This is a genomic window from Pseudomonas sp. SP16.1, from assembly GCF_052682975.1.
Genome location: NZ_JBQYFZ010000001.1, coordinates 4212283 through 5116457 on the forward strand (window position 1 = coordinate 4212283; position 904175 = coordinate 5116457).

808 protein-coding genes, 4 tRNA genes, 3 rRNA genes, 1 other RNA gene, 13 pseudogenes and 4 riboswitches (2 of these 833 only partly in view) are annotated in these 904175 nt (G+C 66.4%); of the genes and pseudogenes, 409 read left to right on the forward strand and 420 right to left on the reverse strand.

What is annotated here, in order from left to right; genetic code table 11:
* Positions 1-322, reverse strand: partial view of a putative bifunctional diguanylate cyclase/phosphodiesterase gene (locus tag ACUTAF_RS19890; protein WP_445581603.1) — the 5' end (the start) only. It extends 1340 nt beyond the left edge of the window; only the first 322 of its 1662 coding nucleotides appear in the window; the start codon lies at positions 320-322; the stop codon falls past the left edge of the window.
* Positions 323-498: 176 nt separating this feature from the next.
* Here ACUTAF_RS19890 and rep point away from each other — a divergent pair, with 176 nt between their 5' ends.
* From rep to ACUTAF_RS19905, 3 genes are all read left to right on the forward strand, one after another.
* Positions 499-2508: a DNA helicase Rep gene (rep, locus tag ACUTAF_RS19895; protein WP_445581604.1), complete on the forward strand. Its 2010-nt coding sequence runs from the start codon at positions 499-501 to the stop codon at positions 2506-2508.
* A gap of 216 nt (positions 2509-2724) precedes the next feature.
* Positions 2725-3207 (forward strand): UPF0158 family protein, encoded by a 483-nt coding sequence (locus ACUTAF_RS19900; RefSeq protein ID WP_445581605.1) that lies wholly within the window; start codon positions 2725-2727, stop codon positions 3205-3207.
* A gap of 134 nt (positions 3208-3341) precedes the next feature.
* Positions 3342-3914, forward strand: a complete 573-nt coding sequence (locus ACUTAF_RS19905; RefSeq protein ID WP_445581606.1) for a xanthine phosphoribosyltransferase — start codon at positions 3342-3344, stop codon at positions 3912-3914.
* Between the two features lie 258 nt (positions 3915-4172).
* Here the strand turns inward: ACUTAF_RS19905 and ACUTAF_RS19910 are convergent, their stop codons facing one another.
* The 5 genes from ACUTAF_RS19910 to dadA all read right to left on the reverse strand — a co-directional run bounded on the left by ACUTAF_RS19910 (position 4173) and on the right by dadA (position 8386).
* Positions 4173-4586 carry a c-type cytochrome gene (locus ACUTAF_RS19910; RefSeq protein ID WP_445581607.1) on the reverse strand — a complete coding sequence of 138 codons (414 nt, stop codon included), beginning with the start codon at positions 4584-4586 and terminating at the stop codon, positions 4173-4175.
* Between the two features lie 113 nt (positions 4587-4699).
* A complete protein-coding gene (locus ACUTAF_RS19915) occupies positions 4700-5248 on the reverse strand; it encodes a cupin domain-containing protein (RefSeq protein WP_445581608.1) in 549 nt (182 codons plus the stop codon).
* A gap of 116 nt (positions 5249-5364) precedes the next feature.
* Entirely contained in the window at positions 5365-6438 is a 1074-nt protein-coding gene (alr, locus tag ACUTAF_RS19920) for an alanine racemase (RefSeq protein WP_445581609.1), read from the reverse strand.
* A gap of 261 nt (positions 6439-6699) precedes the next feature.
* Positions 6700-7050: a RidA family protein gene (locus ACUTAF_RS19925; protein WP_445581610.1), complete on the reverse strand. Its 351-nt coding sequence runs from the start codon at positions 7048-7050 to the stop codon at positions 6700-6702.
* Positions 7051-7087: 37 nt separating this feature from the next.
* Positions 7088-8386: a D-amino acid dehydrogenase gene (gene dadA, locus ACUTAF_RS19930; RefSeq protein WP_445581611.1), complete on the reverse strand. Its 1299-nt coding sequence runs from the start codon at positions 8384-8386 to the stop codon at positions 7088-7090.
* Between the two features lie 155 nt (positions 8387-8541).
* On the opposite strand from dadA, the gene dadR reads away from it, so the two are divergent.
* Entirely contained in the window at positions 8542-9030 is a 489-nt protein-coding gene (gene dadR / locus ACUTAF_RS19935) for a transcriptional regulator DadR (protein WP_013713454.1), read from the forward strand.
* A gap of 176 nt (positions 9031-9206) precedes the next feature.
* On the opposite strand, the gene ACUTAF_RS19940 is transcribed toward dadR, so the two are convergent.
* A complete protein-coding gene (locus ACUTAF_RS19940) occupies positions 9207-9560 on the reverse strand; it encodes a YkgJ family cysteine cluster protein (protein ID WP_445581612.1) in 354 nt (117 codons plus the stop codon).
* A 181-nt stretch (positions 9561-9741) separates the two neighbouring features.
* On the opposite strand from ACUTAF_RS19940, the gene ACUTAF_RS19945 reads away from it, so the two are divergent.
* On the forward strand, positions 9742-11055 hold the full coding sequence (locus ACUTAF_RS19945; RefSeq protein ID WP_445581613.1) for an NAD(P)/FAD-dependent oxidoreductase: 1314 nt from the start codon (positions 9742-9744) through the stop codon (positions 11053-11055).
* 191 nt (positions 11056-11246) lie between these two features.
* Here the strand turns inward: ACUTAF_RS19945 and ACUTAF_RS19950 are convergent, their stop codons facing one another.
* Entirely contained in the window at positions 11247-11471 is a 225-nt protein-coding gene (locus tag ACUTAF_RS19950; protein ID WP_445581614.1) for a DUF1127 domain-containing protein, read from the reverse strand.
* A gap of 172 nt (positions 11472-11643) precedes the next feature.
* Between ACUTAF_RS19950 and ACUTAF_RS19955 the strand changes: the two genes are divergently transcribed.
* Together ACUTAF_RS19955 and ACUTAF_RS19960 are read left to right on the forward strand one after the other, a co-directional pair.
* Positions 11644-13068 carry an aminotransferase-like domain-containing protein gene (locus ACUTAF_RS19955; RefSeq protein ID WP_445581615.1) on the forward strand — a complete coding sequence of 475 codons (1425 nt, stop codon included), beginning with the start codon at positions 11644-11646 and terminating at the stop codon, positions 13066-13068.
* Positions 13069-13126: 58 nt separating this feature from the next.
* On the forward strand, positions 13127-14671 hold the full coding sequence (locus tag ACUTAF_RS19960; RefSeq protein WP_445581616.1) for a phospholipase D family protein: 1545 nt from the start codon (positions 13127-13129) through the stop codon (positions 14669-14671).
* Here ACUTAF_RS19960 and ACUTAF_RS19965 read toward each other — a convergent pair.
* Together ACUTAF_RS19965 and ACUTAF_RS19970 are read right to left on the reverse strand one after the other, a co-directional pair.
* On the reverse strand, positions 14668-15819 hold the full coding sequence (locus ACUTAF_RS19965; RefSeq protein ID WP_445581617.1) for an MFS transporter: 1152 nt from the start codon (positions 15817-15819) through the stop codon (positions 14668-14670). The two genes, ACUTAF_RS19960 and ACUTAF_RS19965, sit on opposite strands and share 4 nt — an antisense overlap.
* Before the next feature lie 142 nt (positions 15820-15961).
* Entirely contained in the window at positions 15962-17455 is a 1494-nt protein-coding gene (locus tag ACUTAF_RS19970) for an aldehyde dehydrogenase (protein WP_445581618.1), read from the reverse strand.
* 226 nt (positions 17456-17681) lie between these two features.
* Here ACUTAF_RS19970 and aptA point away from each other — a divergent pair, with 226 nt between their 5' ends.
* Both aptA and ACUTAF_RS19980 read left to right on the forward strand, forming a co-directional pair.
* Positions 17682-18998 carry an omega-aminotransferase AptA gene (aptA, locus tag ACUTAF_RS19975; RefSeq protein WP_445581619.1) on the forward strand — a complete coding sequence of 439 codons (1317 nt, stop codon included), beginning with the start codon at positions 17682-17684 and terminating at the stop codon, positions 18996-18998.
* Positions 18999-19022: 24 nt separating this feature from the next.
* Positions 19023-19385, forward strand: coding sequence for a cupin domain-containing protein (locus ACUTAF_RS19980; RefSeq protein ID WP_445581620.1), 363 nt, complete (start codon positions 19023-19025; stop codon positions 19383-19385).
* A gap of 153 nt (positions 19386-19538) precedes the next feature.
* Here ACUTAF_RS19980 and gabT read toward each other — a convergent pair whose 3' ends face one another.
* Positions 19539-20819 carry a 4-aminobutyrate--2-oxoglutarate transaminase gene (gene gabT, locus ACUTAF_RS19985; protein WP_445581621.1) on the reverse strand — a complete coding sequence of 427 codons (1281 nt, stop codon included), beginning with the start codon at positions 20817-20819 and terminating at the stop codon, positions 19539-19541.
* 169 nt (positions 20820-20988) lie between these two features.
* Entirely contained in the window at positions 20989-22440 is a 1452-nt protein-coding gene (gene gabD, locus ACUTAF_RS19990; RefSeq protein WP_445581622.1) for an NADP-dependent succinate-semialdehyde dehydrogenase, read from the reverse strand.
* 436 nt (positions 22441-22876) lie between these two features.
* On the opposite strand from gabD, the gene ACUTAF_RS19995 reads away from it, so the two are divergent.
* Positions 22877-22953: transfer RNA gene (locus ACUTAF_RS19995), tRNA-Arg, on the forward strand.
* Positions 22954-23931: 978 nt separating this feature from the next.
* Here the strand turns inward: ACUTAF_RS19995 and ACUTAF_RS20000 are convergent.
* The 8 genes from ACUTAF_RS20000 to ACUTAF_RS20035 form a co-directional block, all read right to left on the reverse strand.
* Positions 23932-25088 (reverse strand): IS3 family transposase gene (locus ACUTAF_RS20000; RefSeq protein ID WP_445581623.1). Its coding sequence is split into 2 segments (ribosomal slippage): positions 23932-24825 and positions 24828-25088, totalling 1155 coding nucleotides; the frame shifts between segments, so codons are not numbered across the junction.
* Positions 25089-25563: 475 nt separating this feature from the next.
* Positions 25564-26523, reverse strand: a complete 960-nt coding sequence (locus ACUTAF_RS20005; protein WP_445581624.1) for an IS1595-like element ISAchd1 family transposase — start codon at positions 26521-26523, stop codon at positions 25564-25566.
* A 37-nt stretch (positions 26524-26560) separates the two neighbouring features.
* Positions 26561-27091 carry a DUF6088 family protein gene (locus ACUTAF_RS20010; RefSeq protein WP_445581625.1) on the reverse strand — a complete coding sequence of 177 codons (531 nt, stop codon included), beginning with the start codon at positions 27089-27091 and terminating at the stop codon, positions 26561-26563.
* A 29-nt stretch (positions 27092-27120) separates the two neighbouring features.
* Positions 27121-27384: a BPSL0761 family protein gene (locus ACUTAF_RS20015; RefSeq protein WP_060499449.1), complete on the reverse strand. Its 264-nt coding sequence runs from the start codon at positions 27382-27384 to the stop codon at positions 27121-27123.
* 1852 nt (positions 27385-29236) lie between these two features.
* Positions 29237-30427 carry a Wadjet anti-phage system protein JetD domain-containing protein gene (locus ACUTAF_RS20020; RefSeq protein ID WP_445581626.1) on the reverse strand — a complete coding sequence of 397 codons (1191 nt, stop codon included), beginning with the start codon at positions 30425-30427 and terminating at the stop codon, positions 29237-29239.
* Positions 30378-33683 (reverse strand): ATP-binding protein, encoded by a 3306-nt coding sequence (locus tag ACUTAF_RS20025; protein WP_445581627.1) that lies wholly within the window; start codon positions 33681-33683, stop codon positions 30378-30380. The genes ACUTAF_RS20020 and ACUTAF_RS20025 overlap by 50 nt, the downstream gene beginning before the upstream one ends.
* On the reverse strand, positions 33680-34429 hold the full coding sequence (locus ACUTAF_RS20030) for a DUF4194 domain-containing protein (RefSeq protein WP_445581628.1): 750 nt from the start codon (positions 34427-34429) through the stop codon (positions 33680-33682). Before ACUTAF_RS20030 ends, ACUTAF_RS20025 begins: the two co-directional genes overlap by 4 nt.
* 2 nt (positions 34430-34431) lie before the next feature.
* On the reverse strand, positions 34432-35931 hold the full coding sequence (locus tag ACUTAF_RS20035) for a DUF3375 domain-containing protein (RefSeq protein WP_445581629.1): 1500 nt from the start codon (positions 35929-35931) through the stop codon (positions 34432-34434).
* Positions 35932-36205: 274 nt separating this feature from the next.
* Between ACUTAF_RS20035 and ACUTAF_RS20040 the strand changes: the two genes are divergently transcribed.
* The 3 genes from ACUTAF_RS20040 to lhgO all read left to right on the forward strand — a co-directional run bounded on the left by ACUTAF_RS20040 (position 36206) and on the right by lhgO (position 38892).
* Positions 36206-36520, forward strand: a complete 315-nt coding sequence (locus ACUTAF_RS20040) for a Y-family DNA polymerase (protein ID WP_416769207.1) — start codon at positions 36206-36208, stop codon at positions 36518-36520.
* 419 nt (positions 36521-36939) lie between these two features.
* On the forward strand, positions 36940-37638 hold the full coding sequence (locus ACUTAF_RS20045) for a FadR/GntR family transcriptional regulator (RefSeq protein ID WP_397498005.1): 699 nt from the start codon (positions 36940-36942) through the stop codon (positions 37636-37638).
* A 63-nt stretch (positions 37639-37701) separates the two neighbouring features.
* Positions 37702-38892, forward strand: coding sequence for an L-2-hydroxyglutarate oxidase (lhgO, locus tag ACUTAF_RS20050; RefSeq protein WP_397498006.1), 1191 nt, complete (start codon positions 37702-37704; stop codon positions 38890-38892).
* Between the two features lie 92 nt (positions 38893-38984).
* Here the strand turns inward: lhgO and ACUTAF_RS20055 are convergent.
* The 3 genes and pseudogenes from ACUTAF_RS20055 to ACUTAF_RS20065 all read right to left on the reverse strand — a co-directional run.
* Positions 38985-39365, reverse strand: a pseudogene (locus tag ACUTAF_RS20055) (IS1595 family transposase); the annotation flags it as partial.
* 101 nt (positions 39366-39466) lie between these two features.
* Positions 39467-40222: an IS21-like element helper ATPase IstB gene (gene istB / locus ACUTAF_RS20060; protein WP_317527411.1), complete on the reverse strand. Its 756-nt coding sequence runs from the start codon at positions 40220-40222 to the stop codon at positions 39467-39469.
* A gap of 17 nt (positions 40223-40239) precedes the next feature.
* Positions 40240-40605: pseudogene (locus ACUTAF_RS20065) on the reverse strand (IS21 family transposase); the annotation flags it as partial.
* A 55-nt stretch (positions 40606-40660) separates the two neighbouring features.
* On the opposite strand from ACUTAF_RS20065, the gene ACUTAF_RS20070 reads away from it, so the two are divergent.
* The 3 genes from ACUTAF_RS20070 (at position 40661) to ACUTAF_RS20080 (ending at position 43119) form a co-directional block, all read left to right on the forward strand.
* Complete coding sequence (locus tag ACUTAF_RS20070; protein ID WP_445581630.1) at positions 40661-40864, forward strand: hypothetical protein; 204 nt, start codon at positions 40661-40663, stop codon at positions 40862-40864.
* A 208-nt stretch (positions 40865-41072) separates the two neighbouring features.
* Positions 41073-41903, forward strand: coding sequence for an AraC family transcriptional regulator (locus ACUTAF_RS20075; protein ID WP_317527413.1), 831 nt, complete (start codon positions 41073-41075; stop codon positions 41901-41903).
* Between the two features lie 238 nt (positions 41904-42141).
* Positions 42142-43119 carry a GntR family transcriptional regulator gene (locus ACUTAF_RS20080; protein ID WP_445581631.1) on the forward strand — a complete coding sequence of 326 codons (978 nt, stop codon included), beginning with the start codon at positions 42142-42144 and terminating at the stop codon, positions 43117-43119.
* Between the two features lie 7 nt (positions 43120-43126).
* On the opposite strand, the gene ACUTAF_RS20085 is transcribed toward ACUTAF_RS20080, so the two are convergent.
* The gene (locus ACUTAF_RS20085) at positions 43127-44662 is read right to left on the reverse strand and encodes a UxaA family hydrolase (RefSeq protein ID WP_397498009.1); all 1536 of its coding nucleotides are present in this window, start codon (positions 44660-44662) and stop codon (positions 43127-43129) included.
* Positions 44663-44890: 228 nt separating this feature from the next.
* Between ACUTAF_RS20085 and ACUTAF_RS20090 the strand changes: the two genes are divergently transcribed.
* The 7 genes from ACUTAF_RS20090 to ACUTAF_RS20120 all read left to right on the forward strand — a co-directional run bounded on the left by ACUTAF_RS20090 (position 44891) and on the right by ACUTAF_RS20120 (position 52121).
* A complete protein-coding gene (locus ACUTAF_RS20090) occupies positions 44891-45394 on the forward strand; it encodes a TRAP transporter small permease (protein WP_397498010.1) in 504 nt (167 codons plus the stop codon).
* A gap of 66 nt (positions 45395-45460) precedes the next feature.
* Positions 45461-46738, forward strand: a complete 1278-nt coding sequence (locus ACUTAF_RS20095) for a TRAP transporter large permease subunit (protein WP_445582479.1) — start codon at positions 45461-45463, stop codon at positions 46736-46738.
* 103 nt (positions 46739-46841) lie between these two features.
* Positions 46842-47861 (forward strand): TRAP transporter substrate-binding protein, encoded by a 1020-nt coding sequence (locus tag ACUTAF_RS20100; protein WP_445581632.1) that lies wholly within the window; start codon positions 46842-46844, stop codon positions 47859-47861.
* Positions 47798-48844, forward strand: a complete 1047-nt coding sequence (locus ACUTAF_RS20105) for an NAD(P)-dependent oxidoreductase (RefSeq protein WP_445582480.1) — start codon at positions 47798-47800, stop codon at positions 48842-48844. Before ACUTAF_RS20100 ends, ACUTAF_RS20105 begins: the two co-directional genes overlap by 64 nt.
* Positions 48841-49689 (forward strand): fumarylacetoacetate hydrolase family protein, encoded by an 849-nt coding sequence (locus ACUTAF_RS20110; RefSeq protein ID WP_445581633.1) that lies wholly within the window; start codon positions 48841-48843, stop codon positions 49687-49689. The genes ACUTAF_RS20105 and ACUTAF_RS20110 overlap by 4 nt, the downstream gene beginning before the upstream one ends.
* A gap of 49 nt (positions 49690-49738) precedes the next feature.
* Positions 49739-50944 carry an alpha-hydroxy acid oxidase gene (locus ACUTAF_RS20115; RefSeq protein ID WP_343351903.1) on the forward strand — a complete coding sequence of 402 codons (1206 nt, stop codon included), beginning with the start codon at positions 49739-49741 and terminating at the stop codon, positions 50942-50944.
* A 202-nt stretch (positions 50945-51146) separates the two neighbouring features.
* Positions 51147-52121 (forward strand): IS1595-like element ISAchd1 family transposase, encoded by a 975-nt coding sequence (locus ACUTAF_RS20120; RefSeq protein WP_445581634.1) that lies wholly within the window; start codon positions 51147-51149, stop codon positions 52119-52121.
* Positions 52122-52145: 24 nt separating this feature from the next.
* On the opposite strand, the gene ACUTAF_RS20125 is transcribed toward ACUTAF_RS20120, so the two are convergent.
* A complete protein-coding gene (locus tag ACUTAF_RS20125; RefSeq protein WP_317527421.1) occupies positions 52146-52451 on the reverse strand; it encodes a hypothetical protein in 306 nt (101 codons plus the stop codon).
* Between ACUTAF_RS20125 and ACUTAF_RS20130 the strand changes: the two are divergent.
* A pseudogene (locus tag ACUTAF_RS20130) lies at positions 52385-52768 on the forward strand (alpha/beta hydrolase); the annotation flags it as partial. The gene ACUTAF_RS20125 and the pseudogene ACUTAF_RS20130 overlap by 67 nt on opposite strands.
* 47 nt (positions 52769-52815) lie before the next feature.
* Here ACUTAF_RS20130 and ACUTAF_RS20135 read toward each other — a convergent pair.
* The 3 genes from ACUTAF_RS20135 to araD1 form a co-directional block, all read right to left on the reverse strand.
* The gene (locus tag ACUTAF_RS20135) at positions 52816-54102 is read right to left on the reverse strand and encodes an OprD family porin (RefSeq protein WP_397498016.1); all 1287 of its coding nucleotides are present in this window, start codon (positions 54100-54102) and stop codon (positions 52816-52818) included.
* Positions 54103-54207: 105 nt separating this feature from the next.
* The gene (locus ACUTAF_RS20140; RefSeq protein WP_445581635.1) at positions 54208-55791 is read right to left on the reverse strand and encodes an aldehyde dehydrogenase (NADP(+)); all 1584 of its coding nucleotides are present in this window, start codon (positions 55789-55791) and stop codon (positions 54208-54210) included.
* Between the two features lie 217 nt (positions 55792-56008).
* Positions 56009-57010, reverse strand: a complete 1002-nt coding sequence (gene araD1, locus ACUTAF_RS20145) for an AraD1 family protein (RefSeq protein ID WP_445581636.1) — start codon at positions 57008-57010, stop codon at positions 56009-56011.
* A gap of 123 nt (positions 57011-57133) precedes the next feature.
* Between araD1 and ACUTAF_RS20150 the strand changes: the two genes are divergently transcribed.
* Entirely contained in the window at positions 57134-58078 is a 945-nt protein-coding gene (locus ACUTAF_RS20150; protein ID WP_317527425.1) for a LysR family transcriptional regulator, read from the forward strand.
* Positions 58079-58086: 8 nt separating this feature from the next.
* Here the strand turns inward: ACUTAF_RS20150 and ACUTAF_RS20155 are convergent, their stop codons facing one another.
* Positions 58087-59226 carry an iron-containing alcohol dehydrogenase gene (locus tag ACUTAF_RS20155; RefSeq protein WP_397498018.1) on the reverse strand — a complete coding sequence of 380 codons (1140 nt, stop codon included), beginning with the start codon at positions 59224-59226 and terminating at the stop codon, positions 58087-58089.
* A 162-nt stretch (positions 59227-59388) separates the two neighbouring features.
* On the opposite strand from ACUTAF_RS20155, the gene ACUTAF_RS20160 reads away from it, so the two are divergent.
* A complete protein-coding gene (locus tag ACUTAF_RS20160) occupies positions 59389-60321 on the forward strand; it encodes a LysR substrate-binding domain-containing protein (protein ID WP_397498019.1) in 933 nt (310 codons plus the stop codon).
* 3 nt (positions 60322-60324) lie between these two features.
* On the opposite strand, the gene ACUTAF_RS20165 is transcribed toward ACUTAF_RS20160, so the two are convergent.
* Positions 60325-61506, reverse strand: a complete 1182-nt coding sequence (locus tag ACUTAF_RS20165) for a fumarylacetoacetate hydrolase family protein (RefSeq protein WP_445581637.1) — start codon at positions 61504-61506, stop codon at positions 60325-60327.
* A 159-nt stretch (positions 61507-61665) separates the two neighbouring features.
* On the opposite strand from ACUTAF_RS20165, the gene ACUTAF_RS20170 reads away from it, so the two are divergent.
* From ACUTAF_RS20170 to ACUTAF_RS20190, 5 genes are all read left to right on the forward strand, one after another.
* Positions 61666-62622 carry a LysR family transcriptional regulator gene (locus ACUTAF_RS20170; protein WP_013713423.1) on the forward strand — a complete coding sequence of 319 codons (957 nt, stop codon included), beginning with the start codon at positions 61666-61668 and terminating at the stop codon, positions 62620-62622.
* A 155-nt stretch (positions 62623-62777) separates the two neighbouring features.
* Complete coding sequence (locus tag ACUTAF_RS20175) at positions 62778-63761, forward strand: tripartite tricarboxylate transporter substrate binding protein (RefSeq protein WP_445581638.1); 984 nt, start codon at positions 62778-62780, stop codon at positions 63759-63761.
* A gap of 66 nt (positions 63762-63827) precedes the next feature.
* A complete protein-coding gene (locus ACUTAF_RS20180; RefSeq protein ID WP_445581639.1) occupies positions 63828-64280 on the forward strand; it encodes a tripartite tricarboxylate transporter TctB family protein in 453 nt (150 codons plus the stop codon).
* Between the two features lie 10 nt (positions 64281-64290).
* Positions 64291-65826: a tripartite tricarboxylate transporter permease gene (locus ACUTAF_RS20185; protein ID WP_445581640.1), complete on the forward strand. Its 1536-nt coding sequence runs from the start codon at positions 64291-64293 to the stop codon at positions 65824-65826.
* Positions 65823-66869: an Ldh family oxidoreductase gene (locus ACUTAF_RS20190; protein WP_397498022.1), complete on the forward strand. Its 1047-nt coding sequence runs from the start codon at positions 65823-65825 to the stop codon at positions 66867-66869. The genes ACUTAF_RS20185 and ACUTAF_RS20190 overlap by 4 nt, the downstream gene beginning before the upstream one ends.
* A 162-nt stretch (positions 66870-67031) precedes the next feature.
* Here the strand turns inward: ACUTAF_RS20190 and tnpA (ACUTAF_RS20195) are convergent, their stop codons facing one another.
* Positions 67032-67463, reverse strand: coding sequence for an IS200/IS605 family transposase (tnpA, locus tag ACUTAF_RS20195; RefSeq protein WP_445581641.1), 432 nt, complete (start codon positions 67461-67463; stop codon positions 67032-67034).
* A gap of 127 nt (positions 67464-67590) precedes the next feature.
* On the opposite strand from tnpA (ACUTAF_RS20195), the pseudogene ACUTAF_RS20200 reads away from it, so the two are divergent.
* Positions 67591-68103, forward strand: a pseudogene (locus ACUTAF_RS20200) (IS1595-like element ISAchd1 family transposase); the annotation flags it as partial.
* 315 nt (positions 68104-68418) lie between these two features.
* Here ACUTAF_RS20200 and tnpB (ACUTAF_RS20205) read toward each other — a convergent pair.
* The gene (tnpB, locus tag ACUTAF_RS20205; RefSeq protein ID WP_397498023.1) at positions 68419-68742 is read right to left on the reverse strand and encodes an IS66 family insertion sequence element accessory protein TnpB; all 324 of its coding nucleotides are present in this window, start codon (positions 68740-68742) and stop codon (positions 68419-68421) included.
* 5 nt (positions 68743-68747) lie between these two features.
* Positions 68748-69029 (reverse strand): annotated as a pseudogene (tnpA, locus tag ACUTAF_RS20210) (IS66-like element accessory protein TnpA); the annotation flags it as partial.
* 570 nt (positions 69030-69599) lie between these two features.
* Between tnpA (ACUTAF_RS20210) and ACUTAF_RS20215 the strand changes: the two are divergent.
* Entirely contained in the window at positions 69600-69845 is a 246-nt protein-coding gene (locus ACUTAF_RS20215) for an AbrB/MazE/SpoVT family DNA-binding domain-containing protein (RefSeq protein ID WP_445581642.1), read from the forward strand.
* Positions 69846-70467: 622 nt separating this feature from the next.
* Here ACUTAF_RS20215 and tnpC read toward each other — a convergent pair.
* From tnpC to tnpA (ACUTAF_RS20230), 3 genes are all read right to left on the reverse strand, one after another.
* Positions 70468-72015 carry an IS66 family transposase gene (gene tnpC, locus ACUTAF_RS20220; protein WP_445578482.1) on the reverse strand — a complete coding sequence of 516 codons (1548 nt, stop codon included), beginning with the start codon at positions 72013-72015 and terminating at the stop codon, positions 70468-70470.
* Positions 72016-72076: 61 nt separating this feature from the next.
* Complete coding sequence (tnpB, locus tag ACUTAF_RS20225) at positions 72077-72412, reverse strand: IS66 family insertion sequence element accessory protein TnpB (RefSeq protein WP_010562499.1); 336 nt, start codon at positions 72410-72412, stop codon at positions 72077-72079.
* Positions 72409-72726: an IS66-like element accessory protein TnpA gene (gene tnpA, locus ACUTAF_RS20230; RefSeq protein WP_003284819.1), complete on the reverse strand. Its 318-nt coding sequence runs from the start codon at positions 72724-72726 to the stop codon at positions 72409-72411. Before tnpA (ACUTAF_RS20230) ends, tnpB (ACUTAF_RS20225) begins: the two co-directional genes overlap by 4 nt.
* A 95-nt stretch (positions 72727-72821) precedes the next feature.
* Here tnpA (ACUTAF_RS20230) and ACUTAF_RS20235 point away from each other — a divergent pair.
* Positions 72822-73879, forward strand: a pseudogene (locus ACUTAF_RS20235) (ISL3 family transposase); the annotation flags it as partial.
* Positions 73880-74319: 440 nt separating this feature from the next.
* Here ACUTAF_RS20235 and ACUTAF_RS20240 read toward each other — a convergent pair.
* Complete coding sequence (locus ACUTAF_RS20240; RefSeq protein WP_445581643.1) at positions 74320-75750, reverse strand: HD domain-containing phosphohydrolase; 1431 nt, start codon at positions 75748-75750, stop codon at positions 74320-74322.
* Between the two features lie 97 nt (positions 75751-75847).
* Between ACUTAF_RS20240 and ACUTAF_RS20245 the strand changes: the two genes are divergently transcribed.
* Positions 75848-76624 (forward strand): alpha/beta fold hydrolase, encoded by a 777-nt coding sequence (locus tag ACUTAF_RS20245; RefSeq protein ID WP_445581644.1) that lies wholly within the window; start codon positions 75848-75850, stop codon positions 76622-76624.
* 112 nt (positions 76625-76736) lie between these two features.
* Here the strand turns inward: ACUTAF_RS20245 and ACUTAF_RS20250 are convergent, their stop codons facing one another.
* The 3 genes from ACUTAF_RS20250 to glcC all read right to left on the reverse strand — a co-directional run bounded on the left by ACUTAF_RS20250 (position 76737) and on the right by glcC (position 79283).
* Positions 76737-77342 carry a glutathione S-transferase N-terminal domain-containing protein gene (locus ACUTAF_RS20250; RefSeq protein WP_445581645.1) on the reverse strand — a complete coding sequence of 202 codons (606 nt, stop codon included), beginning with the start codon at positions 77340-77342 and terminating at the stop codon, positions 76737-76739.
* Between the two features lie 44 nt (positions 77343-77386).
* Positions 77387-78361 (reverse strand): GGDEF domain-containing protein, encoded by a 975-nt coding sequence (locus tag ACUTAF_RS20255; RefSeq protein WP_445581646.1) that lies wholly within the window; start codon positions 78359-78361, stop codon positions 77387-77389.
* Positions 78362-78512: 151 nt separating this feature from the next.
* Positions 78513-79283 (reverse strand): transcriptional regulator GlcC, encoded by a 771-nt coding sequence (gene glcC / locus ACUTAF_RS20260; RefSeq protein WP_445581647.1) that lies wholly within the window; start codon positions 79281-79283, stop codon positions 78513-78515.
* A 240-nt stretch (positions 79284-79523) separates the two neighbouring features.
* Between glcC and glcD the strand changes: the two genes are divergently transcribed.
* The 7 genes from glcD to ACUTAF_RS20295 all read left to right on the forward strand — a co-directional run bounded on the left by glcD (position 79524) and on the right by ACUTAF_RS20295 (position 88374).
* Positions 79524-81023 (forward strand): glycolate oxidase subunit GlcD, encoded by a 1500-nt coding sequence (gene glcD / locus ACUTAF_RS20265; RefSeq protein WP_445581648.1) that lies wholly within the window; start codon positions 79524-79526, stop codon positions 81021-81023.
* Positions 81023-82078 (forward strand): glycolate oxidase subunit GlcE, encoded by a 1056-nt coding sequence (gene glcE / locus ACUTAF_RS20270; protein WP_445581649.1) that lies wholly within the window; start codon positions 81023-81025, stop codon positions 82076-82078. Before glcD ends, glcE begins: the two co-directional genes overlap by 1 nt.
* Positions 82079-82081: 3 nt before the next feature.
* A complete protein-coding gene (gene glcF, locus ACUTAF_RS20275; RefSeq protein ID WP_445581650.1) occupies positions 82082-83299 on the forward strand; it encodes a glycolate oxidase subunit GlcF in 1218 nt (405 codons plus the stop codon).
* Positions 83300-83372: 73 nt separating this feature from the next.
* Positions 83373-83771, forward strand: a complete 399-nt coding sequence (locus ACUTAF_RS20280) for a heme-binding protein (protein WP_445581651.1) — start codon at positions 83373-83375, stop codon at positions 83769-83771.
* A 135-nt stretch (positions 83772-83906) separates the two neighbouring features.
* Positions 83907-86084 (forward strand): malate synthase G, encoded by a 2178-nt coding sequence (locus tag ACUTAF_RS20285; protein WP_445581652.1) that lies wholly within the window; start codon positions 83907-83909, stop codon positions 86082-86084.
* Positions 86085-86390: 306 nt separating this feature from the next.
* Positions 86391-88091 carry an L-lactate permease gene (locus ACUTAF_RS20290; RefSeq protein WP_445581653.1) on the forward strand — a complete coding sequence of 567 codons (1701 nt, stop codon included), beginning with the start codon at positions 86391-86393 and terminating at the stop codon, positions 88089-88091.
* A gap of 115 nt (positions 88092-88206) precedes the next feature.
* Positions 88207-88374, forward strand: coding sequence for a rubredoxin (locus tag ACUTAF_RS20295; RefSeq protein WP_021442321.1), 168 nt, complete (start codon positions 88207-88209; stop codon positions 88372-88374).
* A gap of 289 nt (positions 88375-88663) precedes the next feature.
* On the opposite strand, the gene ACUTAF_RS20300 is transcribed toward ACUTAF_RS20295, so the two are convergent.
* The 9 genes from ACUTAF_RS20300 to ACUTAF_RS20340 form a co-directional block, all read right to left on the reverse strand.
* Complete coding sequence (locus ACUTAF_RS20300) at positions 88664-89560, reverse strand: peptidoglycan DD-metalloendopeptidase family protein (protein ID WP_445581654.1); 897 nt, start codon at positions 89558-89560, stop codon at positions 88664-88666.
* Positions 89561-89722: 162 nt separating this feature from the next.
* Positions 89723-90634, reverse strand: a complete 912-nt coding sequence (locus ACUTAF_RS20305; RefSeq protein ID WP_445581655.1) for a response regulator — start codon at positions 90632-90634, stop codon at positions 89723-89725.
* Between the two features lie 187 nt (positions 90635-90821).
* A complete protein-coding gene (gene phoU, locus ACUTAF_RS20310; protein WP_445581656.1) occupies positions 90822-91550 on the reverse strand; it encodes a phosphate signaling complex protein PhoU in 729 nt (242 codons plus the stop codon).
* 169 nt (positions 91551-91719) lie between these two features.
* Positions 91720-92553 carry a phosphate ABC transporter ATP-binding protein PstB gene (gene pstB / locus ACUTAF_RS20315; RefSeq protein WP_445581657.1) on the reverse strand — a complete coding sequence of 278 codons (834 nt, stop codon included), beginning with the start codon at positions 92551-92553 and terminating at the stop codon, positions 91720-91722.
* Positions 92554-92620: 67 nt separating this feature from the next.
* Entirely contained in the window at positions 92621-94237 is a 1617-nt protein-coding gene (gene pstA, locus ACUTAF_RS20320) for a phosphate ABC transporter permease PstA (RefSeq protein WP_445582481.1), read from the reverse strand.
* A 75-nt stretch (positions 94238-94312) separates the two neighbouring features.
* On the reverse strand, positions 94313-96598 hold the full coding sequence (locus tag ACUTAF_RS20325; RefSeq protein ID WP_445581658.1) for an ABC transporter permease subunit: 2286 nt from the start codon (positions 96596-96598) through the stop codon (positions 94313-94315).
* A 161-nt stretch (positions 96599-96759) separates the two neighbouring features.
* A complete protein-coding gene (locus tag ACUTAF_RS20330) occupies positions 96760-97728 on the reverse strand; it encodes a PstS family phosphate ABC transporter substrate-binding protein (RefSeq protein ID WP_445581659.1) in 969 nt (322 codons plus the stop codon).
* A gap of 188 nt (positions 97729-97916) precedes the next feature.
* A complete protein-coding gene (locus tag ACUTAF_RS20335; RefSeq protein ID WP_445581660.1) occupies positions 97917-98351 on the reverse strand; it encodes a ferritin-like domain-containing protein in 435 nt (144 codons plus the stop codon).
* A gap of 98 nt (positions 98352-98449) precedes the next feature.
* Positions 98450-99280: a BON domain-containing protein gene (locus ACUTAF_RS20340; protein WP_445581661.1), complete on the reverse strand. Its 831-nt coding sequence runs from the start codon at positions 99278-99280 to the stop codon at positions 98450-98452.
* 212 nt (positions 99281-99492) lie between these two features.
* Between ACUTAF_RS20340 and algB the strand changes: the two genes are divergently transcribed.
* Entirely contained in the window at positions 99493-100839 is a 1347-nt protein-coding gene (gene algB, locus ACUTAF_RS20345; RefSeq protein WP_445581662.1) for a sigma-54-dependent response regulator transcription factor AlgB, read from the forward strand.
* Positions 100836-102611 carry an ATP-binding protein gene (locus tag ACUTAF_RS20350; RefSeq protein ID WP_445581663.1) on the forward strand — a complete coding sequence of 592 codons (1776 nt, stop codon included), beginning with the start codon at positions 100836-100838 and terminating at the stop codon, positions 102609-102611. The genes algB and ACUTAF_RS20350 overlap by 4 nt, the downstream gene beginning before the upstream one ends.
* Positions 102612-102666: 55 nt before the next feature.
* Here the strand turns inward: ACUTAF_RS20350 and ACUTAF_RS20355 are convergent, their stop codons facing one another.
* Both ACUTAF_RS20355 and ACUTAF_RS20360 read right to left on the reverse strand, forming a co-directional pair.
* Positions 102667-103446 carry an N-acetylmuramoyl-L-alanine amidase gene (locus tag ACUTAF_RS20355; protein WP_445581664.1) on the reverse strand — a complete coding sequence of 260 codons (780 nt, stop codon included), beginning with the start codon at positions 103444-103446 and terminating at the stop codon, positions 102667-102669.
* Positions 103443-104033, reverse strand: a complete 591-nt coding sequence (locus tag ACUTAF_RS20360) for a MarC family protein (protein WP_445581665.1) — start codon at positions 104031-104033, stop codon at positions 103443-103445. Before ACUTAF_RS20360 ends, ACUTAF_RS20355 begins: the two co-directional genes overlap by 4 nt.
* A 190-nt stretch (positions 104034-104223) precedes the next feature.
* Between ACUTAF_RS20360 and ACUTAF_RS20365 the strand changes: the two genes are divergently transcribed.
* Entirely contained in the window at positions 104224-105645 is a 1422-nt protein-coding gene (locus ACUTAF_RS20365; protein ID WP_445581666.1) for a DASH family cryptochrome, read from the forward strand.
* A gap of 62 nt (positions 105646-105707) precedes the next feature.
* Here the strand turns inward: ACUTAF_RS20365 and ACUTAF_RS20370 are convergent, their stop codons facing one another.
* The 5 genes from ACUTAF_RS20370 to ACUTAF_RS20390 all read right to left on the reverse strand — a co-directional run bounded on the left by ACUTAF_RS20370 (position 105708) and on the right by ACUTAF_RS20390 (position 110094).
* On the reverse strand, positions 105708-107480 hold the full coding sequence (locus ACUTAF_RS20370; protein WP_445581667.1) for a GGDEF domain-containing protein: 1773 nt from the start codon (positions 107478-107480) through the stop codon (positions 105708-105710).
* A 4-nt stretch (positions 107481-107484) separates the two neighbouring features.
* Entirely contained in the window at positions 107485-108357 is an 873-nt protein-coding gene (locus ACUTAF_RS20375; RefSeq protein WP_445581668.1) for an endonuclease/exonuclease/phosphatase family protein, read from the reverse strand.
* Positions 108358-108374: 17 nt separating this feature from the next.
* The gene (locus tag ACUTAF_RS20380; RefSeq protein ID WP_445581669.1) at positions 108375-109001 is read right to left on the reverse strand and encodes a thiol:disulfide interchange protein DsbA/DsbL; all 627 of its coding nucleotides are present in this window, start codon (positions 108999-109001) and stop codon (positions 108375-108377) included.
* A gap of 147 nt (positions 109002-109148) precedes the next feature.
* Positions 109149-109754 (reverse strand): c-type cytochrome, encoded by a 606-nt coding sequence (locus ACUTAF_RS20385; RefSeq protein ID WP_445581670.1) that lies wholly within the window; start codon positions 109752-109754, stop codon positions 109149-109151.
* A gap of 49 nt (positions 109755-109803) precedes the next feature.
* Positions 109804-110094, reverse strand: coding sequence for a c-type cytochrome (locus ACUTAF_RS20390; RefSeq protein ID WP_445581671.1), 291 nt, complete (start codon positions 110092-110094; stop codon positions 109804-109806).
* 245 nt (positions 110095-110339) lie between these two features.
* Between ACUTAF_RS20390 and yihA the strand changes: the two genes are divergently transcribed.
* Positions 110340-110972 carry a ribosome biogenesis GTP-binding protein YihA/YsxC gene (gene yihA, locus ACUTAF_RS20395; RefSeq protein ID WP_445581672.1) on the forward strand — a complete coding sequence of 211 codons (633 nt, stop codon included), beginning with the start codon at positions 110340-110342 and terminating at the stop codon, positions 110970-110972.
* A 412-nt stretch (positions 110973-111384) separates the two neighbouring features.
* Here the strand turns inward: yihA and polA are convergent, their stop codons facing one another.
* Positions 111385-114177 carry a DNA polymerase I gene (gene polA, locus ACUTAF_RS20400; RefSeq protein ID WP_445581673.1) on the reverse strand — a complete coding sequence of 931 codons (2793 nt, stop codon included), beginning with the start codon at positions 114175-114177 and terminating at the stop codon, positions 111385-111387.
* 73 nt (positions 114178-114250) lie between these two features.
* Between polA and ACUTAF_RS20405 the strand changes: the two genes are divergently transcribed.
* Complete coding sequence (locus tag ACUTAF_RS20405; RefSeq protein ID WP_445581674.1) at positions 114251-114535, forward strand: DUF2782 domain-containing protein; 285 nt, start codon at positions 114251-114253, stop codon at positions 114533-114535.
* Positions 114536-114550: 15 nt separating this feature from the next.
* On the forward strand, positions 114551-115501 hold the full coding sequence (locus ACUTAF_RS20410; protein WP_445581675.1) for a homoserine kinase: 951 nt from the start codon (positions 114551-114553) through the stop codon (positions 115499-115501).
* A gap of 82 nt (positions 115502-115583) precedes the next feature.
* Here ACUTAF_RS20410 and ACUTAF_RS20415 read toward each other — a convergent pair whose 3' ends face one another.
* The 5 genes from ACUTAF_RS20415 to ACUTAF_RS20435 are packed head-to-tail and all read right to left on the reverse strand — an operon-like array spanning position 115584 to position 119503.
* Entirely contained in the window at positions 115584-116216 is a 633-nt protein-coding gene (locus ACUTAF_RS20415) for an SCO family protein (RefSeq protein ID WP_445581676.1), read from the reverse strand.
* An 8-nt stretch (positions 116217-116224) separates the two neighbouring features.
* Positions 116225-117124, reverse strand: a complete 900-nt coding sequence (gene cyoE, locus ACUTAF_RS20420) for a heme o synthase (protein WP_445581677.1) — start codon at positions 117122-117124, stop codon at positions 116225-116227.
* 17 nt (positions 117125-117141) lie between these two features.
* On the reverse strand, positions 117142-118182 hold the full coding sequence (locus ACUTAF_RS20425) for a COX15/CtaA family protein (RefSeq protein WP_445582482.1): 1041 nt from the start codon (positions 118180-118182) through the stop codon (positions 117142-117144).
* A 36-nt stretch (positions 118183-118218) separates the two neighbouring features.
* On the reverse strand, positions 118219-118797 hold the full coding sequence (locus ACUTAF_RS20430; protein WP_445581678.1) for a hypothetical protein: 579 nt from the start codon (positions 118795-118797) through the stop codon (positions 118219-118221).
* Entirely contained in the window at positions 118772-119503 is a 732-nt protein-coding gene (locus tag ACUTAF_RS20435; protein ID WP_445581679.1) for an SURF1 family protein, read from the reverse strand. The genes ACUTAF_RS20430 and ACUTAF_RS20435 overlap by 26 nt, the downstream gene beginning before the upstream one ends.
* A 71-nt stretch (positions 119504-119574) precedes the next feature.
* Here ACUTAF_RS20435 and ACUTAF_RS20440 point away from each other — a divergent pair, with 71 nt between their 5' ends.
* Positions 119575-119778: a twin transmembrane helix small protein gene (locus tag ACUTAF_RS20440; RefSeq protein WP_445581680.1), complete on the forward strand. Its 204-nt coding sequence runs from the start codon at positions 119575-119577 to the stop codon at positions 119776-119778.
* 28 nt (positions 119779-119806) lie between these two features.
* Here ACUTAF_RS20440 and ACUTAF_RS20445 read toward each other — a convergent pair whose 3' ends face one another.
* The 4 genes from ACUTAF_RS20445 to coxB are packed head-to-tail and all read right to left on the reverse strand — an operon-like array spanning position 119807 to position 123998.
* Positions 119807-120703 (reverse strand): cytochrome c oxidase subunit 3, encoded by an 897-nt coding sequence (locus ACUTAF_RS20445; protein WP_445581681.1) that lies wholly within the window; start codon positions 120701-120703, stop codon positions 119807-119809.
* An 11-nt stretch (positions 120704-120714) separates the two neighbouring features.
* Positions 120715-121257 (reverse strand): cytochrome c oxidase assembly protein, encoded by a 543-nt coding sequence (locus tag ACUTAF_RS20450; protein WP_445581682.1) that lies wholly within the window; start codon positions 121255-121257, stop codon positions 120715-120717.
* A 22-nt stretch (positions 121258-121279) separates the two neighbouring features.
* Entirely contained in the window at positions 121280-122869 is a 1590-nt protein-coding gene (ctaD, locus tag ACUTAF_RS20455; protein ID WP_445581683.1) for a cytochrome c oxidase subunit I, read from the reverse strand.
* Between the two features lie 4 nt (positions 122870-122873).
* On the reverse strand, positions 122874-123998 hold the full coding sequence (gene coxB / locus ACUTAF_RS20460; RefSeq protein WP_445581684.1) for a cytochrome c oxidase subunit II: 1125 nt from the start codon (positions 123996-123998) through the stop codon (positions 122874-122876).
* 408 nt (positions 123999-124406) lie between these two features.
* Between coxB and ACUTAF_RS20465 the strand changes: the two genes are divergently transcribed.
* Positions 124407-125054: a hypothetical protein gene (locus ACUTAF_RS20465; protein WP_445581685.1), complete on the forward strand. Its 648-nt coding sequence runs from the start codon at positions 124407-124409 to the stop codon at positions 125052-125054.
* Positions 125055-125134: 80 nt separating this feature from the next.
* Positions 125135-126043, forward strand: coding sequence for a glutaminase B (gene glsB / locus ACUTAF_RS20470; RefSeq protein WP_445581686.1), 909 nt, complete (start codon positions 125135-125137; stop codon positions 126041-126043).
* A 101-nt stretch (positions 126044-126144) separates the two neighbouring features.
* Here the strand turns inward: glsB and ACUTAF_RS20475 are convergent, their stop codons facing one another.
* Positions 126145-127617 (reverse strand): aldehyde dehydrogenase family protein, encoded by a 1473-nt coding sequence (locus tag ACUTAF_RS20475; protein WP_445581687.1) that lies wholly within the window; start codon positions 127615-127617, stop codon positions 126145-126147.
* 195 nt (positions 127618-127812) lie between these two features.
* Between ACUTAF_RS20475 and ACUTAF_RS20480 the strand changes: the two genes are divergently transcribed.
* Entirely contained in the window at positions 127813-128544 is a 732-nt protein-coding gene (locus ACUTAF_RS20480) for a class II aldolase and adducin N-terminal domain-containing protein (RefSeq protein ID WP_445581688.1), read from the forward strand.
* 153 nt (positions 128545-128697) lie between these two features.
* Here ACUTAF_RS20480 and ACUTAF_RS20485 read toward each other — a convergent pair whose 3' ends face one another.
* From ACUTAF_RS20485 to ACUTAF_RS20495, 3 genes are read right to left on the reverse strand one after another with little or no spacing between them, the layout of a single operon-like run.
* Positions 128698-129732: a GlxA family transcriptional regulator gene (locus ACUTAF_RS20485; protein WP_445581689.1), complete on the reverse strand. Its 1035-nt coding sequence runs from the start codon at positions 129730-129732 to the stop codon at positions 128698-128700.
* 27 nt (positions 129733-129759) lie between these two features.
* On the reverse strand, positions 129760-131421 hold the full coding sequence (locus ACUTAF_RS20490) for a choline dehydrogenase (RefSeq protein ID WP_445581690.1): 1662 nt from the start codon (positions 131419-131421) through the stop codon (positions 129760-129762).
* A gap of 22 nt (positions 131422-131443) precedes the next feature.
* Positions 131444-132613, reverse strand: coding sequence for an aromatic ring-hydroxylating oxygenase subunit alpha (locus tag ACUTAF_RS20495; RefSeq protein ID WP_445581691.1), 1170 nt, complete (start codon positions 132611-132613; stop codon positions 131444-131446).
* A 275-nt stretch (positions 132614-132888) separates the two neighbouring features.
* Between ACUTAF_RS20495 and ACUTAF_RS20500 the strand changes: the two genes are divergently transcribed.
* The gene (locus ACUTAF_RS20500; RefSeq protein WP_445581692.1) at positions 132889-133833 is read left to right on the forward strand and encodes a choline ABC transporter substrate-binding protein; all 945 of its coding nucleotides are present in this window, start codon (positions 132889-132891) and stop codon (positions 133831-133833) included.
* Between the two features lie 140 nt (positions 133834-133973).
* Here the strand turns inward: ACUTAF_RS20500 and ACUTAF_RS20505 are convergent, their stop codons facing one another.
* The 3 genes from ACUTAF_RS20505 to ACUTAF_RS20515 all read right to left on the reverse strand — a co-directional run bounded on the left by ACUTAF_RS20505 (position 133974) and on the right by ACUTAF_RS20515 (position 136949).
* Complete coding sequence (locus ACUTAF_RS20505; protein ID WP_445581693.1) at positions 133974-134417, reverse strand: GNAT family N-acetyltransferase; 444 nt, start codon at positions 134415-134417, stop codon at positions 133974-133976.
* A 27-nt stretch (positions 134418-134444) separates the two neighbouring features.
* Positions 134445-135434 carry an asparaginase gene (locus ACUTAF_RS20510; protein WP_445581694.1) on the reverse strand — a complete coding sequence of 330 codons (990 nt, stop codon included), beginning with the start codon at positions 135432-135434 and terminating at the stop codon, positions 134445-134447.
* Positions 135435-135503: 69 nt separating this feature from the next.
* On the reverse strand, positions 135504-136949 hold the full coding sequence (locus ACUTAF_RS20515) for an alanine/glycine:cation symporter family protein (protein ID WP_445581695.1): 1446 nt from the start codon (positions 136947-136949) through the stop codon (positions 135504-135506).
* 159 nt (positions 136950-137108) lie between these two features.
* On the opposite strand from ACUTAF_RS20515, the gene ACUTAF_RS20520 reads away from it, so the two are divergent.
* The 3 genes from ACUTAF_RS20520 to zapA all read left to right on the forward strand — a co-directional run bounded on the left by ACUTAF_RS20520 (position 137109) and on the right by zapA (position 138547).
* Positions 137109-137927: a helix-turn-helix domain-containing protein gene (locus tag ACUTAF_RS20520; RefSeq protein ID WP_445581696.1), complete on the forward strand. Its 819-nt coding sequence runs from the start codon at positions 137109-137111 to the stop codon at positions 137925-137927.
* Positions 137928-138035: 108 nt separating this feature from the next.
* Complete coding sequence (locus ACUTAF_RS20525; RefSeq protein ID WP_445581697.1) at positions 138036-138266, forward strand: hypothetical protein; 231 nt, start codon at positions 138036-138038, stop codon at positions 138264-138266.
* The gene (gene zapA, locus ACUTAF_RS20530) at positions 138263-138547 is read left to right on the forward strand and encodes a cell division protein ZapA (RefSeq protein ID WP_445581698.1); all 285 of its coding nucleotides are present in this window, start codon (positions 138263-138265) and stop codon (positions 138545-138547) included. Before ACUTAF_RS20525 ends, zapA begins: the two co-directional genes overlap by 4 nt.
* A 7-nt stretch (positions 138548-138554) precedes the next feature.
* On the opposite strand, the gene ACUTAF_RS20535 is transcribed toward zapA, so the two are convergent.
* Entirely contained in the window at positions 138555-139175 is a 621-nt protein-coding gene (locus tag ACUTAF_RS20535; RefSeq protein ID WP_445581699.1) for an FMN-binding negative transcriptional regulator, read from the reverse strand.
* 98 nt (positions 139176-139273) lie between these two features.
* Between ACUTAF_RS20535 and pdxR the strand changes: the two genes are divergently transcribed.
* Positions 139274-140740 (forward strand): MocR-like pyridoxine biosynthesis transcription factor PdxR, encoded by a 1467-nt coding sequence (pdxR, locus tag ACUTAF_RS20540; RefSeq protein WP_445581700.1) that lies wholly within the window; start codon positions 139274-139276, stop codon positions 140738-140740.
* A gap of 218 nt (positions 140741-140958) precedes the next feature.
* On the opposite strand, the gene ACUTAF_RS20545 is transcribed toward pdxR, so the two are convergent.
* The 4 genes and pseudogenes from ACUTAF_RS20545 to ACUTAF_RS20560 form a co-directional block, all read right to left on the reverse strand.
* Positions 140959-141744, reverse strand: a complete 786-nt coding sequence (locus tag ACUTAF_RS20545; protein WP_445581701.1) for a substrate-binding periplasmic protein — start codon at positions 141742-141744, stop codon at positions 140959-140961.
* Between the two features lie 270 nt (positions 141745-142014).
* Positions 142015-143267, reverse strand: a pseudogene (locus ACUTAF_RS20550) (dicarboxylate/amino acid:cation symporter).
* Between the two features lie 127 nt (positions 143268-143394).
* Positions 143395-144819 (reverse strand): aspartate ammonia-lyase, encoded by a 1425-nt coding sequence (gene aspA, locus ACUTAF_RS20555; protein WP_445581702.1) that lies wholly within the window; start codon positions 144817-144819, stop codon positions 143395-143397.
* Positions 144820-145194: 375 nt separating this feature from the next.
* Entirely contained in the window at positions 145195-145992 is a 798-nt protein-coding gene (locus ACUTAF_RS20560; protein ID WP_445581703.1) for a substrate-binding periplasmic protein, read from the reverse strand.
* Positions 145993-146180: 188 nt separating this feature from the next.
* On the opposite strand from ACUTAF_RS20560, the gene ACUTAF_RS20565 reads away from it, so the two are divergent.
* Positions 146181-147083 (forward strand): LysR substrate-binding domain-containing protein, encoded by a 903-nt coding sequence (locus tag ACUTAF_RS20565; protein ID WP_445581704.1) that lies wholly within the window; start codon positions 146181-146183, stop codon positions 147081-147083.
* Between the two features lie 127 nt (positions 147084-147210).
* Here the strand turns inward: ACUTAF_RS20565 and ACUTAF_RS20570 are convergent, their stop codons facing one another.
* Complete coding sequence (locus tag ACUTAF_RS20570; protein ID WP_445581705.1) at positions 147211-147894, reverse strand: alpha/beta hydrolase family protein; 684 nt, start codon at positions 147892-147894, stop codon at positions 147211-147213.
* Positions 147895-148200: 306 nt separating this feature from the next.
* Between ACUTAF_RS20570 and ACUTAF_RS20575 the strand changes: the two genes are divergently transcribed.
* Positions 148201-149178: a GlxA family transcriptional regulator gene (locus tag ACUTAF_RS20575; protein ID WP_445581706.1), complete on the forward strand. Its 978-nt coding sequence runs from the start codon at positions 148201-148203 to the stop codon at positions 149176-149178.
* Positions 149179-149208: 30 nt separating this feature from the next.
* Here the strand turns inward: ACUTAF_RS20575 and ACUTAF_RS20580 are convergent, their stop codons facing one another.
* The 3 genes from ACUTAF_RS20580 to ACUTAF_RS20590 all read right to left on the reverse strand — a co-directional run bounded on the left by ACUTAF_RS20580 (position 149209) and on the right by ACUTAF_RS20590 (position 152662).
* Positions 149209-150303, reverse strand: a complete 1095-nt coding sequence (locus tag ACUTAF_RS20580; RefSeq protein WP_445581707.1) for a polyamine ABC transporter substrate-binding protein — start codon at positions 150301-150303, stop codon at positions 149209-149211.
* A 63-nt stretch (positions 150304-150366) separates the two neighbouring features.
* Complete coding sequence (locus ACUTAF_RS20585; RefSeq protein ID WP_445581708.1) at positions 150367-151395, reverse strand: histone deacetylase family protein; 1029 nt, start codon at positions 151393-151395, stop codon at positions 150367-150369.
* A gap of 274 nt (positions 151396-151669) precedes the next feature.
* Positions 151670-152662 (reverse strand): AraC family transcriptional regulator, encoded by a 993-nt coding sequence (locus tag ACUTAF_RS20590; RefSeq protein WP_445581709.1) that lies wholly within the window; start codon positions 152660-152662, stop codon positions 151670-151672.
* A gap of 347 nt (positions 152663-153009) precedes the next feature.
* Here ACUTAF_RS20590 and purE point away from each other — a divergent pair, with 347 nt between their 5' ends.
* From purE to ACUTAF_RS20615, 5 genes are all read left to right on the forward strand, one after another.
* Positions 153010-153501: a 5-(carboxyamino)imidazole ribonucleotide mutase gene (gene purE / locus ACUTAF_RS20595; RefSeq protein WP_445581710.1), complete on the forward strand. Its 492-nt coding sequence runs from the start codon at positions 153010-153012 to the stop codon at positions 153499-153501.
* Between the two features lie 4 nt (positions 153502-153505).
* Positions 153506-154591 carry a 5-(carboxyamino)imidazole ribonucleotide synthase gene (locus ACUTAF_RS20600; protein WP_445581711.1) on the forward strand — a complete coding sequence of 362 codons (1086 nt, stop codon included), beginning with the start codon at positions 153506-153508 and terminating at the stop codon, positions 154589-154591.
* Positions 154592-154646: 55 nt separating this feature from the next.
* A complete protein-coding gene (locus ACUTAF_RS20605; RefSeq protein ID WP_445581712.1) occupies positions 154647-155411 on the forward strand; it encodes a substrate-binding periplasmic protein in 765 nt (254 codons plus the stop codon).
* Between the two features lie 65 nt (positions 155412-155476).
* The gene (locus ACUTAF_RS20610) at positions 155477-155722 is read left to right on the forward strand and encodes a GlsB/YeaQ/YmgE family stress response membrane protein (protein WP_445581713.1); all 246 of its coding nucleotides are present in this window, start codon (positions 155477-155479) and stop codon (positions 155720-155722) included.
* 79 nt (positions 155723-155801) lie between these two features.
* Positions 155802-156338 (forward strand): DUF3299 domain-containing protein, encoded by a 537-nt coding sequence (locus ACUTAF_RS20615; protein WP_445581714.1) that lies wholly within the window; start codon positions 155802-155804, stop codon positions 156336-156338.
* A gap of 58 nt (positions 156339-156396) precedes the next feature.
* Here ACUTAF_RS20615 and ACUTAF_RS20620 read toward each other — a convergent pair whose 3' ends face one another.
* The 31 genes and pseudogenes from ACUTAF_RS20620 to ACUTAF_RS20770 form a co-directional block, all read right to left on the reverse strand.
* Positions 156397-156618, reverse strand: a complete 222-nt coding sequence (locus ACUTAF_RS20620) for a hypothetical protein (protein ID WP_445581715.1) — start codon at positions 156616-156618, stop codon at positions 156397-156399.
* Between the two features lie 140 nt (positions 156619-156758).
* Positions 156759-157418, reverse strand: coding sequence for a glutathione S-transferase family protein (locus ACUTAF_RS20625; protein ID WP_445581716.1), 660 nt, complete (start codon positions 157416-157418; stop codon positions 156759-156761).
* A 136-nt stretch (positions 157419-157554) separates the two neighbouring features.
* Positions 157555-157911, reverse strand: a complete 357-nt coding sequence (locus tag ACUTAF_RS20630; RefSeq protein WP_445581717.1) for a hypothetical protein — start codon at positions 157909-157911, stop codon at positions 157555-157557.
* A 22-nt stretch (positions 157912-157933) separates the two neighbouring features.
* Positions 157934-159082 carry a T6SS immunity protein Tli4 family protein gene (locus ACUTAF_RS20635; RefSeq protein ID WP_445581718.1) on the reverse strand — a complete coding sequence of 383 codons (1149 nt, stop codon included), beginning with the start codon at positions 159080-159082 and terminating at the stop codon, positions 157934-157936.
* Positions 159079-162321 carry a phospholipase D-like domain-containing protein gene (locus tag ACUTAF_RS20640; protein ID WP_445581719.1) on the reverse strand — a complete coding sequence of 1081 codons (3243 nt, stop codon included), beginning with the start codon at positions 162319-162321 and terminating at the stop codon, positions 159079-159081. Before ACUTAF_RS20640 ends, ACUTAF_RS20635 begins: the two co-directional genes overlap by 4 nt.
* Before the next feature lie 6 nt (positions 162322-162327).
* Positions 162328-164865, reverse strand: coding sequence for a type VI secretion system Vgr family protein (locus tag ACUTAF_RS20645; protein WP_445581720.1), 2538 nt, complete (start codon positions 164863-164865; stop codon positions 162328-162330).
* 24 nt (positions 164866-164889) lie between these two features.
* Positions 164890-165861 carry a serine/threonine-protein kinase gene (locus ACUTAF_RS20650; RefSeq protein WP_445581721.1) on the reverse strand — a complete coding sequence of 324 codons (972 nt, stop codon included), beginning with the start codon at positions 165859-165861 and terminating at the stop codon, positions 164890-164892.
* Positions 165858-166586 (reverse strand): PP2C family protein-serine/threonine phosphatase, encoded by a 729-nt coding sequence (locus ACUTAF_RS20655; protein WP_445581722.1) that lies wholly within the window; start codon positions 166584-166586, stop codon positions 165858-165860. Before ACUTAF_RS20655 ends, ACUTAF_RS20650 begins: the two co-directional genes overlap by 4 nt.
* Positions 166586-170125 (reverse strand): type VI secretion system membrane subunit TssM, encoded by a 3540-nt coding sequence (gene tssM, locus ACUTAF_RS20660; RefSeq protein WP_445581723.1) that lies wholly within the window; start codon positions 170123-170125, stop codon positions 166586-166588. The genes ACUTAF_RS20655 and tssM overlap by 1 nt, the downstream gene beginning before the upstream one ends.
* Entirely contained in the window at positions 170122-171003 is an 882-nt protein-coding gene (gene icmH / locus ACUTAF_RS20665) for a type IVB secretion system protein IcmH/DotU (protein WP_445581724.1), read from the reverse strand. The genes tssM and icmH overlap by 4 nt, the downstream gene beginning before the upstream one ends.
* Positions 171004-171005: 2 nt before the next feature.
* Positions 171006-172337 (reverse strand): type VI secretion system baseplate subunit TssK, encoded by a 1332-nt coding sequence (gene tssK, locus ACUTAF_RS20670; protein ID WP_003242080.1) that lies wholly within the window; start codon positions 172335-172337, stop codon positions 171006-171008.
* Positions 172334-172816, reverse strand: a complete 483-nt coding sequence (gene tssJ / locus ACUTAF_RS20675; protein WP_445581725.1) for a type VI secretion system lipoprotein TssJ — start codon at positions 172814-172816, stop codon at positions 172334-172336. Before tssJ ends, tssK begins: the two co-directional genes overlap by 4 nt.
* A gap of 5 nt (positions 172817-172821) precedes the next feature.
* Positions 172822-174018, reverse strand: a complete 1197-nt coding sequence (tagH, locus tag ACUTAF_RS20680) for a type VI secretion system-associated FHA domain protein TagH (protein ID WP_445581726.1) — start codon at positions 174016-174018, stop codon at positions 172822-172824.
* A gap of 20 nt (positions 174019-174038) precedes the next feature.
* A complete protein-coding gene (locus ACUTAF_RS20685) occupies positions 174039-174173 on the reverse strand; it encodes a hypothetical protein (protein ID WP_011920432.1) in 135 nt (44 codons plus the stop codon).
* Between the two features lie 37 nt (positions 174174-174210).
* Positions 174211-174600 carry a DUF805 domain-containing protein gene (locus tag ACUTAF_RS20690; RefSeq protein ID WP_397498079.1) on the reverse strand — a complete coding sequence of 130 codons (390 nt, stop codon included), beginning with the start codon at positions 174598-174600 and terminating at the stop codon, positions 174211-174213.
* An 11-nt stretch (positions 174601-174611) separates the two neighbouring features.
* Complete coding sequence (locus ACUTAF_RS20695; protein WP_445581727.1) at positions 174612-176126, reverse strand: sigma-54-dependent Fis family transcriptional regulator; 1515 nt, start codon at positions 176124-176126, stop codon at positions 174612-174614.
* A 10-nt stretch (positions 176127-176136) separates the two neighbouring features.
* Positions 176137-178737 (reverse strand): type VI secretion system ATPase TssH, encoded by a 2601-nt coding sequence (gene tssH, locus ACUTAF_RS20700; protein WP_445581728.1) that lies wholly within the window; start codon positions 178735-178737, stop codon positions 176137-176139.
* A gap of 11 nt (positions 178738-178748) precedes the next feature.
* Positions 178749-179756: a type VI secretion system baseplate subunit TssG gene (gene tssG, locus ACUTAF_RS20705; RefSeq protein WP_445581729.1), complete on the reverse strand. Its 1008-nt coding sequence runs from the start codon at positions 179754-179756 to the stop codon at positions 178749-178751.
* Positions 179720-181510 carry a type VI secretion system baseplate subunit TssF gene (gene tssF / locus ACUTAF_RS20710; protein ID WP_445581730.1) on the reverse strand — a complete coding sequence of 597 codons (1791 nt, stop codon included), beginning with the start codon at positions 181508-181510 and terminating at the stop codon, positions 179720-179722. The genes tssG and tssF overlap by 37 nt, the downstream gene beginning before the upstream one ends.
* The gene (locus tag ACUTAF_RS20715) at positions 181510-182019 is read right to left on the reverse strand and encodes a hypothetical protein (RefSeq protein WP_445581731.1); all 510 of its coding nucleotides are present in this window, start codon (positions 182017-182019) and stop codon (positions 181510-181512) included. The genes tssF and ACUTAF_RS20715 overlap by 1 nt, the downstream gene beginning before the upstream one ends.
* On the reverse strand, positions 182019-182279 hold the full coding sequence (locus ACUTAF_RS20720; RefSeq protein WP_143509316.1) for a hypothetical protein: 261 nt from the start codon (positions 182277-182279) through the stop codon (positions 182019-182021). Before ACUTAF_RS20720 ends, ACUTAF_RS20715 begins: the two co-directional genes overlap by 1 nt.
* Positions 182276-182689, reverse strand: coding sequence for a hypothetical protein (locus tag ACUTAF_RS20725; protein WP_445581732.1), 414 nt, complete (start codon positions 182687-182689; stop codon positions 182276-182278). Before ACUTAF_RS20725 ends, ACUTAF_RS20720 begins: the two co-directional genes overlap by 4 nt.
* The gene (locus ACUTAF_RS20730) at positions 182689-183075 is read right to left on the reverse strand and encodes a hypothetical protein (protein WP_143509315.1); all 387 of its coding nucleotides are present in this window, start codon (positions 183073-183075) and stop codon (positions 182689-182691) included. The genes ACUTAF_RS20725 and ACUTAF_RS20730 overlap by 1 nt, the downstream gene beginning before the upstream one ends.
* A 2-nt stretch (positions 183076-183077) precedes the next feature.
* Positions 183078-183383, reverse strand: a complete 306-nt coding sequence (locus ACUTAF_RS20735; protein ID WP_143509314.1) for a hypothetical protein — start codon at positions 183381-183383, stop codon at positions 183078-183080.
* Positions 183383-184135, reverse strand: a complete 753-nt coding sequence (locus tag ACUTAF_RS20740; RefSeq protein ID WP_143509313.1) for an alpha/beta hydrolase — start codon at positions 184133-184135, stop codon at positions 183383-183385. The genes ACUTAF_RS20735 and ACUTAF_RS20740 overlap by 1 nt, the downstream gene beginning before the upstream one ends.
* A gap of 2 nt (positions 184136-184137) precedes the next feature.
* Complete coding sequence (locus tag ACUTAF_RS20745) at positions 184138-184647, reverse strand: PAAR domain-containing protein (protein WP_445581733.1); 510 nt, start codon at positions 184645-184647, stop codon at positions 184138-184140.
* Positions 184637-185062 carry a type VI secretion system baseplate subunit TssE gene (gene tssE, locus ACUTAF_RS20750; RefSeq protein ID WP_445581734.1) on the reverse strand — a complete coding sequence of 142 codons (426 nt, stop codon included), beginning with the start codon at positions 185060-185062 and terminating at the stop codon, positions 184637-184639. Before tssE ends, ACUTAF_RS20745 begins: the two co-directional genes overlap by 11 nt.
* A gap of 6 nt (positions 185063-185068) precedes the next feature.
* The gene (gene tssC / locus ACUTAF_RS20755; protein WP_445581735.1) at positions 185069-186547 is read right to left on the reverse strand and encodes a type VI secretion system contractile sheath large subunit; all 1479 of its coding nucleotides are present in this window, start codon (positions 186545-186547) and stop codon (positions 185069-185071) included.
* 25 nt (positions 186548-186572) lie between these two features.
* Complete coding sequence (gene tssB / locus ACUTAF_RS20760) at positions 186573-187079, reverse strand: type VI secretion system contractile sheath small subunit (RefSeq protein WP_445581736.1); 507 nt, start codon at positions 187077-187079, stop codon at positions 186573-186575.
* A 54-nt stretch (positions 187080-187133) separates the two neighbouring features.
* A pseudogene (gene tssA, locus ACUTAF_RS20765) lies at positions 187134-188694 on the reverse strand (type VI secretion system protein TssA).
* 443 nt (positions 188695-189137) lie between these two features.
* A complete protein-coding gene (locus tag ACUTAF_RS20770; RefSeq protein WP_445581737.1) occupies positions 189138-190052 on the reverse strand; it encodes a D-hexose-6-phosphate mutarotase in 915 nt (304 codons plus the stop codon).
* Between the two features lie 142 nt (positions 190053-190194).
* On the opposite strand from ACUTAF_RS20770, the gene ACUTAF_RS20775 reads away from it, so the two are divergent.
* The 17 genes from ACUTAF_RS20775 (at position 190195) to ACUTAF_RS20855 (ending at position 209281) form a co-directional block, all read left to right on the forward strand.
* Complete coding sequence (locus ACUTAF_RS20775) at positions 190195-191340, forward strand: efflux RND transporter periplasmic adaptor subunit (RefSeq protein ID WP_445581738.1); 1146 nt, start codon at positions 190195-190197, stop codon at positions 191338-191340.
* Positions 191337-192032 (forward strand): ABC transporter ATP-binding protein, encoded by a 696-nt coding sequence (locus ACUTAF_RS20780; protein ID WP_445581739.1) that lies wholly within the window; start codon positions 191337-191339, stop codon positions 192030-192032. Before ACUTAF_RS20775 ends, ACUTAF_RS20780 begins: the two co-directional genes overlap by 4 nt.
* Complete coding sequence (locus ACUTAF_RS20785; protein WP_445581740.1) at positions 192019-193233, forward strand: ABC transporter permease; 1215 nt, start codon at positions 192019-192021, stop codon at positions 193231-193233. The genes ACUTAF_RS20780 and ACUTAF_RS20785 overlap by 14 nt, the downstream gene beginning before the upstream one ends.
* A 100-nt stretch (positions 193234-193333) precedes the next feature.
* Positions 193334-194530 carry an ABC transporter permease gene (locus ACUTAF_RS20790; RefSeq protein ID WP_445582483.1) on the forward strand — a complete coding sequence of 399 codons (1197 nt, stop codon included), beginning with the start codon at positions 193334-193336 and terminating at the stop codon, positions 194528-194530.
* Between the two features lie 155 nt (positions 194531-194685).
* Positions 194686-196407: a type II secretion system ATPase GspE gene (gspE, locus tag ACUTAF_RS20795; protein WP_445581741.1), complete on the forward strand. Its 1722-nt coding sequence runs from the start codon at positions 194686-194688 to the stop codon at positions 196405-196407.
* Position 196408: 1 nt separating this feature from the next.
* Positions 196409-197629: a type II secretion system F family protein gene (locus ACUTAF_RS20800; RefSeq protein ID WP_445581742.1), complete on the forward strand. Its 1221-nt coding sequence runs from the start codon at positions 196409-196411 to the stop codon at positions 197627-197629.
* A gap of 13 nt (positions 197630-197642) precedes the next feature.
* A complete protein-coding gene (gene gspG / locus ACUTAF_RS20805; protein ID WP_445581743.1) occupies positions 197643-198071 on the forward strand; it encodes a type II secretion system major pseudopilin GspG in 429 nt (142 codons plus the stop codon).
* On the forward strand, positions 198052-198597 hold the full coding sequence (locus tag ACUTAF_RS20810) for a GspH/FimT family pseudopilin (protein ID WP_445581744.1): 546 nt from the start codon (positions 198052-198054) through the stop codon (positions 198595-198597). Before gspG ends, ACUTAF_RS20810 begins: the two co-directional genes overlap by 20 nt.
* Positions 198581-198982, forward strand: a complete 402-nt coding sequence (locus ACUTAF_RS20815; RefSeq protein ID WP_445581745.1) for a type IV pilus modification PilV family protein — start codon at positions 198581-198583, stop codon at positions 198980-198982. The genes ACUTAF_RS20810 and ACUTAF_RS20815 overlap by 17 nt, the downstream gene beginning before the upstream one ends.
* Positions 198979-199644, forward strand: a complete 666-nt coding sequence (locus ACUTAF_RS20820; protein WP_445581746.1) for a prepilin-type N-terminal cleavage/methylation domain-containing protein — start codon at positions 198979-198981, stop codon at positions 199642-199644. The genes ACUTAF_RS20815 and ACUTAF_RS20820 overlap by 4 nt, the downstream gene beginning before the upstream one ends.
* Entirely contained in the window at positions 199622-200521 is a 900-nt protein-coding gene (locus ACUTAF_RS20825; protein ID WP_445581747.1) for a type II secretion system minor pseudopilin, read from the forward strand. The genes ACUTAF_RS20820 and ACUTAF_RS20825 overlap by 23 nt, the downstream gene beginning before the upstream one ends.
* Positions 200522-200705: 184 nt before the next feature.
* The gene (locus ACUTAF_RS20830) at positions 200706-201815 is read left to right on the forward strand and encodes a PilN domain-containing protein (RefSeq protein ID WP_445581748.1); all 1110 of its coding nucleotides are present in this window, start codon (positions 200706-200708) and stop codon (positions 201813-201815) included.
* Positions 201812-202405 (forward strand): type II secretion system protein GspM, encoded by a 594-nt coding sequence (gene gspM, locus ACUTAF_RS20835; protein ID WP_445581749.1) that lies wholly within the window; start codon positions 201812-201814, stop codon positions 202403-202405. Before ACUTAF_RS20830 ends, gspM begins: the two co-directional genes overlap by 4 nt.
* On the forward strand, positions 202402-203091 hold the full coding sequence (locus tag ACUTAF_RS20840) for a hypothetical protein (RefSeq protein ID WP_445581750.1): 690 nt from the start codon (positions 202402-202404) through the stop codon (positions 203089-203091). Before gspM ends, ACUTAF_RS20840 begins: the two co-directional genes overlap by 4 nt.
* A 12-nt stretch (positions 203092-203103) precedes the next feature.
* On the forward strand, positions 203104-205299 hold the full coding sequence (gene gspD / locus ACUTAF_RS20845; RefSeq protein WP_445581751.1) for a type II secretion system secretin GspD: 2196 nt from the start codon (positions 203104-203106) through the stop codon (positions 205297-205299).
* An 810-nt stretch (positions 205300-206109) separates the two neighbouring features.
* A complete protein-coding gene (locus ACUTAF_RS20850; RefSeq protein WP_445581752.1) occupies positions 206110-208131 on the forward strand; it encodes a prealbumin-like fold domain-containing protein in 2022 nt (673 codons plus the stop codon).
* A gap of 298 nt (positions 208132-208429) precedes the next feature.
* On the forward strand, positions 208430-209281 hold the full coding sequence (locus tag ACUTAF_RS20855; RefSeq protein WP_445581753.1) for a DsbA family protein: 852 nt from the start codon (positions 208430-208432) through the stop codon (positions 209279-209281).
* A gap of 45 nt (positions 209282-209326) precedes the next feature.
* On the opposite strand, the gene ACUTAF_RS20860 is transcribed toward ACUTAF_RS20855, so the two are convergent.
* Entirely contained in the window at positions 209327-211918 is a 2592-nt protein-coding gene (locus ACUTAF_RS20860; RefSeq protein WP_445581754.1) for an Ig-like domain-containing protein, read from the reverse strand.
* 69 nt (positions 211919-211987) lie between these two features.
* Positions 211988-212062, reverse strand: a riboswitch (cyclic di-GMP riboswitch).
* A 921-nt stretch (positions 212063-212983) separates the two neighbouring features.
* On the opposite strand from ACUTAF_RS20860, the gene ACUTAF_RS20865 reads away from it, so the two are divergent.
* Positions 212984-214435 carry a hypothetical protein gene (locus ACUTAF_RS20865; RefSeq protein ID WP_445581755.1) on the forward strand — a complete coding sequence of 484 codons (1452 nt, stop codon included), beginning with the start codon at positions 212984-212986 and terminating at the stop codon, positions 214433-214435.
* A 211-nt stretch (positions 214436-214646) separates the two neighbouring features.
* On the opposite strand, the gene ACUTAF_RS20870 is transcribed toward ACUTAF_RS20865, so the two are convergent.
* The 3 genes from ACUTAF_RS20870 to ACUTAF_RS20880 form a co-directional block, all read right to left on the reverse strand.
* Positions 214647-216899 (reverse strand): Ig-like domain-containing protein, encoded by a 2253-nt coding sequence (locus tag ACUTAF_RS20870; RefSeq protein ID WP_445581756.1) that lies wholly within the window; start codon positions 216897-216899, stop codon positions 214647-214649.
* 134 nt (positions 216900-217033) lie between these two features.
* Positions 217034-217108, reverse strand: a riboswitch (cyclic di-GMP riboswitch).
* Positions 217109-217788: 680 nt separating this feature from the next.
* Complete coding sequence (locus ACUTAF_RS20875; RefSeq protein WP_445581757.1) at positions 217789-217980, reverse strand: hypothetical protein; 192 nt, start codon at positions 217978-217980, stop codon at positions 217789-217791.
* A gap of 230 nt (positions 217981-218210) precedes the next feature.
* A complete protein-coding gene (locus tag ACUTAF_RS20880) occupies positions 218211-219563 on the reverse strand; it encodes a sigma-54 dependent transcriptional regulator (protein ID WP_445581758.1) in 1353 nt (450 codons plus the stop codon).
* A gap of 205 nt (positions 219564-219768) precedes the next feature.
* Here ACUTAF_RS20880 and ACUTAF_RS20885 point away from each other — a divergent pair, with 205 nt between their 5' ends.
* Together ACUTAF_RS20885 and ACUTAF_RS20890 are read left to right on the forward strand one after the other, a co-directional pair.
* Positions 219769-221475 (forward strand): ExeA family protein, encoded by a 1707-nt coding sequence (locus tag ACUTAF_RS20885; protein WP_445581759.1) that lies wholly within the window; start codon positions 219769-219771, stop codon positions 221473-221475.
* 6 nt (positions 221476-221481) lie between these two features.
* Complete coding sequence (locus tag ACUTAF_RS20890) at positions 221482-222276, forward strand: general secretion pathway protein GspB (RefSeq protein WP_445581760.1); 795 nt, start codon at positions 221482-221484, stop codon at positions 222274-222276.
* 152 nt (positions 222277-222428) lie between these two features.
* On the opposite strand, the gene ACUTAF_RS20895 is transcribed toward ACUTAF_RS20890, so the two are convergent.
* From ACUTAF_RS20895 to ACUTAF_RS20905, 3 genes are all read right to left on the reverse strand, one after another.
* Entirely contained in the window at positions 222429-223688 is a 1260-nt protein-coding gene (locus ACUTAF_RS20895) for an OprD family porin (RefSeq protein ID WP_445581761.1), read from the reverse strand.
* Between the two features lie 438 nt (positions 223689-224126).
* Positions 224127-225503 (reverse strand): TRAP transporter large permease, encoded by a 1377-nt coding sequence (locus ACUTAF_RS20900; RefSeq protein WP_445581762.1) that lies wholly within the window; start codon positions 225501-225503, stop codon positions 224127-224129.
* Positions 225496-226041, reverse strand: a complete 546-nt coding sequence (locus ACUTAF_RS20905; protein ID WP_445581763.1) for a TRAP transporter small permease subunit — start codon at positions 226039-226041, stop codon at positions 225496-225498. The genes ACUTAF_RS20900 and ACUTAF_RS20905 overlap by 8 nt, the downstream gene beginning before the upstream one ends.
* Positions 226042-226228: 187 nt before the next feature.
* Here ACUTAF_RS20905 and ACUTAF_RS20910 point away from each other — a divergent pair, with 187 nt between their 5' ends.
* Positions 226229-227329 (forward strand): TRAP transporter substrate-binding protein, encoded by a 1101-nt coding sequence (locus tag ACUTAF_RS20910; protein WP_445581764.1) that lies wholly within the window; start codon positions 226229-226231, stop codon positions 227327-227329.
* Positions 227330-227412: 83 nt separating this feature from the next.
* Here ACUTAF_RS20910 and ACUTAF_RS20915 read toward each other — a convergent pair whose 3' ends face one another.
* Positions 227413-227817, reverse strand: coding sequence for an acyl-CoA thioesterase (locus tag ACUTAF_RS20915; RefSeq protein WP_445581765.1), 405 nt, complete (start codon positions 227815-227817; stop codon positions 227413-227415).
* A 553-nt stretch (positions 227818-228370) separates the two neighbouring features.
* Between ACUTAF_RS20915 and ACUTAF_RS20920 the strand changes: the two genes are divergently transcribed.
* The 3 genes from ACUTAF_RS20920 (at position 228371) to ACUTAF_RS20930 (ending at position 230297) form a co-directional block, all read left to right on the forward strand.
* Positions 228371-228535, forward strand: coding sequence for a DUF1328 domain-containing protein (locus ACUTAF_RS20920; protein WP_445581766.1), 165 nt, complete (start codon positions 228371-228373; stop codon positions 228533-228535).
* 45 nt (positions 228536-228580) lie between these two features.
* Complete coding sequence (locus tag ACUTAF_RS20925) at positions 228581-228781, forward strand: Ivy family c-type lysozyme inhibitor (RefSeq protein WP_445581767.1); 201 nt, start codon at positions 228581-228583, stop codon at positions 228779-228781.
* Between the two features lie 286 nt (positions 228782-229067).
* Positions 229068-230297 (forward strand): nucleoside recognition domain-containing protein, encoded by a 1230-nt coding sequence (locus ACUTAF_RS20930; protein WP_445581768.1) that lies wholly within the window; start codon positions 229068-229070, stop codon positions 230295-230297.
* Positions 230298-230512: 215 nt separating this feature from the next.
* Here ACUTAF_RS20930 and ACUTAF_RS20935 read toward each other — a convergent pair whose 3' ends face one another.
* The 3 genes from ACUTAF_RS20935 to ACUTAF_RS20945 all read right to left on the reverse strand — a co-directional run bounded on the left by ACUTAF_RS20935 (position 230513) and on the right by ACUTAF_RS20945 (position 232500).
* Positions 230513-231091: a hypothetical protein gene (locus tag ACUTAF_RS20935; RefSeq protein WP_445581769.1), complete on the reverse strand. Its 579-nt coding sequence runs from the start codon at positions 231089-231091 to the stop codon at positions 230513-230515.
* A 238-nt stretch (positions 231092-231329) separates the two neighbouring features.
* A complete protein-coding gene (locus ACUTAF_RS20940; RefSeq protein WP_445581770.1) occupies positions 231330-231545 on the reverse strand; it encodes a dodecin in 216 nt (71 codons plus the stop codon).
* A gap of 67 nt (positions 231546-231612) precedes the next feature.
* Positions 231613-232500 carry a LysR family transcriptional regulator gene (locus ACUTAF_RS20945; protein ID WP_445581771.1) on the reverse strand — a complete coding sequence of 296 codons (888 nt, stop codon included), beginning with the start codon at positions 232498-232500 and terminating at the stop codon, positions 231613-231615.
* A gap of 134 nt (positions 232501-232634) precedes the next feature.
* Between ACUTAF_RS20945 and trpB the strand changes: the two genes are divergently transcribed.
* Both trpB and trpA read left to right on the forward strand, forming a co-directional pair.
* Positions 232635-233846, forward strand: coding sequence for a tryptophan synthase subunit beta (trpB, locus tag ACUTAF_RS20950; RefSeq protein WP_445581772.1), 1212 nt, complete (start codon positions 232635-232637; stop codon positions 233844-233846).
* A complete protein-coding gene (trpA, locus tag ACUTAF_RS20955) occupies positions 233846-234655 on the forward strand; it encodes a tryptophan synthase subunit alpha (protein ID WP_445581773.1) in 810 nt (269 codons plus the stop codon). Before trpB ends, trpA begins: the two co-directional genes overlap by 1 nt.
* Positions 234656-234688: 33 nt before the next feature.
* Here the strand turns inward: trpA and ACUTAF_RS20960 are convergent, their stop codons facing one another.
* Positions 234689-234931 (reverse strand): hypothetical protein, encoded by a 243-nt coding sequence (locus tag ACUTAF_RS20960; RefSeq protein ID WP_445581774.1) that lies wholly within the window; start codon positions 234929-234931, stop codon positions 234689-234691.
* A gap of 124 nt (positions 234932-235055) precedes the next feature.
* Between ACUTAF_RS20960 and ACUTAF_RS20965 the strand changes: the two genes are divergently transcribed.
* Positions 235056-235799, forward strand: coding sequence for an SDR family oxidoreductase (locus ACUTAF_RS20965; RefSeq protein WP_445581775.1), 744 nt, complete (start codon positions 235056-235058; stop codon positions 235797-235799).
* Between the two features lie 284 nt (positions 235800-236083).
* On the opposite strand, the gene ACUTAF_RS20970 is transcribed toward ACUTAF_RS20965, so the two are convergent.
* On the reverse strand, positions 236084-237295 hold the full coding sequence (locus ACUTAF_RS20970) for an MFS transporter (protein WP_445581776.1): 1212 nt from the start codon (positions 237293-237295) through the stop codon (positions 236084-236086).
* A gap of 100 nt (positions 237296-237395) precedes the next feature.
* On the opposite strand from ACUTAF_RS20970, the gene ACUTAF_RS20975 reads away from it, so the two are divergent.
* The gene (locus ACUTAF_RS20975) at positions 237396-238286 is read left to right on the forward strand and encodes a LysR substrate-binding domain-containing protein (RefSeq protein WP_445581777.1); all 891 of its coding nucleotides are present in this window, start codon (positions 237396-237398) and stop codon (positions 238284-238286) included.
* A 152-nt stretch (positions 238287-238438) separates the two neighbouring features.
* Here the strand turns inward: ACUTAF_RS20975 and pbpG are convergent, their stop codons facing one another.
* On the reverse strand, positions 238439-239341 hold the full coding sequence (pbpG, locus tag ACUTAF_RS20980; protein WP_445581778.1) for a D-alanyl-D-alanine endopeptidase: 903 nt from the start codon (positions 239339-239341) through the stop codon (positions 238439-238441).
* Positions 239342-239429: 88 nt separating this feature from the next.
* Positions 239430-240350 (reverse strand): choline sulfate utilization transcriptional regulator, encoded by a 921-nt coding sequence (locus tag ACUTAF_RS20985; protein WP_445581779.1) that lies wholly within the window; start codon positions 240348-240350, stop codon positions 239430-239432.
* A gap of 113 nt (positions 240351-240463) precedes the next feature.
* Between ACUTAF_RS20985 and betC the strand changes: the two genes are divergently transcribed.
* The 3 genes from betC (at position 240464) to ACUTAF_RS21000 (ending at position 244695) form a co-directional block, all read left to right on the forward strand.
* A complete protein-coding gene (gene betC / locus ACUTAF_RS20990) occupies positions 240464-241972 on the forward strand; it encodes a choline-sulfatase (protein ID WP_445581780.1) in 1509 nt (502 codons plus the stop codon).
* A gap of 43 nt (positions 241973-242015) precedes the next feature.
* Positions 242016-242936, forward strand: a complete 921-nt coding sequence (gene choX / locus ACUTAF_RS20995; protein ID WP_445581781.1) for a choline ABC transporter substrate-binding protein — start codon at positions 242016-242018, stop codon at positions 242934-242936.
* Positions 242937-243123: 187 nt separating this feature from the next.
* Positions 243124-244695, forward strand: coding sequence for a SulP family inorganic anion transporter (locus ACUTAF_RS21000; RefSeq protein WP_445581782.1), 1572 nt, complete (start codon positions 243124-243126; stop codon positions 244693-244695).
* A gap of 213 nt (positions 244696-244908) precedes the next feature.
* Here ACUTAF_RS21000 and aroE read toward each other — a convergent pair whose 3' ends face one another.
* Entirely contained in the window at positions 244909-245730 is an 822-nt protein-coding gene (aroE, locus tag ACUTAF_RS21005) for a shikimate dehydrogenase (RefSeq protein ID WP_445581783.1), read from the reverse strand.
* A 136-nt stretch (positions 245731-245866) separates the two neighbouring features.
* Positions 245867-246781: an oxygen-dependent coproporphyrinogen oxidase gene (gene hemF, locus ACUTAF_RS21010; RefSeq protein ID WP_445581784.1), complete on the reverse strand. Its 915-nt coding sequence runs from the start codon at positions 246779-246781 to the stop codon at positions 245867-245869.
* 144 nt (positions 246782-246925) lie between these two features.
* Between hemF and ACUTAF_RS21015 the strand changes: the two genes are divergently transcribed.
* Positions 246926-247903, forward strand: a complete 978-nt coding sequence (locus ACUTAF_RS21015) for an NADPH:quinone reductase (RefSeq protein WP_445581785.1) — start codon at positions 246926-246928, stop codon at positions 247901-247903.
* A 74-nt stretch (positions 247904-247977) separates the two neighbouring features.
* Here ACUTAF_RS21015 and ACUTAF_RS21020 read toward each other — a convergent pair whose 3' ends face one another.
* The 3 genes from ACUTAF_RS21020 to ACUTAF_RS21030 all read right to left on the reverse strand — a co-directional run bounded on the left by ACUTAF_RS21020 (position 247978) and on the right by ACUTAF_RS21030 (position 250855).
* Entirely contained in the window at positions 247978-248535 is a 558-nt protein-coding gene (locus tag ACUTAF_RS21020; protein ID WP_445581786.1) for an L-threonylcarbamoyladenylate synthase type 1 TsaC, read from the reverse strand.
* A 107-nt stretch (positions 248536-248642) separates the two neighbouring features.
* Entirely contained in the window at positions 248643-249737 is a 1095-nt protein-coding gene (gene dprA / locus ACUTAF_RS21025) for a DNA-processing protein DprA (protein WP_445581787.1), read from the reverse strand.
* A gap of 80 nt (positions 249738-249817) precedes the next feature.
* On the reverse strand, positions 249818-250855 hold the full coding sequence (locus ACUTAF_RS21030; protein WP_445581788.1) for a LysM peptidoglycan-binding domain-containing protein: 1038 nt from the start codon (positions 250853-250855) through the stop codon (positions 249818-249820).
* 152 nt (positions 250856-251007) lie between these two features.
* Here ACUTAF_RS21030 and def point away from each other — a divergent pair, with 152 nt between their 5' ends.
* From def to ACUTAF_RS21055, 5 genes are all read left to right on the forward strand, one after another.
* Positions 251008-251514: a peptide deformylase gene (def, locus tag ACUTAF_RS21035; RefSeq protein WP_445581789.1), complete on the forward strand. Its 507-nt coding sequence runs from the start codon at positions 251008-251010 to the stop codon at positions 251512-251514.
* A gap of 55 nt (positions 251515-251569) precedes the next feature.
* Positions 251570-252514 (forward strand): methionyl-tRNA formyltransferase, encoded by a 945-nt coding sequence (gene fmt, locus ACUTAF_RS21040; RefSeq protein ID WP_445581790.1) that lies wholly within the window; start codon positions 251570-251572, stop codon positions 252512-252514.
* Positions 252511-253818 (forward strand): 16S rRNA (cytosine(967)-C(5))-methyltransferase RsmB, encoded by a 1308-nt coding sequence (gene rsmB, locus ACUTAF_RS21045; protein ID WP_445581791.1) that lies wholly within the window; start codon positions 252511-252513, stop codon positions 253816-253818. The genes fmt and rsmB overlap by 4 nt, the downstream gene beginning before the upstream one ends.
* A gap of 111 nt (positions 253819-253929) precedes the next feature.
* The gene (trkA, locus tag ACUTAF_RS21050) at positions 253930-255303 is read left to right on the forward strand and encodes a Trk system potassium transporter TrkA (RefSeq protein ID WP_445581792.1); all 1374 of its coding nucleotides are present in this window, start codon (positions 253930-253932) and stop codon (positions 255301-255303) included.
* A 79-nt stretch (positions 255304-255382) separates the two neighbouring features.
* Positions 255383-255697 carry a hypothetical protein gene (locus ACUTAF_RS21055; RefSeq protein ID WP_445581793.1) on the forward strand — a complete coding sequence of 105 codons (315 nt, stop codon included), beginning with the start codon at positions 255383-255385 and terminating at the stop codon, positions 255695-255697.
* 80 nt (positions 255698-255777) lie between these two features.
* Here the strand turns inward: ACUTAF_RS21055 and ACUTAF_RS21060 are convergent, their stop codons facing one another.
* From ACUTAF_RS21060 to ACUTAF_RS21075, 4 genes are all read right to left on the reverse strand, one after another.
* Positions 255778-256428: a 7-cyano-7-deazaguanine/7-aminomethyl-7-deazaguanine transporter gene (locus ACUTAF_RS21060; RefSeq protein WP_445581794.1), complete on the reverse strand. Its 651-nt coding sequence runs from the start codon at positions 256426-256428 to the stop codon at positions 255778-255780.
* A gap of 144 nt (positions 256429-256572) precedes the next feature.
* Positions 256573-256836 carry a PilZ domain-containing protein gene (locus ACUTAF_RS21065; RefSeq protein ID WP_445581795.1) on the reverse strand — a complete coding sequence of 88 codons (264 nt, stop codon included), beginning with the start codon at positions 256834-256836 and terminating at the stop codon, positions 256573-256575.
* 103 nt (positions 256837-256939) lie between these two features.
* Entirely contained in the window at positions 256940-257827 is an 888-nt protein-coding gene (locus tag ACUTAF_RS21070) for a lysophospholipid acyltransferase (RefSeq protein WP_445581796.1), read from the reverse strand.
* A 117-nt stretch (positions 257828-257944) separates the two neighbouring features.
* A complete protein-coding gene (locus ACUTAF_RS21075; RefSeq protein WP_445581797.1) occupies positions 257945-258511 on the reverse strand; it encodes a DNA-3-methyladenine glycosylase I in 567 nt (188 codons plus the stop codon).
* Between the two features lie 161 nt (positions 258512-258672).
* Here ACUTAF_RS21075 and glyQ point away from each other — a divergent pair, with 161 nt between their 5' ends.
* From glyQ to ACUTAF_RS21125, 10 genes are all read left to right on the forward strand, one after another.
* Complete coding sequence (gene glyQ, locus ACUTAF_RS21080) at positions 258673-259665, forward strand: glycine--tRNA ligase subunit alpha (RefSeq protein WP_445581798.1); 993 nt, start codon at positions 258673-258675, stop codon at positions 259663-259665.
* Positions 259662-261716 (forward strand): glycine--tRNA ligase subunit beta, encoded by a 2055-nt coding sequence (gene glyS / locus ACUTAF_RS21085; RefSeq protein WP_445581799.1) that lies wholly within the window; start codon positions 259662-259664, stop codon positions 261714-261716. The genes glyQ and glyS overlap by 4 nt, the downstream gene beginning before the upstream one ends.
* 59 nt (positions 261717-261775) lie before the next feature.
* Positions 261776-262303 (forward strand): D-glycero-beta-D-manno-heptose 1,7-bisphosphate 7-phosphatase, encoded by a 528-nt coding sequence (gene gmhB, locus ACUTAF_RS21090; protein ID WP_445581800.1) that lies wholly within the window; start codon positions 261776-261778, stop codon positions 262301-262303.
* 9 nt (positions 262304-262312) lie between these two features.
* Positions 262313-263071: a lysophospholipid acyltransferase family protein gene (locus ACUTAF_RS21095; RefSeq protein WP_445581801.1), complete on the forward strand. Its 759-nt coding sequence runs from the start codon at positions 262313-262315 to the stop codon at positions 263069-263071.
* 211 nt (positions 263072-263282) lie between these two features.
* On the forward strand, positions 263283-263888 hold the full coding sequence (locus ACUTAF_RS21100; protein WP_445581802.1) for a CDP-alcohol phosphatidyltransferase family protein: 606 nt from the start codon (positions 263283-263285) through the stop codon (positions 263886-263888).
* Positions 263889-263914: 26 nt separating this feature from the next.
* The gene (locus tag ACUTAF_RS21105) at positions 263915-265669 is read left to right on the forward strand and encodes a bifunctional alpha/beta hydrolase/class I SAM-dependent methyltransferase (RefSeq protein WP_445581803.1); all 1755 of its coding nucleotides are present in this window, start codon (positions 263915-263917) and stop codon (positions 265667-265669) included.
* Positions 265669-267006: a phosphatase PAP2/dual specificity phosphatase family protein gene (locus ACUTAF_RS21110; protein ID WP_445581804.1), complete on the forward strand. Its 1338-nt coding sequence runs from the start codon at positions 265669-265671 to the stop codon at positions 267004-267006. Before ACUTAF_RS21105 ends, ACUTAF_RS21110 begins: the two co-directional genes overlap by 1 nt.
* Positions 266996-267445, forward strand: a complete 450-nt coding sequence (locus ACUTAF_RS21115; protein ID WP_445581805.1) for a hypothetical protein — start codon at positions 266996-266998, stop codon at positions 267443-267445. Before ACUTAF_RS21110 ends, ACUTAF_RS21115 begins: the two co-directional genes overlap by 11 nt.
* A 9-nt stretch (positions 267446-267454) precedes the next feature.
* Positions 267455-268078 (forward strand): lysophospholipid acyltransferase family protein, encoded by a 624-nt coding sequence (locus ACUTAF_RS21120; RefSeq protein WP_445581806.1) that lies wholly within the window; start codon positions 267455-267457, stop codon positions 268076-268078.
* Position 268079: 1 nt separating this feature from the next.
* Positions 268080-269012: a phosphatidate cytidylyltransferase gene (locus ACUTAF_RS21125; RefSeq protein ID WP_445581807.1), complete on the forward strand. Its 933-nt coding sequence runs from the start codon at positions 268080-268082 to the stop codon at positions 269010-269012.
* Positions 269013-269478: 466 nt separating this feature from the next.
* Here ACUTAF_RS21125 and ACUTAF_RS21130 read toward each other — a convergent pair.
* From ACUTAF_RS21130 to dnaA, 7 genes and pseudogenes are all read right to left on the reverse strand, one after another.
* Positions 269479-271867, reverse strand: a pseudogene (locus tag ACUTAF_RS21130) (TOTE conflict system archaeo-eukaryotic primase domain-containing protein).
* Positions 271868-271905: 38 nt separating this feature from the next.
* The gene (locus tag ACUTAF_RS21135; RefSeq protein WP_445581808.1) at positions 271906-272193 is read right to left on the reverse strand and encodes a type II toxin-antitoxin system RelE family toxin; all 288 of its coding nucleotides are present in this window, start codon (positions 272191-272193) and stop codon (positions 271906-271908) included.
* Positions 272183-272422 (reverse strand): type II toxin-antitoxin system RelB/DinJ family antitoxin, encoded by a 240-nt coding sequence (locus tag ACUTAF_RS21140; protein ID WP_084314717.1) that lies wholly within the window; start codon positions 272420-272422, stop codon positions 272183-272185. The genes ACUTAF_RS21135 and ACUTAF_RS21140 overlap by 11 nt, the downstream gene beginning before the upstream one ends.
* 567 nt (positions 272423-272989) lie before the next feature.
* The gene (gene gyrB, locus ACUTAF_RS21145; RefSeq protein WP_445581809.1) at positions 272990-275407 is read right to left on the reverse strand and encodes a DNA topoisomerase (ATP-hydrolyzing) subunit B; all 2418 of its coding nucleotides are present in this window, start codon (positions 275405-275407) and stop codon (positions 272990-272992) included.
* Positions 275408-275411: 4 nt separating this feature from the next.
* Positions 275412-276515: a DNA replication/repair protein RecF gene (gene recF / locus ACUTAF_RS21150; RefSeq protein ID WP_445581810.1), complete on the reverse strand. Its 1104-nt coding sequence runs from the start codon at positions 276513-276515 to the stop codon at positions 275412-275414.
* Between the two features lie 13 nt (positions 276516-276528).
* A complete protein-coding gene (gene dnaN / locus ACUTAF_RS21155; protein WP_445581811.1) occupies positions 276529-277632 on the reverse strand; it encodes a DNA polymerase III subunit beta in 1104 nt (367 codons plus the stop codon).
* Positions 277633-277664: 32 nt separating this feature from the next.
* Positions 277665-279155 (reverse strand): chromosomal replication initiator protein DnaA, encoded by a 1491-nt coding sequence (gene dnaA / locus ACUTAF_RS21160; protein WP_445581812.1) that lies wholly within the window; start codon positions 279153-279155, stop codon positions 277665-277667.
* A gap of 515 nt (positions 279156-279670) precedes the next feature.
* On the opposite strand from dnaA, the gene rpmH reads away from it, so the two are divergent.
* The 24 genes from rpmH to ACUTAF_RS21280 all read left to right on the forward strand — a co-directional run bounded on the left by rpmH (position 279671) and on the right by ACUTAF_RS21280 (position 301769).
* Positions 279671-279805, forward strand: a complete 135-nt coding sequence (gene rpmH / locus ACUTAF_RS21165) for a 50S ribosomal protein L34 (protein WP_003246698.1) — start codon at positions 279671-279673, stop codon at positions 279803-279805.
* Between the two features lie 13 nt (positions 279806-279818).
* A complete protein-coding gene (gene rnpA, locus ACUTAF_RS21170) occupies positions 279819-280223 on the forward strand; it encodes a ribonuclease P protein component (protein ID WP_082457793.1) in 405 nt (134 codons plus the stop codon).
* On the forward strand, positions 280216-280461 hold the full coding sequence (gene yidD, locus ACUTAF_RS21175; RefSeq protein ID WP_106737949.1) for a membrane protein insertion efficiency factor YidD: 246 nt from the start codon (positions 280216-280218) through the stop codon (positions 280459-280461). Before rnpA ends, yidD begins: the two co-directional genes overlap by 8 nt.
* A gap of 2 nt (positions 280462-280463) precedes the next feature.
* Positions 280464-282206: a membrane protein insertase YidC gene (gene yidC / locus ACUTAF_RS21180; RefSeq protein ID WP_445581813.1), complete on the forward strand. Its 1743-nt coding sequence runs from the start codon at positions 280464-280466 to the stop codon at positions 282204-282206.
* 152 nt (positions 282207-282358) lie between these two features.
* The gene (gene mnmE / locus ACUTAF_RS21185; RefSeq protein WP_445581814.1) at positions 282359-283726 is read left to right on the forward strand and encodes a tRNA uridine-5-carboxymethylaminomethyl(34) synthesis GTPase MnmE; all 1368 of its coding nucleotides are present in this window, start codon (positions 282359-282361) and stop codon (positions 283724-283726) included.
* A 646-nt stretch (positions 283727-284372) separates the two neighbouring features.
* A complete protein-coding gene (gene mnmG / locus ACUTAF_RS21190; protein WP_445581815.1) occupies positions 284373-286265 on the forward strand; it encodes a tRNA uridine-5-carboxymethylaminomethyl(34) synthesis enzyme MnmG in 1893 nt (630 codons plus the stop codon).
* Positions 286262-286909, forward strand: coding sequence for a 16S rRNA (guanine(527)-N(7))-methyltransferase RsmG (gene rsmG, locus ACUTAF_RS21195; RefSeq protein ID WP_445582484.1), 648 nt, complete (start codon positions 286262-286264; stop codon positions 286907-286909). The genes mnmG and rsmG overlap by 4 nt, the downstream gene beginning before the upstream one ends.
* Before the next feature lie 11 nt (positions 286910-286920).
* The gene (locus ACUTAF_RS21200) at positions 286921-287709 is read left to right on the forward strand and encodes a ParA family protein (RefSeq protein ID WP_445581816.1); all 789 of its coding nucleotides are present in this window, start codon (positions 286921-286923) and stop codon (positions 287707-287709) included.
* Positions 287710-287720: 11 nt separating this feature from the next.
* The gene (locus ACUTAF_RS21205; protein WP_445581817.1) at positions 287721-288590 is read left to right on the forward strand and encodes a ParB/RepB/Spo0J family partition protein; all 870 of its coding nucleotides are present in this window, start codon (positions 287721-287723) and stop codon (positions 288588-288590) included.
* A gap of 159 nt (positions 288591-288749) precedes the next feature.
* Entirely contained in the window at positions 288750-289154 is a 405-nt protein-coding gene (locus ACUTAF_RS21210) for a F0F1 ATP synthase subunit I (RefSeq protein ID WP_445581818.1), read from the forward strand.
* A 17-nt stretch (positions 289155-289171) separates the two neighbouring features.
* A complete protein-coding gene (atpB, locus tag ACUTAF_RS21215; protein WP_445581819.1) occupies positions 289172-290038 on the forward strand; it encodes a F0F1 ATP synthase subunit A in 867 nt (288 codons plus the stop codon).
* A gap of 147 nt (positions 290039-290185) precedes the next feature.
* Entirely contained in the window at positions 290186-290443 is a 258-nt protein-coding gene (atpE, locus tag ACUTAF_RS21220; RefSeq protein WP_003097235.1) for a F0F1 ATP synthase subunit C, read from the forward strand.
* 56 nt (positions 290444-290499) lie between these two features.
* Positions 290500-290970: a F0F1 ATP synthase subunit B gene (locus ACUTAF_RS21225; RefSeq protein ID WP_021442428.1), complete on the forward strand. Its 471-nt coding sequence runs from the start codon at positions 290500-290502 to the stop codon at positions 290968-290970.
* A gap of 14 nt (positions 290971-290984) precedes the next feature.
* Positions 290985-291521, forward strand: coding sequence for a F0F1 ATP synthase subunit delta (locus tag ACUTAF_RS21230; protein ID WP_021442427.1), 537 nt, complete (start codon positions 290985-290987; stop codon positions 291519-291521).
* A gap of 21 nt (positions 291522-291542) precedes the next feature.
* The gene (atpA, locus tag ACUTAF_RS21235; RefSeq protein WP_445581820.1) at positions 291543-293087 is read left to right on the forward strand and encodes a F0F1 ATP synthase subunit alpha; all 1545 of its coding nucleotides are present in this window, start codon (positions 291543-291545) and stop codon (positions 293085-293087) included.
* Between the two features lie 50 nt (positions 293088-293137).
* Positions 293138-293998 carry a F0F1 ATP synthase subunit gamma gene (atpG, locus tag ACUTAF_RS21240; protein WP_445581821.1) on the forward strand — a complete coding sequence of 287 codons (861 nt, stop codon included), beginning with the start codon at positions 293138-293140 and terminating at the stop codon, positions 293996-293998.
* A 30-nt stretch (positions 293999-294028) separates the two neighbouring features.
* Positions 294029-295405 (forward strand): F0F1 ATP synthase subunit beta, encoded by a 1377-nt coding sequence (gene atpD / locus ACUTAF_RS21245; protein WP_406666609.1) that lies wholly within the window; start codon positions 294029-294031, stop codon positions 295403-295405.
* Positions 295406-295481: 76 nt separating this feature from the next.
* Entirely contained in the window at positions 295482-295907 is a 426-nt protein-coding gene (locus ACUTAF_RS21250) for a F0F1 ATP synthase subunit epsilon (protein ID WP_445581822.1), read from the forward strand.
* A 192-nt stretch (positions 295908-296099) separates the two neighbouring features.
* Positions 296100-297461 (forward strand): bifunctional UDP-N-acetylglucosamine diphosphorylase/glucosamine-1-phosphate N-acetyltransferase GlmU, encoded by a 1362-nt coding sequence (gene glmU, locus ACUTAF_RS21255; protein WP_445581823.1) that lies wholly within the window; start codon positions 296100-296102, stop codon positions 297459-297461.
* 14 nt (positions 297462-297475) lie between these two features.
* Positions 297476-297985 carry a M23 family metallopeptidase gene (locus tag ACUTAF_RS21260; RefSeq protein ID WP_445581824.1) on the forward strand — a complete coding sequence of 170 codons (510 nt, stop codon included), beginning with the start codon at positions 297476-297478 and terminating at the stop codon, positions 297983-297985.
* 145 nt (positions 297986-298130) lie between these two features.
* Positions 298131-298901, forward strand: coding sequence for a DeoR/GlpR family DNA-binding transcription regulator (locus tag ACUTAF_RS21265; protein ID WP_445581825.1), 771 nt, complete (start codon positions 298131-298133; stop codon positions 298899-298901).
* An 11-nt stretch (positions 298902-298912) separates the two neighbouring features.
* Positions 298913-300763 carry a glutamine--fructose-6-phosphate transaminase (isomerizing) gene (gene glmS / locus ACUTAF_RS21270; protein ID WP_445581826.1) on the forward strand — a complete coding sequence of 617 codons (1851 nt, stop codon included), beginning with the start codon at positions 298913-298915 and terminating at the stop codon, positions 300761-300763.
* Positions 300760-300990, forward strand: coding sequence for a hypothetical protein (locus ACUTAF_RS21275; protein WP_445581827.1), 231 nt, complete (start codon positions 300760-300762; stop codon positions 300988-300990). The genes glmS and ACUTAF_RS21275 overlap by 4 nt, the downstream gene beginning before the upstream one ends.
* 23 nt (positions 300991-301013) lie before the next feature.
* Positions 301014-301769: a YoaK family protein gene (locus ACUTAF_RS21280; RefSeq protein WP_445581828.1), complete on the forward strand. Its 756-nt coding sequence runs from the start codon at positions 301014-301016 to the stop codon at positions 301767-301769.
* A 20-nt stretch (positions 301770-301789) separates the two neighbouring features.
* On the opposite strand, the gene cobM is transcribed toward ACUTAF_RS21280, so the two are convergent.
* Together cobM and ACUTAF_RS21290 are read right to left on the reverse strand one after the other, a co-directional pair.
* A complete protein-coding gene (gene cobM, locus ACUTAF_RS21285; RefSeq protein ID WP_445581829.1) occupies positions 301790-302542 on the reverse strand; it encodes a precorrin-4 C(11)-methyltransferase in 753 nt (250 codons plus the stop codon).
* Positions 302539-302979, reverse strand: coding sequence for a cobalamin biosynthesis protein (locus ACUTAF_RS21290; protein ID WP_445581830.1), 441 nt, complete (start codon positions 302977-302979; stop codon positions 302539-302541). The genes cobM and ACUTAF_RS21290 overlap by 4 nt, the downstream gene beginning before the upstream one ends.
* A gap of 86 nt (positions 302980-303065) precedes the next feature.
* A riboswitch (cobalamin riboswitch) is annotated at positions 303066-303261 on the forward strand.
* Positions 303262-303358: 97 nt separating this feature from the next.
* On the opposite strand from ACUTAF_RS21290, the gene cobW reads away from it, so the two are divergent.
* From cobW to cobF, 5 genes are all read left to right on the forward strand, one after another.
* On the forward strand, positions 303359-304408 hold the full coding sequence (gene cobW / locus ACUTAF_RS21295; protein ID WP_445581831.1) for a cobalamin biosynthesis protein CobW: 1050 nt from the start codon (positions 303359-303361) through the stop codon (positions 304406-304408).
* 38 nt (positions 304409-304446) lie between these two features.
* Positions 304447-308193: a cobaltochelatase subunit CobN gene (gene cobN / locus ACUTAF_RS21300; RefSeq protein WP_445581832.1), complete on the forward strand. Its 3747-nt coding sequence runs from the start codon at positions 304447-304449 to the stop codon at positions 308191-308193.
* A gap of 271 nt (positions 308194-308464) precedes the next feature.
* Positions 308465-309463, forward strand: coding sequence for an ATP-binding protein (locus ACUTAF_RS21305; RefSeq protein ID WP_445581833.1), 999 nt, complete (start codon positions 308465-308467; stop codon positions 309461-309463).
* Positions 309445-310155, forward strand: a complete 711-nt coding sequence (locus ACUTAF_RS21310; protein ID WP_445582485.1) for a vWA domain-containing protein — start codon at positions 309445-309447, stop codon at positions 310153-310155. Before ACUTAF_RS21305 ends, ACUTAF_RS21310 begins: the two co-directional genes overlap by 19 nt.
* Positions 310152-310916: a precorrin-6A synthase (deacetylating) gene (gene cobF, locus ACUTAF_RS21315; protein ID WP_445581834.1), complete on the forward strand. Its 765-nt coding sequence runs from the start codon at positions 310152-310154 to the stop codon at positions 310914-310916. Before ACUTAF_RS21310 ends, cobF begins: the two co-directional genes overlap by 4 nt.
* Before the next feature lie 168 nt (positions 310917-311084).
* Here cobF and ACUTAF_RS21320 read toward each other — a convergent pair whose 3' ends face one another.
* Positions 311085-312005, reverse strand: coding sequence for a LysR family transcriptional regulator (locus tag ACUTAF_RS21320; RefSeq protein WP_445581835.1), 921 nt, complete (start codon positions 312003-312005; stop codon positions 311085-311087).
* Between the two features lie 140 nt (positions 312006-312145).
* Between ACUTAF_RS21320 and ACUTAF_RS21325 the strand changes: the two genes are divergently transcribed.
* From ACUTAF_RS21325 to ACUTAF_RS21335, 3 genes are all read left to right on the forward strand, one after another.
* Positions 312146-312889 (forward strand): SDR family oxidoreductase, encoded by a 744-nt coding sequence (locus ACUTAF_RS21325; protein WP_445581836.1) that lies wholly within the window; start codon positions 312146-312148, stop codon positions 312887-312889.
* 77 nt (positions 312890-312966) lie between these two features.
* Entirely contained in the window at positions 312967-313536 is a 570-nt protein-coding gene (locus tag ACUTAF_RS21330; RefSeq protein WP_445581837.1) for a flavin reductase family protein, read from the forward strand.
* Between the two features lie 23 nt (positions 313537-313559).
* Positions 313560-313952, forward strand: coding sequence for a VOC family protein (locus ACUTAF_RS21335; RefSeq protein ID WP_445581838.1), 393 nt, complete (start codon positions 313560-313562; stop codon positions 313950-313952).
* Between the two features lie 92 nt (positions 313953-314044).
* Here ACUTAF_RS21335 and ACUTAF_RS21340 read toward each other — a convergent pair whose 3' ends face one another.
* On the reverse strand, positions 314045-314656 hold the full coding sequence (locus ACUTAF_RS21340) for a LysE family translocator (RefSeq protein WP_445581839.1): 612 nt from the start codon (positions 314654-314656) through the stop codon (positions 314045-314047).
* Between the two features lie 96 nt (positions 314657-314752).
* Here ACUTAF_RS21340 and ACUTAF_RS21345 point away from each other — a divergent pair, with 96 nt between their 5' ends.
* Positions 314753-315730: a GlxA family transcriptional regulator gene (locus ACUTAF_RS21345; RefSeq protein ID WP_445581840.1), complete on the forward strand. Its 978-nt coding sequence runs from the start codon at positions 314753-314755 to the stop codon at positions 315728-315730.
* A gap of 246 nt (positions 315731-315976) precedes the next feature.
* On the opposite strand, the gene cobJ is transcribed toward ACUTAF_RS21345, so the two are convergent.
* From cobJ to cobG, 4 genes are all read right to left on the reverse strand, one after another.
* The gene (gene cobJ / locus ACUTAF_RS21350) at positions 315977-317632 is read right to left on the reverse strand and encodes a precorrin-3B C(17)-methyltransferase (RefSeq protein WP_445581841.1); all 1656 of its coding nucleotides are present in this window, start codon (positions 317630-317632) and stop codon (positions 315977-315979) included.
* Positions 317633-317773: 141 nt separating this feature from the next.
* On the reverse strand, positions 317774-318517 hold the full coding sequence (locus tag ACUTAF_RS21355; protein WP_445581842.1) for a precorrin-2 C(20)-methyltransferase: 744 nt from the start codon (positions 318515-318517) through the stop codon (positions 317774-317776).
* The gene (locus ACUTAF_RS21360; RefSeq protein WP_445581843.1) at positions 318514-319140 is read right to left on the reverse strand and encodes a precorrin-8X methylmutase; all 627 of its coding nucleotides are present in this window, start codon (positions 319138-319140) and stop codon (positions 318514-318516) included. Before ACUTAF_RS21360 ends, ACUTAF_RS21355 begins: the two co-directional genes overlap by 4 nt.
* Entirely contained in the window at positions 319133-320446 is a 1314-nt protein-coding gene (cobG, locus tag ACUTAF_RS21365) for a precorrin-3B synthase (RefSeq protein ID WP_445581844.1), read from the reverse strand. The genes ACUTAF_RS21360 and cobG overlap by 8 nt, the downstream gene beginning before the upstream one ends.
* A gap of 97 nt (positions 320447-320543) precedes the next feature.
* Positions 320544-320735, reverse strand: a riboswitch (cobalamin riboswitch).
* 181 nt (positions 320736-320916) lie between these two features.
* Here cobG and cbiE point away from each other — a divergent pair.
* The 12 genes from cbiE (at position 320917) to ACUTAF_RS21425 (ending at position 337172) form a co-directional block, all read left to right on the forward strand.
* Positions 320917-322119, forward strand: a complete 1203-nt coding sequence (gene cbiE / locus ACUTAF_RS21370) for a precorrin-6y C5,15-methyltransferase (decarboxylating) subunit CbiE (protein ID WP_445581845.1) — start codon at positions 320917-320919, stop codon at positions 322117-322119.
* Positions 322116-322841 (forward strand): cobalt-precorrin-6A reductase, encoded by a 726-nt coding sequence (locus tag ACUTAF_RS21375; protein WP_445581846.1) that lies wholly within the window; start codon positions 322116-322118, stop codon positions 322839-322841. Before cbiE ends, ACUTAF_RS21375 begins: the two co-directional genes overlap by 4 nt.
* Positions 322842-323080: 239 nt before the next feature.
* The gene (locus ACUTAF_RS21380; RefSeq protein WP_445581847.1) at positions 323081-323773 is read left to right on the forward strand and encodes a (2Fe-2S) ferredoxin domain-containing protein; all 693 of its coding nucleotides are present in this window, start codon (positions 323081-323083) and stop codon (positions 323771-323773) included.
* 142 nt (positions 323774-323915) lie between these two features.
* Complete coding sequence (cfaB, locus tag ACUTAF_RS21385; protein ID WP_445581848.1) at positions 323916-325100, forward strand: C17 cyclopropane fatty acid synthase CfaB; 1185 nt, start codon at positions 323916-323918, stop codon at positions 325098-325100.
* A gap of 48 nt (positions 325101-325148) precedes the next feature.
* Positions 325149-326900, forward strand: a complete 1752-nt coding sequence (locus ACUTAF_RS21390; RefSeq protein WP_445581849.1) for a sensor histidine kinase — start codon at positions 325149-325151, stop codon at positions 326898-326900.
* Between the two features lie 397 nt (positions 326901-327297).
* Complete coding sequence (locus tag ACUTAF_RS21395) at positions 327298-328638, forward strand: sigma-54-dependent transcriptional regulator (RefSeq protein WP_445581850.1); 1341 nt, start codon at positions 327298-327300, stop codon at positions 328636-328638.
* A 477-nt stretch (positions 328639-329115) separates the two neighbouring features.
* Positions 329116-330069 carry a TAXI family TRAP transporter solute-binding subunit gene (locus ACUTAF_RS21400; protein WP_445581851.1) on the forward strand — a complete coding sequence of 318 codons (954 nt, stop codon included), beginning with the start codon at positions 329116-329118 and terminating at the stop codon, positions 330067-330069.
* A 130-nt stretch (positions 330070-330199) separates the two neighbouring features.
* Positions 330200-332227 (forward strand): TRAP transporter permease, encoded by a 2028-nt coding sequence (locus ACUTAF_RS21405; protein ID WP_445581852.1) that lies wholly within the window; start codon positions 330200-330202, stop codon positions 332225-332227.
* Positions 332224-332631 (forward strand): DUF1850 domain-containing protein, encoded by a 408-nt coding sequence (locus tag ACUTAF_RS21410; protein ID WP_445581853.1) that lies wholly within the window; start codon positions 332224-332226, stop codon positions 332629-332631. The genes ACUTAF_RS21405 and ACUTAF_RS21410 overlap by 4 nt, the downstream gene beginning before the upstream one ends.
* A gap of 504 nt (positions 332632-333135) precedes the next feature.
* Positions 333136-333651, forward strand: a complete 516-nt coding sequence (locus ACUTAF_RS21415) for a DUF3617 domain-containing protein (protein ID WP_445581854.1) — start codon at positions 333136-333138, stop codon at positions 333649-333651.
* A gap of 165 nt (positions 333652-333816) precedes the next feature.
* Positions 333817-335907, forward strand: a complete 2091-nt coding sequence (locus ACUTAF_RS21420; RefSeq protein ID WP_445581855.1) for a TonB-dependent siderophore receptor — start codon at positions 333817-333819, stop codon at positions 335905-335907.
* 53 nt (positions 335908-335960) lie between these two features.
* Positions 335961-337172, forward strand: a complete 1212-nt coding sequence (locus ACUTAF_RS21425; protein WP_445581856.1) for a PepSY-associated TM helix domain-containing protein — start codon at positions 335961-335963, stop codon at positions 337170-337172.
* Here the strand turns inward: ACUTAF_RS21425 and ACUTAF_RS21430 are convergent.
* The gene (locus ACUTAF_RS21430; protein WP_445581857.1) at positions 337155-337886 is read right to left on the reverse strand and encodes a substrate-binding periplasmic protein; all 732 of its coding nucleotides are present in this window, start codon (positions 337884-337886) and stop codon (positions 337155-337157) included. The two genes, ACUTAF_RS21425 and ACUTAF_RS21430, sit on opposite strands and share 18 nt — an antisense overlap.
* 64 nt (positions 337887-337950) lie before the next feature.
* A complete protein-coding gene (cls, locus tag ACUTAF_RS21435; RefSeq protein WP_445581858.1) occupies positions 337951-339390 on the reverse strand; it encodes a cardiolipin synthase in 1440 nt (479 codons plus the stop codon).
* A 266-nt stretch (positions 339391-339656) separates the two neighbouring features.
* Between cls and ACUTAF_RS21440 the strand changes: the two genes are divergently transcribed.
* Entirely contained in the window at positions 339657-341324 is a 1668-nt protein-coding gene (locus ACUTAF_RS21440; protein WP_445581859.1) for a BCCT family transporter, read from the forward strand.
* Between the two features lie 329 nt (positions 341325-341653).
* Here the strand turns inward: ACUTAF_RS21440 and ACUTAF_RS21445 are convergent, their stop codons facing one another.
* The 3 genes from ACUTAF_RS21445 to ACUTAF_RS21455 all read right to left on the reverse strand — a co-directional run bounded on the left by ACUTAF_RS21445 (position 341654) and on the right by ACUTAF_RS21455 (position 344112).
* Complete coding sequence (locus ACUTAF_RS21445; protein ID WP_445581860.1) at positions 341654-342139, reverse strand: hypothetical protein; 486 nt, start codon at positions 342137-342139, stop codon at positions 341654-341656.
* A gap of 746 nt (positions 342140-342885) precedes the next feature.
* Positions 342886-343404 (reverse strand): hypothetical protein, encoded by a 519-nt coding sequence (locus ACUTAF_RS21450; RefSeq protein ID WP_445581861.1) that lies wholly within the window; start codon positions 343402-343404, stop codon positions 342886-342888.
* Between the two features lie 162 nt (positions 343405-343566).
* Positions 343567-344112 (reverse strand): hypothetical protein, encoded by a 546-nt coding sequence (locus tag ACUTAF_RS21455; protein WP_445581862.1) that lies wholly within the window; start codon positions 344110-344112, stop codon positions 343567-343569.
* A 745-nt stretch (positions 344113-344857) separates the two neighbouring features.
* Between ACUTAF_RS21455 and ACUTAF_RS21460 the strand changes: the two genes are divergently transcribed.
* A complete protein-coding gene (locus ACUTAF_RS21460; RefSeq protein WP_445581863.1) occupies positions 344858-346549 on the forward strand; it encodes a BCCT family transporter in 1692 nt (563 codons plus the stop codon).
* A gap of 462 nt (positions 346550-347011) precedes the next feature.
* Here the strand turns inward: ACUTAF_RS21460 and ACUTAF_RS21465 are convergent, their stop codons facing one another.
* From ACUTAF_RS21465 to folE2, 6 genes are all read right to left on the reverse strand, one after another.
* The gene (locus ACUTAF_RS21465; RefSeq protein ID WP_445581864.1) at positions 347012-347710 is read right to left on the reverse strand and encodes a 3'-5' exonuclease; all 699 of its coding nucleotides are present in this window, start codon (positions 347708-347710) and stop codon (positions 347012-347014) included.
* Complete coding sequence (locus tag ACUTAF_RS21470; protein ID WP_445581865.1) at positions 347710-349614, reverse strand: DUF294 nucleotidyltransferase-like domain-containing protein; 1905 nt, start codon at positions 349612-349614, stop codon at positions 347710-347712. Before ACUTAF_RS21470 ends, ACUTAF_RS21465 begins: the two co-directional genes overlap by 1 nt.
* A gap of 318 nt (positions 349615-349932) precedes the next feature.
* Complete coding sequence (locus ACUTAF_RS21475; RefSeq protein WP_445581866.1) at positions 349933-350805, reverse strand: metal ABC transporter substrate-binding protein; 873 nt, start codon at positions 350803-350805, stop codon at positions 349933-349935.
* A gap of 11 nt (positions 350806-350816) precedes the next feature.
* On the reverse strand, positions 350817-351635 hold the full coding sequence (locus tag ACUTAF_RS21480; protein WP_445582486.1) for a metal ABC transporter permease: 819 nt from the start codon (positions 351633-351635) through the stop codon (positions 350817-350819).
* 41 nt (positions 351636-351676) lie between these two features.
* A complete protein-coding gene (locus ACUTAF_RS21485) occupies positions 351677-352345 on the reverse strand; it encodes a metal ABC transporter ATP-binding protein (protein WP_445581867.1) in 669 nt (222 codons plus the stop codon).
* A complete protein-coding gene (gene folE2 / locus ACUTAF_RS21490) occupies positions 352342-353238 on the reverse strand; it encodes a GTP cyclohydrolase FolE2 (RefSeq protein WP_445581868.1) in 897 nt (298 codons plus the stop codon). Before folE2 ends, ACUTAF_RS21485 begins: the two co-directional genes overlap by 4 nt.
* A gap of 71 nt (positions 353239-353309) precedes the next feature.
* Between folE2 and ACUTAF_RS21495 the strand changes: the two are divergent.
* From ACUTAF_RS21495 to ACUTAF_RS21510, 4 genes and pseudogenes are all read left to right on the forward strand, one after another.
* A pseudogene (locus ACUTAF_RS21495) lies at positions 353310-353642 on the forward strand (TraR/DksA C4-type zinc finger protein); the annotation flags it as partial.
* A gap of 235 nt (positions 353643-353877) precedes the next feature.
* Positions 353878-353991 (forward strand): annotated as a pseudogene (locus ACUTAF_RS21500) (TraR/DksA C4-type zinc finger protein); the annotation flags it as partial.
* A gap of 15 nt (positions 353992-354006) precedes the next feature.
* A complete protein-coding gene (gene zigA / locus ACUTAF_RS21505; protein ID WP_445581869.1) occupies positions 354007-355212 on the forward strand; it encodes a zinc metallochaperone GTPase ZigA in 1206 nt (401 codons plus the stop codon).
* Entirely contained in the window at positions 355212-355856 is a 645-nt protein-coding gene (locus ACUTAF_RS21510; protein WP_445581870.1) for a DUF1826 domain-containing protein, read from the forward strand. The genes zigA and ACUTAF_RS21510 overlap by 1 nt, the downstream gene beginning before the upstream one ends.
* A 295-nt stretch (positions 355857-356151) precedes the next feature.
* Here the strand turns inward: ACUTAF_RS21510 and ACUTAF_RS21515 are convergent, their stop codons facing one another.
* Entirely contained in the window at positions 356152-356502 is a 351-nt protein-coding gene (locus ACUTAF_RS21515) for an NADH:ubiquinone oxidoreductase (protein WP_445581871.1), read from the reverse strand.
* 84 nt (positions 356503-356586) lie between these two features.
* Between ACUTAF_RS21515 and ACUTAF_RS21520 the strand changes: the two genes are divergently transcribed.
* Positions 356587-357567 carry a CobW family GTP-binding protein gene (locus tag ACUTAF_RS21520; protein ID WP_445581872.1) on the forward strand — a complete coding sequence of 327 codons (981 nt, stop codon included), beginning with the start codon at positions 356587-356589 and terminating at the stop codon, positions 357565-357567.
* Positions 357568-357621: 54 nt separating this feature from the next.
* Here the strand turns inward: ACUTAF_RS21520 and ACUTAF_RS21525 are convergent, their stop codons facing one another.
* Complete coding sequence (locus tag ACUTAF_RS21525) at positions 357622-358458, reverse strand: extracellular medium-chain-length polyhydroxyalkanoate depolymerase (RefSeq protein ID WP_445581873.1); 837 nt, start codon at positions 358456-358458, stop codon at positions 357622-357624.
* Positions 358459-358691: 233 nt separating this feature from the next.
* On the opposite strand from ACUTAF_RS21525, the gene ACUTAF_RS21530 reads away from it, so the two are divergent.
* Positions 358692-360440, forward strand: coding sequence for a DUF1302 domain-containing protein (locus ACUTAF_RS21530; protein WP_445581874.1), 1749 nt, complete (start codon positions 358692-358694; stop codon positions 360438-360440).
* Positions 360441-360451: 11 nt separating this feature from the next.
* The gene (locus ACUTAF_RS21535) at positions 360452-361804 is read left to right on the forward strand and encodes a DUF1329 domain-containing protein (RefSeq protein ID WP_445581875.1); all 1353 of its coding nucleotides are present in this window, start codon (positions 360452-360454) and stop codon (positions 361802-361804) included.
* Here the strand turns inward: ACUTAF_RS21535 and ACUTAF_RS21540 are convergent.
* Positions 361801-362421, reverse strand: coding sequence for a TetR/AcrR family transcriptional regulator (locus tag ACUTAF_RS21540; RefSeq protein ID WP_445581876.1), 621 nt, complete (start codon positions 362419-362421; stop codon positions 361801-361803). The genes ACUTAF_RS21535 and ACUTAF_RS21540 overlap by 4 nt on opposite strands.
* Positions 362422-362593: 172 nt before the next feature.
* Here ACUTAF_RS21540 and ACUTAF_RS21545 point away from each other — a divergent pair, with 172 nt between their 5' ends.
* Positions 362594-363400, forward strand: coding sequence for an alpha/beta fold hydrolase (locus ACUTAF_RS21545; protein ID WP_445581877.1), 807 nt, complete (start codon positions 362594-362596; stop codon positions 363398-363400).
* A gap of 56 nt (positions 363401-363456) precedes the next feature.
* Entirely contained in the window at positions 363457-364335 is an 879-nt protein-coding gene (locus ACUTAF_RS21550; RefSeq protein WP_445581878.1) for an alpha/beta fold hydrolase, read from the forward strand.
* A 104-nt stretch (positions 364336-364439) separates the two neighbouring features.
* On the opposite strand, the gene ACUTAF_RS21555 is transcribed toward ACUTAF_RS21550, so the two are convergent.
* Positions 364440-364835, reverse strand: a complete 396-nt coding sequence (locus tag ACUTAF_RS21555; protein ID WP_445581879.1) for a DUF3301 domain-containing protein — start codon at positions 364833-364835, stop codon at positions 364440-364442.
* A gap of 121 nt (positions 364836-364956) precedes the next feature.
* Between ACUTAF_RS21555 and ACUTAF_RS21560 the strand changes: the two genes are divergently transcribed.
* Positions 364957-365490: a TFIIB-type zinc ribbon-containing protein gene (locus ACUTAF_RS21560; RefSeq protein WP_445581880.1), complete on the forward strand. Its 534-nt coding sequence runs from the start codon at positions 364957-364959 to the stop codon at positions 365488-365490.
* 107 nt (positions 365491-365597) lie between these two features.
* Here the strand turns inward: ACUTAF_RS21560 and ACUTAF_RS21565 are convergent, their stop codons facing one another.
* The 3 genes from ACUTAF_RS21565 to ACUTAF_RS21575 form a co-directional block, all read right to left on the reverse strand.
* Positions 365598-366089, reverse strand: coding sequence for an acyl-CoA thioesterase (locus ACUTAF_RS21565; RefSeq protein WP_445581881.1), 492 nt, complete (start codon positions 366087-366089; stop codon positions 365598-365600).
* A 130-nt stretch (positions 366090-366219) separates the two neighbouring features.
* On the reverse strand, positions 366220-367587 hold the full coding sequence (locus ACUTAF_RS21570) for a glutamine synthetase family protein (RefSeq protein ID WP_445581882.1): 1368 nt from the start codon (positions 367585-367587) through the stop codon (positions 366220-366222).
* 106 nt (positions 367588-367693) lie between these two features.
* A complete protein-coding gene (locus ACUTAF_RS21575) occupies positions 367694-369085 on the reverse strand; it encodes an aspartate aminotransferase family protein (protein ID WP_445581883.1) in 1392 nt (463 codons plus the stop codon).
* A 122-nt stretch (positions 369086-369207) separates the two neighbouring features.
* Between ACUTAF_RS21575 and ACUTAF_RS21580 the strand changes: the two genes are divergently transcribed.
* Both ACUTAF_RS21580 and ACUTAF_RS21585 read left to right on the forward strand, forming a co-directional pair.
* Positions 369208-369978: an SDR family NAD(P)-dependent oxidoreductase gene (locus ACUTAF_RS21580; protein WP_445581884.1), complete on the forward strand. Its 771-nt coding sequence runs from the start codon at positions 369208-369210 to the stop codon at positions 369976-369978.
* 140 nt (positions 369979-370118) lie between these two features.
* Positions 370119-370772: a GntR family transcriptional regulator gene (locus ACUTAF_RS21585; protein ID WP_445581885.1), complete on the forward strand. Its 654-nt coding sequence runs from the start codon at positions 370119-370121 to the stop codon at positions 370770-370772.
* 84 nt (positions 370773-370856) lie between these two features.
* Here ACUTAF_RS21585 and ACUTAF_RS21590 read toward each other — a convergent pair whose 3' ends face one another.
* The 6 genes from ACUTAF_RS21590 to uvrD all read right to left on the reverse strand — a co-directional run bounded on the left by ACUTAF_RS21590 (position 370857) and on the right by uvrD (position 376918).
* Positions 370857-371264, reverse strand: a complete 408-nt coding sequence (locus ACUTAF_RS21590) for an SMI1/KNR4 family protein (protein WP_003241226.1) — start codon at positions 371262-371264, stop codon at positions 370857-370859.
* A gap of 75 nt (positions 371265-371339) precedes the next feature.
* On the reverse strand, positions 371340-371708 hold the full coding sequence (locus ACUTAF_RS21595; protein ID WP_445581886.1) for a VOC family protein: 369 nt from the start codon (positions 371706-371708) through the stop codon (positions 371340-371342).
* A gap of 100 nt (positions 371709-371808) precedes the next feature.
* Entirely contained in the window at positions 371809-372651 is an 843-nt protein-coding gene (locus ACUTAF_RS21600) for a Tim44 domain-containing protein (protein ID WP_445581887.1), read from the reverse strand.
* 199 nt (positions 372652-372850) lie between these two features.
* On the reverse strand, positions 372851-373429 hold the full coding sequence (locus tag ACUTAF_RS21605) for a TetR/AcrR family transcriptional regulator (RefSeq protein WP_445581888.1): 579 nt from the start codon (positions 373427-373429) through the stop codon (positions 372851-372853).
* A 155-nt stretch (positions 373430-373584) separates the two neighbouring features.
* A complete protein-coding gene (locus ACUTAF_RS21610) occupies positions 373585-374676 on the reverse strand; it encodes a TRAP transporter substrate-binding protein (RefSeq protein WP_445581889.1) in 1092 nt (363 codons plus the stop codon).
* Positions 374677-374734: 58 nt separating this feature from the next.
* Complete coding sequence (gene uvrD / locus ACUTAF_RS21615) at positions 374735-376918, reverse strand: DNA helicase II (protein WP_445581890.1); 2184 nt, start codon at positions 376916-376918, stop codon at positions 374735-374737.
* 232 nt (positions 376919-377150) lie between these two features.
* Here uvrD and ACUTAF_RS21620 point away from each other — a divergent pair, with 232 nt between their 5' ends.
* A complete protein-coding gene (locus tag ACUTAF_RS21620; RefSeq protein ID WP_445581891.1) occupies positions 377151-380027 on the forward strand; it encodes a putative bifunctional diguanylate cyclase/phosphodiesterase in 2877 nt (958 codons plus the stop codon).
* A gap of 124 nt (positions 380028-380151) precedes the next feature.
* Complete coding sequence (locus tag ACUTAF_RS21625; RefSeq protein ID WP_445581892.1) at positions 380152-380532, forward strand: c-type cytochrome; 381 nt, start codon at positions 380152-380154, stop codon at positions 380530-380532.
* 45 nt (positions 380533-380577) lie between these two features.
* On the opposite strand, the gene ACUTAF_RS21630 is transcribed toward ACUTAF_RS21625, so the two are convergent.
* The 8 genes from ACUTAF_RS21630 to zur all read right to left on the reverse strand — a co-directional run bounded on the left by ACUTAF_RS21630 (position 380578) and on the right by zur (position 387204).
* The gene (locus ACUTAF_RS21630; RefSeq protein ID WP_445581893.1) at positions 380578-381003 is read right to left on the reverse strand and encodes a VOC family protein; all 426 of its coding nucleotides are present in this window, start codon (positions 381001-381003) and stop codon (positions 380578-380580) included.
* Between the two features lie 208 nt (positions 381004-381211).
* Positions 381212-381982, reverse strand: coding sequence for a MetQ/NlpA family ABC transporter substrate-binding protein (locus ACUTAF_RS21635; protein WP_445581894.1), 771 nt, complete (start codon positions 381980-381982; stop codon positions 381212-381214).
* Between the two features lie 65 nt (positions 381983-382047).
* A complete protein-coding gene (locus ACUTAF_RS21640; protein WP_445581895.1) occupies positions 382048-382716 on the reverse strand; it encodes a methionine ABC transporter permease in 669 nt (222 codons plus the stop codon).
* Positions 382716-383723 (reverse strand): methionine ABC transporter ATP-binding protein, encoded by a 1008-nt coding sequence (locus tag ACUTAF_RS21645; RefSeq protein WP_445581896.1) that lies wholly within the window; start codon positions 383721-383723, stop codon positions 382716-382718. The genes ACUTAF_RS21640 and ACUTAF_RS21645 overlap by 1 nt, the downstream gene beginning before the upstream one ends.
* 246 nt (positions 383724-383969) lie before the next feature.
* A complete protein-coding gene (locus tag ACUTAF_RS21650; protein WP_445581897.1) occupies positions 383970-384812 on the reverse strand; it encodes a PA5502 family lipoprotein in 843 nt (280 codons plus the stop codon).
* 333 nt (positions 384813-385145) lie between these two features.
* A complete protein-coding gene (znuB, locus tag ACUTAF_RS21655) occupies positions 385146-385934 on the reverse strand; it encodes a zinc ABC transporter permease subunit ZnuB (protein ID WP_445581898.1) in 789 nt (262 codons plus the stop codon).
* Positions 385934-386722 (reverse strand): zinc ABC transporter ATP-binding protein ZnuC, encoded by a 789-nt coding sequence (gene znuC / locus ACUTAF_RS21660; protein ID WP_445581899.1) that lies wholly within the window; start codon positions 386720-386722, stop codon positions 385934-385936. Before znuC ends, znuB begins: the two co-directional genes overlap by 1 nt.
* A complete protein-coding gene (gene zur / locus ACUTAF_RS21665) occupies positions 386719-387204 on the reverse strand; it encodes a zinc uptake transcriptional repressor Zur (RefSeq protein ID WP_445581900.1) in 486 nt (161 codons plus the stop codon). The genes znuC and zur overlap by 4 nt, the downstream gene beginning before the upstream one ends.
* A gap of 66 nt (positions 387205-387270) precedes the next feature.
* Here zur and znuA point away from each other — a divergent pair, with 66 nt between their 5' ends.
* The 5 genes from znuA (at position 387271) to ACUTAF_RS21690 (ending at position 392875) form a co-directional block, all read left to right on the forward strand.
* Positions 387271-388239 carry a zinc ABC transporter substrate-binding protein ZnuA gene (znuA, locus tag ACUTAF_RS21670; protein WP_445581901.1) on the forward strand — a complete coding sequence of 323 codons (969 nt, stop codon included), beginning with the start codon at positions 387271-387273 and terminating at the stop codon, positions 388237-388239.
* Positions 388240-388414: 175 nt separating this feature from the next.
* Positions 388415-389662 (forward strand): MFS transporter, encoded by a 1248-nt coding sequence (locus tag ACUTAF_RS21675; RefSeq protein WP_445581902.1) that lies wholly within the window; start codon positions 388415-388417, stop codon positions 389660-389662.
* A gap of 178 nt (positions 389663-389840) precedes the next feature.
* Entirely contained in the window at positions 389841-390833 is a 993-nt protein-coding gene (locus tag ACUTAF_RS21680) for a formylglycine-generating enzyme family protein (RefSeq protein WP_445581903.1), read from the forward strand.
* Positions 390834-390861: 28 nt separating this feature from the next.
* Positions 390862-391854 (forward strand): formylglycine-generating enzyme family protein, encoded by a 993-nt coding sequence (locus ACUTAF_RS21685; protein WP_445581904.1) that lies wholly within the window; start codon positions 390862-390864, stop codon positions 391852-391854.
* Positions 391826-392875, forward strand: a complete 1050-nt coding sequence (locus tag ACUTAF_RS21690) for a formylglycine-generating enzyme family protein (protein ID WP_445581905.1) — start codon at positions 391826-391828, stop codon at positions 392873-392875. The genes ACUTAF_RS21685 and ACUTAF_RS21690 overlap by 29 nt, the downstream gene beginning before the upstream one ends.
* A gap of 32 nt (positions 392876-392907) precedes the next feature.
* Here the strand turns inward: ACUTAF_RS21690 and ACUTAF_RS21695 are convergent, their stop codons facing one another.
* The 5 genes from ACUTAF_RS21695 to zwf all read right to left on the reverse strand — a co-directional run bounded on the left by ACUTAF_RS21695 (position 392908) and on the right by zwf (position 400825).
* Entirely contained in the window at positions 392908-395463 is a 2556-nt protein-coding gene (locus ACUTAF_RS21695; protein WP_445581906.1) for a LysM peptidoglycan-binding domain-containing protein, read from the reverse strand.
* 11 nt (positions 395464-395474) lie between these two features.
* The gene (locus tag ACUTAF_RS21700; RefSeq protein ID WP_445581907.1) at positions 395475-396311 is read right to left on the reverse strand and encodes a DUF4123 domain-containing protein; all 837 of its coding nucleotides are present in this window, start codon (positions 396309-396311) and stop codon (positions 395475-395477) included.
* Positions 396312-396316: 5 nt separating this feature from the next.
* The gene (locus ACUTAF_RS21705; protein WP_445581908.1) at positions 396317-398410 is read right to left on the reverse strand and encodes a type VI secretion system Vgr family protein; all 2094 of its coding nucleotides are present in this window, start codon (positions 398408-398410) and stop codon (positions 396317-396319) included.
* A 188-nt stretch (positions 398411-398598) separates the two neighbouring features.
* Entirely contained in the window at positions 398599-399117 is a 519-nt protein-coding gene (locus ACUTAF_RS21710; RefSeq protein ID WP_003241180.1) for an Hcp family type VI secretion system effector, read from the reverse strand.
* Positions 399118-399400: 283 nt separating this feature from the next.
* Entirely contained in the window at positions 399401-400825 is a 1425-nt protein-coding gene (zwf, locus tag ACUTAF_RS21715; protein WP_445582487.1) for a glucose-6-phosphate dehydrogenase, read from the reverse strand.
* Positions 400826-401134: 309 nt separating this feature from the next.
* Here zwf and hexR point away from each other — a divergent pair, with 309 nt between their 5' ends.
* The 4 genes from hexR to ACUTAF_RS21735 all read left to right on the forward strand — a co-directional run bounded on the left by hexR (position 401135) and on the right by ACUTAF_RS21735 (position 405387).
* The gene (gene hexR / locus ACUTAF_RS21720; protein ID WP_445581909.1) at positions 401135-402001 is read left to right on the forward strand and encodes a transcriptional regulator HexR; all 867 of its coding nucleotides are present in this window, start codon (positions 401135-401137) and stop codon (positions 401999-402001) included.
* Positions 402002-402098: 97 nt separating this feature from the next.
* Positions 402099-402311, forward strand: coding sequence for a PA3496 family putative envelope integrity protein (locus ACUTAF_RS21725; RefSeq protein WP_445581910.1), 213 nt, complete (start codon positions 402099-402101; stop codon positions 402309-402311).
* A 209-nt stretch (positions 402312-402520) separates the two neighbouring features.
* Entirely contained in the window at positions 402521-402979 is a 459-nt protein-coding gene (locus ACUTAF_RS21730; protein ID WP_445581911.1) for a (2Fe-2S)-binding protein, read from the forward strand.
* A gap of 170 nt (positions 402980-403149) precedes the next feature.
* The gene (locus ACUTAF_RS21735) at positions 403150-405387 is read left to right on the forward strand and encodes a xanthine dehydrogenase family protein molybdopterin-binding subunit (protein WP_445581912.1); all 2238 of its coding nucleotides are present in this window, start codon (positions 403150-403152) and stop codon (positions 405385-405387) included.
* Between the two features lie 323 nt (positions 405388-405710).
* On the opposite strand, the gene ACUTAF_RS21740 is transcribed toward ACUTAF_RS21735, so the two are convergent.
* Both ACUTAF_RS21740 and ACUTAF_RS21745 read right to left on the reverse strand, forming a co-directional pair.
* The gene (locus ACUTAF_RS21740; protein WP_445581913.1) at positions 405711-406898 is read right to left on the reverse strand and encodes an XdhC family protein; all 1188 of its coding nucleotides are present in this window, start codon (positions 406896-406898) and stop codon (positions 405711-405713) included.
* Positions 406899-406980: 82 nt separating this feature from the next.
* The gene (locus ACUTAF_RS21745) at positions 406981-407955 is read right to left on the reverse strand and encodes a LysR family transcriptional regulator (RefSeq protein WP_445581914.1); all 975 of its coding nucleotides are present in this window, start codon (positions 407953-407955) and stop codon (positions 406981-406983) included.
* Between the two features lie 154 nt (positions 407956-408109).
* On the opposite strand from ACUTAF_RS21745, the gene ACUTAF_RS21750 reads away from it, so the two are divergent.
* From ACUTAF_RS21750 to ACUTAF_RS21765, 4 genes are all read left to right on the forward strand, one after another.
* Complete coding sequence (locus tag ACUTAF_RS21750) at positions 408110-409525, forward strand: acetyl-CoA carboxylase biotin carboxylase subunit (RefSeq protein ID WP_445581915.1); 1416 nt, start codon at positions 408110-408112, stop codon at positions 409523-409525.
* An 8-nt stretch (positions 409526-409533) separates the two neighbouring features.
* A complete protein-coding gene (gene oadA / locus ACUTAF_RS21755) occupies positions 409534-411342 on the forward strand; it encodes a sodium-extruding oxaloacetate decarboxylase subunit alpha (RefSeq protein WP_445581916.1) in 1809 nt (602 codons plus the stop codon).
* A 411-nt stretch (positions 411343-411753) separates the two neighbouring features.
* Positions 411754-412695, forward strand: a complete 942-nt coding sequence (locus ACUTAF_RS21760; RefSeq protein ID WP_445581917.1) for a sodium-dependent bicarbonate transport family permease — start codon at positions 411754-411756, stop codon at positions 412693-412695.
* Between the two features lies 1 nt (position 412696).
* Positions 412697-412999 carry a P-II family nitrogen regulator gene (locus ACUTAF_RS21765; protein WP_445581918.1) on the forward strand — a complete coding sequence of 101 codons (303 nt, stop codon included), beginning with the start codon at positions 412697-412699 and terminating at the stop codon, positions 412997-412999.
* Between the two features lie 72 nt (positions 413000-413071).
* On the opposite strand, the gene ACUTAF_RS21770 is transcribed toward ACUTAF_RS21765, so the two are convergent.
* The 3 genes from ACUTAF_RS21770 to ACUTAF_RS21780 all read right to left on the reverse strand — a co-directional run bounded on the left by ACUTAF_RS21770 (position 413072) and on the right by ACUTAF_RS21780 (position 416084).
* Positions 413072-413800: a carbonic anhydrase gene (locus ACUTAF_RS21770; protein WP_445581919.1), complete on the reverse strand. Its 729-nt coding sequence runs from the start codon at positions 413798-413800 to the stop codon at positions 413072-413074.
* A gap of 160 nt (positions 413801-413960) precedes the next feature.
* Positions 413961-415022: a PA0069 family radical SAM protein gene (locus ACUTAF_RS21775; RefSeq protein ID WP_445581920.1), complete on the reverse strand. Its 1062-nt coding sequence runs from the start codon at positions 415020-415022 to the stop codon at positions 413961-413963.
* A gap of 72 nt (positions 415023-415094) precedes the next feature.
* Entirely contained in the window at positions 415095-416084 is a 990-nt protein-coding gene (locus ACUTAF_RS21780) for a bile acid:sodium symporter family protein (protein WP_445581921.1), read from the reverse strand.
* An 81-nt stretch (positions 416085-416165) separates the two neighbouring features.
* Between ACUTAF_RS21780 and ACUTAF_RS21785 the strand changes: the two genes are divergently transcribed.
* Positions 416166-416957: an AraC family transcriptional regulator gene (locus ACUTAF_RS21785; RefSeq protein WP_445581922.1), complete on the forward strand. Its 792-nt coding sequence runs from the start codon at positions 416166-416168 to the stop codon at positions 416955-416957.
* 222 nt (positions 416958-417179) lie between these two features.
* Here the strand turns inward: ACUTAF_RS21785 and ACUTAF_RS21790 are convergent, their stop codons facing one another.
* A complete protein-coding gene (locus tag ACUTAF_RS21790; RefSeq protein WP_445581923.1) occupies positions 417180-417458 on the reverse strand; it encodes a YheV family putative zinc ribbon protein in 279 nt (92 codons plus the stop codon).
* The gene (gene prlC / locus ACUTAF_RS21795; protein WP_445581924.1) at positions 417458-419506 is read right to left on the reverse strand and encodes an oligopeptidase A; all 2049 of its coding nucleotides are present in this window, start codon (positions 419504-419506) and stop codon (positions 417458-417460) included. The genes ACUTAF_RS21790 and prlC overlap by 1 nt, the downstream gene beginning before the upstream one ends.
* A gap of 120 nt (positions 419507-419626) precedes the next feature.
* On the opposite strand from prlC, the gene ACUTAF_RS21800 reads away from it, so the two are divergent.
* Complete coding sequence (locus ACUTAF_RS21800; protein ID WP_445581925.1) at positions 419627-420169, forward strand: gamma carbonic anhydrase family protein; 543 nt, start codon at positions 419627-419629, stop codon at positions 420167-420169.
* Positions 420169-420846, forward strand: coding sequence for an HAD family hydrolase (locus ACUTAF_RS21805; protein ID WP_445581926.1), 678 nt, complete (start codon positions 420169-420171; stop codon positions 420844-420846). Before ACUTAF_RS21800 ends, ACUTAF_RS21805 begins: the two co-directional genes overlap by 1 nt.
* Here the strand turns inward: ACUTAF_RS21805 and ACUTAF_RS21810 are convergent.
* A complete protein-coding gene (locus ACUTAF_RS21810) occupies positions 420831-421061 on the reverse strand; it encodes a DUF1161 domain-containing protein (RefSeq protein WP_445581927.1) in 231 nt (76 codons plus the stop codon). The two genes, ACUTAF_RS21805 and ACUTAF_RS21810, sit on opposite strands and share 16 nt — an antisense overlap.
* Before the next feature lie 59 nt (positions 421062-421120).
* A complete protein-coding gene (locus tag ACUTAF_RS21815) occupies positions 421121-422182 on the reverse strand; it encodes an aminopeptidase (protein ID WP_445581928.1) in 1062 nt (353 codons plus the stop codon).
* 85 nt (positions 422183-422267) lie between these two features.
* On the opposite strand from ACUTAF_RS21815, the gene ACUTAF_RS21820 reads away from it, so the two are divergent.
* On the forward strand, positions 422268-422765 hold the full coding sequence (locus tag ACUTAF_RS21820; protein WP_445581929.1) for a PA0061/PA0062 family lipoprotein: 498 nt from the start codon (positions 422268-422270) through the stop codon (positions 422763-422765).
* Between the two features lie 71 nt (positions 422766-422836).
* On the opposite strand, the gene ACUTAF_RS21825 is transcribed toward ACUTAF_RS21820, so the two are convergent.
* The 6 genes and pseudogenes from ACUTAF_RS21825 to ACUTAF_RS21850 form a co-directional block, all read right to left on the reverse strand.
* A complete protein-coding gene (locus ACUTAF_RS21825) occupies positions 422837-423838 on the reverse strand; it encodes an LLM class flavin-dependent oxidoreductase (RefSeq protein ID WP_445581930.1) in 1002 nt (333 codons plus the stop codon).
* Between the two features lie 132 nt (positions 423839-423970).
* On the reverse strand, positions 423971-425263 hold the full coding sequence (locus ACUTAF_RS21830; protein ID WP_445582488.1) for a methyl-accepting chemotaxis protein: 1293 nt from the start codon (positions 425261-425263) through the stop codon (positions 423971-423973).
* Positions 425237-425566: pseudogene (locus tag ACUTAF_RS21835) on the reverse strand (PAS domain-containing protein); the annotation flags it as partial. The gene ACUTAF_RS21830 and the pseudogene ACUTAF_RS21835, both read right to left, overlap by 27 nt.
* On the reverse strand, positions 425563-427809 hold the full coding sequence (locus ACUTAF_RS21840) for a putative bifunctional diguanylate cyclase/phosphodiesterase (protein WP_445581931.1): 2247 nt from the start codon (positions 427807-427809) through the stop codon (positions 425563-425565). The gene ACUTAF_RS21840 and the pseudogene ACUTAF_RS21835, both read right to left, overlap by 4 nt.
* 143 nt (positions 427810-427952) lie before the next feature.
* Positions 427953-428270 carry a hypothetical protein gene (locus ACUTAF_RS21845; RefSeq protein WP_445581932.1) on the reverse strand — a complete coding sequence of 106 codons (318 nt, stop codon included), beginning with the start codon at positions 428268-428270 and terminating at the stop codon, positions 427953-427955.
* A 70-nt stretch (positions 428271-428340) separates the two neighbouring features.
* Entirely contained in the window at positions 428341-428661 is a 321-nt protein-coding gene (locus tag ACUTAF_RS21850) for an antibiotic biosynthesis monooxygenase family protein (RefSeq protein WP_445581933.1), read from the reverse strand.
* A gap of 211 nt (positions 428662-428872) precedes the next feature.
* Between ACUTAF_RS21850 and ACUTAF_RS21855 the strand changes: the two genes are divergently transcribed.
* Positions 428873-429844 (forward strand): TAXI family TRAP transporter solute-binding subunit, encoded by a 972-nt coding sequence (locus ACUTAF_RS21855; RefSeq protein WP_445581934.1) that lies wholly within the window; start codon positions 428873-428875, stop codon positions 429842-429844.
* A 118-nt stretch (positions 429845-429962) separates the two neighbouring features.
* Positions 429963-432518 carry a TRAP transporter permease gene (locus ACUTAF_RS21860; RefSeq protein ID WP_445581935.1) on the forward strand — a complete coding sequence of 852 codons (2556 nt, stop codon included), beginning with the start codon at positions 429963-429965 and terminating at the stop codon, positions 432516-432518.
* Positions 432519-432590: 72 nt separating this feature from the next.
* Here the strand turns inward: ACUTAF_RS21860 and ACUTAF_RS21865 are convergent, their stop codons facing one another.
* Both ACUTAF_RS21865 and ACUTAF_RS21870 read right to left on the reverse strand, forming a co-directional pair.
* Positions 432591-434234 carry a Na/Pi cotransporter family protein gene (locus tag ACUTAF_RS21865; RefSeq protein WP_445581936.1) on the reverse strand — a complete coding sequence of 548 codons (1644 nt, stop codon included), beginning with the start codon at positions 434232-434234 and terminating at the stop codon, positions 432591-432593.
* Positions 434235-434362: 128 nt separating this feature from the next.
* Positions 434363-435493, reverse strand: coding sequence for a PilT/PilU family type 4a pilus ATPase (locus ACUTAF_RS21870; protein ID WP_445581937.1), 1131 nt, complete (start codon positions 435491-435493; stop codon positions 434363-434365).
* 173 nt (positions 435494-435666) lie between these two features.
* Here ACUTAF_RS21870 and ACUTAF_RS21875 point away from each other — a divergent pair, with 173 nt between their 5' ends.
* Positions 435667-436443, forward strand: a complete 777-nt coding sequence (locus ACUTAF_RS21875) for a substrate-binding periplasmic protein (protein WP_445581938.1) — start codon at positions 435667-435669, stop codon at positions 436441-436443.
* Here the strand turns inward: ACUTAF_RS21875 and ACUTAF_RS21880 are convergent.
* A complete protein-coding gene (locus ACUTAF_RS21880; RefSeq protein WP_445582489.1) occupies positions 436424-437359 on the reverse strand; it encodes an AEC family transporter in 936 nt (311 codons plus the stop codon). The two genes, ACUTAF_RS21875 and ACUTAF_RS21880, sit on opposite strands and share 20 nt — an antisense overlap.
* Positions 437360-437391: 32 nt before the next feature.
* Positions 437392-437772 carry a hypothetical protein gene (locus ACUTAF_RS21885; protein ID WP_445581939.1) on the reverse strand — a complete coding sequence of 127 codons (381 nt, stop codon included), beginning with the start codon at positions 437770-437772 and terminating at the stop codon, positions 437392-437394.
* A gap of 70 nt (positions 437773-437842) precedes the next feature.
* Here ACUTAF_RS21885 and ACUTAF_RS21890 point away from each other — a divergent pair, with 70 nt between their 5' ends.
* Complete coding sequence (locus ACUTAF_RS21890) at positions 437843-438244, forward strand: GFA family protein (RefSeq protein WP_445581940.1); 402 nt, start codon at positions 437843-437845, stop codon at positions 438242-438244.
* Positions 438245-438304: 60 nt separating this feature from the next.
* On the opposite strand, the gene ACUTAF_RS21895 is transcribed toward ACUTAF_RS21890, so the two are convergent.
* The 8 genes from ACUTAF_RS21895 to ACUTAF_RS21930 all read right to left on the reverse strand — a co-directional run bounded on the left by ACUTAF_RS21895 (position 438305) and on the right by ACUTAF_RS21930 (position 446101).
* Positions 438305-440218: a DUF7844 domain-containing protein gene (locus ACUTAF_RS21895; protein WP_445582490.1), complete on the reverse strand. Its 1914-nt coding sequence runs from the start codon at positions 440216-440218 to the stop codon at positions 438305-438307.
* A 35-nt stretch (positions 440219-440253) separates the two neighbouring features.
* Positions 440254-440574 carry a DUF2388 domain-containing protein gene (locus ACUTAF_RS21900; protein ID WP_445581941.1) on the reverse strand — a complete coding sequence of 107 codons (321 nt, stop codon included), beginning with the start codon at positions 440572-440574 and terminating at the stop codon, positions 440254-440256.
* A 140-nt stretch (positions 440575-440714) separates the two neighbouring features.
* On the reverse strand, positions 440715-441032 hold the full coding sequence (locus tag ACUTAF_RS21905; RefSeq protein ID WP_445581942.1) for a DUF2388 domain-containing protein: 318 nt from the start codon (positions 441030-441032) through the stop codon (positions 440715-440717).
* Between the two features lie 247 nt (positions 441033-441279).
* Positions 441280-441492, reverse strand: a complete 213-nt coding sequence (locus ACUTAF_RS21910; protein WP_445581943.1) for a DUF1127 domain-containing protein — start codon at positions 441490-441492, stop codon at positions 441280-441282.
* Between the two features lie 358 nt (positions 441493-441850).
* Positions 441851-443287: an NAD(P)(+) transhydrogenase (Re/Si-specific) subunit beta gene (locus ACUTAF_RS21915; protein WP_445581944.1), complete on the reverse strand. Its 1437-nt coding sequence runs from the start codon at positions 443285-443287 to the stop codon at positions 441851-441853.
* Positions 443288-443289: 2 nt separating this feature from the next.
* A complete protein-coding gene (locus tag ACUTAF_RS21920; RefSeq protein ID WP_044405771.1) occupies positions 443290-443604 on the reverse strand; it encodes an NAD(P) transhydrogenase subunit alpha part 2 in 315 nt (104 codons plus the stop codon).
* Positions 443605-443615: 11 nt separating this feature from the next.
* The gene (locus tag ACUTAF_RS21925) at positions 443616-444737 is read right to left on the reverse strand and encodes a Re/Si-specific NAD(P)(+) transhydrogenase subunit alpha (protein WP_445581945.1); all 1122 of its coding nucleotides are present in this window, start codon (positions 444735-444737) and stop codon (positions 443616-443618) included.
* A gap of 467 nt (positions 444738-445204) precedes the next feature.
* Positions 445205-446101: a LysR substrate-binding domain-containing protein gene (locus ACUTAF_RS21930; protein WP_445581946.1), complete on the reverse strand. Its 897-nt coding sequence runs from the start codon at positions 446099-446101 to the stop codon at positions 445205-445207.
* Positions 446102-446279: 178 nt separating this feature from the next.
* On the opposite strand from ACUTAF_RS21930, the gene ACUTAF_RS21935 reads away from it, so the two are divergent.
* The 12 genes from ACUTAF_RS21935 (at position 446280) to ACUTAF_RS21990 (ending at position 459788) form a co-directional block, all read left to right on the forward strand.
* Entirely contained in the window at positions 446280-447458 is a 1179-nt protein-coding gene (locus ACUTAF_RS21935; RefSeq protein ID WP_445581947.1) for an acyl-CoA dehydrogenase, read from the forward strand.
* 61 nt (positions 447459-447519) lie between these two features.
* The gene (locus tag ACUTAF_RS21940; RefSeq protein ID WP_445581948.1) at positions 447520-448743 is read left to right on the forward strand and encodes a CaiB/BaiF CoA transferase family protein; all 1224 of its coding nucleotides are present in this window, start codon (positions 447520-447522) and stop codon (positions 448741-448743) included.
* A gap of 511 nt (positions 448744-449254) precedes the next feature.
* Positions 449255-450791: ribosomal RNA gene (locus tag ACUTAF_RS21945) — 16S ribosomal RNA — on the forward strand.
* An 85-nt stretch (positions 450792-450876) separates the two neighbouring features.
* A tRNA-Ile gene (locus ACUTAF_RS21950) sits at positions 450877-450953 on the forward strand.
* Positions 450954-450975: 22 nt separating this feature from the next.
* A tRNA-Ala gene (locus ACUTAF_RS21955) sits at positions 450976-451051 on the forward strand.
* Between the two features lie 252 nt (positions 451052-451303).
* A 23S ribosomal RNA gene (locus ACUTAF_RS21960) occupies positions 451304-454195 on the forward strand.
* 156 nt (positions 454196-454351) lie between these two features.
* Positions 454352-454467, forward strand: a 5S ribosomal RNA gene (gene rrf, locus ACUTAF_RS21965).
* Together the 16S, 23S and 5S rRNA genes with 2 tRNA genes alongside form the textbook arrangement of a ribosomal RNA operon.
* Positions 454468-454624: 157 nt before the next feature.
* Positions 454625-455176: a chorismate--pyruvate lyase family protein gene (locus ACUTAF_RS21970; RefSeq protein ID WP_445582491.1), complete on the forward strand. Its 552-nt coding sequence runs from the start codon at positions 454625-454627 to the stop codon at positions 455174-455176.
* A gap of 189 nt (positions 455177-455365) precedes the next feature.
* A complete protein-coding gene (gene ubiA, locus ACUTAF_RS21975) occupies positions 455366-456256 on the forward strand; it encodes a 4-hydroxybenzoate octaprenyltransferase (RefSeq protein ID WP_445581949.1) in 891 nt (296 codons plus the stop codon).
* An 83-nt stretch (positions 456257-456339) separates the two neighbouring features.
* Complete coding sequence (gene phoB / locus ACUTAF_RS21980) at positions 456340-457029, forward strand: phosphate regulon transcriptional regulator PhoB (RefSeq protein WP_445581950.1); 690 nt, start codon at positions 456340-456342, stop codon at positions 457027-457029.
* 36 nt (positions 457030-457065) lie between these two features.
* Positions 457066-458385 (forward strand): phosphate regulon sensor histidine kinase PhoR, encoded by a 1320-nt coding sequence (gene phoR, locus ACUTAF_RS21985; RefSeq protein ID WP_445581951.1) that lies wholly within the window; start codon positions 457066-457068, stop codon positions 458383-458385.
* 62 nt (positions 458386-458447) lie between these two features.
* Positions 458448-459788: a hemolysin family protein gene (locus ACUTAF_RS21990; protein WP_445581952.1), complete on the forward strand. Its 1341-nt coding sequence runs from the start codon at positions 458448-458450 to the stop codon at positions 459786-459788.
* Here ACUTAF_RS21990 and ACUTAF_RS21995 read toward each other — a convergent pair.
* The gene (locus tag ACUTAF_RS21995) at positions 459775-460935 is read right to left on the reverse strand and encodes a BCCT family transporter (RefSeq protein ID WP_445581953.1); all 1161 of its coding nucleotides are present in this window, start codon (positions 460933-460935) and stop codon (positions 459775-459777) included. The two genes, ACUTAF_RS21990 and ACUTAF_RS21995, sit on opposite strands and share 14 nt — an antisense overlap.
* 329 nt (positions 460936-461264) lie before the next feature.
* Between ACUTAF_RS21995 and rd the strand changes: the two genes are divergently transcribed.
* From rd to ACUTAF_RS22020, 5 genes are all read left to right on the forward strand, one after another.
* The gene (gene rd / locus ACUTAF_RS22000) at positions 461265-461432 is read left to right on the forward strand and encodes a rubredoxin (RefSeq protein WP_003242575.1); all 168 of its coding nucleotides are present in this window, start codon (positions 461265-461267) and stop codon (positions 461430-461432) included.
* A gap of 72 nt (positions 461433-461504) precedes the next feature.
* Entirely contained in the window at positions 461505-462665 is a 1161-nt protein-coding gene (locus ACUTAF_RS22005) for an NAD(P)/FAD-dependent oxidoreductase (RefSeq protein ID WP_445581954.1), read from the forward strand.
* 188 nt (positions 462666-462853) lie between these two features.
* Positions 462854-463126: an HU family DNA-binding protein gene (locus ACUTAF_RS22010; RefSeq protein WP_003242571.1), complete on the forward strand. Its 273-nt coding sequence runs from the start codon at positions 462854-462856 to the stop codon at positions 463124-463126.
* Positions 463127-463271: 145 nt separating this feature from the next.
* Positions 463272-463667: a helicase gene (locus ACUTAF_RS22015; protein WP_445581955.1), complete on the forward strand. Its 396-nt coding sequence runs from the start codon at positions 463272-463274 to the stop codon at positions 463665-463667.
* A gap of 81 nt (positions 463668-463748) precedes the next feature.
* Positions 463749-464501 (forward strand): hypothetical protein, encoded by a 753-nt coding sequence (locus tag ACUTAF_RS22020; RefSeq protein WP_445581956.1) that lies wholly within the window; start codon positions 463749-463751, stop codon positions 464499-464501.
* Positions 464502-464577: 76 nt separating this feature from the next.
* Here the strand turns inward: ACUTAF_RS22020 and ACUTAF_RS22025 are convergent, their stop codons facing one another.
* The 3 genes from ACUTAF_RS22025 to ACUTAF_RS22035 all read right to left on the reverse strand — a co-directional run bounded on the left by ACUTAF_RS22025 (position 464578) and on the right by ACUTAF_RS22035 (position 469085).
* The gene (locus tag ACUTAF_RS22025; RefSeq protein ID WP_445581957.1) at positions 464578-465984 is read right to left on the reverse strand and encodes an aminoacyl-tRNA deacylase and HDOD domain-containing protein; all 1407 of its coding nucleotides are present in this window, start codon (positions 465982-465984) and stop codon (positions 464578-464580) included.
* A gap of 90 nt (positions 465985-466074) precedes the next feature.
* On the reverse strand, positions 466075-468150 hold the full coding sequence (gene recG / locus ACUTAF_RS22030; protein WP_445581958.1) for an ATP-dependent DNA helicase RecG: 2076 nt from the start codon (positions 468148-468150) through the stop codon (positions 466075-466077).
* A gap of 8 nt (positions 468151-468158) precedes the next feature.
* Positions 468159-469085, reverse strand: a complete 927-nt coding sequence (locus ACUTAF_RS22035) for a hydrogen peroxide-inducible genes activator (RefSeq protein WP_445581959.1) — start codon at positions 469083-469085, stop codon at positions 468159-468161.
* A gap of 98 nt (positions 469086-469183) precedes the next feature.
* Here ACUTAF_RS22035 and ACUTAF_RS22040 point away from each other — a divergent pair, with 98 nt between their 5' ends.
* The 3 genes from ACUTAF_RS22040 (at position 469184) to ACUTAF_RS22050 (ending at position 471532) form a co-directional block, all read left to right on the forward strand.
* Positions 469184-470041 (forward strand): NAD-dependent epimerase/dehydratase family protein, encoded by an 858-nt coding sequence (locus ACUTAF_RS22040; protein ID WP_445581960.1) that lies wholly within the window; start codon positions 469184-469186, stop codon positions 470039-470041.
* Positions 470042-470842: an AraC family transcriptional regulator gene (locus ACUTAF_RS22045; protein ID WP_445581961.1), complete on the forward strand. Its 801-nt coding sequence runs from the start codon at positions 470042-470044 to the stop codon at positions 470840-470842. It begins immediately after the preceding gene.
* A 69-nt stretch (positions 470843-470911) separates the two neighbouring features.
* Positions 470912-471532 (forward strand): LysE family translocator, encoded by a 621-nt coding sequence (locus ACUTAF_RS22050; protein WP_445581962.1) that lies wholly within the window; start codon positions 470912-470914, stop codon positions 471530-471532.
* A gap of 107 nt (positions 471533-471639) precedes the next feature.
* On the opposite strand, the gene ACUTAF_RS22055 is transcribed toward ACUTAF_RS22050, so the two are convergent.
* From ACUTAF_RS22055 to ACUTAF_RS22080, 6 genes are all read right to left on the reverse strand, one after another.
* A complete protein-coding gene (locus ACUTAF_RS22055; RefSeq protein ID WP_445581963.1) occupies positions 471640-472374 on the reverse strand; it encodes a hypothetical protein in 735 nt (244 codons plus the stop codon).
* 60 nt (positions 472375-472434) lie between these two features.
* The gene (locus tag ACUTAF_RS22060) at positions 472435-472815 is read right to left on the reverse strand and encodes a RidA family protein (RefSeq protein ID WP_445581964.1); all 381 of its coding nucleotides are present in this window, start codon (positions 472813-472815) and stop codon (positions 472435-472437) included.
* A gap of 142 nt (positions 472816-472957) precedes the next feature.
* Positions 472958-475066, reverse strand: a complete 2109-nt coding sequence (gene spoT, locus ACUTAF_RS22065; RefSeq protein WP_445581965.1) for a bifunctional GTP diphosphokinase/guanosine-3',5'-bis pyrophosphate 3'-pyrophosphohydrolase — start codon at positions 475064-475066, stop codon at positions 472958-472960.
* Between the two features lie 60 nt (positions 475067-475126).
* Positions 475127-475390 (reverse strand): DNA-directed RNA polymerase subunit omega, encoded by a 264-nt coding sequence (gene rpoZ, locus ACUTAF_RS22070; protein ID WP_003242550.1) that lies wholly within the window; start codon positions 475388-475390, stop codon positions 475127-475129.
* Positions 475391-475484: 94 nt separating this feature from the next.
* On the reverse strand, positions 475485-476105 hold the full coding sequence (gmk, locus tag ACUTAF_RS22075; protein WP_445581966.1) for a guanylate kinase: 621 nt from the start codon (positions 476103-476105) through the stop codon (positions 475485-475487).
* A 52-nt stretch (positions 476106-476157) separates the two neighbouring features.
* Positions 476158-477021 (reverse strand): YicC/YloC family endoribonuclease, encoded by an 864-nt coding sequence (locus tag ACUTAF_RS22080; RefSeq protein WP_445581967.1) that lies wholly within the window; start codon positions 477019-477021, stop codon positions 476158-476160.
* Between the two features lie 189 nt (positions 477022-477210).
* On the opposite strand from ACUTAF_RS22080, the gene rph reads away from it, so the two are divergent.
* Both rph and ACUTAF_RS22090 read left to right on the forward strand, forming a co-directional pair.
* Positions 477211-477930 carry a ribonuclease PH gene (gene rph, locus ACUTAF_RS22085; RefSeq protein ID WP_445581968.1) on the forward strand — a complete coding sequence of 240 codons (720 nt, stop codon included), beginning with the start codon at positions 477211-477213 and terminating at the stop codon, positions 477928-477930.
* 27 nt (positions 477931-477957) lie between these two features.
* Positions 477958-478329, forward strand: a complete 372-nt coding sequence (locus ACUTAF_RS22090; RefSeq protein WP_445581969.1) for a DUF4870 domain-containing protein — start codon at positions 477958-477960, stop codon at positions 478327-478329.
* 54 nt (positions 478330-478383) lie between these two features.
* On the opposite strand, the gene ACUTAF_RS22095 is transcribed toward ACUTAF_RS22090, so the two are convergent.
* Positions 478384-479163 (reverse strand): exodeoxyribonuclease III, encoded by a 780-nt coding sequence (locus ACUTAF_RS22095; protein ID WP_445581970.1) that lies wholly within the window; start codon positions 479161-479163, stop codon positions 478384-478386.
* An 81-nt stretch (positions 479164-479244) separates the two neighbouring features.
* Between ACUTAF_RS22095 and pyrE the strand changes: the two genes are divergently transcribed.
* On the forward strand, positions 479245-479886 hold the full coding sequence (gene pyrE / locus ACUTAF_RS22100) for an orotate phosphoribosyltransferase (RefSeq protein WP_445581971.1): 642 nt from the start codon (positions 479245-479247) through the stop codon (positions 479884-479886).
* Positions 479887-479905: 19 nt separating this feature from the next.
* Positions 479906-480508: a DUF4124 domain-containing protein gene (locus ACUTAF_RS22105; RefSeq protein ID WP_445581972.1), complete on the forward strand. Its 603-nt coding sequence runs from the start codon at positions 479906-479908 to the stop codon at positions 480506-480508.
* Between the two features lie 310 nt (positions 480509-480818).
* Here ACUTAF_RS22105 and argB read toward each other — a convergent pair whose 3' ends face one another.
* From argB to coaBC, 4 genes are all read right to left on the reverse strand, one after another.
* Entirely contained in the window at positions 480819-481724 is a 906-nt protein-coding gene (gene argB, locus ACUTAF_RS22110) for an acetylglutamate kinase (protein ID WP_445581973.1), read from the reverse strand.
* Between the two features lie 24 nt (positions 481725-481748).
* A complete protein-coding gene (algC, locus tag ACUTAF_RS22115; RefSeq protein WP_445582492.1) occupies positions 481749-483137 on the reverse strand; it encodes a phosphomannomutase/phosphoglucomutase in 1389 nt (462 codons plus the stop codon).
* A gap of 1227 nt (positions 483138-484364) precedes the next feature.
* Complete coding sequence (gene dut / locus ACUTAF_RS22120; protein WP_445581974.1) at positions 484365-484820, reverse strand: dUTP diphosphatase; 456 nt, start codon at positions 484818-484820, stop codon at positions 484365-484367.
* Positions 484821-484822: 2 nt separating this feature from the next.
* Positions 484823-486031 (reverse strand): bifunctional phosphopantothenoylcysteine decarboxylase/phosphopantothenate--cysteine ligase CoaBC, encoded by a 1209-nt coding sequence (coaBC, locus tag ACUTAF_RS22125; RefSeq protein WP_445581975.1) that lies wholly within the window; start codon positions 486029-486031, stop codon positions 484823-484825.
* 138 nt (positions 486032-486169) lie between these two features.
* Between coaBC and radC the strand changes: the two genes are divergently transcribed.
* A complete protein-coding gene (gene radC, locus ACUTAF_RS22130; RefSeq protein WP_445581976.1) occupies positions 486170-486844 on the forward strand; it encodes a RadC family protein in 675 nt (224 codons plus the stop codon).
* Positions 486845-486862: 18 nt separating this feature from the next.
* On the opposite strand, the gene ACUTAF_RS22135 is transcribed toward radC, so the two are convergent.
* On the reverse strand, positions 486863-488440 hold the full coding sequence (locus ACUTAF_RS22135) for an ABC transporter substrate-binding protein (protein ID WP_445581977.1): 1578 nt from the start codon (positions 488438-488440) through the stop codon (positions 486863-486865).
* 343 nt (positions 488441-488783) lie between these two features.
* Here ACUTAF_RS22135 and rpmB point away from each other — a divergent pair.
* The 5 genes and pseudogenes from rpmB to ACUTAF_RS22160 all read left to right on the forward strand — a co-directional run bounded on the left by rpmB (position 488784) and on the right by ACUTAF_RS22160 (position 493285).
* Positions 488784-489019: pseudogene (gene rpmB / locus ACUTAF_RS22140) on the forward strand (50S ribosomal protein L28).
* Positions 489020-489029: 10 nt separating this feature from the next.
* Positions 489030-489185 carry a 50S ribosomal protein L33 gene (gene rpmG / locus ACUTAF_RS22145; RefSeq protein WP_014854577.1) on the forward strand — a complete coding sequence of 52 codons (156 nt, stop codon included), beginning with the start codon at positions 489030-489032 and terminating at the stop codon, positions 489183-489185.
* A gap of 217 nt (positions 489186-489402) precedes the next feature.
* Positions 489403-490368 carry an arsenosugar biosynthesis radical SAM (seleno)protein ArsS gene (arsS, locus tag ACUTAF_RS22150; RefSeq protein ID WP_445581978.1) on the forward strand — a complete coding sequence of 322 codons (966 nt, stop codon included), beginning with the start codon at positions 489403-489405 and terminating at the stop codon, positions 490366-490368.
* Between the two features lie 65 nt (positions 490369-490433).
* The gene (locus tag ACUTAF_RS22155; RefSeq protein WP_445581979.1) at positions 490434-492575 is read left to right on the forward strand and encodes an FAD-dependent oxidoreductase; all 2142 of its coding nucleotides are present in this window, start codon (positions 490434-490436) and stop codon (positions 492573-492575) included.
* Positions 492575-493285 (forward strand): DUF3047 domain-containing protein, encoded by a 711-nt coding sequence (locus ACUTAF_RS22160; RefSeq protein ID WP_445581980.1) that lies wholly within the window; start codon positions 492575-492577, stop codon positions 493283-493285. Before ACUTAF_RS22155 ends, ACUTAF_RS22160 begins: the two co-directional genes overlap by 1 nt.
* 289 nt (positions 493286-493574) lie before the next feature.
* Here the strand turns inward: ACUTAF_RS22160 and ACUTAF_RS22165 are convergent, their stop codons facing one another.
* The 3 genes from ACUTAF_RS22165 to ACUTAF_RS22175 are packed head-to-tail and all read right to left on the reverse strand — an operon-like array spanning position 493575 to position 495566.
* The gene (locus tag ACUTAF_RS22165) at positions 493575-493739 is read right to left on the reverse strand and encodes a rubredoxin (RefSeq protein ID WP_445581981.1); all 165 of its coding nucleotides are present in this window, start codon (positions 493737-493739) and stop codon (positions 493575-493577) included.
* A complete protein-coding gene (locus ACUTAF_RS22170; protein WP_445581982.1) occupies positions 493736-494455 on the reverse strand; it encodes an NAD(P)H-dependent oxidoreductase in 720 nt (239 codons plus the stop codon). Before ACUTAF_RS22170 ends, ACUTAF_RS22165 begins: the two co-directional genes overlap by 4 nt.
* Before the next feature lie 49 nt (positions 494456-494504).
* Positions 494505-495566: a fatty acid desaturase gene (locus ACUTAF_RS22175; protein WP_445581983.1), complete on the reverse strand. Its 1062-nt coding sequence runs from the start codon at positions 495564-495566 to the stop codon at positions 494505-494507.
* Between the two features lie 104 nt (positions 495567-495670).
* On the opposite strand from ACUTAF_RS22175, the gene ACUTAF_RS22180 reads away from it, so the two are divergent.
* From ACUTAF_RS22180 to ACUTAF_RS22190, 3 genes are all read left to right on the forward strand, one after another.
* Positions 495671-496684, forward strand: a complete 1014-nt coding sequence (locus tag ACUTAF_RS22180; RefSeq protein ID WP_445581984.1) for an AraC family transcriptional regulator — start codon at positions 495671-495673, stop codon at positions 496682-496684.
* Positions 496681-497757, forward strand: coding sequence for an FAD-dependent oxidoreductase (locus ACUTAF_RS22185; protein WP_445581985.1), 1077 nt, complete (start codon positions 496681-496683; stop codon positions 497755-497757). Before ACUTAF_RS22180 ends, ACUTAF_RS22185 begins: the two co-directional genes overlap by 4 nt.
* Positions 497758-498039: 282 nt before the next feature.
* Positions 498040-499542: a methyl-accepting chemotaxis protein gene (locus tag ACUTAF_RS22190; protein WP_445582493.1), complete on the forward strand. Its 1503-nt coding sequence runs from the start codon at positions 498040-498042 to the stop codon at positions 499540-499542.
* Between the two features lie 185 nt (positions 499543-499727).
* On the opposite strand, the gene ACUTAF_RS22195 is transcribed toward ACUTAF_RS22190, so the two are convergent.
* Complete coding sequence (locus ACUTAF_RS22195; protein ID WP_445581986.1) at positions 499728-500327, reverse strand: short chain dehydrogenase; 600 nt, start codon at positions 500325-500327, stop codon at positions 499728-499730.
* A gap of 113 nt (positions 500328-500440) precedes the next feature.
* Between ACUTAF_RS22195 and ACUTAF_RS22200 the strand changes: the two genes are divergently transcribed.
* From ACUTAF_RS22200 to ACUTAF_RS22220, 5 genes are all read left to right on the forward strand, one after another.
* Positions 500441-501355 carry a LysR family transcriptional regulator gene (locus ACUTAF_RS22200; protein ID WP_445581987.1) on the forward strand — a complete coding sequence of 305 codons (915 nt, stop codon included), beginning with the start codon at positions 500441-500443 and terminating at the stop codon, positions 501353-501355.
* A 354-nt stretch (positions 501356-501709) separates the two neighbouring features.
* A complete protein-coding gene (locus tag ACUTAF_RS22205) occupies positions 501710-502726 on the forward strand; it encodes a hypothetical protein (RefSeq protein ID WP_445581988.1) in 1017 nt (338 codons plus the stop codon).
* Positions 502727-502819: 93 nt separating this feature from the next.
* A complete protein-coding gene (locus ACUTAF_RS22210) occupies positions 502820-502984 on the forward strand; it encodes a hypothetical protein (RefSeq protein ID WP_445581989.1) in 165 nt (54 codons plus the stop codon).
* 121 nt (positions 502985-503105) lie between these two features.
* Complete coding sequence (locus ACUTAF_RS22215) at positions 503106-504473, forward strand: glutamine synthetase family protein (RefSeq protein WP_445581990.1); 1368 nt, start codon at positions 503106-503108, stop codon at positions 504471-504473.
* Between the two features lie 70 nt (positions 504474-504543).
* Entirely contained in the window at positions 504544-505857 is a 1314-nt protein-coding gene (locus tag ACUTAF_RS22220; RefSeq protein ID WP_445581991.1) for an NAD(P)/FAD-dependent oxidoreductase, read from the forward strand.
* 29 nt (positions 505858-505886) lie between these two features.
* Here ACUTAF_RS22220 and ACUTAF_RS22225 read toward each other — a convergent pair whose 3' ends face one another.
* The 5 genes from ACUTAF_RS22225 to ACUTAF_RS22245 all read right to left on the reverse strand — a co-directional run bounded on the left by ACUTAF_RS22225 (position 505887) and on the right by ACUTAF_RS22245 (position 510550).
* Positions 505887-506261, reverse strand: coding sequence for a hypothetical protein (locus ACUTAF_RS22225; RefSeq protein ID WP_445581992.1), 375 nt, complete (start codon positions 506259-506261; stop codon positions 505887-505889).
* Entirely contained in the window at positions 506258-506620 is a 363-nt protein-coding gene (locus ACUTAF_RS22230) for a P-II family nitrogen regulator (RefSeq protein ID WP_445581993.1), read from the reverse strand. The genes ACUTAF_RS22225 and ACUTAF_RS22230 overlap by 4 nt, the downstream gene beginning before the upstream one ends.
* Complete coding sequence (locus tag ACUTAF_RS22235) at positions 506617-507771, reverse strand: DUF1538 domain-containing protein (protein WP_445581994.1); 1155 nt, start codon at positions 507769-507771, stop codon at positions 506617-506619. Before ACUTAF_RS22235 ends, ACUTAF_RS22230 begins: the two co-directional genes overlap by 4 nt.
* A gap of 88 nt (positions 507772-507859) precedes the next feature.
* The gene (locus tag ACUTAF_RS22240; RefSeq protein WP_445581995.1) at positions 507860-509809 is read right to left on the reverse strand and encodes a metallophosphoesterase family protein; all 1950 of its coding nucleotides are present in this window, start codon (positions 509807-509809) and stop codon (positions 507860-507862) included.
* Between the two features lie 57 nt (positions 509810-509866).
* Positions 509867-510550, reverse strand: a complete 684-nt coding sequence (locus tag ACUTAF_RS22245) for a Crp/Fnr family transcriptional regulator (protein ID WP_445581996.1) — start codon at positions 510548-510550, stop codon at positions 509867-509869.
* Between the two features lie 94 nt (positions 510551-510644).
* On the opposite strand from ACUTAF_RS22245, the gene ACUTAF_RS22250 reads away from it, so the two are divergent.
* Positions 510645-511169 (forward strand): Mpo1 family 2-hydroxy fatty acid dioxygenase, encoded by a 525-nt coding sequence (locus ACUTAF_RS22250; protein ID WP_445581997.1) that lies wholly within the window; start codon positions 510645-510647, stop codon positions 511167-511169.
* 147 nt (positions 511170-511316) lie between these two features.
* On the opposite strand, the gene ACUTAF_RS22255 is transcribed toward ACUTAF_RS22250, so the two are convergent.
* Positions 511317-512063, reverse strand: coding sequence for a hypothetical protein (locus ACUTAF_RS22255; protein WP_445581998.1), 747 nt, complete (start codon positions 512061-512063; stop codon positions 511317-511319).
* A 375-nt stretch (positions 512064-512438) separates the two neighbouring features.
* On the reverse strand, positions 512439-513224 hold the full coding sequence (locus ACUTAF_RS22260) for an MmyB family transcriptional regulator (RefSeq protein ID WP_445581999.1): 786 nt from the start codon (positions 513222-513224) through the stop codon (positions 512439-512441).
* Positions 513225-513348: 124 nt separating this feature from the next.
* Between ACUTAF_RS22260 and ACUTAF_RS22265 the strand changes: the two genes are divergently transcribed.
* Complete coding sequence (locus tag ACUTAF_RS22265) at positions 513349-513750, forward strand: hypothetical protein (RefSeq protein ID WP_445582000.1); 402 nt, start codon at positions 513349-513351, stop codon at positions 513748-513750.
* Between the two features lie 56 nt (positions 513751-513806).
* Here the strand turns inward: ACUTAF_RS22265 and ACUTAF_RS22270 are convergent, their stop codons facing one another.
* Together ACUTAF_RS22270 and ACUTAF_RS22275 are read right to left on the reverse strand one after the other, a co-directional pair.
* Entirely contained in the window at positions 513807-514559 is a 753-nt protein-coding gene (locus tag ACUTAF_RS22270; RefSeq protein WP_445582001.1) for a sulfite exporter TauE/SafE family protein, read from the reverse strand.
* A complete protein-coding gene (locus tag ACUTAF_RS22275) occupies positions 514552-514902 on the reverse strand; it encodes an antibiotic biosynthesis monooxygenase family protein (RefSeq protein ID WP_445582002.1) in 351 nt (116 codons plus the stop codon). Before ACUTAF_RS22275 ends, ACUTAF_RS22270 begins: the two co-directional genes overlap by 8 nt.
* Positions 514903-514987: 85 nt before the next feature.
* Here ACUTAF_RS22275 and ACUTAF_RS22280 point away from each other — a divergent pair, with 85 nt between their 5' ends.
* Positions 514988-515680: an ArsR/SmtB family transcription factor gene (locus tag ACUTAF_RS22280; RefSeq protein WP_445582003.1), complete on the forward strand. Its 693-nt coding sequence runs from the start codon at positions 514988-514990 to the stop codon at positions 515678-515680.
* A gap of 99 nt (positions 515681-515779) precedes the next feature.
* Here the strand turns inward: ACUTAF_RS22280 and ACUTAF_RS22285 are convergent, their stop codons facing one another.
* The 5 genes from ACUTAF_RS22285 to oscA all read right to left on the reverse strand — a co-directional run bounded on the left by ACUTAF_RS22285 (position 515780) and on the right by oscA (position 519888).
* Positions 515780-516772 carry a sulfate/molybdate ABC transporter ATP-binding protein gene (locus tag ACUTAF_RS22285; protein ID WP_445582004.1) on the reverse strand — a complete coding sequence of 331 codons (993 nt, stop codon included), beginning with the start codon at positions 516770-516772 and terminating at the stop codon, positions 515780-515782.
* A gap of 3 nt (positions 516773-516775) precedes the next feature.
* Entirely contained in the window at positions 516776-517633 is an 858-nt protein-coding gene (cysW, locus tag ACUTAF_RS22290) for a sulfate ABC transporter permease subunit CysW (RefSeq protein ID WP_445582005.1), read from the reverse strand.
* 10 nt (positions 517634-517643) lie between these two features.
* The gene (gene cysT, locus ACUTAF_RS22295; protein ID WP_445582006.1) at positions 517644-518462 is read right to left on the reverse strand and encodes a sulfate ABC transporter permease subunit CysT; all 819 of its coding nucleotides are present in this window, start codon (positions 518460-518462) and stop codon (positions 517644-517646) included.
* A gap of 82 nt (positions 518463-518544) precedes the next feature.
* On the reverse strand, positions 518545-519552 hold the full coding sequence (locus ACUTAF_RS22300) for a sulfate ABC transporter substrate-binding protein (protein ID WP_445582007.1): 1008 nt from the start codon (positions 519550-519552) through the stop codon (positions 518545-518547).
* A 153-nt stretch (positions 519553-519705) separates the two neighbouring features.
* Positions 519706-519888, reverse strand: coding sequence for a sulfur starvation response protein OscA (oscA, locus tag ACUTAF_RS22305; RefSeq protein ID WP_445582008.1), 183 nt, complete (start codon positions 519886-519888; stop codon positions 519706-519708).
* A 243-nt stretch (positions 519889-520131) separates the two neighbouring features.
* Between oscA and ACUTAF_RS22310 the strand changes: the two genes are divergently transcribed.
* Both ACUTAF_RS22310 and ACUTAF_RS22315 read left to right on the forward strand, forming a co-directional pair.
* Entirely contained in the window at positions 520132-520713 is a 582-nt protein-coding gene (locus tag ACUTAF_RS22310) for an RBBP9/YdeN family alpha/beta hydrolase (protein ID WP_445582009.1), read from the forward strand.
* A 276-nt stretch (positions 520714-520989) separates the two neighbouring features.
* A complete protein-coding gene (locus ACUTAF_RS22315) occupies positions 520990-521814 on the forward strand; it encodes a sigma 54-interacting transcriptional regulator (RefSeq protein WP_445582010.1) in 825 nt (274 codons plus the stop codon).
* 206 nt (positions 521815-522020) lie between these two features.
* Here the strand turns inward: ACUTAF_RS22315 and modC are convergent, their stop codons facing one another.
* From modC to ACUTAF_RS22335, 4 genes are all read right to left on the reverse strand, one after another.
* Positions 522021-523145, reverse strand: a complete 1125-nt coding sequence (modC, locus tag ACUTAF_RS22320) for a molybdenum ABC transporter ATP-binding protein (RefSeq protein WP_445582011.1) — start codon at positions 523143-523145, stop codon at positions 522021-522023.
* Positions 523145-523825, reverse strand: coding sequence for a molybdate ABC transporter permease subunit (gene modB, locus ACUTAF_RS22325; protein ID WP_445582012.1), 681 nt, complete (start codon positions 523823-523825; stop codon positions 523145-523147). The genes modC and modB overlap by 1 nt, the downstream gene beginning before the upstream one ends.
* Before the next feature lie 8 nt (positions 523826-523833).
* On the reverse strand, positions 523834-524583 hold the full coding sequence (gene modA, locus ACUTAF_RS22330; protein WP_445582013.1) for a molybdate ABC transporter substrate-binding protein: 750 nt from the start codon (positions 524581-524583) through the stop codon (positions 523834-523836).
* Positions 524584-524708: 125 nt separating this feature from the next.
* Positions 524709-525335, reverse strand: a complete 627-nt coding sequence (locus ACUTAF_RS22335; protein WP_445582014.1) for a class I SAM-dependent DNA methyltransferase — start codon at positions 525333-525335, stop codon at positions 524709-524711.
* Between the two features lie 328 nt (positions 525336-525663).
* Here ACUTAF_RS22335 and ACUTAF_RS22340 point away from each other — a divergent pair, with 328 nt between their 5' ends.
* On the forward strand, positions 525664-526896 hold the full coding sequence (locus ACUTAF_RS22340) for an MFS transporter (protein WP_445582015.1): 1233 nt from the start codon (positions 525664-525666) through the stop codon (positions 526894-526896).
* Between the two features lie 9 nt (positions 526897-526905).
* On the opposite strand, the gene ACUTAF_RS22345 is transcribed toward ACUTAF_RS22340, so the two are convergent.
* From ACUTAF_RS22345 to lptM, 6 genes are all read right to left on the reverse strand, one after another.
* Positions 526906-527601: an HAD family hydrolase gene (locus ACUTAF_RS22345; RefSeq protein ID WP_445582016.1), complete on the reverse strand. Its 696-nt coding sequence runs from the start codon at positions 527599-527601 to the stop codon at positions 526906-526908.
* Positions 527598-528500: a tyrosine recombinase XerC gene (xerC, locus tag ACUTAF_RS22350; RefSeq protein WP_445582017.1), complete on the reverse strand. Its 903-nt coding sequence runs from the start codon at positions 528498-528500 to the stop codon at positions 527598-527600. Before xerC ends, ACUTAF_RS22345 begins: the two co-directional genes overlap by 4 nt.
* An 84-nt stretch (positions 528501-528584) precedes the next feature.
* Positions 528585-529283 carry a DUF484 family protein gene (locus tag ACUTAF_RS22355; RefSeq protein ID WP_445582018.1) on the reverse strand — a complete coding sequence of 233 codons (699 nt, stop codon included), beginning with the start codon at positions 529281-529283 and terminating at the stop codon, positions 528585-528587.
* A complete protein-coding gene (dapF, locus tag ACUTAF_RS22360; RefSeq protein WP_445582019.1) occupies positions 529280-530110 on the reverse strand; it encodes a diaminopimelate epimerase in 831 nt (276 codons plus the stop codon). Before dapF ends, ACUTAF_RS22355 begins: the two co-directional genes overlap by 4 nt.
* Positions 530111-530120: 10 nt before the next feature.
* The gene (gene lysA, locus ACUTAF_RS22365) at positions 530121-531368 is read right to left on the reverse strand and encodes a diaminopimelate decarboxylase (protein ID WP_445582020.1); all 1248 of its coding nucleotides are present in this window, start codon (positions 531366-531368) and stop codon (positions 530121-530123) included.
* A gap of 11 nt (positions 531369-531379) precedes the next feature.
* Positions 531380-531505, reverse strand: a complete 126-nt coding sequence (gene lptM, locus ACUTAF_RS22370) for an LPS translocon maturation chaperone LptM (RefSeq protein WP_445582021.1) — start codon at positions 531503-531505, stop codon at positions 531380-531382.
* Between the two features lie 158 nt (positions 531506-531663).
* Here lptM and ACUTAF_RS22375 point away from each other — a divergent pair, with 158 nt between their 5' ends.
* From ACUTAF_RS22375 to ACUTAF_RS22395, 5 genes are all read left to right on the forward strand, one after another.
* Positions 531664-532701 carry an AraC family transcriptional regulator gene (locus ACUTAF_RS22375; protein ID WP_445582022.1) on the forward strand — a complete coding sequence of 346 codons (1038 nt, stop codon included), beginning with the start codon at positions 531664-531666 and terminating at the stop codon, positions 532699-532701.
* A gap of 68 nt (positions 532702-532769) precedes the next feature.
* Positions 532770-533102, forward strand: a complete 333-nt coding sequence (gene cyaY, locus ACUTAF_RS22380; protein ID WP_445582023.1) for an iron donor protein CyaY — start codon at positions 532770-532772, stop codon at positions 533100-533102.
* A complete protein-coding gene (locus ACUTAF_RS22385) occupies positions 533092-533283 on the forward strand; it encodes a DUF1289 domain-containing protein (RefSeq protein ID WP_445582024.1) in 192 nt (63 codons plus the stop codon). Before cyaY ends, ACUTAF_RS22385 begins: the two co-directional genes overlap by 11 nt.
* Positions 533284-533402: 119 nt before the next feature.
* Entirely contained in the window at positions 533403-533810 is a 408-nt protein-coding gene (gene rnk / locus ACUTAF_RS22390) for a nucleoside diphosphate kinase regulator (protein ID WP_445582025.1), read from the forward strand.
* Between the two features lie 347 nt (positions 533811-534157).
* Entirely contained in the window at positions 534158-534958 is an 801-nt protein-coding gene (locus ACUTAF_RS22395) for a lipase family protein (protein ID WP_445582026.1), read from the forward strand.
* Here the strand turns inward: ACUTAF_RS22395 and ACUTAF_RS22400 are convergent, their stop codons facing one another.
* The 5 genes from ACUTAF_RS22400 to argH all read right to left on the reverse strand — a co-directional run bounded on the left by ACUTAF_RS22400 (position 534959) and on the right by argH (position 540285).
* Positions 534959-537817 carry a class I adenylate cyclase gene (locus tag ACUTAF_RS22400; protein ID WP_445582027.1) on the reverse strand — a complete coding sequence of 953 codons (2859 nt, stop codon included), beginning with the start codon at positions 537815-537817 and terminating at the stop codon, positions 534959-534961.
* A gap of 116 nt (positions 537818-537933) precedes the next feature.
* Positions 537934-538185, reverse strand: coding sequence for a TIGR02647 family protein (locus tag ACUTAF_RS22405; protein WP_445582028.1), 252 nt, complete (start codon positions 538183-538185; stop codon positions 537934-537936).
* 98 nt (positions 538186-538283) lie between these two features.
* Positions 538284-538559: a hypothetical protein gene (locus ACUTAF_RS22410; RefSeq protein WP_445582029.1), complete on the reverse strand. Its 276-nt coding sequence runs from the start codon at positions 538557-538559 to the stop codon at positions 538284-538286.
* 27 nt (positions 538560-538586) lie between these two features.
* Complete coding sequence (locus ACUTAF_RS22415; RefSeq protein WP_445582030.1) at positions 538587-538886, reverse strand: hypothetical protein; 300 nt, start codon at positions 538884-538886, stop codon at positions 538587-538589.
* A gap of 7 nt (positions 538887-538893) precedes the next feature.
* On the reverse strand, positions 538894-540285 hold the full coding sequence (gene argH / locus ACUTAF_RS22420) for an argininosuccinate lyase (RefSeq protein WP_445582031.1): 1392 nt from the start codon (positions 540283-540285) through the stop codon (positions 538894-538896).
* A gap of 245 nt (positions 540286-540530) precedes the next feature.
* Between argH and ACUTAF_RS22425 the strand changes: the two genes are divergently transcribed.
* From ACUTAF_RS22425 to rsd, 8 genes are all read left to right on the forward strand, one after another.
* Positions 540531-541613, forward strand: coding sequence for a sensor histidine kinase (locus ACUTAF_RS22425; protein WP_445582032.1), 1083 nt, complete (start codon positions 540531-540533; stop codon positions 541611-541613).
* Entirely contained in the window at positions 541610-542356 is a 747-nt protein-coding gene (locus ACUTAF_RS22430) for a LytR/AlgR family response regulator transcription factor (RefSeq protein ID WP_445582033.1), read from the forward strand. The genes ACUTAF_RS22425 and ACUTAF_RS22430 overlap by 4 nt, the downstream gene beginning before the upstream one ends.
* Before the next feature lie 93 nt (positions 542357-542449).
* Positions 542450-543388, forward strand: coding sequence for a hydroxymethylbilane synthase (gene hemC / locus ACUTAF_RS22435; RefSeq protein WP_445582034.1), 939 nt, complete (start codon positions 542450-542452; stop codon positions 543386-543388).
* The gene (locus ACUTAF_RS22440) at positions 543385-544155 is read left to right on the forward strand and encodes a uroporphyrinogen-III synthase (RefSeq protein ID WP_445582035.1); all 771 of its coding nucleotides are present in this window, start codon (positions 543385-543387) and stop codon (positions 544153-544155) included. The genes hemC and ACUTAF_RS22440 overlap by 4 nt, the downstream gene beginning before the upstream one ends.
* A gap of 13 nt (positions 544156-544168) precedes the next feature.
* Positions 544169-545287 (forward strand): uroporphyrinogen-III C-methyltransferase, encoded by a 1119-nt coding sequence (locus ACUTAF_RS22445; RefSeq protein WP_445582036.1) that lies wholly within the window; start codon positions 544169-544171, stop codon positions 545285-545287.
* Positions 545284-546531, forward strand: a complete 1248-nt coding sequence (locus ACUTAF_RS22450) for a heme biosynthesis HemY N-terminal domain-containing protein (protein ID WP_445582037.1) — start codon at positions 545284-545286, stop codon at positions 546529-546531. The genes ACUTAF_RS22445 and ACUTAF_RS22450 overlap by 4 nt, the downstream gene beginning before the upstream one ends.
* A gap of 142 nt (positions 546532-546673) precedes the next feature.
* Entirely contained in the window at positions 546674-547165 is a 492-nt protein-coding gene (locus ACUTAF_RS22455; protein WP_445582038.1) for a disulfide bond formation protein B, read from the forward strand.
* 235 nt (positions 547166-547400) lie between these two features.
* A complete protein-coding gene (gene rsd / locus ACUTAF_RS22460; protein WP_445582039.1) occupies positions 547401-547874 on the forward strand; it encodes a sigma D regulator in 474 nt (157 codons plus the stop codon).
* 25 nt (positions 547875-547899) lie between these two features.
* On the opposite strand, the gene ACUTAF_RS22465 is transcribed toward rsd, so the two are convergent.
* On the reverse strand, positions 547900-548544 hold the full coding sequence (locus tag ACUTAF_RS22465) for an FKBP-type peptidyl-prolyl cis-trans isomerase (protein WP_445582040.1): 645 nt from the start codon (positions 548542-548544) through the stop codon (positions 547900-547902).
* Between the two features lie 137 nt (positions 548545-548681).
* On the opposite strand from ACUTAF_RS22465, the gene ACUTAF_RS22470 reads away from it, so the two are divergent.
* On the forward strand, positions 548682-549596 hold the full coding sequence (locus ACUTAF_RS22470; RefSeq protein ID WP_445582041.1) for an AlgP family protein: 915 nt from the start codon (positions 548682-548684) through the stop codon (positions 549594-549596).
* On the opposite strand, the gene ACUTAF_RS22475 is transcribed toward ACUTAF_RS22470, so the two are convergent.
* Entirely contained in the window at positions 549593-550033 is a 441-nt protein-coding gene (locus tag ACUTAF_RS22475; RefSeq protein WP_445582042.1) for a TIGR02444 family protein, read from the reverse strand. The two genes, ACUTAF_RS22470 and ACUTAF_RS22475, sit on opposite strands and share 4 nt — an antisense overlap.
* 38 nt (positions 550034-550071) lie before the next feature.
* On the opposite strand from ACUTAF_RS22475, the gene ACUTAF_RS22480 reads away from it, so the two are divergent.
* The 6 genes from ACUTAF_RS22480 to ACUTAF_RS22505 all read left to right on the forward strand — a co-directional run bounded on the left by ACUTAF_RS22480 (position 550072) and on the right by ACUTAF_RS22505 (position 556604).
* Entirely contained in the window at positions 550072-551982 is a 1911-nt protein-coding gene (locus ACUTAF_RS22480) for an ATP-binding cassette domain-containing protein (protein ID WP_445582043.1), read from the forward strand.
* Entirely contained in the window at positions 551982-552521 is a 540-nt protein-coding gene (locus ACUTAF_RS22485) for a mechanosensitive ion channel domain-containing protein (RefSeq protein ID WP_445582494.1), read from the forward strand. The genes ACUTAF_RS22480 and ACUTAF_RS22485 overlap by 1 nt, the downstream gene beginning before the upstream one ends.
* 109 nt (positions 552522-552630) lie before the next feature.
* A complete protein-coding gene (locus tag ACUTAF_RS22490; RefSeq protein ID WP_445582044.1) occupies positions 552631-553398 on the forward strand; it encodes a TerC family protein in 768 nt (255 codons plus the stop codon).
* Between the two features lie 58 nt (positions 553399-553456).
* The gene (locus tag ACUTAF_RS22495; RefSeq protein WP_445582045.1) at positions 553457-554089 is read left to right on the forward strand and encodes a LysE family transporter; all 633 of its coding nucleotides are present in this window, start codon (positions 553457-553459) and stop codon (positions 554087-554089) included.
* A 167-nt stretch (positions 554090-554256) separates the two neighbouring features.
* Entirely contained in the window at positions 554257-556146 is a 1890-nt protein-coding gene (locus tag ACUTAF_RS22500) for an FTR1 family protein (RefSeq protein WP_445582046.1), read from the forward strand.
* 122 nt (positions 556147-556268) lie between these two features.
* A complete protein-coding gene (locus ACUTAF_RS22505) occupies positions 556269-556604 on the forward strand; it encodes an enhanced serine sensitivity protein SseB C-terminal domain-containing protein (RefSeq protein WP_445582047.1) in 336 nt (111 codons plus the stop codon).
* A 1-nt stretch (position 556605) separates the two neighbouring features.
* Here ACUTAF_RS22505 and ACUTAF_RS22510 read toward each other — a convergent pair whose 3' ends face one another.
* Positions 556606-557379, reverse strand: a complete 774-nt coding sequence (locus ACUTAF_RS22510; protein ID WP_445582048.1) for an SDR family NAD(P)-dependent oxidoreductase — start codon at positions 557377-557379, stop codon at positions 556606-556608.
* Between the two features lie 66 nt (positions 557380-557445).
* Here ACUTAF_RS22510 and ACUTAF_RS22515 point away from each other — a divergent pair, with 66 nt between their 5' ends.
* Positions 557446-557895, forward strand: a complete 450-nt coding sequence (locus tag ACUTAF_RS22515; protein ID WP_445582049.1) for a YaiI/YqxD family protein — start codon at positions 557446-557448, stop codon at positions 557893-557895.
* A 169-nt stretch (positions 557896-558064) separates the two neighbouring features.
* On the opposite strand, the gene ACUTAF_RS22520 is transcribed toward ACUTAF_RS22515, so the two are convergent.
* The gene (locus tag ACUTAF_RS22520; RefSeq protein ID WP_445582050.1) at positions 558065-558532 is read right to left on the reverse strand and encodes a thioesterase family protein; all 468 of its coding nucleotides are present in this window, start codon (positions 558530-558532) and stop codon (positions 558065-558067) included.
* A gap of 229 nt (positions 558533-558761) precedes the next feature.
* The gene (elbB, locus tag ACUTAF_RS22525) at positions 558762-559421 is read right to left on the reverse strand and encodes an isoprenoid biosynthesis glyoxalase ElbB (protein ID WP_445582051.1); all 660 of its coding nucleotides are present in this window, start codon (positions 559419-559421) and stop codon (positions 558762-558764) included.
* A 177-nt stretch (positions 559422-559598) separates the two neighbouring features.
* On the opposite strand from elbB, the gene ACUTAF_RS22530 reads away from it, so the two are divergent.
* A complete protein-coding gene (locus ACUTAF_RS22530) occupies positions 559599-560849 on the forward strand; it encodes a sterol desaturase family protein (RefSeq protein WP_445582052.1) in 1251 nt (416 codons plus the stop codon).
* Here the strand turns inward: ACUTAF_RS22530 and ACUTAF_RS22535 are convergent.
* Positions 560817-561371: a DedA family protein gene (locus ACUTAF_RS22535; RefSeq protein WP_445582053.1), complete on the reverse strand. Its 555-nt coding sequence runs from the start codon at positions 561369-561371 to the stop codon at positions 560817-560819. The genes ACUTAF_RS22530 and ACUTAF_RS22535 overlap by 33 nt on opposite strands.
* Before the next feature lie 196 nt (positions 561372-561567).
* On the opposite strand from ACUTAF_RS22535, the gene hemB reads away from it, so the two are divergent.
* Together hemB and ppk1 are read left to right on the forward strand one after the other, a co-directional pair.
* Complete coding sequence (gene hemB / locus ACUTAF_RS22540; RefSeq protein ID WP_445582054.1) at positions 561568-562581, forward strand: porphobilinogen synthase; 1014 nt, start codon at positions 561568-561570, stop codon at positions 562579-562581.
* Positions 562582-562600: 19 nt separating this feature from the next.
* Positions 562601-564787: a polyphosphate kinase 1 gene (gene ppk1, locus ACUTAF_RS22545; protein WP_445582055.1), complete on the forward strand. Its 2187-nt coding sequence runs from the start codon at positions 562601-562603 to the stop codon at positions 564785-564787.
* Between the two features lie 182 nt (positions 564788-564969).
* On the opposite strand, the gene ppx is transcribed toward ppk1, so the two are convergent.
* From ppx to ACUTAF_RS22575, 6 genes are all read right to left on the reverse strand, one after another.
* The gene (ppx, locus tag ACUTAF_RS22550) at positions 564970-566472 is read right to left on the reverse strand and encodes an exopolyphosphatase (protein ID WP_445582056.1); all 1503 of its coding nucleotides are present in this window, start codon (positions 566470-566472) and stop codon (positions 564970-564972) included.
* 86 nt (positions 566473-566558) lie between these two features.
* Positions 566559-567080 carry an ureidoglycolate lyase gene (locus ACUTAF_RS22555; RefSeq protein ID WP_445582057.1) on the reverse strand — a complete coding sequence of 174 codons (522 nt, stop codon included), beginning with the start codon at positions 567078-567080 and terminating at the stop codon, positions 566559-566561.
* Positions 567077-567808 (reverse strand): amino acid ABC transporter ATP-binding protein, encoded by a 732-nt coding sequence (locus ACUTAF_RS22560; RefSeq protein WP_445582058.1) that lies wholly within the window; start codon positions 567806-567808, stop codon positions 567077-567079. Before ACUTAF_RS22560 ends, ACUTAF_RS22555 begins: the two co-directional genes overlap by 4 nt.
* Positions 567795-568442, reverse strand: coding sequence for an amino acid ABC transporter permease (locus ACUTAF_RS22565; RefSeq protein WP_445582059.1), 648 nt, complete (start codon positions 568440-568442; stop codon positions 567795-567797). The genes ACUTAF_RS22560 and ACUTAF_RS22565 overlap by 14 nt, the downstream gene beginning before the upstream one ends.
* Positions 568442-569107 (reverse strand): amino acid ABC transporter permease, encoded by a 666-nt coding sequence (locus ACUTAF_RS22570; RefSeq protein WP_445582060.1) that lies wholly within the window; start codon positions 569105-569107, stop codon positions 568442-568444. Before ACUTAF_RS22570 ends, ACUTAF_RS22565 begins: the two co-directional genes overlap by 1 nt.
* A gap of 20 nt (positions 569108-569127) precedes the next feature.
* On the reverse strand, positions 569128-569913 hold the full coding sequence (locus ACUTAF_RS22575) for a transporter substrate-binding domain-containing protein (RefSeq protein WP_021443364.1): 786 nt from the start codon (positions 569911-569913) through the stop codon (positions 569128-569130).
* Positions 569914-570201: 288 nt separating this feature from the next.
* Here ACUTAF_RS22575 and ACUTAF_RS22580 point away from each other — a divergent pair, with 288 nt between their 5' ends.
* The 5 genes from ACUTAF_RS22580 (at position 570202) to ACUTAF_RS22600 (ending at position 575477) form a co-directional block, all read left to right on the forward strand.
* Positions 570202-570906: a FadR/GntR family transcriptional regulator gene (locus ACUTAF_RS22580; RefSeq protein WP_445582061.1), complete on the forward strand. Its 705-nt coding sequence runs from the start codon at positions 570202-570204 to the stop codon at positions 570904-570906.
* A gap of 110 nt (positions 570907-571016) precedes the next feature.
* Positions 571017-571343 carry a thioredoxin TrxA gene (gene trxA / locus ACUTAF_RS22585; RefSeq protein WP_445582062.1) on the forward strand — a complete coding sequence of 109 codons (327 nt, stop codon included), beginning with the start codon at positions 571017-571019 and terminating at the stop codon, positions 571341-571343.
* A gap of 309 nt (positions 571344-571652) precedes the next feature.
* Positions 571653-572912, forward strand: coding sequence for a transcription termination factor Rho (gene rho / locus ACUTAF_RS22590; protein WP_445582063.1), 1260 nt, complete (start codon positions 571653-571655; stop codon positions 572910-572912).
* A 130-nt stretch (positions 572913-573042) separates the two neighbouring features.
* Entirely contained in the window at positions 573043-574509 is a 1467-nt protein-coding gene (gene ubiD / locus ACUTAF_RS22595) for a 4-hydroxy-3-polyprenylbenzoate decarboxylase (RefSeq protein ID WP_445582064.1), read from the forward strand.
* The gene (locus tag ACUTAF_RS22600; RefSeq protein WP_445582065.1) at positions 574509-575477 is read left to right on the forward strand and encodes a CDP-6-deoxy-delta-3,4-glucoseen reductase; all 969 of its coding nucleotides are present in this window, start codon (positions 574509-574511) and stop codon (positions 575475-575477) included. Before ubiD ends, ACUTAF_RS22600 begins: the two co-directional genes overlap by 1 nt.
* Positions 575478-575554: 77 nt before the next feature.
* Here ACUTAF_RS22600 and ACUTAF_RS22605 read toward each other — a convergent pair whose 3' ends face one another.
* The gene (locus tag ACUTAF_RS22605) at positions 575555-576535 is read right to left on the reverse strand and encodes an NADPH:quinone oxidoreductase family protein (protein WP_445582066.1); all 981 of its coding nucleotides are present in this window, start codon (positions 576533-576535) and stop codon (positions 575555-575557) included.
* 150 nt (positions 576536-576685) lie between these two features.
* Here ACUTAF_RS22605 and ACUTAF_RS22610 point away from each other — a divergent pair, with 150 nt between their 5' ends.
* Entirely contained in the window at positions 576686-577087 is a 402-nt protein-coding gene (locus ACUTAF_RS22610; RefSeq protein ID WP_445582067.1) for a flagellar basal body-associated FliL family protein, read from the forward strand.
* Positions 577088-577155: 68 nt separating this feature from the next.
* Here the strand turns inward: ACUTAF_RS22610 and ACUTAF_RS22615 are convergent, their stop codons facing one another.
* The 5 genes from ACUTAF_RS22615 to ACUTAF_RS22635 all read right to left on the reverse strand — a co-directional run bounded on the left by ACUTAF_RS22615 (position 577156) and on the right by ACUTAF_RS22635 (position 584467).
* The gene (locus tag ACUTAF_RS22615) at positions 577156-578280 is read right to left on the reverse strand and encodes an ABC transporter permease (protein WP_445582068.1); all 1125 of its coding nucleotides are present in this window, start codon (positions 578278-578280) and stop codon (positions 577156-577158) included.
* Positions 578280-580985, reverse strand: a complete 2706-nt coding sequence (gene rbbA, locus ACUTAF_RS22620) for a ribosome-associated ATPase/putative transporter RbbA (protein ID WP_445582069.1) — start codon at positions 580983-580985, stop codon at positions 578280-578282. The genes ACUTAF_RS22615 and rbbA overlap by 1 nt, the downstream gene beginning before the upstream one ends.
* Positions 580982-582049, reverse strand: a complete 1068-nt coding sequence (locus ACUTAF_RS22625; protein ID WP_445582070.1) for an HlyD family secretion protein — start codon at positions 582047-582049, stop codon at positions 580982-580984. Before ACUTAF_RS22625 ends, rbbA begins: the two co-directional genes overlap by 4 nt.
* Positions 582050-582127: 78 nt before the next feature.
* Positions 582128-583966 carry a sensor domain-containing diguanylate cyclase gene (locus ACUTAF_RS22630; protein WP_445582071.1) on the reverse strand — a complete coding sequence of 613 codons (1839 nt, stop codon included), beginning with the start codon at positions 583964-583966 and terminating at the stop codon, positions 582128-582130.
* Between the two features lie 51 nt (positions 583967-584017).
* Positions 584018-584467: an EVE domain-containing protein gene (locus tag ACUTAF_RS22635; protein WP_445582072.1), complete on the reverse strand. Its 450-nt coding sequence runs from the start codon at positions 584465-584467 to the stop codon at positions 584018-584020.
* Between the two features lie 196 nt (positions 584468-584663).
* Here ACUTAF_RS22635 and ACUTAF_RS22640 point away from each other — a divergent pair, with 196 nt between their 5' ends.
* Complete coding sequence (locus tag ACUTAF_RS22640) at positions 584664-584795, forward strand: hypothetical protein (RefSeq protein WP_397487074.1); 132 nt, start codon at positions 584664-584666, stop codon at positions 584793-584795.
* 54 nt (positions 584796-584849) lie between these two features.
* Here the strand turns inward: ACUTAF_RS22640 and ACUTAF_RS22645 are convergent, their stop codons facing one another.
* From ACUTAF_RS22645 to ACUTAF_RS22660, 4 genes are all read right to left on the reverse strand, one after another.
* The gene (locus ACUTAF_RS22645; RefSeq protein WP_445582073.1) at positions 584850-585446 is read right to left on the reverse strand and encodes a 5-formyltetrahydrofolate cyclo-ligase; all 597 of its coding nucleotides are present in this window, start codon (positions 585444-585446) and stop codon (positions 584850-584852) included.
* Positions 585447-585501: 55 nt separating this feature from the next.
* Positions 585502-585680, reverse strand: a non-coding RNA gene (ssrS, locus tag ACUTAF_RS22650) — 6S RNA.
* A 65-nt stretch (positions 585681-585745) separates the two neighbouring features.
* A complete protein-coding gene (locus ACUTAF_RS22655; protein ID WP_445582074.1) occupies positions 585746-586051 on the reverse strand; it encodes a cell division protein ZapA in 306 nt (101 codons plus the stop codon).
* Complete coding sequence (locus ACUTAF_RS22660) at positions 586048-586257, reverse strand: TIGR02449 family protein (protein ID WP_445582075.1); 210 nt, start codon at positions 586255-586257, stop codon at positions 586048-586050. Before ACUTAF_RS22660 ends, ACUTAF_RS22655 begins: the two co-directional genes overlap by 4 nt.
* A gap of 190 nt (positions 586258-586447) precedes the next feature.
* Here ACUTAF_RS22660 and ACUTAF_RS22665 point away from each other — a divergent pair, with 190 nt between their 5' ends.
* The 13 genes from ACUTAF_RS22665 (at position 586448) to ACUTAF_RS22725 (ending at position 599142) form a co-directional block, all read left to right on the forward strand.
* Positions 586448-587002: a YecA/YgfB family protein gene (locus tag ACUTAF_RS22665; RefSeq protein ID WP_445582076.1), complete on the forward strand. Its 555-nt coding sequence runs from the start codon at positions 586448-586450 to the stop codon at positions 587000-587002.
* Between the two features lie 18 nt (positions 587003-587020).
* Positions 587021-588355, forward strand: coding sequence for a Xaa-Pro aminopeptidase (gene pepP / locus ACUTAF_RS22670; RefSeq protein WP_445582077.1), 1335 nt, complete (start codon positions 587021-587023; stop codon positions 588353-588355).
* A gap of 93 nt (positions 588356-588448) precedes the next feature.
* Positions 588449-589633 carry a 2-octaprenyl-6-methoxyphenyl hydroxylase gene (gene ubiH, locus ACUTAF_RS22675; protein WP_445582078.1) on the forward strand — a complete coding sequence of 395 codons (1185 nt, stop codon included), beginning with the start codon at positions 588449-588451 and terminating at the stop codon, positions 589631-589633.
* Positions 589634-589727: 94 nt separating this feature from the next.
* The gene (locus ACUTAF_RS22680) at positions 589728-590945 is read left to right on the forward strand and encodes a 2-octaprenyl-3-methyl-6-methoxy-1,4-benzoquinol hydroxylase (protein ID WP_445582495.1); all 1218 of its coding nucleotides are present in this window, start codon (positions 589728-589730) and stop codon (positions 590943-590945) included.
* 160 nt (positions 590946-591105) lie between these two features.
* Positions 591106-592668: a serine/threonine-protein kinase gene (locus ACUTAF_RS22685; RefSeq protein ID WP_445582079.1), complete on the forward strand. Its 1563-nt coding sequence runs from the start codon at positions 591106-591108 to the stop codon at positions 592666-592668.
* Positions 592669-592947: 279 nt separating this feature from the next.
* The gene (locus ACUTAF_RS22690) at positions 592948-593949 is read left to right on the forward strand and encodes an extracellular solute-binding protein (RefSeq protein WP_445582080.1); all 1002 of its coding nucleotides are present in this window, start codon (positions 592948-592950) and stop codon (positions 593947-593949) included.
* 150 nt (positions 593950-594099) lie between these two features.
* Positions 594100-595716, forward strand: a complete 1617-nt coding sequence (locus ACUTAF_RS22695) for an ABC transporter permease (RefSeq protein WP_445582081.1) — start codon at positions 594100-594102, stop codon at positions 595714-595716.
* Between the two features lie 309 nt (positions 595717-596025).
* A complete protein-coding gene (gcvT, locus tag ACUTAF_RS22700) occupies positions 596026-597108 on the forward strand; it encodes a glycine cleavage system aminomethyltransferase GcvT (protein ID WP_445582082.1) in 1083 nt (360 codons plus the stop codon).
* Between the two features lie 94 nt (positions 597109-597202).
* Positions 597203-597592, forward strand: a complete 390-nt coding sequence (gcvH, locus tag ACUTAF_RS22705; protein ID WP_445582083.1) for a glycine cleavage system protein GcvH — start codon at positions 597203-597205, stop codon at positions 597590-597592.
* Positions 597593-597768: 176 nt separating this feature from the next.
* Positions 597769-598083, forward strand: a complete 315-nt coding sequence (locus tag ACUTAF_RS22710) for a metalloregulator ArsR/SmtB family transcription factor (RefSeq protein ID WP_445582084.1) — start codon at positions 597769-597771, stop codon at positions 598081-598083.
* Positions 598080-598514, forward strand: coding sequence for a YeeE/YedE family protein (locus tag ACUTAF_RS22715; RefSeq protein ID WP_445582085.1), 435 nt, complete (start codon positions 598080-598082; stop codon positions 598512-598514). Before ACUTAF_RS22710 ends, ACUTAF_RS22715 begins: the two co-directional genes overlap by 4 nt.
* 2 nt (positions 598515-598516) lie before the next feature.
* Entirely contained in the window at positions 598517-598936 is a 420-nt protein-coding gene (locus ACUTAF_RS22720) for a DUF6691 family protein (RefSeq protein WP_445582086.1), read from the forward strand.
* Positions 598937-598950: 14 nt separating this feature from the next.
* The gene (locus ACUTAF_RS22725; RefSeq protein ID WP_445582087.1) at positions 598951-599142 is read left to right on the forward strand and encodes a YgaP family membrane protein; all 192 of its coding nucleotides are present in this window, start codon (positions 598951-598953) and stop codon (positions 599140-599142) included.
* 28 nt (positions 599143-599170) lie between these two features.
* Here ACUTAF_RS22725 and aguA read toward each other — a convergent pair whose 3' ends face one another.
* The 5 genes from aguA to ACUTAF_RS22750 all read right to left on the reverse strand — a co-directional run bounded on the left by aguA (position 599171) and on the right by ACUTAF_RS22750 (position 604813).
* The gene (gene aguA / locus ACUTAF_RS22730; protein ID WP_445582088.1) at positions 599171-600277 is read right to left on the reverse strand and encodes an agmatine deiminase; all 1107 of its coding nucleotides are present in this window, start codon (positions 600275-600277) and stop codon (positions 599171-599173) included.
* A gap of 49 nt (positions 600278-600326) precedes the next feature.
* Positions 600327-601208 (reverse strand): N-carbamoylputrescine amidase, encoded by an 882-nt coding sequence (gene aguB / locus ACUTAF_RS22735; RefSeq protein ID WP_445582089.1) that lies wholly within the window; start codon positions 601206-601208, stop codon positions 600327-600329.
* Positions 601209-601561: 353 nt separating this feature from the next.
* Positions 601562-602203, reverse strand: a complete 642-nt coding sequence (locus ACUTAF_RS22740) for a TetR/AcrR family transcriptional regulator (RefSeq protein ID WP_445582090.1) — start codon at positions 602201-602203, stop codon at positions 601562-601564.
* Between the two features lie 60 nt (positions 602204-602263).
* Positions 602264-603322 carry an extracellular solute-binding protein gene (locus ACUTAF_RS22745; RefSeq protein WP_445582091.1) on the reverse strand — a complete coding sequence of 353 codons (1059 nt, stop codon included), beginning with the start codon at positions 603320-603322 and terminating at the stop codon, positions 602264-602266.
* A 111-nt stretch (positions 603323-603433) separates the two neighbouring features.
* On the reverse strand, positions 603434-604813 hold the full coding sequence (locus ACUTAF_RS22750) for a glutamine synthetase family protein (protein ID WP_445582092.1): 1380 nt from the start codon (positions 604811-604813) through the stop codon (positions 603434-603436).
* A gap of 276 nt (positions 604814-605089) precedes the next feature.
* Between ACUTAF_RS22750 and ACUTAF_RS22755 the strand changes: the two genes are divergently transcribed.
* The 8 genes from ACUTAF_RS22755 (at position 605090) to ACUTAF_RS22790 (ending at position 614249) form a co-directional block, all read left to right on the forward strand.
* The gene (locus tag ACUTAF_RS22755) at positions 605090-605842 is read left to right on the forward strand and encodes a gamma-glutamyl-gamma-aminobutyrate hydrolase family protein (RefSeq protein ID WP_445582093.1); all 753 of its coding nucleotides are present in this window, start codon (positions 605090-605092) and stop codon (positions 605840-605842) included.
* 41 nt (positions 605843-605883) lie between these two features.
* Positions 605884-607242: a glutamine synthetase family protein gene (locus tag ACUTAF_RS22760; protein WP_004373256.1), complete on the forward strand. Its 1359-nt coding sequence runs from the start codon at positions 605884-605886 to the stop codon at positions 607240-607242.
* 89 nt (positions 607243-607331) lie between these two features.
* Positions 607332-608705, forward strand: a complete 1374-nt coding sequence (locus ACUTAF_RS22765) for an aspartate aminotransferase family protein (RefSeq protein ID WP_445582094.1) — start codon at positions 607332-607334, stop codon at positions 608703-608705.
* A gap of 129 nt (positions 608706-608834) precedes the next feature.
* Positions 608835-609929: a polyamine ABC transporter substrate-binding protein gene (locus ACUTAF_RS22770; RefSeq protein WP_445582095.1), complete on the forward strand. Its 1095-nt coding sequence runs from the start codon at positions 608835-608837 to the stop codon at positions 609927-609929.
* A gap of 308 nt (positions 609930-610237) precedes the next feature.
* Positions 610238-611272, forward strand: a complete 1035-nt coding sequence (locus tag ACUTAF_RS22775; RefSeq protein ID WP_445582496.1) for a polyamine ABC transporter substrate-binding protein — start codon at positions 610238-610240, stop codon at positions 611270-611272.
* A 54-nt stretch (positions 611273-611326) separates the two neighbouring features.
* Positions 611327-612481 (forward strand): polyamine ABC transporter ATP-binding protein, encoded by a 1155-nt coding sequence (gene potA, locus ACUTAF_RS22780; protein ID WP_445582096.1) that lies wholly within the window; start codon positions 611327-611329, stop codon positions 612479-612481.
* Between the two features lie 23 nt (positions 612482-612504).
* Positions 612505-613386, forward strand: coding sequence for an ABC transporter permease subunit (locus ACUTAF_RS22785; protein ID WP_445582497.1), 882 nt, complete (start codon positions 612505-612507; stop codon positions 613384-613386).
* The gene (locus ACUTAF_RS22790) at positions 613383-614249 is read left to right on the forward strand and encodes an ABC transporter permease subunit (protein WP_445582097.1); all 867 of its coding nucleotides are present in this window, start codon (positions 613383-613385) and stop codon (positions 614247-614249) included. Before ACUTAF_RS22785 ends, ACUTAF_RS22790 begins: the two co-directional genes overlap by 4 nt.
* Before the next feature lie 96 nt (positions 614250-614345).
* Here the strand turns inward: ACUTAF_RS22790 and ACUTAF_RS22795 are convergent, their stop codons facing one another.
* Positions 614346-615710 (reverse strand): CYTH domain-containing protein, encoded by a 1365-nt coding sequence (locus ACUTAF_RS22795; protein WP_445582098.1) that lies wholly within the window; start codon positions 615708-615710, stop codon positions 614346-614348.
* Positions 615711-615821: 111 nt separating this feature from the next.
* On the opposite strand from ACUTAF_RS22795, the gene ACUTAF_RS22800 reads away from it, so the two are divergent.
* From ACUTAF_RS22800 to argA, 4 genes are all read left to right on the forward strand, one after another.
* Positions 615822-616499, forward strand: coding sequence for a TIGR00153 family protein (locus ACUTAF_RS22800; RefSeq protein ID WP_445582099.1), 678 nt, complete (start codon positions 615822-615824; stop codon positions 616497-616499).
* A gap of 38 nt (positions 616500-616537) precedes the next feature.
* A complete protein-coding gene (locus tag ACUTAF_RS22805) occupies positions 616538-617806 on the forward strand; it encodes an inorganic phosphate transporter (RefSeq protein ID WP_445582100.1) in 1269 nt (422 codons plus the stop codon).
* 69 nt (positions 617807-617875) lie between these two features.
* Positions 617876-619042: an acetylornithine deacetylase gene (gene argE / locus ACUTAF_RS22810; protein WP_445582101.1), complete on the forward strand. Its 1167-nt coding sequence runs from the start codon at positions 617876-617878 to the stop codon at positions 619040-619042.
* A gap of 67 nt (positions 619043-619109) precedes the next feature.
* Positions 619110-620408, forward strand: coding sequence for an amino-acid N-acetyltransferase (argA, locus tag ACUTAF_RS22815; RefSeq protein ID WP_445582102.1), 1299 nt, complete (start codon positions 619110-619112; stop codon positions 620406-620408).
* 93 nt (positions 620409-620501) lie between these two features.
* Here argA and rmf read toward each other — a convergent pair whose 3' ends face one another.
* The 4 genes from rmf to ACUTAF_RS22835 form a co-directional block, all read right to left on the reverse strand.
* On the reverse strand, positions 620502-620693 hold the full coding sequence (gene rmf / locus ACUTAF_RS22820; RefSeq protein WP_445582103.1) for a ribosome modulation factor: 192 nt from the start codon (positions 620691-620693) through the stop codon (positions 620502-620504).
* Positions 620694-620817: 124 nt separating this feature from the next.
* Positions 620818-622398 carry a glutamate--cysteine ligase gene (gshA, locus tag ACUTAF_RS22825; RefSeq protein ID WP_445582104.1) on the reverse strand — a complete coding sequence of 527 codons (1581 nt, stop codon included), beginning with the start codon at positions 622396-622398 and terminating at the stop codon, positions 620818-620820.
* A gap of 102 nt (positions 622399-622500) precedes the next feature.
* On the reverse strand, positions 622501-622887 hold the full coding sequence (locus ACUTAF_RS22830) for a PaaI family thioesterase (RefSeq protein WP_445582105.1): 387 nt from the start codon (positions 622885-622887) through the stop codon (positions 622501-622503).
* Positions 622884-625211, reverse strand: a complete 2328-nt coding sequence (locus tag ACUTAF_RS22835) for a Tex family protein (RefSeq protein ID WP_445582106.1) — start codon at positions 625209-625211, stop codon at positions 622884-622886. Before ACUTAF_RS22835 ends, ACUTAF_RS22830 begins: the two co-directional genes overlap by 4 nt.
* Before the next feature lie 306 nt (positions 625212-625517).
* Between ACUTAF_RS22835 and ompR the strand changes: the two genes are divergently transcribed.
* From ompR to ACUTAF_RS22850, 3 genes are all read left to right on the forward strand, one after another.
* Complete coding sequence (gene ompR, locus ACUTAF_RS22840) at positions 625518-626255, forward strand: osmolarity response regulator transcription factor OmpR (protein ID WP_445582107.1); 738 nt, start codon at positions 625518-625520, stop codon at positions 626253-626255.
* A gap of 130 nt (positions 626256-626385) precedes the next feature.
* Complete coding sequence (locus tag ACUTAF_RS22845; protein ID WP_445582108.1) at positions 626386-627702, forward strand: ATP-binding protein; 1317 nt, start codon at positions 626386-626388, stop codon at positions 627700-627702.
* 141 nt (positions 627703-627843) lie between these two features.
* Positions 627844-631596: a bifunctional diguanylate cyclase/phosphodiesterase gene (locus ACUTAF_RS22850; RefSeq protein ID WP_445582109.1), complete on the forward strand. Its 3753-nt coding sequence runs from the start codon at positions 627844-627846 to the stop codon at positions 631594-631596.
* A gap of 227 nt (positions 631597-631823) precedes the next feature.
* Here ACUTAF_RS22850 and rimK read toward each other — a convergent pair whose 3' ends face one another.
* Entirely contained in the window at positions 631824-632729 is a 906-nt protein-coding gene (gene rimK, locus ACUTAF_RS22855; RefSeq protein ID WP_445582110.1) for a 30S ribosomal protein S6--L-glutamate ligase, read from the reverse strand.
* The gene (gene rimB, locus ACUTAF_RS22860; RefSeq protein WP_445582111.1) at positions 632726-633196 is read right to left on the reverse strand and encodes a retropepsin-like aspartic endopeptidase RimB; all 471 of its coding nucleotides are present in this window, start codon (positions 633194-633196) and stop codon (positions 632726-632728) included. Before rimB ends, rimK begins: the two co-directional genes overlap by 4 nt.
* Before the next feature lie 112 nt (positions 633197-633308).
* Between rimB and ACUTAF_RS22865 the strand changes: the two genes are divergently transcribed.
* The 4 genes from ACUTAF_RS22865 to ACUTAF_RS22880 all read left to right on the forward strand — a co-directional run bounded on the left by ACUTAF_RS22865 (position 633309) and on the right by ACUTAF_RS22880 (position 638609).
* On the forward strand, positions 633309-633737 hold the full coding sequence (locus tag ACUTAF_RS22865; RefSeq protein ID WP_445582112.1) for an RNA-binding S4 domain-containing protein: 429 nt from the start codon (positions 633309-633311) through the stop codon (positions 633735-633737).
* A 194-nt stretch (positions 633738-633931) separates the two neighbouring features.
* On the forward strand, positions 633932-634819 hold the full coding sequence (gene hslO / locus ACUTAF_RS22870; protein ID WP_445582113.1) for an Hsp33 family molecular chaperone HslO: 888 nt from the start codon (positions 633932-633934) through the stop codon (positions 634817-634819).
* A gap of 157 nt (positions 634820-634976) precedes the next feature.
* On the forward strand, positions 634977-636518 hold the full coding sequence (locus ACUTAF_RS22875; RefSeq protein WP_445582114.1) for a phosphoenolpyruvate carboxykinase: 1542 nt from the start codon (positions 634977-634979) through the stop codon (positions 636516-636518).
* Positions 636519-636686: 168 nt separating this feature from the next.
* Entirely contained in the window at positions 636687-638609 is a 1923-nt protein-coding gene (locus tag ACUTAF_RS22880) for a RecQ family ATP-dependent DNA helicase (RefSeq protein ID WP_445582115.1), read from the forward strand.
* Between the two features lie 2 nt (positions 638610-638611).
* On the opposite strand, the gene ACUTAF_RS22885 is transcribed toward ACUTAF_RS22880, so the two are convergent.
* Genes ACUTAF_RS22885 through ACUTAF_RS22900 form a run of 4 tightly spaced genes read right to left on the reverse strand, consistent with a single transcriptional unit; the run spans position 638612 to position 642044 of the window.
* Entirely contained in the window at positions 638612-639208 is a 597-nt protein-coding gene (locus ACUTAF_RS22885) for an ABC-type transport auxiliary lipoprotein family protein (protein WP_445582116.1), read from the reverse strand.
* Positions 639205-640122 carry an MlaD family protein gene (locus tag ACUTAF_RS22890; RefSeq protein WP_445582117.1) on the reverse strand — a complete coding sequence of 306 codons (918 nt, stop codon included), beginning with the start codon at positions 640120-640122 and terminating at the stop codon, positions 639205-639207. The genes ACUTAF_RS22885 and ACUTAF_RS22890 overlap by 4 nt, the downstream gene beginning before the upstream one ends.
* Positions 640123-640908, reverse strand: a complete 786-nt coding sequence (locus ACUTAF_RS22895) for an ABC transporter ATP-binding protein (protein WP_445582118.1) — start codon at positions 640906-640908, stop codon at positions 640123-640125.
* Positions 640905-642044 (reverse strand): MlaE family ABC transporter permease, encoded by a 1140-nt coding sequence (locus ACUTAF_RS22900; protein WP_445582119.1) that lies wholly within the window; start codon positions 642042-642044, stop codon positions 640905-640907. The genes ACUTAF_RS22895 and ACUTAF_RS22900 overlap by 4 nt, the downstream gene beginning before the upstream one ends.
* Positions 642045-642192: 148 nt before the next feature.
* On the opposite strand from ACUTAF_RS22900, the gene ACUTAF_RS22905 reads away from it, so the two are divergent.
* From ACUTAF_RS22905 to ACUTAF_RS22915, 3 genes are all read left to right on the forward strand, one after another.
* Positions 642193-642534 carry a cupin domain-containing protein gene (locus ACUTAF_RS22905; RefSeq protein WP_021444215.1) on the forward strand — a complete coding sequence of 114 codons (342 nt, stop codon included), beginning with the start codon at positions 642193-642195 and terminating at the stop codon, positions 642532-642534.
* A gap of 186 nt (positions 642535-642720) precedes the next feature.
* The gene (locus ACUTAF_RS22910) at positions 642721-643146 is read left to right on the forward strand and encodes an HPF/RaiA family ribosome-associated protein (protein WP_122109320.1); all 426 of its coding nucleotides are present in this window, start codon (positions 642721-642723) and stop codon (positions 643144-643146) included.
* Positions 643147-643759: 613 nt separating this feature from the next.
* The gene (locus ACUTAF_RS22915) at positions 643760-643906 is read left to right on the forward strand and encodes a hypothetical protein (RefSeq protein WP_445582120.1); all 147 of its coding nucleotides are present in this window, start codon (positions 643760-643762) and stop codon (positions 643904-643906) included.
* An 80-nt stretch (positions 643907-643986) separates the two neighbouring features.
* Here the strand turns inward: ACUTAF_RS22915 and ACUTAF_RS22920 are convergent, their stop codons facing one another.
* On the reverse strand, positions 643987-644229 hold the full coding sequence (locus tag ACUTAF_RS22920; protein WP_445582121.1) for a hypothetical protein: 243 nt from the start codon (positions 644227-644229) through the stop codon (positions 643987-643989).
* A 40-nt stretch (positions 644230-644269) separates the two neighbouring features.
* Here ACUTAF_RS22920 and ACUTAF_RS22925 point away from each other — a divergent pair, with 40 nt between their 5' ends.
* The 5 genes from ACUTAF_RS22925 (at position 644270) to ACUTAF_RS22945 (ending at position 649811) form a co-directional block, all read left to right on the forward strand.
* Positions 644270-644500, forward strand: coding sequence for a hypothetical protein (locus tag ACUTAF_RS22925; protein WP_445582122.1), 231 nt, complete (start codon positions 644270-644272; stop codon positions 644498-644500).
* Between the two features lie 247 nt (positions 644501-644747).
* Positions 644748-646814 carry a multicopper oxidase family protein gene (locus tag ACUTAF_RS22930; RefSeq protein ID WP_445582123.1) on the forward strand — a complete coding sequence of 689 codons (2067 nt, stop codon included), beginning with the start codon at positions 644748-644750 and terminating at the stop codon, positions 646812-646814.
* Between the two features lie 356 nt (positions 646815-647170).
* Positions 647171-647338 carry a hypothetical protein gene (locus ACUTAF_RS22935; protein ID WP_445582124.1) on the forward strand — a complete coding sequence of 56 codons (168 nt, stop codon included), beginning with the start codon at positions 647171-647173 and terminating at the stop codon, positions 647336-647338.
* A 246-nt stretch (positions 647339-647584) separates the two neighbouring features.
* Positions 647585-648505: an aldo/keto reductase gene (locus tag ACUTAF_RS22940; protein WP_445582125.1), complete on the forward strand. Its 921-nt coding sequence runs from the start codon at positions 647585-647587 to the stop codon at positions 648503-648505.
* Position 648506: 1 nt separating this feature from the next.
* A complete protein-coding gene (locus ACUTAF_RS22945; RefSeq protein WP_445582126.1) occupies positions 648507-649811 on the forward strand; it encodes an NTP/NDP exchange transporter in 1305 nt (434 codons plus the stop codon).
* On the opposite strand, the gene ggt is transcribed toward ACUTAF_RS22945, so the two are convergent.
* The 7 genes from ggt to ACUTAF_RS22980 all read right to left on the reverse strand — a co-directional run bounded on the left by ggt (position 649808) and on the right by ACUTAF_RS22980 (position 656738).
* Positions 649808-651466: a gamma-glutamyltransferase gene (gene ggt, locus ACUTAF_RS22950; RefSeq protein WP_445582127.1), complete on the reverse strand. Its 1659-nt coding sequence runs from the start codon at positions 651464-651466 to the stop codon at positions 649808-649810. The genes ACUTAF_RS22945 and ggt overlap by 4 nt on opposite strands.
* A 144-nt stretch (positions 651467-651610) precedes the next feature.
* Positions 651611-651862, reverse strand: a complete 252-nt coding sequence (locus tag ACUTAF_RS22955) for a YfhL family 4Fe-4S dicluster ferredoxin (RefSeq protein WP_445582128.1) — start codon at positions 651860-651862, stop codon at positions 651611-651613.
* 158 nt (positions 651863-652020) lie between these two features.
* Entirely contained in the window at positions 652021-652503 is a 483-nt protein-coding gene (gene coaD / locus ACUTAF_RS22960; RefSeq protein WP_445582129.1) for a pantetheine-phosphate adenylyltransferase, read from the reverse strand.
* Between the two features lie 75 nt (positions 652504-652578).
* Positions 652579-652950: a phosphopantetheine adenylyltransferase gene (locus ACUTAF_RS22965; RefSeq protein WP_445582130.1), complete on the reverse strand. Its 372-nt coding sequence runs from the start codon at positions 652948-652950 to the stop codon at positions 652579-652581.
* A gap of 1 nt (position 652951) precedes the next feature.
* Entirely contained in the window at positions 652952-654544 is a 1593-nt protein-coding gene (locus tag ACUTAF_RS22970; protein WP_445582131.1) for a GMC family oxidoreductase, read from the reverse strand.
* A 175-nt stretch (positions 654545-654719) separates the two neighbouring features.
* Positions 654720-655265: a twin-arginine translocation pathway signal protein gene (locus ACUTAF_RS22975; RefSeq protein WP_445582132.1), complete on the reverse strand. Its 546-nt coding sequence runs from the start codon at positions 655263-655265 to the stop codon at positions 654720-654722.
* Between the two features lie 42 nt (positions 655266-655307).
* A complete protein-coding gene (locus ACUTAF_RS22980; protein ID WP_445582133.1) occupies positions 655308-656738 on the reverse strand; it encodes a coniferyl aldehyde dehydrogenase in 1431 nt (476 codons plus the stop codon).
* 226 nt (positions 656739-656964) lie between these two features.
* On the opposite strand from ACUTAF_RS22980, the gene ACUTAF_RS22985 reads away from it, so the two are divergent.
* On the forward strand, positions 656965-657624 hold the full coding sequence (locus ACUTAF_RS22985; protein WP_445582134.1) for a TetR/AcrR family transcriptional regulator: 660 nt from the start codon (positions 656965-656967) through the stop codon (positions 657622-657624).
* Between the two features lie 56 nt (positions 657625-657680).
* Here the strand turns inward: ACUTAF_RS22985 and ACUTAF_RS22990 are convergent, their stop codons facing one another.
* From ACUTAF_RS22990 to ACUTAF_RS23005, 4 genes are all read right to left on the reverse strand, one after another.
* The gene (locus ACUTAF_RS22990; RefSeq protein ID WP_445582135.1) at positions 657681-658664 is read right to left on the reverse strand and encodes a hydrolase; all 984 of its coding nucleotides are present in this window, start codon (positions 658662-658664) and stop codon (positions 657681-657683) included.
* 109 nt (positions 658665-658773) lie between these two features.
* A complete protein-coding gene (gene rsmD, locus ACUTAF_RS22995; RefSeq protein WP_445582136.1) occupies positions 658774-659379 on the reverse strand; it encodes a 16S rRNA (guanine(966)-N(2))-methyltransferase RsmD in 606 nt (201 codons plus the stop codon).
* Entirely contained in the window at positions 659379-660839 is a 1461-nt protein-coding gene (locus ACUTAF_RS23000; RefSeq protein WP_445582137.1) for a M16 family metallopeptidase, read from the reverse strand. The genes rsmD and ACUTAF_RS23000 overlap by 1 nt, the downstream gene beginning before the upstream one ends.
* Positions 660829-662187 carry a M16 family metallopeptidase gene (locus ACUTAF_RS23005; RefSeq protein WP_445582138.1) on the reverse strand — a complete coding sequence of 453 codons (1359 nt, stop codon included), beginning with the start codon at positions 662185-662187 and terminating at the stop codon, positions 660829-660831. Before ACUTAF_RS23005 ends, ACUTAF_RS23000 begins: the two co-directional genes overlap by 11 nt.
* Positions 662188-662327: 140 nt before the next feature.
* Between ACUTAF_RS23005 and ftsY the strand changes: the two genes are divergently transcribed.
* From ftsY to ACUTAF_RS23030, 5 genes are all read left to right on the forward strand, one after another.
* Positions 662328-663779 (forward strand): signal recognition particle-docking protein FtsY, encoded by a 1452-nt coding sequence (gene ftsY / locus ACUTAF_RS23010; RefSeq protein ID WP_445582139.1) that lies wholly within the window; start codon positions 662328-662330, stop codon positions 663777-663779.
* Complete coding sequence (gene ftsE / locus ACUTAF_RS23015) at positions 663776-664444, forward strand: cell division ATP-binding protein FtsE (RefSeq protein WP_021444353.1); 669 nt, start codon at positions 663776-663778, stop codon at positions 664442-664444. The genes ftsY and ftsE overlap by 4 nt, the downstream gene beginning before the upstream one ends.
* Complete coding sequence (ftsX, locus tag ACUTAF_RS23020) at positions 664444-665463, forward strand: permease-like cell division protein FtsX (RefSeq protein WP_445582140.1); 1020 nt, start codon at positions 664444-664446, stop codon at positions 665461-665463. The genes ftsE and ftsX overlap by 1 nt, the downstream gene beginning before the upstream one ends.
* A 111-nt stretch (positions 665464-665574) precedes the next feature.
* A complete protein-coding gene (gene rpoH / locus ACUTAF_RS23025; RefSeq protein WP_445582141.1) occupies positions 665575-666429 on the forward strand; it encodes an RNA polymerase sigma factor RpoH in 855 nt (284 codons plus the stop codon).
* Positions 666430-666492: 63 nt separating this feature from the next.
* Positions 666493-667104 (forward strand): hypothetical protein, encoded by a 612-nt coding sequence (locus ACUTAF_RS23030; RefSeq protein ID WP_445582142.1) that lies wholly within the window; start codon positions 666493-666495, stop codon positions 667102-667104.
* Between the two features lie 67 nt (positions 667105-667171).
* Here ACUTAF_RS23030 and mtgA read toward each other — a convergent pair whose 3' ends face one another.
* Positions 667172-667900 (reverse strand): monofunctional biosynthetic peptidoglycan transglycosylase, encoded by a 729-nt coding sequence (gene mtgA, locus ACUTAF_RS23035; RefSeq protein ID WP_445582143.1) that lies wholly within the window; start codon positions 667898-667900, stop codon positions 667172-667174.
* Between the two features lie 334 nt (positions 667901-668234).
* Here mtgA and ACUTAF_RS23040 point away from each other — a divergent pair, with 334 nt between their 5' ends.
* From ACUTAF_RS23040 to ACUTAF_RS23060, 5 genes are all read left to right on the forward strand, one after another.
* Positions 668235-668606 (forward strand): DUF423 domain-containing protein, encoded by a 372-nt coding sequence (locus ACUTAF_RS23040; protein ID WP_445582144.1) that lies wholly within the window; start codon positions 668235-668237, stop codon positions 668604-668606.
* A gap of 175 nt (positions 668607-668781) precedes the next feature.
* Entirely contained in the window at positions 668782-668982 is a 201-nt protein-coding gene (thiS, locus tag ACUTAF_RS23045; RefSeq protein WP_445582145.1) for a sulfur carrier protein ThiS, read from the forward strand.
* A 77-nt stretch (positions 668983-669059) separates the two neighbouring features.
* Positions 669060-669854: a thiazole synthase gene (locus ACUTAF_RS23050; RefSeq protein ID WP_445582146.1), complete on the forward strand. Its 795-nt coding sequence runs from the start codon at positions 669060-669062 to the stop codon at positions 669852-669854.
* A gap of 251 nt (positions 669855-670105) precedes the next feature.
* Positions 670106-670777 carry a tRNA (guanosine(46)-N7)-methyltransferase TrmB gene (gene trmB / locus ACUTAF_RS23055; RefSeq protein WP_445582498.1) on the forward strand — a complete coding sequence of 224 codons (672 nt, stop codon included), beginning with the start codon at positions 670106-670108 and terminating at the stop codon, positions 670775-670777.
* 184 nt (positions 670778-670961) lie between these two features.
* Positions 670962-672305, forward strand: coding sequence for a DUF1329 domain-containing protein (locus tag ACUTAF_RS23060; protein ID WP_445582147.1), 1344 nt, complete (start codon positions 670962-670964; stop codon positions 672303-672305).
* Between the two features lie 51 nt (positions 672306-672356).
* On the opposite strand, the gene ACUTAF_RS23065 is transcribed toward ACUTAF_RS23060, so the two are convergent.
* The 11 genes from ACUTAF_RS23065 to ACUTAF_RS23115 all read right to left on the reverse strand — a co-directional run bounded on the left by ACUTAF_RS23065 (position 672357) and on the right by ACUTAF_RS23115 (position 681343).
* Positions 672357-672680: a DUF3392 domain-containing protein gene (locus ACUTAF_RS23065; RefSeq protein WP_021442006.1), complete on the reverse strand. Its 324-nt coding sequence runs from the start codon at positions 672678-672680 to the stop codon at positions 672357-672359.
* A gap of 16 nt (positions 672681-672696) precedes the next feature.
* Positions 672697-673857 carry a radical SAM family heme chaperone HemW gene (gene hemW / locus ACUTAF_RS23070; RefSeq protein WP_445582148.1) on the reverse strand — a complete coding sequence of 387 codons (1161 nt, stop codon included), beginning with the start codon at positions 673855-673857 and terminating at the stop codon, positions 672697-672699.
* Complete coding sequence (gene rdgB, locus ACUTAF_RS23075; RefSeq protein ID WP_445582149.1) at positions 673854-674450, reverse strand: RdgB/HAM1 family non-canonical purine NTP pyrophosphatase; 597 nt, start codon at positions 674448-674450, stop codon at positions 673854-673856. The genes hemW and rdgB overlap by 4 nt, the downstream gene beginning before the upstream one ends.
* Positions 674447-674863, reverse strand: coding sequence for a DUF4426 domain-containing protein (locus ACUTAF_RS23080; RefSeq protein WP_445582150.1), 417 nt, complete (start codon positions 674861-674863; stop codon positions 674447-674449). Before ACUTAF_RS23080 ends, rdgB begins: the two co-directional genes overlap by 4 nt.
* Positions 674864-674889: 26 nt before the next feature.
* Entirely contained in the window at positions 674890-675486 is a 597-nt protein-coding gene (gene metW, locus ACUTAF_RS23085; RefSeq protein ID WP_445582151.1) for a methionine biosynthesis protein MetW, read from the reverse strand.
* A 2-nt stretch (positions 675487-675488) separates the two neighbouring features.
* Entirely contained in the window at positions 675489-676628 is a 1140-nt protein-coding gene (metX, locus tag ACUTAF_RS23090) for a homoserine O-succinyltransferase MetX (protein ID WP_445582152.1), read from the reverse strand.
* Positions 676629-676724: 96 nt separating this feature from the next.
* The gene (locus ACUTAF_RS23095) at positions 676725-678707 is read right to left on the reverse strand and encodes a dynamin family protein (RefSeq protein ID WP_445582153.1); all 1983 of its coding nucleotides are present in this window, start codon (positions 678705-678707) and stop codon (positions 676725-676727) included.
* Between the two features lie 214 nt (positions 678708-678921).
* Entirely contained in the window at positions 678922-679212 is a 291-nt protein-coding gene (locus tag ACUTAF_RS23100) for a DUF167 domain-containing protein (RefSeq protein WP_445582154.1), read from the reverse strand.
* Between the two features lies 1 nt (position 679213).
* Entirely contained in the window at positions 679214-679807 is a 594-nt protein-coding gene (locus tag ACUTAF_RS23105; protein ID WP_445582155.1) for a YggT family protein, read from the reverse strand.
* A gap of 9 nt (positions 679808-679816) precedes the next feature.
* Positions 679817-680635 (reverse strand): pyrroline-5-carboxylate reductase, encoded by an 819-nt coding sequence (gene proC, locus ACUTAF_RS23110; RefSeq protein ID WP_445582156.1) that lies wholly within the window; start codon positions 680633-680635, stop codon positions 679817-679819.
* Between the two features lie 12 nt (positions 680636-680647).
* On the reverse strand, positions 680648-681343 hold the full coding sequence (locus ACUTAF_RS23115; RefSeq protein WP_445582157.1) for a YggS family pyridoxal phosphate-dependent enzyme: 696 nt from the start codon (positions 681341-681343) through the stop codon (positions 680648-680650).
* 74 nt (positions 681344-681417) lie between these two features.
* On the opposite strand from ACUTAF_RS23115, the gene pilT reads away from it, so the two are divergent.
* The 3 genes from pilT to ACUTAF_RS23130 all read left to right on the forward strand — a co-directional run bounded on the left by pilT (position 681418) and on the right by ACUTAF_RS23130 (position 684202).
* Entirely contained in the window at positions 681418-682452 is a 1035-nt protein-coding gene (gene pilT, locus ACUTAF_RS23120) for a type IV pilus twitching motility protein PilT (protein WP_445582158.1), read from the forward strand.
* A gap of 97 nt (positions 682453-682549) precedes the next feature.
* The gene (locus ACUTAF_RS23125) at positions 682550-683695 is read left to right on the forward strand and encodes a PilT/PilU family type 4a pilus ATPase (RefSeq protein WP_445582159.1); all 1146 of its coding nucleotides are present in this window, start codon (positions 682550-682552) and stop codon (positions 683693-683695) included.
* Between the two features lie 108 nt (positions 683696-683803).
* Positions 683804-684202 (forward strand): TM2 domain-containing protein, encoded by a 399-nt coding sequence (locus ACUTAF_RS23130; RefSeq protein WP_445582160.1) that lies wholly within the window; start codon positions 683804-683806, stop codon positions 684200-684202.
* Between the two features lie 161 nt (positions 684203-684363).
* On the opposite strand, the gene ntrC is transcribed toward ACUTAF_RS23130, so the two are convergent.
* The 5 genes from ntrC to glnA all read right to left on the reverse strand — a co-directional run bounded on the left by ntrC (position 684364) and on the right by glnA (position 690085).
* Complete coding sequence (ntrC, locus tag ACUTAF_RS23135; RefSeq protein WP_445582161.1) at positions 684364-685797, reverse strand: nitrogen regulation protein NR(I); 1434 nt, start codon at positions 685795-685797, stop codon at positions 684364-684366.
* Entirely contained in the window at positions 685794-686882 is a 1089-nt protein-coding gene (glnL, locus tag ACUTAF_RS23140) for a nitrogen regulation protein NR(II) (protein ID WP_445582162.1), read from the reverse strand. The genes ntrC and glnL overlap by 4 nt, the downstream gene beginning before the upstream one ends.
* A gap of 188 nt (positions 686883-687070) precedes the next feature.
* Positions 687071-687688, reverse strand: a complete 618-nt coding sequence (locus tag ACUTAF_RS23145) for a DUF4124 domain-containing protein (RefSeq protein ID WP_445582163.1) — start codon at positions 687686-687688, stop codon at positions 687071-687073.
* 3 nt (positions 687689-687691) lie between these two features.
* Positions 687692-688249, reverse strand: coding sequence for a DUF4124 domain-containing protein (locus ACUTAF_RS23150; protein ID WP_445582164.1), 558 nt, complete (start codon positions 688247-688249; stop codon positions 687692-687694).
* A gap of 429 nt (positions 688250-688678) precedes the next feature.
* The gene (gene glnA / locus ACUTAF_RS23155; protein ID WP_445582165.1) at positions 688679-690085 is read right to left on the reverse strand and encodes a glutamate--ammonia ligase; all 1407 of its coding nucleotides are present in this window, start codon (positions 690083-690085) and stop codon (positions 688679-688681) included.
* A gap of 329 nt (positions 690086-690414) precedes the next feature.
* Between glnA and thiI the strand changes: the two genes are divergently transcribed.
* Together thiI and typA are read left to right on the forward strand one after the other, a co-directional pair.
* The gene (gene thiI / locus ACUTAF_RS23160) at positions 690415-691869 is read left to right on the forward strand and encodes a tRNA uracil 4-sulfurtransferase ThiI (protein ID WP_445582166.1); all 1455 of its coding nucleotides are present in this window, start codon (positions 690415-690417) and stop codon (positions 691867-691869) included.
* Positions 691870-691998: 129 nt separating this feature from the next.
* Complete coding sequence (typA, locus tag ACUTAF_RS23165; RefSeq protein ID WP_445582167.1) at positions 691999-693819, forward strand: translational GTPase TypA; 1821 nt, start codon at positions 691999-692001, stop codon at positions 693817-693819.
* A gap of 109 nt (positions 693820-693928) precedes the next feature.
* On the opposite strand, the gene ACUTAF_RS23170 is transcribed toward typA, so the two are convergent.
* Positions 693929-694849 carry an EamA family transporter gene (locus ACUTAF_RS23170; RefSeq protein WP_445582168.1) on the reverse strand — a complete coding sequence of 307 codons (921 nt, stop codon included), beginning with the start codon at positions 694847-694849 and terminating at the stop codon, positions 693929-693931.
* A 9-nt stretch (positions 694850-694858) separates the two neighbouring features.
* Positions 694859-695476: a nitroreductase family protein gene (locus ACUTAF_RS23175; RefSeq protein ID WP_445582169.1), complete on the reverse strand. Its 618-nt coding sequence runs from the start codon at positions 695474-695476 to the stop codon at positions 694859-694861.
* 103 nt (positions 695477-695579) lie between these two features.
* On the opposite strand from ACUTAF_RS23175, the gene ACUTAF_RS23180 reads away from it, so the two are divergent.
* Positions 695580-696509: a LysR family transcriptional regulator gene (locus ACUTAF_RS23180; RefSeq protein ID WP_445582170.1), complete on the forward strand. Its 930-nt coding sequence runs from the start codon at positions 695580-695582 to the stop codon at positions 696507-696509.
* Between the two features lie 37 nt (positions 696510-696546).
* Here ACUTAF_RS23180 and gbcA read toward each other — a convergent pair whose 3' ends face one another.
* Positions 696547-697839: a glycine-betaine demethylase subunit GbcA gene (gene gbcA / locus ACUTAF_RS23185; protein WP_445582171.1), complete on the reverse strand. Its 1293-nt coding sequence runs from the start codon at positions 697837-697839 to the stop codon at positions 696547-696549.
* A 336-nt stretch (positions 697840-698175) separates the two neighbouring features.
* On the opposite strand from gbcA, the gene gbcB reads away from it, so the two are divergent.
* Both gbcB and ACUTAF_RS23195 read left to right on the forward strand, forming a co-directional pair.
* Positions 698176-699279 carry a glycine-betaine demethylase subunit GbcB gene (gene gbcB / locus ACUTAF_RS23190; RefSeq protein ID WP_445582172.1) on the forward strand — a complete coding sequence of 368 codons (1104 nt, stop codon included), beginning with the start codon at positions 698176-698178 and terminating at the stop codon, positions 699277-699279.
* A 293-nt stretch (positions 699280-699572) separates the two neighbouring features.
* On the forward strand, positions 699573-702359 hold the full coding sequence (locus tag ACUTAF_RS23195; protein WP_445582173.1) for an autotransporter family protein: 2787 nt from the start codon (positions 699573-699575) through the stop codon (positions 702357-702359).
* 20 nt (positions 702360-702379) lie between these two features.
* Here ACUTAF_RS23195 and ACUTAF_RS23200 read toward each other — a convergent pair whose 3' ends face one another.
* Positions 702380-703420 (reverse strand): threonine aldolase family protein, encoded by a 1041-nt coding sequence (locus tag ACUTAF_RS23200; RefSeq protein ID WP_445582174.1) that lies wholly within the window; start codon positions 703418-703420, stop codon positions 702380-702382.
* A gap of 254 nt (positions 703421-703674) precedes the next feature.
* Between ACUTAF_RS23200 and ACUTAF_RS23205 the strand changes: the two genes are divergently transcribed.
* The 7 genes from ACUTAF_RS23205 to ACUTAF_RS23235 all read left to right on the forward strand — a co-directional run bounded on the left by ACUTAF_RS23205 (position 703675) and on the right by ACUTAF_RS23235 (position 712831).
* Positions 703675-703983, forward strand: a complete 309-nt coding sequence (locus tag ACUTAF_RS23205) for a hypothetical protein (RefSeq protein ID WP_445582175.1) — start codon at positions 703675-703677, stop codon at positions 703981-703983.
* Between the two features lie 625 nt (positions 703984-704608).
* Positions 704609-705985: an L-serine ammonia-lyase gene (locus ACUTAF_RS23210; protein WP_445582176.1), complete on the forward strand. Its 1377-nt coding sequence runs from the start codon at positions 704609-704611 to the stop codon at positions 705983-705985.
* A 35-nt stretch (positions 705986-706020) separates the two neighbouring features.
* The gene (locus ACUTAF_RS23215) at positions 706021-707016 is read left to right on the forward strand and encodes a GlxA family transcriptional regulator (protein ID WP_445582177.1); all 996 of its coding nucleotides are present in this window, start codon (positions 706021-706023) and stop codon (positions 707014-707016) included.
* 374 nt (positions 707017-707390) lie between these two features.
* A complete protein-coding gene (locus ACUTAF_RS23220; RefSeq protein WP_397486923.1) occupies positions 707391-708602 on the forward strand; it encodes a M24 family metallopeptidase in 1212 nt (403 codons plus the stop codon).
* A 79-nt stretch (positions 708603-708681) separates the two neighbouring features.
* The gene (locus tag ACUTAF_RS23225) at positions 708682-709467 is read left to right on the forward strand and encodes a creatininase (RefSeq protein ID WP_021442225.1); all 786 of its coding nucleotides are present in this window, start codon (positions 708682-708684) and stop codon (positions 709465-709467) included.
* A gap of 141 nt (positions 709468-709608) precedes the next feature.
* Entirely contained in the window at positions 709609-711177 is a 1569-nt protein-coding gene (locus tag ACUTAF_RS23230) for a BCCT family transporter (protein WP_445582178.1), read from the forward strand.
* A 196-nt stretch (positions 711178-711373) separates the two neighbouring features.
* Positions 711374-712831, forward strand: coding sequence for a sodium:solute symporter family protein (locus ACUTAF_RS23235; RefSeq protein WP_445582179.1), 1458 nt, complete (start codon positions 711374-711376; stop codon positions 712829-712831).
* A gap of 20 nt (positions 712832-712851) precedes the next feature.
* Here ACUTAF_RS23235 and ACUTAF_RS23240 read toward each other — a convergent pair whose 3' ends face one another.
* Positions 712852-713859 carry a GlxA family transcriptional regulator gene (locus ACUTAF_RS23240; protein WP_021442229.1) on the reverse strand — a complete coding sequence of 336 codons (1008 nt, stop codon included), beginning with the start codon at positions 713857-713859 and terminating at the stop codon, positions 712852-712854.
* A gap of 356 nt (positions 713860-714215) precedes the next feature.
* On the opposite strand from ACUTAF_RS23240, the gene glyA reads away from it, so the two are divergent.
* From glyA to fdhA, 7 genes are all read left to right on the forward strand, one after another.
* A complete protein-coding gene (glyA, locus tag ACUTAF_RS23245) occupies positions 714216-715469 on the forward strand; it encodes a serine hydroxymethyltransferase (protein ID WP_445582180.1) in 1254 nt (417 codons plus the stop codon).
* A 121-nt stretch (positions 715470-715590) separates the two neighbouring features.
* A complete protein-coding gene (locus ACUTAF_RS23250) occupies positions 715591-716841 on the forward strand; it encodes a sarcosine oxidase subunit beta family protein (RefSeq protein WP_445582181.1) in 1251 nt (416 codons plus the stop codon).
* 55 nt (positions 716842-716896) lie between these two features.
* Positions 716897-717223, forward strand: a complete 327-nt coding sequence (locus tag ACUTAF_RS23255; RefSeq protein ID WP_445582182.1) for a sarcosine oxidase subunit delta — start codon at positions 716897-716899, stop codon at positions 717221-717223.
* Positions 717220-720237 (forward strand): sarcosine oxidase subunit alpha, encoded by a 3018-nt coding sequence (locus tag ACUTAF_RS23260; protein ID WP_445582183.1) that lies wholly within the window; start codon positions 717220-717222, stop codon positions 720235-720237. The genes ACUTAF_RS23255 and ACUTAF_RS23260 overlap by 4 nt, the downstream gene beginning before the upstream one ends.
* A complete protein-coding gene (locus ACUTAF_RS23265) occupies positions 720230-720859 on the forward strand; it encodes a sarcosine oxidase subunit gamma (protein WP_445582184.1) in 630 nt (209 codons plus the stop codon). Before ACUTAF_RS23260 ends, ACUTAF_RS23265 begins: the two co-directional genes overlap by 8 nt.
* Positions 720860-720983: 124 nt before the next feature.
* Positions 720984-721847, forward strand: a complete 864-nt coding sequence (gene purU, locus ACUTAF_RS23270; protein WP_445582185.1) for a formyltetrahydrofolate deformylase — start codon at positions 720984-720986, stop codon at positions 721845-721847.
* Positions 721848-722109: 262 nt separating this feature from the next.
* Positions 722110-723309: a formaldehyde dehydrogenase, glutathione-independent gene (fdhA, locus tag ACUTAF_RS23275; RefSeq protein ID WP_012019956.1), complete on the forward strand. Its 1200-nt coding sequence runs from the start codon at positions 722110-722112 to the stop codon at positions 723307-723309.
* A gap of 312 nt (positions 723310-723621) precedes the next feature.
* Here fdhA and aauR read toward each other — a convergent pair whose 3' ends face one another.
* From aauR to ACUTAF_RS23310, 7 genes are all read right to left on the reverse strand, one after another.
* Positions 723622-724944: a two-component response regulator AauR gene (gene aauR / locus ACUTAF_RS23280; RefSeq protein ID WP_445582186.1), complete on the reverse strand. Its 1323-nt coding sequence runs from the start codon at positions 724942-724944 to the stop codon at positions 723622-723624.
* Positions 724941-726809: a sensor histidine kinase gene (locus ACUTAF_RS23285; RefSeq protein WP_445582187.1), complete on the reverse strand. Its 1869-nt coding sequence runs from the start codon at positions 726807-726809 to the stop codon at positions 724941-724943. The genes aauR and ACUTAF_RS23285 overlap by 4 nt, the downstream gene beginning before the upstream one ends.
* 201 nt (positions 726810-727010) lie before the next feature.
* Positions 727011-727745: an amino acid ABC transporter ATP-binding protein gene (locus ACUTAF_RS23290; RefSeq protein WP_445582188.1), complete on the reverse strand. Its 735-nt coding sequence runs from the start codon at positions 727743-727745 to the stop codon at positions 727011-727013.
* Positions 727742-728410, reverse strand: coding sequence for an amino acid ABC transporter permease (locus ACUTAF_RS23295; RefSeq protein ID WP_445582189.1), 669 nt, complete (start codon positions 728408-728410; stop codon positions 727742-727744). Before ACUTAF_RS23295 ends, ACUTAF_RS23290 begins: the two co-directional genes overlap by 4 nt.
* Positions 728407-729153, reverse strand: a complete 747-nt coding sequence (locus ACUTAF_RS23300) for an amino acid ABC transporter permease (protein ID WP_445582190.1) — start codon at positions 729151-729153, stop codon at positions 728407-728409. The genes ACUTAF_RS23295 and ACUTAF_RS23300 overlap by 4 nt, the downstream gene beginning before the upstream one ends.
* 156 nt (positions 729154-729309) lie before the next feature.
* On the reverse strand, positions 729310-730218 hold the full coding sequence (locus tag ACUTAF_RS23305) for a glutamate/aspartate ABC transporter substrate-binding protein (RefSeq protein ID WP_445582191.1): 909 nt from the start codon (positions 730216-730218) through the stop codon (positions 729310-729312).
* A 237-nt stretch (positions 730219-730455) separates the two neighbouring features.
* Complete coding sequence (locus ACUTAF_RS23310; RefSeq protein WP_445582192.1) at positions 730456-731352, reverse strand: acyltransferase; 897 nt, start codon at positions 731350-731352, stop codon at positions 730456-730458.
* 188 nt (positions 731353-731540) lie between these two features.
* On the opposite strand from ACUTAF_RS23310, the gene rloA2 reads away from it, so the two are divergent.
* The 6 genes from rloA2 (at position 731541) to ACUTAF_RS23340 (ending at position 740736) form a co-directional block, all read left to right on the forward strand.
* On the forward strand, positions 731541-732053 hold the full coding sequence (rloA2, locus tag ACUTAF_RS23315) for a retropepsin-like aspartic peptidase RloA2 (RefSeq protein ID WP_445582193.1): 513 nt from the start codon (positions 731541-731543) through the stop codon (positions 732051-732053).
* Between the two features lie 317 nt (positions 732054-732370).
* Positions 732371-734401 carry a methyl-accepting chemotaxis protein gene (locus ACUTAF_RS23320; RefSeq protein ID WP_445582194.1) on the forward strand — a complete coding sequence of 677 codons (2031 nt, stop codon included), beginning with the start codon at positions 732371-732373 and terminating at the stop codon, positions 734399-734401.
* A 499-nt stretch (positions 734402-734900) separates the two neighbouring features.
* Positions 734901-735587 (forward strand): two-component system response regulator CreB, encoded by a 687-nt coding sequence (creB, locus tag ACUTAF_RS23325; protein WP_445582195.1) that lies wholly within the window; start codon positions 734901-734903, stop codon positions 735585-735587.
* A 3-nt stretch (positions 735588-735590) separates the two neighbouring features.
* Entirely contained in the window at positions 735591-737015 is a 1425-nt protein-coding gene (gene creC, locus ACUTAF_RS23330) for a two-component system sensor histidine kinase CreC (protein ID WP_445582196.1), read from the forward strand.
* A 339-nt stretch (positions 737016-737354) separates the two neighbouring features.
* Entirely contained in the window at positions 737355-739778 is a 2424-nt protein-coding gene (locus ACUTAF_RS23335) for an SIR2 family protein (RefSeq protein ID WP_445582197.1), read from the forward strand.
* 460 nt (positions 739779-740238) lie between these two features.
* The gene (locus tag ACUTAF_RS23340; protein WP_445582198.1) at positions 740239-740736 is read left to right on the forward strand and encodes a hypothetical protein; all 498 of its coding nucleotides are present in this window, start codon (positions 740239-740241) and stop codon (positions 740734-740736) included.
* A 45-nt stretch (positions 740737-740781) separates the two neighbouring features.
* Here the strand turns inward: ACUTAF_RS23340 and ACUTAF_RS23345 are convergent, their stop codons facing one another.
* The 3 genes from ACUTAF_RS23345 to ACUTAF_RS23355 are packed head-to-tail and all read right to left on the reverse strand — an operon-like array spanning position 740782 to position 745378.
* Positions 740782-741516: a hypothetical protein gene (locus ACUTAF_RS23345; RefSeq protein WP_445582199.1), complete on the reverse strand. Its 735-nt coding sequence runs from the start codon at positions 741514-741516 to the stop codon at positions 740782-740784.
* Complete coding sequence (locus tag ACUTAF_RS23350) at positions 741441-743750, reverse strand: ATP-dependent DNA helicase (RefSeq protein ID WP_445582200.1); 2310 nt, start codon at positions 743748-743750, stop codon at positions 741441-741443. The genes ACUTAF_RS23345 and ACUTAF_RS23350 overlap by 76 nt, the downstream gene beginning before the upstream one ends.
* Entirely contained in the window at positions 743747-745378 is a 1632-nt protein-coding gene (locus ACUTAF_RS23355) for a VRR-NUC domain-containing protein (RefSeq protein WP_445582201.1), read from the reverse strand. Before ACUTAF_RS23355 ends, ACUTAF_RS23350 begins: the two co-directional genes overlap by 4 nt.
* A 236-nt stretch (positions 745379-745614) precedes the next feature.
* Here ACUTAF_RS23355 and ACUTAF_RS23360 point away from each other — a divergent pair, with 236 nt between their 5' ends.
* The 3 genes from ACUTAF_RS23360 (at position 745615) to ACUTAF_RS23370 (ending at position 747950) form a co-directional block, all read left to right on the forward strand.
* Positions 745615-746073, forward strand: coding sequence for a phage infection protein (locus ACUTAF_RS23360; protein ID WP_445582202.1), 459 nt, complete (start codon positions 745615-745617; stop codon positions 746071-746073).
* A 182-nt stretch (positions 746074-746255) separates the two neighbouring features.
* Positions 746256-747599, forward strand: coding sequence for a cell envelope integrity protein CreD (creD, locus tag ACUTAF_RS23365; protein WP_445582203.1), 1344 nt, complete (start codon positions 746256-746258; stop codon positions 747597-747599).
* Between the two features lie 48 nt (positions 747600-747647).
* Positions 747648-747950, forward strand: coding sequence for a hypothetical protein (locus ACUTAF_RS23370; protein ID WP_445582204.1), 303 nt, complete (start codon positions 747648-747650; stop codon positions 747948-747950).
* Between the two features lie 256 nt (positions 747951-748206).
* Here ACUTAF_RS23370 and pulA read toward each other — a convergent pair whose 3' ends face one another.
* Both pulA and ACUTAF_RS23380 read right to left on the reverse strand, forming a co-directional pair.
* Positions 748207-751314 carry a pullulanase-type alpha-1,6-glucosidase gene (pulA, locus tag ACUTAF_RS23375; protein ID WP_445582205.1) on the reverse strand — a complete coding sequence of 1036 codons (3108 nt, stop codon included), beginning with the start codon at positions 751312-751314 and terminating at the stop codon, positions 748207-748209.
* Between the two features lie 442 nt (positions 751315-751756).
* Positions 751757-753898, reverse strand: a complete 2142-nt coding sequence (locus ACUTAF_RS23380; RefSeq protein WP_445582206.1) for a TonB-dependent siderophore receptor — start codon at positions 753896-753898, stop codon at positions 751757-751759.
* A 255-nt stretch (positions 753899-754153) separates the two neighbouring features.
* On the opposite strand from ACUTAF_RS23380, the gene ACUTAF_RS23385 reads away from it, so the two are divergent.
* The 4 genes from ACUTAF_RS23385 to trhP all read left to right on the forward strand — a co-directional run bounded on the left by ACUTAF_RS23385 (position 754154) and on the right by trhP (position 758352).
* Positions 754154-754414, forward strand: coding sequence for a DUF4212 domain-containing protein (locus ACUTAF_RS23385; protein WP_445582207.1), 261 nt, complete (start codon positions 754154-754156; stop codon positions 754412-754414).
* Positions 754415-754420: 6 nt separating this feature from the next.
* Positions 754421-756190, forward strand: a complete 1770-nt coding sequence (locus ACUTAF_RS23390) for a sodium:solute symporter family protein (protein WP_445582208.1) — start codon at positions 754421-754423, stop codon at positions 756188-756190.
* Between the two features lie 91 nt (positions 756191-756281).
* Complete coding sequence (locus ACUTAF_RS23395) at positions 756282-756788, forward strand: hypothetical protein (RefSeq protein WP_445582209.1); 507 nt, start codon at positions 756282-756284, stop codon at positions 756786-756788.
* 256 nt (positions 756789-757044) lie between these two features.
* Positions 757045-758352: a prephenate-dependent tRNA uridine(34) hydroxylase TrhP gene (gene trhP, locus ACUTAF_RS23400; protein ID WP_445582210.1), complete on the forward strand. Its 1308-nt coding sequence runs from the start codon at positions 757045-757047 to the stop codon at positions 758350-758352.
* Between the two features lie 126 nt (positions 758353-758478).
* Here the strand turns inward: trhP and ACUTAF_RS23405 are convergent, their stop codons facing one another.
* The 3 genes from ACUTAF_RS23405 to ACUTAF_RS23415 all read right to left on the reverse strand — a co-directional run bounded on the left by ACUTAF_RS23405 (position 758479) and on the right by ACUTAF_RS23415 (position 763425).
* On the reverse strand, positions 758479-759183 hold the full coding sequence (locus ACUTAF_RS23405) for a 3'-5' exonuclease (RefSeq protein ID WP_445582211.1): 705 nt from the start codon (positions 759181-759183) through the stop codon (positions 758479-758481).
* On the reverse strand, positions 759180-761111 hold the full coding sequence (locus tag ACUTAF_RS23410; protein ID WP_445582212.1) for a putative nucleotidyltransferase substrate binding domain-containing protein: 1932 nt from the start codon (positions 761109-761111) through the stop codon (positions 759180-759182). The genes ACUTAF_RS23405 and ACUTAF_RS23410 overlap by 4 nt, the downstream gene beginning before the upstream one ends.
* A 136-nt stretch (positions 761112-761247) precedes the next feature.
* Positions 761248-763425, reverse strand: coding sequence for a malate synthase G (locus ACUTAF_RS23415; RefSeq protein WP_445582213.1), 2178 nt, complete (start codon positions 763423-763425; stop codon positions 761248-761250).
* Between the two features lie 301 nt (positions 763426-763726).
* Here ACUTAF_RS23415 and ACUTAF_RS23420 point away from each other — a divergent pair, with 301 nt between their 5' ends.
* The gene (locus tag ACUTAF_RS23420) at positions 763727-764176 is read left to right on the forward strand and encodes a GNAT family N-acetyltransferase (RefSeq protein WP_445582214.1); all 450 of its coding nucleotides are present in this window, start codon (positions 763727-763729) and stop codon (positions 764174-764176) included.
* 32 nt (positions 764177-764208) lie between these two features.
* A complete protein-coding gene (locus ACUTAF_RS23425) occupies positions 764209-764727 on the forward strand; it encodes a glycine cleavage system transcriptional repressor (protein ID WP_445582215.1) in 519 nt (172 codons plus the stop codon).
* Positions 764728-764822: 95 nt separating this feature from the next.
* Here ACUTAF_RS23425 and ACUTAF_RS23430 read toward each other — a convergent pair whose 3' ends face one another.
* Positions 764823-765506, reverse strand: coding sequence for a polysaccharide lyase family 7 protein (locus tag ACUTAF_RS23430; RefSeq protein ID WP_445582216.1), 684 nt, complete (start codon positions 765504-765506; stop codon positions 764823-764825).
* A gap of 376 nt (positions 765507-765882) precedes the next feature.
* On the opposite strand from ACUTAF_RS23430, the gene ACUTAF_RS23435 reads away from it, so the two are divergent.
* From ACUTAF_RS23435 to ACUTAF_RS23445, 3 genes are read left to right on the forward strand one after another with little or no spacing between them, the layout of a single operon-like run.
* The gene (locus tag ACUTAF_RS23435; RefSeq protein WP_445582217.1) at positions 765883-766359 is read left to right on the forward strand and encodes a hypothetical protein; all 477 of its coding nucleotides are present in this window, start codon (positions 765883-765885) and stop codon (positions 766357-766359) included.
* Between the two features lie 13 nt (positions 766360-766372).
* Positions 766373-767473: a PQQ-dependent sugar dehydrogenase gene (locus ACUTAF_RS23440; RefSeq protein WP_445582218.1), complete on the forward strand. Its 1101-nt coding sequence runs from the start codon at positions 766373-766375 to the stop codon at positions 767471-767473.
* 25 nt (positions 767474-767498) lie between these two features.
* Positions 767499-768008 (forward strand): YgjP-like metallopeptidase domain-containing protein, encoded by a 510-nt coding sequence (locus ACUTAF_RS23445; protein WP_445582219.1) that lies wholly within the window; start codon positions 767499-767501, stop codon positions 768006-768008.
* Positions 768009-768191: 183 nt separating this feature from the next.
* On the opposite strand, the gene ACUTAF_RS23450 is transcribed toward ACUTAF_RS23445, so the two are convergent.
* Genes ACUTAF_RS23450 through yccS form a run of 3 tightly spaced genes read right to left on the reverse strand, consistent with a single transcriptional unit; the run spans position 768192 to position 771145 of the window.
* Positions 768192-768425, reverse strand: coding sequence for a DUF2789 domain-containing protein (locus ACUTAF_RS23450; protein ID WP_445582220.1), 234 nt, complete (start codon positions 768423-768425; stop codon positions 768192-768194).
* Between the two features lie 59 nt (positions 768426-768484).
* Complete coding sequence (locus tag ACUTAF_RS23455) at positions 768485-768967, reverse strand: GreA/GreB family elongation factor (protein WP_445582221.1); 483 nt, start codon at positions 768965-768967, stop codon at positions 768485-768487.
* Between the two features lie 6 nt (positions 768968-768973).
* On the reverse strand, positions 768974-771145 hold the full coding sequence (yccS, locus tag ACUTAF_RS23460; RefSeq protein WP_445582222.1) for a YccS family putative transporter: 2172 nt from the start codon (positions 771143-771145) through the stop codon (positions 768974-768976).
* Between the two features lie 262 nt (positions 771146-771407).
* Here yccS and ACUTAF_RS23465 point away from each other — a divergent pair, with 262 nt between their 5' ends.
* From ACUTAF_RS23465 to ACUTAF_RS23485, 5 genes are all read left to right on the forward strand, one after another.
* On the forward strand, positions 771408-772784 hold the full coding sequence (locus tag ACUTAF_RS23465; protein WP_445582223.1) for an NfeD family protein: 1377 nt from the start codon (positions 771408-771410) through the stop codon (positions 772782-772784).
* Positions 772784-773542: a slipin family protein gene (locus tag ACUTAF_RS23470; RefSeq protein ID WP_445582224.1), complete on the forward strand. Its 759-nt coding sequence runs from the start codon at positions 772784-772786 to the stop codon at positions 773540-773542. The genes ACUTAF_RS23465 and ACUTAF_RS23470 overlap by 1 nt, the downstream gene beginning before the upstream one ends.
* A 33-nt stretch (positions 773543-773575) precedes the next feature.
* On the forward strand, positions 773576-775063 hold the full coding sequence (locus tag ACUTAF_RS23475) for a pyridoxal-phosphate dependent enzyme (RefSeq protein WP_445582225.1): 1488 nt from the start codon (positions 773576-773578) through the stop codon (positions 775061-775063).
* A 115-nt stretch (positions 775064-775178) separates the two neighbouring features.
* On the forward strand, positions 775179-776303 hold the full coding sequence (ald, locus tag ACUTAF_RS23480; RefSeq protein ID WP_445582226.1) for an alanine dehydrogenase: 1125 nt from the start codon (positions 775179-775181) through the stop codon (positions 776301-776303).
* Positions 776304-776356: 53 nt separating this feature from the next.
* Entirely contained in the window at positions 776357-776995 is a 639-nt protein-coding gene (locus ACUTAF_RS23485) for a dioxygenase family protein (protein WP_445582227.1), read from the forward strand.
* A gap of 18 nt (positions 776996-777013) precedes the next feature.
* Here the strand turns inward: ACUTAF_RS23485 and ACUTAF_RS23490 are convergent, their stop codons facing one another.
* The 3 genes from ACUTAF_RS23490 to ACUTAF_RS23500 all read right to left on the reverse strand — a co-directional run bounded on the left by ACUTAF_RS23490 (position 777014) and on the right by ACUTAF_RS23500 (position 780715).
* Positions 777014-778828 carry an SLC13 family permease gene (locus ACUTAF_RS23490; protein ID WP_445582228.1) on the reverse strand — a complete coding sequence of 605 codons (1815 nt, stop codon included), beginning with the start codon at positions 778826-778828 and terminating at the stop codon, positions 777014-777016.
* 154 nt (positions 778829-778982) lie between these two features.
* Positions 778983-780167, reverse strand: coding sequence for a BaiN/RdsA family NAD(P)/FAD-dependent oxidoreductase (locus ACUTAF_RS23495; RefSeq protein ID WP_445582229.1), 1185 nt, complete (start codon positions 780165-780167; stop codon positions 778983-778985).
* Positions 780168-780259: 92 nt separating this feature from the next.
* Complete coding sequence (locus tag ACUTAF_RS23500) at positions 780260-780715, reverse strand: hypothetical protein (RefSeq protein WP_445582230.1); 456 nt, start codon at positions 780713-780715, stop codon at positions 780260-780262.
* A gap of 400 nt (positions 780716-781115) precedes the next feature.
* Between ACUTAF_RS23500 and ACUTAF_RS23505 the strand changes: the two genes are divergently transcribed.
* Positions 781116-781847, forward strand: coding sequence for a substrate-binding periplasmic protein (locus ACUTAF_RS23505; protein ID WP_445582231.1), 732 nt, complete (start codon positions 781116-781118; stop codon positions 781845-781847).
* A gap of 21 nt (positions 781848-781868) precedes the next feature.
* Here ACUTAF_RS23505 and ACUTAF_RS23510 read toward each other — a convergent pair whose 3' ends face one another.
* The 11 genes from ACUTAF_RS23510 to ACUTAF_RS23560 form a co-directional block, all read right to left on the reverse strand.
* Entirely contained in the window at positions 781869-783104 is a 1236-nt protein-coding gene (locus ACUTAF_RS23510; RefSeq protein WP_445582232.1) for a diguanylate cyclase domain-containing protein, read from the reverse strand.
* Positions 783105-783273: 169 nt separating this feature from the next.
* Positions 783274-784647, reverse strand: coding sequence for an ATP-dependent RNA helicase DbpA (dbpA, locus tag ACUTAF_RS23515; RefSeq protein ID WP_445582233.1), 1374 nt, complete (start codon positions 784645-784647; stop codon positions 783274-783276).
* A 52-nt stretch (positions 784648-784699) separates the two neighbouring features.
* Positions 784700-786124: a multidrug transporter subunit MdtD gene (gene mdtD, locus ACUTAF_RS23520; protein WP_445582234.1), complete on the reverse strand. Its 1425-nt coding sequence runs from the start codon at positions 786122-786124 to the stop codon at positions 784700-784702.
* Between the two features lie 170 nt (positions 786125-786294).
* The gene (gene betA, locus ACUTAF_RS23525; protein ID WP_445582235.1) at positions 786295-787992 is read right to left on the reverse strand and encodes a choline dehydrogenase; all 1698 of its coding nucleotides are present in this window, start codon (positions 787990-787992) and stop codon (positions 786295-786297) included.
* 200 nt (positions 787993-788192) lie between these two features.
* On the reverse strand, positions 788193-789665 hold the full coding sequence (gene betB / locus ACUTAF_RS23530) for a betaine-aldehyde dehydrogenase (protein WP_445582236.1): 1473 nt from the start codon (positions 789663-789665) through the stop codon (positions 788193-788195).
* A gap of 257 nt (positions 789666-789922) precedes the next feature.
* Complete coding sequence (betI, locus tag ACUTAF_RS23535) at positions 789923-790516, reverse strand: transcriptional regulator BetI (protein WP_445582237.1); 594 nt, start codon at positions 790514-790516, stop codon at positions 789923-789925.
* A 280-nt stretch (positions 790517-790796) separates the two neighbouring features.
* A complete protein-coding gene (locus tag ACUTAF_RS23540) occupies positions 790797-791648 on the reverse strand; it encodes a glycine betaine ABC transporter substrate-binding protein (protein ID WP_445582238.1) in 852 nt (283 codons plus the stop codon).
* 206 nt (positions 791649-791854) lie between these two features.
* Positions 791855-792799, reverse strand: coding sequence for a choline ABC transporter substrate-binding protein (locus tag ACUTAF_RS23545; protein WP_445582239.1), 945 nt, complete (start codon positions 792797-792799; stop codon positions 791855-791857).
* Positions 792800-792832: 33 nt separating this feature from the next.
* Positions 792833-793711, reverse strand: coding sequence for an ABC transporter permease (locus tag ACUTAF_RS23550; RefSeq protein ID WP_445582240.1), 879 nt, complete (start codon positions 793709-793711; stop codon positions 792833-792835).
* A complete protein-coding gene (locus ACUTAF_RS23555) occupies positions 793704-794909 on the reverse strand; it encodes a quaternary amine ABC transporter ATP-binding protein (RefSeq protein WP_445582241.1) in 1206 nt (401 codons plus the stop codon). The genes ACUTAF_RS23550 and ACUTAF_RS23555 overlap by 8 nt, the downstream gene beginning before the upstream one ends.
* A gap of 828 nt (positions 794910-795737) precedes the next feature.
* Positions 795738-796682 carry an ABC transporter substrate-binding protein gene (locus ACUTAF_RS23560; RefSeq protein ID WP_445582242.1) on the reverse strand — a complete coding sequence of 315 codons (945 nt, stop codon included), beginning with the start codon at positions 796680-796682 and terminating at the stop codon, positions 795738-795740.
* 251 nt (positions 796683-796933) lie between these two features.
* On the opposite strand from ACUTAF_RS23560, the gene ACUTAF_RS23565 reads away from it, so the two are divergent.
* Positions 796934-798310 carry an L-serine ammonia-lyase gene (locus ACUTAF_RS23565; RefSeq protein WP_445582243.1) on the forward strand — a complete coding sequence of 459 codons (1377 nt, stop codon included), beginning with the start codon at positions 796934-796936 and terminating at the stop codon, positions 798308-798310.
* Between the two features lie 388 nt (positions 798311-798698).
* Positions 798699-799796 (forward strand): choline metabolism transcriptional regulator GbdR, encoded by a 1098-nt coding sequence (gene gbdR / locus ACUTAF_RS23570; protein WP_445582244.1) that lies wholly within the window; start codon positions 798699-798701, stop codon positions 799794-799796.
* Positions 799797-800060: 264 nt separating this feature from the next.
* Here the strand turns inward: gbdR and ACUTAF_RS23575 are convergent, their stop codons facing one another.
* The 8 genes from ACUTAF_RS23575 to ACUTAF_RS23610 all read right to left on the reverse strand — a co-directional run bounded on the left by ACUTAF_RS23575 (position 800061) and on the right by ACUTAF_RS23610 (position 809631).
* A complete protein-coding gene (locus ACUTAF_RS23575; protein ID WP_445582245.1) occupies positions 800061-800318 on the reverse strand; it encodes a hypothetical protein in 258 nt (85 codons plus the stop codon).
* A 20-nt stretch (positions 800319-800338) separates the two neighbouring features.
* Positions 800339-801112, reverse strand: coding sequence for an electron transfer flavoprotein subunit beta (etfB, locus tag ACUTAF_RS23580; RefSeq protein WP_445582246.1), 774 nt, complete (start codon positions 801110-801112; stop codon positions 800339-800341).
* 112 nt (positions 801113-801224) lie between these two features.
* The gene (etfA, locus tag ACUTAF_RS23585; RefSeq protein WP_445582247.1) at positions 801225-802454 is read right to left on the reverse strand and encodes an electron transfer flavoprotein subunit alpha; all 1230 of its coding nucleotides are present in this window, start codon (positions 802452-802454) and stop codon (positions 801225-801227) included.
* A 97-nt stretch (positions 802455-802551) separates the two neighbouring features.
* Positions 802552-804513 (reverse strand): dimethylglycine demethylation protein DgcB, encoded by a 1962-nt coding sequence (dgcB, locus tag ACUTAF_RS23590; RefSeq protein WP_445582248.1) that lies wholly within the window; start codon positions 804511-804513, stop codon positions 802552-802554.
* A gap of 152 nt (positions 804514-804665) precedes the next feature.
* Positions 804666-806726 carry a dimethylglycine demethylation protein DgcA gene (gene dgcA, locus ACUTAF_RS23595; RefSeq protein ID WP_445582249.1) on the reverse strand — a complete coding sequence of 687 codons (2061 nt, stop codon included), beginning with the start codon at positions 806724-806726 and terminating at the stop codon, positions 804666-804668.
* Between the two features lie 98 nt (positions 806727-806824).
* Positions 806825-807355 (reverse strand): DUF5943 domain-containing protein, encoded by a 531-nt coding sequence (locus ACUTAF_RS23600; protein ID WP_445582250.1) that lies wholly within the window; start codon positions 807353-807355, stop codon positions 806825-806827.
* Between the two features lie 121 nt (positions 807356-807476).
* Positions 807477-808454: a dipeptidase gene (locus tag ACUTAF_RS23605; RefSeq protein WP_445582251.1), complete on the reverse strand. Its 978-nt coding sequence runs from the start codon at positions 808452-808454 to the stop codon at positions 807477-807479.
* Positions 808455-808683: 229 nt separating this feature from the next.
* A complete protein-coding gene (locus ACUTAF_RS23610) occupies positions 808684-809631 on the reverse strand; it encodes a GlxA family transcriptional regulator (protein ID WP_445582252.1) in 948 nt (315 codons plus the stop codon).
* Positions 809632-809856: 225 nt separating this feature from the next.
* Here ACUTAF_RS23610 and choX (ACUTAF_RS23615) point away from each other — a divergent pair, with 225 nt between their 5' ends.
* From choX (ACUTAF_RS23615) to ACUTAF_RS23630, 4 genes are all read left to right on the forward strand, one after another.
* Positions 809857-810789 (forward strand): choline ABC transporter substrate-binding protein, encoded by a 933-nt coding sequence (gene choX, locus ACUTAF_RS23615; RefSeq protein WP_445582253.1) that lies wholly within the window; start codon positions 809857-809859, stop codon positions 810787-810789.
* 94 nt (positions 810790-810883) lie between these two features.
* On the forward strand, positions 810884-811768 hold the full coding sequence (locus ACUTAF_RS23620) for a 3-dehydrocarnitine:acetyl-CoA trimethylamine transferase CdhC (protein ID WP_445582254.1): 885 nt from the start codon (positions 810884-810886) through the stop codon (positions 811766-811768).
* A gap of 136 nt (positions 811769-811904) precedes the next feature.
* A complete protein-coding gene (locus tag ACUTAF_RS23625; protein ID WP_445582255.1) occupies positions 811905-812870 on the forward strand; it encodes an L-carnitine dehydrogenase in 966 nt (321 codons plus the stop codon).
* A 121-nt stretch (positions 812871-812991) separates the two neighbouring features.
* A complete protein-coding gene (locus ACUTAF_RS23630) occupies positions 812992-813468 on the forward strand; it encodes a thioesterase family protein (RefSeq protein WP_445582256.1) in 477 nt (158 codons plus the stop codon).
* A 184-nt stretch (positions 813469-813652) separates the two neighbouring features.
* On the opposite strand, the gene ACUTAF_RS23635 is transcribed toward ACUTAF_RS23630, so the two are convergent.
* Positions 813653-814048, reverse strand: coding sequence for a YkgJ family cysteine cluster protein (locus ACUTAF_RS23635; protein WP_445582257.1), 396 nt, complete (start codon positions 814046-814048; stop codon positions 813653-813655).
* A 255-nt stretch (positions 814049-814303) separates the two neighbouring features.
* Here ACUTAF_RS23635 and ACUTAF_RS23640 point away from each other — a divergent pair, with 255 nt between their 5' ends.
* The 7 genes from ACUTAF_RS23640 (at position 814304) to ACUTAF_RS23670 (ending at position 823765) form a co-directional block, all read left to right on the forward strand.
* Positions 814304-817912 (forward strand): DUF2339 domain-containing protein, encoded by a 3609-nt coding sequence (locus ACUTAF_RS23640; RefSeq protein ID WP_445582258.1) that lies wholly within the window; start codon positions 814304-814306, stop codon positions 817910-817912.
* Positions 817909-819261, forward strand: a complete 1353-nt coding sequence (locus ACUTAF_RS23645) for a DUF3999 domain-containing protein (RefSeq protein WP_445582259.1) — start codon at positions 817909-817911, stop codon at positions 819259-819261. Before ACUTAF_RS23640 ends, ACUTAF_RS23645 begins: the two co-directional genes overlap by 4 nt.
* 170 nt (positions 819262-819431) lie before the next feature.
* Positions 819432-821078: a histidine kinase N-terminal 7TM domain-containing diguanylate cyclase gene (locus ACUTAF_RS23650; RefSeq protein WP_445582260.1), complete on the forward strand. Its 1647-nt coding sequence runs from the start codon at positions 819432-819434 to the stop codon at positions 821076-821078.
* A gap of 196 nt (positions 821079-821274) precedes the next feature.
* Positions 821275-822282, forward strand: a complete 1008-nt coding sequence (locus ACUTAF_RS23655) for a class 1 fructose-bisphosphatase (RefSeq protein ID WP_445582261.1) — start codon at positions 821275-821277, stop codon at positions 822280-822282.
* A gap of 3 nt (positions 822283-822285) precedes the next feature.
* Positions 822286-822888: a DUF924 family protein gene (locus tag ACUTAF_RS23660; RefSeq protein ID WP_445582262.1), complete on the forward strand. Its 603-nt coding sequence runs from the start codon at positions 822286-822288 to the stop codon at positions 822886-822888.
* 70 nt (positions 822889-822958) lie between these two features.
* Positions 822959-823210, forward strand: coding sequence for an outer membrane protein assembly factor BamE domain-containing protein (gene bamE, locus ACUTAF_RS23665; protein ID WP_445582263.1), 252 nt, complete (start codon positions 822959-822961; stop codon positions 823208-823210).
* A gap of 12 nt (positions 823211-823222) precedes the next feature.
* Positions 823223-823765 carry a lipocalin family protein gene (locus ACUTAF_RS23670; RefSeq protein WP_445582264.1) on the forward strand — a complete coding sequence of 181 codons (543 nt, stop codon included), beginning with the start codon at positions 823223-823225 and terminating at the stop codon, positions 823763-823765.
* 70 nt (positions 823766-823835) lie between these two features.
* On the opposite strand, the gene ACUTAF_RS23675 is transcribed toward ACUTAF_RS23670, so the two are convergent.
* Positions 823836-824273: a hypothetical protein gene (locus tag ACUTAF_RS23675; RefSeq protein ID WP_445582265.1), complete on the reverse strand. Its 438-nt coding sequence runs from the start codon at positions 824271-824273 to the stop codon at positions 823836-823838.
* A 79-nt stretch (positions 824274-824352) separates the two neighbouring features.
* Here ACUTAF_RS23675 and pip point away from each other — a divergent pair, with 79 nt between their 5' ends.
* Both pip and dtd read left to right on the forward strand, forming a co-directional pair.
* Entirely contained in the window at positions 824353-825324 is a 972-nt protein-coding gene (pip, locus tag ACUTAF_RS23680) for a prolyl aminopeptidase (protein WP_445582266.1), read from the forward strand.
* A complete protein-coding gene (gene dtd / locus ACUTAF_RS23685) occupies positions 825321-825758 on the forward strand; it encodes a D-aminoacyl-tRNA deacylase (protein ID WP_445582267.1) in 438 nt (145 codons plus the stop codon). Before pip ends, dtd begins: the two co-directional genes overlap by 4 nt.
* Here the strand turns inward: dtd and ACUTAF_RS23690 are convergent.
* Entirely contained in the window at positions 825721-826218 is a 498-nt protein-coding gene (locus tag ACUTAF_RS23690; protein ID WP_445582268.1) for a DoxX family protein, read from the reverse strand. The two genes, dtd and ACUTAF_RS23690, sit on opposite strands and share 38 nt — an antisense overlap.
* Positions 826219-826304: 86 nt before the next feature.
* Between ACUTAF_RS23690 and ACUTAF_RS23695 the strand changes: the two genes are divergently transcribed.
* Positions 826305-826880 (forward strand): TetR/AcrR family transcriptional regulator, encoded by a 576-nt coding sequence (locus ACUTAF_RS23695; protein ID WP_445582269.1) that lies wholly within the window; start codon positions 826305-826307, stop codon positions 826878-826880.
* A gap of 31 nt (positions 826881-826911) precedes the next feature.
* Here ACUTAF_RS23695 and ACUTAF_RS23700 read toward each other — a convergent pair whose 3' ends face one another.
* The 9 genes from ACUTAF_RS23700 to ubiE form a co-directional block, all read right to left on the reverse strand.
* Positions 826912-827622, reverse strand: coding sequence for a 16S rRNA (uracil(1498)-N(3))-methyltransferase (locus ACUTAF_RS23700; RefSeq protein WP_445582270.1), 711 nt, complete (start codon positions 827620-827622; stop codon positions 826912-826914).
* On the reverse strand, positions 827619-828413 hold the full coding sequence (gene tatC, locus ACUTAF_RS23705) for a twin-arginine translocase subunit TatC (RefSeq protein ID WP_445582271.1): 795 nt from the start codon (positions 828411-828413) through the stop codon (positions 827619-827621). Before tatC ends, ACUTAF_RS23700 begins: the two co-directional genes overlap by 4 nt.
* On the reverse strand, positions 828410-828751 hold the full coding sequence (gene tatB, locus ACUTAF_RS23710) for a Sec-independent protein translocase protein TatB (RefSeq protein WP_445582272.1): 342 nt from the start codon (positions 828749-828751) through the stop codon (positions 828410-828412). The genes tatC and tatB overlap by 4 nt, the downstream gene beginning before the upstream one ends.
* Before the next feature lie 3 nt (positions 828752-828754).
* Positions 828755-828988, reverse strand: a complete 234-nt coding sequence (tatA, locus tag ACUTAF_RS23715) for a twin-arginine translocase TatA/TatE family subunit (protein ID WP_011920744.1) — start codon at positions 828986-828988, stop codon at positions 828755-828757.
* 27 nt (positions 828989-829015) lie between these two features.
* Positions 829016-829348, reverse strand: coding sequence for a phosphoribosyl-ATP diphosphatase (locus ACUTAF_RS23720; protein ID WP_445582273.1), 333 nt, complete (start codon positions 829346-829348; stop codon positions 829016-829018).
* Positions 829341-829739 (reverse strand): phosphoribosyl-AMP cyclohydrolase, encoded by a 399-nt coding sequence (gene hisI / locus ACUTAF_RS23725; RefSeq protein WP_445582274.1) that lies wholly within the window; start codon positions 829737-829739, stop codon positions 829341-829343. Before hisI ends, ACUTAF_RS23720 begins: the two co-directional genes overlap by 8 nt.
* A gap of 82 nt (positions 829740-829821) precedes the next feature.
* Complete coding sequence (gene ubiB / locus ACUTAF_RS23730; RefSeq protein WP_445582275.1) at positions 829822-831405, reverse strand: ubiquinone biosynthesis regulatory protein kinase UbiB; 1584 nt, start codon at positions 831403-831405, stop codon at positions 829822-829824.
* Positions 831402-832019 (reverse strand): ubiquinone biosynthesis accessory factor UbiJ, encoded by a 618-nt coding sequence (locus tag ACUTAF_RS23735; protein ID WP_445582276.1) that lies wholly within the window; start codon positions 832017-832019, stop codon positions 831402-831404. Before ACUTAF_RS23735 ends, ubiB begins: the two co-directional genes overlap by 4 nt.
* A complete protein-coding gene (gene ubiE, locus ACUTAF_RS23740; protein WP_445582277.1) occupies positions 832019-832789 on the reverse strand; it encodes a bifunctional demethylmenaquinone methyltransferase/2-methoxy-6-polyprenyl-1,4-benzoquinol methylase UbiE in 771 nt (256 codons plus the stop codon). The genes ACUTAF_RS23735 and ubiE overlap by 1 nt, the downstream gene beginning before the upstream one ends.
* A 158-nt stretch (positions 832790-832947) precedes the next feature.
* Between ubiE and ACUTAF_RS23745 the strand changes: the two genes are divergently transcribed.
* The 3 genes from ACUTAF_RS23745 to ACUTAF_RS23755 all read left to right on the forward strand — a co-directional run bounded on the left by ACUTAF_RS23745 (position 832948) and on the right by ACUTAF_RS23755 (position 834580).
* Positions 832948-833223, forward strand: a complete 276-nt coding sequence (locus ACUTAF_RS23745; RefSeq protein ID WP_445582278.1) for a polyhydroxyalkanoic acid system family protein — start codon at positions 832948-832950, stop codon at positions 833221-833223.
* A gap of 144 nt (positions 833224-833367) precedes the next feature.
* Positions 833368-833814, forward strand: a complete 447-nt coding sequence (locus ACUTAF_RS23750; RefSeq protein ID WP_445582279.1) for a phasin family protein — start codon at positions 833368-833370, stop codon at positions 833812-833814.
* A gap of 10 nt (positions 833815-833824) precedes the next feature.
* Positions 833825-834580, forward strand: a complete 756-nt coding sequence (locus ACUTAF_RS23755) for a phasin family protein (RefSeq protein WP_445582280.1) — start codon at positions 833825-833827, stop codon at positions 834578-834580.
* A gap of 58 nt (positions 834581-834638) precedes the next feature.
* Here ACUTAF_RS23755 and ACUTAF_RS23760 read toward each other — a convergent pair whose 3' ends face one another.
* Both ACUTAF_RS23760 and ACUTAF_RS23765 read right to left on the reverse strand, forming a co-directional pair.
* The gene (locus tag ACUTAF_RS23760; RefSeq protein WP_445582281.1) at positions 834639-835253 is read right to left on the reverse strand and encodes a TetR/AcrR family transcriptional regulator; all 615 of its coding nucleotides are present in this window, start codon (positions 835251-835253) and stop codon (positions 834639-834641) included.
* A gap of 103 nt (positions 835254-835356) precedes the next feature.
* Positions 835357-836928 carry an MFS transporter gene (locus ACUTAF_RS23765; protein ID WP_445582282.1) on the reverse strand — a complete coding sequence of 524 codons (1572 nt, stop codon included), beginning with the start codon at positions 836926-836928 and terminating at the stop codon, positions 835357-835359.
* A gap of 93 nt (positions 836929-837021) precedes the next feature.
* Here ACUTAF_RS23765 and ACUTAF_RS23770 point away from each other — a divergent pair, with 93 nt between their 5' ends.
* Entirely contained in the window at positions 837022-837861 is an 840-nt protein-coding gene (locus ACUTAF_RS23770; protein WP_445582283.1) for a helix-turn-helix transcriptional regulator, read from the forward strand.
* Positions 837862-837890: 29 nt separating this feature from the next.
* On the opposite strand, the gene phaC (ACUTAF_RS23775) is transcribed toward ACUTAF_RS23770, so the two are convergent.
* The 9 genes from phaC (ACUTAF_RS23775) to ACUTAF_RS23815 all read right to left on the reverse strand — a co-directional run bounded on the left by phaC (ACUTAF_RS23775) (position 837891) and on the right by ACUTAF_RS23815 (position 850008).
* A complete protein-coding gene (gene phaC / locus ACUTAF_RS23775; RefSeq protein WP_445582284.1) occupies positions 837891-839573 on the reverse strand; it encodes a class II poly(R)-hydroxyalkanoic acid synthase in 1683 nt (560 codons plus the stop codon).
* A 174-nt stretch (positions 839574-839747) separates the two neighbouring features.
* On the reverse strand, positions 839748-840605 hold the full coding sequence (gene phaZ, locus ACUTAF_RS23780; protein WP_445582285.1) for a poly(3-hydroxyalkanoate) depolymerase: 858 nt from the start codon (positions 840603-840605) through the stop codon (positions 839748-839750).
* A 156-nt stretch (positions 840606-840761) separates the two neighbouring features.
* On the reverse strand, positions 840762-842441 hold the full coding sequence (gene phaC, locus ACUTAF_RS23785) for a class II poly(R)-hydroxyalkanoic acid synthase (protein WP_445582286.1): 1680 nt from the start codon (positions 842439-842441) through the stop codon (positions 840762-840764).
* A gap of 295 nt (positions 842442-842736) precedes the next feature.
* Positions 842737-843108: a gamma-butyrobetaine hydroxylase family protein gene (locus ACUTAF_RS23790; RefSeq protein ID WP_445582287.1), complete on the reverse strand. Its 372-nt coding sequence runs from the start codon at positions 843106-843108 to the stop codon at positions 842737-842739.
* 84 nt (positions 843109-843192) lie between these two features.
* Entirely contained in the window at positions 843193-844533 is a 1341-nt protein-coding gene (hslU, locus tag ACUTAF_RS23795) for an HslU--HslV peptidase ATPase subunit (RefSeq protein WP_445582288.1), read from the reverse strand.
* Positions 844534-844574: 41 nt separating this feature from the next.
* Entirely contained in the window at positions 844575-845105 is a 531-nt protein-coding gene (hslV, locus tag ACUTAF_RS23800) for an ATP-dependent protease subunit HslV (RefSeq protein WP_021442885.1), read from the reverse strand.
* A 96-nt stretch (positions 845106-845201) separates the two neighbouring features.
* Positions 845202-845876 (reverse strand): SPOR domain-containing protein, encoded by a 675-nt coding sequence (locus ACUTAF_RS23805; protein WP_445582289.1) that lies wholly within the window; start codon positions 845874-845876, stop codon positions 845202-845204.
* Positions 845877-847616, reverse strand: coding sequence for an arginine--tRNA ligase (gene argS / locus ACUTAF_RS23810; protein WP_445582290.1), 1740 nt, complete (start codon positions 847614-847616; stop codon positions 845877-845879).
* A 172-nt stretch (positions 847617-847788) separates the two neighbouring features.
* Positions 847789-850008, reverse strand: a complete 2220-nt coding sequence (locus tag ACUTAF_RS23815; protein ID WP_445582291.1) for a primosomal protein N' — start codon at positions 850006-850008, stop codon at positions 847789-847791.
* 157 nt (positions 850009-850165) lie between these two features.
* On the opposite strand from ACUTAF_RS23815, the gene rpmE reads away from it, so the two are divergent.
* From rpmE to ACUTAF_RS23835, 4 genes are all read left to right on the forward strand, one after another.
* Positions 850166-850381 carry a 50S ribosomal protein L31 gene (gene rpmE / locus ACUTAF_RS23820; protein WP_021445703.1) on the forward strand — a complete coding sequence of 72 codons (216 nt, stop codon included), beginning with the start codon at positions 850166-850168 and terminating at the stop codon, positions 850379-850381.
* A gap of 26 nt (positions 850382-850407) precedes the next feature.
* Positions 850408-851208 carry a thermonuclease family protein gene (locus tag ACUTAF_RS23825; protein ID WP_445582292.1) on the forward strand — a complete coding sequence of 267 codons (801 nt, stop codon included), beginning with the start codon at positions 850408-850410 and terminating at the stop codon, positions 851206-851208.
* On the forward strand, positions 851205-852641 hold the full coding sequence (locus tag ACUTAF_RS23830) for a M48 family metalloprotease (RefSeq protein WP_445582293.1): 1437 nt from the start codon (positions 851205-851207) through the stop codon (positions 852639-852641). The genes ACUTAF_RS23825 and ACUTAF_RS23830 overlap by 4 nt, the downstream gene beginning before the upstream one ends.
* Before the next feature lie 103 nt (positions 852642-852744).
* Positions 852745-854013, forward strand: coding sequence for a malic enzyme-like NAD(P)-binding protein (locus ACUTAF_RS23835; protein WP_445582294.1), 1269 nt, complete (start codon positions 852745-852747; stop codon positions 854011-854013).
* A gap of 89 nt (positions 854014-854102) precedes the next feature.
* On the opposite strand, the gene ACUTAF_RS23840 is transcribed toward ACUTAF_RS23835, so the two are convergent.
* The gene (locus tag ACUTAF_RS23840) at positions 854103-856511 is read right to left on the reverse strand and encodes a penicillin-binding protein 1A (RefSeq protein ID WP_445582499.1); all 2409 of its coding nucleotides are present in this window, start codon (positions 856509-856511) and stop codon (positions 854103-854105) included.
* Positions 856512-856695: 184 nt separating this feature from the next.
* Between ACUTAF_RS23840 and ACUTAF_RS23845 the strand changes: the two genes are divergently transcribed.
* The 13 genes from ACUTAF_RS23845 to ACUTAF_RS23905 all read left to right on the forward strand — a co-directional run bounded on the left by ACUTAF_RS23845 (position 856696) and on the right by ACUTAF_RS23905 (position 874285).
* Positions 856696-857760: a pilus assembly protein PilM gene (locus ACUTAF_RS23845; RefSeq protein ID WP_445582295.1), complete on the forward strand. Its 1065-nt coding sequence runs from the start codon at positions 856696-856698 to the stop codon at positions 857758-857760.
* Positions 857760-858332: a type 4a pilus biogenesis protein PilN gene (gene pilN, locus ACUTAF_RS23850; protein WP_445582296.1), complete on the forward strand. Its 573-nt coding sequence runs from the start codon at positions 857760-857762 to the stop codon at positions 858330-858332. The genes ACUTAF_RS23845 and pilN overlap by 1 nt, the downstream gene beginning before the upstream one ends.
* A complete protein-coding gene (gene pilO / locus ACUTAF_RS23855) occupies positions 858329-858949 on the forward strand; it encodes a type 4a pilus biogenesis protein PilO (protein WP_445582297.1) in 621 nt (206 codons plus the stop codon). The genes pilN and pilO overlap by 4 nt, the downstream gene beginning before the upstream one ends.
* Positions 858949-859473, forward strand: coding sequence for a type 4a pilus biogenesis lipoprotein PilP (gene pilP, locus ACUTAF_RS23860; RefSeq protein WP_445582298.1), 525 nt, complete (start codon positions 858949-858951; stop codon positions 859471-859473). Before pilO ends, pilP begins: the two co-directional genes overlap by 1 nt.
* 54 nt (positions 859474-859527) lie before the next feature.
* Entirely contained in the window at positions 859528-861642 is a 2115-nt protein-coding gene (gene pilQ, locus ACUTAF_RS23865) for a type IV pilus secretin PilQ (protein WP_445582299.1), read from the forward strand.
* 5 nt (positions 861643-861647) lie between these two features.
* Positions 861648-862166, forward strand: a complete 519-nt coding sequence (aroK, locus tag ACUTAF_RS23870) for a shikimate kinase AroK (RefSeq protein ID WP_122109219.1) — start codon at positions 861648-861650, stop codon at positions 862164-862166.
* A gap of 51 nt (positions 862167-862217) precedes the next feature.
* Complete coding sequence (aroB, locus tag ACUTAF_RS23875) at positions 862218-863321, forward strand: 3-dehydroquinate synthase (protein WP_445582300.1); 1104 nt, start codon at positions 862218-862220, stop codon at positions 863319-863321.
* A gap of 9 nt (positions 863322-863330) precedes the next feature.
* Positions 863331-864911, forward strand: coding sequence for an AAA family ATPase (locus tag ACUTAF_RS23880; protein WP_445582301.1), 1581 nt, complete (start codon positions 863331-863333; stop codon positions 864909-864911).
* 230 nt (positions 864912-865141) lie between these two features.
* Entirely contained in the window at positions 865142-869590 is a 4449-nt protein-coding gene (gltB, locus tag ACUTAF_RS23885) for a glutamate synthase large subunit (protein WP_445582302.1), read from the forward strand.
* Between the two features lie 34 nt (positions 869591-869624).
* Positions 869625-871043: an FAD-dependent oxidoreductase gene (locus tag ACUTAF_RS23890; protein ID WP_445582303.1), complete on the forward strand. Its 1419-nt coding sequence runs from the start codon at positions 869625-869627 to the stop codon at positions 871041-871043.
* A gap of 119 nt (positions 871044-871162) precedes the next feature.
* Complete coding sequence (hemE, locus tag ACUTAF_RS23895; RefSeq protein ID WP_445582304.1) at positions 871163-872230, forward strand: uroporphyrinogen decarboxylase; 1068 nt, start codon at positions 871163-871165, stop codon at positions 872228-872230.
* 113 nt (positions 872231-872343) lie between these two features.
* Positions 872344-873117, forward strand: coding sequence for a ParA family protein (locus ACUTAF_RS23900; protein WP_445582305.1), 774 nt, complete (start codon positions 872344-872346; stop codon positions 873115-873117).
* A gap of 706 nt (positions 873118-873823) precedes the next feature.
* Positions 873824-874285: an Rrf2 family transcriptional regulator gene (locus ACUTAF_RS23905; protein WP_445582306.1), complete on the forward strand. Its 462-nt coding sequence runs from the start codon at positions 873824-873826 to the stop codon at positions 874283-874285.
* A gap of 6 nt (positions 874286-874291) precedes the next feature.
* Here ACUTAF_RS23905 and murI read toward each other — a convergent pair whose 3' ends face one another.
* Genes murI through ACUTAF_RS23920 form a run of 3 tightly spaced genes read right to left on the reverse strand, consistent with a single transcriptional unit; the run spans position 874292 to position 876978 of the window.
* Positions 874292-875092: a glutamate racemase gene (gene murI / locus ACUTAF_RS23910; RefSeq protein ID WP_445582307.1), complete on the reverse strand. Its 801-nt coding sequence runs from the start codon at positions 875090-875092 to the stop codon at positions 874292-874294.
* Positions 875089-876327 (reverse strand): benzoate/H(+) symporter BenE family transporter, encoded by a 1239-nt coding sequence (locus ACUTAF_RS23915; RefSeq protein WP_445582500.1) that lies wholly within the window; start codon positions 876325-876327, stop codon positions 875089-875091. Before ACUTAF_RS23915 ends, murI begins: the two co-directional genes overlap by 4 nt.
* 45 nt (positions 876328-876372) lie before the next feature.
* Positions 876373-876978: a glutathione S-transferase family protein gene (locus tag ACUTAF_RS23920; RefSeq protein WP_445582308.1), complete on the reverse strand. Its 606-nt coding sequence runs from the start codon at positions 876976-876978 to the stop codon at positions 876373-876375.
* Between the two features lie 260 nt (positions 876979-877238).
* On the opposite strand from ACUTAF_RS23920, the gene ACUTAF_RS23925 reads away from it, so the two are divergent.
* Positions 877239-877592, forward strand: a complete 354-nt coding sequence (locus ACUTAF_RS23925; RefSeq protein ID WP_445582309.1) for a winged helix-turn-helix transcriptional regulator — start codon at positions 877239-877241, stop codon at positions 877590-877592.
* 3 nt (positions 877593-877595) lie between these two features.
* On the opposite strand, the gene ACUTAF_RS23930 is transcribed toward ACUTAF_RS23925, so the two are convergent.
* The 7 genes from ACUTAF_RS23930 to ACUTAF_RS23960 form a co-directional block, all read right to left on the reverse strand.
* On the reverse strand, positions 877596-878375 hold the full coding sequence (locus ACUTAF_RS23930) for a sulfite exporter TauE/SafE family protein (protein ID WP_445582310.1): 780 nt from the start codon (positions 878373-878375) through the stop codon (positions 877596-877598).
* Positions 878376-878382: 7 nt separating this feature from the next.
* Positions 878383-878589 (reverse strand): tautomerase family protein, encoded by a 207-nt coding sequence (locus ACUTAF_RS23935; protein WP_445582311.1) that lies wholly within the window; start codon positions 878587-878589, stop codon positions 878383-878385.
* A gap of 22 nt (positions 878590-878611) precedes the next feature.
* The gene (locus ACUTAF_RS23940) at positions 878612-879019 is read right to left on the reverse strand and encodes a rhodanese-like domain-containing protein (protein ID WP_445582312.1); all 408 of its coding nucleotides are present in this window, start codon (positions 879017-879019) and stop codon (positions 878612-878614) included.
* A 52-nt stretch (positions 879020-879071) separates the two neighbouring features.
* The gene (locus tag ACUTAF_RS23945) at positions 879072-879989 is read right to left on the reverse strand and encodes a phytanoyl-CoA dioxygenase family protein (RefSeq protein WP_445582313.1); all 918 of its coding nucleotides are present in this window, start codon (positions 879987-879989) and stop codon (positions 879072-879074) included.
* An 83-nt stretch (positions 879990-880072) separates the two neighbouring features.
* A complete protein-coding gene (locus tag ACUTAF_RS23950; RefSeq protein WP_445582314.1) occupies positions 880073-884368 on the reverse strand; it encodes an AMP-binding protein in 4296 nt (1431 codons plus the stop codon).
* A gap of 47 nt (positions 884369-884415) precedes the next feature.
* Positions 884416-885378, reverse strand: a complete 963-nt coding sequence (locus tag ACUTAF_RS23955) for a diiron oxygenase (RefSeq protein ID WP_445582315.1) — start codon at positions 885376-885378, stop codon at positions 884416-884418.
* Positions 885379-885420: 42 nt separating this feature from the next.
* The gene (locus ACUTAF_RS23960; RefSeq protein WP_445582316.1) at positions 885421-886752 is read right to left on the reverse strand and encodes an aspartate aminotransferase family protein; all 1332 of its coding nucleotides are present in this window, start codon (positions 886750-886752) and stop codon (positions 885421-885423) included.
* 458 nt (positions 886753-887210) lie between these two features.
* On the opposite strand from ACUTAF_RS23960, the gene ACUTAF_RS23965 reads away from it, so the two are divergent.
* From ACUTAF_RS23965 to ACUTAF_RS23985, 5 genes are all read left to right on the forward strand, one after another.
* A complete protein-coding gene (locus tag ACUTAF_RS23965) occupies positions 887211-888212 on the forward strand; it encodes a DctP family TRAP transporter solute-binding subunit (protein WP_445582317.1) in 1002 nt (333 codons plus the stop codon).
* Between the two features lie 51 nt (positions 888213-888263).
* Positions 888264-888740, forward strand: a complete 477-nt coding sequence (locus ACUTAF_RS23970) for a TRAP transporter small permease (RefSeq protein ID WP_445582318.1) — start codon at positions 888264-888266, stop codon at positions 888738-888740.
* Positions 888730-890025 (forward strand): TRAP transporter large permease, encoded by a 1296-nt coding sequence (locus ACUTAF_RS23975; protein WP_445582319.1) that lies wholly within the window; start codon positions 888730-888732, stop codon positions 890023-890025. The genes ACUTAF_RS23970 and ACUTAF_RS23975 overlap by 11 nt, the downstream gene beginning before the upstream one ends.
* Before the next feature lie 95 nt (positions 890026-890120).
* A complete protein-coding gene (locus tag ACUTAF_RS23980) occupies positions 890121-891221 on the forward strand; it encodes a GGDEF domain-containing protein (protein ID WP_445582501.1) in 1101 nt (366 codons plus the stop codon).
* A gap of 201 nt (positions 891222-891422) precedes the next feature.
* Positions 891423-891581, forward strand: coding sequence for a YqaE/Pmp3 family membrane protein (locus tag ACUTAF_RS23985; protein WP_074679695.1), 159 nt, complete (start codon positions 891423-891425; stop codon positions 891579-891581).
* 158 nt (positions 891582-891739) lie between these two features.
* Here ACUTAF_RS23985 and egtD read toward each other — a convergent pair whose 3' ends face one another.
* The 7 genes from egtD to rpsU form a co-directional block, all read right to left on the reverse strand.
* A complete protein-coding gene (gene egtD, locus ACUTAF_RS23990; protein ID WP_445582320.1) occupies positions 891740-892702 on the reverse strand; it encodes an L-histidine N(alpha)-methyltransferase in 963 nt (320 codons plus the stop codon).
* A 2-nt stretch (positions 892703-892704) separates the two neighbouring features.
* The gene (gene egtB, locus ACUTAF_RS23995) at positions 892705-893988 is read right to left on the reverse strand and encodes an ergothioneine biosynthesis protein EgtB (protein WP_445582321.1); all 1284 of its coding nucleotides are present in this window, start codon (positions 893986-893988) and stop codon (positions 892705-892707) included.
* Positions 893989-894141: 153 nt separating this feature from the next.
* A tRNA-Ile gene (locus ACUTAF_RS24000) sits at positions 894142-894218 on the reverse strand.
* Between the two features lie 16 nt (positions 894219-894234).
* Positions 894235-897969, reverse strand: coding sequence for an EAL domain-containing protein (locus ACUTAF_RS24005; RefSeq protein WP_445582322.1), 3735 nt, complete (start codon positions 897967-897969; stop codon positions 894235-894237).
* Between the two features lie 243 nt (positions 897970-898212).
* The gene (gene rpoD / locus ACUTAF_RS24010) at positions 898213-900060 is read right to left on the reverse strand and encodes an RNA polymerase sigma factor RpoD (RefSeq protein ID WP_445582323.1); all 1848 of its coding nucleotides are present in this window, start codon (positions 900058-900060) and stop codon (positions 898213-898215) included.
* A 67-nt stretch (positions 900061-900127) separates the two neighbouring features.
* The gene (gene dnaG, locus ACUTAF_RS24015) at positions 900128-902119 is read right to left on the reverse strand and encodes a DNA primase (RefSeq protein WP_445582324.1); all 1992 of its coding nucleotides are present in this window, start codon (positions 902117-902119) and stop codon (positions 900128-900130) included.
* 147 nt (positions 902120-902266) lie between these two features.
* Positions 902267-902482, reverse strand: coding sequence for a 30S ribosomal protein S21 (gene rpsU / locus ACUTAF_RS24020; protein WP_003296736.1), 216 nt, complete (start codon positions 902480-902482; stop codon positions 902267-902269).
* A gap of 201 nt (positions 902483-902683) precedes the next feature.
* Between rpsU and tsaD the strand changes: the two genes are divergently transcribed.
* The gene (gene tsaD, locus ACUTAF_RS24025; protein WP_445582325.1) at positions 902684-903712 is read left to right on the forward strand and encodes a tRNA (adenosine(37)-N6)-threonylcarbamoyltransferase complex transferase subunit TsaD; all 1029 of its coding nucleotides are present in this window, start codon (positions 902684-902686) and stop codon (positions 903710-903712) included.
* 66 nt (positions 903713-903778) lie between these two features.
* Here the strand turns inward: tsaD and plsY are convergent, their stop codons facing one another.
* Positions 903779-904175: the 3' portion of a glycerol-3-phosphate 1-O-acyltransferase PlsY gene (gene plsY / locus ACUTAF_RS24030; RefSeq protein WP_445582326.1), read on the reverse strand. Its footprint extends 173 nt past the window's final position; the window shows 397 of its 570 coding nt (coding positions 174-570); its start codon lies off the right edge, out of view; its stop codon occupies positions 903779-903781.

The window sequence follows — 904175 nt, forward strand, 5'->3', positions numbered from 1 at the left end:
CCAGGCAGCGGCGCAGTACCTCGCTGGTCAGGCTGTCACGGGCCAGCCAGTCCTGGGCATCGCGCGGCGCCTCGAGAGGAGGTTGATCGAGCAGCAGGATGGGGGTGAGCGGGCAGTGATCGGCGGCGGGCTGGCATTGCGGGGTGCAGAACATCAGGTCCGGCAGATGCTGGCGGTAGATGCGTTCGGCGTCGTGCCAACTGCTGGCGGCGAACAGCCAGACCGGCTCCGGCAGCTCGCCCAGTAACGCATCGAGCAGGCCGACCCAATGGTCGTCCGTCGTCAGTACCAGGAGCCGACTGAACTCGCTTTGGCAGGACACGGAACCTCCGCAGCACGCTTTTAAGAAATCACTTTAACTTATAGCCGCATTTCGCTAATTAAGCGCCAGAATCTACGCACCTCTTTACAACAGCGCAAGGCCGCTCGGCGCGGCCACGGTCAAGCCGGGTGCATCCTGCTAGAATCGCCGGCCATTCATCCGCTGCCCCGTATCCCATGTCCCGACTGAATCCCCGGCAACAAGAGGCCGTGAACTACGTCGGCGGCCCGCTTCTGGTGCTCGCCGGCGCCGGTTCCGGCAAGACCAGCGTGATCACGCGCAAGATCGCCCACCTGGTGCAGAACTGCGGCATCCAGGCCCGTCATATCGTCGCCATGACCTTCACCAACAAGGCCGCGCGCGAAATGAAGGAGCGCGTCGGCAGCCTGCTCAAGGGCGCCGAGGCGCGCGGCCTGACCGTGTCGACCTTCCACAACCTGGGCATGAACATCATCCGCAAGGAGTACGCACGCCTGGGCTACAAGCCCGGCTTCTCGATCTTCGACGACGGCGACATCAAGGCGCTGCTCAGCGACATCATGCAGAAGGAGTACGCCGGCGACGACGGTGCCGACGAGGTGAAGAACCTCATCGACAGCTGGAAGAACGACCTGATCCTGCCCGACGAAGCACTGGCCAAGGCGCGCAATCCGAAGGAACAGACTGCCGCCATCGTCTACCTGCACTACCAGCGCACGCTCAAGGCCTACAACGCGGTGGACTTCAACGACCTGATCCTGCTGCCGGTGAAGCTGTTCCAGGAGCACGCCGACATCCTCGAGAAATGGCAGAACCGCATCCGCTACCTGCTGGTCGACGAATACCAGGACACCAACGCCAGCCAGTACCTGCTGGTCAAGCTGCTAGTAGGCATGCGCAACCAGTTCACCGTGGTCGGCGACGATGACCAGTCGATCTACGCCTGGCGCGGCGCGCGCCCGGAAAACCTGATGCTGCTGAAGGAGGACTACCCGTCCTTGAAAGTGGTGATGCTGGAGCAGAACTACCGTTCGACCAGCCGCATCCTCAAATGCGCCAACGTGCTGATCGCCAACAACCCGCACGTGTTCGAGAAGCAGCTGTGGTCGGAGATGGGCCACGGCGACGAGATCCGCGTGATCCGCACCCGCAACGAGGACGCCGAGTGCGAGCGGGTGGCGCTGGAGATCCTCACCGAGCACCTGCGCACCCAGCGCCCGTACAGCGACTTCGCCATCCTCTACCGCGGCAACTATCAGGCCAAGCTGATGGAGCTGAAGCTGCAGCACCACCAGATTCCCTATCGCCTGTCCGGCGGCACCAGCTTCTTCGCCCGCCAGGAGGTGAAGGACCTGATGAGTTACTTCCGCCTGCTGGTCAACCCGGACGACGACAACGCCTTCCTCCGCGTGATCAACGTGCCGCGCCGCGAGATCGGCTCGACCACCCTGGAGAAGCTCGGCAACTACGCCAGCGAACGCGGCATATCGATGTACGCCGCCAGCGACGAAATCGGCCTCGGCGCGCATCTGGACGCCCGCTTCAGCGAACGCCTGGCGCGCTTCAAGCGCTGGATGGACGGCGTGCGCCAGCAGTGCGCGCAGAACGACCCGATTGCCGCCATTCGCAGCATGGTGATGGACATCGACTACGAGAACTGGCTACGCCAGAACGCCTCCAGCGACAAGGTGGCCGAGGCGCGCATGGGCAACGTCTGGTTCCTCGTCGATGCGCTGAAGAACACCCTGGAGCGCGACGAAGACGGCGACATGACCATCGAGGACGCCATCGGCAAGCTGGTGCTGCGCGACATGCTCGAACGCCAGCAGGAGGAGGAAGAGGGCGCCGAGGGCGTGCAGATGATGACCATGCACGCCTCCAAGGGCCTGGAATTCCCCTCGGTGTACATCATCGGCTTCGAGGAGGAGATCCTCCCGCACCGTTCCAGCATCGAGGCCGACACCATCGAGGAGGAGCGGCGCCTGGCCTACGTCGGCATCACCCGCGCCAAGCGCAACCTGGCGCTGACCTTCGCCGCCAAGCGCAAGCAGTACGGCGAGGTGATCGACTGCACGCCGAGCCGTTTCCTCGACGAACTGCCGCCCGAGGACCTGGTCTGGGAAGGCCAGGAGGACGCGCCGGTGGAGGTCAAGGCGGCGCGCGGCAACGACGCCCTGGCCAACATGCGGGCGCTGCTCAAGCGCTGAAACCCGGGTCTTGCTGTCTGGTGGGCTAAAACGGATCGCCGCCCGGCCCCCCTACCGCTCTGGTGTATGGTCGGGTTGTTCGGTGGGCTGAAGCCCACCCTACCCGCTCATGCATAGCGTAGGGTGGGCTTCAGCCCACCACTTCAATGCCACTGGCACCCTCGTCATGTTTGCCAGTCAGAAAGAAAACATCGTTCGGAAACAGGGGCAGCAACCATGCGCACATTCACGCTCGACCTCGATGCCCTGACTCAGCTGATCAATGGCCGTGAACAACAGGAAAACTGGCTGGACCTGGAAAGCGGTAGCATCCTGACTCTGGCGCCGGAAGATCACTACAGCGACGAGCGCCAGCAAGTGGAGCTCGAACCGGATCGCTATATGCGGATACCCAATCTCGACGTGGCGCAGCGCGTGGCCATGCGCGAGTCGTTCCTGTTCACCCTCGACGATCTGCACGCCCATCCACTGCTCGGCGCCGCGCTGACAGGCCGCAAGCCGCTGCGCTCGTTCGACTACGAGATCGACGCCTTTCCAGCGCTGCGCGAGCAGTGGCTGGCCTTCGAGCTCAAGCAACTGCGCGAGTTCGCCCTCAACTGGCTCTACGAACTGGGCCTGGAACCTGCGCCAGACAAGCTGCCATTGGATACGCGAGGCATTCCCAAGGACATCCTGCGGCGCCTGACCAAGAGCGCCTGACAGGGGCCCGCACGCCTGGAGAACCTGTCCGACCGATCAGAGGGTTACGACTGTCGGGCAGCCCTAGGTATCACTACACATTGCAGGGCATTTTGAGAGAAAATCCGCCGCTTTCGGCTGGCCGGGGAAGCGCCATGGAATCCTTGAAACAGAAGATACGCAGCGAGGGCATCGTCCTCTCCGACCAGGTGCTCAAGGTCGACGCCTTTCTCAATCACCAGATCGATCCGCAGCTGATGCAGCAGATCGGCCACGAGTTCGCCCGGCGCTTCGCCGGCCAGGGCATCACCAAGATCGTCACCATCGAGGCCTCCGGCATCGCCCCGGCGGTGATGGCCGGTCTCGAGCTGGGCATCCCGGTGATCTTCGCCCGCAAGTTCCAGTCGCTGACACTCAAGAGCGACCTGCTGATCTCCAAGGTGTTCTCCTTCACCAAGCAGACCGAGAGCACCATCGCCGTGTCGGCACGCCACCTGACCGCCGCCGACCACGTGCTGATCATCGACGACTTCCTCGCCAACGGTCATGCCGCCAGCGCGCTGATCGACGTGATCCGCCAGGCCGGCGCGAGCATCGCCGGTATCGGGGTGGTGATCGAGAAATCCTTCCAGAGCGGCCGCGCCGAGCTCGATGCCCAGGGTTTCCAGGTCGAGTCGCTGGCGCGCATCGCCTCGCTCGAAGGCGGTCGGGTGACCTTTCTCGACTGATCCCGTCCCTACTCCCTCGCCCCCGTGCGCGTGAGGGCTCCGAGGGGCTCCGCACCCTGCGCTGCGGGGGATCGAGCCACCGAGCCAATCGGCACGCGCGACGGCCTGGGCCCGCGACGTCAGGCAGTTCTGGTGATGTCCAGGGCCAATGCTTGCCTGGACGGCCCGGCAGCGGGCATTGCCGACTGCGCATGCCGGCCAACCAGCAGACACGAAAAAGCCGCCCGGAGGCGGCTTCTGGCGAAGCGCTGCGGCGATCTACAGGCCGGACATCTTCTGGATGGCTTCGCGCAGCTCGTCGTCGGAGCAGTCGGCGCAGGTGCCTTTCGGCGGCATGGCGTTGATGCCGGAGATGGCATTGGCCAGCAGACCGTCGATGCCATTGCTGGCACGGGCTTGCCAGGCGGCGCTGTCGCCGATCTTCGGCGCGCCCAGCACACCGGCACCATGGCAGGCGTTGCAGTGCTTGGCGATGATGTCGTCGGCGGTACGCGCGCCGCCGGCAGCGACGGCGACGGCGCCGACGCCCTTACATTCTTCGCCCATGATGCACACTTCGCCGACCGGCTTGAGGCGTTCGGCGATGGCTTCATCGGTCGTGGCCTGAGCAGTCACTGCCCACAGGGCCAATACGGCAGCCGGTGCCGCCAGCATTTTTTTAATCAGATTCACGGTACACCCTCATCGTGGCTAGTCACGCCCGCGGCCACGGTTTCGCGAGCGGGCGACAGTATAACGGCAAGCCGGGCGAGCCGAAACAACCCAGATTGTCGCAGGGTTATTGATCAGAAGTTCGCCGGCGTGGTGGCGCTGATCAGCCGCGCCGGCACGTCGAAGGGATTGCGGAAGCGGTGTGGCTTGCTGCTCTCGAAGTAGTAGCTGTCACCCGGCTCGAGGATGAACACCTCGCTGCCCACGGTCAGCTCCAGCTTGCCCTCGACCAGCATGCCGGCCTCCTCGCCCTCATGGGCGTACATCTCGTCGCCGGTATCGGCGCCGACCGGATAGGTCTCGTCGAGGAAGGCGATGGCGCGGCTCGGATGGGCCTTGCCGATCAGCTTCATGGTGATGGCGCCGCTGCAGATATCGGTCAGTTCGCAGGCCCGGTAGACCACCTGGGCCTGGTTCTCCTGCTCCAGATCGAGGGAGAAGAACTCCACCAGCGACATGGGAATGCCGCCGAGCACCTTCTTCAGCGAGCTGATCGAGGGGCTCACGCTGTTCTTCTCGATCATCGAGATGGTGCTGTTGGTGACCCCCGCCCGCTTGGCGAGTTCACGCTGGGAAAGGCCCTTGAGCTTACGAATCGATTGCAGTCGAACGCCGACGTCCAATGCTGGTGTCCCCCCTGGGGCAGATGCGGAAAAAGTGTCCGTATCATGGCACAGCGTTCGGAATTTACAACACTGGCGTTCACACTCGCCTACACCGCCCGTCCCGGCGAGCTGCGTCAACCGCCGAGATAGAGCAGCGGCGCCCGCCGCACATTGCAGAACAGCTGATAGGGAATGCTGCCGGCGGCCAGGGCCACGTCGCTGGCCAGCACCTGCCGGCCCCACAGCTCCACCCGGCTGCCGATGCCGACCTGCGGCAGGTCGGTGAGATCGACGGTGAGCATGTCCATCGACACCCGGCCGATCAGGCGGGTGAGCTGGCCGTCCACCGCCACCGGCGTGCCGGTCGGCGCATGGCGCGGGTAACCGTCGGCATAGCCCATGGCGACCACGCCGACGCGGGTCGGCCGTTCGCTGACGAAGCGCGCGCCGTAGCCCACCGGCTCGCCGGCCGGCAGCTCGCGCAGGCTGATGATCTTCGACTCCAGGGTCATTACCGGCTTGAGCCGCGCCGCCTGCTCCTGCGCCTGCTCGAAGGGGGTGGCGCCGTACAGCATGATGCCGGGGCGCACCCAGTCGCTGGGCACCTGGGGCCAGCCGAGCAGGGCCGGCGAGTTGCGCAGGCTGACCTCGGCGGCCAGGCCTTCGCGGGCCTGCTGGAACACCGCCAGCTGTTCGGCGGTGCGCTCGCATTCGGGTTCGTCGGCGCGGGCGAAGTGGCTCATCAGCACGATCTTGCTCACCTTGCCGGTGGCCAGCAGGCGGCGGTAGGCGTCCTGGTAGTCGGCCGGGTGCAGGCCGACGCGGTGCATGCCCGAGTCCAGTTTGAGCCACAGGGTCAGCGGCTTGCGCAGGCTGGCGCGTTCGATGGCCTCGACCTGCCACAGCGCGTGGACCACGCACCACAGCTCGTGCTGCTCGATCAGCGCCAGCTCGTCAGCCTCGAAGAAGCCCTCCAGCAGCAGGATCGGCGCGCGGATGCCGGCCTCGCGCAGGGCCAGCGCCTCCTCGATGCAGGCCACGGCGAAGCCGTCGGCCTCGCTTTCCAGGGCCTGGGCGCAACGCACCGCGCCGTGCCCGTAGGCATCGGCCTTGACCACGGCGAGGGCGCGGGCGCCGCTCAGCTCGCGGGCCAGTTGGTAGTTGTGACGCAGGGCGTCGAGGTCGATCAGGGCACGGGCAGGACGCATGGTTCGCGGTCTCTCGATACTTCGCCGAGGCGAGGTGTTTGGCGTAGCCCGGATGCCATCCGGGAGTCATTCGTTGCCATGGCCCCGGATTGCATCCGGGCTACGCGCTACCAGTCAAAAAAAGCCCGGCGGGACAGCCGGGCGAAAAGCCAACACAAAAATTTCCGGGAGAAATTGTTGACGTCGCTCCGCGACGGCCCGGAGGGTGGCCGCCAGGGATGGCGGACCACAAAAAATTCGACGACCCGGTGGGTGCTCGCCTCAAAGGGCTGCCACCACCATCATCTCCACCAGCACCTCGGGCTTGTACATCTTCGCCTCGACGCAGGCGCGAGCCGCTGCGGCGCCCTCGGCGACCCAGGCGTCGTACTCGGCGTTGAGGCCGTCGTAGTGGGCGTCCATGTCCTTGAGGTAGATGGTCACGGAAAGAATCTTCGATTTGTCGCTGCCTGCCTCGGCCAGCATGCGGTCGATATTGGCCAGGGTCTCGCGGGTCTGCTGGCGGATGTCGCCGCTAAAGTCGTCGGCCAGCTGGCCGGCGAGGTAGACGGTGCCGTTGTGGATCACCACTTCGCTGTAGCGTTTTTCCACATGCAGGCGCTGGATGCTCATGCTGCAAATCTCCTTGATTTCGGGGCGGCGCAGCCTATCAGGTACGCAGCGGCTGCGGCGCGGCCTCGAGTTCGCGGGTCTTGCCCGAGTAACGCGAGATATCCAGGCCCTCGGCGCTGATCTGCGGGCGCTTGTTGCCGATCAGGTCGGCGAGCAGGCGACCGGAGCCGCAGGCCATGGTCCAGCCCAGGGTGCCGTGGCCGGTATTGAGGAACAGGTTGCGGTAGGCGGTGGCGCCGACGATCGGCGTGCCGTCCGGAGTGGCCGGGCGCAGGCCGGTCCAGAACTCGGCCTGGCGCAGGTCGCCGCCCTCGGGATAGAGGTCGGCGGTGATCATTTCCAGGGTGGCGCGACGCTTGGGGTTGAGCGACAGGTCGAAGCCGGCGATCTCGGCCATGCCGCCGACGCGGATGCGGCCGTCGAAGCGGGTGATCGCCACCTTGTAGGTCTCGTCGAGGATGGTCGAGGTCGGCGCCATCGCGGCGTTGACGATCGGCACGGTCAGCGAGTAGCCCTTGAGCGGATAGACCGGCGCACGCACGCCCAGCGGCTTGAGCAGCTGCGGGCTGTAGCTGCCGAGGGCGAGCACGTAGCGGTCGGCGGTTTCCAGCTTGCCGTCGATCCATACGCCGTTGATGCGGTCGCCGACGGCCTCCAGGCGCTGGATGTTCTGGCCGAAGCGGAACTCGACGCCGAGCGCCTTGGCCATGTCCGCCAGCTTGGTGGTGAACATCTGGCAGTCGCCGGTCTGATCGTTGGGCAGGCGCAGGGCGCCGGCCAGCTTGTGCTTGACCCCGGCTAGGGCCGGTTCGACGCGGGCGATGGCGTCGCGGTCGAGCAGTTCGAAGGGCACGCCGGAGGCTTCCAGCACGGCGATGTCCTTGGCCGCGGCATCGACCTGGGCCTGGGTGCGGAACAGCTGGGTGGTGCCGAGTTGGCGACCTTCATAGCTGATGCCGGTCTCGGCACGCAGCTCGTCGAGGCAGTCGCGGCTGTACTCGGAGAGGCGCACCATGCGCTCCTTGTTCACCGCGTAGCGGCCGGCGGTGCAGTTGCGCAGCATCTGCGCCATCCACAGGTACTGGTCGATGTCGCCGGTGGCCTTGATCGCCAGCGGGGCGTGCTTCTGCAGCAGCCACTTGATGGCCTTCAGCGGAATGCCCGGGGCGGCCCAGGGCGAAGCATAGCCGGGGGAGACCTGGCCTGCGTTGGCGAAGCTGGTTTCCATGGCCGGACCGTCCTGACGGTCGACCACCACCACCTCATGGCCCTGACGGGCCAGGTAGTACGCACTGACGGTACCGATCACACCACTGCCGAGAACCAGAACACGCATGCTTTTCTCCCCGCCGCGCCAGAGCACGGACGTCAAAGACCAGAGTTGTCGATGGGCGCAGTATAGGGAGAGCCGAGCAGTGCTTTTCACCATATACATGGCTATATTTGGCGAGAATTCTTGGCAAAAATCGCTTTCACAGAGGCGGATTCACCATGAGAACCCAGCATCAGAGTCGTCGCGAACTGGACAAGATCGACCGCAACATCCTGCGTATCCTGCAGGAGGACGGGCGCATCAGCTTCACCGAACTGGGCGAGCGGGTCGGCCTGTCCACCACCCCCTGCACCGAGCGCGTGCGCCGCCTGGAGCGCGAGGGGATCATCATGGGCTACCACGCCCGGCTCAATCCGCAGCACCTCAAGGCCAACCTGCTGGTGTTCGTCGAGATCAGCCTGGACTACAAGTCCGGCGACACCTTCGAGGAGTTCCGCCGCGCCGTGCTCAAGCTGCCGCACGTGCTGGAATGCCACCTGGTGTCCGGTGACTTCGACTACCTGGTCAAGGCGCGGATCAACGAGATGGCCAGCTACCGCAAGCTGCTCGGCGACATCCTGCTCAAGCTGCCGCACGTGCGCGAGTCGAAGAGCTATATCGTCATGGAAGAGGTGAAGGAGTCGCTGGCGCTGCCGGTGCCGGAGTAACAGCGGCTGTCGCGCGACGCGTTAGTGCTGCCATTGGTGGATAAGCTTCGCGTTATCCACCCTACTCACAGCCTCGTCCGGAGGGTGCGCCGTGCGCAGCAATGCTTGGAACGCCGGCGCTCAAGGCCTAGCCCGCGACTCCCTATGCCTCGAAAAGCTGGTGTGCACGGCACACCCTACAAAAGCCGCTGCCGGGTGGTGGCGATCAGGCGATGCACCTGGCGCTCCAGCGCCGGCTCGATCGGCTGCTCGGGGCCACGACCGTGCGGGCACGGCAGGTTCGGCGTGGTGCCGAACAGCCGGCAGATCAGCGGGCGCTGGTCATACACTTCGCAACCGTTCGGCCCCAGATGCACGCAGTCGTATGCGGCCAGCGCCGCGTCGTGCTCGGCCTCGCTCTTGACCGGCAGGCGCGCCAGTTCCTCCGAGGAGGCGGTGACCGGCCCGCAGCAGTCGTGGCAGCCGGGCACGCAGGCGAAGCGCGGGATCTGCCGACGCAGGTGGTCGATCTTGCGGTCGGTGCAGCTCATGCCTGGGTATCCTGGAGTAGTCGCGGCAGTGTACCCGCTCGAATCGGTGCGCACGACCTAGGCGGCCCTGCGACACCCTACGGCACTTCTGCGGCGATTTTCCACTTGCCTCTTGGCGCAGAATGGATCCCGCGCTTATGCTGCGTTGAATTTTCCACACACAGAAATCAGGATTTCGCACATGAACGCCCGCGTTCACCAGCCGGTTCACGGCCCTCAGCACGCCGCCTCCTATTACGCCGCCAGCGTCAATCGCCAGCTGGCCTACCCGCCTTTGGGCGGCGAGCTGCAGGTGGACGTATGCATCGTCGGGGGCGGCTTCAGCGGCCTGAACACCGCCATCGAGCTGGCGCGCAAGGGCCTGAAGGTGGCGCTGCTGGAGGCGCACAAGGTCGGCTGGGGCGCCAGCGGGCGCAACGGCGGCCAGCTGATCCGCGGCGTCGGCCACGGCGTCGAGCAGTTCGAGAATGTGATCGGTGCCGATGGGGTGCGCGAACTCAAGCTGATGGGCCTGGAGGCGGTGGAGTTGGTGCGCCAGCGCGTCGCAGAGTTCCAGATCGACTGCGACCTGACCTGGGGCTACTGCGACTTGGCCAACAAGCCCGAGCACCTGGACGGCTTCGCCGAAGACAAGGCCGAGCTGGAGAGCCTCGGTTACCGCCACCCGCTGCGCCTGCTGGAGCCGGAGCAGATGCACGAGGTGGTCGGCTCCGAGCGCTATTGCGGCGGCATGATCGACATGGGCTCGGGTCACCTGCACCCGCTCAACCTGGCCCTGGGCGAAGCCGCGGCAGCCGCGAGCCTGGGCGTGCAGCTGTTCGAGGACTCGCCGGTAATCCGCATCGACCATGGCCGCGAGCTGCGCGTACACACCGCCCGCGGCCAGGTGCGCGCCACGTACCTGGTGCTGGCCTGCAACGCCTACATCAACGGCCTGGAGCCGACCCTGAGCGGCAAGGTGCTGCCGGCCGGCAGCTACGTGATCGCCACCGAACCGCTGTCCGAGGCGCAGGCGCGTTCGATCATCCCGCAGAACATGGCGCTGTGCGACCAGCGCGTGGCACTGGACTATTACCGCCTCTCGGCCGACCGGCGCCTGCTGTTCGGCGGCGCCTGCCACTATTCCGGGCGCGATCCGGCAGACATCGCCGCCTATATGCGGCCGAAGATGCTCAAGGTGTTCCCGCAGCTGGCAGGCGCGCGCATCGACTACCAGTGGGGCGGGATGATCGGCATCGGCGCCAACCGCCTGCCGCAGATCGGCCGGCTCAAGGATCAGCCCAACGTGTTCCACGCCCAGGCCTACGCCGGCCATGGCGTCAACGCCACCCACCTGGCCGGCAAGCTGCTCGCCGAGGCCATCGCCGGCCAGGAGAGCCGCGGCTTCGAGCTGTTCGCCAAGGTGCCGCACATGACCTTCCCCGGCGGCAGGTACCTGCGCTCGCCGCTGCTGGCCCTCGGCATGGCCTGGCACCGGCTCAAGGAGCTGCTGTAGGGATTGCCCCGGATTTCATCCGGGCTACACGTCTGACCTAGCTCCCCAGCCGACGCATTCTTTGCAGGAGCCGCGCCCCGCGGCGAATGCAGCAGGGGCGACGGCGCACAATCCCAAGGCTTCGCCCCGGGGAGGGGCTCCTACACCCGGCTTGGCCTCGTTCGATCCCTCGCCGCCGGCCGTTCGCCTGCCTACAGCCGCCAGAACGGCAGGCGCGCCTCGCGCTCGGCCTCGGCGCGGCTCAGGCCGATATCGGCGAGCTGGCCGTCGTCCAGCCCGAGCAACGCGCGACGGGTGTGCAGGCGCCGCCAGAAGGCCGGCCAGTCGCGGCCGAAGTAACGCGTCTCGCCTTTCGCCTGCTGCGACTGCAGCGGCCGTCCTACGCTCGTTACGCCTATCTCGCTGAACCCGTTCATCGCCTTCTCCTTCCCGCAGTGCCCATGGGAGCTCAGGATGGCGCAGGCAAAAAAGCCATGACAGATTCAAAAAAACCTTATTAACTCCATACAGTTTCTGCCACTGCGCGACTGAATCGGAATTTTCGCCGCCATCTGTACCGGTTGCGGCAACCACCAGCGAGGCACTGTCATGACCCTCTACCTGAACCTGGCCGAACTGCTCGGCGCGCGCATCGAACAGGGCCTGTACCGCCCCGGCGACCGCCTGCCCTCGGTGCGCAGCCTCAGCCAGGAACATGGCGTCAGCCTGAGCACAGTGCAGCAGGCCTACCGCCACCTGGAGGACCAGGGCCTGGCCACGCCGCGGCCGAAGTCCGGTTACTTCGTCCCGGCCGAACGCCAGGTGCCGGCGCTGCCGCAGGTCGGCCGGGCGGCGCAGCGGCCGGTGGAGGTGTCACAGTGGGACCACGTGCTGGCGCTGATCAGCAGTTCGCCGCAGCGCGAACTGCTGCAGCTCGGCCGCGGCCGCCCGGATATCGGCAGCCCGACGCTCAAGCCGCTGCTGCGCATGCTGGCGCGCCAGGCGCGGCGCCAGGACCCGGAAGTGCTGACCTACGGCTGCATCCGCGGCGAGCTGCGCCTGCGCGAACAAATCTCGCGACTGATGCTCGACTCCGGCTGCCGCGTCGCCGCCGAGGAGCTGGTGATCACCACCGGCTGCCACGAGGCGCTGTCGGCGGCGATCCGCGCCATCTGCCAGCCCGGCGACATAGTCGCGGTGGACTCGCCGAGCTTCCACGGGGTGATGCAGGCGCTCAAGGGCTTCGGCATGAAGGCCCTGGAGCTGCCCACCGACCCGCTCACCGGGATCAACCTGGAAGCCCTGGAGATGGCCCTGGAACAGTGGCCGATCAAGGCCATCCAGCTCACCCCGAACTGCAACAACCCGCTCGGCTACATCATGCCCGAGGCCAACAAGCGCGCCCTGCTGGAGCTGGCGCAGCGCCACGACGTGGCGATCATCGAGGACGACGTCTACGGCGAGCTGGCCTACGCCTACCCGCGTCCGCGCACCATCAAGTCCTATGACGAGGACGGCCGCGTGCTGCTCTGCAGCTCCTTCTCCAAGACCCTGGCGCCGGGCCTGCGGGTCGGCTGGATCGCCCCCGGGCGCTACCTGGAGCAGGTGCTGCACATGAAGTACATGGGCACCGGCAGCACCGCGCAGCTGCCGCAGCTGGCGCTGGCCGAGTACCTCGAAGCCGGCCACTACGAACCGCACCTGCGGCGCATGCGCGCCCAGTACCTGCGCAGCCGCGACCTGATGGTGGACTGGGTGTGCCGCTACTTTCCGCCCGGCACCCGCGCCAGCCGGCCGCAGGGCAGCTTCATGCTGTGGGTGGAGATGCCGGCCGGCTTCGACAGCCAGCGGCTCAACCGCGCGCTGCTGCCGCACAAGATCCAAGTGGCGCCGGGCAGCATCTTTTCCGCCGCCGGCAAGTACCGCAACTGCATCCGCCTGAACTACGCCGAGCCGCCCAGCGCGGCCATCGAGGCGGCGGTGCGGCAGGTCGGCGCGACTGTCGCCGAGCTGCTGGGCGAGCTTTGCGCCTGAATCTTTAGCCGGCCGCGCGCGTCTGAAGAGAACGCGACGCCGTCATGTGGAGGCCCCAGTGCGCCACACCCTGTTGCTCGCCCTGCCGCTGGTCCTGAGCGCCTGCATCAGCACCCCGCCGATCCACACCAGCCAGGCGCTGGCGCCGGACGCCTCGGCCTTCGGCCGCCAGCTGCAGGCCCTGGCCGCGCGCCACCAGGGCCAGTCTGGCTTTCGCCTGCTGGCCGCCAGCGACGAGGCCTTCGCCGCCCGTACCGAGCTGATCCGAGCCGCACGCGGCAGCCTCGACCTGCAGTACTACATCGTCCACGACGGCCTCAGCACCCGCACCCTGGTCGACGAGCTGCTCGCCGCCGCCGACCGCGGCGTGCGCGTGCGCCTGCTGCTGGACGACACCAGCAGCGACGGCCGCGACTACCAGATCGCCCTGCTCGCCGCCCACCGCAATATCCAGGTGCGGGTGTTCAATCCGCTGCACCTGGGTCGTGCCACCGGCGTCACCCGCACCCTGGGCCGCGCCCTCAACCTCGACCGGCAGCACCGGCGCATGCACAACAAGCTGTGGCTGGCCGACGGCAGCGTCGCCATCGTCGGCGGGCGCAACCTGGGCGACGAGTATTTCGATGCCGAGCCCAGCCGCAACTTCACCGACATCGACCTGCTCGCCGTCGGTCCGGTGGCCGAGCAGCTGGCGCACAGCTTCGACCAGTACTGGAACCACAGGCTGAGCAAGCCGATCCAGCAGTTCCTGCTCTGGCCGCCGGACGAGGGCGACCTGGCCAAGGCCCGCCAGCGCCTGCGCGGCTATCTGGTCCGGGCGCGCGAGGAGCAACGCGAGGCGTACCGGCACCTGCTGGCCTACCGGGAGCGGCCACGCCTGGCGCACTGGCTGGACGAGCTGACCTGGGCCTCCGGCTGGGCGCTGTGGGACGCACCGGCCAAGGTGCTGGCCGACGGCGAGCCGGCCCCGCAGCTGCTGCTGGCCAGCCAGTTGGCGCCCAAGCTGGACGGACTGCAGCAGGAGCTGATCCTGATCTCGGCCTACTTCGTGCCAGCCGAAGACGGCATGCGCTACCTCACCGAGCATGCCGACCGCGGGGTGAGCATCCGCCTGCTGACCAATGCCCTGGAAGCCACCGATGTGCCGGCCGTGCACGGCGGCTATGCGCCCTACCGGCGCGGGCTGCTGGAACACGGCGTGCGCCTGTTCGAGCTGCGTCGCCAGCCGGACGGCGGCGGCAGTGGCAGCGGGCCCTACCGTTTCAGCGGCAGCTCCGACGCCAGCCTGCACAGCAAGGCCATGGTCCTGGACCGCCGCTATGCCTTCGTCGGCTCGCTGAACTTCGACCCGCGCTCGCTGCTGTGGAACACCGAGGTCGGCGTGCTGGTGGACAGCCCGCAGCTGAGCGAACAGGTGCGCCGCCTGGCCTTGCAGGGCATGCAGCCGGCGCTGAGCTACGAGGTGCGCCTGGTCGACGGCCAGCTGCGCTGGCGGGTCGAGGACGACGGCCGCCTGCACGAGCTGGCGCGCGAGCCCGGCAGCGCCTGGCGGCGCTTCAACGCCTGGTTCGCCGACCTGATCGGCCTGGAACGGATGCTCTAGGAGCTGCCCTCGGCCTCCGCCGCGGTCCAGTCCCCGCCGCGCCAGGCCAGACCGACGAATACCGCCGCCCCGGTGGCCATCAGCAGCGGCAGGGCATGGCCGCTGACCCACTGGCTGATAGCGCCGGTGCTCAGCGGTCCGATCAGGCAGCCGATGCCCCACAGCTGGGCGACGTGGGCATTGGCGCGCACCAGCTCATCGTCGCGGTAACGCTCGCCGATGAGGATCAGCGACAGGGTGAACAGCCCGCCGGCACTGGCACCGAAGGTAACCAGCAGCGGCCAGATCAGCGGCGTGTGCAGCAGCAGCGGGATCGCCAGGCTGGACAGCAGCAGCACCAGGCCGCAGCCACGGAACAGGGTCTGCCGCGACATGCGGTCGGCCAGCCAGCCGATCGGCAGCTGCAGCACCGCGTCGCCGACCACCACCACGCTGACCATCAGCAGCGCCACTTCCTGGGTGAAGCCCTGGCGCAGGCCGTAGATCGGCAGCAGGGTCAGCATCATCGCCTCGAACGCGGCGAACAGCATCACCGCCCAGGCGATCGCCGGCAGCTTGCGGCAGAACGCCGGCAGGCCGCGGCCCGAGGCGCTGTGCGCATCCACCTGCGGCGCGCCGCTGCGGCCGAGGAGGATCAGCGAGCCGCCGACCAGCAGGCCGACGCCGGTCCAGAAGCCGCTGTCGCTGGCGGTGCCCAGGGCGGTCAGCAGCAGCGGCCCACACAGCTGACTGAGGGCATAGCCGGTGCCGTACAGCGCCACCAGGCGGCCGCGCCACTTCTCCACCGCCAACTGGTTGATCCAGCTTTCGCCGAGGATGAACACCACGGTCAGCGCCACGCCGATGAACAGGCGCAACGCCACCCACACCGCGTAGTCCTGCACCAGCGCCAGCCCCGCCACCGACAGCGCGCCGAGCAGCAGGCACAGCTGCATCAGCGTGGTGGTACCGAAACGCGCGGCCAGGCGCCCGGCCAGCGCGGCGCCGAGCAGCACGCCCACCGCCGGCGTCGCCGCCATCACGCCGATGGCGAAGGAGTCGTAGCCCCAGCCTTCCAGGCGCAGCGACACCAGCGGCATGGTCACGCCCAGCGCCAGGCCGATGCTGATCACCGCCGCGCAGACGGCGAAGTAGGTTCCCCAACGCATTGCCAGACTCCTTTATGTCGTGGCCGTGGCTAAAACGAAACGGCCGGATTTCCCAAGGAAACCCGGCCGCAGGTTTGGTTCATGACGAACCGGCCCCGAAGGGCGGACCTTCAGGCGACGCGATGCCGCCCGTTTCGCAGTCTTACAGCTTGATCCAGGTAGCCTTCAGCTCGGTGTACTTGTCGAAGGCGTGCAGCGACTTGTCGCGGCCGTTGCCGGACTGCTTGAAGCCGCCGAACGGCGCGGTCATGTCGCCGCCGTCGTACTGGTTGATCCACACGCTGCCGGCGCGCAGCGCCTTGCCCACCAGGTGGGCGCGCGACAGGTTGCTGGTCCACACCGCCGCGGCCAGGCCGTAGACGGTGTCGTTGGCGATGGCCACCGCTTCCTCCTCGCTGTCGAAGCCGATCACCGACAGCACCGGGCCGAAGATTTCCTCCTTGGCGATGCGCATGGCGTTGCTCACGCCGTCGAAGATGGTCGGCTCGACATAGGTGCCGCCGGTTTCTTCCAGCACCCGCTTGCCGCCGGCCACCAGCTTGGCGCCGTCGTCGTGGCCGGCCTGGATGTAGCTCAGCACGTTGTTCATCTGGGTGGTGTCGACCAGGGCGCCGACGTTGGTTTCCGGGTCCAGCGGGTTGCCCGGCTTCCAGGCCTTGATCGCCTCGACCACCATGGGCACGAACTGCTCCTTGATCGAGTTCTCCACCAGCAGGCGCGAGCCGGCGGTGCACACCTCGCCCTGGTTGAAGGCGATGGCGCTGGCGGCGGCTTCGGCGGCAGCCTTGAGGTCCGGGGCGTCGGCGAAGACAATGTTCGGGCTCTTGCCGCCGGCCTCCAGCCAGACACGCTTCATGTTCGACTCGCCGGCGTAGATCATCAGCTGCTTGGCGATCTTGGTCGAGCCGGTGAACACCAGGGTGTCGACGTCCATATGCAGGGCGAGCGCTTTACCGACCGTGTGGCCGAAGCCCGGCAGCACGTTGAACACGCCGGCCGGGATGCCCGCCTCGATGGCCAGCTGGGCGATGCGGATGGCGGTCAGCGGCGATTTCTCCGACGGCTTGAGCACCACCGAGTTGCCGGTGGACAGCGCCGGGCCGAGCTTCCAGCAGGTCATCAGCAGGGGGAAGTTCCACGGCACGATGGCGGCGACCACGCCGACCGGCTCGCGGGTCACCAGGCCCAGCTGGTCATGGCTGGTGGCGGCCACTTCGTCGTAGATCTTGTCGATCGCCTCGCCGCTCCAGCGCAGGGCATTGGCGGCGCTGGCGACGTCGATGCTCAGCGAGTCGCCGATCGGCTTGCCCATGTCCAGGGTTTCCAGCAGGGCCAGCTCCTCGCCGTGCTGCTCGATCAGCTCGGCGAAACGGATCATCACCTGCTTGCGCTTGGCCGGTGCCAGGCGCGACCAGGCGCCGGAGTCGAAGGCGGCGCGGGCGTCGCGCACGGCGATCTCGGCGTCGGCGGTGTCGCAGCTGGCGACCAGGCCGAGTAGGCGGCCGTCCACCGGACTGATGCACTCGAAGGTGGCGCCGGACTCCGCCGGGCGGTATTGGCCGTGGACGAAGGCGCGGGTTTCGATGGTCAGGGTCTTGGCGCGCTGTTCCCAGTCGGCACGAGTCAGGCTAGTCATTCCGGCATCCTCTAGGGGTGGAGGTGGCGCCTCGCCGAGGCGCGCACTGTAAATAATTCTGCAAGGCCAGCGAAGTGGCCAAATCCTGTGCGCCACACTAAACCAGAGGGCTGCACCTTTTCAATATTTTTGACAAAGGCCAGGAAAACCCCCTTGTCATGTTCGTTTTTTTAAACATAGACTGCCGCCACGCGCACCCTTCCCACCTCGCGTTTCGGTAGCTGACATGACAATAGACAACACCCGGCTCGACGATTTCTGGATGCCCTTTACCGCCAATCGCCAGTTCAAGGCCAAGCCGCGCCTGCTGGAAAGCGCCGAGGGCATGTATTTCACCGCCAGCGACGGGCGCCAGGTACTGGACGGCACCGCCGGCCTGTGGTGCTGCAACGCCGGCCATGGCCGGCGCGAGATCAGCGAGGCGGTGAGCAAGCAGATCGCCAGGCTGGATTTCGCCCCGACCTTCCAGATGGGCCACCCGCTGCCGTTCGAGCTGGCCAGCCGCCTGGCGGCGATCGCCCCGGCCGGGCTGAACAAGGTGTTCTTCACCAACTCCGGCTCGGAGTCGGCCGACACCGCGCTGAAGATCGCCCTGGCCTACCAGCGCGCCATCGGCCAAAGCAGCCGCACCCGCCTGATCGGCCGCGAGCTGGGCTACCACGGCGTCGGCTTCGGCGGCATCTCGGTCGGCGGCATGGTCAACAACCGCCGCGCCTTCCCCCTGCAGCTGCCGGGCGTCGACCACCTGCCACATACCCTGGACCTCGCCCGCAACGCCTTCAGCCGCGGCCTGCCGCAGTTCGGCGCGGACAAGGCCGACGAGCTGGAGCGCCTGGTGACCCTGCACGGCGCCGAGAACATCGCCGCGGTCATAGTCGAGCCTATGTCCGGCTCGGCCGGGGTCATCCTGCCACCGGTGGACTACCTGCAGCGCCTGCGCGAGATCACCCAGAAACACGGCATCCTGCTGATCTTCGACGAGGTGATCACCGGTTTCGGCCGCGTCGGCCAGGCCTTCGCCGCGCAGCGCTGGGGCGTCATCCCGGACATCATCACCTGCGCCAAGGGCCTGACCAATGGCGCCATCCCGATGGGCGCGGTGCTGGTCGATGAAAGAATCCATGACGCCTTCATGCACGGCCCGGACGGCATCGAGCTGTTCCACGGCTACACCTATTCCGGCCATCCGGTGGCCTGCGCCGCCGCCCTGGCGACCCTCGACATCTACCAGGGCGAGCGTCTGTTCGAGCAGGCCATCGAGCTGGAGCGCTACTGGCAGGACGGCCTGCACAGCCTGCGCGAGCTGCCCAACGTCATCGACATCCGCGCCGTCGGCCTGGTCGGCGGCGTGCAGCTGGCGCCCAGCGAGGCCGGCGCCGGCAAGCGCGGCTACCAGGTGTTCGAGCAGTGCTACCAGGATGGCCTGATGGTGCGGGTGACCGGCGATACCATCGCCATGTCGCCGCCGCTGATCGTCGAGAAGGCGCATATCGACAGCCTGGTGGAGCGGCTCGCCGACGCCATCCGCCAGGCCGCCCACTGATCGCTTCAACCAGGAAAGCAGAAGATGAAAATCGAGCAGATCCTCGACTTCGCCCAGGCCGGCACCGCAGCCGAGCACTACCGACCGGCGCCGGAGAAAGTCCTCAAGGGCGACCCCGAGCAAAGCGTGCGCAACCACTACGCCAGCCCCTGCGGCCAGTTCAACGCCGGCATCTGGGAGGGCGCGGTGGGCCAGTGGACGGTGAACTATAGCGAGCACGAATACTGCGAGATCCTCCAGGGCGTGTCGGTGATCCGCGACGCCGAGGGCAACGCCAAGACCGTGCGCGCCGGCGACCGTTTCGTGATTCCCGCCGGTTTTTCCGGCACCTGGGAGGTGCTGGAGGCCTGCCGCAAGGTCTACGTGATCTTCGAGCAGGCCAAGTAACGACTCCTGTTGTACGTCACCCTTTGGCCCGCCTCGTGCGGGCTTTTTTATCCGTGGAGAGAATGCCCCGGATTGTGGGAGAGGCTTGCCGGCCGAAACAACAAGACCCGCTTGCGCGGGTCTTGGGTACAGCATCCGGACGGCGTGGAAACGTCAGGCCAACTCGTCGAAGCACTCCTTGATGATCGCCAGGCCCTTGTCCAGCTGTTCGTCCGGCGCGGTCACCGGCACCAGCACGCGCAGCACGTTGCCGTAGGTGCCGCAGGACAGCAGGATCAGGCCCTTCTCCCGCGCCTTGGCGACGACCTGCCCGGTCAGCGCGGCATTCGGCTTGGAAAGGTCGCCGTTCTCGAACAGCTCCACCGCGATCATCGAACCCAGCGCGCGCACGTCGCCGATGGCCTTGTGCTTGGCGGCGATGGCCTTGAGGCCGCTGACCAGGCGCTCGCCGACCGCCTTGGAGCGATCCAGCAGCTTCTCTTCCTCGAACACCTCCATCACCGCCAGGGCGGCGGCGCAGGCGATCGGGCTGCCGGCATAGGTGCCGCCCAGGCCGCCGGGCGCAATCGCGTCCATATATTCGGCCTTGCCGCACACCCCGGCCAGCGGGAAGCCGCCGGCGATGGACTTGGCGAAGGTGGTCAGGTCGGCGGCCACGCCCATCTGCTCCATGGCGAAGAAGGTGCCGGTACGCCCGGCGCCGGTCTGCACCTCGTCGGCGATCAGCAGGATGCCGTGCTGGTCGCACAGCGCGCGCAGGCGCTGCATGAATGCCTTCGGCGCGACGTAGAAGCCGCCCTCGCCCTGCACCGGCTCGATGATGATCGCGGCGATGTCGCGCGGCTCGGCATCGTTCTTGAACACCCGCTCGATGCTGGCCATGGCGTCGTCGACGCTGACCCCGTGCAGCGCACAGGGATACTGGGCGCGGTACACGCCGCCGGGCATCAGGCCCATGCCGGCCGAGTAGGGGTTGACCTTGCCGGTCAGCGACAGGGTCATCATGGTGCGACCGTGATAGCCGCCGGTAAAGGCGATCACCCCGGCGCGGCCGGTGGCGGCGCGGGCGATCTTCACCGCGTTCTCCACCGCCTCGGAGCCGGTGGTGACCAGCAGGGTCTTCTTGGCGAAGTCGCCCGGCACGCGCGCGGCGACCTTCTCCGCCACTTCCACGTAGGGCTCGTAGGCCAGCACCTGGAAGCAGGTGTGGGTCAGCTTGGTCAGCTGCTCCTGCACCGCGGCGATGATCTTCGGGTGCAGGTGGCCGGTGTTGAGCACGGCGATGCCGCCGGCGAAGTCGATGAACTCGCGGCCTTCGACGTCGGTGACGGTGGCGTTTTCCGCCTTGGCGGCGAAGATCGGGTGGATCTGGCCCACGCCACGCGGAACGGCGGCGGTGCGGCGTTGCATCAAAGATTCGTTGGTCTTGCTCATGCGGTCCTCATTGGCCGTCATCGGGCGGCTCGGTTGAAGGATGAAGTCCCCGGCGGGTGAACGGTCCAGCATGCGATGATCGACTGGGCCGCTCCGGCGGGGACGCAATAGGGTTACGACTTACAACCGGGGCGCCGCACGCTCTTTCGCACCTTGCCCCGTCTTGCCATCAGATGCCGCCCAGACACATGTACTTGATCTCGAGGTAATCCTCGATGCCGTACTTGGAGCCTTCGCGGCCCAGGCCGGAAGCCTTGACCCCGCCGAACGGCGCCACTTCGTTGGAGATCAGCCCGGTGTTGATGCCGACCATGCCGTACTCCAGCGCCTCGGCCACGCGGAACACGCGGCCCAGGTCGCGGGCATAGAAGTAGGAAGCCAGGCCGAACTCGGTATCGTTGGCCATGGCGATCACCTCGGCCTCGTCCTTGAAGCGGAACAGCGGCGCCAGCGGGCCGAAGGTCTCTTCCTTGGCCACGGCTGCGGTTTTCGGCACGTCGAGCAGGATGGTCGGCTCGAAGAAGGTGCCGCCGAGGGCATGCGGCTTGCCGCCCAGGGCTAGCTTGGCGCCTTTGCCCACGGCGTCCTCGATATGTTCCTGCACCTTGGCCACGGCCTTGCTGTCGATCAGCGGTCCGGTGGTGGTGCCGTCTTCCAGACCGTTGCCGATCTTCAGTTTGCCCACGGCGGCGATCAGCTTCTCGGCGAAGGCGTCGTAGACGCCGTCCTGTACATAGATGCGGTTGGCACAGACGCAGGTCTGGCCGTTGTTGCGGTACTTGGAGATCAGCGCGCCTTCCACCGCGGCGTCCAGGTCGGCGTCGTCGAAGACGATGAACGGCGCGTTGCCGCCCAGCTCCAGCGATACCTTCTTGATGTCCTGGGCGCATTCGGCCATCAGCTGGCGACCGATCTCGGTCGAGCCGGTGAAGGAGAGCTTGCGCACGATGGGGTTGCTGGTCAGCTCGCCGCCGACTTCGCCGGCGCTGCCGGTGACCACGCTGAGCACGCCTTTCGGGATGCCGGCGCGCTCGGCCAGCTCGACCAGGGCCAAGGCGGAGAACGGCGTCTGCGAGGCCGGCTTGATCACCATGGTGCAGCCGGCGGCCAGGGCCGGGCCGGCCTTGCGGGTGATCATCGCGGCGGGGAAGTTCCACGGGGTGATGGCCGCGGTCACGCCGATCGGCTGCTTGATCACGATCAGGCGCTTGTCCGGCTGGTGGCCAGGGATCACGTCGCCGTAGACGCGCTTGGCTTCCTCGGCGAACCACTCGATGAAGGAGGCGGCATAGGCGATCTCGCCCTTGGCCTCGGCCAGCGGCTTGCCCTGCTCCAGGGTCATCAGGCGGCCGAGGTCGTCCTGGTTCTCCATCAGCAACTCGAACCAGCGACGCAGCTTGTTCGCCCGCTCCTTGGCGGTCAGCGCGCGCCAGGCCGGCAGCGCCTTTTCGGCGGCCTCGATGGCGCGGCGGGTCTCGGCGCGGCCCATCTTCGGCACATGGCCGATGATCTCGCCGGTGGCCGGGTTGTTCACCGCAATGGTCTGGCCGCTGTCGGCGTCCAGCCACTGGCCGTCGATATAGGCCTGCTGGCGCAGCAGCTGGGTGTCTTTCAGTTGCATGGCAGTCTCCTTCAGTCCCGACACCCAGGCGTCGGCGAGTGCTCGTTGGAGTCGTGGGCAAGGCCCGGAAAGCGCCGCAGGCGCCTGTCTCAAGGATTCAGAGCCGCCGCCACGCCGGTTGTTCCGGATAAGCCTGCAGCCCGTTTGAAATCTCAAACGAATCCTAGGGTCGACGCGGATAAAGGGCAATAGCCCGTTCGAAAAAATTAACGAAATGTTCAGCGCCAGGATGCGCCGGCAAAGGCTCTGGCGATATTCGCATGCCCGTTCGATATCGCGAACGGGGCGGGCATGGACGCCCAAGGCCGAGATGCGTATGATTGCGCCCGCAACGCATCCGTAGCTCAGCTGGATAGAGTACTGCCCTCCGAAGGCAATACTCGTCGAGTTGAGAAGGGTGTTAGCTAATGGTCAAATAGACCGCCGCAACACATACGCACCAGTAGCTCAGCTGGATAGAGTACCGCCCTCCGAAGGCGGGGGTCGTGGGTTCGAATCCCGCCTGGTGCGCCATATCTGTATGATTTAAAAGCCTTTTCCTAAGGCTCTGCCGATCCAGATCCCGAATTGGCTAATCTCTCAAAATTGATCTCCATGCGGATACTCAGATTGTGGTGAGTACTGCCCGCAGCGCTCCTTTTCGACTCATTTTCGGGCTGTGCCAATTCTGTGCCTAAACCGTGCCTCAAAGTCTGGCGCCCTATTTTGCGAGCGGGGATTTTGAGTACTAGCCATAAATCGAGCTGCAGCTACTAGTCGATGGTAGTGAAGAAATCTTGCGTCGCTGCCTGCCCAGGCGGGTGGCCGGAGGGCCGTGGAATCCAACATCCATGTCATCGGCGGAAAAAGCGTCCCGCAGGATAGGGGCTCCGACAGAACACTGGTCATTGACGACCCTGCGGTGCTCCAGGCTGTGGCGGGCGCAGCGAAATGTATGCGTATCTGCCAACGTACCAATACAGCTATTCGGGATCGTCTACGCAAAGAGTGCAGAGCGCTGTGGCCAAGGCGCAAGCAGCACCCAGCCCTGAAAAGCTTCCGCCACCAATTGGGCTCAAACCTAAAAGCCTCCAGCGAGAGCGATAAGACCATCGCCTACATGACGGGGCACCAATCCATCGAATCAATCAGCGTCTACGGGAACCGTCGATCTGGGCTGGTCACAAATTGCATATCAGACCTGCACAGGACGCTGACTTGTCAAAAGTTCGTCAACCCAAGCAGCCTGCTGTTTTTGGTCGAGAACGCGTGGTGGGCCGTATCGAGGTGCCACAGCGCCTGGCAAACCGACGAACAACTGCACAACCTGTCGCAAATGAACGTTAGCGGCCGGGCATCATCTCAGGCGCCAGCCATCTGCCTAATCGTAAATGCCCTTCGTCCAACCACCGTAAACCCAGTGGACTCCGATATTGACTGCTCAAAAACACGCCCGGCCTGCTCCAAGCGCAGATAGCGCGTTGGTCTGCCCCGGAACTGGTGGACAGGTAGTTAAGAGCTACTGCTCGCATTTCGCCGCTCAAATTCCATCGGACTGAGATAGCCCAACGTCGAGTGGCGCCGACGGTGATTGTAAAAGCGGATGTAGTCGAACAGGTCGGTTTTTGCCTCCTGGTAACTGGCGTAGCGCGTCAGGTACACCCGCTCGGCCTTCAGCGAACGGAAAAAGCTCTCCATCGCGGCGTTGTCCCAGCAGTTCCCCGGACGTGAATGGCTGGGCACGATGCGATGGCGCCGAAGCAAGGCCTGGTAGTCGTACGCGCAGTATTGGCTGCCACGATCCGAGTGCAGCAGCACCTCTTCTTTCGGCTGTCGGCGTGCCACGGCCATCTCCAGCGCGGCGTGTACCAAGGCCTGCTGCATGCGGTGGTGCATCGCCCAACCGACAACGGCGCGTGAATAGAGATCGAGCACGACGGCCAGATACAGCCAGCCTTGGGCCGTCCGCACGTAGGTCATGTCCGAGACCCAGTGCCGATTGGCGCGATCCGAGGCGAACTGGCGATCCAGGTGGTTCGGGGCAATCGGCAGAGCATGACGACTGCTGGAAACCAGCCGCCAGCGCTTGCGCGAGCGAACGCGCAGACCGGCTTCGCGCATCAGTCGAGCAACCCGGTGTCTACCACACGCATGCCCCATGGCCGCCAACTCGGCCTTGATGCGGCGATGGCCATAGATCCCATTCACTTCATGGTGGATGGTGCGGATCTCCTTGCTCAGACGCCGATTCGCCATCTCTCTCGCCGAAGGTGGCCGCTGCTGCCAGGCATAGAAGCCGCTGCGGGATACCCGCAGCAGCCGGCACATCGGCGCTACGGGATAGCGACCGGCCAACGCCTCGATGGCGCGGAACTTCACTTCGTGGGCTGCGAGAAGATGGCGAGCGCCTTTTTTAAAACATCGCGCTCCATGGTGACCTGAGCCAGTTGCTGGCGTAGCCGACGCAGCTCCGCACTCTCACCGCGCTGCTTGCCATTGCCCGGAAAGGCATCGTCACCTTGCTGTTCGTACTGGCGCTTCCATTTGCCCAGCAGGCTTTCAGCGATGCCGAGCGTCTCAGCGACATGACGAAGCGGTGTACCGGCAAGCACCTGGTCTACCGCCTCGCGTTTGAAGGATTCGGGAAAACGTCGTCTGGTCTGGGTCATGAATACTCCTTGCGGTGGGCATTATCCACCTTAAGTCAGTGTCCACTCAGCCCGGGACAGACCACCAGCGAGGCCATAGCACTGCTAGGAAGAATGCCGGACACAGAGGTTGCTGACCGGCTCGGCGTCAGCAATTTCCCGGTCAAGAAAAAGCGCAAGGAGCTTGGAATACAGTCGTACAAACGACCGCTGCCAGAAATAACCCCCGAAATTGCATCGGAGTTCGGGGGCGTTTCTGATGCAGAGCTTGCGCGCCGGTTCAATGTGTCGGTGAGCTTTATACGCAGGGCGCGGATAAATATGGAGAAGGGCAGCCAGCAATAGATCCAGGTCCGACTCTGATAGAGGGATAGGCAGCCAAACGGAGTGTCTGGCTGCTTCTTACCAGCTCATGTTGTCTCCAGCGCTGCGCGCATCCATTTCGGCATTCTGCAGGCCACTATTTTGCTCAGGTCTTCAGGGCTGAGAGCTTTTTTTATGGCTCTGTCTGAGTTAGCTGTTGCATATCCCTATACCCCAACGCCTCTTTCAAGCAAATCAATGGGTTGAGCTGTGTTTTGTAGCGCTCAAGCAGGCGGCGCCAGCCCAGATAGTTCGTTAGGTACTTGGTGGCTACACCATGAAAAGGAATCATCCAGCTCTTGAGTCGGCTGTCGTAGGCATTCACGTTCTGGATGTGGAAAGCACCATCAACCCGTCGATTCTGGCTCGGGTTAATCGGTCGGTGAGTGATGCCTTCAACCTTGGCGAAATGGGCGTAGACACTTGCGCTGTCAGTACAGAGAATCGCATCCGCGTCTATCAGCGGGCGTAGCCGCTCCTCTATGTGCTGTGCATCCAGCTTTTCCAACTTGAAGTCTGCCTGCTGACCACTGCGATCTCTTACCACCAGCACAGGGATTTGCTCGGCAGACAGTCCGCGTCGTTTGGCGCTGCCACCGCGCCGACGAGGCGGTCGAGGCAGTTCGCGTTGCCCCTTGAAGGACTCCAGGAAGAAGGTTTCATCTGCTTCAACAATGCCTGACGCGTGCTGGGCCTGGTGATCGGCAATCCGCGAAAGAAACCTATGTCGCCACAGGAAAGCTGTGTTTTTGCTGACGCCACAATGAACGGCGGCCTTGCGCACGCTCAGGCTCTGGGTCAGTGCGTCCGCATAGTCTTGCCAGAGATGGCGCTTTCTCAGTCGCGCCATTGGGGTGCCCGTCAGGGCATTGCTGGTTTTACCGCAAACCTTGCAGCGGTATCGCGGCAAGTCACCACTGGAAGCCCAGGGGCGCAGTTCCCGCGATTGACAATGCGGGCAATGACTTGGGGCCTTGATTGCGTCCTGCGAGTGCCTGGCAGCTGGCAAGAGCTTGGATCTCAACTGGTCGCGTTGCTCTGGGTTGAGGCTGGAGAGCTGTGCCATCCACCGCGAAAACTGAACCGCTTTCATGATAGATCCCTCATGCTGGGAAAGATCACGATTCAGTTTAGACCACTGCAACAGCTAACTCAGACAGAGCCTTTTTTATTACAGCAACACACTCCGGCGTAGTACCACCTTTGCCGAGATAAAACAGAGCGCTGATGGTCATCCCCACTTTGGTTCCTGCGCACTGCATCACCATCGGAGCGGCATGCACGAGCCTGATCTCGGCCTTCCCCACGAATAGAGATCGACTGGAGCCGCTCGTGTAATAGATCGGGATGACCGGCATCTGTGTACTCAGCCCGAAACGTCTCACGGCATCAGCGCCGTGGATCTGCAGCTTCCAACGGTTCTGCCTGGCAATCAGATTCACCAAGTCCCAAGGCCCAGGACGATGAACCCGACCAGTGTACTGACTGTATTTCGGCCGCATGTAGATGCCACGATACACACGCTCAAGCTCGCCACGGCGAACAAGCTGGGCGACTGCCTTGGAGATGGCCGAGCTCGAACCAAGCCCTGCAAGACACCTGATGCTGAAAGGCCTCCCCTTGCGCAGAAACTTAACCCGCTGCGTGACGAGGTGAGACACCGGCGGCTCAGAATGAGGGCGGGACATTGCTATCGTGTCGACTCCAGCGACGAGCAGAGCAACGGCTGGTGGAAGGCGATTACCCGCCGTCGGTATTCATCTTCAAGCGCTTCGTTTACCAGACATTCCTCAAGGCGCCCCAGCGAGAAAATTTGATCGGCAGATGGATAGTGCCTGAGCAGGCTTTTCGCATAGCTGCGGATATCCTGCGGTAACCCCGAATGACGGGAGAGTTCACGCAGGAACTCCTCTGTTTTGAGGATGGCGCGTGTTCTTTCGTAAGGGAGGGTCAATCTCGTTATCTCCTGGTCATGAACTCAAAGCCCCGGGTAGCTGGCTCACCATCGTCCACCACACTGCGAATAGTTCAGCGCTGCGGCCATTGGGAGATTCAATACGGCCCAATCCTGATCAGCACCTGCGATCAGGATCGCGCTCCGTCTCGGCCTCCTGTTGTTCCATCCACTTGGCCAGGCCCCACAGCGTGGTTCCCAGCGCCAGCAGGAGCCAAAGCAACCATTGAGGAACTTGATATTGGGCGCTTAGCCAGAGACCTGCCCCACCGCAAAGCATCACCACGAAAAACCATCTCATCAACGTGCGCTCCCGATTACTTACGAGACACACGGTAACTCGATGTTCCGCTGCGCTAACGTAGATGCCGCAAATTTCGTCAGCTCCCAGATTAGGAAATGAGGGTTCATTTGACTATTTCGGCGAAGGTGTTCCTGTGATCCAAGGCGCTCGGCAAATTCCGGTGGATGCAAAACTGGGGCGAGCGCTGGACTCCCGTCGCCCTGTAAACCGCGCAGTAAGTGGTGAATTTCCCTGTGTCGCTGTCTGACCGGAATGCTGTGCGCAGGCAGTCAACCAGCCCCGACCATACTTTCCAGCGCAACCGGAAACAGCCGAGCGCTCCTGGTCGCGTCATCAGACCGGAATCTGGCGAGCGCGAGATCGCGGCTCGGCCATGGTGCGACTCAATTTACCGGAGTTTCGTGAGCGCCCCGACCTGCAGAGCTTTCAGCTGAGCGGCATCCTGAGTGCGGGCAGTCACCCAGCCCCGACCATACGCTCCAGCGCAACCGGAAACAGCCGAGCGCTCTTGGTCGCGTCATCAGACCGGAATCTGGCGAGCGCGAGATCGCGGCTCGGCCATGGTGCGACTCAATTGACCGGAGTTTCGTGAGCGACCCGACCTGCAGAGCTTTCAGCTGAGCGGCATCCTGAGTGCGGGCAGTCACCCAGCCCCGACCATACGCTCCAGCGCAACCGGAAACAGCCGAGCGCTCTTGGTCGCGTCATCAGACCGGAATCTGGCGAGCGCGAGATCGCGGCTCGGCCATGGTGCGACTCAATTGACCGGAGTTTCGTGAGCGACCCGACCTGCAGAGCTTTCAGCTGAGCGGCATCCTGAGTGCGGGCAGTCACCCAGCCCCGACCATACGCTCCAGCGCAACCGGAAACAGCCGAGCGCTCTTGGTCGCGTCATCAGACCGGAATCTGGCGAGCGCGAGATCGCGGCTCGGCCATGGTGCGACTCAATTGACCGGAGTTTCGTGAGCGACCCGACCTGCAGAGCTTTCAGCTGAGCGGCATCCTGAGTGCGGGCAGTCACCCAGCCCCGACCATACGCTCCAGCGCAACCGGAAAAGCCGAGCGCTCCTGGTCGCGTCATCAGACCGGAATCTGGCGAGCGCGAGATCGGCTCGGCCATGGTGCAACTCAATTGACCGGAGTTTCGTGAGCGCCCCGACCTGCAGAGCTTTCAGCTGAGCGGCATCATGAGTGCGGGCAGTCACCCAGCCCCGACCATACGCTCCAGCGCAACCGGAAACAGCCGAGCGCTCCTGGTCGCGTCATCAGACCGGAATCTGGCGAGCGCGAGATCGGCTCGGCCATGGTGCAACTCAACTGACCGGAAATCCGTGAGCATCCCGGCCTCCGGCGCTTTAAGTCGACCGGAATCGTGAATCGCCCTTAGTCTCGTCGAGGAGGTGGAAAGGCTCGCTGCAGACCAACGCTGAAAACCGGCCGCCTAAAGCGATCAACGTTGGCAATTTCAGAGAAGGAATATCTGAAGATTGTGGTTTAAGGGTAGGCGGTCTCAGGATTACAGGGCTATTGAGCCCACCGCCAGCCGCTCTATACAGGAATCTTTCGAGCCCACTGCTCGATAGCGCGCTCAACTTGTTCCTTTGGCAGGTACTCCTGCTCAAGACGTCCTCGTTCTTGCACCAGCAGATACCGATAGAAGTCCGCTTCGTCAGCCAGCAAACCAGGCGGTGCCGAATCCAGAGCTTTGGTCGGCTCGACGACTGCGCTCACCGGTGAGTGCTGCTCAAACAGCTCTTGCTCCATCAATAGTGCTTCGACTGCTGGTTGATGGAGTCTCGCTCGCGCCAGCATCAGCAAGCCCCAGGTATCCATATCGCCCCAGTATGCGATCTGTTTCCCGGCCAGGTGCGCGGACGCTAGCCACTGCAAATCGAGTCCTGAGCCCAGCACAGCCAGGGTGTCCGGTAATTTCTCAGGCAGCAAGTGAATGCATTGCTCATTTTCCACCACGAGCAATCGCGAACCGGGAAGTGGGGTTTCGGCCAGTTCCGCAGTGGTGAGTCTGAGCCGCTTGAAGGGCAACAGCTCAGGCTGAAGGGGAACGACCAGAACCCAGTGGCTGCTTTCTTCAAAGGCATCCAGAAAAGTCGTCAGGCCTTGCTCGGACGCCGCGCCTTCGAAGCGCTCGTCGAGGAGCCAGGTCAGCAAGCTGGCGTTGCGCTCGAAAAACTTGGTGTCTACGCCGTGCTCGGCAAGCAGGCGCAGCGGACGGCCTCGGGCACAGCCTGGCGACAACCGGGTGGCGAGTCGCGCCGTGGCGACGACTTCTTCAGACGGCTTCGTCAACCACAAGCTCCGTTGTGCCACCAGCAGCGCATGAAAGGCACTGTCTACCTGCTCGACCAGATACTCGAGTTGAGCGTATTCCTGGCTGACCCTTGGATCATCGCTCGCGGCAATCCATTCGGAGGGGCTACGCAAGTGCCAACGCATCGGCAAGGAAATGGGGGCCAGCCCTGCTCGGTAGCTGACGGGCTCCCAGTCGACTTTACCCACGCTCACGCTCCGCCAGTTCTCCACATGCCGGAGTACCGCCTGGATGTTGTCAGTGAATAGACGTGCCGAAGGCTTGCCGATGTTGAGGCTTTGCGGCCAGCTAGCGGGATTGAGCAAGCGTTCCAAGCGTACGCTGGAGCGCTGCCATTGTCTGGCCAGGCTGCGACTGATGTCAGTGGGCGACTTCATGCATGGCCTTGATGCGCTGTTGATGATGCTCATCCAACGCTTCCCAGCTCAGGGAAACTAGACTGGATTCCACGCCGCGCCGATGAACGACGACTGCCGAACGCGTATGGTGGCGCAACAGCCGCATTTCCTTGTTGGGCGTGATGAAGACAGCGTGCAAGCCGAATTCCCTCAGCGCCGCGATGATCCGACCGGCAACCGCATGGGAGCTGCGCGAGAACGCCTCGTCGAGCACGATGGTGCCGAACAACGGCCGGCTGCTGCCGTCGGGACAAAGCGCATAGCTGAGTGATGCGGTCAGCACATAGGAGGCGATGATCTCCTTCTCACCACCACTACCGCCCTGAGAGCCTGTTCGGGTTTCGATGACACTCTTGCTTTCTCGATCGATCACTGAGACCGCGAACTCCAGGCGGAAGCGCGGATCCAGAAGCGCTTTGGCGCCCTGATTCCTGCTGTGCTCGCAGGCATCTTTGAGCAGTCCAACGAGCTCCTGTAATGCCTTGTAATGGCTCTCGCCTTCATCATCGATGAAACGCGCCGAGTTCAGTTGGCGCTGAGCCTGTTGCAAGGTGCGCAGGCTTGCATGGATGACCTTTGTCGCAACCAAGCGCAGATAGCGCCCGGGCTGAAAGTCAACACGCTGCATCGTACTGTTCAGGTCATCCAGACGCTCCTCGATCACCGAGACTTCATGGTCGATATAGCTAAGTAGCTGGGTGACGCCGTCATCCGAGGAACGATTGAGGTATTCCAGGAAGCGCTTGAGTTTCTCGGGCAGGGCTTCCTCGGTCAGCACACGTAGACGCTCCAGATACTTTGGTACGTCCACCAGCTCCCGCCCGACCTCTGACAGCGCACCGGTGTCAACCTTCAGGGCGTCGGACATACGTTTGGCAAGCTCGGATTTCTGATCGCCCAGTTTCTCACCCAGCGCTTTGAGCTGCCCTTGAAGCTCATGCGTATGCTTGCGCTCCAGCTCGACAATATCGCCGAGGTCAGCAGCGCTCAGCGTCGGGAAGTGCGCTAGCGCCAACTCGCGTTGCGTATCGCTCAGCCCCTTTTCGGCGCCGCGATAAGCCTTACGGGTAGCGGATGCGGCCTGCTCGAACTGAATTTTCAACTGACCGCACTGCTCGATAAGTTGTTGCCTCTGTCGATCCAGAGAGTCCAGCAATGCCTCAGCTTCATCCAGCTCAGCCTTGATAAGGGCGAGGTCAGAGTCGGGACGTGTCAGGGTGTCCAGCTGAGCACGCAGCGACTCCAGCTGACGCTCGGCGCCCGGCAGATCAATCTCCTCGAACTGCAGTTCTTCGACGCGCTGCAGCAGCGAAGCTTGATCCTCCAACTTGCGGACATCGCCCTGGGCAGCATCCAAGGCCAGCTTGGCAGGCGCGAGCTGTTCATTGACCTCGCGAATTTGTTCAGTCAGGAAGGCCAGACGGTCGAGGTTATCGAAGCCGGTCAGCCAGTCTTCATCGAGGCGCTTCTGGTCCTGCTTGTCGAAGAAGCGTTCTTTACCCGACATCAGCCCCTGAGCCGTCATGGCGTGCGGGGTATGACGCAATTGCTCCGTGCTCTCCACGCAATGTCGGTCGTTGTCCGCCAGTAGCGCCTTTACCGCTTCGCGGTACGGATGCTCCTTGAAGGTCAGCTTGCGGGTATAACCATCGTCGAAGAACACAGGGCGCGACGACGGTTCCTTGACCTCCAACAAGCGCACATGCAAGCGGTTGTGTCGTTGGTTCACCCAACGCAGTGCAGCCTCGGACGCACCCTGCGGCACCAGGATACGCAGGCGGTGGCTGCCGATTGCCCGCTCGATGGCCCCCCGCCAGGCCAGCTCCTCGGGCTTGACCTGCACCAGCTCGGCAACGAAAGGCAGGGCCGATTCATCGACGCCAAGCATCTGCGCCAGCTCCCCTCGAAAAGCATGAAAATGCCCAGGCAGGTTCGAGCCTGGCCGTCGTTCGACCTCGGCACGCTCCTGCTGCAAGCTCTGCAGGCGGCCATCGAGTTCTTTCTGGACAATGCCTGTATCGAACGCCTTTTGCCGTGCCTCAGTAATTTGCTCGGCCAGTACTTCCAGGCGTGCCGTGATCTGCTGCTGATTTTCCTCGAGCGCAGCGGCTGATAACTCCTCCACGAGTCCTAGCCCTTTGGCCAAACGCTGGTACTGCTCGGCTTTCAGGCGCCGTTTATCAAACTCCCGAACCCAATCCGCGATGCGCGCGCGCAATAGATCTATCTCTGCACCGCCTACTCGCAGGTAGCGCTGACGATGCTGATCGACCACGCCCTTCTGGATATCAAACTGTCCCCTGCATTGCTCCTGATTCAGTTCGGCCTGTTTTTGCGCCTTCTCAAGCCTGTTGGTTTCAGCCAACCACAGGCGATACCCCTGTTCGGCGAACCAGACCGGGAGGATGCCTTCGAGCGCTTGTTTATCCTGCAACTGTTCTTGCAAGGCCCTATAACGTTCCCAGCCATCGGCGACAGGTTGCAATGAGCGCTGCTGCTTTCTAGCGGTTTCCAGTTCTCGGTGGATGTCAGTTAGATCATCGAAGCTGCTGGCGACCTCGGCAGCCCGCTCGAAAGCGGAGCGGTCATCGAGCACCAACTCGCGAAAGATCTCATCAATACTGTTGAGCTGCTTCAGGCCGGCAGCGCGGTTGAGCAAGGTGAAGGCGTTTTCACCGACCTCGAAATAATCCCTGAGCCTGGCCAGAAAGGCTTTCTTGCTGGGATACGGCCAGATACCCGTGCCGTCCTTCTCCATCTGACGCAGCGCCCGCATGCCGCCTGCGTGATGCTGGCTGAGCCAATGCTCCAGCGTCTGCTCGGGGGACTCGCTTAAAAGCCACAGTTTTTTCAGATCGGACGCCGAGGAGCTTGTGCCCTCGAACCAGAGCACAGCACCCAGTCGAACCTGCGTACCATCACGCTCGAGCGTGGCGGCAATGGCGGTGACCGTCTTACCCTGGCGCGCGATATGAGATTGCTCTACACCTCCGTCTCCAGGGCCGGTAACCCCGCGCACATAGGACACCAGATCACGGTCGCTTTCATGCCCACCTGTGGAAGCCAGGTTGTAGCGCGGGTTGGCGCACAGCAAGGTCATCAGAGCATCCACCAGCGTCGTTTTACCGCTACCCGTTGGGCCGATCACGGCGGTGCCTGAGGGATCGATCTCGGCACGGTGATAGCCCTGAAAGCCGCCCCAGTTATAGAGTTCGATGCTGCTGAGAATGAGGGTCTCGCTGTCACGCCAGAGCAGTGCTTGCTTCACGCCTCGTCCTCCTCAGCAGCGGCAGCCGGGGTAGTCGCGCCCTCCACCTGCTCGCGCAGCCAAACCACCAGTGCCTGCAGGTTCTCCGGGTTGGCCAAGTGGGTAATGATGGGGCGGATGATGACGCGGTCATGGGCGTCCAGAGCCGACACCAAACCATGCCCCTTGAGCTGATCCAGCAGCGTGATGACGCGATTGCGCTCCTTCGCCTCACTGCCCAGCTCGCCCAGGTAAACCTGCAATTGCGGAATCAGCTCATCAACCGCTACCAGTGCCTGACTGGCGCCCGTACCGCTTTCCTGTTCGTACGCAATGAAATGCTGTCGCAGAATGGCTATCAGCAGGGACTGCTCCAGATTCAGCCTTTGCCGACGCACAAGGGGGTGCGACCATTCATCCTGCTCGGCTACCTCGCCCTGGCGAACGGTAACAAACACCAGCCCCCGAACCTCGTCGACCCCCATGGCAAGGTCGAGGGGTTCCAGAATTCTGTCGACCGCCTCGATATTGGAAAGCGCTGAGCGATACAGGTTGGGCTTGTGACTTTCTTCCAGCAGCCCGTACTTGAGCATTTCCTGTACGGCCTCACGTACCCGTTGCGGCGTCCGGCGCTCATCGACCTGAACAGCGGCGCTCATAAGAGGCTGTTCATCATCCATGCCGTCATCCAACGCCATGGGCTCCAACGTCAGCTCCGTTTCGTCGGTGCCAGAGGCGCCTGCAATTCGATCGAAGATCCCTGTCATGCTTACAACTCCCAATCGATGTCCTTGAGCGCCTCGTGGTCGAGTCCGACATAAGGCAGATTGAAGCGCCAGCGTTGCTCATCCTCGTCAACTAGCTCCACGAGCTGACGCTCCTCTGCCAGCACCTCGATACCTGCCTCGCGTGCCATCGCCAACCAGAGCGCAAAGGTTTCTAGGTCGTGAGCAGGTGGAAGCAAAGACGCAAGCTCCCCGAGACTCACAGGGCGACCCTGCTCCACCAGCACAGCCAGAGTGTCATGAATCAGCGCTTCACGATCCAGCCCGTCGAAGGCATCCCAGAAGTCATCATCAATCTGCTCCAACCCCGCCGGCTTCAAACTCAGATCCAGCTCGCCCGTATCATCGTCATCCAGGGTCTTGAAGCGGAGACGCTCGATTGCAGGAACACCGGTAATGGCTACGCCAACTGGTGGTAAAGATGCGGGCTTACGGCGTTCTGACTGGCGTTGCCAGTCGACGCTGAGCGCTAGATTGAAGAAGTCGTTGAGTAACTGTCCGACGCGATGATGCTCGGCGGCCAGCCCCGTCTTCATGAATCCGCGAACATCGCGCTCGCTTCGGGCGCGCGCCTGGAGCACAGCCTGCGACTCCCGAACCAGGCGTAACGCCAGCCAACGTAGCTCACGTTGCTGGGGACGATTCAGTGCCTTTGGAACCGCTGGGTGACGAAGGATGGTGCGCAAACGCTCACGCATGGTTTCCAGCTCAGCGGACTGCCTCAGTTGCTGCTGGAAGCTTTCGAAGACACGCCCTTCCGGTGTGTTGAGCAGGGCATCTTGCCCGTCCAACAACCGATCGACGATTTCTCCACGGTGAGACTGCTCGCTGATGATCGAGTGTCGAAGGGCGCGATCCGCCTCGCGCCAAGAGTCTTCAACTCGTCGAAAGTCTGCGCGCAGGCTGGTGGCCAGGTTATATACCTCGCGTATACCCTCTATCGTCTGCGCTTCGTCCAGCACGACGACGTGGCCAGCTTCTACCTGCGCTAGCTCGTGCTCCAAATCCTGGATTCGGCGGCGCAGCCTGGCAATACGGCCAGTTGGGCTGGGGTTCAGACCCGTTTCCAGGTTTTCGATCTCGCGCTGAACCACCGAAAGGCGAGATGCCGTGGAGGTCATGATCCGACTATCCAACGAATCGACGAACTGGATGGCGGACTCCAACGCGTCGGTTGCATAGATACGGCCCTCTCGCTCTACGACGAGGCGCCGCTTGATCCATTCACGAAGTTCACGACCTGCTTGGAGATGCGTTGCATCTGGGTCGATTTCGTAAAGCTCCTGGCTGGCATAAGCAGCCAGCATTTCGGACAGCGCTTGCAGCGCATCCTCCATGGGGATCCCATCATGCGCCCGCTCGAACAGCGTGCGCAGGCAGCCCAATACGAGCGGAGCACGGCGCGAGGCGAGCAAAAGCCACGCGGGGTGCTGGCTGCGGGCAGATACATAGCGTTCTGAACGCTGTTGCGCGCTTTCTTCCATGACGGCCACATTGACAAGAGTTGTCTGAGAGCGAGCTTACCAAGCTAACCCGCTGCCTCATGATACGTATTTGTCCTGGCGGGTGGAGGTGCTGAACCTGTGGCCTCTGGCGCAAAGCGAAATCGAGCGTCAGCCCCTGAGCATGATTGATCGACTGTTCAGCGGCCAGCTGCCGGATAAGTGCCATTTCGAGCGGCAGGACTTCATCGCGAGGCTGAGTCGTGGAGGCTAGTGACCCATAACCTGCATGCGCTGCGCCGGCGCTGAGGTGGCCATGTACGCCCTGGTCGATTGCAATAACTTCTATGTCAGCTGCGAACGCCTCTTTCGGCCCGAGCTACACGGCCTGCCGGTCGTGGTGCTCAGCAACAACGATGGCTGTGTGGTGAGCCGCAGCAATGAAGCCAAAGCGCTGGGCATCAAGATGGGCGAACCATTCTTCCAGGTGCGCCATCACGTCCTGGAGAACGGGCTGGAGGTGTGCAGCTCGAACTACGCGCTGTACGACAACCTATCGGCCCGCGTGATGCGCCTGCTGCGCGGCATGGCTCCGCTGCCACGCGGTGCCGGGCAACCTGCTCCGCCTTGACGGTTTTCGGGCAGCTGTCTGCCGCCTATGGCGGCAAGCTCTCAAGCGGCGCAGCCAGCGTAACCGACTCCAGTGGTCACGCTTTGGTCGTCTCGCAGACATCTACATTCCGAAGCCCAGAACTGCACATCCCTATCCGGAGGAACGCTTCGCGTCACGAACCTGAGGCAGGAGCCGTATGCGGTAGTTCCGCACGTACGGATCTGTGCGGGGGGTGGCAGGTAACTGCCATCCCTACCGCGACCTCCGAATGGACTTGCGCGAGACTAGTTCATGGCAGGTCATCACTGGTGGTCCGCTCACGAGCTGAAATCTATTAGAGAAACGGTATGGCGGGAGAAATGCAGAAAGGCGAATGGCACTTGCGGTTTCTGGTTCACAATGCAATCATATTTGTCTGACAATCAGACGATGATTCTATGATCCAACTTGTCCGCCCAGATTCCCTTGTAGATCGCGTAGTGGCTGCTATCCGCGCCGAAATTAGCTCGGGCCGCTTGTCAGCAGACTCAAGACTCCCCACTGAGCATCAGCTTTCTGAACAGCTGAATGTTAGTCGATCGGTTGTGCGAGAGGCAGTTTCCCAGTTAAAGGCGGACGGCATTCTTGTGAGCCAGCGAGGGAACGGCTCTTTCATCTCGAGAACCCCGACCGGTACTGTGTTTCGCTTGCCTGGCACATCAAGGGGGGCAACTGACCTGGCCCAATTGTTCGAAATGCGATTGTGGATCGAAATTCAGGCAGCAAGCGTTGCCGCGGCTCGTCGGAACGCGGGTGATCTATTGAAGATGCGCAACGCGCTTGAGGTGATGCAAGAGCACCCTAACGACTTTACCAAGTCGTCTGCGGCTGATGTCGACTTTCACCAAGCCATAGTCGCCGCTTGTAAAAACGATTATTTCATGGCTTTCCATGATTTCTTAGGCGGGCAGCTTGCTCAGGGTAGGCTTATAGCATGGCAAAACTCCGCGCGGCTTCCGGGTGGCGCGCGCCCTGCCAGCAATGAACACACAATGATGTATCAAGCGATTGAGGCGGGGGACTCCCAGGCCGCTGCAGATTGCGCGCGCGCGCATTTAGAGTCTGCTGCCTTGCGGTTCGGGATCAAGCTGGGATAAGCCAAGCGCAGGCGCGCCAAGCTGTGGGTACGTAGGTCTGACAACCTGATAATGGATGTAGATGTGACATACGACTATTGCGTGATCGGGGGCGGCATCGTTGGTTTGGCAACCGCGCTGGAATTGCTAAAAGCTCGGCCGGCGTCATCACTGGTACTGGTTGAAAAAGAAAATGAGCTTGCACGGCATCAGACAGGGCATAACAGCGGGGTAATACACGCCGGTGTTTATTACGCCCCAGGCAGTCTCAAATCAATGCTTTGCAAACTCGGTGCGCAAGCGACCAAAGAGTTTTGCGAAGCGCACGACATACATTACGAGACATGCGGAAAACTTCTCGTCGCCACAGATGCCGTTGAGCTGGCTCGCCTGGACGCGCTTGAGGAACGGTCACGTCTGAACCAGCTGGAGGTTGAGCGACTTAACGCACGCCAACTGCGGGAACGCGAGCCGAACATCGTTGGTCTGGGCGGTCTATTTGTCCCGAGTACGGGCATAGTCGACTATCGCCAAGTTTGCAGAGGCATGGCCAATGCCATCACTGCTGCGGGAGGAGAAATCCACTTGGGTCATACGATCATGTCGATCCAAGAGACACCCCTTCACGTCAATGTCAGCTCCGAACGCAGTAGCTGGACAGCATCGAAGCTAATCGTATGCGCGGGCTTGCAGTCTGACCGACTTGCATTACTCGCAGGACTGAAAATCGACCACCAGATCGTACCGTTTCGCGGTGAGTACTATCGCCTGCCAGCAAGCAAGAATGACATTGTCAATCACCTGATCTACCCCGTGCCAGACCCTGATCTTCCTTTTCTAGGTATTCACCTTACGCGGATGGCTGACGGCGGCGTCACCGTTGGCCCTAATGCTGTTCTGGGTTTTTCCAGAGAGGGGTACGAAAAATATTCCGTGAACATTCGCGACGTCACTACGTTCGCAGGCTTCCCCGGCTTTTGGAGAACGATCAGAGCCAACTTGGGATCCGGTCTGAAAGAGATGAGGAACTCTATCTTCAAAAAAGGCTACCTGGAGCAATGCCGGAAGTACTGTCCGTCGCTGACCATTGAAGACTTGCAACCTTGTGAAGCAGGCATCCGCGCCCAAGCAGTGATGCGCGATGGCACGCTCGTTCACGACTTCCTATTTCTGCAAACCGCCCGAATGCTACATGTCTGCAATGCCCCTTCGCCTGCCGCTACCTCCGCCATCCCCATCGGGGAAATGATCGCGAGGAAGCTGCTGAGCGCCTGATTTTTGTGCAGTAAGCACATGACAACAACAAGGAGCTTTCCAATGAATACAACTAGCGCTCTGACCCACAAAGAAACCAATGCTCATGGTTAGGCATTCACGTTCTGGATGTGGAAAGCACCATCAACCCGTCGATTCTGGCTCGGGTTAATCGGTCGGTGAGTGATGCCTTCAACCTTGGCGAAATGGGCGTAGACACCTGCGCTGTCAGTACAGAGAATCGCATCCGCGTCTATCAGCGGGCGTAGCCGCTCCCCTATGTGCTGTGCATCCAGCTTTTCCAACTTGAAGTCTGCCTGCTGACCACTGCGATCTCTTACCACCAGCACAGGAATTTGCTCGGCAGACAGTCCGCGTCGTTTGGCGCTGCCACCGCGCCGACGAGGCGGTCGAGGCAGTTCGCGTTGCCCCTTGAAGGACTCCAGGAAGAAGGTTTCATCTGCTTCAACAATGCCTGACGCGTGCTGGGTGCGGATTCCACGCCATTCGGACACTCAGCCCACGCTGATCCGGACACCTGTTCCACGGCCATTCGGACAGGCATTCGGAGCGCAGCGACGCAGGGGTTGCATTGTTAGTCTGAGGCGCTCGGCGCCGTCAATGTCTTCGCCTTCCGGCGCATCGATTCCCCCTTCAGATTGATCCGGTAGGCGTTGTGCACCAGGCGGTCGAGGATGGCGTCGGCCAGAGTCGGATCACCGATCAGTTCGTGCCAGTTGTCCACTGGCATTTGGCTGGTCGCGATGGTCGAGCGCTGGCCGTAGCGGTCGTCCAGTAGCTCCAGCATGTCGCGGCGCTGTTCAACGGTGAACGGGGCCAGGCCCCAGTCGTCGAGGATCAGCAGGTCGGTCTTGGCGTAGCTGCTCATCAGCTTGGCGAAGCGCCCGTCGCCATGGGCCAAGCCCAACTCTTCCAACAGGCGCGGCAGACGCAGGTAGCGCACGCTGTAGCCGTCCCGGCAGGCCTGGTGTGCCAGGGCGCAGGCCAGCCAGGTTTTACCCACGCCGGTGGGCCCGTTGATAATCAGGTTGAGCCCGTCGCGCAGCCACTGGCAGCTACCCAGTTGCAGGATCAGCGCTTTGTCCAGCCCGCGCGGGCTGCGGTAGTCGATGTCTTCGAGGCAGGCGCTGTGCTTGAGCCGGGCCTGACGCAGGCGGCTGCTGAGGCGCTTGTCGTCGCGTTCGGTCAGTTCGCGGTCGACCAACAGGCCGAGGCGTTCTTCGAAGCTCAGGCTGTCGATGTCGGGGGTTTTCAGTTGCTCGGCGAGTGCCTTGAGCATGCCGGTCAGGCGCAGGGTCTGGAGTTTGTCCAAGGTCGGATGGGGCAGCATGGTGGGATTCCTTGGGGTCAGTGGTAGTAGCCGGGGCCGCGCAGGTTGGCGTGGTCGTCCGGCAGCAGGGGCAGGTGCTGCTGGGCCAGCGGCAGGTTTTCCAGCCCCTGGCGCAGGATCGATTCGAGGCTCTTGTAGCTGCACGCGCCGAGGCTGAGGGCGCGTCGGCAGGCCAGCTCCAAGCGCACTTCGCCATGGGTCTTGCCCAGGCGCAGGATGCCCAGGCAGGCCCGGTAGCCGTGAGTCGGGTGGATGCGCCGTTCGAGGATGTGGCTGATCACGCCGGCCGTGTTCGGCCCGGTCTGCTCAGCCCAGCGGATCAGCCGTTGTGGCGTCCACTCGGCGTGCTCGCGATGGCTCTTGGGCATGTGCTCGGCCTGTGTGCCCGATGTCGTGGCCGTATGCTGATGCTCCATTAAGCATGAATGCGGTCCAGCCTTGGACGAGATCGGCAAGCTCTGCGTGGGTCTCGGCCTGCAGTGGTGTTTCAACCGGCTGGCCTGCCCGGATCCGTTGACAGAGATCCAGCAGCCATTCGGGTACATCGGGGCTATCAGTGGCGGTATCCGAGCGTTGGTTATCCCCATAGGCCCCGGCGGGGTCTTCCAGATCGGTATGACCGAATATGTCGCCCCAGCTTGACGGGCGTATCGATTGGGAGACGAACGCTTGGCGGCAAGCGAAATTCACCAGTATCTGGGGCAGGCGCAGTTGCATCTGCATTCGCAGCAGATCTAGCAGCTCGGTCAGGCTGTGCGGTAGATCCTGTTCAGGTACGTCCCTGACCAAAGCGCCACGGTGATTGCCATGTACGAATCTTTGATGAAGGGGTTACCGGCTGCTGGAGACCTTGGTCAGTGAAAGCGGTGATGTGGATATCGGCCTGCGCGCCTATCAACACTTCCATCCGAGCGTGCTTCGTGTGAAAAGCTATGTCCTGATGTCCAGCCCAACGCTGGCCCAGGCGTTGCAGCGCCTGGCTGACTATCACCCGATGACCAGCGATGGCTCGCACATGTTTCTGGAGCGCTATGCCGACCGCCTCGAGTTGGTGGGCGTGGAGAACTCCACCGTTGCCCAGCGTGCGCCACGCGCGTTCATCGACGCAGGGGCCGCGTTGGTCTTGGCCATCGTGCATTGGCTCGCGTCCTTTCAGAAGCCGATGCCGCAGCGGCTTGAACTGACCTATCCAGAGCCGCAGGACAGCCGACAGTTGCACCGACTGTTCGGTGAAAACCTGTGCTTTTCCGCGCGGAGCAATTGCATGACATTCGGCCTGGAGGCCGGCGCGATCGAATTGCCCACCGCTGCCGCCGCGTTGCATACGTTGCACGTTGAATACGCCCAGGCGCAAATGAGCGAACAGGTAGATGGTTCGTTGGAAGCGCGGGTGCGGCGCATCCTTGCGGAGCAATTGAGCCAGTGCATCAGCCCCGGCCTGAGCAACGTGGCCGACCAGCTCGGCATGAGTCGGCGCAGCCTGCAGCATGGTCTGGTGCGTGACGAGGCGAACTTCACCTTGCTGCTCGACCAGGCACGTCAACGACAGGCTGCGAGCTTTCTGCGCAATACCACGCGCAGCCTCAAGTACATTTCGGCGCAACTGGGCTTTCGCGATCAGAGCAGTTTCCACAAGGCCTGCGTACGCTGGTTCGGTATTTGCCCAATCAGTACCGATTGATGCATGGTGATGGCGGAGCGACTTCCTGATTTTTTGCTTACCTCGTGATCCTTTCTGCTATGAGGTTTCGCTCACGACCGGGACAAGCCATTACACTCCAGTGGTCTTTTCCGGCCATGGGAGGGCGGTGTTAAGGTACATTGCGTGCAAAGTGATAATTAGACTGCGCGCATACCCGTGGAGCTGCAGGACGAGTGCCCGTAACACCGACAAGGTGACCAATTCGAAAACAATAATGATGAAAAAGCACCTCAACGATCAGCTATTCGAAATCATCGCGACGAGCATCAAGAGCAAGCGACTGAAAGCCGGCACCTTGTTGCTGGAGGGACCCTTGGCGGAGCTTTTCGGCGTCAGTCGGTCACCCGTGCGCCAGGCGCTGCTCAACCTGCATCAGGCAGGTCTGGTCTGCAAGTTCGACGGCCGTGGTTATCTGGTCGGGGCGCAGCCTGGCAAGGTGCTGCGGCGCAAGCTGGAGGCGAGCGATTTCAAACTGACGGATGATCGCGCTCAGGCTCCGCGCAAGACGGAAACCTGGAAGTCCGTCTACGATCAGATCGAACGTGACTTGCTGCACCAGTCGCTGTTCGGTACCTATCGCATCAACGAGCTCGAACTGTCCCGCCATTACGCCATTAGCCGCACGGTCTCCAGCCAGGTGCTCACGCGCTTTTCGCTGATGGGGTTGGTCGAGCGCGACGAGCGCTCCCGTTGGCAGCTCGGGCAGTGGGACGAGGCGCGTTTGGCTGAACTGTACGAAGTGCGTCGGCGCCTGGAGCCCTATGTGCTGGTGCGCGCAGCGGAGTTCATCAAGCCCGAGCGGATCGAGGGGTACATCGAGCGTCTGCACCAGGCCATGGCGCTCTACCCAGACATGGACAGTCGCCAGTTCGACGATCTGGAAAGCGACCTGCACATCGAAACGCTCGGCTGCTGCCCCAACCGGCAGATGTTGCAGATCCTGCGGCGTACCCACTCGTTGCTGCTGTCGGGTAAGCACATCCTGCTGGACAAGAGCTACTTCCCCGATGAAGAACCCTTCTTCCGTGAGCACCTAAGCATCTTCGAGAATCTGCACGCCGGGCGGGCCGACCTGGCGGCGCGGAGCATGGAGGAGCACCTGGTTACCGCCGAGCGCAAGGTCAAGCAACGCGTGGCGTACTTCCGCGAGCACAACCGCATCGCGGCCGTGCCCTACCTGGAGTTGCAGGACTGAGGGGCGGTCAGGTGATCGCACCCACCTGCCACGGCACGAACTCGTTGTCACCGTAGTTGTACAGCTCGCTCTTGGACGGCTCGCCCGAGGCGATCTCGATGATGATGTCGAAGATCTTCTGCCCGGCTTCGGCGATGCTCAGTTCGCCGTCGACGATACCGCCGCAGTTGATGTCCATGTCCTCTTCCAGCTTGCGATACATCTCGGTGTTGGTCGCCAGCTTGATGCACGGTGCGGGCTTGAAGCCGGACACCGAACCGCGCCCGGTGGTGAAGCAGATCATGTTGGCGCCGGAGGCCACCTGGCCGGTCACCGACACCGGATCGTAGCCGGGGCTGTCCATGAACACGAAGCCGCGCTCGGTGATCGGTTCACCCCACTCATACACGCCGTTGAGCGAGCTGGTACCGCCCTTGGCCGCAGCGCCCAGGGATTTTTCCAGGATGGTGGTGAGGCCGCCGGCCTTGTTGCCGGGCGAGGGGTTGTTGTTCAGCTCGGCGCCGTTGATGCGCGTGTACTCCTCCCACCAGCTCAGGCGGTCGAGCAGTTTCTGGCCGACTTCATGACTGATCGCTCGGGCGATCAACAGGTGCTCGGCGCCGTAGATTTCCGGCGTTTCGCTGAGAATCGCGGTACCACCGTGCTGGGCCAGCAGGTCGGCGGCGTAGCCCAGCGCCGGGTTGGCGGTGATGCCGGAGTAGCCGTCCGAGCCGCCGCACTGCATGCCGACCATGATGTGCTCGACGCTTTCCGAGGTGCGTTCCAGGCGGCCGATGGCCTCGAGCATATCGGTCACCTGCTCGATGGCGCGCTGGATGCTGGCACGGGTGCCGCCAGCGTTCTGGATGTTGAAGACGCGGAAGTTCGGCCCTTCGCTGATGTTGTAGCGCTTCATCAGCGAGGAAATCTGGTTGGTCTCGCAGCCCAGGCCGATCACCAGCGCGCCGGCGATGTTGGGGTTGCAGGCGTAACCCCAGATGCTGCGCTCGAGGAACTTGAAGCCTTCCGACTCGGTGTTGATCGCGCAGCCGCTGCCGTGGGTCAGCGCCACCACGCCATCGATGTTGTAGCGCTTGAGCAGCTCCGAGCCGTTGAAGTGCGCGGCCACCGCGCGTGACACGGTCGCTGAGCAGTTCACTGTCGACAGAATGCCGATGTAGTTGCGCGTGCCGACGCGGCCGTCCGGGCGGCGATAGCCCATGAAGCGGCGGCGTTGTTCCGGCGGCAGCACTGGCGTGCGTTCGATGGTCGGTGGCAGTTCACTGCTGGCGTGGCTTTGCGGCATCGACACGTTGTGTGTGTGCACGTGGGCGCCGGCGGCAATGTCCTGGCTGGCGGTGCCGATGACCTGGCCGTACTTGAGCACGGCCTCGCCGGCGGCGATGGCGCGGCGGGCAATCTTGTGCCCGGCGGGGATGTCGTCCACGGCGGTCAGGCCGAGCTTTTCCACATGGCTGTTACGAGCCAGGGCACGGCGGGCGACGGCCACGGAATCGATGTCGCTGAGGATAACCACGGTCGGGCTATTGGTGATGAGTTGCATGGCTCGTTCTCATTGTTGTTGTGATCGACTGCTGACGATACTGACGAAAATGAACATTGCACGCAATAAATTCCGGTGTTAGTGTCAGCGCCACACAGCTGCTCGACAGCACACAAAAACAACAATGTGAGGCCTACCTGATGGATCGTTCCCATCACTCGGGGCGCGTCGGCGCCCAGCCGCTTCCCTGTCCATCCGCCCCTGCCGCCTACCTCTGGGGCGCGCGCCATGCATAAACTCATCGAGGGTTACTTCACCCTGCTCAAGGTGCTGGGCATCATCTGCCTGGTGACCATGGTGGTGCTGGTGTTCGGCAACGTCATGCTGCGTTATGGCTTCAACGAAAGCATCCTGGTGTCCGAAGAGGTTTCACGCTGGGCCTTCGTCTGGCTGACCTTCATCGGCGCGGTGATTTTGCTGCGCGAGCGTGGCCACATGGGTGTCGACCTTGCCTTGCGTGCCTTGCCGAGCTGGGGCGAGCGTGGCTGCCTGATCCTCTCGCAGTTGCTCATGCTGGCCTGCTCGGGGCTGTTCTTCTGGGGCAGTTGGCAGCAGGTCGAGATCAACTGGAACATGCCGTCACCCGTCACCGGCTGGTCGATGGGGATGTTCTATGCCTCGGGCGTGTTCTTCGGCCTGTCGGCCTGCCTCATTCATCTCTACGAGATCGCACGGTTGGCCGTCGGCGGCGAAATCCATCGCCCGGACATTTCCGCCGAGATCCATCAGTAGTACGCCCGCTGGCCTGCGCCTGCCACGGGTGGGCGCGCCACATAATAAGAACGGAGTGGTGTGATGATCATCATCGCGATTTTCGTGTTTTCCCTGCTGGGCGCCATGGCGATTGGCGTACCGATTTCCTATGCGCTGATCCTCTGCGCGCTGGCCATGATGTATCACCTCGATCTGTTCGACGCGCAGATCGTGGCACAAGGACTGATCAATGGTGCCGACAGCTTTCCGCTGATGGCGGTGCCGTTCTTCATGCTGGCCGGCGAGCTGATGAATGCCGGTGGTTTGTCCAAGCGGATCGTTACCATGGCCGTTGCCCTGGTTGGCCACATCAAGGGTGGCCTGGGTTACGTGACCATCCTGGCCGCCTGTGTGCTGGCCAGTCTGTCCGGCTCGGCCGCTGCCGATGCCGCCGCGCTTGCTGCGCTGCTGGTGCCGATGATGGTCAAGGTCGGCCATGACCGCGCCACCTCGGCTGGCCTGGTCGCCGCCTCCGGGATCGTCGCGCCGGTGCTGCCGCCGTCGATTGGCCTGATTCTGTTCGGCGTTGCCGCCAACGTGTCGATCACCAAGCTGTTCCTCGCCGGCATCGCTCCGGGTCTGATGATGGGCCTGTCGCTGTGCGTTGCCTGGTACCTGGTTTCCAACCGCGAGACGCTGATCACCCGCCCGCGTGCGCCGTTCAAGGAAGTGCTCAAGGCGTTCTATGAAGGCGTCTGGGCGCTGCTGTTGCCGGTGATCATTCTGGTCGGTCTGCGTGCCGGCATCTTCACCCCGACCGAGGCCGGGGTGGTCGCGGCGGTGTATGCGCTGTTCGTGTCGCTGGTGATCTACCGTGAGTTGACCTGGAAGAGCATGTATCAGGTTCTGCTGTCGTCGGTGCTGACCACTGCGATGGTGATGTTCCTGGTGGCCTCGGCGATGGTCGCGGCCTGGATGATCACCGTCGCCGACCTGCCAAGCTCGGTGGTCGCGGTGCTGGAACCGCTGATGGACAGCCCGCGCCTGCTGATGCTGCTGATCGTGGCGATCATCGTGCTGATCGGCATGGCCATGGATATGTCGCCGATCATCCTGATCCTGGCGCCGGTGATGATGCCGGTGGCGGTGGAAGCGGGCATCGACCCGATCTACTTCGGCGTGATCTTCGTCATGACCTGTGCGATTGGCCTGATCACGCCACCGGTCGGTCTGGTGCTCAACGTGGTCGCCGGGGTTTCCAAGATCGACTTCCTGGCCACGGCGCGCGGTGTGCTGCCGTTCCTGCTGGCCGAGCTGCTGATCATTGGCCTGCTACTGCTCTTCCCGCAGCTACTGCTGGTACCGGCGCAGTGGTTGTACTGATGACCTATCACCCTGCACCGGGCCGCCTCTGGCGACCGGTGCAGGCGGGCTTCTGCCCATCTTTCTGCCTATCAAGCCGTCATAAAAACAAGAGGACGTAGTCATGAAATTCATTCCCAAAGCCCTGACCGCACTGCTGTGCTCGTCTGCCATGCTGTTGAGCGCTGCCGTACACGCCGAGGAAATCAACCGCCACAACTTCAAGGTCGCCTTCGTCATGGCCAAGGATCACCCGCACGGGCTGGGGGCGAACAAGTTCGCCGAGATCCTCAAGGAGAAGAGCGACGGCAAGATGAAGGTGATGGTGTTCGCCAGCGGTACCCTGGGTGGCGATGCGCAGGTGATTTCCTCTGTGCAGGGCGGCACCGTCGACATGACCATGGTGACCCCCGGCCTGCTCACGGGCATTGAGAAGAGCTTCGGTCTTTACGGTATGCCGTTCCTCTTCAAGAACTCTGCCGAAGTCGACGCGGTACTCGACAGCTCGGTCGGGCAGAGCCTGCTGACCAAGCTGGAGCCGCATGGCCTGATCGGCCTGGGCTACTGGGATCACGGTTTCCGCCATGTCACCAACAGCAGGCGTCCGGTGCAGACAGTGGAAGACATCAAGGGCCTGAAGCTGCGCCTGATGCAGATTCCCTCCGCCATCGAGTCGTTCAGGGCCTTGGGCGCCAACGTGGTGCCGCTGTCGTACACCGAGCTGTACACGGCGATGGAAACCCGCACCGTCGACGGCCAGGAAAACCCGCTGGCGGCCATCGAGGCCTCGAAGTTCTATGAAGTGCAGAAGTACCTGTCGCTGACCGGCCACTTCTACGACCCGCTGGTCGTAATCTTCAGCAAGCGTACCTGGGACAAGCTCAACGAAACCGAGCGTGAGCTGGTTCGCAGCGCGTCCCTGGAAGCCCAGGCTTACGAGCGCAAGGTATCCCGCGACATGGCGGTGAGCTCCCTTGAAGCACTGGCCAAGCATGGTATGCAGATCGACGAAGTCGCCCCGGCAGAAATCGAGCGCATGCGTGAAGTGGTGCGTCCGACCGTCGAGAAGCTGGTGGCCGAATATGGCCCAGAGCTGATGGCGGAAATGAATGCCGAGATCGCCAAGGTCCGCAACGCCCAGTAACCCTTTACGCCTGTGCTCGGCACGGCTGGTGCCGGGCACAGTCGCTACATGCAAGGTGGAGTCTCATGACCGCTATCAATGTTGGGTTCATCGGCCTCGGGTTGATGGGCCATGCCATGGCCAGCAACATCCAGAACAAGGGCTTCAGCCTCGGAGTTACGGCGCACCGCAACCGTCAGCCGGTCGAGGATCTGGTCAGCAAGGGCGCCCGCGAATACGCCAATGCCGCCGAGTTGACGCGTGCCGTCGACGTGGTGCTGCTGTGTCTGCCAGGCACGGCGGAAGTCGGCCGCGCTCTGGCTGGCGAGACCGGTATTCTCGCTGGCTTGCGCCCGGGGCAGATCGTCGTCGATTGCAGCACGGGTGATCCGAATCGCACCGCCGAGCTGGCCTCGCAGGTGGTTGCACAAGGCGGCCATTATCTCGATACGCCGGTCAACCGGACCCCTAAGGATGCCGTGGCCGGACGCCTCAATGTGCTCGCCGGCGGCGATGCCGAGGTGCTCGACAAGGTGCGCCCGGTGCTCGAGTGTTTCTCCGAGACCATCCACCACCTTGGCCCCCTGGGCTCAGGCCACAAGGCCAAGGTTATCCACAACTTCATTTCCCAGGGCAATGCCACCATTCTCGCCGAGGCGTTCTGCACGGCGGCGAAGAATGGTATCGACCTGGCCGCATTCGCCGAGATCTGCAGCATGAGCGGCGGCTACAGCCGCACCTTCGAGCGGATCATTCCCTATGTCCTGAAAGGCGACGATTCCGGGCAGCAGTTCGCCCTGGCCAACTGCGAGAAGGACATGCGCTATTACACCGAGCTGACCAAGCTGACTCCGACCACCGGCATCGTTTCCGACGCGGTGTACCAGACCTTCATGCTGGCCAAGGTGCTCGGCCACGGCGACAAGTACGTGCCGCGCCTGTTTGACGTGCTGGGCGAAATCAATGGTGTACGGGTCAGCGCCCGTCAGGAGGACAAGGTATGAAACTGCTGCGTTACGGCCCGCTGGGCAAGGAAAAACCGGCTCTGGTTGCGGCCGATGGCAGCCTGCGCGATTTGTCACAGCACGTGCCCGATATCAACCCGCAGACGCTCGACGCCAAGGCACTCGATGAGCTGCGTGCGCTCGATCCGGCCAGCCTGCCGCGAGTCGAGGATGGTGTTCGTATCGGCACGCCCATCGCCAACATCGGCAAGCTGATCTGCGTCGGACTGAACTACGCCGACCACGCCAAGGAATCCAACCTGCCGGTGCCCAGTGAACCGGTGCTGTTCATGAAGGCGACCAGTGCCATCTGTGGGCCGAACGATCAGGTGATCATTCCGCGCGGCTCGGAAAAGACCGACTGGGAAGTGGAGCTGGGCATCGTCATCGGGCGCAAGGCGCAGTACGTCGAACGTGAGCAGGCGCTGGAGCATGTTGCCGGCTACTGCATCGTCAATGACGTTTCCGAGCGCGCCTACCAACTCGAAAGGGGCGGCACCTGGGACAAGGGCAAGGGCTGCGACACCTTCGCGCCCATCGGTCCCTGGCTGGTGACGCCTGACGAAATCGCCGATCTGCGCAATCTCGATATGCACCTGAGCGTGAATGGCGAGACCCGGCAGAACGGCAACACTCGCACGATGATCTTCTCCATCGACGAGATCGTCAGCTACATCAGCCAGTTCATGACGCTCAACCCGGGTGACGTGATCTGCACCGGCACGCCGCCAGGCGTGGGCGCGGGCATGAAACCGCCACAGTTTCTCAAGGCCGGCGACCGCATGCATCTCAGCATCAGCGGCCTGGGTGAGCAGCGCCAGAACGTGGTGGCCTGGCAGCGTTGAACATTGGGCGGCGCCTGTCGCCCGCACCTGAACGAGATGAGGTTTGAATATGCAACGACGCCTTTACCCAGGGCGCGATTTTCGCCGTGCGCAGAATATTGACGAGTTGCGCGAGATGGCGCGCCGCCGGTTGCCGAACTTTTCCTTCGAGTATGTCGAGGGCGGCGCCGACGATGAGGTGACGCTCAGGCGTAACCGCAGCGTATTCGAGGGCATCACCCTGCAGCCGCGCACACTGGTCGATGTTGGCCAACGCGATCTTGGGTGTCACTTCTTCGATCGCCCATCGAGCATGCCTTGTTTGATCGGCCCGACTGGCTTCAACGGCCTGCTGACCGATCGTGGTGATTGGCACCTGGCCCAGGCGGCCACCCGTGCCGGTATTCCCTTCGTGCTGAGCAATGCTTCCACCGTCGCCATCGAAGAGATCGCTGCCATCGACGGGGTGCGTGCCTGGATGCAAATTTACCTGTACCGCACCCGCCAGCACGTTGCCGATCTGGTGGCGCGCTGCAAGGCACTGGAACTAGAGGCCATAGTGGTCACCACCGACAGTGCGATCCTCGGCAATCGTGAGTGGGACCGCCGCAATTACAGCCGGCCGCTGAAGCTCGACCTGCGCAATACCTTCGACGTTGCGGCCCATCCTAGCTGGGTCTGGGATGTGCTGGTACCCCATGGCGTGCCGCGCTTCAAGAACCTGGGCAATCTGTTGAAGCCAGGGCAGGACTCGGTGAAAGGCGCGGCCAGTGCCATCGGCCAGGAGCTGGACGCCACCCTGAGCTGGCAGGACATCGCCTGGTTACGCGACCTGTGGCCCGGAAAGCTCATTATCAAGGGCCTGATGCATCCGGACGATGCGCCCCAGGCACTCAAGTACGGCGTCGATGGCGTGGTGCTGTCCAATCACGGCGGTCGCCAGCTCGATGGCGCAGTGTCGGCCATGGAGGTGCTGCCCGGTATCGTACGGCAGCTCAAGGGGCGCGTTAGCGTGTTCCTAGATGGTGGTTTCCGCCGCGGCACGGACATTCTCAAGGCCCGTCTGTTGGGCGCCGATGGGGTGTTCCTGGGGCGTGCGGGTCTGTATGGCCTGGCCGCGGGCAAAGGCCCGGGGGCCAGCCACGCGATCGAGATCCTGCGTAGCGAGATGGACCGTTCCCTGGGGCTGCTGGGCTGCAGCAGCCTGGAGGAGCTGACTCCCGATCTGATCCACGATCCCGTCTGGCGCGGCTTGGCCGAAGCCATTCGTCGCTAGTTTTCCAACTGCCTCGCACCCACCCACGAATCTTCAGGTGCGAGGCAGCTTTTTATGACCTGCCATCCTTGGTAGCCACCCTTTCGGGGGCTTCGCACGCCACGTTGAAAATGGCTCCCGGCTATTTTTTAGGCTCTGTCTGAGTTAGCTGTTGCAGTGGTCTAAACTGAATCGTGATCTTTCCCAGCATGAGGGATCTATCATGAAAGCGGTTCAGTTTTCGCGGTGGATGGCACAGCTCTCCAGCCTCAACCCAGAGCAACGCGACCAGTTGAGATCCAAGCTCTTGCCAGCTGCCAGGCACTCGCAGGACGCAATCAAGGCCCCAAGTCATTGCCCGCATTGTCAATCGCGGGAACTGCGCCCCTGGGCTTCCAGTGGTGACTTGCCGCGATACCGCTGCAAGGTTTGCGGTAAAACCAGCAATGCCCTGACGGGCACCCCAATGGCGCGACTGAGAAAGCGCCATCTCTGGCAAGACTATGCGGACGCACTGACCCAGAGCCTGAGCGTGCGCAAGGCCGCCGTTCATTGTGGCGTCAGCAAAAACACAGCTTTCCTGTGGCGACATAGGTTTCTTTCGCGGATTGCCGATCACCAGGCCCAGCACGCGTCAGGCATTGTTGAAGCAGATGAAACCTTCTTCCTGGAGTCCTTCAAGGGGCAACGCGAACTGCCTCGACCGCCTCGTCGGCGCGGTGGCAGCGCCAAACGACGCGGACTGTCTGCCGAGCAAATCCCTGTGCTGGTGGTAAGAGATCGCAGTGGTCAGCAGGCAGACTTCAAGTTGGAAAAGCTGGATGCACAGCACATAGAGGAGCGGCTACGCCCGCTGATAGACGCGGATGCGATTCTCTGTACTGACAGCGCAAGTGTCTACGCCCATTTCGCCAAGGTTGAAGGCATCACTCACCGACCGATTAACCCGAGCCAGAATCGACGGGTTGATGGTGCTTTCCACATCCAGAACGTGAATGCCTACGACAGCCGACTCAAGAGCTGGATGATTCCTTTTCATGGTGTAGCCACCAAGTACCTAACGAACTATCTGGGCTGGCGCCGCCTGCTTGAGCGCTACAAAACACAGCTCAACCCATTGATTTGCTTGAAAGAGGCGTTGGGGTATAGGGATATGCAACAGCTAACTCAGACAGAGCCTTTTCGTTTATCTGCGTAAGCTTGCAGCTGGCTACATGCTGGGTCAGTAATGACCTTCAATATAGGCATAAGCCTTTTCAAACAGACTTTTGTCCTTGCTCAAACCAAACTGCGCCAGGGTCAGCATCAGAGCCTTCTGGATTTCACGCGGGCCGCTGTTGGAGTTCTGCCAGCCTTCAAAACGAGTGACTTTCACGATTTTGTCGATCTGCTCGACCACATCGCCAATCAGTTTCGGCGTGGTTTCCGGACGGGTCTCCAGGAAGAGCTTGGTCAGCGCCTGGTTACCCCACCGCGCCGGGTTCGAGCCAGATCGCTGCGGACAAGAATGGCTTCCTCTACCTGACACCGCAGGGCATGGCCGCCGACTTCGCCCAGGACCTGCCAGCCGCGCAGACGGCGGTGATGACCACCACGCAAGGCCCGATACGCGCGGCAGCGTTCGATGAGCGCACCAGCGTCGCGGCCTGGAAGCAGAAGCCGTCCTGGTACCTCGTCGCCAGCGATGACCGCATGATCGTGCCGCAGATGCAACGCGACTTCACCAAGAAGATCGGCGCGCAGACCACCGAGATCGCAGCCAGCCACGTACCGCAGCAGTCGCGCCCAAGCGATGTAGCCAAGGTGATCATTCAGGCGGTGGAGAAGACGCAGGCAGCGCGTTGAACGAGGGAGTGAGCGCAGGGCGAGCGGTTGCTCGCCCTGCGCTCGTCTTACAGGATCGACAGCGGGTAGTTGATGATCAGACGGTTCTCGTGCAGATCCTGGCCCACGTCGCGGCGCACGTCGGAGTTGCGCCAGCGGATGCTCAGGTTCTTCAGCGTGCCTTCCTGGATGGTGTAGGCCAGCTCGGATTCGCGGCCCCACTCTTCGGCGTTGTCACGGTTGGCGGTCTTGATGTTATCGCCGCTGACGTAGCGGTTCATCAGGGTCAGACCGGGGATGCCGAGGCCGGCGAAGTTGTAGTCATGGCGAACCTGCCAGGAGCGCTCTTCCGGGTTGTCATAGCTGTTGGTGAAACCGTCGTTGACCAGAGTGCCGCCGCTGGTGCCGTCGACACGCATGAACTTGGTATCACCGCTGAGCTTCTGGTAAGCAACCATGAAGGTGTTGTTGCCGGTCTTGGCAGTGAACGCCCCCTGATAGACCTTGTTGTCCAGGTTGCCGGCCTTGGCCGAGCCTTCTTCCTTGCCGGTGACGTAACCCAGGTTGGCACCGAGTACCCAGTCACCAACCTGCTGGCTGTGGGTCAGTTGCACGTAGCTCTGCTGATAGACGTTTTCCAGGCGGGCATGCCAGGCGCCGACCATGGTGTTGTTGCCGTTGAAACGGTACTCACCACCGGCGAAGTTGAAGTCATCGCCCTCGACGAGACCAAAGGGAGTGCCCGAGTTGAACGCCATCTCTTCGCGGCTGGCATCGTTACGCTGGCTGTTCTTCCAGAACTGGCCGCCGTACAGGGTCAGGCCATCGATCTCGTTGGACGTCAGCTGTGCGCCCTGGAAGGTTTGCGGCAGCGAGCGGCCGTCGTCGGCACGCAGCATCGGCAGCACGGCGAACCACTCGCCGACCTTCAGTTCGGTCTTGGAGAGCTTGGCTTTGGCGGCCACAGCAGTACGGCCGAACTGATCAGCCGCCTGGCCGTCATCGTGGATCGGCATCAGCTGGGTATTGGCGGCGCCACGGTTGCCGTCCAGCTTGATGCTGTACAGGCCCAGCACGTCGAGGCCGAAGCCGACGGTGCCTTGGGTGTAGCCGGAGCGGGCATCGAGGATGAAGCTCTGCGTCCAGCCTTCGGCCTGGCCCTGGAGTTCGCCCTGAATTCGCGGGTCGGTGCCGTTGAGGTAATTGCGGTTGAAGTAGTAGTTGCGCAGGCCGAGGGTGACCTTGGCATCTTCGACGAAGCCGGCGGCGTGGACATTGCCAAAAGGTAGAGCAGCGATGGCGCTGACCAGGCTACAGGCGGCAAACAGTGGGGTACGGCAGAAAGTAGGTGTCATATCTTGTTGTTCTCTTCGACAGGTTAAAAAAAGCGGTGCCAAAGCACCGCGAGGGATAACGCTGCGCCGGGACGGGCGCAGCATCATGGGGTCGAGCTGAAAGACTCAGCTCAGGGCATCACGGGTGTGCACACCGTCAACCAGACGCTGGATACCCAGCGGGTTGGCGTTCTGCAGCGCCTCCGGCAGTACCTCGTCCGGGTAGTTCTGGTAGCAGACCGGACGCAGGAAGCGGTGGATCGCCAGGGTACCGACCGAAGTGCCGCGAGCGTCGGAAGTCGCCGGGTACGGGCCGCCATGCACCATGGCGTCGCAGACTTCAACGCCAGTCGGGTAGCCATTGAGCAGCACACGACCGGCTTTGACTTCCAGCAGCGGCAGCAAGTCGCGGAAGGCGCTCAGGTCTGCACGCTCGGCGATCAGGGTCGCGGTCAGCTGGCCGTGCATGCTCTGCAGGGCACGGGTCAGCTCGGCGCTGTCGGCCACTTCGACGACGATGCTGGTCGGACCGAAGACTTCTTCCTGCAGCAGATGGTCGCCTTCGAGCAGCATGCTCACGTCAGCCTTGAACAGTTGCGGTTGCGCCTGGTTGCCGGCCTGCTCGTTGCCCGCCAGGTGGCTGACTTTTGCATGGCCTTTGAGCTGCGCCACACCGTTGGCGTAGCTGCGCAGGGTGCCGGCGTTGAGCATGGTCTGTGCCGGTTGTGCGCCGATGGCATCGGCCAGGCCGGCGACGAACTCGCTGAACTCGGCGCTGCGAATGCCGATGATCAGGCCAGGATTGGTGCAGAACTGACCGCAGCCCAGTACCACGGAGCCCGCCAGCTCCTTGGCGACAGTGGCACCACGCGCTTTCAGGGCGCCCGGCAGGACGATCACCGGGTTGACGCTGGACATCTCGGCGAATACCGGAATCGGCTGTGGACGGGCAGCGGCCATATCACACAGGGCGCGGCCGCCTTTCAGCGAACCGGTGAAGCCGACAGCCTGGATGGCCGGGTGCTTGACCAGGATCTCGCCGACGCCGCCACCGAAGATCATGTTGAACACGCCCTTGGGCATGCCGGTTTTCTCGGCGGCGCGAATCACTGCGTCGGCCACGCACTCAGCGGTGGCCATGTGGCCGCTGTGCGCCTTGAACACCACCGGGCAACCGGCAGCCAGCGCAGAGGCGGTATCGCCACCCGCGGTGGAGAAGGCCAGCGGGAAGTTGCTGGCACCGAACACGGCAACCGGGCCAACACCGATCTGGTACTGACGCAGATCCGGACGCGGTAGCGGCTGGCGATCCGGCAGGGCGCGGTCGATGCGCGCACCGTAGAAGTCACCACGACGCAGCACCTTGGCGAACAGACGCATCTGGCCACTTGTACGACCACGTTCGCCCTGGATACGGGCCGCCGGCAGTGCGGTTTCGCGGGTGACCAGAGCGACGAATTCATCACCGAGGGCATCGAGTTCGTCAGCGATGGCGTCGAGGAACTCGGCGCGGCGCTCGGCCGACAGGTTGCGGTAAATCGGGTAAGCGGCGGCGGCAGCCTGGGCAGCAGCGTCGACTTCTTCGACTGTGGCCTGGATGAAGGTGTAGGGCAGCGCTTCACCGCTGCTGGCGTCGAGGCTCTTGTGCACGACGGTGCCGGCAGCGCGGCGCTCACCGCCAATGTAATTGTGGCCAGTCAGACTCAGCATGGCGTTCTCCTGTCAGGTGGGGCGACGGGGTCGCCGCCAGGGACAATGAAAATGAATGAGGCCCCGGCTTTTTGGGCCAGGGATTGGCAACTGGCTATACAGTTGTCAGACGTATGATAAGTGATAACTTCGGCATTCGTCCCCTTGTGAGGGCGCAATCCGAATCCGCCGAGCGGAATTTCGACCCGACAGCAGTGCTGCCGGGCCTGGCAGATCCTTACAGCTGACGTACACCGCCGACCTTCACCGCTGGCGCATGCACGCTGATCCCGTTGCGCAGCGGCTCGCCCAGCGCATCCAGGCTGACTTCGAAGGTATCCCCAGGTTGCGCCTTGATGCCGTCGGCGAACGACAGGGTCGCAGTGCCGAAGAAGTGCACGTGCACGTCACCCGGACGCAGGAACTGGCGATACTTGAAGTGGTGGTACTCGAGGTTCTCCAGGCTGTGGCACATGTTGTCCTCGCCGGAGAGGAACTCCTTCTCCCACAGCACCTGGTCGCCACGACGGATGCGGCTGATACCGGACAGGTGACGCGGCAGCTCGCCGATCAGCATTTCCGGGCCGAAGGAGCAGAAGCGCAGCTTCGAGTGGGCCAGGTAGAGGTAGTTCTTGCGCTCGACCACATGGTCGGAGAACTCGTTGCCCAGCGCGAAGCCGATGCGATACGGCTGGCCATCGTCGCCAATCACGTAGAGGCCGGTCAGCTCCGGCTCTTCACCGAAGTCCTCGGCGAAGTCGGGTACCGGGAAGTCCTCACCGGGGCGAACCACGATGCTGCCGTCCCCCTTGTAGAACCACTCCGGCTGTGCGCCTTCGCTGCCTGCAGCCGGGCGACCGCCGGCCATGCCCCACTGGAACATCTGCATGGTGTCGGTGAGCTTGCCTTCGGCCTGCTGCGCCTCGACCTGCTGGTGCATCTTGTCGCGGGTGGAGGCGCTGCCCAGGTGGGTCAGGCCGGTGCCGGATACCAGGCAGTGAGCCGGGTCGCTGTGATCCAGCGGCGCCAGCACGCGGTTCTGTTCAATCAGTTCGGCATAGACCGGGCCAGGCTCGACGCCCAGGCGCTCGATCTCGGCGATCAGGCCATGGCCGTTGCGGATCGCCTGCAACGCCAGCTCACGGGTAGTGGCAACGCCCTTGACCACGCTGATGCGCACGCCACCGACGACGCCAACCTGGCGCTGGCCCTGTTCGTTCTCAAACTGAATCAACCGCATTGCGCTACTCCTGTTGTTCTTGTTCCGCCGCCATTGCGGCGTTGCTTGGCCAGCACTTTAAAAATTGCCCGCAGTGCTGCCTAATGAAAGCTTCTGATTAGGTGATAACTTTTCGTCATCCCCATGCTGCAGCCACTGACCCATATCGTTTCCCGCCTGCGCATCCGCCAGTTGCGGTTGCTGATCGCCCTCGACGAACTGGGCACGCTGCACCGTGCCGCCGAACGCATCGCCATCAGCCAGCCGGGTGCGACCAAGGCGCTGCACGAGATCGAAACCACCTTCGGCACGCCCCTGTTCATACGCACGGCCCAGGGCCTGCAGGCCAATGACATGGGCCGCTGCGTGATCCGCTACGCGCGCCTTATCCACAACGACCTGGCACACCTGCACGACGAGATGCAGGGCATCCTCCAGGGCCATGGTGGTCACCTGGCAGTGGGCACCATCGCCGGCTCGGTGCCGCTGGTTCTGCGCGCCCTCACCCGGCTGCGCCAGGCGCAGTCGGATATTTCCGTGCAGATCGTCGAGGAGATCAGCCCGCGACTGCTCAAGCTGCTCGATGAAGGCCGCCTGGATCTGGCCATCGCCCGCACCAGTGGCAGCCAGCATCCGGACGCCTACGAGTGTCTGAGCCTGCACGCCGAGCGCCTGGCGCTGGTGGCCGCCCCGCAGCATCGGCAACAGGGCAACCCCGCGCTGAGCCTGGCCGATCTGCGCGACTGCAGCTGGGTGGTCTACCCCACCGGCACGCCGATGCGCACGGTGCTGGAGCGTGAATTCGGCGAGGCCGGCCTGGAGTTTCCCCGCTACCCGCTGGAAACCTCGTCGACCTTCACCATGCTCAGCCTGCTGCAGGAGGACCCACAGCTGGTGGCGGTGATGCCCTACTCCATCGCCTGCTCAAGCGAGGGATTCGGCCTGTTGCGCCGCCTGCCCCTGGAGCTGCAGGCGCGCAACGAGCCATGCTCGATCATCCATCGCCGCGGCAGCAGCCTGTCACCACTGGCGAGTCTGCTGCTGGAACACCTGCGCAGCGAGCAGGACGCCCTCTACGAAGGCGCATAGACCGCCCCTCACATTGACTGGCGCAGCAACTCGGCGTAGTCCTCAGCACTCGCCAGACGCGGGTTGGTCTTGTGGCTATGGTCGGCCAGCGCCCCTTCGATGATCGCCGGGAACATCGACTCATCCACGCCCATCTCTGCCAGACCCGCCGGCATGCCGAGGCGACGATTCATCTCGCGGATCGCCGGAATGATTTCCTCGGTGCTACCCAAGCCCATGGCCTGCGCGATGCGCTGCAGCTTCTGCTCGTCGCGTACCGAATCGGACTGCGCGTTGAAGGCGATCACCGCCGGCAGGAATACCGCGTTGAGGGTGCCATGGTGCAGCCTCGGGTTGATGCCACCGAGGGAGTGGCTGAGGCTGTGCACGCAACCCAGGCCCTTCTGGAAGGCCAGGGCGCCCTGCATCGAGGCGCTCATCATGTTCAGCCGCGCCTCGCGATCTCCGGGGGTACGGGTTGCACGCTCGATGTGCCGCCAGGCGCGCCACAAACCATCCAGGGCGATGCCGTCCGCGGGTGGGTTGAACGCCGGCGCCATGAAGGTTTCCAGGCAGTGGGCGATGGCATCCATGCCCGTGGCAGCGGTCAGTTGCGCCGGCAAGCCGAGGGTCAGTTCGGGATCGCAGATCGCCGAACGCGGGATCAGGTAGGGCGAGATGACACCGACCTTGCGCCCATCATCGAGAATCAGGATGGCGCCACGACCGACTTCGCTGCCGGTGCCGGCGGTGGTGGGGATGGCGATTACCGGCGCGGTGGCGGCGGTGATGCGGGTCAGCCCACCTTCGATGACGGCGAACTGCTTCAGCGGGCCTTCATGGGTGCCGCATACGGCAACACCCTTGGCCAGGTCGATGGAAGAACCGCCACCGACCGCGATGATGCCGTCGAAGCCGCCATCGCGATAACGCGCAGCCGCAGCACGCACCACACCTTCATTCGGGTTCGGCGGCGTCTGGTCGAATACCTCGGCAACGGCGGGCTCGGCCAGTTGCGCCAGCACCTTGTCGACGATACCTGCAGCACGCACCCCGGTATCGGTGACGATAAAGGGCCGAGTGATACCAATGCGCTGACACTCGGCAGCCAACTGGCCGAGGGCGTCGTAACCGAACTGGACTTGGGTGAGGTAGTTAATAAGTGCCATGGGAAGCCTCTGCTTTGTTTTTTGTAATAGCAGGCAGCGGAAAACGTCGAGTAAGATCACTCGGACACTCTCACGGATAGCCTTGCCACCCTGACAAACTATGAGATAGAGGCGCCCCTGACTAATGAGAGGCGCTGATACTGCTATAAGGGAAAGCTATATATGCTGCCATCGGTGTCCTCCATTTTTTCCCGCCTGCGCTTCCGCCAACTGCGTCTACTGATCGCCCTTGGCGAGCAGGGCTCGTTGATCAAAGCCGCGGAACTGGTATCGATCAGCCAACCCGGGGCAACCAAGGCGCTGCAGGAAATAGAGACCACGCTGGGCGCGCCGCTTTTCGTACGCACCAACCGCGGCCTGGAGGCCAACGAGCTGGGGCATTGCGCAATTCGCTATGCCAAGCTGATCCAGACCGACCTGACCCATCTGCGCGAGGAAATGCTGGGTATTCTCCAGGGCCACGGCGGACGACTGTCGGTCGGCGTGATCATGGGCGCAGTGCCGTTCATGACGGATGCGCTGACCCGGCTGCTGGAGGAGCACCCGGATCTTTCAGTGGAAATCGTCGAAGACACCAGTGCGCGCCTGCTCAGCCTGCTCGACCAGGGTCGTCTGGATTTGGCGATCTGTCGTACCAGCATCAGCCGCCAGCCGGAGCAATACGACTGCATCGACGTGCGTGACGAAACCCTGGCCGTGGTCGCCAACCGTGATCATCCGCTGGCCGGCCGCGCGCAACTGGAACTGGCCGAGCTGGCTGACAGCCGCTGGGTGGTCTACTCGGCCAACATGCCGATGCGCCTTTCACTGGAGCGGGAATTCCAGCAGGCGGGGCTACGCTTCCCGTTGCACCTGCTGGAAACCACCTCGGCCTTCACCACCCTGTCGCTGCTGCAGAAGAACCCGGAACTGGTCGCCCTGCTGTCGACAGACGTGGCGCGCTTCTGCACCGGTTTCGGCATGACCTGCATCCTGCCGCTGCAACTGAAGAGCCGCAGCGAGCCGTATCAGCTGATCACCCGGCGCGGTGTCAGCCTGTCTTCGATCAGCCGCCTGTTCATCGAGCAGCTCACACCGGCGCAGGGCAACACCTGAGCATCAGACCAGGCCGCGTGCCGCCAGGTTGTTGATCAGCGCGTTGAGACCGAATTGCCAGACCGGCGCCTTGTCGCTGTGGTTGACGCTGTTGTGCAGGGCGCCCAGTTGCTCACTGCTGATGATCACCCGATCGGCGAGCTTGTGGGTGAAGCCGCCACCCGGCGCATCACGATCCTCGGTCGGCGCGAACAGGGTGCCGAGAAACAACAGGAAGCCATCCGGATACTGGTGATTGCGGTTGAGCGCCTGGCCGACCAGATCCAGCGGATCGCGGCTGATCTTGTCCATGGAGCTGGTGCCTTCTAGCACATAGCCGTCAGTGCCCTCGACGCGCAGGCGAACCACCGTGTTGCGCACATCATCGAGGCTGAAGGTATCGTCGAACAGGCGGATGAACGGGCCGATGGCGCATGAGGCATTGTTGTCCTTGGCCTTGCTCAGCAACAGGGCACTGCGGCCTTCGAAATCCCGCAGGTTGACGTCGTTACCCAGGGTTGCACCCAGCACCTCGCCACGGCTGTTGACGGCCAGCACGACCTCCGGCTCCGGATTGTTCCACACCGAGCCGGGATGAATGCCGATCTCCGCCCCGCTGCCAACGGCAGCCAGTACCGGTGCCTTGGTGAAAATCTCGGCATCCGGGCCGATGCCGACTTCCAGGTACTGCGACCACAGGCCCTGCTCCTGCAATAGCGCCTTGACCTGCTGGGCCTTCTCCGAGCCCGGCTTGATGCTGGCGAAATCGTCACCCAGTACCTGCCTGACCTTGGCTCGCACACCTTCGGCCAGGCTGGCGTCACCACCGGCGCGCTCCTCAATCACACGCTCGACCATGCTGGACGCGAAGGTGACGCCGGCAGCCTTGAGCACTTGCAGATCGGCCGGCGCCAGCAGGCTGGGCAGCTGTGGATTGAAATCAGCACCGCTGTTGCACAGCAATGCCTCGACGCTGCACAACGGGCTGCCGCCAACGCTCGCCAGACTGGCCAACAACTGCTCGCGCTCGAACAGCCCGCTGAGGGTCGGCGCGAGAGTGGAAAGATCGTAGACGCCATCTTCACGCAGCAGGATAGGCGCAGGCCCCGCGTGCTCTCCGGGCAGCCAGGCCCGGCCGACGAGGGTTCCGCGCAGGCCGTCTGATGGCAAGGTGTTACTGGGCGAAAGGCTGAGAGCATGTGACATGGCAGTGTCCGTCTTGTTATGCGAAGGGGATGCCTGCATGGGCACCCAGTGGTGCAGTCAGGCCGGCCGACCTTATCCCCCCAATCGCGATAACCACCAATGACTATTAGTCAGTACGCGATATGATCCGGTTATCGAGTCTTTCTGAGCACATCCGTCATGAGCCAAACCGGCAATCTCCCGACGCTTCACAACTGGCTGCGCTATCGCCACCTGGCCTTGATCGACAGCCTGGCCCGCACCGGCAACATGCACAGCAGCGCCCAGCAGCTGGGGCTGAGCCAGCCTGCGGTGAGCAAGATGCTGCGCGACATCGAGAACCAGTTCGGCTTCACCCTGTTCGAACGTCTCAACCGCGAACTGCCGGCAACCGAGCTGGGCGCGGAAGTGATCGCCTATGCACAGCGCGCCCTGAATGATTGCCAGACCTTCAGCTATCGCCTGGAAAGCCTGCGCCAGGGCGGCCATGGCTACCTCAAGGTGGGCGCCATCTTCGCCGCCACTGCCCACGCCCTGCCTGAAACCCTGTTGCGCCTGAAAGGCAGGCGCCCGCTGCTGACCATCGAACTGCTGGAGGACACCAGTGACCATCTGCTCAAGTTGCTGGAGCACAAGCAGCTGGACCTGGTGGTCGGGCGCTTCACCGATCATCCGCAGCGCCAGCGCTTCGATTTCACCGCGCTGGCCGAAGAGCCCTTCCTGCTCATCGCCCGCCCCGAACACCCGCTCTGCGCGCGGCAACGCGTCAGCCCGGCGCAACTGACCGAATGGCCCTGGGTGCTCTACCCGCTCAACACCCCGCTGCGCCAATCGCTGGAGCAGTCGTTCAGCGACGCCGGGGTCAACCCGCCAGCGAACAGCATCGAAACCACCTCCGTGCAAACCACGCTGAAACTGCTGTGCAACAGCGACACCCTGGCCCTGCTGCCGGAAGCCGTGGTGCGGCAGAACCTGCTCGACGGCAGCCTGAAACAGGTACAGACAAACCTGGCGCCGCCGCCGCTCGCCTACGGTGTGCTGCTGCGCAAGGACGAGCCCATATCCTCTGCAGTCCGCGACTTCATAGAGGCGTTGCGGGCAGCCATTCGCGACGAATCATCAGCGAATAACCCCTAGTTATGACTCGATGAAAAAGCCTCATTAGACTCCTCCCCCATAGTTGCCTAGTTTCGGCCTGGCTTTGATTCCACGCCGTGCCATCTGCCTGGCCGACTCGTTCAAGCGGAACCTAGCTGCACCTCACTCAAAATAACTTCAATAGGTGACCTTTCATGATCAAGCTAAGCACTCTGCTGCGCCCGCTCAGCCTCGCCCTTGGCTTTTCCCTTCTGGGCGCCCCAGTGGCAGCCATGGCCGAATACCCGAACAAACCCATCCAACTGATCGTGCCGTGGGCCGCCGGTGGCGGCAGCGACTCTGCCGCACGTGGTATCGCCACGGCGCTGGAGAAAGAGTTGGGCGTCACCATCAACGTGGTCAACCGTCCCGGCGGTGGCAGCGTGGTGGGCCACACGGTGATGGCCAGCGCCAAACCCGACGGCTACACCCTGGGCTTCGTGACCGGTGAGCTGAACATGATGCACTGGCAGGGGCTGACCAAGATCACCCACGAGGACTTCACGCCCCTGGCCATGACCAACTACGACTACCCGGGCGTACAGGTCAGCGCCGATGCGCCGTACAGCAACGTCGAAGAGCTCCTGAAGGACATCGCCGACAAGCCGAAGGGCACCTTCAAGGCTTCCGGCACCGGTCTGGGCGGCATCTGGCATGTGGCCTTCGCTGGCCTGCTGATGGATCGCGGCATCGAGCCCAACAAGGTCACCTGGATTCCCAGCCAGGGCGCCGCTCCGGCCATGGTCGAACTGGCCGCTGGCAGCATCGAACTCGTCCCGTCCTCGGTACCCGAAGCCCACTCGATGATCGAAGCCGGCAAGGCCAAGGGCCTGGCGATTCTCTCCCCCGAGCGCAACCCGGCCTTCCCGGATATCCCGACGATCAAGGAAAGCATCGGCAGCGACTACTCGCTGGGTGAGTGGCGCGGTGTCGCCGGCCCCAAAGGCATGGACCCGGCCGTGGTGGCCAAGCTCGAGGACGCCCTGGAGAAAGCCTACAACAGCGAGTTCTACCAGGACTTCATGAAGCGCCAGGGTTTCGGTGTCGAATGGCACAAGGGCGAGGACTTCAAGAAATTCCTGGTCGACAACAACGCGTACATGGGCGGCATCATCGAAAAGATCGGCATGAAGAAGTGACTTCATCCGATGCGACGCCCCGCCGGGGCGTCGCATGCTTTTGTTCCAGCGGTTCGAGAACGCACCATGAAAGACCTTCTGTTCGGCATCATTTTCATCGCCCTTGGCATCACCGTATGGCTGCTCGCGCGTGAGTTCCCCGCCGTACCGGGCATGCAGTACGGGGCCGACCTTTTTCCGTCCCTGATTGCCATCGGCATGACCGTAGGCGGTCTGCTGCTGAGCATCAGCGCCCTGCGCCAGCTGCGCACCAGTGGGCCGGACCAAAGCACACCCCGCCTGCCCCTGCCCAGCTTCGCGGTGACTCTGCCGGGCATCCTGGTGGTGGCCTACATCTACCTCAGCGACGTGCTGGGCGCGGCCACGATGATGCTGCTGATCATGCTGGTGCTGCTTGTGCAACGCGGTGTTCGCGTACTGCCCGCCATCGTCATCGCTGCGCTGGCCACGGCGGCTATCAGCCTGTCCTTCGGCCACCTGCTCAAGGTCCCTTTGCCCGTCGGCCCTCTGGGTTTCTGAGGAAACACGCATGAACGAACTACTCGACGGCATCTTGCTCGTTTTCAATTTTCAGACGCTGTTTGTGATCATCATCGCAGCGCTGTTCGGCGTTTTCGTCGGCGCCATTCCAGGCCTCTCGGCGACCATGGCCGTTGCGTTGCTGGTGCCCATCACCTTCGCCATGGAGCCCACTGCCGCCATCGCCGCGATCATCACCACTGCGGCCATGGCGATCTTCGCCGGCGACATCCCCGGCACCTACCTGAACATCCCCGGCACACCGGCATCAGCGGCCTACGTCGCCGACTCGGCCGCGCTCGGGCGCATGGGTCGTGCCCGCGAAGCATTGGGGGTAAACGTCACCTGCTCGGTGATCGGCGGTCTGACCGGCACCCTGGTGCTGGTGATGATTGCGCCTTCGCTGGCCGAGTTCGCGCTGAACTTCAGCTCCTTCGAATACTTCTGGCTGGCCGTGCTCGGCCTGGGCAGCGCGGTGTTCATCTCCACCGGTTCGGCGATCAAGGGATTCCTGTCACTGCTGGTTGGATTGCTGCTGGCCACCGTCGGCCTGGACCTGGTCACCGGTGCGCCGCGCTTCACCTTCGACGTGCCGGACCTGATGGCCGGGATCAACTTCATTCCGGTGATGATCGGTTTCTTCGCCATGTACGAGGTCATGAAGCTCTACGCTCAACCGCGGGACAAGGCCAATGACAACGGCTCGGCCCAGGACATCGCCCCCCAGAGCGGCAGCGTCTTCGGCCTGGTGCCGATGCACCTCAAGCGCTACTGGAAGAACGTGATCCGCGGCAGCAGCCTGGGCGCCTTCATCGGCGCACTGCCGGGTGCCGGCGCGGACATCGCCGCCTGGATCTGTTACGCCGTCAGCAAGAAACGCTCGAAGACGCCCGAAGCCTATGGCAAAGGTCATATCGAGGGTCTGGTCGACGCCGGCTCGGCGAACAACGCTGCGGTAGCGGGTGCCTGGGTGCCGGCTCTGGTGTTCGGCATTCCCGGCGACTCGATCACCGCCATCGTGATCGGCGTGCTGTACATGAAGGGCATGAACCCCGGCCCGACCATCTTCATGGACAACAGCGCCATGGCCTACGGTCTGTTCACCGCATTCTTCGTCGCCAACCTGATCCTGATCCCCATCGGCTACCTGGCGATTCGCAGCGCCCACGTCTTTGCCGTCACGCCAACCCGCGTGCTGATGCCGATCATCCTGTGCTTCTGCATCGTCGGCGCCTTCGCCATCAACAACAGCATCACCGACGTGTGGATCATGTTGATCTGCGGCGTGGTCGCCTACCTGATCGCCAGCGCCGACTTCCCCATCGCCCCGGCGATCCTGGGCCTGGTGCTGGGCAATATTCTGGAAAGCAATTTCATGACCTCGATGATCAAGGCCAACGGCAATCTGCTGGCCTTCGTCGAACGGCCGATCAGCATCGGCCTGGCGCTGCTGGTGCTGCTGATCGCCCTGTTCCCGTTGCTCGCCAAGCTCTGGCGCACACGCTACCCCGGCCCCCTCCCCCCGACCAAGGAAGCCATCGAATGAGCCGTATCGCCCCGCAACAACTCGAGCGCTTCGTCGAGCGACTGTTCCTCGACGCCGACGTCAGCCCGGAAGTGGCCAGCGTGGTCAGCCGGGTGCTGGTGGAAGGCGACCTGCTCGGCCACCACACCCACGGCGTGAAACTGGCCCAGGGCTATCTGCGCGATCTGCGCAACGGTCACGCCAAGGGCCAGGCCGCCAGCCTGCAGGTCGTGCGCCAGAGCCCGGCGGCGGTGCTCTACGACGCCGACTACCTGCTCGGCCCCTACTGCGTGGAACAGGCGCTGGACTTCACCGCCCGAGCCGCCCGCACCTTCGGTATCGGTGTGGCGACCATTCGCCGCTCGCACCATATCGCCTGCCTGGCCGCCTACCTGCAACGCTATACCGAGCAGAACCTGATTCCGCTGGTGCTCACCTCCGACCCGGCCGTGGCCTCGGTGGCGCCGCACGGCGGGCTGGACCCGGTGTACACGCCGAACCCGCTCGGCATCGGCATTCCCACCGGGGACAAGCCGGTGCTTATCGACGTCAGCATGTCGACCATCACCAACGGCCTGGTCAACAAGACCCACCAGGCCGGCGGCCAGCTGGAACACGCCGCGCTGATCGACCAGGACGGCCAGCCGACGCGCGACACCGCGACCTTCTTCGCCACGCCGCCGGGCGCCATCCTGCCCCTGGGCAGCCTGGAGTTCGGCCACAAGGGCTTCGCCCTCGGCACCCTGGTGGAAGCGCTGACCGCCGGCCTGGGCGGCTTCGGCCGCAAGGACGGCGTCAAGCAGTGGGGCGCCGCCGTCACCGTGCTGACCTTCGACCCGGTGTTCTTCGGTGGCGTCGATGAGCTGAAAGCAGAGATGGATCACTTCGTCGCGGCCTGTCTGGAAAGCCGCCCGCGCGTGGCGCAGAGCCCGGTGCGTATGCCGGGTCATGCCGGTATCGCGCGCCGGGCCAAGGCCTTCGAGCAGGGGCTGGAGCTGCCGGAGGATGTGCTGGCGGCGTTGCGCACCGCGGCCAACGAGGCCGGCAGCGATTGGCCGTTCTGATTGCTCCGATCGGTTAAACAAGGCTATGTCTGAGTTAACTGTTGCATATCCCTATACCCCAACGCCTCTTTCAAGCAACTCAACAACCACCGACTGAAGTCGGTGGGTTAGTGACTTACGGACTGAAAGTCCGGATACGCGTCGACTGAACGACGCGTCGGATCAGTCAGGCTCCATCCTGAAATTATCGTTCGGGCTCGGCTCAAAATGATGCTCCAGATACTGCTTGATCATCTCTTCCGTCATCTGCCCAACCGTCGCGCAAAAGTACCCGCGAGCCCAAAAATGCTGCCCCCAATAGCGCTTTTTCAGATGGGGAAACTCCTCGAAAAGCTTGCTCGCCGTACGCCCCTTGATCCGCCTCATGATCTCACTCGGCGCCAAATTCGGCGGACTGCTCACCAGAATATGCACGTGATCCTTGCTCACCACACCTTTCACAATCCGAATTTCAAATGCTTCGCACGTCTGTCTCACCAGCTCTCGCACTCGCTCAGCAACCTCACCGCTGAACACCTTGTATCGGTACTTAGTCACCCAAACAAAGTGATACTCGATCTGGTAGACCGTATGACTGCCGTATCTGTAATCCATGCGCTTGCCCTCCAGCCCCGCATGGTGGCGCTAAAGCTCACCGGCTGAAAGCCGGTGGTTTTAACCTTTCGATGGAAAATCAATGGGTTGAGCTGTGTTTTGTAGCGCTCAAGCAGGCGACGCCAGCCCACTGGAGTCCTTCAAGGGGCAACGCGAACTGCCTCGACCGCCTCGTCGGCGCGGTGGCAGCGCCAAACGACGCGGACTGTCTGCCGAGCAAATCCCTGTGCTGGTGGTAAGAGATCGCAGTGGTCAGCAGGCAGACTTCAAGTTGGAAAAGCTGGATGCACAGCACATAGAGGAGCGGCTACGCCCGCTGATAGACGCGGATGCGATTCTCTGTACTGACAGCGCAAGTGTCTACGCCCATTTCGCCAAGGTTGAAGGCATCACTCACCGACCGATTAACCCGAGCCAGAATCGACGGGTTGATGGTGCTTTCCACATCCAGAACGTGAATGCCTACGACAGCCGACTCAAGAGCTGGATGATTCCTTTTCATGGTGTAGCCACCAAGTACCTAACGAACTATCTGGGCTGGCGCCGCCTGCTTGAGCGCTACAAAACACAGCTCAACCCATTGATTTGCTTGAAAGAGGCGTTGGGGTATAGGGATATGCAACAGTTAACTCAGACATAGCCTTTTTGTTTATACCCCGGGGTTACACCGGGGTTACATTTCCGGCAATTTGACCAGCTCCCCGAGCCCCCTCGATTCTCCGGTCAAAACTCAATCTGCCTCAACCGTACTCGACGTAAATTGCCACTCTGCCGCGAAACGGATCCCATGCCTCGGCACCTGCTCGGTACAGGCTGGCCGGGGCTGGTCTATAGCGCAGGCACGATCAGGGATCTGTCGAGTTCAGCTCCAGCGCTAGCCACCCAGTCATATTCCTGCGTCAGTGCGTCAGTGCGTCAGTGCTGCGTCGGTACTTATTGACGCACAAGCCAGCGCCTAGGCGCGCTGCGTTGCTGCGCAGGGGGGGGTATGGGGGGGTAGACCCAGCACCAAAGCCTGAAGTTGCTCGGTGTCGAGTTCGACTTCCGAGCCGTGCCGGATGCCTGGCCAATGAAACTTGCCCTGGTGCAAGCGCCGTGCGGCGAGCCAGATACCCACGCCGTCATGCACCAGCACTTTCATGCGGTTGGCGCGGCGATTGGCGAAGAGATAGGCGCAGTGCGGCTTCGCCGCACCGAATACAGCCACCACGCGGGCCAACGCGGTTTCAGTACCCGCACGCATATCCATGGGTTCGGTGGCGAGCCAGATACTATCCACGCGGATCACTGGGCGAGCCCACGGACAAAGCGGGCGCAACCTTCAGGATCGGAGGCTGGCCATTTCACCGTGACCGATTGCGCGCCCAGCGGTAGCTCGATAATCACCGCTGCTTCAGCTGGTCGTTTGGGCGTAACCCTCGCAGGAACGAACGCCGGCAACGCCGCTGGCAGTTGATCCCGATAAAGCGGTAGCCACTTGCGAATGACGTTGGCGTTGATGCCATGGCGTATGGCCACGCTGGAGACGGTCGCACCAGGTTGCAGGCACTCCTGAACAACCTGGGCCTTGAACGGTTTGGGCTCCGTTTAATGGTCCGCAGGGGCGGTGTCATTTGAATAGAGTGAGTGAAAGGCCAGGCCAGTCGAGGTTTAACGATTTATTCCGGGGGCGCATGCTAGATATTGGCGATTCGGTGGAGGGTTCTGTCGTCACGAGGGTGTATTTGGCTAGTTCGGCGAAGAGATCCCTGTGAGCGTATGTGGCAGCTCAGTGGTTTTTGCGGGACTGACATTGGCATGCAGCGGCAATCCAGTGCAACCACGGTGGCTATAGAGCGAAGTCTCGATGACCTATCAGTGAGCTGCTGGTGGATTAGCTGGGTGCGGCATGGGGATAGTGAATTTCCCCGGTGGTATTGCGGGATTTCCTGCCCATTAAGGGCGATGGTGCCTGGCAGGCTCGGAGCGAGTTCAAATGTCAGAAGCTGCGGCTGAGGTGAGGGGGGCGTCGTTACAACGCTCTGAGCCCGAGAGCTTTTTGCTATTCTGTCGACCTGCGCCACGGGACTTCGTTGGCATCGGCTCGCCGTTGCCTCCCCCTGCGGACGCTTCATTCAGCCGCTGCCTGAGGTCGAGATGCGGAATCATGTAGTGATTGAGGACTGGGACGGCGACGGTGCTATTCGCCTACCCGACGACGTTCTGCAAGAGATGGGCGTCGACGTCAGAGATACGCTCTACCTCCTTGAGGAGTATGTGGGCACGACCCGCTGCCTAGTGCTCAGTAAGTCACCGCGCATTCCTGATCGCGTGGATGAGCTGGTTGGCCATTGGGAGTCGTTTGGAAAAGTCTCCGCCGAGATAAAAGCCAAGGACAAGTGAGCTAGCTGCGGTATTAATCTCGACTCATGTTGCACGGCATTGGCCCCCGCGAGGGCAGAGTCTTCCACCAGAAAAGCATCGCTAAATTTGGTAGCCTGCGCACTCTTGGGTTGCGGGGGAACAATAATGACCAACCAAGAAAGAGCCAACAGAATCAATAACGCGCTGCCTGCACTGCATGCATATCTCTTGTACGCGCTTTACTTCGCTCTCGAAGGGACAGGACAGGCGTAGATTCAGCGAGAGTGTTCTCGTTGGTCAGCGATAAAGAGTTATCAGGCGAGGAAAAGCTCCTCGCTTGTGAGCTTGCCTTCGAGCGCGAGACCGAAATATTTGGTTCTTCGCGGGATCGTGGGGAAGAGCGGATTGACAGACAGGGAAGCAGGTAAATTGGCAGTCGCCAAACACACCCTTCACCTGTCCCTGCTGTCGCCGTGCATCCTATTGATCTTGCTGCCTTCTGGCCAGGCTACGACGTCGTAGCCTGCAGCCATTCCGCCGAAAAAACCCTCACGCTGACTCTTGAGCCCCGAGCAGCCGAGCTTCCATGCTGTGGACGCTGTCAGCAGCCCTGCCCTCTGATCCATGACCGTAAGCGTCTGCCGAACTCACCTTGCGTAATTCAGGCGGGTGCCCATTGATGCGGCAGTAGTTGGCCAATCTCGCTGGCCCGCTGTGTCGGCAGCCGCATCAGCACATCCTTCAGGTAGGCGTACGGATCATGCCCATTCATGCGCGCCGACTGGATCAGGCTCATGATCGCCGCCGCCCGTTTGCCGCTGCGCAGCGACCCGGCAAACAGCCAGTTCGAGCGTCCAAGGGCCCATGGTCGAATCTGGTTCTCGACCTGATTGTTGTCGATGGGCACAGAGCCATCTTCGACATAGCGAGTCAGAGCCAGCCAGCGTTTGAGGCTGTAATCCAAGGCTTTCGCCGTGGCTGATCCGTTGGGCACTCGATCACGCTGGGCCAGCATCCATTCATGCAGCGCATCGAGGATCGGTGAAGACTTGTCCTGGCGTATTCGCCAGCGTTCTTCATCGCTCATGTGCCGTGCTTGCCGCTCGATTTCATACAGCCCGGCAATGGAGTGCAGCGCCTGTTCGGCTAACTGGCTTTTGTTCGCTGCGTGCAGATCGAAAAATTTGCGGCGGGCGTGGGCCATGCAGCCAATTTCGGTGATGCCCTGCTCGAAGCTGGCCTTGTAGCCGGCGAAGTCGTCGCAGACCAGCTTGCCACTCCACTGACCCAGAAAATTGCGCGCATGCTCACCAGCCCGGCTGGGGCTGAAGTCATACACCACGGCCTTCAGGTCGGCGAAGGGTGTGGTGCAGTATGCCCAGACGTAAGCCCGGTGGGTTTTCTTCTCGCCAGGGGCCAGCATTTGCACGGGGGTTTCGTCGGCGTGGATCACGCCTTGCGCCAGTACCGCCTCGCGCAGGGCGTCGACCAATGGTTGGAGCTGTACGCCGGTTTGTCCGACCCACTGCGCCAGCGTCGAGCGGGCGATGGCCAGGCCAGCGCGCCCAAAAATCTTTTCTTGCCTATACAGCGGCAGGTGGTCGGCAAATTTGGCCACCATCACGTGAGCCAGCAGGCCGGCAGTGGGGATGCCCTTGTCGATCACCTGGGCTGGTACCGGCGCCTGGATCAGTGTTTCGCACTGACGGCAGGCCCATTTGCCACGCACGTGCTGTTCGACGGTGAACACGCCCGGCGTGTAATCCAGCTTTTCGCTGATGTCTTCGCCGATGCGTTGCAGCTGGCAGCCGCAGGCGCATTGAGTGTTCTGCGGCTCGTGACGGATCACAGTACGCGGAAACTGGGCTGGCAGCGGTGCGCGCTTGGGCTGTTGGCGGGGTTCAGCCGGAGCCGCCGGAGGATTGAGGGTTTTCAGTTCCGCCTCGATAGCGGCAATGTCCGTGTCGAGCAAATCATCCAGTAGGCTGCCCTGGTCAGGGCTTAGTTGCTCGCTACGCTTGGCGAACTTGTGTCGCTTGAACCAGGCGATTTCATGGGTGAGCTGCTCGATGACGGTTTGATCGCGGTCGATCTTCTTGCCCATCGTTTCAACCGTCTTACCCAACGTGTCGACTTGCGACAGCAACTGCGCAGCGAGTGCGCGCAGTTGCTCAGGTGTCAGTTGGTCGAGATTGGGCAAGGAAGTCATGCCGCTGATTGTGCCAGAGCAGGCGATCAGCGCAGATAAAGCGATGGGCTAATGGCCGTCGCTACAGCACTGTGATCGCACCGGCTGCACCAACCCGCTGCCAAGGTAAACCGAGCACCAAAGCCTGAAGCTGCTCGGTGTCGAGTTCAACTTCCGAGCCGCGGTGGATGCCTGGCCAGTGAAACTTGCCCTGGTTCAATCGCCGCGCGGCCAGCCAGATCCCTACACCGTCATGCACCAACACTTTCATGCGGTTGGCGCGGCGGTTGGCGAACAGATAAGCACAGTGCGGCTTCGCCGCACCGAATACCTCCACTACACGGGCCAATGCGGTCTCGGTGCCGGCGCGCATGTCCATCGGCTCAGTGGCAAGCCAGATGCTATCGATGCGGATCACGGGGCAAGCCCCCGGACAAAGCGGGCGCAGCCGTCAGGATCGGACACTGGCCATTTCACTGTGACTGACTGCTCGCCAAGCGATAGCTCAATAATCACCGATGCTGCAGTCGGCCGTTTGGGCGTAGCCCTCAATGGAACGAACGCCGGCAACACCGCGGGTAGCTGATCTCGGTAAAGCGGTAGCCATTTTCGAATGACGTTGGCGTTGATGCCATGGCGGATGGCAACGCTGGAGACGGTCGCACCCGGTTGTAGGCATTCCTGAACGACCTGGACCTTGAACGGTTTGGGGTAAGAGCTTCGTTGGCGCATGGAAATCCTAACGTTAAGGACGAACGCGTCCGCTTAAAAATACGCGGACACCATCGCCCTTAATGCTGGAGTTCGGAAGGTGACTTGGCTGGACGCTTACCCATGACCGACGCATTCGCCTCGTTCGTGACCGGGATCTGTTCGATCAGCGCGTCCAGTTGCGACTCCCTGTACGCCGAGTGGATTGCCTGACGTGTGGGCGAGTGACCGAGCACATTTCCTGGCTGGCCCCGGCCTCACGGATGACCCGCCGGCTGTGCACCTGGATCGAAAGCCTGCTGCAGCTGCTAACCATCAGCCATGTCAGCCAGCTCACCGGGCTGCACTGGCACACCATCAAGACGCTGGACAAGCGGCGTCTCCAGGCCGCATTTGGCACCTTCGAGCCAGGCGATGTGCGCCGCCTGGTGATGGACGAGTTTGCCCTGCACAAAGGCCATCGTTACGCGACGGTGATCATGGATGCCGAGCGTACCCGTGTTCTGTGGGTTGGCCTGGGCAACAGCCGAAAGCCATACGCCCCTTCTTCGAGCAGCTCGGCAAACACTGCCAACAGATCGAGGCTGTAGCGATGGACATGAACACGGCCTTCGACTTGGAAGTAAAGCAGCACTGTCCACAGGCGGAAGTCGTGTACGACCTGTTCCACGTGGTCGCCCGCTACGGGCGCGATGTAATCGACCGTATCCGGGTAGACCAGGCCAATGCCTTGCGTCATGACAAGCCCGCTCGCCAAGTAGTCAAGCAAAGCCGTTGGCTGCTGCTGCGCAATCGAGACAACCTGAAGGAGGATCATGCTGTTCGGCTGCAGGAATTGCTGGCGGCCAACCAGCCACTGGCTACGGTCTATGTACTCAAGGATGCACTGAAGGAGGTCTGGTACGCGCCCAGCGTACGGGAGGGCTGGAGGCGCTGGCGAACTTGGCTTAGGCATGCTCAGGAAAGCGACCTGGCGCCGCTACAACGCTTTGCCCGCAACCTCCAGCGTTATGCTCGGGGCATCCTCGCCAGTGCGCGATTCCACATGCACACCAGCCTGCTGGAGGGGGTAAACAACCGGATCAAGGTGATCAAGCGCATGGCCTATGGCTTCAGGGACGTCGATTACTTCTTCCTGAAAATCAAGGCCGCCTTCCCCGGGAAAATGCGATGAACCAAATATTTGGCATGATCAGATCTCAGCTGAGCCGCGCTCTGCTTCAGAAAGATCTCGGTGTTTGAAGCCTGAGCCAGGGCGATCTTAGATCGTCTTTATTTCCAGATTATCGTATTCCACGCTGACCGGCTGACCATGCGATAGATCTGGCCAGTGGTCAAAGATCGAAATATAGAATTTCGGTTTTGTGCCTAAGGTGACTGCCCTTAAGTGCCCCCAAGAGTCATAGACGGTCGATTGGGTTAGAGGTCGGAAGCCTTGCCACACGGCACTTAGAGGCACTTAACTGTGCTTGCCGCCAACCAAGATTCCTGTACCGCATTGCCCTCCGAAGGAGGGGTCGTGGGTTCGAATCCCGCCGGATGCGCCAGATAGCGAAAGGCCCCAGGTGAAAACCCGGGGCCTTTTCTTTTGTCCGTTCGACAGCTCCGCGGGGATCAGATCAACCCCAAGGTCAGCGCCTTCAAGGTCGCGGCGGCGCGGGTCGAGCACTGCAGCTTGCGGAACAGGCTCTCGACGTGGGTGCGCACCGTGCTCGGGCTGATGCACAGGTCGCGCGCCACTTCCTTGTTGCTCGCCCCGGCGCTGATGCGCCGCAGGATTTGCGTCTCGCGTTCGCTCAAGAGGCCGTTGCCCGCCCTGGCAGCCATTGGCCGTTGCTCGCCGCGCGCCGCGGCTATCACCGCCTGGCAGGCAAGCGGGTCGAAGCGGCCCTGCTGCGCCTCGTCCTGCAACAGCCGTGCGGCCTGTTCCTCGCTGTACGCCGGGCGCCAGGGGCGTGCGCCACGCAGTGCCTGCCAGGCCAGGCTCGCGGCCAGCAGGCGGTGTTCGGCCTGCAGCGCATCGCCGGCGAGGGCGCGGAAATAGCCGCTGCCATCGAGCCGCTCGTAGGCATGCGCAGCCAGTTGCCCGGCTTCGTTCAGGCCGCCGATCTGGCTGCAGGCGCGGTGCGTCCAGTAGGGCACCAGGCGTATCGATTCGAGCTCGCCGTCCAGCAGCGGACCGGGCGTGCTCCAGATTCGATTGGGCACCGCTGCCCGGCCCAGACCGTGGATCAGCGCCGCCTTGGCGAGCAGCTCGATACGCGGCTCGGGCAAGCCCCAGAGCCGCCCGGCATCGCGTACCAGCACGGCTGCCTGGCGTGAATAGCCGGCCAGCCAGGGCAGCTTGAGATCGATCACATCGCCCACCAGGGTCAGGGGAACCTCGGTCCCGGCAGTGGGCTTGATCTCGTCCGGCGTGCGCAGGGCTTGCAGCCAGTCCGCCGCGTGGCGTGTCAGTTCGGCCACCAGCGCCGCCGGGTAGCGGCGGTCGCCCTGAGCGCCGATCCACTCAAGCGCTGCCTCCAGGCCGTGAACCCGCGAGAGGATTTCCAGGTCGCCAGCCAGCACGACCTGATACACCACTTCGGGGACATCGGGGTGATGCAGGCCGAGCGGGCGACCGCTGCCATCGAAACACTCGAAGATATGGCGCAGGCCACGCTCGACCGCGACCTCCAGCGCGAGGGTGCGGGCGATATCGCCGGCCACTTCGCAATGCACCTGGGCCAGCGGCGTGGTGCGCAGCATGGCGCGTTGCCCCGCCTCATCCAGGGTTTGCGCGAGCATGGCGCGGCGCCCGCCGACGTCGTCGCCGAGCAAATGCATGAAGCCCTCGGCGTTGGCCGTGCAGCCCGACCAGCGCAGCAACGCCACCTGGCGGGCGGCATCCGCCTGCGCCCGATCGCCACCGCAGGCCTGTACCAGCCATTGCGCCAGGCGTGCGGTGCGCCGCGACTGGTCGATGGGCTGACCCATGCTCAGATCGCCGACCATGGCCAGGGCCAGCATGGCGTCTTCGAGCGCGACCGCGCCACTCACCTGCATGCAGCTCTCCTTTTTGGCGGACCTCGGATAAACGACCGATACCGGGACACCGGCGCATTATCGACACTGGGCTCCCTCAAGCACAGGAGATTCCACCATGTTCAATAGCAAGCCGCTGATCCTGGCATTCGCCATCGCCAGCCCCTTCTTCACCGCCGGCAGCCAGGCCGCCGATGCCAAGCCCTCGGTGGTGATCGTCCACGGCGCCTTCGCCGACGGCTCCGACTGGGCCAAGGTCGTGCCGCTGCTGCAGGACCAAGGCATCGAGGTTACCGTGGTGCAGAACCCGCTGACCTCGCTGGCCGACGACGTCGCCGCCACCCAGCGCGTGCTGAACAATCAGGACGGCGACGTGGTGCTGGTCGGCCACTCCTGGGGCGGCACGGTGATCAGCCAGGCGGGTGCGGACGACAAGGTGCGCAGTCTGGTCTATGTCGCCGCCTTCGCACCCAATCCGGGGCAGGCGACCGGAGAGCTCTACGAGGGCTATCGCACCGCGCCCGGTTCGAGCCAGATAGTGGCCGACAAGAATGGCTTCCTGTACCTGACGGCGCAGGGCATGGCCACCGACTTCGCCCAGGATCTGCCACCCGCGCAGACCGCAGTGATGAGCGCCACCCAGGGCCCGATCCGCGCCGCCGCCTTCGAGGAGCGCACCAGCGTCGCCGCCTGGCAACAGAAGCCGTCCTGGTACATCGTCGCCAGCGACGACCGCATGATCGTGCCGCAGATGCAGCGCGACTTCGCCAAAAAGATCGGCGCTCAGACCACCGAGCTCGCCGCCAGCCACGTACCGCAGCAATCGCGCCCCGAGGACGTCGCCAAGGTGATACTCCAGGCGGTGCAGGAGAGCGAGGCGCGAGCCGGCAAGTAACACCCGCGACAAACGCCCGCGCCTGCCGCAACGGGCAGGACGCGAGCCAGCGATGGCGCGCGCCTTGCTCATGCCTGGGGGCGACTAGCCTCCGCGCGGCGACGCATCTCGATCAGGCCGGCGCACTGGCGAGCATCGAGGGACGTTGGGCAAACGCCTGCTGGAACCGGCTCAGCGCCGGATGCGCGGCGCGCCAGTCGAGCTCGGCGAAGCGGAAATCCAGATAGCCCAGGGCGCAGGCCACGCCGATCTGCGCCAGATCGACGGGGCCCTGCAGCCGGTCGGCCTGGCACTCCAGCTCGGCCAGGGCGCGCTGCACCTTGCCCAGTTGCCCCTCCAGCCAGGTCTGTGACTGCTGCTCGGCTTGGCGCACGGCCTTTTCGTAACGAGCCAGCAGCGCGGCGTCCATCAGCCCGTCGGCCAGCGCCGCCAGGCGCAGCACCGGCCAGCGCCTATCGTCCTGCGGCAGCAGACGGGCGCCGTCGTGCAGGGTGTCGAGGTACTCGCAGATCACCCGGCTGTCGTACAGCGCCTCGCCGTCGTCGCTCAGCAGCACCGGGATCTTGCCCAGCGGGTTGAGCGCGTTGACCCGCTCGTTGAGGGTGGTCGGCAGCACGGCGGTGTCGAGCAACTCGATGCGCGCCAGCAGCCCGGTCTCAAAGGCCAGCACGCGCACCTTGCGGGCGAAGGGTGAAGCGGCGGCATAGATCAGTTGCATGTTTCTACTCTCCTCATGGGGCTCGTCGCATCTACCGATGAGCTCTAGCCCGAGCCACGCTCCTGCCCGGGCGTCGGCTGGCCCGGCGTCGACGCCATTTCCAGGCGATCGCGGCCGCGCTGCTTGGCCCGGTAGAGCAGTTGGTCCACCTCGTTGAGAAAGTCCACCGCGCGATCCTGGGCCTCGGGCACCGTGGTGCCCACGCCGAGGCTGATGGTCAGCAGCGGCGCCACCGTGGATTTCTCGTGGGGGATGCGCTGCTGGCGCACCATCTGCCGGCAGCGCTCGCCGATATGGCGGGCGGCGGCGGCGTCGGTCTCCGGCAGCACCAGGACGAATTCCTCGCCGCCGAAGCGGCCGACGAAATCCCGCGGACGGCTGGCGGCGCCGCTCAGCGCCTGGCCGACGCGCTTCAGGCAGTCGTCGCCCTGGACGTGGCCGTAATGGTCGTTGTACTGCTTGAAGTGGTCGATATCGAGCAGGATCAGCGACAGCGGCTGGCGGCTGCGCTGGGCGCTGGCCCATTCGCTGGCCAGCACCCGGTCGAACATGCGCCGGTTGGCCACGCCGGTCAGGCCGTCCTTGTAGGACAGCTCCTCGAGCTGCTTCTGCAGGCTGATCAGCTGCTGCTCGGTACGCTTGCGCTCGCTGATGTCGAACATGAAACCGATCAGCGAGTCGACCTCGCCCTTGTCGTCGCGCACCACGTGAACCACGTCGCGAATCCACACGTAGTCGCCGGCGGCGGTCAGCGCGCGGTAGTCAGCCTCGTGGTCGACGCCGTTCTGCGACTGCGCCACGCAGAAGGCCACCACCTGCTCGCGATCCTCGGGATGCATGCGCGCCGCCCAGTCCTCGGCGCTGACCCAGCTGGACTGCGCCCAGCCCAGCAGGCTCTCGATCTGCGGGCCGATATAGGCGAAGGTCATGGTCTTCCAGTCGATCTTCCAGGGGATCGCCTTGGTGGATTCGAGCAGGGTCTTGTAGACCGCGCTGTCGGTTTCGATGGCTTGGTTCACGGGCAATCCTCTGGCGGCGGATACGGCTGCCCGCTCCTTATACACCAGGCCCGACCACCGGCGGCAAGCGCCGCAATCCAGCCGGCCCTGCTCCACCACCCGCGGCGCGCCACTCCGGGGCCGCCGGCGCTCGCCGCGCACCGACGGGAGGCTAGCCCCAGCCCTCCAGGCGCATGGTCGCACGCACCAGGCGCTGCTCTTCCTGCTCGATCTCCTGCAGGTTGTCGCGGATGCTGTGGATATGGTCGCGCGCGGCGCGCTGCGCCTGTTCCGGCAGGCGCTCGATCACCGCGTGATAGAGGCGCGAATGCTGGCGGTCGATCTGCCGTTTCTGCGCCGGGCGGTGGTAGAGGTTGTTCACCGAGGCGAACACGGTGCTGAGCATCAGGTCGGTCAGCGACTGCAGGGTGTGCACCAGCACCGGGTTGTGCGAGGCCTCGCAGATGGCCAGGTGAAAGGCGTGGTCGAGGCGCGCGTGCTCGCGCGGATCGACCGGCTGCTCCTGGGCATGGGCGGCGAGCATTTCCTCGTAGCGCCGGGTCAGCAACACGAAGTCCGCGTCGGTGCCGCGCAGCGCCGCCAGGCGCGCCGACTCGCCCTCGAGCAGGCCGCGCACTTCCAGCAGGTCGTAGAGGGTGCGCGGCTGCGAGTTGAACAGGTGCATCAGCGGGCTGGCATCGCCCTCGCCGCTGAGCTTGGCCACCCGCGAATCGCGACCCTGGGCGGTGTCGATGATGCCGCGCCCGCGCAGCACCTTGAGCCCCTCGCGCAGCGCCGAACGGGAGATGCCCAGCTTCTCGCACAGGCGCCGCTCCGACGGCAGCGGCTGGCCCACCTTGAGCACGCCGTCGACGATCAGCCGCTCGATGCGCTCGGCCACCACATCGCTGACCTGGCGCCGCGCACCCCGTTTCCCGTCCATCCGCCACCTCCACCGCACTGGTCGTACCAATTTCTACAGATCGACCTTAGCCACTCCACGCGGCGCCCACAAGCAAGACTGGCTAAGACTTTTGGCCAACTCGCGGCTGTAGCCAGACAGAAAAAACTGGTCCTACCAGCACCCACGAAGATGGACGCAGGCGCAGACGACGCCTAACTATGCGGCCCAAGGTCGCAGCATGACCGCCTACAAGAACAACGTTCCCGAAGCGAGCCTGCCATGAGCATTCTGTACGACGAGCGCATCGACGGCGCGCTGCCCAAGGTCGACAAGGCCGCCCTGCTGGCGGAGTTGCGCCAGCACCTGCCCGACCTCGACATCCTGCACACCGAGGAAGACCTCACGCCCTACGAGTGCGATGGCCTGTCCGCCTACCGCAGCACGCCCATGCTGGTGGTGCTGCCCGAGCGTATCGAGCAGGTGCAGCAGCTACTCCAGCTCTGCCACGCCCGCGGCGTACCGGTGGTGGCACGCGGCGCTGGCACCGGCCTGTCCGGCGGGGCGCTGCCGCTGGAGCAGGGCATCCTCCTGGTGATGGCGCGCTTCAACCAGATCCTCGAGATCAACCGCGAAGGGCGCTTCGCCCGCGTCCAGCCCGGCGTGCGCAACCTGGCGATCTCCCAGGCCGCAGCGCCCTTCGACCTGTATTACGCGCCGGACCCCTCGTCGCAGATCGCCTGCTCCATCGGCGGCAACGTCGCCGAGAATGCCGGCGGCGTGCACTGCCTGAAGTACGGCCTGACCGTGCACAACCTGCTCAAGGTGGAGATTCTCACCGTCGAGGGCGAGTTCATGACCCTCGGCAGCGATGCCCTGGACGCCCCCGGCTTCGACCTGCTGGCCCTGTTCACCGGCTCCGAGGGCATGCTCGGCATCGTCACCGAGGTGACGGTCAAGCTGCTGCCCAAGCCGCAGGTGGCCAAGGTGCTGCTGGCGGCCTTCGACTCGGTGGAGAAGGCCGGCCGCGCGGTGGGCGACATCATCGCCGCCGGCATCATCCCCGGTGGGCTGGAGATGATGGACAACCTGGCGATCCGCGCCGCCGAAGATTTCATCCACGCCGGCTACCCGGTGGAGGCCGAGGCCATCCTGCTCTGCGAGCTGGACGGCGTCGAGGCCGACGTGGCCGACGATTGCGAGCGCGTGCGCGCGGTGCTGGAAAAAGCCGGCGCCACCGAAGTGCGCCTGGCCCGCGACGAGGCCGAGCGGGTGAAATTCTGGGCCGGGCGCAAGAACGCCTTCCCCGCCGTCGGGCGCATCTCGCCGGACTACTACTGCATGGACGGCACCATCCCGCGCCGCGAGCTGCCCGGGGTGCTGCGCGGCATCGCCGAACTGTCCGAAGAGTACGGCCTGCGCGTGGCCAACGTGTTCCACGCCGGCGACGGCAACATGCATCCCTTGATCCTCTTCGATGCCAACGTGCCCGGCGAGCTGGAGCGGGCCGAGGCCATCGGCGGCAAGATCCTCGAACTCTGCGTCAAGGTCGGCGGCAGCATCACCGGCGAGCACGGTGTCGGCCGCGAGAAGATCAACCAGATGTGCGCGCAGTTCAACAGCGACGAAATCACCCTGTTCCATGCGGTGAAGGCGGCGTTCGACCCGGCCGGCCTGCTCAACCCGGGCAAGAACATTCCCACCCTGCACCGCTGCGCCGAGTTCGGCGCCATGCACGTGCACCACGGTCAACTGCCCTTCCCGGAACTGGAGCGTTTCTGATGTCGCATGATTTCGACGCCAGCGCCGCGCTGCTGGAACAGGTCAACCACGCGCTGAACAGCGCCACCCCGCTGCGCATCCAGGGCAGCGCCAGCAAGGCCCATCTGGGGCGTGCCACCACCGGCGAAGTGCTGGACACCCGTCAGCATCGCGGCATCGTCAGCTACGACCCCACCGAGCTGGTGCTCACCGCCCGTGCCGGGACGCCGCTCGCCGAGATCGAGGCGGCGCTGGAGGCCAACAACCAGATGCTGCCGTGCGAACCGCCGCACCTGGGCGATGGCGCCACCCTGGGCGGCATGGTCGCCGCCGGGCTGTCCGGCCCGCGCCGGCCCTGGGCCGGTTCGGTGCGCGACCAGGTGCTCGGCACCCGGGTGATCACCGGTCAGGGCAAGCTGCTGCGCTTCGGCGGCGAGGTGATGAAGAACGTCGCCGGCTACGACCTGTCGCGCCTGCTGGCCGGCAGCTTCGGCTGCCTCGGCCTGCTCACCGAGGTGTCGCTCAAGGTGCTGCCCAAGCCGCGCCAGGCGCTCAGCCTGCGCCTGGAAGTGGACGCCCTGCACGCGCTGAACAAGCTCGCCGAATGGGGCCAGCAGCCGCTGCCGATCAGCGCCGCCAGCCACGACGGTGCGGCGCTGCACCTGCGCCTGGAGGGCGGCGAGGGCTCGGTGCAGGCTGCGCGCCAGCGCCTCGGCGGCGAGGAAATCGACAACGGCTACTGGCAGCAGCTGCGCGAACAGCGCCTGCCGTTCTTCGCCGGCGAAGGCACCCTGTGGCGCCTGTCGCTGCCGGCCAACAGCGGCCTGCTCGACCTGCCCGGGCGCCAGCTGATCGACTGGGGCGGCGCCCAGCGCTGGCTCAAGTCCGACGCCGATGGCGCGCTGATCCAGCGCGTGCTGGCCAAGCTCGGCGGCCACGCCACCTGCTTCGCCGCAGGAGCCGAACAACCCTTCCAGCCGCTGGCCGCGCCGCTGCTGCGCTACCAGCGTCAGCTCAAGCAACAGCTCGACCCCCAGGGCATCTTCAACCCTGGCCGCATGTACGCCGAGGTATAAGCCGTGCAGACCAACCTGAGTGAACAAGCCAAGCGTCTGCCGCGCGCCGAGGAAGCCGAGCGGGTGCTGCGCTCCTGCGTGCATTGCGGTTTCTGCAACGCCACCTGCCCGACCTACCAGCTGCTCGGCGACGAGCTGGACGGCCCGCGCGGGCGTATCTACCTGATCAAGCAGATGCTCGAGGGCGGCGAGGTCACCGCCAAGACCCAGCAGCATCTGGACCGCTGCCTGACCTGCCGCAACTGCGAAACCACCTGCCCGTCCGGCGTGCAGTACCACAACCTGCTGGATATCGGCCGCGATCTGGTCGAACAGGCGGTGCCGCGGCCGCTGAGCGAGCGCCTGCTGCGCCAGGGCCTGCGCGCCGTGGTGCCGCGCCCGGCGCTGTTCAAGGCGCTGACCCAGACCGGCCTGGCCCTGCGCCCGCTGCTGCCGACCACGCTCAAGGCCAAGCTGCCACGCCAGATTCGCCCGGCCAAGCCACGGCCGACCGTGCAGCACGCGCGCCGCGTACTGATGCTCGAAGGCTGCGTGCAACCGGGGCTGTCGCCCAACACCAACGCCGCCACCGCGCGGGTGCTCGATCGCCTCGGCATCGGCGTCACGCCGATCCGCGAGGCCGGCTGCTGCGGCGCCGTCGACTACCACCTCAACGCCCAGGAGGCGGGGCTCAACCGCGCGCGGCAGAACATCGACGCCTGGTGGCCGGCCATCGAAGCCGGTGCCGAAGCCATAGTACAGACCGCCAGCGGCTGCGGCGCCTTCGTCAAGGACTACGGCCATCTGCTCGCCGGCGATCCGGCCTATGCGACCAAGGCGGCGCGGGTCAGCGCATTGGCCAAGGACCTGGTCGAAGTGCTGCAGGGCGAAGCACTGGAAAAGCTGCAGGTACGCGCGCAGCAGCGCCTGGCCTTCCACTGCCCCTGCACCCTGCAGCACGCGCAGAAGCTCGGCGGCGCCGTGGAAGGCGTGCTGAGCCGCCTCGGCTTCGGCCTCACCGCCGTGCCGGACGGCCACCTGTGCTGCGGCTCGGCCGGCACCTATTCACTGACCCAGCCGGAGCTGTCGCGGCAGCTGCGCGACAACAAGCTCAATGCCCTGGAAAGCGGCAAGCCCGACGCCATCGTCACCGCCAATATCGGCTGCCAGAGCCACCTGGACGGCGCCGGGCGTACGCCGGTGCGGCACTGGATCGAAATCGTCGAGGAGGCGATGGGCTGAAAGCCTGAACCCTCTCCCCCGGCCCCTCTCCCATAAATGGGCGAGGGGAGAAAAGCCAAGAATGAGGTATGCCATGCAGCACAAAGCCGTACTCAGCCAGAGCGAAGTCGCCCAGATCCTCCAGGCGGCCCGCAGCGAAGCGCAGCAACAGGGCTGGGCCGTGGCCATCGCCGTGGTCGACGACGGCGGCCACCCGCTGGCCCTGGAACGCCTCGACGGCTGCGCGCCGATCGGCGCCTATATCGCCACCGAAAAGGCGCGCAGCGCCGCCCTCGGCCGCCGCGAAACCAAGGGCTACGAGGACATGGTCAACGGTGGCCGCAGCGCTTTCCTCAGCGCGCCGCTGCTCACCTCGCTGGAAGGCGGCGTGCCGGTGCTGGTGGACGGTCAGGTGATCGGCGCGGTGGGCGTGTCCGGGGTCAAGGCCGAACAGGACGCGCAGGTGGCCAAGGCGGGTATCGCGGCAGTGTAAGGACGGACGCGGAGCCTGTAGGAGCCGCGCCCCGCGGCGAACAGAACATCAGGAGCTTGGCCCCGGGGCGAGGCTCCTACAACACATTGATTGACCCGCGCCGCCATGGGCGGATGCAGAGAGGAGAACAGCAAAATGACCGAACGCGTGCAATGTCAGCGCCTGCAGGTGTCCGCCGAGCTCAAGCGCTTTATCGAAGACGAAGTTCTGCCCGGCAGCGGCATCGAAGCCGCCGCCTTCTGGACCGGTTTCGATGCGCTGGTGCACGACCTGGCGCCGCGCAACCGTGCGCTGCTGGCCGAGCGCGAGCGCCTGCAGAGCGAGCTGGATACCTGGCATCGCGCCCATCCCGGCCCGATCCGCGACATGGCCGCCTACCGCGCCTTCCTCGAGTCCATCGGCTACCTGCTGCCGCAGCCGGAGAAGGTCAAGGTCAGCACCGCCAAGGTCGACAGCGAGATCGCCAGCCAGGCCGGCCCGCAGCTGGTGGTGCCGGTGATGAACGCGCGCTACGCGCTGAATGCCGCCAACGCCCGCTGGGGCTCGCTGTATGACGCCCTGTACGGCACCGATGCGATCAGCGAAGACGGCGGCGCCGGCAAGGGGCCGGGCTACAACGAGGTGCGCGGCGCCAGGGTGATCGCCTTCGCCCGCGCCTTCCTCGACCAGGCCGCGCCGCTGGCCAAGGGCTCGCACGCCGACGCCCGCGCCTATGCCGTGGTCGCCGGCCAGTTGCAGGTGACCCTGAGCGGCGGCGCGCAGAGCGCCCTGGCCCAGCCGGAAAAATTCGTCGGCTACCAGGGCGAGGCGGCCACGCCGAGCGCCGTGCTGCTGAAGAACCACGGCCTGCATTTCGAGATCCAGATCGACGCCAGCAGCCCCATCGGCCGCAGCGACGCCGCCGGGGTCAAGGACGTACTGATGGAGGCGGCGCTGTCGACCATCATGGACTGCGAGGACTCGGTGGCCGCCGTCGACGCCGCCGACAAGGTGCTGGTCTACCGCAACTGGCTGGGCCTGATGAAGGGCGATCTGGCCGAGGAGCTGGACAAGGGCGGCCAGCGCATCGTCCGCCGCCTCAACCCGGATCGCGTCTACACCGCCGCCGATGGCAGCGAACTCACCTTGCACGGCCGCTCGCTGCTATTCGTGCGCAACGTCGGCCACCTGATGAGCAACCCGGCGATCCTCGATGGCGAAGGCCAGGAGATTCCCGAGGGCATCATGGATGCGGTGGTCACCAGCCTGATCGCCCTGCACGACCTGCAGCGCCGCGGCAACTCGCGCAGCGGCAGTGTCTATATCGTCAAGCCGAAGATGCACGGTCCGTTCGAAGTGGCCTTCGCCAACGAGCTGTTCGGCCGTGTCGAGCAGTTGCTGGGCATGCCGGTCGATACCCTGAAGATGGGCATCATGGACGAGGAGCGGCGCACCAGCGTCAACCTCAAGGCCTGCATCGAAGCCGCCAGCGCACGGGTGGCCTTTATCAACACCGGCTTTCTCGACCGCACCGGCGACGAGATGCACACGGCGATGGAGGCCGGCGCCATGCTGCGCAAGGGCGACATGAAATCCAGCGCCTGGATCCAGGCTTACGAGCGCAACAACGTGCTGGTCGGCCTGGCCTGCGGGCTGCGCGGCAAGGCGCAGATCGGCAAGGGCATGTGGGCCATGCCGGACCTGATGGCGGCCATGCTCGAACAGAAGATCGGCCACCCGAAAGCCGGCGCCAACACCGCCTGGGTACCGTCGCCGACCGCCGCCGTGCTGCACGCCCTGCACTACCACCAGGTGGACGTGCAGGCGGTGCAGCGCGAGCTGGAACTGATCGACCTGGCCGAGCAGCGCGACGGCCTGCTGAACGACCTGCTCAGCGTGCCGGTCAGCGCCGAACGGCCGTGGAGCGCCAGCGATATCCAGCAGGAACTGGACAACAACTGCCAGGGCATCCTCGGTTACGTGGTGCGCTGGGTCGAACAGGGTGTCGGCTGCTCCAAGGTACCGGATATCCACGACGTCGGCCTGATGGAAGACCGCGCCACCCTGCGCATCTCGGCCCAGCATATCGCCAACTGGCTGCACCACGGGGTGGTCGGCGAAGCCCAGGTGCGCGAGACGCTGCAGCGCATGGCCCAGGTGGTGGACGGGCAGAACGCTGGCGACGCCGCCTACCGGCCGATGGCGCCGAACTTCGAGCAATCCCACGCCTTCCGCGCCGCCTGCGACCTGGTGTTCAAGGGCCGCGAGCAGCCGTCCGGCTACACCGAGCCGCTGCTGCATGCCTGGCGCCTGCGCTTTAAAGATGAGGTTTGAGCATCTCACCGATCATGCAGGAGCGGCGCCCCGCCGCGAAGCTTGGCGGCGCGCACTTGAAAGGCTTCGCCCCGGGGCGGGGCTCCTACAGAAGCGGGTTCGTAACCGTGGATGAACTCCACGGAGCAGCACCAAGCCCTGACGGTTTCTGACCGTCGGGGCTTTCGAGCATGAGCGCGGCGATGGGGGATCCCTGCCGTCGCGGCTCGCGGAAAGGTTGGTGCCGTGGTGCCCGGCCCTTCCAGATGCGTGGCGCCGGGTGTCCCCGGAAAACTGTGGTTCACAAGAAAAAGAAGGAACCAACCCATGAGTCAAACGCTGCTGTCCATCCTGGCCTTCGTGCCGCTGGTGCTGGCGGGTGTGCTGCTGATCGGCTTTCGCTGGCCGGCCAAGTACGCGATGCCGCTGGTGTTCGTCCTCACCGCCCTGATCGGCCTGACGGCCTGGGACATGTCCCTCAACCGGGTCGTCGCCTCCAGCCTGCAGGGGCTGATCCTCACCGCTGCGATCCTGTGGATCATCTTCGGCGCGATCCTGCTGCTCAACACCCTCAAGCATTCCGGCGGCATCGCCGCGATTCGCCGCGGCTTCTCCAACGTCAGCCCGGACCGCCGCGTGCAGGCGCTGATCGTCGCCTGGCTGTTCGGCTGCTTCATCGAGGGTGCCTCCGGTTTCGGCACCCCGGCCGCGGTGGCCGCGCCGCTGCTGGTCGCACTGGGCTTCCCGGCGCTGGCCGCGGTGGTGCTGGGGATGATGGTGCAGTCCACCCCGGTGTCTTTCGGTGCGGTGGGCACGCCGATCCTGGTGGGTGTCGGTGCCGGCCTGGACAAGACCGGCATCAGCGCGCAGCTGGTCGCCAATGGCAGCACCTGGGACACCTTCTTCCACCTGATCTATTCGCGGGTGGCCATTACCCACGGCCTGATCGGCCTGCTGATGCCGCTGATCATGGTGATGATCATGACCCGCTTCTTCGGCAGCAACCGGAGCTGGAAGGAGGGCCTGGCGATCGCGCCGTTCGCCATCTTCACCGCGTTCGCCTTCTCGATCCCCTATATGGCCGCCGGGGTGCTGCTCGGCCCCGAGTTCCCCTCGATGATCGGCGCCCTGGTCGGCCTGGCCATCGTGGTGCCGGCCGCCCGCGCCGGCTTCCTGCTGCCCAAGCAGACCTGGGACTTCGCCGACCCCAAGGACTGGCCCGCCGAGTGGATGGGCAAGATCGAGATGAAGCTCGACGAAGTAGCCGGCAAGACGCCGATCTCGGTGCCCATGGCCTGGGCGCCCTACCTGCTGCTGGCGGTGTTTCTGGTGCTGTCGCGAGTGTTCCCGCAGATCAAGGCGGCGCTGATGTCGGTCAGCTTCGGCTGGAAGGACATCCTCGGCGAGAGCGGCGTGTCCGGCACCCTGGAGCCGCTGTACCTGCCCGGCGGCATCCTGTGCATGGTGGTGCTGGTGACCTTCTTCCTCCACCGCATGCGCCTGGGCGAGCTCAAGGCCGCCGTCGGCGAGTCGAGCAAGACCCTGCTCGGCGCCGGCTTCGTGCTGATCTTCACCATCCCCATGGTGCGCATCCTGATCAACTCCGGGGTCAACGGCGCCGACCTGGTGTCGATGCCGGTAGCCATGGCGCAGCTGGTGGCCGATAGCGTCGGCGGCGTCTATCCCTTCTTCGCCCCGGCCGTGGGCGCGCTGGGCGCCTTCATCGCCGGCTCCAACACGGTGTCGAACCTGATGCTGTCGCAGTTCCAGTTCAACGCCGCCGGGCTGATCGGTGTGTCCGGAGCGATGATGGTAGCGCTGCAATCGGTGGGCGCGGCAGCCGGCAACATGATCGCCATCCACAACGTGGTGGCGGCCTCGGCCACCGTCGGCCTGCTCGGGCGCGAGGGCATCACCCTGCGCAAGACCATCCTGCCGACCCTCTACTACCTCGTGGCCGCCGGCTCCATCGCACTGATCGCCATGTATCTGATGCTGATCGGCGACCCGCTGCACCTGGCCGGCTGAGACCCGACTTTGGTTGGCCCGCGCGGGGCGGCATTCGTCGCCCCGCCGCTTGGCGGCCGCCGGCAATTGCGGTAGCGTGCCTCGCGCAACACCGTGAGATTCGCCAGAGGTCTATATGAAGAAGTGGCAATGCGTGGTCTGTGGACTGGTATACGACGAGAGCCAGGGCTGGCCGGATGAAGGCATCGCCGCCGGCACCCGCTGGGAAGACGTGCCGGAAGACTGGCTGTGCCCCGACTGCGGCGTCGGCAAGATGGATTTCGAGATGATCGAGATCGGCTGAGCGCGCTTCGTTTTCCCCGCAACGGCGACCCTCGGGGTCGCCGTTTTTGTTGGCGCTACCCCCGGTATCGGGTTACGCGGTGTCGAGGCTTTTCGTAGGAGTCGCGCCTCGCGGCGAATGCTGTGCACAGCGCGGATTGCGCACTGGCAGCAATCGTTTCGCCCCGAGGCGGGGCTCTTACACTGTGTTTGCGGACTCCTTCAGGTGCCGTGTCGGGCCTGCTAACGGTTGCAACAGCCAGTTGGGATAGCGTCTGTCCCGGCTCGTTTGCAGATGCGCCCTGCGAACGCTATTCGCCGCCAACGGCGAAGTTGGGCAGGCTGTTGACCGGCTGGGCGAAGCGGAAGGGAATCGATTCCACCGCCAGGCCGACGTTGCGCTGTACCACGAAATGCAGATGCGGCCCGGTACTGTTTCCCGTGTTGCCGGAGCGCGCCAGCAGGCTGCCGGTCTCCACACGCTGGCCCTCGCGCACGCTCACCGAGCCCTTCATCAGGTGCAGGTAGACGCCCATGGTGCCGTCGTCGTGGAGGATGCGCACGAAGTTGCCGGCCGGGTTGTTGCCGCGCCCGCTCTGCTGGTTCTCGGTCTTGACCACCACACCGCCGCGCGCGGCGACGATGGGCGTCCCCTCGGGCATGGCGATGTCCATGGCGTAGCGGCCTTTGGCGGTGAAGTGGCTGTAGGTGCCGTTTGCCCCCTGGGTCAGGCGGAACGGCCCGCCGCGCCAGGGTAGCGGGTAGCGGTGGATGCTCGGCTGCAGGCGCGGGTCGCCCAGGGCATAGCGCAGCCTGGGCTTGTAGCGCAACGGCTTGGCGGCGTCGCGCGGAGCCAGGGTGGCCAGGCGGATCTTGCTGCGCGGCGGCAGCACCCAGCGGATCGGCTTGTCCGGCGCGCCGATGGCGTTGTCCACCTGCTCCAGCTTCAGCTCGATCTCCACCGGGGCGTACAGGTCGTTGCGCACCAGCAGGGTTTCGCCGGCCGCGTGCTGCTTGGTTTCCAGCTTCACCTGGTTGTCCAGGCGCTCGACCATGCGATCGCGGAACACGAAGACCTGGGCGCCGGGCGCCGCCTGGTCGCTGTAGGTCACCACGCCGTTCTTGTCGACGTACTTGTAGATGGTCAGGGCAGCGACCTGGCCACTCAGGACCAGCAGGCTGCAGAGGAGGATCAGACGCCCTAGCATGGTTCGGACTTTATGGCTTTTTGATATCCGGGCTAACAAGGCTAGCAGCGGCCTGGCGGCCATGCCAGAGACCGGCCGTCAGGCTGTGAACCGGCTCACCGCCATTGGTCGGATGGCCTCGACCTCAGCGATGGCGGGTTCAACCCGCCGCAATCGCGCCGCTCAGGCGCCGGGGACGAAATGCTTCTGCGCGGTGCCGCGGGCGATCAGCCGTGACAGGTAGTCGAGCTTCTGCGGGTCGCGATCGACGAAGCGAAAGGTCAGCTGCAGCCACTCGCTATCGGGTTTGGGCTCCAGCGCCGCCACCGCGTGCAGGTAGCCGTTGAGCCGCGCGGTCTCGGCCGCCTCGCCCTGCTCCAGGTCGAGCACTGCACTCTCCAGCACCTGCGGCAGCGGTTCGCCGCGCCTGACCACCAGCAGCGCCTCCTTGAGGCTCAGCGCCTTGATCACGCAGGCCATGCTGCCATTCGGCAGGCGCAGCTGGCCCTGGCCACGACCACCAGGCGCCCTGGCCGCCGGCGTCGGGCTGGCGGCCGGAGCGGACGCGGCCGGCGTGGCGGCGGCCGGCGCCGGGGTGCTGGGCTTGACCACCTCGGCCTTGCCGCCGGTCAGCGCGGCCAGCGAGTCGTTGGCGAAGGCGCCGCTGCCGAGCAGCTTCGGGCCCGAGGCGCCGGCGGCCAGCGCCTGCAGCTTGCCAGTGCGGCTCAGGGCCTTCTTCACCTTGGTCACCAGCTGCTCGTTGGAGAAGGGCTTGCCGATGTAATCGGAAACCCCGGCCTGGATCGCCTGCACCACGTTCTCCTTATCGCCGCGGCTGGTGACCATGATGAAGGGCGTGCTCTTCAGGTTGTCCTGCTCGCGGCACCAGCTCAGCAGTTCGAGGCCGGACATCTCCGGCATCTCCCAGTCGCAGAGGATCAGGTCGACCTCGTGCCGGCCCAGCAGCTGCTGGGCCTTGCGCCCGTTGATCGCCTCCTCGATGTGCACGCCGGGGAAGTGATCGCGCAGCCCCTTCTTGACCAGATCACGGATAAAGGTCGCGTCGTCCACTACCAGCACGCTGACTTTGCTCATCGGCCTCTCCTGTACGAATGGCGCTAAGCATAGTCATGGCCAGTGGCCAAAGGTCAACGGAAAAGCACGCGGCAGGTCTCAGCGGCCAGGGCCGTAGCCCGGATGCAATCCGAGAAAACGGCACGCCCCGCACGGATTGCATCCGGGCTACAGGGAGGTCCGGATGCTCCGCGGCTGCACCGGCCAATCAGGCGCCGGACTTGCCCTCGACCTCTTCGCGCATGCGCGTCAGGCCGATATGCCGCACGTCGGTGCCGCGCACCAGGTAGATCACCAGTTCGGCGATGTTGCGCGCGTGGTCGCCGATGCGCTCCAGCGAGCGCAGCGCCCAGATCACGTTGAGCACACGGGAGATCGAGCGCGGGTCTTCCATCATGTAGGTGACCAGCTCGCGCAGCGCGGTCTTGTATTCGCGGTCGACGGTCTTGTCGTACTGCGCCACCGACAGCGCCAGGTCGGCATCGAAACGGGCGAAGGCATCCAGCGCCTCCTGCACCATGCGGCGCACCTGGTCGCCGATGTGGCGGACCTCGACATAGCCGCGCGGCGACTCGCCCTCCTCGCACAGCTGGATGGCGCGCTTGGCGATCTTGGTCGACTCGTCGCCGATGCGCTCGAGGTCGATCACCGACTTGGAGATGCTGATGATCAGGCGCAGGTCGGAGGCCGCCGGCTGACGACGGGCGAGGATGCGCACGCATTCCTCGTCGATGTTGCGCTCCATCTGGTTGATCTGGTCGTCGATCTCGCGCACCTGCTGGGCCAGGCCGGAGTCGGCCTCGATCAGCGCGGTGACGGCGTCGTTGACCTGCTTCTCCACCAGGCCGCCCATGGCCAGCAGGTGGCTGCGCACTTCTTCCAGCTCGGCGTTGAACTGCTGGGAGATGTGCTGGGTGAGGTTGTCTTTGTTGATCATGTTTCGCTCCGCGAAAGCTGCCGGCTGGGGTGACCATGGTGCGCACGGCGCACCCTACGTTGTTTATCAAGGCCCTTGGAAAATGCTCTCTGGCGCGAAGGGCGTGCGCTGACAGTACGGTTAGTACGGCAAGCGCGCCCGACAGAGCCAGGGGGAATTTGCCATGGCCTTAGCCGTAACGACCGGTGATGTAGTCCTCGGTCTGCTTCTTGGCCGGGTTGGTGAACAGGGTGTCGGTGTCGCCGAACTCGATCAGCTTGCCCATGTACATGAACGCCGTGTAGTCGGAAACCCGCGCCGCCTGCTGCATGTTGTGGGTGACGATGACGATGGTGTACTTGCTCTTCAGTTCGTAGATCAGCTCTTCGACCTTCAGCGTGGAGATCGGGTCGAGGGCCGAGCAGGGTTCGTCGAGCAGCAGCACTTCCGGCTGCACCGCCACGGTACGGGCGATCACCAGACGCTGCTGCTGGCCGCCGGACAGGCCGAGGGCCGAGTCGTGCAGGCGGTCCTTGACCTCGTCCCACAGCGCCGCGCTCTTCAGCGCCCATTCCACCGCCTCGTCGAGCACGCGCTTGCTGTTGATACCCTGGATGCGCAGGCCGTACACCACGTTCTCGTAGATGCTCTTGGGGAAGGGGTTGGGCTTCTGGAACACCATGCCGACGCGGCGGCGCAGCTCGGCGACATCCTCGCCCTTGCGGTAGATGTTGCGCCCGTCGATGTTGATCTCGCCGTCCACCCGGCAGCCGTCGACCAGGTCGTTCATCCGGTTGAAGGTGCGCAGCAGGGTCGACTTGCCACAGCCCGAGGGGCCGATGAAGGCGGTCACGCGCTGGCGCGGGATATCCATCTTGACGTCGAACAGCGCCTGCTTGTCGCCGTAGTAGAGGTTCAGCCCCGGCACTGCGATGGCCGTGGTCTCGGCCGCCAGGTTGAGGCTCTGCTTGTCGCGGCCGAGGGCGGCCAGGTCGATACCGTGGGTATGGGCTTCGTGTTGCATCGTTTCACTCCATTCGTAGCTACGTGCTGCAAGCGGCACGCCCGGGGCGTGCGGCTCGTAGCTGCGTTTAGTGATCCAGCGCCTTGTATTTCTCGCGCAGGTGGTTGCGGATATACACCGCGGTCAGGTTGAGCAGGGCGATGACGATCACCAGCAGCAGCGCGGTGGCGTACACCAGTGGCCGCGCGGCCTCGACGTTGGGGCTCTGGAAGCCGACGTCGTAGATGTGGAAGCCCAGGTGCATGATCTTCTGATCCAGGTGCAGGTAGGGGTAGTTGCCGTTCAGCGGCAGGCTCGGCGCCAGCTTGACCACACCCACCAGCATCAGCGGCGCCACCTCGCCGGCGGCGCGGGCCACGGCGAGGATCAGGCCGGTCATCATCGCCGGGCTGGCCATCGGGATCACCACCTTCCACAGGGTCTCGGCCTTGGTCGCGCCGAGTGCCAGCGAGCCCTCGCGCACCGCGCGCGGAATCCGCGCCAGGCCTTCCTCGGTGGCGACGATGACCACCGGCAGGGTGAGGATCGCCAGGGTCAGCGAGGCCCACATCAGCCCCGGGGTGCCGAAGGTCGGCGCCGGCGCCGATTCGGGGAAGAACAGCTGGTCGATCGAGCCGCCCAGCACGTAGACGAAGAAGCCCAGGCCGAACACGCCATAGACGATCGAGGGCACGCCGGCCAGGTTGTTCACCGCGATGCGGATCACCCGGGTCAGCGCACCCTGGTGGGCGTATTCGCGCAGGTAGACCGCGGCGATCACGCCGAACGGGGTGACGATCACCGCCATCAGCATGACCATCAGCACGGTGCCGAAGATCGCCGGGAAGATGCCGCCCTCGGTGTTGGCCTCGCGCGGCTCGTCGCTGACGAACTCCCACAGCTTCATGGCGTAGAAGCCGAGCTTGTCGACGGTGCCCATGGCGTTCGGGCGGAAGGCGCGCACCACCTTGCCCAGGGCGATCTCGCTCTCGCGGCCGTCGCTGACGCGCAGGGTCACGCTGTCGCGGTTGATCTGGCCGGCCAGCTCGACCATCTGCGCCTCGAGCACCTTGTAGTCGGCGTCCAGCGCCGCGCGACGGGCGTCCAGAGCGGCCTGGGCGGCGGCGTCCAGTTTGCCCTGCAGCTGCAGCTTGCGCCCTTCCAGGCGGATGCGCTCGAGGCCGTGGTTGATCCGGCCGATGTCCTTCTTCTCCAGGCGCACCAGCTGCGCATGCAGCTGCTCGACGCGCTCCAGGCGTTCCTGCAGCGCCGGCCAGGCGGCCTCGCCCTCGGCGACCACCTGGCCGCTTTCCTTGACGCTGAGCAGATAGCCGTAGAAGTTGCCCCACTCGCGGCGCTCCAGCACGGTGATCTCGGCCGGCTTGCGCGGGTTGCTCAGCCACTCGCCGACGACCCAGGCGAAGTCGGCGCCGAACAGCTCGCGGTTGCCCACCTTGAGCAGTTCGCGGGTCATGAACTCGCCGCCCTCCTCGGCCACCGGCAGACCGGCGGCGGCCAGGCGGGCACGCGGCACCTCCTCGGCCTGCACCACCTCGCCGGCCATCACCCTGGCCTCCTGGCCGGGAACCTGGTAGTCGGCCTCGAGGACATCGGCCGGCCAGAAGTGGCCCATGCCGCGGGTGGCGATCACCGCCAGCAGGCCGAGGGTCATGATGATGGCGATGGCCACCGCGCCGCCGCTCATCCACACGCCCGGGGCGCCGCTCTTGTACCAGGATTTCAGGTTGTACTTTTTCACGGACCTATACCTTCCAGAACCTTAGAGCGACGAATACTTGGTGCGCAGGCGCTGACGGATCAGCTCAGCCAGGGTGTTCATCACGAAGGTGAACAGCAGCAGCACCAGCGCGGCGAGGAACAGCACGCGGTAGTGGGTGCCGCCGACTTCCGACTCGGGCATCTCCACCGCCACGTTGGCGGCCAGGGTGCGCATGCCCTCGAAGATGTTGACGTCCATGATCGGCGTGTTGCCGGTGGCCATCAGCACGATCATGGTCTCGCCCACGGCGCGGCCCATGCCGATCATCAGCGCCGAGAAGATGCCCGGGCTGGCGGTAAGGATCACTACCCGGGTCAGGGTCTGCCAGGGCGTGGCGCCGAGAGCCAGGGAGCCGAAGGTCAGGCTCTTGGGTACGCTGAACACGGCGTCTTCGGCGATCGAATAGATGTTCGGGATCACCGCAAAGCCCATCGCCAGGCCCACCACCAAGGCGTTGCGCTGGTCGAACGGGATGCCCAGGTCATTGCTCAGCCACAGACGCATGTTGCCGTCGAACAGCCAGTTCTCCAGGTGGCCGCTGATGGCCAGGGAGAACCAGCCCACGGCGATCACCACCGGGATCAGCAGTGCCGCCTCCCAGCCGTCCGGCACGCGGTGGCGCACGGACTCCGGCAGCTTGGTCCACAGGTAGCCCGAGGCGAGGATGCCCACCGGCGTCAGCAGCAACAGGCTGAAGATGCCGGGTAGATGGTTTTCCAGGAACGGCGCGAGGAACAGGCCGGCGAAGAAGCCGAGGATCACCGTCGGCAGCGCCTCCATCAGCTCGATCACCGGCTTGACCTTGGTGCGCATGCGCGGCGCCATGAAGTAGGCGGTGTAGATCGCCGCGGCCACCGCCAGCGGCGCGGCCAGCAGCATGGCGTAGAAGGCCGCCTTGAGCGTGCCGAAGGCCAGCGGCGAGAGGCTCAGCTTGGATTCGAAGTCGGTGTTGGCCGAGGTGGACTGCCAGACGTAGTCCGGCTCCGGATAGCTCTCGTACCAGACCTTGCCCCACAGCGCGCTCCACGACACTTCCGGGTGCGGGTTGTCGATCACGAAGCGCTGCAGCTGGCCTTCGCGCTCCACCAGCACGCGGCTGGCGCGCGGCGACAGGGCGGCGATGGCGGCGCCGTCTGCGACCGGCTGTTTCAGCAGGGTGCGGTGCGCGGTGCTGTGGAAGATGCCCAGGTTGCCCGCCTCATCCAGGGCCATGAAGCCCTTGCGGCGCTCCTCGGGAATGATCTGGGTGATGGCGCTGCCTTCGAGCTGGAAGCTGCGCACCGGCTGGAAGGTCGACTTGCCGTCCTCGTCGCGCACCATGAACCACTGCTGGATGCCGCCCTTGGCGTCGCCGAGCATGATCGAGATGCCACCGAGCAGGCTGGTGGCGCTGGTGATGCGGTTGGAGGCGTCCTTGAGCAGCTCGTAGCGGCCGTTGAGGCTGCGCTTGCGCAGGTCGAAGACGTCGGCGGTGGAGGCGCCGTTGATCACGTACAGCCACAGCTGGCGCGGGTCGAGGATCAGCTCGCGGATCGGATCGGCGATCTGCGGCAGATTGATGCGGTCCTCGCCGAGGCTGACCTCGCCGGTGAACAGGTTCTCTTCGCGGCTCAGCGCGATCAGGTGCAGCTCGCTGCCGGTGGAGCCCGCCAGCATCAGGCTGCCGCCATTGAGGTTCAGCGCCACGTGCTCCAGGGCGCGACCCTGCGGGTCCAGTTCGATCGCCTGCTCGCCGTAGGGGAAGTCGATCTGCGGCACTATGGTGCGCACGTTGTCCGGGTAGCTGACCTTGTAGTTGTGCTGCAGCACCAGCACCTGGCCGTTGGACAGACCGAGGGCGACGCGGCGGCTGCCCGGCTGGTCCTGGCCCACCGAGGCGACGCTGACGCCCGCGGCCAGCGGCAGTTGCACGCGGCTGACGGCCGCGCCGCTCTTGAGGTCGAAGAACTGCACCATGCCCGCCCGATCCAGGCGCATGGCCACCTGGTTCTGCTCTTCGATTGCCAGCAGCAGCGGCGCCTGCGCCTCGGCCAGCCAGGCCGGCTGCTGGGCCTTGCGCGCGCTCATCTCGGCGCCCTGGAACATGGGCAGCACCACATGGGCCAGGTAGAAGAAGATCAGGGTGATGGCGCCGAGCACCGCCAGGCCACCGATGGAGACGTACCAGCGCGCCATGCGGTCCTTCAGTGCACGCAGGCGACGCTTGCGCTGCAGGGCGGGGGTATTGAAGTCGATCCCCAGGGGATTCTGCGATCGGTTCACGGAGTCGTTTGCCAAGTCGTTCATGCGAGAAGTCTCTGCGCGAGCGTGTTTGCAGCGCATCAGGCTGCCCAGGCTTGCCAATCTAGCGAGCTTGTATGACAGAAAGGTTACAGTCAGCTGACATGACGAAGCCCGCCACTCCGAGGAGGGCGGGCCACGCGGTCCGCAGCTGGTCTAGGCCGGACTTACAGACCCAGTTCCTTCAGGGCCTTCGCGGCCACCTTGGACGGCAGCGGGATGTAGCCATCCTTCATCACCACTTCCTGACCCTGCTTGGACAGCATCAGCTTGATGAACTCGGCGTCCAGCGGGCTCAGGGCCTGGTTCGGCGCCTTGTTGACGTAGACGTAGAAGAAGCGCGCCAGCGGGAACTTGCCGGCCAGGGCGTTCTCTTCGTTGGCTTCGAAGGCTTCGCCGCCCTTCTTCGACAGCGGCACGGCGCGCACGCTGGAGGTCTTGTAGCCGATGCCCGAATAGCCGATGGCGTTCAGGGTGCTGGAGATCGACTGCACCACCGAGGCCGAGCCCGGCTGCTCGTTGACGTTGGCCTTGAAGTCACCCTTGCACAGCGCTTCTTCCTTGAAGTAGCCGTAGGTGCCGGAGACCGAGTTGCGGCCGAACAGCTGCAGCGGCTTGCCCGCCCACTCGCCGGTCAGACCGAGGTCGCCCCAGGTCTTGATGTCCTTGTCGTTGCCGCACAGGCGGGTGCTGGAGAAGATCGCGTCGACCTGCTCGATCGACAGCGACTTGATCGGGTTGTCCTTGTGCACGAACACGGCCAGGGCGTCGATGGCCACCGGCACGGCGGTCGGCTTGTAGCCGTACTTCTCTTCGAAGGCCTGGATCTCGCTGTCCTTCATCGGACGGCTCATCGGGCCCATGTTGGCGGTGCCTTCGGTCATGGCGGGCGGCGCGGTGGAGGAACCGGCGGCCTGGATCTGGATGTTGACGTTCGGATACTGCTTCTTGAACTCTTCGGCCCACAGGGTCATCAGGTTGGCCAGCGAGTCGGAACCGACGCTGGACAGGTTGCCCGATACGCCGGAGGTCTTTTCGTAGGTCGGCAGAGCCGGGTCGACGGCGGCTACAGCAGATACGGCGCTTACGCCAGCGGCGGCGAAAGTCAGGGCCGCCATCAAACGCTTCAGTTTCATGCCTTGCTCCTAGCAGGATTAGTGTTGGATGGAACGGGCCCAAGTATCTGCAGGCCACGTGAACACTCTATGAAGCGAATATGACAGTTGCATGAACCCCGGCAACTTTGTCCGCGGGGCATTGTCCGCTCGCGACCACGGCCCCCGCCTGCCCACGCGGGGGCCGTGAGATGGCCCGACGGCCGGGCTTAGCGGGTGCTCTGCTTGAGCGCGCGCATGCGTTCGTGGCAGGCGCGAATCTTCGGCATTTCCACCGCCAATAGCGCGCGCACGTCGCTGTCGGCGCTTTCCAGCGCGTCTTCGAAGGCATTCAGGATGCGGTCCTCGGCCTCCTCCAGCTGCGCCACGTAGGCGGCCTCCTCGTCGCTGGCCAGGGTGGCGCGGGTATCGGCATAGAACTGCCGCAGTTTGCCCATCAGCGTGCCACCTGCCGCCGGCTCGCTCTGGTTGGCGGCGACCTTGACCGCCAGGGCGTTGATGACCTCGGTCTTGGCCCGCGCCATGTCGCGGAACAGCGCCTGCAGGCGGATGTCCTTGACCTCGTCGTGGGCGTGCTCGTAGAAGTGCTTGCCGTCGCGGGTGATCTCGATCAGTTCGTTGAGTTGTGCGGTCTTGCTGCTCATGGAAGTTCTCCTCGGCTATGGGACTTGCGGGAACGGCCGCCGCGACGGCGGCCGGATGGATTCGGCGTGGCGCCAGGCCGGCACCGGCAGCCAGCTGCTCAGTCGCTGATGAGCAGGGCATCGGCGTCGACACCGCGCACGCCGCGGATGTTGCGCGCGATATCCACCGCCAGGCGCTTCTCGGCGGCGCTGAGCACGCTGCCGCGCAGGCTGACGAAGCCGTCCTTGGTCTCCACGTCCAGGTTCAGCGCATCCAGGTTGCGGCTGTAGACGAAGCTGGCCTTCACCTTGCTGGTGATCCAGCCGTCGCTGATCGCCTCGCGAGCCTCCTCCGCGGCCACTTCGATCTCGCTCGCGCTGCTGTCGGCGGTGCTGACGCTGAGGTGGTTGAACAGTTCGCGCACCCCGTCGGTGTTGCTCGCCAGCTGGCCGGCCAGTTCCTTGGCCGCCGGGGTCTGCGCACGGCCGCTGAGGGTGACGGCGCCGTCCTGGCTCTCGACCTGAATGTCCAGGCCGCGGGTGTTGCTGTTCCACAACAGCTTGGATTTCACCGTGGCGGTCAGGGTGGCGTCCTCCAGGCGCTGCACCAGCGTAGGCGGCTCGCCCTCGGCCGTGCCCTCGTCCACCTCGATGCGGTTGTCCACCTTCTCGATGCCGTCGATGCTCAGCGCCACCCGCTCGGCCAGCTCCTTCTGCACTGCGCTTTCGACCCGGCCGGAAAGCCTGGCGCGGCCGCCCTCGACGGCGATGTCGAGCTTGAACGGATTGAGGTGGCGGTTGAGGGCGAAGGCGGTCCAGATCGAACCCTCCTGGCGCGCCGCCTGGAGCTGTTCGGCCAGCGGCTGCGCGGCGGCCTGGGCGACCAGTGGCGCGAGACTCAGCAGTAGCGCGGTGGCGCCGGCCAGCAGCGGGAACTTGAACGGGGGCATGGCAGGGTCCTCGGCGAATGGATGGATAAGGGGACTCCAGCAACCCCCATGCCAGCCCAAAACTCACTTAGAAATCCTTTCATATCAATTACTTGCAATGACCGTCTGAACCCCTTGGTGTGCAGGCTGCATGGGCGCCAGACAAAAGCCGTGCAACTTGCATGATGTTTTGCCGGACTAAGAATCAATATTCAGTCAGATGGAGCACGGCAATGGCAGATTCGGGATTAGGAGGCGGGCGCATCCTGCTGGTCGACGACGAGACGGCGATACTGCGCACCTTCCGCTATTGCCTGGAAGACCAGGGCCACGAAGTCGCCACCGCCAGCAGCGCGGCGCAGGCCGAGGCGCTGCTGCAGCGCCAGGTGTTCGACCTGTGCCTGCTCGACCTGCGCCTGGGCGACGACGACGGCCTCGACGTGCTGGCGCAGATGCGCGTGCAGGCGCCGTGGATGCGTGTGGTGATAGTCACCGCCCATTCGGCCGTGGACACCGCGGTGGACGCCATGCAGGCCGGCGCAGCCGACTATCTGGTCAAGCCGTGCAGCCCCGATCAGCTGCGCTTGGCCGCCGCCAAGCAGCTGGAGGTGCGCCAGCTGGCGGCACGCCTGGAGGCGCTCGAGGACGAGGTGCGCCAGCCCGGCGCCCACCTGGACAGCCGCAGCCCGGCGCTGATGACGGTGCTGGAAACCGCCCGCCAGGTGGCCGCCACCGACGCCAACATCCTCATCCTCGGCGAGTCCGGCACCGGCAAGGGCGAGCTGGCGCGCGCCATCCACGGCTGGAGCAAACGGGCGAAGAAGGCCTGCGTGACCATCAACTGCCCGTCGCTGACCGCCGAGCTGATGGAAAGCGAGCTGTTCGGCCACAGCCGCGGCGCCTTCACCGGCGCCAGCGAAAGCACCCTGGGGCGGGTCAGCCAGGCCGACGGTGGCAGCCTGTTCCTCGACGAGATCGGCGACTTCCCGCTGCCGCTGCAACCCAAGCTGCTGCGCTTCATCCAGGACAAGGAGTACGAACGGGTCGGCGACCCAGTGACGCGCCACGCCGATATCCGCATCCTTGCCGCGACCAATCAGGATCTCGACGAGATGGTCCGCGACGGGCGCTTTCGCGAAGACCTGCTGTATCGCCTCAACGTCATCACCCTGACCCTGCCGCCGCTGCGCGAACGGGTCGAGGACATCCTCGACCTGGCCGAGGGCTTTCTCGCCCACTTCGTCAAGGAATACGCACGCCCCGTACACGGTTTCAGCGAGGCCGCGCGGGCGGCCCTGCAGGACTATGCCTGGCCCGGCAACATCCGCGAGCTGCGCAACGTCATCGAGCGCGCCAGCATCATCTGCAGCGCCGAGCTGATCGAGCCGGAACACCTCGGCCTGGGCGAGGAGCTCGAAGGCGGCGCGCCGCGCATCGGCGCGCCGCTGAGCCTGGAGGAACTGGAACGGGCGCATATCACCGCAGTGCTGGCCGCCAGCGCGACCCTCGACCAGGCCGCGCGCACACTCGGCATCGACGCCTCGACCCTGTATCGCAAGCGCAAGCAGTTCGGCCTGTGAAGCTCCGCACCCGGTTGTTCCTCAGCGGCAGCGCCCTGCTTACGGTGGCCCTGCTCGGTCTGCTGCTGGGCATGTTCAGCGTGCTGCAGCTGACCCAGCAGCAGAGTCGGGCGATGACCCGCAACCTGCAGATCATCGATGCCAGCCTGGGCATGCGCCAGGAACTGGGCAAGCAAGTCACCCTGCTGCTGGCCGAGGAGCTCGACCGCGACGCGCTGACGGACGCCGACCGCCGGTTCCGCCAGTGGCTGCGCCGCGCCGAGAGCAGCGCCCGCGCGGTAGGCGACGCGCAGGCGCTGGGCGAGGTGGAGAACGCCTATGCGCGTTTCGACGCGCTGCTGCAACGGCCGCAAGCGGTGCGCCGCGAGCTGCTCAAGAGCGACGCCTTCGGCCAGGCCGAGGCGGCGCTGCGCGAGAGTCTGCATGCCCTGCAGAACCGCTACGTCAGCGCGGTCGATGCCACCGAGGAACGCACCCGCCAGCGCGCCTGGATGGTCGCCGGCCTGCTCGGCCTGATCGGCCTGGCCATGCTGCTGATCGGCTTCGTCACCGCGCACAGCCTGGCGCAGCGCCTCGGCCGGCCGATCGAGGCGCTGGCGCGCGCCGCCGACCAGATCGGCCGCGGTGACTTCCAGCTCACCCTGCCGCTCTCGCCACTGCCGGAGATGGCCGCCCTCAGCCGCCGCTTCGGCCTGATGGCCGAGGCGCTGCACCAGTTCCAGGCGACCAATGTCGAGGCGCTGGTGGCCGAGCAACGGCGCCTGCAGGCGGTGCTCGACAGCATCGACGAGGGCCTGCTGATCCTCGATCGCCAGGGCCGCCTGGAACATGGCAACCCGGTGGCGCAGCGCCAGCTCGGCTGGGACGGCGTGCCGCGCGGCCAGTCCCTCGGCCAGGCGCTGCAACGGGCGGAGCTGGACGAACAGCTGCAACTGGTGCTGGCCGGGATCAGCCCGCAGCGCGCAGCGCAAGACCTGGCCATCGAGGCGGACGGCGAAGCGCGCCTGCTGGCCTACAGCCTGACCCCGGTGAGCCAGGAACAGGGCCCGCTGCTCGGCGCGGTGATGGTGCTGCACGACGTCACCGAGCAGCGCGCCTTCGAACGGGTGCGCCGCGAGTTCGTCCTGCGCGCCTCGCACGAGCTGCGCACGCCGGTCACCGGCATGCACATGGCCTTCGCCCTGCTGCAGGAGCGCCTGGATTTCGCCGCGGGCAGCCGCGAGGCCGACCTGCTGGCCACGGTGGACGAGGAGATGCAGCGCCTGCTGCTGCTGATCAACGACCTGCTGAACTTCTCCCGCTACCAGAACGGCCTGCAGCAGCTGGAGCTGGCGCCCTGCGATCCGGCCGAACTGCTGCAGCAGGCCCGGCAGCGCTTCCTCGCCCGCGCCGAGGAACGCGAGGTGAGCCTGCACCTGGAGCTGCAGGAGCCGCTGCCGCGCCTGCGCGCCGACCGCCTGCAACTGGAGCGGGTACTGGACAACCTGCTGGGCAACGCGCTGCGCCACAGCCATCCGGGTGGGGAGATCCGCCTGCAGGCCCGGCGCCAGGGCGAGCGCCTGGAGTTCGGCGTCGAGGATCAGGGCGAGGGCATCGCCTTCGGCCAGCAGGCGCGCATCTTCGAGCCCTTCGTCCAGTTCGGCCGGCGCAAGGGCGGCGCCGGCCTGGGCCTGGCGCTGTGCAAGGAGATCGTCCAACTGCATGGCGGGCGGATCGCCGTGCAATCGCAACCGGGCCGCGGCAGCCGCTTCAGTCTGGCGCTGCCGCTGTAGCCGCCCGCACCGCAGGGGGCGCCGCGTATACCGGCAGCGCTGTGCATGGCGCCCGCTATCCGGCCGTCTGCAGATTGAGCACCAGCAGACGCGCGGCGGTTTCGGCGTCCGGCTGGCCATCGTGATTGGCCGGGCGGTACTTCATCTGGAAGGCGGCGATGACGTTGCGCGTGGCCTCGTCCAGTTCGCCGTGCTGCGGCACGCCGTAGCCCTGCTGCGCCAGCTGCTCCTGGAACCACTGCACGCTGGGCAGGCTGGTGGCGAACAGCGCCTGCTGGCGGCTCACCGCCGCCTCGTCCGGCCAGGGAACCAGGCCCTCGTCGGCCAGGCGCTTCCAGGGAAACAGCGGACCCGGATCGACCTTGCGCTGCGGCGCCACGTCGCTGTGGCCGACGATCGCGCCGAGCGGCAGCTGGTGGCGCCGTACGATGTCCTTGAGCAAGGCCACCAGCGCATCGATCTGCGCTGGGGCGAACGGCTGCCAGTAGCGGCCATTCGGGCCCTGGTAATAGCCCTGGTTGACCAGCTCGATACCGATGGTCGTGGCATTGAGCCAGGTCCGCCCCTGCCACTCGCTGACCCCGGCGTGCCAGGCGCGGCGATCCTCGTCGACCAGGCGGTAGATGGTCGCCGGCGCGTCGCCGATCAGGTAGTGGCTGCTCACCTCGCTCTCGCTGAGCAGCTCGAGCGAGCGCGCCAGGTCGGTGGAGGTGTAATGCAGCACGACGTACTGCACCCGGCTGTTCTGCCCCACCGCGGTGTGGCTGGTGTCGATGCGCGGGCCGGCGCAGCCGCCGAGCAGGGTCAGGAGAAGGGCGATGCAGACTGCTTTCATGCTTGGCCGAAGACGCTTTGTAGGTTGTCCAGCAACATGTCGACACTGAGCATGATCAGCAGCATGCCCATCAGTCGCTCCACCGCGGTCAAGCCGCGGGTTCCGAGAAAACGCTGGAGGAACGAGGCCTGCAGCAGAATGAATGCCGTCGCCGCCCAGGCCAGGATCAGCGCCAGGTAGAGCTCCCACAACGGCCCACCATGGGTGTTGCGCAGGGTCATCAGCACCGCCAGCGCCGAAGGCCCGGCCACCGCCGGGGTGGCCAGCGGCACCAGCATCGGCTCGCCGTCCGGCACGTCGCCGAGCAGGCCCTGCGGGCTGGGGAAGATCAGACGCATGGCGATGACGAACAGGATGATACCGCCGGCGATGGCGGTCGCCTCGCGCGACAGCCCCAGGCTGCTGAGCACCTTGTCACCAAAGGTGAGGAACAGCAGCAACAGGGCCAGGGCGAACAGCAACTCGCGCGCGGCGACCCACAGCCGCCGGCGCGGAGTGAGGTTCTTCAGCGCGGCGATGTAGATGGCGATGTTGCCGAAAGGGTCGGTGACCAGAAAGATCAGCACGGCGATGCTGAAGATGTCCATGAGCGTCTCCACTGGGCGGGCAGACAGTCTAGAGAGTCCGCCTGCCGTCGTCTCGCGCGAAATTGTCCGGCGATGGCACCTCGGCCGGCCGCCGCGGTCTTTACTGACAGTGTACGCGGCAACGGACGGGCGACCTTGCGGCCAGCCGGCGATCGCATATACCCAAGGATAAGCGCCAGAGGAGTGCATCATGCTCTCGTCCCTGCTGTGGCTGAAACAGGATCTGCGTCTCGACGACAACCCCGCCTTGCAGGCTGGCCTGCACAGCGAGCGGTTGCTGCCGCTGTACGTGTTCGACCCGCGCCACTGGCGCATCGGCCCGCTCGGCTGCCGGCGCCAGGGGGTGCACCGCACCCGCTTTCTGCTGGAAAGCCTGGCGGCGCTGGATGTCGCCCTGCGCCAGCGCAGCTCTTCCCTGCTGGTGCTGCATGGCGAGCCGGAACGGCTGATTCCCGAACTGGTCGCGCGACTCGGCCTGCAGCAGGTACTGACCCAGGCGGAAATCGCCCCGGAGGAGCAGGCCGTGCAGACGCGCCTGCGCGCCGCCCTCGGCAAGGTGGCGCTGCTGGAGTTGCCCGGCAACGGCCTGCTGCGCGAGGCGGAACTGCCCTGTCCGCCCGATCGCCTGCCGCAGGTGTTCAGCCGCTTTCGCGAACAGTGCGAGGCGCGCCTGCCGGTGTTCCAGCCACAGCCGGCGCCGAACGCCCTGCCGCCGCTGCCGGAGGCCGCACTCGACTGGCTGCAGCCGCTGCCCAGCCTGTCCCAGCTCGGCCTCGGCGAGCCGCTAAGCGTGCCGAGCAGCAGCTTCCCCTTCGCTGGTGGCGAGGCCGCGGCGCTGGCCCGCCTGCGCGACTATCTGTGGGATAGCCAGGGCGTACGCCATTACAAGGACACCCGTAACGGCCTGATCGGCAGCGAATACTCCTCGAAATTCTCGCCCTGGCTGGCCAACGGCAGCCTGTCGGTGCGCCGGGTGCTGGCCGAGTTGCGCCGCCACGAGGCGCTGTACGGACGCAACGACTCCACCCACTGCCTGTGGGTGGAGCTGCTCTGGCGCGACTTCTTCCGCTGGACGCTGGTCCGCCACGGCCGCGCGCTGTTTCGCGCCGCCGGCATGAAGGCCACGGCGCACGCGCCGCAACAACTCGACGAACGCTTCGAGCGCTGGTGCCGGGGCGCCACCGGCATGCCCTTCGTCGATGCGAACATGCGCGAGCTGGCGGCGACCGGATTCATCTCCAATCGCGGCCGCCAGGTGGTGGCCAGCTACCTGATCAACGACCTGCAGCAGGACTGGCGCCATGGCGCCGCCTGGTTCGAGGAGCATCTGCTGGACTACGACCCGGCCAGCAACTGGGGCAACTGGGTCCATCGCGCCGGCGTGGCCAGCGACCCGCGCCACGCACGGGCGTTCAACGCCCTGCGCCAGGCCCGCCAGTACGACCCGGACGCCAGTTACGTCAGCCTGTGGATGCCGGAGCTGCGCAGCGTCGCCGCGCACCTGCGGCATACCCCCTTCCTGCTGCCGCGCCTGCAACTGGAGGCGCTGCACTACCCCCGTCTGGAGCAGGTGCCGGAGACCTGGCGTCCCTACCTGCCGGGCGCCGCCTAAAACACCGGCACGGACGCCCAGCGCAGCCGGCGGCCCGAGCGGCGGCCGGCAAGCGCCGCCGGTTAACCCAGTTCGATGCGGTTGCGCCCGCCGGCCTTGGCGCGGTACAGCGCCTGGTCGGCGCGCTCGAACACCGTCTCGGCGCTGTCCTGGCCACGGAATTCGGCGAGCCCGGCGGAGAAGGTGATGACCAGCGGCTCGCCCTTGAAGTGGAACGGGCAGGCCTCGACCGCCGCGCGCAGCGTCTCCAGCAGCTGCGCGCCGCCTTCCAGCGGGGTCGCCGGGATCAGCAGGACGAACTCCTCGCCGCCGAAGCGGGCGATGAAGTCGGTCTTGCGCAGGCGCTTGTGCAGCTCGCCGGCGATGATCTTCAGCACCCGGTCGCCAGCCAGATGGCCGTAACCGTCGTTGATCCGCTTGAAATGATCGACGTCGAGCACCGCCAGCAGCAGCTCGCCGCCGTAGCGCTGGCGCCGCGCCGTCTCCAGCTCCAGGCGCTCGCCCCAGGCCGCGCGATTGGGCAGGCCGGTAAGCGGGTCGAGCAGCGACTTCTGCCGCTGCTCCTCGATATGCTGGCGAAACTGCTGGGCCTCCTGCTCCATCTCGGCGACCCGCTGCACCAGGGCCTGCAGGCGCTGGGCCAGCTCTTTCTCGCGGCGGTCGTGCTGGCGCTGGTGGCTGCCGAGGCTCTGCAGCAGACCGTCCAGGCGCTGCTCCAGGGTCAGCTTGAGCGTCTGCAGATCCGCCGCCTCCTGCACGCTGTGCTGCAGGCCGCTGACCTGCTCGCTCAGCTGCTGATGGAAACTGCGCGCGCTCTCGATGGCGGCGTCGTGACCCTCGTGCGCCGCGCTCAGACTGCCGATAAAAGTCGCCAGACGCTCGTTGAGCAGTTTCAGGTAGCCGGCGAACTCGCGCTGGCCGCTGTCGGTCGCCGCCAGCACCAGCACTGCCAGATCGTCCAGCACCGGAACCAGCTCGTACCAGTTCAGCGGCCCCTGCACCCGCTCGCGCAGCGCGTCGCACTGCGGCTGGTGGTGCGGCGGCAATTGCAGCTCGGCGAGCAGGCCGAGCAGGCTCTCGGCGATATGCGGCGCCACCGCGCTATAACCGGGTTCGCTGCCGGGCAGGGCGAAGCGCTGGACGTCCTCGCCTTGCTCGGCCAGCAACCCTGGCGGCAGGGGCAGGCTGTCGAGCGGCGGCGGTGCCTTGGCCGCCGCCGCTCGGCTCGGCTCGGCGGCGGGCTCGCGCGGCCTTTCGGCGGACGCCGGCGGCACCGCCGCTGCGACTTCATCGCCTCGGTCGCCGCCCGCGTCGCCCCGGCTGCCGAACAGGCGCTGCAGCAGGCCGGGTTGTTCCGCGGCCGGCGTACGCAGCACCTCCAGCGTCTGGCCCTGCAGCCGGCTCAGCTGGCTGAGCAGGGCCGGCAACTGATGGCTCAGACCGCTCGCCGCCTGCAGCTGCCTGCCCAGGGCTTTGAGCGCCTTGCGCACCTCGCGCGGCGGCTGCAGCTGCTGCAGCTGCTCGATCAGCCGTGCCAGCGCTGCGTTGGCCTCGCCGGCGCGCTGCTGGCGGCGCAGCTCGGAGTCCAGCACGGCCTTTTCCAGGCGCGGGATCAGGCCGCCGAGCGCCGCGTCCATGTCGTCGCGGCGAAGGATGTCGCGCATCTCCTGCATGCACTGGTCGACCGCCTTGTCCGCGCCCTCGGCCGCCAGGCTGCTACGCACCAGGCCGCGCCGCAGCAGGTCGAGGCGCAGCTCCCAGCGGCGCTCGAGCCGCTCTTGCTGCTCCAGGCTGCTCAGGTACTTGTCTTTCCAGCGTTGGGCATCGTCGCTCATGGGCTCACCCGGAAATGGACGGTTGCAACATGGGGACGCCGTCGGTGGATTGCGCATGCGGCAGGCGGATCTCCACGGCGACCGGCAGGTGGTCGGAAATCGCCTGAGTCAGCACGTCGACGCGCTCCAGTTCGAGCCCGGGGCTGAGCAGAATATGGTCGAGGCAGCGCTGCGGCCGCCAGCTGGGAAAAGTCGCCTGGACCTGCGGAGCGACCAGGCCGAGGTCGCGCAGCGGCGAGTTCTCCAGCAGGTCGTTGGCGTGGGTGTTCATGTCACCCATCAGCACCAGGTGACGGAACTCGCCGACCCGCTCGCGGATATAGGCCAGCTGCCGGGTGCGGGTGCGCGGGCCGAGGGCCAGATGCATCATCACCACACCCAGCGCCTGCTCGCCTTCGCCCAGGCGCAGGATGATCGCCCCGCGCCCCGGCGGCCCCGGCAGCGGGTGATCCTCCAGCAGCGAGGGACGCAGACGACTGAGCACGCCGTTGCTGTGCTGGGCGATACGTCCGAGGTTGCGATTGAGCTGTTGGTACCAGTAGGGAAACGCGCCCTGCTGGGCCAGGTATTCCACTTGATTGACGTAGCCCGAGCGCAGGCTGCCGCCATCGACCTCCTGCAGGGCGACCAGATCGAAATCGGCGAGCAGGTCGCCGATACGCTGCAGTGTGCCGGAGCGCCCGGCATGCGGCAGCAGGTGCTGCCAGCTGCGGGTCAGGTAGTGGTGGTAGCGCTGGGTGCTGATGCCGACCTGGATATTGAAGCTGAGCAGGCGCAGCCGTCCGTCTGCAGGTAGCGCGGCGCCGGGCTGGCAATGCGGGTTGACCTGCGGATCGCACAGGCCAACCGCGCGGGTCTGTCGCCAGCGGCGCAGCACGTCGGGCTTCCAGCCGCTCAGAGCGCGGCGCGCTCCTGGGCGATCAGATGGTCGGCGACCTCCAGGGCTTGCTCCGGGCCGCCCGCCGAACCGATGTCGAAGCGGTACTTGCCGCCGACGATCATCACCGGAACGCCGGTGACCTGGTAGGCCATGGCCAGCTTCTTGGCCTTCTCCATCTGGCCTTTGACGGCGAAGGAGTTGAACGTCTTGAGGAAGGCCTCGCGATCCACGCCCTGGGTGGCGACGAAGTCGGCGAACTCCTCGGCCGAGGCCAGCTTCTTCTTCTCCTGGTGGATGGCCTTGAACACGGCTTCATGCACCTTTTGCTCGACCTTCATGCTTTCCAGGGTGATGAACGCCTGGCCGTGCACGTTCCAGATACCGCCGAACAGCGCCGGGATGCGCACGAAGTTGACGTCTTCCGGCAGCTGCTCGACCCAGGGGTTGAGCGTGGCTTCGAACTGATAGCAATGCGGGCAGCCGTACCAGAACAGCTCCACTACCTCGATCTGGCCGGGCTTGGACACCGGCACCGGGCTCTTCAGCTCGACGTACTGCTTGCCGGCGACGGGCTCGGCATGGGCGGTGAGACCGAACAGGCTGCTGATGGCCAGAGCGGCGCCGAAAATCAGGTTACGCATGGAGTACTCCTTGGCTGGACAACGTCGCCCACTGGCGAATCGATACTACGACCCATCGCCGCGAGGCTGGTTCCGGCCATTGTAGCTGCGGCGCAAACGAAAAAGGGTGGCCGAGGCCACCCTTTGTCTTACCAACTGCAACAGCGGTCAATGCAGACCCTGGATGAAGCTGGAAACCGCCTCGATATCCTTGTTGCTCAGCTTGGCCGCGATGGCGCGCATGATCATGCTGTCGCCGTCGTTGGTCCGATTGCCCTCGCGGAAATCGGTCAGCTGCTTGGCCACGTAGGTCGCATGCTGGCCACCCAGCTGCGGGAAGCCGGCGGCATCGAGACCGGCACCGTTCGGCGAATGGCAGCCGGTGCAGGCCGGCATGCCTTCTTCCAGCTTGCCGCCGCGGAACAGCGCTTCGCCACGCTCGACCAGCTTGGGATCGGCGGCGCCGACGCTCATCTTCTGGCTGGCGAAATAGGCGGCGATGTCGGCCATGTCCTGCTCGCTGAGGTTATCCAGCATGCCGGTCATCTCCACCACCGAACGAGCGCCGGACTTGATGTCGTGTAGCTGCTTGAGCAAGTAACGCTCGCCCTGACCGGCCAGCTTGGGAAAGTTTGGCGCGGGGCTGTTGCCATCGGCGCCATGGCAGGCGCCACAGACGGCGACTTTGCCCTGACCGGCTGCGGCATCGCCGGCAGCCTGTGCCAGGCCGGTGAGGCCCAGGGTCAACAGCAGACTCACGAGTACTTTGTTCATCAGCTAATCCAATTACGGCTAAGAGAGAAAGGTTATCGAAGGGGTTGACTCATTCGGTCATCAGCTTGATGACCGCCTGGTAATCCTCGGCGGTGCAGTCCATGCACAGACCGCGGGGCGGCATGGCATTCAGACCATTGGTGACGCTTCCCACCAGTGCATCCATGCCCTTGGCCAGACGCGGCTCCCAGGCGGCCTTGTCGCCCTTCTTGGGAGCCGTGGGAATCTGGCCATTGTGGCAGACGCCACAGGCACGGTCGTACACGGCTTGCGGATCTTGAGCGGCGTGGCCGTTGAAAGACAGCATCAGAGCGGCAGCCGCGAGCAGCATTTTCTTCATCAGATCGACCTCATCAGGTAGGGGAACGTCCTGCTTTCTAACGAGCAGAGCATCCGATCGTTCCCGGCAATTGGGTTCCTGCGGGTGGGACAAAGCGCACACAAAATCTGCGGCATTATATACTGGCGACACTGAAACGGAAACGACGCCGCTTGCCGCGCCACCTGGCGTGCCGCAGGTGCGCGGAAATGTCGCAAGTCCCCGACCGCACTCTCGCGAGGTCGAGGCGCCATCGGAAAATCCCCATGCTCCCGAAGAACCCCATCATCGGTCTGTGCCAGCAGGCCAGCTTCCTCATCAGTGCCGCCAAGGTCGACCAGTGCCCCGAGGACAGCGGCCTGGAAGTGGCCTTCGCCGGCCGCTCCAACGCCGGCAAGTCGAGCGCGCTCAATACCCTGACCCATGCCAGCCTGGCGCGAACCTCGAAGACGCCGGGGCGCACCCAGCTGCTCAACTTCTTCCGCCTGGACGATGAGCGCCGCCTGGTCGACCTGCCCGGCTACGGCTACGCCAAGGTGCCGATCCCGCTCAAGCAGCACTGGCAGAAGCACCTGGAGGCCTACCTGGGCAGCCGCGAGAGCCTCTGCGGCCTGGTGCTGATGATGGATATCCGTCATCCGCTGACCGAGTTCGACCGCATGATGCTGGACTGGTCGGTGGCCAGTGGCATGCCGTTGCACATCCTGTTGACCAAGGCCGACAAGCTGGCCTTCGGCGCGGCGAAGAACGCCCTGCTCAAGGTGCGTCAGGAGATCCGCAAGCAGTGGGGCGAGGGCATCAGCATCCAGCTGTTCTCGGCGCCCAAGCGCATGGGGGTGGAAGAGGCGCAGCTGGTGCTGGCAGGCTGGCTGGCTGGACCTATTGCCGCAAGAGAATGAAGAAAGCGCTGAGGAGGCCTGAAGCGTAGGGTGCGCTGTGCCCACCGAGACCACAGGGAATATTCGGTGCGCACAGCGCACCCTACGGAACTGCAGCCGCCCTCTCCCGCGAGTGGGAGATCACCATCTGATGCGCGTACGGCACTTTTCTACGGGCAAAAAAAACCCCGAGCTTCGTATGGGGAGGGAGAAGTTCGGGGTTCAAGGTCTGAACCGCTAGGGCGGGGTTCAGATGTCTGCCAACACTTAACACAACAAAGGAGCATTGAAAGGCTTAACGGCCATTCAAGAACTCTGACCGGGCTCCTGCGCGGAAAGTTCATCGACGCCTTAAAAACCGTTCGCAATAAGCGCAGATGAATCAATTCCCGAACGACCTATACGGCGCGGTCGTCGCGTATTCTCGCCGGGATCAGTGCGCCTCGTCCCAGTTGGCACCGACACCCACCTCCACCAGCAGCGGCACGTCCAGCTGCGCGGCCCCGCCCATCAGCTTCCTGATCTTCGCGCCGACTTCCTCGACCAGCCCCTCGCGCACCTCCAGCACCAGCTCGTCGTGCACCTGCAGGATGATCCGCGCGTCGATGCCGCTGTCCTGCAGCCAGGCGTCCACGGCGATCATCGCGCGCTTGATGATGTCCGCCGCGGTGCCCTGCATCGGCGCGTTGATCGCCGCGCGCTCGGCGCCCTTGCGCATGGCCTGGTTCTGCGCGTGGATTTCCGGCAGGTACAGGCGGCGGCCGAAGACGGTTTCCACATAACCCTGCTCGGCGGCCTGCGCGCGGGTGCGTTCCATATAGCTCAGCACGCCCGGGTAGCGGGCGAAGTAACGGTCGATATAGGCCTGCGCCTGCTTGCGGTCGACGTCGATCTGCTTGGCCAGACCGAAGGCGCTCATGCCGTAGATCAGGCCGAAGTTGATGGCCTTGGCCTTGCGCCGCTGATCGCTGCTCACCTCCTCCAGCGCCACGCCGAACACCTCGGCGGCAGTGGCCTTGTGCACGTCGCGGTCGTGGCGGAAGGCATCCAGCAGGCCTTCGTCCTTGGCCAGGTGGGCCATGATGCGCAGCTCGATCTGCGAGTAGTCGGCCGCCAGCAGCTGGTAGCCCTTGGGCGCGACGAAGGCCTGGCGGATACGCCGCCCTTCGGCGGTGCGGATCGGGATGTTCTGCAGGTTCGGATCGCTCGACGACAGCCGGCCGGTGGCCGCCACCGCCTGGTGGTAGCTGGTGTGGATGCGCCCGGTGCGCGGGTTGATCTGTTCCGGCAGCTTGTCGGTGTAGGTGCTCTTGAGCTTGCTTAAGCTACGGTACTGCATCAGCACCTTGGGCAGCTCGAAGTCCTGCTCGGCCAGTTCCGCGAGCACCGCCTCGGCGGTGGACGGCTGGCCCTTGGCGGTCTTGCTGATCACCGGGTAGCCGAGTTTCTCATAGAGGATCACGCCGAGCTGCTTGGGCGAGGCCAGGTTGAATTCCTCGCCGGCGATGGCGAACGCCTCGCGCTCCAGTTCCACCAGCTTGTCGCCCAGCTCGACGCTCTGCTCGCCGAGCAGCTTGGCGTCGACCAGTGCGCCATTGCGCTCGATGCGCGCCAGCACCGGCACCAGCGGCATCTCGATTTCGCGCAGCACCTTGGCCAAGGACGGTACGGCTTCGAGCCGGCGCCACAGTTCCTGGTGCAGGCGCAGGGTCACCTCGGCGTCCTCGGCGGCGTAGGGGCCGGCCTGCTCCAGGGCGATCTGGTCGAAGGTCAGCTGCTTGGCGCCCTTGCCGGCGATGTCCTCGAAACGAATGGTGCTGTGATTGAGGTACTTCAGCGCCAGGCTGTCCATGTCGTGGCGGGTCGCGGTCGAATCCAGCACGTAGGATTCGAGCATGGTGTCGAAGGCCACGCCCTGCACCGCAATCGGCGTGCTGGCGTTGGCCAGGACGTTGATGTCATACTTGGCATGCTGGCCGACCTTGGCCTTGGCCGGGTCCTCGAGGATCGGCTTGAGCGCCTTGAGCACCGCGTCGCGGTCCAGTTGCTGCGGCACGCCCATGTAGGAATGCGCCAGCGGCACGTAGGCTGCCTCGCCGGCCTTGACCGCGAAGGACAGGCCGACCAGCTGCGCCTGCTGGGCATCGAGGCTGGTGGTCTCGCTGTCGAAGGCGATCAGCTCGGCCTGCTCCAGCTTCTTCAGCCAGGCGTCGAACTGCGCCTGCTCCAGCACCAGCTCATAGTCTCCTGCGCCCATCGGCGGCACCTCGGATTCCTCGCCCGCCCCCGCGGCGGGCTCGGCAAACAGGTCGCCGGCCGGCGATGCGGCCTGGGCGGCCAGCGCCTTGTTCTGCCGCAGCAGCTCGTCGAGCCAGGCCTTGAACTCCAGCTCGCCGTACAGCTGCACCAGGGTCGCCTGATCCGGCTCGCCCGGATGCAGCGAGTCGATCTCGATGTTCAGCGCCACGTCGGTCTTGATGGTGGCCAGCCGGTAGGACAGGTAAGCCATCTCGCGGTGTTCCTCGAGCTTGGCCGGCAGGCTCTTGGCGCCGCGGATCGGCAGTTCGGGGACCTTGTCGAGGTTGGCGTAGAGCACGTCGAGGCCGCCGCCGACGCCCACCAGCAGGCCCAGCGCGGTCTTCTCGCCGACGCCGGGCACGCCGGGGATGTTGTCGACCTTGTCGCCCATCAGCGCCAGGTAGTCGATGATCAGCTCGGGACCGACACCGAATTTCTCTTTCACGCCATCGGCATCGTAGACGCTTCCGGTCATGGTGTTGACCAGCGTAACGTGCGGGCAGACCAGCTGGGCCATGTCCTTGTCGCCGGTGGAGATCACCACGTCGCGTTTCTCCCCGGCGGCCTGACGGGCCAGGGTGCCGATCACGTCGTCGGCCTCCACCCCTTCCACGCACAGCAGCGGCAGGCCAAGGGCGCGCACGCTGGCGTGCAGCGGCTCGACCTGCACGCGCAGCTCGTCCGGCATGGACGGGCGATTGGCCTTGTACTCGGCGAACAGCTCGTCGCGGAAGGTGCCGCCCTTGGCGTCGAACACCACCGCGAAGGGGCTGTCGGGATACTGCTTGCGCAGGCTCTTGAGCATGTTCAGCACACCCTTGACCGCCCCGGTGGGCATGCCTTTGGAGGTAGTCAGCGGCGGCAGGGCGTGAAAGGCGCGGTACAGGTACGAGGAACCGTCGACCAGGACGAGGGGAGCTTGGCTCATGCGCAGGATCAACCTTTTCGGCGGGGGCGGCGCTAGAATGACCGCATCATTGAAATCAAGGAGCAAGGTTACCATGGGTACAGTCAAACGCCTGTTGCTGGTCGGCCTGCTGGCCTGCCTTCCGCTTGCCGCGCATGCCGAGGATCCGGTGTCCGGCGACCCGGACGTGACCATTCGCCAGGACGGCGACCGCACCATCGAGGAATACCGGGTCAACGGCTTCCTCTACGCGATCAAGGTCACGCCGAAGAACGGCAAACCCTACTTCCTGGTCCGCGCCGACGGCAGCGATGGCAATTTCGTGCGTTCGGACGATCCGGACATGCTGATCCCGGCCTGGGAAATCTTCAGCTGGTAACAAGGCAATTTTGAAATGTCGGTATTCACCCCCCTGGAGCGACACGAGCTCGAAGACTTCCTGGCGCCCTACGGGCTCGGTCGCCTGCGCGACTTCCAGGGCATCGCCGCCGGTAGCGAGAACAGCAACTTCTTCGTCAGCCTGGAGCAGGGCGAGTTCGTCCTGACCCTGGTCGAACGCGGCCCGGTGGCCGATCTGCCGTTCTTCATCGAGCTGCTCGACGTGCTCCACGACGCCGGCCTGCCGGTGCCCTACGCCCTGCGCACGGAGGATGGCGAGGCGCTGCGCAGCCTGGCGGAAAAGCCGGCGCTGCTGCAGCCGCGCCTGGCCGGCAAGCACGTGCGCGAGGCCAACGCCCATCATTGCCAGGAAGTGGGCAGCCTGCTCGCGCGCATCCACCTGGCCACCCGCGAGCGACCGCTGGAGCGGCGCAGCGACCGCGGCCTGGACTGGATGCTGGCCGAGGGCCCGAGCCTGGCGCTCAGGCTGCCGGAGGCCGAACTGCCGCTGCTGCGCGACGCGCTGGCGGAGATCGCCACGCTCAAGCCGCGCATCCTCGCCCTGCCGCGAGCCAACCTGCATGCCGATCTGTTCCGCGACAACGTGCTGTTCGACGGCAACCACCTGGCCGGGGTGATCGATTTCTACAACGCCTGCTCGGGGCCGATGCTCTATGACCTGGCGATTACCCTCAACGACTGGTGCTCGCACGAGGACGGCAGCCTCGACGGCGTCCGCGCCCGCGCGCTGCTCGGCGCCTATGCCGCGCTACGCCCGTTCAGCGCCGCCGAGGCCGAGCTGTGGCCGGCGATGCTGCGCATCGCCTGCGTGCGCTTCTGGCTGTCGAGGCTGATCGCCGCCGAGTCCTTCGCCGGGCAGCAAGTGCTGATCCACGATCCGGGCGAGTTCCAGCGCCGTTTGGCGCAGCGTCAGCGGGTCGATCTGCCGCTGCCCTTCGCCCTGTAGGGTGGATCACGCTGCATCGATCCACCATGACGTTAAGGTGGATGAAAAGAGCGTCATCCACCCTACGTTTCTGCCTCTATCCCTAGCTACCAGAAACCAACGCCGGCAACTGCGCGGCCAGCTTGGCATTGTTGATCGGCGCGCGGATAAAGCCGCGCTGGGTGCCGTCCGGACCGATGATCACCAGGTTGCCGCTGTGATCGACCGTGTAGTTGTCCTTGCTGGTATCGGCGGGGATATAGGGAATGCTCACCGCGTTGGCGAACTTCTGCAGCGTTTCTTCCTCGCCGGTCAGGCCCTGGAAGCCGGCATCGAAATAGGCCAGGTACTTCTTCAGCTGCTCCGGGGTGTCACGCTTGGGGTCGACGCTGACCAGCACCAGGCGCAGCCGCGCGCGGGTTTCCTCGGGCAACTGGCCCTGCAGCTGGCGCAGCTGGGCGAGGGTGGCCGGGCAGATGTCGGGGCAGAAGGTGTAGCCGAAGAACAGCAGGCTCCACTGCTCCTTGAGCTGATCCACCGCCACCTCGGCGCCGTCCTGGTCGGTCAGGGTCAGCGCCGGCAGGCTGCGGCTCTGCGGCAGCAGCACGATGCCGGCGTCGAGCAGCGCGGTGGGGTCGCCCTGACCCTTGGCGGTCAGCACCTTGTTGACGGTGAGCCCCAGCACCAGGGCGACGATGGCGACGAGGACGAAGACGGTGATCTGGGTGCGGGTCATGACAGCCTTTAGATGTTCAGCAGCAGGTAGTGGTCCGCCAGCAGGGCGATGAACAGCAGGAACAGGTACCAGATACTGTACTTGAAGGTATTGATCGCCGCGTGCGGTTTGCTGTCACGGTACAGCACCCAGGCCCAGTGCAGGAAGCGCCCGCCCAGGCCGACCGCACATACCAGATAGAGCAGGCCGCTCATATGGATGGCGTAGGGCAGCAGGGTCACCGCGAACATCACCAGGGTGTAGAGCAGGATATGCACCTTGGTGTAGTGCTCGCCGTGGGTCACCGGCAGCATGGGGATGTCCGCCTTGGCATATTCGGCCTTGCGGTGGATGGCCAGGGCCCAGAAGTGCGGCGGGGTCCAGGCGAAGATGATCAGCACCAGCAGCAGCGGCTCGGCGGAGAGATGCCCGGTGACCGCCACCCAGCCGAGCAGCGGCGGCGCGGCGCCGGCCAGGCCGCCGATGACGATGTTCTGCGGCGTGGCGCGCTTGAGGAAACCGGTGTAGATCACCGCGTAGCCGAGCAGGGAGGCCAGGGTCAGCCAGGCCGCCAGGGCATTGGTGAACACCAGCAGCAGGGCCATGCCGGCCACCGCCAGGAGCAGGGCGAAGGCCAGCGCCGCCGCTGGCGAGACGCGCCCGGCGGTGACCGGGCGCTTGTGCGTGCGCGCCATGATCGAGTCGATGCGCCGGTCCACCACATGGTTGACCGCCGCTGCGGCGCCGGCACACAGGCCGATGCCGAGGTTGCCGAACAGCAGCACGCTCCAGGGCACGCCGGCGCGGGTGGCGAGGAACATGCCGACCAGCGAGGTGATCAGCATCAACAGCACCACCCTGGGCTTGGTCAGCTCCAGGTAGTCGCGCCAGCTGGCGTGTTCGACGTGGGCTCGCAGCAAGGTAGCCATGGCGTTTCTCCTTGTGGTTATTTGCCGAACGTCGGCGCCAGCGCGCCGGCGCAGGGCCTATCGGCGAGCTGACCCTCGCGGGCGCTCGCTCTCAGACGGTAGTTGACCAGCACCAGGGTCAGCAGCAGGGCCGCGCCGCCGGCGTTGTGCGCCACGGCCACCAGCAGCGGCAGGTGGAAGATCACGTTGCTGATGCCCAGGCCGATCTGCACCGTCAGCGCCAGCAGCAGCAAGCCGGCCAGGCGCGGCAGGCCGGCGGCCTTGAGCCGCCAAGCCAGCAGCAGCAGGGCCAGGGTGACGATCAGTGCGCCGATGCGATGACTCATGTGGATGGCGGTGCGCGCGTCGCTGTCGAGCTGCCCGCCCAGATAGTTGGGGCCGATATGCTGGGTCAGGTGAAAGCCGCCCGCGAAATCCATCGCCGGCCACCATTCGCCGTGGCAGGTGGGCAGGTCGACGCAGGCCACCGCCGCATAATTCGAGCTGACCCAGCCGCCGAGGGCGATCTGGCCGATGACCAGCAGCAGGCAGGCCGCCGCCAGGGCGCGCAGACGCCGGGGCAGGTGCAACGGGGCGAAATGCCCGGACAGGCGCAGGCACAGCAGCGCCAGCAGGCTCAGGGTGGCGAAGCCGCCGAGCAGGTGCGCGGTGACCACCTGCGGCCAGAGCTTGAGGGTGACCGTCCACATGCCGAAGGCGGCCTGCACGATGACCAGCGCCAGGATCGCCAGCGGCAACTTGAGCGGCTGGCTCGCCTCCCTGCGCCGGCGCACGGCATGGATCGCCAGGCCGAGGATGACCAGCCCCAGGGTCCCGGCGAAATAGCGGTGGATCATCTCGTACCAGCCCTTGGCCACCTCCACCGGCGCCTCGGGAAAGCGCGTCTCGGCGATGGCCTGTTTGTGCTCGCTCATCGGCACGCCGAGAAAGCCGTAGCAGCCGGGCCAGTCCGGGCAGCCCAGGCCGGCGTGGGTCAGCCGGGTATAGGCGCCGAGCAGCACCACCACGGCGGCCAGAACGGTGGCGAACAGGGCGAAGCGGTAGCCGGGTTTGCGCATCATCGATCCTCAGCAGGCGGCGGCCTGCACAACGGCTCAGCCGATCTGGGAAATCTTCAGCAGGTAGCGCAGGTCGTCGAGAATGGCCTTGCCGCGGCTATCGGCCGGATAGCGCAGCACCAGGTTGCCGTGCGGGTCGACCAGCCACAGCCAGGCGCCAGGCAGACCCTCGGTGGCCTGCTGGTAGGCCCGGGTATCGAGGTCATAGCGACGCAACTGCGGATACTCGCGTTCGAGCTGCGCGGCATAGTCGCCGGCAAGCGGCTCGGCCAGCGCCAGTCCATGGCTTGCCCGCGCCGTTTCACGGTTGAGGCCGATCTGGATCTGCCGCGCCAGGTAGACCAGCTCGCGGCAATCGGCGGCGCATTCGCCGGGCGCCGTCACCAGGATCTGCCAGAGCGGCTGCACGTCGCCCTGCACGCCGAGATCGGCCAGGGTCTGGCCGTCGCCGATCAGCACGCCATGATAGCTGCGTGCCTCCGGCACCCAGAAACGCCACTGATACATGGCGCTGGCCAGCAGCATGGGGCCGATGGCGACGGCCAATAGCAGCAGCAATTGCAGGCGCCCGCGCCCCTTGCGCGGTGCCTCAGGCAGGGCGATGGCTGGGTTCATGGCGACTCTCCCGTGCGTTGTGAATTCCGAGATAGATGAACAGGCCGAGCAGGGCGGCGGCCAGGGCGAACCACTGCACCGCGTAGCCCAGGTGCTTGTCCGGGCTCATGGCCACCACCGGCCAGTCCACCCGATAGCTGGCCGGTCCCGGCTCCAGCCGTAATTCGAGGGGCAGGCCTCCGCGGCCGAGCTGGCGCCACAGGGACTCGGTCTCGACCGCGCCGATCAGCCGCGGCCAGCCTGACGGCTGCCCCGCATCCTGCAACTGCAGACCGCCACTCGGTGCCACATAGACCCAGGCGGTCAGTTGCAAGGCCCCCTCGGGGGTGGTGAAGTGCGGCGGCGTGCGCCGGTCCGGCCAGGGCAACCAGCCGCGGTTGAGCAGCACCCAGAGGCCGCCGGGCTGGTCGTAGAAGGGCTGGAGCAGCTCCACGCCCGCGCGGCCGTCGCGAATGCGATTGTCCAGCAGCAGGCTGTGCTCGGCGTCGAACTGGCCGGACAGGCGCACGCGCCGGTAGGCCGGGTCGCGGCTGCGCTCGAGCTGCGCCAGGCCGACCGGCTCGGCCTGGCGCCGGGCCTCGAAGCTGGCGAGCAGGCCGCGCTTTTCCTCGGCGCGCTGCAACTGCCAGATGCCCAGGCCGAGCAGCCCGGGCAACAGCATCGCCACCAGCAGGCTGGGCAGCCAGCCGGGACGGAAGGCGCTCATCGCGCGCTCCCGCAGGCAGGATGCTGGCTGGCTATACTGCGATACATCACCCATTCCCCCCGGAGTCTCGCATGCTCAAGGCCGCGATCGTCCTCATGCTGCTGGCAACCATTGCCAGCCTGTTCAGCGGCCTGGTGTTCCTGGTCAAGGACGAGGGCCGCGGTTCCCGCGTGGTCAACGCCCTGACCGTGCGGGTCGGTCTGACCGCCGTCACCGTCGCCCTGATCGCCTGGGGCTTCCATTCGGGCCAACTGGCCTCTCAGGTGACCTGGTAGCGGCAACCCCGGTTCCCCCAATCTGTCGTCACAGCACGTAGACGAAGACGAACAGCCCCAGCCAGACCACGTCGACGAAGTGCCAGTACCAGGAGGCCGCCTCGAAGCCGAAGTGGTGGTCGGCGTCGAAGTGCCCGCGCAGGATGCGGATCAGCATCACGCTGAGGATGATCGCACCCAGCGTCACGTGGGCGCCGTGGAACCCGGTGAGCATGAAGAAGGTGGCGCCGTAGATGCCCGAGCCCAGAGTCAGCCCCAGCTCGGTGTAGGCCTCGATGTATTCCTCGACCTGGAAGAACAGGAACGCCGCGCCGAGCAGGATGGTGGCGGCCAGCCAGGCCTTGAGCGGGCCGCGCTTGTTCTTCTTCAGCGCATGGTGGGCGAAGGTCACGGTGAAGCTGGAAGACACCAGCAGGACGGTGTTGAGCAGCGGCAGCTGCCAGGGGTCGATCACCGCCGAAGGCGGCGGGAACAGCTTGGAGTCGGGGTTCTGCAGCAGCGGCCAGCTGTATTCGAAGCCCTCCCAGAGCATGTTGGCGATGCCCTTGGAGCCCTCGCCGCCGAGCCAGGGGCCGGCCCAGGTGCGGATGTAGAACAGCGCGCCGAAAAAGGCGGCGAAGAACATCACCTCGGAGAAGATGAACCAGCTCATGCCCCAGCGAAACGAGCGATCCATCTGCGCGCTGTACAGTCCGCCGCGGCTCTCCTTGATCACGTTGCCGAACCAGCCGAACAGCATCCAGGCCAGGATCAGCCCACCGACGAAGAAGATCAACGGACCGTTGGAGCCTTCGCGTCCCGCCGACAGATCATTGAACCAGGTGCCGACACCGAAGACGCTGACCAGCATGCCGATGGTGGCGATGATCGGCCACTTGCTCTGGGCCGGAACGTAGTAATGCTCGTGACTTTCGTGACTCGACATTGTTGTTCTCCTTATGGAGCCTGCGCCACTGGCGGCTTGCGCGCGGTGATATCGAACAGGGTGTAGCCCAGGGTCAGGTGCTTCACGTCCTTGGGTAGATCTCGATCGACGATAAAGCGCACCGGCATCTCGATGCGCTCGCCCGGTTGCAGCACCTGCTGGGTGAAGCAAAAGCATTCGGTCTTGTGAAAGAAGGCCGCGGCCTTGGACGGCGACACGCTGGGAATGGCCTGGGCGGTCATCGGCTCGTCGCTCGGGTTGTAGGCGACGAACAGCATGTCGCGCGGCTCGCCGGGGTGGACCAGGATTTCATCGGCCTGCGGGCCGAACTCCCAAACCATGCCGGCAGCGTTGGTGGCGAGGAACTGCACGCGCACCTGGCGCGCCTCGTCCGCCGTCTGGCTGCCCTGGTAGGCGCCGGCGGTCTTGCCGTTGATGCCGAAGGCCTGGCACATCACGTCGTAGATCGGCACCAGGGCGAAGCCGAAGGCGAACATGCCGATCACCACCAGCAACAGGCGCACGACCAGGCGACGGGTGCTCATGGTGGTCATCGCACTGCTCCGTATGGCCGTTTCATTTCACTTCCGGCGGCGTGCTGAAGGTGTGGTAGGGCGCCGGCGACGGCACCGTCCACTCCAGCCCGTCGGCACCGTCCCAGGGCTTGGCCGCGGCCGGCTTGCCGCCGCGGATGCACTTGATGACGATGAACAAAAACAGCAGCTGGGTGGCGCCGAACATGAAGGCGCCGATGCTGGAGACCATGTTGAAGTTGGCGAACATCATGTTGTAGTCGGGGATGCGCCGCGGCATACCGGCCAGGCCGACGAAGTGCATCGGGAAGAACGCCAGGTTCATGCCGATGAAACTCATCCAGAAATGCAGCTTGGCCAGGGTCTCGTCGTACATGTGCCCGGTCCACTTCGGCAGCCAGTAGTAGGCCGAGGCGAAGATGCCGAAGATCGCCCCGGGCACCAGCACGTAGTGGAAATGCGCCACCACGAAGTAGGTGTCGTGGTACTGGAAGTCCGCCGGGGCGATGGCCAGCATCAGCCCGGAGAAGCCGCCGATGGTGAACAGGATGACGAAGGCCACCGAGAACAGCATCGGCGCCTCGAAGGTCATCGAGCCCTGCCACATGGTGCTGGCCCAGTTGAACACCTTCACCCCGGTCGGCACGGCGATCAGCATGGTGGCGTACATGAAGAACAGCTCGCCGGTCAGCGGGATGCCCACGGTGAACATGTGGTGTGCCCAGACGATGAATGACAGGAAGGCGATCGAGGCGGTGGCATAGACCATCGAGGTGTAGCCGAACAGCGGCTTGCGCGCGAAGGCCGGGATGATCGAGCTGACCGCGCCGAACGCCGGCAGGATCATGATGTACACCTCGGGGTGGCCGAAGAACCAGAACACATGCTGGAACAGCACCGGGTCGCCGCCGCCGGCGGCATTGAAGAAGCTGGTGCCGAAGTGGATGTCCATCAGCATCATGGTCACGCAGCCGGCCAGCACCGGCATCACCGCGATCAGCAGGAAGGCGGTGATCAGCCAGGTCCAGACGAACAGCGGCATCTTCATCAGGGTCATGCCGGGGGCGCGCAGGTTGAGGATGGTGGCGATCACGTTGATCGCGCCCATGATCGAGCTGATGCCCATCAGGTGCACGGCGAAGATGAAGAAGGTCACCGACTCCGGCGCGTAGGTGGTCGACAGCGGCGCGTAGAAGGTCCAGCCGAAGTTCGGCCCGCCGCCCTCCATGAACAGCGTCGAGACCAGCAGCGAGAAGGCCGCCGGCAGCAGCCAGAAGCTGAAGTTGTTCATCCGCGGCAGGGCCATGTCCGGCGCGCCGATCATCAGCGGGATCATCCAGTTGGCCAGGCCGACGAAGGCCGGCATCACCGCGCCGAACACCATGATCAGGCCGTGCATGGTGGTCATCTGGTTGAAGAATTCCGGCTGCACGATCTGCAGGCCGGGCTGGAACAGCTCGGCGCGGATCACCATGGCCATGGTCCCGCCGAGCAGGAACATGGCGAAGCTGAACCACAGGTACATGGTGCCGATGTCCTTGTGGTTGGTGGTCAGCACCCAGCGCATCAGGCCCTTGGCCGGACCGTGGTGGTGGTCATGTCCGGCATGACCGTGGTCGATCACTGCACTCATGTCCTTACTCCTGAGCTTTCTTGAAGTCGAGGATGTCCTTGGGCGTGACCATGTCGCCGACCTTGTTGCCCCAGGCGTTGCGCTCGTAGGTGATGATCGCGGCCAGATCGACCTCCGACAGCTGTTTGCCGAAGGCGGCCATGGAGGTGCCCGGCTTGCCGTTGACCACGATATCGATATGGCCGGCGGCCGGCCCGGTGGCGATGGCCGAGCCCTTGAGCGCCGGGAACATCGGCGGCAGGCCCTCGCCGCCGGCCTGATGGCAGGCGGCGCAGTTGGTCTGGTAGGCCTTCTCGCCACGCGCCGTCAGCTCTTCCAGGGTCCATTCCTTGCTGGTCAGCTCGCGCTCGGCGGCGGCGGCGGCCTTGCGCTCGGCCAGCCAGGCGGCGAAGTCCTCCCTGGACTTGGCCTCGACCACCACCGGCATGAAACCGTGGTCCTTGCCGCACAGCTCGGTGCACTGGCCGCGGTAGATGCCGGGCTCCTCGATGCGGGTCCAGGATTCGTTGATGAAACCGGGGATGGCGTCCTTCTTCACCGCCAGCGCCGGCACCCACCAGGAGTGGATGACGTCGGCCGCGGTGATCAGAAAGCGCACCTTGGTGCCGACCGGCACCACCAGCGGTTCGTCCACCTCGAGCAAATAGTGCTCGCCCTTGGCTTCGCGATTGCCGATCTGCTCGCGCGGCGTCGCCAGGTTGCTGAAGAACTCGACATCCTCACCCAGGTACTTGTAGTGCCATTTCCACTGGTAGCCGGTGACCTGGATGTCCAGTTCGGACTCGGAGCTGTCGTAGATCTCGATCAGGGTCTTGGTCGCCGGAATCGCCATCAGTACCAGGATCGCCAGCGGCACCACGGTCCAGAGAATCTCGACGGCGGTGCTCTCGTGGAAGTGCGCAGGCTCCTGGCCGGTGGAGCGGCGGTGCATGATCATCGACCAGAACATGGCGCCGAACACGATCACGCCGATCACGACGCAGATCCAGAAGATGGTCATGTGCAGATCGAAGACCGAGCGGCTGACCTCGGTGACACCAGGCGACATGTTGATCGTCCACTCGGCATGCGCCGAACCCAGTGCCAGCCACAGCAGGAGGCCCATCCAGACTCGTGGATGTCGCATCATTGCGGGTTCCCCTTATGGTTCTTGTTATCCCGCCGGCGGAGCCTGCGGCTAAGGGATCGACTGCCGTACAGGGCGACGACGCCGGCACTCTATGCCCGCGCCCCCGCCCCTGACTGCTGGCGACTGCTGTCGAAACCTCTCCGTGCCTAAGCCCGTCCGGTTCCATCAGGTACTGCCTTTCGAACTCGAGTATAGACGGCGACTTTCAGCCCGCAACGTGGCCACGAAAATGACCGCTGCCACGCAACCCTTGTGCTAAACGCCCCGCAGGGCGAGGGCTGGAGAAATCTCGGCGACGTCCGATATAGCAGGCTCGCATAAGTATTAAGAAGTTATGACAATCGCGTCTTAGTCCGCCGCACACGCGGGCTATGGTAGACGTCCATGTCCTCAATCGCAGGAGCAGTCATGAGCACCGCCGCCATCCGCCAACTGATCGCCGGCACCCGCCAGCACGAAGCCGACCAGTCCTCTCTCAACCAGTACCTGCAGGACCAGCTGGAGCGCCTGCACCCGGCCATTCACCTGCCCGCCGTAGACGCCTGCAGCACCTTGCACGCCTTCGTCGTCGCCTATATCGAGCAGGTGCCGGACGTGCTCGATGCCGCCGCCGCGGTGGCGCGCGAAGCGGGCATCGAGGCGGCGATCGAGCCGGTGCTGAGGATCGCCGAGCAGTTCTTCCTGCAACCCCCGGCCCTGATGGCGGGGCACAACGGCCTGCAGGGCCTGCTCGACGAGGCCTACCTGGCCCACCGCCTGGTCGAGGAGGTCAACGACCGCTATATCGCCCACCTCGGCCAGCCGCTGATTCCGCTGGACACCACCCGCGCCAACCTGATCGCCCACCAGTTGATCGGCGAGCCCTTCGCCAACCAGCTGGACGAGGCGGTACACCACGCCCTGACCGGCCTGCTCGACGAAGCCAGCTTCGCCCAGCCCTCGGTGCAGGCCTACCGCGAGCGCCTGGCCGCGCCGAACACGGTCGCCGCCTGGCAACGCTGGCCCTGCCTGTCGCAGCAACTGGGCGTCGAGCTGCTGCTGCCCCAGGAGCGCTAGGCGGCCTGTGATTCCAGGCCGCCGGCGGGCGTCTAGCTGCGGTACGCCGGGCCTCGCCCGGCCCTGCCGCGAGCCCGAGCATGCAAGCGCTGTTGAACGAAATCCTCGATGAAGTCCGCCCGCTGATCGGCCAGGGCAAAGTGGCCGACTATATTCCCGCCTTGGCCGGGGTGCCGGCCAACCAGCTGGGCATCGCCGTGTACGGCAACGACGGCCAGCTGCACGTCGCCGGCGCGGCACGCACGCCGTTCTCGATCCAGAGCATCTCCAAGGTGTTCAGCCTGGTGCAGGCCATCGGCCACAGCGGCGAGGGCATCTGGCAGCGCCTCGGCCACGAGCCGTCCGGGCAGCCGTTCAACTCGCTGGTGCAGCTGGAATTCGAGCGTGGCATACCCCGCAATCCCTTTATCAACGCCGGCGCGCTGGTAATCTGCGACATCAACCAGTCGCGCTATGCCGCGCCGGCACTGTCGATGCGCGACTTCGTCCGGCGCCTGTCGGGCAACCCCGAGGTGACGGTGGACAACCAGGTCGCCGAGTCGGAATACCAGCACCGCGCGCGCAACGCCGCCGCAGCCTACCTGATGCAGTCGTTCGGCAATTTCCACAACGAGGTGGAGGCGGTGCTGCGCAGCTACTTCAGCTGTTGCGCGCTGCGCATGAGCTGCGTCGACCTGGCCCGCGCCTTCGGCTTCCTGGCCAACCAGGGCTTCTGCCAGCACAGCGGCGAGCAGGTGCTGTCGCCGCGGCAGAGCAAGCAGATCAACGCCATCATGGCCACCAGCGGGCTGTACGACGAGGCCGGCAACTTCGCCTACCGGGTCGGCCTGCCGGGCAAGAGCGGGGTCGGCGGCGGCATAGTCGCGGTGGTGCCGGGGCGTTTCAGCGTCTGCGTGTGGTCGCCGGAACTGAACACCGCCGGCAACTCGCTGGCCGGGATGAAGGCCCTGGAGCTGCTCAGCCAGCGTATCGGCTGGTCGGTGTTCTGAGCGACTACCGACCACCTGCCGCACATCGGCCCTGTCGTCCTGAGCCCAGCCGCCAAAGTAGGCCTGAGGCCCGGCCGGCGGGGCCCAGGCCCGTCCTCGGTTCAAACGCCGAACCAGTGCAAGGCCGCAGGACTGGTGTTCAGGTAGAGATGTTTGACCTCGCTGAACTCCTCCAGGCCGGCGCGTGAAAGCTCCCGGCCGATGCCGCTGGACTTGTAGCCCCCCCAGGGCGCCTGGGGGAAGGCGGCATTGTAGTCGTTGATCCACACCGTGCCGGCGCGTAGTCGGCGGGCCAGACGCAGAGCACGGCCTAGGTCGCGGGTCCAGACACCGGCGGCCAGGCCGAAGGGCGTGTCGTTGGCCAGTCGCAGCGCCTCGGCTTCCCCCTCGAATCGCTCGACGGTGATCACCGGGCCGAAGATTTCCTCGCGGGCGATGCGCATCCCCGTATGCACGTTGCCCAGCAGAGTCGGTTCCAGCCAGTAGCCCCGCTCAAAACCCTCGCCCAGTGGAATCCGCCCACCGGCCAGCAGCTGGGCGCCTTCCTCCAGCGCACCGTTGACCATGGACAGCACCTGATCGCGCTGGCTGGCGGATACCACCGGCCCCATCTGCGAGCCCTCGGCCAGCCCGTCACCTAGGCGGATACACCTCACCCGCGCCGCCAGCGCCCGGACGAAATCATCATGGATGGCGGCTTCCACCAGCAGCCGCGAACCCGCCGAGCAGATCTGCCCGGCGTTGAAGTAGACGGCGTTCAGGGCCTGGTCTAGGGCCACATCGAAATCGGCGTCGGCGAAGACGATGTTGGGGTTCTTGCCGCCCAGCTCCAGCGCCACCCGTTTGAAGTTGCCGCTGGCCGCACGCATCACCTTGCCGCCGGCCGTTGCGCCTCCGGTCAGGGAGACCAGGTCGACATTCGGGCTGGCGGCCAGCCGCTCGCCGATCTCACCCGGCCCGCTGAGCAGGTTGAAGACCCCCGCGGGCAAACCCACTCGCTCGATCAGCTGGCACAGGCGCAAGGCCGTCAGCGGCGTCAGGCTACTCGGCTTGACCACCAGGGTGTTGCCTGCGGCCAATGCAGGGGCGACCTTCCAGGCCAGTTGCAGCAACGGATAGTTCCAGGGCGCGATCAGCGCGCAAACACCCACCGGCTCGCGCTGGTTGAGGCTGATGACATGCGCCGGCGCTTGGGTGTTGGTCGTCCCGCCCTCGCCTTCCAGCAAGGCGGCGTAGAAGCGGAAGGTCGCCACCACGCTTGCCACGTCGGCCTGGCTTTCGCCCAGGGTCTTGCCAGCGTTGAGGGTTTCCAGGCGCGCCAGGTACTCGCCATCGGCCTCGATGGCCTCGGCGATGCGCCGCAGGATCGCGGCCCGCTCACAGACGCCCAGCCAGGGCCAGTCGCCTTGGTCGAAGGCCCGGCGTGCGGCGCTGATGGCGATGTCGGCATCCACCGCGCCGGCCACCGCCACCTGCGCCAGCACGTCCTCATTGGCCGGATTGATCACCGGCCGCAGTCCCGGCTCAATGGGGTCACGCCACTGGCCGTCGATGTAGAGTTGGTGGGTCGCCATGGGAATCTCCTGGGTTTGGGTTGAAGGTGGCGTCACTGTCGGCCAGGCCGCTGGCGCGCAGTTGACGGAATGCGGCGAAACGCTGGCGCATTGCGTCGATTGAACGAACCCGCCAGCGGAGGTCGCTCCAGATCAAGTCGCCCGACTTCAACTCCCTAGACTCGGAACCAGCCCCCCAACCCGAATGGAGTCCCCATGGACAAGCTCGATCACTGGCAGGCGCGGATCGACCTCGCCTGCGCCTTCCGCTGGGCCGCCCGCCTGGGCCTGCACGAAGCCATTGCCAACCACTTCAGCCTGGCGGTGTCCGCCGATGGCCGGCAGTTCCTGATCAACCCCTACGGCAAGCACTTCTCGGAAATCCGCGCCAGCGACCTGATCCTGGTCGATGCCGACGAGCCGAGCACCCTCGACCGCCCCGACGCCCCGGATATCACCGCCTGGGCCCTGCACGGCGCCCTGCACCGCAATCAGCCCCAGGCCCGCTGCGTGCTGCACACCCATTCGAAGTACGCCACCGCGCTGGCCTGCCTGGCCGATTCGCGGCTGCCACCCATCGAGCAGAACTGCATGCGCTTCTTCGAACGCGTGGCCATCGACGAAGACTTCGACGGCATGGGCCTGGGCGATGAGGCCGAGCGGGTCAGCCGCCTGCTGGACGGCAAGCCCGTGCTGCTGATGGGTAACCACGGGGTGATGGTGGCGGCCGCCAGCGTGGCCCAGGCCTTCGACGATCTCTACTACTTCGAGCGCGCCTGCGAGACCTACCTCACCGCCCTGGCCAGCGGCCGGCCGCTGCGTATTGCCAGCGACGAAGTGGCGCGCAAGACGTCAAAGCAGTGGCAGGAGTACCCGGACTTCGCCGAAAAGCACTTCGCCGCACTCAAGCGGATGCTGGATCGGGAAGAGGTGGAGTATCGGTTGTAGCCCAGAGGAATTCGGTGCTGCCGTAGGTTGTGGCTGAGCCCCGCGAAGCCCGACCTACGAAAACATCGAGCAGAAAAACCGCTGTCCCTAGCTTCGGGGCCTCCCCTGTGAAGGCGATTTCAATCGCTGGGCGGATCGCTGATCCGCACTTCCCTACGCCCCCTGACGGGTCAACGGCTGGCGCATCACCGGCGCGGTCCAGGTCTGGCTGCGATCCTCGCTGGGCGGGCAGCCGAAGCGTGCACGGTAGGCACGGGAGAAATGCTGCAGGGAGCCGAAGCCGGAGCTGGCGGCCACCTGGGCGACGCTGAGGCTGGTCTGCTGCAACAGGTTGTGGGCGCGGGCCAGGCGCAGGGCGATGTAATACTTGAGCGGCGACAGCCCGGTATGCTGCTTGAACTGGCGCTCCAGCTGCCGGCGGGACAGACCGACGCGGCTGGCGATGGCCTCGCAGTCCAGCGGCTCCTCCAGGGTCTGCTCCATCAGCCGCACGGCGCGGCGCAGCTTGCCCTCGTGCAGCGGCTCGCCCTGCTGGCCATCGTCCAGCTGGCTCTCCGTGGGCGCACGCACCTGCCCCACCAGCAGATGCATGCCGATCTCCCGCGCCAGGTCGGCATCGACGCTGTTGCCCAGCCAGGTGAGCATCATGTCCAGGGTGGCGGCGGCACCAGCGCAGGTCAGGCGCTGACGATCCAGGCAGTACAACTGGGCCCGCGAGCGAACCCTGGGGTAACTCTCCTGAAAGCCGGGCAGGTTGTCCCAGTGCACCGCGGCGTCGTAGCCGTCGAGCACGCCGGCGGCGGCGAGCAGCTCGGTGCCGGTTTCCACCCCCACCAACACGGCGCCGAACAGCGCTTGCTTGCGCAACCAGCTCTTCAGCAGGCTGCTGCGGCAATGGCGATGCACATCGAAGCTGGCGATGACGAAACACAGGTCGAACTCCTGCTCCGGACTGATCGCCGCCTCCACCTGACTCGACAGGCCATTGCTGGCCTGCACCGGCTGGCCGTCGCACGACAGCAGGGTCCACTGGAACAGCGTCTTCTGGCTCAGCCAGTTGGCGATGGCCAGGGGCTCGGCGACAGCGGCCAGCCCCAGGCTGGGAAACGCCGGCAACAACAGCAGGCCGACGCGCAGCGGGCTATCGCCGCGCCCCGGAGGGCGCTCCTTGGAATTCGGGCTATCCACGTTCGGCACCTCGCTCGAGTGCTCTGGTTATCGTTGTTGTCCACGCCAGTCCGGATGGCTCCACACCGGCACCCCGGCCGCAGGTAGGGATGCCTGGCCCCGGATCATATCGCTGGCCTTCTCCGCGATCATCACGGTCGGCGCATTGGTGTTGCCGCTGACGATGATCGGCATGATCGAAGCGTCCACCACCCGCAGGCCTTCCAGCCCGTGCACCCGCAGCTGCGGATCGACTACCGCTTCCGGGTCCGACGCCGGCCCCATCTTGCAGGTGCCGCTGGCGTGGTACCCGGTTTCGGTCACCCGCCGGGCCCAGGCGTCCAGGGCCTGGTCGCTGAAGTTCTCCGGCCCCGGTACCAGCTCCCGGCCTTTCAGTGCACGCATGGCCGGCTGCTCGATGATCTCCCGCACCAGCCGTGCACCGGCGCGCATGTCGGCACGGTCCTGCTCGGTCTTCAGGTAGTTGAACTGGATGCGTGGCGAAAGTCGCGGGTCGGCGCCGCGCAGGGTGACGCTGCCCAGGCTGGTGGGACGCATCAGGTCGATATGGACCTGGAAGGCGTGCGCCGGCACCAGGTCGACACTGCCCGGCTGCACCGCGAGCGGCATGAAGGTGAGCTGCAGATCCGGGTGCTCGACGCCCGCCCGCGAGCGAATGAAGGCACCGGCCTCGAAATGGTTGCTGGCGGCCAGGCCGTCGTGGCTGACGAACCAGCGCGCACCTATCCACCATTTGCCCGGCGCACGGGTCCAGGGATAGATGGACACCGGCTGCTTGCACAGGTACTGCACCACGGTGTCCGGATGATCGTTGAGACGCCGGCCGACGCCGGGCAAGTCGTGCAACAGCGGTAGGCCATGGGCGCGGATTTCCTCCGCCGGGCCAACACCGGAGAGCAGCAACAGGTGCGGCGAGTTGATCGCCCCGGCGGCGAGTATCACCTCACGCCGCGCCCGCGCCTGATGCACCTGGCCGTTCTGCTCGTACTCGATGCCGCAGGCGCGGCGCCCCTCGAAGAGGATGCGCAGGCTCAGCGCACCGGTCGCCACCGTAACATTGCCGCGCCGCAGCGCCTCGGCCAGGTAGCCACGCGCGGTGCTCCAGCGCTTGCCCTTGCGGGTGGTGCGATCCACCGGACCGAAGCCTTCCTGGCGATAACCATTGAGGTCACTGCTTTCGGCGTACCCTGCCTCCACCCCGGCCTGGACGAAGGCAGAGCAGAGCGGCGTATCGATGTTTCCGGCGGTGACGTGCAGGTGCCCGGCATCGCCGTGATAAGGGTCGGCGCCCCGCTCATGGTTCTCCGCACGGATGAAGTAGGGCAGCACCTCCTGGTAGCTCCAGCCGTGGCAGCCCTGCTCCGCCCAGCTGTCGTAGTCGCGGGCATGGCCACGAATGTAAACCATGCCATTGATGGACGAAGAGCCGCCCAGGGTGCGTCCGCGCGGCGTGCCGATGCGGCGATTGTCCAGAAAGGGCTCTGGCTCGGTGCTGTAGCCCCAGTTGTAGCGGCTGCCACCGACGACTATGCCCACGGCCGAGGGCATGTCGATGGTCCAGCTCCGGTCCAGTGGGCCGGCTTCCAACACCAGCACCTTCACCTGCGGATCGGCGCCCAGGCGGTTGGCCAGCACGCAGCCGGCCGAGCCCGCGCCGACGATCAGGTAGTCGAATTCATGTGCGGACATGGCGCATCCTCCAGCAGCGGGCTCAGGCCCGCTCCCCACCGTGGATGCCCTGGAACACCAGGCGATGGAAGTGGTGCACCAGATGCTCGCTCTCGTTGCTGCGCTGGGCGTCGATCATGTAGCGGCCCTGGTCGTAGCCGAGGGAATGCAGGCCCTTCTGCACGCTGATATTGAGCTCGATGTCCTCCGGTCCCAGCTCCTCGTTCATCCAGCGCATGCAGGCCTTGCTGACCTCTGCCGTTTCCTCGTTCGCGCTGTAGTAGCCGAAGCGCAGCAACGACCGCTCGGCATCCAGGGGGATCATGATGAAGGTGCCGAGGAATTCGGAGAACGGGAAGGTGTAGAAGGTGTTGTTCGGCCACATGCCGATGTTGAAGAAGCACTCGTCCGGGTTCGGCTCCTCGCGCAGTTTCACCCCGTAGGCTTCGCCGGCCTGGAGGTTGGCGGGGGCGATGTAGGTCCACCAGTTGTCACGCTTGGTCAGGCGGTAGCCCTTGAAGTCGATCAGCTTGGCCAGGTCGATGTGGCAGGGTCCGGACAGCTTGAAGTGATAGCCCTCGATGGAGTTGTCCATGATCACCTTCCAGTTGGCCGGGACTATCACGTCCTGCTCCTCGATCAGACGCATCCGCTCGAGGTCGGGGAAGACCCGGTGCATCTCCTCGTTGGCACCGGGGAACAGCTCGGCCAGGGACGGCGCGCCGGGATCGAGGTTGAAATAAATGAAGCCGCCCAGCTCCTCCACCCGTACCTGCGGGATATTGAACTGCTGCGGCTCGAAGTCCTTCATCCGTTCGCAACGTGGCGCGCTACGCAGGCTGCCATCCATCTCGTAGCACCAGGAATGGTAGGCACAACGCACCACGCCGCCGGTGTTGCCGCGACGACCCTCCAGCAGGCGGTTGCCGCGATGCTGGCAGGCGTTGTGAAAGGCGCGGATCTCGCCCTTCCTGCTACGCGCCACCACCACGCTCTGGTCGAACAGGTCCACCACCACGTACTGACCCGGCTCGCGGAACTCGTTCTTGTGCCCGGCGACGTGCCAGGCGTGCATGAAGATGCGGTCGCGCTCGGCCCTGAACAGGGCGTCATCGAAGAAATATCGCGACGGCAGGGTGAAGGCGGTTTCCGGGTCCTGCTGGTCCCAGCCTTCGATGGAGGTTTGCAGCTTGATGGCTTCGACGGATTGCATGATGGGGTTCTCCTCCCAGGTGTTGTTCGAGCGGCTCGGCGGCCTGCTTCGGAAGCCAATCTAGGGGAGGGTTATCCGGCGGAGTTGACGTCGAGCGACGAGTTGCCAACGCAAAAGATCAACGTCCTTGCGCGCCGTTGCTGGCAGCGGCAGAAGATGTCGTTTCCCATCAAGTCATGGATTCAGGCCTTCCTATGCTCGGCAGGCGAGGGAGCCCGAGAGCCCCGCAACACTCCACCGATGTCTGCCGTAGCCGCCCGATAGGAGCGTCCATCATGTCGAAGAAAGTCCTGTGCCTGCTCGCTGCGTCCCTGTTCACCTGTTACTCGCTCACCGGCCTGGCGGCCGAACCGGCCGCTTGCCGGGTCGTGCGTATGGCGGAAGTCGGCTGGGCCGATATTGCCGCGACCACCGGCCTGGCCAGCACCCTGCTCAGGGGCCTGGGCTACAAGCCGCAAACCCAGCTGACCTCCATTCCCATGGCCTACATGGGCATGGAGAAAGGCAATATCGATGCCTACCTTGGTGCCTGGATGCCCTCGATGGAGGTGATTGCCAAGCCCTTTCTGGACAAGGGCAGCGTGGAGCGGGTTCGCACCAACCTGCAGGGCGCCAAGTACACCCTGGCGGTGCCGGAATACACCTTCAACGCCGGTCTCAGGGACTTCAGCGACATCGGCCGCTTCCGCCAGCAGCTGGAAGAGCGCATCTACGGCATCGAGCCGGGCAACGACGGCAATCTCCTGATCCAGGGACTGATCGACGCGGGTCAGTTCGGTCTCGACGGATTCAAGCTGGTGGAATCCAGCGAAGCCGGCATGCTGGTACAGGTGCGCCGCGCCGTGCAGGCGCAGAAGCCCTTGGTGTTCCTGGCGTGGGAACCGCACCCGATGAACACCAGGTTCGCCATCCGTTACCTCAGCGGCGGCGACGCCAGCTTTGGCCCCAACTACGGTAGCGCCGTGGTGGATACCCACACCCGCAAGGGCTATGCCAAGGAGTGCGGCAATGTCGGCAGGCTGCTGAACAATCTGGAGTTCAGCCTGGCCATGGAGAATCAGATCATGGCCGCCATCCTCGACGACAAGCAGCAACCGGAGGCCGCCGCCAAGGCCTGGCTCAAGGCCAATCCGCAGGTACTGGACGGCTGGCTCGCGGGCGTGACCACCGTCGACGGCGGACAGCCACTGCCCGCGGTGAGGAGCAGCCTGGGCCTTTAGGTTGCCGCCACGCAGTGCCAAGCCCAACGAACGCACGTCAGAGCCGTTGGGCATTGCTGCGCCTGGGATGGGGTGCGGAAACGATCGCGCCTTGCCGATCCAGCCAAGCAGCGCCCGGCGGGAGGAAAAAGCGCCGCCCCCTAAAGCAGCTTGCGGTACTGGACGAAACCGGAGCGCTCGCCGATGCGCTCGTAGAGCAGCATGGCCTGGCTGTTGCTCTCGTGGGTCAGCCAATGCACCCGCGCGCAGCCGGCCGCGCGCGCCCGCTCGTAGACGTGCTGGATCAGCTGGCGGCCGACACCAGCGCTGCGCTGGCCCTTGGCGACGAACAGGTCCTGCAGGTAGCAGTAGTCGCCGACCGTCCAGGTCGAGCGGTGCATCACCCAGTGCACCAGGCCGACCGCTTCGTCACCCTGCCAGGCCAGCGCCGCGCCCATCGGCTCGGCCGGATCGAGAAAGCGCTGCCAGGTGACGGCGCTGGTCTCGGCCGGGATATCGGTCATGTAGAAGCGCTGGTAGCCCTGCCACAGCGGCAGCCAGGCCTCGTGATCGGCGGCACCGACGGGACGGATCTCGACACTCATGGCTTGCCTCCTGCTGGACGTGAGGATTCAGTCGTTCATCTCACCACAGAGATCGCGCGCCAGCCAGTGTTCCACCTCGGCCTGCGTCAACCCGGCGCCGAGCAGGGCGAACAACTTGCCCAGCGCCGCTTCGCGGGTCATGCCGCCACAGGACACCAGGCCGGCCTCGGCCAGGCGGCTGCCGGCGGCATATACGCCGAACTCGACATGCCCCTGCGGACACTGGCTGATCGCCGCCAGCACCACGCCACGTGCGTGCGCCTCGTTCAGGGCGGCCATCAGCTCGACATCGCCGGCCGGGCCGGTGCCACTGCCGTAGCATTCCAGCAGCAAGCCCTGCACGCCGCTGCCCAGCAGGGCGCGCAGATGCGACGCCTGCAGCGCCGGATGCAGCGGCAGCACGGCCAGGTTCACCGCCCGGCGCACCTGGCGATAGTCGATGCGCGCATCGATGGCGGCATGCTCGGCGCGGCGCCGGCGCGGCAGCACCTGGAAGGCGTCGAAGGCGTCGCTGCGCAGCTTGGAGCAGCGCGCACCATGCAGCAGCTGGCCATTGAAGTACAGGTGCACGCCCGGCGCCACACCGCGCTGCAGCGCACGCATGGCGCCGAACAGGTTGGGCCAGGCATCGCCGCCGGGCACACCGGCCGGCTGCATGGCGCCGGTCAGCAGCACCGGCACCTGCAGGCCGAGCAGCAAAAAGCTCAGCGCCGCGGCGCTGTAGGCCAGGGTGTCGGTGCCGTGCAGCACCAGCACGGCGTCGTGGCCATCGGCCTCGACCGCCGCGACTATGACGTCGCGCAGGGCCAGCCAGTGGCCGGGGTTCATGTTGGCGCTGTCGAGCAGCGGCAGCAGCTCGCGAAACGTCCACTGCGGCAGCTCGCCGGCATTCTCGCCGGCCTGCTGCGCGCGCATCCGCGCCTCGAAGCCGGAGGCCGGGGCCAGGCCGTCCGCGCTCATCTGCATGCCGATGGTGCCGCCGGTGTAAAGCACCAGCAGCTTTTCTGGGGTCGCCATGGGCTCTCCTCGCAAATCATGGGCAAAAGAAAGGGGGCCTGAGCCCCCTCCTTCCACATATGGGTCAGCTCAGCGCTGGTATACGCGGTCGCCGATCTCGGCCTGATCGACGGCCGTCGGCTTGACCGCCTGACCGCCCCACACCGCCGGATCGAGGTCCAGATCGGCGAACTGCCTGGCGTCGAATACCGGGGACTCTACACCAGCCTTGATCTGGCTGTCGTAGTCGCGCATCAGGCGCAGGCCGACCTTGAACAGCAGCGCCAGGGCCACCAGGTTGGCGATGGCCAACAGGCCCATGGTCACGTCGGCGAAGGCGAACACGGTGCCCAGGTCCTGCACCGAACCCCACAACACCAGGCCGACCACCAGCACGCGGTAGACCATCACCGGGCCGCGTTTCTCGCTGAAGAAGCCCAGGGCGTTCTCGCCGAGGTAGTAGTTGTAGATCAGGGTGGTGAAGACGAACAGCAGCAGCGCCAGGCTGACGAATACCCGGCCCCACTCGCCAACCACGGCGGCCACGGCGCTCTGGGTCAGGACCACGCCGGCCTGTTCCATGCCCGGCTGGTAGACGCCGGACAGCAGGATGATCAGCGCGGTGCAGCTGCACAGGATCAGGGTGTCGATGAACACGCTGAGCGACTGCACGATGCCCTGCGCGGCCGGGTGCTTGACTTCGGCCACCGCGGCCACGTTCGGCGCGCTGCCCAGGCCCGCCTCGTTGGAGAACAGGCCGCGCTTGACGCCCATGAGGATCGCCGCGCCGATGCCGCCGGCGAAGGCCGGCTCGAGGCCGAAGGCGCTGTTGAAGATCAGGGCGAACACCGCCGGCACTTCCGCCAGGTTCAGGCCGATCACCAGCAGGGCCATGGCCAGGTAGGAGAAGGCCATCACCGGCACCAGCACGTCGGCGAACTTGGCGATGCGCTGGATGCCGCCGAAGATGATCAGGCCGATCACCGCGGTCAGGGCCACGCCGCTGACCAGGGTCGGCACGCCGAAGGTGTCGTGCAGCGAGCTGGCCACGGTGAAGGACTGCACGGCGTTGAAGCCGAAGCCGAAGGTCACCAGCAGCAAGATCGACACCACGATGCCCAGCCAGCGCTGGCCGAGGCCGTGCTGGATATAGAAGGCCGGGCCGCCACGGTAGCTGCCGTCGGGCTCGCGGCGCTTGTACAGCTGGGCCAGGGAGCACTCGAAGTAGCTGGTGGCCATGCCGACCAGGGCCACGACCCACATCCAGAAGATTGCGCCGGGGCCACCGAGCATGATTGCCACCGACACACCGGCGATGTTGCCGGCGCCGACGCGGCCGGCCACCGACAGCATCAGCGCCTGGAACGAACTGAGCTGGCCGGGCTGACGCTGGAACGCCTCGGCGAAGATGCGGAACATGCTGCCGAAGTAACGGAACTGGACGAAGCGCGAGGCGACGGTGAAGAACAGGCCGAGACCGATCAGCATCACGATCAGCAGCTTGCTCCAGATAAGGTCGTTGAGAAGATCGAGCATGGGAGGCTTTCTCTCTTGTTGTTCTGGATAGGAATGCGCCCCGCCGGGCGGTTGGCGAATGGTTGGCGATAGAGGTGTCCGCGACAATTTCGCGGGTCGAGGCGAACTGACGCGAGTTGATGCTAGAATCGCGTCATTCGCGTCAGCTGGAACGACCATATGTCCGATGCCCTCGGCGCCAACCTGAAACTGCTGTGCAGCCACTACCGCTCGATCGCCGAGGTCTGCCGCAAGCTGGCGCTCAACCGCGCCCAGTTCAACCGCTACCTGGCCGGGCAGAGCCGGCCCACCGCGCACAACCTCAAGCGCATCTGCGACTTCTTCGGCGTCGAGCCGTACGAACTGGCGCTGCCGGCCGAGCAGTTCGCCCGCCTGGTCGGCGCGCGCGGGCCCGATGCCCAGGCGCAGGTCGGCAGCGACCCGCTGCTGGAGCTGTTCGCGCCGCTGCGCCAACAGGCCAGTTCGCTGCAACGCTACTGCGGCTACTACTTCGAGTATTCCAACTGCATGTCGGTGCCGGGCCAGGTGCTGCTGTCGCTGGTGCACCTGCGCGAGGAGCGCGGCAACTACCTGCTCGAGCGCCACGAACGGCAGGAGCGCCAGGAGCGCACCCGCGGCGATGCCGAGGACTGGGTGCGCTGCCGCTACCTGGGTGCGGCCTTCTATCTGCAGGACCGCCTGTTTCTGGTCGACTACGAGTCGCTGACCGGCAACGAGATGAGCCAGACCATCCTGATTCCCAGCTTCAAGAGCCGCATCACCCGGCTCAACGGGATCAAGACCGGCGTATCCAGCGGCGACCGGCGCACTCCGGCCTGTACCCGCGTGGTCTGGCAGTACCTGGGCCATGAGATCAACCGGGTCAACGCCTACCGCCAGCTGATGCTCTACGCCCCGGACGATGCGCGCATCGACGACGACATCCGCCAGCGCCTGGCCGGCGCGCAGTTGCGCGACGGGCTGTTCGAGATGGAATGACTTTTATTAAACAGCTGAATTTAAAGAGATATTTTTTGTCTGCTGTGGCTGTAGCGGGCACTTTTGTCTATGGTGCGCGCCCCCCTTCCATAGCCGAAGTCCTTTGCCATGCTCGATAGCACCCTCGAACAACTCGAACGCCTGGTCGCCGAACTGCTGCAGCAGAACCAGCAGCTCAGCCGCGACAACCAGCAGCTACGCGCCAGCCTGACCAAGGCCGGCGAAGACAACGACGCCCTGCAACTGCAGGTGCTCGAACAGGAAGAGCAGCAGAGCCTTGCCGCAGCCCGCCTGCAGGCGCTGGTACAGCGCGTCAACGACGGCCGCGTCCAGGCATGAGCCGCGAGGGCGTGCGCGTCCTGCACCTGTTCGGCCGCGACTACGCGATCAGGACGCCGGCCGGCGAGGAACAGTTGCTGCAGCAGGCCATGGCCCTGCTCGAAGGGGAGATTGCCAGCAACGGCCGCCGCTATCCCCATGCCCGCGGGCAGGAACTGCTGCTGCTCAGCGCCCTCAACCTGTGCGCCCGACAGCTCCAGCAAAATGCGACAGGCGATACCGAGAGCCGCCTGCAGGCACTCAACCGGCAGATCCTCAGCCACCTTCGCGACGGCGCCTGATGCGGCGCTACATCCGCTCGGCCAGTTCGTGCTCACGCGGGCTCGCCGAGGCGGCCAGACCTTCGCGCACCCCGGCCCGGTCGGCCGCCGAGCGGTTCTGGCTAAGCTTCCACTTGCCCTCGATGCGGCGGATCGGCAGGGCGAAGCCGACGATGGCGCGCAGCATGGCGTCGATGTACTCGCGCGGCGCGGCGCTCACCGCCCAGGGCTGCACGCGGCCCTGTTCGTGGCGCTCGCTCAGACGGCTGACCAGTTGCAGCAGGCGCTCGGGCTCGTCGAATACCTCGGCCCGACCCCAGGCATGCACGGCGATATAGTTCCAGGTCGGTACCACCTTGCCGTGCTCGGCCTTGGCCGGATACCAGCCGGGATGCACATAGCTGTCCGGTCCGCTGAACAGCGCCAGCGCCTCGGCGCCGCCGGCCAGGTCACGCCAGTGCCCATTGGCGCGGGCGAAATGGCCGTAGAGGGTACCGAACTCGCCCTCGCCCGGCTCCAGCAGCAGCGGCAGATGGCTGGCCTGCAGGCCCTGGGCGCCGCTGCTGGTGAGCAAGGCCAGGCCGCTGGCCTCGATTTGCTGATGGAGCTGGGCCAGATCGTCCTGGCGGAAGGCGGCGGGGATGTACATGGTGGCGTCTCCTGACGTGTTGAAGCCATGCTAGGCAGGATATTGGCTCGATGTAAGATCCAATCATGAGCAATTTCGTAGAGCCAATTGGAGCCCGCATGGCCAGCAAACCCGCGCTGCCATTCGATCTGTCCGGCATCCGCCTCGAACCTGGTCATGGCCTGGCGCGCCAGCTCTACCAGGCCCTGCGCGAACCCATCCTCGATGGTCGCCTGGGTAGTGGTACGCGCCTGCCCGCCAGCCGCGAACTGGCGACGCTGCTCGGCATCTCGCGCAATACCGTGACCCGGGCGCTGGACCAGCTGTATGCCGAGGGCTATGTGGCCGGGCGCGTGGGCGACGGCACCTATGTGGCGGAACTGGCCTGCTCCCGTCCCGTGCTGCCGTCCGTCGCAAGCCGGCCCGCCCCCAGCCTGCCCTTGCAGCGCCTGCACACGCACCACCTGCCGTCGCCACCGAGCGGCGCGCCGCGCGCCTTCCGCATCGGCGTGCCGGCCTTCGACCTGTTCCCCTTCGACACCTGGGCGCGATTGCAGGCAGGCTTCTGGCGCAAGCCGGCGCCGGCACGGCTGGGTTATGGCGACCCGGCCGGCGACCCGGAACTGCGCAGGCTGATCGCGGCCTACCTGCGCAGCAGCCGCGGCCTGGCCTGCGATGCGCAACAGGTGCTGATCACCTGCGGTTCGCAGCAGGGCATCAGCCTCTGCGCTCAGCTGCTGATCCAGCCCGGCGACCGTGTGGCGGTGGAGAACCCCGGCTACCGCGCCGCCGGTCATGCCTTCGCCGTGGCCGGCGCGCAGCTGTGCGGGATGCCGGTGGACCATGACGGCCTGGACGTCGCCGCGCTGCAGCGCCTGGAAAACTGCCGGCTGGCCTATGTCACCCCCGCGCACCAGTACCCCACCGGGGTAACCCTGTCGCTGTCCCGACGCCTGGCCCTGCTGGAGTGGGCCGAGCGCGAGGACGGCTGGATAATCGAGGACGACTATGATGGCGAGTACCGCTACGCCGGCACGCCGCTGGCGCCCCTGGCGGCGCTGGATCGGCAGCAGCGGGTGATCTACGTCGGCACCTTCGGCAAGCTCGCCTTCCCGGCGCTGCGCCTGGGTTATCTGGTGCTGCCGCCAGCGCTGGCCGAGGCCTTCGCCCGGCGCCTGGCGCTGGACATGCGCCATACGGAAATCGGCACCCAAGCGGTGATGGCCGAGTTCATCGCCGCCGGGCACTTCCAGCGCCATGTGCGGCGCATGCGCCAGGCCGCGCGCAGCCGGCGCGACGCCTTGCTCGCGGCGTGGCCAGCGCCGATTCCTGGGTGCTCGCCGCTGCCCGCGGTGGATGCCGGCCTGCACCTGAGCATCAGGGTCGAGACGCTCGCCCGGGAGCACGAGTTGATCGGCGCCGCCCATGCAGCCGGCGTCGAGATGAACGGTCTGAGCGACTACTGGCTGCCCGGCAGCGAGACGGCCGAGGACGAACGCGCCGGTCTGGTGCTGGGCTTCGCGGCGGTGCCCGAGGAGCAGATAGCCGAGGCCCTGCGGCGGCTCAGGCAGGCCTGGCGGTTGTAGGGCCTGGCTCCGTGGGCAGGCGGTGCTCACGGCCTAGGCGGCCCCGCGACACCCTACGCCGCTGATTCGCAGGCAAAAAAAGACGGCCGAAGCCGTCCCAGAGTGGAGAGGCTGGTGAGGCCTCCTATGAAAGTCGTTACTCAGGCGGCGTTGTCGCTGTTGTAGATCTCGCGATCCAGCTCCTTCTCGCTGCGGCTATAGCCGCCAGGCGCGGTTGCTCAACACAGCTCGGGGTTTGTCGCGCAGCTGCCGTAGCCTTCGCTGCGCATCTGTTCCAGCGCCGCCTGCAGGCGCTCGACCACTTCGTCGGGGGTGTCCTTGTTCAGCGCCAGGTAAAGCTGCGAGGTTTCCAAGCTGAGCACTGTTTGCAGATCATCGGCACCCTGCTCTTTGGCATAGACGCGCCACACTGGATCGGAAGTAGCCCACAGGTCGATCTGCCCGCGTTGCAGCTTGCGGATATTTTCCTGGTCTCGCAGGGCGTTATGCAGGGTGAAGCCCAGGCGCTCCAGGTGCTGGCTGACCGCCGCGCTCTGGTAGGCGCCGATGCGGTAGGCCTTCGCCTGTTCCAGGGTGCTCAGTTGCGGGTGGCTGTCCTTGAGACCGACCAGCACGCTCTGGTACTGGGCGATAGGCCCGACCCACTTGAACAGCGGCTTGCGCGCCTCGCTCATGGAGGTGGAGAACAGGCCGTGGTTGGCCGTGGTCATGGTCCGTTGGTAAATGCGATCCCAGGGGAAGCGCAGAGTCAGGCTGTAGTCGATGCCGGCACGCTTGAACATCTCGCGCACGGTGTCGGCACTGATGCCCCGGATCTGCGCATCACGGGCAAAGTTCTTGCCGTGCTCGGCCATGTTGAAGGGCGGGAAGTTTTCCGTCAGCAGCACCATCTTGTAATCGGGCGGCAAGGCAGCCTGACTCAGGGGGCTGAACAGCAGGCCCAACAGCAGAACCGCCAGGCCGTTGCCACATTTGTTCCAGAGGTGATGAAGAAGCTGCAACATGGGTTTTCTCCCTTTTTATTGTTGTCAGGAGTGCATCGCCGGCCGCCCTTGTAAGGCACTGCCGGCGATGTCACGGGAGTTGCTATAAGGAAGCCCGCTTGGTCAGCGCGGTGGCGAAGGGATGTGTGCCGACATAGGACGTCGTCACAACGCTGACCAGGCGGGCTGTTCGGTGCCAGGGGCTCAGGGGTTGCCTGCTGCCGCCTGCTGTAACCGGACCAGGGGCTGATGTCGGTAGACAATCAGTCGCCGTAGCCACTGGCATTGCTGTTACTGCGCGTTGTCGCTGTTGTAGATCTCGCGATCCAACTCCTGCTCGCTGCTGCCCACCAGGGTGGTGGTCATCAGGTCGCCGGCGACGTTGACCGTGGTACGCGCCATGTCGAGGATGCGGTCGATGCCGGCGATCAGCGCCACGCCTTCCAACGGCAGGCCGACCGAGGTCAGCACCAGACCGAGCATGATCAGGCCGGCGCCGGGCACGCCGGCGGTGCCGATGGAGGCCAGGGTGGCGGTGAGGATGATCATCAGGTACTGGCCGGCATTCAGGTCGATGCCGAAGGCCTGGGCGATGAACAACGCCAGCACGCCCTGGTAGATGGCGGTGCCGTCCATGTTGATGGTGGCGCCCACCGGCAGCACGAAGCCGGCCACGCCTTGCGACACGCCGAGGTTCTTGCGCGCGCATTCGATGGACACCGGCAGGGTGCCGGCGCTGCTCGAGGTGCTGAAGGCCACGGCCAGCGCCGGGGCGATGCCCTGGAAGAAGCGCAGCGGGCTGAGACGGGCCAGACCGCCGATCAGGCCGCCGTAGACCAGCAGCATGTGGGCGATGCTGGCCAGGTAGATCACCCCGATCACGCTCGCCAGCGGCAGCAGCACCTCGATGCCGTGGGCGGCGACCACGCCGGCGATCAGCGCGAACACGCCGATGGGCGCCAGGCGCATCACCAGGTCGGTGAGCTTGTAAAACACCTCGGCCAGGCTGTCGAACAGCTTGACCGCCGGGGCGGCCTTGTCGCCGATCAGATTCATGCTCACGCCCAGGGCGATGGCGAACACGATGATCTGCAGGATGTTGCCCTCGGCGAAGGCGGTGACCGGGTTGGTCGGCACCAGGCCCACCAGGATCTGCACCAGCGAGGGCGCCTGCTTGGCCTCCTCGCTGCCGCTGGCGACCATGTGCATGCCCTCGCCGGGGCTGAACAGGGCGCCGAACGCCAGGCCGATGCTCACCGCGAAGGCGGTGGTGATCAGGTAGATGGCGATGGTCTTGACGCTGATGCGGCCGAGCTTGGCGCTATCGCTCATGGCGGTGATGCCGGCCACCAGGGAGACGAACACCAGCGGCACGATGAGCATCTTGATCGCGTTGAGAAACAGCGCGCCGATCGGCGCCAGCGCCTGGGCGCCGCCCTTGAACAGCATGCCGACGGCGACGCCGAGGGCCAGGCCGACGAGATCTGCTGCCACAGCGGCACGCGCGCAAGGAGGGAGAGGGAAGCGGTATTGCTCTGACTCATGGTTATCACCCGGATTGTCATTTTTGTGGGGCCGTCTGCGCGGCCTTGAGCGGTGCCGCCCGGCAGGCTAGGGCGGAAAGCAACGCGCCGCACTCGAAGGAGGGCGGCGCGGATGGTGCTCGGTGGATCAGCCCTGCAGCGGAACCAGGCGCGGGGCGATCATGTTCTCGGGACGCAGGATGTCGGCCAGGGTGGCCTCGTCCAGCAGTTGCTCCTCACGCACCAGCTCCAGCACGCCGCGCCCGCTTTCCAGGGCGACCTTGGCGATGCGGGTGGCGTTCTCGTAGCCGATATAGGGGTTGAGCGCGGTGATCAGGCCGATGGAGTTCTCCATCAGCGCACGGCAGTGCGCCTCGTTGGCGGTGATGCCGTCGATGCACAGCTCGCGCAGCATGTCCATGGCGCGGGTCAGCAGGCGGATCGAGTCGAAGATCTTGTAGGCGATCAGGGGCTCCATCACGTTGAGCTGCAACTGGCCGCCCTCGGCCGCCATGGTCAGCGCCAGGTCGTTGCCGATCACCTCGAAGGCCACCTGGTTGACCGCCTCGGGGATCACCGGGTTGACTTTGCCCGGCATGATCGAGCTGCCCGGCTGACGCGCCGGCAGGTTGATCTCGTTGATCCCGGTGCGCGGGCCGCTGGAGAGCAGGCGCAGGTCGTTGCAGATCTTCGACAGCTTGACCGCGGTGCGCTTGAGCATGCCGGAGAACAGCACGAAGGCGCCCATGTCGCTGGTGGCCTCGATCAGGTCGGCGGCCGGAATCAGCGGATGGCCGCTGATCACTGCCAGGCGCTTGACCGCCAGGGCCTGGTAGGCCGGGTCGGCGTTGATCCCGGTGCCGATCGCGGTGCCGCCCAGGTTGACCTCGGTGAGCAGGGTCGGGGCGAGCAGCTTCAGGTGCTGCAGGTCTTCGCCGAGAGTCGTGGCGAAGGCGCGGAATTCCTGGCCGAGGGTCATCGGTACGGCATCCTGCAGCTGGGTGCGGCCCATCTTCAACACGTGGCCGAATTCCAGGCCCTTGGCGGCGAAGGACTGGATCAGCTTGTCCAGCGCGCTGAGCAGGCTGTCGTGGCCGAGCAGCAGGCCGAGGCGGATGGCGGTCGGGTAGGCGTCGTTGGTCGACTGCGCCATGTTCACGTCGTTGTTCGGGTGCAGGTGCTGGTACTGGCCCTTCTCATGGCCCATGGCTTCCAACGCAATGTTCGCGATGACTTCATTCGCGTTCATATTGGTCGAGGTGCCGGCGCCGCCCTGGATCATGTCGACCACGAACTGCTCGTGGAACTCGCCCTGGATGATGCGCGCGCAGGCGGTGCTGATCGCCGTGTGCTTGGCGGCGGACAGGTGGCCCAGCTCGCGGTTGGCGTCGGCCGAGGCCTGCTTGACCATGGCCAGGCCGATCACCAGTTTCGGGTAGTGCGACAGCGGCACGCCGGACAGGCGGAAGTTCTGCACCGCGCGCAGGGTCTGGATGCCGTAATAGGCATCGGCAGGGACTTCGAGGGTGCCGAGCAGGTCTTTTTCGACGCGAACAGATGCAGCAGAGGACATGATAGTGATGGCTCTTGGGAAGTACGGCGAACGCCGCGATGCCCATAGACTATGGGCTCAGCCCCTATCCCGACCAATGCCGTTGCTTGCTGCCCTATGCACAATCGGCATAATTCAGGCGTGACGTCCTTACCTATTCGGACGTGTAGCCCGGAGCTGATCCGGGACCGGGAGGCAGGCCATTCCCCGAATTGCATCCGGGCCAGGGAGTTCGACCGGCGCAGGGCGGATGAGGCAAGTGACGCGCGGCCCAATGCGGCGATGACGCCGGGAGGCGTGAACCGGCAGGGTCATGCGGGTTTGAACTGGCGAGGCCCTCGGGGCCGCTCGGCGCGAGCCGTTGCCACGGCTCGCGCTGGCTCTGCGGCAGGGCGGCTAGGAACCGCTCGGGATCGCCCGGTTGCGGATCAGGTAGCAGAACTCGGGGGTCTTGCTGCAGCCGCTGTAGCCCTCGGCGATGATCTCGTTCATCGCCTGCTGCAGGCGCTCGACCACCTCGTCGGGGGTGTCCTTGTGCAGCGCCAGGTACAGCTCGGCGGTGTTGAGGGTCAGCGCGGTCTTCAGCCCGGCCACACCCAACTGCTTGGTGTAATAGCGCCATGCCGGCTCTGCGGTGGCCCAGAGGTCGATGTCGCCCTTGAGCAGGCGCTGCAGGTTGTCCTGCTCGTTCAGGGCGCTGTCGACGCTCAGCCCCTGGCTTTCCAGGTAGGCATTCAGGGCGCCGTTGCGGTACACCCCGACTCTGTAAGCCTTGGCCTGCTCCAGACTGTCGAGCCGCAGCTGGTTGTCCGCCGCGCTGAGCAGCACGCGTTCGTAGTGCGCGAGCGGGCCGACCCACTTGAACTGCGCGCGGTTCTCCTCAGTGCGCACGACCGAGAACAAGCCATGGTTCGGCGACTTCAGGGTGTCGCCGTAGATCCGGCTCCAGGGCGAACGCAGGGTCATGCTGTAGGCGATGCCGGCGCGCTGGAACATGTCGCGCACGGTGTCGGCGCCGATACCCTGGATGTCATCGCCGCGGGCGAAGCGCTTGTTGCCCGGGGCCATGCTGAATGGCGGGAAATTCTCGGTCTGCAGGATGATCCGGTAGTGATCGGGCAGCTCGGCATGCGCCGTAGCGGTGAACCCCAGGACCAGGCCAACCAGCAGGAAAGCGCGGCGCAACTTCTCCATGATTTCGGCTCCTCAAGGTACTTCTTGTTGTTTGGGCGGCATTGTAGCGGCAATGGCGGGCAAGGGGCACGCCGCCAGGCTATGGTGCGCGGCTAGCGCTTAAGGCAGGATGACCCGGTAGCCGCCGAGCGGCCAGGCAGCGACCGGTGTACCGCTGCTGGTCCATTACGAGAGAAGCCGCGCAATCGATGAACCTGGAAACCAAATGGCTGGAGGACTTTATCGCCCTGGCCGCCACCCGTAGTTTCTCCCAGGCGGCGGACAAGCGCTTCGTCACCCAGCCGGCGTTCAGCCGGCGCATCCGCAGCCTGGAGGCGATGCTCGGCCTGACCCTGGTCGACCGCAGCTGCACGCCCATCGAGCTGACCGAGGCCGGCCGCTTGTTCCTGGTCACCGCGCGCAGCCTGGTCGAGCAGCTCGGCGAGGTGGTGCGCCACCTGCACAACATCGAGGGCCAGCAGGGCGAGGTGCTGCAGATCGCCGCCGCCCACTCGCTGACCCTGGGCTTCTTCCCCGAGTGGATCGCCCGTCTGCGCCGCGAGGGCCTGCCGCTGAACACCCGGCTGGTGGCGACCAACGTCGGCGAGGCGGTGCATTCGCTGCGCGAGGGCGCCTGCGACCTGATCCTCGCCTACTACGACCCGGACGCCGCGCTGCAGATGGACCCGCAGATCTTCCCCTCGCTGCACCTGGGCAGCACCTCGATGCTGCCGGTATGTGCGGTGGACGAGGCCGGCGCGCCGCTGTACGACCTCGACGACGGGCAGAGCGTGCCGCTGTTGGCCTACAGCGCCGGCGCCTTCCTTGGCCGCTCGGTCAACTTGCTGCTGCGCCAGCGCGCGCTGCGTTCGACCACGGTGTACGAAACGGCCATGGCCGACAGCCTCAAGAGCATGGCCCTGCAAGGCATGGGCGTGGCCTGGGTGCCGCGGCTGTCGGTGACCGCCGAGCTGGCCCGCGGCGAGCTGGCCATCTGTGGCGGCGAGCACTGGCAGGCGCCGCTGGAGATCCGCCTGTACCGCTGCGCCCTGGTGCGTAAGGCGGCGGTCAGGCTGCTGTGGCGCAAGCTGGAGGGTGGTCTGGCCATGTAGGGCGCGGGGAGAGTCGGATGCCCGGTGCGCACGGCGCACCCTGCGGGGCCGCGGTCCATCCGTAGGGTGTCGCGGGGCCGCCTAGGCCGTGCGCACCGCGGGCGACCGGAATGCTCGACACCCCGCGTCATAGCGTTCCGGTGCGGCCGGATGGCGACAATGCCGCGACACCCAACCGGCCGTCCAGGAACTCCAGCACCCGCCGGGCATAGGCCTCCGGCTGGGCGACATAGGCCAGGGTATGCTCGGCGCCCGGCACCTGCCAGAACTCGCAATGGGTGGTGGCGGTCAGCGCTGCGTACAGTTGCTGGCCGTCCGCGAGCGGAGTGTGGCGATCTTCCTCGCCGTAGATCAGCAGCAGCGGCGGGCGGCCGACCAGGCGCCGCGCGGCATGCAGCGGGCGCAGGCGCCGCTCGCCGGCCGGATAGAGCAGGCGGCTGAGCTGGATGCCCAGGCGCGGCAGCGGATAGGGCCGCCAGAAGTGCAGCAGGGTGGGGAAGGCCGACTCCAGCACCGCCGCCTTGAACGGATGCTGCGCCAGCGCCAGGGCGCACAGGCCCATGGCCGCGCCCATCGAGGCGCCGAGCAGCGCCACCGGCAGGTCCGGGAAGCGCGCCTGCAGCGCCTGGCCGGCGGCGAGCACGTCGAGCGGGTAGTCCATGGTGGTGGAACTGCTCTCGCCGAAGCCGTTGAGGTCGAACAGCATCACGTGATAACCGGCCGCGCGCAGCAGCTCGGCATGCCCGTGCTTGAGCCAGAAGCCCTTGGCCGCGGTGCCCATCGGGTGACACAGCAGCACCGCGCCGCGCACCTGCCCCGCGCGCGCCTCGCCCAGCAGCGCGGCCAGGTTGGCCCCCGATTCGCTGGTCAGCGCCAGGCGCTGTCAACGTGCTGCATCGACCTGCTCGGGCCAGCGCCAGGGCTTCATGAAACGTCCGAAAAAGGGTTTTTTGAAGAGCCGGTAGGCTGTATGTTTCATCGCCGCTATTCTCCTGCCTGATGGGTCGCGGGCCGCCAGTGCGCCCGGGTGAGGCCATGCTAGGAAGCGCGGCGGCGCCTCACCATGGGCAAAAACGACCAATAACAGGCGGATAATTCCGCCAGCGGGGCGGGAAGGATGAAGGTCACGGTGGTGATGGCCGAGCGCTGCTCGGCCACCAGCGTCTCGGCGGCGCTGGAGTTTCTCGAATGCGCCAACGTGCTGCAGCGCTTTCTCACCGGCGACCCGGCGGCGACCCCGTTCGAGGTGTACAGCGCCTCCCTCGACGGCGCCCCGGTCGAGTGCACCGGCGGCCTGCGCCTGACCCCGCAGCGGGCGCTGGGCGAGGTGCCGCACAGCGATCTGGTGATAGTGCCCGGCTTCATGTTCAACATACTCGGCGTGCTGCCGGCCCTGGAGCCGCTGAGCGCCTGGCTGCGCGAGCGCCATGCGCAGGGCAGCTACATCGCCAGCATGTGCACCGGCGCCTTCGTCACCGCCCAGGCCGGCCTGCTCGACGGACGCCGCGCCACCACCCACTGGATCTTCAGCGAGCAGTTCGCCCGGCGCTTTCCGCGGGTGCAGCTGCAGACCGAGCGTAGCGTCACCGACGACGGCCAGCTGCTGTGCTCGGCCGGCTCGACCACCGGCAGCGACCTGCTGCTGCACATCATCCGCCGCTTCGCCTCGCCGCAGCTGGCCATCGAGTGCTCGAAGAAGCTCCTGGTCGACAGCGCCGAGCGCCTGCAGACGCCCTACATGAGCGCCTCGTTCAACAAGGCGCACCAGGACGCCGAGGTGCTCAGGGTGCAGATCTGGCTGGAGAAGCACAGTGCCGAGCGCATTGCCCTCGACGAGGTCGCCGCGCGCTTCGCCCTGAGCCCGCGCCATCTGATCCGCCGCTTCAAGGACGCCACCGGGCAGACGCCGGTGCAGTACCTGCAGAACCTACGGCTGGAGCGGGCCAAGCACCTGCTGGAAGCCAGCCAGGAGAACTTCGAGCGCATCACCCAGCAGGTCGGCTACGAGGACGGCAGTTCCTTCCGCCGCCTGTTCAAGGAACGCGTCGGCCTGTCGCCGGGCACCTACCGGCGACGCTTCAACCGCCCGGCCTGAACGCCCGCCAGCGACCCGCCCGGCCGCCGTTCATTTGCCCGACTTGATCGAGGTCCAGGCGCGCGTGCGCACGCGCTCGATCTTCTGCGGCAGCGGCTGCACCACGTACAGCGACTTCTGCAGCTCCGGCGTCGGCGTCAGGTCATGGTCGTTCGCGATTTCCGCGCCCACCAGCTGCATGCCCGGCACGTTGGGGTTGGGGTAGCCGAGGAAATCGCTAATCGGCGCGATCACCTGGGGCTCGAGCAGGTGATTGATAAAGGCATGGGCCTCGTCGACGTTCTGCGCGCTCTTGGGGATGGCCCAGGTGTCGAACCAGATCGGCGCGCCTTCCTTGGGCAGGCGCCAGTTGATCACCACGCCGTTGCCGGCTTCCTTGGCGCGGTTGGCGAACTGGTAGAAGCTGCCGGAATAGCCGATGGCCACGCAGATGTCGCCGTTGGCGATGTCGGTCATGTACTTGGCCGAATGGAAGTAGGCCACGTAGGGGCGCACCTTGAGCAGCAGCTCGGTGACCTTGTCGTAGTCGGCCGGGTTGGCGCTGTTGGGGTCCAGGCCCAGGTAGTGCAAGGCGATGGGGATGATCTCGGTGGGCGAGTCGAGCATGGCCACGCCGCAGGATTTCAGCTTCTCCATGTACTCGGGCTTGAACACCAGATCCCAGCTGTTGACCGGGGCGTCTTCGCCGAGCGCGGCCTTGACCTTGTCCGGGTTGTAGCCGAGCAGCACGGTGCCGTACATGTAGGGCACGCCGTACTGGTTGCCCGGGTCGTTCTTCTCCAGCAGGCCGAGCAGCACCGGGTCGAGGTTCTTCCAGTTGGGCAGCTTGGACTTGTCCAGCGGGGCGAATACGCCGGCCTTGATCTGGGTTTCGAGGAACTGGTTGGACGGGATCACCAGGTCGTAGCCGGAGTTACCGGTGAGCAGCTTGGCCTCCAGCGCCTCGTTGGTCTCGAAGGTGTCCCAGGTGATCTGCACGCCGGACTGTTTCTGGAAGTCCTTGGGCACCTCCGGGAGGATGTAGTCGGCCCAGTTGTACACGCGCAGCTCCTTGGCCTGCACCGCGCCGCTGAGCAGGATGGCGCCGCACAGGGCGGCGCCGAGCATCTGTTTGATGGCTTTCATCGTTTCTCACCCCTGAAATGTTGCTCTTGTTTGGCAGGTTCTTGACCGCAGACGAGGCGCCATTCAGGCGCCCTCGAAGCCTTCCAGCACATTGACCGCGTTGACGCCGATGGCCTCCACCGCGTAGCCGCCTTCCATGACGAAAAGCGTCGGCAGGCCCAGCGCGGCGATGCGCCGGCCCATGGCCAGGTAGTCCGGGCTGTCCAGCTTGAACTGCGAGATCGGGTCTTCCATATAGGTGTCCACGCCCAGCGACACCACCAGCACCTCGGCGCCGTATTCGGCGATGCGCCGGCAGGCCTGCTCCAGCGCGGCATTCCACACTTCCCAGGAACTGCCCATGGGCAGCGGGTAGTTGAAGTTGCAGCCCTCGCCGGCCCCCTCGCCGTGCTCGTCGGCATAGCCGAGAAAGAACGGGAACTCCTCGGCCGGGTCGCCGTGGATCGAGGCGAACAGCACGTCGCCGCGGCGGTAGAAGATGTCCTGGGTGCCGTTGCCGTGGTGGTAGTCGACATCAAGGATGGCCACCTTGCTGCGCCCCTGATCGAGGAAGGCCTGGGCGGCGATGGCGGCGTTGTTCAGGTAGCAGTAGCCGCCCATCAGGTCGCCGGCGGCGTGGTGGCCTGGCGGCCGGCACAGGGCGAAGGCGCCACGCGCGCCGTTGGCGATTTCCCGCTGAGCGCTGAGCGCCACCTGCGCGGCGCTGTAGGCCGCCTGCCAGGTGCCGGCAGTGATCGGCGCGCCGCCGTCGAAGCTGTAGTAGCCGAGTTGGCCGTGCAGGTCGTTGGGGATCATCCGCCGTAGCGTGCGCGCCGGCCAGGTGAAGGGCAGCAGGTCGCCCTGGCCGCCCTGCGCCTGCCAGCGCGCCCAGGCACCCTGAAAGAAATCGAGGTAGGCCTTGCTGTGGATGCGCTCGATGGGCGCCAGGCCGAAATCCTTGGGCGCGCGGATTTCGCCCAGCCGGCGATCCTTTACCCGTTGCAGGATATGGTCGGCGCGCTGCGGCTTCTCGAAGCAGGGCATCAGCTGCCCGTCGATCAGCTCGCACTTGCCGTGGTGCAGGTGATGGTCGTCGCTGTAGTAGGTGAGCATGCGAAGCGGCTCCAGGCTTGTCGTTGTGCCGCAATTGTTCGCCCGCAGCGCCCCGGCGGAAAACGCTGGCAATGGCCAAAAGGGGATCGAAGTGGCCAAAAAAATTGCCGGGAGCGATTTCTAACGCCGCGTAGCGACGGCGACGCCGCAGGGTGCGCCGTGCGCACCGCCATCTGCCCCGATTGATTTCCGTGCATGGCGCTCTCTTCCCCGGACGGCCCTGGTGGATGGATAGAGCGTCATCCACCCTACGCTCGATCGAATGCCATCGGCGCTACGCACGAAAGCGACTCGGCGGCACGCCGCTCCAGCGCTGGAAGGCATGACGGAAGCTGGCGGTCTCGCTGAAGCCGAGCACCTCGGCGATGCGGTACACCGGCCAGCCCTGCTGGCCGAGCAGGGTCTTGGCGCGCTCGAAGCGCAGTTCGTCGAGCAGGCCCTGGTAGCTGGTGCCCAGCTCCTGCAGGTGGCGGCGCAGGGTGCGCGGTGAGCAGTGCAGCTGCTGCGCCAGGTTCTCCAGCCCGGGCGGTTCGGCCAGCTGGGCGGCAAGCAGCTGGCGCACCCGCTCCAGCCAGGCCTGGCGACTGGTGAACTCGGCGTTCTGTCGGCGGCAGCGCTCGACCACCTCGCAGTGGGTCACCGGGTCGGCCAGCGGCAGGCGCCGAGCCAGCAGCTCGGCGGGAAAGGCGAAGGCATTGCGCCCGGCCGCGAAGCGCAGCGGGCAGGCGAAGCTCAGGCCGTAGCGCTCCACGTAATGCGGCTCGGCGTAACTGAACTCGGCGCGCGCCAGCGGCAGCGGCTGGCCGAGCAGCTCGTCGCCGATCAGCTTGAGCGAGGCCAGGCACATCTCCACGTTGAACACCTCCAGTTCGGCGGCGTCGCGGTAGTCGCCGGCGCTGACCCAGGCCAGGCCGCCCTCGACCCGCAGTTGCAGGTCGAAGTAGGTGCCGAGCAGCGCCGGGTACTGCAGCAACAGGCGCCAGGCGTCACCAAAGGTGGCAGCCGAGAGCGCGGCGTAACCGAGCAGGCCGTAGGACGACACATGCAGGCTGCGCCCCAGCTCCAGGCCGAGATCGGCGCGCAGGGCCAGGGCGTTGGCGCACACCTGCAGCTCCTGCACGCGGGTGATGCGGTTGGCGCCGCCGCCCGGCTCGTCCGCGGCGATGCCGCTGCCTTCGAGCAGCCGGGGAATCAGCTCGGGCTGGTCGGCGAAGCGTTGCAGGATCAGGGCGACCACATGCAGGGTGGTCAGTGGTGCGTGCAGCATGGGGCATTCCGGTGGTGCAGACAGGCGAAAGAATGCAAGAAACCTGCCGCGCCGCTCTTGGCTCCCGGACCGGAACCGCAGCACCACCGAGGATATCCCGGCCGGCCGGTGTCGCGAGCCGAGCGGCACATGACAAACGGTCATGGCCGGTGCCCGCCGCGCCTGGCTTTGCGTTATACTTCGCGGCCTTCGGCCGGCAGCACCCGGCCACCCGTCATCTACAAGCCACGCTGGGCAGCCCGCGTGGCTTGTTGGTTTTTGCCGCGCCCGCGGGCGCCGATAGTTAACGCGCCGCCAGGCGCCGACAGTTGATGCGCCGCGAGGCGCCCGAGAGAAGAGGCACGACGATGAGCGCACTGGTTGGCGTGATCATGGGCTCCAAGTCCGATTGGTCCACCCTTAGCCACACCGCCGAGATGCTGGACAAGCTGGGCATTCCCTACGAGGTCAAGGTGGTGTCCGCCCACCGCACCCCGGACCTGCTGTTCCAGTACGCCGAACAGGCCGAGGAACGCGGCATCCAGGTGATCATCGCCGGCGCCGGCGGCGCCGCGCACCTGCCGGGCATGTGTGCGGCCAAGACCCACCTGCCGGTGCTCGGCGTGCCGGTGCAGTCGTCGATGCTCTCGGGCGTCGACTCGCTGCTGTCGATCGTGCAGATGCCGGCCGGCATCCCGGTCGCCACCCTGGCCATCGGCAAGGCCGGCGCGGTCAATGCCGCCCTGCTCGCCGCCAGCATCCTCGGTCACCAGCATCCGCAGTTCCACGCGGCGCTCAAGCAGTTCCGCGACGAGCAGACCGAGACAGTGCTGAACAACCCGGACCCGCGCGAGGCCTGATGCGATGAAGATCGGTGTAATTGGCGGCGGCCAGCTGGGCCGCATGCTGGCCCTGGCCGGCACCCCACTGGGGATGAACTTCGCCTTCCTCGACCCGGCGCCGGACGCCTGCGCCCAGGCCCTCGGCGAGCATATCCGCGCCGACTACGGCGATCAGGATCACCTGCGCCAGCTGGCCGACGAGGTCGACCTGGTGACCTTCGAGTTCGAGAGCGTGCCGGCCGAGACCGTGGCCTTCCTTTCCCAGTTCGTGCCGGTCTACCCGTCGGCCGAGGCCCTGCGCATCGCCCGCGATCGCTGGTTCGAGAAGTCCATGTTCCGCGAGCTGGGCATTCCCACGCCCGAGTTCGCCGATATCCAGTCGCAGGTCGACCTGGACGCCGCGGTAGCCGCCATCGGCCTGCCGGCGGTGATGAAGACCCGCACCCTGGGCTATGACGGCAAGGGCCAGAAGGTGCTGCGCAAGCCTGAAGACGTGACCGGCGCCTTTGCCGAGCTGGGCAGCGTGCCGTGCATCCTCGAGGGCTTCGTGCCCTTCACCGGCGAGGTGTCGCTGATCGCCGTGCGCGCCCGCGACGGCGAAACGCGCTTCTACCCGCTGGTGCACAACCGCCACGACAGCGGCATCCTCGCCCTGTCCGTGGCCAGCAGCGAACACCCGCTGCAGGCGCTGGCCGAGGACTACGTCGGCCGTGTGCTGGAGAAGCTCGACTATGTCGGCGTGCTGGCCTTCGAGTTCTTCGAGGTGGACGGCGGCCTCAAGGCCAACGAGATCGCCCCGCGCGTGCACAACTCCGGCCACTGGACCATCGAAGGCGCCGAGTGCAGCCAGTTCGAGAACCATCTGCGCGCCGTCGCCGGTCTGCCGCTGGGCTCCACCGCCAAGCTGGGCGAAAGCGCGATGCTCAACTTCATCGGCACGGTGCCGGCGGTGAGCGAGGTGGTGGCAATCAAGGACTGCCATCTGCACCACTACGGCAAGGCCTTCAAGGCCGGCCGCAAGGTCGGCCACGCCACCCTGCGCAGTGCCGATCGCGCCGCACTGGAGGCCGGCATCGCCGCAGTCGAGGCGCTGATCGCCAAAGGCTGAGACGGCTTTTGACGACTAAGCTCTTGGACGATGGCCGTCGCCCAAGAGCCCCTTCATGAAGCATCTGTTCGCCCTGCTTCCCCTGCTGTTCAGCCTGATCTGTCTTGGCGCCGAGGAGGTACTGCGGGTCGACTTTCGCGAACGCCCTCCGGAGATGCGCGCCGTCGACGGCCTGCCCAGCGGCCCGCTGATCAGCGTTCTGGAAGCCGCCGCGCAACGCCTCGGCGTGCGCCTGCAATGGCGCCAGGCGCCCTTTTTGCGCAGCCTCGACGACCTGCGTTCGGGGCGTGTCGATCTGGTGCCGCGGGTGCTGCTCACCGAGGAACGCCGCGCCTATATCCACTACCTGCCGAGCATCGGCAGCCAGCGCCTGAGCATTCGCTTCATCGTCCGTACCGGACGCGAGGCCGAACTGGCCGAATATGCCGATCTGTACGGGCTGAACGTGGGGGTCAAACGCGGCACCGCCTATTTCCAGCCCTTCGACAGCGACGACCAGCTGCGCCGGATATTCGCCAGCGACGACGCGCAGCTCGCCGCCATGTTCCGCGCCGGACGCCTGGACGCCCTGGCCATCCTCGACCCGGCGGCCATCGAGGCGCAGTTCGCCGCCCTGCAGCTGCGCGACTACGGCTACGCCCATTACGTCCACGAACAGACACTCGGCAACCACTTCGGCGCCTCGCTCAAGCGCTACCGCGGCGACCGTCGCGACCTCTACGAGCGCCTGGCCGGCGAGCTGGAGCGCATGCGCGAGCAGGGAGAAATCGCCCTGATCTACCACCGCTACGGCGTCGCGCCACCCGACGCGGCGAACTGAGGCCTCCTTGCGCCTGTCCGATATCAGGCACGTCGCCACCGCGACCCACTCAAGGAGACACGCCAATGGGCATTATCGGCACCATTTTCATCGGCCTGATCGTCGGTCTGCTCGCCCGCCTGCTCAAGCCGGGCAACGACAGCATGGGCTGGATCATGACCATCCTGCTTGGTATCGGCGGCTCCATCGCCGCCACCTACGGCGGCCAGGCGCTGGGCATCTACCAGGCCGGCCAGGCGGCCGGTTTTATCGGCGCGGTGATCGGCGCCGTCGTTCTGCTGGTAATCTACAGCGCGATCAAGAAGGGCTAAGCGCCCTTGGTAGGAGCCGGGGGGACGCCTAGCCCTTGCCGGCTCCGATCGCCTCCGCCGTCACGAGACCCGCCCCACCATGCGCCACCTGCTGCTCGCCCTGCTGCTGTTCACCACCCTGGCCCATGCCGAATTGCCGGAAACCGACTGGCTCGACCTGATGCCGCCCGAGGACCGCCAGGCGCTCGAAGAAATGCCCGAGCTCCAGCACCAGGGGCCGGAGGGCGACAGCACCTTCTATACCCCGGGCGGCCTGCGCCAGCAGGACCAGGACCTGCCGGCGGTGATGTACTCGACCAGGACCGTGGCCGCCCTCGACGGCCAGGCCATGCGCCTGGGCGGCTACCCGGTGCCGCTGGAAAGCGACGACAAGGGCAACAGCACCCTGTTCTTCCTGGTGCCCTACCCCGGCGCCTGCATTCACGTCCCGCCACCGCCGCCCAACCAGCTGGTGCTGGTGCGCTACCCCAAGGGCATCGCGCTCGAGGATATCTACGCGCCGCTGTGGGTCAGCGGCACGCTGAAGGTGGAAAAGGTCAGCAACGACCTGGCCGACGCCGCCTATGCCATGGACGCCGGCGAAGTGCGCCTGGTGACCGACGAAGATCTGGACTGATCGGGGCGGCACCCGGAGCGGCCGCCAGCGGCCGCGCACTGAAGGCCAGGGCGCGTCGTTACGCCTCGTCGACGTCCTCCACGTACACATAGAGCGAGTCGACCCAGGCACTGACCTCGGGCGGCAGCTCTCCCGCCTCGATCACCAGCAGCGCATCGCCGATGCGCAGCTCGACATGCACGCTCTGGGGACCCAGCTCATGCCGCTCGATCTCCTCGGCGGCGAAAACCTGCTCGACCATCTCCAGCAGCTCCATGGGGCCGCAGAGATAGGGACGCACGGCAGCGCATGGGGCAAGGGACTGGACATCGCGAGGCTTCCTGGCAAGAGCCTGGGCGGCGGCAACTACCCGCCTGGAATGCGCTGGACCGTGAATCGCCTGGGGGTTCTGCGAGGCAACGACCGCGGCGCGCAGGCGGATCAATCCCGCTCCGGTGCGCCGAGCGGAAACAGCGAACGGTACGGGCGCGCCTCCTCCACCGCGCGAGCGAACGAGGGACGCGCCAGCAAACGCGCACGATAGGCCCTGACTCTCGGATAGGCGTCGGCGATGCGGTGCGTCCAGTCGGCGTAGAACAGCGACGGCGCCGCCGCGCAGTCGGCCAGGGTGAACGCCGCGCCCGCCGCCCACGGCCGCTCGCCCAGCTGCCCCTCGAGCCAGGCGTAGGCGCGTTCGAGCTTTTCCACCGTACCGGCCAGGGCGTCTCGGCGCTTCGCCGCATCGCCTGTCAGCGCCCCGCCGACCGCCTGCTGCACCGGGCTCATCACATGCAGATCGAAGAAGCGATCGAGAAAGCGCACCTCCAGCGCCGCCAACGGATCGTCGGGGAGCAGCCGCTCGGGCCCGCCATGGGCGAGCTGCAGATACTCGATGATGATGCTCGTCTCGGCGACGCTGCGCTCGCCATCGACCAGCAGCGGAAACTGGCGCAGCGGCCACAAGCGCAACCACTGCGCCGAATGCTCGGGCGTTTCCGGCCCGATGCAGCGGAACTCGAACGGCGTAGCGTTCTCGTAGAGGGCGATCAGCGCCTTCTGCGTGTAGGAAGAAAAGGGATGCCCGTAGAGCACTAGCGACATGACGAGATCCTCTTGTCCGATAGCCACCTGCCTGCGCAAGGGTAGCCCGACTTTCCCTGATGCATTGGAATGCTTGAAAACAGGTAATACCCGAGAGCGATCAGAGCTTTAGCCGTTCTTTGCCGAGATGGCCGCCTTACTTCACTCGCAGCCCTCGAATTGAAGCACCCAGTCTGCATACCAGACGGACAGTGCCGCGCAGGACGAAGTACATGGTTAATGGCACTCCGAGAGTCAGCAACAATCCTTCTGGCCAACGATAGGGATCATCGTAAATCAGGCTTGTACCTATAACGGCCATAACCAAACATAGTCGCGTGATGACCGAAATCTGATTGATGAAGGGAAGGCCTGCGGCCACCACGAAGAAAATAGCAGTGCCGATAAAAGACTTTCCCCCGTAGACGACGGGGCCGACCGTCAAGATCAGGGGCACCACTACGCCCGACACAATAGCCCAAAGAACTTTCAACCGAGTAAACCAAGTGTTCATGAGGACTGCCCGTCAGAGCTGGTTAGTTCGCCTTGCGTTGTTTGATGCTCTCGCTCAACTTCTTGAAGCGCGGGATGACTTCTTCAGGCGGCGGGGTCAGCTCGGTCAGGTCGTCGGTACCTTTCTGGAAGGTGAACATCTGCACCGCCAGCAAGGGTGAGCCTGTTCCGCCCCGATGCGCCAGGGCGAACCAGGCCCGTTCCTGCTCACCGGAACCCGGTTTGGGATCCAGGCGCCAGCCCTCCAGGCCGGCCAGGCGCTTGCCGAGCTGGATGCGCTCGATGAATGAGGTCTTCCGCCATTTCTCCGAGTCATAGCCGGGGTGGTAGTCGCTGTCGTAGGTGCCCAGCGTGGGCCGGGTCTGCCAGGGGTCGTTGGCCGAGGCCGTGAGCAGGGTGAAGATTACATTGGGCGTTTTGGTAAAGCGCAGGCTGTTCTTGATGCTGTAGGCGGTCTTGCCATCGTCGGCGATAAAGCCGTAGGGGAAGCAGAAGCCGGGGCCTTTGGGCACCTCGTACAGCTCACGCGGCTGAAAGCGCGCCATCAATGCCTTGATACGCTCGGCGGAACCGGGGCCGGCTTTGGAAAAGGCGAAGTAGTAGACGCGGTTGTTGCGCCAGAGCAAGGCTTTGCCAGGAGCGAGATACCCGCCTAGGAAATAGGCGTCGGGAATGCCGAGGTCGTATTCGTGGATTTTGGTTAGAGGGATCTTGCGTTCGACTTCTTCTATGTTTTTCGCAAATCGCTCTACAGCCTCCCTGGTTATTTCTGTGTTCTCCTTTCTATCAAGCTCTTTTAACTCCTCAAGCGCATTTTTTTTTCTGGCCGCCTCTTTTATCAGCTCCTCTTGATACAAGCGAGCCGTACCCTTGATATACCTAGCAGCACCATCGAAGGTATCACGCTCGACAATATCACTCACGCGAATAGTCAGACCGTCATAGTCATAACTGCCCACATCCCCTTTGGCCGTTACTTTAGGGGTAAATATATGCCCTCCCCCCCCATCAGTAATTCTGTTGGTACGTTGAGCACTATAAGTTGCCCACTGTATTTCTTCCGGCACGTCGAAAGTAATGCGTCCAAGGCACTCCTGCCGCGGCGCATCGGCCAGAGCCAAGCCTGCAGGAATCATCAGGCCAAGGCTCAGGTACTGGAAAAAGCTTTTCATGTGCGGCGGCTCTCTTCTTTACGACCGTTATCAACCTGCGCCAGTGCACGATCACGTTCGGAATGCTCAAAGGTCTGAGCCAGGATGCTCAGGTTGATACCAGAGTCGTTGTTCTCACCCCGCGTCCAGTTGACGGGCAAGGCGCAGATAAAGCCTTGCACACCAACGGGGGGAGAGAAGGTATTGACGGCAACCAGGGTGTTAGAACGCCAGAAGCGCTCCTCATGTGGCATAGGCTCCAGCAGTTCTCCGCCATGATCAATATTGTCCAAATCACGGTAAGCCCAGGTAGGCCAGGTCGAAGTGGGGAATCCGTCCGGATAGCCGGTCATTTCCGGTGTTTTGCGCGGCTGCACCTGGCTGATATTTTGCGGAATGAAGTCAAAAGAGCCGTTGTAAAAGTCCGTATTCGTTTGCGCGCGCGCCTGTATCGCCTTCCACGCTTCCTCCGCCGCCGGCTGCTCCAGATACTGCGCCAGCCCAGAGGCGGGGCTGACACCGGATGAGTCACCAGTCATGGACAAGCCAAAGTGCTTTTTCCACAAATCGACCCGTAACTGGTGCACGGCCTTGCCGACGGTATGTGGCTGCTTACCATCGAGCCTGGCCTGTACCGGCGAGCTGTCGCGCACGATGACTGCCAGTTCGGAGTCTCGCGTACCCAGCAAACTACGGTCATTGTTATTGGCGCTGCCGAGGATAGCCACACGGTCGTCGGCGATCAGCAGCTTGCTGTGCACATAGATCTGTTCGGTGACCACACGTCCCTTCAGACTTTCCCAGGTGCGCAGATTGAGCAGGGTCAGGTAGCGACTCCAATCCTGCTGTTCGTATACAGGCCGGTCGTTCGCGTCCTTGCGCTCTATGATCTTGAGAGCCTCTGTGCGGCTCACCTTGCGGTCCAGCAGTTCGCGTAGAGCCATGCGCTTCTGGATACGTTTGATCAGGCTGTTCTCGCCAAAAACGAGGCTCTGCATAGTGAGCGTGACCTGGTGCATGATATTGAGGACGTTCAACGCGCCCTCCGGATGCACCGGCAGAATCATGTAGACGTGAAACGGGCGCTTTTCATCGATGGCACGCCCGATTCGATTGGCCAAGGCTTCGCCAATCTCGTTGAGCAGGCCCTCCTGCGCATCGCCCAGTTTATGGGTGAGCCAGCCCTGGGCATTGACGCCCCACATGGCTTGCAGGCTTTTCAGGAACTGGCGCGCCTCGGTACTGGGCTCCTTAGCGATGGCATCGATTTCTTTCCAGTCCAGTTGCCAGATGTCCTCGGCTTTCAGCGCCTCACGCAACCGCACGCGAGCGACGTAGTCCTGACGCAGGCTGGCAGGGTCACGTAGCGTGGCCATCGGGCCGGAAAGCGGAGCATCATCAAATATTTCGCGCTTTTCACCATAGGCGCTCTGAAAGAACTGGTTCTCGATATAGATGAAGTGCTGCGCGCTGGAGATGGCCTGCAGCATTGCCGCCTTGCAGTTGGCCTGCACACCGCCAGTGTCGATACCCGCCGGCAAGGGTAAGTTGACCCCCGCCTTGCTACGCCCCAGCTGCTCCTGTTGGGTCATTCGGCTGGAGGCACTGCGCAGAACCTGCACGCTCATGCCGCCAGGTTGTACGGCAGGGGCCGTGGGTAACTGCTCGGAAGCGTTGATCCATACAGGTTGTGGTTTGGGAAAATTCAGGCGTGGAGCGTCGCTCACCTTGAGTCCGACGCCAAAACGACCGAGGCCGATATCACTGACCAAGGTATTGAGCCAGAGTACGACTGCCCCCAGTAGGTTACGCACCAGCGTGGTGTCCTGCAGCGCTGGCGTATCGGCCAGATAGGCTTGCTGCCCGTTCCAACGGTCGATGAAGTTACGCGCCACGTCATAGACGGAGGGGCCTTCGATTCGGCAGTGCACATCCTGCCATGGCATACGAGGCTGATCCTCCGCCAAACGGCCGTTGTCCGGCGAGGCCAGTGGCTGCGGCTTATCGTGCAGATAGGTATAGGGTTCCAGGTGCTGCCCCGAGCGTTCCTGCAGTAGGTGATAGATGAACCAGAGCATCGAGCTGGCCAACTCGTTGGTGCTCTCCCGATATGTGCCAGGAATATCCTCGAAGCTCTTGCCGCTAAGAACGGTCAGAACGCGCCCGAGTTCGGTTTCACTCATCCATTGGCTGATCAGCTCGATGCTCTTGATGCGCAATGACTCATAAAGATTGCCGGCCGCCTCGCGCAGCTCTTGCAACCATGCTTGCAGGCGCAGCTTCAACTCCTCGGCCATGGGAACAGTATCGAGATTGTCATCGATCAGCCTGGCCATCGCTTGGATGCTTTGCCCAACCATCTGCCGCTGGGCAGCACTGAGCCGTTCAAAGCCCTCATCGAGATTTTCTTGGGCGCTGTTTTTGGCGCGATTTAGCCATTGCAGAGCGGAGAACGGAGGACTGCGGAAAAAGTCCGCGATACGGCTCACTCCGTTGAGAGCCGTACTCCTGCTAAGCGGAATGAGGCTGGTCTCCGATACCGGCTTGGACAGATCGAATAGCGTGGCCATCATCAACCCCATCGAACTGACGTGTTTGTCCAGATCCATCCAGCCCAGCTTCGGCAGCCCTGGATTGTAGGCATCGTTACCTTGCCTGCTACTGGCGTCCAGGCTGAAGTTATTGTCATCACGTCGTCCGTAGGCGAGGTCAATGCCCCCGACATAGGCGATGCGGTTGTCGACTACAACTGACTTCTGGTGGTGAGAAAATGCAACGCCGAGCCCCTTCATATCGCTTTGTTGGATAGCCGGTGTGCAGAAGGCGCGAGGGCCGCCAGCCAGGCCCGCATTGAGCTGGAAGATGGCCAGCATGGTCTCGAAGTCATAAGTACCGAGGCTGCCAGAGGGACTCAACCAGGGCATGACATAAACCTTCAAGGCTGGCTGGCGCTTGAGAGCCTGGTGCAGGCACTGCCAGAGACTGCGCTTGCCATCGAGCAACACGTCGTAGTTGACCTGCCAGCCCGTGATGAAAATGCATTGACTAGCCTGGTCGATGGAGGCTGCGACGTCCTTGAAGTAATCACTCCCGGTCGTGAAGAAACGAACCTGATTACCCGTGCGTTTGGGCGCGAACAGATTCGTCCCATTCAGGAAGAAGTCCGGGGCGGAATACGCCGCATAGGCCTTTCCCTCCTGGGTGTTGATCTGGTTGAGTTCCTTTGCACGAACGCCGTTGTAGGCAGAGTCAGTTGCCATGGCCAATCATTCCTTGGATTGCAGGTGGGTATAGAGATCGCTGGTGCACTGGCTATCCTGCTGGCTACGCTCTTTTTCCAGCAGCGCATTGCCCATGGCATCGCGACTGACGCAACTTTTGAAGTCCATAGCGCCCAGGGCATAACGCTCACTGTCCCAACCCTGTTGCTCCAGATGAACCCGCAGGGCTATCCGCTGGCCGGGGTAAGTGAGCCAAAGGCTCTTGGGTGCCTTCGCGTAGATTTTGGCTAGCTGCTTCTGCTGAGTGTCATCCAGCACTACCCGGCCATCAGAATCAGCCTCTCCCTCAAGCACAACATTGCCATCATCCCCCTGTTCAATACTCCACGGGGCGTATGCCAAGGGAAACCCCTCGTCTCCGGGAATATCCTGCAGACGAATGTCGAACCGGTACTCGCGCGGGTCCACAGGACGAGACTTGGAAAGGGCATTCGCCAGCGCCTGCTCCAACAAACTCCCCGCCCTGTCGCTGTCAGCTGCGTCCGGCAGCACCGGCGGCTTGATCTTGATCCCCGAGCCCTTGCCCGGCGAGCCGCCGGCGTTGATCCTGGCCAGCGGGCCGGAGATGGTGATGCCGCCGGGGTCGAGTTTGATAAAGCTGCCGCCGGCTTTGATGGTCAGCTCGATGCCGGCTTCGATGACCATCTTCTGCCCGGCCTTCAGATGTATCTCGCGGCCGGCGTTGGTCAGTTGGGCGGTGCCGAGTTTGATGTGCTGGTCGGTGCCCACCGTCAGGTGATCCTGCGGTTTGACTTCCACCTTGCGCTCGGCGGTGACAGTGAGGTGTTCTTCGGCCATCAGCTCGGTGTAGCTGTTGGCCTCCACCGTGTCGTGGCGTTCGTTGCCGACGCGGATCTTCTGGTCGTGTTCGATGTTCTCGTCCCAGTCGCGCTGGGCGTGGATGTAGATCTGCTCGGCGCCCTTGCGGTCTTCGATGCGCAGTTCGTTGTAGCCGCCACCGCCGGGGCTGCTCAGGGTCTTGAAGACGCTGCGGGTCTTGTTCGCCGGCAGCTCGTAGGGCACCACATGCTCGGCGTGGTACAGGCAGCCGGTGACCAAGGGCTGGTCGGGGTCGCCTTCGAGGAAGGTGACCAGCACTTCCATGCCGATGCGCGGGATGGTGATGGCGCCGTAGCGATCACCGGCCCAACTGGAGCTGACGCGCAGCCAGCAGCTGGTCTTGTCGTCGGCCTGGCCGTCGCGATCCCAGAAGAATTGCACCTTGACCCGGCCGTATTGGTCGCAGTGGATCTCTTCGTTATCGGGACCGGTGACCACGGCGGTCTGGCTACCCAGCACGCGGGGTTTGGGATGGGCCAGGGGCGGTCGGAAGGGCACATCCCAGGGCGTGGCGAGGAAACGGTTGCGGTAGCCTTGGGTGAAGTCGGCGTCGTCCTTTTCCCCCTCGGCTTTGGCATCCTGCGTCGCTCTAACTCCTACATCCCTGTAGTCGTCTCCCCAGCCCTCTCCCCGGAGGGGCGAGGGGGTCGACCCGCGTAGATCACTGGTAATCGACTCCTCCAGCACCTGCGGTTGCTTGCCCTCGTGCAGCACTTCGGTGAGCAGCCACAGGTCGTTCCATTCGCGGCGCGGGTGTTCGGAGATTTCCAGCAGGTGCCCGGTGACCAGCCTTGGCTGGTCGCTCTGGCCTTCCAGCTGCTGGTAGTCGGCGCGGTGGCGCTCCAGGGCGCGCTTGGCCAGGTGCTTGCCGCGGGTGCGGTCGGTGTAGCGGCCGGGGTAGTCGTAGTCCTGCAGATCGGGCAGGCCATCGTTCTCGCCGGCCTGCTCGCCCTGGTAAGTGGCCTCCAGCAGCAGGCGCGGCTGCTCGAAGTCGTAGTCGCGGCGGGTGGTGCTGCGGGTGCGGGTTTCCAGGCGCAGGGCCAGGCGCTTGATCACCGGATCGTCGGCGGTCATGCCGCTGTCCTGGATATAGGGTGTGGGCTGGCCGAGCTTGGCGAAGGCGGTCTGGTCGTCGCCGAAGCACAGCACGTGGCCGCTTGCGCTATGGCGGAAGTGGTAGTGGATGCCTTCCTCCTCGCACAGGCGCTGGACGAAGTGCAGGTCGCTCTCGTCGTACTGCACGCAGTAGTCGCGCTGGGGGTAGACGCCGGGGCCGAGCTGGAACCGGTAACCGCCAAGGGCGATGCCGTGTTCTTCCAGCACCTGGGCGACGATCTGCGGCACCGTCAGGTGCTGGAGGATGCGCTGGTTGGTGCGGTGCGCCAAGTAGGCGAGCTGCGGCACGATGGCCAGGCGATAGCGGGTCAGGCGCTTGCCGGACTCGCCCTGTTCAGCGCGGTGGATCAGGCCGTGGATGCCGTCGCCGCCCGGGCTGAAGGCGAGGAAGGCGCGCTGATGCAGCAGGCTGGCCAGATCGAGATCCGGGCGTTCGCTGATCAGCTCGACGTCGAAGCGATAGGGCTGGCTGATGGCCTCACGGCCGTTGAATTCGAGCACCTGCAGATCGTGCTCGACGCCTTCGATGGTCAGGCTGAAATGGGTTTCGTTGGCCGGGTTGAACATGTGCGTATCCTTTCGATTGAGTCCTTATGCCTTGCCCAGCCAGCGCTGCAGGCGCGAAGCCGGCGGCCGGCGAAACGCCTCGAGCAGTTCGCCGCAGCCGATCTGCCGCTGGCTTTCGTCGAAGGCGAGGGCCGTGCGCAGGGCCTGCCAGCAGTGCAGCGGCACCTGCGTCGGGCGCTGCAGCTGCTTGTCCAGTTCCATGCTCTTGGCCTGCTTGGCGCTGAGGCGGCGAAACGGGTGTTGCCCGCTGGCCAGTTCGACCAGCACGCAGGCCGCCGCATAGACGTCGGCAGCCGCCGACAGCGGCGCGCCTTCGAGCAGCTCCAGCGCGGCGTAGCGCGGTGTCCAGGCGGCGATGCGGCTGCGGCACAGGCGCGGCAGGCCGGGCAGCAGGCCCTCCACGGGCTGGCCGAGACCATAGTCGAACAGGCGCAGGCCGTCTTCGGCCAGCATCACATTGCTCGGCTTGAGATCCCCATGCAGCACGCCCAACTGGTGCGAATAGCACAGGGCTTCGAGCAGCGGGACGGCGATACCGCGCAGCTCGTCCCAGGGTAGGCCCTCGGGGCGTTCGCAGAGCAGCTGATCGAGGGTCAGGCCGCGCAGCAGTTCCAGGGTGATGAAGGCGCGCTGGCTGGGAATGTCCACCTCGAAACCGAACAGGCGCACCACGTTGGGGTGGCTGAGCCGCGCGGTGAGGGCGAACTCGCTGTAGAGCAGGGCGTTGGCGTCCGGGTATTCGGCGAAGTCGTCGCTCAGGGTCTTCAGCGCGACATAGGGCTCGGGGTCGCCGAACTGTTCGCGCAGCAGGTCGCGCGCACGGTACACCGCGCCCATGCCGCCGACGCCGAGCAGACGCTCGATCCGGTAGCGGCCGCCGAGCACCTCCGGCAGCTCGCCGGGGGCCTGGCGCGGCGTTTCGCGCACAGGCTCCTTGGCGGCGGTGGCGGCCAGGGCGAAATAGGTGAGGTCGCTGGCTTCGGCGGCTTCGATCATTGGCGGATCACCACGGCACTGAGGTTGTCACGGGCCGGGCCGTCGAGCACGCGCTGGAACAGGCGCTCCACGGCCAGGTGCGGCGAGGGCAGGTTGAGGCAGGCGCCCAGCTCGTCGGCGGAAACGCCCTGGTAGAGGCCGTCGCTGCACAGCAGGAAGACGTCGCCGGGTAGTACGTCGAGTTCGAGGATGTCCAGCTGCAGCGTCTCGCTGGCGCCGATGGCGCGGGTCAGGGCATGCGCCGCCGGATGGCGCGCTGCCTCCTGCGGCGTCAGGCCCTGTTCGTCGATCAGTTGCTGCACCAGCGAATGATCGCGGCTGAGCTGATACAGACGCGCGCCGCGCCACAGGTAGCAGCGGCTGTCGCCGGCCCAGACGCAGGCGGCGCGGTCGCCGTCGAGCAGCAGGGCGACCACGGTGCTGCCGATCAGCGTATCCGGGCGATCGGCGGTCACCGTCAGCTCCTGGCCGAGGCGATGATTGAGCCGGTGCAGCGCCTGCCGCAGCGCCACCAGGCGCTGCTCCAGGCTGCCCTGCGCCAGCTCGGCCAGCTGCTCGACGATCAGGCGGCTGGCCAGGGCGCCGTTCTGGTGCCCGCCCATGCCGTCGGCCACCACCCACAGGCCCTGCTCGGGCAGGGCCAGGAAGGCGTCCTCGTTGCGCGCGCGCACCTTGCCGGTGTCGGTGCGCGCGGCGCTGCGCCAGGCGTTGACGACTGCCGGCATCAGAGCGTCGCCGGCAGCTTGAAGCTGCGCAGCAGGCCGATGTCGAACGGGTTCGGCGAGCGCTGGCTGTGCAGCAGGTAGTTGGCGTGCAGGCCGCCCAGGTCGGCCTTGAGGATCAGCACGTCGCGGCCGCTGTGGTAGTCGACGTCCATCAGGTCGAGCAGGCGGAACAGCGACCAGGGGCCGGTGTTCTTCTCGATGCCGACGCGGCGACCGCCGAGCTCCTCGACCACCAGGCTGGTGCGGTCCTCCTCGGCCGCGGCCGGCCAGCGGAAGGCGGTGGCGACGATCGGGCCGTGGCGATATTCCAGCTGCTGCTGGCCGAAGCGGAAGTCGGCGCGACTCAGACTGGAGTCCAGCGAGTAGGGCTCGAGCTTGAACAGCACCTGCGGCTCGGCCGGGTTCTCGGCGAAGAAGCTGCGGCGGATCACCTGGGCGCGGCTCATCTGCAGGAGGAACTCGCGCGACAGCGGCAGGCCGCGGCCATCGACGCGGCGCAGGCGGTATTCATCGGCGCTGCCGCTGACGAAGGGACGCAGGTACTGGTCGAAGAAGCGCTCGGCGATGCCCTGAGCCTTGAAGAACTCGCGGAAATCCGCCACTGCCACGTCGCTCTCGCTGTGCGCGCTGAATGGATAACGCTGCTTCAGCGAGTTGTCGTAGGCGGCGTACAGCTCGCTCTGATAGCGCTGGTTGAGGAAGTGGTAGGCGTCATTGAGCACCAGGGTCCAGCTGTCCTCGGCCAGCAGCGCCAGCCAGTTGCCCACCGGCTGCGGCAGGCGCGCGGCGGCGCTGCGCACCTGGTTGATCGCGTCACGCTTGCCGGCCATGCGCGCCTTGGCCATCTCGAACGCGGCCTGGTCGCTGGCACCAGCATTGGCCAGGCTGGCCAGTTGACGCTGCAGTTCGTCCAGCGCCTGCAGGCTGGCGGCCAGTTCGACGCCGGCACCGCCATTGTCGTCGAGCAACTTGTGCAGACTCTCGAAGCGGCGTTCCAGGGTCTTGCGCGCGGTGTCCGGGGTGTTCTTGGCGAGCGCCTGCTGCGTCTGTTCGGCGGCGGCGCTGGCCAGCTTGGCGGCCTTGCCCAGCTTGCCCTTGGCGCCCTCCAGCGCCTCGGCGGCGGCACCGGCGTCATCGGCGGCCTCGGCCAGGCCCTTGAAGCGGGTGTTGTCGCGCACCTCCACCAGCAGCTGCAGCAGCGGCGAATTGGCCGCGGTCAGGCCGCCGAGCAGGGCGGCGCCACGGCCGGCGCTGCCGATCGGCTCCAGGCTGAGCTGGGCGATGGCCTCGCCCCAGTAGTTGCCGTAATCGCGGAAGTACAGCTGCTCCAGCTCCACCATCAGGCGGCCGAGGTCGCCGGCGCTGAGGGTCTCGCCCTCGCCCAGCACCCAGTTGTCACGCAGAATCTCGCGCACCAGGTTGCCACCCTGGGCGGTGAAGGTCTTGCTGTAGCCGGCCTGGGTATAGAAGCCGGGGATGGCGTAGTCGCTGCCGACAATCAGCCCGGCCTGCGGGCCGAGTTTCTGGCTCAGGCGGTAGTCCGGCAGGCTGCGCGCCTGTTCGCGCAGCATGCGGTAGACCACGGCCGCCAGCGACTCGCTGCGCAGCACCTGGCGCGCCTGGGCGACCAGCTGGGCGTTGAGCGCATAGGGCGCGAACGGCTCGTCGAGCAGGCGGGCGAAATGGGTGTTCAGGCCATGCTGCGCCGGGCTGTTGCCGGCGTAGCGCAGCGACCAGTCGGCGGCCACCCACTCCTTGAGGAAGGCGGCGTCGCGGCGCTCCTCCAGGTTGAGCATCAGGTAGGCGCGCAAGCTGCCGAGCAGACGCTCGCGGTCGCCGAGGTTGGCGCGGATCTGCGCCTCCAGTTGACGGGCCACACGTGGCAGCAGCAGGTTTTCCAGCTCGGCGCGGTAGGTCGAATACAGCGGCGGATTGACCGCCTCGCCCTGGAACAGGCCGCTGCGCTGCAGGTAGGACACCTCGCCCTTGGGCGGGAACACCAGGGTCGCGGCGTAGCTGCTGTCCAGCGCCTTGAGGGTCTGCAGGGCGTCGTCCTGCGGGTTGATCGCCTGGTGTTCGCGGGTGAGCTTCTGAGCGATCTCGCGCAGCTGTTCCAGACGCCCGTGGTTGGCCGAGAAGCCGCTGGCCCAGAGCACGCCGAACAGCGCCAGCACGGCGAAGGCGGTGGCGTACATGGCGCGCTGGCCCCAGTCGATACGGCGCACTTCCTTCTGGTCGAGCCCGGCCAGCTCCGCCTCGGGGAAGATCACCCGGCTGAGCAGGTGGTTGATGAAGCGCGCGCGACCGCTGCGGAAGGTCGGCAACGCGCTGCCGGCCAGGCCGAGGTTGCGGCCGATACCGGCGGTCAGCGGGTCGAGCTGTTCGTTGAGCTGCGGCGCGCTGGTCAGGTAGAAGCCGCGCAGCTTGCTGGCGCGCTGGTAGCGGTTGCCGGCGAAGGCCAGCTCGATAAACAGGCACAGGCGCTCGCCGATCTGGCCGAGCTGGTGCGGGAAGTCGAGGATGCGACCACGACGCTGGGTATCGCGCTCCTGGTGCATGCGCAGGATCACCTGGCTGTTGAGGCGGCGCAGCAGTTCTTCGAACTCCTGGCGCACCACGGCCACGTCGCTGGCGTTCTGCTCCTTGCGGAAGCTGGCGCCGAGCACCTGCTCGCTCTCCTCGCGCGACAGCTGGTCGAAGAACTCGTCGAAGCCCAGCACCTTGTCGGCCTTGCTCAGCACCAGGTAGACCGGCACGTCGGCGCCCAGGCGCTGATGGATCTCGTGCAGGCGCTGGCGGGTCTGGCGGGCCAGGGTTTCCAGCTCCACCTCGCTGCCGCCCTGCAGCTGCTCGACCGGAATGCTCACCAGCACGCCGTTGAGCGGGCGCGCGCGGCGCTGGCGCAGCAGGCCGAGCAGGGTGCCCCAGGCGCGGCCGTCGACCTGCGCGTCGGGCTGGGTCAGGTAGCGCCCGGCGGTGTCGATCAGCACGGCGTGATCGGCGAAGTACCAGTCGGCATAACGGGTGCCGGAGACGTCCTTGGTCAGGCGCTGGCTGTCGCCGCGGTTGAGCGGGAAGTCCAGGCCGGAGAAGTCCAGCAGGCTGGTCTTGCCGCTGCCCTGCGGGCCGAGCAGCAGGTACCAGGGCAGATCGTTGCGCCACTTCTCGCTGCGCCCGCGGTACAGGCTGGAGCGCTTGAGGGTGCGCAGGGCGTCCTTGAAGCGGTGGCGCAGCTCATTCTGCTCCTCGCCGATCTGCTCCTCACGGCGCAGGCGCTCCTGCGCCTCGGCGTCGTTCTCCTCGGCCTTCTTGCGTGCGGTGGCGCGCCAGCTGGCGAACACCATGGCCAGGCCCCAGAGCAGGAACAGCAGGCTGATGGTCAGCAGGCGGCTGGTGGCCGACTCCCAGAACTTATGGTCGTCGACCGCCAGCAGCGGGCCGGCGAACCACACCAGCAGGGCGAGGACCAGCACCAGCAGCAGGCTCCAGACCCAGGTCTTGCGAAAAAAGGCGCCCAATTTGGCGAAGAAGCTCTTCATTTCACGTCATCCATGCTGACACCCGAGGCCGGGTCGAGTTGCTGATACGGCTTGAGGACGGTGTCGCGCTGCTCGCCGAGCACCCAGGCGAAACCGGCATACATCATCACCAGGCACATCAGGGTGAACAGCGCCACCAGCCACCACGGCACGATGCGCACCAGGCGCCGGCGGCTGTCCTTCAGGCCCTGCCAGTGCGGCGAGACTTCGCGCGGCACGTCGCCGCGCAGCTGACGGATCTGCCGATAGAGGCTGTCGCGCACCGCTTCCAGCTCGAGCATGCCGCGCGGCAGCACGCGGTACTTGCCCTCGAAACCGAGCGACAGGCACAGGTACATCAGCTCCAGCATCGGCAGGTGCTTGACCGGGTTGCGCGACAGGCGCTCGAGCAGCTGGAAGAACTTCTCGCCGCCGAAGGTCTCGTTGTGGAAGGACGACAGCAGGCTCATCTGCGACCACTGGCTCTCGTTGCCCCAGGGCGTGGTCACCACGGCCTCGTCGACCACGGTGCACAGCACGTAACGCGCGGCCATCACCTGGCTGCTTTCCGCGCCGTCGTGCAGAGCGCGGTGTTCGAACAGCTTGATCTCGCGGGTCAGGCGCTGGTTGAGGGCGTCCAGGTCCTCGCTTTCGAAGCTGTGCTTGAGCCGCACCACTTCCGAGAGCAGCGCGGAGGCCGCGGCCACCAGCGGGTTGAGGCTGATGTTGAAGCTCTCAGCCGGGCGCAGGCGCGCGGCGAAGATCATGCGTTCTTCCAGCTGCTCGAATTTCGGCGGCGCGCTGAAGTCGGTCAGCGGGCTTTCGGCGCGGGCTTCGCCCTTGCGGTTGAGGATGACGGTCTTGTCATCCTGGCCGTATTCCATTTCCTTGGTGGTCATCGTCAGTTCCTGATCGCCCAGAATTTCAGCTCAAGCCCGGAGAACTCGCCGGACACGTGGAAGGCGAAGCCGCCGGAGCGTTCCAGCTGCGCCAGTTCCTCGGAGCTGAGCTCCAAGGCGAAGTAGGTCTTGCCCGAATGGAAGGGGATCTGCCGCGGCGCCACCGGCAGCGGTTTGACCTTGATTCCCGGCAGGTGCAGGTTGACCAGCTGGCGGATGCGCTCCACCGGGCCGACCTTGAGGTGTGCCGGCAGGCGCTGGCGCAGCTCCTCGGAGTCGCACTGGGCGCTGGCGGCGAGCACGAAGCTGGAGGTGCCGAGCAGCTTGTGGTCGTGCAGCGGCGACACCTGGATGCCGTACTGGCGCTGCTGCAGGAGCATCTCGATGGCGTGCTGCTCGAGCACCATCGACAGCACCTGGCGGATCGCGTCCATCAGCTTGCGGAAGCTCATGCCCTGGTCGCTGTGCAGGTAGCGGCCTTCCAGGCGCGGGCGCTTGGTCTCGCTGGAGAAGGTCGCCAGCTCGCCGAGCAGGCCGACCAGCTCGCGGTAGATCTGCTCCGGATGCACCTGCTCGACGCCCAGGTGGTGACGCAGGATCGGCTCGTAGCGGTTGATCAGCTGCAGCATCATGAAATCGCCGACCTCGGCACCGCCCACCTTGCCGGTGGCGCGGATGCGCTCGGCGAGGATGTCGCCGCGGTGGGCGAGCATGCTGATCACTTCCTTGAGGCAGCTCAGCAGGTAGCCGGAGGCCTGGAAGTTGACGTAGGTCGGGCTGAACTCGGGATCGAGGCTGATCACCCCGTCCGGCGTGGTGTCGAGCACCTCGCACAGCTTGAGCTTCACATAGGCCTGGTCGCTCTGCTGCTCGCCGAGCAGCAGGCGGAAATCCGGGCGGCCGGTGCTGACCTGGCTGTGGCTGCTGTCGCCGGCGTTGCAGTCGGCGACTTCCTCGTCGAAGGCGACGTAGCGCGCCAGCACGTCCTTCTGCTCCGGACGGCGGCTCTCGATATGGTTGCCGGTGACCAGCGGCAGCGCCAGGTACACCGGGGTGTTGCCGGTATTCGGCGGCACGTCCAGGCCCAGCGGCTCGCGCTCGGCGCCCAGATCGAACAGGCTGCCGTCGGGCAGCACGCCGCTGGCCTTGCTCACCACCAGCTTGCCCATGTTGAGGAACTGGCGGTCGATCTCCAGTTCGAAGAAGCCCCAGGCGTAGCTGTCCAGTTTCTGCGTGCGCACCTTGAGCTGGTGCTCGAAGTAGCGATCGTTCTGCTGGAAGTGCTGCGGGCGCAGCAGCATGCCTTCCTGCCAGATGACTTTATGCTGGCTCATTGATCCTGCTCCCCGGCGTCATCGAGGTTGCGAATGCCGAGCTCGTCTAGGCTCAGGCGCGCCTGGTTGCGCTGCTGTTCGTCGATGGCGATGACGTAGCGCCAGTTGGCTTCCGGCAGGTCGCGGTAGGCGGCGAGCACGCCGACGTAGCGGCTGCCTTCCTGCACCGACACCTTCAGCTCACGGGTCTCGCCCGGGCGCAGCTCCAGTTCTTCCTGGGTCACCAGGTCAGGGGCCAGGGCCTCCTTGGGGCGCTGGTAGAGGGAGAAGAAATCGGCGTTCTCGAAGGCCACCGGGTGCCTGAGCTCCATCAGGCGCACCACGATGGGCGAGGGGCGGCCGTTGAGATCGGGGTTGAGCTGGTCGCTGCCGGCCAGGCTCAGGTCCAGCTTGGTCATGTGCGAGTAGGGCGACAGCGCCGCGCAGCCGGCGAGGCTCAGCAGCGCGGCGATGCAGGCGAGGGAAAGCAGGCGAGGCATGGGCATCATCCTTGAAGGTCGGTATTGAGGGTGGCGATCAGGCGGACCTGCTCTTCGTAGGCGCTGGCGAAATCGCGGGTGAACAGACGCTCGCTCCAGTCGTCGTTCTGCGCAAGCTCTCCATGCAGGCGGCGGTAGGCGCGCCAGCGGCTGCCGGCGGTGGCGAGCAGCGGCTTACGGCCGTTGCGTTCGAAGCGCATCGTCAATTGCTCCGGGGCGAACTGCTCGAACATGCCCTTGACCGCCGCGCGGCTGGCGGCGAGCAGCGCCACCTGGTGCGCCTGCAGGTCGCGAAAGCCACGGCTGATGGCCTGCTCGGCGGGCAACTGGCCGGGTTTGCCGCCACGCAGCAGGGCGCTCAGCGTTTCACCGCTGTCGAGTCCGTGCTTGAGCGGGTTGTTGCCGGCGCCCTGCACGGTGGTCAGGGCCAGGCGCAGCTCGTTCTTCAGCTCGCCGCGCGTGCGCAGGGCCTGCTGCAGGCTGCCGACGCTCTGCCTGAGCAGCTTGGCGGCGTTGAGCGCCAGCGCTTCGCGGGCATCGTCGTCGAGATCGTCGAGGCGCACGCCGAGGGCATCGGCGAACTTCTCCCAGAAGCTCGGCGGCAGGCGCTCGGGCTCCGGCGCGGGTTTCGGCTGCGGCGCCGGTGTCGGCACCACCAGTTCGGGCACCAGCAGGTTTTCCTCGTCGATCTGCGCGTAGTCGCGCTGCTGCGCCTGGGCGGTGCTGGGGCGCAGCACGGCGGTCAGGTCGTCCACCTCGGCGTAGACCCGCTCCTGCTGCTCCAGCGCGGTGAGCGGGTCGAGATCGAGGAAGGCGTCGTCGGGAATGATGCTGCCGGCGGCCTGCGGCAGGCCGATATCGCCCTCGAACATGGCCGGGTCGCGCACCAGCCGCGCGCGAATCTCGAAGTCGCCCAGGCAGTACACGCTGCCGTGCTCGATACGCTGCGGGCGACCCTTGGCCAGGCTGGCGCCGCTGTCCTTGAGGGCGACGCCGTTGCTGCTGGTGTCGGTGAGAAAGAACGCGCCATCGCGATAGCTGACCTCGGCGTGGCGGCTGGAGAGGATGCGCTTGCGATCGGGGATCACCCAGTCGCAATCCTCGGCGCGGCCGATCACGCCGCCGGCCTGTTTGAAGGTCTTGCTGGTCAGCAGCCCCGGCACGAACTGCTGTGCGCTGACCATCTCGAATACCAGTTCCATGGTGACTGTGCTCCTCGCGGTCAGTGGCCGCGCTTCTCGGCTTGCGGATCGCCCAGCGGGCGGTATTGGTCGTCGCTGAACTTGTAGTTGCCGGTGCAGCCGGCCAGGACGAGGGCCAGGGCCAGCAGGGCGGCGGTCCGATAGCGATGCAGCATGGAATGCGCTCCTTGGAGAGAGGTGAAGGTGAACATGTCAGGCCGCTCCGGCCATATGCGTGGCAGCGGAACGTTTCAACACGGGAGGACCGTAGCGATTGGCCTGGCGTTGTCCGGGCCAGATCAGCAGCAGCGGCCAGATCAGATTGATCAGCAGCACCCAGTAGCCGCTCCGGCCCAGGTCATGCAGGCGACGAATACCTGCAGTCAGCATGGCCACCCACCAATAGATGAGACCGAAAACGACAAGAGCCGAGAGCACGTACTGCACCCACAACGGAGAGTTCTTGTCGCTGAAGGCCATAGCTAGGAAAAGTGGCCAGGCGCTCCACACATGGAGCAGCAGATATTTAATTCGCCCAATTCGTCCGCTGGAGATCATTGGCTCCAGCACGAATGACGCTACACGGCCCAGTAAATTCTTCATGGCATCTCCCATCACACTTCGCTCGGGCTGATCTTCAGCCGTTGCATGCGGTACAGCAGGGTGCGCCGGGGCAGGCCCAGCTCGTTGGCAGCATTGGTCTGGTTGCCGCGGTTCTTGCGCAGGCAGTCGAGCAGCAGGTTGCGTTCGAGCCGGTCCATGCGCTCGCGCAGGCTTAGCGGCGCGCTATCGGGGTTCTGCGTGTGTTCCAGGTTGAAGTGCTCGGGCAGCAGCTCGCCGCCTTCGCACAGCAGCACCGCGCGCTCGACCAGGCCTTTGAGCTCGCGCACGTTGCCGGGGAAGGCGTAGCCGGCCAGGTGCTCCAGGGCGGCATCGCTCCAGCGGCAGGCGTCGCGCTGCAGCAGGCCACTGGCGGTGCTGGCGAAGTGGCGGGCGAGCAGCAGGATGTCTTCGTCGCGCTCGCGCAGCGGCGGCAGCTCGATGGGGAAATGCGACAGGCGATAAAACAGGTCTTCGCGGAAGCGGCCTTCCTCGACACGTTTGCGCAGTTCCTGGTGGGTGGCCGCGACGATGCGCACGTCCACCTTGTGCGTCTCGCTGCAGCCCAGGGGACGCACTTCGCCCTCCTGCAGCACGCGCAGCAGCTTGGCTTGCAGGGTCAGCGGCATGTCGCCGATCTCGTCGAGGAACAGGGTGCCGCCATCGGCGGCATCGAACAGGCCCGGCTTGTCGCGGTCGGCACCGGTGAAGGCGCCGCGGCGGTAGCCGAACAGCTCGCTCTCCAGCAGGTTCTCCGGCAATGCTGCGCAGTTCTGCACGATGAACGCCTTGCTGCGCCGCGCGCCGCAATCGTGGATGGCGCGGGCGACCAGCTCCTTGCCGGTACCGGTCTCGCCGGTGAGCAGCACACTGACCGGGCTGTGCAGCACCTTGCCGATCAGCTGGTAGACGCGGCGCATGGCCTGACTCTGGCCGAGCAGGCCGTAACCGCTGGCGCAGGGTGTACCCGGAGCGGGCGAAGCCGGCTCAGGGGTCTCTGGAGCACGTAGGCGCTGCAGCAGTTGCAGCTGGGCCAGGGCGAAACGGCCGAGCTGGGCGAAGGAGGCGGCGAAACCCTGCAGGCTGCGCCGCTCATGGCTGGCCACCAGCAGCAGGCCGCGGGTATGGCCGGCGCCGTCGTGCAGCGGCAGGCACAACAGGCTGCGCCAGGCGCCCTTGCCCTCCGGCAGGCAGGCGATGCTGTGCAGGGCGCTGTCCAGCTCATCGATACACAGCACCTGGTTCTGGCACAGGCAGTACTGCAGCAGCTGTTCACCGTCGTAGTCGCTCGGCAGGCTGGCCGCCTGGCGCGGTTGCAGCAGGCCGTCGAGCCACTCCGCGCTCATCATCAGGCGGGTATTGGTGTGATCCAGCAGATACAGCTGGCCCAGGGCGCAGTCGGCCAGCTCGGCGGCGGCGCGCACCAGCTCGGCGAGCAGGCGCTCGCCGCTGGCGGCGCCAGCCAGCGTGGCGTAGCGGCCGAGCAGGGCTTCGGCGTAACGCAGCGGTTGCGGGACTTCGGCGAACATCGGCAGCACCTCAGGCGAACTCGCAGGTCACCGCCGAATCGGCGTCCAGGGTGGCGTGCACGCGCTGCAGGCTCTCGCCGGCGGCCATGGCATCGAGCAGGCGGTCGACCACCAGCGGCTGCAGGTGCTGCTCGATCAGGTGGTCGATCAGACGAGCGCCGCTGTCGCCATGGGTGCAGCGCTCGGCCAGGTGCTCGACCAGGCCGTCGCAGTGGCTGAAGGCGAGCTGGCGACGGGCCAGGCGCTCGCCGAAACGGGCCAGCTTGAGGCCGACCAGCTGGCGCAGCAGGTCGCCGTCCATGGGGTAGTAGGGCACCACGCGCATACGGCCGAGCAGGGCCGGCTTGAAGTGCTGGGTCAGTTGCGGGCGGATGGCCAGTTCCAGGTCCTCGGCGGCCGGGCGCGCGCCGCCGGCGCAGAGGCTGGCGATGCGCTCGCTGGCCAGGTTGCTGGTCATCAGGATCAGGCAGTTGCGGAAGTTGATCTCGCGCCCTTCGCCGTCGTTGGCCACGCCCTTGTCGAAGATCTGGTAGAAGACGTTCATCACGTCCGGGTCGGCCTTCTCCACCTCGTCGAGGAGGATCACCGAGTAGGGCTTCTGCCGCACCGCCTCGGTGAGCATGCCGCCTTCGCCGTAGCCGACGTAGCCGGGCGGCGCGCCGATCAGGCGCGATACGGTGTGTTTTTCCTGGAACTCGGACATGTTGATCACGGTGAGGAAGCGCTCGCCGCCGTACAGCAGATCGGCCAGGGCCAGGGCGGTCTCGGTCTTGCCGACGCCGCTGGGGCCGACCAAGAGGAAAACGCCCACCGGCGCATCGGGCCGGTTGAGGCCGGCGGCGGTGGCGCGCATGGCCTTGTCCAGCGCCTGGATCGCCTGCTCCTGGCCGCGCACGCGCTGGCGCAGGTCGTCGGCAAAGGTGATGACCTTGGTGTTGTGCTCGCGCGCCAGCTGGCTCAGCGGCACGCCGGTCCAGTGGCTGATCACCTCGGCCACCAGGCGCGGGCAGACCTCGAAGCTGACCAGGCGCTCACTGGCCTGAGCCGCGGCCAGCTCGGCCTGGAGGGCGCGCAGTTCGGCTTCCAGTTGTTCCAGGCTCGCACGCGGCTCGTCGGTTTCCTCTGCGTCGCCAGCAAGACGCGCCGCGGCGCACAGCTTGCGCTGCTCGAGCAGGCGCTCGGCCAGGTCGCGCTGGATCGCCCAGCGGGTTTCCACCTGCTCCAGCTCGGCGCGGGCGGCGACCAGGCGGGTTTCCAGGGCGTCCAGCGCCTCGCCTTCGATGGCCAGGCCGGCGTCCAGGTCGCGGCGCATGGCCTCGCCCTGGCGCTCGCCCTCGGCGATCTCGCCGCGCAGACGCTCCAGCGCCTCGGGCGCAGCAGCCAGGCTGATGCGCACGCGGGCGCAGGCGGTGTCGAGCACGTCCACCGCCTTGTCCGGCAACTGACGGCCGGCCAGGTAGCGCGCCGACAGTTCGGCGGCGGCGACCACGGCGTCGTCGCGCAGGTAGATGCCGTGGCTCTTCTCGTACACCGGCGCCAGGCCGCGGAGGATGGTCACCGCCTCGTCGACGGTCGGCTCGTGCAGTTGCACCGGCTGGAAGCGACGGGCCAGGGCCGGGTCCTTCTCGAAGTATTTCTTGTATTCGCTCCAGGTGGTGGCGGCGATGGTGCGCAGCTCGCCACGGGCCAGGGCCGGCTTGAGCAGGTTGGCGGCATCGCCGCTGCCGGCCTGTCCACCAGCCCCGATCAACGTATGGGCCTCGTCGATAAACAGGATGATCGGCTTGGGCGAGGCCTTGACCTCGTCGATCACGCCCTGCAGGCGGCGCTCGAACTCGCCCTTGACGCTGGCGCCGGCCTGCAGCAGGCCGAGGTCCAGGCACAGCAGCTCGACGCCTTTGAGCACCTGCGGCACCTCGCCGGTGGCGATGCGCAGGGCCAGGCCCTCGACGATGGCGGTCTTGCCCACGCCAGCCTCGCCGACCACGATAGGGTTGTTCTTGCGCCGGCGGGCGAGGATATCGACCATCTGGCGGATCGCGCCGTCGCGGCACAGCACCGGGTCGAGCTTGCCGTCACGGGCCTGCTGGGTGAAGTTGTGGGTAAAGCGCGCCAGATTGGACTCGCCGCCGGCCGCCGGCTTGCCGGATGGCTGCGTCTGCTGCTGGCTGAGGGCGAAGTCGCGCAGACGCTCGGCATTGAGCTTGCTCAGCAGCGTCTGATAACGGCTGCCGGCGTAGCGCATGGGATTGCGCAGCAGGGCGAGGATCAGCGCGGCCTGGTCGATCTGGCTGGCGCCCAGCTCCAGGTTGGCCACCAGCAGGGCGTCCTGCAGCCACTGCACCAGCTCGGCAGAAAATACCGGGTTGCGCGACTCGCTGTGCTCGCCGCGCGGCTGCAACGCCTGGGCCAGCTCGCCGGCATCGATCTCGGCATCCTGCAGGGCACGCGCCAGCAGGCTCTCCGGGCGCTCGAGGAGGCCCAGCAGCAGGTCTTCGACGAGGATCTTGTTACCGCCGCGCACCACGCAGCGTTCGGCGGCCATCTCCAGGTCGCGCTTGCTCGCGGCGTCCAGGGCTTGAACCAGTTGTTGCAGGTCGACGTTGATCATTTCATCTGTCCTTAATGAATCTTGCTGCCGAGGGTGACCAGACCGTCGGCGTTCTCACGGCCGAGCCAGGTCGTCCAGCCCAGCAGGCAGGGGTTGCCTTCACCGATGCGCAGGTCGCGGATTTCGTCCTGACGCAGCTCCAGGCGGATGTCGTAGTCCAGCGGATCGCGCAGGGTGAAGCGCACCAGCGCACAGAGCGGCTGGTAACCCGTGCCGATCGGCAGGAACTCGTGAAAGCGCGTCCAGCCCAGCTGGCGCACGTGGATGCGGAACTTGCCGCCGCGGTCGCGCACGCGCTCTCCGAGCACGGTGTCTTCGCCGAGCAGGCTGTTGGCACGGCCGAGGCGGTTGCGCTGTTCTTCCAGCACCACCACCTGGCGTTCCAGGCACTGCTCGATGAACAGCTCGGCGTGCTTGAAGTAGTAACGCAGCACCGACTCGATCAGCGCCGCCGAATGAGCGCGCAGGCTGAGCAGACCGAGGTAGGGCAGCAGGCGCTTCCAGTTCAGCTCCTGGGCCTGGCGGATCTGCTCGCTGCCCAGGCCGATCAGGGCGAACAGGTGCGCCGAGAAGGCATCCATCGCCCCGCTCTGGAAGCTGGCGCGGTAGCGGTACTTCTGCCAGATCGGCAGCAACAGGCGCTGCAGACGGTTGTTGAACAGGTCGAGGAAGTCGCGGGTCGGGTTGCCGTCCTCGCTGTCGCCCAGGGCCTGCTCGCTGTAGAAGGCCGGCAACGGCGAGCCGCCGCCGAACAGGCCGACCAGATTGACGCGCATGCGCGCGCGCAGCTCGCCGTGCTCCTCGAAGAACTGCACGCGATCGATATCGCTGCCGGGGAAACCCAGGCTCGGGTTGGCCTGGAATTCCAGGTACTCGTACAGGCGCTCCTCATCCAGTTGCGGATGGGCGACCTTGAGGCGCTCCAGCACCAGCTGTACGGCCTGGAACAGGCTGTACTCGCGGATACCCCGGCTGAGCCGGTTCAGAGCAGGGGCTGCTGCCCCATGCGTGGCGTCCATTTGTACAACTCTCCCTGTGTGCTCTGTACGTGCAGCTCGTGATAGCTGTTGAGGCTGGCGTAGAGGGCGAAAAACTCATTGAGTACCGAGGCGAAGAGGAACAGGTCGCCCTCGCCCAGGTAGCCTTCCGGGTTCATGGTCAGTTCGGTGCGCACGCCGCGCACCGGCAGGCCGCGATGCAGGCGGTCGACATGGCGGTGGCCGATGCTCTTGAGGCCACCGAGCAGGCGCTTGCTGACACGCTCGGCGTGCTGGTCGTAGTAGCGCGGCAGGTCGTAAGTCTCGAGGATCACCTTGAGCGCCTCGACGTCGGCCAGCGACAGGTAGTTCAGCGACATGTTGGAAATCAGCTTCCAGAGGAAGTCGCGGTGCAGCGGCGGCGCATAACTGGGTGTAACGGCGCTGATATTGCGGAAGCTGAGAAAATCCGGGGTGTCCTCGCTGGGCAGGCAGATATCGCCCAGGCTCAGCTGACGCGGCAGATTCTGGTTGGTGCAGGTCAGCTCGATGGACAGCGTCTCGTGCTGGTCGAGGTTGCGCAGGCCGAAGCTGAGCCAGGTCTCCAGGCCGTCGCCGAGCATCGACGGCTGCTGACGCACGCTGTAGTGCGGGCGCGCCACCGGCACGTCGAAGCTGGGGTCGTGCTCGAACGACTCGAACGGCACGTACTCCTCGTAGCCCATGCCACCCGGCTTCCAGCCGGTGACGCGGTCCACCGAGAACACGCCGCAGTGCTGCGCGTCGAATTCGGCCGGCAGCAGCAGGTACTGGTCCTGCTTGCCGTCGAGGCGGATCGGGATGGCGTCGTGCTGGAACAGGTTGACCACCGGCGTGCAGTACAGGCGTACGTTTTCCAGGGTCGGGCGGATGCGCTGCACCCCGGCCTTGTGGATATCGAAGCGCAGCTCCAGACCGCGCGCCTGCTTGAGCAGATCCTCGGGCAGGCCGTGGATGGCATCCAGGCCGAGCAGGTCGACGAAGAGGAACTTGTCCTGGAAGGCGAAGTATTCCTGCAGGTAGCGGTAGCCGCGGAAGGTGTTGAGCGGGTAGGGAATTAGCGCCTCGTCCTCGGCGAAGCCCACCGGCTGTACCTGCTCGGGCTTGAGCTGCAGGGTGCCGAGGGACTGGCCGAAGGCATCCTGCATGGGCTTGCCGGCCGCATCGAGCAGCACCAGCTGGATGCCGCCGAGGTTGCGCAGCAGCGCCAGGTAGAGCATCTGGCCGATATAACGCTCGCCGGCCAGGTGCAGGCGCAGCTTGTTCAGGCCGATCTCGCCGATATGGCCGTCGGCGCTCATGCCCAGACGCAGGCTGAGCAGTGCGCCGTCGCCCTTGACCGAGTAGTCCAGGCCGTTCAGCGCCAGCGGCAACACCTCGGTGGGGTAGCAGGTGCGAAAGCGGCAGGTGACGCCCTCGATGGCCTTGGCCTCCACCGGCGTACCGCGCTTGACCGGCAACGCCGGACCGGGGCGGGTCAGCGGGTCGAACTGCAGCATGCTGAAGGCCGGCAGCGGACGCATGTAGTTCGGCCACAGCAGGTGCATCAGCGAATGGGTCAGCTCCGGCAGCTCGTCGTCGAGCTTCTGCCGCAGACGCCCAGTGAGGAAGGCGAAGCCTTCGAGCAGGCGCTCGACATCCGGATCGCGCCCGGCCTGGCCGAGGAACGGCGCCAGCGCCGGGCTGCGCTCGGCGAAGCGCTTGCCCAATTGGCGCAGGGCGGTGAGTTCGCTTTGGTAGTAGTGGTTGAAAGACATTAGTTGGCCTTCTCCATGGCCGATTCGATGCAATGCCAGAGGTCATCTGGCGCCTCTTCTTCGAGGTTGGCGTGACGCTCCGGCTGCAGGACCAGATGCGGCAGCGCCATCGGTTCTGACGAACACCCTTGCATGCTGATCCAGCCACAGCGACGCGTGTGATAACCGGGGGCACTGACCGAAAGCCTGGTCCAGCAGCGTGGCGCATCGGCCAGCAGGGCAACCAGGCGATAGTCGCGTTGTTCGGCAAAGGCGAAACGGCCTTCGGCGTCGCTGACCGTTTCATCGCCCCAGAATTCGTCGCTGCCGATTTCCAGCTCAATTTTGGCGCCCATCACGGGCTGCCCCGTTTCGGCAGACAGCACACGACCCTCGATGGCAGGGTTTCGGGTCACCGAGTGTGGATAGGGGACGCAGGCACCCAGAGCCAAGAAAGCGGCGAGCATGAGAGAAATGCCCATCTTCCCTTGAAGAGAAAACTCGGACTGGCAGGGGTGATGGAAAGACATCAGACAGGGGACTCCGTGTCGTTGCTGGCAAAGGCATCCTGCAATTGCACGTATTCACGCCAGGCTTCTGGATGGGCGGGGTCTTGCAACCACTCTTCGCGCTGCTCTCGAGTCAGCGATTGCCAGTGGGGCCACCAGCAGTACTGCCACCAGTGCTCAAGATTGCCTTGCAGACTGCCAAGGCCTTCGGCATCCACATCCGGGAACACCTCCCAGGGATTGGATGGCGCCTGCTCTGAAGAGGCTTTTCGGAGATTCATTCGTTGTCTCCCGAAATGCTCTTTGCTCTGGCATCACACCATGTCATGACATCGTCTTCCTTGAAGCCGGGACAGAACTGATCCTTGCTCATCAGCAGATACTCACGGCCCTCTTCATAGGTGAAGTGGTAGTAGTTGTTGCCGTCCTCGCCGTAGATCCAATATGCACTTGAACCTTCGTTAATGACGTAGGGATTGAACGTAAAGATCGATGTTTCCGCAGGCAGAAAATTCACGCGATCCATCAGCAACATCAAGCTGTTGCTAAAAGCGTTTGAAAACAGCAAAACACTCAGCACAATGAGAGTAATAAGGGACAGGCCACGATTTGCGGTCCCCGAGAAATCGGAAGGAGGGGTCGGGGTCTGTCCCCGAATATGTTCCCGAGCACTCACATCCCCGACACCCATCAAAATATTTCCTCAAAAACCCAACTATTGAAGCCATATAGCGCCGCAAAAATTATTGCCGAAGAAACCACAAGATTAATCACCTGACGCCGCCGCTTACTCTGAAACAACTTTATCAAATCATAAAGAAACAACCCTCCCCCACCTATAGCCAAGGGAATATAAGCAACGATACCGACCATAAACAGCCAATAAAATAAATTGCCATGAATTCGATAGCCGAAAAAATCAAAATCAACAGGCCAAACGCTTGTTGGTGAATTGAATGTCACTATTAGCATCATCAACGCCAGTAACAGGAGCACATAACGAAACGTGCCGCGACCTTTTCCAGACTGCTCCGGATAGATCGCCTTCGTCTCTAACGACTGATCCAGAGTCTCCATATCTAAAGGATGTTCTCGCCCGGAAAGAAATGGGGAAATGCCCAAAGCACCAAAACACTAATCAACCATATAAGCATTAGCGGATAATTTCTTGACATCTTGCAACTCGCCCAACCCTTTACCACGCCATAGCCAATTGCGAACTGAATCAAGAAATACGAAATCATTCCCAGGGGAATGGAGAATAGATAGCTGTAAGGCTCCGCATAGCCATACCTAAAAACGATATAGGCTTCAAACACTGCAAATGGTGCAATCAAGATTACAGCCACAACAATCAGGATCATTGCTTTTGTAGCACTGCTCATCAGCGCAATCCCTTGTCATAAAGATACCTCGCCAGCTCAAGTCGCCTCTGCTTACCCGACTCCCCATCAATCCCGTAATAGAAATGTCCAACGCCCTCTTGGCGGCTAGTAGAGTCATTCATCTGCGTCATCAGTAAGGTTGAGCTTCCCACCAATTCAACAAGCGACATCCCTGCGTAAATTGGATCACCATGATCCTTCAAATCAAGAACGATAACATTCTTGATGTTTGGATGCTGCCTGGACTCATTAAGCATTTCCTGCGAAATAGGAGAACCAATAAGCACTAGGTGGTCGATAGACCGACCTTTGTCGGCATAATAAAGTGCAGACTGAGCAGCCACTAACGACCCAAAAGAATAACCAATCAAATTGAACTGCCCCACTCGTGGCAAAGCATGACTCACATTGAGCGAGCTCAGGCTCCAATCTGCTTCCGCAACATAAGGCCCAGTATTCCCCATTCCATTGATTGTTTTTATTCGAGTGCGATGTTTAGTTACTCCCGCCAGGGCATCCACGTACTGACCTTCAGTATTTCTACCTACTACTGAACCCGAAATACCCACGGCCTTCAGGGAGTTCACTTGGTCATGGATATATCCACCCGTCATGCCAGCGCCCCCAAGATAGACCGTGAGCCCTGTATCGACAGTAACTGTTCGCGGCCCCCGGTCTTGGATTGAAGTACTCTGTTCTGTGGCCACCCTCTTATAGAGCCGGCCATCAATCTCAATAACATCAGCGCCCATGGTCACGCATCCTCGGCACTGATATAGATATCGATCAGTTCTACCTGATCGTGTCGGGCAACTCGGTGAGTCAACCCTTGACTGTCGGTGACTCCCGTTTCTTGCCGGCCATCCGCCCTGACCAAAATATAGTGGCGGCCCGCAATAGGACTTCCTGCTTCGTCAGTCAAAACGAATTGCTGGTCAAAACCCGCGGTTAGCATTGGTATCGGCGGAACAAACTCCGGCGGCGTATGCGTATTGCCAATAATCACCGTCCCCGATCCCCCAATCACCACATTGCCATGGCTACCCACCGAGCCCACCACCGCCGCCGGCTTGCCGTTGATCAGCACGGTGGGAATCACCGCGCCGGCCATGGCGCCGCCGCAGGCGGAAGGGTCACCCATGCGCGCAGCCGGCAGGCTGTCGAACAGCACGTCGGGCGAGCCGGCGGCGATCGGGTTGGTGCCGTGACCGGGAATCGGGCAGGCGGTGGGGTCGCTCAGGCGGGCGGCGGGTTTACCGGACATGTGAGGCTCCTGGGTTAACGTTGACCTGACCGCTGCCATCCAGGCTCGCGGAGAAACTGACCTGGCGCTTGATACCGTCCATTTCCAACATGGCGTCGATGGCGAAGGCCTGACGCAATGGGTCATGGGTGCGCGGCAGGGAAATCACCCGCACCTGGGTCAGTCTCGGTTCGTACGCTTCGATAAAGCGTTCGATGGCGATACGCGCCTGCTGCAGCGAGTCGTGCAGCGACAGACGCATATCGTTCAAATCGGGCAACCCGTAGTCGGGCAGCGTCTGCACGCTGCCCGCACGGGTGCTGAGCATCTTGGCCAGATGGGCAGCCACCGAGGCCGTGGCGGCGACCTCGCGGCTCCAGCCGGCACGTTGGCCGGCCTCGCCACCGAGGCGCTCGAACAGGCTGCCGTAGGCCATGGCTGCTTACTCCTTGTCCAGCTTGCCGACCAGCGACAGGGTGAAGTCGGCACCCATGTACTTGAAGTGCGGGCGCACGTTCAGGCTGACGCGGTACCAGCCCGGCTCGCCTTCGACATCGCTGACGATGACCTGGGCGGCGCGCAGCGGACGGCGGCTACGCACTTCGGAGCTGGGGTTCTCCTGGTCGGCGACGTACTGGCGGATCCACTTGTTCAGTTCCAGCTCGAGGTCGGTACGCTCCTTCCAGGCGCCGATCTGCTCGCGCTGCAGCACTTTCAGGTAGTGGGCCAGACGGTTGACGATGAACATGTACGGCAGCTGGGTGCCCAGCTTGTAGTTCAGCTCGGCGGTTTTGCCTTCTTCGCTGATGCCGAAGAACTTCGGCTTCTGCGCCGAGTTGGCGGAGAAGAACGCGGCGTTGTCGCTGCCCTTGCGCATGGTCAGGGCGATAAAGCCTTCCTCGGCCAGCTCGTACTCGCGACGGTCGGAAACCAGCACCTCGGTGGGGATCTTGGTCTCGATCTCGCCCATGCTCTCGAAGTGGTGCAGCGGCAGGTCTTCCACCGCGCCACCGCTCTGCGGGCCGATGATGTTCGGGCACCAACGGAACTTGGCGAAGCTGTCGGTCAGACGGCTGGCGAAGGCGTAGGCGGTGTTGCCCCACAGGTAGTGCTCGTGGCTGTTGGCCACGTTTTCCTTGTAGACGAAGGTCTTGACCGGGTTGTCTTCCGGGTCGTACGGGTTGCGCAGCAGGAAGCGCGGTACGGTCAGGCCGACGTAGCGGGCGTCTTCCTGCTCGCGGAAGCTCTGCCACTTGGTGAACTGCGGGCCTTCGAAGTGATCCTTGAGGTCCTTCAGGTCCGGCAGGCCGGTGAAGGTCTCCAGGCCGAAGAATTTCGGGCCGGCGGCGGCGATGAACGGCGCATGGGACATGCAGGCCACCGAGGCGACGTACTGCAGGGTCTTGACGTCCGGGGCGCTCGGGTCGAAGAAGTAGTTGGCGATCAGGGCGCCGACCGGCTGGCCGCCGAACTGGCCGTACTCGGCGGTGTAGATGTGCTTGTACAGGCCGGACTGCACGATTTCCGGGCTGTCTTCGAAGTCATCGAGCAGATCCTGCTTGGAGGCGTTGAGGATCTCCAGCTTGATGTTCTCGCGGAAGTTGGTGCGATCCACCAACAGCTTGAGGCCGCGCCAGGAGGATTCCAGGGCCTGGAACTGCTCGTGGTGGAGGATTTCGTCCATCTGCCGGCTGAGCTTGGCGTCGATCTCCGCGATCATGCGGTCGACCATGGCCTTCTTCACCGGCTCGTTTTCGTTCTGCGGCTTGAGCAGCTCTTCGATGAAGGCCGACACGCCACGCTTGGCGATGTCGTAGGCCTCGTCGTCCGGAGTCAGCTTGGTCTCGGCGATGATGCGGTCGAGGATGCCGAGTTCGGCGGCGCTGTGGCTGCTTTCTACGGCTGCGCTAGTCGTGCTCATGAATATGCGTCCTTGTCAGTGAAAATCAGGAATCCAGTTTGTCTTGGGCGGCCAGGCCCAGTTCGCCGAGCACGCGGTCGCGCGAGTCGTCGTCGGAAAGCACGCTCTCGATCGCCTTGCGGAAGGCCGGGGCGTTGCCCAGCGGGCCTTTCAGGGCGACCAGGGCGTCGCGCAGTTCCATCAGCTTCTTCAGCTCCGGTACCTGCTCGACCAGGTTGGCGGGGTTGAAGTCCTTCATCGAGTTGATGCGCAGCTGCACGGCCAGCTCGTCACCTTCCTGCTCGTCCTGCAGACGGTTCGGCACGGCGAAGGTCAGGTTCAGTTCCTGCTTGGCCAGCACCTCGTCGAAGCTGTTCTTGTCGATGCTGATGGGCTTGCGGTCTTCGATCTTGCGATCGTCGGCACGCTGGGTGAAATCGCCGAGCACCATGAGCTTCAGGGGCAGTTCGATTTCTTCCTGGGCGCCGCCGGTGGCGGGTTTGAAGGTGACGTTGATGCGTTCCTTGGGGGCTACCGAGCCTTCTTTGGCCATGGGTTTTCTCCTTTGCGTTGATGGCCCGGAGGCCTTGATTGGCGTGTTGGCGCCTTACTCCAGCACCACCTCGAGGTCGAGGTGGCACAACCTGCGATAGATCTCGTCCTTGCTGTCGCGCACCGCATGGTTCTGCGGCAGCAGCTCGCAGCAGTGGTGCAGCAGGCGCAGCACATCCAGGGCGAGATCGGGTTCCCACTCGCCGAGGCCGGCGGCCTGCAGCGTCTGGTCGAGCGATTCGAGTTGGGTCTTGGCCAGGTCGTACTTCTTCGCGGCGAAACACAGGCGGGCCAGGGTCAGTTGCCAGAAGAAGCGCTCGCGGCCGCCGCGTGCGCGATTGAGCCCCTGCTTGAGCTGCTGCACCGCGGCCTTCAGACCGTCCTTGCGCAGCTGCGGCAACACCTGCTGCAGCGCCTCCTCCCAGGGCGGGGTGGCGCCCTGCTCGCTGGCGGCGGGCTTCTTCTCCACTTCCGGGGCCTGCAGATGCGGCAGCACCTGGGCACCTATCCAGGCGCGGGTCTCGGCATCGGCGAAGGGCACGCCGTCGTGGAAGCGCAGCTCGTCGAGGCCGGGCACGCGCTGCAGGAACAGGGCGAGCTGGATTTCCACCTCGCGCATGGCCTGCTCGGCCTTGAGCTCCTGCAGGCATTCCCAGACCAGGCGCTGGCCATCGAGCCAGAACGGCGCGCGGGCGATGCTGGCCTCCAGATCGGAGCAGGTCGGCGTAGGCGCCCTGGGCGAAGCGTTCCTTGTACGAGGCCAGCTTGTCGGCCGGCAGGCCGCGCAGGGCGGTGATCTGTTCGGCGTTGCGCTCGGGCAGCGACTCGATGGGCAGCCACAGCAGGGTGCGCGCCAGGCGCAGCGGCTTGAGGTCGGTGGCCTTGTTCTTCAGCCACCAGGCGCACAGCGGGCGGGCGGCGTCCTGCTGGCTGCGCAGGGCCTTGTGCGCATCCTTCTCGCTTTCGATGGGGCCGCTGCCGGTGATGATCTGGGTGGCGACCTGCTTGACCTGGGCAATGGCGGCGCCGACTGCGCCCGGCTCGACCTGGCCCTGGCTGGCCCGCTTGATCTGCTCGTCGAGTCGCCGGCACAGCGGCAGCAGCAGCGGCGAGTCCTCGCCGAGGTGGCTCGACAGGGCGGCTTCCAGACCGTGCAGGTGTTCGGCCAGGCGACGGAACAGCGGCAGCTGCTCGCTGATCGGCACGTGTTCGGCCAGCGCCTGTTCCAGGCGCGGCAGCAACCAGTTGATAGCGGCGGTGCGGGTCCGCGCCTTGCGCGGGTGCAACTCGTGCCAGTGGTGTTCGCAGAGGTAGTGCAGCAGGTTGAGACCGGCCTGCAGGCCGGCGAAGGATTCGCGCTGGAACAGGCCCCAGGTCAGCCAGGTGGCGGCGCGCAGATCCTTGGATTGAGTGGTCAGCAGGTTCTCGCTGCCCTCGCGCACTTTCTGCCAGTCGATGGCGCCGGTTTCGTGCAGCGAAGAGGCCTTGCCCAGCTCGGTTTCCAGCATTTCGTATTCGCTGGAATAACGCACGTCCTCACCGGCGAAGTTCCCTTCATTAATAGGGGATTTGGCCAGGTCAAGATAATGCGCAGTGAGCTTGCTGGAGTAGGTCATTCCATGACTCTTGAATTAAGTGGGCAACTTCCACGGCCCGGCAACCGGCTATCCAACCATTGCCAACACACCGCAGTGCGCAACTTTTTGCGCAGTCGTTTGTGCAACAACTTGCGCAAGATCCTTATGGGACGGGCATCCTAGCCCCATGATCGAAGGTGGGCAACCGCTCGAAGTGTGAAATACCTAACATTCAGCGATATCTTACAAATTATCGACGGAACGCCAGACCCACTAATTTGTCGCCCGCTCGGAGCAAGTTGCCATCGGAGTTTGCAGCGTAGGAGAAGTTGTTTCGAATATGTAGGAAATGTCTTACTGGCAAATTAGTGGCGCATCACAATTAATGGCACTTTAATATTGCTCTTTGTGACGCCGGCCACTGTTTTGCCCGGCGCAGTCATGCCAGGCCGGGCGCTTCCCTCGCCCGGCCCGGCCATGGCTCAACCCGCCAGCGTCTCGCTGGACAGTCGCAGGCGCAGCGAGTGCCGTTCGTCGGCCCCCAGGCACAGGGCGTCGTCCATGACGTTGGCGGTCTCGATGCACAGCATGTCCTGCCAGGCATCGGCGGCGAACTGCGACAGGCGCCTGGCCTTGTCGATCCAGGGGTTCCACAGCACCGCCGAGCGCGAGCCGCTGCTGTCCAGGTGAATGCGCCGGTCCCAGCCCGGATCGACGATGCTCAGCCGCGCCGGAATATCCAGGTAGATGCGGTCGGTCTCGCCGGCGAAGCGCAACGCACCCTCCTGGCGGCACTCGCGCCAATCCTCGAGGGTATCGAGGTAGCGGCAGCCGTCGAGCCCTTCGACGCTGACCTGGCGCACGTCGCTGACGGCGAAATAGCTGTGCAGCGCCTGGCTGATGCCGAGCGGCTCGCTGCCCTGGTTATGCGTCTGCAGATGCAGCGAAAGGTCCTCGCCGAGGCGCATGTCCAGTTGCACGCGCACGGCATGCGGCCAGCCGGGCAGCAGGTGCTGGCGGCTGTCGAAGAGAAAGCGCAGGGTCACCGCGTCACCGTCCTCGTCGATGCCCAGCAGCTGCCAGTCGAGGCCGCGCACCAGGCCATGGCTGGGCGCCAGCCCGGGTTGATAGGCGGCCTGCACGGCGGGCGGGTTGCGCCGCAGATCGCCGAACCAGGGCCAGCACACCGGCACCCCGCCGCGCACGCTCTGGCCCTGCTCGTAGGCGGCCTCCTCGCTGAGCCAGATCAGCGGCGGCTGGCCGTCCGGCTGGTAACTGAGTATCTGTGCGCCCTGCTGCGCCACCAACAACTCGCCGTGCGCCGTACGCACGCGCCAGCAGGTCAGTTGATCGAGTTCCACCCGCTCCACCAGCGGGCTCTGTTTGACTGCACTCATGACGGCATTCCTTCTATTTATTGCCGAATCAGTGTGAACCCGGGGGCGGGCAAAGACCAGATACTGGCACCCGGCCTGATCTGGCGCATTGTTGGCCGCCCGTTGCTGGCCTAGGCTGGTTGACGAGCCGAGGAGTACGCGGATGGGTAAAGGATGGATGGCGCTGCCGCTGCTGGCGGCGGCGCTGGCGACGGCCTGGTGGTGGAGCCGGCCGCAGCCGCTGGCGGTGCGTCTGGTGACGGTGCAACGCGGCGCGGTGGAAACCCTGGTGGCCAACACCCGCGCCGGTACGCTCAAGGCCTGCCGACGCACCCAGCTGTCGTTCAACCTGGGCGCCCAGGTCAGCGAGCGCCTGGTGGAGGAGGGCCAGCGCGTCGAGGCCGGCCAGGTGCTCATGCGCCTGCGCCAGGACGACCGCCAGGCACGGGTCGCCGAGGTCGAGGCGCGTCTGGCCGGGTTGCGTCAGCAGCGTGAGCAGCGCTGCCTGCAGGCCGAGCTGGAGCGCCGCGACCATGAGCGCCTGAGCCAGCTGCGCGACCGCCAGCTGGTGGCCGCCGATCGCCTGGACCAGAGCGAGACCCGCGCGCGCCTGTCGGCCCTGGCCTGCAGCAACGCGGCGGTGGCCATCCGCGAGGCCGAGGCGAACCTGGCGCTGCAGCGCGCGCTGCTCGATCAGGCCACGCTGCGCGCGCCCTTCGCCGGCATAGTGGCGCAGATCAACGGCGAGGTCGGCGAGTTCGTCACCCCCTCGCCGCCGGGCATCCCGACACCGCCGGCGGTGGACCTGATCGACGACAGCTGCCTCTACGTCGAGGCGCCGATCGACGAGGTCGATGCCGCCCGGGTGCGCCCCGGCATGCCGGTACGCATCGGCCTGGACGCCTTCCGCGGCGAGCACTTCGCCGGCCGCGTCAGCCGCATCGCGCCCTTCGTCCGCGACCTCGAGCGCCAGGCGCGCACCGTCGACGTCGAGGTGCGTTTCGACCCGGCGCCGGCCGAACTGGCCCTGCTCACCGGCTACAGTGCCGACGCGGAGATCCTCGTCGAGCAGCACGAAGACGCCCTGCGCGTTCCCACCGAGGCGCTGCTGGAGGGACGCCGGGTGCTGCGCTTTGATCCGGCCGCCGGTGTGTTGCGCGAGGTGCAGCTGCGCACCGGGCTGGCCAACTGGCGCTGGACCGAGGTGCTCGAAGGCCTCGAGGAAGGCGAGCGCATTCTCGCCAGCCTGGAGCAGGAGGGCCTGGAGGACGGCGTGGCGGTGAGCGTGCAGACGGACGCCGAGCCATGATCCGCCTGCGCGGCGTCAGTCGCTGCTTCACCTTGGGCGACACGCGGGTGATGGGCCTGGACCGGGTCGACCTGGACGTGGCCGCCGGGGAGTACCTGGCGGTGATGGGTCCGTCCGGCTCGGGCAAGTCGACCCTGCTCAATATCCTCGGCCTGCTCGATGTACCGGATGCCGGCGAGTACTGGCTGGGCGGCGAGGCCACCGCGACGCTGGACGAGGAGCGCCGTGCCGAGCTGCGCAGCCGGCAGATCGGCTTCGTGTTCCAGTCCTACCACCTGATCCCGCGCCTGACCGCGCTGGAGAACATCGAGCTGCCGATGCTCCTGGCCGGCTTCGAGCCGGCCGAGCGGCGCCGGCGCAGCGTGCATCTGGTCGAACGCCTGGGGCTGGGCGACCGCATCGGCCACCGCCCGGCCGAGCTGTCCGGCGGCCAGCGCCAGCGCGTCGCCATCGCCCGCGCCATGGTCATGCGCCCGGCGTTGCTGCTGGCCGACGAACCCACCGGCAACCTCGACAGCCGCTCCGGCGCCGAGGTGGTGGCGCTGCTCGAGGAGCTCAACGGCGAGGGTCTGACCCTGCTGGTGGTGACCCACGACGCCGCCCTCGGCGCGCGCGCCGCTCGCCGCCTGGAGATGCTCGACGGGCGCATCCTCGCCGATACCCGCCAGGAGCCGGCCCGTGCGTGCGGCTGACGGCCTCGGGCTGATCCTCGGCGCGCTGCGCGGGCATCGCTCGCGCAGCCTGATGCTGCTGCTGGCGATGGCCATCGGCGTGGTCGCGGTCAACCTTCTCACCGGCCTGGCCGAGGGCGCGCGGCTGTTCGTCATCGGCGAATTCTCCATGCTCGGGCGCAACACCCTGATCGTCCTGCCCGGGCGCAAGGAGACCACCGGCGGCATGCCGCCGATCACCGGCCTGGCGCCGCGCGACCTGACCCTGGCCGACGCCGAGGCCATCGGCCGCCTGCCGGCGGTGCGCCGGGTGGCGCCGCTGCAGGCCGGGCAGCTCGAGGTCAATGCCGGCAACCGCACGCGCGAGGCCTTCACCCTCGGCACCAGCCTGGAATTCTTCGCCATCCGCCAGCTCTCGGTGGCCCAGGGCCGGCCGCTGCCGGCGCTGGCCCTGGACCAGGCCGAGGCGGTCTGCGTGATCGGCGCCAAGCTCAGGCGCGAGCTGTTCGGCAGCCGCCCGGCGCTCGGCGAATGGCTGCGCGCCGGCGACCGGCGCTTTCGCGTGGTCGGCGTGCTGGCCGAGCGCGGCGAATCGCTGGGCATGGACCTCGGCGAGATGCTGATCATCCCGGTGGCCAGCGCCCAGGTGCTGTTCAACCGCGAGGGGCTGTTCCGCGTGTTCGCCGAGGTGCGCGGGCCGCAGTTCCTCGAAGGCGGCAAGCGGCAGATCCTCGAGCTGCTCAAGGAGCGCCACGAGGGCAAGGAGGACGTCACCCTGATCAGCCAGGACTCGATGCTCGCCGCCTTCGACGGCATCCTCGGCGCCCTGGCCCTGGCGCTGGCGGGGATCGCCGCGATCAGCCTGCTGGTGGCCGGCATCCTGATCATGAACGTGACCTGGATCGCCGTGCACCAGCGCACCGCCGAGATCGGCCTGCTCAAGGCCCTCGGTGCCAAGCCGCGGCAGGTGCGCCTGCTGTTCGTCGGCGAGGCGGCGTTGCTCGCGGTCGCCGGCGGCCTGGCCGGGCTGCTGGCGAGCGAGGCGCTGCTATGGCTGGGTCGCCAGCTGTGGCAGGTGCCCCTGCAGACCCCGGCCTGGGCGCGCGCCGGCTCGCTGGCCCTGGCACTGCTGGCGGCGCTGCTGTTCGCCTGGCTGCCGGCCGGCCAGGCGGCGCGCCTGGAGCCGCTGGTGGCGCTGCGCCCGCCGGGGGCGCGGACGTGAGCATGAGGCATCCTGGTGCGCACGGCGCACCCTACGGGATGGGGGGGCGCTGCGGATATATGGTGCGCACCAATTCCCCCGATCCGGGGTCGGCATCATGATGCGCTGGCAGGACGGCCTGCACCTGACCGCCACGGCGCTGACCAGCCGCCCGCTACGCAGCGTGCTGACCCTGCTCGGGGTGGCCATCGGCATCGCCGCCGTGGCGCTGCTCACCGCCATCGGCGAGGGCCTGCGCCTGTACGTGCTGGACAACTTCTCGCAGTTCGGCACGCGGATCATCTCGGTGCACCCGGGCAAGACCCAGACCGGCGGCATCGGCGGCATCCTCAGCAGCGTGCGCCCGCTGTCGCTGGCCGACGCCGAGGCGCTGCGCCGCCTGCCCCACGTCGAGGCGGTGGTGCCGCTGCTGCAGGGCAACGGCGACGTTCAGCACGGCGTGCTCAGCCGGCGCAGCGACATCATCGGCGGCGGCCACCAGCTGGCCGAGGCCTGGCGCTTCCGCCTGGCGCTCGGCCAGTTCCTCCCGGCCGCCCGCGACGGCCGCTCGCCGCCCCATGCGGTGCTCGGCCACAAGCTGCGCCGCGAGCTGTTCGGCGAGGCCAACCCGCTGGGCCAGCCGATCCGCGTCGGCGGCATGCGCTTCCGGGTGATCGGGGTGATCGAGGAGAAGGGCCAGTTGCTCGGCTTCGACCTCGACGACATCGTCTATATCCCGGTGGACTGGGCGCAGAGCCTGTTCAACCGCGACGGCCTGATGGAGATCAACCTGACCTTCAACGCCGGCACCGGCTCGGCGCAGCTGGCCGAGCGCGTGCGTGCCCTGCTGATCGAGCGCCACGGCGGCGAGGACTTCAGCCTGACCACCCAGGACGACATGCTGGCCAGCCTCGATCGCATCCTCGGCACCCTGACCGTCGCCATCGGCGCGCTCGGCGGCATCTCCCTGCTGGTCGGCGCGGTGGGCATCCTCACCATCATGACCACCACGGTGGCCGAACGCACCGCCGAGATCGGCCTGCTGCGCGCCCTCGGCGCGGGCAGTCGGCAGGTGCTCGGCCTGTTTCTCGCCGAGGCGGCGCTGCTGTCGCTGGCCGGCGGGCTGTTCGGCCTGCTGCTGATGGGCCTGTTGCTGCTGCTCCTGCACCTGGCCCTGCCCGGCCTGCCGCTGGCGCCGCAGCCGCTGTTCCTGCTGCTGGCGCTGGCGCTGGCGGCGCTGGTCGGCCTGGCCGCCGGCCTCGCCCCGGCACGCCGGGCGGCAGCGCTCAATCCGGTTGACGCCCTGCGCAGCGAATAGTCTGCCGTCGATCAGGACGTGCATGTGGCAATCCGACATTGCGAAAACCCAGCGTCTATAGTGAGGCATGTCGCAGAATTGAAACGGACCATGCGGGGCGCTGACCGGTCACAAGGAAGTCGTGCGCTATAGGTCAGGCCAGAGGCTCGTACACCATGCTTGCCGCGGAACCTGACAAACTCGCCGTCGAATCGCTCGATCTCGGGCTGGCCCTGGTCAGAGCCGGGCGTCTGGACGAGGCCGACTACAACAGGGTGCTGCGCATGCAGGCCGGGCAGGTTGAGAACCCGCCGCTGGCGACCCTGCTGGGTCGCCTCGGCCTAGTCTCGGAACAGGATATCGCCCAGCAACTGGCGCAGCTGCTCGGCCTGCCGCGGGTCGCCGCCGCGGATTTCCCCAGCGCCCCCTTACTCGCTGAGCGCCTGTCCTACCGCTTCCTCAAGGAGTGCCGCGCTCTGCCGCTGGAGTTCGACAACGGCCAGCTGCTAGTGGCCATGGCCGACCCGCAGGATCATTACGTGCTGGAGGCGCTGACCCTGGCCTGCGGCTGCACCATCGCGCCGCGAGTGGCGCTCGGCTCGGAGATCGACGCCGCCATCGAGCGCATGCACGGCCAGGGCCAGAGTCAGATGGGCGATATCCTCTCGCGGGTCGAAGCCAGCGAGCAGGAGTCAGTGGAGGACGTCGAGCAGCTGCGCGACCGCGCCAGCGAGGCGCCGGTGATCCGCCTGGTCAATCTGATCATCCAGCGCGCGGTGGAGCTGCGCGCCTCGGACATCCATGTCGAGCCGTTCGAGAGCCGCCTCAAGGTGCGCTATCGGGTCGACGGCGTGCTGCAGGAGACCGAGGCTCCGCCGGTGCAGCTATCGCCGGCGGTGATCTCGCGGATCAAGTTGATGGCCCGGCTGAACATCGCCGAACGACGCCTGCCACAGGACGGCCGCATCGAGATGCGCGTGCAGGGCAACGACCTCGACATCCGCGTCTCCACCGTGCCGACCATGCACGGCGAGAGCGTGGTACTGCGCCTGCTCAACCGCGAGAGTGTGGTGCTCGACTTCGCCGCCCTGGGTTTCAGCCAGCAGCCGTTGCAGCGCCTGCGCAGCGTGCTGAAGATCCCCCACGGCGTGCTGCTGGTCACCGGCCCTACCGGCAGCGGCAAGACCACCACCTTGTACACGGCGCTGAACACTCTCAATACCAGCGAAAGCAAGCTGATTACCGTCGAGGACCCGGTCGAGTACCAGCTCGAAGGGGTCAACCAGATCCAGGTCAAGCCGGCCATCGGCCTGACCTTTGCCAACGCCCTGCGCTCGATCGTGCGCCAGGACCCGGACGTGATCATGGTCGGCGAGATGCGCGACCTGGAAACCGCGCGCATCTGCATCCAGTCAGCGCTGACCGGCCATCTGGTGCTGTCCACCCTGCACACCAACGACGCGCCGAGCAGCGTCACCCGCCTGCTGGAGATGGGCGTGGAGGACTACCTGCTGACCTCGACCCTGAATGCGGTGCTGGCCCAACGCCTGGTGCGCATGCTCTGCACCCATTGCCGCGAGCCCTACCAGCCATTGCCGGAAATGCTCCGCGAACTGCGCCTCGACCGCCTGGCCGGCGACGGCCCGGTGACCCTGTACCGGGCCAAGGGTTGCAGCCACTGCAACGGCACCGGCTATCGCGGCCGCATCGCCATCATCGAGGTGTTGACCCTGAGCGATGCGATCCGCCGCCTGATCCTCCAGCACGCCGATGCCGGCGCGTTGCGCCAGATGGCCCGCGAGGAGGGCATGTTGAGCATGTACGAGGACGGCTGCCTGAAGGCGCTGGCCGGCACCACCAATATCGAAGAAGTGCTGCGCGTCACCCAGGAGGGCTGAGATGCCGTTGTTCCACTACCGCGCGGTGAGCGACAACGGCGAGATCCAGCAGGGCCAGCTGGAGGTCGCCGACGAGCAGGCGGTGCTCGAGCAGTTGCGCGCCCGCGGCCTGATCCCACTCGAGATCGGCACCCGGCGCGGCTGGCAGAGCTGGCTGCAGTTCGACCTCAATGACCTGCTGCGGCAGTCGCGCAGCAAGAAGCTGGTGATCCTGTTCACCCAGCATCTGGCCTCGCTGCTGCAGTCCGGCGTGCCGCTGGATCGCTCGCTGGAAATCATGCTGCGGGTCAGCGTCGATCCGATGGCGCAGCAGCTGATCACGCCGATCCAGGAAGGGGTGCGCCGCGGCATCAGCCTGTCGCGCGTGCTCGGCGAGCGCCCGGAGCTGTTTTCCGGCTTCTACATCAGTATGGTGCAGGCCTCGGAAGTGGCCGGCGACCTGGCCGAGGGCCTGGCCAACCTGGCCTATTACCTGGAGCGCAGCAAGTCCCTGCGCGACCGCCTGGTGTCGGCGCTGATCTACCCGATCATCCTGCTGGGGGTGTCGGTCACCTCGCTGCTGGTGATCCTCACCTACGTGATTCCGCAGTTCCGCCAGCTGTTCGACGACATGGGCGCGGCGCTGCCGCTGTCGACCCAGATCGTCATAGGCGCGGCCGAAGTGCTGCGCAGCACGGCCGGCTGGCTGCTGCTGCTGATGCTGCTGGCGGTCTGGCTGTGGCGCCAGTTGCTCAAGCAGCCGGCCTATCGCCTGCAGTGGGACCGCCTGATGTTGCGCCTGCCGCTGCTCGGGCCGCTGCGCCAGCGCATCGAGACCGCGCGCTTCGCCCGCAGCATGGGCACCCTGCTGACCGGCGGGGTGGCCCTGCTGCAGGCACTGAATATCGCCCGCCAGACCTTGAGCAATCAACTGATGATGGAGCAGGTCGGCGTCGCCACCGAGAGCCTCAAGCAAGGCCGCCAGCTGGCGGCACCGCTGCTCGCCGCCGGGGTGTTTCCGGTGCTCGCCCTGCAGATGATCCAGGTCGGCGAGGAGACCGGCCACCTCGACGAGATGCTGCTGAAGGTGGCGGACACCTACGACCGCGAGGTCGAGGTGTCCATCCAGCGGCTGCTGGCGGTGCTGGAACCACTGCTGATCGTCGGCCTGGGTCTGTTGATCGCCGGCATCATCCTCTCGGTGCTGGTGGCCATCATGAGCATTACCGAAATACCCCTATGACTGGGAGACAGATATGAACTACTCGCATCGCCGCCGCCCGGCCGGCTTCACCCTACTGGAAATCCTCGTGGTGCTGGTGATCCTCGGGCTGATGGCCAGCCTGGTCGGGCCGCAGGTGTTCAAGCAACTGAGCGGCTCGAAGACCAAGGCTGCCGCGTTGCAAATCCAGGAGCTGAGTTCGGCCCTGGATCTCTATCGCCTGGAACTGGGCCGCTACCCCAGCAGCGACCAGGGCTTACAGGCGCTGATCGAGAAGCCGCGCAACGTCGACAACTGGAACGGGCCCTACCTGAAGAAGAACGTGATCCGCAAGGATCCCTGGGGCAACGAGTTCCAGTACCGCGCGCCGGGACAGTACGGCGACTTCGACCTGTGGAGCCTGGGCGCCGACAACCGCGAGGGGGGCGAAGGGGAAGACCGCGATGTGCGCAGTTGGGAATAGCGGGGGACGTGGCTTCACCCTGCTGGAACTGCTGGTGGTGCTGGTGATCGCCAGCCTGGCAATCAGCCTGGTCGGCCCGGCCTTCCAGCGTCTTCTGCCGGGCCTCAGCCTGGAGGCCGAGAGCCGCAAGCTGGCAGCGCTGCTGCGCCACGCGCGCAGCCAGGCGATCCTCAGCGGCGCCCCAGTGGCGATCAGCCAGGATGCCGAGACCGGCGGTCTGTTGCTCAGCTACCGTGAACAACCCTATGTGCTGCCCGAGGGCTTCAGCCTGACGCTGGCGACCGGGCCGGGCAAAGCCGAGGGCGAGGCGGGTCTGGACCTGGGCGTGACGCAGATCCTCTTCTACCCGCGCGGCGACTCCTCCGGCGGCAGCCTCAGCCTGGCGCTGGACGACGGCCGCAGTGAGGCGGTCAGCGTCGACTGGCTGAGCGGACGGGTACAGCGTGGCCTGCTGGAGGAAGAACAGCCGCAGCTGGAGCATGACGAGGAGCAGCCGCAGGAGGACGATCGTGAGGCACAACGCTAGGTCGCGCGGCTTCACCCTGCTCGAAGTGCTGGTGGCCTTCCTCGTCCTCAGCCTGAGCATGAGCGTGCTGATGCGGATCGTCTCGCAGTCGTTGAACGCCATGGGAACCGCCGACCGCCATCAGGTCGCCCTGCAGCTGGCGGAGTCAAAGCTGGCGGAGGTGCTGGTCCACCTCGACGGCAACAGCCGCGGCAAGAATCAGGGGCGCCTAGATCGGGACTACCGCTGGGAAAGCGAGGTCGAGCCCTACGAATTCGACAACCAGAAGCCCGGCGAGCGCTACAGCGTCACGCCCCTGCTGATCCGCGTTTCGGTCAGCTGGGGCAGTCGCCCGGCCGAACGGGTCAGCCTGAGCACCATCCGCCTGCTGCGGGAGGCGCCATGACGCAGGTGCCGCGCGGCTTCACCCTAGTCGAGCTGCTGGTGGCGCTGACCCTCGCCAGCCTAGTGGCGATGCTGGCCTATGGCGGTCTGCATGTCGCCCTGCGCAGCTGGAGCGGCACCGAACTGCGCCAGCAGGAAATGGAGCGCAGCTATCTGACCCAGTCCCTGCTGCGACGACTGCTGGAGAGCCCGCAGGACTTCTCGGTGCGCGACGACGAGGGTGTGCAGCAGGTGGCGTTCTTCGGCGACGAACAGCAGGTCGTCTTCGTCGCCCATCTGCCGGCGCTGGACGACAGCAAGCAGCTGTACTGGGTGCAATTGCTGCAAGACAAACAGATCACCCCCAAGGGCCTGGCCTGGCAGCTGGAGCTGCGCTACATGCCCTTCGTCGAGATGGAAGAGCTCAACTGGTCGCTGCTGATCGAAGCCCTGGCCAGTGAGGGCGGGCGCAAGCTGCTGGTCGAGGGCCTGCCAAGGGCCTGGCGTTTCGCCTACCTGGAGCGGCGCGACGACGGCGAGCCGGACTGGCAGAGCCAATGGCAGCAGCAGCCGGGTCTGCCGGTGCTACTGCGCCTGACCCCGCCGCGGCGGAGCGAGAGCGGGCTGGCGGAATTGCTGGTGGCGCCGAGGGACATGGCCTATGCCATCTTCAGAAGCCGTTGAGGCGTGCCTGCGCGGGCGTGGCGTGGCGCTGGTCGGCGTGCTCTGGCTGCTGGTGCTGCTGTCGTTGATCGCCGTCAACCTGGCGAGCGGCAGCCGTACCGAACTGCAACTGGCGAGCAACGCGCGCCTGGCAGCCAGCGCCCGGCACGTGGCCGAGGCCGGGGTCAACTGGGGCATATGGAGCCTGCTGCAGGCCGACACCGCCGGCTGGCTGGCCGATGGCAGCGTGCGCAGCCTGGAGCTGGATGACATCAGCGTCGAGGTGGCGCTGTTCGATGAGCAGGGCAAGATCGACCTAAACGCGGCCGAGCCGCTGTTGCTAGTGGGGCTGTTCGAATCGGTGGGGCTAAGCGAGCGGGAGGCGCAGGCCCAGGCCGACGCCATTCTCGACTGGCGCGACGAGGACGACCTGATTCGCCCGGCGGGCGCCGAAGAGGAGCAATACCGCGTGGCCGGCCTGCTCGGGCCGGCCAACCAACCGTTCGAGAAGCTGGAGGAACTGCGCCAGGTGCTGGGCATGAGCGAGGCGCTCTACCAGCAGGTGCTGCCGGCGCTGACCCTGCACTCGAACAAGGCCGAGGTCAACCCCATGGTGGCGCCGCGCGAGGTGCTGCTGGCGCTGCCGGGGATCCGCCCGGAGAGCATCGACGGCTATATCGAGGAGCGTCGGCGCAAGTACGCCGTGGGCGAGCGGCCGCCATTGTTGACCGGAGTGGATCCGCGCCTGTTGGCGCCCAATGCGCCGGGCGTCAACTACTCTATCGTTACGGATACAACTGTGGGGACGAGTGTAAAGGCTCGGCAACAGCTGCTGGTGCGACGGCGTGGTCTGGGCCGGACACAGGGCATCCAGGTGCTGGAGAACAGCCTCCAGTAGCGAGGTGTCGTTGCCGCTGCCGCGTCCTTTAACGTGGAAGTCGCGTAGCGACGACTTTCTGATGCCCTTCTCCCTCCGGGAGAAGGTGGCGCGCAGCGCCGGATGAGGGAAGCGGGCATGCCGCGCGAGGCTTCCAGCAACTGGGGTGCCACTTGCGGCATGCCCGTTAACGAAGGGACAGCCAATGAACGACCGTTTGCAACTGGCGACCGATTCCCTGATCGCCCTGGCACAGCGCTTCTGGCAGTGGTGGAGCCAGGAGCTGCTCGGCCTGGTTCCGGAACGCTGGCGCGAGCGCCTGCGGCGGCGCGGCAAGCTGTTGTTCATCGTCCTGCACGAGGGCCAGTGCAGCCTCGCTTTCGGCAGCTTCGGCCAGCGCGAGCCGCTGGTCAGCGGTGCCCTGGGCAGCGAGGGCGAGTTGCCGCCGGCGGTGCTCGAGGTGCTGCTCGAGCGCCTGGGCAAGGCGGCCAAGGTGGTCCTGCTGCTGCCGTCACGGCAGGTCTTGCACAAGGTACTCAGCCTGCCCGCGGCCACCGAGGCCGGGCTGGGTAACGTGCTGCGCTTCGAGATGGACAGGCACACCCCGTTTACCAGCGAGCAGGTGTACTTCGGCTTTCGCATCCTCGAGCGCGACCGCCGCCACCAACGCCTGCAGGTGGAACTGCAAGTAGTGCTGCGCGACTACCTCGACGAGCTGCTGCAGCGCCTCGACGGCCTGGGTGTGCACCCCTCGCTGGTCACCCTGGACGAAGGCGCGGGGCACGCCGGCGGCCAGCCGATCAACCTGCTGCCAGGCGGCCTGCTGCGCAGCCGCGGCAGTCGCTGGCGCGGCAACCGCCGGCTGCAGGTCGCGGCGGTGCTGGGGCTGGTGGTGCTGGCGGCGTTGCCGCTGCTGCAACAGCAGCGGCGCGCCGAACGCCTGGCCGCCGAACTGGATGCCCCCAAGGCGGAAGCCGAGCGCGCCGCCGCGGTGCGTGCCGAACTGGAGCAACTGGAGGCGGGGCGCAGCTACCTGCGCGAGCAGCAGGCCCACGCCGGCGAGGTGCTGGGCATTCTCCAGGAGCTGACCAGCCTGTTGCCGGACAGCACCTGGCTCAGCCGTTTCGAATTGACCGGTGAGCGGGTGCGCCTGGAGGGCGAGTCGGCCGAGGCCTCGGCACTGATCGGCCTGCTCGAGCAATCCAAGACCCTGCAGAGCGTCAGCTACGCCTCGCCGATCACCAGCAACCCGCGCACCCAGAAGGATCGCTTCAGCCTGATCGCCGAGCGTCGTCCGCCGCAGGAGGCCCCATGATCCCGCTGCGCCTGCGCCAGTTGCTCGCCGTACTCATCCTGCTGATTCTGGTCAGCCTGCTGCTGTGGCTGGTAATCGGCCCCTTGCTCAGCCGTTTCCAGTCCGATGAGGAGGTCATCGCCGGCCTGCAGCAACGCCTGGAGGTCTACCAGCGCCTGGTCGCCGAGCTGCCCGCCCAGGAGGCGCGCCTGGCCGAACTCAAGCGCAGCGACCCGGTGACCCGCCTGGTCATCGCCGAGCCCCGCCCGGCGCTGGCCAGCGCCGAACTGCAGCAGCAGATCGGCCAGCTGATCGGGACCATCGGCGCCCAGGTGATCAGCACCCAGATCCTCAGCCTGGAACAAGCCGAGTCGCCCTTGCCGGCGGTGGGCATCAAGGTGCACATGCGCGGCGAAACCGAGCAACTGGTGCGCCTACTGTACGAGCTGGCGAACTACGAGCCGCTGTTGCTGGTGGAAAACATCGTGGTGCTGAGCAATCCGCGGGTCGACATGCGGCGCATCCGCCAGGCCGCGGATCTCAAGACCGTGCCGTCGCTGGATGTCACCTTCGACCTGAAGGGCTTCATCGCCAGTGGGGAGGCGCAATGAAAAAGGCGCTGCTGCATCTACTGCGTACGCACTGGCGCCTGGCGCTGCTGGTGCTGATCGTGCTGATCGTGCTGCTCATGCTGCCGGCCGTGGTCGCCGCGCTGAAGGCTGCCGAGGAGGAGCCGCCAGCGGTTGCGCCGGTGCCCGCCGAGGAAAGCGGTGAACCTGCCACCGAACCGTCGGCCACCGAGCCAGCTGCCGAGCCTGCGCCGGCGCCGCCGAGCGAACCAGAACCGTTCGACGAATACCGCGAGATGATCAAGCGCCCGCTGTTCAGTAGCACGCGGCGACCGCCGGTGCTCAGGGACGAGCCACTGGCCAACCTCGACGCCCAGCAGCTGCGCGAGGCCTGGCGCCTGAGCGGTATCGCCATGCACCAAGGGCGCCAGCTGGCCAGCTTCAGCGAACGCCAGGGCGAACAGCGCCTGTTGCTGGAGCAGGGCATGGTGCTGGCGGACGAATGGCGTCTGGAGTTCATCGGCAGCGATTACGTACGGCTCAGTAACGGCGAGAGCGAAGTGCAGATGCCACTGCGCGAGCCGGTGGTCGCCGCGGAGGCGGACGCCGCCGACAAGAAGCAGAAGCAGAATAAACAGAAAAAATCGGACAAGCCGGCGGCGCCCAAAGACAAGACAGCCCCCCCAGCGAGCGCGCCGGCGCCTGCCGAGCCGGCCCAGAAGGGCTAGAGGAGAATGCAGATGAAGATGCTTAGGATAGTGGCTCGCCCATTCCAGCTCTGCAGCTATCTGCTGCTGGCGGCTTGCGCGGCCATTCCGGGAGGCGATCGGGCCACCTTCGACAATCCCTGGGGCAAGAAAGAGGAACCGGCCCAGACGCAACCGCTCAGCAGCGTGCGCCAACCGCGGCCCGAGGGGCAGCCGTTGCCCCACCAGACGGCGGAGCAACCGGCTGCCGCCAAGCCGATGGCCCGCGCGGAGATCTACCGCGGCTCCGGCGGCATGGTCGACCTCGGCGGCATGCCCAGCCAGCCGCTGGACCAGGAAGGCGAGATCACCCTTAACTTCCAGCAGATGGAGGTCGCCGAGGTGGTCAAGATCATCCTCGGCGAGATCCTCGGCCTGAACTATGTGCTCGACCCCAACGTCAGCGGCACGGTCAGCCTGCAGACCAGCCGGCCGCTGACCCGCGATGCCCTGCTGCCGACCCTGGAGGCGCTGTTGCAGGTCAACGGGGCAGTGCTGGTAAGGTCGCAGAACTTCTACGAAGTGGTGCCGGTCGATGCCGCACCTTCGAGCGCCCTGGTGCCCCGACTGAATCCGGTCGAGTTGCGCGGCTACCAGCTGCTGGTCATCCCCTTACGCTACGTCGCGGCCGGCGAGTTGCAGAAGATTCTCGAACCGCTCAAGCCGGTCAAGGGCCTGATGCAGGTCGACGAGACGCGCAACCTGCTGCTGGTAGCCGGCACCGAGGAGGAGCTGAGCAACATCCGCGAGACGGTCCGGGTATTCGATGTCGATCAGTTGCGCGGCATGTCCGTCGGCCTGTTCCGAATGGAGGCGGCGGACGCCCAGGTGGTGCTCAAGGAACTGGAGGCGATCTTCGGTGACTCGGCGGGCGGGCCGCTGGCCGGCATGGTGCGCTTCCTGCCGATCGAGCGGCTCAACGCCTTGTTGGTCATCACCCCCCAAGCCAAGTACCTGGAGGATGCCCGGGCCTGGGTCGAACGCCTGGACCGGGCCGAGGGCGGCCAGGGCGTGAGCATGCACGTCTACCGTGTACAGCACGGCAAGGCCGAGACCATCGCGGACATCCTCACCCAGCTGTTCGAGGGGCGCGACACCAGCCCGGACGACCAGCAGGGCCGCCCGCGCCGCAGCGAGCCGCCCATACTACCGGCCTCGGCGGCGGCGGACGGCGAAACCGAGGTCGAGCTCGGCCGCGAACCGGTGCTGATCGGCCCGGACGGCCTGGGCGCCAGCCTGGACGTGGGCGAGGTCAGCATCATCGCCGACGACGAAACCAATACCCTGCTGGTGATGGCCACCCCCGGCGACTACGAGAAGGTCCTGCAGGCGATCCAACGCCTCGACGTGCTGTCGCTGCAGGTACTGGTGGAAGCCACCATCGTCGAGGTCGCCCTGGAAGACGAGCTGCGCTATGGCCTGCAATGGTTCTTCAAGAGCTCGATCGACGGCAAGAACGTGCGCGGCGTCCTCGGCCGCTTCCCCCTGGTTACCCCGACCGACCTGACCCCCACCGGTTCGCTGGCGGTGTTCGACGCGGCCGGTACCCGCGTGCTGCTCGACCTGCTGGCCCGCGACTCGAAGATCAATGTGGTGTCCTCGCCGAGCCTGATGGTGCTGGACAACCGCGCCGCGACCATTCGCGTCGGCGACCGGGTGCCGATCCGCACCTCGGAAACCACCGACACCGGCGGAGCGGTCACCGACCCCGATACCGGGGTTTCCGCGCTGGTCACCAGCACCATCCAGTACCAGGACACCGGCGTGCTGCTGGAGGTGAAGCCGCGGATCAACGCCGGTGGCATGATCTCCCTGGAGATCACCCAGGAAGTCAACGACGTCAAACCGACCACCACCTCCGGCATCGACTCGCCGACCATCACCCAGCGCCGGATCAACACCAACGTCGCCGTGCAAAGCGGCGAGACCCTGGTGCTCGGCGGGCTGATCCTCGAGAACAACAGCCGCACCAACGAGGGCCTGCCCTACCTGCGCAACATTCCCGGGCTCGGCTGGCTGTTCGGCAGCCAGGGCAAGGCGGTCAGGCGTACCGAGCTGGTGGTGCTGATCACCCCGACGGCGGTGGCGAGCGTCAACGAAGCAAAGGACGTCACCCAGGAATACCGCAACAAGCTCAAGGGTGTGAGCCTGCCGCAGGATGCCTGGCAGAGCCAGGGGCGCCAGTTCTGAGCGAGGCGTACCCATGGCCTGCCCTGGTGATTTGATACACGATTGCGCGACTTACGCCGATCAGTCCCCTCGCCCCTCCGGGGAGAGGGTTAGGGAGAGGGGGGAAGCGTAGGGACAAACGGGGCGCGCAGTCTCGTCGCAGCCTCGTAGGGTGAATCGCCCGATCCGCCCTAGCCTGCCACGCATTGCCTACCGCGCGGGTTGCATCCGCCCTACGTGGTTGAAGCTCCTTACGAAGTGGGTATTCGTCATCGCCCCTGATTGGCGCCTGTCTCGCCGGTTGTACAGCCGCAACCGCCCCTGTAGGCAGCCAAATCCCTGATATCCATGGAGTTCGGCAGCAGGGCCGGGCCGGGTTCGGGGAATGCTGTCAATCTGCCTTAACAAACCCCTCTGCCATTGCCTCTCTTGGCGTGCAATAGCGTCTGGACTTTCTCCCGGCCTGTAATTTAATTATTTATAAATCATGCACTTATAGATATGGCCCGTCACTTGCTTGCTTGTGAGTCGCAGGTTTAGGTGCGGTGTTGCCGTACCTGAAGCTGATGGGGAGCGCCGGAGTGCCATATCCGCAGTCAGCAGTTTGTGTGTTCCCGCCGAAGGTGGTTTCTGCTCTGGTCACTGCATGGTCGAGGGAGGGTCATGCGACGGGCAGCGTACGAGGGTATGAGGACCTGTAGAAACTACCGGATACAGGGAGAGGAGATGAACCACTTGGGATTTCCGTTCAGCTGCCAGAAACGCAGGGCGTGAGGAAGTTCCGATACAGACTGCAGTCACTCAATGCCGCTGCCGTCATGGAGGTGGGTAATGAAATCATTCACGTTTCAGTGTAGGACGCCATTCTTTCGAGTGATGTCCGCTTTGACGTTGAGTCTACCGCTGGTGCTTTTGATGGGGTTATTCTCCGGACAAGCGCAGGCCGTGTGCCCCCTCTCGGGGTTCGAAGATGACGATGGGAATCTGGATTTCGTTGGAACCTGTACTGATGATCCCCCTACTGATTCTGTCCTCGACTGGAATGACTTCGCCGCAGTGCAGTGGGACGAGGGTACGGCCCCCTACCGCATAGCAGACGAAGTGTTTTCGGGCTGGTCGATAACGGCACTCGAGGATGCCCAGGCGACCACCAGCGACACCGCCTTTGCCGGCGGCACCAAGCAGGACGATAATTGCGCGGTACTAAAGGGCGCCAAGGCGCCCAACAAGGATGACCTCAAGCGGGTCTACATCAGCAGCAGCACCGTCGACGGCAATGTCATCCTCAACCTCGGCTGGGTGCGTATTCCGCAGAACACCACCTCGCCGTCGGCCCATATCGGGTTCGAGTTCAACCAGGGTGAAACGCCTTGTCCCGGCAGCAATAGCGACGGCCTGGTCCAACGCACAGTTGGCGACATGCTCATCGTTTATGACTTCGAGGGCGGTGCTACCGATACGCCGACGATCACCCTGCGGCGCTGGGTAGACAGCGGCGCTTGCGAGGTCGGCAGCAACAGCCCGCCGTGCTGGGGGGCTTCGACGAATCTCACCGAACTTGGCTTCGCCGAGGCCAGGGTGAACACCTCTGTGGTCGGCCCAGTCGGTGATGACCTCACTCCACCTCCGTCTCCTGCGACAGCCAGCGTCAGCGAGACGCTGCAGCTCAACGAGTTCGGCGAGGCGGGTATCGACCTGACCGGCGCCGGCGTGTTCGATGCCAACGTCTGCCTCGCTTTCGGCAAAGCCTTCGCTGTGAGCCGGTCGTCCGGTAACTCTGCCCAGGCGCAAATGAAGGACCTGGTGGGCCCGGGCGACGTCAACATCGCGAACTGCGGTGCGGTCATTATCCGTAAAGTGACCGACCCGTCGCCGGACCCTACCGCCACGTCCTTTGCATACACCACGACCGGTGGCCTGGACCCGAGTTCGTTCTCGCTGCAAAACGGTCAAAGCAAAGACTATGGCACTACAGTCTTCGCCGGTGCGTATAGCGTGACCGAGACCGATCCCGACAGCTTGGGCTTTGATTTCATTAGTCTCGACTGCTCGGCATCGTCTACAAGTAACGGCACCACGATCGATACATCGGTTGCACGGACGGTCAGCTTCGACCTCAAGCCGCTTGACACGGTGGACTGCACCTACCTCAACAGGGCGCGGGGCGAGATCGCCGCGACGAAAGTGGTGGTCAATGCCTGTGATGCCGAAGACGGCGGTCTCTTCACCTTGCGCCTCGACGGCGCCGCTGAAGCGACCAATGTAGGCGATGGTGGCGGCTTCGGGCCGCTCGAAGTCACACTGGGTGGCCATACTGTCGGCGAGGTTGCCGGTAGCGGTACGGACTTGGCTAACTACACCGCTACCATCGGTGGTGATTGTGCCAGCGATGGCTCGGTGACCGTCGGGGCGGGCGACAGCAAGTCCTGCACCATCACCAACGTCCGCCGGCCGACCGTCACGATCAACAAGGTGGTGACCGGAGGCAGCTTGGCCACCTTCGACCTGATTATCAACGACGGTAACGATGCCACCGTTGAAAGGGAAACGCAGGGACAGGGCAACGGAGGTACAACTGGTGCGCTCGTGATCACGACGTCGTCCGGATCCGGTGCCGGTACTACCTACGGACCGGTACTCGTGGGCGAAACCGTAGCTAACGGTCCCGGTAACACGACCATCGGCTCGATTGATGGCTTCCAGTCCTTCTGGAGCTGTGACGATACCGGCACCACCACCGAAATCGGTACTAGCGTGGAATTAACGTCGCTGCTGCCGGGTGAGGATGTGACCTGTACCGTGACCAACATTCCGGTTGCTCCGGCGGCCTGTACACCGATTGTACCGGAATAACGGGTCGACTCGACCGAAGTGGTAACAGCAAGGCGGCGGCCGGTTGGGGTCGCCGCCTTTTTTTGTGTCGTGGCGCGAGCCGGTTCGCAAGCCGCACTATGCTTGCCAAACGGGTGTTCATCCTTAACCACCCCTTGTCGTCATCCCCGCGTAGGCGGGGATCCAGCAACCTGCTGATTTATGTGGATTCCCGTTTTCGCGGGAATGACGCCACATCCCAGGTTGATGGATGGAGACTTGCTAGGGTTCGGATGTCCCGAGTTGAAACTGACAGCGCTGGAGCGAGGGAGGACAGGCGATGAACGAGGTCGGTAAGGGAGGCCGGTGCGCGGCTGCCGAGTGGCTTGCGGCCCGAATATTCATATTGATCCTGGCTTGCGCTAGTGGCGTTGCTGCTCAAGCCGAGGCAGCGGACGAGCTTGACGCCATCCGCTCGCAACTACAGGCGCTGCAGGAGGGGCAGGCAGCCGTGCAGCGGGAGCTGAGCGAAATCAAGCGGCTGCTGACGGCTCAGCCAAAGCCCGGTAACGATCAGGTAACGGCCACGCAACCGCCGGCGGAGCCGCCGTTGCCGATGGCGATGAACATTGCCGGATCGCCTTATCTGGGGCGGGAGGATGCGCCGGTCGTATTGATCGAATTCACCGATTATCAATGCCCGTTTTGCCGCCGGCATTTCGAGCAGACCCATCCGCGATTGATAAAGGAATTTGTCGATACCGGAAAACTCAAGATCGTATTGAAGGAGTTTCCGCTACAGAAATTGCATCCATTGGCGCCGAGAGCAGCGATGGCGGCGCAATGCGCCGGCGACCAGCAGCAGTACTGGCCGATGCATGACCTCCTGTTTCAGAACCAGACCGGCGTGAGCATGGCGGACCTGGAGTCCTACGCGACGTCGCTGAAGCTGGATACTCCGCGCTTCCTGAACTGTATGGAGCAGGGGCGCTCTGCGCCACAAATCAGAGCCGATTTCGAGCTGGGGGTTTCCGCCGGGGTCAGGGGCACGCCTTTCTTCTACTTCGGTGCGCTGGATAAAACGACGCCCGATGTCGTGACAGTGGAGCGCTACCTCTACGGTGCCCACCCGTACGAAACCTTTCAGCAGGTCATCGAGGGCTTCATCGCGCAGGACCAAGCGGCCCATTAGCCAAAAGGGGGCTGTCAAGCGAGCCGACAGCCCCCAGACTTTCCGTTATTTTCTCCCTTTACCGTTTACGGTACCGGTGCCCGTATCGCCGCTCTGATCCAGCGAGACGGTCACCATCGCCGTTGCCGTCAACTCGCCGTCGCTGAGGGTGTAACTGAACGAGTCGGTCGACTTGAAGCTCCGGGTCGGTGTATAGGTCAGGGTGCCATCCGCGTTCAGGGTCACGCGTCCCTTGGCGCCCTGCGTCAGGCCTACGATCTGCAGGGCGTCGCCGTCCGGATCACTGTCGTTGGCCAGAACCGCGATCCTGAGTGAGGTTACGGTCGTCAGCAAAGCGCTGTCGTCCCTCGCCACCGGCGTCTGGTTCGTCGTGGACGCGCTGACGTTCACCGCAACGTTGGCGCTGGCGGAAGCTCCCTTGCCATCGGAAATGCTATAGGCAAAGGTTTCCGTTCCGCTGAAGCCGCTGGCCGGCGTGAAGGTCAGGGTGCCATCGCCGTTTATCGTGGCGCTGCCGTTCACGCCGCTCAGCGATACGATCTTGAGACTGTCGCCATCCGGATCCGAATCGTTGTCGAGCACCCTGATGATGATTGGCGTAGCCGCTGACGTTTGTGCAGCGTCATCCTGGGCGACCGGTGCATTGTTTATCGGTTGCGAGTCGATGACGTAGGTGGCGCTGTCCGACATCTGGGTACCATTGCCGGTAACCGTCACCGGAATATCGTAAAAGCCGTCCGGCGCAGCCGCCGACGAGGTCACGATCAGGCTGGTGCTGGTCGTTTCGCCCGGCGACAGCGACAACGACGGGTTGCCGAAGCTATAGCTCCAGCCCGAGGGGATGGTGCTGCTCAGGTTGTAGGGCGTCGTGTTGCAGGACTGGCTGTCGTTGTTCGATACCGTGATGACATATTCGACGGCGCTGCCTGCCGTGACCCAATCGCTTGCCTCGGGTGTAACGCTGATCGTAGGCGCGGTCGCTACGCACTTCTGCTGGCCGAGGCTTACGGTGACATTGGCCCGGGTATCGTCAACCCAGTTGGTCATGACTTCCACCCCTGCCACCGGGTCCTGAAACGCCTTGCCGGCTTCCAGCGCCGGGTCGTTGAAGTCGTAATAGGTGCTGGCGTCGCTTTCGGGGGTCATGTCCAGCAGGCGGCTGCTGTCCCAGAGCGACAGATTGCCGCGATTGATCACAACGCCATTGGTGACGTTGTCGGCATTCACCAGGGTACCGCCCTTGGCGATAAAGCTGTCGAAGCCAACAGGTTTGCGAAACTCGATGTAATACCAGGACTCCTGCCCGGTCGCCGCATCGGTGCCCTGCAGTACCTTTAATGCCTTGATACCGCTGCCATTACCCGCATAGGGCTCGACGTTATAGCTGCCAGCGCCGCTGATGGTCAGCAGCCCATCGTCAAGCCAGCCCAGCCGTTCTTTCTGGAAGGCATTGAAATGGCCGGTATGGGGGCTGCCCATGATATCGAGGCGATTGGCATAACCGACGTTGTAGCAACTGCCTTCGATCACGTTATCGCCACACTCCAGCCCCATCGAATGACCCAGGCCAAGATTGTGCCCGAGTTCGTGTCCCGCGAGGTAGGGGGTCGCGGCGCCATTCAGCCAGGCCCAGGAACTGGAACCGCCGACAGTACCGAGGCCTGTCCAGCCACAGGCGTTCTTCGGGAAGGCATACACCAGCCGACGATAGGCCGAAGTGTCGATGCCGGTAGCCTTAGCGGCCTCGTTCGCCGCCGTCGCCAGAGCCCACTGATCGCAGCTGGTGCTGCTGACCGGCAGGGTAAACCAGCCGGCCACTTCACCGCTCAACCAAGTGCGGTTACCGGAGTTTTCAAGGTAGAAGTCGTTGGCAGTGCCGAAAACCACAGTTCGAACCTGTTCCTTGGTCCAGGGCTGCTCGGCCTTGTCCTGGAAATTGACCAGCAGGACCAGGGTCTTCTGCTCGCCAAAGGTATAGGCGCCTGCCGGCGGAGGGGTACCAGCGGCGCTTTCCTGGGTACAGCATTGCGCCAGGGCGATGTCTCCTTCGTTAGCCACCAGGGCACCGTCCGAGTCACCATCCGCTTGGGCCAGCAAGACGCCGGCTACCGACAGGGATTCACCATTGTTGAAGTCCGCTCCCGCCCCAGCGATGTTCAGCTCGAAGCGTTCGCCGAAAGGCGTGCGCACAAAGCGACGCAGCCGATGGGAACCGTCTTCATAATCTTCATAAAAGACTTCCGACTCGCCAGCAATCTCGACCTGTTGCTCCAGAAACTTGACGACTTCGGCAGGCATGGTTAGCTGCCGCCGTTCGGGGATCGCCACTCTCAGCACTTCGGCCGGGTGACTTTGTATCAGCTCGCCGAGCAATTGCCGGCGCTGCTCGGCTTTTTCCAGCAGTCGCTGGCGCAGTTGCGCACGCTCGTTGACCGGAGCCTTTAACCAGCGCTTGTGCAGGCTGAGCAGCTCCAGGGTGCGGGCGCTGGCGGACTCTCGTGCCATCTGAGCAGTGATGGCGCCGGAGGGCTGTGAATGAGTGTGGGCGTCGCTGGTTTCAGCGAGCAGCACGGGGGAGCCGAGGCTACAGAAAGCGGCCAGGGCCAGGGGCAGGGCGAAACGGTACGGGCGAAGCATGAGAGTTCTCTCGCTTGGATAACAGCGAAAGTCCTCTTCACGGCACTTCCGTGCGTGATGACGCCCTCCTTCGGCAGTTCGGCGATCCACGAGGGACCCGTAACTTTGCGTCGCCAGGTTGCCCTGGTTATGCCTTTCTCGGGAGAGGAGCTTTCAGCGTTGGGGATGCAAACCGGGCGGTACTGTTTTCCCGTCCAGACTATTTCAAAAGTGATCAGCCACTGTTTGGTTTCTGATCACCTGTAAAGGCGGCGGGACTTTAGCACGGTGGCTGTACGCTTTTTATACAGATCAGTCATAAGAAAAATGTGCCGCTGTGTGTCGACCGCAATAGCCGCCCGCAAGCCCCGTTCTAGGGCTTTCCGGCTCTAGGTTGCGGGTTGCGGCGAGAGCGGGCGAAGCGACCAGCGGTTGTCCAACGCCTGGCAACCAGGCTGCGTTGCAAGCGCGTAACAAACTGGGCGAAACGCCATGATTGGCTGCCGCCCACCAAATCATGCTGCTCGCACTTGATCGGATGGCCTTTTCCGAAGGGCTCGACAGCGCACTAGCCAATCGGGGAGCTGTGCCAAGGTCCCGGCCGGGCAAGGCGCCGGAGCAACCGAGGACCTGGCTTCGCTCAATGTTGCCTCCGGTTAACAAGCTCTTCCCCTGAATATTCCTTTTAGTTTCAATAACTTGGCCAAAATGGTGAGTTTCCTGTGCCGGCAGCTTTACAGGGCAGCTCGTGGAAGATCTCGGAAACTTAATAAAAATTCTTTTATTTCAATTAGTTAGCTAGCTGGCATGGATCATGTAACCGATAAGGTGCCAAAACCACTCGGCTTTGGCGTTGCCCTCGCGGCAATCCTGCCCGGTGCTTAGAGAGGTGGGAGGTCCGGCCACGGCCGGTTCGTGCACTGGACAAACGCTATTGCACTCGTTGCGCAGCACTGAGGGAGCGGGTGTACGGCTTGCTGCGGGCTCAGGTAGTCGAGTTCGCCATAAGTGGCGGTTCCCAGTATTGAGGCCGGGCAAGTTGTCGCCGACCGCAAAAGGCTATGCACGACGGAGGAGACCAGCGTCATGGGAGCCTCCAACACAACCGATGAAGTGGAGGAACACCATATGAGATCTTTCACGCATTTCTACTGGCGCAGGTGTATCCGGCTGCTGCTGGTTATGCTGCTGGCACTCGCCCAACCCCTGGCATTCGCCACCCACGTAAATCCGACGTTCGAGGCGGGTAACCCGACCTGCTCGGGGCTGGGCTATGGCGCTTTCGAACTGAAGTTCGACAACCCGGCGGATGGCAGCCTAACGTCGCAGGGCGTCACCATCACGATCGATGTCAGGACCACCGGCGCCGGGCCGGTGTTTGACTGGGAGGCATCCGGCGGTGTCGTCAATGCGGTTGTCGCCAAGGGCGGCCCGAACGCCAATCTGTACGTCTACAACCCCGGCGCCACCTCCGACACCGGCCTGCACTCGCCGGTCAACCCGAGCAATGGCAAGTACTATGGCCTGAGCCATATCTCCTTCTGCTTCACCCCGGGAGAGCCGAGCATCGACGTGACCAAGGCCTGTACCGAACAGACCGTTAACGGCAACGTCCTCACCACCAAGAACACGGTGACCCTGCTCAACGATGGCAATTTGCTGCTGAACAATATCCAGATCAGGGAGGATACCAGTGGCCCGAGCTGCTCGCTGACCAAGGTCGGTGGATCGGCCGTGAATGTTCCATTGACAGTGGGTGACTACGTGACCGTGCCCAATGGCGGTACCTTCACCGGTAGTCTGGCGATCGGGGCGTCGGTAGAGCTGGAAGTGATTTGCACCAGCGCAGCCAACTCCGCAGACGATCTCAATGTTGCCAATACCATTACTGGCAAGGGCAGCAGCAGCAATGGCGATGATGATGACTCTTCCACCAGCGATCCGGCGGTTCAATGTCCGTTCTCGCCGAGACCGGCTGTCTCGATCGACAAGGATTGCCCGGATGACCGCGATGTCCGCCTGATGGCCATGGATGGGGTGTTGGTCGCCCAGGTTTGCCCGACCATCATCGTCACCAATACAAGCCTCACCGATCCGCTGAAAACTGCATTCGTTACCGATGCCCAGATCCCTGCGCTGGCCGGAATTGGTGTGGACGCTATCGCGGAGGCCGGGCTCACCCAGTTGAATCCGGGGGCATCGATCAACCTGGGTGACTTTGTGGATCTGTGCTACTTGCCGAGTGCGCCGGAAGTTTCCGCATTCGACGACAACGGCACGCCGGACGATCCGACCGACGACAAATACCAGCCGTCCTATGCCGGCTTCCTGAATGAGGCCACGGTGGATGCCACCGGTCTGTTCGGCGGCGTAGACCCCACAGACTCCGACGATACTGCCCTCAGGGGTGCCGGCGGCGAGATCCTGTACCTGCTGGATGAGAATGGCGAGCGGGTGCCGGGTCCGAACGGTGAGGACATTCCGCTGAGCGAATGCCCACTGTGCGCGCCGTGCCCTGAATGTATTGGGCAGAATTGAAGCCTGCAGTGAACGAGAGGTAACCTAGAAACGGAAAGGGGCGGTACCATACAGGCACCGCCCCTTTTCCTATTCTGTCGCCACCGCCCTAGCTGTTTTCGCGTACCTGTAACACCAGGGTTACGCCCCCAGCGGCCACAGGGGTTTCCGCAGCCAGCGATGCGTCCATCCTTGCATGTGACATCGGTAGGTCAGGAGGGGTGGCCCGTCCTCAGTCGTTCTTACCATTGCCCTTGCCGCCGCCACCAGTGCTGCCGCCGCTCTGCTGCAGGGTCACAGTGACGCTGGCGCTGGCGCTCTTGCTACCGTTGCTGATGGTGTAGGTGAAGCTGTCGCTGCTCTTCAAACCGCGCGACGGGCTGTAGGTCAGGCTGCCGTCGGCGTTGACGGCCACCGTGCCCTTGCTGCCCTGGGTCACAGCGATCACCGTCAGTTTGGCGCCTTGCGGGTCGCTGTCGTTGGCCAGTACCGGAATCACCACTGGGCTGATGCTGCTCAGGCTGACCTGATCGTTGTTAGCCACCGGTGCCTGCAGGCTGCTGGTCGCGGCCACGACCGAAACACTGACCTGGGCGCTGGCGCTGCCACCTTTACCGTCGCTGATGCTATAGCTGAAGCTGCTGGTGCCGCTGAAGCCGCTGGCCGGGGTGAAGCTGATGGTGCCGTTGCTGTTGAGCTTGGTCGTGCCGTTGCTGACGCCGCTGATCGTGGTGACGCTCAGGCTGTCGCCATCCGGATCCGAATCGTTGGCCAGCACGGCGATGGTCACCGCGGTGTTCGCGCTGGTCGTGGCGCTGTCATTCTTGGCCAGCGGCGGAGTATTGACGCTACCGCTACCGCTAGCGTACTCGACCGCCACGGTCGCGCCATTGCCGGCGGCAGCAAGGGTGGTGATGGTCAGGCCGGCCGCTTCGTCCACATAGCTGTTGCCCACCACCAGGGCCGGATCCCTCAGGTCGCGGGTGCCCCTCCTGGAGTCGCTGCCCGGCGTCATGTCGAGCAGGAAGCTGCTGTTGCGATCGCCTTCGCTGCCCAGGTGGATCACCACGCCGTTGCTAAGGTTCTCGGGATGGTTACGGATATCCGTAGTGCTGAACAAGCCCTGGTCGAAGCCTATGGGCTGGCGGTACTCGAGGTGGTACCAGCTTTTCTGGCCGGTCGCCGGGTCGACACCGCGCAATACCCGGATGCCCTTGACATTTTCATCGTTGCTCTCGAGTGGCGATAGGCTAAAGGTTCCGCTGCTGCTGACCTCCTGAGCCGGCGGCGACACCCCGTAGTCGAGCCAGCCGAGCCATTGCTTCTGGAAGGTGTTCATATGGGCGTCACGGCTACCCATCACGTCCAACTGATCACCGTACTCGATTTTGGTGCAGGTGCCGGCCATGACGCCGTCGCTGCAGCTGAGACCTTTGGAATGCATCAGGCCGAAGGTATGGCCGAGCTCGTGGGCGACTATCTGCAGATCGAGCCCGGCGGTGATGAAGGCGCGGGACGGGGTACCGCCGACATTGGCCCAGTTGCCGCCGCAACCGCTGGAGGGCGCGACTATATACACCAGGCGGTCATAGTCGTTGACGTTGATCCCCTTGCTCGCCGCGATCTTATCGGCCTCGGCAGTGATGCCGGACGGGCAGTTGCCGCCGTCCAGCGGCACTGTGTACCAGCCTAGGGTGTCGCCGCTGAGCCAGGTCTGGCCGTAGGAGGTTTCGTTGAAGAAATTGCTGACGGTACCGAACATGAAATTCTGCGCCTGGCTCAAGGTCCAGGGTTTTTCATCGGGCTTGTTCCGGAAATTGACCAGCATCACCGCAACCCGCTGTTCACCGAGGGTGTTGTAGGTCGAGGGGTCAGTGGTGCTGCCGCTGCTGATGCCGTCATAGGCCAGGGTCAGCAGGTCGTCGTCGGAGCCCAGTACCATGGCGCCGTCCGTCTCCGCGTCTTGCCCCTGCGCTGCCAGCACATGGCCCTTGGCCCGGACTGGCTGACCGCTCGCGATGAACCGCGGCGTGTTGGCGAAATGCAATTCGAAGCGCTCGCCCGCTGCGGTTTTGACGAAGTGGCGCAAGCGGTGACCGCCGTCGGCGTAGTCTTCCATGACGACTTCGGCGTCGCCTTCGATTTCCAGCTTCTGCTCGAGCATTGCCTGTACTTCGGCCGGCATACCGCTTTGCTGGTCTGCGGACAGGGTCGCGCTCAGTACCTGGGCCGGGCTGGTTGCCGCCAGATCCAGCAGCAAGGCCTGACGCTCTGCAGCCTTGGCCTGCAGCTGGCGCAGCGCCGCGCCCTTGGCATCAGTCGGCGCCTGCTGCCACTGCTGGGACAACGCCAGCAGCGCCTGGGTCTGTTCAGCGCTCTGCCGTTCAGCCTTTTTGTTGGCTTCCAGCCGTGCTTGATAGTCGGCGACGATGAATGCGCCAGGCGGGTAGTCGCTGCCGTTGTTTGCAAGGGTGGGAGCGGCCATGCAGCTCAGAGCCGCGGTAAAAACGGTGAAGCCCAGTGAACGGGCAAACGGGGGCCGGATAGGGCGCATGAGGCTCTCCTGAAACGGGGTTCAGAAAAGTTCCTCTTCACGGCGGTCCTGTGAGGGGAGTCTCCTTCGGCAGTCCGGCGGCCCCGGGGGGGCCCGTAACTTTGCGTCGCCAAGTTGCCCTGGTTATGCCTTTGTCGGGAGAGGAGCTTTCTGTAAGCGTTACTACAAGGACGGCGGACCGTCCGGTTAAAGCCCCTCGAGCGCCCGGCAACTGTTTCATCAGCGACCGCAGCGGCAAACCTCACTGTTTACTGCACTGTGCAGCGGGGTGAATCCTGCAACAGTTGCCAGAATGCGATTGTTCGTTTTCTGTACAACTGTAACGGATGCAGAAACTATCACCTGAGCTGTTCATTTTTTATACATTTCATGCATAACGATGGCAGGGTTGCTTGAAAAATAATCTAGAACTTTTTGCGAGAAGCCTTGCGAGCACCGCACTAGAGCCTGCTGGGCGGAGCACTCGGATGGCCACTAAAGCGCTACCGTTTGTCGCTTCGCTTGGCCCGATGCGATCCAGTTCACAGAGAAAAGTCCAGGTTTATCAGTCGCTTGCGAGATAGCCATAGGCCACTATCGACTCGGAATGAAGGCCGGGTCGGGGGCTCCTGCAGCCGCAGTTCTTCGCCCGCAGGTGTCGGGCAGGCATCTCCGCATCGCAGCGCCCGAGCGTTCCAGGCATGGCACCCTGCTTGTGGCGATCATCAGGCCAATCGACGGCTGATGGCCGGGGGGCCACCCGGGCGGGTACCTTGCCATGCGAGCGCTGTGCAAGCCGCGTCCTGCGGCAAATGGCGACAGGGCTCCTGCAGCCGCTCGGCTAGACGCCGTTGGCTTCGTCCCACAGCTTGATCACCGGCTTGCAGCTGGGGTGGAAATGCTCCAGCTCGCGCAGCTTGCGGTGCAGCAGGTGCCAGCTCATGAAGGGGGTATCGCTGAACAGCGGGAAGGCCATCGCATCGCTCTCGGAGCGTGCGGCCGCAGGCTCCTCTCCGTTTCTGCTGCCGGGCATGGGGCCATCGATGGGTCGGCGATCCTCTGGGGGCATGGTGGATTCTCCGCAAGGCAGGAGAAATCATGCAGGTAATGCGCCAGACGGGCCGGAGGCCTGCAGCATGGGCCTTGCGCCCTGCTAACCCGAGCGCTGCGGTGGGAAATTGTTCAGTCGCCGTTACAGCGCGGCTCGCCGGCTGTCCAGCCACGACGACCTGCCGGCATCGCTCGCACGTGAACAGCAGCCGGCTAGCTGCGCACGCCGTACTTCTCGATCATCCGGTAGAGGGTCACCCGCGATACGCCGAGCAGCTTGGCGGCCTGCGACACGTTGTTCATCGCATGGCTCAGGCAACTGCGCACCGCCAGCTCCTCGGCGTGGGCGCGGGCCTGCTCCAGCGGCATGACCATGTCCAGCGTCTCGCATTCCTCGAGGCCGAGGTCGGCCGGGGTGATCATGCGGTTCTCGCTCATCACCAGGGCGCGACGGATGCGGTTGATCATCTCGCGCACGTTGCCCGGCCAGCTGTGGCTGAGCATGGCGCCGATGGCCTGGCGGGTGAAGCCGCGCGAGCTGCTGCCGTATTCCTTGCCGAACTTGTGCAGGAAGTAGCGTGCCAGCAGCTCGATGTCGTTGCCGCGGTCGGCCAGGCGCGGCACCAGGATGCTGAGCACGTTGAGCCGGTAGTAGAGGTCTTCGCGAAAGCGTCCCTCGGCCACCGCTTCCTCCAGGTTGACGTGGGTGGCGGCGATCACCCGGGCATTGACCGCGATGCTCTGGTTGCCGCCGAGGCGCTCGATGGTCCGCTGCTCGAGAAAACGCAGCAGGTAGACCTGCATCTGCGGCGGCAGGTCGCCGATCTCGTCGAGGAAGATGGTGCCGTTCTGCGCCGCCTCGACCCGGCCGATCTTGCGCTTGTAGGCGCCGGTGAACGAGCCCTTCTCGTAACCGAACAGCTCGGCGTGGATCAGCGTCTCCGGCAGGGCGCCGCAATTGACCGCGACGAAGGGCCCCTCGCACTGCGGCGAGCGCTGGTGGATGGCACGGGCGATCATTTCCTTGCCCACCCCGGTGTCGCCGCGGATCAGCACCGGCGCCTCGACCCCGGCGACCCGGCGGATCTGGTCGAAGATGGCGAGGAACTGCTTGCCGCCGCCGACCATCTGGAACTCCTCCACCGCCACCAGGCGCTCCTGCTCCAGGTCGCGCAGGCGCGCCATGCCGTCGAGGTGGCCGAGGGCCTGCTTGAGATGTTCCTGCGCTTCGCCCAGCGGCAACGAGAAGTAGTCGTAGAAGTGCTCGTAGATCAGCCGGCGGAAGTCCTGCTTCTCCAGGGCCGCCGGCAGGGTCAGGGCGACCCAGGCCAGGTGCTCGTCCTTGTCCAGCAGGGTCTCGAGCTCCTCGTACTGCGCCTCGCTCAGCTCCGGCAGCAGGGCGATGGCCACCCGGTAGGAGTGGAATTTGAGCAGCCCGTGGGCGCTCTCCGTGTTGCCGACCCGATCCAGCACCCAGTCGGGCAGCTGCAGGTTCCGCAGCAAGGCATCGTCGCCGGAGAGGTCGAGCAACAATGCGCGGCGCGGTGAGTCATAAGTTTGACGCATAATCGCGGACATCTATTAAGCCCTTGATACAGCGGTTATATATCACTTATCCACAACGTTACTGCTCCTCTTGTGGAGTGTAGAACAGGCCTGACATTTGCCCGCGATACCGACGAAAGGCCATACCGTTCGGCGGGTTATGGCCAATGCTGGCAACTGGTGCCTGGGCTTCTATAGTCACAGGTAGCTTGCGAGGACCGACATCATGTACAGCCAGTACTTCGGTTTTTCCGACCCGCCGTTCACCATCGCGCCCAACCCGCGCTATCTCTATCTCAGCGAGCAGCATCGCGAAGCCCTGGCCAGCCTGCTCTACGGCATCAACTGCAACGGCGGCTTCGTCCTCCTCACCGGCGATGTCGGCACCGGCAAGACCACCGTCTGCCGCTGCCTGCTGGAACAGCTGCCGGCCAACACCGAGGTGGCCTTCATCCTCAATCCCAAGTACGGGATCATCGAGTTGCTGGAAGCCATCTGCGACGAGCTGAAGATCGGCTACCAGCGCAGCGGCCGGCGCATCAAGGGCTATATCGATGCGCTCAACACGCACCTGATCGACGCCCATGCCCGCGGCGTCAACACCGTGCTGATCATCGACGAGGCGCAGAACCTCAGCCTCGAGGTGCTCGAACAGATCCGCCTGCTGACCAACCTGGAGACCAGCAGCCAGAAGCTGCTGCAGATCATCCTGATCGGCCAGCCGGAGCTGCTCGACACCCTCGCCCGCGCCGAACTGCGCCAGCTCAACCAGCGCATCACCGCGCGCTACCACCTCAAGTCGCTGACCCGCGACGAGTTGCGCGCCTACGTGAGCCACCGCCTGGCGGTCGGCGGCCGCGACGCGCCGCTGTTCACCCGCGCCGCGCTGCGTCGCCTGCACCGCCTAACCGACGGGGTGCCGCGCATGGTCAACATCCTCTGCGACCGCGCCCTGCTCGGCGCCTATGTCGAACGGCGCAGCAGGGTCGACTGGTGGCTGCTCGGCCGCGCCGCCCGCGAGATCCTCGGCGCGAAACCGCTCCCGGCCACACGCTGGCGCTGGGCGCTGCTGCCGCTGCTGGCCATGGCCCTGCTGTTGGGGGGCTTCCTGTTGCCCGGCGGCCGTGAGCTGCTGGCCCTGGTGCGCCCGCAACCGCCGGCCGCGCCCGTGCTCGAGGCGCCCACGGAGCAACCCGCCGCGCCGCCGGCCACGCCCGCCCTGGCGCAACCGCAGGCGCCGCCGGCAAGCGAACCGGCGCCCGCGGCCGAGCCGGCGGCGGCGCTGAGCAACCCGGCGCACTGGCAATGGCCGGAGGAAGCCGACCTGGGCGCCACCGAGGTGCTGGCCTATCAGGGCCTGTTCCGCCGCTGGGGCCTGGACTACGACCCGCGCGACGCCCAGGTGGTGTGCCGCTTCGCCCGCCAGCACCAGCTCGGCTGCCTGCACCAGCCGGCCGACCTGGACGAACTGCTCAAGCTCAACCTGCCGGCGGTGATCGGCCTGCACAATGCCGTCGGCCAGCGCTTTCACGCCACCCTGGTCGGCCTCGACACGCTGCAGGGCAGCGCCACCCTGGAGGTTGCCGGCGAGACGCAGCGGGTCGACCTCGCCGAGCTGCGTGGTCTGCTGCAGGGCAACCAGCTGCTGCTCTGGCGCATGCCGCCGGGTTATCGCGAGCCGGTGCGCCCGGAGACCAGCAGCCCGGTGATTCCCTGGCTGGATGCCCGCCTGGCCCAGCTGCAGGGTCGGGCGGCGCCGCCGGTGCCGCGCCAGCACTACGATGAACAACTGCAGCTGCAGGTGCTGGCCTTCCAGCACCACTACCAGCTGGTCACCGACGCGGTGATCGGGCCGCAGACCCTGATCCAGCTCGCCGCCCTGACCGAGCCCGGAGTGCCCCTGCTCACCACGGCCGCAGCGGACTGGGAGTGAAACGCCATGTCCTACATCCTCAACGCCCTGAAACAGTCGGAGAATCAACGCAGCCTTGGCGACATCCCGCACGTGGACACGCAGCAGGAGATCGCCGGCACCGGCGACCGGCCGGCGCCGGGCCGCGGTCTGTGGCGCTGGTGGGCGCTGCTCGCCAGCGCGGCGCTGTTGCTGCTCCTGGCCTGGGTGGTGGCCGGCAAGCTCGCCACGCCGGCCGACACGCCACTGCTGGCCAGCGCGCCCCCTCAACCCGTCAGCGCTTCGCCGGCCCCCGTCGTGGACAACCTGACGCCGCCGGCCGCGGAGCTGACCAGCCTCGATCCGCCTCCGGCCGCTACCCTGGCACCGGGCCTGGAGCATCTGCAGGATGCCAGCGGCCTGCGCGTGCAGCTGGACGACGCCGAACCCGCGCGCGCGCCGGTGGTGCTGGAACTGCCGGTGGCGGCCGGACGGGTCGCCGCGCCGACGCCCAGCGCGCCCACTGTGCTCGCCACCGCGCCGAGCCGCACGCCGGAAATCCCGCAGCGCCGCGACGACGACGAGTCCACCACGGCGGATCCGCGCCTGCGCGACGTCGCCCACTGGAAGGGGCTGCCCTCCGGCGTGCAGCGCCAGCTGCGCGAGATGGGCATCAACGCCCACGTCTATTCCTCGGACGCCAGCGCCCGCTTCATCCGCGCCGGCGGCCGCACCCTGCGCGAGGGCGACCGTCTCAACGCGGAGCTGCGCCTGCAGTTCATCACCCGAGAGGGCATCGTGCTCGGCTATCAGGACCGCAAGTACTGGATGCGCCTGAACTGAGGCGCCGCTCGTAGCCGTCGAGCGCGAAGCCGGTAGGGCGGGTGCTCCGCGAGCTTCTGCGGCCGCAAAAAAGCCCGGAGCGTGGTCCGGGCTAAGGTTCTAGCGCCGCCGAAATGGATGCAACAGATCGGCGGCGGGCGACTGTCGTGGTTTTACAGCAGCGGCAGGGTGTAGCTGAGGATCAGACGGTTCTCGTCGAGTTCGCCAAGCGCGTCGGAGCGCATCGTGGCATTGCGCCATTTCAGCCCGAGGTTCTTCAGCGGACCCTCCTGGATCACGTAGGCGATATCCATGTCGCGCTCCCACTCGCGTCCTTCAGCTACGCCATCGCCACGGTCGATGTTGTCGCCGCTGATGTAGCGGGTCATAAAGGTCAGGCCGGGAATGCCGATCGAGGCGAAATTGAAGTCGTAGCGTGCCTGCCAGGACTTTTCGTCCTTACTGGCGAAGTCGCCGATCTGCACGTAGTTGACCAGGAACGGGTCGGTGCCGTTGAGATAGGCATAGCCGGTGTCGCCGCTCATCTTCTGGTAGCCAAGGCCGAAGCTATGGCCGCTCAACGCGTAGGTGAGCATGGCGCCGAAGTACTTGTTGTCGATGTTGCTGCGGCCGTCGTCGGTGGTACGGGCGAAGCGCAGGTCGGTCTTCAGCGACTGCTTGTCGGCGATCGGCAGCACGTGAACCACATTGAAGATGTGCTGTTTGTACAGCTCCTCCAGCTCGCCGTAGTGATAGGCGGTGGTCAGGTTGTCCTGCCACTTGTAGGACAGCCCGGCGAAGTTGAAGTCGTCGCCCTGGTTGCCCTTGCCGCTGAAGGCGAAGTTGCGTATGCCGCCCGCGGCGTTCACGCTCAGGTCCTGGAAGTCGGTGGAGTCGCGCTGGTTGAGCTCCTTCAACTGGCCCGCATCGAAGGTCAGGCCGGCAATTTCTTGGGAGTTCAGGTGGCCGCCGAGAAAGCTCTGCGGCAGCAGGCGCGCGTCGTTGGACGATACGCTCGGCAGCTTGGGCATCAGACCGCCGACCTTGAGCACGGTATTGGAGACCTTGGCCTTGAACGTGGCAGTCGCTTCGGAGTATTCGCCCGGACCTTCGTCGCCGAAACCGTTCGGTAACAGGTTGGTGCCGGCGCGCTCGTCCGAGGAATCGAGCTTCAAGCCCAGACCGGCATAGGCGTCCAGGCCGAAGCCGACGGTACCCTCGGTGAAACCCGACTCGGCCTTGAGGATAAAGCCCTGTGCCCATTCCTCGCGCTTGGATTGTTGCGCGGCTGTGGTGTGGCGCAGGTCGCGGTTGAAATAGAAGTTACGCGCTTCGATGCTGGCCTTGCTGTCCTTGATGAATTCAGCCTGAGCCATCGACGACGCGCCGAGTGTGCCGGCTGCGACAGCCAATGCAAGGGAGGTTTTTTTCATTGTGGTTTTCTCCAGTGTGTTTATGGGTGTTGCATCGGCGCGTAATGGCTACGAACCGAATTCGCGGGCGCGCTCCCGCTGCCCTGGCGGCGCGCGAAGCGACGCCGGACGAGTGAGACAGGCAGCGGAGCGAGCGATGAACTAGTTCGGCGGACTTCGCCGTAAAGCTGTGGCCGATAGGCGAGAGGCAAGAGCGCGAAGCGGGTTGGTAAGCGTGAGCGACATGGAAGACCTCGACAGCTTTTGTTGTTATGGCCGGGCCAGGAGCACGGCAGCGCACTGCACGGGGCGCGTCACGGTCTGGAGGCCGAGATGCGCTTTACAACCGGGCGCCCACCTACGTTTCGCGGGCAAGGCTTCGCCGACCGCGCTGGCCGCGGTGCAGCGAATACCGTTGAGGGATGCCCCGGCGCGGTGAAGGCGCCGGGGCGTTCGGTGTTACTTGCCGTAAACCTGCTCCGGCAGCCAGGTGACCAGGCCGGGGAAGATGTAGGCGATCACCAGCAGCAGCAGCTGGATCAGGATGAACGGCAGCACGCCCTTGTAGATGGTGCTGGTGGCGACGCTGGCAGGCGTCACCCCGCGCAGGTAGAACAGGGCGAAGCCGAACGGCGGGGTGAGGAAGGAGGTCTGCAGGTTCAGCGCGATCATCACCCCCAGCCAGATCGGGTCGAGCCCCATGGCCAGCAGCACCGGCCCGACGATCGGCACCACCACGAAGGTGATCTCGATGAAGTCGAGGATGAAGCCGAGCAGGAAGATCACCAGCATCACCACGAAGAACGCACCGAGCACGCCACCGGGCAACTGGGCGAACACGTCCTCGATCAGCACCTCGCCGCCGAAGCCGCGGAATACCAGGGAGAACAGCGACGCGCCGATCAGGATCATGAAGACCATGGCGCTGATCTCGGTGGTGCCGTAGGCCACCTCGCGCAGTTGGCCGAAGTTCAGCTTGTTCTTGCTCAGCGCCAGCAGCATGGCACCGACCGCGCCCAAGGCCGCGGCCTCGGTGGGTGTGGCATAGCCGGCGAGGATCGAGCCGAGCACCGCGCCGATGAGGATCAGCGGCGGCACCAGCGCCTTGATCAGCTTGCCCCACTCGATCGGCCCAAGCTCCTCCTGCGGCAGCGCCGGCAGCTTCTTCGGCTGCAACACGGCGACGGCGATGATGTAGAGGATGTACAGGCCGACCAGCAGCAGGCCGGGAATCAGGGCGCCGACGAACAGGTCGCCGACCGACACGGTCTTCGGCGAGAAGATGCCCATCTTCAGCTGCGCCTGCTGGTAGGCACTGGACATCACGTCGCCGAGCAGCACCAGGACGATGGATGGCGGGATGATCTGTCCCAGGGTGCCGGTGGCCGCCAGGGTGCCGGTGGCGATCGCCGGGTCGTAGCCGCGACGCAGCATGGTCGGCAGCGCCAGCAGGCCCATGGTCACCACGGTGGCGCCGACGATGCCGGTCGACGCCGCCAGCAGCGCGCCGACCACGCACACCGAGATCGCCAGGCCGCCGCGCAGGGTGCCGAACAGGCGCGACATCGACTCGAGCAGGTCCTCGGCGACCCGCGAGCGTTCCAGCATCACTCCCATGAACACGAACAGCGGCACCGCCAGCATGGTCTGGTTGTTCATGATGCCGAACAGGCGGTTGGGCAGGGCGCTGAGGTAGCCGGCGTCGAAGGTGCCGGTGAGCACGCCGATGCCGGCGAACAGCAGGGACACGCCACCCAGGGTGAAGGCCACCGGGTAGCCGGCCATCAGGGCCGCGCAGATGCTGACGAACAGCAGGATCGCCATCAACTCAGCCATGCTTCACCTCCGGAGCCGGCAGGCGACCGCTGATGACGTACAGCGCCTTGATCAGGTTGGCGATGCCCTGCAATACCAGGCTGACCACCAGCACCAGGATGATGCTCTTCTGCAGGTAGACGAACTTCAGGCCGCCGGACTCGCTGGACGCCTCCAGGGTCGCCCAGGAATTGCTCACGTAGTCCCAGCTGGCCCAGCCGAGGAACAGGCACACCGGCAACAGGAACAGCAGGTTGCCGAGGATTTCCACCAGGGCCTGGCGGCGGCCGCTGAATTTCTGGAAGAAGATGTCCACGCGCACGTGGCCGTTGCGCTGCAGCACCCAGGCGGTGGCGCCCATGAAGACCAGGGCATGGGCGTAGAGCACGGCTTCCTGCAGGGCGGTGGCGCCGATGCCGAAGCCGTAGCGCAGCACCACGACCACGGCGGTGCCGAGCACCAGGAACAGGGTCAGCCAGGCACAGGCCTTGCCGAAGAGTGCGTTGGACGCATCGATGAGATGAGCCAACCCCAGCAGGGGAGGAGGATGATTGGGCATGGCAGATCCTTATTCTTATAGCCAAGGGGCTCGGGATTCTAGGTGGCCGCTCGAGAGCGTCGCAACCCGCAATACTACGTACGTAGTCGCTGCGCTTGAGCGATGCTATTGCCTATGATAGTCAGGACGCTTCGAATGCTGGCGATCCCGGCATTCGGATCACTAGTACAACAACAAGGAGCATTGCATGAAACGTCGCGACATACTCGCCGCAGCCGGCGTCGGCCTCGCAGCCACCGCACTGGCGGGCTGCAAAGACGAGGCGAAAAGCACCGCTGCGCCCCAAGAGGGCTCGAGTTCCGAGACCTTCAACTGGAAGATGGTCACCTCCTGGCCGAAGAACTTCCCCGGCGTCGGCGTAGGCGCCGAGCGCTTCGCCAAGCTGGTCGAGGAGATGAGCAACGGCCGGCTGAAGATCAAGGTCTATGCAGCCGGCGAGCTGGTCCCTGCCCTGGAAGTGTTCGATGCGGTCTCCCGCGGCACTGCCGAGATGGGTCACGGCGCGCCCTACTACTGGAAGGGCAAGGTGCCGGCCGCGCAGTTCTTCTGTGCCTCGCCGTTCGGCCCCAATGCTCAGGAAATGAACGCCTGGCTGCACCGCGGCGGTGGCCAGCAGCTGTGGGAAGAGGTGTACAAGCCGTTCGGCGTGCTGCCGATGGCCTGCGGCAACACCGGCGTGCAGACCGCCGGCTGGTTCAACAAGGAAATCAATTCGGTCGACGACTTCAAGGGCCTGAAGATGCGCACCCCGGGCCTGGGTGGCGAAGTGCTGACCAAGATGGGCGGCACCGTGGTCAACATGCCGGCCGGTGAAATCTTCACCGCCATGCAGACCGGCGCCATCGACGCCACCGAGTGGATCGGCCCGTACAACGACCTGGCCCTGGGCCTGCACAAGGCCGCCAAGTACTACTACACCCCGGGCTGGCAGGAGCCGAGCGTACTGTTCGAGCTGGACGTCAACCTCAAGGCCTGGGACACCCTGCCGGCCGACCTCAAGGCCATCGTCCGCGCCGCTGCCCGCGACGTGAACGGCGACATGCTCGACGACTACAACGCCAAGAACATGGAGGCCATGGAGCAACTCAAGGCCGACGGCGTCGAAGTACGCCGCCTGCCGGACGACGTCCTGGCACGCCTGAAGGAAGTGGCGGCCGAGGTGGTCGACTCCAGCGCGGCGGCCGACCCGGCGGCGAGCAAGGTGTGGGAGCACCAGAAGGCCTACCTCAAGCGTCTGTACGAGTACGCGGAGAGCAACGAGAAGGACATCTACAACATCCGCGGCTGAGTCCGCGGGGCGGGTCAGCGGCCCGCAGTGCACAGCAAAACGCCGGCTTCCAGCCGGCGTTTTCGTTTGCCCGGGTGTCGCCCTCAGCCGCGGCGCGGCGGCACCGGGCGGGTGCGGCCACTGCCGTCGATGGCGACGAAGACGAACACCGCCTCGGTGACCTTGCGCCATTCGTTGGACAGCGGGTCGTCGCTCCATACCTCGACCATCATCTGGATCGAGCTGCGGCCGATTTCCAGCGCCTGGGTGTAGAACGACAGCTGCGCTCCCACCGCCACCGGCACCAGGAAGGCCATGCGGTCGATGGCCACGGTGGCGACCCGTCCGCCGGCGACCTTGCTGGCCATGGCCGTGCCGGCCAGGTCCATCTGGGAAACCAGCCATCCGCCGTAGATATCGCCGAAACCATTGGTCTCGCGCGGCAACGCGATGATCTGCAAGGCGAGGTCGCCCTGGGGGATCGGATCTTCCTGTTCGTAGTCGTTCATCGGCTCGAGGCTCGCGGCGCGGTTGTTGTTCTGGGCGCGGAACCCGCATGGCAAGGCGGGCGCAGCGAGTATACCGACTGAGCGGTCGACGGGCGACCACTGTGAAGCGCTGCAAGGGCCATGGCGCCTGGCTTGTCGGGCAAAACGCACGGCCGCCGCCGGGCCATTCGGGCAGGACGCCCGTCGAGGATTTTCCCAGCCTTGTGCAACCGATTGATTTTCAAGAATTTCGCTCGTCATACCGGCTGGCACGGGCAGTGCAGAGTCTCCCCCAGGTGGCCAGTCAGGCGCTGGCCGTAAAACCCAGGAGGGGGGAAGCCGGACAGCGCGCTCCCGCCTCCGCAAGCAGGAGAGTCGCCATGTCGATCCTCATCTCGCCGTCTCGCTCGCTGCCGCCGCCGCGACAGTGGAGCGGCAGCGCCGCACGCCCCGTACGACTGCTGGACGCCAGCCGCCATAGCGCCGCATCGGCTTCGCCGAGCGGCGCACCCGAGCAACGCGCAACCTCCCTAGTCCACTAGGGCCAATTTCAACCGACCCGAGGAGAAATGCCATGTTGAGCTGGGCACTGACCTTTCTGATCATCGCCATCGTCGCCGCCGTACTGGGCTTCGGCGGAATCGCCGGTACCGCCACGGGCATCGCCAAGATCCTGTTCGTGGTGTTCCTGGTGCTATTCATCATCTCGTTCTTCATCGGCCGGCGTCCGCGGTTGTGACGGACAACCCCATGCGATCGATCCGAGGCCCCGGCCACCGCCCCGTTGCTGGGCGGTGTCCTGGCGGCTCAGGCATCCGACCGCGACGCCGCCCTGCATCCCGCCGAACCGCTGCGCAGCGACGCCGATTGCCGCGCGGCCTGGCAGGAGCTGGTCGCGAACGACCAACGCCGGCCGGACTGGCTGCTCAACCTCGACGGCCAGTCCACGCCGATGCAGGCGCCCGAGGCCGGCGACCAGCGCTAGCGGGTCGGTCGGGTCGGCGCGGACGACCGCTGTCTGTGCGCTTTACCTAGAACTACCCGAGGGCCGCGCCGAGCGAACCCGACTGCTACTGAGCCAGGCCCCCTGCGGCGAACGTGACGGCCCCTCGCAGGCCGCCGCCAGGCTATCATCCCCGCCATCACGGCATGCCTCCTTCATCCGGCGCTTCGCGCCACCTTATCCCGCAAGGAGAAGGGCACAACTCTCCCGCTGGGAGAAGGACTTGAGGAAGGCGTCGCTTCGCGACTTTCGAGCTAAGGGGATCGAGATGCTCAACGGCCTGTGGCTGGGCTTTTTCCTGGTGGCCGCGACGGCGGCCCTGGCGCGCTGGCTGATCGGCGGCGACGCCACGGTGTTCGGCGCCATGGTCGAGAGCCTGTTCGCCATGGCCAAACTGTCGGTGGAACTGATGGTGGTGCTGTTCGGCACCCTGACACTGTGGCTCGGCCTGCTGCGCATCGCCGAGAAGGCCGGCCTGGTCGATCTGCTGGCACGCCTGCTGGGCCCGCTGTTCGCCCGGTTGATGCCGGAGGTGCCGCGCGGCCATCCGGCGCTGGGGCTGATCAGCATGAACTTCGCCGCCAACGGCCTGGGCCTGGACAACGCCGCCACCCCCATCGGTCTCAAGGCCATGCGCGCGCTGCAGGAACTCAACCCCAGCGCCACCACGGCGAGCAATGCGCAGATCCTCTTTCTGGTGCTCAACACCTCGTCGCTGACCCTGCTGCCGGTGTCGATCTTCATGTACCGCGTGCAGCAGGGCGCCGAGGACCCGACCCTGGTTTTCCTGCCGATCCTGCTGGCGACCAGCGCTTCGACCCTGGCCGGCCTGCTGGCCGTGGCGCTGGTGCAGCGCCTGCGCCTGTGGGACCCGGTGGTGCTGGCCTACCTGGTTCCCGGCAGCCTGCTACTGGGCGGCTTCATGGCGCTGCTGGCGGGGATGAGCGCCACCGCACTGGCGGCGCTGTCCTCGCTGCTCGGCAACCTCACCCTGTTCGGCCTGATCCTGCTGTTCCTGCTGGTCGGCGCGCTGCGCCGGGTGGCGGTGTACGAGAGCTTTATCGAGGGCGCCAAGGAGGGCTTCGACGTCGCCAAGAACCTGCTGCCCTACCTGGTGGCCATGCTCTGCGCCATCGGCGTACTGCGCGCCTCCGGCGCCCTGGACTTCGGCCTGGACGGGGTGCGCTGGGCGATCGAGGCACTGGGCTGGGACACGCGTTTCGTCGACGCGCTGCCTACCGCGCTGATGAAGCCATTCTCCGGCGGCGCGGCGCGCGCCATGCTGATCGAGACCATGGAGAACTTCGGCGTCGACAGCTTCCCGGCGCTGGTTGCCGCCACAGTGCAGGGCAGCACCGAGACCACCTTCTATGTGCTGGCGGTGTACTTCGGCGCGGTCGGACTGCAACGCGCCCGCCATGCGGTGGGCTGCGCGCTGGTCGCCGACGCCGCCGGCATACTCGCCGCCATCGGCGTGTGCTACTGGTTCTTCGGCTAGGCGCTCTACCGCGTCCGTCCGGGATTGTAGGGTGTCGCAGGGCCGCCCGGGCGGTGCTCCGACACCCTCGAATACCCGGCTGCGATCCGTAAACGATTGGTGCGCACGGCGCACCCTAGCGGTGGCGTCCACTCCATCGGCGCGTGGCTAAGGGCGGCCGCAGGGTGCGCCGCTCCTTCCGATCCATGGCCCTGGATCGATGCGCGCGATGGAGACTATTCGCCGAAACCGAGTTTTTTACCGGCCCAGCTCAGCAGCGGGTCGTCGTGCCGGTACGCGCGCAGGGCGACCAGCTTGGGCGCGATGAAGGCGGCGAAATCGGCGGCGTCCTCGAAGTAGACGCCGGTGAAGATGGTGAACAGCGATTTGTTGCCGACCGTGGCATGGAACAGGTTGCCGACCGGCTCGCCGTCCTGGGTCAGCAGCTTGAGGCTGGCCCGGCTGGCGAGATCGAGTTCGAAGTCCAGCTCCTGCTCGGCGAGCCCGCTGCCGCGCAGGCCGAAGGAGGCGCCGAAACCCTCGGCATAACTGGTCATCAGCGCATCGCCGGCATTGGGGTAGAGCGAAACGCCGCTGTAGAGGTAGAACCAGTCGCTGCCCTCGCTCTCGAAGCTGAGGTCGATGCTGCGCGCGGCATAGCTCACCAGCTTCTCGTAACGCCCGCTGGCGGGCGCCTGGTAGACGGCGAAATCGGCACCGCTGAGCAGCAGGCGGCGTTCTTCGACGAGCGGCGGCTCGGTGTCTATGCAGCCGCCGAGCGACAACGCGGCGAGCACGATCAGCATCCTGAACATGGCATTCCTCCTTGAATCAAGCGCAGCAGCTTGCCCGATCCGTGCACACCTCGCCAGAAACCACTGCCCTGTCTGTGGGCGATGCCACAGCATCGATGTCGCGAAGCGGTATGCGCGGTGCCCACCCGATCCGCCGGCATCGCACCTAGCGGCTGCCCGCACGACCGGCCGGCACCGGCTGGCCGACACCTGTGGGCTGCGCTCTATCGGTCGCGAACCCCCGCTCGCCGCCGGGCTATCAACTACCGCTGAGGCGGAAGCCGACCTTGAGTTCGACCTGATAGTGCGCCACCTTGCCGTCGACGATATGGCCACGGGTATCGATGACTTCGAACCAGTCCATGTTGCGCACGCTCTTGGCACACTCGGCCAGGGCGTTCTGGATGGCATCCTCGATGCTGGTCTTGGAGGTGCCGACGATTTCGATCTTCTTGTAGGTACGATGATCGGACATGCTGTGCGCTCCGCTGTGGGCCTGCTGCAAGCCTAGACCAACGCCACAGGGGTTGCGCCACGCCGCACTAGGGTTGCAGTTCGCGCGCCAGCCAGCCCGCCAGCTGCTCGGCGCGTCCGTCAGGGACGCGCCCTGGCACCCACAGGGCCAGGCGTGCCGGGGTTTCGACGAAGCCCCAGGGCGCCAGCAGACGACCGGCGGCCAGATCGTCCGCCACCAGCTGCTGCGGCGCGATGGCCACGCCGAGGCCGGCGGCGGCCGCCTCGAGCAGGTAGTACAGGTGCTCGAAACCCTGGCCCTGCTGCAGCCGCGCCGGCTCCAGACCCTGCGCCCCTGCCCATTGCGGCCAGGCCTGGGGGCGCGAGACGGTATGCAGCAGCGGTTCGCCGAGCAGCGCGGCGGCAGGCGCGTTCTTCAACCGCCCGTACCCCGCATAGCGCGGGCTGAGCACCGGTCCGATCCGCTCGATGTCGAGCTCGTGCACCTGCATGTCCGCCGGCCAGGGCGGCGTGGCGAAGCACAGGGTGGCGTCCACCCCCGGCCGGCGCGGGTCCAGCTCGCCCTCGCTGGCCGACAGCTGCAGGCGCAGCTCCGGCAGCTCGCGGTTCAAGCGATCCAGGCGGGGGATGAACCAGCGCGCCAGCAGGCTGCCGGGGCAGCCGAGGACGAAGGGCGCATCCTCGGTGCGGCGGCGCAGCTCGGCGCACACCGTGCCCAGGCGCTGGAAGACCTCGGAGGCGACGTCGCGCAGGCGCACACCGGCATCGGTGAGTTTTACGCCACGGCCGTCCTTGTCGAACAGGCTGACGCCGAGCTGTTCTTCCAGCGCACGGATCTGTCGGCTGATCGCGCCATGGGTGACGTGCAGCTCATCGCCGGCCCGGCTGACGCTCTGCAGGCGGGCGGCGGCCTCGAAGGCGCGCAGGGCATTCAGCGGGGGCAGCTCTCGGTTCATTTGATATGTGATTTTTTCTGACGTGTTGCTGCAATCTAATCGCTTTTCCCCGGATCGGCCAGGGGTAGAATGGCCCCATCGCTCACACCCACCCCAGCCCCAGCGGGCGCGGGAAGTCCAAGCAGGAGCCTGCCATGACCTCATTACGCACCGGCCCGGACGCCACCGGCCTGTTCGGCCAGTTCGGCGGCCAGTACGTCGCCGAAACCCTGATGCCGCTGATCCACGACCTGGCCGCCGAGTACGAGAAGGCCAAGACCGATCCGGCGTTCCTCGAGGAGCTCGCCTACTTCCAGCGCGACTACGTCGGCCGGCCCAGCCCGCTGTACTTCGCCGAGCGCCTGACCGAGCACTGCGGCGGCGCGAAGATCTACCTCAAGCGCGAGGAGCTCAATCACACCGGCGCGCACAAGATCAACAACTGCATCGGCCAGATCCTCCTGGCCAAGCGCATGGGCAAGCAGCGCATCATCGCCGAGACCGGCGCTGGCATGCATGGCGTGGCCACCGCCACCGTGGCCGCGCGCTTCGGCCTGGAATGCGTGATCTACATGGGCACCACCGACATCGACCGGCAGCAGGCCAACGTGTTCCGCATGAAGCTCCTGGGCGCCACCGTGATTCCGGTCACCGCCGGCACCGGCACCCTCAAGGACGCGATGAACGAGGCGCTGCGCGACTGGGTGACCAACGTCGAGAGCACCTTCTACCTGATCGGCACCGTCGCCGGCCCGCACCCGTACCCGGCCATGGTCCGCGACTTCCAGGCGGTGATCGGCAAGGAAACCCGCGAGCAGCTCGCCGAGAAGGAAGGCCGCCTGCCTGACTCGCTCGTCGCCTGTATCGGCGGCGGCTCCAATGCCATGGGCCTGTTCCACCCCTTCCTCGATGACCAATCGGTGCAGATCATCGGCGTCGAAGCGGCCGGCCACGGCATCGACACCGGCAAGCACGCGGCCAGCCTCAACGGTGGCGTGCCCGGCGTGCTGCACGGCAACCGCACCTTCCTGCTGCAGGACGCCGACGGCCAGATCATCGACGCCCACTCGATCTCCGCCGGCCTCGACTACCCCGGCATCGGCCCCGAGCACGCCTGGCTGCACGACATCGGCCGCGTCGAGTACTGCTCGATCACCGACGACGAGGCGCTGGCCGCCTTCCACACCTGCTGCCGCCTGGAAGGCATCATCCCCGCGCTGGAGAGCTCGCACGCCCTGGCCGAGGTATTCAAGCGCGCGCCGAAGCTGCCCAAGGACCATCTCATGGTGGTCAACCTGTCCGGCCGCGGCGACAAGGACATGCAGACCGTGATGCACCACATGCAACAGAACCAGGAGAAGCACTGATGAGCCGCCTGCAGAGCCGCTTCGCCGAGCTGAAGCAGCAGAACCGCGCCGCCCTGGTGACCTTCGTCACCGGCGGCGACCCGGATTACGCCACTTCCCTGCAGATCCTCAAGGGCCTGCCGGGCGCCGGCGCCGACGTGATCGAACTGGGCATGCCGTTCACCGACCCGATGGCCGACGGCCCGTCGATCCAGCTCGCCAATATCCGCGCCCTGGCCGGCAAGCAGACCCTGGCCAAGACCCTGCAGATGGTCCGCGAATTCCGCGCCGGCGACGCCACCACCCCGCTGGTGCTGATGGGCTACTTCAACCCCATCCACTACTACGGCGTGGATCGGTTCATCGCCGACGCCAAGGAGGCCGGCGTGGATGGCCTGATCGTGGTCGACCTGCCGCCGGAGCATAACCCCGACCTGTGCCATCCGGCCCAAGCCGCCGGCATCGACTTCATCCGCCTGACGACGCCTACGACGGACGACAAGCGCCTGCCCACCGTGCTCGAGGGCAGCTCCGGCTTCGTCTACTACGTCTCGGTGGCCGGAGTCACCGGTGCCGGTGCTGCGACCCTGGAGCACGTGGAAGAAGCCCACGCGCGCCTGCGCCGCCACACCGACCTGCCGGTGTGCATCGGCTTCGGCATCCGCACCCCCGAGCACGCCGCCGACGTGGCGCGCCGCGCCGAGGGCGTGGTGGTGGGGTCGGCGCTGGTCGACCAGATCGCCAAGGCGGAAACGCCGCAGCAGGCGATCGACGGCGTACTCGACCTGTGTGCCCAGCTGGCCGAGGGCGTGCGCAGCGCGCGCGCCTGACCGCCGGGCGCCGGAGCCTATCCCCGGCGCCAGTCACAGGTCGTGACCGTGCCCCCAGACCTGGTTCTGCGCGCGCCGGTCGACGCCACTGCGCCGATCCTCCTCGAAGCGGATGGTCGCTCGCCGATCCACGCCGCTGCGCCGCTCGCGCTTCTTGCGCGTATCGATCTTCACCGCCTGCGGTTGCGCCGCAGGCGCCTGGGGCGCGGCCTCCTCTTCCAGCGGTACCAAGGCCAGATCGTCCAGCGACAGACTGGAGATGTGTGTTTTGTCCATGATCTGCTCTCCCGTTACTGCAGTCCGCCGGGCTCCGGCCCGCTGCGACTAGAGTTAGGCTAGTAGAAGCGACCGCCGGGCGACAGCACCCCTGGTCCGACACCTTTGCTTACCTGGAGCGCATATGCACAGATCCCTGCTGATCACCGGTGCCAGCCGCGGCATCGGTCGCGCCACCGCCCTGCTGGCCGCCGCACGCGGCTGGAGGGTCGGCGTGAACTACCACACCGACCGCGCCGCCGCCGACCAGGTGGTGGCGCAGATCGCCGCCAGCGGCGGCCAGGCCGTCGCGCTGCAGGCCGACGTGGCCGAGGAAGCACAGCTGCTGCGCTTGTTCGAGGCCATGGACCAGCTCGGCCCGCTGCACGGCCTGGTGGTCAACGCCGGCATAGTCGCGCCGCCCATGCCGCTGCTGGAGATGAGCGGCGAACGCCTGCGGCGCATGTTCGAGGTCAACGTGCTGGGCAGCTACCTGACCGCCCGTGAGGGCGCCCGGCGCATGGCCCGCAGCCGCGGTGGCGAGGGTGGCTCGATGGTGCTGGTGTCGTCGGTGGCGGCCAGCCTCGGCGCGCCCTTCGAGTACGTCGACTACGCCGGCGCCAAGGGTGCGCTGGACGTGCTGACCCGCGGCCTGGCCAAGGAACTGGGCGGCGAGGGCGTGCGGGTCAATGCCGTGCGACCGGGGTTGATCGACACCGAGATCCACGCCAGCGGCGGCCAGCCGGACCGCGCCGAACGCCTGGGCAAGGCCACCCCGCTGGGCCGTGCCGGGCGTGCCGAGGAAGTGGCCGAGGCGATCCTCTGGCTGCTGGACGACGCGGCCAGCTATACCACCGGCGCGCTGATCGACGTCGCCGGCGGGCGCTAGCCTCGGAGGAGCGCGGCCGATGCCCGTGGCAGGGGCTTCAGCCGCGACCCGAACGCCGCAGTTGGCGGTCGTGCGCCGCGCCTTGCCCCGGCCGGGTCAATCCCAGAGCGGGGCGAAACCCGAATTGGCCAGCCGCTCGCCGCGCTCCAGGGTGGCGATGGCGGCCGGGTAGCCCGGCTCCAGGCCGGTGCGTACCGAATCGATGGCGACCCGGTCCTTGAGGCGGAAGGTGCCAAGGCCGAAGGGGGGATGAATTTCACGCCGAATCGCCTCGACTGTCGCAGTCAGTGACCGACCGCCAGGCCGGCGCCGCTGCCGGCACGGCCGCGCAGCTGCGGGTCGCGGCGGTCCAGGCGCCCGCTCCAGATGGTCAGGAGCAGCGCGCCCAGCACCACCAGCGCACCGATCCAGGCGGTGGGGATCAGTCCGAGCCGCGCGACTATCTGTCCGCCGAGCCAGGCGCCGCCGGCGATGCCCAGATTGAAGGCGGCGATGTTCAGACCCGAGGCAACGTCCACCGCACGCGGGCTGAAGCGTTCGGCCTGGCGCACCACGTAAAGTTGCAGCCCCGGCACATTGCCGAAGGCCACCGCGCCCCACAGCAGCACGGTACCCAGGGCCAGCCAGGGGTTGGCGGCGGTGAAGCCGAGCAGCAGCAACACGCCGGCGAGCAGGGCGAAGATCAGCTGCAGCGCGCCGATCGGACCGCGCCGGTCCGCGAGCTTGCCGCCCCAGATATTGCCGACCGCCACCGACACGCCGTAGACCAGCAGCACCAGGCTTACGGCGTCGGCGCTGAAGCCGCTCACCTCCTGCAGGATCGGCGCTAGAAAGGTGAAGGCGGTGAAGGTGCCGCCGTAGCCCAGCGCGGTCATCGCGTACACCAGCAGCAGGCGTGGCTGCTTGAGCACGGCCAGTTGGGTCAGCAGCGAGGACGGCGGGGTGTGGGCGATACCGCGCGGGACGTACAGCAGACTGCCGGCGAAGGCGATCAGGCCCAGTACGGACACCGCCAGGAAGGTCTCCCTCCAGCCGAAGTGCTGGCCGATGAAGGTGCCCAGCGGCACGCCGGTGACCAGTGCCACGGTCAGACCGGTGAACATGATGGCGATGGCGCTGGCGGCTTTCTCCTTGGCCACCAGGCTGGTGGCGATGGTCGAGCCGATGGAGAAGAACACGCCGTGGGCCAGACCGGTGACGATCCGTGCCACGATCAGCGACTCGTAGCCCGGCGCCTGCCAGGCCAGCAGGTTACCGGCGGTGAACAGCAGCATCAGGCCGAGCAGCAGCGCCTTGCGCGGCACCCTGCCGGTCAGCGCGGTGAGCAGCGGCGCGCCGACCGCCACGCCGAGGGCATAAAGGCTGACCAAGAGGCCGGCCGAGGGCAGGTCGACGCCGAGGTCGCCGGCGATGGTGGGTAACAGGCCGACGATGACGAACTCCGTCGTGCCGATGGCGAAGGCGCTGAGGGTCAGCGCGAGCAGGGCGATGGGCATGGGATGGCTCCGCGACAAGGTTGATGGCGCGCAGTATCCGAGGCAGACTCATGCGGAAAAAGCCGATAACCCCACAAATACCTTTGACTGAAGATCAACAATGAAGACCAGCCTGGAAGAAATGCTCGCCTTCGTCCGCGTGGTCGACAGCGGCTCGATCAGCGCCGCCGCCGCGCAACTGGAGCAGACCGCCTCCGGCGTCAGCCGCGCGCTCGGCCGTCTGGAGGAGAAACTCGCGGTGACCCTGCTGCGCCGTACCACCCGGCGCCTGGAACTGACCGAGGAGGGCGAGCAGTTCCTCGCCCAGGCGCGGCGCATCCTCGCCAGCGTCGAAGAGGCCGAGGAGCAGATGGCCTTGCGCCGCCAGGCACCGGCGGGACGGCTGCGGGTCAACACCGCCTCGCCCTTCATGCTGCACGTGATAGTCCCGCTGATCGGCGATTTTCGCGCGCTTTATCCGCAGATCGAGCTGGAACTGCACAGCGACGATCGCATCATCGACCTACTCGAGCGGCGCACCGACCTGGCCATCCGCATCGGCGCGCTGCCCGACTCCAGCCTGCACGCCCGGCCGCTGTGCCACAGCTGGCGGCGGGTGCTGGCCAGCCCCGCCTACCTGGCGCGCCACGGCACGCCGCAGAGCGTCGAGGCGCTGAGCGGGCACAGCCTGATCGGCTTCACCGAGCCGGATGGGCTCAACGACTGGCCGCTGCGCCACGCCCAGGGCGAGCGCTGGCGCATCGTCCCGAGCATCCGCGCCTCCAGCGGCGACACGGTGCGCGCACTGGCGCTGGCCGGCGAGGGGCTGGCCTGCCTGTCGGACTTTATGACCGATCAGGACCGTGCACGCGGCGATCTGGTCGAGGTGCTGGCCGAGCAGCGCATCGAGGTGCGCCAGCCGATCAATGCGGTGTACTACCGCAACACCGCGCTGGCCTCGCGCATTACCTGCTTTCTCGATTTCCTGAGCGAGCGGCTTGGCAGCCATTGATCGGGGGAGATGCTGGAAAACGCTGCGTTGCGGCTTCGTCGGGCGCGCCGTGCGCACCAGCCTTGGCCGCTGGCGTTGGTGCTTTTCGCCCCGAGGCGGGGCTCCTACAGCTTCGGCAGCACCCGCTCGTCCATTGCCGGCAGGCTATGCCCTCACTGTCCGGCCTGCAGGCTCCACTGCGCCAGCTTCTGCCGCTTGTAGCTGAGCGCGGCAGCCGGCACCGGGGTGACCTTGCCGGTCTCCATCCAGCGCTTGAGGCGATTGGCGTCGGCCATGTGGGTGTACTTGCCGAAGGCGCCGAGCACGACGAAGGCCACCGAGCGATGGTTCATCGAGGTGAGCATCACCAGGCAGCGACCGGCGGCATTGGTGAAGCCGGTCTTGCTCAGGTCGATGTCCCAGCCGGGTTTGCGCACCAGCGCGTTGGTATTGCGAAAGCCCAGGCTGTAGGCGGGCTTGCGAAAGCGCATGGTGGCTTCCGAGTCGGTGCTGAACTGGCCGATCAGCGGGTACTGCTGCGCCGCCTTGAGCATCAGGGCCAGGTCGCGGGCGGTGGAGACGTTGTGCTCGGACAGGCCGGTGGGCTCGACGAAGCGACTGTTGTACATCCCCAAGGCCTTGGCCTTGGCGTTCATCGCCGCGATGAAGGCGCCGTGGCCGCCCGGGTAGTGATGGGCAAGGCTGGCGGCGGCGCGGTTCTCCGAGGACATCAGCGCCAGGTGCAGCATGTCGCGGCGGCTGATTTCGCTGCCGATGCGCACCCGCGAGTAGACACCCTGCATCTCCTTGGTGTCGCGGATGGTGATGGGCAGCACCTCGTCCAGCGGCGGCTTGGCGTCGAGCACTACCATGGCGGTCATCACCTTGGTCACCGAGGCCACCGGCAGACGCAGGTCGGGGTTGCTGGAATAGAGCTCCTGGCCGGTCTTGAGGTCGAGCAACAAGGCGCTGCCAGCGGCCAGTTCCTGTCGGGGCGCGGCCGGGGCGGCCTGGGGGTTCGAAACAGCAAGGCCGCCGCACAGCAGCAGGGCCAAAATCGAGTGACGGAGTTTCACGGTTCGGTTCACCGGTTGAGTAGAGAGGCCGCGAACGCGGCGGCGCCCAGTATAGGGACTCGCCGCTCGCTCTTGCAGTATGGCCCGCTCAGAGGCGCTGTGCCGGCGCTTCCAGCTCGCTCTGCAGCCAGTCGACGAAACGCGCGGTCAGGCGCTGGCGGCGCTTGCGTTCGGGCAATACCAGGTAGTAACCCAGCGCCGAATGCACCTCGGCCTCGCCCAGGCGGCAGAGCAGACCCTGGGCCAGCAGCTCGTCGACCAGATGGCGCCAGCCGATGGCTACGCCCTGGCCGGCAATGGCCGCCTGGATCAGCAATGTGTAGTTGTCGAAGCGCAACGCGCCGGGGGTGGGCGCGGCGTCGATGCCCAGGGCGCGGAACAGCCCATCCCAGTCGAACCAGCGCGAGCGGTGCTCGGGACGCAGGTGCAGCAGCGGCAGCTCGGCCAGGATCGAGACCGGCAGCGGTGGCCGCCGCTCGCCGAGCAGGCGCGGGCTGCATACCGGGAACACCTCCTCGCGAAACAGCAGGTGCGCCTCGCCGTGCTTGAAGCGGCCGTCGCCGAAGCGGATCGCCACGTCGATATCGCTGGAGGCGGTGGCCGGATCGCGTTCGCTGGTGATCAGGCTGACGTCCACCTCCGGGTAAAGGCGGTTGAAGCGCTGCAGCCGCGGCATCAGCCAGTAGGCAGCGAAGGCGAAATCGGTGGCCACCTGCAGCACCTCGTGCTGCTGCCGTGCGGTGACCGCGGCCAGGCCGGCGTCGAGGCTGGACAGCCCCTCCTGCACGTGGCCGAGCAGCAGCTCGCCGGCCTCGGTGAGGACGATGCCGCGATAGACCCGGTCGAACAAGCGCGTCGCCAGTTGCTGTTCCAGGCGCTTGATCTGCTGGCTGACGGCCGGCTGGCTGCTGCCCAGCTCGCTCGCCGCGGCGGTGAAGCTGAGCTGGCGCGCGGCGGACTCGAACACCCGCAGCGCATCGAGGGACAGTCCGTCGATCGCCTTAAACATAAGTATTTGTTATCCGAGTCATGTGTCCAAGGCGGGTTTACCCCATTTCGATTTGGCTGGAATCTTAAGGTCAGCACTGTCGCATAAACCCAACGTATGGAATAGCCACCGCCATGAAACGCCCGAACATCCTCTTCATCATGGCCGACCAGATGGCCGCGCCGATCCTGCCGCTGCACGATGCTGCCTCGCCGGTGCAGATGCCCAACCTGATGAAGCTGGCCGAACGCGCCGTGGTGTTCGACTCGGCCTACTGCAACAGCCCGCTGTGCGCGCCGTCGCGCTTCACCCTGGTCAGCGGCCGGCTGCCGTCGAAGATCGGCGCCTATGACAACGCCGCCGACTTTCCCGCCGACGTGCCGACCTACGCCCACTACCTGCGCCGCCTCGGCTACCGCACCGCGCTGTCGGGCAAGATGCACTTCTGCGGCCCCGACCAGCTGCACGGCTACGAGGAACGCCTGACCAGCGACATCTATCCCGCCGACTACGGCTGGGCGGTGAACTGGGACGAGCCCGAGGTGCGCGCCAGCTGGTACCACAACATGTCCTCGGTGCTGCAGGCCGGCCCCTGCGTGCGCAGCAACCAGCTGGACTTCGACGAGGAGGTGGTGTTCAAGGCCCGCCAGTACCTCTACGACCATGTGCGCCTGACGCCCGAGCAGCCGTTCTGCCTGACCGTGTCGATGACCCACCCGCACGACCCCTATACCATCCCGGCCGAATACTGGGAGCGCTACGCGGGCGTGGAGATTCCCATGCCGCGCCAGATCCTCGAACAAGGCGAGCAGGATCCGCACTCGCAGCGCATCCTCAAGGTCATCGACCTGTGGGACAAGCCGCTGCCGGCAGACAAGATCCGCGACGCCCGCCGCGCCTACTTCGGCGCCTGCAGCTATATCGACGACAACATCGGCAAGCTGCTGAAGACCCTGGAGGAATGCGGCCTGGCCGAGGACACCATCGTGGTGTTCTCCGGCGACCACGGCGACATGCTCGGCGAGCGCGGCCTCTGGTACAAGATGCACTGGTTCGAGATGGCCGCCCGCGTGCCGCTGCTGGTGCATGCGCCGCAGCGTTTCGCCGCGCGCCGGGTCAGCCGGTCGGTGTCGACCATGGACCTGCTGCCGACCCTGGTGGAACTGGCCGGCGGCCGGGTCGAAGAGGGCCTCGATCTGGAAGGCCGCTCGCTGCTGGCGCATCTTACCGGCGAGGGCGGCCATGACGAGGTGATCGGCGAATATATGGCCGAAGGCACCACCAGCCCGCTGATGATGATCCGTCGCGGCCCGTGGAAATTCGTCTACTCCGAGCAGGATCCGCTGCTGCTGTTCAACCTGCAGCAGGACCCGCAGGAACGCGAAAACCTGGCCGAATCGGCGGATCACCGCGGCCTGCTTGCCGAGTTCCTCGCCGAAGCACGGGAGCGCTGGGACATTCCGGCGATCCATGCCGCCACCCTGGCCAGCCAGCGCCGTCGGCGCCTGGTGGCCGACGCCCTGAGCCAGGGCAAGCTGACCAGCTGGGACCACCAGCCCTGGGTCGACGCCAGCCAGCAGTACATGCGCAACCATATCGATCTCGACGACCTGGAACGTCGCGCCCGTTATCCACAGGTTTGAAACGCACTGCCTCCCACTACTATCAGAACAAAGGAGATCCGCCATGAACCGAATCCACCTGCTGCTACTGGCCGGGGCGCTCAGCGCCAGCGCCAATGTCTGGGCCGAAGAGGCCAGCTGCGCCACGGTAAAACTCGGCGACCCGGGCTGGAGCGACATCGCCGTGACCAATGGCATCGCCAGCTTCCTGCTCGACGGCCTCGGCTACCAGACGCAGAGCCAGACCCTGGCGGTGCCGATCATCTACGCCGGGCTGCAGAAGGGTCAGCTCGACGTGTTCCTCGGCAACTGGATGCCGGCCCAGCAGGACAACTACGACAAGTTCGTCGCCAGCGGCGAAGTGGCCAAGCTGGCGCAGAACCTCGACGGCACTGAGTTCACGCTGGCCGTACCGACCTACGCCTATGAGGCCGGGGTGAAGACCTTCGCAGATCTGGACAAATTCGCCGACAAGTTCGGCCACAAGCTCTACGGCATCGCCTCCGGTTCGCCGGCCAACGAGTCGATCAAGCAGATGATCGAGGCCGACGAGTTCGGCCTGGGCGACTGGAAGCTGGTCGAGTCCAGCGAGCAGGCCATGCTGGTGCAGGTCGGTCGGGCGGTGAAGCGCGACGAATACGTGGTCTTCCTCGGCTGGACTCCGCACCCGATGAACGTCAACTACGACATCAAGTACCTCAGGGGTGGCGAGAAGTACTTTGGCGAGAGCGGCAGCGTCAACACCCTGGCGCGCAAGGACTATGCCGCGCAGTGCCCCAACGTCGGCAAGCTGCTGAGCAACCTGAGCTTCACCCAGGAGATGGAGAACAGCATCATGGACCGCGTGCTGCGCAAGCAGGCGAGCAACGACGAAGCAGTCAAGGCCTGGCTGCAGGCCAACCCGCAGGTACTCGATGGCTGGCTGGACGGCGTCACCAGCCGCGACGGCGGCGACGGCCTGGCTGCGGTCAAGGCGCGGCTTTGAAATAGCCGGGGCAATTGCGTAGGGTGGGACGCAGCTCGTCGCCCGGAGGCGATCCGACGCTGCGCTCGGCTCTCGTAGGAGCCACGCCCCGCGGCGAAGACGTTCGGCCGACAGCGCCCAAGCGCTTCGCCCCGGGCGGGGCGCCTACGGGCTGCCCGAGTTCAATCCAACCTACCTGGCCCCAACGATGCCGCTACCCGACCTGCAGACCCTGTTGCCCTTCCTGCGCTGGCTGCCCGGCACCAGCCGCAAGACCCTCGGCAACGACCTGCTGGTCGGCCTGACCGGCGCGGTGCTGGCCCTGCCGCAATCGCTGGCCTATGCGCTGATCGCCGGCCTGCCGGCCGAGTACGGCCTGTACGCGGCCATAGTGCCGGTGATAGTCGCCTGCCTGTGGGGCTCGTCCTGGCACCTGATCTGCGGGCCCACGGCGGCCATCTCCATCGTCCTGTTCACCAGCGTCAGCCCGCTGGCCAAGGCCGGCAGCGAGCAGTTCATCGCCCTGGTGCTGCTGCTGACCTTCCTCGCCGGCCTGTTCCAGTGGCTGCTCGGCCTGCTGCGCTTCGGCGCCCTGGTCAACTTCGTCTCGCAGTCGGTGGTGCTCGGCTTCACCCTCGGCGCGGCGCTGGTGATCGCCATCGGCCAGATCCCCAACCTGCTGCGGGTGGAGATCGCCAGCCAGGCCACCGCCCTGGCCAGCCTGCTGCAGATCGGCCAGCACCTGGGCGACGCGCACGCCCCGAGCCTGGTCCTGGCAGCCTTCACTCTGCTGCTCTGCCTAGGAATACGCCGCCTGTGGCCGAAGGCGCCGGCGCTGCTGATCGGCCTGGTCGCCGGCAGCGCGCTGGTGTGGCTGCTGCCGGCGCGCCTGGTCGGCGGCATCGCCCTGGTCAGCGCCTTCGAAGGCGGCCTGCCGCCCGTCACCCCGCTGCAATTCAACCTCAACAACCTGCTGCAACTGCTGCCGGCGGCGGTGGCCTGCGGCATGCTCGGGCTGGTCACCAGCCTGTCCATCGCCCGTGCGCTGGCGGTGAAGTCGCACCAGTTCCTCGACGCCAACCAGGAGGTGCGCGCCCAGGGTCTATCGAACATGCTCGGGCCCTGGTTCGCCGGCTCGCTGTCGGCCGGCTCCTTCACCCGCTCGGCGCTAAATCTGCAGGCCGGCGCGCGCACGCCGCTGGCCGGGGTGTTCTCGGCGCTGCTGGTGGCATCGTTCGCGGTGCTCGGCGCCGCGCTGCTGGCGCATATCCCGCTGCCGGTGATGGCCGCCGGCATCCTGCTGATCTGCTGGGGCCTGGTCGACCTGGCGGCGATCCGCGCGCTGCGCCGGGTCAGCCGCGCCGAGTTCGCGGTGATGCTGCTGACCCTGCTGGCCACCCTACTGCTGGAACTGCAGACGGCGATCTACGCCGGGGTGCTGGCCTCGCTGTTCTTCTACCTCAAGCGCACCTCGCAGCCGCGAGTACGCCTGTGGCAGGACGGCGACGACGAGGTGCTGCGCATCGAGGGCTCGATCTTCTTCGGCGCCTGCCACTACATCCAGCAGCTGCTGCAGCGCAGCCGCGGCCAGCGTTTGGTGATCGACGCCCGGCATATCAACTTCATCGACTACGCCGGGGTGGAGATGCTGCACCAGGAGGCGCGCCGCCTGCTGGCCGGGCAGCGCAGCCTGGTGCTGCGCCAGGCGCGGCCGCAGGTGGTGGAGGAGATCCTCAAGCTCGAAGGCGCCGAGCATTGCCCGGTGCAGTTCGAAGATTGAACGAGCGGTGTCGAACCCGTAGGGTGGGTTAGCGGCGCAATCCACGAACGACCTGACAGCGCGGTGATGGCGCGCCGCGTAACCCACCGGGCGATCTTCCCGCGTGACACCAATGGTGGGTTACGGCGCGGCAGAACTTGCGGGGTCATCGGCACCTGCGCCATGCGCCTAACCCACCCTACGTAGCGGCGCTCGTCACGAACTTCGGGAAGTTCAGCTCGCCAGCTGCCGGCGCAGTTCGGCCAGCACCGGCGCGGTGTCGGGGCGCACGCCGCGCCACAGTTCGAAGGCCTCGGCGGCCTGCTCGACCAGCATGCCGAGGCCGTCCAGGCAGCGCGCCGCGCCGTGCTCGACCGCCCAGCGGTTGAAGGCGGTGAGCTCGCGGCCGTACATCATGTCGTAGCACAGCGTGTGTCCCGGCTGGATCAGACTCGGCGCGATCGGCGGCAGCTCGCCGCCGAGGCTGGCCGAGGTGCCGTTGACGATCAGGTCCACCGGCGCGTCGATCCAGTCGAAGCCGGCGGCGACCAGCGGGCCGAGGTCGGCGAACTCGCGCACCAGCTGTTCGGCCTTGCTCACGGTGCGGTTGGCGATCACCAGCACCGCCGGCTTCTGCGCCAGGAAGGGTTCGAGCACGCCACGCACGGCGCCGCCGGCACCCAGTACGAGGATGCGCTTGCCGGCCAGGCTGAAGCCGGCGTTGTCCTGCAGGTCGCGGGTCAGCCCGGCGCCGTCGGTGTTGTCGCCGAGCAGGCGGCCGTCGTCGAGTTTCTTCAGGGTATTGACCGCACCGGCGCGGCGGGCGCGCTCGCTCAGCTCGTCGGCCAGGCGGTAGGCCTCCTCCTTGAACGGCACGGTGACGTTGGCGCCCAGACCCTCGGCGAAGAAGGCGCGCGCGCAACCGGCGAAGTCGTCCAGCGGTGCCAGCCGCGCTTCGTAGGTCAGTGCCTGGCCGGTCTGCTCGGCGAACAGACGGTGGATCAGCGGCGACTTGCTGTGGCCGATGGGGTTGCCGAAGACGCAGTAACGGTCCATGGATAGTCCTGTAACGGTAGAAATCTACGGAGCTGACGCCGCCCTGTAGGAGCCCCGCCTCGGGGCGAAGCCTTTGCCTTGCCGCGGAAATGCGACACCGCCGCCATTCGCCGCGGGGCGCGGCTCCTACAAGAAGCTATGCCTGCGCCAGCCAGTCGCGATCGGTGAGGAAATACTCGGTCAGGCGCGCCTCCTCACTGCCCGGCTCGGGCTTCCAGTCGTAGCCCCAGCGCACCATCGGCGGCAGCGACATGAGGATCGACTCGGTGCGCCCGCCGGACTGCAGGCCGAACAGGGTGCCGCGGTCGAACACCAGGTTGAACTCGACGTAGCGACCGCGGCGGAACGCCTGGAACTCGCGCTCGCGCTCGCCGAAGGGGGTCAGCTTGCGGCGCTGGACGATGGGCAGGTAGGCCGCCAGGTAGGCATCGCCGATGGCGCGCATGAAGGCGAAGCAGGTATCGAAGTCCCATTCGTTGAGATCGTCGAAGAACAGCCCGCCGATACCGCGCGGCTCGCCGCGGTGCTTGAGGTGGAAGTAGCGGTCGCACCAGGCCTTGAACCTGGGGTAGACCTCGGCGCCGAACGGCGCGCAGGCGTCGAACGCCACCTGGTGCCAGTAGCGGCAGTCTTCTTCATTGGCGTAGTAGGGGGTCAGGTCGAAGCCGCCGCCGAACCACCAGACCGGCTCCTCGCCTGCCTTCTCCGCGCTGAAGAAGCGCACGTTGGCGTGCGAGGTGGGTACATGGGGGTTTTCCGGGTGGATCACCAGCGACACGCCGAGGGCCTGGAAGCCGCGCCCGGCCAGCTCCGGCCGGTGCGCGCTGGCCGACGGCGGCAGGCTGTCGCCGAACACGTGGGAGAAGTTGACCCCGCCCTTTTCGATCAGCGCGCCGTTCTCGATCACCCGCGTGCGCCCGCCGCCCCCGGCCGGGCGCTGCCAGGCGTCCTCGGCGAATACGGCCTGGCCGTCCTCGGTTTGCAGGGCGGAACAGATGCGGTCTTGCAGGTCGAGCAGGTAGGCCTTCACGGCCTCGGTACGGTCAGTCACGGCGGCACCTTGAGCGGGAGAATCGAGATCGGCGGGCAGCATAGCACTCGGCGCCACGCCTTCGCAGTTGACGCCGCTCGATCGGGGCGGTTGGATAGACCCTCTCGCCGCCGCCGGGCGGCTCGCTCAGAGAAGGAATCCGATATGGCCAAGCGTATCCAGTTCAGCCAGCACGGCGGCAGCGACGTGCTGGAATACCGCGACTATCAGCCGGCGGCCCCCGGCCCACGCGAAGTGCGGGTAGCCAACCGCGCCATCGGCCTGAACTTCATCGATACCTATTTCCGCAGCGGCCTCTATGTTCCGCCGGCGTTGCCGTCCGGCCTGGGCACCGAGGGCGCCGGGGTGGTCGAGGCGGTGGGCAGCGAGGTGCAGGGCTTCGCCGTCGGCGACCGCGTGGCCTACGCCACCGGCCCGCTCGGCGCCTACAGCGAGCTGCACGTGCTGCCGGCGGACAAGCTGGTCAGGCTGCCGGACGCCATCGGCTTCGAGCAGGCCGCCGCAGTGATGCTCAAGGGCCTGACCGTGCAGTACCTGCTGCGCCAGACCTACCCGCTCAAGGGTGGCGAGACCATCCTGTTCCACGCCGCGGCCGGCGGCGTCGGCTCCCTGGCCTGCCAGTGGGCGCGGGCGCTGGGGGTCAGGCTGATCGGCACTGTGAGTTCGGCCGAAAAGGCGGCGCGGGCGCAGGAGCAGGGGGCCTGGGCGACCATCGACTACAGCCATGAGAATGTGGTGCAGCGCGTGCTGGAGCTGACCGATGGCGCTAAGTGCCCGGTGGTCTACGACGGCGTCGGCAAGGACACCTGGGAAACCTCGCTGGACTGCGTGGCGCCGCGCGGCCTGCTGGTCAGCTTCGGCAACGCCTCCGGCGCGGTCACCGGGGTCAACCTCGGCATCCTGGCACAGAAGGGCTCGCTATTCGTCACCCGGCCGACTCTGGCCGGCTACGCCGATACTCCCGAACGCCTGCAGGCAATGGCCGACGAGCTGTTCGGCATGATCGAAAGCGGCCAGCTGCAGGTGGAGATCAGCAACCGCTATGCGCTACAGGACGCCGCCGCCGCACAGGACGCGCTGAGCGCTCGGCAGACCACCGGCTCGAGCATTTTGCTGCCGTAAAGCCGTAGGGTGCGCCGTGCGCACCATTTGCCCTGTACCGTGCGTAGCGTCCGCGGTGCGCAAGGCGCACCCGGTCAGGACGGGCGGATCACGTCGCCCGTGCGCAGATCGCGGATCAGGCTGGGATTCTTGCGCCCGCCCAGCGCGCCGCCGAGCACCTTGTCCAGCTGGCGCGGGAAATACTGCTCGACGCGCAGCCGCGAACGCGCAGCCGGGCGCCCGGCCGGGTTGGCCGAGGTGGACACCAGCGGCCCGGTGAGGCGACACAGCTCGCGCACCAGCGGGTGGTCGGACACGCGCAAAGCGACAGTGTCATGCTGGCCGGTGATCCACTCGGGCAGGCGATCTTGATGCGGCACCAGCCAGGTATTGGGGCCCGGCCAGCTGCCGGCCAGGCGTTCGATCCAGATATCCGGCAGATCGGCGAGGAGAAAATCGAACTGATCGATGCCGTCGGCCACCAGGATCAGGCCCTTGTGCACGGGGCGCTCCTTCAGCGCCAACAGGCGCTCCACCGCCTCCTCGTTCCAGGGGTCGCAACCCACGCCCCAGACCGCCTCGGTGGGGTAGGCGATTACCCCGCCCTGGCGCACCACGCGCGCCGTTTGCTGAATCTGCCATTTGCTGGCCATCGACTGTCTCCCGCTGCATCAATGGCCGGCAGTCTATCCAAGCCGGCCATGAGACTGTAGCCCGGAAGCAATCCGGGGCGGCGCGATTTCTCCGGATTGCTTCCGGGCTACGAGTTTCGCGCCAGCCAACGTCCAGCGTCGCTGCATACCAGACCATCCAGCTCCAGTTCGGTCAGCGCCGCCAGCACCTCGGCCAGCGGCCAGCCACTGCCCTGCGCCAGCGCCTCGCTGCTCTGCGGCGCGGCATGCAGCAATTCCAGCAACGGATGCTCCACGTCGCCCCGGGCCTGAACGGGCACGGGCGCCTGCCAGCCGCGCAGCGCCTCGAGGATATGCTCGATGCTTTCCACCAGAGTGGCGCCATCACGGATCAGCTGGTGGCAGCCACGCGCACCCGGATGATGGATCGAGCCGGGGATGGCGTAGACCTCGCGTCCCTGCTCGGCGGCCAGGCGCGCGGTGATCAGCGAGCCGCTGGAGGGGCTGGCCTCGACCACCAGCACGCCCAGCGAGAGGCCGCTGATGATCCTGTTGCGCCGTGGGAAGTTGCTCGCCTGCGGCGGGCAATCGAGCGGCAGCTCGGAAACCAGCGCACCGCCGTGCTCGACGATCTGCGCCGCCAGGCGCTGGTGCCGCGCCGGATACAGGCACTGCAGGCCGGTGCCGAGCACCGCCACCGTCGCACCGCCCGCATCCAGCGCGCCCTGATGCGCGGCGCCGTCGATCCCCAAAGCCAGGCCGCTGGTGATGACGAAACCGCCGCCGGCCAGGCTGCGAGCGAAGGCATGCGCGGTATCCAGGCCCGGCTTCGACGCGCGCCGGCTGCCGACCATGGCCAGTTGCGGGCGCTCGAGAAGGCCCGGATCGCCGGCGACGAACAATAGCGGCGGCGCATCCGCCAGCTCGGCCAGCAGCGCGGGATAGTGCGCATCGTCCCACATCAGCAGGTGCTGCCCGGGCACATCCAGCCAGGCCAGCGCGGCGGCGGCGCGCTGGCGGATCTCGGCGCTCCGCCGCAGCTCGGCGCACGCGGCCGGCAGGCCCAGGGCACGCCAGGCGCTGGCCGGAGCGCTGAGGGCGGCCGAGGCGCTGTCGAAGGCGCTGAGCAGCTTGCGAAAACGCCGCGGGCCGAGCTCCGGCAGCAGATGCAGGCGCAGGCGGGCTTCGAGCTCGGCGGGGGAAAGCGAGGGGGAGGCAGGCATGGCAGTTCTTCCCTGATGAGCGCGTCGCCGTCCTGGCGACCTGAAAGCACGAGCCCCGCAATCGCGGGGCTCGTCGGGTACTAGGGGTTGCGGATCTTGTCCATCACCGCCAACTGCCGGCTGGCCTGCAGCACCAGGCCGTAGCTGAGCTTGTCGTAGGTGCGGAACACCATCAGCAGGCCGGAACGCTCGTCCGGGATCTTCACGCTTTCGCCGGTCACCCGGTCGCGCACGGTCTCGCCGGTCTTGTACACCGCCAGCACGTTGCCGATCTCCAGACCATCGCGCGCGCCCTTGTTCAGGGTGACCACGTCGAACTGGCCGATCTGGGTCACGCCGCGCGGCACGTCGAGGATCAGGCCGTCGATCTCTCCCAGCGGCTCGCTGGGCATGAAGGTCGAGTTGATCGCGCGCTCCTCGGTGGGGAACAGGCGGTCGCCGAGACGTACTTCCTGGGTCGAGCGGCTCAGCAGCAGGGTGCCGACGTCGCCTTCCTCGGCGATGATCTCGCCGGTGCCGACATCATCGGCGTTGATGCCGAGGAACTCCTGGGTCTGCGGGTCGTTGTAGGTCTTGCCCTGGCGGAAGATGCCGTACACCGGCGCGTTCTCGTCGAAGCTGCCACGCGCATAGACACGGTCGCCGGCGCCGCTGACCACGCGCTCGGCATTGCCGGCCACCACATAGGGCGCACCAGTGAAGTCTTCGGGGGTGTCGACGATGCGGTTGGAGAGCAGGAAGCTGTTGATCGCCTCCAGCGGGATGGTCGGGATCGCTTCGGCCATCGGTGTGCTGCGCACCTGCGGCGACAGCTTGATGGTGCCGCGCGACTCGCCGCGGTTGAGCATCAGGCGCGGCTGACCGTCGATGTAGACGAGGTTGAGGGTATCACCGGGATAGATCAGATGCGGGTTGGCCACCTGCGGGTTGGCGTGCCAGATTTCCGGCCACTTCCACGGCTGACGCAGGAACTTGCCGGAAATATCCCAGAGGGTATCGCCCCTGACCACGGTGTAGCGGTCCGGGTGACCGTCCTTGAGTTGCACTGCGGCCTGAGCCATGCCGGTCAGGACCAATCCGCCCGCCGCCAGCAGCAGGGCGAGTAGTGATTTCCTCATACGGTGAATCCCTTTATTATGTGTCTTCACGTGAAGCGCCCTAGCGCCGCGTTCAAACCCGCTGAATACGCGGCGTGAAGCCGTTTTTCAATGCTGTTCATCATCTTAGCAGCGGATTTTGACTTTATTCCACAAGTGCATCACAAACGCATATGGCGATCCTGAATATCCTCGAATTTCCCGATCCGCGCCTGCGTACCATCGCCAAACCGGTGGAGGTCGTGGACGACTCCGTCCGTCAACTGGTCGACGACATGTTCGAGACCATGTATGACGCGCCGGGTATCGGCCTGGCGGCGACCCAGGTCAACGTGCACAAGCGGGTGGTGGTCATGGACCTGTCCGAGGACAAGTCCGAGCCGCGGGTATTCATCAATCCCGAGTTCGAGTCACTGACCGACGAGATGGATCAGTACCAGGAAGGCTGCTTGTCGGTGCCCGGCTTCTACGAGAACGTCGACCGCCCGCAGAAGGTCAGGATCAAGGCGCTGGATCGCGATGGCCAGCCCTTCGAACTGGTCGCCGAAGGCCTGCTCGCCGTGTGCATCCAGCACGAATGCGATCACCTCAACGGCAAGCTGTTCGTCGACTACCTGTCCAGCCTCAAGCGCGACCGGATCAAGAAGAAGCTGGAAAAACAGCACCGCCAGCGCGCTTGATCCACCAGATTCCTAAAGGCTTGCCGCGGCAAGCCTTTTCTTTTAGCGAGCGTCCATGCCTGATTCACTGCGTATCGTCTTTGCCGGCACCCCGGAATTCGCCGCCGAGCACCTCAAGGCCCTGCTGGCCAGCCAGCACGACATCATCGCCGTATACACCCAGCCGGATCGCCCGGCCGGCCGCGGGCAGAAGCTCGCGCCCAGCCCGGTCAAGCAGCTCGCCGCGCAACACGGCATCCCGGTTCACCAGCCGGTGAGCCTGCGCAACGAAGAGGCCCAGGCCGAGCTGGCGGCGCTGCAGCCGGACCTGATGGTGGTGGTCGCCTACGGCCTGATCCTGCCGCAGGCGGTGCTCGACACCCCACGCCTGGGCTGCATCAACAGCCACGCCTCGCTGCTGCCGCGCTGGCGCGGCGCCGCGCCGATCCAGCGCGCGGTGCAGGCCGGTGACAGCGTCAGCGGCGTCACCGTGATGCAGATGGAAGCCGGCCTGGACACCGGACCGATGCTGCTCAAGGTCAGCACCCCTATAGATCCCGACGATACCGGCGGCAGCCTGCACGACCGCCTTGCCAAGATCGGCCCGCCTGCCGTGCTGCAGGCCATCGCCGCACTGGCCGCCGGCACCCTGGCCGGCGAAGTGCAGGACGACGCCCTGGCCAACTACGCGCACAAGCTCAACAAGGACGAGGCGCGCCTGGACTTCAGCCGCCCGGCCGTGGAGCTGGAACGCCTGGTTCGCGCCTTCCATCCCTGGCCGATCTGCCATACCACGCTGGCTGGCGAAGCGCTCAAGGTACATGCCGCCGAGCTGGGGGAGGGCAGCGGCGCGCCCGGCAGCATCCTCGCCGCCGACAAAGTCGGCCTGACCGTGGCCTGCGGCGAGGGCGCGCTGCGTCTGACCCGTCTGCAGCTGCCCGGTGGCAAGCCGCTGGCGTTCGCCGACCTCTACAACAGTCGCCGCGAGCAGTTCGCCCCGGGCCAGGTGCTCGGCGCATGAATCCACGCCTGGCCGCCGCCCGCGCCCTGACCGCCGTACTGTCCGGCAAGGCCTCGCTGGGCAGCAGCCTGCCGCCGCAGCTGGACAGGGTCGAGCACCACGACCGCGCCCTGGCGCAGGACCTGGCCTTCGGCGCCGCGCGCTGGCAGCCGCGCCTGCAACTGCTGGCGGACAGGCTGCTGGAAAAGCCCTTCAAGGCCGCCGACAAGGACGTCGAGGCGCTGCTGCTGATCGGTCTCTATCAACTGCTGCACAGCCGCATTCCCGAGCATGCCGCCATCGGCGAGACGGTCGGCTGCGCCGGCGCGCTGAAAAAGCCCTGGGCCAAGGGCCTGCTCAACGCAGTGCTGCGCCGCGCCCAGCGCGAACACGAAGCTTTGTTTGCCGAACTCGATCGCGATCCGGTGCTGCATACCGCCCACCCGCGCTGGCTGCAGAAGTCGCTCAAGGCGCACTGGCCCGAGCACTGGCAGGCCATCTGCGCCGCCAACAATGCCCATCCGCCGCTGATCCTGCGGGTCAATCGCCGCCACGTTTCGCGCGATGCCTACCTCGAAGAATTGCGTAATGCGGGATTCGCTGCGGAGCCGTGCCGCTTTAGCCGCGACGGCGTGCGCCTGCTGCAGCCCTGCGACGTGACCACGCTGCCCGGATTTATGGACGGCCGCGTCAGCGTGCAGGACGAAGCCGCGCAACTGGCCGCCGACCTGCTCGAACTGGCGCCCGGCCAGCGCGTGCTCGATGCCTGCGCCGCGCCTGGCGGCAAGACCTGTCACCTGCTGGAAGTCGAGCCGGCCCTGAGCGAAGTGGTCGCCGTGGATCTGGAAGAAAAGCGCCTGGCGCGCGTGCGCGAGAACCTCGAGCGGCTCGGCCTGGACGCCCGCCTGATCGCCGCCGACGGCCGTGCGACCAAGGTCTGGTGGGATGGCACGCCGTTCCAGCGCATCCTGCTCGACGCGCCTTGTTCGGCCACCGGGGTGATCCGCCGCCACCCGGACATCAAGCTGACCCGCCAGCCGGAGGACATCCCCGCCCTGGCCCGGCTGCAGGGCGAACTGCTCGACGCACTGTGGCCGACTCTGGAACCCGGCGGCATCCTGCTCTACGCCACCTGCTCGGTGCTGCCGCCAGAGAACAGCGAGACCATCGCCGCCTTCCTCGCCCGCACGCCCGACGCGCAGGAAGTGGCCATCGCCGGCCCATTCGGCCTCGAGCCGGGGCACGGTCGCCAGCTGCTGCCGCAGCAGGACGGTCATGACGGCTTCTACTATGCCAAGCTGATCAAAATGCCGCAGGTACTTTGAAATAGTCGTCGTTCCCGCGAAGGCGGGAACCCAGAGCCCCGCAGCGCCTGAGCTCCCGCCTTCACGGGAGTGACGGTAAGGTTACTCAGTATTTCTCCAACGGAGCTATCGGTGAAGATCATCATTCTCGGCGCCGGCCAGGTCGGCGGCACATTGGCGGAACACCTGGCCAGCGAGGCCAACGACATCACCGTGGTCGACACCGACGGCGACCGCCTGCGCGACCTGGGCGACCGCCTCGACATCCGCACCGTGCAGGGCAAGGGCTCGTTTCCCACCGTGCTGCGCCAGGCCGGCGCCGACGATGCCGACATGCTGGTGGCGGTGACCAACAGCGATGAAGTCAACATGATCGCCTGCCAGGTCGCCTACAGCCTGTTCCACACCCCGACCAAGATCGCCCGCGTACGCGAGGCGGCGTACCTGACCCGCAGCGGCCTGTTCTGCAACGAGTCGATCCCGGTCGACGTGCTGATCAGCCCCGAGCAGGTGGTGACCAACTACATCAAGCGCCTGATCGAGTACCCCGGCGCCCTGCAGGTGATCGACTTCGCCGAGGGCCGCGCCCAGCTGGTGGCGGTGCGCGCCTACTACGGCGGCCCGCTGGTCGGCCAGCAGCTGCGCCAGCTGCGCCAGCACATGCCCAACGTCGACACCCGCGTCGCCGCCATCTTCCGCCGCAACCGGCCGATCATGCCGCAGGGCGACACGGTGATCGAGGCCGACGACGAGGTGTTCTTCATCGCCGCCAAGGCGCATATCCGCGCGGTGATGAGCGAGATGCGCCGCCTCGAGGACAGCTACAAGAAAGTGGTGATCGCCGGCGGCGGCCATATCGGCGAGCGCCTGGCCGAGGCCATCGAGAGCCGCTATCAGGTGAAGATCATCGAGATGAACCCGGCGCGCTGCCGCTATCTGTCCGAGACCCTCGACAGCACCATCGTGCTGCAGGGCAGCGCCTCGGACCGCGACCTGCTGGTGGAAGAAAACATCAACGACGCCGACATCTTCCTCGCCCTGACCAACGACGACGAGGCCAACATCATGTCCTCGCTGCTGGCCAAGCGCCTGGGCGCGCGCAAGGTGATGACCATCATCAACAATCCGGCCTACGTCGACCTGGTGCAGGGCGGCGAGATCGACATCGCCATCAGCCCGCAGCTGGCCACCATCGGCACCCTGCTGACCCACGTGCGCCGTGGCGACATCGAGAGCGTGCACAGCCTGCGCCGCGGCGCGGCCGAAGCGCTGGAACTGATCGCCCATGGCGATGCCAAGTCGAGCAAGGTGATCGGCCGCATGATCGAGGAAATCGCCCTGCCGCCGAGCACCACCATCGGCGCCATCATCCGCGACGAGGAAGTGCTGATCGCCCACGACGACACGGTGATCGAATCCGGCGACCACGTGATCCTGTTCTTGGTCGACAAGAAGTACATCCGCGATGTCGAGCGCCTGTTCCAAGCGGGGTTGACCTTCTTCTGAAGCAGCGAACGGGCGCTGTTGCGCGTTCTTCTCGAGCACGGCGCCAATCCGATCGCGAACAGGCAACAAGGGAGTCGTTATGAGCACCGAAGCACTGGAGAAGATGCTAGCCAAGGGCATGGACAACGCCCTGCTGCGCTTCGGCCTGGGCAAGGGTCATCTGGACGCCGGCAATGCCGCCCTGGCGGCCGAGCACCTGCGCCGCTGCGTCGAGTTCGACCCGAGCTATTCCGCGGCCTGGAAGCTGCTGGGCAAAGCCCTGCAGGGCGAAGGCGACGCCGACGGCGCGCGCCAGGCGTGGCAACGGGGCATCAGCGCCGCCCAGGCCAAGGGCGACAAGCAGGCGGAGAAGGAGATGACGGTGTTTCTGCGCAAGCTGGACAAGGCGCGTTGAGCATCGCCTAACCCAACCGATGGTACACACGACGCCCCCTACAGCGCCGCTGCCTCCTAGGGTGCGCCGCGTTCAGCACCTCAGGCGTTGACGATCCTGCGCGGCAGCAACCGGCCGATGGCACCGAGCAACATGCCGTACAGCGGTACGAACAGAACCAGGCTGATGGCCAGCTTGATCGCATAGTCCACCGTGGCGATCTCCACCCAGTTGGCGGCCATGAAGGCATCGCCGCTGCGCCAGAAGGCGATGGAGAAGAAGGCGTAGGTGTCCAGGAGGTTGCCCAGCAGAGTCGAGGCGGCCGGCGCCACCCACCACTGGCGCAGCTGACGCAGGCGGTCGAATACCTGGATATCCAGCAACTGCCCCAGCACATAGGCGAGGAAGCTGGCCAGGGCAATGCGGAAGACGAAGGCGTTGAACTCGCCGAGGGCGGCGAAGCCGGCGAAGCGCGCCTCGTGGAACAGCACCGAGACCCCGTAGGAGGCCAGCAGCGCCGGCAGCATGACCCGGGCGATCACCTGGCGCGCCGGACCCTTGCCGAGCAGACGCACGGTCAGGTCGGTGGCGAGGAAGATGAAGGGAAAGCTGAACGCGCCCCAGGTGGTCTGCCAGCCGAACAGGCTCATGGGCAGCTGCACCAGGTAGTTGCTGGTGATGATGATGAGGATATGGAAGGCGATCAGAACGGCCAGCGCCGCACGGCGGGCCGAAGGGGTGAGGCTGTGCATGTCGATCCTTTTTGAGTGCGATGGGGTGAGGGAACCCATGATCGGGCCGCGGCCTGGCGCGGCGGCCGGCATTCTAGCGATTTCCTGACTCGCAGGGTAACTTTTCAATCCGCGGCGGACGGATGGTCATTTCTTGTACAGCGCTCAGCCCTGCATAAAGCGCAACCCGGCTCCCTCGGCATCCAACCGCACCACCTCCATCTGCAACACCGGCGCCTCGATCGGCAGATCCTGCACCTGGCCGCTGACCCGGTCGCCAACGCTCAGCGCCGCCATCTGCGGATGCCGCACGTAGACGCCGCTGTCGGACAGGTCGCGGGTCTGCGCCACCAATTCGCCAAAGCTGGGATGGCAGATCTTGATCCGGCACTTGATCGGGATGCGTACCTGGTGACGCTGATTCGACATGGCAGGACTTCCATTCGGCGCGAAGGATGCTGGCCTTAATAACGCAAAAATCGGAAAAACCCCAGCAACTGGCAGAAAAAAGGCGCCTTCACGGCGCCTTCGCTCAATACCACTTGGCCTCGCCGTCGGGGCGCTTTTTGAAACGTTTCATGCTCCACATGTACTGGCTCGGGTAATTGCGCACGTAGCGTTCCACCACCGCGCTCATGGCCGCCACCCCCTGTTCGACGTCCTCGCTGTACATGCCCTCGGGCGCGGCCTCGAGGATCACCTTGTAGCCGCTGCCGTCGGCCAGGCGCACGGCATGCAGGAATACGCCGAGCGCCTTGCGGCCGGCGAGCATGCCGGGCACGAACTTGCTGGTCAGCGCGGTGGTGCCGAGGAAGGGTACGAACACCCCGGACGAGCGGCTCGGCTCGGGGTCGGCGGGAATGCCCACCGCGCCCCCCTTGCGCACCTCCTTGATGACGCTGAGGATGCCTTCCTTGGTCGAGGGCGCCACGCGGTTGCCCATCTGCACGCGCTGCTGTTGCAGCAGCTCGTCCACCGCCTTGAGCTTCGGCGGGCGGTAGAAGATGATCGGCTTGCACTGGCTGCAGTAGAAGTGGTTGAGCACTTCCCAGTTGCCCAGGTGGCTGGTGATGCCGACCACCCCCTTGCCCGAGGCCAGTGCCTGCTTCAGCACCTCCAGGCCCTCCACCTCACGCACCAGCTCGAGCGATTTCTGCGCCGGCCAGATCCAGGCGCAGGCGCTTTCGGTGAGGGTCTTGCCGATGTCCTTGAGGCTCTGCCCGACCAGGCGCTCGCGTTCGTCCTCGCTCAGCTCGGGGAAACACTTGGCCAGGTTGATGCGCACCACCTCGCGCGAACCGTTGGGCAGCTTCCACATCAGCCAGCCGATGGCGTTGCCCACCGCTTGCACGGCGCACCAGGGCAGCAGGGCGAACAGACGGAGAAAACCGACCACCAGGCGGCCTTTGAATGCTTCCACGTATGACTCCAGGCGTTGCGGGAAAGCCGGCATTGTACCCGCCATGGCCGGGCGGCGTAGCCCGGATGCAATCCGGGGGCGGCCCGAACTGGATAGCCGCGGATTGTATCCGGGCTACTACGCAGAGGCGGCCGAGCCGCTCAGCTCCGGGTAACGGTCGCAATCCGTGGCGTGATCCATGACCATGCCGGCGGCCTGCATGAAGGCGTAGCAGATGGTCGGCCCGACGAAGGTGAAGCCGGCCTTCTTCAGGGCCTTGCTCATCGCCTCGGCTTCGCGGGTGACCGCCGGCATCTGGCTGCGCTCGCTGAAATGATTGATCTTCGGCACGCCGCCGACGAAGGACCAGAGCAGCGCCACCGGATCCTCCAGCTTCAGCCAGGCCTGGGCGTTCTGCCGCACCGCCTTGAGCTTGAGGCGGTTGCGGATGATGCCCGGATCCTCCATCAGCGCCTCGATTTCCTCGTCGCTCAGCCGCGCCAGGCGTTCGGGCTCGAAGCCGTGCAGCACCTGGCGATAGCGTTCGCGCTTCTTCAGCACGGTGATCCACGACAGCCCGGCCTGGGCGCCTTCGAGCAACAGCAGCTCGAACAGCGCGCGCGGCTCGCGCAGCGGCACACCCCACTCCTGGTCATGGTAGGCCTGGTACAGCGGGTCGTCGGTACACCAGAAGCAGCGGGGCATGGTCTCGGCCTCGGTCGCGGGAGATGGCTCGGACTATAGCGGCAAAACAGCTGGATATAAATACAGCCTAGCAAAGCCGGACACGCCTGCTCCTGCGGCCTGCGCCGAGTTTCGATATACTCCCCGGCTTTCCCTCGCAAGCCTCCACAGGTGATTTTTTCGTGAGCCAGAACAAGCCTGCCGTGCGCACCTTCCAGGACCTGATCCTGGCCCTGCAGAACTACTGGGCCGAGCAGGGCTGCGTGGTGCTGCAGCCCTACGACATGGAAGTGGGCGCCGGCACCTTCCATACCGCCACCTTCCTGCGCGCCGTCGGTCCCGAGAACTGGAATGCCGCCTACGTACAGCCCTCGCGCCGCCCGGCCGACGGCCGCTACGGCGAGAACCCCAACCGCCTGCAGCACTACTACCAGTTCCAGGTGGTATTGAAACCCAACCCGGAGAACTTCCAGGAGCTGTACCTGGGCTCGCTGCAGGCCATCGGCCTCGACCCGCTGGTGCACGACATCCGTTTCGTCGAGGACAACTGGGAATCGCCGACCCTCGGCGCCTGGGGCCTGGGCTGGGAAATCTGGCTCAACGGCATGGAAGTCACCCAGTTCACCTACTTCCAGCAGGTCGGCGGCATCGAGTGCTACCCGGTGACCGGCGAGATCACCTACGGCCTGGAGCGCCTGGCCATGTACCTGCAGGGCGTCGACTCGGTCTACGACCTGATCTGGACCGACGGCCCGTTCGGCACCGTGACCTACGGCGACGTGTTCCACCAGAACGAGGTGGAGCAGTCCACCTACAACTTCGAGCACGCCAACGTCGACAAGCTGTTCGAGCTGTTCGACTTCTACGAGAGCGAAGCCAACCGCCTGATCGAGCTGCAGCTGCCACTGCCGACCTACGAGATGGTGCTCAAGGCCTCGCACACCTTCAACCTGCTCGACGCCCGCCGCGCCATCTCGGTGACCGCGCGCCAGCAGTACATCCTGCGCGTGCGCACCCTGGCCCGCGCCGTGGCGCAGAGCTACCTGCAGGCCCGCGCCCGCCTCGGCTTCCCCATGGCCAGCGCCGAGCTGCGTGACGAAGTACTGGCCAAGCTCAAGGATGCAGGTCTCCTGCAGGACGAAGACCTGGGCAACACCCTGGAGGCGCAAGCATGAGTGCACAAGATTTTCTGGTCGAACTGGGCACCGAAGAGCTGCCGCCGAAAGCCCTGAAGAGCCTCGGCGAGGCCTTCATCAAAGGCATCGAGAAGGGTCTCAAGGCCGCCGGCCTGGACTATGCCCAAGCCCGCGTCTATGCCGCGCCGCGCCGTCTGGCGGTGCTGGTCGAGCAGTTGGCCAGCCAGCAGCCCGACCGCAGCATGAACCTCGACGGCCCGCCCATCCAGGCCGCCTTCGATGCCGACGGCAAGCCGACCCAGGCCGCACTGGGCTTCGCCCGCAAGTGCGGCGTGGACATCGCCGAGATCGACCGCAGCGGACCCAAGCTGCGCTTCGCCCAGCACATCCCCGGCCAGCCGGCGGTGAACCTGCTGCCGACCATCGTCCAGGATTCGCTGAACGACCTGCCGATTCCCAAGCGTATGCGCTGGGCCGATCGCCGCGACGAGTTCGTCCGCCCCACCCAGTGGCTGGTGATGCTGTTCGGCGATGCGGTCATCGACTGCGAGATCCTCGCCCAGAAGGCCGGCCGCCTGTCCCGCGGGCATCGCTTCCACGCCAACCACGAGGTGCGCATCAGCAGCCCGGCCAGCTACGCCGAAGACCTGCGCGGTGCCTTCGTGCTGGCCGACTTCGCCGAACGCCGCGCGATCATTTCCCGCCGCGTCGACGAGCTGGCCGCCGCCGAACAGGGCAGCGCCATCGTCCCGGCGGACCTGCTGGACGAAGTGACCGCCCTGGTCGAGTGGCCGGTGCCGCTGGTCTGCTCCTTCGAGGAACGTTTCCTCGAAGTGCCGCAGGAGGCGCTGATCAGCACCATGCAGGACAACCAGAAGTACTTCTGCCTGCTCGATGCGAACGGCAAGCTGCTGCCGCGCTTCATCACCGTGGCCAACGTCGAGTCCAAGGACCCGGCGCAGATCGTCGCCGGCAACGAGAAGGTGGTGCGCCCGCGCCTGACCGACGCCGAGTTCTTCTTCAAGCAGGACAAGAAGCAGAAGCTCGAGGCCTTCAACCAGCGCCTGGCGGGTGTGGTGTTCCAGGCCCAGCTCGGTTCGGTGTATGACAAGGCCAAGCGGGTTTCCGCGCTGGCCGGCTTTATCGCCTCCCGAATCGGCGGCGACCAGGCCCGAGCGGCACGCGCCGGCCTGCTGTGCAAGTGCGACCTGGCCACCGAGATGGTCGGCGAGTTCCCCGAGATGCAGGGCATCGCCGGCTACTACTACGCGCTCAACGACGGTGAGCCGCAGGACGTCGCCCTGGCGCTGAACGAGCAGTACATGCCGCGTGGGGCAGGGGCGGAGCTGCCGAGCACCCTGACCGGCGCCGCCGTGGCGGTGGCCGACAAGCTCGACACCCTGGTCGGCATTTTCGGCATCGGCATGCTGCCCACCGGCTCCAAGGACCCCTACGCCCTGCGTCGCGCGGCGCTGGGGATTCTGCGGATCCTGATCGAGAAGGGCTTGGACCTGGATCTGGCCGCCGCCGTGGCCTTCGCCATCGAGCAGTACGAGGACAAGGTCAAGGCCGAGGGCCTGGCCGGCCAGGTGCTGGAGTTCGTCTTCGATCGTCTGCGCGCCCGTTACGAGGACGAGGGCATCGACGTGGCCGTGTACCAGGCGGTGCGTGCGGTCAACCCGACCTCGCCGCTGGACTTCGACCAGCGCGTGCAGGCCGTGCAGGTGTTCCGTGCCCTGGCGCAGGCCGAGGCCCTGGCCGCGGCCAACAAGCGCGTGTCGAACCTGCTGAGCAAGGCCGAAGGCCAGGTCGCCGCCAGCGTCGAGGCGCACTACTTCGACAGCCCCAGCGAGTTCGCCCTGCACGCGGCGATCCAGCAGGCCGACCAGGCGGTGCAGCCGCTGTCCGCATCGCGCCAGTACAGCCAGGCGCTGACCCAGCTGGCTGGCCTGCGCGAGCCGGTGGACAGCTTCTTCGAGGCGGTGCTGGTCAACGCCGAGGACGCCAAGGTGCGCGCCAATCGCTACGCCCTGCTGGCTCGCCTGCGCGGGCTGTTCCTCGGCGTGGCGGATATCTCGCTGCTGGGCTGACCATCGCGGATAGGGTGGATAACGGCGCAAGCCTTATCCACCTGCCACCGGATTTTCGAATGAAACTGCTGATACTCGACCGCGACGGAGTCATCAACCTGGACTCCGACGCCTATATCAAGACGCTGGACGAATGGATCCCGATCCCCTCGTCCATCGCCGCCATCGCGCGCCTGTCGCGCGCCGGGTGGACCGTGGCGGTGGCCACCAACCAGTCCGGCATCGCCCGCGGTTACTATGGCCTGGCCACGCTGGAAGCCATGCATGACCGGCTGCGCGAACTAGTGGCGGAGCAGGGCGGGGAAGTCGGCCTGATCGTTTACTGCCCACACGGCCCGGACGATGGCTGCGACTGCCGCAAGCCGAAGGCCGGCCTGCTCGAACAGATCGCCGCGCACTACGCCACGTCGCTGGCGGGCGTGTGGTTCGTCGGCGACAGCAGCAGCGACCTGCAGGCGGCGCTGGCCGTAGGCTGCCAGCCCGTGCTGGTGAAGACCGGCAAGGGCCCGCGCACCCTGACCAAGGCACTCCCGCCAGGCACTCTGGTATTCGATGATCTGGCGGCCGTGGCCGCTCACTTGCTTTGAGGTAATGCCGTGCAGGCTCTCAGAATCACGCTCTTCTACCTGCTGCTGTCGCTCAGCGCCTGTCTCTGGTGCCTGATCAGCCTGGTCGTCGCACCCTTGCTGCCGTTCCACCAGCGCTGCCGTTTCGTGGTACAGGCCTGGTGCCGCAGTTCGGTCTGGCTGACCCGGGTGATGCTCGGCATCCGCTACGAGGTCAAAGGCCTGGAGAACGTGCCGCAGCGTCCCTGCGTGATCCTCTCCAACCACCAGAGCACCTGGGAAACCTTCTACCTCTCCGCCCAGTTCGCGCCGCTGACTCAGGTGCTCAAGCGAGAGCTGCTGCGCGTGCCGTTCTTCGGCTGGGCGCTGGCGCTGGTACGGCCGATCGCCATCGACCGCAGCAACCCCAAAGTGGCGCTCAAGCAGGTCGCCAAGCAGGGCGACGAGCGCCTCAAGCAGGGCGCCTGGGTACTGGTGTTCCCCGAAGGCACGCGCATCCCGCCGGGGCAGATCGGCAAGTTCTCCCGCGGTGGCGCCTCGCTGGCGGTCAACGCCGGCCTGCCGATACTGCCGGTGGCGCACAACGCCGGCGAGTTCTGGCCCAAGGAAGGCTGGGGCAAGCGCTCCGGCACCATTCAGGTGGTCATCGGCGCGCCGATGCATGCGCAAGGCGAGGGCCCGCGGGCGATCGCCGAGCTCAACGAACGTGCCTTCGCCTGGGTGTGCGAGCAGCAGACCGCCATGCGCGGCGCGGCGCCGCAAATGGCGAGCCTCGCCGAACCGATCTGAGCCTCTGTGGACAAGCTGTGGGCGAAATTCCGGCGCCGCGCCAGTAGAGCTCGCAGCCCGCTGATCCGCCAGGAGAATGCCAACGGAGGCGCCCGCACCGTGCCAGGACATAAGTGGGCGAGAAAAGGTGCGCAAGTCTCGACGAACGCACAGTCTGACTCGCCAGGACGGCTAAGCTGAGTCGACCAGTCAGGAAAGGGAATTCGGCGGTATGCCTTCGATCTATCAACTCAAACCGGCGTTTCAGAACCTGCTGCGGCCAACGGTGCAGCGCCTGTATGAGCGCGGCGTCAGCGCCAACCAGGTGACCCTGGCCGCCGCCATCGCCTCCGTGCTGCTCGGCGCCCTGCTCGCGATTTACAGCCATCTCAGCTGGCTGTTCGCCCTGATCCCCCTGTGGATGCTGCTGCGCATGGCGCTCAACGCCGTCGACGGCATGCTCGCCCGCGAGTTCGGCCAGCAGTCCAGTCTCGGCGCCTACCTCAACGAACTCTGCGACCTGATCGCCGACAGCGCCCTGTACCTGCCCTTCGCCCTGCTGCCGGGCGTTTCGCCCTGGCTGGTGGTGCTGGTCGTATTGCTGGCGCTGATCAGCGAATACGCCGGCGTGCTCGGCCCCATGGTCGGCGCCTCGCGGCGCTATGACGGGCCAATGGGCAAGAGCGACCGCGCCTTCTGCTTCGGCGTGCTCGGCGCCGGCGTCGCCAGTGGCCTGCTGCCTGCTTTGTGGATCAATGTGCTGTTGGCGCTGATTCTGTTGCTGCTGCTCTACACCCTCTACAACCGCGTCCGCCACGGGTTGGCCGAGACGGCCTGACCCGCCCCGAGGAATAAGGAGATTCCATGCGCCCCGTACAGCTTTCCACCTTCACCACCCATGACGGCGTCGAACTGAGCTATCGCCACTGGCCGGCGCAGCAGCCGAGCGCCGGGGCGCGCCAGGCCGTGCTGCTGTTTCACCGCGGCCACGAGCACGGCGGGCGCATGGCTCACCTGGTCTACGAACTGGATCTGCCGCACTGCGACTTCTTCGCCTGGGACGCCCGTGGCCATGGCCTGTCGCCCGGCGCCCGTGGCGACAGCCCGAGCTTTGCCAGCAGCGTGCGCGACGTGCAGACCTTCGTCGAGCATATCGGCAGCCGGCACGGCATCGCCGAGCAGAATCTGGCCGTGGTGGCGCAGAGCGTCGGCGCGGTGATAGTCGCCACCTGGGCCCATGACTACGCGCCCAGGGTGCGCTGTCTGGTGCTCGCCTCGCCGGCGTTCAAGGTCAAGCTCTACGTGCCCTTCGCTCGTCCCGGCCTGAAGCTGCTGCATGCCTGGCGCGGCAATTTCTTCGTCAACAGCTACGTCAAGGCCAGGTTCCTCAGCCACGACCCCGCGCGCATCGCCTCCTTCGACAACGACCCGCTGCTCGCCCGAGCGATCTCGGTAACCATGCTACTGGGCCTGTACCAGGCCGCCGAACGCGTCGTCGCCGATGCCCAGGCGATCCAGGTGCCGACCCAGCTGCTGATCTCCGGCGCCGACTTCGTCGTCCAGCGCCAGCCGCAGGAAGACTTCTTCGCGCGCCTCGGCAGCCTGCGCAAGGAAAAGCACCTGCTGCCCGGCTTCTTCCACGACACCCTCGGCGAACGCGACCGCGCCCATGCCCTGAGCCGCGCGCGGCGCTTTATCCTGCGCAATTTCGAGGAGCCCGTGACACGCCCCTCGCTGCTCGATGCCGACCGCTGCGGCTGGAGCTGCGCCGAGGCGGAGAGCCTGGCCGCGCCGCTGCCGCAGAACTCCTGGCGCGATCTGTACTGGCGCGCCACCCGCGCCGGCCTGCGCCTGGGCAGCAACCTGTCGGCAGGGGTCAAACTGGGTTTCGTCACCGGCTTCGACTCCGGCAGCACCCTCGATTACGTCTACCGCAACCAGCCGTCCGGCAAGGGCGTGCTGGGTCGTCTGATCGATCAGAACTACCTGGACTCCATCGGCTGGCGCGGCATCCGCCAGCGCAAGCTGCACGCCGAGGAGCTGCTGCGCCTGGCCATGGCCAGACTGCGCGAGGCGGGCAGGGCGGTGCGTATCGTCGATATCGCCGCCGGCCACGGCCGCTATATCCTCGAGTCGCTGGAAGGCCAGGAGCACAAGCCCGACGCCATCCTGCTACGTGATTACAGCGATATCAACGTGCGCGACGGCAATGCGCTGATCCAGCACAAGGGTCTCGGCGATATCGCCCGCTTCGTCAAAGGCGATGCCTTCGACCGTGCGGATCTGGCCGCGCTCGAGCCGAAACCGACCCTGGCGGTGGTCTCCGGTCTCTACGAATTGTTCGGCAGCAACCGGATGGTCGGCGACTCGCTGGCCGGCCTGGCCGCGGCAGTCGGCGAGGGCGGCTATCTGCTCTACACCGGCCAGCCCTGGCACCCGCAGCTGGAGCTGATCGCCCGTGCCCTGACCAGCCACCGCGACGGCCAGGCCTGGGTCATGCGCCGGCGCAGCCAGGCGGAGATGGATCAACTGGTGGAGGCAGCGGGTTTCCGCAAGGTGACGCAGCGCATCGACCAGTGGGGCATCTTCAGCGTCACCCTGGCGCAGCGGGTGAGCTGATGGACAGCGCCCGCGAACAAGGATTGTGGAAGCGTGGCGTACTCTGGCTGCTGCTGCTCGGCCCGCTGTTCTTCGCCAGCTACGGCCTGGCCAACTGGTTCAGCGGCCAGCGCGATAATGTCGGCAGCCTGGTCTTTGCCTGGGAATCCCAGATACCGCTCTGGCCATGGACTATCGTGCCGTACTGGTCCATCGACCTGCTCTATGGCCTGTCCTTCCTGTTGCCAACCAGCCGTCGCGAGATGGACCGCCACGCCCTGCGCCTGCTCGCCGCACAGGTGATCTGCGTGGCCTGCTTCCTGCTCTGGCCGCTGCGCTTCACCTTCGAGCGGCCGGCCCTGGACGGCACCTTCGGCCTGATGTTCGACCTGCTGATGGGCTTCGACAAACCCTTCAACCAGGCACCCTCGCTGCATATCACGCTGCTGGTGATCATCTGGGCGATGTTCGCCAGGCATATCCGCGGCTCGTCGTGGCGCGGGCTGCTGCATCTGTGGATGGCGCTGATCGGGGTTTCCGTGCTGACTACCTGGCAGCACCACTTCATCGACCTGCCCACCGGGCTGCTGGCCGGTTTCCTCTGTCTCTGGCTGTTGCCACTGCGGGGCGAGACGCCGCTGCAACAGATTCGCCTGACCAGCGATCCGCGCCGTTGGCGCCTGGCGCTGCGCTACGGGCTCGGCGCGGCGCTGTGCAGCGCACTGCCGGTCAAGCTGGGCGGCGCCTGGCTCTGGCTGTGCTGGCCGGCGGTCTCGCTGGCCCTGGTCGCGCTCAACTACCTGTCGTTCGGCGCGCCCGGTTTCCAGAAGCAGGCCGATGGCCGCCTCAGTCCGGCCGCCACCGCCTTGCTCGCGCCCTATCTGCTCGGCGCCTGGATCAACTCGCGCTTATGGACATACCGAACTCCCGCTCCCAGCCAGGTGGTGGAGGGCATCCATCTCGGTCGCCTGCCTTCGAGGGGCGATCTCGCCGGCTACGCCGCGCTGGTCGATCTCTGCGCCGAGTTACCGCTGCGCAGCGTGCCCGCGGCCTATTGCAGCCTGCCGTCGCTGGATCTGCTCGCGCCCGACAGTGCCACCTGTCTGCAGGCCGCGCAGGCCATCGAACGCCTGCGCCACGGCGGTCCGCTGCTGGTGTGCTGCGCACTCGGCTATTCGCGCAGCGCCACCGCTGTGGCCGCCTGGCTGCTGCATAGCGGCCGTTGCCAGGATGTCGACACCGCCGTCGAGTTGATCCGCCAGGCCCGTCCACAGGTCGTTCTCGGCCCGCAACAGCTGGCCGCCCTGCAGGAACTGGTCGTCGCGCCGGCGCCGCTGGAGGTGGCTCATGCAGGCTGAGCTGCTACTGGTCGCCGCATTGCTGCGGCGCGGGCGCAGCCTCGATCGTCTTTCCACGGCGCTGAGCCTACTCGCCCTGGCCTGCGGTCTGGCGCCCCTGCTGGGCGCAGCGGCCAGCCCGGCGCTGGCGCCGGTCAGCGCGCTGCTGCTGCTGATTGGCCTGGCCGAGAAGTACTGGGCCCAGCGCGTGGCGCTGGATGCCGAGCTGTTCCAGCGCCTGGCCCAGTCCGGCGAACAGCTGGCTGCGCAGACCCAGTCCTTGGATCAGGCCCTGCAGCGCCTCGGTCTGCAGCAGGAGCGGCAGTCGCAGCGCAGCTGGGAGTCCCGCAGCAAAGGGGCACTCGTCCTGCTGCGCCACCAGGCCCTGTGCCTGCTGCTGCAGCTCTCGGTCGCGCTGCTCGCCATCCTCGTTCCGTTCTGCCTTTCGTCCTTCGGTTAAGGAGTCGCCATGCTCGCCGCATTGACCGCTTTCGCCATCACCTCGGCCGCCCGCCTGCTGACCGGGGCCCGCGCCCTCTGGCTCGGCAGCACCGCCCAGGCCACCCAGCGTCTGTACTACGCCAACCACAGCAGCCACGGCGACTTCGTGCTGCTATGGGCCTCGCTACCGGCACAGCTGCGCAAGCGCACCCGCCCGGTCGCCGGCGCCGACTACTGGCAGCAGCCGGGCGTGCGCAGCTTCTTGATCAATCGCGTGTTCAACGGCGTGCTGGTCGATCGCGAACGCAAGGAGGAGGGCGGCAATCCGCTGCAGCCCATGCTCGCTGCGCTTGACGCCGGCGACTCGTTGATCCTCTTCCCCGAAGGCACGCGCAATCTCGGCGACGAACCGCTGCTGCCGTTCAAGAGCGGTCTCTACCACCTGGCCCAAGCCAGGCCGGAGGTGGAGCTGGTACCGGTGTGGATCGCCAATCTCAACCGGGTGATGCCCAAGGGCAGGACGCTGCCCCTGCCGCTGCTGTGCACTCTGAGCTTCGGCGCGGCGCTGGAACGGATCGAGGGGGAGGGCAAGGCAGCCTTCCTCGAACGCGCACGCAACGCCCTGCTGGCACTGGCACCCGAGGAGGCCTGAGATGGATCGCAATACCCTGCTGCTGTTCGCCGGCATCGGCGCCCTGCTGCTGCTCGCCAGCCTGATCGGCCATCTGCTCAAGTGGCGCAGCGGCGATCGGCCCAACCCGGTGATCGACAACCTCAACGCGCGGATCAATGCCTGGTGGGTGATGGTGCTGGTGATCGGCATCGCCTTCCTGTTCGGCAACAACGGCGTGATCCTGCTGTTCTATTTCGTGTCGTTCTACGCCCTGCGCGAGTTCATGACCCTGACGCCGACGCGGCGCAGCGACTACCCCGCGCTGGTAGCGGCGTTCTACTTCGCCCTGCCGATGCAGTACCTGCTGATCGCCCTGGACTGGTACGGACTGTTCGCGATCTTCATTCCGGTCTACCTGTTCCTGCTGCTGCCGATCCTCGCCTCGCTGGGCGGCGACACCACGCGCTACCTGGAGCGCGCGGCCAAGGTGCAGTGGGGTCTGATGATCGCCGTCTACTGCATCTCCGCGGTGCCGGCGCTGCTGACCCTGGACATCCCCGGCTACGAGGGACGCAACCTGCTGTTGATCGCCTGGCTGATCATCGTCGTGCAGCTGTCCGACGTGCTGCAGTACGTCTGCGGCAAGCTCTTCGGCAAACACAAGATCGCGCCCGACCTGTCGCCGTCGAAGACGGTGGAAGGCTTTGTCGGCGGTGTCGCGCTGGCCACCCTGATCGGCGCACTGCTGTGCTGGATCACGCCGTTCGCTTTCTGGCAGGCGGCGCTGTTCGCCTTGCTGGTGTGCCTGCTGGGCTTTGCCGGCGGCCTGGTGATGTCGGCGATCAAACGCGACCGCGGAGTGAAAGACTGGGGCCATATGATCGAGGGCCACGGCGGCATGCTCGACCGCCTGGACTCGGTCTGCTTCGCCGCCCCGGTGTTCTTCCATATGGTGCGCTACTGGTGGGCGTGAAGGCCCGACTATTCTGCAGGCAACAAAAAACCCGCCGAGGCGGGTTTTTTATGATCTTCCGACGTCCCGTCGTTTGCCATGCTGGCGCGGTCTGTCGTCCTTGACCCGGGACATCCAGTTCCCGGCTGATGTGCGTAGATTAGCCAGGGCTCTCCACCAACTAACTAATTGTCGATGGGCGATAAATCTGGCATTCGCCACTCTATAAAAATCAATAACTTACGTGAAAAATTGGCACCATTATTGGCATGATTGAGCCAGATAAAGTGGCATTTTCCGTCGAAATGACCGGAATAAATGGCATTTTCCGTATGCCCTGCATTCCGGGCACTACAAGCCTGAAAAAGCGTGGCCTCCACACCAGGAGCATGCTGGGCTAAGCGGATTGCCAAAGTGTCAATGCAAGCAGCGTAACGGGGTTCCTGGCTTAGCGGAATCCCCATCCGTCGCAGGTTTCAAGACCGTGTCAGTCCTGCGCAAGAAGCTCTATCGAGCTGGATGAATCGGCAAAGTCATAGCCCATTGCCTTGTAGCCGGCCTGGCGCTTGCTCCACATCCGTAGCAAGGCTGGATGTCCGGAGTCGATGAAATCGATGATGCGAACATCCGCCTTATCTGAATGCTCCCGATGCAGGCGACCCGCATACTGCTGAAGGGTGCCCTTCCAGGACACCGGCATCGCCAGTACCAAGGTATCCAGCGCAGGATGATCGAACCCCTCACCGACCAGTTTCCCAGTGGCCAGGATCACCCTGGGTGCATCGGGCGGCAGCGCTTCCAGCTCACCGATTAGTGCAGTACGTTGCTTCTTGGACAGCCGACCATGCAGGGTAAAAAGGTTTTCGACTCTCCCAACCAGCCTTTCCTCAATGGCACTGAGGTGATCCGTTCTCTCCGTCAGCAGCAGAATCTTTCTCCCCTGGCCAAAAGCGGCTTCGACCTCAGCCACAATCTTGTCTGTCCGCTCCGCATCACTGCACACCTGCAAGAAGACATCCTGAATACCGGCGCCTTCTGGCATGACGATAGGCCGGGGCAACCACTTGGGAATTACCCGCACTCTGCCGGGGCACTCTCAGGCCGAGAGGCGGTATGCCGAATCGGCCCGCACTGCATGAAAATAATTGGTTGTTGGCCATCGCGCCGAATGGGTGTAGCGTCAGCCCCAACACGTATCTCGCAGGGGCCGCCTTGAGAAGGGCCTCAAAAGAGAACGCCGACAGGTGATGGCATTCATCCACGATGATTTGCCCGTAGTTCTTTACCTGTTCGCTGACCTCACCTTGCCGCGATAGCGACTGCATAACCGCCACATCGATGATGCCGGTCGGCTTGGCCTTACCTCCACCGATGCTGCCAACAGTCTTCTTGTCTGCCCCCAGAAATGCCTGCAACCTTTCCTTCCACTGCTGGAGCAGTTCCGTTCGGTGAACCAGCACCAGCGTGTTCACGCCACGCCGGGCAATCAGTGCGGCAGTCGTAACAGTTTTACCAGAAGCGGTTGGGGCACAGAGGATGCCGGTGTCGTGCACCAGCATGCCCGCTAATGCAGCCTCCTGATCCGAGCGCAATTTGCCCACGAATCTGACTTCGATGGGATTCCCTGCGAAGCGCTCATCATGCAGCACCAGCTCTATCTTGTTTTCACCCAACAGTGCCCGGACGTCATCCAGGCATCCGCGCGGCAGGGCAATATGCTGCGGATAGTTTTCGGCACATCCGATGATCCGGGGCTTGTTCCACACAGGAAGGCGCATGGCCTGAGCTTTGTAGAACTCCGGATTTTGAAATGCCGCCAGCCTAATGAGCTTGTTGACCAATGGCTGGGGTAGTTCGGACTTGCTGAAATAGATCTGGTTCGCCAGGGTCACGCTCACCGACGCTGGTAACGGACAGGTCAGTTTCTGAGTCTTTTCCGGTGTGCGCTGCCAAGGCTTAGCACCACCATCATCATCTGTTAGGTCAGCGACACCCAACGGATGGCGACCGCCACTGGCTCGCAGCGTAGCCGGTGCAATGTCCCTCGCCGGCATAGGTTGGACACTGGCCAGAAATGCCCACTGATCGGGATAGGGCACCAGCCTCTCATCGACAAAAACACTGCCACCTTGTGTTCGGGCCCTCTTCTGCAAGGGCAGAGCAATCAAGTTTCCGAAACCACCCTTGGGCATGCTGTCCTGGTTTGGAAACAGCCGGTCGTAAGAGCCCAGCGTCAGCTGCCGGGTACGTTCACAGGTATGGCTAATGATCGCGGAGCCCAGTAGGCGCGCTTCAAACGCAGGAACACTGTGCTCGAAGAATATCCAAGCATGAGCACCATTACCGGAGCGAGAAACCTCCACCGCGACCGGCACACCCAACTCGCGACATGACTGGGCAAATGCCGTGACATCCTCACGCCAGTCGGCTTCATCAAAGTCCACAGCAAGGAAGTAGCAGGTGTCATCCAGCAACAGTGGGTAAACGCCGACGACGATCTCTCCTGCCAAGTGCTTGTAAAGCACCTGGTCGGTCAGCGGTAGTAACTGCCGGTACGAGCAATCGCCGCATTTGATCCTGGGTTTCTCGCACACACCTGGGCGCCATTCATTCGCGCATGTAGGTGAGTAGCCGGTCTTTCCGGCCTTGCTTTCCCATCGCAGAGGAAAAACATCGGCGCGCCCCCGGAACAGGCGTTTGAACAGCGCCAGCTTCTCATCGGTATCCAGAACCGGGACTAGCGGTGGCAGCGCCACGGCCTGCTTTGGCTTTGGCCGCTCAGCCGGTAGCCGCCACTCAATGCCATGCGTTTCCAGCAATGCGATCAGACGAGCATTCTCAGCCCGCAGTTGCTCCAACAGATCGCCATCACTCATCGCATTGAAACCCGACTCTGTATGACGCAGGCAGCGCGTTATTTGAGCCGCTCAGCGGCCTTGCGATATGCCTGCTCGCGATCACGCCGATCCACGGCCACGACAACCACCACCACCTCATGGTCGATCACCTGGTACACCAGGCGATAACCGCTGCTGCGCAGTTTGATCTTGTAACAGTCGGGAAGTGAGTGAAGGCGATTTGCCTCGACGCGCGGATTGACCAGCACCTCCACGAGCTTTTTCTTGAGCTGCTCACGAACGGTGTCGCCCAGCTTGTGCCACTCCTTCAGTGCCCGCGCATCGAATTCGAGGCTATAGGTCATCCAGCGAGACCTTCACGCGCTGCGGAGCAGCAAGGCGCTCACGCACCGTGGCAATCAGAGCCTCATCTTCCTCGGTCATCAGAACCGGACGGAAAGGCAGCTGACCCCGCTCAGCCACATATTGCAGGGCTTGGCGCATCAGCTCAGAAGGGGTAACGCCAAGCTTCTCCAGTTCCCGGTACGCGCGGACTTTCAGCTCATCGTCGATGCGGATATTGATCGAAGCCATGGGGGCGGCCTCCACGTAAAGACATTCGTCATTACGATGGCATTCTTGCGCTTGTTTGGCAACTGCTCGATCACGATTCATTGACGGGCATGAGGCTCATACCTGCCACCGAACTGCTCAGGAATTTATTAACAATCCTGTTAAGAGAATCTCGACCCACTCTGCCGACTGAATTTGACCCAGGGCAGGCATCAGCAAAGGCTACATGACGTTCTTGGTTGTGGACATGTTGAACGATCAACGACCCCGCATTCGTAGCCAATGGGTTATCGATGCGTTGAGAACCAGGCGTATACCGGGAAACAAAACCAACAAAGCCTCGATGAGTTCGACCTTCAGCAGGATGAAATCAGCCGGGATCGTTGAGGAGCACAAGACCAAGCACCGCCTGACTGAAGCCTTCTTGGCCGACTGGAACACCGGCCAGTAGAGGCTTCAGGCTAAATAAAAAGCCCCTGCGGACTCGCGTCAGCAGGGGCTTCTATTTTTAGGCTATCGCCAAATTACTTTGGCCGAACCGCTTAACTTTGGCCGAAAGGGCAAATAACTTTGCCCACCTCCAACTAATCAGAAATCCAGGTTCGATACCGCCAGGGCGTTGGACTCGATGAAGTCGCGGCGCGGCTCCACGGCATCGCCCATCAGGGTGTTGAATATCTGGTCGGCGGCGATGGCGTCCTCGATGGTTACCTTGAGCATGCGGCGTACTTCCGGGTCCATGGTGGTTTCCCACAGCTGATCCGGGTTCATCTCGCCGAGCCCCTTGTAGCGCTGGATGCTGTGACGCTTGGTGCTCTCGTTCATCAGCCACTCCAGGCCTTCCTTGAAGCTGGTCACCGGCTTCTTGCGCTCGCCGCGCTGCACGTAGGCACCGTCTTCCAGCAGGTTGTTGAGCTGCTCGCCGAGGGCGGTCACCGTGCGGTAGTCGTTGCTGGCGAAGAAGTCGCGGTTGAAGGTGATGTAGCTGGACACACCGTGGGAGATCAGCTCCACCTCGGGCAGCCACAAGTGGCGCTCGCGGTCTTCGCGCAGGCTGGTCTTGTACACCAGACCGGATTTCTCCATGACCTTCAGACGAGCATCGAGCAGCGCCAGCCAGACCTGCATGGCGTCCTGGTCGGCCAGTTGCTCGACGCTGACGCGAGGCAGGTAGACGAAGTGCTCGGTGAGCTCGATGGGGTACAGACGCGACAGTCGATTGAGCGTCTTCATCACCCCTCGGTATTCGCCCACCAGCTTCTCCAGCGCCTCGCCGGCCAGGCCCGGGGCGCCTTCGTTGACGTGCAGGCTGGCGTCTTCCAGGGCCGACTGGGTCATGTATTCATCCATGGCCTCGTCGTCCTTGATGTACTGCTCCTGCTTGCCCTTCTTCACCTTGTACAGCGGCGGCTGGGCGATGTAGATGTAGCCGCGCTCGATCAGCTCCGGCAGCTGACGGAAGAAGAAGGTCAGCAGCAGGGTGCGGATGTGCGAGCCGTCGACGTCGGCGTCGGTCATGATGATGATGTTGTGGTAACGCAGCTTGTCGATGTTGTACTCCTCGCGCCCGATACCGCAGCCGAGGGCGGTGATCAGGGTGCCGACTTCCTGGGAGGAGAGCATCTTGTCGAAGCGGGCTTTTTCCACGTTGAGGATCTTGCCCTTGAGCGGCAGGATCGCCTGGGTCCTGCGGTTGCGGCCCTGCTTGGCAGAACCGCCCGCGGAGTCACCCTCCACTATGTAGAGTTCGGACAGCGCCGGGTCCTTTTCCTGGCAGTCGGCCAGCTTGCCGGGCAGCCCGGCGATATCCAGCGCGCCCTTGCGGCGGGTCATCTCGCGGGCCTTGCGCGCGGCTTCGCGGGCACGCGCGGCGTCGATCATCTTGCCGACCACGGCCTTGGCTTCGTTGGGGTTCTCCAGCAGGAAGTCGGCGAAGTACTTGCCCATTTCCTGTTCGACCGCGGTCTTCACTTCGCTGGAGACCAGCTTGTCCTTGGTCTGCGAGCTGAATTTCGGGTCCGGGACCTTGACCGAGATGATCGCGGTCAGGCCTTCGCGGGCGTCGTCGCCGGTAGTGCTGACCTTGAACTTCTTGGCCAGGCCTTCCTGCTCGATATAGGTGTTGAGGTTACGCGTCAGCGCCGAGCGGAAGCCGGCAAGGTGGGTGCCGCCGTCGCGCTGGGGGATGTTGTTGGTGAAGCACAACAGGTTCTCGTTGAAGCTGTCATTCCATTGCAGGGCCACTTCCACGCCGACGCCATCGTCGCGCTGCACGTTGAAGTGGAACACCTGGTTGACCGTGGTCTTGTTGTGGTTGAGGTATTCGACGAAGGCGCGCAGGCCGCCCTCGTACTTGAACAGCTCTTCCTTGCCGGTGCGTTCGTCCTTGAGCAGGATGCCGACGCCGGAGTTGAGGAAGGACAGTTCGCGCAGGCGCTTGGCCAGGATGTCCCAGCTGAAATGGATGTTGGCGAAGGTCTCTTCCGACGGTTTGAAGTGGATCTGCGTGCCGGTGCCTTCGGTGTCGCCGACGGCGGTCAACGGCGCCTGGGGTACGCCATGCACGTAGGTCTGTTCCCAGATCTTGCCGTTGCGACGGATGGTCAGCACCAGCTCCTTGGACAGCGCGTTGACCACCGAAACGCCCACGCCGTGTAGGCCGCCGGAGACCTTGTAGCTGTTGTCGTCGAACTTACCGCCGGCGTGCAGCACGGTCATGATGACCTCGGCGGCGGAGACCCCTTCATCCTTGTGGATATCCACCGGAATGCCGCGGCCGTTGTCACGCACACTGATCGACTCATCCGGATGGATGGTGATGACGATCTCGCTGCAATGCCCGGCCAGGGCCTCGTCGATGGAGTTGTCGACCACCTCGAACACCATGTGGTGCAGACCGCTACCATCGTCGGTATCGCCGATGTACATGCCAGGCCGCTTGCGTACGGCATCCAGGCCCTTGAGGACCTTAATGTTATTGGAGTCGTACGTTTGGTTGTCGCTCATGCCTTCACTCCCGGTGGTCGTGGGTCTGGGTGATACGGCCATGTTCCACGTGGAACATGGCAACCGGCGTATCCGTTTGCCAGCCGCCCCTCAACAATTCATGGTCTACACAGGTGATGAACACCTGGCAGTGCAAATCTTCCAGCAACCGGCACAATGCCAACCGGTGCTGCTCATCCAGTTCCGACGGCAGGTCGTCGACCAGATAGATACATTGACCGCGCTTGGCCTCGTTGACCAAGTGGCCCTGGGCGATGCGCAACGCGCATACCACCAATTTTTGTTGCCCTCGCGAAAGGATCTCCGCCGCGTTATGACCGGCCAGCCGCAAACGCAGATCGGCGCGCTGGGGGCCTGCCTGGGTATGGCCGAGTTGCTGGTCGCGGAGGAGAGAGGCGGCGAGCACTTCGCTCAGCTCACGATCCTTGTCCCAGCCGCGGTAGTAGCTCAGGGTCAGCCCTTCGAGTTGCAGCAGCTCTGCCAGGGTACGTTCGAACACCGGTTTCAGCGCCTGGATATAGGCGCGCCGATAGGCGTCGATCTCCGCGCTGGCAGTGCACAGTTCGCGGTCCCACGCGGCCTGCGAAGCACCGTCAAGTGTACCATGGCGCAGCCACGAGTTCCGCTGCCGCAGGGCCTTCTGCAGGCGCTGCCAGGCGCCGAGGAAGCGATGTTCCACGTGGAACACTCCCCAGTCGAGGAACTGCCGGCGAATCTTCGGCGCCCCCTCGAGCAGACGAAAGCTGTCCGGGTTGATCAGCTGCAACGGCAGCAGATCGGCCAGCTGCGCGGCGCTACGCGCATTCTGCCCATCCACGCGAATCTGCAGCTCGCCCTGGCGGTCGCGAGAAATGCCCAGGTTGCTGTTGCCACCATCGGCCAGCTGTACCTGACCGAATACGGTACAGGCCGGCTGTTCGTAGTGGATCACAGGTTGCAGGCGGGTGCTGCGAAAGGAGCGCGCCAGGCCGAGCAGATGGATGGCTTCCAGCAGGCTGGTCTTGCCGCTGCCGTTGGCGCCGTGAAGGATGTTGATGCGGGGGGAAGGGGAGAGGGTCACCGGGTGCAGATTGCGCACCGCGGTGACCGTTACGCGGGTCAGCGACATCTAGCGATTTCGGTCACAGGCGCATCGGCATGACGACGTAGGCGGAATCGTCGTTGTCGGACTCTTGCAGCAGCGCACTGCTGTTGGAGTCGGACAGGATCAGACGCACCTGCTCGGTGCCCATCACACCCAGCACGTCGAGCAGGTAGCTGACGTTGAAACCGATCTCCAGGTTGCCGCCGTTGTACTCGACGACGATCTCTTCCTCGGCCTCTTCCTGCTCCGGGTTGTTAGCCTGGATTTTCAGCAGGCCGGCGGCCAGGGTCAGGCGAATGCCGCGGTACTTCTCGTTGGACAGGATCGCGGTACGGCTGAACGCTTCGCGCAGGCCCTGGCGGTCGGCCAGCACCAGCTTGTCGCCGCCCCGCGGCAACACGCGCTCGTAATCGGGGAACTTGCCGTCGACCAGCTTGGAGGTGAAGGTGAACTCGCCGGTGTTGGCACGGATGTGGTGCTGGCCCAGCACGATGCTGACCTCGGCGTCCTGCTCGGTGAGCAGACGAGCCAGTTCCAGGATGCCTTTGCGCGGCACGATGACCTGATGCTTGCCGTCCTGCTGGATCGCCGCCTCCATGGAGCACATGGCCAGGCGATGACCGTCGGTGGCCACCGCACGCAGCATGCCGCTCTGCACTTCCAGCAACATGCCGTTGAGGTAGTAGCGCACGTCCTGCTGCGCCATGGCGAAGCTGGTCCGCTCGATCAGGCGACGCAACTTGGCTTGCGGCAGGTTGAAGGTCAGCGAACCCGGGCCTTCCTCTACCGTGGGGAAGTCGTTGGCCGGCAGGGTGGACAGGCTGAAACGGCTGCGCCCAGCCTTGACCAGCAGCTTCTGCTCGTCGACGCGGATGTCGATCAGCGCATCGGACGGCAGGCTCTTGCAGATGTCCATCAGCTTGCGCGCCGGGACGGTGATCTCGCCCGGCTCGGCGGCATCCTCCAGGGCGACGCGACCGACCAGCTCGACTTCCAGGTCGGTGCCGGTGAGCGACAACTGCTGGCCTTCGACCACCAGCAGGACGTTGGACAACACCGGCAGGGTCTGGCGGCGTTCCACGACGCCGGCGACCAGTTGCAGGGGTTTCAACAGGGCTTCGCGTTGAATGGTGAAATGCATGGTCTAGTCCCTTGCCTCGTGGAGCTGCGAAATCAAGTGGTGAGGGTGCGCAGCAGGTTCTTGTAGTCCTCGCGGATGTCCGCGTCGGATTCCCTAAGTTCAGCAATCTTACGGCATGCGTGCAATACCGTGGTGTGATCGCGGCCGCCGAAGGCCACGCCGATTTCCGGCAGGCTGTGGTTGGTCAGCTCCTTCGACAACGCCATGGCCACCTGACGCGGCCGGGCGATGGAGCGCGAGCGGCGCTTGGAGAGCAGATCGGAGATCTTGATCTTGTAGTACTCGGCGGTGGTGCGCTGGATGTTGTCGATGCTCACCAGCTTGTCCTGCAGGGCCAGCAGGTCCTTGAGCGATTCGCGGATCAGCTCGATGGTGATGTCACGACCCATGAAGTGCGAGTGAGCGATCACACGCTTGAGTGCACCTTCCAGCTCGCGCACGTTGGAGCGGATGCGCTGGGCGATGAAGAACGCCGCATCATGCGGCAGATCGACCTTGGCCTGGTCGGCCTTCTTCATCAGGATCGCCACGCGGGTTTCCAGCTCCGGCGGTTCCACCGCCACGGTCAGGCCCCAGCCGAAGCGCGACTTCAGGCGTTCCTCCAGACCTTCGATCTCCTTCGGGTAGCGATCGCTGGTGAGGATCACCTGCTGGCCGCCCTCGAGCAGGGCGTTGAAGGTGTGGAAGAACTCCTCCTGGGAGCGCTCCTTCTTGGCGAAGAACTGGATATCGTCGATCAGCAGCGCATCCACCGAACGGTAGAAGCGCTTGAATTCGTTGATCGCATTGAGTTGCAGCGCCTTGACCATGTCGGCGACGAAGCGCTCGGAGTGCAGATAGACCACCTTGGCGTTGGGGTTCTTTGCCAGCAGATGGTTGCCCACCGCGTGCATCAGGTGCGTCTTGCCCAGGCCTACGCCCCCGTAGAGGAACAGCGGGTTGTAGCCGTGCTTGGGATTGTCTGCCACCTGCCAGGCCGCGGCGCGGGCGAGCTGGTTGGACTTGCCCTCGACGAAGTTATCGAAGGTGAAGGTGCGATTCAGGTAGCTGGTGTGCTTGAGGCCGCCTTCGACCTGCACCGTGCGCTCGGTACGCGGCGCGACCGCCGGCGTCGGCGCCTGCGGCGCGGCACCGGCCATGGAATCGAAACTGGCACGCGAGGGTTCTTGCTGAGCCGGCGGCGGCAGAGGCTTGCTGCTCGTCGCCGCGGCCTGAACCTGGGCCGCGCGGGCGGCCGCTGGCAAGGGCGCATTCGGCGCCACTCGAGCGGCGGCCGTGCGCCTGCTGCCTATTAATAAGGAAAGCGCCGGCACCAGGCCATTGGCGCGCTCGCCAAGCAATTCGAGCAGGCGGCTCAGGTACTTCTCATTGACCCAGTCGAGGACGAAACGGTTGGGCGCATAGACGCGCAGCTCGTCGCCTTCAGCTTCGACCTGCAGAGGACGTATCCAGGTGTTGAATTGCTGGGCCGGCAATTCGTCGCGCAAGAGCTCGACGCACTGCTGCCATAGTTCCACTGACACTGACTGTCCCCTATCAAGGCGATGCAAAAAACAGCCGCCATTGTAGCGGCCAATGACCGAGTTATCCACACGCCATGGTGCAGATGGCCAAGCAAAATCAAAGCCTTATTAACATTCACCAGGCTTATCCGCACTGCCCTGAGCCTTGTGGATAAGCGCCCGAAAAGTCTCTGCACAAGTCTGGGGACGAGGGCGCGGATAACCCAGCTGTGGGTAAACCGCGATTCTGTCCCCAAGCTATGCGCAGCCGGCGCACAGACCGAACAGAGCTTCTGGACAACCTTATCATCTCCGCCAATCCAGCAACGGCGGGTGCTAGGCGGCGTTTTCCACAGCAAAGCCAGTGCCCATCATCATAAACATAGAAGAAGAGCTTTAAACCTTTCCTTCTTAATCTTCTTATCGAGCGAATAGGGCTGGTTGGAAATTGACCTGCCGCGCGGCTTTCTCTAGAATTGCCGGTCTCTTTAAACCAGGGTCATTCCGACCCTAGTCGAACACCCAGGTAACGCACCATGAAACGCACTTTCCAACCCAGCACCATCAAGCGCGCTCGCACCCACGGTTTCCGTGCCCGCATGGCCACCAAGAACGGCCGTGCCGTCCTGTCGCGTCGTCGCGCCAAGGGCCGCAAGCGTCTGACTGTCTAATTCATCCAGACAGGTGGTGAGTCGAGGCTTCGGCCGGGAAAAGCGTCTGCTGACCCCCCGGCAATTCAAGGCAGTCTTCGACTCCCCAAGCGGCAAAGCTCCGGGCAAAAGTGTCCTGCTGCTGGCGCGCGACAACCAGCTTGATCATCCCCGCCTGGGTCTGGTGATCGGCAAGAAGAGCGTCAAGCTCGCCGTCGAGCGCAACCGCATCAAGCGTCAAATCCGCGAGTCCTTCCGCCTGAACCAGGACGACCTGGTCGGTTGGGACATCGTGGTGGTCGCCCGCAAGGGCCTCGGCGATCTGGAGAATGGCGAACTCGCTCAGCAGTTTGGCAAGCTCTGGAGACGCCTGGCTCGCAGCCGGCCCAGTCGCGACGCACATGCCTCCCCCGGGACAAGCGACAATCCCCATGCGTAAAGCGGCCTTAGCCTGTATCCAGGTTTATCGCTACGCCATCAGTCCGCTGATGGCCAGCCATTGTCGCTTCTATCCCAGCTGTTCCTGCTACGCCTACGAAGCCATCGAACAACATGGCTTCCTGCGTGGCGGCTGGCTGGCAGCTCGCCGGCTCGGTCGCTGCCACCCCTGGAATGCCGGCGGCTTCGACCCGGTACCTCCCGCGAAAACATCCCGTTCCCCTTCGATGGCCGAATAATCATGGATATCCAACGTTCGATCCTGATCGTCGCCCTGGCAGTCGTGTCCTACCTCATGGTCCTGCAATGGAACGAGGACTACGGCCAGGCCGCCCTGCCGGCTGAGGTACAATCCTCGACCGCCGCGACGCCCGCCCTGCCGGATACCCCGGCCAATGCCGCAACCGCCGGCGACGACATCCCCACTGCCGTGGCCGAACCCAGCGCCGCTGCCGTTGCGCCGAATGCAGCCGCCAGCGACGAGCTGATCCGGGTGAAAACCGACGTGCTGGATCTGGCCATCGACCCGCGCGGTGGCGATATCGTGCAGCTGCGCCTGCCGCAGTACCCGCGCCGTCAGGATCGCCCGGACGTGCCCTTCCAGCTGTTCGACAACGGCGGCGAACGCACCTACCTGGCGCAGAGCGGCCTGATCGGCCAGAACGCCCCGGACAAGTCCAGCGGTCGCGCCCTGTGGTCGAGCGAGAAAACCAGCTACGCGATGGCCGAAGGCCAAGACAGCCTGGTGGTCGACCTGACCTACAGCGAGAACGGCGTCAACTACATCAAGCGCTACAGCTTCAAGCGCGGTCTCAACCCGCAGTGCTCGGCGCGTGAGCAGCAGCTGAAGAAGCCCGGTTGCGTGGACCCGTCCGCCTATCAGGTCGACGTGCGCTACCTGATCGACAACCAGAGCGATCAGGCCTGGAGCGGCAACCTGTTCGCCCAGCTCAAGCGCGACGCCAGCGCCGATCCGTCCTCCACCACCGCCACCGGCACCGCCACCTACCTGGGCGCCGCGCTGTGGACCAGCGAGGAGCCGTACAAGAAGGTGTCGATGAAGGACATCGACAAGCAGGCCTTCAAGGAAACCGTGCAGGGCGGCTGGGTCGCCTGGCTGCAGCACTACTTCGTCACCGCCTGGGTGCCGAGCAAGGACAGCAGCAACCTGGTACAGACTCGCAAGGACAGCCAGGGCAACTACATCGTCGGCTTCACCGGCCCGTCCGTGCAGGTCGCCGCAGGTGGCAAGGGCGAAACCGGCGCCGTCCTCTACGCCGGTCCCAAGCTGCAGGAGCACCTGGGCACCCTGTCCCCGGGCCTGGAGCTGACCGTCGACTACGGCTTCCTGTGGTTCCTCGCCCAGCCGATCTTCTGGCTGCTGGAAGTGATTCACGGCCTGCTGGGCAATTGGGGCTGGTCGATCATCGTGCTGACCATCGTCATCAAGCTGATCTTCTTCCCGCTGTCCGCCGCCAGCTACCGCTCCATGGCGCGCATGCGTGCCGTGTCGCCGAAGCTGCAGGCACTGAAGGAGCAGTTCGGCGACGATCGCCAGAAGATGTCCCAGGCGATGATGGAGCTGTACAAGAAGGAGAAGATCAACCCGCTGGGCGGCTGCCTGCCGATCCTGGTGCAGATGCCGGTATTCCTCGCCTTGTACTGGGTGCTGCTGGAATCGGTGGAGATGCGTCAGGCGCCGTGGCTGCTGTGGATCACCGACCTGTCGATCAAGGATCCGTTCTTCATCCTGCCGATCATCATGGGCGCGACCATGTTCATCCAGCAGCAGCTCAACCCGACGCCGCCGGACCCCATGCAGGCCCGCGTGCTGAAGCTGATGCCGATCATCTTCACCTTCTTCTTCCTCTGGTTCCCGGCCGGTCTGGTGCTGTACTGGGTGGTCAACAACGTGCTGTCCATCGCCCAGCAGTGGTACATTACGCGCAAAATCGAAGCCGCAGCGAAACCGGCCAACGCCTGATTCGCCAAGGCTTCCAAGCATCAAGCAAACGCCCCATGATTGGGGCGTTTTGCTATCCGGCCTTCCCTGTAGGAGCGAACTTGTTCGCGATGAGTGGCCATGATCATGAGCCCCCTTCGGTCCTACAGCCCGTAACCTGCGAGTACCACGCCATGAACCACGCCCGAGACACCATCGCCGCCGTCGCCACCGCCCAGGGTCGTGGCGGTGTGGGGATCGTGCGGGTCTCCGGCCCGCTGGCCGGACAACTGGCCCGCACCATCTGCCGGCGCGAGCTGAAACCGCGCTTCGCCCACCACGGCCCGTTCTTCGGCGAGCAGGAACTGAGCCTGGACGAAGGCCTGGCGATCTACTTCCCCGGCCCCAACTCCTTCACCGGCGAGGACGTGCTCGAGCTGCAGGGCCATGGCGGCCCGGTGGTGCTCGACCTACTGCTGCGCCGCTGCCTGGAGCTGGGCGCACGCCTGGCACGTCCGGGTGAATTCAGCGAACGCGCCTTCCTCAACGACAAGCTCGACCTGGCCCAGGCCGAGGCCATCGCCGACCTGATCGAGGCCAGCTCCGAGCAGGCCGCGCGCAATGCCCTGCGCTCGCTGCAGGGCGAGTTCTCCAGACGCGTGCACGCGCTGACCGAATCCCTGATCCAGTTGCGCATCTACGTCGAGGCCGCCATCGATTTTCCCGAGGAGGAGATCGACTTTCTCGCAGACGGCCATGTGCTGAGCCAGCTCGACGGTGTGCGTGCGGACTTATCCACAGTGCTGCGCGAGGCCGGCCAGGGCGCCCTATTGCGCGACGGCATGACCGTGGTCATCGCCGGCCGGCCCAACGCCGGCAAGTCCAGCCTGCTCAACGCCCTGGCCGGACGCGAGGCGGCCATCGTCACCGATATCGCCGGCACCACCCGCGACGTACTGCGCGAACATATCCACATCGACGGCATGCCGCTGCACGTGGTCGACACCGCCGGCCTGCGCGACACCGACGACCAGGTGGAAAGAATCGGCGTGGAGCGCGCCCTCAAGGCCATAGGCGAGGCAGACCGCGTGCTCCTGGTGGTGGACTCCACCGCCCCCGAGGCGGCCGATCCCTTCGCCCTGTGGCCGGAATTTCTTCAGCAGCGTCCGGACCCCGCACGGGTCACTCTGATCCGCAACAAGGCGGATCTGTCGGGCGAAGCCGTGGCGCTGCAAACCTGCGCCGATGGCCACGTGACCCTCAGCCTGTCGGCCAAGTCGGCGGATGGCCTGGAGTTGCTGCGCGAGCACCTGAAGGCCTGCATGGGTTATCAACAGACCGCCGAGAGCGGCTTCAGCGCCCGCCGCCGCCATCTGCAGGCGCTGCACCAGGCTGAGCAGCATCTCGAACACGGCCGCGCCCAGCTCACCCTGATGGGCGCCGGCGAACTGCTCGCCGAGGACCTGCGCCTGGCGCAGCAGGCCCTGGGCGAAATCACCGGCGCCTTTAGCAGCGACGACCTGCTGGGGCGGATCTTCTCCAGCTTCTGTATCGGTAAATAGCCAGCCGCCCCCCCCCCCCTGCAGGAGCGGATTTATCCGCGATAAGGGCGTCAAGCTCACGAACAAAGGCTAGGCCCCCCTTCGCTCCTACCACTGTGAGCCTGGCGTTCCTCCCTTGAGACTTTAACGATATCCCCGGATTTCATCCGGGCTACGCACGCTGGCTGCAGACTGCGGCTCTGATTTCGACTTATTCAGAGCGCAACTAAACCCTGTGGAAAACTGCCCCTAAGCCCTGCCCATAACCCGCTGACAAAGCTGGGCGTAAATCCACCTGTGGGTAACCCGCCCTTTCATCCACAGTGGATGAGCAGCTTTCCCAGTGGAAACCAGCAGGAACGGCACAGCCTTATCATTAGCTGTACATCAGTCATGGCAAGGGCTCCGGACAGTTATCCACAGAAAGGCCTGGTGCTATACATAAACATAAAGAACAAGCTTTATAAAAAATCTCTCTTTCTTTTCTTTAATAAGCTCACAAGGCACAAAGCCGAGCGGGGCGAGCGGGAGGCGATAGGTCTGCACCGCGAACCGCCAGCCCGAGGGCTGGCTATTTTTTGTGCAGAAGGCTTCATTCAGCGGGCTGAAGTCCCTATACTTGCCGCCTTTCTCAAAGACCCCTTTTTCAACAGGCACGAGGTGCGTGGTGGATTTCCCTTCCCGTTTTGACGTGATCGTGATCGGCGGCGGTCATGCCGGTACCGAGGCAGCCCTGGCTGCCGCACGCATGGGCGTGAAGACCCTGCTGCTCACCCACAATGTCGAGACCCTTGGCCAGATGAGCTGCAACCCGGCCATCGGCGGGATCGGCAAGAGCCATCTGGTCAAGGAAATCGATGCGCTCGGCGGCGCCATGGCCACCGCTACCGACATGGGCGGCATCCAGTTCCGCGTGCTCAACAGCCGCAAGGGTCCGGCGGTACGCGCTACCCGCGCCCAGGCCGACCGCGTGCTGTACAAAGCGGCGGTGCGCGAGATTCTGGAGAACCAGACCAACCTGTGGATTTTTCAACAGGCGGCCGATGACCTGATTGTGGAAAACGCCCAGATCAAAGGCGTGGTCACCCAGATGGGGCTCAGGTTCCACGCGGATTCTGTGGTGTTGACCACAGGCACCTTCCTCGGAGGACTTATCCACATCGGTATGCAGAACTACTCCGGTGGTCGCGCTGGCGATCCGCCTTCCATTGCCTTGGCCCAGCGTCTGCGCGAGCTGCCGCTGCGCGTCGGCCGGCTGAAGACCGGCACACCGCCGCGCATCGACGGTCGTTCCGTGGATTTCTCGGTGATGACCGAGCAACCGGGCGACACCCCGACGCCGCTGATGTCCTTCCTCGGCAAGCGTGAGCATCAGCCCAGACAGATCAGCTGCTGGATCACCCACACCAACGCGCGCACCCACGAGATCATCGCCAGCAACCTGGATCGCTCGCCGATGTACTCCGGGGTGATCGAAGGCGTCGGCCCGCGCTACTGCCCGTCGATAGAGGACAAGATCCACCGCTTCGCCGACAAGGACAGCCACCAGGTATTCATCGAGCCGGAAGGCCTGACCACCCACGAGCTGTACCCCAACGGCATCTCCACCTCGCTGCCGTTCGACGTGCAGCTGCAACTGGTGCGCAGCATCCGCGGCATGGAGAACGCCCATATCGTCCGACCCGGCTATGCCATCGAGTACGACTACTTCGATCCGCGCGACCTGCAGTACAGCCTGGAAACCAAGGTGATCGGCGGGCTGTTCTTCGCCGGACAGATCAACGGCACCACCGGCTACGAAGAAGCCGGCGCCCAGGGCCTGCTCGCCGGCTGCAACGCCGCGCTGCGCGCGCAGGGCAAGGAGCCCTGGTGCCCGCGTCGCGACGAGGCCTATATCGGCGTGCTGGTCGACGATCTGATCACCCTGGGCACCCAGGAGCCTTACCGCATGTTCACCTCGCGCGCCGAATACCGGCTGATCCTGCGCGAGGACAACGCCGACTTGCGCCTGACCGAGAAGGGTCGCGAGCTGGGGCTGGTGGACGACGAGCGCTGGGCGGCCTTCGAGGCCAAGCGCGAGGGCATCGTCCAGGAAGAGCAGCGGCTGAAGAGCACCTGGGTACGTCCGGGCACGCCCCAGGGCGACGCCATCGCCACGCGCTTCGGCACGCCCCTGGCCCACGAGTACAACCTGCTCAACCTGCTGGCCCGCCCCGAGATCGATTACGCCACCCTGGCCGAGCTGACCGAATCCCCGGTTGTGGATAACCAGGTGGCCGAACAGGTCGAGATCAAGACCAAGTACGCCGGCTATATCGACCGCCAGCAGGACGAGATCGCCAAGCTACGCGCCAGCGAGGACACCAAGCTGCCAGTGGATCTGGATTACGCCAGTATTTCCGGCCTGTCCAAGGAGATCCAGTACAAGCTGGGCAGTACCCGCCCGGCCACCCTCGGCCAGGCCGGGCGCATCCCCGGGGTCACGCCGGCGGCGATCTCCCTGCTGCTGATTCACCTGAAAAAGCGCAGTGCCGGGCAGAAGTTGGAGCACAGCGCCTGATGTCGGTTACCCAGCGTCATGCCGAAGAACTGATCCAGGGCGCCCGTGAACTCGGCATCGAGCTCAGCGCGCTGCAGCAGGAGCAGCTGCTCGCCTACTTGGGCCTGCTGATCAAGTGGAACAAGGCCTACAACCTCACAGCGGTGCGCGACCCCGACGAGATGGTCTCGCGCCACCTGCTCGACAGCCTGTCGGTGGTGCCCTTCGTGGCCGAGCGTGGGGATAACTGGCTGGATGTCGGCAGCGGTGGCGGCATGCCCGGCATTCCGTTGGCGATCATGTTCCCCGAGCGGCGTTTCACCCTGCTCGATTCCAACGGCAAGAAGACCCGCTTTCTCGTCCAGGTGAAGCTGGAGCTGAAACTCGCCAATCTCGAGGTTGTCCACAACCGGGTCGAAGCGTATCGGCCCGAGCAGCCCTTCGATGGCATCAGCTCGCGGGCCTTCAGCAGTCTGGAAGATTTCAGCAACTGGACCCGTCACCTCGGCAATGCCGATACCCACTGGCTGGCGATGAAGGGCGTGCACCCGGCCGACGAGTTGCAGGCGCTACCGGCGGACTTCCGCCTCTGCGCCACCCACGTGCTGCGGGTTCCCGGTTGCCAAGGCCAACGCCATCTGTTGATACTGCGTCGCTCGGTCTAGGGGGAAACAAGATGGCCAAGGTATTTGCGATCGCCAATCAGAAAGGCGGCGTGGGCAAGACCACGACGTGCATCAACCTGGCCGCCTCGCTGGTGGCGACCAAGCGCCGCGTGCTGCTGATCGACCTCGACCCGCAGGGCAACGCGACCATGGGCAGCGGCGTGGACAAGCACAACCTCGAGCACTCCATCTACGACGTGCTGATCGGCGAATGCAACCTGGCCGAGGCCATGCAGTTCTCCGAGCATGGCGGCTACCAGCTGCTGCCGGCCAACCGCGACCTGACCGCCGCGGAAGTCGCCCTGCTGGAAATGAAGATGAAGGAAAGTCGCCTGCGTTACGCCCTGGCGCCGATCCGTGAGAACTACGACTACATCCTCATCGACTGCCCGCCGTCGCTGTCGATGCTGACCATCAACGCCCTGGTCGCCGCCGATGGCGTGATCATCCCCATGCAGTGCGAGTACTACGCGCTGGAGGGGCTGTCCGATCTGGTCAACAGCATCCAGCGCATTGCCCAGCTGCTCAATCCCAAGCTGCAGATCGAAGGCCTGCTGCGCACCATGTACGACCCGCGCATCAGCCTGACCAACGACGTCAGCGCCCAGCTCAAGGAACACTTCGGCGACAAGCTGTACGACGCCGTGATCCCGCGCAACGTGCGCCTGGCCGAAGCGCCGAGTTTCGGCATGCCGGCGCTGGTCTACGACAAACAATCCCGCGGTGCCATCGCCTACCTGGCACTGGCCGGCGAGCTGGTGCGCCGGCAGCGCGCCGCCGCGAAAACCGCTACCGCTTAAGGAACATCCGCATGGCTGCGAAGAAACGAGGTCTGGGTCGAGGCCTGGACGCCCTGCTCGGCGGCAATACCGTCGGCGCGCTGCAGGAAGAGGCCGCCCAGGTCGACAGCCGCGAGCTGCAATACGTGCCGCTGGAGCTGATCCAGCGCGGCAAGTACCAGCCGCGCCGCGACATGGATCAGACCGCCCTGGAAGAGCTGGCCGCCTCGATCCGCGCCCAGGGCGTGATGCAGCCCATAGTTCTGCGCCCGATCGGTGGCGGCCGCTTCGAGATCGTCGCCGGTGAACGGCGCTGGCGAGCCAGTCAGCTGGCCGGTCAGGACAAGATCCCGGCCATGGTCCGCGAGTTGCCGGATGAAGCCGCCATCGCCATGGCGCTGATCGAGAACATCCAGCGCGAGGATCTCAACCCGATCGAGGAGGCCGTGGCCCTGCAGCGCCTGCAGCAGGAATTCGAGCTGACCCAGCAGCAGGTCGCCGATGCCGTCGGCAAGTCGCGCGTCACCATCACCAACCTGCTGCGCCTGATCGCCCTGCCGGAGGAGATCAAGACCCTGCTCGCCCACGGCGATCTGGAGATGGGCCATGCCCGCGCATTGCTCGGTTTGCCCCTGGAACAGCAGGTCGAGGCGGCGCGACACGTTGTCGCACGTGGTCTCACCGTGCGCCAGACCGAAGCCCTGGTGCGCCAGTGGCTGACGGCCAAACCGGCACCGACCAAGGCCAAGGCCGACCCGGACATCAGTCGCCTGGAACAGCGCCTGGCAGAGCGGCTGGGCTCGCCGGTACAGATAAAACACGGCTCCAAGGGCAAGGGCCAACTGGTCATCCGCTACAACTCGCTGGACGAGTTGCAGGGCGTTCTCGCCCATATCCGCTGAAACAATTGGCCACATCTGGCCGTGTAGCGCACGGTCGGAAATCACTACCTGGCAGTTGAATGGGGGGGATAGGCCCCCTATACTCTGCGCGCAATTTTGTTGGCACTTTTTATGCCAATTCATTGAGTTATAGCGGTCGAGAGTCGAGGAACCCAGCTGATGGAAAGCCGCATGCCGAAGCGCCGGCCCTTCCATCGCCTGCCGGTGTTCCCGGTTCTGCTGGCACAGTTGATCGTGCTGCTGCTGGCCGCATTGGTGGCCTGGCAAGCGCTGGGGAGCGTTGCCGGTTATTCGGCGCTGCTGGGGGGAGTGATCGCCTGGCTGCCGAATCTGTATTTCGCCCACAAGGCGTTCCGCTTCAGCGGTGCGCGGGCTGCTAAAGATATCGTCCGTTCTTTTTATGCGGGCGAAGCGGGAAAACTGATTCTGACGTTCGTGCTGTTCGCACTGACGTTCGCGGGCGTGCAACCCCTGGAGGCACCGGTATTGTTCGGTGTCTACCTGCTGACCCTGCTGGTCAGCTGGTTCGCCCCGTTGCTGATAACAAAATTTTCAAGACCTTAAAGCGTTCGAGGCAAATAATGGCAGCAGAAACCGCTTCGGGTTACATCCAGCACCACCTCACCAACCTGACCTATGGTCAGCACCCGGTGAACGGCTGGAGTTTCGCCCACACCGCAAAGGAAGCCCAGGAAATGGGCTTCTGGGCCTTCCATGTCGACACCCTGGCGGTGTCGGTAGTGCTCGGCCTGATCTTCATCTTCCTGTTCCGCCTGGCGGCGAGGAAGGCCACCTCCGGGCAACCGGGCGGCCTGCAGAACTTCATCGAAGTGCTGGTGGAGTTCGTCGACGGCAGCGTCAAGGACACCTTCCACGGGCGTAACCCGCTGATCGCCCCTCTGGCCCTGACCATCTTCGTCTGGGTCTTCCTGATGAACTTCATGGACCTGATCCCGGTGGATTGGCTGCCGATGCTGGCCGCTACCCTGGTCGGCGATCCGCACCTGTACTTCCGCGTGGTACCGACCACCGACCCGAACGCCACCCTGGGCCTGGCCCTGTCGGTGTTCGCCCTGATCCTGTTCTACAGCATCAAGGTCAAGGGTATCGGCGGCTTCCTCGGGGAGCTGACCCTGCATCCGTTCGGCAGCAAGAACATGGCCGTGCAGGCCCTGCTGGTCCCGGTGAACTTCCTGCTCGAGTTCGTCACCCTGATCGCCAAGCCGGTGTCCCTGGCCCTGCGTCTGTTCGGCAACCTGTATGCCGGCGAGCTGATCTTCATCCTGATCGCCCTGATGTACAGCGGCGGCATGCTGCTCGGCGGCCTGGGCGGGGTGCTGCAGCTGGCCTGGGCCATCTTCCACATCCTGATCATCGTGCTGCAGGCGTTCATCTTCATGATGCTGACCATCGTCTACCTGTCGATGGCGCATGAGGATAACCACTAAGCCGTAACCGGTTCCGCGGCGTCGCCCCAGGCGGCGCCTGCCAGGACAAACCCCGCAGCCATGGCCTCGGGGCGCTGTAAACAAACGATTTCGCTTTACCGCTTCAACAAAAACCTTAACCAATACGACTGTAAGTCGGGAGGAAAAATGGAAACTGTAGTTGGTTTGACCGCTATCGCCGTTGCACTGCTGATCGGCCTGGGTGCCCTGGGTACCGCCATCGGTTTCGGTCTGCTGGGTGGCAAGTTCCTGGAAGGCGCCGCGCGTCAGCCGGAAATGGTTCCGATGCTGCAGGTCAAGATGTTCATCGTCGCCGGTCTGCTCGACGCCGTGACCATGATCGGTGTTGGTATCGCACTGTTCTTCACCTTCGCGAACCCCTTCGTTGGTCAAATCGCAGGCTAATTCACTCGCTTTCGAGTGAATTGGTGTGACGGACAACGAACGAGCGAGGTGTTGGCGTGAACATTAATGCAACCCTGATTGGCCAGTCCGTTGCCTTCTTCATCTTCGTGCTGTTCTGCATGAAGTTCGTATGGCCTCCGGTCATTACGGCTCTGCAGGAGCGTCAGAAGAAGATCGCAGACGGCTTGGACGCTGCCAACCGCGCGGCTCGTGATCTGGAGCTGGCCCACGAGAAAGTGGCCCAGCAACTGCGCGACGCCAAAGGTCAGGCTGCCGAAATCATCGAGCAGGCCAAGAAGCGCGCCGCTCAGATCGTCGACGAAGCCCGTGATCAGGCTCGTGGCGAGGCTGACCGTGTGAAGGCTCAGGCTCAGGCCGAGATCGAACAGGAAATCAACGGCATCAAAGACGCCCTGCGCGCCCAAGTGGGCAGCCTGGCGGTCAGCGGTGCGGAGAAGATCCTGGGCGCATCCATCGACCAAAGCGCGCATGCGGAGCTGGTTAACAAACTGGCAGCCGAAATTTAAGCGAGGGCGCGATCATGGCAGAACTGACCACGCTGGCCCGACCTTACGCTAAGGCTGCCTTCGAGCACGCCCAGGCCCACCAGCAACTGGCCAATTGGTCAGCCATGCTCGGCCTGGCTGCAGCGGTGTCGCTCGACGACACCATGCAGCGCGTGCTCAAGGCCCCGCGTCTGACGAGTACAGAAAAGGCCACCGCCTTCATCGAGGTGTGTGGCGACAAGTTCGACGCCCAGGCACAGAACTTCATCCATGTCGTCGCCGAGAACGACCGTCTGGCCCTGTTGCCGGACATCTTCGCCCAGTTCGAGCTGTACAAGGCCGAGCAGGAGAAGTCGATCGACGTGGATGTCACCAGTGCCTTCGCATTGAGCGATGAACAGCAAGACAAACTCGCCAAGGTTCTCAGTGCACGGCTCGGCCGAGAAGTGCGTCTGCACGCCGCGGAAGATGCCACCCTGATCGGTGGTGTACTGATCCGCGCCGGCGACCTGGTTATCGATGGCTCAGTTCGCGGCAAACTCGCGAAGCTGGCCGAAGCATTGAAATCTTGAGTTTGAAGGGGCAGCAGAGCTATGCAGCAACTCAATCCTTCCGAAATTAGTGAAATCATCAAGGGGCGCATCGAGAAACTCGACGTCGCCTCCCAAGCCCGTAACGAAGGCACCATCGTTTCCGTCTCCGACGGCATCGTGCGCATTCACGGTCTCGCCGACGTCATGTACGGCGAAATGATCGAGTTCCCGGGCGGCGTCTACGGTATGGCGCTGAACCTGGAGCAGGACTCCGTCGGCGCCGTCGTGCTGGGTGCCTACACCAGCCTGGCCGAAGGCATGAGCGCCAAGTGCACCGGCCGCATCCTGGAAGTTCCGGTTGGTCCGGAACTGCTGGGCCGCGTGGTCGACGCCCTGGGTAACCCGATCGATGGCAAGGGCCCGATCAACGCCGCCGCTACCGACGCTGTCGAGAAAGTGGCTCCGGGCGTGATCTGGCGTAAGTCGGTCGACCAGCCGGTACAGACCGGCTACAAGTCGGTCGACGCCATGATCCCGGTCGGCCGTGGCCAGCGTGAGCTGATCATCGGTGACCGTCAGATCGGCAAGACCGCCCTGGCCGTCGACGCCATCATCAACCAGAAGAACAGCGGCATCCGCTGCGTCTACGTGGCCATCGGTCAGAAGCAGTCGACCATCGCCAACGTGGTGCGCAAGCTGGAAGAAGCCGGCGCCCTGGCCAACACCATCGTGGTTGCCGCCTCGGCTTCGGAATCCGCCGCACTGCAGTTCCTGGCTCCGTACGCCGGTTGCACCATGGGCGAATACTTCCGCGACCGCGGTGAAGACGCCCTGATCGTGTACGACGACCTGTCCAAGCAGGCCGTGGCCTACCGTCAGATCTCCCTGCTGCTGCGCCGTCCGCCGGGCCGCGAAGCCTACCCGGGCGACGTGTTCTATCTCCACAGCCGTCTGCTGGAGCGTGCTTCGCGCGTTTCCGAAGAGTACGTCGAGAAGTTCACCAATGGCGCCGTGACCGGCAAGACCGGCTCGCTGACCGCCCTGCCGATCATCGAAACCCAGGCTGGCGACGTTTCCGCGTTCGTTCCGACCAACGTGATCTCCATCACCGACGGTCAGATCTTCCTGGAATCGGCCATGTTCAACTCGGGTATCCGTCCGGCCGTCAACGCCGGTATCTCGGTATCCCGCGTCGGTGGCGCCGCGCAGACCAAGATCATCAAGAAGCTCTCCGGTGGTATCCGTACCGCTCTGGCTCAGTACCGTGAACTGGCGGCATTCGCCCAGTTCGCCTCTGACCTGGACGAAGCCACCCGCAAGCAGCTCGAGCACGGTCAGCGTGTCACCGAACTGATGAAGCAGAAGCAGTACGCGCCCATGTCGATCGCCGACATGTCCGTGTCCCTGTACGCTGCCGAGCGCGGCTTCCTGACCGACGTGGAAGTGAACAAAGTTGGCGCCTTCGAAGCCGCCCTGCTGGGCTACTTCAACCGTGAGCTGGCCGATCTGATGGCCAAGATCAACGTGAAAGGTGACTTCAACGACGAAATCGACGCCGCCATCAAGGCCGGCATCGAGAAGTTCAAGGCCACCCAAACCTGGTAAGCCGCAGCGGGCGTCGCAAGACGCCCGCCTGCTAACCCGATAGGTGTCAAATGGCAGGCGCAAAAGAGATTCGCAGCAAGATTGCGAGCATCAAAAGCACGCAGAAGATCACCAGCGCCATGGAAAAGGTGGCGGTCAGCAAGATGCGCAAGGCACAACAGCGCATGGCTGCTAGCCGTCCCTATGCGGAGCGTATCCGCCAGGTGATTGGTCATCTGGCCAACGCCAACCCGGAGTACCGCCACCCCTTCATGATCGAGCGCGAAATCAAGCGCGCCGGTTACGTGGTGGTGAGCAGTGACCGTGGTCTGTGCGGTGGTCTGAACACCAACCTGTTCAAGACCCTGGTCAAGGACATGGCGAAAGATCGCGAGCAAGGCGTGGAGATCGATCTCTGCGTGATTGGCAGCAAGGGTGCGGCATTCTTCCGCAACTTTGGTGGCAATGTCGTTGCTGCGATCAGCCACCTCGGCGAGGAGCCCTCGATCAACGACCTGATCGGTAGCGTCAAGGTCATGCTCGATGCCTACCTCGAAGGGCGTATCGACCGTCTGTCCGTGGTCTCGAACAAGTTCATCAACACCATGACGCAGAAGCCGACGGTGGAACAGCTGGTTCCGCTGGTGGCCGATCCGGATCAAGAGCTCAAGCATCACTGGGACTATCTGTACGAGCCCGATGCCAAGGAGCTGCTCGACGGCCTGATGGTTCGCTACGTCGAATCGCAGGTGTACCAGGCGGTGGTCGAGAACAACGCGGCCGAGCAGGCTGCGCGGATGATCGCGATGAAGAACGCCACCGACAACGCCGGTGAACTGATCAGCGATCTGCAGCTGATCTACAACAAGGCGCGTCAGGCAGCGATCACCCAAGAGATTTCGGAAATCGTCGGCGGCGCTGCCGCGGTTTAAGAACGGTTCAAATATTCAGAGGAACCAAAGATGAGTAGCGGACGTATCGTTCAAATCATCGGCGCCGTTATCGACGTGGAATTCCCGCGTGATCAGGTGCCAGCCGTATACGAGGCGCTGAAAGTAGTCGGCGCCGAAACCACCCTGGAAGTCCAGCAGCAGCTGGGCGACGGCGTGGTACGTTCCATTGCGATGGGTTCGACCGAAGGCCTCAAGCGTGGCCTGGACGTCACCCGCACCAACAAGGCCATCTCGGTGCCGGTCGGTAAAGCGACCCTGGGCCGGATCATGGACGTGCTGGGCAACCCGATCGACGAAGCCGGCCCCATCGGTGAAGAAGAGCAGTGGGAAATCCACCGCGCTGCGCCGAGCTATGCCGAGCAAGCTGGCGGCAACGAGCTGCTGGAAACCGGTATCAAGGTAATCGACCTGGTCTGCCCGTTCGCCAAGGGCGGTAAGGTCGGTCTGTTCGGTGGTGCCGGCGTCGGCAAGACCGTGAACATGATGGAACTGATCCGTAACATCGCCATCGAGCACAGCGGTTATTCCGTGTTCGCCGGTGTGGGTGAGCGTACTCGTGAGGGTAACGACTTCTACCACGAGATGAAGGACTCCAACGTTCTCGACAAGGTAGCCCTGGTCTACGGTCAGATGAACGAGCCGCCAGGCAACCGTCTGCGCGTGGCGCTGACCGGCCTGACCATGGCCGAGAAGTTCCGTGACGAAGGTCGTGACGTACTGCTGTTCGTCGACAACATCTACCGTTACACCCTCGCCGGTACCGAAGTATCCGCACTGCTCGGCCGTATGCCGTCGGCAGTAGGCTACCAGCCGACCCTGGCCGAAGAGATGGGCGTTCTGCAGGAGCGCATCACCTCCACCAAGAAAGGCTCGATCACCTCGATCCAGGCCGTCTACGTTCCCGCGGACGACCTGACCGACCCGAGCCCGGCGACCACCTTCGCCCACTTGGACGCCACCGTCGTACTGTCCCGTGACATCGCTTCCCTGGGTATCTACCCGGCCGTTGACCCGCTGGACTCCACCAGCCGTCAGCTGGACCCGAACGTCATCGGCAACGAACACTACGAGACCGCTCGTGGCGTTCAGTACGTGCTGCAGCGTTACAAGGAACTGAAGGACATCATCGCCATCCTCGGTATGGACGAGCTGTCCGAGGCGGACAAGCAGCTGGTATCGCGCGCTCGTAAGATCCAGCGCTTCCTGTCCCAGCCGTTCTTCGTGGCCGAAGTCTTCACCGGTTCGCCGGGCAAGTACGTGTCCCTCAAGGACACCATCGCCGGCTTCAGCGGCATTCTCAAGGGCGACTACGACCACCTGCCGGAACAAGCGTTCTACATGGTTGGCGGCATCGAAGAAGCCATCGAGAAGGCGAAGAAACTGTAATCACCCCATGCGCCTGGCGACGGGCGCATCAGGTTGTGGATAAACTTGTCCACAACCTGTCACGTGAGGCAAGCGTATGGCTATGACAGTCCATTGCGATATCGTCAGCGCGGAAGCGGAGATCTTCTCCGGCCTGGTCGAGATGGTGATTGCGCACGGCAACCTGGGTGATCTGGGTATCGCTCCGGGCCACGCGCCGCTGATCACCGACCTGAAGCCGGGCCCGATCCGCCTGATCAAGCAGGGCGGCGAGGCCGAGGTGTACTACATCTCCGGTGGCTTCCTCGAAGTGCAGCCGAACATGGTCAAGGTTCTCGCCGACACCGTGCAGCGTGCTGCCGATATCGACGAAGCCGCTGCCCAGGAGGCCCTCAAGGCCGCCGAGAAGGCACTGCACCAGCAGGGCGCCGAGTTCGACTACGGTAGCGCCGCCGCGCACCTGGCCGAGGTCGCCGCTCAGCTGCGTACCGTCCAGCAGCTGCGCAAGAAGTTCGGCGGCTAACGCCGGCAGCTTCAACCGCGTTGGGAGAAAGGGTAGCCTTGGCTACCCTTTTTCTTTGCCTGCAGATTTTGTGTAGGGTGTGCCGTGCGCAGCAACGAATAGTGCGGTCCGCTGGTGCGCACGGCGCACCCTACCTGCATTCCCAGTCGTTCAACCCCGGGCCGGTTCCCGGGTCGTTCAGGATCCGCTCTTATGTCCCTCGATATCGTCATCCTCGCCGCCGGTCAGGGCACGCGCATGCGCTCCGCCCTGCCCAAGGTCCTGCATCCGGTTGCCGGTAAGTCCATGCTCGGTCACGTGATCGACACCGCCCGCCAGCTGCAGCCGCAAGGCATCCACGTGGTGATCGGGCATGGTGCGGAGCTGGTCCGCGAGCGCCTGGCCGGCGACGACCTCAACTTCGTCCTGCAGGCCGAGCAGCTCGGCACCGGTCATGCCGTGGCCCAGGCGTTGCCGGCCTTGAGCGCCGAGCGCGTGCTGATCCTCTACGGCGACGTGCCGCTGATCGAAGCCGAGACCCTGCAGCGCCTGCTGGCCAAGGTGGCCGACGAGCAACTGGCCCTGCTCACCGTCGACCTGGTCGACCCCAGCGGCTACGGCCGTATCGTCCGCGACGCCGCAGGCGTGGTGCAGGCCATAGTCGAGCACAAGGATGCCACCCCCGAGCAGCGGCAGATCTGCGAGGGCAACACCGGCATCCTCGCCGTGCCCGGCAAGCGCCTGGGCGACTGGCTAGGCCGCCTGTCCAACAGCAATGCCCAGGGCGAGTACTACCTCACCGACGTGATCGCCATGGCCGTGGCCGACGGCCTGCTGGTGGCCACCGAGCAGCCGCAGGACGCCATGGAAGTGCAGGGCGCCAACGACCGCATCCAGCTCGCCGAGCTGGAGCGCCACTACCAGCAGCGCGCGGCGCGGCGCTTGATGGCCCAGGGCGTGACCCTGCGCGACCCGGCGCGTTTCGACCTGCGTGGCGAGGTGGTGGTGGGCCGCGACGTGCTGATCGACGTCAACGTGATTCTCGAAGGCCGGGTGGTCATCGAGGACGATGTGCAGATCGGCGCCAACTGCGTAATCAAGGACACGGTGCTGCGCAAGGGCGCCGTGGTCAAGGCCAGCAGCCACCTGGAAGGCGCCGAGCTGGGCGAGGGCGCCGACTGCGGCCCGTTCGCCCGTCTGCGTCCAGGCAGCCGACTGGGCGCCAAGGCCCATGTGGGTAACTTCGTCGAGCTGAAGAATGCGGTTCTCGGCGAAGGCGCCAAGGCCGGCCACCTGAGCTATCTGGGCGACGCCGAGATCGGCGCGCGCAGCAACATCGGCGCCGGCACCATCACCTGCAACTACGACGGCGCCAACAAGTTTCGCACCGTCATGGGCGAGGACGTGTTTATCGGCTCCAACAGCGCGCTGGTAGCGCCGGTTACCCTCGGCGACCGCGCCACCACCGGTGCCGGCTCGACCATCACCGCCGACGTGCCGGCCGACAGCCTGGCCGTCGGCCGGGCCAAGCAGCGCAATATCGAAGGCTGGAAGCGCCCGACCAAGAAGACCTGAAGGAGCCGGCAAGGATGCCATTACGTAAACGCTGGATAGTGCCCGGGCTGCTGCTGATCTGGGCCTTGCTGCCGGAATGGCCACGGATTCCGGTGGACGGCGCCAGTTCCAGGGACTGGAATCCCCGGACCTTCTGGTTCGAGCCCTGGGGACGTTCCGGCGTGCACAAGGGCATCGACATCTTCGCCAGTCTCGGCACGCCGGTGCGCTCCAGCAGCTACGGCGTGGTGCTGTTTCGCGGCGAGATCGAACAGGGCGGCAAGGTGGTCGTCGCCCTGGGGCCGAAGTGGCGCATTCATTACTACGCCCACCTGCACAGCGTCGAGGTCTATCCGGGCCAGCCGCTGCTGACCGGCAGCGTGCTGGGCTCGGTCGGCGACAGTGGCAACGCCCGCGGCAAACCGGCGCATCTGCACTACTCGATCGTCAGCCTGCTACCGCTGCCCTGGCGCGCGGACGACTCGACCCAGGGCTGGAAGAAGATGTTCTACCTCGACCCCAACGAGGTCCTGCCGACTCGCTGAGCGGGTTGGCCGGGCAGGGCATGCTTCGTTCAGTGCCCCTGGCGGACAAGGCCGCGGCATATCCACCCTACGTCGATTGCCGCTTGACTCGAAAGCTTCGGTAGGTTTTGATTCGCGCCATTATCTTTCGAATCGAAACTTAAGCATGTCGAAGCGCAACACGCCGCAACGTCGCCACACCATCCTCGCCCTGCTCGCCGAGCAGGGCGAGGTGTCCGTGGATGCACTGGCGCAGCACTTCGCCACCAGCGAAGTGACGATCCGCAAGGACCTGGCCGCCCTGGAGAAGAACGGCCTGCTGCTGCGCCGCTACGGTGGCGCCGTGCCGGTGCCGCAGGAGCTGATCGGCGAGCCGGCGCAGCCGCTTTCCCCCTACAAGCAGGCCATCGCCCGCGCCGGCGTGGCGCGCATTCGCGAGCACGCGCGGATCATCATCGACAGCGGCACCACCACCGCGGCGATGATCCCGCAGCTCGGCCACCGGCCAGGCCTGGTGGTGATGACCAACTCGCTGAACGTGGCCAACGCCCTGCGCGAACTGGAGCACGAGCCGGTGCTGCTGATGACCGGCGGCACCTGGGATCCGCACTCGGAGTCTTTCCAGGGTCAGGTGGCCGAGCAGGTGCTGCGTTCCTACGATTTCGACCAGCTGTTTATCGGCGCCGACGGCATCGACCTGGAGCGCGGCACCACCACCTTCAACGAGCTGCTCGGCCTGTCGCGGGTCATGGCCGAGGTCGCCCGCGAGGTCATCGTCATGGTCGAGAGCGACAAGATCGGCCGGCGCATCCCCAACCTGGAGCTGCCCTGGGGCAGCGTACATACCCTGATCACCGACGCGCGCCTGGATGCCCGGGCCGCCGAACAGATACGCGCGCGAGGTATCCAGCTGATCCTCGCGCCGCTGGAAAACTAAGGAGAGACCCCATGTGTGGAATCGTCGGCGCCATCGCTGAGCGCAATATCACCCCGGTTCTGGTCGAAGGCCTCAAGCGCCTGGAATACCGCGGCTACGACAGCGCCGGGGTGGCGCTGCTGAGCGAGCAGGGCGCACTGGATCGTCGCCGCCGCGTCGGCAAGGTCAGCGAACTGCAGGCCGCCCTGCAGGCCGAGCCGCTGGCCGGGCGCCTGGGCATCGCCCACACCCGCTGGGCCACCCACGGCGCGCCGAGCGAGCGTAACGCCCACCCGCACTTCTCCGGCGAGGAGCTGGCAGTGGTGCACAACGGCATCATCGAGAACCACGAGGAGCTGCGCGAGCGCCTCAAGGGCCTCGGCTACCTGTTCAGCTCAGATACCGACACCGAGACCATCGTCCACCTGCTCGAACACAAGCTGCAGCAGCTCGGCGACCTGACCGCCGCACTCAAGGCCGCCATTCCCGAGCTGCACGGTGCCTATGGTCTAGCCGTAATCAGCGCCAAGCAGCCGGATCGACTGCTCGCCGCACGCAGCGGCAGCCCGCTGGTGATCGGCTTGGGGCTCGGCGAGAATTTCCTCGCCTCGGATCAGCTGGCCCTGCGCCAGGTCACCGACCGCTTCATCTACCTGGAAGAGGGCGATATCGCCGAGATCCGTCGCGACGCCGTGCAGATCTGGAACGCCGCCGGTCAGCCGGTGCAGCGCGAAGCCGTGCAGTACCACGAGGGCGCCGAGGCGGCGGACAAGGGCGAGTACCGCCACTTCATGCTCAAGGAAATCTTCGAGCAGCCCCAGGTAGTGCAGCGCACCCTGGAAGGCCGCCTGGGCAGCGATCAGGTGCTGGTGCAGGCGTTCGGCCCGCAGGCCGCCGAGCTGTTCGCCAAGGTCAGGAACGTGCAGATCGTCGCCTGCGGCACCAGCTACCACGCCGGCATGGTCGCCCGTTACTGGCTCGAGGAGCTGGCCGGGATTCCCTGCCAGGTCGAAGTGGCCAGCGAGTTCCGCTACCGCAAGGTGGTGGTGCAGCCCGACACCCTGTTCGTCAGCATTTCTCAATCCGGCGAGACCGCCGACACCCTGGCGGCGCTGCGCAACGCCAAGGAGAAGGCGCCGGGCCAGGGCGGCTATCTGGCCAGCCTGGTGATCTGCAACGTCGGCACCAGCTCGCTGGTGCGCGAATCCGACCTGTGCCTGCTGACCCAGGCCGGCCCGGAAATCGGCGTGGCCTCGACCAAGGCCTTCACCACCCAGCTGGTCGGCCTGATGCTGCTGACCCTGGCCCTCGGCCAGGTGCACGGCAGCCTGGACAAGAGCCTGGCCGCCGAGCTGGTGGAAGAGCTGCGCCGCCTGCCGACCCGCCTGGGCGAGGCGCTGGCGATGGACAAGACCGTCGAGAAGATTGCCGAGCTGTTCGCCGAGAAGCACCACAGCCTGTTCCTCGGCCGTGGCGCGCAGTACCCGGTGGCCATGGAAGGCGCGCTCAAGCTCAAGGAAATCTCCTATATCCACGCCGAGGCCTACCCGGCCGGCGAACTCAAGCACGGCCCGCTGGCCCTGGTCGACGGCGATATGCCGGTGGTCACCGTGGCGCCGAACAACGAGCTGCTGGAGAAGCTCAAGTCCAACCTGCAGGAAGTGCGCGCCCGCGGCGGCGAGCTGATCGTCTTCGCCGACCAGCAGGCCGGTCTGCGCAACGGCGAGGGCATCCACGTGGTGGCCATGCCGCATATCCACGACCTGCTGGCGCCGATCCTCTACACCGTGCCACTGCAACTGCTGTCCTACCATGTTGCCGTGTTCAAGGGCACCGACGTCGACCAGCCGCGCAACCTGGCCAAGAGCGTGACCGTCGAGTGAAGCGCGCAGACGTGATCCAACGCTTGGCCGATGGCGCGGTGTTCGACACCCAGGTCATCGCCAACCCGGCCAATACGCGCGAGTGGATCGTGTTCTTCAAGAAGGGCGAGGGCAGGAGCTACTTCCTGGTGGACGATGCCGAACAGGTGGAGTCTTTCCCCAGTCTGGACAGCCTGATGGTCGAGCTGCGGGGGTTGGGTATCAAGCGGGTAGAAACCCATCTGTAAAGCCGTCCAGCACGAGGTGCTGCATGCCCTTCAACTATGCTAGGCGCCTGACTGGTCGCGAGCGAACTGTGGCGGCCAATCGGCAACTGGGCTTCGCCCTTGCGGCGATTGCCGGTGCGATCAATGCCGGTGGTTTTCTCGCCGTGCAGCAATACACCTCGCACATGACCGGGATCGTCTCGTCCATGGCCGACAACCTGGTGCTCGGCGCCTTTGCGCCGGTTCTGGCGGGATTGGGCGGCGTGCTGTCGTTCCTGTTCGGTGCGCTCTGCTCGACCCTGATGATCCACTACTCCCGACGTCGCCGCCTGCACAGCGAGTACGCCCTGCCATTGTTGCTGGAGGCGGCGCTGCTGCTGTGTTTCGGCCTGCTGGGCGCCGGCTTGGCGCAAGTCGCCGGGTTGTTCGTTCCGCTCACGGTGATGCTGCTGTGCTTCATTATGGGCCTACAGAACGCCTTGATCACCAAGCTGTCCCGGGCGGAGATCCGCACAACGCATGTCACCGGACTGATCACCGATATCGGCATCGAGCTGGGCAAGCTGTGCTACTGGAACCGCAGCGTCGGACACGCCCGGGTCCTGGCGGACCGGGAGCGCTTGAGAATCCTCGCCTTGCTGCTGCTGTGCTTCTTCCTCGGCGGGACATTCGGCGCGCTGGGATTCAAGTACCTGGGCTACGTCTCCACCGTGCCGCTGGCCATCTTGCTGGTGCTACTGGCGGGCGTGCCGGCGCTGGACGATATGCGCCTGCTGGTCCGCGGCAGACGGCGCGACTGAACAACATCGCCAAGCGGGCTTCACGCATCTGGCCTGAACAGGTGGCGGTGTCCGGCGTGGTACAGCGCCGACTCGGCGAATCCCTCGGCACCCAGCACCCGGCCGACCAGGATCAGCGCGGTACGGCGGAAATCCTTGGCGGCGACCCTTTCCTCGATATCGGCCAGGGTGCCCAGCACCCAGTCCTGATCGGGCCAGCTCGCCCTGTGGATAACCGCGATGGGGCAGTCGGCGCCGTAGTGCGGCAGCAGCTCGCCGACTATGGCCGGCAGTTGACGCACGCCGAGGTGGATGGCCAGGGTGGCGCGGTGCCGCGCCAAGTCGTGCAACTGCTCGCCCTCGGGCATCGGCGAGGTGGTGCCGTAGCGGGTAAGGATCAGGGTCTGCGACACGCCGGGCAGGGTCAGCTCGCTTTCCAGCAAGGCGGCGCAAGCGGCGGTGGCGGTGACCCCGGGAACGATCTCGAAGGGGATGCCGAGGGCGCGCAGCTCGCGAATCTGTTCGCCGATGGCACCGTACAGCGAGGGGTCGCCGGAATGCACGCGGGCCACGTCCTGGCCGCGCTTATGGGCCTGATGCAGCAGGTTGACGATTTCTGCGAGATTCAGCTCGGCGGTATTCACCACCCGCTCGGCGCTATGGCCCTGCAGCACCGCTTCGGGCACCAGCGAGCCGGCGTAGAGGATCACCGGGCACGAACGGATCAGGCGCTGGCCCTTGACGGTGATCAGCTCGGGGTCGCCGGGGCCGGCGCCGATAAAGTAGACGGTCATGCTGCGGGCTCTCTCTCGAAAGTGGCCAGCGCACAGGTGGCGTTGGCCGTGCGGTTTTTCTCGCCGAGCAGACGAGGTGTGGCGCCCAGGCGGGCGGCCAGGGCCAGGGCGCAGGGCTCGGCCACCGCGGGGCTGCCGGTGACGGACTGGACCAGGGCGCTGCCGCCGGTGGCCGACTGCTGAGGCGCGAGTTCTTCACTGCTGAAGAACTGCAGCCTCAGCTTCAGCTGCTCGGCCAGTTCCTGCAGTGCCGTTTCCTCGCGCTTGTGGGCGATGCTGGCCAATCCGGCCAGGTTATCCACCGTCAGCTCATGCTGGTTCAGGCTGTGGATAAGCAGGGCTAGCAGCTCGTCCAGGCTGCAGCCACGCCGGCAGCCCAGTCCGGCCACCACCTGCGGCGGCGATGCTGAGCGGCATGTGGAAGAGGCGGGCAGCATAAGCGGTATTCGGGCTGAGTGGCGGCGTAGCTCAACATGGTGCCCCCCACCGGTCAACCGCGATTGACCGACCGCCGCGGCCTGCGTAGCCTTCTCGCGTTCGAGGTTCTTCCCGGCATTGCCGCCGGGAAGCTAAGAGGGAACAGGGTCGATGCCCTGGCTGCCCCCGCAACTGTAAACGGTTATGCCCTTCGTTAGACCACTGCCAACCGGCGGGAAGGTGAAGGGATGCGCGCCGCGCAAGCCGTGAGCCAGGAGACCTGCCTCGTTTCGTCAGCCAACTGTTCGGACGGGGTGATCCGACGCGGCCAGCATGCTCGCGCGTGCCTGTCTGCCCGTACACCCGTCCGCCGAATCTATCGTCGCCACGGGGCCCGCCATGAAAACCCTCGCCAAACTGCCCGTCACCATCGTCACCGGATTTCTCGGTGCCGGCAAAACCACCTTGCTGCGCCATCTGCTGGCTCACGCCGAAGGGCGCCGTATCGCGGTGATCGTCAACGAGTTCGGCGAGCTGGGCATCGACGGCGAGATCCTCAAGCAGTGCGCCATCGGCTGCAGCGAGGAAGAGGCCATGGGCCGCGTCTTCGAGCTGGCCAACGGCTGCCTGTGCTGCACCGTACAGGAGGAGTTCTTCCCGGTGATGCGCGAGCTGGTGGCGCGCCGTGGCGACCTGGACCATATCCTCATCGAGACCAGTGGCCTGGCCCTGCCCAAGCCGCTGGTGCAGGCCTTCAACTGGCCGGAAATCCGCAACGCCTGCACCGTCGATGCGGTGATCACCGTGGTCGACAGCCCGGCGGTGCTGGCCGGCACCTTCGCCGCCTTCCCCGAGCAGGTGGACGCGCAGCGCCAGCTCGACCCCAACCTCGACCACGAGTCGCCGCTGCACGAGCTGTTCGCCGATCAGTTGGCCAGCGCCGACCTGGTGATCCTCAACAAGGCCGACCTGCTCGACGCCGAGGCGCTGGCCGCGGTACGCGCGGAGGTGGCCGAGGAATTGCCGCCGGCGGTCAAGGTGATCGAGGCGCATGGCGGCGAGCTGCCGCTGGACGTGCTGCTGGGCCTGAACAGCGAGACCGAGCTGCATATCGACGGCCGCCGCACCCATCACGACGACGAGGACGACGACCACGATCACGAGGAATTCGCTTCGTTCCACGTGGAACTACCGGAGGCCGAGGAGGCGCGCCTGCTGGCCGCGCTGAAGGACGCGGTGGCCAAGCACGGCATCCTGCGGGTCAAGGGCTTCGCGGCGATCCCTGGCAAACCCCTGCGCCTGCTGGTGCAGGGTGTCGGCCAGCGCTTCGACCGCCACTTCGACCGCGCCTGGCAGGCCGACGAGCCGCGCCTGAGCCGCCTGGTGGTGATCGGCCAGCAGCTCGACCGCGCGGCCATCGAAGCCGAGCTGAAGGCGGCGCTGGCCTGAGCTGTAGGAGGGGCTAAAGCCCCTCCCACGGAACGAACATGCACCTACTGCGCACCCAACCCGGCGCCCAGCTACCGGCCGACAGCATCGCCGACCTCGGCCAGACCCCGGCCGAGCTGGTGATTCTGTGCACCGGCGATTCGCACCTGTCCTTGCTGGCCGAGGCCGCGCGGCAGCTGCCGGCCGACTACCCCAGCCTGCGCCTGGCCAGCCCGGCGCAACTGAGCAACCACGCCTCGGTGGACTACTACGTCGAGCAGGTACTGCAGCACGCCAAGGTCATCCTGATCTCGGTGCATGGCGGGGTGAGCTACTGGCGCTACGGCATCGAGTGCCTGGTGGAGCTGGGCGCGCGCGGCGCCAGGGTGATCATGGTGCCGGGCGACGACAAGCCCGACCCGGAGCTGAGTGCGCTCGGCAACGTCGGCGAAGAGGACAGCCAGCGCCTCTGGCAATACCTGCGCCAGGGCGGGCTGGACAACGCGCGCCAGCTGTTTCGCTGCATCGGCAGCCGCTGGCTGGGGCGTGACGACAGTTGGCGGGAGCCGCAACCGCTGCCGCGTGTCGGCCTCTATCACCCGCAGCACAGTCCGGCCGAGCTGGCTGACTGGCAGGCGCAGTGGCAACCCGGTGCGCCCGTGGTGGCGCTGCTGTTCTACCGCAACCATGTGCAGTCGGCGAACACCGCCTTCGTCGATGCCTTCTGCGCGCACCTGGTCGCTCAGGGCCTTAGCCCGCTGCCGATTGCGGTGGCCAGCCTCAAGGAACCGGCCTGCCTGGAGCAGGTGCAGGCCTGGCTGGATGAGACGGATACCGCGCTGATCATCAACACCACCGGCTTCGCTTTATCCAACCCCGAGGCGCCGCGGGCGCGGGTGTTCCGTCGCGATATCCCGGTGCTGCAGGCCATCTGCGCGCTGGACAACCAGGCGCAGTGGCAGGCCAGCGCCCAGGGCCTGGGCTCGCGTGACCTGGCCATGCATGTGGTGCTGCCCGAATTGGATGGCCGGCTGATCGGCACCGCCATCAGCTTCAAGGGTCTGGCCTGGCGCAGCGAGCGTAGCCAGAGCGATGTGCTGTGCTACCAGGCGCACGAAGCGGGGATGGCCTTCGTTGCTGCGCTGGCGCGTAACTGGTGCCAGTTGGCGATTAAAAGCAACGATCAGAAGCGAATAGCGCTGATCCTGGCCAACTACCCGACCCGTGATGGCCGTATCGGCAACGGTGTGGGCCTGGATACGCCGGCCGCCGCGCTGAATATCCTCCGCTCTCTGCAGGCGCAGGGTTACCCGGTGGATAACCTGCCTGATAGCGGCACCGCACTTGTCCACAGCCTGCTCGGTGGTGTCACCAATGATCTGGATGGCCTGGATACACGGCCCTGCGCGCAAAGCCTGGCGCTGGACCACTACCTGGTTTTTTTCCACAGCCTGCCGCCGGCCAACCAGCAGGCGGTGCGCGAGCGCTGGGGCGAGCCGCAGCAGGACCCGATGTTCCGCAGTGGGCGGATGATGGTCGCCGGCCTGCGCTTCGGCCTGTGCTTCGTCGGCATCCAGCCGGCGCGCGGCTACCAGCTCGACCCGGCGGCTGTCTACCACGACCCCGACCTGGTGCCGCCGCATGGCTATATCGCCTTCTACGCCTGGCTGCGCACGGCCTTCGCCGCCGATGCGCTGATCCACGTCGGCAAGCACGGCAACCTGGAATGGCTGCCGGGCAAGAGCGTCGGCCTGTCCGAGGGCTGCTGGCCGCAGGCGCTGATCGGCCCGCTGCCGAACGTCTATCCCTTTATCGTCAACGATCCGGGTGAGGGCGCGCAGGCCAAGCGCCGCACCCAGGCGGTGATCATCGACCACCTGATGCCGCCGCTGACTCGCGCCGAAAGCTATGGTCCGCTACGCGATCTGGAGCGCCTGGCCGACGAGTATTACGAGGCCAGCCAGCTCGATCAGCGCCGCGCCGTGGAGCTACGCCGCGAGATCCTGGCCAAGGTGCGCGAGGCCAGCCTTGACCGCGAACTGGGTCTGCAACTTAACGATGATGCTGACAGTTGGCTACCGCAGCTCGACGCCTACCTGTGCGATCTCAAGGAATCGCAGATCCGCGATGGCCTGCACGTGTTCGGCGAGTCGCCGGCCGGCCAGCTGCGCCGCGATACCCTGCTGGCGCTGCTGCGCATCCCCCGTGGCGATGGCCAGGGCGCCAACGCCAGCCTGCTGCGCGCGCTGGCCCGTGGCCTGGAACTGGGCCTCGACCCGCTCGATTGCGATATGGGCCAGCCTTGGAATGGGCCGCGTCCACAGGTGTTGCAGGCTGTGGATAACAGCCTGTGGCGCTCCGTGGGTGATACCCGCGAACGCCTGGAGCTGCTGGCGCTCGCATTGATCGAGCGGCGCCTGAATGGTGAGCGCATCGGCGATTTCGGTGCCGAGGTGGCGCTGATCCTCGATGGTCTGGCCGAGCACGTTGCGCCCCTGCTCGATGCCTGCGGCGAAGCCGAGATGGGTGGCCTATTGGCGGCTTTGGAAGGGCGTTTCGTGCCCGCCGGGCCGAGTGGCGCACCGAGCCGTGGGCGCCTCGACGTACTGCCCACCGGGCGCAACTTCTTCACCCTCGACGTGCGCCACCTGCCCACGCCCACCGCCTGGCGCCTCGGCGTGCAGGCGGCGGATCGTCTCTTGGAGCGCCATCTGCAGGACGAGGGCGACCACCTGCGCCAGCTCGGCCTGTCAGTGTGGGGCACGGCGACCATGCGCACCGGTGGCGACGATATCGCCCAGGCGCTGGCACTGATGGGCGTGCGCCCGGTATGGCAGCCGGGCAGCCAGCGCGTCGAGCGCTTCGAAGTCTTGACCCTGGAGCAGCTCGGCCGGCCCCGTGTGGACGTGACCCTGCGCGTATCGGGCTTCTTCCGCGATGCCTTCAGCAACCTGATCCGCCTGTTCGACGAGGCCGTGCAGGCGGTGATCGAGCTGGACGAGCCGGAGGAGATGAACCCGCTGTCGGCGCGGGTCTGGCGCGAGTCGCTGGCATTGAAGGACAGCGGCCTGGACGAGGTCGAAGCGCGGCGTCAGGCCGGCTGGCGGGTGTTCGGCGCCAAGCCGGGGGCCTACGGCGCCGGGGTGCAGAACGCCATCGAGGAGCGCCTGTGGCAGAGCCGCGCGGATCTGGCCGAGGTCTACCTCAACTGGGGCGGCTACGCCTACGGCAGTGGCGCCGAGGGCACGCCGGCGCGGGCGCAGTTCGCCGAACGCCTGGAGCAGCTGCAGGCGGTGCTGCACAACCAGGACAACCGTGAGCACGACATCCTCGATTCCAACGATTACTACCAGTTCCAGGGCGGCATGCTGGCAGCGGTGGAAACCCTGCGCGGGCTCAAGGTGGCCAGCTACCTGGGCGACAACAGCCAGCCGGACACCCCGCGCATCCGCAGCCTCAAGGAAGAACTCAACCGCGTGGTGCGCGCCCGCGCCGCCAATCCCAAGTGGATCGCGGGCATAAAGCGCCACGGCTACAAGGGCGCCTTCGAGCTGGCGGCGACCGTCGACTATCTGTTCGCCTTCGACGCCACCAGCGAACTGGTCGATGACCATCAGTACGCGCTGCTCACCGATGCCTACCTGCTCGACAAAGACACCCGCGACTTTATCCAGCAGCACAACCCCGGCGCCCTCAACGACATCCTCGAACGCCTGCTGGAAGCCCAGCAGCGCGGACTGTGGCAGAACCCCGGCGAGTACCGCGAGGCGCTGGAAAACCTGCTGCTCGATAGCGAGGAGTCATGACGCGAGGCATTCCCCTAGGGTGGGTTAGCCGCCTGTCGCAGTGCCTGGTCGGTTCGCCGAAGCGGCTGCGGCGTAACCCACCATCGGCGCCACACGGTATATCGCCTGGTGGGTTACGCAGCGCGCTGCGTTCTGGAGTGGTTTTTAGATATGCGTTCCGCGCCGCTAACCCACCCTACGGTTGCGATGCACCCATCGTGGGAGGGGCTTTAGCCGCGAGCTTTTCGCCGCTGAAGCGCCTCCCACAAATACCACTCCACGGATCACTGCCATGACCGAATACCACTTCCCCCTCGCCGCCGTGGTCGGCGCCGACTCGCTGAAGCTGGCGCTGTGCCTGGCGGCCATCGATCCGGCCATCGGCGGCGTGCTGATCGAGGGCCCGCGCGGCATGGCCAAGTCGACCCTGGCCCGTGGCCTGGCCGATCTGCTGGACGGCGGGCGCTTCGTTACCCTGCCGCTGGGGGCGAGCGAGGAGCGCATCGTCGGCACCCTGGATCTGGATGCGGCCCTCGGCGAAGGCCGCACGCAGTTCTCGCCCGGCCTCTTGGCCCGCGCCGACGGCGGCGTGCTCTATGTCGATGAGGTCAACCTGCTGCCCGATCATCTGGTCGACCTGCTGCTCGATGCCGCCGCCAGCGGGGTCAATCACGTCGAGCGTGACGGCATCTCCCACCGCCATGCCGCGCGCTTCGTGCTGATCGGCACCATGAACGCCGAGGAGGGCGAGCTGCGCCCGCAACTGCTCGATCGTTTCGGCCTCAATCTGGCGCTGGACGGCCAGCCGCAGCCGGCCGAGCGCGCCGAGATCGTGCGTCGCCGCCTGGCCTTCGATGCCGATCCCGCAGCCTTTCTGCAACGTTGGCAGGGCGAGCAGGAAGCTCTCGCCGAGCGCTGCCGCAATGCCCGCCAGCGCCTGGTGGATATTCCGCTGGATGACGCTGCCCTGGGTGAGATCAGCCAGCGCTGCTTCGCTGCCGGCGTCGATGGCCTGCGCGCCGATCTGGTCTGGCTGCGCGCCGCCCGTGCCCATGCGGCCTGGCGTGGCGCGGCGGCTATCGAGCCGGTGGATATCGAGGCGGTGGAGGACTTCGTCCTGCGCCACCGTCGTCAGCCACAACCGCCTACCGCCACGCCGCCCGAGCAGAGCCAGGTGCCGCAGCAGGCGCCAGAGCAGAGTCAGGGTGAAGGCCAGTGGGGCGAGTTGCCGGCGCAGCCACAGGCCATGGGCGAGCGGCGGGTGCCGCCGCGCTGGGCAAAAAAGCCCTGAGCATCCGCCCGCGCACAGCCACAGGCGCGGATGCCCGTAACCGGCCCGGACGACTCGGCGGCGGCCTGCGTGGCGCCGCCCGCAGCGGCGCGGGCGGGCGAATCGACTGGCCGGCGAGCCTGCTTAAGGGCCGTCCGCAACGCCGGGAGCAACTGGTGCTGCGCCCGCGCAGCCGGCAGGCCGAGCAGCTGTGGCTGGTGCTGGTCGATGCCTCCGCCTCCACCCGCCGCCATGGCGCCCTGAGCCTGGCCAAGGGCGTGCTAGCCGAGCTGTTCGACAGCGTCTACCGCCAGCGCGCGCGCCTGGCCGTGCTGCAGGCCGGCGGTCGTGAGGCGCAGTGGCTGTGGCAGGGGCGCAAGGCCGGCGCCGAACTGCATCGCTGGTTGCAGGAACTCAGCGCCGGTGGCGGCACGCCGCTGCTCGATGCGCTGCAGCAGGCCGGCGACTGGCTGCAGCGTCGCCAGCGCCTGAAACCCAGTGAACGCCAGCGCCTGCTGATCCTCACCGATGGCCGTCTGCGCGACTGGCCGGCGCTGACGCCCTTGCCGTGCCCGAGCCTGCTGCTCGACACCGAGCGCGCGCCCATCCGCCTGGGCCGCGCGCGCCAGCTGGCGCAGGCGCTGCAGGCCGACTACCACCATATCGACGACCTGGCGCCCGGCATGCCCGGGCGCACCTGGAGAACCCCATGAAAACCCTGCTGCTGGTCGGCATCGGCGCCGGCGACCCGGACTACATCACCGTCCAGGCGATCAAGGCGCTGCGCCGCAGCGACCTGATCTTGCTGATGGACAAGGGCCCGGCCAAGCACAAGCTCAACGCCCTGCGCCGGGAGATCTGCGCGCGCTTTCTCGACGGCCACACGCCGCGTTTCGCCGAAGGCCTGCAGCCGGAGCGCGAGCGCGCCGCCGCCGACTACCGCGCCAGCGTCGACGAGCTCAACCGCGACAAGCAGGCGGTGTTCGAGCAACTGATCGACCAGCAGCTGGCCGATGGCGAAACGGCCGCCTTGATGGTCTGGGGCGACCCCTCGCTGTACGACAGCAGCATCCGCATCGCCGAGGCCATCGCCGGCAGTCGCAGCGATTTCGCCTTTGAGGTGATCCCCGGCATCACCAGCCTGCAGGCGCTGACCGCGCGCCACCGCATCCCGCTCAACAGCATCGGCCGCGCCGTGGAGATCACCACCGGCCGCTTGCTCGCCGAAGGCTGGCCGCCGGGGGTGGACAGCGTGGCGGTGATGCTCGATGCCAAGGACAGCTACCGCCGCTTCGTCGGCCAGGGCCTTTCCATCTACTGGGGCGCCTACGTCGGCACCGCCGATGAAATCCTCATCGCCGGCCCGCTGGACGAGCTGGCCGAGCGCATCGCCAGCACCCGCGCCGCGGCGCGCGAGCGCAATGGCTGGATCATGGACAGCTATCTGCTGCGCAAAGAGGGGGCGCAGGAGTGAATTGGAGACGCTACAAGCAGCGCCTTATCCCCCTGCGCATGGTCCATGTGTCGGGTGGAAAACCGCGAAGCCTTCTCCACCATCATCCGGTCGGCTGCGTCACCCCGTCTTGCAACCCAGCAGGGTGGTCGGTCAGCCCCCAGGCACCGCTGGCCGCAGCCAGGCGGTTCAGTGGCGAGCGCCCTGTGGAAAACGCGCCGGATCGGCAAAGCAGGCGTGCAGGTGATCGAATACCAGGCGCACGCGGGGTGATACAGGGCCTTGCTGCGGGCGGTAGATGAACAGCTGCCAGGGATCGGGCGCCTGTTCTTCCAGCACCGCCTGCAGGCGGCCGCTTTCCAGGTACGGCTGGGCCAGGTAGGCGGGCAACTGACCGTAGGCCAGGCCGGCGAGTACGGCCTCCAGCTCGGCTTCGGGGTCGTCGCACACCAGCGCCGGTGCGGGCGGATGCAGGCTGGGCCCCTGGGCGAAGGTCCAGGGCCAGGGACGACCGTTCTTGCGGTCGATCAGCACCGACAGCGGCCGCTGTTGCAGGTCGTCGAGGGTGCGCGGCGCGCCGCTGGCGGCGATCAGCTCCGGCGTGGCCACCACCTGCAACGGCACCGGCGCCAGGGCGCGGGCGACGTAGCGGCTGTCGCGCAGGAAGCCGACGCGGATGCCGATGTCGATCTGCGCCTCCACCGCGTCGGTGATCTCGTCCTCCAGGCGCAGGTTCAGCACCAGTTGCGGGTGCTGTTTGAGCAAGGGTTGCAGAAAGCCGACCAGAAAGCGCTTGCCGATGGCCTGCGGCGCGGTGATGCCGATGCGCCCGCTGATGGCCGATTCGGCCTCGGCGCGGTGGCCGCGAAACAGCGCGTCGAAATCTTCCAGCATCTGCCGGGCGCGCACTGCGTAGGCCTCGCCGAAGGCGGTGATATGCACCTGGCGGGTGTTGCGATGAAAGAGAATCTCGCCGAGCTCCTCCTCCAGCGCCTTGATCGCGCGGGTCACCGCCTGTGGGGAAACCCCCAGGCGAGTCGCTGCCTCGCGGAAATTGCTGCAGTCGGCTGCGCTGCAGAAGATGCGGATCATCTCCATGCGGTTGAGCATGTCGGGGCGCCTTTGTGTTCCAGAATGTGGAATAGCCTAATCCAAACTCTTCCATTCATTGAAACTGAAATCGCCCCTAACCTGAGCCCATGTCCGGCGTATGGCGCGGACACTCCAACGAATCGAGAGAGGGCTTACCCATGAGCAACAACATTTCCGGCAAGGTCGTGGTCATCACCGGCGCCAGCAGCGGCCTGGGCGAAGCCACCGCACGTCACCTCAGCCAACTGGGCGCCAAGCTGGTGCTGGCCGCGCGGCGCCAGGAGCGTCTCGAGCAGCTGGTCAGCGAGCTGGTCGCCGCCGGTGGCGAGGCCGTGGCCTACCCGACCGACGTGACCCGTGCCGACGAGGTCAAGGCGCTGATCCAGGGCGCACTGGACACCTTCGGCCGCGTCGACGTGCTGGTCAACAACGCCGGGCTGATGGCCATCGCGCCGCTGAGCGACGTGCGCGTCGAGGAGTGGGAGCGCATGATCGACATCAACATCAAGGGCGTGCTGTACGGCATCGCCGCGGCGCTGCCGGTGTTCCAGCAGCAGAACAGCGGGCACTTCATCAACATCGCCTCGGTGGCCGGGATCAAGGTGTTCAGCCCGGGCGGCACCGTCTACAGCGGCACCAAGTTCGCCGTGCGCGCCATTTCCGAGGGCCTGCGCCATGAGGTCGGTGGCCGCATCCGCACCACCACCATCGAGCCCGGCGCGGTGGACTCCGAGCTGAAGTTCGGCAGCTCGCACCAGCAGAGCCGCGACTTCGTCGTCGACTTCTACAAGCAGGCGATTCCGGCCGAGTCGGTGGCGCGCGCCATCGCCTACGCCATCGAGCAGCCGGCCGATGTCGACATCAACGAGATCGTCCTGCGCCCCACCGTGCAGGAATTCTGATCCACTGCCGCAGGCGCTTGCGATGCGGGTCTTCACGGGCCAGCATGCGAGCGCCTTTTCCGCTTTCAGGAGTCTGCATGAGCGCGTCCATCCGTCCCGTCGACCTGGCCAAGGCCTACCGCCTGCTCAACCATGGCCCCACCGTGCTGGTGTCCGCCCGCCACCAGGCTGTGGATAACGTCATGGCGGCGGCCTGGTGCTGCGCCCTGGATTTCGACCCACCGAAGCTCACCCTGGTGCTGGACAAGGCCACCCGCACCCGCGCGCTGATCGAAGGCAGCGGCCTGTTCGCCATCCAGATTCCGACCGTAGCGCAGCTGCAGCTGACCCAGGCGGTGGGCAATACCAGCCTCGCCGACGAGCCGGCGAAGCTGGCCCGCGCCGGTGTCGAGTTGTTCGAAATGGACGGCCACGACCTGCCCCTGGTGGCCGGCTGTTCGGCCTGGCTGGTCTGCCGCTTGCTCGATGAGCCGCACAACCAGCAGGCCTATGACCTGTTCATCGGCGAGGTGGTCGCGGCCTGGGCGGACGAGCGGGTGTTCCGCGACGGCCGCTGGCACTTCGAGACCGCCGATCCGGCTCTGCGCAGCCTGCATCATGTCGCCGGTGGTCATTACTATGCCGTTGGCGATGCGCTGCAGGCCTGAACGCTTGGCAACGAGGAGGCTGCATGTTTTCCCATATCTGTATCGGCGTGAGCGACTTCCCACGGGCCTGGGCCTTCTACCAGCCGCTCATGGCGTTGCTGGGCATCGAGCTGCGCTTTGTCGATGAGCACAAGCCCTGGGCTGCCTGGCAATCGAAGCCGGAGCCCCGGCCGTTGCTGCTGATCGGCAAGCCTTTCGACGGCGCCGCCCATCATCCCGGTAACGGGCAGATGGTGGCGCTGTTGGCGCAGAGCCGCGCCCTGGTCGACCAGGCCCATCGGCTGGCGCTCGCCCAGGGTGGACGTTGCGACGGCGCACCGGGCCTGCGCGCCGAATACCACCCGCACTACTACGGCGCCTACTTTCGCGACCCGGACGGCAACAAGCTGTGCGTGGTCTGCCACCAGCCCGAGTGAGTCGTCTCGCGGTTCTGTAGGGTGCGCCGTGCGCACCGCCAAGCGGCACACCCGAATCGCGGTGCCCGCCTCAATCGCTCTGCGGCAGCACCCTAGCGGGCGATCGGCAGGGCCAGGCCGAGCAGCACGAACAGCATGCCGCAGCTGCGGTTGAAGGCGCGGCCGCCGCGCTGCAGCCAGGGGCGGATGCGAAAGGCCAGCAGCGCCAGGATCAGCTCGACCAGGAACTCCACCGCGGCGAAGGTCGCGGCCATCACCACGAACTGCGTCAGCAGGCCGCGCTGCGGATCGAGGAACTGCGGCAGGAAGGCGCCGTAGAACAGGATCACCTTGGGATTGGCCACCGCCGACAGCAGGCCCTGGCGGAACAGGCTGACGGCCGCTGGCAGGGTGTTGTCCACAGCCAGGCCAGGCAGCAGCGCCGGGGTTCGCCACAGCTGCACGCCGAGCCAGATCAGGTAGGCGCCGCCGAGCCATTTCAGCGCCAGCAGAATGCCGGGCGCGGCCTTGAGCAGGGCGCTGAGGCCGAACATGGCGAGGGCGATCAGCAGGCTGAAGCCGGTCACCCCGCCGAGGATGGTGGCCAGCGCATGGCGTGCGCCATACAGGCCGCCATGGGTCAGCGCCAGCAGGCTGTTGGGGCCGGGGGTCAGCGCCAGGCCGAGGGTGGCGACGAAGTAGACCAGCCAGAGATCGAAGGCCATCGTGGGGCTCCTGTGGATGCGCCGCCAGTCTAGGCGCTCGCGGGGGCGCAAATAAGGTAGATTCTGGTCATCTACCGGTCGATCCTGGACTAGCCCATGGCCGAAAGCCCCGATCTGCGTTTTCTCCTGCTGCCGCTGCCGGAGTTCGCCCTGCTGCCGTTCGGCGGCTTTCTCGATAAGTTGCGCTTCAGCGCCGACGACGAGGACTACAGTCGCCAGCGCTACTGCGCCTGGACCATTCTCGGCCTGCAGCCGGGGCACGTGCCGTCCAGCAGCGGCGCGGCGCTGCGCATCGAGGCCACGCCGGACCAGGTCGACCTGGCCGAGCATGACTACCTGGTGCTGTTCGGCGGGCGCAACGCGCAGGCCACCGCCGCGCTGGCGCCGGCCTACCGGTCGCTGCTGCGCCAGGCGGCGCGCGCCGGAGTGAAGCTGGTGGCGATCGACAACGCCAGCTTCCTGCTGGCCGCCTGCGGCCTGCTCGACGGTCACCGGGTGGCGGTGCACTGGCGCCACGAGACGGAATTCCGCGCCAGCTTCCCGCACCTGCGCCTGGCCCGCGAACGCCTGTATTGCCTCGACGGCGCGCGGATCTCCTGTGCCGGCGGCACGGCCGCGATCGACCTGGCGGTGGAACTGCTGGCCCAGGGCAGTGGCCGGGCGCGGGCGCTCAAGGGCCTGGCCGACATGCTGGTGGACGAGACACGCAGCGGCCAGCATGCGCTGCGCTCGCTGCACACGGCGCCGAGCGGCGAGCGCCACGTCGACCGCGCCATCGCCCTGATGCGCCACGGCCTGGCCAGCGCCGACGGCATCGAGCAACTGGCGGCCAGCGTCGGCATCAGTCGCCGTCAACTCGACCGCCTGTTCCACGCCAGCCAGGGCATGAGCGCGCGCGAGTACTGGAACGAGTTGCGCCTGCAGCATGTGCGCTGGCGCCTGCTCAACTCCAGCCACAGCCTGGCGCAGATCGCCGACGAGATCGGGGTCAGTGATGCCAGCCACCTCGGCAAGCTGTTCCGCCAGCGTTTCGGCCTGGCGCCGGGGGCGTTGCGCCGGCAGGGCGGTGTCTGACGCGGGCGTCACGCCGGGTTCGGCCAGGCCGCCCTCATCTATGGGAGCCGCGCCCACGCGGCGAATGTCATGGACGACGCCCCTGTCGCAGGCTGGCCGCAACCGCCTTCGCGCCGGGGCGGCGCTCCTACAGCGATTGGCGCCTTGGTCTTGCAGCGGCGCGCTTTGTCGGAGCCGGCTTGCCGGCGATCGGTGCGGCCTGATTCGACTGATCGCCCGCAAGCAGGCTCCTACAGAGGAGAGTCATCACCGGGCGCTGTCTGGATACCAGCGCGGCGTATAGACCCATTCGCCGCCGTCGGCGCGGGGGAAGCGGCGGGTCTGGCTGGAGCCGATGATCACCAGGGTGCGCATGTCGACCATCTCCGCCGTCAGCTCGCCGAGGGTCAGATTGCGCAGGGCCTCGGCAGGCCGGCCGATATCGCGGCCGAGCACCACCAGGGTCTGCGGCGCACGATGCTGGCGCAGCAGCTCCAGGGCGCGACCGAGCTGCCACGGCCGGGCCTTGGAGATCGGGTTGTAGAAGGCCATGGCCAGATCCGCGGCGGCGGCATGCTGCAGGCGCTGCTCGATCACCGCCCAGGGCTTGAGGTTGTCCGACAGGGAGATCAGGCAGAAGTCGTGGCCCAGCGGCGCGCCGGCGCGGGCGGCGGTGGCCAGCGCAGCGGAGACGCCCGGCAGCACCTCCAGCTCGACGCCGTGCCAGGCGTCGTTTAGCGGACTTTCCAGCGCTTCCATCACCGCCGCGGCCATGGCGAATACACCGGGGTCGCCCGAGGAGATCATCGCCACCCGCCGGCCGCTGGCCGCCAGCTCGAAGGCATGGGCGGCGCGCTGCAGCTCCTCGCGGTTGTCGCTGGGATGCACGCATTGATCGGCGCGCAGCGGGCCGGCCATCTTCAGGTAGGTGTCGTAGCCGAGCAGGTCCTCGGCCTGGTCCAGGGCGCGGCGCACCGCCGGGGTCATATGCTCGGCAGCGCCAGGGCCGAGGCCGACCACGCTGAGGCGGCCGCGACGCTGGCCGAGGCGCTCGATCTGCAGCGGCTGCTCGCCCAGCAGCAGGCGCAGGCCGTCGCCCCGGTGGCATTCGGCCGGCAGCTGGGAGTCGCTGTGGATAAAACGCAGCGGCAGCTTCAGTTCCGCTGCTGCCGCATGCAGCTCGCTATTGACCATCCAGCGCCTGTCCGCGAGCAGCACGGCCAGTGCCTGCGGCGCCAGCTTGGCATCGCTCAGCGCCTGCTGCAGGCGAGCGGGCAGGTCGGCGCCGGGGCGCTCGATCAGCGCGGCGGCGCAGCGCGGGTGGATCAGCAGTTCCCCGGCGCGGGGCGGACGTTGCTCGGCGGTGATGTGGATAACCCGCGAGGCGGTCTTATCCACAGGCAGCTGCGCATCGTCCAGCCAGGGCGCCCGGCCTTCGATGCGTACGCTTTCGCCACCGAGCAGGTCGCTGACGAAGCGCTTGCCCTGCTGCAGGTCGGCCAGGGCGTAGCCGGCCGGCGGCTCCAGCAGGCAGGTGCCGAAGCGCAGCTCGCCGCTGGTGGTGATCGCTGGCGTCACGCCGAGGTGCGCGGCGAGTTCGCGGGCCAGGCGGTTGACCCCGGCCAGGCCGCCGAGCAGCGGCACCACGGCGCTGCCATCCTCGGCCAGGGCCAGCACCGGTGGTTCGGTGCCCTTTTCCGCCAGCAGCGTGGCCAGGCTGCGAATCACGATGCCGGCGGCGCACAGCACCAGCAGCGGCTGGCCGGCGCGATAGAGGGCGCGCAGATGGTCGCCGAAGTCGTCGTAGTGGCGCTCGGCACCATCGGCGCGCCCGCGCAGGCCATGGATCAGCGCCTGTGGATAAAGCGCCTGGACGCGGCGTGCAGTGGCCAGCGCGCTGGCGCCGAGGATAAGGATATTCATGGAGTGTCCTTGCAATCCGATATGGGGGGGCCCGAATTGCCTCCGGGTTACTCGCCTCGAGACATGTTCGTAGGAGCCCGCTCGCGGGCGATCTGCCTGTAATGAATCGCCGGCAAGCCGGCTCCTACAGCGTTGGCGGTGTTATCCGCGCCATTTCTGCCCGGGCAGCAGAATCATCGAGAAGTACGGCGACGCCATCGGCTCCACCTCGTCCAGCGCGACTATCTTCTGGCTGGCCATGGTCGCCCGCTCGACGTAGTGGGCGCGGTCGTCCAGGCCGAGCTTGCGCAGCACGCGGCGGACCTTGTCGAAGTTGCGCCCGAGCTTCATCACCACGGCCGCCTCGGCATCGCGCAGGCGCTGTTCCAGCTCGTCTTCCGGCAGTACGCCGGAGAGCACGCTCAGGCTCTGGTTGCGGTACACCAGCGGCGTGCCGAGCACCGAGGCGCAGCCGAGCATGGAGCACACGCCGGGCACCACCTCCACCTCGTAGCGCTCGGCCAGGCGGTCGTGCAGGTACATGTAGGAGCCGTAGAAGAACGGGTCGCCCTCGCAGATCACCGCCACGTCCTGGCCGGCGTCGAGCAGGCGGGCGATCTGCTCGGCGCAGGTGTCGTAGAAATCGGCGATCACCTCCTCGTAGGACAGCGGCGGGGCGAGCTTCTCGGTGGTCACCGGGTAGACCAGCGGCAGGCGTTGCTGCGCCGCGTCCAGGTGCTCTTCGATGATGCCGAAGGCGTTACCGCCGTGGCCGGCGTTGTGCTTGGCCTTGGCCACGAAGTAGGCCACCACCGGCGCCGCTTGCAGCAGACGCAGGGCCTTGAGGGTGAGCAGCTCGGGGTCGCCGGGGCCGACGCCGAGACCGAGCAGACGACCGGCCATCATTCCACCTCCGAGGCCAGGGCGTTGACCGCGGCCACCGCCATGGCGCTGCCGCCGCGGCGGCCACGCACGATCACGTAGGGCACACCGCGGCTGTCGGCGGCCAGGGCGTCCTTGGACTCGGCGGCGCCGATAAAACCCACTGGCATGCCGATGATCAGCGCCGGTTTCGGCGCGCCGGCGTCGAGCATCTCCAGCAGGTAGAACAGCGCGGTGGGGGCATTGCCGATCACCACCACGCTGCCTTCCAGGTGCTCGCGCCAGTGCTCCAGGGCCACCGCCGAGCGGGTGTTGCCCAGTTCGCGGGCCAGCTCCGGCACGCTGGGGTCGTGCAGGGTGCAGATCACTTGGTTGTTCGCCGGCAGGCGCGGGCGGGTGATGCCCTCGGCGACCATGCGCGCATCGCAGAGGATCGGCGCGCCGGCCAGCAACGCGGCGCGGCCAGCGGTGCCGGCACCGGGGGAGAAGCGCAGATCCTCCACCACGTCGACCATGCCGCAGGCGTGGATCACCCGTACGGCGAGTTTCTCCAGGTCGGCGGGGATGCCGTCCAGGTCGGCTTCGGCGCGGATGGTGGCGAAGGAGCGGCGGTAGATTTCCTGGCCGTCGCGGATGTAATCAAGCATCGGGGGTTCCTGCGGAAGGTTGGCGGGCGAACCAGGCGCCGGCCTCGTCGATGGTCATGGCCGGCGCCAGCAGACGGCCGAAACCGGGCGCCGCGGGCGTGCGTTGGTAGAGCTGGTAGTGGTCGGGCGTGCTGGCCAGCAATGTGTAGGTCTGCACACGGGCGCTGGCGCAACTGCGCGGACAGGCGCTGAGGTGTACCTGCGGGCGGGCGCGGCTTGCGCGCAGCCGCTCGGCCAGGTGCAGGGCGTGCTGCTTGCTGTCGGCCAGACCGCGGGCGCAGGCGGTCGAACCGGCGCAGGCGACCAGGCCGAGCAGCGGCTCGTCGGCCTGAGTCAGCAGGCCCAGCTGATCCAGCTCAGCCAGCAGCTCACTGGCGCGGGCTTCGGGGACATTGCCCAGCAGCAGACCTTGCCAGGGCGTCAGGCGCAGGTCGCAGTCGCCATAGCCCTCGCTTAGCTCGGTGATGGCGAGTAGCTGGTCGGCATGCAGCCGGCCGAGGCGGGCACCGGCGGCCACCATGCACAGGCCGGGTTGCGCCTGTGGATAAATCCCAGCCGGCGCGCGCTCGACGGTGGCGGCAGGTTGCCGAGTGGCCGGCACCGGCTGCAGGGCAAACTCCAGACGCGCCTGCAGGCGCTGCAGCAGTTCTGCGGCCGGAATCTGTGCCAGTAACTGGCGCATCCGCGACTGCTCGGGCGTGGCCAGTTCGAGGAAAAGCAGCAGCAGCTGGTGCACCAGCTCGAGCGCCTGGGTCGCCTCGATGCGCGCCAGCGGCGCATCAATCGGGCAGCCGGCCAGGCCCAGCAGCAGGTGGTGTTGGTCTTCGGCGGCCAGCCACAGGTCGTGCGGATGCTCGCGCATCGCCAGGGCCTCGCCGCCATCCAGTTGCAGGGCGAACTTGGGAGGCAGCGCATGCAGCGCGGCGCTGTCCTGCAGCAGGTCGAGCAGCTGGGCCGCCAGCGGGCGCACGTCCATCCGCGCCTGCGGGTCGAGGCCGGCGGCGGGGCTGAGCAGCAGGTTGCGCACGTCGTCGGCGGCGGCCACGCGTGGGCCGAGGCCGGCGCTCAGCAGGGCCTCGATCAGCGCGCTTTCCTGACCGGGCAGCACGCCGCGGATCTGCAGGTTGCTGCGGTTGGTCAGCTCCAGCACACCGCTGGCGCCATGCCGCGCCGCCTCGGCAATGGCCCGTGCCTGGGCGCTGCGCAGCACGCCGCCGGGCAGCTTGATACGGCAGATGCCACCGTCCAGCGCGGGGACGATGCGCAGCAGGCCGGGACAGGCGGAAGGGCGAATGGAGGTGTGCAAGCGGTCACCTGTGGCTAACGACGCGGCGACCGAACCAGCGAAATCCGCCCACAGGGGGATTCCATGGCATCGGTACACCCCGCCCGATGTTGGCACTCGCGACCAGCGTTCGTCGGCAGGTCTCCTGGCTGACAGGTCTTCGTCCGCCGCGCCTTCCCGGTTACCCAGTGGCCGATTGCATTGGACTCGCTGCTTACAGTTGCGGGGGCAGCCACGGTTTTACCGTGTTCCCTCTTAGGCCCGTTATCGAGCCTGATTCAGGGGGCTAGCGAGCTAGAGCCAGGCAAGGCGGAAGTGGCTGAGAACGCGGAGTTTACGAGTAGTAAATGAGCAGTTCGAAGCCAGTTCCAACGCAGCATGGCCGACGCGCAGCAGACACCTGTTCAGGCTCTTGGGCACCGACGAAGGCTGTATTATGCCCGCTTTGCCCGGCGCCGCGACACGTGCTCCGTCGGCTACGAGGAGATTGGATGAAACCCTGGTTGACCCTGGTCGGCATCGGCGAAGATGGCTATCCCGGCCTGGGCAAGGCCGCGCGCCGCGCCTTGCTGGCGGCCACGCGCATCCTCGGTGCGCCGCGCCAGCTGGCCCTGCTGCCGCCATGCATCGGCGGCGCGCGGGAAAGCTGGCCGAGCCCCTTCGACCTCCAGCCGCTGCTGGCCCGGCGCGGCGAGGCGCTGTGCGTGCTGGCCAGTGGCGACCCGATGTTCTACGGCGTCGGCGCCAGCCTGGCGCGGCAGGTCGCCGCCGATGAGCTGCGCGTGCTGCCGGCGCCGTCCTCGGTGTCGCTGGCGGCGGCGCGCCTGGGCTGGCCGTTGCAGGAGGCGGAGGTGCTGTCGCTGGTCGGCCGGCCGCTGGCCACGCTCAACGCCCGGCTGTTTCCCGGCGTGCGCCTGCTGCTGCTGAGCGCCGATGGCGATACGCCGGCGCAGGTCGCCGCGGCGCTGCGTGAGCGCGGCTTCGGCGCCAGTCGCCTGACGTTGCTGGAACATCTTGGCGGTCCTGACGAGCGCCGTATCGACGGCCTGGCCGCGAGCTGGAATCTGCCGCGCGGCGCCGATCTCAACCTGCTGGCTGTCGACTGCCTGGCCGACGCCGGGGCAACGCCGCTGCCGCCGACCTGCGGCCTGCCGGACGAGGCCTACCGTCATGACGGCCAGCTGACCAAGCGCGATGTGCGCGCGGTGACCCTGGCGCGCCTGGCGCCGCTGCCCGGCGAGCTGCTGTGGGACGTCGGCGCCGGCTGCGGCTCCATCGGCATCGAGTGGCTGCGCGCGCACCCGGCCTGCCGCGCCATCGCCATCGAGGCCAACGAGGGGCGCCAGGATCATATCCGCCACAACCGCGATGCCCTCGGCGTGCCCGCCCTGCAACTGGTCGCCGGGCGTGCGCCCGAGGCGCTGGCCGGGCTGCCGGCGCCGGATGCGATCTTTATCGGCGGCGGCGTCACCCTGCCCGGCGTGCTGGATACCTGCTGGGCGGCGCTCAAGCCGGGCGGACGGCTGCTGGCCAATGCCGTGACCCTGCAGAGCGAGGCGGCGCTGGTGGCCTTCCGTGAACGGCACGGTGGCGAATTGCTGCGCATCTCGGTGGCCCAGGCGCAGCCGCTGGGCGGCTTCGACACCTGGCGCGCGGCGCTGCCGATCACCCTGCTGGCGGTGCGCAAGCCGTGAGCGCGCGACTCCTGCTGCTCGGCGGCACCGCCGAGGCGCTGCGCCTGGCGCGCCGGCTGGGGCCGGAGACGCTCTACAGCCTGGCCGGCCTCGGTCGGGTGCCTGATGATCTGGCCTGCCACGTGCGGGTTGGCGGTTTCGGCGGTGCCGAAGGCCTGGCCAGGTTCATCGCCGCCGAAGGCATCGAGCTGCTGCTGGACCTGACCCATCCCTACGCGGCGCAGATCAGCCACAACGCCGCCCACGCCGCCGCGATCGCGGGCGTACCCTGCTGGGCGCTGCGTCGCCCCGGCTGGCAGCCAGGCCCCGGCGACGACTGGCGCGAGGTGGATGGCTGGGACGCGCTGATCCGCGCGCTGGCGCCGTTCGAGCGGCCGTTGTTCACCTCCGGGCGCGAGCCGCTGGCGCACCTGCACGAGATTCCCGCTCACCAGCGCTGGACGGTGCGCTGCCTGCAGGCCGAGCCGGCACCGCCGCGCGCCGAGGTGATCGGCGCGCGCGGGCCGTTCGCGCTGGAGGAGGAACGCGCGCTGTTCGCCCGCCTCCAGTGCGACGTGCTGGTGAGCAAGAACAGCGGCAGCGCCGCCACCGAACCGAAGCTGCAGGTCGCCCGCGAGTTGGGGCTGCCGGTGCTGCTGCTGCGCCGGCCGCAGTTGCCGACGGTGGCGCGCGAGTTCGCCGAGCCGGCCGAACTGTACGAGGCGTTGCAGGCCCACCTGTAGGAGCCCCGCCCCGGGGCGAAGCTCGCCTTGTCCATTCGCCTGTATTCGCCGCGGCGCGCGGCTCCTACCAAGCCGAATCGATCGTTCCCACGCTCAGCGTGAGCATTCAGCCCTGGACGCTCTGCGTCCATCACGCTGGCGCAGCGTCCAACTGCAGGTGTCCACGCAGAGCGTGGGCACCATCGGTAACCGACCGCTAGGACAGGCTGCTAGACTGCCGGCCCGTTCTGGAGAGCCCGATGAGCCAAGCCCCCTACGCCCGCATTCTGTTTATCGGCCCCGGCCTGGGGCGTGGGGCATCGGCCGAGCGCTTGCGCCAGCGGATCGAGACGCTGCTGGGCGCGGCGCAGCTGCACGACAGCGAGCAGGACGGCTGCTGGCAGGCCATCGATGAGGCGCCGCGCCCGCTGCTGGTGGTGGACCTGGAGCCGCGCGCCGATGCCGCGCACCGCGACTGGCTGCGCCAGCGCATCGCCGAGCGTGGCGATGGCGCGCAGGTGTTCGTGCTCTGCACGGCGCTGGAAGACGCCTGGCTCGATGGCCTGGGCGCACTGCTCGAACGCCGCGAGCTGCATCTGCCCTGCAGCGACGTGCCGCCGCTGCCGGCGCAACATGCCTGGTCGCAGATCCCGCCGCACGCCCAGCGCCTGCTGCTGTGCAACGGTCCGCGCTGCACGCGCAAGGGCGCGCTGGGGCTGTGGAAAACCCTGCGCCAGCGGCTCAAGGCCGCGGGCAGGCTGGAGTGCGAGGGCGGCGTGCACATCACCCGCAGCCAGTGCCAGTTCCCTTGTGACCTGGGGCCGACCGCGAGCCTTTATCCACAGGGCGAGTGGTACGGCATCAAGGACGAGGCGGCGGTGATCCGCCTGGTCGACGAGCGTCTGGTCGCCGGGCGGGCGCTGCCGGAGCTGCGCATCGACCGCGACAAATAGCGCCAGGCCCGCGCCCTGCGGCCCGCGGGGCAACACCGGGGCTACGGCTTGCTAAGCTTGGTCTATTGAACCCATAGCCTGACAGCGCAGTCATCTGAACTAGGCTGGACGTTATCCACATGCATCCGTAGGAGGGTTTCGCATGCTTGCGCAACTGCCAGCGGTTTTTCGCGAGCTTCAATTGCCGTTGCGCCTGCGTCTGTGGGACGGCAAGCAGGTCGACCTGGGCCCGCAGCCGCGGGTGACCCTGGTGGTGAGGGACCCGAGTCTGGTCAGCCAGCTGGCCCGTCCCAGTCTGGACGCGCTCGGCGGCGCCTACGTCGAGGGGCGCATCGATCTGGAAGGGCCGATCGATCAGGTCATCGCGGTGGGCGATGCGCTGACCAGCGCGTTGCTCGGCGACCACGCCGCACCGGTGGAGCTGCGCACCAGCCACGACAAGCACAGCGACGCCGCTGCCATCAGCTACCACTACGACCTGTCCAACGACTTCTACCGCCTCTGGCTGGACCGCGACATGGTCTACTCCTGTGCCTACTTCGAGACCGGCGAGGAGGATCTCGACCAGGCCCAGCAGGCCAAGCTGCGCCACCTGTGCCGCAAGCTGCGCCTGCAACCCGGCGACAAGCTGCTCGACGTCGGCTGCGGCTGGGGCGGCCTGGCGCGTTTCGCCGCGCGCGAATTCGGCGCCCGGGTGTTCGGCATCACCCTGAGCCAGGCGCAGCTGGAACTCGGTCGCCAGCGGGTGGTCGAGGAGGGCCTGGCCGACAGGGTCGAGCTGCAACTGCTGGACTATCGCGACCTGCCGCAGGACGGCCGCTTCGACAAGGTGGTCAGCGTCGGCATGTTCGAGCACGTCGGCCACGCCAACCTGGCGCTGTACTGCCAGCGCCTGTTCGGCGCGGTGAAGGCCGGCGGCCTGGTGATGAACCACGGCATCACCGCGCGCTTCACCGACGGCCGCCCGGTGGCGCGCGGCGCCGGCGAGTTCATCGACCGCTACGTGTTCCCTCAGGGCGAGCTGCCGCACCTGGTTACCATCAGCAGCGCGATCAGCGACGCCGGGCTGGAGATCGTCGACGTCGAGAGCCTGCGCCTGCACTACGCGCGCACCCTGCGGCTGTGGAGCGAGGGTCTGGAGCGGCAACTGGACAAGGCCGCGCAATGGGTGCCGGAAAAATCCCTGCGCATCTGGCGGCTGTACCTGGCCGGCTGCGCCTATGGCTTCCAGCACGGCTGGATGAACCTGCACCAGATTCTCGCGGTGAAGCCGCGCGAGGACGGCAGCCATGACCTGCCCTGGACGCGTGCCGACCTCTATCGCTGAGAACCTGCTGGAGTAAGATGCCGCCCGACTCCGTCGTTCGAGCCGCCCATGCCCCTGCCGCCGCAGCACCGCTACCGCGTCCTGTTCACCGTCCTGGCGATTCTCGCCGGCCTGCTGCTCGCCGTCTGGCTGGGTGGGCGCTACGCCGAGCAGCGCGCCTGGGCCGAGCGCAGCCTCGAGGCGCGCGGCCAGCTGCAGCTCTACGCCCAGTCGATCCGCACCCTGGTCGAGCGCTTCAGCTCGGTGCCCGAGGTGCTGGCGCTGGACAGCGATATCAAGAGCCTGCTGCGCGCGCCGCAGGACCGCCAGCTGCGCCAGGCGCTCAACCTGCGCCTGGAGCGGCTCAACGCCGCCGCCGGCTCCACCGTGCTGTATCTGCTCGATGCCCGTGGCGAGGCCCTGGTGGCCAGCAACTGGCGCGACTGGAGCAGCTTCGTCGGCAACAACTACGCCTTCCGCCCCTACTTCCAGGACGCCCTGCGCGACGAGGGCGCGCGCTACTTCGCGGTCGGCGTGACCACCGGCATCCCCGGCTACTTCCTCTCCCATGCGGTGCGTGACGACGACGGCACGCTGCTCGGCGTACTGGTGGTCAAGCTGGAGCTGGAAGACCTGCAGCGCGAATGGGTCGACCAGCCCGGCGTGCTGCTGGTGGCCGACAGCTACCAGGTGGTGATTCTCAGCAGCAAGCCGGCCTGGCGCTTCCGCGCCCTGCAGGCGCTGGACGAGCAGGCGCGCGCCGAACTGGTGGAGGTGCGCAAGTACGCCGAACAGGCGCTGCAGCCGCTGGCGCAGCAGGTCCACCGGCACATCGATGCGGACACCCAATGGGCGCGGGTGGACGGCCCCGACGGCAGCCGCGACTACCTCTGGCAGCGCCTGGCCATGCCCGAGGAGGGCTGGACCCTGCACCTGCTCGGCGAGCCGTCCGGGCTGGCCGACAGCGTGCGCAGCTACCGCCTGGCCGCCGCCGGGGTGTGGATGACCCTGGCCTTCCTCCTGCTGTTCCTCGCCCAGCGGCGCAAGAACCAGCGCCTGCAGGCCGGCATCCGCGAGCGCCTGGAGCGCGAGGTGGAGCTGCGCACCGCCGAGCTGCGCGAGGCCCAGGACGGCCTGGTGCACGCCGCCAAGATGGCCGCCCTGGGGCAGATGTCGGCGGCCCTGGCGCACGAGATCAACCAGCCGCTGACCGCCCTGCAGATGCAGCTCGGCAGCCTGCGCCTGCTCCTCGACAGCGGCCGCCCCGAGGCGGTGCGCGAGGGCCTGCAGCGCATCGATGGCCTGCTGCAGCGCATGGCGGCGCTGACCGGCCACCTGAAGACCTTCGCCCGCAAGACCCCGGCCGGGCTCAGCGAACGCCTGTGCCTGGGCGACGTGCTGGAACAGGCGCTGCAGCTGCTGGCGCCGCGCATGCGCAGCGAGCAGGTGGAGCTGCGCACCTGCATCGATGACGAGGCGCAGGTGCTCGGCGATGCGATTCGTGTCGAGCAGGTGATCCTAAACCTGCTGCACAACGCCCTCGATGCCATGACCGACAGCGAGGTGCGGCGGCTCGACGTGCACATCGCCCGCGAGGGCGACAGCTGCCTGCTGAGCGTCGAAGACAGCGGCGGCGGCATCGCCGAGGACGCGCTGGATCGGGTGTTCGAGCCGTTCTTCACCACCAAGCCGGTGGGCCAGGGGTTGGGGTTGGGGCTGGCGGTGTCCTACGGCATCGTCCGCGACCTGGGCGGCAGCCTGCAGGCCAGCAATGGCGAGCGCGGCGCGCTGTTCACCCTGAGATTGCCGGCGGCGCGGTAAAAGGCTATGTCCCAATTGGCTGTTGCAGCCGTTGGCAGGGCACGACACAGCACCTGAAGGAACCCGCGAACACAGCGTAGGAGCCCCGCCTCGGGGCGAAACGATTGCGGCCATTGCGCACAAGCGGCGGTGCGCACAGCATTCGCCGCGGGGCGCGGCTCCTACGAAAAGCATCGACACCGTGCACCACAAGACTGGGACATAGCCCGGTAAAAACCTCGTGGGAGGGGCTTTGGCCGCGAAACACAGGGGCTCCCGTCGCGGCTGAAGCCCCTCCCACGACGGATCGGCGTAGTCCGGATGCAATCCGGGTCGCGGTTTGACGATGATCTCATCAAGGGTTGTTTCCCCGGATTTCATCCGGGCTACACTGCCGCCGTTTTTCAGAGGAGGTGCCATGAACGCTCAGGTGATAGTGGTCGACGACGAGGCGGCGATTCGCGACGCGGTGCAGCAGTGGCTGGAGCTGTCCGGTTTCACCGTGCGCAGCTGCGCCAGCGCGGCCGAGGCCCTGGCGCTGGTCGATCGCGACTTCCCCGGCATCGTCGTCAGCGATGTGCGCATGCCCGGCAGCGATGGCCTGCAACTGCTCGAGCGCCTGGTCGAACTGGACCGCGACCTGCCGGTGATCCTGGTCACCGGCCATGGCGACGTGCCGATGGCGGTACAGGCGCTGCGCCAGGGCGCCTACGACTTCATCGAGAAACCCTTCACCCCCGAGCGCCTGCTCGACAGCGTGCGTCGCGCCCTCGACAAGCGCCGCCTGGTCTGCGAGAACCGCCTGCTGCGCCAGCAGGTGGCGGACAAGGGCCGCATCGAGAGCCAGCTGATCGGCATCTCGCGGCCGATGGAGAACCTGCACCGGCAGATCCTCGAACTGGCCGGCACCTCGGTCAACGTGCTGATCCGCGGCGAGACCGGCAGCGGCAAGGAGCGCGTGGCGCGCTGCCTGCACGACTTCAGCCCGCGCGCCGGCAAGGCCTTCGTCGCGCTGAACTGCGCGGCGATCCCCGAGACCATCTTCGAGAGCGAGCTGTTCGGCCACGAGAGCGGCGCCTTCACCGGCGCCCAGGCCAAGCGCATCGGCCGTATCGAGCACGCCGACGGCGGCACCCTGTTCCTCGACGAGGTGGAGAGCCTGCCGCTGGCGCAGCAGGTCAAGCTGCTGCGCGTGCTGCAGGAGAAGACCCTGGAGCGCCTTGGGTCGAACAGGAGCATCGAGGTCGACCTGCGGGTGATCAGCGCGGCCAAGCCGGATCTGCTCGATGAAGTGAAGGCCGGGCGTTTTCGCGAGGACCTGTTCTACCGTCTCAACGTCGCCACCCTGCAGATCCCGCCGCTGCGCGAACGCCGCGAAGACATCCCGCTGCTGTTCGAGCACTTCGCCCAGGAGGCGGCGCGGCGTCATGGCCGCGAGGCGCCGCCGCTGGCCCCCAGCGAGCTGGCGCGGCTGCTCAGCCACGACTGGCCGGGCAACGTGCGCGAGCTGATCAACGCCGCCGAGCGCCATGCCCTCGGTCTGTCCAGCCCGCCGCCGGCCGAGCGCTTCGCCGGCCAGGCGCTGGCCCAGCAGATGGAGGCCTTCGAGGCGCAGTGCCTGCACAACGCCCTGCTGCAGTGCCAGGGCAATATCGCCGCGGTGATGGAGATGCTGCAGCTGCCGCGGCGTACCCTCAACGAGAAGATGCAGCGCCACGGTCTGGCGCGCGGCGACTATCTGCCCGGCGGCGAGGAATGACCCACGCCCCGTAGGAGCCGGCTTGCCGGCGATCCTTGAAACGCCAATCGCCCGCAAGCGGTGTCCTTCGACAGCATCGCTGCACCAGTCGCAGTCCGATAGGCGGATTTTTGCCGACGGCCGCGTCGGGGTCGGCGGTTTACCGCTCAAAGGCGTCCCTGTACTTCGCTAGAACCCCTCTATCTCGGGCCTTTCCGGCGCTGGCACGGCATCTGCTATGACTGTTTCAGTCGCCCGGCAGCCTGCCGCCGCGGCGACCATAACAACGACAAGAGGTCTGCCCATGAACTGCCAAGCCTTCCGCGCCATGCCGCCGTGCATGGGCCGCCTCTCGACCGCGCCTGTCGCGGCCCTTGTCCGACGCTGCATCCCGCGCCGCTGATCGCGCACAGCGGACGACGCCCGCCGCCTTGCCGCGGTGGGCATCGTCTAGAGTGAAACTCTGCATAAAGCCATAACAACGACGGAGATACTTCCATGCGACTGACCAAGAAACTCAGCCTGTTCGCCGCTGCCGCGGCCATCACTGCCAGCACCGCGGTGCTCGCCGCACCGACCTTCATCAACGTGCTGACCGGCGGCACCAGCGGCGTCTACTACCCGATCGGCGTGGCCCTGTCGCAGCTGTACGGCAACGGCATCGACGGCGCCAAGACCTCGGTGCAGGCGACCAAGGCGTCGGTGGAGAACCTCAACCTGCTGCAGGCCGGCCGCGGCGAACTGGCCTTCGCCCTCGGCGACTCGGTGGCCGACGCCTGGAACGGCGTGGAAGACGCCGGCTTCAAGGCGCCGTTGAAGAAACTGCGGGCCATCGCCGGCACCTACCCGAACTACATCCAGATCGTCGCCAACGCCGAATCCGGCATCAAGACCCTGGACGACCTCAAGGGCAAGCGCATCTCCGTCGGCGCGCCGAAGTCCGGCACCGAGCTCAACGCCCGCGCCATCTTCGCCGCCGCCGGCCTGACCTACGAGGACATGGGCAAGGTCGAGTTTCTGCCCTACGCCGAGTCGGTCGAGCTGATCAAGAACCGCCAGCTCGACGCCACCCTGCAGTCCTCGGGCCTGGGCATGGCCGCCATCCGCGACCTGGCCTCGACCATGAAGATCGACTTCGTCGCCATCCCGGCCGAGGTCACCGCGAAGATCGGCAACGCCGCCTACCAGGCCGCCACCATCCCGGCCGGCACCTACGACGGCCAGGACGCCGACGTGCCCACCGTGGCCATCACCAACATTCTGGTCAGCCACGAAGGCGTCTCCGACGAGGTGGCCTACCAGATGACCAAGCTGATGTTCGACAACCTCGAGCGTCTGGGTACCGCCCATTCGGCCGCCAAGGACATCAAGCTGGAGACCGCCGCCAAGAACCTGCCGATCCCGCTGCACCCGGGTGCCGAGCGCTTCTACAAGGAAGCCGGCGCGCTCTGATGCAAGACGTCCGCGGGGCTGCGGCCCCGCGGACCGCCGCAGAATCGCGAATAAAACCGGCGTTCACAGGCGGTGGGTTTTGTTGGCGAGTCTGTCACCGCAATCGAAGTAGTCACGAGGTTTGCACTCCATGAGTGAGCAGAATCAGGGCCTGGGCGCCAGCCCGTCCGACTGGCCGAAGGCGCTCTTCGCCGTCGCGCTGCTGTTTTCCATCTTCCAGATCGTCACCGCGGCCTTCCACCCGGTGTCGACCCAGGTGCTGCGCGCCGTGCACGTCGGCTTCCTGCTGCTGGTGGTGTTCATCAGCATCCCGGCCTTCGGCATCAAGCGTCCCTGGCAGCCGCTGGCCTGGCTGCTGGGCCTGGCCGGCATGGCCACGGCTGGCTACCAGTGGTACTTCGAGGCGGACCTGATCCAGCGTTCGGGCGACCTGACCACGACCGACATGCTGATCGGCCTGACCCTGATCGTGCTGGTGTTCGAGGCCGCGCGGCGGGTCATGGGCATCGCCCTGCCGATCATCTGCGCGCTGTTTCTCGCCTACGGCATGCTCGGCCAGTACCTGCCGGGCGACCTGGCCCACCGCGGCTACGCCCTGGACCAGATGGTCAATCAGCTGGCGTTCGGCACCGAGGGCTTCTACGGCACGCCGACCTACGTGTCGGCTACCTACATCTTCCTGTTCATCCTGTTCGGCGCCTTCCTCGAGCAGGCCGGGATGATCAAGCTGTTCACCGATTTCGCCATGGGCCTGTTCGGCCACAAGCTGGGCGGCCCGGCCAAGGTATCGGTGGTGTCCTCGGCGCTGATGGGCACCATTACCGGCTCCGGCGTGGCCAACGTGGTCACCACCGGCCAGTTCACCATCCCGCTGATGAAGCGCTTCGGCTACCGCCCGGCCTTCGCCGGCGGAGTCGAGGCGACCTCGTCGATGGGCAGCCAGATCATGCCGCCGATCATGGGCGCGGTGGCCTTCATCATGGCCGAGACCATCAACGTGCCGTTCTTCGAGGTGGCCAAGGCGGCGCTGATCCCGGCGTTGCTGTATTTCGGCTCGGTGTTCTGGATGGTCCACCTGGAGGCCAGGCGCGCCGACCTCAAGGGCCTGCCCAAGGACGAATGCCCGAACCCGTGGAAGGCCGTGCGCGAGCGCTGGTTCCTGCTGATCCCGCTGTTCATCCTCATCTACCTGCTGTTCTCCGGACGCACCCCGCTGTTCTCCGGCACCGTCGGCCTGGCGCTGACCGCGATGGTCATCCTCGGCTCGGCGATCATCCTGCAGGTGTCGTCCAAGGTCATGCGCTTCGCCTTCTGGATCGCCCTCGGCGTGCTCTGCGCCGGCTTCTTCCAGCTCGGCATCGGCGTGGTGTTCGGCGTCATCGGCCTGCTGGTGGCGGCCTGCTGGTTCGTCAAGGGCGGCCGCGAGACCCTGACCCTGTGCCTGCACGCGCTGGTCGAGGGCGCCCGCCACGCGGTGCCGGTGGGCATCGCCTGCGCCCTGGTCGGGGTGATCATCGGCGTGGTGTCGCTGACCGGGGTGGCCTCCACCTTCGCCGGCTACATCCTCGCCATTGGCCAGGACAACCTGTTCCTCTCGCTGGTGCTGACCATGCTCACCTGCCTGGTGCTGGGCATGGGCATCCCGACCATCCCCAACTACATCATCACCAGCTCGATCGCCGCGCCGGCGCTGCTGGAGCTGGGCGTGCCGCTGATCGTCTCGCACATGTTCGTCTTCTACTTCGGCATCATGGCCGACCTCACTCCGCCGGTGGCGCTGGCCTGCTTCGCCGCCGCGCCGATCGCCAAGGAGCGCGGCCTGAAGATCAGCCTGTGGGCGGTGCGCATCGCCATCGCCGGCTTCGTCGTGCCGTTCATGGCGGTCTACGCGCCGGCGCTGATGCTGCAGGGCGACAGCCTGCTGGCGACCTTCTACGTGTTGTTCAAGGCGGCGCTGGCCATCGGCCTGTTCGGCGCGGTGTTCACCGGCTTCCTGCAGGCCAAGCTGTCCTGGTGGGAACGTGCCCTGGGCTTCGCTGCCGGCGCCAGTCTGATCCTGGCCACGCCGATCAGCGACGAGATCGGCTTCGCCCTCAGCGCCCTGTTCATCGGCCAGCACCTCTGGCGCGCCCGTCGCGCCCAGGCGGCCACGGCGTGATCGGCCTGTGCCTGGGGCTGGCCGGCGTGGTATGGGCAGAGCTGCCCGTGCCGGCCTTCACCCTGGCCTGGACGCACACCATCGAGAAGATCCGCTGGGAAGAGGATTACCTTGTGACCGCCGAGGGCCTGGTCCTCGGCGAGGCGCGGGTCAAGGGTTCCGGCGCCGGGATGGAGATTCCCGACGGCGCCGAACTGCGCAATGGCAGCTGGCACTACCGACGCCAGCTTGCGCCCTTGCAACCCCTGCGAGTCGGGCGTACGCCCGAGGCCGGGGATTACCAACTGTGCATCGACCAGCGTTGTCGCCCGTTGAGCGACTGGCTCGGCCCGCCACAAGCGAGCCAGCCGGCGCTGGAACTCTGGAGCTGCGAGCCGGGCTCCACCGCGTCCGACGCGGACTAGGTTGGCCATAGCGAACCAGGCTCCCGGCGCCACAAGCGCCGGCGAAAGTGAAGAGAACCCCCATTTGGCGCAGGCCGATGGGGGTTTTGTTCGTCTGTGGCCTGCGACTCACCCGGCGATGGAGCGCATGGCGCCACGCCGCAACCCAACCAATCGACCGGCAAGCGGAACAGGCGGCTAACGTAGAACTGGCGGGAAATGACGGCTAGATTGGCAGAGACACTGTAGGAGCCCCGTCCCGGGGCGAAGTTCTAGGCTATGTCCCCGTTAGTTGTTGATGCGCCGACCGGGCTTCCGTAGGAGCGAATTCATTCGCGGATAGATCGGATCGCCGCCCGCCGCGCCCACAGCTGCGCAACAGTTGACTCAGACGGAGCCAAGGCCCAGGTTCGCCTGAGCCGTAACGTTCGCCGCGGGGTGCGGCTCCTACAGGCGCGGCGGCGTGGTGCTCCGGTGCCCGCCGGTTCAATAGGCTTGGCCAACCATTCGTACAGGAGACCCGTCATGCGCATCCTCTCTCGTTCCGTCCTGTCTCTCGCCCTCTGTCTGTCCCCCGTTATGGCCAGCGCCCTGGATATTCGCCCCGGGGTCTGGGAAGTCAGCTCGCACAACATGCAGATGGGCGGCCAGGCCATGCCCGGCATGGAACAGATGCTCGAGCAGATGAACAACCTGCCGGCCGAGCAGCGGCAGATGATGGAGGGCATGCTCGCCGAACAGGGCATCAAGCTCGGCGCCGGCGGCGTGCAGATGTGCCTGACCGCCGAGCAGATCGCGGCCAAGGAAATCCCCCTGCACGACCCGGAATCCGGTTGCAGCAACGAGATCCTCGAGCGCAGCGAGCAGCGCTGGAAGTTCCGCTTCAACTGCCCCGACGCCCAGGGCGAGGGGGAAACCCGGTTCATCAGCGACACGGAGTTCACCACCAAGGTCAGCGGCACCTACAACGGCCAGCCAAGCAGCATGGAGAGTCGCGCGCGCTGGGTGGCGGCCGACTGCGGCACCTTGCGGCGCAATTGATACGCTACAGCAAATGAAAATAATTGCTATTGACTAAACGGGGGCCTGACTGCAGAATTCTGTCGATAATCATTAGCATTTGCCTTGGTGCAGGTGCAGCGCCAGGGAGGCACCGGCTGCAAAGGGACGCATCGCGGCCATCGACAGCGCATCAGGAGAAGTCCCTTGTTCAGCAGAAAAACCCGCCTGGCCGTGGCGATTGCGGCCGCCTGCAGTTTCAACCAGGCCCTGGCCGCCGAGCAGGAGCAGCTCGAACTGGATGCCCAGACCGTGGTCGGCAGCGCCGATGAGAGCGCCGTCGACAGCTACCGGTCCACGCCCAGCAGCGCCGCCACCAAGCTGGACCTGACCCCGCGGCAGACCCCGCAGTCGATCTCCACCCTGACCCGCGCCCAGCTCGACGACTTCCACCTCGACAGCGTCAACGACGCGCTGAAGATGGCCACCGGCATCCAGGTGCAGGAGGTCGAGACCGACCGCACCTACTACACCGCCCGCGGCTTCGACATCACCAACTTCCAGTACGACGGCATCGGTATTCCCTTCGTCTACGGCAACGTCGAGGGCGACATCGACACCGCGGTGTTCGAGCGCGTCGAAGTGATCCGCGGCGCCAACGGCCTTATGTCCGGCACCGGCAACCCCTCGGCCACCATCAATTTCGTGCGCAAGCGCCCGACCGCCACGCCGCAGGCGCGCATCGACCTGACCGGCGGCTCCTGGGATAAGCGGCGCATCGACGCCGACGTCTCCGGCGCGTTGACCGCCGCCGGCAATATCCGTGGCCGCGCGGTCTACGCCCACGAGAACAAGAACTCTTACCTGGACCGCTACTCGCGCGAGAAGAACGTCTTCCACGGTGTGCTGGAGTTCGACCTGAGCGACTCGACCCTGTTCAGCATCGGCCACACCCTGCAGAAGAGCGATTCCAACTCGCCGCTGTGGGGCGCCCTGCCGCTCAACTTCAGCGACGGTTCGAAGACCGACTACTCGCGTTCCACCAGCACCTCGGCCGACTGGGCCTACTGGGACGTGCAGGAGAACCGCACCTTCGCCGAGCTGGCCCACGACCTGGGCAACGGCTGGCAGGCCAAGGCCGTGGTCACCCACGTGAAGAAGGAAGGCGATGGTTCGCTGTTCTATGTCTACGGCACGCCGGACCGCGACAGCGGCCTCGGCCTGTTCAGCTACCCGTCCGAGTACCAGGACGAGAACCGCCAGCTGATCGGCGACCTGCAGCTCAACGGCGCCTTCGCCCTGGGCGGCCGCCAGCACGATGCGGTGCTCGGCGCCAGCTGGTCGCGTTCGGAGCTGGAGGACATCTCCTGGTACGACACCACCACCGGCACCGCCCTGCCGCCGCTGGAGGACTGGAGCGGCAATATCGGCAAGCCGCTGAACGATGCCGGCAGCAACGGCAGCGACTTCACCGACCGCATGCAGAGCTTCTACGGCGCCGCGCGCTGGAGCCTGACCGACCGCCTGAGTCTGATCACCGGCGCACGCGTGGTGGATGTGGAGAGCAGCGGCGGCAACTACGGCAGCGACAAGACCACCAAGTACAGCGGCGAGGTGGTGCCCTATGCCGGTGTGGTCTTCGATCTCACCGAGCAGTACTCGGTCTACGCCAGCTACACCGAGGTCTTCGACCCGCAGACCGAGACCGATGCCAGCGGTTCGCGCCTGGCGCCGGTGGAGGGGGTGAACTACGAGGCGGGGATCAAGGGCGAGCTGTTCGACGACCGGGTCAACCTGGCGCTGGCGGTGTTCCGCACCGAGCAGGACAACGTCGCCGAGATGGCCGGCATGGTCGGCGGGCGCAGTTACTACCGAGCGGTGGAGGGCCTGACCAGCGAGGGCTACGAGCTGGAGATCTCCGGCGAGCTGCTGCCGGGCCTGCAGGCCATGGCCGGCTACACCTTCGTCGACATCACCGATGCCAACGACGACCATGCGGTGACCTACTCGCCCAAGCACATGTTCAAGGCCGCCACCACCTACCGCGTACCGGGCCTCGAACAGCTCAAGGTCGGCGCCAGCCTGAACTGGCAGGACGAGGTGTACAACGGTATCGCCGAGCAGGATGCCTATGCGGTGGTCAACCTGATGGCCAGCTACGACATCGACCCGAACTGGACCGTTTCCGCCAACCTCAACAACCTCACCGACGAGAAGTACCTGACCAGCCTGTACTGGACCCAGGCCTACTACGCGGCCCCACGCAACGCCAGCATGAGTGTGAGCTGGAAGTACTGACCCTCACCGGCCGCCCCTGAGGCGGCCGCGCTTTTTGCCGAAGAGACTTTGCCATGCGCTCCGCCCTGGTTCTGCTGCACCGCTGGTGCGGCCTGTTCATCGCCCTGTTCCTGTTCGTCGCCGGCCTGACCGGCGCGGTGATCTCCTGGGATCACGAGCTGGACGAATGGCTCAACCCGCAGCTGTTCGATGCGCAAAGCGAAGGGCAGGCGCAGGACCCGCTGCGCCTGGTGGACGCGCTGGAGGCGCGCGATCCGCGCCTGCAGGTGAGCTTCATGCCGCTGGCGCTCGAGCCTGGCCATGCCCTGGGCATCTTCGTCGACCCGCGTATCGACCCGGCCACCGGCAAGGCCTACGAGCTGGGCTTCAATCAGCTCGGCATCGACCCGGCCACGGGTGATATCCAGGGGCAGCGCGAGTGGGGGGCGATCTCCCTGAGTCGGGAGAACCTGCTGCCGTTCCTCTACAAGCTGCACTACAGCCTGCATATCCCCGATGGCTTCGGCATCGAACTGGGCGTGCTGCTGTTCGGCATCGTCGCCATCGTCTGGTGCCTGGACTGCCTGGTGGCGCTGTGGCTGTCCTTCCCCAACGGGCGCAGCTGGCGCAAGTCGTTCGCCTTCCGCTGGCGCCAGGGCGGCTACAAGCTGAACTTCGATCTGCACCGTTCCGGCGGCGTATGGATCTGGCTGCTGCTGCTGGTGCTGGCCGTCACCTCGGTGTCGATGAACCTGGAACGCCAGGTGGTCCGGCCGTTGGTCGAGCTGTTCTCGCCGCTGACGCCGAGCCCGTTCGCCAGCCGCACGCCGGTGACCCTGGATGAGCAGATCCTGCCCGCGATCGATCGGCGCCAGGCCATCGCCATCGCCGCTGCCGAGGCGCGCCGGCTGGGCTGGCAGGCGCCGGCCGGCGCGCTGTTCCACTCGGCCGAGTTCGGCGTCTACGGCGTCGGTTTCCATGAGCCGGGCGAGGATCACGGCGAGGCTGGCCTGGGCAATCCCTGGATCTACGTCGACAGCCGCAGCGGCGAGCTGGCCGGGGCGCATGTGCCGGGCAGCGGCAGCGCCGGCGATATCTTCCTGCAGGCGCAGTTCCCGCTGCATTCGGGGCGCATCATCGGCCTGCCGGGGCGCATCCTGGTTTCCCTGCTCGGCCTGGCGGTGGCCGGGCTGTCGCTGACCGGGCTGGTGATCTGGGCGAAGAAGCGCCGCTCGCGGGTGCTCGCCGAGCGGCGCGGCGTCGGCGTTTCACAGGCCGTGGCGTAGGCGGATCTGCGCCACCAGCGCCGCCTGCTCGCGGAGAAAGCGGTCGAACTCGTCGATCAGCTGCGGCCGCTGGATGCTCGACACGTAGTAGTGATCCTCCACGTGCGGCAGCTGCGAATCGAACGCCAGGGTTCCGGCGGGCAGCTGCATCTCGCGCAGGTGGTGGGCCACCACCTGCGGATTGAGGTAGACGGCATCGACCCGCTCGCCCAGCGCCATGCGCAGCAGCGAGTCGATCTGGCTGGCCTGGATCAGCTGCAGGCGGCCGCTGTGGATCTCGTCCAGATAGGGCCAGGGCGTGAAGCCGTTCTGCGTGCCGAGCAGGCGGATGCGCGCCAGGCCCCGGCCGAGGTGCTCCGGCTTGACCAGCACGCCGTCCACGTAGGGCGCCGCCGGTTGGCTGTAGCGCACGGTGTGGCCGGCCTTCTGCTCGGCGTTCCATTGCGGGTGATCGGGAAACTTCAGATCGACCCGGCCGCCGAGGAAGTCGTTGAGCAGCCGCCGCACCGGCAGCGGCACGTAAACGAAGTGGTAGCCCTGGTGGCGGGCGAAGGCGTCCAGCAGCTCGCGGCCGTAGCCCTGGTAGACGCCGTCCCGCACATCGGAGTAGGGCCGGTAGGGCTGCAGCTCGACGCCGACGCGCACCTCCTGCTGGGCCACCACCGGGCAGGCCAGCAGGCCGAGGCACAACAGCAGCCAGGACAGTCTCTTCATCGCAAGGCCCCCCGTCGGCGCCGAACGCGGCGCGCCATCAATACGCAATCACTATAGTGACCGCTCACAGAATCGGTGAAATCAGCCGCGCCACGCGCATCGCCAGCTGCTGCAGGCGATGCAGGTTGCGCCGGTCGGCCGGCAGCAGTTCGCGCGAGCAGGCGAAGTCGGCCTCGAGCATTTCCGCGACCTGCTCGGCGAACCCTTCGTCCAGGGTCACCAGGGTGGCCTCGAAGTTAAGGCGGAACGAACGGTTGTCGAGGTTGGCGCTGCCCAGCAGGCAGATGTCGCTGTCGATCAGCAGCGCCTTCTGGTGGAGGAAACCCGGCTGGTAGCGGAACACCCGCAGCCCGGCGCGCAGCGCCTCGAAGGCGTACAGGCTGGAGGCGGCGTAGACCACGCGATGGTCGGGGCGCGACGGCAGCAGCAGGCGCACGTCCACGCCGCGCAGCACCGCCAGGCGCAGCGCGGCGGATACCGCCTCGTCCGGGATGAAGTAGGGGCTGCTCAGCCAGACCCGTTGCCGCGCCGCGTTGATCGCCTCGACGAACAGCAGCGAGCAGGTCTCCTGCGGGTCGGCCGGGCCGCTGGTGACCACCTGGCAGAGCACCCCCGGCTGCTCCTGGCGGCTCGGCAGCAACAATGGCGGCAGTTGCCGGCAGGCCCAGAACCAGTCCTCGGCGAAGGCCTCCTGCAGGCTGGCCACCACCGGGCCGCGCACCTCCACGTGGGTATCGCGCCAGGGCGCCAGCGGCGGCACCTGGCCGAGGTACTCGACGCCGACGTTGAGCCCGCCGAGAAAGCCGATCTCGCCATCGACCACGACGATCTTGCGGTGGTTGCGGAAATTCAGCTGGAAGCGGTTGTACAGCCCGCTGCGCGTGGGGAAGGCGTGGATCTGCACGCCGCCGGCGCGCAGCGCATCGATAAAGGCGCGCGGCAGGGCATGGCTGCCGATGCCGTCGTACAACACATGCACCCGCACCCCGGCGGCGGCGCGGGCCAGCAGCACCTCGCGCAAACGCTGGCCCAGGCTGTCGTCGCGGATGATGAAGAACTGCAGCAGGATCACCCGTTGCGCGCCCTGCAGCGCGGCGAACAGCGCGGTGAAGGTGGCGTCGCCGTCGATCAGCAGGCGCACCCGGTTGCCGGTCAGGCTGGGCATCGGCGACAGCCGCGGCAGCGCGGGCAGGCGCCGATAGGCCGGCATCTGGCTGGCGGCCTTGGCCTCCTCGACCCAGGGCCGCCAGTCCTGCGCGGCCACCGCGTGGTGCATCTCGGCATCGGCCTGGCGCCGCGCCTTGACGTAGGCGTCGAAGCGGCTGCGGCCGAAGATCAGGTAGGGCAGCAGCGTCAGGTAGGGCATGAAGAACAGCGACAGGCCCCAGGCCAGGGCGCCCTGCGCGGTGCGCACGGTCAGCACCGCGTGGATCGCGACCAGCACGCCGAGGCCGTGGATCGCGGCGATCAGCCAGGCGAACAGGTGGGGGATGCCGAAATCCATGGACTTCCTCGTTGCCGGGGCCGTACCCAGCCGACCGCGGGCGCTGCACGTCGTTCGTCGGTCATCGTGCCATGGCCGCCCGGCGAATGGCAGGGGGCGCGCAGGGAACTGTATTTGCCGTTTTCATACAGGTTGTTTCCCGCATGAGCCGGTTTCATCTGTTACCCTTGCTGGTTCGACCCAAGGTGGGTCGTCTTTACTTGAGGAGGGCACACCGTCCTGTTCACGCTCGTTCAGCGAGTCAAACGCATCAAGGAGCACGCCACATGGGAAACGTCCCTTCGCATGACATGACCCCGCCACCCGCAGCGGAAACTTCCGACGGCATCCCGGCACCGACCGGCGAGGCCAACCTGATCGACACCGACTACGTCATCGGCCAGGACAACATCCAGGGCAAGTTCATCTTCTCGATGGATATCCACGGCAAGGTCTTCACCATCTCCGCGTTGGTCGCGGTGATCTTCGTGGTGCTGGCCCTGGCCCTGCAGAACCAGGTCGAGCCGCTGTTCAGCGCGCTGCGAGACTGGCTCACCCACCACCTGGCCTGGTTCTTCATCGGCGCCGCCAACATCTTCGTGCTGCTCTGCCTCGGCCTGATCGTCTCGCCGCTGGGCAAGGTGCGCATCGGCGGCAAGGAAGCCACGCCGGATTACTCCTACGCGGGCTGGTTCTCCATGCTGTTCGCCGCCGGCATGGGCATCGGCCTGATGTTCTACGGCGTGTCCGAACCCATGTCGCACTACAGCTCGGCGATCGCCGGCATCAGCGTCGGCGAGGACGGTGTGCGCACCGACTGGGCGCCGCTCGGCGGTGCCGCCGGCGACAGCGAGGAGGCGGTGCGCCTGGGCATGGCCGCCACCATCTTCCACTGGGGCCTGCATCCCTGGGCGATCTACGCCATCGTCGCCCTGGCACTGGCGCTGTTCTCCTTCAACAAGGGCCTGCCGCTGTCGATCCGCTCGATCTTCTACCCGATCCTCGGTGAGCGCGTGTGGGGCTGGCCGGGTCACCTGGTCGACATCCTCGCGGTGTTCGCCACCCTGTTCGGCCTGGTCACCTCGCTCGGCCTGGGCGCCGAGCAGGCGGCCGCGGGTGTCGAATACCTGTTCGGCATAGCCGCCACCGACACCAGCAAGGTGCTGCTGATCATCGCCATCACCGCCATCGCCCTGGGCTCGGTGGTCGCCGGTCTGGACAAGGGCGTCAAGCGCCTGTCCGAGCTGAACATGGTGCTGGCCATGGCCCTGCTGCTGTTCGTCATCCTGGTCGGGCCGACCCTGGCGATCCTCACCGGCTTCTTCGACAACCTCGGCGCCTACCTGCAGTATCTGCCGGCGCTGTCCAACCCGGTCGGCCGCGAGGACGCCAACTTCAGCCAGGGCTGGACCGCGTTCTACTGGGCCTGGTGGATCAGCTGGTCGCCGTTCGTCGGCATGTTCATCGCACGGGTCAGCCGCGGGCGCAGCGTGCGCGAGTTCCTCATCGCCGTGCTGCTGGTGCCGTCGCTGGTGTCGGTGCTGTGGATGACCGCTTTCGGCGGCACCGCGATCAACCAGCTGCTGGTAGACGGCTTCACCGGCGCCCAGGAGGCCGGCCTGGAGCTGAAGCTGTTCGCCATGCTCGGCGAAATGCCGCTGACCGGCATCACCTCCTTTATCGGCATCGTGCTGGTGGTGGTGTTCTTCATCACCTCGTCGGACTCCGGCTCCCTGGTGATCGACACCATCACCGCCGGCGGCAAGGTCAACGCGCCGGTGCCGCAGCGGGTGTTCTGGGCCAGCATCGAAGGCGTGATCGCCATCGCCCTGCTGCTCGGCGGCGGCCTGGTGGCGCTGCAGGCCATGGCGGTGTCCACCGGGCTGCCGTTCACCATCGTGCTGCTGGTGGGCTGCGTGTCCATCGTCAAGGGGCTGCTGAGCGAACCGCGCTAAGCGCTGTTGCTGCTGCTCAAGAGCGCGCCTGCGGGCGCGCTTTTTTATGCGCGGGCCTCGCGACCTCGGGTTCGCCCCCCTGTAGGCGCGGATTTCGGCTTGGGCATCCTGCATCCATGCGGTCGTATCCGCGAAGCTTTTGCCGTTTATCCACAGGGCTGGGGGAGAGGGGCTTGGGATGTTCGGCATTGGATCGCCTGTGCCGATGTCCTAGTGGCGTCGGTGGATAAGCAGAGCGTCCGAACCCGACTGCGCATTCGACCGGAACCGTAGCGCCGCCTGGGTAGGGTGGATGACGCTTGATTCATCCACCATCTGCGCGCTGGGCACTATTGGCCATATCGCGCTGCCAACTCTGAGGCGACACCGAACTGGATTTCGATTCGGTTATCCGACGAATTCGGGCCGATCCAGCTGTGGTAGATCTCCCGGCTCTCGCCAGTGAAAGGCAAGTTGGCCGCGACAATTTCACGAACCAGTGGCTGATAGCCCTGGGTGAACAGTTGGCGCCGCGTGCCCCGGTACTCGGCATAGGCGCAGGGAAAGCTACCCAGCGCTTTGACGGCAAACCTGCCGTCCACATAGGTTTCACCACTGTCGATCGGCAAGCAGAATTCGGCGGTGTATCGCTGCTTGGCGTTCTTGGGAAGGTTGTAGGAAATGAACACCCAAGGCCCAACGACCTGTAACGCGTACTGTTCGACCTCCGCCATCATCTGCGCGCCGTACTGTTGCGCGTAGATACAGACCTCCGGGATCGTCAGCTCCTGTCTCGCGTATAGCACCGTCATCGGCGCGGCATTTTTCCTTTGCATGGGTAGCTCCTTCGAGGCCAATCAAGCTGTAGAAGACTAGAGGGTTGGGCGGTATGGCGCCACGAGAGCCGCTTCACAAGAACAGTCGGAGCAGGCGAGTCCTGCAGTGGAACAAGGCCGATAACAAGCGTGATCGCTTTGGCCCCTGCTGCGCGAACTACAGAATGGCCAGGGCGATGCCCGACACAAGGCCGGATATACGAATGCAACCGCGCCGACGACTGGATCGAAAAGCTATTGCTCACTGCTTGCGGGGGAGAGTCCATATACCAATTGTTAGCCGCCTTAAAGTCAGCCGAAATGGATAAACCAGGGACGCGTAACCCGGCCTTTATGCCCTTCATACTCCGATTTTCTTCTAAGCTGCTTCCGGCAATAAAACAAACTTATCATTGCCGGGATTGATAACAAGTTAAACAACCACTGAAATGCATCTGTTGATTTTAATGTAATCGCTGCAGCTAAGTTAACTAGAACTGCGCCAATGATTATAAGGTTATATCTGATGTGTCGGCGTTTGGATAAGGAAAAGCTTTCCCAGTCATAAATCAACCAGTCGTGAGAAAAAATGCCGCACTGAGGGCACTTATGGCTTGGCGGAAGGTTGTCTGTGATATAGCCACAACTAGGGCATCGAGCTTTCATGGAATTATCCCAATACTCTATCGTCCTGTAGGCCAACGTTTGGTTAAGGGGCCGGCTTTAGCCCGTCCCGAGTGAGCGAAGCGAACGGCTTGAACCACTTGTTAGGCATAAGCTGCGCATGAATCAGTTTCTGCCCTGCTTGTGTCTAGTATTAAAATTCCAACTTCTTTGTATCTGGCAAACGGATCGTTATGTAAGGCGTGGCCTTGCTCCCAAAATCCGCTGGGCATTTTGCTTGTAAGCTTGGCATCTCTCAATAGCTTGTCTTCACGTTGAGAAATGGTTGCAAAAATTAGATGGGCATCAAGGATTTTGGCAATTGACTCAGAGCTAAAGTCACCTTGCTTTGAATGCTCTAGCAAGATTTTTGTTATGACTTTTAGCGGTATTACATGCTCTTTAACTACACTTTTTCTGTCTGTAGTTTTAAGCGCTTCAGTAGATACGAAGCCCTTCCATACCATTCCTTCCCAGTTTGCTTTGCCACTGCCATTCACATGGTTATGTTTGTAGCAGTAGTACTGGTCTACGAAATGTCTGAAATGTTGTGTTCTGTTGTTTCGCAGCTCTAGCTCAATGTGCTGCAATTCAATCAAAGCGTTTTTGTTGTTGGATTCCATGCTTTGCCTAACGATTAAGCTAAGGGGCCGGCTTCGCCGGTCCCAGCGAACGGAGTGAGCGCTTTGAGCGCATTGTTAGGTGGTTGCACACTGTTTTGTTGATGCCTCGATATTAGATTTTACTTCCTTGACTAGAGGTTTTGGGGTATAGATTGGTAGCTATTACTCCCATATTTGAAATGGCCGTCCACAGCCGCATGCCCCACAACTGCACAAGATCCACCCACATGTTACGCATTCTGGGAGGTTTTCTGATGTGATAGGGCTCTTGCATGACCAGCAGTTTGTTTCTCGACGTGCTTTCTTTGATGAGTCTCGAATACCAGAATATTCTTTACCCATTGCTTGAAGTTTTAGTCGATGGCGAACAACTGCTGAGCTTCGATATTTTTCAAGAATATTTGTTTTCTGTGCCTGATCTTTAATTTGTATTGAGTGGCCTCTTGCATAGCCCCGCTCATAATCAATAAATTGATTATTTTCTAAGGACCAAAATGTGACGACTTCTCCGGGCTGAGGTATTCTTTTATCGAATACTAGCGTGTCATCATTTAATCTGGCTACCCATAGCTTGTCGTTTTCATGTTCTAAGAGCTTTTTGTTCAATACATCTTGCAGTTCCGGCTTCTTTTCACCGAGTGAAGAATACCAATCGTGTCCTTGGCGAAAGTATTTCTTGCCTTTGTACTCAATTTCAACTCGGTCCATTTGAGCACCTAACTATTAATTAGGCGACATCGCTGTCGCGTTTCCACGCGACAGCTGTCGCATAACCTTCCTTGTCGTCCTGTAAGTCCTTGTCTTGCTTGAGAATAGTCGCAGCAAACGCGACAGCATCTGGAGAAAACGCGACAGGGTGGCGACAAGCCCGGCTGCTGGCGTAATGCCGGCAGGCATGAGTCGGACGCTAGTCCATTTTTGCTGGGGCTGTCCACGGTAGAGGGTGAGGAGGGAATTGGAGGGTGGCTCTCGCCTTTGCCTTTTATCGGTCGCGAAGGATTGGCCTCGCGTCAATGCCCATGCGATATCAGCCTGCCGATACTCTCGTGGAAACCCTGAAGTAGTCGCCATTGCCGCGCAGGCGGGACAGCAGTTCTATCGCTGAACAGCGCTTGCGCTGGCCCGAAGGGGAATAATCCAGAACTTCCGTAGCGCCTGGGTTCCCGCCTTCCCGGGAGTGACGGTAAATGGCCTGTTCGACGCTTCCCCGTGGATAAGCAGCCAAGGCTTCGCGGATAAGCGCAATGCCGCCCGGCCGCTCCTACCTGATCGCCGCGCCATCCAGCCGCTCGACGCGTTCTCCAACGCCAAACCGCCCCTCGTCGCTAATGGATAGCCCCACGCCGCTTGCGCCGCTCTGGCCGGTTTTGCCTTCTGTTAGCGTCGGCCTCCGCGATCGGCACAGCGCCGCGCGCCGCGTCGAGCACGCGATAACAAGAAGGAGCAGCCATACATGAGCCAAGCCCAAGGACCCAAGGGGTCCAGCACAGCCAACAACGACGGTATCCCCGCCCCGAGCGGCGCCGCCAATCTGATAGACACCGACTACGTCGTCGGCCAGGACAATATTCGCGGCCGCTACCTGGTCAATCTCGACATCCATGGCACGGTATTCCTCTTTTCGGCGCTTAGCGCGCTGATCTTCGTGGTGCTGGCGATGGCGTTCCACACCGAACTGGAGCCGGTGTTCAAAGCGGTTCGCGACTGGCTCACGCAGAATCTGACGTGGTTGTTCCTCGGCTCGGCCAACATCTTCGTGCTGCTTTGCCTCGGTCTGATCGTCTCGCCGCTGGGCAAGGTGCGCCTGGGTGGTACGTTGGCCCGCCCCGACTATTCCTACTTCTCCTGGTTCGCCATGTTGTTCGCCGCCGGCATGGGCATCGGTCTGATGTTCTATGGCGTGGCCGAGCCCATGTCGCACTACGACTCGTCCCTGGCCGGCGTCGCCGTTGGCGAGAATGGCGTACGCACCGACTGGGCTCCGCTGGGTGCGGCCGCTGGCGATTCCGCCGAGGCCGCGCGCCTGAGCATGGCCACCACCATCTTCCACTGGGGCCTGCACCCCTGGGCGATCTACGCCATCGTCGCGCTGGCGCTGGGCTTGTTCGCCTTCAACAAGGGTCTGCCGCTGTCGTTCCGCTCGATCTTCTTCCCGATTCTGGGTGAGCGGGTGTGGGGCTGGCCGGGTCACCTGATCGACATTCTCGCGGTGTTCGCCACCCTGTTCGGTCTGGTTACCTCGCTGGGGCTGGGCGCCGAGCAGGCCACCGCCGGTCTGAACACCCTGTTCGGGTTGCCGGCCGAACCCACCACCAAGGTGCTGCTGATCATCGTGATCACCCTGATCGCGCTGTGCTCGGTACTGACCGGCGTGGACAAGGGCGTCAAGCGCCTGTCCGAGATCAACATCGGCCTGGCCCTGTCGCTGCTGCTGTTCGTGCTGATCGCCGGCCCGACGGCGCTGCTGCTGACCGGTGTACTGGACAACCTCGGCGCCTACCTGCAGTACCTGCCGGCGCTGTCCAACCCGATCGGTCGTGAGGACGCCAACTTCAGCCAGGGCTGGACCGCGTTCTACTGGGCCTGGTGGATCAGCTGGTCGCCGTTCGTCGGCATGTTCATCGCTCGCGTCAGCCGTGGCCGTACCGTGCGCGAGTTCCTCATCGCCGTGCTGCTGGTGCCGTCGCTGGTGTCGGTGATCTGGATGAGTACCTTCGGTGGCACCGCGCTGCATCAGGCCCTGGGTGGCCTGACCGAACTGCAGCAAGCCGCGCTGGAACTGAAGATGTTCGTCATGCTCGACCAGCTGCCGATCAACGCGATCAGCTCCTTCGCCGCCATCGTGCTGGTGGTGCTGTTCTTCATCACCTCGTCGGACTCCGGTTCGCTGGTGATCGACACCATCACCGCCGGCGGCAAGATCAACGCGCCGGTATCGCAGCGGGTGTTCTGGGTGCTGCTCGAAGGTGCACTGGCCATCGCCCTGCTGCTCGGCGGTGGTCTGGTGGCGCTGCAGGCCATGGCGGTATCCACCGGCCTGCCGTTCACCATCGTGCTGCTGGTCGGTTGCGTCGCCGTGATCAAGGGCCTGCTCAGCGAGCCACGTGCGGTGCCGGGCGGTGCCGGGGTGCTGTCGCGCGACTAGCGTCCGTGGGACGTGCCCCTGGCAGAGCAGGGGCACCTCTCGTCCAAGAAAAAAGCCGCGATGCCGATGGGTATCGCGGCTTTTTTCGTTGCCTGATGGCGGTTCCGGCATTCATACCGGGGACGATGTTTTTGGCTATCTCTGCGTTAAGTGTTGGGAGTGGATGCAAAGGCCCGTAGGGTGGGTTTTAGCCCACCAGCGGTGGTTGGCGTGGGCTAAAGCGGATCGCCGCCCGGCCCACCCTACAAGGCTTCCGAGCCTTCCTTGGAACCCTGGCAACAGCTAACAGGGACATAGCCCTGTTTTGGTGGAAGCCGCGCCACGCGGCGAAGGCGCTCGAGCGTGCAACGCAGACCCCAAAGCTTCGCCCCGGGGCGGAGCTCCTACGGACCGTAGCCCGGATGCAATCCGGGAGCGGTGCGCGCGGCGCACCCTACAAGGGGCCGCCGTCTCAGCGCTGCCTCAGCGCCACAGCTCGCCCACCGGCGTATGCGCCCAGTGGTGGGTGGCCGCCTGCGCCTGCAGCAGTTCGGCGGTGGCCAGGGCGTCGCTCAGCGCGTGGTGCGCACGGTAGGCCGGCAGGCCGTAGCGCTGGCGGCTGTCGGCCAGGCGGATGGACACCGGCCGCTGTCCGCGCAGGCGGCCGAGCAGGCCGGGGCGCCGGCGCGGATACAGGCGCGCCTCCAGCTCCATGGTGTCGAGCAGCGGGAACAGCAGCCCCTCGCCTTGCTGGCGGCGCAGCGTCTGGTCGAGGAAGCCGCGTTCGATGCGGTGGTAGTGCACCACCACCAGCTTGCCTGCCAGGGCCTCGAGCACCTCGCCGAGCACCGCGTCCAGCGGTGGGGCGTGGCGAATGTCGGAATGAGTGATGTGGTGGAAGGTCACCGAGTCGCTGCTCAGTTCGCTGCTGGGGCGCACCACCCAGTAGCGCGCCTCCTGGCAGCGGATGCGGCGCAGGTCGAAGGGCACCAGGCCGAGGCTGACGATGGCGTCGCGGCCCGGCTCCAGGCCGGTGGTTTCCACGTCCATGGCCAGCAGTGGCGCCTCGCCCAGCGGGGCCTCGGCGGCCGGGCAGCCGGCCTGGTAGAAGCTCGCCAGGCGCGGATCTCTGGCCGTTTCGGCGAGCTGGCGCAGGCGCTCGGGCCAGTCCGTGGCGCTCATCACAGACGCCCCAGCGGCTGCGCCGGATAGCGGAAGCGCAGGAATTTCTGCGCGTTGCTGACGATCTGGAAGGCTTCCTTGAGGTTGTGCCGCTCCTCGCTGCTGATCTGCTCCGGTTCGATGTAGTTGCTCAGCTTGCGCTCGGCTTGCAGGTCGTGCGCCTGGTGGCGGATGCGCACCAGACCGAGGAACTCGAAGGCGTAGCGCAGGCCCTCCAGCGCTTCGTTGGGCAGCAGCTTGGTGGCGGCGATGGCATCCAGCCGTTCCAGCGAGTTCTGCGCCCGGGAGCCGCAGGCCAGGGCGTGCACGCGGATCAGGTCGGTCAGCGGCGCGGTGCCGCGGCCCTTGAGGTTGATGATGTGCTTCTGCTGGCCGTCGGTTTCCATCACGAAGGTGCGGAAGAAGCCCAGCGGCGGCGTGCGGTTCAGCGCGTTGCGCGCCAGCGCGGCGAGAAACGCCGGATTGCCGCTGGCGCGGCTGGCGAGCAGGTCCTTGAGGTTTTCCACCAGCTCGGTGGCGCCATGGACGCCGTCGAGGTCGAAGAAAATGCTGGCATTGAGCAGGGTCTCCGGGTTGGGCTGCTCGATCCACTGGATGAAGTAGTCGCGCCACACCCGCAACGGTTTCCGCCACCTGGGGTTGTTGGCCATGATGCCGCCCTTGCAGTAGGCGTAGCCGCAGGTCGCCAGGCCGTCGTTGACGAACTGCGCCAGCTCGGCGAAGTAGTCGTCGTGCAGGGCGGGATCGAAGCTGTCGTCGAGCACCATGGCGTTGTCCTGGTCGGTGAGCATCAGCTGCTCGTCGCGTGCCAGGGAGCCGGCGACCATGAAGCAGTAGGGCACCGGCGGCGGGCCGAGCTTCTGCTCGCCGAGCGCCAGCAGGCGCTGGGTGAAGGCGCGGCCGATGCCGCTCATGGCCTTGCCGACCATGTTGACGTTGGCGTCGTCGGCGACCATGCGCAGGAAGGTGGCGCGCAGGTCCGGCGTCAGGCTCCTGAGCGCCTCCACCGACTGCTTGTTGAAGATGCTGTTGACCAGATACAGGCTGCTGCGCGACTCGTAGCGGACGATATCGGCCAGGTTGATCACCCCCACCGGCACGTTGCGGCTGAGCACCGGCAGGTGGTGGATGTTGTGCCGCAGCATGCTCAGCATGGCCTCGAACACCGAGTCGTCGGCCTGGGTGGTGATGGGGTTGGGCGACATCACCTCGCTGACCGGGGTGTGGCCGGGCAAGCCTTCGGCCAGCACGCGGGTGCGCAGGTCGCGGTCGGTGAGGATGCCGGCCATGCGCTGCGCGGGGCGCTCGCCGGCCGCCGGCGCGGCGTCGGTCTGCGGCGCCACGACGATGACCGAGGACACGCTGTGCTCGGTCATCACCCGGGCGACCTCCTGCACCGGGGTGTCCTGCATGACGCTGACCGGCGCGCGCCCGATCAGCTTGCGCACGGTGATCTTCATCAGCTCGCTGGCCTTGCCCTGGCTGTCTTCCAGCGCCGACTTCAGGCGCGACTGACCGACCAGCTCGACGAAGTCGGCGAAGCTGTCGAACTGCTCGCACAGCTGGTGGAACAGGGCGCCGGGGATGAAGTAGATCAGGCTGTCCTCCAGCGCCCGCACCGACAGGCGCACGCGGTTGCCGCCCATCAGCCCGGCCTGGCCGAAGATCTCGCCCTCGGTCAGGCGGTTGTGCAGCTCGCCGCTGCGCCGGTGGATCTCCACCGCGCCGCTGCGCACGTAGTGCAGCTCATGGATCGGTGCCCCCGGCGCGAGGATCTCGCTGTCGGCCTTGAAGTAGCCGACCTGCACCTGGCGGGAGATCTCGTTCAGGGTCTCCTCCGGCAGCTTGTCGAAAGGCGGGAAGCGTTGCAGGTGATCGCGGATTTCGATCAGCTCGATCTGCATGGGGTTTCCTTGGTTCGCGAGTAGCCTTCATCTAAGCATAGAGACCCGCGGATTCATCCTCCTGGATGCGCCCAGCGTTGTCGCAGGCCCGTCGTCCCCACGGCCGACAGGCCCTTGTCTCAGCGTAGGAGCCGCGCCCCGGGGCGAAGCTTGCGATTCTGCGCGGTCACCCCGAGCGCATCCGCCGTGGGGCGCGGCGCCTACAAGGAACCTGCTGATGTGGCGCGGCCCCGGTCTTGTTCGCGACCCGCCGGCGAAATCGCGAATGAAGCGGAGCGCCGCCCGTTCGTTCCTACAGCCTTCATGCCATGTCCTGTCTCAAGGCTCGAGCGCCGCGCGCAGGGTCTCGAGGTTGTGGCGGAACATGCCCAGGTAGGTGCTGGCCGGCCCTTCGCTGGCCAGGGCGTCGGAGTAAAGGGTGCCGCCGATGCGTGCGCCGCCTTCCGCGGCGATCTGCTGCAGCAGGCGCGGGTCGCGGATGTTTTCCACGAAGACGGCGCGGATGCCCTGCTCGCGGATCTGCCGGATCAGCGCGGCCACCTGCGCCGCCGAGGGCTCGTCCTCGGTGCTCGGGCCCTGGGGCGCGATGAACTTCAGCTCGTAGGCCTGGCCGAGGTAGGCGAAGGCGTCGTGGCTGGTGACGATATTGCGCCGCTGTGCCGGCAAGCGGCCCAGGCTCGCCTTGGCCTCGCCGAGCAACTGGCGGATCTGCTCCAGATAGGCGTCGCGCCCGGTGGCGTAGTGCGCGGCGTTGGCCGGGTCCGCCTGGCTCAGCGCCTGGGCGATGTTGCGCACGTAGATCTCGGCGTTGGCCAGGTTCTGCCAGGCATGCGGGTCGGCCACCTGCTGGCCGCCCTCGTCGAGCATCAGCGGCAACACCCCGGCGCTGGCCTCGAGGCGCCGGCCGCGCGCCTCGCTGCTGGCGATCAGCCGGCCCAGCCAGGGCTCGAAGCCCAGGCCGTTGGCGATGATCAGGTCGGCGTCCCGCACCGCGCGGGCATCGGCGGTGCTGGGGGTGTAGACGTGGGCGTCCTCGTCGGCGCCGACCAGGTTGACCAGGGCGATGCGCTCGCCGGCGATGGCGCGGGTCATGTCGGCCAGGATGCTGAAACTGGTGACGACCTGCAGGCGCTGCGCCGCGGGCGACGAGAGCGGCAGGAGCAGGATGCAGAGGGCGAGCAGCAAACGCATGGAGGTTTTCCTCAGAGGGCGGGTTGGCGATGACGCTGGCGCAGCAGCCCGTCGAGGGGGCCGAGCAGCAGCGAGAGCAGGTAGGCGAGGCCGGCCAGCAGCACGATGCACGGGCCGCTGGGCAGGTCGAGGTGGAACGACAGCAGCAGCCCGAGCCAGACGCAGCCGGCGCCGATCAGCGCGGCGAGCGTCAGCATGTGCGGCAGATGGCGGCTCCAGAAGCGCACGGCGGCGGCCGGCAGCATCATCAGGCCGACCACCATCAGCGCGCCGATGGCCTGGAAGCCGATCACCAGGTTGAGCACCACCAGGCTCAGGAACAGGCCGTAGGCCAGCGGCCCGAAGCGGCTGACGCTGCGCAGGAACAGCGGGTCGAGGCTGTCCAGCACCAGCCAGCGGTAGATCAGCGCGAGGCCCAGCAGGCTGGCGAGCGACACCAGCAGCATGCCTTCGAGGGTGGCCTGGTCCACCGCCAGCACCGAGCCGAACAGCAGGTGCAGCAGGTCCAGGCGCTTGCCGGCCAGGCCCAACAGCAATACGCCGCTGGCCAGGGAGATGGGGTAGATGGCGGCCAGGCTGGCGTCCTCGCCCAGGCCGGTATGGCGGGTGACCCAGGCGGCGAGACCGGCCATGCCCAGGCCGGCGACCAGCCCGCCGAGGGTCAGCGCCGGCAGGCTCAGGCCGAACAGCCAGAAGCCCAGCGCCGCGCCGGGCAGGATGCCGTGGGCGATGGCGTCGCCGATCAGGCTCAGGCGGCGCAGGATCAGGAACACCCCCAGCGGGGCGGCGCTGGCGGCCAGCGCCAGGCCGCCGAACAGCGCGCGGCGCATGAAGGCGAACTCGACGAAGGGTGCCCACAGCAGTTCCACGATCAGGCTACCCGCTCCAGCGTGCGCCGTTCCAGCAATGGGCCGAGGGGCACGAAGCGGCAGCCGTCGGCGGCGATCAGCAGCGCCTGGTCCAGTTGCCGGCGCAGCGCGTCGAGGTCGTGGCTGACCAGCAGCAGGGTGCGCCCCTGCCGCTGCCAGCGGCGGATATGCCGCCAGAGCAGCGCCTGGCCCTGCGCGTCGAGGGCGGTTTCCGGTTCATCGAGCAGCAGCAGGCGGGCCTCGGTCAGGCTCAGCCGGGCGAGCAGGGCGCGCTGCAGCTCGCCGCCCGACAGCGCCTGCAGGCAGTGCTGGCGCAGCTCCAGCAGGCCCCAGTCCGCCAGTGCCTGCTGCAGGCTGGCCTGGCGCTGGCGGCGGCTCAGGCGGCTGCGCCACAGGCCGGCGCCGACCAGATCCTCCAGCTGGATCGGGAACTGTCGGTCCAGCCGCTGCTGCTGCACCAGATAGGCCACGCCGCCGCGGCTCGGCACGGCCAGCTCGACCCGACCGGCGAGCGGCGCGCGCAGGCCGGCGATGACCTCGAGCAGGCTGCTCTTGCCGCAGCCGTTGCCGCCGATGATCGCGCTCAGGCTGCCGCCGGCCAGCTGCAGGTTCAGCGGTGGGGTCAGCGGCCGGCCGCCGTGGCCCCATTGCAGGTCATGGCAGCGGATCATGCCTCGCTCCAGTTCCAGCGGCTCTCGGCCACCGCGTCGTGGGCGTGCAGGCTTTCGGCGTGCACCACGCGCAGGCGGAAGGCGCCGACCTGCGGCAGCTGGCGCAGGGCCTGGTGCAGGCGACGGGCGGCATCCTCGCAGAACATCAGGTTCTGCCCGTTGGCCAGGGCGAAGGCCTGCTCGTCGGCGCGCTTGACCGCGGTCTGCACCGGCGTGCCGAGGGCGCGTTCGGCGGCATCGAGGAGTTGCAGCAGCGGCAGTTCCTGGCAGTCGGCGGCCAGGCGCAGCTGCAGCACGGCGCTGCTGCGCTGGCTATGCGGGGTGGCGAGAATGCCGCGGGTGCTGCCAATCCAATCGACGATCTCGGCATGATCGAGGCTTTTGTCCGCGAAATCTTCGCTGAATTTCTGCTGGATCAACTGCCGCGCCAACGCCGCCGAGCACGGGCAGGTGGAGGAGTAGGCCAGCTCCAGCTGCAGCTCGACCTGGAACCTGCGGCCGTCCTGGCGCGCACGGATCTCGAAGGGGTAGGCCTTCCAGCCGGCCAGCGGGCTGACCAGCGCCGGGCGCTGCAGCAGCACCGCTCCGTGCAGGCGCAGCGAGGCGTTGTCCGACAGCTCGCGGTGGCTGTCCAGGCAGACGTCCAGCAGCCGCTGCAGCGCCGGCACGTCCGGCTCCTGGTCTTGCAGCGCCTGCAGCGCCAGGTACAGGCGCGACATATGGATGCCGCGCGCGCCGGGCTCGATCAGATTGACGCCGATATCGGCCTGGGCCGCCAGGCTCTGCCCGGCCAGGCGGATCGGCACGGCGATGCCGGCCATGCCGACCCAGTCCAGCGGCGTCTCGTGGTGGGTGGCTTGGGCGGCTATGTCCGGCAGGGTGAGGGCGTTCATCGCAAATCCATGGGTTGCTGGTTCGATTGAATGTTATGTTATAACAATCAAAACAAGCTAGCCGATCCGCCATGAACCTGACCAGCGAAACCGAACTGCTCGCCCAACCGGCCGACGCCTATATGAACGAGACCCAGCAGCGCTTCTTCCGCGAGCTGCTGCTGGCCCAGCGCGCCGAGCTGCAGGCACGCATCGACGACGAGTTCGCCCAGCTGCGCGAGCCACAAACCAGCAGCGACCCGGCCGATATCGGCAGCGCCGAGGAGCAGCGCCAGTGGCAGCTGCGCCTGCTGGAGCGGGAGAAGAAGCTGCTGGACAAGATCGACCAGGCGCTCGAACGCCTGGCGCGCGGCGAATACGGCTGGTGCCCAGGGTCTGCCCCCCGTTTCGGCGCGAGCCGCGTTGCTGCGTCAAATGGCGCCAGGCAAGGCGCGGGACGCAGGGAATGGTGGTCCCTTGCCAAGTCCCGCAACGCCGCATGGCGCCATTTGCCGCGCAACCCGAAGGGCCGGGCCGGTTTTTGCGCGGTGCGTTGTTGCTCGACGGCTCATTTGGAGCACCAAACTTCGCGTCTCGCGCCTAGCCCCGCGCAAAAACTGGCGCCGGCGCGGCCACGCCGAAACGAGGGGCAGACCCTCAACCGGCGAGCCCATCGGCCTCAAGCGCCTGTTGCTGCGCCCCACGGCGACCCTGTGCATTGAAGCCAAGGAGCGCCAGGAGCAGCGCGAAAAACATCAGCGTGACCGTGACTGAACGAGGAACACTCCCATGAATCAGCGTCTACTCGTTACCGTGCTGTCCGGCTTTCTCGGCGCCGGCAAGAGCACCCTGCTCAACCATGTGCTGAAGAACCGCGAAGGCCGCAAGGTCGCGGTGATCGTCAACGACATGAGCGAGATCAATATCGACGGCGCCACCGTCCAGCAGGACGTCAGCCTCAACCGCGCCGAAGAGAAGTTGGTGGAAATGAGCAACGGCTGCATCTGCTGCACCCTGCGCGAGGACCTGCTCGACGAGGTCAGCCGCCTGGCCAGCGAAGGCCGCTTCGACTACCTGCTGATCGAATCCACCGGCATCAGCGAGCCGCTGCCGGTGGCCGAGACCTTCACCTTCCGCGACGAGCAGGGCCGCAGCCTGTCCGACCTGGCGCGGCTCGACACCATGGTCACGGTGGTCGACGGGGTGAACTTCCTGCGCGACTTCCACGAGGCCGACAGCCTGGCCAGCCGCGGCGAGACCCTGGGCGAGGAGGACGAACGCTCGATCACCGACCTGCTGATCGAGCAGGTGGAGTTCGCCGACGTCATCCTGATCAGCAAGATCGACCTGATCAGCCAGGCCGAGCGCGAGGAGCTGATGGCCATCCTCCGTGGCCTCAACACCCACGCCGAGATCCAGGCCATGTGCATGGGCCAGATTGCCCTGGACAAGATCCTCGACACTGGCCGCTTCGACTTCGACCGCGCCGCGCAGGCGCCGGGCTGGCTCAAGGAGCTGCGCGGCGAGCACGTGCCGGAGACCGAGGAATACGGCATCGCCTCCAGCGCCTACCGCGCGCGCCGGCCGTTCCATCCTCAGCGCTTCTTCGACTTCATCGCCCGCGAATGGACCAATGGGCGTCTTCTGCGCTCCAAGGGCTTCTTCTGGCTGGCCAGCAAGTACCAGGAGGCCGGCAGCTGGTCGCAGGCCGGCGGCCTGATGCGCCACGGCCTGGCCGGGCGCTGGTGGCGCTTCGTGGCCAAGCAGCACTGGCCGCAGGACGAGGAGGGGCTGCAGGCGATCATGCAGCACTGGAGCGCCGAGGTCGGCGACTGCCGCCAGGAGCTGGTGTTTATCGGCCAGAACGTTGACTTCGCCCGGCTGACCGCCGAGCTGGACGCCTGCCTGCTCACCGACGAGGAAATGGCCGGCGGGCCGGAGGCCTGGCGTCTGCTGCCCGATCCCTTCGGCGCCTGGCAGCAGGAGGCGGCCTGATGTTCGCCCTGCAGTTGCCGAAAGTGTCCCGGCAGGCGCGGGGCGAGGATATCCAGGTGCTCACCGAGGTGCTGCGCGACGAGGTCAACCTGGCCGTCTGGCAGCGCCGCCTGCCGGCGCAGATCGAGGACTTCGCCGCGGCGCTGCTGGCCCAGGGCGAATCCCTGGCGCAGTCCATGACCCTGGAGCTGGCGACGCCCGACAGCGCGCCGAATCTCGACGGCCTGGTGGCACAGTACGCCGATCTGCCGGGCCAGGCCGCCTTTCTCGCCGACGTGGCCTGGCTGGTGCGCGCCTACGCCTGCCTGCTCGACGCCCAGCGCATCGGCCTGCGCCTGCGCGCGCTGGACAAGGCCATGTGCCCGCGTTTTCACGTCGATCACGTGCCGCTGCGGCTGATCAGCAGCTATGCCGGGGTCGGCAGCGAGTGGCTGGAGGAGGGCGCCATGCCGCGCGCGCGCCTGGGCGATGGGTCGGCCGAGCCGCAGGACGCGGCAGCGATCCGTCAGCTGCAGGCCGGCCAGGTGGCGCTGGCCAAGGGCGAGAAGTGGCAGGGCAACGAGGGCCGCGGGCTGATCCATCGTTCGCCGCAGCCGCCTGCCGGGCAGCGCCGCTTGCTGCTGACCCTGGATTGGCTGGCCTGAGCCGAGCTTTCGTAGGAGCCGGCTTGCCGGCGATCCGTTGCCAGGCGTAGCTCAGGCACCCCGCCTTGGGGCGAAGCGGTCGTGGTCGTTCAGGAAAATTTGCGATATGACCACTATTCGCCGCGGGGCGCGGCTCCCACGAGAAGCTATCCCCTGCAAGGAGACATAAGCAAAAAAAGGCCGGAGCGACTGCCCCGGCCTTAAGCACCAAGAGATCATGTCGACGCGTGACTCGACATGAGGGTTACGTGAGGTACCCGCAGTCATTAGGCGCTGCTTTGGTGACGCTTTGATGTCAGGGCTCGATCCAGGTGCCCTGATACTGGCTGGTGCACGCCGGCTGCAGATACAGCGCATCGCTGGCCACGCCGTAGTAGTGGATATCCTGCTGGTACAGGCCGCTGCCGGCGCGGGCGCCCTGGCAGATGCCGTAGGCGCCCTCGGGGCACTGTTCGACGAACTCGACGTCCACCGTCTGGCCCTGCAGCTGCGGCTGGCAGAAGCCCTCGCGGAACAGCTGGCTCGGGATATTGCGGTTCTCCTGGCACAGCTGCACGTCCAGGCGCTCGGCCTGGCTGTGCACCACGCAAGCCTCGCCCAGGGCCAGGCCGGGCAACAGGGAGAACGGCAGCAACCACGCACGCATCGTATCGACTCCAGAGCAAATTGCCGGCGAATCTAGCACGCCGCCCCGTTGCAGTCTGTGCCACGAACCACCGACCATAGGCCCATGCTCAGTCAGATCCCCACCCACCTGATCGCCGGCCCCCTCGGTGCCGGCAAGACCAGCCTGATCCGCCAGCTGCTGGCGCAGAAGCCGGCGGCCGAGCGCTGGGCGGTGCTGGTCAACGAATTCGGCCAGATCGGCCTGGACGCCGCGCTGCTGGAACGCGGCGAGGACGGCGTTGCCCTGGCCGAGGTGGCCGGCGGCTGCCTGTGCTGTGTCAGTGGCGCGCCCTTTCAGGTCGGCCTCGGCCGCCTGCTGCGCCGGGCACGGCCGGATCGGCTGCTGATCGAACCGTCCGGTCTCGGTCATCCGCTGCAACTGCTGGAGCAGCTGCGCCAGCCGCCCTGGCGCGGCGTGCTGGCCGTGCAGCCGATGCTGCTGGTGCTGGACGCCGCCGCCCTGGCCCGCGGCGAGGCGCTGCCCGACAGCCAGCGCCTGGCGCTGGACGGCGCCGGCCTGCTGCTGCTGAACAAGAGCGAGTGCCTGAGCGCCGAGGACCGCGCGCGTATCGCCGCCGCATTGCCGCCGCTGCCACTCTTCTGGACCACCCAGGGCCGCCTCGAACTGGCGCTGCTGCCGGGCCGCTCCGCGCAGGCCGGCAACCCGGGCGCCGCCGCACTGCCCAGCGCCGCAGCGCCCCTGCCGCAGCTGTGGCGCACGCCGGACGAACCCATCTGCCTGATCCAGGATCAGGCCGAAGGCTGGAGCATCGGCTGGCGCTGGCACCCGAGCCAGCGCTTCGACCTGCTCCAGGTGCAGCGCTGGCTGGACGGCCTGGACTGGCGCCGGGCCAAGGCGGTGCTGCACGGCGAAGACGGCTGGCGCTCGCTCAATGCCCTGCACGGCCAGGCCGGCGAGGGCTGGCGCGCCAGCGAATGGCGCAAGGACTCGCGCCTGGAGTTGATCTTCAGCAAGGCGCAGAACGCCGAGGCCTTGCGCACCGGCCTGGCGGCCTGCCGGAGCACGGGTGGCGGCGCTCCCTAGGGTGTCGCCTGGCCGCCCAGGCGGTGCGCACCGGCTCTGAGAACCGCTCTCTGTTCAGGGATAACCCTGGAACCAGGCGAGGATCTTGCCCGGCGAGCTGGCGAACCACTCGTGCCCGCCCAGCGCCTCGGTATGCCGCGCGGTCGGTATGCCCTGGTGGAGCAGGCGGTCGTAGTACAGCTCCATGCTCCACCAGGGCACGGTGAGGTCGACGAAGCCGTGCACGAACAGGGTCGGCGGATGGTCGGCCGGCAGCGTCGGCACGCTGCACAGCGGCCCGGAGCAGCTGGCGTAGGAGCCGGACTGGATCGCCAGTGCCTTGAACCGGCCGGGGAAGGACACCGCCATGCGGCTGCTGTTGTAGCCGCCGCTGGAGATGCCGGTGGCGTACTGGCGGCCGGCGTCGAGCGGGCCGAAGTGGCCGGCGGCGATGGCGTCCAGCACGTTGCCGAGGAAGTCGTAATCGGTGCTCAGCTCGTAGTTCTGCGCCAGGCCGGGGATATTGGTCTGCCAGAACAGATCGGCCGGCGCGCTCGGCGCGACCACCGCGAAGCCATTGTCGAGCAGGCGCTGGATCAGCTTGCCCTCGTAGAAGCCGCCGAACGGCATGTTGTCGTAGTAGGTGAAGTCGTCGAGCGGGAAGAACGAACCCTGGTAGATCAGCACCACCGGCCAGCCGGCGGCCGGCGGCGTGCCCAGCGGAGTCTGGTAGATCACCTGGCGCTGGCCGACCAGGCCCGAATCGATCCAGGTCGTCTGGTGGCTGCAACTGACCTTGGCCGGCAGCAGCAGGCTTCTGGCGCGCTCGCTGCAGCGCGAGGCGGCTTGGGCCTGGAGAGTGACGAGCGACAGCAACAGCAGGCAGAGACAGGCGGTGCGAAAGCGGGACATGGCGGAGCTCTCCGTTGTTGTTATGGGGTACCGCGCAGCAAATTGAAACAGGAATTCCGATTCCGTCAAGTGGCGCAAGCCGCGCCGGCTATGGCCTGCAGCCGAGCGAATCGAGCACACGGAAGGCGATGCGGGAAAAATCGAACCGCGGGACTTGCCAGAACGGGACACCGGCACTAGCTTATTCGGAACCGATGTTCCGATTCCGATAAAAACAACAGCTGGAGGTCATCGTGGCACATCAAGGAAGGGGCCTGGCGGCAGCCGGCCTGGTATTGCTCGGGGCGCTGCCTTTCGGCGTGGCGCAGGGGTTTCAGACCCGTCATGGCGACTGGGGCGTGTCGCTGGACACCACGTTGTCCTACGGCGTCAGCTACCGCATGGAGGGGCAGGACAGCAAGCTGATCGCCCGCGCCAACGACGGCAAGGGCGACAACACGGCGCTGATCAACTCCGACGACGGCAACCTCAACTTCAAGAAGGGCGAGCTGTTCTCCGAGGTCGCCAAGGCCGTCTCCGAGCTGGACCTGCGCTACCAGGAGCAATACGGCCTGTTCGTTCGCGGCCGCGCCTTTTACGACTTCGAGCTCGAAGACGACGAGCGTCGCCATCGCCCGATCAGCGACGCCGGCCTCGACGAAGCCGGCTCCAGCGCCGACCTGCTCGACGCCTTCGTCTATGGCAGCTGGACGCTGGGCGAGCGCGCGCTGAACGCCCGTCTCGGCCGCCAGGTGATCAACTGGGGCGAGTCGCTGTTCTACCAGAACGGCATCGGCGCCACCAACCCGGTGGACATCAACGCGCTGCGCGCCCCGGGTTCGGAGATCAAGGAGGCCTATATGCCGACCGCCATGGTCTACGCCTCCTTCGAGCTGCGCGACAACCTCAGCATCGAGGGCTACTGGCAGCCGGGCAAGGCCTGGGAGGCGTCGAAGATCGATCCCTGCGGCACCTATTACTCGACCCTCGACGTGCTCGGCGAGGGCTGCAACTACCTGTCGGTGGCGCCGCTGCAGGAGGCCCTGCTCGGCACCGCCTTCGACAGCCCGGCGGCGGCCGCGGCCTTCGGCGAAGCGCTCGGCCCCGGCTTCGTCAACGACCTGATTCGCGGCTACCTGCCGCGCACCTTCATGCCGCGGGCGCAGGACATCGACGGCGACGACTCGCCGCAGTACGGCGTGGCCCTGCGCTGGTTCGTGCCGCAGCTGAACGACACCGAGCTGGGCTTCTACTACCTGCGCTACAACATGCAGGTGCCGATGATCGGCCTCACCGTCGGTCAGCCGGTATTGCTGCCGGTGGTCGGCCCGCTGCCGGACGCCAGCAGTTCGCGCTACTACGCCGAGTACCTGGAGAAGCGCGACCTGTTCGGCGTCAGCTTCAATACCTCGATCGGCGGCGACAGCATCTTCAACGGCCTGTCGCTGGCCGGCGAGCTGAGCTACCGGCCGAACACGCCGATCGCCCTGGGCCTGGGCGAATACCTGCCGGACGCGCTGCTCGGCAATCTCGCCGGTCTGCCGGTGGGCACGCGCCTGGACGGCTACCGCGAGAAGGACATGCTGCAGGCCTCGCTGTCGGCCATATACAACTTCAACGGCCTGCTCGGGTCGGATTCGGCGACCCTGTTCTCCGAGCTGGTGGCCAGCCGCGTGCAAGGCCTGGAGTCGGACGTCGACTACTACGAGGCCACCAGCAGCGCCTACGGCGCCCAGGCCAGCCTGCAGCTGACCTACAGCAACGTGTTCAACCTGATCACCCTGGCGCCGAGTGTCAGCTACCAGTACAGCATCAACGGCGTCGCCCCCCAGCTCACCAACGGCCTCGACGAGGAGGCGCAGAGCTGGTCGCTGGGCCTCGACGCCATCTATCAGGAGGCTTTCACGGTCGGCGCCCGCTACGTCGGCTACAGCGGCGGCGGCTTGTCGAACAAGCGCACCGACCGCGACTACCTGAGCCTCAACGTCAAATACAGCTTCTGAGAGGGAACGCCATGCATCGTCTGAATATCACCCTGCTGGCCTTCGCCCTGTTGGCGGCCGCGCCGGCCATGGCCCAGGTCGACGCCGCGCAGGCCGCGCGGCTCGGCCAGGATCTCACTCCCATGGGGGCCGAGCGCGCCGGCAATGCCGCCGGCAGCATTCCCGCCTGGGACGGCGGCCTGGCCAAGGACAGCGGCGCCTTCGACGCCAAGCTCGGCTACAAGGACCCCTTCGCCGCCGACCAGCCGCTGTTCACCGTGACCCAGGCCAATGCCCAGCAGTACCGCGAGCAGCTCAGCCCCGGTCAGCTGGCCATGCTGCAGCGCTATCACGACAGCTGGAAGCTCAAGGTCTACCCGACCCGGCGCTCGGCGTCCTACCCGGACAAGGTCTACGCCGCGGTCAAGGCCAACGCCGGCTCGGCCCGCCTGATCGAGAACGGCAACGGCATCGCCGATTTCCAGCTGGCCACGCCCTTTCCCATTCCCCAGTCGGGCCTGGAGGTGCTGTGGAACCACCTGGTGCGCTACCGCGGCGACAGCGTCAAGCGCTACTACGCCCAGGCCGTGCCGCATGCCAGCGGCGACTACTTCATGACCCGCATCGAGGACCTGTTCCTGTTCAATCAGGACGCCGGCAATCACAGCAAGGACAACGGCAACGTGCTGTTCTACTTCCGCCAGTCGGTGCGGGCGCCGGCGCGCCTGGCCGGCACCGAACTGCTGGTCCACGAGACCGTCAACCAGGTCAAGGAGCCGCGCCTGGCCTGGCTCTACGCCGCCGGCCAGCGCCGTGTGCGGCGCACGCCGAACGTGGCCTACGACTCGCCTGGCACCGCCTCGGAAGGCATGCGCACCACCGACAACTTCGACATGTTCTCCGGCGCGCCGGACAAGTACGACTGGCAACTGCTGGGCAAGCGGGAAATGCTGGTGCCCTACAACAGCTACCGCTTCGCCGCCAAGAGCAACAAATACAGCGATATCGTCCAGCGCGGCCACGTCAATCCCGAGCTGCTGCGCTACGAGCTGCACCGCGTCTGGCACGTACGCGCCACGCTGAAGGCCGGCCAGCGCCACCAGTACAAGCGGCGCGACTTCTATTTCGACGAGGACAGCTACCAGATCCTGCTGGTCGACCACTACGACAACCGCGACAACCTCTGGCGCCTCGGCGAGTCCTACACCATCAACTATTACGATCAGCCGCTGGTATGGACCAAGGGCGACGCGATATACGACCTGATCGGCGGCCGTTATGTCATCGGTATTCTGTCCAACGAAGAGCCGGCGGATCAGTTCGATATTGCCCTGAAACCCACCGACTTCACTCCGGCGCAACTTAGAAGGGACAGCGTACGTTAATTTTCGGCAACTTTCAGGTAATTGCAGATAAGCCGGGAAAGTTCATCTGGCACAACTTCCCTAGGGGTCGTGCCGAGGCTGCCGACCATGGTGAAGTAGTTCATCCCGGCCAGCAGCAGATGGGCGCACAGATCGGCCGCCTGGGCGGGGTTGGGGTGGCCCAGTTCGGCCGGGTTGGCCAGGGCGATACGGCAGAAGGTCTGACCGATATGGGCATTGAGTTGATGGAAGCGCTGGCGGAAGTGCAGGTCCGCCGAGCTGCGCCGGATCAGCGCGCGGAGCAGGCCCTCGCTGCCTTCGAACTGACGTAGCAGGCCCTGGATAAAAGCCGCGACGCGCGTCTGCAAAGGCGTTTCGGCATGTGCCAGCTGCTCGGCGAGGGCGTCGATGGCGCTGCCGCTCTGCTCGATGAAGCGCTCGTGGACGGCGTACAGCAGCACATCCTTGTCGCCGAGCAGGCGATAGAAGGTGCCCACCGAGGATTCGGCCAGCTGGGCGATCTGGGAAATGCCGGTGTCTTCGAAGCTGTCGTTGGCGAGCAGCTCGGCGGCGACGTTGAGGAAGCGTTCCAGAGCCTTCCTGCTGCGTGCCTGGGTAGGGCTGGCGATGCTGTACATGATCAATTCTCGAACCGGCACGGGCCGATTCTAGGGGGTTTGGCAAGTCAAGGCAAATAACCGAATAACAAGTAGAAAGTTGTCTGGAAAGTTAACGGATTAACGGCCCGCGCATGATTCCTTAATTGCGAATCAAGGGCACTTTATTGTTCGTCGTTAATTAAGGAGTCGCATGAATATGGAGTATCTGCACTTACCCAGCGGACGTCTCGCCTATCTCTGTCGCGGCCAGGGGCCGGCGGTGCTGCTGCTGCATGGCCTGGGCTCCTCGTCGCTCGATTGGCAGCCGCAGATCGAGCACCTGGCCCGGCACTTTCGGGTCTACGCCCTGGATCTGCGCGGCCATGGCCAGAGCGCGCCGCTGCGTGCGCCGGTGAGCATGGCCGAGCTGGCGGCGGACGTCGCCGACTTCATCCGCGTCCTGGATATCGAGCCGTGCATCCTGGTCGGCATCTCCATGGGCGGCATGCTCACCTTCCAGCTGCTGGCCGATCACCCCGAGCTGCTGCGCGCGGCGGCGGTGGTCAACAGCGCGCCGAGCTTTCCGCTGGACAGCTGGAAGATTCGCGCCCAGGTCTGGCTGCGCCTGGCGCTGGTGCGCGTGCTCGGCCTGCCGGTGCTGGCGCGGCTGCTGGCTGGCAAGCTGTTTCCCAAGGCCGAGCAGCAGGCGCTGCGCGAGCAACTGATCGCGCGCATCGCCGGCAACGACCGCACCTCCTACCTGCACGCCATGCGCGCCATTCCCGGCTGGAGCGCCTTGCCGCGGGCGGCGCAGGCGAACACCCCGTTGCTGGTGGTGAGTGGTGACCGCGACTACACGCCGCTGGCCTACAAGCGCGCCTATGTCAGCCAGTTGCGCAACGCCCGCCTGGCGGTGATCGAGGATTCCGGCCACGCCACGCCGCTGGACCAGCCGCAGCGTCTCAACCAGCTGCTGCAGGCGTTTATCGCCGAGCATTCGTCACCTGCGCCGGCCTGACGCGCCAGCGGCGTGCCGTTACACTGGCCGCCGTCATTGACTGCGGCTGGTTCTTCATGCAACTGCTTCCCTGGTCCCATTCCTGCTCCGCCGGCTTCACCCTGCGCGGCTGGCACAGCCCGCCCTCGGGCAAGCCGCTGCTGCATTTCCTGCACGGCAACGGCTATTGCGGGCGCGTCTACGCGCCGATGCTGGCGCTGCTGGCCGAGGACTTCGATCTGTGGCTGTGCGACGTGCAGGGCCATGGCGACAGCGATCACGGTGGCCGTTTCCACGGCTGGAACCGCAGCGCCGAGCTGGCGGTGGAGGCCTTCGAGGCGCTGCGTGCGCCGTTCGGCGAGGTGCCGCGTTTCGCCCTCGGCCACAGCTTCGGCGGCGTACTGACCAGCCTGATCCTGGCGCGCCACCCCGAGCTGTTCCGGCGCGCCGTGCTGCTCGATCCGGTGCTGTTCAGCCCGGCGATGATCGGCGTGATGGCGCTGTCCGACGTGGTCGGCCTGGCCCAGCACAGCGGCATGGCGAGCAAGGCGCGCAAGCGCCGCCGGCAATGGCCGGATCGCGCCGCCGCGCATGCCGCGCTGCACGGCCGCGGCATGTTCCGCGGCTGGGACGAGGCGGCTTTTTCCGCCTATATCGAGCATGCGCTGAAGGAGGTGGCGGACGGCGTCGAGCTCAAGTGCCGGCCGAGCCGCGAGGCCGAGATCTTCGGTTCCTATCCGCGCCGCCTGTGGCCGTCGCTGGCCAAGGTGAGCACCCCGACCGAGGTGATCCACGGCGCGCGCAGCTATCCCTTCGTCGCCAAGTCGGTGGCGCGCTGGTGTGCGGGGAATCCCCATGTGCGCGGCCAGGTGATCCCCGGCGGGCACTGTTTCATGCAGGAACGGCCAAGTGAGAGCGCCACGCGGGTGGCGGATTTTCTCTTGCAGCGCGGTTGAGGGTACGGCTGTAGGAGCCCCGCCCCGGGGCGAATGCCCGGGATACCCGCGTCGTTGCCGCCATTCGCCGCGGGGCGCGGCTCCTACGGGGGGAATGGCACTGCCTATTCGGCCTTGCGCCGCCAATCTTCCAGGCGAATCACCTTGTCGCGGTCCTGAGTCGCCACCGGCTCGGGCTGCCGATCGAACACCGGATGCGACTGCAGCTCGATACGCCCCAGGCGCTGGCCGAACATGCTGATCTGCCCGCGCAGGCGCTGCTCGCCGGTGACGGTGAACTCGAAGTCGTAGAGCCGCGCCAGGCGCCGGTGGCCGCCGGCGTCGCGCAGGATGGCCAGACGGCGCAGGGCCACCGCGCCGTCGAGCAGCTCAACGTCGAGTTTGGCGCAGTGCTGCTTGGCCAGCGTCAGCGCGCGCTCGCGAATGCCATGGCCGCGCCACATCCAGGCGCAGAAGGTGGCGAAGAGGATCAATAGAAGGACATCGAACAGATCAATCATGGTGACTCCGACGGCGGGAGAGAGAGCTTAGCCCATCTGCCGCCTGGTTCTCAGCAGCGGGCTTGCGCTGCGGCATGCGCTGCACTAGCGTGCGCCAACTTCACCGGAAAAGGACCTCGCCATGCATTGCCCCGCCTGCCGCAGCACCCGCCTGCAACCCGCCAAACTCGAAGATGGTCTGCTCGGCCACGGTTGCCCGCAGTGCGCCGGCACCCTGGTCAGCCTGCTGCACTACCGCGACTGGGTCGAGCGTCAGCCGCAGGACGAGGCGCCCGCGCTGCAGGCGAGCGCGGAGGAAGCCGGCGAGACCCAGCATGCGCTGAGCTGCCCCAAGTGCGCCAAGCTGATGAGCAAGTTCCAGATCAGCGGCACCCGCGCCAATCGCCTCGACCTCTGCGGCAGCTGTGACGAGGCCTGGCTGGACAACGGTGAATGGCAACTGCTCAAGGCCCTGGAACTGAGCCAGCGGATGCCGGCGATCTTCACCGACGCCTGGCAGCGCCAGGTTCGTCAGCAGGCCAGCGAAGCGGCGCGCCGTGAGCGCTTCGGCCGCATCGCCGGCGAGGAGGCCATCGCCCGCGCCGACGAGATCCGCGCCTGGCTCAAGGACCACCCGCAGCGCCGCGAGCTGCTGTTCTATATCGGCCACGAGTGAGCAGGCGATGACGGGGCGAATGTTATGCACATAACGCTGCGCACATTTTTTCCCCCTCACCCTCTCCCCAGCGGGGCGAGGGGACCGATCGCATTCGGCCTGCGAGCCTAAGCCTGGCTCTTCTCCGCGCTCAGCGCCTGGTAGCGCTGCTGCAGCTCGGCGCGGATCTGCCGGCGCTGCGCCGCCTGGCGCTGGCGGCGCAGGCCGTCGGGGGTGTCCGGCTGCAGCTCCGGCACCGGCGCCGGGCGGCCGTGCTCGTCCATCGCCACCATGGTGAAGAAGCAGCTGTTGGTGTGGCGCACCGAGCGCTCGCGGATGTTCTCGGTGATCACCTTGATGCCGACCTCCATCGAGGTGCGCCCGCAGTAGTTGACCGAGGCGAGGAAGGTGACCAGCTCGCCTACGTGCACCGGCTCGCGGAAGATCACCTGGTCCACCGACAGGGTCACCACGTAGCGCCCGGCGTAGCGGCTGGCGCAGGCGTAGGCGACCTCGTCGAGGTACTTGAGCAAGGTGCCGCCGTGGACGTTGCCGGAGAAGTTGGCCATGTCCGGGGTCATCAAAACGGTCATCGTCAGTTGCGCGGTTCCGGCTTCCATGGGGGCTCCGTGGGCTGGGGGTGGATGCGGTAGGCCTGTGACGACCTCACCCTGCAAGGACGCCGCCCGACGCCGATCCGCTACAGTCTGCCGGCGCGGTTTGGCCATTTTTCCCGGACCGCCTGGTGGCTCAGGCGTGGCTCAGGTACCAGCGCCAGTCCTGTTCGCCCACCTCGCCCATGAACTGGCGATACTCGGCCCATTTGATCGCCAGGAACACCTTGAGGAAATCCTCGCCCAGCGCATCCTTCGCCCAGTTGGAGTTTTCCAGGGTGCGCAGGGCGGTGAGCCAGTCGGTGGGCAGGGTCTCGCGGGCCTGTGCGTAGCCGTTGCCGATGATTGCCTCGCCCGGATCGATCTGGTTCTGTATGCCGTGATGGATGCCGGCGAGGATCGCTGCCGCCGCCAGGTAGGGGTTGGCGTCGGCGCCGCAGATGCGGTGTTCGACGTGACGGCTGCTGGCCGGGCCGCCCGGTACGCGGAAGGACACGGTACGGTTGTTCACCCCCCAGCTCTTGGCCAGCGGCGCGTAGCTGTTGGCCTGGAAGCGGCGGAAGGAGTTGGCGTTGGGACAGAAGATCGCCAGGGTGTCGTCGAGCGTGGCCATCATGCCGCCGATCGCATACTTCAGCAGCGGCGTGCCCTGAGGGTCTTCGCTGGCCATCAGGTTATTGCCCTGCTCGTCGGCCAGCGACACGTGCATATGCAGGCCGCTGCCGGCCTGGTCGCCGAACGGCTTGGCCATAAAGCAGGCCTGCAGTCCGTGCTTGTTGGCCACGCCCTTGACCAGGCGCTTGTAGCGCACGCCTTCGTCCACTGCCTGCAGCGCGTCGAAGCGGTGCTCCAGGGTCAGCTCGAGCTGGCCGGGGGCGTATTCGGAGATCGCCGTGCGCACCGGCAGGCCCTGCGCCTCGCAGGCGGCGTAGAGGTCGTCGAGGAACGGCTGCAGTTGCTCCAGCTCGTACACGCCATAGACCTGCGGCGCCTGCGGGCGCATGCCGTTGGCCTGCAGCGCCGGCTGCGGGCGGCCATTGGCGTCGCGCTGCTTGTCCAGCAGGTAGAACTCCAGCTCCACCGCCATCACCGGGTGGTAACCGTCGGCCTTGAGCCGGTCGATGGCGCGCACCAGCACATGCCGCGGGTCGCCCGGCGTGGCCGGCATGCCCTCGCTCGGATGCATACTGACCTGTAGCTGGCCGGTGGGCACGGCGCGCCAGGGTTGCAGGGTCAGTGAGCCGGGGATGGGGTAGGTCCAGCAGTCGGCGTCGGCCACTTCCCAGACCAGGCCGCTTTCCTCCACGTCCTCGCCCTGGATGGTCAGCGATAGGATCGAGCTGGGCAGCGGCCGGCCGTGCTCGTAGATGGCCAGCAGTTCGTCGCGGTGCAGCAGCTTGCCGCGCGGGATGCCGTTGGCGTCGATCAGCATCAGCTCGATGCTGCGTACCTCGGGGTGGGCGGCGAGGAAGTCGCGGGCTTCCTGGGGATGGGCGAATTGCATGGTGGTGTCCTTGCTTTTTGTTCCCCTCTCCCTTCGGGAGAGGGGCTAGGGTTGAGGGACCCTCATCCGCCCTTCGGGCACCTTCTCCCGGAGGGAGAAGGGAGGTTCAGAGCCTGGCGCCGGGAATGGCCAGCAGCTCGCCCAGGGCTGTATCGAGCGTGGCGATCAGCCGGTCCACATCGGCCGCGGTCGTCGCGGGGCAGCACAGGGTCATATTGTGGAACGGGGTGATCAGGATGCCGCGGTTGATCAGGTACAGGTGCAGGGCCATCTGCAGCTCGTCGTGGAACGCCGCCTCGGCCTCGGCGCCGGTGCGCGGCGGCTTGGCGCAGAACTGGAATTCGCAGCGCGCGCCCAGCTCGGTCACCGACCACTTCAGGTCGTGCTTGCCGATCAGGCGGCGAAAGCCCGCCGCGAGCCTGGAAGCCAGCGGCAACATATGCGCGTAGGCGGCCTCGGTCATCACCTGTTCCAGGTTGGCGCGCATGCAGTGCATGGCCAGGGCGTTGGCCGACAGCGTGGTGCCCATGCCGCTGTGACCATGGCCATGACTGCCTTCGCTGGCGCGTTTGCGCGCGGCGGTCATGGCTTCGGCCATCTCTGCGCTGCAGCCGAAGATGCCGCAGGGCACGCCGCCGGCGATCGGCTTGCCGACCACGAAGAAGTCCGGGTCGAGGTTCCACAGTCGGGTGCAGCCGCCGATATCGGTGGAGATGGTGTGGGTTTCGTCGATGATCAGCAACGAACCATATTTGCGCGTGAGCTCGCGGCACCGCTGCATGAAGCCCGGATCGGGCAGGACCATGCCGATATTGGTCATCGCCGGCTCGCAGAGCAGGGCGCAGACATCGCCCTGGGCCAGCGCGGCTTCCAGGGCTTCGAGGTCGTTGAAGGGGATCGAGCGGCTGTGCTCGGTCAGGTCGTAGGCCTGGCCAATCAGCCCGGAACGCGGCACGGTCTCGCCGTCCCTGTAGCGCACCATCACGTCGTCCACCGTGCCGTGGTAGCAGCCGTCGAACACCAGCAGGGTCTTGCGCCCGGTAATGGCGCGGGCCCAGCGCAGCACATAGCGATTCGAGTCCGTCGCGGTGGCGGTGACCTGCCAGTAGGGCAGGCCAAAGCGCGCGGCCAGCAGCTCGCCGCAGACCACGGCGTCCTCGCCGGGCAGCATGGTGGTCAGGCCGTTGCCCGCCTGTTCGGTGATGGCGCGGGCCACCGGGGCCGGCGAATGGCCGAACATGCTGCCGGTGTCGCCCAGGCAGAAGTCGATGTACTCGTGGCCGTCGACGTCATAGAAGCGCGCGCCCTTGGCGCGCTCGACGAACAGCGGCAGCGGGGTCGACCAGTCGGCCATCCAGTGCATCGGCACGCCGCCGTACAGCGAGTGGCGGGCGCGCTCGGCCAGGGCCACGGATTTTGGATTGCGCTCGAGGAAACGCGCACGCTCGCGGGCCGCTAGGGTTTCCACGGCGGCTTGGCTGATACCACTGGCTGTCATGTTGAACGCCTCGTTCGAATTTACGAACATGTTATTTTGTGATCACAAGTAATGCAACTGGTGCAATGCTGAAGGGCTTTATACTAGAGTAGCCCCTGTTTCTGTGATCACGGATTGCGTTCATGTTGACGACACAACAGGTGGCCCTGGTTAGCGGGGCCGGCAGCGACAGCGGTATCGGCATGGCCATCGCCCGTCGTCTGGGCCGACAGGGCATGCGCCTGCTCCTCACCGCCAGCAGTGCGCGCATCGAGCAGCGCGCCGCCGAGCTGCGTGCAGAGGGGATCGAGGCACGGGCCATGGCCGCCGACCTGACCGACGAGCAGCAGGTGGCCGCCCTGGCCCGCTGGGCCGAGGCGCAGTGGGGGCGGGTGGACGTGCTGGTTAACAACGCCGGCATGGCCATGCAGGGCAGCCCCGAGCCCTTCGCCGAAGTCAGCGACATGGACCTGGCCACCTGGCACCTGTCGCTCGAGCGCAACCTGACCAGTGCCTTTCTGCTGACCCGCGCCGTGCTGCCGGGCATGCGTGCCCGCGGCTACGGGCGCATCGTCAATATCAGCTCCACCACCGGCACCCGCGGCAGCAACGTCGGCGAGGCCGCCTACAGCGCGGCCAAGGCCGGCATGCTCGGCCTGTCCATGGGCCTGGCCCTGGAGGTGGCCAGGCAGGGCATCACGGTCAACAGCGTAGCGCCGGGCTGGATCGCCACCGGTTCATCCACCGAGGAGGAGCGCCGCGCCGCCGAGCACAGCCCCATCGGCCGTGCCGGCCGCCCCGAGGAAGTGGCGGCTGCCGCGGCCTTCCTCGCCTCGCCCGAGGCCAGCTATATCACCGGCGAGGTGCTGGTGGTGGACGGTGGCAACTGCCTGATCGAGAACAAGGCTCCGTAGGGTACGCCGTGCGCACCAACCAGCCCTGATCATGGTGCGCACGGCGCACTCCAGGCCCAAACCCAACAAGGACATCCGCATGCGCAACTGCCCACTGACCCTCGCCCAACTGCCCGCCCCGCCGCAAGGACGCTGAGACCATGGCCGATAACCTGCAGGAACGGCTTTACCTGAACATTCGCGAAGGCCTGCTGGCCGGGCGTTTCCAGCCCGGTGAACGTCTGAAGATCCGCGATCTGGCGGCGCAGTGGGGCACCAGCCCGATGCCGGTGCGCGCGGCGTTGCAGCGGCTGGTGGCCGAGGGCGCGCTGGAGGGCGAGCCGCAGCGCTCGGTGCGGGTGCCGGCGATGACCCGCGAGCGTTACGAGAGCATCTTCCAGGTGCGGCTGGCCCTGGAGGGTCTGGCGGTCGAGCTGGCCACGCCGCGCCTGCAGGCGAGCGACCTGGCCGAGCTGCGCGACTGCGTGGCGCGTATGGACAGGGCCATCGAACAGCGCGAGGTCCAGGACTACCTGAACGCCAACAGCCGCTTCCACCTGCTGCTGTACGGCGCCTGCGGCAACCCGGTGCTGCTGCGCTCGATCGAATCGCTGTGGCTGCAGATCGGTCCGTTCTTCAACCGCCTGTTCACCGGCGCCGACCTGTCGCTGCGCCTCAACGACTTCCACGAAGACGCCTTCGCCGCCCTCGAGGCCGGCGACGCCAAGGGCGCGCGCCAGGCCATGGAACAGGACCTGATCTACTTCGCGCGTTTCCTGTTCAACCTGCTGGCGCTGGAGCAGGGCGAGGGCTGAGGCGTCGCGCCTCGTAGGGCGCGCCGCGCATGCCGATAGGGTCCGAGAGCTGGCGCGCATGGCGCACCCTACTCGGAGGTGCGTTCAGCTCTCCAGCCAGACGTCGCGGCACCAGTGCCAGACCGAGTCCCAGCTCTCGTCGGTCAGCTCGCCTTCGTCGCCGTCCCACAGCCAGACCTGGCCTTCCACGTCCACCGCGTAGTAGTCGCGGCCGTCCTGGCACAGCGGCACCAGGTCGCGCGGCAGGCCCAGACTCCAGGCCTCGGCGGCCACTTCCGGCAGGTAGGTGTGCGAGTGCGGATCACTGGCGGTCACCGGCTCCAGGCGGCCGTAGACCACGTCGCTGACCTTGAGCAGGAACTCGCGCAGCTCGAACGGCAGGTGGATGAGGATCTGCTCCTGGATCTCCACCAGGGTCTCCTCGTCCGGCAGCTCCAGCGGCACCGGCACCGGTTCGTTGAGTTCGCGCAGCTGTTCGATGACTTCTTCCACGGTGCAACCTCCTGATCAATGCGGCGGGCTTTATACCCCAACGGGCTGCTGGGGCGGTATCGGTGCGCGACGGCCTCAGCCGGCGTGAAAGAAGGCCAGCTTGTTGCCGTCCGGGTCGCGGAAGTAACCGATATAGAAGCCGGGCATGCGTTCGCCCGGTGCGCCCTCGTCGCTGCCGCCGAGGCTCAGCGCCTTGGCGTGCAGTTCGTCGACCTTGGCCCGCGAGCCCGCCACCAGGGCGGTCATGCAGCCGTTGCCGACGCAGGCCTGTTGCTGGTCGTAGGGCAGGCAGACGCCGAACATCGGCTGCTTCATGCTGGTGCCGAACAGGGTCAGCCGGCCGATGTCCACCAGCGGCTTGGCGCCGAGGCCGGCGAGCAGCTCGCCGTAGAAGGCCTTGGCCTTGTCCAGATCGCGGGTGCCGACGGTGCTGTATCCGATCATCTGAGCGTGCTCCTCGAGGTAGGCGCTATCACTCTAGCCGAAAGTCGAGGGACAAAAGAAAACCCGGGACAGGCCCGGGTTTCTGTGCGGCGCTGCGCGATCAGTTCTGCCGAATGCCGGCGATCAGCCAGGGCTGGTCGTCGCCCTGGGCGCGTTCCAGGCGCCAGCTTTCGCTGAACGGCTCGCCCTGGTCGAAACGCGAGGTCTTGGCCACGCCGCTGAAGGTCAGGGTGGCGATGGTCTTCTCGGCGTTGTCGTCGACGCCGTCGAGCTGGACCTGCAGGTCGTCGATATAGGTGGACTGGAAGCCGTCGCCCAGCTCGGCGCGTTCGCGCTTGAGGAAGTCCAGCAGCTGCGGGGTGACGAACTCGGCGATCTTCTCCATCTCGTCGGCGTCCCAGTGCTGCTGCAGGTTCATGAAGTGCTCGCGACCGGCGGCGATGAAACTCTGCTCGTTGAACCAGGCCGGCGCGTTGATCACCGGGCGGGCTGCCGCGGCGCTGCCGGCACCGAAGATCGAGGTCGGCGCGGCGGCGGCCGGCATTTCGCGCTGGTAGGGCGCGCCGGCGCCGGCGACTTGCGGCTGCTGACGGGCGCGACGGGCGGCGAGGAAGCGGAACAGCAGGAAGGCGATCAGGCCGAAGATCAGCATGTCCATGATCTGCAGGCCTTCGAAGCCGTCGCCCATGAACATCGAGGCGAGCAGGCCGCCGGCGGCCAGGCCGGCCAGCGGGCCGAGCCAGCGCGAAGCGCCGCTGGCGGCAGCCGGCTGGCGACCGGCGGTCGGCGCGGTGGCGGCGGGCTGCGACGGCTGGGTCTGGCGGGTCTGGTGGCTGGGTGCTGAGCCGAACGACTTGCCACCGCCGAAGCGCTTGGCATGGGCTTCGAAGCTGAAGGTCAGGGCCAGGCACAAGACCATGGCGATACTGAGGAAACGCTGCATCAGGGAATTCTCTCCGAGGGGAATGCGTGCGCGGCATCTTGCCCGCGGTGGACGGCAATGGCCAGTGACAGAATGTTTCCGGCTTTTGCCCGATGCGCAGAGTGTGGGGTGCGCCGTGCGCACCACCGTCCTTGCCGCAGTCGCTCCCGGTGCGCACGGCACACCCTACGGCATTGAAGGGCGTTAAGGGTGCACCCGGTTACCGGCGCAGCAGCAGGGCCAGCGGGCCGCAGCGCAGCTGGCGGCGCAGGAAGGCGCGGAACTCGGCGGCGTCTTCCTCGGGGTGGCGCAGCCAGTGGACGAAGCTGCGCAGGTAGGCGCCTGTCAGCAGGGTCTCTTCGGCGATGCGGCGCAGGTGCAGGGTCTCCCGCCCGGCTGCCTCGCGCCACCACTGCACGGTGCGGCTGACGCGCATCAGGCCCAGTACCTGCAGGTGGATATGCCCGGGTTCGAGCTTGTACAGCAGCATTTGCCCGGTCACCGTGCGGTGCGCGGCGAGGCTGGCGAGCCAGGCCAGCAGGCAGGCTTCCAGGCGCTGTTCGGCGTTCAGTTCGACGAGGTCGGGCTGGCGTGCACGGGCCAGCATGGCCAGGTCGGCGCGGTCGAACCAGGCCTCGACCAGGGCGTCCTTGTCGCGAAAATGCGCGGCGATGTCGTCCAGCCCGGCGCCGAGGTCGGCGGCGACTTCGAACAGGTGCAGACGCTCCCAGCCGCAGACGTCGGCCAGCCGCAGGGCGCTGTCGAGGATGCGGGCGGGGGTGATGGCGGCTTTCTTCATCGTTTCACCTCGCGTACGAGTATGGCTGCGCCGCCGCAACCCAGGGCCGGAAACGACAAACGGAAGCCGAGGCTTCCGTTTGTGGGTAACCCGGATGGAATCCGGGAAATGGCGGACCGCTGGCCCCGGATTGCTTCCGGGCTACGCAGCGCTTGTCAGCGCCAGTTGTACAGCTCCTTCTCCGAGACCGAATGCATCGGCGCAGCGAGGGCCTGGAAGGCCTTCATCGAGGCCCAGATGCGGCCGTTCAGCTCGCTCTGCGCGGCCAGCTCGCCGAGCACCACGTCGGCCTCGCGCTGCATGGCATCGAGCACTTCGTCGGGGAAACGCTTGAGCAGGGTGCCGCCCTTCTTCAGCTGATCCAGGGCCAGGGCGTTATGGTAGACGTAGTCGTCGAGCATGTCCTGGCTGGCGGCGCGGGCGGCCTCGGTGAGGATCGCCTGCAGGTCCGCCGGCAGGCTGTCCAGCGCCTTCTGGTTGACCAGCAGTTCGAGCACCGCCTGCGGTTCCTGCCAGCCCGGGTAGTCGTAATACTTGGCCGCCTGCTGCAGGCCGAAGGCCTGGTCGTTGTACGGGCTGACCCAGTCGGTGGCGTCGATGGCGCCGGTCTGCAGGGCGGTGAACACCTCGCCGCCGGGGATGTTGACGGTGATCGCGCCGAGCTTGGTCAGCACCTCGCCACCCAGGCCCGGGGTGCGGATCTTCAGGCCCTTGAGGTCGTCCAGCGAATTGATTTCCTTGTTGAACCAGCCGCCCATCTGCATGCCGGTATTGCCGACCACGAAGGGCTTCACCCCGTACGGGGCATAGGCCTCGTCCCACAGGGCCTGGCCGCCACCCTTGCTCAGCCAGGCGTTCATCTCCTGGGTGGACAGGCCGAACGGCACCGAGGTGAAGAACTGCGCGGTGCTGACCTTGCCCTTCCAGTAGTAGGCGGCGCCGTGGCCCAGTTCGGCGGTGCCGCGCGACACGGCGTCGAACACTTCCAGCGGCGGCACCAGCTCGCCGCCGGCGTAGACCTTGATGGTCAGGCGGCCGTCGCTCATGGTCTTGACCCGCTCGGCCAGGCGCTCGGCGGCGGTGCCCAGGCCGGGGTAGTTCTTCGGCCAGGCGGTGACCATCTTCCATTGGTAGGTCTGCGCCTGGGCGGCGGCCTGTTCGCTGCCGGCCTGGTCGTCCTTGCAGCCGGCCAGGCCGAGGGCGGCCAACAGGGCCGTGGTTGCGGTGAGGAGATGACGGCGGTTCATCGGTGCTTCCTTATTGTTGGTTCTCAATCCCGTGGTCCGGAGCGATCCAGGACGATGGTCAAAGCGCCTCCAGCTTGGCATAGCTGAGCATCAGCCACTTGCTGCCTTCGCTTTCGAAATTCACCTGCACCCGCGCCTGCGCGCCGGCGCCCTCGAAGTTGAGGATGGTGCCTTCGCCGAACAATGCGTGGCGCACGCGCTGGCCGAGGTTGAACGGCGTCTGCGGCACGGCGCTGCCGGCGAACAGGCTGCCGCCGCCCATCGAGCCGCTGCTGAGCGGGCGGCTGACACTGTTGGACAGGCGCACTTCCTGGATCAGCGGCGCGGGGATCTCGCGGACGAAGCGCGACACCTTGTTGTAGGTCTCGCTGCCGTACAGGCGGCGGGTCTCGGCGTAGCTGATCACCAGCCGCTGCATGGCCCGGGTGACGCCGACGTAGGCCAGGCGGCGCTCCTCTTCCAGGCGGCCCGGCTCTTCCAGGCTCATCTTGTGCGGGAACAGGCCTTCTTCCATGCCGACCAGGAACACCAGGGGGAACTCCAGGCCCTTGGCGCTGTGCAGGGTCATCAGCTGGACGCTGTCCTCGTTCTCCGCGGCCTGGGTGTCGCCGGCCTCCAGCGAGGCGTGGCTGAGGAAGGCCTGCAGCGGGGTCAGCTCGTCGTCTTCGTCGTTCTCGAAGGCGCGCGCGGCGCTGACCAGTTCCTCCAGGTTCTCCACCCGCGCCTGGCCCTTCTCGCCCTTTTCCGCCTGGTGATAGGCGATCAGCCCGCTCTGTTCGATGACGGTCTGGGTCATCAGGTGCAGGGGCATGGCCAGGACCTTCTCGGCCAGGTTCTCGATCAGCTCTATAAAACCGGCCAGGGCGCCGGACGCGCGGCCCGGCAGGGCCTTGTTCGCCAGCATCAGGCGGATCGCCTGCCACATGTGTACGTCGTGGGCGCGGGCGTATTCGCGGATGCTCTCGATGGTCTTCTCGCCGATGCCGCGCGCCGGCACGTTGACGATGCGTTCGAGCGCGGCGTCGTTGCCGCGGCCGTCGAGCAGACGCAGATAGGCCATGGCGTTCTTGATCTCGGCGCGCTCGAAGAAGCGCTGGCCGCCGTAGATGCGGTAGGGGATCTTCTCGCGCAGCAGCGCCTCTTCCAGTACCCGCGACTGGGCGTTGGAGCGGTAGAGGATGGCGATCTCGCTGCGTTTCAGGCCGTCCTTGCGCAGCGCGTCCTCGATCGACTCGACCACGTAGCGCGCCTCGTCGTGCTCGTTGAACGCGGCGTACAGGCGCAGCGGCTCGCCGTCGCCGCCATCGGTCCACAGCTCCTTGCCGAGGCGCCCGTGGTTGTTGGCGATCAGCGCGTTGGCGGCCTTGAGGATGGCGGCGGTGGAGCGGTAGTTCTGTTCCAGGCGGATCAGCTGGGTATCGGCGAAGTCGCTGCTGAACTGCTGGATGTTCTCGATCCGCGCGCCACGCCAGCCGTAGATCGACTGGTCGTCGTCGCCGACCACCATCAGGCTGTCGCCGCCACGGGCGAGCAGGCGCAGCCAGGCGTACTGCACGGCGTTGGTGTCCTGGAACTCGTCGACCAGGATATGGCGGAAACGCCGCTGGTAATGCTCCAGCAGGCCCGGCTTGTCGCGCCACAGGTCGAGGGCGCGCAGCAGCAGTTCGGAGAAGTCGATCACCCCGGTGCGCGCGCAGGCCGCCTCGTAGGCCTCGTAGATCTTCAGCATGGTGGCGAGGAACAGGTCGCCGCCGGCCTGGATATGCTGGGGTCTCAACCCCTCATCTTTTTGCCCGTTGATAAACCACTGCGCCTGCTTGGCCGGCCAGCGCTGTTCGTCCAGGCCCAGCTCGCGGATCACCCGCTTGATCAGGCGCTGCTGATCGTCGGAGTCGAGGATCTGAAAGTTCTCGGCCAGCCCGGCTTCCTGCCAGTGCGCGCGCAGCAGGCGATGGGCCAGGCCGTGGAAGGTGCCGACCCACATGCCGGCCGGGCTGTGGCCGAGCATCTGCTCGATGCGCGCGCGCATCTCGGCGGCGGCCTTGTTGGTGAAGGTCACCGAGAGGATGGAATGGGGCGATGCGCCCACCGCCTGGATCAAGAAGGCGATGCGGTGCACCAGCACGCGGGTCTTGCCGGAGCCGGCGCCGGCCAGCACCAGCTGGCGGCCGAGCGGGGCGGCCACGGCCTGGACCTGGGCGTCGTTCAAGGAGGCGAGGAGGAGTTCGGGGTCGTTTTGCATCGCGGCATTCTAGGGGGCGCGGCCACGGCGGGCAAACCGCATGCGACGCCTGTCGGCAGCCGACGACCGGCGGATCGGCGCGCAGCAGGCGAGCCAGGGCGCACCGCCGGTCGTGACCCCGCCGAAAGATAGGCGCCAGCCTCTGCAAATGCCCACATCTTGGTTGGGCGATGCGTCTGTCTCGGGTATTCTGCCGCGCAGACGCCTAGGCACCATTACAAGAAAATCGCCTATGACAGCCATCACTAGCGCCGTAGTTCAAGAAGTGACGCTGGATCCGCACGCGCCGGAGCAGCTGTTCGCCACGGATATCGCCGTGGAGCGAACCCGCCTGCTCTACCAGGGCTCGCGCGTGCCCACCCTGTTGATGCTGCTCAGCGGCCTGGCCTGCGCCTTCCTGTTATGGAACGAGCAGAGCGCGCCGCTGTTGGTCGGCTGGCTGGGCTGGGTGGTGCTGCTGGTGCTGCTGCGCCTGGTGCAGGTCAGGGCCTTCGATGCCGCGCGGCCCAGTTGCCAGGCCGGGCCGCACTGGCGTCTACGCTTCCTGTTCGGCGCCGGCGCCTCGGGGCTGACCCTGGCCTTCGCCGCCATCGTCCTGGTGCCGGCCGACGCCTTCTACCAGCAGGCGCTGGTCTACGGCCTGATCGCCGCGGCGATACTCTCGGCCAGCGTCGCCTACGCCGTCAGCCTGCCGGCCTTCCTCACCTTCGCCTTGCCCTGCCTGCTGCCCTCGGTGGCCTTCCTGCTGGCCGAAGGCAACCACCTGCAGCGTGGCTGGGGAGGGCTCGGCGCGATCCTCTCGCTGGCCCTGCTGGTGGTGGCCTGGCAGGTCAATCGCCTGGTGCAGCGCAGCCTGCTGCAGCGTTTCCACAACCAGGCGCTGATCGCCAACCTGGAACACGCCAAGCAGCGCGCCGAGGGGCTCAACGAAGAGCTGGCGCGCGAGGTGGAGCAGCGCCGACGCGCCGAGCGCGAACTGCGCGGCGCCCATGGCGAGCTGGAAATGCGCGTAGCCGAGCGCACCCTGGAGCTGGACGAGGCGACCCACGCCCTGAGCAAGAGCCAGGCGCGCCTGGCGCTGGCCCTGGAGGCCAGCGAATTGGGGCTGTGGGACTGGGATCTGGAAAGCGACCAGGTGCACCATTCGCACCTGCGCGAGCTGTTCGGCCTCGAGCCCGAGCAAGTGCAGGTGATGCTGCGTGACCTGACTCCGCGTCTGCACCCGGACGATCTGCCAGCGCTGCGCCGCGCCCTGGTCGAGCATATGAAGGGGCGCAGCGAGGACTACCAGATCGAATACCGCGTGCGCCATGCTGACGGCCACTGGGTCTGGGTCGAAGACCGCGGCCGGGCGGTGGAGCGCGATGCCGCCGGGCGCGTGCGACGCATGCTCGGCACCCGCCGCGACGTTAGCGCGCGGCGCCAGCAGGAGGCGCAGCAGCGCCTGGCCGCGATGGTGTTCGAGGCTGCCAGCGAGGGTATCTTCATCCTCGACCCGAACTACCGCCTGCTGGCCGTCAACCGCGCCTTCAGCGCGGTGACCGGCTACGCCCGCGAGGAGGTGGTGGGGCGCCCGGTGATCAGCCTGCTCGGCGGCCGCGAGATGCGCCGCCAGTACCAGCAGATTCGCCACGAGCTGGACGGCAGCGGCAGCTGGCATGGCGAACTGATCGAGACGCGCAAGAGCGGCGAACTCTACCCGCAATGGCTGCAGCTCAACCTGGTGCGCGATGCCGCCGGCCGGCCCAGCCATATCGTCGGCTTCTTCGCCGACCTCAGCGCGCGGCGCGAGGCCGAGGAGCGCCTGCGCTACCTGTCGCACTACGACGACCTGACCGGCCTGGCCAATCGCAGCCTGTTCAAGGAGCGCCTGCACGAGGCCAGCCAGCGCGCGCGGCAGAGCGGGCGCAGCGTCGCCCTGCTGCAGATCGACCTGGATCGCTTCAAGCTGCTCAACGACAGCCTCGGCCATGAGGTCGCCGACCAGCTGCTGCGGCAGATGAGTCGCCGCCTGACCCAGGCGGTGCCGGAGGCGGACTGCATCGCGCGGCTGTCCGGCGACGAGTTCGCCATCATCCTCGATGCCTACGGCAGCCTGTCCAACCTGGCGCGGGTGGCCAGCCGGCTGCTGGCCAAGCTGCGCGTGCCGATGGACGTCGGCGGTCACGAACTGGTGGTCAGCGCCTCGCTGGGCATCAGCCTGCTGCCGGACTACGCACGCGAGATCGGCGCGTTGATCAGCCAGGCCAACATGGCCGTGCAACACGCCAAGCACCTGGGCGGCAACACCTTTCAGTTCTTCACCGACAATCTGCAGGCCTGCACCCTGGAGCGCCTGCAGATGGAGGTCCAGCTGCGCAAGGCGATCGAGGAGGGCCAGCTGGAGGTGTTCTACCAGCCCAAGCTGAATCTCGCCGATGACCAGCTCAACGCCGCCGAGGCCCTGGTGCGCTGGCGTCACCCGCAGCAGGGCCTGGTGCCGCCCGGCGAATTCATCGGCCTGGCCGAGGAAACCGGGCTGATCGCGCCGATCGGTGAGTTCGTCCTGCGCCAGGCCTGCCAGCAGGCGCGCCAGTGGCAACGCCAGGGCCTGGCCGAGATTCGCGTGTCGGTGAACATCTCCGTGCACCAGTTGCGCCAGGGCAACCTGACCAGCCTGGTGCGCCAGGTGCTGGAGGAAACCGACCTGGCGCCGCAGTACCTGGAGCTGGAGCTGACCGAGAGCCAGATGCTGGACAACGTCGAGAGTGTCATCGCCACCTTCCGCCAGCTGCGCGAACTGGGGGTGAAGCTGGCGATCGACGACTTCGGCACCGGCTATTCCTCGCTCAGCTACCTCAAGCGCTTCCCGGTGCACTACGTGAAGATCGACCAGACCTTCATCCGCGACCTGTCGCCGCACGGCGAGGACGCGGCGATCACCCGCGCCATCATCGCCATGGCCCACAGCCTGGAACTCAGGGTGGTGGCCGAAGGGGTGGAGACCCAGGAGCAGATGGACTTCCTCAAGAGTCAGCACTGCGACGAAATCCAGGGCTACCTGATCAGCAAGCCGGTGGAGGCCGCGGCCCTGGCCCGCCTGCTGATGGAGCAGGCACAGCTGACGTAGACGCCGCGAGCCGCCGGCGCGCGGCGCCTACCTTGGTGCTAGCCAATCGCTACCTTTGTACAGCGTCGGGTTAAAACCACACAAAATATACTGCCTTTCCGAGTCATCGAAAGGGAGTCATCCAATGAAAACGATGTTGCTGTCATCCGTGGCCTTATGCGCCGCGCTCGCCGCCCCGTTCGCCGCAGCCGACGAGGCAGGCATGGCGGCGGCCGGCCTGCAGCTGTTCAAGCACCACTGCACGGCCTGCCATTCGCTGGATACCAGCGAGAACGCCTTCGGCCCGAGCCTGGTCGGGGTTGTGGGGCGCCCGGCGGCCAGCGTGCCGCGCTTCGCCTACTCCCAGGCCATGCAGGCGTCCGGCCTGACCTGGAACGAAGACAACCTGCGCAAGTGGATCACCGATAACGAGGCGCTGGTGCCCGGCACCCGCATGCGTCACGTCGCCATCACCGACAAGGCCGAGCAGGACTATCTGATCAGCTTCCTGCGCACTCTGAAGTGAGCCGTTGCCCGGCGGGCCTTGTGCGGGCGCGCCGGGTCGGCGGCGTCATTTGGCGAACAGCTGGCCGATATCCTTGAACGCCTTGAACTCCAGGGCGTTGCCGCAGGGATCGAGGAGAAACAGGGTGGCCTGCTCGCCGACCTGGCCGGCGAAGCGCACATGCGGCTCGATGACGAAGGCGGTGCCGCGTGCCTGCAGCCGTTCGGCCAGCGCCTGCCAGTCGTCCCAGGCCAGCACCACGCCGAAGTGCGGCACCGGTACGTCGTGGCCGTCCACCGGGTTGCGATGCGCCGCTTCCTGATGCGCCATCTTCGGCGCCTGGTGGATCACCAGCTGATGGCCGAAGAAATCGAAGTCCACCCACTGCTCGCTGCTGCGGCCCTCGGCGCAGCCGAACAGCTCGCCATAGAAGTGCCGCGCTGCGGCCAGGTCGTACACGGGAATCGCCAGGTGAAAAGGGGCAAGGGCCATCGCGAAGTACCTCTGTGGTCGTCGTTTGCCCTCCAGCCTAGCAAACGGCCAGATCGATCCGCCGCCCGTAGGGTGTCGCGGGGCCGCCCAGGCTGTGCGCGTGGCGGTGCGCGCGGCGCACCCTACGAAGCCAGCGACACCTTGCGTGCGCAACTGGCAGAAAAAAGCCCCGCACGCGGGCGGGGCTTTGCTCGAGCGCGTACGCGGCTTAGAACGCCGGCACCACGGCGCCCTGGTACTTCTCTTCGATGAACTGCTTCACCTCGGCGCTGTGCAGGGCCTTGACCAGCTTCTGCACGGCCTCGCTGTTCTTGTTGTCGGCGCGGGTCACCAGGATGTTGACGTAGGGCGAGTCGCTGCCTTCGATGGCCAGGGCGTCCTGGGTCGGGTTCAGCTTGGCTTCCAGGGCATAGTTGGTGTTGATCAGGGCGAGGTCGACCTGGCTCAGCACGCGCGGAAGGGTGGCCGCTTCCAGTTCACGCACCTTGATCGCCTTGGCGTTCTCGACGATGTCCTTCGGCGTGGCGAGGATGCCGGCCTCCGGCTTGAGCTTGATCACCCCGGCCTTCTGCAGCAGCAGCAGGGCGCGGCCGCCGTTGGTGGCGTCGTTGGGGATGGCCACGGTGGCGCCTTGGGCCAGCTCGCTCAGGTTCTTGATCTTGCTGGAATAGGCGCCGAAGGGCTCGACGTGCACGCCGGCGACGGACACCAGCTCGGTCTTGCGGCTGGCGTTGAACTCGTCGAGGTAGGGCTGGTGCTGAAAGAAGTTGGCGTCGAGGTTGCCCTGCTGCACCTGCAGGTTGGGCTGCACGTAGTCGGTGAACACGCGCACCTTGAGCTCGACGCCTTCTTTGGCCAGTGCCGGTTTGACGAACTCAAGGATCTCCGCGTGCGGCACCGGGGTGGCAGCGACGTTGAGGGTTTCGGCCTGGGCCGAGAAGGCCGCCAGGGCGGTCAGGGCTAAGAGCAGCTTTTTCATGTGACGACTCCTTGTGGGATGGGCAGGGTGGGCGCCGCCGGATGAGCGTTCGCCCGCCGTTGAAATCATTTGCGCGAGAAATGCACCACCAGACGGTCGCCGACCATCTGCAGCACCTGCACCAGGATCAGCAGCAAAATCACGGTCACCGCCATCACGTCCGGCTGGTAGCGCTGGTAGCCGTAGCGCACCGCCAGGTCGCCGAGGCCGCCGCCGCCGATCAGGCCGCTCATGGCGGTGTAGGACACCAGGGTAATGGCGGTGACGGTGGCCGCCGCCAGCAGGCCGGGCAGGGCCTCGGGCAGCAGCGCGCGGGTGATGATCTGCCAGGTGCTGGCGCCCATGGCCTGGATCGCCTCGATGATGCCGCGCTCGACCTCGCGCAGCGCGGTCTCCACCAGGCGGGCGAAGAACGGCGTGGCGCCCACCACCAGCGGTGGGATGGCGCCGGCCACACCCAGCGAGGTGCCGACCAGCAGCTCGGTGAAGGGAATCATCAGGATCAGCAGGATGACGAAGGGCACCGAGCGCAGGATGTTCACCAGCAGCGACAGCGCGCCGTACAGCGTCTTCTGCTCGAACAGCTGGCGCGGCCCGGTGAGAAACAGCAGCACGCCGAGCGGCAGGCCGAGCAGCAGGGTGAACAGCATGGAGCCGAGCAGCATGTTCAGGGTGTCGAGGCTGGCCTGCCAGATTTCCGGCCAGAACACGTTGGGTAGCAGTTGTTCGAGCATCAGCGCAGTACCTCCAGATGCACCTCGGCGGCGCCGAAGCGCGCCAGCGCGGCGTCGATGTCGCCACCGGTCAGGGCCAGGGTGAGCTGGCCGTAGGGGGTGTCCTTGATGCGGTCGATGCGCCCGGCGAGGATGCTGTAGTCGACCCCGGTCTCGCGCGCCACGGTACCGAGCAGCGGCGCGTAGGTGGCTTCGCCCTGGAAGGTCAGGCGCAGGATGCGGCCCTGCACATGGGCGAAGTCGTCGTGCTGTTCGGCTTCATCGACGTGCTCGGACTCCAGCACGAAACGCCGCGTGGTCGGGTGCTGCGGGTGCAGGAACACCTGGGCCACCGGGCCCTCTTCGACTATCACGCCGGCGTCCATCACCGCCACGCGGTCGCAAACGCGGCGGATCACGTCCATCTCGTGGGTGATCAGCACTATGGTCAGGCCCAGCTCGCGGTTGATCTCGGCCAGCAGTTGCAATACCTGGCCGGTGGTCTGCGGGTCGAGGGCGCTGGTGGCCTCGTCGCACAGCAGGATCTTCGGCCGGGTGCTCAGCGCGCGGGCGATGCCGACGCGCTGCTTCTGCCCGCCGGAGAGCTGCGCCGGGTACTTCTTCGCGTGTTCCTGCAGGCCGACGCGGGCCAGCAGCTCGGCGACCCGGGCGTCGATCTCGGCGGCGGACAGTTCGCCGGCCAGGCGCAGCGGCATGGCGATATTGTCCGCCACGGTCTTCGACGACAGCAGGTTGAAGTGCTGGAAGATCATCCCGACCTGCTGGCGGAAGCGACGCAGGCCCTGGGCATCGAGGGCGGTAACGTCGACGCCGTCGATCTCGATGCGCCCGCCGGAGGGCTCCTCCAGGCGGTTGATCAGGCGCAGCAGGGTGCTCTTGCCGGCGCCGGAATGGCCGATGATGCCGAACACCTGGCCGCGGCCGATCTGCAGCGTGCTGGGCTGCAGCGCGGGGATCTCGCGGCCGGCGACGCGGTAGGCCTTGTGGACGGATTGAAACTGGATCACGCGAACGACCTTTTGGGTATGTTCAAGGGCGGGCCCCAAGGTGGAAGGGGCCGGCCAGCGGGCACCGGGTGGGCGCAAAGGGGCGCTAGTCTACCCGGCCGTGTTTAGGCCGAGAAAATCTTTGTTGGCCTATGGTTATTACAAAATCGCATTATCGATGCCAAGCCGTAGGGTGGATGACTCCGTTTTCATCCACCGGCGAATCCGTGGTTGCGGTGGATGGGGGAAGCGTCAGCCACCCTAGGCTCAGCCGCGCTGCGGGCTCAGCAGCAGCCGTGGCACCTGCTGCGGCACGATCTTCTGGCTCAGCTGCGGGCGAAAGCTCGGGTCGAGCTTCTTGATCCGCGCCGACAGCAGCGCCGCGACCCAGGGGTAGTCCTTGGCCTCGCGCACTTCGATGCGCACGGCGCAGCGGAAGGTCACCACGTCCGCCGCGACGCCGTCGAGCAGGCGGCGCAGGTGTTCGTTGTCCTGGTTGTCCAGCATCGGCATGGCCACCGCGCTGCTGGCGGCGGCGGGATCGATCAGGCGTGCCCTGGGCGGCTCGGCGACGGCCGGCGCGGGAGCGGGGGCGGGTACGGCGATTCTGGCCGGGACGGTGGCGGCCAGGCGTTCGACGGCCGCTCGCTGCTGGCTCAGTTGTCTCTGGCGCTGCGCTTCGAGTTGGGCGTCGTCGCGCGCCTGTTGTTCGGCGGCGGCCTGGCGGGCATCGCGGGCGTTCTCGATGGCCTGGTGCAGATCGCCGCTCAGTGCCGGGGCTTGCGGCAGCAGGCTGCGCGCCTGGCCGAGGGCCTTGGCGGCGCGATCCAGATCACCCTGCTGCAGGGCTTCGCGGCCCAGCTGCAGATGGGCATCGGCGAGCTGGCGACGGTACTGCTCCAGGCGGGTGTCGCCGGCGGCGCTGCGTTCGAGGGCGGCGAGCTGGCTCTGGGCATCGTCCAGGCGCTCCTCGGCCAGGCTCAGGTCGAGCTGGCGCAGGGCGAGCACCAGCTCGTCGACCGGCGGCAGCGACTGCTGCGGAACCTGCTGGCAGCCGGCCAGAAACAGGACCAGCAGCAGGGGGAAACCACGGAAAACGAACGACTGCATGACTGTGCGTCTCGGATTGTGCAAAAAACGCGCAATCATACAGATTTTCGGCGCTGATTTCACGCGGATCGCTAGCGCCGTAGTTCTATGCAGCCCGAGGATTTTGCTGGCGAGGTATCGGCCAGGGCGCGGATCCGTAGGGTGGGTTAGCGGCGCAAAGCCCCGATCTCATATCCGCAAATGAAGCTAGTGCGCCGCGTAACCCACCAAGCGATGTAGCGCGTTGCGCCGATGGTGGGTTACGCCGCAGCAGACTTGGAGAATTGATCGCCAACGGTGACAGGCGGCTAACCCACCCTACGCAAACGCGTCGATGCATGATTCAGAGAGGCATCAGGCGCTGCGCTTGGGCAGGGCGAAGCTGGCGAGAAACAGCGCGGCGGCGCTGACCACTATGGATGGCCCGGCCGGGGTGTCCTGGAACCAGGACAGGCTGAGCCCGGCGCATACCGCCAGCAGGCCGAGCAGGCTGGCGCCGATGGCCATCTGCTCCGGCGTGCGCGCATGGCGCTGGGCGGCGGCGGCGGGAATGATCAGCAGCGAGGTGATCAGCAGCACGCCGACTATCTTCATCGCCACGGCGATCACCACCGCGATCAGCAGCATCAGCGCCAGGCGGATCGCCGCCACCGGCAGGCCCTCGACCCGCGCCAGCTCCTCGTGCACGGTGATCGCCAGCAACGGTCGCCACAGCCAGCTCAGCAGCGCCAGCACGGCCGCGCTGCCGCCGACGATCCAGGCCAGGTCGGCCGGGCCGACGGCGAGCAGGTCGCCGAACAGGTAACCCATCAGGTCGATGCGCACCTCGTGCATAAAGCTCAGCACGACGAGCCCCAATGACAGGGTGCTGTGGGCGAGGATGCCGAGCAATGTGTCCGAGGCCAGCGGCTGGCGCTGCTGCAACGTCACCAGCAACACCGCGAGCAGCACGCAGCCGACCGTCACCGCCAGGGTCGGGTTGACGTCGAGCATCAGGCCCAGCGCCACGCCGAGCAGCGCGGCATGGGACAGGGTGTCGCCGAAATAGGCCATGCGCCGCCACACCACGAAGGAGCCGAGCGGGCCGGCGACCAGCGCCAGTGCCAGGCCGGCGAGCAGCGCGTTGAGAAGGAAATCGGGCATCAGTGTTTGCAGCCTGGGCCGTGGACGTGGGCCGGGCCATGAATGGTCAGGCCGGGCTTGACCACGCCGCCATGCAGGTCGTGGTCATGGTCGTGATGGTGGTGGTAGACGGCCAGGCTCTTGGCGTCCTGGCCGAACAGCTCGATAAAGGCCGGATCGCCACTGACCTGCTCCGGGTGGCCGGAGCAGCACACGTGGCGATTCAGGCAGACCACCTGGTCGGTGGCGCTCATCACCAGGTGCAGGTCGTGCGAGACCATCAGCACGCCGCAGCCGTGACGCTCGCGCAGGCGCGAGATCAACCGGTACAGCTCGGCCTGGCCGGAGACGTCGACGCCCTGCACCGGCTCGTCGAGCACCAGCAGCTCGGGTTCGCGCAGCAGTGCACGAGCCAGCAGCACGCGTTGCAGCTCGCCGCCGGAGATGCCCTGCAGCGGGCTGTCGATCACCTGTTCGGCGCCGACCTCGGCCAGCGCGGCCAGCGCGCGGGGGCGATCCACCCCCGGCACCAGGCGCAGGAAACGCAGCACCGACAGCGGCAGGGTGGCATCCACGTGCAGCTTCTGCGGCATATAGCCGATGCGCAGGCGCGGCTTGCGCCAGACGCTGCCGCGCTCGGCCTGCAGCAGGCCGAGGACGACGCGCACCAGGGTGGTCTTGCCGGCGCCGTTGGGGCCGATCAGGGTGACGATCTCGCCCGCGCGCACGCTCAGATCGGCGTCTTCCAGCACCGCCTGGCCGTTGAAGCTGACGCCCACCCGCTCCAGGCGGATCAGCGCCTCGCTCATGCCGTGCCCCTGCAGCCGGCGCACAGGCCGACCACTTCGACGGTCTGCGCTTCGACGCTGAAGCCGACGCCGGCGGCGCCCTCGACTATGGCCTGGCTGATGCTCGGTTGCTCCAGCTCGATGGCGGCGTGGCAGGCGCGGCAGATCAGGAACTGGCCCTGGTGCGCGTGTTCCGGGTGACTGCAGCCGACGAAGGCGTTGAGCGAGGCGATGCGGTGCACCAGGCCGTTTTCCAGGAGGAAATCCAGCGCCCGGTAGACGGTGGGCGGCGCGGCGCGGCGGCCGTCCTCGTCGCTCAGCACGCCGAGTATGTCGTAGGCGCCGAGCGGCTTGTGGCTGGCCCAGACCAGCTCCAGCACGCGCTTGCGCAGCACGGTCAGGCGCAGGCCCTGGCGGGCGCAGATGGACTCGGCCTCGGCCAGGGCATGGCTGACGCAGCGCGAGTGGTCATGGGGGCGCGAGGCCAGGGGCGTGTCGGTCATGGGCAAGGACGGCGCTGGTGAGAGACGTTATTATATTACTCGTTCAATCCCGCCCGAGTATGCCCCGTGTCGCGTCTTTTCTGTTTCATTGCCCTGTTTTTCGTCGCCAGCGCCCAGGCCGAGGTGCGCCTGCTGACCAGCATCAAGCCGTTGCAACTGATCGCCGCCGCGGTGCAGGACGGCGTCGGCGAACCCGAGGTGCTGTTGCCGCCCGGCGCCTCGCCGCACCACTATGCGCTACGTCCGTCCGACGTGCGGCGAGTGCGCGAGGCCGACCTGCTGTACTGGATCGGTCCGGACATGGAAGGCTTCCTGCCGCGGGTACTGGACGGGCGCGACAAGCCGGACGTGGCGGTGCAGGAACTGCCCGGACTGAGCCTGCGTCATTTCGGTGACGAGCATGACGAGCATGACGAGCATGACGAGCATGACGAGCATGACGAGCACGGCCACGATGAGCATGCCCGCGAGCGAGCGCATGCGGACGAGGACCATGACCACGACCATCGCCCCGGTAGCCTCGACGCCCACCTCTGGCTGTTGCCGGCCAACGCCCGGGTCATCGCCGCCCGCATGGTCACCGACCTGGCGCAGCTGGACGCCGCCAACGCCGCGCGCTACGCCGCCAACCTGCAGGCCTTCGAAGCCCGCCTGGATGCACTGGATGGCCGTATCCGCCCGCAGCTGGCGAGCATCGCCGACAAGCCCTATTTCGTCTTCCACGAGGCCTTCGATTACTTCGAGGCCGCCTACGGGCTCAAGCATGCCGGCGTGTTCAGCGTGCTCGGCGAGGTGCAGCCCGGCGCCCGCCATGTCGCTGCCATGCGCGAGCGTCTGCAGCAGGCCGGTCCCAGCTGTGTGTTCAGCGAACCGCCGCTACGCCCGCGCCTGGCGGAAACCCTCACCGCCGGCCTGCCGGTGAAACTGGCCGAGCTGGATGCGCTCGGCGGCGAGCTGCCGGTAAGCGCCACGGGCTACGAGCAACTCTTGGAAAACCTGGCCAATGGCCTGACGGAGTGTCTGGGTAGCCTGTAATACGAGTCTCGCTCTGCTTCCGGGCGAGGTCCTCATAATTCGTGGCGCCCTCTCGCGGCGGTGCGCGTGGGAGGGCTTTAGCCGCGGCCAGCCGAGCTACGAACTGTAACCACCCGTACGTTGCCGCTCGCAGTCGCTAACCACTAGGCTTGCGCTTTTGCCGCGAGCGCCCGCCATGTCGCCATCCGCACCTCGCCCGTCCAACGCCACGCTGGTGCTGCTGGCCTCGCTCTATTGCGCGCAGGGCCTGCCATTCGGACTGATCGCCCACTCGCTGCCGGTGCTGCTGCGCCAGCACGGTGTCGACCTGGCGCTGATCGGCCTGCTCAAGCTGCTGGCGCTGCCCTGGCTGCTCAAGGTGCTGTGGGCGCCCTGGGTCGACCGGCTGGCCTCGCCGCGCCTGGGCCATCATCGTGGCTGGATACTGCCGCTGCAAAGCGCGGTGATCGGTTGCGTCGCCGTGCTGGCGCTGCTGGCTCCGCAAACCCTGTTCGGCGCCGGCCTGTGGTGCCTGCTTGGCCTTTTGCTGCTGATCAACCTGCTGGCAGCGACTCAGGACGTGGCCACCGATGGCCTTACCGTGCGCCTGCTGCCCGAGCGCTGGCGCGGCCTGGGCAACAGCCTGCAGGTCGGCGGCTACAAGGTCGGCATGATCGTCAGCGGCACCGGCTTGCTGCTGGTGATCGACCCGCTGGGCTGGAACCTGGCGCTCGGCCTGCTGGCCGGGCTGATTCTGCTGATGACCGTGCCGATCTGGCTGTTCCCCGAGCGCCGGGTATTGCCCTTCCAGCCGGCATTGGCGGAAAGCGCACTGGGCCCGCGTCTGCTGTTCGAGCACTACCGTGGCCTGCTGGCGCAACCCGGCATGCTGCTATGGCTGGCGGTGGTGCTGACCTTCAAGCTCGGCGATTCGCTCGGCTCGCCGATGATCAAACCGATGCTGGTGGACCAGGGCTGGAGCACCGCGGCGCTCGGCCAACTGACCCTGATCAGCAGCCTGGCCGGCATCGCCGGCGCCCTGCTCGGCGGCCTGCTCTACGCCCGTATTGGTGTGCTGCGCGCGTTGATCCTGTTCGGCGCCCTGCAGGCCATCGGCATCGCCGCCCTGGCCTTACTGGTGGGGCAGGGCGGCAATGTCGGGCTCGTCTATGCCGTGACCCTGTTCGAACAGGTGGCCGACGGCATGTCCACCGTCGCCCTGTTCGCCGCCATGATGCGCATGTGCCGCCCGGAACACGAAGGCGCCGACTTCACCCTGCAGGCGTCGGCGCAGTTGCTGCTGTCCGGCTTCGTCGGCGCCGTCAGCGGCGTGCTGGCCGAGGCGTTGGGGTATGAGGGGCTGTTCGTCGTTGCGGGTGGGGTGGGATTGTTGGTGCTGGTGGTAGTTTTCATGCATGCGAGTTCGTCGCGACGGAGCCTCTAGAACCAAGTCACGAATAGGACGTCAGAGACAAATCCATATCTCATATGACGGGGCGCACAGAGCGCGGGGATGAGCCTAGCGCTGCCCACTTGGCGGTAGGTATTGTCCTGCCGATAAACGCTTTTTTCTGGCTGGCCTGTTAGGCTAAGCCGCCGATCTGATTGACAAGGACGTTGCCATGTATCGTCGACTGATACTTCCTCTTATTGCTTCGCTGCTGGTGGTGGGTTGCCAGGCACAGTCGCAGCCTTTGCCTAAAAGTGAAAGGCTCAACCCGGAAAAGGTTTCCGCTATCGCCGAGCGCATCGACTCGCAGTACCCCAAACTCTCGTCTGACCTGCGCAGCCAGATGCTCGAGACGGTGGTGCGCTCGCTGGATGAGATGGTGTTTATCGAAGGTGGTGAGTTCGAGATGGGCGACTTCGGCGCGCCCTGCGACTTCGACCAGACCAATATGGGCACCTGGCCCTATGGCTACGAGCCGGAGGAGCTGTGCCCAATTACCCCCACGTTCGACGATGACTATCTGCATCAGGTGCGTTTGAGTAGTTACTACCTGGCGAGCTACCAGACTCGGCTGGGGGATTTCGATTTGTTCCGTACCAGTCAGGGCTTACCCTTGTTCGATGCGGAGTATCGTGATCGAGAAGACTTGCAGTTTCGTTACAGAGAAAACAATCCCGCGCCGCCCAAGGAGTGGCAAGAAGCCAAAGACTACTGTCTGTGGTTAGGTCAGCTCAGTGGCTATCCAGTTGACTTGCCGACCGAGGCACAATGGGAATATGCCGCCCGTAATCGTGGGCAGTACGTACAATTCCCTACGGATACGGGAAGCCTGGACTATGGGCGTAATATCCCTCGTGATGAAGACACCGACATACATCCCGTTGGGCAGTTCGCTCCGAATCCACTGGGCCTATATGACATGGCGGGTAACGCCACCGACTGGGTCAATGACTGGTATGACCCTGATTACTACAGGAGTTCGCCTGCTGATAATCCACAAGGGCCAACTACAGGCATCCAGAAGATTCGTCGAGGATCAAACTACTTTGAGTCAGGTTGGCAGTCTGCGAATACAGTTCGACGCTGGGCAGATAAGCCGGAGCAGGATGGCTACTATCCAGGCACTAGTTTCCGCTGTGCCATTCAATCTGATAAAGCGCTTTAACTTCTAGCTGTTTTATAGGGATATTGCCATGTGTCGTCGAGTGATATTTTCTCTGCTTGCTCCTCTTATGGTTGCTGGTTGCCAGGCACAGTCACAGCCTCTGCCGAAAAGCGAAAGGCTAGGCCCGGAAAAGGTTGCCGCCATCGGCGAGCGCATCGACTCGCAGTATCCCAAGCTGTCGCCTGAGCTGCGCAGCCAGATGCTCAATACGGTAGTGCGCTCGCTGGATGAGATGGTGTTTATCGAAGGGGGCGAGTTCGAGATGGGCGACTTCGGCGCGCCCTGCGATTTCGACCAGACCAATATGGGTACCTGGCCCTATGGCTACGAGCCGGATGAGCTGTGCCCAATTACGCCCGCGTTCGACGATGACTATCTGCATCAGGTGCGTTTGAGTAGTTACTACCTGGCGAGTTACCAGACTCGGCTGGGGGATTTCGATTTGTTCCGTACCAGTCAGGGCTTACCTTTGTTCGACGCAGAGTATCGTGATCGAGAAGACTTGCAGTTTCGTTATAGAGAAAACAATCCCGCGCCGCCCAAGGAGTGGCAAGAAGCCAAAGACTATTGTCTGTGGTTAGGTCAGCTCAGTGGCTATCCAGTTGACTTGCCGACCGAGGCTCAATGGGAATATGCCGCCCGTAATCGTGGGCAGTACGTACAATTCCCTACGGATACGGGAAGCCTGGACTATGGGCGTAATATCCCCCGTGATGAAGACACCAAAATACATCCCGTTGGACAGTTCGCTCCGAATCCACTGGGCTTATATGATATGGCGGGTAACGCCACCGACTGGGTCAATGACTGGTATGATCCTGATTATTACAGGACTTCGCCTGTAGATAATCCACAAGGGCCTGAAACGGGAACGCAAAAAATTCATCGGGGCTCTAATTTCTCGGAGCAGAATTGGCAGTCTGCGAATACTGTTCGACGCTGGGTCGATAATCCCGTCCTGAATGGGTATTTTTTCGGTAATGGTTTCCGTTGTGCCATTCAATCTGATAAAGCGCTTTAATTTATCGATGTTTTATATGGATATGGTCATGGATCGCCGGCTCATATTTTCTCTGTTTGCTCATCTTATGGTCGCTGGCTGCCAGGTGCAGTCGCAGCCTTTGCCCAAAAGTGAAACACTTAGCCCGAAAAAAGTCGCGGCCATCGCCGAGCGCATCGACTCGCAGTATCCCAAGCTGTCGTCTGAGCTGCGCAGCCAGATGCTCGAGACGGTGGTGCGCTCGCTGGATGAGATGGTGTTTATCGAAGGGGGCGAGTTCGAGATGGGCGACTTCGGCGCGCCCTGCGATTTCGACCAGACCAATATGGGCACCTGGCCCTATGGCTACGAGCCGGATGAGCTTTGCCCAATTACGCCCGCGTTCGACGATGACTATCTGCATCAGGTGCGTTTGAGTAGTTACTACCTGGCGAGTTACCAGACTCGGCTGGGGGATTTCGATTTGTTCCGTACCAGCCAGGGCTTACCTTTGTTCGACGCAGAGTATCGAGATAGGAAAGATTTAGCTGGTGAATTTGATCCGAACAAGCCTGCTCCACCCAAAGAATGGCAGGAGGCCAAAGACTATTGTCTGTGGTTGGGTCAGCTCAGTGGCTATCCAGTTGACTTGCCGACCGAGGCGCAATGGGAATATGCCGCCCGTAATCGAGGGCAGTACGTACAATTCCCTACGGATACGGGAAGCCTGGACTATGGGCGCAATATCCCTCGTGATGAAGATACCGACATACATCCCGTTGGGCAGTTCGCACCAAACCAGCTGGGATTATACGATATGGCCGGTAATGCTACTGACTTGGTAAGTGACTGGTATTCGCCTGACTATTATAGAAATTCGCCTGTTGATGATCCGCAAGGCCCGGAAACCGGAACGCAAAAAATTCGGCGTGGTTCCAATATTGCTGAGTCCAATTGGCAGTCCGCTAACACCGTACGTCGCTGGGCGGAAAAGCCTGTTCGGAATGGATATTTCTTGGGAGGAAGTTTCCGTTGTGCTGTTCAGTCAAGTAAAGGCCTATAACATATAAAGGCGCCTTGCTAGGCGCCCTCTTATCAAGCCAGTCCGTTAAACTGTCCACTTGCTCTTGCGGCAATCAGGACATCCCGTTTATGCCACGACTCAGTCGGGGTCCAAGCTAGCATAATTTTTGAGCCTGTATCACTTGAGCCAGGCAAGCCACGTACGGCTAGCTGTTCGATAAAGCGGTTGAACTCCTGCTGTTGCCGTCCATCGAGTAGTCGGTTAAGACGATTGAGACTTTCCATTGCATTGACCTTGGCGCCATTCGGCGAGCAGTGCTCCATAGCCTCTATAAATTGACGCCAGCGACGATAGAGGTGGCTGAGTAGCAGGACGATGGCTTTTTCTTGGTACTCCTGAAAGCTTTCCACATAGCTCTCACTGAGTACATACAGCATCGGGCCGACGGTTTGTGGTGGGAGTTTTTCCAGCGGCAGACGTTGGCCGTTTATAAGTACTGCTTGGTGTTTCAACAGGTAGCGAGCTAGATTTTCGGCCTCTGCCTTAGACGCCGTACGCCTACCCCACCACCGTGAAAGTTCCTCTTGCCCCGTTTCAAGTGCTTTGATCACACTATCCTTCGGAGCTGAGGCCACTTGATAAATACCCCAAGCCATATAGTTAAAAGCCTCCTGAGAAACCCCCAGCAGATATCGATAATCCACATCGGCCAGTGCTTCACACACCAGCTTCAGCAGTGCATAGGTCTTCTCCAGATCCACCACGGTCGCAAATCCGCCGCTGGCGCCGGGGCCGAATACCAGGCGGCCTTTGCAGTTCACGGCTAGCCGGTCTTTGGCGATGGTGATACCGAATTCACCGCCGATACCTGCACCGAAGGCGGCACTGGCCTCTGCCTTGATTTCCGCCAGGCTGCTCCAACTGCTACTGGCGTTGGATTGGCCTTTGACAGCGGTGCCCTTGCCTTGATTCGAGGGCTCTACCCATTGCAGTGCGCCACTCAGGGCGCCGCCGGCCTGAGCGCCGGCGAAGGCATCGCCTTTCAACCCTATATTGCCGCCACGGCTCGGCTCGATATGCGGTGAGCCCAGCAATGCCGTGGCGCCTCCCGCACCTTCGTCACCGGGTTTGTAGCGTACGCTCACGCCCGCCGATGCCTGGGCATGGGCACCGACGAAACAGGAAAGCTCCACTTTGCCCTGTAAGCGTATGACTCCCAGTGGGCAATCGACTTCCTTGCCTTCTGCGTTGCGATAACGCAGACGCAGCGGGTAGCCACCCTGGGTGGGAAAGAAGCTGGTGAGCGAAACGGAACCTTCCGCCAGCGAGAATGCTGCACTGGCCTTGGCGCCCACCTCGATGTTGCCCTCGGCCGGGTTCCAGTTGTTCACGCCCGCGCTGGCGCTGGCCGCGAAGCGCAGGGCATGTGCTTCGGAGGACACGGCGTACGGGGCAGAATCGTCCGAATTGCTGGTCCAGTTGGTTTCCTTGTGCAGGGCGTTGAGCAGATTGTCTTCCTTGCTCGTCCAGCTAACCAGCTTGGCTTCCAGCGCGCCTATCGGGCTGGCCTTGCGCCCTTCGCCGATGCCCTTGCGGATGTCGTCGAGCAGATCCTTGGCCAATTGGCGACCGAAAGGTTTGCCTGCCAGCACGGTGCTGCGCACCTTGAGTTTCCAATCCACCTGCTCGTGGTAGCGAGTGCTGATGTAGTAGCGTCGATCCGGCTGGCTGAACAGCACGACTTCGACAACGGTGACGCCACTGCGGCGTCGCGTACCGCGTTCACGTTCCGTGCTGCGGCCACGACCGTGAGCCAGATCCGGTCTGGCGCCGCTGGCCAGTGTGCTGCTGTCTCCCGGCTCTGTTTTCAAGCTGCCCCTCAGGGCTGCGATCTCCGCATCCAGTTCGGCCAGTTTTTTCTGGCGTAGGGTGTGCCAGTTGTTTTCGAGCAGGTTGCCGGTGGCATGGGAGGGGCTGAATACCGGCGTATAGGATTCATACCAGATGCGCGCATCCTGCAATGTGCGCAGTTGGCCCTGGATATCTTCTTCCGTGGTCGGAACGGTGGCTTCTTGTTCCTGCGGCGGCGGTGAAAGAAGAACCAGGCCTGCTTGTTCGGCCTTTTCGTTCCAGGCCTGCTTGATGCAATGGCTGCAATTGCACTCGTTGCCCTGGGCGCGTTCTTTCAGGCATTCGACACGTTCTGCGGCTTGCGCGAGCTTTTGCTGCAGTTCGTCCATTAAGGCTTGTACGCGCTGGATTTCACGCTTCAGTGCCTGCGCCTGTCGCTCGTTCAGCACGTAATAGTGAGAGTCGCCCGTGATGTGCGCCACATCCACCAATTCATCCTGGCATTGGCTGGTGCATTGCGTCTGGCTGCTGCTCTCATCCGTGCTGTGTTGGGCTGGCGGCAGTGATTGAGCTGTCGGCTGGCTGGGGGCTGGCGCTCTGGCCTCATTGGCCGCCGCCTGATCTGGAACCTTGAGTTTCCAGCCGGAATGAATGATGTTCGGATCACGAATTATCGGGTTCAGGCGCTGCAGCTCGCTCGTTGTGGTCGCATGTTGTTGAGCGATTGCACCCAGTGTGTCGCCGTTTTGGACGGTGTGGATCTTGGTATTCGACATATCCCTTGCCCTTAGCCTGAAAGGTTTTCCAGTTCATCCAGCTTTGTGCTGATCGCGAGATCCTGGCGTGCCAGCACGCTGTTGACAGGCTTTGACTGCCAGAACTGCGGGCCGTGACTCAGCGTCAATCGCAACCAGCGCTCGTACTGGGCTTTTTGGGTAACGCCCGCTGCATGCGCGTTAGATAGCTGGGTAAAGACGAACTCTTCGGCGGGCGAGTTATCGATGACGCTGCGATAGTCCTCGGCCAGTTCGGCGGCAAGCAGTCTCAGGCGTGCTTTTTCCATTTCCTGGCGGCGCTGCTGCCCCAGCCATAGCCAGCCTGGTGCTTGCACTGCTCCATCCCAGGGTTGGTTACGCTCCGTGTAGCGCCATCCCAGCTCGTTGCGCCAGGCCAATCCGGAGAACGGGCCCAGGAATGCCTGTTTCTCTCCTGCGCTCAGGGACGCGAGTAGCGGTTCAAGCCAGCGCGGCTCAAAGAAGCGCATCAACTGGTCTGGGCGTTCTTCCGTACGAACGGAAAGCAGGCTCTGGCAATGCTCGACGGCTGATGGCCATTGCTGAGCGTTCTCAAGATAAAGGATGCAGCCGGCATCGCTCTGGGACAGCAGGGCGTTGGCATAGTCACTCCATTGATCTGTGACGCTGCTCATCACCAGTATGGGGCCTTGTTCTTTTAGCTCCTGGTACGGTGTATCGAGAAAAAGAGGCGCCCATTGCGGGATGCCACCCGGTGCGAGCTGATAGAGCCATCGATGTAGATCCGGGTCGGCAGCGGCCTCGAGAATCACGCAACGAAGCTGAGGGTTGGGGGCCTGCTCAAATGGGGATTGGATCGGCTTTACCATGTCGCTCATCCGTGATTGTGGATCATGCATTTGCCGCTGGCGTCGAATATGCAGTCCGAAGCTGGCAGTAGGTGGCCTGCTAGTGCTTGCGCGCGATAGCTGCTGGTAACCATGCCCGCCTTATCCGCATCCGCCGGCTTCGCCGCCCCCGGCAACACCGGCGCCGCCCCCGAGCCGCTGCCCGGTGCGCCGCCGGAGTTGATCTTGATCACCGGCCCGACCAGGGTCACGCCGCCGCCGTCGAGTTTGATAAAGCTGCCGCCGCCCTTGAGGGTCAGTTCGCTGCCGGCTTCGAGTACGACCTTGAGGCCGCTGGAGAGGTGGATTTCCTGGCCGGCTTTGATGAACTGGCCGTTGCCCAGCTTGATGTGCTGGCTGTCGCCGACGGTGAGGTGGTCGCTGGCCTTGATCTCGGTCTTGCGGTCGGCGTGGGTGGTGTGGTGTTCTTCGGCCTTGAAGTGGCTGTAGCTATTGGCCTCCACCGTGTCGTGGCGTTCGTTGCCGACGCGGATCTTCTGGTCGTGCTCGATGTTCTCGTCCCAGTCGCGCTGGGCGTGGACGTATATCTGCTCGGCGCCCTTGCGATCCTCGATGCGCAGTTCGTTGTAGCCGCCACCACCGAGGCTGCTGAGGGTCTTGAACACGCTGCGGGTCTTGTTCGCCGGCAGCTCGTAGGGCACCACATGCTCGGCGTGGTACAGGCAGCCGGTGACCAGCGGCTGGTCGGGGTCGCCTTCGAGGAAGGTGACCAGCACTTCCATGCCGATGCGCGGGATGGTGATGGCGCCGTAGCGATCACCGGCCCAACTGGAGCTGACCCGTAGCCAGCAGCTGGTCTTGTCGTCGGCTTGGCCTTCGCGATCCCAGAAGAACTGCACCTTCACGCGGCCATATTCGTCGCAGTGGATCTCTTCGTTTATCGGGCCGGTGACCACGGCGGTCTGGCTGCCGAGGATGCGCGGCTTGGGGTGCGCCAGCGGCGCGCGGTAGGGCACGTTCCAGGGCGTGGCGGTGAAACGGTTGCGGTAGCCCTGGTGGAAGTCGGTGTCGCCTGATGCCCCCTCTCGCCCGGCCCCTCTCCCATGAATGGGAGAGGGGAGATTAAGCACCGACTCTTCCAGCACCTGCGGCTGCTTGCCTTCGTGCTGCACTTCGGTGAGCAGCCACAGCTGGTTCCAGGCGTCGCGCGGGTGGTCTTCCAGGTCGAGGAAGTGGCCGCTGACCAGAAGCGGCGAGTCGCCGTCGCCCTGGGCCAGTTCGAAGTCGTGGCCGTGGCGTTCCAGGGCGCGCTTGGCCAGGTGCGTGCCGCGCGTGCGGTCGGTGTAGCGGCCGGGGTAGTCGTAGTCCTCCCACTGCATCTGGAAGCCGTCGTCGGTCTTGGCCTCCAGCTGCACCCGGGGTTTTTCGAAATCGTAGTCGCGGCGGGTGACCTGGCGGGTGCGGGTTTCCACGCGTACGCCGAAGCGCTTGATCACCGGGGCGTCGGCCACCAGGCCGCTGTCCTGCTGGTAGGCCAGCGGTGCCAGGCGCGGGAAGGCGGTCTGGTCGTCGCCGAAGCACAGCACGTGGTCTTCGCTGCTGTGCTGGAAGTGATAGTGGATACCTTCCTCCTCGCACAGGCGCTGGACGAAGTGCAGGTCGCTCTCGTCGTACTGCACGCAGTACTCGCGCTGGGGGTAGACGCTGGGGCCGAGCTGGAACCGGTAGCGACCAAGGGCGATGCCGTGCTCTTGGAGCACCTGGGCGACGATCTGCGGCACCGTCAGATGCTGGAAGATGCGCTGGTTGGTGCGGTGCGCCAGGTAGGCCAGTTGCGGCACCAGGGTCAGGCGGTAGCGGGTCAGGCGCTTGCCGGATTCGCCCTGGGCGATGCGGTGGATCAGGCCGTGGACGCCGGCGCCGTTCTGGTCGAAGGCGAGGAAGGCGCGCTGATGCAGCAGGCTTTCCAGATCGAGGTCGGGACGTTCGCCGATCAGTTCCACGTCGAAGGCGTAAGGCTGGCTGATCGCCTCGCGCCCGCTGAACTCCAGCACCTGCAGGTCGTGTTCGACCCCTTCGATGCTGAGGCTGAAATGGGTCTGGTTGGCCTGGGCGAACATTCGTTGTTCCTCTCGATCATTCCATGATGGGCGCGCGGCGCGCTCCAGGTTGTAACCGAATCGGCCGCCGCGCGCCGGCAACGGTCGAGGTTTTCGGCGCTTGCTCCGCGCCTTGTGCGCGGTCTGCCGAAACGCAGCGGCCAGGACGATGCCTGGCCGCTGCGGTGACGCACGAACTCAGCCTGGATTTAGGCGGAGATCGGGGTACGCCAGTCGTCGGAACCGGAAGTGCCGGAGACTTCGTGGGTCCAGACGATCTTGCGGTAGGTGAAGTAGACGTCTTCCAGGTGGGTGAAGTGCGCCATGTTCGGGTCCTGGCAGTTCGGCATGCGCGACTGCACGTCGACGATCACCGCGTCTTCCAGTTCGATGGTGAAGTAGTGCTCCTGGGTACCGGTGGAGGAGGTGCGGTACCACTCCAGACGGCACTTGTTCAGACGCTCGCCAGAGGTCAGGGCGTTGAAGATCAGCGGCGAGGACTTGTCGAAGACCTTGGTGATCATCAGCGGCTTGTGCACGCGCTGGCCGGTCGGTTGGCCGGACTGCGGGTCGCGCGGGATGATCACCTGGTGGTTGTAGGCTTGCACCAGAATCTGGTCTTCATGACCTTCCTGAAAGATGTTGCCGACCGAGTCCTCGGTGAAGGTGCCAGCGGTGATCAGACCTTGTTTGGTGCCTTCGAGGGACAGATACGCGGGTGTTGGCATGAGTGCTCTCCTTGCCTGGGTCATGGATCGTGATCGATCCGGGAGCCAGGCTTATAGCGAGCGGCGTGCCAGTTAATTTAAGTTCAATAAAATCAATTACTTGGTATGACTTCTTCAGGGTGTAAGGTCACGTCGAGCGATTCTTCACAAAAAACTGCGCAGCAAGTTGCGCAGTGCTGCGCAGCTTGTTGCGCAGTACGCTGGAGGGCCCGTAGCCACTGGCTTGGGCTGGGCTGGACGGGGATTTATCCACAGCCGCCTGCGCAAAAAGCTGCCAGGCCGATCACTCGGCCCAGTGCCGGCCGTGGCGCTCCAGCAGGTGCTGCAGCTGCTCCGGGCCGTCGCTGCCGGCCGGGTAGGGGCGCGGGCTCTGGTAGTGCTGGTGCCAGCCCTGCAGGATCGGATCGACCCACTGCCAGGCGGCCTCGACCTCGTCGCGGCGCATGAACAGGGTGGAGTCGCCTTCGATCACGTCCAGTAGCAGGCGCTCGTAGGCGTCCCAGCGGCGCTGCTTGTGGAAGGCAGCGGCCAGGTTGAGGTCCAGCTCCACGGGCTTGAGGTGCATGCCCTTGCCCGGATTCTTGGCCATCAGCTGGAGGCTGATGCGTTCCTCGGGCTGCAGGCGAATCAGCAGCTGGTTGGCCTGGCCTTCGTGGAACAGGTGATGCGGCACCGGCTTGAACTGGATGAGGATCTCCGAGGTTTTTTTCGCCAGGCGCTTGCCGGTGCGCAGGTAGAAGGGCACGCCGGCCCAGCGCCAGTTGTCGATCTCCACCTGCACGGCGACGAAGGTTTCGGTGTCGCTGTCGTTGTCGACGTTCTTCTCGAAGTAGTAGGCCGGCACGTCGTGGCCGCCGATCTTGCCGGCGGTGTACTGGCCGCGCACGGTCTTGTCGCGCACGTCGAGGCCGCTGATGGGTTTCAGCGCCTCGAGGATCTTCACCTTCTCGTTGCGCACCGCCTCGGCGTCGAAGCGCACCGGCGCCTCCATGGCTACCAGGCAGAGCAGCTGCAGCAGGTGGTTCTGGATCATGTCGCGCATGGCGCCGGCGTGGTCGTAGTAGGCGCCGCGGTTCTCCACGCCGAGGGTTTCGCAGACGCTGATCTGCACGTGATCGATATGCCCGGCGCGCCACACCGGCTCGAACAGGGCATTGGCGAAGCGCAGCGCCATGAGGTTCTGCACGGTCTCCTTGCCCAGGTAGTGATCGATGCGAAACACCCGCGCCTCGTCGAACACCGCGCCGATGGCGGCGTTGATCGCGCGTGCCGACTCCAGCGAGTGGCCGATGGGCTTTTCCAGCACGATGCGCGCCTTGGGGCCGGCCAGGCCGGCGTTGGCCAGGTGCGCGGCGATGTCCTCGAACAGGTCCGGTGCGGTGGCCAGGTAGTAGACCCGCACACGCTCGTCGTCGCGCCCCAGGCGTTTGCCCAGGCGGCCGAAGTCGGCGCTCTGCGCGGCGTCCATGGCGAAGTAGTCGAGGCGCGCGGCAAAGCCGGCCCAGGTATCGACATGGAAATCGGCGCGCGCGACCTGAGCTCGGCAATGGCGCTCGGCCAGGGCCTGGTAGGCCTCGCGGCTGTGGCTGCTGCGCGCCAGGGCGAGGATGCGCACGTCGGCGTGCAGACGCCCCTCGCGATGCAGGTGATAGAGCGCGGGCAGCAGCTTGTGCAGGGCCAGATCGCCGGTGCCGCCGAAAACCAGCATGTCGCAGGGGATGCTCACGAGAGGACTCCGACTCGGTTGTAACGGATCGTTGAAAACTACCTGCCATGACACGGGGTCGTCAAAACCCGGCCCAAAGGCGCGGCCACGGCAAGTCGGAGCATCTCGGCGGCCATGGTTCGCAGGCGGCGATCTGCCTCGCACGGGTTTTCTAAGGCCTGTCGACGGTGCGCGGGGGCGAGCCATGTAGTATAACTACAAGGTCACTACAACCGCCGGCCACCGATCATAACCGAGCCATGATCGCTCCAGCGCCCGCGGTTGACCCTTTTCTTCATAGAGCCTAACCCCGTGAATCTGTTGCAACACATCGCCCAGTCGCGCCATCTGCTGCGCAAGTCCGAACTCAAGGTGGCCGACCACGTGCTGCTCGATCCCGCCTCGGTGATGCACAGCTCCATGGCCGAGCTGGCCCATAGCGTAGGCATCAGCGAGCCGACCATCGTGCGCTTCTGCCGCGCCATCGGCTGCAGCGGCTTCCAGGACCTCAAGCTGAAGCTGGCGCAGAGCCTGGCCGCCGGCGCGAGCTTCGGCCAGTTCGCCATCCATGAGGACGACTCGGTCGCCGACTTCAGCCTGAAGATCTTCGACACCACCCTGCACACCCTGATGGAGGTGCGCGAGAAGCTCGACCCCGAGGCGCTGCAGCGCGCCATCGCCGCCTGTGCACAGGCGCAGCGCGTGGAATTCTACGGTTTCGGCGCTTCCGGCGCGGTGGCCGCCGATGCCCAGCACAAGTTCTTCCGCCTGCTGCTGACCGCCGCCGCCTACTCCGACCCGCATATGCAGGCGATGAGCGCGGTGACCCTCAAGCCGAGCGACGTGGCCATCTGCATCTCCCAGTCGGGGCGCTCCAAGGATCTGTTGATCACCGCCAATCTGGTGCGCGAGTCCGGCGCCACGCTGATCACCCTGTGCCCGAGCCAGACCCCGCTGGCGGAGCTGTCGACCGTCAACCTGGCCATCGACGTGCAGGAAGACACCGAGATCTACACCCCGCTGACCTCGCGCATCGCCCACCTGGTGGTGATCGACGTGCTGGCCATGGGCGTGGCCATGGCGCGCGGGCCGAGCCTGGTCAACCACCTCAAGAGCGTCAAGCGCAGCCTGCGCAGTCTGCGTTTGTCGCCCAAGTCGCTGCGCAGCGCCGAGGACTGAGCCAGCCGGTTTCACCGGTCGTTCATGTGGGCGCCGTCAAAGCGTCATCTGCCCGGAGGATGCTGAGGGCTCCAGTCCTCGTTCCGGGAGAACCGAGATGCCTCGTATCTTCGATGACGCGCAGCCGCGCACCCAGCCCGACGCCAAGACCCGCCGCAAACTCCAGGACCAGCGGCGCATGGCCTATCGCCGGGCCATCGAGACCTATACCGAGCAGTGCCAGCTGCAGCGCGAACTGGCCGACTTCCCCGAGCTGATTCCCGCCGGCTATCTGTTGGCTGCGGGCCGAGCCGAACGCAGCGCGGCCTGATCGGCGGCGCCGTCCCGCCCGGGGCAGGGCGGCGCGCTTGCCCGATTCTGCGGACTTATTGCCCGGTTCTGCCGATCTGCGCGTCGTTCGGCGACAGCCTTCCCCCCGCCCATTAGAGTGATGGCCTGGCCCCCATGCGTGCGGGCTGGGAGTGAGACCGGCCGGCTTGCCGGCTCTTTCACACACCATCAGTTCAAGGTGGGCAGACCATGATGACCCTGAATCTCAATGGCCAGGACCATGAGCTCGACGTGGCCGACGACATGCCGCTGCTCTGGGCCCTGCGCGACGTCGCCAATCTCACCGGCACCAAGTACGGCTGCGGCATGGCGCTGTGCGGCGCCTGCACGGTGAACGTCGACGGGCAGCCGACCCGTTCCTGCGTGACCCCGGTGTCGGCGCTGGTGGGCAAGCGCATCAGCACCATCGAGGCGGTCGGCGAAGACGCCGTGGGCAAGGTGGTACAGGACGCCTGGCGCCGGCTCGACGTGGTGCAGTGCGGCTACTGCCAGTCCGGCCAGATCATGGCCGCCACGGCGCTGCTGAGCGGCAACAAGGCGCCGAGCGACGCCGATATCGACGCGGCCATGAGCGGCAATATCTGCCGCTGCGCCACCTATGCGCGGATTCGCGCCGCCATTCACGAAGCTGCCAGTCAACTGGCCTGAAACCTGTCCAAGGTCTGCTGCGCGTCGGGCCTGCTGCGTTAAAAATCGGTTCGGAATGCTCATTTACAGCTCGTAAACTCGAATGCGAGCCCAGTCCGTTCCTCACCGATTTTTGCCTTGCATGCCTCTAGCTCGCGAGACCTTGAACAGGTTCCGAGGAGAACTGAATCATGGGCAAGATCGAAACCCCCGATGGCGCCGCCCGCGGCATCCTCAATCTCAGTCGGCGCAGTCTGCTCAAGGGCGCCGGCGGCCTGGCCCTGGGCATCTTCTTCGCGCCGCTGCTGCGCGGGATGGAGGCGTTGGCGGCAGGTGGGCCGCTGGAGCCGAACGCCTTCGTGCGCATCGACCTGGACGGCACGGTGACGGTGCTGGCCAAGCATCTGGAGATGGGCCAGGGCAGTTATACCGGCCTGGCCACCCTGCTCGCCGAGGAGTTGGACGCCGACTGGAACCAGGTGCGCGTCGAGGGCGCGCCGGCCGACGCCAAGCGCTACAACAACCTGGCCTTCGGGGCGATGCAGGGCACCGGCGGCAGCACCGCCATGGCCAACTCCTGGGAGCAGATGCGCAACGCCGGCGCCACCGCCAGGGCCATGCTGGTGGCGGCCGCGGCGCAGCGTTGGGGCGTGCCGGCCAGCGAGATCGGCGTCAGTCAGGGTGTGCTCAGCCACGCCGGTTCGGGTCGTAGCGCCGGCTTCGGCGAGTTGGTCGAGGCCGCTGCGCAACTGCCGGTGCCCGAGCAGGTGCAGCTCAAGGATGCCAAGGACTTCAAGCTGATCGGCAAACGCGATCTGCGGCGCAAGGACAGCCTGGGCAAGACCGACGGCAGCGCCGTGTTCACCCAGGACTTCAAGCTGCCGGGCATGCTGGTGGCCATGGTCGCCTACCCGCCGCGTTTCGGCGGCGTGCCATGGACCGTGGACAGCAGCAAGGCCAGGGCCGTGCGTGACGTGGTCGAGGTGGTGGAGTTCCGCGACCTGCCGCACGGCCGCGCCGGCGTGGCGGTGTTGGCGAAGAACACCTGGGCCGCGCGCCAGGGCCGCGACGCCCTGCTGATCGACTGGGACGAGAGCCAGGCCTTCAGCCTCGGCAGCGCGGAAATCTTCGCCCAGTACCGCGAAGCCGCCGGCCAGCCGGGGCTGCCGGCCACGCGCAAGGGCGATGCCGACGCCGCACTGACCGCGGCGGCGAAAACCCTCGAGGCCGAGTACCAGTTTCCCTACCTGGCGCATGCGGCGATGGAGCCGATGAACTGTCTGGTGAAGCTCTCCGCCGAGCGCTGCGAGATCTGGAACGGCGAGCAGTTCCAGACCGTCGACCAGGCCATCATCGGTGGTTACCTGGGCCTGGCGCCGGAGCAGGTGTCGCTGACCCAGCTGTATGCCGGCGGCAGCTTCGGCCGCCGCGCCAGTTCGGTGTCGGACTATCTGCTGGAGGCGGTGGCCATCGCCAAGGCGGCGCGCGACAAGGGCGTCGAGGCGCCGGTGAAGATGGTCTGGACCCGCGAGGACGACACCCGCGCCGGCTACTACCGACCGCTGTACCTGCACCGCGTACGCATCGGCCTGGATCAGGCCGGCAAGCTGCAGGCCTGGCACAACCGCATCGTCGGTCAGTCGATCATTGCCGGCACCTCGATGGAGCCGTTCCTGGTCAAGGAAGGCATCGACCATACCTCGGTGGAAGGGCTGTCCAACCTGGCCTACAGCGTGCCCAACCTGCAGGTGGAGCTGAGCACGCCGAGCAATATCAGGGTGCCGGTGCTGTGGTGGCGCTCGGTGGGCCATACCCACACCGGTTACGTCGCCGAAACCATGATCGACGAGGCCGCGGTGGCCGCCGGCCAGGACCCCTACGCCTTCCGGCATGCGCTGCTGGACAGCCAGCCGCGTCATCGTGGCGTGCTGGAACTGGCCGCCAAACAGGCCGGCTGGGACCAGCCGCTGGCTGCTGGTGCCGAGGGCGAGAAGCGCGGGCGCGGCATCGCCGTGCACGAGTCGTTCGGCTCCTTCGTCGCCCAGGTCGTCGAGGTGACGGTCAAGGCCGACGGCAGCTACAAGCTCGATCGCGTGGTCTGCGCCGTGGATTGCGGCATCGCCATCAACCCGGACGTTATCCGCGCGCAGATGGAAGGCGGCATCGGCTTCGCCCTGGCGGCCGCTCGCCACGGCGCGATCACGCTGAAGGAGGGGCGCGTCGAGCAGTCGAACTTCCACGACTTCCAGGTGCTGCGGATGAACGAGATGCCCAGGGTCGAGGTGCATATCCTGCCGTCGGCGGAGAACCCGACCGGGGTTGGCGAGCCGGGCGTGCCGCCGCTGGCACCGGCGCTGGCCAATGCGCTGTTCGCCGCCACCGGCGTGCGTCTGCGTAAGCTGCCGTTGCCGGCGCAGATCAAGGCCTGACATCCGATACCGAAAACACAAACGCCCGGGGTAATCCCGGGCGTTTGTGTTTATGGGGCTGGTTTTCCCGGATTGCATCCGGGCTACGGTGGTAGCGCGAATCAAGCGGAAAGCCGCCCATTCGTTCCTACAGGCTGGATCCGTAGGGTGGGGCCGGGCGGCGATCCGCTTTAGCCCACCAACCGTGGTCAGCGTGGGCTAAAGCCCACCCTACGGGTCTTGTAGGCCGCCGATTTCCCGGATTGCATCCGGGCTAGGGTGTTGTGGGGGGCAAGAGTGGGCAGGGTGGACAGCGCCAAGCTTGTCCACCTGTTGATGGCGGTTCAGGACGCTGTCAACCTGGTCGCCGCCTCGATCTCGCTGCAAGCCTGCGGTGTCGGCGCATGAATCGCCGCCTGGCGATGCCTGAGCATGCCACCGCTGCGCCGGTGCAGCGCCGCGCTCATCTCGGCGAGGATGGCGGTGGCCACGCTTTCCGGCGTATCGCCGCCGATGTCCAGGCCGATGGGGTAGTGCAGGCGATCCAGCGCCGGCAGCTCGGCACCCCGCGCGGCAATCTCGCCGAGCAGGCGCTCGCTGCGCTCGCGCGGGCCCAGTTGGCCGATATAGGCGGGATTGCCCTGCAGCACACCGCCGAGCCAGTGGCGGTCCTGGCTGTAGCTGTGGCTCATCACCGCCACCAGCGCGCCGTCGGTCAGATGGTGCAGGGCGTAGGGCGCGGCGGTGTCGACCTGCAGCACCGCATCGGCCTCGACAAAGCGTTCGGCGCGGGCGAAATGGCTGCGGCCGTCGATCACCGTGACGTGCCAGTCCAGCAGCTTGGCCATATGCACCAGCGGCTGCGCATCATGGCCGGCGCCGAAGATCACCAGACGCCGCTGCGGCGGCAGGTATTCGCAGAACACCTCGATCTCGCCGCGCGCATCGCGGTAAGTACGCAGCGAAGAGCGGCCCCGGGCCAGGGTCTCGGCCAGATCGGCGCGCACCCGGGCGTCCAGCGCCGGGTCGAGCAGGCGGCCGCTATCGCTGCCATGCGGGTGCAGCAGCAGGCGCTCGCCGACCCGCACGCGGGCATTGCGGTAGCTGCCGATCACCATAGCCACGGCGCCGGCCTGGCCGCTTGCGCGCACCCGGCGCAGCAACTCGAGCACCGCCAGCGGCTGCTCGGCGCTGTGGCGCTCCAGCAGCACGTGCACGGTGCCGTTGCAGCCGAGGCCGAAGGTCAGCGCGGCGTCCTGATCGTCGTCCTCGCCCTGGGCCTCTGTGCTGTAGCGGCGGATCACTGGCTCGCCGGCGTCAGTCAGCCACCAGGCCTTCTTCGCCACCTCGGATTCCAGGCAGCCGCCGCTGATGGTGCCGACCGTGCCGCCGTAGAGCGGAATCAGCATGCGCGCGCCGGGGCGGCGATAAGCCGAGCCCTCGACCTTGACCACCGTGGCGAGCACGGCCTGGCCGCCGTCGCGCTCGACGGCGGCGATGGCGCCGAGCAGGGCGCTGGTTCCCGACAGCATAGGTTCTCTCCCAGGCAGGTTTGGCGGGGCGCAGCGACGCGCCGCCCAGGCTGCCAATGTCGCGCAGGCCAGTGGAGAAGGGTTAGGCCGATCCTGCCGAATCATTGCCCGATCCTGCGGCGCCGGGCTGAAAGCGCTCGGCCAGCTGGCCGATGGCGGCGCGTTCGCTGCGGATGAAACCGAGAAAGGCCTGGGCCACTGGCGACAGGCGCCGGCCGCGGATATTCACCGCGCACCAGCTGCGGTACAGCGGCAGCTCGGCCACCGCCAGTTCGCGCAACAGGCCGTGGCGCAGCTCCAGATGCACGGCGTGGCGCGGCAGCAGGGCCACGCCGAGGCCGGCGATCACCGCCTCGCGCTGGGCGTCCAGCGAGCCGATCTCCAGGGTCTGGGCAAAGTGCGCGCGCTTCTGGTGGCAGTATTCCTCGCAGGCGCGGCGGGTGCCCGAGCCGCTTTCGCGGATCAGCAGCGGGTAGGCGGTGAGGTCCTGTAGCTGCAGCGCCTCCTGCCTGCACAGCGGATGATCCGGCGGCGCCACCGCGACTATGGGGTTGTTGAGAAACGGCAGGAAGTCCAGCGCCATGTCCTGCGGCACCTGGCTCATGATCAGCAGGTCGTCGCGGCTCAGGCTCAGGCGGCGCACCGCCAGGGCATGGTTGACCACAGTGAGGCTCAGGCTGACTTCGGGGTACTGGCGGCGAAAGGCGGCGAACAGGTGGGGAATGAAGTACTTGGCGCTGGATTCCACGCACAGGTTGAGCTGCCCCTGCAGCGAGCCCTGCAGGTCCGACAGCTGCATGTCCAGGCTCTCCAGTCGACCGAAAATGTCGTTGCCGGCGCGCTTGAGCGCCTCGGCCGCCTCGGTCAGGTAGAGCTTCTTGCCGACATACTCGAACAGCGGTTGGCCGACCAGCTCCTCCAACTGGCGAATCTGCAGGCTCACCGCCGGCTGGGTCAGCGCCATCTCGTCGGCGGCGCGGCTGTAGGAGCCGTGGTCGCACACCGCGCGGAACACCTGAAGCTGGCGCAGGGTCATGCGCAGCAGGGTTTTACGCATGCTTTGGTCCTCGCTGAATCAGTTAATAAGTAATTACTTATGCCTGATCAAATAATTATTGATTTTAGTTAATTCGTACAGCCGGCTAGGGTAACTGGGCGTTCGCCGTATTGGCCGTCGCGCCCCTGACAGCTCTGCGCTGAGGATTCGAACCGTGATCAAGAAAATCCTGATCGCCAACCGTGGTGAAATCGCCGTCCGCATCGTGCGCGCCTGCGCCGAAATGGGCATTCGCTCGGTGGCCATCTATTCCGAGGCCGATCGCCACGCGCTGCACGTCAAGCGCGCCGACGAGGCGCACAGCGTCGGCGACGACCCGCTGGCCGGCTACCTGAACCCGCGCAAGCTGGTCAACCTGGCGGTGGAAACCGGCTGCGACGCCCTCCATCCTGGCTACGGTTTTCTCTCCGAGAACGCCGAGCTGGCGGAGATCTGCGCCGAGCGCGGGGTCAAGTTCATCGGGCCGTCTGCAGAAGTGATTCGCCGCATGGGCGACAAGACCGAGGCGCGGCGCAGCATGATCAAGGCCGGCGTACCGGTGACCCCGGGTACCGAAGGCAACGTCGCCGATCTCGCCGAGGCGCTGCGCGAAGCCGAGCGCATCGGCTACCCGGTGATGCTCAAGGCCACTTCCGGCGGCGGTGGCCGCGGCATTCGCCGCTGCAACTCGCGCGAGGAGCTGGAACAGGCCTATCCGCGGGTGATCTCCGAGGCGACCAAGGCCTTCGGCAGTGCCGAAGTCTTCCTGGAAAAGTGCATCGTCAATCCCAAGCACATCGAGGCGCAGATCCTCGCCGACAGCCATGGCAACGTGGTGCACCTGTACGAGCGCGACTGCTCGATCCAGCGCCGCAACCAGAAGCTGATCGAGATCGCCCCCAGCCCGCAGCTAACCCCCGAGCAGCGCGCCTATATCGGCGACCTGGCGGTGCGCGCGGCGCAGGCGGTGGGCTACGAGAACGCCGGTACCGTGGAGTTCCTGCTCGCCGAAGGCGAGGTGTACTTCATGGAGATGAACACCCGGGTGCAGGTGGAACACACCATCACCGAGGAAATCACCGGCATCGACATCGTTCGCGAGCAAATCCGCATCGCCAGCGGTCAGCAACTGTCGGTCAAGCAGGAAGACATCATCCACCGCGGCTATGCCCTGCAGTTCCGCATCAACGCCGAGGACCCGAAGAACAACTTCCTGCCGTCGTTCGGCAAGATCACCCGCTACTACGCGCCCGGCGGCCCCGGCGTGCGCACCGACACGGCGATCTACACCGGCTACACCATTCCTCCTTATTACGACTCGATGTGCCTGAAGCTGATCGTCTGGGCGTTGACCTGGGAAGAGGCGATGGACCGCGGCCTGCGTGCGCTGGACGACATGCGCGTGCAGGGCGTGCGCACCACCGCGCCCTACTACCAGGAAATCCTGCGCAATCCGGAGTTCCGCAGCGCCGAGTTCAATACCAGCTTCGTCGAGAGCCATTCCGAACTGACCCAGTACTCGATCAAGCGCAACCCGTCGCACCTGGCCATCGCCATCGCCACCGCCATCGCTGCCCACGCCGGCCTGTAGGGGACCCCATGAGCAAGAAGATTTCGATCACCGATACCATCCTGCGCGACGCCCACCAGTCGCTGCTGGCCACCCGCATGCGCACCGAGGACATGCTGCCGATCTGCGACAAGCTCGACCAGGTCGGCTACTGGTCGCTGGAGGTCTGGGGCGGCGCCACCTTCGACGCCTGCGTGCGCTTTCTCAAGGAAGACCCCTGGGAGCGCCTGCGCAAACTCAAGGCCGCGCTGCCTAACACCCGTCTGCAGATGCTCCTGCGCGGGCAGAACCTGCTCGGCTACCGTCACTACAGCGACGACGTGGTGCGCGCCTTCGTCGCCAAGGCGGCGGTCAACGGCATCGACGTGTTCCGCATCTTCGATGCGATGAACGACGTGCGTAACCTGCGCGTGGCCATCGAGGCGGTGAAGGCCGCCGGCAAGCACGCCCAGGGCACCATCGCCTATACCACCAGCCCGGTGCACACCATCGACGCCTTCGTCGCCCAGGCCAAGACCATGGCGGCCATGGGCGTGGATTCCATCGCCATCAAGGACATGGCTGGCCTGCTCACACCGTACGCCACCGGTGATCTGGTCAAGGCGCTGAAGGACGCCCTGCCGCTGGAAGTGGTGGTGCACTCCCATGACACCGCCGGCGTGGCCAGCATGTGTCAGCTCAAGGCCATCGAGAACGGCGCCGACCGTATCGACACCGCGATCTCCAGCCTGGCCTGGGGCACCAGCCACCCGGGTACCGAGTCGATGGTCGCGGCGCTGCGCGGCACCCCCTACGACACCGGCCTGGACCTGGAGCTGATCCAGGAGATCGGCATGTACTTCCACGCCGTGCGCAAGAAGTACCACCAGTTCGAAAGCGAGTTCACCGGCGTCGACACCCGTGTGCAGGTCAACCAGGTGCCGGGCGGGATGATCTCCAACCTGGCCAACCAGCTCAAGGAGCAGGGCGCGCTGAACCGCATGGGCGAGGTGCTGGAGGAGATCCCGCGGGTGCGTGCCGACCTCGGCTACCCGCCGCTGGTCACCCCGACCTCGCAGATCGTCGGCACCCAGGCCTTCTTCAACGTGCTGGCCGGCGAGCGCTACAAGACCATCACCAACGAGGTGAAGCTGTACCTGCAGGGGCGCTACGGCAAGGCGCCGGGCGCGATCAACGAGCAGCTGCGGCGCCAGGCGATCGGCAACGAGGAAGTCATCGACGTCCGTCCGGCCGACCTGCTCAAGCCCGAACTGGACCGCCTGCGTAGCGAAGTCGGCGCGTTGGCCAAGTCCGAAGAGGACGTGCTGACCTATGCCATGTTCCCCGACATCGGCCGCAAGTTCCTCGAGGAACGCGCCGCCGGCGCCCTCAAGCCCGAGGCCCTGCTGCCACTGCCGCAGGCCGGCGGCGCGGCGCCGGTGGGCGGCGAGGGCGTACCCACCGAGTTCGTGGTCGACGTGCATGGCGAGAGCTACCGCGTAGATATCACCGGCGTCGGCGTCAAGGGCGACGGCAAGCGCCACTTCTACCTGTCCATCGACGGCATGCCGGAAGAAGTGGTGTTCGAGCCGCTCAACGACTTCGTCGCAGGCAGTGGCGGCAAGCGCAAGCAGGCCAGCGCGCCGGGCGACGTGTCCACCACCATGCCGGGCAATATCGTCGACGTGCTGGTCAAGGTCGGCGACGCGGTCAAGGCCGGCCAGGCTGTGCTGATCACCGAGGCGATGAAGATGGAGACCGAGGTGCAGGCGCCGATCGCCGGCACGGTCAAGGCGGTGCACGTGGCCAAGGGCGACCGGGTCAATCCGGGCGACGTGCTGGTGGAAATCGAAGGTTAACCTCATGGAGCCCGGCCTGTTGAATGGGCAAGTTTGATGGGATCGTCCGGGCTCCTTTTTTATTTCGGCGCGGCGGCGTGCGCAGGTCGTCCCGGGGGCCGCAAGGCTCCCGCTGACCGCGCGCGTGCCGGTGTGCCTGCGCTTTCCGGCCATGTCCCGGCGCGTCGCCCGGTGGCGAGGCAACGCAGGGCGATCAGCACCGCCCTGTGCCGGGGCATGGCCCTTTCCTTTGGGCCGCGTCCCGATTGCCTGTGGCAATGGCCAACAGGCCAGAGCAAGGTGCCAGCAGGAGCCAGCTCACGGCGAGCGCCGGGACGCCGGACTGCGGCACGCTGGCTGCCAGCAAGCGCTGCGGCCGCGTGCAACACAAAACAGGCATAGAGCCTTCCCTTGCTACGGAGGTGAGTTCAAGTGGGGCTGGACCCGGTGGTGCTGTTCTTCGTCTTCGGTCTGGTCGCCGGCCTGCTCAAGAGCGAGCTGAAGCTGCCGGCGGCGCTGTACGAGACGCTGTCGATCATCCTCCTGCTGGCCATCGGCCTGCACGGCGGGGTGGAGCTGGCCGAGCAGGCCAGCCTGCAGCTGCTCGGCCAGTCGGCGCTGGTGCTGGCGCTCGGCGTGCTGCTGCCGATCCTCGCCTTCGCCTTGCTGCGCGGCCTGCGCTTCGACCGCATCAACGCCGCGGCGGTGGCCGCGCACTACGGCTCGGTCAGCGCTGGTACCTTCGCCGTGGTGGTGGCCTATCTGCTGGCCAAGGGTGTCGCGTTCGAGAGCTATATGCCGCTGTTCGTGGCGATCCTCGAGATTCCCGCGATCCTGGTCGGTATCGTCCTGGCCAAGGGCATCTCGCGCGAGACCCACTGGGGCGAGCTGGGCCGCGAGATCTTCCTCGGCAAGAGCATCATGCTGCTGCTCGGTGGCCTGGTGATCGGCGCCATCGCCGGCAAGGAGGCGATCAAGCCGCTGGAGCCGCTGTACACCAGCATGTTCAAGCCAGTGCTGGCGTTCTTCCTCCTGGAGATGGGCCTGATCGCCTCCGGCCAGCTCGGTGCGCTGAAGCAGTTCGGCCTGCGCCTGGCCGCCTTCGCCCTGCTGATGCCGCTGCTCGGCGCGCTGATCGGCGCCCTGCTGGCGCGCTTCATGGGCTTGAGCCTGGGCGGCACGGCGATGCTCGCCACCCTGGCCGCCTCGGCCTCCTATATCGCCGTGCCGGCGGCCATGCGCCTGGCGCTGCCGGAGGCCAACCCTTCGCTGTCGCTGACCGCCTCGCTGGGCATCAGCTTTCCCTTCAACATCCTGATCGGCATCCCGCTGTACCTGGCGCTGGCCGAGCGACTGATCGCCTGGGGGTTCTGAGATGAACGCACACAGCCGCACCCTGCTTACCGTGATCTGCGAGGCCGCGCTGGAGAAAAGGCTGCTGGCCGACCTGGAGGCGCTCGGCGCTCCCGGCTGGACCCTCTCCGACGCCCGCGGCCGCGGGCACCGTGGCGTGCGCAGCGCCGGCTGGGACACCGAGGGCAATATCCGCCTGGAGGTCATCTGCCACCGCGAGCTGGCCGAGCGTATCGCCGAACACCTGCAGGCGCGCTACTACGACGATTTCGCCATGGTCTGCTACCTGGCGCAGGTGGAGGTGTTGCGCGGGGAGAAGTTCTAGGCCAGGAGCGTGCGGCTGAAGCCCCTCCCACGGGCGCGATACGGAGCTTCGTGGGGGGGCAGCGACCGGCGGTCAGCCCTGCGGATAGCGCGCGCGCGGCGTGGCCATCGGCACCTTGTCGCCATCGAGCGGCAGGAAGCCGCCCAACTCGGCGTCGTAGGCCTTGATCTGGCTGGTTTCGATGTCATAGACCCAGCCGTGGATGAACAGCTGGCCGCGCGCCAGCTTGGCGGCGACCGACGGGTGAGTGCGCAGGTGGTCGAGCTGGGCCACCACGTTCTCTTCGGTGAGCACGGCCAGGGCTTCCTGATCGTTGCCGCAGTTGCAGTTCTCCGCCACCACCGTGCGCGCCACCTCGGCATGGCGCAGCCAGGCCTTGACCGTGGGCATGCTTTCCAGCGACTGCGGATTGAGCACCGCCTTCATCGCACCGCAGTCGGAGTGGCCGCAGATTACGATGTGCTGCACGCCCAGGGCCATCACCGCGTATTCGATGGCGGTGGACACGCCGCCCATCATCTGCCCGTAGGCCGGCACCACGTTGCCGACGTTGCGGTTGACGAACAGGTCGCCCGGCGAGCTCTGGGTGATCAGTTCCGGCACCACCCGCGAGTCGGCGCAGGTGATGAACATGGCGCGCGGATTCTGCGCGGTGGCCAGCTTCTTGAACAGCTCCTGCTGCTGCGGGAAGACCTCGTGACGAAAGCGCTTGAAGCCGTCCACGATGCTGTGCAGGGCTTCTTCGGCGGTTTCACTGCCTGTGCGTCCCTGCAACGGGATCGCCTGGTGCTTGTATGGCATATCGCTGACCTCTGTGAGCCTGAAAAAAACGCTGCTAAGCCGACAGCTGCTGCGCCGGGCGAGTCACATGCCAAGTGTCGCTTCGGCCAGGCGGCGAGACAACCCGCAGTACCCGCAATCGATGGCCAATGCCAAGGGTGCAGGCCTGCTGCCGCGTCATTCAGAGCAAGCGCAATTGCGCACCGGGTGGGCAGAACCTCGAACAGTCCAGTTCCAGGCTCTCGCGGCGATCCAGGCCCAGCCTGCGCCGCGCCAGGCGAAAGCGCTGGGCCAGCAGGTCGGCGAACTGGCCTTCGCCACGCATGCGGGTGCCGAAGCGGCTGTCGTAGTTCCGGCCGCCACGGCTCTGGCGGATCAGGCTCATCACGTGCTCGGCGCGCTCGGGGAAATGCACCTGCAACCATTCCTCGAACAAATCGGCGATCTCCAGCGGCAGACGCAGCAGCACATAGCCGGCCGAGCGGGCGCCGGCCTCGCAGGCGGCCTCGAGCAGGCGCTCGAGCTCCATGTCGTTGATCATCGGAATCATCGGCGCGCACAGCACGCTGACTGGTACGCCGGCCTCGTGCAGCGTGCGCATGGCGCGCAGGCGGGCGGCGGGTGCGGCGGTGCGCGGTTCCATGATGCGTTTCAGCTCGTCATCGAGGGTGGTCAGGCTGAACGCCACGCTGACCAGGCGCTGGCTGGCCAGCTCGGTGAGCAGATCGAGGTCGCGCAGGATCAGCGAACTCTTGGTGATGATGTGCAGCGGGTGCTTGTAGCGCAGCAGAATCTCCAGGGCCTGGCGGGTCAGGCGCTGCTCGCGCTCGATCGGCTGGTAGGCGTCGGTGTTGATGCCCAGGGCGATGGGTTGCGGCACGTAGCCGCGCTTCTGCAGTTGCTCCTCCAGACGATCGGCCAGGTTGGTCTTGGCGATCAGCCGGGTCTCGAAGTCGATGCCCGGCGACAGGTCCCAGTAGGCATGGCTGGGCCGGGCGAAGCAGTAGATGCAGCCGTGCTCGCAGCCGCGATAGGGATTCACCGAGCGGTCGAAGCCGACGTCCGGCGAGTCGTTGCGGGTGATCGCGGTTTTCGCCAGCTCCTGGCGCACCTCGGTGACATGGCTGGTTGGGGTTTGCTCCTGGTACCAGCCGTCGTCCTCGGCCACCGAACGGCTCGGGGCATAGCGATTGTGCGGATTGCTGGCGGTGCCGCGGCCACGCGGCGGCAGGTTGGCGGACATGCTCGGGCTCCTAAATGTGCTGTTTATAAATACAGTAATCTGGTGTCCGGGCAAGTGCCGCGTGTCGCCGCGCTACGCGGCGGCGGTTTCCTGCCGCTGTTCCTCGCGCCCGGCATAACGCTGCGCCAGCACCGCGCAGACCATCAGCTGGATCTGGTGAAACAGCATCAGGGGCAGGATCAGCAGGCCGATGCTGCCACCGGCGAACAGCACCTGGGCCATGGGCACGCCGGTGGCCAGGCTCTTCTTCGAGCCGCAGAAGATGATGGTGATGCGGTCCTCCAGGCTGAAGCCCAGCCATTTGCCGAACAGATGCGTGAGCAGCAGCGCCAGCGCCAGGAACACGCAGCAGGCCAGCACCAGAGCCAGCAGGGTGGACAGCGGCACCTGCTGCCACAGGCCACCGATCACTGCGGCGCTGAAGGCGGTGTAGACCACCAGGAGGATCGAGCTCTGGTCGACGTACCTGAGCCAGCTCTTGTTGCGGTTCACCCAGGCGCCGATCCAGCGCTGGGCGATCTGCCCGGCGACGAACGGCAGCAGCAGCTGCAGACTGATCTTGCCGATGGCATCGAGGGTCGAGCCGCCTGCGCCCTGTACGCCCATCAGCAGCGCCACCAGCAGCGGGGTGAGGAAGATGCCGAGCAGGCTGGACGCCGCCGCGCTGCAGATCGCCGCCGGGACATTGCCGCGCGCCAGCGAGGTGAAGGCGATGGCCGACTGCACGGTGGCCGGCAGGGCGCACAGATAGAGCATGCCCAGGTACAGCTCCTTGCCGACCAGCGGGGCCAGCAGCGGCTGGAGCGCCAGGCCGAGCAGGGGAAACAGCAGGAAGGTACAGGCGAATACCAGCAGATGCAGGCGCCAGTGGCCGGCGCCGGCGAGGATGGCCTGGCGCGACAGCTTGGCGCCGTGCAGGAAGAACAGCAGGGCGATGGCCAGGTTGGTGATCCACTCGAAGACCACGGCGACCTGGCCGCCAGCGGGCAGGACGGTGGCGACCAGCACCACGGCGAGCAGAGTCTGGGTGAAGGCATCGGGCAGAAAGCGGCGCAGGGACATGGCGAATCTCGGGCTTGCGATACGGGAGGCCGCCACACTATCGTCAGCGAAAATTTCCGGCTAACGCCAAAGAGCCAGCAAGTGTCGCCAAACAGACATCCCGCCACCCTGCATCGCAGCCTGCCCGAGCTGCCGAGCCTGCCCCGGCCGCTCTATGGCCGGGTCGAATCGCTGGCCAACCGCGCGCTGACCTTCCGCCATACGCACCCCTGGGTGCAGCTGTCCTATGCCATCGCCGGGGTGCTGGAAGTGCAGACTGCCGGCGCCCGTTTCGTCGCCCCGCCGCAGCGTGCGGTGTGGGTGCCGGCGGGCGTCGAGCACCGGGTGTTCAGCTCACCGCGCACCGAGATGCGCAGCCTCTATATCGACGGTAGTGCGGTGCCCTGGGGAGCGGACGAGTGCCGGGTGCTGGCGGTCAGCCCGTTGCTGCGCGAGCTGATTCGCCGCTTCAGCGCGCTGCCGGCGGAATACGACGAGCAGGGTGCCCCCGGCCGCCTGGCCGCGGTGCTGCTGGACGAACTGCAGGCCGCGCCGGAAGTGGCGCTGATGCTGCCGCTGCCACAGGACGCGCGGCTGTGCGAGGTGTGCCGGGGGCTGGAGGATGCAAACTTGCGCCAGCTCGGCCTGGGCGAGTGGGGCGAGCGCCTGGGGGTGTCGGAAAAGACCCTGAGCCGGCTGTTCCTGCGCGAGACCGGGCTGAGCTTTCGCGCCTGGCGCCAGCGCCAACGCCTGCTCGATGCGCTGACCCCGCTGGAGCAGGGCGAGCGCGTCACCGACGTGGCGCTGGCCTGCGGCTACGACTCGCTGTCGGCCTTTATCGCCGCCTTTCGCCGCCAGTTCGGCGCAACACCGGGGGAGTTCTTCCGCGAGTAGGATCGAGGGCGGGTGCACTTGGTATGCACCGGTCGCCACGATTCGTAGGGTGGGTTAGCCGCTTGTCCCGGGTTATGAAATAACCGCTATGTCTGCTGCGGCGTAACCCACCATTGGCGCAACACGGTCTATCGCCTGGTGGGTTACGCGGCGCGCCAGCGTTATCGGCGCTTGCGAAATCGGCGTTCTGCGCCGCTAACCCACCCTACGGATCTTCCCGAGCTACCTCGGCTCGCTGGGCTTCTTCAGCTTGGGATTGGGGAAGAACTGCACCGCCTGCACCTTGGGATCGGCGGCCTTGGGCTTCAGGCCGCTGACGTTGACCCGCGTGGGGATTTCCTTGGGCACCGAGTTGCCGCGCGCATCGAGGGTGTCGGCGTAGCCGCAGGCGACGCACTCGCGGTGCGGCACGCCGTCCTCGTCCCACATCTGGATCCGATCCTGTTCGCTGCAGGCCGGGCACACGGCGCCGGCGATAAAGCGCTTTTTCGGTGCGTTCATCAGGCGGCCTCCTGGCTCAGGCCGAGGTGGCGCAGCAGGGCGTCGATCTTCGGTTCGCGGCCGCGGAAGTCGACGAACAGCACCATCGGCTCCTGCGAGCCGCCGCGGGCGAGGATCGCCTCGCGGAAGGCGCGCCCCGTTTCGCTGTTGAACACGCCCTCTTCCTCGAAGCGCGAGAAGGCATCGGCGCTAAGCACTTCGGCCCACTTGTAGCTGTAGTAACCGGCCGCGTAGCCGCCGGCGAAGATATGCGCGAAGCCGTTGGCGAAGCGGTTGTAGGCCGGCGGACGCAGCACCGAGACCTCGTCGCGGATGGACTCGAGCACCTCCAGCACGCTGCGGCCGTCGCCATGGCTGGCGTGCAGCTCGAAGTCGAACAGGGAGAACTCCAGCTGGCGCACCATCATCAGCCCGGACTGGAAGTTCTTCGCCGCCAGCATCTTGTCCAGCATCGCCTGCGGCAGCGGCTCGCCGGTCTCGAAGTGGCCGGAGATCAGCGCCAGGCCTTCCGGCTCCCAGCACCAGTTCTCCATGAACTGGCTGGGCAGCTCCACCGCATCCCAGGCCACGCCGTTGATGCCCGAGGCGCCGGCATGCTCGACGCGGGTCAGCAGGTGGTGCAGGCCATGGCCGAATTCGTGGAACAGGGTGGTGACCTCGTCGTGGGTCAGCAGCGCCGGCTTGCCGCCGACCGGCGGGGTGAAGTTGCACACCAGGTTGGCCACCGGGCTGATCAGGCTGCCGTCGGCGGCGCGGCGCTTGTCGCGCGCGCCGTCCATCCAGGCGCCGCCGCGTTTGTTGGCGCGGGCGTAGAGGTCGAAGAAGAAACGCCCGACATGCTGGCCGTTCTCCTGGATTTCGAACAGGCGCACGTCCGGATGCCAGCCATCGAAGCCGGTCAGCTCCCTGATCTGGATGCCGTAGAGCTTCTGCACGATGGCGAACAGGCCGGTGAGCACCTTGTCCACCGGGAACCAGGCGCGCACCTCTTCCTGAGAGATGCTGTAGCGCTGCTGGCGCAGCTTCTCGCTGTAGTAGCCGACGTCCCAGCTCTGCAGGTCGGTCAGACCCTGCTCGGCGGCGAAGGCTTTCAGCTCGGCCAGGTCCTGCGCGGCGAAGGGTTTGCTGCGCACGGCCAGATCGCGCAGGAAGCTCAGCACCTGCTCGGTGGATTCGGCCATCTTGCTGGCCAGGCTCAGCTCGCTGTAGTGGGCGAAACCGAGCAGGCGCGCCAGCTCCTGGCGCAGGTCGAGGATCTCGGCCATCAGCGGGCCGTTGTCGTGCTGGCCGGCATTCGGCCCCTGGTCGGAGGCGCGGGTGCAGTAGGCGGCGTAGATTTCCTCGCGCAGGGCGCGGTCGTCGGCGTAGGTGATCACCGCGTAGTAGCTGGGGAATTCCAGGGTGATCAGCCAGCCGTCCAGGCCCTTGGCTGTGGCGGCCTGAGCCATCTGCGCCTTGGCCGAGTCGGTCAGGCCGGCGAGCTGCGCCTCGTCGGTGACGTGCTTGGTCCAGGCCTGGGTGGCGTCGAGCAGCTGGTTGGAGAACTTGCTGGTCAGCTCGGACAGGCGCATCTGGATTTCGCCGTAGCGCTTCTGCTGCTCGGCCGGCAGGTCGATGCCGGACAGGCGGAAGTCGCGCAGGGTGTGCTCGAGGATGGTCTTCTGCGCCACATCGAAGCCGTCGGCCTGTGGGCTCTTGGCCAGGGCATCATAGGCCCGGAACAGCGGCTTGTTCTGGCCCATCTCGGTCCAGTACTCGGACAGCTTGGGCAGGCAGGCCTCGTAGGCGGCGCGCAGCTCGGGGCTGTTGCACACGGCGTTGAGGTGGCTGACCGGCCCCCAGGCGCGGCCCAGGCGCGCGCCCAGCTCGTCCAGCGCCAGCACCAGGCCGTCCCAGCTCGGGTTGGCCTGCTGGGTCTGCAGCAGTTCGGCGATGGCTGCGCGGCTATCCTTGAGGATATGGTCGATGGCCGGCTCGACGTGCTCGGGTTTGATCTGCGAATAGGGCGGCAGGTCGAAGTCTTGCAGCAGGGGGTTGTTCGCGGTCACGACGAGGCACCTGTAACGAATGGGGGTAGGGTTGTGACGCCGCTTGCGGCGCAATAACAACCGACATGGGGGCCATCTTAATTACAATCAAGCTTTCCCGCAGCCCAGGAGATTTCTATCGTGGCGATTCGCAGCTACCAACAATTCACCCCGCAACTCGGCGAGCGGGCATTCGTCGATGCCAGCGCGGTAGTCCTGGGCGACGTGGAAATCGGCGCCGACAGCTCGGTGTGGCCGATGGCGGTGGTGCGCGGCGACATGCACAGCATCCGCATCGGTGCGCGCACCAGCGTGCAGGACGGCAGCGTGCTGCACATCACCCACGCCGGGCCGTTCAACCCGGCCGGCCATCCGCTGCTGATCGGCGACGAGGTCACCATCGGCCACAACGTCACCCTGCACGGCTGCACCCTGGGCAACCGCATCCTGGTCGGCATGGGCAGCATCGTCATGGATGGCGTGGTGGTCGAGGACGAGGTGGTGATCGGCGCCGGCTCCCTGGTGCCGCCGGGCAAGCGCCTGGAGAGCGGCTACCTGTACGTCGGCAGCCCGGTAAAACAGGCCCGGCCGCTGACCGAGCAGGAGCGCAGCTACTTCGCCTACAGCGCGACCAACTACGTGCGGCTCAAGGATCTGCATCTGATCGAGGGCTACGAGGGTTGATGCATTACCAGACCATCCTCTTCGACCTCGACGGCACCCTCACCGACCCGCGCGAGGGCATCACCCGTTCGGTGCAGTACGCCCTGGCCAAGCTGGGCATCATTGAGCCGGACCTGGCCGCGCTGGAGCATTTCATCGGCCCGCCCTTGCTGCAGTGCTTCATGGCGACCTACGCGATGGACGAGGCCACCGCCTGGCAGGCGGTGAATCACTACCGCGAGCGCTTCAAGGTCACCGGGCTGTACGAGAACCGCCTGTTCGACGGCGTGCCGGCGCTGCTCGGCGAGCTGGCGGGGCAGGGCCGCACGCTGTACATCGCCACCTCCAAGCCGAGCGTGTTCGCCGAGGAGATCGCCCGGCACTTCGGTTTCGCCGGGCATTTCAAGCGCATCTACGGCAGCGAGCTGGACGGCACCCGCACCGACAAGGTGGCGCTGCTGGCGCATCTGCTGGAGTGCGAAGGGCTGGCGCCGGAGGCGACGCTGATGATCGGCGATCGCAAGCACGACCTGATCGGCGCGCGGCGCAACGGCCTGGATGCGGCGGCGGTGGGCTATGGCTTCGGCAGTCGCGAGGAGCTGCTCGGCGAGGCGCCGGCCTATCACTTCGAGACGCTGGAGCAGTTGCACCGGGCCTTTATGCCCGGCGCCGAGCGAGTCGATCAGTCGTTGCGCTGATAGATGATCTTCTTGCTGCCGCCGTCGCAGCTGCCGACCACCATGCTCGGGTCCTGCACCTCGTCGTTGGGCACGATCTCCAGGGTGTAGCTGGGCACTCCGGCGGCCTGGATCTTCACTTCGATCTCTTCCTTGAGTTCCTCGCAGGGTTTGGGGGCGGCCAGCGCGCCGCCAGCGAGCAGCAGCAGGGCGAGGGTCGCTATCGTTCGTTGCATCGCATGGCTCCGGTGGTGGGCGTGAACCGCTGCGCGGGACTGGCAGCGGCTGGGCAGTTCTAGCCGCCTGCCTGCAGCTTGTCCAATGCGGCGTGACGATCCGCCGGCGCCAGCCGACCGAGGGTGCGCACCGCCTGATAGAAACGCGCCCAGTCGCCCTCGTTCTGCGCGAACAGCGTGGCGAAGGACGGCACCCAGCGGTCGTAGAGACCGAAGGGCAGCAGCTTGGCGTTGTTCAGCGGCGCCTCGATCCAGGCGTCGTAACGTCCGTCGCCGCCCCACTCGCGCTGGCGCAGGTCGCGGTAGTCGCGGCGCAGACGGTCGAACTCGGCCTGCTTGGCGGCGCGCATGGCAGCGTTTGGCAGATCGCCGGCGTACAGCTGGCGCAGCCGCTCGCGGCTCGCCAGTACCAGCTCGATGAACTGCCGGCGCTGGCGGTCGATGCCGTCCGCGCGCGTCTCGCCGCGGCTGGCCTGCCACTGACGCAGGCCCTCGCGCTCGACGAAGGTGGCGAAGGATTCGTTGAACGCGGTGTCGCCGGCCAGGTAGTAGCGCTGGTGCGCCAGCTCGTGGAAGATCACCGCCACCAGGCGCTCGTCGTCCCAGCGCAGCATGGTGTTGAGCAGCGGGTCGTCGAACCAGCCGAGGGTGGAATAGGCCTCCACGCCGCCGATATGGGTGTCCAGGCCCTGCTCGCGCAGCAGCGCGGCGGCGCCACGGGCCCGGCCCAGCTGGTAGTAGCCGCGGTAGGCGACGCAGCCGGCGATCGGGAAGCAGTGCAGTTCGGGGTCGAGGGAGAACTCCTCGGTGGCGAACAGGGTCCACACCACGAACGGCCGGCCGATGTCGGCGTACAGGCGGTAGCTGCGGTTGTCCGGCAGCTGCAGGCTGGCGCTGGCGAAGTCGCGGGCCCGCCCGGCCAGGGCCAGGCGCCTGGCCAGTTCCGGGTCGGTGCCCGGTTCGGCGAGCAGCCGCTCGACCGGCTGGCGCGCCTTGAGCAGCTGCCAGTGGCCCTGACCGAGGTGGGCGTAGTAGTCCAGCGTCGTGCAGCCGCTCACCACCAGGCCGAGCAGGGCGAGGAGCAGGCGGGGCGTCAGGCGAGAAGGCGCGGGGATCGGCATGGCGCCACGCTACCCGATCGCCGCGGCTGCCTCCAGCCCCGGATAGGCGTAGGCTAGAGACTCGCGCCACTGAACGGAGGTCGCCATGCGTGTCCTGTTCCCCGTGACCCGCCATCCCTGGCGGCCACCCTGCGACCCGTCGCTACGCGACGTCAGAAATTCCCTTCGGAAATTCTTTGTCGCCGCGCTGTTGCTGCTGCTCGGCGGCTGCGCCGCGCCGCTGCCGAAAGCCGATCCGCAGCAGGCCTGGATCGAGCTCTACGCGCCGGCCGGCGACCTGCTGATGGCCGATCGCCTGGATCGCGAGCGCTGGCCGGACGGCCGCTACTTCCAGGTCGGCCCCGGTGCCCACGAGCTGCTGGTGCGCCTGCAGTTCGAGGCCAGTCGCGGCGGCATGGGTATCGACAGCGAGCCGTTGCTGCTGACCTGCGAGCTGCGCCTGCGCTACGACCAGTTCGCCGCCGGCCGCCGCTACCGCATCGAGGCGCGCTCCATGGCGATGACCGCTCAGGCCTGGCTCTACGACGAGCAGCGCAACGTGCTGGCGCGGGCCAAGGTGATGCGCTGCGGCACGGCGATCTAGCCAGGAGCGGCAGCGTCCCCATGTCTTCCGAGAGGTAGGGTGGACGACGCGCAGCTTGTCCACCGGCTGGTTCAGTCGCGCTGCAGCTCGGCGAGGATGGCGAAGGCGTGCAGGCGGTCGGCGAAGTCGTACATGTCGCAGGTGAAGATCAGTTCGTCCGCCTCGGTCTGCTCCAGCAGCTGCTCCAGGCGCTGGCGCACGGTCTGCGGCCCGCCGATCGCCGCCAGGCCGAGGAACTCGCCGACCGCCTGGCGTTCGTGCGGCAGCCACAGCCCTTCCATGCTCGCCACCGGCGGCCGTTGCACCAGGCTCTGGCCGCGCACCAGGGCGAGGATGCGCTGGTAGGCAGAGGTGGCCAGGTGTTGCGCCTGCTCGTCGCTGTCGGCCGCCAGCAGCGGCACGCCGAGCATCACGTAAGGCTTGTCCAGCACCGCCGAAGGCCTGAAATGGTTGCGGTAGATGCGCAGCGCCTCGTGCAGGTAGCGCGGCGCGAAGTGCGAGGCGAAGGCGTAGGGAAGGCCTTTGATCCCGGCCAGCTGCGCGCTGAACAGGCTGGAGCCGAGCAGCCAGATCGGCACCTCGGTGCCGGCGCCGGGCATGGCGATCACCCGCTGCTCCGGTGTGCGCGGGCCGAGGTAGCTCTGCAGTTCCTCGACGTCGCTGGGAAAATCTTCCGCGCTGCCGTCGCGGCTGCGGCGCAGGGCGCGGGCGGTATGCTGGTCGGCGCCGGGGGCACGACCCAGGCCCAGGTCGATGCGCCCGGGATACAGGGTGGCGAGGGTGCCGAACTGCTCGGCGATCACCAGCGGCGCATGGTTGGGCAGCATCACCCCGCCGGCGCCGAGGCGGATGCGCGAGGTGCCGGCGGCCAGGTAGCCGAGCAGCACGGCGGTGGCGGAGCTGGCGATGCCGTCCATGTTGTGGTGCTCGGCTACCCAGAAGCGCTGGAAGCCGAGGCTTTCCACGTGGCGCGCCAGGGCCAGCGAGTTGTGCAGCGCCTGGGCGGCGTCGCCGTCGTCGCGAATCGGCGCCAGGTCGAGGGTGGACAGCTTGATCGAGGCCAGTCGGCTCATGGGTGGGCTCCTCGTTGCGGGCCGGCTACTCTAACCCCTTGGCTCCAGGCCAAGCACGCGGCGCACAGGCATAGTCATAATCGATGCGGCTGATGCGCTGACGCTTGCGCGCGCGGATGGCCGCATCGGTGTTCATCCCGACTGGCTTTGGCGCTGGCTCCAGAACTGCTCGGCCAGCAACTGCAGGCGCCCGGCCAGTTCGGCCAGCTGTTCGGCGCTGCAGTGGCTGTGAGCGCTGGCCCGGGTGGTGTCCTCGCAGGCCTGACGGATGCCCTGCAGGTTGCGCTGGATGTCGTCGCCGACGGCACTCTGCTGCTCCACTGCGGCGGCGATCTGGATATTCATCTCGCTGATCTGGCTGACACGCCGGGTGATGCCTGTCAGTGCCTGGGCCGCCTGTTGCGCCTGGGCGGCGATGGCCTGGGCGCGCCGCTGGCCGTCGTCCATGGCCGCCACGCTGCTGGCCACCGTGCCCTGCAGGCCGGCGATCAGCGTATCGATCTCGCCCGTCGAGGCCTGGGTGCGTCGGGCCAGGGCGCGCACCTCGTCGGCCACCACGGCGAAGCCGCGGCCCGCATCGCCGGCACGCGCGGCCTCGATGGCGGCGTTGAGCGCCAGCAGGTTGGTGCGCTCGGCGATGTCGCCGATCACCGTGAGCACGCGGCCGATCTCGCGGCTGCTGTCGGCCAGCTGTTGCACCAGGACGTGACCGGCCTGCAGCTCCTCGGCCAGGGCGGCGATGTGCTGCCGGGTGCTTTCCACCAGTTGGCGGCCGTCGCCGCTTTCCTGGTCGGCGGCGCCGGCGGCGCTGGCGCTGAGCTGGGCGTTGCGGGCCACCTCCTGCACGCTGACCGCCATCTGCTCCATGGCGCTGGCGACCTGCTCGGTCTCCTCGCGTTGCTGCAGGGTGGCGCTGTTGTGATGCTCCGCCGCGCTGGCCAGTTGCCCGGCTTCGCCGCTGAGCTGGCGCGCCGAGTCGGCGATGCGCCCGACCACCGCTCCGGCTTCGGCCTGCAGGCTGTGCAGGGCGAAGGCGATGGCGCCGAAGGCGTCGCGGCGGCCGGTGTACAGCCACTGGCTGAGCGGGTTGTCGGCCTGCTGGCGGGCCTGCGCCGCCAGGCGCTCCAGCGGACGCAGGGCCAGATGGTTGATCAGCCCCAGCAGCAGGCCGAGCGCGCCGGCGCCCGCCAGCAGCGGCAGCGGGGGTAGGCCCAGGCCGAGGCTCAGCCCCAGCGCGGCGAGTGGCGGCGCGCCCAGCCCGAGCAGGGCCAGGCGCGTGCCCAGGGCCAGCCGCGGACGGCGCAGCGCTCGGGGCCGGCGCCCGGCGCGCAGCTCGGCGTACAGCGCCTCGGCTGCAGCGATCTGCGTGTTGCTGGCGGCGGTGCGCACCGACTGGTATTCGACGATGCGGCCGTCCTTGCGCATGGGCGTGACGTAGGCGCTGACCCAGTAGTGATCGCCGTTCTTGCAGCGATTCTTCACCAGGCCCATCCACGAGCGCCCCGCCTTGAGGGTCTGCCACAGGTGGGCGAAGGCGGCCGGCGGCATGTCCGGGTGGCGCACCAGGTTGTGGTTGCGGCCGATCAGTTCGTCTTCGGTGAAGCCGCTGACGCTGACGAAATCCGGGTTGACGTAGGTCAGCGCGCCCTTGAGGTCGGTGGTGGAGAGGATGTTGGTCTGCGCTGGCAGCGGCACCAGGCGCCCGCTGACGGGCAGGTTGAGCTTCATGGCTGCACCTCCCGGGCCTCGGCCCGGCTGCCCAGCGGGCACCACAGGCCGTCGAAGCAGTCCTCGCCGCTGAACAGGCGCTGCAGCTCGTGCGGCGCGCGCGGCGGGCTGAACCAGTAGCCCTGGGCGTAGCGGCAATCCTCGCGGGCGAGGAACTCGAGCTGCTCCGCGCGCTCGACGCCCTCGGCCACCACGCTCAGGCCCAGGCTGTGGCCGAGGCCGATGATCGCCCGGCTGATGGCCAGCGATTCGGCGTCCCGCGGGGCGCCCGCGATAAAGCTCTTGTCCACCTTGATGATGTGCAGGGGGAAGCGCTTGAGGTAGCCGAGCGAGGAATAGCCGGTGCCGAAGTCGTCCAGCGCCAGCTGCACGCCGAGGCTGGCCAGCTCGCGCAGGCAGGCGAGGTTCTGCGCGCTGTCCTGCATCAGCTGGCTTTCGGTGATCTCCAGCACCAGGCTGGCCGGCGCCAGGCCGGTTTCGCGCAGCAGGTCGGCGACCCGCGCAGCGAAGTCGCTCTGCTGCAGCTGGCGGCTGGACAGGTTGACCGAGCAACGCAGCTGCGTCTGCCCGGCCAGCTGCCAGGCGCGTACCTGGGCGCAGGCCTGGCGCAGCACCCAGTCGCCGACGGCGAGGATCTCGCCGGATTCCTCCAGGCAGGGGATGAACTCCAGCGGCGAGATATCGCAGCCCTTGTGCCGCCAGCGCAGCAGTGCCTCGACGCCGACCAGCTCGGCGCGCCCATCGGACAGCTGGCAGATCGGCTGATATACCAGGCGCAGCTCGCCGCCGGCGCAGGCCTGGGCCAGTGCGTTCTGCAGCTCCAGCTGGCGCTGGGCCTGTTGCTGCAGCTCGGTGCTGTAGTGGGCGAACTGCGCCTTGCCCGCGCCCTTGGCGCGGTACAGGGCGAGGTCGGCGGCCTGCAGCGGGTCGAGCGGCTGGCCGTGCTCCTGCAGCGCGGCGATGCCGATGCTGGCGCTGACCGCCAGGTTTTGCCCCTGCAGGCGCAGCGGGCTGTGCAGGCTGTCGAGCATGCGCTGGGCGACGCGCTCGGCATCGCCCATGCAGGCCAGGTCGTCGAGCAGGGCGACGAATTCGTCGCCACCGAAGCGGGCCAGGTGGTCGCCGGGTCGCAGGCAGTGACCGAGGCGTTCGGCCACCTCCACCAGCACGCGATCGCCGGTCTGGTGGCCGAGGCTGTCGTTGATCAGCTTGAAGCGGTCGAGGTCGATGAACAGCAGCGCGGCCTCGCGTGCGCCGGGGCGCTGCCGGCGCTGCACCGCCTGCTGCAGCAGTTCGCCGAGGCGCGCGCGGTTGGCCAGCCCGGTCAGCGGGTCGTGGCGGGCGGCGTGGTGCAACTGTTCCTGGGCGGCGCGACGCTGGCTGATGTCGCTCTGCGAGCCGGCGATGCGGCGCGGCCCGTTGCTGTCGGCCACGCCGCGCACCAGTACCCACAGGTAGCTGCCGTCGCGGCGGCGGATGCGGTACTCGTGGTGCAGGCTGGGGCTGAGACCCCGCAGGTGGTTGTCGATGGCCTGGCGCAGGCCGGGCAGGTCGTCACCGTGCACGCGGCCGAACCAGCTGCGGCTGGTTGGCGCCAGGCTGTCGCGATCCAGCTCGAGCATGCTCGTCCAGCGCTCGGAAAGGTACAGCTGGTCCTGTTCCAGCTGCCATTCCCAGAGGCCGTCGTTGGCGCCGCGCATGGCCCTGGCGTAGCGCGCCTCGCTGTCCTGCAGGGCCTTGCGCTGGGCCGCGCCGTAGCTGTCCAGGGCCAGGTCGATGTCGAAGAACACCTTCTTGATCAGGCTGGCGAGGCAGGCGGCGGCCGGCGAGGCGCCGAGCAGCTCGCCGAGCATGTCGTGCAGATACAGGCGATAGGCGCCCAGGTACCACTTCAGGTCGACGCCGACATGCTGGTGCACCCAGCCGATGCGCAGGCGTTCGAGCACGTAGTCCTGGTCCGGCTGGGCCTGCCACAGGCGCCGGTAGTAGTCGGCCTGGCTGTGCTTGAGACGCGCGACGGTGCTGGCGTCGTCGAGGATGGCGGCCGGCGCCGGGTAGTCGGCGAGCCGCGCGTAGAGCTTGTCGACGAAGCGCTGGTTGATTGGCGCCATGCGCTGGGCATGAAGTGTCAGGCGCTCGCCGTCGGCCTGGCTCCAGTCGAGGAAGCGCAGGCGCTGGCTCAGCTCTTCGGGGTCCGGGGCGATGTGGTGGAGCAGTTCCTGGAATTCTTGTTCGTTGCCCATCTCAGCCTCATGCTTTTCTTCGGCGCAAAAAAAAGCGCCGCAGCGCGCCATCGCTTGGGGATGGCGTTCTGCGGCGCTCTGTCTTGCAGGCCCTGTGTCCTGCCCGGCAAAGCCGGTCTCCGCGGGGGCGGAACCTTCTGCGGCTAGGTTTTAGCGCAATTCTGCGAGGCGGACAACTCCTCGGCCAGCCGACTCAGGCGCTTGCGCAGCGCCGCCAGCTGCGCCGACTTGAAGGCGTGGCGGCTGTTTTCCAGCACGCTCACGGCCTCCTCCAGGCCGGCCTTGAATGCGCCCAGGCTGTGCGCCGGCAAGGGTTGCAGCCAGCGGCACGCCGGCTCGCTGCGGCAATCGTCGAACTCGCCGATGATCTGGCAATGCGGAGCCTGGCGGCGCAGCAGCTGCGCCACGCGGTGGCGGGATTCCGTATCCGGCAGGCTGAGCAACAGGTGGATCTGGGACATGATGGTGACAGGGTCGTGGCTAATTGCCATCAATGCTAGTGGCGTCTCCGCGCCCAGGTATTGACCGGCGTCAGTCCAGCCCGTAGTCGCGCTCGACCTTGGCGATGCGCAGGCGAAAGCCGCCGTACCAGCGTTCGCGGCCCAGGCGCTGGGCCTCGCGGTGCTCGGCGTTGGCCTTCCAGGCGGTGATGGCGGCCAGGTCGCGCCAGTAGGACACCGTGATGCCAATCTCCTCGCGAGCCGATTCGATGCCGAGAAAGCCCGGCTGTTCGGCGGCCAACTCGACCATGCGCTTGGCCATGGCGGCGTAGCCGGCGTCGTCGCCGCTCAGCGTCGAGGTGAAGATCACGGCGTAGTAGGGTGCTGCGGGGGTGGCGGCGAAGGGGCTCATGGCGGGCTCGCTGGGGTCGGCGGGGCGGTGTCGTGGCTTGCGCCACCGGCCGATTCTGCCCAACGCCCGCGGCAGGCGATAGCCCGGCCGGCGTCGCGAAGAACGACCACTCGGTCATCGGTGCGTGCATATTCGCCTCGAGCGGTTAGACTTCCACCGGCCTCGCCCACAAGGCGGGATGCTCTACTAAAACAGAAAAAGGAGATCTCCCATGAAAGGCAAATCCTTGGCATGGGTCCTGTCCGCCGCGCTCGCAGGCACCGCTTTCGGTGGCATGGCACAGGCTAACGACAAGTTCGTCACCATTGGCACCGGCGGCCAGACCGGCGTCTACTACGTCGCCGGCCAATCCATCTGCCGCTTCCTCAACCGCGGTTCGGCCGAGCACGGCATCAAGTGCAACGCCCCGGCCAGCGGTGGCGGTGTGGCCAACGTCAACGGCATCCGCAGCGGTGAGTTCAATTTCGGCATCATGCAGTCGGACCACCAGTACAAGGCGCTCAACGGCGCGGCGCCGTTCGAGGCCGAAGGCGCGATGAGCGACATCCGCGCGGTGTTCTCCCTGCAGAGCGAGGTGTTCACCATCCTCGCCCGTCGCGACGCCGGCATCAAAGGCTTCGATGACCTCAAGGGCAAGCGCGTCAACATCGGCAACCCCGGTTCGGGCCAGCGCGACACCCTGGAAGAGATCATGGCCGTCAAGGGCTGGGATCGCTCCGCCTTCGCCCTCGCCGCCGAACTCAAGCCGGCCGAACAGGCTAGTGCCCTGGGCGACAACAACATCGACGCCATGACCTACTTCGTCGGTCATCCCAACGGCGCGATCCAGGAAGCCACCACCACCACCGACGCGGTGCTGGTACCGGTGACCGGCGCCGACGTCGACAAGCTGCTGGCCGAGAAGACCTACTACACCAAGGCCGACATCCCCGGCGGCCTGTACAAGGGCAACGATCAGCCGACTCCGTCCATCGGCGGCAAGGCCGTGCTCTCCACCTCGGCCAAGGCCGATGCGGAAGTGGTCTACCAGCTGGTCAAGTCGGTGTTCGACAACATCGAGCGCTTCAAGCGCCTGCACCCGGCCTTCGCCGACCTGAAGGAAACCGACATGATCAAGGTGGGCCTGACCGCTCCCCTGCATGAAGGTGCCGAGCGCTACTACAAGGAGCGCGGCTGGCTGTAAGCCGCGGGCCGTGGCGCTACGCCCCGGCCGCCTTGCACTAGGCTTAAGTTGAGCAGCCCGCGTGCCGCAAGGCCGCGGGCTTTGCTGTTCGCAGATTTCCGAATGCAGGTTCGACCCCATGCATGACAAGCAACTCTCCACCGAGGAACTGATCGCCCAGGACGTTGGCGCGCGCCTGCCCGTCGGCGCCATGGCCCAGGTGATCGCCGGCCTGGCCCTGCTCTGGTCGCTGTTCCAGTTGTGGATCGCCTCGCCGCTGCCGTTCATCTTCGGCTTCGGCGTACTCAACGACACGCAGACTCGGGCCATTCACCTGGCCTTCGCCCTGCTGCTGGCGTTTCTCGCCTACCCGGCGTTCAAGTCCTCGCCGCGCGAACGCGTGCCGCTGGTGGACATCGCCCTGGGCCTGGTGGCCGCCGCCAGCGCCGCCTACCTGTTCGTCTTCTACCAGCAGCTGGCGCAGCGTCCCGGCAGCCTGACCAGCGGCGACCTGGTCGCCGCCTGCATCGGCATCCCGCTGCTGCTGGAGGCCACCCGCCGCGCGCTCGGCCCGCCGCTGGCGATCATCGCCCTGGCGTTCCTCGCCTACAGCCTGGCCGGCCCGTGGATGCCGGGGCTGCTGGCGCACCGCGGGGTGAGCTTCACCGCCCTGGCCAACCACCAGTGGATCACCACCGAGGGGGTGTTCGGCATCGCCCTAGGCGTGTCCACCAGCTTCGTGTTCCTCTTCGTGCTGTTCGGCGCCCTGCTCGAGCGGGCCGGCGCCGGCCACTACTTCATCCAGCTGGCCTTCAGCCTGCTCGGCCACCTGCGTGGCGGCCCGGCCAAGGCGGCGGTGCTGTCCTCGGGGCTGACCGGGATGATCTCCGGTTCGTCGATCGCCAACGTGGTCACCACCGGCACCTTCACTATCCCGATGATGAAGCGCACCGGTTTCTCCGCCGAGAAGGCCGGCGCGGTCGAGGTGGCGTCCTCGGTCAACGGCCAGATCATGCCGCCGGTGATGGGCGCCGCGGCGTTCCTGATGGTCGAGTACATCGGCATGCCCTATGTCGAGATCATCAAGCACGCCTTCCTGCCGGCGGCGATCTCCTACATCGCGCTGCTCTACATCGTCCACCTGGAGTCGCTCAAGCTCGGCCTGCAGCCTATCGGCGGCCACCAGCCCAAGCCCTGGCTGCGCCGCCTGACCGGCTTCGCCTTCGGCGCGGCGCTGATCAGCGGCCTGTCGCTGGCGGTCTACTACGGCCTTGGCTGGCTCAAGCCGGCGCTCGGCGACTACGCCCTGCCGGTGATCGGCGCGCTGCTGGCGCTGGTCTACCTGGGTCTGCTGAAGATCGCCGCCAGCGTACCGGTGCTGCCGCCGGAAGACCCCGACGCGCCGCTCGAGGAACTGCCGCAGACCCGCGCCGTGCTGCTCTCCGGTCTGCACTTTTTGCTGCCGGTGGTGGTGCTGGTCTGGTGCCTGATGATCGAGCGCCTGTCGCCCGGGCTGTCGGCCTTCTGGGGCAGCGTGATGCTGATCATCATCCTGCTCACCCAGCGCCCGCTGCTGAGCTGGATGCGCCACGACGGCAGCCACGACCACGGCACCTTCCAAGATGGCGTGATCGACCTGCGCGAAGGCCTGATCGCCGGTGCGCGCAACATGATCGGCATCGGCATCGCCACCGCGGCGGCCGGCATCATCGTCGGCGCGGTGTCGCAGACCGGCGTCGGCCTGGTGCTGGCCGACCTGGTCGAGCTGTTGTCGATGGGCAACCTGCTGCTGATGCTGGTGCTGGTGGCGGTGTTCAGCCTGATCCTCGGCATGGGCCTGCCGACCACCGCCAACTACATCGTCGTCTCCAGCCTGCTGGCGCCGGTGGTGGTGGCGCTGGGGCAGCAGAGCGGTCTGATCGTGCCGCTGATCGCGGTGCACCTGTTCGTCTTCTACTTCGGCATCATGGCCGACGTCACCCCGCCGGTGGGGCTGGCCTCGTTCGCCGCCGCCGCGGTGTCCAAGGGCGACCCGATCAAGACCGGCCTGGTGGCCTTCTACTACAGCCTGCGCACCGCGGCGCTGCCGTTCCTGTTCATCTTCAACACCGACCTGCTGCTGATCGACGTGGACTTCTGGCACGGCGTGCTGATCTTCATCGTCGCCACTATCGCCATGCTGATCTTCGCCGCCGGCACCCAGGGCTTCTTCCTGGTGCGCAGCCGCTGGTACGAGAGCCTGTTGCTGCTGCTGGTGGCCTTCACCCTGTTCCGCCCGGGGTTCTGGATGGACATGCTGCATGATCCCTACCGCGACGTGCCGCCGGCCCAGTTGGCGCAGGCGCTCGACGGCGTCGCCGACGGCAGCCAGCTGCGCCTGCGCGTGCGCGGCGAGGACGCGGTGGGCGATCCGCGCGAGTTCAGCCTGCTGCTGGCGGTGCCCGATGGCGCCTCGGGCGCCGAGCGCCTGGCCAAGCTCGGCCTGAACCTCTACGAGGAGGGCGACAAGGTGCTGGTCGACAGCGTCACCTTCGGCAGCCTGGCGGCCGACGCCGGCCTAGAGTTCGACCAGCAGATCCTCAACGTCCGCGCGCCGACCGACCGCTGGGTCAAGGAGCTGATGTGGCTGCCCGGCTTCCTGCTGTTCGGCCTGGTGGTCTGGCTGCAGCGTCGGCGCCGGCCGCAGACGGCCTGACCGGGGGCAGCAGCGCCGGCAACAAGGCAGCCTCGGCTGCCTTGTTGCTTTCCGGGGCGTGCCGATCGGGCGCTATTCGCCGCCTTCTTCCGCCTTTAGCGCACCGGTAGCGCCGTCCTCCAGCACCACGTAGGCGCTGCTGCAGAACAGCGAGTTCAGGCGCTTCATATCGGCGATCAACTCCAGGTGCAGCGAGCTGGTTTCGATGCTCTGCACCACCTGGCGCTGCAGGCGACCGATATGGGCATGGGCGAGGCGTCTTTCCTGCGCGCGGAAACGGCGTTTCTCGCGCAGCAGCTGACTGGCGCTGGCGCGATCGGCGCTGAGGAAGACGTTCAGGCCCAGGCGCAGGTTGGCCATCAGCTGTGCGTGCAGGGCGGTCAACTCCTCCAGGCCCTTGTCGGAGAAGGCCCGGCGCTGCGCGGTCTTCTCGCTCTGGATCTTGCCGAGCATGCGCTCGATCAGGTCGCCGGCCTGCTCCAGGTTCACCGCCAGTTCGAGGATTTCCGCCCAGCGCCGGCTGTCGTGCTCGCTCAGCGCCTCGCGCGGGATCTGCGCCAGATACAGCTTGACCGCGCGGCACAGACTGGCGACATCCTCATTGAGCACGCGCAGCTCCTTGTTCAGCGCCGGCTGGTTATGTTCCAGCACCGGCAGCAGGCGGCCGAGCATGGCCTCGATCAGGTCGCCGACGCGCAGGGTTTCGCGCACCGCATTGGCCAGCGCCAGGCTCGGCGTGGCCAGCGCCGTCGGGTCGAGATGACGCGGCCGGGCGATGCCGCCGTCCTCGGCACGATCCGGCATCAGCCAGTTGCAGAAGCGCGCCATCAGCCCCACCGTGGGCAGCATCAGCAGCGCGCGCAGGCTGTTGTAGAGCAGGTGGAAGAAGATCACCAGCTCGGCCGGCCGCCAGTTCAGACCGTCCAGCCAGTCGGCCAGCGGCTGCAGCACCGGCAGCACCAGCAGCAGGCCGATCAGCTTGTACAGCAGGCTGCCGAGAGCCACGCGGCGCCCGGCCGGGGTCTGCAGGCTGCTGGTGAGAAAGGCCAGCAGGCCGCTGCCGATATTGGCGCCGATCACCAGGCCGATCGCCACCGGCAAGCTGAGCAGGCCGGCGCCGGCCAGCGACGCGGTGAGCAGCACCGCGGCCAGGCTGGAATAGGTGAGCAGGGCGAACAGCGCGCCAACCAGGGCATCGAGCAGCAGGTCGCCGGTCAGCGAAGCGAACAGCACGCGAATGCCGCGCGCCTCGGTGATCGGTGTGGCGGCGGCGACGATCAGCTCCAGCGCCAGCAGCATCAGGCCGAGGCCGATGGCCACGCGGCCGAGCTGGCCGGCGCGGCTTTGCCGTCGGGAAAGGAAGAAGATCACCCCGAGGAAGGTCAGCAGCGGGCTCAGCCAGCTCAGGTCGAGGGTCAGCACCCGCGCCATCAGCGCGGTGCCGACGTCGGCGCCGAGCATGATCGCCAGCCCGGGCGCCAGCGCCATCAGGCCCTGGGCGACGAAGGAGGTGACCAGCAGCGCGGTGGCGTTGCTGCTCTGCACCAGGGCGGTGACGCCGATGCCGGCGACGAAGGCCAAAGGCCGGCGGCCGACGTTGTGGCTGAGGATCTTGCGCAGGTGCGAGCCGTACACCCGCAGGATGCCGGTACGCACGATGTGGGTGCCCCAGACCAGCAGGGCGATGGCTGACAGCAGGTTGAGCAGGGTCAGCATAAGGCGGCTCCCCCTTGAGCACCCGCGGACGATCGGCTGGGATCTTCACTGGGATGCAAAGCCGGCCGGCGACATGTGTTTTTATCCGGCCTGTACTGAGCATCGGCCGGAAATCGCCATTGCGCCAGTCAGCCGTCGCGCAACACCTTGAGTTCGGCATCGTCGGCGGAGAAACCGCGCTCGAGTTTGAACTTGAGGCTGAGGTCGGTGCGCGAGTCGGCGTACTTGAGCGCCTCGGCCAGACCGATGCGGCCGGCTTCGAGCAGGGCGAACAGGTGCTGGTCGAAGGTCTGCAGGCCCTGTTCGGCGGCGCGGGCGATGGCCTCGCGCAACTGGTCGAGCTCGTCGCGCTGGATCAGGTCGCGGATATAGGGCGTGCCGAGCATCAGCTCCACCGCGGCCACGCGCTTCTGCGCCAGGCCCGGCACCAGACGCTGGCCGATCACCGCCAGCAGGTTGTGCGCCAGGTCGGCCAGCACCTGCTTGCGCGCCTCATCGGGGAAGAAGCGCACGATGCGCTCCACCGCATGGCTGCTGCTGGTGGCATGCAGCGTGGCCAGGCACAGGTGGCCGGTCTCGGCGTAGTGCAGGGCGTGTTGCATGGTGGCGGCGTCGCGGATCTCGCCGAGCATGATCACGTCCGGCGCCTCGCGCAGCACGTTGCGCAGGGCATCGGCGAAGCTGTGAGTATCCAGGCCCACCTCGCGTTGGTCGATGATCGAGCGCTGGTGGCTATGCAGGAACTCGATGGGGTCTTCGATGCAGACGATATGCCCGCTCTTGTTGCGGTTGCGGAAATCCAGCATCGCCGCCAGGGTGGTCGACTTGCCCGAGCCGGCGGCACCGGTCACCAGGATCAGGCCGCGATCCTGCATCGACAGCTTTTCCAGCAGCTTGGGCAGGCCGAGCGCCGCGAAGCCGGGAATCTGGCTCTTGATCAGGCGCACCACCATGGCCACCTCGCCGCGCTGGTAGTAGAGGTTGACGCGGTAGCGTCCGGCGCCTTGCAGGCTCAGCGCCAGGTTCATTTCCAGGTCACGCTCGAACTCGGCGATCTGCTTCTGGGTCATCAGCTGATAGGCCAGCTGCTGCACCTCGCCGGACTTGAGCTCGTGGCTGTCGAGCGGCTGGCTGTGGCCCTCGACCTTCATGTGCGGCGGCGCGCCGACGCTGAAGAACAGGTCGGAGCCGCCGTGCTGGTGCATCAGCTGCAGGTAGGGGAAGACATCGGGCTGCTCGGGGCTGTGGGCGTCGTTCATTGGGCGGGTCGTCGGTCGGTCGGGTCGTGGCAAGCATAGCCGGCCGGCGCTGACGCGGCTTGCCCTGGGTCAAGCGCGCTGGCGTGCATCGGCCTGATTCGCCAGCGCGCGACGCTCTACACTATGGCCACTGGATCGGAATCGTTGCGTTCGGGCGCTAAGGCTGGAAATCGATGGCGGGACAATGGCGGCTGGGCCTGCTGCTGGGGCTGGTGCTGAGCGGCGCGGTGGCGGCCGCTGAGCTGCGCCTGGTGACGGGCGACGATTACGCCCCCTTCACCGGCAAGAACCTGCCCGGCGGCGGCATGCTTAGCCTGGTGGTGCGCGCCGCCCTAGCCGAGCGCGGGCTGAGCAGCACGCTGGACTGGCAGCCATGGAACCGCGGCTACCTCAAGACCCTGCGCGGCGACTACGACGCGGCCTTTCCCTACGTTCGCTCGGCAGAACGCGAGGCGAACTTCCTCTACTCGGCGCCGCTGTACGTCACCGAGCAGCACCTGTTCAGCCGTGCCGAGGACAGCATCGAACTGCAGGATCTGTCCCGTCTGAACGGCCGCCGTCTATGTTATCCGCTGGGCTGGCAGCCGCCCGTGGCGATCCAGCAATTGATTGACCGCGGCGTTCTGCAACGTCACTCGCCGCTTGGGCTCAAGGAATGCGCGCGATTGCTGCTGTTGCAGCGTGACGACCTGTTTCTCGCCGGCCGCGATCTGGGGGAAAGCGCCCTGCGCTCGACTGGCGCCGAGGCCAGCCAGTTTCACCGTTCCATGGCGGCGCTCGGCAGCAGCACGTTGCACCTGATCGTGCCGCGCGCTCATCCGCGCGCCGCTGAGCTGATCGCCGAGTTCGACCGCGGCCTGGCGGCACTGCACGCCAGCGGCGAGTACCGGCGTCTGCTCGAGCGTTATCTGCAGCAGGCCGCCGCCGAGCTCAGCCCAGCAGCGCCATGATCGCTACCAGGCTGCCCGCCGCCAGCAGCGTCTGCAGGGTGATGATGCCGGCCATCAGCTGGCTGTCGCCGCCCAGCTGACGGGTCAGCACGTAGGCGGTGGGGGCGGTGGGCAGGGCGAAGAACAGCACCAGCACCGCGCTCTCCATCGCTGGCAGGGCCAGCGCCCAGGCCACGCCCCAGGCCAGCAGCGGCATGGCCAGCAGGCGCAGGACGCTGTTGCTGCCCAGCGCGGGCACTTCGCCGCTTAGCTGCTCGGGCTTGAGCGCCGCGCCGACGCAGAGCAGGCCCAGCGGCAGGCTGGCGGCGGCGAGCAGGCCGAGCAGGCGATCGCTGCCGCCGGGCAGGCCGATACCCGTCAGGTTGAACAGCGCGCCGCCGACGCAGGCGAGGATCAGCGGGTTCTTGGCGATCGGCAGCAGCAGGCTGCGCGCGCTGACGCCGCGCTCGGCGGTCAGCGACCACACCGACAGCACGTTCACCGTCGGCACCATCAGCGCCAGCATCAGCGCGGCCAGGGTCAGACCATCCTGGCCGAACAGGCTGCCGACCGCTGCCAGGCCGAGGTAGGTATTGAAGCGCAGGATGCCCTGGGTGAAGGCGCCGAAGCGCCCGGCCGGCCAGCCGCGCAGACGGCGCACCAGCAGCAGGGCCAGCCAGGCGATACCCAGACCGAGCAGCACCGCCAGCGCCAGGCGTGGCAGCGCCGGGTTGCTCAGCGGCGCGCGGGCCAGGCTGGAGAACAGCAGGGCGGGAAACAGGATGAAGTAGTTCAGCCGTTCGGCGCCGGGCCAGAAGGCCTCGCTGGGAAAGTCGCGCAAACGCAGCCAGTAGCCGGCGATTATCATGGCGAACAGCGGCCAGAGGGCCAGCAACAGGTCGATCACGGCGGCTTCTTCCACGGGCAAAGCGGCGATAGTCGACCAGCTGCGCGGCCCGGCGCAAGCCTTCAGCTCGGCGGCAGGGCGCCGATGCTCAGGTGGAAGTCGAGCTGCTCCCAGTCCTCGCGGCGGTTGGCCAGGGTCTGCGCCGACTGCAGGACGATGCGGTAGTCGCCGTCCTCCGCGCGATGGTAGCCGGGGCGCGCCGGCTCCCAGGCCGAACCGCGGAACTCCAGCGGCGCCATGCCGAACTGGCGGATCAGCAGGGCCTCGAGCTGCTCGGCCTGGCCGGCGGCCACCCGGTACAGCGCCGCGCCGTCGCGGGCGCAGCCGGCGAACGCCACCGGCAGCTCCAGCTGCCAGCGCTGCAGCCAGTCGGTACAGGCGGATTCGTCCGCCTCGGCAAGCAAGGACGCGGCCAGCGGCAGTAGGAGCAGCAAGGAGCGCATGGACGACTCCGACGCGCGGCAGAAGTGACAGAGTCTAGACTGCTGGCGAGCCCTTCGCGGAGTTCCTGCCATGCCCGCCTCGCACCAGGGCGGCTGCCATTGCGGCCAGCTGCGCTACGCCTTCGACGCCCCGCTCGCGGATATCGCCCACTGCCATTGCGCAGATTGCCGGCGCAGCAGCGGCGGCATCCTGGTCACCTGGCTCACGGTGCCGCTGAGCAGTTTCCGCTGGCTGCGCGGCACGCCCGCCGAGTACGCCAGCACGCCGACCTGCACGCGCAGCTTCTGCCGCCACTGCGGCGCCCAGCTGACCCTGTTCAGCGCGCTCAGCCCGCACAGCCTGGATATCAGCGTGGCCTGCCTCGATCAGCCCGAGCGGGCGCCGGCGGACCGGCATATCTGGGTGCGCAGCCGGCTGCCCTGGCTGAGCGTCGATCCGCAGCTGCCGGAGGAAGACGAGGAGACTCTCTAGCCGGTCGCGGGTGCGGGGTGTCGCGGGGCCGCCCGGGCTGCGCGCACCTGGCCTTATCACTCAGGGCAACTGCAGGCCGCCGCTGTCTTGGTGCAACTTGCGCAGGTGCGCGCCGAGGGCCGCCAGGTTGGCCTCGTTGGCCTGCAGCTCGGCCAGGCGTGCAGGTTCCAGCAGCTTGCGCACTTCCACGTCGAGCTCGTCGCTGAGCTGGCGCAGCTGCTGCTGGCGCTGCCGGCTGCGGCTTTCCAGGCCTTGCCATTCGCCGGCCTGGGGCAGGCCGTAGCCGCTGTCGAGCAGCTCGGCTGGGCGGCTGAGAAAGCCGCTGCCGGCGAGTATCTGCTCCAGCGCCGCGCCGGCCTTGTCCAGGTTCGGGTCGCCGGCGGCGCGGCCGCTCAGGTAGCGGCGCTTGAGCTCGTCCTGGGCCAGCAGCAGCTGGCGGCGCAGGGCCGCCTGCTCCAGCAGCAGGAGGGCGGCGCTGGCGCGCAGGTCGGCTGCGGCGAACCAGTCGCGGCGCGCGGCGGCGGGCTGTTCCAGCCAGGCCTCGACGCTGTCCTGGGCGATCGGCAGGCGCTGGCGCAGCACGGCGAACATGGCCTGGTAGCGTTCGCGGAACGAATCGAAGCGATACCCCAGGCGCAGCGCCTCGCGCGCATCGTCGAGCACCGCGGTGTCGGCCAGGCCGCGCGCCGCCAGCAACTGCAGCAGGCCGTTGGGCAGGATGCTGTCGAGCGCCTGCAGAGCGGAATGCGCGGTGCCGCTGCGCAGCAGCTTGAGGGTCTCCACCGCGCAGTTGTTGGAGATGAAGTAGTAGTCGCCGTCGTAGCTCCAGTGCTGCTCGACGGCGCGCGCGACCAGCTGTTCCAGTTCGTCGCGCGACAGCTTGAGCGGCACCGAGGCCAGGCTGCGCAGCTCGACCTTGGTGTACTCGTCGACCACCTGCTCCAGCGGCAGGACGAACAGCCGCGAGGGGTAGGCGCCGGTCAGGCCGTCCCAGCTCGACAGCTGCAGGTCGCCGACGAAGGCGCGGTAGGACAGCACCAGGTGCTGGTCGAGATCCAGTCGGCAGTCGGGGCCGCGCGGCCGGCCCGGCGCGCACACCACCAGGCGCAGCATGCTGTGGCCCCAGCGGCTCATCCATTGCTGGTTGGCCTCGGCCAGCAGGTAGTCGACCGCATAGACCCGCTGCGGGTCGAGGCGGCCCAGCGGCTGGCGGGCGAAGTCACGGCCGGCGTTGAGATAGGCGTAGCCGTCCGCGCAGGGCTCGTGCGCCGGTGCCCAGGCGAAATGCTCGCGGAAGTAGCGCGCCAGCGACGGCCGGCGACAGGCATAGCTGGGGTCGAGGAGGAAGTACTCGAGGTTGACCGCGACGAACTCCAGGGGCCGGCTCAGCTCGTAGGCGTCCGGGCTGCGCGCGACCTGGCCGTTGTCCTGCTCGCGCGCGCCGCGCCGGCCGACCCGCTGCGCCCAGCCGGCCAGGTCGAGCAGACGCGGGTCGTCGCTGAGGGTGAAGCGCCGCGCGGTCTGGCCGCGGCAACTGTCCGGCAGGCCGACCAGGCCCAGCGACTCGGCGCGTTGCCGGCAGCGCTGCAGCTGCCGGCGCTGCGCCTCGGGCCAGAGCCGGGCGCGGTCGTACAGGTGGGTCAGCTCATGGATCAGGGTGGCGAGCAGCTCGCGCCGCTGGCTGCCGTGCACGCGCCCGGTTGGCGTCGTCGCGGCGCTGCCATCGGCCAGCGCCGGCAGCAGATCGGCGTTGAGTTCGATACCCGACCAGCGCCCGACACTGCCATAGGCGTTGGCCGGCAGGTGGTCGCGCCAGGCGACGCGCACCTCGCGCTCCAGGCGCTGGACGAAGCTCGGCGGCAGCGCCGCCAGGGCGTCGTCGAGCAGCGCCTGGCTGGCCTGGCGCTCGGCGGCGCTGAGGCCGCGCGCGTCCAGCTGCAGGCGCAGCTCGGCCTGGGCGACGCCGCCCAGCATTAGCAGCGCGATGCAGCAGCAGCGGCGCAGCTGGCTCACAGGGCGAGGATGGCTTCGGCCAGTTGCAGGTCGCTGGCGCTGCGCGCCTGTGGCAGCTGAGTGCGGATCGCCTGCAGGGCGGCTTCCAGTTGTGCGCCACGAATGTCGCCGACGCTGGCGACGAAGCTGGCGGCGTCGTCACGGGCCTGCAGCACGACCTTCATGTCGCGCAGCGAGGTGGTGGTGTCGGAGGTGAAATCGAGGCTGCGATCCAGGGCGCGGACGATGATGTTACTGGTGGCGACCAGGGTTTGCGCCTGGGCGAGGCCGCTGAACAGGGCGCAGGCGGTGGCGAGGACGACGAGCGAATGACGCATGGAAAAACTCCGCAAACGGCGAATGGACGGTTGGACGAGCCCGCGCGGCAGGGGTTCCGCAGGCGGGCGGGTCGAAGCGCGCGCAGTTTACGGGGCCAGCGTACGCCGGTCAGCAGTTGGCGCGACCGGCGTAACCTGGCTCAGAGGCTGAGAATCGCCTCGGCCAGTTGCAGGTCGTCGGCGGCGGCCAATGCTGGCACCTTGCTGCGCATATGCTGCAGCGCCGCTTCCAGCCGCACGCCGCGGATCTCGCCGGCGCTGGCGACGAAACTGGCGGCATCGTCGCGGGCGGCGAGCACCAGCTTGTCGTCGCGCAGCGAGGAACTGATATCCGAGGTGGCCTCGCTGGTGGCGGCGACGCCACTGACGATGGCATCGGTGGTGACCACGAAGCTGCTGGCCGAGGCATTGCTGGCCAGCGCGAGCAGGGCGACGCCTATCAGGCGGTTCAGGGGCATAGGAAGGGCTCCGAGTGGGCAGGAAACGCCGCGGCATGCGGCTGAGACTGGCGCTAGCTTAGCGGGCGGCACGCGAACGCTCCATGCTGGCGCTGCGCCAGAACCTGAAGAGGCCGATCTGTACCGGTCGATCAGTCGAGTGCTGGTAATTGTGCCGTTCGCCGGCCGGATAAAACGAAAGCCCCATCGCAGCAGAGACGATGGAGCTTTCAGAAGAGCCCAACTTGGAGGGAGCAGAATCGGTGAATCAGCGCCAGAACGGCTTGCTCAGCTCAGCGTAACGCTGGTTTTCGCTGATGCCGGCGTCGGCGAGCAGGCGGGCATCCAGTCGAGCCAGCTGACGGCGGCTGACGATGCGGCGCTGCCACAGGCTGAGGGTGGCGATCAGGCGCAGCGGCCAGGAGCTCTGGTGATTGGCGCTGTACTGGTGGAACAGGTCGGAACTGAGGGTACGTTCCATGGCGGTCATCCTTCCGCTTGTGGCGGCGCTGGTGTTTGCTTTCGATGGACAAATTATCCCGAGCGCGAGGAGAACCCAGTAGTCACAGCTGGATTAAATTGTTGTGCTATTAGATAGGTTGCTTTGTAACTGTGCCATATAAAATTGATCAAACTGTATTGGTCATAAGTGAGATGGCTGGGTGCTACCCGAATGCACGAGATAATTCACTGCAGTTCTTAATCTTCGCGGTAACTGTAGAGCGGTACAGTTGCCAATTGATCTGTGAAGGTGCCTGACCTGAAGTTCAGCTTTCTTCCGTGCGCCGCGCACAAAAAACCCGGCGCGAGGCCGGGTTTCCTGTCAGCTCGGTCAGCGGTTATTCCACCGCCTTGACCATGTCCTCGATGACCTTCTTGGCGTCGCCGAAGACCATCATGGTCTTGTCCATGTAGAACAGTTCGTTGTCCAGGCCGGCGTAGCCGCTGGCCATCGAGCGCTTGTTGACGATCACGGTCTTGGCCTTGTACGCCTCGAGGATCGGCATGCCGGCGATCGGCGACTTCGGATCGTTCTTCGCCGCCGGGTTGACCACGTCGTTGGCGCCGAGCACCAGTACCACGTCGGTCTGACCGAACTCGGAGTTGATGTCCTCCATCTCGAACACCTGCTCGTATGGCACTTCGGCCTCGGCCAGCAGCACGTTCATGTGACCCGGCATACGGCCGGCTACCGGGTGGATCGCGTACTTCACGGTCACGCCGCGGTGGGTCAGCTTCTCCGCCAGCTCCATCAACGCATGCTGGGCACGGGCCACGGCCAGGCCGTAACCGGGCACGATGACCACGGTGTCGGCATTGGTCAGCAGGAAGGCGGCGTCGTCGCTGGAGCCCGACTTGACGTTGCGTTCCTGCTGCGCGCCACCGGCGGCGCCGGCATCGGCGTCGGCACCGAAACCGCCGAGGATGACGTTGAAGAACGAGCGGTTCATCGCCTTGCACATGATGTAGGAGAGAATCGCGCCCGAGGAGCCCACCAGGGAGCCGGCGATGATCAGCATCGAGTTGTTCAGCGAGAAGCCGATGCCCGCCGCCGCCCAGCCCGAGTAGCTGTTCAGCATGGAGACCACCACCGGCATGTCGGCGCCGCCGATCGGGATGATGATCAGCACGCCGATGACGAATGCCAGCGCCACCAGGATGGCGAAGGCGGTGATGTCGCCGGTGAAGGTATAGGCCAGGCCGAGCCCGACAATGGCCAGGCCGACGGCCAGGTTCAGCAGGTGCTGGCCCTTGAACACCACCGGTGCGCCCTGGAACAGGCGGAACTTGTATTTGCCCGACAGCTTGCCGAAGGCGATCACCGAACCGGAGAAGGTGATGGCGCCGATGGCCGCGCCGAGGAACAGTTCCAGGCGGTTACCGGCCGGGATGGCGTCGTTCATGCTGGCGACGATACCCAGCGACTGTGGCTCGACCACCGCGGCGATGGCGATGAACACCGCGGCCAGGCCGATCATGCTGTGCATGAAGGCGACCAGCTCGGGCATCTTGGTCATTTCCACGCGCTTGGCCATGATCGAGCCGGCGGTGCCACCGACCAGCAGGCCGACGATGACGAAGCCGATGCCCTGCGCGGCCAGTTCCGCGCCCAGTTTGTGGATCAGGCCCAGGGTGGTGAGCACGGCGATGGCCATGCCGACCATGCCGAACAGGTTGCCGCGCCGTGAGGTGGTCGGGTGCGACAGACCCTTGAGCGCCTGGATGAAGCACACCGAGGCGACGAGGTAGAGAACAGTGATCAGGTTCATGCTCATGGTCAGTGCTTCTCCGCAGCCGCTTTCGGCGCCTTCTTCTTGAACATTTCCAGCATGCGTCGGGTGACCAGGAAGCCACCGAAGACGTTGACCGCAGCCAGCGCCACGGCCAGGGTGCCCATCGCCTTGCCCAGCGGGGTGACGGTCAGGGCGGCGGCGAGCATGGCGCCAACGATGACGATCGCCGAAATGGCGTTGGTCACCGCCATCAGCGGGGTGTGTAGGGCGGGGGTGACGTTCCATACCACGTGGTAGCCGACATAGATGGCCAGCACGAAGATGATCAGGTTGTAGATGCCGTCGGAAATCAGGTCCATATCCCTACTCCTTAACCGTTCTTGCGCACGACTTCACCGCCCTTGCACATCAGGCAGGCGGCGACGATGTCGTCTTCGAGGTTGAGCTGGAACTGGGCTTCCTTGTCGATCACCAGCTTGAGGAAGTCCAGCAGGTTGCGGGCATACAGGGCGGAGGCATCCGCCGGCACCATTGCGGCCAGGTTGGTGTGGCCGACGATGGTCACGCCGTGCTTGACCACGACCTGATCGGCCCCGGTCAGCGGGCAGTTGCCACCCTGGGCGGCAGCCAGGTCGATGACCACGGAGCCCGGCTTCATTTCAGCCACTGTGCTCTCATGGAGAAGTGTCGGTGCCTTACGACCCGGAATGAGGGCAGTCGTAATGACAATATCGGCCTGCTTGGCGCGCTCGTGCACGGCCTTGGCCTGGCGCTCCATCCAGGATTGCGGCATCGGGCGGGCATAGCCGCCAACGCCCTGGGCGCACTCGCGTTCCTCGTCGGTCTCGAACGGCACGTCGACGAACTTGGCGCCGAGCGACTCGATCTGTTCCTTCACCGCCGGACGCACGTCCGAGGCCTCGATCACCGCACCCAGGCGCTTGGCCGTGGCGATGGCCTGCAGGCCGGCCACGCCGGCACCGAGGATCAATACGCGGGCGGCCTTCACGGTGCCGGCGGCGGTCATCAGCATCGGCATGAAGCGCGGGTAGTGGTTGGCGGCGAGCATCACGGCCTTGTAGCCGGCGATGTTGGCCTGCGAACTCAGTACGTCCAGGCTCTGCGCGCGGGAGGTACGCGGTGCTGCCTCCAGGGCGAAGGCGGTGATGCCGCGGGCATTCATGCGCGCGATGGTGTCGTTGCAGAACGGGTTGAGCATGCCGACCAGCACGGCGCCGGTTTTCATGTGCGCCAGTTCGGCTTCGGTCGGTGCGAGCACCTTCAGCACCAGGTTGGCACCGAAAGCGGCCGACTCGTTGCCGATGGCAGCGCCAGCGGCCTCGTAGGCTGCGTCTGGAATGCTGGCGCTGACGCCGGCGCCGGTCTGTACCGTCACCTGGTGGCCTTGGCCGACCAGCTTCTTGACGGTCTCGGGCGTCGCGGCGACCCGCGTCTCCCCAGCATGGGTTTCGAGAGGAACACCGATGTGCACTTCTAGTCTCCTGCGTGATCTTTTTGGTGAACCTGCGCACTACACTGGCACGCTGGCGATGGGGGATCAGCACAAAACCCGCCTGAAGAGCGGGCGCGGCGATTGTGCAATCGAACGCAGACCCTTACAAGAAGTTATGGAGTAAAAAAAATGGATTACTACAAGTAATAGGTATATGAGGGATTTTTATACTGCGCGCAGGCCGCGCCATAGCTGAAGGAAAGCAGATTTCATGGGCCCTGCGTGGTCGTCTCGTCATTCATTGAACGAATGACCGTTGGTCGTACCGGCTGCGGTGTGAAGAGTAGCGAACGGACCGTTCAGAATAGTGGAATGACCCGAAAGTACTGGGCATGACGTCGATTGAACCGAATGCGGCGATGTAGTGTGACCTAATGATCGCTACTCGTTCATGATCTGGTCTCTAGGATGGCTCTGTGCCCTTGGCGAGAGCGCCGCCGTGGGTGTCACTCCTGGCGGTAGGCACTGGCTTGCTGCAGCAGCCAGTCGCGGAATGCCTTGAGCGCCGCCGATTCGGTCTTGCGCTCCGGCACCATCAGGTAATAGGCGCGGTTGCTGTTCGGCACTGCCCGGTCCAGGGCGATGACCAGGCTGCCATCGTCCAGCTCGCGCTGGATCAGAAACGGCGGAATCAGCGCGATGCCCATCTCATGGCGTGCGGCCTGAGCCAGCATGGAGAACAGCTCCAGGCGCGGGCCGGTCATGTCGCGTGCGACGTTGAGGCCTTGGGCCGCGAACCATTGACGCCAGGCATAAGGCCGAGTGGTCTGCTGCAACAGAGGCAGTTCGGCGATCCGCTCGGGGCTGCTGGGCAGTCCGTCGAGCAGTGCCGGGCTGCAAACGGGCAGCAGGTGCTCGTGCATCAGAAAGTGCGCCTCGGTGCCCGACCACTCGGCATCTCCGAAATAGATGGCGGCGTCGAAGTGGGTGTCGGCGAACAGGAAGGGGCGGGTGCGGTTGGTCAGATGCACCGTCACGTCGGGATGCAGCTGCTGAAAGGTCCTGAGCCTGGGCAGCAGCCACTGGGTGCCGAAGGTCGGCACCACCGCCAGCTCGAGGCTCATGGAGCCTTGGTTGCCCATCAGTGCCAGGGTGTCGCGCTCCACCGCGTCCAGTTGTGCCGCCACCTTGCGGCTGTAAGCGATGCCGGCCTCGGTCAGCACCACCCCCCGTCGCGAGCGGCGAAACAGTTCGACATTGAGAAAGCTCTCCAGTCCGCCGATCTGTCGGCAGATGGCGCTCTGGGTCAGGCTGAGCTCGTCCGCCGCCTTGGTGAAGCTCTGGTGACGGGCGGCCGATTCGAAGGCGACCAATGCGGCGGTACTGGGAATCTTGCGGCGCATCTATGCGTAACTCTCATTCGGGAGTGGATGGAATCGCCTGAAAAGCTACATCGAAGTGAGTAAATCGCACAATGCTGTGCATATTCTGCGTTTGTCCAATCGACGAAGCCGGCCTAGGATCAATGCCAGTCAGGGCCGGCGCGCCGGCCGTTCACGTCACCGCTTCGAGGTTCACTCCATGGCCAAGGCAAGTTTCAACTGGATCGATCCGCTGCTGCTCGATCAGCAACTGACAGAAGAAGAGCGCATGGTGCGCGACAGCGCCCAGCAGTTCGCCGCCGACAAGCTGGCGCCACGCGTGCTGGAGGCGTTCCGTCATGAGCGCACCGATCCGGCCATCTTCCGCGAGATGGGCGAGACCGGCCTGCTCGGCGCCACCATTCCCGAAGCCTACGGCGGCAGCGGCCTGAACTACGTATGCTACGGCCTGATCGCTCGCGAGGTGGAGCGTGTCGATTCCGGCTACCGCTCGATGATGAGCGTGCAGTCGTCGCTGGTAATGGTGCCGATCAACGAATTCGGCAACGAGGCCACCAAGCAGAAGTACCTGCCCAAGCTGGCGTCCGGCGAGTATATCGGCTGCTTCGGCCTGACCGAGCCGAACCACGGCTCCGACCCGGGCTCGATGGTCACCCGCGCCAAGAAGGTCGACGGCGGCTATCGCCTGAGCGGCAGCAAGATGTGGATCACCAACAGCCCGATCGCCGATGTCTTCGTCGTCTGGGCCAAGGACGACGAGGGCGAGATCCGCGGTTTCGTCCTGGAGAAGGGCTGGCAGGGCCTCTCCGCTCCGGCCATTCACGGCAAGGTCGGCCTGCGCGCCTCGATCACCGGCGAGATCGTCATGGACAACGTGTTCTGCCCCGAGGAGAACGCTTTCCCCGAGGTGCGCGGCCTGCGCGGCCCGTTCACCTGCCTGAACTCGGCCCGCTACGGCATCAGCTGGGGTGCGCTGGGCGCGGCCGAGTTCTGCTGGCACACCGCGCGCCAGTACGTGCTCGATCGCAACCAGTTCGGCCGCCCGCTGGCCGCCAACCAGCTGATCCAGAAAAAACTGGCCGACATGCAGACCGAGATCACCCTCGCCCTGCAGGGCTGCCTGCGCCTGGGCCGGATGAAGGATGAAGGCACCGCCGCGGTGGAGATCACCTCGATCATGAAGCGCAACAGTTGCGGCAAGGCGCTGGATATCGCCCGCCTGGCGCGCGACATGCTCGGCGGCAACGGCATCAGCGACGAGTTCGGCATTGCCCGCCACCTGGTCAACCTCGAGGTGGTCAACACCTACGAGGGCACCCACGACGTGCATGCGCTGATCCTTGGTCGAGCCCAGACCGGCATCCAGGCGTTCTTCTAACGGTGGGGGCTTCGCGCCCTGGTTTGCTATCGGTGCGCGCGGCGCACCCTACGGAGGTCCCATGGCCGGTGCCCTTTCGCATATTCGCGTACTCGACCTGTCCCGCGTGCTCGCGGGGCCCTGGTGCGGGCAGATCCTCGGCGACCTAGGCGCCGAAGTGATCAAGGTCGAGCGCCCGGGCACGGGCGACGATACCCGTCACTGGGGGCCGCCCTATATAAAGGACGCCGAAGGCAACGACTCGCGCGAGGCGGCCTACTTCCAGAGCGCCAACCGCAACAAGCAGTCGCTGACCCTGGATTTCACCCAGGCCGAGGGGCAGCGTCTGATCCGCGAGCTGGTGCCGCAGTGCGACGTGCTGCTGGAGAACTTCAAGGTAGGTGGCCTGGCTGCCTATGGTCTCGACTACGAATCGCTGAAGGTGCTCAACCCGCGGCTGGTCTACTGCTCCATCACCGGCTTCGGACAGACCGGGCCCTATGCCAAGCGCGCCGGCTACGACTTCATGATTCAGGGCCTCGGCGGCTTGATGAGCCTGACCGGGCGCCCCGATGGCGAAGAGGGGGGCGGTCCGGTCAAGGTCGGCGTCGCGCTGACCGATATCCTCACTGGTCTTTACGCCACGGTCGGGGTGTTGGCCGCACTCAACCAGCGCGAGCACTCCGGGATCGGCCAGCATATCGACGTGGCGCTGCTCGACGTACAGGTGGCTTGTCTGGCCAACCAGGCGATGAACTACCTGGCCACCGGGGTGGCGCCCAAGCGCCTGGGCAATGCCCATCCGAACATCGTGCCGTACCAGGATTTTCCCAGCGCCGATGGCAACTTCATCATCGCCGTGGGCAACGACGGTCAGTTCCGCAAGCTTTGCGAGGTCGCCGGTCTTCCGGCTTTGGCCGACGACCCGCGGTTTTCCACCAACAAGGCGCGGGTCGCTCACCGCGGTGAGCTGATCCCATTGTTGCGCCAGGCGACGGTGTTCAAGACCACCGCGCAGTGGATTGAGTTGCTGGAAGCGGCCGGTGTGCCCTGTGGCCCGATCAACGACCTGGCGCAGGTATTCGCCGATCCGCAGGTTCGGGCGCGTGGCCTGCGTCTCGATCTGCCCAATGCCCTAGGCAGCAGCACGCCGCAGGTGGCCAGTCCGCTGCGTTTGTCTGCTACCCCGGTGGCTTATCGCTCGGCTCCACCGTTGTTGGGGCAGCACACCGAAGCCCTGTTGCAGCGGCTGTTAGGCATGAGTGAAACGCAGGTCGCCGCGCTGCGCGGGGCGGGGGTGATATGAGCCTGTGGCGCTTCTATATAAAGATGAGCGGAGGTGCCTGATCGGATATGCGCAATTTTTTGCATATCAGGGGTTTACAGCTCGCCGTGCTCATGTAGAATGCGCGCCTCGCTGAGACGAACCCAGGTTCGGCGAAGCGCTAAGTTGTTGAGATAGAAAGAAAATTTCTTCAAAAACAACTTGACGGAGTAAAAAGGCGCTGTAAAATGCGCGCCTCACCGAAGCGGAAGAAATGACGTCGAGGTTGCTCTAAGTTGTTGAGTAGAAAGAAAAAATTCTTCGAAAAACAGCTTGACGGAAAGATGGGGTGCTGTAAAATGCGCGCCTCGGTTGAGACGAAAGACTTAACCAACTGTTCTTTAACAACTGAATCAAGCAATTCGTGTGGGTGCTTGTGAGGTAAGACTGGTAGTCGACAGATTATCAGCATCACAAGTAACACTCGTGAATTCGAGAGTTTTTTGCGATTGCTGAGCCAAGTTTAGGGTTTTCTCAAAACCCAAGCAGTATTGAACTGAAGAGTTTGATCATGGCTCAGATTGAACGCTGGCGGCAGGCCTAACACATGCAAGTCGAGCGGATGAGAGGAGCTTGCTCCTTGATTCAGCGGCGGACGGGTGAGTAATGCCTAGGAATCTGCCTGGTAGTGGGGGATAACGTTCCGAAAGGAACGCTAATACCGCATACGTCCTACGGGAGAAAGCGGGGGATCTTCGGACCTCGCGCTATCAGATGAGCCTAGGTCGGATTAGCTAGTTGGTGAGGTAAAGGCTCACCAAGGCGACGATCCGTAACTGGTCTGAGAGGATGATCAGTCACACTGGAACTGAGACACGGTCCAGACTCCTACGGGAGGCAGCAGTGGGGAATATTGGACAATGGGCGAAAGCCTGATCCAGCCATGCCGCGTGTGTGAAGAAGGTCTTCGGATTGTAAAGCACTTTAAGTTGGGAGGAAGAGTATTCACCTAATACGTGAGTATTTTGACGTTACCGACAGAATAAGCACCGGCTAACTTCGTGCCAGCAGCCGCGGTAATACGAAGGGTGCAAGCGTTAATCGGAATTACTGGGCGTAAAGCGCGCGTAGGTGGTTCGTTAAGTTGGATGTGAAAGCCCCGGGCTCAACCTGGGAACTGCATCCAAAACTGGCGAGCTAGAGTACGGTAGAGGGTGGTGGAATTTCCTGTGTAGCGGTGAAATGCGTAGATATAGGAAGGAACACCAGTGGCGAAGGCGACCACCTGGACTGATACTGACACTGAGGTGCGAAAGCGTGGGGAGCAAACAGGATTAGATACCCTGGTAGTCCACGCCGTAAACGATGTCAACTAGCCGTTGGAATCCTTGAGATTTTAGTGGCGCAGCTAACGCATTAAGTTGACCGCCTGGGGAGTACGGCCGCAAGGTTAAAACTCAAATGAATTGACGGGGGCCCGCACAAGCGGTGGAGCATGTGGTTTAATTCGAAGCAACGCGAAGAACCTTACCTGGCCTTGACATGCTGAGAACTTTCCAGAGATGGATTGGTGCCTTCGGGAACTCAGACACAGGTGCTGCATGGCTGTCGTCAGCTCGTGTCGTGAGATGTTGGGTTAAGTCCCGTAACGAGCGCAACCCTTGTCCTTAGTTACCAGCACGTTATGGTGGGCACTCTAAGGAGACTGCCGGTGACAAACCGGAGGAAGGTGGGGATGACGTCAAGTCATCATGGCCCTTACGGCCAGGGCTACACACGTGCTACAATGGTCGGTACAAAGGGTTGCCAAGCCGCGAGGTGGAGCTAATCCCATAAAACCGATCGTAGTCCGGATCGCAGTCTGCAACTCGACTGCGTGAAGTCGGAATCGCTAGTAATCGTGAATCAGAATGTCACGGTGAATACGTTCCCGGGCCTTGTACACACCGCCCGTCACACCATGGGAGTGGGTTGCTCCAGAAGTAGCTAGTCTAACCGCAAGGGGGACGGTTACCACGGAGTGATTCATGACTGGGGTGAAGTCGTAACAAGGTAGCCGTAGGGGAACCTGCGGCTGGATCACCTCCTTAATCGAAGACACCGGCTTTCTCATAAGTTCCCACACGAATTGCTTGATTCACTGTAGAAGACGATGCTGTAACGCGACCCTGTTATAGGTCTGTAGCTCAGTTGGTTAGAGCGCACCCCTGATAAGGGTGAGGTCGGCAGTTCAAATCTGCCCAGACCTACCAATTGCTTGGTGCAGAAGATTACGGGGCCATAGCTCAGCTGGGAGAGCGCCTGCTTTGCACGCAGGAGGTCAGCGGTTCGATCCCGCTTGGCTCCACCACTCTCGCGCGTTGCGGTAGCAGTTAAAGAGTTCAGAAATGAGCGCTTCAGGGGTTCCTGGTGAGTGCTGATTTCTGGTCTTTTGACCGGTACAAATCGTTCTTTAAAAATTTGGGTATGTGATAGAAGTGACTAACAGCGTGTTTCACTGCACGTTGTTAATCAAGGCAAAATTTGTAGTTCTCAAGACGCAAATTTTCGGCGAATGTCGTCTTCACGATTGAGATCGTAACCAGATTGCTTGGGGTTATATGGTCAAGTGAAGAAGCGCATACGGTGGATGCCTTGGCAGTCAGAGGCGATGAAAGACGTGGTAGCCTGCGAAAAGCTTTGGGGAGTCGGCAAACAGACTGTGATCCAGAGATCTCTGAATGGGGGAACCCACCCAGCATAAGCTGGGTATCTTGTACTGAATCCATAGGTGCAAGAGGCGAACCAGGGGAACTGAAACATCTAAGTACCCTGAGGAAAAGAAATCAACCGAGATTCCCTAAGTAGTGGCGAGCGAACGGGGACTAGCCCTTAAGTTGATTTGAGTGTAGTGGAAGGCTCTGGAAAGTGCCGCCGTAGTGGGTGATAGCCCCGTACACGAAACGCTCTTATCAATGAAATCGAGTAGGACGGGGCACGAGAAACCTTGTCTGAACATGGGGGGACCATCCTCCAAGGCTAAATACTACTGACTGACCGATAGTGAACCAGTACCGTGAGGGAAAGGCGAAAAGAACCCCGGAGAGGGGAGTGAAATAGAACCTGAAACCGTATGCGTACAAGCAGTGGGAGCCCACTTTGTTGGGTGACTGCGTACCTTTTGTATAATGGGTCAGCGACTTATATTCAGTGGCGAGCTTAACCGAATAGGGGAGGCGTAGCGAAAGCGAGTCTTAATAGGGCGCTTTAGTCGCTGGGTATAGACCCGAAACCGGGCGATCTATCCATGGGCAGGTTGAAGGTTAGGTAACACTGACTGGAGGACCGAACCGACTACCGTTGAAAAGTTAGCGGATGACCTGTGGATCGGAGTGAAAGGCTAATCAAGCTCGGAGATAGCTGGTTCTCCTCGAAAGCTATTTAGGTAGCGCCTCGTGTATCACTGCTGGGGGTAGAGCACTGTTTCGGCTAGGGGGTCATCCCGACTTACCAAACCGATGCAAACTCCGAATACCAGCAAGTGTCAGCACGGGAGACACACGGCGGGTGCTAACGTCCGTCGTGAAAAGGGAAACAACCCAGACCGTCAGCTAAGGTCCCAAAGTTATGGTTAAGTGGGAAACGATGTGGGAAGGCTTAGACAGCTAGGAGGTTGGCTTAGAAGCAGCCACCCTTTAAAGAAAGCGTAATAGCTCACTAGTCGAGTCGGCCTGCGCGGAAGATGTAACGGGGCTCAAACCATACACCGAAGCTACGGGTTCATCTTAGGATGAGCGGTAGAGGAGCGTTCTGTAAGCCTGTGAAGGTGAGTTGAGAAGCTTGCTGGAGGTATCAGAAGTGCGAATGCTGACATGAGTAACGACAATGCGAGTGAAAAACTCGCACGCCGAAAGACCAAGGTTTCCTGCGCAACGTTAATCGACGCAGGGTTAGTCGGCCCCTAAGGCGAGGCAGAAATGCGTAGTCGATGGGAAACGGGTTAATATTCCCGTACTTCTAGTTACTGCGATGGAGGGACGGAGAAGGCTAGGCCAGCACGGCGTTGGTTGTCCGTGTTTAAGGTGGTAGGCTGATTTCTTAGGTAAATCCGGGAGATCAAGGCCGAGAGCTGATGACGAGCGTTCTTTTAGAATGCGAAGTGGTTGATGCCATGCTTCCAGGAAAAGCTTCTAAGCTTCAGGTAACTAGGAACCGTACCCCAAACCGACACAGGTGGTTAGGTAGAGAATACCAAGGCGCTTGAGAGAACTCGGGTGAAGGAACTAGGCAAAATGGCACCGTAACTTCGGGAGAAGGTGCGCCGGTGAGGGTGAAGTATTTACTACGTAAGCCCATGCCGGTCGAAGATACCAGGCCGCTGCGACTGTTTATTAAAAACACAGCACTCTGCAAACACGAAAGTGGACGTATAGGGTGTGACGCCTGCCCGGTGCCGGAAGGTTAATTGATGGGGTTAGCGCAAGCGAAGCTCTTGATCGAAGCCCCGGTAAACGGCGGCCGTAACTATAACGGTCCTAAGGTAGCGAAATTCCTTGTCGGGTAAGTTCCGACCTGCACGAATGGCGTAACGATGGCGGCGCTGTCTCCACCCGAGACTCAGTGAAATTGAAATCGCTGTGAAGATGCAGTGTATCCGCGGCTAGACGGAAAGACCCCGTGAACCTTTACTATAGCTTTGCACTGGACTTTGAGCTTGCTTGTGTAGGATAGGTGGGAGGCTTTGAAGTGGGGACGCCAGTTCTCATGGAGCCATCCTTGAAATACCACCCTGGCAACCTTGAGGTTCTAACTCTGGTCCGTTATCCGGATCGAGGACAGTGTATGGTGGGTAGTTTGACTGGGGCGGTCTCCTCCCAAAGAGTAACGGAGGAGTACGAAGGTGCGCTCAGACCGGTCGGAAATCGGTCGTAGAGTATAAAGGCAAAAGCGCGCTTGACTGCGAGACAGACACGTCGAGCAGGTACGAAAGTAGGTCTTAGTGATCCGGTGGTTCTGTATGGAAGGGCCATCGCTCAACGGATAAAAGGTACTCCGGGGATAACAGGCTGATACCGCCCAAGAGTTCATATCGACGGCGGTGTTTGGCACCTCGATGTCGGCTCATCACATCCTGGGGCTGAAGCCGGTCCCAAGGGTATGGCTGTTCGCCATTTAAAGTGGTACGCGAGCTGGGTTTAGAACGTCGTGAGACAGTTCGGTCCCTATCTGCCGTGGACGTTTGAGATTTGAGAGGGGCTGACCTTAGTACGAGAGGACCGGGTTGGACGAACCTCTGGTGTTCCGGTTGTCACGCCAGTGGCACTGCCGGGTAGCTATGTTCGGAAAAGATAACCGCTGAAAGCATCTAAGCGGGAAACTTGCCTCAAGATGAGATCTCACTGGAGCCTTGAGCTCCCTGAAGGGCCGTCGAAGACTACGACGTTGATAGGCAGGGTGTGTAAGCGCTGTGAGGCGTTGAGCTAACCTGTACTAATTGCCCGTGAGGCTTGACCATATAACACCCAAACAATCTGCTGCTGACAGCAGAGGGTGTCGATGGTGAAGTCGACAAACCGAAAATTTGCGAGAGCTACAGGCCTGCGGCCTATGCCAAACGACTGTCACATACCCAATTCGCTGTAGCGGTTAACCCCGAGACAGCAACAAATTGCTTGACGACCATAGAGCGTTGGAACCACCTGATCCCATCCCGAACTCAGAAGTGAAACGACGCATCGCCGATGGTAGTGTGGTGCTTCACCATGTGAGAGTAGGTCATCGTCAAGCTCCTATACGAAACCCCAGATCGCTAACGCGGTCTGGGGTTTCTTCTATGTGCCGATAAAACGACGATTACTGCGCCGAGAGACTTATAGCTGGCTTGGGATGGCGGTGGCGCAACATGCTAGACTCGCGCGCTTCCGATCTGAGGTCGTTGTTCTTCGTGCCCCATGCCGCCCTTGCTCATCCGCCGCGCTGGTTGACTTGCGCCCAGCTGCATCCGCAGCCGGCTGCCGCCCTGCGCGACTGGCTGTTCAATCAGGACTCGCTGACCCGTCGCCTCACCGCGTTGTCGCATGACGGCTTCTCCGTCACTCCGCTGGACGAGGGCTGGCAGCGCCTGCGCAGCGACGAGTGCGTTGCCCTCGGTGTCGCCGACGGCTGCCAGGGCTGGGTGCGCGAGGTATACCTGCGCGGCCACGGTCAGCCCTGGGTGTTCGCTCGCAGCGTGGCGGCGCGCAGTGCCCTGGAAGGCTCCGGGCTGAACCTGGCCGACCTGGGCAGCCGTTCGCTCGGCGAACTGCTATTCAGCGACCGCGCCTTCGACCGCGGCGAGCTGCAGGCCTGCCGCTACCCGGCCGTCTGGCTGCCGGAAGAGGTGCGCGAGGAACGCCTGTGGGCGCGCCGTTCCTGCTTCAGCCGCAGCGCCCTCGGCGTGCTGGTGGCCGAAGTCTTTCTGCCGGCCTTCTGGCAGGCGGCCGCGATCGATTCGTAGGTTGGATGACGCTTTTCAGGGCTTGCCGCCTCTGGCAACCATCCGGCGGGCCGTCGTTGCACTGCGTTAAGAATGGCTCCCGGCCTTTTTTCAGCCACCACCCGGCGGCCATGAAGGATCGATGAAGCGCGATCCACCCTAGGCCACCAAGCTCCGTATAATCCGCGCAACCCGCACGGAGACGCCTCGATGTACACCCGCCTGCTGCAATCGACCAGCCGCCTGCACCCGCGCGTCTGGGACTTCATCCAGCTGATGCGCCTGGACAAGCCCATCGGTATCTACCTGCTACTGTGGCCGACGCTGTGGGCATTGTGGGTGGCGGCTGAAGGCGTGCCGAGCACGAAGAACCTGCTGATCTTCGTCTTCGGCGTGATCCTGATGCGTGCCGCCGGTTGCGTGATCAACGACTACGCCGACCGCAACTTCGACGGCCACGTCAGCCGCACCCAGGCGCGCCCGCTGGCCAGCGGCAAGATCCAGCCGCGCGAGGCGCTGATCCTGTTCGTCGTGCTGGTGACTCTAAGCTTCGGCCTGGTGCTGCTGACCAATGCCAGCACCATCTGGCTTTCGTTCGGCGGCCTGGCCCTGGCGGCCTGCTACCCCTTCATGAAGCGCTACACCTTCTACCCGCAGGTGGTGCTCGGCGCGGCCTTCTCCTGGGGCATGCCGATGGCCTTCACCGCCGAAACCGGCGGCCTGCCTGGCGAGGCCTGGCTGCTGTACATCGCCAACCTGCTGTGGACCGTGGCCTACGACACCTACTACGCCATGGCCGACCGCGACGACGACCTGAAGATTGGGGTGAAATCCACCGCCATCCTGTTCGGCGACGCCGACCGCCTGATCATCGCCACCCTGCAGGGCCTGGCGCTGTTCTGCCTGCTGCTGGCCGGCGCACGGTTCGAACTGGGTATCTGCTTCCACGCCGGCCTGCTGGTCGCCGCGGCCTGCTTCGTCTGGGAGTACCGGGCCACGCGCACCCGCAAGCCGATGGCCTGCTTCAACGCCTTCCTGCACAACCACTGGGCGGGGTTGGCGATCTTCGTCGGTATCGTGCTGGACTACGCGTTACGCTGAACGCTGCCGTGTACCTGTCATATCGCTGCAATAATTCCGTTATCTAATGCGGCGCAGACAGATGAACGAACCGAGGCGGGACCATGGTTGGCAAGAACATCCTGATCGTCGATGACGAAGCACCGATCCGCGAGATGATCGCGGTGGCCCTGGAAATGGCCGGATACGAGTGCCTGGAGGCGGAGAATACCCAGCAGGCCCATGCCGTGATCGTCGATCGCAAGCCCGATCTGATCCTGCTCGACTGGATGCTGCCCGGCACCAGCGGCATCGAGCTGGCGCGACGCCTCAAGCGTGACGATCTGACCTGCGACATCCCGATCATCATGCTCACCGCCAAGGGCGAAGAGGACAACAAGATCCAGGGCCTGGAAGTCGGTGCCGACGACTACATCACCAAGCCGTTCTCGCCACGCGAGCTGGTCGCCCGTCTCAAGGCCGTGCTGCGTCGCGCCGGACCCAGCGACAGCGAGGCGCCGATCGAGGTCGGCGGCCTGTTGCTCGACCCCATCAGTCATCGCGTGACCATCGACGGCAAGCCGGCCGAGATGGGCCCCACCGAATACCGCCTGCTGCAGTTCTTCATGACCCACCAGGAGCGGGCCTACACCCGCGGCCAACTGCTCGACCAGGTCTGGGGCGGCAACGTCTACGTCGAGGAGCGCACCGTTGACGTGCATATCCGCCGGCTGCGCAAGGCGCTCGGCGACGCCTACGAAAACCTGGTACAAACCGTGCGCGGCACCGGCTATCGTTTCTCCACCAAAGGCTGACCGTCGGCGCGAACTCGTGCCTGCCGCTCGACAAGGATGCGCTCCATCGTGAACCAAGACTGGCGTGGCGCCGTGGTGCGTCGTCTGTTGCTGCTGCTCGGCGCCTGCCTGCTGCTCGGCTTCATCACCGGCGAATATGCCTGGGTGCTGGCCGCCGGCCTTGCCATCCACCTGGGCTGGACTCTCAGCCAGCTGCTGCGCCTGCACAAGTGGCTGCGCGAGCACAAACCCGACGAACCACCGCCGGATGGTTACGGCCTGTGGGGCGAGGTGTTCGACAGCATCTACCACCTGCAGCGGCGCAACCAGAAGGCGCGCGGCCGACTGCAGGCGGTGATCGACCGCGTGCAGGAGTCCACCGCCGCGCTCAAGGACGCGGTGGTGATGCTCGACAGCCAGGGCAACCTGGAGTGGTGGAACCGCGCCGCGGAAACCCTGCTGGGCCTGAAGACCCCGCAGGACAGCGGCCAGCCGCTGGCCAATCTGGTGCGTGATCCACGTTTCAAGGAGTACTTCGAGCGCGGCAACTACGCCGATGCGCTGGAGATTCCCTCGCCGGTCAACGACCGTCGCCGCCTGCAGTTCCATATCACCCGCTATGGCAACCGCGAGCACCTGCTGCTGGTGCGCGACGTCACCCGCCTGCACCAGCTGGAGCAGATGCGCAAGGACTTCGTCGCCAACGTCTCGCATGAGCTGCGCACGCCGCTGACGGTGATCGCCGGCTACCTGGAGACGCTGCTGGACAACGTCGAGGCGGTCAATCCGCGCTGGCTGCGCGCGTTGCAGCAGATGCAGCAGCAGGGTGCGCGAATGCAGACTCTGCTGAATGATCTGCTTCTGTTGGCGAAGCTGGAGGCCACCGACTATCCATCGGACAATCAGCCGGTGGCGGTCGACCTGATGCTGTTGTCGATCCGCAACGACGCCCAGGCGCTGTCCGGCGCGAAGCACCACCGCATCAGCCTTGAGGCGGATCCGCATCTCAAGCTCAAGGGCAGCGAGGCGGAGTTGCGTAGCGCCTTCTCCAACCTGATATTCAATGCGGTGAAGTACACCCCGGCCGACGGCGAGATTCGCATTCGCTGGTGGGGCGACGAGCGGGGCGCACATCTGGCTGTCAGCGATACCGGCATGGGCATCGAGGCCAAGCACCTGCCGCGCCTGACCGAGCGCTTCTACCGGGTCGACTCCAGCCGCGCCAGTTCCACCGGCGGTACCGGCCTGGGTCTGGCCATCGTCAAGCACGTCCTGCTGCGCCACCGCGGAAGCCTGGAGATCGCCAGCGTACTGGGCAAGGGCAGCACTTTCACCTGCCATTTCGCCCCGGCTCAGGTGGTGCAGCGCGGCCGCTGAAGGCTTGCATTCGGCGCGACGAGCCCCCACCCTCTAGCGGTCACTGGCCAATCCGAACCTTTATGGACCCCTCCACGAGTCTTCCCGTTTCCGTCTACTTCGCCGATGTCGGCCTCGTTCTGTTCGCCCTGTTTCTGGTCCTGCTCAACGGCTTCTTCGTCGCCGCCGAGTTCGCCATCGTCCGCCTGCGCGCCACCAAGGTCGACGCGCTGGCCGAGGCGCACGGCTGGCGCGGGCATATCCTGCGTACCGTGCACAACCAGATGGACGCCTATCTGTCGGCCTGCCAGCTGGGCATCACCCTGGCCTCGCTGGGCCTGGGCTGGGTCGGCGAGCCGGCCTTCGCCGAGCTGCTCACGCCGCTGCTGATGGCCGTCGGCATCGAGTCGGCCAAGCTGATTCACGGCATCGCCTTCTTCACTGCCTTCTCGATCATTTCCTACCTGCATATCGTCGTAGGCGAGCTGGCGCCCAAGTCTTGGGCGATCCGCAAGCCCGAACTGCTCTCGCTGTGGACGGCGGCGCCGCTGTACGCCTTCTACTGGCTGATGTACCCGGCGATCTTCCTGCTCAACGCCAGCGCCAACGCCATCCTGCGCATCGCCGGGCAAGGCGAGCCGGGGCCGCATCACGAGCACCACTACAGCCGCGAGGAACTCAAGCTGATCCTCCACTCCAGCCGTGCCGGCGCGCCTACCGACCAGGATCTGCGTGTGCTGGCCTCGGCGGTGGAGCTGGGCGAGCTGGAGGTGGTGGACTGGGCCAACTCGCGCGAGGACCTAGTGTTTCTGGAGCTCAATGCCAGTCTCGATGAGGTATTCGCCACCTTCCGCCGGCACAAGTACAGCCGCTATCCGATCTTCGACGAGAGCAAGGGCGAGTTCGTCGGCGTGCTGCACATCAAGGATCTGCTGCTGCAGCTGTCGCTGCTGGAAATGTTGCCCTCGGCGCTCAAGCTTGGTGAGCTGATGCACCCGCTGGAACGGGTCGGCCGACACATGCCGCTGTCGCAGTTGCTGGAGCAGTTCCGTCAGGGCGGCGCGCACTTCGCCCTGGTCGAGGAGGCCGACGGCAAGGTGATCGGCTACCTGACCATGGAAGACGTGCTCGAGGCGCTGGTCGGCGATATCCAGGACGAACACCGCAAGGCCGAGCGCGGCATCCTCGCCTACCAGCCGGGCAAGCTGCTGGTGCGCGGTGACACGCCGCTGGCCAAGGTCGAGCGTCTGCTCGGCGTCGACCTCGACCATATCGAGGCCGAGACCCTGGCCGGGCTGATCTACGAGACCCTCAAGCGCATGCCCGAGGAAGAGGAAGTGCTGGAAACCGAGGGCCTGCGCATCATCGTCAAGAAGATGCGCGGGCCCAAGGTGGTGCTGGCCAAGGTGCTCAGGCTCGACTGACGCCGCGTGGCGCCTCGCCGATGCCGCGCAGCGCCGGGCGGCAGCGGCGCAGCAGCAGGGCCAGGGTCACGGCGTACAGGCCGATGACCGTCAGCCCCACCCACTGGATCTCGAACGGGGTGAACTTGAACGCCAGCACCAGGGCGCCGAGCAGGACGAAGTGGCAGGCGATGAAGCGCCCGCGGCCCAGGCGCTGGACGCTGAGGCCGAGGTTGTCGCTGTACAGGCGCACCAGCGAATCCACCGAGTTGATCACGAAGATCACCCCCACGCCGAGCATCGCCAGCTTCCACAGCGGGGCGATGGCGATGTCTGCGGCGAAATAGTGGTGCAGCACGGCGAACCAGATCGCCAGCGGGATCGACGGGATGATCAGCAGCGCCAGCAGCAGCTGGTAGGTCTTCAGGCCGCCGACGAAGCGCGAGACGAACTGGCCGATCATGATGCTCCAGGCGAACCACCAGAACAGGTAGAAGGCGTGGTAGTCGCTCAGCGGCAGGACGAAGCGCGGCAGCTCGGCGAAATAGCCCTCGCCGATGGCCGTCGCCGCCGAGGCGAAATGCTCGGAGCCGAAGGCGCCGACCAGGGCCATGCCCAGGATCAGGGCGAAGAACAGCCAGGTGGAGGCGACGCTGAGGATCTTCAGGTAGCGGATGTCGGTGCTGGAATAGATCGCCGCCAGGAGTATCGCCACCACCGTCAGGTAGTGCCAGGACTCGCTGAGCTCTGGGGCGTACCAGGCGATGTTGACCAGGAACAGATAGGCGGTGAAGGCGCAGGTGGAGACGATCACCAGGTTGTTCACCAGCTTCACCGGACGCAGCTCGAACAGCTTGACCCGCGGCTCGATCACGCAGAAATAGAAGGTAGTGATGAAGTAGAACACCCAGATCAGGAACCCCCAGAAACCGAAGGCCACCGCCAGCGGGTTGGAGAACTGGTAGGGCTCCTCGCTGGCGTATACCGGGAACTCGGTCAGCGGGAAGATGATCAGGCCCATGTCCAGGCCCGAGGTGAAGAGGATGGCGAGGAAGGTGAACAAGCCCACCGGCTCGCTGCCGGTGCAGCGCAGCCTGCCCCAGCGCACCAGGACCCAGAGGGTCAGGCCGAGTAGGGCGAGAATCGCCGCGGAGAGTACGACTGTCATAGGATCCCCTTTGTGCGCTCCGGAGTGGGCGCGGAGCATGTTGTTGTAGGGTGGATGCGGCCGCTGCGTGGCGGCATGGGAGACCGATCCTGGCGGATCGGTTCAGGCGGCGCATATCTGAGGGCGCCCTCGTATGACCTGTTTCCGGCCATTGGCGGGCGCCGATCCGATGCTACAGACGTACTACTGAGCGCCTCCGCCGTTGGACTCGCGGTCTCGGTGTCGCGTCGCCGCCCGCCCAACCTCCGACCGGAAAGCCCGCCGCTCGCTTGGCTGGCGAACCCAATCTGGAGTAGGGTCGGCCTGAGCGGGCTGGGAAGGAGAGAACGATGCGCAAATGGCAATGCGTCGTGTGCGGTTTCATCTACGACGAGGCCGAGGGGCTGCCCGAAGAAGGCATCGCCCCGGGCACCGCCTGGGAAGATATTCCCGCCGACTGGGTATGCCCGGACTGCGGCGTGGGCAAGGCGGATTTCGAGATGATCGAGATCGCCTGAGAAGCGGTTCAAGCAGGATCAATGGCGACGGCCCGCGGGCCGTCGCCGCGTTTATCAAGCGAGGAGTGGAACATGAGTGCACCCGTAGCGACGCCCGTAGTGATCGTCGGCACCGGCCTGGCCGGCTACAACCTGGCCAAGGAATGGCGCAAGCTCGATACGGAAACGCCGCTGTTGCTGATCACCGCCGATGACGGGCGCTCCTACTCCAAGCCGATGCTCTCGACCGGCTTCGGCAAGAACAAGGAAGCCGACGGGTTGGCCATGGCCGAGGTGGGTGCGATGGCCGAGCAGCTCAAGGCGGAGATCCGCACCCACACCCGCATCACCGGTATCGACCCGGGGCACCAGCGCCTGTGGATCGGCGAGGAGGCCGTGCCCTACCGCGACCTGGTGCTGGCCTGGGGCGCCGAGCCGATCCGTGTGCCCGTGGAAGGCGACGCCCAGGACGCCATCTACCCGATCAACGACCTGGAGGACTACGCGCGCTTTCGCGCGGCGGCCGCCGGCAAGCGCCGCGTGCTGCTGCTCGGCGCCGGGTTGATCGGCTGCGAATTCGCCAACGACCTGTCCGCGGGCGGCTATCAGGTCGAACTGGTGGCGCCCTGCGAGCAGGTCATGCCCGGCCTTTTGCATCCGGCTGCCGCGGCTGCGGTGCAGGCCGGCCTGGAGAGCCTCGGCGCGCGGTTTCACCTCGGGCCGGTGCTGGCCAGCCTGCAGCGCAAGGACGACGCCCTGGAGGCGCATCTGTCCGACGGCACCCTGATCGCCTGCGACCTGGTGCTTTCCGCCGTCGGTCTGCGTCCGCGTACCGAACTGGCCGCCGCCGCCGGGCTGGCGGTGGGGCGCGGGGTGCAGGTCGACCGCCAGCTGCGCACCTCCCACGCGAACATCTATGCCCTGGGCGACTGCGCCGAGGTGGACGGGCTCAACCTGCTCTACGTCATGCCGCTGATGGCCTGCGCCCGCGCCCTGGCCAAGACCCTGGCCGGCGAGCCCACTGCGGTGGCCTACGGCGCGATGCCGGTGACGGTGAAGACGCCAGTCTGTCCGCTGGTGGTATCGCCGCCGCCGCGCGGTACCCAGGGTGAGTGGACAGTGGAAGGCGGCGGTGGCGACATCAAAGCGCTGTGCCGCGATGTCGACGGGGCCCTGCTGGGCTACGCCCTGACCGGTACCGCTGTGCAGGAAAAGCTGGCGCTGAATCGGGAGCTTCCGGCGATCTTGGCCTGATTGCCAGATGTTCTGTCGGGTATGGCATCAAATTGACCGGACAAAGTGTCAGGCGATACTGGCGTAGTGCGATCCGGCATGCCATTCTCCCTGGGGTCTGCCGCAGCGCAGAGCTGTTGCGGCGCCTTGGGCGCTGTTCTGGAAGGACAGCACGGACACAACAACAAAAAACCGTCAAAGAGGCATTTATGCGTAAACCGGAACTCGCCGCCGCCATCGCCGAGAAGGCGGATCTGACCAAAGATCAAGCCAATCGCGTCCTCAACGCCGTACTGGAAGAAATCACCGGTGCACTGAACCGCAAGGACAGTGTGACCCTGGTGGGCTTCGGTACCTTCGTCCAGCGCCACCGTGGCGCCCGCACCGGAAAGAACCCGCAAACCGGCCAGCCGGTGAAGATAAAGGCCAGCAATACCGTCGCCTTCAAGCCGGGCAAGTCCCTCAAGGATGCGGTCAACTGAGTCTGCCGCCCGGGGCCGCCCGGCTCCGGGCCTCTTCCTTTCTCGGGGGCACCTACGCGGTATCGACCGAGCTTTCGACAGGCTGTAGTCCTGGCGGAAAGTCACTACAATGCGCGGCCATCATCTTCGATCGCGAGGCCTGTGCATGAAATTTCGTTTTCTCCTGTGGATGCTGGGCCGGCTCATGGCCAAGGCCAGCCGCGACAATCCCGCCTTTCGCCAGCAGCTAGAAGGCCGCGACCTGGTGTTCCAGCTGCACAGCCTGGATGGCAAGGTGGCGCGCCACTTCATCGTCGCGGGCCAGCGCATCCGCAGCAAGCGTGGCACGGTCAGCGAACCGGCCTTCGCCCTGGGCTTCAAGGACGCCGCCTACGGCTTCGCCACCCTGACCGCGAAGAACAAGCAGCTGGCGTTCATGCAGGGCATCCAGAACAAGGACATCCAGATCCAGGGCAATCCGGCGCTGGTCATGTGGTTCCAGGGGTTGACCAAGTACCTGAAACCGAAGAAGCAGGCCGAGGTGCCGAAGAAGGCCGCCTGAGGCTCACGCTGGCGTGGCGGCGCTGGCTGCTGCGCTTGGCTTTGGCTAGGCTGCCTGCGACGCCCTCGCGGAAAGCCGACCATGCGTCCATTGCTGTTGTCCTTGTTGTTGTTGGCGGCCGCTGCGGCCAGAGCCGAAGCGGTTGCGCCGCCAGCGCTGTTGCCGCTGTTCGAGCTCGCCGGTATCCACCTGCTCTGCGAACAGAGCGCGCCGTTGGTGCAGCGCGGCCAGGCGCCGGCCGAGCGGGAGCGTCTGGGTCAGTTGTTCGCCGGAGAGGCGCTGTGCCTGGATCTGGCCAAGCGGATCAGCGTCCGGTTCGATGCCACGCGACTGGCGCAGGCCCGACAGCGCCTCGACAGTCCGCTGGCCCGACGCTTCAGCGCCGCCGAGCGCGCGGTGGGCGAGCAGCCGCAAGGTCTGGCCGAATACCGCCGACGCCTCGTCCAGCAGCCGCCGCGCGGCGTGCGTCTGCAGCTGGTCCGGCGTCTGGATGCCGCGGCGCGCACCACCGCCCTGGCCAGCCTGCTGCGTTATGAGGTGGGCAAGACCCAGGCCTTGCTGGCGCTACTGGCGCGCGGCGAGAACCTCGACGAGGCCGAGCTGCAGGCGCAGACCCGGCGCCAGGCCGAGAGCATCCGCCAGTCCAGCGCGCAAGCGGTGGAATCCTTCATGCTCTATGCCTACCGACAGATGCCCAGCGACCAGCTGGCCGAATACGCCGCGCTCTATGAACACCCCGATATCAGCCGGCTGCTCTCTGCCAGCCTGGAGACGTTACCGCAACTGTTCGGCGAGCGGCGCGAGCTGCTGCGCCGGCAGGCAGACACGCCATAGCCGCGGGCGTTGGCGGGCTGCATCGGTACGGGGCGCCATGCCCGCTACCTGCCCGTCAGGCGGCCTATGCCAGGAGTCAGTGCGGGTGCTGGAACTGCGCCGCCAGTTCGCGCAGCGCCACCTCGGCGTCCAGCACCTTGTTCACCGCGTCCTCGGCCTTGTCCTGGCTGATGCCGAGTGCTTCGAACAGCTCATCGGGAATGGCTTCCCGCGGCCCGGCGCCGATGCCGCGATTGCGCAGCAGGCTGACGGCCAGGCAGATCAGGTTGGCGAAGGCGGCATTGTCGCCGGCGTAGCCCGGATCGTGCTGGAAGCGCAGGGCGCAGGCCAGCTCGTCCGGCATGTCCCAGTGGCGCATCAGCCAGGCGCCGATCTGCTCGCGGCTGATGCCCAGCAGGTGCTGTTCGATATGGCTGTGGCTGAGATGCGGGTTGACCTCCAAGTGGCGGCAGATCAGCGAGAAATGCGGTGGGAAAACGTGTGCCAGGACCAGATAGCCGAAGTTGTGCAGCAGTCCGGCGAGGTAGGTCAGGCCCGCTTCCGGGCGCTGCGCGCGGGGCATGGCGCGGGTCAGGCCCTCGATCACCGCGGCGGTATAGATCGCCTGTTGCCAGTAGGGGGTGGCATGTTGTGGCTGATCCTTGGGCAGGCTCAGGGTCTTGCCCAGGGCCAGGCCGAGGGCCAGGTTGATCACCAGGTCGAAGCCCAGCACGCGGACGATGGCGTCCTCCACCGAGCGGATCTTGCCGGGTGCGGCGTAGTAGGGCGAGGCCGCCCAGCTGACCACCTGGGCGGCCAGCGCCGGGTCGGTCTCCACCACCCCGGTGATGTCGTCCACGGAGGCGTCCGGATCGACACGCAGCTTGATGATCTTCTGCGCGGTTTCCGGCAGCGGCGGAATCTCGATGGTCTCCTCCAGGCGCTGCTGGATGCGTCGGGCGGTGAAGGCCTGCACCGCCTGGGTGATCTCGGCGCGGTCGTCGGCGGGGCGGTCGAGGTTGAGTTTGATCGCGCTCACCGGCTGGCCGAAGCGCGCCGCGCTGGCCTTGCTCAGCAGCGTCTTGTAGGCCTCGGTGGGGATCTCCAGGAGCACGCCGGGCTGGCCGGACTCCACCAGCAGGTTGGGCACCTGCAGCAGGCGTTCCTCGTACAGGCAGGGCGAGCTGGTCAATGGCGGCAGGCCGGGCAGCAGGGCCAGGCTGTGCTTGCCGAGCATGCGCTCGAGGCGCTCGGGCTTGACCGCTGTCAGCTGGCGCCCGGTGAGCTCGGCCAGGCGGCCCAGATCGAGCAACTGGCTGCGCGGGTAGAGCACCAGCAGTGCGCCGACGGCGTCTTCCAGCAGCACCGCCAGCAGGCGCGCGTCCGCCGGCAGCTCGGGGCGCTCGGCGCAGACGCGGTAGGGTATGGCGAGCTTGTCCAGCAACTGCAGGATCACCGCCGGCGGCTGCGCGGTGGCGTTGGGAGCGAGGGCTGCATCAGTCATATCGGTATCCGGCGTTGGCGCGTCTGCCCGGAGTATAACCAGCGGGTATCTGCGCAAAGGTTGGTGGCGACGGTCGCCATGTGATCTGCTTCACACTTGACCGTATTGCTGGCCGTGGCGCAACCAGCGTTCTAATAATGGAGCCACGTGTTGCGGCCAATGTTCCAACAACGCCTGCGCGGCGTCGCGCACCGCCGGCAGCAGGTCGGCGTCGCGCATCAGATCGGCGACCTTGAACTGCAGCAGACCGGTCTGGCGGGTGCCGAGCATTTCCCCGGGGCCGCGCAGTTCCAGATCCTTCTCGGCGATGACGAAGCCGTCGCAGGTCTCGCGCATGATGGCCAGGCGCTCGCGGCCCAGCTGCGACAGCGGCGCATGATAGAGCAGCACGCAGTGGCTGGCGGCGCTGCCACGACCGACCCGCCCACGCAGCTGGTGCAGCTGGGCCAGGCCCAGTCTTTCCGGGTTCTCGATGATCATCAGGCTGGCATTGGGCACGTCGACGCCGACTTCGATCACCGTGGTGGCCACCAGCAGCTGCAACTCGCCGCGCTTGAACTGGTCCATCACCGCGGCCTTCTCGGCCGGCTTCATGCGCCCGTGGATCAGGCCGACGCGCAGCTCGCCCAGCGCCGCGGAAAGCTCCTCGAAACTGGTCTCGGCGGCCTGGCAGGTGAGCTCCTCGGACTCCTCGATCAGGGTGCACACCCAGTAGGCCTGGCGACCCTCGCGGCAGGCGGCGCGGACCCGCTCGATCACCTCGAGGCGGCGACTGTCGGCGATCACCAGGGTATTGACCGGGGTGCGCCCGGGCGGCAGCTCGTCGAGGATCGAGGTGTCCAGGTCGGCGTAGGCGCTCATCGCCAGCGTTCGGGGTATGGGGGTCGCGGTCATGATCAGCTGGTGCGGGCAAAGGCGGCCGTCGATGCCTTTCTGGCGCAGGGCCAGGCGTTGCTGCACACCGAAGCGATGCTGCTCGTCGATGATCACCAGCGCCAGGCGCTTGAACTGCACCTCGTCCTGGAACAGCGCATGGGTGCCGACCACCATCGGCGCGCCGCCGGCGATCTGCGCCAGCGCCGCGGCGCGTGCCTTGCCCTTGAGCTTGCCGGCCAGCCAGGCGACCTCGATGCCCAGCGGCTGCAGCCATTTGCTGAAGTTGAGGAAATGCTGCTCGGCGAGGATTTCGGTGGGCGCCATCAGCGCCACCTGGTAGCCGGCCTCCAGCGCCTGCAGCGCGGCCAGCGCGGCGACCACCGTCTTGCCGGCGCCGACGTCGCCCTGCACCAGGCGTAGCATGGGCTCGTTCTGGGCCAGGTCGTAGGCGATCTCGGCGCCGACCCGCTGCTGCGCGCCGGTGGGGGCGAAGCCCAGGTTGTGCAGGTACTGCTGCGGCAGTTTCTGCGCCGGCGGCAGCGCCGGCGCCTGCTGCGCGCGCACCTGCTCGCGCAGGCGCTGCAGCGACAGCTGATGGGTCAGCAGCTCCTCGAACGCCAGGCGGTGCTGGGCCCAGTGGCGGCCCTCGGCAAGTTCTTCCAGGTCGGCATCCGGCGGCGGTCGATGCAGGTAGCGGATAGCCTCGTCCAGCGGCGCCAGGCGGTAGTCGCGGGCCAGCTCGGCGGGCAGCCAGTCCGGCAGGCTGCGCGGCCCCAGGCGCGCCAGCGCCTGCTGGCTGAGCTGGCGCAGGCGCTGCTGGGTCAGGCCCTCGGTGCTCGGGTAGATGGGGGTCAGGCTCTGTTCCACCGGCGCCGGCTCGGCGCCGCTCTGTGCGCGGTATTCCGGGTGGTAGATCTCCAGGCCGGTGGCACCGGGGCGCACCTCGCCGTAGCAACGCAGCGCCGTGCCGCGCTTGAGGCCGTCCTTCTGCGCCTGGCTGAAGTGAAAGAAGCGCAGGGAGAGAGTGCCGCTGCCGTCCTGCAGGCGCACCAGCAGGCTGCGCCGACGGCCCATGACCACGTCGGCGCCGGCGACCACGCCTTCGACCACCGCGTCCTGTCCGGGGCGCAGCGCGCCGATGGGGGTGATGCGGGTGCGATCCTGGTAGCGCAGCGGCAGGTGGAACAGCACGTCCTGCAGGTTTTCCAGGCCGACCTTGGCCAGCTTCTCGGCCAGGGCCGCGCCCACGCCCTTGAGCGCGGTGACGGAAACCGCCGCCAGTTCGCTCACCGCGGGCCTCAGGCGCTCTTGACCTGCGGACGAGCCACCGAGCACAGGCGCACGGAGTCGGCCAGCACCTCGATGGCGTTGGGCCGCGGGAAGCTGGCGCGCCAGGCGATGGCCACGGTGCGGAAGGGTACCGGTGCACTGAGCGGGCGCACCTCAATTACCCCGGGGGCATAGTGATGGCTGTCTACCGCGGAGAACGGCAGGATCGACACGCCCAGGCCGGAGGCGACCATATGGCGGATGGTCTCCAGCGAGCTGGATTCGACCGTGGTGTGCTTGGCGTGGTCGTCGCCGCCCTTGCGCAGGCTGGGGCAGGCTTCGAGCACCTGGTCGCGGAAGCAGTGGCCCTCGCCGAGCAGCAGCAGGCTCTTGTCGTTGAGCATCTTGGTATCGATGCTGTCCATCGCCGCCCAGGGATGGCCGGCCGGCAGCAGGGCGTAGAAGGGTTCGTCGTACAGCGGCTTGGTCAGCACGTCGGCTTCCTGGAACGGCAGGGCGATGATGATCGCGTCGAGCTCGCCGGTGCGCAGCTTGTCGCGCAGGATATGGGTGAAGTTCTCCTCGATGTACAGCGGCATGTCCGGGGCGACCCGGTGCAGCTGCGGGATCAGGTGCGGGAACAGGTAGGGGCCGACGGTATAGATGGCGCCGATCTTCAGCGGCGCGGTCAGCTGGTTCTTGCCGGCCTGGGCCAGTTCGCGGATGCCTTGGGCCTGCTCCAGCACCTTCTGCGCCTGGGTGACTATGCCTTCGCCGACCGGGGTCAGGCGCACCGCGCTCTTGCTGCGTTCGAAGATCAGCACGCCGAGCTCGTCCTCCAGCTTCTTCACCCCGACCGACAGGGTCGGCTGGCTGACGTGGCAACGCTCGGCGGCGCGGCCGAAATGCTGTTCCTGGGCGAGGGTGACGATGTAGCGCAGTTCGGTGAGGGTCATAGTGTTTATCCATTAAGTTGCCGACAAGCATAGCCTTTGCATTGAGACGAACCAACCGGGCTACACTGCGCCTTCGCACAAATAACGGGGAGAACCGCATGCCCGCCTGCAACAACCTGCTGATCGCCGGATGCGGCGACGTCGGTACCCGCCTCGGTCTGCGCATGGCCGCCGCCGGCTGGCGGGTGCATGGCCTGCGTCGCAGCGTGGCGGCGCTGCCGCGGGCCATCGAGCCGGTCGCCGGCGACCTGCTCGCAGATAGTTGCCCGGCGGCCTGGCCGCAGGGCGAGCTGGATTACCTGCTGTACTGCGCGACCGCCAGCCAGCGCGACGAGGCCGGCTACCGTGCCGCCTACGTCGACGGCCTGCGCCACGTACTGGCCTGGCTGGCGCAACACGGCCAGCGACCGCGGCGCCTGCTGTTCGCCTCCAGCAGCGGGGTGTACGGCCAGCAGGACGGGCAGTGGATCGACGAGGACTCGCCGGCCGAGGCACAGAGCTACTCGGCGCGGATCATGCGCGAGGCCGAGCGGCTGGCGATCGATAGCGGTCTGCCGGCCACGGCGGTGCGCCTGACCGGTCTCTACGGCCCGGGGCGCGAGGCGCTGCTCAATCAGGTGCGCCAGGGCTATCGGGTCAGCGAGCAGCCGCCGCTGTACGCCAACCGCATCCATGTCGAGGACGCCGCCGGCCTGCTGGCCGCCCTGCTGCAGGCCGATGCCCGTGGCGAGGCCCTGGCCGACTGCTACCTGGGCGTCGACGACGAGCCGGCGCCGCTGCACGAGGTGGTGGCTTGGCTGCGCGGGCAGCTGGGTGTCAGCCACTGGAGCGATGAGCAGTGCATACGCCGCGCCGGCAGCAAGCGCTGCAGCAACGCGCGCGCCCGCGCGCTGGGCTGGACGCCGCAGTACCCGAGCTACCGCGAGGGCTATGCGGCGATCCTGGCGGGGCGCTAGGTGAACGCCAATCGTTTGCTGGCCAAGCCCTGGCTGCCGGGCGTGGAGTTGTTCCACGCCGACTTCTCCGGACAGGCGTTCGGCCGTCACAGCCACGATGCCTTCGCCATCGGCGCCATTCTGGCGGGCGTCGGCGGCTACCAGTGCCGTGGCCAGCGCCACGCTTTGCCGGCCGGCACCCTGTCGCTGATGAACCCGCAGGAGCCGCACACCGGCCACGCCGAGTCGGCCCGGCTGGTCTACCGCATGCTCTATGTCGAGGAGTCGCGGCTGCCGGCGCTGCTCGGGCGCAAGCGCCTGCCCGACGGCTTTCGCCGCCTTAATCCGGACGACGACGGCCAGGTCGCGGCTGGCCTGGCGCGCCTGGCGGCGGAGTTCGAACGCGGCGACGCCTTGAGCCTGGAGAGCGAACTGCTGGCCGTGCTGGAGCTGGTATTCGTCCGCCACGGCGGCTTACGCGCGGCCCGCTCGGCGCCGCGCGACGGCGGGGTGATCGCCTGGGTGCGTGACTATCTCGAGGCGCATTATGCCGAGGCGGTCAGCCTGGAGCAGTTGGCCGGCCTGGTTCAGCGTCATCCGCGCCACCTGATCGAGGCCTTTCGCCGCGCCTATGGCGTACCACCGCACACCTACCTGCTGCAGCGCCGCGTGCGCGAAGCCAAGCGCCTGCTGCTGAGCTGGCAGACGCCGCTGGAGGTGGCTCTGAGCCTGGGTTTCTACGATCAGGCGCATTTCGCCGGCACCTTCAAGCGCTTCACCGGCGTCACCCCCGGGCAGTTCCGCCGCAGCGCGCTAACCTGAGTTTTCTCCAAGACCCCGGCGCAGGGCCATCAGGAAACTGATTGCCCTGCTTGCCGGAGGTCGCTGTCGATGTTTGCCTTGTTCGTGCTGGTGGCCAGCACCCATTTCGCCGCCCTGCTGTCGCCGGGGCCGGACTTCTTCCTGCTGATTCGTACGGCCCTGGGCGAAGGCCGGCAGCAGGCCGATGGCTGCGCCGCCGGGATAGCCCTGGCCAATCTGCTGAGCATGCTGCTGGTGTTGCTTGCCCTGGGCCTGCTGCCGGGGCAGGGCGCCGGCTTCTGGCAGGTGCTGCAGGCCCTGGGCGGCGCCTACTTCGCCTGGATCGGTATGCAGGCCCTGCTGTCGCGGCGTGACCTGCAATTGCCGTCGGGGCCGCAGGCGACGGCCGGCAGCTGGTGGCGCGGGCTGCGCCAGGGGCTGCTGGCCAGCAGCCTCAATCCCAAGCTGGCGCTGTTCTATGCCGGCTTGTTCGGCGTGCTGCGCGAGGCGGCCATGCCGGTCTGGGGGCTGGTCCTGGTCATGGCCTGGATGACCCTGGTGGTCTGGCTGTGGGATCTGGCGCTGGTGCGTCTGCTCGGCCGGCGACGCTGGCGCGGCTGGCTGCAGCGCCGGGTGCGCTGGCTGGACCGGGGTTGCGGGGCGATGCTGCTGGCGCTGGGCAGCTGGCTGTTGCTGGGGGCTTTGGGCTGAAGGCGGGCGGCTGGTGTGGATGCAATCCGGGCATCGACTGCCGCCATAGTCCTGGATTGCACCCGGGCTGCGGGGGACATCCTTGCCGCGGCAGAGCCTTGCGCCAGCTAGCGCCGCTTGAGCAGCCAGCGCTGCGGTCCGGGCTGGTACTCGGGCATCTCGTCGAACTGGGCGCGGTTGTGCGCTTCGAAGATGCGCAGCCGATTGCCCTCGTGGACGAACAGCCAGGGACTGCCCTGGTCGCCGGCCTGCAGCCACAGGCTGTCGTGCTCGCCGCTCATGGCCGCGCAATCGCCGGCCAGGCACAGGGCGAAACGCTCGGCGCCGGGCAGGCCCTGGACCTGGCCATTGTCGATGAAGCGCACCAGGCCGCCCTGTCCCTGGCCTTCTTCGATCAGCCAGTCGCCGCCCAGATAGTCGCGGTACAACGCCTGCTCGAAGCTGCTGCCCAGCGGCGCCTGCTCGTCGCCGCGCGTCGGCGCCCGGGCGAAGCGCTGCTCGGGCCAGTAGCCGCTGGCTACCTGGGTCAGCTGGTCGCCCTGCAGGCGCAGCTGTTCCTCGTAGTCGCCGTAGAACGTCACCTGCCACTGGCCAGCACCGACGGCCTGCAGGCGGCCCTCGACCAGTTCGAAGCCGTTGCTGTAGCTGGCCTGCTGGCGCTCGGGGTGGATCTGCCATTCGAGGTTCGGCCCATAGGCCAGCAGCGCCTCGCGCAGGCGTCCGCTTTCGCGCGCCGCATCGATGGCGGCCTGGTTGATCCAGGTGCCGCCCGGATCGTCGGGCGGGGGGCTAGCGCAGCCGGTGAGCAGGGCGCCGCACAGCAGCAGGGAAAACAGGCGCATGGGCGATCTCCATGCTCGGGGAAAGGAAGAGGGGCGGGGCACCGGGCCCCGCCGCGGGACTTATTCCAGAACCAGAACAGCGTCCATTTCCACCTGCGCGCCGCGCGGCAGGGCGGCCACGCCGATGGCGGCGCGGGCCGGGTAGGGCTGCTCGAAGTAGCGGCCCATGACTTCGTTGACCTTGGCGAAATGGGAGAGGTCGGTGAGGAAGATGTTCAGCTTGACGATGTCCTTGAACGAGCCTCCGGCGGCTTCGGCAACCGCCTTGAGGTTCTCGAACACCTGCACGGTCTGCGCCTCGAAGCCTTCGACCAGCTCCATGCTGACCGGGTCCAGCGGGATCTGCCCGGACATGTAGACGGTGTTGCCGGCCTTGATCGCCTGGGAGTAGGTGCCGATGGCGGCGGGGGCCTTGTCGCTGGTGATGACGGTCTTGCTCATGAATCGCTCCTTGGAAAAGGCAGCCTCAGGCGCTGGGCCTCAAGCTGCGGATAAAGGCGGTTGTCAGGCTACAGGCTGCAAATGGCAGGCTCAAGAAACCGGCTAATGCTTGTCGCTTGCAGCTCGAGATTTGTCGCTGCCGTTAGGCGCGCACACGGGTGATGCGCATCACGCCCTTGATCGCGCGCAGTTTCTTGATCACCCGGGCCAGGTGGACGCGGTCATGCACGCTGACCACCAGCTGCACCACGCTGATGCGGCCGTCGCGCTCGTCCATGCTGATTTTCTCGATGTTGCCGTCGGCGGCGTTGACGCTGCTGGCCAGCAGGGCGATCAGGCCGCGCTGGTGCTCCAGCTCGACGCGCAGTTCGACGTTGAATTCGCCGGCGACATCCTTGGCCCAGTTGAGCTGGATGCACTTCTCCGGGTTGTGGCGGATTTCGCTGATGTTGCGGCAGCTTTCCAGGTGCACCACCATGCCCTTGCCGGCCGACAGGTGGCCGACGATGGGGTCGCCCGGAATCGGCGTGCAGCACTTGGCATAGTTCAGCACCAGGCCCTCGGTGCCGCGAATGGCCAGCGGCCCTTCGCTGTTCGGCAGGGCGTCGCCGCTGTCCGCCAGCAGGCGTCGCGCCACCACATAGGCCATGCGGTTGCCCAGGCCGATGTCCTCCAGCAGATCCTCGATGACCTCGTGGCGGTATTCGCCGAGCACTGCCTGCACCCGTTCGGCAGGAATCTTTTCCAGGTGGCTGTCGAAGCTGGCCAGCACCTTGTTCAGCAGGCGCTCGCCGAGGCTGATCGATTCCGAGCGACGCTGTTGCTTGAGCGCGTGACGGATATGGGTGCGCGCCTTGCCGGTGACCACGAAATTGAGCCAGGCCGGATTGGGTCGTGCGCCCGGGGCGGTGACGACTTCCACCGTCGAACCGCTTTCCAGCGCCTGCGACAGCGGCGCCAGGCGGCGGTTGATGCGGCAGGCGATGCAGGTGTTACCGACGTCGGTATGCACCGCATAGGCGAAGTCCACCGCGGTGGAGCCCTTCGGCAGCTCCATGATGCGCCCCTTGGGCGTGAACACGTAGACCTCGTCGGGGAACAGGTCGATCTTCACGCTCTCGATGAATTCCAGCGAGTTGCCGGCGCGCTGCTGCAGTTCCAGCACGCCCTTGACCCACTGGCGCGCGCGGGCGTGGTTGCCCTTGGGCACTTCGTCCTCGTTGGACTTGTACAGCCAGTGCGCGGCGATGCCGTTGTTGGCCATCTCTTCCATCTCGCGCGTGCGGATCTGGATCTCGATGGGCACGCCGTGCATGCCGAACAGCGTGGTGTGTAGCGACTGGTAGCCGTTGGCCTTGGGTATCGCGATGTAGTCCTTGAAGCGGCCGGGCAAGGGCTTGTACAGGTTGTGCACGGCGCCGAGCACGCGGTAGCAGGTGTCGACCTTGTCGACGATGATGCGGAAGGCGTAGACATCCATGATCTCGTTGAATGCCTTACGCTTGCCGCGCATCTTCTGATAGATGCTGTACAGGTGCTTCTCGCGGCCGATCACCTCGCCGTCCATGCCCTCGCGCTGCAGGCAGGCCTTGATCGACTCCTCGATCTTGTTGACGATCTCCTTGCGGTTGCCGCGGGCGCGGCGCACGGCGGCGCGGATGCGCTCGGAGCGCATCGGATGCATCGCCTTGAAACCGAGGTCCTCGAACTCCACGCGCATGGCGTGCATGCCCAGGCGGTTGGCGATGGGGGCGTAGATCTCCAGGGTTTCCTTGGCGATGCGCCGGCTCTTCTCGTGCGGCATGGCATCGAGGGTGCGCATGTTGTGCAGGCGGTCGGCGAGCTTGACCAGGATCACGCGAATGTCGCGGGCCATGGCCATGGCCATCTTCTGGAAGTTCTCGGCCTGTGCCTCGGCCTTGGTCTCGAAGTTCATCTGGGTCAGCTTGCTGACCCCGTCGACCAGTTCGGCCACGGTCTCGCCGAACTGCGAGTTGAGCGCTTCCTTGGCGATGCCGGTGTCTTCGATCACGTCGTGCAGCATGGCGGCCATCAGGCTCTGATGGTCCATGTGCATGTCGGCGAGGATGCTGGCCACGGCCAGCGGGTGGGTCACGTAGGCTTCGCCGCTGCGGCGGCGCTGGCCATCGTGCGCCTGTTCGGCGTAGAAGTAGGCGCGGCGGACCAGGTTGACCTGGTCATGGCCGAGGTAGGTCGAAAGCCGATCGGCGAGAGCGTCTATGCCGGCCATGGGATGCTCCCCGGATGACTGGCTGTATGCCTCGAGCGACTTCGACCCGGCTTCATCGACTTACAGAGGCTCGTTGGCCTCTTCCTCGAAGGCGGCGAACAGCGGTTCTTCTTCGACGATGTCTTCCTGGGCGACCACTTCGTAGTCCACCAGGCCAGCGGCGATTTCGCGCAGGGCGACCACGGTGGGCTTGTCGTTTTCCCAGGCAACCTTCGGCTCCTTGCCGCCGGTAGCCAGCTGGCGCGAACGCTTGGTCGCGAGCATGACCAGTTCGAAGCGGTTATCAACGTTGTCCAGGCAATCTTCGACGGTAACGCGAGCCATGGTGTTCCTCGTAACTTGTGCGGATAGGCTTGGCCCGAGCGGGCGAGCGGACTGAATAGTCTAAAAAATCACCAGCGACAATGGAAGCGCTGTTTTATGCCAGCAACTCGCCGAGCAGGCCGGCATGGCGCTGCTGCTGGCTCTCCTGGCGCAGCTGGTTGGCGCGGAAGATCGCCTTGAGATCGCTCAGGGCGTGGGCGAAGTCGTCGTTGATCACCAGGTAGTCGAACTCGACGTAATGGCTCATCTCGCTGACCGCCTCGCGCATGCGCCGTTCGATGATCTCGCCGCTGTCCTGGCCGCGGTTGGTCAGGCGGTGGCGCAGGGCCTCCTGGGTCGGCGGCAGGATGAAGATCGACTTGGCCTGCGGCATCAGCCGGCGCACCTGCTCGGCGCCCTGCCAGTCGATCTCCAGAATCAGGTCGAAGCCCTCGGCCAGGGTCTGCTCGACCCATTTCTGCGAGGTGCCGTAGAGGTTGTCGAAGACCCGGGCATGCTCGAGGAACTCGCTGCGCTCGAGCATGGCGTTGAAGCGCTCATGGTCGACGAAGTGATAGTTGACCCCGTCCACCTCGCCCGGACGCATGGCGCGGGTGGTGTGCGACACCGATACGCGAATCTGCGCCTCGCTGTCGACCAGCGCCTTGACCAGACTGGTCTTGCCGGCGCCGGAGGGCGCGGAAACTATGTAGAGGGTGCCGGTGGTAATGGCCATGGAAGCATCCTGGAAAATCGTTGGACGAAGAGTAGCAGCCGTGGTGTCGGCGTTATTCGATGTTCTGCACCTGTTCGCGCATCTGCTCGATCAAAACCTTGAGGTTGACCGCCGCCTGGGTGCTGCGCGGATCGAAGGCCTTGGAGCCGAGGGTGTTGGCCTCGCGGTTGAGTTCCTGCATGAGGAAATCCAGGCGCCGGCCGGCGGCGCCGCCGGCCTTGAGCACCCGGCGCACCTCGCTGACATGGGTGCTCAGGCGATCCAGCTCCTCGGCGACGTCGCTCTTCTGCGCCAGCAGCACCAGCTCCTGCTCCAGGCGCTGCGGGTCCAGTTCGGCCTGCAACTCGGCGAAGCGTGTCTCGATCTTGGCGCGCTGGTTGGCCAGCATCTGCGGCACCAGCTCGCGCAGCGCGGCGACCTCGGCGAGGATGGCGTCCAGGCGCTCATTGAGCAGCTTGGCCAGTTCCGCGCCTTCGCGCGCGCGGCCGGTCCGGAGCTCGCCCAGCGCCTGGTCGAACAGGCTCAGGGCGGCCGCATTGAGTGCCTGCGGGTCGGCGCTATCGGCCACCAGTACCCCTGGCCAGGCCAGCACCTCCAGCGGGTTGATCGGCGCCGGCTGGCGGATCAGCGCGGCGACCTGCTCGGCGGCGGCGATCAGCTGGCGGGCGCGTTCGTCGTCGACCTGCAGCTGCTGGCCGCCGGTTTCCTCGGCGAAGCGCAGGGTGCACTCCACCTTGCCGCGCGACAGGCCCTGGCGCAGGGCTTCGCGCAGCGCGCCCTCGAGGTCGCGGAAGGCGTCCGGCAGGCGCAGGTGTGGTTCCAGGTAACGGTGGTTGACCGAGCGCAGCTCCCAGCTCAGGGTGCCGTGCGCGGTCGCCTGCTCGCGGCGGGCGAAGGCCGTCATGCTGTGAACCATGGGGTACCTCTCGGAAAGTCGGCTCGAAAGGCGGGCGATTGTAGCCCAGGGGCCGTTCCCATTTCATTCGCTGGTGTTGCAGAGGCAGCAGGGGGCGTTACGTCGGTCGCAGCCAATTCGCCGTGTCGCCCCGCCCGGTGGCCCCCTATAATGCGGGCTGTTTTCCCTTTATGAAGTAGGTATCGCTCGATGAAACGTCCCAGTGGCCGCGCCGCCGATCAGTTGCGCTCGATCCGCATCACCCGCAACTACACCAAGCACGCCGAGGGTTCGGTGCTGGTGGAATTCGGCGACACCAAGGTGATCTGTACGGTCAGCGTCGAGTCCGGCGTGCCGCGTTTCCTCAAGGGCCAGGGTCAGGGTTGGCTGACCGCCGAGTACGGCATGCTGCCGCGCGCCACCGGCGAGCGTAACCAGCGCGAGGCCAGCCGCGGCAAGCAGGGCGGCCGTACCCTGGAGATCCAGCGCCTGATCGGCCGTTCGCTGCGCGCCGCGCTGGACATGAGCAAGCTGGGCGAGAATACCCTGTACGTCGACTGCGACGTGATCCAGGCCGATGGCGGTACCCGCACCGCCTCGATCACCGGCGCCATGGTCGCGCTGATCGACGCGCTGAAGATCCTCAAGAAGCGCGGCGCGCTGAAGGGCGAGCCGCTCAAGCAGATGATCGCCGCGGTGTCGGTGGGCATGTATCAGGGCGAGCCGGTGCTGGATCTCGACTATCTGGAGGATTCGGCCGCCGAGACCGACCTCAACGTGGTGATGACCAACGCCGGCGGCTTCATCGAGGTGCAGGGCACCGCCGAGGGCGCGCCGTTCCAGCCGCACGAATTCAACGCCATGCTGGCGCTGGCGCAGCAGGGCATGAACGAGATCTTCGAGTTGCAGCGGGCTGCCTTGGCCGACTGACACTTTCCCAGAGCAAGGAGCAGCATCATGAGCGACGACCTGCAAAACCCGGTTCCGACGCCCAGTCAGGAAGCCCGCCAGTGGGCGATGTTCTGCCATTTCGCCGCCTTTCTCGGGCTGGTGTTCCCCTTCGGCAACCTGCTCGGGCCGCTGATCATCTGGCAGATCAAGAAGGATCTCGACCCCTTCGTCGACGCCCAGGGCAAGGAGGCGCTGAACTTCCAGATCAGCGTGGCGCTGGCGGCGGTCGTCTGCTTCATGCTGATGGTGGTGATCATCGGTTTCCCGCTGCTGGTGCTGGTGGGCGTCGCCGCGCTGGTGCTGACCATCATCGCCGGGATCAAGGCCAACGAAGGTCAGGCCTACCGCTATCCCTTCGCCTGGCGCCTGGTGAAGTAGTCGGCGACAGGTACAAAAAAGCCGGCGCGATGCCGGCTTTTTTCTGTCTGTCGATCAGACGCTGAGAATCCAGTCGTAGTCGACGATCAGCGGCGCATGCCGGGAGAAGCGAGGCTGGCGCGGCAGGCGCGCGGTGCGCACGCTGCGGCGCATGCCCGGGGTGAGCAGCTGGTAGTCGAAGCGGTAACCCAGGTTGAGGATCTCCGCCTGCTCGCTGTCCGGCCACCAGCTGAACTGGTCGCCTTCGCGGCTGACTTCGCGCAGGGCGTCGACATAGCCCATGCTGCCGATCACCTCGTCCAGCCAGGCGCGCTCGGGTGCGAGGAAGCCCGGCGACTGCTGGCAGTCGCGCCAGTTCTTCACGTCCAGCTTCTGATGTGCCACGTGCAGCGAGCCGCAGTAGATGTACTCGCGACGCTTGCGCCGTTGCTTGTCCAGGTAATGGGTGAAGTCGTCCATGAACTTGAATTTCTGATTCAAGCTCTCGTCGCCGTCCCGGCCGGTTGGCAGGAGCAGGCTGGCGATACTTACCTTGTCGAAATCTGCCTGCAGGTAGCGCCCGTAGCGATCGGCCATCTCGAAGCCGAGGCCGCTGATCACCGCCTTGGGTTGCAAACGCGAATAGAGTGCCACGCCACCTTGGCTGGGCACTTCAGCATCGCATGCATAGAGGAAATAACCATCCAACTGGAAGGCTTGGTCGTCCATTTCAAAGGCGGAGGCTCGGGTGTCCTGCAGGCAGATCACGTCGGCATTCTGGGCTTGCAACCAGCTGAGCAGTCCTCGCTCGGCCGCAGCCTGAATACCATTCACGTTCACACTGATGATCCGCATAAATGGCCCCCAAAAACACGTGCGTGTATGATACCCGAGCTCATCTCAATTAGCTAAATCCGTGCCGTTCGGGACTTTTTCATGCAAGCGTACCAGCGCGAATTCATCCGTTTTGCCATTGAACGCGGGGTCCTGCGTTTCGGTCAGTTCACCCTCAAGTCCGGGCGCACCAGCCCCTATTTCTTCAATGCCGGCCTGTTCGACAGCGGCCTGGCGCTGGCCCAGTTGGGGCGCTTCTATGCCGCCGCCATCGTCGACAGTGGCATCGACTTCGATGTGCTGTTCGGCCCGGCTTACAAGGGTATTCCCCTGGCGGCGACCACCGCGGTGGCGCTGGCCGAGCATCACGGCCGCGACCTGCCCTGGTGCTTCAACCGCAAGGAAGCCAAGGACCACGGCGAGGGTGGCACCCTGGTCGGTGCGCCGCTGGCCGGTCGCGTGCTGATCGTCGACGACGTGATTACCGCCGGCACCGCCATTCGCGAGGTGATGCAGATCATCCAGGGCCAGGGCGCCCGGGCCGCCGGCGTGCTGATCGCGCTGAATCGCCAGGAGCGCGGCCAGGGCGAGCTGTCGGCGATCCAGGAAGTCGAGCGCGACTTCGGCATGCCGGTGGTGAGCATCGTGTCACTCGAGCAGGTGTTGGAATACCTGGCGGACGATGGCGAACTCAAACAATATCTCCCGGCTGTGCAAGCCTATCGCGCCGAGTACGGAATCTAAGCACAAGGTATCTCTCGTCATGCCCAAGCCGCTCCTGACCCGCTGTACGCTGCTGCTGAGTCTGCTGCTGCCGTTGGCGGGCGTGGCCACCGAGCTGTATCGCTACGTCGACGACAAGGGCGTGACGGTGCTCAGTCGCCAGGGTGTGCCGCCGCAGTTCATCGGCAGGGGCTATGAGGTGCTCAATGACCAGGGTCGCGTGCTGCGGGTGATACCGCCCGCGCCGACCGCCGAGGAATACGCACGCATGCAGGCGGACAAGGCGCGCGCCAGCAGCGATGCGCAGTTGCTGCGCCTGTACAGCAGTCTTGAGGACGTCGACCGCGCCCGCGAGCGCAAGCTCGCCGAAATCGACGGGGTGAGCAGCGTGGCGCGTGGCAATCTGCAGTCGGTGCGCACCCAGCAGGCCAACCTGCAGGGCCAGGCCGCCGAGTACGAGCGGGCCGGGCGCGAAGTGCCGGCCAACCTGCTGCTTCAGATCAACAATCTCAAGGATGAACAGCAGCGCCTGCTGCGCGATATCGCCCGCTATCGGCAGGTGCGCAAGGATGCCGAGGCCGGTTTCGCCGCCGATCGCGCGCGCCTGGCCGAGTTGTTTGGCGAGCCCAAGGCCAAGCCCTAGACGCGGGCGCCGCAAGCCCCCTGATCGTTCCCCGCAGCCAGACCGGCAGCGCTGCGCGTGGGCGTCTTTCACCGTCGCGCCGGATCGGCGCTGCCACCTGGGGTGCGACGATGCGCTTGCATTGCCCTCATCGGCCCTGCTGGCCCCCGGCGTTGGTCTCTTGCATCCCAGCGGGCGTCTCCCGGAGGCAGAGAGGCATCAGGCGGCCGCGTCAGCATCGGATGGCCGCGATCGGTCCCCTCGCCCATAAATGGGAGAGGGAGCAGGGCGCGGGCCTTGGGTGAGCGGTATTACGCGGAGCGGCCGCTGGTTACGGACGCTTGCGGTTGGTGATCAGGGTGCCGACGCCGCTGTCGGTGAAGATCTCCAGCAGCACCGCGTTGGGCACCCGACCGTCGACGATATGCGCGCTGTGCACGCCGCCCTGCACCGCTTCCAGGGCGCAGCGGATCTTCGGCAGCATGCCGCCGTAGATGGTGCCGTCGGCGATCAGGGCATCGACCTGCTCGGTGGTCAGGCCGGTGAGCACTTCGCCCTGCTTGTCCATCAGGCCGGCGATATTGGTCAGCAGCATCAGCTTCTCGGCCTTCAGCGCCTCGGCCACCTTGCCGGCCACCAGGTCGGCGTTGATGTTGTAGGATTCGCCGTCCGGGCCGACGCCGATGGGCGCGATGACCGGGATGAAGTCGCCGTGCACCAGCATGTTGAGCAGCTCGATGTTGACCCCGGTGACCTCGCCGACGTGGCCGATGTCGATGATTTCCGGCTGGGTCATCTCCGGCGTCTGCCGGGTCACCTTGAGCTTCTTGGCGCGGATCAGTTGGGCATCTTTGCCGGTCAGGCCGATGGCGCTGCCGCCGTGCTGGTTGATCAGGTTGACGATGCTCTTGTTGACCTGGCCGCCGAGCACCATCTCCACCACGTCCATGGTGGCGGTGTCGGTGACGCGCATGCCGTCGACGAAGTGGCTTTCGATGCTCAGGCGCTTGAGCAGATCGCCGATCTGCGGGCCGCCGCCGTGCACCACCACCGGGTTGATGCCGACGGCCTTCATCAGCACGATGTCGCGGGCGAAGCCCTGCTTGAGCTCCTCGCTTTCCATGGCGTTGCCGCCGTACTTGATCACCAGGGTCTTGCCGACGAAGCGGCGGATATAGGGCAGGGCTTCGGACAGTACCTTGGCAACCTGGGCGGCGGCGTCACGCTCGAGGGTCATGCGGGGGCTCCTGGAAAAAATCGGTCAAAAGGGAAGTTGCAGGTCGGGGGCGAGCTTGTTCAGCTGGCCACGGAACACGTCCTGGATGCGCGCCAGCTCGTCCTCGCTGTCGGCCTCGAAGCGCAGTACCAGCACCGGCGTGGTGTTGGATGCGCGGATCAGGCCCCAGCCCTTGGGATAGTCGACGCGCACGCCATCGATGCTGGTCAGGTTGGCTTCGCCCCACTGGGCCTCGCGCTGCAGGCGCTCGATCAGCGGGAACTTGCTCTGCTCGGTCACCTGGATATTGATCTCCGGGGTGCACACGTCGCTGGGGAAGGCGTTGAACACCTGCTCGGTGTCGCGCTTGTCCAGGCTGAGGATCTCCAGCAGGCGCGCGGCGGCGTAGATGCCGTCGTCGAAGCCGTACCAGCGCTCCTTGAAGAAGATGTGCCCGCTCATCTCGCCGGCCAGCAGGGCGCCGGTCTCCTTCATCTTCTTCTTGATCAGCGAGTGGCCGGTCTTCCACATCACCGGGCGACCGCCGTAGCCGCTGATCAGCGGCGTTAGGCGGCGGGTGCACTTGACGTCGAAGATGATGTCGGCGCCGGGGTTGCGTGCCACCACGTCCTTGGCGAACAGCATCAGCAGGCAGTCGGGGTAGACGATGGTGCCGGTGTTGGTCACCACGCCGACGCGGTCGCCGTCGCCGTCGAAGGCCAGGCCGAGGTCGGCGTTTTCCGCCTTGACCCGGGCGATCAGGTCCTTGAGGTTCTCCGGCTTGCCCGGGTCCGGATGATGGTTGGGGAAGGTGCCGTCCACCTCGCAATACAGCGGAATCACGCTGCAGCCCAGGGCTTCGATCAGCTGCGGGGCGATCACCCCGGCGGCGCCGTTGCCGCAGTCGACCACCACCTTGAGCGGCCTGGCCAGGGCGATGTCGTCGCGAATGGTGGTGAAGTAGCGCTCCAGCACGTCGACCTGCTGCACGCTGCCGACACCGCTGGCCAGGTCGTTGTTGTCGATGCGCGCCTTGAGCGCCTGGATCTGTTCGTTGGCCAGGGTGTCGCCGGCGATGACGATCTTGAAGCCGTTGTAGTCCGGCGGGTTGTGGCTGCCGGTGAGCATCACCGCAGAGCGGCCTTCCAGTACATTGGCGGCGAAATACACCACCGGGGTCGGTACCATGCCGATGTCGGTGACCTGGCAGCCGCAGTCGAGCAAGCCCTGCACCAGCTGCTGCAGCAGTTCGGGGCCGGACAGGCGGCCGTCGCGGCCGACGATGACGTTGGGCTCGCCCTGGGCCAGGCTCTGCGAACCGATGGCGCGGCCGATCCAGTAGGCGTAGTCGGCGGTCAGGCTGTCGCCGACCACCCCGCGGATGTCATAGGCGCGAAAGATGTCGGCGGGTAGGCTCGGGGCACTTTGGGTCATGCTCATGGCGGATGTCTGCTCCAGTCCCAGGAGATCCTGGTCTTCATCGAGAATGTCGATATCGAGGATATCGGTGTCTTGGAACAGCGGATCGACCAGTTCGGCAGCTTTGCTGCCGGGCTTGGCGGCTGGCGCCGGGGTTACTGCATCGGCCGTGACCGGGTTGCTCGTCTCACTGTTCCGCCTGGGCAAGCGCGCCAGGCTCTGGGCGAGGCTGTCCAGTGCTGGCAGGCTCAGGCTGATGGCTTTGACGGCTTTTCCGGCGGAGAGTTCTTTGAGCATCTGCCCGAGCTGCTGCGCATCGCCGAGCAGGCGGCGCTGCTGGGCGGCTTGCAGCAGCATCAGGCCGATCAGCGCGCCGCTCAGTGCCAGCAGCGCGGCGAGGCCGAACAGGGCTGGTGAGATGCCGCCGCCGACCAGGCCCGGGCCGGGGCTGAAGCTGAGCGTCCAGTTGGGATTGCCGGTGGCGAAGCTGTGCGCCGCGCCGGCCGCATCCTGGCCACGCTGCAGCAGCACCTGTGCCGGGGTTTTGGCGAACTGCTGCACCAGTTGCAGCTGGCCCAGTTCGGGCGGCAATGGTGGCAGGCTGGCGAGCAGGCGCTGCAGGTCGACGGCCAGCAGCAGGGTGCCCAGCGCTGGCTGATTGTCGCTCTGGCGCAGTGCCACGACGCTGTAGGCCAGCCAGCGCTCGTCGATCCTGTAGGCTTCCACCGCCGGCTGCTGGCCGCTCTCGGCGCGGCGCAGCATGTCCAGCCCGGCGAAGTTCATCGGCGCCGGGCGGCTGCGGTTCTGCACCGCTTCGCCGCGGCGGTTGAGGTGGGCGTCGATCACGCCGTCGCGGTAGCCCAGGCGCCGCTCGGCCTCGCGCAGCTGCTGGCCGTCGCCGCTCTGCAGGGCCTGGAGCAATTCGGGGTTGCGCGCCGCAGCGAGGCCATCTGCCTGCAGTTGGCGTAGCGCCTGCTGCACCGCGGCGGCCTGGCTGCCGCCGATGGCCTGGACCAGCTCGGCCTGGCGCGTTCTGTCGCTATTGTCCTGGGCGACCCAGAGCAGGGCGCAGCCGGCGCCGATACCGAGGCTGGCGGCGAGCAGGCCGGGCAGCAGCGGGCCGAACGCCCTGCTCTTGCGCGATGGCGCTGCAGCCAGCGGGGTGTCGGCTTCCTTGGCGGTGCGCTTGAAGAGTTTCACGGCGGTGCTCCTCGGGCGGGTCGTCCTGTGGATGGATTCGGCTCAGTGACTGCCGGAATGGCCGAAGCCACCGGCGCCGCGCTGGCTCTCGTCGAACGCATCGACCAGTTCGAAATGCGCCTGCACCACCGGCACCAGTACCAGTTGCGCAATGCGCTCGCCGATGGCGATGGTGAAGGGCGTCTGCCCGCGGTTCCAGCAGGACACCATCAGCTCGCCCTGGTAGTCCGAGTCGATCAGGCCGACCAGGTTGCCGAGGACGATGCCATGTTTGTGGCCGAGGCCCGAGCGTGGCAGGATCAGCGCGGCCAGGCCCGGGTCGCCGATATAGATCGACAGGCCGGTGGGAAGGAGTACGGTCTGGCCCGGTTCGAGCACCAGGTCCGCATCGAGCATGGCGCGCAGATCGAGGCCGGCGGAGCCCGGGGTGGCGTATTGCGGCAACGGGAAGTCGCGGCCGAGGCGTGGGTCGAGAATCTTGGCTTGTAGGGCGTGCATGGTCAGTTCTTGTGCAGGCGGTCGGCGATGAGGGTGATCAACTGGCGGGCGATCTTGCCCTTGCTGGTCTGGGCGAAGCTGCTCTGCTGCAGCTCGCGGTCGATCACGGTGATGGCGTTTTCCTCGCTGTTGAAGCCGATGCTGGGATTGGCCACGTCGTTGGCGACGATCAGGTCGAGGTTCTTGTCGCGCAGCTTGCGCGAGGCGTATTCCAGCAGGTTCTCGGTTTCTGCGGCGAAGCCGACGCTGAACGGGCGGTCGGCGCGGCTGGCGATGGTGGCGAGGATATCCGGATTGCGCACCATTTGCAGGAGCATGCCCTCGCCACTGGCCGGGTCTTTCTTCAATTTGTGCGGCGCCACCACTTCCGGGCGGTAGTCGGCCACTGCGGCGGCGGCGATCAGTACGTCGCAGGGCATCGCCGCTTCGCAGGCGGCGAGCATGTCGCGGGCGCTGACCACGTCGATGCGGCTGACCCGGTCCGGCGTCGGCAGGTGCACCGGGCCGCTGACCAGGGTCACCCGCGCGCCGGCCTCGGCGGCAGCTTCGGCCAGGGCGAAGCCCATCTTGCCGGAGCTGTGGTTGGTGATGTAGCGCACCGGGTCGATGTTTTCCTGGGTCGGCCCGGCGGTGATCAGGATATGCAGGCCGTCCAGCGCCTGGCGCTGGAAGCTGTCGGCAGCCAGCTGCGCCAGTTGCTCGGCCTCCAGCATGCGACCGAGGCCGACGTCGCCGCAGGCCTGGACGCCGGCGGCCGGGCCGAACAGGCGCATGCCGCGGTTTTGCAGCAGTTCGAGGTTGGCCTGGGTGGCGGCGTCGCGCCACATCGCCTGGTTCATCGCAGGGGCCAGGGCGATGGGAGCATCGGTGGCCAGCACCAGGGTGGTCAGCAGGTCGTCCGCCACGCCTTGGGCCAGGCGGGCGATCAGGTCGGCGGTGGCCGGGGCGATCAGCACCAGGTCGGCCCAGCGAGCCAGTTCGATATGGCCCATGGCCGCCTCGGCGGCGGGGTCGAGCAGATCGAGGTGCACCGGGTGGCCGGAGAGGGCCTGCAGGGTCAGCGGGGTGATGAACTCGCGCCCGCCCTGGGTCATCACCACCCGCACTTCGGCGCCCTGGTCCTTGAGTCGGCGCACCAGCTCGGCGCTCTTGTAGGCGGCGATGCCGCCACCGACGCCGACGATGATGCGTTTGCGATACAGCCGCTGCATAGGCCTGCCTTTTATATACAGGTGGATGTGCGCCACGGGGCCAACGCCTCCCCTGGCCGGCCCCGTGTGAAAAGATGGGCTACGATAGCACAGCGCCCGCAGCGGAGCAGCGGCGCCTGGCTCGGACAGGGAGGTGGCATGAGCATTCGCGATTGGCCCGCGGCGGAGCGTCCGCGGGAGAAACTACTGGCTCAGGGCGCGGCGGCGCTGACCGATGCGGAGCTGTTGGCGATCTTTCTGCGCACCGGCGTGGCCGGTAAAAGTGCGGTGGATCTGGCGCGCCAGCTGCTGGCCGAGTTCGGCAGCCTGCGCGCGCTGCTGCAGGCCGATCTGGCCAGTTTCAGCCAGCACCTGGGGTTGGGGCCGGCCAAGTACGCGCAGCTGCAGGCGGTGCTGGAGATGGCCCGCCGGCATCTGGCCGAGCAGCTGCGTCGCGACTCGGCGCTGGAGAGCCCGCAGGCGGTGCGCGACTACCTCAAGGCGCTGCTGCGCCACGAGCCGCACGAGGTATTCGGTTGCCTGTTTCTCGATGCCAAGCACCGCGTGCTGGCCTTCGAGGCGCTGTTTCACGGCAGCATCGACAGCGCCAGCGTCTATCCGCGGCAGGTGGTCAAGCGCGCCCTGGCGCACAACGCCGCCGCGCTGATCCTCACCCATAACCACCCATCGGGCGTCGCCGAACCGAGCCAGGCCGACCGGGTGCTGACCCAGCGCCTCAAGGACGCCCTGGCCCTGGTGGACGTGCGCGTGCTCGATCACTTCATCGTCGGCGACGGCGAACCGTTGTCGATGGCCGAGCTGGGCTGGATATAGCGGGACCCGCCCTATGCCTTATTGCGCCAGGTTGACCTTGGCGAAGTCCTGCCGGCCAAAGGGGCTGACCTTGTAGCCCTCGACCTTGGCGCTGAGCAGGGCGAAGGCGGTAGGGTGGGCCAGCGGCAGCCACAGCGCCTGTTGCTGGATGATCTTCTGCGCTTCGCGATACAGACGGCTGCGCTCGGCCTGCTCGCTGCTGGCCTTGCCATCTGCGATCAGCTTGTCCAGCGTCTGATCGCAGTAGCGGGCGAAGTTGAGACCCGACTCGACCGAGGCGCAGGCGAACTGCGGGGTGAGGAAGTTGTCCGGGTCGCCGTTGTCGCCGGCCCAGCCCATGAACAGCAGGTCGTGCTCGCCGGCCTTGGCGCGGCGGATCAGCTCGCCCCATTCGATCACCCGGATTTCGGCGGCGATGCCAACCTTGGCCAGGTCGGCCTGCAGCAGCTGGGCGCCGAGGCTGGGGTTGGGGTTGAGCAGGCTGCCGCTCGGCCGGGTCCAGATGGTGGTCTTGAAACCGCCTCCCAGGCCGGCTTCGGCCAGCAGGGCGCGGGCCTTGGCCGGGTCATGGGCGTAGCCGGGCAGCTCGTCGGCATAGCTCCAGGTATTCGGCGGATAAGGCCCGCTGGCCGCCTCGGCGCTGCCTTCGAACACCGCCTTGACGTAGCTGGCCTTGTCGAAGGCGAGGTTGATCGCCTGGCGCACCTGCGGCTTGTCCAGCGGCGGGTGCTGGCTGTTGATGCCGACGAAGGCGGTCATAAAGGCCGCGGTCTGCGCACTCTTTAGCTTGGTCTCGCCGGCGATGGCCTGCACGTCCTGCGGCTTGGGCGACAGGGCGATCTGGCATTCGCCGCGGCGCAGCTTCTGCAGGCGCACGTTGCTGTCCGGAGTGATGGCGAAGATCAGCCGCTCGACGCCGGGCGCGCCGGCGAAGTACTCGGGGTTGGCGCGGTAGCGCACCACGGCATCTTTCTGGAAGCGTTCGAAGACGAACGGGCCGCTGCCCACCGGGGCGCTGTTGAGCTTCTCCGGGGTGCCGGCAGCCAGCAACTGGGCGGCATACTCGGCCGGGTAGATGGAGGCGAAGCCCATGCTCAGGGTGGCGAGGAAGGTGGCGTCGCGGCGATTGAGGGTGATGCGCAGGCTGTGCGCGTCCGGCGCCTCGAGCTTGGCGATCAGGCTCGGCCACTGCATCGACTGGGCATGCGGATAGCCGCTGGTGGCCAGCGCATGCCAGGGGTGCGCCGGGTCGAGCATGCGCTGGAAGCTGAACAGCACGTCGTCGGCGTTCAGCGGGCGAGTGGGCTTGAAGTCGGCGGTCTGGTGGAAGCGCACGTCGTCGCGCAACTGGAAGTCGTAGACCAGGCCGTCTGCCGATATCGACCAGCTGCGCGCCAGGCTCGGCAGCAGCTTGCCCTGTTCGGCGTCGAACTCCACCAGGCGGTTCATCAGCACGTCGGCCGAGGCGTTGGTGGTGGTCAGCGAGTTGTACTGCACCACGTCGAAGCCTTCCGGGCTGGCTTCGGTGCACACGCTGAGGGTCGCGGCCTGGGCCAGAATCGGGGTGCACAACAGAAGGGCGAGCAGCAGGCGCATGGTGAACTCCTTGTTCCCGGCATGGGCGTAAGCTGCAACCCTAGTCGATTTGCCCGGAGATGAATACCGCATCGGGCGACGAATGGTCGAGCATGGATCAAGCCCAGAGGGCTCGGTCCCCGGCCGGTCTGGCAGTCCGCCCCGCGTGTTTTATCCTGTGCTTTCCCTTGTTGCACCTCGGCCTTTCTGGTATAAAGCAGCGCTCTTTTCTAGGGGCCCGGTTCTTGCGCTATCCAGTGCGCCCGGTAAGACCCTCGAGAAACGCGGCGCCGAGCGCCAATGACATTGAGTTTAAGCGGCCAACCCATGCCGGGTTGGGCATGTGGTTTTAGAGGGCTGAGGCATGTCGAGAGTCTGTAAGTTACCGGTAAGGGTCCGGTAACCGGGAACAACATTTCCCACGCAAACAACAAAACCCGTCGTCGTTTCCTGCCGAACCTGCAGCACCATCGCTTCTGGGTCGAGTCCGAGAAGCGCTTCGTGCGTCTGCGCGTATCGGCCAAGGGCATGCGTGTCATCGACAAGCGTGGTATCGACGTAGTGCTGGCCGAGCTGCGCGCTCGCGGCGAAAAGGTTTAAGGAGTTCATCATGCGTGACCTGATCCGTCTGGTTTCCAGTGCCGGCACCGGCCATTTCTACACCACCGACAAGAACAAGCGCACCACGCCGGACAAGATCGAGATCAAGAAGTACGATCCGGTCGTCCGTAAGCACGTGATCTACAAGGAAGCCAAGATCAAGTAATTGATCGGCTGCCTGTCGAAGAAGCCCGCCCCATGGCGGGCTTTTTCGTGTTTGGCATATTCGTTTCTTCCCGCTTCGGGACTTGCGTGCAAGCGACGTCGCCGGCGTTCTCCTGCGATTCGCCACGCCGGGCGCAGCTGTTGCTATAACTCTGGGGTGCGGCTGTAACGCCGGCGCGCCCTGGCGGTCCAATGGCGCGCCCACCCTGGAGTCCACCATGCGCGCCATGCTGCCCCTGCTCGACCAGCTGGCCTTCCCGCCCGTTCATCGCGCTGTGCTGGAAGCGCTGCAGGTCAACCTGACTTACCGCTGCAACCAGCGCTGCCTGCATTGTCACGTCAACGCCGGGCCGACCCGCACCGAGGCCATGAGCGACGAGTGCCTGGCGCTGCTGCATCGGGTGATCGATGCCCATCCGGTGCATACCCTGGATCTCACCGGCGGCGCCCCGGAGCTGCACCCGCGCTTTCGCGAGATAGTGCGGCACGCGCGGCGCGAGGGCCTGCGGGTGATCGACCGCTGCAACCTGACCATACTCGGCGAGCCGGGCCAGGAAGACCTGGCCGAGTTCCTCGCCGGCGCCGGCGTCGAGGTCACCGCCTCCCTGCCCTGCTACTCGCGCGAGAACGTCGACCGCCAGCGTGGCGACGGGGTGTTCGCCGCCAGCATCGCCGGCCTCAGGCGGCTCAACGCCCTCGGCTACGGCCAACCCGGCAGTGGCCTGCTGCTCAACCTGGTGTACAACCCGCAGGGCCCCAGCCTGCCGCCGCCGCAGGCGGCGCTGGAGGCCGACTACAAGCGCCACTTGGCCGAGGACTTCGGCGTCCGCTTCGACCACCTGCTGTGCATCACCAACCAGCCCATCGCCCGCTTCGGCAGCACATTGGTCAGCAAGGGCCAGTTCGCCGCCTACATGCAGCTGCTGCGCGACAGCTACCGGCCGGAGAATCTGGAGGGTCTGATGTGCCGCAGCCTGGTCAGCGTCGACTGGCAGGGCTACCTCTACGACTGCGACTTCAACCAGATGCTCGATCTGCCGCTGGCGTTGATCGGCCGTGAGCGCGCCCATCTGCGCGACCTGCTCGATGCGCGTCTGGACGGCAACCCCATCGTCAGCCGCGACCACTGCTTCGCCTGCACCGCCGGGCAGGGCTCCAGTTGCGGCGGTGCGCTGCATGACTAGGCCGTGCGTCGTGCGCACCCGGGCGCGCGGTCGGTGCGCGCGGCGCGCCCCAGCAGAGGTGATCGATGAATAGCCGCAAACTGGCCCTGATGGGCCTGATCCTGGCGCTGCTGGGCAGCTTCTTCGTCTTCGACCTCGGCCAGTACCTCAGCCTCGACGCGCTCAAGGCGCAGCAAGCCGCGCTGAATGCCCAAGTCGCCGCCCAGCCCTGGCAGGCCGCCGGGCTGTTCTTTCTCGCCTATGTGCTGGTAACGGCGCTGTCCCTGCCGGGGGCGGCGCTGATGACCCTGCTCGGCGGCGCGCTATTCGGTCTGCTCGAAGGCTTGGTGCTGGTGTCCTTCGCCTCGACCCTGGGCGCCAGCCTGGCCATGCTCAGCAGCCGTTTCCTGCTGCGCGACTGGGTGCAGCAGCGCTTCGGCCGGCGTCTGGCCGGGATCGATGCCGGGGTCGAGCGCGAGGGGGCCTTCTACCTGTTCGCCCTGCGCCTGGTGCCGGTGTTCCCGTTCTTTCTGATCAACCTGGCCATGGGCCTGACCCGCCTGCCGCTGCGCACCTACTGGTGGGTCAGCCAGCTGGGCATGCTGCCCGGCACCCTGGTCTACGTGAACGCCGGGCGCGAGCTGGGCCAGCTGCAGTCGCTGGCCGGCATCCTCTCGCCGGGGCTGCTCGGCGCCTTCGTTCTGCTCGGTGTTTTCCCCTTGCTGGCCCGGCGTGCGCTCGATGTGCTGCAGGCGCGCCGGGTCTATGCCGGCTGGCACAAGCCCAAGCGCTTCGAGCGCAACCTGCTGGTGATCGGCGCCGGCGCCGGCGGCCTGGTCAGCGCCTATATCGCCGCGGCGGTCAACGCCAAGGTCGGCCTGATCGAGCAGCACCGGATGGGCGGCGACTGCCTGAACAGCGGCTGCGTGCCGTCCAAGGCGCTGCTGCGTTCGGCCAAGCTGGCCCATGAGCTGGGCCGCGCCGAGGCGCTGGGCCTGCACGGGGTGCAGGGCCAGGTGGAATTCGCCGCGGTGATGCAGCGCATCCAGAATGTGATCGCCGCCATCGAGCCGCACGATTCGGTCGAGCGTTACAGCGGCCTGGGCGTCGAGGTGATCCAGGGCCAGGCGAAACTGGTGTCGCCCTGGGCGGTGGAGGTGAACGGTGAGCGTATGACCGCACGCAGCATCGTCATCGCCGCCGGGGCGCGGCCGCGGGTGCCGGAGATTCCCGGCCTGGAGCAGGTGCGTAGCTATACCAGCGAGAGCATCTGGAGCCTGCGCCAGCAGCCGCGCTGGCTGCTGGTGCTGGGCGGCGGGCCGGTGGGCTGCGAGCTGGCCCAGGCCTTCCAGCGCCTGGGCAGCCAGGTGATCCTGTTGCAGCGCCATGCGCGCCTGCTGCCGCGCGAGGACGAGGACGCCAGCGCGCTGGTGCTGACCAGCCTGCGCGACGACGGCGTCGACGTGCGCCTGCGCCAGGTCGTCGAGCGCTTCGAACTGGTCGAGGGCGAGCAGCGCGTGCTGGTGCGCGACTTAGGCAGCGGCGAGCAACGCAGCATCGCCTTCGACGCCGCGCTGCTGGCGCTCGGCCGCCAGCCCCATGTCGCCGGCTACGGTGCCGAAGAGCTTGGCCTGGCGCTGCGCCCTGACGGCAGCCTGGAAACCGACGACTACCTGGCCACGCGCTTTCCCAATATCTACGCGGTGGGCGACGTCACCGGGCCCCACCAGTACACCCACGTCGCCGCGCACCAGGCCTGGTACGCCGCGGTCAATGCGCTGTTCGGCGGCCTCAAGCGCTTCAAGGTGGACTACCGCACCATCCCCCACTGCACCTTCACCGACCCCGAGGTGGCGCGGGTCGGCCTGAGCGAGCGCGAGGCGCAGGAGCAGGGCATCGCCTTCGAGCTGACCCGCTTTGGCCTCGACGACCTGGACCGGGCCATAGTCGACGACGTCGCCCGCGGCTATGTGAAGGTGCTGACCGAGCCGGGGCGCGACCGCATTCTCGGCGTGAGCATCGTCGGCGCCCAGGCCGGCGAGCTGCTCGCCGAGTACGTGCTGGCGATGAAGCACGGCCTCGGCCTGAACAAGATCCTCGGCACCACCCACAGCTACCCGACCCTGAGCGAGGCCAACAAATACGCGGCCGGGCAATGGAAGCGCGCCCATGCGCCGCAGGGGCTGCTGCGCTGGGTCGAGCGTTTTCACGCCTGGAGGCGCGGCTGATGCGGGCGCTGTGGCTCGCGCTGCTGTTGGTCGCGGCGCCGGCACTGGCGGAGAACCGGCTGACGCCGTGGACGGCCGTCCCGCCGGGCGGCCCGTGGTCGCCGCCCTGGCGCCTGGCCGATATCCCGAAGATCGCGCCGGCGCAGCGCAGCCTGGTCGAGCAGGACGGCCGATTGGTGCTGCGCATCCAGGCCGCTGCCGCCGCCGGCGGCCTGCTGCATCCGCTGGAGCTGCCCGGCGAGCGGCCCTGGCAACTGAGCTGGCAGTGGCGCAGCGAGCAGCGGCTGGAACAGGCGCGCTTCGCCACCCGCGAGGGCGACGACTACGTGGCGCGGGTCTATGTGTTGCTGGATTACCCGCTGGAGTCGCTCACCTTCCTCACCCGGCAGAAGCTGCGCCTGGCGCGCACCTTCTTCGACCCCGACTTGCCGGCGGCGACCCTGAGCTACGTCTGGGACAACCGCAAAGCACCGGGCAGCCACGCCCGCAGCGCCTACAGCGAGACGGTGGAGATGCGCGTGCTGCGCGGCCCGGAGGCGCCGCTGGGGCAGTGGCTGGCGGAGTCGCGCGACCTGCGCAGCGACGCCATCGCCGCCTTCGGCAGCGCGCCGCGGCGCATCCTCGGCGTGGTCTTCGCCGCCGACAGCGACAACACCGGCGAGCGCGTCGACAGCTCTTTCGCCGAGCCGCAGTTGGCCGAAGCTCGCTAGGTCGTTTTTCGTGATGCGGCAGGTTGTATCCGCCGAGCGGTCTCGAGGGTTTCAATTTGGCTATGTCCCAATTGGCTGTTGCAGCCGTTGGCAGGGCACGACACAGCACCTGAAGGAACCCGCGAACACAGCGTAGGAGCCCCGCCTCGGGGCGAAACGATTGCGGCCACTGCGCACAGCGGCGGTGCGCACAGCACTCGCCGCGGGGCGCGGCTCCTACGAACAGCGTCGACACCGTGCAACACAATGCTGGGACATAGGCTACAAGAGCGCATTGCCAGAGTAGAGCTTAGATCTCGCGCATCTCGAAATCGCCCTTGCTCACCCCGCAGTCCGGGCACAGCCAGTCGTCCGGCACCTCGGCCCAGGGCGTGCCGGCGGCGATGCCTTCCTCCGGCCAGCCGGCGGCCTCGTCGTAGATCAGTCCGCAGACGATGCAGATCCAGGTCTTCATGCGCATACCTCGCGCTGCAGCGGATTGAGCCGGCGGTCGAAGTCGTCCAGCGCGGGCATCGCCAGCGGCTGCAACTCATCCAGCGCCAGCAGATGACGGCGATAGGCCGCGAGCAGCTCGCCGCGCGCCGTGGCGTCGATGTAGGGCACGTGGTAGGCGGCGAACGGCGGCAGCACCTGGAAGCCGACATAGCCCAGGGTGCCGCGCAGCAGCGGGCGCAGCATGGGGTGCAGCTCGCCGTGCACGGCGGCTTCGTCGGCGAACATATGCGCCTGGCCGCCGAGGCTGAAGCTGAGCAATGCGCGCTTGCCGGCCAGGCCGCCACGGTCGTAGAAACGCAGGCCGCCGTAGCAGGCGCCGGAAACCAGCACGCGGTCGATCCAGCCCTTGAGCATGGCCGGCAGCGAGCACCAGTAGAGCGGGAAGTTGAGGATCAGCAGGTCGGCCCACAGCAGCTTGTCCAGCTCGGCGGCGATATCCGCGGCCAGGCTGTCCTGGTCGACGGCGTGGCGCTGCTCCAGGGCGTAGACCAGGTAATCGGCGTCGCGCCGGGCCTGGAAGTCGGCGGCCGAGGCCACCGGGTTCCAGGCCATGGCATAGAGGTCGGAGACCTGCACCGGGTGGCCGGCCTCGCTCAGGGTGGCGGCGGCCAGGTCTTTCATCGCCGCGCAGAAGGAGGCCGGCTCGGGGTGGGCGTGGACGATCAGTACGTTCATCGGGCATTCGCAGCAAGGGGCCGCGGTATCGCCGCGGCCAAGGTGAAAGTCAGGCGGCCTGGGTTCGCTCGCTGGTTTGCGCCTGGGCGCGGCGGGTCCAGCGGTTGGCGCGGGCGAAGGTGCCGAAGTCGTTGAAGCGCACGCCCATCTCGCGCATCACCTGGTGGGCGAAGGGCACGCTGAGCTGGCGGATATAGAAGGGCTCCTTGACCACGAAATGATGGATCGCGTGGCTGCTGCCGAAGTTGCAGCAGAACGCCTGCAGCGGCCACAGCCACCAGGGGTTGAGCACCTGGGTCTGCTGGATCACGTTGCCCGGTTCGACGTCGCCGTAGTAGTGCATGTTGGAGCTGACGAAATGCAGGCAGAAGGTGCGCAGCACGTTGGGCCCGACCAGCACCACCACGGCGACGTTCACCAGGTTCATCAGGCTCAGGGTGGTGGCCGACCAGGCGATCGGCGCGCCGAGCGCGGCGCCGGCCCAGTCCAGCAGGTGGAAGCCGAGGAACAGGTACCAGGTCGCCCAGTTGAGCAGGCCCAGCGGCGCATAGACCTTGAGCGTGCGGGTGAGGATCATCCGGCGGTGCTCGGGGGTCTTCGCCCGCAGCCAGCGGATCAACGAACTCATCATGTTGTCGCCGACCATCAGCAGGCGGGGGATGCCCCAGGGCTCGCCGTTGGTGATGGCGCGCTCCTCCATGTCGGCCTCGCTGCCGGAGACCTTGTGGTGGTTCAGGTGCAGATGGCGGCGCACCCAGGGGTTGATGGTGCTCGGCCGCGCCAGCCACACCAGTGCCAGCATCAGGTTGTGCGGCACGCGCTGCTTGCGAAAGTACATCGAGTGGATCAGGTCGTGCTCCAGCTCGTGGGTCAGCGAGGCGAAGAAGGCGTTGAGCAGCAGGCACAGCCACCAGGCCATGTGCCCGCCGATATACAGCGCGGCCGAGCCGAGCATGCCGGCCAGGGCGAAGGTGAGGATGGCGGCGCCGAGGGCGTCCTGGTGTTGCAGGATCGGGTAGCGCTGGCGCAGGGCGTTGCCGTGGGCCATCACCTGTTCGCGGATCAGCGCGGCGCGCTGCTGGTCATTAAGGCTTGCGGGGGAGGGCGACATGCCGACATCCTCTTGTGCTTGGACAGTGACGCTACTGTGCCGCCGCGCCCGCCAACGCGCCCGACCGAGCACGCCAACCTGCCTACCGGACACGCCAACCTGCAATGACCGCCGAACCCACCACCCTGGCCAGCTGGACCCGCGCCCTGCGCAAGCAGCTCGACGCCCTCGGCCTGGACAGCGCCGCGCTGTGCCGCGCCGCCGGCCTCGACCCGGCGTTGCTCGACGACCCCAACGCGCGTTGCCCGCTGTCGGTGACCACGCGCCTGTGGCAACTGGCGGTGGCGGCCAGCGGCGACCCGGCGCTGGGCCTGAAGACCTCGCAGTACGTCAGCCCGACCACCTTTCACGCCCTCGGCTACGCACTGATCGCCAGTAGCAGCCTGCGCGAGATGTTCGAGCGCATCGTGCGCTACCACCGGGTGGTCAGCGACGCCCTGGAGCTGGAGCTGCGCCAACTGGACGACGCCTACGAGTTCCGTTTTCGCGTGCCGCCCGGCAGCCCGCCGCCGGCCCCGGAGGCGCTCGACGCCTTCGCCTCGATCTACGTGCGCAGCTGCCGCAATCGCCTGGACCGTGATTTCTCGCCGCTGCTGGTGCAGCTGCAGCGCCCTCGGCCTGCCGACCCCGCGCTCTGGCAGGCGGTGTTCCGCGCGCCGCTGCAGTTCGACGCCGCCGAGAGCCTGCTGCGCTTTCCCCGCGCCGCCTTCGAGCAGCGCCTGGACGACGGCAACCCGGAGCTGGCCGAACACAACGAGGCGGTGCTCAGGCGCAGCCTGGAACAACTGCGCGCCGCCAGTTGCAGCGAGCGGGTGCGCAGTTGCCTGGAGGCGCAGCTGCCGGACGGCGAGCCCTCGGCCGAACGCATCGCCCAGGCCCTGCACCTGAGCCTGCGCAGCCTGCAGCGCCACCTGGCCGAGGAGGGCACCAGCTACGAGGCGCTGCTCGGCGACACCCGCCACGCTTTGGCCCTGCGCCATATGCGCGATGCGCGCTGCTCCATCGGCGAGGTCGCCTACCTGCTCGGTTTCAGCGACAGCAGCAGCTTCGGCCGCGCCTTCAAGCGCTGGACCGGGCAGACGCCGAGCCAGTACCGCGACGGCTTGAAGCAGACATGAGCCAGTGCGACCTGCTGCTGGCCGGCGCCGGCCATGCCCACCTCGGCGTGCTGCGCCGCTGGGCCCTGGTGGAGCGCCCGCCGGGACGCATCGCCCTGCTCAGCCCCGGCCCCGAGGCCTGGTACTCGGGGATGCTGCCGGGTCTGCTGGCCGGGCGCTTTGCCGCCGCCGACTGCCGCCTGGAACTGCAGCCCTTGTGCCGTGCGGCCAGGGTGGAGCTGATCGAGGGCGAGATCGCCGTGCTGGACGCCGCCGGCCGCCAGCTCGAACTTACGGATGGCCGGCGCCTTGCGGCCGAGTGGCTGGCGCTCAACGTCGGTGCCGCGGTGGCCGCGCCGCCGCAGCAGGGCGACGCCATGCAGCTGCTGGCGGTGAAACCCTTCGCCACCTTCGTCGCCAGCTGGCGGCAGTGGCTGATCGAACCGCAGCCCTTGGCCATACTCGGTGGCGGCGCGGCCGGCGTCGAGCTAGCCCTGGCGCTGGCCGGGCAGGTTCCGGCGCTGGCGCTGTTCTGCGCCGGCCCGCTGCTCGCCGGGCACGCCCCGGGCCTGCGCCTGCGCGCCCTCGGCCACCTGCGCCAGCGCGGCGTGCAGGTGCGCGAGCACTGCCCGATCGGGCGGATCGAGGACGACTGTCTGCTCAGCGGCGAGGAGCCGGTGTGGCGCGGCCGGCGCCTGCTGCTGGCCAGCGGCGCGCGCGCCTGGCCCTGGCTGGCGGCCAGCGGCCTGGCCTGCGATGGCGATGGCTTCGTCGCCATTCGCTCGAGCCTGCAGAGCCAGTCGCATGCCCAACTGTTCGCCGTCGGCGACTGCGCCAGCCTAGAAGGTGCGCGGCGCAATGGCGTCTACGCGGTGCGCCAGGGCCCGGTGCTGGCGGCCAACCTGCAGGCGGCATTGCAGGGCCGGCCGCTGCGCCAGTACCGCCCGCAGCGGCACAGCCTGGCGCTGCTCGCCACCGGCGACGGCGGCGCGCTGCTCGGCTGGCACCAGTGGAGCGCCGGCGGGCAGTTCTACGGGCGCTGCAAGGACTGGCTGGACCAGCGCTTCATCCAGCGCCATCGCCTGGTGGGCTAAGGGCGCAGCCAGCTGCGACCAAAGTGCGATGGTGCTGCTGCTTCCAAGGTGTTCGAATCGATTCCATCCTGCCCGAGTTGCGCGCGTCTTTGCCGCCGGGCCTGTCGATCGCGTAGCCTGCGCCAGGTTACGCGGGAAGTTCGAGGAGAACCCGCCGTGACCCCGTCCGCCTACAGCGCCTCGCCGCGCCCAAGAACAAGAACTCTGAGGTCGGTCATGCAAGCTGCCTTTGTCCGTTCCCCGATTGCCTGCCTGCTGCACGCCCTCGGCCTGGCCGGGTTGATGCTGGTCTACCAGCAGACGGCGCTTCCGCTCTATGTCAGCGTGCCGTCCTTGCTGCTGCTGGCGCTGTGGCCCTGGCTCGGCCCCTGGCAGCGTCGCGACGAGCCTGCGGCCGCGCAGCAGCCGGCCGGCGGCGACTTCGTCGAACTCAGCCGCGGCCTGTCGCGGCACACCTGCCACAACGCGCTGTCCGCCGCCCAGGTGGCGCATGCGGTCAAGCAGCTGGCCGAGCGCCTGCAGTCGCAACTGGCGGCGGTGGCGCAGGTCAGCCAGGCCGCCGAGGCCATCACCCACACCGAGCAGGACAGCGCCGCCCGCGCCGAGCAGACCCTGGCCGCCGCGCGCCAGGTACGCGATGCCAGCGCCAGCGGCCAGGCCGAGCTGAGCCAGGCCATCGCGCGCATGCAGCAGCTCAGCGCGCAGACCCTGGCCAGCCGCGAGCTGATCGACGGCCTCGGCAGCCGCACCGAGCAGATCGAGCAGGTCACCCAGGTGATCCAGTCCATCGCCAGCCAGACCAACCTGCTGGCGCTCAACGCCGCCATCGAGGCGGCCCGCGCCGGCGAGATGGGCCGCGGGTTCGCCGTGGTCGCCGACGAGGTGCGCAACCTCGCCGCGCGCACCGCCAGCGCCACCGAGGAAGTCAGCCAGATGGTCGCCGACATCCGCCAGCAGAGCGCCGCGGTGGTCGCCCATATCCAGCGCCAGAGCGGCGAGCTGGAGCAGGCCGCGCAGCAGATCGAGACGGCCGGCAGCCAGCTGCACGGCATCGCCGAGCAGGCCGAGGAGGTCGAGCAGCAGGTGGCGCAGATCAGTGCCGGCACCGCCGACAACCACCAGCGCCTGGCCAGCCTGTCCGCCGCCGCGGTGCAGCTGCAGAGCGACGTGCAGGGCAGCGAGGCGCAGACCCGCCAGCTCGCCGGCGCCGCCGAACAGCTGGTGGGCCAGGCCGAGACGGTCAGCGAGCAGCTTGCCGAGGTCGGCCTCGACGCCTACCACCAGCGCGCCTACGACCTCGCCCGCGAGGGCGCCGCGGCCATCGCCGCGCAGTTCGAGGCGGATATCCAGGCCGGGCGCATCGGCCTCGACGACCTGTTCGACCGCCACTACCAGCCGATTGCCGGCACCCAGCCGCAGAAGTACCGCACCCGCTTCGACCAGTACGCCGACCAGGTGCTGCCGGCGCTGCAGGAGCCCTTGCTCGCACGCCACGAAGGGCTGGTGTTCGCCATCGCCACCACCCCGGAAGGCTACGTGCCGACCCACAACGCCGCCTTCAACCACCCGCCCAGCGGCGACCCGGCCAGGGACGCCGCGCGCAGCCGCGGCAAGCGCCTGTTCAACGACCGTACCGGCAGCCGTTGCGGCAGCCACCGCCAGCGCCTGCTGCTGCAGACCTATATGCGCGACACCGGCGAGCTGATGCACGACCTGTCGGTGCCGATCCAGGTTCAGGGCCGCCACTGGGGCGGGCTGCGCCTGGGCTACAAGCCGGAGCCGTAGGGTCGCCCCGACCGCGGCATTATCCAGGCAGCGGTGGGCGTCGGGCATTGCGGGGGCTGGTGCACCGCCTTGCCGCTATCGAACCTGCGGTGCATGTGGTACGCGCAGGCCACGGACGCCACGGACGCCACGGCGCATCGGCCAGGCTGGCTCCCGTTGTCGGGCCGGCGCGACAAGCGCCCGGCTCACAGCACGCGGTAGACCTGGCCGGTCTGCCGGCCCTCGGCACTCTTGGCGTAGGCCAGCGCCACCGTGGCCGCCGGTACCGCCTTGAAGCCGCGGAAGTAGGGGCCGTAGGCCGGCAGCGACTCCTCCAGGATGGTCGGGCTCACGCCGTTGATGCGCAGGCCGCGCGGCAGTTCGATGGCGGCGGCGCGGACGAAGCCGTCCAGCGCGGCGTTCACCGTGCTGACCGCCGCGCCGTAGCGGATCGGGTCTTCGCTGAGCACGCCGGAGGTGAGGGTGAAGGAGGCGCCGTCGTTGGCGAACTCGCGGCCGATCAGCACCAGGTTGATCTGGCCCATCAGCTTGTCGTCCAGGCCCACGGCGAACTCCTTGGCGGTGAGTTCCTCCAGCGCGCCGAAGTGGGCGTTGCCGGCGGCGCTGATCAGCGCGTCGAACGGGCCGGTCTGCTCGAACAGGCGGCGGATCGAGGCCGGGTCGCTGATGTCCACCTGCAGCTCGCCGCTGTGGCGGCCGACACGGACGATGTCGTGGCGCTCGCGCAGCTCGCGGTCGATGGCCTGGCCGATGGTGCCGCTGGCACCGACGAGGATGATTTTCATGCTGGGGCTCCTGAGTGAGGGGGTGTGGAACCAGCTTAGGCGGGATTGGGTTGCCAATAATCCGGGCAATGTGAAACCTTTGGTTCTCATATGGAAACAATGAGTGCCGCGCCATGAGCGAGCTGGAAGATCTGGTCGCCTTCGCCCTGCTGGTCGAGGCCGGCAGCTTCACTGCCGCCGCCGAGCGCCTGGGTTGCAGCAAGGGCCAGTTGTCCAAGCGCATCAGCGGCCTGGAGCGCCGGCTGGGCAGCGTGCTGTTGCACCGCACCACCCGGCGCTTGCATCTGACTGCCGCCGGCGCGGCGCTGCTGCCCGAGGCCCAGGCATTGCAGGCTCAGGCTCAGCGCGCCCTGCAGGTGGTGCAGGGCCTGCAGGAGGAGGTGGCCGGTAGCGTGCGCCTGACCGTGCCGGTGTCCCTGGGCGAGACCTTCTTCGATGCGCTGCTGCTGGACTTCGCTCGCCAGTATCCCCGAGTGCGCATCGAGCTGGACCTGGCCAACAGCTACCGTGACCTGATCGCCGAAGGCTTCGACCTGGGCATCCGTTCCGGCCAGCAGCTGGACGAGCGCCTGGTGGCCAAACCCCTGTTCGCCCTGCAGGAGATCACCTGCGCCACCCCCGAGTACCTGGCCCGTTGCGGCACGCCGCAGGCGCCGGCGCAACTGACCGAGCACCAGTGCCTGCTCAATACCCACTACAGCGGTTTCGCCGAATGGCTCTACCACCGCCAGCACCAGCTGGAGCGGGTGCAGGTGGCCGGTCAACTGGCCAGCAACCATTACAGTCTGCTGAAGAAGGCGGCCTTGAACGGGGCCGGCATCGCCCGCCTGCCGTCCTACATGGTGCAGGAGGAGCTGCGCGATGGCCGCCTGCGCTGGCTGCTCAGCGACTACCAGACGCGCAGCACTCCGGTGTTCCTCGTGCACCCCTGGCAGGGCAGCCTGCCACGGCGCACCCAGGCGCTGGCCGATTACCTGCTCGGCTGGTTCGAGCGCAGCCGGCAGGTACTCGACGGTCTCAGCGTCTGAGTTCGCTCGCCACCTGCTGGATCTGCTGGCGCAACCAGCGGCGCATCCGCTACTAGCCGGCGCCGCCTGCTGCCCGACCCGCTGGCCAAGCGCTGGCGGCACGACGAGCTGCTGGCCGCACTCAGGGCCAGATCGGGGCGAGGCAGGCGCGCCGCGCAGCACCGCGCGCAACTGCTGGCGAGCAGCGCCGAGATCGAGAACGAGCCCGCGGGCATGCAGTGCGCGGAGAACGCCCAGCGCATGCTGGCGAAAATGCACGGGCGTCAGTGGCCCGCACCTATACTCGGAGAGGACGAGCGCAGCGGCGCCATCTGCAGCCGTCCCTGGCCCCGGTATGGCGCGGGAGGCATCCCGATGCCCGGCTTGCGCCTGCTGCTTGGCGTGTCGCTGCTGGCGCTGGTGGCGTGCGCCTCGGCGCCGCCGGCGCAGGTGTCGGCATATACCTGGCGGCAGGTCGACCGCGATATCGCCGCCGCCTCGCGCGGCGCCGCCAGCCAGGCCCGCGAGCAGGCGCTGGCGGCCATGGAGCGCTGGATGGACCTGGTCTACCACAAGACCGACACGGCCTTCATCCCCTGGTTCTCCAGCTACTGGACCCAGCGCTGGCTGGGTTTCAAGGTCGCCTGGTACAAGCTCGACGGCGAAGGCGAGCGCGATGAGACCGTCAGCCGCCTCGCCCAGTATCTGCAGGAGCAGTACCACGATCTGGTGCTGGAGCCGGTGGCCAGGGATATCGCGCCGCCGCAGATTCTCCAGCAGTCCACCCAGTCCTATGTGCGCCAGCTCGGCCAGCAGCTGCCGGGCATCGCCCTGCGCCATGGGGTTCCCGCGGCGCAGTTCGACCAGCATCTCAAGGACATCCCGGCCATCGCCGTGCCGCCCGGCGCCTCGCTCTACCAGGTGCTTCACGCCAAACCCCTGGAGCGTCTGCCGGCCTACGCCGCGCTGGTCGAGCGGATCGGCGCGCAGCCGGGCAACGCGCTCGCCTGGTCGGCGCATCCGGGGATCACCCAGGTGACCCGGCGCACCAGCGAACGCCTGGTTGACGATCTCACCACCGGTGGCGCCGCCAGCGTGATTTCCTCCATGGTCGGGCGCGCGGCCGGTCTGGCGGTGTCCATCGGCGCCTCGGTGGTCCGCGCCATGGTCCAAGAGCGCGAGCGCCCGGAAACCGAGGCGCAGCTGCGCCGCCACCTCAACGAAGCCTTCGACGAGCAATGGCTGGCGCTGATGCGCGACCCCGAGCGCGGTGTGATGGCCGGCATCCAGCACCTGTCCGGGCAGATCGAGGCCGGCCTCGGCGGGGCGGGCGTGATGCCGCGCTACCGGCCGCTAGTGGCCGATGGGCAGCCGCTATGGAGCGAGCCCTGAACGCGCCGGCACGCATTGTTTAGCCAGGGAATAACTGAATGTGTAAAAAATGCGATTTAACCGCGCTTCGCCGCCATGCGAGTCTCCTCGGCCATGACTCCCGTCGCCCAGCGTCATCGCCACCCGCCCAGCGCCAGTCCGTTACTGACCCGCCTCGGCGCCGACCGGCTCAACCCCCTGCTGACCATCATCCTTGCCTTCTGGGCGCTGTGGCACTGCCGTCACGCGCGTCCACCGGACGCCGCGCCCGCCTGCTGACAGCAAGGGCTGCGCCATGCCCGCAGCCATCCAACCCAGCCTTGTCTGCCGTAGCCAGGCGCTCGACCATCGAGCCGGCCGTGCGGACCCCGAGCGCCGAATTGGCGCAAGCGAGCGCAACATGACGAGTTTTGCCCCCGTGCAGGAAGCCGAGGATTTCCTCGCGCACAACCCCGATATCGAACTGATCGAGCTGTTCGTCCTCGATGCAGGCGGCGTGCCGCGCGGCAAGCTGCTGCACCGCGAGGAGCTGCTGGCGCTGTACCGCAGCGGCCGGCCGCTGCCGAGCACCATGCTCGGCCTGACCCTGCAGGGCGAGGACGTCGAGGACTCCGGCCTGGTCTGGGAGGTTGGCGATATCGACTGCCGCGCCTACCCGCTATCCGGCAGCCTGGTGCGCCTGCCCTGGCGGCAGATTCCCACCGCCGCGGTACAGGTGTCGATGCACCCCACCGAAGGCCTGCCGGCCACCGTCGCCGATCCGCGCCAGCTGCTGGTGCGGGTGATCGAGCAGCTCGAAGCCGACGGCTACCATCCGGTGATGGCCTGCGAGCTGGAGTTCTACTTGCTCGATCAGCAGCGCGACACCCAGGGCCGCCCGCAGCCGGCGCTGGACGCCGACGGCGGCCGCCCGCGGCAGACCCAGGTCTACGGCCTGCGCGAGCTGGAGCAGATCGAACCCTTCCTCAAGGATTTGTACGCCGCCTGCAAGGCCCAGGGCATCCCGGTGCGCACGGCGATTTCCGAATACGCCCCCGGCCAGGTGGAGATCACCCTGGAGCACGGCCCGGCGCTGGCGGCGATGGACCAAGCGGTGCGCTACAAGCGCCTGGTCAAGGGCGTGGCCCATGCCCACGGCATGCAGGCCTGCTTCATGGCCAAGCCGTTCGCCGAGATCGCCGGCACCGGCATGCATATGCACGTCAGTCTGGCCGATGCGGGCGGCGCCAACCTGTTCGCCAGCGAGGACCCGGCCGGCACGCCGCTGCTGCGCCAGGCGGTCGGCGGCATGCTCGCCAGCCTGCTCGATTCGCTGCTGCTGTTCTGTCCCAACGCCAACTCCTACCGGCGCTTCCAGGCCAACAGCTACGCGCCGCTGGCGCCGACCTGGGGGGTGGACAACCGCACCGTCAGCCTGCGCGTGCCGGGCGGCCCGGCGCCGACCCGGCATGTCGAGCACCGCATCTGCGGCGCCGACGCCAACCCCTATCTGGCCGCCGCGGCGATCCTCGCCGGCATCCACCGCGGTATTCGCGAGGGGCTCGATCCGGGCGAGCCGGTGCAGGGCAACGGCTATGCCCAGGCCAAGGAGCTGCTGCCCACCGACTGGCTGACCTCGATCCAGGCGCTGGAGCGCTCCGGCTGGGCGCGCGACGCCTTCGGCGCCGAGTTCCTCAAGGTCTTTCTCGCGGTCAAGCGCGCCGAGTATCGCCAGTTCATGGGCGAGGTCGGCGAGCAGGACTGGCGCTGGTACCTGAGCAACGCCTGAGTAGGGTGCGCTGTGCGCACCGAACCCATTCGTGGTGCGCACGGCGCACCCTACGGCTGAAGGATATGCAATGAACGCCATCACCCAACCCGTCAAACCCGCCGCCGAGCGTGCGCCGTCCTACTACTCGGCCTCGCTCAACTTCGAGACCGACTACCCGACGCTGCAGGGCAGCGTGAGCGTCGACGTGGCCATCATCGGCGGCGGCTTCACCGGCGTCGCCACCGCGGTGGAGCTGGCCGAGCGCGGCCTCAAGGTGGCCGTGATCGAGACCCATAAGATCGGCTGGGGCGCCACCGGGCGCAACGGCGGCCAGGTCACCGGCAGCCTGTCCGGCGACGAGGCCATGCGCAAGCAGATGCGCAACAGCCTGGGCGAGGAGGTGGACGACTTCATCTGGCACCTGCGCTGGCGTGGCCACCAGATCATCAAGAGCCGGGTGGAAAAGTACGGCATCGACTGCGACCTCAAGCACGGCCACCTGCACGCGGCGATGAAACCGGTGCATATGGACGAGCTCAAGGCCACCTATGACGAGGCCCTGCGCCGCGGCATGGAGGGCGAGGTGACGCTGCTCGACGCCGCCGGGGTGCGTGCGCAACTGGGCAGCGAGCTGTACTGCGGGGCGCTGAAGAACAGCCGCAACATGCACCTGCACCCGCTCAACCTGTGCATCGGCGAGGCCAGGGCCGCCGAGAGCCTCGGCGCGCTGATCTTCGAGCATTCCGAGGTGCTGGAGATCGTCCACGGCCCGCGTCCGGCGGTGGTCACCCGCGGCGGGCGGATCGAGGCCAAGCAGGTGCTGCTGGCCGGCGACGTCTACCACAAGCTCGAGCGCAAGCAGCTCAAGGGCCTGATCTTCCCGGCCATGGGCGGCATCGTCACCACCGCGCCGCTCGGCGAGCTGGCCCGCCAGATCAACCCGCACGACCTGGCGGTATACGACTGCCGCTTCGTGCTCGACTACCATCGCCTCACCGCCGACGGTCGCCTGCTGTTCGGCGGCGGCTGCAACTACTCCGGGCGCGACTCGCGGGATATCGCCGGCGAGCTGCGCCCTTGCATCGAGCGCACCTTCCCGCAGCTCAAGGGGGTGCAGATCGACTTCCAGTGGAGCTGCGCCATGGGCATCGTCATGAACCGCATCCCGCAGCTGGGCAAGCTGTCCAGCAACGTCTGGTACTGCCAGGGCTACTCCGGCCACGGCATCGCCACCACCCACATCATGGGCGAGATCATGGCCAAGGCGATCACCGGCGACCTCGAGCAGTTCGACACCTTCGCCGCCTGCAAGCAGATCAAGGTGCCGCTCGGCGACCAGCTCGGCAACCCGATGCTGGCCGCCGGCATGTGGTACTACCAGATGCTGGAGAAGCTGCGCTGACAAATGCCGCGCGTTGCGCCCGGGGTGTCCTATGCGGGCGGCTCGTCCGCTATCGTCGGCATCTCCAGCGGCGTGGCGAAATTCAGCGCCATCATGTAGACCGAGCCGCCGCCCGGTCGTGCCAGCCCGGCGTTGGCGCAGATGAAGTCGAAAACCGCGTCGGCCTGGTGTGCATCCACCACCACATTGACCACCCGTGCGAGCAGTGCCTCGGGCAGCTGGTTGCGGCGCACCTGGGCGGCCTGCGCGACGGTTACGCGCCGACAGCGAACGCTGTCGGCGCGGGTGATGCCCTGTTCCTCGCGCAGCGCCTGGAGCAGCCGGCGATCCGTGCCGTCGTCGGGCAATAGGCAGGTGATGAGTTTGGCCGCCGCGCCAGGCACGGCGTAGGCGGGCGGGTTCACGAGGCTTTTCCTTTTTCCAGCAGTTCGGCCGGGATATAGGTGGCGACTTTCTCCACCGGCATCGCATAGATCATGCCGGCGCCGGGAACGTCCAGTTCGGCCGTGCGATAGATGGCCTCCACTATCGCGTCCTGATAGTCCGCGGCCACCAGCAGACTGACCACCTCCTTCTCCGCGTCGATGGCGATGCCGAGCAGGCCGAGGCGCTCGCGTGGGCCAACGCCATGGGCGTGATAGACGATGGCGCCGGGCGCCCCCAGGGCCTGGGCCGCGCGGATCACCAGATCGGCACGGCCGGCGGCGACCACGCAGGTGATCAATGCCACTTCGGTGAGATAGGTGATGGCCTCGGTTTTCATGCCGACTCCCTCCCGCATGATGGTTGACTCGCCGCCTGACCCCCAGTGGCCCTCGACTGCATCCACACCTGCAGGCGCGCCCAGTACCCCAGCAGCATGACGCTGATGATCGGGCCGACGGACGCCATGCAGAGAATCCCGAAGCCCTCGACGGCCTGGGTGGCGTTGCCCAGGCCGAGACCCATGGCCAGCACCAGCGGCACCGTGATCGGCCCGGTGGTGACTCCGGCGCTGTCCCAGGCCACGTTGACGAACTCCTCGCTGGAGAAGGCCGTCAGCACGACGGCCAGCAGGTAGGGCGGCACTACCAGCCAGGCCAAGGGCAGGTCGAGCACCAGCTTGGCCACGCCCACTGCGATGCCGATACCCAGCGCCAGCACCAGCGGCACCGTGACCGGCCCCGTGGTCACCGCCCCGGCATCCCAGGCCAGGCCTATGACCTTGACCAGCTGCGGATCGCCGGCGAGGTACAGCGTCAGCAGCAGCACCGGTAGCAGCGATACATAGATGAGCGGCTTCAGGCTCCAGCCGTAGAGGAAGCGGAGCGTGCCGGTGACCGCGGCCACGCCGACGCTGGCGCCGACCACCAGGACCAGCTGGTCTGCCCACTGGTTGAGGAGCGCCCACAGGTACGGCGCCTGCTCCGCGGAAATATTCTGTCCGGCGGCACGCAGGGCGCCGATCGCCGGTTCCGCGAATGTCACGCCGATGCCGAGCAGCAGGGTGACCAGCAGCACCACCGGCAGGGACGACTTGCGCGGCAGGTTGTTGCCGATGATCTCCCCGAATGGCATCAGGCCGAGCTTCAGCCCCTCCATGAACAGCATCAGCCCGACTATCACCGCCAGCAGGCCGACCGTGACCAGCAACGAGTCGTCCACCAGCTGGCGCAGGATGAGGATCTGGAACAGGGCCAGGTACAGCGCCAGCGGTACCACGGCACGCATCTGATCGAACAGGCGGACCTGTACATAGGGTTTGAGGACGGCAACGATCTCGTCCCCGCGCAATTTCGCGGCACGCCGGGGGGCGGCTTGCCAGCGGCCTTCGGTATCGCGTACCGGCGCAGGCATCAGCTCCCGCAGGGGAATCTCGCGGCGGCCCGCACCGATCTGGCGCAAGTAGTCGGCATAGCGAAGTGAATCCTTCATGCGCTGTTCCGCTGTTGGTCGGTGGCAGGCCGTCTCGTCTGGCTTGAAGCCTAGAGGGGCTTTGCCTGCGCGTCCAACCCGCTGGCAGCTACAGGCTGGCGCCAGCCCTGCGGGGCAGGCGCTCGCTGCGTTCGGCGACGAAGGCCACAGGCGGGGAGCCGTCGGCGCCGAGCTGGAGGATGCGCTCGGGCCGGCCCTGCTCGTCGAAGAACACCTGGCCGAGGCCGGCGCCGTTCCACAGGCGCTCGCCGGCGCGGCTGCGCTCGGGAATCAGCGGGCTGACGCGCATGCGCCGGCGCTTGGTCAGCCAGTTGAGTGGCGAGGCGGGTGCATAGAGCCAGCGGTTGAGGCGGTCGAACCAGTCCAGCAGGCGCGGCGGGAACTCGTTCTTGATGCCGCTGCTGGTGATCTGCCAGATGGTCGGGCTGGCGCGGCGCTGGCGGATGCTCACGCGGTAGACGAAGGAGTAGTGCACGTCGCCGGAGAGGATGACGAAGTCGCCCGGCGTGCGCGAGTGGCGGAAGATGTTCATCATCACGCTGGCCGCGCCGCGATGCGCCATCCAGTTCTCCGCGTCGACCAGCAGCGGGTGGCCGGCGTAGGTGAACAGCTTCTGGATGCCCTCGATCAGCTTGACGCCGAACATCGGCGCCGGCGAGACGATGATGCAGGCCGGGTGGTCGAGCAGCGCCTGCTGGAAGTCGCACAGCGCCTCCCAGTCCATCAGCCCCGATGGCCGCGACAGGCGCCTCTCGCTGCGCCAGCGGCGGGTGCGGGTGTCCAGCACCAGCAGCGCCGGCGTGGTCGGCAGCACGTACTGCCAGCGCTCGAAATGACGCAGCCGTTCCAGCAGCCGGTCCTGCGCCAGGGCCTCCAGTCGGTTGCCCTGGCGGGCGTTCTCCAGCAGCTCGGCGCAGGCCGCCAGCGGCTCGGCGAAGGCGTCCGGGTCGTTGCCCCAGCCCTGGCACAGCAGGTAGGCGAGCAGGGCGTTGCCGATGATGCGCCGGGAGAAGGGGTGGCCGTAGGCGGTCTGCTCCCAGCGTGCCGAGAGGTTCCAGTCGTCGGTGACATCATGGTCGTCGAAGATCATCAGCGTCGGCAGATGGGCCAGCACCCGGGCGACCTGGCCGAGCGACTGGCGAAAGGCCTCGACGTGCCGGCGTTCCTCGGCGTAGCGGCGGCGCTGCTCGGCGTCCAGCGTAGGCTGGCCTTCGGCGATCAGGGTCCAGGGCACGGGCGACCACACCAGCAGGTACATGGCGATCATCTCGGCGAAGGTCACCAGGTGGTTGTCGGCGTTGCTGCTGGTGAAGATGGGTTTCTCCACGCCGCCGAAGAACTTGTCACGCAGGGTCTGGTTGCTCTTCAGCGCCGGCAGCAGCTCGGCGCGCCGGTAGTAGCCGGCCGGGGCGGCGTACAACGCCTGGCTGTCGGCGACTAGCGCGCCTTCGAGGCTTTCGTCGCACAGGCCGAGGCGCTCGATCAGCTGGTGGATGGCGCACAGCGTCGGCCCGGCGACGTCGTCGACATAGACCTGGTCGCCGTTCATCAGCAGCAGCGCCGGGCGCTGCGCCGCCTCGGGCTGGGCGGCCAGCAGGCGGTCGGCGCAGAGCAGGCCGTCAGTGGCCGCATGGTGCGGCTTGCGGCAGGAACCGTGGAGCAGCTGGTCGATGCGCGCCTTGAGCACGAAATCGGCGCGGCTGCGGCCGGGATAGAGCAGCTGCGGCGCCCAGTCGGCCATGCCGCGTGCGGCGTCGCCGTCGAGGATCTGCAGGTCGTAGGCGATGCGCACGTCCTGCGGCAGGGGCTGCGTCAGCGCCAGGTCGATCAGGTGCAGCACGGCGTGGCGCCCCAGCGGCAGTTGCCGGCAATGCGCGGCCAGGGCGTGCAGCCGCTCGGCCTGGCCCTCGGGCTGCAGGCACAGGCGCAGCGCCAGCGGCCGGCTCGCCACCAGCCAGAGCACCAGGCGGCCGGGCTCCAGGCGGCGCAGCAGCGGTCCGGCAAGAACATCGGGCAGGGTGGGGCGGTCGGAAGGCATCGGGGTGGCGGTCTCGGTTAGGTGAAGGCTTATCGACAGTGGCAGAGCGCCATGAGTTCAGCCGGCGGCGCGGCGCAGGCGTTCGAGGTCGAGGACTTCGATCTCGCCATAGCTCAGGCGCACGATACCCTGGGCCTGCAGCTCCTTGAGGATCTGGTTGGTGGTCTGCCGGGACACCGCCAGCATCAGCGCGAGCTGTTCCTGGGCCAGCTGGATCACCCGCCGCGGCTCGCCCTCGCCGTAGTTCTCGGCGATCAGCAGCAGGCGCCGGGCCAGGCGCGGCGCGGCCGGCAGCAGGCTCATCTCCTCCAGGGCGACGAAGGCCAGGCGCAGCTTCTGGCTCATCAGCAGGGCGAAGTCGCGCCAGTAGCGCGGCTGCGCCTCGAGCAGGGCGAGCAGCTCGGCCTGGGGCACCAGCAACAGCGTGCTGGCACTTTCGGCGAAGGCGTCATGGGTGCGCGGCAGGCCGTCGAACAGGGAGATCTCGCCGAACCAGTAGGGCGGCTCGACCAGGGTCAGCAGCGCCTCCTTGCCGCTCTCGCTGACCGCGCCGATGCGCATCGCGCCTTCGACCACCGCATACAGCCCGCTGGGCTTGTCGCCGCGGCGGAACAGGCGCTGGCCGGGCTCCAGGCGCAGCACCTGGGCCATGCCCAGCAGCGCGCCCTGCAGCTCGCCGGGCAGGCCGGCGAACCAGTGGCCCTGTTGCAGGCGGGCGAGGAAGGGATGGGGATCGTGCATCGAGACTCCTGGGCTTTGTCGGCTAGCTGACAGAGTGGCGGGCGAGCGGGGCGCGATCATGCCAGGGCCTGTCGTGAAAAAGGATCGTGACCCCATGAAAACCCTAGTCGAGCATCTGGCCCAATATGCGGCCTACCACCGTGACCGGCGCAATATCGCCAGTCATTTCATCGGCATTCCCATGATAGTGCTGGCCGTGGCGGTGCTGCTGTCGCGTCCCGGTTTCCCGCTGCTCGGCCTGTGGCTGGCGCCGGCGACCCTGGTGGCGCTGGCCGCGGCGCTGTTCTACCTGCGCCTGGATCGCCGTTTCGGCCTGCTGATGGCGCTGTTGCTGGCGCTCAGCCTGTGGCTCGCGGCGAAGCTGGCGACGGCCGGCACCGGCCTGTGGCTGACGGCGGGTATCGGCCTGTTCGTGGTCGGCTGGGTTATCCAGTTCGTCGGCCATTACTACGAGGGGCGCAAGCCGGCCTTTGTCGACGACATCATGGGGCTGGTGATCGGCCCGCTGTTCGTGGTCGCCGAGGCGGCCTTCCTGCTCGGCCTGCGCAAGGAAATCGAGCAGGCGGTGGTGGAGATCGCTGGTCCCACCTGCATCCGCGATAAGAAGGCGCTGGCCTGATGAGGGTGTCACAGCTTTTCGACTCGTAGTCGGCTGTCGCGGCTAAAGCCCCCTCCCAGGGTATGGCCCGGTGGGAGGGGCTTTAGCCGCGAGCTTCCAGCGCTTGGCAGCGAGGAGAACTTCCGGTGTGCGGTAACGCATTCGACCCTAGTACATCGCCATCCACTGGCTGGTCAGCGCGCGCGCATGGCGGTCCACGGTGATCGGCGCGAACGGCCGGCCGGAGACGCTGGCCAGCGCGTTGCTCTGGCTGTTCATGTCGGCCAGGGCGGCGCGCAGGTAGCTCCAGCGGGTCTGCAGCTTGCTCAGCTGCGGGTTGGCCTTGCGGTCCAGGGCCTCCAGCTCGGCGTCGATGGCCGGCAGCAACTGGCGTTCGTCCTGTCCCAGGTAGGTATTCGGCTGCTCGCGGGCGATCTCGAAGGTGCCCAGGTAGGAGCGGGCCAGGTACTGCACGGCGAGGTATTCGACCTTCGCCGCTAGTTCGCTCTGCCCTTCGCCACCGGGCAGGGCGCGGGCGGCGCTGAGGAAGTCGCGCAGCGCGCGGCTGAGGTCCTCGGGGAAGCGCCAGGGCAGGTTTTCCTCGCCGGGGCCATAGGAAACACCGTTGCGCAGTTGGGTAACAAGTGCCTGGTGGGTGCTGGTGAGGGTTGCGCTGCCCTGCGGCAGGCTCTGCATGGCGCCGGCCAGGGCCGCCAGGTCGGCCTCCAGGCGCTGCTGATGGGTTTTCTGGAAACCTTCGCCGCGCAGCAGCATCAGACTGCTGGTGGCGCGGCTGGCATGGACCTGGATCTGTTCCTGCGGGCTGATGGCTTCGGCGAAGGCCAGCGGCGAGAGGCCGACGAACAGCCCGAGCAACCAGATGAATAGCTGGCGGGACAACGGCTTACTGCGCATCCGGGGTGCTCCTTATTATTCTTGTGAGCAGGGTTGGAATGGGCGGCGTCGGGGGACGCGGGGCCAAGACTACTGCTTCATGCGCCGCCGGACATGAGCCGAAAGTGTGATTTCGTCGGAATTTCCTAGGGGCTGGTGATGTTTGGGCAAGAGATGCCGCGCGCCGCTCTCGTAGGGTGGGTTAGCCGCCTGTGATGTTGCCGGTCGACTCGCAGTGCCGGATGCGGCGTAACCCACCATCGGCGCAACGCCATCCATCGCCTGGTGGGTTACGCGGTGCACGACCTTTATCTGCGCCCGGAAGATCGGCATTCGGCGCCGCTAACCCACTGTTGCGCTCTGCCTCAATACCCCGATGTCGAAGGTCAACAGCACCTAGGCGCTCCCGGCCCGTTGCCGCAAGTAGCGGGCGGTGAAGTCGTCGGCGGGAAACAGCGTCTCCAGCGCCAGTTCGGCCAGGGTCACGTCGTTGGGCGTGCCGAACACCGTGGTGGTGCTGATCAGGCTCAGCACGCCCTGTTCGCTGCGCAGCTGCAGCGGCACCAGCACCGAGTCGGCGGGCGGTTCGGCGCTATCCGGCGGCGCGGGGTAGGCCTGCAGTTCCTCGAGCAGGGCGTGCAGGGCCTCGTCGCCGCTGATCTCGGCGTCGCGGCGCAGGCGCAGCAGCAGGTGCGCGCGCCATTGGCCGAGGTTGACGATGCGTGGCGCCAGGCCCTCGGGGTGCAGCGACAGGCGCAGCACGTTGAGCGGCGGGCCGAGCAGGAAATCCGCCACGCCAGCGAGGAAGGGCGCCACCGCGGCGTTGGCCGCCAGCAGGTTCCACTGGCGGTCGATGGCCAGCGCCGGGTAGGGCTCATGGGCCTTGAGCAATTGCTCGATGGCCTGGCGCGCCGGGGCCAGCGCCGGGTCGGCCAGCTCATGCTGGCTGTACAGCGGCGCGTAGCCGGCAGCCCCGAGCAGGCGGTTGCGCTCGCGCAGGGGAATGTCCAGCTGTTCGGCCAGGTGCAGCAGCATGTCGCGGCTGGGCTGGGCGCGGCCGGTCTCGACGAAGCTCAGGTGGCGCGTGGATATCTCGGCCTCGCAGGCGAGGTCGAGCTGGCTCAGGCGGCGCCGCTGGCGCCATTGGCGCAGCAGGGCGCCGGCGGTCGGGGATGTGTTCATGGCCAGCACGATACTCCAGCGGCTTCATGCCGGCCATTACCTGGCAGGTAATCGACGCCGCGCGCGTTTCGGCGAAACCTGTGCGCCAGGCACCACCCCGGTGCCCTCTTCTGGAGGATTCGCCATGAACGCACTGCAACCTTCCCCACTGCTGCGCAATGCGCTGCTGATCGACGGCCTGCTCAGCGGCGCCACCGGCCTGCTGCTGGTACTGGCCGCCGGCTGGCTGGGCGCCTTTCTCGAACTGCCGCGCCTGCTGCTGCTGGTCGCCGGCAGCGCGCTGCTGCCCTTCGCGGTCATGCTGGTGTGGCTGGCCAACCGCGCCGAGCTGAGCCGCCAGGTGGTGTGGGCGGTGATCGCGGTCAACGCCGTCTGGGTGATCGACAGTCTGCTGTTGCTGGTGGTCGGCTGGGTTTCACCGAATCTGTTCGGCTACGCCTTCGTCGTCGCCCAGGCGGTGGCGGTGGCGCTGCTCGCCGAGCTGCAGTGGTACGGCCTGAAGCATGCGCGGACGGCGCAGGCCTGAGCGCGCGGCCCGCTGTCGGTGCTCGGCTGGCGGGCGGTCGTCGCGATAACGCCGGCTCAGAGCACGCCCCGCAGGCTCAGCTCGGCGCCGAGCAGCAGCAGGCCGATGAAGAAGCAGCGCTTGAACAGATGCGCGCTGATGCGCCGGCGCAACCACTGGCCGCCGGCCATGCCCAGCAGCGCCGGCACCAGCGCCAGCAGCGACAGCCCGAGTAGCGCCGGCTGGAGCAGCTCGCCGCGCTGGCCGAGGCTCGCCGCCAGGGCCAGGGTGGAGACGCTGAACGACAGCCCCAGCGCCTGCACCAGCTCGTCCTTCTCCAGGCCGATGGCCTGCAGGTAGGGCACCGCGGGGATCACGAACACCCCGGTCAGGGCGGTGAGGGCGCCGGTCGCGGCGCCGATCAGCGGCGCCAGCCAGGCTTCCTGCGCCGGCCGGACGTGAAAGCGCACCGCCAGCAGGCCGAGGCCGGCATAGAGCACCAGCGCCATGCCGAGCCATTGGCTGGCCTGGGCCAGGTCGCGACCGCGCAGCCACCCGCCGAGCAGCAGGGTGCCGAGCACGATGCCCAGCAGCATCGGCCACAGACGCCGCAGCATCGGCCAGGGGTTTCGACCGTCGGCCAGCTGCCAGATATTGGTCACCATCGACGGCACCAGCAGCAGCGCCGCGGCCTGCATCGGCGGCATCACCAAACCCAGCAGCCCCACCGAGATGGTCGGCAGGCCGAGGCCGACCACGCCCTTGACCAGGCCGGCGAGGAGGAAGGTGGCGAGAATCAGCGGCAGGTAGCTGACGAGCCCTTCAGTCATGGTCGTGCTCCGCCCGGCTGTCGGCGGGCGCCTGTTCGCGCCGCTGCATGTCGTAGTCGCGCAGCACCTGGGCGATGCGCAGGCGGTAGTCGGCGAAGATCCGCGCCCGTCCCGCCGCCTGGGCGTGGCGGTGGGCCTCCTGCTGGCGCCAGGCGGCGATCGACGCCTCGTCCTGCCAGAACGACAGCGACAGCACCTTGCCCGGCTGCTTGAGGCTCTGGAAGCGTTCGATGGAGATGAAGCCGCGTTGGTCGGCGAGCAGCGACTGCAGCTCGGCGGCGATGTCCAGGTAGTCCTGGCGCTGGCCCGGTTTGGCCTCGGCTTCGAAGATCACGGCGAGCATGGCGGTTCTCCTTGACTGGCATGCGATGGATTTCGCTGCCAGTATCTGCAGACATCGACCGCCATGTTTCGTCGCGAGGTGAATTATGGAATACGCACCGGGCATCAGCTCCACCGCCGCCCTGCTCGCCGATCCCGGCCGGGTCGCCATGCTTTGGGCGCTGATGGATGGCAGCGCACGGCCGGCCGGCGAACTGGCGCTGCTCGCCGGGCTGTCGCCCTCCTCGACCAGCGCGCACCTGAGCAAGCTGGTCGAGGGCGGCTTGCTGGCGCTGCAGCGTCACGGTCGCAACCGTTTCTATCGCCTGGCCGGACCCGAGGTCGGCCAGTTGCTGGAGGCGCTGGCCACGACTTCGCAAGCGCTGCAGCCGCGCCGGACCCGCACCTTGCCGGCCTCGCGCGGCACGCCGCCGGCACTGCGCGAGGCGCGTACCTGCTACGACCATCTGGCCGGCGAGCTGGCGGTGGGCCTGTTCGAGCGCATGGGTACGGCGGGCTGGCTGGTTCAGCAAGGTGGGCAGGTGCAGCTCAGCGAGGTCGGGGCGGCGGCCCTAGGCGCTTTGGGGATCGATCTCGAGGCCCTGCGCAAACGCCGTCGGCAACTGGCCTGCGCCTGCCCTGACTGGAGCGAACGCAAGCCGCATCTGGGTGGGGCTTTGGGCGCGGCATTGCTGGAAACCTGCAAGCAGGCGGGCTGGTTGCGTCCGTCCGGCGCTTCGCGGGCGCTGCACGTGTCGCCGCAGGGGCGCAGGGCGATCGGTCGGATCGCGGCCCCGTAGGGACAAACCGTGGGGCGGGCCGGGCGGCGATCCGCTTCAGCCCACCAAACAAAGGTTGACTCCGCTCGGTGGGCTGAAGCCCACCCTACGAAGTGCCGTTTAGCCACGCGCCGTCGGCTGCCCGGCCTTGGGCTTGAAGTACAGGGTTTCGCCGCGGCTCAGGCCGGCCAGGCTGAGGTGATCCTTGGCCACTTCCGCTTCGATCGGCTCCGCTTGGCCGGCGACCTTGAGGGTCACCCGGGTGATGGCGCCGAGCGGGCGGATGTCGCGTACCTCGCCGGCCTGGTGGCCTGCCTCCGCCTGACGCGCCAGGTGGATCTCGTGCGGGCGGAACAGCACGTGATGATCGCCGCCGCCGACGTAGAGGCGGTTGGCGTCGCCCAAGAAGTGGTAGACGAAATCGCTGGCCGGATACTCGTAGACCTCCGCCGGCGTGCCGATCTGCTCGATTACGCCCTTGTTCATCACCACGATGCGGTCGGCCACTTCCATGGCTTCTTCCTGGTCGTGGGTGACGAACACGGAAGTCAGGTGCACGTCTTCGTGCAGGCGCGCCAGCCAGCGGCGCAGCTCCTTGCGCACCTTGGCGTCGAGGGCGCCGAACGGCTCGTCGAGCAGCAGCACGCGCGGCTCCACCGCCAGCGCGCGGGCCAGGGCGATGCGCTGGCGCTGGCCGCCGGAGAGCTGTTCGGGGTAGCGGTCGCCGAGCCAGTCGAGCTGCACCAGGTCGAGCAGTTCGTGGACCTTGCGCTTGATCACCTCCTCGCTCGGGCGCTGGCCCTTGGGTTTCATGCGCAGGCCGAAGGCGACGTTGTCGAATACCGTCATATGGCGGAACAGCGCGTAATGCTGGAACACGAAGCCGACGTTGCGCTCGCGCACGTCGTGGTTGGAGACGTCCTCGCCATGGAACTGGATGCTGCCGCTGTCCGGGGTTTCCAGGCCGGCGATGATGCGCAGCAATGTGGTCTTGCCGCAGCCGGACGGGCCGAGCAGGGCGACCAGCTCGCCGCTGCGGATATTCAGGTTGATGTCGTCCAGCGCCTGGAAGGCATTGAAGCGTTTGCTGACGTTGCGGATTTCGATGCTCATAAGTTATTCCTCGCGGGCTTTCAGGCGGCTCTCGCTCCACTGCTTGAGCAGCAGGATCAGCAGCGCCAGCAACAGCAGCAGGCTGGCCACGCTGAAGGCGGCGACGTGGTTGTATTCGTTGTAGAGAATCTCGACGTGCAGCGGCAGGGTGTTGGTGTAGCCGCGGATATGCCCGGACACCACCGACACCGCGCCGAACTCGCCCATGGCCCGCGCGGTGCACAGCACCACGCCGTAGATCAGGCCCCATTTGATGTTGGGCAGGGTCACGTGCCAGAACATCTGCCAGCCACCCGCGCCGAGCAGGCGCGCGGCCTCCTCTTCCTGGGTGCCCTGTTCCTGCATCAGCGGGATCAGTTCGCGGGCGACGAAGGGCACGGTGACGAAGATGGTGGCGAGGACGATGCCCGGCAGGGCGAAGATGATCTGGATGCCGTGCTCGCGCAGCCAGGGGCCGAAGAAGCCCTGGGCGCCGAACAGCAGCACGTAGATCAGCCCGGCGATCACCGGCGACACCGAGAACGGCAGGTCGATCAGGGTCACCAGGAGGCTCTTGCCGCGGAACTCGTACTTGCTCACGCACCAGGCGGCGGCCACGCCGAACACCAGGTTGAGCGGCACGGCGATACCGACGGCGAGCAGGGTCAGTTTCAGCGCGCTGATCGCATCGGGCTCGAGGATCGCGGCGACGAACACACCGAGGCCCTGCTTGAGCGCCTCGCTCGCCACCACCAACAGCGGCAGCAGCAGGAAGAAGGCGAATACCAGCCAGGCCGCCAGGATCAGCAGGCGCCGGCCCAGGGCGTTGCCGCGACGGGCGGCGTTGTTGACGGCACTGGCCGTCAGGGTCGTGGAAGTCATGCCCGGCTCCTCAGGAACGGCTGATGCGGCGCTGCAGCAGGTTGATCAGCAGCAGCAGGATGAACGACACCACCAGCATCATCACGCCGATGGCGGTGGCGCTGGCGTAGTTGTACTGGTCCAGCTGCACCATGATCAGCAGCGGCAGGATCTCGGTCTTCATCGGCATATTGCCGGCTATAAAAATTACGGATCCGTACTCGCCGACGCCGCGGGCGAAGGCTAGGGCGAAGCCGGTCAGCCAGGCCGGCAGCAGTGCCGGCAGCAGCACGTGGCGGGCCACCTGCAGCGGCTTGGCGCCCAGGCAGGCGGCGGCTTCCTCGACCTCGCGGGGGATGTCGGCCAGCACCGGCTGGATGGTGCGCACCACGAAGGGCAGGGTGACGAAGGTCAGCGCCAGGGTGATGCCCAGCGGGGTGTAGGCGATCTTGAAACCCAGGGACGTGGCGAACTGGCCGATCAAACCGTTGGGCGCATAGAGCGCGGTCAGGGCGATACCGGCAACGGCGGTGGGCAGGGCGAACGGCAGGTCGATCATCGCCTCGATGATCTTGCGTCCGGGGAAGCGGTAGCGCACCAGCACCCAGGCCAGCAGGGTGCCGATCACACCGTTGATCACGGCGGCGAGCAAGGCGGTGCCGAAGCTGAGCTTCAAGGCGGCCAGCACGCGTGGCGAGGAAATGATCGCCCAGAACTGTTCCCAGGTGAGCTGGGCGGCGTGGACGAACATGGCACCCAGGGGAATCAGCACCAACAGGCTGAGGTACACCAGGGTGTAACCCAGCGTCAGCCCGAAGCCGGGTATGACGGGGGAAGTACGGCGAGACATGGCCTGTCCTTAAATCGGTTGGCGTTGGAACGCTCTAGCAAACCAAGGGTGGGCAGGCTTCAGCCCCACCCACCCTTGCGCATCACTGGGCCTGGTAGATCTGGTCGAACACGCCGCCGTCGTTGAAGAACTTCGGCTGCGCGGTTTTCCAGCCGCCGAAGTCAGCGTCGATGGTCACCAGCTTGAGCTGCGGGAACTGCTGGGCGAACTCGGCGGCAATCGCCTGGTTGCGCGGGCGGTAGAAGTGCTTGGCGGCGATGCGCTGGCCTTGCTCGCTGTACAGGTAGTTCAGGTAAGCCTCGGCGACCTGGCGTGTGCCCTTCTTGTCGACGTTCGCATCGACCACGCTCACCGGCGGTTCGGCGAGGATCGACAGCGACGGCGCGACGATCTCGAAGTTCTCCCCACCTTCTTCCTTGAGCGCCAGGAAGGCCTCGTTCTCCCAGGCCAGCAGCACGTCGCCGATGCCGTTGTTGACGAAGGTGATGGTCGAGCCGCGCGCCCCGGTATCCAGCACCGGGACGTTCTTGTAGAGCTTCTCGGTGAAGGCCTTGGCCTCGGCTTCGCTGCCGTACTTCTGCTGGGCGTAGGCCCAGGCGGCGAGGAAGTTCCAGCGCGCGCCGCCGGAGGTCTTCGGGTTGGGGGTGATCACTTCCACGCCCGGCTTGACCAGGTCGTCCCAGTCCTTGATGCCTTCGGGGTTGCCCTTGCGCACCAGGAACACGATGGTCGAGGTGTAGGGGGTGCTGGCGTCCGGCAGGCGCTCCTGCCAGTTCTCCGGGATCAGCTTGCCGAGCTTGTACAGCTCGTCGATGTCGCCGGCCAGGGCCAGGGTCACCACGTCGGCGCGCAGGCCGTCGATCACTGCGCGGGCCTGCTTGCCCGAGCCGCCATGGGACTGCTGGATGGTCACCGCCTCGTTGCCCTGGGCCTGCCAGTGCTGGTTGAAGGCGGCGTTGAATTCGCTGTAGAGCTCACGGGTCGGGTCGTAGGACACGTTGAGCAGGGTCTGGGCGGCGGCGGGGCCGGCGACCCCTGTAATAACGAGTGCGCTGGCCAGTGCGGCCAGGGCAAAACGGCGGATGGACATGGTGCAGCTCCTAACTGGATTTTTATCTTGGCTCTGGTTCGTGGCGGTCAGTCGCACATTCGCGGACGACAGCAACGGTGGCGGTGCGTGTTCATGGCTGGTGGCTTCTCATGGTCACGCCCTCCGGTGGTCCAGTCGGGCTGCTTGCTTGGTTCAGGCGCTCTTGTTGCCGGGCGGCTGCGGGCGAAACTTTTCCTTGCGCTCGATCTGCACCACCTGGCCGTTGTGCAGGGTGATTTCCACCGAGCCGAATTTCAGACCCTGCAGGGCGGTCTGGATCTCGCGCAGGATGCTGGCGTCGTCCTGGCCTTCGAGGTTGCTCGGCGTCGCGGTCATTTCCAGGTTCCTTGTGACGGATTCGCCACGACGACGGCGGGCGGCCGACGCTGGCGTGGAGCGGATAGTAGAAAGGCCGAAATATTCTTAAAAATATTGTTTAAGAACATTTATATGCTTTTCGGAGATAAGAGGCGCGATGCGTTTTATTTTGTTTATGGAATAAGTAAATAAATTCTTATTCTTTTTAGAGTTGATCCATGCTGCCTAGACTGGCGCCATTCGACTTCAGGAGGCGCCGTCATGGGCAGCGAAGCAATCCGTTATCTGATCCTGCCGGGCTGGCAGGGCTCGCCCGAGGAGCACTGGCAGAGCCATTGGCAGCGCAGCCTGCCGAACAGCGCGCGAGTAGAGCAGGCCGACTGGCTCAACCCCCGGCGTGGCGATTGGGTGGCGGCGCTGAACCAGGCCGTGGCGGCCGATCCGCGCCCGACCATCCTCATCGCCCACAGCCTGGGGTGCGTCACCGTGGCGCATTGGGCGGCGCAGGCGCCGCTCGAGCTGCTGCGCCGGGTGCGTGGCGCCTTGCTGGTGGCGCCGGCCGATGTCGAGCGGCCCGGTTGCCCCGAAGCGCTGCAGAACTTCGCGCCCATTCCGCGCGACCCGCTGCCATTTCCCAGCCTGCTGATCGGCTCCGACAACGACGCCGCGGCCAGCGCCGCGCGGGCTCTCGAGCTGGCCCGGCAGTGGGGCAGCGAGGCGGCGATTCTCACCGGTGCCGGGCATATCAACGTCAAGTCCGGGCATCGCCACTGGGAGCAGGGCTTCGCCTACCTCTATCGCCTGCAGGGCCGGATCGAGCAGCAGGCGCGGTTGCGCGCCTGATTCGTCAGCCCTAAACCCTCTTCGAGGCGGGATCGGGCCAGGCAGCCGCCCGCCTCATTTTTATTGGCTGTATCTGCGTTAGCTGTTGCTAGGCGCTCCAGGCAACGCTCGGGGCCTTGTCGGGTGGGCCGGGCGGCGATCCGCATTAGCCCACGCTGAGCAGCGTTGGTGGGCTAAAGCCCACCCTACGGACCTCTGCACCGCTAACGCAGACATAACCGTTTTATTCGCCCGCCGGCCGCGCCCCGGCGCGGCGCCGTTCCGGAGCCCCAGGACATGCCGTTTTCGTCGAACATTTCGCCAGCCCTGACCTTCGCCGAGGTCGACAAGAGCCCGCTGAGCATCCGCGCCAAGGCGCTGGTGTTCGTCGACCCGCGCTCGCGCCAGCTGCGCGAGCGCGCCGAGGCCCTGGCGCCGGGCAATCAGGCGCTGCTGATCCGCGGCGAGACCGGCACCGGCAAGGAGCTGCTGGCCCGCTACATCCACCGCCACAGCGAGCGCGGCGGCCTGTTCGTGGCGATGAGCGGCGGCGCCATCAGCCCGCAATGGGGCGAGGCCGAGCTGTTCGGTCACGTCGCCGGCGCCCATGTCGGCGGCGCCAGCAGCCGCGCCGGCTGGTTCGGCTCGGCCAACGGCGGCACGCTCTACCTGGACGAGATCGCCGACCTGCCGCGGCCGCTGCAGGGCAAGCTGCTCGCCGCGCTGGAAACCCGCGAGCTGTACCGCGTCGGCGCCGGCCAGGCGTTGCCGGTGGACGTCAGGCTGGTGGCGGCCAGCAGCATCGACCTGGCCCGCGCGGTGGCCGCCGGCACCTTCGACGAGCGCCTGTACGCCTACCTGGGCGACGGCCTGCTCGAGCTGCCGGCGCTGCGCCAGCGGGTCGGCGACATCCTGCCGCTGGCCGAGTATTTCCTCGGCAGCCATGCCCAGCGCCTGGGCCTGGCGATCCCGCCGATCAGCCCCGCAGCGCAGAGCGTGCTGGAGGCGCACAGCTGGCCGGGCAACACCCGCGAGCTGGAGAACGTCATCCACTTCGCCCTGCTGCTGGCCGGCAGCGCCGAGATCGGGCCGCAGCACCTGCAGCTACCGGGCATCTCCTAGGGTGTCGCGGGGCCGCCCAGGCCGTGCGCACCGGGCTTTCCGGCGAACTGGCCGGTTCGGGGGTGTAGGTTGGCGCTGAGCGCAGCGAAGCCCAACAGGGAGTGCGCCGCACTCCGCCCGGCGATCCGCGGCTCTTCGCTCGACGCTCCCTCCGCCTGGCGATCCAGCCCAGCCGTTGGACTTAGTCGCAGGCTCCTCAGCCCCACCTACGGCGCGAGCAGCGACACCGATTTCACCTGCGCCCACAGCGCCTGGCCGGCCTGGATGCCGAGCTGGTCGAAGGAGTAGCGGGTGATCCGCGCCAGCAGGCGCTGCTCGCCCAGGCGCAGGGTCAGCAGCACCTGGGCGTCGAGGGCGCGCCAGTCGTCCACCGTCACCGGCAGCAGGTTGAGCAGGCTGCTGCCCTCGGCGCGCTGCAGGCCGAGGCTGACGTCGCGCGCCTTGATCTTCACCCGCACCCCGTGCCCGCTCGGCAGCGGGCCGTGCGGAAGGCGCAGGCGCGCGTCGCTGCCGGGCAGGCTCAGTTCCAGCAGCTGGTAGGCGGCGTCGTGGCCGCTGACCCGGCCGTCGATCACCGCCTCGGCGTCGTCCTCCAGGGCGAAGGGCAGGTCGGCGCGCAGCAGGGTTTCCTTGAGCGGGCCGCTGGCACGCACCCGGCCGTCGTCGAGCAGCACCAGGTGGTCGGCCAGGCGCGCCACCTCGTCCGGCGCGTGGCTGACGTAGAGCACGGGAATCTCCAGCTCCTGGTGCAGGCGCTCCAGATAGGGCAGCACCTCCAGCTTGCGCTTGAGATCGAGCGAAGCCAGCGGCTCGTCCATCAGCAGCAGGCGCGGGCTGGTCAGCAGGGCGCGGGCGATGCCGACGCGCTGGCGTTCGCCGCCGGACAGGCTGTGCGGCAGGCGTTCGAGCAGATGGCCGATGCCGAGCAGCTCCAGCGCCTGCTCCAGCGCCACCTTGCGCGCGGCGGCGGGAATGCGCCGCTGGCCGTACTCCAGGTTGCGCCGCACGCTAAGGTGGGGGAACAGGTTGGCGTCCTGGAACACGTAGCCGATGGCGCGCTTATGCGCCGGCAGGAAGTGGCCGCTGGCGCTGTCCTGCCACAGCTCACCGGCCACCTGCAGATAGCCTTGCTGCGGTCGTTCCAGACCGGCGAAGCAGCGCAGGCAGCTGGTCTTGCCCGAGCCGGAGTGGCCGAACAGGGCGCTGACGCCGCGCGCCGGCAGGTCGAGGTCGAGGTCCAGGCGAAAGCCCGGATGCTCGAGGAGAAAACGTGCGCGAATGCGGCCGTCGTCCGTCACGGCGGGGGCCGAGGCCTTGGCGAAACCGAGCATCACCACAGCCTCGTCTTGCCGGCGCGCCCGGCGTAGAGCGCGAGCAGCACGATAAAGGAGAACGCCACCATGCCGCCGGCCAGCCAGTGAGCCTGGGCGTAATTCATCGTTTCCACGTGGTTGTAGATCTGCACCGAAGCCACCTGGGTCTTGCCGGGGATATTGCCGCCGATCATCAGCACCACGCCGAACTCGCCGACGGTATGGGCGAAGCCGAGCACGGCGGCGGTGACGATGCCGGGCCTGGCCAGCGGCAGCACCACGCTGAAGAAGGCGTCCCAGGCGCCGGCGCGCAGGGTCGCGGCGGCCTCCAGCGGGCCGCGGCCGATGGCCTCGAAGGCGTTCTGCAGCGGCTGCACGACGAAGGGCAGCGAGTAGAACACCGAGGCGATCACCAGGCCGGTGAAGCTGAAGGTGAAGGTGCCCAAGCCGAGGCTCTGGGTCAGCTGGCCGATAAAGCCGTTGGGGCCCATGGCGACCAACAGGTAGAAGCCGATCACCGTCGGCGGCAGTACCAGCGGCAGGGCGACCACGGCGCCGACCGGCTGCTTCAGGCGCGAGCGGGTGCGCGCCAGCCACCAGGCGATGGGGGTGCCGATCAGCAGCAGGAGGACGGTGGTCAGCGAGGCCAACTGCAGGGTCAGGAGGACGGCGTCGAGGTCGGCTCGGGTCAGCGGCATGCGGCGGCCTAGCGTTGGTAGCCAAAGGATTGAATGATCGCGGCGGCCTGCGGACTCTTGAGGTAGTCCAGCAGCGCGGCGGCGGCTGGGTTGTCGGCGCCTCGCTTGAGGATCAGCGCATCCTGCCTGATCGGCTCGTGCAGTGCCTGCGGCACTATCCAGGCCGAGCCGCTGGCGATCTGGCCGTCCCGGTACACCTGCGACAGGGCGACGAAACCCAGTTCGGCGTTGCTGGTGGCGACGAACTGGTGGGTCTGGGTGATGCTCTGGCCTTCCACCAGCTTGCCCTCGAGCGCCTCGCGCAGGCCCAGCTTTTCCAGCGTCTGGATGGCGGCCAGACCGTAGGGCGCGGCCTTGGGGTTGGCGATGGCCAGGTGCTTGAATTGACCGGCGCGCAAGGCGGCATCGCTGCCGTCGAGGGTGTTGGCGTCGGCCGACCACAGTACCAGGCTGCCGACGGCGTAGGTGAAGCGCGAGCCGGGCACGCCGGCGCCTTCGCTTTCCAGCCGGGCCGGGGTGCTGTCGTCGGCGGCCAGCAACAGGTCGAACGGCGCGCCGTTCCTGATCTGCGCATAGAACTGGCCGGTGGCGCCGTAGGCGGCGACCAGCTTGTGGCCGGTGGCTTTCTCGAATTCGGGTGCGATGGCCTGAATCGGCGCGGTGAAATTGGCGGCGACGGCGACCTTCACTTCCTCGGCCAGCGCCGGTGCGGCGCCGACGAGGAACAGGGCGAGCAGCAGAGGGCGAGCGTCGAGCATAGGGTCTCCGTAGCGTTGTTTAGTTTTCTATATAGCGCCAGGCCTGCGCAGTCGCCATGGGCGGTCTGCCCCGGCGTCTGGGCTTGAGGGATGGCCGGCATCTTGGCCATTGGCTGACCCTCAAGTCAAGTGCGTCGCCACACGCTGGCCAGCCAGGGCTGCTGCTCGCGTGGCAGGCCGGCCGGGCGGTAATAGTGCTCCAGTTCGACGAAGCCGGCCGCCGCGAGTCGCGCGCGCCAGTGCGCCAGGTCGTGGTAGGCGCCATAGCGCGGGCCGTTCCAGCCTTCCTGGTTGTCGCCGCGCGGGTTGGAGCTCAGCAGCACGCCGCCCGGCTTGAGCGTGGCATGCAGCTGGCCGAGCACGCGCGGCAACTGCTGGTCCGGCACGTGGAACAGACTGGCGTTGGCGAAGATGCCGTCGAACCGCGCGCTCGGCAGCTCGAGGGCGAGGAAATCCTGCAGCCAGACCTCGCAGCCGCTGTCCGCGCGGGCCATCTCGACGAAGCGCGGGCAGCCGTCGAGGCCGACCGGCTGGTGGCCGAGGGCGGCGAAGGTGCGCAGGTCGCGCCCCGGTCCGCAGCCGAAGTCGAGAATCTGGTAGGGCGGCTCGGCCCGGATATGGCGCAGCAGCGCGGTGACGTTCTGGCTGACGTCGTGGTCGCGGGTGCCTTCGCGAAAGTCTTCGGCGTTGTCCTGGTAATGGGCCAGGGTCAGGGCGCTGATCCGGGCGAGTTCATCTGGGCTCAGGGGCATGGCAATGGTCCGGCAAATAAAGGCATTAAACCCGCTCCTGGCCGGTCGGAATAGATGGGCTGTTGGCCGCCGCTAGCGCACCTGTGGGAGGGGCTTAAGCCGCGAGCAGGCGATCTTATCGATCCAGCATGGAAATGGTGGATGTGAAGAGCGACATCCACCCTACGGCTCACCGCGCCTTTGCATGACGATGCGTAGGGCGGGTGCCTTGCCATGGCGCAACCCGCGCAACAGCCTGTTCGCCGGTTTGCCCGGCTCCTGCGCTTTGCCTTAGATTGGCCGGCTCACCGCGACCGGAACCGGCCGGTCATGCCTCGAGGTTCGCACCGTGTCCGCTGCTTCCGTCTACCGTCTTCCCGGCTTTTTGCCGTTCCTCGCCGCCCGCCTGCTGGCGGTATTCGCCGTGCAGATCCAGGCCGTGGTGGTGGCCTGGCAGGTCTACGACATCACCCGCGATCCGCTGGCGCTGGCCTACGTCGGCCTGGCGCAGTTCGTGCCGATGCTGCTGCTGTTGCTGCCGGCGGGCGATCTGATCGACCGCTTCGACCGCAGGCTGATCCTCATGCTCAGCTGGCTGGCCGAGGGCCTGTGCGCCGCGGCGCTGCTGGGGCTGTCGCTGAGCGAGGCGCCGATCACCTGGTATTACGCGGTACTGGTGTTCTACGGCTGCGCCCGCGCCTTCACCGGCCCGGCGCTGTCCAGCCTGCTGCCGCAGATCGTGCCGCGCGAGCGCCTGGCCGCGGCGATCGCCGCCAACAGCATGATCATGCGCGCCGCGACCATTTCCGGCCCTGTGCTCGGCGGCGCCCTGTACGCCATCGGCGGCGGTGGGCTGACCTATTCGACCTGCCTGCTCGGCTTTCTCGCCGGCGCGGCCCTGCTGCCGCTGGTGCCGGTGCGTTATGCGCAGCCGATGCAGGCGCTGGAGACCAGCGCCTGGGCGCGCTTCACCGCCGGTATCGGCTTCATCCGCTCGCGGCCGATTATCCTCGGCACCATTTCCCTGGATCTGTTCGCCGTGCTGCTCGGCGGCGTGGTGGCGCTGCTGCCGATCTACGCGCAGGAGGTGCTGGAGGTCGGCCCGACCGGCCTCGGCCTGCTGCGCAGCGCCATGGCCGTGGGCGAGGTGGCGGTGGGCCTGTACCTGAGCATGAGGCCGTTCAACCGCCACGTCGGCCTGGTGATGTTCGCCGCGGTGGCGCTGTTCGGCCTGGCCAACCTGGTATTCGCCCTGTCCAGCCTGTTCTGGCTGTCCTTCGCCGCGCTGGCGGTGGCCGGCGGCGCGGACATGGTGAGCATGTACATCCGCTCCTCGCTGATCCAGTTCTCCACCCCGGACGCCATGCGCGGGCGGGTCAACGCGGTGAACATGCTGTTCATCGGCTCGTCCAACGAGCTCGGCGAGTTCCGTGCCGGCACCAGCGCCGCCTGGTTCGGCGCGGTGCCGGCGGCGCTGCTCGGCTGCGCCTGCACCCTGACGGTGACCGGCGGCTGGCTGCTCGGCTTCAAGAGCCTGCGCCGGGTCGACCGCTTCGAGGACGCCGCGCCGGCCAAGGCCTGAGCGCGGCGCTTACGACCAGTTGGCGAGCAGCGCCGGCAGTTCGGCCAGGCTGCCGATCTCGCCGTCCGGGCGGGTCTCGGCCTGCCAGCTCAGGCCCTGCGGGTTGAACCAGATCGCGCGCAGGCCCGCGGCCTGGGCGCCGGCGATGTCGTCGCTGGGATGATCGCCGATATGCACCGCATGCTCGGCCCGCACCCCCGCGCGCTGCAGCGCCTCCAGAAACGGCTTGGGGTCGGGCTTGCCGACGCCCAGCTCCTCGGCGCACAGGGCGAACTGGAAGTACTCGGAAAGCCCCAGGCGACGCACATCGGCGTTGCCGTTGGTGATCACCCCGAGCTGGAAGCGCTCGGCCAGCAGTTCCAGGGTCGGATGCACCTCGGCGAACAGCTCGACCTGATGGCGCGCATTGAGGAACACCTGGAAGCCGGCCTCGGCCAGCGCCAGGGACTCGTTCTGCGAATAGCCCGCGCCTTCCAGGGCATGGAACAGGATGCGCCGGCGCAGCTCGCTGAGGCGGTGCTTGAGCATGGGTTCGACATCGAGCAGGCCGCTGCGGATCTGCCACAGATGCTCCACCGGCACCGCGCCCAGGCGCGGCGCGTGCAGCGCCAGCCAGTTGCGCAGCGCCGCCTCGGCGTCCTGCATCACCGGGGTCACGTCCCACAGGGTGTCGTCGAGATCGAAGGTGATCAGCTTGATGCTCATTGGGAATCGCCTTTGCGCTTGGCGCGCGGATGGGCCTGGTCGTAGACCTTGGCCAGGTGCTGGAAATCCAGGTGGGTGTAGATCTGCGTGGTGGCGATGTCGGCGTGGCCGAGCAGCTCCTGCACCGCACGCAGGTCCTGGGATGATTCGAGCATATGGCTGGCGAAACTGTGGCGCAGCATATGCGGGTGCAGGTGCTGGCCAAGCTCGCGCACGCCGGCCTGGCGTACCCGCAGCTGCACCGCACGGGCGCCGAGGCGGCGGCCCTGCTGGCTGACGAACAGCGCGCCATCGCCGGGATGGGCCAGCTTGCGCAGCGCCAGCCAGTGCTCCAGCGCCTGCCGCGCCATACGCCCGACCGGCAGCTCGCGCACCTTGTTGCCCTTGCCGCGCACCCGCACCAGGCCGGCGGCCAGGTCGAGGCCGTCGAGATCGAGGCCGACCAGTTCGGACAGGCGCAGGCCGGAGGAATAGAACAGCTCGAGCATGGCCTGGTCGCGGCGGGCGATGAAGTCGTCCTCCAGCGCGCCGTCGAGCAGTTGGGCGCTGCGGTCGGCATCGAGGGTGCGCGGCAGGCGCCGTTCGCGCTTGGGCGGGCTGAGACCGGCGGCCGGATCGTGGCGGCACAGGCCCTCGCGCAGCAGGTAGCGGTACAGGCCGCGGGTGGCCGAGAGCAGGCGCGCCAGGCTGCGGCTGGCCAGGCCTTGGCCATGCAGGCGGGCGATCAGCCGGCGCAGGCTGCGGGTATCCAGCGCGGCCCAGTTGTACAGGTCCTCCGCCTCGCAGAAGGCCAGCAGCTTGGCCAGGTCGCGGCGATAGCCGTCCAGCGTATGCGCCGACACCTGGCGCTCGCGGCGCAGGTATTCGAGATAGGCATCCAGGTCGGCGGCAAGCTTCACGCTTCAGGCTCCGGCATCGGTGGAAACCGAGCAGCGCTTCCACCTGGGGTGGTGGATGGAAAAAGCCTCATCCACCCTACAGGTTTAGCGTACCGAGCGCAGCGGCGTGGCGAAGCCCGGCAGCACGCGGGCCAGCACTTCGGCGATATAGCCGAGGAACAGGGTGCCCAGCGAGCTCTTGTAATGCTGCGGATCGACGCTACCGATGGCCAGCACGCCATGCAGACCCTGGTGATTGAGCGAGACCACGGCGGCCGAGCCGACCTGGGCCGCCTCGTCCTTGCCGAACAGGAACTCCAGCTCGTGCGGGCGCAGCACGCCGCAGATGGTCTTGCCGCCGCTGAGCAGGCCGCCGATCTGCTGATGCGCCTCGGCCAGGCTGGCCGAGCGGCCCACCGGCAGCTTGCCGTCGCTGAACAGGATCAGGCCGACGAAGGGCACCTGGAACTCGTGGCGCAGGCTGTCTTCCACCGCGCCGACCACTTCCTCCAGGCTGCCGGCGTCGAGCAGGTCGAGCACCAGGCGGCGGGTCTTGTCGAACAGGCGATCGTTGTCGCGGGCCACGTCCATCAGTTGGCCGAGGCGGTGGCGCATCTCGATGTTGCGCTCGCGCAGCAGCTTGACCTGGCGCTCGACCAGCGACACGGCGTTGCCGGGCTGGTGCGGGATGCGCAGCTCGGGGATCAGTTCTTCATGGTCGATGAAGAATTCCGGATGCAGGCGCAGGTAGGCGGCGACCGTTTCCGAGTCGAGCGGCTTGGAGGAGTCCTGCTGGTCAGTCATAGGCGAACCTGTCCTTCGTATACGCGTGCAGCGGGCCCGGTCATCATAACCGGCTGACCCTCACCTGCCCACTCGATGGACAGCCGGCCGCCCGGCAGCTCCAGTTGCACCGGCGAATCCATCCAGCCCTGGCGGATCGCCGCGACCGCGGCGGCGCAGGCGCCGGTGCCGCAGGCCTGGGTCTCGCCGGCGCCGCGCTCCCACACGCGCAGGCGCGCGTGCTTGCGATCGAGCACCTGGAGGAAGCCGACGTTGACCCGCTGCGGAAAGCGCGCATGGTGTTCCAGCTTCGGCCCGAGCGTATGCACCGGCGCGCTGTCGACGCTGTCGACCCGCAGCACGGCATGCGGGTTGCCCATGGACAATGCGGCCAGCTCCACCGTCTCGCCCTCCACCTCGACCTGGTAGCTCAGCGCCGCCTGTTCGGCCTGGAACGGCACCTGCGCCGGCTCCAGACGCGGCGCGCCCATGTTCACGCAGACCTGGCCGTCGTTGTGCACGCGCAGCTCGATCACGCCGCTCTTGGTCTCGACGCGGATCACCTTCTTGGTGGTCAGGCGCTTGTCCAGCACGAAGCGGGCGAAGCAGCGCGCGCCGTTGCCGCACTGCTCCACCTCGGAGCCGTCGGCGTTGAAGATGCGGTAGCGGAAGTCGACGTCCGGGTGGCTCGGCGGCTCGACGATCAGCAACTGGTCGAAGCCGACGCCGGTGTGGCGATCGCCCCACTGCTTGGCGTGCTTGGGCTGCACGTGGGCGTGCTGGCTGATCAGGTCGAGGACCATGAAGTCGTTGCCCAGGCCGTGCATCTTGGTGAAGCGCAATAGCATGGCGGCGCCCTCAGCTCGGCAGCAGGCTTTCGCCGGCGTAGAGCTCGGGGAGGGTTTCGCGGCGGCGCACCTCGAAGGCCTGCTCGCCGTCCACCACCACCTCGGCGGCACGGCCGCGGGTGTTGTAGTTGGAACTCATGACGAAGCCGTAGGCGCCGGCCGAACGCACCGCCAGCAGATCGCCTTCGGCCAGCACCAGCTGGCGGTCCTTGGCGAGGAAGTCGCCGGTCTCGCAGATCGGCCCGACCAGGTCGTAGTCGCGCGGCTCACCGGCGCGCGGCTGCACCGGCGAGACGTCCATCCAGGCCTGGTACAGCGCCGGGCGGATCAGGTCGTTCATCGCCGCATCGACGATGGCGAAGTCCTTGTGCTCGGTGTGCTTGAGGTATTCCACACGGGTCAGCAGCACGCCGGCATTGGCCACGATGAAACGGCCCGGCTCGAACACCAGGGCCAGGTCGCGGCCCTTGATGCGCTCGCGCACGGCCTTGATGTAGTCGCCGGCCAACGGCGGCTGCTCGTCGCGGTACTGCACGCCGAGGCCGCCGCCCAGGTCCAGATGGCGGATGTGGATGCCGCGCGCGGCCAGCTTGTCGACCAGCAGCAGCAGGCGATCCAGGGCATCAAGGAAGGGTTCGAGAGCGGTCAGCTGCGAGCCGATATGGCAGTCGACGCCAATCACTTCCAGGTTGTCCAGCTCGGCGGCGCGGGCGTAGACCGCCTCGGCCTGCTCGATGTCGATGCCGAACTTGTTTTCCTTCAGCCCGGTGGAGATGTAGGGGTGGGTGCCGGCGTCCACGTCCGGGTTGACCCGCAGCGACACCGGCGCCTTGACGCCCAGTTCCGCGGCGACCTGCTGCAGGCGTTCCAGCTCGACGCTGGATTCGACGTTGAAGCAGTGCACGCCGACTTCCAGGGCGCGGCGCATGTCGTCGCGGCTCTTGCCGACGCCGGAGAAGACGATGCGGCCGGGTTCGCCGCCGGCGGCCAGGACGCGCTCCAGCTCGCCGCGCGAGACGATGTCGAAACCGGCGCCGAGGCGCACCAGGACATTGAGCACGCCGAGGTTGGAGTTGGCCTTGACGGCGAAGCAGACCAGGTGCGGCAGGCCGGCCAGGGCATCGGCGTAGGCGTGGTACTGCGCCTCGATATGGGCGCGCGAGTAGACGTAGGTCGGTGTGCCGAAGCGCTGGGCCAGCGCGGACAAGGCGACACCTTCCGCGAACAGCTCGCCGTCGCGGTAGGTAAAGGCTTCCATGGGGTGCTCCTTCAGAGTTCGAAACGGTCTCGGCTGTTGCTGGCGTCGTCGTCGCCTGGCAGGTACAGCGGGCCTTTCTGTCCGCAGCCGGCCAGCAGGCAGACGGCGGCAAGGAGCGCGAGGGTCAGTCGCTTCATGGGGAGGTCCTTGAAATAAGCGTGAATTGCGTCGGAGTATACCGACCCCCCGCCACCTTGCCTATGCGCCAGGCGCCCGTCCGGCGGGGCTCATGGCCGCCTCGCGCGGCCTCCGCCGATGCCCCGGGTCGGCAGGCCCGGCTGTTCAAGGAGGCTCGATGGACAATCCCGCCACGCTGGCCGGCTCGGTTTCGGTGGCCTACCTGCAGGGCCTGGTCGATCACCTGCAGCGCCAGGGCATCGCCCCGGCCGTGCTGCTCGGCCACGCCCGGCTGACGCCCGAGCTGCTGGCCCAGCGTGAGCAGCGCATCGCCGCCGGCGTCTACCTGAGCCTGCTCGGCGAGGGCGTGCGGCGCAGCGGCGACGACTGCCTCGGCCTCCACCTGGGCGAGGCGGTGCGTCCCGGCTACTACGGCGTGCTCGGCTACCTGCTCATGAGCTGCGCGACCCTGGCCGACGCCCTCCACCGCCAGGCGCGCTACGCCGCCCTGGTCGGCAACCTCGGCCAGGTCGACCTCGCCGACGAGCCGCCGCGCCCCGGCTGCGAGGCGCTGGTGGCGCTCAGCTGGCAGCCGCTGCTGGCGCAGCAGCAACGCCAGCTGAGCGAGGAGACCCTGGCCGGCTGGGTCAGCTTCGGCCGCTGGATCAGCGGCCTGGACATCCCGCCCACCGAGGTGCGCTTCCAGCATCCGGCGCCGGCCGATACCGCCGAGCATGAGCGCATCTTCCGCTGCCCGCTGCTGTTCGAGCAGGCCGACAACGCCCTGGTGTTTCCAAGGCGCCTGCTGGCGGCGCCGCTGGGCCAGGCCGACGCCCAGGTGCGGCTGATGCTCGACGCCTACGCCGAGCGCCTGCTCGGCGAACTGCGCCAGGGCCGCAGCGTGCTGGATCGCGCGCGGCTGGAGCTGGTGCGCCAGCTGCCCGAGCGGGGGCCGGATCTGCAGGCCATCGCCAGCGCCCTGGCGCTCAGCCCGCGTACCCTGCAGCGGCGCCTGCGCGAGGGCGGCCTGTCGTTCAGCCAGCTGGTCGACGAGACCCGCCAGCAACTGGCGCTGCACTACCTGCGCGACCCGGCGCTGGAGCTGGCGGAGATCGCCTTTCTGGTCGGCTTCGGCGAGCCCGGTTCGCTGGCGCGCGCCTTTCGCCGCTGGACGGGAGGGAGTCCTGGCGAGTACCGTCGCCACCTTCTTGGCTAGGCCGGCTACCCCGGTCTGGCGTTTTCGCCTATTTTTCTGCAGTCGCTGCACCTTGTGAGGACACCCCGATGAGCCTGAGCGAAGCCCGCTTCCACGACCTGGTCGATGCCACCCAGCAGGCGCTGGAAGACATCTTTGACGACAGCGGTCTGGACGTCGACCTGGAGAACAGCGCCGGCGTGCTCACCGTGCGTTTCGACAACGGCAGCCAGCTGATCTTCAGCCGCCAGGAGCCGATTCGCCAGCTGTGGCTGGCCGCGCGTTCCGGTGGCTTCCACTTCGACTACGACGAGGCCGCGGGGCGCTGGATCTGCGACAGCAGCGACGAACTGCTCGGCGAGATGCTGGTGCGCATCACCCTCGAGCAGTGCGGCGCCGAGCTGGAGTTCGATGAGCTCTGAACCCGTGCCGCCGGCCTCGCCCTGTCGCCGGCAGTGCTGCCTGGACGCCGCCGACATCTGCCTCGGCTGCGGCCGCACCCTGCAGGACATCCTCGACTGGGGCGCGGCCGACAGCGAACGGCGCCGGCAGATCTGCCGCGAGGCCGAACGGCGCCTGCATCAGCGCAAGACGGCGCCCTGACCGGCTGGTCTTGTTTATTCGTCTGGCTGTGTTAGGGTCGGTACGACATTCTGCTGAACCCCGCCTTCGGGCGGGGTTTTGCTTTTTCTGCGTCCCGCACGAGGAGTCAGGCCGCCATCATGAGCAACACGCCCGCTATCACCATCACCCGTCTCGACCTGCAGCGTCTGGAGCGTCTGCTCGACAGCCTGGAGGATTTCGGTCCCGGCGCCGCCGCGCTGCAGGCCGAACTGGACCGTGCCGAGGTGGTCGGGCACGACGAGGTGCCGGCCGGGGTGGTGACCATGAACTCGCGCGTGCATTGCCGCGAGGAAAGCAGCGGCAAGGACTACCACCTGACCCTGGTCTACCCGCAGGACGCCGGCGGCGAAGGCCGGGTCAGCATCCTCGCGCCGGTCGGCAGCGCGTTGCTCGGCCTGTCCGTGGGCCAGCACATCGACTGGCCGGCGCCGGGCGGCAAGCAGCTCAAGCTGACCCTGCTGGCGGTGGAGTACCAGCCGGAGGCGGCGGGCGAATACGACCGCTGACCACGAGGCGGCGGCGCCGCCCCGGCTGAGCTGGCAGGCCGTTGAAAAACGTAGGCGACGACTGCATGGATGCAGGAGGTAGAGCGACGCAGGAAGCCCGAGCCGAGGTAGCCAGTGCAATACCGATGGCGGCCCCGCAAAAACAGGCGAGGACCGGTCGGAGTCGCGCTCGACTTTACGAGCTGTAAATGAGCAGTACTCGCTTCGCTCGCCCTTCGGGCCGCACTGAAGTGCGTTGGCCGCAAGCGGCCTGCCGAGCCTGTTTTTAACGCAGCAATGGCAACGTAGGTAGTTTTTCAACAGCCTGCTAGAGTGAGGCCTCCCCGCAATGGCAAGGAGGCCTCGCCATGTCCAGTCTGCCCCTGTACTTCCCACCCACCTACCAGCTGCCGCGTGCGCTGCGCTGCGCCGAACTGGTGCTGCTCGCCTACGATCAGTACGCGCAGTGGCTGGCGCAGCAGCGCCCGCGCAATCCCGAGCATTTTCACTGGCAGCGGCCGCAACTGGCCGGCTGGCAGTTTTCCGCGCCCATCTGGAGCATCCTCAGCGAGTGGTACGTGCGCAACGAGTCGGAGCCATTCGGCTCCGCCGCTCGCGATCCGCAGGGCGACTGTTACCTGGTGTTCCGCGGTACCGAGTCGCTGCAGGACTGGCTCGACGACCTCGACCTGGACCAGCGCGACTACCCCTGGCAGGCCGGCAGCGGCCTGGTGCACGACGGCTTTCTCAAGCTCTACCGGTCCCTGCGCGACCAGGCGCTGCTGGCGCTGGACGACCTGCAGCCGCAGGCCGCGCTCTGGGCCTGCGGCCACAGTCTCGGCTGCGCCCTGAGCAGTCTGGCGGTGCCGGACCTGCGTCGGCGCTGGCCATCGCTCGCCCTGCAGCACTACAACTTCGCCAGCCCGCGCCTGGCATCGCCGGCGTTCGCCGACTACTACAACGGGCTGGCGGTGCCGACCTACCGCCTGGTCAACGACAGCGATCTGGTGCCCGAGGTGCCGCCGGCCGACAGCGATGGCTGGCTGTACCAGCATCTCGGTCTGCCGGTGACCTTCTCCGCCAGCTATGCGGGCGTGGTCGCCAACCACAGCATGGCCGACTGCTATCTGTATGCCTTGCACAATCCCGATGCGCCGATGCGCGGCTAGTTAGGCCTGCTGCAGCGCCGCGTTCAGTGCGTCCTCCAGTTCGCTCTTGTAGCGCAGGTAATGCACGGTCTGCGCCTGCTGGCCGGCGAGCACGGCGGACAGGTCGAGGTCGGTGATGTAGCAGGGGTAGCGTTCGCCGCCGGCACGCTGGGCGAGGATGTGCCGGGCCACGGCGCGGTACAGCTCGCGGCCGTACTCCAGTTCGGAGAACTCGCGGTGGTTGCAGTACAGGCTGACGTGCGCCTGCCGACCGTCGCCCGGCTCGAGGATCGCCTGCACGTCGTAGAACGGATGGCTGACCGGCGCCTGCGGCGGCGGCCGGCGTTCCAGGCGCTGCGCACGCAGCGGCGCGTCGGGCAGCAGCTGATAGTAGAGAACCTCCGGCATCGGCCGGGCGTCCGCGCTGTCCAGCGGCAGCATGGCGTTGCGTCGGTACAGCAGCGACTGCAGGAAGCGCTGCAGCGGGGTGAGCAGGCTTTGCTCGTCGCGAAACGGCAGGCGCCGGCGCCACAGCGCGTTGTATTCATCGAGCAGGGTCAGCTCGGCCTCGCCGCCGCTCTCGTGCAGGCGATAGAACAGCTGGATGCAGTCGGGCCGGCCCATGGGCAGGATCAGCGCCAGGTCGTCGCCCTCCAGCGCGTGGCGATCCAGATGCAGCGGGCTGTACAGCTCCTGCTCGGCGCCGAGGTGCTCGATCAGCGCCGGCAGGTCGCCGAGCGCGGCGTGGTTGACCTGGCCTGGCGTCAGCTGCAGCACATGGTAGTGCTGGCGCACCTGCAGCAGGTAGCGCGCCTGGCGCCCCTCGGCATAGGCGGCGAGCAGGTCGCGCAGCAGTTCCTCGACCCGTTCGGCGATCGTCGTCGCGCGGTTGCGACAGAAGCAGCGCACCTGCACCTTCGGCGAGGCGCCGTCCGGCGGCAGGCTGTTGAGCAGGTCGCGCAGGCAGTCGAGCAGGGCGTCGCTGCCGTCGTAGCGGCTGACCTGCAGCTCGTTCCAGCTGTTGAGCACGACCTGATCGAGGGTCAGTACCAGGTTCTCGCGCACCCCGGAGTAGCCCAGCGCGTCGGTGCGCCCGCTGGTCATGTGCAGGTTCATCTGGCTGTGCTGCGGCAGCGGGTCGACGCCGACATTGACCAGCAGCAGCACCTGGCTGGGCCGGCTGGCGCGCAGCAGCGCGGCTTCCTCCACGCCGGGCAGCGGCAGGGGAAAGCTCTGCTGCAGGCTGGCGATCAGGTGGGTCAGCTCGAACTCGGTGAGATCGCTGGCGCCGGGATGCAGCGACAGTCGCGTGCTGGCGTCGATCACGCCGTTGCGGTGGCACCAGGCGAGCAGTTCGACCAGCGCGCGTGAACGCTTCAGCGGGGCGAAGTCCGGCCACTCCTGGGCGCCCAGGCTGCCATTGAACAGGGCCCACTGAGAGTCATCGGGCGATTCCGGGTTGGCGTGCTGGACCAGGGTCAGGGTGTCCTCGGCCAGGTCCGGGGCGATGCCCGGGTTGATGAACTCGACCTTGCCGGCCTTGCGCTCGAAGGCGGCGTACAGGCGCCGTCCCAGCACGTTGAGATCGCGGCTGTTCAGCGAGCTGCCGGCCTGCGCGCTGCGGGCGAACTGGGAGAGGAAGCGATAGCTGTAGGTCAGCTCGTTGACCAGCACGCGGCGCTCGGCGACGACCTGGCGCACCTTCCACTGGCTGCGGCTGTCGAGCAGGCCGAGCTGGCGTGCGTTCCAGCTCCAGGCACCGGTCAGGCGCTCGAGCAGCAGGCGCTGCCAGCTCTTGGCGCGGCCGCGAGCCGGCGGCCGGCTGATCTTCTTGTTCACCTTCAGGTACAGGCAGCGCCGCACCAACTCCAGGCGTTCGCGGTCGCCGCGCGCGCCGAGGTATTCCTCCAGGCGGCGGTAGACCACGATATAGGGGTCGAGCTCGTCCAAATCGAGGCGCCCCTCGAACACCGCCTGCTTGAAGCGCAGCGACAGGCATTCGACCTTGGGATGCTCGCTGGCGTAGACCTCGGTGAGCAGCAGCTTGAGCACCGACTTGTAGGGCGACTCGATGCCCTTGTACAGCTGCCACATGCCGGCGCCGATGAACTCTTCAGGCGGAATGTGCGCCAGGTGGCCGAGGTCGAGCACGTCCTCGGCGCGCACGAAACGCTTGCTCAGCAGGGTGCTGCAGTAGTCGTGGTAGCGCGGCTCTTCATACACCGGCACCAGCCACCAGATCGGCGTGCGCCCGCCGAGCCAGATCGCCGTGCGGTAGAACTCGTCGAGCAGCAGGTAGTGCTGGGTGGTGCCGCAGTCGTCGGAGGTCAGTTGCGCCTCGCGCGCGCCCTGGGCGAAGCGCAGCGGATCGACCAGGAACACGTGCACCTCGGCGCCCTGGGTGGCGGCCCAGCTCTCCAGCTGGTCGCACTTCTTGCGCAGCTCCTGCAGCTCCTGCGCAGTGAGATTGGGCGAGTGGCATAGCCACAGGTCCATGTCGCTCTGCTCGGCCTGTGCCACCGTGCCCAGGCTGCCCATCAGGAACAGGCCGTGCAGCGGTGCGGCGCCCTGGCCGCGGCGCGGCTTGTAGGCGAAGGAGCGGGTCAGGCGCTGCACCTCGGCGAGCACCTCGTCGTCCGGCTCGAAGCCGCTCAGGCCGGCCGGCGCGCTGGCCGACACGTAGCCCGGCAGCAGCGGATGGTTGACGTGCAGCAGCAGCGGCAGCAGCTTGAGCACCAGTTGCTGGCGCGTCGACAGGCCCTGCATGGCGCGCTGCAGGCGACCCTGGTTGATCTGCAGGAAGCGCGCGCGCAGCTGCGCCAGCACCTTGCGGTCGATGCCGTCGTCGATGTCCGGGCGGATTTCCTGAGTGCGCGTCATGCTCGAGCTCTACGGGGAGTGGGGCAAGCCTATCAGCGGCGCGCATCCACTGCAGTGCCTGACGCTATATCGCCCGCCGGGCTCGAAATTGTAGGGCGGCGGGCGAAGGATTATGCCTAGGCGGGCGTCTTGCTGGCGCTGAGTATGGTCAGCAGGGCCTGGGCGTGTTCGGCGGCATCGATGCCCAGGCTGGTCAGGTAGCCGCCGTCGGCCTGGCTGACCAGGCCCTTCTGGTGCAGGCGGGTGATGGCGCCCTGGGCCTTGAACGAGGCGTTGTTGTGGACCTTGAGGCCTTCCTGATGGTTGTCCAGGTTGTACAGGGCGAGGATTTCCAGCTCGTCGATCATTTCGGGGGTAAAGGATTTCATGGCGACTCCGCTCTTGTTGTTCTAGGACCGACGCGACTGCCGGGTCTGTGCAGTGTAGTGAGGGATTCGCGCGCTCGCCTGTGCGACCTTCGCCGCATTCAGTCCTGCTGTTCGGGCAGCTCCGGCAGGGCGCGCAGGGCCTGCTCGTACCAGGCGGCGTCGAACGGGCGATCGTCGCGCAGCATGGCGTCGACCTCGTGGGCCAGCACCAGGGCCATCAGCTGGAGGATTTCCTCGCGCGCGTAGCCGACCAGGCTGAGCTTGTTGTACACCGCCTGCGCGGCGGCCGGCTCGCCGGCTTCCAGCTGGTTCTCGATGGCCTGCACCAGGGTGGCTTCGGCGAAGTCTTCTTCGTTGTCGTCGTGGTCGTTCATGCGGCGATTCTCCAGTGGGATGGGCTGCTAGGCGGGCAGGCCGAGCAATGCCGACGCGATCAGGCCGAGCAGGCAGGCACCGCCCAGTAGCTGCAGGCGGCGTGCGCCGACCTGGCGATCCAGGTCGGCCGGCCACCAGGGCATGCGCGGGCGTTGGCCGAGGCTAAGGCCACGCAGCGTCAGCCAGCCCAGGCAGTAGGTCAGGCGGTTGAACAGCAGTTCCAGTGCGCCGTCGACGACCAGCCCGATGACTATGCGCTGCAGCGTCAGGAGGCCCTGGAACAGGCGTCCGAGCAGGCTGCCCAGGCCATCGAGGTCGTCGATCACCGGGCGCTCAGCGTGCCGCCAGCAGCTCGCGGCCACGCACCACGGCGGCGCGCACCTGGTTCGGCGCGGTGCCGCCGATATGGTCGCGGGCGTTCACCGAACCTTCCAGGGTCAGCACGGCGAACACGTCGTCGGCGATCTGCTCGCTGAACTGGCGCAGCTCGTCCAGGCTCATCTCGGCCAGGTCCTTGCCGCTGTCCACGCCGTACTTCACCGCGTGGCCGACGATCTCGTGGCAGTCGCGGAACGGCAGACCCTTGCGCACCAGGTAGTCGGCCAGGTCGGTGGCGGTGGAGAAGCCGCGCAGCGCCGCCTCGCGCATGATCTCGCGCTTGGGCTTGATCGCCGGGACCATGTCGGCGAAGGCGCGCAGGCTGTCGCGCAGGGTGTCGGCGGCGTCGAACAGCGGCTCCTTGTCCTCCTGGTTGTCCTTGTTGTAGGCCAGCGGCTGGCCCTTCATCAGGGTCAGCAGGCCGGTCAGGGCGCCGAACACCCGGCCGCTCTTGCCGCGCACCAGTTCGGGCACGTCGGGGTTCTTCTTCTGCGGCATGATCGATGAGCCGGTGCAGAAGCGATCCGGCAGGTCGATGAACTGAAACTGCGCGGAAGTCCACAGCACCAGCTCTTCGGAGAAGCGCGACAGGTGCATCATCGCCAGCGACGCGGCGGCGCAGAACTCGATGGCGAAGTCGCGATCCGACACGCCGTCCAGCGAGTTGCCGGAAACCGCCTCGAAGCCCAGCAGCTCACAGGTGATGCCGCGGTCGATCGGGTAGGTGGTGCCGGCCAACGCGGCGCTGCCCAGCGGCATGCGGTTGACCCGCTTGCGGCAGTCGACCAGGCGTTCGTAGTCGCGGGTCAGCATCTCGAACCAGGCCAGCAGATGGTGGCCGAAGGTCACCGGCTGGGCGGTCTGCAGGTGGGTGAAGCCGGGCATGATGGTATCGGCTTCCGCCTCGGCCAGGCCCAGCAGGCCCTGCTGCAGGCGGGTGATCTCGGCCAGGATCAGGTCGATCTCGTCGCGCAGCCACAGGCGGATGTCGGTGGCCACCTGGTCGTTGCGCGAGCGGCCGGTGTGCAGCTTCTTGCCGGTGACGCCGATGCGGTCGGTCAGGCGCGCTTCGATGTTCATGTGCACGTCTTCCAGGTCGACGCGCCAGTCGAACTGGCCGGCTTCGATCTCGCCCTGGATCTGGGTCAGGCCAGCGACGATGGCGTCGCGCTCGGCATCGCTGAGCACGCCGACCTTGGCCAGCATCGTGGCATGGGCGATCGAACCCATAATGTCGTGGCGGTACAGGCGCTTGTCGAACTCGACGGAGGCGGTGAAGCGGGCGACGAAGGCGTCGACGGGCTCGCTGAAGCGGCCGCCCCAGGATTGGTTGGTTTTTTCGCTCATGGCACTTGCTCTGGCTCGGGCTCTGGAACGGGCGGGCCGCTTGCTGCGGCCTGCATGGCGGACAAAGTGCATCGATGATAACAGGGTCGGAGGCCCTTTCGCCGCGCCGCGTGCGCCGCCCGGCAGGCGGTGATGGTGTCGGCTGCTTCACAATTTCGTCGCGACGGCGGCATTTCGGTGCTTTATTTTGTCCGGCCGGAGCCCTCTGGCTTGCCGGGCCGCCGGCCGACACGGAAACTGCGCCGATGCATATTCGATCGCTGTTCAAGAACCATCGCAACGCCTCTGCCGACGACTTCTTCGTTCCCGAACTGTGCCAGCCGGAAGCGCTGCTGAGCATGGTGCTGCTGGCCGAGTTGCTGGTGCTGGTGCTGGTGCTGTCCGAACCCATGCTGAGCGGCTTCAACTGGGTGCGCCTGGCGCTGACCTCGCTGTTCGTGCAATGGATCGTGCTGCTCTCGGCGGCGCTGCTGTGCCGCCTGCGGCCGCTGCTGGCGCGCCTGCCGCCGGCGTTGGCCGGTAGCCTGTGCTGCGCCCTGGTGGTGTTGCTGACCCTGGGCTGCACGGCGGTGGCCGATTTCTACGAGCTGGGCGGGCCGCTGCCGCGCAGCGGCGAGGTCAACCTTTACCTGCGCCACGCGCTGATCGGCCTGATCATGTCCGCACTGCTGCTACGCTATTTCTATCTGCAGAGCCAGTGGCGGCGGCAGGAACAGGCCGAGCTGCGCGCGCGCATCGAGTCGTTGCAGGCGCGTATCCGTCCGCACTTTCTGTTCAACAGCCTGAACAGCATCGCCAGCCTGGTCACGCTCGACCCGTACAAGGCCGAACAGGCAGTGCTGGATCTGTCCGACCTGTTCCGTGCCAGCCTGGCCAAACCCGGCAGCCTGGTGCCCTGGCGCGAGGAGCTGGAGTTGGCCAAACGATATCTGTCGATCGAGCACTACCGGCTCGGGGAGCGGCTACAGTTGCAATGGGAGGTCGAGGGTGTGCCGGAGGATCTGCCGATCCCCCAGCTGACCTTGCAGCCCTTGTTGGAGAACGCATTGATCTATGGCATCCAGCCGCGCATCGAGGGCGGCCTGGTGCGGATCGAGGCGCAGTACCAGGACGGTGTGTTCAGCTTGTGTGTCAGCAATCCGTATGAAGAGCGGGGCGAGCAGCACCCGTCGCGGGGAACGCAGCAAGCGCTGAGCAATATCGACGCGCGCCTGGCGGCACTTTTCGGGCCGCGCGCCAGTCTCAGCGTGGAGCGCCGTGACGGCCGCCATTACAGCTGTCTACGCTATCCTTGTGCGAGACTCACGCAGGAAGCCAGAGCAATATGAATGTCCTGATCGTCGATGACGAACCCCTTGCCCGCGAGCGCCTCAGCCGCATGGTCGGCGAGCTCGAGGGCTACCGGGTCCTGGAGCCGGCCGCCAGCAATGGCGAAGAAGCCCTGACCCTGATCGATAGCCTCAAGCCGGACGTCGTCCTGCTCGATATCCGCATGCCCGGACTGGACGGCCTGCAGGTCGCCGCCAGGCTGTGCGAGCGTGAGGCGCCGCCGGCGGTGATCTTCTGCACCGCCCACGACGAGTTCGCCCTGGATGCCTTCGATGTCAGCGCCGTCGGCTATCTGGTCAAGCCGGTGCGCGCCGAAGCCCTGGCCGCCGCGTTGCGCAAGGCCGAGCGGCCCAACCGGGTGCAGCTGGCCGCGCTGACCCGCCCGGCGGCCGAGAGCGGCAGCGGTCCGCGCAGCCATATCAGTGCGCGCACGCGCAAGGGCATCGAGTTGATCCCGCTGGACCAGGTGGTCTATTTCATCGCCGACCACAAGTACGTGACCCTGCGCCACGAGGCCGGCGAGGTGCTGCTGGACGAGCCGCTGAAGGCGCTGGAAGACGAGTTCGGCGAGCGTTTCGTGCGCATTCACCGCAACGCCCTGGTCGCCCGCGAGCGCATCGAGCGCCTGCAACGTACGCCGCTGGGGCATTTCCAGCTCTACCTCAAGGGCCTGGAGGACGACTCGCTGGTAGTCAGCCGCCGGCATGTGGCCGGGGTGCGCAAGCTGATGCAGTCGCTGTAGCAGGGCGCCGGCTGCGGCCGATGGCCGCCTCCCACCGCTGGCGCCTGGCGAGCCTGTTATGATTCGCGGCAATCCGTTCTCTGGAATTGCCCCATGTCCCGCGAAATCCGCATCGCCACCCGTAAGAGCGCCCTGGCCCTGTGGCAGGCCGAGTATGTCAAAGCCCGTCTCGAGCAGGCCCATCCTGGCCTCAAGGTCAGCCTGGTGCCCATGGTCAGCCGCGGCGACAAGCTGCTCGACGCGCCGCTGGCAAAGATCGGCGGCAAGGGCCTGTTCGTCAAGGAGCTGGAAACCGCACTGCTGGAGAACGAGGCGGACATCGCCGTGCATTCGATGAAGGACGTGCCCATGGATTTCCCCCAGGGCCTGGGCCTGTACTGCATCTGCGAGCGCGAAGACCCGCGCGACGCCTTCGTCTCCAATACCCATGCCAGCCTCGACGCGCTGCCGGCCGGCAGCGTGGTCGGCACCTCCAGCCTGCGCCGCCAGGCCCAGCTGCTGGCGCGCCGGCCGAACCTGAAGATCCGTTTCCTGCGTGGCAACGTCAACACCCGCCTGGCCAAGCTCGACGCCGGCGAGTACGACGCCATCATCCTCGCCGCCGCCGGGCTGATCCGCCTCGGCTTCGAGGATCGCATCCGCAGCTCGATCAGCGCCGAGGACAGTCTGCCGGCCGGTGGCCAGGGCGCCGTCGGCATCGAGTGCCGCAGCGCCGATGCCGAGATCCACGCGCTGCTGGCGCCGCTGCATCACCACGAGACTGCGCTGCGGGTGACCGCCGAGCGGGCGCTGAACAAGCGGCTCAACGGCGGCTGCCAGGTGCCCATCGCCTGCTACGCCCTGCTCGAAGGCGACCAGCTTTGGCTGCGCGGCCTGGTCGGCCAGCCCGATGGCGGCCAGCTGCTGCGCGCCGAGGCGCGTGCCGCCGCCAGCGACGCCGAAGCCCTCGGCGTGCGCGTGGCCGAAGACCTGCTGGCGCAGGGCGCCGAGGCCATTCTCAAGGCGGTGTACGGCGAGGCCGGCCACCCGTGAGCGCCTGGCGCCTGCTGCTGACCCGGCCGGCCGAGGAATGCGCGGCGCTGGCGCAGACGCTGGCCGAGCACGGCATCGCCAGCCACGGCATGCCGCTGCTGGCGATCGAGGCGCTGGCCGAGACGCCCGAGCAGCGCGCGGTCTTCGCCGAGCTGCCGCGCTACTGCGCGGTGATAGTCGTCAGCAAGCCGGCCGCGCGCCTGGGCCTGCAACTGCTGGATCGCCATCGAGCGCAGCCGCCGGCCGATCAGCCCTGGTTCGCCGTCGGCGCGGCCACCGCCGCGCTGCTCGTCGAACACGGCCTGCCTGCCTACTACCCCGAGGGCGGCGACGACAGCGAAGCGCTGCTCGCCCTGCCGCGCCTGCAGCAGGCCATCGCCGCCGTGCCTGCGCCGCGGGTGCTGATCCTGCGTGGCGAGGGTGGCCGAGAATTCCTCGCCGAGCGCTTGCGCGGCCAAGGCGTGACGGTCGACTATCTGCCACTGTACCGCCGCCGGCTGCCCGGCTATGCGCCCGGTGAGCTGGCCGCGCGGGTGCGAGCGGAACGCCTGAATGCCCTGGTGGTCAGCAGTGGGCAAGGGCTCGAGCACCTGGTCGAGCTGGCCGACGCCGCCTGGCCCGAGTTGGCTCGGCTACCCTTGTTCGTACCCAGCCCGCGCGTCGCCGAGCAGGCGCGCCGCGCTGGTGCGCAGATCGTTGTGGATTGTCGCGGCGCCAGCGCCGCGGCCTTGCTGGCGGCGCTGGAACGGTTCCCCGCCGCCCTCTGATAAGGATGGATACGTGAGCGAAGCAGCCACCCCGAAAGACGAAACGCCGGCCAGCGAGGCCACCGCCATTCCTCCCGAAGCGCCCGCCAAGCCTGCGCGCAGCGCCGGGCGCGGCCTCGCCGCCGTCGCCCTGCTGGTCGGCCTGGTCGGCGCTGCTGCGGCCGGCTGGAGCTTGTGGCAGCTGCAACAGCTGCAACTGCAGGAGCAGCAGCAGCGCGAGCAGCTGCAGAGCGCGCGCGCCGAGAGCAGCAAGGTCGGCGAGCTGATCGGGCAGCTGCAGGGCCGCCTCAACGACCTGCCCAGCGCCAGCGAACTGGACGAGCGCCGCCGCCTGCTGGCCAGCCTGCAGGGCGATCAGCAGCGCCTCAGCCAGCGTCTGGAGTCGGTGCTCGACGGCAGCCGCCAGGACTGGCGCCTGGACGAGGCCGAGCACCTGCTGCGTCTGGCTACCCTGCGCCTGTCCGCGCTGCAGGACGTGGCCAGCGCCGAGGCGCTGGTACTGGCCGCCGACGAGATCCTGCGCGCACAGGACGATCCCGCCGCCTTCGCCGCACGCGAGCAGCTCAGCCGCAGCCTGGAAGCGCTGCGCACCACCCAGCGTCCGGATCGTGTCGGCCTGTTCCTGCAGCTGGCCGCCCTGCGCGAGCAGGCGGCCACGCTCAACCCGCTGGCGCCGACCCTCCAGGGCCAGGGCGACGTACTTTCCGACCTCGCCGCCGAGGGCGATGGCAGCGCCTGGTGGAGCGAGTGGGTGCAACAGCTGGCGCAGTATTTCCGCATCGAGTTCGATGCCGACCGCAATATCCGTCCGCTGCTCTCCGGACAGAGCCTGGCGCAGGTGCGGCTGAGCCTGTCGCTGGCCCTGGAGCAGGCGCAGTGGGCCGCGCTGCATGGCCAGAGCGGGGTCTATCGGCAGGCGCTGAAGCAGGCCGGGGAGATCCTCGACGCCCATTTCAACCTGGACAATCCCGACAGCCGCGCGCTGCGCCAGCGCTTCGGCGAACTGGCCGGCGCCGCCATCGAGGTCAAGGTACCGGACCTGAGCGAATCGCTCGGTGCGCTGCAGGCCTACCTGCAGCGCAAGCAGGCGCAGCGCCGTCAGGGGGCCGCCGCGGCCGGGGAGGCGCAATGAAACGCCTGCTCTGGTTGCTGCTCCTGCTCGCCGTCGCTGGCCTGCTGTACCTGCTCGGCCTGGCGATCCAGGCCGACCGCGGCTACGTCCTGTTCGCCTACCAGGGCTTTCGCTACCAGTCCGGCCTGTGGGCCTTCCTCGCCCTGGTGCTGGTGGCTGTGCTGCTCTATTACCTGGTCAAGGCACTGTTGCGCCTGCTGCTCAGCTCGACGCGCCTGGCCAACCCCTGGTCGCGCCTGCATCGTCACCGGCGTGCGCGCCAGGCCTCTTCCCAGGGCCTGCTCGACCTGGCCGAGGGGCGCTGGGCGCGCGCGCTGCGTCATCTGAGCCGAGCCGCCGAGGATGAACCGCAACCGCTGATGTACTACCTCGGCGCCGCCCGTGCTGCGCACAAGCTGGGGCAGCACGAGCAGAGCGATGCCATGCTCGAGCGGGCCCTGGCGCGCCAGCCGCAGGCCGAACTGGCCATCGCCCTGACCCATGCCGAGCTGCAGCAGGGTCGCGGCGAGAGCGATGCGGCGCTGCAGACCCTGCAGGTGATGCGCGAGCGCCACCCGGGCCATCACCTGGTGTTGCGTCAGCTGCAGCGCCTGTATCTGCAGCGCCAGGACTGGTCCGCCTTGCTCGGCCTGCTGCCGGAGTTGCGCAAGGAGAAGGCACTGCCGGCTGCCGAACTGGACGAGCTGGAGCGCGAGACCTGGCGCGGGCGTCTGGTCGATGCCGGGCATGCCGGTCTGCAGGGCGGCGAGACCGCTCTGCAGCCACTGACCCAGGCCTGGCAGCAGTTGGCCGCACCGCTGCGCCAGGAGCCGGAGCTGCTCGCCGCCTATGTCGAGCAGTTGCGTCGCCTGGGCGCTCAGGAGGAGGCCGAAGAGGTGCTGCGCGCGGCTCTCAAGCGCTCCTATGACAGCCGCCTGGCGCGTTTCTACGGCGTGCTGCGCGGCGCCGACCCGGCGCGCCAACTGCAGACCGCCGAACTCTGGCTCAAGCAGCACCCGCACGACCCGGCGCTATTGCTGACCCTGGGCCGCCTGTGCCTGCAGAACCAGCTGTGGGGCAAGGCGCGCGACTACTTCGAGACCAGCCTCAAGCTGGAGCGCCACCCGGAAACCTGCGCGGAGCTGGCGCGCCTGCTGGCCCAGCTGGGCGAGCTGGAGCGCAGCAACCAGCTGTTGCTGGAGAGTCTCGGCCTGCTCCACCAGGGCCTGCCGCCCTTGCCTCAACCCCAGGTGGCAGGCGCCTGAAGGCCGGCGGCCGATTGTCACCGCGCGGACGGAGGGGCGTTGCAGGGGGATGAACAGCCTGCCGCAGCGCGCGAGGCGCCTTGAAAGGCGCCCGCGCTTTCCTCTACCGTAATCGCCCTCGATTTCCCTCCCCGGAGCCTCCATGCACCTGGCCAGTTCGCGTTCCCTGTTCCTCCTGGCGTTTTTCGGCTGTCTGCTGCTGATGGCGGCGGCCCTGTACCTGGAGCACGTGGTCGGCCTGGAGCCCTGCCCGCTGTGCGTGGTGCAGCGCATTTGCGTAATCGGCTTCGCCCTGGTCTGCCTGGTCGCCGCGATCCATGGCCCCGGCCAGCTGGGGCGCAGAATCTATGCGGTGCTGGCGCTGCTGTTCGCCGCTGCCGGTGCGGCCACCGCCGGCCGGCAGATCTGGTTGCAGAGCGTGCCGGCCGAGGAACTCGACGCCTGCCTGCCGGGACTGGAGTACATGATCGAGGCCTGGCCGCTGCAGGAAATCGTCAGCAAGGTGTTCCGCGGCACCGCCGATTGCGCCGAGGTCAACTGGACCCTGTTCGGCATGAGCATCCCCGAATGGAGTCTGCTCGGTTTCATCGGCATGCTCGGTTTCTGCGTCTTCCAGCTGCTGCGCCGCAGCTGAACGGTCGCAACGCCCGAGGCACGGCTGCTGCGGGTCGGGGATCAAACGGCTGTATGAAAGTTTCTCTCGGACGTGCCTTGATGGCGCTTGCCCAGGGGCATAATCTGGCTCGCACGCACCGCCGGAAAAACGCCGTTTCGCGGTTGCCTTCCCAAGGCCAAGCACCGATTGACAAAAAACCGTCTCGGGAGCGGACGTACAACAGGCATCACCGATAAGGGAAGCGAGGACCATCATGCTCGAGAGTTGCCAGAACGCACAGGAACGCTGGGGTGGGGTACATCAACTGATCGACCGCTGGCTGGGCGAGCGCCGCGAACTGGTGCAGGCCTACAGCGCGCTGATCAAGGCGCCGCAGGCGCCGGCGATCAACGGCGAGGCCCTGCAGGGCTTCTGCGAAGTCCTGGTGGACTACGTGTCGGCCGGGCACTTCGAGGTCTACGAACAGCTCACCAGCGAGGCCAAGGCCTTCAACGACCAGCGTGGTCTGGAGCTGGCCAAGCAGATCTATCCGCGCATCGAGGCCATCACCGAAGTGGCGCTGGCGTTCAACGACCGGTGCGACAACGGCGACTGCCGCGACAGCGTGTCGCTGGTGGACGAACTGAACCGTCTGGGCCAGTTGCTGCACGAGCGCTTCGAGCTGGAAGACTGCCTGATCGAGGTGCTGCACAACGCTCACCAGGAACAGGCCGCGCCGGCGCTCTGAGTCTCTGCCGGCTACGCGCCGGCACCTAGTCGGCTACGTCGAGCAATTCCAGGTCGAAAACCAGCGGCGCATGGGGCGGAATCAGATCGCCCGCGCCTTCCTCCCCGTAAGCCTGATCCGACGGCACCACCAGGCGCCAGCGCGCGCCTTCGGGCATTTGCAGCAGCGCATTGCGCCAGCCGGCGATCAGGCCGCCCAGGCGAAACCACTGCGGCTCGTTGCTCGCATCGAACGGGCTGCCGTCGGCCAGGGTGCCGCGGTAACGCACCTGCACTCGGCTATTGGGGCCAGGTTTGACGCCGTTGCCGGCGCGCAGCTCGCTGACCAGCACTCCGCCCTCGATCACCCGTACGTTGGGTCGCACGCGCTGCTCGGCGAGAAAGCGCCGCTCCGCGGCGATGGCGTGGGCATGGCGCTGCGGGTCGACTTCGATACGCGCCTCGTGCTCCTCGAGCAGTTGCTCGATGCGTGCGTCGTCCAGGCGCAGTGGCTGGCCATCGTAAGCCTGGCGCAGGCCGTCCAGCAGCGGCTTCAGCGGCAGGTCCGGTACCTCCTCGCGCAGGCGCTCGCCCAGGCGAACACCGAGGCTGTAGGCCAGATCCTCCTGCCGGTTCTCGGCCTGCGCCAGACTGGCGCAGAGGCAGAGGGCTATGACTGCGACGCGGTTCATGCGGATGTCTCCCGAGCGGTACGGCGGCGATTATGCCAGTGCGCGCGGCAGCCTGCGCCGGTCGCCAAAAGGCCTATGGCGGAGGCGAACACGGGCGACTAGTATGGGGCGCATCCACATCCGCCAGGAGGCGCGCCATGTCGGCCAAGAAGAAGACCATCAGTACCCCTTTGCACCTGCTGCACCAACTCACCGGCAGCCTGCTCGAGCATCTGGAAAATGCCTGCTCGCAAGCGCTTGTCGATGCCGAAAAGCTCCTCGCCAAGCTGGAGAAGCAGCGCGGCAAGGCCCAGGAAAAACTGCACAAGGCGCGCAGCAAGCTGCAGGACGCCGCTGTCGCCGGCAAGGCCAAGGCCCAGGCCAAGGCCAAGGACGCGGTCGCCGAACTGGAAGAACTGCTCGATACCCTCAAGGCGCGCCAGAGCGAGACCCGTAGCTATATCGCCCAGCTCAAGCGCGATGCCCAGGACAGCCTGAAGCTGGCCCAGGGTGTGGGCAAGGTCAAGGAAGCCGCTGGCAAGGCGCTCGATAGCCGCGAGGCCAAGGCAGCAGCCCCGGCCGCGAAAGCGACCGGCAAAACCGTCGCGGCGAAGAAACCCGCTGCCGCGAAGGCACCGGTGACGAAGGCCAGTGCCAAGCCCGTCGCGGCAAGCCAGCCAGCCGCCAAGCCGGTTGTCAGCAAAGCGGCCGCGCCCAAGGCGGCGGCAGCGAAGACCGCGGCGAAACCAGTCGCCGCGAAAGCAGCTGGCAAGCCAGCCGTCACTAAACCGGCGGCCGCGAAAGCGCCGGCCAAGCCAGCCGCCAAACCGGTGGCAGCCAAACTTGCTGCCGTGAAACCGGCAGCCAAGGCGGCGCCTGCCAAACCGGTAGCCAAGGCCGCCAGCAAGCCGGCAGCGGTGAAGAAGCCGGTGGAGCCCAAGGCGCCCGTGAAGAAGGCCCCGGCCAAACCCGCCGCGAAGCCGGCAGCCGCCGCGCCGGCCAAGCCGGAGGCCCCGGTCGCAGCCGTGGCGCCTGCTAGCGGCAATGGCGCTGCGGCACCGAGCGCGTCCTAACGATTGGCGGCGTCGCGCAGCACTTGCAGCGCGGCGCTGTCGTCTCCCGCCAGGCGACCCAGCCAGTCCTCGTCGCGGTGCTCGCTCGGCCAGTCAGCCGTCAGCGTCTCGATGCGCTGCAGCAGCAGCCGTTCGGCTTCCAGCTCCAGCTTCCTGATCCCTTCACGCAGCGTCGCCAGCTCGCCGTCCGCGGCCGCGGCCGAGCGCCAGTCGCGCCGCAGCTGGCGTAGCGGTGCGACGATCTCGCGCTGCCAGGGCTCGGCCAGGGCCAGCAGCGCCCCGATATAGGGCTCGCGACAGGGCACGCCGCGTCGTTGCAGCCAGGCGCCGGCCAGCAGCAGGCAGACGTCGCCACCGGCATCCTGCAGGCTCAGGCAGGCCGCTTCCACGCCCGGCCTGGCGTAGAGCCGCACGGCGAAATTCCACAGATCCTGCACGCGGCCTCCCAGGCGATTTGATAGACTCCGCCGCCATTATGATCCGACTCCAGAACCTCACTCTACAGCGTGGTCCGCAGCGCCTGCTCGAAGGCGCCGAACTGACCCTGCACGCCGGCCAGAAGGTCGGTCTGATCGGCGCCAACGGTGCCGGCAAGTCCAGCCTGTTCGCCCTGCTGCGCGGCGAGCTCGGCCCGGACGCAGGCGGCTGCCAGCTGCCGGCCGACTGGCGCATCGCCCATATGCGCCAGGAGGTGGACAACCTCGAGCGCCTGGCAGTGGACTACGTGCTCGATGGCGACGTGCACCTGCGCGCGATCCAGGCGGACCTGGCCGGCGCCGAAGCGGCCCACGACGGCGCCGCCATCGCCCGCCTGCACAGCGAGCTGGACAACGCCCAGGGCTACTCGGCCGACGCCCGCGCGCGCAAGCTGCTGGCCGGCCTCGGTTTTCAGGCTGCGCAGATGGATCGCCGCGTCGGCGACTTCTCCGGCGGCTGGCGCATGCGCCTGAACCTGGCCCAGGCGCTGATGTGCCCGTCCGAGCTGTTGCTGCTCGACGAGCCGACCAACCACCTGGATCTGGACGCCATCCTCTGGCTGGAGGAGTGGCTCAAGAGCTATCCCGGCACCCTGCTGCTGATCTCCCACGACCGCGACTTCCTCGACGCCGTGGTCGACCATGTGGCGCATCTGGAGCAGCAGAAGCTGACCCTCTACCGCGGCGGCTACTCGGCGTTCGAACGCACCCGCGCCGAGCGCCTGGCGCAGCAGCAGCAGGCTTTCGAGAAGCAGCAGGCGCAGCGCGCGCACATGGAGGACTTCATCCGCCGCTTCAAGGCCAAGGCGACCAAGGCGCGCCAGGCGCAGAGCCGGATCAAGGCCCTGGAGCGCCTGGAGGAGCTGGCCCCGGCGCATGTCGATTCGCCGTTCGACTTCGTCTTCCGCGAGGCGGACAAGGTCTCCAGCCCGCTGCTGAACCTGTCCGAGGCGCGCCTGGGTTACGGCGACAAGACGGTGCTGGACAAGGTCAAGCTGAGCCTGGCGCCCGGCGCGCGCATCGGCCTGCTCGGCCCCAACGGCGCCGGCAAGTCGACCCTGATCAAGACCCTGGCCGGTGACCTCACCGTGCTCGGCGGCGAACTGGCACGCGGCGAGAACCTGGCCATCGGCTATTTCGCCCAGCACCAGCTCGACGCGCTGGACCCCAAGGCCAGCCCGCTGCTGCACGTGCAGCGGCTGGCGCCGAGCGAGCGCGAGCAGACCCTGCGCGATTTCCTTGGCGGCTTCGATTTCCGCGGCGACCGCTGCGACGAGCCGGTCGTCAACTTCTCCGGTGGCGAGAAGGCGCGCCTGGCCCTGGCGCTGATCGCCTGGCAGAAGCCCAACCTGCTGCTGCTCGACGAGCCGACCAACCACCTCGACCTGGAAATGCGCCTGGCCCTGACCCTGGCCCTGCAGGAGTTCGCCGGCGCCGTGCTGGTGGTGTCGCACGACCGTCATCTGCTGAAGAGCACCACCGACGAATTCCTCCTGGTGGCCGACGGCCGTATCCAGCCGTTCGAGGGCGACCTTGACGACTACGCGCGCTGGCTGATCGACTACCGCGCCCGCCTGCAGCCGCAGAGCGCAACCACGCCTGCCGCCGACAAGACCGACAAGCGCGCTCAGCGCCAGGCCGCCGCGGTGCTGCGCCAGCAGCTGGCGCCGCACAAGAAGCAGGCCGACAAGCTCGAGCAGGAGTTGAACAAGCTGCACCAGGCCCTGGCCACGGTGGAGGCGCAGCTGGGCGATAGCGGCCTGTACGAGGCGGCGCGCAAGGACGAGCTGCGCGAGCGGCTGGCCGAGCAGGCGCGGCTCAAGGCCCGCGAGGCCGAACTGGAGGAGGCCTGGCTGCTGGCCCTGGAAACCCTGGAGGCGCTGCAGCAGCAACTGGAGGCGAGCGAGTGATGGAGTCGCTGGAGCTGCTCACGGCCTGGCGCGAACCGCTGATCCGCGCCGGCCAGGTGCTGTTGATCCTGCTGCTGGCCTGGCTCGCCCAGCGCATCCTGACCCGCGCCATCAGCCGTCTCGGCGCGCGCTACAGCCTGCTGCCGCAGGAGGTGCTGCTGCCGCTGCGCGGCCTGCTGCGCTGGCTGATCATGGGCAGCGCCTTGATGCTGGTGCTCGAGCGCCTGGGCGTGTCGGCCACGGTGCTGTGGACCGCCATCACCGGCTTCGCCGCCGTGGCGGCGGTGGCCTTCTTCGCCATCTGGAGCGTGCTGTCGAACATGTTCTGCGCGCTGCTGATCTTCGCCATGGGGCCGTTCCGCCTGGGCGACACCGTCGAGGTGATCGAGAGCGCCGACAAGCCGGGCGTCAAGGGCCGCGTGCTGGCCATCAACCTGTTCTACACCACCTTGCAGGATGTCGGCGAAGAGGCCGCCGGCGCGCTGCTGCAGGTGCCCAACAGCCTGTTCTTCCAGAAATCCGTGCGTCGCTGGCGTTGAGGTTGAACGTAGGGCAAGCCCCCAGGATCTGTACGAAAAGTGCTGGTGCGTGTTGCGCTCGCGGCCGGGACTTTTCCTACACAACCTGACTTCACTGGAGCATCCCTGAATGGAATGGCTTGGCAACCCGGAAATCTGGGTCGCGTTCCTGACCCTGACCGCCCTGGAAATCGTCCTCGGCATCGACAACATCATCTTCATCTCGATCCTGGTCGGGCGCCTGCCGGTCGAGCAGCAACCCAGGGCGCGCTTCTTCGGCCTGGCGTTGGCCATGGGCACGCGCATCCTGCTGCTGCTGTCGATCACCTGGGTGATGCGCCTGACCGACGACCTGTTCCAGGTCTTCGGCCAGGGCGTCTCCGGACGCGACCTGATCCTGTTCTTCGGCGGCCTGTTCCTGCTGTTCAAGAGTACCGCGGAGATCTACCACAGCCTGGAAGGCGCCGAAGAGGCCGCGCAGGGTGGGGCGAAGAAGGGCTACGGCTTCATGGGCATCATCATCCAGATCGCCATCATCGACATCGTCTTCAGCCTCGACTCGGTGATCACCGCCGTCGGCCTGGTGCAGCACGTGCCGGTGATGATCGCCGCCATCGTCATCTCGGTGATCGTCATGATGCTGTCGGCCGGCACCATCAGCGCCTTCATCGACAAGCACCCGAGCCTGAAGATGCTGGCATTGTCCTTCCTCATCGTGGTCGGCACCGTGCTGATCGCCGAGAGCTTCGGCGTGCACGTGCCCAAGGGCTACGTCTACTTCGCCATGGCCTTCTCCCTGGCCGTGGAGGCGATCAACATCCGCCTGCGCAGGGCCCAGGCGCGGGCGCGCGAGGAAGAGCTGGAGCCGGTGCAGCTGCGCAAGGGCTCGCCGGATTGACTGGCGGGGAGTAGGCTGTAGGGCCTGCTCCCGTTCTTCGCTCCCGAGGTAATTCGCCATGGCCCTGGAAACCTGGCTCGCTTTCTTCGTCGCCTGCTGGGTGATCAGCCTGTCGCCGGGTGCCGGCGCCGTGGCCTCGATGTCCGCCGGCCTGCAGTACGGCTTCTGGCGCGGCTACTGGAACGCCCTCGGCCTGCAACTGGGCCTGGCCCTGCAGATCGCCATCGTCGCCGCCGGTGTCGGCGCCATCCTCGCCGCCTCGGCGCTGGCCTTCAGCCTGATCAAGTGGTTCGGCGTCGCCTATCTGGTCTATCTGGCCTACCGGCAGTGGATCGCGCTGCCCGGCGACCTCGCTGCCGGCGCCGCCGAGCGTCCCAGCGGCCGCCCGCTGACCCTGGTGCTGCGCGGCTTTTTGGTCAACGCCAGCAACCCCAAGGCGATCGTCTTCATGCTCGCCGTGCTGCCGCAATTCATCGCCCCGCACGATCCGCTGCTGCCGCAGTACCTGCTGATGGGCGTGACCATGATAGTGGTCGACCTGATCGTCATGGCCGGCTACACCGGCCTGGCCTCGCGCGTGCTGCGGGTGCTGCGCACGCCGCGTCAGCAGCGCCTGATGAACCGCAGCTTCGCCGCGCTGTTCGCCGCCGCCGCCGGTTTGCTGGCCACGGTCAAGCGCGCGGCGGTCTGATTCGTGTTCTACGCACGGCCGTCGTCCTGGCGGCCGTGGCCGGGTTCCCGGCGCCTTTTCGAACAATCCGTTCGACCGATTATTACAAGATGTTTCAGATTGTCCTTGTGCGAGCTCGATAGGGCGGCAACAATTTAATGCCACCCATTCTCGTTTGGGGCCTTTCGATGACCCGTTTCCGCTCGCTGTTTTCCTGGCTGCTGCTGCCGCTGCTGGCCAGTCTCAGTTTTCTCGCCCTGGGCGAACCCCTCGACGGCGCCGCCCAGGCGCTGCATCTGCTCGGCTATATCGGCGCCGACTATCCCTCCACCGTGGCCGCCGGCCAGGTGGTCGAGCCCGGCGAATATCAGGAACAACTGGAGTTTCTCGACCTGCTGCAGGGGCTGATCCTCGCCCTGCCGGCCAGGCCCGAACGCGCCGAGCTGGAGCAGGGCGCCGCCGCTCTGCGTCAGGCCATCGCCCAGCGCCAGCCGGGCGCGCAGGTCGCTGGCGCGGCGCGGCGACTGGCCGCGCGTCTGGCTGAGCTGTACCAGGTCGCCCAGACGCCGGCGCTGACTCCCGCTCCCGAGCGCGGCGCGCCGCTCTACGCCCAGCACTGCGCGATCTGCCACGGCGAGCGCGGCGCCGGCGACGGCCCGGCCGGGCTCGGCCTCGAGCCGCCGCCAGCCGACCTGAGCGACGTCGCGCGGCTGGATCGCCTGAGTCTGTACGACCTGTTCACCACCCTCGGGCTGGGCATCGACGGCACCGATATGCCGGCCTTCGCCGACCAGCTCGACGAACGCCAGCGCTGGGACCTGGCCAGCTATATCGCCGGCTTCAGCGCCCAGGCGCAGGCCGGGACGGCCAGCTTCAGCCTGGCGCAGCTGGCCGCGCGCACGCCCGCCGAGGTCGCGGTAGAAGGCGGCGATGTGGCCGCCTTTCGCGCCCAGCGCAGCCGCCCGCCGCAGCAGCAGCGCGGGCCGCAGGCGCTGATCGAGCACAGCCGCGCGACCTTGGAGCGCAGCCTGGCGGCCTACCGCACGGGCGACCGGGAGCAGGCCTACGACCTCTCCGTCGGCGCCTATCTGGAAGGCTTCGAGCTGGTGGAAGGCGCCCTCGACAACCTCGACGCGGAGCAGCGCAAGCGCGCCGAACGGGCGCTGATGGCCTACCGGCAGACGCTGCAGGACGGTGCCGGCATCGGCGCCGCGGCGCAGGCGCTGGAGCTGGCCAAGGCCGAGCTGGACCAGTCCGCCGCGCTGCTGGCCGCTGGCGGCATGGACGGCAGCCTGAGTTTCTTCGCCAGCCTGCTGATCTTGCTGCGCGAGGGGCTGGAGGCGATCCTGGTGCTGGCGGCGATCCTCGCCTTCCTGCGCAACACCGGCCAGGCGCGGGCGCTGCGCAGCGTGCATCTCGGCTGGAGCCTGGCGCTGCTGGCCGGCCTCGCCACCTGGGCGGTGGCGGCCTACCTGATCGACATCGGCGGCGCCCAGCGCGAACTGCTGGAGGGCATCACCGCGCTGTTCGCCAGTGTGGTGTTGCTGTGGGTCGGGGTGTGGATGCACGACCGCCGCCATGCCGCGGCCTGGCAGGACTACATCAAGGGCAGCCTGGTTGGCGGCGGCGGGCGCTTTGGTTTTGCCGTGCTGGCGTTCTTCGCGGTCTACCGCGAGCTGTTCGAGGTCATCCTGTTCTACGAGACCCTCTGGTTGCAGGCCGGGCCGCAGGGCCACGGTGCGGTGCTGGCCGGCGCGGCGGTGGCGCTGACGTTGCTGCTCGGCCTGGCCTGGGTGATCCTGCGCGGCTCGCGCAAGCTGCCACTGGCGACCTTCTTCGGCGTCAACGCGGTGTTGCTCTGCGTGCTCTCGGTGGTGTTCGCCGGCCATGGCGTGGCCGCGCTGCAGGAGGCCGGGGCGCTCGGCACGCGGCCGCTGGCCTTCTTCGAATTCGACTGGCTGGGCATCCACGCCGACGCCTGGAGCCTGTCGGCCCAGGGCCTGGCCCTGGCGCTGATCGCCCTGCGCTATGGCCGTGGCCGGGTCGGCGAGCGGCGCCGACTCGCCGAGCAGGATTGAGCCGGCCAGACCTGCGAGGGTGGTCGACGCCACCCCCGGTTGCGCAGAGCGTGAACCGCCGCCACGACAGCCGGTCTCAGTGCACCTAGGCTGATCCGATTTCCCAACTGGCGAGCGCGCGCATGTCCTCCACCCTGCATTCCACCCATTACGCCGACAGCCCCGACCTGGCGCTGGCGGTGCTGCGTCATCCGCCGCTGGAGCAGGCGCTGTTCGCCGCCTGCGCCGAACTGGCGGTGCAACAGGCTTATCTGGCAGCGCTACGCGACCCGGCCATTGGCCCGCAGCCGCGCCTGTTGCTGGCGGTGGCCGGTGCCGACGTGCGCGTGCAGCGGCGTCTGGCCGCGCTGGTGGCCGAGCTGCTGCCGGACGAGGTGGAGCTGGACCTGATCGAGCTGGCCGACGACAACCTGTCGCGCGCGGTGCGCGAGCGCTGCCAGGCCTTCTATCCGGCCTGAGTCACCAGGGAATCGGCTGGCCGTCCCAGGCCCAGAAGCTGCCGGTCTGTTCCGGGCCCTGGCTTTCCAGCACGGCGAGCAGGCGTTCGGCGGCGAACGCCGGGGTGAACAGCTGGTCCGCCGGCACGTTGGCCTGGAACGGCCGCGACAGCTCGGTGTCGGTGGTGCCCGGATGCAGGGCCAGCACGCAGCTCTGCGGATTGAGCCGGCGCAATTCGATGCTGGCGCTGCGCAGCATCTGGTTCAGCGCCGCCTTGCTGGCGCGGTAGCTGTACCAGCCGCCGAGGCGGTTGTCACCGATCGAGCCGACCCGCGCCGACAGCGCCGCTACGGTGCAGGGGTGCTGGCCGCGCAGCAGCGGCAGCAGGTGCTTGAGCAGCAGGATGGGGGCGAAGGTGTTGCGCTCGAAGCTTGCCCGCAGGCTGGCCAGGTCGAGCTGGCCGAGGTTCTTCTCGGCGCGGCTGTCACCTTCCTGCAGGGTGCCGACGCTGCAAAGCAGCAGGTTCAGGCGCACCCCGGCGTTCTGCAGGTGACGGCTCAGGCTGTCCAGCGCGGCCTCGTCGCAGGCGTCCACGTCCAGATATTGCAGGCGCTCGCCGTACTGCCCGGCCAGGTCGTCGAGCGGCGCTGACTGGCTGGCGTAGCGCGCCAGGGCCCACACCCGCGCCACCTGATCGTATGTCAGCAGCTGCTCGGTCAGGGCCAGGCCGATACCACGGCTGGCGCCGCAGATCAGCACTTCGGCGGGGGCGGACAGGCGCTGCCAGAACGTCATGAGGTTCTCCTGCTGGTGGATGCGCAGCTGGCATACTGGCCGCTGGCTTGTTCAGGATAGTGCAGCATGCGCGTGTGGATCGATGCCGACGCCTGCCCTCGGGCGGCGCGGGACCAGGTGGTGAAGTTCGCCCTCAAACGGGGGCTCGAGGTGGTGCTGGTGGCCGGCCAGGCGGTGGCGCGGCCGAATTTCGCCTGCGTCAGGCTGATCGTGGTGCCCAGCGGCCCGGACGCGGCGGACGATCATCTGGTCGAGCACGCCCAGCCCGGCGAGCTGGTGATCTGCAGCGACGTGCCGCTGGCCGACCGCCTGGTGAAGAAGGGCGTGGCGGCGCTCGATCCGCGTGGTCGCGAGTTCGACGAGCGCAACATGGGCGAGCGCCTGGCGGTGCGTAACCTGTTCACCGACCTGCGCGAGCAGGGCCAGGTCGGCGGCGGCCAGGCGCCTTACGCGGAAAAGGATCGACAGGCCTTCGCCAATGCGCTGGATCGGATCCTGACCCGCTTGCGCAGGTAACTCGTCCCGGATTGCATCGGGGCTCCTCGTTTGGCGGTGCTTTCCGGTTGCGTAGAGTGGAAAACCGCGAAGCGTTTTCCACCGCAAAAGCGGTGGATGTGAAAAGCGACATCCACCCTACGATCTCAATGGGTCGATGGCTGCCCGGATTGCATCCGGGCCACGAGCGCTATCCACACAGATAGGTGCCGGTGCCCACCGCCACCAGGGTGCCGTCGTCGCTGTGCAGTTCCATGCGCACCACCGCCACCTTGTTGCCGGCGCGCAGCGGCACCGCGGTGGCGGTGAAGCGCTGGCCGCGGCCGGGGCGCAGGTAGTCGATGCGCAGGTCGATGGTGCCCAGCTTGGACAATCGGGCCATGCGCTCGGCCGCCGGCAGGTGCTGGTGGTTGGCGAAGGCGCCGATCAACGCCATGGCGCCGCCGCAGACGTCGAGCAGCGAGGAGATCACCCCGCCGTGGAGGATGCCGTGGACGAAGTTGCCGATCAGCTCGGGTTTCATCGGCAGGTGCATGGTCACCCGCTCCAGACTCAGCTCGTCCAACTCGATGCCGAGCACCTGGTTGAACGGGATGCGCTGGAAGAAGCCGGCCACCGCTTGCTGCAGTTCGGCGTCGAAGACGAAGGGTTGAGACATGGCGCGGGCTCCGCAAAGGCGTGTAGCCACGCTGCCGCAATGCGGCGGACTTGGCCAGAGGCGCGGCCGGAGTGCCGCGGGCATTGGCCGGATCGGCCTGGGAGGCTGGCCTGACAGCCGATAGGGTGGGCCGGGCGGCGTTCCGCTTTAGCCCACCAATGGTGATCAGCGTGGGCTAAAGCCCACCCTACAGGGCCCCGGCGCCAATCAAAGCGCAACGCCACCCAGGTCAGTGGTGAGCCAGCTCCAGCACCCGGTCGACCAGCTTGTTGATCCCGGACGCAGCCTCGGCGATGGACTGGGCGAGCATGTAGGCGGGGGTGGTGATCAGCTTGCGGTCGTGATCCTCGACTATTTCGCTGACTTCGCACTCGTGGTGCTCGGCGCCCATCTGGGTCAGCGCGGCGGCGGTGTCGTGGTCGGTGCCGATGGTGCAGATCACCCCCGGGCCGAAGATCTTCGCCGCCAGGGCCGGGGCGATGCAGATCAGGCCGACCGGTTTGCCGGCGGCGACGAAGGCCTTGCACGCGGCCAGCACGTCGGGCTGCACGCTGCAGGCGGCGCCACTGATGGCGAAGTCGGAGAGGTTCTTCGCCACGCCGAAGCCGCCGGGCAGGATCAGCGCGTCGAAGTCGGCCACGTGCAGCTCCTTGACGTCCTTGATCTTGCCGCGGGCGATGCGGGCGGACTCCACCAGCACGTTGCGCGTTTCGTCCATCTCGTCGCCGCTGTAGTGGTCGACCACGTGCAGCTGCGTCACGTTCGGGGCGAAGCACTGCACCACCGCGCCGCGCTGGTCCAGGCGCAGCAGGGTGATCACGCTTTCATGGATTTCGGCGCCGTCGTAGACGCCACAGCCGGACAGAATCACTGCCACCTTTTTGTTCATGCTCGACTCCTGCTGGGAAAATACGTCGCCCGTGCCGGCGGTGCGGTGGGCGGCTACCAATTCGCGGCTGCGGTGCCTGTCGTCAAATGCCGCTCAGACTGTCATTTGCAGCCGCGAGCCGCTTCGGGCCGCGGACTAGGATGATTAACAGACTAGCCCGAAGACAAGCGCTACGACATGAATTACATCCTCTATGCGGTGCCCTTGTTCTTTCTCCTGATCGGCCTCGAGCTGCTCGCCGATCGCTGGCGTGGCCGGCACAGCTATCGCCTGGCCGATGCGCTCAGCAGCCTCGGCACCGGGTTACTGTCGCAGGCCACCGGGGTGCTGACCAAGGCGGTCGGCCTGCTCACCTACACCTTCGCCTGGCAGCACCTGGCGTTGTTCGAGCTTTCCGCCGATAGCCTGTGGGTGTGGCTGCTGGCCTTCGTCTTCTACGACCTCTGCTACTACTGGAACCACCGCCTGGGCCACGAGCGCAACGTGCTGTGGGCCGCCCATGCGGTGCATCATCAGAGCGAGGACTACAACCTCTCCACCGCGTTGCGCCAGACCAGTACCGGCTTCCTCTTCGGCTGGATCTTCTACCTGCCGATGGCCGTGGCCGGCGTGCCGCCGCTGGTGTTCCTGACGGTGGCGGCGCTCAACCTGCTGTATCAGTTCTGGGTGCATACCCGGCACATCCCCAAGCTGGGCTGGCTCGAATGGCTGCTGATCACGCCCTCCAATCACCGCGTGCACCATGCACAGAACCCGGTGTACATGGATCGCAACTACGGCGGCGTGTTCATCCTCTGGGACCGGCTGTTCGGCACCTTCCAGGAAGAGCTGGACGACGAGCCGGTGATCTTCGGCGTGACCGTGCCGCTGGCCAGCTGGAACCCGCTATGGGCCAACCTGCAGGTTTACGCGGGGCTCTGGTACGACGCCAAACGGGCCAGTTCCTGGTGGGACAGGCTGCGCATCTGGTTAATGCCCACCGGCTGGCGTCCGGCCGACGTGGCGGCGCGCTACCCGCAGGAGAAGCCGGACCTGAGCCGCTTTTGCAAGTTCGAGGTGGCGCTGGGGCGAGGCCAGCAGATATACGCCCTGCTGCAGTTCGGCCTCTACCTGGTCGCCGGTACCTGGCTGCTGGCCCGCGCCGATGACCTGGCGCCGCTGCAGGCCGCGCTCGGCTGCGCCTGGATCGCCCTGGGGCTGTACGGCATCGGCGCCTGGCTGGAGAACCGCGCTTGGGCGCTGCGCCTGGAACTGCTGCGCCTGGCGCTCAATCTGCCGACGCTGTGGCTGGCCGGCAGCCTCGATCTGCTGGTGCCGGATGCGCGCGCCTGGGTCTGGCTGGCTGGCTACAGTCTGGTGAGCCTGCTCGGTCTGTGCTGGTTGCGGACGCGTGGGTCAACCAGCGCGGCGCTGGCGCCGCCGGTATAGCCAGGTCAGCGCCAGCAGCACGAGCAGGGCGCCGAGCAGGTACAGCTGGTAGCGGCGCAGATCCTCGAGCAGGCCACCCATGGCGCTGCCCAGGCTGTAGGCCAGCAGGCTCAGGCCGCCGGCCCAGAGGCCGACGCCTATGGCGTCGAGCAGCAGGTAGCGGCGCCAGGAATAGCCGGACAGGCCGATGGCCACCGGCATCACCGTGCGCAGCCCGTAGAGGAAGCGAAAACCCAGCACCCACAGGTCCGGATGGCGCCGCAGCAGGGCACTGGCTCGCTCGCCCAGCGCCTGCCAGCGCGGGCGCCGGGCGAGCAGCACGCGGCCGTGGCGGCGGCCGAGGTGGTACCACAGCTGGTCGCTGGCGAAGGTACCGAGGAACGCGCACAACGCCACCCACTCGATCTGCAGCAGGTCGCGCACCGCCAGGTAGGCGGCCAGCAGCAGCGACACCTCGCCCTCGAGGAAGGTGCCGAGGATCAGCGCCGGGTAGCCGAACTGGCGGATCAGGTCGTGCAGCATGGACGGTCTGCGTCTATGGGGAAGGCGCTCAGCCTACTCCTGCCGGGGCGCGCCCGAAAAGCGCCGACGCATGCCACAATGGCCGGCAATGCGTGCGACCCGCCGTCGCATCCGGTCACCCGGTTGTCATCATTTGGTCATAATGGCCGCTTATAACCGTCACACTGGCCCGCCCGTGCGGGCTCTGGAGTCTGCCGTGAGCGTCACCCCCGCCAATCGCCTGTTCCCCGCCACCCGCCTGCGTCGCAACCGCCGCGACGAATTCTCCCGCCGCCTGGTGCGCGAGCACAGCCTGAGCGTCGACGACCTGATCCTGCCGGTGTTCGTCCTCGATGGCGACAACCGCCGCGAGGCCGTGCCTTCGATGCCGGGCGTCGAGCGCCTGTCCATCGACCTGCTGCTGCAGGAGGCCGAGCATTGGGTGGCACTGGGCATCCCGGCGCTGGCGCTGTTTCCGGTCACCCCGCTGGAGAAGAAGTCGCTCGACGGCGCCGAGGCCTGGAACCCGGACGGCATCGCCCAGCGCGCGATCCGCGCCCTGCGCGCCAAGTTCCCCGAGCTGGGGGTGATCGCCGACGTGGCCCTGGACCCCTTCACCACCCACGGCCAGGACGGCATCCTCGACGAGTCCGGCTACGTGCAGAACGACATCACCGTCGATGCCCTGGTCAAGCAGGCGCTGTCGCATGCCGAGGCCGGCGCCCAGGTGGTCGCGCCGTCGGACATGATGGACGGCCGCGTGCAGGCGATCCGCGAGGCGCTGGAACTGGCCGACCACCACAACGTGCGCATCATGGCCTACTCGGCCAAGTACGCCAGCGCCTACTATGGGCCGTTCCGCGACGCGGTGGGCTCGGCCGCCAACCTCGGCAAGGGCAACAAGCTCGGCTACCAGATGGACCCGGCCAACGGCGACGAGGCCCTGCACGAGGTGGCCGCCGACCTGGCCGAAGGCGCCGACATGGTCATGGTCAAGCCCGGCATGCCCTACCTGGACATCCTCTGGCGGGTGAAGGACGCCTACAAGGTGCCGACGTTCGTCTATCAGGTCAGCGGCGAGTACGCCATGCACATGGCGGCGATCGACAACGGCTGGCTGTCCGAGGCGGTCATACTGGAATCGCTGACCGCCTTCAAACGCGCCGGCGCCGATGGCATCCTCACCTACTTCGCCGTACGCGCGGCAGAACTCTTGCAACAGGGGCGCTGACGCCCCCAGGAACCCGGCAATGAACACCGAAGGACTCAGTAGCGAATTGCATGACGCCCCCGTGGCGCAGGTGGAGGTGGCGATCGAGCCGCCCGTGGTGGAGACCCCGCCGCCGCCTCTGCCGGTGCCCGGTCTGGACGACAGCTCGCTGTACATCCACCGCGAGCTGGCCCAGCTGCAGTTCAATATCCGCGTGCTGGAGCAGGCGCTGGACGAGTCCTACCCGCTGCTGGAGCGGCTGAAGTTCCTGCTGATCTTCTCCAGCAACCTCGACGAGTTCTTCGAGATCCGCGTCGCCGGCCTGAAGAAGCAGATCAACTTCGCCCGCGAGCAGGCCGGCGCAGACGGCCTGCAGCCGCACCAGGCGCTGGCGCGGATCAGCGAGCTGGTGCACGAGCAGGTGGAACGACAGTACGCCATCCTCAACGACACCCTGTTCCCGGCGCTGGCCAAGCACAACATCAACTTCATCCGCCGGCGTTTCTGGACCACCAAGCTCAAGGCCTGGGTGCGCCGCTACTTCCGCGACGAGATCGCGCCGATCATCACCCCAATCGGCCTCGACCCGACCCACCCGTTCCCGCTGCTGGTGAACAAGAGCCTGAACTTCATCGTCGAACTGGAAGGCGTCGACGCCTTCGGTCGCGACTCCGGTCTGGCGATCATCCCGGCACCGCGCCTGCTGCCACGGATCATCCGCGTGCCGGAGGACGTCGGCGGGCCGGGGGACAATTACGTGTTCCTCTCCTCGATGATCCACGCCCATGCCGACGACCTGTTCCAGGGCATGAAGGTCAAGGGCTGCTACCAGTTCCGCCTGACCCGCAACGCCGACCTGTCGGTGGACACCGAGGATGTCGAGGACCTGGCTCGCGCCTTGCGCGGCGAGCTGTTCAGTCGCCGCTATGGCGATGCGGTGCGCCTGGAGGTGGTCGACACCTGTCCCAGGCACCTGCGCGACTACCTGCTCAAGCAGTTCGGCCTGACCGAACACGAGCTGTATCAGGTCAACGGCCCGGTCAACCTGACCCGGCTGTTCAGCATCACCGGCCTCGACAGCCATCCGGAGCTGCAGTACACGCCGTTCACCCCGGTGATCCCCAAGCTGCTGCAGAACGCCGAGAACATCTTCAGCGTGGTCAGCAAGCAGGACATCCTCCTACTGCACCCCTTCGAGTCCTTCACCCCGGTGGTCGACCTGCTGCGCCAGGCCGCCAAGGACCCGCACGTGCTGGCGATCAAGCAGACTCTGTACCGCTCCGGGGCCAACTCGGAGATAGTCGATGCGCTGGTCGAGGCGGCGCGCAACGGCAAGGAGGTCACCGCGGTGATCGAGTTGCGTGCGCGTTTCGACGAGGAGTCCAACCTGCAGCTGGCCAGCCGCCTGCAGGCCGCCGGTGCGGTGGTGATCTACGGCGTGGTCGGGTTCAAGACCCACGCCAAGATGATGCTGATCCTGCGCCGCGAGAACGGCGAGATCGTCCGCTACGCCCATCTCGGCACCGGCAACTACCACGCCGCCAACGCCCGCCTGTACACCGACTACAGCCTGCTGACCGCCGACGTGGCGCTCGGCGAGGACGTGGCCAAGCTATTCAGCCAGCTGATCGGCATGGGCAAGACCCTGCGCATGAAGAAGCTTTTGCACGCGCCCTTCACCCTGAAGAAGACCCTGCTCGACCTGATCGCCAAGGAGACCGCGGCCGCCGCCGAGGGCAAGCCGGCGCAGATCATCGCCAAGTTCAACGCCCTGACCGATCCGAAGATCATCCGCGCGCTGTACAAGGCCAGCCAGACCGGGGTGAAGATCGACCTGGTGGTGCGCGGCATGTGCTGCCTGCGTCCCGGCGTGCCGGGGGTGTCGCACAACATCCAGGTGCGCTCGATCATCGGCCGCTTCCTCGAGCACACCCGGGTGTTCTACTTCCTCAGCGGCGGCGACGAGAAGATCTACCTGTCCAGCGCCGACTGGATGGAACGCAACCTCGACAAGCGCGTCGAGACCTGCTTCCCGGTGGAAGGCAAGAAGCTGATCCTGCGGGTCAAGAAGGAGCTGGAGGCCTACCTGACCGACAACACCCAAGCCTGGGTGCTGCAGCCCGACGGCCGCTATGTACGCCTGCAGCCCACCGGCAACCAGAACCCGCGCAGCGCGCAGTCCGGCCTGCTGGAGAAACTGACCGCACCGGTGGTCAGCGCCCGCTAAAAGCGGCCGCGTCCGTAATGCTGTTCACGTAAGCGTCGGCCGGACTTGTTGGTTCCCTCGCCCCTCTGGGGAGAGGGTTAGGGAGAGGGGGCAACTGGCCGTTTCACGGTGTTTTAGGCCCTCTCCCCCAGCCCCTCTCCCCTAAGCGGGAGTGGGGTGACGAATCCCACTGGCTCAGCTGATCAGCGTACGCTCAGGTCCAGGTCTATGCGCTTGAGCCAGGCGGCCTCGGCCTCGAAATCCGCCTGGGTCAGCGGGTTGGCCGCCAGCCAGCCCTCGGGGAAGACGATCTCCAGATTGTTCTCGCCGGCCTTGAACTGCACCTCGGGCATGCTCTGCGTGCCGCGGATATGGTGGAACAGGATGGCGAAGCGCAGCAGCACGCACAGGCGGATCAGCTTGACGCCTTCCTCGCCGAACTCGGCGAACTTGTCCTTGGGGATGTTGCGCCGGTGGCCGCGCACCAGCAGGGCGAGCATCTGCTGATCCTGGCGGGAGAAGCCGGACAGGTCGGAATGCTCGATCAGGTAGGCGCCGTGCTTGTGGTACTGGTAGTGGGCGATGTCCAGGCCCACCTCGTGCACCCTGGCGCCCCAGCTCAGCAGTTCGCGGTGCCAGTCGTCGTTCAGGCCCCAGTCGGCGGCCACCTTGTCCAGCGCCGAGAGCGCCTTGGCCTCGACCCGCGCGGCCTGGTCGAGGTCGACGTGATAGCGCTCCATGAAGGCCGACAGGGTGCGCTCGCGCACATCCTCGTGCTGATGGCGGCCGAGCAGGTCGTAGAGCACGCCTTCACGCAGCGCGCCTTCGGAGTGGCTCATGCGCTGCAGTTCGCAGGCATCGAAGATCGCCTCGAGGATCGCCAGGCCGGCGGGGAAGATGCCGCGCCGATCCGGCTTGATGCCCTCGAGGTCGAGCTTGTCCACCTCGCCGAGCTTGAACAGCTTGCGCTTGAGCCAGGCCAGTCCCTCGACGTTGACCTCGCCATTGCCCAGGCCGGCGCCCTTGATGGTCAGGCCGATGGCCTTGATGGTGCCCGAGGCGCCGACCGCGTCCTCCCAGCCGAGCCGGCGCAGGCCCTGTTCGATGCCCATCAGCTCCAGCCGTGCGGCGGTGTAGGCCTGGGCGTAGCGCGCCGGGGTGATCTTGCCGTCCCTGAAGTAGCGCTGGGTGTAGCTGACGCAGCCCATCTGCAGGCTCTCGCGCAGCAGCGGCTCGAAGCGCTGGCCGATGATGAATTCGGTGCTGCCACCGCCGATATCGGCGACCAGGCGCCTGCCCGGGGTGTCGGCGATGCTGTGCGACACGCCGAGGTAGATCAGCCGCGCTTCCTCGCGGCCGGAAATCACCTCCACCTGGTGGCCTAGAATCTCCTCGGCGCGACGGATAAATACTGCGCGGTTGCGCGCCTCGCGCAGGGCGTTGGTGCCGACGATGCGCACCGCGCCTTCCGGCAAGCTGGCGGTGAGCTGGGCGAAGCGGCGCAGGCAGTCGAGCCCGCGGGCCATGGCCTCCTCGCTGAGCTGGCGCTCGTCGTCAATGCCGGCGGCCAGCTGCACCTTGTCGCCGAGTCGCTCGAGGATGCGGATCTCGCCATGATCGGCCTTGGCCAGCACCATATGGAAGCTGTTCGAACCCAGGTCGATGGCGGCGATCAGCGGAAAACTCTCGGCGGGGGCTTGGGGCATGGCGGCGGCGTCTCGTTCGATGTCCGCGCCATCGTGCCACGACTGGACGGATGAGCCAACGCATACGGATGTCGCAGCAGGCAGGTCTAGACCGCTGGCGCCCCGTGCGCCAACGCCAGCAAGGGTTGCCGCAATGCCTGCTCATCGCAGTTGGGCCCGGCGCCGCCGCGATCCACCACCAGGAAGCGGCCGGGGCGCTCGAGGCACAGCAGCGGGTGGTGCCAGGTGCCGCGGGCGTAGTTGACGCCCTGATCCGGGGCGCTGACGAAGGCGCGGATCTGCGACTCGTCCAGCTCGCCGGGCGGAGCGACGACGATCAGCATGCATGCGCCGTCCACCGGGTAGAAGGCCTGGCTGCCCAGCGGGTGGCGTTCGAGCAGGCGGATCTCGATGGGCGCGTGCCAGGCCTGGCCCTCGAACAGGCTCAGCAGCACCCGCGATGCGTCCCCGGCCGTCTCGATGCGGGCCAGGTCGTGGTAGCGGGTGGTGGTGCCGGCGTTGATCGCAAAGGATGTGGCGCCGGCCGTTTCGATCACCTCGCCAAATGGCGCGAAGGCTTCGCGGGTCAGCGGCTCGACGCGCAGCGGCAGGGGCGCCGGCGCGTTCACAGGTGCACCGAACCGATGAAATTGCGCAGTTCCTCGGTTTTCGGCGTGGCGAACAGCGCCTTGGGATCGCCGATCTCGTGCACCTTGCCCTGGTGCATGAACACCAGCTTGTCGCCGACTTCGCGGGCGAAGCGCATCTCGTGGGTGACCATGATCAGGGTCATACCCTCGCTGGCCAGCTGCTTGACCACCGCCAGCACTTCGTTGACCAGCTCGGGGTCGAGCGCCGAGGTGATCTCGTCGCACAGCAGCACCCTGGGCGACATGGCCAGGGCGCGGGCGATGGCCACGCGCTGCTGCTGGCCGCCGGACAGGCGTTCGGGGTAGGCGTCGAACTTTTCCGCCAGACCGACCCGTTCGAGCATCTGCCGGGCGAGCTTCTCGGCCTCTGCGCGCGGCGTCTTCTTCACCACCTGCGGCGCCAGCATGACGTTTTCGCCGACGCTCAGGTGCGGGAACAGGTTGAACTGCTGGAACACCATGCCGACCTTCTGCCGCAGGCTGCGCAGGTCGGCGCGGGCGGCGTCGAGGTACTCGCCGTCCACTTCGATCACCCCCTCGTTGATCGACTCCAGGCCGTTCAAGGCGCGCAGCAGGGTGCTCTTGCCCGAGCCGCTGCGGCCGATGATGGCGACCACTTCGCCTTCTTCGACCTTGAGGTCGATGCCCTTGAGCACGTGGTTTTCGCCGTAGTGCTTGTGCAGGGCGGTGACGTTAAGCAGTGACATTCAGCCTCCTTTCCAGGCGGTATGCAGCGAGCGAGAGCGGGTAGCAGAGCAGGAAGTAACCCAGGGCGACGAAGCCGTAGACCATGAACGGCTCGAAAGTAGCGTTGGCCAGCATGCTGCCGGTCTTGGTCAGCTCGGTGAAGCCGATGATCGAGGTCACCGCGGTGCCCTTGACCACCTGTACCGAGAAGCCGACGGTGGGCGCCACGGCGATGCGCAGCGCCTGCGGCAGGACGACGTGGCGCAGGCATTCCAGGCGAGTCATGGCCAGGCTCTCGGCCGCCTCCCACTGGCCGCGGCCGATGGCCTCGACGCAGCCGCGCCAGATCTCGGCGAGGAAGGCGCTGGTGAACAGGGTCAGCGCGGCGGCGGCGGCCAGCCAGGGCGATACGTCGATACCGAGCAGGGCGATGCCGAAGAACACCAGGAACAGCTGCATCAACAGCGGCGTGCCCTGGAACAGTTCGATGTAGCCCTTGGCCAAAAGGCGCGGTACCCGTAGCGGGGCGATACGCGCCAGCAGCACCAGCAGGCCGGCGATGCCGCCGCAGACGAAGGCCACCAGCGACAGCAACAGCGTCCACTGCAGGCCGGTGAGCAGGTTGCGCAGGATGTCCCAGAGGGTGAAGTCCATCAGCGCTCTCCCATGACGAAGCGCCGGCCGACCCAGGCCAGCAGCTGGCGAATCAGGATGGCCATGACCAAGTAGAGCAGGGTGGTGAGCAGGTAGGTCTCGAAGGCGCGGAAGTTGCGCGACTGGATGAAGTTGGCGGCGAACGACAGCTCCTCGGTGGAGATCTGCGAGCACACCGCCGAGCCGAGCATGACGATGATGATCTGGCTCGACAGTGCCGGCCACACCTTGCCCAGCGCCGGGCGCAGCACCACGTGGCGGAAGCTCTCGAAGCGGCTCATGGCCAGTGCCGCCGCGGCTTCCAGCTGGCCGTGGGGAATCGCCTGGATGCCGGCGCGGATGATCTCCGTGGAGTAGGCGCCGAGGTTGATCACCATGGCCAGCACCGCGGCTTCCCATTCGCTCAGGCGTACGCCGAGCGAGGGCAGGCCGAAGAAGATGAAGAACAGCTGGACGATGAAGGGCGTGTTGCGGATCAGCTCCACGTAGACGCCGAACAGGCGGTCGAACGGACGGATGCGCCAGGCGCGCAGTATCGCCCCGACTATGCCCAGGCCGACGCCAAGCACTGTGCCGACGGCGGTCAGGCCGAGGGTGAAGGCCGCGCCCTGCAGCAGCAGGTCGGACTGTTGCAGGACGGCGGCGAAGTCGAACTGGTAGGCCATGGCTCAGCGCTCCGCGCGGCTCAGAGGCCGGCCGGCAGCGGCTGCTTCAGCCACTTCTGGCTGATCGCCTCGAGGCTGCCGTCGGCCTTGGCGGCGGCGATGACGGCATTGACCTTGTCCAGCAACGCGGCCTGGTTCTTGTTCACGCCGACGTAGACCGGCGAGTCCTTGAGCTTGAGTTTCATGCTCGGAATGCGCTTGGGATTGCGTTCGGCGATGGCCACCATCACCACGTTGCCGCTGGCGATCAGCTCGACCTGGCCGGACAGGTAGGCGGCGATGGTCGAGTTGTTGTCCTCGAAGCGCTTGATGGTGGCGTCTTGCGGCGCGACCTTGCTCAGCTCGATGTCCTCGATGGAGCCGCGGGTGACGCTGATGGTCTTGCCGGCCAGGTCGTCGAGGCTGGCGATGGCGGCGTCCTCCGGGCCGAACACGCCGAGGTAGAAGGGCGCATAGGCGGCGGAGAAGTCGATCACCGCTTCACGCTCGGGGTTCTTGCCGAGGCTGGAGATCACCAGGTCGACCTTGCCGGTGGTGAGGAAGGGAATGCGGTTGGTGCTGTTGACCGGGGTCAGCTCCAGCTTCACCGCCAGCTTGTCGGCCAAGAGCTGTGCGGTGTCGATATCCAGGCCGCGCGGCTGCAGGTCCGGGCCGACCGAGCCGAACGGCGGGAAATCCTGCGGCACGGCGACTTTCAGCACGCCGGCCTTGCTGATGTCGTCGAGCGCATCGGCGTGAACGGTGCTGGCGCCGAAGGCCAGGGCGGCGAACAGGGTACCCAGCAGGGTGCGGTGAAATGTGCGCATGTCGAACTCCCGATGAATGAACGAAAAACTGCAGCGTTTTGCCTGGCTCGTGCAGTGCATTGCCTGTGCCAAATTCAATGAAATCAGGGCCTGCATCGCTGCAGGCGAGAGGAAACAAGGTCTTACTGGTCTGAACAGTTGGCGTATCTGACCAGTCGGTCAGAGGGGTTCCTGTGCCATCTCGGTGCGTTCCCGTGGCGGGCTGTTCCACATGGGGGCGTCGCTTGCCTGGAGTGGGCATCTGGCCGTACAAAGGCGCCTCCACTGGACTGACCGGCCCGAACAGCCATGCACGCTTCTGCCCCCCGCGCGGTACCCGAGTACGCCTTGCAGGCGATCCGTCAGCTGATCGAGAGCGAGGGCTATCGCCCGGGCGATGCGCTGCCGTCGCAGCGCGACCTGGCCGAACGCCTGGGGGTCAGCCGCGCCTCGTTGCGCGAGGCGCTGTCGTCGCTCAGCGCGCTGGGGTTGGTCAGCGTGCAGGCCGGCAAGGGCGTGTTCGTGCAGGAGCCGGCCAAGGGCGAGGCGGCCGGCGCTTTCGTCTGGCCCTTCGCCGCGCAGGTGTCGGCGGCCGACACCTTCCAGCTGCGCTTCGCCCTGGAGGGCTTCGCCTGCGGCCTGGCGGCCGGGGTGCTGACCGCGCAGGAGCTGGACCTGCTCGAAGACAACGTCGAGCAGATGCGCCGCGAGCTGCGCGCCGAGGACTTCGAGCGGGCGGCGCGGCTGGACTTCGAGTTTCACCAGCGCATTCTCGCCGCCAGCGGCAACCAGGCGATGTTCGCGCTGGTGGCCTCCAGCGCCGAGATCTTCCTGGAAAGCCAGAAGCTGCCGTTCATCCGCCCGGAGCGGGCGATGGAGACCTGGCAGGAGCACCGCAAGATCCTCAAGGCCCTGGCGCGGCATGCCGCGGGCCCGGCGCAGAAGGCCATGCAGCAGCATATCCGCGCCGCCGCACTGCGTACCGGCATCGCCTTCGCCACCCTGGGCGATTGAGGCGTATGCTGCGGGCCCATTGAGAGGCTCAATCGTCCGCGCCTTTCGGTGTCACTCAAGCCGGGCTATGATGACGCCACTTTTTTGCTTCCGAATTACGGAGACTGCTCATGAGCGAATTCATCACCAACGTCAGCGATGCCAGCTTCGACCAGGACGTGATCCAGGCCGAAGGTCCGGTTCTGGTCGACTACTGGGCTGAGTGGTGCGGCCCGTGCAAGATGATCGCCCCGGTGCTGGACGAGATCGCCAAGGACTACCAGGGCAAGCTCAAGGTGTGCAAGCTGAACATCGACGAGAACCAGGAAACCCCGCCGAAGTACGGCGTGCGCGGTATCCCGACCCTGATGCTGTTCAAGAACGGCAACGTCGAGGCGACCAAGGTCGGCGCCCTGTCCAAGTCGCAACTGGCGGCCTTCCTCGACAGCAATATCTGAGTTGGAAACTGTAGGGTGGATGACGCTTCTTTCATCCACCACTGGCGACGTCATGGTGGATCGGTGAAGCGTGATCCACCCTACGCAGCCCTTCGAAGGCCCCGCATATCGCGGGGTTTTTCGTTTTTCGGGCTAGACGCTGTTTTTTCACGGTGTTAAATTCGGCCTCGCTGCATTTCCTATGCAGCCCTCTGCATGCCGTCGCCGATTCATTCCTATACGAACTCGTTCGCGATCCTGTCGCCTTCCCTGCGGCGCGGCCTCTCAAGCTAACAGCTTTCTTCCCCTCTCGATGATCACGTCATTCCTATGAATCTGACCGAACTCAAGCAAAAGCCGATTGCCGAACTGCTGGACATGGCCGAACAGATGGGCCTGGAAAACATGGCCCGTTCGCGCAAGCAGGACATCATCTTCGCCCTGCTGAAAAAGCATGCCAAAAGCGGCGAGGAAATTTCCGGTGACGGCGTGCTGGAGATTCTCCAGGACGGTTTCGGCTTCCTCCGCTCTGCCGACTCCTCCTACCTGGCCGGCCCGGACGACATCTACGTCTCGCCCAGCCAGATCCGCCGCTTCAACCTGCGTACCGGCGACACCATTGTCGGCAAGATCCGCCCGCCGAAGGAAGGCGAGCGTTACTTCGCCCTGCTCAAGGTCGACAGCATCAACTTCGACCGCCCCGAAAACGCCAAGAACAAGATCCTGTTCGAGAACCTGACGCCGCTGTTCCCGACCAAGCGCCTGACCATGGAAGCCGGTAACGGCTCCACCGAGGACATCACCGGCCGGGTGATCGACCTCTGCGCGCCGATCGGCAAGGGCCAGCGCGGCCTGATCGTCGCCCCGCCGAAAGCGGGCAAAACCATCATGCTGCAGAACATCGCCAGCAACATCACCCGCAACAACCCCGAGGCGCACCTGATCGTCCTGCTGATCGACGAGCGTCCGGAAGAAGTGACCGAGATGCAGCGCACCGTGCGCGGCGAAGTGGTCGCCTCCACCTTCGACGAGCCGCCGACCCGCCACGTGCAGGTCGCCGAGATGGTGATCGAGAAGGCCAAGCGCCTGGTCGAGCACAAGAAGGACGTGGTCATCCTGCTCGACTCCATCACCCGTCTGGCGCGCGCCTACAACACCGTGATCCCCAGCTCCGGCAAGGTGCTCACCGGCGGTGTCGACGCCCACGCCCTGGAGAAGCCGAAGCGCTTCTTCGGCGCCGCGCGCAACATCGAGGAAGGCGGTTCGCTGACCATCCTCGCCACCGCGCTGATCGAAACCGGCTCGAAGATGGACGAGGTGATCTACGAGGAATTCAAGGGCACCGGCAACATGGAGCTGATCCTCGATCGCCGCGTCTCCGAGAAGCGCGTGTTCCCGGCGATCAACATCAACAAGTCCGGCACCCGTCGCGAAGAACTGCTGACCGGCGAGGAAGAGCTGTCGCGCATGTGGATCCTGCGCAAGTTGCTGCACCCGATGGACGAGATCGCCGCCATCGAGTTCCTCATCGACAAGCTCAAGGCGACCAAGACCAACGACGAGTTCTTCCTGTCGATGAAGCGCAAGTAAGCGTCGCGTCTTGCCACCAGGCCGGGGAAACCCGGCCTTTTGCTGTCCGCTTCCCGCCGCGGCTTCTGAAAGCCCGACTTCGGCGCTAAACTTTGCGGCCACCCACGCCCGCCCGACACGAGGCTACCGCATGCAGTATCGCGACCTGCGCGATTTCATCCGCGAACTGGAACAGCGCGGCGAACTCAAGCGCATCCAGACCCCGGTTTCGCCGATCCTGGAAATGACCGAAATCTGCGACCGCACCCTGCGCAAGGGCGGCCCGGCGCTGCTGTTCGAGAAGCCCACCGGCTTCGACGTGCCGGTGCTCGGCAACCTGTTCGGCACACCCAAGCGTGTGGCCCTCGGCATGGGCGCCGAGGACGTCAGCGAGCTGCGCGAGATCGGCAAGCTGCTGGCCTTTCTCAAGGAGCCGGAGCCGCCCAAGGGCCTCAAGGATGCCTGGAGCAAGCTGCCGATCTTCAAGAAGGTCATTGCCATGGCGCCCAAGGTGGTCAAGGACGCGCCCTGCCACGAGGTGATCGAGGAGGGCGACGACGTCGACCTGGGCAAGTTGCCGATCCAGCACTGCTGGCCGGGCGACGTGGCGCCGCTGATCACCTGGGGCCTGACCATCACCAAGGGGCCGAACAAGGAGCGGCAGAACCTCGGCATCTACCGCCAGCAGGTGATCGGCCGCAACAAGGTGATCATGCGCTGGCTCAGCCACCGTGGCGGCGCGCTGGACTACCGCGACTGGTGCCAGAAGCATCCGGACCAGCCCTACCCGGTGTGCGTGGCCCTCGGCGCGGACCCGGCCACCATCCTCGGCGCGGTCACACCGGTGCCCGATACCCTGTCCGAATACGCCTTCGCCGGCCTGCTGCGCGGCCATCGCACCGAGCTGGTCAAGGCGCGCGGTAGCGAGCTGCAGGTGCCGGCCAGTGCCGAGATCGTGCTGGAGGGCGTGATCCATCCGGGCGAGACCGCGCCGGAAGGCCCCTATGGCGACCACACCGGCTACTACAACGAGGTCGACACCTTCCCGGTGTTCACCGTCGAGCGCATCACCCGCCGGCGCGAGCCGATCTACCACAGCACCTACACCGGGCGGCCGCCGGATGAGCCGGCGATCCTCGGCGTGGCGCTGAACGAGGTGTTCGTGCCGATCCTGCAGAAGCAGTTCCCGGAGATCACCGACTTCTACCTGCCGCCGGAAGGCTGCTCCTACCGCATGGCAGTGGTGACCATGAAGAAGCAGTACCCGGGCCACGCCAAGCGCGTGATGCTCGGTGTGTGGTCGTTTTTGCGACAGTTCATGTACACCAAGTTCGTTATCGTCACCGACGACGACATCGACGCACGGGACTGGAACGACGTGATCTGGGCGATTACCACGCGCATGGACCCCAAGCGCGACACGGTGATGATCGACAACACGCCGATCGACTACCTCGACTTCGCCTCGCCGGTCTCCGGCCTGGGCTCGAAGATGGGCCTGGATGCCACCCACAAGTGGCCGGGCGAGACCAGTCGCGAATGGGGCCGGGTGATCGAGAAGGATGCGGCCGTGGTGGCGCGCGTCGACGCACTTTGGGGTGAGCTGGGAATCGATTGATGAACGTCACCCTGCAACCTTCCGGCCTGACCCTCGCCCTGCAGCCGGGCGAGCGTATCCTCGACGGCGCCCGCCGTCTCGGCTACGACTGCCCGCAGAGCTGCCGCAACGGCAACTGCCATATCTGCGCGGCCTTGCTGGTCGAGGGGCGAGTGCGGCAGAACGGCGTCGAGCTGGATCATGGCGAGTTCTTCACCTGCCTGGCCGAGCCGCTGCAAGACTGCGTGCTGCACTGGGACGGCGTGCTGGCCCCGGGCGAGCTGCCGGTGCGCGAACTCAGCTGCCAGCTGATCGAGTGCCAGGACGTCGGCGGCGACGTGTTCCGTGTGCGCCTGCGCACCCCGGCCGGCAAGGCGCCGCGCTATCACGCCGGGCAATACCTGCTGCTGCAGCGGCACGACGGCGAGATGGCGGCGTTTTCCCTGGCTTCGGCGCCGCACTGCGGCCGCGAGCTGGAACTGCACATCCTGGTGCGCGACGACAATACCCGGGCGCTGATCGCCCATCTGCGCGAGCAGGGTTTGGCCCGCGTGCAGCTGCCGTTCGGCGACACCCACCTGGCCGAGCTGCCGGACGGGCCGCTGGTGCTGATCGCCGCCGGCACCGGCATGGCGCAGATGCACAGCCTGATCGAGCACTGCCGCGCCGCCGGCTTCTCCCATCCGGTGCACCTGTACTGGGGCGCGCGCCGGCCCGAGGATTTCTACGAGCTGCCGCACTGGAGCGACTGGCAGCGTCTGGACAACCTGCACCTGCATCAGGTGGTCAGCGATTCCGGCGTCTGGGCGGGGCGCAGCGGCCTGCTGCACCAGGCGGTGCGCGAGGACTTCCCCGACCTCAAGGCGCTGCACGTCTACGCCAGCGGCTCGCCGGCGATGGTCTACGCCACGCTGGATGCGCTGGTCGAAGCCGGCATGGACGCCCACCAGATGCGCGCCGACGTATTCGCCTACGCGCCAAGAGGCTGAATTGAAAAAGCCGCCCCAGGGCGGCTTTGCTCATGCCGGCGTGCGCACCGAGTCAGGCTCGGTGCGCATAGCGCACCCTACCGAACCTGCACCACCACCTTGCCCACCGCCTTGCGTTGGCCGAGGGCGTCGATCGCTTCGCCGCCCCGCGCCAACGGGAAGCTCTGCGACACCAGCGGTTTGAGTTTGCCTTCGGCGTGCCAGGCGAACAGCTGCTGGAAGTTGGCGGCGTTGTCCTGCGGTTGGCGCTGGGCGAAGGAGCCCCAGAACACGCCCACCAGCGACGCACCCTTGAGCAGCGGCAGGTTGGCCGGCAGCGCCGGAATGCCGCCGCCGGCGGCGAAGCCGACCACCAGGAAGCGGCCGTTCCAGGCGATGCTGCGGAAGGCTTCCTCGAACAGCGCGCCGCCCACCGGGTCGTAGATCACGTCGACGCCCTGGCCGCCGGTGAGCTTCTTCACCTCGTCTTTCAGGCTCTGCTCGCTGTAGTTGATCAGCTCGTCGGCGCCGGCCTGGCGTGCCACCTCCAGCTTCTCGGCGCTGCTCGCCGCGGCGATCACCCTGGCGCCCATGGCCTTGCCGATTTCCACCGCCGCCAGGCCGACGCCGCCGGAGGCGCCGAGCACCAGCAGGGTCTCGCCGGGCTTGAGGCCCGCGCGCTGCCTGAGCGCGTGCATCGAGGTGCCGTAGGTCATGCCGAAGGCGGCCGCGGTGGTCAGGTCCATGCTCTTGGGCACCGGCAGCACGTTGTAGGCCGGCACCGCCACTTCCTCGGCGAAACCGCCCCAGCCGGTCAGCGCCATCACCCGATCACCGGCGCGCAGGTGGCTGACCTTCTCGCCCACTGCCTTGACCACGCCGGCCGCCTCGCCGCCCGGGGCGAAGGGGAAGGGCGGCTTGAACTGGTACTTACCCTCGATGATCAGGGTGTCGGGGAAGTTGACCCCGGCGGCGTGAACCTCGATCAGCACTTCGCTCTTTTTCGGCTCGGGGCTGGCGATGTCTTCCAGGACCAGGGTTTCGGCGGGGCCGAAGGCTTTGCACAGCAGGGCTTTCATAAGTTTTATTCCTCTCACGGGGTGCCCAGCAGTGTAGGAGCGGGCTGCGCCGGGTCAACGAGCATGCCCGCCCCTGATGGGGCGGCATAAGCCTTGGGCGCCGGCGTGCGGATGGCTATGCTAGGCGCATCCCCGATGGAGAGACTGCCCGTGAGAGCTTTGAGCGTCCTGTTGCTGAGTTTGTCGCTGTGCCTGCCCACCCTGGCCGAAGAGGAGCAGGAGGAGGCGCCGCAAACCCTCTACTACAACCTGGTGCCGTCGCTGATCGGCAACCTCGCCGACGACGGCGCCCGCCTGAAGTTCTTCAAGGCCGACGTGGCGTTGCGCGTCACCGGTAGCGAGGCAGAGGCGCGGATCAAGCACCACGACCCGCTGATCCGTCACCAGCTGGTGCTGCTGTTCTCGGCCCAGACCAGTGACAGCATCAACGCCCCCGACGGCCGCGAGACGTTACGCCAGGAGGCACTCAAGCAGGTGCAGCAGGCGATCGATGCCGAGGAAGGCGAGCCGATCGTCGAAGACCTGCTGTTCAACAACCTGATCATTCAGTAGCGCTGTCAGGCCTGTAGCGCGAATGCAATGCGGGGATGCCCGCTGAGGGCTCGCGGATTCCATCCGGGCTACGCCATCTGCGCCAGGGTCTTGCGAAAGCGCGTCAACGCGGCGAGGAAGAACAGCATGCCGATGCCGGCGATGGCCAGCAGCTGCGGCCAGACGATGGCCAGCCCAGCGCCGCGGTAGAGGATGGCCTGGGCCAGATCGACGAAGTGGGTGGTCGGCGCCGCCAGCATGATCTGCTGCACCAGCTCGGGCATGCTCTCGCGTGGCGTGGTGCCGCCGGAAAGGATCTGCAGCGGCAGCAGCACCAGGATGATCAGCAGGCCCAGCTGCGGCATCGAGCGCGCCACGGTGCCGAAGAAGATGCCCATCGAGGTGGTGGCGAACAGGTGCAGCGCCGCGCCGCCGAAGAACAGGGTGATGGAGCCCGCCAGCGGCACCTGCAGCCAGCCCCGCACCACCAAGAGCAGCGACAGCGCCGCCGCCAGCAGAACCACCAGGCCCATCGACCAGACCTTGGCCAGCATGATCTGCAGCGGCGTCACCGGCATCACCAGCAGGTGCTCCACGGTGCCGTGCTCGCGCTCGCGGATCAGCGCGGCGCCGGTGAGGATGATCGACAGCATGGTGATCTGGTTGATCACCTCCATCACCGAGCCGAACCAGCTGCGCGTCAGGTTCGGGTTGAACTGCACGCGCAGCGCCAGCTCCGCCGCCTGCGGCAGGTCGTCACGGTAGCGGCGGACGAACTCGGCCACCTCGCTGGCGCCGATGCTCTGGATATACCCGGCGCCGGTGAAGGCCATGCTCACCTGGGTGGCATCGACGTTGAGCTGGATCGCCGGGCTGCGCCCGGCCAGCACGTCGCGCTGGAAGTTGGGCGGGATGTTGAGGGTGAAGGTGTAGTGCCCGGCGTCCATGCCCCGGTCCATCTGGCCCAGGTCGATGCGCTCGGGCGTACGGAAATAGGGCGCCTGGAAGGCCTGGATCAGCCGCTCGGAAAGCTGCGACTGGTCCTCGTCGACCATCGCGATGGCGGCGTTGTGCAGGCTCTCCGGCATGCTGGTGGCCGCGGAGTACACGCCCAGGCTGAAGGCCCAGAGGATCAGCAGCACCAGCGCCAGGTCATGCTGCAGGCTGCGCAACTCCTTGATGCCGAGGTGGAGGATGTTGGCCAGGCGTTCCATCACACCTCCTGTTTGCGCAGCAGGCTGGCGCTGAGCAGGGTCAGCAGCGGCACGGTCAGGGCCATGGCGGCGAAGTAGCCGAGCAGGTCTTGCAGCTCCAGCGCCTTGGAGAACACCCCGCGGCTGATCACCAGGAACTGCGAAGTCGGGTAGAGCTGGCCAACCAGGGCGCCCGCGCCTTCCAGCGAGGTCACCGGGTAGATCAGCCCGGAGAACTGGATGGCCGGCAGCAGGGTGGCGATGGCGGTGCCGAACACGGCGGCGATCTGGCTGTTGGTGAAGGTCGACATCAGCAGCCCCAGGCCGGTGGCGCAGGCGACGTAGAGCAGCGCGCCGAGGCCGAGGGTGAACGCGCTGCCTTTCAGCGGCACGTCGAACACCGTCACTGCCAGTAGCACCAGCAGGGCGCAGTTGAACAGGCCGAGGGCGATGTAGGGCAGCTGCTTGCCGATGAGGAATTCCAGGCGCGTGACCGGGGTGACGTAGAGGTTGATGATCGAGCCCAGTTCCTTCTCGCGCACCACGCCGAGGGCCGTGAGCATGGCCGGGATCAGCATCAGCAGCAGCGGGATCACCGCCGGTACCATGGCCTTGAGGCTCTCCACGTCCGGGTTGTAGCGGTAGCGCACCTCCAGGCCGGCGGCGTTGGCCGCGTGCGGCTGCGGCGAACGGCGGGCCAGCTCGGCCAGGTAGTGCTGGTGCAGGCCGGCGACATAGCCCTTGATGGTCTCGGCGCGGGTCGGCATGGCGCCGTCGATCCACATGCCGATCTGCGGGCTGGCGCCGCGCTTGAGGTCGCGGCCGAAGTGCGGCGGGATCTCCACCGCCAGGCTGATGTCGCCATTGCGCAGGCGCCGTTCCAGCTCGGCGTAATCGCGCAGCGGCGGCTTCTCGAGGAAGTAGCGCGAGCCGGACAGGTTGAGGTGGTATTCCTGGCTGGTGGTGGTCTGGTCGCGGTCGAGCACGGCGAAGGTCAGGTCCTCGACGTCCAGGCTGATGCCGTAGCCGATGATAAATAGCAGCAGCACGGTGCCGAGCAGGGCCATGCCGCCGCGGATCGGGTCGCGGCGCAGCTCCAGCGCCTCGCGGCGGGCGTAGCTGAACAGGCGGCGCAGGCTGAAACGCTGGCGCTGCGGCGGTGGCGCCTGCTGCAGTGGCGGCGCGGTGTTGGCTGGCTGCTCGCCGACCGCCTCCTGCAGGTAGGCGATGAAGGTCGCTTCCAGGCTGTCCAATCCGCGCTTGGCGATCAGCGCCTGCGGCGTGTCGCTGTCCAGCACCTTGCCGGCGTGCATCAGCGAGATGCGGTCGCAACGCTGCGCCTCGTTCATGAAGTGGGTGGAGATGAAGATGGTCACGCCGTCCTGGCGCGACAGGTCGAGCATCAGCTGCCAGAAGCCGTCGCGCGCCACCGGGTCGACGCCCGAGGTGGGCTCGTCGAGGATCAGGATCTCCGGCTGGTGGATCACCGCCACGGCCAGCGACAGGCGCTGGCGAATGCCCAGCGGCAGGCGCTCGGGGAGCATGTCCATGACCGCGCCGAGATCGAAGCGGCGCGCCATCGCGGCAACGCGATCATCGATCTGCGCGGCCGGCACATGGAACAGCCGGGCATGCAGCACCAGGTTCTGGCGTACCGTCAGCTCGCTGTACAGGGAGAAGGCCTGGGACATGTAACCGACCCGCTTGCGCGTGGCCATGTCCTGCGGATCTACCGTCTGGCCGAACAGCAGGGCCTCGCCCTCGCTGGCCGGCAGCAGGCCGGTGAGCATCTTCATGGTGGTGCTCTTGCCGCAGCCGTTGGAGCCGAGGAAGCCGAAGATCTCGCCGCGGCGGATACGGAACGACACCGAATCGACCGCAACGAAGTCGCCAAAGCGCATGGTCAGGTCCTTGGCTTCGATGGCGATCTCGCTGTTGTCCTGCAGGGGCTGGATCACCACCTCGCGGTGGTCGCGACGCTTCTCCTCCGGCAGCAGGGCGATAAAGGCCTGTTCCAGGCTCACGCTGTTGGTGCGCGCGCGCAGTTCGGCCGGGCTGCCTTCGGCCAGCACGCGGCCGGCGTCCATCGCCACCAGGTGGTCGAAGCGCTCGGCCTCCTCCATGTAGGCGGTGGCCACCAGCACGCTCATCTGCGGGCGCTGGACGCGGATGCGCGCGATCAGCTCCCAGAACTGGTTACGCGACAGCGGGTCGACGCCGGTGGTCGGCTCGTCGAGGATCAGCAGGTCGGGGTCATGGATCAGCGCGCAGCACAGCCCGAGCTTCTGCTTCATGCCGCCGGACAGCTTGCCCGCCGGGCGTTCACGAAAGGCGGCCATGCCGGTGCTGCGCAGCAGATCGTCGATGCGCCGCTCGCGTTCGGCGGCGTCCTGGCCGAACAGGCGGCCGAAGAAGTCGAGGTTCTCGAACACCGACAGCGTCGGGTAGAGATTCTTGCCCAGGCCCTGCGGCATATAGGCGATATGCGGGCAGACGCGGCGGCGGTGGCGCGCTTCGGCCATATCACCGCCCAGTACCTCGACCCTGCCGTGCTGAATCTTGCGCGCCCCGGCGATCAGCGCCAGCAGGCTGGACTTGCCGACGCCGTCCGGGCCGATCAGGCCCACCATCTGCCGTGCCGGCAGGCTCAGCTCGATGGCGTCGAGGGCGCGGGTCGCGCCATAGCGCAGGCCGACGTCGCTGAGGCGGGCGACCGCCGGGTTCATTGCGGAACCTTGATCGCCAGCTGTGCCGGCCACTCGGCCTCGGGATCAAGGCGCAGGTAGGCCATGCCCGGCACGCCGGTCTTGACGTGCTGCAGGTGCTTGCTCAGCAGCTCGGGATCGATGCGCGCCTTGACCCGGAACATCAGTTTCTCGCGTTCGCTGGCGGTCTCCACCGTCTTCGGGGTGAACTGGGCGACGCTGGCCACATAGCTGACCCGCGCCGGGATCACATACTGCGGCACCGCGTCGATCACCAGGCGCACCTCGCTGCCGAGGGCGACGCGGCCGGCCTGGCGTTCGGGCAGGAAGAAGGTCATGTAGACGTCGGTGAGATCGACCAGGTTGAGCACCTTGCCGCCGGCGCCGAGCACCTCGCCGGGCTGGGTCACGCGGTACTGCACGCGGCCGGCGCGCGGCGCCTTGAGCTGGCTGTCGTCGATGTCCGCCTGCAGGCGCGCGACGCTGGCGCGGGCGGCCTCGCTGGCGGACTGTGCCTCGATCGCCTGCGACTGCGCGGCGGCGATGCCGGCCGCCGCCGAGCTGACCTGGGCGCGCGCCGCCGCCAGCGCCGCCTCGGTGCTCTGCAGGCGGGCCAGGTCGTCGTCCAGCTGCTGCTGGGCCATGGCGTTGCGCTCGACCAGTTTGGCACTGCGCGCATGGCGCTTACGCGCGGCTTCCAGCTCGGCCTGGCGCTGGCGCACCACGGCCTCGGCAGCGAGCTTCTCGCTCTCGCGCAGGCGGATCTGGCTAGCCGCAGTGACTTCGCCATTCTCGGCCTGCCTGAGCTGGGCGCTGGCCTGGGCCAGCTGGGCGTCGAGCGCCTGGGTGTCCATGCGGGCGAGGACCTGGCCAGGCTCGACGAAGTCGCCTTCGTCAACCGCGATGCTGGCGATGCGCCCGGCCAGTTTGCTGGCGACATCCACCTCGGTGGCCTCGATGCGCCCGTTGCCGCTGGCGAAGCCCTCGCCCAGCCCGGCCGGGCGAAGCTGCCACCAGGCGACCGCGGCCAGCAGGGCGATGCCGGCTGCGATGAGATACGGGACGGGTCGTTGCAGGTTGTTCATCTAGGCTTCCCTTCGCCAGGGCAATCATTAGCTGGCTTGCATTCTCGGCCGGCCAGGGTTCGCGCGGTTTGATACAGGTCAAGCGCAGGCGGCTTGCCACAGGCAGGTGCGGTTGCGGCCCTCGTGCTTGGCGCGGTACAGCGCCTGATCGCCGCGGGCGACCAGCTCGCCCGGGGCCTCGTCGATGACCGGATCGACCACGCTCAGGCCGATGCTCAGGCTCAGGCGCCCCAGCGGGCTGGCCGGATGGCTGATGTCGAGGCTGGCAACGGCGGCATGGATGCGCGCGGCGACATGTTCGCCGCCGTCCAGGCCGGTATTGGCGAGGATGATGGCGAACTCCTCGCCGCCGTAGCGGCAGGCCACGTCGCCCTCGCGCTGCAGGCTTTCCTGCAGCACCGTGCTGACCTTGCGCAGGGCGTCGTCGCCGGCCAGGTGGCCGAGGGCGTCGTTGTAGGCCTTGAAGTGATCGATATCCAGCATCAGCAGCGCCAGCGGTGCGCCGATCCGCCGTAGGCGGCGCCATTCCGCCTGCAGTTGCTGGTCGAAGTAGCGCCGGTTGTACAGTCCGGTCAGGCCGTCGAGCTGCGACAGGCGCTGCAACTGGGCTTCCAGTTGCAGGCGCTCGCTGTTGTCGCGCGACACCGCGATCAGGTACTCGCGGTCATGCAACTGCACCAGCTGGGTATTGATCTCCGCCGGCTGGCGGCTGCCGTCGCGGCGGATCAGCTCACGCTGGAAGATCCGCGAGAGATTGTCGCGCTGCGCCTGACGCGCCTGTTCCAGCCAGCGGGAGAAGCCCGGCAGCAGCTTCTCCGGCTCCTCGCGCAACAGCTGGGCGAACTGCTCGGGGCGATAGCCGAGGTCGGCGTAGGTGGCCTGGTTCATGTGCAGCAGTTCGCGGCTGGCAGTATCGAAGATGAACAGACCGTCGTGGCTGGAATCGGTCAGGTCGAGCACCAGCTGCAGGCGCTCGCGGCTTTCCGACAGGCGCTGCTCGATCTCCGCGCGTCGCGTCGCCTCCACTTGGTAGCGGCGGTTGGCCACCTGCAGGGCATGGGCGCGCCGACTGTTCTCCAGCGCCAGGGCCAGCGCGGCGACCAGCAGCAGGCTGATCGCCAGGCCGGCGCCCAGCACCACGCCGGGCAGCGGGGTGTTCAGCTGCGCGAGCAACTGATCGGTGGGACTCAGGCGCAGGCTGAAACCGCTGTTGTTGAGCAGCTGCAGGTCGACGCGCTGGCTCAGCCGCGCAATGCCTGGGAATTCACCGTGGCGGAACAGGCTGTGGCCGTTTTCCAGCAGCTCCAGATTGAAGGCGTCGCGGTCGATCTGGGCGAGTAGCTGCTGCATCAGCGGTTCGACGCGAAACACGCCCTGCAGGAAACCGTCGAATACCCGTGCGCCGTCTTGCTCACGGTACAGCGGGGTGTAGAGGATGAAGCCGCGGCCGCCCTGGAGCAGCTCGAAGCTGTTGGAGAAGCGTGGCTCGCCGCTGTCGCGCGCCTGCATGGCCGTCGCGTAGTTGGGGTGCTCGGGGCTGAGGCGGAATCTCAGCGCCGCCTCGTTGCCGGCCAGCGGCAGCAGCCAGCGCATGCGCAGCTCTGCGTCCAGCCACTGGATCGATTGATAGCCGGGGAAGCCGCGCAGCGCGCGCTGCACTTCATCCTCCCAGGTGGCGCGCGGCAGGCGACCGAGCTCGCTCCACAGACGGGCGATGCGTTCGAGGCTGGCGACTTCCAGGTGCAGGGTGCTGTCCAGCTGGCGCGCCAGGCTGCGCGCCTGATAGCCGAGGCGTTCTTCCAGGCGCTGTTGCTGATCGCTCTCCAGTTGACGCCAGAGCAGTACGCTGGCGCTGCTCAGCACCAAGAGGAGGAGGGCCAGCGCCAGGCGCGCCGGCCAGGCGGAAGAGGCCGGCATGGGCGTGCTCCGTAGGCTGCCCTGCGGTGATAGCACAATGCCGGGGCGGACTCAACGCATGGCGAGAATTGCCGCCCACTCGGTCGCGCCCACCGGCATCACCGACAACCGGCTGCCGCGCTGCACCAGTGCCAGCGCGGCCAGCGCCGGGTTGTTCTTCAACTGCGGCAGCGGCAGCACCTCGGCGAAGGCCTCGACGAACTCCACGTCCAGGGCGCTCCAGGGATTCTTCTCGGCGCTGGCCTTGGCGTCATGGTAGTGGCTGAGCGAGTCCAGTGCGCTGGGGTCGGGGTAGACCGCGCTGGCGATGCGGCCGATGCCGGCGATGCCCGGTTGCGGGCAGCTGGAGTGATAGAAGAAGAACAGCTCGCCCGGGGCCATGGCACGCAGGAAGTTGCGCGCCTGATAGTTGCGCACGCCGTCCCAGCGTGCGCGGCCCAGGCGCTGCAGGTCATGGATGGAGAATTCGTCGGGTTCGGACTTCATCAGCCAATAAGGCATGAACTTTGCTCCTGCAGACCGGTCCGTAAGCGGACGCTCGTTTGATGAATATCTCCGACGGCCGGTTGGCGCCGGAAATTGCACCGTGCCTTGCGCTGGCGGAAAATGCCCGGCTTAACGCTTGGCGACGTCGGATGGCATACAACAATAACGCCGCGATCAACGTGCGCAGTTGCCTGGAAGGGGGAGGCAATAGATGAAACGCAAGCCAGATCTTTTGTGGGTTCTCGTAGTACTGTTCAGCCTGGGCGTGGTTACCACGGGTTACACCCAGAGCCTTTGGGAGCGTCAGCAGGACGTTCCGGTCAATGTGTCGCAACAACCCTGAGTTTCGGGTCGTCACGCTCCAGCGCCGCAGGGAACGCGGTGCCATCTCCCGCCTTTAATACCACGCCTTGTCCGTTACCGTCCCCAGCAGGGGCACGTCCCAGCTGGCCAGTGCCAGTTCCTCTACCCGCTGACATTCGTGCGCCAGGCCCAATAGCGTCGGCTTGTGCCAATTTTTGCGCCTGTGCAGGTAGGCCAGGCTGCGATCGTAGAAGCCGCCGCCCATGCCCAGCCGCCCGCCGCGATCATCGAAGCCGACCAGTGGCAGCAGCACCAGGTCCAGCGCCCAGACCCTGCGTTGTCGCGCCGGCTGGTAGCGTGGCTCGAGGATGCGAAAGCGGTTGCCCGCAAGCTTTTCCCCCGGACGGACGCGCTGGAACACCATCTTGGTGCGTGGCCAGGCATTGAGCACCGGCAGGTAGGTGTGCTTGCCGCGCTTGCGTGCGGCGGCCAGCAGCGGACGCGGATCGATCTCGCCGTCGTTGGGCAGGTACAGGGCGATATGCCGGGCGCGGCGAAAGCGTGGGTGCTGCACCAGTTGACGATACAGGCCGCGAGCCGCCTGGCGTTGCTGGCTGCGGCTCAAGGCGCGGCGGCGGCGGCGCAGCAGGCGACGCAGTTGCGCGCGGCTGAGCGGTGGGGTCGCGGTCATGGCTGTGGAGGCTGGAGCGAGATGCCGCGGCGCAGGTGCTCGCGGGCGGAAAAGGTGACTTCCCGGCATGCCGCTGTCGGTTTAGCCCTTGAACCCGAAAGTTCAAGGTGGAGGATGCAGGAGGCGTTAAGGCTTTCCGTCAGGCGGACATGCACACCGGCCCCAACATGCAACCCCCGTGGTTGTGCGTATCGGCTCAGGGACATCCCCAACTGGCGCGCACTCCAGGAAGTGGCGGCCAGTATACCCGAACCCCGCGGCTGGGGGGCAGCCTGCGACGAAGTGGCGGTCATCGCGGCTCAGGAGGCCTGGTCGTCGGCCAGCGCCTGGTCGACGCGGTCGAGCAGGTCGCGTACCTGCTGGCGCGTGGAGCCGGCGTCCTGATCCAGGCGCTGCTGCTTGTGCAGCAGATCGTGGGTGATGTTCAGCGCGGCCATCACCGCGACGCGATCGGCGCCGATCACCTTGCCGCTGGTGCGGATCTCGCGCATCTTGCCGTCCAGGTAGCGGGCGGCGCTCTCCAGGTTGGCGCGTTCGTCCTGCGGGCAGGCGATGCAATATTCTTTGTCCAGGATATGGACGGTCACGGTGTTCGACTGGGTCATGTGTCCTGCTCCAGGGCTTTGAGGCGCGAAATCATCGATTCGACCTTGTGCCGGGCCAATTCGTTCTTTTCGATCAGATGGGCGCGTTCCTCGCGCCAGGCCTGTTCATTCGCCAGCAGGAGTCGGTTGTGAGCCTTGAGCTGCTCGACGCGCTGGATCAGCAGCTCCAGCTTGGCGGTCAATGCGTGCAGATCGGCGTCTTCCATGGGCTCTCGCTACGGGAGGGAATGGCTGGACTATATAGGCGTGTCCCGACGGCGGGTCAAACCCTGTGACAGTGGCGTGACGCGTACGACGGTATCGCCCCGGCGGCCTCGGATGGTCTTGCCGCGCCTGCCGGTGCTAGGATACGAGGCCTCCATTCTAGAGATTGCGCCGTCTGGCGCCTAGCTATCTATGTCGACTCCCAGCTCCCCCTACGCCGCCTTCGCCGCTCTGCTGAGCAGTGCTGGGCATTCCGTTTCCCCCGCCGAACTGCACGGCCTGCTGCTCGGGCGCAGCTGCGCCGGCGCCGGCTTCGAGGCCGAGCCCTGGCTGCTCGATGCCGCCGGTCTGCTCGGTGGCGAACCGCAGGACAACGTGCGCCAGGCGCTGATCGGCCTGCAGGAAATGGTCAAGGGCGAGCTGTGCAGCGAGGATATCGCCGTGGTCCTGCTGCTGCCGGACGACGAGACGCCGCTGGCCCAGCGCGCCATTGCCCTCGGCCAGTGGTGCCAGGGCTTTCTCGGCGGCTTCGGCCTGACCGCCCGCGACGGCGCGCTGAGCGCCGAGGCCATGGAGGTGTTGCAGGACCTGTCCGCCATCGCCCAGGTGCAGAGCGCGCTGGAAGAATCCGAGGATGGCGAGAACGACTACATGGAAGTGATGGAATACCTGCGCGTGGCCCCGCTGCTGCTGTTCGCCGAGTGCGCCAAGCCCGCCGCGCCTGCCGCCAAACCTTCCTTGCACTGAGTTCTTCTGGAGCCCGTCTTGATCAGCATCCCCAAGTCCGAATATGCCCGTCGGCGCAAGGCGCTGATGGCGCAGATGGAGCCCAACAGCATCGCCATCCTGCCAGCGGCGCCGGTGTACATCCGCAACCGCGACGTCGAGCACGTCTACCGCCAGGACAGCGATTTCCAGTACCTCACCGGCTTTCCCGAGCCGGAGGCGGTGATGGCGCTGATCCCCGGTCGCGAGCACGGCGAATACGTGCTGTTCTGCCGCGAGCGCGACCCCGAGCGCGAGCTGTGGGACGGCCTGCGCGCCGGCCAGGACGGCGCGGTCGCTAACTACGGCGCCGACGACGCCTTTCCCATCGGCGATATCGACGACATCCTGCCCGGCCTGATCGAGGGCCGCGAGCGCGTCTACTACGCCATCGGCTGCAACCAGGAGTTCGATCACCGGCTGATGGAGTGGATCAACCATATCCGCGCCAAGGCCCGCCAGGGCGCCACGCCGCCCAACGAGTTCGTCGCCCTCGACCACCTGCTGCACGACATGCGTCTGTACAAGAGCGCCGCCGAGGTCAAGGTGATGCGCGAGGCCGCCGAGATCAGCGCGCGCGCGCATGTGCGCGCCATGCAGGCCAGCCGCGCCGGGCTGTCCGAATACCACCTGGAAGCCGAGCTGGACTACGAATTCCGCAAGGGCGGGGCGAAGATGCCGGCCTACGGCAGCATCGTCGCCGCCGGCAAGAACGCCTGCATCCTGCACTACCGCGAGAACGACGCGCCGCTCAAGGATGGCGACCTGGTGCTGATCGACGCCGGTTGCGAGATCGACTGCTACGCCAGCGACATCACCCGCACCTTCCCGGTCAGCGGCCGCTTCTCGCCCGAACAGAAGGCCATCTACGAGCTGGTGCTGGCCGCGCAGGAAGCGGCCTTCAAAGAGATCGCCCCGGGCAAGCACTGGAACGAGGCGCACGAGGCCACCGTACGGGTGATCACCGCCGGCCTGGTCGAACTCGGCCTGCTCGTCGGCGAGGTCGACGAGCTGATCGCCGGCGAGGCCTACAAGGCCTTCTATATGCACCGCGCCGGCCACTGGCTGGGCATGGACGTGCACGACGTCGGCGACTACAAGGTTGGCGGCGAGTGGCGCGTGCTCGAACCGGGCATGGCGATGACCGTGGAGCCGGGCATCTATATCGCCGTCGACAACGACAAGGTGGCGAAGAAATGGCGCGGCATCGGCGTGCGCATCGAGGACGACGTGGTGGTGACCAAGAGCGGCTGCGAGATTCTCACCAACGGCGTGCCCAAGACGGTCGCCGAGATCGAGGCGCTGATGGCCGCCGCCCGCACCCAGGCCGCCTGAGCCGATGAGTCGCGTGCAGCTGGCGATTATCGGTGGCGGGGCTGTTGGGAGACGGCTCGGTGCCAGCCTGGCCCTGACGGCGGGACTGCGTTGATGGCGCGGGTACAGCTGGCCATTATCGGCGGCGGCCTGGTCGGGGCGAGCCTGGCCCTGGCCCTGCAGGACACCGCGCGCCAGCGCGGCTGGCGCATCGCCCTGATCGAACCCTTTGCCCCGGGCAGCGCCTATCAGCCCAGCTACGACGCGCGCTCCACCGCGCTGTCCTACGGCAGCCGGCTGATCTACGAGCGCCTTGGCGTATGGCAGGCCATCGCCCGGCGCGCCGAGGCGATCCAGCAGATTCACGTCTCCGACCGTGGCCGCTTCGGTGCCACCCGCCTGCTGGCCATCGAGGAAGGCGTGCCGGCGCTTGGCTACGTGGTGGAGAACGCCTGGATAGGCCATTGCCTGTGGCAGGCGCTCGACGCCGAGGTGGTGCAGTGGCACTGCCCGGCCGAGGTGACCGCGTTGCAGCGTCTGGACGACGGCTACCGGCTGAGTTTGAGCGACGAGCGCCAGCTCGACTGCGACCTGGCCGTGCTGGCCGACGGCGGCCGCTCCGGCCTGCGCGAGCAGCTGGGCATCGGCGTCAGCCACAGGCCCTACGGGCAGAGCGCCGTGATCGCCAACGTCACCCCGCTGGAAGCGCATCGCGGCCAGGCCTTCGAGCGCTTCACCGACGAGGGGCCGATGGCCCTGCTGCCGCTTACCGATAACCGCTGCGCGCTGGTCTGGACCCGCGCCAGCGCCGATGCCGAACGCCTGCTCAAGCTGAGCGATGCGGCCTTTCTCGCCGAGTTGCAGCACGCCTTCGGCTACCGCCTCGGAGCGTTGCAGCAGGTCGGCGTGCGCCATCTCTATCCGCTGAGCCTGATCGAGGCGCAGGAGCAGGTGCGTCCGCACTTGGTGGTGCTGGGCAACGCGGCGCACAGCCTGCACCCCATCGCCGGGCAGGGCTACAACCTGTCGCTGCGCGACACCCTGGCGCTGGCCGAGGTGCTGCAGGCCGCCACCGCGCCGCTCGGCGACTTCGCCACCCTGCAGGGCTACCTGCAGCGCCAGCAACTGGACCAGCAACTGACCCTGGGCTTCTCCGACCGGGTCACCCGGCTGTTCAGCAATGCCCAGCCACTGCTGACCGCCGGACGCAACCTCGGTTTGCTCGGCCTCGACCTGCTGCCGCCGGCCAAGCGCTGGTTCGCTCGCCAGGCCATGGGCCTGGGGACGCGCAATCTGTGATCTGCTCCGTAGGGTGCGCCGTGCGCACCATGGCTTTTGGTCGGTGCGCACAGCCTGGGCGGCCCCGCGACACCCTAGGATTAAAGGAATGACTATGCGCGCGGATCTGATCATCGTCGGGGCCGGTATGGTCGGCAGCGCCCTGGCCCTGGCCCTGGAGCACAGCGGCCTGGATATTTTGCTGGTCGACGGCAGCCCGCTGCGCCTCGGCCCCTTCGACCCGGCCGCCAGCTTCGAACCGCGGGTCAGCGCCCTGTCCATGGCCAGTCAGCGCATCCTTGCGCGCCTCGGCGCCTGGGACGGCATCGCCGCACGGCGCGCCTGCCCCTACGGCGAGATGAGGGTATGGGACGGCAGCGGCACCGGCAGCATCCATTTCGCCGCGGCCAGCGTGCATGCCGAAACCCTCGGCCACATAGTCGAGAACCGCGTGGTGCAGGACGCCCTGCTCGAACGCCTGCACGACAGCCAGCTCGGCCTCCTGCCCGGCGCGCGCCTGGAGCAGCTGCGCCGCTCCGGTGACGACTGGTTGCTGACCCTGGAGGGCGGCCGCCAGCTGCGCGCACCGCTGCTGGTGGCGGCCGATGGCGCCAACTCGGCGGTGCGCCGCCTGGCCGGCTGCGCCACCCGCGAGTGGGATTACCTGCACCATGCCATCGTCACCAGCGTGCGCATCGAACGGCCGCACCAGGCCACCGCCTGGCAGCGCTTCACCGACGATGGTCCACTGGCCTTCCTGCCGCTGGCCGGGCCGGCGGGCGAGCACTGGTGCTCGATCGTCTGGTCGACCCTGCCGAGCGAGGCCGAGCGGCTGATGGCGCTGGACGACGAGGGCTTCTGCGTCGAGCTGGGCAAGGCTTTCGAGCACCGTCTCGGCGGCGTTCTGCACGCCGACCGTCGCCTGTGCATCCCGCTGCGCCAGCGCCATGCCAAGCGCTACGTCGAGCCGGGGCTGGCGCTGATCGGCGATGCCGCGCACAGCATCCACCCGCTGGCGGGGCAGGGGGTCAACCTGGGTTTTCTCGATGCCGCGGTGCTGGCCGAGGTGCTGCTGCATGCCGTGGCGCGCGGCGAGAACCTGAGTGAGGAGCGCGTGCTGAGCCGCTTCGAGCGCCGGCGCATGCCGCACAACCTGGCGATGATGGCGGCGATGGAGTGCTTCCAGCGTCTGTTCCAGGCCGACCCGCTGCCGTTGCGGTTGCTGCGCAACGTCGGCCTTGACCTGGTCGACGCTCAGGCCGAGGCCAAGGCGCTGTTCGTGCGTCAGGCGCTGGGCCTGTCGGGCGATCTGCCGGAGCTGGCGAAGGCCTGAGCGCCGAGCGCTGCGGGTCGGGTGTGGCTGCGACGGAGGGCAGGGTAAAAGTGGGAACCATCGGAAAAGTTCCCGGCTCTTACTAACTCGAGGCCACGATCCGATCGACGGGCGTGGGAGAGTCCCCTGCGATCCGGGGGTTGCGCATGGAGAGCCCGCCATGGACGAACGATTTCCCGAGATACCCGGCTACAGCGTGCACGGCCGGCTTGGCCAGGGCGGGATGGCCGAGGTCTACCTGGCGACCCAGGAGTCGCTGCATCGCAAGGTCGCGGTGAAGGTGCTGCTCGACGCCAGGGACGAGGCCTTCAGCAAGCGCTTCATCCGCGAGGGGCATATCGTCGCCTCCCTGCACCACCCTGCGATCATCACCATCTACGACATCGACCGGCTCGCCGATGGCCGCTACTACCTGGCCATGGAATACGTTGGCGGCGGTGATCTGGCCCGGCATCAGGGCGAGGTGGTCGCGGTACCTCGCGCGCTGGCCATCGTCCGCCAGGTCGCCGCCGGCCTGGCGGTGGTGCATGAGCAGGGGCTGATCCACCGCGATATCAAACCGGCGAACATCCTGTTTCGCCACGACGGCAGCGTAGTGATCACCGACTTCGGTATCGCCAAGGCGCTGGAGGTCGACAGCGAGCTCACCGGGCTCGGCGTCGCCATCGGCAGCCCGGCGTACAGCAGCCCGGAGCAGACCCAATGCCTGCCGCTGGATATTCGCAGCGACATCTACAGCCTGGGCGTGGTGCTGCTGGAGATGCTGCTCGGTCGCAACCCCTTCCGCGGTTCCAGCTACACCCAGACGGTGATGAACCATGTGCAGATGCCGCCGCCGAGCCTGCCGGCGCACCTCGCCCGTTATGCGCCGTTGCTCGAGCGAATGTTGGCGAAGGAGCCGAGCCGGCGCTTCGCCGATTGCCGGGCCCTGCTGCAGGCGCTCGATGAGCTCGAGACTTCCGAGCCATTGGCTGCGCCGCCCGTGGCGGACCTGGACAAGACCCGCGTCGCCGTGCCGCGTGACCGGCTGACGGTTGCGGCGCCCCGTGGGCCCAGGCGCGGCTGGCATCTGCTGGCTTGGGCCCTTTGTGGCCTGCTGCTGATCGGCGTCGCCGGTGTCACCGGCCTGTATCTGTATCAGCGCAGCCAGATCGCCGAGCTGCTGGCGCAGGGCGAGGAGCGTCTGGCCGAGGGCAAGCTGGTCGAGCCGGCCGAGGACAACGCCGAGCATTTCTTTAGCCTCGCCCTGCAGCTCGACGAGGCCAGCGAAGATGCGCGGCAGGGCCTGCAACGGGTGTTCGACGCACGTCTGGCCGGCTACCTGCAGCTGGCCGAGCAGCGCTTCGCCAGGGAGCGCTTGCTGGAGCCGGCCGACGACAGCGCGGTGTTCTTCTACCGGAGGATGCTCGAACTGGACCCGGGCAACCCCCGGGCGCTGGACGGCCTGAACCGGGTGGCATTGTTCTACGCCAAGTTGAGCCAGGAGGCCGCGGCGCGGCGCGACCATGACCTGGCGCGGGCCTATATCAAGCACGGCCTCGAGGCGCGTCCGGACAGCCCCGAGCTGCTCGCGCTGCGGCAGGCGCAAGGGCGCCGGACAGCCAGGGCGACCCCCGCACCGATAGCACCCGAGCCGCCGGCGACCGTCGAGCCTGCCGCCGAGCCGCCTGAGGCGCCGCAGCAGACGAGCGCCCTCAGGCGCTTGTGGCGCAGCCTGTTCTAGTTCCGGGCGGCACCGCTTGTCGGCGACCCGACCCCGCCTCCGGGGAAGCGAGGGTTCGCCTTGCGCCTGGTTTTCTTGCGATTTCGCAGGCATTCGCGGTAGATCCTTCCCCTACAGAGGCAAGCGTCCCACGCCTTCTTCGGCGCGGCTGCGGCGCTGACGCGGCCATGGTGGCCCTTTTATGGCGCCGACTGACCTATGTGTCGCTATTTACGTTGAGAAGGCAAATAACATTCACTACTATTCAGCCACTTTGCTCAACCACAAGAGGCTGGTCCCATGAAGGTTCGCAACGCGCTCCTCGCTGCATTCGCCCTCGGTTCCCTGGCAAGCGCCGTTCAGGCTGCCGAAGAGGTGGTGGTCTATTCCGCCCGCATCGACGAGCTGATCAAGCCGGTATTCGATCTCTACACCGAAAAGACCGGGGTCAAGGTGAAGTTCATCACCGACAAGGAAGCCCCGCTGATCGCCCGTCTCAAGGCCGAAGGCACCAACACCCCGGCCGACATGCTGATCACCGTCGATGCCGGCAACCTCTGGCAGGCCGAGCAGGAAGGCGTGCTGCAGCCGACCGACTCCGCGGTGATCAAGGCCAATATTCCCGCCCAGTATCGTTCCAGCAGCGAGAGCTGGACCGGCCTGTCGCTGCGCGCACGGACCCTCTTCTACTCCACCGAACGGGTCAAGCCGCAAGAGCTGTCCACCTACGAAGCCCTGGCCGACAAGAACTGGGAAGGCCGCCTGTGCCTGCGCACCAGCAAGAAGGTCTACAACCAGTCGCTGACCGCCACCCTGATCGAGACCCACGGCGCCGAGAAGACCGAGCAGATCGTCAAGGGCTGGGTGAACAACCTGGCGACCGACGTGTTCCCGGACGACACCGCGCTGCTGCAGGCCATCGACGCCGGCCAGTGCGACGTCGGCATCGCCAACACCTACTACTACGGCCGCCTGCACAAGCAGCAGCCGGACCTGAAGGTCAAGCCGTACTGGCCGAACCAGAACGACCGCGGTGTGCACGTCAACCTCGCCGGTGCCGGCGTGACCAAGCACGCGCCGCATGCCGAGCAGGCGCGCAAGCTGCTGGAGTGGATGACCACCCCGGAAGCGCAGACCATCTTCGCCGGCGTCAACCAGGAGTTCCCGGCCAACCCGGCGGTCGCGCCGTCCGATGAAGTGGCGGCCTGGGGCAGCTTCAAGGCCGACACCATCGCCACCGAAGTGGCGGGCAAGCGCCAGGCCGAGGCGACCATGCTGATGGATCGCGCCGGCTGGCAATAAGTCCGTAACGATCTGCTGCGTTGAAAACAGGCTCTAGCTCGCGAGATCGTATGGCTTAGAGGCAGGCCTTCGGTGATCCGCACCGCTGCCGTTATACTGCGACGCCCCGCCTAGCCGGGGCGTCGTCCTTTCCGCCGTCGAGGAATCCGCGTGCCGCATCCCGTCCAGCGTCGCTGGTACCCCATCGTCTTCGCCGTCGCCCTGCTGGTGCTGCTGCCGCTGTCGGTGCTGTTGCTGAGCTGGCACGAAGTGGATGCGCAGATCTGGACGCACCTGTGGCAGACGCAGATGACGCGGCTGATCGGCAACACCCTGACCCTGGTGGTCGGCGTCGGCGTCGGCGTGACGCTGCTCGGCGTCAGCCTGGCCTGGCTCACCAGCCTCTGCGAATTTCCCGGGCGGCGCTGGCTGGACTGGGCGCTGATGCTGCCGTTCGCCATCCCCGCCTACGTGCTGGCCTTCGTCTTCGTCGGCCTGCTGGATTTCGCCGGGCCGGTGCAGAGCCTGCTACGCGAGTGGTTCGGCAGCGGCCTGCGCCTGCCGCGGGTGCGCTCCACCGGCGGGGTGATCATCGTCCTGGTGCTGGTGTTCTACCCCTACGTCTACCTGCTCGCCCGCGGCGCCTTCCTGGCCCAGGGCAAGGGCCTGATGGAGGCCGCGCGGGTGCTCGGGCAGAATCCCTGGCAGGCCTTCTGGCGCGTCGCCCTGCCGATGGCGCGGCCGGCCATCGGCGCCGGCCTGGCCCTGGCGATCATGGAGACCCTGGCCGATTTCGGCGCGGTGGCGGTATTCAACTTCGATACCTTCACCACCGCCATCTACAAGACCTGGTACAGCTTCTACAGCCTGACCAGTGCCACCCAGCTGGCCAGCCTGCTGCTGCTGGCGGTGGCCCTGGTGCTCTATGGCGAGCGCCGTGCGCGCGGCGCCGCGCGGCCGGCCAACGAGCGACCGCGGGGCAAGGCGCTGTACCCGCTGCACGGCTGGAAGGCCTTCGCCGCCAGCGCCTGGTGCGGCCTGGTGTTCGCCTGTGCCTTTGTCATTCCCGTGCTGCAGCTGCTGGCGTGGTTCTGGCAGCGCGGTCGCTTCGACCTCGACGAGCGTTACGCCGGGCTGATCCTGCATACCCTCTATCTGGGCGGCATGGCGGCGCTGATCACCGTCGCCGTGGCCATGCTGCTGGCCTTCGCCCGGCGTCAGGCGCCGACCCGCGGCGTGCGCTTCGGCGTGGCGCTGGGCAATCTCGGCTATGCCCTGCCGGGCTCGGTGCTGGCGGTGGCGATCATGCTGGCGTTCAGCTTCCTCGATCGCGAACTGGTGATCCCGCTGTCCACCGCCCTCGGCGGCACCGGCAAGCCGCTGCTGCTGGGCGGCCTGGCGGCGCTGCTGGTGGCCTACCTGATCCGCTTCATGGCCGTGGCCTTCGGCCCGCTGGAAACCAGCCTGGCGCGCATCCGTCCGTCGTTGCCGGAGGCCGCGCGCAGCCTGGGGGTCGGCGGCGTCGGCCTGTTCTTGCGCGTCTACCTGCCGCTGCTGCTGCCGGGCACGCTGTCCGCCGCGCTGCTGGTGTTCGTCGACGTGCTCAAGGAAATGCCGGCCACGCTGCTGATGCGCCCGTTCGGCTGGGACACCCTGTCGGTAAGGGTGTTCGAGATGACCAGCGAGGGCGAGTGGGCGCGTGCCGCGCTGCCGGCACTGACCCTGGTGCTGGTCGGCCTGCTGCCGGTGATCCTGCTGATCCGCCGTTCGGCGCGGCGGGTTGGCTGAAACGGCATACCAGCTGGATCGACCTTTGGTCAGGATGACCCCTGCCGACCTTGCGGCTACAATGCGCGCCATTCGCGAGCCGGGTAACCCGGCAGACGCGTCGAGAAGCGTAGGCGACGACTGCATGGATGCAGGAGGTAGAGCGCAGGAAGCTCGAGCCGAGGCGGCCAGTGCAAGGCGCAGACAGGCGCGAAAGCGCAGTGTGCTTCTGCACATGAGCATTTTGAGCCTGGCTGCAACGCAGCAATGGCAACGCAGCTAGCTTCTCGGGGTCTGAATCGCTTCGCCAAGCCCGGAAGGAGATAACCCATGGGACAGCGTACCCCCCTCTATGACCTGCATCTGGCGCTGGGCGCCAAGATGGTCGATTTCGGCGGCTGGGACATGCCGCTGCACTACGGCTCGCAGGTCGAGGAACATCATCAGGTGCGCCGCGAATGCGGCGTGTTCGACGTCTCGCACATGTGCGTGGTGGACGTTGCCGGCAGCCAGGCGCAGGGGTTCCTGCAGCGTCTGCTGGCCAACGATGTGGCGCGCCTGGAGAGTGCAGGCAAGGCCCTGTACAGCGCCATGCTCAACGAGCAGGCCGGGGTGATCGACGACCTGATCGTCTACCTCGTCGACGGCGGCTATCGCCTGATGGTCAACGCCGGCACCCGCGACAAGGACCTGGCCTGGATGCACGCCCAGGCCGGCGACTACGAGGTCGAGCTGCGCGAGCGCCGCGATCTGGCCATGCTCGCCATCCAGGGGCCCAAGGCCCGTGCCCGCGTCGCCGAACTGGTGACCCAGGCGCGCGCCGCGCTGATCCACGAACTCAAGCCGTTCCAGGGCCTGCCCGAGGGCGACTGGTTCATCGCCCGCACCGGTTACACCGGCGAAGACGGCCTGGAAATTGTGCTGCCGAGCACCGAGGTGGTGTCCTTCCTCAACGAGCTGGTCGGTGCCGGCATCGCCCCCATCGGCCTCGGCGCACGCGACACGCTGCGCCTCGAGGCCGGCATGAATCTCTACGGCCAGGACATGGACGAGAACGTCTCGCCGCTGGCTGCCAACATGGCCTGGACCATCGCCTGGGAGCCGGTCGCACGCGACTTCATCGGCCGTGCCGCGCTCGAGGCGCAGCGTGCGGCGGGCTGTCCGAGCAAGCTGGTCGGCCTGGTGCTAGAGGAGCGCGGTGTGCTGCGCGCGCATCAGGTGGTGCGTGTCGAAGGCATCGGCGACGGCGAGATCACCAGCGGCAGCTTCTCGCCGACGCTGAACAAGTCCATCGCCCTGGCCCGCGTACCGGCGGCCACCGGCGAGCGTGCCGAGGTGGAAATCCGCGGCAAGTGGTACCCGGTGCGGGTGGTCAAGCCGAGCTTTGTACGCAACGGCAAAACGCTGATCTGAATCCCTGGGCCGCGACGTGGACTTTCGCTCCCGCCGCGGCCTGCTAAATTGTCCTGACGGCCCGCTTGCCGTCATCGCTTACGAGGAAGCACACATGAGCAATATTCCCGCCGATCTGCGTTATGCCGCCAGCCACGAGTGGGCGCGCCTGGAGGCCGATGGCAGCGTGACCGTCGGCATTTCCGACCACGCCCAGGAAGCCCTCGGCGACGTGGTGTTCATCGAGCTGCCGGAAGTCGGCAAGCAGCTGGACGCCGGCCAGGAAGCCGGGGTGGTGGAGTCGGTCAAGGCTGCCTCCGACATCTACGCGCCGATTGGCGGCGAGGTGATCGCGATCAACGAGGCGCTGGCCGACAGCCCGGAGAACGTCAACAGCGACCCATACGGCAGCTGGTTCTTCAAGCTCAAGCCGAGCGATGCCGGCGAGCTGGACAAGCTGCTCGACGCCGGCGCCTACCAGGCCGCTGCCGACGCCGATTCCTGAGTCGTCCGCTACGTCCAGAAAACCCGCTTCGGCGGGTTTTTGCGTTTATGGAACAGGGCGGCGGGTTACATTCGTCCTCGGCGAGATCGCCGCCTCATGACCGTCTATCGACCTCGTTGACATGCTTTTGCAAAACAATATATAAAAACACATATTGTATTTGCCTAAGGTGTTACATGAGCGACCTGATCGATATCCAGCAACTGCGCGCCAATGCCGATGCCGCCGGGCAGCTGCTCAAGGCCCTGGCCAATCCGGATCGCCTGCTGCTGCTCTGCCAGCTGTCCCAGGGCGAGCGCAACGTCAGCGAGCTGGAGGCATTGCTCGGCATCCAGCAGCCGACCCTGTCGCAGCAACTGGCCGTGCTGCGTCGCGAGGGGCTGGTGGAAACCCGCCGTGATGGCAAGCAGATCTTCTATCGCATCAGCAGCCCGGCGGCGCTGGCGGTGATCGAGACGCTGTACCGGCTGTTCTGCGAGGGCCGGCAATGAATATCGACTGGCATGCCTTCACGCCCTGGAGCGCACTGGCCGGCGGCGCATTGATCGGTCTGGCGGCGGCGCTGTTCGCCCTGGCCAACGGGCGCGTCGCCGGCATCAGTGGCCTGCTCGGCAGCCTGGTGCAGAGCGGGTCCGAAGGACGGGGCGAGAAGGCGCTGTTCCTCCTCGGCCTGCTGGTCGCGCCGCTGCTCTGGGGGCTGTTCGCTGCGCTGCCGGCGATCGAGTTCGAGGCCGGCGCTGCGGGCCTGATCGTCGCCGGCCTGCTGGTCGGTATCGGCACGCGCTACGGCTCGGGCTGCACCAGCGGCCATGGCGTGTGCGGCATCTCGCGGCTGTCGCCGCGTTCGCTGGTGGCGACGCTGTGCTTCATGGGCGCGGGTTTCGCCACGGTGTTTGTCCTGCGTCATCTGTTGGGAGGCTGAAAATGGCCAGACTGAGTGCATTCGTCGCCGGCCTGCTGTTCGGCCTCGGCCTGTTGCTGGCCGGTATGGCCAACCCGGCCAAGGTGCTGGCCTTTCTCGACCTGGCCGGTGCCTGGGATCCTTCCCTGGCGCTGGTGATGGCGGGTGCCATCGGCGTTGCCCTGCTGCCATTGCGGCTGGCGGGCCAGCGCCCGCGGGCGTTGCTGGGCGGTGCCATGCAGCTGCCAACCCGGCGCGAGCTGGACGCCCGGCTGATCGGCGGCAGCCTGCTGTTCGGCGTCGGCTGGGGCATCGCCGGCATCTGCCCGGGGCCGGCCGTGGCCATCCTGCTCACGGGGCACTGGCAGGCGCCGCTGTTCGTCGCGGCAATGCTGAGCGGAATGCTGATTTTCTCCGCGCTGGAGGGCCGGCGCGGCCATTGACCGAGGAGGTCATCATGCAACGCAATGTGGGAACCCTCGACCGCAGCCTGCGCATCGCCGCCGGGCTGATCCTGATTGGTCTCAGCCTGTCCGGCGTCATCGGCCTGTGGGGCTGGATCGGCCTGCTGCCGCTGGCCACCGGCATGCTTCGCTTCTGCCCGGCCTATCCGCTGCTGGGCATCAGCACCTGCAAGACCAAGCACTGAACGGGGCGGCGACAGGGCGCCGCCCGGCTTAGCGCCGCTGCGGCGCAGGTTGCTGCTGGGTGATGCAGTGGATATTGCCGCCGCCGAGGAGGATCTCGCGGCCGGGCACCAGCACCACGCGGTGCGCGGGGAAGACCCGCTCGAGGATGGCGCGGGCTTCGGCGTCCTTGGCGTCGTCGAAACTCGGCGCGACGATGCCGCCGTTGACGATCAGGAAGTTGACGTAGGAGCCGGCCAGGCGGATCGATGGGTCGCGTGCCTGGCTGCCTTCGGCGGCGTCGACGCCGGCGCACTCTTCCTCGGTTGCGTGGATCGGCCCGGGGATCGGCATCTTGTGCACGATCAGCTGGCGGCCCTTGGCGTCGCGCGCGCTTTCCAGCACGCGCATGGCGGCCTGGCAGCGCGGGTAGTTGGGGTCGTTCTCGTCGTCGGTCCAGGCCAGCAGCACCTCGCCGGGGCGCACGTAGCAGCAGAAGTTGTCGACGTGGCCGTCGGTCTCGTCGTTGTAAAGGCCGTCCGGCAGCCAGATCACCCTGTCGATGGCCAGCTGCTCGCGCAGTACGGCCTCGATCTGTTCACGCGACAAGTGCGGATTGCGGTTCCTGTTCAGTAGGCACTCTTCGGTGGTGATCAGGGTGCCCTCGCCGTCGACGTGGATCGAGCCGCCTTCGAGGACGAAGCCTTCGGTGCGGTAGCGCTTGCAGCCTTCGATCTCGAGGATCTTGCGCGCCACCTGATCGTCGCGCTGCCAGGGCCAGTACAGGCCCCCATCGAAGCCGCCCCAGGCGTTGAAGGTCCAGTCCACGCCGCGCACTTCGCCGCCGGCGTTGGTGACGAAGGTCGGGCCGGTGTCGCGCACCCAGGCGTCGTCGGTGCTGATTTCCACCAGGCGGATATTGTCGGCATCCAGGCGCGCGCGGGCGTTGTCGTACTGCGCGGCGGACACGCAGACGGTCACCGGCTCGAACTCGGTGATGGCGCGGGCCACCGCGGCGAAGGCGGCTTGCGCCGGCTTGCCGCCGAGGCGCCAGTTGTCTGGGCGTTCGGGCCAGACCATCCAGGTCTGGCTGTGGGGTTCCCATTCCGCCGGCATGCGGAAGCCATCGGCGCGGGGAGTGCTGTTCAGGGTGGTCATGGTTCGATCCGTAGGGTGCGCCGTGCGCACCGGCGAAGGTATGGGGGGGTTACTCGGAGAGGCTCTCGCCGTCGAGGGTCGCTAGCGGCCAGTATAGGTTCGGCCGGCGGTCGCGGAATACGCCCCAGGCGCTGCGCACCTTCTCCAGCTCGGTCAGATCGAAGCTGTGCACCAGCACGCCTTCCTCGCTTTGATCCAGCTCCTCGACCTTCTCGCCGAACTGGTTGGCGATAAAGGAGCTGCCGTAGAAGCTGATGGCATAGCCGTCCTGCTCCTCGCGGCCGATGCGGTTGCTGGCCACCAGCGGCATCAGGTTGGCGCCGGCATGGCCCTGCTGCACGCGCTGCCAGTGCTCGCGCGAGTTGATAGCGGGGTCGTGCGGCTCGCTGCCGATGGCGGTGGGGTAGAACAGGATCTCCGCGCCCAGCAGCGCCATGCTGCGCGCGCATTCGGGGAACCACTGGTCCCAGCAGATGCCGACGCCGATCCTGGCGTAGGCGGTGTCCCACACCTTGAAGCCGCTGTCGCCCGGGTTGAAGTAGTACTTCTCGTGGTAGCCGGGGCCGTCCGGGATATGGCTTTTCCGATAAATCCCGAGGTTGCTGCCGTCGGCGTCGATGATGGCGATGCTGTTGAAGCGCGCGCGCCCGGCACGCTCGAAGAAGCTGATCGGCAGCACCACTCGCAGTTCGGCGGCGACCTTCTGGAAGTGCAGGATCGCCGGGTTTTCCTCCACCGGGGTGGCCAGCTGGCTGTAGTCGGCATTGGGCTTCTGGCAGAAGTAGGGGGTCTCGAACAGCTCCTGGATCAGGATGATCTGCGCGCCCCGGGCGGCGGCCTGGCGCACCAGCTTCTCGGCGTTGGCGATATTGCCGGCGACATCCCAGGAGCAGGCCATCTGGGTCGCGGCGACGGTGACGATACGGGACATACAGCACCTCTTGGACTTGTGGGCAGGCGGCTCCAGGGCTCGCGGAGGCCTGCTCGGGAAGCCATGGCTGAACATCAGTCATGGCGAGATGCTCGATTTATATCCGATAAAAATCGAATTTAGAAGACTGAGGAGATAGGGAAGGCCAAATATTTCGGATTTTTATCGGATTAATATCCGTCAATCTGGTTCCTGGGCGAGCCCGGTTGGGGAGACGCGGAGTAATCCGCGAACAGGGTCGCGCGCCGGGCCAAGGTCGTTCGTGAACAAATGCGCCCCTGCAGCGCTGTGGCGTGCCGTGCGCAGCAGGTCAATTGTCAGCGGTGGCGCGGCCTAGGCGGCCCCGTGACACCCTAGGTAAGCGGTGCGGGGCGTTTCGGCAGGGCGGCGGGCAGGTACAGGCCGAGGTAGGCGTCGAACACGCGCATGCCTTCCTCGGCCAGGCGCGGGGTGATGGCGCCGTGCAGCTGCACCGAGCGGGCGTAGACGCGGTCGCCCAGCTCCATGGCCAGGGCGAACACCTCGATATCGCTCGGCAGTTGCGGCAGGGGGAAGTGGCGGTCGAACAGCGCCTGCATCAGTCGCCCCAGTTCCACGTCGTGCTGGCGGTCGGCTTGGGTCACTTCGGCCAGGCCGTGCTGGGCGAGGATCAGCTGGCGCGCGGCGGCGTCCTGCGCGTAGATCGCCAGCATGCGCTGTTCGACGAGGCGCGACAGGTCGTGCCAGCTGCGCAGCGCGGCGTGGTCGACCGGCTGCTGCAGGCAGGCGCGGAAGGCGGCGTGGATATCGGCGGTGAGGCCTTCTAGCAGCGCAGGCACGCTGGCGAAGAAGTGGTAGACCGAGGATGGCGGAATCGCTGCGCGCTCGGCCACGGCATAGATCGACAGGTTGGCCACGCCCTGCTCGGCCAGCAGTTCGCGCGCGGCCGCCAGGATCACGGCGATCCGCGCCTGGCTGCTGGCGCGGGGTTTGCGGGGGCTGGCGGGGCGCGACATGGCGGACTCCTGGGGCAAGGAGGCGCTATTGGACGCCAGCCGGCGCGTCGCTGACAAGCCTCAGCCGCCGGTGCGAAAGCGTTGCCAGACGCGGTCGCGCACCTCGGCGTGCTTGTCCGGCAGCACCTCCAGGGCATGCAGGCGGCGCTTGCTGTCCTGGTCCGGATAGAGCCCGGGCTGGTTGAGCAGGGCGGCGTCGAGGAACTGCGCGGAGTCGGCGTTGCCGTTGGGGTAGAGGGTCTCGGCGGTGATCAGCGCGGCCACCTGCGGCTGCATCAGGTAGTCGATGAAGCGGTGGGCCAGGTCGGCGCGGCGCGCGCTGGCAGGAATCACCAGGCTGTCGATGAACAGCACCGAGCCCTCCTGCGGCACCACGAAGCGCACCGGCTGGCCGGCGTCGGCGGCGGCCAGGGCGTCGCCGACCCAGGCCATGGCCAGGCACAGGCGACCGTGGGCGAGGTCGTCGATATAGCGCTGGCTGTCGACGTAGCGCAGGTGCGGGCGCAAGCCGTCGAGCACGGCGCCGGCGCGCTCGATGCGACTCGGCGCGCTGCGCGCCAGGCTGCGCCCCTGGTAGTTGAGCAGCAGCGCCAGGGTCTCGTCGGGGGCGTCCAGCACGCTGATGCCGCAGCCGGCCAGGCGTGCGCTCTGCGTGACGTCGAACAACAGGCTCCAGCTGTCCGGCAGCGGCCCGCCATAGGCGGCCTCGGCCTGCGGCACGTTGATCGCCAGGCCCACCGCGCCCCACAGATAGGGCACGGCATGGCGGTTGCGCGGATCGAGCGCGGCCAACTTGCTCAGCAGCTGCCTGTCGAGGTGCTTGCGGTTGGGCAGCAGGCGCAGGTCCAGCGGCTGGATGGCACCGGCGGCGATCAGCGCCGGCAGGTCGTTGTGCGAGGGCACCGCGACGTCGATGGACTCGCCGCTGGCCAGCGCCGCGGCCAGTTCCTCGGCGCTGCTGAAGGTGCGGTATTCCACGGCGATGCCGGTCTCGCGGCTGAAGCTTTCCAGCGCCTGCGGGGCGATGTAGTCGTTCCAGTTGTAGACGCGGATGCTGTCGGCGGCGGCCGTCAGTCCGGGCGCGAGGGCCAGCAGTAGCGGAGCGAGAACGCGAAACATGACGACTTCCTCGAGGCATGGCTTCGCCGTTCCACGTGGCGTGGACGGTTCGGCAGCGCGTGGGGGGCAGACAAAACAACGCCGGCACTAGGGCCGGCGTCGGGCATTGCATCAGACGGTATGCAGGTACCAGTTGTATTCGAGGTCGGAGATGGTGGTCTCGAACTCCTGCAGCTCGGCTTCCTTGCAGGCGACGAAGATGTCGATGTACTTCGGATCGATGTACTTGTTCAACACCTCGCTGTCGTCCAGCTCGCGCAGGGCGTCGCGCAGGTTGTTCGGCAGGCTGGGTTCGAGCTGCTCGTAGGCATTGCCTTCGATCGGCTCGCTAGGCTCGATCTGATTGGTCAGGCCGTGGTGGATGCCGGCGAGAATCGAGGCCAGCATCAGGTAGGGGTTGGCATCGGCGCCGGCCACCCGGTGCTCGATGCGCACGGCGTCGGCGCTGCCGGTTGGCACGCGCACGGCCACGGTGCGGTTGTCCAGGGCCCAGCTCGGCGCGTTGGGCACGTAGAACTGCGCGCCGAAACGGCGGTAGGAGTTGACGTTGGGGCAGAGGAAGGCCATCGACGCGGCCATGGTGTCGAGGATGCCGCCCACGGCGTGGCGCAGCGAGGCGTTCTGTAGTGGGTCGTCGGCGGCGAAGATGTTCTTGCCGGTTTTCTTGTCCAGCAGCGAGATGTGCACGTGCAGGCCGTTGCCGGCCTGGCCCGGGTAGGGCTTGGCCATGAAGGTGGAGTCCATCTCGTGGTCGTAAGCGATGTTCTTGATCAGGCGCTTGAGCAGCAGCGCGTAGTCGCAGGCCTTGATCGCGTCCTCGACGTGGTGCAGGTTGACCTCGAACTGCGCCGGGGCGCTTTCCTTGACGATGGCGTCGGCCGGGATGCCTTGCTCCTTGGCGGCTTCGAGCATGTCCTGCAGGCAGTCGACGTACTCGTCCAGATCGTCGATCAGGTAGACCTGAGTCGAATGCGGGCGCTTGCCGGAGATCGGCGAGCGCGGCGGCTGCGGACGGCCGTTCACGTTCTCCTGGTCGATCAGGTAGAACTCCAGTTCGAAGGCGGCGCAGATGCGCAGGCCCATGTCGTCGAACTTCTGCACCACCTGGCGCAGCACCTCGCGCGGGTCGGCGAAGAACGGCGCGCCGTCCAGCTCGTGCATGGTCATCAGCAGCTGCGCGGTGGGGCGCTTCTGCCAGGGCTCGTTGCACAGGGTATTGGGAATGGGGAAGCAGATGCGGTCGGCGTCGCCGATGTCCAGGCCCAGGCCGGTGCTCTCCACGGTGGCGCCATTGATGTCGAGGGCGAACAGCGAGGCCGGCAGGTTGATGCCTTTCTCGTACACCTTGTGGAGGGCGTTACGGTCGATGCGCTTGCCGCGCACCACACCGTTCATATCTGCAATAAGAAGGTCGACGAACAGGACCTCAGGATGTTCCTTAAGGAACGCGTTCGCTTCGTTAAGCTGAACGGCACGCGGGGGTACCGACATGATGCAACACCTTTATTGTTAAAAATATCAATCATGCAACTGCATGGGTGTGAGTCAATCCGAAACACCCATGGCTGTCAAGAGAGCCCTATGATGCCCTAAAAAAGGGCTGCGCGGCCAATTATGGGGCGTTTCACGGCGCTGCAGCCCGGTTGAGCATCAGGCTGGGCGGGCTGCTCAGCGGGGTGTGTTCAATTTTTTACATGGCTATTGTGTAAAAAAATGAACAAGGCTAAGCTCGGTTCCAACCCATAACAGCAATAAAACGGGTGTTCCATGTCTCGCCTGCCGATAGTCGGCGTCAGCGCTTGTACCAAGCAGATCGGTCACAACCTTTACCACACCGCCGGCGACAAGTACCTGCGGGCCGTGCTGGTCGGGGCCGGTGGCATGCCGCTGATCATTCCCGCGCTGGGCGATCTGCTGGCGCTGCCGCAGTTGCTCGAGTCGCTGGACGGCCTGCTGTTCACCGGCTCGCCGTCCAATGTCGAACCCCATCATTATTCGGGCGAGGGCAGCGCCCCCGGTACCTTGCACGATAGCTGCCGCGACGCCACCGCGCTGCCGCTTATTCGCGCGGCGCTCGACGGCTGCGTGCCGCTGCTGGGCATCTGCCGAGGTTTTCAGGAAATCAACGTGGCCCTCGGCGGCACGCTGCATCAGCGCGTGCACGAGATCCCAGGGCTGACGGATCACCGCGAGCCGAAGGATCGGCCGGTGGAAGTCCAGTATGGCCCGCGCCACGCACTACAGGTGCAACCGGGCGGGTTGCTCGCCGGCATCGGCTTGCCGAGCGAGTTCCAGGTCAACTCCATTCATGGCCAGGGCGTTGCACGTCTGGCGCCGGGCCTTCGCGTAGAAGCTCTGGCGCCCGACGGGTTGGTCGAAGCTTTTTCCGTCATCGGGGCAAAAAGCTTCGCGCTGGGGGTGCAATGGCACCCCGAGTGGCAGGTAGCATCCAATCCGAATTATCTCGCCATCTTCCAGGCCTTTGGTGAGGCTTGCAGGGAGAGGGCGGGGCAACGCTGAACCGACTATACCTAGTCGGATTCTCCAACCCTGAGGTCTCTATGAGTACCAAGCTAGACCAGCTCACCAGCTGGCTGAAAGAACGCAAAATCACCGAAGTCGAATGCCTGATCAGCGACCTGACCGGCATTGCCCGCGGCAAGATCTCGCCGACCAACAAGTTCCTCGACGAAAAGGGCATGCGCCTGCCCGAGAGCGTCCTGCTGCAGACCGTCACCGGCGACTACGTCGAGGACGACATCTATTACGAGCTGCTCGACGAGGCGGACATCGACATGTTCTGCCGTCCCGACGAAAACGCCGTGTTCCTCGTGCCCTGGGCCATCGAGCCCACTGCGATGGTGATCCACGACACCTTCGACAAGCAGGGCAACCCGATCGAGCTGTCGCCGCGCAACATCCTCAAGACCGTGCTCAAGCTCTACGCCGACAAGGGCTGGCGGCCGATCGTCGCGCCGGAGATGGAGTTCTACCTGACCAAGCGCAACAGCGACCCGGACTTCCCGCTGGTGGCGCCGATGGGCCGCTCCGGCCGGCCCGAGGTGGGCCGGCAGTCCTTTTCCATCGACGCGGCCAACGAATTCGACCCGCTGTTCGAGGACGTCTACGACTGGTGCGAGCTGCAGGGCCTGGACCTGGACACGCTGATCCACGAGGACGGCCCGGCGCAGATGGAAATCAACTTCCGTCACGGCGACGCGCTGCACCTGGCCGACCAGATCACCGTATTCAAGCGCACCATGCGCGAGGCGGCGCTCAAGCACGACGTGGCAGCCACCTTCATGGCCAAGCCGATCACCGACGAGCCGGGCAGCGCCATGCATATCCACCAGAGCGTGGTGGACATCAAGACCGGCAAGAACATCTTCTCCAACGAAGACGGCACCATGAGCGAGCTGTTCCTGCAGCACATCGGCGGCCTGCAGAAGTACATCCCCGAGCTGCTGCCGCTGTTCGCGCCGAACGTCAACTCGTTCCGCCGCTTCCTGCCCGATACCTCGGCGCCGGTGAACGTGGAGTGGGGCGAGGAGAACCGTACCGTGGGCCTGCGCGTGCCCGAGGCCGGGCCGCAGAACCGCCGGGTGGAGAACCGCCTGGCCGGCGCCGACGCCAACCCCTATCTGGTGCTGGCCGCCTCCTTGCTGTGCGGCTACATCGGCATGGTCGAAGGCATCAAGCCCAGCGCGCCGGTCAAGGGGCGTGGTTACGAGCGGCGCAACCTGCGCCTGCCTCTGACCATCGAGGCCGCGCTGGAGCGCATGGAGGCGTGCAAGGCCGCCGAGAAGTACCTCGGCGAGAAGTTCATGCGCGGCTATGTCGCGGTGAAACGCGCCGAGCACGAGAACTTCAAGCGGGTGATCAGTTCCTGGGAGCGCGAGTTCCTCCTGCTGTCGGTGTAAGCGGTAGCTGGTCGCGGCAGTTGCCGCGGCCAGCACCCCGGATTCCAGCGGGCCGCCGCCGCGGCCCGTGCAATAAAGGTGTTGCTGTCATGAACAAGCAAGCGAACAACCCCAAGACCGCCCAGTGGCAGGCCCTGAGCCGCGCCCATCACCTGGCGCCGTTCAGCGACTACAGGCAGCTGGCCGAGAAGGGCCCGCGGATCATCACCGAGGCGAAGGGCGTGCATCTGTGGGACAGCGAGGGCAACAAGATCCTCGACGGCATGGCCGGGCTGTGGTGCGTGGCGGTGGGCTATGGCCGCGAGGAGCTGGTCGAGGCGGCCAGCCGGCAGATGCGCCAGTTGCCGTTCTACAACACCTTCTTCCAGACCGCCCACCCGCCGGTGCTGGAGCTGGCCCAGGCCATCGCCGCGCTGGCCCCGGCCGGCATGAACCATGTGTTCTTCACCGGTTCGGGTTCCGAGGGCAACGACACCATGCTGCGCCTGGTGCGCCATTACTGGGCGTGCCAGGGCCAGCCGAACAAGAAGATCATCATCGGCCGCGACAACGGCTACCACGGCTCCACCGTGGCCGGCGCCAGCCTCGGCGGGATGAAGTTCATGCACGAGCAGGGCGACCTGCCGATCCCGGGCATCGCCCATATCCCGCAGCCGTACTGGTTCGGCGAGGGTGGCGACAAGTCGCCGGAAGAATTCGGCATCTGGGCCGCCGACCAGCTGGAGCAGAAGATTCTCGAGTTGGGCGAGGACAAGGTCGCCGCCTTTATCGCCGAGCCGATCCAGGGCGCCGGCGGCGTGATCATCCCGCCGGACTCCTACTGGCCGCGGATCAAAGAGATCCTGGCCAAGTACGACATTTTGTTCGTCGCCGACGAGGTGATCTGCGGCTTCGGCCGCACCGGGCAGTGGTTCGGCAGCCAGTACTACGACCTCAAGCCCGACCTGATGACCATCGCCAAGGGCCTGACCAGCGGCTACGTGCCGATGGGCGGGCTGATCGTCAGCGACAAGGTGTTCGACGTCATCGAGGCGCACGGCGACTTCAACCACGGCTTCACCTATTCCGGCCACCCGGTGGCGGCGGCGGTGGGCCTGGAGAACCTGCGCATTCTCAAGGAGGAGGGCATCGTCGAGCGGGTTCGGACGGAAACGGCACCCTATTTGCAAAGTCGTCTGCGCGAGCTGGCCGACCATCCGCTGGTGGGCGAGGTGCGCGGCCTGGGCATGCTCGGCGCGATCGAGCTGGTGCAGGACAAGGCCACGCGCAAGCGCTACCCGAATGAGGTGGGCGCGGGCATGGTCTGCCGCGGACACTGCTTTAATAACGGTCTGATCATGCGCGCCGTGGGCGACACCATGATCATCGCGCCGCCTCTGGTGATCAGCCGCGCGGAAATCGACGAGCTGGTGGAGAAGGCGCGCAAGTGCCTGGATCTGACCTTGGCGGAGCTTTCGGCCTGATGGCCGCAGGCCACGGAAAGTTGTCAGCGATGCCATGACCTTGCCAGACTGCGCCAGTGCGTTGGCCAGCCTCACCGGAAGGGCCTGCGCACCTTCCGGAATACCGACACAACAACAGGAGCTGTACGCATGAAAACATTCGGCAAAACCCTTCTAGCGTTGTCCCTGGCCGCCACCGTGGCCGGCACCGCGCAGGCCGAGGACAAAGTGCTGCACGTTTACAACTGGTCCGACTACATCGCCGAGGACACCCTGGACAACTTCCAGAAGGAAACCGGCATCAAGGTGGTCTACGACGTCTTCGACAGCAACGAAGTGCTGGAAGCCAAGCTGCTCTCCGGCGGCTCGGGCTACGACGTGGTGGTGCCGTCCAACCAGTTCCTCGCCAAGCAGATCAAGGCCGGCGTGTTCCAGAAGCTGGACAAGTCCAAGTTGCCGAACTGGCAGAACCTCAACCCCGACCTGATGAAGGCGCTGGAAAATGCCGACCCGGGCAACCAGTACGCCTTCCCCTACCTGTGGGGCACCACCGGCATCGGCTACAACCCGGAGAAGGTCAAGGCCGCCCTCGGCGTCGACACCATTGATTCCTGGGACGTGCTGTTCAAGCCGGAGAACATGGAGAAACTGAAATCCTGCGGCGTGGCCATGCTCGACGCCCCGGACGAAGTCTATGCCGCCGCGCTGCACTACCAGGGTCTGAACCCCAACCCGACCAGCACCGACGACGTGGCCAAGGCCGAAGAACTGCTGATGAAGGTGCGCCCGTACGTCACCTACTTCCACAGCTCCAAGTACATCTCCGACCTGGCCAACGGCGAGATCTGCGTGGCCCTGGGCTGGTCCGGCGACGTGTTCCAGGCGCAGGCCCGCGCCGAGGAAGCGAAGAACGGCGTGCCGGTGGCCTACGCCATTCCCAAGGAAGGCGCCGCCTCCTTCTTCGACATGATGGCCATCCCCGCCGATGCCAAGAACGTCGAAGCCGCGCACACCTTCCTCAACTACATCCTGACCCCGGAAGTGATCGCGCCGATCTCCGACTACGTCGCCTACCCCAACGGCAACGCCAAGGCCACCCCGCTGGTCGCCGAGGAAATCCGCAACAACCCGGGCATCTACCCGACCGAAGAAGCCTCGAAGAAGCTCTACACCTTCTCCGAGCTGAGCCCGTCGGTGCAGCGTGCGATCACCCGCAGCTGGACCAAGGTCAAGTCCGGCCGCTAAGGGCTGCTGCAACTCCGTCTGCGGCGGGTTCGCCCGTCGCAGATCACGATAATAAGAAGGAAACCCGTATGCGTTGTTCGACCCTTGCGGCGGGCCGTCTGGCCGAGCCGATCGGAACCTTGCTCTGCGACCCGGCGACCATTTCCCACGCAGGATGAGCGGCGCCGCGACGCCCTGGACAGCAAGGATATTTCCGCTAAAGTGCCGGCCTTTTTTTCGGGCGGCCCGATAGAGAAGAGGAACTGCGTGTGCGAACTTTCTTCGGCAAGACCCTGATCACCAGCGCCCTGACGCTGGGCCTTGGCACCATGGCCCAGGCGGCGGGGAGCGTGCATATCTACAACTGGAGCGACTATATCGGCGAGGACACCCTGGCCCAGTTCGAGGCGGCCACTTCGATCAAGCCGCTGTACGACGTGTTCGACTCCAACGAGACCCTCGAAGGCAAGCTGCTCGCCGGCCGCTCCGGCTACGACATCGTGGTGCCTTCCAACCATTTCCTCGGCAAGCAGATCAAGGCCGGCGCCTTCCAGAAGCTGGACAAGGCCAAGCTGGCGAACTGGAACAACCTCGACCCGGCGCTGCTCAAGCAGCTGGAAACCAACGACCCGGGCAACCAGTACGCCGTGCCCTACCTGTGGGGCACCAACGGCATCGGCTACAACGTCGAGAAGATCAAGGCGGTGCTCGGCGTCGACAGCATCGACTCCTGGGCGGTGCTCTTCGAACCGGAGAACATGGCCAAGCTCAGCCAGTGCGGCGTGGCCTTCCTCGATTCGGCCGACGAGATGATCCCCTCGGTGCTCAACTACCTGGGCCTCGACCCCAACAGCACCAATCCGGATGACTATGCCAAGGCCGAGGCCAAGCTGCTGGCGGTGCGTCCCCATGTCACCTACTTCCACAGCTCCAAGTACATCGGCGACCTGGCCAACGGCGAGATCTGCGTCGCCGCGGGCTTCTCCGGCGACATCCTGCAGGCCGCGGACCGCGCCGAGGAAGCCGGCAAGGGCATCGAGATCGCCTACAGCATTCCCAAGGAAGGCGGCAACCTGTGGTTCGACATGCTGGCCATTCCGGCCGACGCGGCGAACGTCGAGCAGGCCCATGCCTTTATCGATTTCCTCCTGCAGCCGCAGGTGATAGCCGAAGTCAGCGACTACGTCGGCTACGCCAACCCCAATACCCAGGCGGGCGCGCTGATGGACCAGGAGGTGCGCAACGACCCGTCCGTGTACCCGCCGCAGGCGGTACTGGACAAGCTGTTCATCTCGGCCGAATTGCCGGTCAGGGTGCAGCGTCTGATGACCCGTAGCTGGACCAGGATCAAGTCGGGTCAGTAACCCTTCCCGTCCGGCCGTGGGGGTCGGGCGCAATCTTCCGGGAGTTTTCCAATAATGGCTGTTGCCTCCAGCGCCTACAAAAAAGCCCTCGAGGGGGACCAGACACCGAAAGAGGTGCTGGTCAAGATCGACCGGGTGACCAAGAAGTTCGATGAGACCATCGCCGTCGACGATGTCTCGCTGACCATCAACAAGGGCGAGATCTTCGCCCTGCTCGGTGGCTCCGGTTCGGGCAAGTCGACCCTGCTGCGCATGCTCGCCGGCTTCGAACGGCCCACTTCCGGGCGCATCATTCTCGATGGCGTCGACATCACCGACATGCCGCCCTACCAGCGGCCGATCAACATGATGTTCCAGTCCTACGCGCTGTTCCCGCACATGAGCGTGGCCGACAACATCGCCTTCGGCCTCAAGCAGGACGGCCTGCCCAAGGCCGAGATCGAAGCGCGCGTGGCCGAGATGCTCAAGCTGGTGCACATGACCCAGTACGCCAAGCGCAAGCCGCACCAACTGTCCGGCGGCCAGCGCCAGCGCGTGGCCCTGGCCCGCTCACTGGCGAAAAGGCCCAAGCTGCTGCTGCTCGACGAGCCGATGGGCGCGCTGGACAAGAAGCTGCGTTCGCAGATGCAGCTGGAGCTGGTAGAGATCATCGAGCGGGTCGGTGTGACCTGCGTGATGGTCACCCACGACCAGGAAGAGGCCATGACCATGGCCCAGCGCATCGCCATCATGCACCTGGGCTGGATCGCCCAGACCGGCAGCCCGGTGGATATCTACGAGACCCCGGCCAGCCGCCTGGTGTGCGAGTTCATCGGCAGCGTCAACCTGTTCGACGGCCAGATCAGCACCGACGAGGCCGACCACGCGATCATCGACTGCCCGCAGCTGGACAAGCCGATCTACATCGGCCACGGCGTCACCACCCGTGCCGAGGACAAGAAGGTCAGCTACGCCCTGCGCCCGGAAAAACTGCTGATGGCCAGCGAGCTGCCGGCCGATCACGAGTACCCCGAGTACAACTGGAGCCGCGGCCACGTGCACGACATCGCCTACCTCGGCGGCCACTCGGTGTACCACGTCAAACTCACCTCCGGGCAGATCGTGCAGTGCTTCATCGCCAACGCCGAGCGCCGCGGCAAGCGCCCGACCTGGGACGATCCGGTGGTGGTGTACTGGGAAGACGACAGCGGCGTGGTACTGCAATCATGAAACTGGCCAAACTCTCGCGCTACCTGCCCAGCGGGCGGCATGCCGTGATCGGCGTGCCCTTCCTCTGGCTGTTCATGTTCTTCCTGCTGCCCTTCGTCATCGTGCTGAAGATCAGCTTCGCCGAAGCCGCCGTGGCGATTCCGCCCTATACGGAGATCTACGAGTGGGCGGACAGCAAGCTGACGCTGCTGCTGAACCTGGGCAACTACATCTTCCTCACCGAGGATGCGCTGTACCTGTCGGCCTACCTGGGCTCGCTGCAGGTCGCCTTCTTCAGCACCCTGCTGTGCCTGCTGATCGGCTACCCCATGGCCTACGCCATCGCCCGCGCGCCGAAGGAACACCAGACGGTGCTGCTGCTGCTGATCATGATGCCGACCTGGACCGCGATCCTGATCCGCGTCTACGCCTGGATGGGCATCCTCGGTAACAACGGCCTGCTCAACAATCTGCTGATGGGCATGGGCCTGATCGACACGCCGCTGCAGATCCTCAATACCAACGTGGCGGTCTACATCGGTGTGGTGTACTCGTACTTGCCGTTCATGATCCTGCCGCTCTACGCCAACCTGGTGAAGCACGACCTCAGCCTGCTGGAGGCCGCCTCCGACCTGGGTTCGAGCAACTTCAACAACTTCTGGAGAATCACCGTGCCGCTGTCGAAGAACGGCATCATCGCCGGCTCCATGCTGGTGTTCATCCCGGTGGTCGGCGAGTTCGTCATCCCCGAACTGCTCGGCGGCCCGGAGACCCTGATGATCGGCAAGGTGCTGTGGCAGGAGTTCTTCAACAATCGCGACTGGCCGGTGGCCTCGGCCCTGGCGGTGGTGATGCTGGCGATCCTGATCGTGCCCATCATTCTCTTCAACCGTAACCAAGCCAAAGAGTTGGAGGGCCGGCCATGAAGCGTTTCAGTTTCGCCAATATCATGCTCTGGGCGGGCCTGCTGTTCATCTACCTGCCCATGGTCATCCTGGTGATCTACTCGTTCAACGCCTCGCGGCTGGTGACGGTGTGGGGCGGCTGGTCGGTGAAGTGGTACGTCGGCCTGCTCGACAACACCCAGCTGATGAACTCGGTGATGCGCTCGCTGGAGATCGCTTGCTACACCGCCATCGCCGCGGTGGCGCTGGGCACCCTGGCGGCCTTCGTGCTCACCCGGGTCACCCACTTCAAGGGCCGCACCCTGTTCGGCGGCCTGGTCACCGCGCCGCTGGTGATGCCCGAGGTGATCACCGGCCTGTCGCTGCTGCTGCTGTTCGTGCTGATGGCGCAGCTGATCGGCTGGCCGGCGCAGCGCGGCATGACCACCATCTGGATCGCCCACACCACCTTCTGCTCGGCCTACGTGGCGGTGGTGGTGTCGGCGCGCCTGCGCGAGCTGGACCTGTCCATCGAGGAGGCAGCCATGGACCTGGGCGCCAAGCCGTGGAAGGTGTTCTTCCTGATCACCGTGCCGATGATCGCGCCGTCGCTGGCGGCGGGGGCGATGATGTCCTTCGCCCTGTCGCTGGACGACCTGGTGCTGGCCAGCTTCGTCTCCGGTCCCGGCTCCACCACCCTGCCGATGGAGATCTTCTCCGCCGTGCGCCTGGGGGTGAAACCGGAGATCAACGCGGTGGCCAGCCTGATCCTGCTGGCGGTGTCGCTGGCCACATTCCTCGCCTGGTTCTTCGCCCAGCGTACCGAGGAGCGGCGCAAGAAGGCCCTGCAGCAGGCGATGGACGAGACCGCCAACCCGTCCTGGCAGCCGCAGCGCGCCGGCTGACCGGCGTCATGCAAACGACAACGGGCCCCGCGGGGCCCGTTGTTCATGGTGTCGCTAATCGGCGAGTAGGCTGCGCCGTGCGCACCGAGTCTTGCGCTATTTCACTAGCGCCTTCCAGGCCCTGAGGCTCTGCACGATTTGCGCCTGGGTCGCGCGCAGCTGGCGCTGTTCGTCGTCCAGCGGCTGCTGGGCCAGCAACTGCAGCTTGTTCAGCTCGCCGTACAGACGGTCGCTCTCGGCTACCTCGAGCACCCCGCGGGCCAGGCGCAGCCAGACCAGCAGGCGCTCCAGGCGCGGCAGCTGCTCGGCCAGGTCTTCCGGCTGCTGCTGGTAGCGGCGCAGTTGCAGGGCGGCGCCCTCGTCGGCGAGCAGGGTGGGCAGCCAGCTGCCCAGCGCCGCAGCGCCCTGGCGGTTGCCGCGATTGCTGCGCTCGACCGCCCAGCCACGTGTCAGCAGCCAGTGCGACAGCTGCAGCGACAGCAGGCCCCAGCGGCAGCCGTCCAGCTCGGCGGCGAACAGCGCCGGGGCGTTGCGGCGCATGCTGTCGTCGCTCTGGCCCGCGGCCAGGCGCGGGCGCCAGTCGGCAAGCAAGGCGTCGAGCTGCTCGCGCAGCTGACGCGAGCTGGCGCGCGGCGCGGCCTGGCCGAGGCTGGCGAGCAGGGCGCGCAGGTCGATCAACTGCGCCAGCCAGTCCTGCAGCAGGCTCCAATGGCCGTTGAAACGGTACTGTTCGGCCAGGCGCTGGCTGGCGCCGAGCAGGTGCCAGGCAAGCGCGGCGAAGCCGTCGTCCAGCGGCATTGCGGCGCTCGGCTGCGGCGCCGGCAGGCTCAGGCTGTAGCTGCCGGCATCGAACAGGCGATAGCCGCGCTCGGCCTTGCTGATGTCGCAGGGCATCAGCGGCAGCTCGGCAGCCAGCTCGCAGGCCAGTTCCAGCAGCGCGGCCGGCTCCCCCTGGCGCAGCTCCAGCTCCAGCTCGCAGATTTCTTCCTCGCCCTCGCCGGCGATCACCTTGCCCAGATCCAGTGCGGCTTCGATGACCACCTTGGCCTTGCCACGGCCCCAGGCGATCTCGGCCTTCTCGCGGACGAAATCGGTGGAGAACAGCGGCTGCAGGGTTTTCTTGTCCAGCTCGGCCAGGCTCGCCGGCCAGCAACTGTCGTCGAGCTTCTTCAGGTCCAGCTTGGCCTTGCTCACGTACCAGTCCCACTCGTTGCGCTCGGACAGACCGGCGACGCTCTGGCCGCGGGTCTTGAGGGTCTGGATGAACTGCTCGCCATCGCGGCGCAGGCGCAGCGCAACCTTGGCGCCGGCCAGTTCGCGATCGGGCGTGTCGTAGTACTGGTTGAACAGTTCGACGCGCTGCCAGCCGCTCTTGTTGCGCTTCTTCAGCAGCGGGTGCTCGCGCAGGGCGGCCAGGGTGGCGCGGCTGGCGCGCAGTTTGATTTCGGTTTCTTTGACCATGATGGAAAGCTAAGACGCCTGTAGGAAATTATGACGGTACGATGACACGCGCTGGCGGTGGGCGAAGCCGATCCCTATACTTGCCGCCTTCTCAGAACGGGGGGTTACCCTATGCCTATCAATCCCTTTGTCAGCCTGTTCGGCCGTTCGCCCATCGGCCCGATGCAGCAGCATATCGCCAAGGCCCACGAGTGCGCGGCGAACCTGGTGCCCTTCTTCGAGGCCGTGATGGCCGAGGACTGGGCCAGGGTGGAGCAGGTGCAACAGGAGATGTCCCGGCTCGAGCACGAGGCCGACAAGCTCAAGAAGAGCGTTCGCTTGCACCTGCCCAAGAGCCTGTTCCTGCCGGTGCCGCGCTCGGATCTGCTGGAGCTGCTCAGTGTACAGGACAAAGTCGCCAACCGCGCCAAGGACATCGCCGGGCTGATGCTTGGCCGCCAGATGAGCATTCCGCAGGACCTGCAGCCGCTGATGCGTACCTACGTGCAGCGCAGCGTGGACGCCAGTGCCCAGGCGCTGAAGGCGATGAACGAACTGGACGAGCTGCTGGAAACCGGTTTCGCCGGCCGCGAAGCGGTGCTGGTGGAGACCCTGATCGAAGAGCTGGGCGTGATCGAGCAGGACACCGATCGCCTGCAGATCGAAGTGCGGCGCAACCTGTTCAGGCTGGAGAAGGAGCTTCCTCCGGTCGATGTGATGTTCCTCTATCAGATCATCGACTGGATCGGCGATGTCGCCGACCGTGCCCAGCGTGTGGGCAACCGACTGGAACAACTGCTGGCGCGCTAAGCGCCAGTGTCCTTTCTGGGATCGACGGAAACTAACTTATGTCTCTGATTGCGGACTACGGGCTCGTCCTGCTGGTGCTTGCCTGCCTTTTCGGTTTTTTCATGGCCTGGGGTGTCGGCGCCAATGACGTGGCCAACGCCATGGGTACCTCGGTCGGCTCGCGTGCGCTGACCATCAAGCAGGCGATCCTGATCGCCATGGTCTTCGAGTTCGCCGGCGCCTACCTGGCCGGCGGCCAGGTTACCGAGACCATCAAGAGCGGCATCGTCGATGCCTCGATGATCAGCCCCAACCTGATGGTGCTGGGCATGATGTCGGCGCTGCTGGCGGCCGGCACCTGGCTGCTGGTGGCATCCACCCGCGGCTGGCCGGTGTCCACCACCCACTCCATCGTCGGCGCGGTGATCGGTTTCGCCGCTGTCGGCGTGTCCATGGATGCGGTGCACTGGAGCGGCGTCGGCCCCATCGTCGCCAGCTGGGTGATCTCGCCGGTGCTCTCCGGGGTGGTCGCGTTCGGCGTGTTCGTCAGCGTGCAGAAGCTGATCATCGACACCGACAAGCCGTTCGCCAACGCCAAGCGCTACGTGCCGGTCTACATGTTCCTCACCGGCTTCATGGTGTCGATCATGACCCTGACCAAGGGCCTCAAGCACGTCGGCCTGCACCTTTCCAGCGGCGAGGGCTTCCTGCTCTCCGTCGCCATCGGGGTGCTGGTGACGCTGCTCGGCATCGGCCTGCTCAGCCGCATCAAGGTCGACGTGGAGGCGGACAAGAGCTTCCACTTCGCCAGCGTGGAGAAGGTGTTCGCCGTGCTGATGATCTTCACCGCCTGCGCCATGGCCTTCGCCCACGGCTCCAATGACGTGGCCAACGCGGTGGGGCCGCTGGCGGCCATCGTCGGGGTGATCCAGAGCGGTGGCGAGGCGGTCGGTGCCAAGGCGGCGCTGCCGGCCTGGGTCCTGCTGCTCGGCGCCGTGGGTATCGTGGTCGGCCTGGCCACCTACGGCTACAAGGTGATCGCCACCATCGGCAAGGAAATCACCGAGCTGACCCCCAGCCGCGGCTTCGCCGCCGAGCTGGCCACCGCCACCACCGTGGTCGGCGCCTCGGCCATCGGCCTGCCGGTGTCCACCACCCATACCCTGGTCGGTGCCGTGCTCGGCGTCGGCATCGCCCGTGGTATCGGCGCGCTGAACCTGGGGGTGATCGGCAAGATCTTCATGTCCTGGCTGATCACCCTGCCGGTGGGCGCGGCCCTGTCGATCTTCTTCTTCTTCATCCTGCGCGGGCTGTTCGGCGGGGTCTGATCCCGCCCTGGCGGTTTCACCTGAAGGACGATGCCCCTATGATGGGGGCACCGTCCCAGGAGAGCGCCGATGCCCCTGCCATCCTTCCAAGAGCAGTTCGCCGCGCTGATCGCCGCGCCCTCGGTGAGCTGTACCCAGCCGCGCTGGGATCAGAGCAACGCGCCGGTGATCGAACTGCTCGCCGCCTGGCTCGGCGATCTCGGCTTCGCCTGCGAGACCCAGCAAGTCGCCCCCGGCAAGTTCAACCTGCTGGCCAGCTACGGCAGCGGTCCCGGCGGCCTGGTGCTGGCCGGCCACAGCGACACCGTACCCTTCGACGCCGCACTGTGGCAGAGCGACCCGCTCAAGCTGACCGAGGTCGGCGACCGTTGGGTGGGCCTCGGCAGTTGCGACATGAAGGGCTTCTTCGCGCTGGTCATCGAGGCGGTGCGGCCGCTGCTCGATCAGCCTTTCCGGCAACCGCTGCTGATCCTCGCCACCTGCGACGAGGAAAGCTCCATGGCCGGCGCCCGCGCCCTGGCCGAGGCCGGTCGGCCGCTGGGACGCGCCGCGGTGATCGGCGAGCCGACCGGCCTGAGGCCGATTCGCCTGCACAAGGGCATCATGATGGAGCGCATCGACATCCTCGGGCAGAGCGGCCATTCCTCCGATCCGGCGCTCGGCCATAGCGCGCTGGAGGCCATGCAGGACGTGATGGGCGAGCTGCGCGGACTGCGCGCGCAGTGGCAGCGTGAATTCGACAACCCGCAGTTCGGCGTACCGCAACCGACGCTGAACCTGGGCTGCATCCATGGCGGCGACAATCCCAACCGGATCTGCGGCCAGTGCGCCCTGGAATTCGACCTGCGCCCGCTGCCGGGCATGGACCCGCAGCAGCTGCGCGAGGCGATCCGCGCCAAACTGCAGCCGCTGGCCCTCAAGCACCAGGTGCGCATCGACTACGGCCCGTTGTTCCCCGCGGTGCCGCCGTTCGAGCAGGGCGCGGACAGCGAGCTGGTGCGCCTGGCCGAGGGACTGACGGGGCATGCGGCACAGGCGGTGGCGTTCGCCACCGAGGCGCCTTATCTTCAGCAGCTCGGCTGCGAGACCCTGGTGCTCGGCCCCGGTGACATCGATTGTGCGCACCAGCCCGGCGAACACCTCGAGCTGGCCCGCATCGAGCCGACCGTGCGCCTGCTGCGCCAGCTTATCCAGCATTACTGCCTGACCCGGAGCCACGACGTGCAGCGACGATGAGAGAAGCCTTCGAACCTGCCATGGCGGGTTGACCCGCCCCCTGTCTCGACGCTCAAACGGATCTTTCATGCACGACTACGTCAACTGGCTGCGCCACGCTTCGCCCTATATCAACGCCCACCGCGACTGCACCTTCGTGGTCATGCTGCCGGGCGAGGGTGTCGCCCACCCGAACTTCGCCAATATCGTCCACGACCTGGTGCTGCTGCACAGTCTCGGCGTGCGCCTGGTCCTGGTGCACGGCTCGCGCCCGCAGATCGAGGCGCGCCTGGCCGCCCGTGGGCTGACCCCGCACTTTCATCGCGACCTGCGCATCACCGACGCGCCGACCCTGGAGTGCGTGATCGACGCGGTCGGCCAGCTGCGCATCGCCATCGAGGCGCGCCTGTCGATGGACATGGCCGCCTCGCCGATGCAGGGCTCGCGCCTGCGCCTGACCAGCGGCAATTTCGTCACCGCCAGGCCGATCGGCGTGCTCGACGGCGTCGACTACCACCACACCGGCGAGGTGCGCCGCATCGACCGCAAGGGCATCAACCGCCAGCTCGACGAGCGCAGCATCGTGCTGCTGTCGCCGCTCGGCTACTCGCCCACCGGGGAAATCTTCAACCTGGCCTGCGAGGACGTCGCCACCCGCGCCGCCATCGACCTGGGCGCCGACAAGCTGCTGCTGTTCGGCGCCGAGGACGGCCTGCTCGACGAGCAGGGCAGGCTGGTGCGCGAGCTGCGCCCGCAGCAGGTGCCGGCGCACCTGGCGCGGCTGGGCAGCAACTACCAGGGCGAGCTGCTCGATGCCGCAGCCCAGGCCTGCCGCGGCGGCGTGGGGCGCAGCCATATCGTCAGTTACGCCACCGATGGCGCGCTGCTCAGCGAGCTGTTCACCCGCACCGGCAACGGCACCCTGGTGGCCCAGGAGCAGTTCGAAGCGCTGCGCGAGGCGACCATCGAGGACGTCGGCGGGCTGATCGAGCTGATCAGTCCGCTGGAGGAGCAGGGCATCCTGGTGCGTCGTTCACGCGAGGTGCTGGAACGCGAGATCGAGCAGTTCAGCATCGTCGAGCGCGAAGGCCTGATCATCGCCTGCGCCGCGCTCTACCCGATCGCCGACTCCGATTGCGGCGAGCTGGCCTGTCTGGCGGTCAACCCCGACTACCGCCACGGCGGTCGCGGCGACGAGCTGCTGGCACGGATCGAGGCACGGGCGCGGGCGCTGGGGCTCAGGACCCTGTTCGTGCTCACCACGCGCACCGCCCACTGGTTCCGCGAGCGCGGTTTCGAGCCGAGCAGCGTCGAGCGCATGCCGGCCGCGCGCGCCTCGCTGTACAACTACCAGCGCAATTCCAAGGTGTTCGAGAAGGCGTTGTAGGGGCGACGAATTGTTTGCCGTAGGGTGGATCGCGCTTCACCGATCCACCGCTTGGTGGATGTAAAAGGCGACATCCACCCTACGCCCTACGCATCAGGCGCTGTGCTGCTGCAGGCGCAGCTGTTCATGACCGTCGTCCCAGCCGGCCTCCCAGGCGGCGGCGGGGATTTCGTCGGGATAGGGTTGGCGGTTTCTGGCCTGGCCGGTGAGGCCGGCCATATAGCCTTGCTGGTAGGCCTTGGTCAGGCTCTCCAGGCTCCATTGCGGCGTGGCGTCGTCGGCCATGGTCGCTGCTCGTCTTCGTCCTTTACCCCGCCATGCTAGCTGCCCGCGCATCCCGAGGCACGGCCGTCGCTCCCGGCTTTCGCTCCGCTGGCTGGCTTTGTGACCCAGTCGACGATTCGCCGGCTCACTCCGCCAAAGCCAGGATGCTGGCCTGATAGGCGGCGACGAAGGCGTCGAAGTCGCCCTGGGGCTGGGCCTCCAGCGCTACCTGCTCGGCCAGCGAGCGCTGCGCAGCCTGCTCGAAGGCAGCCTGCTGCTCGGCGTCGAGCGGCCGGCTGCGCAGGTACTCGGCGTGGCGCCGGCTCTGCTGCAGGGCGAAGTCGGCGAAGCTGGTGCCCTGGCGCAGCGCCGCCAGCACCTGCGCCGAAGGCGTCAGGTCGGCATCCTCGACCTTGGCCTGTTGCATATCCAGGGCTTCGCCGTGCGCCGCCCCGCCCTGGCTGCGGTCGAGCAGCTCGGCCAGCGGGCGGATGCGTTCGAGCAGCTCGAAGGCCCAGGCCTTGAGTTCGATCGGTTGGCCGCCTCGCTGCAGGTGCAGCCCGGGGCGGCGACCTTCCTTGACCACCTTGAGGAAGTTGTCGGTACAGCTGCGGCACTCGCCGCCTTCCAGCAGCGGGCTGTCTTCGAGGGCGCAAAACAGCAGGAAGGCGTCGATGAAACGCGCCTGGGCCAGGTCGATGCCCAGCGGCAGGAAGGGGTTGATGTCCAGGCAGCGCACTTCGACGTACTGCACGCCGCGGTTCATCAGCGCCTGGATCGGTCGCTCGCCGCTGCGGGTGACGCGCTTGGGCCTGATGCTCGAGTAGTACTCGTTCTCGATCTGCAGGATGTTGGTGTTGAGCTGCTGCCACTGGCCATCGCGCTTGATGCCGGCCTCGACATAGGCCGGGTAGGGCGTGGCCACGGCCAGGCGCAGACTGTCGGTGTAGCTGGCCAGGTCGTTGTAGCAGGGGGTCAGGCCGGACTGGGCGCTGCTCTGGTAGCCCAGGTCGCTCATGCGCAGGCTGGTGGCATGGGGCAGATACAGGGTGATGGCGTCCAGTTCCTGCAGCTGGTGCGGGCGGCCGCGCATAAAGCCCTTGTCCAGCGCCGGCGAGGCGCCGAACAGGTACATCAGCAGCCAGCTGTAGCGGCGGAAGTTGCGGATCAGCGCGATATAGCGCGCCGACTGGTAGTCGCGCGCGCTCTGCGTATCGCCTTCGGCCTGCTGCTGCAGCTGCCACAGCGCCTCGGGCAGGGAGAAGTTGTAGTGGATGCCGGCGATGCACTGCATGGTCTTGCCGTAGCGCAACGCCAGGCCCTTGCGGTAGACGTACTTGAGCCGGCCGATATTGGAGCTGCCGTAGCGGGCGATGGGAATGTCCTCCTCGTCCGGCAGAGTGCAGGGCATCGACGGGCTCCACAGCAGCTCGTCGTCCAGCTGGCTGTAGACGAAGCGGTGGATGCGTTCCAGCTCGTCCAGCGTGGCGGCCGGGTCGGTGGCGGTGCCGGTGATGAATTCCAGCAGCGACTCGGAATAGTCGGTGGTGATCTGCGCATGGGTCAGCGCCGAGCCCAGCGCCTGCGGGTGCGGGGTCAGGGCCAGCTGGCCGTCCTGCTCGACGCGCAGGCATTCGCGCTCGATGCCATGCAGGCACTGGCCCAGCAGGGACAGGTGGGCCGGCTCGCCGAGCAGGGCCAGGCGGCGGGAGAGAAGATCGCTCAAGATGCACTTCCTAACTGGGCAGTCGCCACAATATGGGGATCGCCCCGGCACTCTGCAAGGGGCGGGCGGTTACCCAGCTTAGATCGGCGAGCGCGGCGCCGGTTACACGCAGGCGAAGGTGCCTTGTGCCTTGGCGACCAGCTTGTCGCCCTGCAGCACTTCCGCTTCCACCACCTGGGTGCGGCGACCGGCATGCAGCACCTTGGCGTGGCACAGCACGCTGCCTTCGGACACCGGGCGGATGTAGTTGATCTTGCACTCCAGGGTCACGCTGCTCGGCCCGCCATCGCCGAGGCTGTGGCTGGCCTGGCCCATGGCGGTGTCGATCAGCGAGAACAGTGCGCCGCCGTGCAGCTTGCCGTGCAGGTTGCGCAGCTCGTCGGTGAGGCTCAGGCGCACACGCGCCTCGCCGCCGCCGACCTGGAGAATCTCCAGGCCGAGCAGGCGGGAAAAGGCGCTGCTGGCGCCGACCTTGTCGCTCGTGCTCATTTCTTCAACTGCTTGGCGTTGGCGAACAGGGCAGCCATGCCGCCGCTGGCGGGGGCCGGTTTGTCCTGGCTGGAATGACGCTCGCTGCGCGGCGCGTTGCCGCCACGGTTGCCAGCGCGCGATTGTCCGCCGCGTTGGCCGTCGACCTTCTCGCCGGGGGTATCGCCCATGCGCATGGACAGGGCGATGCGGTTGCGCGGGATATCCACCTCCATCACCTTGACCTTGACCACGTCGCCGGCCTTGACCGCCTCGTGCGGATCCTTGATGAACTTCTCCGACAGCGCGCTGATGTGCACCAGGCCGTCCTGGTGCACGCCGATGTCGACGAAGGCGCCGAAGTTGGTGACGTTGGTCACCACACCCTCGAGCACCATGCCCAGCTTGAGGTCCTTGAGGGTTTCCACGCCTTCCTGGAACTCGGCGGTCTTGAACTCCGGACGCGGGTCGCGCCCGGGCTTGTCCAGTTCCTTGAGGATGTCGCCGACGGTGACCAGGCCGAAGCGCTCGTCGGTGAACTTGGCCGGGTCGAGGCGCTTGAGAAAGCCCGAGTCGCCGATCAGCGAGCGGATGTCGCGGCCGGTGTCCTGGGCGATGCGCTCGACCAGCGGGTAGGTTTCCGGGTGCACCGCCGAGGCGTCCAGCGGGTTGTCGCCGTTCATCACGCGGAGGAAGCCGGCGGCCTGCTCGAAGGTCTTCTCGCCCAGGCGCGGCACCTTCTTCAGCTCGGCGCGGGTCTTGAACGCGCCGTTCTGGTCGCGATGGGCGACGATATTCTGCGCCAGGGTCGCATTCAGCCCGGAGATGCGCGCCAGCAGCGCGGCGGAGGCGGTGTTCACATCCACGCCGACGGCGTTCACGCAGTCCTCGACCACGGCGTCCAGCGAGCGCGCCAGCTTGAGCTGCGACACGTCGTGCTGGTACTGGCCGACGCCGATGGATTTCGGGTCGATCTTCACCAGCTCGGCCAGCGGGTCCTGCAGGCGGCGGGCGATGCTCACGGCGCCGCGCAGCGACACGTCCAGCTCGGGGAACTCGCGCGCGGCCAGCTCCGAGGCCGAGTACACCGAAGCGCCGGCCTCGGAGACCATCACCTTGGTCAGCTTGAGGCCCGGCACCTTCTTGATCAGCTCGGCGGCCAGCTTGTCGGTCTCGCGGCTGGCGGTGCCGTTGCCGATGGAGATCAGGTCGACGCCGTGCTTGGCGCACAGCTTGGCGAGGACCGCCAGGGTGCCGTCCCAGTCGTTGCGCGGCGCGTGCGGGTAGACGGTGGCGGTTTCCAGCACCTTGCCGGTGGCATCGACCACCGCCACCTTGCAGCCGGTACGCAGGCCCGGGTCGAGCGCCAGAGTGGCGCGCGGGCCGGCCGGCGCGGCCAGCAGCAGGTCGTGCAGGTTGCGGGCGAACACGGCGATGGCCTCGTCCTCGGCCTTCTCGCGCAGCTCGCCGAGCAGGTCGGTTTCCAGGTGGTTGTACAGCTTGACCTTCCAGGTCCAGCGCACCACCTCGGCCAGCCACTTGTCGGCGGCGCGGCCTTGCGCGCTGATGCCGAAGCGCTCGCCGATCATCAGCTCGCAGGGGTGCAGGGTGCCGGGCAGCTCCTCGCCGACCTTCAGGCTGGCGCTGAGGATGCCCTCGTTACGGCCGCGGAAGATCGCCAGGGCGCGGTGCGACGGCACGCCCTTGAGCGCTTCGTCGTGCTCGAAGTAGTCGCTGAACTTGGCCCCTTCGTTTTCCTTGCCCGGCACCAGGCGGGCGCTGAGGGTGGCGTGGTCCTTGAGGAAGCTGCGCAGCTTGTCGAGCAGCGCAGCGTCTTCGGCGAAGCGCTCCATCAGGATGTACTTGGCGCCTTCGAGCACGGCCTTGACGTCGGCGAAGCCTTTCTCGGCGTCGATAAAGCGTTCGGCTTCGCTTTCCGGGAACAGCTCGGGATTGCCGAACAGCGCATCGGCCAGCTCGCCGAGGCCGGCTTCCAGGGCGATCTGGCCCTTGGTGCGGCGCTTCTGCTTGTACGGCAGATACAGGTCTTCCAGGCGCGTCTTGGTGTCGGCCAGGGCGATCTCGCGCTTGAGTTCGGGAGTGAGCTTGCCCTGTTCCTCGATGCTGGCGAGGATCGCCACGCGGCGCTCGTCCAGTTCGCGCAGGTAGCGCAGGCGCTCTTCCAGGTGGCGCAGCTGGGTGTCGTCGAGGCTGCCGGTCACCTCTTTGCGGTAACGGGCGATAAAGGGCACGGTGGAACCTTCGTCGAGCAGGGCCACGGCGGCGGCGACCTGTTGCGGGCGCACGCCCAGTTCTTCGGCGATGCGGTTGTTGATGCTGTCCATAAAAAAGCTACCCACAGGGCGGCCATGCCGGCGGCACGGCGCGCGCGAATCAATTGAGTCGACTTGGCCGTGAGCGCCCTTGCCCGCGTCCATGCCATGGCGGCAGAGGGGCGGAGGAGGGGCGCTGTGCGACTGCCAGGTCGAGGCGGCGGCGCATTATAAACACCGCATCCGCCGGCGCTGGGAACCGTTCGGGGAAAAATCTGCTAACAATGGCTGGAGCGCCCGCCAGGGCGCCTGAGCCATAATGCCGCCATTCCAGCCTGGCCGCGCGGCGCGCGAGCGGGCTTCAGCCAAGGAGTTGCCATGAGCCACAGCGCCCCCGCCGCCGAAGGCGAGAAGATCCTGATCGTCGACGACGACGCCCGTCTGCGTCGCCTGCTTGAGCGTTTCTTCGACGAACAGGGTTATCGCGTGCGCGCCGTGGAGAACGTCGAGCAGATGGATCGCCTGCTGGCCCGCGAGCTGTTCAACCTGGTGGTGCTCGACCTGATGCTGCCCGGCGAGGACGGCCTGTCCGCCTGCCGCCGGCTGCGCGAGGCGAACAACCAGATCCCGATCATCATGCTCACCGCCAAGGGCGACGAGTCCAGCCGCATCCAGGGCCTGGAGCTGGGTGCCGACGACTACCTGGCCAAGCCGTTCAATCCGCGCGAGCTGCTGGCGCGGATCAAAGCCGTGCTGCGCCGTCAGGCGCCGGTGGTGCCCGGCGCGCCGGGCAGCGAGGACGAGAGCGTCAGCTTCGGCGAGTACGAGCTGTCGCTGGCCACCCGCGAGCTGAAGAAGGGCGATGCCGTGCACATGCTCACCACCGGCGAGTTCGCCGTGCTCAAGGCGCTGGTGCAGCATGCCCGCGAGCCGCTGACCCGCGACAAGCTGATGAACCTGGCCCGCGGCCGCGAATGGGATGCGCTGGAGCGCTCCATCGACGTGCAGATCAGTCGCCTGCGCCGGCTGATCGAGCCGGACCCGTCCAAACCGCGCTATATCCAGACGGTCTGGGGCGTGGGCTACGTCTTCGTGCCGGATGGGAATAAGTCCTAGGGTGGATGACGCCTCTCTCATCCACCCTGGCATCGTTCGATGGATCTTCACCCGGTGGATCGATAAAGCGTGATCCACCCTGCGCCAGGCACTCCGCCGCGCGTGCCCACACAGGTGTTGTGCTACCTCGATGAAAACCCCGCTCTGGTTCCCGCAAAGCTTCTTCGCCCGCACCCTCTGGCTGGTGCTGATCGTCGTACTGTTTTCCAAGGCGCTGACCCTGGTCTACCTGATGATGAACGAGGACATGCTGGTCGACCGCCAGTACAGCCACGGCGCGGCGCTGACCCTGCGCGCCTACTGGGCGGCCAACCCCGAGGACCGCGTGCACATCGCCCAGGCCGCGGGGCTCAAGCGCATCCCGCGCGACAAGGTGCCGGCCAGCGAGCAGCACTGGCCCTACAGCGAGATATTCCAGCGGCAGATGCAGACCGAGCTGGGCCCGGATACCGAGGTACGGGTGCGCGCCACCACGCCGCCGGCGCTCTGGGTGCGCGCGCCGAGCCTGGGTGACGAGTGGCTGCGCGTGCCGATGTACCCGCACCCGCTGCGCGGCCAGCGCATCTGGAGCGTGCTCGGCTGGTTCCTCGGCATCGGCCTGCTGTCCACCGCGGCGGCCTGGATTTTCGTCCGCCAGCTCAGCGCACCGCTCAAGCGCCTCGTGTTCGCCGCCCGCCAGCTCGGTCAGGGGCGCAGCGTGCGCCTGCCTATCGGTGACACGCCGAGCGAGATGGCCGAGGTCTATCGCGCCTTCAACCAGATGGCCGAAGACGTCGAGCAGGCCGCGCGCGAACGCGAGCTGATGTTGGCCGGGGTCTCGCACGACCTGCGCACGCCGCTGACCCGCCTGCGCCTGGCGCTGGAATTCATGCACAGCGACTCGGAGCTGACCGAGGACATGGTGCGCGACATCGAAGACATGGACGCCATTCTCGACCAGTTCCTCGCCTTCATCCGCGACGGTCGCGACGAGCCGGTGGAGGAGGCGGACTTCGCCGAGCTGGTGCGCGACACGCTGGCGCCCTACAACCAGAATGGCGAGCGCGTGCGCCTGTGCCTGGAGGCCATCCCGGCGTTTCCGCTGCGCCGGGTGTCGATCAAGCGCCTGCTCACCAACCTGGTGGAGAACGCCCTCAACCATGGCGGCGGCGACGCCGTGGAGGTGGTCGCCAGCCTGGCCGGCGATCACAGCGCGCCCTATGTGGTGCTCAGCGTGCTGGACCGCGGCAGCGGCATCGATCCTGCCGAGCTGGACAGCATCTTCAACCCCTTCATCCGCGGCGATCGCGCCCGTGGCGGCCGCGGCACCGGTCTCGGCCTGGCCATAGTACGGCGCATCGCCGCGCTGCATGGCGGCAGCGTGGAGTTGCGCAACCGCTCCGGCGGCGGCCTGGAGGCAAGGGTGTGCCTGCCGCTGGGGCTGCTGCTGCCGCGCGACGCGGTCTAGCCCCAGTCCGGCTGGCTCGGGCCGGAACCTCCTGCCAGCACCCAGCCAGCGTCCGCGCCACCCTGCTCGGATGCTGGCAATGGGCTGCCTAGAGCCTCGGCGCTGGGCTATGCTGTGCCTGCGCACCGACTCGAGGCCCGCATGTCCACCGCCTTTCCCGCCCGTCTGCCCCTATGGAGTTGGTGGCTACCGCTGCCGCTTTTCCATCTGGGGACCTGGTTGTCCCTGAGCACCCGCCTGAACGACGGCGTGGCGCTGTGCTACCTGCCGTTGGTCCTGGGGCTGGCGCTGTATCTGTGGTGGGGGCCGCGGGTACTGCCGGCGCTCTATCTCAACGCGCTGTTCAGCGCGCCGCTATGGGGGCTGCCCTGGCAGTGGGCGCCGCTCTACGCCTTGCCGGAGACCGCCGCGGTGGCCCTGGGCGGGTGGCTGCTGCGGGGACGCTCGTTCGACCCGGGTCTCGGCCGTCTCTCCGACCTCTTGCGCTTTCTCGCCTGCGGCGTGCTGGCGCCGGTGAGCCTGGTCGCCGTCGCCCTGCAGGGCAACCTCTGGCTCACCGGCTACCAGTCCGACGCGGCATGGCTGCAGGCCAGCCTGGCGCTGTGGCAGGCCGATGCCATCGGCCTGCTGGCGCTGGCCACGCCGCTGCTGGCCTTCGCCACCCCGTGGCTGCGCGCCCGCGGCTGGCTGGAGACGGGCCCGCAGACGGCGCCGGCGCTGGCGATCAGCCGCTCGCCGCACGGCTGGCTGCTGGCCGCCACGGCCTTCGTGGCGCTGATGCTGCTGCTCGGCAACCTGTCGTCGCCGCTGGCGCTGCCCCTGCTGGGCATCGGCATGCTGGTGCTGGCCCTGCGTCATGCCTTTGCCGGCGCGCTGTACGGGGTTCTCCTGGCGTTCGCGGCGACCCTGGTCGTGCCGCTGCTGCGCGGCGAACTCGGCCCCGCCGGGGCGGACCTGCAACGCAGCCTGTTGCAGCTCACCGTGCTGCTGCTGATGAGCGCCGCGCTGCTGATCGGCCGCGTCCTCGGCGATCTGCGCCATGCCCTGGCGCGCAGCACGCAGATGCAACAACAGCTGGCCCTGGCCAACCTGGCCATGGAGGCCAGCCCGCTGGGCGTGACCATCGCCGATGCGCGCCAGCCCGATCTGCCGCTGATCTACAGCAACCCGGCATTCGCCCAGATCAGCGGCTATCGCGCCGACGAGGTAATTGGTCGCAACTGTCGCTTCCTGATCGGCGACGATCGCGACCAGCGCGAGCTGCAGCCGTTGCGCGCCGCCTTGCATGAGGGGCGCAGCGTTCGCGCGGTGCTGCGCAACTACCGCAAGGACGGCAGCCTGTTCTGGAACGAGGTGGTGCTGGCGCCGATGCGCGACGAGCGAGGCATCAGCCACTTCGTCGGCCTGCAGCAGGACGTCACCGTGCGCGAGGAACTGGCCGCCAAGGTCGAGCAGCAGCGCCTGGCCCTGTTGCGCCAGAGCCATCTGTTCAGCCAGACCGAGAGCATCGCCGACATCGGCGGCTGGGTGCTGGAGCTGGCCGACCTGCGCATGTTCTGGAGCGATGGCTGCTATCGCATCGTCGGTCGCGACCTGGCGCTCGGCCCGCCCACCCTGGAGCAGGCGCTGGACTACTACGACGCCGCCAGCCAGGTGCAGATCCGCGATAACCTGGCCGAGGCACTGGCCGGGCGCAACCACTTCGATCTGGAGGCGCGCCTGGCCTCGCGCAGCGGCTGGGTGCGTCTGCGCGGGGTGGCCGAGCGCGACGGCGTCATCCTGGTGCGCGTCTACGGTGCGATCCAGGACATCAGCGAGCGCAAGCGTGCCGAGCAGCAGTTGCGCGAGCGCGACGAACGCCTGCGCCTGTTCTTCGAGGCGCCGCTGATCGGCATGGCGCTGACCACGCCGACCTTCGGCTGGGAGGAAGTCAACCAGAAGCTGTGCAGCATCCTCGGTCGCTCGCGCGAACAGCTGCAGCGCTGCGCCTGGGACGAGCTGTCGCATCCGGACGACCTGGCCGCCGAACAGCAGCATCTGGATGCGGTGCTGGACGGCGACAGCGAGGGCTTCGAGCTGGACAAGCGCTTCCTGCGCGCCGACGGCCAGGTGGTGCACACCCGCCTCAGCCTGCGCGTGGTGCGCAACGGCCAGGGCCATCCGGGGATGTTCCTGCTACTGGTCGAGGACGTCAGCGCCCGCCGCCAGGCCGAGGCGCGCTACCGCACCCTGGTCGAACACGCCCCGGAGGCGATCATGCTGTTCACCCCCGAAGGTGGCATGGTCGACTTCAACGAAAACGCCCTGCGCCTGTTCCGCTATCGCCGCGAGGAGCTGCTGGGCAAGACGGTGCTGGATATCAGCCCGCCGCGCCAGGCCGACGGCCAGCTGTCGGTGGCGATCGGCAAGCACCATCTCAAGCGCGCCATCGCCGGCGAGGCGCCGGTGTTCGAGTGGCTGCACCGCGACAGCGCCGGCCGCCAGCTACCCTGCGAGGTGCGCCTGGTGCGCATGCCGGGCGAGGAGGTGCTGATCCGCGGCAGCGTCACCGACATTTCCGAGCGCCAGCGCTACCAGCGTGAGATCGAGCGGCTGGCCTACAGCGACGAACTGACCGGGCTGCCCAATCGCCGCCTGCTGCTCGACCGCCTGCAGCACGCCATGGACCGCGAGACGCGCGAGGGCAGCCTGGGTGCGCTGCTGTTCATCGATCTGGATCACTTCAAGACCGTCAACGACAGCCTCGGCCACCTGGTCGGCGACGCCCTGCTGCGCGAGGTGACCACCCGCCTGGCGCGCGAGCTGCGCGCCGAGGACACCCTGGCGCGCCTTGGCGGCGACGAGTTCGTGGTGCTGCTGGAGGCGCTCGGCGACGATCCGCGAGTGGTCGCCGAGCACGCTGCCGCGGTGGGCGACAAGCTGCTGCGCGGTTTGCTCGGCAGCTGCGTGATCGACGGCCACGAGCTGTCGATCAGTGCCAGCATCGGCATCGCCCTGCACCCGCTGGACCGGCAGAACGCCGCCGACGTGCTCAAGCAGGCCGATACCGCCATGTACCGGGCCAAGCACGCCGGGCGCAACGCCCTGCATTTCTTCGCTCCGGAGATGCAGGCGGCCATCGACCAGCGTCTGCAGCTGCAGGGCGAACTGCGCCAGGCCATCGCGCGCAACCAGCTGCACCTGGTATTCCAGCCGCAACTGGCGCTGGCCACCGGACGGGTCGCCGGCGCCGAGGTACTGCTGCGCTGGCGCCACCCGGAACGCGGCGATATCCCGCCGGACCAGTTCATCCCGCTGGCCGAGGAGACCGGGCTGATCCAGGACGTCGGCCACTGGGTGCTGGAGCAGGCCTGCGCGGCGCTGAGCCGCTGGCACCAGGACTGGCCGCAGCTGGTGCTGGCGGTCAATCTCAGCCCGCGCGAGCTGCGCCAGGCCGACTGCGTGGCGCGCATCGAGGCCTGCCTGCGCCGCCATGGCGTGCCGGCCACCGCGCTGGAGCTGGAGATCACCGAGGGCGTGCTGCTGGAGGACGTCGACCGCTGCATCGGCAACATGCACCAGCTCAAGACGCTGGGCGTGCGCTTCGCCATCGACGACTTCGGCACCGGTTACTCCTCGCTCACCTACCTCAAGCGCCTGCCGCTGGACCGGCTGAAGATCGACCGCAGCTTCGTCGCCGATCTCGATGGCGAGCAGAGCGGGCGCATGCTGGTGCAGACCATCCTGGTGATCGCCCGCAACCTCGATCTGGAATGCGTGGCCGAGGGCATCGAGCGCGACGCCCAGCTGGAGCTACTGCGCGAGCACGGCTGCTCGCTGGGCCAGGGTTACCTGCTGAGTCGGCCGCTGAGCGAGACGGAACTGCTCGCCTGGCTGGAGGATCACCACCGCTAGGCGGCGCGGGATGTTGCCGTATGCGAGCGCCGCTCTCGTGGGTTAGCCGCCTGTCACGGCTTTTGAAATACCCGCTGTGCTTGCTGCGGCATGACCCACCATCGGCGCAACACGGTCTATCGTCTGGTGGGTTACGCGGCGCACGACCTTCATCTGCGCCTGGAAGAGCGGCATTCGGCGCCGCTAATCCACCCTGCGAAGCTTGCAGCGCCTGTGCCGGTAGCGGTTCAACCCCGCCCCTTGGTACGGGTCTGCCCGGGTTCGGCGTTCTTCTCCAGGTGGTGGATGATCATCCCGGCGACGTCCTTGCCGGTGGTGGTCTCGATGCCTTCCAGGCCCGGCGAGGAATTGACCTCCATCACCAGCGGGCCGTGGTTGGAGCGCAGGATGTCCACTCCGGCGACGTTCAGGCCCATCACCCTGGCGGCGCGCACCGCGGTCATGCGTTCCTCCGGGGTGATCTTGATCAGGCTGGCGGTGCCGCCGCGGTGCAGGTTGGAGCGGAACTCGCCGGCCTTGGCCTGGCGCTTCATCGAGGCGATCACCTTGTCGCCGACCACGAAGCAGCGGATATCGGCGCCGCCGGCCTCCTGGATGTACTCCTGGACCATGATGTCCTGCTTCAGGCCGAAGAAGGCCTCGAGCACCGACTCGGCCGCCTTGTGCGTCTCGGCCAGCACCACGCCCTTGCCCTGGGTGCCCTCGAGCACCTTGATCACCAGCGGCGCGCCGCCGACCATCTGGATCAGGTCGGGAATGTCGTCGGGGGAGTGGGCGAAACCGGTCACCGGCAGGCCGATGCCCTTGCGCGACAGCAGCTGCAGGGCGCGCAGCTTGTCGCGCGAGCGGCTGATGGCCACCGACTCGTTGAGCGGGTAGACGCCCATCATCTCGAACTGGCGCAGCACCGCGCAGCCATAGAAGGTCACCGAGGCGCCGATGCGCGGGATCACCGCGTCGAAGCCCTCCAGCGCCTGGCCGCGGTAGTGGATCTGCGGCTTGTGGCTGGCGATGTTCATATAGGCGCGCAGGGTGTCGATCACCTGCATCTCGTGACCGCGCTGCTGCCCGGCCTCCACCAGGCGACGGGTGGAATACAGGCGCGGGTTGCGCGACAGCACGGCGATCTTCATTGGGCACCTGGGGCGGAGGAGGGGAGAGAGGGTTTGTCCTGCACGTAGCTGAGCGCCGGGTTGACCACCAGCTGTCCGGCGATCAGTGCCTTGGAGCCGAGCAGCACGCGGTAGCGCATGGTCTTGCGGCAGGCCAGGGTGAATTCCACCGGCCACAGGCGATCGCCCAGGGCCAGGTGGGTGCGGATCACGTAGCGGCTCTGCGCCTGGCCATTGGAACTCTTGATGCGCTTGACCGAGACCAGCGCTGCTTCGCAGCGGTGGCGCCGCTGTACCTGGGTGCCGAGGTAGGCGGTGAAGCGCACCCAGTCCTCGCCATCGCGCTGGAACGGCTGGATATCGCTGGCATGCAGGCTCGAGGTGCTGGCGCCGGTGTCGATCTTGGCGCGCAGGCCAACGATGCCGAGCTCGGGTAGATTGATCCACTCGCGCAGGCCGATCACGCTGAGCTGGTCGAAGGTCTTCAAGGTGAGAGTGTCCCCTGCCGGCTACACGGCCTATGATTGCGCGCATTCTAGTAGCGCCGTGGGACAACTGCATCAGGCAGATCTCGGCGGATGCGCAATCCCAGGGAGTCAGATGAGCGACAAAGACGACGACAAGGTGCGCCTGGACAAGTGGCTGTGGGCCGCACGCTTCTACAAGACCCGTGCGCTGGCCAAGGCGGCCATCGAGGGCGGCAAGGTGCACCACCGCGGCGAACGCTGCAAGCCGGGCAAGGAGCCGAGGGTCGGTGACGAGTACGTGCTGCGCACCGGTTTCGACGAGCGCACCGTGGTGGTGCTGGCGCTGTCGGCGGTGCGCCGCGGCGCGCCGGAGGCGCAGTTGCTGTACCGCGAGACCGAGGAGAGCGTCGCCCGCCGCGAGCAGGCCGCGGCCATGCGCAAGGCCGGCGCCCTCGGCGTGCAGACCGACGGTCGGCCGAGCAAGAAGCAGCGCCGGCAGATCCAGCACTTCAACGAGCAGCAGGACGGCGGCCTGCGCCACCCCTGGGCGGACGAGGAGTAGGAGGCGCAGGCTGGACATGGCACGGCCTCGTCCACCGCCCGCTCAGGCGTGCATGTCCGCCCCCATCCGCCCAGGCGCGCGCCGCCGCGGCTCGGCCGATATGGCCCTCACGCGACACCCGGGCCTTGGTTGGTCGGGCATTTGTGCATAAAATCGCCAGCCTTTTTATGCAGACCCAGGCAGGCGAGCCCGCGATGACCGATTTCAGCCAACGCTTTCTCTTCGACGACACCGACGTGCGCGGCGAGATGGTCGCCCTGAGCGAGAGCTATGCCCACGTGCTGGCCAAGCACAGCTATCCGCAGCCGGTGGCGCAGTTGCTCGGCGAGCTGATGGCCGCCACCGCCCTGCTGGTCGGCACCCTCAAGTTCGATGGCCTGCTGGTCCTGCAGGCGCGCTCGGAAGGCCCGCTGTCGCTGCTGATGGTGGAGTGCTCCAGCACCCGCGAGCTGCGCGGCATCGCCCGCTACGACGGTGAGCGCATCAGCGCCGATGCCGAGCTGCACGACCTGATGCCCGACGGCGTGCTGGCGATCACCGTCGACCCGGCCAAGGGGCAGCGCTACCAGGGCATAGTCGCCCTCGACGGCGTCGATCTGGCCGAGTGCCTGTCCAACTACTTCGCCAGCTCCGAGCAGCTGCCCACCCGCTTCTGGCTCAGGGCCGACGGTCAGCGTGCCCGCGGCCTGCTGCTGCAGCAGCTGCCGCCGCAACAGCAGCGCGAGGCCGAGGCGCGCCAGGAAAGCTGGAACCACCTGCTGACCCTGGCCGACACCCTCACCGCCGAGGAACTGCTCGGCCTGGACAACCCGACCCTGCTGCATCGCCTCTACCACCAGGAGAACGTGCGCCTGTTCGACGCGCAGGCGCTGCAGTTCCGCTGCAGCTGCTCGCGCGAGCGGTCGGCCGGTGCCCTGGTCAGCCTCGGCCAGCACGACGCCGAACTGCTGCTGGCCGAACAGGGTGGCCAGGTGGTGATCGACTGCCAGTTCTGCAACGAGCGCTACGCCTTCGACGCCGCCGACATCGCCCAGCTGTTCGCCGGTGGCGGCAGCGAGGCGCCGGCTCCGACCCGTCATTGATGAACTTTTTCGGGCGATAGCCGCTCTCTATCGGACCGGAGGATGCCAAGGAATTCTCTTTTCTGGCATACTCCCGCGACTTTTTTACCGTGTAGTGCAGTTGCCCCTGCACTACACCACGTTCGGAAGACTCGGCCAGCGGCCGACGGGGACCCTCATGACGCAAGCCAACAACGCCGTGTACACCGACATCAGCGCCGCGCAACTGGTCGAAGAAGCCATCCGCCGTGGCGAAGGCGAACTGGCCGCCAACGGCTCGCTGGTGGTACGCACCGGCCACCGTACCGGGCGCTCGCCGGCCGATCGGTTCATCGTTCAGGAGCCGAGCAGCGAGGCGCAGATCGCCTGGGGTGCGATCAACCGTCCGTTCCCGGCCGACAAGTTCAATGCCCTGTGGGACCGCGTCGAGGCGTTCAACAACGCCCAGGATCATTTCGTTTCCCATGTGCACGTCGGCTCCGCCGAGGCGCACTACCTGGCGGTCAAGATGACTACCGCCACCGCCTGGCAGAACCTGTTCGGCCGTTGCCTGTTCATCGAGCCCGAGCAGTACAACCCGGCCGGCAAGGCCGAGTGGCAGATCCTCAACGTCGCCAACTTCGAGTGCGTGCCCGAGCGCGACGGCACCAACTCCGACGGCTGCGTGATCATCAACTTCGCCGCCAAGAAGGTACTGATCGCCGGCATGCGCTACGCCGGCGAGATGAAGAAGGCCATGTTCAGCGTGCAGAACTTCCTGCTGCCGGAAGCCGACGTGCTGCCGATGCACTGCGCCGCCAACATCGGCGAGGAAGGCGACGTCACCCTGTTCTTCGGCCTGTCCGGCACCGGCAAGACCACCCTGTCGGCCGACGAGTCGCGCTACCTGATCGGCGACGACGAGCACGGCTGGGGCGAGGGCGTGGTGTTCAACATCGAGGGCGGCTGCTACGCCAAGTGCATCGACCTGTCGGAGAAGAACGAGCCGGTGATCTGGAAGGCCATCCAGTTCGGCGCCGTGCTGGAGAACGTGGTGCTCGACGACAAGCGCGTGCCGAACTACGCCGACGACAGCCTGACCCAGAATAGCCGCGCCGCCTACCCGCTGACCCACGTCGAGAAGCGCAGCGAGCGGAACCTCGGCGGCGAGCCGAACGCGGTGATTTTCCTCACCTGCGACCTGACCGGCGTACTGCCGCCGGTGTCGATCCTCAACGAGGAACAGGCCGCCTACCACTTCCTCTCCGGCTACACCGCGCTGGTCGGCTCCACCGAGATGGGCAGCGGCGCCGGCATCAAGTCGACCTTCTCCACCTGCTTCGGCGCGCCGTTCTTCCCGCGCCCGGCCGGTGTCTACGCCGAGCTGCTGATCAAGCGGATCAAGGCCTTCGGCTCCAAGGTCTATCTGGTCAATACTGGTTGGACTGGGGGTGGATACGGCGTCGGCAAGCGCTTCAGCATCCCCACCACCCGTGGCGTGATCGCGGCGATCCAGAGCGGTGCGCTGATCGGTGCCGAGACTGAGCAGCTGCCGATCATCAACCTCAACGTGCCGAAGTCGGTGCCGGGCGTGGACACCAACCTGCTCAACCCGCGCAACACCTGGGCAGACCAGAACGCCTACGACGAGGCCGCCAAGGCCCTGGCCAAGCTGTTCATCGACAACTTCCAGAAGTTCGACGTCAGCGACGCCATCAAGAACGCCGGCCCGCAGCTCTAAGCTCGCGCCGCGCTCCACGACAAGGCCGCCTTCGGGCGGCTTTGTCGTTTCCGGGTAGGGTGCGCCGCGCGCACCGGTTCATCACGGGACTCTGTCGGTGTGCATGGCGCATCCTACCGAACCGCGTTATGGTCATGGGCCATTCGGCGGTCAATGGAGTGACGGCTTATGTCCACCCTCAAACGTGTCTTCGGTTTCGCTCAGCTGCGCCCCGGTCAGGAGCAGGTGGTCAGCGCTGTGCTCGCCGGCCGCTCGGCGGCAGCGATCTTTCCCACCGGCTCGGGCAAGTCGCTGTGCTATCAGCTGCCGGCGCTGCACCTGCCCCATCTGACCCTGGTGATCTCGCCGCTGCTGGCGCTGATGCAGGATCAGCTGGCCTTTCTCCACGCCCGCGGCATCGCGGCGGCCAGCATCGACTCGGCGCAAGACCGCGAACAGGCCAGTGCGGTCATGGCCAGGGCCAAGGCCGGCGAGCTGAAGATCCTGATGATCTCGGTGGAGCGCCTGAAGAACGAACGTTTCCGCCATTTCATCGCCCAGGTGCCGATCTCCCTGCTGGTGGTCGACGAGGCGCACTGCATCTCCGAATGGGGCCACAACTTCCGCCCCGACTACCTCAAGCTGCCCGACTACCAGCGCCAGTTCGGCATCGGCCAGGTGTTGTTGCTCACCGCCACGGCGACGCCCAAGGTGATTGCCGACATGCGCGAGAAGTTCGCCATCGCCGAGGCCGACGTGGTCACCACCGGCTTCTACCGCGCCAACCTCAACCTGCTGGTCGAGCCGGTGGCAGGCGCAGCCAAGCTGCGCCGGCTGCAGGACTGGCTGGCGCTGCGGCGCGGCCAGGCCAGCATCGTCTACGTCACCCAGCAGAAGACCGCCGAGCAGGTCGCCGAGCGGCTGGCGCGAGACGGTCTGGCGGCCAGCGCCTACCACGCCGGCATGGCCTTTGATGCGCGCGAATCGATCCAGCGCCGTTTCATGGCCGGCGAGCTGCAGTGCATCGTCGCCACCATCGCCTTCGGCATGGGCATCGACAAGCGCGATATCCGCAACGTGGTGCACTTCGACCTGCCGAAATCCATTGAGAACTACAGCCAGGAGATCGGCCGCGCCGGGCGTGACGGCCAGGCCTCGGACTGCCTGGTGCTGGCCAACCGCGACAGCCTCAGCGTGCTGGAGAACTTCGTCTACGGCGATACCCCGGAGCTGGCCGGCATCCGCAAGGTGCTCGACGAGCTGCACGCGGCCGGCACGGGCGGGCAATGGGAGTTGATGCTGGGCCAGTTGTCCGAGCAGAGCAATATTCGCGCATTGCCGCTCAAGACCCTGCTGGTGCAGCTGGAACTGCGCGGCATCATCGCGCCGCGCTACGCCTATTTCGCCGAATACCGCTTCAAGCTGCTGCTGGAAGAAGAAGCGCTGCTGGCGCAGTTCGAGGGCGAACGGCGCCAGTTCGTCGAGGCCATCCTGGCCAGCTCGCGCCGCGCCCGCACCTGGTCCACCCTGGATTTCGATGCTCTGTATCGCGACCACGGCGCCGAACGCGCGCGGGTGATCAAGGCGCTGGACTACTTCCAGGAGAAGGGCTGGGTCGAGCTGGAAAGCAAGCAGATGACCGAGGTCTACACCCTGCTGGACGGCGAATTCGACCCGGCCGTCCTGGCCGAGCAGCTGCACGCGCACTTCCGCGCCCACGAAGCCAGCGAAATCGCCCGCATCCAGGCCATGCTCGCCCTGTTCGAGAGCCGCGACTGCTTGAGCCGGCGCCTGGCCCTGTACTTCGGCGACGTCCAGGCCCCCGAGCGCTGCGGGCATTGCTCGGTATGTCAGGGCCGCGTCGCCGTCCTGCCGCCACCGCCCGAACTGCCGCCTTTGAGCGGGCGCGATGCGCAGGCGCTATGCGCCGCCTTCGTCGAGAAACACCTGCAGTATGCCGGCCAGGCGCCGAGCCGCGAATGCCTGACGCGCTTTCTCTGCGGCATCGCCACGCCGCTGCTGAGCAAGCTCAAGGCACGCCAGCTGGCTGGCTTCGCCGCACTGGAGGATTACCCCTACGCCGGAGTGCGCGATTGGCTGGGAACCATGTAGGGTCAGCGATTGCGTTGCCCCTCATTTAGCGTCCAGTCCACCAACTCCCGAGCCAGGTGATCGCCGGCCAGGCCGAAGGCCGCCACCACGGCGTCTATCGAGCTATCGCTGGCCGGTTGGCTGGCGCTGAAGCGGCGGCTGGCGAGGATGCGCTGGTCGCGCGCATCGACCAGGAGCACGTCGAGCTGGATCAGCGCCTCGGGCCGTTCGCCCTGGTACTGGCTGTGGAAGGCGCGCAGCTCGCTGACCAGTTCCAGATCGGCCTGCAGGCGCTGTGCATCGCTGCTCAGGGCGCGAATGCGGCCGTCATCGTGGAAGGCGTCGAGCAGGCGCGCCTGCAGCAGTTGCGGGGTGCGCTCGCTCCAGCGTGCGCCCTGGTAGGTGTTGACCCGCCCGGCCTCGGGCAGCACGACGATGCGCGTGCCGTCGAGCAGCTGGTTGCTGCCCGGGCTGGCGATGCGCAGGGCCCAGTCGACGGCGCCGCTCTGCGCCGGCAGCGGGCCGGCCGGTAGCAGGTAGACCTCCAGCGGCTCGCTCCGCGGCAGGATCGAGCAGGCGCCGAGCAGGCCGGCGGCCAGCAGCAGGGACAGGCGCTTCATGGTTGGAACTCCTTGATGCTGTCGTTGCGCAGCAGGTAGCCGGTGGGGTCCTGCTCCAGGCGCTGGGAGAAGCTGCGCAGGGCGGCGAGGGTGTCGCGCAGTTCGCCGATCGCCGGGCCGAGCTCGCCGAGGCCCTGCAGGCCGTTGTCCAGTGCGCTGCGATTGGCTTCGAGCAACTGTTCGATATTGCCGCTGCTGCGCTCCAGCGAGGCCATCAGTCGTTCGCTGCTGGCCAGTACCTGGTGGCCCTGGCCCTCGACCAGACGATTGGCGCTGCGCATCAGTTCGGCGGCCTCGCGGGTGGCGGCGCCGGCCTGGCGCAGCGTCTCGGTCAGTTCTTCGCGCTGCTCGGCGAGGCCGGCGCTGGCCTGCTCCAGGTGGTCCAGGGTGCGCGAAACGCGTTCGGCGTTCTCGCGCGAGAGCATGCGGTTGGCGCGGTTGAGCAGGCGGGTGACGTTGATCATCAGGTCCTCGCCGTTGGCCATCAGGCGCGAGAGCGGCGAGCGGTCGGCGACTATGATTGCCGGCTGGCCGTCCTCGCCCACCAGCGGCGGGCTGTCGGGGCTGCCGCCGTGCAGCTGGATCACCGCCAGGCCGGTGATGCCGGTGATCGCCAGGCGCGCGCGGGTGTCCTGCTTGATCGGCGTGGGGCCGACGATGCGGATGCGCGCACGCACGGTGCGCGGGTCCTGCGGGTCGAGGCCGAGGCTGACCACGTCGCCGACCTTGATCCCGCTGTACTGCACCGCGCTGCCCTGCGACAGGCCGGTGACCGACTCGTTGAAGATCACTTCATAATCGGTGAAGGCGCGGTCGGCGCCGGCCTTGTTCAGCCACAGGGCGAACAGCAGGGCGGCGCCCGCCATGAGTACGGTGAACAGGCCGATCAGCACGTGATGGGCTCTGGGTTCCATTCATTGACTCCCCGCCGCGCTGGCGGCTTGTGCGGCCGCGCGCCCGCGCGGGCCGTGAAAATATTCCTGAATCCAGGCATCGTCGGTGGCCACCACCGCCTCCAGGCGGTCGGCCACCAGCACCTTCTTCTGCGCCAGCACGGCGACCCGGTCGCAGATGCTGTACAGCGTATCCAGGTCGTGGGTGACCAGGAACACGCTGAGGCCCAGGCTGTCGCACAGCGTGCGGATCAGCTGGTCGAAGGCCGCCGCGCCGATGGGGTCGAGGCCGGCGGTGGGCTCGTCGAGAAACAGGATCTCCGGGTCCAGCGCCAGCGCGCGGGCCAGGGCGGCGCGCTTGACCATGCCGCCGGACAGCGAGCCGGGGTACTTGCCGGCGGCGTCCTGCGGCAAGCCGGCGAGGGCGATCTTGACCCGCGCCAGGCGCTCGGCGGCGGCACGCGACAGGCCGGCATGCTCGATCAGCGGCAGGGCGACGTTCTCGCTGACGGTCAGCGAGGTAAACAGCGCGCCGCGCTGGTAGAGCACGCCGAAGCGCCGCTCCAGCTGCGAGCGGCGTTCGGCCGGCAGGCTCAGCAGCTCTTCGCCGAACACCCGCACGGTGCCGGCATTGGGCTGGCGCAGGCCGACGATGCTGCGCAGCAGCACCGATTTGCCGGTGCCCGAGCCGCCGACCACGCCGAGGATCTCGCCGCGATACAGGTCGAAGTCCAGGTGCTGGTGCACCAGCTGCGCGCCGAAGCGGTTGCACAGGCCGCGCACCTCGATGATGGTCTCGCGGCTCACCAGCCCATCTCCATCAGAAACAGTGCGGCGAGGGCGTCGAGCAGGATCACCACGAAGATCGACTGCACCACCGCCGAGGTGGTATGGGCGCCCACCGACTGCGCGCTGCCGCTGACCTTGAAGCCTTCCAGGCAACCGATCAGGGCGATCAGGAAGGCGAAGACCGGCGCCTTGAGCAGGCCGACCAGCAGATGTCGCAGCAGCTCGCCGTCCTGCAGGATCGACAGATACAGGGGCGGCGGGATGTCCAGGCTCAGCGCGCAGACCAGCGCGCCGCCGAACATGCCGCTGAGCATGGCGATGAAGGTGAGGATCGGCAGGGCGATCAGCATGGCGAACACCCGCGGCAACACCAGCAGCTCGACCGGATTCAGACCCAGGGTGCGGATGGCGTCGATCTCCTCGTTCGCCTTCATCGAGCCGATCTGTGCGGTGAAGGCACTGGCGGTGCGGCCGGCCATGAGGATGGCGGTGAGCAGCACGCCGAACTCGCGCAGGAAGGAGTAGGCCACCAGGTTGACCGTATAGATGCTGGCGCCGAAGTCGGCGAGGATGGTGGCGCCGAGGAAGGCCACCACGGCGCCGACCAGGAAGGTCAGCAGGGCGACGATGGGCACCGCGTTGAGCCCGCACTGCTCCAGATGCGCCGCCAGCGAGGTCAGGCGCCAGCGCGCCGGGCGCAGGGCGATGGCGAGCATGCTGGCCAGGGTCAGGCCAATGAAACCGAGCAACTCCTGGCCGTGGCGCCAGGTGGTTTCGACTGCCTCGCCGATATGCCCGAGCACCTCGCGCAGCACCGAGGGCGGTGCAGGCGCCGGCGCCTCGCGGTTGCCGTGCATGGCGTCGGCCACCGCCAGCAGCAGGGCGCGGCGCTGCTCGCCGAGTTCGGCCTGCCCTGCCACCTGGCGCAGGCGCCACTCGCCGAGCAGCTCCAGCAGCAGCGCGGCGCCGGCGGTATCCAGCGCCGCCAGCTCGCGCAGGTCGACCGGCTCCTCGTCCTGCATGCGCTCGCGCTGCGCCTGCACCTGCGGTTCGAGGTGGCTGTAGTGGGGCAGCGTCCAGTCGCCGCCGATGCGCAGGCCCGGGGCGGCCTCCGTGCGGCTGGTCTGGAGCGGAGTCAGGTAGGGCCTGGTCATGGTCGACAGCTTAGCGCCGTGCCGGGCCGTCCCGCCAGTCGGGCGCCGTTGCGCGTTTACAGGCAGTTGCAGGTCGAGATCAGACAATCGCGCGCCAGGCTGCGGCCCTAGGCTGGGCGGGTTTCGTTCCCCCTCTCAAGGAGCCGTCATGCAACCCATCACCGTATTGCGCGATACCCAGCCCGTCCCCGTGCTCGATGCCTGCAAGTGGCAGCGTCTCGACGGCGAACCGCACACCGTCAACCTCAACGCCTACACCTCGGAAGACGGCAAGAAGATCATGGGCACCTGGATCTGCACCCCGGGCAAGTGGCGGGTGGCCTACGACAAGTGGGAGTACTGCCACTTCCAGGAGGGCTACTGCATCATCACCCCGGACGGCCAGGAGCCGATCCACCTGCGCGCCGGCGACATCTTCATCGTCGAGCCGGGCATGTGCGGCACCTGGGAAGTGGTCGAGACGGTGCGCAAATACTTCGTGTTTGCCTGAGCACTGCGCCCGGCGGGCTCTTCGCGTGCGCGCGTCCTGGCGCGCAGGCGTCGATGCAGACCCGCAGCGCGGCGTCGGCGAGCTGCACGAGGAGCCGATTGTTTCTCGTCCAGGCATCGACAAATCGCCCCGTCTCTGCGATCTATGCCCTCAGGAAGTTCTAGACCGGAAGAAGTGAGGCACCTTATGCAGGTTCAAGTGAACAGCAACCATATCGAAGGAAGTGCCCGGCTGCAGGATTGGGTCAGTGCGACCTTGACGGAGCGCCTGGAGCGCTTCGACGAGTTCCTCACCCGCATCGAGGTTCACCTCACCGACGAGAACGGCAGCAAGGCCGGTGTCGACGACAAGCGTTGCCACATCGAGGCGCGCCCCAAGGGCCATCAAGCCATCTCGGTCACCCACAGGGCGGCATCGCTGGACCTCGCCGTGGACGGCGCCGCCGAGAAGATGCGGCACGCCCTCGAGCACCTGGTCGGCCGACTCGAGGTCAAGGCCGTGTCGACCGGGCATCTCGACGATCCGCGTTTCAGCGAAGAGCCCGCCCATATCACCGAGGCCTTGCTCCAGGAAGAGTTCCTGGCCAGGCAGGAAGCCCGCGGCCGGGAGTGATGCCCAGGCGCCTGTCGGACTTTACCGTTCGTAGCGAGGGAAAGGCCGTGGTCCGACATTTCGGTTTGCGGGTGTGACCCCCCGTGCAGTTTTGTTGGTTTTCGAGGCGGGGACCGCCCCGCGGATGGCTAGCTATTTAGCGTGAAAGTCGCACAGCGACGCCCTCCTTTTCCTTCTCCACCCGGGAGACTAATCGGCAGTATCGCCGATTGGCACGGCGCAAGCCGCCCGCAGGGTGAGGTACAGGGATGTGGCGAATGCAGGTGGCGCGCAGCGCCGGATGAGGGAGGCGGGCATGCCGCGAAGGCTTTGATCATTCGGGGTGCCTCTCGCGGTATGCCCGTTAACGAGAAGGAGCAGCAAAAATGGCCCATCTACCCATGAAGAAGGGCTTTTTCGCAGTAGCACAGCGTTAAGTCCGACAGGCTCCTCGCGTCGGCCTGGCGCCCGCGGACATGGGAACCCGCGCAGCGCGGCCACCGGTCGCAGGGAAAGGCCTGCGACCCGGCTGACGTGCTGGCAGATAGCCTGTTATGCGTCTGCGACGCACAGCATGGATGGGACCTGACAGCCCCATCGCATGGGTGCTGCCACCGGACGAAAGGACTCGACCATGAATAGCCAGAAGGAACAGCGAAAACTCCCCGCGCTGCGGGCGCACATCGACCAGATGCTCCGCGAGGGTTGGGAGATCATCGATCGCAACCCTCTCAAGTTGCGCAGCGGCCGCACACCTGCCTGGTCATGCACGGCATGCTGATCGGTGAAGGCGCGCACTGCCATTCGTCAGTTCTGCCCGGGCTATTGCCCGTCGTCGGCCTCCTGCACCAAGCGCAGGAACTAGGCGGCAAAGTCGGGATACTCGCCGCGCAGCAGTTCCGGCAGGCGTGCACGGAAGTCCTCCCGCTGATTCCACTCGCGCATGTAGTCGTCCCAGGAGTGCCTGCGCCGGCGCCTCTTCGCGTCCATGCGCTGGTCGTACACCAGCAGGTAGGCGCGCTCGAACAGCGAGATGAGCATGTCGAAGATCAGCAGCATGCGCTCGCGTTGCTCGTCGCTCAGGTCCGGGTTGGCCAGCACCACCTCGAGAAAGTCGATGTAGGCGTCGGAGATCTGCTGCCAGGTGTCTTCCTCCTCGTTCGCGCGCTCCTTGCGCTGCTCGAAGAAGAAACACCGCGATCGTGAACGGCAGGGCTACCACGGTGACCATGTAGGACAGCAGTTCCCAGGTTTCCAGCAGCATATCGACACCCTTGCGCCGTTGTTGGCAGAGCAGGCAAGGATCATTCTGGCGCAAATCGGCCTGGGGCTTTGCCTGGCGGTTGCAGGCGACCAGCGGAACGCCACTGTGTAACGGCGTAACTAAGCTTCATTTGCTGGCGAAGTGATTTCAGCCAGTCGATTTGTCGTCCATGTCGCAGTACTTCTCGAACAGCATCGCGTTCATGCGGGTGGTCTTCAGGTAAGGCGGTGGCTCAAGTGGGACAAGGGACGTCGTGCAGCAGCGTGTCGTTTGCAACCTGATCGGGTGGATGCCTTCGACGAATTGATGGACGGCCCAAGCGGCAGTTCAGGCAATTTGACGGGTAGAGGTTCGCATCATGTTCACACGACGTACGTTCCTGAAATACACCGGCGGTACCGTCCTCACCCTGTTCGCGGTCAACCGCTTCGGCGTGCCGGTGGCGATCGCGCAGATTCCCGGCGGCTCGCTGGATCCGGTCCTGGTCGCCAAGTTCCAGACGCCGCTGCTGATTCCGCCGGTGATGCCCAAGGCGGCGCGATTCATCCAGATGGGCGGCAAGCGGGTCGACTACTACGAGGTCGCGCTCAGGCAGTTCAGCCAGCAGATACTCCCCGCGGGCCTGCCCGCCACCAAGGTCTGGGGCTATGGCGCGGTCGCGGCCGCCGGCAGAAGAGGCTTGCTGCTGCACAACGCCCCCTCGCTGACCATCGAAGCCAGCTGGGACACCCCGGTGCGGGTCAAGTGGATCAATGACCTCAAGGATGACGCTGGCAACTTCCTCCCGCACCTGCTGCCGGTCGACCCGACCCTGCACTGGGCCAACCCGCCCGGAGGCAGCGCCGGCCGCGACACGCGCCCGAGCTTCGGCAGCACGCCCGCGTCCTACACCGGGCCGGTGCCCATGGTCACCCACGTGCACGGCGCGGTCGGCGTCGGCGACGAGAGCGACGGTTATGCCGAGGCCTGGTACCTGCCCGATGCCAGCGACATCCCCGCCGATTACGCCCGCGAAGGCCGTTGGTACCAGTTCTTCGCCGGCAAGGCGCAGCAGAAATTTGGCGCGACCTGGGGGCCGGGCTTCGCCACCTGCCAGTACCCCAACCTCAACCGCGCCTCGACCCTCTGGTACCACGACCACACCCTGGGCATGACCCGGCTGAACGTCTATGCCGGGCCGGCCGGGTTCTACATCATCCGTGGCGGCCCTGCCGGCGACGCCGCGCTGCTCGACACGCGCTTCGGCACGCCGGCGCTGCTGCCGGGGCCGGCCCCCAGGGAGAACGACAAGTTTCCGCCGAACAAGACCTACTACGAGATCCCCCTGGCGATCCAGGACCGTTCCTTCAACGCCGACGGCTCGCTGTTCTACCCGGATTCCCGCGCCGTCTTCGACGAGATCTCCGGCCCCTTCATTCCCGACAGCGACATCGCGCCGCTGTGGAACCCCGAGTTCTTCGGCAACATGCTGATGGTCAACGGCAGTACCTGGCCCTTCCACACCGTCGAACAGGTGCGCTACCGCCTGCGCCTGCTCAACGGCTGCCAGTCGCGCTTCCTGATCCTCGACTTCAACGCCATCCCCGGGGTGGAGGTCTGGCAGATCGGCAACGAGGGCGGCTTCCTCGCCGCGCCGGTCAATCTCACGGCCGACCACGGCAATCGCCTGCTGATGGGCCTGGCCGAGCGGGTCGACCTGATCGTCGATTTCAGCCAGGTGCCGCCGGGCAACTATGTACTGGCCAATGTCGGTCCGGACGAGCCCTTCGGCGGCGGCGAGCCGGATGTCGACTTCGATATCGCCGACCCGGACAGCACCGGCCAGGTCATGCAGTTGCGGGTGGTGCCGGCGCTGGCGGCCGATCCGAGCACGCCACCGCAGTTCCTGCAGTTGCCGGCGATCACGCCGCTGCCAGAGGCAAGCGTCACCCGCCCACTGGTGCTGCTCGAGGAGATGTCGGCGTTCTTCGCCGACGCGCCGGCCGAAGCGTTGCTCGGCACCCTGGCGGGCGATCCGGGCGAGGCCCCGGCCGCCTGGAACAAGCGCCTGTGGATGGAGCCGGTCAGCGAGAACCCGGCCCTGGGCGCGACTGAGGTCTGGGAGCTGTACAACGCCACCGGCGACGCCCACCCGATGCATATCCACGAGGTCGCGTTCGAAGTCATCGATCGGCAGGACATCTTCGTCGACGAGCAGGCCGAGACGATCCAGCTCGCCCCCGGCTCGCTGCCGACCCCGGCCGAGCCCTGGGAGACCGGTTTCAAGGACACCGTGATTGCCTATCCCGGCCAGGTCACCCGCCTGCGGGCGCAGTTCAACACGCCGGGCCAGTTCGTCTGGCACTGCCACATCGTCGAACACGAGGACAACGAGATGATGCGCCCCTATCGCATCGGCCCGCTGCAGCCGGGACAGCCGGATTAGTCAGGCGGCGGGCGGGTCGATGCGCTGGGGGCGCCGGCCTGGGCCTCGTCCGCGCTGGCCGACCAGGTTCAGGCGCGCTTCCCCGGCGATGGCTTCGCGAGCCAGGCGCTGCTGCGCTACGGCAAGCTGGAGGACGGCTACCCGCAGTTTTTCCAGCCGAGCGCCGCGCAGGACGAGGCGCTGGCGACCTCCTGAACGGCGCCGTCCATGGCGATTTTCCTACAGCAGTTGACGCCGTTTCGCGGCTTAACGGCCTGGCACTGCGCCACTACACTTTTGCCGACTGTGTCACGGATGAATCCCTTGGCGTCATGGCACTTTGCCTTGCGCCAAACCCGCCTGAGAAGGACTCGGCCATGAAGGAACAGCGTCACCTGCCCGCCCTGCGGGCCCATATCGATCAACTGCTGAGCAAGGGCTGGGTGATCGCCAGTCGCGATCCGCTGACGCTGCGCAACGGTCACCGCTGCTACCTGGTATCCCATGGCATGCTGATCAGCGAGTCCACCAGCCGGGCCGCCTGAGCCGTCCCGCGCATTTTTCCCAACCACTGCGCCGCCTTTCCCCCCCTTGGCGCGGCGGTGCTTTTGGTTACCGGATATTGCATCCACTGCCCGCCCGCTCGCCTCTGCGCCTCCCTGAACAGGGGCCTGTAGCCCTTTCGCGCCTCCCTGCACCTGCCCTCCCGCGCCCGGCAACGCCTTGGTCTGCGCGGCGTCTGTGCCTATAACGAACGAACTGCGTTCGTCCCGTCACAGAGGAGCCACGTCATGCCCAGTCGCCGCCGCTTTCTCCAGCACAGCGCCAGCCTCGCCGCGCTGACCGCGTTGACGCCCTGGCTGCCCGCCGGCGCATTCGCCGCCGGCGGCCTGTTGCAGCGCCAGATTCCCAGCAGCGGCGAGTCGCTGCCGGTGATCGGCCTGGGCACTTCGCGCACCCACGACGTGACCCTGAACGAGGCGGCGCTGGCGCCGTTGCGCGAGGTGCTGCAGACCCTGGTCAACGGTGGCGCCAGCCTGATCGACACCGCGCCGAGCTACGGCCGCGCCGAGGCGGTATGCGGCGCGCTGGCGGCCGAGGACGAGCTGCGCAGCAAGCTGTTTCTCGCCACCAAGGTATCGTCGAGCGGTCGCGCGGCCGGCGAGCGGCAGCTGGCGGAGAGCTTTGCCGCGCTCAGGACCGACACCCTCGACCTGGTCCAGGTGCACAACCTGCAGGACACCGCCACCCAACTTCGCCTGCTGCGCGAGCTCAAGGAGCAGGGGCGGGTGCGTTATATCGGTGTGACCCATTATCTGGAGTCGGCCCACGAGCGCCTGCTGGAGGTGCTGCGCCGCGAGCCGGTGGATTTCGTCCAGTTCAACTACTCGGTCGGCGAGCGCAACGCCGAGCGCGAGCTGCTGCCCTTCTGCGCCGACAAGGGCATCGCCGTGCTGATCAACCGGCCGTTCCAGCGCGGCGCGCTGTTCGCCCGGGTGCGAGACCAGAAGCTGCCGGACTGGGCCACGGTGGAGCTGGACGCCAACTCCTGGGCGCAGCTGCTGCTCAAGTTCATCCTCGCCGAGCCGGCGGTTACCGCGGTGATCCCGGCCACTTCCAAGCCGCACTACATGGCCGACAACCTGCTGGCCGGCCAGGGGCGCCTGCCGGATGCGGCACAGCGCCGGCGCATCGTCGAGCTGTTCGCCTGAGATGTCGGCTCGCGGCCGGCGCCTGGCGCGGGCGATCAACGCCGAGCCGGGGGAGTTGAGCGCGGTACTGGCCGCCTTCGCCCTGTTCTTCTGCCTGTTCGCCGGCTACTTCATGCTGCGCCCGGTGCGCGAGGCGATGGGTATCACCGGCGGAGTGGAGAATCTGCAGTGGCTGTTCAGCGCCACCTTCGTCGCCATGCTGGTGGCGGTGCCGCTGTTGGCCTGGCTCAGCTCGAGGGTGCCGCGCCTGCATTTCATCGACTGGGCGTACGGCTTCTTCTGCCTCAACCTGCTGGGCTTCGTCCTGCTGTTCTGGCTGCAGCGCGACAGCCTGTGGCTGGCACGGATGTTCTACGTGTGGCTCTCGGTCTACAACCTGTTCGTCATCTCGGTGGCCTGGAGCCTGATGGCCGACGTGTTCGACGGCGCCCAGGCGCGGCGGCTGTTCGCCTTCATCGCCGCCGGGGCCAGCGTCGGCGGCCTGTGCGGGCCGCTGCTGAGCGCATTGCTGATCGGCGCCGTGGGCGAGTCCGGGCTGATGCTGCTGGCGGCCGCGCTGCTCGGCCTGGCGATGGCGCTCAAGCAGCAGCTGATGGCCTGGCGCGAGCGCGCCGGCGCCGGCCGCCCCGGCGCGCCGCCCAGCGAGAGTCCCAGGCGGCCGGTGGCGGGCAACCCGTTCAGCGGCCTGACCCGGGTGCTGGGGTCGCGCTATCTGCTGGGCATCGCCGCCTTCGTCCTGCTGCTGACCACCGTGAGCACCTTTCTCTACTTCGAGCAGGCGCGCCTGGTGGCCGAACTGTTCCCGGATCGCGCCGCGCAGGTGCGGGTGTTCGGCGTGATCGATTTCGTCGTGCAGGCCGGCGCGCTGACCGCGCAGCTGTTCGTCACCGGGCGGGTGGCGCAGAAGCTCGGCGTACGCGTGCTGTTGGCGGCGGTGCCGGCGCTGGTCTGCCTGGGCTTTCTCGGCCTGGCGCTGGCGCCGACCTTCGCCGTGCTGGCGGCGCTGATGGTCGTGCGGCGCATCGGCGAGTACGCCTTCGTCCGCCCCGGGCGCGAGATGCTGTTCGCGCCGCTGGATGCCGAGAGCAAGTACAAGGCGAAGAACCTTATCGACACCCTGGTCTACCGCGGCGGCGATGCGCTGAGCGGCTGGGCCAAGGCCGGGCTGGACATGCTCGGCCACGGCGCCTGGCTGGTGGCCCTGGTCGGTGCGCTGTGCGCGGCGCTCTGGGGCCTGCTCGGCTGGTACCTGGGCGGCCGCGCCGATCGTCAGGTCGGCGCCGGGTCGCTGGCGCCGCCGCGTTAGGGCAGGGCGCGGCCGATACCGCGCGGGTCGCTGGCCGCCTGCACCTCGCCGCTGACCTTGTCCCACAGCAGCACCTGCTGGTTGCCGTACTGCCGCTCCAGTGCCTTGAGCTGGTGGCCGCGGGCCTGCAGCTCGGCGATCTGCGCAGCGCTGAAGGTATCCGGCTCGTGCTCGATGACATCCGGCAGGAACTGGTGGTGGTAGCGCGCCACCGCCGGCCAGCGCGCGATGGGCTGGCCGTCCAGGTATTCGAGCATGGCCAGCAGCACCATGCTGGGGATGCGGCTGCCGCCCGGCGTGCCGAAGGCGGCGAAGGCCGCGTCGCTCTCGATAAAGCTCGGGCTCATGGACGACAGCGGCCGCTTGCCGGCGGCGATGGCGTTGGCCTGGCTGCCGGCCAGGCCGTAGGCGTTGGCGCCCTGGATATCGGCGGCGAAGTCGTCCATCTCGTCGTTGAGCAGCACGCCGGTGCCCGGCACGGTGAAGGCGGCGCCGAACGGCAGGTTGATCGACAGGGTGGCGGCCACCGCGTTGCCTTGGCTGTCGAGCACGGCGAAGTGGGTGGTGTGGTCGCCCTCGCGCCAGGTGCCGGCCGGCGGCAGGCTGGCGCTGGGCGTGGCGCGTTCGGGGTCGATACTGCCGGCCAGCACTGCCAGGTGGCCGGGCGACAGCAGTTGCTCGAGCGGGTTGCCGACGAAGTCCGGATCGCCGAGCAGGCCACGGTCGCGATAGGCGCGGCGCAGCGCCTCGACCACGTAATGCACGCGCTGCACCGGCTCGGCCTCGCGCCAGGGCAGCTGGCCGAGGATCGCCAGGCTCTGCGCCAGCGCCACGCCGCCGGCCGAGGGCGGCGGTGCGCTGATCAGCTCGCGGCCGTCCTCCAGCGCGAAGCGCAGCGGTTCGCGGCGTACGCTGCGGTACTCGCGCAGGTCGTCCAGGCTCCAGATGCCGCCGGCCTTGCGCACCCCGGCGACCAGGCGCTCGGCCATCGGCCCCTCGTAGAAACCGGCGCGGCCGCGCGCGGCCAGCGCCTGCAGGGTCGCCGCCAGCTCCGGCTGGCGCAGCCGATGGCCTTCGGCCGGCACTTCGCCGCGGTCGAGGAACAGCCGGGCACTTTCCGCATCGTCGCGCAGCGCCGCCAGGCGCCAGGTGGCGCGCTCGCGGTAGACGTGGTCGACGGCGAAACCCTGGTTGGCCAGGGCGATGGCCGGCGCCAGGCTGTCCTTCAGCGGCAGGCGGCCATGCCGCTCGGCCAGCTCCACCAGGGCCGCCGGCAGGCCGGGGATGGCGGCGGCCAGCGCACCGTCGAGCGACAGTCCGCGTTGCACCTTGCCGTCCCTTCGGTACATGTCGGCCCTGGCTTGCAGCGGCGCGCGTTCGCGGGCGTCGAGGAAATCGTAGCGCGGCGTCTCGCCGGCCGTGCGCAGCAGGAAGAAACCGCCGCCGCCGAGGCCGGAGCCATAGGGCTCGACCACTGCCAGGGCGGCGCTGGCGGCTACCGCGGCGTCGAAGGCGTTGCCGCCGGCGTCGAGCATCTGCTGCGCGGCGGCGGTGGCGGCGGGGTGGGCGGTGGCGATGGCGGCCTGCTGCGGCGCGGCCTGGGCCAGCAGGCTGGCGGCGAGCAGCAGGGTCGAGAGCAGGAGTTGGCGCAACATGCGAGCTACCGGAGGCGACTGGGGGAAGGACGAAGCTTAGCAGGCTCGGTATGCGCGGGTAGCGGCGGGGCGCGGTGGTCTTGCCGGCGCTGCGCGGCGAGAGGCCCGTCCAGCGTGTCGGGGCGGGCCTCGGCGGTGTGGCCGTCAGGCCTTGCCGGTGATGATCCGGTACTTCTGCATCAGTTCGTCCTTGCTCTCGACGTTGTTCGGATCGAGGGGGATGCAGTCCACCGGGCAGACCTGCTGGCACTGCGGCTCGTCGTAGTGGCCGACGCACTCGGTGCACAGGTTGGGATCGATCACGTAGATCTCCTCGCCCTGGGAGATGGCGCCGTTGGGGCACTCGGGTTCGCAGACGTCGCAGTTGATGCAGTCGTCGGTGATGATCAGGGACATGGAACAACTCCTGTCGAGGCGGGGCCGCGACACTATCAGACAACGGTAGGCGAATTGTGCCGGATTGCCGGGATGCGCGCCATGCGCTCCGGCAGCGCAGGGGCGCTGCGCACGCAAGGGCCCGCTGCCGGCGCGCCCTTGGACGTGCCGGTTGCCGCTTAGCGCTGGTGAAAGCGCTGGCTGAGGGCGTCGGCCACCACCGGGTGGACGAACTTGGAAATGTCGCCGCCGAGCGCCGCGATCTCGCGCACCAGGGTCGAGGAGATGAAGGAGTATTTCTCCGACGGGGTGAGGAACAGGCTTTCCACGTCCGGCGCCAGTTGGCGGTTCATGTTGGCCAACTGGAACTCGTACTCGAAGTCCGACACCGCGCGCAGGCCGCGCAGCAGCACGTTGGCGCCCTGTTCCTTGGCGAAGTGCGCAAGCAGGGTGGAAAACCCCATCACTTCGACGTTGGGCAGATGCTTGGTGACCTCGCGGGCCAGCTCCACGCGTTGTTCCAGGGGGAACAGCGGGTTCTTCTTCGGGCTGGCGGCGACGGCGATGATGACGTGATCGAACAGCCGCGAGGCGCGCTCGACCAGATCGCCATGGCCCCGGGTGATGGGGTCGAAGGTGCCGGGGTATAACACTCGATTCATCGGGACGTCCTGGCGGGTCGAAAGGGAGTCGGATGGTAGCGCAGCGTTTCCCTCAGGGCCAAGCGTGACGACGGTTCAGCTGTTGCGCAGGTGCAGGGCGAGTGCTGGCACCAGGCAGGCCAGGGCGATCCAGTCGGCGACCACCACTCGACGCAAAGCCTCGTTGTAGACGGGGGCGCTGCATGCCAGCAGGAGAAAGGCGAGCACGCTGACCAGCCCACCGACCAGGGCCGCGCCGCGTAGCGTCGGGACGAACGCCGCGGCGACCAGCAGGGCGCCGAGCAGGCCGAACAGCACGGCGCGGTGGCGCATGAGGATCTGCAGGTTGGGCTCGTCCAGGGCGATGCCGTACAGCGCATTGAGGCGTTCGCCGCCCATAACGCCGGCCAGCGGCAGCAGGTGGATGACCCCCGCCACCAGCAGCAGAAAGCCGATCAGCTTGCTCACCTCAGGTCTTCAGCCGCTCGGCCAGCAGCGTGGCGAGCTTGGCGGTGAGGCCGTAGATCGACAGCTGCGGGTTGGCGCCGATGCTGGTGGGAAACAGCGAGCCGTCGTGGATCGACAGGTTGGCCAGCTGGTGATGCCGGCCGAGGCTGTCGACCACGGCCTGCTGTGGATCCTCGCCCATGGCGCAGCCGCCCATCACGTGGGCGCTGCCCAGGCGGGTGCGGTACAGCGCCAGGTCGAGGTTCTCGATCATCTTCCTGGCCGCGCTCCAGCTCTTCACGTAGCCGGCGTCGGCGTGCAGCGGCATCACGGCTTTGGCGCCGGCGGCGAATTGGATCTCGGCCATGCTGAGGAAGGCGCGGCGCACGCCGTCCCAGCTGTAGTCGGTCATCCGGTAGTCGAGCACCGGGCTGCCGTCGCCGCGCAGCTCCACCCGGCCCTCGGCGCTGCCTTCGTGGAAGCCGTCGCGCAGCAGGGCGAGCATCAGGTTGGTGTGCGGCAACTGCTCCAGGCGTAGGGCGTTCTCGTGGCCGAAGTCGCCGAGCAGGGTGGCGGTCAGCGCCGGGTGCAGCGGCGGCACCTCCAGCTTGTAGGAAAGGCGTCCGGCGGTACCGTCGTCCCACTGGAAGTGGTCGGAGTAGATGGACTGCGGCGCGCCGTAGAAGGGATTGATCTTCTGCTCGAAGCTGGCGGCGGAGAAGTTCACCAGGTGCAGGTAGGTGCGCCGGCCGACACGCTGGTGCGGATCGGGCGCGTTGGAGCGTAGCAGGATGCCCGGGGTGTTGATGCCGCCGCCGGCCAGCACGTAATGCCGTGCCTTGACCCGAATGCGCTTGCCGGTGGGCGCCACGCAGCGTTCGTCCATGCCCTGGCAGTCGAGGCTGACCACCTGGTCGCCTTCGATCAGCAGCTTGTCGGCGCGCGCCAGGTAGAGCAGCTCGCCGCCAGCATCCAGGGTGGTGGGGATGGTGGTGACCAGCATCGACTGCTTGGCGTTGGTCGGGCAGCCCATGCCGCAGTAGCCGAGGTTCCAGCAGCCGCGCACGTTGCGCGGAATCACCGCCCAGTGGTAGCCGAGTTTTTCGCAGCCGCTGCGGATCACCTCGTTGTTGGCATTCGGTGGCACCGCCCAGGGCGCCACGCCCAGGCGCTGTTCCATCTTCTCGAACCAGGGCGCCATGGACTCGACGTCATGGTCCTGCACCCCGTGCACCTCGGCCCAGTGCGCCAGGGTCTGCGGCGGGGTGCGGAAGCTGCTGGTCCAGTTGACCAGGGTGGTACCGCCGACGGCGCGGCCCTGGAGGATGGTGATGGCGCCATCCTTGCTCATGCGGCCGATGCCCTCCTGATAGAGGGTCGGGTAGGCCTCGGCCTCCTGCATCCTGAAATCGTCGCTGGTCTTCAGTGGGCCTTCCTCGATCAGCAGCACCTTGTAGCCGGCGGCGCTGAGGATCTCCGCGGTGGTGCCGCCACCGGCGCCGCTGCCGACGATGGCGACATCGGCCTCCAGGGTCAGGTCATGTTCCAGACGCGAACCGTCGTATGTCTTCCAGCCCCTGGCCAGGCCTTGCTTGAACAGATCGGGTACGGGCATTGTTTTTCCTCGGAGTCACTGAAACCTACTGCGCGATCCGATTGCGGCGTCAGGTTCTCGCCCGTTACTCGGCGTACTTCAGTACAGCCTCGTCACGTGCTGCGAGCCTTCCTTGCACTCGAACCGCTCGCTACGGTTTCAGAGGCCTCATGCTGATAGTGGAGGTTGGCTAAGTTCAGACGGTCGGCGGCCCCGGGTAGCCGCAATGGGCCCAGGACTCCGGCCGGCTGTACCAGGCCATCATCACCAGCTGCAGCAGCGAGGCGTGGCCCATGCGCAGCAGGCTCAGGCTGCTGTTCTGCCAGCGCGTGAGGAACTGCCGCACGTCGTCGCCACCGGCCTTGTCCCAGCTGACCCACACCCCGGTCAGCGGGCCGCGGGTGATGGGCAGGGCGAGCGCGTCGAACAGTTGCACGGTGAGCCCCCGCATCTCCGGCGACAGGTGCGCCAGGCTGGTGTCGAGGCTCTTCAGCGTGCCGTCGATGGCCTGCGGCATCTGCTCGGCACTGACGGCGCCGTCGAGCATCACCGGGATCAGTGCGCGCAGAAAGGGCAGGTCGCTGCTGCGCAGGATCAGGTAGCCATTGGCTGGCGTGCTGGCCGAGCAGCCGCTGAGGGTGGCGGTCAGCCCGGCAGTGCCGAGCAGCGCCGTGCCCAGCAGGCCGACCTTGAGCAGATTGCGCCGCGACAGTTGCGGCGCGTTCAGGGTGGTGTCGTTCATTGTTGTTGTCACCAGGCGTAAAACGGGCGCTGCCCGCGTTGTTCAGCGTACGAACAGCTTGTAGACCAGCTTCTGGATCGCCTTGCCATAGGGCGGGTAGATCAGCCGCGCGGCGTTGAAGCGCTGCTTGATGAACACGCCCTTGGCCTTGCTAAAGGTCAGGAAGCCTTCGTGACCGTGGTAATGACCCATGCCGGAGGGGCCGATGCCGCCGAACGGCATGTCGTCCTGGGCCACGTGCAGCAACGTGTCGTTCAGGCATACGCCGCCGGAATGGGTCTCGTGCAGCACGCGCTGTTGCTCGCGTCTGTCGTAGCCGAAGTAGTACAGCGCCAGCGGCCGGGGCCGCGCGTTGACGTAGGCGAAGGCATCTTCAATACGCTCGTAGGGCACCACCGGCAGCAGCGGGCCGAAGATCTCGTCCTGCATCAGCTTCATGTCGTCGTTGACGTCCAGCACCAGGCTCTGCGGCAGGCGCCGGCCCTGGGCTTCGGGGTAGATAGGGACGATGCGCGCGCCCTTGGCCTGGGCGTCCTGCAGGTAGCCGGTCAGGCGGGCCAGCTGGCGCTCGTTGATGATCGCGGTGTAGTCCGGGTTGTCCGCAAGCGTCGGGTAGAAGCGCCGCACCGCCTCGCGGTAGGCGGCGACAAAGCCCTCCACCCGGTCCCTCGGCACCAGCACGTAGTCCGGCGCCACGCAGGTCTGCCCGGCGTTGAGGGTCTTGCCGAAGGCGATGCGCTCGGCGGCGTGCTCCAGCGGCACGTCGGCGGAAACGATAACCGGCGACTTGCCGCCCAGCTCCAGGGTCACCGGGGTCAGGTTCTCGGCGGCGGCGCGCATCACGTGCCGGCCGATGCTGGTGGCGCCGGTGAACAGCAGGTGGTCGAACGGCAGCTTGGAGAAGGCCATGCCGACTTCCGCCTCGCCCAGGGCAACGCTGACCAGGTCCTCGGGGAAGATGCGCGCCAGCAGGTCCTTGACCAGCTGCGAGGTGGCCGGGGTGGACTCGCTCATCTTGATCATCACCCGGTTGCCGGCCGCCAGCGCGCCAACCAGCGGGCCGATGGCGAGAAACACCGGGTAGTTCCACGGCACGATGATGCCGACTACGCCCAGCGGCTGGTAGATGACCTTGGCCGCAGCGGGCATGAACTGCAGGCCGACGCTGCGCCGCGACGGCTTCATCCATTTCTTGATGCGCTTGGTCGCGTAGTGGATGCCGTGCAGGCTGGGCATCAGCTCGGCGAGCAGGGTCTCGTCGGCCGAACGGTTGCTGAAATCCTGGGAAATCGCGGCAATCAGTGCGCCCTGCTGCTGGGTCAGCAGTTCGCTCAGAGACTTGAGCCACTGGCTGCGCTGTTCGGCCGAAGGCATGGGGTTGGCGGCAAAGGCCGCACGCTGCAGGGCGAAGGTGCTGTCCAGCTGGTCGATCTGCTGTTGGTTGTGCTGCAGGTAGGCGATGTCGGCGACCATGGGGCTTCTCCTCGACGTTCCAGCTGGGCGGCGGTGTGCGCCGCGATTCGACTGAGCTGGATTTTTAGAGCAATTGCTCTAATGTGTCAAATAGCATGCCGTCCCGTGGCCCTTGTCGCAGCCTAACCAAAGGTCAGCCGCTGGCCGGCCTGTGTGCGAGAGGTAACACCCGCGGCGTTTCTCGCTGTACCTTTGCCGCTTTCCCTTCACGAGACCGAGCCGCGCCATGGCGCCACCCAAGACCCGCGAGCGCATCGTTCAAGCCAGCCTGGAGCTGTTCAACAGCCAGGGCGAGCGCAGCGTTACCACCAACCATATCGCCGCGCACCTGGGGATTTCGCCGGGCAACCTGTACTACCACTTCCGCAACAAGCAGGCGATCATCGCCGAGCTGTTCGCCCAGTACGAGGCGCAGGTCGACGGCTTTCTGCGCCGGCCCGAGGGCCGCGCGCTGACGGTGGACGACAAGACCTTCTACCTGGAGGCGCTGCTGGCGGCGATGTGGCACTACCGCTTCCTGCACCGCGACCTCGAACACCTGCTGGAGGCCGACGCCGAGCTGGCTGGGCGCTACCGCGCCTTCGCCCGCCGCTGCCTGGTGGGCGCCCAGGCGATCTACCAGGGCTTCGTCGAGGCCGACATCCTGCTGATGAGCCCGGCGCAGATCGAGGCGCTGACGCTCAATGCCTGGATCATCATGACCTCCTGGGTGCGCTTTCTCTGCACCGCCGGCGCCAGCCCGGACAACCTCAGCCAGGACATGCTGCGCCGCGGCATCTACCAGGTGCTGGCGCTGGAGGGCGGCTACATCGCCCCATCCGCGCGCGAGGCGGTCGAAGCGCTGTACGGCCGCCTGCATGTGCCGCTGGAGCAGGTGTTGGGGTGATCTGCTTGGCTCCGCGGCGATCCCCCTAGCCCGGATTGCATCCGGGCTAGGGCAGATCAGGCGCCCAGTGCTGCCAACCACTCGGGAATCCGCCGCTCCAGGTAATACCCAGGCCGCCGCGGACTGCCCTCGACGAAACCGACATGGCCGCCGCGTGCGTGCAGTTCGAACTCGGTGCCGGGCGCCAGCTCGCCGGCCTCGGGCAGGCTGTGGCGGAAGATGAAGGGATCGTCCGCGGCCTGGATGATCAAGGTCGGCGTGCGGATTGCGCCGAGGTAGAAGCGGCTGGAGGCGCGCCGGTAGTAGTCCTGGGCGTCCGCGTAGCCATGCAGCGGCGCGGTGATGCGGCCGTCGAAGTCCCAGAAGGTGCGCAGGCCGTCCAACGGGCCGAGGCGTTCCAGCACCGACAGGCGTTCCGCCTGGCCCTGTTCGCTGAACAGGCGCTGCTTGCCCTGCACGTAGGCGACCATCTCGCGCATGAAGTGCGCCTGGTAGACCCGCGAGAAGCCCAGGCCGATGCGGTCCGCGCACTGGTCCAGGCGAAACGGCACCGACACCGCCACGGCCGCCTGCAGCTGGCTCTGCGCGCCGCTCTCGCCGAGGTACTTGAGCAGCACGTTGCCGCCCAGCGAGTAGCCCACCGCATACAGCGGCGCCATGGGGCGTTGCGCGCGCAGGTGGGTGACGACGGCGGCCAGATCCTCGCTGGCGCCGGAGTGGTAGCCGCGCGGCAGCAGGTTGGGCTCGCCGGAGCAGCCGCGCCAGTTCAGCGCCACGCTGGCCCAGCCGCGCGCGGCCAGGGCCTGCTGCAGGCCGAGCACGTAGAGCGAGCTGGAACTGCCGGTCAGGCCGTGCAGCACCAGCACCAGCGGCGCCTGGGGCTCATGTGGGCCGTGCCAGTCGAGGTCGAGGAAGTCGCCGTCGTCCAGCCACAGCCGTTCGCGCTGGCGCGCAAGCGTCGGCGGCTTGCGGCAGAAGGGGTTCCACAGCGTTTGCAGATGCGGGCCGGGCAGCCACCAGGCGGGTTGGAAGGGGGTCATGAAGATGTCCTGTAGGGTGGATCGGGGCGCGTAGCTGACGCTTCACCCATCCACCGCTCACGCGATCATGGTGGATGTAAACAGCGACATCCACCCTACGTTCGGCAGGTCACTGTGCACTGCGCTGCCACAGCGCGTAATGCACCTGGCCGGTGTGCTTCTCGCGGTGCAGGCGCCAGTTGCCGGGCAGGCCGAGGGTCGAGGGCGCGCTCTCGCTTTCGGTATAGACCCAGGCATCGTCGGCCAGCCAGCCCTGGCTTTCCAGCAGGCCGCAGGCGCTCTGCAGCAGATCCTGATGGAACGGTGGATCGAGCAGGACGATATCGAAGCGGCGCGGCGCCGGGCGCGCCAGCAACTGCAGGGCGTCGCCCTGTTGTACCTCGCCGGCCGTGCATTGCAGCGTCGCCAGATGGCCGCGCAGCGCGGCGACCGAGGCCGGGTTGAGGTCGCAGGCCAGGCCGCTGGCGGCGCCGCGCGACAGCGCCTCGAGCAGCAGCGCGCCGCTGCCGGCGAAGGGGTCGAGCACATGGGCGCCCTCGACATAAGGCGCCAGCCAGTTGAACAGGGTCTCACGCACCCGGTCCGGGGTGGGGCGCAGGCCCGGGCCGTCGGGGAAGGCGAAGCGCCGCGAGCGCCACTGGCCACCGATGATGCGCAGCTGGCCCTGGCCGCCATGGGGTTTGGCGGCGGGCTTGGGCGGCGTGCGGCCGCGCATCAGTGCGGCACCGCGCTGGGCTGCTCGGCCGGCTTGTCGCTGGGCGGCGGCAGTTCCTGCTGCTCCACGCTCGGACCGGCCGTCACCACCACCAGGGCTTCGGGGTCGAGATGCTTGGCCATGGCTGCATGCACCTGTTCCGTCGTCAGGGCCTGGACGTCGCGCATAAAGTCGTCCAGATAGCTCAGCGGCAGGTCGTAGAAACCCATCGACGCCAGTTGGCCGACGATATCGGCGTTGCTCGCGGTCGACAGCGGGAAGCTGCCGGCCAGCTCGCGCTTGGCGTTGTCCAGTTCGTCCTGGGTCGGGCCGTCACGCAGGTAGGCGGCGAGCAGCTGCTTGACCAGTGCGAGAGTGCCTTCGCTGAGCTCGGCGCGGGTCTGCAGGTTGATGGTGAACGGGCCGCGCGCCTGCATGGCGCTGAAGCCGGAGTAGACACCGTAGGTCAGCCCGCGTTTCTCGCGCACCTCGCTCATCAGGCGGGTGCCGAAGCCGCCGCCGCCGAAGATCTGGTTGCCCAGGTAGAGCGCGGCGTAGTCCGGGTCGCGGCGGTCGATGCCGAGCTGGGCGAGCATCAGATGGGTCTGGTTGGACGGGAACTCGATATGGCTCGGGCCGGGCGCAGGCGGCTGCGGCTGGGCGATGCGCGGCAGCGCCGGACCCTGTGGCAGGGCGGCGGAGACTTGCGCGGCGATGGCCTCGGCCTGCTCGCGCGACAGGTCGCCGACCAGGGCGATCACCGCATTGCCGGCGGCATAGGCGCGGGCGTGGAAGGCCACCAGCTGCTCGCGCCCGATCGCCGGGATGGACTCGGCGTTGCCGTCGCTCGGGTGGGCGTAGGGGTGTTCGCCGTACAGGCGCTGGAACAGTTCCAGGCTGGCCAGCTTGCCGGGGTTCTGCTTCTGGTATTCGAAGCCGGCCAGCAGCTGGTTCTTGATCCGCGCCAGGGCATCTTCGGGGAAGGTGGGTTGGCCGAGCACCTCGGCGAACAGCGCCAGCGCCGGCTCGCGTTGCTCTTTCGCGCTCAGGCTGCGCAGGCTGGCCACCGCCATGTCGCGGTAGGCGCCGTTGCCGAACTCGGCGCCGAGGCCCTCGAAGCCGGCGGCGATGGCGCCGACATCCTTGCCCGGCACGCCTTCGTTGAGCATGGCATTGGTCAGGGTGGCCAGGCCGGGCACGCCGTCGTCCTGGCTGCTGCCGGCGGCGAAGGTCAGGCGCAGGTCGAACATCGGCAGCTCGCGCGCCGGGACGAACAGCACCTTGGCGCCTTGCGCGGTGTGCCAGGTCTGGATATCCAGGCTGCGCCGGCTCGGCGCCTGGCCGTTCAATTCGGCGAGCGACTGCAGCTTGGCGCCGGGTTCGCTCGCTGCGGGGCCGGGCAGCGTGCTGCAGGCGGTCAGCGCCAGAGCGCTGGACAGCGCCAGGCCGAGCAGGCCGAAACGCAGGTGCTCAGTCTTCATGGCGGGATTCCTCGGGCAGTACATGGGCGACGCTCAGGCGGTCGCGGACGAAGAAGGTGCGGGCCGCCTGCTGGATGTCCGCAGGGGTGACGGCTTCCAGCTCGGCCAGCTCCTGGTCGATCAATTGCCAGGACAGGCCGACGGTTTCCAGCTGGCCGATGCTGGTGGCCTGGCTGGTGATGGAGTCACGCTCGTAGACCAGCCCGGCGATCACCTGGGCGCGCACCCGGGCCAGTTCCTCGGCGGACGGCGGGGTCTGCTTCAGCTTCTCCAGTTCACGCCACAGGCCGGCCTCGGCCTGCTCCAGGGTCTTGCCCTTGTGCACGTTGGGCGTGGCGCTGAGGACGAACAGGCTGTCGCCGCGGGTGAAGGCGTTGTACCAGGCGCTGGCGCCGGAGACCAGTTCCTCGCCACGCTCCAGGCGGTTGGGCAGCCGCGCACTGTAACCGCCGTCGAGCAGGGCCGCGACCAGCCGTAGGGCGTGTGCCTGGCGCGGCGTCTCGGCGGTGGCCAGGCCGGGCACGTTGAAGCCCATCAGCAGGCTCGGCAGTTGGGTCTTCAGATACAGGGTGGTGCGCCGCTCGCCGGCGGCCGGCAGCTCCAGCGGCAGCTTGGCCTCGGGCACCTCGCGGCGCTCGATGGCGCCGAAATAACGCTCGGCCAGCGCCTTCACCTCGGCCGGAGCGACGTCGCCGACCACCACCAGGGTGGCATTGTTCGGCGCGTACCAGTACTCGTACCAGGCACGCAGCTCGTCGATCCGCATGCGCTCGAGGTCGGCCATCCAGCCAATGGTGGGGATGGCGTAGCCGCTGGCCGGGTAGGCCATGGCCTTGAAGCGCTCGAAAGCCAGCGAGGAGGGGCGGTCGTCGGTGCGCAGGCGGCGCTCTTCCTTGATTACCTCTATCTCGCGGGCGAATTCGTCCGCCGGCAACCGCAGGCTGGCCAGGCGGTCGGCCTCCAGCTCCAGGGCCACGCCCAGGCGGTCGCGCGCCAGCACCTGGTAGTAGGCGGTGTAGTCGTCGCTGGTGAAGGCGTTCTCCTCGGCGCCCAGTTCGCGCAGGATGCGCGAGGCCTCGCCGGGGCCGAGCTTGCGGCTGCCCTTGAACATCATGTGCTCGAGGGCGTGGGACAGACCGGTGGAGCCGGGCGTCTCGTAGCTGGAGCCAACCTTGTACCAGAGCTGGCTGACCACCACCGGGGCGCGGTGATCCTCGCGGACGATGACCTTGAGGCCGTTGTCCAGGCTGAATTCGTGGGTCGGTTGCGGAGCGGCGGCGAGGGCTGTCAGCGGAACGCAGAGCACACTGAGCAGCAGGCCGATCGAGCGGCGGGCAATGGCATTCATCGAGAGTCTGACCTGTCGGATGGCCTGGGCGGTCGTACCGCCGGCGGGCGAAGAGGTGCTAGGATACCCCATCCTTTTCCGGGGCGGCGCAGCCGGGCGTTTCAGGCTGTAAGACCGCCCCCTTGAGATGCAAGCGACCCATGTTTGGTTCCAACGACGACAAGAAGTCGCCGGCCGCGGCCGGCGCGCAGAACCCGCCTGTGACCGAAGAAAAGAAATCCCTGTTCGGCTGGCTGCGCAAGAAGCCGGCCGAGCCCGCCGCGCCTGCCGCCGACGCGCAGGCGAGCGAGGCGCAGGCGGTTTCGCCGCCGAGCATCGAGTCGCTCGCCATCGAATCGCAGGTTCCCGCGTTGCCTGCGGCCGAGCCCGCGCCGCTGCCGGTCGCCGAAGCGGCGCCGCAAGCGCCGGCCGAACCGGTGCCTGTCGAAACTGCGCCCAGCCTGCCTGCGCAGCCCGCCGCCATCGACGAAGCGGCGGCCGACGCAGCCCCTGCGCCGCGCGCCGACGACAAGCCCGGGTTCTTCTCGCGCCTGCTAGGCGGCGACAACGCCGCCGTGCCGCCGACTGCCGAGCCGCCTCGCCCCCCTGAAGCCGTGGTCGCGCCTGTTGCCCCGGTCGACGAAGCGCCCGTCGCCGCCGTACTGCCGGCCACCCAGGACAAGCCCAGCTTCTTCGCCCGCCTCAAGCAGGGCCTGTCCAAGACCAGCGCCAGCCTCGGCGAGGGCATGGCCAGTCTGTTCCTCGGCAGGAAGGCCATCGACGACGACCTGCTCGACGAGCTGGAAACCCGCCTGCTCACCGCCGACGTCGGCGTCGAGGCCACCACCGCGATCATCGGCAACCTGACCCGCCGCGTGGCGCGCAAGGAGCTGGCCGACAGCGGCGCGCTGTACAAGGCGCTGCAGGAAGAACTGGTCGGCCTGCTCAAGCCGGTCGAGCAACCGCTGGTGATCGACGCCGCCAAGCAGCCCTACGTGATCCTCGTGGTCGGGGTGAACGGTGTGGGCAAGACCACCACCATCGGCAAGCTGGCCAAGAAGCTGCAACTCGAAGGCAAGAAGGTCATGCTCGCCGCCGGCGACACCTTCCGCGCCGCCGCCGTGGAGCAGCTGCAGGTCTGGGGCGAGCGCAACCAGATCGCGGTGATCGCCCAGCACACCGGCGCCGACTCGGCCTCGGTGATCTTCGATGCGGTGCAGGCCGCCAAGTCGCGCGGCATCGACGTGCTGATCGCCGACACCGCCGGGCGCCTGCACACCAAGGACAACCTGATGGAAGAGCTGAGGAAGGTCCGTCGGGTGATCGGCAAGCTGGACGACACGGCGCCGCACGAGGTGCTGCTGGTGCTCGACGCCGGCACCGGGCAGAACGCCATCAACCAGGCCAAGCAGTTCGACCAGACGGTGAGCCTCACCGGCCTGGCGCTGACCAAGCTGGACGGCACCGCCAAGGGCGGGGTGATCTTCGCCCTGGCCAAGCAGTTCGGCCTGCCGATCCGCTACATCGGCGTCGGCGAGGGCATCGACGACCTGCGCCCGTTCCAGGCGCAGGCCTTCATCCAGGCACTTTTCGAGGAGCGCGAGCAGGGATGATCCGATTCGAGCAGGTCGCCAAGCGTTATGCCAATGGCCATGTCGGGCTGCACGAGCTGAGTTTCCGCGTTCGCCCCGGCGAATTTCTCTTCGTCACCGGGCATTCCGGCGCCGGCAAGAGCACCTTGCTGCGCCTGCTGCTGGCGATGGAGCGGCCGACCAGCGGCAAGCTGATGCTGGCCGGGCATGACCTCTCCACCATCACCAATGCGCAGATTCCCTTCCTGCGTCGGCAGATCGGCGTGGTGTTCCAGAATCACCAGCTGCTGTTCGACCGCACCGTGTACGACAACGTCGCCCTGCCGCTGCAGATCCTCGGTCTGGCCAAGCCGGAGATCGCCAAGCGGGTCGGCGCCGCGCTGGAGCGGGTCAGCCTCAGCGACAAGGCGGCGCAGGCGCCGGGCGATCTGTCCACCGGCCAGCAGCAGCGCGTCGGCATCGCCCGCGCCATCGTCCATCGCCCGGCCCTGCTGCTGGCGGACGAGCCCACCGGCAACCTCGACCCGCGCCTGGCCGCGGAGATCATGGGCGTGTTCGAGGACATCAACCGCCTCGGCACCACCGTGCTGATCGCCAGTCACGACCTGGCGCTGATCGCCCGCATGCGTCACCGCATGCTCACCCTGCAACGCGGTCGCCTGATCGGCGACGGGGAGGCCGCCTGATGAGCGCGTCGAAGATGCCGCCACCGCAGCCGGCCGAACGGGTCGGCGCCGCGCCGCGCAACAAGGTCAGCGACCAGTTGCCGGAAGACGGTCCGGACTTTCGCACCCTGCTGCATGCCTGGCTGGAAAGCCATCGCGCCAGCCTGGTCGACAGCCTGCGCCGGCTGGCCCGCCAGCCCATCGGCAGCTTCTTCACCTGTTTGGTGATGGCCGTGGCGTTGAGCCTGCCCATGGGCCTGGCGCTGCTGCTGGACAATGTCGAGAAACTCGGCGGTTCCTGGCAGCGCGCGGCGCAGATATCCCTGTTCCTCGACTTGTCCGCCGGCGAGCGTGAAGGCCAGACCCTGCGCGAACGGATCGCGGCGATGGACGATGTCGCCGAGGTCGAATGGATCAGTCGCGAACAGGCGCTGGAGGAGTTCCAGCAGCTCTCCGGTCTCGGCGAGGCGCTCAAGGAACTGCCGGAGAACCCGCTGCCGGGGGTGATCCTGGTGACCCCGGTGGAGGTCGACAAGGCCAAGCTGGAAGCCCTGCGCCAACGCCTGGCCGAGCTGCCGCAGGTGCAGCAGGCGCAGCTCGACCTGATCTGGGTCGAGCGTCTGACGGCGATCCTCAAGCTGGGCGACCGCTTCGTCTTCGGCCTCAGCCTGTTGCTGATCCTCGCCCTGCTGCTGGTGATCGGCAACACCATCCGCCTGCATATCGAGAATCGCCGCGCCGAGATCGAGGTGATCAAGCTGGTCGGCGGCACCGACGGCTACGTGCGCCGGCCTTTCCTCTACATGGGCGCCTTGTACGGCAGCGGCGCCGGGATATTCGCCTGGCTGTTGCTGGCCTTCGGGCTGGATTGGCTGAACGACGCAGTGATACGGTTGTCGGGTTTGTATGGCAGCGATTTCGCCCTCGGCGGCGTGCCGTCGTCCGATGGTCTGTCGCTGCTGCTCGGTGCCGTATTGTTGGGCTATATTGGCGCCTGGCTGGCCGTGGCGCGGCATCTCAACGAATTGGCGCCGCGGTGATAAACCATTGTTTTCGTTGATATCGACTATCTGTAACGGAACTTATCCACAGGGTCCGCGTCAGATGGCGCAGTGCTACACTGCGCGAGTTTCGTGAATCGGAGGATTCGAATGTCCACTTCCTTGCAACCTGTTCATGCTCTGGTTCCAGGCGCCAACCTGGAGGCTTACGTGCATGCGGTCAACAGCATCCCGCTGCTGACGCCGGAGCAGGAGCGTGAACTGGCCGAGAGTCTCTACTACCAGCAGGATCTCGAGGCCGCCCGGCAGATGGTGCTGGCCCACCTGCGTTTCGTCGTGCATATCGCCCGCAGCTACGCCGGCTACGGCCTGGCCCAGGCCGACCTGATCCAGGAAGGCAACGTCGGCCTGATGAAGGCGGTCAAGCGCTTCAACCCGGAAATGGGCGTGCGCCTGGTGTCCTTCGCCGTGCACTGGATCCGCGCCGAGATCCACGAGTTCATCCTGAAGAACTGGCGCATCGTCAAGGTGGCCACCACCAAGGCGCAACGCAAGCTGTTCTTCAACCTGCGCAGCCAGAAGAAGCGTCTGGCCTGGCTGAACAACGACGAAGTCGAAGCCATGGCCGAGAGCCTGGGCGTCGAGCCGCATGAAGTGCGCGAGATGGAAAGCCGGCTGACCGGTCAGGACATGGCCTTCGACCCGGCGGCCGACGCCGACGACGACAGCGCCTTCCAGTCACCGGCGCACTATCTGGAAGACCATCGCTACGACCCGGCCCGCCAGCTGGAGGACGCCGACTGGAGCGACAGCTCCAGCAGCAACCTGCACGAAGCGCTGGAAAGCCTGGACGAGCGCAGCCGCGACATCCTCTACCAGCGCTGGCTGGCCGAGGAGAAGGCGACCCTGCACGACCTGGCCGCCAAGTACAACGTCTCCGCCGAGCGCATTCGTCAGCTCGAGAAGAACGCCATGAACAAGCTCAAGGGCTCCATTGCCGCCTGAGCCCGCGCTCATAGGAAAAGCCGCACCCGGGTGCGGCTTTTTTCTGCCCGGAGAAAACACCCGATGACCAGAGCCCCCCTGAAAATGCAGCACTGGCTGCTGTTCGGCGCAGTCGCCGCGCTTTTCTTCGCCTGGGGCGCCTGGCTGATGCGCAGTGGCGAGGTGACGCCGGTGGCCGATCTGCCGCGGTGGCGCGACGTCCTGCTGCAGCCCCTGGCGGATGATCGTCTGGCGCTGCGCCAGGTGCAGGCGCTGGCGCCTGGCGAGCTTTGGTTGCAACCGCGCCTGGATGGCGCGCGGGTGCTGCACCGGGCGGAGCTGGCGGGGGCCGAGGGCAGCTGGGCGCTGGAGGCCGAGCTGGCACTGAGCGAGGCCCAGGGCGACAGCCTGCTGGCCGCCCAGGGCTTGCGCGCCGGCGATGCCGAACGAGCGCTCGGGCAAACGCTGACGGGGCAAATGGCGGATTTCGCTGTGCGCAGCCTGAGCCTGAAGCCGCCGCCCGGCCTGGCCGCCGAACGCCTGGCGGCGAGCCTGGGGCAGCCGCGCCTGACCCTGGAGCTGGCCGAGGGCCAGGCCTGGGTCTATCCGCAATGGGGGCTGACGGTGCATCTGCGCGGCGACAAGGTCGAGTTGCTGCACGCCGTTCCCGGGCGGGAGTTTGCGCCGCGCCCGTAGGGTGTCGCCGGGCCACCTAGGCCATGCGCACCGATGCTCTATGCAACGGTCGCCAGCATGCGAAGCGCTACAACCATTTCGGCCACCAGTGCGGGTGCCCCGGCTCGAGTCGGTCGAGGTAGTGGCCGCCGCCCAGCTGGATGGACTGCTGGCGAATCCAGGCGGCACGACGGGCCACGTAACGGTCGGGGCGGGCGGCGCTCCAGCGCAGCGGGTTGGGTAGCACGGCCGCCAGCTGACTGGCCTGCTGGCGATCCAGGTAGGGCGCGCCGACGCCAAAATGGTGCTGCGCCGCCGCCTCGGCGCCGAACACGCCGTCGCCCCATTCGACGCTGTTGAGGTAGACCTCGAGGATCCGCTCCTTGGACCAGAGCAGTTCGAGCAGTGCGGTGAACCAGGCTTCCAACCCCTTGCGCAGCCAGCTGCGACCGGACCAGAGAAACAGGTTCTTCGCCACCTGCTGGCTGAGGGTGCTGGCGCCGCGCAGCGAGCCGCCGCTCTGGTTGTGGGCGAAGGCGGCCCGGATGGCGTCGAGATCGAAGCCCCAGTGCTCGGCGAACTTCTGATCCTCGGCGGCGATCACCGCCATCTTCAGATGGTCCGGCAGTTCGTTCCAGGGCCGCCACCGGCGTTTCAGCTCCAGCGGTTGCCCCACGTGCCAGGACTCGATCTTGCGTTCGACCATCAGCGCCGTGCCGGGCGGCGGTAGCCAGCGCAGGGCGAGCACCAGCAGCGCGCTGGCCAGCATCAGCCAGAGCACGAGTTTGAGCAGGCGGCGGATGAGGAAGCGGAGCATGGGCGGCTGGCGATGACGGATGGGAGGGGCATTAAAGCAAAAAACTTCCGGGAGAAGTTTTTGACGTCGCTTGCGACGGCCCAGCGGGTGGCCGCCAAGGATGGCAGGCCACAAAAAACTGCAAGGCTGGCGTGCTGGCTGCAGGGAATGGGGCGGTGTTGCGGTTATGCGCGATTATGCCGCCCAGGATCGCGAATACGACTGCATGGGGGGAGAAGCAGGGCACCCGAGCCGAAATTCGCTCCTGCCGGGTCTGGTGTGACAACGCCGCGCATTTCCCCCGCGGCGGCAAGGGGTACACTGCGCGGCATCGCCGCTCATGCATGGAGGTTCCATGGCTCGTCTCTGGTTGCTGCTATCCGCCTTCGCCGGCTTTACCGGCGTCGCCCTCGGCGCCTTCGCTGCCCATGGCCTGAAGGCACGCCTGAGCCCCGAGCATCTGGCGGTGTTCCAGACCGGCAGCCACTACCAGCTGATCCATGCCCTGGCCCTGCTCGGTGTCGGCCTGCTCGCGCTGCACGCGCCGGGGCGCCTGGTCAACCTGGCTGGCGGTGCCTTCGCCCTGGGCATCCTGCTGTTCTCCGGCAGCCTCTACCTGTTGGCCCTGAGTGGCGTCGGCAAGCTCGGCATCGTAACCCCCTTCGGTGGCGTCGCCTTCCTGGCCGGCTGGCTGTGCCTGGGGCTGGCGGCCTGGAAACTGGCGTAGCCGCCGTCATGCCGGCCAGGTGAGTCGCTGCCATGTCCAGCGGTGCGCACGGCGCACCCTAGGACAGACCTGACCCGGGCGTCAGATTTGAGGACGAATGGCGCCTTTTAGCCTTGGTCGCGGCTGGCGATCGGGCTAGAATGCCGGCCCTTTCCCCAGTTTTGACCGAGCCGTCATGCGCATTCAGTTGAATGGTGAACCCTTCGAGCTGCCCGACAACCAGAGCGTCGCGGACCTGCTGGCCCGGCTCGACCTGGCCGGACGGAGGGTGGCGGTCGAACTCAACCTGGACATAGTTCCACGCAGCCAGCACGACAGCACCCGGCTCGCCGAGGGCGACCACGTGGAAGTGGTGCACGCCATCGGCGGCGGCTAGTTCGTCCTGCGTTTCCGCTTGCCGGCGTGCCGCCGTACGCCGCTTTCCCGCCAGCCCCGCAATCGAGGAGTCAGCCCATGAGTGACGTTCGCAGCGACAAGCCCTTTACCCTGGCCGGTCGGACCTACCAGTCGCGCCTGCTGGTCGGCACCGGCAAGTACAAGGACATGGACGAAACCCGCGACGCCATCGCCGCGTCCGGCGCCGAGATCGTTACCGTGGCGGTGCGCCGAACCAACATCGGCCAGAACCCGGGTGAGCCGAACCTGCTCGACGTGATCAGCCCCGACAGGTACACCATCCTGCCGAACACCGCCGGCTGCTTTGATGCCGCCGACGCCGTGCGTACCTGCCGTCTGGCCCGTGAGCTGCTCGACGGCCACAAGCTGGTCAAGCTGGAAGTGCTGGCCGACCAGAAGACCCTGTTCCCCAACGTGATCGAGACCCTCAAGGCCGCCGAGATCCTGGTCAAGGACGGTTTCGACGTGATGGTCTACACCAGCGACGACCCGATCATCGCCCGCCAGCTGGCAGAGATGGGCTGCGTCGCGGTGATGCCGCTGGCCGGCCTGATCGGCTCGGGCCTGGGCATCTGCAACCCGTACAACCTGCGCATCATCCTCGAAGAGGCCAAGGTGCCGGTGCTGGTCGATGCCGGGGTGGGTACCGCCTCCGACGCCACCATCGCCATGGAGCTGGGCTGCGACGCGGTGCTGATGAACAGCGCCATCGCCCATGCGCAGGATCCGATTCTCATGGCGCGCGCCATGCAGCACGCGGTCGAAGCCGGCCGACTGGCCTACCTGGCCGGACGCATGCCGAAGAAACTCTATGCCAGCGCCTCGTCGCCGCTGGATGGTCTGATCAAGTAAGGATGACGATTGGCTGCGCGTCGGCCCTGCTGCGTTAAAAACAGGCTCGGAAAGCCGCTTGCGGCTAACGCACTTTAGTGCGGCCCCGAAGGGGCGAGCGAAGCGAGTAATGCTCATTTACAACTCGTAAACTCCGCTTCCTCGCCTGTTTTTGCCTTGCATGGCTCTAGCTCGCGAAATCGTAAAGCAATCTATAAGAGCCCCGCATGACTGACACACAACAGCCCGAACAAACCGAAGACGGTCGCCGGCTGCGCACCATCAAGAGCTTCGTGATGCGCGCCGGGCGCATGACCGAGGGCCAGCAGCGCGGCCTGGACAAGGGCTGGCCGCTGTTCGGCCTGGAGCTGGAAGACGGCCCGCGCGACTTCGATCAGGTGTTCGGTCGCAGCGCGCCGCGCACCTTCGAGATCGGCTTCGGCATGGGCCATTCCACCCTGGAGATGGCCGCTGCCGCGCCCGAGCAGGATTTCATTGGCGTCGAGGTGCATAAGCCCGGCGTCGGCGCCCTGCTCAACGGCGTGATGGCGCAGAACCTGAGCAACGTCCGGGTGTACAGCTGCGACGCGCTGGAGGTGCTGCGTGACTGCGTGGCCGATGCCAGCCTGGACCGCGTGTTGCTGTTCTTCCCCGATCCCTGGCACAAGGCCCGGCACCACAAGCGGCGCATCGTCCAGCCGGCCTTCGCCGAGCTGGTGCGCAGCAAGCTGAAGATCGGCGGCGTGCTGCACATGGCCACCGACTGGCAGAACTACGCGGAGCATATGCTCGAGGTGATGAGCGCCGCGCCGGGCTATCGCAACCTGTCGCCCGACGGCACCTACGTGCCGCGTCCCGAGGAGCGCCCGGTGACCAAGTTCGAACGCCGCGGCGAACGCCTCGGGCATGGCGTGTGGGATCTGAAGTTCCAGCGCCAGGATTGAAGGTCGAGCCGGTGCCCGGTGCACCTGGAGCGAGATAAGGCAGAACCGGCAGGACGCATGACTAGATCGGGACCACCCGACGGCCAGGACGGCACCTCACCGCAAAGCACAACAACGATAAGCGCGGCCGCAGGCTGCGCGGATAACAGCGGCGCCTTTGCCGTGACGCCGTGAGGAGAGCATTGTGTTGAGATCGGTTTCCATCCTGCTGCTGAGCGCCCTGGCCCTGCAGGCCCAGGCCAAGGTCGATGCCCACCAGGCCGCGCGCCTGGACCAGGACCTGACGCCGCTGGGCGGCGAGCGCGCCGGCAACGCCGCCGGCACCATCCCCGCCTGGAGCGGTGGCCTGGCCACGCCACCGGCCAACTACCAGCCGGGCATGCACCACCCCGACCCCTACGCCGCCGACGCCATGCTGTACCGGGTCGATAGTCAGAACCTGGCGCAGCACGAGCAACGGCTACCACTGGGGCTCAAGACGCTGCTGCAGCAGAACCCCGGCTACCATCTGCGGGTATTCCCGAGCCGCCGCAGCGCCGCCGCGCCGCAGCGCATCTACGACGCCACCCGCGCCAACGCGCTCAACGCCGAGCTGATCTCCGGCGGTAACGGCGTGCAGGGTGCCGCCGCCGGCGTGCCCTTCCCGCTGCCGCAGAACGGCCAGGAAGCGATCTGGAACCACATCATGCGCTACCGCGGCGAGCAGATTGGCATGACCACCAACCAGGCGGCGGTGCTCAGCAACGGCGGCTACAACCTGCTCAAGCTCGAGCGCGACATCTACTTCGTCTACGGTCGCGACGGCGTGGCGCCGCAGGATCTGGACAACACCCTGTTCCACTACAAGTACCGGGTGGTGGCGCCGGCCAAGCTGGCCGGCTCGGCCCTGGTGGTGCAGGAGACCCTCGATCAGGTGCTGGCGATCCGCAAGGCCTGGCGCTTCAACCGCGGCGAGCGGCGTGTGCGGCGCCTGCCGATGCTGGCCTACGATAGCCTGCAGCCGGACACCAACGGCATGGCCACCGCCGACCAGGTGGACGCCTACAACGGCGCGCCGGACCGCTACGAGTGGCAGCTGCTGGGCAAGCGCGAGATGCTGGTGCCCTACAACAGCTACGCCGTGCACCAGAAGGGCATCGCCTACGGCGAGATCCTCCAGGCCAAGCACGTCAATCCCGAGCTGCTGCGCTACGAGCTGCACCGCGTCTGGGTGGTGGAGGCGCAGCTGCGCACCGGTTTCAGCCATCCCTACGCCAAGCGCCGTTTCTACCTGGACGAGGACAGCTGGCAGATCCTCGCCGTCGACCTGTACGACAAGCACGGCGAGCTGATCGGCCTGCAGGAAGCCCACCCGATCAGTTACTACGAGGTGCCGATGTTCGGCTCGACCCTGGAGACCATCTACGACTTCAAGGGCAGCCGCTACTTCGTCGACGGCCTGGACAACAACGAGAAGATGTACGACTTCGACGCCAAGCTGAGCCCGCGCGACTTCACCCCGCAGGCACTGCGCCGCGAGGGCAACTGAGGCTGGCAGAACCGAAAAAGCCGCCCGCCGGGCGGCTTTTTCATGTGCCGGTCAGTTGCGGTCGGCCAGTATGCCGATCACCACGAAGATCAGGATCAGCACCGGCGCCAGAGTGAAGTTGTTGAAGTGCGCCAGGCCCTTGGCCAGCCAGGGGGTGAGGAAGACGATGGCCAGTCCGTAGCCGACCGCGCAGAACACCACGAACAGCAGGGTGCGCAGGACGAAGTTGAGGTTGCCGATGGTGCGCTGGACCCAGGCGTTGATGGCCGGGCCGAACAGCACCAGCAGGGTGGCCATGATGGCCAGGGAGATGTCGCCGAGGTGGCTGCGGCTCCAGCGCGAGAGGGTGACGATCAGGTCGAGTACGAGATCCATCCGGGGTCCTTAGCCATCAGGGCAAGAAGTGTTGCAGCAAATCGTTGAGAAACAGCTGGCCCTCGGCGGTGGCGCATAGCCGCTCGGGCTCGGCGCGTAGCAGCTTGCGTGCTTCGGCCTCGCGGCGTGCGCTGTCCAGGCTGGCCAGGGGCAGGCCGGTGCGCTCAGTGAACAGGCTCGTCGGCACGCCGTCGGTGAGGCGCAGCACGTTCATGAGAAATTCGAACGGCAGTTCGTCGGCGCCGAGCACGCGCTCGCCGGCCTGGAAGGCCTTGGCCGCATCCAGATAGTCCTTGGGCAGGCGGGTCTTCCAGGTGCGTACGATACGCCCGTGCGGGTCGCTGAGCTTGGCGTGGGCGCCGGCGCCGATGCCGAGAAAGTCGCCGAAGGTCCAGTAGTTGAGGTTGTGCCGTGCCTGCTTGTCCGCCCGGGCGTAGGCGGACACTTCGTACTGCGCGTAGCCTTCGGCGGCGAGCAGGGCCTGGCCGGCCTCCTGGATGTCCCACAGCAGGTCGTCCTCGGGCAGCACCGGTGGCTGGTTCCAGAACACCGTATTGGGCTCCATGGTCAGCTGGTACCAGGACAGGTGGGTCGGCGCCTGGGCGATGGCGGTGCGCAGATCGAACAGGGCGTCCTCGAGGTTCTGCTGCGGCAGGCCGTGCATCAGGTCGAGATTGAAGTTGTCGAAGCCGGCGGCGCGCGCCATGTCGGCGGCGCGGATCGCTTCACTGCCGTCGTGGATGCGCCCCAGGGCCTTGAGCTTGGCCTCCTGGAAGCTCTGCACGCCGATCGACAGGCGATTGATCCCGAGCGCCCGGTAGCCCTTGAACTTGGCCTGCTCGAAGGTGCCGGGGTTGGCCTCCAGGGTGATCTCGATGTCTCCGGCGAACGCCACGCGGCGCTCGACGCCTTCCAGCAGGCGGCCGAGGGCGCGGGCGGAGAACAGGCTGGGGGTGCCGCCGCCGAAGAAGATCGAAGTCAGCGGTCGGCCATGCACGTGGTGCAGGTCGGCATCCAGGTCGGCCAGCAGCGCGTCGACATATTCCTCTTCCGGCAGGCTAGGCCCGGCGGCGTGGGAGTTGAAATCGCAGTAGGGGCATTTGCGCACGCACCAGGGAATATGGATATAGAGCGCCAGGGGCGGGAGTCGGAAGCCCCCACCGAGGGTGTCGCTCATGCCAGCCCCAGCCGCTGCTTGAGCAGCGCCATGGCGCGGGCGCGGTGGCTGATGCGGTTCTTCTCCGCCGCCGGCAGTTCGGCGGCCGAACGCTGGCATTCCTCGACCCAGAACAGCGGGTCGTAGCCGAAGCCGTGCTCGCCGCGGGCGGCGTGCAGGATGCGGCCACGCCACAAGCCCTCGCAGAGGATCGGCAGCGGGTCGTCGGCGTGGCGCACCAGGGCCAGGGCGCAGACGAACTGGGCGCCGCGTTCGGCGTCCGGCACGTCCTTGAGCGCCTCCAGCAGCTTGGCGTTGTTCGCCGCATCGCCCTGGCCGTCTGCGTAGCGCGCCGAGTAGATGCCGGGGGCGCCGCCGAGGCAATCCACCGCCAGACCGGAGTCGTCGGCCAGCGCCGGCAGGCCGGAGATACGCGCGGCGTTGCGCGCCTTGAGGATGGCGTTCTCGACGAACGACAGGCCGGTCTCTTCCGGCTCGACGCTGGAGAATTCGCCGATCGAGCGCACGCGCACGGCGTCGCCGAGCATGGCCTGCAGTTCCTTGAGTTTGCCGGCGTTGTGGCTGGCCAGCAGCAGTTCTGTGAAAGGCATCATTGGTCCGGGAACATTTCCTGGTTGAAGCTGAAACTGTGCGGGGTGTCGCCCTGCCGCACGTCGAGGGTGAAGCTCAGCACCTCGCGCTCGGCGAAGGGAAACTGCGCCAGATAGTAGATGGCGTCGCCCTCGCTGACCTGCTTGAAGCTCAGCGGCGTGACCTGGCCGAGCAGGTTCTTCACCTGGCCGCCGACTTGCGCGGTACTGGCCTTGCCGGCCTTGAGCACGGCGACGTTGACCACGCCCAGGATCTTGCTGCGGGTCAGCCCGGTGGCGGCGGCGATGTCCGGCTGCAGGAAACTGGAGTTGAACACGCTGTAGTGCACGTCGAGGTCGCCGAAGCTCTGCTTGCGTTCGGCGGCGGCCGGCAGGGCCAGGCACAGGGCGATCAGGAAGGGAATGATGCGGCTCATGGCGATTCTCCTTGGCAGGTGGCGGCTCAGTTCGCACCGCTGATGCGATAGATACCGATCTCACCCAATAGATTAGGCCAGACACGGCTGGCCCAGCCGTGGCGATGGTCGCGATCGACCGCCAGGCGCTCCTCGACCCGAGCGCCCTGGGCGTGGCACAGGCGCTCGAAATCCTCGAAGGTGCAGAAGTGGATGTTCGGCGTGTTGTACCAGGTGTAGGGCAGAAAATCCGACACTGGCATGCGGCCCTTGGTGGTCAGGTACCAGCGGCAGCGCCAGTGGCCGAAGTTGGGGAAGGTGATGATGCAGGTCTTGCCGACGCGCAGCATCTCCGCCAGCACCTTGTCCGGATAGTGCAGCGCCTGCAGCGACTGGGTCATGACCACCACGTCGAAGCTGTCGCTGGCGAAATTGCCCAGGCCCTGGTCGAGGTTCTGCTCGATCACGTTGACCCCGCGCTCGATGCACAGGGCGATCTTGTCCGGGTCTATTTCCAGGCCGTAGCCGGCAACCTGCTTGTTGTCGCGCAGCCAGGCCAGCAACTCGCCGTCACCGCAGCCCAGGTCGAGCACGCGGCTGCCCGGGGCGATCCATTCCTGGATGATGTCCAGATCCGCTCGCATGCTCACACCTCGATCCGCTTCATGTAGCTGCCGAATGCCTGCAGGTAGCGCGGGATCGGCATGAGAAAGGCGTCATGCCCCTGCGGCGCGTCGATCTCCAGGTAGCAGACGTTCTTCTTGGCGGCCAATAGCGCATCGACTATCTCCCGCGAGCGGGCCGGGGAGAAGCGCCAGTCGGTGGTGAAGGACATCACGCAGAAATCGGCCTGGGCCGCGGCCAGGGTCTTGGCCAGGTCGCCGTCATGGGCGGCGGCCGGGTCGAAGTAGTCCAGCGCCTTGGTCATCAGCAGGTAGGTGTTGGCGTCGAAGCGTCCGGAGAACTCCTCGCCCTGGTAGCGCAGGTAGCTCTCGACCTGGAACTCGACGCTGTGGAAGTCGTAGTTGAGCTTCTCGCTCTTCAGGCCGCGGCCGAATTTCTCGCCCATGGCGTCGTCGGACAGGTAGGTGATGTGGCCGACCATGCGCGCCAGCATCAGGCCGCGCTTGGGCACCACGCCCTGTTCGATGAAATGGCCGCCATGGAACTCCGGATCGGTGAGGATGGCCTGGCGCGCCACTTCGTTGAAGGCGATGTTCTGCGCCGACAGCTTGGGCGCCGAGGCGATCGCCAGGCAGTGGCGCACGCGCTCGGGATAGCTGATGCTCCACTGCAGTGCCTGCATGCCGCCGAGGCTGCCGCCGATCACCGCGGCCCAGCGCTCGATGCCCAGGCGGTCGGCCAGGCGCGCCTGGCTGTGCACCCAGTCTTCCACTGTCATCACCGGGAAGTCGGCGCCGTAGGGCTTGCCGGTGGCCGGGTTGGCGCTGCCCGGGCCGGTGGAGCCGTTGCAGCCACCGAGGTTGTTGAGGCTGACGACGAAGAACTTGCGCGTGTCGATCGGCTTGCCGGGGCCGATGCAGCTGTCCCACCAGCCGGGCTTGCGGTCGTCCGGGCTGTGGTAGCCGGCGGCGTGGTGGTGGCCGGACAGGGCGTGACAGATCAGCACCGCGTTGCTGCGCGCGGCGTTCAGTTCGCCGTAGGTTTCGACGACCAGTTCGTACTCGGCCAGGCTGCGTCCGCAGGCCAGCGCCAGCGGCTCGCTGAAGCGCTGCACCTGGGGGCTGACCAGGCCGACGGAGTCTTCGGGAAAGGCAGTGGGCATGGAGGCGCTGCTATCGAATCGGAGGAGGGCGCCAGTCTAAAGAGCACCGCCCCCAGCGGCAAGCGAGCCGGCGCCCGGCCTGGCAACCGTTCGCGGCTATTCGCCGCCGGCCTGGGCGCCTATCGCCGAGGGCAGGCTGACCACCTTGCCCTGGCGCTGCACTGGCGCTGGGCGGCGCAGGATGCGCAGCATGTCGGCGGCCTGGGCCAGCTGCTGTTCCAGCTCTTCCTTATAGTGCGCCAGTTGCTGGCTGCGCCTGCGCGTCTGCTGGGTTTCCTGGGCCAGCGCCTTCAGGCGCAGCATGTGGCTTTCCAGCATCTGCTTGTGTTCCAGGCTGTGCTGCAGCAGCGGCATCAGGGCATCGACCGCCCACTGCTCGGCGTCCCGGCGCAGGCGCTGGTGCAGGCCGACCACCTCGCGGGCGAGGGTGGCGAAGAAGCGCCGGGTCAGGCTGCGCTGCTCGGTGAGCAGGGTTTTCACGTGCAGGCGGAACTGGTCGCCCTTGATCTGCAGCTTCTTCAGCTCGCGCAGGTAACGCTGGATCTGGAACTGCGGCGCGTCGACGCCGTTCAGCGGGTTCTCTTCGTTGTGCCGGCGGTAGATGGCGGCGACCATCCGGTTGGCCGTCTCGGCCTCGTGCTGCAGGCCGTGCATGTCGTGCTCCACGGCGCGGAAGAAGTGCAGGATGGCCTGGTTGATGCCCAGGGTCGTCCAGCTGCCGGTGAGGTTGCGCCGCACCCGGCTCAGGTGTTCGTCCAGCCGCTCGGCGCGAGCGGCCTGGCGCAGCAGCTGGCCCTGGCGCTGGAGCAGGCGCTGGTTGGTCTTCAGGCCGAGCAGGCGCTTGTGGTGCAGGCTGTGGTCTTCTTTGGTCCTGGCGGTCAGTTCGAACAGCAGCTGGCCGTTGTCCTGCTGATGGTTGGCGAGCAGGGCGAGCTGTTCGCCGACCTTCTCCAGGCGCAGGCCCAGCACGTGCTGGCTGTTGTTGAGCAGGGCCAGCACCTGGCGCACCACGCGGTCTTCGATCAGGCGTTCCTTCTGCCCGACGATGCGTTCGCAGAGCAGGGTCTCGAGGTCGGCCATCTGGCTGCGCGCCAGCAGCGCTTCGTCCTTGCGCACCTTGGCCAGCAGCGCCTGCTTGGCCGACAGCGGCAGCACCTCGTCCGTGGCGATGCCCAGGTGGCGGGCGGTGGTGGCCTGGATCCGGGCGATGGCGTTCTGCACGAAGGCCTCGCCGGCCAGGTCGTCCCACAGCACGTCGATCTTGTTGAGCACGGCGAACAGGCAGGTCTGGGTGTCTTCGTCGAGCTGGCGGATATGCTGCTGCCAGATGCTCAGGTCGCTGGCGGTGACGCCGGTGTCGGTGGCCAGCAGGAAGACGATCGCCTGGGCGCTGGGCAGCATCGACAGGGTCAGTTCCGGCTCGCTGCCGAGGGCGTTCAGCCCCGGGGTGTCGAGAATGCGCAGGCCCTGGCGCAGCAGCGGGTGGTCGAAGTTGACCATGGCGTGGCGCCAGGCCGGCACCAGCACCTGGCCGCGCTTGCCGGTGCCTTCGAGCATGTCCGGGTGGAAGCCGAGCTGGATCGCCTGCTCCACCGGCATCGGCTTGGTCTTGGCCACCTGGGCGAAGGCCAGGGCCATGTTGGCCGGGTCGCTGGTGTCCAGCGGGATGTTCACCCAGTGCCGGGGAATGCGCTTGAACTGGGCGACGCTGGCCGAGGCGGTGCGCGTCTCGATCGGCAGCAGGCGGATGTAGGAGCGTTCCGAGCGCGGGTCGAAGAACAGCTCGGTGGGGCACATGGTGGTGCGCCCGGCCTGCGACGGCAGCATGCGCTGGCCGTATTCGGAGAAGAACAGGCTGTTGATCAGCTCGGTCTTGCCGCGCGAGAACTCGCCGACGAAGGCCAGGGTGATATGGTCGGTGCGCAGCAGCCTGAGCGCGCGCTCGAGCCTGGCCTGCAGCGTCTCGCTGTTGAGCCGGTTGTGCTCCAGCCAACTGCGGTAGCGGGTGATCTCGCGCATCAGCTCGCGCTTCCAGGCGACGTAGGCATCGACCTGCTGGCTGAGACGTTCCATGCTCATCCCGACTCTCCTCTGCGCAAGGTACAGGGCCCTGCTTGTTGGGGGCGTGGGTGCCCGTTCACCGTTTCGCGTGGGGATGCCGTGAGGACGCGCGGCGCCGCGAGAATGTATCGCATTATGCGAGCGCGGCGCCGAGCGTCAATCGGCCCGCGTCACAGTCCCGCCTTATGGTCGGGTAGCGGGCGCGAGCGGTCGCGGCAAGCGGGTCGCCCGCTCAAGGGCGTTGCAGCCCCGGCAACGCCGGCAGGCATTGCGGGGTACGGATGCGCAGGCGTTTCTGCCGGTTCAGCTCGCCGCTTTCCAGGCTCACCTGGCTCTTCGCCACGCCGAAGGCCTTGGCCAGGAAGGCCTGCAGCTGGGCGTTGGCCTTGCCTTCGATGGGCGGCGCGGTCAGGCGGATCTTCAGCCGCTCGCCATGCAGCCCGGCGAACTCGTCCTTGCTCGCCTTGGGCTGCAGATGGCAGTCGAGGATCAGGTCGTCGCCGTCCCAGCGGTAGTAGCTCATCTCACAGGAAGGGGCTGAGCATTGGCGGCAGGCCGGTCATGACGGCCAGGTTGCCGATGACGAAACGGTCGATCAGGTTGATCGCGATAAAGGCGAAGATCGGCGAGATATCCAGGCCGCCGAGGTTCGGCAGCAGCTTGCGGAACGGCGTCAGCAGCGGTTCGCAGATCTGGTTGACCAGTTGCGCGCCGGGGTTGTAGCTGCCGGGCGCGACCCAGGAGAGGATCACGCTGACGATCAGGGCGAAGAAGAACACCTTGAGGAACAGCGAGGTCACGCCGATCACCGACCACACCAGCAGCTGCAGGATGAAGCCGCCGACGTTGTAGCCCATCAGTGTCAGGGTGACGATCATCAGCAGCAGCTGGACCAGGATGGCCAGCACCAGCGAGGCCAGATCCAACCCGGCGACGCCGGGAATCACCCGGCGCAGCGGGGTCAGCAGCGGCTGGGTGGCCTTGACGATGAACTGGCTGAGCGGGTTGTAGAAGTCGGCGCGCACCAGTTGCAGGATGAAGCGCAGCAGCACGATCAGCAGGTACAGGCTGCCGAGGGTCTGGATGATGTAGATGAGGGCTTCGATGAATCCGGACATGCAAACTCCTTATTGACCCAGTTGTTCGGCCAGCTCGGCCGAACGGTTGGCGGCGGCATTCAGTGCCTGTTGCACCAGTGCCTCGAAACCGCCGGCCTGGAACGTCTTGATCGCCGCTTCGGTGGTGCCGTTCGGCGAGGTGACGCGGCGACGCAGTTCGGCGGCATCCACCTCGCTCTCGTTGGCCATGCGCGCGGCGCCGAGGGCGGTGTGAATGCTCAGGCGCGCGGCGGTCTCACGCGGCAGGCCGAGCCGCTCGCCGGCGGCGGTCATCGCCTCGATCAGCAGGAAGAAATAGGCCGGGCCGCTGCCGGAGACGGCGGTCACCGCGTCGAGCTGCGCCTCGTCGTCCAGCCACAGGGCCAGGCCCACCGCGCTCAGCAGCTGTTCGGCCTGGGCCTTCTGCGCGGCGCTGACCCGGGCGTTGGCGTACAGCCCGGAGACGCCCTGGCGCAGCAGCGCCGGAGTATTGGGCATGCAGCGCACTATCGGCCGCTGGCCCAGCCAGCGCTCCAGGCTGGCGCAGCCGATGCCGGCGGCGATGGAGACGATCACCTGGCCGGGCTGTAGGTGCGGCGCCAGCGCCAGGCACACCGCCTTCATCACCTGCGGCTTGACCGCCAGGACGATCAGCTCGGCGCCTTCGATCGCCTCGGCATTGTCTTCGAACAGGGCGAAGCCGTGTTCGGCGTGCAGGCGCTGGCGTTGCTCGGCGTTCGGCTCGCTGGCGCGGATGGAGCTGGCGGCGATGCCCTGCGCGCGCAGGCCGCCGATCAGGCTGGCGGCCATGTTGCCGGCGCCGACGAAGGCGATGATCGGGTTGCTCATGCGGTGGCTTCCTTATAAGTGGGCGGGTTGACCATAGTCGCGGGCGCCGAACAGCGCGGTGCCGATGCGCACCCAGGTGGCGCCCTCGGCGATGGCGGCCTCCAGGTCGTGACTCATGCCCATGGACAGGGTATCGAGATCCAGCGCCAGATCGTCGCGCAAGTGGCGCAGGCGGGCGAAGGCGAGATGCTGGGCGGCGATGTCGTCGGTGGGTTCGGGAATCGCCATCAGCCCGCGCAGGCGCAGGTTGGGCAGGGCGGCGACCGCCTTGGCCAGCGCCGGCAACTCCTCGGCGCTGCAGCCGGACTTGCTGTCCTCGGCGCTTACGTTGACCTGCAGGCAGATGTTGAGCGGCGGCAAGTGCGGCGGACGCTGGTCGGACAGGCGCTGGGCGATCTTCAGGCGGTCCACCGAATGCACCCAGGCGAAATGCTCGGCGATCGGGCGGGTCTTGTTGGACTGGATGGGGCCGATAAAGTGCCAGCAGAGGTCCAGCTCGGCCAGCTCGGCCTGCTTGTCCAGCGCCTCCTGCAGGTAGTTCTCGCCGAAGTCGCGCAGGCCGGCGGCATGCGCCTCGCGGATGGCTGCGGCGGGCTTGGTCTTGCTCACCGCGAGCAGGCCGATATCCCGCGGATTGCGCTGCGAGGCTTGCGCCGCCTCACGGATGCGCGCTCCGACCTTTGCAATATTCTCTGCTATCGTGGACATTACCTGCGCTCTACCAGCCCGGCCGTTCAAGGGTTCGCGGCATTCTACCTGCTTGCTTGTAATTGGGGAGTCCCATGGATATTACCGAGCTGCTTGCCTTCAGCGCCAAGCAAGGCGCGTCGGATTTGCACCTCTCGGCCGGCCTGCCACCGATGATCCGCGTCGACGGCGACGTGCGCCGCATCAACCTGCCTCCACTGGACCACAAGCAGGTGCATGCGCTGATCTACGACATCATGAACGACAAGCAGCGCAAGGACTTCGAAGAGTTCCTCGAGACCGACTTCTCCTTCGAGGTGCCGGGCGTGGCGCGCTTCCGGGTCAACGCCTTCAACCAGAACCGCGGCGCCGGTGCGGTGTTCCGGACCATTCCGTCCAAGGTGCTGACCATGGAGGAGCTTGGCATGGGCGAGGTGTTCCGCAAGATCACCGACGTGCCGCGCGGCCTGGTGCTGGTCACCGGCCCCACCGGCTCGGGCAAGTCGACCACCCTGGCGGCGATGCTCGACTACCTCAACAGCAACAAGTATCACCATATCCTCACCATCGAGGACCCCATCGAATTCGTCCACGAGTCGAAGAAGTGCCTGGTCAACCAGCGCGAGGTGCACCGCGACACCCACGGCTTCTCCGAAGCCCTGCGCTCGGCCCTGCGCGAGGACCCGGACATCATCCTGGTGGGCGAGATGCGTGACCTGGAGACCATCCGCCTGGCGCTGACCGCCGCGGAAACCGGTCACCTGGTGTTCGGCACCCTGCACACCACCAGCGCGGCGAAGACCATCGACCGGGTGGTCGACGTGTTCCCCGCCGAAGAAAAATCCATGGTCCGTTCGATGCTCTCCGAATCGCTGCAGGCAGTGATCTCGCAGACCCTGCTGAAGAAGATCGGCGGCGGCCGGGTGGCGGCCCACGAGATCATGATCGGTACCCCGGCGATCCGTAACCTGATCCGCGAGGACAAGGTGGCGCAGATGTATTCGGCGATCCAGACCGGCGGCTCGCTGGGCATGCAGACCCTCGACGCCTGTCTCAAGACCCTGGTCGCCAAGGGCCTGGTCAGCCGCGACAACGCGCGCGAGAAGGCCAAGAGCCCGGAAAGCTTCTAAACCCGGCGCAGCGACTGCACCGCACGCCAGCAGTCGCCGGGCTCCGCAGTGGGGCCGTCCGAGCCACAGGGCGTGTCGTTGATGAGCGAAACCGACGATGGAATTCGAAAAACTGTTGCGTCTGATGGTCGAAAAGGGCGGCTCCGACCTGTTCATCACTGCCGGCGTGCCGCCGTCGATGAAGGTCAACGGCAAGATCATGCCGGTGACCAAGAACCCCATGTCGCCGGAGCAGACCCGCGAAACCGTGCTCGGCGTGATGAACGAGGCGCAGCGCCGCGACTTCGCCGAGAACCACGAGTGCAACTTCGCCATCAGCGCCCGTGGCATCGGTCGCTTCCGCGTCAGCGCCTTCTACCAGCGCAACCTGGTGGGCATGGTGCTGCGCCGCATCGAGACCAACATCCCGACCATCGATGATCTCAAGCTGCCGGAGATCCTCAAGAAGCTGGCGCTGACCAAGCGCGGCCTGGTGCTGTTCGTCGGTGCCACCGGTACCGGTAAGTCCACCTCGTTGGCGGCGATGATCGGCTACCGCAACAAGAACAGCAGCGGCCACATCATCTCCATCGAAGACCCGATCGAATACATTCACCAGCACCAGAACTGCATCGTCACCCAACGCGAGGTGGGCATCGACACCGAGTCCTTCGAGGTGGCGCTGAAGAATACCCTGCGCCAGGCGCCGGACGTGATCCTGATCGGCGAGGTGCGCACCCGCGAGACCATGGACCACGCCGTGGCCTTCGCCGAAACCGGACACCTGTGCCTGGCCACCCTGCACGCCAACAACGCCAACCAGGCGCTGGACCGCATCATCAACTTCTTCCCGCCGGATCGGCACAACCAGGTGTGGATGGACCTGTCACTCAACCTCAAGGCCATCGTCGCCCAGCAACTGGTGCCGACCCCGGACGGCAAGGGCCGCCGCGCGGTGATCGAGGTGCTGATCAACACCCCGCTGGCCGCCGACCTGATCCGCAAGGGCGAGGTGCACGAGCTCAAGGGCCTGATGAAGCGTTCCACCGAGCAGGGCATGCAGACCTTCGACCAGGCGCTGTACAACCTCTACAGCCAGGGCGAGATCACCTATGAGGACGCGCTGCTCTACGCCGACTCGGCCAACGACCTGCGCCTGATGATCAAGCTCGGCTCGGAGACCGACGGCGATCACCTGACCAGCATGTCCCAGGGGCTGTCGCTGGAAGTCAGCGAAGAAGACCCGGGGCGGCGCTTCCGCTAAATCCCCGGCGGCCGGCTCGATGCCGGCCGTACCGCTTTCGCCGCGTCACAGGGACGCAACCCTGTCCGCCGTGGAGCGTCTGAAAAGTTCACCCACAAGGAGTTCGTCATGCAGCGACAGGACACCCACAGCAAGCTGATCGGCTACCTGCTGTGGATCTTCGGCTTCCTCGGTTCGCACCGTTTCTACTACGGCAAGCCGGTGACCGGCACCATCTGGTTCTTCACCCTCGGCCTGCTGTTCATCGGCTGGATCATCGACCTGTTCCTGATCCCGTCCATGGACCGTGAGGCGGACCTGCGCTTCACCGCCGGCGACGTCGACTACAACGTCGCCTGGATCCTGCTGACCTTCCTCGGCATCTTCGGCGTGCACCGCATGTACCAGGGCAAGTGGCTCACCGGGATCCTCTACCTGCTGACCGGCGGCCTGTTCCTGCTCGGCGTGCTCTACGACTTCTGGACGCTGAATACGCAGATTTCGCTCAAGAACGCGCAGCGCGGGTGAGCGTACCCGCACCGTGGCGGTCGGTGCGCGCGGCGCACCCTACGGGGGCGCCGCTCCCTAGGGTGCGCCGTGCGCAGCGAAGATTTCCGCGCCTGGGGTGGATATCGCTTTTTACAGCCGCCAAAGTGGTGGATCGGTGAAGCGCGATCCACCCTACGGACTCAATCGTCGTTGTCGTCGTCGTCCGCGCCGTCGACCTTCATGCCCAGTTCCTTGATCTTGCGCGTCAAGGTGTTGCGGCCCCAGCCCAGCAGCAGGGCGGCGTCGCGCCGGCGGCCGGCGGTGTGCTTGAGCGCGGTCTCGATCATGATCCGCTCGAATGCCGGCACGGCGCTGTCGAGCAGGTTGGACTGGCCGCGCGCCAGGGCCTGGTCGGCCCACAGGCGCAGGGCTTGCTCCCAGTTGGTCACCGGGGCGACATCCTGAGGCTGGGTCAGCAACTCCGGCGGCAGGTCGTCGACATGCACCTCGCGCCCCGAGGCCATCACGGTGATCCAGCGGCAGGTATTCTCCAGTTGGCGCACGTTGCCCGGCCAGGGCAGGTGCTTGAGGTAGTCCTCGGTCTCGTTCTTGAGCAGCTTGGGCTCGACCGACAGCTCCTGGGCGGCGCGGGCGAGGAAGTGGTTGGCCAGGGTCGGGATGTCCTCGCGGCGGTCGGCCAGGCGCGGGATATGGATGCGGATGACGTTGAGGCGGTGGAACAGGTCTTCGCGGAACTTGCCGGCCTGCACCAGGGTTTCCAGGTTCTGGTGGGTGGCGGCGATGATGCGCACGTCCACCTTCACCGGGGTATGCCCGCCGACCCGGTAGAACTCGCCGTCGGCCAGCACGCGCAGCAGGCGGGTCTGGGTGTCGGCCGGCATGTCGCCGATCTCGTCGAGGAACAGGGTACCGCCGTCGGCCTGCTCGAAGCGGCCGCGGCGCTGGTTGGCGGCGCCGGTGAAGGCGCCCTTCTCGTGGCCGAACAGCTCCGATTCCATCAGGTCTTTCGGAATCGCCGCCATGTTCAGCGCGATAAACGGCGAGGCGGCGCGCGGGCTGTGGCGGTGCAGGGCATGGGCCACCAGCTCCTTGCCCGTACCGGATTCGCCGTTGATCAGCACGGTGATATTGGAGTGGCTGAGGCGGCCGATGGCGCGGAACACCTCCTGCATAGCCGGCGCCTCGCCGATGATCTCCGGGGTGCGCGCCTGGGTGGCGGGTGCGGCCAGGCTCTGCTGTTCCTGGGCGTGCTGGAAGGCGCGCTTGACCAGCGAGACCGCCTCGTCGACGTCGAACGGCTTGGGCAGGTACTCGAAGGCGCCGCCCTGATAGCTGGCCACCGCGCTGTCGAGGTCCGAATGGGCGGTCATGATGATCACCGGCAGGCGCGGGTAGAGCTCGCGGATCCGCGCCAGCAGGTCGAGGCCGCTGGCGCCGGGCATGCGGATGTCGGAGATGATCACGTCCGGCTGCTGGCGGGTCAGGCGGGCGAGCACGCCGTCGGCGCTGTCGAAACTCTGGGTGGTCATGCCTTCCTGCTGCAGGGCCTTCTCCAGCACCCAGCGGATGGAACGGTCGTCATCGACTATCCAGACGGTTTCACTACGGCTCATGGCGAGGTCGCTCCTTGTTCCAGCGGCAGGAAGATCGAGAACACGGTGTGGCCGGGGTGGCTTTCGCACTCGATCAGGCCCTGGTGCTGACTGATGATGTTCTGGGTGATGGCCAGGCCCAGGCCGGTGCCGTCGGCACGCCCGCTGACCATGGGGTAGAAGATGGTTTCCTGCAGCTCGGCGGGGATGCCCGGGCCGTTGTCGATGATCTCCACCTTGACCACCAAGCGGTGGCGGGTGTGGCCGATGGTGAACTGGCGCAGGGTACGGCTGCGCAGGGTGATGCGGCCCAGGCCCATGTCGTGCTTCTGCGCGGCGATGGCCTGCATGGCGTTGCGCACGATATTGAGCACTGCCTGGATCATCTGCTCACGGTCGATCAGCAGGTCGGGGATACTCGGGTCGTAGTCGCGCACCAAGGTGATGCCGCCCTGGCTTTCCGCCTCGATCAGGTTGGCGACGCGCTCCAGCACCTCGTGGATATTGGTCATCGCCAGCGACGGCAGCTTGTTCGAGCCGAGCATGCGGTCGACGAGATTTCTCAGCCGGTCTGCCTCCTCGATGATGACGTTGGTGTAGTCCTTCAGATGTTCTTCCGGCAGCTCGCGGGCGAGCAACTGCGCCGCGCCGCGAATGCCGCCGAGCGGATTCTTGATCTCGTGGGCCAGGCCGCGCACCAGCAGCTTGGTGGTCTCCTGCTTGGACAGCTGCGCCTCTTCCTTGGTGATGCGCAGCAGGCGGTCGCGCGGGTGCACTTCCAGCAGCAGCAGGGTCTGGCCGCGGTTGAGCAGCGGGGTGACGGCGTAGTCGACGGTCAGGGTCTGGCCGGTGACCGAGGTCAGCACCGCTTCGCGCTTGTTGAACGGGTGCGCCTGTTCCACCGCCTGGCGCAGGGACGACAGCGCCTCGGGCGATTCGGTGAACAGCTCGCTGATGAACTGGCCGTGGCTGCGCTGGCCGCTGACGGCCAGGAGCATTTCCGCCGCCGGGTTCATGTACTCGAGGCACAACTGGCTATCGAGCAGCAGGGTGGCGGTGGTCAGGTTGTCGAGGAGCAGACGGTGCAGAGCGTCATTGATGGTCATAGGCAGCGCGTTCCGGCAATGGGCAGGAAAATGCAAGAAGCAAACCAAGGCCCCGAAAAGACGCATGATTTGTGCGGCCGGGCGGCTTTCGGCCGTGTGGCGGCGCAGCGAGGCGGAGAAATGCGACCCAAAACGGGGACAGCATAGGAGGTGGTGCGCACCATTGCACCATTAAGGTGCAATGGTGGTCAGAGGAAGGGCAGGATACTGGCCTTTTCCTTGGGCTTGTCCTTCAGCGGGCATTCGGGGCGCACGCCGTAGTCGTCCTTCGTGCAGGGGCGGATCTTGCGCTTCTGCGCCAGCGAGATGCGGTGCATGTGGAAGGGCTGGGCCGGCGTGCGCTCCACGGTGAGGCCGGCGGCGTCGATGATCTCCACGGCCAGCGTGTGGGTGCCGCGGTCGACGTGCTGTAGCGGAAACACCGGGCTGCGGCTCGGCTCGCCCTGCACCTGGCCGTCGAGCAGCAGGCGGTAGCTGTGCCCCGGCAGCAGGCCGGGATCGCTGGTCGCGGTGACTATCAGATCGCCCGAGGCATTGTGGATCGAGGCATCGGGCTCCGGCACGAGGATGCGCAGCAACTGGTAGTGGATGGCCATCTTGCTCACCGCCGCCGGAGCGGCGGCGCTCGGCGCGCGGCCCGGCTGGCCGAGCTGCACGCTGTTGGAGGGAGCGAGGGTGACCGGCTGCGCGGCGCTGCTGCGCGGCTTGTCGGTGAACACCCGGTTCCCTTCGGCGTCGACGTAGGTGTAGACCTGGGCCAGGGCGCCCTGGGCGAGCAGCAGCAGGCAGAGAAGCAGTGGGCGCATGGCTCAGTTGCCCGGCTTGGGGGTGGCCGGCGGCGGTCGCAGCGCCGGGCTGCCGGTGTTGACCCGCTGCACGGTGAAGCTCACCGGCGCACTGCGCTGGATCGAGCGTTCGCCGCTGAGTACCTCTACGGCCAGGCTGTGCTCGCCGCGGTCGACATTGACCAGTTGCAGGCGCGGCACATTGCTCGGCTGGCCGTGGGGTTGGCCGTCCAGCAGCAGGCGCAGGCGATGGCCGGCGGCCAGGCGCGGCTGGATATCGACGCCGACGCTAAAGGTGCCGTCGTTGGCGCGCAGCGCCGCGTCGTCGGGGAGGTCGGTCAGGCTGAGCACCGTATAAGGCGCCTCGGCCTGCGTGGCGCTTGGTTCTTCGCTGGCGGGCACGGCGCTGGGCGTCGGCATTTCCACCGTATTGGTCGGCGGCAGGTTGATGCTCTCGGCGGCGGTGCCGTCCGGCGGCTGGTTGGTGAACACCGTGTTGCCGTTGGCGTCGGTGTACTTGTAGATCTGTGCGGCCGCCGGCAGGGCCAGGCCGAGCAGCAGGCAAGCGAGTAGCGGGCGCATGGCCGGTCTCCTCTGGGTGATGCCGCTAAGCCTTGCACCGGCAAGGCGTGCTGGCAAGCGCCGCGCTGATGCGTTGTGATGCGTGAGATGAAAGCGGCGTTCTGTAGGGTATCGCGGGGCCGCCTAGGTGTGCGCAGCAATGCCTCGCCCTGTTTTTGGATTGTCGGTGCGCGCGGTGGACCCTGCGGAGCCAAAACTGCTGCGCTGTGACGCACAAGATGAAAGCGGAGGCGGCATTCCCCATCGGAGCCGGCGCATGCGAGCCGTAGGGTGTGCTGTGCGCACCAAATAAAGCGCGGTGATGCTCGATGGTGCGCGCAGCGCACCCTGCCGGCCAAGGCCGCTGGATGTGCGGTGCATAAGAAAGCCCCGCCAGGCAGGGCCGGGCGGGGCTTCGAAGCGCACCGCACAGGGCGGCGCGAGTCTGGCTTAGACGCTGTAGTACAGGTCGTATTCCAGCGGGTGCACGAAGGTGCGCACCTTGATTTCTTCTTCGCTCTTCAGCTCGATGTAGGCATCGATGAAGTCGTCGGAGAACACGCCGCCCTTGGTCAGGAACGCGCGGCCCTTGTCCAGCTCTTCCAGGGCTTCTTTCAGGCTGCCGCACACCTGCGGGATCAGCTTGCCTTCTTCCGGCGGCAGGTCGTACAGGTTCTTGTCGGCGGCATCGCCCGGGTGGATCTTGTTCTGGATGCCGTCCAGGCCGGCCATCAGCAGCGCGGCGAAGCACAGGTAGGGGTTGGCCGCCGGGTCCGGGAAGCGCGCTTCGATGCGGCGGGCTTTCGGGCTGGAAACGTAGGGAATGCGGATCGAGGCGGAGCGGTTACGGGCCGAGTAGGCCAGCATGACCGGTGCTTCGAAGCCCGGAACCAGACGCTTGTAGGAGTTGGTCGACGGGTTGGTGAAGCCGTTCAGGGCCTTACCGTGCTTGATGATGCCGCCGATGAAGTACAGGGCGGTCTCGGACAGACCGGCATAGCCTTCGCCAGCGAAGGTGTTCTTGCCGTCCTTGGAGATCGACATGTGCACGTGCATGCCCGAACCGTTGTCGCCGTACAGCGGCTTCGGCATGAAGGTAGCGGTCTTGCCGTAGGCGTCGGCGACGTTGTGCACGCAGTACTTCAGGGTCTGGACTTCGTCAGCCTTGGCCACCAGGGTATTGAACTTCACGCCGATTTCGTTCTGACCGGCAGTGGCCACTTCGTGGTGGTGCACTTCGACGACCAGGCCCATCTCTTCCATGGCGTTGCACATGGCGGTACGGATTTCGTGGTCGTGGTCGCACGGCGGAACCGGGAAGTAACCGCCCTTGACGGCCGGACGGTGGCCCTTGTTGCCGCCTTCGACATCCTGGTCGGTCATCCAGGAGCCCTGCTCGGAGTAGATCTTGAACATCGAGCCGGAAATGTCGGACTTGAACTTCACTTCGTCGAAGATGAAGAACTCGGGCTCCGGACCGACGAACACGGTGTCGCCGATGCCGGTGGTCTTGAGGAATTCCTCGGCGCGCTTGGCGATCGAGCGCGGGTCGCGGTCGTAGCCTTGCATGGTGCTCGGCTCGATGATGTCGCAGACCAGGATCAGGGTCGGCTCTTCGGTGAACGGATCCAGTACGGCGGTCTCGTCGACCGGCATCAGGATCATGTCGGAGGCTTCGATGCCTTTCCAGCCATGGATGGACGAGCCATCGAACATCTTGCCGTGCTCGAAGAAATCTTCGTCCAGGGCGTCACGGGCCGGCATGGTCACGTGGTGCTGCTTGCCCTTGGTATCGGTGAAGCGCAGGTCTACCCACTTCACGTCGTGTTCTTTGATCAGTTGAACAGCCTTAGACATGTTGTCCTCCAGATGGAAAAGGCTCGCTTCGTGGAGCCCCGATATGTGCGGTGAAGCCCGGCGGGATAGTCCTCCAGGGCAACCTGCCTCACAAGGGAGCAAATTGCATGCCAGTGCCCCGGAATGGACGAATGCCCGGAAACTCAGGCGCCGCGCCGCCTGCAGGACGATGGCGTCGAGATATTTGCACCAATTAAGGGCTTGTAAATAAGCGATTGACCCAATTTGGTGCGGTCTATGCGGGGTGCAGTATTTTTGGTCAAAGCTTGAACAATTTCCGCTATAATCCGCGCCCCTGTTTTTCCGTCGCCTCCTCGGGCGCTTTATTCATGAAGCTGATCGTCAAAGTTTTCCCGGAAATCACCATCAAGAGTCGCCCGGTGCGCAAGCAGTTCATCCGCCAGTTGGGGAAGAACATCCGCACCGTGCTGCGCGATCTCGATCCCGAGTTGCGGGTGACCGGTGTCTGGGACAACCTCGAGGTGGAGACCGACCTGGACGATCCCAAGCTGCTCGCCGAGATGACCGAGCGCCTGCGCAACACGCCGGGTATCGGCCTGTTCCTCGAGGTCAACGAATACCCGCTGGGCGATCTGGACGACATCACCGAGCACTGCAAGCGTCACTACGCCGACCAGCTGCCGGGCAAGATCTTCGCCGTGCGCTGCAAGCGTGGCGGCAAGCATCCTTTCAGCTCCATCGACGTCGAGCGCCATGTCGGCTCGCGCCTGCGCCAGGAATGCGGCGCCGCCGGCATCGACCTGAAGAAGCCGCAGGTCGAGGTACGCATGGAGATCCGCGACCAGCGTCTGTTCGTGGTGCACAACCGCCACGAAGGCCTGGGTGGCTACCCGCTCGGCTCGCTGGAGCAGACCCTGGTGCTGATGAGCGGCGGCTTCGACTCCACAGTCGCCGCTTATCAGATGATGCGTCGCGGCCTGGTCAGCCACTTCTGCTTCTTCAACCTCGGCGGCCGCGCCCACGAGCTGGGCGTGATGGAAGTGGCGCACTATCTGTGGCAGAAGTTCGGCCGTTCGCAGCGCGTGCTGTTCGTCAGCGTGCCGTTCGAGGAAGTGGTCGGCGAGATCCTCTCCAAGGTCGACAACAGCCAGATGGGCGTGATCCTCAAGCGCATGATGCTGCGCGCCGCCACCCGCGTCGCCGAACGCCTGGAGATCGAGGCGCTGGTCACCGGCGAGGCGATCAGCCAGGTCTCCAGCCAGACCCTGACCAACCTGGCGGTGATCGACGCGGCCACCGACATGCTGGTGATGCGCCCGCTGATCGCCAGCCACAAGCAGGACATCATCGACACCGCCACGCGCATCGGCACCGCCGAGTTCGCCAAGCACATGCCCGAGTACTGCGGGGTGATCTCGGTCAACCCGACCACCCGCGCCCGTGGCTATCGCATCGAGAAGGAAGAAGCGCAGTTCGACATGGCGGTGCTCGACCGTGCCCTGGAGCGTGCCACCCAGTTGCCCATCGACAGGGTGATCGACGAGCTGGGCAAGGACGTGCAGGTCGAGATCGTCTCCGAGGCGCTGGCCGGGCAAATCGTCCTCGACATCCGCCACCCCGATGCCGCCGAGGACGAGCCGCTCACGGTGCCCGGCGTCGAGGTGCAGACGCTGCCGTTCTATGCGTTGAACAACAAGTTCAAGGAACTGGATGAGAATCGCCAGTACCTGCTGTATTGCGACAAGGGCGTGATGAGCCGCCTGCATGCCCACCACCTGCTGAGCGAGGGGCATGCCAATGTGCGCGTTTATCGTCCGGCATAGAACGCCGGGGTTGAATGGCGGGAGTATCCGCCATCGCCCTCCCGACCGATCAGCCCGCTGATCGCGTTTTCTTCATATTCGTCGTCCAGGCTGGGCGACACACCGAATCCTCTGATCGAGATACACACAGTGATCGAAAATCTGCGCAACATCGCCATCATCGCCCACGTCGACCATGGCAAGACCACCCTCGTCGACAAGCTCCTGCGCCTGTCCGGCACCCTCGACCGCAAAGAAGCGGAGAACGAGCGCGTGATGGACTCCAACGATCAGGAAAAAGAGCGCGGCATCACCATCCTGGCCAAGAACACCGCGCTGAAGTGGGGCGACTACAACATCAACATCGTCGACACCCCCGGGCACGCCGACTTCGGCGGTGAAGTCGAGCGCGTGATGAGCATGGTCGATTCCGTGCTGCTGGTGGTCGACGCCCAGGACGGCCCGATGCCGCAGACCCGTTTCGTCACCCAGAAGGCGTTCAAGGCCGGCCTGCGCCCGATCGTCGTGGTGAACAAGATCGACCGTCCCGGCGCGCGTCCGGACTGGGTCATCGACCAGATCTTCGACCTGTTCGACAACCTCGGCGCCACCGACGAGCAGCTGGACTTCCCGATCGTCTACGCCAGTGCCCTGAACGGCATCGCCGGCCTCGACCACGAGAACATGGACGACAACATGGATGCCCTGTTCCAGGCCATCGTCGACCACGTGCCGGCACCGGTCGTCGACGTCGACGGCCCGTTCCAGATGCAGATCTCCCAGCTCGACTACAACAGCTTCCTCGGCGTGATCGGCATCGGCCGCATCGCCCGCGGCACCATCAAGGCCAACACGCCGGTCACCGCCATCGGCGCCGACGGCAAGAAGCGCAACGGCCGTATCCTCAAGATCATGGGTCACTCCGGCCTGCAGCGCGTCGAAGTCCCGGAAGCCACTGCCGGCGACATCGTCTGCGTATCGGGCATGGACGAGCTGTACATCTCCGACACCCTGTGCGACCAGAACAACGTCGAGGCCCTGCCGCCGCTGACCGTCGACCAGCCGACCGTGAGCATGACCTTCCAGGTCAACGACTCGCCGTTCGCCGGCAAGGAAGGCAAGTTCGTCACCAGCCGCAACATCAAGGACCGTCTGGAAAAGGAACTGCTGCACAACGTCGCCCTGCGCGTCGAGCCGGGCGACAGCCCGGAGAAGTTCAAGGTCTCCGGGCGTGGCGAGCTGCACCTGTCGGTGCTGATCGAGACCATGCGTCGCGAAGGCTTCGAGCTGGCCGTCGGCCGTCCGGAAGTGGTGATCATCGAGAACGAGGCCGGCGAGAAGCAGGAGCCGTACGAGAACGTCACCATCGACATCGAAGAACAGCACCAGGGTTCGGTGATGGAGCAGATGGGCCTGCGCAAGGGCGATCTGACCAACATGGTTCCCGACGGCAAGGGTCGTATCCGCCTGGAATACACCATCCCGGCGCGCGGCCTGATCGGCTTCCGTAACAACTTCCTGACCCTGACCTCGGGCAGCGGCATCCTCACCTCGACCTTCAGCCACTACGGTGCGATCAAGGCCGGCGAAGTCAGCAACCGGCAGAACGGCGTGCTGGTCTCCATGGCCACCGGCACCGCGCTGACCTACTCGCTGGAGACCCTGCAGGCACGCGGCAAGCTGTTCCTCGAGCCGGGTCAGGAGATCTACGAAGGCCAGCTGGCCGGCATCAACAGCCGCGACAACGACCTGGTGATCAACCCCACCAAGGGCAAGAAGCTCGACAACATGCGCGCCTCGGGCAAGGACGAAGTCATCGCCCTGGTACCGCCGATCAAGTTCACCCTCGAGCAGGCGCTGGAATTCATCGCCGACGACGAGCTGGTGGAGGTGACGCCGAAGTCGATCCGTCTGCGCAAGAAGTACCTGAACGAGAACGACCGCAAGCGCTTCGAGCGCAGCAAGGTCTGAGTCCTTTCAGGCTGAAATGAAGAGCCCCGCCAGAGCGATCTGGCGGGGCTTTTTGTTGGGCGCATAGCACTTGGCGGAGTCTGGTGGCGGATGCGATGCCTTCCGTCATTCAGTCCGATGTGTCGCCTCGCGCGTCCATCCTGCCCGTTCGCCCGAGGCGCATGGCCGGCATGGGCAAGACCGAGCCGCGTTGCTTGAGCTGTCCCAGCCAGACGCTGATTGCCACGATTGCCATGCCCAGTAGCTGCAGCTGACCGAGGTCCTGGCCGAGCAGGAGCCAGCCTAGCAGCACCGCGCTCAGCGGACTGAGAAAGCCCAATGACGACAGGGCTGCCGGCTCCAGGCGAGCCACGCCTCGAAACCAGAGCAGGTAGGTCAGGGCGGCACCGATCAGGGCCAGATAGGCGATGCCGGCGAGATTCGCCGCGGTCAGCGTCGGCGCTTGCGGTTCCAGCAGCAACACGGCGGGCAGCAGCCACAGGCCGCCAGCGAGCAGTTGCCAGGCCGTGAAGGTGAGCGCCGACACCGGTGGCTGCCAGCGGCGGCTGAGCACCGTGCCCAGTGCCATGGATAGGGCTCCGGTGAGCGCGGCGGCGATGCCGAGCGGGTCCAGTGCGGCGCGGGGCGTGAGCACCAGCAGGGCGACGCCGGATATGCCTGCGAGGGCGGCCAGGATTGCCAGGGCGCGGATGGTCGAACCCAACAACGGCTTTGCCAGCAAGATCACCAGAAGAGGCTGGATGGCACCCAGGGTGGCCGCTACGCCGCCTGGCAGGCGATAGGCGGCGACGAACAGCATGGCCCAGAACAGAGAGAAGTTGAGCGCGCCGAGCAACAGCACGCGCGGCCACCAGCTTCTGCGCGGCATCTGGCGTACCAGGAGCAGCAGCAACAGGCCGGCCGGCAGGGCGCGCAGCAGGGCCATGGTCAGGGGATAGTCGGGTGGCAGCAGCAAGGTGGTGACCACATAGGTACTGCCCCAGACTGTCGGCGCCAGGGCAGTGAGCAGCAGGTCGGCGTGTCGATTCATGCTGTTGCCCTATGCCAGTTCCAGTATTTCGTGGACCGGTCGGCGTGGCTTCTGCGGCCAGTTGTTGGCCTGAGCCTTGCCCATGGTCACCAACATCGCGGGGATCTCATCTTCGCGCAGGGCAAAGGCATGGCTGACACCACTGATGTCGAAGCCGCTCATGGGGCTGGCCGCCAGGCCCAGCGCCTGGCCGGCAAGCATCAGGGTCGAGGCGGCAAAGGTGGCGCTGCGGATCGCCTCGTCGCGGCGGCTGTGCGGAACGTCGGCGTACATCTGCGTGGCGCTGGACTGCCAGGCCGTCACCAGGTCGGCGCGCATGAAGCCGGCGGTCACCGAGGGGGACAGGCGCTCGCCAAGCGAGTCGGCGCGTGGCAGCACGCCGCAGACGATGAAGGTTACCGCGGCCTCGCTGACCTTGGCCTGGTTCCAGGCCAGCTCGCGCAGGCGTTGCTTGCCGGCCTCGCTGCGTACGGCGACGAAGCGCCAGTTCTGCAGGTTGAACGCGCTGGGCGCGCGGCCAGCCCAGGCAACCAGGGCCTCGACGCTGGCATCGTCCAGGCGGTATTGCGGGTCGAAGTGATTGACCGAGCTGCGTTGTTCGATGGCGGTGAGTAGGGGGTGGGTCATGGCGGATTCCTGTCGCTGATGGTGATCGACAGGTTAGTTATCCGACATTGAGTTGATAATCCAAGCTATTGTGTAATGACTATTTACCAATGGTTGATAATGGATGGATCGTCTTACCGCTCTCGTCGTGTTCCGCCAGGTGGTCGAGCGCGGCAGCTTTGCCGCGGCCTCGCGCTACTTGAAGCTCTCGGCCGCGGCCGTGAGCAAGAACATCGGCGAACTGGAGGCGCATCTCGCGGTGCGCCTGCTCAATCGCACGACGCGGCGCATGAGCCTGACCGAGGCCGGCCTGCACTACTACCAGCAGGTCGCCCGGATCCTCGATGATCTGCACGAGGCCGACAGCTTGCTGGGGGCCATGCAGAGCACTCCGAGCGGTACCTTGCGTGTCAGTGCGCCAATGTCGTTCAGCCTGGTCTGCCTCGCCGATGTCATCCCCCGCTTTCTCGCGCGCTATCCCGGGCTGGCGCTGGATCTGCAGCTGGATGATCGTCGTGTCGATCTGATCGGCGAGGGCTTCGACCTGGCAATTCGCGGTAGCGATCGTCTGGAAGATTCGAGCCTCGTCGCGCGCCCGCTGCTGACGCTGCGCCATGTGCTTTGTGCCGCTCCGGGCTACTTGCGCAAGCACGGCGTGCCTGTGACGCCGGAGGACCTGCAGGCCATGGAGTGCGTGCAGTTCTCCCTGTCCGGACATGCCAAGGAGTGGCTCTTTCAGCGTGGCGAGGAGAGCCGGCGGGTCGAAGTGCGGGGGCGCTATCGGGTCAATTCCAGCCTGGCGCTGTGTGCCGCGCTGCGTGCGGGCCACGGCGTCAGCCTGGTTCCTGAAGCCTATGTGCGGGACGACCTGGAGAGCGGCCGGCTGCAGGCGTTGCTGGAAGACTGGCAGATGATGGAAACGCAGCTATACGCCGTCTATCCCTCCCGCCGGCAGCTACAGGCCAAGGTGCGGGTGTTCGTCGACTTCCTTGTCGAGGCGCTGAGCGATACCCCGCCCGGCTACCTGGTCGGCCTACAGGCCAGCAGCCCGTAGGCCGCCAGCCCGATCACCAGCAGCAGGCTGAGCGACATCACTCGCCCGACACCTCGCGCAGCGCTTGCGCCGGAGTGTCGCCGAGGTTGTTGAGCATGCGCTCGCTGTACCAGTCGAGGAAGTTGACCACGCCGAACTCGTAGGTCTTGGAGTACGGGCCGGGCTGGTAGGCGGTGGAGTTGATGCCGCGCTGGTTCTCCTCGCCGAGGCGACGGTCCTGGTCGTTGGTGGCGTCCCACACCTGGCGCAGGCGCTCGACGTCGTAGTCGACGCCTTCCACCGCGTCCTTGTGCACCAGCCACTTGGTGATCACCACCGACTCCTGGGCGCTGATCGGCCACACGGTGAAGTTGATCAGGTGGTCGCCCATGCAGTGGTTCCACGAATGCGGCAGGTGGAGGATGCGCATGGAGCCCAGGTCCGGGTTCTTGATCCGGCCCATCAGCTTCTTGCAGCCCTGCTTGCCGTCCATGGTCATGGACACGGTGCCCTTGAGCAGCGGCATGCGCACGATGCGGTTGCGCAGGCCGAAGCCGGCGTGCACGTAAGGAATCTTCTCCGCCTCCCAGGCGGCGGCGCATTCGGCGACGTGATCCTTGAATTCCTGGGTCGCACGCGGGTCGTTGGTGTCGTCCCATTCCAGCAGGGTGTTGAGCAGTTCCGGGTGCGAACCGTTGCAGTGGTAGCACTCGCGGTTGTTCTCCAGCACCAGCTTCCAGTTGGCCTTCTCCGACATCACGCTCTGCACCGCGACCTTGGTGTTCTCCATGTCGTACGGCTCCATGTAGTGAGCCAGGCCGGCGAGGAATTCGTCGATCGCCGGCGGGTTTTCCGCCAGGCTGATGAAGATGAAGCCACCGGCGCTCTTGCAGTGAACCGGCTTGAGGTTGTAGTCGCTGAGTTTGAAGTCCGCGCCCATCTCGGTGCCGGCGAACAGCAGGCGGCCGTCCAGCTCGTAGGTCCACTGGTGGTAGGGGCAGACCAGCTTGGCGACCTTGCCCTTGTCGCTCACGCACAGACGCGAGCCGCGGTGGCGGCAGACGTTGTGGAAGGCATGGATCTGGCCCTCGGCGCCGCGCACGACGAGGATCGGGTTGTCGCCGAGCTGCAGGGTGATGAAGTTGCCCTTGGCCGGGATCTCGCAAGTCATGCCGGCGATCAGCCACTCCTTGTGGAAGATCTCCTGCATGTCGATCTGGAACAGGCGCTCGTCGTTGTAGAAGGGTTGCGGCAGCGAAAAGGTGCGTTCACGCTCGTGCAGCATGCGGGCGGTGGCCTTGCGTGCGGGCTCCAGCGGGTCGCCCAGGCTCAGGTTATGGGTGCAGTCCATCAGTGACTCCTCGTGGCTGGCGCGTGGGCGGCAGCCGTATATGTGGCTGATACGGTGTATGACGCAAGGCGTTCGTCGGCCGCTGCGTCGCCTTGAATCGGCGCGATGCGTGGCGCGATCTGTTGTGGTCCATCTGAGGCGGAGTGTGGAGTCGGCGCGCCGCGAAACCTTATCCATGGGCGACATGGCCGGATGCGTTTCCGACGCTCCAGGCCCCGTGCCAAGCGGCAGGTCGCGATAAGCATGTCGATGTCGCTGGCAGGTAAGTGACGCCCCGCGGCCTTTCGCACAATCGGCGCCATATAGGCCGATGTCCGGCCGCGTGGAGAGCCGTTCATGACCACCAACGCCTTCCTCAATCCGGTTAACACCCAGACCTGGACCAATGGCCGCCACCTGGTGCGCTGTGTCAAGGTGATCCAGGAAACCTGGGACGTGCGGACCTTCTGTTTCATGGCCGAGCAGCCGGTGCTGTTCTTCTTCAAGCCGGGGCAGTTCGTCACCCTGGAGCTGGAGATCGACGGTCAGCCGATCATGCGCTCCTACACCATCTCCAGCTCGCCGTCGGTGCCCTACAGCTTCTCCATCACCATCAAGCGGGTGCCGGGCGGCAAGGTCTCGAACTGGCTGCACGACAACCTCAACGAGGGCGACGAGCTGCCGGTGCACGGCCCGGTGGGGATGTTCAACGCCATCGACTTTCCCGCCGAGCGCGTGCTGTTCCTCTCCGGCGGCGTCGGCATCACCCCGGTGATGTCCATGGCACGCTGGTTCTTCGACACCAACGCCAACGTCGACATGGTTTTCGTCCACAGCGCCCGTTCGCCCAAGGACATCATCTACCACCGCGAGCTGGAGCACATGGCCTCGCGGATCAACAACTTCAGCCTGCACCTGATCTGCGAGAAGCACGGCCTGGGCGAGGCCTGGGCCGGTTACCGCGGCTATCTCAATCAGCGCATGCTCGAGCTGATCGCCCCGGACTTCATGGAGCGCGAGATCTTCTGCTGCGGCCCGACCCCCTACATGAGCGCGATCAAGCACCTGCTGCAGGGCAACGGCTTCGACATGAGCCGTTACCACGAGGAGGCCTTCGGCCCGACGCCGCCGGAGATCCGCCAGGAGGTCAAGGAGCTGGCCGCCGAAGCGGCCGAGGCGCCGGAGCTACCGCTGGCCGACCTGCACCAGGTGGAGTTCGTCAGCACCGGCAAGAGCATCCGCGTTGCCCCCGGCGAGACCGTGCACGCCGCCGCGGCCAAGCTCGGCCTGCACATCCCCAAGGCCTGCGGCATGGGCATCTGCGGTACCTGCAAGGTGCTCAAGACCTCCGGCGAGGTGGAGATGGAGCACAACGGCGGCATCACCGACGAGGACGTGGCCGAGGGCTACATCCTGTCCTGCTGCAGCGTGCCGAAGGGTGACGTGGCGATCGATTACTGAATGCATCTCCACGCGCCATCGGCGCGTCCGTAGGCCGCCCGTCAGGGCGCTCGGCTTTCCAGGTTTCGAGCGCCCCGGGTTGCTGGCGGTTGGCCGTGGTTTGGCTAGTCTTGCTGCAACTGTCAGGACGTTACCAGCCGTGCGCCGGCCGCCGTGCCCGCGTAACGGGTCTGGTTGCAGTCCGCTCCTGAGAACCCGGCTCGCCCTGCGTGAGCCGTTCGCCTGGTATGGCAGGGGGAGGAGCGGCAATGGATTCCGTTACGCTAGGACGCGTTTCGCGTCGCGGCTTGCTTGTGTTCGCGTCGCTGGCCTCGGCGACCGCCTGGGCCTTGGACTTCACCGGCAATGACACCGCCTCGGGCACGCTCGACAGCAGCGCGCTGGAGCAGGACATCAACTTCCGCGACGACAGCAGCGCCGGCAGCGCCGGCATCAGCAATCCCAGCGACAATTTCGCCACCTATTTCCTCGACGACAGCAACGCCGGCTCCGCAACCATCAGCAACAGCGATGGCGGCCAGACCATCTTCGACGGGCGCAGCAGCGCCGCCAACGCCAGCATAGTCGGCGACACGCAGTTCCTCGGGCAGAGTACGGCCGGCAACGCCAGGCTCAGCGTCGAGTTCGGCAGCATCTCCTTCTCGGGACAGAGCAGCGCCGGCAATGCCGAGATTCGCGTGAGCGACTACTACAGCCAGCTGAGCTTTTCCGAGCGGAGTACCGCGGGCAATGCCCGGCTGATCGCCGAGAACGGCGCTTTCGTCAGGTTCGCCGGCACCGGGCCGAACGACGACGGCAACCTCTCGGCCGGTTCCATCGAGGGCGACGGGATCTTCGAGCTTGACGCGGTGCGACTCGCCGTCGGCGGCAACGACCTGTCCACCGAGCTGTCCGGCTCCCTGATTGGCGGCGTGGACTCCGCGTTGATCAAACGCGGCAGCGGGGTTTTGACGCTCAGTGGCTTCAATTCCAGTTTCGCCGGCGCGCTGATCGTCGAGCAGGGGCTGATCAATTTCAGCGATCCCAGCGGCCTCGGCAGCGGTGCGCTGACCCTCAACGGCGGCGGCCTGCAATGGGCGGTGGACAACGGCTTCGACATCTCCGATCGCCTCGCGCCACTGGGCCCCAACGGCGGCGTGTTCGATACCAACGGCAACTTCGTCGTCCTCGGCAGCGCCATCGGCGGTAGCGGGGCGCTGATCAAGACGGGCGACGGACTGTTGCTGCTCGCTGCGGCCAACGGCTACAGCGGCGGCACGGTGCTCGAGGGCGGCACCCTGGCCGGGGCGGTGGAGGGCGCGCTGCCCAATGCCACGGCCTATACCGTCAACGGCGGCACCCTGGAGCTGTCCAGCTTCGACCTGCAGATGTCCAGCCTGGCCGGCAGCGGCGGTGCCATCCAGATCATGAGCACGCTGACGGTCGACCAGGCGAGCGATACCCGCTTCGCCGGCGTCCTTTCCGGCTCGGGCACCTTCGTCAAGGATGGCGCCGGCCTGCTCGAGCTGACCGGCAGCAGCAGCCTCTCCGGCTCCAGCGAGGAGGCCGGCAGCGCCGAGGTACGCGGCGGCACCCTGGCAGTCAACGGCTCGCTGCTCGCCGATATCCGGGTACTCGGCGGCGGCATCCTGGGCGGCACCGGCACCGTCGGCAGCGTGCAGCTCGCCAACGGCGGCATCCTGGCGCCGGGCACTTCCATCGGCACGCTGAATGTCGATGGCGACCTGGTCTTCGACCCGGGTTCGGTCTACCAGGTGGAGACCGATGCGGCCGGCAATGCCGACCGGGTGGTGGCCAGCGGCCCGGCCAGCCTGGCCGGCACGGTGCAGGTGCTGGCGGAAAACGGCACCTATGCGCCGAGCACCAGCTACAGCATCCTCAGTGCCGGCCAGCTGAGCGGCCAGTTCGACAGCGTCAGCTCCAACCTGGCCTTTCTCGACCCCAGCCTGAGCTACGACGGCAGCGACGTCACCCTGACCCTGACGCGCAACGACATCAGCTTCACCAGCCTGGCGCGTACGCCCAACCAGCGCGCCTTCGCCGAGGCCGCCGAGAGCCTCGACCAGGACAACGAGGTCTACCGCACCCTGCTCGACCTGGGCGAGGACGAGGTGGCCGACACCTTCAACAGGCTGTCCGGCGACGCCCACGCCAGTATCGCCTCGTCGGTGCTGTTCGACGACCTCAACCTGTCGCGTGCGCCGCTGGGCAACCTGCGCCGCAACCTCGCCGCGCCGGAGCGCGCGCTGCCCTACTGGGTGCAGGTGGGCGGCGGTCGCCAGCGCATCGATGACGACGGCAACGCCGGCGAGATCATCCAGGATCACGAGAGCATGCTGCTCGGCGGCGACTGGCCGGTTTACGGCGACTGGCGCCTGGGCGGTGCCTTCGGCTACGGCCAGGAGCAGCTGGATGTCGACTCGCGCGACGCCAAGGCCGACTCGGACAGCTACCGCTACGCCCTCTACGGTGGCCGCGATTTCCAGCTGTCGCGCGGCATCCTCAAGCTATTCGGTGGCGGCGGCTACAGCCAGCACCAGATCGACAGCCGGCGCGACGTGCGCCTGATCGATGGCCCGCAGCGGCTGACCCGCCAGTACGACGTCAACACCGCGCAGGGCTTCGGCGAGCTCGCCTGGCACCTGAAGTTCGGCGAGCCGGCCTATGTCGAGCCCTTCGTCGGCCTGCTGCTGATCGACCAGCGCGGCGACAGCTTCAGCGAGAAGGGCGGGGCCGCCGCGCTATCTGCGGACAGCCAGCGCAACGAGTTGCTCAGCAGCAGCCTCGGCGTGCGCGGCCAGCAGCTGTTCCAGCTGGCCGAGCGCGACCTGCTGCTCAACGGCTCGTTCACCTGGCGGCAGATCAATGGCGACCTGCGCCCGGAGCTGGACCTGCAGCTGGAGGGCGGCGACCGGTTCCGCGTGCTGGGCACCGAGTTGCCGCGCAACAGCTTCCTGGTCGAGCTCAACGCCGATTATTCGATCACCCCGAACATCGTCCTCGACATCGACTACAACGGGGTGTTCAGCGACAGCAGCAACGCCAACAACATCGCCTTCAACCTGCGCTGGAAGATGTAGCCGCCGGCGTGAGCCGGGCGTCAGGCGCTCATCACCTCGCGGATGTCGGCGGCCAGCTGGCGCACGCGCGTCTCCTCGGTATCCCAGCTGCACATGAAGCGCGCGCCGCCGGCGCCGATGAAGGTGTAGAAGCGCCAGCCGCGGGCGGTCAGCGCGGCGATGGCCGGCTCCGACAGCTGCAGGAACACGCCGTTGGCCTGAACCGGGAACATCAGGCTGACGCCGGGTACGTCCGCCACCAGGCTGGCCAGCAGCTGGGCGCAGCGGTTGGCGTGGCCGGCATAGCGCAGCCAGGCGTCGTCCTGCAGCAGGCCGACCCAGGGCGCCGACAGGTAGCGCATCTTCGAGGCCAGCTGACCGGCCTGCTTGCAGCGATAGTCGAAGTCCTCGGCCAGGGCCTTGTTGAAGAACAGGATGGCCTCGCCAACCGCCATGCCGTTCTTGGTGCCGCCGAAGCACAGGACGTCGACGCCGGCCTTCCAGGTCAGCTCGGCCGGGCTGCAGCCGAGGAAGGCGCAGGCGTTGGAGAAGCGCGCGCCGTCCATGTGCAGGTTCAGCCCCAGCTCCTTGCAGGTCTGGCTGATCGCACGCACCTCGTCCGGGCGATACACGGTGCCGACCTCGGTGGCCTGGGTCAGGGTCACCACGCGCGGCTTGGGGTAGTGAATGTCCTGGCGCTTGAGCGCTACCTCGCGGATCGCCTCGGGCGTCAGCTTGCCGTCCGCGCTGCGCGCCAGCAGCAGCTTGGAACCGTTGGAGAAGAACTCCGGGGCGCCGCATTCGTCGGTCTCGACGTGGGCGGTCTCCGAGCAGATCACGCTGTGGTAGCTCTGGCACAGCGAGGCCAGGGCCAGGGAGTTGGCGGCGGTGCCGTTGAAGGCGAAGAACACCTCGCAGTCGGTCTCGAACAGGCGACGGAAATGGTCGGCGGCGCGGGCGGTCCACTCGTCGTCGCCGTAGGCGCGCTGATGACCCTGGTTGGCCTCGGCCATGGCGGCCCAGGCCTCCGGGCAGATGCCGGAGTAGTTGTCGCTGGCAAATTGCTGGGCATTTTCGGGCATGGGGCGTTCCTTCTCGAGCGGGACCGGCAGGGCGCACCGGCAGATCGCGCTACTTTACTCCGCGCCGGCCCTGGCCCGGGGCCGTCAGGGCGACAACTTGTTGTATCGATGCGCAGTGCCGCACCAGTGCGGACGTGGCCGTTGGGCAAATAGCCGGAACTCCCTGCGCCGTGCAGGGTTCACAACTCCAGGGCGGCGGTTTGCCGTCCGGCACCGCGCCGCTAACGGTCCTTCGCCATCAAAAGGAGTCCCTTATGAACCATCGCCATCTGCTCGCCCTCGCCCTGCCGCTGGCCGTCGCCCTGCCGCTGTCCGCGGCGGAGTGGTCCTCGCAGGCCAGGAGCGAGTTCATCCAGGAATGCATCAACGGCGCCCCGGCGGGCTACGAGCAGCCGCAGCTGGAGGCCTATTGCGATTGCGCCGCCGAACAGGTCAGCGGCGAGTTCAGCGAGTCCGAGATACAGTCACTCAGCCGCCAGTCCCCGGCCGATGCGGCGTTGCAGGAGCGCATGACCAAGGTCACCGGTACCTGCAGCAGCCGCATCAAGCCGAACCCGGATTGAACAAATAACGCGCGCCGCCGCCTGGGGCGCGGGGCTCCTGGCCTGGCGCGACGTGCCCACAGGCTGTGCACAGGACGATGCACAGCATTTGTGCACAAGCCGGTTATATCTATTTGATTCTGCTCGGTTTTTAATCGATTTGCGGGAGGCCTTGTGGGGCCTGGGCCCTGGCCGGGGTCGAACAGCCTATGCACAGTTTCCTCCACAGCTTCTGTGCATAGTCCACCGCGTCGCGCCCACGCGCCGGGTGTCGCGAGTGGATAAGTCGGGCGGCCGACGCACTGGCCATTTCTCGCTCAGTCGCTGCAAAGCCAGAGCAGGCAAGGTCTGGCGCCTGCTGGCCACAGCTTATGCACAGCCCCATGCACAGTATCTGTGCATGGTCTGAGCGATTAACTCATTGATATCGCTCAATAAACATCCGATCTCTCGGAGGCCTTGGCGCCTCTGGCCTGGCGCCGGCTACGCAGAGCTTATCCACAGCTTGATCCACCACTCCTGTGGGTAGGTCGGCGGGGCGACTCTGAACACTTTCGCGTCGAAGCTGAACAAATTTGCCGCGCAGCGACATCGGACAATCTGCCGCACTGCGCCCCCTGGCGCGTTCGAGCCGAGGAGTCCTGTGGTGGCCATCAGCGTATTCGACCTGTTCAAGATTGGCATCGGGCCTTCCAGCTCGCACACGGTGGGGCCGATGCGCGCCGCCGCGCTGTTCGTCGAGGCACTACGCGAGCGCGCCGTGCTGGAGCGCGTGCAGCGCATCGAGGTGCGCCTGTACGGTTCGCTGTCGGCCACCGGCGTCGGCCACGGCAGCGACACCGCGGTGATCATGGGCCTGATGGGCGAGTGGCCGGATCGCATCGATCCGGCGCAGATCGCCCCGGGCATCGCCGCCCTGCGTGAAAGCAACAGCCTGCTGCTGGACAACCGCCTGGCGATCGACTTCGACTGGGCGCGCGACATGCGCCTGCTCGACGAGAACCTGCCGTATCACCCCAACGCCATGAGCCTGATCGCCTTCGATGCGGCCGGCGAACTGCATGCCGACACCTACTACTCGGTGGGCGGCGGCTTCGTCGTCGATGCCGCGCAGGCGGCCAGCGGGGTGCTGGACCAGGATCACACCCAGCTGCCCTACGACTTCTCCAGCGGCGCCGAGCTGCTGAGCCTGTGCCGCCGGCACGGCCTGCGCGTGTCGCAGCTGATGCTGGAAAACGAGAAGGCCTGGCGCAGCGAGGCCGACATCCGCGCCGGCCTGATGCAGCTGTGGCAGGCCATGCAGGACTGCGTCGCCCATGGTCTGACCGAGGAAGGCATCCTGCCCGGCGGGCTCAAGGTGCGCCGGCGTGCGGCCAAGCTGCACCGCAGCCTGCAGGAGCTGGGCAAGCCCAACGTGATCGGCAGCACCATGAGCGCCATGGAGTGGGTCAACCTCTACGCCCTGGCGGTCAACGAGGAGAACGCCGCGGGCGGGCGCATGGTCACCGCGCCGACCAACGGCGCGGCGGGGATCATCCCGGCGGTGCTGCACTACTACATGCGCTTCAACCCGGACGCCAGCGACGCCGACGTGGTCGACTTCCTGCTGGCCGCGGCGGCGGTGGGCATCCTGTGCAAGAAGAACGCCTCGATTTCCGGTGCCGAGGTCGGTTGCCAGGGCGAGGTGGGCTCGGCCTGCGCCATGGCCGCGGCGGGGCTGGCCGAGGTGCTCGGTGCCAGCCCGGAACAGCTGGAGAACGCCGCCGAGATCGGCCTGGAGCACAACCTGGGTCTGACCTGCGACCCGGTCGGCGGGCTGGTGCAGGTGCCGTGCATCGAGCGCAACGCGATCGCCGCGGTGAAGGCGATCAACGCGGCGCAGATGGCCCTGCGCGGCGATGGCGAGCACCACATCTCGCTGGACCGGGTGATCCGCACCATGCGCGACACCGGCGCCGACATGCACGACAAGTACAAGGAAACCTCGCGCGGCGGCCTGGCGGTGAGCCAGGTCGAGTGCTGACTTCCCTTCCGACGACGCTATCGAGGATCGCCCGAATGACCAGCTTCGAGAAGGTGCCGGCCGTTGCCGCCGTGGAATCGATCGGCTTCCTGCTGGTCGAGCAGTTCAGCCTGGTGGCGCTGGCCGCCGCGCTGGAACCGTTGCGCCTGGCCAACCAGTTGGCCGGACGCAGCCTGTACCGCTGGCAGACGCTGAGCCTGGACGGTCGGCCGCTGCGCGCCAGCAACGGCATGTGGGTAACTCCGGATGGCGCCGCCACTGGCGGGGGGCAATGGCACGGCCTGATCCTCTGCGGCAGCGATGGTGTGCAGGACGGCGCGTGGCCCGAGCTGGAGCGCTACCTGCAGGCGCAGGCGCGCCCCGGGCTGTTTCTCGGCGCGCTCGGCAGCGGCAGCTTGACGCTGGCCCGCGCGGGGCTGCTCGAGGGCTACCAGTGCAGCACCAGCTGGCGCTGCCGGGTGGACCTGCAGCGTGCGTTTCCCGGCGTGGCGCTGAGCGCCCGGCCCTTCGTCGTCGATCGCGACCGCGCTACCGCCGCCGGCGGTGGAGCCGGCCTGGAGCTGATGCTGCAGCTGATCGCCGGCCGGCATGGCCAGGTGCTGCTCAGGGCGATCGCCGAGACCCTGGCGTTCGAGCTGGTCCGCTGCGAGCCGCTCCCGGCGCAGTTGCCGCCGCACCTGTGCGGCGACGCACTCAGCCCGAAGCTGCGTGAGGTCATCGGCCTGATGGAGGCCAACCTCGAGGAGCCGCTCGAACTCGGCCAGCTGGCGGGGTTCGTCGCGCTGTCGCGGCGTCAGCTGGAGCGGTTGTTCGAGAAGCACCTGCAGTGCTCGCCGGCGCGCTACTACCTGCGTCTGCGCCTGGTGCGCGCGCGCCAGTTGCTGCGCCGCACCCGCCTCAGCGTGATCGAGGTGGCGGCCGCTTGCGGTTTCCTTTCGGCGCAGACCTTCTCGCGTTGCTATCGCGAGCATTTCGGCCTGGCCCCCAGCAGCGAGCGGCCGAGTCACTTGGCGGAGGCCGTGCTGCACTGAACGACGACATCCCCTACTGTCGCTCTTTCGAGGCCCGACCGTGCTGGCAGCGCGGCTCGGGCCTCTTTTTATTCCAGCGATTGAACGCCCTGCAGCAGCGCAATCATTTCGCGACGTTCGCTGCACGATCACCAATACGTGCGCTCCTGAACGAGCGAAATCGGCGCATCGACAGGCAACTGCGGCATAGCCCTTTCGGCCTGTGATCGCCCGCTCGGACGCCGCGGGGGAGGGGGAGCATCCACCGCAGCGGATCTGACCAACTTCGGGTCGGAATCGTACAAAAGTTCGCGCCGGGCATCTGTTGCAATCCTCTGCAACGACCCGCCAAACCGGCCGGTCGCCTTACCCCAGACAGCAAAGGGATTCACGCCATGCAGATGCCCCAAACGCTTCGGATCCGGAACGGCGAAAAGGTCAAATCGACGTTCACCGCCCAGGAATACGCCAACCGTCATGCCAAGCTGCGCGCCCACCTGGCGGCCGAGAATATCGACGCGGCGATCTTCACCTCGTACCACAACATCAACTACTACTCGGACTTCCTCTACTGCTCCTTCGGCCGCCCCTACGCCCTGGTGGTGACCCAGGACGACGTGGTCAGCATCAGCGCCAATATCGACGGCGGCCAGCCCTGGCGCCGCACCGTGGGTACCGACAACATCGTCTACACCGACTGGCAGCGCGACAACTACTTCGTCGCCATCCAGCAGGCGCTGCCACGCGCGCGGCGCATCGGCATCGAGTTCGACCACCTGAACCTGCAGAACCGCGACAAGCTGGCCGCCCGCTATCCGGATGCCGAGTTGGTTGACGTCGCCGCGCCCTGCATGCGCATGCGCATGATCAAGTCCGCCGAGGAGCACGTGATGATCCGCCACGGCGCACGCATCGCCGACATCGGCGGCGCGGCGGTGGTCGAGGCCCTGCGCGACCAGGTGCCGGAGTACGAGGTGGCCCTGCACGCTACCCAGGCCATGGTCCGCGCCATCGCCGAGACCTTCGAGGACGTCGAGTTGATGGACACCTGGACCTGGTTCCAGTCCGGCATCAACACCGACGGCGCGCACAACCCGGTGACCACGCGCAAGGTGAACAAGGGCGACATCCTCAGCCTCAACTGCTTCCCGATGATCGCCGGCTACTACACCGCGCTGGAGCGCACCCTGTTCCTCGACCATTGCTCCGACGACCACCTGCGCCTGTGGCTGGCCAACGTCGAAGTACACGAGGCCGGCCTCAAGCTGATCAAGCCCGGCGCACGCTGCAGCGACATCGCCAAGGAGCTGAACGAGATCTTCCTCAGTCACGACCTGCTACAGTACCGCACCTTCGGCTACGGCCACTCGTTCGGCACCCTCAGCCACTACTACGGGCGCGAGGCTGGGCTGGAGCTGCGCGAGGACATCGACACGGTGCTGGAGCCGGGCATGGTGGTGTCGATGGAGCCGATGATCATGCTGCCCGAAGGCCGGCCCGGCGCCGGCGGCTACCGCGAGCACGACATCCTCATCGTCAACGAGCAGGGTGCGGAGAACATCACCAAGTTCCCCTACGGCCCGGAGCGCAACATCATCCGTAAATAGCCACAGTCACCGCCGTGCCCCGTCGGGCACGGCCCCTTTAGGGTCGCCTGCCGCCGGCAGGTGACCAGGAGGTCACTTAATGAATGACAGCGTGTTCGTCGGCGAACTGAGCTGGAAAGAATACGAAGCCCTGGTGGCCGATGGTCAGCGGGTGCTGTTCCTGCCGGTCGGCGCCCTGGAGCAGCACGGCCACCACCTGTGTATGGATGTCGACGTGCTGCTGCCCACCGCGGTCAGCCAGCGCGTCGCCCAGCGTATCGGCGGCCTGGTGCTGCCGGCTCTGCCATACGGCTACAAGTCGCAGCAGAAGTCCGGCGGCGGCAACCATTTCCCCGGCACCACCAGCCTGGACGGGGCCACCCTCAGCCACACGGTGCTGGACATCATCCGCGAGCTCGGGCGGCACGGCGTACGCCACCTGGTGCTGATGAACGGCCACTACGAGAACGCCATGTTCCTCGTCGAAGGCATCGACCTCGGTCTGCGCGAGCTGCGCTACGCCGGCATCGACGACTTCCGCGTGGTGCTGCTGTCCTACTGGGACTTCGTCAAGGATCCGCAGGTGATCGCCCAGCTCTACCCGGACGGCTTCCTCGGCTGGGACATCGAGCATGGCGGCGTCTTCGAAACCTCGCTGATGCTCGCCCTCTACCCGCAGCGGGTAGACATGAGCCGCGTGGTGGACCATCCGCCGGCGACCTTCCCGCCCTACGACCTCTATCCCATCGATCCTTCGCGCACCCCGGCCCCCGGCACGCTGTCTTCCGCCCGTGGCGCCAGCCGCGAGAAGGGCGAGCTGATTCTCGAGGTGTGCGTGGAGGGTATCGCCAAGGCGGTCGGCGAGGCGTTCGAGAACGTCCCCTGATGCTGCAGACGCGACAGCCGCATGACTTCGCCCACTGATTCCGACAATGACAAGAATGATCGAGAGGCTAGCATCATGAAAGCGCACCAATGCGTGGCGGAACCCTCATCAACCTTCGCCGGGCCGCCACAGGAGGCTGGCGTGGACATATCCGAGAGCGCCTGGCTCAAGGGCCTCAACCCCGTGGTCACCCTCGGTTCGCTGCTGGTGATAGTGGCGGTGGTGGCCGGCCTGCTGCTGTTCCAGGAACAGGCGGCGCTGCTGTTCGACCGGGTGCGCAGCGGCATCACCTACTACTTCACCTGGTACTACGTGCTGATCGCCGCGTTGTTCCTGTTCTTCAACGCCTGGCTGGCCTTCAGCCGCTTCGGCCGCATCCGCCTGGGACGCCAGGACGAGCGGCCCGAGTTCGGCTACTTCTCCTGGTTCGCCATGGTGTTCTCTGCCGGGCAGGGCATCGGCCTGATCTTCTGGAGCATCGCCGAGCCGATGTTCCATCTGCAGGGCAACCCCTTCAGCGACGGCAGCATGAACGCCGCGACGGCGGAAAGCGCCATGCGCATCACCTTCTTCCACTGGGGCCTGCATGCCTGGTCGATCTACTGCATCGTCGCCCTGGCGTTGGCCTACGCCGCCTTCCGCAAGAACCTGCCGCTGACCATCCGCTCCACCCTGCGCCCGCTGTTCGGCCGCCTGATGGACGGCCCGCTCGGCCATGCGGTGGACATCCTGGCGATCCTCGCCACCATCTTTGGCGTCGCCACCTCGCTGGGTCTCGGCGCGCAGCAGATCAACGCCGGCCTCAACCGTCTGCTCGGTCTGGACAGCTCGATCCTGGTGCAGCTCAGCCTGATCGGCGGCATCACCCTGATCGCCGTGCTGTCCGCGGTTTCCGGCGTGACCCGCGGGATCAAGCGGCTCAGCGAGCTGAACATCTGGCTGAGCTTCGTGCTGATCCTGTTCTTCTTCATCTGGGGGCCGAGCCGCTACCTGATCATGTCGCTGGTCGACGCCACCGGCGACTACCTGGCGCATTTCATCGAGATGAGCTTCTGGATGGACGCCAGCCGCCAGGACCCGGGCGCCTGGGAGGGCTGGAAGTCCAGCTGGCAGGGCTGGTGGACGGTGTTCTACTGGGGCTGGTGGCTGTCCTGGGCGCCCTTCGTCGGCGTGTTCATCGCCCGGGTTTCCCGTGGGCGGACCATCCGCGAGTTCATCCTAGGGGTGATCCTGGTGCCGTCGCTGATGACCTTCGTGTGGATCGCAGCGTTCGGCGGCACCGCCATGAGCCACGAGTTGTTCGACCAGGGCGGGGTCGCCGCCGCGGTGTCCCAGGACGTCGCCAGCGCCTTCTTCGCCACCGTGGACAGCATGGCGCTCGAGGGCCTCGGCACCCTGGCGCTGTGGCTGGGCACCCTGCTGGTGGCCACCTACTTCATCACCTCGGCCGACTCCGCCACCCTGGTGCTGACCACCATCATGTCCCATGGCGGCATCCACCCGGCCAAGCGCCATCGGGTGTTCTGGGGCGCGCAGCAGGGCGTGGTGGCCGGCGTGCTGCTGGTCGCCGGCGGCACCGCCTCGCTGGCCACCCTGCAGACCGCGGCCATCGCCGGCGCCCTGCCGTTCTCGCTGATCATGCTGCTGATGTGCCTGAGCCTGACCAAGGCTCTGCGCGCCGAAGCGGTGATCGCTCAGCCCGCCGTCTGAGAGGCGCCGGCCGCGTCCTGCGGCCGGCCCCACCCCGCCCTGCGGGTCGCCCATAACGACAACAAGAGGCCTCACCTATGAGTTCCTGGGTACTCACGCTTTTCGTAGCGCTCAACATCCTCATGTTCCTGATCGCGGCGGCCACCTATGTGTGCCGTGCCGCCCACGAAACCTCCCGACCGACGGAGTAGGTGCAATGGATTTCTATGAAGCGTTCAACTGGGCCCTGCTGATCGTCACCTTCGCGTTGATGATCGGCATAGGTTTTCTCTCCTCGCGCAAGGTCAGGGACAGCGACGAAGGCGGCTTCCTGCTCGCCGGCCGCAGCCTGGGCGCCTTCGTCGGCGCCAGCACCATAGTCGCCACCGGCTTCAGCGGCTGGGGCTTCATGGGCTCGCCGGCGGTGGCCTACGAGTTCGGCGCCATCGAGCTGCTGGGCAACTTCTTCTTCGCCCCGGCGATGATGATCGCGGTGCTGTTCTTCGCCAATCACATGCAGAAGCGCGCCCTGTGCATGGGCAGCAACACCATCCCCGAGTACATCGGCCAGATCCATGGCGGCGGCGCCGGCGGGCGCCTGCTGCAGGGGGTGGCGGCGGTCATGACCATCGTCCTGCTGATGGTCTTTCTGGTCAGCCAGATCAAGGCGGTGGGCATGCTCGGCGCGTCCTGGCTGAACATCGAGATGACCAGCAGCGCCTGGCTGATGGTCTCGGTGATCATCCTCTACACCATGCTCGGCGGCCTGGCCGCGGTGGCCTGGACCGACACCCTGATGGTCTGCGGCATGGCCCTGGCCGCGCTGGCGATCATGCTGCAGGTGTTCACCAGCGTCGACCTGGGGCTGTGGCAAGCCAGGCTCGATGCTATCGACCCGAACCTGCTCAATCCGGCCACCGCTACGCCCTACGGCGCTAGCAAGGGCTCGGTGTTCCTGGTGCTGCCCTATGCCTTCCTGTTCACCGCGGTGTTGCCCTATATGGCCATCCGCTTTCTGGCCTTCAGGCCCAAGGTGAAGATGCACAGGGTCGGCATCTATGTGGCCATTCTCGGCAGCCTGCTCAGCCTGATCCCCATGGTCGGCCTGTACATGCGTGCCTTCGGTCCGCCACTGGCCGACCCCGACAGCACCATGCCGATGTACCTGCAGACCTTCATGCACCCGGCGCTGCAGGGGCTGATCACCCTGTTCATCATCTTCGCCATGAAGTCCACCGCCAACTCCATGCTGCATACCGTGGCCTCGGCGACCTCGCACGACCTGCGCCTGGCGCTGAACAAGCATGCCGAGACGGACTCGCCGCATGCGCTGGTCATCAACCGCATCGCGGTGGTAGCGCTGGGTCTGCTGGGGTTGCTGATGATGATGTACGCGCCGCCGTTCATGCTGTCCTGGCTCGGCATCCTCGGCTCCGGCACCCTGCTGGCGGCGATGATCGGCCCGGTGTTCATCTCCACCTTCTGGCGCGGCAATGTCGCCGGCGCGCTGGCGGCCATGCTGGTCGGCTTCTTCACCAGCGGCGGACTGCTGTTGAGCAGCGATATCGGCTGGGTGGAGGGCCCGCTGCTCGGTTGCCTGGCCTCGTCGCTGTGCTACGTGGCGGTCAGCCTGCTGACCCGCGGCAAGGTGCGCATGGCGGCGCGTCTGGCCTGAGTCGCGCGCGGGGCGGGGGATTATTCCTGCACCGCGATCCCGCTCTGCTTGCGCTCGCCGCGCGGCGACAGGCCGAACTGCCGGCTGTAGCACTTGGAGAAGTGCGCCGGCGAGGCGAAGCCGCAGGCCAGGGCGACGTCGCGCACCTGGGCATCGCTGCGCAGCAGCAACTCGCGCGCCCGGTTCAGGCGCAGTTCCAGGTAGTACTGGCTGGGCTTGCGCCCCAGGTACTTGTGGAACAGGCGCTCCAGCTGGCGCACCGACACCTCGTTGAGCTGCGCCAGCTCCTCCAGTTCCAGCGGTTCCTCCAGATTCGCCTCCATGATCGCCACGATCTGGCTCAGCTTGGGTTGGGCGTTGCCGATCTTCTGCCGCAGCGGGATGCGCTGCTGGTCGCGGGCGTTGCGCACCCGGTCGCACAGCAGCAGTTCGGCGGCGCGACTGGCGATCTCGGCGCCGCCGGGCTCGCGGCTGACCAGCTGCAGGGTCATGTCCATCGCGGCGGTGCCGCCGGAACAGGTGTAGCGATCGCGATCCAGCTCGTACAGCTGGTTGGAGATGATGATCCCCGGGAACCTGTCCTGCACCTGCTCGATGTCTTCCCAGTGCAGGGTGCAGCGGTAGCCCTTGAGCAGGCCGGCGCAGGCCAGCAGGTGGCTGCCGGTGCAGATGCCGCCCAGCGGCACGCCCTGTTCGGCCAGCCGGCGCAGCCAGGCGAGCAGCGCACGGTCGTATTTCTGCGGAATCGGGTTGGCGCCGACGACGAACAGTGCGTCCAGCGGCGGCGCCTGCTCGAAGCCAGTGTCCGGTAGCACGCGCATGCCGTTGCTGGCCGGCACCGGTTCCTGGTCGGCGGCGATCAGCAGGGTACGGTACAGCGGATGCCTGGCGGCCAGGCCGGCCATGCGCAGGGTCTCGATGGCCGAGGCGAAGCCGATGGCGGTGAAGTTGGGGATCAACAGGAAGCCGAAGGTCTTCAGCGTGCCGCAGGCAGGCGCTTGCGGTTGCAGATATTCGGCGTAGCTCATCTGGTACTCCTGTCCGGTCCTCGCCAGCGGGAGGCGGGTCAACCCCGTTCGGCCCCCCCGGCGCGCATGACGCGATCTTACACCGAATTGCCCCCAGCCCGGCGCCGTGGCCCAGGGCGCCACCTGTCTCTGCGCGACATTCCCGGCGCCGGGCCGCCAGGCGCCGCCGTCACCGCTCGTCGCGTGATTCGGGGCAGGTCAGTTTGAGCATTTTGACGTCGTAATTAGGCAAATGACCCCCCAGGCTATTTCGCACAATCGATCCCAACAGACGCCTTGCCGATGGCTCCGCGAGCCAGCGCGGCGGGCGCTTCGCCAACACAGATGCGGCCCTGACGGGTTGCCGGGAGATCGAGATGTTCAGCAAGCAGGACCAGATCCAGGGTTACGACGATGAGTTGCTCGCCGCCATCGACCAGGAAGAGCGTCGTCAGGAAGAGCATATCGAGCTGATCGCCTCGGAGAACTACTGCAGCCAGCGCGTGATGGAAGCGCAGGGCAGCGGGCTGACCAACAAGTACGCCGAGGGCTACCCGGGCAAGCGCTACTACGGTGGCTGCGAGTACGTCGACAAGGTCGAGCAACTGGCCATCGATCGCGCCAAAGAGCTGTTCGGCGCCGACTTCGCCAACGTCCAGCCGCACTCCGGTTCCTCCGCCAACAGCGCCGTGTACCTGGCGCTGCTCAATGCCGGCGACACCATCCTCGGCATGAGCCTGGCCCATGGCGGCCACCTGACCCACGGCGCCAAGGTGTCGTCCTCGGGCAAGCTGTACAACGCCGTGCAGTATGGTCTGAATCCCGCCACCGGGCTGATCGACTACGACGAGGTGGAGCGCCTGGCCGTCGAGCACAAGCCGAAGATGATAGTCGCCGGCTTCTCCGCCTACTCCAAGACCCTCGACTTCCCGCGCTTCCGCGCCATCGCCGACAAGGTTGGTGCCTACCTGTTCGTCGATATGGCGCACGTGGCGGGTCTGGTCGCGGCCGGCCTGTACCCGAACCCGATCCCCTTCGCCGACGTGGTCACCACCACCACCCACAAGACCCTGCGCGGTCCGCGTGGCGGCCTGATCCTGGCCAAGGCCAACGAAGAGATCGAGAAGAAGCTCAACTCCGCGGTGTTCCCCGGCGCCCAGGGCGGCCCGCTGATGCACGTGATCGCCGCCAAGGCGGTGTGCTTCAAGGAAGCGCTGGAGCCCGAGTTCAAGGAGTACCAGGCTCAGGTGATCAAGAACGCCCAGGCCATGGCCCAGGTGTTCATGGATCGTGGCTTCGACGTGGTCTCCGGCGGCACCGACAACCACCTGTTCCTGCTCAGCCTGATCAAGCAGGGCATCACCGGCAAGGAAGCCGATGCGGCGCTGGGCCGTGCCGGCATCACCGTGAACAAGAACGCCGTGCCGAACGACCCGCAGTCGCCGTTCGTCACCTCGGGCCTGCGCATCGGTACCCCGGCGATCACCACCCGCGGCCTGAAGGAAGCGCAGAGCATCGCGCTGGCCGGCTGGATCTGCGACATCCTCGAGCACCTCGGCGATGCCGATGTCGAGGCGCAGGTGGCCAAGCAGGTGGCTGGGCTGTGCGCTGACTACCCTGTGTATCGCTAACAGATTTTCCCCTCTCCCTTGTGGAGAGGGTGCCCACAGGGCGGGCGAGGAGTCGTAGCGATCGGCTTCTCGCCCCAACTCTCTCCCAGGGGAGAGGGGAACAGAATTCAGGAGCGCCTCTATGCAACGCTATTCCGGCTTCGGCCTGTTCAAGCACTCTTTCAGCCACCATGAGAACTGGCAGCGCATGTGGCGCAACCCGACGCCCAAGCCGGTGTACGACGTGGTCATCGTCGGCGGTGGCGGTCACGGCCTGGCCACCGCCTACTACCTGGCCAAGGAATTCGGCGTGAAGAACGTCGCCGTCGTCGAGAAGGGCTGGCTGGGTGGTGGCAACACCGCGCGCAACACCACCATCGTGCGTTCCAACTACCTGTGGGACGAGTCGGCGCAGCTCTACGAGCACGCCATGAAGCTGTGGGAAGGCCTGTCGCAGGACCTCAACTACAACGTCATGTTCTCCCAGCGCGGCGTGTTCAACCTCGGCCACACCCTGCAGGACATGCGCGACATCGAGCGCCGGGTCAGCGCCAACCGCCTCAACGGCATCGACGGCGAGGTGGTGGATGCCAAGCAGGTGGCGGAGATGATCCCCTACCTGGACTGCAGCAAGAACACCCGCTATCCGATCCTCGGCGCCTCGCTGCAGCGCCGCGGCGGCGTCGCCCGTCACGACGCGGTGGCCTGGGGCTTCGCCCGCGCCGCCGACGCCCTGGGCGTCGACCTGATCCAGCAGACCGAGGTGATCGGCTTTCGCAAGGAGAACGGCGTGTGCATCGGCGTGGAAACCAGCAAGGGCTTCATCGGCGCCCGGCGCGTCGGCGTGGTCACCGCCGGTAACTCCGGTCACATGGCCAAGCTCGCCGGTTTCCGCCTGCCGCTGGAATCGCACCCGCTGCAGGCGCTGGTCTCCGAGCCGATCAAGCCGATCATCGACACCGTGATCATGTCCAACGCCGTGCACGGCTACATCAGCCAGTCGGACAAGGGCGACCTGGTCATCGGCGCCGGTATCGACGGCTACAACGGCTACGGCCAGCGCGGCTCCTACCCGACCATCGAACACACCCTGCAGGCCATCGTCGAGATGTTCCCGGTGCTCTCGCGCGTGCGCATGAACCGCCAGTGGGGCGGCATCGTCGACACCACCCCGGACGCCTGCCCGATCATCGCCAAGACGCCGGTGAAGAACCTGTTCTTCAACTGCGGCTGGGGCACCGGCGGCTTCAAGGCCACCCCGGGTTCGGGCCATGTGTTCGCCGCCAGCCTGGCCAAGGGCGAGATGCATCCGCTGGCCAAGGCCTTCTCCATCGAGCGCTTCCACAACGGCGCGCTGATCGACGAGCACGGCGCGGCCGGTGTGGCGCACTGATTTTGGCGCCCTCTCTCGCTGAGAGAGGGACGATGGTTTTCTGGAGGTACCGAGCATGCTGCATATCTTCTGCCCTCACTGTGGCGAACTGCGTTCCGAAGAAGAGTTCCACGCCGGCGGCCAGGCGCACATCGCCCGCCCGCTGGACCCGAACGCCTGCACCGACGAGGAGTGGGGCGAGTATCTGTTCTTCCGCGACAACCCGCGCGGCATCCACCACGAGCTGTGGATCCACGCGGCGGGCTGCCGCCAGTACTTCAACGTCACCCGTCACACGGTGAGCTACGAAATCCTCGAAACCTACAAGATCGGCGAGCGCCCCGGCGTGACTGAGGCTTCGCTCGCCGCGAAGAAGGCCGTCGATCAAGGAGTAACGGCATGAGCCAGGTCAATCGTCTTTCCCAGGGTGGCCGCATCGACCGCAGCCAGCCCCTGACCTTCAGCTTCAACGGCCAGACCTTCCAGGGTTACGCCGGCGACAGCCTGGCCGCCGCTCTGCTGGCCAACGGTGTCGACGTGGTCGGCCGCAGCTTCAAGTACTCGCGTCCGCGCGGCATCGTCGCTGCCGGTGCCGAGGAGCCCAACGCCGTGCTGCAGATCGGCTCCAGCGAAGCCGCGCAGATCCCCAACGTACGGGCTACCCAGCAGGCGCTGTACGCCGGCCTGACCGCCAACAGCGTGAACGGCTGGCCGAACGTCAACACCGACCTGATGGGCATTCTCGGCAAGGTCGGTGGCGGCATGATGCCGCCCGGCTTCTACTACAAGACCTTCATGTACCCGCAGAACCTCTGGCTGACCTACGAGAAGTACATTCGCAAGGCCGCAGGTCTCGGTCGCTCGCCGAAGGAAAACGACCCGGACATCTACGACTACATGAACCAGCACTGCGACGTGCTGGTGGTCGGTGCCGGTCCCGCCGGCCTGGCCGCGGCGCTGGCCGCCGGGCGCAGCGGCGCGCGGGTGATCCTCGCCGACGAGCAGGAAGAGTTCGGTGGCAGCCTGCTGTCCACCCGCGAAACCCTGGATGGCAAGCCCGCCGCCGAGTGGGCCGCCAAGGTCATCGCCGAGCTTTCGAGCATGCCGGAAGTGACCCTGCTGCCGCGCGCCACGGTCAACGGCTATCACGACCACAACTTCCTCACCATCCACCAGCGCCTCACCGACCACCTCGGCGAAGTCGCGCCCATCGGCCAGCCGCGCCAGCGCATGCACCGCGTGCGCGCCAAGCGCGTGGTACTGGCCACCGGCGCCCACGAGCGGCCGCTGGTGTACGCCAACAACGACGTGCCGGGCAACATGCTGGCCGACGCGGTCTCCACCTACGTGCGCCGCTACGGCGTCGCCCCGGGCCGTCGCCTGGTGCTGTCGACCAACAACGACTACGCCTACCGCGTGGCCCTCGACTGGCTGGACGCGGGCCTGCAGGTGGTCGCGGTCGCCGATGCGCGCAGCAACCCGCGCGGCGCCTGGGTCGAGGAAGCCCGTCAGCGCGGCGTGCGCGTGCTCACCGGCAGCGCCGTGGTCGAGGCGCGCGGCAGCAAGCGCGTGACCGGCGCGCGCATCTGCGCCATCGACCTGGCCAAGCACAAGGTCAGCAGCCCCGGCGAAGTGCTCGACTGCGACCTGATCGCCAGCTCCGGCGGCTACAGCCCGGTGGTGCACCTGGCCTCGCACCTCGGCGGACGTCCGGTATGGCGTGAAGACATCCTCGCCTTCGTTCCCGGTGAAGGCTTCCAGAAGCGCCTGTGCGCCGGCGCGGTCAACGGCGTGTTCGCCCTTGGCGACAGCCTCGCCGACGGCTTCGAGGCCGGCGCCATGGCCGCCGCCGAAGTCGGCTTCAAGGCGGTCAGCGGCAGCCTGCCGAAGGTCGAGAAGCGTGCCGAGGAAGCGACCGTCGCGCTGTTCCAGGTGCCGCACGACAAGGGCACCGCGCGTGCGCCGAAGCAGTTCGTCGACCTGCAGAACGACGTCACCGCGGCCGGCATCGAGCTGGCCACCCGCGAGGGCTTCGAATCGGTCGAGCACGTCAAACGCTACACCGCGCTGGGCTTCGGCACCGACCAGGGCAAGCTGGGCAACATCAACGGCCTGGCCATCGCCGCCAAGTCGATGGGCATCAGCATCGCCGAGATGGGCACCACCATGTTTCGCCCGAACTACACCCCGGTGACCTTCGGCGCCATCGCCGGTCGTCACTGCGGCGAGCTGTTCGAGCCCAAGCGCTACACCGCCATGCAGAAGTGGCATCTGGAGAACGGCGCCGAGTTCGAGGACGTCGGCCAGTGGAAGCGCCCCTGGTACTTCCCGAAAAATGGCGAGGACATGCACGCCGCGGTGGCCCGCGAGTGCCTGGCCGTGCGTAACGCGGTGGGCATCCTCGACGCCTCGACCCTGGGCAAGATCGACATCCAGGGCCCGGATGCGCGCGAGTTCCTCAACCGCGTCTACACCAACGCCTGGACCAAGCTGGACGTGGGCAAGGCCCGCTACGGCCTGATGTGCAAGGAAGACGGCATGGTCTTCGACGACGGCGTGACCGCCTGCCTGGCCGACAACCATTTCGTCATGACCACCACCACCGGCGGCGCCGGCCGGGTGATGGAGTGGCTGGAGATCTACCACCAGACCGAGTGGCCGGAGCTGAAGGTGTACTTCACCTCGGTCACCGACCACTGGGCGACCATGACTCTGTCCGGCCCCAACAGCCGCAAGCTGCTGAGCGAGGTCACCGACATCGACCTGGGCAATGAAGCCTTCCCCTTCATGACCTGGAAGGAAGGCAAGGTCGGCGGCGTACCGGCGCGGGTGTTCCGCATTTCCTTCACCGGTGAGCTCTCCTACGAAGTCAACGTGCAGGCCGACTACGCCCTGGGCGTGTGGGAGCAGATCGTCGCAGCGGGCAAGAAGCACGGCCTGACCCCCTACGGCACCGAGACCATGCATGTGCTGCGCGCCGAGAAGGGCTTCATCATCGTCGGTCAGGACACCGACGGCTCGGTCACCCCGGACGACCTGGGCATGGGCTGGTGCGTCGGTCGTACCAAAGCCTTCTCCTGGATCGGCTGGCGCGGCATGAACCGCGAGGACTGCCTCAAGGAAAACCGCAAGCAGCTGGTCGGCCTCAAGCCGGTTGACCCGAACAAGGTCCTGCCGGAAGGCGCACAGCTGGTGTTCGACCCCAAGCAGTCGATTCCGATGACCATGGTCGGTCACGTCACCTCCAGCTACATGAGCGCGGCCATGGGTTATTCCTTCGCCATGGCCCTGGTCAAGGGCGGCCTCAAGCGCATCGGCGAGCGCGTCTTCGCGCCGCTGGTCGATGGCAGCGTGATCGAAGCCGAAATCGTCAGCCCCGTGTTCTATGACCCGAAAGGGGATCGCCAGAATGTCTAACGTCAACGTCTACAAGCAACGCCCCGACGACGTCGCCGGGCAATCGCCGCTGCACCATGCCGGCCTGCACGAGCTGGCCGGCAAGGGTCCCAAGCGCGCCGGGGTGACCCTGCGCGAGAAGAAGCTGCTGGGGCATCTGATCCTGCGCGGCGACGCCGACGATGCCGACTTCGCCGGCGGCGTGCACAAGGCCCTGGGCCTGGAGCTGCCGGTGGCGCTGACCCTGGTGGCCAGCGGCGACACTTCGCTGCAGTGGCTGGGCCCGGACGAGTGGCTGCTGATCGTGCCCGGCGGCACCGAGTTCGAGGTCGAGCGCAAGCTGCGCGAGGCCCTGGCCGGCCAGCACGTCTCGCTGGTCAACGTCAGCGGCGGGCAGACCCTGCTCGAGCTGCGCGGGCCCAAGGTGCGCGAGCTGCTGATGAAGTCCAGCAGCTACGACGTGCACCCGAGCAACTTCCCGGTGGGCAAGGCGGTGGGCACTGTGTTCGCCAAGTCGCAGCTGGTGATCCGCCATACCGCCGAGGAAACCTGGGAACTGCTGGTGCGCCGCAGCTTCGCCGACTACTTCTGGCTGTGGCTGCAGGATGCCAGCGCCGAGTACGGCTTGGCGGTAGAAGCCTGAGGCATGCACGAACCGTCCCCTCTCCGGCTTGCGGGAGAGGGTTAGGGAGAGGGCCGCTTTTCCCTCTCCCCCAGCCCCTCTCCCATAAATGGGAGAGGGGCGCCATTCAGCGGAGCCACCTGACATGAGCCGCACCCCCGATACCTGGATCCTCACCGCCCACTGCCCGAGCGTGCTTGGCACCGTGGATGCGGTGACGCGCTTTCTGTTCGAGCAGCGCTGCTACGTCACCGAGCACCACAGCTTCGATGACCGGCTGTCCTCGCGCTTCTTCATCCGCGTCGAATTCCGCCAGCCGGACGGCTTCGACGAGGCCGCCTTCCGCGCCGGTGTGGCCGAGCGTCTGGCGCCGTTCGGCATGCAGGTCGAGCTGACCCCGCCGGGCTATCGGGCCAAGGTGGTGCTGATGGTGTCCAAGGCCGACCACTGCCTGAACGACCTGCTCTACCGCCAGCGCATCGGCCAGCTGGCCATGGACGTGGTGGCGGTGGTGTCCAACCACCCGGATCTGGAACCGCTGGCGCGCTGGCACGGCATCCCCTATCACCACTTCCCGCTCGACCCGGCCGACAAGCCGGCGCAGGAGCGCAAGGTCATGCAGGTGGTCGAGCAAACCGGTGCCGAGCTGGTGGTGCTCGCCCGCTACATGCAGGTGCTCTCGCCGGAGCTGTGCCGCAAGCTGGACGGTTGGGCGATCAATATCCACCACTCGCTGCTGCCCGGCTTCAAGGGCGCCAAGCCCTATCACCAGGCCTACCAGAAGGGGGTCAAGCTGGTCGGCGCCACCGCCCACTATGTCAATGACCACCTCGACGAGGGGCCGATCATCGCCCAGGGCGTGGAGGCGGTGGACCACGCCCACTACCCCGAGGACCTGATCGCCAAGGGCCGCGACATCGAGTGCCTGACCCTGGCGCGCGCCGTGGGTTACCACATCGACCGCCGCGTGTTTCTCAACGCCAACCGCACGGTGGTGCTCAACGCCTGAGGGCAATCGCAGTCGCGTAGGCTGGGCTTTAGCCCACATGCTTTCGGTGGGGTGAAGCGGATCGCTGCCCGGCCCACCCTACAGAAGGAGTCGCAACTAAAAGCGCTATTGGTGGGCTGAAGCGGATCGCCGCCCGGCCCACCCTACGGTCACCGCTCTGCCAGGTTTCACCGGCGGTGTCCGGCAACTGACACAAGCTCCAGTGCAAGGCTGCGCGGCCGCCGGTCGCGTCTTGTATCCACAACAAGAAGGAGAGTTACGCATGTCTGACAATCGTGGTGTGGTTTATCTCGGCGCGGGCAAGGTCGAAGTGCAGAAGATCGACTACCCGAAGATGCAGGACCCGCGCGGCAAGAAGATCGAGCACGGGGTCATCCTGAAAGTCGTTTCCACCAACATCTGCGGCTCCGACCAGCACATGGTGCGCGGCCGTACCACCGCCCAGGTCGGCCTGGTCCTGGGGCACGAGATCACCGGCGAGGTGATCGAGAAGGGCCGTGACGTCGAGCGCCTGCAGATCGGCGATCTGGTTTCCGTTCCCTTCAACGTCGCCTGCGGCCGCTGCCGCAGCTGCAAGGAACAGCACACCGGCGTCTGCCTGACCGTCAACCCGGCGCGTGCCGGCGGCGCCTACGGCTACGTCGACATGGGCGACTGGACCGGCGGCCAGGCCGAATACGTGCTGGTGCCCTACGCCGACTTCAACCTGCTCAAGCTGCCGGATCGCGACAAGGCCATGGAGAAGATCCGTGACCTGACCTGCCTGTCCGACATCCTGCCCACCGGCTACCACGGCGCCGTCACCGCCGGCGTCGGCCCGGGCAGCACCGTCTACGTCGCCGGTGCCGGTCCGGTCGGCCTGGCCGCCGCCGCCTCCGCCCGCCTGCTCGGCGCCGCAGTGGTGATCGTCGGTGACCTCAACCCGGCCCGTCTGGCGCACGCCAAGGCGCAGGGCTTCGAGATCGCCGACCTGTCGCTGGACACCCCGCTGCACGAGCAGATCGCCGCGCTGCTGGGCGAACCGGAAGTGGATTGCGCCATCGACTGCGTGGGCTTCGAGGCCCGTGGTCATGGTCACGAAGGCGCCAAGCACGAGGCCCCGGCCACCGTGCTCAACTCGCTGATGCAGGTCACCCGCGTCGCCGGCAAGATCGGTATCCCCGGCCTCTACGTCACCGAAGACCCGGGCGCAGTGGATGCCGCCGCCAAGATCGGCAGCCTGAGCATCCGCTTCGGCCTCGGCTGGGCCAAGTCGCACAGCTTCCACACCGGCCAGACCCCGGTGATGAAGTACAACCGTGCGCTGATGCAGGCCATCATGTGGGATCGCCTGAATATCGCCGAAATCGTCGGCGTGCAGGTCATCAGCCTGGACGACGCACCGCGCGGTTACGGCGAGTTCGACGCCGGCGTGCCGAAGAAATTCGTCATCGACCCGCACAAGATGTTCAGCGCGGCCTGATGCCGCGTTCCGTGGCCCGGCGCTGTTGCGGGCCACGAGCGTTTTCCTTGGCGGTGCGCACGGCGCACCGCGGATTGCTTTTACGGCCAGGCGCATTGGTCCGCGCCTTTCTTTCGGGAGCCTTCGGGCTCCCTTTTTTCGTTGGCCATGTTCCGGTTGCAGGCCACGACGCAGGACCCGTAGGAGCCCCGCCTCGGGGCGAAACGGTTGCAACCATTGCGCGCAATCGGCGCTGTGCACAGCATTCGCCGCGGGGCGCGGCTCCTACGAAAAGCGTCGTGTCCAGGGCAACAGGATGCCGGGCCCACCGGCTTACTGCAGGCCGTATTTCTTCACCTTGTCGAACAGCGTGGTCTTGGCCATGCCGAGCGCCTGCGCCGCCTGGCTGAGGTTGCCGGCGTGGCGCTCCAGGGCGGCGCCGAGCAGGCTGCGCTCGAAGGCTTCCACCGCTTCGGCGAAGCCCAGCGACTGGCCGTCGGCCTGGCCGCTCTTCTTGAACACCGGCAGGCCGAGGGCGAAGCGCTCGGCGACGTTGCGCAGCTCGCGCACGTTGCCCGGCCAGTCGTGCGCCATCAGCGCGGCCAGGGTCTGCCGGTCCAGCGCCGGCACGCCACGGTCGAAGCGCAGCGCCGCCAGCTGCAGGAAGTGTTCGAACAGCAGGGCGATGTCCTCGCGCCGTTCGCGCAGCGGCGGCAGCTCCAGGGTCACCACGTTGAGCCGGTAGTAGAGGTCGCTGCGAAATTCGCCGCGTTTGCCCAGCTCGCCGAGGTCGGCCTTGGTCGCGGCGATCACCCGGCAGTCGACGGCGATCGGCTGGTTCGAGCCGAGGCGCTCCAGGCTGTGTTCCTGCAGCACGCGCAGGAGCTTGATCTGCAGGTTGAGCGGCATGCTCTCGATCTCGTCGAGGAACAGGCTGCCGCCATGGGCATGCTCGATCTTGCCGATTCGGCGTTTGCCGGCGCCGGTGAAGGCGTGCGCCTCGTGGCCGAAGATCTCGCTCTCGAACAGGCTTTCCGGTAGGCCGCCGCAGTTCAGGGCGACGAACTGCTTGCTCTGGCGCCGGCTGAAGTCGTGCAGGCAGCGGGCGATCAGCTCCTTGCCGGTGCCGGTCTCGCCCTCGATCAGCACGTTGGCGCCGGTATCGGCGACGTTGACGATCAGCTCGCGCAGCTGCTGCATGGCCGGCGAGCGGCCGATGATGCGCTGCTCCAGCGCCTGGCGCCCGGCCAGCTGACGGCGCAGGGCGCTGACCTCGCGGGCCAGGCTGCGCTGCTCCAGGGCGCGGCGGGCGACGTCCACCAGGCGTTCGGGGGAGAAGGGCTTTTCCATGAAGTCGTAGGCGCCGTCACGCATCGCGCCGACCGCCATGCCGATATCGCCGTGGCCGGTGACCAGCACCACTGGCAGGCTCGGGTCGCGCTGCTTGAGACGGGTCAGCAGTTCCAGGCCGTCGATGCCGGGCAGGCGGATATCGCTGATGACGATGCCGGCGAAGTCCTCGTCGACCCGCGCCAGTGCCTCCTCGGCGCTGCTGACGCCGATGCTGGGGATGTCCTCCAGGGCCAGGGCCTGCTGGCAGCCGAGCAGCACATGGGGGTCGTCTTCGACGATCAGGACGGTGAGGCTGTCGCTCATGGTTGCGGCTCTCGCGGATAGGGCAGGCTGAGGACGAAGGCGGTGCCGCCTTCCTCGGGGTGGCGCACGGTGAGGCTGCCGCCGGCCGCGGCGGCGAGGCTGGCCGAGAGGGTCAGGCCGAGGCCCAGGCCCTGCTCGCCCGGCTTGGTGGTGAAGAACGGCTCGAACAGGTGCACGCGGGTTTCCGGCGGGATGCCGGGGCCGTTGTCGCGCACCTCCAGGCGGTAGCCGTCGGCCTCGGCGCTGCCGCTCAGCCACAGCTGGCGGTCGGCCTGCGGTTGCAGGGCATCGAGGGCGTTGCCGATCAGGTTGACTAGGATCTGCTCCAGGCGGATCTGCTCGATGGCCAGGCGCGTGTCGGCGAATTCGCGGTGAATCGTCAGCTGGGTGCGCTGCAGGCGCGGATGCAACAGCAGCAGCGCCGCGTCCACCGCCTGGCCCAGCGCGGCTTCGCCGCTGTCGCCGGCGCGGCGGGCGAAGGCGCGCAGGCTGGCGGTGATCTTGCCCATGCGGTCGACCAGCTCGGCTATGGTCTGCAGGTTGCTGCTGGCCACATCGATGGCGCCGCGCGCGAGGAAGCGCACGGCGTTGCCGGAGAGGGTGCGCAGCGCCGCCAGCGGCTGGTTCAGCTCGTGGGCGATGCTGGTGGACATCTGCCCGATCACCGCCAGCTTGCCGGCCTGGACCAGTTCGTCCTGGGCCAGGCGCAGGGTGGTTTCGGCCTGCTGACGCTCGCGCACCTCGGCCTGCAGGCGCTCGTTGCTCGCCTGCAGGTCGACGGTGCGTTCGGCGATCTTGCGCTCCAGCTCGTCGTTGGCCGCCTGCAGCGCCTCGCGCGCGGCCAGGCGGGTGGCGATCACCTTGCGCCGTTCGTTCCAGGCGATCGTCAGGAAGATCAGCAGGGCACAGGCCGCCGCGGCCAGCAGGGCGTTGAGCAGGGCCGTGGCCCGTTGCTCCTGCAGCGGGCTGAGCAGGGTCAGGTGCCAGGGGGTGTCGGCCAGCGGCCGGCTCTGTAGCAGATAGCGGGTGGCCACGCCGTCGCTGGCGACGCTGACCCGCTCCAGGCCGTCGTCCAGCGGCCGGCGCGCCTGGAACTGCAGCTCCTCGAGCGCCGCCCAGTGATATTGCAGGCTGCGCGCCAGGCGCTCGCGGCTGGCGTCGTCGAGCGGGCGCACCGCCTTGAGCCGCCGCGCCGGATCGCTGGAGAGGATGATGATGCCGTTCTCGTCGCTGACGTAGGCCTCCAGGTGCGCGCGCTGCCAGCGCTCCTCGAGGGTGTCCAGGCGCACCTTGACCACCGCCACGCCGATCACCTTGCCGCCGTCGCGCAGGCCGTGGGAGAGGTAGTAGCCCGGCTCGCCGGTGGTGCTGCCGATGCCGTAGAAGCGGCCGGGCTTGCCCTGCACGGCGTCCTGGTAATAGGCGCGGAACGACAGGTCCTCGCCCAAGTAACTGTCGGCGGCGGCCCAGTTGCTGGTGGCCAGCACCCGGCCTTCGAGGTCGAGCAGGTAGATGGCCAGGCTGCCGCTGCGCTGGTTGAGCCCGGCCAGGTACATATTGACGTGGTGCCGGCGGTAGGGGGTCGGCGCCAGCAGCAGGCGCGAGACGTTGCCCTCCAGCTCCAGCAGGCTGGGCAGGTAGGTGTACTTGGTGATCTCGCTTTCCACCGCGCGGGCGTTGAGCTCCAGCTGGCGCTCGCCGTTCTCGGCCAGGGTGCGGATGCCGGCCTGTTCGCTGAGCCGATAGCCGGCGTAGCCGCAGGCCAGCACCGGCAGCAGGAGCAGGGCGATCAGCGACAGTTGGCGGAGCAGGCGCGGTTTCACGATGGGCGGCACGGCGCGGAGACTGGCGGGCAGACATTGCATCATAGGCATCCCTGGCTGGCCAGATGTGCGGGGGCTCGTAGGGTGCGCCGTGCGCGCCGGTTGCGGTGCGCAGAGGCATTGGTGCGTACGGCGCGCAGGTTCGTAGGGTGCGCCGCGCGCACCGGCCGTGGTGCGAAGGCATTGGTGCGCACGGCCTGGGCGGCCCCGCGACACCCTACGGAAGGGGCACGCGGTTTTGGCTCAGTGCTGCAGGATCTTCGCCAGGAACTGCTGGGCGCGCTCGGAGCGGGCGTCGATATCGCCGAAGAACTCCTCCTTGGCGCAGTCTTCGACTATCTGCCCGCGGTCCATGAAGATCACCCGGTCGGCCACCTTGCGCGCGAAGCCCATCTCGTGGGTCACGCACATCATGGTCATGCCTTCCTGGGCCAGCTGCACCATCACGTCGAGCACCTCGTTGACCATCTCCGGGTCGAGCGCCGAGGTCGGTTCGTCGAACAGCATCACCACCGGGTCCATGGCCAGGGCGCGGGCGATGGCCACGCGCTGCTGCTGGCCGCCGGACAGCTGGCCCGGGTGCTTGTGCGCGTGGGCGGCCAGGCCGACCCGCTCGAGCAGCTTGAGGCCCTTCTCGGTGGCCTCGGCCTTGCTGCGGCCGAGCACCTTGATCTGGGCGATGGTCAGGTTCTCGGTGATGGTCAGGTGCGGGAACAGCTCGAAGTGCTGGAACACCATGCCGACCCGCGAGCGCAGCTTGGGCAGGTTGGTCTTCTTGTCGGCGATCGAGGTGCCGTCGACCAGGATGTCGCCCTGCTGGAAGGGCTCCAGGGCGTTGACGCACTTGATCAGGGTGGACTTGCCCGAGCCGGACGGCCCGCACACCACGACCACCTCGCCCTTCTTCACCTCGGTGCTGCAGCCCTGCAGCACCTGGAAGTCCCCGTACCACTTGTCGACGTTCTGGATGGAAATCATACGGCTAACCTCTTTTGCAGGAGCTTGACCGCCTGCGAGGCGGCGAAGCTGAGGGTGAAGTACATAAGGCCGGCGAAGATCAGGAACTCGTGCGGCTGGCCGATGATGTCGCCGCGCGAGCGGGCAGCGTTGAGGAAGTCCATCAGGCCCACGGTGTACACCAGCGAGGTGTCCTGAAAGAGGATGATGCTCTGCTGCAGCAACAGCGGGGTCATCTTGCGAAACGCCTGCGGCAGGATGATCAGGCGCATGCTCTGCCCGTAGCTCATGCCGAGGGCCGAGGCCGCGCCCATCTGCCCCTTGGGAATGGCCTGGATGCCGGCGCGGACGATCTCGCAGAAGTAGGCCGCCTCGAACATCACGAAGGCCACCAGGCAGGAGCTGAACGCGCCCACCGGGGTGTCCTCGCCGGTGATCGCGCGCAGGATGAAGGGCACCGCGAAGTAGAACCAGGTGATCACCAGCAGCAGCGGGATGGAGCGGAAGTAGTTGACGTAGGTAGCGGCGAAGTTGGCCAGCAGCTTGTTTGGCGACAGCCGCAGCAGCGCCAGCAGGGTGCCCAGCACCACGCCGCCGAACACGCCGAGCACCATCAGCTGCAGGGTCACCAGCAGGCCGTCCCACAGGCCCGGCAGCGCCGGGACGATCGAGGAGAAGTCCATCATTTGCCTCCTACGGCGATCAGCCCGGGCACCGCGACCTTGCGCTCCACCCGGCGCATGAGCAGCATCAGGCTCATGTTCAGGGTGAAGTAGATCAGCGTGGCCAGGGTGAAGGCCTCGAACAGGTTGGCGGAGAATTCGGCGGTCTGTTTGGTCTGCGCCAGCAGCTCCATCAGGCCGATCAGGGACGCCACCGAGGAGTTCTTGAAGATATTGAGGAACTCGCTGGTCAGCGGCGGGATGATGATGCGCATGGCCTGCGGCAGCAGCACGTCCTTGTAGATCTGCGGCAGGCGCAGGCCCAGCGCGTAGCTGGCGGCCAGCTGGCCCTTGGGCAGCGCCTGGATGCCGGTGCGCACCTGCTCGCAGACCCGCGCGGCGGTGAACAGGCCGAGGCACACCACCACCGACAGGTAGGCCGAGGTGGCCGGGTTGAGGTCCTGCTTGAACCACAGCTCCAGCGGTTCGGGCAGCAGGTCCGGCACCAGGAAGTACCAGAGGAACAGCTGCACCAGCAGCGGCACGTTGCGGAAGATTTCCACGTAGGCGGTGGCGGCGCCCGCCAGCCAGCGATTGGGCAGGGTGCGCAGCACGCCGAGCAGCGCACCCAGTGCCAGGGCGATGATCCAGCCGGCCAGGGCGATGGCGATGGTCCAGCCCAGGCCGGTGACGAACCAGTCCAGGTAGGTCTCGCTGCCGATGCCGGTGGACTTGAAGTAGATGCCCCAGTCCCAGTTGTAGTTCATGCGGGTTTCCCCTCGGTGAAAACATGGACGCGGCCGCGCCCTGCCCGATGCCAGTGGCGTCGGGAGAGGGGCGGTCAGCTAGAAATAAGTGGGAGGCTGCGCGCCTCCCGGGTTCCCCGCGCCGTCACGCCTCGTGAGCCTGACGGCGCATCACCGTCAAATCTGTTCTGCGGATTTGTCGGTCGGGTTGGCGATCAGCTTCTTCAGCTCCTCGCTCATGGGGAAATTCAGGTTCAGGCCCTTCGGCGGCACCGGCTGCTCGAACCACTTGGCGTAGATCTGGTTGATCTCGCCGGAGGCGAAGGTGGCGCTGACGGCCTTGTCGACCAGCTGCTTGAAGGGCTCGTCGCCCTTGCGCAGCATGCAGCCGTAGATCTCGAAGGACTGCGGGGTGCCGACCACCTGCCAGTCGTCGGGCTTCTTGGCCTTGGCCATTTCGCCGGCGAGCAGGGCGTCGTCCATCATGAAGGCCACGGCGCGGTTGGATTCGAGCATCAGGAAGGACTCGCCATGGTCCTTGGCCGAGATCACGTTCATGCCCATCTGCTGCTCGGCGTTCATCGCCTTGATCAGGCGCTCGGAGGTGGTGCCGGCGGTGGTCACCACGTTCTTGCCCTTGAGGTCGGCGAAGTCCTGGATGCCGCTGCTCTTCTTGGTCAGTAGGCGGGTGCCGACCTCGAAGATGCCGACCGAGAAGGCCACCTGCTGCTGGCGCTCGACGTTGTTGGTGGTGGAGCCGCACTCCAGGTCCACGGTGCCGTTCTGCACCAGCGGGATACGGGTCTGCGAGGTCACCAGGTTGTAGCGCACCTTCAGCTCCGGCAAGCCCAGCTCCTGCTTGATCGCCTCGACCACCTTCAGCTGCAGATCGTGGGAATAGCCGATCGGCTGACGGGAGTTGTCGCCGAAGTAGGAGAAGGGGATGGAGGAGTCGCGATGGCCCAGGGTGATGGTGCCGGTCTCCTTGATCTTCTTCAGGGTGCCGGTCAGTTCGTCGGCCATCGCCGGGGTGGAGAGGATGGCCGCCGTGATGGCTGCGCCCAGTACCAGGTGGAGACTACGCATCGATCGATTCCTCGCTCTTGTTGTTCTGTATGGCGCGTCGCGCCGCTTCGCTCAGGGAAGGTCTGACGCCTTCGCCCTAGCCATTGAGCAGGATGCGTGCCAGCACTTTGCCCAGGCGCAAGGCCTTGAAATTCGAGGGTTTTGCGGTTCTTCGGCGGGGCGTGCGAGGGTTATCGTTCGGCTCGGCGAATTTCGCCGGCGGCGCCGTTCGGAAAGCCGAACGGCGCGAGGGCGGTGCTAGCGGGTCGGGCTGTCGGCGCGCAACCGGGCGATGCGCACGTCCTTGTCCTGCCATAGCTGCGTCACCCAGCCCTGCAGGTACTGGCGAAATTCGCCGTCGTTCTGGTAGTCGCCCTGCCACAGCGCCGGGTCCAGCTCGCGGGTCTGGATATCCACTATGACCTTCGCCACCTGACCGCTGAGCAGTGCCCAGAAGCCCGGCACGCCGCGGCCCGGATAGACCAGGGTGACGTCCAGCACGGCGTCGATCTGCTCGCCCAGGGTGGCGAGGACGAAGGCCACGCCGCCGGCCTTGGGCTTGAGCAGATGCTGGTAGGGCGAGCCCTGCTGCGCCTGCTTGGCCGGGGTGAAGCGGGTGCCTTCGAGGTAGTTGACCACGGTCACCGGCAGGCGCTTGAACTTCTCGCAGGCGGCCTTGGTGATCTCCAGGTCCTTGCCCTTCATCTCCGGGTTTTTCGCCAGAAAGGCTTTCGAATAGCGCTTCATAAAGGGGTAGTCGAGCGCCCAGAAGGCCAGGCCGAGCAAGGGCACCCAGATCAGCTGCTGCTTGAGGAAGAACTTGAAGTAGGGCGTCTTGCGGTTGAACGCCTGCACCAGCGCCGGGATGTCGACCCAGGACTGGTGGTTGCTGATCACCAGGTAGGAGCGGTCGCGGCGCAGCTCGGCGTTGCCGCGGATGTCCCAGTGGGTCGGGGTGGTCAGGGCGAAGATGCGCTTGCAGTTCTCCGCCCAGAACTCGGCCACCCACATCACCCCGCGCGAGCAGGCGTCGCGTGCCGTCTGGCCGGGCAGGACGAACTTGGCCAGAGCGATCAGCAGCAGCGGGCCGATCAGGATCAGGGTGTTGGCGAGCAGCAGGGCGGTGGTGGTCAGGCCGGTCAGCAGGCGGCGCATGGCAACTCCTTGGCGGGCGCGGGGCGGTCCATCATAAGCACGACGGCAGCCCGTCTCAAAACCACGAGGCCAGCGCCCCGGGCCGCCGCCATCGAGCGTGTCGAGGCCGCTTGGCCGTCGCGCCAGGGGAACACCCGCAGCGCAGCGCAGTCGGAAAACAGGTCTTCCCATGCACAGGAGTACCGACCTTGAAACCCGTCCCGATCCTGCTGGCTGCCACCCTCAGCCTGCCGGCCCTGGCCAATCAACAACCCGACCTGTACGGCCGCTACGAACTGATCAAACTGCCCGACCTGGGCCAGACCCTCAAGGCCAAGATGGACACCGGCGCGGTGACCGCCTCGCTGTCGGCCAAGGACATCGAGCGTTTCGAGCGCGACGGCGAGGACTGGGTGCGCTTCCGCCTGGCCGCCCCCGGCGCCGAAGACACCCTGTTCGAGCATCCGCTGCTGCGGGTGGCGCAGATCAAGACGCGCCGCGAGGAGCTGGCCGGCAAGCCGCTGAAGGTCGCCGCCGCCGCCGAGCGTCCGGTGATCGAGTTGCCGGTGTGCCTGGGCGAGGAGCAGCGCACCATCGAAGTCAACCTCACCGACCGCAGCACCTTCAACTACCCGCTGCTGATCGGCGCCAGCGCCCTGCGCGATTTCGGCGCGGCGGTGAACCCCGCCGAACGATACACCCGCGAGCGGCCGCAGTGCTGAGTTAATTGTCGCATTTCGAAAAAGGCTGATGTTCATTGGCCATTACGCTCGTCAAGAGTGCCCAGCAACGACTTCCTCGTCCCAAGGGACGTCGGGCCTAATGCCACTCAGTTGAGCGTCGATGCAACTGACGTGTAGGAGCGGCGCCCCGCCGCGAACCTCGGCGGAGCGGATTCGAGAAGCTCCGCTCCGGACGGGGCTCCTACGAAAGGCTGCTTTGGCAGCCTTATCTGATCGGCATTAGCGTCGGGCCTGCTTTTTGCTATGTGCAATTCTTTGCCAGGCCTGTAGGCCCTTTAGGTCGTTGAGGTGTCGTGATGACTGGAGTACTCAAACCGGGTGTGCGGCTGCTGGAGCGGTTCAGCTTCGCGCGCAAGTTTCAGCTGGTGTTCCTGCTGTTCGCCCTGCCGCTGGGCTACGCCCTGTGGGTGATCGGCAGCGACTACCTGGGTCGCCTGCAGGCCATCGACCACGAGCTGGAAGGCGCGCAGGCGCTGCAGTCCATGGCCCTGGTGCAGCGCGAGCTGATCGCCCAGCGCAGCCTGCTGGCGCGCTGGAAGGGCACCGACACGGCCGCCGAAAGCCTGCTGCGCCAGCGCGAAGGCCAGCTCGACGAGGCGCTCGCGCAGACCGCCGCGCCGCTGCAAGGCGAGCTGATCAGCGCCCAGGCGCGCGAGCATTTGCAGAAGCTGCAGAGCGAACGCGAGTCGATCCAGGCGCAGGGGCTGACCCGGGTGGCGTTACCGGATGCGCTGGAGCGTTACCAGAAAACCCTGCTGCACCTGCTCGCCCTGCGCGAACAGGTGGCCACCGACAGCGGCCTGATCCTCGATCCGCGCCTCGACACCTACCTGATGATGGAGCAGCTCACCTACATCCTGCCGCGCCTGCTCGAGCAGCTCGGCACCTTCGCCGCGCAGGGCCATGGCGCGGTGGTGTCGCAACATTTCACCCTGCAGAGCCGGGTGCTGATCCGCGACCTGCGCCGCGGCCTCGACGAGCAGCGCGCGCAACTGGTCAAGGCGCATACCACCCTGCAGCGCGAGGCGCCGCAGGCCATGCGCCAGCTCGGCGACCCCTTCGAATCGGCGCTGGCCGGCTTCGACCAGTTCCTCGGGCAGATCGACCGCGACATGTTCGAGGCCAGCCCCATGGCGCTCACCCCGGAGCAGTTCGTGCAGCGCGTCGAGGACCTGGAGGCGCAGTTGCAGGGGTTGCAGCAGGCGGTCTACGGCCAGTTCGCCGCCAGCCTGGAGCAGTACCGGCAGCAGGCGCTGCTGGCGATGGTCGAGGTGATCGGCGCCTTCGTCCTGCTCACCCTGCTGGCGCTGTACGTGCTGCTGTGCCTCAACGCCTCGATCCGTCGCAGCACCGCCGGCATCATCGAAGCGGCCGAAGGCCTGCGCGACGGCGACCTGCGCGTGCGTATGCAGGTGCATGGCGAGGACGACCTGGCCGCCATCGCCCAGGCCCTGAACAGCGCGGTGGAGCAGCTGCGCGGCTCGCTGCAGGGCGTCGGCCGCGAGAGCCGTCAGCTCGACGACACGGTGCAGCTGCTCGGCGGCCAGGCCCGCGACGCGCTGGATGCGGTGGAGCAGCAGCAGGCGCAGATGAGCCAGATCGCCACCGCCGCCACGCAGATGGCCGCCACCGCGCAGAGCGTGGCGCAGAGCTGCGAGCAGGCCGCGGTGGAGGCGCAGCAGACCCGCGAGGTGGCGCTGGGCAGCAACCAGCGCAGCGCCCGCACCAGCGCCAGCATGCGCCAACTCAGCAGCCGCCTGGGCGACAGCGCCGCGGCGCTGCAGCAGCTGCGCGAGCAGACTCAGCAGATCAACCGGGTGGTGGAGGTGATCAAGGGCATCGCCGAGCAGACCAACCTGCTCGCGCTCAACGCGGCGATCGAGGCGGCGCGCGCCGGCGAGGCCGGGCGCGGTTTCGCCGTGGTCGCCGACGAGGTGCGCTCGCTGTCCAAGCGCACCCAGGATTCCACCCAGGAAATCGCCCAGACGGTGGACAACCTGCAGCGTGTAGTCGGCCAGTCGGTGAGCCTGATGGAGGAGGCCTGCAGCCAGGCCGACGGCGATATCGGCAGCGTGCTGGCCATGGGCGACGACCTGCAGGCCATAGTCGAGTCGGTGCAGCGGGTCAGCGACCGCCTGGCGCAGATCGCCACCGCCGCCGAACAACAGGCCGCCACCGCCGACGAGGTCAGCGGCAATATCCAGCAGGTCGACCAGGCCGCCGGCCAGCTGCTCGACGGCGCCCAGGCGGTGAGCAGCGCCGCCGAACAGCTGCGTCGCGGCAGCGAAGGCCTGGCGCAAAACACCGGGCGTTTCCAGCTCGGTTAGCGGTATTGCACAGAAAACCGCCAGCCCGGCACAGCCCCCGTGGCGCCGGGCCTGGCGGCGAGCATCCCGAGCTTATCCACAGCGCCGTCCCCAGTATCTGTGCATAGCCAGGGCCCCTGAGGTGCCCCGCTCGCAGCACCTGTGACGAACCCTGCGCCACCCTCGCCGTACACAAATCGCACAATCGCCCGCAGCCCCCGGCCAGCGCCGCCTGCAGCGCATTACTCCAAGGTTATCAACAACTTGGCCCCCAGCTTCTGTGGGTTTGTGAACGCCCCTGGGGGGCGCGATGCGCACCGCTGTCTCGCCTGAATGCTCGGCGCCGCGCAGAAATCAGCCAACCGCCGCAGAGCCAGGCACCATCTGGCCCGGCGCCAACTGCTCCAAGCTTATCCACAGCGCCATCCCCAGTTTCTGTGCATCGATTGCCCCGCCTTGACGGGCTGTTCGGGCTGGCGCAGTCTGCCGGCCGTGACCGCCCCGCCGAGCAGGACGCCCGATGCCGCAGATACTGATAGTCGAAGACGAAGCCGCGATTGCCGATACCCTGGTCTACGCGCTGCAGGCCGAAGGCTTCGCCACCCGCTGGGTGACGCTCGCCGGCGAGGCGCTGGCATTGCTGGAAGACCAGGCCTTCGACCTGGCGATACTCGATGTCGGCCTGCCGGACATCAGCGGCTTCGAAGCCTGCAAGCGGCTGCGGCGCTTCTCCGAGGTGCCGGTGATCTTCCTCACCGCGCGCAGCGAGGAGATCGACCGCGTGGTGGGCCTGGAGATCGGCGCCGACGACTACGTGGTCAAACCGTTCAGCCCGCGCGAGGTGGCCGCCAGGGTCAAGGCCATTCTCAAACGGGTGGCGCCACGCGCCGCCGCGCCTGTGGATAACGCCGCGACCGGGCCCTTTCGCCTCGACCTGGCGCGCTACCAGATCGCCTTCCACGGCCAGCCCCTGGCCCTGACCCGCCACGAGTTCCGCCTGCTGCAGACCCTGCTCGGCCAGCCGCGGCGGGTGTTCTCCCGCGAGCAGTTGCTCGACGCCCTCGGCGTGGCCAGCGAGGCCGGCTACGAGCGCAATATCGACAGCCATATCAAGAGCCTGCGCGCCAAACTGCGCGCGGTGGCGGCCGCCGCCGAGCCGATCCAGACCCACCGCGGCCTGGGCTACAGCTACGATCCGGAGGGCTGAACCATGCCCTTGGGCGTTCGCATCTTTCTCGTCTATTTCCTCTTCGTCGGCCTGGCCGGCTGGTTCGTGCTGAGCACGGTGATGGACGAGATCCGCCCCGGCGTGCGCCAGAGCACCGAGGAAACCCTGGTCGACACCGCCAACCTGTTGGCCGAGATTCTGCGCGACGAGGTCAAGGCCGGCAGCCTGCAGCACAGCCGCCTGCCCGAGGCGCTGGAGGCCTACGGCCGGCGCCAGCCCGGAGCGAATATCTGGGGCGTGAGCAAGGCCGAGGTCAACCACCGCATCTACGTCACCGACGCCCGGGGCATCGTCCTGCTCGACTCCAGCGGCCAGGCCGTCGGCCAGGACTACTCGCGCTGGAACGACGTGCTGCTGACCCTGCGTGGCGAGTACGGCGCGCGCTCGACCAGGGAAGACCCCAGCGATCCGGATTCCTCGGTGATGTACGTGGCGGCGCCGATCAAGGACGGCGAGCGGATCATCGGCGTGGTCTCGGTGGCCAAGCCCAACCGCAGCCTGCAGCCCTATATCGAGCGCTCGCAGACCCGCCTGGGCTGGCTCGGCGCCGGGCTGATCGGCCTTGGTCTGCTGATCGGTGCACTGCTGTCCTGGTGGCTCGGCGCGGCGCTGGGGAAGCTGACCCGCTACGCCCAGGCGGTCAGCGAGGGGCGTCGCGCCGAGGCGCCACGGGTGCGCGGCGGCGAGCTGGGCCAGCTGGCCGTGGCGGTGGAGCGCATGCGCACCGAGCTGGAGGGCAAGGCCTACGTCGAGCGCTACGTGCACACCCTGACCCACGAGCTGAAGAGCCCGCTGGCGGCCATCCGCGGCGCCGCCGAACTGCTCGATGGCGAGATGCCGGCCGCGCAGCGCCAGCGTTTCGTGGCCAATATCCAGCAGGAAAGCGCGCGCCTGCAGCAACTGATCGAACGCCTGCTGCACCTGGCCCAGGTGGAACAGCGCCAGGGCCTGGAGGAGCGGGTGGCGGTGCCGCTGGCGGCTCTGCTGGACGAGGTGCTGCAGGCGCAGCAGGCGCGCATCCTCGCCGCCGACCTGCGGGTCGAGCAGGCCGTGCCGGCGAACCTGAGCCTGCGCGGCGAACGCTTTCTGCTGCGCCAGGCGCTGGCCAACCTGCTCGACAACGCCCTGGACTTCACCCCGCCTGGCGGCACGATCCGCATCGGTGCCGAACGCCAGGGCCAGCGGGTGACGCTGCGCCTGTCCAATCAGGGCCAGGCGATCCCCGATTACGCCCTGGCGCGCCTGACCGAACGCTTCTACTCCCTGCCGCGCCCCGGCAGCGGCCGCAAAAGCACCGGCCTGGGGCTCAACTTCGTCCAGGAAGTGGCCGAGTTGCATGGCGGCGAGCTGCACATCGGCAATGTCGAGGGTGGGGTGGAGGTGCGCCTGGTTCTGCCGAGTGGGTAGGCGCCAGCTTGCTGGCGATGGATTGGGAAAAGGGGGGAAGCGAAATTACCTCCGTCTGACCGGTCAATTTGCCCGGATAATGAGCGCTGCTTGTTGCTGACTCGATCAGTAGGTGGCGGAGGTGCGAATGGCGGAGAACGGCCAGAAGCGGACGGTTTACCTATAAATAAATCCGTCCCCATTTCGCTTCCTTCTTCGCTTTCTTCTTAGTTGACACATAACCCGCCTCTCATAGTTGGCTATCAAAGCGCCACTGGACAAAAAATAGCGGTTAGGCTACTAAGGTCACCTAGGCTTCGCCCGGTCATCCTACACCAAGCTCTACATTTGGATCTGTTCATGGACTTGAATACTGCATTAGCGCATGCATTAAATGGAAACGCCGTACTATTCGCTGGTTCTGGCTTTTCATACTTGGCAGAAAACCTAAAAAACCAGTCACCTTTATCTGGGACCGGTTTTGCCAAACAGCTCAATGAGTTCTGCGGTTTAAACACCAATAATGACAACCTTGCCATAGCATCACAGTTCTACATAAGAAAATTCGGCGAGCATGATTTGGCTGAACTATGTCGCAACTCATTTACAATAAAGCGCGCAGCGCCGCACCATGTGGATTTGCTATCTGTCCCTTGGCAGAGAATATATACAACAAACTACGATGATCTAATTGAAAAAAGTGCCGCCGAGAACTCTAAAGCGCTGACATCGGTCACATTGGAAGACGACCCTGTAAACTACGCCACCAACACTCGCACGTGTGTCCACATAAACGGATTTATCAACACCCTTTCTCCAGGCAATCTAAGGTCCACTTTTAAATTAACTTCTGAAAGCTATCTCACTGACAATCTAACAAACTCAAAGTGGTGCACAATTTTTCGCCAAGATATCACAATGGCGCACGCAGTGATCTTTATCGGTTATTCCCTGTATGACCTTGATATACAGCGAATTCTGTTTTCGGAAGACATAAAATCTAAATGCATTTTCATTACCGCTCCATCTCCAAGTGAAGTGGATGAAGCTCTGTTACCCATTTTCGGAGAGCTTTTGCCTATAGGTGTTCAAGCTGCTGCTACTGCATTGAATTCATTAAAAAACGTGCATGTACCACCTCCCCCATCTTCAAATTTTTTATCTCTCACTGAGTTCTCTCTGGCTCCTTCTACCCGAACCCCCACCAATTCTGACATTGAAAAGCTTTTCCTTTACGGAACCATACAGAGCGAACTTATAAATCACGCCGACTCCGGCTTAGAAGGCAGGCCTTATATCGCAAGGCGCCAGTCTCTAGAGCCCATTCCAGATCTTCTTTACAATGACAACGATGTCGTAATAACTTCCGATCTAGGGAACGGAAAAACTGTTTCCGTAGAGTATGTTATTCACGAACTCGCTGCCAAAGGCTTTAGAGTACATAGATTTAGCGCTGACAACAAAGCGGCCCGCAAAGAAGTCAATAGCATTATAAGGTTCAACGAGCCCACGGTAATTGTTATTGACAATTACGTGCCATATCTCGATTTCATAGATTTCGTAAGCATGCGGAGAACGGGGCGGCGCCTCAGATTTTTATTGACCGCAAGATCTCATGTGCATGAGGCGTTTAGAGAAAGGCTTGAGGAGTCGCTCAAAACCACTGATATTGCCGAAATTGACATCAATCGTCTCTCAAGTGCCGAAATCCAATCCGCTATCTCTCTCATAGATAGCTATGGTCTGTGGGCGGAATTTTCAGCATACTCAGACGCTGAAAAGTTTAAACTTGTGCTGAGAGATTGTGATGCGCAAATCCACCAGTTACTTTTAAAAATATATAACTCCCCTCAGATATCAGAAAAAATATCTGAAATATTCAAGAGCTTAACCAGCGAGGTAAGGCGCGTTGTCATTGGCGTATTTATACTAAATGCTGCGGGGTTCAATAGCGATCGCACCTTAATAAATGAGCTCCTAGACGGAGCTCCACTTATCAAACTATCCAATACAGATAGAAATACAGCCAAACTATTTTGGGACGATAGCACGGGAAGGATACGCCTGAAATCATCCGTGCTTGCAGAATACTATCTAACAAATCTATCGGAAGCATCCGAAGCTGTTGAGATATTGATTGAAATGTTCTCTGAGGCTCACAAGAAAAGAAAACTTGGTCCCGAATATGACTCTTTCATGCGTAGCTTGATGAGCTTTTCATCACTTCAAAAAATGCTGCCACGCTCAGGGCTTCGAAACGCAACAGTCCATTTCTATGAGGCAATTCAAAATCAAGATTTCACGCGTAAAAACCCTCACTACTGGCTGCAATATGCAATTGCAAGGCTTTCTTTTGAAGACGACCTCGCCGAGATTGGTCCGTACTTTCAGTCATCATATAAGTTTTCTCAGGGAATTAATTACGACACTTATCAGATCGACAATCATTACGCCCGCTTCCTATTAGTTAAGGCGACTAGAAACCGGGATGCTGACAGCTCGTTCGAACTCTACAAGGAAGCGAAAGGCATTCTTTCCAAACAAATGCTACACGAAAAAAAGCATTATCCGTATCGTGTGGCGGCATCGATTTCCGAATTCGTTTCTATGCATTTAACTAGTCTCTCTAGTAATCACAAGTCGGACATTCTTCGCTTCTGTGAAGATGTCGTGCAGCGAATTAAAACGTTGCCAAGCGACGTTAAGTCGCACAAGCATGTAAGAAACTGTAGTGTTGCCCTTGAGAAGACCATCACAAACCTAACCCCAGGCGCAAACTTATAGTATCCTTGGTGCTGCTGCGGTGACCCTGGCAAGTCCCAAGCCTTGATTAGCCGCAGCTCATTACTACAAAAAGTCTACCAAATATTAAATCGCGCACTTAAACCTTTAGTTAATTGATAAATTATTGCTGAGCTCCGCATTTACACGTGGCCTTGGCTACGTGGCCGAAAACAAATCATCGGAGGATTCGTCCGGAGAGCGCTAAGCTGCTGAGTTACGGCCTGGATATCTACACCCCGATATACGGTCAGCCCAGACCGGGTGAAAAGGGGGGGCGGGCGAAAAGGGGACCGGCGAAAAGGGGGGGGACAGATCTATTTTCGGGAAGACCGGCCGGTAACGGCCGATAAGGCAGAAATAATCCCCGCCACCCAACGCCCCCAACCAAGACCCGCCTACAATACGCCCCCGATCAACCTGGGCCATGCATATGGCTGTCTCGAACAAGGAATCCGCCGCCATGGCCTCCCCGGATAAACAGAAAAAGCGCGCCCAGCGGGCCAAAGCCAAGGCCAAGCAGAACCGCGTGGGCAAGCCCAAGGCCAATGTCGTGCATCCGCTGCTGGCCAATCCGCTGATCGACGAGCCGTTCGACGATGTCGCCATCGACCTGAGCATCTTCGACTTCAAGGACATCGAGGAGAACGGTTTCGATCCGGCGGACTTCGACGACCTGTTCCAGGCGATGCGGGTCGGCGAGGGCATCAGCCTGCTGGCGCTGTGTCTGGTGTTCCTGCAGTACCCGGTGCTGGAGCTGGTGGTCGCCGAGGAAGCGGAAGATGCGGCCACCGACTTTATGATGGGCCTGCTGATCGTCTATCGCGGGATCTTCCACGATGAAGACGAGGACGCGGCGGTGGAATGGATCGGCAGCGACGCCTTCCAGACGGCCTACAACGAAGCCTCGCTGATCCTGCAGCAGAAGCACGCACGCCGCACCCCGGGCAGCCGCGTCTAGCCACGCGGCGAGCGCGGCCTGGCCGTGGGCTTCCCGCCCGTCGAATTACCCGACTGAAACCTTGGAGCGGGGTTTTGTTTCAGCTTTGTATCTACTGATTCGATTGTTTAGATTGTTTATTTGCGCTTTTTTATCAGTTTCGTGCGAGTAGCATAGGTTCCGTAGCCACCTTCCAGCCCGCCCCGGAGCCTGACCATGAAAAAGCACATCCTCGCCAGCCTCGTTATCGCCGCCCTGTCTGCCAGTGCCTTCGCCGCGGCGCAGTCTTCCGTTCAATCCGGCGCTGCGCCGCTGGTGGCCGAAGACGGCGCCGACCGCGTAGGCGTCAATCGCGTCGCCGCCGATGGTGCGGATCGCGTCGGTGCCAATCGTATCGCCGCCGATGGTGCGGACCGGGTCGGTGCCAATCGCGTTGCCGCCGATGGTGCGGATCGCGTCGGTGCCAATCGCATCGCCGCCGATGGCGCGGATCGCGTCGGTGCCAATCGTATCGCCGCCGATGGTGCGGATCGTGTCGGGGCCAATCGCGTCGCCGCCGATGGTGCGGATCGCGTCGGTGCCAATCGTGTCGCCGCCGACGGTGCGGATCGCGTCGGTGCCAATCGCGTCGCCGCCGATGGTGCGGATCGCGTCGGTATCAACCGTATCGCCGCCGATGGCGCCGACCGCGTCGGGGCCAGCCGTATCGGCTGATGCCGCCTCGCTCAGGTTTCGACTGAAGGCGCCCGCTCGGGCGCCTTCGTCGTTTCCGCCGGCAGGCGCATGGCCTCGACCTGCCACCAGCTCGGCAGCAGGTTGCGCACTTCCGGGCGGGCGAAGCGGTCGTCGATCAGGTAGAGCACACCTTCGTCCTCCGGCGTGCGGATCACCCGGCCGGCGGCCTGCACCACCTTCTGCAGGCCGGGGTAGAGGTAGGTGTAGTCGTAGCCGTTGCCGAACAGCGCGTGCATGCGCTGGCGGATTTCCTCGTTGATCGGGTTGACCTGGGCCAGGCCGAGGGTGGCGACGAAGGCGCCGATCAGGCGGTCGCCGGGCAGGTCGACGCCCTCGCCGAACACCCCGCCGAGCACGGCGAAGCCGATGCCGCGCCCGCCCACCTGGAAGCGTTCGAGAAAGCCCTGGCGCGCCGCCTCGTCCATCTGCCGCGACTGCACCCAAAGGGGAATCTCGGGATGCTCGCGGGCCAGCAGGTCCAGCACCTGCTGTAGGTATTGGTAGCTGCTGAAGAAGGCCAGGTAGTTACCCGGCCGTTCGCGGTACTGGCGGGCGATCAGCCGGCAGATCGGCGCCAGCGAGGCCTCGCGGTCGCGGTAGCGGGTCGACAGGTTGCGTACCGCACGCACCTGCAGCTGCTCGGCGCTAAAAGGTGAGTCGACGTCCAGGCACTGCGTCTCCTGCGGCAGGCCGAGCAGGTCGAGGTAGTAGTGGCTGGGGCTGAGGGTGGCGGAGAACAGCGTGGCGCTGTGCGCGTCCTCGAAGCGCGGACCGAGGAAGGGCGCGGGCAGGATGTTGCGGATGCACAGGGTCGAGTAGCTGCGGCCGTTGCCGGCCTCGACGCGGCTGATATCGAACAGCGAGTGCGGGCCGAAGCTTTCCGCCAGGCGGCAGAACAGCATGGCGTCGAGGTAGAAGCTGAGCAGCTCGCCGGCATTGCCCTCGGGCTGGTCGGTGAGCAGATCGGTGATGGCGCTGACCGCCTTGCCCAGCGCGGCCAGCAGCAGGTCCGGCGCCAGCGGATGGACCTGATAGGGCACCTGCTGCTCGCGGTGCAGCTGGTTCCAGTGGCGGTCGACCCGCTCCAGCACGCCTTTCAGCTTGTCCGGCGCGTCGCGGCGCATGGCCTTGAAGCGCGCCTGGTCCAGCTCGGCGCTGTACATGCTGCGGCCGCGTTCGACCAGGTTGTGCGCCTCGTCCACCAGCAGGCAGACGCGCCACTGGTTGACCAGGGTCAGGCTGTGCAGCAGGGCGCCGAGGTCGAAGTAGTAGTTGTAGTCGCCCACCACCACGTCGCTCCAGCGGCACAGTTCCTGGCTCAGGTAGTAGGGGCAGATGCCATGGGCGAGGGCGATGGCGCGCACCGCCTGCTGATCCAGCCAGCGTTCCTTCAGCGCCGCGCTGCGCGCCGCCGGCAGGCGGTCGTAGAAGCCCCTGGCCAGCGGGCAGGAGTCGCCATGGCAGGCCTTGCTCGGGTGTTCGCAGGCCTTGTCGCGGGCCACGTGTTCCAACACCCGCAGCGGCGTCTCCGGTTCGCGCAGGCGCTGCAGCGCGTCCAGGGCGAGGCGCCGCCCCGGGGTCTTGGCGCTGAGGAAGAACAGGCGGTCGAGCTGCTGGCCGGGCATGGCCTTGAGCTGCGGGAACAGGGTGCCGAGGGTCTTGCCGATGCCGGTGGTGGCCTGCGCCAGCAGGTAATGGCCGTCGCGCGCGGCGCGGTACACGGCCTCGGCCAGTTGCCGTTGGCCATGGCGGAACTCGTCGTAGGGAAAGCGCAGCGCCGTCAGCGCCGCGTCGCGCGCCAGGCGGTGGGCCTGCTCCTGGCGCGCCCAGTGGATATAGCGGCGGCACTGCAGCTCGAAGAACTGGCGCAATGCCTCGGCGCTATGGCGCTCGCGAAACACCGTTTCCTTCTGGCTGATGACGTTGAAGTACACCACCGCCAGGTCCAACTCATCGAGTTCCAGCGCCTGGCACAGCAGCCAGCCGTAGACCTTGACCTGCGCCCAGTGCAGCAGGCGATGGTTGGCCGGGATGCGCGCGACGTCGCCGCGGTGGGTCTTGATCTCTTCCAGCAGGCGCAGCTGCGGATCGAAGCCGTCGATGCGGCCGCTGACCGCCAGTTCCTCGAACTCGCCGCTTACGGCCAACTCGGACATATAGTCGGGGCCGCGCCTGGCGACCACCGTGGCGTGCCCGGCAATGCCTTCGGCGGCGGTGGGCGAGGGGGTGAAGCGCAGGTCGAGGTCGCCCTCCTTGGCGGTGAATTCGCACAGCTCGCGCACGGCGATGCGCAGGCTCAATCGCTCCACTCCACGTAGCAGACGCTGACCGGCATGCCGTGCTCGGCGCAGAACGCCAGCCAGCGTTTCTGGTTGTCCTGCAGGCGGTCGCCGGGGCCTTTCACCTCGATCATTCGGTAGCGCCGCTCGGCCGGCCAGAACTGGATCAGGTCGGGCATGCCGGCGCGGTTCTCGCGGATGTCGGCGAGCAGGCGGCGAAACCAGGCGCCCAGATGCGCCGGCGGCAGGCAGGCCAGCGCCTGCTCCAGGCGCTCGGCGTCGAGCAGCTCCCAGAACACGAAGGGCGACTGGATGCCGAACTTCTCGGCATGGGTGCGGCGCATGGCCTCGACGTAGCTGCCGTCGTCCAGGCGCGCCAGGCAGGCGGCGAACAGTGGCGCGCGGCGCGCGTGGAAGTCGGCGCGGTGCAGGTCCACCGGGCCGGTATGGAAGGGGTGGAAGAAGGCGCCGGGCAGCGGGGCGAAGATCGCCTCCCAGCAGAGCAGGCCGAACAGCCCGCAGATCAGCGTGTTCTCCACGTAATGCACCGGCGCCTCCGGCTCGGCCAGGTGCGCGGCCACGGCCAGCTCGACGCTGGCGGCGCGCGGCAGGCGCAGGTCGAGGCGATCCTCGACCGGCTTCGCCGCCTTGGCCGCTGGCGGCAGGCCGAGGCGCCTGCGCAGCCGGGTGCGCGCCCGTTCGGCCAGCTGCGCCTCCTCGCCGTTATGCGGCGCATGGATGACCCGTTCGGCCAGGGCCAGCGCCTCGGCATTGCGGCCCAGGCGCTCCAGCACGCGGATCTGCCGCTGCCGTGAGCCGAGCGCGGCGGTGTCGCGGTACAGCGCCAGCGCCGACTCCAGCTCGCCGGCGCGCTCCAGCTGCTGGGTCAGGCGCAGCAGCAGGCGTTGGTGGCGCTCGCCGATATGCGGGTTGTCGCTGGCAAAATCACCGAGCAGTTGTAGCACCTCGGTTACCGCCATGCCGGCGTCGAAGGCGTCGCGGCAGGCGCGCAGGTGCAGGTAGTGGTCCACATCCTGGCGGCTGCGAAAACCGCACGAACCGGGGGTGATCGGCACCTGTTCGTAGCGGAAGATGCCCAGGTCGGCCAGGACGAACTCCGACCAGTCCTGCGCCAGGTTGCCGAAGAACATCAGCCGCAGGCGGTCGCACAGCGGCCCGATGGCCAGGCTCAGCAGACGGTCTTCCAGGCGCGGGCACCAGCCGGTCAGGCTGCGCGGCTCGCTATGCAGCTCGCGCAGGTGCGCCAGCAGCGCGCTCTTCTTCAAGTTGCCGCCCGGCAGCTCGGCGGAAAAGTGTACGGCCAGCTCGTCCTTGAGCAGCAGCGCGCCCAGCTCGTCGAACGCCAGCGCGGCGTTGTCGATCAGCCAGCCCTGCGCCAATAGCGGCGCGGCCGCTGCCACGATATCGCCGATCTCGGCGTAGCGCAGTTTACTGGCGCGAAAGTGCACGCCCTTGCGCATCACCAAGCGCACCAGCAGCGCCTGGGCCGGCAGCGGTAGCTGTGGAAAAACCTCGACGAAGGCCCGCTCGGCCGCGTCCATCAGCTCGCGATGATGGGCGTCGAGCCAGTCGAGGGCCTTGCGGAAGTTGGCCAGGTAATAGAGTTCGGGGGCGTCGAGGGCGGGCATGGCGCGCTGCTGGGTACTGGTTTTTTGTACAGATACCAGGGTGCGCCCTGTCGCGCAACGGCGGCGGGACGGATGGGCGGCTCCCGCCCATCACTACTATGTCCATGATCGATAAGAAATTTTCCTGGTATCGATGGCGTCGATGGTCGCTATCGAGACATGTCCCTTTTGCCAAATTGGGGCGTGCGTAACATGGGCCCCGTAGCCACTTTCCAGCCCCACCCAGGAGCCCGATCATGAAAAAGCAAATCCTTGCCAGCCTCGTTATTGCCAGCCTGTCCGCCGGTGCGTTCGCCCTGCCGCAGGTCTCCGTCGAGCAGTCCAACGCCCCGGCGGTTGCCGCTGACGGCGCCGACCGCGTAGGCACCAACCGCATCGCCGCCGACGGCGCCGACCGCGTAGGCGTCAACCGCATCGCTGCCGATGGCGCCGACCGCGTAGGCGTCAACCGCATCGCCGCCGACGGCGCCGACCGTGTAGGCGTTAACCGCATCGCCGCCGACGGCGCCGACCGCGTAGGCATCAACCGCATCGCCGCCGATGGTGCCGACCGTGTAGGCGTCAACCGCATCGCCGCCGACGGCACCGACCGTGTAGGCGTCAACCGCATCGCCGCCGACGGTGCCGACCGTGTAGGCGTTAACCGCATCGCCGCCGACGGAGCCGACCGCGTAGGCGTCAACCGCATCGCCTGACCCGCCAACCCTTCTGGCGGGAGCAGTTCGATGCCGCACAGCAGCAGTTAATCAGGGCGCCCGCAATCGGCGCCCTGATGCTTTTCCGCTTTCTCCACGCAATCTCCACCTTCCCCCCATAAAGCCCCCACCTGCGCTGCCCAGACTCTGCCGTACCTTCACTCGCTACGGAGAGCCGCGCCATGAGCCGCACCCTGAGCTTCAAGCTGGGCGCCATCGCCCTGTTGATCCTGCTGTTGCTGATTCCCCTGCTGATGATCGACGGCCTGGTCGACGAACGTCAGAACCTGCGCCACCAGGTGCTGCAGGACATCGCCCGCAGCTCCAGCTACCGCCAGCAGATCACCGGGCCGATCCTGGTGCTGCCCTACGTCAAGACCACCCACGAATGGAAGACCCACGACAAGACCGGCGAGCGTTACCAGCAGGCGCGCCAGCAGCGCGGGCGCCTGTATTTTCTGCCGGAGCGCTTCGTGCTCGACGGCCAGGTGAGCACCGAGCTGCGTGCGCGCGGCATCTACCAGGCGCGCCTGTACCGCAGCGATAGCCAGGTCAGCGGCCAGTTCCGCCTGCCGCCGCGCCTGGGGCTGGGCGACGAGCTGGGTTTCTACCGCTTCGACAAGCCCTTCCTTTCCGTCGGCATCAGCGATATCCGTGGCATCGGCAACGACCTGCAGCTGCGCCTCAACGGCCAGACCCTGGGCTTCGCCCCGGGCAGCGGCGACGCCAGTTTCGGTGCCGGCGTGCATGCGCCGCTGCCGGCGCTCGACGCGCAGGGCGGGCAGCTGCTGGAGTTCGCCTTCGACCTCAAGCTGCAGGGCACCGAGCAGCTCGCCGTGGTGCCGGTAGGGCGCGACAGCCGGGTCAGCCTGAGTTCCGACTGGCCGCACCCGAGCTTCGTCGGCGAGTACCTGCCGAGCCAGCGCGAGGTGAACGCGCAGGGCTTCAGCGCGCAGTGGCAGACCAGCTTCTTCGCCACCAATCTGGAGGAGGCGCTGGCCGACTGCGTGGGCCGCAAGCAGTGTCACGCGCTGCTCGGCCGCAACTTCGGGGTCAGCTTCGTCGACCCGGTGGACCAGTACCTGAAGACCGACCGCGCGATCAAATACGCGCTGCTGTTCATCGCCCTGACCTTCGCCGCCTTCTTCCTCTTCGAGGTGCTCAAACGTCTGGCGGTGCACCCGGTGCAGTACGCCCTGGTGGGCCTGGCGCTGGCGCTGTTCTACCTGCTGCTCCTGTCGCTGTCCGAGCACCTGGCGTTCGCCCTGGCCTATGGCCTGTCCGCCAGTGCCTGCGTCGGCCTGATCGGCTTCTACGTCAGCTTCGTGTTGCACAGCTGGCGGCGCGGCCTGGGCTTTGGCGCCTTGCTGGCGGCGCTGTACGCCATGCTCTACGGCCTGCTCAGCGCCGAGGACCATGCCCTGCTGATGGGCTCGCTGCTGGTGTTCGGTGTGCTCGCCAGCGTCATGGTGCTGACCCGCAAGCTGGACTGGTACGGCGTCGGCCGCACTGCTCCGCACGCCTGAATCCGATCGGCGCGGCGTGGGCCGCGCCCCTTCTCTGGAGCTGATCCCATGCGTCTGTTCATGCAGTTTTCCGCCTGCCTGGCCCTGGGCCTGGTGGTGGCGGTGATGATCCTCATCGGCCTGATGTTTGCCGGCTGGTTCGACCTGATCGACGGCCTGCTGCTGACCGGCAAACCGCTCGCCCATGTGAGCCTGATGCTGTTGCCCGAGGGCTTCTGGAATGCCCTGACCGGCATACAGGACGCGGCGAACAACGGCACGCTGCGCTCCTTCCTCTCGCTCTGTGCGGCGCTTGGCCAGGTCGCCTTGTTGCTGGCGCTGGGTTTCTTCCGCCTGTGGTACCGGCCATGAGCGGGCATATCGGCCTGCGCGAGGACACGCGCGCCGGGCACCTCCTGGCGCGGCGGATCGCGGCGCTATTTCCGCCGCGCGGGGTGCTGCGAGCCCCGGCGGGTTGCACCCGCCCTACGCGGTGGAATGGCGTATTGCGGGTGAGATCGTAGGGTGCACCGCGCGCACCACGTTTTCCCCGTCGCCGGTGGTGCGCACGACCTGGGCGGCCCCGCGACACCCTACGAAGCGAATGCCGAGCCAGCGGCGCCAGGGTTTAGCGCCGCTCCTCCTGCGGCAGGACGAATACCGCCACGCTCAGCCCGGGAACCTGGAACTGGCCGTCCGCCACCTTCGCCTCGCGGTTGCGCGCGTCGCTGGAGTCGCGCAGCACCGGGTGCAGGCGATAGCCGGGCTGGGCGCCGGGCAGGCTGATCGGCTCGGGACCGGCGTTGAGCACGATCATCAGCGCTTCGTGCCGCGGGTCGAGGTCGCGTCCGGCCTGGTGGCCGTCGTCCAGGCTGAAGGCGATCACGCCGGGCAGCTGGTCGGGGCCGGTGTTGTGAAAGCGCAGGCGCCTGTCGACGTCGGCGGCGCTGCCGAGCTGGAACAGCGGGCTGCCGCTGCGGATGCGCAGCAACTCGAGGAACAGCCGCCTGGCGGCGAGGATGTCGGCGCTGCCCGGTTTGGCGTTGGGGTCGGCGATGATCTGGCGGATCAGCGGCCAGTTGTCGCCGTCCTTGTCCTGGCGCGGCAGGCCCTTGTTCCAGTTATTGTCCCGGTAGGCGAAGTCCACCGCGTTGAACCAGTCGCCGGAGTCGTAGCTGTCGCGCTCCATGGACTTGGAGCGGAGGATGTCCGCGCCCATGTGGATGAACGGCACGCCCTGGCTCAGCAGCGGCACGGCCAGCCCGAGCAGTTGCAGGCGTACGCGCTCGGCGCTGGAGAGGGACGCCGGCAACTTGTACTGGTTGATGTCCCAAAGGGTCTGGTTGTCGTGCTTGGAGACGTAGTTGACGGTCTCCTGCGGGTCCAGCGTGTAGCCGGCCGGCTGGCCGTTGTAGTCCACCTCGGCGCCGCGTTTGTGGCTGCCGTCGGCGCTCTCGAAGCGGTAGTCGCGCAGGCCGCCGGCGATGCCGACGCGGATCAGATCCTTCAGCCTGAGCAGTTCGGCATGCTCGTCGGCGCTGCCGCCATTGAGTTCGTTGGGCAGCACGAACAGACCGTTGGCGAAACCCTGGAAGCGGCGCAGGCTGTCGCCGCCGTCGAACGGGCTGCCGCCGCGCACGGCGTCGCGCTGGCGGTCGTTGAAGGTGCCGATGCCGCTGCCGGCCATGTTCGCCTGGATGGCGTTGATGCCGCGGGCGCCGTCGGCCACCTCGCCGAAGTTCCAGCCCTCGCCGTAGAAGTAGGTCTGCGGGTCGATCCGGCGCACCGCCTGGTAGGCCTTGGTCAGGTTGCGCCGCATGTGGTGACCCATCAGGTCGAAGCGAAAGCCGCCGATCTTGTAGTCGCGCGCCCAGACGCGCAGCGAGTCGACCATCAGCTTCTCCATCATGACGTGCTCGGAGGCGGTGTTGTCGCAGCAGGTAGAGCGCTCCACCGCGCCGGTCACCGGGTCGCGCCTGTGGTAGTAGCCGGGCACCAGCTTGTCGAGCACCGACTGTTCGCCGAGGCCCGAGGCGTGGGTGTGGTTGTAGACCACGTCCATCACCGTGGTCAGGCCCATCTCCGCCAGCGCCTGGACCATGCGGCGGAACTCGCGGATGCGCGCGGCGCCCTCGGCGTCGCTGGCGTAGCTGCCTTCCGGGACCGTGTAGTGGAAGGGGTCGTAGCCCCAGTTGAAGGCGTCCAGCGCGCGCAGGTCGGCGTACAGCGCCTGCGCCTCGGGCCCGGCCGGGTCGAAGCCCTGCAGCACCTCGCGGATGCTCCCGGCATTGCAATGGCCGGCCCAGTTGCGCCGGGCGGCGGCCGACAGCGCGCAGAACTTGGCGAAGGGCTCATCCAGCTCGACGCGCCTGGCCGGGTCCTCGTTGACCGTGGCGATATCGAACACCGGCAGCAGCTGCACGTCGGTCAGCCCGGCTTGGCGCAGCTCGAGCAGGTGCTGCACGCCGCGACTGTGCAGCTGGGTGAAGGCCAGGTAGGTGCCGCGCTGGGCGGCGGGCAGCTCGGCGTCGCTGGCGCTGAAGTCGCGCACATGGGTCTCGTAGATCACCCGCGCCTCGGGCTTGGCCGCGCGCGGCGGGCGCAGGCTGTCCCAGCCGGCCGGCTTGAGGTCGGCGGCGTCCAGGTCGACCACTTGGGCGTACTGGCTGTTGCGCGACAGGCTGAGGGCGTAGGGATCGCTGGTCAGGCTGGTCTCGATGCGGCCGCTGGCGGGGTGGTAGACGCTGACCTCGTACTGGTAGTAGGCGCGGTCAAGCTGTTTCGGCCCGTCGTAGGTCCACACCCCGTGGCGCTCGCGCATGTCCCTGGGGAAGCCGGGCAGCAGCCGCTTGTCGCGGTCGAAGGCGTGCAGGCGCACGCGCTGGGCGCTGGGTGCCCACAGGCGAAAACGCACGTCCTGCGCGGTAACTTCGGCACCGAGCGGGCCGGAATAGGCATAGAGGGCGTCCAGCACGCCGGGCGTCTGCACCTGGGTGGCGCTGAGCAGGCGCTCGTCCTGGTCGTAGGCGAGCACCAGCAGCTGACTCTTCAGCGCGCTGCGCAGCGCCTTGACCCCGGCCTCCAGGCGGTAGGCGGGTTGCTCTGCCAGGTGCGGGAACCTGGCCTTGAGCGCCGCGCTGAGGCCGCCGGGGCGCAAGGCGATGGCACGGCCGCCGCTGACGCTGCGCCGCTCGCCATCGATGCGGATATCGGCCTGCGGCGAGTAGCGCAGCTCCAGCCGCGCCGCCGCACTGCCGCCATGCAGCACCAGGGTGTGCGGATCGAGCCAGTGCGCGCGGGCGCCGTCGATGGCCAAGGGCGCGCCGGCCAGTGGCGTGGCCGACAGCTGCGCGCTGCCGCTCAGGCTGAAGACGCGCCGGCCGAGTTCGTCGAGGCGCCAGATGAGGTCGCCGCCGCCCAGGTCCTTGTCATCGCCGCGGTGCATGATCAGGTTCAGGCAGCTGGCGTCGGCGCTCAGCGGGATGCTGAACCAGGCGCCGTGCTCGCTATCGATGCCGGCCGGCGCCAGCGGCTGGTCCCAGCTGGTGCCGTCGCGCACGCCGGAGCATTGCGCGGTGTTCCACAGGTGCAGGCCCCAGCCGGCGTAGTCGCCGTCGCTGCGCTGGTAGTACAGCAGCGCCTCGTCGGGGCCGGGCTGCAGCGGCTCGGCACCGGCCAGCGTGGAGCCCGCGAGCAGCAGGCAGAGTAGATACCGCGGCAATCTCGAATCATGCATGGTGTGCGTCCCTGGTTGTTGTTGTGGCTACTTCTTCCAGTGAGGCGATACTGGCCAGGGCGGCCGGGTGGCACATCCTCTGTGCGGCGTCGGGTGGGGGCGTAGGGCGGGGAACGAAGGGGGATTAGTGGCGTTTTGCTCGTTGTCGGGCGAGCCATTTAGGCAGCGAGCGCGGGCGAGGGGGAGTCGCTAAGCCGCTCGTATCTGCGGTTGGCGGGCTGCCTGGCACTGGGCTTGTTTCGCTTGTGGTGTCGGGCATGAGTGGGCCTATCGGGTTGCGCGAGGATGCGCGCACCGGGCACCTATTGGCGAGACGGATCGCGGCGCTATTTCCGCGCCGCGGTGCGCTGGGAGCCCCGGCGGGTTGCACCCGCCCTACGCGGTGGGATGGCGTATTGCGGATGAGACCGTAGAGTGAACGCTGCCCGCCTGACGCTTGTTTTTACAGACTGACCGAAATCCCCGCCTGCAGGGTGCGCGGCTCGCCCGCGTAGGACCAGACGTTCCAGGCGCGCTCCTCGTAGTGCTTGTCGAACACATTGTTCAGATTGAGGTTCAGGCGCACGTTCTCGCTCAGCGGGTAGTAGGCCAACAGGTCGACCAGGCCGTAGCCGTCCATGCCGAAGGTGTTGTTGCTGGTCTGGCCCTGGCGTTCGCTGACGTACTTCAGGCCGATGCCCAGGCCGAGGCCGGCCAGCGGGCCGCCGGCGAACTCGTAGGTGTCGAGCAGGTTGAAGCTGTGCCGCGGCACGTTGCCCAGGCGGGTGCCGACCGGCATGGTGGCGCTGGTGCTTTCGGTGACTTCGGCGTCGACATAGGCGTAGCCGCCGATCACCCGCCACTGCGGGGTGATATTGCCGGCCAGGCTGATATCGAAGCCGCGGCTGCGTACCTCGCCGGCGGCGATCTGGAAGGATTCGGCGCCGGTGTTGGCCGGATCGTTGGTCAGCACGTTCTCCTTGGTGATATGGAACAGCGCCGCGGTCAGGCTGAGGTCGCGGTCGGCCAGGTCGTACTTGATGCCGACCTCGTGGGCGACGCCTTCTTCCGGGTCGAAGGCTTTGCCGAGGCGGTCGGCGCCGCGGTTCGGCTTGAACGAGCGCGAGGTGTTGGCGAACAGCGCCAGTTCGTCAGTCAGGTCGTAGATCAGGCCGAAGCGCGGAGTCACCGCGTTGTGCGCCTGCTCCCAGTCGCCGTTGGGGTTGAGCTTGTTCACATAACGCTGCTCGAAGCGCTCCAGGCGCGCGCCCAGTTGCGCCTTGAGACGCTCGGTCAGGGCGATCTGCTCCTGGACGAAGAAGGCGTAGGATTCCAGCCGCTCGGCGTCATGGGTGGTGGTGCGGGTCAGCGCCGGCAGCGGCTGGCCGTAGACCGGGTTATACAGGTCGATGGGGAAGGCATTGTCGTTCGGCGAGCGGCGGATCAGCGAGTTGTAGTTGAACTTGTCGTACTCGACGCCCAGCAGCAGGGTGTGAGCGAAGCCGGCGAGGTCGAAGTTGCCTTCGGCGTTGGCCTGGACGTTGACGTCGTTCCAGTTCAGCCAGCGCTCGCTGTAGTTGCGCCCCACGCTGCTGGCGCCCGGCGCCAGCCCCAGGGCGTAGCTATTGCTGTTGTTCTCCACCGCGCCGCCATGGATCTCGCCATCGAGGTACTGCACGCCGCCGCGCAGGGTCCAGTTGTCATCCAGCAGGTGTTCGATGCGCAGCTGGGTGGTGGCGTTGTCGTTGCTCAGCTTGCCGGCGGCCTCCTCGCCGAGGAAGCGATCGCGTGGCAGCTTGCCCTGCTGGTTGGCGTAGCGGGTCACGCCGCGGTCGAGCGGATGGCGGTTGTGCAGGTAGTCGCCTTCGAGGGTGATGGCGGTGGCCTGGTCGAGCTGCCAGCGCAGCACCGGGGCGACGCTGTAGCGCTCGCTCTCGACATGCTCGCGGAAGCTGTCGCTGCCCTCGGCCACCAGGTTCAGGCGATAGGTGAAGTCGGCCTGCTCGTCCAGCGCGCCGGTGCTGTCGAGGGTGCCGCGGCGCAGGCCCTCGCTGTCGACCTGGCTGCCCATCACGGTGCGGCGCTCGGCCTGCGGCTGCTTGCTGACGATATTGAAGGTGCCGCCGGGGTCGCCGCGCCCGTAGAGCATGGCGGCCGGGCCGCGCAGCACCTCGATGCGCTCGATGCTGCTGGCGTCGGGCATGTTCGGATAGCCGCGGTTGACGGCGAAACCATTGCGGTAGAACTCCTGGCTGCTGAAGCCGCGAACAAGGAACTCGGTCAGGCCCTGGCCGCCGAAGTTGTTGCCGCGCTCCACGCCGCCGGCGTAGTCCAGCGCATCTTCCAGGCGCACCGCGCCGATGTCCTCGACCACCTGCGCCGGTACCACACTGATCGACTGCGGGATTTCGTGGATCGGCGTGTCGGTGCGCGTCGCGCTGGCCGAGCGGGTGGCGCGATAGCCGTCGACCGGGCCGTCGGCCTGCTCGGCGGGGGCGGTGATGCGCATTTCCTCCAGGGTCACGGGCGATTCGTTCTGGGCGGCGAGGCCGATCTGGCAGGCGAGGGCGAAGAGGACGAACAGGGAGGCAGCGAGACGCCGCATTGCGGGATCCTCGAACGTAGGGGGATGGGCAAAAGGCGGCGCATGATAATGTCATGAAGAATCATTATCAAATGCGCGATGGGGCGGGCTGCTTGAATGGTCGGTGCTGGGCTGTTGGATGACGGTATTGAACCCAGGTACCGCCGGCCAGCCTCGCACGGTGTCAGGCGGCTACTACCAATGTCTAGCTGTCGGTTTGGCATGACCTGCTGCTAGCTTGAAGCTGCATCAGAATAACAATAACCGGAGGCGTCTATGACTTCTGATAAAGCAAATGCCGCGGCCTACTGGAAGGCCAATGTGCGGCTCATCACCTGGAGCCTGGTCGTCTGGGCGCTGGTTTCCTACGGCTTCGCCATGATTCTCCGCCCGCTGGTGGCAGGGATTTCCGTTGGTGGCTCCGACCTCGGATTCTGGTTCGCGCAACAGGGCTCCATTCTCGTATTTATCGGCCTCATTTTTCACTACGCGTGGAGACTGAACAGACTCGATAAAGAATTCGGCGTCGAGGAGTAAGAGGTCATGAGCCAATTCGTCATCAACATGCTGTTCGTGGGCGCGTCGTTCGCGCTCTACATCGGTATCGCCATCTGGGCCCGCGCGGGCTCGACCAAGGAGTTCTACGTCGCCGGTGGCGGCGTTCACCCGGTCACCAACGGCATGGCCACCGCCGCCGACTGGATGTCCGCCGCGTCCTTCATCTCCATGGCCGGTCTGATCGCCGCCGGCGGTTATGCCAACTCCACCTTCCTGATGGGCTGGACCGGCGGCTACGTGCTGCTGGCGATGCTGCTGGCGCCGTACCTGCGCAAGTTCGGCAAGTTCACCGTGCCGGACTTCATCGGTGATCGCTTCTACAGCCGCGGCGCGCGCCTGACCGCGGTGATCTGCCTGGTGATCATCTCCGTCACCTACGTGATCGGCCAGATGGCCGGCGCCGGTGTGGCCTTCTCGCGCTTCCTCGAAGTGAGCAACTCGACCGGCATCTGGATCGCCGCCGCCGTGGTGTTCGCCTACGCCGTGTTCGGCGGCATGAAGGGCATCACCTACACCCAGGTGGCGCAGTACGTGGTGCTGATCGTCGCCTACACCATTCCGGCGATCTTCATCTCCCTGCAGCTGACCGGCAACCCGATCCCGCCGCTGGGCCTGTTCGGCGACCACGTCGATTCCGGCGTACCGCTGCTGCAGAAACTCGACGAGGTGGTGCGTGAACTGGGCTTCGCCGCCTACACCGCCGATACCACCAACAAGCTGAACATGGTGCTGTTCACCCTGTCGCTGATGATCGGTACCGCCGGCCTGCCGCACGTGATCATCCGCTTCTTCACCGTGCCGAAGGTGGCCGATGCCCGCTGGTCCGCCGGCTGGACCCTGATCTTCATCGCCCTGCTGTACCTCACCGCACCGGCCGTGGCCTCGATGGCGCGTCTGAACCTGGTGACCACCATCTACCCGCAAGGCCCGACCGCCGAGGCGCTGTCTTATGCCGAGCGTCCGGAATGGGTCAAGACCTGGGAAACCACCGGTCTGATCAAGTGGGAAGACAAGAACGGCGACGGCCGCATCCAGATGTACAACGATGCCGCCCCGGCCTTCACCCCGACCGCCCAGGAGCGTGGCTGGAACGGCAACGAGCTGACCGTGAACAACGACATCCTGGTACTGGCCAACCCCGAGATCGCCAACCTGCCCGGCTGGGTGGTGGGGCTGATCGCGGCGGGTGCCATCGCCGCGGCGCTGTCGACGGCGGCGGGGCTGTTGCTGGCGATCTCCTCGGCGATCAGTCACGACCTGATCAAGACCTTGATCAACCCGAAGATCAGCGAGAAGGGGGAAATGCGCGCGGCGCGCATCTCCATGGCCTGCGCGATCATGCTGGCGACCTACCTGGGCCTGAACCCGCCAGGGTTCGCCGCACAGGTGGTGGCGCTGGCCTTCGGTATCGCCGCGGCCACGCTGTTCCCGGTGCTGATGATGGGCATCTTCTCCAAGCGGGTGAACGACAAGGGCGCCATCTGCGGCATGGTGGTCGGCCTGGTGGTGACCCTGCTGTACATCTTCACCTACCTGGGCTGGTTCTTCATTCCGGAGACCAACATGCTGCCCAATACCCCGGACCAGTGGTTCATGGGTATCTCCCCGGCCTCCTTCGGCTCCATCGGTGCACTGATCAACTTCGGCGTGGCCTACGCCGTGTCGATGCTGACCTCCGCGCCGCCGCAGGAAATCCAGGACCTGGTGGAAAGCGTGCGTACCCCCAAAGGTGCTGGTGGCGCGCTGAGCCACTGAGCATAATCAGCGCCTGACGCCACAGCGGTTGTGGCTCAGGGTCTCGCAGACGGGCCTCCATCGGAGGCCCGTCTCATTTCAGGAAATGCCTATGCTCTGGACAATCATCGCCATCGTCGTCGCGGGCCTGGGGGCTGCCGGTATCGCCCTGCTGCTGCGCAAGCTGACGGGCAACAAGCTGCCGAAGTGGATCATCCCGGTGTTCGGCGGCCTGGGTATGCTGGGTTACCAGATCTCCTACGAATATTCCTGGTTCGAGCATCAGCTGCAGCGCCAGCCGCCGGAGTCGGTGGTGGTGGCCAGTGAGGCCGGGCACGTGTTCTGGCGGCCGTGGAGCTACTTCGTGCCGATGATCACCGCCTTTACCGTGCTCGACAGCAAGAGCGTGGTGAAGCAGGAGCTCGAAGGCGGCACGGTGGCCGAATTCATGCTCTATCGCTTCGAGAAGCAGCATATCGACCATGTCGCGCACCAGGCGCACCTGCTCAACTGCGACACGGCCGAGCTGTTGCCGCTGGATGCGCAGAAGCAACCGCAGCTGGATCAGCTCAAGCGCATCGCCAGGGACGACCCGCTCTATCGTCAGGTGTGTCGCTGACGCGCCGTAGTTGCGGTGGGCACGGCGGCATTCATTGGTGCGCACGACCCAGGCGGCTCGCGACACCCTAGGGTTGCGGCTCCCTTTCGCTGCCGCTGGAGCCGCGCCGACCTCACGTAGGGGGCGCCGTGCGCACCGACCCTTCGCTGATGAGGCCTGACCCGGGCGCCTTTCCCGCGCCCGATAGACCCAGATCAATGCCCGTGTCGCCCAGCGCTCTAGAATCGCCAGCCCCCTGATTCTCGAGCTCGCGGTCATGCCCCGTTTTCCCGAACTGCTGTCTCCGGCCGGCACCCTGAAGAACATGCGCTACGCCTTCGCCTACGGCGCCGATGCGGTCTACGCCGGGCAGCCGCGCTACAGCCTGCGCGTGCGCAACAACGAGTTCGACCACGCCAACCTGGCCCTGGGCATCGATGAGGCCCATGCGCAGGGCAAGCAGTTCTACGTGGTGGTCAATATCGCCCCGCACAACGCCAAGCTGAAGACCTTCCTAAAGGACCTGGCGCCGGTGGTCGAGATGAGGCCCGATGCGCTGATCATGTCCGATCCCGGGCTGATCATGCTGGTGCGCGAGCATTACCCGCAGCTGCCGATCCACCTGTCGGTGCAGGCCAACGCGGTGAACTGGGCCAGCGTACGGTTCTGGCAGCAGCAGGGCCTGAGCCGGGTGATCCTGTCGCGCGAGCTGGCGCTGGAGGAGATCGAGGAGATCCGCGCCGAGGTGCCGGGCATGGAGCTGGAGGTGTTCGTCCATGGCGCGCTGTGCATGGCCTATTCCGGGCGTTGCCTGCTGTCGGGCTACATCAACCGCCGCGATCCCAACCAGGGCACCTGCACCAACGCCTGCCGCTGGCAGTACCAGGCCACGCCGGCCGGCGAGAACGAGCTGGGCGAGATCGTCCGCGTGGTCGAGCCGACCCTGGGCCAGGGCGCGCCAACCGCCCAGGCCTTCGTGCTGGAGGAGTCCGGCCGGCCGGGCGAGGAGCTGGCCGCCTTCGAAGACGAGCACGGCACCTACATCATGAACTCCAAGGACCTGCGCGCGGTGCAGCATGTCGAACGCCTGCTGCGCATGGGCGTGCATTCGCTGAAGATCGAGGGACGCACCAAGAGCCACTTCTATGTGGCGCGTACCGCCCAGGTCTACCGTCGCGCCATCGACGATGCGCTGGCCGGGCGGCCCTTCGACATGGGCCTGATGCAGCGCCTGGAGTCGCTGGCCAACCGCGGCTACACCGAGGGCTTCCTGCGCCGCCATGTGCACGACGAGTACCAGAACTATGAGCGCGGCAGCTCGGTGCCGGAGCGTCAGCAGTTCGTCGGCGAGCTGACCGGCGAGCGCCGTGGCGAGCTGGCCGAGGTGCGGGTGAAGAACCGCTTCGCCCTGGGCGACTGGCTGGAACTGATGACGCCGCAGGGCAATCTGCGCTTTGCCCTGGAGCGGCTGGAGAACCGCCACGGCCAGGCGACGGACGTGGCGCCCGGAGACGGCCACGTGCTCTATCTGCCGCTGCCGGAGGATCTGCCGCTGGAGTACGGCCTGCTGCTGCGTGATCTGTAGGCGCCCCTTTGCAGGACATGCACGGCTGGTGCGCGCGGCGCACCCTAAATGACACCGATCCGTAGGCTGCGCCATGCGCACCGATGCGGGCGATGCCGAGCGGTGCGCAAAAGAGAGCGGCGGGCGCTAGATCGAATAGGCCTGCTGGCGGCGCCGGCTGTTGAGCGCCTGGAGCAGCGTCGGCAGGCTGTCGAGGCCCTGCTGGCGCGCCTTGCTGAACAGGATCAGGGCCAGTTCGGCGGTGACCAGGGCGTCGGCGCTGGCGTGGTGGCGCTGTTGCACCTGCAGGCCGAAGTGCCGGGTCCAGGCGTCCAGCCCGGCTTGGGTCAGCTTGGCCTTGGGGCACAGCAGCGGGGCCAGCTCGGCGACGTCGAAGAAGGCATGCTGCAGGCGATAGCCCAGGCTCTGCTTGAGCGCGCGGGCGAGCATGCGGCGGTCGAACTCGGCATGGAAGGCCAGCAGCGGACTGTCGCCGACGAACTCCATGAAGTTCAACAGCGCCTCGACGGGCTCCTCGCCGTTGGCGATCGCGCTGGGCGCGATGCCGTGGATCAGGGTGCTGACGCCAGCCTCGTGGCCGTCGCGCTGCAGGGTGCATTCGAACTGCTGGCTGAGGTCGATGGCGCCGTTCTCGATCACCACCGCGCCGATCGACAGCACCTGATCGCGGCGCAGGTTGAGACCGCTGGTCTCCAGGTCGAGGACGACGAAGCGCTGCGCATTGAGCGGCCGTTCGTCGAACTCGGCCGGTGCCACCAGCTCGCGCCGGCGCTGCAGTTGGCGTTGGGTCAGGGCCGGGCCGCGCCCGGTGAACCAGGTGAACTTGCTCATAGCTGATACCTCACGGCCAGGCTGCTCTGCAGCCGCTGGGCCTGGCGGAAGGACTCGCGCAGGATGCGCCGGTCCAGCAGGTTGAGGCTGTCCGGATCGAGGCGGTTGGAGTAAGGCAGCTCGTCGCGTGCCTGCAGCTGATGCTGCTGCATGCGGGTCTGCTGGATGAAGTGGTAAGCCTCCTCGTAGGCGGCGCCGTCCTGGGCCTCGATCACGCCCTTGGCGACCAGCGCGCGCAGACGTTCGAGGGTGCCGACCGCGGCGACCTGATTGGCCAGGGCCAGCAGCCGCGCACCGTCGACGAAGGGGGTCAGGCCCTGCACCTTGAGGTCGAGGGTGTCCTTGTCGACGCCGGAGCGGGCCACCACGAAATCGCGGAAGCGCCCCACCGGCGGACGGTGACGCAGGGCGTTCTCGGCCATCATCTGCTGGAACAGGCTGTTGTTGCCGATGCGCCCGAGCAGCTCCGCGCGCAGTTGCTCGCAACCCTCGTCCGGGCCCCAGATCGCCCGCAGGTCGAAGTAGATGGTCGAGCCCAGCAGATTCTCCGGGGTGGCCTCGAGCACGAAACCGGCGAAGCGCCGCGACCACTCCTGGCGCGACAGGCACAGCTGCGGGTTGCCGGCCATGATGTTGCCCTTGCACAGGGTGAAACCGCACTGCGCCAGGCGCTGGTTGATCTCGGCGGCCAGCGGCAGCAGGCGCCCGCGAATGGCGGCGGCCTCGGCGGTATCGCCGGCCTCGAAGAGGATGCCGTTGTCCTGGTCGGTGTGCAGGGTCTGTTCGCGGCGCCCCTCGCTGCCGAAGCACAGCCAGGTGAAGGGCACCCCCGGGTCGCCCAGCTCCTCGAGGGTCAGTTCGATCACCCGGCACACGGTGTGGTCGTTGAGCAGGGTGACGATATGGGTGATCTGCGTCGAGCTGGCGCCATGGGCCAGCATGCGATCGACCAGCAGGCGGATGTCGCTGCGCAGCCCGGCCAGGGTCTCGACCTTGCCGGCGTGGCGGATGGTGCGCGCCAGGTGCACCAGGTCGACGCGCTGCAGGCTGAACAGGTCGCGCTCGGAGATCACCCCGCAGAGCTTCTCGTGCTCGACCAGGCAGACGTGGGCGATATGCCGCTCGGTCATGGCGATGGCGGCATCGAAGGCGCTGGCGTCCGGCGCCAGGTGGAATGGCCTGGGCGTCATCAGATTGCTGATCGGCTGGGCCAGATCGGCGCCGTCGGCCACCACCCGGCGCAGGTCGCGCAGGGTGAAGATGCCCAGCGGCCGCTCGGCCGGATCGATGATGACGATGCTGCCGACGTGCTGCTCGTGCATCAGTCGCACCGCTTCGCGCAGCGGCGTGTCCGGCGCGCAGCCGATCGGCTGACGCATGGCCAGCTCGCCCAGGCGGGTATCCAGCGAGTATTGCGCGCCGAGGGTCTCCACCGCGCGCAGCTGTACCTGCTGGTTGACCTGGTCGAGCAGGCTGCTGACCCCGCGCAGGGCGAAGTCGCGCAGCGGGTTGGACACGGCGAACAGCTTGACGAAGGCGTGCTTGGCCAGCAGCAGGCAGAAGGTGTCCTCGGCGGCCAGGTGTTCGGTGCGGGTGGCGCGTTCGCCGATCAGCGCGGCCAGCGGGAAGCATTCGCCGGCGGTGATCTCGAAGGTGGTCTCGGTGCCGCGCCGTGCGCTGTGCGGACGCTCGCCATGCACCCGGCCCTGCTTGACGATGTAGAAGTGCTCGACCGGGCCGTCGGTCGGCTTGATGATCGATTCGCCCTCGCCATAGAAGCGCAGCTGGCAATGCTCGACCAGAAACGCCAGGTGGGCGGTGTCCATCTGGTTGAAGGGCGGGAATTTCTGCAGGAACTCCATGGTGCCGTGGATGTTTTGCAGCACCGCGGTCTTGCCCGCATCGGCCATGGCGTCGGCCTTGCTCATGGGCTTGCGCCTCGCAGTCTGTAGATGCTGCCAGTGTGGCCGCGTGCGCATGCCTTGCCCATTGCACCTAAGTAGGGGGGGCGGCGTTGCAATAAAAAACCGCCCCGAAGGGCGGTTTCTCTGCAGCGGCTGCGAATCAGAGACCGTTCTTGGCCTTGAACTCGCGACGACGGCGGTGCAGCACCGGCTCGGTGTAGCCGTTGGGCTGCTTGGTGCCTTCGATCACCAGCTCCAGCGCGGCCTGGAAGGCGACGTTGTTGTCGAAATCCGGCGCCAGCGGGCGGTACAGCGGGTCGCTGGCGTTCTGCCGGTCGACCACCGGCGCCATGCGCTTGAGGCTCTCGATCACCTGCGCTTCGCTGACGATGCCGTGGCGCAGCCAGTTGGCCAGCAGCTGGCTGGAGATGCGCAGGGTGGCGCGGTCTTCCATCAGGCCGACGTCGTTGATGTCCGGCACCTTGGAGCAGCCGACGCCCTGGTCGATCCAGCGCACCACGTAGCCGAGGATGCCTTGCGAGTTGTTGTCCAGCTCGTTGCGGATTTCCTCTTCGCTCCAGTTGGTGTCCTTGGCCAGCGGGATGCACAGGATGTCGTCCACCGAGGCTGGGGTGCGCTTGGCCAGTTCGGCCTGGCGAGCGAACACGTCGACCTTGTGGTAGTGCAGCGCGTGCAGGGTGGCGGCGGTCGGCGAGGGGACCCAGGCGGTGTTGGCGCCGGACAGCGGGTGGGCGATCTTCTGCTCGAGCATCGCCGCCATCAGGTCGGGCATGGCCCACATGCCCTTGCCGATCTGCGCGCGGCCCTGCAGGCCGGTGGCCAGGCCGACGTCGACGTTGTTGTTCTCGTAGGCGCCGATCCAGGTCTCGCTCTTCATCGCGGCCTTGCGCACCACGGCGCCGGCTTCCATGGAGGTGTGGATCTCGTCACCGGTGCGGTCGAGGAAGCCGGTGTTGATGAACACCACGCGCTCCGAAGCCGCTTTGATACAGGCTTTCAGGTTGACGGTGGTGCGGCGCTCCTCGTCCATGATGCCGACCTTCAGGGTGTTGCGGGCCAGGCCCAGCACATCCTCGACGCGGGCGAAGATCTCGCTGGCGAAGGCGACCTCTTCCGGGCCGTGCATCTTAGGCTTGACGATGTACACGCTGCCGGTACGGGTGTTCTTGCGGCTGGTGTTGCCGATCAGGTTGTGCACCGCGATCAGGCTGGTGAACAGCGCGTCCTGAATGCCCTCCGGGATCTCGTTGCCTTCGCCGTCGAGAATCGCCGGGTTGGTCATCAGGTGGCCGACGTTGCGCACGAACAGCAGCGAGCGGCCGTGCAGGGTCAGTTCCGAGCCGTCGACCTGGGTGTAGACGCGGTCCGGGTTCATGGTGCGGGTGAAGGTCTGGCCACCCTTGGCCACTTCCTCGGCCAGATCGCCCTTCATCAGGCCCAGCCAGTTGCGGTAGACCACCACCTTGTCGTCGGCGTCGACGGCGGCGACCGAGTCTTCGCAGTCCATGATGGTGGTCAGCGCGGCTTCCATCAGCACGTCCTTGACGCCGGCGGCGTCGGTGCTGCCAACCGCGCTGGAGGCATCGATCTGGATCTCGAAATGCAGGCCGTTGTGCTTGAGCAGCACGGCGACCGGCGCACTGGCCTCGCCCTGGAAGCCGATCAGCTGCGCATCGTCGCGCAGGCCAGTGTTGCTGCCGCCCTTGAGCGAAACGACCAGCTTGCCGTCGACGATCTTGTAGCCGGTGGAGTCGACGTGGGAGCCGGCGGCCAGCGGCGCGGCCTCGTCGAGGAAGGCGCGGGCGAAGGCGATGACCTTGTCGCCGCGCACCTTGTTGTAGCCGCGGCCTTTCTCGGCGCCACCTTCCTCGCTGATCACGTCGGTGCCGTAGAGGGCGTCGTACAGCGAGCCCCAGCGGGCGTTGGAGGCGTTCAGGGCGAAGCGCGCGTTCATCACCGGCACCACCAGTTGCGGGCCGGCCAGGCGGGCGATCTCCTCGTCGACGTTGGCGGTGGTGGCCTGGAAGTCTTCCGGCTCCGGCAGCAGGTAGCCGATCTCCTGGAGGAAGGCCTTGTAGGCCGCGGCGTCATGCGCCTGGCCCTTGCGCGCCTGGTGCCAGGCGTCGATCTGCGCCTGCAGCTCGTCGCGCTTGGCCAGCAGGGCACGGTTCTTCGGCGCCAGGTCCTTGATAACCGCGGCGGCGCCGGCCCAGAACTGGTCGGCAGCGATGCCGGTACCGGGGATGGCTTCGTTGTTCACGAAGTCGTACAGGGCTTTGGCGACCTGCAGGCCACCGACTTGAACGCGTTCAGTCATCACTTGCCTCACTCTCTGAGCTTTACTCAATAGCCGCTTCGGAGACGGGTTTTCCGTCTTGTAGTCCGAGGCGCGGCATACTACATCAAGATCTTGGGGAAATGCAGTGGGGGTGCGTCAGTCTGCGACCAAAAGACTAGTTTCGGTCACGATCAATACGCTGTGTGTGCAAAAAAGTGCGCTATTGTTCCATAAAATTTGGAAAAACGTACACGATTAATTGCATGGGCTACTGACAACCGGCCGAATATGGCCTACGCCGCCTTCGCCTATACTGCTTCGAACTCTGTTGGAGCGCGCCATGCCGGTATCTGCTGCCGTTACCGCCGACCTCGACGACCTCACCCGCCTGTTCGCTGGTTACCTCCGTTTCTACCAGGTGCCGAAGCCCGAGGCGCAGATCGCCGCCTTTCTCGGCGAGCGCCTGCGCCGCGGCGATTCGCAGCTGTTCATCGCCCGGGATGGGGATGGGCGAGCGCAGGGCTTCGTGCAGCTGTATCCCTTTCAGTCCTCCCTGGCGCTGCAACCGGCGTGGCTGCTCAGCGATCTGTATGTCGAGGAGGCGGCCCGCCGCACCGGAGTCGGCGCGGCGCTGATGAACGCGGCGCGTGCCCACGCCCAGGCCAGTGGTGCCTGTGGCCTGCAGCTGGAGACTGCGAAGACCAATCTGGCCGGGCAGCGCCTGTACGAGCGCCTGGGCTATGTGCGCGACGAACAGTTTCTGACCTACTGGCTGGCACTACACGACTGAACCCTTCGCACTACATGAAAGAGAGGCCCTACATGGATCATCTGGTATTGACGGTAATCGCCGCGGATCAACCGGGGCTGGTCGAACGCCTCGCCGGTTGCGTTGCCGCGCATGGCGGCAACTGGCTGGAGAGCCGCATGGCGCGCATGGCCGGGCAGTTCGCCGGGATCGTGCGGGTGGACGTGCCGGCCGAGGCCCACGGCGGCCTGATCAAGGATCTGGAGGCGCTCGGCGCCCAGGGCATCCGCGTGCAACTGGCGGCCAGCGGCAGCGAGCCGGGTGGGCGCTTCACCTCGATTCGCCTGGAACTGGTGGGCAACGACCGCCCCGGTATCGTCCGCGACATCACCCGGGTGCTGGCCGAGCAGGGCGTGAACCTGGAAAGCCTGCTGACCGAAGTGGCGCCGGCGCCGATGAGCGGCGAGCTGCTGTTCACCGCCGAGGCGCTGCTGGCGGTGCCGGAGACGCTGCCCCTGGAGCAGCTGCAGACGCGTCTGGAGACCCTGGCCGATGACCTGATGGTGGAGCTGAATCTGCGCCAGGAGGACTAGGGTCGTGCGAAAGCCCGCGCTGCGTCGATGCGCATGGAGAGCGCCGCCCCGCGAACCTCGTGGCCCGCCATCCCTGGCGGCCACCCCGGTCGGTCTTACTGCGCAGTGCTGAGCAGCGGCCGGTGCTCGATGCTCAGCTTGTCGAAGCTTGCGGCGCCGGCTTCGGTTTCGTAGCCGGTATTGTCCTGGGTGTAGACCCCGGCCTTGAAGTAAAGCGGCTTCGGCGCCCAGCTCGAGTCGAGGCGGGTACTCCATTTGACCCCGTTGACGTTGATCCCCAGCGTGCCCTTGGGTGTCAGGTGGATCACGTAGGTGAAGCGCTGGTCCAGCGCGATGCCGCTGGCCAGGGTGATGACCTGGATCGCCGATTCGGGCGCCAGGCGCACCTTGGCGACGATATTGCCGCTGGCGGCGTAGGCCTTGTACTGGTACTCCAGCTTGAGCAGCGGCATCGAGCTCTTGTAGGCGTGGATCTGACCGATGACGATCTTGCCGGTGGACGGCACCTGGCTGACGCGCAGGCCTGCGTGCAGGAAATTGTCGGCCTCCGGATAGGTCCAGTTGCGCAGACTACCGTCGGCATGGGTTTCGCGCAGCTCGCTGCGCGGGTACTTCGCGCTCTCGGTCGTGGTGCCGTTGACCGGGGCCCAGAAGAAGATGGCGCCGTCCTTGGATTGGAAATAGTGATCCTGATAGCCGCCGGCCAGCACCGGGGTCTCGATGGTGGTGGCGGGAACGCCGACTGGAACGCTCAGATTCCACATGGCGAGTTCGATCATGCTCGATGCTCCTGAAAAGACAGAAACTTCAGTCGAGGGCACATCTCATCCAGGAGTCAGTAACGGCTTACTTGGCGTTCCAGCGGGTGACACACGCGAACTTGAAGGGGGCGGGGCGCCCGTGCCGAGAAGCGGAATGCTCCGGCGGCGCGCTTTATAACGGCAGTCGTGGCGAATACGTGAGAGCCGCCTGTCGCTTTGCTGGCGTCAATAAATAGTCGGCTTTGGCCCGTTCCGGGGCCGGGCTCTTGCGCGCGGCCCGGCGCCTGGCTGCACCGGCGGCGCCAGGTAAAACCCTGTAAAAACTCCGCCGTCATGGCGGCCGGCGGGCTACGCCATAATTCCCTCCACTGCCGTTCCGGGAAAGCGTCCCTCCATGTCCAGCCAGCCGCGTCAGGTGTTCGCCTTCTTTCTCGCCGTATTGCTGGCCTCGCTGCTCGCCTCGATCCTCCAGACCCAGGCCAATCTCGCCGCCCTGCAGGCGCTCGGCGCACCGATGCCGCTCCAGGTGCGCCTGGGCACCACCTGCCTGGACCTGCTCGGTTTCGCCCCGACCTTCGCCCTGCTGGCCGGCTTGTCCTTCGCCTTCGCCTTGCCCCTGGGGCAATGGTGCGCCCGGCGCCTGCCTTCGCTGCGCTGGGCGATCTTCGTGCTGGCCGGCTCCGTGGCGATCTGGCTGGCGCTGGCCCTGGCCAACGCGCTGGCGCCGATGCCGACGCTGATCGCCGCCGATCGCAGCGCCATCGGCACCCTCGGCCTGATGGCCAGCGGCAGCGCCGGTGCGCTGCTGTTCGGCCTGCTCGGCCGGCGGGTGCGCTACCGGGCGCGACCGACGCCTCCCGAATCCCCGTGACAAGGCCCCGCCCATGCTGAAAACCACAGCCGTGCTGCTGCTTGGCATCCTGGCCGCCGCTGCCTCGGCGTCGGCCCAGGCCTACCGCATCGAGACCTTCTGCACGGGGCTGGAGCATCCCTGGTCGCTGGCCTTCCTGCCGGACGGGCGCATGCTGGTCACCGAGCGGGTCGGCCGCCTGCGCATCGTCGAGGCCGATGGCAGCCTGGACCCGGACCCGCTGGCGGGCCTGCCGGAGATCCTCGTCGCCGCCCAGGCCGGGCTGATGGAAGTGGCGCTCGATCCCGACTATGCCGTCAATCGCAGGCTCTACCTGAGCTACGCCCACGGCACGCTGGAGGCCAACAATACCCGTCTGGCCCGGGCGCGCCTGGTGGACGACGAGCTGCGCGACTTCGAGGTGCTGTTCACCGCCTCGCCGCTCAAGGCCGGCGCCGCCCACTATGGCGGGCGCATCGCCTTTCTCGCCGACAAAACCCTGGTGCTGACCCTGGGCGACGGCTTCGACTGGCGCGAGCAGGCGCAGAACCCGGCCAACCACCTGGGCAAGATCGTGCGCCTGAACCGCGACGGCAGCGTGCCGGCGGACAACCCGTTGCAGGGGCAGGCCGGCGCCGCGGTGGAGATCTACAGCCTTGGCCACCGCAACGTGCAGGGCATCTTCTTCGATGCCCAGACCGGGCGCCTGTACAGCCACGAGCACGGCCCGCGCGGCGGCGACGAGCTCAACCTGATCGAGGCCGGCAGCAACTACGGCTGGCCGCTGGCGACCTTCGGCATCGACTACAGCGGCGCGCTCGTCAGCCCCTACACCGAGCTGCCGGGGCTGGCCGCGCCGCTGCTGCAGTGGACGCCGTCGGTGGCGCCGGCGGGCCTGACCCAGTACCGCGGCACGCTGTTTCCCGACTGGCAGGGCGATCTGTTCGTCGCCACCCTGGCCGAGCGCAGCGTGCGCCGCATCCGCCTGCATGGCGGCCGGCTGGCCGGCGAGGAAATCCTTTTCGAGGAACTGGACGAGCGCATCCGCGACGTGCGCACCGGCCCCGACGGCGCGCTCTACCTGCTCACCGACAACCCCGAAGGGCGCCTGCTGCGGGTGCTGCCCGGCGACTGAGGCGGGTTACACTGAGCGCCCCTTCATGCGCAGGACCTTGCCGTTGAAATATCTCCAGGGCTACCCCGTCGCGGTGCAGCAGCAGGTGCGCCAGCTGATCGCCGACGATCGCCTGGGCGACTACCTGGCCCAGCGCTATCCCGGCCGCCACCAGGTGCAGAGCGACAAGGCGCTGTACGGCTACGTGATGGAGCTCAAGCAGGAGCACCTGAAGAACGCCCCGGCCATCGACAAGGTGCTCTACGACAACCGCCTCGACCTTACCCACCGCGCCCTGGGCCTGCACACGGCGATCTCGCGGGTGCAGGGCGGCAGGCTCAAGGCGAAGAAGGAGATTCGCGTCGCCGCGCTGTTCAAGGAGGCGGCGCCGGTGTTCCTGCAGATGATCGTGGTGCACGAGCTGGCGCACCTGAAGGAGGCCGAGCACAACAAGGCCTTCTACAAGTTGTGCGACTACATGCTGCCGGGCTACGCGCAGATCGAGTTCGACCTGCGCCTGTACCTGACCTGGCGCGAGATGACGGGCTCGGCCTGATAGCGCGCGATCACCGGTACGACGCGGCCGTGGGCTGCGCCATGCGCACCGTCCCCCTACGATGCAGCTGCCGAGGGCTTGTCCGCCACCAAGGCAGAGCCGTTTCCGCGGCCACGCCTGGTGCGCACGGCGCACCCTACTGGCGGCAGGCCAATCCGGTAGCGCCGGCTCGGCAAGCCGTTATCAACCACGCAACAGCAGGTTGAGCTGGTCGACCACCTCTGCCCAGTCGGCGTCCTCGAGGATTTCCTCGCGCAGGAAGGCCGCCTGCGCCGGGCTCCAGAAGGCCGCGTCGGCCAGTTTGCGTTCTTCCGGCAGGGGGGCGTGGGTGCTGATGAAGGCCTGGATGCTGGCGGCGTCGTTGGCCAGGCCGAGTTGCTTGAACAGTGCGGGCAGGTCGTGGATCGGGGTTTCCATGGTGGTCTCCTCTGGCGGGTGTCGGGTCGTCTAGCAACCCTAGCCCAGATAGCGCCCGCTCACTCGACCGCCAGCACTTCGAACCACTGCTCGCCGCCGGCTGCCGCCAGGCGCACCTCGTCGCCCGGGCCCTTGCCGAGGAGGGCGCGGCCCAGCGGTGCGGCGCTGCCCAGCACCTGGATCTCCAGGCCCTGCTGTCGCAGCTTCATGCTCGCGCCCTGCGGGCCGAGAAACAGCCAGCGTTCACGGTCCTGCGCGTCGACCAGCTGCACCAGCGCGCCGAGGGCGATGCCCTGCGCCGCATCGAACGGCCGCGGGCGCAGCTGGCGCCAGGTGATCAGGGTCTGGCGCAGCTCCTCGACCCGGCGCGCCTGGCCGCTGGCCAGGTAGGCGGCCTCCAGGCCGAGAGTGTCGTACTTGTTCTCGGCCACGTTCTCCTCGTGGGTGGCAGCCTCGTGGGCGGTCTGCGCGGCGCGCTGGGCCTGCTCGAGATCGGCCTGCAGCTGCGCCAGCACCTGTTCCTGCAAGAGGTTCTTGTCCATGTCCGGCTAACCCTTGTCCTGGCGCAGATGGGCGCCGAGGGTGCGCAGCGGCGCCAGCTGGCGGCAGATCAGCGCCAGCTGGGTCTGCACCAGGCGCTGGCGTTCGTCGGCGTCCTCGGCGAGCCGCTCCAGTTCTTGCGCCAGGGCCTGTTCGGCGTCGCTGTGGATCGCCAGCGGGCGTTCGCCGCGCAGGCCGGCGGCGATCTCGTCGAGACTTTGCGCGATGGCCTCGGCCTGCTCCAGCAGGCGCGCCTGGGCCGCCTGCGGCAGCTGTTCGCCGCGGTGCGCGCCGAGCCCGGAGAGGTAGCTGAGCAGGGTGTGCGACAGCACCAGGAAGCGAAAGCCCAGATCGGCGTCCTTTCGGAAGTGCCCCGGCTCCATCAGCATGTTGCCGAGGGTGGTGGACAGCGCTGCGTCGGCGTTGTGCGCGTTGCGCCGGGCCAGGCGGTAGCCGAGGTCGTCGCGCTTGCCACGGGCGTACTGGGCGATGATCTGGCGCAGGTAGGCGCTGTTGCAGCTCAGCGTGCCTGCCAGCATGCGGCCCAGGCGCCGGCCCTGCCAGTCCGGCAGGATCAGGAACACCGCCAGGCCGGCGATCAGGCCGCCGAGCAGGGTGTCGACCAGGCGCGGCAGGAACAGGCCGTAGCCGTCGCCGACCTGGTTGAAGCAGAACAGCACCAGCAATGTGATCGCCGCGGTGGCCAGGGTGTAGCGGCTGGCACGGGTGGCGAAGAAGGCTACCCCGGCGACCACGGCGAACAGCGCCTGGATGCGCGGGTCGGGGAACAGGTCGAACAGCGCCCAGCCCAGGCCCAGGCCGAGCAGGGTGCCGGCGATGCGCTGCACCAGCTTGAGGCGGGTGGCGCCGTAGTTCGGCTGGCAGACGAACAGCGTGGTCAGCAGGATCCAGTAGCCCTGCTGCGGATGGATCAGGTGCAGCAGGCCGTAGCCGGCGGCCAGGGCGATGGACAGGCGCAGCGCGTGGCGAAACAGCAGCGAGGTGGGCGTCAGCTGCTGGCCGATACGCTCGGCCACCTCGCGCAGGGAGTGCGGCTCGCGGTCGAGCAGGCTGCTGTCCTGCTCGTCGGCCAGGGCGTCGGGGTTGCTGGCGTTGCTCAGCAGCTGGTCGAGGCTGGCCAGGTTGCCGGCCAGGGCGCCGAGCGAGCGCAGCAGGCGGCGCCAGGCCGGGTTGCTCTGCAGGTGCAGGTGGTCGAGCGAGGCGTGCAGGTCTTCCAGGGCCTGGCTGCACAGTTCGCGGTACTCGAACGGCTGGCGCAGCTCGATGGCCCCGGCCAGGCGCTGGCAGGCCTCGCCGTGCAGGCGCAGCAGGCGCTGGCAGCGAAACAGCACGTCGCTGTGGAAGAAGGACTCGGCCAGCTCGTTGTAGGGGTAGTGCGAGGAACTGGCGCGCTCGTGGAGGTCCTGGGCGAGGAAGTACAGCTTGAGGTAGCGGCTGACCTTGGGCCCCGGGCGGCCGTTGCCGACCCGATGCAGGATGATCTCCTTGGCCGCGTTCAGCGCCGACACCACCCGGCCGTTCTGCTTGGCCAACTCCAGGCGCCGCGCCTCGACGTCGAGCTGGCGCAGCGGCTCGAAGAGCGCCGCCTTGAGCTTGAGGTAGCGGCCCAGTTCACGGAACAGCCGGGCCAGGCTGTGCTGCAGCGGCTGCTGGGCGAACAGCGCGTGCCAGATCACCGAGAGCAGGCCGTACCACGCGGCGCCGGCCACCAGCAGCAGCGGCTCCAGCCACAGGCCGGCGACGCCGCCGCGCTGCTCGACGCCGATCATGCTGTACACGGCGAGGATCAGGGTGCCGGAGCCGAGGGTGGCGAAGCGCTCGCCGAGGGCGCCGAGCAGGGTCAGGCAGAAGGCCGACAGCGCCAGGGCGACGACGAACAGCCAGGGATAGGGAAACAGCCACTCCACCGCGTAGGCCGCCGCGCTGAAGCACACCAGGGTCACCAGCACCGTGCCCAGGCGGCCCTGCCAGCTGTCGTCGGTCTCGGTCAGGGCGCTGGCGATGATGCCGAGAAACAGCGGGATCAGCCCGTGCATCCAGCCCTGCCACCAGCACAGTGCCAGCGCGCCGGCCAGGGCGATGAACACCCGCAGGCTGGCGCTGAACTTGTCCAGCGCCCAGAGGCGGCGCAGCGATTGGCGAAGGCGGGGACGGGGCATGGGCGACCTGATCGGAAAGGATGCGAGCAGCCTACCGGAACTGCCCGCTCGTCGGGTATCCGTCTGTGGCGGCGGCGGGGGCGGCAGTTCGGTCAGGGGCCCCAGGCCGTACCGGCAATATCCGTTCGCAAGAAATGCGCCAGGCAGCACCGGTGCGCGCGGCGCACCCTACGAGTCGCACCGCGGACCCGCCGAGAGCATGGACTATGCTCAGAAAGGAACCGCCGTCAACTGCCGGCATCCGCGCGGTTCCCGGGAGTCGATGGTGTCCACTGTCTGGCTGCGTCTGTGCCTCTGTTTGCTGATCCTCTGCGGATCGGTGGGGGCGGGTGCGGCGCCGGGAGCGGTGGTGCGGCTGCAGGTGGACGGGGTGATCGGCCCGGCCGGCGCCGACTACCTGGTGCGCGGCCTGGCCAAGGCGGTGGACGAGGGCGCGCAGCTGGTGGTGATCGAGATCGACACCCCGGGCGGCCTGGATACCTCGATGCGCGCCATCATCAAGGCGATCCTCGCCAGCCCCATTCCGGTGGCCAGCTACGTCGCCCCCGGCGGCGCGCGGGCGGCCAGCGCCGGCACCTATATCCTCTACGCCAGCCACGTCGCCGCCATGGCGCCGGGCACCAACCTCGGTGCGGCCACCCCGGTGGCCATCGGCATGCCCGGCACGCCGGGCAGGGACAAGGGCGAGGCGGACGAGCAGGAACAGGGCGCGAAGGGCTCGGCCGATGCCATGACCGCCAAGCAGGTCAACGACGCCGCCGCCTATATCCGCGGCCTGGCCAACATGCGCGGGCGCAACGCCGAATGGGCCGAGCGCGCGGTGCGCGAGGCGGTCAGCCTATCCGCCGAGGAGGCGCTGGCGCAGAAGGTGATCGACTACCTGGCCAGGGATCTTTCCGATCTGCTGCGCCAGCTCGACGGCAAGAGCCTGCAGGCCGCAGGCGTCGAGCACCGCCTGGCCACCGCCGGCGCGCCGCTGATCAGCCACGAGCCGGACTGGCGCACCCGCCTGCTGGCGGTGATCACCAACCCCAGCGTGGCGCTGATGCTAATGATGATCGGTGTCTACGGCCTGTTCTTCGAGTTTTCCAACCCCGGCAGCGGCGTCGGCGGGGTGCTCGGCGGCATCAGCCTGATCCTCGCCCTCTACGCCCTGCAGCTGCTGCCGGTGAACTACGCCGGGGTGGCGCTGATCCTGCTCGGCGTCGCCTTCATCACCGCCGAGGCCTTCCTGCCCAGCTTCGGCGTGCTCGGCATCGGCGGGGTGGTGGCCTTCGTCTTCGGCGCGCTGATCCTGATCGACACCGACGTGCCGGGCTTCGGCATCCCGCTGGCGCTGATCCTCACCCTGGCGCTGGTCAGCGCCGGGCTGATCCTGGCCATCGTCGGCATGGCGCTGAAGGCCAGGCGCCGGCAGCAGGTGGCCGGCGACAGCGGCCTGGTCGGCAGCCTGGTGGCGATCGCCGCGGTGCGCGAAGACGATCCGCGCGCCGGCTGGGTGGCGCTGCAGGGCGAGCGCTGGCAGGTGCAGGGCGAGGGGCCGCTGCGGCCCGGGCAGCGGGTGCGGGTGACGGCGCGCCAGGGCGTGCAACTGCAGGTCAGCGCGGTGGACGAACCGCCGCCCCAAGGAGGTCACTGATGGGTTTCGAACTGAGCTTTCTCTCGCTGGCGATCATCGTCCTGGCGTTGCTCGCCTCGGCGTTTCGCATCCTGCGCGAATACGAGCGCGGCGTGGTGTTCCAGCTCGGCCGCTTCTGGCGGGTCAAGGGCCCCGGGTTGGTCATCGTCATCCCCGGGCTGCAGCAGATGGTGCGGGTGGACCTGCGCACCATAGTGCTGGACGTGCCGACCCAGGACGTGATCTCCCGCGACAACGTCTCGGTCAAGGTCAACGCGGTGGTCTACTTCCGCGTGCTCGACCCGCAGAAGGCGATCATCCAGGTCGAGGACTACCACGTCGCCACCAGCCAGCTGGCGCAGACCACCCTGCGCGCGGTGCTCGGCAAGCACGAACTGGACGAGATGCTCGCCGAGCGCGAGCGCCTCAATACCGACATCCAGCAGGTGCTGGACATCCAGACCGACGCCTGGGGCATCAAGGTGGCCAACGTCGAGATCAAGCACGTCGACCTCGACGAGTCGATGATCCGCGCCATCGCCAAGCAGGCCGAGGCCGAGCGCGAGCGACGGGCCAAGGTGATCCACGCCGAGGGCGAGCTGCAGGCCTCGGAGAAGCTGATGCAGGCCGCCGAGATGCTCGGCCGCCAGGACGGCGCCATGCAGCTGCGCTATATGCAGACCCTGGGCAGCATCGCCGGCGACAAGAGCTCGACCATCGTCTTCCCGCTGCCGGTGGACCTGCTCCAGGGGCTCAAGGACCTTACGCGCAAGGAGTAGCGCCGGACCTGCGCAGGGCGCGGGAGGTGACAGATGAACGGGCGTTACCGGAACATCCTCGAATGCATCGGGCGCACCCCGGTGGTGCGCATCAACCGCCTGGCGCCGCCCGGGGTCGAGCTGTACGTCAAGCTCGAGGCCTTCAACCCGATGGGCTCGGTCAAGGACCGCATGGCCCTCAGCGTGATCGAGGCGGCCGAGCGCAGCGGCGCGCTGCGCCCCGGGCAGACGGTGATCGAGGCCACCAGCGGCAACACCGGCATCGGCCTGGCCATGGTCTGCGCCGCCCGTGGCTACCCGTTGGTGCTGTGCATGGCGGAGAACTTCAGCATCGAGCGGCGCAAGATCCTGCGTTTCCTCGGCGCCCGGGTGGTGCTGACCCCGGCCGCGCTCAAGGGCAGCGGCATGGTCGGCAAGGCCGAGGAACTGGCCGCGGCCCACGGCTGGTTCCTGGTGCGCCAGTTCGAGAACGAGGCCAACGCCGACGCCCACACGCGCAGCACCGCGCTGGAGATACTCGAGGCCTTCGCCGACCGCCCGCTGGATTACTTCGTCACCGGCTACGGCACCGGCGGCACCCTCAAGGGCACCGCGCGGGTGCTGCGCGAGCGCAGCCCGGGCACGCGCATCATGCTCTGCGAGCCGGACAATTCGCCGCTGCTGGGCAGCGGCATCGCCCAGGCGCGCGGCGCCGAGGGGCGGCCCAGCGACAGCCACCCGGCGTTCCGCCCGCACCTGATGCAGGGTTGGACGCCGGATTTCATCCCCAAGCTGACCGAGGACGCCCGCCAGCTCGGCCTGATCGACCGCATCCTGCCGATCGACGGCAAGCAGGCGCTGCACTACGCGCGCCAGCTGGCGTGCCAGGAGGGCATCTTCTGCGGCCCGTCGAGCGGCGCCACCTTCGCCGGGGCCATGGCCGTGGCCGCCGAGGCTGCGCCGGGCAGCCGCATCCTGTGCATGCTGCCGGACACCGGCGAGCGCTACTTGTCGACCCCGCTGTTCGAGGACATCGCCGTGGACATGACCGAGGAGGAACTGGCCCTGGCCGCCTCCACCCCGGGCTTTCGCTTCGATCAGGCGGCACCGCCGGCCGCCGTGGACGAGGCGCCGCCGGCAGCGGACGCGGCGGCCGGCGCGTTGCTCGAGGAAATCCTGGCCGACAGCGAGCGGCCGCTGGTGATGTTCGCCCTGGAGTGGTGCGAGTTCTGCTGGTCGGCGCGCAAGCTGTTCGCCGCCCTCGACCTGGACTACCGCTCGGTCGACCTGGACTCGGTGGCCTATCAGCAGGACGACCTCGGCGGCCGGCTGCGCGTCGCCCTGCGCCAGCGCACCGGCCAGCGCACCATCCCGCAGATCTTCCTCGGCGGCGAGCACTTGGGCGGCTGCAGCGAACTGTTCGCCGCCTACGCCGACGGCAGTCTGCAGCGGCGCCTGCGCGACCTGGGCATCGCCTGGCGGGAAGAGGCGCGGGTGGATCCGGCCAAGCTGGCCCCCGGCTGGCTGCATCCGCGCGGTTGACGCGCAGATTTTTAGGGAAATGCCCTGTTTCGCCGCCCCTTTTCAGCGGGGGCGGGCGAAACGGCTCTTCTAGACTTCAGGGAAGCCGTCCCAATCCGTCCATCAGGAGGCAGCCATGCGCATCGGCGTCCCCAAGGAAATCAAGAACCACGAGTACCGCGTCGGCCTCACCCCGCAATCGGTGGCCGAGCTGACCGCGCTGGGCCACGAGGTCTGGGTCGAGACCCAGGCCGGTACCGCCATCGGCTTCACCGACCAGGACTACCGCCAGGCCGGCGCCCATGTCGCCGACAGCGCCGCCGAGGTGTTCGGCGAGGCGCAGCTGATCGTCAAGGTCAAGGAGCCGCTGGCGGTGGAACGGGCCAAGCTGCGCCCGCAGCACACCTTGTTCACCTACCTGCACCTGGCCCCGGACCGGCCGCAGACCGACGAGCTGATGGCCGGCGGCGCCACCTGCATCGCCTACGAGACGGTGACCGACGCCCAGGGTCGCCTGCCGCTGCTGGCGCCGATGTCCGAGGTAGCCGGGCGCATGTCGATCCAGGCTGGCGCCAATTGCCTGGAAAAGGCCCGCGGCGGCCGCGGCGTGCTGCTCGGCGGGGTGCCCGGGGTGGCGCCGGGCAAGGTGGTGATCCTCGGCGGCGGCGTGGTCGGCAGTCACGCCCTGGCCATGGCGGTGGGCCTGGGCGCCGACGTCACGGTGCTGGACAAGAGCGTCGACGCGCTGCGCCGGCTCGATTCGCTGTACGGCAACCGCATCACCACGCTTTACTCGACCCGCGCCGCGCTGCGCGAGCAGGTGCTGGCCGCCGACCTGGTGATCGGCGGCGTGCTGATCCCCGGCGCCGCCGCGCCCAAGCTGATCAGCGCCGAGATGGTGCGGCAGATGAAAGCCGGAGCGGTGCTGGTGGACGTGGCCATCGACCAGGGCGGTTGCGCCGAGACCTCGCGCGCCACCACCCATGCCGAGCCCACCTATGTGGTCGACGAGGTGGTGCACTATTGCGTAGCCAACATGCCCGGCGCGGTGGCGCGCACCTCGACCCTGGCGCTGAACAACGCCACCCTGCCGTTCGTCGTCGCCCTAGCCGAGAAGGGCACGCGGCGCGCCCTGCAGGAAGACCCGCATTTGCTCAACGGGCTCAACGTGGCCAAGGGCGTGATCACCTGCGGCAGCGTCGCCGAGGCCCACGGCCTGCCGTTCCAGTCGGCCGCCGGGGTGCTGGAGCATCTGTCCTAGGGTGTCGCGGGGCCGCCTAGGTCGTGCGCACCGCGCCGCGGAGGAAAGCATCCATGTCCAGCCGTCGCCATCTGCTGCTCGTTGCCGCCGCTGGCGCCTGGCTGGCCAGCCCTTCGCTGGCGCTGGCCGGGCGCCTGCTGACCCCGGCGCAGACGCTCGGGCCCTTCTACCCCGATCAGCTGCCGCTGGATCGCGACAACGACCTGGTGCGGGTCGAGGGCCAGGCCGAGCCGGCGCGCGGCATCCGCGTGCAGCTGCACGGGTTGATCCTCGATGGCCGCGGCCAGCCGCTGGCGGGCGCGCTGGTGGAAATCTGGCAGGTGGATGCCAACGGCATCTACCTGCACAGCCGCGGCGGCGACCGCCAGCGCCGCGACCCCGGCTTCCAGGGCTACGGCCGCTTCACCACCGGCGCCGACGGCCGCTACCGCTTTCGCACCGTCCGTCCGGTGGCCTATCCCGGGCGCACCCCGCATATCCACCTGGCGGTGACCCTGCCGGGGCTGCCGCGCTTCGCCACCCAGTGCTATATCCGCGGCGAGCCGCAGAACGCCCGCGACGGCCTGCTCAACGCGATCCGCGACCCGCAGCTGCGCGAGCTGCTGATCGTACCCTTCGTGCCGGTGAGCGGACGGGTCGACGAGCAGGTCGCGCGTTTCGACGTGGTGCTGGGCATTACCCCGGCGTCATGAGCGCCCTTTGCACAGCTTCTACAGCGGCCAGACCCACAGCAGCAGCGGCACGCCGACCAGCACCACGAGAATCTCCAGGGGCAGGCCGAGGCGCCAGTAGTCGCCGAAGCGGAAACCGCCGGGGCTGAGGATCAGCGTGTTGTTCTGGTGGCCGATGGGGGTGAGGAAGGAGCAGGAGGCGCCGATGGCCACCGCCATCAGCAGCGAATCCGGGCTGACCCCGAGCTGGCTGGCGGCGCTGAGGGCGATGGGGCACATCACCGCGGCGGTGGCGGCATTGTTCATGAAATCCGACAGGGTCATGGTCACCACCAGCAGCAGGGTCAGGGTGACAATGGGGTTGCCCTGCGCCAGGTGCTCCATCAGCAGGCGCGCCAGCAGGTCGGCGGCGCCGCTTTCCGACATGGCCCCGGCCACCGGGATCAGCGCGCCGAGCAGGACGATCACCGGCCAGTCGACGGCCTCGTACACCGCGCGCAGCGGGATCAGGCGCAGCAGCATATAGGCCAGCACCCCAGCGGCGAAGGCGACCGCGGCCGAGAGCAGGCCGAACGCGGCCGTCGCGATGGCCAGCAGCATCACGCCCAGGGCCAGGTTGGCCTGGCGCGCATCGGGGATGACGATGGCGCGCGCCGCCAGCGGCACGCAGCCGTAGTCGTTGGCGAACTCGCCGATATCCTCGGCGCCACCCTGCATCAGCAGCACGTCGCCGCTCTGGATCAGGGTCGAGCGCAGGCGCTTGATCGAGCGATGGCTCTGCCGCGAGATGGCCAGCAGGTTGATGCCGTAGCGGCTGCGCAGGCGGGTGCTGCTGGCGGAACGGCCGATCAGTTGCGAATCGGGCTTGACCAGCAGCTCCAGCAGGCCACGTTCCTCGTCGTTGGCCTCCTTCTTCTCCGGCTCGGAGCCATCCTCCTGGCGTTGCTGCTCGGCCTCCTTGGCCTCGCGCTCGGCTTCCAGCAGCAGGTCCAGGTGGCCCAGCACCTCGCCCAGTTCCTCGGGCTCGGCCTCGATCACCAGCACGTCGTCGGCCTGCAGCACGCGGCGCGGGTTGGGCGCACTCAGGCGCAGCTTGTTGCGCACCATGGCCACCACCTGCGCGTCGGCCTCGTCGAGCAGTTGCTCGATCTCGCGCAGGGTCTTGCCCTGGGCCTTGCCGCCGTCCTTGACGCGCGCCTCGGTGAGGTAGCGGCCGGTGTCGAAACTGGCGGCGTTGCCCACTTCGCGCCTGGGCACCAGGCGCCAGCCGAGCAGGGTGATGAACAGCACGCCGGCCAGCGCCACCGCCACGCCCACCGGGCTGAAGTCGAACATGGCGAAGGGGCCGGCGCCGTGCTGGGCGCGGAAGCTGGAGACGATCAGGTTGGGCGGCGTGCCGATCAGCGTGGTCATGCCGCCGAGAATGGTGCCGAAGGCCAGCGGCATCAGCACCCGGCCGGGCGGCAGCTCGAGGCGCGCGGCGATCTGCAGGGCGATGGGCATCAGCAGGGCGAGGGCGCCGACGTTGTTCATGAAGGCCGAGAGCAGGGCGCCGAGCCCGGTCAGTGCGGCGATCGACGCCAGCACCCCGGCGTTGCCGGGCAGCAGGCGCTGGGCCAGGCGGTTGACCGCGCCGCTGCTCTGCAGACCATAGCTGAGCACCAGCACGCAGGCCACGGTGATCACCGCCGGGTGGCCGAAACCGACGAAGGCCTCGCGTTCCGGCACCAGACCGGCGATCACGCAGGCCAGCAGGGCGCCGAGGGCCACCACGTCATGCCGCCAGCGGCCCCAGATGAACAGCCCCATGCTGGCGACGAGAATGGCGAAGATCAGGCCTTGGTCGAGGGTCATGGGGCGGACTGTCCTTGTGCGAGGTGCGCAGGTACCTGTTGTTTTTAGCAGAGTCCACGCCGCGGCGGCGGTTCCCTGCGCATGCCCTAGACTGCGCTTGGGGCATTACAGCGCACGGCGCACCCGGCGACGCCAGACCGGGTTGGCGGATGCCTCAGACGTACTGCGCGGCGGCGTAGCCCGAGGCCCAGGCCCACTGGAAGTTGAAGCCGCCGAGGTGGCCGGTGACGTCGAGCACCTCGCCGATGAAGTACAGTCCCGGCACCTTGAGCGATTCCAGGGTCTTGGACGACACCTCGCGGGTGTCGACGCCGCCCAGGGTGACTTCGGCGGTGCGGTAGCCCTCGGTGCCGGCCGGCACCAGCTGCCAGTCGGACAGGCGCTCGGCAATCGTCTTTAGCTCGCCCGGGCTGTACTGCTTCAGCGGCTTGTTGGCGAACCAGCTGTCGACCAGCAGGGTCGCCATCTTCTTGGTGAATAGCTCGGCCAGCAGGGTCTTCAGCTCGCTGGCGCCGCGTTCGCGCTGCTGGGTCGCTAGCCACTCGGGCAGGTCGATATGCGGCAGCAGGTCGATATGCAGGGTGTCGCCCGGCTGCCAGTAGGAGGAGATCTGCAGGATCGCCGGGCCGGACAGGCCGCGGTGGGTGAACAGGATGTTCTCCTTGAAGCTCTGCCCGTTGCAGCTCACCAGGCAGTCCTCCACCGAGGTGCCGGACAGCTCCGTGCACAGCGTCTTGAGCTGCGGGTCGGTGATGGTGAAGGGCACCAGGCCGGCGCGGGTCGGCAGCACCTGGTGGCCGAACTGGCGGGCCACCTGGTAGCCGAAACCCGTGGCGCCGAGGGTGGGGATGGACAGCCCGCCGCTGGCGATCACCAGCGACTGGCAGGCGATAGCGCCGAGGTCGCTGTGCAGCAGGAAGCCGCCGTCGGTCTTGGCAATGCTCTGCACCGCGGTGTTCAGGCGGATCTCGGCGCCGGCCTCGGCGCACTCGGCCAGCAGCAGATCGAGGATGGCATTGGCCTTGTGGTCGCAGAACAGCTGGCCGAGCTTCTTCTCGTGATAGGGCACGCCGTGCTTGGCCACCAGGCCGATGAAGTCCCACTGGCTGTAGCGCGCCAGGGCGGACTTGCAGAAGTGCGGATTTTCCGAGAGGAAGTTGCCCGGCTCGCAGTACAGGTTGGTGAAATTGCAGCGCCCGCCGCCGGACATGAGGATCTTCTTGCCGGCCTTGTTGGCATGGTCCAGCACCAGCACGCGGCGGCCGCGCGCGGCGGCGTTGGCGGCGCACATCAGGCCGGCGGCGCCGGCACCGATGATCAGTACCTCGGTGTGCAACACGAGAATTCCCCAGGCTGGTTCGGACGCGCATCTTACCCGAAGGCCCGGGGCCGATGCGGCGTCCTTGAAAAGTACGCCGCGTTCGCGCTGCCCTAGAAAGTGCCGTACCTGAGGTAGCTGACCACCTTGAGCAGCAGCGCCCGGTGTTGATCCATCACCGGGCGTTGCACGCCGAGGCTGTCGGCCCGGTGGTAATGACCGTTGGCCAGGCCGGGTTTGAGGTTCATTCCATTCATCGGCCAATGATCGAAATCGACCCAGTACAGCAGTTCTGGAGTCTTACCGTTGAGGTGGTACAGACCGAAAGTGGCCACTTCCGGGTAGTCCAGGTCCATCTTCACCCCGCCGTTGGCCGAAACGGTGGCGCGGCCACCGGTGACGTCCGACAGGTTCGGATAGGCGTCGAGCTTCTCCGGAAACCACAGGATCAGATACTCGTGACGATCCTCGATACCGAGATTCTTCAAACGCAAGTGGCGCATGTAGACGCCATGCTGGATGGCGAAATCGGCACCCTTGATGAATAGCGTATTCGCGGCGGTAACCATTCCTTGTCCCTCTCCTGCAAGCACTCGTCTCCTGGCCGTCCGGGGCGCCCAATCGGCCGACGAGCCGATGCGAACGCGGGCGCCCAGGGCGAAAAAACGCTCTAGCGACGCTAGTCAGTGCAGGCCGCTTTGTCCAACCACACGCCTGTGCGGTGTTCGCTCGTCGAATCCCGGGCCCGCTCGCTCCTGGCGGCAAACTGGAACTGGCCGGCTAGCCTCCTGCCGCGGCTGTGCGCCGGGTTTGAGGGGGCACCGGTCAGGGTGGCCGAATTTTGGATTATCGCCAGGCCATCGAGGTGGCTGTCCGAGAAGCCGAGGCCATATTTCAATCCTGAGTCAGTGACGGCGTTCGACCTACCTGCTATCACTACAGCGAATTTTCCCAGGCGAATCGCTGCCGATGCTCATGTTGCGCCCCTGGCTGTTGCTCCTGTTGTTGTCCCCAGCGCTGGCGGCGGGGGATTCATTGCGACTGGTAGCCAATCCCTGGCCGCCGTTCAATGACCAGACGCTGCCGGGCAACGGCCTGTCCAGCGAGCTGGTGGAGCAGGCGCTGCACCGCGCCGGGTATGACAGCCAGTACCTCGAAGTGCCCTGGCAGCGAACGCTGCTGGGGCTCAAGCGTGGCCATTACGACGTGCTGATCAACGCCTGGTACAGCGCCGAGCGCGCCGAATTCGGCTACTTTTCCCAGCCTTACCTGATCAATCGCATCCGCTTCCTGCAGCGCAAGGGCGCCGGCATCCAATTCGAGAAGCTCGCCGATCTCTATCCCCACCGCATCGCCCTGGTTCGCGGCTATGCCTATGCCCGCGAGTTCGACAGCGATCCACACCTGCTCAAGGTCGGCGTCAGCAGTTTCGCCACCGCCGCCCGCATGCTGCATGCCCGGCGCGTACAGCTGACCCTGGAGGACGAGCTGGTGGCGCGCTATCACCTGGATCGCGAGTTGCGCGGCATTCGTGATGAGCTGGAATTTCTGCCGCTGCCGCTGAGCGAGAACGGCCTGCATATCCTGGTGCGGCGCAGCCATCCGCAGCACCGCGAGATCGTCAGCCGTTTCGACCGGGCGATCCAGGCCATGCACGAGGATGGCAGCTACGCCGCGATCTTCGCCCGCCACGGGTTCTAGGGCTGCTGTGCGCGGGGCACCCTAGGAACTCACGTTGCGTCCGCGGCCCTGGCGCTTGGCCCGGTACAGGCGGATGTCGGCCTCGTGCAGCAGGCTCTCCAGATCGTCCGGCTGGCCCTGGTAGACGCCGGCGCTGAACGACAGCGGCGGCGCGTCGGCGGCATAGTGCAGGCCCGCGCAGTGCTGGCGCAGCTGGTCGAGGCCTTGCGCCAGCTCGCCGGCGCCTTGCTGGCTGAGCAGGGCGAACTCCTCGCCACCGAGGCGACCGAGCAGGGTGGCGGGGAAGGCGCCGGCCAGGGCGCGGGCGAACACCACCAGGGCGCTGTCGCCGCTGGCATGGCCGAAACCGTCGTTGATCTGCTTGAAGTGGTCGAGGTCGAGCATCGCCACGCTCAGTTCGTGGCCGTCGCGGCGCGCCTGCTGCAATAGCTGCAGGCCCTGCTCGTAGAAGGCGCGGCGGTTGTTCAGCCCGGTCAGGGCGTCGAACTGCGCCGCCTGCTTCAGCGCGCGCAGCAGGTCGCGGCGCTCCAGGGTGGACATCACCCGGCAGTTGAGCTCCTCGGGGCAGAACGGCTTGCGCAGGAAGTCGTCGGCGCCGTGCTTGATGAACAACGCGCTGAGCGAGCCCTTGGCGTCGGCGGACAGGCCGATGATGATCAGCTCGTTGCGCCTGAGTTTCTGCCGCAGCAGCTTGACCAGCTCGAAGCCGCTGATGCCGGGCATGGCGTGGTCCAGCACCAGCAGGTCGATGTCCGGCTGCTCGGCGAGCAGGCGCAGGGTCTCCTCGCCGTCGCGGGCCTCGAGGATCTGGTAGCGGTGCGGGGTGAGCACGTGGCGGATGTAGTGGCGGGTGGCCTCGGAGTCCTCGGCGATGAGGATCTTGATCTTCGCGTTGTGCTCCAGGCGGTGCAGCAGGCGGAAGGCGTACTCGTAGGAGTGCTGGCTTTCCTTGAGCACGTAGTCGACCACGCCCTTCATCAGCAGCTCGTCGCGGCGCTGCTCGTTGTAGCTGCCGCTGAGCACGATGCACGGCAGGCGGTAGCGCATCACCAGGTCGACACTCTCGCCGTTGGGCGCATCCGGCAGGTGCAGGTCGACGATGGCGGCGAAGAACAACCCGGCCGAGGTCTCCAGCATCACCTCGGCCTCGGCCAGCGAGGCGCAGAACACCGGCTGCAGATCCGGTTCATGGCGGAACAGGTGTTCGAGAATCTTCAGCACCAGCGGGCTGTCTTCGATCACCAGGATATTGCGCATCCCTATTCCTCTCCTGACGGGCCCGCTAGCAGGCTGTTGAAAAACTACCTGCGTTGCCATCGCTGCGTTAAAAGCAGGCTCAAAATGCTCATTTACAGCTCGTAAACTCCGCTTTTTCGCCTGCTTTTGCCTTGCGCTGGCTGCCTCGTCTACGTTTTTCAACGGCCTGCTAGAGCAGGCGCACGCGTAACGTGCGCCCCTTGATCTTGCCTTCGGCGAGGCGTTTGAGGGCCTGTCTGGCCACGTCGCGCTCGACCGCGACGAAGGCCTGGTAGTCGAACAGGGCGATCTTGCCGACCTGGCTGCCAGGCAGCCCGGCATCGCCGGTCAGTGCGCCGAGGATGTCGCCGGGACGCAGCTTGTCCTTGCGCCCGGCGCCGATGCACAGGGTATGCATCGGCGGCAGCAGTGGTTCGCCGGCCTTGTCGGCAGGCAGCGGGTACCAGGCCAGTTCCCTGCCCTGCAGCGCCTCGATGGCCTGGGCGCGGCCGGCTTCGGCCGGTGCCACCAGGCTCAGCGCCAGGCCCTTCTCGCCGGCCCGGCCGCTGCGGCCGATGCGGTGGATATGCACCTCGGCATCGCGCGACAGTTCGACATTGATCACCAGCTCCAGCCCGGCGATGTCCAGGCCGCGGGCAGCCACGTCGGTGGCCACCAGCACGCTCAGGCTGCGATTGGCGAACAGCGCCAGGACCTGATCGCGCTCGCGTTGCTCCAGGTCACCGTGCAGGGCGGCGGCGGAGATCTTTTCCGCCTCCAGCTGCGCGGCCAGCTCGTCGCACTGCTGGCGGGTGGCGCAGAAGGCCACCGCCGGCTGCTTGCGGAAATGCCGCAGCAGGGTGCTCACCGCCTCCAGGCGCTGGCCCGGGGCGATCTCGTAGAAGCGCTGCTCGATCTGCCCGTCGTCATGCTGGGCCTCGACTTCGACCCGCTCGGGGCTGCGCAGGAAGCGCGCGGCGAGCTGTTCGATAGCGGCCGGGTAGGTGGCGGAGAACAGCAGGGTCTGGCGCCGCGCCGGGGTCTGCTCGATGATTTCGGCGATGCTGTCGATAAAGCCCATGTCGAGCATGCGGTCGGCCTCGTCGAGCACCAGGGTATTGAGGCCGTCCACTTTCAGCGTGCCCTTGCGCAGGTGCTCCTGCACCCGCCCCGGGGTGCCGACTATGACGTGGGCACCGTGCTCCAGCGAGCCGATCTGTGGGCCGAAGGGCACGCCGCCGCACAGGGTCAGCACCTTGACGTTGTCGGCGGCGCGGGCCAGGCGGCGGATTTCCTTGGCCACCTGGTCGGCCAGCTCTCGGGTCGGGCACAGCACCAGTGCCTGGCAGCCGAAGTAGCGAGAGTTGAGCGGGTGCAGCAGGCCGAGGGCGAAGGCCGCGGTCTTGCCGCTGCCGGTCTTGGCCTGGGCGATCAGGTCGCGGCCCTTGAGGATCAGCGGCAGGCTGGCGGCCTGGATCGGCGTCATCTCGGCATAGCCGATGGCGGCGAGGTTGGCCTGCATGGCGGCGGACAGGGGCAGGCTGGCGAAGGCGGTGGTGGTCACGGCGAGGCTCGGGGCTGGCGAAACAGGCCGGCAGTGTAGCAGGCTACGGCCTTCAATCCTCCGGCGGTACGTCGAGGCGCCGCGCGCGGCGGCCGTCTGCCGGGTCGAGCTGGAGGAAGATCGCCGCGGCCAGCATCGACAGCAGGCCGATGCACAGGTAGGTGGCCTGGAAGGCCTGCAGCACATGGCCCTCACCAGCGAACTCGCGGCTGAAGCCGCCCAGCAGCGCCGCCGAGGCGGCCACCCCCAGGCCCATGGCCAGCTGCACCACCACCGCCAGCAGGCTGTTGCCGCTGCTGGCGTCGCGGTTGTCCAGGTCGATCAGGGTGACGGTGTTCATCGCGGTGAACTGCAGCGAGTTGCAGGCCCCGATCAGGCCCAGCTGGACGACCAGCTGCAGTGTGGAGGTGCCTGCATCGACCAGCGCCAGGCTGGCGATCAGCGCGCCGAGCAGCAGGGTGTTGCCGGTGAGGATGCGGCGGTAGCCGAGACGCTCGATCAGCGGCTGGGCCAGGGGTTTGATCGCCATCGCCGCCAGCGCCAGGGGGATCAGGCTCATGCCGGCCTGCGCCGGCGAGTAGCCCATGGCCAGTTGCAGCAGAAGCGGGGTGAGAAAGGGCAGGGCGCCACTGCCGAGGCGGGCGAACAGGTTGCCGATGATGCCCACGGCGAAGCCGCGGGTATGGAACAGGCTCGGGGCGAACAGTGGCTGCTCGATGCGCCCGGCGCGCAGCCAGTAGGCGGCCAGGCAGGCCAGGCCGCCGAGCAGCAGGAGCATCACCCGCATGGTCGGCAGGTGCAGCTCGCCGAGTCCCTCCAGGGCCACGGTGATCAGCAGCATGGCGGCGCCGAATAGTACAAAGCCCGGGGTGTCGAAGCGGCTGCGGCTCGGCCCGCGCAGGTCCGGCATATGCCGCAGCGCCGCCCAGCAGCCGAGCACGCCGACCGGCAGGTTGATCAGGAAAATCCAGTGCCAGCTGGCCACCTCCACCAGCCAGCCGCCCAGGCTCGGGCCGAGCAGCGGGCCGAGCAGGCCGGGCAGGGTGACGAAGCTCATGATCCGCACCAGCTCCGAGCGCGGGTAGGCGCGCAGTACCACCAGGCGCCCGACCGGCAGCATCAGCGCGCCGCCGAGGCCCTGGATCACGCGTGCGGCCACCAGCATGGTCAGCGATCCGGCGAGGGCGCAGAGCAACGAGCCGAGGCTGAACAGGGCGATGGCGCCGAAGAAGATGCGCCGCGTGCCGAAGCGGTCGGCGAGCCAGCCCGAGGCGGGGATCAGCAGGGCCACGGTGAGCAGGTAGGCGATCACCACCGACTGCATGCGCAGCGGGTCCACCCCCAGGTCGCCGGCCATGGCCGGCAGCGCGGTATTGAGGATGGTGCCATCGAGCGTCTGCATGAAGAAGGCGATGGCGACTATCCAGGGCAGCAGGCGGGCGGTGCGTGGGTCGAGTGGGGTTGCAGCGGGCGGCATCGCTCGTCCTGGGGAGGGGCTGGCAGGCCGCAATGATCGGCGCGATGGGGCCGGTCATCAACCCCTTGCAGCGTGTCCGTCTTTATCGCGAACCAACTCGCCGCTGCAGAGGTGCTGCCTCATCCTGGCACGGCGAGTCGGTTCGCGATGGGGCCGATAGGGCCCCACCCTCAGGCCGCCGACACCGGTCGCTGCGGTCGGCCGCGCACCGGCTTGGCGCCGGCGACGAAGTACTTGGCGTTGCTGCGCGGCAGCGGCGCGCGGCCGCGAATCCGGTCGGCGATCTTCTCGGCGAGCATGATGGTGGTGGCGTTGAGGTTGCCGGTGATGATCTCCGGCATGATCGACGCGTCCACCACGCGCAGGCCCTGCAGGCCATGCACCCGGCCCTGGCCGTCGACCACCGCCATGGCGTCCTCGCCCATCTTGCACGAGCACGACGGATGGAAGGCGGTCTCCGCATGTTCACGGACGAAGGCGTCCAGTTCGGCGTCGCTCTGGCAGTCCGGGCCGGGGCTCAGCTCGCGTCCGCGGAAGGCATCCAGCGCCGGCTGGGCCATGATCTCGCGGGTGATGCGGATGGCGTCGCGGAACTCCTGCCAGTCCTGCTCGTGGCTCATGTAGTTGAACAGGATGCTCGGGTGCTGGCGCGGGTCCTTGGATTTCAGCTGCACGCGGCCGCGACTGGGCGAGCGCATGGAGCCGACATGGGCCTGGAAGCCGTGCTCCTTCACCGCGTTGCTGCCGTTGTAGTTGATCGCCACCGGCAGGAAGTGGAACTGGATGTTCGGCCACTCGAATTCCGGGCGGGTGCGGATGAAGCCGCCGGCCTCGAACTGGTTGCTGGCGCCCAGACCCTTGCCGCGCAGCAGCCAGTTGGCGCCGATCGGCGGCTGGTTCCACCAGCGCAGCGCCGGGTAGATCGACACCGGTTCCTTGCAGGCGTACTGCAGGTACATTTCCAGGTGGTCCTGCAGGTTCTGGCCGACGCCCGGCAGCTCGTGCACCAGGGGGATGTCCAGCTCGCGCAGCAGGGCGGCGGGGCCGACCCCGGAGCGCTGCAGGATCTGCGGCGAGGCGATGGCGCCGGAGCACAGCAGCACCTCGCGGCGGGCATGGACGATCACCGGCTCGTTGCCGTCGCCGTGCAGGTAGGCGACGCCGCTGGCGCGTTTGCCATCGAACAGGATGCGATCGGTCAGGGCATGGGTGACGATGCGCAGGTTGGGCCGGCCGCGCGCCTGGTCCAGGTAGCCGCGGGCGGTGCTGGAGCGGCGGCCCTGTGGGGTGACGGTGCGATCCATCGGGCCGAAGCCTTCCTGCTGGTAGCCGTTGAGGTCGTCGGTACGCGGGTAGCCGGCCTGCACCCCGGCCTCGACCATGGCGTGGAACAGCGGGTTGTTGCCGGTCTTGGGCGTGGTCACCGAGACCGGGCCGTCGCCACCATGGTAGTCGTTGGGGCCGATATCGCGGGTTTCCGCCTTGCGGAAATAGGGCAGACAGTCGAGGTAGCTCCAGTCTTCCAGGCCCGGCAGCTTGGCCCAGTTGTCGAAGTCCAGGGCGTTGCCGCGGATGTAGCACATGCCGTTGATCAGCGACGAGCCGCCCAGGCCCTTGCCGCGGCCGCATTCCATGCGCCGGTTGTTCATGAAGGGTTCCGGCTCGGTTTCGTAGGCCCAGTTGTAGCGCCGGCCCTGCAGCGGGTAGGCGAGGGCGGCGGGCATCTGGGTGCGAAAGTCGAGGCGGTAGTCGGGGCCGCCGGCTTCCAGCAGCAGCACGCTGACGCCCTCGTCCTCGGTGAGACGGGTGGCCAGCACGTTACCGGCCGAGCCGGCTCCGATGATGATGTAGTCGAATTCTTGCGACATGGGGCGTCACCTGTATGACGGGTCTGCGCAGCCCCTAGGGTGGGTTAGGCGCAAGACCGGGCTTGTTCTGCATCCGATTTCGGTGCGCCGTAACCCACCGGGTCGATCGGATTGGCGAGCTGGTGGGTTACGCGGCTTTTGCTGCCTCTGGGCTTCAGGCTTTGAGGTTCGCGCCGCTAACCCACCCTACGGACGGCTATTCAAAACACCGAGGCGTAGCCGCCCAGTTCCACCTGCACCGACTTGATCCGGGTGTAGTGGGCCAGGGTGGTCAGGCCGTTCTCGCGGCCGACGCCGGACTGCTTGTAGCCGCCCACCGGCATCTCGGCCGGCGACTCGCCCCAGGTGTTGATCCAGCAGATGCCGGCCTCCAGCTGGTGGATGACGCGGTGCGCGCGGGCCAGGTCGCGGGTCACCACGCCGGCGGCGAGGCCGTAGTCGGTGTCGTTGGCGCGGCGGATGACTTCCTCTTCGCTGTCGTAGATGAGGATGCTCATCACCGGGCCGAAGATTTCCTCGCGCACTATGGTCATGGCGTCAGTGCAATCGGTGAACACGGTCGGCGCGACATAGGCGCCCTTGGCGTACTCGCCGTCGAGGACGCGGGTGCCGCCGATCAGCAGGCGCGCACCCTCCTCGCGGCCCTTGGCGATGTAGCCGAGCACGCTGTCCATATGGGCTGCGCTGACCAACGGGCCGAAGTTGGTGTCCTCGGCGAGCGGATCGCCCAGGCGGATGCGCTTGACCCGCTCCAGCACCTTGGCTTCGAAGCGCGCCTGCAGCATGCGCGGCACGAACACCCGAGTGCCGTTGGTGCAGACCTGGCCGGAGCTGTAGAAGTTGGCCATCACCGCGATGTCGGCGGCGCGATCCAGGTCGGCGTCCTCGAATACGATCAGCGGCGACTTGCCGCCCAGCTCCATGGTCACTTCCTTGAGGGTGGAGCTGGAGGCGCTGGCCATCACCTTCTTGCCGGTGCTGGTGCCGCCGGTGAAGGAAATCTTCTCGATGCCGGGGTGCTCGGTCAGCCACTGGCCGAGTTCGCGGCCGCTGCCGGTGAGCACGTTGAACACGCCGGCGGGCAGGCCGGCCTCGGTGTAGATCTCGGCCAGCTTCAGCGCGGTCAGCGAGGTGACCTCGCTGGGCTTGAAGATCATCGCGTTGCCGGCGGCCAGGGCCGGGGCGGATTTCCACAGGGCGATCTGGATCGGGTAGTTCCACGCGCCGATGCCGGCGACCACGCCCAGCGGCTCGCGGCGGGTGTAGACAAAGGAGGATTCGCGCAGCGGGATCTGCTCGCCCTCGATGGCCGGGATCAGGCCGGCGTAGTACTCCAGCACGTCGGCGCCGGTGACGATGTCGACGTTGCGGGTTTCGGAAAGCGGCTTGCCGGTGTCCAGGGTTTCCAGCTCGGCCAGCTCGTCGTTGCGCGCACGCAGGATGTCCACCGCCTTGCGCAGGATGCGCGAGCGCTGCATGGCGGTCATCGCCGCCCACAGCTTCTGCCCCTGCTGGGCGCTGGCGACGGCACGCTCGACGTCGGCCTGGCTGGCGCGCTGCAGCACGGCGAGCGCCTCGCCGGTGGCCGGGTTGATGCTCTCGAAGGTCTGGCCACTGGTGGCGGCGACGTACTGGCCACCGATATAGAGCTGCTGGTCGTCGAAGCGGGGCATGGGCTGTCCTCTGTGCGGCGAGTGAATTGGGCTGAAGGACAGGCTAGTTTATTTATATTGAACGATCAATCAATAAAAACGACCCGGGGCGGCCAAAAGCGACATGGGGCGGTGCGCCGGATGCGTCATGCGCACCTTCGGTCGAGGCTGGAGGATTGGGAAGTTTGCTGGTGCGCGCGCCCCTGGCGCCCGCGCGTCCTGCGGAGGAAGTGCGCCTGGGTGGATGGCAGGGGCTCTAACCGCGAGCCGACGGGCCCCTAGGTGGTGGCTTTGCCCAGTTGCAGATCCAGATAGTCGTAGGCGATCTGCCGCGCCTGCTCGGTGTCGAAGGCCTCGCCGGACAGCGCGCCACGCAGCCACAGGCCGTCGATCAGCGCCGCCAGGCCGCGTGCCGCGGCGCGCGCCTCGAACGGCGGCAGCACCTGGCGGAACTGGCCGCAGAGGTTGGAATACAGGCGGTGGTCGTTGATCCGCTGCAGGCGGCGCAGCGCCGGGTGGTGCATGCTCGCCGCCCAGAACGCCAGCCAGGTCTTGATCGCCGGACCGTTGACCTGGCTGTCGTCGAAGTTGCCGTCGACCAGCGCGCGCAGGTGGGCGCGCGGGTCGCTGCTCTTGAGCGAATGACGGCGCGCGCGCACCGCCTCGCTGAGTGCCTGCATCAGGTGGCGCATGGTGGCCTCGAGCAGGCCGTTCTTGTCCTGGAAATAGTGGCTGATGATGCCGTTGGAGACGCCGGCCAGGCGCGCGATATAGGCGATGCTGGCGTCGCCCAGGCCGACCTGGTCGACGGCTTCCAGGGTGGCGGCGATCAGTTGCGAGCGACGGATGGGTTGCATGCCGACCTTGGGCATGGGGCTCTCCAGCGGTAAAGGTGGGCCGGAGTCTAGGCGGATATTGATCGTTCGATCAATCAAACGAGATGGGGGAGCGAGGGGAAAGGAGAGGGCGATCCCGTCGTTTTGCACGGTTCGAGGGTTGCGGCGTCCACCCCGGGGGGCTGGGCGGCGGCCCGTAGGGTGCGCCGCGCGCACCGCGTTCATCCGCGCCAGTCCTGGTGCGCACAGCGCACCCTACTGGGCAGAGACGACGAAGCGGGCCGAGGCCCGCTTCGTTTTCACGCCGGGTGGCCTCTCACTGCAACCAGCCCTCGACGCGCTGCGGGTTGGCGGCGATCCAGTCCTTGGCGGCCTGCTCCGGCTTGGCGCCGTCGCGGATGGCCAGCATCACCGCGCCGACTTCCTCGCCGCTCCAGGAGAACTTCTTGAGGAAGGCGGTGGCGTCGGCAGCCTTGGCCTCGAGGCCCGGGTTGACCACGGTGTCGACGTGCTCGTCATCGCCGTAGACCTTCTTCGGGTCTTCGAGGAAGCGCAGTTTCCACTTGGCGAACATCCAGTGCGGAATCCAGCCGGTCACCACGATGGGTTTCCCCGCCTTCTCGGCGCGGGTCAGGGCGGTGGCCATGGCCGGGCCAGAGCTGGGCATCAGCTTGATGCTGGCCAGGTTGTATTCCTTGATGGCTTCTTCAGTGCGGCGCATCACGCCGGCACCGGCGTCGATGCCGGTGATCTTGCCGTCGAAGTCCTTGGCGTACTTCTCCAGGTCTTCGATGCTCTTGGCCTCGACGTAGTCGGGCACGATCAGGCCGATCTTGGCCCCTTCGTAGTTGGCGCCGAGCACCACCACCTTGTCCTTGAGCTTCTCGAAGTACTCGCCGTGGGTGGCCGGCAGCCAGGCGGAAAGGGTGGCGTCGAGGTCGCCGCGCGCCACGCCCTGCCACATGATGGCCGGTTCGACCGGTTTCAGTTCGACCTTGTAGCCGAGCCTGCTCTGCAGGATTTCACCGGCGACATGGGTGGCGGCGACGCTGTCGTCCCAGCCGTTGACGTAGCCGATCTTCAGGGTGGGTTTGTCGGCGGCGAGGGCGCTGCCCATGCCGATGGCCAGGGCGGCGACGCCGAGGCAGAGGGTCTTGAGTGTACGCATGCTGTGCTCCGTCAGTTGAGTGGCATCTCGATCGGTGTTACTGGCCCGTTCTGATCGCGGGCCTTGCGAGACCGGGCGGCACTGCCGGTCGCCGGTTCGCGGGCAAAGCGCTCCCCGTCGCGGCCATGTGAAAGCCGCTAGTCATCGATGAGGAGGTTTCCGGGTTCGAGCCACCGGGCTTCGAACCCGAATCGGGTCGTGGCCTGTTACAGCCCGACGTGTTTCTTCACGGCAGCCGCGCCGTCCTGGCCGTCGAAGGTGGTCACGCCGCTCAGCCACTGGTCGAGGATCGCCGGGTTGGCCTTGATCCAGGCCTTGGCGACGTCCTGCGGGTTTTCCTTCTCCAGCACCTTCTCCATCAGCTGGCTTTCGATCTCGACGCTGAACTGCAGGTTGTTCAGCAGCTTGCCGACGTTGGCGCAGCGCGCCTCGTAATCCGGCGGTACCACGGTGTAGACCTTGGCCGCGCCGTAGTCGGGACCGAACACGTCGTCGCCGCCGGCCAGGTAGGTGATGTCGAACTGGGTGTTCATCGGGTGCGGCGCCCAGCCGAGGAAGACCACCGGCTCCTGCTTCTTGATCGCCCGCGACACCTGCACCAGCATGCCGGCCTCGCTGGACTCGACCATGCGGAAGCCGCCGAGGCCGAACTGGTCGCCCTTGATCATGCCGTCGATCAGCAGGTTGCCGTCGTTGCCCGGCTCGATGCCGTAGATCTTGCCGCCGAGCTGCTCCTTGAACTTGGCGATGTCCTGGAAGCTTTTCAGCCCCGCGTCGGCGGCATAGGTCGGCACCGCCAGGGTGTACTTGGCGCCTTCGAGGTTGGGTTTTTCCAGCACCTTGACGCCGTTGTCCTTGAGGAAGGGCTCGATCACCGCATCCATCGACGGCGCCCAGTAGCCGAGGAAGGCGTCGATCTGGCCGTTCTTCACGCCGGTGAAGGCGATGGGTACCGACGCCATGATCTTGCGCGGCTGGTAGCCCAGGCCTTCGACCAGGGTCATGGCCACGCCCGTGGTGGCGGCGATGTCGGCCCAGCCGATCTCGGCGAAACGCACCTGCTTGCAGCTTTCCGGCTCCGCGGCCATGGCGCCTTGCGCCAGGGCGCAGGAAAGCAGGCCGATGGCGGCGGTGGTCTTGATCGTTTTCATCTGCGGTTCCCTATGGAATGAAACGGATAAGGTTTACTGACGCTGCAACTTGCCGCTGAACCAGGCGAACACGCCGCGGCGGGCAGTCTGCTTGGTGCCGAAGCTTTCGGTGATGCGGTCGAGGATGATCGCCAGCAGCACCACGGCCATGCCACTCTCGAAGCCTAGCCCGATATCCAGGCGCTGGATGCTGGCGAGCACGTCGTTGCCCAGGCCGCCGGCGCCGACCATCGAGGCGATGATCACCATCGACAGGGCCATCATGATGGTCTGGTTGACCCCGGCCATGATCGACGGCATGGCGTTGGGCAGTTGCACCTTGAACAGCAGCTGGCGGCCGTTGCAGCCGAACGACTGGCCGGCCTCGATGATCTCCTTGTTGACCTGGCGAATGCCCAGGCTGGTCAGGCGCACCGCCGGCGGCATGGCGAAGATCACCGTGGCGATGATCCCCGGCACGCGGCCGAGGCCGAACAGCATGGCCGCCGGGATCAGGTAGACGAACGCCGGCATGGTCTGCATGAAGTCGAGGATCGGCCGGATCACCAGCGCCACCCGTTCGCTCTTGGCCGCCCAGATGCCCAGCGGGATGCCCAGCAGCAGGCTGATCAGGGTGGCGGAGAAGGTCAGGCCGAGGGTGACCACGGTCTGCTCCCAGAAGCCGGTCATGACGATGAGGATGAACGACACCGCGGTGAAGGTGGCGAAGCGCGCGCCGATGCGCCACAGGCCGAGGCCGACGAAGATGGCGATCAGCAGCCAGGCTGGCGGCAGCATCAGCAGGGTCTCGATGCCTTCGGAGAAGCCGCTGACCAGGCCGCCGATGCTGTCGAACGCGCCGCTGTAGTTGTCCAGCAGGTGCTGGACGACGTCGTTGACCCAGCTGCCCAGGTCGAGTTTCTTGTCACTCATGGGATTCCCCCTGCAGGCGGGTCAACAGGCGGCCCTTGCTGATGGCGCCACAGTAGTGGCCCTCGGCGTCGACCACCGGGATCGGCCCCTCGTTGTCCACCAGTCGGTCGATGACCTTGTCCAGCGGCATGTCCTCCGGTACCGGCACCACCCGCTTGAGGCCGTCGATCTCCAGCGGCCGCGGCGTGTCGCCGTCGACCATCAGGGCGATCTTCTCCAGGCTGATCGAACCGCAGAAATTGCGCTGTTCGTCGACGATAAAGGCGTAGTGCTTGTCCAGCGCCTGCAACTCCTTGCACATCTTGGTGGCGTCCGGTGCCTTGCCGTTGTAGACGTAGGTCGGCACGCTGTCGGCCTTGAGCTGGCCGGCGGTGAGGTAGCGGCTGGTGTCGACGGTGTCGAAGAAGTTGCGCACGTAGTCGTTGGCCGGGTTGTCGATCAGCTCCTGCGGGGTGCCGACCTGGATCAGCTTGCCGCCTTCCATGATGCCGATGCGGCTACCGATGCGCATGGCCTCCTCGATGTCGTGGGAGACGAAGATGATGGTGCGGCGGTGGGTCTTCTGCAGCTCCAGCAGCACGTCCTGCATCTCGCGGCGCTTGAGCGGATCGAGGGCGGAGAAAGCCTCGTCCATGATAATCATCGACGGGTTCACCGCCAGCGCGCGGGCCAGGCCGACGCGCTGCTGCATGCCGCCGGACAGCTCGTGCGGATACTTGTGGGCGAAGGTGTCGAGGCCAACCTGCTTGAGCACGTCCATGGCGCGCTGCTCGCGCTCCTTGCGGCCGACACCGGCCACTTCCAGGCCGAAGGCGGCGTTGTCCAGCACGCTGCGCGAGGGCATCAGGGCGAAGGACTGGAAGACCATGCTCATGTCGCGGCGGCGCAGGTCGATCAGCTGCGACTGCGGCAGCTTGGCGACGTTCTGGCCGTCGATATAGACGTCGCCGGCGCTGGGCTCGACCAGGCGGTTGATCAGGCGGATCAGGGTGGACTTGCCGGAGCCGGACAGGCCCATGAGGACGAAGATCTCGCCCTCCTCGACGCTGAACGAGACGTCGCTGACACCGATCACCGCGCCTTTCTCGGCAAGGATCTTCTCCTTGCTCCAGCCTTCCTTGAGCAGCGCGATGGCTTCTTGTGGGTTGGAGCCGAACACCTTGTACAGGTGCTCGACCACGATCTTTCCAGACTGCATGGGACGTTTCCCCTTCAATCGGCAACCGAATAAGACTGGCACAGCCTGGCGCGCGCCGCTGGGGCGCCCATCAGACGAGACAGACTTCCGATGCCTGCGTGGGTGAGTGCTGAGTAACGAGGGGTTGGCGAGCGTCTTGCGCCGGGATGTGGCGGGGGCGTCCGGGCAGGTCGCGGCGTACGCGCGCTGGACGTGATGGTCCCGTGCGTTACCGAAGCGTGCTGATGAGTGTCCCTTGCCTTGCCGTGTTGCAAACCGCTTTCCAAAACCTCTGGCAGTGTTTCGAAGCCCAGTCCGTTGGGGGTTCATGCGCCGTCCTGGCGCATGCGTACATCCGAAATTTCTTGTTGGTCCGGCACCCGGTCAGGAGGGGTGCTGGCGCTTGTCTGTTCTTCGGTCCAGAGGTGTGGGCTCTGGTCTGCCGCCCTGCTGGGCAGTGGCGGCAGCGACGTTGTCGGCTGACTCAACGATATAGGCTTGCAGCCTCGGCAATTGTCGCTTTGCGACTCTGACGTGCTGGGCGGCGACATGCCATCGTACGGCGCTTGTCGCCGTGGGTTAACCGTTGGTTTGCAGGTACCGGCGACCACTGCCCAGGCAGCCGGCGTTGCGCAACAGACCCTAAAGACCGTAACAGATTTGTTTGCCCCTTGGCCAAGGGGCAAAGCCTTGCGGCGCCTGCTTCGCGGCCCTGCGGGAGGGCTTCGGGCGGCTTGTCCCGGGGGCTGTGGCGATATCGAAAAAAACCTGCCGCAAGGGAAATCGGCGAGCGCATTGCGTCGCCTCGCGCCGCCGTGCGCACCAGGTGCACAGGGTCGCGGCACGCCTTCAGCGGGTTTGTCCCGGGGACAGGCCGAAGATGCCGCTGATCGGCGTGCCGCTGCGGTGGGTGACGCCCTCGAGCCAGGTGGCGATGGTCTGCGGGTTGTCCTCGATCCACGCCTTGGCCACCCGGCGGCGGTTGGTATTGCCCTCCAGTACCGCGCTCATCAGCTGGTTCTCCGCGGCGATGGTGAAGGTCATGTTGCGAAACAGTCGCGCCAGGTTCGGGCATTCGCCGCTGAAGCCGCCGCGCGCCACGGTGTTGACCTGCGCCGCGCCGTAGTCGGGGCCGAAGTAGTCGTCGCCGCCGGCCAGGTAGTTCATGCGCAGGCGTTCGTTCATCGGGTGCGGCTCCCAGCCGAGGAATACCGCCCACTTGCCCAGGCGCTGGGCGCGTTCGACATGATTGAGCATGCCGTTCTCGCTGGACTCCACCAGTTTGAAGCCGCCCAGGCCGAAGGTGTTATCGCGGATCATGCCCTTGATCATCTGGTTGCCCTCGTTGCCGGGCTCGATGCCGAAGATCTGGCTGCCGAGCTGCTCCTTGAACCTGTGGATATCGGCGAAGTCGCGCAGCCCGGCCTCGTAGCCGGGGGCGAGCACCGCCAGGGTGTAGCGCACCGTCGGCAGGTTGGTCTGCAGCTTCTCGATCCGCCCGCTGTCCAGGTGCGGCTGGACCAGGTCGCTCTGCGCCGGCATCCAGTTGCCGAGGAATACGTCCATCCGGCCCTCGGCGAGGGCGAGGTAGGTTTCCGGCAGCGACATGCGCTTGATCTGGGTGCGGTAGCCGATCTCGCCGAGCACCAGGCGGGCCACCGCGGTGGTCATGGTGATGTCGGTCCAGCCCACGTCCGGCAGGCGGACCAGCTCGCAGCGGGCGGCCTCGGCGGCCTGCAGGCCGCTGGAGCTAAGGAGGGTGAGCGCGAGCAGCCAGTGCGTGAATCTGTTCATCAACCGTACCTGCCTCTGTGAGTGAGCGGGGCGCCGGGGTGAGAAGCTTCCTTGAAGGAGCGGGCGCGTTAGTACACAGCAAGAGGCATGGTCCGCTGCTGGCGAAATGCGACGCCGACATGCCGAAAACAGACCCCTGTCGTGCGCGCGGCGCCGAGGACGCGAATGGGCAAGCATAAGTCGGTGTCAGACCTCGCCTGGATGGCGAAAACCCGATCATTGGCGTCGACTAATCCAGCGAGGTTGCCACAGTGGCCATCAGCGTATTCGACCTGTTCAAGATTGGCATCGGGCCTTCCAGCTCGCACACGGTGGGGCCGATGCGCGCCGCCGCGCTGTTCGTCGAGGCACTGCGCGAGCGCGCCGTGCTGGAGCGCGTGCAGCGCATCGAGGTGCGCCTGTACGGTTCGCTGTCGGCCACCGGCATCGGTCACGGCAGCGACACCGCGGTGATCATGGGCCTGATGGGCGAGTGGCCGGATCGCATCGATCCGGCGCAGATCGCCCCGCGCATCGCCGCCCTGCGTGAAAGCAACAGCCTGCTGCTGGACAACCGCCTGGCGATCGACTTCGACTGGGCGCGCGACATGCGCCTGCTCGACGAGAACCTGCCGTATCACCCCAACGCCATGAGCCTGATCGCCTTCGATGCGGCCGGCGAACTGCATGCCGACACCTACTACTCGGTGGGCGGCGGCTTCGTCGTCGATGCCGCGCAGGCGGCCAGCGGGGTGCTGGACCAGGATCACACCCAGCTGCCCTACGACTTCTCCAGCGGCGCCGAGCTGCTGAGCCTGTGTCGCCGGCACGGCCTGCGCGTGTCGCAGCTGATGCTGGAAAACGAGAAGGCCTGGCGCAGCGAGGCCGACATCCGCGCCGGCCTGATGCAGCTGTGGCAGGCCATGCAGGACTGCGTCGCCCAGGGTCTGACCGAGGAAGGCATCCTGCCCGGCGGGCTCAAGGTGCGCCGGCGTGCGGCCAAGCTGCACCGCAGCCTGCAGGAGCTGGGCAAGCCCAACGTGATCGGCAGCACCATGAGCGCCATGGAGTGGGTCAACCTCTACGCCCTGGCGGTCAACGAGGAGAACGCCGCGGGCGGGCGCATGGTCACCGCGCCGACCAACGGCGCGGCGGGGATCATCCCGGCGGTGCTGCACTACTACATGCGCTTCAACCCGGACGCCAGCGACGCCGACGTGGTCGACTTCCTGCTGGCCGCGGCGGCGGTGGGCATCCTGTGCAAGAAGAACGCTTCGATCTCCGGCGCCGAGGTCGGTTGCCAGGGCGAGGTGGGCTCGGCCTGCGCCATGGCCGCGGCGGGCCTGGCCGAGGTGCTCGGTGCCAGCCCGGAACAGCTGGAGAACGCCGCCGAGATCGGCCTGGAGCACAACCTGGGTCTGACCTGCGACCCGGTCGGCGGGCTGGTGCAGGTGCCGTGCATCGAGCGCAACGCGATCGCCGCGGTGAAGGCGATCAACGCGGCGCAGATGGCCCTGCGCGGCGATGGCGAGCACCACATCTCGCTGGACCGGGTGATCCGCACCATGCGCGACACCGGCGCCGACATGCACGACAAATACAAGGAAACCTCGCGCGGCGGCCTGGCGGTCAGCGCCATCGAGTGCTGAGAGACGGCGGTCCGTCACGGTGCGCCCGCACCCTCTTGGTGCGGGGCGCACGCCCCCTGGAGCGCCGCCCCGGATGGACATCGTTACCGTCAACCGGGCGTCCAGGTAGCGGGGTGACAGGCGCCGGTCGGTCGGTGCTACCGAAGTGCACAGCGGCCGCGCGGCGATTTCGATAGGTCGCAAACGGAATGCTTGTGTCGCTCCTGGCTAGGCCAACTGGCACGCGACTTGGTAGGTCATCACCATTTTTCTTGAATGCCTAATCAATTTAGGCACGACCTTTGCCTAGGGATAGGCATGCAGTCGAGGGCAGCGTCCCGCGGCGCCATAACAACATCGAAGCCCGTCGAATCGGGCTCATCCCGTGCTTAGCGTGAGGGTTGAAACCATGTCGCAGTCCACTCCCGGGGCCCAGCCCCAGAATCGCGTGCCCCAGTCCATCGGTTTCCTGCTGCTGGACAGCTTCACCCTGATTTCCCTCGCCTCGGCGGTGGAGCCGCTGCGGATGGCCAACCAGCTGTCGGGCAAGGAGCTCTACCGCTGGCATACCCTGACCCATGACGGTCAGGCGGTAGTGGCCAGCGACGGCCTGCAGATCACCCCGGACGCCGCCATGCACAACGCCCCGGCGCTGGACGCGGTGATCGTCTGCGGCGGCGTCGACATCCAGCACAGCGTCAAGCGCGAGCACGTCAGCTGGCTGCAGGCGCAGGCGCGCCACGGTCGCCAGCTCGGCGCGGTGTGCACCGGCAGCTGGGCGCTGGCCAAGGCCGGCCTGCTCGACGGCTACGACTGCAGCGTGCACTGGGAATGTCTGGCCTCGATGCAGGAGGCCTTCCCGCGCGCCGCCATCACCACCCGGCTGTTCTCCATCGACCGCAACCGCCACACCAGCTCCGGCGGCACCGCGCCGATGGACATGATGCTGCACCTGATCGCCCAGCAGCACGGCCGCGAACTGGCGGCCGGCATCTCGGAGATGTTCATCTACGAGCGCATCCGCAACGAGCAGGACCACCAGCGCGTGCCGCTCAAGCACATGCTCGGCAGCAACCAGCCCAAGTTGCAGGAAATCGTCGCGCTGATGGAGGCCAACCTCGAGGAGCCGATCGATCTCGACGAACTGGCCTGCTTCGTCGACATCTCCCGTCGCCAGCTCGAGCGCCTGTTCCAGAAATACCTGCACTGCTCGCCGTCGCGCTACTACCTGAAGCTGCGCCTGATCCGCGCGCGCCAGCTGCTCAAGCAGACCAGCATGTCGATCATCGAGGTGGCCTCGGTGTGCGGCTTCGTCTCCACCCCGCACTTCTCCAAGTGCTACCGCGAGTACTTCGGCATTCCGCCGCGCGACGAGCGCGCCGGCCAGCAGGGCGCCAACCTGGTGATGCTGCTGCCGATCCCCGAGCAGCAGGGCAACTCCAGCGCCGTGCTGGCGCTCAATCGCGCCCAGGGCGAATCGACCTTCGCCAGCGTGCGCCTGCTGTAAGGCACAGCGGCAACGCAAACGGGGCGCCAGTGGCGCCCCGTTTGTTTCTGGTTGCACAGGATATCGTAGGCCGGGTCGGGCGGCGTTCCGCTTCAACCCGGCAGGTGTAGGGTGGGCTTTAGCCCACCACCCTGTGGCCTTCTGGCTTCACTGTCACCCTTGTGGATTTTGGTTGACCCCATCCGTATATGCCTTGGTGGGCTGAAGTCCACCCTACGGCGCACCCTCCGCGCGGAGGGTGCGCCGTGTGCGCCGCGGGATCGATCAAGCCGAAGCCGGCTTTGGCACCAGCGCCGGCAGCAGATGGCGGCTGATCGCCTCGCGTACGTTGGGCAGCAGCGTCGCGCTGCCGCCGAGCAGTTCCTCCACCAGGCGCCGTAGGGCCAGCGCGCGCTCCGGGCTGAGACCGCTGACGGCCAGCTCGCAGGCCTGCTCCGGGCTGGCACCGGAGGGGATGTTCAGGCCCAGGGCCACCAGGCGTTCGCGGAAGTCTTCCTGGTCGATCAGATCGGCATGCATCATGGTTGAACTCCTCAGGGCGTCTAGCGCAGGACGCCTTCCTCGATTAACAACTTGAAGATAGCCTCGGCGCCGTCCTGTGGCGAGACATCCTTGAGCACCTGGCCGCCACCGCCGCTGGCCTTGGCGGTGGCCGCCTTCATCCGTTCGGCGCCGCTCTTGGCCTTGATCACTTTCAGGCGCTTGGGCCGCGGGCGTGCCGGCTGCAGGCTGGAGGCTGCCAGCAGCTCGTCGTCGACCACGGTGACCTCGTGCGCCTCGATCTGCCCGCGACGGGCCGGGCCGAAGGCGCTCTGGCGCGCCACCGGGGCGGCGTTGTCGACGCTGGCGACGCAGGGCAGGCGCACCTTGAGCCGGCGCCGCTGGCCGCGGGGCAGGGCCTGCAGCACCTGGGCCACGCCGTTCTCGACCTTCTCCACCTCGGCCAGGCCGACCACCATCGGCCAGCCCAGGCGTTCGGCCAGGAGGAAGGGCAGCATGCCCGAGCCCTCGCCGGTTTCCGCCTGGCTGCCGGTCAGCACCAGCTGCACGCTGCTGCCTTGCAGGTAGTCGACCAGCAGCGGCAGGGCGTCGGCGCCTTCGGGCTGCTCCAGCACGTCGAGCTGGTCGAGGCCCATGCCCAGGTAGCCGCGCAGCGCCTCGGCCTGCGGGTCGCCGGCATGCAGCAGTTGCAGATTCTGCCCGGCCAGGCGCAGGCCGAGTTCCACCGCGCGGGCGTCCTGTTCGGCGCGACGCGGGCGGGCCGAGGCCGGGTGGGCGCCGACCGAGACCAGGGTGACGACTTTCAACTCACTCATGGATCAGCTCCATAGGGTGGAAGGGGCTTTTTCTTCCACCGGCGATGCAGGGTTGTTCTTGGTGGATGGATGAAGCGTCATCCACCCTAGGGGATCGCCGCGCAACGGACGTTCAGGCCGCATCGCGCTTGCCCTCCTGGCGCCAGGCGGCGACACGTTCCATCAGCGCTTTGAGAATCGCCGCCGAATCGCCGATCACCGACAGGTCGGCGCGTTTGATCATGTCGCAGCCCGGGTCCATGTTCACCGCCACCACCTTGTCGCAGGCGCCGATGCCCTGCAGGTGCTGGATGGCGCCGGAGATGCCGACGGCCAGATAGACCCGCGCGGTGACCCAGGTACCGGTGGCGCCGACCTGGCGATTACGCGGCATGAAGCCGTCGTCCACCGCCACGCGGGAAGCGCCTTCGGTGGCGCCGAGGGCAACGGCGGCGCGATGGAACAGCTCCCAGTCCTTCACCCCGTTGCCGCCGGAGAGAATGAACTCGGCCTCGGCCATCGGAATCTGCGCCGGGTCCACGGCTACCGGGCCGAGATCTTGCAGGCGCGCCAGGCTGTGCGCGACGGCGGCGGCGAGCTCGACCGGGCGGGCCTCGTGACGCGTCTCGCTGACCGGTTCGGCGCATTCGGCGGCGGCCAGGATCAGCCGCGGCAGGGCGCGCTGGATATCCTGCTGGCCGGCACCGGCACGGCCGATGCACTGCTCGTTGGCCACCTGCCACACGCGAGTGGCCGGGCGCTCGCCGAGCTTGGCGGCCAGCCGGCGACCCAGTTCGCCGCCGCCGCTGCGGCTGTCCGGCAGCAGCCAGTGCCGCGGGGCGAACTGGCCTTCGACCGCGCTGAGTGCCAGCACGCGTGCCTCGGGGGCGTAGCCGGCGAAGGCGTCACCGTCGATCTGCAGCAGGCGGTCGACGCCGGCGGTATCGAAGGCGCTCTCCTTGTGCTCGCCGAACAGCACCGCGAGCACCGCGCCGCCGTCGCCGGCAAGCGCGCGGGCCAGGCCGAGCAGGTCCTTGTCGTGGCTCGACAGACGGCCGCCGACCATGTCCGGCACCACGGCGATGATGTGGCTTGGTTGCTCTACCACATGCAACGGCAGCTGCACGACGGCGCTGGCCGCGCCACGCTTCTGTCCGCCGCCCTGCTGGGCGCCGGAGCGGTCGATGCGCTTGATCCCGGCCGGGCCGATAAAGCCGGCGGCGATGGCATGCGGGTTCTTGCGGATCAGCCCGTTGGGGCCCATCCAGCTGGTCTCGGCCTTCTGCATGGAGGCATGCAGCGGGTGCAGACGGTTGCGCGCGATCCATTCGGCGCGTGGGTCGCGGCGGATAATGTCGCTCATGGTTGCGCCTCCAGAAGGGTCGTTGTGGCAGCCGGCTTGCTGACGAGCTGGCTAGCTGCCTGCAGGCGGATTGCCAGGCATGACGGGTATCGTTTCATCACTGTACCTCCGCCACTTCACGCCGAGCCGACGGCTTTTTTGCCGCCACCTCGGTGGCCTCGATCAGCACCTCGGCGACCAGCTCGGCGATGTCCTTGATCTCCGGACGCGGGGCGACCACGCCTTCGAGCATCGCGGTGCACTGCGGGCAGCCCACGGCCACCAGTTCGGCGCCGGTCTCCTTGATGTCGACCATGCGCATGTCGGGGATCCGCTGCTTGCCGGGGATGTCGGTGATCGGCGCGCCGCCGCCACCGCCGCAGCATCGCGAGCGGAAGCCGGAGCGTTCCATTTCCTTGACCTCGATGCCGATGGCCTTGAGCACGGCGCGCGGCGCCTCATACTCGCCGTTGTAGCGGCCGAGGTAGCAGGGATCGTGGTAAGTCACGCTGGTCGCCTTGCTCTGGCCGAGGTTGAGCGACCCCTTGCGCACCAGCTCGTCGATGAAGGTGCTGTGGTGCAGCACTTCGTAATGGCCGCCCAGGGCGCCGTACTCGTTCTTCAACACGTGGAAGCTGTGCGGGTCGCAGCTGACGATGCGCTTGAAGCGGTACTTGCTCAGGGTGGCGATATTGCGCTTGGCCAGGCTTTGGAAGGTCGCCTCGTCGCCCAGGCGACGGGCCACGTCACCGCTGTCGCGTTCTTCCAGGCCGAGCACGGCGAAGTCCACGTCGGCAGCCTTGAGCACCTTGACGAAGGCGCGCAGGGTGCGCTGGTTGCGCATATCGAAGGCACCGTCGCCGACCCAGAACAGCACGTCGGTTTCTTTCTTCTCGCTGAGCAGCGGCAGGTTGAGGTCGGCCGCCCAGTTCAGTCGGCCGCCGGGGGCGAAACCGCCCGGGTTGTCGGTAGCGATCAGGTTGTCCAGCACCTCGGCGCCCTTGTTCGGCGTGGCGCCTTTTTCCAGGGTCAGATGACGGCGCATATCGACGATGGCGTCGACGTGCTCGATCATCATCGGGCATTCCTCGACGCAGGCGCGGCAGGTGGTGCAGGACCACAGGGTCTCCTCATCGACCAGCGCCTTGCCGTTCAGATCGACGATCGGCAGGTGCGGGCCGCCGCTGTGTTCGCCCAGCGGCTTGCCCGGGTAGGGGCTGCCGGCGAACTTGGCGTCGTTGCCACCGGCCAGGCCGATGACCATGTCCTGGATCAGCTTCTTCGGGTTCAGCGGCTGGCCGGCGGCGAAGGCCGGGCACATGGCCTCGCACTTGCCGCACTGCACGCAGGCGTCGAAACCGAGCAGCTGGTTCCAGGTGAAGTCGGTGGGTTTCTCCACGCCCAGCGGCGCTTTCGGGTCGTCCAGGTCCAGGGCCTTGAGGCCGGTCGAACGGCCGCCACCGAAGCGCTCGGCGCGGCGGTGCCAGGCCAGGTGCAGGGCACCGGCGAAGGCATGCTTCATCGGCCCGCCCCAGGTCATGCCGAAGAACAGCTCGGACACGCCCCAGGCCACGCCGATGGCGAGGATGGCGGCCAGAATCCAGCCGCCGAAGTTCTCGGGAAGGATACCGGCCACCGGCAGGGTGGCGATGAAGAAGCTCGCCGCGAACATCAGCAGGCTCTTCGGCAGGCGCATCCACGGGCCCTTCGACAGCCGGCTCGGCGGGTTGCGCCGGCGCTTGGCGACGAACAGCGCGCCGACGAACATCAGCACGGTGGCGGCCAGCAGGGCGAAGCCGAGGATACGGTTGTGCAGGCCGAAACCGTGCACGAGGATCGCCAGTACGGCGGCCAGGACGAAACCGCCGGCGGTAGCCACGTGGGTCTTGGACATGTACTTGTCGCGCTCGACCACGTGGTGCAGGTCGACCAGGTAGCGGCGCGGCATCTTGAGCAGGCCGCCGAGCCAGTCGACCTTGGCCGGCCGGCCGCGGCGCCACATGAAGAAGCGCTTGCCGGCGCCGAGCACGGCCAGGCCGAGGGCGGCGAACAGCAGGATGGGGAGGATGGTGTTCAACATCGGTTGGTCTCCTTGGCGGGACCGAGAGAGTTACGCCGAACCAGTTCCCTCTCCCTTGGGGGAGAGGGTTAGGGAGAGGGGAGTGGCCCGCTACCGAGTTGGCAGATCACCCTCTCCCCCCGCCCTCTCCCGCAAGCGGGAGAGGGGGCCGCTTAAAAGTCCTTGCACAGGCGCAAGGCGTCGTAGATCGCCGCGTGGGTGTTGCGCTGGGCCACGCAGTCGCCGATGCGGAACAGCAGGTAGCCGTCGCCGGTTTCGCTCAGGCAGGGCTGCGGCTTGATCGCGAACAGCGCCTCGACGTCGATCTGGCCCTTGTTGCGCGAGCCTTCCTTCAGCGCGTAGTACAGCGACTCGTCCGGACGCACGCCGTTCTCCACCACCACCTGGTCGACCACGCGCTCTTCCTTGGCGCCGGTGTATTCGTTCTCCAGCACCGCCACCAGCTTGTCGCCCTCGCGGTAGACCTTCTCCAGCATCATGTCGCCGGTCATGATCACTTCCTTGGGGTAGATGCTGCGGTAGTAGGTGGGGAAGCTGGTGCCGCCCATGGCCACGCCCGGCTTGATATCGTCGGTGACGATCTCGACCTGCGAGCCCTTGTCGGCCATGAAGTCGGCCACCGACATGCCGGTGAATTCGCAAATGGTGTCGTACACCAGCACGTTCTTGCCCGGGGCGACCTTGCCGTCGAGCACGTCCCAGCTGCTCACCACCAGGCCTTCGGCCGCGCCCCAGTGCTCGTTCTGCTCCAGGTACGGATGGCCGCCGTTGGCCAGCACGATGATGTCGGCGCGCATGTCCTGGATGGTCGCCACGTCGGCGGCGGTGCCCAGGCGCAGGTCGACGTTCAGGCGCGCCAACTCCAGCTGGTACCAGCGGGTGATGCCGGCGATCTGGTCGCGCTGCGGAGCCTTGGAGGCCGTGGTGATCTGACCGCCCAGGGCATCTTTCTTCTCGAACAGGGTTACGTCGTGGCCACGCTCGGCGGCGACGCGCGCCGCTTCCATACCGGCCGGGCCGCCGCCGACTATCACCACCTTGCGCTTGGGCCCGGTGGATTTCTCGATGATGTGCGGCACGCCCATGTATTCGCGCGAGGTCGCGGCGTTCTGGATGCACAGCACGTCCAGACCCTGGTACTGGCGGTCGATGCAGTAGTTGGCGCCGACGCACTGCTTGATCTGGTCGACCTGGCCCATCTTGATCTTGGCGATCAGGTGCGGGTCGGCGATGTGCGCGCGGGTCATGCCGACCATGTCGACATAGCCGCCTTCGAGGATACGGGTGGCCTGGTTCGGGTCCTTGATGTTCTGCGCGTGCAGCACCGGCACCTTGACCACTTCCTTGATCCCGGCCGCCAGGTGCAGGAAGGGCTCCGGCGGGTAGCTCATGTTCGGGATGACGTTGGCCAGGGTGTTGTGCGTATCACAGCCAGACCCCACCACGCCGATAAAGTCGATCATGCCGGTGGCGTCGTAGTAGGCAGCGATCTGCTTCATGTCCTCGTGGGACAGACCGTCCGGGTGGAACTCGTCACCGCAGATACGCATGCCCACGCAGAAGTCGTCGCCGACTTCCTTGCGCACGGCCTTGAGCACTTCCAGGCCGAACTTCATGCGGCCCTCGAAGCTGCCGCCCCATTCGTCGGTACGCTTGTTGACCCGCGGCGACCAGAACTGGTCGATCATATGCTGGTGCACGGCGGACAGCTCGACGCCGTCCAGGCCGCCTTCCTTGGCCCGGCGTGCGGCCTGGGCGTAGTTGCCGATCACCCGCCAGATTTCCTCCGGCTCGATGGTCTTGCAGGTGGCGCGGTGCACGGGTTCGCGGATGCCGGACGGCGACATCAGGGTCGGCCAGTTGAAGCCGTCCCAGCGTGAGCGGCGGCCCATATGGGTAATCTGAATCATGATCTTGGCGCCGTGCTTGTGCATGGCGTCGGCCAGATTCTGGAAGTGCGGGATGATGCGGTCGGTGGACAGGTTGACCGAGGCCCACCATTCCTGCGGGCTGTCGATGGCGACCACCGAGGAACCGCCGCAGATGGCCAGGCCGATGCCGCCCTTGGCCTTCTCTTCGTAATACTTGACGTAGCGCTCGGTGGTCATGCCGCCGTCGGTGGCGTAGACCTCGGCGTGCGCAGTGGAGAGCACGCGGTTGCGGATGGTCAGTTTGCCGATCTGGATCGGCTGGAACATTGCTTCGAAAGCCATTGCGGCACCCTCACGGAAAAGCGGCCTGGGGTCTTTTGTCGGGAGGCGCTTCAGTGGCGATGCTGTCGCGGCTGAAGCCCTCCCCCTTACCTTTATTTTTAGAGCGGTTTGACGCGGAACAGGCCGTGGTCGTGGCCTTCCTGCGAGGCACCGTAGACCTGTTCGGCGACGGTGCGGATGCTGCTGCCCTGGGCCTGCAGAATCTGGTCCATGGCGCCGGCGAACCAGCCGGTGAACATGTAGTCGACCGGGCGCCCGCACTTGCCGTAGACGTAGACGAAGGCCGAGTGATCCAGGCGTACCTCGCAGGTACCGGCCTCGAGGTCGATCGACTGGATCTTGAACAGGCCCCAGCCGCGCTGCGACAGGCGCTTCATGTAGTGCTCGAACACCGCCACGCCGGACAGGCCATGGCACTCGGCTTCCTTCTCGCACCAGTGCCAGGCGGACTTGTAGCCGGCCTTGTAGAGGATCTCGGCGTACTTCTCGGCGCCGAGCACTTCCTCGATGCCGATGTGGTTGTTGACGAAGAAATGCCGCGGCACGTAGAGCATCGGCAGGGCGTCGGTGGTCCAGACGCCGGTTTCGTCGTCGACCAGGATGGGCATTTCGGGGGCGTGGGTGGACATGTGGATCAACTCCGAATTCAAGTCAGGTGTAGGGTGGATGGGGGCGTCTAGCTGGCGCTTTATCCATCCACCGCAAAGGTGAATTGGTGGATGAAGAAAGCGTCATCCACCCTACGTTCGTTTACTCGCCCCAGACTTCCGCCAGGACGCGTACCCAGTTCTCGCCCATGACCTTGCGCACCACGCGCTCGGGCATGCCGCGTTTCAAGAGGGTCTCGGTGAGGTTGGGGAATTCGCCCACGGTGCGGATGCCCAGCGGGTTGACGATCTTGCCGAAGTTGGTCAGGCGGCGGGCGTAGCCCTTGTCGTGGGTCAGGTACTCGAAGAAGTCCTTGCCGTGGCCCTGGGTGAAGTCGGTGCCGATGCCGATGGCGTCTTCGCCGACCAGGTTCATCACGTACTCGATGGCCTCGGCGTAGTCGTCGATGGTCGAGTCGATGCCCTTGGCCAGGAAGGGGGCGAACATGGTCACGCCGACGAAGCCGCCGTGGTCGGCGATGAACTTCAGTTCCTCGTCGGACTTGTTGCGCGGGTGCTCCTTGAGGCCCGAGGGCAGGCAGTGCGAGTAGCACACCGGCTTCTTCGACTCGAGGATCACTTCCTCGCTGGTCTTCGAGCCGACGTGGGACAGGTCGCACATGATGCCGACGCGGTTCATCTCGGCGACGATCTCGCGGCCGAAGCCGGACAGGCCGCCGTCGCGCTCGTAGCAGCCGGTGCCGATCAGGTTCTGGGTGTTGTAGCACATCTGCACGATGCCCACGCCGAGCTGCTTGAACACCTCGACGTAGCCGATCTGGTCCTCGAACGCGTGGGCGTTCTGGAAACCGTAGAGGATGCCGGTCTTGCCCAGCTCCTTGGCCTTGCGGATATCGGCGGTGGTGCGCACCGGCATCACCAGGTCGCTGTTGTCACGGATCAGGTTGTTGCTGGCGACTATGTTGTTCACGGTCGCCTGGAAGCCCTCCCACACGGAGACGGTGCAGTTGGCCGCGGTCAGGCCGCCCTTGCGCATGTCTTCGAACAGTTCACGGTTCCACTTGGCGATGATCAGACCGTCGATGACGATGCTGTCGGCGTGCAATTCGGCTGGGCTCATCAGGCTTGTCCCCTAAACGGATGCGCCGAGTCGGCTGTCGGCGCTTTGGGGAGAGCTTATCCCTGGGGGGCGGGGCGCCCCGGTGCAAAAACGACTGGGGGTTTGCCGAAAGCGTCAAGCCGAGGTCGCGAACGGATAAGTCGCCGCTTTGCCTGTTTCGGCGCAGCCCGGAGGCAATCCGGGCAATCCGCGGCGGCTGGCCCCGGATTGCATCCGGGTTAGGGCCAACCTAGCGGCCTGGCCGCTCATGGCGATCCTGGCTGGGGCTGGCGGCGAAGCGCCGACGGTAGCAGCGCGAGAAGTACGACGCCGAGTCGAAGCCGCAGGCCAGGCCCACCTCCAGCACGCTGAGGTCGCTCTGGCGCAGCAGCTGGCGCGCCTTGTCCAGGCGCAGGCCGAGGTAGAAGGCCGAGGGCGTGCAGTGCAGGTGATGGCGAAACAGTCGCTCCAGCTGGCGCACGCTGATTCCGACCCGCTCGGCCAGCGCCTCGCAGGGCAGCGGCTGCTCGTAGTGGCGCTCCATCTCGCCGATCACCCGCACCAGCTTCTTGTTGTGCAGGTCGTAGCGGCTGGCGACCTGCAGGCGCTGGTGATCCTGGCGGGTACGGATGCGCCCCAGCACGAACTGCTCGGACACCTGCACCGCCAGGGCCTCGCCATGATCGCGGCCGATCAGCCCGAGCATCAGGTCGAGGCTGCTGGTGCCGCCGGCGCTGGTGATGCGCCGGCCGTCGATCTCGAACAGCTCCTGGGTCACCTGCAGATGCGGATAACGCTCGCGGAAGGCGTCGATCGCCTCCCAGTGCAGGGTCAGGCGCTGGCGCTGCAGCAGCCCGGCCTCGGCGAGCACGAAGCTGCCGGTGTCGATGGCGCCGAGCACCTTCAGTTCAGGCTCGCGGCGTTGCAGCCAATGGGCCAGGTGCGCGTCGTAATGCGCCAGCGGTTCGAAACCGGCGACCACGAACAGCGCCCGGGTCTCTTCCGGCAGCTCCAGGCCGGCCTCGACGTTGAGCGACATGCCGTTGCTCGCCGCCACGGCCTCGCCGTCCAGGCTGAGCAGGCGCCAGCGGTACAGCTCGCCGCGAAAGCGGTTGGCCACGCGCAGCGGCTCGATGGCCGACATCAGGCCCATCATCGAGAAACCGGGCAGCAGCAGGAAGGCGAAGGTCTGGGGCATGGGCGATCCACCGGGCGATTGCCGTGCATAAGACGCCAGGCGTCGGCGCCGTGCAAGGCAGGAGGTCGTATAAGGTCAACAAAGCGTCGGATAAGTAGGAATCTGCCGCCAATGCCCGGCGTAAGGTGGTTTCATCGGGAGACGACGATCCCCGAGCACGGTGGGGGCCCTGGTGCCTCTAGAACAACGAAAGCAAACCGCTGTGACACGATGAGGAGCACCCAGATGAAAGGTCTTACCGCCCTGGCCGCGTGCTGCACCCTGAGCCTGTTCAGTTCTTCCCTGCTGGCCGATGACGCCAGCTGCAAGACGGTGCGCCTCGGCGCCGTCGGCTGGACCGACGTGGTCGCCACCACCGCCGTGGCCAGCGAGCTGCTGCACGGCCTGGGCTACGACACCAAGCAGACCCAGGCCTCGCAACAGATCATCTTCGCCGGCATCCAGAAGGGCCAGGTCGACGCCTTCCTCGGCTACTGGAAGCCGATCATGGACGACAACATCAAACCCTTCCTCGACGCCGGCGCGGTCAAGGTCGCCGCCGAGCCGTCTTTGCATGACGCCGTGGCGGTGCTGGCGGTACCCAGCTACACCGCCGAGCAGGGCCTCAAGACCCTGGCCGATATCGCCAAGTTCAAGGATGAGCTGGACGGCAAGATCTACGGCATCGAGGCCGGCTCCGGCGCCAACACCGCGATCCAGAAGATGATCGACGCCAATCAGTTCGGCCTCGGCGGCTTCAAGCTGGTGGAATCCAGCGAGGCCGGCATGCTCTCGGCCGTCAGCCGGGCGGTGAAGAACCAGAAGCCGGTGGTGTTCTTCGGCTGGCGGCCGCACCCGATGAACCTGTCGATGCCGATCACCTACCTGACCGGCACCGAAGACGTGTTCGGCCCCAACGACGGCGCCGCCACTGTCTCCACCGTCACCGCGCCGGACTACGCCGCGCGCTGCCCCAACGCCAACCGCCTGCTCACCGGCCTGCGCTTCACCAGCGCGCAGGAGGCCGAGCTGATGCAGCCGATCATGCAGCGCAAGGCGCCGGCGCAGGTCGCGCGCGACTGGCTCAAGGCCAACCCGCAGGTGGTCGAGGCCTGGCTCGCCGGCGTGACCACCTTCGACGGCCAGCCGGCCAGTCCGGCGCTGGTCGCCGGCAAATGACGTCGCGCCGGCTCGGCCGGCGCCTGCCTCCATCCACAACCGGCTCGCGGCCTGGCCGCCGGCCTCCGCTCGCCTCCGAGAAGGACTGTCGCTCATGAATCATGAAGTTATCGTCACCTGCGCGGTGACCGGCGCCGGCGACACCGTCGGCAAGCACCCGGCGATCCCGGTCACGCCCAAGGAAATCGCCGCCGCTGCCATCGAGGCGGCCAAGGCCGGCGCCACCGTCGCCCACTGCCATGTGCGCGACCCGCAGACCGGCAAGCCCAGTCGCGACGTGGCGCTGTACCGCGAAGTGGTCGAACGCATCCGCGAAAGCGACACCGACGTGATCATCAACCTCACCGCCGGCATGGGCGGCGATCTGGAGATCGGTCGCGGCGAGCAGCCGCTGGAATTCGGCGCCGGCACCGACCTGGTCGGGCCGCTGCAGCGCCTGGCGCATGTCGAGGAACTGCTGCCGGAGATCTGCACCTTGGACTGCGGCACGCTGAATTTCGGCGACGGCGACTTCATCTACGTCTCCACCCCGGCGCAGCTGCGTGCCGGCGCCAGGCGCATCAGCGAGCTGGGGGTGAAGGCCGAGCTGGAGATCTTCGACACCGGCCATCTGTGGTTCGCCAAGCAGCTGCTCAAGGAGGGGCTGCTGGAAGACCCGCTGATCCAGCTGTGCCTGGGCATCCCCTGGGGCGCGCCGGCCGACACCACGACCATGAAGGCCATGGCCGACAACCTGCCGCCGGGCATCACCTGGGCCGGCTTCGGCATCGGCCGCATGCAGATGCCGATGGTCGCCCAGGCCATGCTGCTCGGCGGCAACGTGCGGGTCGGCCTGGAGGACAACATCTGGCTGGACCGCGGCGTGCATGCCAGCAACGGTCAACTGGTCGAGCGCGCCATCGAGATCATCGAACGCCTCGGCGGCCGCGCCCTGACCCCGGCCGAGGGCCGGGAAAAGATGAAGCTCAAGCGCCGTTAGCACGGTTTTCTCCCCTCTCCCGCTTGCGGGAGAGGAACGGGGGAGCGGGCCTGCGGGCATCCCCCCTAGCCCGGATGCAATCCGGGGCATTCCCCACATCTATCCCCGGATTGCATCCGGGCTACCGGAGTTCACCATGACCTTCGTCACCGATATCAAGACCTTCGCCGCCCTCGGCACCGGCGTGATCGGCGCCGGCTGGATCGCCCGCGCCCTGGCCCACGGCCTCGACGTGATCGCCTGGGACCCGGCGCCCGGCGCCGAGGCGGCTCTGCGCACGCGCCTGGCCAATGCCTGGCCGGCGCTGCAGAGCCAGGGCCTGGCCCCCGGCGCCTCGCTGGCGCGCCTGCGTTTCGTCGCCAGCATCGAGGACTGCGTGCGCGATGCCGACTTTATCCAGGAAAGCGCCCCCGAGCGGCTCGAGCTCAAGCTGGATCTGCACGCCAGGATCAGCGCCGCCGCGCGCCCGAATGTGCTGATTGGCTCCAGCACCTCGGGCCTGCTGCCCAGCGAGTTCTACGAAGGCGCCAGCCACCCCGAGCGCTGCTTGGTCGGCCACCCGTTCAACCCGGTCTACCTGTTGCCGCTGGTGGAGGTGGTGGGCGGGGCGCAGACCGCACCGGAGGCGGTACAGGCGGCGATCGGGGTCTACAGGGCGCTGGGCATGCGCCCGCTGCACGTGCGCAAGGAAGTGCCGGGCTTTATCGCCGACCGCCTGCTCGAAGCGCTGTGGCGCGAGGCGCTGCATCTGGTCAACGACGGCGTGGCGAGCACCGGCGAGATCGACGACGCGATCCGCTTCGGTGCCGGCCTGCGCTGGTCGTTCATGGGCAGCTTCCTGACCTACACCCTGGCCGGCGGCCCGGCCGGCATGCGCCATTTCATGGCGCAGTTCGGCCCGGCGCTCAAATTGCCCTGGACCTACCTGCAGGCGCCGGAGCTGACCGAGGGGCTGATCGACGCGGTGGTCGAAGGCACCGCCGAGCAGCAGGGTAGCCGCAGCCTGGACGAGCTGGAGCGCTACCGCGATGATTGCCTGCTGGCGGTGCTGGAGGCGATCCGCCAGACCAAGGCCAAGCATGGCTTCGGGTTCGCCGAATAAACCGAGTCATTCCCGGTGCGCATGGCGCACCCGCCGAGGTATCCAGCTACTCCGAGCCGCTCCCCTCTCCCGCTTGCGAGAGAGGGGAGCGGGGGAGAGGGCCGCTTCTGGAGTCGCTTACATGTCCGCCAAACCGCTCACCACCCACAGCACCACCATCTCCCCCGACTGGGTCGACTACAACGGCCACCTGCGCGATGCCTTCTACCTGCTGATCTTCAGCCACGCCACCGACGCGTTGATGGATGCGCTGGGCCTGGACACAGCCGGCCGCGCCCGCACGGGTCATACGCTCTTTACCCTGGAATGCCACCTCAACTACCTGGCCGAGGTGAAGGAGGGCGAGCCGGTCGAGGTGCGTACCCAGTTGCTGGCCCACGACGGCAAGCGTCTGCAGATCCACCACGGCCTGTACCGGCCGGGCGAGGACGCCAGCCTGGCGGAAAGCGAGCAGATGCTGATCAATATCGACAGCGCCGCCGGCCGCTCGGCGCCCTTCGACGAGCAGGTGGCGGACAAGGTGGCGCAACTGGCCGCCGAACACCGGGGATTGCCGCAGCCGGCCTGCGTCGGCCGGGTCATCGGCCTGCGCCGCTAGAACTAGAAGAAGCTTCGCCCCGGGGCGGAGCTCCTGCAGTTCCGGGGTGCGCACATGCTTTTGTAGGAGCCGCGCCCCGCGGCGAATGATGGACGTTAGGCAAATCCGGGCGCCGACCAGCAGCTTCGCCCCGAGGCGGGGCTCCTGCAGGTGCGGTGGCGCCTTCTCCCGTCGGCTCGATGGCTTACTTCGGTTTGTAAGCGCAATACCCCGGCCGCGGGCCGACCTTGGGGTGATGGCGGCAGGTGTCCGGGCGCTTGTCGTAGACGGTGCACAGGCGCGTCTTGCGATCGAGGAACAGGCAGTCGTTGTTGGACAGGCGGGTCAGGGTGAAGATGCCCGACTTCTGGTTGAAGCGCTCGACGATGCCGTCCTTCTGCAGGCGCTTGGCGATGTTCTTCGGCGGTTCGCTGCGCTCGAACTCGTCCACCAGCTCCAGGCGGATCAGGTCGTTCAGACGCACCTCCACCGGCAGGGTGCAGCAGCTGGAGTTGCAGCTGTGGCACATGTCGCTGCTGTATTTGGCCCAGGTTTCCAGGCGGTCGAGTTCGGCGGCGGCGATCAGGCGGGGCTTGATCATGGTTGGGCTAGGCCTATCTGTCATGGCGGACTGTTCGCTGCGCGCCCGAGTCCGCCCTACGGTCACGGGGCGGCGATGATAGCGGGCGCGCCGCGTTTGTGAAGCACCGGCTGGCAGTTGCCCACTTTGCGTTGTGCCTGTGACCTGGGTGGCAGTCGTCTCTCTGGGTGTTGGTTGGCACGACTCCTATACTGGCAGCCACCTCGGCTGCCGGCAGGGACGCGAGGACACTTCCACAGCGGTAGGACACAACGCATGCAATGGATCTTCATGCTGGTCGGGCTGGTGCTCGGTGCGGGCGTCAGCGAATCCGTCACTGGTGCCATTCTCGGCGGCCTGCTCGGCCTGAGTCTGGGCCAGGCGCTGCGGCTGCACGGCCTGGAGCAGCGCAACGGGCAACTGGCGGCGCAGCTCGAGGAGTTCGCCGAGCGCTTCGAGCGCGGCACCGGCGCCATCCACGAGCGCCTGCTCAAGGTGGAGCAGGGCGAGCGGGCCGAACCCGAGCCGGCCTCCGCCGAGCCCATGGTCAACGCCGAGCCTCCGCCCGAGCCGGTCGTGGCCGAGACCGCCACGACCGGGCAGACGCCCGAGCCGGAGCTGGACTGGACGCTGGAGCCGGAGATCGAGGCGGCGACGCCGCAGTCTGTCGCAGAGCCTGCACCTGTCGCCGCACAAGTCGCCGATAAACCGCGGCCAGCGCCGCAGGCCGGCCCCTGGAAACCCCGCGAGCCGCGTGAGCCGAACCTGCTCGAACGCGGCTTCGCCCTGGCCAAGGCCTGGCTGCTCGGCGGCAATACCGTGCTGCGGGTCGGCGTGGTGCTGCTGTTCCTCGGCCTGGCCTTCCTGTTGCGCTACGCCACCGAAGGCGTCGAGGTGCCGGTTGAGCTGCGCTACATGGGCGTGGCGGCCAGCGCCCTGGCCCTGCTCGGCCTGGGCTGGTGGCTGCGCCGGCGCAATCCCGGCTACGCCCTGGTGCTGCAGGGCACCGGCATCGCCGTGCTGTACCTGACCGTGTTCGCCGCCATGCGCCTGCACCCGCTGCTCGACCCGGGCATGGCCCTCGGCCTGCTGGTGGCGGTGACGCTGTTCTCGGCCATTCTCGCCGTGCAGCAGAACGCCCTCGGCCTGGCCGCCGCCGCGGCGCTCGGCGGCTTCGCCGCGCCCATCCTCGCCTCCACCGGCAGCGGCAACCACGTCGCGCTGTTCTCCTACTTCGCCCTGCTCAACGCCGGCATCTTCGCCATAGCCTGGTTCAAGGCCTGGCGCCTGCTCAACCTGATCGGCTTCGTCGGCACCTTCGGCATCGGCTTCGCCTGGGGCCTGCGCTCCTACACACCGGAGCTGCTGGGCAGCACCCAGCCCTTCCTGGTCCTGTTCTTCCTGATGTACGTGGCCATCGGCCTGCTGTTCGCCCGGCGCAAGCTGCGCGAGGCGAGCGACGCCCCCGAGGACCGCGACGCGCTGCTGCGCTGGTCGGCGCGCCGCGGCGACTACGTCGACGCCACCGCGCTGTTCGGCCCGCCGTTGATCGGCTTCGGCCTGCAGGTGGCGCTGGTGCGCCATATCGAGTTCGCCGCCGCCTTCAGTGCCCTCGGCCTGGGCCTGTTCTATCTGCTGCTGGCGCGCCTGTTGCAGGCGCGCGCCGGCGAGCGTGCGCTGCTGCTGGTGGAGAGCTGCCTGGCGCTCGGCGTGGTGTTCGCCAGCCTGGCCATCCCGCTGGGCCTGGATGCGCGCTGGACCTCGGCGGCCTGGGCGGTGGAGGGCGCCGGCATCTACTGGCTCGGCCTGCGCCAGGGCCGGCCGCTGGCGCGCGGCTTCGCCCTGCTGCTGCAACTGGGCGCGGCGCTGGCCTTCCTCCATGGCCTGGATGCCGGCTCCGGCCGCCTGCTCGACGGCTCGCCGTTGGGTGCCTTGATGCTCGGCGCGGCTCTGCTGTTCAGCCACTGGCAGCTGCGCCGCACGCCCGAGGCCGCCAGCGCCTGGGAGAGCCGATTGTCGCCCTGGCCGGCCGTCGCCGGGCTGGCCTTCCTCTATCTGATCGCGCCGCTGCTGTTCGAGGCCCCCGGCACGGCCATCGCCTGGGCGCTGGCGGGGCTGGCGACGCTGCTGGTGGGCCTGCGTAGCGGCGCGCGCAGCTTCGTGTTCAGCGCCTTCGCCGTGCAGTTGCTCGGCGGCCTGCTGTTTCTCGGCCAGATGGCGCTGGATTCGCTGTTCGGCCGCGGCGGCTTCGATGCCGGCTGGTTCGGTCTGCTGGCGGCGTCGCTGCTCGGCTTCGGCCTGATCGCCGGCATGCTGCTGGCGGCGCGCGATCCGCAGATCCGCGCCAGCCGCCGCCTGCTCACCGGGCTGTCGCTGGTGCTGCTGGTGGGGCTGGCCTTCGTCAACCTGGCGGTGCTGTTCGTTCTGCCCTGGGTCGCCGCCGCGGCGGTGTGGGGCGGCAGCGGCCTGCTGATCCTCTGGCTGGCGCTGTACCTGCAGCAGCGCGCGGCCTTCTACTTCAGCCTGGCGCTGCAGCTGTTCGCCGGCCTGGCCTTTCTCGCCGCCGGGCCGCTGCTGCTGGCGGGGCTGAGCGGCGAGGGCCTGACACCCCTGGCGCATACCGGCTTCTGGACGCCGGCGGTGCTCGGCCTGGCCGCGCAGGTCGGGGCCTGGCGCCTGCAGGCGCTGGCACGGCGCGAAGGCGCGGGGCTGGAGGGCGTCAGTCTGCTGCGCCTGGGCCAGCTGCTGCTGGTCTGGGGCGCGGCCTGGTGGGGCCTGGCGCTGGCCAGCGAGGTGCTGCGCTTCGCCGCCCCGGCGCTGCAGCCGACCCTGCTGCTCGGCCTGGCCGCCGCTGCGGTGGCGCTCTGGCTGCCGCTCGCCGCGCGCGCCCAGTGGCGTGAGCTGGCACTGCTGTGCAGCCTGCTGGCGCCGTTGGGCGGATTGATCCTGCTGCATGCCTGGCATGGCTGGTATCACCCGGCGGCGCATTTCGGCTGGCTGGCCTGGCTGGGCCTGTTCGCCGTGCATTTCCTCGTCCTGCGCCGGCTCGGCCCGCTGTTGCCGCGCCGGGCGGCGAGCGCGGCGCACGTGCTGGGCTGCTGGCTGCTGCTCGGGGTGCTGGCGCTGCAGCTGCGCTACCTGCTGCTGAGCCTGGCCGATCACTACAACGCCTGGCGCTGGCTGGGCTGGGCGCTGCTGCCGACGCTCTATCTGTGGGCGATGGCGCTGCCGCGCAGCTGGCCCTGGCCGTTGTCGGCGCATGCCCGCGACTACCGCCTGCTGGCCGCCGCGCCGCTGGCCGCGGCGATGCTGGGCTGGTTCTGGCTGGCCAACGCGCTCAGCGCCGGCGACGCCGAGCCGCTGGCCTACCTGCCGCTGCTCAACCCGCTGGAACTGGGCCTGCTGCTGTGTCTGGGCGCGCTGTATCTGTGGGCGCGCTTCGCCCTGGCCGAGGCCGGCCTGGCGTCGCCATACGCGCCGCAGCTGCTGCAGGCGGTGGCCGGGCTGTCGCTGTTCGCCCTGCTCACCGCCATGGTCATGCGCAGCGCCCATCACTGGGGCGGGGTGCCCTGGCAGACCGCGGCGCTGCTCGATTCGATGCTGGTGCAGGCCGGGCTGTCCATCGTCTGGACCCTGATCGCCCTGCCGCTGATGCTGCTCGGCCACCTGCGCGGGCGCCGCGAACTGTGGCTGGTCGGCGCGGCGCTGATCGCCGTGGTGGTGGCCAAGCTGCTGTTCGTCGAGCTGGGCAACCGCGGCGGCCTGGAGCGCATCGTGTCCTTTATCGGCGTCGGCGTGTTGCTCCTGGTGGTGGGCTATTTCGCCCCGCTGCCGCCGCGCAAGGTCGAGGCCCCGTCAACCAGTGAGCAGGAGCACGCCGCGTGAACATCATCCGTTTGGGGCTGGGACTGGCCCTGCTGCTGGGTAGCGTCGTGCAGGCCGCCGAGCGTCCGCAGGACTTCCAGCGGACGCTGCCGCTGCAGCTGTCCGGCGAGGGGCCCTGGTATCGCCTGGAGCTGCCGATCGCCGCCCACCTGGTGGCTCGGCATGGCGATCTGCGCGACCTGCGGGTGTTCGACGCGGGCGGCCAGGCGCAGGCCTATGCGCTCATCCCAGGGCGCAGCGAGACCCTGGAACACGAGCAGGAGCAAGGCGTGCGCTGGTTCCCCCTGCACGGCCGCGCCGACGCCGAGCAGGCGCCGGCGTTGCGGGTCGAGCGCAGCACCACGGGTACCCTGATCGAACTGAGCGGAGCCGCCGCCGAGCCGGGCCAGCAGCTGCGCGGCTGGCTGCTCGACGCCAGCGCCATCGACGCCCCGCTGGTGCGCCTGAGCCTGGACTGGAGCGGCGGAGAGGAGGGCTTTCAGCGCTTCGCCATCGAAGCCAGCGACGACCTGCAGCACTGGCGCAGCTGGGGCGACGGGCAGCTGGCACGGCTGAGCTTCGCCGGCGACCGTATCGATCAGCGCCAGGTGGAGCTGCCGGGCCAGCCGGCGCGCTATCTGCGCCTGCTCTGGCGCAGCCCGCAGCAGGCGCCGCAGCTGCAGGCGGTGACCCTGCGCAGCCGCCGCCAGGACCAGCAGCCGGCGCCGCTGGTGTGGTCCGAACCGCTGCCGGCGCAGCGCACCGGCGACGGCCGCTACCAGTGGCAGTTGCCGCTGGCCCTGCCACTGGAGCGCCTGCGGGTGCCGCTGGAACAGGCCAACAGCCTGGCGCCGGTGCGTTTCGAGGCGCGCAGCGGCGAACAGGGCGCCTGGCGACCGCTGGTCAGCGGCCTGCTCTACCGCCTGCCGGAGAACGGGCGCGAGGTGGTGCGCGACGAGCTGGCGCTGCCGGGTTGGCCGGTGCGTCAGTTGCGTCTGCAGCTCGATGCCCGCGGCACCGGTCTGGGCGATACTCCGCCGCAGGTGCAGCTGGGGCTGCGCGCGACCCAGCTGGTCTTTCTCGCCCGCGGCGAGCCGCCGTATCGGCTGGCGCTGGGCAGCGCTCGCGCGCAATCGGCGGCGCTGCCGCTGGCCAGCCTGATCCCCGGCTACCGGCCCGAGCGCCTGGCCGAGCTGGGAAGGGCCGCGCCGGGCGAGCTGGCCGACCCTCTGCAGCAGGGCCCCACCGAGCCGCCGGGTGACTGGCGACGCCTGGGGCTTTGGGCTGTACTGCTGCTGGGTGTCGGCCTGCTTGCGATGATGGCCGTCAGCCTGCTGCGGCGCCCGCCGGGCGAGCGCCAGCGGCCATAAAAAACCCTGCTGGAGCAAGGGTTTTACAGTATCTTAGGCGCTCCGCGCCAATCCAGCAGCCGAGGTCAGGAAGGCCCCTTGCGTATTTCGATTTGCGTCTTCGCCGAGCGGCCCGGCAGCCTGGCCGCCACTTCCATTGCTCCGCTGCTCCTGGCGCGAGGGTTTGCCTGATGCAGGCCTGCCTGGCTTCCGGCTGGAGCCTGTCGCCGCCGGTGCTGATGACCCTGCTGGTGTGTTTCGGGGTGATCCTGCTGGCCCACTGGGTGACCCGCCAACGCGATTTCCCCGGGCGTGACAGCTTCATCCTGCTGCATCTGGCCAGTCTCTGGTGGATGGCCGTCGCGGCGCTGGAAATGAGTTTCTTCGCGCCCGAATGCAAGATGTTCTGGGCCAGCATGGCCTGGCCGGGCATCGTCTCCACGCCGACCTTCTGGGCGGTATTCCTCTGGCAGTACGTCAACAGCATGCGCACGCCGCTGAGCCGCAGCGGCGTCCTCGGCCTCAGCCTGGTGCCGCTGCTGGTCTGGGGACTGGCGCTGAGCAATCCCTGGCACGGCCTGTTCTACGGCGCCGGCAGTGCGCCGATCGACGCCAGCCCGGGGGCGCCGGTGCGCTATCAGCACGGCCCGCTGTTCTACGCCACGGCGCTCTACGTCTACCTGTTCATGGCCTTCTGCATGGGCGTGGTGATCCGCGCCGCGGCGCTCAGCCAGGGCCTGCACCGCCGCCATTACCTGGCGTTCGTGCTGGTCACCGCGGTGCCCTGGGTGGCCAACGTCGGCTACGTGGGGTTCGGCTGGACGCTGTTCGGCTTCGACCCCACCCCCTTCAGCTTCGCCTTCACCCTGCTGGCCTTCGCCTGGCTGATCGTCGGCGTGCGCCTGTTCGACCTGCTGCCGGTCGCTCGTCACCTGCTGCTCGAGGCGCTGCTCGATCCGGTACTGGTGATCGACCCGCGCGGACGGGTGGTCGAGGCCAACCCCGCGGCGCTCAAGCTGGCGGGCTTGCAGCACGGCTGGCAGGGGCGGGCGCTGGACGATTGGCCGGTGTTCGGCGCCGATATGCAGCACCTGCTCGAGCAGCACGCCGCGGAGCAGGACCAGCCGCTGACCCTGACCAGCGCGGCGCGCTACTACGAGGTACGCGTCCGCGCCATCGAGCGCGCCACCCGTCACGGCCCGGTACTGCTCGGGCGCATGCTCTACGTACGCGACGTCACCCAGCGCCACCTCGGCGAGCTGAAGCTGGCCGAGGCGCTGGCCGTCAGCGAGGAGCGCCTGCGCACCATCACCAGTCTGCACGAGCAGTTGCGCGAGCAGGCGCTGTGCGATCCGCTCACCGGCCTGTACAACCGTCGCTACCTGGACGAATTTTTCGCCCGCGAACTGGCTCGCGCCCAGCGTGAGCGGATTCCGCTGGCCTTGGCGCTGATCGACCTCGACCACTTCAAGCGGCTCAACGACGAATGCGGCCACCTGGTCGGCGACGACGTGCTCAAGTCGGTGGCCCAGCATCTGCTGGAGAACCTGCGCAGCACCGACGCGGTGTTCCGTATCGGCGGCGAGGAATTCCTGTTGATCCTCCCGGGGCTGGACTCGAAGGCCGCCACCAGCCGCCTGGAAGCGCTGCGCCTGCAGCTGGCCCAGGTCGCCCAGCCGACGCGCATCGGCGCGCTGCCGGTGACCATGTCGGCCGGCATCGCCCTGTGGCCGGTGCATGGCGACGAGCTCGACGGCCTGCTGCAAGCCGCCGACGTCGCGCTCTATGGCGCCAAGCGCAACGGCCGCAACCGGGTGCAACTGGCGGCCGTGGGCTGAACGCAACTGGCGTCGGGCGTCAGCGCCGCCCCCTGCCGCGGACAACCGCTGCCCGGCACCAGGGCTCGCGCTGGCGTGAGGCAGTTGGCCAGCTGCGCGTTCCGTCAGTTTCTCCCCTCCGCGCGCGGTCGCGGGGAGGCGGGCACGCCGGGAACGGGTTAAACTGCGCGGGTTTTTTCCCTATCCGGAGCTGTCCATGTCCCGCGTCACCCTGAGCCGCTACCTGATCGAGCAGACCCGCAGCCACAATACCCCGGCCGATTTGCGCTTCCTCATCGAGGTTGTGGCACGCGCCTGCAAGGCCATCAGCCACCAGGTGTCCAAGGGCGCCCTCGGCGGCGTGCTCGGCAGCATGGAAACCGAGAACGTGCAGGGCGAGGTGCAGAAGAAGCTCGACGTGCTGTCCAACGAGATCCTCCTGGAAGCCAACGAGTGGGGCGGCCACCTGGCCGGCATGGCCTCCGAAGAAATGGACAACGCCTACCAGATTCCCGGCAAGTATCCCAAGGGCGCCTACCTGCTGGTATTCGACCCGCTGGACGGCTCCAGCAACATCGACGTCAACGTCTCGGTCGGCACCATCTTCTCGGTGCTGCGCTGCCCGGACCGCAACGGCGAGTGCGGCGACCTCGGCGAGGAGGCGTTCCTCCAGCCGGGCACCCAGCAGGTGGCCGCCGGCTACGCCATCTACGGTCCGCAGACCATGCTGATGCTGACCCTCGGCGACGGCGTCAAGGGCTTCACCCTGGACCGCGAGCTGGGCTCCTTCGTGCTCACCCACGACAACATTCGCGTGCCGGAGGCGACCAAGGAATTCGCCATCAACATGTCCAACCAGCGTCACTGGGAGGCTCCGGTGCAGCGCTACGTGTCCGAGCTGCTGGCCGGCGAGACCGGGCCGCTGGGCAAGAACTACAACATGCGCTGGATCGCCTCGATGGTGGCCGACGTGCATCGCATCCTCACCCGCGGCGGCGTGTTCATGTACCCGCGCGATGCCCGCGAGCCGGAAAAGCCCGGCAAGCTGCGCCTGATGTACGAGGCCAACCCGATGTCGATGATCATCGAGCAGGCCGGCGGCGCCGCCACCAACGGCTCGCAGCGCATCCTCGACATCCAGCCGGAATCCCTGCACCAGCGCGTGGCGGTGTTCCTCGGCTCGAAGGAAGAAGTGCTGCGCGTCACCGCCTACCACCGGGGCTGAACCGTGCAGCCCTGGCAGCCGCTGCTCGACTGGTGGTTCGGTGCCGTCCCCGCCAGCGCCGTCGAGGTGGCGGCGGCGCGCCAGCAGCTGTGGTTCGGCAAGCGGGACAGCCAGGATCGAGAGGCGCGTGAGCGTTTCGCCGGGCAGGTCGAACAGGCGCTGGCCGGCGAGTTGCAAAGCTGGACGCAATCTCCCCGGGGCTGGCTGGCCAATCTGATCCTGCTCGACCAGCTGCCGCGCATGATCTTCCGCGACACGCCGCGCGCCTTCGCCGGCGACCCGCTGGCGCGGGCGCTGCTGCAGCAGGGGCTGGAACAGGGCCTGGATCGGCAACTGACGGCGATCGAGCGGGTATTCGCCTACATCGTCTTCGAGCATGCCGAGGACCTGGCCCTGCAGGAGTGTGCCGTCGAGTTGTTTCGGGGGCTGCACGAGGCGGCCGCTGCGGATGAGCGCGATCTGTTCGGTAACTTTCTCGACTTCGCCGAACGCCACCGGCAGGTGATCGCCCGTTTCGCCCGTTTCCCGCATCGCAACGCCATTCTCGAGCGTTCCTCGAGCGTCGAGGAAGAGCTTTTCCTGCGGGAACCCGGTTCGCGTTTCTGAACTCCAAGCGGGCAAGTTGCAGCTCGCTATGCCAAGCTAGCCGCGTTCCCTTCCCTCAGGAGTGCCCTCCATGTCCAAGCGTGTCGTCGCGCTGCTCGCCTGCTGTCTGCTGGCTGCCTGCAGCAAGGTCAACCAGGAAAACTATGCCAAGCTCAAGGCCGGCATGAGCAAGGACGAGGTGGAAAGCCTGCTCGGCGCGCCGGGCGAGTGCGCCGGTGCCCTGGGCATGTCCAGCTGCACCTGGGGCGACGACAAGAGCTTCATCAGCGTGCAGTACGCCGGCGACAAGGTGATGATGTTCTCCGGCAAGGGGCTCAAGTAAGCAGGAGGCTGCATGCGTTCCATCATTATCGCCGGTGCCTTCCTGGCCCTGCTGGGCTGTGCCAATTCCGGTACCGGAAACATCGTGCAGGAGCCGCCGCAAACCGTGCAGGTCGACCTGCAGCGCTACCAGGGCACCTGGTACGAGCTGGCGCGCCTGCCGATGTTCTTCCTGCGCAACTGCGTTCAGTCCGAGGCGCATTACCGCCTGCGGGACGACGAGCGCATCGAGGTGACCAACCGCTGCCGCGATGACGACGGCGAGTGGCAGGAGGCCAGGGGCGTCGCCGAGCCGCAGGTCGAGGGGCGCACGGACAAGCTCTGGGTGCGCTTCGACAACTGGGCTAGCAAGCTGCTGCCGATCAAGGGCGACTACTGGGTGCTCTACCACGACGAGGATTATCGCGTGGCGCTGGTCGGCCATCCGCAGCGCAAGTACCTGTGGCTGCTGGCGCGCACCCCGCAGGTGGACGCCGCCACGAGCGACGAGCTGCTGGCGGTGGCGCGCGAGCGGGGTTACGACACCGCCGAGCTGATCTGGCGCCAGGCCGACTAAGGGCCTGTTTGCCTTGGCCCGGATGCAGTCCGGGGATGTGGCGCTGGATGTCCCCCGTAGTTCATCCGGGCTACTCCCAGTTCAGGCGCGCCAGTTTCCATTCGTCATCTTCCAGCCACCACTCCAGCTTCAGCGAATAGTGCCTGGCGCTGTCGGGGATCAACCCTTCGGCGCCGCTCAGGCCGACCAGGGCTTCGGTATGCCCCTTGCTGCCGATCGCCGAATCGATCCAGCTGCGCTTGCCCAGGGCGATGACCCGGACGTTCTTGTGGCGCAGGAACAGCAGGGCCATGGTGCGCTTGGCCCAGTCGCGATCCAGCTCCTCGCCGGCACGGAAGTTGCCGTGCAGCTGCTCCATCACCGCGCCGGACTGCTTCGCCTCGAGCGCGTCCTGCAGTTGCTCGACGGCTGCCTCGAGGGTGGCCTGGGGATCGTCCCTGGCGCCGCAGCCGCTTAGCAGCAGGGCGACGAAAAGCGCCGCCGGCCAGAGGAAAATCCGTGTCGACATGCTGAACTCCCTTTTCATGGTTATGATGCCCGGCAGAGCGGAACACGGCAGTTGTAGCCCATCGAGCCAGGAGCCCACCATGCAGACTTTGTATCCGGAGATCAAACCCTACGCCCGTCACGAACTGGCGGTCGAATCGCCCCATGTCCTATATGTGGACGAGAGCGGTTCGGCGGACGGGCTGCCGGTGCTGTTCATCCATGGCGGGCCTGGCGCCGGCTGCGATGCCGCTAGCCGGCGCTATTTCGATCCCAATCTCTACCGCATCGTCACCTTCGACCAGCGCGGTTGTGGCCGCTCCACGCCGCACGCCAGCCTGGAGGGCAATACCACCCAGGCGTTGATCGGCGATATCGAGCGTATCCGCGAGCACTTGGGGATAGACAAGTTCGTGCTGTTCGGCGGCTCCTGGGGCTCGACCCTGGCGCTGGCCTACGCCCAGGCGCACCCGCATCGGGTGCTGGGGCTGATCCTGCGCGGCATCTTCCTGTGCCGGCCGCAGGAGTTCCGCTGGTTCTATCAGGAGGGCGCCAGCCGCCTGTTCCCCGACTACTGGGAGGACTACCTCGCACCGATCCCGCTGGAGGAGCGCGGCGACCTGATGCAGGCCTTCTACAAGCGCCTGACCGGCCCCGACCAGATCGCCCAGATGCACGCCGCCAAGGCCTGGTCGAGCTGGGAGGGCCGCACCGCCACGCTGCGCCCCAACCCGCAGGTGGTCGAGCGCTTCAGCGAGGCGCACCGCGCGCTGTCCATCGCCCGCATCGAATGCCACTACTTCGTCAACGACGCCTTCCTCGAACCCGACCAGTTGCTCCGCGACATGCCGAAGATCGCCCACCTGCCGGGCATCATCGTGCACGGCCGCTACGACGCCATCTGCCCGCTGGACAACGCCTGGGCGCTGCATCAGGCCTGGCCCAACAGCGAGCTGCAGATCATCCGCGACGCCGGCCACTCGGCCGCCGAGCCGGGCATCACCGATGCCCTGGTGCGCGCCGCCGAGCAGATGGCCCGGCGCCTGCTCGACCTGCCGCCGGAGGACGCATGAAGCTGCTGATCCAGCGCGTCGGCGCAGCGAGGGTTGAGGTCGAACACGAGGTGGTGGGCAGCATCGACCAGGGGCTGCTGGCGCTGGTCGGCATCGAGCCGCAGGACGATCAGGCCAGTCTTTCCCGCGCCCTGCACAAGCTGCTGAATTACCGCGTGTTCAGCGACGAGGCGGGCAAGATGAACCGTTCGCTCAAGGATATCGGCGGCGGATTGCTGCTGGTCTCCCAGTTCACCCTGGCCGCCGATACCAGGAGCGGCATGCGCCCCAGCTTTTCCAGCGCCGCGCCGCCGGCCCAGGGCGCCGCGCTGTTCGAGGCGCTGGTCGAGCTGGCGCGCGCGCAGCACCCGCAGGTGGCCTGCGGGCGTTTCGGCGCCCATATGCAGGTGCATCTGGTCAACGACGGGCCGGTGACCTTCCTCCTGGAAAGCTGAACGGCTGTGGCCAGCGCAGCCACTCGGCGGCATACAGCGTCCAGAGGATGATCAGCGGCTGGAACGGCAGGCGCAGCCAGTAGTACCACTGCACGCTGGGCAGGCCGTCGACCTGCAGCCCATGCGCGGCGTTGTGCAGGTTGGCTGGAAACACGCAGACGAAGTACAGCGCCAGCAATCCCCCCGCCAGCCTGCGCGTGCGAGGCCAGAGCAGGCCCAGTGCACCGGCGATCTCGCAGGCGCCGGTCAGCAACACCAGCTCCAGGTGCCAGGGTAGATAGGGCGGCATCATCGCCAGGTAGCGCGCCGGGGTCAGCCAGTGATCCGCGCCGATCAGCAGCAGGGCCAATGCCAGGGCCAGGCGCATGCGTGCCGGCCAGCTTGTCGGCCCGGCGAGGCCCAGGCGGGCGGGCAGCGCGGCGAGCAGGGTGAAAACCAGCAATAGGGCAACGAATAGCATGGCGGTTCCTCCGAGCGGAGCTGGTGCCCGTTGCCCGCTGCGGGCATAATGTGGGCGGTGTCAACATATTAGAGGGGATGTTGCTGGTGTCAACATGCGAGGAAGCGGGCACTCGCGCCTATCACCATGGTGATCTGCGCTGCGCCCTGCTGGCGGCGGCCGGCGAACTGCTGAGCGAGGGCGGCGCAGCGGCGGTCAGCTTGCGCGAGGTTGCGCGCCGCGCCGGGGTTTCGCATAACGCCCCCTACCGGCATTTTTCCGATCGCGATGCCTTGCTGGCGGCCCTGGCTGCCGAGGGTTTCGCCGAGCTGAGTCGACGTATGGCGCTGCTACCGGCGTCGCGCCTGCAGGCGTTGGGGCAGTGCTACGTGGCCTTCGCCCTGGAACAACCGGGGCGCTTCGCCCTGATGTTCGGCGGCGTGGCGGAAAAATCGCGCTACCCGCAGCTGCAGCAGGCGGCGCAAGCCCTCTACCGGCAGCTCGGGGCCAGCGTGCAGGCCGCGGCGCCAGGCCGGGATCCGGCGACCGCCAGCCTGGCGGCCTGGAGCCTGGTGCACGGGCTGGCGCAACTGCTGCTGGATGATCAGCTGCCCGGCCAGGATGCGGCGGCCGCCGCTCAGGCGGTGACCGGTTTGTTCGTCGCCGGATTGGGCGGCGCCTAGCCCGTCGCGATCATCCGCGATGGGCGCGGGTTCAGAACAGCCGCGCCAGCAGCGCCGGCACCGCCGTTTCCACCCGCAGGATGCGCTCGCCGAGTTGTACCGGTCGCAGTCCGGCGGCCTGGCCCAGCAGTTCCACCTCGTAGGGAATCCAGCCGCCTTCCGGGCCGATGGCCAGGGTGACTGGACCTTCGACCGCACGCGGGCAGGGCGGATGGTCGCCTGGATGGCCTACCAGGCCGAGCGAACCGGCGGCAAGCAGAGGCAGACGATCCTCGACGAAGGGCTTGAAGCGCTTTTCGATCAGCACCTCCGGCAGCAGGGTGTCGCGCGCCTGCTCCAGGCCGAGGATCAGTTGTTCGCGGATGGCTTCGGCTTCGAGGAAGGGGGTCTGCCAGAAGCTCTTCTCCACCCGGTAGCTGTTGACCAGCACCAGGCGCGGCACGCCCATGGCGGCAATGGTCTGCAGGGTGCGCTTGAGCATCTTCGGCCTGGGCAGGGCCAGTACCAGGGTCAGCGGCAGCTTGGCCGGCGCTGCCTGGGTCAGCTCGACCTCGAGTTCGGCGTGCGCCTCATCGAGGCTGAGTAGATGACCTTCGCCCATCAGCCCGCCGAGGCGGCCGACCCGCAGACGGTCGCCAGCCGCCGCGCGATGCACCTCGTGCAGGTGTTTCAGCCGCCGGCCGCTGAGGCGGACGCGATCGACACCGACGAAATCGGCGTCTTCCAGCAGCAGCAGGTTCACGGCTGCGGCGCGGGGGGCTGGTCTTCGGGCTTGGCCTGTTCCTCGTCCGACTCCTGTTCGCGGTTGCGCTTGACCAGGGCTCCGGCCAGCACGCCGGTCTCGAACAGCAGCCACATCGGCAGGGCCAGCAGGGTCTGCGAGAACACGTCCGGCGGGGTCAGCACCATGCCCACCACGAAGCAGCCGACGACCACGTAGGGCCGGCTCTTGCGCAGGGTGGCGACGTCGACGATGCCGACCCAGATCAGCAGGAAGGTGGCGATGGGGATCTCGAACGCCACGCCGAAGGCGAAGAACAGCGTCAGCACGAAATCCAGATACTGGCCGATGTCGGTCATCATTGCCACGCCCTCGGGCGTCACGCTGGCGAAGAAACCGAACATGATGGGAAACACCACGAAGTAGGCGAAGGCCATGCCGGCGTAGAACAGGAAGATGCTGGAGATCAGCAGCGGCACGGCGATGCGCTTCTCGTGGGTGTACAGCCCCGGCGCGATGAAGCCCCAGGCCTGGTGCAGGAGCACCGGCATGCCGAGAAACAGCGCGCACATCAGGGTCAGCTTGAACGGCGTGAGGAAAGGCGAGGCGACACCGGTGGCGATCATCGTCGCGCCTTCCGGCAGGTAGGCACGCAGTGGCGCGGCGACCAGCGCGTAGATGTCCTGGGCGAAGTAGAACAGGCCGCCGAAGATCAGCAGGATGATCACCACGCAGCGCAGCAGGCGCGTGCGCAGTTCGGTCAGGTGCGAGACCAGGGGCATTTCCTGGTCGGCGTCCGGCAATCGGCTCATGGCTGGGGATTCTTGTCCTGGGCGGCGGGCTGTGGCGGCTCGGCGGCGCGCTTGTCGGTCTCGCTGGTCGGCTTGAGGCTGGTGGTGTCGAGGATGTCCTGCTTCATCGCCTGCATTTCTCGCTCCAGCTCGAGAATCCGCTCGTTATGCAGCTGGCGGCGGATCTCGTCGGCGCCGATCTCGCGTTCCACCTCAGCCTTGATCGCGCTGAAGCTGCGCTTGATCCGGCCGATCCACAGGCCGGCAGTGCGCACCGCGCCGGGCAGGCGCTCGGGGCCGAGCACCAGCAGGGCGACCAGGCCGACCAGCAGCAGTTCGGTAAAACCGATGTCGAACATGACTCAGTCTTTCTTCGCCGGCTCTTCGACCTTGCGCGCCTGGGCGTCGATGGTCTGCCCCTTCGGCTCTTCGACTGCCGGTTTCTCGGCTTCGCCGTTGTCCATCGACTTGCGGAAGCCCTTGATCGCGTCGCCCAGGTCCGAACCCAGGCTCTTCAGGCGCTTGGTGCCGAACAGCATGACGACGATGAGCAGTATGATCAGGAGTTGCCAGATGCTGATGCCACCGAATCCCATGATGCGTTCTCCGAAGTAAGAGGTTGTTCAGTTTTGCGGCCGTGCGGCTTTTTCCGCATGGCCGGACAGGCCGAAACGACGATCCAGCTCGTCCAGCACGGCCTGCGGATGCTGGCCGAGGGCGGCGAGCATGACCAGGCTGTGGAACCACAGATCGGCGGTTTCGTAGATTACATCCTTGCTGTCGCCGCTGACGGCAGCGTCCTTGGCGGCGAGGATGGTTTCCACCGATTCCTCGCCGAGTTTTTCCAGAATCTTGTTCAGACCCTTGTGGTACAGGCTGGCGACGTAGGAGCTGTCGGGGGCAGCGCCCTTGCGCGCCTCCAGCACCTCGGCCAGACGATTGAGGGTGTCACTCATGGCTGTGTCCTGCATAGATGGCGTGCGGGTCTTTGAGCACGGCGTCGACGGTTTTCCAGCCGCCCTCTTCGTAGACGCGGTAGAAGCAACTCTCGCGCCCGGTGTGGCAGGCGATGCCGCCCAGTTGCTCGACCATGAGGATGATTACATCGGCATCGCAGTCCAGGCGCAGCTCGTGCAGCTTCTGCACATGGCCGGACTCCTCGCCCTTGCGCCACAGTTTGCCACGCGAGCGTGACCAGTAGATGGCGCGCTGCTCGGCGACCGTGAGCGCCAAGGATTCGCGGTTCATCCAGGCCATCATCAGGATGCGCCCGCTCCGGTGGTCCTGGGCGATGGCCGGCACCAGGCCGTCTTCGTTCCAGCGGATTTCGTCGAGCCAATCGTTCATCGCAGTTTCCGTGTCCATGTTGCCGGGCCGTGGCCCGTCAATCCGTCAATCCGTCAAGTGTGCCAGTGCGGCGGCGGGCTGGCTATCGGTGCAGTACCAGGTAAAGCCCGCCGCCGAGCATCAGCCAGGCCGGCCAGGCCGCCAGCAGCGGCGCCAGGCCCTGCATTGCGCCGGCGCCGATCAGCGCCGCGCCGAGCAGGCGCAGCGGCCACTGCCCGTTGGTCGGTTGTGGTGCCTGCGGCGCCGGTTGCTGCAGACGCTCCAGGGCGTCGCGGGCGATCTGCGACAGGTGCGGCACCTGCTCGGCCTGCTGCTGCAGGTTGCGCAACAGGTGCAGCGGGCTGATGCGCTCGCGCATCCAGCGCTCAAGGAAGGGCTGCGCGGTGCTCCACAGGTCCAGGTCCGGGTACAGCTGACGTCCCAGGCCTTCGATATTGAGCAGGGTCTTCTGCAGCAGCACCAGCTGTGGCTGCACTTCCATGTTGAAGCGCCGCGCGGTCTGGAACAGGCGCAGCAGCAGCTGGCCGAAGGAGATGTCCTTGAGCGGCTTCTCGAAGATCGGCTCGCACACGGTGCGGATGGCCGCCTCGAACTCGTTGACCTTGGTATCGGCCGGTACCCAGCCCGAGTCGATGTGCAGCTGCGCCACGCGGCGGTAGTCGCGCTTGAAGAAGGCGATCAGGTTGCGCGCCAGGTAGTCCTGGTCCTCGTCGGTGAGGCTGCCGATGATGCCGCAGTCGATGGCAATGTACTGCGGGCTCCAGGGTGTGCGGGTGCTGACGAAGATGTTGCCGGGGTGCATGTCGGCGTGGAAGAAGCTGTCGCGGAATACCTGGGTGAAGAAGATCTCCACGCCGCGTTCGGCGAGCAGTTTCATGTCGGTGCGCTGGTCGGCCAGGGTCGCCAGGTCGGTGACCGGGATGCCGTAGATGCGCTCCATCACCAGCACCTGCGGGCGGCACAGGTCCCAGTACACCTGCGGCACGTAGAGCAGCGGCGAACCCTCGAAGTTGCGCCGCAGCTGGCTGGCGTTGGCCGCCTCGCGCAGCAGGTCGAGTTCGTCGTAGATGGTCTTTTCGTAGTCGCCGACCACTTCCACCGGGCGCAGGCGACGGGCATCGGCCGAGGCCTTCTCGGCGAGGCGGGCGAGCAGGAACAGCCAGGCCAGGTCCTGGCGGATCACCGGCCTGAGACCCGGGCGGATCACCTTGACCACCACCTCCTCGCCGCTTTTCAGTTGCGCGGCGTGCACCTGGGCGACCGAGGCCGAGGCCAGCGGCTGGCTGTCGAAGCGGGCGAACAGCTCGCCCACCGGCGCGCCGAGCTGGGCCTCGATCAGGGCGATGGCCTGCGCTTCGGGGAAGGGCGGTACCTGATCCTGCAGGCGCGCCAGTTCGTCGGCGATATCCGGCGGCAACAGGTCGCGGCGGGTCGAGAGCAGCTGGCCGAACTTGATAAAGATCGGCCCCAGGTCTTCCAGCGCCAGGCGCAGGCGTGCACCGCGCGACAGGTCGAGTGGAGTGCGCGGCAGCCAGCGCCAGGGCAGCAGCCAGGACAGGGCGCGCAGCCACACCGGCAGCGGTAGTTCGAGCAGCATTTCGTCCAGCTGGTAGCGGACGATCACGCGCTGGATGCGCAGCAGGCGGCGAACGGCGAGTAGTTTCATGCGTCGGGCTTGGTTCGTGAGGCGAGGCGCTCGATGCGGACTTCGAGGCGGTCGAGGGCGAGCTTGAGCTGATCCAGTTCGGCGAAGCGCACATCGGCCTCGCGCTGGCCGACCAGGCTGCGCGATTCTTCGGCCAGGTAATCGGCCAGGTCCTGCCTGAGGCTGGCGGCGCCATTCGCCGCGAGGTTCACCCGACTGCGCAGATGGCCGGCGAGCAGGGTGCTGGCCAGCGGGCCGAGCCAGCGCGACAGCTCGTACTCCCAGTCCAGTTCCAGGTCCTGGAGGATGCCGGCCAACTGCAGCAGGGCGGCGCTGTCGCCATCCAGCGACACGTCCGGGTGATGCAGCACGGTGGTCTTGTCGCGGCTCAGCGCCAGGCGCGCCAGGCTGGCGGCGGGGGCGCTGAGGGTGCAGTCGGCCGGGGCCTGCCAGTGCGCAGCCAGCTGCAGGCCGGCGCCGCTGGGCAGCATAAAGAGCTGCAGTTCTGGGCTCTGGCAACGCACGGCGATCACCTTGCCGGCCAGCGCCTGCAGGCGCGGCAGCGCCGTACCATCGAGGCGCAGGACGCGATTGAGGCCTGCTTCGGCTCCGGCCAGCAGCCCGGTGACGAGCATTAAGGCTTGATGCCGCGGTGCAGGGCGACGATGCCGCCGGTCATGTTGTGGTAGGTGACGCGCTCGAAGCCAGCGTCGACCATCATCGCCTTGAGGGTCTCCTGGTCCGGGTGCATGCGGATCGACTCGGCGAGATAGCGATAGCTGTCGGCATCGTTGGTGATCAGCTTGCCGGCCAGCGGCATGAAACTGAACGAGTAGGTGTCGTAAGCCTTGGCCAGCAGAGGGTTGCCCGGCTTGGAGAATTCCAGCACCAGCAGCCGCCCGCCCGGCTTGAGCACGCGCAGCATGGAGCGCAGGGCGTCTTCCTTGTGCGTCACGTTGCGCAGGCCGAAGGCGATGGTGACCACGTCGAAATGGTTGTCGGGGAACGGCAGCTTCTCGGCATCGGCCTGGACGAACTGCACATTGCCGGCCACGCCCTTGTCCAGCAGGCGGTCGCGGCCGACCTTGAGCATGGAGTCGTTGATGTCGGCCAGCACCACCTGGCCGGTGGGGCCGACGATGCTGGCAAACTTGCGGGTCAGATCGCCGGTGCCGCCGGCGATATCCAGCACGCGATTGCCCGGGCGCACGCCGGACAACTCGATGGTGAAGCGCTTCCACAGGCGATGCAGGCCGCCGGAGAGCACGTCGTTCATCAGGTCGTACTTGGCCGCCACCGAGTGGAAGACCTCGGCCACCTTCTGTGCCTTCTGGCTTTCCGGCACGTCCTGGAAACCGAAGTGGGTGGTGGGTTCGTGCTCCTGGGCCTTGCGTGGATCGCTCATATCGCTCTACCGGCTAAAGATCGCCGCTCATTCTAAAGGCGCCCGGCGCCTTTGTCTTGCCCGGGTGCCAGGCCGCGCGGCGGGCTGTTAGAGTGATGTGACTTCATGCCGCAGGCCACGACCGCCGCGGCCCCCGGCAGTCAGTTAAAGGAGTTTCCATGTCCCGTATTCGTGTCGAACGATCCCATTCCCTCGGTCGCACCGCTGCCCGCGAGAAGGCCGAGCAACTGGCCGAGCGCCTGGCCCGCGAGTACGACGTGCGCTACCGCTGGAACGGCGACACCCTGGAATTCAAGCGCAGTGGTGCCGACGGCAGCATCGCGGTGGGAGAGGATAGGGTGCTGGTCGAGCTCAAGCTGGGTCTGCTGCTGTCGCCGATGGGCGCGATGATCCAGCGCGAGATCGAGCAGGTGCTGGACAAATCGCTGGCGTAGGTTGGCGATCGCGGAGCCTGCCCTTGGCGCGCGATCCATCTGCCGCGCTCCTAGTATGCGAATTCTAATTTTTCTCCCTAGGGTGTACCCAAGCCTGCATTCCGTGGGCGTTTCCGCTAACTGTCAAAGCGCGTGAGGTGCACCATGTCGAAAGTTGCCGTGAAGAAGAAAGTCGAAGCCGTTGACCTGGACAAGTCCGGTCTGCTGACCGACGTCAAGGGTTACGCCCGCAAGATCTACCTGGCGGGCCTGGGCGCCTACGCCAAAGCCGGTGTCGAGGGTGTCGAGTACTTCAAGGAACTGGTCAAGGCCGGTGAAGGCATCGAAACCAAGGGCAAGCAACTGGTCGACGAGCAGGTCGAAGCGGCCAACAGCCAGATCGAGTCGGTGAAGAAAACGGTCAACTCCAATGTGACCAACGTCAAAGGCAAGGTCGAGGAACAGTTCGACAAGATCGAGAAGGCTTTCGACACCCGTGTCGCCGCCGCCCTGAATCGCATCGGCATTCCGTCCAAGCAGGATGTCGAGGCACTCTCTGCTAAGCTGGATGAGCTGAGCGCGTTGCTCGAGCACGTCGCGCGTACCAAATAAGGAGATCAGGATGGCTGTTAAGAAGAAAACCGAAAAACAGACCGGCTCCTGGATCGGCGAGGTCGAGAAATACTCGCGCCAGATCTGGTTGGCAGGCTTGGGCGCTTACTCCAAGGTCAGCAAGGACGGCACCAAGCTGTTCGATGCGTTGGTCAAGGATGGCGAAAAGGCCGAGAAGCTGGCCAAGACTGAAGTCGACAAGCAGGTCGATGCGGTGAAAGCCGGCGTCGGCTCCAAGGTCGGTTCCGCCAAATCCAGGGTCGACGAGGTCAAGGACAAGGCGATCGGCAAGTGGAGCGAGCTGGAGGAGGCCTTCGACAAGCGCCTGAACAACGCCATCTCGCGCCTGGGCGTGCCCAGCCGCAATGAGGTCAAGGCGTTGAACGATAAGGTCGACAGCCTGACCAAGCAGCTGGAGAAGATCGCCGGCGTGTCGGCCAAGTCGGTGGCCAAACCTGCTGCCAAGGCTGCCGCCAAGCCTGCGGCCAAGCCGGTCGCCAAGGCCGCAGCGAAACCTGCGGCGAAGGCGCCGGTCAAGCCAGCAGCCGTCAAGCCGGCAGCCAAGGCCGCGGCGAAACCCGCTGCCAAGCCCGCGGCGAAACCGGCAGCGGCGAAGAAACCGGCGGCGAAGAAGCCTGCTGCAGCCAAGGCCGCTGCGCCGAAGCCGGCTGCTCCGGCACCGGCCGCGGCTCCCGCTGCCGCCCCGGCGCCAGCGGCTGCACCGGCTCCGGCGGCCACTGCGGCGACGCCAGCCACCCCGTCCTGAGTTTTATCGGGATCAGCGACGCCCGGCCGAGTGCCGGGCGTTTGCGTTTCCGCGCGCGTCAGGCTTCCAGATAGCGTTGCGCCAGATGCTCGACGGCGCCGCGCGCAGGTTGGACCAGGTGTGGCGCCACCAGCATCATCACCTGGTAGACCACCAGGCGGCTCTCGCCCTGGCTGCCGATGATGCGCTGGTAGTCGAGGGAGAACAGCAGGGTCAGGGTGATCTGCTCCACCAGCTGGCCCAGGGCACGGGTGCCGCTGACCAGCACCCCGCCGGCCATCAGCCGGGCCAGCAGGGCGGCCAGGGTGCGTTTCAACGCATTCAGCCAGTGGCGGATGCCGCGCGCCAGCTTGGGCAGGCGGCCGGCCAGATTGGACAGGTCCTGGAACAGGAAGCGGTACTGCGCCAGGCGTTCGACGATCAGGTGCAGGAACAGCCAGTAGTCCTCGACGTCCAGCTCGGCATCGGCGGGCGGGTCGAGCAGCGGCGCCATCTCGCTCTGGAACCGCTCGAACAGCTCCAGCACCAGCGGTTCCTTGCCATGGAAGTGGTAGTAGAGATTGCCCGGGCTGATCTCCAGCTCGTTGGCGATCTCCAGGGTGGAGACATTGGGCTCGCCCTGCTGGTTGAACAGTTGCAGGGCGGTTTGCAGGATGCGCTCGCGGGTTTTCATCCGGGCTCTTCTCTGGCGCGGGAGTGGCGACGATAACCGCCTGTGACGATGCAGGCCAGCCCTGATCCGCCGGGGCTCGCCTAAGGACGCCGCGCCGTGGAATTCAATCGGGATTCTCCGCACCTATCGAGTCGACATGCCGCAAGGCCAGTGCGGCGAGTATCGCCAACAGTGCGATGGCCAGAGCGCTAACCGTGGCAGCCACGCTCAGACCGAAGGTGAAGGTGCTCCTGGCCTGTTCCAGCAACTGTTCGGGGAGGTGCATCATCAGCGACGGCGCTAGCCACAGGCCATCGCCAATGGCCTGCGCGACCTCCTCCGGCAGGCCTGGCGGAATGTGCTCCTGAATGCGTCCGCGATAGATGGTGGCCGCGAGGCTGCCCAAGGTAGCTACGCCTAGGGCGACCCCCAGCTCCTGCACCATCTCGGACATGGCCGAAGCCGCCCCGGCCTTGTCGGCTGGCGCTGCGGCCACCACCAGGTCAGTGCCGAGCGCCGCAATGCTTCCCAGGCCGAAATAGATCAGGGCGAAGCCGGTCACTAGCAGGTGGATGTCGGGCCGATGATGGAGCAGGGCGAGCAACAGGTAGCCCAGGGTCGATAGTGCCAGGGCGCCGGCCACGACGAACCCGGGACGGGTACGCCGTGCGATCAGCGGCGTGATGATGCCTGCGCCGACCATGGCCAGCGCTGGTGGTGCCATCCACATGCCAGCTGCCAGCGGTGACAGCCCCATCACCAGTTGCAGGTACTGAGTGACCAGCAGCATGGCACCGCCAACCGCAACCAGCCCCACCAGCAGGACGATCAGCGCGGCGCTGAACGCGCGATTGGCGAACAGGTTCATGTCCAGGAATGGGACGGTGAGACGTCGTTGCCGACGAACGAACAGCACCGCGAAAGTCAGGCCGCCGACCAGCGCCAGCAGTGCAACGTTCTGTGGCCCGTGCTTGGCGATTTCCTTCAGACCATAGATGCTCGGCAGGATGGCGGCGAGTGACAGCGCGACGCTGCACAGATCGAAGCGGCCGCTGTGAGGCGAGCGATATTCCGGCAGCAGGACTGGCGCGAATGTCAGCAGCAGTGTGACGACCGGGAGCGCCAGCAAAAACGCCGCCCCCCACCAGAACCGCTGCAGCAGCGCGCCTCCCACCAGCGGCCCCAGCGCCATGCCCAGCGCGAACATGGTCGCCCAGATGCCGATCGCCTGGGCCCGCTGGCGGGCATCGACGAACATGTTGCTGATCAACGCCAGGGTGGACGGCATCAGCGTCGCTCCGGCCATGCCGAGTGCCGCCCGCGCGAAGATGAGCATCTCGGCGCTGGTGGCGTAGGCCGCCAGCACCGAAGCGCCCCCGAACGCGGTGGCGCCGATCATCAGGAGCCGGCGGCGACCGATGCGGTCGCCCAGCGTACCCATGGTGATCAGCAGGCCGGCGATCATGAAACCGTAGATGTCCATGATCCATAGGGCCTGGGTACTGCTGGGGGCGAGATCCGCAGCCAGAACCGGAAGCGCCAAGTACAGCAGAGTGGCGTCGAGACCGAGCAGCATGGTGGGTAGCGCCAGCACTGCCAGGCCCAGCCATTCCTTGACTCCGGCACGGGCTCTGGCCGTGCAGCCGGCATTGGGCAGGTAGGCCGGCAGGGCATCTTGATCGCAATCGAGGTTCATGTCGCCTTCTCCTTCGTGGCTGAAGGCGGCAGTATTGAAAGCCTGAGGTAGTATTACAATTTAACAAATTATCCTATTACTTGAGGTAATACCTTGACCCCTGCACGCACGCTCGACCGTACCCGTCAGGAGCTTTCGGAGTTCCTCCAACTGCATCGCCGTAAGCTCGGCCCTGCCGATGTCGGCCTGCCCGCAACGGGCAGGCGACGCACGCCGGGGCTACGGCGCGAGGAGGTGGCGGCTCTCGCCGGAGTGGGCCTCACCTGGTACACCTGGTTCGAACAGGGGCGCGACATCGGCGTCTCCGAGAGCTTCCTGCTAAATGTCGCACGGGCCCTGAAGCTGGATGACGCCGAGTGCTGCCATCTCTTCCTGCTGGCTCATCGTCGTCCGCCGCCGGCGCAGGCTTATCAGTGGCCATCCGTCTCGTCACTGGTCCAGCAGTTGATGGATGATCTGCAGGACAAGCCGGCCTACGTGATCAACCTGCGCTGGGATGTGCTTGCCTGGAACCAGGCCGCCGAGCGGCTGTTCGGCTTCGCCGCGCGGGAGCTGCCGGAGCGTAATTTCATGCGCATGGTCTTCACGGCTCCGGAGCTGCGCAAGCGCCTGCCCGAATGGCGCCAGGATGCGCAGCGGCTGCTGGCGCATTTTCGTTGCGATCTGGCGGTGGCGCCTCGGGATGATCCGGCAATTGCAGCGCTGACCGATGAGCTGCAGCGGCTCTCGGCAGACTTTCGCCTCTGGTGGGCCGCATCGGATGCCGGCGATTACAGTCGGGGCATTCGTTCGATCCTGGGCGCGGACGAACCGGTTCGTCTGGACTTCCAGCACGAGATACTAACCGTGGACGAGCACCGCCATCTGCGCATGGTCGTCTACTTCCCTGTCGGCCAGCTCGCCACGGCAGGGGCTGACGGGCACGCCTGGTAGGACAACGGCACCTGCGCTCCGCCAGCCAATCAGCGGATATGCACGTAGGTGCCGGGTGCGGCCTCCAGCGGCGGATGCTTCTGGTCGCCCAGGGCCAGCAGGGTCTCGCGCTGATCGCCGGAGCGCGCCTGAACCCATTCCAGCCACTGCGGCCACCAGCTGCCCTGCACATGCTGGGCGTCGTGGTACCAGGCGCGCGGGTCCGAGGTCAGCTTGCCGTTCTCGTAGTAGTTGGCCTTGGGGTTGCCCGGCGGGTTGAGGATGCTCTGGATATGGCCGCTGTTGGAGAGGATGAAGCGGCGCTCGCCGCCGAGCAGCAGGGCCGAGCGGTACACCGCGTCCCAGGGGGTGATGTGGTCGTTGATGCCGGCCACGCTGAAGCTGTCGACGGTGACCTTGGACAGGTCGACCGGGGTGCCGCAGACCTCCAGGCCGCCGGCGCGGCTGAGCGGATTGTGCTTGAAGAAGTCGATCAGGTCGCCGTGCAGCGCCGCCGGCAGGCGGGTGTTGTCGTTGTTCCAGTAGAGGATGTCGAAGGCCGGCGGCTGCTTGCCGAGCAGGTAGTTGTTGACCCAGTAGTTCCAGATCAGGTCGTTCGGGCGCATCCAGGCGAACACCTTGGCCATGTCGCGGCCGTCCAGCACGCCCTGCTGGTAGGAGCGACGCTTGGCCGATTCCAGGGTCTGCTCGTCGGCGAACAGCATGGCCGGGCTGTCGATCTGGCTGTCCAGCAGGCTGACCATGTAGGTGGCGCTGGCCACCTTGCGCAGCTGCCGCCTGGCTTGCAGGTGGCCCTGCAGGGCGGCGATGGTCAGGCCGCCGGCGCAGGCGCCGAGCAGGTTGACGTCCTTGCTGCCGGTGATCGCCCGACAGGCATCGATGGCCTGCTCGACCGCCTGCACATAGCTCGACAGGCCCCATTCGCGATGCCGCGCGTCCGGGTTGCGCCAACTGATCATGAAGGTCTGCAGGCCGTTCTTCAGCGCGTACTGGACGAAGCTCTTGTCGTTGGACAGGTCGAATATGTAGTACTTGTTGATCTGCGGCGGCACCACAAGCAGCGGCTTGGCGTACTGCTTTTCGCTCATCGGCTTGTACTGGATCAGCTCCAGTAGCTCGTTGCGATAGACCACCGCCCCCGGCGTGCAGGCCAGATTGCGGCCCACCTCGAAGGCATGCTTGCTGACCTGGCTGGGCAGGCCGTCGTTGTGCAGCAGGTCGTCGAGTAGGTGGCGCAGGCCCCTGAACAGGCTGCCGCCGCCGCTGTTGAACAGCTCCTTGACCGCCTGCGGGTTGAGCAGGCTGTTGGACGGCGCCAGGGCGTCGCTGAGGAGTGCCGCGAGAAAGCGCGCGCGGGCGCGGTCGTCGGCGGACAGGTCGCTGTCATCGATCCAGGCGCCAAGCTGTTTCTGCCACGCCAGGTAGGCCTGCAGACTACGGCGGTAGAAGGGGTTGAGCTGCCAGGTGGGGTCGGCGAAGCGCGCATCCTGCGGGTTGCCCCTGTACGGGGTGTCGCCGAGGATCACCCGGCCGAGCTGGCCGCCGAAGGCGAGCAGATGGCGCCCGCTGCGCAGCGGATGCTTGAGCCCCTGCAGGGCGAGCAGGCGCACGGTGGAGAGCAGGTCGCGGCCACGCACGCCGACCACGGCGCTCTGGGCATTCATGAAACTGGCAGGCGTTGGCAGGGTGCCGTTGTTCGGCTTGTCTCGCATGGGGCAACACTCCGTCGTCAAACCTTGTAGAGACTTCAAGGTGCAAGGCTTCTCAGCAAGCTCTGTACCAAGCGCGGCGGAAATGCGTTCCAGACGGCCGCGCCAATCAAGCGGAGGCTTCTCGTCAGCCTCCTTGTCGAGCAATGTGACAGCCGTGCACTACAGTCGTGCGACTTAATGCTGGCGCGCCGGGGTCGGCTGCGGGTGTATGACAGCACGCTGCCGTTCCTCCTCGAGGAACTTCATGATGATCGGCGCCACGGCTTCGGCGCGGGTCACCAGAAACAGGTGGCCGTCGTCGATCACGTGCAGCTCGGCATTGGGGATGCGCCAAGCCAGCAGGCGCATGTTGATCAGCGGAATCAGCGGATCGTCGTCGCCGGCCATTACCAGGGTCGGCTGACGGATCTTGTGCAGCCAGTGGATGCTGGTCCAGCCGAGGCCGGCGAACAGCTGCCAGTAGTAGCCCATCTTGCCGCCCGAGCGCACCTTGCTGGCGTGCGCCATGGCCAGCTTGGGGTCGCGGCGGAAGGCGCCACCATAGATCTCCGGGGCGATACGCACGCCGTAGGACGGCTGCACGTAGCGCCGCGGACTGGCCATGCACCAGAGCACCTTGGGTTTGCCCGGCACCATCACCGCGCCGGCCGAGGTGGCGGCTAGGATCAGCTTCTTGCAGCGTTCCGGGTAGTCGTGGGCGAACTGCTGGGCCAGGGCGCCGCCCCAGGACACGCCGATGGCATTGACCTGGCCGTAGTCGAGGTAGTCGAGCATGCGTGCCGCCAGCTTGGCCAGGCTGGGGAAGCGGTAGGGCGTGCTGGGGGTGGACGAGCCACCGACGCCTGGCACGTCGAAGGCGATCACTTCGAGGTCCGGGTCGAGGGCGGCGACGAAGGGCATCACCAGTTCCAGGTTGGCGCCGATGCCGTTGAAGATCAGCAGCGGCACCAGCTGGCCGTTACCGGGGCGTACCGCGGTGCGGATGGTCTGGCCATCGAGGTCGATGGTGCGAAATACGAAAGGTAACGGCATGCGCGCGGGCCCCATCAAGTTGAACGCTGGGTCCGACCGTCCCGGCCGGCCCCAGAACCACCAGGGCGAACCTGGTGCGCCGCACCGGCCGGCATGACCGGTACGGCCGGCGGCACGTCCGAATGCCGCGGGCAGTGTTGCGCAATGCGCGGAAACTCAGCGTTCGTGCACATAGGTGCCCGGCGCAGCCTCCGCGGCCGGGAATTTCTTGTTGCCCAGCTTGGCCGGAGCGTTCTTGGTCTGACCCGAGCGCTCGGCCAGCCAGTTCTGCCAGTGCAGCCACCAGGAGTCGGCGTGCTTGGTCGAGCCTTCCTGCCAGGCCTTGGGATCGGCCGGCATCTCGCTGTTGGTCATGTAGCGCGCCTTGGGGTTGCCCGGTGGGTTGAGGATGCTCTGGATATGGCCGCTGTTGGACAGGACGAACTCGCACTTGCCGCCGAACAGGTGGGCCGACTTGTAGCAGGAATCCCAGGGCGTGATGTGGTCGGTGGTGCCGGCGACGCAGAAGAAATCGCAGGTGACCTGCTTGAGGTCGATCGGCGTGCCGCAGACCTCCAGCGCGCCTGCGCGGGTCAGCGGGTTGGTCTTGAACATCTCGATGAACTCGCCGTGCAGGGCGGCTGGCAGGCGCGTGGTGTCGTTGTTCCAGTAGAGGATGTCGAACACCGGCGGCTCGTTGCCGAGCAGGTAGTTGTTGACCCAGTAGTTCCAGATCAGGTCGTTCGGCCGCATCCAGGCGAACACCTTGGCCATGTCGCTGCCTTCCAGCACGCCGGCCTGGTAGGAGCGGCGCTTGGCGGCCTCCAGGGTCTTCTCGTCGGCGAACAGCGCGACCTGGGTGTCGAGCTGGGTGTCGAGCACGCTGACCAGCAGGGTCAGGGCATGCACCTTCTGCTCGCCGAGGGCGGCATAGTGGCCGAGCAGCGAGGCGGTGGTCAGGCCGCCGGAGCAGGCGCCGAGCATGTTGACGTCCTTGCTGCCGGTAATGGCGCAGATGACGTCGATGGCTTCCTTGAGCGCCTCGATATAGGTGGACAGGCCCCACTCGCGTTGCGCCTTGGTCGGGTTGCGCCAGCTGACCACGAAGGTCTGCACCTGGCTGCGCAGCAGGAAACGCGCCAGGCTCTTGTCCGGCGACAGGTCGAACACGTAGAACTTGTTGATCTGCGGCGGCACCACCAGCAGCGGACGCTCGTGCACGCTCTCGGTGATCGGCTTGTACTGGATCAGCTCCAGCACGTCGTTGCGAAACACCACGGCGCCATCGGTGGTGGCCAGGTTCTTGCCGACCTCGAAGGCGGACATGTTCACCTGACTGGGCATGCCGCCGTTGTGGATCATGTCCTTGGCCAGGTGCGACATGCCGTCGAGCAGGCTCTTGCCGCCGGTCTCGAAGAAGCGTTTGACCGCCGCCGGGTTGGCCATGCTGTTGGAGGGGGCCATGGCCTCGGTCATCAGGTTGATCACGAAGTGGCCGCGGCTGGCGTCCTGCTCGGACAGCGAACTGTGTTCGATCCAGTCGTGCAGTTCCTTGCGCCAGGCCAGGTAGGTCTGCAGGTAACGGCGGTACAGCGGATTCTGGCCCCAGGCCGGGTCGGCGAAGCGGCGGTCGCCGTCCTCGGGCTTGAGCGCGGACTGGCCGAGCATGACGTTCTTCAGTTCCAGGCCGAAGTGGGCGACGTGCTTGGCGCTGTGGAAGGGTTGCTTGAGCGCTTGGGCCAGCACCATGCGGGCAGAGGTCAGCAGATCCTTGCCGCGGATGCCGATCACCGGGTTGAGTCCCAGGGTGTTCTCCGAGGCCTGGTGTTTCAGGTCTTCTTTGTTCTTGTCACTCATCTACGACGCTCCATTGTCCTGAGACGAATACCGGCGTGTTGGCGCGCGCGGCGACACAGGGCCTGGTACTGCTCGGGTTACCGGGGGCGGATCGAGTCCGCATCTTTCGTTGCACCTGGCACAGCCAAATGCAGGGAACCTGCCAGTTCCTTGGTTACCCGAGTTTGTGCAGTTAAGCAAGCCGGCCAATGGCGCGGGAGTATGCCGCGATAGATTAGAAAACGCGCTCTAACTCCGCCGAACCTGAGCGCCGGTGGCAGGGCCGACGCTCTGCGGCGAGGCTTCGCCCGGGGACTCAGAGCATCAGGCGGACGACCGATTCGTCGGGGTCGCGGGATTTGCCGGCGGCGCCGAGCTGCGCCAGGTAGTCGGCCCACAGCTGCTCCTGACGGGTGGCCAGTTCGAACAGGTAGTCCCAGGTGAACAGGCCGCTGTCATGGCCGTCGTCGAAGCACAGTTTCAGTGCATAGTTGCCCGCCGGCTCGATGCTGCTGAGGCCGACGTGGAGCTTGCCGGTCTGCAGGATCGGCTTGCCATGGCCCTGCACCTCGGCCGAGGGCGAGTGCACGCGGAGGAACTCGGCGCTGAGCGAATAGCTCTGCTCGCCGTAGCGCAGCTCCAGAGTTTTCGAAGCCTTGTGCAGTTTGATCGCGCTGGGGATGGGCATGGATGGGCTCCGGGAACGATGTAGCCCGGATGCAATCCGGGACGCTGTTGCGAACGCCCCCGGATTTGATCCGGGCTACGGGGCTTACAGAATATAGCGCGACAGGTCTTCGTCCTGCGCCAGCTCGCCGAGATGGCCGTTGACGTAGGCCGCGTCGATGCGGATCGGCTGGTCGCTGTGCTGCGCGGCCAGATCGCCGGCGCTGAAGGAGACTTCCTCGAGCAGGCGTTCGAGCAGGGTGTGCAGGCGCCGCGCGCCGATGTTCTCGGTCTTCTCGTTGACCTGCCAGGCGATCTCCGCCAGGCGCTGGATGCCGTCCTCGGCGAACTCGATGTCCAGGCCCTCGGTCTTCAGCAGCGCCGCGTACTGTTCGGTGAGCGAGGCGTGCGGCTCGCAGAGGATGCGCTGGAAGTCCTGCGGGCTCAGCGCCTTGAGCTCGACGCGAATCGGCAGGCGGCCCTGTAGCTCGGGCACCAGATCGCTGGGCTTGCTCAGGTGGAAGGCGCCGCTGGCGATAAACAGGATATGGTCGGTCTTGACCATGCCCAGCTTGGTGTTGACCGTGCAGCCCTCGATCAGCGGCAGCAGGTCGCGCTGCACGCCCTCGCGGGACACGTCGGCGCCGCCGGTGTTGCCGCGCTTGGCGACCTTGTCGATCTCGTCGATGAAGACGATACCGTGCTGCTCCACCGCCTCCAGGGCGCGGGCCTTGAGTTCTTCCTCGTTGACCAGGCGCGCGGCTTCCTCGTCGCGCACCAGCTTCAGCGCATCGGCGACCTTGAGCTTGCGGCTCTTCTTCTTGCCCTTGCCGAGGCCGGCGAACAGGTTCTGCAGCTGGTTGGTCATTTCCTCCATGCCCGGCGGGGTCATGATCTCCACGCCCATGGGCGATTCGGCCACCTCGATGTCGATTTCCTTGTTGTCGAGCTGGCCTTCGCGCAGGCGCTTGCGGAACAGCTGGCGGGTGTTGGAATCCTCGCTGCGCACCGGTTCGTCGCCGAAACCCTGGCGCGCCGGCGGCAGCAGGGCGTCGAGGATGCGTTCCTCGGCGGCATCCTCGGCGCGGTGACGGACCTTGGTGATCTCCTGCTCGCGCAGCATCTTCACCGCGGCATCGGCCAGGTCGCGGATGATCGACTCGACGTCGCGGCCGACGTAGCCGACCTCGGTGAACTTGGTCGCTTCCACCTTGAGGAAGGGCGCACCCGCCAGCTTGGCCAGGCGCCGGGCGATCTCGGTCTTGCCGACGCCGGTGGGGCCGATCATCAGGATGTTCTTCGGCGTGACTTCCTGGCGCAGCTCGGCCGGCAGCTGCATGCGCCGCCAGCGGTTGCGCAGGGCAATGGCCACGGCGCGCTTGGCGTCGTCCTGGCCGATGATGTGGCGGTTGAGTTCGTGGACGATTTCGCGGGGCGTCATGGACATGGAATCTTGCTCGCTATCGAATCGGGATGAACAACCGGACGCTATTCGGCGGCGTCCAGTTCCTCGAGGGTCTGGTGGTGGTTGGTAAACACGCAGATGTCGCCGGCGATGCCCAGCGCGGTCTCAGCCACTTCACGGGCGGACAGCTCGGTCTTCATCAGCAGGGCACGTGCGGCGGCCTGGGCGAAGGCGCCGCCGGAGCCCATGGCGATCAGGCCTTCCTCGGGTTCGACGACGTCGCCGTTGCCGGTGATGATCAGCGAGGCGTCCTTGTTGGCCACCGCCAGCATGGCTTCCAGGCGGCTCAGGCTGCGGTCGGTGCGCCAGTCCTTGGCCAGCTCGACGGCGGCGCGCACCAGGTGGCCCTGGTGTTTCTCCAGCTGGCCCTCGAAGCGCTCGAACAGGGTGAAGGCGTCGGCGGTGGCGCCAGCGAAACCGGCCAGCACCTGGCCGTGGTACAGGCGCCGGACCTTCTTGGCGTTGCCCTTCATCACGGTGTTGCCTAGGGATACCTGGCCGTCGCCGGCCATCACGACCTTGCCGTGGCGGCGCACTGAAACGATGGTGGTCAAGGGGAGAGTCTCCACGCAGCGGGGCGAATTGCCCGGATGCAGACTCAGATGGGGGGCCCGCCGCGGCTTTTCAACCGACGGCGGACAAAAGGCGGATCAACGGACCTGGCGCTGCTGTAACAGCAGATTGCTGAAGCCGCTGCCGGCCAGGGTCTTCTGCGCGCTGGCCAGCTGTTCGCGGCTGGCGAAGGGACCGACCAGTACGCGGTGCCAGGTTTCCTCGCGCACCTTGCCGGTTTCCACCCGCACGTTCTGCCCAAGCAGGATGATCTGCGCGCGCAGGCCGTCGGCGTCGTCGCGGCGGCGGAACGAGCCGGCCTGGAGGAAGAACTGGGTGGTGACCGGCGCGGCCGCGATCACCGGCGGCGGGGGTGGCGGCACCTGGCCGTTGAGCGCGGCCTCGGCGCGGGCAGCGTCGATCTTCGCCGCTTCTTCCGGAGTCACCGGCTTCTGCGCCGGGGCCGGCGGCGGGGCGTCTTCCAGCGCCTGCGGCAGGATTACCTCGGATTCCGGCAGCAGGGTGTAGAAATCGTACTTGGGCTTGCTCGGTTCGACCGGCGCCGGTTTCGGCGTCGGCTTGCTGGCGCGCGCCTGCTCGCCCTTGTCGCGCTTTATCTCGTCGCGACCCGGCTCGAGGCTGAACAGGAACATGAAGAAACCGCCGACCAGCAGGCCGCAGGCGAGCCAGATCCAGCCCGGCACCGGCTTCTTCGCCGGCGCTTGGTAGCGGCTGGCGCCGCGCTTGGCGGCGGGTTTCTTGCGCGCGGCCACTTACATCCGCTCCAGGGTTTCCAGGCCGAGCAGCTCCAGGCCCTGCTTGAGGGTGCGCCCGGTCAGGGCGGCCAGGCGCAGGCGGCTATGCCGGGTGGCCTCATCCTCGGCGCCGAGGATCGGGCAGTTCTCGTAGAAGCTGGAGAACAAACCGGCCAGGTCGTACAGGTAGCTGCACAGCATGTGCGGCGTACCCTTGTCGGCGACGCTGGCGAGTAGCTCGCCGAACTGCGCCAGCTTGGCGCCGAGCGCCTGTTCCTGCTCGGCGACCAGGGCGATCTGCCCGTCGATCTCCTCGATGCCTTTGCCCAGCTTGCGGAACACGCCGGCCACGCGGGTGTAGGCGTACAGCAGGTAGGGTGCGGTGTTGCCCTCGAAGCTCAGCATCAGTTCGAAGTTGAAGCTGTAGTCGCTGGCGCGGTGCTTGGACAGGTCGGCGTACTTCACCGAGGCGATGCCGACCACGCGGGCGATGCGGCGCAGCTCGTCTTCGCCCAGCTCCGGGTTCTTGCTCTTGACCAGCTCGAAGGCGCGCTGTTCGGCCTCGTCGAGCAGCTCCACCAGCTTCACCGTGCCGCCGTCTCGGGTCTTGAACGGGCGGCCGTCCGGGCCGTTCATGGTGCCGAAGCCCATGTGCTCCAGCTCCATGCTGGCCGGTACGAAACCGGCCAGGCGGGCGCAGGCGAAGACCATCTGGAAGTGCAGGGCCTGGCGCTGGTCGACGAAGTACAGCACGCGGTCGGCCTTGAGGGTGCCGGCGCGGTAGCGGGTCGCGGCCAGGTCGGTGGTGGCGTACAGGTAGCCGCCGCCGGCCTTCTGCACGATCAGCGGCAGCGGGTTGCCTTCGGCGTTCTTGAACTCGTCCATGAACACGCACTGCGCGCCATTGTCCTCGGTGAGCAGGCCCTTGGCGGCGAGATCGGCGACCACCTGCGGCAGGTCGTCGTTATAGGCGCTCTCGCCCTTGACGTCGGCCATGCTCAGTTTCACCCCGAGACGGTCGTACAGCGCCTGGCAGTGCGACAGGGAGATGTCGTTGAAACGGTGCCACAGGCGCAGGCATTCGGCGTCGCCGGCCTGCAGCTGGACCACCAGTTCACGCGCGCGGTCGGCGAACTCGGGCGATTCGTCGAAGCGCTTCTTGGCGGCGCGATAGAAGCCCTCCAGGTCGGCCAGCTCGCTTTCGGCAGCGGCCGGATTTTCCTGCATAAAGGCCAGCAGCATGCCGAACTGGGTGCCCCAGTCGCCGACGTGGTTCTGCCGGATCACGCTGTCGCCGAGGAACTCCAGCACCCGCGCCACGCCGTCGCCGATGATGGTCGAGCGAAGGTGGCCGACGTGCATCTCCTTGGCCAGGTTGGGCGCCGACAGGTCGACCACCACGCGTTGCGCCGGGCCGTTCTTGCGCACGCCGAGGTGTTCGTCGGCCAGCGCGGCCTCCAGGCGCTGGGCCAGGGCGTCGCTGTTCTGGAAGAAGTTGAGAAAGCCCGGGCCGGCGATTTCCACCTTGGCGACGCCGGCGTCGGCCGGCAGGGCTGCGATCAGCTTCTCGGCCAGCTCGCGTGGCTTCATCCCGGCCGGCTTGGCCAGCATCATGGCGATATTGCTGGCGAAATCGCCGTGGCTCTTGTCCTTGGTGTTCTCCACCTGGATGGCCGGGCTCAGGCCCTCGGGCAGCACACCGCCTTCGGTCAGGCGGTCGAGGGCTTGCTGGATCAGGTGGCGAATGCTGTCTTTCATGGTCGGCTCGGGTCGCCCTGGGGCATTGGTCGAAAACTGCGCATTATAAAAGCAGCGGCGAGCGGCAGGCCATAACTTGTCGGCTGCGCCGTGCGCACCAAGGGTTGCCTTGTCGCGAATCGAGAGGCTGTGCGCATGGCGCACCCTACGCTTGGGCGAGTCGGTGGTGCGTTCAGAACAGGTCGATCGGATCGACGTCCAGCGACCAGCGCACCGCGCGGCCGCCGGGCATCTGCTCCAGCGCCTGCAGCCAGGGCGTGAGCAGGCGGTGCAAGGATGCGCGGGCATTGCCCTGCAGCAGCAACTGGGCGCGGTAGCGGCCGGCGCGGCGTTCCATCGGCGCCGGCACCGGGCCGAGCAGTTCGATGCCGGTCAGGCCCAATTCGTTCAGCAGCGCCTCGGCCTCGTTGCAGGCTTCGTCGAGAAAACCCTCGGCTTGCCCTGGTTTGTGCGCCTCGGCGCGCAGCAGGGCCAGGTGGCAGAACGGCGGCAGGCCGGCGCCGCGGCGCTCGGCCAGGGCCTGTTCTGCGAAGGCGAAGTAGCCCTGCTCGGTCAGCTGCACCAGCAGCGGATGGTCGGCCAGGTGGCTCTGAATGATCACCTTGCCCGGCTCCTCGGCACGTCCGGCGCGGCCGGCGACCTGGACGATCATCTGCGCCATGCGCTCGCTGGCGCGGAAGTCGGCGGAGAACAGGCCGCCGTCGGCATCGAGGATGGCCACCAGGGTCACCCGCGGGAAGTGATGGCCCTTGGCGAGCATCTGGGTGCCGACCAGGATGCACGGTTCGCCCTTGTTGATGGTGGCCAGCAGCTTGGCCATGGCGTCCTTGCGCGCGGTGCTGTCGCGGTCGATGCGCAGCACCGGGTAGTCCGGGAACAGCAGCGCCAGGCGTTCCTCGGCGCGCTCGGTGCCGGCGCCCACCGGGCGCAGGTCGACGTGCTGGCACTTGGGGCAATTGCTCGGTCGGCGCTCGACGTGGCCGCAGTGGTGGCAGCGCAGCTCGCCATGGCGCTGGTGCACGGTCATCCGCGCGTCGCAACGCGGGCATTCCGACAGCCAGCCGCAGTCGTGGCAGAGCAGGGTGGGGGCGAAGCCGCGGCGGTTGAGGAACACCAGCACCTGCTGGCCGGCGGCCAGGGTCTGGGCGATGGCCTGCTGCATCGGCCCGCTGATGCCGGAATCTAGCGGTCGGCTCTTCACGTCCAGGCGCAGGAAGCGCGGGGCGATAGCACCGCCGGCGCGCTGGGTCAGCCTGAGCAGGGCGTAGCGGCCGCTATGGGCGTTGTGCAGGCTTTCCAGCGAGGGGGTGGCCGAGCCGAGCACTATGGGTACCTGTTCCTGATGGGCGCGTACCAGGGCCAGGTCGCGGGCGTGGTAGCGCAGGCCCTCCTGCTGTTTATAGGAGGCGTCGTGTTCCTCGTCGACGATCATCAGTCCCGGGTTCTGCAGCGGGGTGAACAACGCCGAGCGCGTACCGATGACGATATCGGCCTCGCCGTCGCGTGCCGCCAGCCAGGCGTCGAGGCGCTCGCGGTCGCTCACCGCCGAATGCAGCAGGGCGATGCGCGCGTTGAAGCGGCGCGCGAAGCGATCGAAGGTCTGCGGCCCCAGGTTGATCTCGGGAATCAGCACCAGCGCCTGCTTGCCGGCTTCCAGGCACTGGCGGATCAGCTGCAGGTACACCTCGGTCTTGCCGCTGCCGGTGATGCCGGCCAGCAGGAAGGCATTGAACTGGCCCCAGCCCGAGGCCACGGCGGTCACCGCCGCGCGCTGCTCGGCATTCAGCGGCAGCTCCGGCTGCGCCAGCCAGTGCGCCGGCTTGGCGTGTGGCTGGGTGCGGCGCACCTCGACCCGTACCAGGCCTTTCTCATGCAGCAGCTGCAGGCTGTCGCGGTTGAGCTGCAGCTGGCCGAGCAGGCTGTGGGCGACGCCGTGTGGGTGCTGCGCCAGCGCCTTGAGCGCCTCGCGCTGGCGTGGCGCGCGGGCCAGGCGCGGGTCGTCGACATGGGCACCGCTGGTGGCCAGCCAGTAGCGTTCCTGGCGCGTCTCCGCCGGCTCGCCCTGGCGCAGCAGCACGGGCAGCGCCCAGCTCAGGGTGTCGCCGAGGCTGTGCTGGTAGTACTGCGCGGTCCACAGGCACAGTTTGAGCAGCGACGCCGGTAGTGCTGGACGGGCGTCGAGCAGTTGCAGGGCGGGCTTGAGCTTGTCCGCCGGCACCTCGCTTTGGGTGTCGACCTCCACCAGGATGCCGATCATCTCGCGCCGGCCGAACGGCACGCGCAGGCGCACGCCAGGTTGCAGCGCGCTACGCGGCACACCGGCGGGGGCGCGGTAGTCGAACAGGCGGCGCAGCGGCGAGGGCAGGGCGAGGCGCAGGATCAGGTCGGGCACACGAGCCTCCATGGACAGGCCGGCGATCTTAGCACGCGACCGCCGGCGCCCAGCGCGGCTTGCATCGCATGGCGGCTCTGGTAAGATGCGCGGCCTATTTCTGTGCGGTGCCTGACGTTGGGTCGGGTGGCGGCACAAACACCCCGAGGAAAGCACCATGAAAGCCGATATCCATCCGAACTACGTCGAGATCGACGCCACCTGCTCCTGCGGCAACGTGATCAAGACCCGCTCCACCCTGGGCAAGAACCTGAGCCTCGACGTTTGCTCCGAGTGCCACCCGTTCTACACCGGCAAGCAGAAAGTGCTGGACACCGGCGGCCGTATCGATCGCTTCAAGCAGCGCTTCGGCGTATTCGGCGCTACCAAGTAAGCGACCGAACGACTGCGGAACGACCCATGGTCTTGTCCGTGAAGCTGAAAAAGGCGTCCCTGGTGGGCGCCTTTTTTGCTTCTTTGGCCTGGGCAGGCCTCGTCCAGGCCTTCTGCCCGCCGCAGGCGGACCTGCCACAGCTGGCGGTCAAGCAGGTGGTGGACGGCGATACCCTGCGCCTGGTCGACGGCCGCAGCGTGCGCCTGATCGGCCTCAACGCGCCGGAGCTGGGGCACCAGGGGCGTAGCGACGAACCCTTCGCGGTGCAGGCCCAGCGCCGTCTGCAGGCGCTGGTGGCGGCCAACGACGGCCGTGTCGGCCTGCGCCCGGGGCGCGAGGGCAAGGATCGCTACGGCCGCACCCTGGCCCATCTCTATGACCGCCAAGGGCGCAATCTGGAGGCGCAGTTGCTGGCTGAGGGGCTTGGCTTCATGGTCGCGGTGGCGCCCAATACCGCGCTGGCCGGCTGTCAGCGAGCGGCCGAACAGCAGGCGCGCACGCGGCGTCTGGGCTTGTGGGGCACGCAGCAGGTGAAGGGGGCCGGGCAGCTGCGCAGCGGCGGCTTCGCCTTGCTCGGCGGGCGCGTTGGCGAGGTGAAGCGCAACCGCGGCGGCCTGTGGCTGGAGCTCGATGGCGGGCGGGTGCTGAGGGTGGCGCCGGCGTTGCTGGAGCAATTCGACGTGCGCGCCCTGCAGCGCCTCGCCGGCCAACAGGTGGAGGCGCGTGGCTGGGTAATCGATCGTGCGGCCCGCGGTGGCTTGAAATCCGGCCAGGCGCGTTGGATGCTGCCCCTGACCCACCCGGCGATGCTGGAGATACTGCCATGATGCGAATCGCACCCCTGCTCCTGGCTTGTGCCTGTCTGGCGGGTTGCGCGGTCAATCCGGCCACCGGGCGCAACGATTTCGTGATGATGAGCGAGCGCCAGGAGCTGGATCTCGGCGCCCGCTACAACCAGGAGATCCTCAAGCAGTATCCGCGCTACGACGACGCCAGGCTGCAGGCCTATATCCAGCGGGTCGGCGAGCGGGTCGCGCGCAGCAGCCACCGCAGCCAGCTCAACTACGTGTTCACCCTGGTCGACAGCCCGGACGTCAACGCCTTCGCCTTGCCCGGCGGCTATGTCTACATCCATCGCGGCCTGCTGGCCTATCTCAATTCCGAGGCGGAGCTGGCCGCGGTGCTCGGTCATGAGGTGGGGCACGTCACCGCCCGGCACAGCGTGCGCCAGCAGAGTCAGGCCACGGCCTGGGGGCTGCTCGGCCAGGCGGCCGCCATCGGCACCGGGATTGGTGCGGTGGGCGATCTGACCAGCGTGATGGGCAATGCCGTCGTCCGCGGTTACGGGCGCGAAATGGAGCTCGAGGCCGACGGCCTCGGCGCCCAGTACCTGGCCCGCAGCGGCTACGATCCGCAGGCGATGATCGAGGTGGTCAAGGTGCTGAAGAACCAGGAAGACTTCGCTCGTGCGCAGGCAGCCAAGCGGGGCGAGGCGGTGGCCGCCGGCGGCTATCACGGTCTGTTCGACACCCACCCGGACAACGACCGGCGTCTGCTGCAGGTGATAGGTCCGGCCCGCGCCCTGGTGGGCGAGTCGCAGGAAGTGGGGCGCGAAAGCTTCCTGCAGATGCTCGATGGCCTGGTGTTCGGCGATTCGGCCGCGAGTGGCATTCGCCGCGGTCGGCACTTCTACCATGGCGAGCTGGATTTCACCCTGAGCTATCCGGCCGGCTGGCGGCTGGTCAATCGCGCGGACGTGCTGATCGGCCACAGTGCCGACCAGCAGGCTTTCGTCGCCATGACCCTGGAGGCCGCCGATGCGCGCCTGACTCCGGCCGAATTCCTCCGCAGGCGGGTCGGCAGCCAGCACCTGGCCGCGGGCGAGGAGTTGCGCCTGGGCGAGCTGCGGGGTTACACCGCGGTGCTGTCGGGCCAGCCGGCACGGCGCGTGGCGGTGATCTACCGCGGCGAGCGGGCCTACCTGTTCATCGGTGCGGTCAAAGGTCGGGCATCCTTGGAAAGCCAGGACCCGCATTTCCTCGAGGTGATCCGCAGCTATCGTCCTCTCAAGGCCGAGGAACGCAAGCTGGCCGAGCCGGTGCGCCTGCGGCTGGCGCGTGCCAAGGCTGGGCAGGGCTTGGCCGCCTTGGCCAAGAGCTCGCCGCTGCCGGGCGACAGCGAAGCCCAGCTGCGCCTGCTCAATGGGCTCTATCCCGCCGGCGAACCGCGTCCCGGCGACTGGTTGAAAACCCTGCGCTAGCTGGGCGATTCGATAGCGACCGAACAGTCTTGTGCAGCTGTATACAACTTGCGTATCCTCGGCCGCCTGCCCGTTCAACAGCCACAAAAGCGGAAATGCCACTATGTCAGATCTAAAAACTGCCGCTCTCGAATATCACGCCCAGCCGCGCCCCGGTAAGCTGAGCGTCGAGTTGACCAAAGCCACCGCCACCGCCCGCGACCTGTCGCTGGCCTACAGCCCGGGTGTCGCCGAGCCGGTGCGCGAAATCGCCCGCGACGCCGAGCTGGCCTACCGCTACACCGGTAAGGGCAACCTAGTGGCAGTGATTTCCGACGGCACCGCGATCCTCGGCCTGGGTAACCTCGGCCCGCTGGCGTCCAAGCCGGTGATGGAAGGCAAGGGCGTGCTGTTCAAGCGCTTCGCCGGCATCGACGTTTTCGACATCGAAGTCGACTCCGAAAGCCCGCAGGCCTTCATCGACACCGTCAAGCGCATCTCCATCACCTTCGGCGGCATCAACTTGGAAGATATCAAGGCCCCCGAATGCTTCGAGATCGAGCGCGCGCTGATCGAGCAATGCGATATCCCGGTGTTCCACGATGACCAGCACGGCACCGCCATCGTCACCGCCGCCGGCATGCTCAACGCCCTGGAAATCGCCGGCAAGACCCTCGAGGAGGCGAAGATCGTCTGCCTCGGCGCTGGCGCTGCGGCCATCTCCTGCATGAAGCTGCTGGTGAGCATGGGGGCCAAGGTCGAGAACATCTTCATGCTCGACCGCAAGGGGGTTATTCACGCCGGTCGCGACGACCTGAACCAGTACAAGGCGGTGTTCGCCCACGAGACCGACCGCCGTACCCTGTCCGAAGCCCTCGACGGCGCGGACGTGTTCGTCGGCCTGTCCGGCGCCAACCTGCTGAGCCCGGAAGACCTCAAGCGCATGGCGGCCAACCCGATCGTCTTCGCCTGTTCCAACCCGGATCCGGAGATCAAGCCGGAGCTGGCCCACGAGACCCGCAATGACGTGATCATGGCCACCGGTCGCTCCGACTACCCGAACCAGGTCAACAACGTGCTGGGCTTCCCCTTCATCTTCCGCGGTGCCCTGGACGTGCGCGCCACCCGCATCAACGAGGAGATGAAGATCGCCGCCGCACTGGCCTTGCGCGATCTGGCCAAGCTGCCGGTACCGCATGAAGTGTGCGATGCCTACGGCGGCATCAAGCTGGAGTTCGGCCGCGAGTACATCATTCCGAAGCCGATGGACCAGCGCCTGATCACCGTGGTCTGCGATGCCGTGGCCAAGGCCGCCATCGAATCCGGTGTGGCCACCCTGCCGTATCCGAAGCACTATCCGCTGAAGTCGGTGGACGAAGTGTTCAACGGCTAAGCCGTTCGGATGACAACAAAAAACCCGCCTCGGCGGGTTTTTTGTTGGGCTCTACTGGGCGGTAGGCTGCAGCGCGCCTGTCGCCTGTTCTAGAACAGGTCGATCGGCGCCATCTCGTCGGCCGGCAGCGGGCTGCCGGGAGCGCCCATGCCGGGCTCGAACTCGCTCATCGGCGGCGGCGAATCCTCGCTCTTGAACAGCTCGAAGTAGGCGTCCGGGGTGCCGGGGGCGGCGGCGCGGCCGCTGAGCGGATCGACGCGCAGGGTTAGCAGCCCCTTGGGCTCCGTGGGCTGGTGGCTGGGGCGATCCTTCAGGGCCGCGCCCATGTAGTCCATCCAGATCGGCAGCGCCACGGTGCCGCCGTACTCGTGGCGGCCGAGGCTTTCCGGCTGGTCGAAGCCGGTCCAGACGGTGGTCACGTAGTCGGCGTTATAGCCGGAGAACCAACTGTCCTTGGATTCGTTGGTGGTGCCGGTCTTGCCCGCCAGGTCGTCGCGTCCGAGTGCCAGGGCGCGCCGGCCGGTGCCGCGGCGGATAACGTCCTGCAGCATGCTGGTCATGATGTAGGCGGTGCGCTCGTCGAGGATACGTTCGGCGATCTTGGGTTGTTCCGGCGAAAGATCGTCCGCTGCGCTCGCTGCGAGTGCCACGCTTTGCGCCTGCGGCGCGCTGCTCGGCACCCGTGCCGGGTTGGCCTGGAACAGCGGCTTGCCATTGCGGTCGTCGATACGCTGGATCAGGTAAGGCTCGATCTTGTAGCCGCCGTTGGCGAAGCTGGCCCAGCCCTCGGCGATCTCCAGGGGCGTTAGGCTCGCGGTGCCGAGCGCCAGCGACAGGTTGCGCGGCAGGTCCTGCGGCTCGAAGCCGAAGCGCTCGATATAGCGCAGGCTGCGCTCGATACCCATGTCCTGTAGCAGGCGGATCGAGACCAGGTTGCGCGACTTGTACAGCGCCTCGCGCAATCGGATCGGGCCGAGGAAGGTGTTGTTGTCGTTCTTTGGGCGCCACTTCTGTGACAGGTAATCGTCGGAGAGGATGATGGGCGCGTCGTTGACCAGAGTGGCCGCGGTATAGCCATTGTCCAGCGCGGCGCTGTAAATGAACGGCTTGAAACTCGAGCCGGGCTGGCGCTTGGCCTGCACGGCGCGGTTGTAATTGCTCTGGTCGAAGGAGAAACCGCCGACCAGCGCCTGGATGGCGCCGCTGTTGGGGTCGAGGGATACCAGTGCGCCCTGCGCCGCAGGGACCTGGGTGAAGCGCAGGCTGCCGTCGTCCCGGCGCTGCACCCGCACGATGTCGCCGACCTGGGCGACATCGGCCGGTTGCTGCGGGCGCGGGCCGAGGCTGTTGGTGCCGAGGAAGGGGCGGGCCCACTTCATGTCGTCCCAGGCTAGCGCTTGTTCCTCGCCGCTGCGGGTCAGTACGAGAATCCCGCTTTTCTCCACCTGGGTGACGACCGCCGGCTCCAGGCCGCCGATGCTGCGGAACTTGCCCAGTTCGGCGAGCCAGGCATCGCGAGTCATGCCGGGCAGGCGGCTCTCCGGGCCGCGGTAGCCGTGGCGCTGATCGTAGTTGATCAGGCCTTCGCGCAGGGCGGTATTGGCCATCTCCTGCAGCTGGCTGGGTACCGTGGTAGTGACATTGAAGCCCTCGGTGTAGGCCTCGCTGCCGTAGCGGCCGACCATTTCCGCGCGGGCCATCTCGGCGATATAGGGTGCGCCGAGTTCGGGGGCGGGCACGTGGTAGCGGGCGTCGACCTCTTCGGCTAGCGCCGTCTCGTAGCTGGCCTGGTCGATGCGCCCGAGTCGATACAGGCGGCCGAGAATCCAGTCGCGGCGCTCCTTGGCGCGGGTCGGGTTGACCAGCGGGTTGTAGCGCGACGGGGCCTTGGGCAGGCCGGCGATCATCGCCATCTGCGCCAGGTTCAGTTCGCGCATCGACTTGCCGTAATAGACCTGCGCCGCCGCTTCGATGCCGTAGGCGCGATTGCCGAGGTAGATCTTGTTGACATAGAGCTCGAGGATCTCGTCCTTGCTCAGTTCGCGCTCGATCTGCAGGGCCAGGAGAATTTCGGTGATCTTGCGCGAGAAGCTGCGCTCGCTGGTGAGGAAGAAGTTCTTCGCCACCTGCATGGTGATGGTGCTGCCGCCGCTCTGGATCTGCCCGCTTTTCAATAATTGCGTGGCAGCGCGCATCAGGCTGGTCACGTCGACGCCATAATGATTAGCGAAATTGTCGTCTTCGGCGGCGAGCAGGGCGCTGATGAATTCCGGCGGGATGTCGCCGAAACGGATCGGCGATCGACGCATCTCACCGAACTCGGCGATCAGCTTGGCATCGCTGCTGTAGACGCGCAGGGGGATCTGCAACTGCACCTGGCGCAGCGATTCGACGGACGGAAGGGTCGGGCTAAGATAAAGAAATGCGCCGCTGAAACTGAGCAATAGCCCACAAAAAACGGCAACGCAAGACCACCAGAAGAACTTCAGCAGGCGTATCAAGATGTTCGGAATTCCAAGCAAAAGAATGAGTTAAGCAGGAGTCAGAGCTAAAAGGGAAAAGCTGATCACATTATAAGCGGTTTTTTTCCCGAGTAGCCATTTGCGCTTCTGTCAAGACTGATATTTAATGTGGAAAAACATAAATAGTCCGTAAGTCGCGGATGCCAATAGGAAAACGGTCGTGCTAGGGCTCTTCAATAAGAAAGCGAACACGCTGCTGGGGATCGATATCAGCTCGACCTCGGTCAAGCTCCTCGAATTGAGTCGCTCGGGAAGCCGCTACAAGGTAGAGGCTTACGCAGTCGAGCCGCTTCCGCCGAATGCGGTGGTGGAGAAGAACATCGCCGAGCTGGAAGGGGTCGGTCAGGCATTGTCGCGGGTGCTGGCCAAGGCCAAGACCGGGGTCAAGGGGGCCGCCGTGGCGGTGGCGGGTTCGGCGGTCATCACCAAGACCATCGAGATGGAGGCCGGGCTTTCCGAAGACGAGCTGGAAAACCAGCTGAAGATCGAAGCCGACCAGTACATCCCCTATCCGCTCGAAGAAGTCGCCATCGATTTCGAGGTGCAGGGGCCTGCGGCGCGCAACCCGGAAAGGGTCGAAGTGCTGTTGGCCGCCTGCCGCAAGGAAAACGTCGAGGTGCGCGAAGCCGCCCTGGCGCTCGCCGGGCTGACCGCCAAGGTGGTCGACGTCGAGGCCTATGCCCTCGAGCGTGCCTACGGCCTGCTCGAGGCCCAGTTGGGCGGCGGGCATGACGAATTGACTGTGGCGGTGGTCGATATCGGCGCCACCATGACCACCCTGAGCGTGCTGCACAACGGCCGCATCATCTATACCCGTGAGCAGCTGTTCGGCGGCAAGCAACTGACCGAAGAGGTTCAGCGCCGCTATGGCCTGTCGGTCGAGGAAGCTGGCCTGGCCAAGAAGCAGGGCGGACTTCCGGATGACTACGACAGTGAAGTGCTGCAACCGTTCAAGGAAGCGGTCGTGCAGCAGGTTTCGCGTTCGCTGCAGTTCTTCTTCGCGGCCGGTCAGTTCAATGATGTCGACTACATCCTCTTGGCGGGCGGCACCGCATCGATCCCCGACCTCGATCGGCTGATCCAGCAAAAGATCGGCACGCAGACTCTCGTGGCCAATCCGTTCGCCGACATGGCGCTGAGTAGCAAGGTCAACGCCGGCGCACTGGCCAGCGATGCCCCCGCACTGATGATTGCCTGTGGTCTGGCGATGAGGAGTTTCGACTGATGGCGCGCATCAACCTACTTCCCTGGCGCGAGCAGCTGCGTGAAGAGCGCAAGCAGCGCTTCCTGGTCAGCTTGGCTGGCGTGCTCATCGTGGCGGCTGGCGCGGTGTTCCTGGGCGATCAGTTGCTCAATGCCGCCATCGAGCATCAGAACGCACGCAATGGCTTCATCAAGAAGGAGATCGCCGTTCTCGATGCGCGTATCAAGGAGATCAGCGAGCTGAAGACCCGTCGCCAGCAACTGCTGGAGCGGATGAAGATCATTCAGGATCTGCAGGGCAATCGCCCGATCATCGGTCGCGTATTCGATCAGTTGGTCAGGACGCTGCCGGATGGGGTGTATTTCACCAGCGTCAAGATGACTGGCAAGAACATCGCCATTCTCGGCGCGGCGGAGTCGAACAATCGGGTCTCCAATCTGATGCGTAATCTGGATGGCTCCGACTGGCTGACTTCGCCGAATCTGACCGAGGTCAAGGCGGTGACAGCGGGGGCGGTGGACCAGGCGAACGTGTTTCAGTTGACTGTTCAGCAAACCCAGCCGCAGCTGGAAGAGACGGAGGCTGGGAAATGAGTGTGCGTGAGTCGCTCGAAGGTCTGCGAAATATCGATCTGAATGACCTTGACTTCAATAATGTCGGCTCATGGCCTGCCGCGGTTAAGTTCATCGCGGGTCTTTTGTTAATGATTGTAGTGCTGGCGCTTGGTTACAACTTTCATTTAAAGGATCTGCAGGGCTTGTTGGAAAGACAGCAACAAGAAGAGATAACGCTGAAGCAACAGTTTTCCAGCAAGGCCTTCCAGGCTGCGAATCTCGAGGCCTATAAAGAGCAGATGAAGGAAATGGAGGTTTCCTTTGGGGCGATGCTCAAGCAGTTGCCGAGTGATACCGAAGTGCCCGGTCTCCTAGAGGACATAACCCGTACCGGGTTGGGTAGTGGTCTGGAATTTTCGGAAATTAAGCTACTGCCGGAAGTTACCCAGCAATTTTATATCGAGCTGCCCATTCAGATCAGGGTGGTGGGCAGCTATCACGATTTGGCGACTTTCGTCAGTGGCGTGGCCAGCCTGCCGCGTATCGTTACGCTGCATGATTTTGAGTTGTTGCCGTCCAAGGGAGAAACGCCCAGCCGGTTGAATATGCAAATACTGGCCAAGACCTATCGTTACAATGACAAGGGGGTCCAGTAATGCGCCTTTCCCATTTAGGTCTGGCCATGGCTCTGGTGACATTGTCCGGCTGCGGCTCAAACGGCGATTTTGCAGATCTGCGTGCCTATATGGACGAAGTGTATGCACGGCCAAAGGGGGCGATCGAGCCGCTGCCGAAGTTTCAGCCCTATGAGAGTTTCACTTATCGGGCGGCGTCGCTGCGCAGTCCATTTCAGCCGCCCGTCAGAATCGATGTGGTCAATCGCCAGAAAGGCTCCCAGGAGATCAAGCCAGACGAGGCCCGCGTCAAGCAGTTCCTCGAGGGTTTCAACATAGAAACCTTCGTGATGGTCGGGACGCTCGAGAACAGTTCCGGGCTCTTCGCGCTGATCAATGGGGCTGGTGGGGTGCATCGAGTGAAGGTCGGCGATTACCTCGGCCGTAATCACGGCAAGATTCTCGCTATCGACGAATCCAAGGTGGACGTGGTCGAAATCGTTCCGGATGGGGAGGGTGGCTGGCTGGAGCGGCCGCGTAGCCTTTCCTTGAAGGAGCGCTCTTGAGGGAGCGAAGCGAGTATGAAAATAAATAATCTGTCTGCCCAACGGAATATGAATATGAACGGCTCCCTGTCACGTCTGAGCGTTGCCTTGCTGGCAACCTTGCTGTCCTCCGCAACTTTGGCGGCTAACCTGCAGGCGCTGGATGTGGCCAGCCTTCCGGGTGACCGCGTCGAGCTGAAGCTGTCTTTCGACGAACCCGTTGCCGCTCCGCGCGGCTATACCATCGAGCAGCCTGCCCGCATCGCGTTGGACTTGCCGGGAGTGGCCAACAAGCTGGGGGTCAAGAACAAGGAACTCGGTGTCGGCAACGCCCGTAGCGTTACCGTCGTCGAAGCCAAGGACCGTACGCGCCTGATCGTCAATCTCACTGCGCTGGCGCCCTACAGCACCCGGGTCGAGGGTAATAACCTCTTCGTGCTGGTGGGCGAGAGCGCTTCCGGTTCCGCACTTCGCCCTGTCGCGGCGGCGCCGCAAGCGCCGGCTGCGGTACCGGCCAGCAAGGTTTATGGCGTGCAATCGAAGTCGGTGAGCAGCATCGATTTTCAACGTGGTGAACAAGGTGAAGGCAATGTGGTCATCACGCTCTCCGATGCATCCGTGAGTCCGGACATCCAGGAGCAGGGCGGAAAGATCCGTCTCGACTTCGCCAAGACGCAATTGCCCGATGCACTGCGCGTGCGCCTGGACGTGAAGGACTTCGCGACGCCGGTGCAGTTCGTCAGCGCTACCGCCAATGCAGACAAGACCAGCATCCTGATCGAGCCGACGGGTCTTTACGACTATCTGGCGTACCAGACCGACAACAAGCTGACCTTGAGCGTGAAGCCGCTTACCCAGGATGATGCCGAACGCCGCAAGGCCGAGCGTTTCGCTTACACCGGAGAGAAGCTGTCGCTCAACTTCCAGGATATCGACGTCCGCTCGGTACTTCAGTTGATCGCCGATTTCACCGACCTGAACCTGGTCGCCAGCGACACGGTCGCCGGCAATATCACCCTGCGGTTGCAGAACGTGCCCTGGGATCAGGCCCTGGATCTGGTGCTCAAGACCAAGGGCCTGGACAAGCGTCAGGTCGGCAACGTGCTGCTGGTCGCTCCGGCCGACGAGATCGCGGCGCGCGAGCGCCAGGAGCTCGAGGCGCAGAAGCAGATCGCCGAACTGGCACCGCTGCGTCGCGAGCTGATTCAGGTCAACTACGCCAAAGCCTCCGACATGGCCAAGCTGTTCCAGTCGGTGACCGGGGCCGAGGGGGCGGCCGATACCCGCGGCTCGATTACCGTCGACGACCGTACCAACAGCATCATTGCCTACCAGACTCAGGAGCGTCTGGACGAATTGCGCCGTATCGTCGCCCAGCTCGATATCCCTGTGCGTCAGGTGATGATCGAGGCGCGCATCGTCGAGGCCAACGTGGACTACGACAAGGCCTTGGGTGTGCGTTGGGGCGGAGCGCATACTCGTGGGAACTGGAGCGTTTACGGCAAGGATGGCGCTACCTCGTTCGACGAGGGGCAGGCATTCCTGCCGGGTACCGATACGGTGGGTGACTTCACGCTGGAGGACGGTGTTTCGCCTGTGCCCTTCGTCGACATGGGTGTGGTCGGCAGCACCTCGGGTATCGGCATCGGCTTCCTGACGGACAATGTGACCTTGGACCTGCAACTCTCGGCCATGGAAAAAACCGGTAATGGCGAGATCGTTTCCCAGCCCAAGGTCGTGACCTCGGACAAGGAGACGGCCAAGATCCTCAAAGGCCAGGAGGTTCCCTACCAGCAGGCCGCTTCCAGTGGCGCGACGGAGACTATGTTTAAGGAGGCCGCGCTGTCCCTGGAGGTGACACCCCAGATCACCCCGGACAACCGCATCATCATGGAGGTCAAGGTCACCAAGGATGCGCCCGACTTTGCTCGCGCCCTGAATGGCGTGCCACCGATCAACAAGAACGAGGTCAATGCCAAGGTGCTGGTCAACGATGGCGAGACCATCGTGCTCGGTGGCGTGTTCTCCAATACCCAGACCAAGGCGGTCGAGAAGGTTCCTTTCCTCGGCGACCTGCCTTATCTCGGGCGGTTGTTCCGCCGCGATATCGTCACCGACAACAAGGCCGAGTTGCTGGTTTTCCTCACTCCGCGCATCATGAACAACCAAGCCATTGCCGTGAACCGATGACCTAAGTGCGGAATGTAATCCTCGTTGGCCCGATGGGAGCTGGAAAGAGCACCATCGGGCGTTTGCTTGCTAAAGAACTGCGTTTGCCCTTCAAGGACTCCGACAAGGAGATCGAGCAGCGCACCGGTGCCGATATTCCCTGGATCTTCGATGTCGAGGGGGAGCAGGGTTTTCGCGAGCGGGAGCAGGCGGTGATCGCCGAGCTGTCGCTGCAGGACGGCCTGGTGCTCGCCACCGGCGGCGGCGCGGTGATGCGTCCGGAGAACCGCCAGGCGCTGCATGCCGGGGGGCGCGTGGTCTATCTGCATACCTCGGTGGAGCAGCAGATCGACCGCACTTCGCGCGATCGCAATCGTCCCCTGTTGCGTACGGCCAACCCGGCCCAGGTGCTGCGGGATTTGATGGCGGTGCGCGATCCGTTGTACCGGGAGGTCGCCGATATCGTCATCGAAACGGACGAGCGCCCACCGCGCATGGTGGTGCAGGAAATCCTGGCGCGCCTGGAAGCCTTGTCGCCCCGTTAAAGCGCGGGGCGAACTGCGCTATCCTAGAGCCCTTTTGATTCTGGGGGCCTCATGCAGACTCTTCACGTTGAACTCGGCGAGCGCAGCTATCCCATCTATATCGGCAGTGGTCTGTTGTCCCAGCCCGAGTTGCTGGCACGGCATATAGGCGGGCGGCAGGTGGCGGTGGTGACCAATGAAACCGTCGCGCCGCTTTATCTGCAGGGCCTGCTGCAGTCCTTGGCGGGGTTCAATGTGGCCTCGGTGGTGTTGCCGGACGGCGAGGCGTTCAAGAACTGGGAGACCCTGCAGCTGATCTTCGATGGTCTGCTGACGGCGCGCCATGACCGGCGCACCACGGTGGTCGCCCTGGGTGGCGGGGTGATCGGCGACATGGCCGGTTTCGCCGCGGCCTGTTACCAGCGCGGCGTGGATTTCATCCAGGTGCCGACCACCCTGCTGTCGCAGGTCGATTCCTCGGTCGGCGGCAAGACCGGGATCAACCACCCGCTGGGCAAGAACATGGTCGGCGCCTTCTACCAGCCAAAGGCGGTGCTGATCGATACGGCAAGTCTGAACACCTTGCCCGCGCGTGAGCTCTCCGCCGGACTGGCGGAGGTGATCAAGTACGGCCTGATCTGTGACGAGCCGTTCCTTGGCTGGCTCGAGCAGAACATGCCGGCCTTGCGTGCCCTGGATCAGGCGGCGCTGACCTACGCCATCGAGCGGTCCTGTGCGGCCAAGGCGCGGGTGGTCGGTGCCGACGAGCGCGAGTCCGGCGTGCGGGCGACGCTGAATCTCGGTCATACCTTCGGTCATGCCATCGAGACCGAGCAGGGGTACGGTGTGTGGTTGCACGGCGAGGCGGTGTCCGCGGGCACCGTGATGGCGCTGGAAATGTCTCATCGCCTGGGCTGGCTGTCTGCGGCCGAGCGTGACCGCGGCGTCCGTCTGCTCCAGGCAGCCGGCTTGCCGGTGGTGCCGCCGCAGGACATGACCCCGGCGCAGTTTCTCGAACATATGGCGGTGGATAAGAAGGTGCTCGATGGCCAGTTGCGTCTGGTGCTGCTCAAGCGCCTGGGCGAGGCCGTGGTCATCGCCGACTATCCCCGCGAGATTCTCGACGCCACGCTGCGCACCGACTACGCCGCGTTGGCTCAGTCGTTCAACGCTTGAAGAGTGATCATGACCAGTCTGCATGCTGACGAAGCCTTCCTGGCGCATTACCAGTTCAATCACGATCCCTTTGCGCCGCGTGTGCCCGGATTCAAGTTCTTTCCCGCGCAACGCAAGCCGGTGCTCGGACAGTTGCACCACCTGGCGCGCTATAGCCAACTGCTGTTGGCGGTGGTTGGCCCGCAAGGCAGCGGCAAGACCCTGCTGCGCCAGGCGCTGGTCGCCAGCACCAACAAGCAGGCTGTGCAGAGTGTCGTGCTGGCGCAAGGTGTGAGCGGCAGCGACGCCCTGTTGCGGCAGATTGCCCAGGGGCTGTCCGTTGCCCAGGCCGACGTACGTTCCATCTTGGCGCAGGTGGAGCAACTCGCGCTGACCGGCCAGGAGGTCTACCTGCTGATCGACGATGCCGATCAGCTCGACGATGCCGCGCTGCAGTCCGTATTGACGCTGGCGGCCGGCAATGGCGAGGGGCGTCCGCACCTGTTCCTCTTCGCCGAGCCGGAGCTGTTGGAGCGCCTGGAGGTGCTCGCCGATGGCGAGGAGTGCTATCACGCCATCGAGTTGCAGCCGTACAGCGAGGAGGAAACTCGTGAGTACCTCGCGCAGCGTCTCGAGGGGGCTGGTCAGAGCCTCGAAGTGCTGAGCGACGAGCAGATCGAAGAGATTCATCGGCGGGCCCAGGGGTGGCCGGGTGCGATCAACCAGGAAGCGCGCGATCTGCTGGTGGAGCAGATGCTGGCGCAGCGTGCCGCCGGGCGTGGCGCGGGTTCTGGCTTCACCTTGCCGAAGAAGCATCTGCTGGCGCTGGCGGTGGTGCTGATCGGCGTCGCTGCGGCGTGGCTGATGCAGGGGCACGAGGCGCAGGCGCCGGCCACGGCGGAGATCACCGCGCCGCTTTCGCTGCAGGCCGCCGCTCCGGCGCCGGTAGTCGAGGCGGCTGCCGAGACGCCTGCGACCGAGAGCAAGGCGCCGGCCATCGAGTTCGCCGGCGCCAGTCAGCCGCTGCCTCTGCCGTTGGTGGGGGAGTCGCAGGCGGTGATTCGCCAGCCTCTGGCGGAAGCCGCGGGCGAGGAGCTGGATGACTTCGAGCCGCCGGCCGCGCCCGTCGTGCCCGCACCCTCGACAGTCGTGGCGCCGGCCGCTCCAATCGCTGCTGCACCTGCACCTGCACCTGCACCTGCACCTGCACCTGCACCTGCACCTGCACCTGCGGTGCCCAAGGTCGCGGAGGTGGCGGGCGCCAAGCCTGCTGCGCCGGCCTCTGCGCCTGCCTCGGCTCCGGTCAAGCCCGCCCAGGGCGGTGCGGCGACGAGCGACTGGTATGTCCAGCAGCCGGCTTCGCGTTACGCCCTGCAGATTCTCGGCTCGCGCTCGGAGGCCAATGTCCAGGCGCTGGTACGTGAAGGGGGCGGCGAGTATCACTACTTCCGCAAGGTGCATCAGGGGCAGCCGCTGTTCGTCGTGACCTACGGCAGTTTCGCCAGTCGCGATGCCGCTCAGGCGGCAATCAAGACGCTGCCGGCCAAGCTGCAGGCCGGCAAACCCTGGCCGCGCACCCTGGGCAGCATCCAGCAGGAAATGCGCCGCTAGACCCGGATGACCGCCTGGTCGTTAGCACGACCTCGCGGTCTTATCCTTCGATATCGCGACATAACGTTTCATTGTCTCGTCACGAAGATTTGTGACGGCCTGGGTGGATATGTACAATGACCTCCCTTTTGCCTGCGCAAAGCTGGTGCATGCCTGTGCGTGTATGGTAAGTGATTGAATTAGAAAGTAATTTTGCCTGATGTTTAGGCAGCCTGGTGAGAGTTTCCCCTATGAAAGCAGGTTTGTACCGTCCTGATGAGTTCAAGGATAACTGCGGCTTCGGCTTGATCGCCCATATGCAAGGTGAGGCGAGCCATCATCTGCTGCAGACCGCCATTGAGGCCCTTACCTGCATGACCCACCGCGGCGGCATCAACGCCGACGGCAAGACCGGTGACGGCTGTGGTCTGCTGATCCAAAAACCGGATCTGTTCCTGCGCGCCGTGGCCCAGGAGTCTTTCGGCGTCGCACTGCCGGCGCAGTATGCCGTGGGCATGGTGTTCTTCAACCAGGACCCGGCCAAGGCCGAGGCCGCGCGCGAGAACATGAACCGCGAGATCCTCGCTGCCGGTCTGCAGCTGATCGGGTGGCGCAAGGTGCCGATCGACACCAGCGTGCTCGGCCAACTGGCGCTGGAGCGTCTGCCGATCATCGAGCAGGTGTTCGTCGGTGGCGAAGGGCTGTCCGATCAGCAGTTCGCCATCAAGCTGTTCAGCGCCCGTCGTCGTTCCTCGGTGGCCAACGCCGCCGACGCCGATCACTACATCTGCAGCTTCTCGGCCAAGACCATCATCTACAAAGGCCTGATGATGCCGGCGGACCTGCAGCAGTTCTACCCGGATCTGGGCGACGAGCGCCTGCAGACCGCCATCTGCGTGTTCCACCAGCGCTTCTCCACCAACACCCTGCCGAAATGGCCGCTGGCGCAGCCGTTCCGCTTCCTCGCCCACAATGGCGAGATCAACACCATCACCGGTAACCGCAACTGGGCCCAAGCACGCCGCCTGAAGTTCGCCAACGAGCTGATCCCCGATCTGGAAGAGCTCGGCCCGCTGGTCAACCGCGTCGGCTCCGACTCCTCGAGCATGGACAACATGCTCGAGCTGATGGTCACCGGCGGCATCGACCTGTTCCGCGGCGTGCGCATGATCATTCCGCCGGCCTGGCAGAACGTCGAGACCATGGACGCCGACCTGCGCGCGTTCTACGAATACAACTCCATGCACATGGAGCCCTGGGACGGTCCGGCCGGCGTGGTGCTGACCGATGGTCGCCATGCCGTCTGCCTGCTCGACCGTAACGGTCTGCGTCCGGCGCGCTGGGTCACCACCAGCAACGGCTACATCACCCTGGCGTCGGAAATCGGCGTGTGGGACTACCAGCCGGAAGACGTCATCGCCAAGGGCCGCGTCGGCCCGGGGCAGATCCTCGCCGTCGATACCGAGACCGGCCAGGTGCTGTCCACCGACGACATCGACAATCGCCTGAAGTCGCGCCACCCCTACAAGCAGTGGCTGCGCAAGCATGCCCAGCGCATCCAGGCCACCCTGGAAGACCGCGACCACGGCTCGCCCTTCTACGACCCGGACCAGCTCAAGCAGTACATGAAGATGTTCCAGGTCACCTTCGAGGAGCGTGACCAGGTGCTGCGTCCGCTCGGCGAGCAGGGCCAGGAGGCGGTCGGCTCGATGGGCGATGACACCCCGATGGCGGTACTCAGCCAGCGCGTGCGCTCGCCCTACGACTATTTCCGCCAGCAGTTCGCCCAGGTCACCAACCCGCCGATCGACCCGCTGCGCGAAGCCATCGTCATGTCCCTGGAGATCTGCCTCGGTGCCGAGCGCAACATCTTCCAGGAGTCGCCCGAGCACGCTACCCGCGTCATCCTCAGCAGCCCGGTGATCTCCCCGGCCAAGTGGCGCGCGCTGATGAACCTGGAGCGTCCGGGCTTCGACCGTCATGTCATCGACATGAACTACGACGAGTCGATCGGCCTGGAAGCCGCCGTGCGCAACATGGCCGACCAGGCCGAGGAAGCGGTGCGCAGCGGCAAGGTGCTGCTGGTGCTGAGCGACCGCCACATCGCCCCGGGCAAGCTGCCGGCGCATGCCGCGCTGGTCACCGGCGCCGTGCATCACCGCCTGACCGAACAAGGCCTGCGCTGCGACTGCAACATCCTGGTCGAGACCGCCACCGCGCGCGATCCGCATCACTATGCGGTACTGCTGGGCTTCGGTGCCTCGGCGGTGTATCCGTTCCTCGCCTATGAAGTGCTGGGCGACCTGATCCGCACCGGCGAAGTGCTGGGCGATCTGTACGAGGTGTTCAAGCACTATCGCAAGGGCATCTCCAAGGGCCTGCTGAAGATCCTCTCGAAGATGGGCATCTCCACCGTCGCCTCCTACCGCGGCGCGCAGCTGTTCGAGGCCGTCGGCCTGGCCGACGAGGTCACCGAGCTGTGCTTCCGCGGCGTCGCCAGCCGCATCCAGGGCGCGCGTTTCGTCGACATCGAGAGCGAACAGAAGCTGCTGTCGGCCGAGGCCTGGAACAACCGCAAGGCCATCCAGCAGGGCGGCCTGCTCAAGTTCGTCTATGGCGGCGAATACCACGCCTACAACCCGGACGTGGTGCGCACCCTGCAGGACGCCGTGCAGCAGGGCAGCTACGAGAAGTACAAGGAATACTCGGCGCTGGTGGACAACCGCCCGGTGTCGATGATCCGCGACCTGCTCAAGGTCAAGACCGCCGAGCAGCCGCTGGCGCTGGATCAGATCGAGCCGCTGGAGGCCATCCTCAAGCGCTTCGACTCCGCCGGCATCTCCCTCGGCGCGCTGTCGCCGGAGGCTCATGAGGCCATCGCCGAGGCGATGAACCGCCTGGGCGCGCGCTCCAACTCCGGCGAGGGCGGCGAAGACCCGGCCCGCTACGGTACCGTGCGCAGCTCGAAGATCAAGCAGGTGGCCACTGGCCGTTTCGGCGTCACCCCCGAGTACCTGGTCAACGCCGAGGTGCTGCAGATCAAGGTGGCCCAGGGCGCCAAGCCCGGCGAGGGCGGCCAGCTGCCGGGCGGCAAGGTCAACGGCCTGATCGCTCGCCTGCGCTACGCGGTGCCGGGCGTGACCCTGATTTCGCCGCCGCCGCACCACGACATCTACTCGATCGAGGACCTGGCGCAGCTGATCTATGACCTCAAGCAGGTCAACCCGGCCGCGCTGGTGTCGGTCAAGCTGGTGGCCGAGGCCGGTGTCGGCACCATCGCCGCCGGCGTGGCCAAGGCCTATGCCGACCTGATCACCATCTCCGGCTACGACGGCGGCACCGGCGCCTCGCCGCTGACCTCCATCCGCTACGCCGGCGCGCCCTGGGAGCTGGGCCTGGCCGAAACCCACCAGACCCTGCGCGGCAACGACCTGCGCGGCAAGGTGCGGGTGCAGACCGACGGCGGCCTGAAGACCGGCCTCGACGTGATCAAGGCGGCCATCCTCGGCGCCGAGAGCTTCGGCTTCGGCACCGCGCCGATGATCGCCCTGGGCTGCAAGTACCTGCGCATCTGCCACCTGAACAACTGCGCCACCGGCGTGGCCACGCAGAACGACAAGCTGCGCAAGGACCACTTCATCGGCACCGTCGAGATGGTGATGAACTTCTTCACCTACGTCGCCGAGGAAACCCGCGAGTGGCTGGCCAAGCTCGGCGTGTCGAGCCTGGAGCAGCTGATCGGGCGCACCGATCTGCTCGAGATGCTGCCGGGCGAGACCGCCAAGCAGGGCAACCTGGACCTGTCGCCGCTGCTCGCCAGCGCGCATATCCCGGCCGACAAGCCGCAGTTCTGCCAGGTGGAGAAGAACCCGCCGTTCGACCAGGGTGAGCTGGCCGAGAAGATGGTCGAGCTGGCCAGGTCGGCCATCGACGGCCGCAGCGGCGGCGAGTTCGCGCTGGACATCTGCAACTGCGACCGCTCCATCGGTGCGCGGGTGTCCGGCGAGATCGCCAAGCTGCACGGCAACCAGGGCATGAACGACGCGCCGATCACCTTCCGCTTCAAGGGCACTGCGGGGCAGAGCTTCGGCGTGTGGAACGCCGGTGGCCTCAACCTGCACCTGGAAGGCGACGCCAACGACTACGTCGGCAAGGGCATGACCGCCGGCAAGCTGGTGATAGTGCCGCCCAAGGGCAGCCCGTTCGCCACCCAGGACTCGGCCATCATCGGCAACACCTGCCTGTATGGCGCCACCGGCGGCAAGCTGTTCGCCGCCGGCACTGCCGGCGAGCGTTTCGCCGTGCGCAACTCCGGCGCCCATGCGGTGGTGGAAGGTGTGGGCGACCACTGCTGCGAGTACATGACCGGCGGCTTCGTCTGCGTGCTGGGCAAGACCGGCTACAACTTCGGTTCCGGCATGACTGGCGGCTTCGCCTACGTGCTCGACCTGGACAACGGCTTCTACGACCGCGTCAACCACGAGCTGGTGGAAATCCAGCGCATCAACAGCGAAGCCATGGAGGCCTACCGTAGCCACCTGCAGCGCGTCCTCGCCGAATACGTCGAGGAAACCGCCAGCGAATGGGGTCGCAACCTGCTGGAAAACCTGGACGACTATCTGCGCAAGTTCTGGCTGGTCAAGCCGAAAGCCGCGAGCCTGAAGTCGCTGCTGTCCAGCACCCGTGCCAACCCGCAATAAGAATGCGCCTGAAGTGGTTTGATGAGGTAATGCAATGACTGAACGTCTGAATAACGACTTCCAGTTCATCGAAGTCGGGCGCAAAGACCCGAAGAAGAAACTGCTGCGTCAGCGCAAGAAGGAATTCGTCGAGATCTACGACAACTTCAAGCCGGCGCAAGCTGCAGACCAGGCGCACCGCTGCCTGGGCTGCGGCAACCCCTACTGCGAATGGAAGTGCCCGGTGCACAACTTCATTCCGAACTGGCTCAAGCTGGTGTCCGAGGGCAACATCCTCGCCGCCGCCGAGCTCTCGCACCAGACCAACACCCTGCCGGAAGTCTGCGGCCGCGTGTGCCCGCAGGATCGCCTGTGCGAGGGTGCCTGCACCCTCAACGACGGCTTCGGTGCGGTGACCATCGGTTCGGTGGAGAAGTACATCACCGACACGGCGTTTGCCATGGGCTGGCGCCCGGACATGTCCAAGGTCAAGCCGACCGGCAAGCGTGTCGCGGTGATCGGCGCCGGCCCGGCTGGCCTGGGCTGCGCCGACGTGCTGGTGCGCAACGGCGTGACCCCGGTGGTGTTCGACAAGAACCCGGAGATCGGCGGTCTGCTGACCTTCGGCATCCCCGAGTTCAAGCTGGAGAAGACCGTGCTCAGCCGCCGCCGCGAAGTGTTCAGCGGCATGGGCATCGAGTTCCGCCTGAACACCGAGATCGGCAAGGACGTGACCATGCAGCAGCTGCTGGATGAGTACGATGCCGTGTTCATGGGCATGGGCACCTACACCTACATGAAGGGCGGCTTCCCCGGCGAAGACCTGCCGGGCGTGCACGATGCGCTGGACTTCCTGATCGCCAACGTCAACCGCAACCTGGGTTTCGAGAAGTCGCCGGAAGACTTCGTCGACATGAAGGGTAAGCGCGTGGTGGTGCTCGGCGGTGGCGACACCGCGATGGACTGCAACCGCACCTCCATCCGTCAGGGCGCCAAGGCGGTGACCTGTGCCTACCGCCGCGATGAAGAGAACATGCCGGGCTCGCGCAAGGAAGTGAAGAACGCCAAGGAAGAGGGCGTGAAGTTCCTGTTCAACCGCCAGCCTATTGCGATTGTGGGTGAGGATAAGGTGGAAGGCGTCAAGGTGGTCGAGACCCGTCTCGGCGAGCCGGATGCCCGCGGCCGCCGCAGCCCCGAGCCGATCCCGGGCTCCGAGGAGATCATCCCGGCCGAGGCCGTATTGATCGCCTTCGGTTTCCGTCCGAGCCCGGCGCCCTGGTTCGAGCAGTTCGAGATCCAGACCGACAGCCAGGGCCGCGTGGTGGCGCCGGAGCAGGCCCAGTTCAAGCACCAGACCAGCAACCCGAAGATCTTCGCCGGCGGCGACATGGTGCGCGGTTCCGACCTGGTGGTGACGGCGATCTTCGAGGGGCGCAATGCTGCCGAAGGTATCCTCGACTATCTGGGCGTCTGATCGATTTCGTCAGGGCCTGCCCGCGACAAATTGACCCGATGGACAAAAGGCACGGCGCTCGCCGTGCCTTTTGTTTTGCGCTCTGCGAAAATGCCCGCACTTTTTTCTAGGACTCTGCCATGACCGCCCTGAAGAACGATCGCTTCCTTCGCGCCCTGCTCAAGCAACCCGTGGACGTCACCCCGGTGTGGATGATGCGTCAGGCCGGTCGTTACCTGCCGGAATACCGCGCCACCCGCGCCAAGGCGGGCAACTTCGTCAACCTGATGAAGAACCCGGAGCTGGCCTGCGAAGTCACCATCCAGCCGCTGGACCGCTACCCGCAGCTGGACGCGGCGATCCTCTTCTCCGACATCCTCACCATCCCCGACGCCATGGGCCAGGGCCTGTACTTCGAGACCGGCGAGGGTCCGCGGTTCAAGAAGGTGATCGGCAGTCTGGCCGATATCGAGGCGCTGCCGGTACCGGATGCCGAACAGGACCTGGGCTACGTGATGGACGCGGTGCGCACCATCCGTCGCGAACTGAACGGCCGCGTGCCGTTGATCGGCTTCTCCGGCAGCCCCTGGACCCTGGCGACCTATATGGTCGAGGGCGGCTCCAGCAAGGATTTTCGCAAGTCCAAGGCCATGCTCTACGACAACCCGCAGGCCATGCACGCGCTGCTCGACAAGCTGGCCCAGGCGGTCACCGCCTACCTCAACGGGCAGATCAAGGCCGGCGCCCAGGCGGTGCAGATCTTCGATTCCTGGGGCGGTTCGCTGTCGGCGGCGGCCTACCAGGAATTCTCCCTGGCCTATATGCAGAAGATAGTCACGGGCCTGATCCGCGAGCACGACGGCCGCCGTGTACCGGTGATCCTGTTCACCAAGGGCGGCGGCCTGTGGCTGGAGTCCATGGCCGATAGCGGCGCCGAGGCACTGGGCCTGGACTGGACCTGCGATATCGGCAGCGCCCGTGCGCGCGTCGGGGCCAAGGTGGCGCTGCAGGGCAACATGGACCCGAGCGTGCTGTACGCCAACCCGGCGGCGATCCGCGCCGAGGTGGCGCGCATCCTCGCTGCCTACGGCAGCGGCAGCGGTCATGTATTCAACCTCGGCCACGGCATCACCCCGGAAGTCGACCCGGCCCACGCCGGCGCCTTCTTCGAAGCGGTGCACGAGTTGTCGGCGCAGTATCACCAGTAAGCAGAACAGAGGCCGCGCAAGCGGCCTCTTTGCTATCGGCCGGGCAAGCTCCTCGCGCTTGTCACGGGCTTTGCATAGAATCCAAGGCCATCTGAGGCTCAGGGAGGTGTGAGATGCGGCGTGTGGTGTTCAACCAGAAAGGCGGCGTGGGCAAGTCCAGCATCGCCTGCAATCTCGCCGCGGTCAGCGCGGCCCAGGGCTATCGCACCCTGCTGATCGATCTCGACAGCCAGGCCAACTCGACCCATTACCTCACCGGCCTGACCGGCGAGGACATTCCCATGGGCATCGCCGACTTCTTCAAGCAGACCCTGGCCAGCGGCCCCTTCGCCAAGAAGGGCAAGGTGGACATCTACGAGACGCCGTTCGACAACCTGCACCTGGTCACCGCCACCGCCGAGCTGGCCGAGCTGCAGCCGAAGCTGGAGCAGAAGCACAAGATCAACAAGTTGCGCAAACTGCTCGACGAGCTGGCCGAGGACTACGACCACATCTATCTGGATACTCCGCCGGCGCTGAATTTCTACACGGTTTCCGCGCTGATAGCCGCCGACCGCGTGCTGATCCCCTTCGATTGCGACAGCTTTTCGCGCAACGCACTCTATGGCCTGTTGGCCGAGATCGAGGAGCTCAAGGACGATCACAACGAGGCGCTGGAGGTGGAGGGCATAGTGGTCAACCAGTTCCAGCCGCGCGCAACCTTGCCCCAGCAGTTGCTCGACGAGCTGATCGCCGAGGGGCTGCCGGTGCTGCCGGTCAACCTGATGAGCTCGGTGAAGATGCGCGAATCGCACCAGGTGTGCACGCCGCTGATCCATCTGGATGCGCGGCACAAGCTGACCCAGCAGTTCGTCGAGCTGCACGATCTGTTGAACGAGGCGGGCTGAGGCGCTCAGTGGCGCCGGAGCGCTGGCGGGATACGTCCTGGCGTTCCGCCACCCGCGGCTGACTGCCGCCGCACGTTGCCGGCGCCTCGCTCGCACCGGCCGTTGACCTTCTTCGATCGGCCGGCAGGGCCCGCAGCCGCTCGATGCTCCCGCGCACGTCGAGCGGCTTGACCACGCGGACCCACCTCCTGCGCCTGCGGCAAGCCGCCGATCTTGCCGGTGACAACCTGGCGCCGTGGGCCACCTTGGTGGGCCGGCGCGCTTGACGGTGAACTGCAATGCTGCTTCGCACCGGGCGTCGAGGTGGTCGACCAACTGCGCCACGCTCAGGGCGCGAACAACACCCTGCTGCTCGAGCGCGCCATGGGAAATGCCCGGGGCATGAAGATGGCCGAGGGGCACCCGCCGTCATGCAAGGTCGTCACTTCCCGATGGCAAGAGGCCGCGGCACGCGCTCCAGCGCCCTGGCGTCTTTGCTGGGCCAATGGCAAGGGACGCACCCAGGGGCATTGGACCAAAGACTTAGGTTATTGATTTGCTGGTCAGCTTTAACCTGGCGTAGAACGTCTCTAGTTCTATGGGCGCTAAGTGATCTGGTGTCGCAATCGAGACGCTTGGTGACGAGGTCGAGCGGTAGCCTGGGTTGGTTATCTTCTGGCCGAGTGTCACGCTTTCGCTCTAAACAACCCACTCAGGAAACTTGTAGATGCCAGCCAGTACTCGGTTCGCAGTTGCAGTACATATCCTCACTGGATTGGCCATTCATGAAAATGAACCCCTTCCATCGGAAATCATCGCCAAGAGCGCCAGCACCAATGCCTCGGTGATCCGCCGCATCCTGTCGATGCTCAACGAGGCCGGTTTCACCACGTCTCAGCTGGGGCAGGGCGGCGGTGCGCTGCTGGCCAGACCGGCCGACAGCATCAGCTTGCTGGATATTTACCAGGCGGTCGAACGCGTGCCGCTATTCACCTTGCACCGGGCTTCCCCCGACGAAGGCTGTGCGGTGGGCCGGTACATCCAGCCGGTACTGCAGGAAAAGATCGACGCCGCTGTTGCCGCCTTGGAAGCAGAGCTGAGCCGCGTGACGGTGGCCGATATCGCGGCGCGGATCGAGCAGAGTGCACGTGCCTGTCCGGAACTCGACCTGTACCACGGGCGAACCTGAGCCGGTCTAGGGTAGCGGCGGGAGCAGCTGCGCCGCGACGTGCAGGCCGCTCAGCCGGCCGGCCAGGTGCCGGGACTTCGCCGCCGAGGCGCTGCTCCACAGCGTTATCCTGCCCCGTTGCCGGCCTGGGTTGAGCGTGCCGCTGGCGGCCAGCCGCCGTCTCACCTCGGCGGCCACCGCCGGCGATGGGTCGATGATGCGCACCTGCGATCCTGCGACTTCGGCAATGGCGTCGATCAGGAAGGGGTAGTGGGTGCAGCCCAGTACCAGGGTGTCGGCCCCCTGTTCCAGGGCCGGGGTCAGCAGGTCGCGCAGCTGTGCCAGCAGGCCGGGTGAGTGCAGCTCACCCCGCTCGACGTGGTCGGCCAGGCCCGGGCAGGGCACGAAGAGTATCCGCCTGCCATCGCCATGACGTTCGCGCAGCCGCTGCAGGCTGTCGCTGCCCAGGGTCCTGGTGGTCGCCAGGACGGCGACGACGCCGCTACGGCTCAGGGCAACGGCCGGCTTGATCGCCGGTTCGATGGCGATGATGGGAATGTCGAAACGGCGCCGCAGTCGTTCCACCGCGACCGCGGTGATGGTGTTGCAGGCGATAACCACGGCCTTGCAGCCCTGGCGCTCGAGGAAGCGGATGATCTGCGCCGAGCGTTCGGTTATCCAGCTGGCGCATCGGTCGCCATAAGGCGCGTTGCCCGAGTCGGCCACGTAGCACAGGCTTTCCTGCGGCAGTTCCGCGTGCAGGGCCGGCAGCAGCGACAGGCCACCAAGCCCCGAGTCGAGTACGCCGATGGGCGCCGTGGCGATCAATCGCGCGATTCCTGGGGCTTGCCGCGTAGGCGCGGCAGCCACTGGGGCAGGCCTGGCCGGGTCTGCAGCAGGATGGCCAGGCCGCCGGCCAGCATGCCCCAGAACGCCGAGCCGACGCCCAGCAGGGTCACCCCCGAGGCGGTGACTAGAAAAGTGATCAGCGCGGCTTCGCGGTGTTTCTCCTCCTGCAGGGCGCTGGCCAGGCCGTTGCCGATGGTGCCGAGCAGCGCCAGGCCGGCGATGGCCAGGATCAGCTCGCGGGGGAAGGCCAGGAACAGGGCGCCGATGGCGCTGCCGAACAGTCCTACCAGCAGGTAGAAGAAGCCGGCGGCAACCGCCGCCGTATAGCGCCGGCCCGGGTCCTCGTGAGCCTCGCGGCCGGTACAGATGGCGGCGGTGATGGTCGCCAGGTTCAGTGCATAGGCGCCGAAGGGGGCCAGCAGCGTGGTGGCGAGGCCGGTCCAGCCGATCAGCGGGGAGCTGGACGTCTGATAGCCGGAGGCGCGCAGCACGGTGAGTCCGGGCAGGTTCTGCGAGGCCATGGTCACGGCGAACAGCGGCAGGGCGATGCCGATCATGGCCTGCAGGGAAAATTCCGGAGTGACCCATTCGGGACGGGTCAGGCTCGGCTCGACGCCGGCGAAGTCCAGCTGGCCGCGACTGGCGGCGATGGCGATGCCGACCAGCAGCGGCGCCATCACCGCATAGCGGGGCAGCAGGCGGCGAGCCAGCAGGTAGGCGATGAACATGGTGAACACCAGGCTGAACTGGCTCTGCATGGCGGCGAAGGCATCCAGGCCGAAGCGCAGCAGGATGCCGGCGAGCATACCCGAGGCGATGGCCTGCGGGATGCGCTGGACGATCCGTTCGAACCAGCCGCTGAACCCGCACAGGGCGATCAGCAGGCCGCAGACGATGAAGGCGCCGGTGGCTTGCTCCAGGGAAATGCCGGAGGCGCCGCTGGCCAGGATCGCCGCGCCGGAGGTCGACCAGGCGATGGCGATGGGTGCCTTGTAGCGCAGGGACAGGGCGATGCCGGTGACACCCATGCCGATGCACAGGGCGAGCATCCATGAGCCGATCTGGGCGGGCGTCGCCCCCAGGGCCTGGGCGGCCTGGAACACCAGCACCGCGGAGCTGGTGAAACCCACCAGCACGGTGACGAAACCGGCATTGATGGCGGAGAGGGAAATATCGTTGAGCAAGCGCATGGCCGCATCCTGTAGCTGTCGCAGTGAACCGGAGCGGCGGCCGCGCGGGCCGCCGCCGGCGTCATGGAGTTACTTCGAGGCTTCCTGCTCGTCGTTCACCGCCTTGACGAAGGCCGGGTGCGCACGAACCGCGGCGATCACCTCGCGCGTGCGCTCGCCGATGAGGATGTCCACCGGGAAGTACTCGCCCCAGCTGGCGTAGACCGCCAGCATCATGTCTACCACCGTCAGGCGCGGGCCGCAGACGAAGGTGCTGTGCTGCAGCTGTTGCTCCACCGACTCCCAGAGCGTGCTGATGATGTTGCTGGCAGCGTTCAGCGCCTGCTCCTTGGCCGGGCCGTCGGCCAGGTTGCGGCCGATGAAGAACAGTCGGCCATAGGCCGGATGCATGGTGGCGTTGGCGAACATCAGCCACTCGATGAAGCGGGCCTTCTCCAGCCCGCCTTCGGGAAGCATCTGATTCTTATGCTTCTCCAGCAGATAGAGGACGATGGCTGCGCCCTCGCGAATGACCTGCCCGTTGTCGACCAGCACCGGTACCATGCCGCGCGACTCGAGTCGCTCGAAGTCCTGCGCCTTGCTGCGGTCGATGATCTGCACATCCTGCTGGAGTTCGTTGAGCAGGGCATGAATGGCCAGAGAGCAGGCGCCTGGCATGTAGTAGAACTTGTACATGAATGTCTCCCATCATGGTTGCGAGCGAAGTGCTCATCCTGTTGCTCGAGCCGGTGTGGCTCTGCATCGCTGCCGGGACGGCCGCCGCGGGTTGTCGCTTGGCCCTGTGGTGGCGTCCGACCTGGTATGGCATGAGGTCTTCCCGGCCTCCTGCCATGCGCAGTAGTCTATGTATCGTTAGTTTCTTATGTATACCTGATGATGATTGGTTTGCTGATTTATGGGTTACCATCTGGTAACCGATTTCGAGGAGCTTGGCCATGCTGCCCAGACGCCGCAACACCGTTTCCCGTCCACCGGCGAACTGCCCGTTGAGCGAGTGCCTGAACATCATCGGCGGTGCCTGGACGCCGAACATCATCTGGTACCTGAGCCAGCACCCGCGCCGTTTCAGCGAGCTCAAGGCGGACATCCCGGGGATCTCGGCCAAGGTGCTGAGCGCCCGGCTGAAGAAGCTGGAGGCCGACGGAGTGGTGAACCGCCAGGTATTGGCGACCTCGCCACCGAGCGTCGAGTACAGCCTCTCCTCCCTCGGCCAGGAGCTGAAGCCGGCGATCGAGGCCATCGTTGCGGTCGGCCATCGCCTCAAGGAGATGGGCGCGCAGCCTGCTTGAGTCTCAGGGCAGGGCATGGATGAGTTTCCCCAGCGCCATCGCGCACAGCAGCGCCAGCATGCCTAGCAGCACCGGCCGGATCAGGCGCGCGCCGTTGCGGATCGCCGCCCTGCTACCCAGCCAGCCGCCGAGCATGTTGGCCAGGATCATCGGCAGGGCCAACTGCCAGACCACCGCGCCGGCCCAGACGAAGGCGGCGACGCCACCAAGGTTGGTCAGCAGGTTCAGGGGTTTGGTGGTCGCCGTGGCGACCAGCAGCCCCAGGCGCAACCGGGCATGCTTGACCAGGGTCAGGAACAGCCCGGTGCCCGGCCCCGAGAAACCGTCATAGAGTCCGACTGGCGCCAGGCTGGCGATGATCCGCAGGCGCGAGGCGATCGGTTCACTCTGCCGTTCCACTCCGGGTCTGACCAGCAAGGCCACCAGCAGGGCGGCGACCAGACAGCCGAGTAGCGCCAGCTCGAGCAGCCAGCCTGGCATATGCATGGCCAGCTGGCTGCCGAGGAAGGCGGCCAGCATGCAAGGCAGGGCGGCGACCCGCACCACTCGCCAGGCCACCTGGCCGTCCAGCATGTAGCGCAGGGTGGCGCTGGCGGTGCCGGTCAGGGCGACCGCCTTGTTGGTGGCCAGCACGCTGAGCGGCGGCAGGCCGCTGAGCAGCAGCAACGGCATCTGGATCAGGCCGCCGCCTCCGGCGATGGCATCCATGTAGCCGGCGGCCAGCGCCGTCAGCACCAGGCCGACCAGCCAGTACCAGGCAATATCGGGCAGTAGCGAGTCCATCGCGCCGTCAGTGTCCCAGGCGCTTGCGGCGTTCGCTGACCTGCTCGCCGCCGGTCCCCCAGTTGTCGGTATTGACCTCGTCGATCAGGACGAAGGTGCTGGCCGGGTCCTTGTTCAGCACTTCCTGCAGCAAGCGGGTCACGCCGGCGATCAGTTCGGCTTTCTGGGCGCGGGTCACGCCGAGGTCGGTGACCTTGATATTCACGTAGGGCATGTTCGTTTCCTCAGGGATGGGGTCAGTCGCAGGCGCAGCTCGCTGCGGCTGTGTTGGTCGCCTGCTGCGCATGCGCGCTGGCGAGCGGGAAACCGCTGCGTTTCCACCAGTCGAGGCCGCCGATCAGCTCCTTCACACGGAAGCCGAGACGCGCCATTTTCAGCGCGCCGGCGGTGGAGGCGTTGCAGCCGATGCCGTCGCAATAGACGACATAGAGCGCATCGCGCCGCAGGTCGCCGGTGTGTTCGGCGGTCATGCGCTTGTGCGGGAAACTGACCGCGCCGGGGATGTGCGCCTGGTCATAGGCCTGTGCGGAGCGGGCGTCGAGCACGACGATGTCGTCCTTGGCCTTCTGCGCTTCGGCGAGGTCCCAGGAGTCGATCTCGAACTCCAGTTTGTGGGCGTAATGGTCGATCTGCTGTTGTTGCATGAGGCTCTCCTTTGCGTGGCTGGCCAGCGGAGCCGAGGCTCCGCTGGTGGGATCAGGCGCTGATGAAGCGGCGCTCGCGATCGGCGTCGAAATAGGGACTGTCGACGATGAGGCTGTCGTCCTCCTTGCAGATCTCAAGGTGAAAGCGGGTCGGCCCGGCGTAGCCGTAATGGTCGCGGGGAATCTCGATGCTGCGCGCGCGCTCCAGGTCGTAGCGCGAGTCGTCGGCGATGAAGCGCAGGGAGAAGGCGTCGCGGCTTTCCAGCTCGCCTTCGCCCAGCGGCACGCTGCGGTGGATGACGTACTTGTCGAAGAGCAGGACGTCGCCCAGTTCGAAGTCGTCTTCCACCGAGAAGTATTCGAGCAGGCGACCGATGCCCGACGAGTTGAGCGGTTCGTCACGCAGCGCGACATAGTCCTCGAAGGCGATACCGCCGGACTGGATGCGCTCACCCAGGCAGCGGAAGACCGCGGGGTCGATGTAGTCGTACATGAACTCGCCCGAGATCACGTCGCGCGGCACGTAGCGCATCCCGCCACCCTGCTTGCGGGTGTCGATGCGGTGCAGCGGCGCCCAGAGGGTAGTGCCGTAGTCCTCGGAGCGGTTGAAGCCGAAGCTCTGCGACTCGATGTGCCAGGTGAAGCCCTTGCTCAGATTCTTCTTCAGACCGAAACCGACGCCCTGGGTGAAGAACAGGCGACGTTGGGTCAGGTCGGTCATGATGCGCTTGAAGCGAGGATCGCCGATCAGCTCGAAAATCACTTCGTCGTCGTTGCACAGGTCATAGCGCAACTTGTCGAAGCCCTTCTGGTAGTGGTCGGTCGGCGTTTCCAGCTCATCGTTCACCCGTTTGCGCAGGTAATCGATCATGTCGCTGGAGAAGAACTGCTTCAGCAGAACGAAGCCGGTGCGCTGATAGTCGGCGACATGGGCCTCGGTGAGGCGAAAGTTGTTGTTGAGCGTTTCCACAAACCTATCTCCTTGGGTTGTTTTCGGGGCACGTTGATCCACCGCAGCCCTGCATGCCTCCGGCAGCAGGTTGCGCTGGGGATTCAGGCCTGCATCTGCAACAGTCTTGGTGGTTCGGCTCTGCGACTGTCGGTACGCGGCGTGAAAATCTTCTCTTCGCTCAGGGCTGCGACGAAGGCGTCCAGCCACTCGTCAGAGAGGGCGGTGAAGCCCATGCCGAGTCGCTCGAGCGTGCACAGCGTGCGCTGGTTGCAGTAGCTGACGTTGCGGCTCTTGCGGTTGGCCCAGAAGCGGCCGAGCTGTAGATCGGGGTCGTCGGAGCAGTCGAGGCTGCCGAACAGCTCGGCGAAGTCGGCGCATGCGCTGCGTTGAAATCTCAAGCCGGAGCGCTCCATGGCGGCGAACAACCTGTCCATGCCGATCTCGTGCTGGCTATCGACGTGATAGGTGCCGGGGCCGCAGGCCGCATCCAGGGAAATCGCGACGATGCCGCCGGCAACCTGATCGACGGGCGACAGAATCACCGGTTCACCCAGGTGTTGCGGCAGGTGACCGGCCCGCGCACAGGAGGCGAGGAACTGCACCAGCCGGTTGTCGCGGGCATTGACCTGGAAGCGGGCGTTGCGCGAGTCCGCCGAGACGTTGCCGGAACGGTAGATGAAGGCGTCGTGGCCCTGCAGGCGGAAGCCGTTGACCAGTTGTTCGGCCTTGTACTTGCTCTGCTCGTAGGGGTTCTGGAATTCCTGGCCGATATCCAGCGAGTCCTCGGAGAACCTCAGTCGCTGCTGCCCCGGGTTGACCCCGCTGACTGCCAGGGTGGACATGTAGTGCAGATCCTTGGCGCGGCGCAGACTGGCCAGTGCCATGCAGGTCTTCACCGACTGCAGGTTCTGGCGGGAAAAGTCTTCTTCGGCGCCGAACAGGCGCGTATCGGCGGCGAAGTGGTAGATTGCGTCGAGTTCTTCGGCCAGTCGTCGATAGGCCTGCTGCTCCAGGCCCAGGTGGGGTGCGCCGACGTCGCCTTCGTGCAGGCTCAGGCGCTCACGGAATCCCGCCAGGTCGAGGCCGGGGAAGTACCAGGAGAACAGTCGCTGAAGTCGGGCGAAGGCGCTTTCGTTGCCCTTGCGCCGCACCAGGCAATGCACCTGCGCGGTGGAGCGGAACAGCAGTTCCTTGAGCGCATAGATGCCGATGTAGCCGGTGGCGCCGGTGAGCAGGATGTGGTGATAGTCGCGATGGCGCTGTTGGCGCGTCTGCGCCAGCAGTGGGCGCGGAGCGTAGTTGATCAGCCCGGTACGCGTGCCCGTCTCCAGCAGGAGCTGGGCGGCGTTCGTGGCCAACCCGGCCTGGGCGCTCAACTGGGCGCCGAGTTCGAGCATCAGTGCATGCATGTCGGCTGCCTGCACGCTTTGCGGGAACGACAGGTCGATCAGCAACTGGCCATCGAGAATCCGGGCACTGAGCTTCAGCTCGTGGCAGCGGTTGTTCTGCGGGTGGCGCGCCAGGCCGAAGGCGTATCTGGCTGGCGTGAGCGCGAAACGCGGGTCATGGCTGAAGTTGACGTCGCCCAGATAGTTGAAGCAGACAGGGGCGCTGGGACGGTAGCGTTCCTGCCCGGCGATGCGGTGCAGGCCATGGCCCATGCCCAGGTGCTCGACGGCGGCGAAGGTCGTGGCGACCTGCTGCAGGGCGCCGTCGAGGTCGAGTCCGGCCAGGTCGAGGCGCAGGGGGAACGTGGAGGTATGCCAGCCGACCACGCCGCTTGCGTCCGTGCGCTCGTCCAGGCTGGTCCGACCGTGGCTCTCGACATCCACCAGCAGGGCCTGGCCACCTCGCTGCCGCGCCAGGCTGCGGGCGAACAGCGCCAGCAGCAGCTGATGCAGCGGCGTGCCGCTGCGCAGCAGTCGACGGCTGTCCGCGGCGGAGAAGCCCAGCCACAGGCTGGAGGCGTTGCCTTCGGTATTGTCGGCGGAGAAGTAGCCGGGGCGGCTGCCGTCGGCATACTCACGAACCTGCTCCAGCCAGGGACCTTGCATCTGCTGTTTGGACTGCTCGAGGTGCTCGACCCAATCCCAGAAGTTGTGACGGAGATCCGAGGGTGCGGCTTCGGCGCCGAAGTGCAGGTCGGCGTAGTGCCGGCTGAGCTCGGCGCTGATGATGCGCCAGGAGATCAGATCGACCGCCAGATGATGGGCGACGAGCAGCAGCAGGTCGTCGCCCGCGCTGACCTTGAACAGGTGGACGCGGAAGATGCGGCCGTCGTTCAGCGAAAGGGAGCCCTGCACCCGCTCGCCGACCCGTTCCACGTGGGCCTGCAGCTCCGCCTCGCTGTCGCCGGTCATGAACGAGACGCTGAGGATGTCGTTGCCGTCCTGCGGAACATGGCTGGTAAAGGCGCCCTGGCCATCCTCGCCGTAGGACATCGCCAGCGAAGGGTGCCTGGCCATCAGGCGGCTCAGGGCGGCGTTGAGCAGGGCGACGTCGATCTTGTTGGCGCTGCGCAGCAGCAGGGCCTGGTTATAGTGATCGGGAATCGCCAGGCGCTGTTCCAACAGCTCGCGCTGAGCGGGCGAGAACAGCCGCAGGTTCTCCAGTTGCCTGGCGCGCGCCGAGGGTTCATGTCGTTGCGCGGCCAGGCCGTTCAGCAGCCCCTGGATACTCGGTTGTTTGAGAAAGGCGTGGGCGGTGACCGGGTGACCGCGCTCCTGCAGTTCCGCGATCATCTGGATCGCATCCAGCGAGTCCCCGCCCAGCTCGAAGAAGCCGGCGTCGTCGCTGGCCTCGGCAAGGCGCAAATGCTTGCAGAAAATCCGCCTGATCTCCTCGTGCGGCCCGTCCGCAGCCGGGCGTGGCGCCGATGCGGCCGATTGCTCGTGGGTGGGCGTGTCTAGTTCGGCGAGCAGCGTCTGGCGCAGCTCGGCGAGCTGGGTCTTGCCATTGGCATTGCGCGGGAATTCGGCCAGGCGCAGGATCCGCGCCGGCACCATGTAGCTTGGAATCACCTTCTGCAGGCGCTCTTTCAGCCAGTTGTCGGGATCATCCAGGCGCGGCGAGCGGATCGCCGCCACCAGTCGTTCGCGACCACGCACCGTCAGGATCAGCGCGGCGGCATCCTCGACTTCGGCGACGCCGCGCATGACGTTCTCGATGTGCTCCAGTTCGACCCTGTGGCCATTGATCTTGACCTGCCGATCCACCCGGCCGAGAAAGTGCGCCAGGCCGCTGTCGTCGAGGTTGACCAGATCGCCGGTGCGATAGAAGCGCAGCTCGCCATGCGGTGACTGCAGCTCGACGAAGCGCTCCGCCGAGGCCTGCGGATTGTCGCGGTAACCGAGGGCTACCGAAGGGCCGCCGATGTACAGTTCACCGCGCCCGCTGCTCATGAAGGTACCCGTTTCGCTGCGTACGCACAGCCGGGTATCGCCAAAGGGCCGGCCGATCGGAACGGCCTCGCCTGGCAGCGCGTCGAGGGCGGCGAGATCGGTCACCGGGTAGGCGGTGACGCCAACCGTGGTCTCAGTCGGCCCGTAGTGGTTGAACAACCGGCCGATCCGGGTCGATTCGAGCACCTGCCGAGCCAGGGTCTTGGGCAGGGCCTCGCCGCCGAACACCAGGTACTGCAGCTGCGGCAAGGCCATAGGGTCGCCGAAGACCGCCCGCCAGTGCGACGGGGTGATCTTGAGAAAGTCGATTCGCCGCTCTTCCAGGTAGCTGCGCAGGGCACCGGGGTCCTTGCGCAGCTCGGTCCCGAGCAGGTGCAGGCAGCCGCCGCTGGCGAGCGAGAGCAGCAGGGAGGTATTGCCCAGGTCGGCGGCCAGCGTGCTGACATGGGCGTAGTGCAGGCCGTCGCCGATACCCAGGCAACGACTCACGCCCTGGATGTAGTGCGCGATGTTGGCGTGGCTGACCGACACGCCCTTCGGCTGGCCGGTCGAGCCGGACGTGAAGAGCACGTAGGCGGTGTCGTCGGCGGCGGGCAGTCCCGGCTCCAGCCTGGGGCCCTGCAGGGCCGCGTGCATGTCCAGCGCCTGCAGGCCGAGTTGGCGCAGGGGCGCAACATGCCGGGCAGCGCAGAGCACCAGGTCGGGGCCCATGTTGGCCAGGCGCTGGTGGTTCTCCTCGACGATGCCGTCCTCCTCGACGAAGGTGTAGGCCGCCCCCGCCTTGAGCACACCGAGCAAGGCGGTGATGGCGTGAACGTCACGATCGGTGTAAATCGCCACCAGCGCCTGGCCGGGCAGGCCCTGGTGCGCCAGGCAACCGGCCAGGCAGGAGGAAAGCCGTTCCAGTTCGGCGTAGGCGAGCGATGCGCCGCCGGCCACCACGGCGGGGTGGTCCGGTATGGAGAGCGCAAGCGTGCGGAGTCGGTCTAGCAACATGTCATCAGGCTCCTGTCGAATCTTGTAGGGGACTTGTCGTCGTTCGACTAGAGGGAGATGCCGTGCTCGGCGAAGGCCGCCCGGGTCGGCTGGTGGTCGAGTACGCCGGTGCGCTGCAGCAGCTTCACCAGATTGGCCTTGGTGGTGCTGATATAGCCGTCGAGCCGGGCCATGAACTCGTCCTGGGTCTGTGCGAGGATGGTGTTCACCTCGTCCTCGTCGAAACCGCAGGCGCGCAGGATGCGCTGGTCGACCGAGCGATCGGCGTCGCCGGCGAGGTAGTCGTCCAGATAGGCGGGCAGCATGCGCCCGATGACCACTCGGGTTTCTTCCGGCAGGCGCTTCCAGTGGGCGCCCATCAGCTTGGCGAAATAGCTGGCGTGCCGGCCCTCGTCGGAAACGTGGTCGGTCATCACCTTGGTGAAGGACTGCGAGGCGCCCTTTTCGCGGCCGATGCTGATCAGGTCCTTGGTCAGGGTGTGCTCGGCCAGGGTCACCGAGATCAGCTGGAAGTCGTTGTGCATCTGCTGCGGCAGCTGCTCGAAGGCGCGCCGGACGGCGTCCAGGTTGCCGTTGCTCTGCGGCACCTCGAGCGGCTCGATGCCGGTCATGGCCTTCATCTGGATGATGTAATCCAGCGCGACGTGAGCGTGGTAGCCCTCGTCGATGACCACGGTCAGGGCATCGAGCTTTTCTTCCTCGCTGGCCCCGGCGATGACGTTGTTGATCAGGTTCAGGCTGCAGTCGATGACGAAACGGGTTTCCAGCAGGCCGATCTCGTACATGTACTGGTAGGCCGACTGGGCCAGGACAAAGGCCATGCCGTCATGACCGAGGGCCTGGACCTTGGGGTGTTCGCTGAGCAGTTGGCGGGACTGGGGGTAGGTGAACTCACCCTTGGCGGTCTCCGGCACCAGGATGCGCGGGCTGTTGCGCACCGTGGCGGACGCGTACCACTTGTTGACCGACTCGAAGAACGGGCTGTTTTTGAACTCGACTGCAGCATTCATGTGTATTCCTCCTTGATAGAACAGTGATGGTCGGTCGTGGGGCTAGAACGGCAACAGAACCGGAAAGGCCTGGCGGTGGGCAGCCAGGGCTTCGCTGGCCGCTTCGCCGAGTGCGCTGGCGAAGCTGCGCAGGTCGTCGTCGCTGTGGGCAGCGCCAAGGAAGATCGGCTCCTCCAGCGACGGCGCCATGAGGAAGCCCTTGTCCAGCATCAGCTGGTGCACCTTGGTGTAGATCTCGTAGTGCTGGGTCTTCACGTCCTTGTACGACTTCATCGCGCGCTGGCTGTCGCGGAACGCCACGCCGCCGAGGGCGCCATAGCGGGTGAACAGGAAGGGGATGTTGTGGGCGTTGAAGGCCTTGTTCAGGCTCGACTCGAGCAGTTGTCCCTTGCGCTCGAGCTCCTCGTAGAAGCCGGCTTGCGCCATTACGTCGAGGGCGGCGTTGGCGGCGGCCATGGTCAGCGGATTGGCGGCGAAGGTTCCCGACTGGAACACCGTATTGCCGATCGCCACGTGCTGCATGAAGCGGGCCTTGCCGGCGTAGGCGCCGATGGGGGCGCCGCCGCCGATGATCTTGCCGAAGGTGACCAGGTCGGGATCGATATCCATCAGGTTGCAGATGCCGCCGAAGGTGAAGCGGAATCCGGTGACCACCTCATCGAAGATGAACAGCGAGCCGAACTGATCGCACAGGCGGCGGATCTCGGCCATGAAGCCCGGCTGCGGGCGGACGAAACCCATGTTGGTGGCGTAGGGCTCGACTATGACCGCGGCGATGGCGTCGCCATGTTCGGCGAACAGGTTGCTGAGCTGGGCCTGGTCGTTGTACTGGCAGAGCAGCACCTCGCGGTTGAGGTTTTCCGGAATGCCCTGGGTCACGCCCTTGGTCTTGATGCCCGAGGTGGTCGGGCTGGCCAGGAGGACGTCGGAGTGGCCGTGATAGGAGCCGACGAACTTGACCAGCAGGTTGCGGCCGGTATGGGCGCGGGCGATGCGGGTGGCGGTCATCACCGCTTCGGTGCCGCTGCAGACGAAGCGGATCTGCTCGATCGCCGGCGTGCTTTCGACGATGCGTTGCGCCAGACGGTGTTCCAACGGCGAGGTGAGCCCGAGCACGGTGCCTCGGGCGGCCTGTTGGCGGATCGCCTCGACCACCGCCGGGTGGGCATGGCCCAGCAGCTGGGCGCCGAACGCATTGAGGAAATCGGTGTAGACGTTGCCGTCGACGTCGGTGAGCGTCGCGCCGTTGCCCGAGGCCGCGCAGATCGGGTTGCCACCGACCTGGCGAAAGGCTCGCATCGGTGAGCTGACACCGTCGGGAATGGTCGGCAGGGCGAGATCGAACAGGTGTGCGGAGGTTTTGGTGGAGCGCATGCTGGTGGTCATCCCTGTGATGCAAATGTGGCCGGTGATCCCTGGTACTACCTTCTCCAAGGCGTTGTGCGGAGCGAGATTAAATGTATCCGTGTTGCAAACACATTAACAATTAATGGCGATCAGGCTGCAGGGCAATTGGCGCGCTGCTGAACTGTGATGCCTTTCGCTTATTGCCGGGCGAGGCCCTGTTTGGCTGGCGCACCCCTCGGTGAGGATGCGGCCTTCGGCCAATGGCATTCGCCGCGCGCTTCTGGAATAGTTAGGCGGCTAAGCGTAACCCGCTGGCGCCTGCCGATTGCCCACAAGGCCTGCCCGGCAGCCGAGACACCTGCCGTGTCCCTCCTCGCGCACCGACCGGGCGCGCCAGGCGAGTCATCCGCTCGCCGCTGGATCCGCACCGCCTTGCCGGTGTCACGACGACAACGACCAAGATCCATACAAGGACGACGCCCCCGATGAAACTCAAGCGACTCTTCTCCGCACTCGCCACCGGCGCCGCGCTGGCCGCCCTGTGCGCCACCGCGCAGGCGCGCGAATACTCCGTCTCCACCGTGCTGTCGGACGCCTTCCCCTGGGGCCAGGCCGCGCAGAAGTGGGCCGACCTGGTCAACGAACGCTCCGCGGGGCGCATCACCCTGCGCGTCTACCCCAACGCGCAGCTGGTGGCGGGCGATCAGACCAAGGAGTTCTCCGCCATGCGCTCCGGGCTGATCGACATGGCCGTCGGCTCGACCATCAACTGGTCGCCGCAGGTGCCGGAGCTCAATCTGTTCTCCCTGCCGTTTCTGATGCAGAGCGACGCCGACCTCGACGCCATCACTCAGGGCGAGGCCGGCAAGCTGGCCTTCGCCGCCATCGAGCAGCGCGGCATCGTACCGCTGGCCTGGGGCGAGAACGGCTTCCGCCAGCTGTCCAATTCGGCCAAGCCGGTGCGCAGCCCGGCGGACCTGGCCGGCCTGAAGATCCGCGTGGTCGGCTCGCCGCTGTTCCAGGACACCTTCAACGCCCTCGGCGCCAACCCCACGCAGATGAGCTGGGCCGACGCCAAGCCGGCGCTGACTACCGGCGCGGTGGACGGCCAGGAGAACCCGCTGTCGGTGTTCGATGTGGCGCGCATCGACCAGGTCGGGCAGAAGTACCTGACCCTGTGGGACTACATGGCCGACCCGCTGATCTTCGCGGTCAACCAGCGCGTGTGGAAATCCCTGCCCGAAGCCGATCGCGAGCTGCTCAGCCAGGCCGCCATCGACGCCGGCAAGTGGGAGATCGAGCTGTCGCGCAGCGCCCAGGCCCAGCGCCTGGCCGATATCCGCGAGCGCGGCGTGGAGGTGATCGAACTGAGCGAGGCCGAGCGTGCCGCCTTCGCCGCAGCCACCGCCGGCGTGCAAGAGAAGTGGGCGCCGCGCATCGGCGAGGCGCTGATGGATGCCGCGCGCCAGGCCGTGGCCCAGCCCTGATCCCTACCGTATGACCAGGGGCGAGACCGCCTCTGGTTGCTTGAGGTTCTTATGAGCAAGCCAGTCGACGCGCCGCTGGAGCGCGTGCTCGCCACCCTAGCCCTGGTGATCATCAGCCTGATCAGCCTGGCCAATGTGGTGGTGCGTTATTTCACCGATGCATCCTTCGCCTTCACCGAGGAAATCTCGGTGTTCCTGCTGGTCATCCTCACCTTCGCCGGCGCCTCGGTGGCCATGCGCAGCAACCGGCATATCCGTATCGGCCTGCTCGAGCGCCTGTTCCCGCGCCTGCGCACGCCGCTGATCCTGCTGCAGTGGCTGGCCGGCGTGCTGGTGCTGGCTCTGGTGTGCTGGTACGGCGGCCAGTTCGCCTGGGAGGAATACCAGTGGGACTCGGAGTCTCCCGGCCTCGGCCTGCCCAACTGGTGGTACGTGGTCTGGCTGCCGCTCCTGGCGCTGCTGCTGTTGGTGCGCCTGACTCAGATGACCCTCGATCGCCTGCGCGGGAGGCTCGGCGATGAGCCCTGATCTCTGGCTGATCCTCAGTTTCGCCGTGCTGCTGGCGCTCGGCGTGCCGGTGGCCTTCGCCCTCGGCCTGTCCGGCGCCATCGGCATCATCGCCGGGCTGTCGCCGGACATGCTCGCCACCCTCGGCACCAACACCTACAACGGCGTGGCCAAGTATCCGCTGATCGCCATTCCGCTGTTTATCCTCACCGGCCTGGTGTTCGAGAAGGCCGGGGTGGCGCTGCGCCTGGTGCGTTTCGCCCAGGCGCTGATCGGCCCGCGCCACGGCGGCCTGGCCCTGGTCGCGGTGCTGGTGTGCCTGATCATGGGCGGCATGAGCGGCTCCGGCCCGGCCGATGCGGCGGCGGTGGCCATGGTGATGCTGCCGAGCATGACCAAGGCCGGCTATCCCAAGCCGTTCTCGGCGACGCTGATCGCCGCGTCCGCCTCCACCGCGATCCTGATTCCGCCGTCCATCGCGCTGATCCTCTACTCCATCGTGGTGCCGGGCGTGGACCTGCGCGCGCTGTTCGCCGCCGGCCTGTTCCCCGGCATCCTCGCTGGCCTGGTGCTGTTGCTGCCGGCCTGGCTGCTGTCGCGGCGCTACGGCTGGGAAGCGCCGGAGGAGGGCGAGCGGCCGCCGCTGGGCGAGAGCTTCAAGCAGGCGCTGCCAGCGCTGTTCGCCCCGGTGCTGATCCTCGGCGGCCTGCGCAGCGGCCTGTTCACCCCCACCGAAGCGGCGGTGGCCGGGGTGGCCTACGGCGTGCTGGTCGGCCTGCTGCTCACCCGCGAGCTGAACTGGCGCAGCCTGTGGAAGCTCTGCGGCGAGGCGGCGGTGATCTCCGGCGTGGTCATGCTGATCATCGCCCTGGCCGGCATCTTCGCCTGGGCCGGCACCATGCTCGGCACCTTCCGCCACCTGGCCGAATGGCTCATCTCGCTGTCGGACAACGGCTGGGTGCTGCTGGCGCTGGTGATGCTCGCCGTACTGCTGGCCGGCATGCTGCTCGATGCCATCTCCATCTACCTGATCCTGATGCCGATCCTCATCCCGGTGATGCAGCACTTCGGCTGGAACCCGGTGTGGTTCGGCATCCTGCTGGCGATGAACATCGCCATCGGCCAGTTCACCCCGCCGGTGGCGATCAACCTGATGGTCACCGCCGAGGTGGCCAAGATCCGTCTGGAGCAGACCGTCGGCTGGGCGGCGCTGTTCGTCGTGGTGATGTCCAGCGCCCTGCTGCTGGTGGCGATCTTCCCGGAAATCGCCCTGTGGCTGCCGCGCGTGCTCGGCTACGCGGTGTAGCGCCGGCCAGCCCGCGGCGTTTGCCGGCTATAGTGAGGGTACGGTGCGCGGCGGGGGGCTGCGCACCACCGAGGGCGGCGGTGCTGGGCGGACTGATGGTCGATGGCAAACGAGACGACGACAAGGGCCTGACGACGGAGCACTGCGCGGGCCTGCGCGAAGCCGGCAAGCGTGCGCTGATGCGCACCATCCTGCTCGCCACCGGCCTGACCCTGGGCGGCTTCGCCGTGCTGCAGACGCTGGCCGGCAACTACCCCTTCGCCATCCTCGAACTGCTCTGCACCGCGCTGCTGCTGTACGGCGGCTGGAGCATCGGGCAGGCGCGCCAGCTGGACCTGTGGGTCTACCTCTACCTGATCCCCACCTTCGCCTTCATCCTCTACATCATCGTCATGCCGGACGCCTCGGCGGCGGCCTTCGTCTGGGTCTACATGATCCCGCTGCTGGCCTACCTGCTGCTGGGCAAGCGGCGCGGCTTCGTGCTGAGCGCGCCCTTCATGCTGGCGGCGCTGCTGCTGTACTTCGAAGATAACCACCTGCAGCTGGACGCCGCCGGGCTGATCGACCTGGGCAACGCCACGCTCTGCGGCGTGCTGATCCTGGTCTTCGTGCACATCTACGATGGCCTGCGCATGCAGGCCTACGAAGAGCTGGAGCGCCTGGCGCAGACCGACTCGCTGACCGGCGTGGCCAGCCGCGGCAGCTTCCAGCACGCCCTGCAGCGCAGCATCCAGGAGGCCGAACGCAATAACGGGCAGCTGGTGCTGGTGCTGCTCGACATCGACCACTTCAAGCAGGTCAACGACCGCTGGGGCCACGAGGCCGGCGACCAGGCCCTGCAGCACATCTGCCAGATGCTCCAGCAGCGCCTGCGCGTCACCGACCTGCTCGGCCGCCTGGGCGGCGAGGAGTTCGGCCTGCTGCTGCGCCACACCGATTGCGCCGGCGCCGAGCCGCTGGTGGAAAAGCTGCGTCAGCAGATCGCCGGGCAACCGCTGCAGTACAACGGCCAGCCGATAGCGTTGTCCGCCACCTTCGGCCTGGCCGCCTGGCCCAGGGACGGCCGCAGCGCCGCCGAACTCTACCGCAGCGCCGACCGCCGCCTGTATAGCGGCAAGGCGCGGGGGCGCAATCAACTGGTCAGCAGGGATGTTCCGGGGGAATTGTTGCTGGATAAGTTCGATGTGCGCTTGTGATCGATCGGCAGCGGAGCAACAGGAACCAGCGTGTAGCTGAGCAGCGGGCCCGGTACCGATACGAGGTTCGGCGGCCATGGCTTCCTGATCGAGCCCTTGCCCGAAGGAGCTTGGCGACGGGGCTGGCGACCCGGGCTGAACTGTACGGCGCTGCAGTGGGTCTGTGTCAGTACGACCTCATGGAGTGCAAAGGAGCACCGCATGGACCTTGTCCGTATCCTCATCGCCATCCTGCTGCCGCCGTTGGGCGTGTTTCTCCAGGTGGGTTTCGGCGGCGCGTTCTGGCTGAACATCCTGCTCACCCTGCTCGGCTACATCCCCGGCATAGTGCATGCGGTGTACATCATCGCCAAACGCTGAAGCCAGTCCCCGAGCGCATTCGCCTACCAATGCCGAACGCGCTTGCTCCCCTCTCCCGCTTGCGGGAGAGGGGCGGGGGGAGAGGGCAGAAGATCGCGCAGCAATTTGCTGATCCCACCCCTGGCTACGGCTCGCCATTTCTCCCTGGTGAAGCCCCTTCACTCCCGCCGCAGAAAATGCACGCTGAACAGCTGCGCCGGGTCGCGCCACATGGCGAGGGAGGCGAAGCCGCATTCACCGGCCAACTCACGAAAGCCGCTCGGCCTGTACTTGTAGGAGTTTTCCGTGTGCAGGGTTTCGCCGGCGGCGAAGTCGAATACGCGGTCCTCGATCCTCACCTGCTGCGCCTGCCGGCTGAGCAGATGCATCTCGATACGCGACTCGTCTTCGTTGTAGAGCGCCCTGTGCTGGAAGCGGCGCGGGTCGATGTCGCTGTCCAGCTCGCTGCGGATGCGCTCGAGCAGGTTGAGGTTGAACAGCGCGGTGACCCCGGCCGCATCGTTGTAGGCGCGCTCCAGCACCTGGCGATCCTTGACCAGATCCACGCCGATCAGCAAACCACTGCCTGCCGGCAGCGCCCGATGCAGATTGCGCAGGAAGGCGCGGGCCTGGTCCGGATCGAAATTGCCGATGCTGGAACCAGGGAAGAAAGCCAGCGGGCGCTGGCCCAGCGCCTCGGCGGGCAATTTCAGCGGCTGGCTGAAATCGGCGCACAGGGCATGCACGTCGAGCCAGCGGTAGTCGGCTGCCAGGCGACGGGTGCTGGCTTGCAGGAACTCGCGGGAAATATCGATGCCCAGGTAACGCGCCGGACGCAGCGCTTCGAGCAGCAGGCGGATCTTGCGGCTGGCGCCGCTGCCCAGCTCCACCAGGCTGGCGTTGCGCCCGGCCAGCTCGGCGATATCCTGCGCGGCCAGGCGCAGGATGGTTTCCTCGGTGCGGGTCGGGTAGTACTCCGGCTGCTGGCAGATCAGCTCGAACAGTTGCGAACCGCGGTGATCGTAGAAGAACTTCGGCGGCATCGCCTTCGGCCGGGCCGCGAAGCCGCGCAGGGCTTCTTCGCGTAGCGCCTCCTGTTCCGGGCTCAGGGACCGTTCGTGGGTACGGATTGCCAATGCCATGCTCAGACCTCCTTGGCCAGGCGCAGGCCGGAGAACTGCCAGCGCATCGTGGGGTAGAAGAAGTTGCGATAGGTGGGGCGCACGTGGTCTCCAGGCGTGGCGCAGCTGCCGCCGCGCAACACCATCTGCCCGGACATGAACTTGCCGTTGTACTCACCCAGGCTGCCGCCCAGCGGACGAAAGCCGGGGTAGGGCCGGTAGGCGCTGGCGGTCCATTCCCAGACATCGCCGTAGAGTTGCTGCAGGCCTTCGCCCGCGCCCGCCGCCACCGGCTGCAGGTGATCGTTCTCGACGAAGTTGCCGCGAAGCGGCTCGTCCTGCGCGGCCACTTCCCACTCCTCCTCGCGCGGCAGACGCGCCTGCGCCCAGGTGGCGAAGGCCTCGGCCTCGAAATAGCTCAAGTGACAAACCGGCGCGGCCAGATCCAGCTCGCGCGCGCCGCCCAGGGTCAGCTCCAGCCAGTCGTCGCCCTCGCGCAGCCAGTACAGCGGCGCCTGCCAGCCGGCGCGCTGGACATGGTCCCAGCCGTCCGCCAGCCACAGCGCGGTGCTGCGATATCCGCCAGCGCGGATGAACTCCAGGTACTCGCCATTGCTTATCGGCCGGCTGGCGAGCTGGAAGGCCTCGACGAATACGCGGTGGCGCGGCCGCTCGCAGTCGAAGGCGAAGCCCTCGCCGGTATGGCCGACATGGCGCAGCCCGGCGGGAAAGCGAATCCACTGCGGCTCGCCTGCCGCTGCGCCACCGGGCTTGAGGTCATGACGGTAAACCGGTCGCAACGGGTTCTGTGCCAGGATGTGCTTGATATCCATCAGCAGCAGCTCCTGATGCTGCTGCTCGTGCTCCAGCCCCAGCTCGACCCGCTGCAGCACCTCGTCGGCAAGGTCGCTGCCCAGCCGGTTGAGCAACCGCGCCATGGCCAGATCGACGTGGCTGCGGTAGGCGTACACCTCGCTCACCGTCGGCCGCGACAACAACCCACGCCGCGCCCGCTCGAAGGGCGTGCCGTGGGTCTTGTAGTAGGAATTGAACAGATGGTCGTAGCGCTCATCCAGCGGGCGATAGCCGCGCAGGAAGGGCTGCAGCACGAAGGCCTCGAAGAACCAGGTGACATGCGCCAGATGCCACTTCGGCGGGCTGACGTCCGGCATGCTCTGGATCACGTAGTCCTCACGCTCCAGCGGCTCGCAGAGCCGTTGCGTGGCGGCACGCACCCGCTGATAACGCTGCCATAGCTGTTCGAGTTGCAGGTGTGAAACGTCGATCCTGCTGGCGCGGTTCGGCATATCGCGCATCCTTTGCCGGCGTCGCGAAGCGCGACGGTTCTTTAAGCCGACTGGGTAAGAAGGGCAAAGGTTCAAGGAAAATGAGGTGCTGCGGGGGCGCAGCTAGTGTTGTGGCCAGAAACACAAAAGCCGCGCAATGCGCGGCTTTGAAGGTGGTGGGCCCACACGGACTCGAACCGTGGACCAAAGGATTATGAGTCCTCTGCTCTAACCAACTGAGCTATAGGCCCCCAGAAGGCCGGCGGATTATACCGGCGCGTTCTCGCCAGCGCCAACCGCTTGACCGGGTGAGAGAAACTTGCGGGTGAAGGCGTCGGCGGGGAGGGGGCGGCTGATCACGTAGCCCTGGATCTGCAGGCAGCCCTCGGCGGCCAGGCAGAGCTCCTGGGCCTTGGTTTCCACTCCTTCGGCGATCACCGTCAGTTGCATGCTGTGGCCCAGGGCGATGATGGCGCGGGTGATCGCCAGGTCGTGGGGGTCGTCCGGCAGCCCGCGGACGAACGACTGGTCGATCTTCAGCACGTCCAGCGGCAGGCGCTTGAGGTAGCTGAGCGAGGAGTAGCCGGTGCCGAAGTCGTCGATGGCCAGTTGCAGGCCGAGCCCCTTGAGGCGGTGCAGGACTTCGAGGGCTTCTTCGGTCTGGTTCATGATGAAGTTTTCGGTGATCTCCAGTTGCAACAGCTGCGGCGCCAGGCCGTGCTGCTGCAGCAACTCGTCGATGCGTTCGAGCAGGTTCGGCTGATGCAGCTGGGCGCCGGCCAGGTTGACCGACAGCGGACCGAAGCCGCCATGATGCTCCTGCCAGTGCTGCAGTTGGCGGCAGGCTTGTTCCAGGACCCAGTCGCCCAGCGGCAGGATCAGGCCGCTTTCCTCGGCCACCGGGATGAAGCGACACGGGGGGATCTCGCCGAACACCGGGTGCGGCCAGCGCACCAGGGCTTCGGCGCCGATCAGGCGCTGGCTGCGCAGGCAGAACTTCGGCTGGTAGTGCAGGCACAGCTCTTCGCGCTCCAGGGCGCGGCGCAGTTCCTGTTCCATGGCCATGCGCTCGTTGACCTGGAAGGTCAGCGAGCGAGTGTAGAACTCGCTGCGGTTGCGGCCCTTGGCCTTGGCCTGGTACATCGCGGTGTCGGCGTTCTTCACCAGGGTGGCGACGTCGGTGCCGTCCTTGGGGTAGAGGCTGATGCCGATGCTGGCGCTGATGAAGAACTCGTGGGATTCGAGATGGAAGGGGGCGGCGAAGCAGGCCAGTAGTTTCTGTGCGACCTGCTCGGCGTCCTGCGCCTGCTGCAGGCCGGGCAGCAGGATGATGAACTCGTCGCCACCGAGGCGGGCGACGGTATCGATCTCGCGCAACTGCAGGGTCAGGCGTTCGGCGATGGCCTTGAGCAGCTGGTCGCCGATCGGATGGCCGAGGCTGTCGTTGATCTGCTTGAAGCGGTCGAGGTCGAGAAACAGCACGGCGCCAAGCTGGTCGTCGGAGCGTGAGCCTTCCAGGGTGCTGCGCAGGCGGTTCTCGAACAGCAGGCGGTTGGGCAGGCCGGTCAGCGGGTCGTGGTGGGCCTGGTGGTCGAGCCGGGCCTGCGCGTGCTTGAGGCTGGAGATGTCGGCGAACACGCCGACGAAGTGGGTGATCAGGTTGTCGGCATTGCGAACCGCGCTGATGGTCAACCAGCTGGGGTAGAGGTCGCCGCTCTTGCGCCGGTTCCAGATCTCGCCCTGCCAGTGACCCTGGCCCGCCAGGCTGTGCCAGAGCGCGGCGTAGAAGGCGCTGTCGTGCTGGCCGGAGGCGAGCAGACTGGGACGCTGACCGAGGGCTTCGGCTTCGCTGTAGCCGGTGATCTGGGTGAAGGCACGGTTGACCGCGGTGATGTGCTGTTCGAGGTCAGTGATCATCACGCCTTCGGCGGTGCTCTCGAACACGGTAGCGGCCTGGTGCAGGCGCTCCTGCATATGCTCGCGCTCGGTGATGTCGCGGGCGATGGTCAGCAGGCAGTCCTCGCCACCGATCGGCAGCGGCTGGGCGGAGAGTTCGCACAGGCGTAGTTGCCCGTCCTTGGTGCGCACCGGCGCGATCATCTCGCGGACCACGCCATGCTGGCGGACGCCGTCGATCAGGCGCTTGCGGTCGGCCGGGTTGGCCCAGACACCCAGGCTGAGCGTGCTCTGGGCCTCGATCTCGTCGAGGCGGTAGCCGGTGATGCGGCTGAAGCCTTCGTTGGCTTCCACCAGCAGACCGTCGTGCAGGCGGGTGATCAGCAGGCCGTCGGGCGAGGCGTGGAAGGCCTTGGCGAACTTCTCCTCGGACGTCTGCAGTTGCTGCTGGGTCGCCTTCAACTGGCTGATGTCGCGCACCACCACCACCAGTGCGGGGATGTCGGAGAGCTGGAAGGCTTCCGCCGAGATCAGTCCGGTGAACAGGCTGCCGTCGGCGCGGCGAAAGGGCATCTCCAGGTTGCGTAGGCTCTCGTCCTGCAGGCGTAGCAGCAGGTTTGGGCCGATGCCGGGCACGCCCCAGATATCCAGTTCGGTGGCGGTCTTGCCGATGGCCTGCTCGAGGGGGATGCCGGTCTGCTCGGTGAAGGCGGCGTTGACCTCCAGCAGTACGCCGTCGGCGCGGCGGGCGATGACCAGGATGTCCGGGCATTGCTGGAACACCGAGGCGAACTTCTGCTCCGACAGGCGCAGCGCCTGTTCGGTCTGCTTGGTTTCGCTGATGTCGACCATCAAGCCGCGCATCACCTGGTGTTCGCCGCGTTGCAGCAGGTTGACGATGTCGCGTATCCAGACGCTGCGTCCGTCAGCCGCCTGCAGGCGGTACTCGAGCACATGGTCCTGCCCGGCGCCGCAGCGCTCCAGGCGCTGGCGCAGTGTGGTCGGGAGATCGTCCGGGTGCAGGTGCTGCTGCCAGAAGCCGGCCTGCAGCCAGTCCTGTTGCCGATAGCCGAGCAGCTTTTCGGCATGTGGCGAGACGTAGCTGAAGCGCAGGTCGCCCGGCTCGGCCTCCCAGGTGATGGCCGAGAGGCTTTCCACCATGTCGCGAAAGTGCTGTTCGCGGTTGCGCAGCTCCTGTTCCAGGGCGATGCGACTCTGCATCTCGCTGTGCAGGCGGTGGTTGATGCGCAGGATCACCGCGATCACCAGCAGCAGGCCGAGCAGCGCCGGCAGGCCATAGAGCAGGGCCTCGCGCCAGATGCGGCGCTTGTCCAGCACATCGCCGACCCAGGGCGCCTGCAGCGCGGCGATCTCGCGGGGGCTGAGTTCGGCGAAGAGCTTGTCGAGAATGCCGATGAGGACGGTCTGGTCGCGCGGTGCGGCCATGGCCAACTGATAGCGATAGGGGGTCTCGCCGCTGATCAGCAGGCCTTCGAGCTTGAGCTGGCGCAGGCTCCAGACGCTGGAAGCGAGGTCGCCGACCAGGGCGTCGGCCTGCCCGGTGGCCAGCGCCTGCAACGCTGCCGCGACGCTGGGCAAGGGCAGCAGGTCGAGGCCGGGATGCAACTGACGCAGCAGCTCGTGTGGCGCATAGTCGGCCACTACCGCGACTCTAAGGCCGAGGAGATGGTCCACGCGCCTGGGTTGCGGGCCGCCGTCGCGGGCCAGGATGACGATGGGAAAGTCCAGGTAGGGGCGGGTGAAGGCGAGATACTTCTGCCGTTCGGGCGTGGACATGATGCCGGGCAGCAGGTGGATCTGGCCGGCGCGCGCCTGTGCCAACACCTCGCTCCAGCTGCTCGGCTCGACCGGTTGCATGCGCACGCCCAGGCGGCTTTCGATCAGCCTGACATAGTCGGCGGCCAGGCCCTGGTAGTTGCCCTGTGCGTCGCGGAACTCGAACGGCGGCCAGGACGCGTCGATGCCCAGGCGCAGCTCGGGGTGAGTGGCCAGCCAGTTGCGCTCCTCCTCATTGAGCGGTAGAGCCGAGGCCGGGGTCGTCCAGTACGCCAGGCACAACAACAGAATGGCCGGCAAGCGTGGCATAACGGCCTCGTTTCGGAACCAGTATCTGCCAAAGTGTAGCCCGGCCTTGGGCCGAGGTGGCAGTTTGATTGCAGAGGTCGGGGGCCGGGAAGGTAGGGCTCTGGTCTGGCGGCTCCCGGTTGAGAAGCGCTTGTCAGGACGGCGGCGCGCTTCGTGCCGGGACGGCGGCTGGCGGGCAGGTCGCTTCGGTCCGCAGCAGGGCCCTGAAAGCAAAACCCCCGGCCTGGGCCGGGGGTTCTGGTGTTACTCGTCGAGGAAGGAGCGCAGGTGCTCGCTGCGCGTCGGGTGGCGCAGCTTGCGCAGCGCCTTGGCCTCGATCTGACGGATACGCTCACGGGTGACATCGAACTGCTTGCCCACTTCCTCGAGGGTGTGGTCGGTGTTCATGTCGATACCGAAGCGCATGCGCAGGACCTTGGCTTCACGGGCGGTGAGACCGGCCAGCACTTCGCGAGTGGCTTCCTTGAGGCTTTCGACCGTGGCTACGTCGATCGGGGATTGCATGGTGCTGTCCTCGATGAAGTCGCCCAGGTGCGAGTCTTCGTCGTCGCCGATCGGGGTTTCCATGGAGATCGGCTCTTTGGCGATCTTCAGCACCTTGCGGATCTTGTCCTCGGGCATTTCCATGCGCTCGCCCAGCTCTTCCGGAGTGGGTTCGCGGCCCATTTCCTGAAGCATCTGGCGGGAGATGCGGTTGAGCTTGTTGATCGTCTCGATCATGTGCACCGGAATACGGATGGTGCGCGCCTGGTCGGCGATCGAGCGGGTGATCGCCTGGCGAATCCACCATGTGGCGTAGGTCGAGAACTTGTAGCCGCGACGGTATTCGAACTTGTCCACCGCCTTCATCAGGCCGATGTTGCCTTCCTGGATCAGGTCGAGGAACTGCAGGCCGCGGTTGGTGTACTTCTTGGCGATGGAGATGACCAGGCGCAGGTTGGCCTCGACCATTTCCTTCTTGGCGCGACGGGCCTTGGCCTCGCCGATGGACATGCGCCGGTTGATGTCCTTGATCTCGGCCAGATTCAGGCTGCACTCGGCTTCCAGATCGGCGAGCTTCTGCTGGCAGCGCTGGATGTCGGCCTGCAGGTTGCCCAGGGCTTCGGCGTACTTGGCCTTGCCCTTGGCCAGGTCGGCGGCCCAGTTCATGTCGATTTCGTTGCCCGGGAACAGGCGCAGGAAGTCGGCACGCGGCATGCGCGCATCGCGTACGCACAGCTGCATGATGGCGCGCTCCTGGGCGCGCAGGCGATCGAGAGCGTCGCGCACCTGGCTGACCAGGGCGTCGTACTGCTTGGGCACCAGCTTGATCGGCATGAACAGCTCGGCCAGTGCGGCCAGCTCTTCGGTGGCCTGCTTGCTGCCACGGCCATGCTTCTTCAGTGCCTTCTGCACCTTGTCCTGCTGCTCGGCCACGGCGGTGAAGCGGCGTGCCGCTTCTTCCGGGTCCGGGCCGCCGTCGCCTTCTTCTTCCTCGTCGTCGCCGCTTTCGTCTTCCTCGTCGTCGTCGCTCTCTTCGGCGGCGGCGCCGTCCTTGACGGGCACGGGGGCGGCGGCTTCGTCGGGCACGCTGCCGTCGTCCGGGTCGATATAGCCGCTGAGGATCTCGGCCAGGCGGCCGCCCTCGGTGGTGACGCGGTTGTATTCGGCGAGGATGCCGTCGACCGTGCCGGGGAAGTGGGCGATGGCGCTCATCACCTCGCGGATGCCTTCCTCGATGCGTTTGGCGATTTCGATTTCGCCTTCGCGGGTCAGCAGCTCCACGGTGCCCATTTCGCGCATGTACATGCGCACCGGATCGGTGGTACGGCCGATATCGGTCTCAACGGCGGCGAGGGCGGCGGCAGCTTCTTCGGCCGCGGCTTCGTCGGTGTCGGCTTCGGCCAACAACAGGGCGTCCGCATCCGGAGCACTCTCGAATACGTTGATCCCCATGTCGTTGATCATGCGGATGATGTCTTCCACCTGTTCCGGATCGGAAATATCTTCCGGCAGGTGGTCATTGACCTCCGCGTACGTCAGGTAGCCCTGCTCGCGACCGCGGCTGATCAATTCTTTCAAACGAGATTGCTGTTGCGCTTTTACGGACATAACACCCTATCCACTGAAGGTCTTGGCGGGCTGAAAACAAGCCGCGGATTATACCTGAATAAGACCCTTACGCGCCAGTTGGGGAGGGGAACACTGGTGGCGCGTTACGGCTTAGCAGGGTGCGCAGCTGATCTTTCTCCTCTGCGCTCAACTCACTTAGGCGGGCCTTGCGCAGCAGCTGTTCGAGGCTGCGCTCACGCTGGCGGGCTGCAAGTGTAGTTATAGTGTCGAAAAACTGTTGTTCAAGGTTGTCCGCCGAAATCAACCATTCCTTTTCCGCCAGGGCCCGTAGTAGACGGCCCTGCTCGGTGCCGTGCCAGCGTGCGATCAGTTGCAGCGAGCGCAGCCCGGGGTTCTTCTGCAGGGCGCCGACCAGGGCCACCAGCAACTGGGCGTAGGTGTCGTCTTCGTCGGCGAAGTGGCTGACGTCCTCGACCTTCTGCGCCAGCTGCGGGTGGTGCAGCAGGGTGCGCAGGGCACTCAGATGAGGCGATTCGACGCTGACCGCGGTGCGCGGCGCGCGCGGAGCGAAGTCGCCCTTGCCCTTCTTGCTCCACTTGCTGCCTTCCTTCTTCCAGTTGCCCTTGCCGCCGCCATGGCTGCGCTCATGGTGCTGCTGTTGCGGCGGTGCGGGCTGCTCGTAGCCGCCGAGGTCCGGCATGGCGTCGTAATAGGCGCTGTCGGGAATGTCGCCGTAATCCGGGTAGTCGCCGCCGGGTGCCTGGCTGGTCGTAGCCGGCCCATGGCTACGCGGGCTGCTGGCCACCTGGCTGAGGGCTTCGCCGGAAAGCCCGGTGATCTCGCTCAGGCGCTGGCGCATCAGGGTGCGCAGATTGTTGCCGGGAATCTTGTCGATCAGCGGTGCGGCCAGGGTGACCAGGTGCGCCTTGCCCTCCAGCGAGCGTGGGTCGGCCTCTTCGGACAGCTGCTGGAAGAAGTAGTCGGCCAGTGGCTGCGCATGCTGATTGATGCGCGCGCGGAAGGCGTCGGTGCCCTCGGCGCGCACCAGGGTGTCCGGGTCTTCGCCTTCGGGCAGAAACAGAAAGCGCGCGCGGCGGCCGTCCTGCAGGCTCGGCAGGGTCGACTCCAGGGCGCGCCAGGCGGCGTTGCGCCCGGCGGCGTCGCCGTCGAAGCAGAACAGTACGCTGGGTACGATGCGGAACAGGCGCTTGAGGTGCTCCTCGCTGGTGGCGGTGCCCAGGGTCGCCACGGCATTGCGCAGGCCCTGCTGGGCCAGGGCGATGACGTCCATATAGCCCTCGACCACCATGATCTCGTCGAGATCGCGGTTGTGCTTGCGCGCCTCGAACAGGCCGTATAGCTCCTGGCCCTTGTGGAACACCGGGGTTTCCGGCGAGTTGAGGTACTTGGGCTTATCGTCGCCCAGCACCCGGCCGCCGAAGGCGATCACCCGGCCGCGGCTGTCGCGAATGGGGAACATGATGCGGTCGCGGAAGCGGTCGTAACGCCGGCCGTTCTCGGCATTCTCGATCAGCAGGCCGGCATCGATCATCGCCTTCTGCTGCAGGGCGTCGCTGCCCAGATGCTTGAGTAGATTGTCCCAGCCGGGCGGGGCGAAGCCGAGGCCGAAGTCGCGGGCGATCTCGCCGGTCAGGCCGCGGCCCTTGAGATAGTCCACGGCATATTTGCGCTGCGGGTGGCTCTTCAGTGCCTGGCGATAATGTTCGGCGGCGGCATTGAGCAGGGGGTAGAGCGGCGAATCCACCGGCTGGCGCGGTGTGCGTCCGCGACCGCTTTCCTCGCGCGGCACGTCCATGCCGGCGCGCTTGGCCAGTTCCTCGATCGCCTGGGGGAACTCCAGCTGATCGTGGTCCATGACGAAGCCGAGGGCGTTGCCGCCGGCGCCGCAGCCGAAGCAGTAGTAGAACTGCTTGTCCGGGCTGACGGTGAAGGAGGGGGTCTTTTCCTTGTGGAAGGGGCAGCAGGCGCTGTAGTTCTTGCCGGTCTTCTTCAGCTGGATGCGCGAACTCACCACATCGACGATGTCGGTGCGGTTGAGCAGGTCATCGATGAAGGATTGCGGGATCAGGCCGGCCATAGGTGCTCAGCATACTGTCGTGGCGCAGGGCTGGACAGTCTCGGGCAGAAAGCAGAAAACTCCGCTCATTCGCCGAACGGCGAGGCGGAGTTTCCTGAAAATGCAATGCCCGGCCTGGGCCGGGCATTCGGGCGTTGCGTGTACCGATTAGTACAGGCGGACGCTGCGACGCTGCTCGCGCTGCACTTTCTTGGCGTGACGCTTGACAGCGGCAGCAGCCTTGCGCTTACGCTCGGAGGTCGGCTTCTCGTAGAATTCGCGGCTGCGAACTTCGGCCAGAACACCGGCCTTTTCGCAGGAGCGCTTGAAACGACGCAGGGCTACGTCGAAGGGTTCGTTCTCTTTAACTTTGACGGCTGGCATCCAGGTCGTACCTTCATTAATTACCGGGGTGAACGCGCTCCCGGCAAATGGCTCGGGTTGCGTCGGTTTTTAAGGGTTGCGGATGTTACCGCCTCGACGCGAGGAATGCAAAGCCCTTAGGTCGAAAAGCAGTAGCCGCCCCGCCGGGCGGCGCTTATCATGCGCGCCTTTGTTCCCCGCGGCAAACCAAGGCTTAGCTCCATGCTCGTACTGGGATTGGAAACTTCCTGCGATGAAACCGGCGTAGCGCTCTATGACAGCGAGCGTGGCCTGCTGGCCGATGCCCTGTTCAGCCAGATCGACCTGCACCGCGTATACGGCGGCGTGGTGCCCGAACTGGCCTCGCGCGACCACGTCAAGCGCATGCTGCCGCTGATCCGCCAGGTGCTGGACGAGGCCGGGCGCGAACCGGCCGATATCGATGCGCTGGCCTATACCGCCGGCCCCGGGCTGGTCGGCGCGCTGCTGGTCGGCGCCTCCTGCGCCCAGGCCCTGGCTTTCGCCTGGGGCGTGCCGGCGGTCGGCGTGCACCATATGGAAGGCCACCTGCTGGCACCGATGCTCGAAGAGCAGCCGCCGGCCTTTCCCTTCGTCGCCCTGCTAGTGTCCGGCGGCCACACCCAGCTGGTGCGGGTCGATGGCATCGGCCAGTACCAGTTGCTCGGCGAGTCGCTGGACGACGCTGCCGGCGAGGCCTTCGACAAGACCGCCAAGCTGATGGGGCTGAATTACCCCGGCGGCCCGGAGATCGCCCGGCTGGCCGAGCTGGGCACGCCGGGGCGTTTCGTCTTCCCGCGGCCGATGACCGACCGTCCCGGCCTGGATTTCAGTTTCAGCGGGCTGAAGACCTTCGCCCTCAATACCTGGCAGCAGTGCCGCGACGGCGATGGCGACCTCGACCAAGCCCGCTGCGACATCGCCCTGGCCTTCCAGCAGGCGGTGGTCGAGACTCTGACTATCAAGTGCAAGCGCGCGCTGAAGCAGACCGGACTGAACAGCCTGGTGATCGCCGGCGGGGTGAGTGCCAACAAGGCTCTGCGCGAGTATCTGGAACGCATGTTGGGCGAGCTCAAGGGCAAGGTGTTCTACGCCCGGCCGCGTTTTTGCACCGACAACGGCGCGATGATCGCCTACGCCGGTTGCCAGCGTCTGTTGGCCGGGCAGCACGAGGACCTGGCGATCAAGGTGCAGGCGCGTTGGCCGATGGAGTCGTTGCCGGCGCTGCAGTGAGCTGTGTGCGCCCTGTAGGAGCGGATTTATCCACGAAGTTCGCGGCCGAAGCGGCTCCTGCAGGCGTTAGAAGCGGCGCTCGCGGCCGGCGAACAGGTCGCGCAGGTTGCCGCGGTGGCGCCAGACGATCAGCCCGGTCAGCACGCAGACCGGCAGCAGCGCCGCCGGCTGTTGCCAGGCCAGCAGCGGCAGGGTCAGCGGCGTGGCGATCAGCGCGGCGAGCGAGCTGGTGCGGGTCAGGGCGAACACCAGCAGCCAGGCGCAGATCGCCAGTAGCGCCGCTGGAGGATAGAGGCCGAGCAACATGCCGGCGGCAGTGGCCACGCCCTTGCCGCCGCGGAAGCGGAAGTACAGTGGGAACAGGTGGCCGATCACCGCGGCCAGGCCGATCCAGGCCTGCTGCTGCAGCTCGAGACCGAGCAGCTTGGCGATCAGGATCGGCAGCAGGCCCTTGAGCAGGTCG

Bases quoted from the DNA above. Each gene is read 5' to 3' on its own strand.
- ACUTAF_RS20300 (WP_445581654.1), bottom strand. From the start codon at position 89,560: ATGCTAGGGCGTCTGATCCTCCTCTGCAGCCTGCTGGTCCTGAGTGGC.
- ACUTAF_RS20915 (WP_445581765.1), bottom strand. From the start codon at position 227,817: ATGAACGACTACGAACAGGAAGATCCGATCCCCCAGGGCGACCTCGCC.
- ACUTAF_RS23475 (WP_445582225.1), top strand. From the start codon at position 773,576: ATGAACGGGCGTTACCGGAACATCCTCGAATGCATCGGGCGCACCCCG.
- ACUTAF_RS23650 (WP_445582260.1), top strand. From the start codon at position 819,432: ATGCAGGCCTGCCTGGCTTCCGGCTGGAGCCTGTCGCCGCCGGTGCTG.
- ACUTAF_RS23000 (WP_445582137.1), bottom strand. From the start codon at position 660,839: ATGAAGACTGAGCACCTGCGTTTCGGCCTGCTCGGCCTGGCGCTGTCC.
- dadR (WP_013713454.1), top strand. From the start codon at position 8,542: ATGAGAACCCAGCATCAGAGTCGTCGCGAACTGGACAAGATCGACCGC.
- ACUTAF_RS22935 (WP_445582124.1), top strand. From the start codon at position 647,171: ATGAAGGAACAGCGTCACCTGCCCGCCCTGCGGGCCCATATCGATCAA.
- ubiB (WP_445582275.1), bottom strand. From the start codon at position 831,405: ATGAAACTACTCGCCGTTCGCCGCCTGCTGCGCATCCAGCGCGTGATC.
- ACUTAF_RS21380 (WP_445581847.1), top strand. From the start codon at position 323,081: ATGAGCCAAGCCCCCTACGCCCGCATTCTGTTTATCGGCCCCGGCCTG.
- creB (WP_445582195.1), top strand. From the start codon at position 734,901: ATGCCGCAGATACTGATAGTCGAAGACGAAGCCGCGATTGCCGATACC.
- tssF (WP_445581730.1), bottom strand. From the start codon at position 181,510: ATGTCTTTCAACCACTACTACCAAAGCGAACTCACCGCCCTGCGCCAA.
- ACUTAF_RS20155 (WP_397498018.1), bottom strand. From the start codon at position 59,226: ATGGCACTTATTAACTACCTCACCCAAGTCCAGTTCGGTTACGACGCC.
- ACUTAF_RS22155 (WP_445581979.1), top strand. From the start codon at position 490,434: ATGAATAGCCGCAAACTGGCCCTGATGGGCCTGATCCTGGCGCTGCTG.
- ftsE (WP_021444353.1), top strand. From the start codon at position 663,776: ATGATCCGATTCGAGCAGGTCGCCAAGCGTTATGCCAATGGCCATGTC.
- metW (WP_445582151.1), bottom strand. From the start codon at position 675,486: ATGCGAGCGGATCTGGACATCATCCAGGAATGGATCGCCCCGGGCAGC.
- ACUTAF_RS22455 (WP_445582038.1), top strand. From the start codon at position 546,674: ATGCACCTGGCCAGTTCGCGTTCCCTGTTCCTCCTGGCGTTTTTCGGC.
- rmf (WP_445582103.1), bottom strand. From the start codon at position 620,693: ATGGCCGACGACGCCACGCCGCAATGGAGCCTGGAGAGCCTGACCAAG.
- ACUTAF_RS23470 (WP_445582224.1), top strand. From the start codon at position 772,784: ATGGGTTTCGAACTGAGCTTTCTCTCGCTGGCGATCATCGTCCTGGCG.
- ACUTAF_RS21230 (WP_021442427.1), top strand. From the start codon at position 290,985: ATGGCAGAACTGACCACGCTGGCCCGACCTTACGCTAAGGCTGCCTTC.
- ACUTAF_RS22665 (WP_445582076.1), top strand. From the start codon at position 586,448: ATGTCGACTCCCAGCTCCCCCTACGCCGCCTTCGCCGCTCTGCTGAGC.
- ACUTAF_RS20040 (WP_416769207.1), top strand. From the start codon at position 36,206: ATGTACGCCCTGGTCGATTGCAATAACTTCTATGTCAGCTGCGAACGC.
- zur (WP_445581900.1), bottom strand. From the start codon at position 387,204: ATGACCGACACGCCCCTGGCCTCGCGCCCCCATGACCACTCGCGCTGC.
- mdtD (WP_445582234.1), bottom strand. From the start codon at position 786,124: ATGCCGCCCGCTGCAACCCCACTCGACCCACGCACCGCCCGCCTGCTG.
- ACUTAF_RS22615 (WP_445582068.1), bottom strand. From the start codon at position 578,280: ATGGAACGCCTGGCCAACATCCTCCACCTCGGCATCAAGGAGTTGCGC.
- ppx (WP_445582056.1), bottom strand. From the start codon at position 566,472: ATGCCCCAAGCCCCCGCCGAGAGTTTTCCGCTGATCGCCGCCATCGAC.
- ACUTAF_RS23455 (WP_445582221.1), bottom strand. From the start codon at position 768,967: ATGGACAAGAACCTCTTGCAGGAACAGGTGCTGGCGCAGCTGCAGGCC.
- ACUTAF_RS23385 (WP_445582207.1), top strand. From the start codon at position 754,154: ATGACTTCTGATAAAGCAAATGCCGCGGCCTACTGGAAGGCCAATGTG.
- tatC (WP_445582271.1), bottom strand. From the start codon at position 828,413: ATGAGCCGATTGCCGGACGCCGACCAGGAAATGCCCCTGGTCTCGCAC.
- ACUTAF_RS22240 (WP_445581995.1), bottom strand. From the start codon at position 509,809: ATGCCTTCCGACCGCCCCACCCTGCCCGATGTTCTTGCCGGACCGCTG.
- hemE (WP_445582304.1), top strand. From the start codon at position 871,163: ATGACCGCCCTGAAGAACGATCGCTTCCTTCGCGCCCTGCTCAAGCAA.
- ACUTAF_RS22990 (WP_445582135.1), bottom strand. From the start codon at position 658,664: ATGACCCCCTTCCAACCCGCCTGGTGGCTGCCCGGCCCGCATCTGCAA.
- ACUTAF_RS23220 (WP_397486923.1), top strand. From the start codon at position 707,391: ATGCAGATGCCCCAAACGCTTCGGATCCGGAACGGCGAAAAGGTCAAA.
- ACUTAF_RS20895 (WP_445581761.1), bottom strand. From the start codon at position 223,688: ATGAAAAAAACCTCCCTTGCATTGGCTGTCGCAGCCGGCACACTCGGC.
- gspM (WP_445581749.1), top strand. From the start codon at position 201,812: ATGATCCCGCTGCGCCTGCGCCAGTTGCTCGCCGTACTCATCCTGCTG.
- ACUTAF_RS21305 (WP_445581833.1), top strand. From the start codon at position 308,465: ATGACCGAATACCACTTCCCCCTCGCCGCCGTGGTCGGCGCCGACTCG.
- aptA (WP_445581619.1), top strand. From the start codon at position 17,682: ATGACAATAGACAACACCCGGCTCGACGATTTCTGGATGCCCTTTACC.
- ACUTAF_RS21340 (WP_445581839.1), bottom strand. From the start codon at position 314,656: ATGGCCTTCGATCTCTGGCTGGTCTACTTCGTCGCCACCCTCGGCCTG.
- ACUTAF_RS22185 (WP_445581985.1), top strand. From the start codon at position 496,681: ATGAGCCAGTGCGACCTGCTGCTGGCCGGCGCCGGCCATGCCCACCTC.
- pilP (WP_445582298.1), top strand. From the start codon at position 858,949: ATGCGCCTTTCCCATTTAGGTCTGGCCATGGCTCTGGTGACATTGTCC.
- ACUTAF_RS23390 (WP_445582208.1), top strand. From the start codon at position 754,421: ATGAGCCAATTCGTCATCAACATGCTGTTCGTGGGCGCGTCGTTCGCG.
- ACUTAF_RS21535 (WP_445581875.1), top strand. From the start codon at position 360,452: ATGCATCGTCTGAATATCACCCTGCTGGCCTTCGCCCTGTTGGCGGCC.
- ACUTAF_RS21200 (WP_445581816.1), top strand. From the start codon at position 286,921: ATGGCCAAGGTATTTGCGATCGCCAATCAGAAAGGCGGCGTGGGCAAG.
- ACUTAF_RS20110 (WP_445581633.1), top strand. From the start codon at position 48,841: ATGAAACTGCTGCGTTACGGCCCGCTGGGCAAGGAAAAACCGGCTCTG.
- ACUTAF_RS20240 (WP_445581643.1), bottom strand. From the start codon at position 75,750: ATGCAGGTGAGTGGCGCGGTCGCGCTCGAAGACGCCATGCTGGCCCTG.
- phaC (WP_445582284.1), bottom strand. From the start codon at position 839,573: ATGCGAGACAAGCCGAACAACGGCACCCTGCCAACGCCTGCCAGTTTC.
- ACUTAF_RS23355 (WP_445582201.1), bottom strand. From the start codon at position 745,378: ATGCCCGCCCTCGACGCCCCCGAACTCTATTACCTGGCCAACTTCCGC.
- dnaG (WP_445582324.1), bottom strand. From the start codon at position 902,119: ATGGCCGGCCTGATCCCGCAATCCTTCATCGATGACCTGCTCAACCGC.
- ACUTAF_RS22040 (WP_445581960.1), top strand. From the start codon at position 469,184: ATGCCCGCCTGCAACAACCTGCTGATCGCCGGATGCGGCGACGTCGGT.
- ACUTAF_RS22505 (WP_445582047.1), top strand. From the start codon at position 556,269: ATGTCCTCCACCCTGCATTCCACCCATTACGCCGACAGCCCCGACCTG.
- ACUTAF_RS23440 (WP_445582218.1), top strand. From the start codon at position 766,373: ATGCTGAAAACCACAGCCGTGCTGCTGCTTGGCATCCTGGCCGCCGCT.
- ACUTAF_RS19950 (WP_445581614.1), bottom strand. From the start codon at position 11,471: ATGAACGGGTTCAGCGAGATAGGCGTAACGAGCGTAGGACGGCCGCTG.
- ACUTAF_RS21595 (WP_445581886.1), bottom strand. From the start codon at position 371,708: ATGATCGGATACAGCACCGTCGGCACCCGCGATCTGGACAAGGCCAAG.
- ACUTAF_RS21735 (WP_445581912.1), top strand. From the start codon at position 403,150: ATGGGCAAGATCGAAACCCCCGATGGCGCCGCCCGCGGCATCCTCAAT.
- spoT (WP_445581965.1), bottom strand. From the start codon at position 475,066: ATGGCCGGCATAGACGCTCTCGCCGATCGGCTTTCGACCTACCTCGGC.
- ACUTAF_RS20185 (WP_445581640.1), top strand. From the start codon at position 64,291: ATGAACGAACTACTCGACGGCATCTTGCTCGTTTTCAATTTTCAGACG.
- ACUTAF_RS22980 (WP_445582133.1), bottom strand. From the start codon at position 656,738: ATGGTCGCCGACATCGCCTACCTGCAGCACAACCAACAGCAGATCGAC.
- ACUTAF_RS21265 (WP_445581825.1), top strand. From the start codon at position 298,131: ATGTCGAAGCGCAACACGCCGCAACGTCGCCACACCATCCTCGCCCTG.
- ACUTAF_RS23550 (WP_445582240.1), bottom strand. From the start codon at position 793,711: ATGAGTGACAAGAAACTCGACCTGGGCAGCTGGGTCAACGACGTCGTC.
- mtgA (WP_445582143.1), bottom strand. From the start codon at position 667,900: ATGCTCCGCTTCCTCATCCGCCGCCTGCTCAAACTCGTGCTCTGGCTG.
- ACUTAF_RS20175 (WP_445581638.1), top strand. From the start codon at position 62,778: ATGATCAAGCTAAGCACTCTGCTGCGCCCGCTCAGCCTCGCCCTTGGC.
- ACUTAF_RS22640 (WP_397487074.1), top strand. From the start codon at position 584,664: ATGAAACGCAAGCCAGATCTTTTGTGGGTTCTCGTAGTACTGTTCAGC.
- tnpC (WP_445578482.1), bottom strand. From the start codon at position 72,015: ATGACTTCCTTGCCCAATCTCGACCAACTGACACCTGAGCAACTGCGC.
- ACUTAF_RS22335 (WP_445582014.1), bottom strand. From the start codon at position 525,335: ATGCCCCTGAGCCCAGATGAACTCGCCCGGATCAGCGCCCTGACCCTG.
- ACUTAF_RS23605 (WP_445582251.1), bottom strand. From the start codon at position 808,454: ATGAGCCCAGCCGAATTGCACGCCGACAGCATCGTCATCGACGGTCTG.
- pip (WP_445582266.1), top strand. From the start codon at position 824,353: ATGCAGACTTTGTATCCGGAGATCAAACCCTACGCCCGTCACGAACTG.
- ACUTAF_RS20035 (WP_445581629.1), bottom strand. From the start codon at position 35,931: ATGGAAGAAAGCGCGCAACAGCGTTCAGAACGCTATGTATCTGCCCGC.
- ftsX (WP_445582140.1), top strand. From the start codon at position 664,444: ATGAGCGCGTCGAAGATGCCGCCACCGCAGCCGGCCGAACGGGTCGGC.
- aspA (WP_445581702.1), bottom strand. From the start codon at position 144,819: ATGTCCTCTGCTGCATCTGTTCGCGTCGAAAAAGACCTGCTCGGCACC.
- ACUTAF_RS20615 (WP_445581714.1), top strand. From the start codon at position 155,802: ATGCGCCACCTGCTGCTCGCCCTGCTGCTGTTCACCACCCTGGCCCAT.
- ACUTAF_RS24005 (WP_445582322.1), bottom strand. From the start codon at position 897,969: ATGCCACGCTTGCCGGCCATTCTGTTGTTGTGCCTGGCGTACTGGACG.
- hemC (WP_445582034.1), top strand. From the start codon at position 542,450: ATGTCCCGCGAAATCCGCATCGCCACCCGTAAGAGCGCCCTGGCCCTG.
- ACUTAF_RS22600 (WP_445582065.1), top strand. From the start codon at position 574,509: ATGAACGTCACCCTGCAACCTTCCGGCCTGACCCTCGCCCTGCAGCCG.
- ACUTAF_RS21875 (WP_445581938.1), top strand. From the start codon at position 435,667: ATGGCGGGACAATGGCGGCTGGGCCTGCTGCTGGGGCTGGTGCTGAGC.
- ACUTAF_RS23250 (WP_445582181.1), top strand. From the start codon at position 715,591: ATGCAACGCTATTCCGGCTTCGGCCTGTTCAAGCACTCTTTCAGCCAC.
- ACUTAF_RS22530 (WP_445582052.1), top strand. From the start codon at position 559,599: ATGAATTACATCCTCTATGCGGTGCCCTTGTTCTTTCTCCTGATCGGC.
- dut (WP_445581974.1), bottom strand. From the start codon at position 484,820: ATGCACGCCCTACAAGCCAAGATTCTCGACCCACGCCTCGGCCGCGAC.
- aauR (WP_445582186.1), bottom strand. From the start codon at position 724,944: ATGAGCGACAGCCTCACCGTCCTGATCGTCGAAGACGACCCCCATGTG.
- ACUTAF_RS21775 (WP_445581920.1), bottom strand. From the start codon at position 415,022: ATGTCCGCCAACCTGCCGCCGCGTGGCCGCGGCACCGCCAGCAATCCG.
- gbcB (WP_445582172.1), top strand. From the start codon at position 698,176: ATGACCACCAACGCCTTCCTCAATCCGGTTAACACCCAGACCTGGACC.
- ACUTAF_RS20580 (WP_445581707.1), bottom strand. From the start codon at position 150,303: ATGAAAGCCATCAAACAGATGCTCGGCGCCGCCCTGTGCGGCGCCATC.
- ACUTAF_RS22260 (WP_445581999.1), bottom strand. From the start codon at position 513,224: ATGAACACATCCCCGACCGCCGGCGCCCTGCTGCGCCAATGGCGCCAG.
- ACUTAF_RS20800 (WP_445581742.1), top strand. From the start codon at position 196,409: ATGCCGTTGTTCCACTACCGCGCGGTGAGCGACAACGGCGAGATCCAG.
- cls (WP_445581858.1), bottom strand. From the start codon at position 339,390: ATGGATTTCGGCATCCCCCACCTGTTCGCCTGGCTGATCGCCGCGATC.
- ACUTAF_RS23720 (WP_445582273.1), bottom strand. From the start codon at position 829,348: ATGAGTGACACCCTCAATCGTCTGGCCGAGGTGCTGGAGGCGCGCAAG.
- ACUTAF_RS21635 (WP_445581894.1), bottom strand. From the start codon at position 381,982: ATGAAAAAGCTGCTCTTAGCCCTGACCGCCCTGGCGGCCTTCTCGGCC.
- ACUTAF_RS22135 (WP_445581977.1), bottom strand. From the start codon at position 488,440: ATGCGCCTGCTGCTCGCCCTTCTGTTGTGCACCCCGATTCTGGCCCAG.
- ACUTAF_RS23125 (WP_445582159.1), top strand. From the start codon at position 682,550: ATGGAATTCGAAAAACTGTTGCGTCTGATGGTCGAAAAGGGCGGCTCC.
- ald (WP_445582226.1), top strand. From the start codon at position 775,179: ATGCGCATCGGCGTCCCCAAGGAAATCAAGAACCACGAGTACCGCGTC.
- glcD (WP_445581648.1), top strand. From the start codon at position 79,524: ATGAGCATTCTGTACGACGAGCGCATCGACGGCGCGCTGCCCAAGGTC.
- betB (WP_445582236.1), bottom strand. From the start codon at position 789,665: ATGCCCCGCTTCGACGACCAGCAGCTCTATATCGGTGGCCAGTACGTC.
- ACUTAF_RS20745 (WP_445581733.1), bottom strand. From the start codon at position 184,647: ATGTCCGGTAAACCCGCCGCCCGCCTGAGCGACCCCACCGCCTGCCCG.
- ACUTAF_RS22355 (WP_445582018.1), bottom strand. From the start codon at position 529,283: ATGACTGACCAGCAGGACTCCTCCAAGCCGCTCGACTCGGAAACGGTC.
- ACUTAF_RS20140 (WP_445581635.1), bottom strand. From the start codon at position 55,791: ATGCTGAGTCTGACTGGCCACAATTACATTGGCGGTGAGCGCCGCGCT.
- ACUTAF_RS20510 (WP_445581694.1), bottom strand. From the start codon at position 135,434: ATGGCGACCCCAGAAAAGCTGCTGGTGCTTTACACCGGCGGCACCATC.
- rpmG (WP_014854577.1), top strand. From the start codon at position 489,030: ATGCGTGACCTGATCCGTCTGGTTTCCAGTGCCGGCACCGGCCATTTC.
- ACUTAF_RS19965 (WP_445581617.1), bottom strand. From the start codon at position 15,819: ATGCGTTGGGGAACCTACTTCGCCGTCTGCGCGGCGGTGATCAGCATC.
- ACUTAF_RS21840 (WP_445581931.1), bottom strand. From the start codon at position 427,809: ATGGGCAACGAACAAGAATTCCAGGAACTGCTCCACCACATCGCCCCG.
- ACUTAF_RS22080 (WP_445581967.1), bottom strand. From the start codon at position 477,021: ATGGTTCACAGCATGACGGCCTTCGCCCGCCGCGAGCAGGCGACCGCG.
- ACUTAF_RS22090 (WP_445581969.1), top strand. From the start codon at position 477,958: ATGAGCGACGACCTGCAAAACCCGGTTCCGACGCCCAGTCAGGAAGCC.
- tssK (WP_003242080.1), bottom strand. From the start codon at position 172,337: ATGAGCCAGCATAAAGTCATCTGGCAGGAAGGCATGCTGCTGCGCCCG.
- ACUTAF_RS20005 (WP_445581624.1), bottom strand. From the start codon at position 26,523: ATGAAAGCGGTTCAGTTTTCGCGGTGGATGGCACAGCTCTCCAGCCTC.
- pstA (WP_445582481.1), bottom strand. From the start codon at position 94,237: ATGAGCGGCGGCGCGGTGGCCATCGCCATCATCATGACCCTCGGCCTG.
- tssC (WP_445581735.1), bottom strand. From the start codon at position 186,547: ATGAGCACGACTAGCGCAGCCGTAGAAAGCAGCCACAGCGCCGCCGAA.
- tagH (WP_445581726.1), bottom strand. From the start codon at position 174,018: ATGGAACTGGTATTCGAGATGGTCAGCGCACAGCAGTTCGTGCCGGGG.
- ACUTAF_RS22220 (WP_445581991.1), top strand. From the start codon at position 504,544: ATGAACGCCATCACCCAACCCGTCAAACCCGCCGCCGAGCGTGCGCCG.
- argS (WP_445582290.1), bottom strand. From the start codon at position 847,616: ATGAAAGACAGCATTCGCCACCTGATCCAGCAAGCCCTCGACCGCCTG.
- ACUTAF_RS22465 (WP_445582040.1), bottom strand. From the start codon at position 548,544: ATGAACCGCGTCGCAGTCATAGCCCTCTGCCTCTGCGCCAGTCTGGCG.
- ACUTAF_RS21830 (WP_445582488.1), bottom strand. From the start codon at position 425,263: ATGCGCAAGGACGGCCGCATCGTCGAATACCAGTCGGTGCGCACCGCC.
- ACUTAF_RS21865 (WP_445581936.1), bottom strand. From the start codon at position 434,234: ATGCTGACCCTGCTCAACCTGCTGTCAGCCATCGCCCTGCTGGTCTGG.
- ACUTAF_RS22655 (WP_445582074.1), bottom strand. From the start codon at position 586,051: ATGACCCAGTCGAACACCGTGACCGTCCATATCCTGGACAAAGAATAT.
- ACUTAF_RS20730 (WP_143509315.1), bottom strand. From the start codon at position 183,075: ATGGAGACTCTGGATCAGTCGTTAGAGACGAAGGCGATCTATCCGGAG.
- dapF (WP_445582019.1), bottom strand. From the start codon at position 530,110: ATGCTATTGCGCTTCACCAAGATGCACGGCCTGGGCAACGACTTCATG.
- ACUTAF_RS20850 (WP_445581752.1), top strand. From the start codon at position 206,110: ATGAAATCATTCACGTTTCAGTGTAGGACGCCATTCTTTCGAGTGATG.
- ACUTAF_RS22625 (WP_445582070.1), bottom strand. From the start codon at position 582,049: ATGAACAACCTGCAACGACCCGTCCCGTATCTCATCGCAGCCGGCATC.
- ACUTAF_RS23180 (WP_445582170.1), top strand. From the start codon at position 695,580: ATGGATCGTCTTACCGCTCTCGTCGTGTTCCGCCAGGTGGTCGAGCGC.
- ACUTAF_RS21560 (WP_445581880.1), top strand. From the start codon at position 364,957: ATGCATTGCCCCGCCTGCCGCAGCACCCGCCTGCAACCCGCCAAACTC.
- ACUTAF_RS20500 (WP_445581692.1), top strand. From the start codon at position 132,889: ATGTCGAAGAAAGTCCTGTGCCTGCTCGCTGCGTCCCTGTTCACCTGT.
- gspE (WP_445581741.1), top strand. From the start codon at position 194,686: ATGCTTGCCGCGGAACCTGACAAACTCGCCGTCGAATCGCTCGATCTC.
- bamE (WP_445582263.1), top strand. From the start codon at position 822,959: ATGTCCAAGCGTGTCGTCGCGCTGCTCGCCTGCTGTCTGCTGGCTGCC.
- ACUTAF_RS21870 (WP_445581937.1), bottom strand. From the start codon at position 435,493: ATGAACGACGCCCACAGCCCCGAGCAGCCCGATGTCTTCCCCTACCTG.
- ACUTAF_RS23405 (WP_445582211.1), bottom strand. From the start codon at position 759,183: ATGAGCAAGTTCACCTGGTTCACCGGGCGCGGCCCGGCCCTGACCCAA.
- ACUTAF_RS20920 (WP_445581766.1), top strand. From the start codon at position 228,371: ATGTTGAGCTGGGCACTGACCTTTCTGATCATCGCCATCGTCGCCGCC.
- ftsY (WP_445582139.1), top strand. From the start codon at position 662,328: ATGTTTGGTTCCAACGACGACAAGAAGTCGCCGGCCGCGGCCGGCGCG.
- znuC (WP_445581899.1), bottom strand. From the start codon at position 386,722: ATGAGCGAGGCGCTGATCCGCCTGGAGCGGGTGGGCGTCAGCTTCAAC.
- ACUTAF_RS21055 (WP_445581793.1), top strand. From the start codon at position 255,383: ATGAGCACCGAAGCACTGGAGAAGATGCTAGCCAAGGGCATGGACAAC.
- ACUTAF_RS22255 (WP_445581998.1), bottom strand. From the start codon at position 512,063: ATGCGCAGTAAGCCGTTGTCCCGCCAGCTATTCATCTGGTTGCTCGGG.
- ACUTAF_RS20405 (WP_445581674.1), top strand. From the start codon at position 114,251: ATGGGTACAGTCAAACGCCTGTTGCTGGTCGGCCTGCTGGCCTGCCTT.
- ACUTAF_RS23115 (WP_445582157.1), bottom strand. From the start codon at position 681,343: ATGTCCACGATAGCAGAGAATATTGCAAAGGTCGGAGCGCGCATCCGT.
- ACUTAF_RS21600 (WP_445581887.1), bottom strand. From the start codon at position 372,651: ATGCAGCGTTTCCTCAGTATCGCCATGGTCTTGTGCCTGGCCCTGACC.
- ACUTAF_RS23545 (WP_445582239.1), bottom strand. From the start codon at position 792,799: ATGAAAACGATCAAGACCACCGCCGCCATCGGCCTGCTTTCCTGCGCC.
- ACUTAF_RS23200 (WP_445582174.1), bottom strand. From the start codon at position 703,420: ATGCCCGAAAATGCCCAGCAATTTGCCAGCGACAACTACTCCGGCATC.
- cobN (WP_445581832.1), top strand. From the start codon at position 304,447: ATGCACCTACTGCGCACCCAACCCGGCGCCCAGCTACCGGCCGACAGC.
- ACUTAF_RS21425 (WP_445581856.1), top strand. From the start codon at position 335,961: ATGCGCTCCGCCCTGGTTCTGCTGCACCGCTGGTGCGGCCTGTTCATC.
- ACUTAF_RS23095 (WP_445582153.1), bottom strand. From the start codon at position 678,707: ATGAGCATGGAACGTCTCAGCCAGCAGGTCGATGCCTACGTCGCCTGG.
- ACUTAF_RS22940 (WP_445582125.1), top strand. From the start codon at position 647,585: ATGCCCAGTCGCCGCCGCTTTCTCCAGCACAGCGCCAGCCTCGCCGCG.
- yccS (WP_445582222.1), bottom strand. From the start codon at position 771,145: ATGCCCCGTCCCCGCCTTCGCCAATCGCTGCGCCGCCTCTGGGCGCTG.
- ACUTAF_RS23765 (WP_445582282.1), bottom strand. From the start codon at position 836,928: ATGAACCTCGATTGCGATCAAGATGCCCTGCCGGCCTACCTGCCCAAT.
- cbiE (WP_445581845.1), top strand. From the start codon at position 320,917: ATGAAACCCTGGTTGACCCTGGTCGGCATCGGCGAAGATGGCTATCCC.
- ACUTAF_RS23670 (WP_445582264.1), top strand. From the start codon at position 823,223: ATGCGTTCCATCATTATCGCCGGTGCCTTCCTGGCCCTGCTGGGCTGT.
- ACUTAF_RS23575 (WP_445582245.1), bottom strand. From the start codon at position 800,318: ATGATGCATGCCGATCTGATCGACCAGGAAGACTTCCGCGAACGCCTG.
- ACUTAF_RS20885 (WP_445581759.1), top strand. From the start codon at position 219,769: ATGTACAGCCAGTACTTCGGTTTTTCCGACCCGCCGTTCACCATCGCG.
- ACUTAF_RS21325 (WP_445581836.1), top strand. From the start codon at position 312,146: ATGAGCAACAACATTTCCGGCAAGGTCGTGGTCATCACCGGCGCCAGC.
- rpoZ (WP_003242550.1), bottom strand. From the start codon at position 475,390: ATGGCTCGCGTTACCGTCGAAGATTGCCTGGACAACGTTGATAACCGC.
- ACUTAF_RS21640 (WP_445581895.1), bottom strand. From the start codon at position 382,716: ATGCTCGAACAACTGCTACCCAACGTGTTCTGGCCGGAAATCTGGCAG.
- ACUTAF_RS21015 (WP_445581785.1), top strand. From the start codon at position 246,926: ATGGCCAAGCGTATCCAGTTCAGCCAGCACGGCGGCAGCGACGTGCTG.
- ACUTAF_RS20970 (WP_445581776.1), bottom strand. From the start codon at position 237,295: ATGCCCATCGCCCTGCTCGCGCTGACCCTCAGCGCCTTCGCCATCGGC.
- ACUTAF_RS21845 (WP_445581932.1), bottom strand. From the start codon at position 428,270: ATGTCCCAGATCCACCTGTTGCTCAGCCTGCCGGATACGGAATCCCGC.
- araD1 (WP_445581636.1), bottom strand. From the start codon at position 57,010: ATGCGGTTGATTCAGTTTGAGAACGAACAGGGCCAGCGCCAGGTTGGC.
- glcE (WP_445581649.1), top strand. From the start codon at position 81,023: ATGTCGCATGATTTCGACGCCAGCGCCGCGCTGCTGGAACAGGTCAAC.
- fdhA (WP_012019956.1), top strand. From the start codon at position 722,110: ATGTCTGACAATCGTGGTGTGGTTTATCTCGGCGCGGGCAAGGTCGAA.
- ggt (WP_445582127.1), bottom strand. From the start codon at position 651,466: ATGTTGCGCCAACTCCTGCTCTCGACCCTGCTGCTCGCCGCCAGCCTG.
- ACUTAF_RS23435 (WP_445582217.1), top strand. From the start codon at position 765,883: ATGTCCAGCCAGCCGCGTCAGGTGTTCGCCTTCTTTCTCGCCGTATTG.
- fmt (WP_445581790.1), top strand. From the start codon at position 251,570: ATGCCTGATTCACTGCGTATCGTCTTTGCCGGCACCCCGGAATTCGCC.
- ACUTAF_RS21485 (WP_445581867.1), bottom strand. From the start codon at position 352,345: ATGATCCGCTGCCATGACCTGCAATGGGGCCACGGCGGCCGGCCGCTG.
- egtD (WP_445582320.1), bottom strand. From the start codon at position 892,702: ATGGCATTGGCAATCCGTACCCACGAACGGTCCCTGAGCCCGGAACAG.
- ACUTAF_RS20430 (WP_445581678.1), bottom strand. From the start codon at position 118,797: ATGAACCCAGCCATCGCCCTGCCTGAGGCACCGCGCAAGGGGCGCGGG.
- ACUTAF_RS21810 (WP_445581927.1), bottom strand. From the start codon at position 421,061: ATGCAACGAACGATAGCGACCCTCGCCCTGCTGCTGCTCGCTGGCGGC.
- ACUTAF_RS21475 (WP_445581866.1), bottom strand. From the start codon at position 350,805: ATGCGTTTGCTGCTCGCCCTCTGCATCCTGCTCCTGCCGCTCTCGTCG.
- folE2 (WP_445581868.1), bottom strand. From the start codon at position 353,238: ATGAACGCCCTCACCCTGCCGGACATAGCCGCCCAAGCCACCCACCAC.
- rd (WP_003242575.1), top strand. From the start codon at position 461,265: ATGCGCAAATGGCAATGCGTCGTGTGCGGTTTCATCTACGACGAGGCC.
- ACUTAF_RS21020 (WP_445581786.1), bottom strand. From the start codon at position 248,535: ATGGCCAGCAAATGGCAGATTCAGCAAACGGCGCGCGTGGTGCGCCAG.
- ACUTAF_RS20295 (WP_021442321.1), top strand. From the start codon at position 88,207: ATGAAGAAGTGGCAATGCGTGGTCTGTGGACTGGTATACGACGAGAGC.
- znuB (WP_445581898.1), bottom strand. From the start codon at position 385,934: ATGCCCGATTTCCTTCTCAACGCGCTGCTCGCCGGCCTGGCACTGGCG.
- ACUTAF_RS23790 (WP_445582287.1), bottom strand. From the start codon at position 843,108: ATGCCCATCCCCAGCGCGATCAAACTGCACAAGGCTTCGAAAACTCTG.
- ACUTAF_RS22215 (WP_445581990.1), top strand. From the start codon at position 503,106: ATGACGAGTTTTGCCCCCGTGCAGGAAGCCGAGGATTTCCTCGCGCAC.
- ACUTAF_RS21610 (WP_445581889.1), bottom strand. From the start codon at position 374,676: ATGAACCGCCGTCATCTCCTCACCGCAACCACGGCCCTGTTGGCCGCC.
- ACUTAF_RS20045 (WP_397498005.1), top strand. From the start codon at position 36,940: ATGATCCAACTTGTCCGCCCAGATTCCCTTGTAGATCGCGTAGTGGCT.
- rho (WP_445582063.1), top strand. From the start codon at position 571,653: ATGAATCTGACCGAACTCAAGCAAAAGCCGATTGCCGAACTGCTGGAC.
- tsaD (WP_445582325.1), top strand. From the start codon at position 902,684: ATGCTCGTACTGGGATTGGAAACTTCCTGCGATGAAACCGGCGTAGCG.
- gabT (WP_445581621.1), bottom strand. From the start codon at position 20,819: ATGAGCAAGACCAACGAATCTTTGATGCAACGCCGCACCGCCGCCGTT.
- ACUTAF_RS21335 (WP_445581838.1), top strand. From the start codon at position 313,560: ATGTTTTCCCATATCTGTATCGGCGTGAGCGACTTCCCACGGGCCTGG.
- tssJ (WP_445581725.1), bottom strand. From the start codon at position 172,816: ATGCCTCGCCTGCTTTCCCTCGCCTGCATCGCCGCGCTGCTGAGCCTC.
- ACUTAF_RS22250 (WP_445581997.1), top strand. From the start codon at position 510,645: ATGAAAACCCTAGTCGAGCATCTGGCCCAATATGCGGCCTACCACCGT.
- yidC (WP_445581813.1), top strand. From the start codon at position 280,464: ATGGATATCCAACGTTCGATCCTGATCGTCGCCCTGGCAGTCGTGTCC.
- ACUTAF_RS23640 (WP_445582258.1), top strand. From the start codon at position 814,304: ATGCAATGGATCTTCATGCTGGTCGGGCTGGTGCTCGGTGCGGGCGTC.
- ACUTAF_RS22835 (WP_445582106.1), bottom strand. From the start codon at position 625,211: ATGGACAGCATCAACAACCGCATCGCCGAAGAACTGGGCGTGCGCCCG.
- rep (WP_445581604.1), top strand. From the start codon at position 499: ATGTCCCGACTGAATCCCCGGCAACAAGAGGCCGTGAACTACGTCGGC.
- ACUTAF_RS20355 (WP_445581664.1), bottom strand. From the start codon at position 103,446: ATGAAAGCAGTCTGCATCGCCCTTCTCCTGACCCTGCTCGGCGGCTGC.
- cyoE (WP_445581677.1), bottom strand. From the start codon at position 117,124: ATGGCTACCTTGCTGCGAGCCCACGTCGAACACGCCAGCTGGCGCGAC.
- icmH (WP_445581724.1), bottom strand. From the start codon at position 171,003: ATGACCACCAAGGAAATGGAATACGGCCAGGATGACAAGACCGTCATC.
- gspD (WP_445581751.1), top strand. From the start codon at position 203,104: ATGAAGATGCTTAGGATAGTGGCTCGCCCATTCCAGCTCTGCAGCTAT.
- ACUTAF_RS21890 (WP_445581940.1), top strand. From the start codon at position 437,843: ATGCCCGCCTCGCACCAGGGCGGCTGCCATTGCGGCCAGCTGCGCTAC.
- ACUTAF_RS20425 (WP_445582482.1), bottom strand. From the start codon at position 118,182: ATGCGCAAACCCGGCTACCGCTTCGCCCTGTTCGCCACCGTTCTGGCC.
- ACUTAF_RS22385 (WP_445582024.1), top strand. From the start codon at position 533,092: ATGAGCTCTGAACCCGTGCCGCCGGCCTCGCCCTGTCGCCGGCAGTGC.
- ACUTAF_RS22300 (WP_445582007.1), bottom strand. From the start codon at position 519,552: ATGTCCATCCGCCGTTTTGCCCTGGCCGCACTGGCCAGCGCACTCGTT.
- ACUTAF_RS22570 (WP_445582060.1), bottom strand. From the start codon at position 569,107: ATGGCCTACCAGTTCGACTTCGCCGCCGTCCTGCAACAGTCCGACCTG.
- ACUTAF_RS21260 (WP_445581824.1), top strand. From the start codon at position 297,476: ATGCCATTACGTAAACGCTGGATAGTGCCCGGGCTGCTGCTGATCTGG.
- ACUTAF_RS22285 (WP_445582004.1), bottom strand. From the start codon at position 516,772: ATGAGCATCGAAATCCGCAACGTCAGCAAACGCTTCAATGCCTTCCAG.
- ACUTAF_RS23445 (WP_445582219.1), top strand. From the start codon at position 767,499: ATGCGCAGGACCTTGCCGTTGAAATATCTCCAGGGCTACCCCGTCGCG.
- ACUTAF_RS22510 (WP_445582048.1), bottom strand. From the start codon at position 557,379: ATGACGTTCTGGCAGCGCCTGTCCGCCCCCGCCGAAGTGCTGATCTGC.
- ACUTAF_RS22165 (WP_445581981.1), bottom strand. From the start codon at position 493,739: ATGAAGACCTGGATCTGCATCGTCTGCGGACTGATCTACGACGAGGCC.
- ACUTAF_RS22745 (WP_445582091.1), bottom strand. From the start codon at position 603,322: ATGTTTCGCGTTCTCGCTCCGCTACTGCTGGCCCTCGCGCCCGGACTG.
- pilQ (WP_445582299.1), top strand. From the start codon at position 859,528: ATGAACGGCTCCCTGTCACGTCTGAGCGTTGCCTTGCTGGCAACCTTG.
- ACUTAF_RS21555 (WP_445581879.1), bottom strand. From the start codon at position 364,835: ATGATTGATCTGTTCGATGTCCTTCTATTGATCCTCTTCGCCACCTTC.
- ACUTAF_RS20330 (WP_445581659.1), bottom strand. From the start codon at position 97,728: ATGAAACTGAAGCGTTTGATGGCGGCCCTGACTTTCGCCGCCGCTGGC.
- phaZ (WP_445582285.1), bottom strand. From the start codon at position 840,605: ATGCCGTTACCTTTCGTATTTCGCACCATCGACCTCGATGGCCAGACC.
- ACUTAF_RS20650 (WP_445581721.1), bottom strand. From the start codon at position 165,861: ATGATCGAAGCCGCCGAAGCCAGCGACCTCACCTATTTCGCCCTGGCC.
- ACUTAF_RS22315 (WP_445582010.1), top strand. From the start codon at position 520,990: ATGCCGTTTTCGTCGAACATTTCGCCAGCCCTGACCTTCGCCGAGGTC.
- ACUTAF_RS21920 (WP_044405771.1), bottom strand. From the start codon at position 443,604: ATGGACCTGATTTCCGACGGCATCTACAACCTGATCATCTTCGTGCTG.
- ACUTAF_RS20490 (WP_445581690.1), bottom strand. From the start codon at position 131,421: ATGTCCGCACATGAATTCGACTACCTGATCGTCGGCGCGGGCTCGGCC.
- yidD (WP_106737949.1), top strand. From the start codon at position 280,216: ATGCGTAAAGCGGCCTTAGCCTGTATCCAGGTTTATCGCTACGCCATC.
- ACUTAF_RS22395 (WP_445582026.1), top strand. From the start codon at position 534,158: ATGTCCAGTCTGCCCCTGTACTTCCCACCCACCTACCAGCTGCCGCGT.
- rpmH (WP_003246698.1), top strand. From the start codon at position 279,671: ATGAAACGCACTTTCCAACCCAGCACCATCAAGCGCGCTCGCACCCAC.
- ACUTAF_RS22025 (WP_445581957.1), bottom strand. From the start codon at position 465,984: ATGACTGATGCAGCCCTCGCTCCCAACGCCACCGCGCAGCCGCCGGCG.
- ACUTAF_RS22795 (WP_445582098.1), bottom strand. From the start codon at position 615,710: ATGGTCAAAGAAACCGAAATCAAACTGCGCGCCAGCCGCGCCACCCTG.
- ACUTAF_RS22970 (WP_445582131.1), bottom strand. From the start codon at position 654,544: ATGCCCGTACCCGATCTGTTCAAGCAAGGCCTGGCCAGGGGCTGGAAG.
- ACUTAF_RS21345 (WP_445581840.1), top strand. From the start codon at position 314,753: ATGGCCGAAAGCCCCGATCTGCGTTTTCTCCTGCTGCCGCTGCCGGAG.
- ACUTAF_RS23980 (WP_445582501.1), top strand. From the start codon at position 890,121: ATGGTCGATGGCAAACGAGACGACGACAAGGGCCTGACGACGGAGCAC.
- ACUTAF_RS20545 (WP_445581701.1), bottom strand. From the start codon at position 141,744: ATGTTGCAGCTTCTTCATCACCTCTGGAACAAATGTGGCAACGGCCTG.
- ACUTAF_RS21140 (WP_084314717.1), bottom strand. From the start codon at position 272,422: ATGGCTTCGATCAATATCCGCATCGACGATGAGCTGAAAGTCCGCGCG.
- ACUTAF_RS20715 (WP_445581731.1), bottom strand. From the start codon at position 182,019: ATGTCTTTCCATCACCCCTGCCAGTCCGAGTTTTCTCTTCAAGGGAAG.
- egtB (WP_445582321.1), bottom strand. From the start codon at position 893,988: ATGCCGAACCGCGCCAGCAGGATCGACGTTTCACACCTGCAACTCGAA.
- ACUTAF_RS20695 (WP_445581727.1), bottom strand. From the start codon at position 176,126: ATGTTCGCCGAAGTCCCGCAACCGCTGCGTTACGCCGAAGCCCTGCTC.
- ACUTAF_RS22565 (WP_445582059.1), bottom strand. From the start codon at position 568,442: ATGGACTTCACCCTCTGGGACATCCTGCGCAACCTGCTCACCGGCCTG.
- ACUTAF_RS22885 (WP_445582116.1), bottom strand. From the start codon at position 639,208: ATGAAGCGCCTGTCCCTGCTGCTGGCCGCCGGCCTGCTCGGCGCCTGC.
- ACUTAF_RS21105 (WP_445581803.1), top strand. From the start codon at position 263,915: ATGCGCCCCGTACAGCTTTCCACCTTCACCACCCATGACGGCGTCGAA.
- ACUTAF_RS23300 (WP_445582190.1), bottom strand. From the start codon at position 729,153: ATGAACTACAACTGGGACTGGGGCATCTACTTCAAGTCCACCGGCATC.
- ACUTAF_RS23610 (WP_445582252.1), bottom strand. From the start codon at position 809,631: ATGCCCCAGACCTTCGCCTTCCTGCTGCTGCCCGGTTTCTCGATGATG.
- ACUTAF_RS23240 (WP_021442229.1), bottom strand. From the start codon at position 713,859: ATGAGCTACGCCGAATATCTGCAACCGCAAGCGCCTGCCTGCGGCACG.
- rpoD (WP_445582323.1), bottom strand. From the start codon at position 900,060: ATGTCCGTAAAAGCGCAACAGCAATCTCGTTTGAAAGAATTGATCAGC.
- tssH (WP_445581728.1), bottom strand. From the start codon at position 178,737: ATGATCAACGTCGACCTGCAACAACTGGTTCAAGCCCTGGACGCCGCG.
- ACUTAF_RS23905 (WP_445582306.1), top strand. From the start codon at position 873,824: ATGCCAGCCAGTACTCGGTTCGCAGTTGCAGTACATATCCTCACTGGA.
- ACUTAF_RS19905 (WP_445581606.1), top strand. From the start codon at position 3,342: ATGGAATCCTTGAAACAGAAGATACGCAGCGAGGGCATCGTCCTCTCC.
- phoR (WP_445581951.1), top strand. From the start codon at position 457,066: ATGCGCTCCATCGTGAACCAAGACTGGCGTGGCGCCGTGGTGCGTCGT.
- ACUTAF_RS22450 (WP_445582037.1), top strand. From the start codon at position 545,284: ATGAAACGCCTGCTCTGGTTGCTGCTCCTGCTCGCCGTCGCTGGCCTG.
- ACUTAF_RS21205 (WP_445581817.1), top strand. From the start codon at position 287,721: ATGGCTGCGAAGAAACGAGGTCTGGGTCGAGGCCTGGACGCCCTGCTC.
- hemW (WP_445582148.1), bottom strand. From the start codon at position 673,857: ATGAGCGACACCCTCGGTGGGGGCTTCCGACTCCCGCCCCTGGCGCTC.
- glsB (WP_445581686.1), top strand. From the start codon at position 125,135: ATGCAAGCGCTGTTGAACGAAATCCTCGATGAAGTCCGCCCGCTGATC.
- ACUTAF_RS23620 (WP_445582254.1), top strand. From the start codon at position 810,884: ATGAATCATGAAGTTATCGTCACCTGCGCGGTGACCGGCGCCGGCGAC.
- tssM (WP_445581723.1), bottom strand. From the start codon at position 170,125: ATGAAGAGCTTCTTCGCCAAATTGGGCGCCTTTTTTCGCAAGACCTGG.
- gcvH (WP_445582083.1), top strand. From the start codon at position 597,203: ATGAGCAATATTCCCGCCGATCTGCGTTATGCCGCCAGCCACGAGTGG.
- rdgB (WP_445582149.1), bottom strand. From the start codon at position 674,450: ATGATGCCTTTCACAGAACTGCTGCTGGCCAGCCACAACGCCGGCAAA.
- ACUTAF_RS22170 (WP_445581982.1), bottom strand. From the start codon at position 494,455: ATGAACGTACTGATCGTCCACGCCCACCCCGAGCCGGCCTCCTTCTGC.
- ACUTAF_RS22945 (WP_445582126.1), top strand. From the start codon at position 648,507: ATGTCGGCTCGCGGCCGGCGCCTGGCGCGGGCGATCAACGCCGAGCCG.
- gltB (WP_445582302.1), top strand. From the start codon at position 865,142: ATGAAAGCAGGTTTGTACCGTCCTGATGAGTTCAAGGATAACTGCGGC.
- ACUTAF_RS22205 (WP_445581988.1), top strand. From the start codon at position 501,710: ATGCCCGGCTTGCGCCTGCTGCTTGGCGTGTCGCTGCTGGCGCTGGTG.
- cyaY (WP_445582023.1), top strand. From the start codon at position 532,770: ATGAGCCTGAGCGAAGCCCGCTTCCACGACCTGGTCGATGCCACCCAG.
- ACUTAF_RS23005 (WP_445582138.1), bottom strand. From the start codon at position 662,187: ATGAATGCCATTGCCCGCCGCTCGATCGGCCTGCTGCTCAGTGTGCTC.
- ACUTAF_RS20565 (WP_445581704.1), top strand. From the start codon at position 146,181: ATGAACCTGGAAACCAAATGGCTGGAGGACTTTATCGCCCTGGCCGCC.
- ACUTAF_RS21570 (WP_445581882.1), bottom strand. From the start codon at position 367,587: ATGCAATTCGCCCATCCCCAGGAAGCCCGCGACTTCCTCGCCGCCCAC.
- ACUTAF_RS21765 (WP_445581918.1), top strand. From the start codon at position 412,697: ATGAACGCACACAGCCGCACCCTGCTTACCGTGATCTGCGAGGCCGCG.
- ACUTAF_RS20100 (WP_445581632.1), top strand. From the start codon at position 46,842: ATGAAATTCATTCCCAAAGCCCTGACCGCACTGCTGTGCTCGTCTGCC.
- tssB (WP_445581736.1), bottom strand. From the start codon at position 187,079: ATGGCCAAAGAAGGCTCGGTAGCCCCCAAGGAACGCATCAACGTCACC.
- ACUTAF_RS21685 (WP_445581904.1), top strand. From the start codon at position 390,862: ATGTGTCGTCGAGTGATATTTTCTCTGCTTGCTCCTCTTATGGTTGCT.
- ACUTAF_RS21480 (WP_445582486.1), bottom strand. From the start codon at position 351,635: ATGCGCCGCGCGCTGTTCGGCGGCCTGGCGCTGGCCGCCAGCGCCGCC.
- ACUTAF_RS21065 (WP_445581795.1), bottom strand. From the start codon at position 256,836: ATGTCGAATCAGCGTCACCAGGTACGCATCCCGATCAAGTGCCGGATC.
- ACUTAF_RS21455 (WP_445581862.1), bottom strand. From the start codon at position 344,112: ATGGACCGAGTTGAAATTGAGTACAAAGGCAAGAAATACTTTCGCCAA.
- ACUTAF_RS20625 (WP_445581716.1), bottom strand. From the start codon at position 157,418: ATGTCGCTAGTGCTCTACGGGCATCCCTTTTCTTCCTACACGCAGAAG.
- ACUTAF_RS22230 (WP_445581993.1), bottom strand. From the start codon at position 506,620: ATGAAAACCGAGGCCATCACCTATCTCACCGAAGTGGCATTGATCACC.
- ACUTAF_RS21320 (WP_445581835.1), bottom strand. From the start codon at position 312,005: ATGCTCAACCGCATGGAGATGATCCGCATCTTCTGCAGCGCAGCCGAC.
- aroB (WP_445582300.1), top strand. From the start codon at position 862,218: ATGCAGACTCTTCACGTTGAACTCGGCGAGCGCAGCTATCCCATCTAT.
- aguB (WP_445582089.1), bottom strand. From the start codon at position 601,208: ATGTCCCGTATCGTCACCGTCGCCGCGACCCAGATGGCCTGCTCCTGG.
- ACUTAF_RS21930 (WP_445581946.1), bottom strand. From the start codon at position 446,101: ATGCGCCGCAAGATTCCCAGTACCGCCGCATTGGTCGCCTTCGAATCG.
- metX (WP_445582152.1), bottom strand. From the start codon at position 676,628: ATGCCCACTGCCTTTCCCGAAGACTCCGTCGGCCTGGTCAGCCCCCAG.
- dtd (WP_445582267.1), top strand. From the start codon at position 825,321: ATGAAGCTGCTGATCCAGCGCGTCGGCGCAGCGAGGGTTGAGGTCGAA.
- ACUTAF_RS22190 (WP_445582493.1), top strand. From the start codon at position 498,040: ATGCTGGTCTACCAGCAGACGGCGCTTCCGCTCTATGTCAGCGTGCCG.
- ACUTAF_RS20480 (WP_445581688.1), top strand. From the start codon at position 127,813: ATGGACAAGCTCGATCACTGGCAGGCGCGGATCGACCTCGCCTGCGCC.
- ACUTAF_RS21330 (WP_445581837.1), top strand. From the start codon at position 312,967: ATGAGCGCGTCCATCCGTCCCGTCGACCTGGCCAAGGCCTACCGCCTG.
- yihA (WP_445581672.1), top strand. From the start codon at position 110,340: ATGCTCCCGAAGAACCCCATCATCGGTCTGTGCCAGCAGGCCAGCTTC.
- ACUTAF_RS23360 (WP_445582202.1), top strand. From the start codon at position 745,615: ATGAAAAAGCAAATCCTTGCCAGCCTCGTTATTGCCAGCCTGTCCGCC.
- ACUTAF_RS20030 (WP_445581628.1), bottom strand. From the start codon at position 34,429: ATGACAGGGATCTTCGATCGAATTGCAGGCGCCTCTGGCACCGACGAA.
- ACUTAF_RS22830 (WP_445582105.1), bottom strand. From the start codon at position 622,887: ATGAGCACGAGCGACAAGGTCGGCGCCAGCAGCGCCTTTTCCCGCCTG.
- ACUTAF_RS21710 (WP_003241180.1), bottom strand. From the start codon at position 399,117: ATGCCAACACCCGCGTATCTGTCCCTCGAAGGCACCAAACAAGGTCTG.
- ACUTAF_RS21900 (WP_445581941.1), bottom strand. From the start codon at position 440,574: ATGCGTCATTCGCTCGTCGTCCTCGCCACCGCCTGCGCCCTGTTCAGC.
- ACUTAF_RS23500 (WP_445582230.1), bottom strand. From the start codon at position 780,715: ATGGTTACCGCCGCGAATACGCTATTCATCAAGGGTGCCGATTTCGCC.
- ACUTAF_RS21585 (WP_445581885.1), top strand. From the start codon at position 370,119: ATGGCCGATAACCTGCAGGAACGGCTTTACCTGAACATTCGCGAAGGC.
- ACUTAF_RS23555 (WP_445582241.1), bottom strand. From the start codon at position 794,909: ATGCAGTCTGGAAAGATCGTGGTCGAGCACCTGTACAAGGTGTTCGGC.
- ACUTAF_RS23540 (WP_445582238.1), bottom strand. From the start codon at position 791,648: ATGCGTACACTCAAGACCCTCTGCCTCGGCGTCGCCGCCCTGGCCATC.
- ACUTAF_RS22480 (WP_445582043.1), top strand. From the start codon at position 550,072: ATGATCCGACTCCAGAACCTCACTCTACAGCGTGGTCCGCAGCGCCTG.
- ACUTAF_RS20945 (WP_445581771.1), bottom strand. From the start codon at position 232,500: ATGAACCGAGAGCTGCCCCCGCTGAATGCCCTGCGCGCCTTCGAGGCC.
- creD (WP_445582203.1), top strand. From the start codon at position 746,256: ATGAGCCGCACCCTGAGCTTCAAGCTGGGCGCCATCGCCCTGTTGATC.
- ACUTAF_RS23340 (WP_445582198.1), top strand. From the start codon at position 740,239: ATGGCCTCCCCGGATAAACAGAAAAAGCGCGCCCAGCGGGCCAAAGCC.
- ACUTAF_RS23450 (WP_445582220.1), bottom strand. From the start codon at position 768,425: ATGGAAACCCCGATCCACGACCTGCCCGCACTGTTCAAGCAACTCGGC.
- ACUTAF_RS20635 (WP_445581718.1), bottom strand. From the start codon at position 159,082: ATGAAAAGCTTTTTCCAGTACCTGAGCCTTGGCCTGATGATTCCTGCA.
- dgcA (WP_445582249.1), bottom strand. From the start codon at position 806,726: ATGGCTTTCGAAGCAATGTTCCAGCCGATCCAGATCGGCAAACTGACC.
- ACUTAF_RS22715 (WP_445582085.1), top strand. From the start codon at position 598,080: ATGAATATCGACTGGCATGCCTTCACGCCCTGGAGCGCACTGGCCGGC.
- ACUTAF_RS21850 (WP_445581933.1), bottom strand. From the start codon at position 428,661: ATGAGCCCCTTCGCCGCCACCCCCGCAGCACCCTACTACGCCGTGATC.
- ACUTAF_RS23030 (WP_445582142.1), top strand. From the start codon at position 666,493: ATGACCAGAGCCCCCCTGAAAATGCAGCACTGGCTGCTGTTCGGCGCA.
- ACUTAF_RS20305 (WP_445581655.1), bottom strand. From the start codon at position 90,634: ATGAGCAAAGTCAGCGTGCTGGTAGTGGACGACGCGACCTTTATCCGT.
- ACUTAF_RS20810 (WP_445581744.1), top strand. From the start codon at position 198,052: ATGTGCGCAGTTGGGAATAGCGGGGGACGTGGCTTCACCCTGCTGGAA.
- ACUTAF_RS20870 (WP_445581756.1), bottom strand. From the start codon at position 216,899: ATGGCCGCTCCCACCCTTGCAAACAACGGCAGCGACTACCCGCCTGGC.
- ACUTAF_RS20930 (WP_445581768.1), top strand. From the start codon at position 229,068: ATGCTCAACGGCCTGTGGCTGGGCTTTTTCCTGGTGGCCGCGACGGCG.
- ACUTAF_RS21815 (WP_445581928.1), bottom strand. From the start codon at position 422,182: ATGCCGATCCCCGCGCCTTCTCGCCTGACGCCCCGCCTGCTCCTCGCC.
- purU (WP_445582185.1), top strand. From the start codon at position 720,984: ATGAGCCGCACCCCCGATACCTGGATCCTCACCGCCCACTGCCCGAGC.
- ACUTAF_RS21790 (WP_445581923.1), bottom strand. From the start codon at position 417,458: ATGAACGCACCGAAAAAGCGCTTTATCGCCGGCGCCGTGTGCCCGGCC.
- ACUTAF_RS23490 (WP_445582228.1), bottom strand. From the start codon at position 778,828: ATGACCCTCGACCAAGGCCTGATCTTCGCCATTCTCGTCGCCAGCATG.
- betC (WP_445581780.1), top strand. From the start codon at position 240,464: ATGAAACGCCCGAACATCCTCTTCATCATGGCCGACCAGATGGCCGCG.
- ACUTAF_RS23745 (WP_445582278.1), top strand. From the start codon at position 832,948: ATGTCCCGTATTCGTGTCGAACGATCCCATTCCCTCGGTCGCACCGCT.
- ACUTAF_RS22905 (WP_021444215.1), top strand. From the start codon at position 642,193: ATGCAACCCATCACCGTATTGCGCGATACCCAGCCCGTCCCCGTGCTC.
- purE (WP_445581710.1), top strand. From the start codon at position 153,010: ATGAGCGCACTGGTTGGCGTGATCATGGGCTCCAAGTCCGATTGGTCC.
- ACUTAF_RS20465 (WP_445581685.1), top strand. From the start codon at position 124,407: ATGAGCACCGCCGCCATCCGCCAACTGATCGCCGGCACCCGCCAGCAC.
- ACUTAF_RS20720 (WP_143509316.1), bottom strand. From the start codon at position 182,279: ATGAATCTCCGAAAAGCCTCTTCAGAGCAGGCGCCATCCAATCCCTGG.
- ACUTAF_RS20115 (WP_343351903.1), top strand. From the start codon at position 49,739: ATGCAACGACGCCTTTACCCAGGGCGCGATTTTCGCCGTGCGCAGAAT.
- ctaD (WP_445581683.1), bottom strand. From the start codon at position 122,869: ATGAGTGCAGTGATCGACCACGGTCATGCCGGACATGACCACCACCAC.
- tatB (WP_445582272.1), bottom strand. From the start codon at position 828,751: ATGTTCGACATCGGTTTTACCGAACTGCTGCTGGTCGGCCTGGTCGCC.
- ACUTAF_RS22710 (WP_445582084.1), top strand. From the start codon at position 597,769: ATGAGCGACCTGATCGATATCCAGCAACTGCGCGCCAATGCCGATGCC.
- ACUTAF_RS22580 (WP_445582061.1), top strand. From the start codon at position 570,202: ATGCACGCTTCTGCCCCCCGCGCGGTACCCGAGTACGCCTTGCAGGCG.
- ACUTAF_RS23145 (WP_445582163.1), bottom strand. From the start codon at position 687,688: ATGCGCCCACTGCTTCTCTGCCTGCTGCTGCTCGCCCAGGGCGCCCTG.
- ACUTAF_RS22410 (WP_445582029.1), bottom strand. From the start codon at position 538,559: ATGAACGACCACGACGACAACGAAGAAGACTTCGCCGAAGCCACCCTG.
- ACUTAF_RS22635 (WP_445582072.1), bottom strand. From the start codon at position 584,467: ATGCCTTATTGGCTGATGAAGTCCGAACCCGACGAATTCTCCATCCAT.
- ACUTAF_RS21780 (WP_445581921.1), bottom strand. From the start codon at position 416,084: ATGTCCCTGCGCCGCTTTCTGCCCGATGCCTTCACCCAGACTCTGCTC.
- ACUTAF_RS19900 (WP_445581605.1), top strand. From the start codon at position 2,725: ATGCGCACATTCACGCTCGACCTCGATGCCCTGACTCAGCTGATCAAT.
- hslU (WP_445582288.1), bottom strand. From the start codon at position 844,533: ATGTCCATGACGCCCCGCGAAATCGTCCACGAACTCAACCGCCACATC.
- ACUTAF_RS20505 (WP_445581693.1), bottom strand. From the start codon at position 134,417: ATGAGTGTCGAGATCCGTCCCGTCGGTGCCGCCGATCACGAGGCCTGG.
- ACUTAF_RS19925 (WP_445581610.1), bottom strand. From the start codon at position 7,050: ATGAGCATCCAGCGCCTGCATGTGGAAAAACGCTACAGCGAAGTGGTG.
- ACUTAF_RS20875 (WP_445581757.1), bottom strand. From the start codon at position 217,980: ATGCCCGGCAGCAGAAACGGAGAGGAGCCTGCGGCCGCACGCTCCGAG.
- dadA (WP_445581611.1), bottom strand. From the start codon at position 8,386: ATGCGTGTTCTGGTTCTCGGCAGTGGTGTGATCGGTACCGTCAGTGCG.
- gmk (WP_445581966.1), bottom strand. From the start codon at position 476,105: ATGGCCATTACCACCGGCACCCTCTACATAGTTTCCGCGCCCTCCGGC.
- glcC (WP_445581647.1), bottom strand. From the start codon at position 79,283: ATGGACGGGAAACGGGGTGCGCGGCGCCAGGTCAGCGATGTGGTGGCC.
- ACUTAF_RS20180 (WP_445581639.1), top strand. From the start codon at position 63,828: ATGAAAGACCTTCTGTTCGGCATCATTTTCATCGCCCTTGGCATCACC.
- istB (WP_317527411.1), bottom strand. From the start codon at position 40,222: ATGCTGCCCCATCCGACCTTGGACAAACTCCAGACCCTGCGCCTGACC.
- ACUTAF_RS20335 (WP_445581660.1), bottom strand. From the start codon at position 98,351: ATGAGCAGCAAGACCGCACAACTCAACGAACTGATCGAGATCACCCGC.
- ACUTAF_RS20690 (WP_397498079.1), bottom strand. From the start codon at position 174,600: ATGAAGAATTTACTGGGCCGTGTAGCGTCATTCGTGCTGGAGCCAATG.
- ACUTAF_RS20360 (WP_445581665.1), bottom strand. From the start codon at position 104,033: ATGGACATCTTCAGCATCGCCGTGCTGATCTTTCTGGTCACCGACCCT.
- ACUTAF_RS20085 (WP_397498009.1), bottom strand. From the start codon at position 44,662: ATGCAACTCATCACCAATAGCCCGACCGTGGTTATCCTCAGCGACATC.
- ACUTAF_RS22690 (WP_445582080.1), top strand. From the start codon at position 592,948: ATGAAGGTTCGCAACGCGCTCCTCGCTGCATTCGCCCTCGGTTCCCTG.
- ACUTAF_RS21650 (WP_445581897.1), bottom strand. From the start codon at position 384,812: ATGCAGTCGTTCGTTTTCCGTGGTTTCCCCCTGCTGCTGGTCCTGTTT.
- aroE (WP_445581783.1), bottom strand. From the start codon at position 245,730: ATGGACCGTTACTGCGTCTTCGGCAACCCCATCGGCCACAGCAAGTCG.
- ACUTAF_RS21575 (WP_445581883.1), bottom strand. From the start codon at position 369,085: ATGACAGCCAGTGGTATCAGCCAAGCCGCCGTGGAAACCCTAGCGGCC.
- ACUTAF_RS20830 (WP_445581748.1), top strand. From the start codon at position 200,706: ATGAACGACCGTTTGCAACTGGCGACCGATTCCCTGATCGCCCTGGCA.
- thiI (WP_445582166.1), top strand. From the start codon at position 690,415: ATGAAGCTGATCGTCAAAGTTTTCCCGGAAATCACCATCAAGAGTCGC.
- gabD (WP_445581622.1), bottom strand. From the start codon at position 22,440: ATGCAACTGAAAGACACCCAGCTGCTGCGCCAGCAGGCCTATATCGAC.
- trpB (WP_445581772.1), top strand. From the start codon at position 232,635: ATGACCTCATTACGCACCGGCCCGGACGCCACCGGCCTGTTCGGCCAG.
- rpsU (WP_003296736.1), bottom strand. From the start codon at position 902,482: ATGCCAGCCGTCAAAGTTAAAGAGAACGAACCCTTCGACGTAGCCCTG.
- ACUTAF_RS21540 (WP_445581876.1), bottom strand. From the start codon at position 362,421: ATGTACAGCATCGCCAGCCCTACCCAGGCACGCAGCAGGAAGGCTCTG.
- ACUTAF_RS22880 (WP_445582115.1), top strand. From the start codon at position 636,687: ATGTCCACCCTCAAACGTGTCTTCGGTTTCGCTCAGCTGCGCCCCGGT.
- trpA (WP_445581773.1), top strand. From the start codon at position 233,846: ATGAGCCGCCTGCAGAGCCGCTTCGCCGAGCTGAAGCAGCAGAACCGC.
- ACUTAF_RS20890 (WP_445581760.1), top strand. From the start codon at position 221,482: ATGTCCTACATCCTCAACGCCCTGAAACAGTCGGAGAATCAACGCAGC.
- coaBC (WP_445581975.1), bottom strand. From the start codon at position 486,031: ATGCAGCGGCTGTATCGCAAACGCATCATCGTCGGCGTCGGTGGCGGC.
- ACUTAF_RS20520 (WP_445581696.1), top strand. From the start codon at position 137,109: ATGTCCGATGCCCTCGGCGCCAACCTGAAACTGCTGTGCAGCCACTAC.
- ACUTAF_RS22630 (WP_445582071.1), bottom strand. From the start codon at position 583,966: ATGCCGGCCTCTTCCGCCTGGCCGGCGCGCCTGGCGCTGGCCCTCCTC.
- ACUTAF_RS21700 (WP_445581907.1), bottom strand. From the start codon at position 396,311: ATGGTAAAGCCGATCCAATCCCCATTTGAGCAGGCCCCCAACCCTCAG.
- coxB (WP_445581684.1), bottom strand. From the start codon at position 123,998: ATGATGCGACATCCACGAGTCTGGATGGGCCTCCTGCTGTGGCTGGCA.
- ACUTAF_RS21465 (WP_445581864.1), bottom strand. From the start codon at position 347,710: ATGAGCGCCACGGACTGGCCCGAGCGCCTGCGCCAGCTCGCCGAAACG.
- ubiH (WP_445582078.1), top strand. From the start codon at position 588,449: ATGGCGCGGGTACAGCTGGCCATTATCGGCGGCGGCCTGGTCGGGGCG.
- ACUTAF_RS23380 (WP_445582206.1), bottom strand. From the start codon at position 753,898: ATGCGGCGTCTCGCTGCCTCCCTGTTCGTCCTCTTCGCCCTCGCCTGC.
- ACUTAF_RS20475 (WP_445581687.1), bottom strand. From the start codon at position 127,617: ATGGCGACCCACCAACTCTACATCGACGGCCAGTGGCGTGACCCCATT.
- gbcA (WP_445582171.1), bottom strand. From the start codon at position 697,839: ATGGACTGCACCCATAACCTGAGCCTGGGCGACCCGCTGGAGCCCGCA.
- argE (WP_445582101.1), top strand. From the start codon at position 617,876: ATGCCCCTGCCATCCTTCCAAGAGCAGTTCGCCGCGCTGATCGCCGCG.
- ACUTAF_RS23970 (WP_445582318.1), top strand. From the start codon at position 888,264: ATGAGCAAGCCAGTCGACGCGCCGCTGGAGCGCGTGCTCGCCACCCTA.
- ACUTAF_RS22500 (WP_445582046.1), top strand. From the start codon at position 554,257: ATGACCCGTTTCCGCTCGCTGTTTTCCTGGCTGCTGCTGCCGCTGCTG.
- ACUTAF_RS22930 (WP_445582123.1), top strand. From the start codon at position 644,748: ATGTTCACACGACGTACGTTCCTGAAATACACCGGCGGTACCGTCCTC.
- gspG (WP_445581743.1), top strand. From the start codon at position 197,643: ATGAACTACTCGCATCGCCGCCGCCCGGCCGGCTTCACCCTACTGGAA.
- ACUTAF_RS21860 (WP_445581935.1), top strand. From the start codon at position 429,963: ATGCATGACAAGCAACTCTCCACCGAGGAACTGATCGCCCAGGACGTT.
- dnaN (WP_445581811.1), bottom strand. From the start codon at position 277,632: ATGCATTTCACCATTCAACGCGAAGCCCTGTTGAAACCCCTGCAACTG.
- ACUTAF_RS22800 (WP_445582099.1), top strand. From the start codon at position 615,822: ATGCCTATCAATCCCTTTGTCAGCCTGTTCGGCCGTTCGCCCATCGGC.
- phoB (WP_445581950.1), top strand. From the start codon at position 456,340: ATGGTTGGCAAGAACATCCTGATCGTCGATGACGAAGCACCGATCCGC.
- ACUTAF_RS21620 (WP_445581891.1), top strand. From the start codon at position 377,151: ATGACAGCCATCACTAGCGCCGTAGTTCAAGAAGTGACGCTGGATCCG.
- trxA (WP_445582062.1), top strand. From the start codon at position 571,017: ATGAGCGAATTCATCACCAACGTCAGCGATGCCAGCTTCGACCAGGAC.
- ACUTAF_RS21730 (WP_445581911.1), top strand. From the start codon at position 402,521: ATGATGACCCTGAATCTCAATGGCCAGGACCATGAGCTCGACGTGGCC.
- ACUTAF_RS23940 (WP_445582312.1), bottom strand. From the start codon at position 879,019: ATGCAACAACAGCAGATCGACCATTACGCCCACAAACTGGAGTTCGAG.
- ACUTAF_RS22520 (WP_445582050.1), bottom strand. From the start codon at position 558,532: ATGTCTCAACCCTTCGTCTTCGACGCCGAACTGCAGCAAGCGGTGGCC.
- coaD (WP_445582129.1), bottom strand. From the start codon at position 652,503: ATGAATCGAGTGTTATACCCCGGCACCTTCGACCCCATCACCCGGGGC.
- rbbA (WP_445582069.1), bottom strand. From the start codon at position 580,985: ATGAACCCGGCGGTCGCCCGCCTCAGCGACGTCGGCCTGCGCTATGGC.
- recF (WP_445581810.1), bottom strand. From the start codon at position 276,515: ATGTCGCTGACCCGCGTAACGGTCACCGCGGTGCGCAATCTGCACCCG.
- ACUTAF_RS23900 (WP_445582305.1), top strand. From the start codon at position 872,344: ATGCGGCGTGTGGTGTTCAACCAGAAAGGCGGCGTGGGCAAGTCCAGC.
- ACUTAF_RS21210 (WP_445581818.1), top strand. From the start codon at position 288,750: ATGGAAAGCCGCATGCCGAAGCGCCGGCCCTTCCATCGCCTGCCGGTG.
- ACUTAF_RS21770 (WP_445581919.1), bottom strand. From the start codon at position 413,800: ATGCCATACAAGCACCAGGCGATCCCGTTGCAGGGACGCACAGGCAGT.
- ACUTAF_RS20525 (WP_445581697.1), top strand. From the start codon at position 138,036: ATGCTCGATAGCACCCTCGAACAACTCGAACGCCTGGTCGCCGAACTG.
- pstB (WP_445581657.1), bottom strand. From the start codon at position 92,553: ATGCAACACGAAGCCCATACCCACGGTATCGACCTGGCCGCCCTCGGC.
- dgcB (WP_445582248.1), bottom strand. From the start codon at position 804,513: ATGTTGAACACCATCCTCCCCATCCTGCTGTTCGCCGCCCTCGGCCTG.
- ubiE (WP_445582277.1), bottom strand. From the start codon at position 832,789: ATGAGCGATCCACGCAAGGCCCAGGAGCACGAACCCACCACCCACTTC.
- ACUTAF_RS23560 (WP_445582242.1), bottom strand. From the start codon at position 796,682: ATGAACAGATTCACGCACTGGCTGCTCGCGCTCACCCTCCTTAGCTCC.
- ACUTAF_RS22790 (WP_445582097.1), top strand. From the start codon at position 613,383: ATGAAGCGTTTCAGTTTCGCCAATATCATGCTCTGGGCGGGCCTGCTG.
- ACUTAF_RS21510 (WP_445581870.1), top strand. From the start codon at position 355,212: ATGTTCGCCCTGCAGTTGCCGAAAGTGTCCCGGCAGGCGCGGGGCGAG.
- ACUTAF_RS22180 (WP_445581984.1), top strand. From the start codon at position 495,671: ATGACCGCCGAACCCACCACCCTGGCCAGCTGGACCCGCGCCCTGCGC.
- ACUTAF_RS20880 (WP_445581758.1), bottom strand. From the start codon at position 219,563: ATGCGTCAAACTTATGACTCACCGCGCCGCGCATTGTTGCTCGACCTC.
- ACUTAF_RS23960 (WP_445582316.1), bottom strand. From the start codon at position 886,752: ATGCGCTCCACCAAAACCTCCGCACACCTGTTCGATCTCGCCCTGCCG.
- ACUTAF_RS21115 (WP_445581805.1), top strand. From the start codon at position 266,996: ATGCAGGCTGAGCTGCTACTGGTCGCCGCATTGCTGCGGCGCGGGCGC.
- ACUTAF_RS20560 (WP_445581703.1), bottom strand. From the start codon at position 145,992: ATGGAGAAGTTGCGCCGCGCTTTCCTGCTGGTTGGCCTGGTCCTGGGG.
- ACUTAF_RS23985 (WP_074679695.1), top strand. From the start codon at position 891,423: ATGGACCTTGTCCGTATCCTCATCGCCATCCTGCTGCCGCCGTTGGGC.
- ACUTAF_RS21825 (WP_445581930.1), bottom strand. From the start codon at position 423,838: ATGAGCCGACTGGCCTCGATCAAGCTGTCCACCCTCGACCTGGCGCCG.
- gbdR (WP_445582244.1), top strand. From the start codon at position 798,699: ATGTCGCAGTCCACTCCCGGGGCCCAGCCCCAGAATCGCGTGCCCCAG.
- dprA (WP_445581787.1), bottom strand. From the start codon at position 249,737: ATGCCTGCCTCCCCCTCGCTTTCCCCCGCCGAGCTCGAAGCCCGCCTG.
- ACUTAF_RS22740 (WP_445582090.1), bottom strand. From the start codon at position 602,203: ATGTCGCGCCCCGCCAGCCCCCGCAAACCCCGCGCCAGCAGCCAGGCG.
- ACUTAF_RS23175 (WP_445582169.1), bottom strand. From the start codon at position 695,476: ATGACCCACCCCCTACTCACCGCCATCGAACAACGCAGCTCGGTCAAT.
- ACUTAF_RS20445 (WP_445581681.1), bottom strand. From the start codon at position 120,703: ATGTCGAGTCACGAAAGTCACGAGCATTACTACGTTCCGGCCCAGAGC.
- ACUTAF_RS20415 (WP_445581676.1), bottom strand. From the start codon at position 116,216: ATGACCCGCACCCAGATCACCGTCTTCGTCCTCGTCGCCATCGTCGCC.
- ACUTAF_RS22680 (WP_445582495.1), top strand. From the start codon at position 589,728: ATGCGCGCGGATCTGATCATCGTCGGGGCCGGTATGGTCGGCAGCGCC.
- ACUTAF_RS21290 (WP_445581830.1), bottom strand. From the start codon at position 302,979: ATGCTGCCCGCCTCTTCCACATGCCGCTCAGCATCGCCGCCGCAGGTG.
- atpB (WP_445581819.1), top strand. From the start codon at position 289,172: ATGGCAGCAGAAACCGCTTCGGGTTACATCCAGCACCACCTCACCAAC.
- ACUTAF_RS22515 (WP_445582049.1), top strand. From the start codon at position 557,446: ATGCGCGTGTGGATCGATGCCGACGCCTGCCCTCGGGCGGCGCGGGAC.
- ACUTAF_RS20120 (WP_445581634.1), top strand. From the start codon at position 51,147: ATGAAAGCGGTTCAGTTTTCGCGGTGGATGGCACAGCTCTCCAGCCTC.
- glmU (WP_445581823.1), top strand. From the start codon at position 296,100: ATGTCCCTCGATATCGTCATCCTCGCCGCCGGTCAGGGCACGCGCATG.
- betA (WP_445582235.1), bottom strand. From the start codon at position 787,992: ATGTCGCAAGAATTCGACTACATCATCATCGGAGCCGGCTCGGCCGGT.
- ACUTAF_RS21725 (WP_445581910.1), top strand. From the start codon at position 402,099: ATGCCTCGTATCTTCGATGACGCGCAGCCGCGCACCCAGCCCGACGCC.
- argB (WP_445581973.1), bottom strand. From the start codon at position 481,724: ATGACCCTCGAGCGTGACGCCGCCGCCCAGGTTGCCAAGGTACTGTCC.
- ACUTAF_RS23065 (WP_021442006.1), bottom strand. From the start codon at position 672,680: ATGGATCTCGTACTCGACCTGATCGTCACCCTCTCGCGCTGGAGCCGC.
- ACUTAF_RS23235 (WP_445582179.1), top strand. From the start codon at position 711,374: ATGGATTTCTATGAAGCGTTCAACTGGGCCCTGCTGATCGTCACCTTC.
- ACUTAF_RS21030 (WP_445581788.1), bottom strand. From the start codon at position 250,855: ATGAGGAAATCACTACTCGCCCTGCTGCTGGCGGCGGGCGGATTGGTC.
- ACUTAF_RS20340 (WP_445581661.1), bottom strand. From the start codon at position 99,280: ATGCCCCCGTTCAAGTTCCCGCTGCTGGCCGGCGCCACCGCGCTACTG.
- zigA (WP_445581869.1), top strand. From the start codon at position 354,007: ATGAATCAGCGTCTACTCGTTACCGTGCTGTCCGGCTTTCTCGGCGCC.
- cobW (WP_445581831.1), top strand. From the start codon at position 303,359: ATGAAAACCCTCGCCAAACTGCCCGTCACCATCGTCACCGGATTTCTC.
- betI (WP_445582237.1), bottom strand. From the start codon at position 790,516: ATGCCCAAGGTCGGCATGCAACCCATCCGTCGCTCGCAACTGATCGCC.
- ACUTAF_RS20855 (WP_445581753.1), top strand. From the start codon at position 208,430: ATGAACGAGGTCGGTAAGGGAGGCCGGTGCGCGGCTGCCGAGTGGCTT.
- creC (WP_445582196.1), top strand. From the start codon at position 735,591: ATGCCCTTGGGCGTTCGCATCTTTCTCGTCTATTTCCTCTTCGTCGGC.
- ACUTAF_RS20840 (WP_445581750.1), top strand. From the start codon at position 202,402: ATGAAAAAGGCGCTGCTGCATCTACTGCGTACGCACTGGCGCCTGGCG.
- def (WP_445581789.1), top strand. From the start codon at position 251,008: ATGGCGATCCTGAATATCCTCGAATTTCCCGATCCGCGCCTGCGTACC.
- mnmE (WP_445581814.1), top strand. From the start codon at position 282,359: ATGAACCACGCCCGAGACACCATCGCCGCCGTCGCCACCGCCCAGGGT.
- ACUTAF_RS21135 (WP_445581808.1), bottom strand. From the start codon at position 272,193: ATGACCTATAGCCTCGAATTCGATGCGCGGGCACTGAAGGAGTGGCAC.
- ACUTAF_RS21905 (WP_445581942.1), bottom strand. From the start codon at position 441,032: ATGCCCCTGAACCGCCTGATAGGCGTCGCCCTGCTCGCGCTGGCCAGC.
- lptM (WP_445582021.1), bottom strand. From the start codon at position 531,505: ATGAAGCGACTGACCCTCGCGCTCCTTGCCGCCGTCTGCCTGCTGGCC.
- ACUTAF_RS23505 (WP_445582231.1), top strand. From the start codon at position 781,116: ATGCTCATGTTGCGCCCCTGGCTGTTGCTCCTGTTGTTGTCCCCAGCG.
- ACUTAF_RS20080 (WP_445581631.1), top strand. From the start codon at position 42,142: ATGAAAAAGCACCTCAACGATCAGCTATTCGAAATCATCGCGACGAGC.
- ACUTAF_RS22055 (WP_445581963.1), bottom strand. From the start codon at position 472,374: ATGCGCCTGTTTTCCCTGCTGCTGTGCGGCGCCCTGCTCACCGGCTGC.
- ACUTAF_RS23430 (WP_445582216.1), bottom strand. From the start codon at position 765,506: ATGATCGAACTCGCCATGTGGAATCTGAGCGTTCCAGTCGGCGTTCCC.
- ACUTAF_RS22195 (WP_445581986.1), bottom strand. From the start codon at position 500,327: ATGAAAATCATCCTCGTCGGTGCCAGCGGCACCATCGGCCAGGCCATC.
- ACUTAF_RS21915 (WP_445581944.1), bottom strand. From the start codon at position 443,287: ATGAGCATGAACCTGATCACTGTTCTCTACCTCGTCGCCTCGGTGTGC.
- ppk1 (WP_445582055.1), top strand. From the start codon at position 562,601: ATGAACACCGAAGGACTCAGTAGCGAATTGCATGACGCCCCCGTGGCG.
- ACUTAF_RS20385 (WP_445581670.1), bottom strand. From the start codon at position 109,754: ATGAACAAAGTACTCGTGAGTCTGCTGTTGACCCTGGGCCTCACCGGC.
- ACUTAF_RS22280 (WP_445582003.1), top strand. From the start codon at position 514,988: ATGGAATACGCACCGGGCATCAGCTCCACCGCCGCCCTGCTCGCCGAT.
- ACUTAF_RS22850 (WP_445582109.1), top strand. From the start codon at position 627,844: ATGTCCACCGCCTTTCCCGCCCGTCTGCCCCTATGGAGTTGGTGGCTA.
- ACUTAF_RS20960 (WP_445581774.1), bottom strand. From the start codon at position 234,931: ATGGACAAAACACACATCTCCAGTCTGTCGCTGGACGATCTGGCCTTG.
- ACUTAF_RS20535 (WP_445581699.1), bottom strand. From the start codon at position 139,175: ATGTACATCCCCGCCGCCTTCCGCCAGGACGATCTGGCCCAGCTCCAT.
- atpA (WP_445581820.1), top strand. From the start codon at position 291,543: ATGCAGCAACTCAATCCTTCCGAAATTAGTGAAATCATCAAGGGGCGC.
- pdxR (WP_445581700.1), top strand. From the start codon at position 139,274: ATGGCCAGCAAACCCGCGCTGCCATTCGATCTGTCCGGCATCCGCCTC.
- ACUTAF_RS22275 (WP_445582002.1), bottom strand. From the start codon at position 514,902: ATGCTCGCCGTGATCTTCGAAGCCGAGGCCAAACCGGGCCAGCGCCAG.
- ACUTAF_RS22770 (WP_445582095.1), top strand. From the start codon at position 608,835: ATGAAAACATTCGGCAAAACCCTTCTAGCGTTGTCCCTGGCCGCCACC.
- ACUTAF_RS21450 (WP_445581861.1), bottom strand. From the start codon at position 343,404: ATGGAATCCAACAACAAAAACGCTTTGATTGAATTGCAGCACATTGAG.
- modC (WP_445582011.1), bottom strand. From the start codon at position 523,145: ATGCTCGGTTTCGCCAAGGCCTCGGCCCCCGCCGTGACGGACGACGGC.
- ACUTAF_RS22175 (WP_445581983.1), bottom strand. From the start codon at position 495,566: ATGTCGCCCTCCCCCGCAAGCCTTAATGACCAGCAGCGCGCCGCGCTG.
- ACUTAF_RS20135 (WP_397498016.1), bottom strand. From the start codon at position 54,102: ATGACACCTACTTTCTGCCGTACCCCACTGTTTGCCGCCTGTAGCCTG.
- glmS (WP_445581826.1), top strand. From the start codon at position 298,913: ATGTGTGGAATCGTCGGCGCCATCGCTGAGCGCAATATCACCCCGGTT.
- ACUTAF_RS20775 (WP_445581738.1), top strand. From the start codon at position 190,195: ATGGGTAAAGGATGGATGGCGCTGCCGCTGCTGGCGGCGGCGCTGGCG.
- pyrE (WP_445581971.1), top strand. From the start codon at position 479,245: ATGCAAGCGTACCAGCGCGAATTCATCCGTTTTGCCATTGAACGCGGG.
- ACUTAF_RS22485 (WP_445582494.1), top strand. From the start codon at position 551,982: ATGGAGTCGCTGGAGCTGCTCACGGCCTGGCGCGAACCGCTGATCCGC.
- ACUTAF_RS23255 (WP_445582182.1), top strand. From the start codon at position 716,897: ATGCTGCATATCTTCTGCCCTCACTGTGGCGAACTGCGTTCCGAAGAA.
- ACUTAF_RS21625 (WP_445581892.1), top strand. From the start codon at position 380,152: ATGAAAACGATGTTGCTGTCATCCGTGGCCTTATGCGCCGCGCTCGCC.
- zwf (WP_445582487.1), bottom strand. From the start codon at position 400,825: ATGCTGGTTTTCGGCGGCACCGGCGATCTGGCCCTGCACAAGCTGCTG.
- etfB (WP_445582246.1), bottom strand. From the start codon at position 801,112: ATGAGTGAGTTGAAAGTCGTCACCCTGGTCTCGGTCGGCGCCCACCCG.
- ACUTAF_RS23100 (WP_445582154.1), bottom strand. From the start codon at position 679,212: ATGAGCTACTACCGCTGGGACGGCGACGACCTGATCCTCGACTGCCAT.
- ACUTAF_RS19945 (WP_445581613.1), top strand. From the start codon at position 9,742: ATGAACGCCCGCGTTCACCAGCCGGTTCACGGCCCTCAGCACGCCGCC.
- rpmE (WP_021445703.1), top strand. From the start codon at position 850,166: ATGAAAGCCGATATCCATCCGAACTACGTCGAGATCGACGCCACCTGC.
- zapA (WP_445581698.1), top strand. From the start codon at position 138,263: ATGAGCCGCGAGGGCGTGCGCGTCCTGCACCTGTTCGGCCGCGACTAC.
- ACUTAF_RS20090 (WP_397498010.1), top strand. From the start codon at position 44,891: ATGCATAAACTCATCGAGGGTTACTTCACCCTGCTCAAGGTGCTGGGC.
- ACUTAF_RS20935 (WP_445581769.1), bottom strand. From the start codon at position 231,091: ATGTTCAGGATGCTGATCGTGCTCGCCGCGTTGTCGCTCGGCGGCTGC.
- ACUTAF_RS22805 (WP_445582100.1), top strand. From the start codon at position 616,538: ATGTCTCTGATTGCGGACTACGGGCTCGTCCTGCTGGTGCTTGCCTGC.
- ACUTAF_RS22975 (WP_445582132.1), bottom strand. From the start codon at position 655,265: ATGAACGACACCACCCTGAACGCGCCGCAACTGTCGCGGCGCAATCTG.
- rpoH (WP_445582141.1), top strand. From the start codon at position 665,575: ATGTCCACTTCCTTGCAACCTGTTCATGCTCTGGTTCCAGGCGCCAAC.
- ACUTAF_RS19980 (WP_445581620.1), top strand. From the start codon at position 19,023: ATGAAAATCGAGCAGATCCTCGACTTCGCCCAGGCCGGCACCGCAGCC.
- gcvT (WP_445582082.1), top strand. From the start codon at position 596,026: ATGGGACAGCGTACCCCCCTCTATGACCTGCATCTGGCGCTGGGCGCC.
- ACUTAF_RS21395 (WP_445581850.1), top strand. From the start codon at position 327,298: ATGAACGCTCAGGTGATAGTGGTCGACGACGAGGCGGCGATTCGCGAC.
- ACUTAF_RS23880 (WP_445582301.1), top strand. From the start codon at position 863,331: ATGACCAGTCTGCATGCTGACGAAGCCTTCCTGGCGCATTACCAGTTC.
- ACUTAF_RS22750 (WP_445582092.1), bottom strand. From the start codon at position 604,813: ATGTCGGTACCCCCGCGTGCCGTTCAGCTTAACGAAGCGAACGCGTTC.
- ACUTAF_RS22245 (WP_445581996.1), bottom strand. From the start codon at position 510,550: ATGCACGATCCCCATCCCTTCCTCGCCCGCCTGCAACAGGGCCACTGG.
- ACUTAF_RS22915 (WP_445582120.1), top strand. From the start codon at position 643,760: ATGAATAGCCAGAAGGAACAGCGAAAACTCCCCGCGCTGCGGGCGCAC.
- ACUTAF_RS21250 (WP_445581822.1), top strand. From the start codon at position 295,482: ATGGCTATGACAGTCCATTGCGATATCGTCAGCGCGGAAGCGGAGATC.
- ACUTAF_RS21470 (WP_445581865.1), bottom strand. From the start codon at position 349,614: ATGCAGATCGAGCTGATCGAAATCCGCGATCACCTGCAACGCTTCCCG.
- ACUTAF_RS20740 (WP_143509313.1), bottom strand. From the start codon at position 184,135: ATGGGCGCTGATGTTATTGAGATTGATGGCCGGCTCTATAAGAGGGTG.
- tnpA (WP_445581641.1), bottom strand. From the start codon at position 67,463: ATGGATTACAGATACGGCAGTCATACGGTCTACCAGATCGAGTATCAC.
- ACUTAF_RS22265 (WP_445582000.1), top strand. From the start codon at position 513,349: ATGAACGCACTGCAACCTTCCCCACTGCTGCGCAATGCGCTGCTGATC.
- ACUTAF_RS22720 (WP_445582086.1), top strand. From the start codon at position 598,517: ATGGCCAGACTGAGTGCATTCGTCGCCGGCCTGCTGTTCGGCCTCGGC.
- cobJ (WP_445581841.1), bottom strand. From the start codon at position 317,632: ATGAATATCCTTATCCTCGGCGCCAGCGCGCTGGCCACTGCACGCCGC.
- ACUTAF_RS20215 (WP_445581642.1), top strand. From the start codon at position 69,600: ATGCGGAATCATGTAGTGATTGAGGACTGGGACGGCGACGGTGCTATT.
- ACUTAF_RS20630 (WP_445581717.1), bottom strand. From the start codon at position 157,911: ATGAACACTTGGTTTACTCGGTTGAAAGTTCTTTGGGCTATTGTGTCG.
- ACUTAF_RS20985 (WP_445581779.1), bottom strand. From the start codon at position 240,350: ATGTTTAAGGCGATCGACGGACTGTCCCTCGATGCGCTGCGGGTGTTC.
- ACUTAF_RS22495 (WP_445582045.1), top strand. From the start codon at position 553,457: ATGGCCCTGGAAACCTGGCTCGCTTTCTTCGTCGCCTGCTGGGTGATC.
- ACUTAF_RS21360 (WP_445581843.1), bottom strand. From the start codon at position 319,140: ATGCTTGATTACATCCGCGACGGCCAGGAAATCTACCGCCGCTCCTTC.
- ACUTAF_RS21000 (WP_445581782.1), top strand. From the start codon at position 243,124: ATGCCGCTACCCGACCTGCAGACCCTGTTGCCCTTCCTGCGCTGGCTG.
- ACUTAF_RS21430 (WP_445581857.1), bottom strand. From the start codon at position 337,886: ATGAAGAGACTGTCCTGGCTGCTGTTGTGCCTCGGCCTGCTGGCCTGC.
- ACUTAF_RS20770 (WP_445581737.1), bottom strand. From the start codon at position 190,052: ATGAGTGCAGTCAAACAGAGCCCGCTGGTGGAGCGGGTGGAACTCGAT.
- radC (WP_445581976.1), top strand. From the start codon at position 486,170: ATGAGCATTCGCGATTGGCCCGCGGCGGAGCGTCCGCGGGAGAAACTA.
- ACUTAF_RS21630 (WP_445581893.1), bottom strand. From the start codon at position 381,003: ATGGCCCTTGCCCCTTTTCACCTGGCGATTCCCGTGTACGACCTGGCC.
- ACUTAF_RS23635 (WP_445582257.1), bottom strand. From the start codon at position 814,048: ATGATCAAGCCCCGCCTGATCGCCGCCGCCGAACTCGACCGCCTGGAA.
- ACUTAF_RS21565 (WP_445581881.1), bottom strand. From the start codon at position 366,089: ATGGAAGCCGGAACCGCGCAACTGACGATGACCGTTTTGATGACCCCG.
- ACUTAF_RS22910 (WP_122109320.1), top strand. From the start codon at position 642,721: ATGCAGGTTCAAGTGAACAGCAACCATATCGAAGGAAGTGCCCGGCTG.
- algB (WP_445581662.1), top strand. From the start codon at position 99,493: ATGGCAGATTCGGGATTAGGAGGCGGGCGCATCCTGCTGGTCGACGAC.
- ACUTAF_RS20655 (WP_445581722.1), bottom strand. From the start codon at position 166,586: ATGCCGGCAGTCGTCAACGCCTGGCGCAGCGCCGCGCGCACCGACACC.
- tnpA (WP_003284819.1), bottom strand. From the start codon at position 72,726: ATGCGCCAACGAAGCTCTTACCCCAAACCGTTCAAGGTCCAGGTCGTT.
- ACUTAF_RS23305 (WP_445582191.1), bottom strand. From the start codon at position 730,218: ATGCGTAGTCTCCACCTGGTACTGGGCGCAGCCATCACGGCGGCCATC.
- cysT (WP_445582006.1), bottom strand. From the start codon at position 518,462: ATGTCTCGCCGTACTTCCCCCGTCATACCCGGCTTCGGGCTGACGCTG.
- ACUTAF_RS23310 (WP_445582192.1), bottom strand. From the start codon at position 731,352: ATGCGCCGCCTGCTGACCGGCCTGACCACCACCGCCCTGCTGCTCGCC.
- ACUTAF_RS22430 (WP_445582033.1), top strand. From the start codon at position 541,610: ATGAATGTCCTGATCGTCGATGACGAACCCCTTGCCCGCGAGCGCCTC.
- atpD (WP_406666609.1), top strand. From the start codon at position 294,029: ATGAGTAGCGGACGTATCGTTCAAATCATCGGCGCCGTTATCGACGTG.
- ACUTAF_RS22845 (WP_445582108.1), top strand. From the start codon at position 626,386: ATGAAAACCCCGCTCTGGTTCCCGCAAAGCTTCTTCGCCCGCACCCTC.
- ACUTAF_RS23735 (WP_445582276.1), bottom strand. From the start codon at position 832,019: ATGCTCGTCACCGGGCTGCTGGCCGGAGCCGAAGCAGGCCTCAATCGC.
- ACUTAF_RS21120 (WP_445581806.1), top strand. From the start codon at position 267,455: ATGCTCGCCGCATTGACCGCTTTCGCCATCACCTCGGCCGCCCGCCTG.
- ACUTAF_RS23040 (WP_445582144.1), top strand. From the start codon at position 668,235: ATGGCTCGTCTCTGGTTGCTGCTATCCGCCTTCGCCGGCTTTACCGGC.
- choX (WP_445581781.1), top strand. From the start codon at position 242,016: ATGAACCGAATCCACCTGCTGCTACTGGCCGGGGCGCTCAGCGCCAGC.
- ACUTAF_RS20370 (WP_445581667.1), bottom strand. From the start codon at position 107,480: ATGAGCGACGATGCCCAACGCTGGAAAGACAAGTACCTGAGCAGCCTG.
- ACUTAF_RS23975 (WP_445582319.1), top strand. From the start codon at position 888,730: ATGAGCCCTGATCTCTGGCTGATCCTCAGTTTCGCCGTGCTGCTGGCG.
- ACUTAF_RS23950 (WP_445582314.1), bottom strand. From the start codon at position 884,368: ATGTTGCTAGACCGACTCCGCACGCTTGCGCTCTCCATACCGGACCAC.
- ACUTAF_RS20965 (WP_445581775.1), top strand. From the start codon at position 235,056: ATGCACAGATCCCTGCTGATCACCGGTGCCAGCCGCGGCATCGGTCGC.
- ACUTAF_RS20365 (WP_445581666.1), top strand. From the start codon at position 104,224: ATGCTCTCGTCCCTGCTGTGGCTGAAACAGGATCTGCGTCTCGACGAC.
- tssG (WP_445581729.1), bottom strand. From the start codon at position 179,756: ATGGACGCCACGCATGGGGCAGCAGCCCCTGCTCTGAACCGGCTCAGC.
- ACUTAF_RS23825 (WP_445582292.1), top strand. From the start codon at position 850,408: ATGGTCTTGTCCGTGAAGCTGAAAAAGGCGTCCCTGGTGGGCGCCTTT.
- ACUTAF_RS22005 (WP_445581954.1), top strand. From the start codon at position 461,505: ATGAGTGCACCCGTAGCGACGCCCGTAGTGATCGTCGGCACCGGCCTG.
- ACUTAF_RS21805 (WP_445581926.1), top strand. From the start codon at position 420,169: ATGCATTACCAGACCATCCTCTTCGACCTCGACGGCACCCTCACCGAC.
- ACUTAF_RS20640 (WP_445581719.1), bottom strand. From the start codon at position 162,321: ATGGCAACTGACTCTGCCTACAACGGCGTTCGTGCAAAGGAACTCAAC.
- ACUTAF_RS20450 (WP_445581682.1), bottom strand. From the start codon at position 121,257: ATGACCACCATGAGCACCCGTCGCCTGGTCGTGCGCCTGTTGCTGGTG.
- pilN (WP_445582296.1), top strand. From the start codon at position 857,760: ATGGCGCGCATCAACCTACTTCCCTGGCGCGAGCAGCTGCGTGAAGAG.
- ACUTAF_RS22685 (WP_445582079.1), top strand. From the start codon at position 591,106: ATGGACGAACGATTTCCCGAGATACCCGGCTACAGCGTGCACGGCCGG.
- ACUTAF_RS22865 (WP_445582112.1), top strand. From the start codon at position 633,309: ATGAGCGACAAAGACGACGACAAGGTGCGCCTGGACAAGTGGCTGTGG.
- ACUTAF_RS20685 (WP_011920432.1), bottom strand. From the start codon at position 174,173: ATGCTGCATCGCTATCGGACCGCCGCCCTGCTGGCCCTGGCCCTCGTC.
- ACUTAF_RS22235 (WP_445581994.1), bottom strand. From the start codon at position 507,771: ATGAAGGATTCACTTCGCTATGCCGACTACTTGCGCCAGATCGGTGCG.
- gmhB (WP_445581800.1), top strand. From the start codon at position 261,776: ATGAAACTGCTGATACTCGACCGCGACGGAGTCATCAACCTGGACTCC.
- ACUTAF_RS23410 (WP_445582212.1), bottom strand. From the start codon at position 761,111: ATGAGCAAGGCCGACGCCATGGCCGATGCGGGCAAGACCGCGGTGCTG.
- pilO (WP_445582297.1), top strand. From the start codon at position 858,329: ATGAGTGTGCGTGAGTCGCTCGAAGGTCTGCGAAATATCGATCTGAAT.
- algC (WP_445582492.1), bottom strand. From the start codon at position 483,137: ATGACCCAAAGTGCCCCGAGCCTACCCGCCGACATCTTTCGCGCCTAT.
- ACUTAF_RS20590 (WP_445581709.1), bottom strand. From the start codon at position 152,662: ATGCTGCACGCACCACTGACCACCCTGCATGTGGTCGCCCTGATCCTG.
- ACUTAF_RS23955 (WP_445582315.1), bottom strand. From the start codon at position 885,378: ATGAATGCTGCAGTCGAGTTCAAAAACAGCCCGTTCTTCGAGTCGGTC.
- ACUTAF_RS23395 (WP_445582209.1), top strand. From the start codon at position 756,282: ATGCTCTGGACAATCATCGCCATCGTCGTCGCGGGCCTGGGGGCTGCC.
- ACUTAF_RS22985 (WP_445582134.1), top strand. From the start codon at position 656,965: ATGGCGCCACCCAAGACCCGCGAGCGCATCGTTCAAGCCAGCCTGGAG.
- ACUTAF_RS22955 (WP_445582128.1), bottom strand. From the start codon at position 651,862: ATGTCCCTGATCATCACCGACGACTGCATCAACTGCGACGTCTGCGAA.
- ACUTAF_RS21515 (WP_445581871.1), bottom strand. From the start codon at position 356,502: ATGCGTGCGTGGTTGCTGCCGTTCTCCCTGTTGCCCGGCCTGGCCCTG.
- ACUTAF_RS22765 (WP_445582094.1), top strand. From the start codon at position 607,332: ATGAACAAGCAAGCGAACAACCCCAAGACCGCCCAGTGGCAGGCCCTG.
- ACUTAF_RS22270 (WP_445582001.1), bottom strand. From the start codon at position 514,559: ATGACTGAAGGGCTCGTCAGCTACCTGCCGCTGATTCTCGCCACCTTC.
- ACUTAF_RS23655 (WP_445582261.1), top strand. From the start codon at position 821,275: ATGTCCCGCGTCACCCTGAGCCGCTACCTGATCGAGCAGACCCGCAGC.
- ACUTAF_RS22725 (WP_445582087.1), top strand. From the start codon at position 598,951: ATGCAACGCAATGTGGGAACCCTCGACCGCAGCCTGCGCATCGCCGCC.
- ACUTAF_RS22425 (WP_445582032.1), top strand. From the start codon at position 540,531: ATGCATATTCGATCGCTGTTCAAGAACCATCGCAACGCCTCTGCCGAC.
- ACUTAF_RS21415 (WP_445581854.1), top strand. From the start codon at position 333,136: ATGCGCATCCTCTCTCGTTCCGTCCTGTCTCTCGCCCTCTGTCTGTCC.
- ACUTAF_RS23295 (WP_445582189.1), bottom strand. From the start codon at position 728,410: ATGATGGACTTCTCCTCGATCGTCCCGGCGCTGCCGGGCCTGTGGGAC.
- ACUTAF_RS22010 (WP_003242571.1), top strand. From the start codon at position 462,854: ATGCGTAAACCGGAACTCGCCGCCGCCATCGCCGAGAAGGCGGATCTG.
- ACUTAF_RS23105 (WP_445582155.1), bottom strand. From the start codon at position 679,807: ATGTCCGGATTCATCGAAGCCCTCATCTACATCATCCAGACCCTCGGC.
- ACUTAF_RS21525 (WP_445581873.1), bottom strand. From the start codon at position 358,458: ATGTCCCGCTTTCGCACCGCCTGTCTCTGCCTGCTGTTGCTGTCGCTC.
- ompR (WP_445582107.1), top strand. From the start codon at position 625,518: ATGAGCCACAGCGCCCCCGCCGCCGAAGGCGAGAAGATCCTGATCGTC.
- gyrB (WP_445581809.1), bottom strand. From the start codon at position 275,407: ATGAGCGACAACCAAACGTACGACTCCAATAACATTAAGGTCCTCAAG.
- cobM (WP_445581829.1), bottom strand. From the start codon at position 302,542: ATGACCGTCTACTTTATCGGCGCCGGCCCCGGCGACCCCGAGCTGATC.
- ACUTAF_RS21705 (WP_445581908.1), bottom strand. From the start codon at position 398,410: ATGTTCGCCCAGGCCAACCAGACCCATTTCAGCCTCAGCATCGAAGGG.
- ACUTAF_RS22660 (WP_445582075.1), bottom strand. From the start codon at position 586,257: ATGGAAGACGCCGATCTGCACGCATTGACCGCCAAGCTGGAGCTGCTG.
- ACUTAF_RS20280 (WP_445581651.1), top strand. From the start codon at position 83,373: ATGCAGCACAAAGCCGTACTCAGCCAGAGCGAAGTCGCCCAGATCCTC.
- ACUTAF_RS21990 (WP_445581952.1), top strand. From the start codon at position 458,448: ATGGACCCCTCCACGAGTCTTCCCGTTTCCGTCTACTTCGCCGATGTC.
- ACUTAF_RS23320 (WP_445582194.1), top strand. From the start codon at position 732,371: ATGACTGGAGTACTCAAACCGGGTGTGCGGCTGCTGGAGCGGTTCAGC.
- ACUTAF_RS23415 (WP_445582213.1), bottom strand. From the start codon at position 763,425: ATGACTGAACGCGTTCAAGTCGGTGGCCTGCAGGTCGCCAAAGCCCTG.
- glyA (WP_445582180.1), top strand. From the start codon at position 714,216: ATGTTCAGCAAGCAGGACCAGATCCAGGGTTACGACGATGAGTTGCTC.
- ACUTAF_RS23265 (WP_445582184.1), top strand. From the start codon at position 720,230: ATGTCTAACGTCAACGTCTACAAGCAACGCCCCGACGACGTCGCCGGG.
- ACUTAF_RS23290 (WP_445582188.1), bottom strand. From the start codon at position 727,745: ATGATTTCCATCCAGAACGTCGACAAGTGGTACGGGGACTTCCAGGTG.
- ACUTAF_RS22760 (WP_004373256.1), top strand. From the start codon at position 605,884: ATGAGTACCAAGCTAGACCAGCTCACCAGCTGGCTGAAAGAACGCAAA.
- ACUTAF_RS22755 (WP_445582093.1), top strand. From the start codon at position 605,090: ATGTCTCGCCTGCCGATAGTCGGCGTCAGCGCTTGTACCAAGCAGATC.
- rph (WP_445581968.1), top strand. From the start codon at position 477,211: ATGAAACGTCCCAGTGGCCGCGCCGCCGATCAGTTGCGCTCGATCCGC.
- cfaB (WP_445581848.1), top strand. From the start codon at position 323,916: ATGCTTGCGCAACTGCCAGCGGTTTTTCGCGAGCTTCAATTGCCGTTG.
- ACUTAF_RS20325 (WP_445581658.1), bottom strand. From the start codon at position 96,598: ATGAACGACTTGGCAAACGACTCCGTGAACCGATCGCAGAATCCCCTG.
- ACUTAF_RS23285 (WP_445582187.1), bottom strand. From the start codon at position 726,809: ATGCAATGTCTGCCCGCCAGTCTCCGCGCCGTGCCGCCCATCGTGAAA.
- ACUTAF_RS20160 (WP_397498019.1), top strand. From the start codon at position 59,389: ATGCTGCCATCGGTGTCCTCCATTTTTTCCCGCCTGCGCTTCCGCCAA.
- ACUTAF_RS22400 (WP_445582027.1), bottom strand. From the start codon at position 537,817: ATGACGCGCACTCAGGAAATCCGCCCGGACATCGACGACGGCATCGAC.
- argA (WP_445582102.1), top strand. From the start codon at position 619,110: ATGCACGACTACGTCAACTGGCTGCGCCACGCTTCGCCCTATATCAAC.
- ACUTAF_RS20380 (WP_445581669.1), bottom strand. From the start codon at position 109,001: ATGCGTAACCTGATTTTCGGCGCCGCTCTGGCCATCAGCAGCCTGTTC.
- ntrC (WP_445582161.1), bottom strand. From the start codon at position 685,797: ATGAGCCGTAGTGAAACCGTCTGGATAGTCGATGACGACCGTTCCATC.
- ubiD (WP_445582064.1), top strand. From the start codon at position 573,043: ATGCAGTATCGCGACCTGCGCGATTTCATCCGCGAACTGGAACAGCGC.
- ACUTAF_RS20725 (WP_445581732.1), bottom strand. From the start codon at position 182,689: ATGGGTGTCGGGGATGTGAGTGCTCGGGAACATATTCGGGGACAGACC.
- ACUTAF_RS20780 (WP_445581739.1), top strand. From the start codon at position 191,337: ATGATCCGCCTGCGCGGCGTCAGTCGCTGCTTCACCTTGGGCGACACG.
- ACUTAF_RS23965 (WP_445582317.1), top strand. From the start codon at position 887,211: ATGAAACTCAAGCGACTCTTCTCCGCACTCGCCACCGGCGCCGCGCTG.
- alr (WP_445581609.1), bottom strand. From the start codon at position 6,438: ATGCGTCCTGCCCGTGCCCTGATCGACCTCGACGCCCTGCGTCACAAC.
- ACUTAF_RS21110 (WP_445581804.1), top strand. From the start codon at position 265,669: ATGGACAGCGCCCGCGAACAAGGATTGTGGAAGCGTGGCGTACTCTGG.
- ACUTAF_RS20825 (WP_445581747.1), top strand. From the start codon at position 199,622: ATGCCATCTTCAGAAGCCGTTGAGGCGTGCCTGCGCGGGCGTGGCGTG.
- ACUTAF_RS21520 (WP_445581872.1), top strand. From the start codon at position 356,587: ATGCTCAGTCAGATCCCCACCCACCTGATCGCCGGCCCCCTCGGTGCC.
- ACUTAF_RS23630 (WP_445582256.1), top strand. From the start codon at position 812,992: ATGTCCGCCAAACCGCTCACCACCCACAGCACCACCATCTCCCCCGAC.
- ACUTAF_RS20820 (WP_445581746.1), top strand. From the start codon at position 198,979: ATGACGCAGGTGCCGCGCGGCTTCACCCTAGTCGAGCTGCTGGTGGCG.
- glyS (WP_445581799.1), top strand. From the start codon at position 259,662: ATGAGTGCACAAGATTTTCTGGTCGAACTGGGCACCGAAGAGCTGCCG.
- ACUTAF_RS20900 (WP_445581762.1), bottom strand. From the start codon at position 225,503: ATGGCTGAGTTGATGGCGATCCTGCTGTTCGTCAGCATCTGCGCGGCC.
- ACUTAF_RS21060 (WP_445581794.1), bottom strand. From the start codon at position 256,428: ATGCACAGCCTCACCCCTTCGGCCCGCCGTGCGGCGCTGGCCGTTCTG.
- potA (WP_445582096.1), top strand. From the start codon at position 611,327: ATGGCTGTTGCCTCCAGCGCCTACAAAAAAGCCCTCGAGGGGGACCAG.
- tssE (WP_445581734.1), bottom strand. From the start codon at position 185,062: ATGGCCTACGGCAGCCTGTTCGAGCGCCTCGGTGGCGAGGCCGGCCAA.
- ACUTAF_RS22060 (WP_445581964.1), bottom strand. From the start codon at position 472,815: ATGAGCAAGACCGTCATCACCAGCGACAAGGCCCCCGCCGCCATCGGC.
- thiS (WP_445582145.1), top strand. From the start codon at position 668,782: ATGCGCATTCAGTTGAATGGTGAACCCTTCGAGCTGCCCGACAACCAG.
- ACUTAF_RS20020 (WP_445581626.1), bottom strand. From the start codon at position 30,427: ATGAGCATCATCAACAGCGCATCAAGGCCATGCATGAAGTCGCCCACT.
- ACUTAF_RS19955 (WP_445581615.1), top strand. From the start codon at position 11,644: ATGACCCTCTACCTGAACCTGGCCGAACTGCTCGGCGCGCGCATCGAA.
- modA (WP_445582013.1), bottom strand. From the start codon at position 524,583: ATGCTCGACGCTCGCCCTCTGCTGCTCGCCCTGTTCCTCGTCGGCGCC.
- ACUTAF_RS23150 (WP_445582164.1), bottom strand. From the start codon at position 688,249: ATGCGCCCGCTACTCGCTTGCCTGCTGCTCGGCCTGGCCCTGCCGGCG.
- ACUTAF_RS22105 (WP_445581972.1), top strand. From the start codon at position 479,906: ATGCCCAAGCCGCTCCTGACCCGCTGTACGCTGCTGCTGAGTCTGCTG.
- argH (WP_445582031.1), bottom strand. From the start codon at position 540,285: ATGAGCGAAAAAACCAACCAATCCTGGGGCGGCCGCTTCAGCGAGCCC.
- ACUTAF_RS20575 (WP_445581706.1), top strand. From the start codon at position 148,201: ATGAAGGTCACGGTGGTGATGGCCGAGCGCTGCTCGGCCACCAGCGTC.
- ACUTAF_RS22015 (WP_445581955.1), top strand. From the start codon at position 463,272: ATGAAATTTCGTTTTCTCCTGTGGATGCTGGGCCGGCTCATGGCCAAG.
- modB (WP_445582012.1), bottom strand. From the start codon at position 523,825: ATGCCGCTGACCCGAGCCGACCTCGACGCCGTCCTCCTGACCCTGCAG.
- ACUTAF_RS20440 (WP_445581680.1), top strand. From the start codon at position 119,575: ATGCTCAAGGCCGCGATCGTCCTCATGCTGCTGGCAACCATTGCCAGC.
- ACUTAF_RS20245 (WP_445581644.1), top strand. From the start codon at position 75,848: ATGTTCAATAGCAAGCCGCTGATCCTGGCATTCGCCATCGCCAGCCCC.
- oscA (WP_445582008.1), bottom strand. From the start codon at position 519,888: ATGACCGCGACGCCGAGCAACCTCGAAGGCCAGGACGACGCCAGCATC.
- glnA (WP_445582165.1), bottom strand. From the start codon at position 690,085: ATGTCTAAGGCTGTTCAACTGATCAAAGAACACGACGTGAAGTGGGTA.
- ACUTAF_RS21405 (WP_445581852.1), top strand. From the start codon at position 330,200: ATGAGTGAGCAGAATCAGGGCCTGGGCGCCAGCCCGTCCGACTGGCCG.
- ACUTAF_RS22160 (WP_445581980.1), top strand. From the start codon at position 492,575: ATGCGGGCGCTGTGGCTCGCGCTGCTGTTGGTCGCGGCGCCGGCACTG.
- oadA (WP_445581916.1), top strand. From the start codon at position 409,534: ATGAGCAAGAAGATTTCGATCACCGATACCATCCTGCGCGACGCCCAC.
- aguA (WP_445582088.1), bottom strand. From the start codon at position 600,277: ATGACCACCCTGAACAGCACTCCCCGCGCCGATGGCTTCCGCATGCCG.
- ACUTAF_RS21355 (WP_445581842.1), bottom strand. From the start codon at position 318,517: ATGATGGCCGGTCGTCTGCTCGGTCTCGGCGTCGGCCCCGGCGACCCC.
- ACUTAF_RS21885 (WP_445581939.1), bottom strand. From the start codon at position 437,772: ATGCGCTCCTTGCTGCTCCTACTGCCGCTGGCCGCGTCCTTGCTTGCC.
- ACUTAF_RS21895 (WP_445582490.1), bottom strand. From the start codon at position 440,218: ATGCTGGGCGGCGTCGCCCAGGCCGAGCTGCGCCTGCAGCTGGACGCG.
- hslO (WP_445582113.1), top strand. From the start codon at position 633,932: ATGACCGATTTCAGCCAACGCTTTCTCTTCGACGACACCGACGTGCGC.
- ACUTAF_RS20605 (WP_445581712.1), top strand. From the start codon at position 154,647: ATGAAGCATCTGTTCGCCCTGCTTCCCCTGCTGTTCAGCCTGATCTGT.
- ACUTAF_RS22900 (WP_445582119.1), bottom strand. From the start codon at position 642,044: ATGACCAGGCCCTACCTGACTCCGCTCCAGACCAGCCGCACGGAGGCC.
- ACUTAF_RS23890 (WP_445582303.1), top strand. From the start codon at position 869,625: ATGACTGAACGTCTGAATAACGACTTCCAGTTCATCGAAGTCGGGCGC.
- atpE (WP_003097235.1), top strand. From the start codon at position 290,186: ATGGAAACTGTAGTTGGTTTGACCGCTATCGCCGTTGCACTGCTGATC.
- phoU (WP_445581656.1), bottom strand. From the start codon at position 91,550: ATGATCAACAAAGACAACCTCACCCAGCACATCTCCCAGCAGTTCAAC.
- ACUTAF_RS20610 (WP_445581713.1), top strand. From the start codon at position 155,477: ATGGGCATTATCGGCACCATTTTCATCGGCCTGATCGTCGGTCTGCTC.
- ACUTAF_RS23935 (WP_445582311.1), bottom strand. From the start codon at position 878,589: ATGCCCTACGTGAATATCAAGGTCACCGACCTCGGCGTGACCCGCGCC.
- ACUTAF_RS22535 (WP_445582053.1), bottom strand. From the start codon at position 561,371: ATGCTGCACGACCTGATCCGCCAGTTCGGCTACCCGGCGCTGATCCTC.
- rsmD (WP_445582136.1), bottom strand. From the start codon at position 659,379: ATGCGCGGCCGCACGCCGCCCAAGCCCGCCGCCAAACCCCATGGCGGC.
- ACUTAF_RS22020 (WP_445581956.1), top strand. From the start codon at position 463,749: ATGCGTCCATTGCTGTTGTCCTTGTTGTTGTTGGCGGCCGCTGCGGCC.
- ACUTAF_RS23170 (WP_445582168.1), bottom strand. From the start codon at position 694,849: ATGAATCGACACGCCGACCTGCTGCTCACTGCCCTGGCGCCGACAGTC.
- ACUTAF_RS23835 (WP_445582294.1), top strand. From the start codon at position 852,745: ATGTCAGATCTAAAAACTGCCGCTCTCGAATATCACGCCCAGCCGCGC.
- ACUTAF_RS22050 (WP_445581962.1), top strand. From the start codon at position 470,912: ATGTTTGCCTTGTTCGTGCTGGTGGCCAGCACCCATTTCGCCGCCCTG.
- trhP (WP_445582210.1), top strand. From the start codon at position 757,045: ATGCCCCGTTTTCCCGAACTGCTGTCTCCGGCCGGCACCCTGAAGAAC.
- ACUTAF_RS23370 (WP_445582204.1), top strand. From the start codon at position 747,648: ATGCGTCTGTTCATGCAGTTTTCCGCCTGCCTGGCCCTGGGCCTGGTG.
- ACUTAF_RS21740 (WP_445581913.1), bottom strand. From the start codon at position 406,898: ATGCTGTCGGGAACCAGCGCCCTGCTCGGCGCCATCGCCGCCGTCGAG.
- ACUTAF_RS23420 (WP_445582214.1), top strand. From the start codon at position 763,727: ATGCCGGTATCTGCTGCCGTTACCGCCGACCTCGACGACCTCACCCGC.
- ACUTAF_RS23690 (WP_445582268.1), bottom strand. From the start codon at position 826,218: ATGCTATTCGTTGCCCTATTGCTGGTTTTCACCCTGCTCGCCGCGCTG.
- ACUTAF_RS23760 (WP_445582281.1), bottom strand. From the start codon at position 835,253: ATGAAAACCCGCGAGCGCATCCTGCAAACCGCCCTGCAACTGTTCAAC.
- ACUTAF_RS20170 (WP_013713423.1), top strand. From the start codon at position 61,666: ATGAGCCAAACCGGCAATCTCCCGACGCTTCACAACTGGCTGCGCTAT.
- ACUTAF_RS20975 (WP_445581777.1), top strand. From the start codon at position 237,396: ATGAAGACCAGCCTGGAAGAAATGCTCGCCTTCGTCCGCGTGGTCGAC.
- lysA (WP_445582020.1), bottom strand. From the start codon at position 531,368: ATGGAAGCCTTTACCTACCGCGACGGCGAGCTGTTCGCGGAAGGTGTC.
- ACUTAF_RS21605 (WP_445581888.1), bottom strand. From the start codon at position 373,429: ATGAAGAAAGCCGCCATCACCCCCGCCCGCATCCTCGACAGCGCCCTG.
- ACUTAF_RS21440 (WP_445581859.1), top strand. From the start codon at position 339,657: ATGGGAAACGTCCCTTCGCATGACATGACCCCGCCACCCGCAGCGGAA.
- ACUTAF_RS20410 (WP_445581675.1), top strand. From the start codon at position 114,551: ATGTCGGTATTCACCCCCCTGGAGCGACACGAGCTCGAAGACTTCCTG.
- ACUTAF_RS22095 (WP_445581970.1), bottom strand. From the start codon at position 479,163: ATGCGGATCATCAGTGTGAACGTGAATGGTATTCAGGCTGCGGCCGAG.
- ACUTAF_RS20600 (WP_445581711.1), top strand. From the start codon at position 153,506: ATGAAGATCGGTGTAATTGGCGGCGGCCAGCTGGGCCGCATGCTGGCC.
- ACUTAF_RS21940 (WP_445581948.1), top strand. From the start codon at position 447,520: ATGGCCGGTGCCCTTTCGCATATTCGCGTACTCGACCTGTCCCGCGTG.
- rsd (WP_445582039.1), top strand. From the start codon at position 547,401: ATGCTCGAGAGTTGCCAGAACGCACAGGAACGCTGGGGTGGGGTACAT.
- ACUTAF_RS22210 (WP_445581989.1), top strand. From the start codon at position 502,820: ATGACTCCCGTCGCCCAGCGTCATCGCCACCCGCCCAGCGCCAGTCCG.
- ACUTAF_RS21400 (WP_445581851.1), top strand. From the start codon at position 329,116: ATGCGACTGACCAAGAAACTCAGCCTGTTCGCCGCTGCCGCGGCCATC.
- ACUTAF_RS23335 (WP_445582197.1), top strand. From the start codon at position 737,355: ATGGACTTGAATACTGCATTAGCGCATGCATTAAATGGAAACGCCGTA.
- rnk (WP_445582025.1), top strand. From the start codon at position 533,403: ATGAGCAACACGCCCGCTATCACCATCACCCGTCTCGACCTGCAGCGT.
- ACUTAF_RS20190 (WP_397498022.1), top strand. From the start codon at position 65,823: ATGAGCCGTATCGCCCCGCAACAACTCGAGCGCTTCGTCGAGCGACTG.
- ACUTAF_RS22575 (WP_021443364.1), bottom strand. From the start codon at position 569,913: ATGCGCACATTTCACCGCACCCTGCTGGGTACCCTGTTCGCCGCCCTG.
- ACUTAF_RS23625 (WP_445582255.1), top strand. From the start codon at position 811,905: ATGACCTTCGTCACCGATATCAAGACCTTCGCCGCCCTCGGCACCGGC.
- phaC (WP_445582286.1), bottom strand. From the start codon at position 842,441: ATGAGTGACAAGAACAAAGAAGACCTGAAACACCAGGCCTCGGAGAAC.
- ACUTAF_RS21680 (WP_445581903.1), top strand. From the start codon at position 389,841: ATGTATCGTCGACTGATACTTCCTCTTATTGCTTCGCTGCTGGTGGTG.
- rimK (WP_445582110.1), bottom strand. From the start codon at position 632,729: ATGAAGATCGCCGTGCTGTCGCGCAACCCGCGCCTGTATTCCACCCGT.
- ACUTAF_RS19940 (WP_445581612.1), bottom strand. From the start codon at position 9,560: ATGAGCTGCACCGACCGCAAGATCGACCACCTGCGTCGGCAGATCCCG.
- ACUTAF_RS22775 (WP_445582496.1), top strand. From the start codon at position 610,238: ATGGCCCAGGCGGCGGGGAGCGTGCATATCTACAACTGGAGCGACTAT.
- ACUTAF_RS23600 (WP_445582250.1), bottom strand. From the start codon at position 807,355: ATGTCCACCCACGCCCCCGAAATGCCCATCCTGGTCGACGACGAAACC.
- ACUTAF_RS21820 (WP_445581929.1), top strand. From the start codon at position 422,268: ATGCGTGTCCTGTTCCCCGTGACCCGCCATCCCTGGCGGCCACCCTGC.
- ACUTAF_RS21855 (WP_445581934.1), top strand. From the start codon at position 428,873: ATGAAAGGCAAATCCTTGGCATGGGTCCTGTCCGCCGCGCTCGCAGGC.
- ACUTAF_RS23930 (WP_445582310.1), bottom strand. From the start codon at position 878,375: ATGGACTCGCTACTGCCCGATATTGCCTGGTACTGGCTGGTCGGCCTG.
- ACUTAF_RS21580 (WP_445581884.1), top strand. From the start codon at position 369,208: ATGTTGACGACACAACAGGTGGCCCTGGTTAGCGGGGCCGGCAGCGAC.
- ACUTAF_RS22200 (WP_445581987.1), top strand. From the start codon at position 500,441: ATGAGCGAGCTGGAAGATCTGGTCGCCTTCGCCCTGCTGGTCGAGGCC.
- ACUTAF_RS21910 (WP_445581943.1), bottom strand. From the start codon at position 441,492: ATGGAACGTACCCTCAGTTCCGACCTGTTCCACCAGTACAGCGCCAAT.
- ACUTAF_RS20790 (WP_445582483.1), top strand. From the start codon at position 193,334: ATGCGCTGGCAGGACGGCCTGCACCTGACCGCCACGGCGCTGACCAGC.
- ACUTAF_RS20860 (WP_445581754.1), bottom strand. From the start codon at position 211,918: ATGCTTCGCCCGTACCGTTTCGCCCTGCCCCTGGCCCTGGCCGCTTTC.
- ACUTAF_RS20910 (WP_445581764.1), top strand. From the start codon at position 226,229: ATGAAACGTCGCGACATACTCGCCGCAGCCGGCGTCGGCCTCGCAGCC.
- ACUTAF_RS21445 (WP_445581860.1), bottom strand. From the start codon at position 342,139: ATGCAAAGGAAAAATGCCGCGCCGATGACGGTGCTATACGCGAGACAG.
- ACUTAF_RS20515 (WP_445581695.1), bottom strand. From the start codon at position 136,949: ATGCTCGATCTTCTCAACGACCTTATCTGGAGCAAGCTGCTGATCGTG.
- ACUTAF_RS22345 (WP_445582016.1), bottom strand. From the start codon at position 527,601: ATGAGCATCAAGCTGATCACCTTCGATCTCGACGACACCCTGTGGGAC.
- ACUTAF_RS21460 (WP_445581863.1), top strand. From the start codon at position 344,858: ATGAGCCAAGCCCAAGGACCCAAGGGGTCCAGCACAGCCAACAACGAC.
- ACUTAF_RS21935 (WP_445581947.1), top strand. From the start codon at position 446,280: ATGGCCAAGGCAAGTTTCAACTGGATCGATCCGCTGCTGCTCGATCAG.
- ACUTAF_RS23260 (WP_445582183.1), top strand. From the start codon at position 717,220: ATGAGCCAGGTCAATCGTCTTTCCCAGGGTGGCCGCATCGACCGCAGC.
- ACUTAF_RS23830 (WP_445582293.1), top strand. From the start codon at position 851,205: ATGATGCGAATCGCACCCCTGCTCCTGGCTTGTGCCTGTCTGGCGGGT.
- ACUTAF_RS23750 (WP_445582279.1), top strand. From the start codon at position 833,368: ATGTCGAAAGTTGCCGTGAAGAAGAAAGTCGAAGCCGTTGACCTGGAC.
- ACUTAF_RS22310 (WP_445582009.1), top strand. From the start codon at position 520,132: ATGGGCAGCGAAGCAATCCGTTATCTGATCCTGCCGGGCTGGCAGGGC.
- ACUTAF_RS23215 (WP_445582177.1), top strand. From the start codon at position 706,021: ATGACCAGCTTCGAGAAGGTGCCGGCCGTTGCCGCCGTGGAATCGATC.
- ACUTAF_RS20585 (WP_445581708.1), bottom strand. From the start codon at position 151,395: ATGCTCACCTACTACAGCGACGACCATCACCTGCACCACGGCAAGTGC.
- ACUTAF_RS21100 (WP_445581802.1), top strand. From the start codon at position 263,283: ATGCCTTCGATCTATCAACTCAAACCGGCGTTTCAGAACCTGCTGCGG.
- rsmB (WP_445581791.1), top strand. From the start codon at position 252,511: ATGAATCCACGCCTGGCCGCCGCCCGCGCCCTGACCGCCGTACTGTCC.
- uvrD (WP_445581890.1), bottom strand. From the start codon at position 376,918: ATGCAAAACGACCCCGAACTCCTCCTCGCCTCCTTGAACGACGCCCAG.
- ACUTAF_RS20735 (WP_143509314.1), bottom strand. From the start codon at position 183,383: ATGAGCAGTGCTACAAAAGCAATGATCCTGATTGTTGTGGCTGTAATC.
- ACUTAF_RS23465 (WP_445582223.1), top strand. From the start codon at position 771,408: ATGGTGTCCACTGTCTGGCTGCGTCTGTGCCTCTGTTTGCTGATCCTC.
- ACUTAF_RS22645 (WP_445582073.1), bottom strand. From the start codon at position 585,446: ATGACCGCGACCCCACCGCTCAGCCGCGCGCAACTGCGTCGCCTGCTG.
- etfA (WP_445582247.1), bottom strand. From the start codon at position 802,454: ATGAGCGACATTATCCGCCGCGACCCACGCGCCGAATGGATCGCGCGC.
- ACUTAF_RS23755 (WP_445582280.1), top strand. From the start codon at position 833,825: ATGGCTGTTAAGAAGAAAACCGAAAAACAGACCGGCTCCTGGATCGGC.
- ACUTAF_RS22490 (WP_445582044.1), top strand. From the start codon at position 552,631: ATGGAATGGCTTGGCAACCCGGAAATCTGGGTCGCGTTCCTGACCCTG.
- ACUTAF_RS23425 (WP_445582215.1), top strand. From the start codon at position 764,209: ATGGATCATCTGGTATTGACGGTAATCGCCGCGGATCAACCGGGGCTG.
- ACUTAF_RS23080 (WP_445582150.1), bottom strand. From the start codon at position 674,863: ATGAGCCGCATCATTCCCTTCCTGATCGCCCTGTGCCTGGCCCTGCCG.
- ACUTAF_RS23205 (WP_445582175.1), top strand. From the start codon at position 703,675: ATGAACCATCGCCATCTGCTCGCCCTCGCCCTGCCGCTGGCCGTCGCC.
- ACUTAF_RS22605 (WP_445582066.1), bottom strand. From the start codon at position 576,535: ATGAAAGCCCTGCTGTGCAAAGCCTTCGGCCCCGCCGAAACCCTGGTC.
- ACUTAF_RS21550 (WP_445581878.1), top strand. From the start codon at position 363,457: ATGCAACTGCTTCCCTGGTCCCATTCCTGCTCCGCCGGCTTCACCCTG.
- ACUTAF_RS23675 (WP_445582265.1), bottom strand. From the start codon at position 824,273: ATGTCGACACGGATTTTCCTCTGGCCGGCGGCGCTTTTCGTCGCCCTG.
- ACUTAF_RS22890 (WP_445582117.1), bottom strand. From the start codon at position 640,122: ATGGAACCCAGAGCCCATCACGTGCTGATCGGCCTGTTCACCGTACTC.
- ACUTAF_RS22405 (WP_445582028.1), bottom strand. From the start codon at position 538,185: ATGAAATCCTTTACCCCCGAAATGATCGACGAGCTGGAAATCCTCGCC.
- ACUTAF_RS23485 (WP_445582227.1), top strand. From the start codon at position 776,357: ATGTCCAGCCGTCGCCATCTGCTGCTCGTTGCCGCCGCTGGCGCCTGG.
- ACUTAF_RS22875 (WP_445582114.1), top strand. From the start codon at position 634,977: ATGACGCAAGCCAACAACGCCGTGTACACCGACATCAGCGCCGCGCAA.
- ACUTAF_RS20285 (WP_445581652.1), top strand. From the start codon at position 83,907: ATGACCGAACGCGTGCAATGTCAGCGCCTGCAGGTGTCCGCCGAGCTC.
- arsS (WP_445581978.1), top strand. From the start codon at position 489,403: ATGCGCGCCATGCTGCCCCTGCTCGACCAGCTGGCCTTCCCGCCCGTT.
- ACUTAF_RS21075 (WP_445581797.1), bottom strand. From the start codon at position 258,511: ATGCCCCGCTGCTTCTGGTGTACCGACGACCCGCTGTACCAGGCCTAC.
- ACUTAF_RS23920 (WP_445582308.1), bottom strand. From the start codon at position 876,978: ATGTACAAGTTCTACTACATGCCAGGCGCCTGCTCTCTGGCCATTCAT.
- ACUTAF_RS20290 (WP_445581653.1), top strand. From the start codon at position 86,391: ATGAGTCAAACGCTGCTGTCCATCCTGGCCTTCGTGCCGCTGGTGCTG.
- ACUTAF_RS21125 (WP_445581807.1), top strand. From the start codon at position 268,080: ATGGATCGCAATACCCTGCTGCTGTTCGCCGGCATCGGCGCCCTGCTG.
- ACUTAF_RS22470 (WP_445582041.1), top strand. From the start codon at position 548,682: ATGTCGGCCAAGAAGAAGACCATCAGTACCCCTTTGCACCTGCTGCAC.
- ACUTAF_RS23225 (WP_021442225.1), top strand. From the start codon at position 708,682: ATGAATGACAGCGTGTTCGTCGGCGAACTGAGCTGGAAAGAATACGAA.
- ACUTAF_RS20150 (WP_317527425.1), top strand. From the start codon at position 57,134: ATGCTGCAGCCACTGACCCATATCGTTTCCCGCCTGCGCATCCGCCAG.
- tatA (WP_011920744.1), bottom strand. From the start codon at position 828,988: ATGGGATTCGGTGGCATCAGCATCTGGCAACTCCTGATCATACTGCTC.
- atpG (WP_445581821.1), top strand. From the start codon at position 293,138: ATGGCAGGCGCAAAAGAGATTCGCAGCAAGATTGCGAGCATCAAAAGC.
- hisI (WP_445582274.1), bottom strand. From the start codon at position 829,739: ATGAACGATTGGCTCGACGAAATCCGCTGGAACGAAGACGGCCTGGTG.
- ACUTAF_RS21695 (WP_445581906.1), bottom strand. From the start codon at position 395,463: ATGTCGAATACCAAGATCCACACCGTCCAAAACGGCGACACACTGGGT.
- ACUTAF_RS23925 (WP_445582309.1), top strand. From the start codon at position 877,239: ATGCTGCCCAGACGCCGCAACACCGTTTCCCGTCCACCGGCGAACTGC.
- ACUTAF_RS21675 (WP_445581902.1), top strand. From the start codon at position 388,415: ATGTCGCCATCCGCACCTCGCCCGTCCAACGCCACGCTGGTGCTGCTG.
- ACUTAF_RS20645 (WP_445581720.1), bottom strand. From the start codon at position 164,865: ATGTTCAACCCGGCCAACGAAACCCATTTCAGCCTGACCATCGAAGGC.
- ACUTAF_RS23130 (WP_445582160.1), top strand. From the start codon at position 683,804: ATGCAGCGACAGGACACCCACAGCAAGCTGATCGGCTACCTGCTGTGG.
- pulA (WP_445582205.1), bottom strand. From the start codon at position 751,314: ATGCATGATTCGAGATTGCCGCGGTATCTACTCTGCCTGCTGCTCGCG.
- polA (WP_445581673.1), bottom strand. From the start codon at position 114,177: ATGAGCCAAGCTCCCCTCGTCCTGGTCGACGGTTCCTCGTACCTGTAC.
- ACUTAF_RS20865 (WP_445581755.1), top strand. From the start codon at position 212,984: ATGGGAGCCTCCAACACAACCGATGAAGTGGAGGAACACCATATGAGA.
- ACUTAF_RS20905 (WP_445581763.1), bottom strand. From the start codon at position 226,041: ATGCCCAATCATCCTCCTCCCCTGCTGGGGTTGGCTCATCTCATCGAT.
- ACUTAF_RS22560 (WP_445582058.1), bottom strand. From the start codon at position 567,808: ATGTCACTGCTTAACGTCACCGCCCTGCACAAGCACTACGGCGAAAAC.
- ACUTAF_RS20390 (WP_445581671.1), bottom strand. From the start codon at position 110,094: ATGAAGAAAATGCTGCTCGCGGCTGCCGCTCTGATGCTGTCTTTCAAC.
- ACUTAF_RS20165 (WP_445581637.1), bottom strand. From the start codon at position 61,506: ATGTCACATGCTCTCAGCCTTTCGCCCAGTAACACCTTGCCATCAGAC.
- ACUTAF_RS21995 (WP_445581953.1), bottom strand. From the start codon at position 460,935: ATGACAGTCGTACTCTCCGCGGCGATTCTCGCCCTACTCGGCCTGACC.
- pilT (WP_445582158.1), top strand. From the start codon at position 681,418: ATGGATATTACCGAGCTGCTTGCCTTCAGCGCCAAGCAAGGCGCGTCG.
- ACUTAF_RS20495 (WP_445581691.1), bottom strand. From the start codon at position 132,613: ATGCAATCCGTCGAAGCCATCAAGCTGCAAACCTCCATCGAAGGCTGG.
- ACUTAF_RS20435 (WP_445581679.1), bottom strand. From the start codon at position 119,503: ATGAGCGCCTTCCGTCCCGGCTGGCTGCCCAGCCTGCTGGTGGCGATG.
- glnL (WP_445582162.1), bottom strand. From the start codon at position 686,882: ATGACCATCAATGACGCTCTGCACCGTCTGCTCCTCGACAACCTGACC.
- ACUTAF_RS21745 (WP_445581914.1), bottom strand. From the start codon at position 407,955: ATGCGTAAAACCCTGCTGCGCATGACCCTGCGCCAGCTTCAGGTGTTC.
- ACUTAF_RS23050 (WP_445582146.1), top strand. From the start codon at position 669,060: ATGAGTGACGTTCGCAGCGACAAGCCCTTTACCCTGGCCGGTCGGACC.
- ACUTAF_RS19970 (WP_445581618.1), bottom strand. From the start codon at position 17,455: ATGACTAGCCTGACTCGTGCCGACTGGGAACAGCGCGCCAAGACCCTG.
- proC (WP_445582156.1), bottom strand. From the start codon at position 680,635: ATGAGCAACCCGATCATCGCCTTCGTCGGCGCCGGCAACATGGCCGCC.
- ACUTAF_RS22375 (WP_445582022.1), top strand. From the start codon at position 531,664: ATGGACAATCCCGCCACGCTGGCCGGCTCGGTTTCGGTGGCCTACCTG.
- ubiA (WP_445581949.1), top strand. From the start codon at position 455,366: ATGTACACCCGCCTGCTGCAATCGACCAGCCGCCTGCACCCGCGCGTC.
- ACUTAF_RS22035 (WP_445581959.1), bottom strand. From the start codon at position 469,085: ATGACCCTCACCGAACTGCGCTACATCGTCACCCTCGCCCAGGAACAG.
- ACUTAF_RS23510 (WP_445582232.1), bottom strand. From the start codon at position 783,104: ATGCGCAATATCCTGGTGATCGAAGACAGCCCGCTGGTGCTGAAGATT.
- cysW (WP_445582005.1), bottom strand. From the start codon at position 517,633: ATGACTTCCACGACCCTGACGGCCAGTGCCGTCAACAACGCCGCCCGT.
- cobF (WP_445581834.1), top strand. From the start codon at position 310,152: ATGAAAACCCTGCTGCTGGTCGGCATCGGCGCCGGCGACCCGGACTAC.
- ACUTAF_RS21545 (WP_445581877.1), top strand. From the start codon at position 362,594: ATGAATATGGAGTATCTGCACTTACCCAGCGGACGTCTCGCCTATCTC.
- ACUTAF_RS20250 (WP_445581645.1), bottom strand. From the start codon at position 77,342: ATGCAACTGATCTATGCCGCCGCTTCACCCTTCGCCCGCAAGGTGCGC.
- ACUTAF_RS21390 (WP_445581849.1), top strand. From the start codon at position 325,149: ATGCCCCTGCCGCCGCAGCACCGCTACCGCGTCCTGTTCACCGTCCTG.
- ACUTAF_RS20940 (WP_445581770.1), bottom strand. From the start codon at position 231,545: ATGTCCGATCATCGTACCTACAAGAAGATCGAAATCGTCGGCACCTCC.
- elbB (WP_445582051.1), bottom strand. From the start codon at position 559,421: ATGAACAAAAAGGTGGCAGTGATTCTGTCCGGCTGTGGCGTCTACGAC.
- ACUTAF_RS21280 (WP_445581828.1), top strand. From the start codon at position 301,014: ATGCCCTTCAACTATGCTAGGCGCCTGACTGGTCGCGAGCGAACTGTG.
- choX (WP_445582253.1), top strand. From the start codon at position 809,857: ATGAAAGGTCTTACCGCCCTGGCCGCGTGCTGCACCCTGAGCCTGTTC.